The organism is Streptomyces sp. NPDC107581 (assembly GCF_055657175.1).
On sequence record NZ_JBVKBH010000002.1, the window covers coordinates 1 to 660376 of the forward strand.

General features: G+C 72.0%; 467 protein-coding genes, 7 tRNA genes, 24 pseudogenes and 1 riboswitch. Of the genes and pseudogenes, 210 read left to right on the forward strand and 288 right to left on the reverse strand.

Annotated elements, in window-relative coordinates:
* A partial coding sequence (locus tag ACZ7P3_RS04000) for an acyl-CoA carboxylase biotin carboxyl carrier protein subunit (RefSeq protein WP_472079416.1) occupies positions 1-147 on the forward strand: 147 nt, incomplete at its 5' end.
* Between the two features lie 325 nt (positions 148-472).
* Here ACZ7P3_RS04000 and ACZ7P3_RS04005 read toward each other — a convergent pair.
* Positions 473-2818, reverse strand: a complete 2346-nt coding sequence (locus ACZ7P3_RS04005; protein WP_472078823.1) for an MMPL family transporter — start codon at positions 2816-2818, stop codon at positions 473-475.
* 152 nt (positions 2819-2970) lie between these two features.
* On the opposite strand from ACZ7P3_RS04005, the gene ACZ7P3_RS04010 reads away from it, so the two are divergent.
* Positions 2971-3873 carry an acyl-CoA thioesterase gene (locus ACZ7P3_RS04010; protein ID WP_472078824.1) on the forward strand — a complete coding sequence of 301 codons (903 nt, stop codon included), beginning with the start codon at positions 2971-2973 and terminating at the stop codon, positions 3871-3873.
* Positions 3874-3916: 43 nt separating this feature from the next.
* Here ACZ7P3_RS04010 and fabG read toward each other — a convergent pair whose 3' ends face one another.
* From fabG to ACZ7P3_RS04070, 12 genes are all read right to left on the reverse strand, one after another.
* Positions 3917-4678 (reverse strand): 3-oxoacyl-ACP reductase FabG, encoded by a 762-nt coding sequence (fabG, locus tag ACZ7P3_RS04015; protein ID WP_472078825.1) that lies wholly within the window; start codon positions 4676-4678, stop codon positions 3917-3919.
* Positions 4668-6116 carry a coproporphyrinogen-III oxidase family protein gene (locus tag ACZ7P3_RS04020; RefSeq protein ID WP_472078826.1) on the reverse strand — a complete coding sequence of 483 codons (1449 nt, stop codon included), beginning with the start codon at positions 6114-6116 and terminating at the stop codon, positions 4668-4670. Before ACZ7P3_RS04020 ends, fabG begins: the two co-directional genes overlap by 11 nt.
* 55 nt (positions 6117-6171) lie before the next feature.
* Positions 6172-10260: a type I polyketide synthase gene (locus tag ACZ7P3_RS04025; RefSeq protein WP_472078827.1), complete on the reverse strand. Its 4089-nt coding sequence runs from the start codon at positions 10258-10260 to the stop codon at positions 6172-6174.
* A gap of 275 nt (positions 10261-10535) precedes the next feature.
* A complete protein-coding gene (locus ACZ7P3_RS04030; protein ID WP_472078828.1) occupies positions 10536-11540 on the reverse strand; it encodes a zinc-binding alcohol dehydrogenase family protein in 1005 nt (334 codons plus the stop codon).
* 125 nt (positions 11541-11665) lie between these two features.
* Positions 11666-12145: an isochorismatase family protein gene (locus ACZ7P3_RS04035; RefSeq protein ID WP_472078829.1), complete on the reverse strand. Its 480-nt coding sequence runs from the start codon at positions 12143-12145 to the stop codon at positions 11666-11668.
* A 204-nt stretch (positions 12146-12349) separates the two neighbouring features.
* Positions 12350-13111 (reverse strand): SDR family oxidoreductase, encoded by a 762-nt coding sequence (locus ACZ7P3_RS04040; RefSeq protein WP_472078830.1) that lies wholly within the window; start codon positions 13109-13111, stop codon positions 12350-12352.
* 38 nt (positions 13112-13149) lie between these two features.
* Positions 13150-14769, reverse strand: a complete 1620-nt coding sequence (mdlC, locus tag ACZ7P3_RS04045) for a benzoylformate decarboxylase (protein WP_472078831.1) — start codon at positions 14767-14769, stop codon at positions 13150-13152.
* A 316-nt stretch (positions 14770-15085) separates the two neighbouring features.
* Positions 15086-15916: a M55 family metallopeptidase gene (locus ACZ7P3_RS04050; protein WP_472078832.1), complete on the reverse strand. Its 831-nt coding sequence runs from the start codon at positions 15914-15916 to the stop codon at positions 15086-15088.
* Positions 15917-16041: 125 nt separating this feature from the next.
* Positions 16042-16590, reverse strand: coding sequence for a GNAT family N-acetyltransferase (locus ACZ7P3_RS04055; protein ID WP_472078833.1), 549 nt, complete (start codon positions 16588-16590; stop codon positions 16042-16044).
* Positions 16591-17170: 580 nt separating this feature from the next.
* On the reverse strand, positions 17171-17746 hold the full coding sequence (locus ACZ7P3_RS04060; RefSeq protein ID WP_472078834.1) for a hypothetical protein: 576 nt from the start codon (positions 17744-17746) through the stop codon (positions 17171-17173).
* Positions 17747-18148: 402 nt separating this feature from the next.
* Positions 18149-18388 carry a hypothetical protein gene (locus ACZ7P3_RS04065; protein WP_472078835.1) on the reverse strand — a complete coding sequence of 80 codons (240 nt, stop codon included), beginning with the start codon at positions 18386-18388 and terminating at the stop codon, positions 18149-18151.
* Complete coding sequence (locus ACZ7P3_RS04070) at positions 18381-19004, reverse strand: histidine phosphatase family protein (RefSeq protein WP_472079417.1); 624 nt, start codon at positions 19002-19004, stop codon at positions 18381-18383. The genes ACZ7P3_RS04065 and ACZ7P3_RS04070 overlap by 8 nt, the downstream gene beginning before the upstream one ends.
* A 748-nt stretch (positions 19005-19752) precedes the next feature.
* On the opposite strand from ACZ7P3_RS04070, the gene ACZ7P3_RS04075 reads away from it, so the two are divergent.
* Positions 19753-20118: a hypothetical protein gene (locus ACZ7P3_RS04075; RefSeq protein WP_472079418.1), complete on the forward strand. Its 366-nt coding sequence runs from the start codon at positions 19753-19755 to the stop codon at positions 20116-20118.
* Positions 20119-20629: 511 nt separating this feature from the next.
* Positions 20630-21952: an MFS transporter gene (locus ACZ7P3_RS04080; protein WP_472078836.1), complete on the forward strand. Its 1323-nt coding sequence runs from the start codon at positions 20630-20632 to the stop codon at positions 21950-21952.
* Positions 21953-22184: 232 nt separating this feature from the next.
* On the opposite strand, the gene ACZ7P3_RS04085 is transcribed toward ACZ7P3_RS04080, so the two are convergent.
* Together ACZ7P3_RS04085 and ACZ7P3_RS04090 are read right to left on the reverse strand one after the other, a co-directional pair.
* On the reverse strand, positions 22185-23168 hold the full coding sequence (locus tag ACZ7P3_RS04085; RefSeq protein ID WP_472078838.1) for an amidohydrolase family protein: 984 nt from the start codon (positions 23166-23168) through the stop codon (positions 22185-22187).
* A 76-nt stretch (positions 23169-23244) separates the two neighbouring features.
* Positions 23245-23934 (reverse strand): SDR family NAD(P)-dependent oxidoreductase, encoded by a 690-nt coding sequence (locus ACZ7P3_RS04090; RefSeq protein ID WP_472079419.1) that lies wholly within the window; start codon positions 23932-23934, stop codon positions 23245-23247.
* A gap of 294 nt (positions 23935-24228) precedes the next feature.
* On the opposite strand from ACZ7P3_RS04090, the gene ACZ7P3_RS04095 reads away from it, so the two are divergent.
* Together ACZ7P3_RS04095 and ACZ7P3_RS04100 are read left to right on the forward strand one after the other, a co-directional pair.
* Complete coding sequence (locus ACZ7P3_RS04095; RefSeq protein ID WP_472078839.1) at positions 24229-25266, forward strand: Lrp/AsnC family transcriptional regulator; 1038 nt, start codon at positions 24229-24231, stop codon at positions 25264-25266.
* Positions 25267-25700: 434 nt separating this feature from the next.
* A complete protein-coding gene (locus ACZ7P3_RS04100; RefSeq protein WP_472078840.1) occupies positions 25701-26666 on the forward strand; it encodes an NAD-dependent epimerase/dehydratase family protein in 966 nt (321 codons plus the stop codon).
* Between the two features lie 396 nt (positions 26667-27062).
* Here the strand turns inward: ACZ7P3_RS04100 and ACZ7P3_RS04105 are convergent, their stop codons facing one another.
* From ACZ7P3_RS04105 to ACZ7P3_RS04115, 3 genes are all read right to left on the reverse strand, one after another.
* On the reverse strand, positions 27063-27938 hold the full coding sequence (locus ACZ7P3_RS04105) for a PhzF family phenazine biosynthesis isomerase (protein ID WP_472079420.1): 876 nt from the start codon (positions 27936-27938) through the stop codon (positions 27063-27065).
* Positions 27939-28435: 497 nt separating this feature from the next.
* Positions 28436-29515, reverse strand: a complete 1080-nt coding sequence (locus ACZ7P3_RS04110) for a polyprenyl synthetase family protein (protein ID WP_472078841.1) — start codon at positions 29513-29515, stop codon at positions 28436-28438.
* A gap of 641 nt (positions 29516-30156) precedes the next feature.
* The gene (locus ACZ7P3_RS04115; protein ID WP_472078842.1) at positions 30157-30858 is read right to left on the reverse strand and encodes a class I SAM-dependent methyltransferase; all 702 of its coding nucleotides are present in this window, start codon (positions 30856-30858) and stop codon (positions 30157-30159) included.
* A gap of 316 nt (positions 30859-31174) precedes the next feature.
* Between ACZ7P3_RS04115 and ACZ7P3_RS04120 the strand changes: the two genes are divergently transcribed.
* Entirely contained in the window at positions 31175-31618 is a 444-nt protein-coding gene (locus tag ACZ7P3_RS04120) for a GtrA family protein (RefSeq protein WP_472078843.1), read from the forward strand.
* Between the two features lie 103 nt (positions 31619-31721).
* Here the strand turns inward: ACZ7P3_RS04120 and ACZ7P3_RS04125 are convergent, their stop codons facing one another.
* Positions 31722-32459, reverse strand: coding sequence for a flavodoxin family protein (locus tag ACZ7P3_RS04125; protein WP_472078844.1), 738 nt, complete (start codon positions 32457-32459; stop codon positions 31722-31724).
* A 372-nt stretch (positions 32460-32831) separates the two neighbouring features.
* Between ACZ7P3_RS04125 and ACZ7P3_RS04130 the strand changes: the two genes are divergently transcribed.
* A complete protein-coding gene (locus ACZ7P3_RS04130) occupies positions 32832-35129 on the forward strand; it encodes a SpoIIE family protein phosphatase (protein ID WP_472078845.1) in 2298 nt (765 codons plus the stop codon).
* Positions 35130-35360: 231 nt separating this feature from the next.
* Here ACZ7P3_RS04130 and ACZ7P3_RS04135 read toward each other — a convergent pair whose 3' ends face one another.
* The 4 genes from ACZ7P3_RS04135 to ACZ7P3_RS04150 are packed head-to-tail and all read right to left on the reverse strand — an operon-like array spanning position 35361 to position 40816.
* Positions 35361-36908 (reverse strand): ABC transporter substrate-binding protein, encoded by a 1548-nt coding sequence (locus ACZ7P3_RS04135; protein ID WP_472078846.1) that lies wholly within the window; start codon positions 36906-36908, stop codon positions 35361-35363.
* Positions 36901-37923, reverse strand: coding sequence for an ABC transporter ATP-binding protein (locus tag ACZ7P3_RS04140; RefSeq protein WP_472078847.1), 1023 nt, complete (start codon positions 37921-37923; stop codon positions 36901-36903). The genes ACZ7P3_RS04135 and ACZ7P3_RS04140 overlap by 8 nt, the downstream gene beginning before the upstream one ends.
* The gene (locus ACZ7P3_RS04145) at positions 37920-39872 is read right to left on the reverse strand and encodes a dipeptide/oligopeptide/nickel ABC transporter permease/ATP-binding protein (protein WP_472078848.1); all 1953 of its coding nucleotides are present in this window, start codon (positions 39870-39872) and stop codon (positions 37920-37922) included. The genes ACZ7P3_RS04140 and ACZ7P3_RS04145 overlap by 4 nt, the downstream gene beginning before the upstream one ends.
* Entirely contained in the window at positions 39869-40816 is a 948-nt protein-coding gene (locus ACZ7P3_RS04150; RefSeq protein ID WP_472078849.1) for an ABC transporter permease, read from the reverse strand. Before ACZ7P3_RS04150 ends, ACZ7P3_RS04145 begins: the two co-directional genes overlap by 4 nt.
* A 280-nt stretch (positions 40817-41096) precedes the next feature.
* On the opposite strand from ACZ7P3_RS04150, the gene ACZ7P3_RS04155 reads away from it, so the two are divergent.
* Positions 41097-41792: an alpha/beta fold hydrolase gene (locus tag ACZ7P3_RS04155; RefSeq protein WP_472078850.1), complete on the forward strand. Its 696-nt coding sequence runs from the start codon at positions 41097-41099 to the stop codon at positions 41790-41792.
* Between the two features lie 46 nt (positions 41793-41838).
* Here ACZ7P3_RS04155 and ACZ7P3_RS04160 read toward each other — a convergent pair whose 3' ends face one another.
* The 9 genes from ACZ7P3_RS04160 to ACZ7P3_RS04200 form a co-directional block, all read right to left on the reverse strand.
* Positions 41839-42678, reverse strand: coding sequence for a PaaX family transcriptional regulator (locus tag ACZ7P3_RS04160; RefSeq protein WP_472078851.1), 840 nt, complete (start codon positions 42676-42678; stop codon positions 41839-41841).
* An 82-nt stretch (positions 42679-42760) separates the two neighbouring features.
* Positions 42761-43555 (reverse strand): maleate cis-trans isomerase family protein, encoded by a 795-nt coding sequence (locus ACZ7P3_RS04165; RefSeq protein ID WP_472078852.1) that lies wholly within the window; start codon positions 43553-43555, stop codon positions 42761-42763.
* 32 nt (positions 43556-43587) lie between these two features.
* Positions 43588-44493 carry a fumarylacetoacetate hydrolase family protein gene (locus tag ACZ7P3_RS04170; protein WP_472078853.1) on the reverse strand — a complete coding sequence of 302 codons (906 nt, stop codon included), beginning with the start codon at positions 44491-44493 and terminating at the stop codon, positions 43588-43590.
* A 233-nt stretch (positions 44494-44726) separates the two neighbouring features.
* The gene (locus ACZ7P3_RS04175; RefSeq protein WP_472078854.1) at positions 44727-45839 is read right to left on the reverse strand and encodes a cupin domain-containing protein; all 1113 of its coding nucleotides are present in this window, start codon (positions 45837-45839) and stop codon (positions 44727-44729) included.
* Positions 45836-46984 carry a carbon-nitrogen hydrolase family protein gene (locus ACZ7P3_RS04180; protein ID WP_472078855.1) on the reverse strand — a complete coding sequence of 383 codons (1149 nt, stop codon included), beginning with the start codon at positions 46982-46984 and terminating at the stop codon, positions 45836-45838. Before ACZ7P3_RS04180 ends, ACZ7P3_RS04175 begins: the two co-directional genes overlap by 4 nt.
* Positions 46985-47009: 25 nt before the next feature.
* A complete protein-coding gene (locus ACZ7P3_RS04185) occupies positions 47010-49385 on the reverse strand; it encodes a bifunctional salicylyl-CoA 5-hydroxylase/oxidoreductase (protein ID WP_472078857.1) in 2376 nt (791 codons plus the stop codon).
* 98 nt (positions 49386-49483) lie between these two features.
* Entirely contained in the window at positions 49484-50080 is a 597-nt protein-coding gene (locus tag ACZ7P3_RS04190) for an acyl-CoA thioesterase (protein WP_472078858.1), read from the reverse strand.
* 89 nt (positions 50081-50169) lie between these two features.
* The gene (locus ACZ7P3_RS04195) at positions 50170-51798 is read right to left on the reverse strand and encodes an AMP-binding protein (RefSeq protein WP_472078859.1); all 1629 of its coding nucleotides are present in this window, start codon (positions 51796-51798) and stop codon (positions 50170-50172) included.
* A 163-nt stretch (positions 51799-51961) separates the two neighbouring features.
* Positions 51962-52444, reverse strand: a complete 483-nt coding sequence (locus ACZ7P3_RS04200) for an ATP-binding protein (RefSeq protein WP_472078860.1) — start codon at positions 52442-52444, stop codon at positions 51962-51964.
* A gap of 589 nt (positions 52445-53033) precedes the next feature.
* Between ACZ7P3_RS04200 and ACZ7P3_RS04205 the strand changes: the two genes are divergently transcribed.
* Entirely contained in the window at positions 53034-53885 is an 852-nt protein-coding gene (locus tag ACZ7P3_RS04205; protein WP_472078861.1) for an alpha/beta hydrolase fold domain-containing protein, read from the forward strand.
* A 249-nt stretch (positions 53886-54134) separates the two neighbouring features.
* Here the strand turns inward: ACZ7P3_RS04205 and ACZ7P3_RS04210 are convergent, their stop codons facing one another.
* Both ACZ7P3_RS04210 and ACZ7P3_RS04215 read right to left on the reverse strand, forming a co-directional pair.
* Positions 54135-55142 (reverse strand): LacI family DNA-binding transcriptional regulator, encoded by a 1008-nt coding sequence (locus ACZ7P3_RS04210; RefSeq protein WP_472078862.1) that lies wholly within the window; start codon positions 55140-55142, stop codon positions 54135-54137.
* Positions 55143-56133: 991 nt separating this feature from the next.
* Positions 56134-56436 carry a hypothetical protein gene (locus tag ACZ7P3_RS04215; protein WP_472078863.1) on the reverse strand — a complete coding sequence of 101 codons (303 nt, stop codon included), beginning with the start codon at positions 56434-56436 and terminating at the stop codon, positions 56134-56136.
* A 102-nt stretch (positions 56437-56538) separates the two neighbouring features.
* Between ACZ7P3_RS04215 and ACZ7P3_RS04220 the strand changes: the two genes are divergently transcribed.
* Positions 56539-58692, forward strand: coding sequence for a hypothetical protein (locus ACZ7P3_RS04220; RefSeq protein ID WP_472078864.1), 2154 nt, complete (start codon positions 56539-56541; stop codon positions 58690-58692).
* A 212-nt stretch (positions 58693-58904) separates the two neighbouring features.
* Here ACZ7P3_RS04220 and ACZ7P3_RS04225 read toward each other — a convergent pair.
* Positions 58905-59363: pseudogene (locus tag ACZ7P3_RS04225) on the reverse strand (DUF4291 domain-containing protein); the annotation flags it as partial.
* A 294-nt stretch (positions 59364-59657) separates the two neighbouring features.
* On the opposite strand from ACZ7P3_RS04225, the gene ACZ7P3_RS04230 reads away from it, so the two are divergent.
* Positions 59658-60251, forward strand: a complete 594-nt coding sequence (locus ACZ7P3_RS04230) for a DUF4291 domain-containing protein (protein WP_472078865.1) — start codon at positions 59658-59660, stop codon at positions 60249-60251.
* A gap of 125 nt (positions 60252-60376) precedes the next feature.
* Here the strand turns inward: ACZ7P3_RS04230 and ACZ7P3_RS04235 are convergent, their stop codons facing one another.
* Both ACZ7P3_RS04235 and ACZ7P3_RS04240 read right to left on the reverse strand, forming a co-directional pair.
* Entirely contained in the window at positions 60377-60952 is a 576-nt protein-coding gene (locus tag ACZ7P3_RS04235) for a hypothetical protein (RefSeq protein ID WP_472078866.1), read from the reverse strand.
* A 420-nt stretch (positions 60953-61372) separates the two neighbouring features.
* Entirely contained in the window at positions 61373-61921 is a 549-nt protein-coding gene (locus ACZ7P3_RS04240) for a hypothetical protein (RefSeq protein WP_472078867.1), read from the reverse strand.
* 356 nt (positions 61922-62277) lie between these two features.
* On the opposite strand from ACZ7P3_RS04240, the gene ACZ7P3_RS04245 reads away from it, so the two are divergent.
* The 3 genes from ACZ7P3_RS04245 to ACZ7P3_RS04255 all read left to right on the forward strand — a co-directional run bounded on the left by ACZ7P3_RS04245 (position 62278) and on the right by ACZ7P3_RS04255 (position 67182).
* A complete protein-coding gene (locus tag ACZ7P3_RS04245) occupies positions 62278-64326 on the forward strand; it encodes an ATP-dependent nuclease (RefSeq protein ID WP_472078868.1) in 2049 nt (682 codons plus the stop codon).
* A complete protein-coding gene (locus ACZ7P3_RS04250) occupies positions 64323-66101 on the forward strand; it encodes a UvrD-helicase domain-containing protein (protein WP_472078869.1) in 1779 nt (592 codons plus the stop codon). The genes ACZ7P3_RS04245 and ACZ7P3_RS04250 overlap by 4 nt, the downstream gene beginning before the upstream one ends.
* A 166-nt stretch (positions 66102-66267) precedes the next feature.
* Entirely contained in the window at positions 66268-67182 is a 915-nt protein-coding gene (locus ACZ7P3_RS04255) for a phosphotransferase family protein (RefSeq protein WP_472078870.1), read from the forward strand.
* A 3-nt stretch (positions 67183-67185) separates the two neighbouring features.
* Here the strand turns inward: ACZ7P3_RS04255 and ACZ7P3_RS04260 are convergent, their stop codons facing one another.
* Entirely contained in the window at positions 67186-68562 is a 1377-nt protein-coding gene (locus tag ACZ7P3_RS04260; RefSeq protein ID WP_472078871.1) for a sporulation protein, read from the reverse strand.
* Between the two features lie 199 nt (positions 68563-68761).
* Here ACZ7P3_RS04260 and ACZ7P3_RS04265 point away from each other — a divergent pair, with 199 nt between their 5' ends.
* On the forward strand, positions 68762-69316 hold the full coding sequence (locus ACZ7P3_RS04265; protein ID WP_472078872.1) for an ATP-binding protein: 555 nt from the start codon (positions 68762-68764) through the stop codon (positions 69314-69316).
* Positions 69317-69640: 324 nt separating this feature from the next.
* Positions 69641-69937 carry a hypothetical protein gene (locus tag ACZ7P3_RS04270; protein WP_472079421.1) on the forward strand — a complete coding sequence of 99 codons (297 nt, stop codon included), beginning with the start codon at positions 69641-69643 and terminating at the stop codon, positions 69935-69937.
* Between the two features lie 413 nt (positions 69938-70350).
* Here the strand turns inward: ACZ7P3_RS04270 and ACZ7P3_RS04275 are convergent, their stop codons facing one another.
* A complete protein-coding gene (locus ACZ7P3_RS04275) occupies positions 70351-71130 on the reverse strand; it encodes a GntR family transcriptional regulator (protein ID WP_472078873.1) in 780 nt (259 codons plus the stop codon).
* Between the two features lie 164 nt (positions 71131-71294).
* Here ACZ7P3_RS04275 and ACZ7P3_RS04280 point away from each other — a divergent pair, with 164 nt between their 5' ends.
* The 4 genes from ACZ7P3_RS04280 to ACZ7P3_RS04295 all read left to right on the forward strand — a co-directional run bounded on the left by ACZ7P3_RS04280 (position 71295) and on the right by ACZ7P3_RS04295 (position 74803).
* A complete protein-coding gene (locus tag ACZ7P3_RS04280) occupies positions 71295-71639 on the forward strand; it encodes an SCO3933 family regulatory protein (RefSeq protein WP_472078874.1) in 345 nt (114 codons plus the stop codon).
* The gene (locus tag ACZ7P3_RS04285) at positions 71639-72943 is read left to right on the forward strand and encodes an FtsK/SpoIIIE domain-containing protein (protein ID WP_472078875.1); all 1305 of its coding nucleotides are present in this window, start codon (positions 71639-71641) and stop codon (positions 72941-72943) included. The genes ACZ7P3_RS04280 and ACZ7P3_RS04285 overlap by 1 nt, the downstream gene beginning before the upstream one ends.
* A complete protein-coding gene (locus ACZ7P3_RS04290) occupies positions 72940-73137 on the forward strand; it encodes a hypothetical protein (protein ID WP_453038230.1) in 198 nt (65 codons plus the stop codon). Before ACZ7P3_RS04285 ends, ACZ7P3_RS04290 begins: the two co-directional genes overlap by 4 nt.
* Positions 73138-73444: 307 nt before the next feature.
* The gene (locus ACZ7P3_RS04295) at positions 73445-74803 is read left to right on the forward strand and encodes a replication initiator (RefSeq protein ID WP_472079422.1); all 1359 of its coding nucleotides are present in this window, start codon (positions 73445-73447) and stop codon (positions 74801-74803) included.
* Between the two features lie 185 nt (positions 74804-74988).
* On the opposite strand, the gene ACZ7P3_RS04300 is transcribed toward ACZ7P3_RS04295, so the two are convergent.
* From ACZ7P3_RS04300 to ACZ7P3_RS04315, 4 genes are all read right to left on the reverse strand, one after another.
* Positions 74989-76509, reverse strand: coding sequence for a recombinase family protein (locus tag ACZ7P3_RS04300; protein WP_472078876.1), 1521 nt, complete (start codon positions 76507-76509; stop codon positions 74989-74991).
* Positions 76510-76518: 9 nt separating this feature from the next.
* Complete coding sequence (locus tag ACZ7P3_RS04305) at positions 76519-76680, reverse strand: DUF4291 family protein (RefSeq protein WP_472078877.1); 162 nt, start codon at positions 76678-76680, stop codon at positions 76519-76521.
* Positions 76681-76910: 230 nt separating this feature from the next.
* Positions 76911-77789 carry a GNAT family N-acetyltransferase gene (locus ACZ7P3_RS04310; RefSeq protein WP_472078878.1) on the reverse strand — a complete coding sequence of 293 codons (879 nt, stop codon included), beginning with the start codon at positions 77787-77789 and terminating at the stop codon, positions 76911-76913.
* Positions 77790-78084: 295 nt separating this feature from the next.
* Complete coding sequence (locus ACZ7P3_RS04315) at positions 78085-79635, reverse strand: carboxylesterase/lipase family protein (protein WP_472078879.1); 1551 nt, start codon at positions 79633-79635, stop codon at positions 78085-78087.
* A gap of 711 nt (positions 79636-80346) precedes the next feature.
* Between ACZ7P3_RS04315 and surE the strand changes: the two genes are divergently transcribed.
* The 4 genes and pseudogenes from surE to ACZ7P3_RS04335 all read left to right on the forward strand — a co-directional run bounded on the left by surE (position 80347) and on the right by ACZ7P3_RS04335 (position 83702).
* On the forward strand, positions 80347-81252 hold the full coding sequence (gene surE / locus ACZ7P3_RS04320) for a 5'/3'-nucleotidase SurE (RefSeq protein WP_472078881.1): 906 nt from the start codon (positions 80347-80349) through the stop codon (positions 81250-81252).
* 168 nt (positions 81253-81420) lie between these two features.
* Positions 81421-82986: a carboxylesterase/lipase family protein gene (locus ACZ7P3_RS04325; RefSeq protein WP_472078882.1), complete on the forward strand. Its 1566-nt coding sequence runs from the start codon at positions 81421-81423 to the stop codon at positions 82984-82986.
* A 93-nt stretch (positions 82987-83079) separates the two neighbouring features.
* Positions 83080-83292 (forward strand): annotated as a pseudogene (locus ACZ7P3_RS04330) (MarR family transcriptional regulator); the annotation flags it as partial.
* A gap of 50 nt (positions 83293-83342) precedes the next feature.
* Positions 83343-83702, forward strand: a complete 360-nt coding sequence (locus ACZ7P3_RS04335) for a tetratricopeptide repeat protein (protein ID WP_472078883.1) — start codon at positions 83343-83345, stop codon at positions 83700-83702.
* A 184-nt stretch (positions 83703-83886) separates the two neighbouring features.
* Here ACZ7P3_RS04335 and ACZ7P3_RS04340 read toward each other — a convergent pair whose 3' ends face one another.
* Positions 83887-84816, reverse strand: coding sequence for a M56 family metallopeptidase (locus ACZ7P3_RS04340; protein ID WP_472078884.1), 930 nt, complete (start codon positions 84814-84816; stop codon positions 83887-83889).
* A gap of 6 nt (positions 84817-84822) precedes the next feature.
* Entirely contained in the window at positions 84823-85254 is a 432-nt protein-coding gene (locus ACZ7P3_RS04345; RefSeq protein ID WP_472078886.1) for a BlaI/MecI/CopY family transcriptional regulator, read from the reverse strand.
* A gap of 487 nt (positions 85255-85741) precedes the next feature.
* Between ACZ7P3_RS04345 and ACZ7P3_RS04350 the strand changes: the two genes are divergently transcribed.
* Positions 85742-86386, forward strand: coding sequence for a peptide deformylase (locus ACZ7P3_RS04350; RefSeq protein ID WP_472078887.1), 645 nt, complete (start codon positions 85742-85744; stop codon positions 86384-86386).
* A gap of 9 nt (positions 86387-86395) precedes the next feature.
* Here ACZ7P3_RS04350 and ACZ7P3_RS04355 read toward each other — a convergent pair whose 3' ends face one another.
* A complete protein-coding gene (locus ACZ7P3_RS04355) occupies positions 86396-87826 on the reverse strand; it encodes a dihydrolipoyl dehydrogenase family protein (protein ID WP_472078888.1) in 1431 nt (476 codons plus the stop codon).
* 153 nt (positions 87827-87979) lie between these two features.
* On the opposite strand from ACZ7P3_RS04355, the gene trxA reads away from it, so the two are divergent.
* Positions 87980-88354 carry a thioredoxin gene (trxA, locus tag ACZ7P3_RS04360; protein ID WP_472078889.1) on the forward strand — a complete coding sequence of 125 codons (375 nt, stop codon included), beginning with the start codon at positions 87980-87982 and terminating at the stop codon, positions 88352-88354.
* 79 nt (positions 88355-88433) lie between these two features.
* Here the strand turns inward: trxA and ACZ7P3_RS04365 are convergent, their stop codons facing one another.
* Complete coding sequence (locus ACZ7P3_RS04365) at positions 88434-89870, reverse strand: aldehyde dehydrogenase family protein (RefSeq protein WP_472078890.1); 1437 nt, start codon at positions 89868-89870, stop codon at positions 88434-88436.
* 184 nt (positions 89871-90054) lie between these two features.
* Positions 90055-91089, reverse strand: coding sequence for a LacI family DNA-binding transcriptional regulator (locus tag ACZ7P3_RS04370; RefSeq protein ID WP_472078891.1), 1035 nt, complete (start codon positions 91087-91089; stop codon positions 90055-90057).
* A 425-nt stretch (positions 91090-91514) separates the two neighbouring features.
* On the opposite strand from ACZ7P3_RS04370, the pseudogene ACZ7P3_RS04375 reads away from it, so the two are divergent.
* Positions 91515-92084: pseudogene (locus ACZ7P3_RS04375) on the forward strand (FAD-dependent oxidoreductase); the annotation flags it as partial.
* A gap of 7 nt (positions 92085-92091) precedes the next feature.
* Here ACZ7P3_RS04375 and ACZ7P3_RS04380 read toward each other — a convergent pair.
* On the reverse strand, positions 92092-92772 hold the full coding sequence (locus ACZ7P3_RS04380) for a TetR/AcrR family transcriptional regulator (RefSeq protein ID WP_472078892.1): 681 nt from the start codon (positions 92770-92772) through the stop codon (positions 92092-92094).
* A gap of 101 nt (positions 92773-92873) precedes the next feature.
* On the opposite strand from ACZ7P3_RS04380, the gene ACZ7P3_RS04385 reads away from it, so the two are divergent.
* Complete coding sequence (locus ACZ7P3_RS04385) at positions 92874-93437, forward strand: NAD(P)H-dependent oxidoreductase (protein ID WP_472078893.1); 564 nt, start codon at positions 92874-92876, stop codon at positions 93435-93437.
* Positions 93438-93696: 259 nt separating this feature from the next.
* On the opposite strand, the gene ACZ7P3_RS04390 is transcribed toward ACZ7P3_RS04385, so the two are convergent.
* Positions 93697-94578, reverse strand: a complete 882-nt coding sequence (locus ACZ7P3_RS04390; protein ID WP_472079423.1) for an LLM class F420-dependent oxidoreductase — start codon at positions 94576-94578, stop codon at positions 93697-93699.
* Positions 94579-94715: 137 nt separating this feature from the next.
* The gene (locus ACZ7P3_RS04395) at positions 94716-95693 is read right to left on the reverse strand and encodes an ArsR/SmtB family transcription factor (RefSeq protein WP_472078894.1); all 978 of its coding nucleotides are present in this window, start codon (positions 95691-95693) and stop codon (positions 94716-94718) included.
* 56 nt (positions 95694-95749) lie between these two features.
* Between ACZ7P3_RS04395 and ACZ7P3_RS04400 the strand changes: the two genes are divergently transcribed.
* From ACZ7P3_RS04400 to ACZ7P3_RS04415, 4 genes are all read left to right on the forward strand, one after another.
* Positions 95750-96997: an MFS transporter gene (locus ACZ7P3_RS04400; protein ID WP_472078895.1), complete on the forward strand. Its 1248-nt coding sequence runs from the start codon at positions 95750-95752 to the stop codon at positions 96995-96997.
* A gap of 129 nt (positions 96998-97126) precedes the next feature.
* Positions 97127-98551, forward strand: a complete 1425-nt coding sequence (locus tag ACZ7P3_RS04405; RefSeq protein ID WP_472078896.1) for an amidase — start codon at positions 97127-97129, stop codon at positions 98549-98551.
* 25 nt (positions 98552-98576) lie between these two features.
* Positions 98577-98795, forward strand: coding sequence for a hypothetical protein (locus ACZ7P3_RS04410; protein WP_472078897.1), 219 nt, complete (start codon positions 98577-98579; stop codon positions 98793-98795).
* Between the two features lie 133 nt (positions 98796-98928).
* A complete protein-coding gene (locus ACZ7P3_RS04415) occupies positions 98929-100413 on the forward strand; it encodes an SPFH domain-containing protein (RefSeq protein ID WP_472078898.1) in 1485 nt (494 codons plus the stop codon).
* Positions 100414-100492: 79 nt separating this feature from the next.
* On the opposite strand, the gene ACZ7P3_RS04420 is transcribed toward ACZ7P3_RS04415, so the two are convergent.
* Positions 100493-102091 (reverse strand): hypothetical protein, encoded by a 1599-nt coding sequence (locus ACZ7P3_RS04420; RefSeq protein ID WP_472078899.1) that lies wholly within the window; start codon positions 102089-102091, stop codon positions 100493-100495.
* A gap of 81 nt (positions 102092-102172) precedes the next feature.
* Here ACZ7P3_RS04420 and ACZ7P3_RS04425 point away from each other — a divergent pair, with 81 nt between their 5' ends.
* Positions 102173-102619, forward strand: a complete 447-nt coding sequence (locus ACZ7P3_RS04425; protein WP_472078900.1) for a type II toxin-antitoxin system PemK/MazF family toxin — start codon at positions 102173-102175, stop codon at positions 102617-102619.
* A 24-nt stretch (positions 102620-102643) separates the two neighbouring features.
* Here ACZ7P3_RS04425 and ACZ7P3_RS04430 read toward each other — a convergent pair whose 3' ends face one another.
* Positions 102644-103498, reverse strand: coding sequence for a TIGR02452 family protein (locus ACZ7P3_RS04430; protein WP_472078901.1), 855 nt, complete (start codon positions 103496-103498; stop codon positions 102644-102646).
* A gap of 278 nt (positions 103499-103776) precedes the next feature.
* On the opposite strand from ACZ7P3_RS04430, the gene egtA reads away from it, so the two are divergent.
* Genes egtA through egtD form a run of 4 tightly spaced genes read left to right on the forward strand, consistent with a single transcriptional unit; the run spans position 103777 to position 108198 of the window.
* Entirely contained in the window at positions 103777-105126 is a 1350-nt protein-coding gene (egtA, locus tag ACZ7P3_RS04435; protein ID WP_472078902.1) for an ergothioneine biosynthesis glutamate--cysteine ligase EgtA, read from the forward strand.
* Positions 105123-106460, forward strand: a complete 1338-nt coding sequence (egtB, locus tag ACZ7P3_RS04440; RefSeq protein ID WP_472078904.1) for an ergothioneine biosynthesis protein EgtB — start codon at positions 105123-105125, stop codon at positions 106458-106460. The genes egtA and egtB overlap by 4 nt, the downstream gene beginning before the upstream one ends.
* Positions 106460-107239, forward strand: coding sequence for an ergothioneine biosynthesis protein EgtC (gene egtC, locus ACZ7P3_RS04445; RefSeq protein WP_472078905.1), 780 nt, complete (start codon positions 106460-106462; stop codon positions 107237-107239). The genes egtB and egtC overlap by 1 nt, the downstream gene beginning before the upstream one ends.
* Positions 107236-108198: an L-histidine N(alpha)-methyltransferase gene (gene egtD / locus ACZ7P3_RS04450; RefSeq protein ID WP_472078906.1), complete on the forward strand. Its 963-nt coding sequence runs from the start codon at positions 107236-107238 to the stop codon at positions 108196-108198. Before egtC ends, egtD begins: the two co-directional genes overlap by 4 nt.
* A gap of 11 nt (positions 108199-108209) precedes the next feature.
* Here the strand turns inward: egtD and ACZ7P3_RS04455 are convergent, their stop codons facing one another.
* Complete coding sequence (locus tag ACZ7P3_RS04455) at positions 108210-109466, reverse strand: extracellular solute-binding protein (protein ID WP_472078907.1); 1257 nt, start codon at positions 109464-109466, stop codon at positions 108210-108212.
* A gap of 257 nt (positions 109467-109723) precedes the next feature.
* On the opposite strand from ACZ7P3_RS04455, the gene ACZ7P3_RS04460 reads away from it, so the two are divergent.
* Positions 109724-109939, forward strand: coding sequence for a dodecin (locus ACZ7P3_RS04460; protein ID WP_472078908.1), 216 nt, complete (start codon positions 109724-109726; stop codon positions 109937-109939).
* Positions 109940-109943: 4 nt separating this feature from the next.
* Here the strand turns inward: ACZ7P3_RS04460 and ACZ7P3_RS04465 are convergent, their stop codons facing one another.
* Positions 109944-110435, reverse strand: a complete 492-nt coding sequence (locus tag ACZ7P3_RS04465) for a phosphatase domain-containing protein (protein WP_472078909.1) — start codon at positions 110433-110435, stop codon at positions 109944-109946.
* A gap of 89 nt (positions 110436-110524) precedes the next feature.
* Between ACZ7P3_RS04465 and rpmF the strand changes: the two genes are divergently transcribed.
* Together rpmF and ACZ7P3_RS04475 are read left to right on the forward strand one after the other, a co-directional pair.
* The gene (gene rpmF, locus ACZ7P3_RS04470) at positions 110525-110695 is read left to right on the forward strand and encodes a 50S ribosomal protein L32 (RefSeq protein WP_472078910.1); all 171 of its coding nucleotides are present in this window, start codon (positions 110525-110527) and stop codon (positions 110693-110695) included.
* Between the two features lie 68 nt (positions 110696-110763).
* Positions 110764-111768 carry an LLM class flavin-dependent oxidoreductase gene (locus tag ACZ7P3_RS04475; RefSeq protein WP_472078911.1) on the forward strand — a complete coding sequence of 335 codons (1005 nt, stop codon included), beginning with the start codon at positions 110764-110766 and terminating at the stop codon, positions 111766-111768.
* Between the two features lie 5 nt (positions 111769-111773).
* On the opposite strand, the gene ACZ7P3_RS04480 is transcribed toward ACZ7P3_RS04475, so the two are convergent.
* Positions 111774-114248 (reverse strand): ATP-dependent Clp protease ATP-binding subunit, encoded by a 2475-nt coding sequence (locus ACZ7P3_RS04480; protein WP_472078912.1) that lies wholly within the window; start codon positions 114246-114248, stop codon positions 111774-111776.
* 183 nt (positions 114249-114431) lie between these two features.
* Here ACZ7P3_RS04480 and ACZ7P3_RS04485 point away from each other — a divergent pair, with 183 nt between their 5' ends.
* Both ACZ7P3_RS04485 and ACZ7P3_RS04490 read left to right on the forward strand, forming a co-directional pair.
* On the forward strand, positions 114432-114623 hold the full coding sequence (locus ACZ7P3_RS04485; RefSeq protein WP_472078913.1) for an antitoxin: 192 nt from the start codon (positions 114432-114434) through the stop codon (positions 114621-114623).
* A 68-nt stretch (positions 114624-114691) separates the two neighbouring features.
* Positions 114692-117022, forward strand: coding sequence for an ATP-binding cassette domain-containing protein (locus ACZ7P3_RS04490; RefSeq protein ID WP_472078914.1), 2331 nt, complete (start codon positions 114692-114694; stop codon positions 117020-117022).
* 237 nt (positions 117023-117259) lie between these two features.
* On the opposite strand, the gene ACZ7P3_RS04495 is transcribed toward ACZ7P3_RS04490, so the two are convergent.
* The 5 genes from ACZ7P3_RS04495 to ACZ7P3_RS04515 form a co-directional block, all read right to left on the reverse strand.
* A complete protein-coding gene (locus tag ACZ7P3_RS04495; protein WP_472078915.1) occupies positions 117260-118093 on the reverse strand; it encodes a lysophospholipid acyltransferase family protein in 834 nt (277 codons plus the stop codon).
* Complete coding sequence (locus tag ACZ7P3_RS04500) at positions 118093-118887, reverse strand: GNAT family N-acetyltransferase (RefSeq protein ID WP_472078916.1); 795 nt, start codon at positions 118885-118887, stop codon at positions 118093-118095. The genes ACZ7P3_RS04495 and ACZ7P3_RS04500 overlap by 1 nt, the downstream gene beginning before the upstream one ends.
* A gap of 361 nt (positions 118888-119248) precedes the next feature.
* Positions 119249-119998: a succinate dehydrogenase/fumarate reductase iron-sulfur subunit gene (locus ACZ7P3_RS04505; protein WP_472078917.1), complete on the reverse strand. Its 750-nt coding sequence runs from the start codon at positions 119996-119998 to the stop codon at positions 119249-119251.
* Positions 119995-121941, reverse strand: coding sequence for a fumarate reductase/succinate dehydrogenase flavoprotein subunit (locus ACZ7P3_RS04510; RefSeq protein ID WP_472078918.1), 1947 nt, complete (start codon positions 121939-121941; stop codon positions 119995-119997). Before ACZ7P3_RS04510 ends, ACZ7P3_RS04505 begins: the two co-directional genes overlap by 4 nt.
* Positions 121942-121943: 2 nt before the next feature.
* A complete protein-coding gene (locus ACZ7P3_RS04515; protein WP_472079424.1) occupies positions 121944-122615 on the reverse strand; it encodes a succinate dehydrogenase in 672 nt (223 codons plus the stop codon).
* A gap of 120 nt (positions 122616-122735) precedes the next feature.
* On the opposite strand from ACZ7P3_RS04515, the gene ACZ7P3_RS04520 reads away from it, so the two are divergent.
* Positions 122736-123629: a LysR family transcriptional regulator gene (locus ACZ7P3_RS04520; RefSeq protein WP_472078919.1), complete on the forward strand. Its 894-nt coding sequence runs from the start codon at positions 122736-122738 to the stop codon at positions 123627-123629.
* A gap of 231 nt (positions 123630-123860) precedes the next feature.
* Here the strand turns inward: ACZ7P3_RS04520 and ACZ7P3_RS04525 are convergent, their stop codons facing one another.
* The 3 genes from ACZ7P3_RS04525 to ACZ7P3_RS04535 form a co-directional block, all read right to left on the reverse strand.
* On the reverse strand, positions 123861-126002 hold the full coding sequence (locus ACZ7P3_RS04525; RefSeq protein ID WP_472078920.1) for a putative bifunctional diguanylate cyclase/phosphodiesterase: 2142 nt from the start codon (positions 126000-126002) through the stop codon (positions 123861-123863).
* Positions 125999-126814 (reverse strand): SAM-dependent methyltransferase, encoded by an 816-nt coding sequence (locus ACZ7P3_RS04530; protein ID WP_472078921.1) that lies wholly within the window; start codon positions 126812-126814, stop codon positions 125999-126001. The genes ACZ7P3_RS04525 and ACZ7P3_RS04530 overlap by 4 nt, the downstream gene beginning before the upstream one ends.
* Positions 126815-127089: 275 nt before the next feature.
* Positions 127090-128061, reverse strand: coding sequence for an SCO0930 family lipoprotein (locus ACZ7P3_RS04535; RefSeq protein WP_472078922.1), 972 nt, complete (start codon positions 128059-128061; stop codon positions 127090-127092).
* Positions 128062-128896: 835 nt separating this feature from the next.
* Between ACZ7P3_RS04535 and ACZ7P3_RS04540 the strand changes: the two genes are divergently transcribed.
* The gene (locus ACZ7P3_RS04540; RefSeq protein ID WP_472078923.1) at positions 128897-129025 is read left to right on the forward strand and encodes a hypothetical protein; all 129 of its coding nucleotides are present in this window, start codon (positions 128897-128899) and stop codon (positions 129023-129025) included.
* Between the two features lie 32 nt (positions 129026-129057).
* Positions 129058-129822, forward strand: a complete 765-nt coding sequence (locus ACZ7P3_RS04545; RefSeq protein ID WP_472078924.1) for a bestrophin-like domain — start codon at positions 129058-129060, stop codon at positions 129820-129822.
* 100 nt (positions 129823-129922) lie between these two features.
* Here the strand turns inward: ACZ7P3_RS04545 and ACZ7P3_RS04550 are convergent, their stop codons facing one another.
* Positions 129923-130657, reverse strand: coding sequence for a hypothetical protein (locus tag ACZ7P3_RS04550; protein WP_472078925.1), 735 nt, complete (start codon positions 130655-130657; stop codon positions 129923-129925).
* Between the two features lie 333 nt (positions 130658-130990).
* On the opposite strand from ACZ7P3_RS04550, the gene ACZ7P3_RS04555 reads away from it, so the two are divergent.
* Complete coding sequence (locus ACZ7P3_RS04555) at positions 130991-131674, forward strand: class F sortase (protein WP_472078926.1); 684 nt, start codon at positions 130991-130993, stop codon at positions 131672-131674.
* A 30-nt stretch (positions 131675-131704) separates the two neighbouring features.
* Here ACZ7P3_RS04555 and ACZ7P3_RS04560 read toward each other — a convergent pair whose 3' ends face one another.
* Both ACZ7P3_RS04560 and lysX read right to left on the reverse strand, forming a co-directional pair.
* Positions 131705-132541, reverse strand: coding sequence for a polysaccharide deacetylase family protein (locus tag ACZ7P3_RS04560; RefSeq protein WP_472078927.1), 837 nt, complete (start codon positions 132539-132541; stop codon positions 131705-131707).
* Positions 132542-132774: 233 nt separating this feature from the next.
* Complete coding sequence (lysX, locus tag ACZ7P3_RS04565) at positions 132775-136053, reverse strand: bifunctional lysylphosphatidylglycerol synthetase/lysine--tRNA ligase LysX (protein ID WP_472078928.1); 3279 nt, start codon at positions 136051-136053, stop codon at positions 132775-132777.
* An 89-nt stretch (positions 136054-136142) separates the two neighbouring features.
* Here lysX and ACZ7P3_RS04570 point away from each other — a divergent pair, with 89 nt between their 5' ends.
* Positions 136143-136613, forward strand: coding sequence for a universal stress protein (locus ACZ7P3_RS04570; RefSeq protein ID WP_472078929.1), 471 nt, complete (start codon positions 136143-136145; stop codon positions 136611-136613).
* 912 nt (positions 136614-137525) lie between these two features.
* On the forward strand, positions 137526-138950 hold the full coding sequence (locus ACZ7P3_RS04575) for an amino acid permease (protein ID WP_472078930.1): 1425 nt from the start codon (positions 137526-137528) through the stop codon (positions 138948-138950).
* Here ACZ7P3_RS04575 and ACZ7P3_RS04580 read toward each other — a convergent pair whose 3' ends face one another.
* Complete coding sequence (locus tag ACZ7P3_RS04580) at positions 138951-140108, reverse strand: CapA family protein (protein ID WP_472078931.1); 1158 nt, start codon at positions 140106-140108, stop codon at positions 138951-138953. It abuts the gene before it with no gap.
* A gap of 228 nt (positions 140109-140336) precedes the next feature.
* Here ACZ7P3_RS04580 and ACZ7P3_RS04585 point away from each other — a divergent pair, with 228 nt between their 5' ends.
* The 3 genes from ACZ7P3_RS04585 (at position 140337) to ACZ7P3_RS04595 (ending at position 142354) form a co-directional block, all read left to right on the forward strand.
* On the forward strand, positions 140337-140885 hold the full coding sequence (locus tag ACZ7P3_RS04585; RefSeq protein ID WP_472078932.1) for a sigma-70 family RNA polymerase sigma factor: 549 nt from the start codon (positions 140337-140339) through the stop codon (positions 140883-140885).
* Positions 140886-141036: 151 nt separating this feature from the next.
* On the forward strand, positions 141037-141552 hold the full coding sequence (locus tag ACZ7P3_RS04590) for a hypothetical protein (RefSeq protein ID WP_472078933.1): 516 nt from the start codon (positions 141037-141039) through the stop codon (positions 141550-141552).
* Positions 141553-141703: 151 nt separating this feature from the next.
* Positions 141704-142354, forward strand: coding sequence for a zf-HC2 domain-containing protein (locus tag ACZ7P3_RS04595; RefSeq protein ID WP_472078934.1), 651 nt, complete (start codon positions 141704-141706; stop codon positions 142352-142354).
* Positions 142355-142373: 19 nt separating this feature from the next.
* Here the strand turns inward: ACZ7P3_RS04595 and ACZ7P3_RS04600 are convergent, their stop codons facing one another.
* Together ACZ7P3_RS04600 and ACZ7P3_RS04605 are read right to left on the reverse strand one after the other, a co-directional pair.
* Positions 142374-143237 (reverse strand): Fpg/Nei family DNA glycosylase, encoded by an 864-nt coding sequence (locus tag ACZ7P3_RS04600; RefSeq protein WP_472078935.1) that lies wholly within the window; start codon positions 143235-143237, stop codon positions 142374-142376.
* 31 nt (positions 143238-143268) lie between these two features.
* Positions 143269-145356 (reverse strand): SpoIIE family protein phosphatase, encoded by a 2088-nt coding sequence (locus ACZ7P3_RS04605; protein WP_472078936.1) that lies wholly within the window; start codon positions 145354-145356, stop codon positions 143269-143271.
* A gap of 163 nt (positions 145357-145519) precedes the next feature.
* Between ACZ7P3_RS04605 and ACZ7P3_RS04610 the strand changes: the two genes are divergently transcribed.
* A complete protein-coding gene (locus ACZ7P3_RS04610; protein WP_472078937.1) occupies positions 145520-146941 on the forward strand; it encodes a lipase maturation factor family protein in 1422 nt (473 codons plus the stop codon).
* Here ACZ7P3_RS04610 and ACZ7P3_RS04615 read toward each other — a convergent pair.
* The 8 genes from ACZ7P3_RS04615 to ACZ7P3_RS04650 form a co-directional block, all read right to left on the reverse strand.
* Positions 146929-147768: an amidohydrolase family protein gene (locus tag ACZ7P3_RS04615; RefSeq protein WP_472078938.1), complete on the reverse strand. Its 840-nt coding sequence runs from the start codon at positions 147766-147768 to the stop codon at positions 146929-146931. The genes ACZ7P3_RS04610 and ACZ7P3_RS04615 overlap by 13 nt on opposite strands.
* Before the next feature lie 75 nt (positions 147769-147843).
* On the reverse strand, positions 147844-148158 hold the full coding sequence (locus ACZ7P3_RS04620; protein WP_472078939.1) for an L-rhamnose mutarotase: 315 nt from the start codon (positions 148156-148158) through the stop codon (positions 147844-147846).
* Between the two features lie 63 nt (positions 148159-148221).
* The gene (locus ACZ7P3_RS04625; protein WP_472078940.1) at positions 148222-149187 is read right to left on the reverse strand and encodes an aldo/keto reductase; all 966 of its coding nucleotides are present in this window, start codon (positions 149185-149187) and stop codon (positions 148222-148224) included.
* The gene (locus tag ACZ7P3_RS04630) at positions 149184-149939 is read right to left on the reverse strand and encodes an SDR family NAD(P)-dependent oxidoreductase (protein WP_472078941.1); all 756 of its coding nucleotides are present in this window, start codon (positions 149937-149939) and stop codon (positions 149184-149186) included. The genes ACZ7P3_RS04625 and ACZ7P3_RS04630 overlap by 4 nt, the downstream gene beginning before the upstream one ends.
* On the reverse strand, positions 149936-151276 hold the full coding sequence (locus tag ACZ7P3_RS04635) for an L-fuconate dehydratase (protein WP_472078942.1): 1341 nt from the start codon (positions 151274-151276) through the stop codon (positions 149936-149938). Before ACZ7P3_RS04635 ends, ACZ7P3_RS04630 begins: the two co-directional genes overlap by 4 nt.
* Positions 151277-151314: 38 nt before the next feature.
* Positions 151315-152340 carry an ABC transporter permease gene (locus ACZ7P3_RS04640; RefSeq protein WP_472078943.1) on the reverse strand — a complete coding sequence of 342 codons (1026 nt, stop codon included), beginning with the start codon at positions 152338-152340 and terminating at the stop codon, positions 151315-151317.
* Complete coding sequence (locus ACZ7P3_RS04645) at positions 152333-153838, reverse strand: sugar ABC transporter ATP-binding protein (protein WP_472078944.1); 1506 nt, start codon at positions 153836-153838, stop codon at positions 152333-152335. The genes ACZ7P3_RS04640 and ACZ7P3_RS04645 overlap by 8 nt, the downstream gene beginning before the upstream one ends.
* The gene (locus tag ACZ7P3_RS04650; RefSeq protein WP_472078946.1) at positions 153835-154908 is read right to left on the reverse strand and encodes a sugar ABC transporter substrate-binding protein; all 1074 of its coding nucleotides are present in this window, start codon (positions 154906-154908) and stop codon (positions 153835-153837) included. The genes ACZ7P3_RS04645 and ACZ7P3_RS04650 overlap by 4 nt, the downstream gene beginning before the upstream one ends.
* 165 nt (positions 154909-155073) lie before the next feature.
* Here ACZ7P3_RS04650 and ACZ7P3_RS04655 point away from each other — a divergent pair, with 165 nt between their 5' ends.
* A complete protein-coding gene (locus ACZ7P3_RS04655) occupies positions 155074-155775 on the forward strand; it encodes a FadR/GntR family transcriptional regulator (protein ID WP_472078947.1) in 702 nt (233 codons plus the stop codon).
* A gap of 133 nt (positions 155776-155908) precedes the next feature.
* A complete protein-coding gene (locus tag ACZ7P3_RS04660) occupies positions 155909-156529 on the forward strand; it encodes a LysR substrate-binding domain-containing protein (protein WP_472078948.1) in 621 nt (206 codons plus the stop codon).
* A gap of 5 nt (positions 156530-156534) precedes the next feature.
* Here ACZ7P3_RS04660 and ACZ7P3_RS04665 read toward each other — a convergent pair whose 3' ends face one another.
* Genes ACZ7P3_RS04665 through ACZ7P3_RS04690 form a run of 6 tightly spaced genes read right to left on the reverse strand, consistent with a single transcriptional unit; the run spans position 156535 to position 166030 of the window.
* Positions 156535-159555, reverse strand: a complete 3021-nt coding sequence (locus tag ACZ7P3_RS04665; protein WP_472078949.1) for an alpha-mannosidase — start codon at positions 159553-159555, stop codon at positions 156535-156537.
* Between the two features lie 30 nt (positions 159556-159585).
* Positions 159586-161592 (reverse strand): endo-beta-N-acetylglucosaminidase, encoded by a 2007-nt coding sequence (locus ACZ7P3_RS04670; protein WP_472078950.1) that lies wholly within the window; start codon positions 161590-161592, stop codon positions 159586-159588.
* On the reverse strand, positions 161565-162845 hold the full coding sequence (locus ACZ7P3_RS04675) for a glycoside hydrolase 5 family protein (protein WP_472078951.1): 1281 nt from the start codon (positions 162843-162845) through the stop codon (positions 161565-161567). Before ACZ7P3_RS04675 ends, ACZ7P3_RS04670 begins: the two co-directional genes overlap by 28 nt.
* Positions 162846-162876: 31 nt before the next feature.
* Positions 162877-163839, reverse strand: a complete 963-nt coding sequence (locus ACZ7P3_RS04680) for a carbohydrate ABC transporter permease (protein WP_472078952.1) — start codon at positions 163837-163839, stop codon at positions 162877-162879.
* Positions 163836-164732: a carbohydrate ABC transporter permease gene (locus tag ACZ7P3_RS04685; protein ID WP_472078954.1), complete on the reverse strand. Its 897-nt coding sequence runs from the start codon at positions 164730-164732 to the stop codon at positions 163836-163838. The genes ACZ7P3_RS04680 and ACZ7P3_RS04685 overlap by 4 nt, the downstream gene beginning before the upstream one ends.
* 8 nt (positions 164733-164740) lie before the next feature.
* Positions 164741-166030: an ABC transporter substrate-binding protein gene (locus tag ACZ7P3_RS04690; RefSeq protein ID WP_472078955.1), complete on the reverse strand. Its 1290-nt coding sequence runs from the start codon at positions 166028-166030 to the stop codon at positions 164741-164743.
* Between the two features lie 270 nt (positions 166031-166300).
* Between ACZ7P3_RS04690 and ACZ7P3_RS04695 the strand changes: the two genes are divergently transcribed.
* Both ACZ7P3_RS04695 and ACZ7P3_RS04700 read left to right on the forward strand, forming a co-directional pair.
* Positions 166301-167311 (forward strand): LacI family DNA-binding transcriptional regulator, encoded by a 1011-nt coding sequence (locus ACZ7P3_RS04695; protein WP_472078956.1) that lies wholly within the window; start codon positions 166301-166303, stop codon positions 167309-167311.
* A gap of 241 nt (positions 167312-167552) precedes the next feature.
* The gene (locus tag ACZ7P3_RS04700; protein WP_472078957.1) at positions 167553-168611 is read left to right on the forward strand and encodes a matrixin family metalloprotease; all 1059 of its coding nucleotides are present in this window, start codon (positions 167553-167555) and stop codon (positions 168609-168611) included.
* Between the two features lie 54 nt (positions 168612-168665).
* On the opposite strand, the gene ACZ7P3_RS04705 is transcribed toward ACZ7P3_RS04700, so the two are convergent.
* The gene (locus tag ACZ7P3_RS04705) at positions 168666-171002 is read right to left on the reverse strand and encodes an alpha-L-fucosidase (RefSeq protein ID WP_472078958.1); all 2337 of its coding nucleotides are present in this window, start codon (positions 171000-171002) and stop codon (positions 168666-168668) included.
* Between the two features lie 235 nt (positions 171003-171237).
* On the opposite strand from ACZ7P3_RS04705, the gene ACZ7P3_RS04710 reads away from it, so the two are divergent.
* Entirely contained in the window at positions 171238-172590 is a 1353-nt protein-coding gene (locus ACZ7P3_RS04710) for an amidase (RefSeq protein WP_472078959.1), read from the forward strand.
* A gap of 21 nt (positions 172591-172611) precedes the next feature.
* On the opposite strand, the gene ACZ7P3_RS04715 is transcribed toward ACZ7P3_RS04710, so the two are convergent.
* Both ACZ7P3_RS04715 and ACZ7P3_RS04720 read right to left on the reverse strand, forming a co-directional pair.
* Entirely contained in the window at positions 172612-173097 is a 486-nt protein-coding gene (locus ACZ7P3_RS04715) for a GNAT family N-acetyltransferase (RefSeq protein ID WP_472078960.1), read from the reverse strand.
* Between the two features lie 50 nt (positions 173098-173147).
* Entirely contained in the window at positions 173148-173321 is a 174-nt protein-coding gene (locus ACZ7P3_RS04720) for a hypothetical protein (RefSeq protein WP_472078961.1), read from the reverse strand.
* 409 nt (positions 173322-173730) lie between these two features.
* On the opposite strand from ACZ7P3_RS04720, the gene ACZ7P3_RS04725 reads away from it, so the two are divergent.
* Together ACZ7P3_RS04725 and ACZ7P3_RS04730 are read left to right on the forward strand one after the other, a co-directional pair.
* Complete coding sequence (locus ACZ7P3_RS04725) at positions 173731-174135, forward strand: hypothetical protein (protein WP_472078963.1); 405 nt, start codon at positions 173731-173733, stop codon at positions 174133-174135.
* A 122-nt stretch (positions 174136-174257) separates the two neighbouring features.
* Positions 174258-174497, forward strand: a pseudogene (locus ACZ7P3_RS04730) (SDR family oxidoreductase); the annotation flags it as partial.
* 121 nt (positions 174498-174618) lie between these two features.
* Here the strand turns inward: ACZ7P3_RS04730 and ACZ7P3_RS04735 are convergent.
* From ACZ7P3_RS04735 to ACZ7P3_RS04760, 6 genes are all read right to left on the reverse strand, one after another.
* Positions 174619-176121: an SDR family NAD(P)-dependent oxidoreductase gene (locus ACZ7P3_RS04735; protein ID WP_472078964.1), complete on the reverse strand. Its 1503-nt coding sequence runs from the start codon at positions 176119-176121 to the stop codon at positions 174619-174621.
* A 105-nt stretch (positions 176122-176226) separates the two neighbouring features.
* The gene (locus tag ACZ7P3_RS04740) at positions 176227-177558 is read right to left on the reverse strand and encodes a wax ester/triacylglycerol synthase family O-acyltransferase (RefSeq protein ID WP_472078965.1); all 1332 of its coding nucleotides are present in this window, start codon (positions 177556-177558) and stop codon (positions 176227-176229) included.
* A 152-nt stretch (positions 177559-177710) separates the two neighbouring features.
* Positions 177711-180032, reverse strand: coding sequence for a GH92 family glycosyl hydrolase (locus tag ACZ7P3_RS04745; RefSeq protein ID WP_472078966.1), 2322 nt, complete (start codon positions 180030-180032; stop codon positions 177711-177713).
* Positions 180033-180167: 135 nt separating this feature from the next.
* Positions 180168-181388, reverse strand: a complete 1221-nt coding sequence (glgC, locus tag ACZ7P3_RS04750) for a glucose-1-phosphate adenylyltransferase (RefSeq protein ID WP_472078967.1) — start codon at positions 181386-181388, stop codon at positions 180168-180170.
* Positions 181389-181438: 50 nt separating this feature from the next.
* Positions 181439-182590: a glycogen synthase gene (gene glgA, locus ACZ7P3_RS04755; RefSeq protein ID WP_472078968.1), complete on the reverse strand. Its 1152-nt coding sequence runs from the start codon at positions 182588-182590 to the stop codon at positions 181439-181441.
* Positions 182591-182630: 40 nt separating this feature from the next.
* Positions 182631-183380: a (2Fe-2S)-binding protein gene (locus ACZ7P3_RS04760; protein WP_472079425.1), complete on the reverse strand. Its 750-nt coding sequence runs from the start codon at positions 183378-183380 to the stop codon at positions 182631-182633.
* A gap of 228 nt (positions 183381-183608) precedes the next feature.
* Here ACZ7P3_RS04760 and ACZ7P3_RS04765 point away from each other — a divergent pair, with 228 nt between their 5' ends.
* On the forward strand, positions 183609-184772 hold the full coding sequence (locus tag ACZ7P3_RS04765) for a DMT family transporter (RefSeq protein ID WP_472078969.1): 1164 nt from the start codon (positions 183609-183611) through the stop codon (positions 184770-184772).
* Here ACZ7P3_RS04765 and ACZ7P3_RS04770 read toward each other — a convergent pair.
* The gene (locus tag ACZ7P3_RS04770) at positions 184762-185958 is read right to left on the reverse strand and encodes a transglycosylase family protein (RefSeq protein ID WP_472078970.1); all 1197 of its coding nucleotides are present in this window, start codon (positions 185956-185958) and stop codon (positions 184762-184764) included. The two genes, ACZ7P3_RS04765 and ACZ7P3_RS04770, sit on opposite strands and share 11 nt — an antisense overlap.
* Positions 185959-186240: 282 nt before the next feature.
* Between ACZ7P3_RS04770 and gndA the strand changes: the two genes are divergently transcribed.
* Positions 186241-187680, forward strand: a complete 1440-nt coding sequence (gene gndA, locus ACZ7P3_RS04775; RefSeq protein WP_472078971.1) for an NADP-dependent phosphogluconate dehydrogenase — start codon at positions 186241-186243, stop codon at positions 187678-187680.
* A gap of 825 nt (positions 187681-188505) precedes the next feature.
* On the opposite strand, the gene ACZ7P3_RS04780 is transcribed toward gndA, so the two are convergent.
* From ACZ7P3_RS04780 to ACZ7P3_RS04790, 3 genes are all read right to left on the reverse strand, one after another.
* Positions 188506-188850: a GNAT family N-acetyltransferase gene (locus ACZ7P3_RS04780; protein WP_472078972.1), complete on the reverse strand. Its 345-nt coding sequence runs from the start codon at positions 188848-188850 to the stop codon at positions 188506-188508.
* A 39-nt stretch (positions 188851-188889) separates the two neighbouring features.
* Complete coding sequence (panD, locus tag ACZ7P3_RS04785) at positions 188890-189312, reverse strand: aspartate 1-decarboxylase (protein ID WP_472078973.1); 423 nt, start codon at positions 189310-189312, stop codon at positions 188890-188892.
* A 291-nt stretch (positions 189313-189603) separates the two neighbouring features.
* A complete protein-coding gene (locus ACZ7P3_RS04790; protein ID WP_472078974.1) occupies positions 189604-192384 on the reverse strand; it encodes an MFS transporter in 2781 nt (926 codons plus the stop codon).
* A gap of 428 nt (positions 192385-192812) precedes the next feature.
* On the opposite strand from ACZ7P3_RS04790, the gene ACZ7P3_RS04795 reads away from it, so the two are divergent.
* Genes ACZ7P3_RS04795 through ACZ7P3_RS04805 form a run of 3 tightly spaced genes read left to right on the forward strand, consistent with a single transcriptional unit; the run spans position 192813 to position 195482 of the window.
* A complete protein-coding gene (locus ACZ7P3_RS04795) occupies positions 192813-193556 on the forward strand; it encodes a GntR family transcriptional regulator (RefSeq protein ID WP_472078975.1) in 744 nt (247 codons plus the stop codon).
* A 16-nt stretch (positions 193557-193572) separates the two neighbouring features.
* The gene (locus ACZ7P3_RS04800; protein WP_472078977.1) at positions 193573-194283 is read left to right on the forward strand and encodes a phosphonatase-like hydrolase; all 711 of its coding nucleotides are present in this window, start codon (positions 193573-193575) and stop codon (positions 194281-194283) included.
* Entirely contained in the window at positions 194280-195482 is a 1203-nt protein-coding gene (locus ACZ7P3_RS04805) for a zinc-binding dehydrogenase (RefSeq protein WP_472078978.1), read from the forward strand. The genes ACZ7P3_RS04800 and ACZ7P3_RS04805 overlap by 4 nt, the downstream gene beginning before the upstream one ends.
* Before the next feature lie 472 nt (positions 195483-195954).
* On the opposite strand, the gene ACZ7P3_RS04810 is transcribed toward ACZ7P3_RS04805, so the two are convergent.
* On the reverse strand, positions 195955-196176 hold the full coding sequence (locus ACZ7P3_RS04810) for a helix-turn-helix domain-containing protein (RefSeq protein ID WP_274247677.1): 222 nt from the start codon (positions 196174-196176) through the stop codon (positions 195955-195957).
* Complete coding sequence (locus tag ACZ7P3_RS04815; RefSeq protein WP_472078979.1) at positions 196176-196667, reverse strand: DUF2975 domain-containing protein; 492 nt, start codon at positions 196665-196667, stop codon at positions 196176-196178. Before ACZ7P3_RS04815 ends, ACZ7P3_RS04810 begins: the two co-directional genes overlap by 1 nt.
* Before the next feature lie 434 nt (positions 196668-197101).
* Between ACZ7P3_RS04815 and ACZ7P3_RS04820 the strand changes: the two genes are divergently transcribed.
* The 10 genes from ACZ7P3_RS04820 to ACZ7P3_RS04865 all read left to right on the forward strand — a co-directional run bounded on the left by ACZ7P3_RS04820 (position 197102) and on the right by ACZ7P3_RS04865 (position 205752).
* Complete coding sequence (locus tag ACZ7P3_RS04820) at positions 197102-197395, forward strand: hypothetical protein (protein WP_472078980.1); 294 nt, start codon at positions 197102-197104, stop codon at positions 197393-197395.
* 393 nt (positions 197396-197788) lie between these two features.
* Complete coding sequence (locus ACZ7P3_RS04825; RefSeq protein WP_472078981.1) at positions 197789-198865, forward strand: alpha/beta fold hydrolase; 1077 nt, start codon at positions 197789-197791, stop codon at positions 198863-198865.
* A 729-nt stretch (positions 198866-199594) separates the two neighbouring features.
* Positions 199595-200209 carry a type 2 periplasmic-binding domain-containing protein gene (locus ACZ7P3_RS04830; protein WP_472078982.1) on the forward strand — a complete coding sequence of 205 codons (615 nt, stop codon included), beginning with the start codon at positions 199595-199597 and terminating at the stop codon, positions 200207-200209.
* The gene (locus ACZ7P3_RS04835) at positions 200206-200907 is read left to right on the forward strand and encodes a cupin domain-containing protein (RefSeq protein ID WP_472078983.1); all 702 of its coding nucleotides are present in this window, start codon (positions 200206-200208) and stop codon (positions 200905-200907) included. The genes ACZ7P3_RS04830 and ACZ7P3_RS04835 overlap by 4 nt, the downstream gene beginning before the upstream one ends.
* Entirely contained in the window at positions 200907-201668 is a 762-nt protein-coding gene (locus tag ACZ7P3_RS04840; protein WP_472078984.1) for an SDR family oxidoreductase, read from the forward strand. Before ACZ7P3_RS04835 ends, ACZ7P3_RS04840 begins: the two co-directional genes overlap by 1 nt.
* Positions 201659-202432 carry an SDR family NAD(P)-dependent oxidoreductase gene (locus tag ACZ7P3_RS04845; RefSeq protein WP_472078985.1) on the forward strand — a complete coding sequence of 258 codons (774 nt, stop codon included), beginning with the start codon at positions 201659-201661 and terminating at the stop codon, positions 202430-202432. The genes ACZ7P3_RS04840 and ACZ7P3_RS04845 overlap by 10 nt, the downstream gene beginning before the upstream one ends.
* 40 nt (positions 202433-202472) lie before the next feature.
* The gene (locus ACZ7P3_RS04850; RefSeq protein WP_472078986.1) at positions 202473-203768 is read left to right on the forward strand and encodes an MFS transporter; all 1296 of its coding nucleotides are present in this window, start codon (positions 202473-202475) and stop codon (positions 203766-203768) included.
* Positions 203765-204985 (forward strand): aminotransferase class I/II-fold pyridoxal phosphate-dependent enzyme, encoded by a 1221-nt coding sequence (locus ACZ7P3_RS04855; RefSeq protein ID WP_472078987.1) that lies wholly within the window; start codon positions 203765-203767, stop codon positions 204983-204985. Before ACZ7P3_RS04850 ends, ACZ7P3_RS04855 begins: the two co-directional genes overlap by 4 nt.
* A 47-nt stretch (positions 204986-205032) precedes the next feature.
* Positions 205033-205326, forward strand: a complete 294-nt coding sequence (locus ACZ7P3_RS04860) for a chorismate mutase (protein WP_472078988.1) — start codon at positions 205033-205035, stop codon at positions 205324-205326.
* A 132-nt stretch (positions 205327-205458) separates the two neighbouring features.
* Positions 205459-205752, forward strand: coding sequence for a Dabb family protein (locus tag ACZ7P3_RS04865; protein ID WP_472078989.1), 294 nt, complete (start codon positions 205459-205461; stop codon positions 205750-205752).
* Positions 205753-205972: 220 nt separating this feature from the next.
* Here the strand turns inward: ACZ7P3_RS04865 and ACZ7P3_RS04870 are convergent, their stop codons facing one another.
* The 12 genes from ACZ7P3_RS04870 to ACZ7P3_RS04925 form a co-directional block, all read right to left on the reverse strand.
* Positions 205973-206731, reverse strand: coding sequence for a thioesterase II family protein (locus ACZ7P3_RS04870; RefSeq protein WP_472078990.1), 759 nt, complete (start codon positions 206729-206731; stop codon positions 205973-205975).
* A gap of 205 nt (positions 206732-206936) precedes the next feature.
* Positions 206937-218330 carry a type I polyketide synthase gene (locus ACZ7P3_RS04875; protein WP_472078991.1) on the reverse strand — a complete coding sequence of 3798 codons (11394 nt, stop codon included), beginning with the start codon at positions 218328-218330 and terminating at the stop codon, positions 206937-206939.
* Between the two features lie 48 nt (positions 218331-218378).
* Positions 218379-238562 (reverse strand): type I polyketide synthase, encoded by a 20184-nt coding sequence (locus ACZ7P3_RS04880; protein ID WP_472078992.1) that lies wholly within the window; start codon positions 238560-238562, stop codon positions 218379-218381.
* Between the two features lie 4 nt (positions 238563-238566).
* Complete coding sequence (locus ACZ7P3_RS04885; RefSeq protein WP_472078993.1) at positions 238567-263397, reverse strand: type I polyketide synthase; 24831 nt, start codon at positions 263395-263397, stop codon at positions 238567-238569.
* Between the two features lie 116 nt (positions 263398-263513).
* Entirely contained in the window at positions 263514-282647 is a 19134-nt protein-coding gene (locus ACZ7P3_RS04890) for a type I polyketide synthase (protein ID WP_472078994.1), read from the reverse strand.
* A 53-nt stretch (positions 282648-282700) separates the two neighbouring features.
* On the reverse strand, positions 282701-295762 hold the full coding sequence (locus tag ACZ7P3_RS04895; protein WP_472078995.1) for a type I polyketide synthase: 13062 nt from the start codon (positions 295760-295762) through the stop codon (positions 282701-282703).
* 1984 nt (positions 295763-297746) lie between these two features.
* The gene (locus tag ACZ7P3_RS04900; RefSeq protein ID WP_472078996.1) at positions 297747-298490 is read right to left on the reverse strand and encodes an SAM-dependent methyltransferase; all 744 of its coding nucleotides are present in this window, start codon (positions 298488-298490) and stop codon (positions 297747-297749) included.
* 712 nt (positions 298491-299202) lie between these two features.
* Positions 299203-300753, reverse strand: a complete 1551-nt coding sequence (locus ACZ7P3_RS04905) for a glycosyltransferase 87 family protein (protein WP_472078997.1) — start codon at positions 300751-300753, stop codon at positions 299203-299205.
* A gap of 678 nt (positions 300754-301431) precedes the next feature.
* A complete protein-coding gene (locus ACZ7P3_RS04910; protein WP_472078998.1) occupies positions 301432-302460 on the reverse strand; it encodes an ABC transporter permease in 1029 nt (342 codons plus the stop codon).
* Complete coding sequence (locus ACZ7P3_RS04915; protein ID WP_472078999.1) at positions 302457-303383, reverse strand: ABC transporter ATP-binding protein; 927 nt, start codon at positions 303381-303383, stop codon at positions 302457-302459. Before ACZ7P3_RS04915 ends, ACZ7P3_RS04910 begins: the two co-directional genes overlap by 4 nt.
* Positions 303380-303775 carry a GntR family transcriptional regulator gene (locus ACZ7P3_RS04920; RefSeq protein ID WP_472079000.1) on the reverse strand — a complete coding sequence of 132 codons (396 nt, stop codon included), beginning with the start codon at positions 303773-303775 and terminating at the stop codon, positions 303380-303382. Before ACZ7P3_RS04920 ends, ACZ7P3_RS04915 begins: the two co-directional genes overlap by 4 nt.
* A 227-nt stretch (positions 303776-304002) precedes the next feature.
* Positions 304003-305055, reverse strand: coding sequence for an Lrp/AsnC family transcriptional regulator (locus ACZ7P3_RS04925; protein ID WP_472079001.1), 1053 nt, complete (start codon positions 305053-305055; stop codon positions 304003-304005).
* Between the two features lie 147 nt (positions 305056-305202).
* Between ACZ7P3_RS04925 and ACZ7P3_RS04930 the strand changes: the two genes are divergently transcribed.
* Positions 305203-306447, forward strand: a complete 1245-nt coding sequence (locus ACZ7P3_RS04930; RefSeq protein WP_472079002.1) for an MFS transporter — start codon at positions 305203-305205, stop codon at positions 306445-306447.
* A complete protein-coding gene (locus tag ACZ7P3_RS04935) occupies positions 306444-307739 on the forward strand; it encodes an amidohydrolase (protein ID WP_472079003.1) in 1296 nt (431 codons plus the stop codon). The genes ACZ7P3_RS04930 and ACZ7P3_RS04935 overlap by 4 nt, the downstream gene beginning before the upstream one ends.
* A gap of 141 nt (positions 307740-307880) precedes the next feature.
* Here ACZ7P3_RS04935 and ACZ7P3_RS04940 read toward each other — a convergent pair whose 3' ends face one another.
* The gene (locus ACZ7P3_RS04940) at positions 307881-309590 is read right to left on the reverse strand and encodes an aldehyde dehydrogenase family protein (RefSeq protein WP_472079004.1); all 1710 of its coding nucleotides are present in this window, start codon (positions 309588-309590) and stop codon (positions 307881-307883) included.
* Complete coding sequence (locus ACZ7P3_RS04945; protein ID WP_472079005.1) at positions 309587-311146, reverse strand: GMC family oxidoreductase; 1560 nt, start codon at positions 311144-311146, stop codon at positions 309587-309589. Before ACZ7P3_RS04945 ends, ACZ7P3_RS04940 begins: the two co-directional genes overlap by 4 nt.
* Before the next feature lie 173 nt (positions 311147-311319).
* Here ACZ7P3_RS04945 and ACZ7P3_RS04950 point away from each other — a divergent pair, with 173 nt between their 5' ends.
* Entirely contained in the window at positions 311320-312534 is a 1215-nt protein-coding gene (locus tag ACZ7P3_RS04950) for a PucR family transcriptional regulator (protein WP_472079006.1), read from the forward strand.
* Positions 312535-312666: 132 nt separating this feature from the next.
* On the opposite strand, the gene ACZ7P3_RS04955 is transcribed toward ACZ7P3_RS04950, so the two are convergent.
* Positions 312667-314652, reverse strand: coding sequence for an alkyl/aryl-sulfatase (locus ACZ7P3_RS04955; RefSeq protein WP_472079007.1), 1986 nt, complete (start codon positions 314650-314652; stop codon positions 312667-312669).
* A gap of 354 nt (positions 314653-315006) precedes the next feature.
* Positions 315007-315588, reverse strand: coding sequence for a class I SAM-dependent methyltransferase (locus tag ACZ7P3_RS04960; protein ID WP_472079008.1), 582 nt, complete (start codon positions 315586-315588; stop codon positions 315007-315009).
* Positions 315589-315866: 278 nt separating this feature from the next.
* Here ACZ7P3_RS04960 and ACZ7P3_RS04965 point away from each other — a divergent pair, with 278 nt between their 5' ends.
* Positions 315867-318236, forward strand: a complete 2370-nt coding sequence (locus ACZ7P3_RS04965) for a SpoIIE family protein phosphatase (protein ID WP_472079009.1) — start codon at positions 315867-315869, stop codon at positions 318234-318236.
* A 19-nt stretch (positions 318237-318255) separates the two neighbouring features.
* Here the strand turns inward: ACZ7P3_RS04965 and ACZ7P3_RS04970 are convergent, their stop codons facing one another.
* From ACZ7P3_RS04970 to ACZ7P3_RS05005, 8 genes and pseudogenes are all read right to left on the reverse strand, one after another.
* A complete protein-coding gene (locus tag ACZ7P3_RS04970; RefSeq protein ID WP_472079010.1) occupies positions 318256-318381 on the reverse strand; it encodes a hypothetical protein in 126 nt (41 codons plus the stop codon).
* A 107-nt stretch (positions 318382-318488) separates the two neighbouring features.
* Positions 318489-319784, reverse strand: coding sequence for an MFS transporter (locus ACZ7P3_RS04975; protein WP_472079011.1), 1296 nt, complete (start codon positions 319782-319784; stop codon positions 318489-318491).
* A gap of 190 nt (positions 319785-319974) precedes the next feature.
* Positions 319975-320910, reverse strand: coding sequence for a TauD/TfdA dioxygenase family protein (locus ACZ7P3_RS04980; protein WP_472079012.1), 936 nt, complete (start codon positions 320908-320910; stop codon positions 319975-319977).
* A 409-nt stretch (positions 320911-321319) separates the two neighbouring features.
* A complete protein-coding gene (locus tag ACZ7P3_RS04985) occupies positions 321320-321922 on the reverse strand; it encodes a TetR/AcrR family transcriptional regulator (protein ID WP_472079013.1) in 603 nt (200 codons plus the stop codon).
* Positions 321923-322227: 305 nt separating this feature from the next.
* Positions 322228-322602 (reverse strand): annotated as a pseudogene (locus tag ACZ7P3_RS04990) (PP2C family protein-serine/threonine phosphatase); the annotation flags it as partial.
* 163 nt (positions 322603-322765) lie between these two features.
* Positions 322766-323140, reverse strand: a pseudogene (locus tag ACZ7P3_RS04995) (PAS domain-containing protein); the annotation flags it as partial.
* Positions 323141-323242: 102 nt separating this feature from the next.
* A complete protein-coding gene (locus tag ACZ7P3_RS05000; RefSeq protein ID WP_472079014.1) occupies positions 323243-324157 on the reverse strand; it encodes a LysR family transcriptional regulator in 915 nt (304 codons plus the stop codon).
* Between the two features lie 109 nt (positions 324158-324266).
* Positions 324267-324866, reverse strand: coding sequence for a TetR/AcrR family transcriptional regulator (locus ACZ7P3_RS05005; RefSeq protein WP_472079015.1), 600 nt, complete (start codon positions 324864-324866; stop codon positions 324267-324269).
* Positions 324867-324994: 128 nt separating this feature from the next.
* On the opposite strand from ACZ7P3_RS05005, the gene ACZ7P3_RS05010 reads away from it, so the two are divergent.
* Together ACZ7P3_RS05010 and ACZ7P3_RS05015 are read left to right on the forward strand one after the other, a co-directional pair.
* Positions 324995-326194: an amidohydrolase gene (locus ACZ7P3_RS05010; protein WP_472079016.1), complete on the forward strand. Its 1200-nt coding sequence runs from the start codon at positions 324995-324997 to the stop codon at positions 326192-326194.
* Between the two features lie 232 nt (positions 326195-326426).
* Positions 326427-327491, forward strand: coding sequence for an NAD(P)H-dependent flavin oxidoreductase (locus tag ACZ7P3_RS05015; protein WP_472079017.1), 1065 nt, complete (start codon positions 326427-326429; stop codon positions 327489-327491).
* Positions 327492-327826: 335 nt separating this feature from the next.
* On the opposite strand, the gene ACZ7P3_RS05020 is transcribed toward ACZ7P3_RS05015, so the two are convergent.
* The 8 genes from ACZ7P3_RS05020 to ACZ7P3_RS05055 form a co-directional block, all read right to left on the reverse strand.
* Positions 327827-329035, reverse strand: a complete 1209-nt coding sequence (locus tag ACZ7P3_RS05020; protein ID WP_472079018.1) for a sensor histidine kinase — start codon at positions 329033-329035, stop codon at positions 327827-327829.
* Positions 329036-329306: 271 nt separating this feature from the next.
* Entirely contained in the window at positions 329307-331040 is a 1734-nt protein-coding gene (locus ACZ7P3_RS05025) for a sodium/solute symporter (protein ID WP_472079019.1), read from the reverse strand.
* Positions 331037-331468: a hypothetical protein gene (locus ACZ7P3_RS05030; protein WP_472079020.1), complete on the reverse strand. Its 432-nt coding sequence runs from the start codon at positions 331466-331468 to the stop codon at positions 331037-331039. Before ACZ7P3_RS05030 ends, ACZ7P3_RS05025 begins: the two co-directional genes overlap by 4 nt.
* Before the next feature lie 138 nt (positions 331469-331606).
* A complete protein-coding gene (locus ACZ7P3_RS05035; RefSeq protein WP_472079022.1) occupies positions 331607-332374 on the reverse strand; it encodes a LytR/AlgR family response regulator transcription factor in 768 nt (255 codons plus the stop codon).
* A gap of 103 nt (positions 332375-332477) precedes the next feature.
* Positions 332478-334850 (reverse strand): glycoside hydrolase family 65 protein, encoded by a 2373-nt coding sequence (locus tag ACZ7P3_RS05040; RefSeq protein WP_472079023.1) that lies wholly within the window; start codon positions 334848-334850, stop codon positions 332478-332480.
* A 144-nt stretch (positions 334851-334994) separates the two neighbouring features.
* A complete protein-coding gene (locus ACZ7P3_RS05045) occupies positions 334995-337136 on the reverse strand; it encodes an RICIN domain-containing protein (protein ID WP_472079426.1) in 2142 nt (713 codons plus the stop codon).
* Positions 337137-337209: 73 nt separating this feature from the next.
* Entirely contained in the window at positions 337210-338565 is a 1356-nt protein-coding gene (locus tag ACZ7P3_RS05050; protein ID WP_472079024.1) for an RICIN domain-containing protein, read from the reverse strand.
* Positions 338566-338730: 165 nt separating this feature from the next.
* The gene (locus ACZ7P3_RS05055; protein WP_472079025.1) at positions 338731-340614 is read right to left on the reverse strand and encodes an ABC transporter ATP-binding protein; all 1884 of its coding nucleotides are present in this window, start codon (positions 340612-340614) and stop codon (positions 338731-338733) included.
* A gap of 180 nt (positions 340615-340794) precedes the next feature.
* On the opposite strand from ACZ7P3_RS05055, the gene ACZ7P3_RS05060 reads away from it, so the two are divergent.
* Entirely contained in the window at positions 340795-341778 is a 984-nt protein-coding gene (locus ACZ7P3_RS05060) for a lysylphosphatidylglycerol synthase transmembrane domain-containing protein (protein ID WP_472079026.1), read from the forward strand.
* A gap of 45 nt (positions 341779-341823) precedes the next feature.
* A complete protein-coding gene (locus ACZ7P3_RS05065; RefSeq protein ID WP_472079027.1) occupies positions 341824-342588 on the forward strand; it encodes a crotonase/enoyl-CoA hydratase family protein in 765 nt (254 codons plus the stop codon).
* Positions 342589-343053: 465 nt separating this feature from the next.
* On the opposite strand, the pseudogene ACZ7P3_RS05070 reads toward ACZ7P3_RS05065, so the two are convergent.
* The 3 genes and pseudogenes from ACZ7P3_RS05070 to ACZ7P3_RS05080 form a co-directional block, all read right to left on the reverse strand.
* Positions 343054-343989, reverse strand: a pseudogene (locus ACZ7P3_RS05070) (NAD(P)/FAD-dependent oxidoreductase); the annotation flags it as partial.
* A 2-nt stretch (positions 343990-343991) separates the two neighbouring features.
* Positions 343992-345395, reverse strand: a complete 1404-nt coding sequence (locus ACZ7P3_RS05075; protein ID WP_472079427.1) for an FAD-dependent oxidoreductase — start codon at positions 345393-345395, stop codon at positions 343992-343994.
* 86 nt (positions 345396-345481) lie between these two features.
* On the reverse strand, positions 345482-346912 hold the full coding sequence (locus ACZ7P3_RS05080) for an FGGY family carbohydrate kinase (RefSeq protein WP_472079028.1): 1431 nt from the start codon (positions 346910-346912) through the stop codon (positions 345482-345484).
* Positions 346913-347557: 645 nt separating this feature from the next.
* Between ACZ7P3_RS05080 and ACZ7P3_RS05085 the strand changes: the two genes are divergently transcribed.
* The 3 genes from ACZ7P3_RS05085 to ACZ7P3_RS05095 all read left to right on the forward strand — a co-directional run bounded on the left by ACZ7P3_RS05085 (position 347558) and on the right by ACZ7P3_RS05095 (position 351518).
* Entirely contained in the window at positions 347558-348550 is a 993-nt protein-coding gene (locus ACZ7P3_RS05085) for a hypothetical protein (protein ID WP_472079029.1), read from the forward strand.
* 39 nt (positions 348551-348589) lie between these two features.
* Positions 348590-350242, forward strand: a complete 1653-nt coding sequence (locus ACZ7P3_RS05090; protein ID WP_472079030.1) for an amino acid permease — start codon at positions 348590-348592, stop codon at positions 350240-350242.
* 187 nt (positions 350243-350429) lie between these two features.
* Complete coding sequence (locus ACZ7P3_RS05095) at positions 350430-351518, forward strand: mechanosensitive ion channel family protein (RefSeq protein ID WP_472079031.1); 1089 nt, start codon at positions 350430-350432, stop codon at positions 351516-351518.
* Positions 351519-351567: 49 nt separating this feature from the next.
* Here ACZ7P3_RS05095 and ACZ7P3_RS05100 read toward each other — a convergent pair whose 3' ends face one another.
* Positions 351568-352455: a hypothetical protein gene (locus ACZ7P3_RS05100; protein WP_472079033.1), complete on the reverse strand. Its 888-nt coding sequence runs from the start codon at positions 352453-352455 to the stop codon at positions 351568-351570.
* 140 nt (positions 352456-352595) lie between these two features.
* Here ACZ7P3_RS05100 and ACZ7P3_RS05105 point away from each other — a divergent pair, with 140 nt between their 5' ends.
* The 4 genes from ACZ7P3_RS05105 (at position 352596) to ACZ7P3_RS05120 (ending at position 359522) form a co-directional block, all read left to right on the forward strand.
* Complete coding sequence (locus ACZ7P3_RS05105) at positions 352596-354581, forward strand: trypsin-like serine peptidase (protein WP_472079034.1); 1986 nt, start codon at positions 352596-352598, stop codon at positions 354579-354581.
* Between the two features lie 185 nt (positions 354582-354766).
* Positions 354767-356986 carry an NADP-dependent isocitrate dehydrogenase gene (locus tag ACZ7P3_RS05110; RefSeq protein ID WP_472079035.1) on the forward strand — a complete coding sequence of 740 codons (2220 nt, stop codon included), beginning with the start codon at positions 354767-354769 and terminating at the stop codon, positions 356984-356986.
* A 338-nt stretch (positions 356987-357324) separates the two neighbouring features.
* Positions 357325-358116: an N-formylglutamate amidohydrolase gene (locus ACZ7P3_RS05115; RefSeq protein WP_472079036.1), complete on the forward strand. Its 792-nt coding sequence runs from the start codon at positions 357325-357327 to the stop codon at positions 358114-358116.
* 170 nt (positions 358117-358286) lie between these two features.
* Positions 358287-359522 (forward strand): cytochrome P450, encoded by a 1236-nt coding sequence (locus ACZ7P3_RS05120; protein ID WP_472079037.1) that lies wholly within the window; start codon positions 358287-358289, stop codon positions 359520-359522.
* Between the two features lie 6 nt (positions 359523-359528).
* Here ACZ7P3_RS05120 and ACZ7P3_RS05125 read toward each other — a convergent pair whose 3' ends face one another.
* Genes ACZ7P3_RS05125 through ACZ7P3_RS05135 form a run of 3 tightly spaced genes read right to left on the reverse strand, consistent with a single transcriptional unit; the run spans position 359529 to position 362067 of the window.
* Positions 359529-360005, reverse strand: coding sequence for a hypothetical protein (locus ACZ7P3_RS05125; RefSeq protein ID WP_472079038.1), 477 nt, complete (start codon positions 360003-360005; stop codon positions 359529-359531).
* A gap of 5 nt (positions 360006-360010) precedes the next feature.
* Positions 360011-360649, reverse strand: a complete 639-nt coding sequence (locus tag ACZ7P3_RS05130; protein ID WP_472079039.1) for an RNA polymerase sigma factor — start codon at positions 360647-360649, stop codon at positions 360011-360013.
* Positions 360646-362067, reverse strand: coding sequence for a S8 family peptidase (locus tag ACZ7P3_RS05135; protein ID WP_472079040.1), 1422 nt, complete (start codon positions 362065-362067; stop codon positions 360646-360648). The genes ACZ7P3_RS05130 and ACZ7P3_RS05135 overlap by 4 nt, the downstream gene beginning before the upstream one ends.
* 136 nt (positions 362068-362203) lie before the next feature.
* On the opposite strand from ACZ7P3_RS05135, the gene ACZ7P3_RS05140 reads away from it, so the two are divergent.
* Positions 362204-364816: a CHAT domain-containing protein gene (locus ACZ7P3_RS05140; protein WP_472079041.1), complete on the forward strand. Its 2613-nt coding sequence runs from the start codon at positions 362204-362206 to the stop codon at positions 364814-364816.
* 500 nt (positions 364817-365316) lie between these two features.
* Here ACZ7P3_RS05140 and ACZ7P3_RS05145 read toward each other — a convergent pair whose 3' ends face one another.
* From ACZ7P3_RS05145 to ACZ7P3_RS05170, 6 genes are all read right to left on the reverse strand, one after another.
* Positions 365317-367101 carry a LuxR family transcriptional regulator AbsR2 gene (locus ACZ7P3_RS05145; RefSeq protein WP_472079042.1) on the reverse strand — a complete coding sequence of 595 codons (1785 nt, stop codon included), beginning with the start codon at positions 367099-367101 and terminating at the stop codon, positions 365317-365319.
* Positions 367102-367433: 332 nt separating this feature from the next.
* On the reverse strand, positions 367434-368810 hold the full coding sequence (locus ACZ7P3_RS05150; RefSeq protein WP_472079043.1) for an NtaA/DmoA family FMN-dependent monooxygenase: 1377 nt from the start codon (positions 368808-368810) through the stop codon (positions 367434-367436).
* Positions 368811-368829: 19 nt separating this feature from the next.
* Positions 368830-370038, reverse strand: coding sequence for an LLM class flavin-dependent oxidoreductase (locus ACZ7P3_RS05155; protein WP_472079044.1), 1209 nt, complete (start codon positions 370036-370038; stop codon positions 368830-368832).
* Between the two features lie 117 nt (positions 370039-370155).
* Positions 370156-370359: a putative leader peptide gene (locus ACZ7P3_RS05160; protein WP_472079045.1), complete on the reverse strand. Its 204-nt coding sequence runs from the start codon at positions 370357-370359 to the stop codon at positions 370156-370158.
* A 234-nt stretch (positions 370360-370593) separates the two neighbouring features.
* Positions 370594-371484: a glutathione S-transferase C-terminal domain-containing protein gene (locus tag ACZ7P3_RS05165; RefSeq protein ID WP_472079046.1), complete on the reverse strand. Its 891-nt coding sequence runs from the start codon at positions 371482-371484 to the stop codon at positions 370594-370596.
* Between the two features lie 309 nt (positions 371485-371793).
* The gene (locus ACZ7P3_RS05170) at positions 371794-371916 is read right to left on the reverse strand and encodes a putative leader peptide (RefSeq protein ID WP_472079047.1); all 123 of its coding nucleotides are present in this window, start codon (positions 371914-371916) and stop codon (positions 371794-371796) included.
* A 152-nt stretch (positions 371917-372068) separates the two neighbouring features.
* Between ACZ7P3_RS05170 and ACZ7P3_RS05175 the strand changes: the two genes are divergently transcribed.
* The 6 genes from ACZ7P3_RS05175 to ACZ7P3_RS05200 all read left to right on the forward strand — a co-directional run bounded on the left by ACZ7P3_RS05175 (position 372069) and on the right by ACZ7P3_RS05200 (position 377973).
* Positions 372069-373247, forward strand: a complete 1179-nt coding sequence (locus ACZ7P3_RS05175; protein WP_472079048.1) for an NAD(P)/FAD-dependent oxidoreductase — start codon at positions 372069-372071, stop codon at positions 373245-373247.
* Positions 373244-373546: a (2Fe-2S)-binding protein gene (locus tag ACZ7P3_RS05180; protein ID WP_472079049.1), complete on the forward strand. Its 303-nt coding sequence runs from the start codon at positions 373244-373246 to the stop codon at positions 373544-373546. Before ACZ7P3_RS05175 ends, ACZ7P3_RS05180 begins: the two co-directional genes overlap by 4 nt.
* Positions 373539-374936 carry an FAD/NAD(P)-dependent oxidoreductase gene (locus tag ACZ7P3_RS05185; RefSeq protein WP_472079050.1) on the forward strand — a complete coding sequence of 466 codons (1398 nt, stop codon included), beginning with the start codon at positions 373539-373541 and terminating at the stop codon, positions 374934-374936. The genes ACZ7P3_RS05180 and ACZ7P3_RS05185 overlap by 8 nt, the downstream gene beginning before the upstream one ends.
* Positions 374937-375247: 311 nt before the next feature.
* Positions 375248-376144, forward strand: coding sequence for a dihydrodipicolinate synthase family protein (locus ACZ7P3_RS05190; RefSeq protein ID WP_472079051.1), 897 nt, complete (start codon positions 375248-375250; stop codon positions 376142-376144).
* 122 nt (positions 376145-376266) lie between these two features.
* Entirely contained in the window at positions 376267-377268 is a 1002-nt protein-coding gene (locus ACZ7P3_RS05195; protein ID WP_472079052.1) for a proline racemase family protein, read from the forward strand.
* Between the two features lie 6 nt (positions 377269-377274).
* Positions 377275-377973, forward strand: coding sequence for a GntR family transcriptional regulator (locus ACZ7P3_RS05200; RefSeq protein ID WP_472079053.1), 699 nt, complete (start codon positions 377275-377277; stop codon positions 377971-377973).
* A 198-nt stretch (positions 377974-378171) separates the two neighbouring features.
* Here the strand turns inward: ACZ7P3_RS05200 and ACZ7P3_RS05205 are convergent, their stop codons facing one another.
* Complete coding sequence (locus tag ACZ7P3_RS05205; protein WP_472079054.1) at positions 378172-378804, reverse strand: DUF1345 domain-containing protein; 633 nt, start codon at positions 378802-378804, stop codon at positions 378172-378174.
* Between the two features lie 383 nt (positions 378805-379187).
* Entirely contained in the window at positions 379188-379568 is a 381-nt protein-coding gene (locus ACZ7P3_RS05210; RefSeq protein ID WP_472079055.1) for a MerR family transcriptional regulator, read from the reverse strand.
* Between the two features lie 116 nt (positions 379569-379684).
* Between ACZ7P3_RS05210 and ACZ7P3_RS05215 the strand changes: the two genes are divergently transcribed.
* Positions 379685-380755: an alkene reductase gene (locus ACZ7P3_RS05215; protein ID WP_472079056.1), complete on the forward strand. Its 1071-nt coding sequence runs from the start codon at positions 379685-379687 to the stop codon at positions 380753-380755.
* A gap of 340 nt (positions 380756-381095) precedes the next feature.
* Here the strand turns inward: ACZ7P3_RS05215 and ACZ7P3_RS05220 are convergent, their stop codons facing one another.
* Entirely contained in the window at positions 381096-381965 is an 870-nt protein-coding gene (locus ACZ7P3_RS05220) for an SDR family oxidoreductase (protein ID WP_472079057.1), read from the reverse strand.
* Between the two features lie 214 nt (positions 381966-382179).
* Here ACZ7P3_RS05220 and ACZ7P3_RS05225 point away from each other — a divergent pair, with 214 nt between their 5' ends.
* Positions 382180-383070: a LysR family transcriptional regulator gene (locus ACZ7P3_RS05225; protein WP_472079058.1), complete on the forward strand. Its 891-nt coding sequence runs from the start codon at positions 382180-382182 to the stop codon at positions 383068-383070.
* Between the two features lie 220 nt (positions 383071-383290).
* On the opposite strand, the gene ACZ7P3_RS05230 is transcribed toward ACZ7P3_RS05225, so the two are convergent.
* Positions 383291-383367 (reverse strand) — tRNA-Pro (locus ACZ7P3_RS05230).
* A gap of 45 nt (positions 383368-383412) precedes the next feature.
* Positions 383413-384840, reverse strand: a complete 1428-nt coding sequence (locus tag ACZ7P3_RS05235; protein WP_472079059.1) for an MFS transporter — start codon at positions 384838-384840, stop codon at positions 383413-383415.
* Positions 384841-385071: 231 nt separating this feature from the next.
* Here ACZ7P3_RS05235 and ACZ7P3_RS05240 point away from each other — a divergent pair, with 231 nt between their 5' ends.
* Positions 385072-385650, forward strand: a complete 579-nt coding sequence (locus ACZ7P3_RS05240; RefSeq protein WP_472079060.1) for a TetR/AcrR family transcriptional regulator — start codon at positions 385072-385074, stop codon at positions 385648-385650.
* 69 nt (positions 385651-385719) lie between these two features.
* On the opposite strand, the gene ACZ7P3_RS05245 is transcribed toward ACZ7P3_RS05240, so the two are convergent.
* Entirely contained in the window at positions 385720-386601 is an 882-nt protein-coding gene (locus ACZ7P3_RS05245; protein WP_472079061.1) for a dioxygenase family protein, read from the reverse strand.
* Between the two features lie 194 nt (positions 386602-386795).
* A complete protein-coding gene (locus tag ACZ7P3_RS05250; RefSeq protein ID WP_472079062.1) occupies positions 386796-387311 on the reverse strand; it encodes a hypothetical protein in 516 nt (171 codons plus the stop codon).
* Between the two features lie 142 nt (positions 387312-387453).
* Here ACZ7P3_RS05250 and ACZ7P3_RS05255 point away from each other — a divergent pair, with 142 nt between their 5' ends.
* The gene (locus tag ACZ7P3_RS05255; protein ID WP_472079063.1) at positions 387454-387798 is read left to right on the forward strand and encodes a cupin domain-containing protein; all 345 of its coding nucleotides are present in this window, start codon (positions 387454-387456) and stop codon (positions 387796-387798) included.
* Here ACZ7P3_RS05255 and ACZ7P3_RS05260 read toward each other — a convergent pair.
* Entirely contained in the window at positions 387788-388789 is a 1002-nt protein-coding gene (locus tag ACZ7P3_RS05260; RefSeq protein WP_472079064.1) for a LacI family DNA-binding transcriptional regulator, read from the reverse strand. The genes ACZ7P3_RS05255 and ACZ7P3_RS05260 overlap by 11 nt on opposite strands.
* Before the next feature lie 145 nt (positions 388790-388934).
* Between ACZ7P3_RS05260 and ACZ7P3_RS05265 the strand changes: the two genes are divergently transcribed.
* Complete coding sequence (locus ACZ7P3_RS05265) at positions 388935-390095, forward strand: Gfo/Idh/MocA family protein (RefSeq protein ID WP_472079065.1); 1161 nt, start codon at positions 388935-388937, stop codon at positions 390093-390095.
* Here ACZ7P3_RS05265 and ACZ7P3_RS05270 read toward each other — a convergent pair.
* Positions 390076-391107 (reverse strand): LacI family DNA-binding transcriptional regulator, encoded by a 1032-nt coding sequence (locus ACZ7P3_RS05270; RefSeq protein ID WP_472079066.1) that lies wholly within the window; start codon positions 391105-391107, stop codon positions 390076-390078. The two genes, ACZ7P3_RS05265 and ACZ7P3_RS05270, sit on opposite strands and share 20 nt — an antisense overlap.
* 105 nt (positions 391108-391212) lie before the next feature.
* On the opposite strand from ACZ7P3_RS05270, the pseudogene ACZ7P3_RS05275 reads away from it, so the two are divergent.
* From ACZ7P3_RS05275 to ACZ7P3_RS05285, 3 genes and pseudogenes are all read left to right on the forward strand, one after another.
* Positions 391213-391419: pseudogene (locus ACZ7P3_RS05275) on the forward strand (phytanoyl-CoA dioxygenase family protein); the annotation flags it as partial.
* 15 nt (positions 391420-391434) lie between these two features.
* Positions 391435-392211 (forward strand): SDR family oxidoreductase, encoded by a 777-nt coding sequence (locus tag ACZ7P3_RS05280; protein ID WP_472079067.1) that lies wholly within the window; start codon positions 391435-391437, stop codon positions 392209-392211.
* 108 nt (positions 392212-392319) lie between these two features.
* Complete coding sequence (locus ACZ7P3_RS05285; RefSeq protein ID WP_472079068.1) at positions 392320-393324, forward strand: Gfo/Idh/MocA family protein; 1005 nt, start codon at positions 392320-392322, stop codon at positions 393322-393324.
* 287 nt (positions 393325-393611) lie between these two features.
* Here ACZ7P3_RS05285 and ACZ7P3_RS05290 read toward each other — a convergent pair whose 3' ends face one another.
* From ACZ7P3_RS05290 to ACZ7P3_RS05310, 5 genes are all read right to left on the reverse strand, one after another.
* Positions 393612-393809, reverse strand: coding sequence for a hypothetical protein (locus tag ACZ7P3_RS05290; protein ID WP_472079440.1), 198 nt, complete (start codon positions 393807-393809; stop codon positions 393612-393614).
* Between the two features lie 90 nt (positions 393810-393899).
* Complete coding sequence (locus ACZ7P3_RS05295; RefSeq protein ID WP_472079069.1) at positions 393900-394808, reverse strand: sugar phosphate isomerase/epimerase family protein; 909 nt, start codon at positions 394806-394808, stop codon at positions 393900-393902.
* 1 nt (position 394809) lies between these two features.
* Complete coding sequence (locus ACZ7P3_RS05300; protein ID WP_472079070.1) at positions 394810-395721, reverse strand: ATP-binding cassette domain-containing protein; 912 nt, start codon at positions 395719-395721, stop codon at positions 394810-394812.
* Between the two features lie 5 nt (positions 395722-395726).
* On the reverse strand, positions 395727-396803 hold the full coding sequence (locus ACZ7P3_RS05305) for an ABC transporter permease (RefSeq protein ID WP_472079071.1): 1077 nt from the start codon (positions 396801-396803) through the stop codon (positions 395727-395729).
* Positions 396803-397822, reverse strand: coding sequence for a sugar ABC transporter substrate-binding protein (locus tag ACZ7P3_RS05310; RefSeq protein ID WP_472079072.1), 1020 nt, complete (start codon positions 397820-397822; stop codon positions 396803-396805). Before ACZ7P3_RS05310 ends, ACZ7P3_RS05305 begins: the two co-directional genes overlap by 1 nt.
* Before the next feature lie 175 nt (positions 397823-397997).
* Between ACZ7P3_RS05310 and iolD the strand changes: the two genes are divergently transcribed.
* From iolD to ACZ7P3_RS05335, 5 genes are all read left to right on the forward strand, one after another.
* Entirely contained in the window at positions 397998-399890 is a 1893-nt protein-coding gene (gene iolD / locus ACZ7P3_RS05315) for a 3D-(3,5/4)-trihydroxycyclohexane-1,2-dione acylhydrolase (decyclizing) (RefSeq protein ID WP_472079073.1), read from the forward strand.
* A 39-nt stretch (positions 399891-399929) separates the two neighbouring features.
* Positions 399930-400715 carry a GntR family transcriptional regulator gene (locus ACZ7P3_RS05320; protein WP_472079074.1) on the forward strand — a complete coding sequence of 262 codons (786 nt, stop codon included), beginning with the start codon at positions 399930-399932 and terminating at the stop codon, positions 400713-400715.
* A gap of 403 nt (positions 400716-401118) precedes the next feature.
* Entirely contained in the window at positions 401119-402432 is a 1314-nt protein-coding gene (locus tag ACZ7P3_RS05325; RefSeq protein ID WP_472079075.1) for an ABC transporter substrate-binding protein, read from the forward strand.
* An 8-nt stretch (positions 402433-402440) separates the two neighbouring features.
* Complete coding sequence (locus ACZ7P3_RS05330) at positions 402441-403421, forward strand: carbohydrate ABC transporter permease (protein ID WP_472079076.1); 981 nt, start codon at positions 402441-402443, stop codon at positions 403419-403421.
* Positions 403418-404311 (forward strand): carbohydrate ABC transporter permease, encoded by an 894-nt coding sequence (locus ACZ7P3_RS05335; protein WP_472079077.1) that lies wholly within the window; start codon positions 403418-403420, stop codon positions 404309-404311. Before ACZ7P3_RS05330 ends, ACZ7P3_RS05335 begins: the two co-directional genes overlap by 4 nt.
* Before the next feature lie 617 nt (positions 404312-404928).
* On the opposite strand, the gene ACZ7P3_RS05340 is transcribed toward ACZ7P3_RS05335, so the two are convergent.
* The 3 genes and pseudogenes from ACZ7P3_RS05340 to ACZ7P3_RS05350 all read right to left on the reverse strand — a co-directional run.
* Positions 404929-405696, reverse strand: coding sequence for a class I SAM-dependent methyltransferase (locus ACZ7P3_RS05340; RefSeq protein ID WP_472079078.1), 768 nt, complete (start codon positions 405694-405696; stop codon positions 404929-404931).
* An 89-nt stretch (positions 405697-405785) separates the two neighbouring features.
* Positions 405786-406943, reverse strand: coding sequence for an agmatine deiminase family protein (locus tag ACZ7P3_RS05345; RefSeq protein WP_472079079.1), 1158 nt, complete (start codon positions 406941-406943; stop codon positions 405786-405788).
* 351 nt (positions 406944-407294) lie between these two features.
* Positions 407295-407867 (reverse strand): annotated as a pseudogene (locus tag ACZ7P3_RS05350) (TetR/AcrR family transcriptional regulator); the annotation flags it as partial.
* A 510-nt stretch (positions 407868-408377) separates the two neighbouring features.
* Here ACZ7P3_RS05350 and ACZ7P3_RS05355 point away from each other — a divergent pair.
* The 4 genes from ACZ7P3_RS05355 to ACZ7P3_RS05370 all read left to right on the forward strand — a co-directional run bounded on the left by ACZ7P3_RS05355 (position 408378) and on the right by ACZ7P3_RS05370 (position 411840).
* Positions 408378-408959: a TetR/AcrR family transcriptional regulator gene (locus tag ACZ7P3_RS05355; protein ID WP_472079080.1), complete on the forward strand. Its 582-nt coding sequence runs from the start codon at positions 408378-408380 to the stop codon at positions 408957-408959.
* Positions 408960-409128: 169 nt separating this feature from the next.
* A complete protein-coding gene (locus tag ACZ7P3_RS05360) occupies positions 409129-409791 on the forward strand; it encodes an oligopeptide/dipeptide ABC transporter ATP-binding protein (protein WP_472079081.1) in 663 nt (220 codons plus the stop codon).
* Positions 409784-410575, forward strand: a complete 792-nt coding sequence (locus tag ACZ7P3_RS05365) for an ABC transporter ATP-binding protein (RefSeq protein WP_472079082.1) — start codon at positions 409784-409786, stop codon at positions 410573-410575. Before ACZ7P3_RS05360 ends, ACZ7P3_RS05365 begins: the two co-directional genes overlap by 8 nt.
* A gap of 302 nt (positions 410576-410877) precedes the next feature.
* The gene (locus ACZ7P3_RS05370) at positions 410878-411840 is read left to right on the forward strand and encodes an agmatine deiminase family protein (RefSeq protein WP_472079083.1); all 963 of its coding nucleotides are present in this window, start codon (positions 410878-410880) and stop codon (positions 411838-411840) included.
* A 218-nt stretch (positions 411841-412058) separates the two neighbouring features.
* On the opposite strand, the gene ACZ7P3_RS05375 is transcribed toward ACZ7P3_RS05370, so the two are convergent.
* Positions 412059-412132 (reverse strand) — tRNA-Pro (locus ACZ7P3_RS05375).
* Between the two features lie 104 nt (positions 412133-412236).
* Here ACZ7P3_RS05375 and ACZ7P3_RS05380 point away from each other — a divergent pair.
* The gene (locus ACZ7P3_RS05380) at positions 412237-412758 is read left to right on the forward strand and encodes a DUF309 domain-containing protein (protein WP_472079084.1); all 522 of its coding nucleotides are present in this window, start codon (positions 412237-412239) and stop codon (positions 412756-412758) included.
* Positions 412759-412824: 66 nt separating this feature from the next.
* Positions 412825-413598 carry a precorrin-6A synthase (deacetylating) gene (cobF, locus tag ACZ7P3_RS05385; protein ID WP_472079085.1) on the forward strand — a complete coding sequence of 258 codons (774 nt, stop codon included), beginning with the start codon at positions 412825-412827 and terminating at the stop codon, positions 413596-413598.
* A 279-nt stretch (positions 413599-413877) separates the two neighbouring features.
* Here the strand turns inward: cobF and ACZ7P3_RS05390 are convergent, their stop codons facing one another.
* From ACZ7P3_RS05390 to ACZ7P3_RS05405, 4 genes are all read right to left on the reverse strand, one after another.
* Complete coding sequence (locus ACZ7P3_RS05390; protein ID WP_472079086.1) at positions 413878-414624, reverse strand: cobalt-precorrin-6A reductase; 747 nt, start codon at positions 414622-414624, stop codon at positions 413878-413880.
* A 191-nt stretch (positions 414625-414815) separates the two neighbouring features.
* Positions 414816-415589 (reverse strand): sulfite exporter TauE/SafE family protein, encoded by a 774-nt coding sequence (locus tag ACZ7P3_RS05395; protein WP_472079087.1) that lies wholly within the window; start codon positions 415587-415589, stop codon positions 414816-414818.
* A gap of 310 nt (positions 415590-415899) precedes the next feature.
* Entirely contained in the window at positions 415900-417411 is a 1512-nt protein-coding gene (locus ACZ7P3_RS05400) for a long-chain-fatty-acid--CoA ligase (RefSeq protein ID WP_472079088.1), read from the reverse strand.
* Between the two features lie 74 nt (positions 417412-417485).
* Complete coding sequence (locus ACZ7P3_RS05405; protein ID WP_472079089.1) at positions 417486-418673, reverse strand: thiolase family protein; 1188 nt, start codon at positions 418671-418673, stop codon at positions 417486-417488.
* A gap of 156 nt (positions 418674-418829) precedes the next feature.
* Between ACZ7P3_RS05405 and ACZ7P3_RS05410 the strand changes: the two are divergent.
* The 9 genes and pseudogenes from ACZ7P3_RS05410 to ACZ7P3_RS05450 form a co-directional block, all read left to right on the forward strand.
* Positions 418830-419624: pseudogene (locus ACZ7P3_RS05410) on the forward strand (alpha/beta hydrolase); the annotation flags it as partial.
* A 360-nt stretch (positions 419625-419984) separates the two neighbouring features.
* Positions 419985-420782, forward strand: coding sequence for an SAM-dependent methyltransferase (locus tag ACZ7P3_RS05415; RefSeq protein WP_472079090.1), 798 nt, complete (start codon positions 419985-419987; stop codon positions 420780-420782).
* Positions 420783-420959: 177 nt separating this feature from the next.
* Complete coding sequence (locus tag ACZ7P3_RS05420) at positions 420960-421931, forward strand: SAM-dependent methyltransferase (protein WP_472079091.1); 972 nt, start codon at positions 420960-420962, stop codon at positions 421929-421931.
* A gap of 72 nt (positions 421932-422003) precedes the next feature.
* Positions 422004-423407 (forward strand): type I glutamate--ammonia ligase, encoded by a 1404-nt coding sequence (locus tag ACZ7P3_RS05425; RefSeq protein WP_472079092.1) that lies wholly within the window; start codon positions 422004-422006, stop codon positions 423405-423407.
* A gap of 2 nt (positions 423408-423409) precedes the next feature.
* Positions 423410-424567 (forward strand): amidohydrolase family protein, encoded by a 1158-nt coding sequence (locus ACZ7P3_RS05430; RefSeq protein ID WP_472079093.1) that lies wholly within the window; start codon positions 423410-423412, stop codon positions 424565-424567.
* Between the two features lie 42 nt (positions 424568-424609).
* Complete coding sequence (locus ACZ7P3_RS05435; RefSeq protein ID WP_472079094.1) at positions 424610-425137, forward strand: NUDIX hydrolase family protein; 528 nt, start codon at positions 424610-424612, stop codon at positions 425135-425137.
* Between the two features lie 250 nt (positions 425138-425387).
* Positions 425388-426803: an amino acid permease gene (locus ACZ7P3_RS05440; RefSeq protein ID WP_472079095.1), complete on the forward strand. Its 1416-nt coding sequence runs from the start codon at positions 425388-425390 to the stop codon at positions 426801-426803.
* A gap of 68 nt (positions 426804-426871) precedes the next feature.
* Positions 426872-428194: a PP2C family protein-serine/threonine phosphatase gene (locus ACZ7P3_RS05445; RefSeq protein ID WP_472079096.1), complete on the forward strand. Its 1323-nt coding sequence runs from the start codon at positions 426872-426874 to the stop codon at positions 428192-428194.
* Positions 428195-428307: 113 nt separating this feature from the next.
* Complete coding sequence (locus tag ACZ7P3_RS05450; RefSeq protein ID WP_472079097.1) at positions 428308-429366, forward strand: MASE1 domain-containing protein; 1059 nt, start codon at positions 428308-428310, stop codon at positions 429364-429366.
* A 28-nt stretch (positions 429367-429394) separates the two neighbouring features.
* Here ACZ7P3_RS05450 and ACZ7P3_RS05455 read toward each other — a convergent pair.
* A tRNA-Pro gene (locus ACZ7P3_RS05455) sits at positions 429395-429471 on the reverse strand.
* A 125-nt stretch (positions 429472-429596) separates the two neighbouring features.
* Between ACZ7P3_RS05455 and ACZ7P3_RS05460 the strand changes: the two genes are divergently transcribed.
* Both ACZ7P3_RS05460 and ACZ7P3_RS05465 read left to right on the forward strand, forming a co-directional pair.
* Entirely contained in the window at positions 429597-430304 is a 708-nt protein-coding gene (locus tag ACZ7P3_RS05460; RefSeq protein WP_472079098.1) for a transketolase, read from the forward strand.
* Positions 430305-430350: 46 nt separating this feature from the next.
* Positions 430351-431271 (forward strand): transketolase family protein, encoded by a 921-nt coding sequence (locus tag ACZ7P3_RS05465; RefSeq protein ID WP_472079099.1) that lies wholly within the window; start codon positions 430351-430353, stop codon positions 431269-431271.
* Between the two features lie 285 nt (positions 431272-431556).
* Here ACZ7P3_RS05465 and ACZ7P3_RS05470 read toward each other — a convergent pair.
* From ACZ7P3_RS05470 to ACZ7P3_RS05530, 13 genes and pseudogenes are all read right to left on the reverse strand, one after another.
* Positions 431557-432024 (reverse strand): annotated as a pseudogene (locus tag ACZ7P3_RS05470) (MFS transporter); the annotation flags it as partial.
* 4 nt (positions 432025-432028) lie between these two features.
* Positions 432029-432388: an MmcQ/YjbR family DNA-binding protein gene (locus tag ACZ7P3_RS05475; protein WP_472079100.1), complete on the reverse strand. Its 360-nt coding sequence runs from the start codon at positions 432386-432388 to the stop codon at positions 432029-432031.
* Between the two features lie 136 nt (positions 432389-432524).
* A pseudogene (locus ACZ7P3_RS05480) lies at positions 432525-432803 on the reverse strand (helix-turn-helix domain-containing protein); the annotation flags it as partial.
* A 285-nt stretch (positions 432804-433088) separates the two neighbouring features.
* Positions 433089-434012 carry a LysR family transcriptional regulator gene (locus tag ACZ7P3_RS05485; RefSeq protein WP_472079101.1) on the reverse strand — a complete coding sequence of 308 codons (924 nt, stop codon included), beginning with the start codon at positions 434010-434012 and terminating at the stop codon, positions 433089-433091.
* A 31-nt stretch (positions 434013-434043) separates the two neighbouring features.
* Positions 434044-435237: a glycine C-acetyltransferase gene (locus ACZ7P3_RS05490; RefSeq protein WP_472079102.1), complete on the reverse strand. Its 1194-nt coding sequence runs from the start codon at positions 435235-435237 to the stop codon at positions 434044-434046.
* Between the two features lie 38 nt (positions 435238-435275).
* Positions 435276-436304, reverse strand: a complete 1029-nt coding sequence (tdh, locus tag ACZ7P3_RS05495) for an L-threonine 3-dehydrogenase (RefSeq protein WP_472079103.1) — start codon at positions 436302-436304, stop codon at positions 435276-435278.
* Between the two features lie 203 nt (positions 436305-436507).
* The gene (locus ACZ7P3_RS05500) at positions 436508-437083 is read right to left on the reverse strand and encodes a GAF domain-containing protein (RefSeq protein WP_472079104.1); all 576 of its coding nucleotides are present in this window, start codon (positions 437081-437083) and stop codon (positions 436508-436510) included.
* Between the two features lie 61 nt (positions 437084-437144).
* Positions 437145-437744, reverse strand: a complete 600-nt coding sequence (locus ACZ7P3_RS05505; protein ID WP_472079105.1) for a GTP-binding protein — start codon at positions 437742-437744, stop codon at positions 437145-437147.
* Positions 437722-438093, reverse strand: coding sequence for a DUF742 domain-containing protein (locus ACZ7P3_RS05510; protein WP_472079428.1), 372 nt, complete (start codon positions 438091-438093; stop codon positions 437722-437724). Before ACZ7P3_RS05510 ends, ACZ7P3_RS05505 begins: the two co-directional genes overlap by 23 nt.
* A 2-nt stretch (positions 438094-438095) precedes the next feature.
* On the reverse strand, positions 438096-438530 hold the full coding sequence (locus ACZ7P3_RS05515) for a roadblock/LC7 domain-containing protein (protein ID WP_472079106.1): 435 nt from the start codon (positions 438528-438530) through the stop codon (positions 438096-438098).
* 74 nt (positions 438531-438604) lie between these two features.
* A complete protein-coding gene (locus ACZ7P3_RS05520) occupies positions 438605-440677 on the reverse strand; it encodes a sensor histidine kinase (protein ID WP_472079107.1) in 2073 nt (690 codons plus the stop codon).
* A 463-nt stretch (positions 440678-441140) separates the two neighbouring features.
* Complete coding sequence (locus tag ACZ7P3_RS05525) at positions 441141-442592, reverse strand: dihydrolipoyl dehydrogenase family protein (RefSeq protein WP_472079108.1); 1452 nt, start codon at positions 442590-442592, stop codon at positions 441141-441143.
* Between the two features lie 132 nt (positions 442593-442724).
* Positions 442725-443594 carry an alpha/beta fold hydrolase gene (locus tag ACZ7P3_RS05530; RefSeq protein WP_472079110.1) on the reverse strand — a complete coding sequence of 290 codons (870 nt, stop codon included), beginning with the start codon at positions 443592-443594 and terminating at the stop codon, positions 442725-442727.
* A 477-nt stretch (positions 443595-444071) separates the two neighbouring features.
* Here ACZ7P3_RS05530 and ACZ7P3_RS05535 point away from each other — a divergent pair, with 477 nt between their 5' ends.
* Complete coding sequence (locus tag ACZ7P3_RS05535; protein WP_472079111.1) at positions 444072-445883, forward strand: MOSC domain-containing protein; 1812 nt, start codon at positions 444072-444074, stop codon at positions 445881-445883.
* 280 nt (positions 445884-446163) lie between these two features.
* Here ACZ7P3_RS05535 and ACZ7P3_RS05540 read toward each other — a convergent pair whose 3' ends face one another.
* The gene (locus ACZ7P3_RS05540) at positions 446164-447348 is read right to left on the reverse strand and encodes an MBL fold metallo-hydrolase (RefSeq protein WP_472079112.1); all 1185 of its coding nucleotides are present in this window, start codon (positions 447346-447348) and stop codon (positions 446164-446166) included.
* A 270-nt stretch (positions 447349-447618) separates the two neighbouring features.
* On the opposite strand from ACZ7P3_RS05540, the gene ACZ7P3_RS05545 reads away from it, so the two are divergent.
* A complete protein-coding gene (locus tag ACZ7P3_RS05545) occupies positions 447619-448797 on the forward strand; it encodes a glutamate dehydrogenase (protein WP_472079113.1) in 1179 nt (392 codons plus the stop codon).
* A 339-nt stretch (positions 448798-449136) separates the two neighbouring features.
* The gene (locus ACZ7P3_RS05550; RefSeq protein WP_472079114.1) at positions 449137-449757 is read left to right on the forward strand and encodes a TetR/AcrR family transcriptional regulator; all 621 of its coding nucleotides are present in this window, start codon (positions 449137-449139) and stop codon (positions 449755-449757) included.
* A 207-nt stretch (positions 449758-449964) separates the two neighbouring features.
* Here the strand turns inward: ACZ7P3_RS05550 and ACZ7P3_RS05555 are convergent, their stop codons facing one another.
* The 3 genes from ACZ7P3_RS05555 to ACZ7P3_RS05565 all read right to left on the reverse strand — a co-directional run bounded on the left by ACZ7P3_RS05555 (position 449965) and on the right by ACZ7P3_RS05565 (position 454527).
* On the reverse strand, positions 449965-450750 hold the full coding sequence (locus ACZ7P3_RS05555; protein WP_472079429.1) for an SGNH/GDSL hydrolase family protein: 786 nt from the start codon (positions 450748-450750) through the stop codon (positions 449965-449967).
* 261 nt (positions 450751-451011) lie between these two features.
* Positions 451012-451971, reverse strand: coding sequence for a M23 family metallopeptidase (locus tag ACZ7P3_RS05560; RefSeq protein ID WP_472079115.1), 960 nt, complete (start codon positions 451969-451971; stop codon positions 451012-451014).
* Positions 451972-451973: 2 nt separating this feature from the next.
* Positions 451974-452141, reverse strand: a riboswitch (cyclic di-AMP (ydaO/yuaA leader).
* A 301-nt stretch (positions 452142-452442) separates the two neighbouring features.
* Complete coding sequence (locus tag ACZ7P3_RS05565) at positions 452443-454527, reverse strand: alpha-galactosidase (protein ID WP_472079430.1); 2085 nt, start codon at positions 454525-454527, stop codon at positions 452443-452445.
* Between the two features lie 171 nt (positions 454528-454698).
* Between ACZ7P3_RS05565 and ACZ7P3_RS05570 the strand changes: the two genes are divergently transcribed.
* The gene (locus tag ACZ7P3_RS05570; RefSeq protein ID WP_472079116.1) at positions 454699-455496 is read left to right on the forward strand and encodes a tyrosine-protein phosphatase; all 798 of its coding nucleotides are present in this window, start codon (positions 454699-454701) and stop codon (positions 455494-455496) included.
* A 196-nt stretch (positions 455497-455692) separates the two neighbouring features.
* Here the strand turns inward: ACZ7P3_RS05570 and ACZ7P3_RS05575 are convergent, their stop codons facing one another.
* From ACZ7P3_RS05575 to ACZ7P3_RS05670, 20 genes are all read right to left on the reverse strand, one after another.
* Positions 455693-455815 (reverse strand): DUF6126 family protein, encoded by a 123-nt coding sequence (locus ACZ7P3_RS05575; RefSeq protein ID WP_472079117.1) that lies wholly within the window; start codon positions 455813-455815, stop codon positions 455693-455695.
* Positions 455812-456423, reverse strand: a complete 612-nt coding sequence (locus ACZ7P3_RS05580) for a helix-turn-helix domain-containing protein (protein WP_472079118.1) — start codon at positions 456421-456423, stop codon at positions 455812-455814. Before ACZ7P3_RS05580 ends, ACZ7P3_RS05575 begins: the two co-directional genes overlap by 4 nt.
* A 425-nt stretch (positions 456424-456848) precedes the next feature.
* Positions 456849-458234, reverse strand: coding sequence for an aspartate aminotransferase family protein (locus tag ACZ7P3_RS05585; RefSeq protein ID WP_472079119.1), 1386 nt, complete (start codon positions 458232-458234; stop codon positions 456849-456851).
* On the reverse strand, positions 458231-460246 hold the full coding sequence (gene dxs / locus ACZ7P3_RS05590; RefSeq protein ID WP_472079120.1) for a 1-deoxy-D-xylulose-5-phosphate synthase: 2016 nt from the start codon (positions 460244-460246) through the stop codon (positions 458231-458233). Before dxs ends, ACZ7P3_RS05585 begins: the two co-directional genes overlap by 4 nt.
* A gap of 35 nt (positions 460247-460281) precedes the next feature.
* A complete protein-coding gene (gene ispG, locus ACZ7P3_RS05595; RefSeq protein WP_472079121.1) occupies positions 460282-461397 on the reverse strand; it encodes a flavodoxin-dependent (E)-4-hydroxy-3-methylbut-2-enyl-diphosphate synthase in 1116 nt (371 codons plus the stop codon).
* Between the two features lie 4 nt (positions 461398-461401).
* Positions 461402-462424, reverse strand: coding sequence for an adenosyl-hopene transferase HpnH (gene hpnH / locus ACZ7P3_RS05600; RefSeq protein WP_472079122.1), 1023 nt, complete (start codon positions 462422-462424; stop codon positions 461402-461404).
* Between the two features lie 5 nt (positions 462425-462429).
* Positions 462430-463086 (reverse strand): 5'-methylthioadenosine/S-adenosylhomocysteine nucleosidase family protein, encoded by a 657-nt coding sequence (locus ACZ7P3_RS05605; protein WP_472079123.1) that lies wholly within the window; start codon positions 463084-463086, stop codon positions 462430-462432.
* Entirely contained in the window at positions 463087-465114 is a 2028-nt protein-coding gene (gene shc / locus ACZ7P3_RS05610; RefSeq protein WP_472079124.1) for a squalene--hopene cyclase, read from the reverse strand.
* Positions 465115-465230: 116 nt separating this feature from the next.
* The gene (locus ACZ7P3_RS05615) at positions 465231-466295 is read right to left on the reverse strand and encodes a polyprenyl synthetase family protein (RefSeq protein WP_472079431.1); all 1065 of its coding nucleotides are present in this window, start codon (positions 466293-466295) and stop codon (positions 465231-465233) included.
* 68 nt (positions 466296-466363) lie between these two features.
* Positions 466364-467800 carry a hydroxysqualene dehydroxylase HpnE gene (gene hpnE, locus ACZ7P3_RS05620; RefSeq protein ID WP_472079125.1) on the reverse strand — a complete coding sequence of 479 codons (1437 nt, stop codon included), beginning with the start codon at positions 467798-467800 and terminating at the stop codon, positions 466364-466366.
* The gene (locus ACZ7P3_RS05625; protein WP_472079126.1) at positions 467797-467937 is read right to left on the reverse strand and encodes a DUF6380 family protein; all 141 of its coding nucleotides are present in this window, start codon (positions 467935-467937) and stop codon (positions 467797-467799) included. The genes hpnE and ACZ7P3_RS05625 overlap by 4 nt, the downstream gene beginning before the upstream one ends.
* A complete protein-coding gene (gene hpnD, locus ACZ7P3_RS05630) occupies positions 467937-468887 on the reverse strand; it encodes a presqualene diphosphate synthase HpnD (protein WP_472079127.1) in 951 nt (316 codons plus the stop codon). The genes ACZ7P3_RS05625 and hpnD overlap by 1 nt, the downstream gene beginning before the upstream one ends.
* A complete protein-coding gene (hpnC, locus tag ACZ7P3_RS05635) occupies positions 468884-469810 on the reverse strand; it encodes a squalene synthase HpnC (protein ID WP_472079128.1) in 927 nt (308 codons plus the stop codon). Before hpnC ends, hpnD begins: the two co-directional genes overlap by 4 nt.
* A 330-nt stretch (positions 469811-470140) precedes the next feature.
* Complete coding sequence (locus ACZ7P3_RS05640) at positions 470141-470941, reverse strand: ABC transporter ATP-binding protein (RefSeq protein WP_472079129.1); 801 nt, start codon at positions 470939-470941, stop codon at positions 470141-470143.
* Entirely contained in the window at positions 470934-471863 is a 930-nt protein-coding gene (locus ACZ7P3_RS05645; protein WP_472079130.1) for an ABC transporter permease, read from the reverse strand. The genes ACZ7P3_RS05640 and ACZ7P3_RS05645 overlap by 8 nt, the downstream gene beginning before the upstream one ends.
* 112 nt (positions 471864-471975) lie before the next feature.
* Positions 471976-472848: a glycosyltransferase family 2 protein gene (locus ACZ7P3_RS05650; protein WP_472079131.1), complete on the reverse strand. Its 873-nt coding sequence runs from the start codon at positions 472846-472848 to the stop codon at positions 471976-471978.
* A 5-nt stretch (positions 472849-472853) separates the two neighbouring features.
* Complete coding sequence (locus ACZ7P3_RS05655) at positions 472854-473633, reverse strand: CDP-alcohol phosphatidyltransferase family protein (RefSeq protein WP_472079133.1); 780 nt, start codon at positions 473631-473633, stop codon at positions 472854-472856.
* Positions 473611-474672, reverse strand: a complete 1062-nt coding sequence (locus ACZ7P3_RS05660; protein WP_472079134.1) for an iron-containing alcohol dehydrogenase family protein — start codon at positions 474670-474672, stop codon at positions 473611-473613. The genes ACZ7P3_RS05655 and ACZ7P3_RS05660 overlap by 23 nt, the downstream gene beginning before the upstream one ends.
* A complete protein-coding gene (locus tag ACZ7P3_RS05665) occupies positions 474660-475412 on the reverse strand; it encodes a phosphocholine cytidylyltransferase family protein (protein ID WP_472079135.1) in 753 nt (250 codons plus the stop codon). Before ACZ7P3_RS05665 ends, ACZ7P3_RS05660 begins: the two co-directional genes overlap by 13 nt.
* Positions 475409-477196, reverse strand: coding sequence for a DUF5941 domain-containing protein (locus tag ACZ7P3_RS05670; RefSeq protein ID WP_472079137.1), 1788 nt, complete (start codon positions 477194-477196; stop codon positions 475409-475411). Before ACZ7P3_RS05670 ends, ACZ7P3_RS05665 begins: the two co-directional genes overlap by 4 nt.
* Positions 477197-477473: 277 nt before the next feature.
* Between ACZ7P3_RS05670 and galE the strand changes: the two genes are divergently transcribed.
* The 3 genes from galE to idi all read left to right on the forward strand — a co-directional run bounded on the left by galE (position 477474) and on the right by idi (position 480474).
* Positions 477474-478445: a UDP-glucose 4-epimerase GalE gene (galE, locus tag ACZ7P3_RS05675; RefSeq protein ID WP_472079138.1), complete on the forward strand. Its 972-nt coding sequence runs from the start codon at positions 477474-477476 to the stop codon at positions 478443-478445.
* 135 nt (positions 478446-478580) lie between these two features.
* A complete protein-coding gene (locus tag ACZ7P3_RS05680; RefSeq protein WP_472079139.1) occupies positions 478581-479522 on the forward strand; it encodes a cation diffusion facilitator family transporter in 942 nt (313 codons plus the stop codon).
* A gap of 358 nt (positions 479523-479880) precedes the next feature.
* Positions 479881-480474, forward strand: coding sequence for an isopentenyl-diphosphate Delta-isomerase (idi, locus tag ACZ7P3_RS05685; RefSeq protein ID WP_472079140.1), 594 nt, complete (start codon positions 479881-479883; stop codon positions 480472-480474).
* 222 nt (positions 480475-480696) lie between these two features.
* Here the strand turns inward: idi and ACZ7P3_RS05690 are convergent, their stop codons facing one another.
* Complete coding sequence (locus ACZ7P3_RS05690) at positions 480697-481191, reverse strand: ATP-binding protein (protein WP_472079432.1); 495 nt, start codon at positions 481189-481191, stop codon at positions 480697-480699.
* 326 nt (positions 481192-481517) lie between these two features.
* On the opposite strand from ACZ7P3_RS05690, the gene ACZ7P3_RS05695 reads away from it, so the two are divergent.
* Entirely contained in the window at positions 481518-482273 is a 756-nt protein-coding gene (locus tag ACZ7P3_RS05695) for an enoyl-CoA hydratase/isomerase family protein (RefSeq protein WP_472079141.1), read from the forward strand.
* On the opposite strand, the gene ACZ7P3_RS05700 is transcribed toward ACZ7P3_RS05695, so the two are convergent.
* Both ACZ7P3_RS05700 and ACZ7P3_RS05705 read right to left on the reverse strand, forming a co-directional pair.
* Positions 482260-482895 carry a DJ-1/PfpI family protein gene (locus ACZ7P3_RS05700; protein WP_472079143.1) on the reverse strand — a complete coding sequence of 212 codons (636 nt, stop codon included), beginning with the start codon at positions 482893-482895 and terminating at the stop codon, positions 482260-482262. The two genes, ACZ7P3_RS05695 and ACZ7P3_RS05700, sit on opposite strands and share 14 nt — an antisense overlap.
* Positions 482896-482941: 46 nt before the next feature.
* Positions 482942-483901: a GlxA family transcriptional regulator gene (locus ACZ7P3_RS05705; protein WP_472079144.1), complete on the reverse strand. Its 960-nt coding sequence runs from the start codon at positions 483899-483901 to the stop codon at positions 482942-482944.
* A gap of 224 nt (positions 483902-484125) precedes the next feature.
* On the opposite strand from ACZ7P3_RS05705, the gene ACZ7P3_RS05710 reads away from it, so the two are divergent.
* A complete protein-coding gene (locus ACZ7P3_RS05710; RefSeq protein ID WP_472079145.1) occupies positions 484126-486591 on the forward strand; it encodes a Tex family protein in 2466 nt (821 codons plus the stop codon).
* A 374-nt stretch (positions 486592-486965) separates the two neighbouring features.
* Here ACZ7P3_RS05710 and ACZ7P3_RS05715 read toward each other — a convergent pair whose 3' ends face one another.
* Both ACZ7P3_RS05715 and ACZ7P3_RS05720 read right to left on the reverse strand, forming a co-directional pair.
* On the reverse strand, positions 486966-488606 hold the full coding sequence (locus ACZ7P3_RS05715; RefSeq protein ID WP_472079146.1) for an ABC-F family ATP-binding cassette domain-containing protein: 1641 nt from the start codon (positions 488604-488606) through the stop codon (positions 486966-486968).
* Between the two features lie 36 nt (positions 488607-488642).
* The gene (locus tag ACZ7P3_RS05720) at positions 488643-489683 is read right to left on the reverse strand and encodes an oxidoreductase (RefSeq protein WP_472079147.1); all 1041 of its coding nucleotides are present in this window, start codon (positions 489681-489683) and stop codon (positions 488643-488645) included.
* Positions 489684-489773: 90 nt separating this feature from the next.
* Here ACZ7P3_RS05720 and ACZ7P3_RS05725 point away from each other — a divergent pair, with 90 nt between their 5' ends.
* Positions 489774-490688, forward strand: a complete 915-nt coding sequence (locus ACZ7P3_RS05725; RefSeq protein ID WP_472079434.1) for an FAD-dependent oxidoreductase — start codon at positions 489774-489776, stop codon at positions 490686-490688.
* A 3-nt stretch (positions 490689-490691) separates the two neighbouring features.
* Here the strand turns inward: ACZ7P3_RS05725 and ACZ7P3_RS05730 are convergent, their stop codons facing one another.
* Positions 490692-492653, reverse strand: coding sequence for a Xaa-Pro dipeptidyl-peptidase (locus tag ACZ7P3_RS05730; protein WP_472079148.1), 1962 nt, complete (start codon positions 492651-492653; stop codon positions 490692-490694).
* 172 nt (positions 492654-492825) lie between these two features.
* On the opposite strand from ACZ7P3_RS05730, the gene ACZ7P3_RS05735 reads away from it, so the two are divergent.
* Positions 492826-494319, forward strand: a complete 1494-nt coding sequence (locus tag ACZ7P3_RS05735) for a M1 family metallopeptidase (RefSeq protein ID WP_472079149.1) — start codon at positions 492826-492828, stop codon at positions 494317-494319.
* Between the two features lie 11 nt (positions 494320-494330).
* Here ACZ7P3_RS05735 and ACZ7P3_RS05740 read toward each other — a convergent pair whose 3' ends face one another.
* Genes ACZ7P3_RS05740 through ACZ7P3_RS05750 form a run of 3 tightly spaced genes read right to left on the reverse strand, consistent with a single transcriptional unit; the run spans position 494331 to position 497250 of the window.
* A complete protein-coding gene (locus ACZ7P3_RS05740; protein WP_472079150.1) occupies positions 494331-495248 on the reverse strand; it encodes a PfkB family carbohydrate kinase in 918 nt (305 codons plus the stop codon).
* A complete protein-coding gene (locus tag ACZ7P3_RS05745) occupies positions 495245-495733 on the reverse strand; it encodes a macro domain-containing protein (RefSeq protein ID WP_472079151.1) in 489 nt (162 codons plus the stop codon). Before ACZ7P3_RS05745 ends, ACZ7P3_RS05740 begins: the two co-directional genes overlap by 4 nt.
* 50 nt (positions 495734-495783) lie before the next feature.
* Positions 495784-497250 (reverse strand): amino acid permease, encoded by a 1467-nt coding sequence (locus ACZ7P3_RS05750; protein WP_472079152.1) that lies wholly within the window; start codon positions 497248-497250, stop codon positions 495784-495786.
* A 234-nt stretch (positions 497251-497484) separates the two neighbouring features.
* On the opposite strand from ACZ7P3_RS05750, the gene ACZ7P3_RS05755 reads away from it, so the two are divergent.
* Positions 497485-498195, forward strand: coding sequence for a MerR family transcriptional regulator (locus ACZ7P3_RS05755; protein ID WP_472079153.1), 711 nt, complete (start codon positions 497485-497487; stop codon positions 498193-498195).
* Here ACZ7P3_RS05755 and ACZ7P3_RS05760 read toward each other — a convergent pair.
* The 3 genes from ACZ7P3_RS05760 to ACZ7P3_RS05770 all read right to left on the reverse strand — a co-directional run bounded on the left by ACZ7P3_RS05760 (position 498181) and on the right by ACZ7P3_RS05770 (position 502854).
* Positions 498181-500364 carry a 3-hydroxyacyl-CoA dehydrogenase NAD-binding domain-containing protein gene (locus ACZ7P3_RS05760; RefSeq protein WP_472079154.1) on the reverse strand — a complete coding sequence of 728 codons (2184 nt, stop codon included), beginning with the start codon at positions 500362-500364 and terminating at the stop codon, positions 498181-498183. The genes ACZ7P3_RS05755 and ACZ7P3_RS05760 overlap by 15 nt on opposite strands.
* Positions 500365-500405: 41 nt before the next feature.
* Positions 500406-501620, reverse strand: a complete 1215-nt coding sequence (locus ACZ7P3_RS05765) for an acetyl-CoA C-acetyltransferase (RefSeq protein ID WP_472079155.1) — start codon at positions 501618-501620, stop codon at positions 500406-500408.
* 73 nt (positions 501621-501693) lie between these two features.
* A complete protein-coding gene (locus ACZ7P3_RS05770) occupies positions 501694-502854 on the reverse strand; it encodes a CaiB/BaiF CoA transferase family protein (RefSeq protein WP_472079156.1) in 1161 nt (386 codons plus the stop codon).
* A 202-nt stretch (positions 502855-503056) separates the two neighbouring features.
* Between ACZ7P3_RS05770 and ACZ7P3_RS05775 the strand changes: the two genes are divergently transcribed.
* Both ACZ7P3_RS05775 and ACZ7P3_RS05780 read left to right on the forward strand, forming a co-directional pair.
* On the forward strand, positions 503057-504247 hold the full coding sequence (locus ACZ7P3_RS05775; RefSeq protein ID WP_472079157.1) for a saccharopine dehydrogenase family protein: 1191 nt from the start codon (positions 503057-503059) through the stop codon (positions 504245-504247).
* Positions 504248-504387: 140 nt separating this feature from the next.
* Complete coding sequence (locus ACZ7P3_RS05780) at positions 504388-504576, forward strand: hypothetical protein (protein WP_472079158.1); 189 nt, start codon at positions 504388-504390, stop codon at positions 504574-504576.
* Here the strand turns inward: ACZ7P3_RS05780 and ACZ7P3_RS05785 are convergent.
* Positions 504540-505247, reverse strand: coding sequence for an endonuclease V (locus ACZ7P3_RS05785; RefSeq protein ID WP_472079159.1), 708 nt, complete (start codon positions 505245-505247; stop codon positions 504540-504542). The genes ACZ7P3_RS05780 and ACZ7P3_RS05785 overlap by 37 nt on opposite strands.
* A gap of 60 nt (positions 505248-505307) precedes the next feature.
* On the opposite strand from ACZ7P3_RS05785, the gene ACZ7P3_RS05790 reads away from it, so the two are divergent.
* Positions 505308-505604, forward strand: coding sequence for a YciI family protein (locus tag ACZ7P3_RS05790; RefSeq protein ID WP_472079160.1), 297 nt, complete (start codon positions 505308-505310; stop codon positions 505602-505604).
* Positions 505605-505614: 10 nt separating this feature from the next.
* On the opposite strand, the gene ACZ7P3_RS05795 is transcribed toward ACZ7P3_RS05790, so the two are convergent.
* Entirely contained in the window at positions 505615-505947 is a 333-nt protein-coding gene (locus tag ACZ7P3_RS05795; RefSeq protein ID WP_472079161.1) for a plasmid stabilization protein, read from the reverse strand.
* Between the two features lie 62 nt (positions 505948-506009).
* Positions 506010-507113 (reverse strand): WD40/YVTN/BNR-like repeat-containing protein, encoded by a 1104-nt coding sequence (locus tag ACZ7P3_RS05800; RefSeq protein WP_472079162.1) that lies wholly within the window; start codon positions 507111-507113, stop codon positions 506010-506012.
* A 187-nt stretch (positions 507114-507300) separates the two neighbouring features.
* On the opposite strand from ACZ7P3_RS05800, the gene ssgD reads away from it, so the two are divergent.
* The 7 genes and pseudogenes from ssgD to ACZ7P3_RS05835 all read left to right on the forward strand — a co-directional run bounded on the left by ssgD (position 507301) and on the right by ACZ7P3_RS05835 (position 513830).
* On the forward strand, positions 507301-507717 hold the full coding sequence (gene ssgD, locus ACZ7P3_RS05805; protein WP_472079163.1) for a spore wall synthesis regulator SsgD: 417 nt from the start codon (positions 507301-507303) through the stop codon (positions 507715-507717).
* Between the two features lie 616 nt (positions 507718-508333).
* On the forward strand, positions 508334-509959 hold the full coding sequence (locus tag ACZ7P3_RS05810; protein WP_472079164.1) for an ABC-F family ATP-binding cassette domain-containing protein: 1626 nt from the start codon (positions 508334-508336) through the stop codon (positions 509957-509959).
* Positions 509960-509968: 9 nt separating this feature from the next.
* Positions 509969-510157, forward strand: a pseudogene (locus ACZ7P3_RS05815) (hypothetical protein); the annotation flags it as partial.
* A pseudogene (locus ACZ7P3_RS05820) lies at positions 510151-510546 on the forward strand (ATP-binding cassette domain-containing protein); the annotation flags it as partial. The pseudogenes ACZ7P3_RS05815 and ACZ7P3_RS05820, both read left to right, overlap by 7 nt.
* A gap of 97 nt (positions 510547-510643) precedes the next feature.
* Complete coding sequence (ddaH, locus tag ACZ7P3_RS05825) at positions 510644-511420, forward strand: dimethylargininase (RefSeq protein ID WP_472079165.1); 777 nt, start codon at positions 510644-510646, stop codon at positions 511418-511420.
* A 272-nt stretch (positions 511421-511692) separates the two neighbouring features.
* Positions 511693-512667: an acyl-ACP desaturase gene (locus ACZ7P3_RS05830; protein WP_472079166.1), complete on the forward strand. Its 975-nt coding sequence runs from the start codon at positions 511693-511695 to the stop codon at positions 512665-512667.
* Positions 512668-512990: 323 nt separating this feature from the next.
* Positions 512991-513830 carry a hypothetical protein gene (locus tag ACZ7P3_RS05835; protein ID WP_472079167.1) on the forward strand — a complete coding sequence of 280 codons (840 nt, stop codon included), beginning with the start codon at positions 512991-512993 and terminating at the stop codon, positions 513828-513830.
* A gap of 120 nt (positions 513831-513950) precedes the next feature.
* Here the strand turns inward: ACZ7P3_RS05835 and ACZ7P3_RS05840 are convergent.
* The 5 genes from ACZ7P3_RS05840 to ACZ7P3_RS05860 all read right to left on the reverse strand — a co-directional run bounded on the left by ACZ7P3_RS05840 (position 513951) and on the right by ACZ7P3_RS05860 (position 516719).
* Positions 513951-514026, reverse strand: a tRNA-Arg gene (locus ACZ7P3_RS05840).
* 687 nt (positions 514027-514713) lie between these two features.
* On the reverse strand, positions 514714-516192 hold the full coding sequence (locus ACZ7P3_RS05845; RefSeq protein WP_472079168.1) for an SDR family oxidoreductase: 1479 nt from the start codon (positions 516190-516192) through the stop codon (positions 514714-514716).
* A 37-nt stretch (positions 516193-516229) separates the two neighbouring features.
* Positions 516230-516301 (reverse strand) — tRNA-Glu (locus ACZ7P3_RS05850).
* A gap of 12 nt (positions 516302-516313) precedes the next feature.
* A tRNA-Ala gene (locus ACZ7P3_RS05855) sits at positions 516314-516384 on the reverse strand.
* An 89-nt stretch (positions 516385-516473) separates the two neighbouring features.
* Positions 516474-516719 (reverse strand): WhiB family transcriptional regulator, encoded by a 246-nt coding sequence (locus ACZ7P3_RS05860; RefSeq protein WP_472079169.1) that lies wholly within the window; start codon positions 516717-516719, stop codon positions 516474-516476.
* Between the two features lie 299 nt (positions 516720-517018).
* Between ACZ7P3_RS05860 and ACZ7P3_RS05865 the strand changes: the two genes are divergently transcribed.
* A complete protein-coding gene (locus tag ACZ7P3_RS05865) occupies positions 517019-517810 on the forward strand; it encodes a VOC family protein (protein ID WP_472079170.1) in 792 nt (263 codons plus the stop codon).
* Positions 517811-517951: 141 nt separating this feature from the next.
* Here the strand turns inward: ACZ7P3_RS05865 and ACZ7P3_RS05870 are convergent, their stop codons facing one another.
* Both ACZ7P3_RS05870 and ligD read right to left on the reverse strand, forming a co-directional pair.
* Positions 517952-519070 (reverse strand): LacI family DNA-binding transcriptional regulator, encoded by a 1119-nt coding sequence (locus ACZ7P3_RS05870; RefSeq protein WP_472079171.1) that lies wholly within the window; start codon positions 519068-519070, stop codon positions 517952-517954.
* Positions 519071-519210: 140 nt separating this feature from the next.
* Positions 519211-520230 (reverse strand): non-homologous end-joining DNA ligase, encoded by a 1020-nt coding sequence (ligD, locus tag ACZ7P3_RS05875; protein WP_472079172.1) that lies wholly within the window; start codon positions 520228-520230, stop codon positions 519211-519213.
* Between the two features lie 74 nt (positions 520231-520304).
* On the opposite strand from ligD, the gene ACZ7P3_RS05880 reads away from it, so the two are divergent.
* Both ACZ7P3_RS05880 and ACZ7P3_RS05885 read left to right on the forward strand, forming a co-directional pair.
* A complete protein-coding gene (locus tag ACZ7P3_RS05880; RefSeq protein WP_472079173.1) occupies positions 520305-521384 on the forward strand; it encodes an ATP-dependent DNA ligase in 1080 nt (359 codons plus the stop codon).
* 108 nt (positions 521385-521492) lie between these two features.
* On the forward strand, positions 521493-522527 hold the full coding sequence (locus ACZ7P3_RS05885; protein ID WP_472079174.1) for a DUF3048 domain-containing protein: 1035 nt from the start codon (positions 521493-521495) through the stop codon (positions 522525-522527).
* Positions 522528-522681: 154 nt separating this feature from the next.
* On the opposite strand, the gene ACZ7P3_RS05890 is transcribed toward ACZ7P3_RS05885, so the two are convergent.
* On the reverse strand, positions 522682-523149 hold the full coding sequence (locus tag ACZ7P3_RS05890; protein ID WP_472079175.1) for a MarR family winged helix-turn-helix transcriptional regulator: 468 nt from the start codon (positions 523147-523149) through the stop codon (positions 522682-522684).
* Between the two features lie 182 nt (positions 523150-523331).
* Between ACZ7P3_RS05890 and ACZ7P3_RS05895 the strand changes: the two genes are divergently transcribed.
* The 7 genes and pseudogenes from ACZ7P3_RS05895 to pcaDC all read left to right on the forward strand — a co-directional run bounded on the left by ACZ7P3_RS05895 (position 523332) and on the right by pcaDC (position 528940).
* Positions 523332-524087, forward strand: a complete 756-nt coding sequence (locus ACZ7P3_RS05895; RefSeq protein WP_472079176.1) for a CoA transferase subunit A — start codon at positions 523332-523334, stop codon at positions 524085-524087.
* On the forward strand, positions 524087-524731 hold the full coding sequence (locus ACZ7P3_RS05900; RefSeq protein WP_472079177.1) for a CoA transferase subunit B: 645 nt from the start codon (positions 524087-524089) through the stop codon (positions 524729-524731). Before ACZ7P3_RS05895 ends, ACZ7P3_RS05900 begins: the two co-directional genes overlap by 1 nt.
* 158 nt (positions 524732-524889) lie before the next feature.
* Positions 524890-525069: pseudogene (locus ACZ7P3_RS05905) on the forward strand (3-oxoadipyl-CoA thiolase); the annotation flags it as partial.
* A 19-nt stretch (positions 525070-525088) separates the two neighbouring features.
* On the forward strand, positions 525089-525862 hold the full coding sequence (gene pcaH, locus ACZ7P3_RS05910; RefSeq protein WP_472079178.1) for a protocatechuate 3,4-dioxygenase subunit beta: 774 nt from the start codon (positions 525089-525091) through the stop codon (positions 525860-525862).
* Positions 525863-525870: 8 nt separating this feature from the next.
* Positions 525871-526473 (forward strand): protocatechuate 3,4-dioxygenase subunit alpha, encoded by a 603-nt coding sequence (gene pcaG / locus ACZ7P3_RS05915; RefSeq protein WP_472079179.1) that lies wholly within the window; start codon positions 525871-525873, stop codon positions 526471-526473.
* Positions 526470-527810 (forward strand): 3-carboxy-cis,cis-muconate cycloisomerase, encoded by a 1341-nt coding sequence (gene pcaB, locus ACZ7P3_RS05920; RefSeq protein WP_472079180.1) that lies wholly within the window; start codon positions 526470-526472, stop codon positions 527808-527810. Before pcaG ends, pcaB begins: the two co-directional genes overlap by 4 nt.
* A complete protein-coding gene (pcaDC, locus tag ACZ7P3_RS05925) occupies positions 527807-528940 on the forward strand; it encodes a bifunctional 3-oxoadipate enol-lactonase/4-carboxymuconolactone decarboxylase PcaDC (protein WP_472079181.1) in 1134 nt (377 codons plus the stop codon). The genes pcaB and pcaDC overlap by 4 nt, the downstream gene beginning before the upstream one ends.
* Before the next feature lie 422 nt (positions 528941-529362).
* On the opposite strand, the gene ACZ7P3_RS05930 is transcribed toward pcaDC, so the two are convergent.
* Positions 529363-532050 carry an ATP-binding protein gene (locus ACZ7P3_RS05930; protein WP_472079182.1) on the reverse strand — a complete coding sequence of 896 codons (2688 nt, stop codon included), beginning with the start codon at positions 532048-532050 and terminating at the stop codon, positions 529363-529365.
* Positions 532051-532480: 430 nt separating this feature from the next.
* Between ACZ7P3_RS05930 and ACZ7P3_RS05935 the strand changes: the two genes are divergently transcribed.
* The 3 genes from ACZ7P3_RS05935 (at position 532481) to ACZ7P3_RS05945 (ending at position 536231) form a co-directional block, all read left to right on the forward strand.
* Positions 532481-533743: an MFS transporter gene (locus ACZ7P3_RS05935; RefSeq protein WP_472079435.1), complete on the forward strand. Its 1263-nt coding sequence runs from the start codon at positions 532481-532483 to the stop codon at positions 533741-533743.
* Between the two features lie 6 nt (positions 533744-533749).
* Positions 533750-534901, forward strand: coding sequence for an anhydro-N-acetylmuramic acid kinase (locus ACZ7P3_RS05940; RefSeq protein WP_472079183.1), 1152 nt, complete (start codon positions 533750-533752; stop codon positions 534899-534901).
* A gap of 232 nt (positions 534902-535133) precedes the next feature.
* Positions 535134-536231, forward strand: a complete 1098-nt coding sequence (locus tag ACZ7P3_RS05945; protein WP_472079184.1) for a DUF2510 domain-containing protein — start codon at positions 535134-535136, stop codon at positions 536229-536231.
* Between the two features lie 136 nt (positions 536232-536367).
* Here the strand turns inward: ACZ7P3_RS05945 and ACZ7P3_RS05950 are convergent, their stop codons facing one another.
* On the reverse strand, positions 536368-536982 hold the full coding sequence (locus ACZ7P3_RS05950; RefSeq protein ID WP_472079185.1) for a TetR/AcrR family transcriptional regulator: 615 nt from the start codon (positions 536980-536982) through the stop codon (positions 536368-536370).
* Between the two features lie 229 nt (positions 536983-537211).
* Here ACZ7P3_RS05950 and ACZ7P3_RS05955 point away from each other — a divergent pair, with 229 nt between their 5' ends.
* Together ACZ7P3_RS05955 and ACZ7P3_RS05960 are read left to right on the forward strand one after the other, a co-directional pair.
* A complete protein-coding gene (locus ACZ7P3_RS05955) occupies positions 537212-538012 on the forward strand; it encodes a phosphatase PAP2 family protein (RefSeq protein ID WP_472079186.1) in 801 nt (266 codons plus the stop codon).
* A complete protein-coding gene (locus ACZ7P3_RS05960; RefSeq protein WP_472079187.1) occupies positions 538009-539034 on the forward strand; it encodes a DMT family protein in 1026 nt (341 codons plus the stop codon). The genes ACZ7P3_RS05955 and ACZ7P3_RS05960 overlap by 4 nt, the downstream gene beginning before the upstream one ends.
* Before the next feature lie 79 nt (positions 539035-539113).
* Here the strand turns inward: ACZ7P3_RS05960 and ACZ7P3_RS05965 are convergent, their stop codons facing one another.
* From ACZ7P3_RS05965 to ACZ7P3_RS06010, 10 genes and pseudogenes are all read right to left on the reverse strand, one after another.
* The gene (locus ACZ7P3_RS05965; protein WP_472079189.1) at positions 539114-539989 is read right to left on the reverse strand and encodes an LURP-one-related family protein; all 876 of its coding nucleotides are present in this window, start codon (positions 539987-539989) and stop codon (positions 539114-539116) included.
* Between the two features lie 66 nt (positions 539990-540055).
* Positions 540056-542104: a phosphocholine-specific phospholipase C gene (locus ACZ7P3_RS05970; RefSeq protein ID WP_472079191.1), complete on the reverse strand. Its 2049-nt coding sequence runs from the start codon at positions 542102-542104 to the stop codon at positions 540056-540058.
* A 185-nt stretch (positions 542105-542289) separates the two neighbouring features.
* Positions 542290-542394 (reverse strand): annotated as a pseudogene (locus ACZ7P3_RS05975) (LuxR C-terminal-related transcriptional regulator); the annotation flags it as partial.
* A 69-nt stretch (positions 542395-542463) separates the two neighbouring features.
* Positions 542464-544641, reverse strand: a complete 2178-nt coding sequence (locus ACZ7P3_RS05980; protein WP_472079193.1) for a galactose-binding domain-containing protein — start codon at positions 544639-544641, stop codon at positions 542464-542466.
* Positions 544642-544697: 56 nt separating this feature from the next.
* Positions 544698-546305: a glycoside hydrolase family 13 protein gene (locus ACZ7P3_RS05985; RefSeq protein ID WP_472079195.1), complete on the reverse strand. Its 1608-nt coding sequence runs from the start codon at positions 546303-546305 to the stop codon at positions 544698-544700.
* A gap of 33 nt (positions 546306-546338) precedes the next feature.
* On the reverse strand, positions 546339-547214 hold the full coding sequence (locus ACZ7P3_RS05990) for a carbohydrate ABC transporter permease (RefSeq protein ID WP_472079197.1): 876 nt from the start codon (positions 547212-547214) through the stop codon (positions 546339-546341).
* Positions 547211-548167 carry a carbohydrate ABC transporter permease gene (locus ACZ7P3_RS05995; protein ID WP_472079199.1) on the reverse strand — a complete coding sequence of 319 codons (957 nt, stop codon included), beginning with the start codon at positions 548165-548167 and terminating at the stop codon, positions 547211-547213. The genes ACZ7P3_RS05990 and ACZ7P3_RS05995 overlap by 4 nt, the downstream gene beginning before the upstream one ends.
* Positions 548168-548172: 5 nt before the next feature.
* Positions 548173-549525 (reverse strand): ABC transporter substrate-binding protein, encoded by a 1353-nt coding sequence (locus tag ACZ7P3_RS06000; protein WP_472079201.1) that lies wholly within the window; start codon positions 549523-549525, stop codon positions 548173-548175.
* Between the two features lie 130 nt (positions 549526-549655).
* Positions 549656-550654 (reverse strand): LacI family DNA-binding transcriptional regulator, encoded by a 999-nt coding sequence (locus tag ACZ7P3_RS06005; protein ID WP_472079203.1) that lies wholly within the window; start codon positions 550652-550654, stop codon positions 549656-549658.
* Between the two features lie 211 nt (positions 550655-550865).
* A complete protein-coding gene (locus ACZ7P3_RS06010; protein WP_472079205.1) occupies positions 550866-551537 on the reverse strand; it encodes an MmyB family transcriptional regulator in 672 nt (223 codons plus the stop codon).
* A gap of 238 nt (positions 551538-551775) precedes the next feature.
* Between ACZ7P3_RS06010 and ACZ7P3_RS06015 the strand changes: the two genes are divergently transcribed.
* The 3 genes from ACZ7P3_RS06015 to ACZ7P3_RS06025 all read left to right on the forward strand — a co-directional run bounded on the left by ACZ7P3_RS06015 (position 551776) and on the right by ACZ7P3_RS06025 (position 553345).
* Positions 551776-552432, forward strand: coding sequence for a helix-turn-helix domain-containing protein (locus ACZ7P3_RS06015; RefSeq protein WP_472079206.1), 657 nt, complete (start codon positions 551776-551778; stop codon positions 552430-552432).
* Positions 552433-552464: 32 nt separating this feature from the next.
* A complete protein-coding gene (locus tag ACZ7P3_RS06020; protein ID WP_472079436.1) occupies positions 552465-553010 on the forward strand; it encodes a toxin-antitoxin system, toxin component in 546 nt (181 codons plus the stop codon).
* Positions 553011-553114: 104 nt separating this feature from the next.
* Complete coding sequence (locus tag ACZ7P3_RS06025; protein WP_472079207.1) at positions 553115-553345, forward strand: hypothetical protein; 231 nt, start codon at positions 553115-553117, stop codon at positions 553343-553345.
* Between the two features lie 178 nt (positions 553346-553523).
* On the opposite strand, the gene ACZ7P3_RS06030 is transcribed toward ACZ7P3_RS06025, so the two are convergent.
* On the reverse strand, positions 553524-554204 hold the full coding sequence (locus tag ACZ7P3_RS06030; RefSeq protein ID WP_472079209.1) for a 4'-phosphopantetheinyl transferase family protein: 681 nt from the start codon (positions 554202-554204) through the stop codon (positions 553524-553526).
* Positions 554149-555057 (reverse strand): metallophosphoesterase family protein, encoded by a 909-nt coding sequence (locus tag ACZ7P3_RS06035; protein WP_472079210.1) that lies wholly within the window; start codon positions 555055-555057, stop codon positions 554149-554151. Before ACZ7P3_RS06035 ends, ACZ7P3_RS06030 begins: the two co-directional genes overlap by 56 nt.
* Positions 555058-555322: 265 nt before the next feature.
* On the opposite strand from ACZ7P3_RS06035, the gene ACZ7P3_RS06040 reads away from it, so the two are divergent.
* Entirely contained in the window at positions 555323-556444 is a 1122-nt protein-coding gene (locus ACZ7P3_RS06040) for an ATP-grasp domain-containing protein (RefSeq protein WP_472079211.1), read from the forward strand.
* A 196-nt stretch (positions 556445-556640) separates the two neighbouring features.
* Entirely contained in the window at positions 556641-558326 is a 1686-nt protein-coding gene (locus ACZ7P3_RS06045) for a carbohydrate binding domain-containing protein (RefSeq protein ID WP_472079213.1), read from the forward strand.
* Between the two features lie 276 nt (positions 558327-558602).
* Here ACZ7P3_RS06045 and ACZ7P3_RS06050 read toward each other — a convergent pair whose 3' ends face one another.
* On the reverse strand, positions 558603-559940 hold the full coding sequence (locus ACZ7P3_RS06050) for a 6-phospho-beta-glucosidase (RefSeq protein WP_472079215.1): 1338 nt from the start codon (positions 559938-559940) through the stop codon (positions 558603-558605).
* A complete protein-coding gene (locus ACZ7P3_RS06055) occupies positions 559937-560710 on the reverse strand; it encodes a DeoR/GlpR family DNA-binding transcription regulator (RefSeq protein ID WP_472079217.1) in 774 nt (257 codons plus the stop codon). The genes ACZ7P3_RS06050 and ACZ7P3_RS06055 overlap by 4 nt, the downstream gene beginning before the upstream one ends.
* A 343-nt stretch (positions 560711-561053) precedes the next feature.
* On the opposite strand from ACZ7P3_RS06055, the pseudogene ACZ7P3_RS06060 reads away from it, so the two are divergent.
* The 4 genes and pseudogenes from ACZ7P3_RS06060 to ACZ7P3_RS06075 all read left to right on the forward strand — a co-directional run.
* Positions 561054-562013, forward strand: a pseudogene (locus ACZ7P3_RS06060) (beta-galactosidase small subunit-related protein); the annotation flags it as partial.
* 43 nt (positions 562014-562056) lie between these two features.
* Positions 562057-563898, forward strand: a complete 1842-nt coding sequence (locus tag ACZ7P3_RS06065; RefSeq protein ID WP_472079219.1) for a LamG-like jellyroll fold domain-containing protein — start codon at positions 562057-562059, stop codon at positions 563896-563898.
* Between the two features lie 19 nt (positions 563899-563917).
* Positions 563918-565591: a histidinol-phosphatase gene (locus ACZ7P3_RS06070; RefSeq protein WP_472079221.1), complete on the forward strand. Its 1674-nt coding sequence runs from the start codon at positions 563918-563920 to the stop codon at positions 565589-565591.
* Positions 565588-566430, forward strand: a complete 843-nt coding sequence (locus ACZ7P3_RS06075) for a hypothetical protein (RefSeq protein WP_472079223.1) — start codon at positions 565588-565590, stop codon at positions 566428-566430. The genes ACZ7P3_RS06070 and ACZ7P3_RS06075 overlap by 4 nt, the downstream gene beginning before the upstream one ends.
* A gap of 83 nt (positions 566431-566513) precedes the next feature.
* On the opposite strand, the gene ACZ7P3_RS06080 is transcribed toward ACZ7P3_RS06075, so the two are convergent.
* On the reverse strand, positions 566514-567785 hold the full coding sequence (locus ACZ7P3_RS06080) for a lipase family protein (RefSeq protein WP_472079225.1): 1272 nt from the start codon (positions 567783-567785) through the stop codon (positions 566514-566516).
* A 207-nt stretch (positions 567786-567992) separates the two neighbouring features.
* Here ACZ7P3_RS06080 and ACZ7P3_RS06085 point away from each other — a divergent pair, with 207 nt between their 5' ends.
* The 4 genes from ACZ7P3_RS06085 to ACZ7P3_RS06100 all read left to right on the forward strand — a co-directional run bounded on the left by ACZ7P3_RS06085 (position 567993) and on the right by ACZ7P3_RS06100 (position 573681).
* Complete coding sequence (locus ACZ7P3_RS06085; protein ID WP_472079227.1) at positions 567993-568802, forward strand: DUF817 domain-containing protein; 810 nt, start codon at positions 567993-567995, stop codon at positions 568800-568802.
* A 232-nt stretch (positions 568803-569034) separates the two neighbouring features.
* Positions 569035-570435: a glycoside hydrolase family 16 protein gene (locus ACZ7P3_RS06090; RefSeq protein ID WP_472079229.1), complete on the forward strand. Its 1401-nt coding sequence runs from the start codon at positions 569035-569037 to the stop codon at positions 570433-570435.
* A 252-nt stretch (positions 570436-570687) separates the two neighbouring features.
* Positions 570688-572130, forward strand: a complete 1443-nt coding sequence (locus ACZ7P3_RS06095; protein ID WP_472079231.1) for a glycoside hydrolase family 16 protein — start codon at positions 570688-570690, stop codon at positions 572128-572130.
* Between the two features lie 15 nt (positions 572131-572145).
* The gene (locus ACZ7P3_RS06100) at positions 572146-573681 is read left to right on the forward strand and encodes a glycoside hydrolase family 64 protein (RefSeq protein WP_472079233.1); all 1536 of its coding nucleotides are present in this window, start codon (positions 572146-572148) and stop codon (positions 573679-573681) included.
* Positions 573682-573726: 45 nt separating this feature from the next.
* Here ACZ7P3_RS06100 and ACZ7P3_RS06105 read toward each other — a convergent pair whose 3' ends face one another.
* Complete coding sequence (locus ACZ7P3_RS06105) at positions 573727-574647, reverse strand: helix-turn-helix domain-containing protein (RefSeq protein WP_472079235.1); 921 nt, start codon at positions 574645-574647, stop codon at positions 573727-573729.
* Positions 574648-574793: 146 nt separating this feature from the next.
* Here ACZ7P3_RS06105 and tkt point away from each other — a divergent pair, with 146 nt between their 5' ends.
* The 8 genes from tkt to ACZ7P3_RS06145 all read left to right on the forward strand — a co-directional run bounded on the left by tkt (position 574794) and on the right by ACZ7P3_RS06145 (position 584610).
* Positions 574794-576869 (forward strand): transketolase, encoded by a 2076-nt coding sequence (gene tkt / locus ACZ7P3_RS06110; protein WP_472079237.1) that lies wholly within the window; start codon positions 574794-574796, stop codon positions 576867-576869.
* Between the two features lie 19 nt (positions 576870-576888).
* Entirely contained in the window at positions 576889-578031 is a 1143-nt protein-coding gene (gene tal, locus ACZ7P3_RS06115; protein WP_472079239.1) for a transaldolase, read from the forward strand.
* Positions 578031-579623, forward strand: a complete 1593-nt coding sequence (zwf, locus tag ACZ7P3_RS06120) for a glucose-6-phosphate dehydrogenase (RefSeq protein WP_472079241.1) — start codon at positions 578031-578033, stop codon at positions 579621-579623. The genes tal and zwf overlap by 1 nt, the downstream gene beginning before the upstream one ends.
* Entirely contained in the window at positions 579620-580546 is a 927-nt protein-coding gene (gene opcA / locus ACZ7P3_RS06125) for a glucose-6-phosphate dehydrogenase assembly protein OpcA (RefSeq protein ID WP_472079243.1), read from the forward strand. The genes zwf and opcA overlap by 4 nt, the downstream gene beginning before the upstream one ends.
* A gap of 1 nt (position 580547) precedes the next feature.
* Complete coding sequence (pgi, locus tag ACZ7P3_RS06130; RefSeq protein ID WP_472079245.1) at positions 580548-582197, forward strand: glucose-6-phosphate isomerase; 1650 nt, start codon at positions 580548-580550, stop codon at positions 582195-582197.
* A gap of 7 nt (positions 582198-582204) precedes the next feature.
* Complete coding sequence (gene gnd / locus ACZ7P3_RS06135; RefSeq protein ID WP_472079247.1) at positions 582205-583083, forward strand: phosphogluconate dehydrogenase (NAD(+)-dependent, decarboxylating); 879 nt, start codon at positions 582205-582207, stop codon at positions 583081-583083.
* Between the two features lie 6 nt (positions 583084-583089).
* Positions 583090-583683: a histidine phosphatase family protein gene (locus ACZ7P3_RS06140; RefSeq protein ID WP_472079249.1), complete on the forward strand. Its 594-nt coding sequence runs from the start codon at positions 583090-583092 to the stop codon at positions 583681-583683.
* 261 nt (positions 583684-583944) lie between these two features.
* A complete protein-coding gene (locus tag ACZ7P3_RS06145) occupies positions 583945-584610 on the forward strand; it encodes a TetR/AcrR family transcriptional regulator (protein WP_472079251.1) in 666 nt (221 codons plus the stop codon).
* Positions 584611-584948: 338 nt separating this feature from the next.
* On the opposite strand, the gene ACZ7P3_RS06150 is transcribed toward ACZ7P3_RS06145, so the two are convergent.
* The gene (locus ACZ7P3_RS06150; RefSeq protein ID WP_472079253.1) at positions 584949-585290 is read right to left on the reverse strand and encodes a VOC family protein; all 342 of its coding nucleotides are present in this window, start codon (positions 585288-585290) and stop codon (positions 584949-584951) included.
* Between the two features lie 54 nt (positions 585291-585344).
* The gene (locus ACZ7P3_RS06155) at positions 585345-585941 is read right to left on the reverse strand and encodes a TetR/AcrR family transcriptional regulator (RefSeq protein WP_472079255.1); all 597 of its coding nucleotides are present in this window, start codon (positions 585939-585941) and stop codon (positions 585345-585347) included.
* On the opposite strand from ACZ7P3_RS06155, the gene ACZ7P3_RS06160 reads away from it, so the two are divergent.
* Complete coding sequence (locus ACZ7P3_RS06160) at positions 585940-586935, forward strand: NAD(P)-dependent oxidoreductase (RefSeq protein ID WP_472079257.1); 996 nt, start codon at positions 585940-585942, stop codon at positions 586933-586935. The genes ACZ7P3_RS06155 and ACZ7P3_RS06160 overlap by 2 nt on opposite strands.
* A gap of 123 nt (positions 586936-587058) precedes the next feature.
* On the opposite strand, the gene ACZ7P3_RS06165 is transcribed toward ACZ7P3_RS06160, so the two are convergent.
* The gene (locus tag ACZ7P3_RS06165; RefSeq protein ID WP_472079259.1) at positions 587059-587496 is read right to left on the reverse strand and encodes a PPOX class F420-dependent oxidoreductase; all 438 of its coding nucleotides are present in this window, start codon (positions 587494-587496) and stop codon (positions 587059-587061) included.
* Between the two features lie 90 nt (positions 587497-587586).
* Between ACZ7P3_RS06165 and ACZ7P3_RS06170 the strand changes: the two genes are divergently transcribed.
* The 3 genes from ACZ7P3_RS06170 to ACZ7P3_RS06180 are packed head-to-tail and all read left to right on the forward strand — an operon-like array spanning position 587587 to position 590853.
* A complete protein-coding gene (locus ACZ7P3_RS06170) occupies positions 587587-588165 on the forward strand; it encodes a TetR/AcrR family transcriptional regulator (protein ID WP_472079261.1) in 579 nt (192 codons plus the stop codon).
* Complete coding sequence (locus tag ACZ7P3_RS06175; protein ID WP_472079263.1) at positions 588162-589574, forward strand: MFS transporter; 1413 nt, start codon at positions 588162-588164, stop codon at positions 589572-589574. Before ACZ7P3_RS06170 ends, ACZ7P3_RS06175 begins: the two co-directional genes overlap by 4 nt.
* 55 nt (positions 589575-589629) lie before the next feature.
* Positions 589630-590853, forward strand: coding sequence for a serine hydrolase domain-containing protein (locus ACZ7P3_RS06180; RefSeq protein WP_472079265.1), 1224 nt, complete (start codon positions 589630-589632; stop codon positions 590851-590853).
* 125 nt (positions 590854-590978) lie between these two features.
* Here the strand turns inward: ACZ7P3_RS06180 and ACZ7P3_RS06185 are convergent.
* The 3 genes and pseudogenes from ACZ7P3_RS06185 to ribA form a co-directional block, all read right to left on the reverse strand.
* A pseudogene (locus tag ACZ7P3_RS06185) lies at positions 590979-592123 on the reverse strand (NAD(P)/FAD-dependent oxidoreductase).
* Positions 592120-593094 (reverse strand): ornithine cyclodeaminase family protein, encoded by a 975-nt coding sequence (locus ACZ7P3_RS06190; RefSeq protein WP_472079267.1) that lies wholly within the window; start codon positions 593092-593094, stop codon positions 592120-592122. The pseudogene ACZ7P3_RS06185 and the gene ACZ7P3_RS06190 overlap by 4 nt, the downstream one beginning before the upstream one ends.
* A 33-nt stretch (positions 593095-593127) precedes the next feature.
* Positions 593128-593787 (reverse strand): GTP cyclohydrolase II, encoded by a 660-nt coding sequence (gene ribA, locus ACZ7P3_RS06195; protein ID WP_472079269.1) that lies wholly within the window; start codon positions 593785-593787, stop codon positions 593128-593130.
* A gap of 38 nt (positions 593788-593825) precedes the next feature.
* Between ribA and ACZ7P3_RS06200 the strand changes: the two genes are divergently transcribed.
* On the forward strand, positions 593826-594602 hold the full coding sequence (locus tag ACZ7P3_RS06200; RefSeq protein WP_472079271.1) for a creatininase family protein: 777 nt from the start codon (positions 593826-593828) through the stop codon (positions 594600-594602).
* Positions 594603-594655: 53 nt separating this feature from the next.
* Here the strand turns inward: ACZ7P3_RS06200 and ACZ7P3_RS06205 are convergent.
* The 5 genes and pseudogenes from ACZ7P3_RS06205 to ACZ7P3_RS06225 form a co-directional block, all read right to left on the reverse strand.
* Positions 594656-595876: pseudogene (locus tag ACZ7P3_RS06205) on the reverse strand (lysylphosphatidylglycerol synthase transmembrane domain-containing protein); the annotation flags it as partial.
* On the reverse strand, positions 595873-596937 hold the full coding sequence (locus ACZ7P3_RS06210; protein WP_472079273.1) for a methyltransferase domain-containing protein: 1065 nt from the start codon (positions 596935-596937) through the stop codon (positions 595873-595875). The gene ACZ7P3_RS06210 and the pseudogene ACZ7P3_RS06205, both read right to left, overlap by 4 nt.
* The gene (locus tag ACZ7P3_RS06215) at positions 596934-598181 is read right to left on the reverse strand and encodes a glycosyltransferase family 4 protein (RefSeq protein WP_472079275.1); all 1248 of its coding nucleotides are present in this window, start codon (positions 598179-598181) and stop codon (positions 596934-596936) included. Before ACZ7P3_RS06215 ends, ACZ7P3_RS06210 begins: the two co-directional genes overlap by 4 nt.
* The gene (locus ACZ7P3_RS06220; protein ID WP_472079277.1) at positions 598178-598576 is read right to left on the reverse strand and encodes a 6-pyruvoyl trahydropterin synthase family protein; all 399 of its coding nucleotides are present in this window, start codon (positions 598574-598576) and stop codon (positions 598178-598180) included. Before ACZ7P3_RS06220 ends, ACZ7P3_RS06215 begins: the two co-directional genes overlap by 4 nt.
* A 113-nt stretch (positions 598577-598689) precedes the next feature.
* Positions 598690-599679, reverse strand: a complete 990-nt coding sequence (locus tag ACZ7P3_RS06225; RefSeq protein WP_472079279.1) for a zinc-dependent alcohol dehydrogenase — start codon at positions 599677-599679, stop codon at positions 598690-598692.
* A 107-nt stretch (positions 599680-599786) separates the two neighbouring features.
* Between ACZ7P3_RS06225 and ACZ7P3_RS06230 the strand changes: the two genes are divergently transcribed.
* On the forward strand, positions 599787-600551 hold the full coding sequence (locus ACZ7P3_RS06230; RefSeq protein ID WP_472079281.1) for a CDP-alcohol phosphatidyltransferase family protein: 765 nt from the start codon (positions 599787-599789) through the stop codon (positions 600549-600551).
* A 55-nt stretch (positions 600552-600606) separates the two neighbouring features.
* Here the strand turns inward: ACZ7P3_RS06230 and ACZ7P3_RS06235 are convergent, their stop codons facing one another.
* The 6 genes from ACZ7P3_RS06235 to ACZ7P3_RS06260 form a co-directional block, all read right to left on the reverse strand.
* The gene (locus ACZ7P3_RS06235) at positions 600607-601332 is read right to left on the reverse strand and encodes a YcnI family protein (RefSeq protein WP_472079283.1); all 726 of its coding nucleotides are present in this window, start codon (positions 601330-601332) and stop codon (positions 600607-600609) included.
* A 39-nt stretch (positions 601333-601371) separates the two neighbouring features.
* Positions 601372-601998 (reverse strand): hypothetical protein, encoded by a 627-nt coding sequence (locus ACZ7P3_RS06240; RefSeq protein WP_472079285.1) that lies wholly within the window; start codon positions 601996-601998, stop codon positions 601372-601374.
* Positions 601999-602239: 241 nt separating this feature from the next.
* Complete coding sequence (locus tag ACZ7P3_RS06245; protein ID WP_472079287.1) at positions 602240-603604, reverse strand: GH1 family beta-glucosidase; 1365 nt, start codon at positions 603602-603604, stop codon at positions 602240-602242.
* Positions 603605-603633: 29 nt separating this feature from the next.
* Positions 603634-604473, reverse strand: a complete 840-nt coding sequence (locus ACZ7P3_RS06250; protein ID WP_472079437.1) for a carbohydrate ABC transporter permease — start codon at positions 604471-604473, stop codon at positions 603634-603636.
* Positions 604474-604549: 76 nt separating this feature from the next.
* Entirely contained in the window at positions 604550-605536 is a 987-nt protein-coding gene (locus ACZ7P3_RS06255; protein ID WP_472079289.1) for a carbohydrate ABC transporter permease, read from the reverse strand.
* A 4-nt stretch (positions 605537-605540) separates the two neighbouring features.
* The gene (locus ACZ7P3_RS06260) at positions 605541-606857 is read right to left on the reverse strand and encodes an ABC transporter substrate-binding protein (RefSeq protein WP_472079291.1); all 1317 of its coding nucleotides are present in this window, start codon (positions 606855-606857) and stop codon (positions 605541-605543) included.
* A gap of 196 nt (positions 606858-607053) precedes the next feature.
* On the opposite strand from ACZ7P3_RS06260, the gene ACZ7P3_RS06265 reads away from it, so the two are divergent.
* The gene (locus ACZ7P3_RS06265; protein ID WP_472079292.1) at positions 607054-608400 is read left to right on the forward strand and encodes an ROK family transcriptional regulator; all 1347 of its coding nucleotides are present in this window, start codon (positions 607054-607056) and stop codon (positions 608398-608400) included.
* Positions 608401-608684: 284 nt separating this feature from the next.
* Here ACZ7P3_RS06265 and fusA read toward each other — a convergent pair whose 3' ends face one another.
* The 5 genes from fusA to sucC all read right to left on the reverse strand — a co-directional run bounded on the left by fusA (position 608685) and on the right by sucC (position 615234).
* A complete protein-coding gene (gene fusA, locus ACZ7P3_RS06270; RefSeq protein ID WP_472079293.1) occupies positions 608685-610742 on the reverse strand; it encodes an elongation factor G in 2058 nt (685 codons plus the stop codon).
* 479 nt (positions 610743-611221) lie between these two features.
* Positions 611222-611309, reverse strand: a tRNA-Leu gene (locus tag ACZ7P3_RS06275).
* 175 nt (positions 611310-611484) lie between these two features.
* On the reverse strand, positions 611485-613026 hold the full coding sequence (locus ACZ7P3_RS06280) for an aldehyde dehydrogenase family protein (protein WP_472079295.1): 1542 nt from the start codon (positions 613024-613026) through the stop codon (positions 611485-611487).
* Positions 613027-613206: 180 nt separating this feature from the next.
* Positions 613207-614091 carry a succinate--CoA ligase subunit alpha gene (gene sucD, locus ACZ7P3_RS06285; protein ID WP_472079296.1) on the reverse strand — a complete coding sequence of 295 codons (885 nt, stop codon included), beginning with the start codon at positions 614089-614091 and terminating at the stop codon, positions 613207-613209.
* A gap of 12 nt (positions 614092-614103) precedes the next feature.
* On the reverse strand, positions 614104-615234 hold the full coding sequence (sucC, locus tag ACZ7P3_RS06290; RefSeq protein WP_472079297.1) for an ADP-forming succinate--CoA ligase subunit beta: 1131 nt from the start codon (positions 615232-615234) through the stop codon (positions 614104-614106).
* A gap of 211 nt (positions 615235-615445) precedes the next feature.
* Between sucC and ACZ7P3_RS06295 the strand changes: the two genes are divergently transcribed.
* From ACZ7P3_RS06295 to ACZ7P3_RS06315, 5 genes are all read left to right on the forward strand, one after another.
* A complete protein-coding gene (locus ACZ7P3_RS06295) occupies positions 615446-617128 on the forward strand; it encodes a thiamine pyrophosphate-binding protein (protein ID WP_472079299.1) in 1683 nt (560 codons plus the stop codon).
* 10 nt (positions 617129-617138) lie between these two features.
* The gene (frc, locus tag ACZ7P3_RS06300; RefSeq protein WP_472079300.1) at positions 617139-618380 is read left to right on the forward strand and encodes a formyl-CoA transferase; all 1242 of its coding nucleotides are present in this window, start codon (positions 617139-617141) and stop codon (positions 618378-618380) included.
* 4 nt (positions 618381-618384) lie between these two features.
* Complete coding sequence (locus ACZ7P3_RS06305) at positions 618385-620529, forward strand: acetate--CoA ligase family protein (protein WP_472079301.1); 2145 nt, start codon at positions 618385-618387, stop codon at positions 620527-620529.
* 122 nt (positions 620530-620651) lie between these two features.
* The gene (locus ACZ7P3_RS06310) at positions 620652-622040 is read left to right on the forward strand and encodes an OFA family MFS transporter (RefSeq protein ID WP_472079303.1); all 1389 of its coding nucleotides are present in this window, start codon (positions 620652-620654) and stop codon (positions 622038-622040) included.
* Between the two features lies 1 nt (position 622041).
* Positions 622042-623439, forward strand: coding sequence for an OFA family MFS transporter (locus ACZ7P3_RS06315; RefSeq protein WP_472079304.1), 1398 nt, complete (start codon positions 622042-622044; stop codon positions 623437-623439).
* Between the two features lie 101 nt (positions 623440-623540).
* Here the strand turns inward: ACZ7P3_RS06315 and ACZ7P3_RS06320 are convergent, their stop codons facing one another.
* The 4 genes from ACZ7P3_RS06320 to ACZ7P3_RS06335 all read right to left on the reverse strand — a co-directional run bounded on the left by ACZ7P3_RS06320 (position 623541) and on the right by ACZ7P3_RS06335 (position 627023).
* Positions 623541-624218, reverse strand: coding sequence for a GntR family transcriptional regulator (locus ACZ7P3_RS06320; RefSeq protein ID WP_472079306.1), 678 nt, complete (start codon positions 624216-624218; stop codon positions 623541-623543).
* A gap of 229 nt (positions 624219-624447) precedes the next feature.
* Positions 624448-625395, reverse strand: coding sequence for a beta-ketoacyl-ACP synthase III (locus ACZ7P3_RS06325; RefSeq protein ID WP_472079307.1), 948 nt, complete (start codon positions 625393-625395; stop codon positions 624448-624450).
* Positions 625396-625555: 160 nt separating this feature from the next.
* Complete coding sequence (locus ACZ7P3_RS06330) at positions 625556-625720, reverse strand: MFS transporter small subunit (protein WP_472079309.1); 165 nt, start codon at positions 625718-625720, stop codon at positions 625556-625558.
* Complete coding sequence (locus ACZ7P3_RS06335; RefSeq protein ID WP_472079311.1) at positions 625695-627023, reverse strand: OFA family MFS transporter; 1329 nt, start codon at positions 627021-627023, stop codon at positions 625695-625697. The genes ACZ7P3_RS06330 and ACZ7P3_RS06335 overlap by 26 nt, the downstream gene beginning before the upstream one ends.
* Before the next feature lie 220 nt (positions 627024-627243).
* Between ACZ7P3_RS06335 and ACZ7P3_RS06340 the strand changes: the two genes are divergently transcribed.
* The 4 genes and pseudogenes from ACZ7P3_RS06340 to fdhD all read left to right on the forward strand — a co-directional run bounded on the left by ACZ7P3_RS06340 (position 627244) and on the right by fdhD (position 630055).
* Positions 627244-628215, forward strand: a complete 972-nt coding sequence (locus tag ACZ7P3_RS06340; protein ID WP_472079313.1) for a 2-dehydropantoate 2-reductase — start codon at positions 627244-627246, stop codon at positions 628213-628215.
* Positions 628212-628787 (forward strand): annotated as a pseudogene (locus tag ACZ7P3_RS06345) (molybdopterin oxidoreductase family protein); the annotation flags it as partial. The gene ACZ7P3_RS06340 and the pseudogene ACZ7P3_RS06345, both read left to right, overlap by 4 nt.
* Before the next feature lies 1 nt (position 628788).
* Positions 628789-629199, forward strand: a pseudogene (locus ACZ7P3_RS06350) (4Fe-4S dicluster domain-containing protein); the annotation flags it as partial.
* Between the two features lie 7 nt (positions 629200-629206).
* Positions 629207-630055 carry a formate dehydrogenase accessory sulfurtransferase FdhD gene (fdhD, locus tag ACZ7P3_RS06355; protein ID WP_472079315.1) on the forward strand — a complete coding sequence of 283 codons (849 nt, stop codon included), beginning with the start codon at positions 629207-629209 and terminating at the stop codon, positions 630053-630055.
* Between the two features lie 71 nt (positions 630056-630126).
* Here fdhD and ACZ7P3_RS06360 read toward each other — a convergent pair whose 3' ends face one another.
* Positions 630127-630978 carry a LysR family transcriptional regulator gene (locus ACZ7P3_RS06360; RefSeq protein ID WP_472079317.1) on the reverse strand — a complete coding sequence of 284 codons (852 nt, stop codon included), beginning with the start codon at positions 630976-630978 and terminating at the stop codon, positions 630127-630129.
* Positions 630979-631119: 141 nt separating this feature from the next.
* Between ACZ7P3_RS06360 and ACZ7P3_RS06365 the strand changes: the two genes are divergently transcribed.
* Positions 631120-631839: an SDR family oxidoreductase gene (locus ACZ7P3_RS06365; RefSeq protein WP_472079319.1), complete on the forward strand. Its 720-nt coding sequence runs from the start codon at positions 631120-631122 to the stop codon at positions 631837-631839.
* Between the two features lie 4 nt (positions 631840-631843).
* Here the strand turns inward: ACZ7P3_RS06365 and ACZ7P3_RS06370 are convergent, their stop codons facing one another.
* Both ACZ7P3_RS06370 and ACZ7P3_RS06375 read right to left on the reverse strand, forming a co-directional pair.
* Complete coding sequence (locus ACZ7P3_RS06370) at positions 631844-632371, reverse strand: isochorismatase family protein (protein ID WP_472079321.1); 528 nt, start codon at positions 632369-632371, stop codon at positions 631844-631846.
* Between the two features lie 19 nt (positions 632372-632390).
* Positions 632391-632672 (reverse strand): annotated as a pseudogene (locus ACZ7P3_RS06375) (MarR family winged helix-turn-helix transcriptional regulator); the annotation flags it as partial.
* Between ACZ7P3_RS06375 and ACZ7P3_RS06380 the strand changes: the two are divergent.
* A pseudogene (locus tag ACZ7P3_RS06380) lies at positions 632672-633013 on the forward strand (zinc-binding dehydrogenase); the annotation flags it as partial. The pseudogenes ACZ7P3_RS06375 and ACZ7P3_RS06380 sit on opposite strands and share 1 nt — an antisense overlap.
* A 275-nt stretch (positions 633014-633288) precedes the next feature.
* Positions 633289-635166, forward strand: coding sequence for an exo-alpha-sialidase (locus ACZ7P3_RS06385; protein ID WP_472079323.1), 1878 nt, complete (start codon positions 633289-633291; stop codon positions 635164-635166).
* Here the strand turns inward: ACZ7P3_RS06385 and ACZ7P3_RS06390 are convergent.
* Positions 635116-636150, reverse strand: a complete 1035-nt coding sequence (locus ACZ7P3_RS06390) for a bile acid:sodium symporter family protein (RefSeq protein WP_472079325.1) — start codon at positions 636148-636150, stop codon at positions 635116-635118. The two genes, ACZ7P3_RS06385 and ACZ7P3_RS06390, sit on opposite strands and share 51 nt — an antisense overlap.
* 159 nt (positions 636151-636309) lie before the next feature.
* Here ACZ7P3_RS06390 and ACZ7P3_RS06395 point away from each other — a divergent pair, with 159 nt between their 5' ends.
* Together ACZ7P3_RS06395 and ACZ7P3_RS06400 are read left to right on the forward strand one after the other, a co-directional pair.
* Positions 636310-637188 (forward strand): LysR substrate-binding domain-containing protein, encoded by an 879-nt coding sequence (locus tag ACZ7P3_RS06395; RefSeq protein WP_472079327.1) that lies wholly within the window; start codon positions 636310-636312, stop codon positions 637186-637188.
* Positions 637189-637680: 492 nt separating this feature from the next.
* Positions 637681-639507: an AMP-dependent synthetase/ligase gene (locus ACZ7P3_RS06400; RefSeq protein WP_472079329.1), complete on the forward strand. Its 1827-nt coding sequence runs from the start codon at positions 637681-637683 to the stop codon at positions 639505-639507.
* 21 nt (positions 639508-639528) lie between these two features.
* On the opposite strand, the gene ACZ7P3_RS06405 is transcribed toward ACZ7P3_RS06400, so the two are convergent.
* The 9 genes from ACZ7P3_RS06405 to pqqA form a co-directional block, all read right to left on the reverse strand.
* Positions 639529-641559 carry a PQQ-dependent sugar dehydrogenase gene (locus ACZ7P3_RS06405; protein WP_472079331.1) on the reverse strand — a complete coding sequence of 677 codons (2031 nt, stop codon included), beginning with the start codon at positions 641557-641559 and terminating at the stop codon, positions 639529-639531.
* A gap of 11 nt (positions 641560-641570) precedes the next feature.
* On the reverse strand, positions 641571-643868 hold the full coding sequence (locus tag ACZ7P3_RS06410; RefSeq protein ID WP_472079333.1) for an alpha-galactosidase: 2298 nt from the start codon (positions 643866-643868) through the stop codon (positions 641571-641573).
* Positions 643865-647131: a glycosyl hydrolase family 28 protein gene (locus ACZ7P3_RS06415; RefSeq protein ID WP_472079335.1), complete on the reverse strand. Its 3267-nt coding sequence runs from the start codon at positions 647129-647131 to the stop codon at positions 643865-643867. The genes ACZ7P3_RS06410 and ACZ7P3_RS06415 overlap by 4 nt, the downstream gene beginning before the upstream one ends.
* A gap of 11 nt (positions 647132-647142) precedes the next feature.
* Positions 647143-647934: a Tat pathway signal sequence domain protein gene (locus ACZ7P3_RS06420; RefSeq protein ID WP_472079337.1), complete on the reverse strand. Its 792-nt coding sequence runs from the start codon at positions 647932-647934 to the stop codon at positions 647143-647145.
* Positions 647935-647938: 4 nt separating this feature from the next.
* On the reverse strand, positions 647939-649129 hold the full coding sequence (locus ACZ7P3_RS06425) for a glycoside hydrolase family 88/105 protein (protein WP_472079339.1): 1191 nt from the start codon (positions 649127-649129) through the stop codon (positions 647939-647941).
* On the reverse strand, positions 649126-650211 hold the full coding sequence (gene pqqE, locus ACZ7P3_RS06430) for a pyrroloquinoline quinone biosynthesis protein PqqE (RefSeq protein ID WP_472079340.1): 1086 nt from the start codon (positions 650209-650211) through the stop codon (positions 649126-649128). The genes ACZ7P3_RS06425 and pqqE overlap by 4 nt, the downstream gene beginning before the upstream one ends.
* Positions 650208-650447 (reverse strand): pyrroloquinoline quinone biosynthesis peptide chaperone PqqD, encoded by a 240-nt coding sequence (gene pqqD / locus ACZ7P3_RS06435; RefSeq protein WP_472079342.1) that lies wholly within the window; start codon positions 650445-650447, stop codon positions 650208-650210. The genes pqqE and pqqD overlap by 4 nt, the downstream gene beginning before the upstream one ends.
* Before the next feature lie 344 nt (positions 650448-650791).
* Positions 650792-651532 (reverse strand): pyrroloquinoline-quinone synthase PqqC, encoded by a 741-nt coding sequence (gene pqqC, locus ACZ7P3_RS06440; protein WP_472079344.1) that lies wholly within the window; start codon positions 651530-651532, stop codon positions 650792-650794.
* The gene (gene pqqA / locus ACZ7P3_RS06445) at positions 651529-651696 is read right to left on the reverse strand and encodes a pyrroloquinoline quinone precursor peptide PqqA (protein ID WP_472079346.1); all 168 of its coding nucleotides are present in this window, start codon (positions 651694-651696) and stop codon (positions 651529-651531) included. The genes pqqC and pqqA overlap by 4 nt, the downstream gene beginning before the upstream one ends.
* 308 nt (positions 651697-652004) lie before the next feature.
* Here pqqA and ACZ7P3_RS06450 point away from each other — a divergent pair, with 308 nt between their 5' ends.
* Positions 652005-652841 (forward strand): aldo/keto reductase, encoded by an 837-nt coding sequence (locus ACZ7P3_RS06450; protein WP_472079348.1) that lies wholly within the window; start codon positions 652005-652007, stop codon positions 652839-652841.
* A gap of 116 nt (positions 652842-652957) precedes the next feature.
* On the opposite strand, the gene ACZ7P3_RS06455 is transcribed toward ACZ7P3_RS06450, so the two are convergent.
* Positions 652958-653569 carry a hypothetical protein gene (locus ACZ7P3_RS06455; protein ID WP_472079350.1) on the reverse strand — a complete coding sequence of 204 codons (612 nt, stop codon included), beginning with the start codon at positions 653567-653569 and terminating at the stop codon, positions 652958-652960.
* 167 nt (positions 653570-653736) lie between these two features.
* Here ACZ7P3_RS06455 and ACZ7P3_RS06460 point away from each other — a divergent pair, with 167 nt between their 5' ends.
* Positions 653737-654429, forward strand: coding sequence for a glycoside hydrolase family 75 protein (locus ACZ7P3_RS06460; protein ID WP_472079352.1), 693 nt, complete (start codon positions 653737-653739; stop codon positions 654427-654429).
* 13 nt (positions 654430-654442) lie between these two features.
* Here the strand turns inward: ACZ7P3_RS06460 and ACZ7P3_RS06465 are convergent, their stop codons facing one another.
* The gene (locus tag ACZ7P3_RS06465) at positions 654443-655144 is read right to left on the reverse strand and encodes an SDR family oxidoreductase (protein ID WP_472079354.1); all 702 of its coding nucleotides are present in this window, start codon (positions 655142-655144) and stop codon (positions 654443-654445) included.
* Between the two features lie 61 nt (positions 655145-655205).
* Positions 655206-656921 carry a WD40 repeat domain-containing protein gene (locus tag ACZ7P3_RS06470; protein ID WP_472079356.1) on the reverse strand — a complete coding sequence of 572 codons (1716 nt, stop codon included), beginning with the start codon at positions 656919-656921 and terminating at the stop codon, positions 655206-655208.
* A 329-nt stretch (positions 656922-657250) separates the two neighbouring features.
* Here ACZ7P3_RS06470 and ACZ7P3_RS06475 point away from each other — a divergent pair, with 329 nt between their 5' ends.
* Entirely contained in the window at positions 657251-658072 is an 822-nt protein-coding gene (locus tag ACZ7P3_RS06475; RefSeq protein ID WP_472079358.1) for a phytanoyl-CoA dioxygenase family protein, read from the forward strand.
* Between the two features lie 52 nt (positions 658073-658124).
* A pseudogene (locus ACZ7P3_RS06480) lies at positions 658125-658991 on the forward strand (AraC family transcriptional regulator).
* 169 nt (positions 658992-659160) lie between these two features.
* Here ACZ7P3_RS06480 and ACZ7P3_RS06485 read toward each other — a convergent pair.
* Positions 659161-660168 carry a class I SAM-dependent methyltransferase gene (locus ACZ7P3_RS06485; RefSeq protein ID WP_472079359.1) on the reverse strand — a complete coding sequence of 336 codons (1008 nt, stop codon included), beginning with the start codon at positions 660166-660168 and terminating at the stop codon, positions 659161-659163.
* Between the last annotated feature and the right edge of the window lie 208 nt (positions 660169-660376).

The following is a 660376-nucleotide window of genomic DNA, read 5'->3' on the forward strand; positions in this document are numbered from 1 at the left end:
CAGGAAGGCGACCTGATCGTCGTCCTGGAAGCCATGAAGATGGAACAGCCCCTCAACGCCCACAAGGCAGGCACCATCAAGGGCCTGACCTCCGAGGTCGGCGCCTCCGTCACCTCAGGCGCAGCCATCTGCGAAATCAAGGACTGACACCACAAAACCCGAACGGCGCCCGGCGGACACCACACCCACCGGGCGCCGCCCCACACACCACCCGACCCCAGGGACACGGGAAACCGCGCCACCACGAGCCACTCCCCACCCACCCGAACAGCACCCAACCAAGCGGCACGGGGAACTACGCAACCAGCCGCAACAAACCCGCACCCGCCACCCCGAGCGAACCACCACAAGGCAACCGCCCAAGCAGCACCCCGAGCCACTTCCCGGCCACCCAAGCGGCAGCCAACCAAGGGGCGCGGGGAACTGCGCGACAAGCCACGGCGAACCCGCACCCGCCGCCCCGAGCGAACCGTCACGGCGACCAGGCGCCCCCAAGTCTCCCCGCATCCTCACGCAGCCCGAAACGGTCGTGGAACCGACGCAGCGGCCCGGGGGCCCACCAGTTCGCCCGCCCGGCCAGCCGCATGAACGAGGGCACGAGCACGGCCCGCACGAGCGTCGCGTCCAGCACCACCGCCAGTGCCAGACCGACGCCGAGAAGCTTCAACAGCGTCACCCCGGAGAGGGCGAAGACGAACAGCACTGCGGCGACCAGGACAGCCGCGGCCGTGATGATGCGGCCCGTGTGCTGGAGCCCGTGGGCGACGGACTCCGTGTTGTCGCCCGTGTGCAGGTAGCGCTCGCGGATGCGGGCGAGCAGGAAGACCTCGTAGTCCATGGAGAGCCCGAACGCCACACAGAAGGTCAGGATCGGGATGGTGGCGTCCAGTGTGCCGGTGTGCGGCGGGCTGCCCACGAGGAACGACAGGTGCCCCTCCTGGAACACGAACACCATCGCCCCGAACGTGGCGCTGAGGCTGAGCGTGTTGAGCACCAGTGCCTTCACCGGCATCAGGACACTCCCGGTGAACAGGAAGAGCAGCACCAGTGAGGAGCCCACCACGATGCCGATCGCGGCCGGTGTCGCCCGGGCGATGGCGGACGTGCTGTCCTCGACCTCGGCGGCCCGTCCGCCCACCGACACCGAGGTCCCGGCCGGCGGCGCCACTTCCCGCAGCCGGCGCACGAGCCGGGTGCCGGCGGACGAGTCCTGCTCCACCGCGGAGACCACGGAGAGCAGTGTGCTGTCGCCGTCGGCCAGGGCGGCGGCGGCCGGCCCCGGCTCCTGGACCCGGCGCCCGCCGACGTAGCTGCCGGGCACGGCGGTGACCCGGCGGACATCGCGCACCGCGGACAGCGCCCGGGCATAAGGTTCCAGGCCCTGGACCCGGTCGCGCCCCACGCCCTGCACCACCACCGGGACGGTCCGCAGCACGTCGGCGTCGAATCGGTCGCGCAGCAGCTGTGTGGCGCGGTGAACCTGGGAGGAGGCGGGCAGTGAGCGGTCGTCGAACAGACCCGGGGCGACCCGGATGAACGGGGATGCGAGGACGGCCAGCACGATCACGGCACATCCGCCGTAGAGCACCGGACGGCGCATCACCGCCGTGGCGAAGCGGTACCAGCGTCCGTGCTCGGGGGGCGCTGCCGGGCCGGCCGCGCCCCGCGCCGGTCCGCGCAGCCGGGCGAAGATGTCGTAGCGGTCGACCCGATGGCCCACCACGGCCAGCAGCGCGGGCAGGACGAAGACCGCCCCCGCCGCCGCGGAGAGCACGACCGCGATGCCGCCGTAGGCGAAGGACCGCAGGAAGAACTGCGGAAAGACCAGGAGCGCGACGAGGGACAGGGCCACCGTGAGCGCGGAGAACGCGACCGTGCGCCCGGCCCGGCGCACGGTGGGGCCCAGCGCCTCCCGCACCGTGGCGCCGGCGCGCAGCTCCTCCCGGAACCGGGCGAGGACGAACAGGCTGTAGTCGATGGCGAGTCCGAGGCCGAGCGAGACGGTGGAGTTCATCGAGTACACCGAGATCGGCACGGCGCCCGCCAGGGCGTTGAGCACCGCCCGGCTCACCAGGACCGACAGCAGCGCGATGAGCAGCGGCAGGGCGGCGGCCACCGCGCCGCCGAAGATCAGCAGGAGCAGGACCAGGGTGATCGGTGCGGCGATCGATTCGGCCAGCAGCAGGTCGTGCGCCGTGCGCTTGCCGATCTCCGACTGCACCTGAGCGGGTCCTGCCGCCAGGACCGTCAGCCCTGCCGCGTGCCGTCGGACATCCGGTACGACCCGTTCGGCGGTCTTCGCCCGGTCGTCCTCGTCGCCGCTCAGGGAGAGCGTGACCAGCCCGATGGAACCGTCACGCGAGCGCAGCGCGGGCGCGCGCCGCGCCGTCCAGTAGGAGGTGGCGGCCCGTACGCCCCGGATCCGTGCGGCATGCCGGGTCAGAGCGGTGCCGAGGGAGGTCATCTCCGGAGTGTCGACAGAGTCCGGGGAGTCGACGGGGCCCGGGGACCCGACAGGGCCCACGGCGCCGACGGGGCCCGGGGTACCGACGGGGCCCGGGGTACCGACGGGGCCCGGGGTACCGACGGGAGACGTGCCTCGCAGCAGCAGTACGAGGTCGCCGCCGGTGGAAGGGAAGTGCTCGGCCACGAGACGTTCGGCGCGTGCGGACTGCGCGCCGGGGTCGGAGAATCCGCCGTGGACCAGCCGGTGTTCCACGCCCAGGCCGCCGAGCCAGGCCAGGACGAGGGCGACTGCGCTCACCCGCAGCAGGGCGAAGCGCCGCCGGTACACTGCCGCGCTGACGTGGTCCAACATGACAGGGCCTCCCCTGAGTTGAGCATCCGTCCGGACAGCGGCCGCGGGTGTGCGCAACCGCCGGCTCACCGTCCGGCAGTTCGATTGATGGGCGGCCGCCGAGCTGGCGATACTGGCTCCCCGAGCACTGACGCCGAGGCGAAGTGGGGCCCATGCATCAGGAACGCGCACTGCTGGAGCTGCTCGGCCTCCTCGATGTCGGCCCCGCGCCCGGCCGGGACGACGGGGAGCACTTCCTCGGGCGCCCTCCCCTGGAGCGGTCCTCCCCGGTGTACGGAGGGCTGGTGGCCGCGCAGGCGCTGGCCGCTGCCGGCCGCACGGTGTCCGCCGGGCTGCCCGTGCACTCCGTGCACTGCTCCTTTCTGCGGCCGGGGCTGCCGACCACGCACTTCGATCACCGGGTCGAGCGGGTGAAGACCGGTGCTTCCTTCGCCACCCGACGGGTTCGTGCGGCCCAGCGCGGCCGGGAGGTGTTCGCCCTGACCGCCTCCTTCCACCGCCCCGAGCCGGGCCTCGGCCACCAGGACCCGATGCCGCCGGTCCCTGACCCGGAGGGCCTGCCGACCTACGAGGAACGGCTGACCAAGGTGTTCGGCGAGCCGGTCGCCCCTCTCGACAAGCCGTACGAGGTGCGCTTCGTCGGGCCGTTGAGCTTCGATGCCGAGAAGGACCCGGCCCTGTCGTCCTCCCGGACGCAGGTGTGGGTGCGCATCAAGGGCGAGGTGCCGGCCGACGGGAATGCCGACCGTGAACGGCTGCTCCACTCCTGCCTGTTGGTGTACGTCTGCGACGTGACGATGCTGGAGACGGTGTTGGTCCGGCACGGGGTGTCGTGGTTCCACGCCAGTGGCCGCAGCCTCGACTACACCGTGTGGATCCATCGCCCCTTCCGCGCGGACGACTGGCTGCTCTGTGCCCACGAGACTCCGGTGGCTTCAGGGGGACGGGGTCTGGTCCTGGGCCGGGTCTTCACCCGCGACGGGGTGCTGGTCGCCACCCTCGCCCAGGAGGGCCTGCTGCGGATGAGCGGCGACCACGACGGGGGCGTCGGCTGAGGGGCTCCTTCGCCCTGGCGCGCCGGCGCCCCTGGTGCGGCAGCTACACGACCAGGCCGCCGGAGATCTCGATGGCCTGCCCGGTGATGTAGCGGGCCCGGTCGGAGGCCAGGAAGCACACCAGATGTGCCACGTCCTCCGGGGAGCCGAACGCATGGCCGGGAATCAGGGACTTGAGGAGCTCGGCCTTGTCCTGCGGTATCGCGGCCGTCATGTCGGTCTCGATGAGACCGGGCGCGACGGCGTTGACGGTGACGCCCCGGGCGCCGATCTCCTTGGACAGCGCCTTGGTGAAGCCGATGATCCCGGCCTTGGCCGCGGAGTAGGCCGTCTGACCGGGGGTGCCGTGCAGCCCGGAGGAGGAGGCGATGTTGATGATGGCACCGTGGCGCTGTTTCACCAGGGGCATGAGCAGGGGCTTGGTGACGGTGTACATGCTGTCGAGGTTGGTGCCGATGACCTCGTGCCACTGCTGGGGGCCCATCCGGGCCAGCAGGGTGTCCCGGGTGACACCCGCGTTGTTGACGAGGACGTCGAACCGGTCCAGGTGGTCCAGGGCCGAGGCGGCGAAGCGTTCGGCCTCCGCGGCGTCCGCGACATCGGCGTACAGCGGAGTGCAGCGCCGCTCCGGGTGGGCGGCACGCAGCTCGTCGGCCAGGGTGCGGGCCTGCTTCTCGCCGCTGTGGTAGCCGAAGACGACATCGGCGCCCTGCGCCAGCGCCAGCCGGACCACGGCGGCGCCGATGCCCCGCGAGCCGCCGGTGACCACACAGCCGCGGCCCGCCAGCGGGAGGTCAGCCGTCACTGCTCACCCCCGGCGTCGCGGCGGCGGGCCGGCGGGATTCCTTCTTCCGCCGTGCGGCTTCCTCGCGCAGTTCGCGGTAGCGCTCCTCGGCGATCAGGGTGGAGATCATGGGGGCGTAGAACGCTCCGTCGCCGACCAGCCTGATGCGCTCCGCCGTGATCTGCGCGTAGCCCCGCTCGGCCAGTGCGTCCCAGATGGTGGCGAACTTCTCGTACACGTCGAGGCCGAAGGCCGTACGGTACTGGACACGGTCGATCTCCGTGCTGATGAGACTGCGGAAGAGGACCATCAGCAGCCAGTCGTCGGGGCGGTGCCTGAAGCCTCGCTCGACGGGGAACCGGCCGTTGTCGACGGCCGCCTTGTACTGCGGCAGGCTGCGGTGGTTGATGAACGACCAGGAGTGGCCGGGAGCGAGCGCGGGGTTGCCGAAGAAGGTGATCGCCGCGTAGCCGAGCCCGAGGGTGTCCATGTGCTCGAAGCGCGGGAGGTAGCCCTCGCGGAAGTCGCGGGCCGCCGGGTCGCCCGGGCGGCGGAAGTTGTACGTCGACAGCTGTCGGTAGCCGTGGTCGAGCAGGAAGTCGCGTCCTGCCCGGTACATCTCCAGGTTGGCCAGCGTGCTGGGCAGCTCGTGGTAGCGGTTGAGCGCGAAGTCGGTGGGACCGCCGACGTTCAGCTCGTAGTGGGTGATGTCGTGGACGTCCCAGGAGATCAGGGTCTCCAGGTCCTCCAGCATGGTGTCGACGGTCTGCTGGGGCCAGCCGAAGATGAGGTCGACGTTGGCGGCCAGGCCGAGTTCGCGGGCCCATTCCAGGCTCTGGATGACGTGTTTGGTCGTCTGTTTGCGGCCGCTGAAGCTGTTGAGCCGTTCGTTGATCTGCTGGACGCCCATGCTGATCCGGTTCATCCCCGAGTCGCGGACGGCCTGCATCTTCTCCCGGGAGAACAGCTGCGGGATGCCCTCCAGGGTGAGGTCCGCCTGGTCCGAGATCTCGGGAAAGAGGCGGCGCACCATGTCCATCAGCCGGTGGTAGACGGGGGCCCGGTAGAGGTTGGAGGTGCCCCCTCCGAAGTAGGCTCCGGCGAGGACGGAGCCTTCCATCTGCTCCCGGTACATCTCGGCTTCGCGTTCCACGTATCCGTAGTAGTTCTCCAGTGCGGCGTTGCCCTGGAACTCCTCGACGGGGAACAGGCAGTAGCCGCACTTCCCGGGGTCGGTCTGGATGCAGTAGGGGACGCCGACGTAGAGGAACACATGGGACTGGTCGCCCGTGGCGCGCAGGCGCCGGCGGTCCTCGCCGATCTCGTCCAGGGGCACGGACAGCTCGTTCCAGAACCGCGGGGACGGGAAGCCGTGCTGGATCTTGTTGACCTGGCGTTCGGCGAGGTGGCTGTCGAGGTAGCTGTTGACGTGGTCGGGGCTCAACACGGTGGCGGGCACTTCCCCTCTGGGTGGGATCGGCCGGGTGCGCTGCCGCCCCGGCGGGACGCGGGGTTCAGGAGCCCTGGTGGGCGGTGGCGGCCGGGTCCGCCAGGATCACGCGGTGCAGGAGGTACTCCGCCAGTTCCTCGATGCTCTGGTACTCCAGTGCCTCCATCGCCTTGAAGCGGAAGTCGAGCTTTTCCTGGATGCGGCGCTGGAGTTCGGTGATGCTCAGCGAGTCGAGACCGATCTCCAGCAGGGCCAGGGAGGGGTCGAGATCGTGGAGGTCGATCTCCAGCTCGGCCGACATCCGCCCGAGGGTGTCGACGATCTCGTCGGTGAGCCAGCCGATGACCGCCTGCCGGCGCTCTCCCGCGGGCAGGGACTCGACACGTTGCCGCAGTTCCTGCCGTGAGTCACCGCTCTCCCGGGGGCTGCCGTCGGCCGGTGCGGCCGGGACCGCCGAGGGGTCGGTCAGCGAGGCGATGCGCCGGAACTCGATGTCGTCGAGGTCCGCGAGGAGGTTCCCGGTGTCGTCCAGGACGCGCAGCCGGGCCGTGAGCGCTGTCCCGGTGGTGTGCGGCCGCAGGCGGACGTGGCCCCAGATCTGGTCGGGCAACGGGCGGCCGTGCAGCGTCATCCGGCCGACGCCGACCGGGACGTAGGCGCCCCTGGGTGCGCCCTCGCGCGCCGCCGCGGCGGTGAGATGCAGGCACCCGTCGAGCATGGTGGCGAAGCGGTGCGCATGGCTCACGCGTGACGCGCCGTCGGGAGCGGCCGCGATCCGGCCGAGCGCCTGCCCGCCGGCCTCGTCGAGCCAGAGTTCGCGGACGGTGGAGAAGCTCGCGCCGTACTCCATCCCGTCCTCCCGCAGCAGCCCATAGAGCCGCCCGGGCGGCACGGCCGTGGGCATCGCCGCGCGCAGCCGCTCCGGAGGTGTCCCGGGACCGTCCTGGTGCACGGCCGGGCCGATCTTCCCCTGGCAGTAACGGGACTGGGCGTCTCCGTCGGCGGCGGCCACGGTGAACCGGCAGCGGCCACCACCCGCCGGGGAACCGTCGCCCTCCAGGTCCACCTGGACCGTGCTGGGCCTTGCGGGGGCCAGGACCAGCGGGCGGAGGAAGTCGACGTCGGTCAGTTCGAGGGGCGCGTCGGCGTGGCCGTCGGCCGAGGCGTAGGCGTCCACGGCCAGCTCCAGATATCCGGTGGCCGGGAAGACAGTCGCCCCGAGGATGCGGTGGTCGGCCCACGGCGTGCCCGGCCGTACCTCGTGCCGGTGCACGGTCCGCACGGTGGCGGGCGCGGGCACGGGATCGGGCTCCGGCTCGGGCGCGACGGGCGGTGTCTGCCGGCGCGGTGCCGCGTGCGCCGCCTCGCCGGGGCCGGCGTCCGGCGCGGGCCTGAGCCAGTACCGGTCCTTGCGGAACGGGTACTGCGGGGCGGAGGAGGTACGGCGGTGGCGCGGGCCTTGGTAGAGCGCCGGGAGGTCGACGGCGGCCCCCGCCGTGAACAGGGCGCCCGCGGCGGCGAGGAGGTTGCGAAGGTCCCGCCCGTCGCGCTGCAGGGTGGGGATCACCGTCATGCCGGCGGCGCCGAAAGCCTCCGTGACGCAGGTCCGCAGGACGGGGTGCGGGCCGATCTCGACGACCACGGTGCAGCCCAGCGCGGCCGCCGCGGACATGCCGTCATGGAACCGGACCGTTCCGCGAGCCTGCCGGCTCCAGTACTCCGGCCCCTCCTCGCCCGTCAGCGCCCCGCCCGTCACATTGGAGAACACCGGGACGGCCGGGGTGGCCGGGCGCAGCCCGGCTGCCGCCTTGCCCAGCTCGGACAGGACCGGGTCCATCAGCGGTGAGTGGAAGGCGTGCGAGGTGCGCAGCCGGGTGGTCCGGCTGCCTTCGGCCTCGGCGATGCGGGCCACCTCGTCCACGGCCTCCGCCCGGCCCGAGACGACCACGGCGCGCGGGCCGTTGACGGCGGCGACGGAGACGTCCCGCTCCCTCCCCGACACCCAGCCGTGCACGGTCCCGGGGTCGGCGGCGACGGCCAGCATCACTCCGTCGCGCGGCAGTTCGCCCATGAGCCGGCCGCGCACCGCGCTGAAGCGGGCGGCGTCCTCCAGGGGCAGCATTCCGGCGACGCACGCGGCGACGATCTCGCCGATGCTGTGCCCGACCACGGCGTCCGGGACGACTCCCCAGGAACGCAGCAGGGTGGCGAGCGCGTACTCGACGGCGAACAGCGCCGGCTGGGCCAGGCGTGTGTCGTCGAGCGCCTGCGGTGACTGCTCGTCGAAGAGCATCTGCCGCAGCGGTACGGGCAGTTCGGCGTCGAGCAGTTCGGCGCACCGGTCGAGGGCGGCGGTGAAGGCCGGTTCGCCGGCGTACAGTTCGCGGGCCATGCCGGGGTACTGCGCGCCCTGGCCGGTGAAGACGAAGGCGGTCCTGGCGGGTTTCGCGGGGTGCCCGCAGGTGACCGACGGAGGTGTCCGGCGGGTGCGCCACAGGCGGAGGCTGCCCGCGATCTCGATGCCGCTGCGCCCGGTCACCGCGAGGCGGTGGCGGTGCGCGGCGCGTCCGGCCGCGGCGGTGAAGACGGCCGCCGGCAGGGTCTGCCCGTCGGTCCGGGACAGGTGCTCCGCCCAGCGTTCGGCCAGACCGTCCAGGCTCGCGGGGGACTTGGCGGACAGCACCAGCAGCTCGGCCGGGCGCGGTGACGCGGTGCCGGTGCGCTGCCTGGGCCGCGGGGCCTCCTGCAGGATCGCGTGGGCGTTGGTGCCGCTGTAGCCGAAGGAGTTGACGGCGGCCAGGCGCGGGACGTCGGTCCGGGGCCAGGGCACGGGCTCGGCGGGGACCTCCACCGGGGCGCCGTCGAGATCGATCTTGGGGTTGAGCCGGTCGAGGTGGAGGCTGGGGTAGATGGTCTCGCGGTGCAGTGAGAGTGCGGCCTTTGCGACGCCGAGGAGTCCGGCGGCGGCCTCGGTGTGGCCGAAGTTGCTCTTCGCCGAGCCGACGTACAGTGGCCGGTCCGCGGTGCGGGACCCGGCGTAGGCCCTGGCGATGGCGCCCATCTCGATGGGGTCGCCGACCGGGGTTCCCGTACCGTGCGCCTCGACGTAGCCGACCTGGGCGGGGTCGACACCGCTGCGGCGCAGCGCGGAGCGCATCACCTGCTCCTGGGTACGGCCGTTGGGAGCGGTCAGCGCGGGAGTGTGGCCGTCGTGGTTGATCGCGGTGGCGACGATGCTGGCCAGGATGGGGTCGCCCCGTTCCTCGGCGAGTGACTGACGGCGCAGCAGCACGGCCACGCAACCCTCGCTGCGGACATAGCCGTCCGCCTTGGCGTCGAACGCCCGGCACTGCCCGCTGCGGGAGAACAGCCCCAGTTTGCAGAAGGCGACATGGACATCGGGGTTGAGGATCAGGTTGACGCCGGCGACGACGGCGGAGTCGCACTCGCCCGTGAGGATGGACTGCCGGGCCAGATGCAGGGCGACGAGCGATCCGGAGCAGGCCGTGTCGACCGCGAAGCACGGCCCTTTCAGATCCAGGAAATGGGCGATACGGCCGGCGCTGATGCTGTTGGCGTCACTCATCGCGTCGTAGGCCGTGACGCCTTTCAACCCCTCGATCTCATGCTTGAGAAGGGAGTAATTGTTGCTGTTCATCAGCGCCAGGAAGACGCCCGTGTCGGTGCCCCTGAATTCATCGGGGTCCTGCCCGGCGTGTTCGAGGGCGTGCCACACGGTCTGCAGGAGCAGGCGGTGCTGCGGGTCCATACGGACCGCTTCGGCGTCCGAGATCCCGAAGAACGCCGCGTCGAACCGGTCGACGTCGTCCACGAATCCGCCGTGGCGGATATAGGTCTTGCCCGGAGCCAGGGGATCGGGATCGTAGAACTCCTCCACGTCCCACCGGCTCGGCGGGATCTCCTCGACGCAGTCCCGTCCTTCCCGCAGCACTGCGTACATGTCGTCCAGCCCGTGCACTTTACCGGGGAGAGTGCATCCGACACCTACCAATGCAATGGGCTCAGCATCCATGCCAGACTGCTCCTTCGAAGGACGGGGAACGGCACTGTCGTAGCGCCCGACAGGGGTCGCTGCTTGAACAGCCATGAGCTGCGGAGCATGACGCGCATTCGATTCCGCATTCCTCTGCATCGACGAATCGACGAATCGAGGCTGTACGCGCACGCATGGGCCGAGGTCGATTCCGGCGCACTCGTGCAAGGCTAGGTGTGCCGACGAAGAGGGAACAAGGAGCGCTGTTGGGGCGGGCGATGCCCCTTGAGGGCGTGCGGAGACCGGGGGCGCATGATGGGCGGCATGTGCTGGCGTCGTGTTCCTCCCGTGGCCTGTGCGGCGTGTGTGACGGCACGGGAATGTGCGCACGCGACGGTCCCCGTGGCTCCCGGTCGTGCGCGCGACTCAGAGGCTCACAGGTCGTTCAGCAGTACGGCCGCCCCGTCGAAGCGGCCCGCCTTCAGATCGCTCAGTGCCCGCTGAGCCTCGGAGAGAGGGTAGCGATGCGTGGTGGCCCGGACGCCGTACCGGGCCGCGAGGTCCAGGAAGTCGCGGCCGTTGTCCCGGGTGTTCGAGGTGACGCTGCGCAGTTCCTTCTCGTAGAACAGCTCGCTCTCGTAGCGCAGCACCGGGACGTCGCTCAGATGGATGCCCGCGACCGCCAGGACGCCGCCCCGGTCCAGTGCCCGCAGCGCGACCGGCACGAGGTCACCGGCCGGCGCGAACAGGATCGCCCCGTCCAGAGGCTCGGGCGGCAGGTCCCGGGCCCCGCCGGCCGACGCGCAGCCGAGGTCGAGCGCGAGCTGTCTGGAGGCCTCGTCGCGGGTCAGGACATGCACGGTGGCCCCCTGTGCCAGGGCGACCTGCGCGCACAGATGGGCGCTGCCGCCGAACCCGTACAGTCCGAGACGTCCGCCCGGCGGCAGTGACGTCCGCAGCAGGGCCCGGTAGCCGATGATGCCCGCGCACAGCAACGGCGCCAGCGCTTCGTCGTCCACGTCCGCCGGCAGTCTGTAGGCGAAAGCGGCCGGCACGGTCGTGTACTCGGCGTAGCCGCCGTCGGCGTCCCAGCCCGTGTACTCGGAAGCGGGGCAGAGGTTCTCGTCCCCGCGCAGGCAGTACCGGCAGGTGCCGTCCGTACGGCGCAGCCACGCCACTCCCACCCGGTCGCCGACCGCCCACCCGGCTACGTCCGCGCCGATGCCGGCGACCTCGCCGACCACCTCGTGCCCGGGCGTCACTTCCGCCCGGCGCACCGGCAGGTCGCCCTCGGCGATGTGCAGATCCGTACGGCACACACCGCAGGCCCGCACCCGCACCAGCAGGTCGCCGGAGCCCGGCACGGGGTCCGGCCGCTCCACGAGCCGCAGGGGCTCGCCCTCCACGGGCCCCGGCCGGGTCACCACCCATGCGCGCATCGACTGTGCCCCGTCCTGTCCACGCCTGTCCCCTCCAGTGTGGGCCAGTACGAGGCGCGCGGCACGGCCCGGCCGTGGCCGGGCCGACTCCGGAAGGCGGTTGCCGGGGGCGGCCGTGCCGACGGTCAGGTCCGGCAGGCCGCGGAGATCTGGCCGACCAGGACGGCGAACGGCATGTCGAGGACGGCGCAGAAGGCACCGGCCTCCGGGAGGGCGTTGTCGGCCAGGGCCTCGACCATGAGGGTGGCGTAGTCGCTGACGACGACGCCCGCCTGTTGCATGCGCAGCAGTCCCGCCTCGCGCTCGGCCCGGCTGAAGGTTCCGGAGGCGTCCACGGCGACGTACGCATCGTGTCCGGCGGCCGTCGCGGAGATCGCGGGCAGCGCGGCGCACACCTCGAGCGGCACTCCGGCGAAGATCAGCTTCTGTCGGCCGGTGGCCTCGATCGCCTCGCGGACCCGCTCGTCGTGCCAGGCGTTGACCGTGCTGCGATCGGTGATCTTCTGTCCGGCCGGCAGCGCCCCGACCAGCTCGGGGGCGGTCGGGCCCCAGTTCAAGAGGTCTCTGCGCCGCGTGGCCGGACTCCAGCACGAAGCCGTCACCACGACCGGGGCTCCGGGACGCAGCCGGGCCGGCTGAGCGGGGCGGTCCTTTCACGAGCGCATCGGCCCGGCCCGAATCGACAGAGTCCTCGAAGATCCACGGCGCAGGCGCAGGCTCCCGGGCACCGTCCCGGTGCCCGGATCCCCGGCACGGTCCCGGTGTTCACGCCTTCGGTCGGGTCCTTCACCGCGGCCTCGCGGCCTCGGTCAGAAGCCCCTGCGCACTCCCCCGTCGATCGACAGCATCAGGCCCGTCAGATACGACGCCGCGGGCGACAACAGGAAGGCGGCGCTCCGGCCGAACTCGTCCGGGGTTCCGTAGCGGCGCAGCGGGACGCCCGCGGTCGCACGTTCGCGGGCGGCCTCGGCGTCGCCGGACCACTCGTCGAGTTCGCGTACCCGGTCGGTCTCGATGTGGGCGGGCACCAGCCCGATGACGCGGACGCCCCGTGGTCCCAGCTCGTTCGCGAGGTTCTTCGCGTAACCTGCGAGGCCCGGCCGCAGAGCGTTGGAGATCGCGAGACCGGGAATCGGCTCGTACACGGAGCTGGAGAGGACGAACCCGATGACACCTCCCTCGCCCAGCTCCGGCGCGACGGCGCGGGAGAGCCGCACCGCACCGAGGAAGACCGACTCGAAGGCCGCGCGCCACTGGTCGTCCTCGACGGTGTCCGACGTACCCGCCGGGGGCCCGCCGACGCTGATGAGCACGCCGTCCAGCCGCTTGAAGGCTTGACGGGCCGCGGCGATCAGCCGGTCCGGGGTCGCGGCGTCGGCGTTGTCGGCCACGACGCCGACCGCCTGCCCCGGGCCGCCCAGCTCTGTCACTGCGAAGGCCACCGACTCCTCGCTGCGGCCGCTGACGACCACCCTCGCACCGTCCGCCACCAGCTCGCGAGCGGCGGCCATGCCCAGCCCGCGGGTGCCGCCGGTGACGATGTACACCCGGCCCTTCAGTCCGGAGTCCATGTTTTCCGTCCCCTCTTTGATCGTGCGGGCCGCACGGTCTACAACATCGCCTTCTGGGGTTGCGTGGGCACCACGATGACCGTGGTGGTGCCGGCGGACAGGGCCGCCTTGAACTCCCGCTCCAGGTCCTCGGCGCACTCCACGTCGACCGCACGGCATCCGAAGCCGCGGGCCACGGAGGCGATGTCGAGCCCGGGGAGGTCGAGTCCCGGAACGCCCGGCGTCTCCTCGAGCACCGCGAACGACTTGAGGATGGAGTACTCGCGGTTGCGCATGACCACGTACACGATCGGGAGGTTGTGCTGCGCCGCCGTATAGATGGCCTGCACGGAGTACTGGAAGGAGCCGTCGCCGATCAGACCGACCACCGGCCGTTCGACGCCCCTGTCCCGGTCGCCCAGCGCGACGCCCACCGCGGCCGGGGTGCCCCAGCCGATGCCCCCGCTGGCCGTGGCGAAGAACGATCCCGTCCGGACCGTGGGCAGCCACTCGATCTGCTGCGCCATCGTGGAGGTCGACTCGTTGACGATGACCGCGTCGGACGGCTGGACCCGGCTGAGGGTGGCGTAGACCTCCGGCGGGGTGAGCGGACTGTTCGGCGCCTGCGGCAGCTCACGAGGGCGCGGCATCGGCTCGGGCGCGGTTCTCGCGGATCCCTCCTCGACCATGTCCAGGAGCAGTTCGATCGCCGTCTTGGGGTCGCCCAGGAGGCTGTCGCCCACCCGCGCCGCCGCGGCAACCTCCGGATTGCCGGTGATGTGCAGAAGCTCCGTGCCTTCGGGGAGGTAGTCGCCGGGCACGTAGGGGTAGTAGCGGAACACCTCCGCGCCGATCACCACCACCAGATCGTGCCCGGTCAGCCGGTCGCTGACGGTCTTCACCGACATACCGAGCGGGCCGCCGAAGAGGGCGTGGTCCTCGGGGAAGGAAGCGCGGTCCGGCAGCGGGGCGCCGTAGACGGACGCGCGCAGTTTCTCCGCCAGCGCCACGGCCGCGTCCCAGCCACCGCTGCGGTCGACCTCCGGCCCGAAGACCAGTGCGGGACGACGGGCGGCGGAGATGCGTTCGGCGAACGTGCGCAGCCGCTCCGCGTCGGGAGCGACCCGTGCGCTCACCGTCCGCACCCGGGCGAACCCGGACAGGGGCCGCTTCCAGTCGTCCATGGGGATCGAGAGGTAGACCGGTCCCGTGGGCGGCTGCGACGCCACCGCATAGGCCCGCATGAAGGCTTCCGGGACGTCTTCGGCACGGGCCGGTTCGTAGGACCACTTCACCCACGGCTTCGGGAGCGTGGTGGCCTCGCGGTTGCCGAGGTACGGCTCACCGATCACCAGCTCCCGATGCTGCTGCCCCGAGGTGACGATCAGGGGCGTGTTGCCGTGGTAGGCCGCCACCAGGTTGCCCACGGCGTTGCCCAGCCCGGCCGAGGAGTGCACGTTGACCAGCGCGGGGCGGCCGGTCACCTGGGCGAAGGTGTCGGCCATCGCGATGACGGACGCCTCCTGCAGCGCGAGCACGTAGGTGAAGTCCTCGGGGAAGTCCTGGAGGAAGGGCTGTTCGGTGGAGCCGGGATTACCGAAGACCGTGGTGAGTTTCAGGGTTCGCAGCAGGTCGTAGGTGACGCTGCGGACCGTGGAGTGCTCGGTCATGGTTGCCATCGACTTTCTTGCCGGGTCCGGGCTCTGGTCGGCGGGCCCGCCACCGGGGAGAGCGCGGTGCGGCGAGGGCCCGAACGTCTTCTGTCTTCGCAGGCGTCGGTGCAGGCCGGAACCGGAGCACCAGTCCGATCTTGCTGGAGAAGGACGTGCCCGTCGCGAGATGCGGTCCGTTCGGTGGGTCGGAGCAGTGGATGCCGTCCACGCCGCCGTCCGTGGCGCGGCGCGCGGCTGCGCACTCGGTGGCGGCGCCCGGTTCCCGGCCGTGCGGCCGCCTTGCGACGAAAGCCCGGTCGCCGGCCAGCCGTTCTCGCGGCGGTCAGCAGTAGGGCGGCTGGTTGGTCAGGGACGCTGCCACTCGCATCCACACGCCGAACAGCCGGTAGAGGCCGGGCAGAGTGCCCTGTGCCTGGACGGTCCGGCTGTCTGCCGAGGTGACGCCTGGAATTCCGAGGAGCGTGGAGGCCACTGAAGCCGACTGCCAGCGGACGGCGAGGGTGGACGGGGCCGCCGGGACGACCGGAGCCTTCGGCGGCACGACGAGAGCGGCGGCGACCGCCTTCTCGATGGCCGCACGTGCTTCGTCCGCCGGGCGCAGCTGGGCCGCGAACCGGTCCCGCGCGTACTTCACGGCGACGGTGGTCACCGAGGCGTCCCACTCACTCATCTCCGTGCAGGCACAGTCGTCACCGGTGAGGACGGTCACCGGCACACCGATCGCGACCGCGGTGGCGTGGGCCAGGCCGATCTCGCCCACAGGACGGCCGTCCAGCCACATGTCTTCGATCTCGTGCCCCATGAAGCTGTGGCTCAGCACTCCGGGCGCACCGGCCCGTGAGTGGTAGCCGACGAAGACCGCGGCGTCGTGCTCGGGAGCGAGGCCTTCGAGCATGAACATCGGCTTCGGCTTGCCGCGGATGAGGCGAGCCGCCGGGTGCAGCGATTCGGGCAGGAGGTTGCGCATCGGGCCGTGCGCGTCGTTGACGGTGATGTCGGTGGCGCCGGCCGCGACGGCGCCGCGGATGGCAGCGTTGACGTCCTCGGCCATCATCAGCCGTCCACGCTCGTAGTCCCGGCCGCCGGGCTGGACGTCCTCGGCATCCACCAGCCCGGTGACGCCCTCCATGTCCACGCTGATGTAGATCCGCACTGCGCAGTCTCCTCAAGCTTGATCGTTCGAGGAGACGCCCGCCGCTCCTGCCCTGGTTCCTGCGGCAGCCCGCGGTCCTCCGGCTTCCGTCTGGACCAGCGCGCTCGTCCGGCTCCTCGTCCGGCTCAACTGGACGGCGTGACCGAGGACCACACGCCGAACCACTGCTCGGCGCCGTACTCCTCGAACCGCTCCACCTCGGTGAAACCCAGCTTCGCCGCGAGGCGCATCGAGCGGTCGTTGGCGGTCTGGGTGGTGAGCACCACCGGCTCGCCGGGAAGCGCGCCGGCGAACCAGCCGAGTGCCGCTGCGCAGGCCTCGGCGGCGTAACCGCGTCCCCAAGCCTCCGGCAGGAACATGTAACCGAGCTCGATCTCCCCGGCATCCGGACGGACGTGACCCGGACGTTCTGCATCGCGCCGATCGAGCGTGACCATGCCGATCATCGCTCCGTCGAGATCGATCACGAAAAGGCCGGGGCGCCGCCCGGGCACCTCGGGCACCGCGCGCTGGAGCTCATCACGCGGTCGGGGGCCACCGATGTAGGTGCCCACCTCCGGCGATGCGAAGAGGTCGATGAACGCCGCGCGGTCCCGGGCCTCGGACTGACGGAGTACGAGCCGTTCGGTCCCCAACGGGGCAGGAGGCCAGGCGGCGGGTCCCAGTTCAGTCATGGCGGGCAACCTATCGCACACCCGTGGGAGTGATCCGGACGAGAAGGCCGCCCAGGCTCCCGACCTGCAACGAAGCACTGTCCACTGTGTCATGCGAGGCTCAGACACGGCTTTTGAGATGCGTGCTCCCCCGCGCGCTGTACTCCTTGGCGGCGGTTCGGGTCGGCCCGCGGACCTCGTGCTTCGTAGTCGGGTACGTCCCCGTGAGCCCACGAGTTCCGTGCTTGACGATCGGGACCCGTCGGCCCACGAGTTCCGTGCTTGACGATCGGGCCCCGTCGGCCCACGGGTTCCGTGCTTCACGGTCGGGCCCCGTCGGCCCACGGGTTCCGTGCTTCACGGTCGGGCTCTCCCCGGGATCCGGTGCGGGGCCGTTCAGCGCGGTGGGTCGGGGAAGACCACCCGGAGTCGCCGGACCCTTCGGTTCCGGCGGAACATGATCCAGGCGAGGGTCGGCGGGCAGGGGTCGAGGAGGCCGGCGGGATTGGTGACGTCCGCCGTGGACCAGGACGACGTTCCTTGCTTCCGGGATGGTGCTCATGATGTGTCAGCTCCTTCAGGTGGAAGGTGTGGGTCGGGGCTACTGGGGAAGGGCCGTCACGGGCGCCCGCGCCTCGAGCCGCTTCTGGGCCCGGGCCGGATGGACCTTCGTGAAGACGGCGGGGCCGACGAGGCCGACGACATGGGCGGCGATGCCGACCCACACCGGGGCGTCCACCGCCCCGCAGACGGCCAGGCTGACGCCGATGAAGGTGAAACCGGCGCCCCACGCGCTGGTGATGTGGTGGTTGACCCGCATGAACTCCGGCATGTCCCAGTACTCGCGCGGTGCCTGGCGCTTGGCGATGCCGAGGGTGAACGGACGGCGGATCGCCAGGGTCGCCCACGCGGTGGCGGCCAGCCAGGCGAAGGAGATGACGTCGGTGTGGTCCGCCAACGCCGAGTCCGGCTCGGCGACGGAGACGGCGCCGACAACGACGAAGCACACGATCGTGCTGATCTCCAGGACCAGGGCGTCGAGGTCGACGCCCCGACGGCGGTCCTGGAGAAGGAGCAGGAGTCCTGTGACGAGACCTCCGATCGCGCCCCAGCGCCAGTCGAAGGACGAGACGACGCCCGCGACGATCCAGGGGATGAACCCGCGCAGATAACCCATTGCATGTTCCTTGGTGTTCGGTGGACGACGCGGACTAGATGCGGGGCGGGCGCCGAAGTTCGAACTCTGGAATGTGGCACTCGTCACATCGACGCTCTCCATGTCTTCGCCGACACCTTCGACCACGCCTTGGGACCACGCCTTGGGCCTGCGTCTTGATCAGGGTGCCCAGGCCGGTCGGCAGACCGACAACGACACCGACGCGGTACTGGCGCGTTCGGGCGTAGTTGTCGCGGGGATCAGTGCGGGTTGGGCTTCTGCTCGCTGCTGCCCGCATCCGACAAGGTGTCGGATGCGGGCAATGATCAGGCACGCGTGGGACACGGGCAGGCTGACAGTGATCCCCGCCGGACGGCACGGCCCGGTGCTCACCGACGCCGGCGACGGCCTGGCCCGGTGGTGTCAGCGGACGTCAGCGGCGTGGTCGGAGACCCATGTGCGGTAGGTGCGTGCCGGGATGCCGGTGACCGCTTCGACTGTGTGGGTAATGGCCGGGCGAGGGGCGGCGAGCATGTCGGCATAGCCGTCCAGGAGAGCGTCCACAAATGTGTCGGGGAAGCTGTCGTCGGCCAGGAGCCGTCGGCGTGCTGCCTCACGGGACAGCTCGCACCAGCCATTGGCCCGGCGACCGCATTCAGACATGCAGCTCGGAGGGAAAGCCCGTCCAGCGCAGCTCGCTGGGCAGATGACGCATGTCGTTGGAGACGACGACGGAGGCCGCCCGGCCGGGCGCGTATCGGATCACCGTAAGTGCCGCGTTGCCGTGGTTGAGACCGAGCCAACGCCACTTCGGCGCATGCATCGCGTCCCGGACCAGCCAGGCGACCAGGAAGTTGTGGGTGACGATCAGTTCGTGCCGGTCCTCTTCGCCGTCCACCGGCCCGGTGAACAGATCCAGCGCCTGGCGGGCCAGCGCGGTTCCATGTTCCCGTTCCTCGTCCGTGGTACCAGCGAGAAAGCGGAGGTAGTAGTCCGCCGACTCCGCCGGTAGCTCGGCCCGCTCTGGGACATGAGGCACATAGTCACCGGCAACTTCCGAGACGTGCAGAGGGACGTTCTTCAGTTCGTCGCCGATCAGGCGCGCGGTCTGCTCCGCCCGGGGCAGCGGACCGTGGTGAACAGCTGCGAAGGGGACGTCCCGGAGGCGCCGGCCGAGCAGCGTGGCTTGCCGGCGTCCGCTGTCCGTCAGCCCGCTCTCGTCCGGCGATGCCTCGCCATGCCGGACAAGATAGAGGTAACGGGTGGCCGCGCCGATCATCTCGAACTCCCCTGCGCCGAACAGCGATCTTGTGTACCGATGGACGCTGCCTCCCCGAGTGCCGGTTCCATCGAAGGCGAGGAAGGCCGTCATCTCGTCCCGGGTGGTGCCGGCCATCAGCGGCTTGCCCTCCAGCGCGCCGTCCGCGAACGCCCACTGCCATGCGCGGGGAGCACCGGGCGCGCCGAGCACCGGATACATCGGCGGGGCGACGTTGCCCGGACGCGCGAGGGTCCCCGCGAGGCGGCCGTAGACGGACAGCAGCTGCTCAACCGGAAGTGCGCGCAGGGCAGCGGCTCCGGTGGCTGGGACTGGTACGACGGAGCCGCTGGATCAGTGACCGGTCACCCACCACGCCGACTGCCGACGCCGGCGGAGGCGGCAGTTCGCCGGCCTGCCTGGCGGGGTGCGCCTGGCGGGGTACGCCTGGCGGGCCGGCGGCGGTGGACGCGCGAGCGCTTGCTGATGCCGAACTCGCCGTGCCCCTGGGCTCGTGACGGTTCTTGACCGTTGCGGCAGGAGGTCCTGGTGCGGTACGCGCATGGAGGCGGGCCGACGCCCGAGGAAGCGGTGCTGCCCGGGCCTCATGGCTGGGCATCAATGGCCGAACAGCGGGCCGGAGCGCCGAAACTGAGGCGGCTGCTGAAACGGGGGAGCTGGGCCGGAAAAGATCGTCCGCGGGCTTCAGGGCGGTGGAGACTGTGAGGCAGTTCTGCCCGATGTGATCAGGAGCCCCCCCGTGGACGACATGGAATTCGCCGAAGCTCTGGAGACAGTCCTGCGGGACCTCCGGGCCCAGTGCGCGGTGCAGCCGCGGATACGTTCGGACGACAGGTCCGGCATCATGCTCTGGGCCCCGGACGGTTCGGGCCAGGGCGTGACTCCGCATCCGCATGGCACCCCCGCAGAGCTGCTCGTGCACCTGGCGGATCAGGTCCAGGACTGGGCGGTGGAGGCACTGTGGTCCGAAGGCGCATCCGCGGTCTGGCCACAGTGCCCGACACACCCGGACACGCATCCGCTGACGGCGACCGTCCGCGAGGACACGGCGGTGTGGGTATGCCCGAGGAGGGGAACGACGGTGGTGCGGATCGGGGAACTGGAGACCCACTAGAGCGGGCGGAGCCTGCCTCCAGAAGGTCACCGGTCGACCCGTCCACCGGGAGATCGAAGCCCGCATCCTGCGCCCGCTCGGCCTCGACCAGACCCGGTGGACGGGCACCTCGCCCACCCTGCCCCGGCCGCACGCCAAGGCGTACCAGCTCTTCGGCCCCCGTTCCTTGGTGGACGTCACCGACCAGATACCGGTGGACCACGAGAACCTTTCCTTCGTCACGACCACGCGGGACGAGAACGGCCTCCTCCGCGCCCACGCATTGTGCGCCGGCACCCCTGCACCCCGTGAGCGGTGACGGCCAGGTCGGCTCACCTCTGTTCCTCGCGCGTGCGGGAGCGCTCCGAAGGTCGACCGTCACCGCGGGACCCCGCGGCGTCTCGGCTCCCGCATCTGCGGACGGCGGGAGCCGCGTCGATTCACGCAGTGTGGGGGACCTGGTTCGTTGAACTGCACGGGAGTGGCCGCACCTCTGTGTCGTGGACGTGGCAGCGGCGTAAGGTGCGCGTCCATGTCCGTCGCTGAGAGTGTTCCTTCTTTGCTGCGCAACTCCGGTTTCGTCCGCCTTGCGCTCGCCCGGATCATTTCCGTCCTCGGCAACGGGTTTGCCCGGATCGCTCTGGCCTTCGCGGTGCTCTCGCTGCCCGGTGCCGGCCCGGGAGAACTCTCACTGGTCGTTGCCTGTCAGGCGGTTCCGCAGCTCGCGCTGGTCCTGGTGGGTGGCGTGATCGCCGACCGGGTCTCCCGCTCGGGGCTGATGGCCGTCTCGGACGTGCTGGGCGCCCTTTCCTATGGCGGACTCGCCGTGATGGTGCTCAGCAGGCATGCTCCCGTCGTCCTGCTGTGTGCGCTGGCCGTCACGGCAGGTGTCGCAACCGCTCTCTTCTCCCCCGCGATGGACGGGGTGATCCCGCAGTTGGTGCCCGCCGATGCCCTCCAGCGGGCCAACGGCCTCCTGCGGGTGGGCACCAACACTTCGCTCCTGCTGGGACTGGCCCTGTCGGGCGTGACCGTGGCGTGGGTCGGTGCCGGCTGGGCGCTGGCCCTCAACGGCGTGTCCTTCGTCGTCAGTGCCGTACTCACCTCCTCGCTGCGACTGGACCGCCGGCCGCGGAAGTCCAGCTCCGGCTGGAGCGACCTGCGCGAGGGCTGGCAGGAGTTCGCCTCGCACCAGTGGCTGTGGGTGGTCGTCGTCCAGTACTCCCTCGTGGTCGCCGCCATGAACGCCAACGCCGGGGTGCTGGGACCGCTGGCGGCGCGTGCTCACTTCGGTGGGGCCCGTGCCTGGTCGCTGGTGGTCGCAGCCCAGGCCCTGGGGTCCGTAGCGGGTGCCGGGGTCGCGGCCCGGACGCGCGTCGGCCGTCCGATCCTCGTCGCGGTCCTGTGCACCCTGCCCGCCGCCGCGCCCCTTGCCCTGCTCGGAGCCGGCGCACCGCTGTGGGTCGTCGCCGTAGGCGCCTTCGCCGCCGGCGTCAGCCTGGACTTCTTCGGCGTGCTGTGGTCCACGACCATCCAGCGTGAGGTCCCCGAGGAGGCTCTGTCCCGCGTCAGTTCCTACGACTGGTTCGGCTCTCTCGCACTCGCCCCGCTCGGCCTCGCCCTGGCGGGACCCGCTGCCGACATGTTCGGCACCGACCGGATGCTGATGGTGGGCGGGAGTCTGATCGTCACCGCCACCCTTGCCGCGCTCCTGTCTCCCGGCGTGCGGTCGCTGCGCGCACCAGCCCCGGATCCGCAGACGCCCCTCGTGGCCGAGACACCCACCTCGACCACCGCTTCGGAGGCCGACGTCCCGCTGCCCGAAACGGACTCGGGGAATGCCACGCCCTCCTGAAGGGAACGCGAGGGCGGTCCAGGACACCTGGTCGCAGGACCGCGGCGACTTCCGACCAGACGGCTTCCGACCAGACGGCTTCCGACCAGACGGCTTCCGACCGGACGGCTTCTGACGGACGTCGTCCGGCCGACCTCAGACCGGTCGGCCTCAGAACGGACGACTTCCGACCGGGCCGACCTCCGACCAGCCGACTTCCGACCGGCCGCGTTCAACGGCCGTGGCCGTCAGGTCAGTCCAGCCGGAACAGTGCCTCCGCGTTGCCGTGAGCGATCTTCGAGCAGTCCGAAGGGTCGGGGACGGCGTCGAAGAACTCCTCGACCGCCGCCACGCCGGGCCGGTGGAAGGGGTAATCGGTGGAGAACAGCACCCTGTCGGCGGCGGTGAAGTCGAGGGCATGGCGCAGCAGTCGCTCCTGCAGCATCCCGCTGCTGGTGATGTGGATGTTGGTCCTGATGTAGTCCGACACCCGGCGTTCGAGGTGCTTGGCGATCCCGGAGAGGCTGTCGGCCCGATCCATCCAGAACAGGAGCATCTCGCCCCAGTGCCCGAGGACGAGCTGGAGATCGGGGTGGCGGTCGAACGTCCCCCGCAGGATCAGCCGCAGCGCGGACAGACCCGCTTCCATGTGCCAGCCCCAGCCGAAGGTCGCCAGCCCCAGGTCGACCAGTGGGTCGAGGCCCCGGTACGCGACATCGCGCAGTTCGTCCGACGGGATCTGCGGGTGGATGAAGACCGGCTGGTGCAAGCGGGCCGCGGTGGCGAACAGGTCGTCGTAGGCGGGATCGTCCAGCGCACGGGTGCCCGTCCGGCCGTGGATCATCGCGCCGACGTGCCCCAGTCGGGTGGCGCACCGTTCGAGTTCCGCGGCCGCGGCCTGTGGATCGCTGGTCGGCAGGGTCGCGAACGCGCGGAAGCGGTCCGGATGCGCACGGACGGCGTCAGTGGCCTCGTCGTTCGCTTCCCGGGCCAGCGCGACGGCCTCCCGAGCCGGGAGTGCCTGGGTGGCGGGTGTGACCACCGACAGGACCGAGACGTCGATCCCGGCGGCGTCCATCGCCTCGATGCGGCCCTGGCCGATGTCCTCGAGCCGGGCCTGGTTGTCGCCCATGGTGTTGAAGGCGACGCTTTCGTCCCGCGCACCGTTCTGCAGCCGGTCGAGCGCGTTGCGGATGGTGACGCTGTTCCAGTGTTCTTCGATCGCGATGGTCTTCACGTGGATGTCCTCCAGGCCGTCAGCGGTGGACCGGTCGTCAGGCGCGCGGCGGGGCCGCCCAGGTGGTCGGCCGGATTCACCATGGGACGGTCTGGCCGAAACGATCCAGATACGCGAGACCGGGCTTCCCCAGCCTCGACAGCAGAACGTCCACCACCAGCGGGACGCTCTCGTCGATGGTGAGTGGCGCACCTGGTCCCCCGAGGGCCGTGCGGACCCAGCCGGGTGCCATGAGTACGAATGCGCGCCGGGTCTCGGGCTGCCGGACCGAGAAGCTGCGCATGGACATGTTCAAGGCTGCCTTGCTGCCCCGGTAGACCTCGCGCAATCCGGTCGTATTGTTCGTGATGCTGCCCTGCCCGGAGGACATCACCCCGATGAGTCCCGTCGGTGACACGAGGTCTTCGAGTGTTTCGATGACGCGCATGGGGCTGAGCGCGTTAGTGACCATCACCTCTACGAAATCGGCTGTCGGAACCGCACCGATCGGCGTCGGCTCATTGTTCGTCGTCCCCGCGTTGACGAAGAGCAGGTCGAGTTCCCGTTGGGCGAGGCGTTCATGCAGGGGCGTCAACTGCGAGGGCTCGTTGATGTCGAGATGCTCGATGCAGACGCGTCCGTCGGATCCGTCCGCCAGATCGTGCAGGGGCGTCCGAGCAGTTGTGTCTCGGACGGTACCGATGACGTTCCATCCTCTGCCGAAGAATTCGGTCGCCATCGCGTGACCGAGACCGCGTGACGCCCCAACAATCAAAGCGGTCGGCACATGCCGGTCCGCGTCAGTCGATGACACTGCGCGCCATCTCCTTTCTTCGAGTTTCGAGCTCAAATCGAGCCTCATCGTGAATGCGTCGCGACCTGCGAGCGGCGTCCGCCGACGTCGAGGTCGCCATCCGAGTTCCAAGGAGTTCCAAGGGATTGCAGGGGGCTTCAAGGGGTTTCAAGGGGGCTCAACCGCCGCAAGCGGTTCCCTGTTGCGCTTGGAGTCTTTCCGCTCCGTCGCCTTCGGAGCACGTCCGGGGCGTGGATATGTAGGATTGCTCACATGGCAGGAGCGTTCATGACGGAATCCAACGCTGTGCAGCCCGATGATGTACGAATCATTCGCGCGCTCCAGGTCGCCCCACGGGCTCCGTTCGCCTTGATCGCGACTGCGCTCGGCATGACCGAGGGGGCCGTCAACCGTCGCTACCGTCGACTGCGCGCCGATGGCGTCATCCGCGTCGCCGGTGTCGTCGACCCGGGGGCTCTGGGACAGAGCAGGTGGCTGGTGCGACTGCGCTGCCGACCCGGCAGCGTCGCCGCGATCGCCGACGCACTCGCGAAGCGCGACGACGTCAGCTGGGTGGCCCTGGGCGCCGCGGGCTCCGAAATCACCTGCGCGGTCCGGTCGCGGACTCGGGAACAGCGCGAGGACCTGCTCGGTCAGCGGCTTCCACGCACCGCAGCCGTCATCGACATCAACGCGTCCGCGATGCTCCGTCAGTTCCTCGGCGGCCGCGGGCACTATTGGGCCGCTCTGCGCGGCACGCTGACTCCGCAGCAGGAGTCGATGCTCGGGAACGAGGGCACACCTTTCACGGAATCCCCGGTCGTCACTCGCGACCCGGTGCACCTCACCCCCGAGGACGAGAAGATGCTCGACGTTCTCGCCGCAGACGGTCGCGCCAGCCTCGTCGATCTCGGTGCAGCGGCGGACCTGACGCCTGGGCGCGCATCACGGCGTCTTCAAGCCCTGCTCCAGCGCGGCGTCGTCCACATAGACGTCGAGATCGCCGCAGGAGCACTGGGCTATCACGCCTGGGCGAACCTTTGGCTCCGCGTGCACCCGTCGGCGGTCAAGAGCGTGGGACGCACACTCGCACAGGAACCCGAAGTAGGCTTCGCCGCGGCCGTCTCCGGGCCCTACAACATCCATGCCGTCGCACACTGCCGCGATCTCGACGAACTGTTTGAATTCACTTCGGACCGCGTCGGTTCCCTGAGCGGAGTCCAGAGCATGGAGATCTCCCCTCTGCTGGAGCAGATCAAGCAGGCCGGCACGCTCGTGTCCGGCGGCCGTCTCGTCGAGCAGGGAATCGGCCGAGCGCGACGCTGAAGGCAGGCCTCCGGCCACGCCTCGCCGATCGCCGGCGCCGTACACCTCATCGCGGCACGAACAGCCTTGCAAAGCGGAACATCGTTCCGTATTGTTGGCGGAGCGACGTTCCGCTTCGTCCCTGACGGAGGACGAGAGGGCCGTCGACCAGGTCGCTTCACGCCTGACGCACCCCTGGACGGATGGGCACGTGAGCGTCGGTACCAGGCGTCGATGTGGCTGAACGGCTGCGCACCACCGGCGGACTTCTGGGCCGCTCACGGCTTCGAAGCGAGAACTTCCCCTTCATGAGACAACCCGTTTCCGAGCCTCACAAGCGCCGGCAGCCCGGTTCGCCGTGACGCCCGGCAGATCAGCGAACCGAGTGGCACGTCAGGTGCCGGCCGGAGACGGCGGTGCGTCGACCGTCGGGATCGCTGCAGAAAGGACACGTGATGATTCTCGTCACCGGAGGTCTCGGCTTCATCGGGACCCACACCGTACGAGCGCTGCTCGACCTGGGGGAAGACTGCGTTGTGGTCCAGCGCCGTGCCCCTGAACTCCCGGCCGTGCTCGCCGAACTCCCGGCCGTACTCGCCGGGGCACGGGTGGAGGTGGAGCAGGCGGACATCGCCGACCGCGATGCCCTGCTCGCGATCGGCCGCCGCCACACCATCACGGGCATCGTGCACCTGGCCGGGTCCCACCCCTGGCCTCCCGTCCCTGACGCGCCGGTCGAGGCGGCACGGCAGGCGCTCGGCGGGCTGCTGAACATCGCGCAGGCGGCGCAGGAGTGGGGTGTGCGACGTCTGGGTGTCGCCAGCACGATCGGGGTCTACTCCGGCACCGAGAACGGCGGACCGCTGCACGAGGACGCTCTGCTGCCGATGAGCGCATCCGTCTCGATCCCCACCTTCAAGAAGGTCGGCGAACTGCTCAACGGGTACCTCGCCGACACCACAGGCATCGACATCGTCAACTATCGCATCTCCGGTACCTGGGGCCCGCTCGGTCACCCCGATCCGTTCTTCGCCGCGCCCGCCCTCATCCACGCCGTCGCCCGCGGCACCGCCCCGGACCTCTCCGACCTCGTACGGACGCCCTTCGCCGAGGACGGTCTCGACCTCACCTATGTCAAGGACACCGGGCGTGCGATCGCCCTTCTCCAGCTCGCGGGCAGGCTCAACCACCGTACGTACAACGTCGGATCCGGCCGGGCCACGACCAACGCCCAGCTCATCGATGCCATCAGGAAGGTGGTACCCGACGCCCAGGTCGGCCTCCCCACCGGGGTGGGTGCACCGCACCTGGTCCTCGACATCGGCCGGCTCCGGGAAGACACCTGCTACCAGGCCGAGTACGACACCGAGCGGGCCGTAGGCGACTACATCGCGTGGCTGCGGGCGGGCAACAGGACCTGAGCCGGTTGCCCGCCCACCCCGACCACACCCCGTCCAGCCCCGTCCGACCCCGTACCGCCTGCACGACCGAACCGTCCGCACCTGCACGTGTCACCCGACACGGGTAGGGCACACGGTTCCATGACGCACCCTCTCACTCCCCGCTTCGGAATCCCCCGTGACCGGGCGCGAGTGCGATGCGCACGGTCTTCCTCGGCGTCTGCGGTGCGGTCGAGTTCGTCGTAGGCCGAGCCCACGTCGCGTTCGTGACGTGGGCTCGTGGGCTCCCCTTCGAGGCTCGTGGGCTCCCCTTCAGGGCTCGTGGGCTCCCCTTCGAGGCTTGCGGGCTCCCCTTCAGGGCTCGTGGGCTCCCCTTCGAGGCTCGTGGCGGGTGCGGACCCGAGGGTCGGCGGTGCCTCAGCCGATGCGGGTTCCCGCGCCGCTCACACGGACGCGTGGGTCACCCGCGCGCAGCGTCACCGTGAGCCTTCCGGGGCGGCCCAGGTCCTCGCCCTGGTGCAGGGTGAGGACGGCGTCCTCGGGGACCAGGCCCAGCTCACGGGCGTACGCACCGAACGCGGCGGCCGCGGCGCCGGTCGCCGGGTCCTCGACGACCCCGCCGACGGGGAAGGGGTTGCGGACGTGGAAGACGGCGGCCGACTCACGCCACACCAACTGGACCGTGGTCAGGTCCAGGCGGTGCATCAGAGCTTCGAGGCGCGGGAAGTCGTAGGCGAGATCCGCGAGGCGAGCGCGCGTCGCCGCCGCGAGAACTAGGTGGCGGGCGCCGGCGAACGCGACGCGGGGCGGGAAGTCCGGGTCGAGATCGGTGCCGGGCCAGTCGAGCGCGGCGAGTGCCTCGTCGAGGTCGGCGGCGGCGATCTGCTCGATGCGCGGCTCGACACTGGTGAGGGTGGCCCGGACCGTCCCGCTCTCCTCGGACACCTCCACCGGCACGGTACCGGCGCGTGTCGCGAACACCAGCTCCCCGGGGCCTGTCCGCTCGGCGAGCGCAACGGCGGCCGCGACGGTGGCGTGCCCGCAGAAGGGCACCTCGGCCTTGGGGCTGAAGTAACGGATGCCGTACGCCCGCCCCTCCTGGCCGCCGAGGCCCTCCGGGCGCGGGGTCAGGAACGCGGACTCCGAGTATCCGAGGTCGGCGGCGATGGCCAGCATGTCGCTGTCGTCCAGGGCGGTGGCGTCCAGGACGACACCAGCGGGGTTTCCGCCCTCGGGGGTGTCGGAGAAGGCGGTGTAGCGCAGTACCTCGGGCCGCGGTGCGTTCGTCGTCATGATCGTGGGAACGCGGACGGGTCTCACGGCTATTCCTGGGCGGGGGTGGATGCGGGGACGGGCGTCTGCGGCTCGGCGGCCCCGCCGATGCGCGCTTCCACGGCAGTGTCCGGTCCGCCGACGCCGCACGCACCGGCGCGTGGAAGCGTGCCGCGACCTGCGCCCTTGTATCGCCGCGCTGTTGCGCGGTCCGGCCGCGAAGACGGTACGGGTGCGGCGGTGAAAGGTGAGCAGGGCGAGGAGCGCGGCGCCCGTGCACCACAGGAGCTCGATGGCGAGTTGGGCGGGGGTGCACACGCTGGAGAACCTCGCGGCGGTGGCGCCCTGTGTGGTGCCGTAGGGCGGCGAGTGGGTCACCCCAACGGCTCAGATCGGTGGAGCGGCAGTCAGTGACCGTCAGAAGAGTGCAGACCCGATCGGCCGGCCACCGCGTCGGCCGGGCGGATCGGCGGGCCTCTGCCCGGCCCTGTACGGCCGTCCCTGCGGACGGAGCCTCGCTAGCCGGAACGACGGGCGTTCCACCTGGGAAGATGTTCGAAGAGGGCGACGGATTCCTCGCGCCAGTGCGCGCGCCATGACGAGGCTTCCTCGGCGGCGGCTTCGGCGTATTCGTCGATGGCCTGCTGCAGCCGGCTGTGCACCCCGTGGCGCAGGGCGATGTCGCGGACGCGGTCGACGGTCTGCGCCGTGCAGTCCGGAGCACCGAGCGCGGCTCGTACGGCGGCGTGGTCGCTCCCGTCGGTCGCGGACAGCAGGATGCGTACGAGGTAGGTGTGGCGGCCTGCTCGCAGGTCACCACCGCTGGGCTTCCCGGTGGTCTCCGGATCGCCGAAGAGGTCGAGGTAGTCGTCGCGCATCTGCCCGCTGATGCCGGCGAGCGTGGCGTATCGCCGCAGGCTCGGCTCGTGTTCGGCCGGGTCCGCGCCGGCGGCCAGGAGCCCCAGGTGCAGGGGGGCGAGGATGGAGTAGCGGGTGGTCTTGTACTCGCACACGGTGTCGAGCAACTCCTCACCGGGTGAGGGGGTGAGGTCACGTTCCAGGTCGAGGATCTGGCCGATGACGGTGTCCGTGCTCACCCCGAACTGGACGTCGAGCATGGCCTGTCTGCGGTCGGCGGGGATGTCGGCCTGGAGCAGGACGCGCAGGGCCAGGAACCCGGCGAGGTCACCGGCCATCATGGCCATACCCAGCGCGGTGTGCGGGTGTTCGGGCAGCTCCTGGCGGAAGGCGTGGTACGTCGAGGGGCCGCCGCGGCGCACCGGCGAGTCGTCGATGATGTCGTCGAGGATGAGTGCGTGCGTCTGCAGCAGCTCCAGACTCAGTGCGGCCTCCGCCAGGCCGGGCACCTCGTCCTCGGTGACCAGGCGGGCCGCCTCGTGGAGCAGAACCACTCGCATCCGTTTGCCACCGCGCAGCGACAACTGCGCCAGCAGTTCCAGGCAACGAGGGGCGAAGCGGCTCAGCTGCGGGCTGCCGAGGGTGTCCGCCAGCTCGGCGAAGTACGTCTCGAAGGACACCTCGAACCGTCGCTGGTGCCCGGCGGCACGCTCCATGGCGGTCAGAGCACTGCTGTTCATGGGTGTTCGGGCCGGCCTTTCTCAGGGATCGTCGTCGGCCAGCATGCCAGTGTTGCCCGGCCTGCCGCCGTGTGCGGACCCGTGGCACCCTCGGCGGACGGGTCGCAGGCGGGCGCCAACCGGAGGTGGCCACTGGAGCATGGGAAGGGCAGATGCACTCCAAAGCAAGCTGCATGGCACCGGCTTCCGCCGGCCGCTCAGCACGGAGTCGGCTGCATCTGGTCACGAAGGCGACCCAGGGTGCCGGCCCGAGCACCGCACTGATCACCTGTGCCGTGTACCTCGTCCGCCGCACTGGTCACTTGTGCCGCATACCTCGTCCGCCGGCCGTGGACGGTCCGGGATCCGTCGTTCTCCCCCACCGGCGAAGCCGAACGCTCGTCAAAGCTCGTCACGCGCAGTCCGTTCCGCCGACTTCTCGTCGTGCACCGCGGCAGCGTTGCGGAGTCCCGCGCTGCGCCGCCACCCCGGGCCGGTGCTCATCGGGTCATCGGGCGACACAGGCCCGGCCCGGCTGCGGCAGTGGGGAAATCCCGCTCCCTGCACGGGAAATGGGACGGGGACGTGTGTGGGGGTCTTGGTCGGGCCGTGGCGGCGCGAGGTCGACGTGGGACGACGTGCCGGTCGGCGCATCCCCGCCGTCACCGCTTCGCGGACCTGCGCCGGTGCGGGTGACCGGAGGACGACACCTGGTGCGCAAGGGCGGCGAAGCGCCGGTGGCCGCTCGTCCACTGGTCGATGACGTGCAGGGCCAGGTCCTCGGAGATCCTGTGCAGCGCTCGCTGTCCGAGGCGTGCCCAGGGAAAGGGTGCCCCACTGTGGCCGTGGATGTCCTCGAACCAGGCGGTGCAGAGTTCGTCGACGTCCTGGGGGTCGACCTCGATGACGAGGCGCCCGGTCGGGGCGATGAGTGCGGCGCAGCGGCGCAGCAGGCCGCGTGGCTCGCCTCCGATGCCGACGTTGCCGTCGATGAGCAGCAGCGTCTGCCAGCCACCCTCCGCCGGCAGCCGGTCGAACACCGACCGGCAGAGTGCGAGCCCGCCCAGTGCGGTGGTCAGGGCGACCGCGCGCGGTGCGATGTCGACCCCGAGGGCGAAGACTCCCCTGCTCAGGAGTTCTCTGCACAACCGGCCCGGCCCGCATCCGACATCGAGGACGGGACCGACACAGCGTTCCAGTACGGTCTTGTCGGCCACCGTGGGCCGCGCGTACCAGCGGTGCACCGGCATCCGGATCCGGCGCCCGTCCGCCAGTCTCAGATACACCGGACCGCGGCCCGGACGCAGAGCCAGCCTGTAGGGGTCCTCGTCGGCGCCGTACAGCTCGTCCTCGTCGGTCGTCACGGCGCGGTGCCCTGCCCCGCGCCCGCACTCGGTTCGTACCGTCTCCGAGACCGCGGCCCACCATATGGAGCGGGCTCCGGCGGCCGTCCGCCCGTTGCCATCGGCCGTCTCCTCCCACTCCCGAGCCGCTCTCACGACGGGACAGCTCCATGCCTGGCCCATGCGTGCCGGGCAGGCAGTACATCTACAAGCTGACACAGGTCGGATCGCCTGTCCGAGCCTGCGGTGCATACGGGTGTCCGTCCCGCGGCCGATCGGTGGAAGCGCCGCATGGACCGATCTCCCGGCCCCCGCACCCGGGCCTCATGATGGACGGGTGCGACAGCTCAGCACACGACGCGACGCCTCCGCCCGGCCCCGCCGCACCACCGTGGCAGGGCAGGCAGGCTGGTTCGTCGCGATCGGCGTCGTCTCCACCGTGGCTCAAGCTCTGCTGTACTGGCTGCTGCGCCACTGGGCCCGTCCTCCGGTGGCCAATCTCGTCTCCCTTCTCGCCGTCACCGTCCTCAACACCGAGGCGAACCGGCGGCTGACCTTTCGCGGCTCTCCGGTCCGCGCCGTCCGAGCACATCTGGCGGCGGGCGGCCTGTTCGTCCTTGCCTACCTGGTCACCACCGGTGCGGTCCTTCTCCTGCGCCACTACCGGCCCGCCACCTCGCCCGCCGCGGAGACGCTGGTGCTGGTACCGAGCTTCGCCCTGGTCACGGTGGTGCGCTTCACGTTGCTGCGCATGGTGGTCTTCGGGCACCGCAGACGCTGAGCGGCTCACCCCGGGCATCCCCGGCGGACCGGCGCGTCCGCCTTCGCCCACCGTCCGGTTCCCGGCCCGCGCCACGGACGCCGGACGCCGGACGCCGGACGCCCTAACGATGTTCGGGGTTCTCGTAGTCGAGCCGGCAGCCGGCGTCCCACGCGGTGCGCTGGTTGCCGTAGGCGGGGATGCCGCCCAGATCCTTCAACGCCCGCGCGAGGTGCAGCAGGTTCCAGGTCATGAAGGTGGTGTTGCGGTTGGTGAAGTCGTTCTCCGGGCCGCCCGAGCCGGGGTCGAGATAGGAGGGTCCGGGGCCCGCCTCACCGATCCAGCCGGCGTCGGCCTGGGGCGGGATGGTGTAGCCCAGGTGTTGCAGGCTGTAGAGGACGTTCATGGCGCAGTGCTTGACGCCGTCCTCGTTTCCGGTGATGAGGCAGCCGCCGACCCGGCCGTAATAGGCGTACTGACCGGCTTCGTTGAGCAGGCTGGAACAGGCGTAGAGGCGTTCGATCACGCGCTTCATCACGGAGCTGTTGTCGCCCAGCCAGATGGGGCCGGCCAGCACGAGCATGTCGGCGGCCATCACCTGCTGGAACAGGTCCGGCCAGGCGTCCACCATCCAGCCGTGCTCCGTCATGTCCGGCCAGACACCGGTGGCGATGGGGTGGTCCACGGCCCGTACGACATCGACGTGGACTCCCTGCGCCTCCATGATGGCGGTGCTCCGGTCGATCAGTCCCTGCGTGTTGCTCGTCCCCGGCGAGCGTTTGAGGGTGCAGTTGACAACCAGCGCACGAAGGTCGTCGTACCGGGCCGGCGGTCCGTCGGTGGCGGACGACGCAGCACTCACACAGTCCTCCCAGAGCCTGCCGCCGCACGGAGCCCGACGGCACATCCATATCCGGCTCCAGCCTGTGGGCGGCTCCCGGCGGGCGCCACCTCAGCGCCGCCGAACGGCCTCGGAGCCACCGGGGACAGCCTCGGAGCCACCGGACGGTCTCGGCACCGCCGGACGGTCCCGGCCCCACCCAACGGCTTCGGCGCCGTTTGCGTCGCGCCGCCGCGCAAGGAGCGGCGTGCCGACGGAGGGGGCAACGCCGTCCGCGTGCTACCGACGAGTAGCGCGGCGGTTGAGAAGGGCTGGGGCAAGGAGCAGGCTGGAAGACGGCGACGGCTCGTGTGCGTCACCGCACGTGGTCATTCGATGCGCAGGGAGGTCGACGTGCCGGCTGCTTGCGACGACGTACCTCCGGACCGGGAACAGTCCGCGTCGGCGGCGGCGGACGCCACGGCCGGCAGCGAGCCCGATGCGGCGGTCATCAAGCAGTGGGCGCTCGATCAGCTTCCTGTGACCTTGGCGCTCTTCGACCGGCGGGGTGTGTGCTTCGCGGTGAACACCGCGGCGACCGTCGCCATGGGAAAGCCGCGCGAGGAGCTCCTCGGCGTGCGCATCGGCCACTCCGGCCCCGGGCAGCCGATGGCGGGCCTGGAGGACATCGCGGAGGCCGCGGAGCGCGTGTGGCGCGGCGGTGAGACCGTACGGCTGGAGGCACACCTCCGCACACCCGGTGAGTCCCGCCCCCACGCCTGGCTCCTTACGCTGTCCCCGGTCAAGGACCCGGAGGGGCGAGTCTGTGCCCTGTCCCAGGCGGCGGCCGACATCACCGAGCAGTTCCGGGCCCGCCGGCGGTTGGACGTCCTCAACGAAGCGGGGCTGCGGATCGGCACCACGCTCGATCTGCACCGCACCGCGGATGAACTGGCGGCGGTCGGCTCGGAGCACTTCGCCGACTTCGTCGTCGTGGATCTGCTCGACAGCCTCCTCGGGAGCGCAGGGCCGGACAGCTCCGGTGGCCTCCCGGTCCTCCGGCGCACCGCCCAGCGCTCCGTACTGCCGGGATGCCCCGAGGTGACGGTCCCCCTCGGCGCAACCCACACCTACGACGAGGAGTCGCCACCGGGCCGCGCGCTGTCCACCGGTCGCGCCTCGCGCCATGACGTCGACGAGGCCGCCATGGCCTCGTGGGCTTCCGACTCCCCCGAACCCACCGAACATCCCGAACCCGCCGAACCCGCCGAACCCGCCGAACCCGCCGAACCCGCCGAACCCGCCGAACCCGCCGAACCCGCCGAACCCGCCGAACCCGCCGAACCCGCCGACGGCACCCGTACCCGTACCCGGGCGACGCACTCCCTCATGGCCGTCCCGCTGCGGGCGCGGGGCATCAGCCTGGGGATCGCCGTGTTCTGCCGTCATCGCACCCCCGAGCCCTTCGACGATCAAGACCTCCGGCTGGCCGAGGACCTCGCCGCCAGGGCCGCGGTGCACATCGACAACGCACGCCGCTACACCCGGGAGCGTGAGATCGCGCTCGCGCTGCAGAGCAGCCTCATGCCGGACCGCGCGCCGCGCCAGCCCGCCGTGGAGATCGCCTCCCGCTATGTGCCGGCCGACCCGGGCGCGGGCATCGGCGGGGACTGGTTCGACGTCATCCCGCTGTCGGGAGCGAGAGTCGCCCTCGTGGTCGGCGACGTGGCCGGGCGGGGCATCCAGGCGTCCGCGACCATGGGGCGGCTGTGCACGGCGGTCCGGACCCTGGCCGACGTCGACCTGGCCCCCGACGAACTCCTGACCCAACTCGACGACCTCGTCCTCCGCCTGGATCGCACGGAGGCCTCCGGAGGCCCGCTCCAGGCGGCGTCCGCCGGTGCGGGCGAGGTGGGAGCCACCTGTCTGTACGCGGTGTACGACCCGATCTCCCGCCGCTGCTCCGTGGCCCGTGCCGGTCACCCCGTCCCGGCGCTGGTCACCCCGGACCGCTCGGTGGAGTTCCTGGACGTCCCGGCCGGACCGCCCCTGGGGCTGGGCGGACTGCCCTTCGAGGTGGCCGAGTTCGACGTGCCGGCGGGCAGCGTCCTCGCTCTCTACACGGACGGCCTCGTCGAGAGCGCCGGGGGCGGTACGGACGACGGGTACGCGTCCCTTCGTGCGGCCCTGGCCGATCCGCACCGTCCCCTGGAGGAGATCCGCGACACCGCGCTCAGCGCGCTGCTCCCCGGCCACCGGAAGGACGACGCCGCCCTTCTGCTGGCCCGCACCCGCGTCCTGGGCGGCGACCAGGTCGCCACCTGGGAGTTTCCCGCCGATCCCGCGGCCGTCGCCGGTGCCCGGGCCTTCGCCTGCCGGGCGCTCGCCACCTGGCGCCTGGAGGATCTGGCGTTCGTCATCGAGCTGATCGTCAGTGAACTGGTCACCAACGCCATCCGCTACGCCCGTCCTCCATGGCACCTGCGGCTGATCCGTGATGCCGGCGGCGTCATGTGCGAGGTGAACGACGCCAGCAGTACGGCACCGCATCTGCGCCGCGCCCGTGTCTTCGACGAAGGCGGCCGCGGCCTCTTCATCGTCGCTCAGCTCGCCGAGCGGTGGGGCACCCGCCACACGGGCACGGGCAAGACGATCTGGGCAGAGGTGGCACTGCCGGAGAGCGTGTCCCGGGGACCTTCGACAACCGGGTGAGCTGAGGCGACGCACCGGTCGCGGCAGTCGTCGACGGAAGGCCCGCGCCATCCTGACCGGGCAGTCGGAGTCGACCGCAGGCCCACGCCGGTCTGACCGGAGAATCGGTGTCGACCGCAGGCCCGCGCCATCCTGACCGGGGACTGGGCTCCGGCCGAGAGGGTGGTGTCGCGGTCGGTCCTTGCTCGTGGGCCGGGAGCCGTCGTTCGAGGTGCGGGGACGCCCTTCGCCCTATCGGGGAGCGACGTCCCAGGCGAGGTCGGGGACATAGCTGGGAGCGGCTGTGAAGCCGGTCAGCTTCTTGGCGTCGTAGGCGTACAGGCCGTCCATGCGCAGGACGGAGACGAACCACGCCCGGTCCACGACGAACCTCATGACGTCCTGGTAGAGGGCAGGCTGCTTGTCGGCGGGGGCCGCCGCGGCCGCGGTCAGCTTGCGGGTGAGTGCGGGGTCGGAGGTGGCGAAGGGGTTGAAGGCGGTGGCGTGCGGCAGCATCCAGTCGAGGGACAGGGCGTAACCGGTCGCTCCGCCGTAGCCGAAGCCGAGCGCCGGATACTTCCTGGAGGTGGCGGCGGCCAGCCACTGGCCCACGCTCGTGTCGGTGGTGACGTCGGCGGTGACGCCGATCTCCTTCCACTGCTGGACGACCGCCTGGGTGACCAGGTCGATGCCGAAGAGGCTCTGGGTCTCCATCTTCAGCCTGAAACCGTGGGGGTATCCCGCTTCGGCGAGCAGCTTGCGCGCCTTGGCCGGGTCGTAGGGGTAGCGGTTGTCGTAGTCGGCCGCGAAGCCGTCGAGCCCGGGGAGTGATATCTCGCTGGTCGGGTGACCGTGGGTCCGGACGATGGCCTTGGTAATGGCGGCCCGGTCCACGGCGTAGTTGAGGGCTTGCCGTACGCGCAGGTCCTTGAGCGGCGGTGCGACGGTGCCCTGGCGGTCGGCGAGGTCGACGCCCATGAAGACGTTCGGGGCTCCCGTGACCTTCAGTCCGGCCGACGTGGCGGTGTCGGCCTGGTCGGGTGTGATGGCCATGGCGTCGGCCTGCCCGGTCCTGACCGCCTGGAGTGCGGAGTTGGGGTTGGCGACGACCTTGATGACCACCTTCTTCCAGTGGATCTTCTTCTTGTCCCAGTAGTGAGGGTTGGGGGTGTAGGTGTAGTGGTCGCCGGAGGCGGTGTGCGCCGCGTCGAGGACGTACGGGCCGGCGCCGAAGGAGCGGGTACCCATGGCGGCCGGGGAGGCCAGGCCCTTGGGGCTGATGACCGAGCCGACCATCAGGACCTGGGTCAGCAGCTGCGGCAGATTGGGGTGCGGGCTGGAGCAGTGGATGCGCACCGTGAGCGGGCCGCCGGCGGTGACCGACTCGATGGCGGAGGTCCAGGACACGTTGAGGCCGTTCTTGCGGCTGTAGTTGAGCGAGGCCGCCACGGCTGCGGCATCCAGGGCAGTGCCGTCGGCGAACTTCAGCCCCTTGCGCAGGGTGAACCTGAAGTCGGTGTTGCCGGTGCCGACGTATCCCCACTCGGTGGCCAGGGCGGGGCCCGCCTTTCCGTTCCGGCCCTGTCTCAGGACGGTGTCGTAGGCGAGGTTGACGAACCAGTTGTCGGAGCCGACGTTCGCCTTGGCCGGGTCGAGGCTGGCGGGCGCACCCGCGGCGACGACGGTCAGGGTGTCGCGCCCGCCGCCGCTTGCGCCTGCGTCGGAACTGCTGCAGGCGGTGGCGGCGACGGCGAGGACCGCGAGTGCCGCCAGTCCTGCGGGCAGGGGTCTTCTACCCATGGGAACGTCCTTGTGTGTGCGGGTGGGACTGCCGGGCGGTGGAGCGGGAGTCGAGTTCCGAGGTGCGGTGGCATGCCGCGGCGCGGCCGTCCTGGAGCGGCAGCAGGAGAGGGCGTTCGCGGCGGCACAGGTCGACGGCATGCGGACAGCGGTGGGCGAAGGCGCAGCCGTCGGGTGCGGGTGCGGCCGTGGTGCGTGCCGTCGCGGCCTTCGCCGCCCTGGCCCGCTGGGCTCGCGGGTCCGGCTGGGGTACGGCGGCGAGCAGCGCTCGGGTGTAGGGGTGGGCCGGGTCGCCGTACAGCGTGGCGCTGGGGCCGGTCTCCATGACCTGTCCGCGGTAGAGAACCACGATGCGGTGCGAGAGGTGGTGCACCAGGGGCAGGTCGTGGGCGATGAAGAGGTAGCTGAGGTCGAGGTCGCGCTGCAGGTCGGACAGGAGGTTCATCACCTGCGCCTGGATGGACAGGTCCAGTGCGCTCACCGGCTCGTCGCAGATGACCAGACGTGGTTCGGGCATGAGCGCGCGGGCGATGGCGATGCGCTGGCGCTGTCCGCCGGAGAACTGGCCGGGGTAACGGTCCGCGGTGTCGGCGGGCATTCCGACTCGCCGCAGCATCTGCGCGACATGGTCCCGCGTCCGGTGCTTCGGTGACCTGCCGCGGGCGAGCAGGGGCTCGGCGAGGGTCTGGCCGATGGTGCGGGCCGGGTTGAGGGAGGCGTACGGGTCCTGGAAGACGACCTGCAGCCGGGCGCTGAGTGCGCGACGCGTACGGGACGAGGCGTCGGTGATGTCGCGGCCCTCGAAGTACACCCGGCCCGAGTGGGCGGGGTTGAGGCCCAGCACGGCGCGGCCGATGGTGGACTTGCCGGAGCCGGACTCGCCCACCAGTCCGACGGTCTCGCCGGGGGCGATGCGCAGGGACACCGTGTCCACGGCACGCAGCGGCGGAGTGCGGTGCCGCTGGCGGAACTCGACGGTCAGGTCCTTGATCTCGAGGAGCGGTGGCAACGTCATCGGGGGGCGCCTTCCACGAGGAGCTGCTGGTGCCGGACGCAGCGGGTGAGCCGGCCGGGGGCGGGTGCGGTGAGCGTCACCGGGTGCGTCGTGCACCCGTCGTCGGCCAGGGCGCAGCGGGCTGCGAAGCGGCACCCGGCCGGCCAGTCGCGCGGGGCCGGGACCGTCCCCGCGATGGTCGGCAGGGGCTCGCCCCGCCGTGCCAGGTGGGGGTTGGCGGCCAGCAGGCCCGCGGTGTACGGGTGCAGGGGCCGGGCGAACATCTTCTCGGCGTCCGCCTCCTCCACGACCTGGCCGGCGTACATCACCACGGCCCGGTGGCACAGGTCGGCGACCACGCCCCAGTCATGGGTGACGATGAGCACCGCCATCGCGGTGTCGGCCTGCAAGGTGCGCAGCAGTGCGAGTATCTCCGCCTGGACGGTCACATCCAGTGCGGTGGTCGGCTCGTCCGCGATCAGGAGCCTGGGGCGGCCGGCGAGCGCCAGAGCGATCGCCGCGCGCTGGGCCATTCCGCCGGAGAGCTGATGCGGGTACCGCCCCGCCACGGCTGCCGGGTGGGGAATGTTCACCATGTCGAGCAGCTCGGTGACCCGGCCGCGTGCCGCTGCACGGCCGCAGTGCTCGTGCCGTCGTACCGCCTCGGCGAGTTGGCGGCCCACGGTGATCGTGGGATCGAGGGCGGCCATCGGTTCCTGGGAGACATAGGCGATACCGGTCCCGCGCGCCTTGGCGAGGGCGGCGGGTGAACCGGCGAGGTCGGTGCCGCCGAAGAGCACCTGGCCCCGTGTGATCCTGCCGCCGCCCGGCACGAGCCCGAGGATCCCGAGCGATGTCACGGACTTGCCGCAGCCCGATTCACCGACCACGCCGAGGGCCTCCCCCTCGGCGATGTCGAAGCTCACCTCCTGAACGACCGGGACTCCGCCGATCTCGACGGACAGGTTCCTGACCGACAGCAGGGCGCCGGCGTCCGCCGGGCGCGTGCCCTTCGTGGCGGCGGCGCCGGCCGGGCCGCCTGCTCCGACGGCGGCCGGCCGGGGGGCCTTGGGCGCTGCCCCTGTGGCGGGCCCGGTGGCGGGCGACCATCCCTCGACGGCCGCGTCCCGGACCGCGTCGCCGAGCAGTCCGAGCGCCAGCACGGTCAGGACGAGCGGGACACCGGAGGGGACGAGCATCCATGGTGCACGGTCGAGGCTCTGGGATGCGTCGGCCACCAGTCCGCCCCACGACGGGCTGGGCGGCTGGGCCCCGAGGCCCAGATATCCGAGACCCGCCTGGATGGTGACGACGATCGCGGCGAACAGGGCAGCCTGGACGATGACCATGCTGGTCAGGCGGGGCAGGATGTGGCGGCGCAGGATCTGCGGGCGGGTCAGTCCGGCCACCTTGGCCGCCGCCACGTACAACTCCTCGCGGATGCCGAGGGTTTGACTGCGCAGGACGCGGATCATCCCCGGGCTGCCGAGCACTCCGAACGTGATCATGGCCGCGTGCAGATTGCCGGGGAACACGGAGAGCACGACGAGAACGATGACGATCCCGGGCAGGGCGAACAACAGGTCGGCCGTGCGTACGGTCAGCCAGTCCACCCAGCCGCCCAGGAATCCCGAGGCGAGCCCGAGGGTGACGCCGATGACCAGGAAGACCAGCAGGGCCTCAGCGACGGCCAGCAGGGTGGAACGGCCGCCGAAGAGCAGCCGGCTGAGCAGGTCCCGGCCCAGGTTGTCGGTGCCGAGCAGATGGTCCGCCGTGGGCCCGGACAGCACATGTCCGAGGTCCTGGTCCAGCGGACCGTGCGCCGTGAGGAGCGGCGCCGCGAGGGTGGCGGCCGTCAGCAGGAGCAGCCAGCCGAGGGAGAGCGCACCGGCAGGGCGGGCCAGCACCCGCCGTATCAGGGGGCGTCTGTGCTGCGTGCGGGCGGTGCCCGCTGTCGTGCGCCGGCTCATGCGGCACGCACCCTCGGGTCGAGCCGGCTGCAGGCGAGGTCCACCAGCAGATTGACGAGGACGACCAGGACCGTGATGTACAGGACCGCTCCCTGGATGACGGGGATGTCGTGCTGGACGGTGGCCTGTTGGGTGAGGCTGCCGAGCCCGGGCATGGCGAACACCGTCTCCACGAACACGGCGGCGGCCAGCAGGCTGACGAGTACGACGCCCAGTACCGTCACCAGCGGCAGGGCGGCATTGCGCAGCACGTGCCGGTAGAGGATCGAGCGCGGGGAGAACCCGTTGGCCCGCATGACCCGGACGAAGTCCCGTCCGGACGTGTCCAGGACCGAGTCCCGCGTCTGCTTGGCGATGACGGCCACCGCGCTCAGCGACAGGGACAGGACCGGCAGCACCAGGGAGCGGCCCCACTCGACGGGGTCGTCCGTGAAGGGCACGTAGCCCGTCACGGGGAACCAGCGCAGGCGCACGGCGCCGATGGCGATCAGGACGAGCGCGAACCAGAACGCCGGCACCGCCAGGCCGAGCAGTGCCAGGCCGTCCACGGCCTTCACCAGCAGACCGCCGCGCCGTGCGCTGAGCAGTCCCAGCAGCACGCCCAGGGTCCCGGAGACGACGGTCCCGGCGATGATCAGGGAAAGGGAGACGGGCAGTCGGTCGTTCAGCACGGATGTCACCGGTTCCCCGCTGAAGAGCGAGGTGCCCAGGTCGCCGTGGAACACCCGGACGAGCCAGTGCCAGTACTGGACCGGCAACGGCTCGTCCAGGCCCAGCCGTGCGCGGACCGTCTCGTACTGCTCGGCCGTGGCGTGCTGTCCCACGATCGTCCGGGCGGGATCCCCGGGCACCAGGGACACCAGCACGAACGTCAGCGCGGAGACCAGGAACAGGAGCGGGGTCGACGACAGCAGCCGTCTGACCACCAGTCGGAAGGTAGCCATGCTCACCTCGTCAGAGGTCGTGCAACTCGACGGTGAGCTCGTCGAGTCGGAGTGGAACGCCCGGGAGCCGGCCTCGAGGTGAGGTGCCGGGCGACGATTCGGGTTCTCCGGAGCGCCGTGAACAGGCGGCGCGGACGGGGAGTTGTTCGAAGGGGGCTGCGCGAGCGCCGAGGGCGGGCGGCGCGACGGTCGATGGGACGGCCGGGCCACTGCCTCTTGCCCGCCCGGCATGTATAGCCGAAGCTGGTTACACGTGTCGATGGGTTGCGCAGGAGGCGATGTGAAACTTCATGTCCACGAGCACGGAACCGGCCCACGGGTGGCCCTGCTGATCCATGGCGGCATGGCGGACCACCGGACCTGGCACGCGGTGGAGAGGCGACTCGTGGAGCGTGGCTACCGGGTGATCGCACCGGACCTGCGGGGCCACGGCCTCAGTCCGCGCGGGCCGTACGGACCGGACCTGCTCGCCGACGATCTCGTGGAGAACCTGCCACGGGGCGCCGACGTGGCCATCGGCCACTCGCTCGGCGGCCTCGCGCTGTCCCTGGCGGCCGCCCGGCTCGGCCCCGGGCGAGCCGTCTACAGCGATCCGGGCTTCCGGCTCGGCGACCTCCCGCCCGGAGCCGTCGCCGCCATGCGCACATGGGCCCGGAGCGCCGACGAGGAGAGCGTGCGCCGGGCGAGTCCCCGCTGGTCCGATGCGGACATCGCGGCGGAGCTGGCCGGCTTCGCCCTCTTCGACCCCGCCTTCCTGGCCGCCGTGGAGGAGTGCTTCGACGGGGACCGCCTCCCCGCCGAACCGGTGGTGCCCTCCCTGGTCCAGCTGGCGGACCCCAGCTTCACGGTCAACACGGCGGCGGCCGGGCTCCTGCGGCGGCGCGGCTTCGAGGTCACCACGGTCCCCGGTACGGCGCACTGCATCCACCGCGACGACCTCGAAGGGTTCATGGCGTCCTTGACGGACTGGCTCTGATCGCCAGTTACACGATTTTTCTTCTGGGGCCGGGCGCCGTCGCGGTTCAGTCCGGGGCCGCGTCGGCCGCCAGGCCGGTCACCGCCTGGACATGGCGCAGGCTCGGCTCCGCCAGTACGGCGTGCAGTTGCTGGAAGAGCTGGCGCGCCGCGACCGCGTTCCAGTCGTCGGGCAGCAGTTCCTTCGGCAGCCCCGGGTCGAGATAGGGCAGGCGCCGCCATTGCGTGAGCAGGGGGACGTAGTGCCGGAACGCCTCGTCGGGGTCGATGCCGGACTGCGTCGTCAGCCGTGCCGCGACGGGGCCGTAGGCCTCGGTGAACGCGGCGTACTGGGCCTGGATCGCCGGGAAGTCCCACCAGGAACTGACCGAGGTCCGCAGATCGCTGAACGCCACGTACTCCGAGGCGAAGAGGTGCACGTACGCGCTGAGCCCGAGCCGGTCCAGGGCGGCGCGCGCGTCGTCGAGGAGGCGTACGGGTGCGAGCCACACGCCGGACGTGATGTTGCCGAAGCCGAGCCAGGTCAGGCGAGTGCGCAGCTGGTACCGGTGGGCCCGTTCGGACTCCGGCACGGAGAAGACGGCCATCACCCAGCCGTCGGCCAGGTCCGCCGGTTCCAGGCTGCCGAAGATACGGCGGTCGCCCTCGTCGAAAACCGGGTGGACGGCCGTGCTCAGGCGGTAGCCGCTGGCACCGCACCGCTCGGGCTCCAGGATGCCGCGCTTCTTCAGACGGGAGATCGCCGAGCGCACCGCCGGTCCGTCCACGTCCAGTTCGGCCATCAGGACGATCAGGTCGGCGATGGAGATCCATCCCCCGAGGCGGCGCAGAAAGGCTCCGTACACCGTGTTGATCAACGAGCTGGGCCTGATGGAACTGTCCGACATGATCGCCTTCCGTCGTGTGCGGTGGCGATCCTACCGAGCACCCGCTCGGCCCCGGCCGGAGGACGCAGGCTCGGGTGACCGGTCATCCGGAGGCCGGCTCCCGCCCGCCCGGCGGCGTCTCGGCGTACGCACCGGCCAGCAGGTGGCCCGCTCCGGGCGCGACGGCGGGCAGGCCGAGGGTGCGCAGCATCTGGTGTGCCGTGCACACCGCGGCGGAGACCACGGGCTTGCCGAGGAGCTGTTCGGCCTCCTCGATGGCTGCGAGGGACGGCATCTGGACGCAGGCGGACAGCACGACGGCGTCCGCGTCCGTGTACCGGAGGGCGCGGGCGATGCCGGGCAGCTTCGCGGGGTCGTGCGCGGCGACGTCCAGGTTGTCGGGAATCTCGAGCGCCACATGGTCGAGGACCTCGATGCCCTCGTGCGTCAGATATCCCACCACCGTCTCGGTCAGCGGCCGCATGTACGGAGCCACCAGCGCGATCTTCTTGGCGCCCAGGGTGTGCAGCCCGTGCACGAGGGCGCCGGCGCTGGTGACGACCGGGGCCGGGGTGCCGTTCTCGGCCGTGCGCGTGTGCAGGCGTTGCTCGGAGGTGCGGTGATAGCCGAGTCCCATGCTCATGATGGCGACCAGGCACGCATAGCCGAGGACGTCCACGGCGGCGTCGGACAGCTCGACGGCGCAGCGGTCGGAGTCGGCGTCCATGACCCTGAGCTGTTCGGGCGTGACATGGGTCATGCGCATGCGACTGGAGTGAAAGGTGAACCTCTCCGGCGCCACGCTCTCGCGGGCGCGGAGGATGGCCGGGATCTCGGTCTCCATCGTGACGTTGGAGCTCGGCACGATCTGGCCGATGCGGTAGGTGCGGTGCGCCATGGTTTCTCCGTGGAGCTGAGCAGCGGTGGGGGTCAGCGGGCGTCGACGACGGGGTTGGTGAGGGTGCCGATGTGCTCGACGGTCGCCTCGACCACGTCACCGGGGACGAGGAACTCCGGGGGCACCATGCCCGCGCCCACTCCGGAGGGGGAACCGGTCGCGATGACGTCGCCCGGCTCCAGGGTCACCCCGGACGAGATGTCGGCGATGAGGCGCGCGATGGGGAAGAGCATGTGGCGGGTGCTCGACTTCTGCTTGATGACCCCGTTGACGCGCAGTTCGAGGTCGAGCGCCATCGGGTCGGCGATGGCGTCGGCGGTGACGACGGCGGGGCCGAAGGGCGCATAGGAGTCCTGGCCCTTGGAGAAGAACCACTGGCCCGAGCGCCGCTGGTCACGGGCGCTGACGTCGTTGACGATGCTGTAGCCGAAGATGTGGTCGTAGGCGTCCTCCTCGCTGACGCGGAAGGCTGTGCGGCCGATGACGACGGCGAGTTCGCACTCCCAGTCGAGCTGCTGGGTGAGGTTGCCGTTGTGCAGGATCGGCTGTCCGGGGCCGGTGACCGCGGTGGCGGGCTTGCTGAACAGGACGGGACGCGGGGGCAGTTCCTCGGCGGTGTCCAGGCTGCGGCTGGACTCCTCGACGTGCTTCACGTAGTTGAGGCCGACGCCGATGATCTTGCCGGGACGCAGGGGGGCGTGCAGTACGACCTGCTCCAGACGGTGGACGGCATCCGCGGGCCGGCCGGCCGGGTCACCGGCGAGCAGGCGCCGCGCCGTGTCGTGGGCCTCGGCGCCCGCGTGGATGAACGCCTGCAGGCCGTGCGGGAGTGTGGCGTCGTGGTGGGCTGCCAGGGCGGCGAGGTCGATGACACGGTCGTCGACCTGGGCACCGAGACGGGCGGGGGCATCGCTGACCGTGTAGGTCACGAGTCGCATGACGGCTCCTTGACGCGTGGGAAAGGGGAAGGGGAAGGGGGAGGGGATGGGGATGGACGAAAGGCGAAAGGAAAAGGGGAAGGGGCGGCGAGGGATCGGGGCGGTGGTGCGGCTCCTGTCGTCGCACCACCGCCCCGGGCCGGGGCGATACGGGGCAGGTCGGGATCGCCTCCGGTCTGCCGCCGCCGGGCCGGCAGCCGTGTCGGGGCCGATGACTGCGGCGCGGCGGGGGTTCACACGGTGGGCTGGTGCCCGCCGTTGTCGGTGTACGCCTCCTCGCGGTGGAAGCCGAGGGAGCGCATCACGGGGAAGTCGTTGAACGAGAACAGGCAGGCGTCCTCGCCCTGGTCGAGGTTCATGTGCTCGTGCCAGGCCCAGGACGGGACGCAGAAGATGTCGCCCTGCTGCCAGTCGTAGCGCTGTCCGGCGATGATCGAACAGCCCCGGCCCTTTGCCGCGGTGTAGAGGACCGAACCGGTGTGGCGGTGGGCCTTGGTGGCCTGGCCGGGCCGCAGGAGTTGCATGTGCGCGCCCATGGTGGGCATGACGGAGCCGCCGGTGACCGGGTTGGTGTACTCGGCGATGACGCCGTCGTACGGAGAGCCTTCCGTGGCCGCGGCGAGGTTGCGCAGGGACGCGTAGGTGGGCTCCCAGGGGTAGGCGAGCAGGGGCGAGCAGGGGCGGGTCCACTGCTCCGCCCCGTACGGCAGCAGGTTCGCGCCGTAGGTGAGGACCGAGGAGTTGATCACCTTCCCGGGCTGCTGGTACAGCTCGGGGTGGACCTCGTAGAAGCCCGCGTCCAGGGCGTTGACGAGGGGGATGTCCAGGCCGTCCTGCCAGATGACGGGGGCGTCGTCGGCGTCGTTGCCGTGCTCGTGCCAGGTGCCGTTGGGGGTGATGGCGAAGTCGCGGGGACCGACCTTGAGCTTCTGGCCGTCGACGATCGTCCAGGCACCGGTGCCTTCGTGGACGAACCGCAGGGCGGCGGCCTGATGGCGGTGCGCGGTCATGGACTCCCCCGGTCCCATGATCTGCAGGCCGGTGTAGAGCAGGCCGACGGCGGCGCTCACGTCCTTGCGGCCGGGGTTGACGAGCATGACCACACGGCGTCCGGCGTCGTCGGCCTTGACCAGGTCGAGGGCCCTGCGCACCAGCGGGCGCAGGGCCTCGTAGCGCCACAGGACCGGTACGGACTTCGGCTGCGGGTACCAGGGCTCGATGTCGTTGGCGACCGTCCAGAGGGCGCCGGCATCCAGTTCGGCGAGTTCGCCGTAATAGGCGGTGAGTTCGGGGGTGTCGGACACCCGGGCCCGGCCCGGCCTGTCGTCGTCGTACTCGGCGGTCATGGTTCCTCCTTCGTGGTGCCGGCGGTGCCGCTGTCGTCGGGCGACAGCGGCGGGGCGGCGGGCCGGTGGGCGGGGTCGGTCGTGAAGGTGACCGGGGTGCGCGGGGTGTTGTCCACGTGCAGGCGGAAGACGTCGAAGCGGTTGTAGTGGCCGACGATGTCGTGCATCTGCTTGGGCTGGATGCACTTGGCCAGGTCGATGTCGGCGTAGACGATGCCCTCGTCGTCGACGAGCGGCTCGGTGACGGGGCGGCCGTCGGGTCCGAAGATGCCGGAGAGGGCACTGCGGGGGCGGGCGAGCATGCGGCGCACCTCCTCGTCGTCGCCGGCGACGGTGTCCACGATCTCCGGGGAGATCGTGGAGCAGGCGACGACGGAGAAGAGCTTGCCCTCGAAGCTGTGGGCTGCGGTGCGGACGGCGATGGCGTCCGCCATGTCGTAGTCCTCCGGCGCGACCGGCAGCGCGATGTAGCCAGCGGCGTGGACCAGTTCGCCCTGCGCGAGCAGGGTGAAGCGGGCGAGCGTGTTGGTGTTCTCGCCGCAGGCGAGGGCGCCGAGCGGCCCGACGGGCGTGGGATGGACCTTGAGGGAGCTTCCGTCCCCGCCGGTCCAGGTCAGTTTCTCCGCCCAGGTGGGGACGAGCTTGCGATGCACCCCGAGGAGCTCGCCGTCCGGTCCGATGATGAGCAGGGTGTTGTAGAGGATGCCGAGGCTGTGGGGGCTTCGTTCGTTGACCCCGATGACCACGACGACGCCGTGCCGGCGCGCCGCGGCGCGCAGCGCGTCCACGTGCGGGCCGGGGATGTCCACGGACGCCCGCCACAGGAGCTCGAACCACGGGGAGCCCTGCACGGGGTTCATGGTCCAGTTCCAGTAGGGGTAGCCGGGGACGAAGACCTCGGGGAAGACGACCAGTTCGGCACCGTGGGAGGCGGCCTCCGCCAGGAGGGACACGGCCTTGGCCACCGTGGCCGCCGGGTCCAGGTAGACGGGCGAGGACTGCACGGCCGCCGCCGTGAAGCGGGGCAGCTTCTCCAACTGTCCCGGCATGAGTGGCTGTGTCTGTTGCTGCATGGGTCCCTGCGTCTGTTCCTGCGCGGGCCCCTGCGTCTGTTCCTGCACGTGTCCCTGCGTCTGTTGCTGCATCTGTTCCTCCATCTGTCCCTCCGCGTCAGACGGCTGTCGCCGCAGGTCGGGGAAGCCACCGCTGGTGGACGGGGGCGGCAACGTCCCTGAGCAGCTGGAGGCGGGGTGGTACGCGGTCGGTGCGGGCGCCCGGCGGCCTGCCGCTGCCCGCCTTCCAGGACGCCGGCCAGGGCGCGGCCGGACCGGTGTACCGCTGGGCGGCCGCGGCATGGAGCGTCCACAGCGGGTCGTGGAGCTGGGCGCGTCCGACGGCGCACAGGTCGGCCCGGCCCGCCAGGATGAGGGAGTTGACGTCGTCGTAGGTGGAGATGGCACCCACCGCGATGACCGGTATGCCGACCGTGTTGCGGATCAGGTCGGCGTAGGGCGTCTGGTAGCTGCGGCCGTAGCGCGGCTGTTCGTGGGCGACGACTTCGCCGGTGGACACGTCGACGGCGTCCGCCCCGGCGTCCGCCAGGGCGCGGCAGAGGCCGACCACGTCGGCTTCGCCGATGCCGCCGTCGGCCCAGTCGGTGGCCGAGATCCGCACGACGAGGGCCTTGCCGGGAGGCCAGACGGCACGGACCGCGCGCAGCACGTCCAGGGGGAAGCGCATCCGGTTCGCGAGATCGCCGCCGTAGGCGTCGGTCCGTCTGTTGGTCAGCGGTGACAGGTAGCTCGACATCAAGTGCCCGTGCCCGTACTGGAGTTCCAGCACATCGAAGCCTGCCCGGTCGGCACGGCGGGCCGCGCTGACGAAGTCCTGCGCAAGGGTGTCCATGTCCGCGCGGGTCGCCTCGCCGGGGGTCACGCTGCCCTCGTCCCAGGGCAACGCGGAGGCTGCGACCAGCGGCCGGCCGCCGTCGCCACCGGCCGAGACGCGCCGGCCGGCCGGCCGCGGTGTGCCGGTCGCGGCGCGCCGGCCGGCGTGGGTGAGCTGGATGCCGAGGCAGGCGTCCGACTGCCGGCGGACGAATCCGGTGATCCGGCGCCAGGCCGCTTCCTGCTCGTCGGTGTACAGGCCCGGGCAGCCGGGTGTGGCCCGTCCGTCGGCGCTGACGGCCGTCATGCCGGCGATGACGAGACCCGACCCGCCCAGTGACTGGGTACTCAGGTGGACGAGGTCGAAGTCCCCGGGCACACCGTCCTGTGCGGAGTACAGCGCCATGGGCGGTACGACGACGCGGTTGCGCAGGCGCAGACCGCCGAGCCGGAACGGCCGGAACATCGGGGGCGCGGAGCCGGCCCGCCCGTCGGCGGTCGCACGGTCCGCGTGCCAGGTGTCGACGGTGTCGGTGAACGCCTGGTCGCGCACCCGAAGGTTGTCGTAGGTGACGCGCCGGCTGCGGGTGAGCAGGTTGAACGCGAACTGCGGCGGTTCCTGTCCGGTGTAGCGGCCGGCGTTCTCGAACCATTCCAGACTCGCCTGTGCGGCGCGCTGCGTGGACTCGACCACCGGCTTGCGCTCGGCCTCGTACGCGGCGAGGGCGCCGGGCACGTCGGGATGTTCGTGGAGGCAGGCCGCCAGGGCCAGGGCGTCCTCCATGGCGAGCTTGGTGCCGGAGCCGATGGAGAAGTGCGCCGTGTGGGCGGCGTCGCCGAGCAGGACCACGTTCTCGTGGTGCCACGACCTGTTGCGCACGGTGGTGAAGCGGATCCACCGGGAACCGTTGGGGATCAGCCGGTGGCCGTCGAGGTGGTCGGCGAGGATGTCCGCGCAACGCCGGATGCTGCGCTCGTCATCGGCCCCGGGCGGGAGGTCACGGGCGGCGAACGTGCCGAATCCCGCGCGCCGCCAGGAATCCTCGTCGGCCTCGACGATGAAGGTGCTGCGGCTGTCGTCGAACGGGTAGGCGTGGACGTGCAGAGTCCCGAAGTCCCGCTCGGCGACGATGAAGGTGAAGGCTTCGAAGACCTTGTCGGTCGCGAGCCACATGTAACGGGAGTGCCGTTCGTCCAGATCCGGTCCGAAGGCGTCGGCGTAGGCGCTCCGGGTCTGTGAGCGTACGCCGTCGCCGGCCACCACGAGGTCGTAGGCGTCGGCGAGTTCCGCCGCGGGCGGGGCCTGCGTGCGGTAGCGCACGTCCACCCCCAGTGCCGCGCACCGTTCCTGGAGGATCTGCAGCAGGCGCCTGCGGCCGAGAGCGGCGAACCCATGGCCGCCCGAGGTGAGGATCTGCCCCTTGTAGCGCACGTCGATGTCGCTCCAGCGGGCGAACTCGGCCGACATGGCCCGGTAGATCTCCGGGTCGGCCTGCGCGATCCCGTCGAGGGTCTCGTCGGAGAACACCACGCCGAATCCGAAGGTGTCGTCGGCCGCGTTGCGCTCCCAGACGGTGATCTCCCACCGCGGGGAGAGCTGCTTGGCCAGGGCCGCGAAGTACAGCCCGCCGGGCCCTGCGCCGATGACTGCTACGCGCACGGCGTCCTCCTTGTGGTCCGAGGAACAACGTATGCCGTAATTCCTACGATCGTCAAGAAAACTCTATACAGATGAGGTGCCGGCATCATCTGCCCGGCTCAGCCCAGGGTTTCGGGGGCCTGCGGCCCGGCCTTGGCCAAGAGGTCCCGTACCTCGTCCGGCCAGGGCGTGGAGCCGGCGGCCCGAGCGGCGGAGTGGGCGATGGTCATCCGGCCCCTGGCCGCCTCTTCGTCACCGCCGCCGCGCACGGTGAAGGCGTAGTGCAGGGAGGTGTTCCCCACCTCGGCGACGCGCAGCTCGATGCGGACGAGGTCCCCGAACCACAGCCGCGCGCGGTAGTCGGCCTCGAAGTGGACCCGTGGCGTGCTGCCGAAGAGGTGGGCCAGGCCCAGACGGCGCAACAGGGCGGCCTCAGCGGCCTCCACCCAGCGGACCACGGTGGAGTGGTGGTAGTGGCCGGCCGCATCGGTGTCCGGCCACTCGACACGGCGCTCGATGACGATGCTGGGCAGGTCCGCGTCGCGGGCTCGTCCGTCGGCACGGGCTCGATCGTCGGCGCGGGCCCGGCCATCGGCATGGGCTCGACCATCGGCATGGGCTCGACCATCGGCATGGGCTCGATCGTCGACATGGGCTCGGCCATCGGCACGGGCGGGGACCGGCGGGACTGTCCGCCGGGGGTTGGGGGTTTCCATGGAGGAGCCTTTCGTCAGCCGATCCGGTCGGCTGCGGTAGTTCCGGGTGAGAGGGCGGGGCGAGCGGTGCTCGCGCTGCGAGGGCGGGGCTACCGGCCGGCCCCGTGGGCCGCGCGCCGGCGCAGCTCGCCGCGCTGGAGCTTTCCGGTGCCGGTGCGCGGCAGTTCGCTCACGAACTCGACTGCGCGCGGGTATTTGTAGGGCGCGATGGTCTGCTTGACGTGGCTCTGGAGTTCCTTGACGGTCACGTCGTCGGCGGCGACACCGTCACACAGGACCACGTACGCCTTGACGATCAGGCCGCGCCGGTCGTCCGGCGCACCGACCACACCGCAGTCCGCCACGTACGGATGGGCGAGGAGCGCCTTTTCCACCTCGGGGCCGGCGATGTTGTATCCGGAGGAGACGATCATGTCGTCGCTGCGGGCCACGTATCTGAAGTAGCCGTCCGCATCGCGCGTGCAGGTGTCGCCGGTGATGTTCCAGCCGTTCCTGACGTATGCCGTCTGGCGGGGATCGTCGAGGTAGCGGCACCCGGTCGGACCGGTGACGGCGAGCAGGCCCGGCTCCCCGTCGGGAACGGGCGCACCGGTGTCGTCGACGACCATGGCACGGTACCCGGGAACGGGCTTGCCGGTGACCCCCGGACGGATGTCGTCGTCGGCGGCGGAGATGAACACGTGCAGCATCTCGGTCGCGCCGATGCCGTCGATGATGCGCAGCCCGGTGGCAGCGCGGAAGTCCTGCCGCACCTGCGCAGGCAGTGCCTCCCCCGCGGATATGCACCGGCGCAGACCGGCCAGGCGGTCCACGGCTCCGGCCGCCATGATCGCCCGGTACGCGGTGGGGGCGGTGAACAGCACCGTGACGCCGTGCTCGGCGACGAGTTCGGCCAGCCTCTCCGGCGACGCCTGTTCGATGAGCAGCGTCGCCGCCCCGACGTGGAGCGGAAAGACGACCAGGCCGCCGAGTCCGAAGGTGAAGGCGAGCGGCGGTGTGCCGGTGAAGACGTCTTCCCGGCGCGGTTTGACGATGTGCCGGGAGAACGTGTCGGCGTTGGCGAGCACGTCCCGGTGGAAGTGCAGCGTCGCCTTGGGCCGTCCGGTCGTACCGGAGGTGAAGGCGATGAGTGCCACGTCGTCGGCGGCCGTGACGACGTTCGGGAACACCCCGTCCTTGGCCGCGCAGCGACGGGTCAGATCGTCGTCGTCCGCGCCGCCGTACGACAGGACGGTGAGGCCAGGAGTGTCGGCGGCCTCCAGTTCGCCGAGGTACCGGTGGTCGCACAGGGCTACGACCGGACGGCTGATGTCGTGCAGTTCCGCGAGTTCCGTGGCCCGCAGCAGGGGCATCGTGGTGACCGCGACACCGCCGGCCTTGAGCACGCCGAACCAGGAGGCGACCAGCCAGGGGTTGTTCGGGCCGCGCAGCAGGACGCGGTTGCCGGGGCGCAGCCCGACGTCCTCGGCGAGGACCTGGGCGACCTGGTTCGCGTGGCGCAGCAGGTCGCCGTACGTCCAACGGTCGGTCGGGGTGAGCAGACAGGGCCGGTCGGCGCCCCAGCGTTCCACCGCGTCATCGAGCAGCCGAACGGCACAGTTGAGGCGGTCCGGGTAGCTCAACTCCGGCAGGTCGAAGTGCAGTTGGGGCCAGAGCCGGAAGGGAGGGAGTCGGTCACGGCAGAACGTGTCCACATGGGCGGACGGGGAGAGCTCCATGGGGCGCACACCTCGGTCTCGGGGGCAGCGGAGGGAGTGCGGCAAGTATTTCGCTAAATTGACGAGCGTCAAGATTTCGCGACATAGATTTTTGTGATCACGCGTCCGGTGGCGCGCAGGCGAGTGTCGACCGGGGCGGGCGCGGGCACCTGCGGCCGGGCGGTCAGGCCGTGGGGAGGCGGACCCTGACGACCTTGCCCGGCGCGGCAGGGAACGCCGCCAGTTCACCGCCGGCCTCGGAGACCAGGAAGTACACGATCGCGAGACCACGACCGCCCTCCGCCTCCGTTCCGGCATCCATCTCGGTGCCGGCATCCGGGACGACACACGGCAGCCGCGGATCACCGTCGGCGACGTCGAGCTGCAGCCAGCCGCCACTGAGGAGTGCCGTCACATGGAGCCCGCCGATCACGCCGACCGCATGCCGGATCGCATTCGACAGGAGCTCCGTGCCGACGAGCAGCAGCACCTCGCCCCGTTCCGGTGCGACACACCAGCGGTCGAGCGTGCGGCGCAAGGACGCCCGGACCCCGGGGACCGAGGCGGCCGCCACCTCGACCGGCCAATGGACGAGCCGGCTGCCCGGAGGCGGAGCGGGAGGCGCGGGCGCCGCACACTTCGGGACGGACGGCGGCGGACCGGTCACGGACGATACGGAACGGCTGAACATGGGACTCCCCGGCGGGAAGGGGGCGCATGGCGCACTTTCTCGTGTAACTCGCACGGCGCCGCCCCCTTCCCCGTGGATTCACAGAGGAATCAGAGGGGTTGCAGGGATTTACTGCACCGTACGTGTCGTGTTACACGTGTAACAGCGTAGGTCGAGCCCTGCGGAAGTACAAGGCATTTCGGACATCATCGGAAAACCCTGGAACGCGCCAGGGCCACCCGCACTCGGCGCACGCCCCGCACAGCCGCTGGACACACACCGGACACACGCCCACAGGAAAGAGGCGGACATGACCCCATCCCCTGCGACGGACCCCTCACCTACGGCGGATCCTGCGCCCAGGACGGCCCCGGACGCTACGGCGGTCCCGGCTCCCAGGACGGACCCGGACCCTGCGACGGTCCCGGCACCCAGGACGGACCCGGACCCTGCGACGGTCCCGGCACCCAGGACGGACCCGGACCCTGCGACGGTCCCGGGCGCGCAGCCGACCGACGGTGCCGGAACGGAATGGCCGCCGCCACCCTTCCTCGCTCCCGCTCCCCCGCTGGTCGGCCAGGACGGCGTGCACCGCTTCGACGGGGTGACCTACGCGCGCACGCCGGGATACCGGCCGCGTCTGCTCGATGCACAGGTGCCGGCGTCCGGGCGGCCGGTGCCGGCGGTGGTGTGGATCCACGGGGGCGGCTGGCTCGATGGCGACCGGCGCTTCCCGCCCCCGACCGTGCCCGTCGAGCTGTTGCACGGCTTGATCCTCGGAGCCGGTCTCGCCGTGGTGAGCATCGACTACCGGCACAGTCTGGAGTCGCCGTTCCCGGCACAGCTGCACGATGTGAAGGCCGCCATCCGCTATGTGCGCCGCTTCGCCGGCGATTTCGGCATCGACAAGGACAGGATCGGTGTCTGGGGAGAATCGGCGGGTGGCCACCTGGCCGCCCTCGCGGGTCTCGTCCGCTCCGACGGCACCGAGGCGGAGACGGCTCTGGAGGGCGCGGAGGGCGTACGCGACGAGGACAGCGCCGTCAGCGCAGTCGTCGACTGGTACGGAGTATCGGACGTGGGCGCGCTGCTGTCACACGTTCTGCCGCCCTCGCCCTCCGGTTCCGAGTACCCCAATCCGTTCACGGCGCTGCTGGGCGGCACCGCCGAGGAGCTGCCGGAGCTCGCCCGCGTCGCCAGCCCGGTCACCTACGCCGGCCCGACCGCTCCGCCTCCCTTCCTCCTGATCCACGGAACGGCAGACGGACTCGTGCCGTACAGCCAGAGCGTCGTACTCGCCGAGGCCCTGCGGAACGCGGGCGGCCAGGTCACCCTGCAGCCGGTGGAGGGCGCCGACCACATCTTCCTCGGCGCCCCGGACGTGACGCCGATCGTCTCCGACAGCGTGGCTTTCCTCGCCCGCCATCTGGGCGTATGAGGCCGGAGGGCGCTGCGCGTCGACGTCGGCACACGTGTGACCGGCACCCCTGCGACTGGGCTCCTCACGAGACCGGGCCGCCGCGTTTTCAGGAGACCGGGCCGCGGGCTTCACGAGACCGGGCCGCGGGCTTCACGAGACCGGGCGGCGGGCTTCACGAAGCCGGGACGCGGCCTTCACGGAGGCCGAGCCGCCGCTGTCGGCGGAGCGGCGGGTCATGAGGACCGGCGGGTCATGAGGACCGGCGGGTCATGAGGACCGGCGGTGGACGAGTATCGGCTCCATGCCCGGAACCTCGGGCGGCACGCCCTGGTCGACCAGCTCGTGCAGGGCGTCGGCGACCTGGGCGGGCGCGGGCAGGACCAGCCGGACGGTCGTGAGCGGCGGCTGCTGCAGAGCAGACACCACCAGGTCGTCGGCTCCCACCACGGCCACGTCCTGGGGAACGGAGAAGCCCTTGAGACGCAGCGCATGCAGCAGCAGCGCTGCGTACTCGTCGTTGTAGGCGAACACCCCGTCCAGTCCCGACTCGGCCCACCGATCTGCAAGTTCCCCGGCGGACTCATGCGTGTAGGACATCTCGAGCGCGGTGACGGCCGCAGTGCTGCGGGCGGCGACGCCCTGCGCTCCGGCGAGGCGCGGCCGGGCGAAGGTTGCCAGACCGCGTTCCTGCGGCATGATCACACCGATGTTCCGCCGCCCGCGGGCGACGAGGTGCTCGGCGGCGAGCGCGCCGACGCGTGCGTGGTCGAAGTCGATGGTGTGGACGCCCTTCACGTCCCGGGCGGCGAAGGCCATGACGCCCCGCACTCCGGCCCTGCTGAGGACGTCGGCGGCCTGGTCGGTCAGGCTGTCCCCGTCGAGGGCCACCACCGCCGCAGGGCGCAGTTCGGCCCAGGCCCGGGCAGCGCTGACGGCGTCGGGAAAACGGCCTGCGTGCAGCACGGTGACGTAACCGTGCCGTTCCAGTTCGCTCTGCAGATCGTCGATCCAGGTGCTGACCAGACGGCCGACCGCCGAGACGGACGCCGGCATGAGCACCAGGTTGCTGCGGCCCGCCCGGAGCGACCGGGCGGCGGCGTGCGGTACGTAGCCGAGCTGCTGGGCGGCCGCCAGCACGCGGGCACGCGTGGTGGCGCTGACCCGGTGCGCCTGCGTGTTGTTGAGGACGAAGGACACGGTCGCCCGCGACACCCCCGCCAGACGCGCCACATCCGCACTCGTGACGGCTGCCGGTGTGGCCGGCTCTCTGCCCATGACGCCATTACCCCGTTCCCGCCGGCACTCTGACCAGCCCCCTCCAGGTTACACGCGTTACTCGATGGGCCGAAGGCATCACCCGGCCGGCGCCGGGCTGCCGCGGCTGCACCCCGCTGCAGCTCCGGATCTGCTCGCACCTGCCATGGCGAAGGGAAGGGTGTCCGCAGGCGTCACCATCGATGGACGGTCCCGAGCTGTCCGAGCGGGCGGTTCGGGATCGTAAGCGCTGGGCGAACCGTGAATGTCACGACCCGGAATTCGACCGGAGCGACGAACAGAGCCGCCCACTCGCCTGACCTACCGCACCGTTGGAACGTTCCTTCAACCGTGGCGAAGTAGACCTGATCCGGCCTGGACCAGGTCTGAGGACCGTGGAGCCATTGGGTTGCGGCTTCATGTGTCGTAACCACCATCAGGACGTTGCGCGGTTCCCGGTCCCCCCATTCGACAGCCCATTCCCACACCGCTTCCCCGACCCGGTCCGATAACGACGCGTCCATACAGTTGACGGTACTGCGCGTTGGGAATTGCCAGAGGTGGATGCCGTGTTGGCCGTGTCCGAATGTGGCTTGCGGCAGGAACGGTGGTCAGCGGGCGGACGTCATCGCGGGTCATCGGAGTCTTCTCGATCGGCTCTGGGCAGAAGAAGGCTCGCGCAGGTGCCGACGGTGCTGCTGGGATGATCACAATCGGCTTCGAGGGGGCCTGTGGATCTCGGCTCAGTGATCATCGCCGTGACAGGTGTGGCTGGAACGCTGGGGGGATCGTTTCTCACCCAACGCGTCACCGAACGGGCAAAACGTCGGGAGACAGAGCTGATGCGCGGCCACGAAGCGGCCCGCGAGAACCTCCTCCCCCGGCCGCCGCGGCAAAGAGTCGCCGACGACCGGACTGCAGGACAACCCCGGACCTCCGGGCTGCCGGACAACCCCGGATTGCCGGACAACCACCACATGACGTGGCGCACTGGCCCTTGCCGCACCGGGGATCAGGCCGGGGGGCGGGTCTCGGGGGGTGTGTGGAGCCGGCTGCGCTCGCGGCGGTGGGTCCAGTAGGTCTGCCACCAGGTCAACCGGTCGGCGGAGTCCTGGGGGATCGTGCCGGTGATCGCCGACTGTGCGAGCGCCACGACGAGGCCGGCCAGGGCCACGGTGAGCACCACGCCCCAGGGGGCGTCGGCGAGGGAGGCGGCGAGGCTCCCGACGCTGCCGACGCCTGCACCGGCCAGGGCGGTGGTCCGGCTGAGTCGGGATTGACGGTTGGCCTGCGTAGTAGGCCTGGAACGCGCCATGGTGGGCTCCTGTGTCCGTGGTTGGGGCGGTCTGTGCACCACGGTCGCGGAATCAGGATTGATGCAGAACGTGACCGGCAATTGGTCCAGGGGGGAATGAACATGGCTCGTCCCGGACGGCGTCTGGAGCCCATTGACGAAGGCCTGCCTGCGCAGGTGCTCAGTTGGACGGCCGCTGTGCGCCGGGTTGTCTTCGATCCGCTCATGAACGGGGAGCGGCCGCTGACGCTGAAGGACATCGCTCAGCGTCTGATGGAAATGGCACCGCCTGAAATGAAGGACGACAAGCCGGGCGCCGCGGGAGCGAAGCGGTTGGGCGCGCTGCGTTCGGGGCGCAGTGAGTCCTCCGTGCAGCGGATGATCCGGGGCGTGTTGGTGCCCACGCGCGATGTGGTTTTCGATCTCCTGCGGATCCTCGAGGACGAGCGTGGTGTGCCGCAGCGTCACGGCTTGGAGGAACTGTGGGCGGCGTACAAGCCGGCGCTGCAAAAGCGTCTGCCTGACGTGTACGAGGTGTACGAGGTGCTCGACGGGTATGCCAGTGCGCGTCTGCTGGTGGGTTTTCAGCAGCAGGAGATCGCCCGCCTCGAGACGGGTTTGGAGCAGCACAGGTACCGGGCGGCGCGGGCGGATGAGCGGGTGAAGCGTGCACGGCGGGCGCAGGCTGTTCACCGGCGGGCGCTGGGTGTGCGTGAGCAGCGTGTGAGACTCGAGCTGGACAGCGCCTCCGCCGAGGTGGCCAGGCTGCGTCAGAATGTGGCCACGGCCCGAGCGCAGGTCGAGCACTGGCAGGAAGAGGCCGCATGGCACCTGCGGGAGAAGGACGAAGCCCGGCAGGAGTCCGCGACGGAGCGGGAGGCCTGGCAGGAGCGGGAGGCCCTGCTGCTGGAGCGACTCGCCCAGGCCTGTGAGACCTTGCAGACGGCCGCTGAACAAGCCGCGGCACTCGAGGCGGCCCTGCGGGCGCGTGAGACTCATTGGCGTGATCAGGCCCAGGCCGGCCACGTCGCAGCGCGCTCGGCGCGGGCCGATGCCGATGCCGCCCGCGGCCAGGCCGCGGTGGCACGGGCCGAGGCGGAGGCCGCACGGGACGAGGCCGCAAGCGCGCTTCAGGCCCAGCGAGAGCGTGCCGACGCGCTCGTCGCCGCTGTCAGCGCGGAGCAGGAACAGGCCCAGCGGACCATCGGCCGTCTGGAGGAGGAACTGCGCCGGGCCCAGGTCCGGCTCCGTGCGGCGCAGCAGAATGCGGTGCAACAGGACGCTCAGCTGACCTCGTTCGTTGCCGAGCGAGCGCTGAACGCTGACCTCGATGACATCGTCAGCCAGGTTCTCGTCCAGCACGAGCGACTGGGCCCAGGTGAACCGGCCTGGATTGACGCACCACTTGATGCAATCCGAACCCCCGGCTCAGAGGATCGGCCGCCGGGCCTGGCGTGGGGCGGCCATGCCGTGGTGGCCTCAACTCCCGAGCGGCCGTGGGAGGACGTCGGCCTGCCCGACAGTCCGGCAGAGCCGCCAGGGAACGCCGACCCGGATGCACCCGTTGCGCCGGACACCATCCACTTGGGTGTGCCCCCGGACCGAGCCGTCCGGGGCCCGGTGGCCGATTCAGGTGCCGCCGACACCTCTCCTCCCGGCCCAGCCGTCCGCCCGGACACGTCCCCGGACACCGGCTCGGCAACTTCTGCGCCCTCGTCCGTCCTGTCGGCCTCCGGCACAACCGGACCGGGAACCACCCCCGGCATGTCACGACCCGACGCCACGGGATCGCAGGCGGGCCGTTGGTCGGGAGAGCGCAGGCTGCTGCTGGGAGCCATTGCCGCGTTCGCCCTGGTCGCTGTTCTGCTCGGGCTGCTAGTGGCCCTGGTCCCGGCTCCACCGGGGCCGGTCACCTACGCCTCCGGCAGCAAGCCCACCACCGAACAGTCCGGTCTCGGCGTCTTCGGCGAGAGCACCACCACCTACACCTGGACGGTCCGCAGCACGCGACCCGTCCGGGCCCACTTCACCCTGACCGACCAGGCGAGCACCCTGCCCGGCCACCTCACTGCCCGACCCGCGAAAGGCTGTCACCCCGAAGTGGGGTGGACCCTGACCGCCGAAGGCAGGACGGTCGCGGACGGCACCCTCACCGACACGGACACCCACAAGATCAAGGGAGTGCTCCCCGACCACGCCAAGGCCCTCGACATCACGGCCACATACGCCCAGGGCAGCACCTGTACCGCCACCCTGTCCTGGATCATCGGCAGCTGACAGGGACGTGAGCTCGTCGCCGGACAACTCCCAGCAGACGTCCTGGATGCGCGGGAAGGAATGTGCCCCGCGAGGTTCTTCCCGGATCCGGATCACCGGAAGGGACGTGGCGAGACAGGCATGCAGGCCGGCTTCGGCTTCCTGGAGACCTCTGGGAACCTCTGGGGACCTCTGGGGACCTCTGGGGAGATCATCTCCATTGGCAGACCGGCTCATCGGTGCAGGTGGGCCAGGACGCCGTCGTTCACGGGATAGGGACGTTCACGGGGCAGGAGTTGTCGTGCCGTGTCCAGATCCCCTTCCTGTACATGCGCATGGATGGTGTGGGCGAGCGATGTGACGTCGGTGATGGAGGCGGTCCACTCATCGGCGTACAGACGTGCGGCTTCGCCCGCGAGGCCGAGCTGGAGCGACCGGTGGGCAAGCGGTTGAAGGTGCAGGTCGCGTTCGGGGTCCCATTGCACCCGGGCCGGAGCCTGCTTCAATCGGCGTTTCCACGTGGCCTGGTCGGCGTGGAGTCCGTGCTCGTAGTGGGACAGGCAGGCGTGTTTCAGCGCCCACTCGAAGCCTGCGCGGGAGATCTCGACGGCGAGGACGGTCTCCTGTCCCTCCTTGGTGCCCCACCCGCAGCGGTACATCATCCACAGGAACGACGGCTTGATCCACGTCAAGCCTCGCTTATAGACCTTTTGGCTGGACCGGGTGTGTGACGCGCCTCGGCAGTCAGATGCGAATGCTGCGTGGACGTGACACCGAAGAGGGTCGCAGTAAGGACTCCGCGATCGTCGGCTTTCTGACGTTCGCCGTCTCGTGTGCGGCGTTGCCGAGATGTCGCACCATGTGCCGGACGCTCCTTGGCTCGCACGGGCAACTGCCTGCCGCCTGCGGCCGGCGTGCTCCGTTGGATCGAGCAACGGGTCGAAAATCGGTGGTCACCTGAGCTGACCGAGCCCACGCTGTACGCCATGGAAGAACCGCTCCGCAGGATCCGCGCGCTCCACACGGCGTCCACGATTACCGTCTACCAGGCGTACTCCCCTGAGATCGGACTGCCCGCCATCCGAGACGGCCGTTTTCCTGCCGCGTGGAAGCGTGGCCGTATGACGTGGATCAAACCCAGTTTCATGTGGATGATGTACCGCTCCGGCTGGGGGACGAAGGAGGGGCAGGAGACCGTCCTCGCCGTCGAGATCACCCGCGACGGTTTCGACTGGGCGCTGCGCCATGCCTGCCTGTCGAGTTACGTTCGCGAACTGCATCCCGATCGCGACACCTGGCAGCGTGACCTCAAGCGCGCACCGGCTCGTGTCCAGTGGGACCCCGAACGCGATCTGCACCTGCGCCCCCTGCCACACCGCTCGCTGCAACTGGGGCTCTCGGGTCAGGCATCGTCGCGTTACGCGGACGAGTGGATCGTGTCCATCAGCGACGTGACCCCGCTCGTCAACAAGATCCACGCACTCGTCAGGGACGGCGAACTGGACTCAGCCACCCGACTGCTCCCCCAGGAGCAGGGATACCCGGCCGGTGCAGAACTCCTGGCCCACCTGCGTCCCTGACCGGCAATCCGGGCACAACCGCCGACGGGGTGATGCTGTGGTCGTGACCCACCGGGCATCTCCGCATAGCGCCCTCTAGACCTGCCCGCCAGCAGCGAGTAGGAGGCTGGGAAGCCCCCAGGTCGTCACGTCTGAGGGCTTTCTCGCTTCCTCAGTGGGCTCGGAGGCGTGCGCAGTACCTGCGACGCCGCCACCAGCAAATTCTGCCTGGCCACGATGGCCCTGCTCAGCACCCGACTCCAGGCATCCCAGTCCGAAAGAAACGGCTCCCGGTCAGCCTGCCTGTTGAAGTGATCGTCCAAATCCCGCCACGCCTCGTACAGCGCGGCCATCGCCTCTGCGCTCACCGGCAAACCCAGCAGTTCAACACGTTCCATCTTCGGGCGCAGCACCGCCCACACCTGATCCGTGTACTCCGCTACACCCTCCCACGCTCGATCCTGGGTACCAGCCGTCCGGTGGTCCTGAATGCAGTCGTCCCAGGCGTTCTGATAGACACGCAGGTTTGCCAGTGTCGCTTCCCAGGCATCCACCAACTGAAGGTATGCCTGTTGTCGCTGGTTCCGTAGCCACTGGGCGTGCTCGACGGTTGCCTGGTCGGTGGTCTGGCGTCGGCCGACCAAGATGCCGGCGAGGATGCCGATGATGCCGAATACGCCGGCGGCGATAGCCGCGACGACGGCCCCCCATGCTTCATTCATGCCGAGCATCCTGCCTGAGCGACGTCCGCGTCCTCGCGGACGTCGTTGCCGGGCCGCGGAAGTGCCCCACACATCGTCTCCGAGGACGAGTGGCTCTGAGACTCGTCGCAGGCTTGCATGGCCCTCTGACCTTCGTTCCCAGACTGAGCAGGGGTCCCTGGACGTGCGCACGTTCAGGCCATCGGAAAGCTGGCGGAAGCCGCCGAGCGTCTTCGTGTATCGGTGGCTTGCTCCTGAAGCTGGCCACTCGGAGGCGGAGTGGATCTGAGAGCCCTCGCCCATGCGCCCGTCTATCTGCTGGTCTCTGTTCCCTTGGACAGCGCTCGATGGTGTCCGACGGCGTCTAAGGCCGTGAGTCGACGTCGCGGTCTCTCCCCACCCGTTCAGGCAACGAAAGGGACCCGACCTACTGCATCTGCCCTATGCCGCGTAGAGAGCCTGGCTGACGCACGTTGAGTACAACATGTGGGCGGTACGCACTTCACCCCTATGTTCTATCCAGCGCTGCATCCTCTGGGACTGTTCGTCGCGCACGTCTTCCGGATGGTCAAGAAGGGCTTCGATGATCTCGCGAGCGACCAACAAGTGATCGTGCACGGCACCAGCGGCGACGATGACCTCAGCTTGTCCGCAGGGCCACACGTCGGATAGGTAGCTGAGCTCGACCTCACTCATGGCCTTGAAGGCGGCGTGGTGCGCGGAGGCCTCCTCGGCGGCGGCCTCCGGGCCGGCCTGCAACCTATGCACTATGGCATCGAAGGCTTCGCAGGCCGCATTGACCTTGGTGGTATACCTCTGGTAGCTCTGCCTTCGTTGCTCTTCGTGCCTGTCCCGCCGCCCCTCCGCGGCCGTTTGCACGACTGTCACGCGTCCTGAGCGACCGGCCGCCACCGCGCCGATGGCAGCTCCAGCCGCGCTCGATAAGCCAGCAACAGCAGCAGCCCACACCGCTGCAGTCCCCTGATCCATGGCACGCAATCTTGCCGCACCCATGCCAACTCCGGGAGTGGGTCAAACGACCCAAGATCGACATCTCTAACGGCCACTTGACCAACGTACTTGCGGGCGCCCACCACGATCTGTGCTGTGGCCTTCGCACACCTTCTTGGCGAAACCGGCTACCTACGTGCATCTTGCGTGACAAACTGCCTCACCAGGAGCACTGGCCCCCCAGGCGCTCCACTGCCGTCACGGGTCGCATCCAGGGAAGCTGGTATCGGCTCAGAGGGTCCGTCTGTTCAGGAGCGACTGTGCGCGTGAGTCACCCAGCATCAGCAGAGCTGAACGAGGCTGCACGGCCGACGTGCCCACCCACAGTCAGCAGGGTGGAGGTGAAGAACTTCCGCCTTCTGCGCGATGCAACAGTGACGCTTAACGAGGACGTCACGGTATGCGTGGGACGAAATAACACAGGAAAAACGTCGCTGGCAGAGGTGCTGAGCAGATTTCTTCGCACTGCAGACGTCAACTTGCGCCTGGAAGATTTCTCTGCCGACTCATATGTCGAATTCGCCGATGCATACCGGGAGTTCTCCACGGGAGATGAGGAGGCGGCCCGCAAGGTACTACCGGAGATTTCCGTCACGATCTTCATATCCTATGACAGTGAAACCAAGGATTATGGCGCCTTAGGGCCGCTTATCGTGGATCTAGACCCGGACTGCGCGGAAGCGATTGTTACCATTCGCTACGCGTTGAAGCCGGGTGCCATGAAGGAGTTCTTTCGGGATGCACCGGCTACCCTTACCGAGGACTATGAAGAGTCTCTACTGCTGACTCTTATCGGCCCGCGCATACCTCACCTCTTTGAGCGCTCAGCAATTGCTGTCGACCCCACAGACTCAACTAATTTTCGCCCCATTTCCGTTACCGAGATAGCAAAGGCCATCAAAGTGGACTTCGTCAAGGCTCAGCGCGGCCTTGACGACGAAAAGGAACGCCCTAAGGACCAGATTGGTAAAATTCTAGAGTCCCTCTTCATGGTGGCCGCAAAAGCAGACGATGGCTCAATTCTTAGAACTTTCGCTAACGAAACCGAATCCGCTTTGGAGGGGATCGTTGCGAGGCTGAACTCTCATCTGCAAGACACGTACAGCAAGATGGCGCCGACGGTCTCCGAGTTTGGGTATCCAGGCCTGGGGAACCGCAATTTTTCGACGAAAACCACGCTCGATTCCAAGCGACTGCTGTCTAACTTCACGAGTATCAACTACCCAGGGTCCGCCGGCGTTGAACTCCCCGAGTCGTACAGTGGCCTCGGATCGCGCAACCTCTTGCTCATCCTCCTGACCCTGTTCAGCTACTACCGGGAATACTCGGCACGCGGAAAGGAGACGTCCGTACACCTTGTTTTCATCGAGGAGCCCGAGGCGCATCTCCATCCACAGATGCAGGAAACCTTTATCCAGCAACTAAGAGTTTTCAGAGAAAAATTCCCTGCCGCTGATAATTCATCCCAGTGTTGGAATGCACAATTCCTGGTAACGACTCACTCTGCGCATATCGCCAACAGAGCTGGGTTCTCTGCAGTTAGATACTTTCGATTGTGTGAAAGTAGTGATTCAGACGAGGCCACGAGTTCGGTTGTGCTCAACCTCGCTGAAGCACCGGGCATCGATAAGGAGTTCCTTCACAAGTATCTCACCCTGACCAGAGCTGATCTATTCTTCGCGGACAAGGCGATTCTTATAGAGGGGACAACTGAGCGCATTTTCATTCCCGCTGCCATCGCAAAGTTCGATGGCAGGGATCGGCAAGCAGGCGTCGGCAGTCTAGCGAGCCAGTACGTAAGTATCATGGAAGTGGGTGGTGCCTACGCTCACATTTTCTACCCGTTCCTGGACTTCCTCGGGATTCAGAGCCTTGTCATTACTGACCTGGACCCGGCAAGACCTAATCCGAAACAGCTTGAAGCCTGCTGTGTCCAGGAAGGCACAGCTACTACAAATCGTGCTATCACGAAATGGTTCGACCGAGATGCGATCTCGCCGGCAGAACTACTGGAGTACGCCGAGGATGATCTCCCGGCCACGGACACGCGGGCCCTGGCCTACCAGGTGCCCGAACAACCCGGCGGTCCATGCGGCCGGACATTTGAGGATGCCTTCATCCTTGCTAATCCTCACCTCTTTGATCTGAAAGGGGACGAGACGGCTTCTCTGTTGGAGCGTGAAGAAATCGTCCGGCGAGAGGCCAAGCGCTACAAGAAAAGCGACTTCGCACTCACCTTCGCTATCGGTGAGCAGGCCTGGGAGATCCCTCGCTACATCATGCGCGGTTTGGAGTGGCTCCTCGATCGATCACCGGAAGTAGCGGTTGATTCCGCTGGACTTCCCTCGGAAGGTGCTACTTCCGGTCAGGTGGTGGTCAGATGATACAGACGCGAAGTGGGGTCAGTACCGCCGAAGAGGAGAGCGAGAAGGCGCTTAGAAGCATCCTGGCCGCCTTGGAAAGTCGCAGAAATTTCAAACTGGAAGCCGGCGCGGGAGCAGGAAAGACAACTTCTCTAATTAACGCTCTGCAGCGCATTCTCAGCAACAGGGCAAGATATCTACCCAAGGAGGGGCAGCGCGTCGCATGCGTGACGTACACCAATGTGGCGCGTAACGAAATTATCCGCCGCACAGACGCTAGCCCGTATGTCTTTGCTGATACGATCCATGGTTTTCTCTGGCACATCATCTCTCCCTTCACTAAAGCGCTACTTCAAGAAATCCTTGCTCTGCCGAAGTGGGACCCGATCTTGGAGGGCAGGACCTCTCTGCAAGGGTTCTCGGTCACCTACGATTTGGGATTCCGAGGCATCAAGGATGACGTAATTCGGCTCCACCATGATGATGTTCCCGCGCTGGCCATCCGTCTCTTCATGAATAGCAAGTTTCGATCGCTCGTAGCAGACAGATTTCCCATTATCTTCATTGACGAGTATCAGGATACTCCCGCTGGTCTGGCGGAGGCGATGCTCAGCGGCGATAGGGCCACGTCGGCGGATCCAACGCATGGTTTCTTCGGGGATCATTGGCAACAGATCTACGATAGGACGTGCGGATCTATTGACCATCTGCCCGTCACGACGATCCAGAAGAATGCGAACTGGCGGTCCAGTCAAGCCGTAGTTAACCTTCTTAATGATATGCGCCCTGAGCTCCCCCAAGCACCGGTCGCTGACGCTGAGCCGGGCACAGTGTTCGTCTACCACACGAACGATTGGATCGGCCCTAGAGGATCACGCTCGAAAAAAGGACAAATTCCTGACAGCGTCCTAACCCATACTTTGAAATGGGTGGAGGAAGATGCGCTGCGGCGGTACGCGAAACAGCAGACGGAGCGACCGAAAATTCTGATGCTCACTCATTCCTCCATTGCTACCGAGCTCGGCTTTGGGGGCGTCGATCGAGTATTTCGGTACAACGAGGATTACGTGCGAAAGCGCGATGAGGTCGTCGCCTTTCTTCTAGACGCGTTCGAACCCGCTTGTGAGTATTTCGAAAACAAGCAGTATGGGTTGATGTTTGAGGTTCTCAAACGCTCCCGCCCGCGCATGCAAAAGAGGAGTGATAAGGCAGGCTGGGTGAACCTCTTTACGGACTTCAACTCCGCGCGCGCCAACGGTACCGTCGGTGATGTATTGGACCTCATTCTCGCGCAGAGATACTTTGCTCCTCCTCAGGTTGTGTACGACCGTCAGCGGCAATGGGAGCGAGCCCTGAAGGAGCAGGATCCGACTCCGATTACTGGGCTTCCGAGGCGCCTGAAGGAGTATGGCGAGTTCAGGTCTGTGCGCTATGGAGAGATGTTGGCTCTTCGGCAATACGTGGAAGAAAACACGCCGTTCTCCACGCAGCACGGTGTGAAAGGTGCCGAGTACCCCACCGTTCTGGCGGTGTTCGGAGGTTGGGCACTCTACAACTTCCCGAGGATGTTGGCAGACTTCCCAAACAGGGGAGCCCTCGGCGGTGATGACCTGAAGCGATTTGAAAGGTCACGCAATCTCTTCTATGTGGCTTCCTCGCGCGCTAGAGAAAACCTTATTGCTCTGTTCACCACTGAGTTGCCCCAAGATGCCCTGCAGACCCTCGAAAGTTGGGTAGGGGCACCAAATGTCACAGCGGTCCCCTATGGGCCCGAAGGTGTGCTGACGAGCCCATAAGCGCCGCTGGCGTTGCTCCCGCCTCAACTCGTCCTCGCCATGGCAGGGAACTCTCGTCGCGATCGTGCTCGTCTGGGTACGGTCGTAGTCGTATTCGGTGCGCGCTTGGTTGGTCACCCATAGCCGTGCCGGTTGATCGCGTGCGACTAGGGGAGCTGGTACGGGCATGGCGGTTGACGCTGCTCGATCGGAAGAGGGGTTCACGTCGGGTAGGGCTACGCGGGTGATGAGCGCCGCGTGCCGGGCTGCGGGACTCGATGACAGAGGCGCTGAGCTGATCCGGCTGGGAGAGAACGCACTGTTCCGACTGGCCACGGCTCCGGTGATCGTTCGAGTGGCTCGAGGCGAGCCGTGGTTGCCGAAGGCTTGTGTCGAGGTGGCTGTTGGCAGGTGGCTAGCGGCAGAGGGGTTCCCGGCGTCCCGACTCACTGACGGCCTGGAACAGCCCTTCCTGATCGACGGCCACCCGGTGACCTTCTGGCGCCTCATCGTGGAGGGCGACCGGAAGGCGACTTACGGCGAACTGGGTGGCATCCTCAGGGATCTGCATTCCATGACAGTGCCCGCGGGCCTTGAGCTGCCGGCGTTCGACCCCTTCGACAAGCAAGAGCTGCGGATCAGTAAGGCGCCGATCCCGGAGGATGACCGGGTCTTCCTCCGCAAGCGGTGGCAGGAGCTGCGCGGTCAGTTCGAGGAGCTGAGGTTCGAGACTCCCAAGGGGCCGGTGCACGGTGATGCTCACGTGCAGAACCTCATGGTGAACGATCGGGGCGAGGTGATTCTGATCGACTTCGAGGCCTTCTGTTTCGACCACCCGGAGTGGGATCTGATGGTCACCGCGGTCGAGCATCACAGCCTCGGCTGGCAGACCGAAGAGCAGTACGCCGAATTTGTGAGGGCATACGGTCGGGACCTGTACGACTGGCACGGGTACGACACGCTCCGCCGGCTTCAGGAGTTCGGCATGACGACGTGGCTCATGCAGAACGTCCAGGAGAGTGAGGAGACGGCGGCTGAGTACCGCCGGCGCATCGCTAGCTTGCGCAATGACGGTGCGCCGCGCGATTGGCGTCCCTGGTAGCTGCTACTCATCCTCGTCGTCCAGGCGGGCGAGTGCTTCGTTCACTTGCTCGTTGAAGGCGACGACGGCGGGATGGGTGGCGTGCGCGCTGACCTCGGCCCGGAAGTCGGTGACGTAGCGCTGGAAACGGGAGGACTGGAGGGAGTCGCCGCCATCCACGGCAAGGCTCGCGGTGGTGACGGCGGCTTCCAGTTCGCCGTTCAGTAGCTGGCTCTGGGCGAGCACCATGCGGCAGAAGCCCAGGGTGCGTGCGTACTGCGGGTCGGTGGTGTCCACGGCGCGCTGCGCGTGCGTGAGGGCTTCGCGGCGCATCTTCAGGTCCCGGAAGCAGTGGCAGAACTCGCCCAGGAGCTCAGCATCATCGAAGTAGCTGAGCCATGCCGGGTCGTCGGCGCTGTCGGCACGCTCGAAGTGTCGTTCCGCTTGGCTCATCGCGTCGGCCGCTCCGGCTCGGTCGCCAGCGTTGGACAGGGCGCGTGCCTCCATGGCCCAGTAGTTCGCCATGGCTCGTGGAGTGGCTCGGCCTTTGGCGCCCTCGACGGCTGCGCGGGCAAGCTGGATAGCTTGGGTGTGGTTGCCCAGGTAGTTGGCCTGGTGGCTGAGGTTGCCCAGGATGCGCGCCCCGAACATGCGGTCATCGATGACCTGGGACAGCCGCAGTGTGGACGTGAGGTAGCGGTGGGCAAGCCGGTGGTTGCCGACGTCGTACGCCGTCCATGCGAGCAACTGGGAGACCTCGGCGGCGGCCCCATACAGGGCTGTGCCTACCTTTTCGCTGTAGCTCGCGTTCAGCAAGGGAAGGACCTCGTGACGGAAGTAGTGGCGTAATGCCTTGTGGCCGTGGCCTCCGCCGTACTTGAAGTCGAGTTGCATGAACATGGAGGCGGCGTCCCTGATCGCGCGTACGTCGCGCATGCCGACTCGCTGGTGTGCGGGCCTGTCGGCCTGGACGCCGTCGGGCCGGGAGATTACCCACGACAGGACCGTCGTGCTGAGGTCGGCGTCCGTGATGATCAATTGGTCTGGCGTGGGGTTGTCGGCGCGCTCCTGCGTAAGGCCGTCGAGTATTGAGATGGCGTCGGTGACGGTGCTCGGGTAGCCGATCGGCTCCGGGGCCGTTGGCCGAGTGTGGTCGAAGAAGCCGAGATCGCCCGGTGTGATGCGCCGGCCCAGCTTGGCGCTCAGGATGTCGGCCATGATCGCTGCTGTCTCTGGTTTGATGCCGGCGCCGTCCCGCCAGCGCTGCACAGCGATGTGTGTCGTCCCGAGGCTGATCCCTCGTTGGGCGGCGGCGTCCTTCATCCGCTTGGCGAGCCCCTTGTTGGAGACCTTCGCTTCGTCCATGACCGCGATCAGCTGGGCGTTCGTTTCTCGGCTCATGCTCCCCTGCCAACCCGAGAATTACGGCGAGTGTTCATCCTGTCACAGGGTTTCCGCGGTGGGGGGTTCATTGATGAACCCCCCTTGTCTTTCACCGTGTTCACGTGAACCCCCCGATGAACGCTCCCGGTCGCAGGCCCTGAGCCGTGTACTGACTTGCGCGAAGCAGTCGGTGCTACGAGAGCTGGGAAGGGACGCGATGGACGCGGCAAAGACCAAGCATCTGAGCGGAGAGCTGGACGCTTACGCTCACTGGTTCGTGGAACCGGATCCGGCTGCGGACGGGCATCTTCTGACGGTCACCCTGTACGCCGAGTTCGGTGACACGGCGTGGCTGGCGCGTGAGGTGACGGGAAGGTTCCTGCGTGGGGCCGGTGCAAGTGAACTCGTGGACGACGCTCAGTTGGTCGTCTCGGAGCTGGTGGCGAACGTCGTCAACCACACCTTTCCCGATCGCCACCTCGCTCGTCCCGGTGGCTACCGCCGTATCGACGTGACCTTCAAGAAGTACCCGAAGTGGGTCTTCATGGGGGTCTCCGACGAAGACTCGACGCCGCCACTGCTTCCGGCGGGTGAGACGTTCCCTGCTGCCTTGGCCGGGGAGCTGTCGGAAGCGGTGTTGCCGAACAACGGTCGGGGACTGCTCATCGCGCAGCGGCTCGCCACATCGGTGTGGTGGTCCCCGGAGGAGCGAGGCGGCAAGACCGTGTGGTGCCGCTTCGACCTCGATCAGCCGGGCGCCTACTCGGCCTGACAGACGCCGGGTCGCCACCCCTGCTGTTCTCCCTCGCGATCGGGAGTGGGGCGGCGACGCGGTCACTGGCTGGAGCCTGACCACTCCAGCCGAAGGGGCGCGGTCTCTCGGACGGCCCGGGGGCTCCCCTCCCGAGCGAAAGCCCGCGCTTCACATCCCCATATAGGCCGGGCCACCCCGTCAGCCCTGGAAAGCGAAGGGTGGCCCGGCTGGGAACACGGCGGTTCCCGGTGCCTGATGGTACCGGGGCCGCCGTGCTGCGTTTCGGCTCTGGTCCAAGGAAGTTGATGATCCGTTACCTAGATCAGAGCAGAGGTGGGCAAGGTGGCCGGCTTCGGTGAGGACTGGCTGAACGATGGTCTCGACGTGCCGGGCGCGGACTCCGGGCTCTGGGTGGCCGGCGTGGACTACATCGCCGGTTGGCGTGAGGCGCGTGAGGTTGCCGACCGGATGAACCGCGCACTTCTCCGTGTGGGCTTTGAGTTGTCCGCTGTACGGGCCGTGGCATCGACGAGTGAGGACGGACGCGGGGTGGTGCGGCTGACCGGGTGGCCGGACGTCGTGGGTCGGCTCGCCGAGCTGCTGGAGGCGCGCGCGGATGACCTCGGTGGTGCAGCGTGAGGCGCTCTTCCGTGGGTGAGTGGTGCGCGTGGGCACGTCGCCGGCCGGAGAGACTTTGGGCTGGAGCTGCCATGGGGCGAGTGAACAGGGGGCCCTACGCTGGCCCGGCGAATCGGGCAGGCACTGGTCCTGCCCGCGTTTGTGCCCGATGGGCCCCCTGTTCTTCGAGGCTCGCCCCATGGTGGCTGCCTAAAGTCTCGGAGGCTGGCGGCCCCCAGCCCACCACGCCCCGGCCCGTGACGGCCGGTCGGTCTCTCGACTCCTCCGGTGTGCTGCCGCGGGCGTGGGCGTCGGCCGACCGGCCGGGACCGGCGCCCACGCCGCACGCCCGGCCGGGGCGGCCGGGCGCCCCGGCGCGCCGCAGGCGCGCCCTTGAGGAAGTAAAGGCTGTTTCGACCGATCATCGTTGCCTGTCAGGCGCGGGCGCGTCGTGCGGGCTGTTTGTCGGCGGTGATCCGGTAGGAGGCTTCGGCACGGTCGGCACCGATGCGGAGTTCTTCGAGGACCAGGGCGCGGTCGTCGGTGCCGTGCGTGACGCGGGACAGGTGCAGGATCGGGGTCGCGTCGGGGAGCTGGAGCGTGGCGCGCTCGTCGGGCAGCGGCATGCGGGCCCGTACCGTCTCCGTCCACGACAGGGCGTGCCCGTCCTGGGCGAGCATGTGGTAGATCGCTGCCGGATGCGTGCCCGGTTCTTCGGCGAGCCGGGGAACGGTCTCGGCGACCTCGAACGGGATCAGGGTGCGGTGCATGGCGCGCGTCCCGGTGCCCGGGTCGGTGAGCAGCCGGTCACAGCCGAACAGGGCTTCCTCTTCGTCGATTTGGAGGAGCCGACCGGTGGCCTTGGTGGTGCGGGTGCGGTAGGTGCTCGGCTGTTCGGCCTCGTGCCAGAGATCGCCGTTGGGCATGGTGAACGTGCCCTCTGGCGTGCGGGTGATGCGCCGGTCCAGGGTGAGCGCGGGCTGACCGTCGGAGCGGACGAAACTGCCCTTGCCGTGGCGGACGTCGATGAGCCCTTCCGCGCGCAGAGCCGCGATCGCGTTGCGGACGGTGGGGCGTGAGACGCCGTAACGGCCCATGAGCTGCGCCTCGGACGGCAGCAGGGAGTTGGGGGCGAACTCGCCGGTGAGGATCGCTTCGCGGATCGCGGCGGCCACCTGCTGGTAGAGGGCGCCGGGGCGCTGGATCTCCGACATCGGGTCATCTCCGGGTGAGGTCGTAGGCACGTCGCACGCGCGACATCAGTCGTCAGCATAAGTAGTTGCGCTCGCGCCGTACAGGACTCCATAGTCGTAGCTCGTAAGGACAAGTGACGTCAGGATGAGACTGGCGTCCCGACTGGCCAGGGAGGCCAACACACATGCAGTCCATTCCCGTGGACACCACGCGCCTGGGCGTCCTGCGGTGCGCCATCGCGCCGGAAGCAAAGCTCAGCAACCCCGAGACACAGGAGGTGAAGAGGGACCGGGACGGTAACCCGGTCTGGACGGTGGCGGTCACCGTGCGGCAGGACGGGCGGCGCATCTCCGTCATCGAGATCGCCGTGAGCGGCCAGCCGACTGGGATCGAGGAAGGGCAGATCGTCCGGGTCACCGGTCTGACGGCGTTCGTCTGGTCGATGGGTGACCGGCACGGCGTCAGCTTCCGCGCGGACGCCGTCACGCCCCTGCCCGGCCCGGCGCGCTCGAAGGGCGGTGACGCCTGATGCTGCGGCCGGTCCTGCTCGCCTTCGCGCTCGCCGTGCTGGCGTGGGTGCTGGTCGTCGGTGACCTGGTGCGCCGGCACCGCCCGGCCTGGCACTGGTACCTGATCGGTTACCCGGTCACCGCGTGCCGGGTGGTGTTCACCTGGCGCAAGGTCGCCATGCTCAACGACCTCGCCGTCTCCCGGCGCCCGCCGCGCGGGCTGCTCGGGGATCTGGTGGTCAAGGGTGATCCGCTGCGGCCGGTGGCTCCGCGGATCTCCTTCCCCCGGGCCACCCGCATGGGCCTGACCGTGATCGTGCGCCTGCACGCGGGCCAGACCCCGGCCACCTTCCTGAAGGCGGCTGACGCGCTGGTCCACGCGTGGAAGGTCCACGCGGTGCGGGTCACCTCACCGGAACGCGGGTTCGTGCTCCTGACGGCGACGGCCTCTGACCCGCTGAAGCGTCCGGGGTTAGCCACGGCACCGGCCGAGCTGCTCTCCGCGCTCATCGGCGTCCTGGAGAACGGCGGCGCTTGGGTGATGAACCTGCGCCTGGTGCCGCACTGGCTCATCGCGGGGGCCACCCGGTCGGGCAAGTCCACGCTGCTGGCCCGGCTGATCACCCAACTCGCCCCGCAACCGGTCGCCCTGGTCGGCGTCGACTGCAAGGGCGGCATGGAACTGGGCCTGTTCGCCGGACGGCTCAGCGCCCTGGCCACCTGCCGCCGGGAGGCACTGTCCGTGCTCTCCGCGCTCGTGGTCGACATGCGGGACCGCATGAGCGCCTGTCGGTCGGCCGGCGTCCGCTCCATCTGGGAACTCCCGGACAAACTCCGGCCGGTGCCGGTCGTCGTGATCGTCGACGAGATCGCGGAACTGTACCTCTCCGACGGCACCCGCGAGGGCAGGGCAGAGGCCGAGCAGTGCTCCACGCTGCTGCTGCGGCTGGCCCAGCTCGGGGCCGCGCTCGGCATCCACCTGGTGGTGGCCGGACAACGGGTCGGCTCCGACCTCGGCCCCGGCGTCACCGCCCTGCGGGCCCAACTGGGCGGCCGGATCTGCCACCGGGTCAACGACCCCGGCACGGCAGAGATGGCCCTCGGCGACCTGAACAAAGACGCCGTGGCCGTCGCCCAGGCGATCACGGCGGAGGAACGCGGTGTCGCCGTGTGCACCGGACCGGACGGCGGCTGGAGCCGCGCCCGCTCCCACCTCACCCCCACCGAAGAAGCCGTCTCAACGGCCCGCAAGTACGCCCCGATGACCCCGGACCTGCCCACCGTCAGCCGCGCCCTTGAGGCACTGGAAGGAGACGACAAGTGATCAGCGAGGGAACGGCGTTCACGTTCGCGGTGATCTTCGGAATCATCACCGTACTCCTCGTCCGCTCCCGCGACGTACGCGCCTGGGAAGCGGTCTGCGTCGGCCTCTTCGGCCTCTACCTCGGCCAGACCCCCGTGGGCTACACCATCCACGACCTCGTCACCTGGGTCATCAACGGCTTCTCCCACACCTGAGCATCTGAGCGGAAAGGACGCACCACCATGCCCATGCCTCGCGTGAGGTGCCCCCAGTGCAAGGGCGACGGAGCCCGCAAGACCTGGACCGGACGCCTGCGGCGCTGCCGCATCTGCCGCGGCACCGGCACCATCCGCTGACCCAGGACAAGACCCACCACGCACACAAGGGAGTGATCCCCATGGCCAACGGCGCACCACCCAACACCTACCGTGCCGCTTCGGCGGCCCACCCCGGAAGGTCACCACCATCACCCCGGAGTTCACCCCGGCTGACCGGCGCGCCGCCCTCGACCGCGCGGCGCGCCTGCGTCAGCTCTCCGAAATCGACCGCGACGCCATCCACCTCGCCCAAGATCCGCAGTTCCCGCGCTGGCTGGCCCAGGTCACCGCAACCGGCGGCTGCGCCCACCCCGTCCACCTCTCCGGCTCGACCACCACCGTCGACGGCACAACCGGCGAGATCATCCACCACTACGACACCCGCACCGAACCGGGTGAACGCCTCCTCGTCCGCTGCCGCAACCGGCGCGCCACCGTCTGCCCGGCCTGCTCCCGCCTCCACGCCGGAGACACCTTCCACCTCGTCCGCGCCGGCCTCCTCGGCGGCAAGAACGTCCCCGCAACGGTCCGCAACCGGCCCCGCCTCTTCGTCACCCTGACCGCCCCGTCTTTCGGCCCCGTCCACCGCGCCGGGGAGCTGTGCCGACCTCGTCGCGACGGCGGAACCTGCGAGCACGGGCGCCCCCTCGGCTGCGGCGCCGTCCACGCCCCGGACGCCGCGGTTGCCGGCCGACCGCTGTGCCCCGACTGCTACGACTACACAGGCCACGTGCTGTGGCACGCGCACGCCACCAAGCTGTGGGACCGCTTCGTCATCGACGTCCGGCGGCGCCTGGCCTCCGCAGTCGGCCTCGTACAGTCCCGCTTCGCCGAGCGGGCCCGGCTGTCCTTCGCCCGCGTCGCCGAGTACCAAAAGCGGGCGGCCGTCCACGTCCATGCCGTCGTCCGCCTCGACGGCCCGAACGGACCCGCCGACGAACCCCCGGCCTGGGGCACCGCCGAACTGCTCACCGACGCCGTACGCGCCTCCGCCCGGCGGGTCCTGGTCCGCACCCCGTACAACCTCGCCGTCGGTGAGCTGACCCTGCGCTGGGGCTCTCAGGTCGACGCCCGGCCCCTGCGCGCCGACGGTGACGGCCCGGACGATGAGGCCGTGGCCGCGTACGTGGCCAAGTACGTCACGAAAGGCGCGAGCGACACAGGCGCCGGCACCGACCACCCGCTCACCACCTGGGCGGACATCGAGTCGGCACCCGTCAGCGAACACGTCCGCACCCTCATGCGCACCTGCTGGCGCCTCGGCGGCCTCCCCGAATACGCGCCCCTCCGCCTCCGCGCCTGGGCCCATACCCTCGGCTACCGGGGCCACATCCTCACAAAATCCCGCGCCTACTCCACCACCTACGCGGCACTACGCGCCGAACGCGCCCGCCACCAGGGCCAGACCGACACGCCCGACCTGGTCACCGAACGGCACTGGCGTTACGTCGGCTCGGGCCACACCCCCGGCGCTTCCCTGATCGCGGCGGGCGTCGCGGACGATCTGGCAGACAACCGCGAGGCCGCACACAACGCGTTCCACCAGGCAGGGGTGGGCCGTTGACGGGACGTGATCGTGAAGCGGAGAAGGCGCACCACCTGGACAGAGTCTGTCGCACGTTCTCGACCAAGATCGGGCCGGAATCAGCAAAGCGCCTGGCTCGTCTCCTTGGGAGCCGGCCGGGCGCAAAGATCGAATGAGACAGCGGAAGGGGCTTCCAGGAAGCCCCTTCTTGTCATGCTCAGACATCAAGTCCAGATGGGGTTCTGCTCGATGTCGATCCGACCGTAATCGAACTGCCTGCCCTTCCTCGTCGCCTCCTTGATCTTGACTGCCGCGAAGAGGAAGCGAATCACGGCGTTCATCCGCTGGTAGTCCTCCGCCTTCTTCAGCGCTTCCCAGCTCCGTCGTGCGTGCGGACCCACAAGTCCGTCCAGAACCTCCGCGGCCGGACGCACGATCATCTTGCGCTCTACTTCAGCGATGCGCGCCTCAACGGTCTTGCGCATCTCGCGGTACTCCCGTGTCGTGAGCTCCTGGCTCTCCCACATGTCCTTGAGCTCGTCCAACTCGCGACGGTCGGCCTCGATCGCGGCCTGATCCTCCTCCGACAGTTGGGAAGGCGTCGGAACCTCGGTCAGGTCAAGGCGTTCAAGGAGCTTGACGGCGGCTTCGCTCACGAAGTCCTCCAGGATCGGCGCCGAGATCACCCTGTTGCAGCGCTGGGCGTCGAGCCTGTGCGTGTGACGATTGCAGACGTACTTGGCTCCGCTTCCGCCTGAGCCGCCCATGATCCTGCCGCATCCCGTGCAGGTGACCACGCCACGCAGCAGGTAGAACCTGCTCGGTTGCTTGCCGGCCGCCAACTTCGCAGCCCGGTAGGCACGGCGTTCCCGTACCTCCTGCCACATGCCCCGGTCGATGATCGCGGGCCACTCACCATCCCCGATCTCCTCGCCCCGGAAGACGCGGATACCGGCGACGTGGCGGCTGTCAAGTACGTCCCGCACCCGTGGAGCGCTCCAGTTGCGGCCTTCGGCGGTCTTCTCGCCGCGTTCGTAGAGGTCCTTGGCAATCTGGACCGGGCTCACACCGTCCAGGTAGCGAGTGAAGATCTCCCGCACGACGGCGGCCTCTTCGGGGATGATCACCGTGCCGGTCTTGTCGTACCCGTAGCGGCGCCTGCCGGTGTGCGGCCTCCCCTCCTGGGCGCGGTCAATCATGGAATCGATCAGTCGGCGCGAGGTGTCGTCGCTGGAGCGGCACGCGTGCGCGACCTCGATACGGAGGAAGAACCGGTCATCGGGGTCCGCGAGATCACGCCGGTTCGCCTGGCCGTGCAACGTGATGTCGTGGTCGTCGGCGATCTGCAACAACTCTTCGAGATCGCGGGGCTGACGCATCAGTCGGTCGGGGTGATACGTGAGCACGTGACGGATGCGGCCCTGGCCGGCCTCGGCGAGAAGGGCGTCCCACCCCGGGCGCTTGCGCTTGCGCTGCCACGCCGACCGGTTGTTGTCCACGAAGACCTGGTCCTCGGCGACGATGAGGCCCAGGCGCTCGGCCACGTCACGGCAGATGCGCTCCTGGCGTTCCACGCCGGTCTGGTCGTCGTCGTTCACGTGAGAGATGCGGCAGTAGATCGCGGCGGACTCTCCCGTCCAGTCGGAACGATGCCGCTTCGCACGCTGCGCGCCGGCTGCCTGCCTGGCTCGAAGGGCTCGCCGTAACTGGGCGTCTGTCTGCTGGTTCGCGTTGTCTTCGGCCATGGAAAGAGGTTATGAGCGCGGCTTGATCCACGTCATCCGGTCCCGCTGCCACACCGTCGGGAACCGCCCCTCCTGGGCGGCCGGCATGCCGATCGCCGGGGCGTACGCCTGGTAGACGGTGATCGTGGAGTCCGTGTGCAGGGCTCTGATCTGGTATTTGGGTTCTGCCACGGGGACCAGGGTGGCCACACCGGTTCGCGCGCGCCATCGAATTACCGCGGTGAGAGGCCACCGGCCCCGAGCGATCAGCAGGGGATGAGCCGTGCGGCATCGCTCCACCGGCCCGGAGTGATCAGCCGGGCCAGTGGAGTGGTGCACGCTTTTCCGGCGAGACGGGTCTTGCAGGTGACCGGCGTCCACGGATCGAGCCCTGGAAGGTTCCGCGATCCGCTGGACGCGCCCTAACCGGCTTCCGGTGCGCCACACGAGAAGTCGTAGCCGGTGAAGTCGCTGAGCGGGACGTATCCGATGCGCTGGTAGAGGGCGTTGCTGGTGGGGTTGGCCGGGTTCGTGAACAGGACGACGTCCGTCGCGCCGGCGGCCAGCGCGGCCCTGCTCACCTGGACGGTCACGGCGCCCGCGTAGCCGCGGCCCCGGAGATGGGCCGGGGTGTAGACGGGGTCCACCCGGACCATGCCGGCGATCATCGAAGTCGAGCCTGCCATGGAGACCACGGTGCCGTCCGGGGTCTCCCAGAACGTGAAGTGTTTGTCCGCGAAACGCGAGTCCGCCCAGGAGTCGGCGTCCAGGGAGGGCGCCTCTCCGACGGAGGCGACGAACTCACCGCACCAGCGGATGAGTTGCTCATGGTCCTGCGCCTCCACGATGCGGCCCCGGCCTTCCGGGTGCGGCTCGGGTGGGGTGAGTGTGCCGAGACGGTAGAGCCGCCCCCACCAGCTGGGTACCGCCGTTGCGCCCGTGTACCGCTGCCATGCCTCGGCGAAGGCGGTGGCGGTGTCGTGGTCCGCGGTGACGCCGGAGAGGGGGTGGCCGAGGTCCGACAGGTGGACGGCGAGGGAGTCGGCCTGGTCGAAGGAGAGGGTGGTGAGGGTGAGACGGAGGGACGGGGGACGGTAGAAGATGCCGCCGACTTCGCCGTCTTGTTCCAGTCGGCCGAAGACGGTCGCTTCGGCACCGCCTGCGGCCGCCCCATGGGTTCGCAGTTTCTCGATCCCCGTCAGTGGCGTGGTGTGCACGGCGGGGCTCGCGCGCAGGAAGTCTCCGGCTCGGGCGAGGAAGTCGTCGACGTCTTCGGTGAGGTGCCAGTCATCCGGGCGCATGCCTCATGTTCCCTGATGCGGTCGGCTCCGGGGAGTGCTCGCCCAGAGATGGATCCTCGCCCTTGAGGAGCTGTACCGGCTGCCCGTCCTGGGGGAACTCGCCGTCCTGAAAGGCTCGTTCGAGCCAGTGCTCCGCCGTGCGCACCCGGCGCGTCCAGCGGCGGCGGGCGGCCGGTCCCGAGCTGGTCAGGCGCTCGGGACCGGCTTGGCCACAGCCCCCTCGGCGGCCAGTGCACACATTACACGTGTAACAAGTCGGGACGCGGGAACCAGGAGAACTCGTCCAAGACCGCGGTCACTTCGAGGTCGACAGCCGCCGGCTATGCAGGCGATACGCGTGCCCGGCGAGGTCGTCGACCGGGAGGGTGACGGAGTCGAAGCGCATCGTGGTGCGCACTCCCGTGCGGTACGGCTCCCACGCCGGCATGTCGGCGTGGTTCGGGTCACCGGTCCGGGCGAAGGCGATCCACGCCTGATGCATGCTCTTCGCCAGCCCCTCCCCCACGACCGGATCGATCCCTTCGGCGAGGGGAGCGTGCGCCCATTTGTCGAAGTTGTCGAAGACGAAGGGAAGGTCCAGACAGTGCGCGGCGCGGAGCCTGCCGCCGTGCGCCACCGCCGGGAGGTCGAACTGGTACGCCCAGACGGGACGCCCCAACGCCGCCCTGGCCTCCGCCAGTTCCACCGAGGGCACCCGGAACAGCTCGTCCGTGATCAGGTCCATGAGCACGTCGACGGGCCCGGCACCGGGGCGGGTCCGCGCGTACTCGGCGTAGACATCGGCGGCCGCGCCGCTTCCGAAGCTCTCGGCGATGCGGTCGATCACCTGGCCACGGGTGGACCCCGCGTACCCCGGGTCCAGGGCGAAGCCGAAGTTGGCCTCTTCCCGGGTCCAGCCGAGGAGAACGTCGATGTCGGCCGCCGCGCCCCGCAGGAGGGTCTCCGCCGGATGGCAGGAGAGAGTGACGTCGTCCCGTACGGGGAGGAAGGGGGTGGGCCAGTATCCCCAGCGCATGGTGTGCGCGAAGAGCCCTCCGGCAGCCTCGACGAGCCGCGGCCAGGGCACGCGGCGGAGCTCCTCGACGCCCTTCACACCGGCGAACTCCAGGTAGGCGAGGGTCCGTTGCCGGTACTCGTCACGGGTGGGGACGTGCAGCCCGAAGGGCGGGCTCTGGAGGATGACCCGCCTGAACAACTGCCGGGCTTCGGGGTGTCCGGCCAGGGCGGCCGTCGACACGGCACCGCCCGACTGGCCGGCGACGGTGATGACGTCGGGGTCCCCGCCGAAGTGGACGATGTTGTCACGGACCCAGCGCAGTGCGGCCAGCTGGTCGGTGAGCCAGAAGTTCGCGGGCCGGGTCTCCTCGTCGTCCTCCTCGTCGAAGGACAGGTAACCCAGTGGGCCGACACGGTAGTTGAGGGTGACGACCACGAGGTCGCCGTCCCGCGCGAAGGTCTCGCCCGAGTAGATGGGCAGGGATCCGGATCCGGAGACGAATCCGCCCCCGTGGATCCAGAGCAGCACCGGGCGCCGGGCGCCATCGAGCGCCGGTGTCCACACGTTCAGGGTCAGACAGTCGTCGTCGAACGGCGGGAATCCATGACCGCCGAGCACGGGGTCACCGCCCTCGACGAACATCTGCGGTGAGCTCGGGCCGTACGCGGTCGCGTTCCGCGTGCCGCTCCAGCCGGGATGCGGCTGCGCGACGCGCCATCGCAGGCCCCCCACCGGGGGTGCGGCGTACGGCACGCCCTTGAACACCGCGACGCCGCCCTCGGCGTCTCCCCGCAACCGGCCGGCCGGCAACCGCACGACGGGGGGAGCCTGACCTTCTCTGTCAGCCATGTACGTCCTCCTTGGACAACGATCCACCGGCGCATCGACAACACCACCGCGGTCGAGGGGCCGCATGCCCGGCGAGCGCGGGCACGGCGGGGCAGGCCCGAGCCGGACGATGAGGTTATTCCGCCAATGCGACGGTCGTCAATTAGTCGCGATACGACGTCTCGCCGACGTGGGCCCCACGGCGGGACCGGCCGCACGGACGGTCGGACGCGGCACGCGACCTTGCCCGGACACGGCACGCAACCCCGTGCGGACGCGGCACGTGACCCCGCGCGCACGAGAGCGATCCGCAAGCGGCCAGAGGTGGCTACACGTGTGATGAATGAGGCCGCTCCGGCCATCACGGCCGCCCTCGAATCTCGCCAGGCCGCTACTCAAAACACGCCACGGGTGCTACACAAGACGCACGACCGCATGCAACACGTGTAACCACATCGTGTGCAACCGCATCGCTGCGCGTGGGTCGCTGCACACACACGTCTTCCGGCATTCGCCGCTTCACCGTCACGGTCCCGTTCTCAGCTCCGCGCTCAAGGAGTCGACATGCCCTGCCCGCCTGTCCGTCGCGCGGACCACGCGCCCGCCCACACGCCCGCACCACCCGGAGGACACCGTGACCGCCGCTGAACCCGTCCGGCCGAAGGCCGCGGAGGCGTCACACGAGTCCGCCGGCCCGGCCTGCCTACTCCCCGCTCACCGAAGGAGCACTCCGTGAGACACACGCGCGTTCTCCCCCTGGCCGCTCTGCTGCTGTGCACGCCGGCCCTCGCCGGAACGGTGCCGGCGAGCGCCGCGCCGGACACCGCTGCGGACGGCCCGCTCCGCATTCTGCTGACCAACGACGACGGCTACGACGCCCCCGGCATCCGCATGCTCTGCCGGCGGCTCACCGCCGCGGGCTACGACGTCACCATCGTCGCGCCGCTGACCGACCAGAGCGGCGCCGGAACGAAGATGATGAGCAGTACCACGGTCACGGTCGAGCACCCCGAGCCGCGGGTGTGGGCCGTGAACGGCACACCCGGTGACTCGGTGTCCTTCGGCCTGTCGGAGGTGTTCGCCGGCCACGCGCCGGACCTGGTGGTCTCCGGCACGAACTTCGGGCCCAACGTGGCCGCCCTCGCCACCCACTCCGGAACGGTCGGCGGCGCGGTGGCCGCCCTGGAGCAGGGTGTGCCCGCCATCGCGGTGAGCACCGGCGGTCTGTCGGCTCCGGACCCGGAGCCCGTCCTCAACGCCATGCGCCCCACCGACGACTTCGCCGTGAAGCTCATCGAACGCCTGCGGACCCACGCCGGGAGCGGGCGGCTGCTGCCCGAGGGCGTGGGCCTGAACATCGACCACCCGGTGATCGGCCCCGACGGCAAGGGGACCGCCCGGGGCGCCGCCGTCACGACCCAGGATCCGCAGCCCGTCCTCAAGGCCGACTACACCGACTCCGGTGACGGGACCTGGAAGGTGAACGTCAACGTGGTCTCCGCACCGGCCGGGCGGGGCAGCGACGTGGCGGCGATCAGCGCCGACAAGGTGTCGATCACTCCCATCTCCCCCGACTGGAACACCGGAGCCGCCGGCTTCGGCAGCACCGCGAAGGTCCTCGCCGGCCTGCGCCCATAGGCAGGCACGGCACAGCCGCCCTCCTCCCCGGCAGGTCCGCACCGCCGGGGAGGAGTGGCCCGCGTGAACACCCGCTCATCCACTGTCAGTCGTACGCCACGTCATGGAGGAGAAGTGAAGAGGTCCCGCTCGCCCCTCGCCTCAACGGTTCTGGCTCTGGCCCTCAGCATGGCAGCGCTCTTCGCACAGCCGGCACACGCCGACCAGGTCCGAACGCCCTCCGCCTCCCGTCCCCTCGTCACCACCGCTCAGGGCGGGCTCGCCGGTCAGGTCGACGGCGACGCCGAGGAATTCCTCGGCGTTCCGTACGCCGCCGCTCCGGTCGGCGGCCTCCGGTTCCGTCCCCCTCGACGGCCCGCACCATGGAGCGGGACACGGGACGCCACCCGACAGGCCCCCGCCTGCCTGCAGTTCTCCCCCTTCGGGCTCCGGGACCCGGACGACGTCAGCGAGGACTGCCTCTATCTGGACGTGTACCGGCCACGCCACGCCCACCCCGGCGACCGTCTGCCCGTCCTGTTCTGGATCCACGGAGGCGGCTACAGCCAGGGCACGGGCACCCAGTTCGGCGGTCGGACCATGGCCGGTCTCACCGGCAGCATCGTCGTGAGCATCAACTACCGGCTCGGACAGCTGGGGTACCTGGCCGCTCCGGAACTCACCCGCGCCAACACACTGCACTCCGGGTCGTACGGGCTGATGGACCAGATCGCGGCCCTGAACTGGACGCGTGCCAACATCGCCGCGTTCGGCGGCGATCCTGCCGACATCACCCTCTGGGGCCAGTCCGCCGGCAGCGGCTCCCTGTGCGCCATGCTCACTTCGCCGCGGACCTCGGGACTGTTCGCCCGCGCCATTCTGCAGAGCGGACCGTGCGACCTGCTCCAGGCTCCCGGCCCGGAACAGGCCGCCGACGAGGCGAGGGCCTTCTCGGCCGCGGCGGGCTGCCCCGACCCCGGCACACGCGCCGCCTGCCTCCGGACCGCACCGGCCGCCGCTCTCATCGCCGCCGCCCGGACGCGAGCCACCTCGGGGCCCGCCTTCGGTGACGGCCTGCTGCCCGTCCAGCCGTCCGAGGCCATCGCCTCCGGCGCATGGCACAAGGTGCCGATCCTCATGGGCAGCAACCGGGCCGAAAGCCGGTTCTTCGTCGCCCTCACCCAACCGCATCTCACGGCGCAGGAGTACACCGACCAGATCAACGCCGCCTACGGCCAGGCGGCACCGCAGGTCCTGGCCCGCTACCCGGCTGCCGCCCACCCCAGTCCGTACGACGCGCTGTCGGCGGTCCTCACCGACTCCACCTTCGCCTGCCACACGCTCAGCACCGCCCGCACGTTCGCCTCGCAGGTTCCCACCTACGTCTACGAGTTCGACGACCCGAACTCCCCCACCCTGTACGGAGCCCAGGTCCCCGGCCTGGACATGGCCAACGCGCACAGCGCCGAACTCGCCTATCTGCACGACTTCACCATGGCCGACCGGCCGCTCACCGCCGGACAGACGGCCCTCGCGGACGAGATGAAGCGCCGCTGGGCCGCGTTCGCGCGCATCGGCGATCCCGACGTCCCCGGCGGGACGCGATGGCCACGATCCGGCGCCCAGTACACGACCCTGACCCTCACCCCGGGGGACACCCACACCTCGACCACCTTCGCCACCGACCACCAGTGCGACTTCTGGGCCGGTCGGGTCGATCCGGCTCCCTTGCCCGACGGCCCGAGGGAACCCTGAACAGACGGCCGCTCCAGGCCCGGCGCTTGCCGCGACGGAGGGGCGGAGGGCGGCGCGACTGCCCCAGCACCCCCTGCGGCTTCCCGCGGCTCCCGGCGGGCACGCGCCGTACAGCTCGCGCTCACCGAGCAGGGCCTTGAGACCACCCGGCGGGCGATCGGCGTCGTCCAGGGCCTGCTCACCCAGCTGCTGGAGCCGCTCGGCGGGCTCGACAGCGCACGGACCCGGCAGCTGACCCAAAATCTGACGGCGCTGCTCGACGCGCCGGTGGGCCCGGCGACGGTCGCGGGACCGCCGGCCCAGTAGTGGAATATTGAACCAACTGGGTCCGTTGTGGCCCTCGAAGGAGGTCACGAGTGGAGACGCAAGCGGAGACCACGTACTACGGACACGGAACCCCCGCCGAGCGCTGGGAGCGCGCGCAGCTGTTCTTGGACGCCAGGGACTACGCGGGCGCGGCCCGGGTGCTGGCCGGGCTGGTCGAGGAGGTGCCGGAGCAGACCGGACCCCGACTGCTGTTGGCGCGCGCCTACTACCACTCGGCCCAACTGGGCCGCGCGGAGGAGCAGTTGCGGATCATCGTGGAGCGCGACCCGGTGGAACACTACGCCCGGCTGATGCTGGGCCGTACGCTCCAGCGGCAGGCCCGGCAGGAGGAGGCGGAGCCCCATCTGCGGATCGCCTCGGCGCTCGCGGGTGACTTCCCGGAGGACTGAAGCGTCGTGCGAAGGGCCCGGCTCCTCACAGGAGCCGGGCCCTTCGCACGCCTCGGGGCGACGAGCAGGGCCGCGCGCCGGCAGCCGCCGCACACGCCGTCGTACTCCTCGACCAGCCGGGCGGTCCGGTCGGGTGGACGTGGGCAGGGGCCGGACAGCGAACATCATCGGTGCCCTCCGGGGGTCACAGCGAGGTCGCCGCGTGCAGGACCACGAACAGGGTGACGGCCGAGTTCGCGGACGACATGGCGGAGACCACGGCGCCGACGGCCGCGCCCCAGACGGCGAGGCCGGCCGAGGTGAAGGCCGACGGCCAGGTGCGGGCCGCGGGTGCCGGGGCCAGCAGGGCGGCCACCCGGCGCGGGACGGGACCGGTCGAGGCCAGCGCGGCGAGGGTGGGCGCGGGGGTGGCCCGGGACAGCAGCGCCGCCTTGCCGATCGCGCGGGCCACGGTCCGCCGGTCCCCGACCGCGCCGGCCGCCTCCTCGTCCGCCCAGCGCTCGACCGTACACAGGACGGCCGTGCGCAGGGGGCGCAGGAAGGGGTTGGCACAGGCGGCCAGATGAGCGGCGAGCAGATGACGGTGGTGGCGGGCCGCCAGATGGGCGCGCTCGTGGGCGAACAGGGCACGGCGTTCGGCGGAGGTCAGCCCGGCCAGCAGGGCGGTGGTGACGACGATCCGGCCCCGGCCGCCGGGCAGGGCGTAGGCGTACGGCGTGCTGTCGGGCAGTACGGCCACTGCCCGGCCGGGCAGTGCGGCCAGCGCCCGCCGGGCCTGGCGGGCGACCCGGAGATGGCGCCACACGGTGCGGGCGCAGGCGGCGGCGACCAGGCTGAGGGCGGGGATGGCGGCGCGGCCCGCGACCTCGTCGTAGGGAACGGCGGCCCGCACCTCGGGGTCGGACCAGGCGTCCGGGAGGGGGTTGCCGGGCAGCTGGGCGGTGCCCACGACCATCAGCAGGGCCAGACAGAGCGTGCTGCACACGGACATGATCACGGCGACCGCGGTGAGCAGCCGGGTGGCGGAGCGCGGGTGCAGATGCCCCTCGGCGAGCCGGGCGACCGGCCAGGCGGACAGCGGCAGCACCAGCGGCAGGAAGACGAAGACCCCCATGGCCGGTCAGTCTTCCGTACGGCCGTCGTCGGTGTGCGCTGTCCTCCCGTTGTTCACCGGGCCTGGCTCGGCGGCGTCGAGCAGGGCCCGCAGCACCTGTTCGTCGCCGGGCGGCAGGGCGGTGACGAAACTGGCCAGGACGGCCTCGCGGTCCCGTTCGCCGTCCAGCAGGCGGCGCATGCGCAGGGCGGCGAGCCGGGCCACGTCGGCGGTGGGTGTCCACAGGAAGGAGCGGCCCTGCCGCTCGCGGGCGACGACGTCTTTGGCGAGCAGCCGGGTGAGGATGGTGACGACGGTGGTGTAGGCGAGGTCGCCGCCGAGGCGCTCCTGCACCCAGGCCGCGGTGACCGGCGCGTCCGCCTCGCGCAGCGCGCCGAGGACCTGGCCCTCCAGTTCGCCCTGGCCGCGCCGCCGGGCCCGGCCGCCGTCCCGCACCATGTCTCCCCTTTTTGCGCTCGTTCGCCTCCGGTTTTCAGGCGGGGCCCGCCTCGGGGTCACCGGAGTCGCGCCCCTGCGGCTCGCCCGCCGCTCGGCACCGGCCTGTCCGACCACGCTACTTCACATCCGGCCGTGCTCCCTTGGTCGCGGCGCCCGCACCGGCACGCGACGCTCCCGTGACCGCGGTGCCCGTACCGGCACGCGATCTCGCCGGTGACGATGTCCAGGGGATCGCCGGGCGCCTTCGCCCGTGCGGCCGCGAGCACCTGGTCGAGGCCATGCCCGCGTGCCCGGCGTGCCTGCGGGCCGGGCGTGCCCGCGTGTGGCGACCGCCGTGCCGTGGTCCGCGTACCCGCCGCCGGGCGCGAACGCGGAGACGCATGCGGAGACGGACGGGGTGGGGCCGGGGCGTGAAGGGCCCGAGTTCTCCGGAGTGTTGGTGACCTGTGCCACAGGGAGCGGCAGGCGGGCATGGCATGCTGACGCGATGGCACCTCCCCGAGACACCGCGCCGCTCGCCGAGCAGGTCGAGGAACTGCTCGCCGCCGGCGGCCCCTTGCCCATCGCCGCGGCCGGCCTCCCGGTCCTGCGCCGGGGCACCGAACCGTACGACGGTCAGCTCTCGCCCGCGCTGCTGGCCCGCTTCGTGGAGGCCCTGCGCAGCACCATGCGCGCGGCCCCGGGCGTGGGCCTGGCCGCACCGCAGGTCGGCGTGCCGCTGCGGATCGCGGTCATCGAGGACCCGGCACCCGTCCCGGAGGAGGTGGCCCTGGCCCGGGGCCGGGTGCCACAGCCCTTCCGGGTCCTGGTGAACCCGTCGTACGAGCCCGTGGGCACCGTCCGGGCCGCGTTCTTCGAGGGCTGCCTGAGCGTGCCGGGCTGGCAGGCAGTGGTGGCCCGGCACGCCGAGGTGCGGCTGCGCGGCGAGGACGAACAGGGCCGGGCCCTGGACGAGGTGTTCATGGGCTGGCCGGCCCGCATCGTCCAGCACGAGACGGACCACCTCGACGGCGTGCTCTACCTCGACCGTGCCGAGCTGCGCTCCCTGTCCACGAACGAGGCGGCGGCCGCCCGCTGGGGGCAGCCGACCCCTCGGGCGGCGGCGGAGGCGCTGGGCTTTGAACTGCCCTGAGCCGGTCGCTCAGTTGTCCCGGTACGCCTCCAGCAGCCGCAGCCACACCTCGCTCAGCGTGGGATACGACGGGACCGCGTGCCACAGGCGGTCCACCGGGACACGGCCCGCGACCGCGACGGTAGCGGAGTGGATCAGTTCGCCGACGCCGGGGCCGACGAAGGTGACGCCGCGCAGGATCTCCTCCTCCAGGTCGACCACCATGCGCGCGCGGCCCTTGTAGCCGTCGCCGTACAGGCCGGCCCCGGCGACCGAGGAGAACTCGACGTCGACGGCACGCACACGGTGTCCGGCCTGTTCCGCCTCGGCGAGGGAGAGACCGACCGCGGCGGCCTCCGGGTCGGTGAAGACGACCTGCGGTACGGCGTAGTGGTCGGCCGTGGCCGCGTGAGCGCCCCAGGCCTCGTCCAGGAGGGGGCTGCCCGCGGCGCGGGCGGCGATGGCGGCGCCCGCGATGCGGGCCTGGTACTTGCCCTGGTGGGTGAGGAGGGCGCGACGGTTGACGTCGCCGACCGCGTACAGCCAGTCGGTGCCGTCGACCCGCAGACTGTCGTCGACCTCCAGCCAGGAGCCCGGTTCCAGTCCGACGGTGTCGAGGCCGATGTCGTCGGTGTGCGGAACGCGGCCGGTGGCGTAGAGGATCTCGTCGGCCTCCAGGCGGTCGCCCGAGGCGGTGACCACGACGACGGTGCCGTTCTCGCGGGTGACGGACTCGACGGTGGTGCCGGTGCGCACGTCGACTCCCGCCTCGGCGAGCGCCTCGGCCACCAGTTCACCGGCGAACGGCTCCATGCGGTTGAGCAGGCCCTTGCCCCGGACCAGCAGGGTCACCCGTGAGCCGAGCGCCTGCCAGGCGGTGGCCATCTCGGTGGCGACGACGCCACCGCCCACGACGATCAGCCGGCCGGGAGCCGCCTTGCCGCTGGTGGCCTCCCGGCTGGTCCAGGGCTTGACCTCGGCAAGGCCGGGCAGGTCGGGCAGCTGGGCGCGGGTGCCGGTGCTCACGGCCACGGCGTGCCGGGCGGTGAGCGTCGTCACGGTGCCGTCGGGGGCTGTCACGGTGACCGTCCGGGGGCCGGCCAGGCGGCCGTGGCCGCGGTACAGGTCGGCGCCGATGCCGTCGAGCCACCGTACCTGGCCGTCGTCCTGCCAGTTCGAGGTGAAGTAGTCCCGGCGGGCCAGAACTGCGGGGGTGTCGAGGGGGCCTTGCACGTCCTGGCTCAGACCGGGCAGGCGGCGGGCGTCCGCCTGGGCGATGACCGGCCTGAGCAGCGCCTTGCTGGGCATGCAGGCCCAGTAGGAGCACTCGCCGCCGACCAGCTCGTTCTCCACGACCGCGGTGGTGAGGCCGGCCGCACGGGTGCGGTCGGCGACGTTCTCCCCCACGGGCCCGGCCCCGAGCACCACGACGTCGTACGCGATGGATTCCGTTTCCGTCATGGGGTCAGTCTGGTCGGTGGTTGACGTGGAGGCCACACGGGTACGCGCGCCGGATATGACCGTTCACGAACGGAGCGGACACGGAATAGGCGGCCGGAGCGCCGTGTTTCCGCCGACGGCACAACGCCCACACCAGGAAGAGGGAATCAGGCCATGAGCAGCACTGTGGAGCTGACCAAGGAGAACTTCGACCGGACGGTGACCGAGAACGAGTTCGTTCTCATCGACTTCTGGGCGTCCTGGTGCGGGCCGTGCCGCCAGTTCGCGCCGGTCTACGAGAAGGCCGCCGCGGACAACCCCGATCTGGTGTTCGGCAAGGTGGACACCGAGGCCCAGCCGGAACTGGCCCAGGCCTTCAACATCCAGTCGATCCCGACGCTGATGATCGTCCGCGACCAGGTCGCGATCTTCGCCCAGCCGGGTGCCCTTCCGGAGACCGCTCTCACGGACGTCATCGGACAGGCCCGGAAGCTGGACATGGACGAGGTCCGCAAGAGCATCGCCGCCCAGGCACCGCAGGGCGAGTAGCCGGTCGACGCTGCGGCCGCCGATCGTCTCCGGGGGCGGCCAGAACCGGGGGACGGCGGCCAGAACCAGGGGACGGCGGCTAGAACGGATACGGCGCCACGTCGCCGCGTACGGTCGTCCAGCGCAGCTCGGTGAAGGCCTCCAGGTTGGCCTCGCCGCCGAAGCGGGCGCCGGTGCCGGACCCGGCGACGCCGCCGAAGGGAGCCACCGCCTCGTCGTTCACCGTCTGGTCGTTGATGTGGACGATGCCGGTCGGGATCCGCTCGGCGAGGTCGAGGCCGCGTGCGGTGTCCCGGGTGACGATGCCGAGGGCCAGGCCGTAGGCGCTGTCCGCCGCCAGGGCGGCCGCCTCGTCGGCGGTGGTGAAGGAACGGACCGGGGCGACCGGCCCGAAGACCTCCTCGGTGTAGGCCGGGGTGCGGTCGTCGGCCCCGGCCAGCACGGTCGGCCGGTAGAAGAGGTCCTCGTAGGTGCCGCCCGCGGCGAGTTGCGCGCCACGGGCGGTGCTCGTCCCCACCAGGTCGTGGATCTTGCCGCGTTGGCGGGCGTCGATGACCGGGCCCAGGTGCACCTGGCCGCGGTGCGGGTCGCCGACGGTGAGCGAGTCGGCCTTGGCGGCGAGCCGTTCGACGTACTCCCCGTACAGGGAGGCGTGGACCAGGTGACGGCCGGTCGTCATGCAGATCTGGCCCTGGTGGAAGAAGGATCCCCAGGCCGCCGTGGGGATCACCGCGTCCAGATCGGCGTCCTCCAGCACGATCAGGGCCGAGTTTCCGCCGAGTTCGAGGTGGGCGCGCTTGAGGTGGCGGCCGGCGGTCTCGCCCACGGCGCGGCCGGCCGCGGTGGATCCGGTGAAGGAGACGACGGGGACCAGCGGGTCCTCGACCAGCGCCTGCCCGACCTCTGCGCCGCCGGGCAGCACCTGCAGCAGCTCCTCGGGCAGGCCCGCCTCGGCCAGGACGGCTGCGAGCGCCAGTCCGCCGCAGACCGCGGTGCGCGGATCGGGTTTCAGGAGCACCGCGTTGCCGAGTGCGAGGGCCGGCGCGACCGAGCGGACGGAGAGGATCAGCGGCGCGTTGAACGGCGCGATCACTGCGACCACGCCGACCGGGATCCGGCGGGTGTACGACAGCCGGGGCGCCTCGGTGGGCAGCACCTGTCCGGCGGGCCGGGAGGCGAGGGCGGCGGCCTCGTAGCACTCCTGGGCGGCTACGTGCAGTTCGAAGTCCGCCTTGCCGGGCACGGACCCGGACTCGCGGACCAGCCAGGTGCGCAGTTCGTCGGCGTGCTCGGTGAACAGGTCCCCCGCCCTGCGCAGCACGCGGGCCCGTACGAGGTGCGGTGCGCGGGCCCAGGCCCGCTGGGCGGCACGGGCGGCGCGCGCCGCCGCGGTGACGTCCTCGGGGGCGGCGAGAGTGAGCGCGCCGAGGGCCTCGCCGGTGGCGGGCTCGGTGACGGTGTACTCGGGGCCCGCCGGGGTGCGGGGCTGCCAGGACTCCGGGTCGAGCAGCGTCATGTCGGCTCTCCGATCGGTCGCCGGGCGGTACGGCTCAGAGCGCGGACCCCGTCCGGGGATGCGTCCATTTCGTTGAGCGAAAAACTGCATCACGGCCGGGCCCTACCGGAACCCTAGGGCCTGCCCGGCGGATCGGGCCGGATCCGCCGGGCAGACCTCGAGCCGGTCACCGCCGGAAGCCGGGTCAGCTGGAGTCGCGCCGGACGAGCGACGCGCCCAGCACCTTGCGCACCTCGGGCTCGCCGCCGGGGTCGCGTACCGCTCGGTCGACCAGTTCCGCGAGGTCGCGGCCGGAGGGCAGCTCGATGTGGACGGTACTGAGCCGGGGGCGCAGCAGTCGCCCGAGCATCAGGTCGTCGGCGCCGACGACGGCCACGTCCTCGGGGATGCGCACGCCCTCGTCCTGCAGAGCGCGCATCAGCAGCATCGCGTACTCGTCGTTGTAGGCGAACACCGCGTCGAGACCCAACTCGGGCCAGCGGGCGGCGAGTTGGGCAGCGTCCTGCTCCGTGTAGGCGAGCGGCAGCTCGGCCACGGTCGCCTCCGTGCCGGCGAGGGCCTGGCGCATACCCGCGAGCCGGGGCCGGGAGAACACTTCCAGGCCCGGCTCCTCGGGGACGACCACACCGATACGGCGCCGGCCGCGCTCCCGCAGATGCGTGCCGGCGCAGTGGCCGACGGCGCCGTGGTCCGTGAGCAGGGCGTGCGCACCGTCGACGCGCTCGGGACCGAGGGTCACCACCGCCCGGGCACCGGCCCGCTTGAGGACCGCGACGCCCTGCGGGCCGAGTCCCGCACCGGGCACCAGGACGGCGACGGGACGCAGCTCGGCCCAGGCCCGGGCGGCTTCGTCACCCTCGAGGCCGACCGCGCCGTACTGCACGACCGTGTAGTCGAGACGGCCGAGGGCCGACTGGAGTTCGTCGAGGAAACGGCTGTAGAGGGGGCCCACCGGGACCGCCGGGGCGGGCATCAGGACCATCCGGCTGTGTCCGGCGCGCAGGCTGCGGGCGGCCGCGTGGGGCACGTACCCCAGTTCCCTCGCGGCCTCGCGGACCCGGCGGCGGGTCGGCTCGCTGATCCGTACGGCGCTGGTGTTGTTGAGGACGTAGGAGACGGTCGCACGCGAGACGCCGGCCAGCCGGGCCACATCGGCGCTCGTGGGCACGGAGCGCGCCGCGGACGCGGCGGGCTGGGGCGTGTTCGGTATCTGCACCATGACAGACCGCATCTTGGCAGAGAGGCCGGAGCCGGGAGCGGGCGGGGGAACGTCTTTCATCCCTGAACCACCACACCCGTGCGCGTCGGCACCGGAACATGTGAGGACACGGGGGTGCGCACGGACACAACGGACACAGGGGTGCGCACGGATACGGGGGCGCGCGCGGACGGGCGGGGCACGGGCCGGGCTGGGCGCGGGCCGGGCGCGACGACGGACGGGCAACGGCCCTGGGCACGAGCAACGCGGAGAGCGTGGCCACGGGCGGTCACGGCCCGGGCGCGACCCCGGTGCGTCCCGGGCCGCGACCAGCGCGAGGACCGACGCGCACGCCCGGGACGCGTGCGCGAGCGAACACCGCGCACATCTGACCGTCCGACATCGACAGACACCGACAGACACCGACAGACACCGACAGACAGCGGCGCCACCCGGCGAGCGCCCAGGTGGTCGGGGGCGGGATGCTGTTCGCGCTGGGTGCGGGCCGGGGCCTCCTCGGGCACCGCGAGAGCGACGGCAGCCTGCACGTCTACGCCGCCGTCGAGGCGCCGGAGGACTGGCTGGACGGCATCGACTTCGCCGACACCGAGGCGGCCAAGGCGGCCGTGCTGAAGGAGTTCGACGACTGGGACGAGAGCCTGAGGGCGCTGGTCAGGGACGCGGACGGCGCTCTGGTGCCACGGCGGATCCATGCCCTGCCGGTCGGGCACCGCTGGGACCGGGTCCCCGGGGTCACCCTGCTCGGCGACGCCGCGCATCTGATGTCGCCGTTCGCGGGCGAGGGCGCCAACCTCGCCCTGCTCGACGGAGCCGAACTGGGCCTCGCGCTCGCCGCGCACCCCGGGGACACCGAGGGCGCACTGGCCGCCCACGAGGAGAAGCTGTTCCCGCGCAGCGCGGCGTCGGCGGCGGGGACCGTGCACAACGCCGCGCTGCTGTTCCGCGCCGACGCGCCGCAGGGACTGGTCGAGATGTTCACCGCCGGGCAGGGCTGAAGCGGGCTCAGCCGGGCCGCTCCGTGCACGTCACGCGGGCGACCAGATCGATCCAGCCGGCCTCCAGCCGCTCCATGGGCATCCCGCACTGCCGGGTCAGATGATGGATCAGCGCGGGGTCGAGAGACGACATCAGCGTCCGCGACAGGAGGTCGCAGTCCGCGTCCGGCAGGATCTGCCGCAGCAGCATCGTGACGTGCGTGCGCAGCGCGAGGACCGCCGGATGGGAGAACCGGCGGCCCGGCTCGGGCTGGGCGGCCATCAGCAGGTCCAGCCGCTCGGCCGAGCGGTACAGCACGGCCACGCCGAACGCCCGCAGCCGCTCCACGGGCGGCGCCCCGGGCCCCAGCGGCGGGGGCCCGCCGAGGAAGTCGGCCTGCAGCTGCCGGTCCGAGTGGTCGAGCAGCGCCGCCAGCAGCCCGGTGCGGTCGCCGAAGCGGCGGAACACCGTCCCCTTGCCCACCTGGGCCGCCGCGGCCACGGCCTCCATGGTGACGGCTGCCACTCCGTGCTCGGCGATCAGCCGGGCGGCGGCCTCCAGCAGCCGGGCCCGGTTGCGGGCCGCGTCGGCCCGCAGGCACGGATCGTCGGGGGCCGGAGCGACCTCCAGCATCTGAGGCGCGTCGAGAGGGTCCTCGGGCTTCGGGAAGGGCGGCAGCGCGCTGGACATGAAGACAGCGTAAAGCACCGGGAAGAAAACTGGACCGCGGTCCGCTTACCCTGATACAAAGTTAAACGGACCTTGGTCCGGATCGTGCCAGCGATGTTTCAGCCCTCTTGGAGTACGCCATGTCTGTTCGTATCCTCGCGCTCGTCGGCAGCCTTCGCGCCGGTTCGCACAACCGCCAGCTCGCCGAGGCGGCCGTGAAGCTCGCGCCCGAGGGCGCCGAGGTCGTGCTCTTCGAGGGCCTGGCGGAGGTCCCGTTCTACAACGAGGACATCGACGTCGAGGGCAGCGTCCCGGCCGCGGCCGCCAAGCTGCGCGAGGCCGCCCAGGGCGCCGACGCCTTCCTGTTCTTCTCCCCCGAGTACAACGGCACCATCCCGGCCGTCCTGAAGAACGCCATCGACTGGCTGTCCCGCCCGTACGGCGCCGGCGCCTTCGGCGGCAAGCCCGTCGCCGTCATCGGCACCGCCTTCGGCCAGTACGGCGGCGTGTGGGCGCAGGACGACACCCGCAAGGCCGTGGGCATCGCCGGCGGCAAGGTGATCGAGGACATCAAGCTCTCCATCCCCGGCTCCGTGACCCGCTTCGCCGAGACCCACCCGGTCGACGACGCCGAGGTCGCCGCGCAGCTGACCGAGGTCGTCGCCCGTCTGCACGGCAACGTGGGCGTGACCGCGGCCGCCTGAGCCGCAGGCACCGGACCGTGGGCGTGACCGCGGCCGCCTGAGCCGTACGCACCAGGAAGGGGCCGGAGTCCGCTCCGGCCCCTTTCGCGCTGCCGCGGACCCGGGCCGCGTCGGCGCGAAAGGGGCCGGTCGAGCCCGGATCCGTCCAGCCGGGTCAGGCGAGCCCGAATCCGTCGAGCCCGGATCCGTCCAGCCTGGGTCGGTCGAGCCCGGATCCGTCCAGCCCGGATCCGTCGAGCCCTGCTCGGTCGAGTCCGGGTCAGGCGAGCCCGGCCAGCCGCTCCACCGCCGGGGCCGCGAACCGCTCGATCCACCCGGAGGCCGCGCCGAGCCGCGGGGCGAGGACGACCGTGTCGATGCCGAACTCGGTGTAGCCCTCCATGTCCCGCAGGAACGCGTCGAGGTCGCCCGCGGTGGCGTGCTCCCCGGTGTATACGAAGGTCTTGCGGATCGCGTCGTAGTCGCGCCCCAGCGCCTCGCAGTGGCCGCGCAGCACGTCGAGCTTGTGCCGCAGCTCTTCGGGCGAGGCGGGGATGAGGTTGCAGGCGTCGGCGTACTGGGCCACCAGGCGCAGCGTCTTCTTCTCTCCGCCGCCACCGATCATGATCTCCGGATGCGGACGGCTCACCGGCGCCGGCACGCACAGCGTCTCGGCGAGCCGGTAGTGCCGCCCCTCGAAGGGGCCGTTGTGCTCCGGGTCCCACATCTGCAGGCAGATCCGCAGCGTCTCCTCCAGACGCTCGAAGCGCTCCGCGACCGGCGGGTAGGGCACGCCGAGCCCGTGGTGCTCGCGTTCGTACCAGGCGGCCCCGATGCCGAGCGTGGCCCGGCCGCCGGACAGCACGTCGAGCGTCGTGGCGATCTTGGCGAGCAGTCCCGGGCGGCGGTACGTCACCCCGGTCACCAGGGCGCCGAGCCGTACGGTGGAGGTGTGGCCGGCGAGATAGCCGAGGGTCGTGTAGGCCTCCAGCATGGGTTCCTCGGCGCCGCCGTTGAACTCCATCTGGAAGTAGTGGTCCATCACCGACAGCCAGCCGACCCCGGCGGCCTCGGCCGCGGCACCCGTCGCGGCGAGTTCGGCGCCGAGCGCGGGACCGCCCGCGGACTCCCCGAACCGGTTGATGTGCACGCCCACGCGCATGTCCGTCTCCGTTCCGTCCGGACGGTCACCGTCACCGTCGCTCACCTCACGAACGACGCTAGGTCCTGGAGCGCGCTCGAAGTCAACCCGAAGGCGGCCCGGAGGCGACCCGACGTCAACCCGAAGGCGACTCGACGTCAGACGGACCCGAGTTGCTCGCCCAGCGGGCTGCGCCGGTAGAGCACGTGCCGTCCGTCCCGGACCCGGGTCACCAACCCGGTGGCGTGCAGCACCCGCAGGTGCTGGGAGACGGCGCTCGGGGTCACACCGAGACGGCGGGCGAGTTCGACGGTGGGCAGGGGGTCGGCGAGCAGGCGCAGCAGGGTGGTCCTGGGCGCACCGAGGAGGGCGGTGAGCGCGGAGGCGTCAGGGGCGGGTTCCGGTTCCCACAGGGTCGCCGTGCCGCGGCCCGGATAGACGAGCATCGGCGGCTCCTCGGCGCTGATCGGGGGCGCCGGTTTGTGCGCGAACACGGAGGGCACCAGCCGCAGTCCCCGCCCGGCGCCCTCCACCTCGTGCCGGCCGATCATCCTGTCGATGCTGAGCACGCCCTCGTGCCAGCCGAGGTTCGGATGGAGGCCGGAGAAGAGCGACCGCGCGCCGCCGCCGGCCAGCCGGGCCGCCCGGTGCGTGATGTCGGCCTCCAGCACGAGCCGTATCCGCGGCCAGTACGGCAGCAGGGCCGACCGCCAGTAGCGGCGCAGCAACGAGCAGAGCCGGTCGAGGAGTTCGAGGACCGGATCCTCACCGGGGGCCACGGCCTGCCGGAGGGGGACCGGGAGAGGGCGGGGCGCGTGCACGGCGCGCAGGTCACGTCGTACGACGTCCGCCGGCGTGGCACGTACGGCGGCCAGCTCGTCGTCGAAGGCGGGGGCGTAGACGCCGGGCCGGGGGGTGAGGAAGTCCGGCAGGGCCAGGGTGGCGCCGACCAGGGCCGACAGCAGGCGCAGGTCGGCGGGGGCCAGGGTGCCGAGCACGGTGGCGCGCCACGCGCGGTGCAGCGGGAACAGGCCGGGGGCACGCAGCACCCGGAGGCTCTCCATGAGCTGGCTCAGCGGGGAGATCGCGAACCGGGTGTCGGCGAGGTCGTCGACACCGAGCCGGAAGCTGATCATGTAGCCCCCGCCTACATCCTTTGGCAACCGCCTGTGCGTGCCGTGGACTTCGGCACATGTCCCATCCTGATGCCGGGCAGCGTACCGCGCCCGCACCCGCGCCCGCCCGGCTGATCCCGCTGCTCGCCCTGGCCTGCGGCGTGGCGGTCGGCAATGTCTACTTCCCGCAGGCGGTCGCCCCGCTCGCGGCGGCGGGTCTCGGGGTCTCCCCCCGCGCCGCGGCCGGCGCGGTCACCGCGACCCAGTTCGGCTACGCGGCGGGCATCTTCCTGCTCGTCCCGCTCGGCGACCGGCTCCCGCCCCGCCCCCTGCTGGTCGCCCTGCTCACCCTGGCCGGCCTCGGCCTGTGCGGCGCGGCCGCGGCGCCCACGCTGCCGGCGCTGCTCCTGGCGAGCGTCCTCGTCGGAGCGACGACGGTGATCGCCCCGCTCGCGGGGCCCCTCGCGGCCGGTCTGGTCGCCGAGGAGCGGCGGGGCGTGGTCGGCGGCACGCTGCTGAGCGGGGCCATCGCGGGCATGCTGCTCTCCCGCACCGCAGGCGGCGCCCTGGGCGACCGGCTGGGCTGGCGGGCGCCGTACGTCGTGGCGGCCCTGCTCACCCTCGCCCTCGCGCTGCTCCTGGCCCGCACGCTCCCCCGAGTGGCCTCTCCCGCGCGGCAGGGCCGCCTCCCCTCACCGGCCGAGTCCCTGCGCCTGCTGCGCACGGAACCGGCCCTGCGCCGCTCCTGTCTCTACCAGGCGACGGTCTTCGCCGGCTTCTCCGCCGCGTGGACCGGGGTCGCGCTGCTGCTCACGGGCCCGGTGTACGGCCTGGGCGCGGACGCGGTCGGGCTGCTGGCGCTGGTCAACGCGGCGACCATGCTCGTGACGCGGTATGCGGGACGCCAGGTGGACCGGCGCGGCCCGGACGTGGTGAACCTGGTCTGCTTCCTGCTGGTCGCCGTGTCGGCGGGGGTACTGGTGCTGGGCTCGCTCGGCGGCACGTCCGGCCTGGTCGCGCTCGTGACCGGCACGCTTCTGCTGGACGTGGGCATGCAGTGCGGCATGGTGGCCAACCAGGTCCGGATCTACGCCCTCGGCTCGGGCTTCCGCAGCCGCCTCAACACCGCCTACATGACGTGCGCCTACCTGGGCGGCAGTCTGGGGTCCTGGCTGGGAACCGGCGCCTACGGACGCTTCGGCTGGGCCGGGGTGTGCGCCCTGGTCGCCCTGCTCACCGCGCCTGGCCTGCTACGGCACCCGAACGTCGGGCCCGCGGCACCTTCTGACGGCGCGTCGGTATCCGGACACCGGCGTCCGCGGTGACCCGCGGGTTCACCACCGGCGTGCCTCCGGTCGGCCCGACCCGCCGGTGCGAAAGCGGTACACCGGCACGCCATGTGACGTTACCGTTCAGTAGACATCGTGCCCGGAGCCTCCGGAGGTCCCCCCGCCATGACGCCCGACCGTGCCCCAGGCCTCGCGGAGTCCGTCCGCGCCCTCGCCGACGGGGAGGTGACCTCGCGCGCGCTCGTCGAACAGGCCCTGGCCCGCATCGAGGCCACCCAGCCGACCCTGAACGCCTTCCGGCTGCTGCGCGCCGAGGCCGCGCTCGCCGAAGCGGACGCCGCCGACCGGGAGTTGGCCGCCGGAGCGCGCCGCCCGCTGCTCGGGGTGCCGGTCGCGGTGAAGGACGACATGGACGTGGCGGGCGAGCCGACCGCGTTCGGCTGCCCCGGCGAGTTCCCGCCGGTCGCGGCGGACGGGGAGGCGGTACGGCGGCTGCGCGCGGCCGGGGCCGTGATCGTCGGCAAGACGAACACCTGCGAGCTGGGGCAGTGGCCGTTCACGGAGGGCCCGGCGTTCGGGGAGACCCGCAATCCGTGGCACACCGGTCACACGCCCGGCGGCTCCTCCGGGGGCTCGGCAGCGGCGGTGGCCGCCGGTCTGGTCCCGGCCGCGCTCGGCTCGGACGGCGCCGGCTCGGTGCGGATCCCGGCCTCCTGGACCCACCTGATCGGCATCAAGCCGCAGCGCGGGCGCATCTCGACCTGGCCGCGCGGCGAGTCCTTCCACGGCATCACGGTCAACGGCACGCTGGCCCGTACGGTCGCCGACGCGGCCCTGCTGCTGGACGCGGCGAGCGGCAATCACGACCGGGACCCGCACCGGCCACCGGCGCTCACGGTGGCGGACGCGGTCGGCCGCGATCCCGGCCGGCTGCGCATCGCGCTGTCGCTGAAGCCGCCGTTCACCGCCGTGACCGCGCGCCTGCGCCCGGAGATCCGGGCCAGGATTCTCGAACTCGCCGAAAAACTCGCGGCGTCGGGTCACCTGGTCGAGGAGGCCGACCCGCCCTACGGCCAGATCGGGCTGACCTTCGTGCCGCGCGCCACCGCCGGCATCGCCGACCGGGTCCGCGAGGCCCCCGACCCCGCGCTGCTCGACCCGCGCACCCGGGAGGCGGCCCGGCTCGGGCGGCTGCTCGGCGGGGCCCCGCTGCGGGCGGCCCGGCGGGCCGAGGCGGTCCTGCACCGGCGGATCGGCGCGTTCTTCGAGTCGTACGACGTGATCCTCGCCCCCACAACGGCCGCTCCCCCGCTGGCGATCGGCGCCCTGCACCGGCTCGGCGGGATCGCCACCGACCGTGCCATGATCGCCGCCTGCCCGTACGCCTGGCCGTGGAACGTGCTCGGCTGGCCGGGGGTGAACGTGCCGGCCGGCTTCGTCGGCGAAGGCCTCCCGGTGGGCGCTCAGCTGCTGGGCCCGGCGAACAGCGAACCCCTGCTGGTCTCCCTCGCCGCCCAGTTGGAGGCGGAGCTGCGCTGGCACGAACTGTGGCCGCCCCAGGAGCCGGACGCGGATTCCAGGGCGGCGTGAGCGGGTTCCGCCGTACCCTGTGACCATGGGCGATGCGTCGATGGTCGGACTCATGGGGCGGGTGACGGGGACGATCGGGCCGGGCCTGGTCGGCGAGGTGATCGTCCGGGTGCGCGGCGGTGCGGAGCACTTCCTCGCCTACGCCGCCGACGGCACGGGCCGCATCGAGCGCGGCACGGTCGTGATGGTGGTGGAGTATCTGGCCCCGAGGACCGTCTACGTCACTGCCGCCTACGACAGTTGAGCATGCTCCGCCCCAGCTGAGGGGGGTATGCGTCAGGATTGCAACAAGGATTCGTCAGCGTCTTCTCGCGGCGTCGCGCAGGGCGCACACTCCCTTCGTTCGGTGCCGAACGGGCACCATGCAAAGGGGGCGAATGCCGATGGTCATCGGCGTCGTTGCGGGGGTGGCCGTCGTTGCCGCCCTTGTTCTGATCGGTCTGTTCAAGTTGATGTGGCGGGTAGCCGAGCCGAACGAGGCGCTCGTCATCTCCGGGTCCAACCACCGTACCGAAGGCCTTGAGGAAGGCATGGGGTTCCGCATCGTCACCGGGCGCGGCACGCTCGTGCTGCCGGGCGTGCAGGCGGTGCGCAAGCTCTCCCTGGACCTGAACGAGACCGAGCTGCACGTGGACTGCGTGACCCACCAGGGCATTCCGCTGAAGGTCCGCGGCGTGGTCATCTTCAAGGTGGGCGACGACTTCGTGTCGATCGCCAACGCGGCCCGCCGCTTCCTGGACCAGCAGAAGCTGATGTCGGAGCGGGTGCACATCGTCTTCGCCGGTCATCTCCGGTCCATCGTGGGCGGGTTGACGGTCGAGGACATGATCCGCGACCGGGAGAAGCTGACCGGGCAGACCCGGGCGGCCTGCGGTGCGGAGATGGAGAAGCTCGGCCTGATCGTCGACTCGCTGCAGATCCACGAGATCGAGGACCCGACCGGGTACATCCAGAACCTGGCCATGCCGCACGCCGCTGCCGTGCAGCGGGACGCGCGCATCGCACAGGCGGAGGCGAATCGTCTCGCCACCGAGGCCGAGCAGCAGTCGTACGCACGGATGGCGGAGGCCACCCGGGACAGCGAGATCCTGCAGGCCGGCTACCAGGCCGAGCGGGACAAGGCGGCGGCGAAGTCCCGGCAGGCCGGTCCGCTCGCCGACGCGGGCGCCCGGCAGGAGGTCGTGGTCCAGGAGACGCGGGTCGCGGAACTGGAGGCGCACCGAAGGGAACAGCAGCTCCAGGCGGACGTCCGCAAGCCGGCCGACGCCAGGGCCTACGAGAAGCGGACGCTGGCCGAGGCCGAGCGCGACGCACGGATCTCGGCGGCCGAGGCCAAGGCCAAGGAGACGGAACTCGCGGCCGCGGCCGAGGCGACCCGGGTCAAGACGGCAGCGGGCGCCGAGGCGGAGGCCACCAAGACCCGGGGTACGGCCACGGCCGCGGCGACCCGGGCCACCGGTGAGGCCGAGGCCGCCGCCGCGCAGGCCAAGGGTCTGGCGCAGGCGGAGGCGACCAAGGCCAAGGGTCTCGCGGAGGCGGAGGCCATCAAGGCCCGCGCCGCCGCCCTCGCCGAGAACCAGGAGGCGGTCGTCGCCCAGCAACTGGCCGAGAACTGGCCGGAGATCGTCCGGGCCGGCGCGTCCGCCTTCGGCAATGTCGACAACATGGTGCTGCTCAATGGCGCCGACGGCATGGCCGAGTTGTTCGCCAAGGCGCTCACCATGGGCGGCACGGGCCTGGGCCTCGCCCGCCAGCTGCTCGCGTCCATGAACCAGAACGGGCAGGCGGGCAGCGGCACTTCCCCGTCGCTGAACGGGGCCGTGCCGCCGGCGTCGCAGAAGGTGCCGGTGGAGGAGAGTTAGGCCCTCCTCGCGGATCAGGCAGGCTCCAAGTGGCGTCGCCCGGCGGTCCGGGCGACCCCGGCACGGTCCGGAAGAGATATCAGGCTGCCGGGCCGGGGCCCTCGCCGGGGTTCCGGCCCTGCGTCGCCAGCAGCCGGTCGGCCGTGGCCGGGGCGAGCGCCGGATTCGCGGCGACGGCATGGGCCAGTTCCTCGTCGGCGAGCAGTTCGGCGAGCCGGGGCCGCGGAAGGTTCGGATGACGTGCCGACGCGGCCCGGACGTCCGGATCCGGATCCCGGGTGAGCCGCTCCACGACGGCCCGCGCGGTGTCCGGGTCACGGGCGGCCAGGGCGCGGACCCGCGGGTCCTCGTGGCCGGCCAGGGAAGCCAGCCCGGCGCTCGGGAAGTTCGGCCGGGTGAGCAGGTGCTCGCGTTCGGGTCCGGTGTACTCCAGGAAGCTGCGCAGCAGGAGTGCCGGCGGGGCGTCCGGGTGGTTCTGGGCCAGCAGCACCCGCACGCCGAGATCGGCGTCCTCGGCCAGGCGGGCCACGAGGTCCGCGGGCAGTTCGTGGTCCTCGGCGGCCTCCCTGCGCAGCATCGGGTGGCCGGAGAGTGCCTTGCGGCGGACGGCCTCGGGGCTGCCGGGCCGGGGCAGCACGGGCACGGGACGGAACCCGAAGAGGCAGTCCATGGGCACCTCGTAGTCGATCCGCGCCCGCTCCTCCTCGGTCAGCGCGGGATGGAGGGACAAGGCCAGCCGGACCTTCGGGTCGGGGTCCGCCGCGAGCACGTCGCGCTCGGCGGGGCCGAGATCGGCACGGTGGGCGAGGGCCCTGCGCACGTCCGGGTGCGGATCGCCCACGAGGGCACGGCGTTCCGCGGGGCCGAGGTCGGCTCGGCGCGCGATCTCCTCCCGTACGTCGGGGTCGGGATCGGCGGCCAGGACGACGACCGCGTCCGGCGGGAGTGTGGGGTTGCAGGCGATCATCGACTTGTCGTCCCTGCCCGCCGGGGCGTCGAGGACGGCGTCCACGACGGCTCTGCTGAGGGCGCGGTGCAACAGGATGTCGGTGCGGCTGTGGCACGGACGGTCGGGCAGCACGCTTTCCACCCAGACCGGGTCCTCGTACCGCGCATGGTCGTGCGCCCGCTCCCGGACGCTGTCGTCGGGGTCCGCCAGCAGAGCGGCCCTGGTGCCCGCGGGCAGCAGCGACCACCAGGTGACGCCCCAGCGGCGCACCTTCGCGACCGGATGCGTGGGCAGGGACCGGATCAGCTCGGCGGACGTCTGCAGGTGGAGCGCGTCCAGGAGTTCGGCCTCGTACGTACAGATCATGCGGACGACGACGTCATCGGGCAGCGGCCTGGGCCGGTGCGGGAACCCGGTGCGGGGCCCGCCGGCGAGATGGGCCCGGACGAACCACTCCGGATCATCCACCAGCCGTGCCCGCCGGGCGGGATCGACATGGGGATTGACCGCGAAGAAACTGCGCGTACGCCGGTCGGGATGTGTGATCACGGCGTCCACGACGGCGTCGGGCAGATCCCGGTCCCGGCACAGCACCATCCGTACGGCAGGGGGAGCTTCGGCGAGCAGCCGCAGCAGCACGCCGTCGGAGGCGGACGGGTTGAGCGCCAGCCCGGCGAGCCGGCGCGTGGGCAAGTCGGCACCCTGCCAGATCTGTTCAGGCGTGAGCATGTCCCGATTACCCCCCGAATGTCGCCTGGCCGCCCCGAGACCCCTTGATCCGCGACCCTACAGAACCACTAGGGTGCCCGCGTGAGCACGACAGTCGATGAGAACGTCCCCGGCCGCCACGGCCCCCACGCCACCACCGAGGCCGACCCGCGCAAGGTCGGCCGGGTGCGCACCGAGTACTCCCCCGCCCACGACGGCGACCCCGACCCGGGCGAGATCGTGTGGACCTGGGTGCCGTTCGAGGAGAACGACGGCCGGGGCAAGGACCGCCCGGTGCTGGTCGTCGCCCGGGAGGCGGCGGGCACCTTCCTCGCCGTCCAGTTGTCCAGCAAGCGGCACGACGGCGACCGGGAGTGGGTCGCGATCGGCAGCGGGCCCTGGGACCGGTCGGGCCGCGACTCTTGGGTGGACGTGGACCGGGTGCTGCGCCTGCACGAGCAGGGCATGCGCCGGGAGGCGTGCGCGCTCGACCGGATGCGGTTCAATCTGGTCAGGCAGCGGCTCCACGAGCGCTACGGCTGGACCTGACGGGCACCACGGCGCGGCCGGAGATCACGCGCCCGCCGGAGCGCCCTCCGAGACGCCCTCCGGGATGCCCTCCGTAAAGGCTCGTACGAAGGCCTCCCGGACCGTCGCTGCCGGCGTACGGTCCAGGATGCCGAACGCCACGTGCGTGAACGTCCGCGCGAAGCGCCCGCCCGGCCCGAGGAGCGCCCGGAAGGCGCCCGCGACCTGCGCCGGGTCGTTCTGGAAGACGCCGCAGCCCCAGGCGCCGAGCACCAGCCGCCGGTAGCCGTGGGCGGCGGCGGTCTCCAGGACCCGCTCGGCCCGCACGGCCAGGGCGGCCGGCAGGTCACCGGCGCGCTCGGGCGCCGTACGCCGTACGACGCCGGCATTGGGTGCCGCCGCCGTCAGGAACCCCGCGTGGTACGGCTCCGGCAGCAGTCGGCCCCGGTCGTCGCGGAAGACGGGCACGGCAGGGGTGTGGATCACCCGGTCGGTGTAGAACGGGTCGCGGTGGGCCCGGTGGTGGTCGTAGAAGGCACGGGCTTCGAGCAGGCAGGTGTACAGCGCGGAGGCACGGCACAGGGCCTCTTCCTGGGCCTGGGCGCCGTTCAGATAGCCGCCGCCCGGATTGCGGGCCGAGGCGAAGTTCAGGACGGCGACCGGGGCGTCCGCCAGCCGGCGGGCGGCCTCCAGGCTGCTCTCGCCCGTGACCTCGAAGAAAGTCTCCTCGTCCGCGGTACCGGGTACCGGCACCGGTGCGGGACCGTACATCCGTGTGCCCGCCCGGGCGGCCTCGACCGCCGCCGCCACGGACACCTCACGGCCGTCCGGCGCCCGGTACCCGCCGGCCGCCACGATCCGCTCGTTCTCCCCGGCGATACCGCGCAGGCGCGCGCTCACGGCGCCACCCCCGTGGACTCCGTGACCACGGCCCGCGCGGCCGTCCTCGTCGTGCTCATGCACCGATCCTGGGTGATGCTGGTGATGCCGTGCAACGGAGTTTCGGGGTCCCGGAACGGCCCGGAAACGCGCAAGAAAACGGAGATTACCGATCCGGAACGTCCCGATGGGCACCCTTGTGCGAATCGGTTCGAGGGTCTTGGGTGGGACGAGCGCCTGCGCGGGACTCACCTGGAGCCCGCGTCGGTGGCATGGTGGAATCTCAGGAGGATCCCGACATGTCCGACTCCATAGGCGAGTGTGGTGACTGTACGGAACACCGCACCGCCGTCACCGAAGCCGAGGTGGACGCCCTGGTCCAGGGCATATGCTTCAAGACCGGCCCGCCCCGCACGCTCGGGGTCGAAGTGGAATGGCTCGTCCACGAGCTGCGGCAGCCGCAGCTCCCGGTGACACCCGAACGACTCGAAGCGGCCTACACCGCTCTGCGGTCCGTGCCGCTGAGATCTCCCCTCACGGTCGAACCCGGCGGCCAGCTGGAGCTCAGCTCGCCGCCCGCCGCCTCCCTGATGGAGTGCATAGCGACCGTCTCCGCCGACCTGGACACCGTCCGCGCCGTCCTTGCGAAGGACGGCCTGGGACTGGTCGGTTTCGGCCACGACCCCTGGCACACACCCCGCCGGTTCCTGCACGAACCGCGCTACGACGCCATGGAGGCCTGCCTCGACCGCACCGGCTCGGCCGGCCGGCACATGATGTGCACCTCGGCCTCCGTCCAGGTGTGCGTGGACGCGGGACACGAGGAGCCCGGCCCGCTGGGGCACGAACAGCGCTGGTGGCTGGCGCACCATCTGGGCCCGGTACTGGTGGCGGCCTTCGCGAACTCCCCGCTGGTCGGCCGGCAGCCCACGGGCTGGCGCTCCACCCGGCAGCTGCTGTGGACGGAGATCGGCCCCGGCCGCGCGGGCGCTCCCCCGCCGGACGGTCCGCCGCGGGCCGCCTGGGCGCGGCACGTGCTGGACGCCCCGGTGATGTGCGTGCGCAGGGACGGCAGCCCCTGGGACGTGCCCGAGGGCCTGACCTTCCGCGCGTGGACCCGCTCGCGCTCGCCCCGGCCGCCCACCCGGGCGGATCTCGACTACCACCTGACCACCCTGTTCCCGCCGGTGCGGCCGCGCGGCCACCTGGAGCTGCGGATGATCGACGCGCAGCCCGGCGACGACGGCTGGATCGTGCCGCTCGCGGTGACCGCGGCGCTGTTCGACGACCCGGAGGCCGCCGAGGCCGCGCACCGTGCGGTGAAACCCCTGGCGGAGCGGACCCTGAACCTGCCCGCCCCGCACAATCCGCTGTGGATCGACGCGGCCCGGCAGGGACTGACCGACCCCGAACTGCGGGAGGCCGCCGTCGCCTGTTTCGCGGCGGCGCTCCAGGCCCTGCCCCGGCTCGGCGCCGCACCCGGGATCGTCGACGCCGTGGCGGCGTACCTGAACCGCTACGTCGCCCGGGGCCGCTGCCCGGCCGACGATCTGCTGGACCAGGTGCACGGCACCGGCCGCCCCCGGTCCCGGCCGCGCCCGGCCGGGGCAACTCCCACCCTCCACGGGAGGAAGGACATCCGCACATGACCGCCCCCGAGACCGAGGCCACGACCCCAGAGGCGGACATCGAGGCGCTGCGCGAGCGCGCGCTCGCCTCGCTCACCACGGCCCGCGCCCGCACCACGCTGCTGACCAGCTGTGTCGAGGACCCCGACCTCACCGCCCAGCACTCCCCGCTGATGTCCCCGCTGGTCTGGGACCTCGCGCACATCGGCAACCAGGAAGAGCTGTGGCTGCTGCGGGCGGTCGGCGGCCGGGACGCCATGCGGCCCGAGATCGACGGCCTGTACGACGCCTTCGAGCACCCGCGCGCCGAGCGCCCCTCGCTGCCGCTGCTGCCGCCGGCCGAGGCCCGGCACTACGCGGCCGAGGTGCGCGGCCGGGCCCTGGACCTGCTGGCGGGCGCGGACTTCCGGGGCACCCGGCTGACCGAGGCCGGCTTCGCCTTCGGGATGATCGCGCAGCACGAACAGCAGCACGACGAGACGATGCTGATCACCCATCAGCTCCGCAAGGGCCCGCGGGCCCTGACGGCACCCGACCCGGAACCGGCCGAGCTGTTCCCGGGTCCGGCCGAAGTCCTCGTGCCCGGCGGGCCGTTCACGATGGGCACCTCGACCGAGCCGTGGGCGCTGGACAACGAGCGGCCGGCACACCCCGTGGATGTGGCACCGTTCTGGATCGACACGACACCGGTGACCAACGCGGCGTACACGGCGTTCATCGAGGACGGCGGCTACGACACCGAACGCTGGTGGACGCCCGCCGGCTGGGCGCACGTCCGCCGGCACTCCCTGACCGCACCGCTCCACTGGCGCCGGGACGGCACCCAGTGGCTCAGGCGCCACTTCGGGACCGTGGAGGCCGTCCCACCCGACGAACCGGTGCTGCACGTGTGCTGGTACGAGGCGGACGCCTACGCCCGCTGGGCCGGGCGCCGGCTGCCCACCGAGGCGGAGTGGGAGAAGGCCGCCCGCCACGACCCGGCCACCGGCCGCTCGAACCGCTACCCGTGGGGCGACGCCGACCCGGCGCCCGAACACGCCAACCTGGGCCAGCGACACCTCAGGCCCGCCCCCGCCGGCAGCTATCCGAAGGGTGAATCGCCGCTGGGTGTACGGCAGTTGATCGGTGACGTGTGGGAGTGGACGGCGAGCGACTTCCTGCCGTACCCGGGATTCAGGGCCTTCCCGTACAAGGAGTACTCGGAGGTGTTCTTCGGCTCCGAGCACAAGGTGCTGCGCGGCGGTTCGTTCGCCGTGGACCCGGTGGCCTGCCGGGGCACGTTCCGCAACTGGGACTACCCGATCCGGCGGCAGATCTTCTCCGGGTTCCGCACCGCCCGCTCGGAGGCCGTCTGATGTGCCGTCATCTGGCCTACCTGGGGCCCGAGGAGCCCCTCGGACGGCTGCTCGTGGAACCTCCGCACAGTCTGTACCGGCAGTCGTGGGCACCGCGGCGGCAGCGCTACGGAACGGTCAACGCCGACGGGTTCGGCGTGGGCTGGTACGCCCCGGACGATCCGGTCCCGGCCCGCTACCGGCGGGCCGGGCCGATCTGGGCGGATCTGTCCTTCGCCGATCTGGCCCGGGTCGTGCGCAGCGGTGCGGTGCTGGCCGCCGTGCGCGACGCGACCCTCGCGGGCGCGGACGCCGAGGCCGCGGCGGCGCCCTTCGCCGCCGGGCGGTGGCTGTTCAGCCACAACGGCGCGGTCGCGGGCTGGCCGGACTCGGCGGCGTCCCTGGTGTCCTCGCTGCCCCCGGTCGACCTGCTCTCACTGCAGTCGCGCACCGACTCGGCGTTCGTGTGGGCCCTGGTCCTGCACCGGCTGCGCCGCGGCGACGAACCCGCCCGTGCCTTGGGCGAGGCGGTCGGCCGGCTGGCCGGGGCGGCCCCGGCCTCCCGGCTGAATCTGCTGCTCACCGACGGCGACACCATCGCCGCCACCGCCTGGGGCGACAGCCTCTGGTACCGCACGGAGCCCGGATCGGGCACGGTCGTCGCCTCCGAGCCGTACGACGACGACCCGCTCTGGCAGGAGGTCCCCGACCGCACCGTGCTCACGGCGAGCCGCGCCGGCGTGCTGCTCGCCCCGCTCGAGGACCCGGCGTCCGTACCCCCGAAGGAGCCCTGTACGTGAGTCCCCTGCGTGTCACCCGCACCCTCCCCGAGGACGCCACGGACGCCGCGCTGCGCGCGGACGTCCGGCACGGCCTCACCGTCGACCCCAAGTCGCTGCCGCCCAAGTGGTTCTACGACGCCCGGGGCAGCGAGCTGTTCGAGCAGATCACGGAGCTGCCCGAGTACTACCCCACACGGGCCGAGCGCGAGATCCTCGCGACCCGCTCCGGCGAGATCGCCGCCGCGAGCCGCGCCCGCACCCTGATCGAACTGGGCTCCGGCTCCTCGGAGAAGACCCGCTACCTGATCGACGCGCTCACCTCCCTGGAGGCGTACGTCCCGGTCGACGTCAGCGAGAGCGCCCTCACCCAGGCCGGGCAGACGCTCATCGAGGAGCGGCCCGGACTGGACGTGCACGCGCTGATCGCCGACTTCACCGCGCCGCTGACCCTGCCGGAGACGCCCGGCCCCCGGCTGCTGGCGTTCCTCGGCGGCACGATCGGCAACCTGCTGCCCGCCGAACGGGCGAAGTTCCTGGCTGCGGTGAGCGGCCTGCTCGTGCCGGGCGACGCCCTGTTGCTCGGCACGGACCTGGTCAAGGACGAGCGGGTGCTGGTCCGGGCGTACGACGACGCGGCCGGCGTGACGGCCGCGTTCAACAAGAACGTCCTGGCCGTCGTCGACCGGGAGCTGGGCGCCGACTTCGACCCCGACACCTTCGACCATGTGGCGCTGTGGGACGCGGAGCAGGAGTGGATCGAGATGCGGCTGCGCTCCCGCACCGCGCAGACGGTCAAGGTGCCCGCCCTGGACCTCGCCGTGGACTTCGCGGCGGGCGAGGAACTGCGCACCGAGGTGTCGGCGAAGTTCCGCAAGGAGGGCGTGAGCGCCGAACTCGCCGCCGTCGGGCTGGAGCTGACCCACTGGTGGACGGATGCCGAGGGCCGCTTCGCGCTGTCCCTCAGCGAGGCGAAGTGAGGTGAGGTGAGTCAGCCGAGGTCGGTGGCGAGGGCCTCGGTGATCCTGCGGGAGGCCCGGCGTGCCTCGGTCGCCGGGTCCGCCCCGCCGAGCACCTTGGTCATGTACCCCTTGATCGGGTTGTCGGCCTCGACCGCGGCCCACTGAGGGGTGTGGGGGGTCGCCCGGCCGTGCGCGGCGCCCGCCGCCATCGCGGCGACCCCCTCCTCGCCCGCGACCGCGCTCGCGAGGGTGGTCTTGTTGGGCACGTAGTTCATGCTGCGGGCGAGTTCGGTGTCCCATTTGGCGCCGGTGAGCGCCCCGACGACGGCGGTCGCGGCGAACTGGTCGTCGGTGTTCTGCGGGACGACGAGGTCGGAGCCGCCGGTGAAGACCGTGCCGGGCCGGGCGGCGGTCCTGCCCGGCACCGGGAAGAAGCCGAGCTTGTCCTTGAGGCCGGGGTCCTGCTGAACGATCGACTGGGCGAGCCCGGGTACGGCGATGATCTGTGCCACCCTGCCGCCGGCGAACACCCCCGCCTGGGGCGGGTGTTCCTCGTCGGCGTCCACGGGCCCCGCGCCGAGCGCCTGGAGCTGCCGGTAGAAGTCCATGCCGCGCAGCGCGGCCGGTGTGTCCAGGGTGCCCTGCCACGCGTAGTCCTTCTCCTCGGCCAGTTCGCCGCCCTCGTCCCAGATGAAGCCGGAGAGGGTGTACCAGTCCTGGCCGGCGAGGTAGATCCCCTGGTTGCCGCCGGAGTCGAGTTTCCGGGTGTCCGTGAGCCACTGGTCGCGGGTCTTGGGCGGGGCGGTGATGCCGGCCTGCGCGAAGAGGTCCTTGCGGTAGATGACGACCCGGTTGGCCGCGTACCAGGGCACGCCGTACTGCTTGTTGCCGTCCTTGCCGGGTTCGGCGAGGCCGGGCAGCCAGTCGTCCTTGCCCCAGTCGCGCATCGACTCCAGGGTCAGATCGGCGAGGCGGCCGTCGTCGACGTACTGCGGGACCTGGGTGTTGCCCACCTCGATGACGTCGGGGGCGTCCTTGGCGTCGCCCCTGATCGCCTTCTGGACCTTCGCCACGATGCCGGTCCAGTCCTGGATGCGGATGTCGAGGCGCTGGTCCTGGTGGGTGCGCTCGAAGTCCTCGGTGAAGCGCCGCAGGAAGTCCTTCGAGGCGCTGTCCTTCATCAGCCACACGGTGACGGTGTGCCGCTGGTGCCCGCCGGGGAGCACCCCGCAGGCGCTGACGAGCGAGCCGGTGACGCAGAGAAGGGCGAGCAGACGACGTCTCACGAGGGGTCCTGTTCTGTCGTGCCTGGGCGGTGCGGACAGGGAAAGGGGCCCGACGTGGGGGGACGAGCACAGAGGCCCGTACGGGTGTACGGGATTTTGGTATGGACCAATGCATAGGTCAAGCGCTACCCCGGGGTACGGGGGCGACGCCTCGCGCGCCGGGCGCGGATACGGCACGGTGGAGTACGGCGTGACACACCGGTCACGACGGACGTGAGGGTCACCGCTGCGGCCTCACGGCGAAAAGGAGCACCTGCATGTCGAACCACACCTATCGGGTCACCGAGATCGTCGGCACCTCGCACGAGGGCATGGACCAGGCCATCCGCAACGGCGTCGCACGCGCCGACCAGACCCTGCGCAACCTGGACTGGTTCGAGGTGACCCAGGTCCGCGGCCAGATCGAGAACGGGCGGATCGAGCACTACCAGGTCGGCCTGAAGGTGGGCTTCCGCATCGAGGACGGCGAGTAGGACCTCAGGTCCGGCCCTCCCGCTCCTGGGCGTCCTCCAGCGCGGCGGACTTCGCGGCCCAGCGGGCCCGCACGACGGCGAATCCGGCCCGCTCGGCGTCGTCGCACACCAGCTCGTCGTCGTCGACGAGGAACCGGACCTCACGCTGACGGGCGAGCCGGCGCAGCACCTCCAGCTTGGTGAACCGGGCGGGCCTGCGGTCGGCGTTGCCCCGCATGCGGACGCGCCCCTCGGGCAGCCCATGGGCGGCGAGCCAGGCGAGCGTGTCGCGCCGGCACCGCTCGGGCCGCCCGGTGAGGTACACGATGTCGCACTCCCGGGCCTGCCCCAGCACCAGCGCCACACCTTCGGCAAGCGGCGGGTCCTCGGGCGCCGCCGCGAAGAAGCCGGCCCAGTCGCGCGGCCGGCCCTCCAGGAAGTGCTGCCGGTGGGCGGTGTCGGCAAGGGTGTTGTCGATGTCGAACACGGCAACCGGACGCCCGCTGCTGTCTGTCACGGGGCCACCCTAGCCCGACCTAATTGCACATGGGATCCATTTTCATATAGCGTCCTCGGTGCCCGTCCGCAGCACCGAGGAGAAGTCCCATGGCCGTTCCCAAGCGGAAGATGTCCCGCAGCAACACCCGCCACCGCCGCGCCCGATGGAAGGCGGCCACCCCGGCGCTGGTCCCCGTCACGGTCGACGGCGTCCGGCACCTCGTACCGCAGCGGCTGGCCAAGGCGTACGAGCGCGGTCTGCTGCGCCCCGGGGACTGAACCGGCGATGACGCCCCGACGGCGCGCGACGGCGGGAATGCCGGGGCCGCCACGGTGTTGAACCCTGCGTGAGTGCAGTGATCAGCCGGACCAGGTTCTCCGTCCTCGACCGCTCCCGCACCCGCGCGGGACGCCCGCCCGCCGAGGCGCTGCGGGAGACCGTCGCGCTGGCGCGGGAGGCGGAGGCGCTCGGCTACCACCGTTTCTGGGTGTCCGAGCACCACGGTGTGCCCGGGGTCGCCGGGTCCGCGCCGGCCGTGCTCGCCGCCGCCGTGGCCGCCGCGACCCGCACGATCCGGGTCGGCACCGGTGGCGTCATGCTGCCCAACCACCAACCCCTCGTCGTCGCCGAGCAGTTCGGCGTGCTCGAGTCGCTCTTCCCGGGCCGGATCGACATGGGGCTCGGCCGTTCCGTGGGCTTCACCGACGGGGTGCGCAGGGCCCTCGGCCGGGACAAGGACGACGCCGGGGACTTCGCGGCGCAGCTCGGCGAACTGCTCGGCTGGTTCGCCGGGACCTCCCCGACCGGAGTGCACGCCCGGCCGGCGGAGGGCCTGCGGGTGCCGCCGTTCGTGCTGGCCATGGGCGAGGGCGCGCGGATCGCGGCCCGCGCCGGACTGCCGATGGTCATCGGGGACTTGCGGGGGCGGGAGAAGATGCTGCGCGGCATCGACGAGTACCGCTCGCTGTTCCGCCCCTCCCCCTGGGCGTCCGAGCCGTACGTCGTGATCTCCGGCACGATCGCGGTCGCCGGGACCCCGGAAGCCGCGCGGCGGCTGCTCGTCCCGGAGGCCTGGGCCATGGCGTACTCACGGACGCACGGCTCCTTCCCGCCGCTGTCCCCGGCCGAGGAGATCCTGGCCCGCACGATGACCGCCAAGGAGCGGGACCTGTACGAGTCCGGTCTCGCCGGTCAGCTCGCCGGGACCGGGGAGCAGGTGGCCGACGGACTGGAGACGGTCCTGAAGGAGACCGGCGCCGACGAAGTCCTCGTCACCACCAGCACCTACGACCGCACGGCGCTGCTGGACTCCCACCGGCGCCTCGCCTCGCTGTTCGCGCCCCGGGGCTGAGCGGCTCAGCCCTCCACACCGGCCGGCTTGTCCGCGCGGATCACCACGGAGCCGTCCGCCGCGTCGACCACCGCCCGGTCGCCCGCTTCGAGTTGCCCGGACAGCAGCAGGTCGGCGAGGCGGTCGTCCACCTCACGCTGGATGGTGCGGCGCAGCGGCCGGGCGCCGAAGTCGGGCTGGTAGCCGAGGTTGGAGAGCAGTTCGGCGGCCGAGTCGGTGACCTCCATCGTGACGTCCTGGGCGTGCAGCCGGCGCCGGGTGTGCTCCAGCAGCAGATCGACGATCTGGCGCAGCTGGGTGCGGTCCAGGCCGCGGAAGACGATGATCTCGTCGATCCGGTTGAGGAACTCGGGCCGGAAGTGCTGCTGGAGGGCGGGCATGACGGCGTCGCGGACCTTGGCGTAGTCCTCGGTGCCGGCGGCCAGGATGCGGTCGGCGCCGATGTTCGACGTCATGATGACGACGGTGTTCTTGAAGTCGACGGTGCGGCCCTGGGAGTCGGTGAGCCGGCCGTCGTCCAGGAGCTGCAGCAGGGTGTTGAAGACGTCCGGGTGCGCCTTCTCCACCTCGTCCAGCAGCAGCACGGTGTACGGCTGCCTGCGCACGGCCTCGGTGAGCTGGCCGGCCTCCTCGTGGCCGACGTACCCGGGCGGGGCCCCGACCAGGCGGGAGACGGTGTGCCGCTCCTGGAACTCGCTCATGTCGAGCCGGATCATGCGGCTCTCGTCACCGAACAGGGCGGCGGCCAGGGCGCGGGCCAGTTCGGTCTTGCCGACGCCGGTGGGGCCGAGGAAGAGGAAGCTGCCGATGGGCCGGTCGGGATCGCTCATGCCGGCGCGGGCCCGGCGTACCGCGCGGGCGACGGCGGTGATCGCCTCGTCCTGGCCGACGACCCGCTCGTGCAGGTGCTCCTCCAGCTTCATCAGCCGCTCCCGCTCCTCCTCGGTGAGCTGGGAGACCGGGATGCCGGTGGTGCGGGAGACGACCTGGGCGATGTCCTCGGCGGTGACCTTCGGGGCGTGCTCCTCCGCCTTGCCCGCCGCGGCCAGCTCGGCCTCGGCGTCCTTGATCCGGTCGCGCAGGTCCTTGGCGCGCTCGTACTCCTCGTCGGCGACGGCCTGGTCCTTCTCCCGGTTCATGGCCGCCATGCGGTCCTCGATCTCCCGGGTGTCGGCCGGGGGGGTCCTGGCGCGCAGCCGGACCCGGGCGGCGGCCTGGTCCATCAGGTCGATCGCCTTGTCGGGCAGGAAGCGGGAGGTGATGTACCGGTCGGACAGCTCGGCCGCTGCGACGACCGCCTCGTCGGTGATCCGGACCTGGTGGTGGGCCTCGTACCGGTCGCGCAGGCCGCGCAGGATCTCGATGGTGTCGTCCACGGTGGGCTCGCCGACCAGGATGGGGGCGAAGCGGCGCTCCAGGGCGGCGTCCTTCTCGATGTGCCTGCGGTACTCGTCCACCGTGGTCGCGCCGATCAGATGCAGCTCACCGCGGGCCAGGGCCGGCTTGAGCATGTTGCCCGCGTCCAGGGCGCCCTCGCCGCCGCCCCCTGCACCGACCACGGTGTGCAGCTCGTCCAGGAACAGGATCAGCTCGTCCCCGTGCTCGCCCACCTCGTCCAGCAGCTTCTTCATCCGCTCCTCGAACTCGCCCCGGTACTTGGTGCCGGCCACCATGCCGGCCAGGTCCAGCGAGACGAGCCGCTTGCCGTCGAGCGTCTTGGGCACGTCACCGGCGACGATGCGCTGGGCGATGCCCTCGACCACGGCCGTCTTGCCGACACCGGGGTCGCCGATCAGGACGGGGTTGTTCTTGCTGCGCCGGGAGAGGACCTCGATGGTCTGCTCCACCTCCTCCTCGCGCCCGATCACGGGGTCCAGGCGGCCGGCCCGGGCGTCCTCGGTCAGATCGCGGCCGTACTCGTCGACGGTCGGCGTGCTGCTGGGCTTCTTCCGCTCGCCCGCGCCCTCGGCAGGCAGCCGGGCCGCCTCCCAGCCGCCCTCACCGAGCGCCTGCCCGGCCGCCGACTCCGGGTTGGCGGCGAGTGCGCGCAGCAGGTGGCCGGGGCCGATGTAGGAGGCGCCCTCGGCGCGGGAGATCCGGTAGGCGTCGAGCAGGGCGCGCTTGGCGGCCGGGGTGAGCGTGCTGGGCTCGGTCTTCTCACCGCCCTCCGCACCGTTGCCGAGCTGCTCGCGGAGCCGGTCGGGGTCGGCGCCGGCCTCGGTGAGCATGCGCCGCGTGGAGTCGTGGCGGGTGGCGGCGGCCAGCAGGTGCCGGGCGTCGAGTTCCTCGCTGCCCTCGACCGCGGCGATGTCCCGGGCCTCGGCCACCAGGTCCCGGGCCCGCTCGGAGAGCAGGCTGCCGATGTCCACGCGCTGGGGCCGCCGGGCGGACGCGGCCGCTCCGCCGCCGAAGAACCGGGACATCAGCTCGTCGAACTCCTCGAACGGGCTGCGTCCGAAACCGAAATCTGGAGTGCTCATGGAGGCGGGCCTTTCTGAGGGCGGGCAGGCGTCCGTGTCGGGCAGGGCCGGTGCGCCGTTACCCAAACTTGCACAGACAGCGCATTCCCGCAGCGGAGGCAGGGGAAGGGGTGCCCGAGATGCGAACCGGGCCCGCAGCGGTGACGCTGAAAGGGCAAGCCTCGAGCGATGAGGAGGGCTGCCATGTCCGTGATGGACAAGCTGAAGCAGATGCTCAAGGGGCACGAGGCCCAGACCGACAAGGGCATCGACCAGGCCGGCGACTACGTCGACGAGAAGACCCAGGGCAAGTACAGCTCTCAGGTCGACACGGCTCAGCAGCGGATGAAGGACCAGCTGGGCGGCCAGGACCGGGACACGCCTCCGCATCCGTAGCCGGGGCCGGCGGGCTAGACTCGCGGGGTTTGTCCCCGCCCCGTCAGGCCCGTACGGAGTGTCCCCCGATGCACAGCCCCCATGACCGGTACGTCCGCGTCCGCGGCGCCCGCGAGCACAACCTCAAGGGCGTCGACGTGGACATCCCGCGGGACGTCCTGGCCGTGTTCACCGGTGTGTCCGGATCCGGGAAGTCGTCCCTGGCGTTCGGCACGGTCTACGCCGAGGCGCAGCGGCGCTACTTCGAGTCGGTGGCGCCGTACGCGCGCAGGCTGATCCACCAGGTCGGGGCGCCCAAGGTCGGTGAGATCACCGGGCTGCCGCCCGCGGTCTCGCTGCAGCAGCGCCGCTCGTCCCCCACCGCGCGCTCCTCGGTGGGCACGGTCACCACCCTCTCCAACTCCCTGCGCATGCTGTTCTCGCGCGCCGGTGACTACCCGCCCGGGGCCGAGCGGCTCGATTCGGACGCGTTCTCCCCCAATACGGCGGCAGGTGCCTGCCCGACGTGCCACGGCCTCGGCCAGGTGCACCGCACCACCGAGGAGCTGCTGGTCCCGGATTCCTCGCTGTCCGTCCGCGAGGGCGCGATCGCCGCGTGGCCGGGCGCCTGGCAGGGCAAGAACCTGCGCGACATCCTCGACGTGCTCGGGTACGACGTGGACCGGCCCTGGGGCGAGCTGCCCGCCGAGCAGCGGGAGTGGATCCTGTTCACGGACGAGCAGCCGGTCGTCACCGTCCATCCGGTCCGGGACGCCGACCGGATCCAACGGCCCTACCAGGGCACGTACATGAGCGCGCACCGGTATGTGATGAAGACGTTCTCCGACACCAAGTCCACGACGCTGCGGGCGAAGGCGGAGCGCTTTCTGACCAGTGCGCCCTGTCCGGTGTGCGGGGGCAGCAGGCTGCGGCCCGAGGCGCTGGCGGTGACCTTCGGCGGCCGGACCGTCGCCGAACTGGCCGCACTGCCGCTGACCGACCTGGCATCGGTGCTGCACGGGGGCTCGGAGGCCGCCCGTGTCCTCACCGAGGACCTGAGATCCCGGATCGTGCCGGTCGTGGAGCTGGGTCTCGGCTATCTCAGCCTGGACCGGGCCGCTCCCACCCTGTCGGCGGGCGAGCTGCAACGGCTGCGGCTGGCCACTCAGTTGCGCTCGGGGCTGTTCGGTGTGGTCTACGTGCTGGACGAGCCGTCGGCCGGACTGCACCCGGCGGACACCGAAGCCCTGCTGACGGTGCTGGACCGGCTGAAGGCGGCCGGCAACTCGGTGTTCGTGGTGGAGCACCATCTGGAGGTGGTGCGCGGCGCCGACTGGCTGGTGGACGTGGGTCCCGGCGCGGGCGAGCACGGCGGGCGGGTGCTGTACAGCGGCCCGGTGGCCGAACTGGCCTCGGTGGCGGAGTCGGCCACGGCCCGCCACCTCTTCGACGAGGCGCCCGGCCCGGCGCGCGAGGTCCGTGAGCCGCGCGGCTGGCTGACCGTGGGCCCCGTGACCCGGCACAACCTGCGCGCGGTGACGGCCGGGTTCCCGCTCGGCGCGTTCACCGCCGTGACCGGTGTCTCCGGCTCCGGGAAGTCCACCCTCATCGGCGAGCTGACCGAGGAACTGGACGGGGTCGGACGTCTGGTCCGGGTGGACCAGAGGCCGATCGGGCGCACTCCGCGCTCCAACCTGGCCACCTACACGGGCCTGTTCGACGTCGTACGGAAGGTGTTCGCCGCCACCGGCGCGGCCCGCGAACGCGGTTATGGCGTCGGGCGGTTCTCCTTCAACGTGGCGGGAGGCCGCTGCGAGACCTGCCAGGGCGAGGGGTTCGTCAGCGTCGAGCTGCTGTTCCTGCCGAGCACATACGCGCCGTGCCCGCAGTGCGCCGGCGCCCGCTACAACCCCGAGACGCTCGAGGTGGCGTACCGGGGACGGACCATCGCGGAGGTCCTCGACCTCACCGTCGAGGCCGCGGCCGGCTTCTTCGCGGACGTCCCGGCCGCCGCCCGCAGCCTGGGCACGCTCCTCGACGTGGGTCTCGGCTATCTGCGCCTGGGCCAGCCCGCCACCGAGCTGTCCGGCGGTGAGGCCCAGCGGATCAAGCTGGCGAGCGAGCTGCAGCGCGGCCGCCGCGCCCACACCCTCTATCTGCTGGACGAACCGACGACCGGTCTGCACCCGGCCGACGTCGAGGTGCTGATGGACCGGCTGCACGCGCTCGTCGACGACGGGCACACGGTCGTCGTGGTCGAGCACGACATGACCGTGGTGGCGGAGGCCGACTGGGTGATCGACCTGGGGCCGGGCGGGGGCGACCGGGGCGGACGCATCGTGGCGGCCGGGCCGCCGCAGCGGGTGGCGCGGGCGGCCGGCAGCGCCACGGCGCCCTATCTGGCCCGGGTCATGCCGTGAGCGGCACCGGTCATGCCCCCGGCGACCCGGTCGTGCCCTGAGCCCCGGGCGACCCGGTCGTGCCCTGAACAGCCCGGGCCATGCCCTGAGTGGCCCGGTCGTGCTCAGGGCGGCCCGGGCCATGCCCTGGCGAGCGGCCCGGGTCACGCTCTGACGAGCGGCTCGGGTCACGCTCTGACGAGCGGCTCGGGTCACGCTCTGCCGGGCGGCTCGGGTCATGCTCTGCCGGGCGGCCGGTCAGGCCCTGACGCGGGGAGGCGGTGGCTCCAGCAGGGCCGCGTGTGTCCAGCCCGGCTCGGAAGGGATCGGCTGGGCGGCACGGGCGAGGGCACGGCGGTCGGGATGGGCACCCGGCGCTATCACCGGCCGTATGTCCACCTCGGCCACCAGGTTCCGTGCACGGGCGACCCGCCACAGGGAGGCGAGCAGGGTGTCCTCGCCGACGAACGCGGCCGCGGTGCTCGCGGCCCCTTCCCCCTCCTGCAGATAGCGCAGCCGGACCGGCTGCACCGGTACGCCCGCGTCCAGCGCGGCCTGGAAGACGGCCCGGTGGAAGCGGCCGTGCGCCCGTCCGCACCAGGTGCTGCCCTCGGGGAAGGCGACCACGGCCGCGCCCTCGGTCATGGCGTGCGCGATCCGGGCGACCGTCCCGGGCAGGGCGCGCAGCCGGTCGCGCTCGATGAACAGCGCCCCGCCGCGTGCGGCCAGCGCCCCCGCCACGGGCCACTGCCGGATCTCGGTCTTGGCGAGCATCCGGGCGGGACGTACGGCGGCGAGCAGCGGGATGTCCAGCCACGAGACGTGGTTGGCGACCAGCAGCAGCCCGCCGGCCGGTGCGGCGGTGCCGGTGAAGCGGACCTGGACCCCTATGGCCCGCACGATCGTCCGGCACCACCGCCTGACCCACTCGGCGGGGATCCTCCCGCCGAGGGGGGACAGCACGGCCCCGGCCAGCACCAGGACCGCGACCGCGGTGATCCGCAGCACGGCACGAGGTACGGCCGCGGCGGGTGCGGCCGGCTCCACACAGGCGCCCGGGGTGCAGGGCGCGCTGGGCAGCCAGACGCTCATCAGGCCGGCACGAGGGACAGGAAGTGCTTCAGATAGCGCGGGTTGACCCGGCGCATCGAGAGCAGCACGTACAGGTCGGCGACCCCGAAGTCCGGGTCGTGGGCCGGTTCCCCGCACACCCAGGCGCCGAGCCGGAGGTAGCCGCGCAGCAGGGCCGGAAGCTCGGTGCGGGCGGGCGCGGCGGGAGCGGCGTGCTCGGCCGGGACCTCGGCGTTCGGGACCCACGGCAGCAGGGGCCGCACCCGGAACTCCTCGGGTGCCAGGTGCTTGGCACGCACCCGCTCCCAGGTGCCGGTGGCGAGCGCGCCGCCGTCGGCCAGCGGCACGGAGCAGCAGCCCGCCAGCCACTCGTGGCCCCGGTCGACCATGTAGCGGGCTATCCCGGCCCAGATCAGGCCGATGACCGCACCGTCCCGGTGGTCGGGGTGCACACAGGAGCGGCCGACCTCGACCAGCCCGGACCGGATCCCGTCGAGCGGGGCCAGGTCGAACTCGCCCTCCGAGTACAGGCGGCCGGCGACGGCGGCCCGCTCCGGCGGCAGCAGCCGGTAGGTGCCCACGACCTGCCCGGTCACGGTGTCGTTCACCAGCAGGTGGTCGCAGTACGCGTCGAACGGGTCGACGTCGAGGCCCGGCTGCGGGGTGGCCAGCAGGGCGCCCATCTCCCCCGCGAAGACCTCGTGCCGTAGCCGCTGAGCGGCACGGACGTCGGCCTCGTCGCGGGCGAGGGTGACGGTGTAGCGGGCGGGTGCCTCGGGCTGCGGAGGACGGTCGAGCGTGGTGACGCCGGTCATGGCTCTCTCCATGGTCACGGGCCGGGGTCGGCAGGAGGGGGCAGTCCGGCGGTCCGGTCTGCCTGTCCTGTTCTTCCGACGCCGGTTGGCCTGCGCGTGACCGCGGACCGGAGAGCGGGTGTGGGCTTGTTGAACGGCGTGGGTGAGCGTGCCGGTGCAGCACCAGACGGGGCCGGGAGGAGCACCTCTCCCGGCCCCGCCCGTCCGCCCTGTGCGGCGAACGTCGGGTGCGGCCCCTCAGGGGCGCGGGGCCGTCCCTGTGGACGCGGCCGCGTGGCCGCGACCAGGCACGACGTGCCCGCGGCCCGCGACGGCGCCACCGCGTGCCCGCGTTGCGGCCGGCCCGCGGTACGCGACGGCGCTAACGCTTCCCCGCCTTCCGGTTGGCCCGCAGCCATTCCCTGTTCATGCTCGTGATGGACACCAGCGGAATGCCCTTGGGACAGGCGGTGGCGCACTCACCGGTCAGCGTGCACCCGCCGAAGCCCTCGGCGTCCATCTGAGCCACCATGTCCAGTACCCGGGTCTCCCGCTCGGGCCCGCCCTGGGGCAGGACGTTGAGGTGGTTGACCTTGGCGGAGGTGAAGAGCATCGCGGCGCCGTTCGGGCAGGCGGCCACGCACGCCCCGCACCCGATGCACTCCGCGTGCTCGAAGGCGAAGTCGGCGTCCGCCTTCGGCACCGGTGTCGCGTGCGCCTCCGGCGCGGAACCCGTGGGCGCGGTGACGTACCCGCCGGCCTGGATGATCCGGTCGAAGGCGGACCGGTCGACCACCAGGTCCTTGATCACCGGGAAGGCGGAGGCCCGCCACGGCTCGATGTCGATCGTGTCGCCGTCCTTGAAGGACCGCATGTGCAGCTGGCAGGTGGTGGTGCGCTCGGGGCCGTGCGCGTCGCCGTTGATCACCAGGGAACACGCTCCGCAGATGCCCTCGCGGCAGTCGTGGTCGAAGGCGACGGGATCCTCGCCCTCGAGGATCAGCCGCTCGTTGAGGACGTCCAGCATCTCCAGAAAGGACATGTCCGATGAAATGCCGTCCACGACGTAGGTGGACATCGCGCCGTCGGCGTCGGCGTTCTTCTGCCGCCAGACGCGCAGGGTGAGCTTCATGCGTAGCTCCGCTGGGTGGGGTGGACGTACTCGAAGACCAGGTCTTCCCTGTGCAGGGCGGGCGCCTCGCCGGTGCCCGTGAACTCCCAGGCCGCGGCGTAGGAGAACGCGTCGTCGTTGCGGGCCGCCTCGCCGTCCGGAGTCTGGGACTCCTCGCGGAAGTGACCGCCGCAGGACTCGCCGCGGTGCAGCGCGTCGAGGCACATCAGCTCGGCGAGCTCCAGGTAGTCGACGATGCGGTTGGCCTTCTCCAGCGACTGGTTGAACTCCTCGCCGATGCCGGGCACCTTGATGCGCCGCCAGAACTCCTCGCGGATCTGGGGGATGCGCTCCAGGGCCTTGCGCAGCCCGGAGTCGGTGCGGGCCATGCCGCAGAACTCCCACATCAGTTCGCCGAGTTCGCGGTGGAAGGAGTCGGGGGTGCGGTCGCCGTCGACCGCCAGGAGCAGGTTGAGGCGGTCCTCGGTCTCGGCCAGCACCTCCTGGACCACGGGGTGTTCGGCGCTCACCGGGTCCTGGTGCGGGTGGCGTGCCAGATAGTCGTTGATGGTGGCCGGCAGGACGAAGTAGCCGTCGGCCAGGCCCTGCATCAGCGCCGACGCGCCGAGCCGGTTGGCGCCGTGGTCGGAGAAGTTGGCCTCGCCGATCGCGAACAGGCCGGGCACGGTGGTCTGCAGGTCGTAGTCGACCCACAGCCCGCCCATCGTGTAGTGCACGGCCGGGTAGATCCGCATCGGCACCTCGTACGGATCCTCGTCGGTGATCCGCTGGTACATGTCGAAGAGGTTGCCGTACTTGGCCTCGACGGCGGGGCGGCCCATGCGCCGGATCGCGTCGGCGAAGTCCAGGTAGACACCCTGTCCGCCGGGGCCGACGCCGCGTCCCTCGTCGCAGACGTTCTTCGCGGCACGGGAGGCGATGTCCCGCGGGACCAGGTTGCCGAAGGAGGGGTAGATGCGCTCCAGGTAGTAGTCGCGCTCGTCCTCGGGGATCCGGTGCGGCGGGCGGGTGTCGCCCTGCGCCTTCGGCACCCAGATCCGGCCGTCGTTGCGCAGCGACTCGCTCATCAGCGTCAGCTTGGACTGGTGGTCGCCGGTGCGGGGGATGCAGGTCGGGTGGATCTGGGTGAAGCAGGGGTTGGCGAAGTAGGCACCGCGCCGGTGCGCCCGCCAGACGGCGGTCGCATTGGAGTTCATGGCGTTCGTCGACAGGTAGAAGACGTTGCCGTAGCCGCCGGAGGCCAGCACCACCGCGTCGGCGAAGTACGTGGCGACCTTCCCGGTGATCAGATCACGCGCCACGATGCCCCGCGCCCGCCCGTCGACGACGACGAGGTCCAGCATCTCGGTGCGCGGATGCATCTCCACGTTCCCCGCGGCGATCTGCCGGGACAGCGCCTGATAGGCACCGAGGAGCAGTTGCTGGCCCGTCTGGCCGCGGGCGTAGAAGGTCCGGGAGACCTGGACGCCGCCGAAGGAGCGGGTGTCGAGCAGGCCGCCGTACTCGCGGGCGAACGGGACGCCCTGGGCCACGCACTGGTCGATGATCTCGACCGAGATCTGGGCGAGCCGGTGCACGTTGGACTCGCGGGCGCGGAAGTCGCCGCCCTTGACGGTGTCGTAGAAGAGGCGGTGGACGGAGTCGCCGTCGTTGCGGTAGTTCTTCGCCGCGTTGATGCCGCCCTGCGCGGCGATGGAGTGGGCCCGGCGCGGGGAGTCCTGGTAGCAGAACTGGACGACGTGGTAGCCCTGTTCGGCGAGGGTGGCGCCCGCCGCGCCGCCGGCCAGGCCGGTGCCCACGACGATGATCGTGTGCTTGCGCCGGTTGGCGGGGTTGACCAGCTTGGCCTCGAAACGGCGCTTGTCCCAGCGCTCGTGGACGGGGCCGGCGGGGGCCTTGGCGTCGGCGACCGGCTCGCCGGTCGTGTAGTCGGTGTAGGTCATGGTCAGCTCACCACTCCGGTCATGACGCCCACCGGTACGGCGATGAAGCCGGCCGTGAGCAGCAGTGCGAGGACGTTGGCGACGGTCTTCAGGGCGCGGTCGCGGGTGCGGCTGCCGACGCCCAGGGTCTGGGCGGCGCTCCAGAAGCCGTGCCGGATGTGCAGGCCGAGCGCGAGCATCGCGACGATGTAGATGACATCGCCGTACCAGGTGGAGAAGGTGTCGACCACGTTCTGGTACGGGTGGCCCTCCTGGAAGCCGCCGGAGTGCACGGTGCCGGTGGTCAGGTCCAGGACGTGCCAGACGATGAACAGGCCGAGGATGATCCCGCCCCAGCGCATGGTCCGGGTGGCATAGCTCGCCCGGGGCCTGCTGTGCACGTACTTGCTCGGCCGGGCCCTGATGTCGCGGCGGCTGAGCTGGTAGGCGCAGGTGGCGTGGGCGGCCACGGCGACGACGAGGACGATCCGGATCAGCCAGAGCGTCCATTCGTAGTGCATGAAGGGTTCGCCGACGGTGCGCAGCCAGTGTGCGTAGTGGTTGAACTCGCCCGCCCCGAAGTAGATCTTCAGGTTCCCGATCATGTGCGCGACCAGGTACAGCAGCATGATCAGACCGCTGACGGCCATGACCGTCTTCTTGCCGACGGTGCTGTCCCACATCGTGCGCGCCATGGACGGCCGTCGGTCCGTCCGCGTTGCCAGAGCCATGGAACAGCACGCTAGGGCCGGAAGACCCAATCGGTCCAAGACATGGTCCAGCTTGTTTCCATAGGCTGAGGCTATTGTGGTCGGGTGCAGTTCCCACAGCTCCAGTACTTCGTGGCCGTCGCCGAGACCCGGCACTTCACCCGGGCCGCCGAACTGGTCCATGTCGCGCAGCCCTCCCTCTCCCAGCAGATCAAGGCGCTGGAGCGGGAGCTGGGCGCCGACCTGTTCCTGCGCGCCCGGGGCAACATCACCCTCACCGACGCGGGCGAGGCCCTGCTGCCGCTGGCCCGGCGGATCCTTGCCGACGCCGACACCGCCCGGCACGAGGTGCAGGAACTGGTGCAGCTGCGGCGGGGGCGGGTGCGACTGGGGGCGACGCCCAGCCTGTGCACGGGCCTGCTGCCGGACGTCCTGCGCGCCTTCCACGACCGCTACCCCGGTGTCCAGCTGCTGATCGAGGAGGGCGGCTCGCACGACCTCGTGCGAGGGCTGGCGCGCGGCGCCCTGGATCTCGCGCTGGTCGTGCTGCCCCTGCCGACGCCCGCACCCGCGCTGACGACGGTGGAGCTGCTGCGGGAGGATCTCGTGGTGGTGTCCTCACCCGAGGTGCCGGCGCCGGGCACGTCCGGTGCGGGCGGCCGGCTGGTGCGCATCGCGGACCTGGAGGGCGAGCGGCTGGTGATGTTCCGGCACGGCTACGACCTCAGGGAGCTGACCGTCGCGGCGTGCCGCTCCGCCGGGTTCGAGCCGGAGTTCGCCGTGGAGGGGGGCGAGATGGACGCGGTGCTGGGGTTCGTGCGGGCGGGGCTCGGTGTCGCCGTGGTGCCGCGCATGGTGGCCACCCGGGCCGGACGGGGGCTGAGGGTCACGCCGCTGGCACGCCCGGGGTTGAACCGGACCATTGCGCTGGCACACCGCAGCGACGTGGCTCCGCCGCGGGCCGCACGGGAGTTGCAGCGGATGCTGCTCGAACGGTGAGGGGGCCTTGCTCCCGGTTGCGCGTGCCTCGGTCGCGCCGTGCGGGGGTGCGGGTGCGTTGAGGCCGCTCGCGCCGTCAGGGGGTGCGGGTGCGCTGGGGCCGGTCGCGCCGTCCAGGGATGCGGGGTGCGCTGGGGCCGGTCGCGCCGTCCAGGGATGCGGGGTGCGCTGGGGCCGGTCGCGCCGTTCCCCGCGCCCCTTGCGGGGGGCTGCGCCCCCACAGCCCCGCGATCAGCCCGTTGCGTCCACCAGTGCCAGGTCGTGCAGCCTCTCCGGTGGGCCCGGCCTCGCGTAGTACCAGCCCTGGGCCGTGTCGCAGCCCAGTATGCGCAGCTGCTCGGCCTGGGCGCCGGTCTCCACGCCCTCCACGGTCACCGCGAGGTCGAGGCTGTGGGCCAGGGTGACGATGCCCTCGACGATCTTCAGGTCGACGGGATCGGCCGGGAACTGCTGCATGCCCCGGGTGAAGGAGCGGTCCAGTTTGAGGATGCTCACCGGGAGGCGGCGCAGGTTGGCGAGGTTGGAGTAGCCGGTGCCGAAGTCGTCCAGGGCGATGTCGACGCCCATCTCGGCGAGCCGCCGCAGAGGTTTGAGGAGATCGTCGTCGGCGCCGATCAGTGCCGACTCGGTGACCTCCAGGCAGAGGGCGTCCGGGGCGACGCCCGAGCGTTCGAGGATGTCCACCGTGTCCTGGACCAGGCCGGGGTGGCTGAGCTGGCAGGGCGACAGGTTGACGTTGATGCGCAGCGGGCCTGCGGCCGTCTTTTCGCCGTAGCGTTCTCGCCATTCGCGGGCCTGGCGGATGGACTCCTCCAGGACCCAGCGGCCGAGCGGGACGATCAGGCCCGTGTGCTCGGCGAGCGGGATGAAACGGTCGGGCCCGAGCACGCCGTGCTGCGGGTGCAGCCAGCGCACGAGCGCCTCGGCTCCGCGGACGCTGCCGTCGCCGAGATGGACCAGGGGCTGGTACTCGATGAAGAACTCGCCGCGCTCCAGGGCCGTCGGCAGGGCCGTGGTGAGGCCGTGCCGGGTGATCGCGCGGGCGTCCGCCTCGGGGTCGGCGAGTTCCGAGCGGTTGCCGCCCGCCGACTTCGCCCGGTACATGGTGATGTCGGCGCTGCGCAGGACCTCCGCGGCGGTGCGTTCGCCCGCCGGACCTTCCACGATGCCCAGGCTGCCGCGCACCAGCAGGTCCCGGCCGTCGATACTCACCGGGGTGATCAGCGCGTTCATGATGCGTTCGGCGAGTTCGTCGACCTTGCGTTCGGTGCCGGGGCCCGTGGTCAGGGCCACGAACTCGTCACCGCCGAGCCGGGCGACCATCTCGCCGGGCGCGGTCGCGCAGGACTGGAGCCGGTCGGCGACCTCCACCAGCAGCCGGTCGCCGGCCGCGTGGCCGAGGCTGTCGTTGACGGTCTTGAAGCCGTCCAGATCGAGGTAGCACAGGCCGAAGCGCTGCCCCGCGCCGGCGTTGAGCACCTTCTCCAGACGCTCGAAGAACAGCGTGCGGTTGGGCAGCCCGGTGAGCGCGTCGTGCGTGGCCTCGTAGCGCAGCCGCAGGTGGAGCAGGCGCCGCTCGGTGGTGTCCTCCATGAGCGCGAGCTGGTACTGCGGGTTGCCGTCGGCGTCGCGCAGCAGGGAGACCGTCAGGTTGGTCCACAGGACCGTGCCGTCGGGCCGGTTGAAGGCCTTCTCCAGGTGGTAGTGCTCGCGGTCGCCGCGCACCAGCTCGTCGTAGAGCTTCCAGGTCTGGGGAGCGTCCTCGGGATGGGTCCACTCCAGCACCCGGCGCCCGCGCACGGACTGCTCGGAGAGCCCGAACATGCGCAGCAGCGCACCGTTGACCTGGAGTACGTTCCCGTCCAGATCGGCGATGCCGATTCCTATGGCGGCGCCCTCGAAGACGGCGCGGAACCGGGCCTCGCTGGCGTGCAGCGCCTGCGCCACCACGCCCTGCGCCCGCAACGCGGCCCGCGCGATGGCCTCCTGCTCGGCGAGCGTGCGCTCGCGCAGCGCCTGCGCGTACCCGGCGGCCATCGCGTGCTGCAAACGCGAGGAGCGCATGCGCAGTTCGTCCTGGGGACCGTCCTCGCCGCAGTAGAGCACCAGATAGGCGTCGACGCAGTCCAGGGTGCGGGTGAGCGCCTCGGGATCGGTGCAGTGCGCGCCGACCAGGGCGGCGCCGACCGCCTTCGCCTCTTCGGCGTCGAAGCTGCGGGCCCGCAGCACGGCGCTCAACCGGCGTGCGAGCGGCAGCAGTTCCGCCTCGAACTCCACGCGGGTGAGCGACGTGGAGGTGACCGGGAAGAGCGACCGGCTCCAGATCGTCGTCAGCCGGCGCAGTCTGTCCTCCGGCCCGTCCTCCGCGCTCACGCCGTACGCCCCACGCCGGCGAATCCGGAGAAGGCATACGGATCCTCGTCCTCCGGCGCCGACTCCGGGCGCCAGTGCGGCATCTGCACCAGTCCGGGTTCCACCATGTCGTACCCCTCGAAGAACCGCGCGATCTCGTCACGCGAGCGCATGATCAGCGGGTTGCGAATGTCCCTGTATACGTCCACCGCGCCCTCGGCCCGCTCCGGTGCCAACGGGATTCCCTCGTACGAGGCATGGGTGAGGATCAGCAGGCTGCCGGGCGCGAGCGCCTCGCGCAGCTCCGCCACCGCACCGTAGGGGTCGTCCGCGTCTTCCACGAAGTGCAGTATGGCAACGAGCAGGAGGGCGACTGGCCGATTCAGGTCGATCAGGTGCTCCCGCTCGGGGCTGGAGAGGATCTCCTGGGGCTTGCGCAGGTCGGCGGCGACGACGCCGGCGGCGGCGGCGTTGCCCGCCAGCACCGCCCGGCTGTGCGCCACGGCCACCGGATCGTGGTCGACGTAGAGGACCCGGGCGCCCGGTGCGGCGGCCTGGGCCACCTCGTGGACGTTGCCGAACGTCGGGATGCCGGAGCCGATGTCGAGGAACTGGGTGATGCCCTCCTCGGCCGCGAAGCTCACGGCCCGGCGCATGAACGCCCGGTTGGCCTGCATGATCTTCGGCAGACCCGGCATGAACTCCATCGCCTTGCGGGCCGCGTCCCGGTCGACCTCGAAGTTGTGCGATCCGCCCAGGTAGTAGTCGTAGATCCGCGAGACGCTCGGCACCGAGATGTCGATGCTCCGTGGGGCCCAGGCGGGACGCTCCATGTATCTCTCCAACGGGTAGGCGACAGGGACGGGCGATCCGGTGTTCGAGCTGAGGCTACTGATCGCCCGCCAAAGGAGCGACCCGAACCGGAAATTGACCATCCGTTCCCGGTCACTGCCTGCGGCAAGTGCCCGTTCGACCCCGCTGCGTCACATCCGGCCCCGACTGCCGCGGTCCCCCGACACAACGGTCCGCCCCCTCCGTGCGGTGCGGAGGGGGCGGACCTTCGGTCGCGCGCCGGTGGGCGGGGCGATCGACCCTGGGGAGGTGATCTCTACTTGCCCGGCGCGCCGACCGGCTTGCCGTCGGGCGAGACGGCGTACCAAGTGCCGCCCACGCCCTGACCGTTGGTGTCCCCGGGAGCCTTGTCACCGGAGAAGGTGTAGATGGGCCAGCAGTTGACCGTCATCTGCTTCTGGCCGTCGGGCCGGGTGAAGCCCATCAGGCCCTTCTTCTTGACGCCCTGGGTGTCGTCGGCCTTGACCGGGCCGACGGCGGGCCACTTCTCCAGGCAGGCCCCGGCGCAGTTCGAGATGACCTTCGGCCACGCCTTGTCCTTCAGGAAGCGGTAGACGGTCATGCCGTTCTTGTCGACGATGATGTCGCCCAGCTTGGGGTCCTTGCGGACGGACAGACCGGGCAGGGAGGACAGGGACGCCTTCTTGCCGTTGGGGGCGAGCGCGAACCACTTGCCGCCCACGCCCTGGCCGTTGACGTCACCGGCGTTGACGTCCTTGGCGTAGCGGTAGGCGGGCCAGCCGCCCACGGTCAGCTGCTTGCTGCCGTCGGCCCGGGTGACCTCGCCGAGCAGCGCCTTGTCGATGCCCGCACCGGCCGAGGCGTCGTCGGCGGGGACCGGCGGCCAGGTGGTGGCGCAGTCGCCGTCGCAGTTCGACTTGGGCGGATTGGCGGTGTCCTTGTCGAACCGGTAGAGGGTCAGACCGGAGCCGTCCGTCAGCACATTGCCCAGGTCGGGGTTGGCGGCCACGGTCAGCTTGCCCGCGGGGGCGACCGCGGCCGGGGAGCTGGAGCTCTGGTTGCCGTCGGCGCCGTAGCCGTTGCCCGCACCGTTGCCGGTGCCCGAGCCCGAGCCCGGGATGCCGTAGCCGCCCGCCGAGGCCGTGGCCCCGACGTTCTGGGCCGCCGAGGCCGGAGTGGTGGTGTTGCCCTGACCGCACGCCGTCGTCAGTGCCAGGACCGAAGCAGCTGTGGCCACCAGCGAGGCGGCCCGCCAGGAGGTCTTCATCGTCAACTCCCAAAATTTGCCTGGATATTGCAGCGCCTTGCTGCGCCGCCGCACGGCCATGGGTACGCAGCGGAGCGGTCCGAGCGTTCAACGGGCGGGAGAATTTCTTTCCGGATCCTGTGAGGGGCCCCGCGTCATGCCGGGGCGGGGCCCTGCGTCATCCCGTGGCAGGGCCCCGCGTCAGCCCGCGGCGAGGCCCCGCGCCCGGGAGTCGCACAGGAGTCGTACGGGCGCACATATCAACCAGTCATGACGCTTCCTCACGTCAAACCATTGATCGCCTTTTATCCCTCCTTCGGACCAATCCGCGTCCACTCCGGGGCGCGACCGCGCTCCGCACTTCATGATCTGCGTCGTGCATGGACCCGAAGTGACCCGATGTGCGCCCGCCACACGGGTGTTGGCCCTTCTGACCCTGACCTGGACCCTGGCGGGCTGCCCGGTCGGCACCGCGTCGGCCGACGCCTGTGCCTCCGCCTCGACGGGCCCGGGCGGCACGGTGGCGGTGGCCGTGGCGGGAAGCGGCGACCGCTGGCCCACGCCCCCGCCGTGCCCGACGCCGACACCGCCGCCGTGCCCGCCGACGCCCACCCCCACACCCACCCCGCTGCCGACGCCGACGCCGTCACCCAAGCCGACGCCCGAGCCGACGCCCACACCCACGCCGAAGGCCCCGCCCAAGCCGAGGCCGAAGCCAAGGCCGCAACCGCAGCCGCCCGCTCCGCCGGCACCCGCGCCCCGGCCGACCCCGCCACCGGCTCCCCCGCCCGCCCCGGCGCCGGCGCCCGAGCCGAGCCCGTCGCCCAAGCCCCGCCCGCGGCCGCTCGCGACCCGGGTGAGCTACCCGGCGTACCACCCCCGGCCGACCTCGCACACCACGCCCGGGCATACCTCGCCGGTCACCTACGTCCTGCTCATCACCATTCCCGCGATCGTCGCCGTCGTGGCGCTGCGCCCGCGCTGACGCACCGGCCGCTCACTTCCTGGAGGTATCTGTTGTCGGATTGGCTTGTTCTCGTCCTCGCGATGCTGGCGGCCTGTGCCGTCGTGGTCGTGATCACCCTCGTCCGGAACAAGCGGGCGCCGGACGACGAGGATCCCAGCGAGACCCCCGACGTCATCGAGTACATGACGATGTGGATCGGCGTCGTGTACGCCATCGTCCTGGGCCTGGCCATCGCGGGCGTGTGGGAGGCGCGCAGCGCCGCGCAGGACCATGTGCAGGCCGAGGCCCAGGCGCTGCACGAGATCTCCGAGCGGGTGCGGGTCTACCCGCCGGACGTCCGTGACCGGATTCGGGACGACGTCAACGCCTATGTCGGACACGTCGTGCACACCGAGTGGAAGTCGATGACCAAGCACGAGCGGGTCACCGACCGCGGCACCGAACTGCTGGCGCGGGTCCGCCAGGACGTCACGGACTACCAGCCGAAGAACGACTTCGAGGCGCAGACGTACCAGCCGCTGCTGGACCAGATGGCCGCCGCGGACCAGGCGCGCAACGCGCGGGCCGATTCGACCGGGGCCACGATGCCGGCCGTGGTGTGGTTCGGACTGCTCGCCGGGGCGGTCATCACGATCTGCATGGTCTTCGCGCTGCAGATCCGCCGTACCCGGCGCGAGTTGGTCCTGGCCGGGCTGTTCTCCGCGACCATCGCCTTCATGCTCTTCCTCATCTGGGACTTCGACGCGCCCTACAGCCGGGGCATCGCGGCGACGGCCCAGCCGTTCCTGACCATGTTCCCGAGCATCAAGGGGTAGTGAAGCTGCGGACGGGCCTTCGCCCCGGCTCCTGCAGAAGGTCGGGGCGAAGGCCCGTCCGCGTGCCCCGCGCCTCGGCGAAGGGAGTCCGGGGCCCGGGTCAGATCCGCTTCTCGTGGCGCCGCCGCACCCAGAACGCACCGCCCCCGACCACGGCCGAGGTCACCAGTCCGCCGCCGATGGCCATGTCGGTCGGCGTGGCGCCGCTGGTGATGCTGCCGCCGACACCGCCCTGGACGCCGCCCAGCACGGAGAAGGCCGCCGGGCGGGTGAGGGTGCGGCCGTTGCAGTTGACGGTGATTTCGTAGTGGCCGGGACTGGCGTCCCGGTCGACCATGGCCTCGCCCCGTGAGATGTCGTCGCGGATCGGCACCAGATAGATGGAGCGGAAGGCCCGCGAGGACGCCGTGCCGCCGTGGCAGCCGTCCACGGTGACGGTGAGCCGGCCGCCGGCGGCGACCACGCCGGGTGTGGCGATGATGTTGCGCGGATTGCCGTCCCGGTCGCCGAAGATGTCGCCCCGGCCTTCGCACCGGCCGAAGTCGTCGCCGCGGCCGTTGTCGCCCCGGCCGTTGTCGCACCGGCCGAAGTTCCCGTTGCCGAAGCCGGGTCCGACGCCGATGCCGGGTGCGACACCGATGCCGGGTGCGACGCCGACACCGACGCCGGGTCCGACGCCGACGCCGGGTCCGACGCCGTTGCCCGGGACGGTGACGGCGCCATTGCCGCCCGAGACGCCCCCGTTGCCCATGCCGTCAGCGACGGCCACGGGGGCGGCGAGCCCGAGCGAGGCGACCGCGGTGCACGCGGCCGCCAGGGCACGTTTGTTTCGCATCTGATCCTCCGCGGGAGGCACACCGGGTCCGGTTCCCGGTCGATCGGCGAGAAAGCACCTCCCGACAAGACCCTCAGACGCGCGGAACACGCCCGCATGTCGAGAATGGTCCGTCCTGGTGAGCGGACACGCCGCGAGAAAACCACACAATCAGATATTAATGCAGGTCACGGACCGTCAGAAAATTCCTTTCGGCTGCAACTCGGATGGCGCACCGAGAGGGTGGCGGGCCACCCGTTCGCCCGCCGCCCCGTCGCCCGCCCTTCCCACGGGACTTAGCGTTTTCCCATGCGTGAGGGACGTGGTGGCGTCCGTTTCGAGAGGGGTTGGCGAATGTCTGCGTCCGAGCTGGCCGAGTTGGCCGAGGAGGAGGAGCGGCGGAAGAAGCGCGCCCCTTGGGGGGTGATAGCGCTTGTTCTGCTGACCGGCCTGGCGCTCATGCGCAATGGTTCGGGGGAATTCGACGTCGGACCGCCGCAGCCCGCGCCGGCCGCGGCCGCGGACACCCGTGCGGCCCCGAGCACGCCCTCGGCCGCCCCTGCCCCCGCGGTCGCCGCGCTGCCGTTCTCCGCGGCCGACCGGGTCCGGATCCCTGCCATCCAGGTCGACGCACCCATCGTGCCCGTCGGCCTGGACGAGCAGGGCTGGGTCGGCGCCCCGCCGCCGGACAACCCGAATCTGGCGGGCTGGTTCACCGGTGCGGTCTCCCCCGGGGAGAAGGGCACCGCGGTCATCGTCGGACACGTCGACAACAAACAGGGACCCGCCGTCTTCTACGGACTCGGCGGCCTGCAGAAAGGCGGCCGGGTCGACGTCCTGCGCAAGGACGGGAAGACCGCGGTGTTCGAGATCTACGGCGTCGAGGTTTTCGCGAAGAGCAGTTTCCCCGGCAACCGGGTCTACGGCTCCAAGGGCACGCCGGAACTCCGGGTGATCACCTGCGGCGGAGGTTTCACCAAACAGCACGGCTACGAGGGGAATGTCGTCGTCTTCGCCCGCCTGGTCGCGGTCACCTGAGATGCCGTCACCGAGCGGGCGAACTCCCCGTCAGGACATACGGCGGCTCGGCACGGTGAGGTGGTAGCCGGATTCCAGCAGATGGGGCAGATACCGGCGGATGGCGCTGACGCTCTGCGAACGGTCGCCCCCGGCATCGTGGGAGAGCACCACGACGCCGGGGGCGGCGCCGTTCTCCACCCGGTCGACGATGGTGTCCGTGCCGGGCGTCATCCAGTCGGTCGTGTCGACGGTCCAGGCCATCGGCTCCATGCCCATCTCGGCGCCCAGCTGGAAGGCAGCGCGGTTCCAGGCACCGTAGGGCGCGCGGAACCACTGGGGGCGCTCCCCGTAGGCGTCCTCGATCGCATCGCTGGTCCGCTCCATCTCCCAGCGGATCTCCTTGCGGCCGAGGGTGGTCAGCAGCGGATGCGTCCAGGTGTGGTTCCCGACCACGTGCCCCGCGTCGGCCATCCGGGCCAGCAGCTTCTTGTTCTGGACCACCATCTCCCCGCACACGAAGAACATCGCCCGTACGCCGTACTCGGCGAGGGTGTCCAGGATGTGCGGGGTGTACTCCGGGTTGGGCCCGTCGTCGAAGGTCAGCATCATGTGCCGGCCGCGCGCGGAGATCCGCAGGATGGGTTCATGGCGCACCTTCAGCTTGTGCGGTGCGGCGCGCGGCGGGGCGTACCCGGTGAGCGGCTGGAGCCGGAAGGCGGAGGACTTGAGCACCTGGCGGGCCTGCGGGCCGGCGACCGGGGCGGCGGTGCGGGCAGCGTCCTCGCCGCCGCCCGCCACGATGACTCCAGCGGTACCCGCCGCCCCGAGGGCGGCGGCACCGGCGAGCAGCAGCCGGCGCCGCGTGAACAACTGATCTTTCTGCATGACTCATCAGTCGCCCGCGAGGCCTCCGGCGCACCGCAGCGACACCGGTGCGGCGGCGGGAATACACCCGGTCGGCCGACCGGCGGGGCACTCGGGCGCGCCCGCGGCCGGCGGCGGACGCCGGTGGGCGGGGGCGTGCCCGAGTGCCCCGTCACCGGCGGCGGACGCCGGTGGGCGGGCTCGCGGTCGCCCTGCGGCGGGTGCCGGGCCACCGTGTCCGGCAGCCGCACGGCCTAACGACGGCGCACCAGCGGGAACGGCAGGGTCTCACGGATCGTCAGGCCGGTGAGGAACATGACCAGCCGGTCGACGCCGATGCCGAGCCCGCCGGTCGGGGGCATCGCGTACTCGAGGGCGTCGAGGAAGTCCTCGTCGAGTTCCATGGCCTCGGGGTCGCCGCCGGCGGCCAGCAGGGACTGCTCGGTGAGCCGGCGGCGCTGTTCGACGGGGTCGGTCAGCTCGGAGTAGGCGGTGCCGAGTTCGGTGCCGAAGGCCACGAGGTCCCAGCGCTCCGCGAGCCGCGGGTCGGTGCGGTGCTGCCGGGTCAGCGGGGAGACGTCGGTCGGGAAGTCCTTGTAGAAGGTGGGCAGCTGGGTGCGCTCCTCGACCAGCCGCTCGTACATCTCCAGGACGACGTCGCCCGGGCCGTCGTCGGCGGTGTACGGCACCCCCGCGCGGTCGCACAGCCGGTGCAGTCTGAGCAGCTCGGTGCCGGGGCCGATCTCCTCGTCCAGGGCCTCGGAGAGCGCCCCGTACACGGTCCTCACCGGCCACTGCCCCGAGATGTCGTACTCCCGGCCGTCCCTGCGGGCGACCGGGGAGCCGAAGGCGGCGGTGGCGGCGCCCTGGATCAGCTCACGGGTGAGGTCGAGCATCACGTCGTAGTCGGCGTACGCCTGGTAGGCCTCCAGCATCGTGAACTCGGGGTTGTGCTTGTAGGAGGTGCCCTCGTTGCGGAACGTACGGCCCAGCTCGTAGACCTTCTCCAGGCCGCCGACGCACAGCCGCTTCAGGTACAGCTCGGGCGCGATGCGCAGGTACAGGTCGAGGTCGTAGGCGTTGATGTGGGTGGTGAAGGGACGGGCGTGGGCGCCGCCGTGGATCTGCTGGAGCATCGGGGTCTCGACCTCCAGGAAGCCGCGGTCCAGCAGGCCCTGGCGCAGGGCCTGTACGGCGGCGGAGCGGGCGCGGATCACCCGGCGGGCGGCCGGGCTGGTCACCAGGTCGAGATAGCGGCGGCGAACCCTGGCCTCCGGGTCGGCGAGGCCGCGGCGCTTGTCGGGCAGGGGGTGCAGGCACTTGCCGGTCAGCTGCCAGGAGGCGGCGAAGACGGTGGGCTCGCCGTGGTCGCTCAGGCCCGCGCGGCCGGTGGCGGTGATGTGGTCGCCGATGTCGGTGTGGGCGCGGAAGCGGTCGAGGGCGGGTCCGCAGCCGTCGCGGGTCAGGGCCAGCTGGTGGTCGCCCGACCAGTCGCGCAGGACGGCGAAGACGATGCCGCCGAAGTCGCGGACCAGCATGATGCGGCCGGCCACCGTGACCTCCTGGCCCACGGGGACGTCCGCGAGGGCGTGGGTGGGGGCGGGGACTCCGACCGGGTACGGGTCGGTGCCGGCGGCGCGCAGATGGTCGAGCTTGCGGTAGCGGACGCGGACCTGGTCGGGCAGGGCGGCGCCGGGTGCGGCGGGCCCGGTCTCGTCCCCTCCTTCGAGACCGAGCGCCGTCAGGGACGGCAGGCCCTCGGTGGTGGCCGGCCGCTGCCCCGTCTTCGGGTGCCCCTTTCCCCAGAGTTTGCGCAGCGACGGCACGGAGACGAATCCCTCGGCGATGCCGGAGGCCACGCCGATCCGGGCGAGGGAGGCGGTCTCGCCGTAGCAGATGAAGCGGGGGTACCACTCGGGGTGGTACTTGGCGTTGGACCGGTAGAGGGCCTCCAGCTGCCACCACCGGGAGAAGAACAGCAGCAGCCGGCGCCAGAGGCGCAGGACCGGTCCGGCGCCGATGCGGGCGCCCTCCTCGAACACCGAGCGGAAGACGGCGAAGTTCAGCGAGATCCTGTGCACGCCCAGTTTCGGGGCGGCCGCGCACAGTTCGGCGACCATGAACTCCATGACCCCGTTGGGGGCGCTGCGGTCGCGGCGCATCAGGTCCAGGGAGACACCGTCGCGTCCCCAGGGCACGAAGGAGAGCAGCGCGAGGAGCCGGCCGTCCTCACCGAGGGCCTCCACCAGCAGGCAGTCGCCGTCGGCGGGGTCGCCGAGCCGGTCCAGGGCCATGGAGAAGCCGCGTTCGGTCTCCGTGTCCCGCCAGGCGTCGGCCTTGTCGACGACCTCCTCCATCTCCCGGTCGGTGAGCGTGGCGTGGCGGCGGATGCGGCTGGTGGCGCCGGTGCGGCGGACGCGGTGCACGGCCTGGCGGGTGACGCGCATGTCGCGGCCGTCGAGGTCGAACCCGGGCACGTGCAGGATCGCCTCGTCGCCGAGCTGGAGGGCACCGAGTCCGGCGCGGGCGTAGGCGCGGGCTCCGTCCTCGGAGGCGCCCATGACCGCGGGTGCCCACGCGTGCCGGCGGGCCACGTCCAGCCATGCTGCGATGGCGTGCGGCCAGGCCTCCGGGTCGCCGACTGGGTCGCCGCTGGCGAGGCACACTCCGGCCTCGACGCGGTAGGTGACGGCGGCCTTGCCGCTGGCGGAGAAGACGACGGCCTTGTCCCGGCGGGTGGCGAAGTAACCGAGCGAGTCCCGGTCGCCGTAGACCCGCAGCAGGGCGCGGATGCGGGCCTCCTCGTCGTCGTGCAGGGCCGCCTCCAGGCGCTGCGAACGAAACAGCGTGGCGGCGGCGTTCAGCAGGGCGAGCGCGCCGAACAGGCCGAGCAGGAAGGTCACCTTGCGCGGCGGGCGGCCGCCGAAGGCGCTGTTGGAGACCAGCCCGCCGCACACCCGGTCGGCCGCCCAGGCCAGGTGCTGGCCCTCGGGGAGGGTGCCCGGGAACAGCGAGACCAGGCCCCAGCCGGCCACGATCGCGACGGCGAGGCCGGCCAGCAGCACGACCAGCGCCCGTCGCACGGCACCGCGGCGGGAGGCCGCGTAGAACTCCTTGCGGGCCACCACCAGCAGGAGGAGCAGCAGGGCGCACAGCACGAGGGAGGGCAGCGACGCGGCGTACTCGCCGAGGGCCAGGCCGAGGGCGTCGCTGAGCACGAGCAGGCCCAGGTAGACGACCACCAGCCACCAGGCGGCCTTCTTGCGGGCGGCGGTCGCCGCGGCCAGCAGGAACAGGAAGACCGCGTAGGCGAGGTTGGCGCTGATCGGGACCAGGAGCAGGTCGAGGGTGCGCACGACCGGGGCCAGGAGCCGGCGCAGCGGGGCGATGAACGCGAGCAGCGCGCACAGCAGGCCGAGCGCGGCGAAGAGGGCCCCGAAGGCCTCGGGCACCCAGCCGAGGCGGCCGCCGGCACGCGGGCTCGTCGGGCCCGGGGCATCCCGTCGCGCGGGCGGCCCGGCGGTGGCAGTCATGGTTCCGACTCTAGGAAGGGCCCGCGTGGCTCGCCCGTCGAGCGGGCCCGGGCCTCGGCTGGAAGCGCCGGTTCCGATAGCCTCGGGATGTGACGGAGCAGCACGAACAGCACGCGCACCAGTTCGAGCGGGGCACGGACGGGCCGAAGGTCATCGTGGTCGGGATGGACGGCTCCGACTCCTCGATGCGGGCCGCCGCCTATGCGGGCGGTCTGGCCCGGCGGCAGCACGCGCTGCTGGCCGCGGTGTACGTGCAGCCGGTCCTCGCGGCCGGGGCGGCGCTCGGGGCGCCGGTGGCGGAGACGACCGACGAGATCGCCGAGGACCTGATCGCGCAGATCCGGGAGGCGACGGAGCGGGTCAAGGGGATATTCGACGTGCGCTGGGAGTTCCACACCTTCCGCGGCGACCCCTACACCGGCCTGGTGAAGGCGGCCGACGAACTCAAGGCGGACGCGGTGGTGGTGGGTGCCTCGGAGCAGGCCGGGCACCGGATCATCGGCTCGGTGGCGGTCCGCCTGGTGAAGGCCGGACGCTGGCCGGTGACGGTCGTTCCGTAGGGAGCCGCTGCGGCAGCGGGCCCGCCGGGAGCGGGACTGCGGTCACGGCGAGCGCGACCCGCGGGTACGGCCACGGCGCGCGCGATCCGCGGGTACGGCCACGGCGCGCGCGACCCGCGGGTACGGCCACGGCGAGCGCGGTCCACGGGTACGGCCACGGCGAGCGCGGTCCACGGGTACGGCCACGGCGCGCGCGGTCCACGGGCCGATGCGGGTGGGTGCGGCGGCACACCCCACAGCCCGGTCACGAGGCACCGAGGGCGCCTGCACCGAACACGGCGCGAGCCATCCGGACGACCGCCGGGCTGCATGCACAACCTTCCGTTGGCCCTGGGCAGGAAGGCGAGAGGCCCTGGCCCGAAAACAAAGGGCCGGACGAGCATCGGCAACAACCGGCAGTTGTGCGGGTCGTCGCTCTGGGTGATCTGGACCTCAAGGCCGTGCGCGTGTTCGTCTCCGTGGCGGAACCGGACGGTTCCGGGAAGCCTCGGCCGCCCTCGGCACCACCCGGCAGGCAGTCTCCCGGCACCACCCGGCAGGCAGTCTCCCGGCGGTTCGCCGCCCCGGAGAAGGACCTCGGGGTGCGGCTGTCCATCCGCACCGCGCGCGGGGCGCGGAAGGCCATCGGCGGGCAGGCGTTCTGCACTCCCCGGTCCGGTCCGGGTAGGCCGTCGGCACCCACCAGAGGCTCGCCGCCCTGCGCGCCCGTTTCGCCGCCCCGCACGCCCACGTCGCCGCCCTGCGCGCCCACGTCGCCGCCCTGCGCGACCCTCGCCCCTCCCGGGAGCCGGTCCGGACCGGCTCCGTCCGTGGACACCCGCCCGGGCCGTGCGTGGCGTCTTCCGTCGGCGACTCCCCTGAGCCATCATGATCCGCCGTCAGCCGTTTGCCGTCGGCGAAGAGGTGAGGCGTATGGCCAAGCTCCGGGCAGGTGAAGGGATTCTCCGCCGCAAACCCATCGAGCACATCGAGGAGACCGAAGTAGCCGAGGGGCCGCGGCTGGACCGGTCGCTCGGGCTGTGGCAGCTCACCGCGATCGGTGTGGGCGGCATCATCGGCGCGGGCATCTTCACGCTGGCCGGCACGGTGGCCAACGGGACCGCCGGACCCGCGGTGCTGGTGTCGTTCCTGATCGCCGGCCTGGCGAGCGCCTGTGCGGCGCTGTCGTACGCCGAGTTCGCCGGGCTGATCCCGAAGGCGGGGTCGGCGTACACATACGGCTACGCGGTGCTCGGCGAGTTCGCGGGCTGGTTCATCGGCTGGGACCTGCTGCTGGAGTACACGGCGATCGTCGCCGTGGTCGCCATCGGCATCTCGGGCTATTTCGGCTTCCTGGTCGAGGAGATGGGCGCGAACCTGCCCGCCTGGATGCTGGGCGCACCCGGCACCGGACACGGACACCGGGTCGACCTGTTCGCGGCCGTGCTGTGTCTGCTGATCGCCTGGCTGCTCACCCAGGGCATCCGCAGCGCCGCCCGCTTCGAGACGATCGTGGTGGCACTGAAGGTGCTGGTGGTGCTGCTGGTGATCGGGGTGGGCGTGTTCCACATCGACAGCGCGAACTACCACCCGTTCTTCCCGTTCGGCATCAGCGGCGCCTTCACGGGCGCGGCGACGGTGTTCTTCGCGGTGTTCGGCTACGACGCCATGTCGACCGCGGCCGAGGAGTCCAGGGACGCCCAGCGGCACATGCCGAAGGCCATCATCTACTCGCTGGCGATCTCCATGGTGCTGTACGTGGCGGCCTGTCTGGTGCTGACGGGCATGCAGAACTACAAGGACATCGACCCGGAGAGCGGCTTCTCCTCCGCGTTCAAGGCCGTGGGGCTGCACGGTCTCGCCGATGTGATCGCGGTGGGCGCGATCATCGGCATCCTCACGGTGATGTTCACCTTCATGCTGGGGGTGACCCGGGTGTGGTTCAGCATGAGCCGGGACGGGCTGCTGCCCCGGTGGTTCGCCAAGACGCACCCGACGCGGCACGTGCCGACCCGCGTGACGTGGATCGTCGGGGCGGCGTCGGCCGCGATCGCCGGGTTCCTGCCGATCGGCGAGGCGGCCGAGCTGACCAACATCGGCATTCTGCTGGCGTTCGTGGTGGTGTGCGCGGCGGTGATCGTGCTGCGCTACCGCCGGCCGGACCTGCCGCGCACCTTCCGCACTCCGTGGATGCCGTTCGTGCCCGCGCTGGGCGTGGTCTTCTCGATCTGGCTGATCACGTTCCTGCAGTGGCAGACCTGGGTACGGTTCGCCGTCTGGTTCGTGATCGGCTGCGTCATCTACTTCGGCTACTCCTACCGCCGCTCGGCGCTGGCCGGGCGGCAGCCCGCCGAGTGATCACTCCCCCATGGCGAGACCGTCCGCGGCGGCCCCGCGGCCGAGGACCACGTCCCTGATGCGGTCGCGCACGCCCTCCAGGTCGGCGCCGTGGTCGATCGCCTCGTTGAGGTCGACCACACGGCCGGCGTCGACGTCGTACGCCTGCGGGATGAACTCGGCCTTGGTGACCGCCCAGCGGCCGCCGGGTCCGGAGGGCGGGGAGAAGGTGAAGCGGCCCACCGTGGACTCGTTGCCGCGCGAGTCCCGGATGCCCTTGTCGTTGTACATCTCGCCGGCGATCTGGTCGCCCATGCCGTAGATCACCCAGGTGCCGTTGACCTTCTCGTACGCCTGCGGGATGTGGGCGGTGGTGCCGAGGATCAGGTCGATGTCGGGACGCCCGTTCGTCCGCGAGGCGGTGAGGCGCTGGGCGAGGTCGACCTGCAGCCGGTCGGGGGCGTCCTGCCAGGCGGTGCCCCAGTGCACGGAGACGACGACCACGTCGGCGCCCGACAGACGGGCGGCACGGGCGTCGTCGATCACCCGGTCCGCGTCGATCAGGTTGACGGCCCAGGGCTGTCCGTCCGGGAGCGGGCGGCCACCGGTGTCGACGGTGTAGGAGAGGTGCGCGACCTTGGCGGGGCCGGCCTGAAGCATCGTCACCGAGTGGGCCTCGGCCTCGGTGCGGGCGGTGCCGGCATGTCCGAGGCCGGCCCGGTCCATGGCGTCCAGGGTGCTCCTGATGCCCGGGGCACCCTCGTCCAGGGCACGGTCGGAGGCGGTGGAGCAGCCGTCGTAGCCGGTGGCGGCGAGGCCGTCGGCGATCTGTGGCGGGGACTCGACGTCCGGACGGCCGGCGGCGGTGCCGTCAGCGCCGTAGACGGTCTCCATGTGACACAGCGCCAGATCAGCGTGGCGTACGACGGGTTCGACGCCGGCGAGCATCGGGCGGAAGTCGTATCCGGCGCCACCGGCGTCGTAGCGGGCCCGGTCGCTGACCGAGCCGTGCGGCAGCACGTCGCCGGAGGCGACGAGAGTGAAGCCGCGGGCGACGGTGGGCGCCGGAAGGCCGGGAACGGCGACGGGGACCTCCTGCCGCTGGTGGTTCTGGCAGGCGGCCGCTGCGGCAAGGAGCGCGGTCAGCGCCAGTGCCACCTGGTGCCTTCGTCCGATCATCAGTTCACCCCGGGATCGTCGTATTTACCGACAACGCCTTGATGAACATATGGGTATGAATACCGGCTTCTACGCAAACAGCCCGGATACCCTCTTTAACCCATCCGGAGCTGTGCATACGCGGTCACGGACCGCTCGCCCTACCGTTCGCCGACGCGATCGACCGTCCGTCGCAGGGCCGTGTGCGCCCCCTGTCCCCCCGGCGGCACCCTGCGCTGCCATACGGCCATGACGGCCGGAACCTCACTTCCCCACGGGACGACGACCGCCGAGCACGAGCTCGCCGCACTCCAGCGCGAGCACGGCGGGCCCCTGTTCGCACTGCTGCTCAGGCTGAGCGACGGGGACCGGCAGCGCGCCGAGGACCTCGTCCAGGAGACCCTGGTGCGCGCCTGGCAGCACCCCGAAGCGGTGCACGCGGACGGCTTCGACTCGGTACGGCCCTGGCTGCTGACCGTCGCCCGGCGCCTTGCGATCGACGCCCGGCGGGCGCGGCAGGCCCGGCCGCCCGAGGTCGGCGACGACGTGCCCGAGAACGCCCGGGTGACCGCCGACCACGCCGAGCGGGCCGCGGCGATGCTCGATGTCCGGGAGGCTGTGAAGACACTCACGCCGGAACACCGTGACGTATTGATACTCGTGTACTTCCGCGGGGCCAGTGTGGCGGAGGCCGCGCAGACCCTCGGCATACCACCCGGTACCGTGAAGTCGCGCGCGTACTACGCGCTGCGCGCCCTGCGCCGGGTCCTTCCGGGTTATGCGGCCGACCTGCGGTGAAACCGGGGCCCTGGTCAAACCTCGGTAAAGCGCCTTGCTACGACCCCCGTCAGGGCAATCAGCTGTCCTCATCCGCGTTCCGGACGGGGGCCGGCCCTATGGGGTCCAGGGGTTCGGGCGGCACGCACGCACCGGAGGAAGGCAGGAAGGGATGCTGCACAGAGGGCACGAGAGCACGGACGGCACCGGCGGCGGCGAACTGGCCGTCCCCATGGCCTGGTTGTACGCCGAGTACATCGCCGACGAACTGCTGCGCACCGGCGATCTGATGCCGCCGACGTCCTTCGAGTTCCGGGCCGGCCGGGACGCGCTGGCGCTGACCGTCTTCCTGTCCGACACCGATGGCGAGCTCTCCGGCATCCGGGTGATCTCCCAGCTGGAGAACTGGCTGTCGCTGACCGCCTACGACCAGCCGTGGCAGGACTGGGTGGGCGCGCGGATGGCCGAGCTGGCCGCCGAGCAGGCCGCGTCCGGCACACCGTCGCCGGACCTGGCCCTCGCGGCCGACGCCTGGCGCTGGCTGGAGGAGACCGAGCTGCTCGCACCCGACCTGGACGCGGTGCCGCAGGGCGGCGCGGTGCTCGGCGAGGACGACGGGCCGAAGGTGTGGACGCCCGCCTGGCGGCTCGGACTGCCGCTCGGACATCTGGCCATCCATCTTTTTTGAGCCGTCGGGAATTCGGACCAATCCGCGGGCCTGGCGGCTCCGAATCTCTTGGTCACGATTCGGTGTGCGCCTTGAGTGATTCGGTGGTCGGCTGCGTACGGGTGGGAGCAAGGAGTAACCCCACCCACACCCATAGGCACGAGGATTCGGCATGAGGTCCCTGGAAAGGCATCGCGACGTCGGCGCGTACGCGCTCGGCGTGCTGGACGAGGCGGAGGCCTTCCGCTTCGAGGACCACCTCATGGAGTGCCCTCGGTGCGCGGCACACGTGACCGAGTTCGGCCCCGCGGCACGGCAGTTGATGCTGTACCGCCGGGCCACGCCGCGCTTCGTGCACCCCGTGACCCAGCCCGGCCCCCGGCTGCTGGACCGGCTCATCGGCGAGCTCGCCCACCGGCACCGGGCACGGCGCCGTCGCTTCCTGTACGGTCTGGCCGCCTCCGTGGTACTGGCCGTGGCAGGGCCTGGGATCATGCTCCACGCCGGGCACGACGGGGCGACCACCCATGTCACCGCGGCGACGGACTCGGGAACGGGGGTGTGGGCCCAGGTCACGACCGAGGACGGGGACGTCGGCAGCCGGATGCGGCTGGAGGTGAAGGACGCCACCGGACCGCACTCCTGCCGGCTCGTCGTCGTGGGCCGCGACGGCTCGGAGCAGATCGTCTCCGGCTGGAACGCGGGCGACCACGACACCCGCATGGTCACCACCGTGGCGGGCTCCACGATGCATCCGGACCAGATCGACCGCTACGAGGTGCGCACCACGGACGGACAGCGGCTGGTGACGCTGACGCCGTAGCCGCGGAACCCGCCGGGACTCACTTCAGCAGCCGGGACAGTCTGCGGTCGGCGAGGGGCTTGCCGCCCGTCTGGCAGGTGGGGCAGTACTGCAGCGACGAGTCGCTGAACGAGACCTCGCGGATGGTGTCGCCGCAGACCGGACAGGGCTCGCCGGTACGGCCGTGGACCCTCAGGCCGCTCTTCTTCTCCGCCTTGAGGCGTCCGGCGGCAAGGCCGTGGGAGCGTTCGACCGCCTCGGTGAGGGTGGTACGCAGCGCCTCGTAGAGGCCTCGGGTCTCCTCGGCGGTGAGGGACGACGCGAGCTTGAAGGGGGACATCCTCGCCGCGTGGAGGATCTCGTCGCTGTAGGCGTTGCCCACCCCGGCGATCAGGCTCTGGTCGCGCAGGGCCCCCTTGATCCGGCGCCGCTCCCCCTTCAGCAGCCCGGCGAAGCGCTCCTCGTCGAATCCGGCGGCGAGCGGATCCGGGCCGAGGCGGGCCACTCCGGGCACGTCGTGCGGATCGCGGACGATGTACACGGCGAGCTTCTTCTGCGTGCCGGCCTCGGTCAGGTCGAAGCCCGCGCCGGTCTCCAGGGCCGCGCGCAGGGCCAGGGGCCCCTTCCCGGGGCGCGGCGGCCCGTCCGGGAGCCGGTCCTTCCACTGCAGCCAGCCCGCGCGGGCCAGATGGGTGACGAAGTGCAGGCCGGTGCTCCCCTCGATGTCGAGGAACTTGCCGTGCCGGTGCACGGCGGTGACCTCGCTGCCCTCGAACGCGCCGGGCGGGGGATCGTAGGTCTTCAGGACGCTGATGGCGACGGGCAGCACCCGTACGACCTCGTGGCCGACCAGGTGTTCGGTCAGGAAGTCCCTGAGGGCTTCGACCTCGGGCAGTTCCGGCATACGTCCAGGGTGCCATCCGGGGCTCGTGCGGTCAGGTGCGCGGGGACACCAGGAACTCGCACCACACGCACTTGCCGCCGCCGCGCGCCTCCACGCCCCACACGTCGGCGAGCCGGTCGACGAGGAGCAGCCCGCGTCCCGATACCCCGTCCTCCCCCGCGTCACGGCGGCGCGGCAGGGCGCTGGAGGAGTCCTCGACCTCGACGCGCAGCCGCCGGTCGCTGCCCTCCAGACCCCGCAGGGTGACGATCGCCGAGCCCTCGGTGTGCATCAGGACGTTGGTGACCAGCTCGTCGGCGACCAGTTCGATCTCGTCGGCCCGGTCCCGGCAGCCCCAGGCGCGGACCGCGGCACGGATCATGTGCCGGGCGTGGCTGAGCGCCTCCGGGTCTCCCGGGGCCACATGCTGCCGGAGCCGGCCGCCGGCCCGCGGGGCCTCGGGGATCCGGCGGCGCAGCAGGAGCAGCGCCACGTCGTCGTCCCCGCCCCGCTCCTCGGCCACCTCGATCAGCCGGGCTGCGAGGTCGCGCACCTCGTCCGGGCCCTTGGCGATGAGGGTCGTCAGGGACCGCATCCCGTCGTCGAGGTCGGTGCCGGGTTGCTCGACGAGCCCGTCGGTGCACAGCAGCAGGGTGTGGCCGGGTTCGAGTTCGAGTGTGGAGACGGGGTACTCCAGCCGGCCGAACTCGGCGGAGAGGCCGAGCGGCAGGCCGCCCTCCACCGCGACCCGGCGGCAGGTGCCGTCGGTGTCTCTGAGCAGCGGGTCGATGTGCCCGGCCCGGACCACCTGGACGACGCCCGTGGACAGGTCGGCCTCCGCGTACAGGCAGGTCGCGAAGCGGTCGGTGTCGAGTTCGTGCAGGAAGACGGAGGCGCGGGCCATCACGGTGGCCGGGGTGTGTCCCTCCGCCGCGTAGGCGCGCAGCACGATCCGCAGCTGGCCCATCACGGCCGCCGCGTGCGTGTCGTGCCCCTGGACGTCGCCGATGACCGCGCCGACCCGGCCGCCGGGCAGCGGGATCAGGTCGTACCAGTCGCCGCCGATGTCCCGGCCGAGGCCGCTCCCGGCGGTTGCGGCGCGGTAGCGGACGGCGACGTCGGCGCCGCGGACGCTCGGGATGGTGCGGGGCAGCATCGCCTGCTGGAGACCCTGGGCGAGGTCCTTCTCCTGCTCGTAGAGCATGGCACGCTGCAGGCTCTGCGCGATGCTGCTGCCGAGCGCCACCAGGACGGCACGCTCCTCGCTGGAGAAGCCCTGCCGGTCGTTGTAGAGCAGGCCCATGGCGCCGACCGGGCGGGCCTGGGCGATCAGCGGCAGATAGACGGCCGAGGTAATGTGCAGGTCGGTGATGTGCGGCCACAGGATCGGATAGCCCTCGGCGAACTCCTCGGGAGACTCGATGAAGCGCGGGGCGAGCGTGCGGACGACCTCGCTCATGGGATACGGCTCGTCGATCCGGGTGATCCGGGTGCCGGGCACGAAGCTGCCCGCGGGGCCCTCCGCGATGAGCCTGATCCGGCCGGCCTCCACCAGGCCCATGACAAGGCTCGCCGCACCGAGATGGCGGATGCCGTGGGCGTCCTTGAGGATGTCGATCACGTCCTGGACGGTGCGGGCGTGGGCGAGGGCGGCGGAGATGACCTGGACGACGCTGGTCTGATGGCGGAAGGCCTGGTCCTGGGCGGCCCGCACGCTGCGCGCCTCGCCGTCGGCGAGTTCCTCGGTGGCGTCGCGGACGATGCCGACGACCCGGCGCGGCCGGCCGGTCTCGTCGCGCCGGATGTAGCCCTGGGTGTGGGTCCAGCGGGGGGTGCCGTCGCGGCAGCGGATGCGGAAGTAGGCGCCGTAGTTCTCGCTGCCGTCCTTGATGGCCTGGGCGACGATGGCGTCGAGGCGGGCGGCCTCCGGCGGCGGCACCCGGACCGCCAGGGACTCCGGCCGGCCGTCGTACTCCTCGGGGAGGACGTCGAACACCTGGTGGGCCATGGCGTCCATGTGGAACAGCCCCGCGTCCAGGTCCCAGTCGAAGCTGCCCATACGGTTGAGCGCCAGGATCGGCCCCGGATGGGCGGGCCAGTCCTCGGTGAGTGACGGGGCGCTCGCTCCCCGATCAGCCATGGGGCCACCTTGCCAGGGTTTGCCCGATTCTTCGACTGGGACGGGGTCCGGCCTCCTCGGGCGCCGAGGTTACGCAGGCGCAGCGGTGCGGTACCCGGAGTGACGAGGCCTTCCCGGCGCACCGCCGGCCCGACGGCCACAATGGAGGCAGGAGCGCACCGCCGTGGACTGGTTCACCGCACCCGACTACTGGCTGAGCCGGCTGGTCTTCCAGCGGGCCCTGGCCGGGGTGTACCTCGTGGCCTTCCTGACGGCCGCCCTCCAGTTCCGGGCCCTGCTCGGCGAGCGCGGCATGCTGCCGATCCCCCGCTTCACGGCGCGGGCCCCCTTCAGACGGACCCCGAGCCTGTTCCATCTGCACTACTCGGACCGCTTCTTCGCGGCCTGCGCCTGGTCCGGCTGCGCGGTGTCGGCGCTGCTGCTGGCCGGCGCGGACTCCCTGCTGCCGCTGTGGGCCGGCATCGTGCTGTGGCTGGTGCCGTGGGCGCTGTACCTGTCGATCGTCAACGTGGGCCAGACCTGGTACGCGTTCGGCTGGGAGTCGCTGCTGCTGGAGGTCGGTTTCCTGGCCGCGTTCCTCGGCAACGACGAGGTCGCGCCGCCCGTCGTCGTGCTGTTCCTGCTGCGCTGGATCCTGTTCCGGGTCGAGTTCGGGGCCGGGCTGATCAAGCTGCGGGGCGACACGTGCTGGCGCAAGCTGACCTGCCTGCACTACCACCACGAGACGCAGCCGATGCCGGGCCCGCTGAGCTGGTTCTTCCACCACCTCCCCCGGCCGCTGCACCGGGTGGAGGTGGCCGCCAACCACGTCACCCAGCTGGTCGTGCCGGTGCTGCTGTTCACCCCGCAGCCCATCGCCTCGGCCGCCGCCGCGCTGATGATCGTCACCCAGCTGTGGCTGGTGCTGTCGGGCAACTTCTCCTGGCTGAACTGGATCACCATCGTGCTGGCCCTGTCCGCGCTCCGGCTGCCCGCCACGGCACCGTCCGTCGCCGCGGCGCCGCTGTGGTACGAGGCCGTGGTGCTCGCCCTCGCCGCGCTCCTGGTGTACCTGAGCTACCACCCGGTGGTGAACATGATCTCCCGCCGCCAGGTCATGAACCGTTCCTTCGACCCGTTGCACCTGGTGAACACCTACGGCGCGTTCGGCACGGTCAGCCGGATCCGCTACGAGGTGGTGGTCGAGGGCACGCGGGACGACGTACCGCGGGAGGACTCGGACTGGCGGGAGTACGCGTTCAAGGGGAAGCCGGGCGACGTGCGGCGCTGGCCCCGCCAGTTCGCTCCCTACCATCTGCGCCTGGACTGGCTGATGTGGTTCGCCGCGCTGTCCCCGGCCTACGCCGGCGACTGGTTCGGCGGTCTGGTGGAACGGCTGCTGGAGAACGACCGGGACACGCTGAGGCTGCTGCGGCGCTCGCCGTTCCCGCCGGACGCCCCGCCCCGCTACATCCGCGCCCGCCTCTTCCGCTACCGCTACAGCACCTGGCGGGAGCTGCGGCAGACGGGGGCGTGCTGGCAGCGGTCGTACGTACGGGAGTACCTGCCGCCGACGCGGCTGGCGGGGGTCGCTCAGAGGTCGTAGACGCGCCGCGCCGTGCCCTCGTACAGGGCGGTGCGCTCCGCCGCGCCGAGGCCCGAGGTCAGCTCCCGCGCTGCGGCGTGCACATCGGCGTAGGCGGCGGCCAGGGTGCACACCGGCCAGTCGGAGCCGAACATCAGGCGGTCGGGTCCGAAGGCCTCCAGGGCGGTGTCGGTGTACGGGCGCAGGTCGGCGCTCGTCCAGGAGGCCGGGTCCGCCTCGGTGACCAGGCCGGAGAGTTTGGCGGCGGTGTTGGGAAGTGCGGCGAGGGCGCGCACATGGGCCGCCCAGGGTTCGCGTTCCCCCGAGGCGATGGGGGGCTTGCCCAAGTGGTCCAGCACGAAGGTGAGCCGGGGCAGGGACGCGGCCGCCCTGGCACAGGCCGGGAGCTGGTGGGGCAGGACCACCAGGTCGTAGACCAGGCCGGCCTCCGCCACGGCGGTCAGGCCCCGCCGCACGTCGGTCCGCAGCAGCCACTCGGGGTCGGGCTCGCTCTGCACCTGGTGGCGGATGCCCTTCAGGAAGCGCCCGCCGGGGAGATCGCGCAGGCGGGCGAGTTCGTCGGCGACGTCCGGGCGGGTGAGGTCGGTCCAGCCGACGACGCCCGCGACCAGGTCGTGTGCGTCCGCCAGGGCGAGGAGTTCGGGAGTCTCCTCGAGCACGGTGACCGTCTGGACGAGGACGGTACGGTCCACTCCGGCCGCGCGGGCCGCGGGTTCCAGGTCGGCGAGGCCGAAGTTCCGCCGCAGCGGTTCGAGTTCGGGACCGGTGATCCAGTCCTGGTCCCGGACGGACAGGTCCCAGACGTGGTGGTGGGCGTCGACGGTCACGGCAGCTCCCGGACGAGATGGTGGGCGCGGACAGCAGTCACGGCAGCTCCCGGACATGGTGGTGGGCGCCGACGGTCACGGCAGCTCCCAGATGACGGGCAGTCCGGCGTTCGCGCCGTCGACGGAGTAGTCGTGCACGACGTCGAGCAGTTCGGCCATGCGGGCCTGCCAGACGACGTTGGCCGGCAGCCGTTCGAGTGCGGCGAGGAGGCGGGCGTAGTCCTCGCATTCCAGCAGGTGGAAGAGGTCGGTGCCGCTGCGCCAGATGGTCCAGGAGGTGGCGCCGGAGGCGCGGATGGCATCGGTGAGTTCTCGGGGGACCTCGCGGTGGGCGGCCTCGTACGCGTCGATGCGGTCCGCGCGGACCTTGGTGTGCAGGGCTACTCTCATGACGCTCCTCGGCGGGGCAGGGCGACTCTCATGACGCTCCTCGCGGGGGCAGGGCGACTCTCATCACGGCTCCTCGGGGGGCAGCAGACCGGTGTCCCGCAGTTCCTGCCAGAAGGCGGCCGGGACGGGAGTGGCGAACTGCGCGGCGCTGTCGCGGACTTCGGCGGCGGAGCGGGCGCCGGCCAGGACGGAGGCGACGGCGGGGTGTGCGGAGCAGAAGGCCAGGGCGGCGGCGCGCAGGGTGATGCCGTGCCGGCCGGCGATCTCCTTCAGCCTCAGGGCGCGCTCCAGCAGTTCCTTCGGCGCACGGCCGTAGTCGTAGGTGGACCGGGGCATCGGGTCCGCCAGCAGGCCCGAGTTGAACGCGCCGCCGATGACCACCGACACGCCCCGCGCGAGCGCCTCGGGCAGCAGCCCGGTCGCTGCGCTCTGGTCGAGCAGGGTGTACCGGCCGGCGCAGAGCACCACGTCCACGTCCGTGTCGCGGACGAACCGGGTGAGCATCCCGGTCTGGTTCATCCCTGCGCCGATGGCGCCGACGACGCCCTCGGAGCGGAGCCTCTCCAGGGCGGGATAGCCCTCGCGGAAGGCCTGCTCGGCGTGGTCGTCGGGGTCGTGCAGGTAGACGACGTCGACGCGGTCGAGGCCGAGCCGGTCCAGGCTCGCCTCCAGGGCGCGCCGGACGCCGTCGGCACTGAAGTCCCAGACGCGGCGCAGGACGGCGGGGACGGCGAAGCCGTTCGCCAGGTCGTCCCCGGTGCCGTCGGCCGGATCCAGGCGGCGGCCCACCTTGGTGGAGACCGTGTACGCGGCGCGGTCGTGGGCCCGCAGGGCCGCCCCCAGGCGGCGTTCGGAGAGGCCGAGGCCGTAGTGGGGCGCGGTGTCGAAGTAGCGGATGCCGTGCTCCCAGGCGGCGGTCACCGCCTCGTACGCCTGCTCGTCGTCCACCGGGGTGTAGAGGTTGCCGATCCCGGCGGCGCCGAAGCCGAGCGGGCCGACCTTGACGCCGCTGCGGCCCAGGGGGTTCACCGGGCCGCCGGGCGCAGCCGGAGGCCCTGCATGCCGCCGTCGACGGCGAGGGCGGTGCCGGTGGTGGCGCCGGACAGGGGGCTGGCCAGGTAGGCGACGGCGCCCGCGACCTCGGCCGCGGAGACGAGGCGGCCGGTGGGCTGGCGGGCCCGGAGGGCGGCCCGTTCGGCGGCGGGGTCGGGGGCCGCGTCCAGCAGCCGGGCGACCCACGGGGTGTCCGCCGTACCGGGGTTGACGCAGTTGACCCGGATGCCCTCGCGGACGTGGTCGGCGGCCATGGCCAGGGTCAGCGAGTACACGGCGCCCTTGGTGGCGCTGTACAGGGCGCGCTGGGGCAGACCGGCGGTGGCCGCGATGGAGCAGGTGTTGACGATGGCCGCATGACGGGAGCGGCGCAGGTGCGGGAGGACGGCCCGGGCGGTGCGGACCATGCCGAGGACGTTGATGTCGAAGACGCGGTGCCATTCCTCGTCGTCGTTGTCCTCGACGGTGCCCTGGGCGCCGATGCCGGCGTTGTTGACCAGGACGTCGAGGCCGCCGAGGGCCTCGGCGGCCTGTTCCACGGCCGTCCGCACCGAGGTGTCGTCGCCGACGTCGGCCCGCAGGGCCAGGAGTGGCCTGTCCACCGGGGACGGGTCCAGGTCGAGCACGGCGACCCGGGCCCCGCGCTCGGCGAGGAGGTCTGCGGTGGCCCGGCCGATCCCGGACGCGCCGCCGGTGACCAGGGCCCTGAGACCCTCGAAGTCGCTCATGCCGCCTGCCCCTTCCGGGTGTCGGGGTCGGCGGCCCAGAAGGTGCCGCCGGGGAAGGTGTACCGCGCCAGGGACTCGGGGCGCATGGCGGCCGAGAAGCCGGGCGCGGTGGGGGCCGTGTAGTGGCCGTCGCGGATCACCACGGGGGTGAGGAAGTGCTCGTGGAGGTGGTCGACGTACTCGATGACCCGGTCCTCGGTGGTCCCGGAGACGGCCAGGTAGTCGAACATGGACAGGTGCTGGACGAGTTCGCACAGCCCGACCCCGCCGGCGTGCGGGCAGACGGGGACACCGAATTTGGCCGCGAGGAGCAGGATGGCGAGGTTCTCGTTGACGCCGGCGACGCGGGCCGCGTCGATCTGGACGATGTCGAGGGCGCCGGCCTGGAGCATCTGCTTGAACACGATCCGGTTGTGGACGTGTTCGCCGGTGGCGACCTTGACCGGGGTCACCGCGCGGCGGATCGCGGCGTGCCCGAGGACGTCGTCGGGGCTGGTGGGCTCCTCGATCCAGTACGGGTCGAAGGCGGCCAGTGCCCTGGTCCAGGCGATCGCCTCGTCCACGTTCCAGCGCTGGTTGGCGTCGACGGCGAGGCGGACGTCCGGTCCGACGACCGCACGGGCGACCCGGCAGCGCCGTACGTCGTCCTCCAGGTCGGCGCCGACCTTGAGCTTGATCTGCCGGAAGCCGTCGGCGACGGCCTGGGCGGCGAGCCGGGTGAGCTTGTCGTCGTCGTAGCCGAGCCAGCCCGGGGAGGTGGTGTAGGCGGGGAAGCCGTGCTCCAGCAGGCGGGCCCTGCGGTCGGCCGCTCCTCGCCTGCCGCGTCTGAGCAGGTCGAGGGCCTCCTCGGGGGCGAGCGCGTCGGTGATGTAGCGGAAGTCGATCTGGCGGACCAGCCACTCCGGTTCGGCGTCGGCGAGCAGCTGCCACAGGGGCTTTCCGGCCCGCCGGGCGGCGAGGTCCCAGACGGCGTTGACGACGGCCCCGATCGCCATGTGCATCACGCCCTTCTCGGGCCCGAGCCAGCGCAGCTGGCTGTCGGCGATCAGGTCCCGGAAGAGTGTGCCGGGGTCGGCGCACAGCTCCTCGACCGGGCGGCCGAGCACATGGCCCCGCAGCGCGTCGATCGCGGCGACCTGGACGTCGTTGCCCCGCCCGATGGTGAAGGTGAAGGCGTGCCCCTCGTGCCCGTCGGCGGCGTCCGTGCGCAGGACGACGTAGGCCGCCGAGTAGTCGGGGTCCGGGTTCATCGCGTCGGATCCGTCCAGCTCGCGCGAGGTGGGGAAACGGATGTCGTGGGTGTCGACCGCGGTGATGCGGGCGGGGGCCTGGGACACTGAAGTCCTTTCCGTCGGGAGGCGGTGGGTGGCTCGGGTCAGTCCTGGGCCCGGCCCGTCGTCACGCGGGCGATCATGAGGGCGACGAGGATGATCCCGCCGTAGATGGCCTGGATCCAGAACGAGGGCACCTGCGCGAGGGTCAGCAGGTTCTGCACGACACCGAGCAGGAGGACGCCGGTGAGGGCGCCGAACATGGTGCCCTTGCCACCGTCCAGGCTGATGCCGCCGATCACGGCCGCCGCGAACACGGTGAAGATCATGTTGTTGCCCTGGTTGGCGCTGATCGCGCCGACGTACCCGGTCTGCAGGAGCCCGCCGACGGAGGCGAGGACCCCGGCCGCCACGAACACCCCGAGCATCACCCGGTCGACCCGGATGCCGGCCGCGCGGGCCGCGTCCGGGTTGCCGCCGATGGCGTACAGGGCGCGGCCGACCCGGTGGTAGCGCAGGAGGAGACCGGTGACCGCGAAGGCGAGCGCCGCCAGCCACACGGACATCGGGACGCGCAGGAAGGTCGTGGTGGCCAGGGTGAAGAACGCGTCGGGCATTCCGAACAGCGTCTTGCCCTTGGTGGCGCCGACCAGCAGTCCGCGCAGGACGATCAGCATCGCGAGGGTGACGATGAAGGCGTTGAGTTTGAACTTCACCACGAGGATGCCGTTGAAGGCGCCGATCGCCGCGCCGACGACGAGGATCGCGATCAGGGCGAGCGCGGTGGGCCACTCGGTGCCCCAGCCGGACTGGGCGGCGGGCAGGACGAGAAGGGCGCCCACGGCGGGTGCGATGCCGACCACGGATTCCAGCGACAGGTCGAACTTGCCGGTGATCAGGACGAGGGACTCGGCGAGCACCACCATGGCGAGGGCCGCGGAGGCGCCGAGGATCGAGATGATGTTGCGTTCGGTGAGGAAGGAGTCGTTGACGAACGCGCCCAGCACCATCAGCAGCAACAGGGCGGGGACCAGGGCGAGTTCGCGGGCCCGGCGGAGGAGGACGGCCTTGGCCGAGCGGGCGTCCGGGACCTTGGCGGGCGTGAGCGGCGGGGCCTTGGTGTCAGCCATGGTCCACTCCTTCGATGGAGGCGATCAGCTCGTGGTCGTGCCAGCCCGCCGGGTGCTCGGCGACGATCCGGCCGTGGAAGAGGACGAGGACGCGGTCGCAGCGCCGCAGGTCGTCGAGTTCGTCGGAGACGACGAGGACCGCGGTGCCGTCCTCGCGGGCGCTGTCCATGCGGGCCAGCAGCGACTCCTTGGACTTCACGTCGACTCCGGCGGTGGGGTTGATCAGGACGAGCAGACGTGGGTCGGAGGCGAGGGCGCGGGCCATGACGACCTTCTGCGCATTGCCGCCGGAGAGGTCGGAGACGGGCTGGTCGGGGCCCTCGGCGTGGATGTCGAGGCGTCGGATCAGCTCGGCGGCGACGCCGCGTTTGCGCCGGGTGCCGACGAACCCGTAGCGGCCCAGGCGGCCCAGGACGCTGAGGGTGGCGTTGTCGCCGATGCTCATCCTGCTCACCAGGCCCTGTTCGTGCCGGTCGCGGGGTACGCAGCCGACACCGGCCCCGAGGGCCGCCTGGACGTCGCCGAACGGGAGGGGGCGGCCGTCCAGCCGGGCGGTGCCGCTCATCGGCGTGTGCAGTCCGGCGAGGGACTCGGCCAGCTCGGTCTTCCCGCTGCCGCTGGAGCCGGCCACGCCGACCACCTCGCCGTGGCGGACGGTGAGGTCGATGTCCGCGTACGACGCCCCCGAGAGCCCGTGGGCTTCGAGGGCGACCGGCGCGTCGTCGGCCACCGTGTCCCGCACGGTCGCCGCCCGCTCGGCGACGGTCTCTCCGGCCATCGCCTCCACCAGCGCGGCCCGGGGCAGTTCGGCGACCGGGGCGGTGGTGATCCAGCGGGCATCGCGCAGGACGGTCACCGTCCGGCAGACCTCGTACACCTCCTGGAGGTGGTGCGAGATGAACAGGAAGGTGACCCCGGAGTCCTGCAGGGCGCGCATCCGGCCGAACAGCCGCTCGATCTCCCGGTTGTCGAGCTGGGCGGTCGGCTCGTCGAGGACGATGAACCGTGCCCCGAAGCTCAGCGCCCGGGCGATCTCCACCATCTGACGGTCCTCGACCCTGAGGTCGGCGGTGCGCGCCTCGGGGTCGACGTGCACGTCCCAGGTGGCGAGCAGCTCGCCGGCCTCGCGCCTGAGCCGGCGCCAGCTGATGAAGCCCCGGTGCAGCGGCTGCCGGTTGATGAACAGGTTCTCGGCGACCGTCAGCTCCGGCACGACCGTGGGCTTCTGGTACACACAGGCGACCTTGCGGCGCCAGGCGTCCCGGTCGGCGAGCGCGGGTGCCGTCTCGCCGTCGAAGCGTACGGTGCCCTCGTCCGGGGCCTGGAGCCCGGTGAGGACGTTGACCAGCGTGGACTTGCCCGCGCCGTTGCGGCCGACGAGTGCGTGGGACTCGCCGGGCCGCACCGTGAGCCGGCCGTCGGCGAGGGCGACCGTGGGCCCGTAGCGCTTGACGATCCCCTGGGCTTCCACGAGTGGGGCGCTGCGTGGTGTGCTCATTTGACCGTGTTGCCCCACAGCTTCGGGTCGTCGACGTTCTCCTTGGTGACCAGGGGCGCGGGCAACTGGTCCTCCAGGATGCCGCTCGGCAGTTTCACGATGGTCGACCCGTGGTCGGTCGGACCCGGCTTGAACGTCTTCCCCTGCATGGCCGCCTTGACGTAGTACAGGCCGTACCGGGCGTAGGCGTCGGCGGGCTGGGAGACGGTGGCGTCGATCTGGCCCTTGCGGATGGCGTCGAACTCCTGCGGGATGCCGTCGTTGGAGACGATGACGATGTGGCCCTGGTGCCCCGCCGCCTTCAGCATGCTCTTCGACTTCAGGGTCTGCAGCGTCGGCGCGAGGTACACGCCTCCCGCCTGCAGGTAGATGCCCTTGATGTCGGGGTTGGCGCCCAGCAGCGTGTCCAGCTTGGCGGCCGCGGTGTCGGACTCCCACTTGGCTGGGATCTCCAGCACCTTGAGCTTCGGGTACTTCTTCTTCACGCAGGCCCGGAAGGCCTCGGAGCGGTCGCGGCCGTTGACCGAGGCGAGGTCGCCCATGATCTGCACGACCTTGCCGCTGGTGACGTGCTGCCCTAGGTAGTCGCAGGCCTTCTCGCCGTAGGCGACGTTGTCGGCGCGGACCACCATGGCGACCTTGCCCTTGTCGGGCGCGACGTCCACGGCGACGACCGGTACGCCCTTGCGTCCGGCCTGGTCGAGTCCGGCCTGGATGGCGGCGCTGTCCAGGGGGGCGACCACCAGTCCCTTCACGCCCTGGTTGAGTTCGTTGTTGATGTCGGTGATCTGCTGCGAGGGGTCGCTGTTGGAGTTGACCGTCTTCAGCGCGTCGACACCCTCGGACTTGGCCATCTTGGGCACGTAGTCGTTGTACGACTGCCAGAACGGCGAGGTCAGCAGGGGCAGGATCACCCCGACCTTGCCCGAGCCGTCCCCGCCGCCGGCGCTGGAGGCGCCGGTGTCCTTCGTACTGCCGCATGCGGTGAGCAGCAGCGAGGCGCCGGCGGCCACAGCCGCCGCGCCGGTGATCCATGACCTGCTGCGCTTCCTCGCTGTTCTGGCGGGCATCTCGCGGCTCCTCATCGAGCGTGTTCCGAGCAGATGCCTGGATACTTATCAGACCACTCAGGCGCGAGAACACCCTGCGACGCCAATTTTCCCCACTGTCGACGCGTAGTGGTCTGACCACTCTGCTGGTTAGACTGCGACGCACCCAGCGACGGGAGGAGTGGTGTGGACGAGGCAGCACCGCAGAAGGCCACGGTGACCCAGCGGGCCATCGAGCAGATCAAGGCGATGATCGGCGAGGGCCTGCTGGAGCCGGGCCAGCGTCTGCCCACCGAGCGCGATCTCGCGGCCCAGCTGGGCATCTCCCGCAGTTCGATGCGCGAGGCGATCCGGGCGCTGACGGTCCTGGGCGTCCTGGAGGCCCGGCACGGTTCCGGCATCTACGTCACCGCGCTGGAGGCCGGCGACCTGCTGGAGACGTTCGGGGTGGTCGCCGATCTGTCCCGGGGGCCGCGGCTGGTGGAGCTGCTGGAGGTGCGCCGGATCCTGGAGTCCACGGCGACCGCGCTCGCGGCGGCCCGCATCACCGAGGACCGACTCGCCGAAGTCGAGAAGCACTTGACGGCGATGAACGCCACCGACGACCCCGAGGAGATCCTCGCCCACGACCTGGCCTTCCACCGCGAGATCGCGGCCGCCGCGGGCAACGAGACCATGGCCGCCATCCTGGAGGGCCTGTCCTCCCGCACCTTCCGGGCCCGCGTCTGGCGCGGCTACCAGGAGGAGGGCGCCTTCGCCCGCACCCGCCGCGAGCACGCCGCCATCCACCGCGCCCTGCGCGCCCGCGACCCGGAGGCGGCCCGCGCGGCGGCGGCCGCGCACGTCAGCGAGGTGGAGGAGTGGCTGCGGGCACAGCTCGGCAGCTAGCCAGTCCCACCAGAACGACCAGGAAGTCCGTCCCACGAGGTCTGCCGCGTAGTCGGGGAACGGCGTGGGCGGGTCATCGACGATGTTGTCCGCAGTCGACAGCACGTGCTCCAGAGCGAGCAGGTTCGCGCCGATGGCCCGTGTCCTGCTGCCGGGGCTGTGGCCGGACCCGGACGGTCCCGTCGATCCCGGGGCCCCGCTGATCGAGCTGGTCGAGCACGAGCCCGACCAGGCCGAGGCCGCGCTCGGCCGGCGCGAGGTGGACCTCGCGGTCACCCACTCCTACAGCCTGCTGCCCCGTCCGCTCCCGGCCGGCTGTGAGCGCCGGGACCTGTTCGAGGAGCCGGTGTTCCTGGTCCTGCACCCGGCCGAGGCGGCCGGCCGCGGCCTGGCGCCCGGTGCGACCGCCGACCTCGCCGCGTTCGCGGACGCCGCCTGGCTGCTGCCCGGCGCCGACACCGCCTGCCACGAGATGGCCCAACGGGCCTGCGGGGCCGCCGGGTTCGTGCCCCGTCCGGTCGCCGTCGCCGCGGACTTCGCCGTGCTGTGCGCGCTGGCCGCCCGCCGCGCCGGCGTCGCCCTGGTGCCCCGGCTCGCCCTGCCCGACCCCGGCGCGCCGGGCCTGAGCGTGCATCCGCTGCGGGTGGCCGTACGGCGCAGCGTGCACGCCGTCCACCGGACCGGGACGGGCGGGCACCCGGGCACCCGCCACGTCCTGGACCGCCTCGCCGAACTGGCGCCCGACGGCGGGTGACGGCCTCAGGCCCGCCGCAGCCGCAGCGTCATCAGCTCGAACGGCCGCAGTCGTACGCCGATCCGCTCGCCGTCCCGCACCGGCGGCTCGCCGTCGGCGCAGGGCCGCTCCAGCAGGTCCGTCGCGGTGACGTCCGCGACCGCGAAACCGGCCGTGAGCGTGGCCCGGGCCCGGCCGCCATGGGCCTCGTGGAAGCGGACCACGACGTCCCCGCTGCCGTCGTCGGCGAGCTTCACGGCCGTGACGGCGACCGCGTCGTTGTCCACCGTCACCAGCGGGGCGACCTCCCCGGCACCGGTCGTGGCGCGCTCGGGCAGGTTGATCCGCCAGCCCTCGCGGACCGCGTCGGCGATCCCGGCGCCGGGAACCAGGGCGTGCCGGAAGCGGTGGACGCCCTGGTCGGTCTCCGGGTCGGGGAAGCGCGGGGCGCGCAGCAGGGAGACCCGTACCGTGGTGGTCGTACCGCGGTCGCCGCCGGTGCGGACCGTGCGGGTCACGTCGTGGCCGTACGTCGAGTCGTTGACGACGGCGACGCCCCAGTCGGGTTCCGCCAGGTGGACGAAGCGGTGGTTGCAGGCCTCGAACTTGGCCGCCTCCCAGGAGGTGTTGGTGTGCGTGGGCCGGTGGAAGTGCCCGAACTGGGTCTCCGACGCGTACCGTTCGGCGTGCAGGTCGAGCGGGAAGGCCAGCTTCAGGAACTTCTCCGTCTCGTGCCAGTCGACCTCCGTGTCCAGCACCAGGCGCCGCTCTCCCGGCGGCAGGGCCAGTACCTGGGTGACCCGCGAGGCGCCGAAGGACCGTACGATCCGCACCGAGGCGCCGTCCTCACCGGCCGTCACCGCGTCGGCGTCCGTGAGGTCCGTGACCGTATTCCGGTAGAACTCGTCGACGTCCCAGGCGTCCCACATGTTCGGGAAGTCGGGGTGGAGCTGGAGGAGGTTCGCGGCGGCGCCGGGGGCGATGGTCTCGCGGTCGGCCTCGATGTCGTGGGCGGAGACCACCAGGCCCCGGCCGTCGATCTCGATCCGCAGCAGGCCGTTGTCCAGGACGTGTCCGCCGTCCGGGCGCGGCCCGAGCGTCGTCACGCCCTCGGTGTGCGGCGTCGCCGCTCCGCCGGCCGGGACACCGGCACGCGGGTGCGGGGCGGCATTGAAGACGAGGGGCGTCCGCCCCTCGCCCGCGAGCGCGCGTTGCGCGGACTCGATCAGGTCGTTCAGCTCGGCGGCGATCCGCTCGTAGGTCGCCCGTGCCTCCCGGTGCACCCAGGCGATGGAGGAGCCGGGCAGGATGTCGTGGAACTGGTGCAGCAGGACCGTCTTCCAGATCCGGTCCAGCTCCTCGTAGGGGTAGGGGGCTGCCGTGCGTACGGCGGCGGTGGCCGCCCACAGTTCGGCCTCGTGCAGCAGGTGTTCGCTGCGGCGGTTGCCCTGCTTGGTCTTCGCCTGGCTGGTGAGGGTGGCGCGGTGCAGCTCCAGGTACAGCTCGCCGACCCAGACGGGCGGTTCGGGGTGTTCGGCCTCGGCCTTCTCGAAGAACGCCTTGGGTGTCTCCCAGCCGACGGTCGCCGATCCTTCGAGGTCGCGCAGCCGGGCCGCCTTGGCGACCATCTCGCGGGTGGTGCCGCCGCCTCCGTCGCCCCAGCCGGTGGGCGCGAGGGAGTGCCGGGCCCTGCCCTTGTCCTTGAAGTTCCGTGCCGCGTGGGCGATCTCGCTGCCCTTCATGGAGCAGTTGTAGGTGTCGACGGGCGGGAAGTGCGTGAAGATCCGGGTGCCGTCGATGCCCTCCCAGCGGAAGGTGTGGTGCGGGAACGTGTTCGTCCGCGACCAGGAGATCTTCTGGGTGAGCAGCCACTTGGAGCCGGCCGCCTTGATGATCTGCGGCAGTCCGGCGGCGAAGCCGAAGGTGTCCGGCAGCCAGGCCTCCTCGTTCTCGACGCCGAACTCGTCGAGGAAGAACCGCTTGCCGTGCACGAACTGACGCGCCATCGCCTCCGAGCCGGGCATGTTGGTGTCCGACTCGACCCACATCCCGCCGGCCGGCACGAACCGCCCCTCCGCCACGGCCTTCTTCACCCGCGCCCACACCTCGGGCCGGTGCTCCTTGACCCACGCCCACTGCTGCGCCTGTGACATGGCGAAGACGAACTCCGGCTCGTCCTCGATCAGCGCGGTCATGTTGGCGGTGGTACGGGCCACCTTGCGCACGGTCTCGCGCAGCGGCCACAGCCAGGCGGAGTCGATGTGCGCATGGCCGACGGCACTGATCCGGTGCGCGGACGGTACGGCCGGGGCGGCCAGCACACCGGTCAGCCGTTCCCGGGCCCCGGCCGCCGTGCCGCCCACGTCCTGCAGGTCGACGGCGTCCAGGGCCCGCTCGACGGCGCGCAGGATGTCCCAGCGGCGCGCGGAGTCCACGGGCAGCTCGGCCATCAGCTCGCCGAGCACCTCCAGGTCCAGCACCAGCTGCCAGACCGTCTCGTCGAAGACGGCGAGATCCATCCGGGTGAGCGTGTACTGCGGCTCGCGCCCGGCGGTGTCCCTGTCGCCGAGCCGGGTGGGCCGGAAGGGGTGGTAGTCCAGGATGACCGGGTTGGAGGCGGCCTCGATGTGCAGACGCACCTCCTCCCCGCCCGCGACGGGCGCGCCGATGCGCACCCACTGGTTGCGCGGGTTGAGGCCCTTGACCGGGCTGCCGTCGGGCCGGTAGACCAGTCCCTCGCACTGGAAGCCGGGCATGTTCTCGTCGAAGCCCAGGTCGAGCAGGGCCTCCACGGTCCGGCCCGCCCAGCCTTCGGGCACGGTCCCGGTCACCCGGAACCAGCTGGTGCCCCAGGGAGCACCCCACCGGGCGCCCACCTCGATCGGCGCGGGCTCGGCCGCGAGCCCCTCCGCGACCGGTACCGGCTCCCCCGGCGCGTGCCACACCGCGACCTGCAGCGGCACGGACTCGGGGTACACGGCGGGGCGGATGCGTTCGTCGAGGACGCGCCGGAGGCGGGCTTCGACCAGATTGCGGTCGTCATGCATGCGAGGTGCTCCCTGCTGGGTTCCGGATGATTACCAGGGGTGGGTGACGGTCACGGGAGTCGAGGCGTTGTACAGCTCCCCCACCGCGCGCAGTTCGAATCGTCCGGCCGTCTCTCCCTGTGCGGGCTGCAGGCCGGAGACGAAGAAGGCGCGCTGGCAGGTGCCGCCGAGGAAGCGGCGGCTGCCGTCCGGCAGGAGGCGGTGCAGCTCGTAGTGGCGCACGGAGCCTGGAGCGGCGCCCCAGGCGAAGCGCAGGTCGCCCCCGGAAGCGGCGGTGATCCGCAGGTCCACGGGGGCCGCCGGGGCGGCGGCGGTGTCGCGGACGGCGAGGCCGCCCAGCCGCCAGCGCACGGGGCCGCCGCCGGGAGCGGTGAGGCGGACACCGAGGGCGTGGACCGGCCCCGACAGACTGGTGAGCCGTACGGCCGAGGTCTGCCAGGCGGTGGCCGAACTCACCGGCAGATACGTGTACGGCGGTGGCGCACCGGCGCCGCTCGGCTCGGCGGTGGCGACGGCCAGCTCGACGTTCACGCTCCCGGCGTCGGTGCGGTGCGTCAGCTCGACCACCGTGTCCGTACCGATCGGCAGCCTGGTGGTGTACAGGTCGACCACCACGGGTTGATCCGGTGCACCGGAGACCAGCACGCTGCTCCCGCCCCGCCACGCGTCCGCGAAGTCGAAGGAGACGGCCGGCCGCTGCCCCGCCGTCCGTACGGCCCACCGCCGCGACGGCAGCCGGTCCTGGAGCCCGAGGTGGTGCCAGGGCGCGTCCGAGGTGACGGACCCCTCTTCGTACCACCGCAGCCCGTGGCCGGTGTTGAACACGCTGGCGAACGGCAGCGCCGACACCGTCGACCTGTCGGCCACCGAGACCGCCGGCGCCCGCCACGGATCACTCGGGTCCGGGCGCGCCGGATCGAGCGAGCGCCCGGTCCAGAACCGGTCGTCGGCCGCGTGGAAGTCCTGTGGTGCGCGCTGCCCGGAGGGCAGGTGGTCACGGGTCCACTCGGGCCGGTAGAAGCCGATCGAGGTGACGTGGGCCTTCCCGGACGGCACCATCGCGTCCCAGTCCACCGAGGATTCGGAGCCGTTCGACTCGACGTCGACGCCGGCCCACAGCTCGTAGCGGCTGCGGCCCAGTTGTCCGGCCCTGGTTCCCGATGCGGCCAGGGTCGACGCGCTCCAGCGGAAGTCGACGAACATGTCGTCGGCGGCCTGGAAGAGGGCCTGGTTCCGGCTGTTCAGCGCTCCCTGCCAGCTGACCGTGCCGTTCACGGTCATCGCGTCGTACCAGGTCACCCGCTGTCCCTCGGCCGCCGCGCGCGCCTTCAGCTCCTTAATGAACCCGAGCATGGCGGTGCCGAGCGCGGTGTTCCCGCCGTCCGTCTCGGCGTTCACGAACCAGCCGTCGAAGCCGTACGCCGAGGCCACCGCGACGAGTTGAGCGGCGAGCGGGTAGTGCCCGGAGGAGTCCTTCTGGACCAGGTCGCGGGTCCACTGGAGCCGGCCGCCGTAGGCGGTGGGCGGCAGGAAGACGGTGCCGAGGACGGGCACGCCGTGCCGGTGGGCCGCGTCCACGACCGGCGCGTTCGGCGCCAGGATGAGCCCCTCGCCCGCCGAGCCGCCCCAGAACACCAGCTCGTCCAGGTAGGCCCAGTGGGTGAGGGCGTAGTAGTCGGCGGTGGCCGCACCCTGGGAGGGGTTGGAGGAGGTCGGTCCGAACGAGACCAGGGACTGGATGCGGGCCTGTCCCGACCGGGCGGTGGCATTGGCCGGGGTGGGGGTGAAGCGGGCGGTGAGCGGCACGGACGCGGCGTTGAAGGCCAGGTCGGTGTCGTCGGCGGCGCGCCAGGCCTTCAGGCTCCGCCAGGTGATGCCGGTCCCCGGGCTGCCGGAGGGGAAGGTGTCCGGGTACCAGTACGAGGCGTACGGCGGGGCGGCGGGGGCTTTCGGGCGGGCGGCCGCGAGGGCGGGGGCGGCCGGGAGCAGGGCCGCCGCGGCGCCGGCGATCAGGACGGTGCGTCTGGTGGGGTGCACGAGCAAGTGCCTCCTTGTGGGGTGGGGAGTACCTGGTCGGTGGTGACGACTTCGGTGATGCCGCGCGCGGCGAGGTGTTCCTTGTCGTCCGCGCGGGTGTCCAGGACGGTCGTGGGGCGGGCGCCGTCGGCGACGAGCCGGAAGAAGGCGTCGAAGACGGGCCCGCCGGGGGCACAGCGGGAGCGGCGGTCCGGGTCGGCGGGGACGACGAGGGCCGTGGCGCGCACCTCGGGGGGAGCGTGGTGCGCACGGGCCGCGTCGGCCAGCACGCGCGCGATGTCCTTGGGCCGCCGGTCGTTGGTCAACAGGCCGAGCCCGTACTCGAGCCCGGGGAAGTCGGCGAGTTCGCGGGAGACGTCGTAGGAGCACCACCAGGTGACGCCCCACAGATCGGGGCAGTCCAGAACGTTGTTCACGGTCGCCCGGGCGAACGCGGCCGCGTGCTCGGCGGGCACGAGGGGCGCGGGGGCGCCGACCTCCTGGAGCCACACGGGCCGGTGCGGCTGATCGGCCCAGGCCTTGCTCAGCTCGACCAGATAGGCGGCGTGGTGCTCCACGGGCACGGAGGTACGGCCGTGGCGCTGGGCGGTGCCGTTGAACACCCAGGAGTGCAGGGCGGTGACGGCGCCGAGGCGGGCCGAGTGACCGGGGGTGAAGGGCTGGTCGTCCTGGTACCAGGCGGCGTCGTAGGAGGCGTGCAGATGCAGCCGGTCCGGGGCGCCCTCGGCGCAGGCCGTGAGCATCCGGGTGAGCCAGCGCTCGGCGTCCTGGGCCGTGATGCGGTCGGGGTCCGGGTGGGGTCCGGCGGCGAACTGGTTGATCTCGTTGCCGACGGTCATGCCGATGAAGTGGGGCCGGTCGGCGAGGGCCGCGGCGAGGGTGCGCAGATAGGCGGCCTGGCCGTCGACCACGTCAGGGTCGGTGAAGAGGTTGCGCCGGTGCCAGGTGCGGGTCCAGGCGGGCAGGAAGTCGAAGCTGCTCAGGTGGCCTTGCAGTCCGTCCACGTTGACGTCCAGGCCGCGTTCGGCGGCCGCGTCCGCGAGGACCACGAGCTGGTCGACGGCGCGCGGGCGGATCAGGGTGCGGTTCGGCTGGAAGTAGGGCCACAGCGGGAAGACGCGGATGTGGTCCAGGCCGAGGGCGGCCAGGGCGTCGAGGTCGGCGCGCACGGAGTCCAGGTCGAAGTCGAGCCAGTGGTGGAACCACCCTTCGCTGGGGGTGTAGTTGACGCCGAAGCGCACGGCAGGAGGCATACGGGGTGTCCTTGCGCGGAGGGTACGGGGCTCAGCCCTTGACGGCGCCCTCGCCGACCCCGCGGAAGAAGTAACGCTGCAGGCAGGCGAAGAGGGCGATGAGCGGTGCGACGGCGATGACGGTGCCGGCGGCGACCAGGCGTTCGTCGTTGGCGAAGGTGCCGTGGAGATAGTTGAGGCCGATGGTGAGCGTGAACTTGGACGGGTCGCTGAGCACGATGAGCGGCCACAGGAAGTCGTCCCAGGCGCCCATGAAGGCGAAGATCGCGACGACGGCGAGGGTGCCCTTCACCGACGGCAGGGCGATGCGCCAGAAGCGCTGCCAGACGTCGGCGCCGTCGACGTAGGCGGCCTCCTCGATCTCGTACGGCAGGTTGCGGAAGGCGTTGCGCATCAGCAGCACGTTCATCGCGCCGATCGAACCGGGCAGCACGACCCCGACGAGCGTGTTGTTCAGGCCGAGTTCCCGCATGGTCGTGAACTGGGCGATGATGATGCCCTCCACGGGCACGAGCATCGCAAGGACGAAGGCCAGGGTGGCCACGCCCCGGCCGCGGTAGCGCAGGCGGGCCAGGGCGTACCCGGCCAGTGCCGATCCCACGCAGTTGGTCACCACGTTCGCGCTCGCGACCTTCAGCGAGTTCAGGGCGTAGTCCCATACGGGGACGGTGTCCGCGACCCGCCGGTAGTTGTGCAGAGTGGGGTGACCGGGCAGGAACGTCGGGGGTGAGCTGAAGATGTTCTCGGTGGGGCCCTTGAGGGAGGTGGACAGCTGCCACAGGAACGGGCCGATGGTGAGTGCCAGCACGGCGAGCAGCAGCACATAGCGCAGGGCCAGTTCCCACGGCCGGATGCGGCGGCCGTGCTCGTCGGTGACGCGGCGCTCGCGGACCGCGTGTTCCCGCCCGGCCCGTGCCCTCCCCCTCTCCTTCCGCTTCCCCTTCTCCTTCCGCTTCCCCCGCTGCTCGTTCTTCTCCTGCTCCAGGACGCTCATGACTCCTCCCTCCGGTCGGCGCGCAGGACGAGCAGCATCAGGGCGACGGTGACGGCGAACACGACGACGGAGAGGGCGGAGGCATAGCCGACACGGCCGGTCAGACCGGTGCCGGTGCGCTGGACGAGCATCACGAGGGTGGTGTCCTCGCCGGCCGGTCCCCCGCTCGGGCCGGCCATCAGGTACACCTCGGAGAACACCTTGAACGCGGCGACCGAGGAGAGCGCGGCGACCAGCACCATGGTGGAGCGCACGGCGGGCACGGTGACCGTGAAGAAGCGGCGGACGGGTCCCGCCCCGTCCACGGCGGCGGCCTCGTGCAGCTCGCGGGGCACGTTCGCCAGCGCGGCCAGATAGATGATCATGTAGTAGCCGAGGCCCTTCCACACCGTCACGGCCATGGCGCTCAGCAGGAGCAGCCACTGGTCGCTGAGGAACCCGACGCGTCCGATCCCGACCGTCTCCAGCAGGGAGTTGACCAGGCCGCGTTCGTCCAGCAGCCACACCCAGATCAGTCCGACGACCACGATGGAGGCCACGACGGGCGTGTAGAAGGCGGACCGGAAGAAGGTGATGCCGGGGATGTTCTTCTGCACCAGCAGGGCGAGCAGCAGCGGCAGCACCACCAGGGCCGGTACGACCCCGACGACGTACAGCGTGCTGTTGCGCAGGCCCGTCCAGAACATGTCGTCGTGCAGCAGTTCGCGGAAGTTGGCGAGGCCGACGAAGCGGCCCGGGATCAGGGTGCGGCGGTCGGTGAAGGAGTTCACCACGGTCGACACGAACGGGTACAGCACGAAGACGCCGGTGACGAGCAGTCCCGGTGCGGCGAACAGCCAGGGACTGGTGGGCAGTTGCCGTCGTACGCGGGTCGGGGCGGTGGGGGTGGCCATGGCGTCTCTCAGCCCTGCTGTGCAAGGAGCCGGTCGCACGCCTTGACAGCGTTGTCGAGCGCCGCCCCGGGGCTCTCCTTGCCCTGGAGGGCCTTGGCGACCTCGTTGCGCAGCGCGGTCTTCATCTGGTCGCTGAACAGCACCGGCGTGTAATTGACCGCGCTCTTCAGGGACTTGGCGGCGGCGACGCGCACCCTTGTCTCGTCGGTGCCGTCCTCCTTGGTGAAGTACGGATCGTCGAGGGACCCTGCGGTACTCGGGAAGATGGCGACCTTCTTGGCGAAGGACATCTGGTTCTGTGCGTCGGTGACGAAGTGGGCGAAGGCGACCGCGGCCGGGGTGTGTTTGGTGCGGGAGTTGACCATCACGCCCATCACGTACATGTTGGCGTGCCCGGTGCTGGTGATCTGGTCGGTGATGCCGATGTTCCGGTACAGATCGGGCGCCTGCTTCTTGAAGTTCCCGAGGTCGAGTGCGCTGCCGGGGTTCATGGCGACGGCCTCGGTGAGGAACTTCTTCCCCGTGGACTCCGGGGTGGCGGTCAGCGCCTGGGGGTCGAGGGCCTTGGCGTCGTACAGCTCCTTGTACTTGGTGAGCAGTTCGACCCCCTTGGCGTCGTTGAAGGCGAACCCGGTCCCGCCCTCGTTCATCAGCCGGGCGCCGTAACGCCCGAAGTCCTCGATGGTGGGCACGTTGGCGAGGGTGGCGACCCTGCCGTCGGTCTTCTTCGCCATCTGCAGGGCGTCGGCGAAGAGTTCGCCGTACGTCTTCGGCGGCGCGCTCGGATCGAGGCCGGCCTTGGTGAACAGGGACTTGTTGTAGAAGAGCGGCCCGGTGTTCAGGTACCAGGGGAAGGCGTACGTGCCGCTCAGGCCGGGCACCCGATGACTGGCCCAGGCCCCGTCCAGGTATGCGGTCCTGTACTTGCCCGCGGCCTTGTCGAGGTCGAGCGCGAGGCCGGCCTTGGCGAGCGGGGCGACCAGGTCCGGGGAGACGTTGACGACGTCGGGCAGGGTGCCGCCGGCCGCGTCGGCGCTGATCTTGTCGGCGTAGCCCTCGGCGGGCTGGTCGATCCACTTCACATGGGTGCCGGGGTACTTCTTCTCGAAGTCCGCGACCAGGCCGTCGAAGTAGGGCTTGAAGTTGGCGCGCAGGTTCCAGGTCTGGAAGGTGATGTCGCCCTCGACCTTGCCCGAGGCGTCGGTCGAGCCGCCGTCGTCACCGCCCGAGCCGCAGGCGCTCAGCGGCAGGACGAGGGCGACGGCAGCGGCGGCGAAGGTTCTGCGGGAGATGCGCACGGCGGCTGCGCTCCTTTGTGTGGGATGTGGCCGAAGGTGCCGGGCCAGACTGTGCACACCGTTTCCGGGACGCGTCAATGGATTCGACCCAGCTAAAGTCATTAGTGGCTCAAAATCCCAGCTCACAGCGGTCAGTGGAGGCTATTGCCGTCGATCACTAATGCGCTTTAGGGTAAGTCTGCTCAAGCGCATTAGCAGTTGGCCGGGACCGGACCGTCGCAGAGGAGAGCCGAGTTGCCGGAAAGGCGATCACCCGCACGCCGTCCGACGATGAAGGACATCGCGCGCCGCGCCGGAGTCTCCGAGAGCGCGGTCTCCTTCGCCCTCAACGGCCGCCCCGGCGTCTCCGAGACCACCCGCGCCCGGGTCCACCGGGTCGCCGAGCAGCTCGGCTGGCGCCCCAGCACGGCGGCCCGCGCGCTCTCCGGCGAGGGCGCGGCCACCGTCGGCTTCGTGCTCGCCCGTCCCGCGGACACGCTGGGTGTCGACTCCTTCTTCCTGCAACTCGTCTCCGGCATCCAGGAAGTGCTCGCGGAGCGCCATCTGGGCCTCCTCTTCCAGGTGGCCGAGGACGTGGCCGACGAGTGCGCGGTCTACCGGCGCTGGTGGGCGGAGCACCGGGTCGACGGTGTCCTGGTGGTCGACCCGCGCGCCGAGGACCCGCGTCCCGACCTGCTGGACGAACTCGGCCTGCCGGCCGTGGTGATCGGCGGTGCTCCCGATGTCCGCCACCCGGGCCTGTCCACGGTCTGGGCGGACGACGCCGGGGCGATGGCGTCGGTGGTGGACGAGTTGGCCTCCCTCGGGCACCGGCGGATCGTGCACATCGCAGGCCTTCCCGGTCTGGCACACACCCGGCGCCGTGTCGCCACCCTGCGCGCGGAGGCGGAGCGCCGCGGCCTGACCGGGGTCCGCTCGGTGACCACCGACTACTCCGACACCGAGGGAGCCGCCGTGACGCGCCGGGTGCTCGGCGGCTCCCCTCCCCCGACCGCGCTGATCTACGACAACGACGTGATGGCCGTGGCCGGCCTCGCCGCCGCCGCCGAACTCGGCTTCCGCGTCCCGCAGGACGTCTCGCTGGTCTCCTGGGAGGACTCGGCCCTGTGCCGCATGGTCACCCCCCGGCTGTCCGCGCTGTCCCGCGACAGTGCCGCGTTCGGCCGGACGGCGGCGCGGGAACTGCTGGCACTGCTGGACGGGGGCGCGGCACGGGCGGTGGGGGTGCCGGTGCCGCGGCTGACGGGGCGGGGCAGCACGGGGACGGCGCGGCAGGCGTGACCGGCAGTGCTTCACCGTTCAACCGCCCGTCTTGTCCCCGTAATTCACCATTCAAAACTTGCGGAACGACCCGTACGGAAAGATGCTGGAATCATTGGGTCGGGCATATCACCGACAGCCGTAACACCGTGGTGGCGATCAGCTTCGTGCCGCCGACCTCCTTCTGCGCCCGACCACCGGCCGACGGCTGGGCACGTGCTCGCCCTCGCGGTGGCGGACACGCACCCGAAGGAGAGCCGCCATGAACGCGCCGGCCGAGAGCGGGACGGCCACGCCCCGCTACTGCGCCCAACCACCCCAGACCCAGCCCGTGTTGCGCCCGGACCTCAGTCCGGGCCGGTCGAGGGCCATACTGCTGGTCCGCGCCAAGTGGGTCAACGGCACGGTCCTGCACTTCGCCTTCCTCGACCACGGCGGTGACATCGGCGGCGAGGAGCAGCTGGACGAGGTCCGGCGCGCCTTCCAGGCCTGGAAGGACCTCGGGATCGGCCTGGAGTTCCAGGAGGTGACCGATCCCGGCGACTCCGAGATCCGCATCGTCTTCCAGGAGCGCGAGGGCTCGGCGTCGTACGTCGGCCGGGACAATCTGACGATCGGCACCAGCGAGCCGACCATGACGTTCGGCTGGGACCTGACCACCCGGTACGGCAAGGCCACCGCGCTGCACGAGACCGGGCACTCGATCGGCTTCGCGCACGAGCACCAGAACCCCTTCGCGGGCATCGTCTGGGACGAGGACAGGGTCTACGCGGACCTCGGCGGACCGCCCAACAACTGGCCCCACGAGGTCACGTTCAACAACGTCCTGCGCAAGCTGTCGCAGAACGAGGTGACGGGCTCCACCTGGGACCCCGCCTCCATCATGGAGTACAGCTTCGGCCCCGGACTGATCGTGCGTCCGGAACGCTACCGCGGCGGCATCCCCGAGACGCTGGGCCTGTCCGCCACGGACAAGGAGCGCGTCCTGCAGTGGTACCCGCCGCAGGCCGCCCAGCCGTCCAGGCTCCAGGCGTTCCAGTCGACCCCGTTGCGGCTCGCCACCGGGGAACAGGCCGACTTCGAGATCGTTCCGCCGGAGACCCGCAGCTACCAGATCGGCACGTTCGGCGACAGCGACGTCGTCCTGGCGCTGTTCGAGGACACCGCCGACGGCCTGCGGTTCGTCGCCGCCGACGACGACAGCGGTCAGGACCGCAACGGACGCCTCGAGGTCAAGCTGGTCAAGGACCACCGCTATGTGACCCGGGCCCGCCTGTACTCCACCTGGGGCAGCGGCTCGATCGCGCTCATGTACTGGTGAGCGGTGGCGGCCCCGCATCCGGAGCCGCCACCCGGCGAGTGGCACGGTCCGTGCTCAGCCGTGCCACTCCACCTTGAAGACCCACACGTACCGGCCCGCCTTACGGGCCGCCTCGGGGACGTCGATCACCAGCGCGCCCTTGCTCACCGTCCAGGTCAGGGGCCGGTCGTGGCCCAGCAGGGTCACCCGGTCACCGGCACGCACGGGCACCGGGGCCTCGACGGTGAGCTTCGGGCCGGGCGCGGCGAGGGAGTGGATGTAGAACGCCTCGTCCGGGCGGACCGTGAAGCGCAGATCGGTCCCGAGCTGGGCCATCCGCGACCAGTAGGTGGTGTCGTACACCGCCTCCCCGTTGACCTTCAGCCATGCGCCCGTCTCACGCAGCCGGGTCTGCATGATCCCGGGGATCGTGCCGTCGGCGCGCGGGCCGATGTCGAGGAGGAGGTTGCCGTTCTTCGACACGATGTCGACCAGGCTGTGGACCACCTCTTCGGCGGTCATGTACGCCGCGTCGGGGGTGGCCCGGTTGTAGCCGTAGCTGAAGGGGTCCAGGCCCCGGCTGGACTCCCACTTGGCGACAACCGTGTTGTCGTACGTCGTGTACTCGGGGGTGGTGAAGTCGTGGACGTCGATGCCCGAGCGGTTGTTGACGGTGACGTCGATCGGGCGGGCGCGGTTCTTGGCGTGGTTGAAGTAGTCGGCGAGGACGTGAAGGCTGTCGTTCGCGCCGCCGATGTCGCACCAGATGATCTCCGGGTCGTAGCCGTGGATCAGTTCGAGCATCTGTGGTGCCTGGTGGTCGTGGACGTAGTCCTTGCCGGCCGTGTAGCCGGTGTACGGGACCGGCTGGAGGGTGTAGGGGTTGCGCGGGGCGTGCCCCATCCACGGGTTGTCCGGGTTGAACCACTCCGGCATGGAGAAGTAGAGGCCCCGGTGGAGTTCGGGTGCGTAGCGTCGTGACGCCTCGAAGAGTTCCTTGACCAGGTCTCGTTTCGGGCCCATCCGCACCGCGTTGCGGTCGCAGACCTTGGTGTCCCACAGGGCGAAGCCCTCGTGGTGCTTGGAGGTCAGGACGTGGTACTGGGCACCCGCGTCGCGGAACAGTTCCACCCAGGCCCGCGGGTCGAACCGCTCGGCGGTGAAGCGGGGGATGAAGTCGTCGTAGGCGAAGTCCTCGCCGTAGGTGTCCCGGTGGTAGGCGTACACCGCGTTGCCCGGGTCCTGCATGTGGTTCCAGTACCACTCCGCGTACTGCTTGCCGACCGGTGACCAGGCGGGCACCGAGTAGACCCCCCAGTGGATGAAGACGCCGAACTTGGCTCCCTGGAACCAGTACGGCGCCCGGTGGGCGGAGAGAGAGGTCCCGGTGGGTTCGTAGTCGGCGGTGCCGAGGGTCAGTCGGGCCTTGCCGGCGGCGGCCGGGGCGCCCCGGCCGGTGACGGTGACCGTGCCGTCCCGGCGGGTGCCGGGCGGCGTGCCCGGGCGGTTGCGGATGCCGATGCGGACGCGGGCCTGTTCGCCGGGGTCGAGGCGGCGGATGCGGGCGGGCTGGACGGTGCGGGCGCCCGGGACGTCGGCCGTCACGGACACGCCGTCCGCGGCCAGCACCGCGACCGTCCCCGCGTTGACGACGGTCGCCTCCACGCTCTGCGCGCCGGAGGGTTCGAGCAGGGAGGGGGTGGAGTGCGGGGCGCGCAGGGTCAACGCCCGCCCCTGGGCCGCCGGTTGGAGGGAGAGGGCGAAGATGTGCAGGGATGCCTTGTCCGGCTGGGCGGGGTGGGTCACGGGCAGCGTGAGGGCGACGGCCTCGCGGGCCGGGTCGAGCCAGACCTCCGAGACGCCGAGGCCGACGGCGTGATCGTCCCTGCCGCCGTCCGGCCGGTAGCGGTAGGGGGCCGAGAGGGGGCCGCCGGCCGCGTACCAGTCGGCGCCGCCGAGGCTCGCGCTGCTGGTCGTGCCGTCGGCGTAGTGGACGGTGGCCGTGCCGGAGGCGTCGCCGTAGCTGGCGGCGGTGAGGAAGTACGCCGACAGGTAGCGCCCCTCGGGGAGGTCGAGGCGCTGGCCGAGGGCGACGACGTTGTCGTGGGCGCCCGGGGCCGCGGCGGGGAAGAGGAAGGGCACGCCGTCGACCTCGATGCGGCCGGCGGGCAGTTCCTCGCCGGGAAAGGTGTAGCCGGAGCCGTCGAAGTCGCCGCCGCGTGCGGAGGCGGTGTCGATGCCGTCGTTGTCGCACAGGGCGTCCAGCGCGACGGGCACGGGGTCGGGGACGGCGGCCCACGGTCCCCGGCGTTCGCCGGCCCGCGCGGGTACGGCCGCGGTGAGGGGGAGGGCGGCCGCGGCGGTCACGCCCGCCGCGGCGCCCAGGACCAGTCGTCTGGGACACGTGCTCATGAGCGGCTCCCATCCAGTCCGATTCATCGGATGTCTGATGATTGTGGCGGCACGGCAAGGCTGTCAACGGGGCTGCAACGGGATGAAGTTGAACCATAGATCGGATGACAGCTCTCCTTGCCGTCATCGGCCTCTCGACGTGCGGAGCCGGACCGTGCACAGTTCTCCCTACGCGCCTTGATTCGTACCGACGAGTAGCCCGCGCGCGCAGCCGACGAGGAGCCAAGGAGTGCCCGTGAGCAGCTGGGCCGGCCGGACCGCCGCCGAGATAGCCGCCGCCGTACGCGCGAAGGAGGTCACCCCGCGGGAGGTGGTGGTGGAGCACCTCGCACGGATCGAGCGGCTCGACGGCCGGATCGGGGCCTTCCGTACGGTCCGGGCCGAGGCGGCCCTCGCGGAGGCGGACGAGGTGGGGGCCCGTGCCGACCTGGCCGGTCTGCCGCTCGCCGGGGTGCCCGTGGCGGTGAAGGACAACCTGACGGTGCGCGGCGAGTCCGCCCGCAACGGCTCCGCCGCGACCCCGGACACCCCGGCCGCCGAGGACCATGTCACGGTCGCCCGGCTGCGGGCCGCCGGTGCCGTGGTCGTGGGGCTGACGAACGTGCCCGAGCTGTGCGTCTTCGGCACCACGGAGGGCGTGCACGGCACCGCCCGCAACCCGTGGGACACCACCCGGACGGCGGGCGGCTCCTCGGGCGGCAGCGCGGCCGCGGTGGCCGCAGCTCTGGTGCCGCTCGCCCTCGGCAACGACGGCATGGGCTCGCTGCGCATCCCCGCGGCCAACTGCGGGCTGGTCACGCTGAAGCCGGGACACGGTGTGGTGCCGGCCGGGATCGGCAACGGCGACTGGTTCGGCATGTCGGAGAACGGTCCGCTGGCCACGACGGTCGAGGACCTTCGGCTGATGCTCGACGTCCTGGCGGACACCGCGGTCGCGCGCCGGGAGAAGCACTCACCCCGCAGGATCGCCGTCGCGCTGCGCAGCCCGCTCGCCGGAGTCGGCGTGAGCAAGCCGTATACGACCGCGGTCCGGCAGGCTGCCGGAGTCCTGGCCGAGGCCGGTCACCGGGTCCGGCGCGCCGAGCCGCCCTACCCGCTCTCGCTGGGCGTGACCTCGCTCCAGCACTGGACGGCGGGTACGGCGGTGGACGCGGCGGGGCTCGACCCGGCGCGGCTGGTGCGGCGGACCCGGGTGCATGCGGCGGTGGGCCGCCGTTTCCTCGGCACGGTCCGCTCCGGCGACGGGCGCGAGCGCCTGCGCGCCCGGCTGACGCCGTTCTTCACCGAGCACGATGTCCTGCTCACCCCGGCCCTGGCCCGCCGGTCCCCCGAGGCCGCCCCGTGGCACGAGCGGGGCTGGCTGCGCAACCTCCTGGCCAACACCGCCTATTCGCCCTTCACCCCGCCGTGGAACCTGACGGGCTGGCCCGCGATGTCGGTCCCCTTCGGCACGCTCCCCTCGGGCGCCCCCTGCGCCGTACAACTGGTGGGCCGTCCGGGCACGGAGCCCGACCTGCTGGCCCTGGCGGAGCAGCTGGAGCGGCTGCGCCCCTGGCGCCGGACGGCCCCGCCGGCGGATCAGGGCTAGCCCGGCCGGCGGGCGCGGCGGTCAGTCGAGCGACTTGTACATGATGTGCAGGCCCACCCTGCCGTGGCGGGGATGGTCGTAGGCGTCCGGGACCGTGCCGAGGACGGTGAAGCCGAGGGACGTCCACAGGCCGACCGCGGGGTTCGTCTCGACCACGGCGTTGAAGACCATGGCGTGGTATCCCCGGGCCTTGGCCTCGGTCAGGAGGTGCTCGGCGAGGGCCCGGCCGATGCCCTGGCCGGTGCGGTCGGGGTCGACCATGAAGCCCGCGTTGGCGACGCCCGCGGCGGGGCCGCCGTAGTTCGGGGTGAGGTAGGCGGAGCCGACCACGGTCCCGGTGAGGTCCTCGGCCACGTAGACGCGCTTGGCGGGACTCATCCACAGGGCGCGGGCCGCCTCCTGCGAGGTGTCGGGGTCCCAGGCGTAGGTCTCGGCGGCGGCGACGATCCGGTGCCAGAAGGGCCAGATCTGCGGCCAGTCCTCGGCCTCGGCTTCTCTGATCAGCATGGGCGTGAGTCTGCCACGCCCATGCGTGCGGCGATCGCGAGCCTTCGGGGTCAGTCCACGCTGGGCAGGATGTGGGGTTCGGCGAGGTCGTCCTCGTAGCCCGCGAGGCGGATCGGGGCGGACCGGGCCCACACGTCGAGGCTGCCGAGTTCTCCGGGCCGGCGGCCCCTGCGCTCCGGACGTTCCTTGGGGCGTTCGTCGCGATTCGTCTTCTCCGATGTCACCGCGCACTCCTTATGTGTCGGGTCACCCTCGGGGCGTACCGGACAGCCTGCGCTCCGGCACACGTTGCCCGCTCGGGTCTGGGTGGAAGGCCAGTTCGGACGCGGTGGCGCCGGCACGGACGATGGGTGTGGGTGGGACCCTGTACTGCTGCCCGTCCCCTCCAGATTAACCAAATGAGCGGACACCCGCTCGATAGGGAGTGCAAACAAGATGTAACTAATGCGCGTCATTTACCGCCCCAATGCCCCCCAATATGCCGCTATTTGTCATAAAGCGCATCACCCATACCTCCCGGCGATTCACCCACCCGGCCTACACGCGGAGCAGTTCAGGTGCCGTTGGCCGGACCGCAAGGTCGCCATGGTCTGGTGTCGAGCGGCAACGGCTGTCTCGCGGAAGGACTGACGCATGGAGCTGCGCAGCGTCGAGGAGCTGATGGATCTGCTGTACGCCGGACGGCATCAGCACGCGCTGCGGACCGCCGCGCTGCTGCGCCGCAGCCGTCCCGCCGACAAGGAGCTCCAGGTGGCGGGCCTGGTCCACGGGATCGGGCCGATACTGGGCCCGGCCGACGAGGCGGGGCGGGCGCGCAGCGCCGCCGAGGCGGTGCGCCCGCTGCTCGGGGAGCGGGTGTTCCGGCTGGTGCGCGGGGACGTCCATCGCGCCGGCCCCGCCGACGACGACCTGCTGCGGCTGCGCCAGGCCGCCGAGGAGAGCCGGACGGCGGGCTTCGACGCCGGGGTGCTGGAGGACTGGCGCACCGTACTGGAGTTGCTCGCGGCCCGGAACTCACGGCTCGGCGCCGTCGACTGAGGGCATCGGTCCGGCCGCTCCCCTGCTGTCTGACGGACCGTCACGAGACGGTACGGCGATGACCTCGTCGTACGGGCTCGCAGGCAGGGCGGCCGTCGTCACCGGTGGGACGCGCGGGATCGGAGCCGGGCGAGGCGGAGATGGCCGCGGAGCTGCCGCTCGGGCGGATCGGGGAGCCGGAGGACGTGGCGCGGGCCGTGGTGCGGCTCGCCTCGGACGCGGCCGAGTGGATCACGGGGGCCGATCTGCTGGTGGACGGCGGGACACGGGTGCGGGCCGCGCGCGCGTCGACCGGATCCGCCGTGCACGCCCGCCCGCGGGCGCACGGGCCCGCACCGCATCAGGGGCGCGGAGCCGAATAGCCGTGCGTCCGCGCCGCACGGGCGCGGCCGGCCGTCCGCAGGGCCCGGCCGGCCACCGGTGTCGTCCTTCGTGCCGGATCCCCCGGGCGCCGTGCGGACAGCCGGCGCCCGGTGCGGGCCGTTACCACTTGCCCGGCGCGTAGTCCTTCAGGAAGACGCCGTACAGGTCCTCGCCCGCCTCTCCGCGCACGACCGGGTCGTAGACGCGGGCCGCGCCGTCCACCAGGTCGAGCGGCGCGTGGAAGCCCTCCTCGGCGAGGCGCAGCTTGTCGTAGTGGGGGCGCTCGTCGGTGATCCAGCCGGTGTCGACCGAGGTCATGAGGATGCCGTCGGTCTGGAACATCTCCTGGCCGCTGGTCCGGGTCACCATGTTCATCGCGGCCTTGGCGGCGTTGGTGTTCGGGTGGCCCGCGCCCTTGTAGCCGCGGCCGAAGACGCCTTCCATCGCCGAGACGTTCACGATGTACGCGCGCCCGCTGGCCGCCTTCCCGGCCGCGTCGGCCATGACCGGGCGGAGCTTGCTGATCAGGATGAACGGCGCCGTGTAGTTGCACAGCTGGGTCTCCAGCAGCTCCACCGGGGAGATCTGCTCGATGGTCTGCACCCAGGTGTTGCTGTCGACGACATCGGGGACCAGTCCGCCCGCGTCGATGGCGGTGCCGTCGAGGTGCCGGGCGATGCTGGCGTTGCCCGCGACCAGCGCGAGGTCGGCGACCTTCTGCGCGTCGAGGCCGCTGACGCCGACGGGCAGTGCGGCCGGGCCGGCCAGCCCGTCCACCGCGCCGGAGTTGAAGGCACCGATGACGTGGTGGGCCGGCAGCTCCCCGGCGGGCAGCGGGGCGCTCTCGCCCTCGACCAGGGCGGCGTAGGCGGAGGGCAGGCGGCGAACGGTCTGCGTCGCGTTGTTGATGAGGATGTCGAGCGGACCGGCCTCGGCGATCTGGTCGGCGAGGGCCACCGCCTGCGCCGGGTCGCGCAGGTCGATGCCGACCACCTCCAGGCGGTGCATCCAGTCCGCGGAGTCGTCCATGGCCATGAAGCGGCGGACGGCGTCCTTCGGGAAACGCGTGGTGATCGTCGTGTGCGCGCCGTCGCGCAGCAGTCGCAGCGCGATGTACATGCCGATCTTGGCGCGGCCGCCGGTGAGCAGGGCGCGCTTGCCGGTGAGGTCGGCGCGGGCGTCGCGCTTGGTGCGGTTCAGGCGGGCGCAGTCGGGACAGAGCTGGTGGTAGAAGTAGTCGACTTCCACGTACCGCGTCTTGCAGGTGTAGCAGGAGCGGGGGCGCTGGAGTATCCCCGCGATCTGCCCCTCCTCGGTGACCGACGACGGAAGGATGCCCTCGGTCTCGTCGTCGATGCGCTGGGCGGAGCCGGTCGCGGTGGCCTCGGTGACCGCCTTGTCGTGGGCGGTCTTGGCGGCCCGGCGCTCCTGGCGGCGACGCTGCTTGACCGTGCGGTAGATGCCGGCGGTGGCCCGGCGCACGGCGATCGCGTCCGGGTGGTCGACCTCCAGCTTGTCCAGCTCCTCGAGCACGCCGAGGCAGACGGCCAGGCGCTCGGGGTCGATGCCGGGGCCGTACACGACCTCGTCCATGGCCGTCGGGCCGTCCTCTGTCACCGTCATCGCGCTGCCGCTTCCCTGATCACCAGCGCGGCGCTCCGACTCGCGCCCGCCATCGAACGGGGAATTTTACGGAGCGCCGGGCCATTCGGCCAAACCCGCTCGGATTCAGGCCCGGCAGGCCGTGATCAGCATCTCCACCTCGGCCGTCACCGCGCGCGCGAACACATCGAGATCGGGAACGGCCTGCGCGTCGGCGACGAGCCCGTAGTGGACGCGGCCGCGGTACGTCGAGATCGCGACCGCCAGGGACTGGCCGGGCGCCAGCGGGGCGAGGGGGTAGACCTCGGCGAGCTGCTGGCCGCCGAGCTTCAGCCCGAGCCCGGGCATCGGCACGCTGGTGACCAGGATGTCGTACCAGAGCCGGGCGGCCTGGCCGACCAGCGGACCGCCGAGCCGGTGGCCGAGGGCGGGCACGTGATCGGCGAGCAGCGCGACGGCTCCGGCGCCCCGGTCGGGACCCGCGTCCTTGTTGCGGATCATGGCGGTGCGGACCGTGTCGAGACGGCGCAGCGGGTCGGGGTCGTCCACCGGAAGCCGTATCAGGTACCCGGAGAGCCGGTTCCCCTGTGGGTGGGCGGAGCGCGGGCGGCGCCGGGAGACGGGGATGAGGGCACGGGGTGCCACGCCGTCGCTGCCGTCGCCGCGCTCGTCCAGCCAGCGGCGCAGCGCACCGGCGACCACGGCGATGAGGACGTCGTTGACGGTGCCGCCGGCGCTCTTGCGGACCCGGTGCACGTCGTCGATGTCCACCACGACCCCGGCCGTGCGGCGGGTGCCGCTGGGCGTGGACGTCAGCGCGGACGAGGTGCGCATGCCGAGGGTGGACCGGGCCAGGGAGGCGCCGATGTCCAGGGCCCGGCCCACGTCGGACAGCGCGCCCTTGACCAGGTGGGGGATCAGGCCGGGCAGTCTGCGCACGTCGGAGAGGAGACCGCGCGGCGGCTCGATGGCGCGCGGGCCGCGCTCGGGCAGGTCGACGGGGTCGAGGACGCCGGCGGCGAGTTTGAGCGCGCGCAGCCCGTCGGCGAGGGCGTGGTGGAACTTGAACAGCACGGCGAAGGAGACACCGTCCTCGCCGGGCAGCACATGGGCCTCCCACGGCGGCCGGTCGCGCTCCAGCGGACGCTCCATCAGCTTCCCCGCGCTCGCGTGGAAGTCGGCGGTCGGGGCGTGCAGCCGTACGTGGTTGAGCGGGTCGAAGTCCGGGTCGCTCTCCCGGGTGGCGCTGCCGAAGGCGAGCGGCTGCCAGACGTCCCGGATGCGCATGCGCAGGCCGGGCACGGCGGCGGCCCGGGCGGCGAGCAGATCGGCGGCATGGGCGCCCGCGGTGGGCGACTGCGCGGTGAAGATGCCGAGCGCGCCCAGGTGCATCGGGTGCCGGTCGGACTCCATGTTCCAGAAGGCCAGGTCGAGGGGGGCGAGCAGATCGGAAGTCAAGGGCTTGCCTCGCGTCGGCGACGGGTGGGGGTGCAGGGAAACAGTCAAAGCGCGCCACCCGATTACGGTCAAGTATGATCACGCTACGCTCAGTTAACAGCAGATTAAGTCCCGCCCCTCCGAAAGGGGCGGGACTCAGGAGACTCCTGAGGTCACTTCAGCACCGGGGGTGCCGCCTCGGGTGACGTACCCCACTCGGACGGGCGCGGGCCGACCGTGAAGGCGAGGGTGCGCAGGGAGCGCAGCGCGTCCGTCGTCAGATAGGTCCGCGCGTGCGCCGTCCCGTCGGTGCGGACGGCCTGGACGTAGCGGTCGGCGGCCGAGGTGCCGGGCGCGGTGACCGTCAGCCCGCCGCCCGGCCAGAACCGGCGGTCCAGGGTGAGGTCGACCCGGTCGAAGACGGGCGTGGACAGGCCCCAGGTGTCGTAGCCGGGCTGGATCGGGAAGAGCCCGATCGACGACAGCACGTTCCAGGCGGACATGGTGCCGAGGTCGTCGTTGCCGGTCATGCCGGTGGGTCCGTCGGTGAAGAGGGTCAGGGCCGCGTGGACGACGTCCGTGGTCTTCCAGGGCTGGCCGGTGGCCAGGTAGGTGTACGGCGCGATGAGGTCCGGCTCGTTCATCGGGTTGTACTTGTCGGCGTTGTAGTAGTTGTACGCGTTGCCGTGCACCCACACCTCGCGGGCCGTCTTCGCGGGGTCGGCCAGCAGCCGGTCGTAGGCGAAGAAGGTGTCCAGGCGCTCGTTCGCCGCGCGCTCGCCGCCGATCAGGCCGACCATGCCCGGCAGGTCCTGCGGGACCAGCCACTGGTACTGCCAGGCGGTGCCCTCGTGGAAGCCGACCCCGCGGGCCGGGTCGGCCGAGCCGGTGAAGGCGCCGGCGGTGTCCCGGGCGCGGAAGAAGCCGGTGGAGGGGTCGAAGACGTTCCGGTAGTTCTGCGCCCGGGCGGCATAGCGCGCGGCGTCGCTCTCATGGCCGAGGCCGCGGGCCATCTGGGCGAGCACGGCGTCGGCGAGGGCGTACTCCAGGGTGACGGAGGCACCGTGGCGGTAGTCGGAGTCGCCCATCTTGGCGTACGGACGGTCCTTGTCGTAGGGCGCGAAGCCGTGCGCGATGTAGTCGGCGTTGGCCTCCCGGCCGATGCCCGGGTAGTCGGCGGGCGGCACGTCGTCGGCGTTCCTGCGCAGCGCCCGGTAGGCCCGTTCCTCGAAACCCTTGAGCAGGCCCATCTGGTAGGCGGTGGTCAGGAACGGGGTGACCGGGTCGCCGCTCATGATGTTCGTCTCGACGGGTCCGTAGCCCCACTTGGGCAGCCAGCCGCCGTCCTCGGCGACCTTCACCACCGACAGGGCCATGTCCCGTGCCTCGCGGGGCGCTAGCAGGGCGAGGAGCTGGGCCTGGGTGCGGTAGGTGTCCCACAGCGACCAGTTCTGGTAGTACGTGAACCGCTCCGCGCGGTGGATGCGGCGGTCCCAGCCGGTGTAGCGGCCGTCGGCGTCGCTGCCGATGTTGGGCGCGAGGAACGAGCGGTACAGCGAGGAGTAGAAGGTGCGGCGCAGGACCGGGTCGCCGCCCTGGACACGAACGGCCGCGAGCCGCCGCTCCCACTCCTCGCGGGCCCGCTCCCGTACGGCGTCGAAGGACCGGCCGCCCTCGGCGCGCAGGTTGACGGCGGCACCACGCGCGTCGACGTACGACAGGGCGGTGGTGGCCTGGACGGTGCGGTCGCTCCTCGTGTCGAAGCGGACGTAGGCGCCGTCCCGGCCGGTGCGGGCGCCGGCGGCGACCTTGGTGCCGTCCCAGGTGCCGTAGGCGGTGAAGGGCCTGCTGAAGCGGGTGACGGTGTAGACGGCGTAGGGGCCGGTGTCACGGCAGAAGCCGTGGCCGGTGATCTCGGTGCGCACGGTGTGGTCGTCGAGGATCTCGACCGTGCTGCCGGCCGCCGGGTGCAGCGACTGGGCCGCGTTCAGCAGGACGTTGGCCTTGTCCGTGGCCGGGAAGGTGAAGCGCTGCACACCGGTGCGCTCGGTCGCGGTCAGCTCGGCGCTGATGCCGGAGTCGAGGCCGACGCGGTAGTAGCCGGGGCCGGCCTCCTCGTTCTGGTGCGAGAACCCCGCGGCGTACTGGGCGTAGTCCGTCTGTGTGACGTCGCCGGTGGTGGGCAGCACGGGCAGGTCGCCGCCGATCCGGCAGCCGACGCCCGAGAGATGGACCAGCGAGAAGCCGCGGATGCGGTTCTGCGTGTAGTCGTAGCCGGTGCTGTGCCCGGTGTCCGGGGAGAGCTGCACCATGCCGAAGGGCACGGCCGCGCCGGGGAACGTGTTGCCCTCGTTCTGGCTCCCGATGAACGGGTTGACCAGGTCGGTGAGGTGGCCGTCGGTCGGCTCGGCGGCCCGTGCGGCGGGGGTGGCGATCAGCGTGGACGCTGCCATCACCCCGGCCAGGCACAGCCGCGTGCGCCGGGTCCCTCTCATGTCGGATGACCTCCGAAGGTTCGACATCGTTGCCTGCATCGTGCGGGGCGAACGGTGCGAACTCGGGTATCCCGGGCGGATCGTGTCGGCGCGTCGCGCCCGGCCGCCGCCCGGGGCAGGCGGCGGCCGGGCGCGCTACGACACCTGGCGGCCCTTGCCCAGCGCGATCACCCCGCCCCGGGAGACGGTGTACAGCTCGGCGTCCCGCTCCGGGTTGACGCCGATGGTCGCGCCGGGCGGCACCTCGACGTTCTTGTCCAGGACGGCGCCGCGGACGACCGCGCCCCGGCCGATGCGCACGTTGTCGTGCAGCACCGAGCCCTGCACCACGGCGCCCGGGTCGATGCGGACGCCCGGGGACAGCACGGACCGGCTGACCTGTCCCCTGATCAGGCAGCCCGCGCTGATGATGGACTCGCTCGCGATGCCGCCCGCGTTGAAGCGGGCCGGAGAGAGCTGGTTGGAGTGGGTGTAGATGGGCCACTGACGGTTGTAGAGGTTGAACGCGGGGCGCTCGGCGATCAGGTCCATATGGGCCTCGTGGTAGGCGTCCAGGGTTCCGACGTCACGCCAGTAGCCCTGGTCGCGGGTGGTCTCGCCGGGTACGTGGTTGTCGCTGAAGTCGTACAGCTGCGCCTCGCCGCGGCCGGTCAGCCGGGGCAGGATCGAGCCGCCCATGTCGTGGACGGACTGGGCGTCCTCGGCGTCCCGGTGCAGCGCCTCGATGAGGGTCTTGGTGGTGAAGACGTAGTTGCCCATCGAGGCGAACACACAGTCGGGGTCGTCCGCGAGGCCGGGCGGGTCGGCCGGCTTCTCCAGGAAGCGCTCGACGCCGCGGCCGTCCGGACCCGGCGTGACCACCCCGAAGGAGGAGGACTGCGCGCGCGGGACCCGGATGCCGGCCACCGTGACGCCCGCGCCGCCCTCGATGTGCTGCCGGAGCATCTGCCGCGGGTCCATCCGGTAGACGTGGTCGGCGCCGAACACGGCCACGTACTCGGGCTGTTCGTCGTACACGAGGTTCAGGGACTGCAGGATCGCGTCGGCGCTGCCCAGGTACCAGCGCGGGCCGAGCCGCTGCTGGGCCGGGACCGGGGTGACGTAGTTGCCGAGCAGGCTGGACATCCGCCAGGTGGTGGTGATGTGCCGGTCCAGCGAGTGGGACTTGTACTGGGTCAGTACGCAGATCCGCAGGACGTCGGCGTTGACGAGGTTGGACAGGACGAAGTCGACGAGCCGGTAGGTGCCGCCGAAGGTGACGGCCGGTTTGGCGCGGTCCGCGGTCAGGGGCATCAGGCGTTTGCCCTCCCCGCCCGCCAGAACGATCCCGAGCACCGAAGGTCCCCCACGACGCATGGCCGCTCCCCTCACCCTGGTTGAACCATGGCTGCCCCGAGCAGAGCGGACTAAGCCTGCTTGAGGATCTCCTCGTACAGTGCGGCGGTGCGCCGCGCCACCGCGTCCCAGCCGAACTCGTGCACCGCGCGCTCGCGCCCGGCCTCTCCCATCCGCCGGGCCGCTCCGCGGTCGCCGAGGACCGTGTCCAGCGCCCGCGCGAGGCCCTCCTCGAAGCCGTCGTCCACGTCGACGAGGAGACCCGTCCTGCCGTCCTCCACCACCTCGGGGATCCCGCCGACCCGGGAGGCGACCACCGGCGTGCCGCAGGCCATCGCCTCCAGGTTGACGATACCGAGGGGCTCGTACACCGACGGGCAGACGAACACGGCCGCATGCGTGAGGAGCTGGACGACGTCCGCGCGCGGCAGCATCTGCGGGATCCAGAAGACGCCCTCGCGGACCCGGCTCAGCTCCTCGTACAGCTCCCGGAACTCCCGGTCGATCTCCGCGGTGTCGGGGGCTCCCGCACACAGCACGACCTGTGCGTCCGGGTCGATGCCGCGGACCGCGCGCAGCAGATGGGGCACGCCCTTCTGGCGGGTGATCCGGCCGACGAACAGGACGTAGGGGCGGGCGGGGTCCACTCCGGTGCGGGTGAGGGCGTCGGTCCCGCGGTGCGGCCGGTAGAGCGTCGTGTCGATGCCGTTGTGCACGACGTGGACCTTCGCCGGGTCCAGCGCCGGGTAGCAGGCGAGGACGTCCTCCCGCATGGCCCCCGACACGGCGATCACGGCGTCCGCGGCCTCGACGGCGGTGCACTCGGTCCAGCTCGACAGGGCGTATCCGCCGCCCAGCTGCTCGGCCTTCCAGGGACGCAGCGGCTCCAGCGAATGGGCGGTCACCACGTGCGGAACGCCGTACAGGAGCTTGGCCAGGTGGCCGGCGAGATTGGCGTACCAGGTGTGGGAGTGGACGAGGTCGCGGCCTTCGAGGGCGGCGGCGATGGAGAGGTCCACGGAGAAGGTGCGCAGCGCGTCGTTGGAGCCGTCGAGGACGGACCAGGGGCGGTGGCGTACGACGCCGACGCCGCGGCCCTCGCCCCAGCAGTGCACCTCCAGGTCCACCAGGGAGGTCAGCTCCCGGGCGAGGAACTCCACATGGACGCCCGCGCCGCCGTACACGTCCGGGGGGTACTCCCGGGTCAGCAGTCCCACTCGCACCCTACAACCCCCTTGTACCGGCGGCAGGTTCCCATCATGGTCACCCAGATGCGGCGTCCGGGGAAGAGCGCGGCGGCCGGGTGAAGCAGCAGTCGCCGCAGACTCCGCCCCCGGGCACGCGGTAGTACAGGCAGCAGCTGCGCCGGCGGAAGGCCGTGCCGGTGCGGGTGCCGGTGGTGCGCAGCAGGGGGTGGGCGAAGAGGGCGTCCGTGAGGGCGCGGGCCCGGTCCGCCACCTCGGTACGGCCGCTCGCCCGTGCCCGGCGGTCGAGTTCGCGGGCCGCGCCGGCCAGCGCCGATCCCGCGTTGCCCCACAGCAGGCCGGCCGCGATGCCCCAGCGGGCCCTCAGGGCTTCCCCCAGGGGTTCCAGGTGGCCGTGCAGCACGGTGTCCGCGAGCGTCGCGGCGTCCCCGGGGAGCGGGTGCACCTCGGTCAGCCACAGGTCGTCGGGCGCCGAGGCAGCGGCGTCCCAGCGCAGCAACCCGGGGTCCAGGTCGGGTACCTGGCCGTACACGGCGGCACAGGCCAGGGCCACGGACCACAGACGGGCGGCGAGGCCCTGCTGGCTGATGGAGGCGCACACCCTCGGCTCTGAAGTGCGCAGACGTTCCCCCACGGTGGCGACACGGAAGGCGAGCGCACTGCGGTGGGCGTCCGGCACGGCCGTTCGGTAGCTCTGCGCGAGGGTCGGCAGGGCTCCGCAGTCGGGCGCCGCCGCGGCTCCGGCCGTCCGCAGGACGAAGAAGCCGCCGAGCGGGCGGAGGGCGGCGAGTTCGGGGTCGAGGTCCACGACCAGCACTACTACCAGGCTCGGTCGCAGCCCCGGAGCCGGGGTCCGCACCCGTTGACGCCCCCCTTGGGGATGATCGTGCGGGTGGTGTACTCCATCGGTAGTAGGACTCATTGCGTGCTCAGGGACGACGACGGGAAGACCCCGGACGGGCAGAGTGTTCGCCATGAACGCCGACCGTTCGCCGCACGGGACCCGCGGGTCCCGCCGCACGCAGAGGAATTGCCGATGAGCGCCCTCGCGTTGTCCGTGCTGCTGTCGTTCGTCTCCGCCGTCGCGTACGCGGGCGGGGCGATCGTGCAGGAGCAGGTCGCGGTGTCCTGCCCCGACGAGTCGTACATGCCGCTGCGCCGGACCGGCTGGTGGGCGGGGCTGGCGCTGAACGGACTCGGCGGCGTGCTGCACGTCGTGGCGCTGGCCTACGGCCCGCTCAGCCTGGTGCAGCCGCTGGGTGCGCTCACCATCGTCTTCGCCCTGCCGATGGCGGCACTGTTCGTCGGCCGCAAGGCCGGAGCGACCGCCTGGCGGGGCGCGATCATGGCCACGGTCGGCCTCGCAGGGCTGCTGTCCGTGGTCGGCTCGTCCGACACGCACTCCCTCGACGCGGCCCAGCGGGTCGCCGTCGCGCTGGTCACCGGCGCGGCGGTCGTGGCGCTGATGATCGCGGGCCGGGCCGCGCACCGGCACCCGGCCGTGCGCAGCGTGCTGCTCGCCACCGGCTCCGGCATAGCGTTCGGCATGTCGTCGGTGTTCACCAAGACCGTCGCGGTCGACTGGCACAACGGCATCAGCCTGGGCGAGCTGCCCTCCCTCGCGGTCATCGGTGTGTTCGCGGCCGCCGGCGTGCTGCTCTCCCAGGCTTCCTACCGGGGCGGTGGCCTCGCCGCCCCGCTGGCCACGCTGACCGTGGTCAACCCGGTGCTGGCCGCGGCGGTCGGCATCCTGATGTTCGGCGAGACGTTCAGCTACGGCAGCACGGGGACCGTGCTCGCGCTGGGCTGCGGCGTGGTGGCGGGCGGCGGCCTGATCCTGCTGACGACGGAGCGGCTGGAGCACACGGCGGCCGCGGAGCCCGTGGTGGTGCCGGTGGCGCCCGAGACCGGTCCCGGCGGCGCGGACGACGTGGCCGTGGCCCTGCCCCACCAGCGTGCGGCGGCGGAACCGGAGCCGGCCGAGGAGGGCGAGGCGGCCCCGGGCGTGCCCGTGCGGGAGGGCGCCCTGGAGGACTCGTTCGTCCCGGCCCCCGACGGCAACGGCGGAACGGAGACGGAGGCCGACGGCGGCACACCGGCCGCCGTCTACACCTTCCCGATGTCGTGCCTCCCGCTGTCCGCGACTTTCCATGTGGTGCTGCCGGTCCCGGACCGGCAGCACGCGCAGGTCAGATCCTGACGCCACCGGCCCGCAGATAGGCGAGCGGGTCGATGTCCGAACCGAAGCCGGGCCCCGTCCGCACCTCGAAGTGCAGATGCGGGCCCGTGACGTTTCCGGTGGCACCGGACCGGCCGATGCGCTGGCCCGTGCTCACGCTCTGCCCGACGCGCACGGAGATGGCCGACAGGTGCCCGTACTGGGTGTAGCGGCCGTCGGCGTGCCGGATCTCCACCTGGTAGCCGTAGGAGCCGCCCCAGCCCGCGGCCACCACCTGCCCGGCCGCCGCCGCCTTGACGGAGGTGCCGGTCGGCACGAGGAAGTCGACCCCGGTGTGGTAGCCCTTCGACCAGTGCGACCCGGCCACGTGGTAGCCGGTGCCGATGGCGGCGGTCACCGGGGCGACGAGCGTGTGGGCGCCGGTGGACGTGTGGTGCGTGGAGGTCTTCCTCTGCGGCGGCGCCTTCTTCTGCGCCGGGGCCTTCCGCTTCGGTTTCGGCGGCTTGGTCCTGGTGTCGCCGTGCCCGGTGTGCCCGGTGTGCGTGTCGGGCGCCGGGGAGGCGGGCGCGCGCAGGCTGAGCCGCTGGCCCGGCAGTATCACGTCGGGGTCGGAGCCGATCGTGGTGCGGTTGCCCGCGTACAGCCGCCGCCAGCCGCCCGGGACGCGGTGTTCACCGGCGATGCCGGAGAGCGTGTCACCGTGCACGACCGTGTACATCTCGGCCCTGCCCGCGCGGGACTGCGGGGTCGTCTGCGGCTGCACGTCCCGCACGGAAGCGGTGGCCGGGCGGGCCGCGGTGCTGTCGGTGTGGACGTCCGGCGCGCCGCCGCCCCGGGTCAGCCCGGCGCGTACCGAGCACACCGGCCAGGCGCCGGGTCCCTGCCCGTCGAGGACCTTCTCGGCGACGGCCATCTGCTGGTCCCTGGAAGCGAGGTCGGCGCGCGGCGCGTACCGGCTGCCGCCGTAGGCCTCCCAGGTGGACTGGGTGAACTGCAGCCCGCCGTAGTAGCCGTTGCCGGTGTTGATGCTCCAGTTGCCGCTGGACTCGCACGCCGCGACCTTGTTCCAGGTGGAGGCGTCGGCCGCGTCGGCGGTACCGGCGACGACCAGCGGGATCGCGAGGCCGGCACCGCCCGCCGTGACGGTGAGTGAGGCGCGGTTGATCCTGTTCGGCTGGTACCGGCGATGCCGGCCGCGTACGGCCATGTCCGAAATCCCCTCGACATGCGTCAGGAGCCGCAAAAGTATGCGCCGCGAACAGGCCATGACAAGACAGCAAATCGGCCTCCTGTGCCACCCAAGTGGCCGAGAACGGGCCTTCCTTGGCGGGAAGGGCGGTGTGCGCCGGGGCGCACTGAGGCACCGGCGCCTTCCGTGCGTAATCAATCGTGGCGGGTCGGATGTGCGCTCGCCCTAGCGGCACGTCAGGATGGGCGAGGGCCCGTACTGACGGAGCCGTAGTCACGAGGCAGCTAGGGAGCAGGCGGTATGAGCACTTCAGCGCAGATCGGCGTCACGGGGCTCGCGGTCATGGGCCGCAACCTCGCCCGGAACTTCGCGCGCAACGGCTACACGGTCGCCGTGCACAACCGTACGGTGTCGCGGACGCAGGCGCTGGTGTCGGAGTTCGGGAGCGAGGGGGACTTCATCGCGGCCGAGACCGCCAAGGAGTTCGTGGCGGCCCTGGAGCGCCCGCGCCGGCTGGTCATCATGGTCAAGGCCGGTGAGCCGACGGACGCGGTGATCCAGGAGTTCGCCCCGCTGCTGGAGCCCGGCGACATGATCATCGACGGAGGCAACGCGCACTTCGCGGACACCCGGCGCCGGGAGCGGGAACTGCGCGAGCACGGCATCCACTTCGTCGGCGCGGGAATCTCCGGCGGCGAGGAGGGCGCACTGCACGGGCCCAGCATCATGCCCGGCGGTTCGAAGGAGTCCTACCAGTCCCTGGGCCCGATGCTGGAGAAGATCTCCGCCAAGGCGGCCGACGGTGCTCCGTGCGTGACGCACGTGGGCCCCGACGGCGCCGGTCACTTCGTGAAGATGGTGCACAACGGCATCGAGTACGCCGACATGCAGCTGATCGGCGAGGCGTACCAGCTGCTGCGGGACGTCGCCGGGTACTCCCCCGCGCAGATCGCGGACATCTTCCGCACCTGGAACACCGGCCGTCTGGACTCCTACCTGATCGAGATCACCGCCGAGGTGCTGTCCCACGTGGACGCGGCGACCGGCAAGCCCTTCGTGGACGTGGTGGTCGACCAGGCCGAGCAGAAGGGCACCGGCCGCTGGACGGTGCAGATCGCGCTGGACCTGGGGGTGCCGGTGTCGGGCATCGCCGAGGCCGTCTTCGCCCGGTCGCTGTCCGGGCACGCGGCGCTGCGGGCCGCTTCGCGGGACCTGGCCGGGCCGAAGCCGACGGCGCTGGGCGAGTCGGAGGCGGCCGCGTTCGCCGACCGGGTGGAGCAGGCGCTGTACGCCTCGAAGATCGTGTCGTACACACAGGGCTTCCACGAGATCGCGGCGGGCAGCGAGGAGTACGACTGGGACATCGACCTCGGTGCCGTCTCCTCGATCTGGCGCGGGGGATGCATCATCCGGGCGGCCTTCCTGGACCGCATCCGCGCCGCGTACGACGCCCGTGCCGACCTGCCGAGCCTGCTGTCGGACGAGACGTTCGCGCGGGAGATCGCGGCGGCGCAGGACGACTGGCGCGAGGTGCTGGTCGCCGCGACGCGGCAGGGGGTGCCGACGCCGGGCTTCGCGGCGGCGCTGGCGTACTACGACGCGTTGCGGGCGGAGCGGTTGCCTGCGGCGCTCACGCAGGGGCAGCGGGACTTCTTCGGGGCGCACACGTATCGGAGGGTGGACCGGGACGGAGCGTTCCACACGCTGTGGGGTGGGGACCGGAGTGAGGTTTCTGCGTAGGGGGGCGTGCGTACGCGCATGCGTGCGTGCTTTGTGCGCCTGATGGGGTGAGGGGTGCTGTCGTGACGCGGCTGCCGGCTCGTCGCGGCTGGTCGCGCAGTTCCCCGCGCCCCCTTCGGAGGCTTGAGCCTGCGCGGTGCCTCTGTACGCCCAGTGCCTCTGTTCGCCCAGTGGGTGGGGAGAACTGTCGTGACGCGGGTACCGGCTCGGCGTGGCCGGTCGCGCAGTTCCCCGCGCCCCTTTCGGGGGGCTGGAGCCCGCGCGGTGCTTTGTGTGGCCCCTTTGGGGTGGTGTTTTCAGGTGAGGGGTGGGCCGGGTTCCGAGGGTGGTACCGGTTCCGGGCCCGGCGGGATGGGGGACGGTGAGGGCTCCGGCGGGCCCGGAGCCGGGGGTGCCGGAGGTGGTGGCAGTGGCGGTTCCGGGGTCGGGCCCGGTTCGGGGGGCGGGACCGGGGTGGGGTAGGGATCCGGTGGGGTGGGGTCCGGGGGCGGCCCCGGTGGAACGGGGTCGGGATGCGGGTGCGTCATGGGTGTCCTCCGGGCAGTCGCTGGACGTCGCCTCTGGACTACTCCCCCGCCTACCCGGCCTCCGCGCACCCACTCACCCGACGGCGGCACGCTCCCACTCACCGGTCGGCATCAACGGCCCCGCGACGGTCTGGGCGCCTTGACGGCCGGGGCTGCGACAGCGGCCGGGGTGGGCGCGTCGGAAAAGGCCGGGGTGAGCTCGTCAGAAGCGGCCGGAGTGGGCGCGTCGCAAAAGGCCGGGGTGGGCTCGTCAGAAGCGGCCGGAGTGGGCGCGTCGGAAAAGGCCGGGGTGGGCTCGTCAGAAGCGGTCGGGGTGGGCTCGCAGCCAGTCCTTCGCGGCTGCGAGCTGCTCCGGGGCGGCCGGCGGGGCGACCTCGGGGTGGCGGTCGGCCCACTTGACGACGTACGGGCACAGCGGTGCGACCGGTACGCCCTCGCGCTCGGCGAGGGCGTACAGCTCGCGGGCCAGGGAACCGGCGATGCCCCGGCCCTCGTGGGCGGGCTCGACGATCGTGTGGACCGGGACCAGGGCGCGCGCGGGTGACTCCAGGACGAAGTACTCGATACGGCCGACGACTTCACCCTCGTCGACGGCCTCCAGGCGGCCCGCCGCCCGGTCGTCGCGGATCTCGATCTCGCTCATGGGCACGCACGCTCCTGGTCTGGCCCCGCGCTCCGCCGGTCAGGCCGGAACGGCCGCCTGCGGGCTGCGCTGCTGGTCGGTGCCGGGCACCGGTTCGGACGGGTCGGCGCCGAGGGAGACGATCTTGTTGGCGGCGTCCACGTGCACGATCCGCGGCTTCAGTTCCCTTGCCTCGGCGTCGGTGACCTGAGCGTAGCTGATGATGATCACCAGGTCTCCGGGATGCACGAGGTGGGCGGCCGCACCGTTGATCCCGACGACGCCGCTCCCGCGTTCGCCTTCGATGACGTACGTCTCCAGACGGGCGCCGTTGGTGATGTCCACGATGTGCACAAGTTCGCCGGGCAGCAGGTCGGCGGCGTCCAGAAGGTCGGCGTCGATGGTCACCGATCCCACATAGTGCAGGTCGGCCTGGGTGACGGTGGCACGGTGGATCTTGGACTTGAACATGGTACGCAACATCGATGCACTCCTGCAGGTAGGCTCCCTGCCCGCGTTTTTGCAGGTCAAGGGCTGTTTCCGCACCCTACAGCCTGTCGCATGTCCAGGCAGCTCTTCCTCGGTTTTCAGGACTGATGCTGACCGAACGCCAACTGTTCCCATGGGGTGTCAGGCGCTCGTCAGGGCCGCTCGGAGCCGATGTCACTCCGTCCGGGCCGCCCCTCCGTACGACCGAGGACAGCGTACGCAACGGTCCCCGAGGGGCCCCGTGACGATCACCACAGCCAGGCCCGCCGCACCATCGGCGGACGATCACGCCCGGGTGTCTGCCGCCGCCGGCATCGGCGCGGGTGCGGGCGTTGACGGCGGCTCGGCGGCGAGGTCCTGACTGACGTCGTCGAGGGCGAGTCCGCTGGGCTCACGTACCAGGAAGGTGGTCGCGATGCCGGCCAGGAAGCAGCAGGCGGCGATCAGCGTCACGATCCGGAGACCCGGGCCGGCCAGGATGAGGGGCACGACGAGCGCTCCGGTGAACGCGCCGACCTTCGCGATCCCGGAGGAGAGGCCGTGGAACGTGCTGCGGACCGGGGTCGGGTAGGACTCCGCCGCCAGCAGCATGGTCGTGTAGCTCGGTCCGAACATGCTCCCGAACAAGGACATCCCGAAGGTGACGGCGAACGGGACGACGGTCGCGCTGAGGCCGGGAACGATCGTGATCAGCAGCATCGCCAGACCGCACAGCCCGAAACCGACCGCCTGCTGGGTCCGTCGCCGCAGCCTGTCGAGGGCGACCACACCGAGGATGCCTCCGACGAGGCTGAAGCAGACGACGAGCACGGCGTTCAGGGCGATGTTCGACACGGTGGAGGCGTTCGGCACGATGTTCTTGATGAGCAGCGGCTGGCTGACGTTGATGCCGTAGACCGCGACGTTGTAGAAGAACCAACTGCCGGCGGTGCCGGCGAGGGCGACCAGGACCTTCCGCTTCGCCAGAGTCGCGCTCGACCCGCGGGCCTTCCGTACCGGATCCGGTGCCGCGACTGCGGTGACCGGCCGCCGCGCGAAGGACTCGAAGTCCTTGGCCGCTTGCTCGGGATCGCCGCTGTGGGCCGTCCAGCGCGGGGATTCCGGCATGTGGCGGCGCTGGTGGAGCACCAGGAGCGAGGGGAGGACACCGACGCCGAGGATCAGGCGCCAGGCGATGTGGTCGGGGACCCCGACCGCCAGCACCAGAAGGCTGACGAGGTAGGCCGAAACCTGCCCGAAGACATAGAAGATGAACGTGAATCCGACGAGCTTGCCGCGGTTTCGGGTGTTGGCGTATTCGGTCATGATGACGCCGCTGGCCGGGTAGTCGCCGCCGATGCCGATGCCGAGGATGAGCCGGCCGACGAGGAGTACGGCGAAGTTCGGCGCGAGTGCCGAGACGAGGGCGCCGATGATCATCAGTATCGCTTCGAGGCCGTAGACGCGACGGCGGCCGAGGAGGTCGCCGAGGCGTCCGAACGCCATGGCACCCAGGGCGACTGCCAGAAGGGTCGAACTCGTCAGCATGGCGACCTGGCCGCTGCCGAGGTGGAACTGCGGTGTGATCAGGAGCGTCACCGTCCCGATGACATTGAGGTCGTAGGAGTCGGTGAAGAATCCGGCTCCCGCGGTCACGGCCGCCTTGAGATGGAAAACGCCGAGTTCCGCCTCGTCGAGGGATTTCGTGACTGGTGCGTGCGCGGGCTTGACGGTCACCCGTCGGCCTCCGAACTGGTAGTGCCGACGAGCGGGGCCGCGTCGGCGGGGGAAAGGTCGGTGAGAGGGATCCGGGGCCCGCGGGTGCGTGGACTGCAGGGGCCAGGGGCGGAGCGGTGGCTGGACAGCCAGGTTGTTGAGGAGGAGATCGTGAAGATCGCGGTTGCGCAGGGTTCCGGCGTGATAGCGGGCGGCGAGCGGTCCGGTCACGGGGCGGTTGGTGATGAGCGGGACCGGCTGCTCGTGCCGGCCGCCGTGCGAGCGGAGTGCGCCGTGCAGGCCGGTGAGATCGTGCTCGGTGGCGTGGGTGCCGAGCACGGTGTCGGCGGCTGCCGTCACGGCGAGGTCACCGATGCGGTCCGCGGGATGCTCGAAGATCGTGACGGCGTCCGCACGGTCCCAGACCTCCTCGACCCCGTCGAGTCGGCGCAGGGCGCGGTGAGCCGCCGCCCGATGCTCCTCCGGGAGGTACAGCCAGGCGAATGAGCCGAGAGCACCGTGGTGCCTCGTATAGGGGTCGGTGATGGGGAGGACGACGGCGTCGACGGGTACGCCGGCGTCACGGAGGACGTCGCCGAGGTAGTGCACCTTCGGCGCCCCGTCGGTGGAGTGCTTTCCGTTCATGCCGTGGTCGGCGGTGATTCCGATGACGAAGCCCTCGTCGGCGAACTCGCCGAGGAGGGCGTCGAACCGGACGAAGAAGTCGTCGGCCATGTCATCGCCGGGAGGCGCCGAGTGCTGGACGAAGTCGGTCAGGGAGACGTAGACGAGGCGGATGTTCCGATCGGCCCGGTACGTGGCCAGTGCCAGGCGCATCGCGTAGTGACTGGCGTGCGGATCGTAGATGCCGGGTGCCGGTTCTCCGACGAGAGATTCGAGGTCGTCGATGCCGTACTCGGGAAGACCGGCGCCAGGCGCCTTCTCCACGCTGACACTCGGTACGCCGCCGTTCCCGAGCAACAGGCGGAGCTTGTCCTTCGTGGTCACCATGAGCGTGGGCACGCCGGCCTCCTGGAAGGCCGCGTGGATGCTCGGTGCCCGGAGGAAGCCGGCGTGATCGAGCAGTTCGAGCCGCCCGTCGTCCAGACGGCAGTAGTTTCCCGGAATGCCGTGGATCGCAGGAGAGACACCGGTCACGATCGAGACGTTGTTCGGGTTCGTCAGGCTGGGCATCTCCGACGCCCCGATCCGGAACTCACCTCCCGAGCGCAGGACGGCGGCGAGGTTCGGCATGAGGTCGCGGTCGAGCGCGTCGGTGAAGTACGCGGGATCACCGCCGTCGACGGTGATCGCCACGACGGGGACCGTCGGGACGCGGTAGCTGCGGTTGTTGACATCGATGGTGGTCACGAGGGTGCTTTCCTCGAACTGGGGGAAGGACGAACAGGGTGAAGGGCGAGCCGGCACGGCTCGTCGGGAGCGGTCGAAGGCGGCCCGGACACGAGCGCCCACCGCGAAGGCCGCGTTCCTGTCCTGTGGGCCGATGCCGGTCCCGCCCGCGGTCCGCACCGCGCGGAACTACGCGTGCAGCGCAGGCCTCGCACCGGACACAACCGCGTCCGGCACAGCGCCCGACCGACCTGTCATGACAGGTATCGTCAAGCGGCGGCCAGCCCTCGTCAACAGCCTGCGTGCGGCTTCGTGCAGAGTTCGCTCTCCGTTCACCGGGGCCCGGCCGTTGCCGCACTCCGCCCTGTTGCGACGGCCATCCACCCTCGTCGGCCAGGCTTTTTGAGGGGGTGACGACGACCCGGGCCGAGACCTGTATAGTCAGCCTCATGTCCATGGCCTTGCATGAAGCCATCGCCGAGAGCATCCGCGAGCAGATCCGCGTCGGTGACCTCACCATCGGATCCACTCTGCCGTCGGAATCCCAGCTCTGCGAGCGGTGGAAGTCCTCCCGCGGCCCGGTACGTCAAGCACTTGCGACACTGCGCGCCGAAGGTGTCATTACAGGTAGCTCGGGCAAGCCGCCGGTGGTGTGTACCACCTCGATCCCGCAGCCCTTCGACACGCTGCTGTCCTACTCCGCCTGGGCTCAGGCGATCGGACGTTCAGCCGGGCAGCGGACACTGGAGCTGGCACTGCGCCCGGCCGACCCGCTCGTCGCGTCGAAGCTGGGCATCGACGAGGGGGCGCGCGTCGTGCAGGTCCTGCGGCTGCGGTACCTCGACGGTGAGCGCTCGATGCTGGAGCGCGCGACGTTCGTCGAGCATGTCGGCCGCCTCCTGTTCGACTTCGACTGCGACTCGGGATCGGTCTGGGCGTACCTGCAGTCGCGAGGGGTGGGCTTCTCCACCGCCTCGCACATCATCGACGCGGTCGCCGCCGACGCGCTCGACGCCGAGCATCTCGAAGTCACCGAGGGCTCACCGCTGCTCAGACAGCAACGGACGGCGCGAACCGCGGACGGTGAGGTCGTCGAGTACCACGACGACCGGTATCTGCCCGGGATGGTCAGTTTCTCCCTGGAGAACACCCTTGACGTGCGCACTGCTCTGATGCGCAACGCGAAACCCTGAGACCGGAGTTCCACGCATGATCACATCCCCGCCCGAACTCGTCGTGCTCGACATGGCCGGCACCACCATCGACGAGGGCCTGCAGGTCTACCGCGTCCTCGAAGAGACGGTGATCGCCCACGGCGGGAGGCCTTCTGCCGCCGACATCGCCCGGTGGCACGGCTCCGCCAAGCACGAGGCACTCCGCGCACTGCTCACCCCGAGCGGCGGCACTCCGCTCAGCGACGAGGTGCTCACCCCGATCGTCGCCGACTTCCGGGCCCGGCTCGCTGCCGCCTACGCCGCACACCCCCCGCGGCCGCTGCCCGGAATTCCCGAGGCCCTCGCCGACCTGCGGGCCGCCGGTATCAAGGTCGCGCTCAACACCGGCTTCGACCGTGACATCGTCGACTCGTTGCTGTCCGCGCTCGGCTGGCAGGGCGATGCGGTCGCGGACACCGTCGTCTGCGGCAGCGACGTACCCGAGGGACGCCCTGCCCCCTTCATGATCTTCACCGCCATGCAGCGGCTGGGCGTCACCGACGTACGCCGCGTGCTGGTCGCGGGCGACACCCCGCGCGACCTCGAAGCCGGCACCAACTCCGGGGCCGCGTTCGTCGTCGGCGTGCTGTCCGGGGCCAGTGACGCGGCAGAGCTCGGCGGGCACCTGCACACCCATCTGCTGCCGTCCGTGGCCGCCATTCCCGCGCTGCTCGGGCTGCGTGGCGCGGAGATGAGCGCCGCATGACGCACCAGACCGAGCAGGCCGAGGGGACCGAGCAGGCCGAGGGGACCGAACAACCCGGGCGGACCGAACAGGCCGAGGGGACCGAACAACCCGGGCGGACCGAACAGGCCGAGGGGACCGAGCGGACCGAACAACCCGGGCGGACCGTCGACCCGGTCGGGCACACCCTCGCGGCCGTCTGGCACGGCGGGGACGACATCGCCCTGGAGTCGGTACCCGTCCCACCGCTCGAGCCGGGGGACGTCCTCGTACGGGTCCGCCTCGCCACCGTCTGCGGCAGCGACCGGCACACGGTGAGCGGACGACGTGTCCAGCCGTGCCCGTCGATCCTCGGCCACGAGACCGTCGGCGAGATCGTCGCGTTCGGTGCGGGCGCGGCGCACGCGGTGGACGGACGTGAACTCCGGGTCGGCCAGCGCGTGATCTGGTCGGTGACGCTGCCGTGCGGCACCTGCGACCGCTGCCTCGCCGGCGTCACCGCCAAATGCCGCACCGTGCGCAAGGCCGGTCACGAGGCATGGAACTCCGACTGGCAACTCTCCGGCGGCTACGCCCAGCACGTGCTGCTCCCCCGCGGAATGCCGATCGCCATCGTCGCGGACACCCTGCCGGACGTCCTCGCCGCACCCGCCGCCTGCGCCACGGCGACCGTCATGGCCGTGACCGAACGCGCGCCGCGGATGGCGGACCGGCGGGTCGTGGTCGTGGGGGCCGGCATGCTCGGCCTCACTGCCGTCGCGGCCGCCGCCGCAGCGGGAGCATCGTCGGTGACCGCCGTCGACCCGGCCGCCGAAAGACGAGAGCTGGCACGTCGGTTCGGCGCCACCGACGTCCGGCCCACGATGCCCGACTCAGGGCCCTACGACGTCCTGCTCGAGTTCTCCGGCTCGTCCGCGGCGCTGGAGGAGGGGCTGCGCACACTCGACGTCCAGGGTGTCGCCGTCCTCGCCGGAGCCGTGCTGCCCGGCGCCCCCGTGGCCGTCGAGCCGGAGTCCGTGGTGCGTCGCCATCTGACCGTCGCCGGTGTGCACAACTACGAGCCTCGGCATCTGACCGAGGCGCTGAGTTTCCTGGAAGAGACCCGCGATCGGTTCCCCTGGCAGGACCTCGTGGCCGAACCCGTACCGCTCGAGGACATCGGCAGCCTGCTGATCGCCCCTCCCGGCACGAAGCCGCGGTATGCGATCGCCTCGCGCTGAGCGCTGACGGCTCCCGCCGGGAACCACCGGCCGTCGCACCGTGTGGAGCAGATGCCGGTACCCCTCTGCACCACCGTCGGCGAGACCTTCGGGACGACCCTGGCCGTGGGCTGCTTGCTCACCGTCCGCCCAGCGGGAATCCCCAGGTCCGGGACCTGGGGATTCCCTGCTGCCCGATGGGACCGCTCGGTGGGGCGACCGAGGTGCCCGGCGACGGCCCGTGCCGGGAGCGGATGGTCGAGGCATGTGCGCCCTCACGGGGTGCGCGGTCACGGGGTGCCCATGGCAACCGGGTTCGATGAGGCGGCTGCCGCCGGGACGAAGGAGCGGCGCGGTGCCGTGCGGTGTCGACCGGAATCTGCCCAACGAGGTCGGGACGGTGCCGCGGGCGATCGGCGATCCACGTCCATGCGGTCGACGTGCCGTGTCCGGCCGGTGATGCCAGGCGTCTTCACGCCCGCTCCGGGGCACGTCAGCCGCCCGCGGCTTCCTCGGCCTCCCAGCGCAGCAGGTCGCCCGGCTGGCACTTGAGTACCTCGCAGAGCGCGGCGAGCGTCGCGAAGCGCACCGCCTTGGCGCGGCCGTTCTTGAGTACCGCCAGGTTGGCGGGCGTGATCCCCACGCGGTCCGCGAGGTCGCCCACGGACATCTTCCGCCTGGCCAGCATCACGTCGATGTCGACGACGATCGGCATCAGATCACCTCGTCCAACTCGGCCTGCATCTGAGCCGCTTCGACGTCGCGCGCGACGGCCTGTGCGAGCAGCATCCGCAGCACGAACACGATGAGCGCGACCCCCAGGATGGCCAGACCGACCCCGCCCATGATGACCGTGACGCCCGGGTCGGCCCGCTGGCCCGGCGCATTGAGGGCCGTGACCGCGAACCACAGGAGGGCAGCCGCCACGATCGCGCCGATCACGGCGTCCACGTACCGGAAGGCGGCGTGGGAGAACACGGTTCCGCGCCGCACCATCGTCACCAGCCGCCATACGCTGACCAGGGCGACCTGGCCCGACACCATGCCCAGGATCGTGATCACGCGCAGCGGGGTCAGCGGGACCGACCCGTCCTCCGGGTCGCTCCCGGTGACCAACACCCACACCATCCCTGCCTGTACGAACACGGTGCCGGCGAGCACCACCACGAGCACGGCGCGAAGTGCGCGCACTGCCAGATTTCCCATGACCCACCCTCCATCGAATCGCGATGGGAATCTATCGAATTTCGATAGCCCAGGCAAGGGCTGGGACGGAGGACTGCGGCGGAGGACTGGGGTGGAGGACTGCAGCGCAGGGCTGCGGCGGTTGCCCACCGTGGCGGGACGCCCTCGCCCCGCCCACTGGCCTGTCCGTTGCACAAGACGCCGACCGGCCGGACGGCGGGCCGCGGCCGCAAAGACAGCGGCCGGCCGCGCGGGCACCCTCCGACGGCCGCCGTGCGGCGCGCGCCGGGTGGCAGTCGGCTCGCCAGGGGCGCGGGCCCCCTCGGCGCACCTCACCTCGCGCCACCGGGCCGCCCGCAAGGCGTCGACGCACCGACACCGGTCGGGTAGGCATGAGGGGGATCGCGCCGACCGGAGCGATCGCCGCGCACAGTGAGCGAGCAGTGGGGGACGGCATGGCCATCATCGTCACCATCGACATCCCGGACGTCGGGCAGGAGCTCTACGACGCCTGCATCGACCGCCTCACCGACGGCGGCGAGTTCACCTCGCTCGCCGACGTTCCCGCACCCGGACTGATCTCCCACGCGGCCGGGCCCGTAGACGGCGGGTGGCGGGTCATCGACGTGTGGGAGTCCGAGGAAGCGCTGGAGAACTTCTCGAAGATCCTCCAGCCGATCCTCGCCGATCTGGGCCACGGCGACGGCGAGCCGCAGATCATCCCGGCGCACAACGTCGTCACCCGCTGACCGACACGCTCGGCCACAACCCGGCGGGTCAGGGCGCCTGGTACGACACAAGGCACACCGGTGTGAGCCGCCGCTGATCCGCAGCCAGAGGCAATCCACGCAGTCCGGCACATACACGCAGTCTTCAACGGCCTTGCCCGGGACCCGGGAAGCCGCACTCATCGCCCAACCGCAGCCCGGCGCGTGCGCGCGCCGGGCTGCCCGCGTCGCCGCTCGTCCCGGCCGGGAGAAACCGGGCACGCGCTGTCGATCAAGGGGCCAGTCGACGAGTGGTTTCCCGATGACCCTGCGCTCCCCTACACCCGGCGGAGTAGTCACGAGGGCTCCCTCCGCAGGATGACCGCTGGTGTGCCATGGACGATGCTGTGGGCTGTGAGTGCTGAACTTCACCGAGTGGGAGCCGGACCCGGGGACGGCGACGGAGACGGAGACGGGGGCGCCCGTCCGGCGTCCGCCCCGCCGACGGTCCCCGCCGAGCGCGCGCACCGGCCGCGCCGCTCCCGGCTGCGGCGGTGGCTGCGGCGCGCCGCGCCGGGCTGTGCCGTCCTGCTGGTGGTCGTCACGGCGGCCTCGTTCGTCTACAACGGCGTCACGGCCGGGCGCGCCGCGCCGCCGCGGGGGCTCAGGTACGTACAGGCCGCCGACATCCGTACCCGCTACCAGACCTGGGGTACGGCGGGCTCACCGGTCGTGCTGGTGCACGGTGCCTTCGAATCCGTGGACACCTGGTCGCGCCTCGCCCCGCTGCTCGCCCGCGATCACCGGGTGTACGCGCTCGACCTGACGGGCGACGGATACAGCGAGCGCCACGGCCCGTACACCGTCGACCACTTCACCCGGCAGCTCCTGGGCTTCCTCGACGCCATGCACCTCGGCGGTCCGGGCGAACGCCCGTTGCTGGTGGGGCACTCCAGCGGAGCCGCCGTGGTCACCGAGGCGGCGTTGCGGGCTTCTGGCCGGCTGGGAGGCGTGATGCTCCTCGACGGCGACGCCCTCGACACCGGTGCCGGGCCGCCGCCGGCCTTCAAGTACGTGCTGATCGACCCGTACCGCACCAGCCTGCTGCGGCTCGGACTCGGCATCGACGCGGTGATCCGCAGCGTGTACGACGCACAGTGCGGGCCCGCCTGCCCGCGCCTGGATGCCGCCGGTCTGGATCAGTGGCGACGCCCACTGCGGGTGCCGGGCGCGGAGAACGCGCTCTGGAGCATGCTGGCGGCGGGTGTGCCGGGGCTGCCCGCGGACCAGGTGGCCCGGCTCGCCGGGGTGCGCCTGCCCAAGTCGGTGGTGTTCGGTGCCGAGGACGACGTGTTCTCCGAGCAGACTCCACAGGAGACCGCCCGGCGCATCGGTGCACCGCCTGCGACGCTCATTCCGGGCGCCCGGCACCTGACGTTGATCTCCAGCCCCGAGGCGGTCGCGACGGCCGTGGACAGGCTCGCGGCGGCCTCGGTCGCGGCATCTCGGTGACTGCACCGGTACTCCGGATCAGACGCCGTCGCACAGCCCGTCGCCGCGGTCGCCGGCCCGGCTCGTGAGTAAGGCATGCGATCCGTCCGCACACAGTGCAACTCCGCCATCACCGTCCGAAGTTCGACGGTGGGCGAGGGCGCGGGGTTGGGCGCGTTTCGGCCAACGCGGCGCAAGACCGGCCCCGGTCGCACCGATGTATGCACTCGCCGCGCTCCGGTGTTCCACCGGCGCCGCTGCTGACAGAGCACGCTGAAGGCATGGCGAAGTCGAGTCGGTACTGGGCCTGCATACGGCGTGTCGGCTTGGCGCAATAGAGTCCGCAGGGCTAGTCCGGCCCGGCCGGGCGGGCCGCCGCGAAGAAACGTCATCCACTGGAAACGCGAGTGTAACTTTCCTCGGCGAAGCGTCAGGAAGGCCTCACGCGAGCCCGGGACGAAGTGTTTTCAGCCAAGATCAAGAACGCCTTGAAGGCCATGATCAAGCCAGGTATGTTCATCTCACACTTAAACCGGCACGTGATCGATGGGGAACCTCAAGGGATTGCGCGCTGCCGGACTTCCCCTTAGGACGAGCCCTGGGTGCGCAATGGCGCGACACGATACGGGTCGCCGTCACCGACTTTTCACACAGCAGTCCACGGCCTGGCGCGCGGCGATGTCGCCCACGCGACCCTTCGGCATTCCCAGAAAAGGTGCTCATCAAGGTGATACCGGAGAGGAGTCAAGCATGGAAATAGTGCGGATACCCGATAGCGAAAGACGAGCGTTCGATGCGCTCGTACCCGTCGACCCGGCAAGATCGGTGAAGCTGGGCACGTTGGGCCCAAAAGGGACGAGTAGCGAATACATTGCCGAATCGATGGTGCGCAGCCTCGGCGACCGGGATTCCTTTCGCATCGTCCTGGAGAACACGTACGAACGATGCATGGACGCTCTCGCCGACGGGCAGGTCGACCTCGCGCTGGTCGCCCACGCCTATCCAAAGATCAACGCCTTCTACATGAACCCGCTCCTGGAGCCGGCGATCGTGTTTCGCGGCAACACGCCCGAGTACGGGCTGGCCGTGCGACCCGACGTCGAATTCGACGAAGAGATGCTCTTCAGTGAGACCGTCGTCTCGCACCCGGCGCCGGTTCCGCTCCTGCAATACCATTTCGGCCGCCCTGTCCAGATCGCCACGGCGACCTCGACGAGTCAGGCCGCCCGCGACGTCGCCGAAGGGCGGTACACCATCGCCATCACCAACGAGCAGGCGGTGGTGGAGCACAACCTGAAGTTCGTCTACAGGTTCTCGCACATCCCCATGACGTGGACCGTTTTCTCGCGAAAGGTGAAGAAGTGACCGCGCAGACCCATGAGCGACCGTACTTCCCGGCTCCGGACGTGGTGCGCCACGACGACGGGATCCGCTTCGAGTCCTACCGGCGTGACGACACCGAGGTCCGGCTCTCCTTCATTCCGCCCGGTGCCGTCGTGACGAGCCGCGACCTGGAAAAGGCGCAGGTCGGCATGATCGTCCGCGGCGAACTCTCCGTGACGGTCGGGGAGGTGACGAAGGCGATGCGCCCCGAGCACGATGTCTACGTCGTCCCGCCCCACGTCGCCCTGTCGGCGGTGAACGCCACCGCGGAGGAGACCGTCCTGCTCACGGTCACGCGGGGCAAAACGGGCGAGAAGTACCCCGCGCCGGACGGATACTTCCTGGAGCCGCTCGAATCCCGCAAGTTCGTGAAGATGGACGTCACGTTCTTCCTGGCCGACTGGATCGAGCTGATGATCGCCGACATTCCCGGCGGCGGTCAGATGCCCTACCACAAGCACTCCCACGAGCAGATCGGTATATGCCTCGAGGGCCGCTACGAGATGACCGTCGAGGAAACGAGCCACGAGCTGCAGTTCGGCGGCACTTATTTCTGCGCCAGCCAGGAGGGACACAGCGCGGAGAACCCCAACGCCGGGGTGGCGCGCTCCCTCAACATCTTCATCCCGCCCCGGTACCACCGTGTGCCGAAGCAGGAAGAGGAGCAGGAAACAGCCTGATGCGCGTAGCGGTGGTCCTGGGTGCCAGCCACGGAATCGGGCGCGCAACCGCCCTTCACCTGCGCGCCAAAGGGCATGTGACGGTCCTCTCCGCGCGTTCGAGGAGCGCGCTGGAGGAGGTCGCGGAGGCGTCCGGCGGGCAGGATGCCCATGTATGGGCCGGCGACATCACGTCGGAGGCGTTCCGCAGAGAACTGGTCGATCACGTCGAACGGCGATTCGGCAGAATCGACGTGCTCGTCAACAACGCGCCCGGTCCGGCACCGGGATCCTTCGACAGCGTGGAGGCCGGCGACGTGACCTCCGCGATGGAGCAGAAACTCGTCCCGTACCTGGATCTGATCAAATCCGTGGCTCCGGTGATGGTGCGCAATGAATTCGGGCGGATCGTCAACATCGTCGGAAACATCGGCAAGGAACCGGCCCCCGGCATGTTCCTCTCGGGTCTGGTCAACGCGGCCGTGTCGAACGCAAGCAAGTATCTGGCGGGTCAGTACGCCCGGCACAACGTGACGGTGAACTGCGTACACCCCGGAACGATCCGGACCCAGCGCTACGACCGTGCCGTGGAGCATATGAGCCGGGCCGGTGGAATATCCCGGTCCGAGGCGGAGGGCCGCTTGCAGCAGGCCATCCCCATGGCCAGACCGGGAAAGTCCGAAGAAGTCGCTGCCCTCATCGGTTTCCTGGCATCGGAAGAAGCGTCCTATCTCACCGGGCAGCAAATATCCGTCGACGGTGGACAACTGACATGCGTATAGGGGAGAACGAGGTCGTGTTCAAGGATTGTGTGGTCGTGGTCACCGGTGCCGCCTCCGGCATCGGGAAGCAGACCGCGACCGAGTTCGCCCGGCAGGGCGCGCGGGTCGTCGTCGCCGACATCGACGAGCAGCTCGGCAGTGCCGTCGTCGACGGCATGAAGAGCGAGGGCCTGGAGGCCGTCTTCGTCAGGACCGACCTCACCGTGGAGGCGGACTGCGAGAACCTCATCGGCGCGGCCACCGAGACCTTCGGCCGGCTCGACGTCCTGGTCAACAACGCGGGAATCGAGATCTCGACACCCCTGCACGAGATGTCCGAGCAGGAGTGGGACAAGCTCGTCGACACCAACCTGAAGAGCATGTTCCTGTGCTCGAAGCACGCCCTGCGTCACATGGTCGAGGCGACGAAGGGCGCCATCGTGAACGTCTGCTCGGTCAGCGGGCTCGTCGCATGGCCCGGCATCGCCGCGTACAACGCCACCAAGGGCGGCGTGATGATGCTGACGAAGTCGCTCGCCGTCGACTACGCGCGGTTCAACATCCGGGCGAACTGCGTCTGTCCCAGCATCATCGACACCCCCATGACCGACACGTCCATCGGCCACGACGCGTCGGTCAAGGAGGAGAAGGCGAAGCTGAATCCGATCGGACGTCTCGGCACGCCCGAGGACGTGGCGAACGCGATCCTGTTCCTCGCCTCGGACAAGTCGTCGTTCATCACCGGTGCCGCGCTCACCGTGGACGGCGGGTACACGGCGATCTAGCCGTTCTGCCCAGAGTCACCGCAAAGAAGGGTTGGTTGGAGTGTCGGACCGATGGAGCGGCGAGAAGAGCGCGGGGGGATTCCCCGTGCTGGCGGTTCTCGCACTGATGGCGGGAATCTTCGCCGTCGGCTCGGAAGAACTTGTGGTTTCCCCGCTGCTCGTCGACGTGGCCAGGTCGTTCGACACGACGGTGGCCGTGATGGCACTGTCGGTCAGCACCTACGGCATCAGCACGGCGATCGGCGCCCTGCTCTTCGCCCCGCTCGGCGACCGTTTCTCGCGCCGCCTCAGCCTGACGATCGGTATGGCCGCGTTCGTCGTGGGCACCGTGATGTGCGCGTTCGCCGGCGGGCCGGGGGTGTTCTTCACCGGAAGGGCGCTGGCCGGCCTGGCCACGGGAGCGTTCGTGCCGACCGCCTACGCCTTCGTCGGTGACCACATCCCCTACCAGCACCGCGCCAGGGCCATGGGCATCCTGGTGTCCAGTTGGTCCGTCTCGCTCGTGCTCGGTGTGCCCATGGGGTCGTTCATCGGGCAATGGGCGGGCTGGCGCTGGACCTTCGGGTTGCTCTCGGCCCTGGGCGTCTTCGTCGCCGGCGTGCTGCTGATCACCGGGACCGGCACGGGATCTGCCGGTGACGGGGCCGCCGAGCCGGCGAAGGACGCCGCCCCGGTCTCCTCGGACCAGTGGGTCCGGTCTGCGGCCAGGGCGTTCCTGGCGCCGAAGGTGGGTCTGTACCTGCTGGCGACCTTCCTGAACATGCTGGGCTTCTACGGCATGTACACCTTCCTCGGCAGTGCCATGCAGTATCGGTTCGGCGATGGAAGTTCCATGACCGGCGTCATGATCCTTCTGTACGGTCTCGGGTTCGCGACGAGCTTCGTCACCGGCAAGTGGGCCGACCGACTCGGCAAGGAGCGCGTTCTCGTCTCCCTGCTGGGCGGCCTGGTCCCGGCCCTCGTGGCCATCCCGCTGGTGGCCCGGTGGACACCCCTGCTGGTGATCTGCCTGTTCCTCTGGGGCGCGATGCAGAGCCTGGTCGTCACGCTGCTCAGCACGCTCCTCAGCGAATCCTCCCAGCAGTACCGGGGGACCGTCCTCGCCTTCTACAGCCTCGCGACCAACCTCGCGGTGGCCCTGGGCGCCGCGCTGCTCGGCCCGCTGTTCACGGAGTACGGGTTCTCCACCGTGGGCTGGGTCTGCGCCGGCATCACCCTCGTCGCCTTCGTGCTCAGCGGCTGGGCACACCGGCGGGGCGCGGAGCGCACGACGGGCGGCGGCGCTCCGGCTCGCGCCCTTGAGACCACCCTTGAGACGAAAGGGGCCGGAGAGTGAAGACCGAATTCGCGCGCAGGCTCCAGGACCTGCCCCGGAGTTCGTTCGCCACGACCGTGGGCAGCATTGCCGAGCTCGTCGCGGCCGGCGAGGACGTGGTCAACCTGTGCCAGGGAAACCCCGACCTCCCCACACCGCCGCACATCGTCGAGGCCCTGCGCCAGGAGGTGCTCGACCCCGCCACACACCGGTACCCCGCGTTCTCCGGCATGCTCGAACTCAAGGTCGCCGTCGCCGAGTGGTACGCGGCGCACCACAGGGTTCACCTGGACCCCGAGACCGAGGTCGCGATCCTGTTCGGTGCGAAGGCCGGCCTGGTGGAGATCAGCCAGTGCTTCCTGAACCCGGGTGATGTCTGCCTGATGCCTGACCCCGCGTTCCCGGACTACTGGGCGGGTGTGGTGCTGGCCAGGGCGCACATGCATCCTCTGCCGCTCCTGCGGGAGAACGGTTTCCTTCCGGACTACGACGCCCTCGACCCGGCCGTCCGCGACGCGGCCAAGCTGATGTTCCTGAACTACCCGAACAATCCGACCTCGGTGACGGCGCCGCTGGAGTTCTACGAGCGCACCGTACGGTTCGCCGCGGCACATGACGTCATCGTGGCGTCCGACTTCGCCTACGGGGGGCTGACCCTGGGCGGTGAGGTTCCGGTGTCGTTCCTGCGGGCGGCCGGTGCCAAGGACGTCGGTGTCGAGTTCATCTCGCTGTCCAAGATGTTCAACATGGCGGGATGGCGGATCGGTGCCGTCGTGGGCAACCGCGACGTCATCGCGGCGATCAACCTGATCCAGGAGCACTACTACGTCTCGCTCCCGCCGTTCATCCAGAGGGCCGCCGTCACGGCGCTGACCGGCCCCCAGGAGTGCGTCCAGGAGCTGTCGGGCATCTATGAACGCCGACGGGACGGCTTCGTCGCCGGGCTGAGGGACGCCGGATGGCAGGTCGACGTGCCACGGACGATCTTCGCCTGGCTGCCGATACCCGGTGCGGGAAGTTCTGTCGCGTTCGCCGACGAGCTGCTTCAGAAGGCCAAGGTGGCCGTGGCACCCGGCCGTTGGTTCGGAGAGCACGGCGAGGGATACGTACGGGTGAGTCTCCTGGCGCCCGAGGACCGGCTCGGAGAGGCCGTCCGCCGGCTCGCCGACTTCCGGAAGACGGGCGAGGGGCAATCACCGTCGCCGCCGGCGCTCGCCCCCTCCTCCCCCGGCCGATAGACGACCTGTCCCAGTACATGTGAACGACGCAGAAGGGGATCCCGACCATGGACAACGCCATCGAGACCAAGGACGCCATCGCAGGGGACCGTCGGGAGATCGACGGTCTCGACGCGCGCATCATCGAGTTGCTCGGGCAGCGAGCCCTCGTATCGGCGCGCATACAGAGGAACCGCATCAGCGCGGGCGGCCCGCGCACGGTACTGGCCCGGGAGGCGGAAGTCCTCGGCCGGTACCAGGACGGACTCGGCACGACGGGCACGCCGATCGCGATGAACATTCTCAAACTCTGCCGGGGCGCCGGTCCCACGGCGGATTCGGTGCCGGCCGCGACCGGGTGACGGTCCGGCTCGCACCTCCGGAACACCGCTGACACCGTTGGCGCCGCGCCGGACGAAGGCGGCGCCGGCCCCCGCGGTGATGCCCCGTACCACCCAGCGTCCTCGCACAGCGAGGCCTACAGGAGAACCACTGTGATACGCCACGTCGTACTCTTCAAATTCAAGCCCGGATTCGACTGGAGCCATCCGCGTGTCCTGGACGCGGAACGCACCACGGCCAGGGTCGGCGACGAGGTACCCGAACTCAAGGAGTGGCGCTACGGGCGCAACGTTTCGACCCGGGCCATCGCGTACGACTTCCTGGTCGACGGACTCCTCGAGGACATGGAAGCGGTCGAGAGGTACCTCGTCCACCCCTTCCACCAGGACGCGATCACCCAGTGGCGGGAGATCAGCGACTGGGTCGTGGTCGACGTGGAGGAGTAGGAACGCCCCGCTGGGTTCTGGTGGTGCACGGCCGAGCCGGACTGCGAGTCCCTGCAGACGCCTCGCGCCCACCTCCTGCCCGGCCTGTGTCGCGCACCGGCTTCCAGGAGGCTGAGGGCCCCCGGAGGCCGGCGCCCTCGCGTCGCGTCGTGAAGGGCCGGCCGCGCACGGCGAAGCGGGAGCCGGACGGCTTCCTCGTCCGACCCCCGCTTTCCCATGGTCAGCCGACGGCGACGGCGCCGCGCAGCCCCTCGCGCAGCACCCCGGTCACCTCCGCCGCGCGGGAGCTGATGAAGAAGTGGCCCCCGCCGAACACCTGGAGGCGGAACGCGGCCGTCGTGTGGGCCCGCCACGCGCCGGCTTCCTCGACCGTGGACTTCGGGTCCTCGTCGCCTATCAGTGCGGTGACCGGGCAGTCGACGGTGCCGTCCTCGGGGCCGTACGTCTCGATGGCCCGGTAGTCGCTGCGGATGGCGGGCAGCACCATCCGCAGGATCTCCTCGTCGCCGAGCACCTGGGTGTCGGTGCCGCTCAGGGCCTTCACGTCGGCCATGAGCCCGTCGTCGTCCCGCTGGTGGACTTTCTCCACGCGGTGCGTCGACGGCGCGCGCCGGCCGGAGACGAAGAGGGTCGCGGGTATGTGGCCACGGCCCTGGAGCCGCCGCGCGACCTCGAACGCGACGACCGCTCCCATGCTGTGCCCGAAGAACACGACGGGCCGGTCGAAGAGCGGCGCCGTCAAGGGCGTGATCAGGTCGGCCAGCCGGCCGATGTCGTCCACGGGCGGCTCGTTGCGCCGGTCCTGGCGGCCGGGGTACTGGAGGATCGCCACCTCGCTGTCGCTCTGGAGCGCGGCCGAGACGGGGAAGTAGAAGCTCGCGGATCCGCCGGCGTGCGGGAAGCACACCAGCCGGGCCGGGGCGTTCGGCTCGGGGTGGAACCGGCGGAGCCAGAGGTCACTGCCGTCGGCAACTGTCATGTCGCATCGTCCGTTCTGCTGTCGTTCTCGTCATCGGAAGGATCGGGCTCGGAAAGGTCGGGCTCGGAGAGGTCGGGCTCGAAGAGACCGGACCCGGACAGGTCGGACCCGGACAGGTCGGTTCACTGAGGTCAGGCTCCGAGGGGTCGGACCCGGACAGGTCGGTTCGCTGAGGTCAGGCTCCGAGGGGTCGGGCGCGGAGAGGTCAGAGGTTGTCGTCCTTGCTGTCGCGCAGCCAGTCCCGCACGGCGAGCGCCGTCGCCTCGGAGTGGTCCTCCATGATCGTGAAGTGGTCTCCGGGGACGTCGGCGTCCTCGTGCGGATACGGCCACTCCGGCTGCCAGCGGTCCTCGGTCTCCAGCGCCGTCGACTCCCCCGGCGGGAAGGTGGCGTGCACATAGAGCGTCGGCGCCTCGATCGGGTCGGGCTTCCAGTCGTCGAACACACGGACGTAGCCGCCCTGACCGGTCAGCTGCGCGCCGGTCAGCAGCTCGAACGCCTCACTGGTGGAACCGCGCTTCTTCAGTGCCGCCTCCAGACGGGCCTCGAACGAGTTCGTCGCGGTGTAGGTGTCGATGAGCACCACCGCCGCCGGTGCGGTGCCCTGCCTTTCGAGCAGGGCGGCGACCGCGTTGACCATCCATCCGCCCGAGGAGTAGCCGAGGAGCACGAACGGACCCTCGCCCGCCCGCCGTCGGACGGCCTCGGCCTGGAGGCGGACGATCGCCTCCCGGTTCGCGGGCAGCGGCTCCCCCGGCGCGAAGCCGGGGTGGGGCAGCACGGTCACGTCCCGCTCGCCCGCGAACAGGGGAGCGAAGCGGCCGAAGTAGTGCGGGCCGGAGGGTGCCATCATCGGCGGGAAGCACAGCAGCGGGGTTCCCGGCCCGGTCGCCAGCGTGACCGCCGGCAGGGCGGGCGCCTCGTGCGGCGCCTCGAACACCGGCCGCACCCGCGCGGCCGTCATCACCAGCTGCCACCCCTCCTCGTACAGTCCGAGGTCGCTCGCCTGCCGGTACAGGCCGGTGAGCGTGTCCTCGACCGCCAGGGACGCGGGCGCGGCGGGAGCGGTGCCCGCGACATCCGCGGCGAGCTCGCGCCGCAGGTACGCGGCGAGCGCCGGTCCGGTCGGCTGGTCGAACACGACGGTGGTGGGCAGGCGCAGCCCGGTCGCGCCGGCGAGCTGGTTGCGCAGTTGCAGCGCGGTCAGGGAGTCGAGGCCGAGCTGGGTCAGGGCGCCGGAGACGTCGATGTCGTCCGGGGTGTAGCCGAGCACGGCCGCCGTCCGGTCCCGGACGAGCCGGAGCAGTTCCCGCTCCTGTTCCTCCTCCGTCAGCCCGGCCAGGCGGCGCGTCAGCGGCTCCGCGCTCGCGTCGGCCGCCGCCCGGGCGGCCCGGGTGCGTACGAGGCCGCGCAGCAGCGGGGGCACCGCGTCGGGATCGGCGCGCAGCGCGCCGGCGTCGAGGCGCATCGGCACCACGACCGCGTCACCGGCCGCGCACCCGAGGTCGAACAGTGCGAGGCCCTGCTCCTGGGTCAAGGCCGCGACACCGGAGCGGGACATGCGGGCCACGTCGGTGTCCGCCAGTGTGCCGGTCATCGCGCCGGCCGTCTCCCACAGGCCCCAGGCCAGCGAGGTCGCGGGCAGACCGGCCGCCCTGCGGTGGTGGGCGAGCGCGTCGAGGAACGCGTTGGCCGCCGCGTAGTTGCCCTGGCCGGGGCCGCCCAGGATGCCCGACACGGAGGAGAACAGGACGAACGCCGACAGGCCGAGGTCACGGGTCAGCTCGTGCAGCTGCCACGCCGCGTCGGCCTTCGGCCGGAACACGGTGTCGAACCGCTCCGCCGTCAGCGAGCCGATCACGCCGTCGTCCAGCACGCCCGCCGAGTGCACCACGCCGGTCAGCGGGTGCTCCGAGGGCACCGCGGCCAGCAGCTCCGCGAGCGCCGCGGGGTCGGTGACGTCGCAGGCGGCGAGCGTGACGTGGGCGCCGAGGCCGGCGAGTCCGGCGCGGAGTTCGTCTGCTCCGGGCGCGGCGGCGCCGCTGCGGCTGGCCAGCAGGAGGTGCCGTACGCCGTACTCGGTCACGAGGTGCCGGGTGACGAGGCCGCCGATCATGCCGGTGGCTCCGGTCACGAGGACGGTGCCGCCGTGCGCGAACGTGATCGGGGACTCGGCCGCGGACGGTGCGGGCCGTGCCAGGCGCGGCACCAGCACGTCACCGGCGCGCACCGCCAGCTGGGGCTCGGCACCGGCCTCGGTACCGGTGAGGACGGCGGGCAGCACCGCCCAGGACGCGTCGTGCGCGTCCACGTCCACCAGCGCGAACCGGTCGGGGTTCTCGGACTGGGCGGACCGGATCAGGCCCCACACCGCCGCGGCGGCGACGTCGGGCACGTCCTCGTCCGGCCCGGTCGCGACGGCCCCGCGCGTCACGAAGACGAGGCGGGAGTCGGGGAACCGGTCGTCGGCCAGCCACTCCTGGGCCAGCCGCAGCGCGCGCAGCGCGGCGGCGCGGGCGGCGGAGACCGGCTCCGGGCCGTCCGCGGCGCACGGGACGACGACCAGATCGGGTACTCCGGCCTCGGCGAGGGACGCGAGGTCCCGGTGCTCGGCGACGGTCACGCCGGACGCGGCGAGGCCCGCGGCGGCCTTCAGGTCGTCCGGGCCGACGACTGCGCAACCGCGGGCGGGAGCGGGGGTGGCCGCACGGGTCGGCGCGGCCACCCACTCCAGCCGGAACAGCGCATCGCGGTGGCGCGCACCCCACTGGTCCGCGGCGATCGGCCGCAGCACCAGGGATGCGACCGTCGCCAGGGGGTGCCCCTGCGCGTCGGCCAGTTCCAGGGTGACGGCGTCGGGTCCGGCCGGTGTGAGCCGGACCCGCGCCGTGGTGGCACCGGTGGCGTGCCATCGGATGCCGCTCCAGGAGAACGGCAGCCGGGGCCGGCCGGTGTCCTCGACGAGGCCGCCGAGCATGCAGGCGTGCAGCGCGGCGTCCAGGAGCGCCGGGTGCAGTCCGAACGACGCGGCGTCCCGGTGCTGGTCCTCGTCGAGTGCGATCTCGGCGTACACGGCGTCGTCGCCGCGCCACGCCGCACGAAGGCCCTGGAAGGCGGGCCCGTACCCGAACCCGGCCTCCTCCAGTCCGTCGTAGAGGCCGTCGATGTCGACGGGTTCGGCTCCCGCGGGCGGCCACTGGGTGAGCGCGGCCGGGTCGGCGGGGGCTCCGGTGGTGAGGAAGCCGGTGGTGTGCCGGGTCCAGTCGGTGCCGGCGGCCGGTTCGTCCGGGCTGGAGTCGATGCTCAGCGTGCGGCGGCCGGAACCGTCGTCACCGCCGACCGTCACCCGCAGGCGTACGCCGCCGCGTCCGGGCAGCACCAGCGGCGCGGCCAGCGTCAGCTCTTCCACCTCGTCCAGGCCGAGCCTGTCGCCCGCGGCGAGCGCGATCTCCGCGAAGGCCGTGCCGGGCAGCAGGACCGTCCCTCCGACGGTGTGGTCCGCGAGCCACGGGTGGGTGTCCGTGCCGAGCCTGCCGGTGCACACGAGGCCCTGTCCGTCGGCGAGGTCCACGGCGGCGCCGAGCAGCGGGTGGCCCGCGCCCGCCAGGCCGAGGCCCCCGGCCGCTTCGTCGAAGCTCAGGTCGCGGGGAGCGTCGAGCCAGTAGCGCCTGTGCTGGAACGCGTACGTCGGCAGGCCCACGCGCCGCGCGCCACGTCCGGCGAAGAACGCCTCCCAGTCCAGCCGCACGCCCCGGGTGCACAGCTGGGCCACCGCGGACATCAGCGCGGGCTCTTCCGGGCGATCGGCCCGCAGTACCGGTACGAACCCGGCATCGGGCGCGGATTCCAGGCCGAGTGCCGACAGCGTCCCGCCGGGACCGACCTCGACGAACGTGGCAACGCCCTGGTCCCGCAAGGTGCTCACGGCGTCGGCGAACCGCACCGGCTCACGCACGTGCCGCACCCAGTACGACGGTGACGTCACCTCTTCGAGGGTGGCTCGCGCGCCGGTCAGCGTCGACACGATCGGGATCCCGGGGGCGTCGTACGACACTCCTTCCAGCACGCGGCGGAAGTCATCCAGCATCGGGTCCATGAGCGGGGAGTGGAAGGCGTGGCTGACGCGCAGCCGGGTCACCTTCCGGCCCTCCGCACGCCACCGCTCGCCGACAGCCTCCGCATCGGCGGCGGCACCGGAGACGACGACCGACGACGGACCGTTCACCGCCGCGATGCCCACCGTCTCCGGCAGGTCCGAGGCGACCTCGGCCTCCGTCGCCCGGATCGCCACCATTGCGCCGCCCCCGGGCAGCGCCTGCATCAGCCCCGCACGGGCCGACACCACCTTCACCGCATCGGCCAGCGACCACACACCGGACACGTGCGCGGCGGCCAGCTCACCGATCGAATGACCGGCCAGTACGTCGGGACGAATGCCCCAGGACTCCAACAGCCGGAACAGCGCGACCTCGACCGCGAACAGCGCGGGCTGCGTCGCCCCCGTCTCATTCAGGGCCTCGGCATCCTCACCGAACAGCACCCCACGGACGTCAGGAGCCAGCAGCCCCAGCACCTCGTCCAGCGCCTCGGCGAACACCGGGAAACGGTCCGCCAGTTCACGACCCATGCCGAGCCACTGCGAACCCTGACCCGAGAACAGGAATCCCACACCACCCGCGGCGGGGGTCCCCGTGACCAGGCCGGGGTACGGCTGCCCCTCGGCCAGTGCCGTGAGCCCCTGCAGCAGTGCCGCGCGGTCGTCGCCCAGGACGACCGCCCTGTGGTCGAAGGCCGACCTCGTGGTCACCAAGGAGTAGGCGACGTCGTGCACGTCGGTCTCCGGCTCACCCGCGATGTGCTCGCTCAGCCGGGCCGCCTGGTCCCGCAGCGCCTGAGCGTTCCTGCCCGAGAGCACCCACGGCACGACACCGTCGGCGGGCGCGGACACCGCGGACACCGCGGGCGGCGCGGACGGCGCGGACGGCGCGGACGCCGCGGACGCCGCCGCGGGCGCGAACTCCTCTGCCTCCGCGGCCTGTTCGATGATGGTGTGAGCGTTCGTGCCGCTCACACCGAACGAGGACACGCCCGCCCGTCGCAGACGGCCGGTCTCCGGCCACGGCCGCACCTGCGTCAGCACGTCGACCGCGCCCGCCGACCAGTCCACGTGCGGGGAGCGCTCGGAGACGTGCAGGGTCGGCGGCAGCGCACCGTGCCGCAGGGCCATCACCATCTTGATCACGCCGCCGACACCGGCCGCGGCCTGAGTGTGGCCGACGTTCGACTTCAGCGAGCCGAGCCAGAGCGGCTCGCCGGTGCGGTCCTGGCCGTAGGTGGCGAGCAGCGCCTGGGCCTCGATCGGGTCGCCGAGGGTCGTGCCGGTGCCGTGCGCCTCGACCGCGTCCACGTCGGCCGGCGCCAGACCCGCGTTCGCGAGGGCCTGCCGGATCACCCGCTGCTGCGAGGGGCCGTTGGGCGCCGTCAGACCGTTCGACGCGCCGTCCTGGTTGACCGCCGAACCCCGCACGACCGCCAGCACCTGGTGGCCGTTGCGCCGCGCGTCCGACAGCCGCTCCAGTACGAGCATGCCGACGCCCTCGCCCCAGCCGGTGCCGTCGGCCTCGGCGGAGAAGGCCTTGCAGCGGCCGTCGGGGGCCAGGCCCCGCTGCCTGCTGAACTCCACGAACGTCGCGGGGCTGGACATCACCGTCACACCGCCCGCGAGCGCGAGCGAGCACTCGCCCGAGCGCAGTGCCTGCGCCGCGAGGTGCAGTGCCACCAGCGACGAGGAGCACGCGGTGTCCACGGTCATCGCGGGGCCTTCGAGGCCGAACACGTACGACACCCGGCCGGAGGCGACGCTGCCCGAGCTGCCGAGGCCGAGCTGGCCCTCGAAGCCTTCCGGGGCGCGTCGGAGCCGGGAGGCGTAGTCGTTGTACATCACGCCCGCGAACACGCCGGTCGCGCTGCCCCGCAGGGACTTCGGGTCGATTCCGGCGCGCTCCATCGCCTCCCAGGCCGTTTCGAGGAGCAGCCGCTGCTGGGGGTCGACCGCCATCGCCTCGCGCGGCGACATGCCGAAGAACACCGGGTCGAACTCGGCGGCGTCGTGGAGGAAGCCGCCTTGCCGGACGCTGCTGGTGCCGGTCTGTTCGGGGTCGGGGTCGTAGAGCGCCTCGACGTCCCAGCCCCGGTTGTCCGGGAATTCGGACACCGCGTCCCGGCCCTCGGCGACCAGGCGCCACAGGTCCTCCGGCGAGCTCACCCCGCCGGGGTAGCGGCAGCTCATGCCGACGATGGCGATCGGCTCGTCGTCGGCGGCCGCCGTGCGGAGGGTCTCCGTGCGTGCCTGTGCGCCGCCGAGCAGCGTGGCGTGCAGGTGGTCCGCGAGGACCAGGGGCGTCGGGTGGTCGAAGACCAGTGTGGCGGGCAGGCGCAGGCCGGTGGCGGTGTCGAGCCGGTTGCGCAGTTCGACCGCGGTGAGCGAGTCGAAACCGAGGTCGCCGAAGGCGCGCTCCGGTTCCACCTCGGCGGCGGAGCCGTGGCCGAGCACGGCGGCGACGGACGTGCGGACGAGGTCGAGCAGGGCGGGCAGGCGCTCGTCCTCGGGCAGCGCCGCGATCCGTGCCGCCAGTCCTCCGTCGGCCTTGGCGGCTTCGGGGCGTGCCGTGCGCACGAGCGCGCGCAGCAGCGCGGGGACGGTCTCGGGGCGCGCCCGCAGCGGCGCCAGATCGAGCCGCATGGGTACGGCGGACGGGAGTGCGAGGGAGGCGTCGAAAAGGCGCAGGCCCTCCTCGGCGGACAGCGCGGTGACACCGGCCCGGGTGAGGCGCCCGCGGTCGGTCCCGGCCAGGTCGCCGGTCATGCCGCTGCCGTCCGCCCACAGGCCCCAGGCCAGCGAGGTCGCGGGCAGGCCCTGGGCGCGGCGGTGGCAGGCGAGAGCGTCGAGGTAGGCGTTGGCCGCCGCGTAGTTGCCCTGGCCGGGATTGCCGAACGTACCGGCGGCCGAGGAGAACAGCACGAAGGCGGACAGGCCGGGGTCGCGGGTCAGCTCGTGGAGGTTGCGGGCGGCGTCGGCCTTCGGGCGGAACACGGTGTCGATCCGCTCGGGGGTCAGCGACTCGACGACCCCGTCGTCCAGGACGCCCGCCGCGTGCACGACGGCCGTGACGGGGTGTGCGTCGAGCAGTTCGGCCATCGCCTCGCGGTCGGCGACGTCACAGGCGGCCACGGCGACCTCGGCACCCAGGCCCGTCAGCTCGTCGTACAGCGAGCCCACTTGGCCGCGCCTGCTGGCCAGGACCAGCCGCCGCACCCCGTGCCGCTCGACGAGGTGCCGGGCGACCAGACCACCGAGCGTGCCGCTCGCGCCGGTCACCAGCACCGCGCCGTCGCCGAAGCCCGGCCCCTCCGTCCCGGCGGGACGGGCCCGCACCAGCCTCGGGGCGCGCAGTTCCCCCGCGCGCAGGGCCAGTTGGGGCTCGCCGGTCCCGACGGCACCGGGGAGCGCGGGAAGCGCGGCCGGCTGGTCGACGTCGACGAGGACGAACCGGCCGGGGTGTTCGCCCTGCGCCGCGCGGACCAGGCCCCACACGGGCGCGGCGGTCAGGTCGGGGACGTCCTCGTCGGGGCCCGCGGCCACCGCGCCGGAGGTGACGAGCACCAGCCGTGCCGAGCCGAACCGCTCGTCGGCGAGCCAGCCCTGCAGCAGCGCCAGCGCCCAGTGGGTCGCCTCCGCGGGGCCCGCGGAGGCGGGGACGGGGGCGAACACCAGGTCCGGGACCCCGTCCTCCGCCAGTGCGGCCAAGTCCGGGTACGAGTGCGGCGGTTCGGTTGTCTGTGCAGGGTCGAGACCGTCTCCGAGGACCGCCCAGCGGGCCGTGCTGGAGGGGGCGGGCCTGACCCGCGCCCAGTCGACGCGGAACAGCGAGTCCAGCCCGTCGCCGCTCAGCGCATCCGGCGTCAGGGGCCGCAGGGACAGGGCCTCTACCGTGGCGACGGGAGCGCCCGTGCCGTCACTCAGGGCGAGCGCGACACCCGAGGCGCCGGCCGGGGACAGCCGCCCGCGCAGCACGGTCGCGCCGCTGCTGTGCAGGCGCACCCCGCGCCAGGAGTACGGCAGGTGCAGCCGCTCCGCGTCGGCGACGAAGCCGCCGAGGCCGATGGCGTGCAGCGCGGAGTCGAGGAGCGCGGGGTGCAGCGCGAAGGAGCCCGCGGTGTCCTGGTCGGGCAGCTCCACCTCGACGAACACCTCGTCGCCCCGCCGCCAGGCCGCGCGCAGTCCGCGGAACGCGGGCCCGTAGCCGAGTCCCGCCGCGGCGAGGTCGTCGTAGCGGCCCTCGACGTCGATCCGCTCGGCGCCCGCGGGCGGCCAGGCCTCACCGGCGGTGGCCGGGGCGGCCGGGTCGTCGTCGGCCGTCGCGAGCGTGCCGAAGGCGTGCCGCGTCCACGGCTCGTCGTCGGGCGCGTCGTCGGCGCGCGCGTAGCAGTTCAGCGTCCGGCGCCCCGACTCGTCCGGTGCCCCGACGGACACCTGGAGCCGCACCGCGCCGTCCTCCGGCAGGACCAGGGGCGCGGCCAGCGTCAGTTCCTCGACGTGGTCGAGTCCCACCTGGTCGCCGGCCCTGACCGCGAGCTCCACGAAGGCGGCACCGGGCACCAGGACCACACCATCGACGGTGTGGTCGGCCAGCCACGGGTGGGTGGCCAGGGCGAGCCTGCCGGTGAGCAGGGCGCCCTCCTCGTCGGCGAGGGTGACCGCGGCGCCCAGCAGCGGGTGGTCGGCGGGCCGCAGGCCGACCGAGGCCACGTCGCCGGGATGAGCGCCCGCGTCCAGCCAGAACCTGGTGCGCTGGAACGGGTACGTGGGCAGATCGACGCGGCGGGCGCCGCGTCCCGCGAACACGGACCGCCAGTCGAGGGTGACGCCCCGCGTGTGCAGGGCCGCGACGGCCGAGGTGAGCGCGGTGCCCTCGGGCCGGTTCGCGCGTGCCGCGGCCACCAGGAACGCGCCCTCGTCGACGCAGTCGCCGCCCGCCGCGGTCAGCACCGCGTCGGGGCCCAGCTCCAGGAAGTTCGTGACGCCCTGGCCGCGCAGGCACCGCATGCCGTCGAGGAACCGCACGGCCTCGCGGACGTGGCGCACCCAGTGCTCCGGGTCGCGCGCCTGCTCCGGGGAGAGCACGGTGCCGGTCAGCGTGGACACGACGGGGATGGCGGGCGTCCCGTAGGTGACGGTGCGGGCGACGGCGCGGAAGTCCGCCAGGACGGCGTCCACGTGCGGGGAGTGGAACGCGTGGCTGACCCGCAGGTAGCGGGTCTTGCCGCCCTGTTCCCGCCAGGCGCCGTCGAGGGCGGCGACCGCGTCGGTGTCGCCCGCGACCACCGTGGACTCGGGGCCGTTGACGGCCGCGACGTCCACCGTGCCGCCGTGCTCGGCGATCAGACGGCGCACGGTGTCCTCGTCCGCGCGCAGCGACAGCATCGCCCCGCCCTCGGGCAGCGCCCCCATGAGCCTGCCGCGGGCGGCGACCAGCGCGCAGGCGTCGGCGAGGGAGAAGACGCCCGAGACATGGGCGGCCGCCAGTTCGCCGATGGAGTGGCCCGCGAGGAACTGCGGGGTCAGGCCCCACGCCGTGACGAGGCGGAACAGGGCCACCTCGATCGCGAACAGCGCGGGCTGGGTGTAGGTGGTCAGGTCGAGCAGGGCGGCGGCCCCGGTGCCGGGCCCGGCGAAGACCACGTCCGCGAGCGGCCGGTCCAGGTGCGGGTCCAGGTGGGCGCAGACCTCGTCCAGGGCCTCGGCGAACACGGGGAACTCCCCGTACAGTTCGCGCCCCATGCCGATGTGCTGGCTGCCCTGTCCGCTGAACAGGAAGGCGAGCTTGCCGCGGCTGCCCACCGTGCCGCGGACCAGGTTCGGTGCCTCGCCGCCCGCGGCCAGGGCCTGCAGGCCGTGCAGCAGTTCCGCGCGGTCCGCGCCGACGACGGCGGCCCGGTGTTCCAGCGCGGTCCTGGTCACGGCGAGCGAGTAGCCGACGTCCACGGCCGACGCGTTGCGGCCCTCGGCCGGTGCGCCCCGGCCGTCCAGGCGGGAGAGGAGGGCGGCGGCGCGCTCGCGCAGCGCGGCGGGGTCGTTGCCGGACAGCACCCAAGGCACCGCGTCGGCGAGGACGGGGTCGACGGGCTCGCCGTCGATGGTCCCGGCGTCCTCGGCGCCCTCGGCCGGGGCCTGTTCGAGGACGACGTGGGCGTTGGTGCCGCTGATGCCGAACGACGACACCGCCGTCCTGCGCGGCCGGCTCGTCTCGGGCCACGGCCGCGCCTCGGTCAGCAGTTCCACGGCGCCCGCCGCCCAGTCGACGTGCCGGGAGCGCTCGTCCACGTGCAGGGTCGGCGGCAGCACACCGTGCCGCATCGCCATGACCATCTTGATGACGCCCGCGGCGCCGGCGGCCGCCTGGGTGTGGCCGATGTTGGACTTCACCGACCCCAGCCACAGCGGCTCGCCGGTGCGGTCCCGGCCGTAGGTGGCGAGCAGCGCCTGGGCCTCGATCGGATCGCCGAGGGTCGTCCCGGTGCCGTGCGCCTCGACCATGTCGACCTGGGCCGCGGTCAGTCCGGCGCTGTCCAGGGCCTGCCGGATCACACGCTGCTGCGAGGGGCCGTTGGGCGCGGTCAGGCCGTTGGACGCGCCGTCCTGGTTCACGGCCGAGCCGCGCAGGACCGCGAGGACCGGGTGCCCGTGGCGGCGGGCGTCGGACAGCCGCTCCAGGAGCAGCATGCCGGCGCCCTCGCCCCAGCCGGTGCCGTCGGCGCTGTCGGCGAAGGACTTGCACCGGCCGTCCGCGGCGAGGCCGCGCTGCTTGCTGAAGCCGATGAAGGTGTCCGGGGTCGCCATCACGGTGACGCCGCCCGCGAGGGCGAGCGTGCACTCGCCCGACCGCAGCGCCTGGGCCGCCAGGTGCAGCGTGACCAGGGAGGACGAGCAGGCCGTGTCGACCGTGACGGCCGGGCCCTCCAAGGCGAACGTGTACGACACGCGGCCGGAGGCGACGCTGCCGAAGCCGCCGGTGCCGAGGAAGCCCTCGACGCCCTCCGGCACCGACCGCAGCCGCGATGTGTAGTCGTGGTACATGACGCCCGCGAACACGCCCGTCCTGCTGCCGCGCAGCGTCGACGCGTCGATCCCGGCCCGCTCGAACGCCTCCCAGGAGGTTTCGAGCAGCAGCCGCTGCTGCGGGTCCATCGCGAGCGCCTCGCGCGGCGATATCCCGAACAGGCCGGGGTCGAACTCGGCGGCGTCGTGCAGGAATCCGCCCTCGGTGCGGAAGACGCGGTCGGGGTCCTCGGGGTCGGACAGGGCGACATCGCCCCAGCCCCGGTCGGTGGGGAACGCCGTCACGCCGTCGCGGCCGCCGGCGACCAGCTCCCACAGGTCCTCGGGGGAGCGTACGCCGCCGGGATAGCGGCAGCTCATGCCGATGATCGCGACCGGCTCCTGTTCGCCCTCCTCGACCTCGCGCAACCGCTGACGTGTCTCGCGCAGGTCGGCGGTGACCCGCTTGAGGAAGTACCGGAGCTTGTCCTCGTTTTCCATGCTTTCTCTACTCCAGGGAACGTCGAGCAAGTGGTGTGGCCGGGCGGGTCAGGAAATGCCGAACTCTTTGCCGAGCAGGTCGAACATCTCGTCGTCGGTCGCGGTGTCGAGGTCGTCGGCCGCCTGCGGGGCGGCTTCGGCGCGGCTGTCGCGCCATGCGGTGAGCAGCGCCGACAGGCGGGCGCCGACCAGGTCGTCCGCGTCGTCGCCGGGCCGGACCGCGGCGAGGCTCGTCTCGATGCGGCCGAGTTCGGCGAGCAGGGGCGCCACGCCGCCGGGCTCGTCCACGACGAGGGTGTCCACGAGGTGGCCGACCAGGTCGAGCGGGGTCGGGTGGTCGAAGACCAGCGTCGCGGGCAGCCGGAGGCCGGTGGCGGCGCCCAGCCGGTTGCGCAGCTCGACCGCCGTGAGCGAGTCGAAGCCGAGCTCGGTGAACGCGCGCCGCTCGTCGACCGCTTCGGCGCCGGGCAGCGCGAGGACGGCCGCGACGTGCGCGCACACCAGGTCGACCAGGGCGGACGGCCGCTCGGTCGCGGGCAGCGCCGCCAGCCGGTCCCGCAGGGCGGCGGCGGGGTCGCCCCCGGTCTCCGCCGCCCTGCGGGTCGTCGTCCGCACCAGGCCGCTGAGCAGCGGCGGTACGGCGGCCGCGCCGCGCAGTGCCCGCAGGTCGAGCCGCATGGGCACGACGACCGGGTCCGTCCCGAGCGCCACCGCGTCGAACAGCTCCAGGCCTTCACCGGCGGTCAGGCCCGCGGCGCCGGTCCCGGCCAGCCGGGCGCCCATGCCGTCCTCTCCGGCCCACAGGCCCCAGGCCAGCGAGGTCGCCGGCAGGCCCTGGGCGCGGCGGTGCCGGGCGAGCGCGTCCAGGAACGCGTTGGCCGCCGCGTAGTTGCCCTGGCCGGGATTGCCGAAGATGCCGGCGGCCGAGGAGAACACCACGAACGCCGACAGGTCCGACTCGCGGGTCAGCTCGTGGAGGTTCCAGGCGGCGTCGACCTTCGGGCGGAACACGGTGTCGATCCGCTCCGGCGTCAGCGAACCGATCACCCCGTCGTCCAGCACGCCCGCCACATGCACGACGGCCGTCACCGGGTGCTCGGCCAGCAGCGCCGCCACCGCGTCGCGGTCCGCCACGTCACAGGCGACCACGGCGACCTCGGCCCCCAGGCCGGTCAACTCGTCGCGCAGCGCGCCCACTTGGCCGCGCCTGCTGGCCAGGACCAGCTGACGTACCCCGTGCCGCTCGACGAGGTGCCGCGCCACCAGCCCACCGAGCTTGCCGCTCGCACCGGTCACCAGTACGGCGCCGGCACCGAAGCCCGGCCCCTCGGCCTCGGCCGGACGGGCCCGCACCAGCCTCGGCGCGAAGGGTTCACCGGCCCGCACGGCCAGCTCGGGTTCGGAGCTCCCGATGGCCGACTTCCAGCCGTGCTCGTCGTCGACGTCCACCAGGGCGAAGCGGTCCGGGTTCTCGGACTGCGCCGTGCGCACCAGGCCCCACACGGCGGCGGACGCCAGGTCGGGCACGTCGTCCCCGGACCGGACCGCCACCGCGCCACGGGTCACCAGCACCAGCCGCGACGCCGCGCAGCGCCCGTCGGCCAGCCAGCCCTGCACCAGCTCCAGGGCGGTGTGCGCCTGCCGGTGCACCGCGCCCGCGTCCACGTCGGCGGGACGCGCGCAGCGCACCACGGTGTGCTCCGGCAGGGTCTCCCCCGCGTCCAGGGCCGACCGCAGCGCGGCCCAGTCCGCGAACTCCGTCACCGAACCCGCGCTCTGTGCCGACATCGTGGCGGGCACCCAGTCGAGCCGGAACAGCGCCTCGTGGCCGCGCGCCGCGCCGAGCGAGCCCGGCGCCACCGCGCGCACCACCAGCGAGTCGACCGTGGCCACCGGGGCACCGGAGCCGTCGGCGACCGTCAAGGACACCGCGTCCGGTCCGGCGGGCGACAACCGCACCCGCAGCACCGTCGCACCGGACGCGTGCAGCCGCACGCCCGTCCAGGAGAACGGCAGCCTGCCAGGTCCGTCGGCCCCGCCCATCAGGCCGATGGCGTGGAGCGCCGCGTCAAGGAGCGCCGGGTGCAGGCCGAACCGTCCCGTTTCCACGTCGTCGGGCAGCGCGACCTCGGCGAACACCTCGTTCCGGTGCCGCCACGCGCCCCTCAGGTTCTGGAACACCGGCCCGTAGGCGAAGCCGCCGTCGGCCATGTGGTCGTAGAACCCGTCCAGGTCCACGGCCTCGGCCCCCGCGGGCGGCCAGGGGCCGAGGTCGGCGGGAGCGGCGTCGTCGTCCGTCAGGACGCCGCTCGCGTGCCGGACCCAGGGCAGGTCGCCGCCCTCGTCGCGGGCGTGGACCGTCACCGGGCGCCGGCCCGACGCGTCCGGCGCGCCGACCCGCACCTGGACCTGTACGCCGCCCTGTGCGGGCAGCACCAGGGGCGTCTGCAGCGTCAGCTCCTCCACGCGGGCGCAGCCGACCTGGTCACCGGCCTGCACCGCCAGCTCGACGAACGCCGTGCCGGGCAGCAGTACCGAGCCCATGATCTCGTGCCCGGCCAGCCACGGGTGGGTGCGCAGCGACAGCCTGCCCGTGAACAGGGCGGTGTCCTCGTCCGCGAGCGTGACCGCGGCGCCGAGCAGCGGGTGGTCGGCGGAGCCGAGTCCGAGGCCGGAGGCGTCGGTGGCGGGCAGCATGCTCGTGTCGGGCCAGAACCGCTGGTACTGGAAGGCGTACGTCGGCAGGTCGACGGTGTGGCCGGTGCCCGCGTAGTAGGCGGCCCAGTCGACGGGCACGCCGCGCACGTGCAGGGCGGCGAGCGCGGTCATGACGGCGTCGCCCTCCGGCCGGTCGCCGCGCAGCGCCGGGACGAAGGCCGCGTCCGGCAGGGACTCCTGGCCGAGCGCGGACAGCACGCCGCCGGGGCCGATCTCGACGAGGACGTCCGCGCCCGTGGCGACCACGGCGTCGGCGAACCGCACCGACTCGCGCACGTGCCGCACCCAGTACTCCGGCGAGGCGAGTTCCTCGGCGGCCGCCCGCGCGCCGGTGAGCGCCGACACGATGGCGATCTGCGGTGTCTTCGCGGTCACGCCCGTGAGGACCTGGCGGAACGCGTCGAGCATCGGGTCCATCAGCGGCGAGTGGAACGCGTGGCTCACCCGGAGCCGGGTGGCCTTGCGTCCCGCCGCGCGCCACCGCTCGGCGACGGCGTCGACATCGGCGGCGGCACCGGAGACGACCACCGAATTCGGGCCGTTGACCGCGGCGATGCCGACGGTGTCCGGCAGATCGGGGGCGACCTCGGCCTCGCCGGCCTGGATCGCTGCCATCGCGCCGCCCGCAGGCAGCGCCTGCATCAGCGTGCCGCGCGCGGATACGACCTTGGCCGCGTCCGCGAGGGACCACACGCCCGCGACATGGGCCGCGGCGAGTTCGCCGATCGAGTGTCCGGCCAGGACGTCCGGCCGTACCCCCCACGATGCGAGCAGGCGGAACAGCGCGACCTCGACCGCAAACAGCGCGGGCTGCGTCACCCCGGTCTCGTTCAGCGCATCGGCGTCGTCACCGAACAGCACCTCACGCACCTGCGGGCCGAACTCCGCCAGAACCCGGTCCAGCGCCTCGGCGAACACCGGGTACCGGTCCGCCAGTTCACGGCCCATGCCGAGCCGCTGCGAGCCCTGGCCCGAGAACAGGAAGCCGACCCGGTGCTCATCGGTGACACCGCTGACGGCCCCGGTGACCGGACGTCCTTCGACGGCGTCGGTCAGCCCGGCCACCAGGTCGGGCAGGTCGTGGCCGACGACGGCGAGCCGGTGCTCGAACCCGGCCCGCGAGGTCGCGAGCGCGCGGGCCACGTCCGCCGGGTCGAGGTCGGGCCGTGCGCTCAGGTGTTCCCGCAGCCGCGCCGCCTGGTCGCGCAGGGCGCTCTCGGTACGGCCGGACACCAGCCACGGCCCGAGCGGCCCCTCGGCGTCCCGCGGCGCCCCGGCGTCCGACGGGGCCTCGGCATCCGACGGGGCCTCGACGATGACGTGCGCGTTGGTGCCGCTGAAGCCGAACGACGACACGCCCGCACGCCGGGGCCGGTCCGCCGCGGGCCACGGCCGTGCCTCGGTCAGCAGTTCCACGGCGCCCGCGGACCAGTCGACGTTCGGCGAGGGCTCGTCGGCGTGCAGCGTCTTCGGCAGGACACCGTTGCGCAGCGCCATGACCATCTTGATGATGCCGCCCACGCCCGCGGCGGCCTGGGTGTGGCCGATGTTGGACTTCAGCGAGCCGAGCCACAGGGGGTCGCCCGCGCGGTCCCGGCCGTAGGTGGCCAGCAGCGCCTGCGCCTCGATCGGGTCGCCGAGGGTCGTGCCGGTGCCGTGCGCCTCGACCGCGTCCACGTCGGACGGGGCCAGGCCCGCGTTGGCCAGGGCCTGCCGGATCACGCGCTGCTGCGAGGGGCCGTTGGGCGCGGTCAGGCCGTTGGACGCGCCGTCCTGGTTGACCGCCGTGCCGCGGATCACCGCGAGGACCGGGTGTCCGGCGCGGCGGGCGTCCGAGAGCCGTTCCAGGACGAGCATGCCGACGCCCTCGCCCCAGCCGGTGCCGTTGGCGTCGGCGGAGAACGAGCGGCACCGGCCGTCCGGCGAAAGGCCCTGCTGGCGGCTGAAGTCGACGAACGCGCCGGGCGTCGCCATGACGGTCGCGCCGCCCGCGAGCGCGAGCGAGCACTCGCCCGACCGCAGTGCCCGCACCGCCAGGTGCAGGGCGACGAGGGACGACGAGCACGCCGTGTCCACGGTCATCGCGGGGCCTTCGAGGCCGAACGTGTACGAGAGCCGGCCGGACGCGACACTGCCCGCGTTGCCCGTGCCGAGGTAGCCCTCGACGCTCTTCGGCGCACCGTGCAGCTGGGTGGCGTAGTCGTGGTACATCACGCCCGCGAACACGCCGGTCGCGCTGCCCCGCACCGACCTGGGGTCGATGCCCGCGCGCTCGAACGCCTCCCAGGAGGTTTCGAGCAGCAGCCGCTGCTGCGGGTCCATGGCCAGCGCCTCACGCGGCGAGATGCCGAAGAACCCCGGGTCGAACAGGTCGGCGTCGTGCAGGAAGCCGCCCTCACGGGTGTAGGAACTCCCTGCTCGTTCACCGGACGGGTCGTAGAGCGCCTCCACGTCCCAGCCGCGCTCGGTCGGGAACGGTGTGATGCCTTCGGCGCCGTCGGCGATCAGCCGCCACAGGTCCTCCGGCGAGCGGACGCCGCCGGGGTAGCGGCAGCTCATGCCGACGATCGCGATCGGCTCGTCGGCCTCGGTCGCGGCCACGGCCGGGTGCGCGGGCGCCACGGCGGCGGGCGCGCCCGCCAGTTCGGTGCCGATGAACGCGGCGAGCGCCGCCGGGGTCGGGTAGTCGAAAACCAGCGTGGCGGGCAGCCGCAGGCCCGTGGCCGTGTTGAGCCGGTTGCGCAGGTCGACGGCGGTCAGCGAGTCGAAGCCGAGCTCCGTGAACGCGTGCCCCGACGCGACCGCCTCCGGCCCGGCGTGGCCGAGGACCAGAGCGACCTGGGTGCGGACGAGGTCCAGCAGCACCCGGTCGCGCTCGTCCGCGGTGAGCGGCGCGAGACGGTCGCGGAGCGCACCCGTCGGGTCGGCCCCGCTCCCTGCCGCCCTGCGGTTCGTGGTGCGCACCAGGCCGCTGAACACCGGCGGGATCACCGGGAGTTCGCGTACGGCCCGCAGGTCGAGCCGCATCGGTACGACGACGGGATCGGCCCCGCCGACCGCGGCGTCGAACAGGGTGACGCCCTCGTTCGCGGACAGGCCCTCGGCGGCGGCGTTCGCCACCCGGGCGCCCATGCCGTCGGCCCACAGGCCCCACGCCAGCGAGGTGGCGGGCAGGCCCTGGGCGCGCCTGCGCCGGGCCAGGCCGTCGAGGAACGCGTTGGCGGCCGCGTAGTTGCCCTGGCCGGGCGCGCCGAGCGTACCCGCCACCGAGGAGAACAGGACGAACGCCGACAGGTCCAGGTCGCGGGTCAGCTCGTGCAGGTGCCGCGCCGCATCGACCTTCGCCCGGAACACGGTGTCGACCCGGTCCGGGGTCAGCGAGCCGATCGTGCCGTCGTCCAGCACACCGGCGGTGTGCACGACGGCGGTCACGGGGTGTTCGGCGAGCAGCGCGGCCAGCGCGTCGCGGTCGGCGACGTCGCAGGCGGCCACGGCGACCTCGGCGCCCCGCGCGGCCAGTTCGTCGCGCAGGTCCTCGGCGCCCGGCGCGGCCGTGCCGCGCCTGCTGGCCAGGACCAGCCTTGCGACTCCGTGCCGCTCGACGAGGTGCCGGGCGACCAGGGCGCCCAGCGCACCCGACGCGCCCGTCACCAGCACCGCGCTGTCCGGTCCGAACGCCGGGGCGTCGCCGCCGGCCTCGGGCCGCACCCGCGCCAGGCGGGCCACGGACATCCGGCCGTTCCGCACGGCGACCTGGGGTTCCCCGGTCGCCACGGCCGGCCTCCAGCCGTCCTCGTCGTCGACGTCCACCAGGACGAAGCGGTCCGGGTTCTCCAGCTGTGCCGTGCGCAGCAGACCCCACACGGCGGCGGACGCCAGGTCGGGCACGTCGTCCCCGGACCGGACCGCCACCGCGCCACGGGTCACCAGCACCAGCCGCGAGGCCGCGCAGCGCTCGTCGGCCAGCCAGCCCTGCACCAGCTCCAGAGCGCTCAGCACGGCCTGGCGGACGTCGTCCGCATGGTCCGCGTGGAGGGAACCGGTGCACCGCACCACGGTGTTCTCCGGCAGCGCCTCCCCCGCGTCCAGGGCCGACCGCAGCGCGGCCCGGTCCGCGAACTCCGCCACCGAAACCTCGCTCCGGGCGGAGGCCGGGGCGGGCACCCAGTCCAGGCGGAAGAGCGACTCCCAGCCCTGGCGCGACAGCGTCGCCGTCACGGGGCGCAGCACCAGCGAGTCGACCGTGGCCACCGGGGCGCCGGAGCCGTCCGCGACCGTCAGCGACACCCCGTCCGACCCGGCGGGCGACAACCGCACCCGCAGCACCGTCGCACCGTCGGCATGCAGCCGCACGCCCGTCCAGGAGAACGGCAGTTTCCCGGGGCCGTCGGCCCCGCCCATCAGGCCGATGCCGTGCAGCGCGGCGTCGAGCAGCGCCGGGTGCAGGCCGAAACCGCCTGCCTCCGCGCCGTCGGGCAGCGCGACCTCGGCGAACACCTCGTCGCCCTTGCGCCACGCGGCCCGCAGCCCCTGGAACACCGGCCCGTAGCCGAAGCCGCCGTCGGCCATGCGGTCGTAGCGGCCGTCCAGGGTCAGGGCCTCGGCCCCCGCGGGCGGCCACGCGCCGAGGTCGGCCGACGGTGCGTCGGCGCCGCCCACGAGCACACCGCTCGCGTGCCGCACCCACATGTCACCGTCGTCGTCGCGGGCGTGCACCGTCACCGAGCGGCGGCCGGACTCGTCGGCCACGCCCACCTGCAGCTGCACGCGTACGCCACCGCGCTCGGGCACCACCAGAGGTGCCTCCAGCGTCAGCTCCTCGACCAGGTCGCACCCGGTCTGGTCGCCCGCGCGGATCGCCAGCTCCAGGAACGCCGTTCCGGGCAGCAGGACCGAGCCCTGGATCACGTGATCCGCGAGCCACGGGTGGGTCTCCAGCGACAGACGGCCGGTGAAGAGCTGCCCGTCGGAGTCGGCCGTGTCGACGATCGCGCCGAGCAGTGGGTGGCCGGCCGAGCCGAGCCCGGCGGCGTTCAGGTCGCCCGCCCCCACTCCGGCGTCCAGCCAGTACCGCTGGTGCTGGAACGCGTAGGTCGGCAGGTCGACGCGCCGCGCGCCGCGACCGGCGAAGAACGCCTCCCAGTCCAGCCGCACGCCTCGCGTGCACAGCTGGGCCACCGCCGACACCAGCGCGGACTCCTCCGGCCGATCGGTGCGCAGCGCCGCCACGAACCCGGCGTCCGGCGCGGACTCCTGGCCCAGCGCGGAGAGCGTCCCGCCCGGCCCGACCTCGACGAACGTGACAAGGCCCTCGGTGACCAGCGTGTGCACGGCGTCGGCGAACCGCACCGATTCCCGTACATGCCGCACCCAGTACTCCGGCGAGGCGAGCTCCTCGGCGGTCGCGCGGGCACCGGTCAACGTCGACACGATCGGAATCGCGGGCGCTTCGAAGGTCACACCCTCCAGCACCCGGCGGAAGTCGTCCAGCATCGGGTCCATGAGCGGGGAGTGGAACGCGTGGCTCACCCGGAGCCGGGTCACCTTGCGGCCCGCCTTGTGCCACCGCTCGGCGACGGCCTCCGCATCGGCGGCGGCACCGGAGACGACCACCGACGACGGACCGTTCACCGCCGCGATGCCCACCGTCTCCGACAGGTCCGGCGCGACCTCGGCCTCCGTCGCCCGGATCGCCACCATCGCACCGCCGTCGGGCAGCGCCTGCATCAGCCCCGCGCGGGCCGAGACCACCTTCACCGCGTCGGCCAGCGACCACACACCGGAGACGTGCGCGGCGGCCAGCTCACCGATCGAGTGACCGGCGAGCACGTCCGGACGGATGCCCCACGACTCAAGGAGACGGAACAGGGCCACCTCGACCGCGAACAGCGCGGGCTGCGTCACCCCCGTCTCATTCAGCGCTTCGGCATCCTCACCGAACAGCACCTCACGGACCTCAGGAGCCAGCAGCCCCAGCACCTCGTCCAGGGAAGCGGCAAACACCGGGAACCGGCCAGCCAGTTCACGGCCCATCCCGAGCCGCTGCGAACCCTGGCCCGAGAACAGGAAGCCCACACCGCCCGGGGCGACGGAGCCCGTGACCAGGCCGGGGAACGGCCGGCCCTCGGCCAGAGCGGTGAGCCCGTCCAGGAGGGCCGCGCGGTCGTCGCCCACGACGACCGCCCTGTGGTCGAAGGCCGACCGGGTCGTCGCCAACGCGTAGCCGACGTCCTGCGTGCCGATGCCCTGTCCGCCACGCTCCGGCTCGCCACGCTCCGGCTCGCCGTGCTCCGGGCGGCCCGCGAGGTGCTCCCGCAGCCGGACCGCCTGCTCCCGCAGTGCCTCCGCGGTCCGCGCGGACAGCACCCACGGCACGAGGCCGCCGTCGACCGGGGCCGGGACGTGGTCCTCGCCCGGTACGTACTCGAGGATGGTGTGCGCGTTCGTGCCGCTGACGCCGAACGACGAGACACCGGCCCGCCGCAGACGTCCGGTCTCCGGCCACGGCCGGGACTCCGTCAGCAGTTCGACGGCGCCGGCCGACCAGTCCACGTTCGACGAGGGCTCACCGACGTGCAGGGTCTGCGGCAGCACTCCGTGCCGCAGCGCCATCACCATCTTGATCACACCCGCGACACCGGCCGCGGCCTGGGTGTGGCCGAGGTTCGACTTGATGGAGCCGAGCCACAGCGGCCGGTCGTCGGGCCGGTCCTGGCCGTAGGTGGCGAGCAGGGCCTGGGCCTCGATCGGGTCGCCGAGGGTCGTGCCGGTGCCGTGCGCCTCGACCGCGTCCACGTCGGACGGCTCCAGACCGGCGCTCGCCAGGGCCTGCCGGATGACCCGCTGCTGGGAGGGGCCGTTGGGCGCGGTCAGGCCGTTGGACGCGCCGTCCTGGTTCACCGCGGAGCCGCGGATCACCGCGAGGACGGGGTGCCCGTTGCGGCGGGCGTCCGACAGCCGCTCCACGAGCAGCATGCCCACGCCCTCGCCCCAGCCGGTGCCGTCGGCGCTGTCGGAGAACGACTTGCACCGGCCGTCCGACGAAAGGCCGCGCTGGCGGCTGAAGTCGACGAACGTGCTGGGGGTCGCCATCACGGCGACACCACCGGCCAGCGCCATCGTGCACTCCCCCTGACGCAGCGCCTGGATCGCCCAGTGCAGGGCGACCAGCGACGAGGAGCAGGCGGTGTCGACGGTGACGGCGGGCCCCTCCAGGCCGAGCGCGTAGGCGACGCGACCGGACGCGACGCTGCCGGACCCGCCGGTGCCGAGGTAGCCCTCGACGTCCTCCGAGACGGAACGCAGCCGCGCCACGTAGTCGTGGTACATCACCCCCGCGAACACGCCGACAGCCTTGCCCCGGGCCGAGTTCGGGTCGATGCCCGCGCGCTCGAACGCCTCCCAGGAGGTTTCGAGCAGCAGCCGCTGCTGCGGGTCCATGGCCAGCGCCTCACGCGGCGAGATGCCGAAGAACGCCGGGTCGAACAGGTCGGCGTCGTGCAGGAAGCCGCCCTCACGGGTGTAGGAGGTACCCGTGCGCTCGGGGTCCGGGTCGTACAGGGCGTCCACGTCCCAGCCCCGGTTGACGGGGAACTCGCTGATGGCGTCCACACCGTCCAGGACGAGCCGCCACAGCTCCTCGGGCGAGTTCACGCCGCCCGGGTAGCGGCAGCTCATGCCGACGATCGCGATCGGCTCGTCGGACACCGCCACGGCCGTGTGCGCGGGCGCGGCCACGACGGGCGCGCCCGCGAGCTCGGCGCTGATGAACGCGGCGAGCGCGGCGGGGTTCGGGTGGTCGAAGACGAGGGTCGCGGGCAGCCGCAGCTCGGTGGCCGCGTTGAGGTGGTTGCGCAGCTCGACGGAGCTGAGCGAGTCGAAGCCCAGCTCCCTGAACGCCCGGTCGGGTTCGACGGCATGGGCCGAGCTGTGGCCGAGCACCGCCGCGGCGTGCGTGCGGACGAGGTCCAGCAGCGCCTTCTCCCGTTCGCCCTCGGTCAGGCCCGCCAGCGACTGTGCCAGCGCGGACCGGGCGGCGGGATCTGCGGTCCTGCGAGCCGTGTTCCGCACCAGCCCGCGCAGCAGGTGGAGTACGGGCTGGGTACGCGCCTGCCGGCGCAGCACGGCGAAGTCCATCGGCACGGGGGCCAGCAGCGCACGCCCCGTGGAGCCAGCGGCGTCGAACAGCGCCAGGCCTTCGGCCGGCCCCAGCGGAATGGCACCGCCGCTGGTGATGCGGCGTACGTCGGTGTCGTCGAGGCTGCCCGCCATGCCACCGCCCGTGGCCCACAGGCCCCAGGCCAGTGACGTCGCGGCCAGACCGGCCGCCCGGCGGTGCTGCGCCAGCGCGTCCAGGAAGCTGTTCGCCGCCGCGTAGTTGCCCTGACCCGCGCCGCCGAAGACACCGGCGGCGGACGAGAACAGCACGAAGGCGGACAGGTCCATGCCCCGGGTCAGCTCGTGCAGATGCCACGCCGCGTCGACCTTCGGCCGGAACACGCCGTCGATCCGCTCGGGTGTCAGCGAGCCGATCACGCCGTCGTCCAGCACACCAGCGGTATGCACCACAGCAGAGATCCGATGCTCTGCCAGCAGCTCGGCCAGCGCCTCCCGGTCGGCCACGTCACAGGCCGCAAGGACGACATCGGCGCCCTGCGCTTCGAGTTCCGCACGCAGCTCCGCGGCACCCTCGGCCCCGGCACCACGCCTGCTGACCAGCAACAGACTCCGCACACCCCGCTCCACGACCAGATGCCGGGCAACCAGACCACCCAGAGTGCCCGTCGCACCCGTGACCAGCACCACACCCGAACCGAACCCGGCATCCTCCACCACCGAGTCCCGCACCCGAGCCAGCCGCAGGGCACACGCAGCACCCGCCCGCACCGCCAACTGCGGCTCACCCGTGCCCAGCACAGCAGACAGCCCATCGACCGAAGCCGTCTCGCCATCCAGGTCGACCAGCACGATCCGGTCCGGGTTCTCCGACTGCGCCGAGCGCACCAGACCCCACACCGCCGCCTGCGCCAGATCCCGCACACCCTCGTCGTCCGCCACGGCAACCGCTCCCCTGGTCACGACGACCAGACGCGCCGGGTGGAACCGCTCCTCGGCAAGCCAGGCCTGCACCGCGTGCAGCGCCCAGTGCGCGGCCTCATGCGCGCCGACAGCCGGGTCGGAGGCGGACGTGACCGGGTACGACAGAGCGACGAAGTCCGACAGTTCGGCCGACGACTGCGCCAGACCCTCCAGATCGGTCGTCCACTCCACCGTCGGGGCATCGCCCTCGGACAGCGGCACCGACACCGACACCCAGTCGACACCGAACAGCGCATCGCCGCGTGCGTCAGTGGCGGCCTGGACCGGGGCCGCCGGGCGCAGTACCAGCGAGTCGATCGTCGCCACCGGGGCACCGGAGCCGTCCGCGACCGCCAGCGACACACCGTCCACGCCCGCGGGCGACAACCGCACCCGCAGCACCGTCGCACCGGAGGCGTACAGACGCACACCCGACCAGGAGAACGGCAGCCTGCCGGGAGCATCGGCCTCACCCGTCAGCCCGGTCGCGTGCAACGCCGCGTCAAGCAGCGCCGGATGCAGACCGAAGCCCTCCGCCTTCACCCCCTCCGGCAGCGCAACCTCGGCGAACACCTCCTCACCCTTGCGCCACGCCGCCCGCAAACCCTGGAACACCGGCCCGTAACCGAAGCCGCCGTCGGCCATGCCCGCGTAGAACCCGTCCAGGGCCACGGCCTCGCCCCCGGCGGGCGGCCACTCGACCAGCGGATCCCCGCCGGAACGCCCGCCGGCCCGCAGTACGCCGGTGGCGTGCCGGGTCCACGAACGACCGTCCTCCATGTCGCCCGTACTGGAGTGGAAGGTCAGCTCGCGCCTGCCGGACGCGTCCTCTGCAGCGACCCAGACCTGCACCCGCACGGAGCCGTTCTCGGGCAGGACGAGAGGCGCTTCCAGCGTCAGCTCCTCCACCAGGTCACAGCCGACCTGGTCACCCGCACGGATCGCCAGGTCGAGGAAGGCCGTCCCGGGCAGCAGCACCGAGCCCATGACCGCGTGATCGGCCAGCCACGGGTGGGTCTGGACCGACAGCCTGCCGGTCAGCAGCACGCCGTCCGTGCCACCGAGGACGACGGTCGCACCCAGCAGCGGATGCTCGGCGGGACCGAGCCCGGCCGCGGCGACGTCGCCGATCAGTGGCTGCACGTCGGGCCAGTAGTCGTCACGCTGGAACGCATACGTGGGCAGGTCGACCCGGCGCGTTCCGCGGCCGGTGAAGAAGACCTCCCAGTCCACCCGGGCACCGTGAACGTGCAGTTGTCCCGCGGCCGTCGTGACGGCCGTCGCCTCCGGCCGGTCGCCGCGCAGCACCGGTACGAAGGCCGCGTCCGGCGCGGACTCCTGGCCCAGTGCGGACAGCGTCCCGCCCGGCCCGACTTCGACGAAGGTGCCGACGCCCTCGGCGACCAGCGCGCTCACCGCGTCGGCGAACCGCACCGATTCGCGCACGTGCCGCACCCAGTACGACGGTGACGTCACCTCTTCGAGGGTGGCTCGCGCGCCGGTCAGCGTCGACACGATCGGAATCGCGGGCGCCTCGTACGACACACCCTCCAGCACCCGGCGGAACGCCTCCAGCATCGGATCCATCAACGGCGAATGGAACGCATGGCTCACCCGCAGCCGCGACACCTTCCGACCCGCCGCACGCCACCGCTCGCCAACAGCCTCCACATCAGCGGCGACACCGGAAACCACCACCGAGTCCGGCCCGTTCACCGCCGCGATGCCCACCGTCTCCGGCAGCCCGGGTGCGACCTCGGCCTCCGTCGCCCGGATCGCCACCATCGCCCCACCCTCGGGTAACGCCTGCATCAGCCCCGCACGGGCCGACACCACCTTCACCGCGTCCGCGAGAGACCACACCCCCGAGACATGAGCCGCGGCCAGCTCACCGATCGAATGACCGGCCAGCACATCCGGCCGCACACCCCACGACTCAAGGAGACGGAACAGGGCCACCTCGACCGCGAACAGCGCGGGCTGCGTCACCCCCGTCTCATTCAGCGCTTCGGCATCCTCACCGAACAGCACCTCACGGACCTCAGGAGCCAGCAGCCCCAGCACCTCGTCCAACGCCTCGGCGAACACCGGGAAACGGCCCGCCAGTTCACGACCCATCCCGAGCCACTGCGAACCCTGACCCGAGAACAGGAAACCCACCCGGCCGGGCTCATCAGCCACACCCGAGACCACACCGCCTGCCGCCCGGCCCTCGGCCACCGCCGCCAGCGCATCCAGCAGCTCCGCCCGGTCAGCACCGACCACCACCGCACGGTGCTCCAGCACCGCACGCGACGACACCAGCGCACGCCCCACATCCGCCACCGGCAGATCCGACGACGCCTCCACGAAAGACTTCAGCCGCGAAGCCTGCTCCCGCAGCGCCTCCACGCTCCGCGCCGACAGCACCCACGGCACCAGACCACCGTCGTACGCCGCCGGCTCCGCAACCACCTCCGCAACCGCCACCGACTCCACCACCGGCGCCTGCTCCACGATGACGTGCGCGTTCGTACCGCTGAAGCCGAACGACGACACACCGGCGCGCCAAGGGCGGTCCGCGGCGGGCCACTCGCGCTCGTCGGTGAGCAGTTCGACCGCGCCGGCGGTCCAGTCGACGTGCGGCGACGGTTCATCCACGTGGAGGGTGCGGGGCAGCACGCCGTGCCGCATCGCCATCACCATCTTGATCACACCCGCCACACCGGCGGCGGCCTGCGTGTGACCGATGTTCGACTTCAGCGACCCCAGCCACAGCGGCTCACCGACACGGTCCTGGCCGTAGGTGGCCAGCAGGGCCTGCGCCTCGATCGGGTCACCGAGCTTCGTACCGGTGCCGTGGGCCTCGACCGCGTCCACGTCGGACGCTTCCAGGCCGGCGCTCGCCAGGGCCTGACGGATGACCCGCTGCTGCGAGGGGCCGTTCGGCGCGGTCAGGCCGTTCGAGGCGCCGTCCTGGTTCACCGCGGAACCCCGTACCACGGCAAGGACCTGGTGACCGTTGCGCTCGGCGTCCGACAGCCGCTCCACGAACAGCATGCCGACGCCCTCGCCCCAGCCGGTGCCGTCCGCACCCGCGCCGAACGCCTTGCAGCGGCCGTCCTCGGCCAGGCCCCGCTGGCGGCTGAACTCGATGAACGAGCTCGGCGTGGACATCACCGTCACGCCGCCCGCGAGGGCCAGTTCGCACTCACCCTTGTGCAGTGCCTGCACCGCCAGGTGCAGGGCGACCAGCGACGACGAGCACGCCGTGTCCACCGTGACGGCCGGGCCTTCGAGCCCGAAGGTGTACGACAGCCGGCCCGAGGCGACGCTGGCCGCGTTGCCGGTCCCCGCGTAACCGCCCACGTCCTCGGCAGCGGCACCCAGTATCCACCCGTAGTCCTGCATGTTCGAGCCGACGAACACGCCGACGCGCCCACCACGCAGCGAGTTGGGGTCGATGCCCGCCCGTTCGAAGGCTTCCCAGGAGGTTTCCAGGAGCAGCCGCTGCTGCGGGTCCATCGCCAGCGCCTCGCGTGGCGAGATCCCGAAGAAGCCCGCGTCGAAGCCGCTCACGTCCGACAGGAACGCGCCCGACCGCGAGTACGAGGTCCCCACCGAGTCCGGGTCGGGATCGTACAGCGCCTCCAGGTCCCACCCGCGGTCGGCCGGGAACTCCGACACCGCGTCCCCGCCGGAGAGCAGGACCTGCCACAGATCCTCCGGGCTCGCCACACCACCCGGGAACCGGCAGGCCATCCCCACGATCGCGATCGGCTCATCGGACACGTCCGCCACGGTGATCGAAGCAGAAGTGGTCGCGGCCGCACCGCACAGCTCGGTCCGCAGACAGGCCGCCAGCGCAGCCGCGTTCGGATAGTCGAAGACCAGAGTCGTGGGCAGAGCAACCCCGGTGACCTCACTGAGCCGGGCCCGCAACTCCACCGCCGTCAGCGAATCGAAACCCAACTCCCTGAAAGCACGCGTCGCCGACAACGCCTCACCCGACGCATGCCCCAAAACCGCAGCCGCCTCCAACCGGACCAACTCCGTCAGCTGCCGCTCCTGCTCCACCTCCCCCAACCCCACAAGCCGCTGTGCCAAAGCCGACACACCCTGCCCCGAAGACACCACCCCGAACACAGCACCCAGCTGAGGCAACTCACTCAACAACACACTCCGGCGCTGCGCCATGAACGTGCCCGCAAACCGCTCCCAGTCCACATCCGCAACAACAACATTCCCGTCCCCACCCTCCAACGCCGCCGCCAGACCCACCACCGCGACAGCCGGAGCCATCGACGGCAAACCCCGACGCCGCAACTGCACCCCAGCATCCCGACCCGCATTCGCCACCATGCCACCCTCAGCCCACGGCCCCCACGCCACCGCCACAGCCGGCAACCCCACAGCCCTACGGCGCTCCGCCAACGCATCCAGATAAGCATTGGCAGCCGCATACGCACCCTGACCACCACTACCCCACACACCAGCAATCGACGAGAACACCACAAACGCATCCAACGACACACCAGCAAGCAACTCATGCAAATTCCGCGCACCAACAGCCTTCGCCGCCAGCACCTCAGCAAACCCACCCACATCCGAGTCAGCCAAAGCCGCCGAACGCTCCACACCCGCCGCGTGCACCACCGCGTCGAGTGCCGGAAGGGTCTCCAGCAGCGCCGCGACGGACTCCCGGTCCGCCACGTCACAGGCCGCGAACGTCACCCGCGCGCCCAGCCCGACGAGCTCGGCTTCCAGTTCCGCGGTGCCCTCGGCCTCCGGACCACGACGGCTGGCCAGCACCAGATGCTCGGCTCCCTGGGCGGCCAGCCAGCGCGCCACATGACCGCCCAGAGCACCAAGACCACCGGTGACCAGGACCGTCCCGCGCGGCGTCCACCCGGTACCGGTCACGTGCCCCAGAGGCGCGGGCACCAGCCGGCGGCCGAGGATCCCGCCACCGCGCAACGCAACCTGATCCTCACCATTCACCCCGGCAAGAACCGAAGCCAGCAGATCACCGGCCGCCTCGTCACACACCTCCGGCACATCGACCAGACCACCCCAACGACCCGACTCCTCCAACGCGGCCACCCGGCCCAGACCCCACACCATCGACTGCTCGAACCCGGCAACCAGATCACCCGAACCCGCCGCCACCGCACCCGACGTCACACACCACAACGGACCCGACACACCCACATCACCCAACGCCCGCAGAAGACCAAGCATGGCCCCCAAACCCACAGGTACGCCCGAAACATCCGCAGAGGCCAGCCCCAGCAGCGAAACCACACCACTCACCGCAGGCAGCCCCGCGAGCTGCTCCGCCCAATCGACCGCCTCCGGATCCACCTCCACAACCTGCGCCTCAGCACCATTCCGAATCAGCGCGTCCCGCACCCACCCGGCCCGGGCCTCATCAACAGGCGCCACGACCAGCCACGTACCAGCCAGGCCCCGAGGCCCAGCGACCACCGGCCGCCACTCGACCCGGTATCGCCACTCATCAGCGGTGGACCGGTTCTGCTGCTCTTTACGCCATGCGGACAGCCGGGGCAGCACCGCACTCAACGGAGCGTCGGACGAGACGTCCAGGGTGCGGGCGAGATCGGCGATGTCACCGTCCTCGACGACGCCCCAGAACCGCGCGTCCACCGGAGACAACCGCTCGACGTCCATGTCGACAGGCGCGGCGTCCAGCCAGAAGCGCTCACGCTGGAACGCGTACGTCGGCAGGTCGACCGGGCGTGTTCCCCGGCCCGTGAAGAAGATCTGCCAGTCCACCCGGACACCGCGCACGTGCAGTTGTCCCGCGGCCGTCGTGACGGCCACCGCCTCCGGCCGGTCACCACGCAGCACCGGTACGAAGGCCGCGTCCGGCGCGGACTCCTGCCCGAGCGCGGAGAGCGTCCCGCCGGGGCCCACCTCGACGAACGTGCCGACACCATCCGCGACCAGCGCACTCACCGCATTGGCGAACCGCACCGACTCGCGCACATGCCGCACCCAGTACTCAGGCGACGACAACTCGTCGGCCGTGGCCGACCCGCCCGTCAGCGTCGACACAATCGGAATCGCGGGCGCCTCGAACGACACGCTCTCCAGCACCGCACGGAAGTCATCCAGCATCGGGTCCATCAGCGGCGAGTGGAAGGCGTGGCTCACCCGGAGCCGGGTCACCTTCCGGCCCTCCGCACGCCACCGCTCGCCAACAGCCTCCACATCAGCGGCGACACCGGAAACCACCACCGAGTCCGGCCCGTTCACCGCCGCGATGCCCACCGTCTCCGGCAGGTCCGACGCGACCTCGGCCTCCGTCGCCCGGATCGCAACCATCGCACCACCCGCGGGTAACGCCTGCATCAGCGCACCCCGGGCCGACACCACCTTCACCGCATCGGCCAACGACCACACACCGGCCACGTGCGCGGCGGCCAGCTCACCGATCGAGTGACCGGCCAGTACGTCGGGACGAATGCCCCAGGACTCCAACAGCCGGAACAGCGCGACCTCGACCGCGAACAGCGCGGGCTGCGTCACTCCCGTCTCATTCAGCGCTTCGGCATCCTCACCGAACAGCACCTCACGGACCTCAGGAGCCAGCAGCCCCAGCACCTCGTCCAACGCCTCGGCGAACACCGGGAAACGGACCGCCAGTTCACGACCCATCCCGAGCCACTGCGAACCCTGACCCGAGAACAGGAAACCCACCCGGCCGGGCTCATCAGCCACACCCGAGACCACACCGCCTGCCGCCCGGCCCTCGGCCACCGCCGCCAGCGCATCCAGCAGCTCCGACCGGTCAGCACCGACCACCACCGCACGGTGCTCCAGCACCGCACGCGACGACACCAGCGCACGCCCCACATCCGCCACCGGCAGATCCGACGACGCCTCCACGAAAGACTTCAGCCGCGAAGCCTGCTCCCGCAGCGCCTCCACGCTCCGCGCCGACAGCACCCACGGCACCAGACCACCGCCGTACACCGCCGGCTCCCCAACCACCTCCGCAACCGCCGCCGGCTCCACCACCGGCGCCTGCTCCACGATGACGTGCGCGTTCGTACCGCTGACACCGAACGACGACACGCCCGCCCGCCACGGGCGGCCGGTCTCCGGCCACGGCTTGGCCTCCGTCAGGAGTTCCATCCCGCCCCCGGACCAGTCCACGTGCGAGGACGGCTCGTCGACGTGCAGGGTCTGCGGCAGCACACCGTGCCGCATCGCCATCACCATCTTGATCACACCCGCCACACCCGCGGCGGCCTGCGTGTGACCGATGTTCGACTTGATGGAGCCGAGCCAGAGCGGCCGGTCGGCGGGGCGGCCCTGGCCGTACGTGGCCAGCAGCGCCTGCGCCTCGATCGGGTCGCCCAGCTTCGTGCCCGTACCGTGTGCCTCGACGGCGTCCACCTGGGCCGCGGAGAGGCGCGCGCTCGCCAGTGCCTGGCGGATCACACGCTGCTGGGAGGGGCCGTTGGGTGCGGTGAGGCCGTTGGACGCGCCGTCCTGGTTCACCGCCGAGCCACGGATCACGCCGAGGACCTGGTGGCCGTTGCGCTCGGCGTCCGACAGGCGTTCCAGGAGGAGCAGGCCGACGCCCTCGCCCCAGCCGGTGCCGTCGGCTCCGTCGGCGAACGCCTTGACGCGGCCGTCCGCGGCCAGGCCCCGCTGGCGGCTGAAGTCGATGAAGGCGCCGGGCGTCGACATCACCGTGACGCCGCCCGCGAGGGCGAGCGGGCACTCGCCGTGCCGCAGCGCGTGGGCCGCGAGGTGCAGGGCGACCAGGGACGACGAGCAGGCGGTGTCGATGGTGAGCGCGGGGCCTTCAAATCCGAAGGTGTAGGCGATGCGGCCCGAGATGACGCTCGCCGCGTTGCCGGTGCCGAGGTAGCCCTCGTAGCCGTCGGGTGCGCCGGTGATCAGGCGGGACAGGTAGTCCTGGCCGTTGGTGCCGACGAAGACGCCCGACCGGCTGCCCCGCATCGCCTGCGGGTCGATGCCGGCCCGCTCGAACGCCTCCCAGGAGGTCTCCAGGAGCAACCGCTGCTGCGGGTCCATGGCCGCGGCCTCGCGCGGCGAGATCCCGAAGAAGGCGGGGTCGAAGTCCGGGACCTCGTGGATGAAGGCACCCTCGCGGGTGTAGCAGGTCCCCTGCCGGTCGGGGTCGTCGTCGAAGAGCGCCTCCAGATCCCACCCGCGGTCGGTGGGGAACGCGGAGACGGCGTCCTTGCCGTCCAGCAGGAGACGCCACAGGTCCTCCGGCGACCGCACGCCGCCGGGGAACCGGCAGCTCATGCCGACGATCGCGATCGGCTCGACCTCGCGCTCCTCGGCCTCGCGCAGCTTGCCGCGCATCTCCTGCAGGTCCACGGAGGCCCGCCGCAGGTAGTCGAGGTACTTCTCCTCGTTGGACATGTGATCGGACCCTTCAGGTGTGTTCATCAGCTCAGGACCTACCGAGTTGTTCGTCGAGCAGCGCGAGCAGCTCGTCCGCCGTCGCCGTCCGCGCGTCCGTGGCGGAGTCGGCCGGTTCCGTGCGGGTGTGCGCCTCGTCCCACAGGGACAGCAGCGCACGGAGACGGGTGCTGACGGCGGCGCTCTGTTCGTCGTCCGGCGTCAGGAGGGACAGTGCGGACTCCAGGCGGTCCAGCTCCGCGTCGATGGTCGGCGCGCCGCCTCCCGGCAGTGCGTCGAGTACGTGTGCGGCGAGCGCGGCCGGCGTGGGGTGGTCGAAGACGAGCGTCGCGGACAGGCTCAGCCCGGTGGCTACGTTCAGGAGGTTGCGGAACTCGACCGAGGTGAGCGAGTCGAAGCCGAGGTCCTGGAACGCGCGGCCGGGTTCGACCAGCTTGGTGCCGTCGTGGCCGAGGACGGCCGCCGCGTACTCCCGCACCAGGTCGAGCACGGCGCGTTCGCGCTCAGGGCCGGACAGCCCGGTCAGCCTGGCCGTCAGGTCGCTCGGCGCCGCCGTGTCCGCGGCGCCATGGGCGCGGGGCCCGCCGGACAGTTCCCACAGCAACGGGCTGGGCCGTACCGCGGTGAAGGTCGGGGCGAACAGGTCCCAGTCGATGTCCGCGACGAGTGCCATCGGGTCGCCCAGGCGGACGGCCCGGTCCAGTGCGGCGACGGCCTGCTCGGGCTCCATCGGGGCCAGGCCGCGGCGGCGCAGGGCCTCGCCGAGCGCCCCTTCGGCCATGCCGCCGCCGCCCCACGGTCCCCACGCGACAGCGGTGGCGGGCAGGCCCGCCGCCGCGCGCCGCTGCGCGAGAGCTTCGAGGAAGGTGTTGGCGGCCGCGTAGTTCGCCTGGCCCGACCCGCCGAGCGTGCCGGAGATCGAGGAGAACATCACGAACGCGGACAGCTTGTGGTCACGGGTCAGTTCGTCCAGGTTGACCGCGGCGTCGGCCTTCGGCCGCAGTACGGCGTGCAGCCGGTCCGGGGTGAGCGCGGACAGCACGCCGTCGTCGAGGACGCCCGCCGCGTGCACGACCGCGGTGAGCGGGAACTCGTCGGGCACCGAGGCCAGCAGGTCCGCGAGGGCGTCCCGGTCGGCGGCGTCGCAGGCGGCGATCGTGACGCGGGCGCCCAGCGCGGTCAGTTCCGCGCGCAGTTCCCCGGCGCCGTCGGCGTCGGGTCCACGCCTGCTGGTCAGCAGCAGGTGCTCGGCGCCCTTGGCGACCAGCCACCGGGCGATGTGTGCGCCGAGTGCGCCGGTACCGCCGGTGACCAGCACCGTGCCGGCGGGGTTCCAGTCGCCGACGCGGCCGGCTGCCGCCCGTACGATCCGCCGGGCGAACACTCCGCCGGCGCGGAGCGCCAGCTGGTCCTCCTCCGCTGCGGCGGACAGGACGCCCGCGAGGCGGGTGCCGGTGCGCTCGTCGAGCGTCTCGGGCAGGTCGACGAGGCCGCCCCAGCGGTCCGGGTGCTCAAGCCCGACGACTCGGCCGAGGCCCCACACCATCGCCTGTTCGGGGCTGACGGAGGTGTCGGACCCACCGGTGGCGACCGCGCCCCGCGTCGCGCACCACAGGGGCGCGGCGAGGCCGCTGTCGCCGAGGGCCTGGACGAGGGCGAGGGTGGCGGTCAGGCCGCCGGACGGCAGTCCGGGGTCGAGGGCGAGCAGTGAGAGCACGCCCGCGACGGGCCCGTCGGTGGCCACCCGGGCCGCGAGGGACGCCCGGTCCACCGCCTCGCCGGTGCGGACCGGCAGCACGCGTGCGCCGTGCCTGCTCAGCGCGGCGGTGACGGGTTCCTCTCCGGTGCCGTCCCGGCTGACGACGAGCCAGGTGCCCGTGAGGGCCGGGGTGGGGTCGCTCAGCGGCTGCCAGGTGACGCGGTAGCGCCAGCTGTCGACGGCGGAGTTCTCGGCCTGTTCGCGCCGCCACGACGACAGCCGCGGCAGCACCGCGCCGATCGGGTCGTCGGGGGACACGGCCAGCTCGTCCGCGAGTTCACCGAGGTCGCCGTCCGCCACGGCCGCCCAGAACCGGGCGTCGACGGACCCGGAGACGTCACCCGAGGGGGCGTCGGCCAGGGCCGGCCAGAACCGGTCGCGCCGGAAGGCGTAGGTGGGCAGGTCGACGTGTGTACCGCCGGCGGTCAGCGGGGACCAGTCGACGGGCACGCCGAGCACGTGCAGCCTGCCCGCGGCCGTCGCCAGGGCGAGCGTCTCGGACCGGTCGCCGCGCAGGGCCGGTACGAAGGTCGCCCCGGGCGCGGTCTCCTGGCCGAGCGCGGAGAGTACGCCGCCCGGGCCGATCTCCAGGAACAGGTCCGTGCCCCGGTCCCGCAGTGTGGCGACGGCGTCGGCGAACCGCACCGGCTCGCGCACGTGCCGCACCCAGTACTCCGGCGACGCCAGTTCCTCGGCGCTCGCCTGCGCGCCGGTCAGCGTGGACACGAGGGGGATCCCGGGCTGCTCGTAGGAGACGCTCTCCAGCACCGTGCGGAAGTCGTCGAGCATCGGCTCCATGAGGGGCGAGTGGAACGCGTGGCTGACGCGGAGCCGCGTCACCTTGCGTCCCGCCTCACGCCAACGGTCGGCCACAGCCTCCACGTCGGCGGCGACACCCGAGACGACCACCGCGTTCGGGCCGTTCACCGCGGCGATGCCCACGGTGTCGGACAGGTCCGGCAGGATCTCGGCCTCGGTCGCCTGGACGGCGGCCATCGCGCCGCCCCCGGGCAGCGCCTGCATCAGCCGGCCCCGGGCCGAGACGACCTTGGCGGCGTCGGCCAGCGACCACACGCCCGCCACGTGGGCGGCGGCCAGCTCACCGATGGAGTGCCCGGCGAGCACCTCGGCACGGATGCCCCAGGACTCGAAGAGGCGGAACAGCGCGACCTCGACCGCGAACAGTGCGGGCTGCGTCACCCCGGTCTCGTTCAGCGCATCGGGGTCGTCCCCGAACAGCACGTCGAGCAGGGGCTGTTCGGTGTGGACGTCCAAGTGGGCGCGGACCTCGTCGAGCGCCTTGGCGAACACCGGGAAGGCGTCGTACAGCTCGCGTCCCATGCCGAGGCGCTGGGCGCCCTGGCCGGAGAAGAGGAACGCGGGCCGGCGTCCCCCGGCGACGCCGGAGACCAGTTCGTTCGCGGTCCGCCCCTCGGCGAGCGCCGTGAGGTTCGCCAGCAGCGCGTCGCGGTCCTGGCCGACGACGACCGCCCGGTGTTCGAGGGCGGGTCGCTCGGTCGCGAGGGTGGCGGCCGCGTCGAGCAGGTTCAGGTCCGGGTGCGCCACGAGGTGGGCGCGCAGACGTTCGGCCTGTGTCCGCAGCGCGTCGTCGCCCCGGCCCGAGACCAGCAGCGGCAGCGCGGTCGTGGGCATGGGCGGTGCGGTCTTCGGCGCGGCGGTTGCGGTGACCGGCGCCTGTTCGACGATGGCGTGCGCGTTGGTGCCGCTGAATCCGAACGACGACACGGCGAACCGGCGCGGCCGGTCCGTGTCCGGCCAGGGCCGGGCCTCGGTGAGGAGTTCGATGTCGCCGGCCGACCAGTCGACCTGCGGGGTCGGCTCGGCGACGTGCAGGGTCTTGGGCAGCGTGCCGTGCCGCAGCGCCATGACCATCTTGATGATGCCGCCGACGCCCGCCGCGGCCTGGGTGTGGCCGATGTTGGACTTCAGCGACCCGAGCCACAGCGGCCGGTCGGCGGGGCGGTCCTGGCCGTAGGTGGCCAGCAGCGCCTGGGCCTCGATCGGGTCGCCGAGCTTCGTACCGGTGCCGTGCGCCTCCATGGCGTCCACATCGGACGGCTCCAGGCCCGCGGCCGCCAGCGCCTGGCGGATGACCCGCTGCTGGGAGGGCCCGTTCGGCGCGGTCAGACCGTTGGAGGCGCCGTCCTGGTTCACCGCGGACCCGCGGACGACCGCGAGGATCTGGTGGCCGTTGCGCCGGGCGTCGGAAAGGCGTTCCAGGACGAGCATGCCGACGCCCTCGCCCCAGCCGGTGCCCTCGGCGTCGGCGGAGAACGAGCGGCAGCGGCCGTCGGCGGACAGCCCGCGCTGGCGGCTGAAGTCCAGGAACGCGCCCGGCGTCGTCATCACCGCCACGCCGCCCGCCAGGGCCAGGGAGCACTCCCCCGACCGCAGCGCCTGCGCGGCCAGGTGCAGTGCGACAAGGGACGACGAGCACGCCGTGTCCACCGTCACGGCCGGCCCCTCGAGGCCGAATGTGTAGGACAGCCGGCCGGCCATGACGCTCGCCGCGTTGCCCGTGCCGACGTATCCCTCGACGCTCTCCTCGCTGGCCGCCAGGAGTGCGGCGTAGTCCTGGAGGCTGGTACCGGTGAAGACTCCGATGTCACGGCCCCGCAGCGCGTTCGGGTCGACACCGGCGCGTTCGAAGGCCTCCCAGGAGGTTTCGAGCAGCAACCGCTGCTGCGGGTCCATGGCCAGCGCCTCACGCGGCGAGATCCCGAAGAACGCGGGGTCGAAACGGTCGGCGTCGTGCAGGAAGCCGCCCTGGCGGGTGTAGGTGGTGCCGACGTGGTCGGGGTCCGGGTCGTACAGGGTGTCCAGGTCCCAGCCCCGGTTGGTGGGGAACTCGCTGATGGCGTCGATGCCGTCGTGCACGAGCCGCCACAGTTCCTCGGGCGAGTTCGCGCCGCCGGGGTAGCGGCAGCTCATGCCGACGATCGCGATCGGCTCGTCGGACACCGCCATGGCCGTGCGCATGGGCGCGGCGGCGACGGGCGCCCCGGCGAGCTCGGCGGCGATGTGCGCCACGAGCGTGGCCGGGGTCGGGTAGTCGAAGACGAGGGTCGCGGGCAGGCGCAGCTCGGTGGCCGCGTTGAGCCGGTCGCGGAACTCCACGGCGGTCAGCGAGTCGAACCCGAGCTCCTTGAAGGCGCGTTCGGGCGCGACGGCGTGCGCCGAGCTGTGCCCGAGCACCACGGCCACGTGCCCGAGCACGAGCTCCAGCAGCGCCTTGTCCCGTTCGGCCTCGGTCAGGCCCGCCAGCGACTGCGCCAGCGCGGACCCGGCGACGTGCGCGGCCGCGGCGGCCCTGCGTGCCGTGCCGCGCACCAGTCCGCGCAGCAGGTGCGGCACCGGCCGGGTGCGGGCCTGCTTGTGGAGCGCGGGCAGGTCGAGCGGTACGGCTGCCAGCAGCGCACGCCCCGTGGAGGCCGCCGCGTCGAACAGGGCCAGGCCCTCGGCCGAGTCCAGCGGGACCACTCCGTCGACGGTGGTCGGCCGCACGTCGGTCCCCGTCGGTCCGCCGGCCGTCTCCCACGGGCCCCAGGCCAGCGATGTCGCGGGAAGGCCGGCCGCTTTGCGGTGCTGCGCGAGCGCGTCCAGGAACGTGTGCGCCGCCGCGTGGGTGCCCTGGCCGGGCGCGCCGAGTATGCCGGCCGCCGAGGAGAACAGGACGAAGGCGGACAGGTCCATGTCCTGGGTCAGCTCGTGCAGGTGCCAGGCCGCGCCGGCCTCGGACCGGAGCACGGTGTCGATCCGGTCCGGGGCCGGTGAGCCGATGGTGCGGCCGTCGTCCGCGGCACCGGCGGCGTGCACGACGGCGGAGATCCGGTGCTCGGCGAGCAGCGCGGCCAGTGCCTCGCGGTCGGCCACGTCACAGGTCGCGAGAACGACGTCGGCGCCCTGCGCGACGAGTTCCGCACGCAGCTCCACGACACCCTCGGCCTGGGCTCCGGCCCCGGCTCCGGTTCCTGCCTTGGATCCGGCTCCGGTGCCTGCCTCGGCTCCGGCTCCGGCCTCCGCACCGGGCCTGCCGACCAGCAGCAGGCTCCGCACGCCCCGCTCCGCGACCAGGTGCCGGGCGACGAGTCCGCCCAGGGTGTCCGTCGCCCCGGTGACCAGCACCGCACCCGAACCGAACCCGGGATCCTCCACCACGGACTGCCGGGCCCTCGCCAGACGCGGCGCACTGGCGACGCCCGAGCGCACCGCCAACTGCGGCTCACCCGTGCCCAGTACAACAGGCAGCACGTCGGCCGAGGCCGCTTCCTCGTCGAGGTCGACCAGCACGATCCGGTCGGGGCTCTCCGCCTGGGCGGACCGCACCAGCCCCCACACCGTGGCGTGTGCCAGGTTACGCACGTGCTCGTCGTCCGTGACGGCGACCGCACCCCGGGTCACGACGACCAGACGCGACGCCTCGAACCGCTCCTCGGCGAGCCAGGCCCGGATCGCGTGCAGCGTCCAGTGCGCGGCCTCGTGCGCGCCGGCGGCCGGGTCGGAGGCGGAGGTGACCGGACAGGGCAGGACCACGAAGTCGGCCTGCTCCGTCTCCGGCGACTGGTCCAGCGCCTCCGGATCGGTCCACCGCGTCGCCGGGACATCGCCGTCGGACGGGGAGACCGGCACCCAGTCGATGCCGAACAGCGCCTCCTGGTCCGGCCGCGCCACCGTCGCTGTCATCGGGCGCAGCACCAGCGTGTCCACGCTCGCCACCGGAGCACCCACTCCGTCCGCGATCGTCAGCGACACCCCGTCCGAGCCCGCGGGCGACATCCGCACCCGCAGCACCGTCGCACCGGAGGCGTGCAGCCGCACGCGCGACCACGAGAACGGCAGCCGGCCGACACCGTCGTCACCGCCCGCCAGTCCGATGGTGTGCAGTGTCGCGTCAAGCAGCGCCGGGTGCAGACCAAAACCGTCCGGCTTCACACCCTCCGGCAGCACGACCTCGGCGAACACCTCATCGCCGCTGCGCCATGCGGTCCGCAGCCCGCGGAACGCGGGGCCGTAGCCGAAGCCGCCGTCGGCCATGCGGTCGTAATAGCCGTCCAGGTCCACGGCTTCGGCCCCGGCAGGCGGCCACTCAGTCAGGGAGGCCCCGCCGGCGCCCGTACCGGAGCACAGCACGCCGGTGGCGTGCCGGGTCCACGAGCCGACGTCGTCGACCTCACCCTCGCTGGAGTAGAAGGCCAGCTCACGCCTGCCGGACGAGTCCTCGGCGCCCACGGACACCTGCACCCGCACCGAGCCGTTCCGGGGCAGGACGAGAGGCACCTCCAGCGTCAGCTCCTCCACCAGGTCACACCCGACCTGGTCACCCGCGCGGATCGCCAGCTCCACGAACGCCGTACCAGGCAGCAGGGTCGAGCCCCGGACCACGGAATCAGCCAGCCACGGGTGCGTCTGCACCGACAGCCGACCGGTCAGCAGCACGCCCTCCGTACCACCGAGGGTGACCGCCGCGCCCAGCAGCGGGTGCTCGGCCGAACCGAGCCCGGCCGCCGACACATCACCCACCGCCGACAGCACGTCGGGCCAGAACCGCTCACGCTGGAACGCGTACGTCGGCAGATCCACCCGCCGCACGCCGCGGCCGGCGAGGAACGTCTCCCAGACCAACGCCACACCGCGTACGTACAGGTGTCCCGCAGCCGTCGTGGCGGCCATCGCTTCCGGGCGATCGCCGCGCAGCACCGGTACGAAGGCCGCGTCCGGCGCGGATTCCCGGCCCAGCGCGGAGAGCGTGCCGCCCGGGCCGACCTCGACGAACGTGCCGACACCGTCGTTCACGAGCGTGCCGACAGCGTCGGCGAACCGCACCGATTCCCGTACGTGGCGCACCCAGTACTCCGGTGAGGCCAGTTCATCGGCCGTGGCTCGCGCGCCGGTCAGCGTGGACACGATCGGAATCTCGGGCGTCTCGTACGACACGCTCTCCAGCACCCGGCGGAACTCGTCCAGCATCGGGTCCATCAGCAGCGAGTGGAACGCGTGGCTGACGCGCAGCCCGGTCACCTTGCGACCTGCTTCGCGCCACCGCCCGGCAACGGCCTCCACGTCGACGGCGACACCGGAGACTACGACCGAGCCCGGGCCGTTCACCGCCGCGATGCCCACCGACTGCGGCAGGTCCGGCGCGACCTCGGCCTCGGACGCCTGGATCGCCACCATCGCGCCGCCCTCGGGCAGCGCCTGCATCAGCCGGCCCCGGGCCGAGACCACCTCGGCGGCATCCGCCAGGGACCACACGCCGGAGACGTGTGCGGCGGCCAGCTCGCCGATGGAGTGTCCGGCCAGCACGTCGGGCCGTACGCCCCACGACTCGAGGAGGCGGAACAGCGCCACCTCGACCGCGAAGAGCGCGGGCTGCGTGATCCCGGTCTCGTTCAGCGCATCCGCATCCGCATCCTCATCCTCGCCGAGCAGCGCCTCACGGACCTCAGGAGCCAGGAGCTCCAGCACCTCGTCCAGCACCTCGGCGAACACCGGGAACCGGCCGGCCAGTTCACGGCCCATGCCGAGCCGCTGCGAACCCTGCCCCGAGAACAGGAAACCCACCCGGCCGGGCTCATCAGCCACACCCGAGACCACGGCACCGGTCACCTGGCCCTCGGCCAACGCCGCCAGCGCGTCGAGCAACTCCGCCCGGTCAGCGCCGACCACCACCGCACGGTGCTCCAGCACCGCACGCGACGACACCAGCGCACGCCCCACATCCGCCGTGGACAGGTCCGACGACGCCTCCACGAAGGACTTCAGGCGTGCAGCCTGCTCCCGCAGCGCCTCCGTACTCCGCGCCGACAGCACCCACGGGACGACGGCGCCGACGGGCAGCGGTTCGGGTGCTTCCTTCCGCTCCGCCTCGGGGGCCTGCTCGATGATGGTGTGCGCGTTCGTGCCGCTCACACCGAAGGACGACACACCCGCCCGACGCAGACGACCCGTCTCCGGCCACGGCTGGGGCTCCGTCAGCAGCTGTACGGCGCCTGCCGACCAGTCAACGTGCGAGGACGGCTCGTCGACGTGCAGGGTCTGCGGCAGCACACCGTGCCGCATCGCCATCACCATCTTGATCACACCCGCCACACCCGCGGCGGCCTGCGTGTGACCGATGTTCGACTTGACCGACCCCAGCCACAACGGCCGGTCGGCGGGCCGGCCCTGGCCGTACGTGGCCAGCAGCGCCTGCGCCTCGATCGGGTCACCGAGCCTCGTTCCGGTGCCGTGCGCCTCCATCGCGTCCACGTCGGACGGCTCCAGGCCGGCGCTGGCGAGCGCCTGCCGGATGACCCGCTGCTGCGAAGGGCCGTTCGGCGCGGTCAGACCGTTCGAGGCGCCGTCCTGGTTCACCGCGGAACCCCGTACCACGGCGAGAATCTCGTGGCCGTTGCGCTGCGCGTCCGACAGGCGCTCCACGAGCAGCATGCCGACGCCCTCGCCCCAGCCGGTGCCGTCGGCGGCATCGGCGAACGCCTTGACCCGGCCGTCCACGGCCAGACCCCGCTGACGGCTGAACTCGATGAACGCGCCGGGCGTGGACATCACCGTCACACCGCCGACGAGCGCCAGCTCGCACTCGCCCTTGTTCAGTGCCTGGCTCGCCCAGTGCAGGGCGACCAGCGACGACGAGCACGCCGTGTCCACCGTGACCGCCGGGCCCTCAAGACCGAACGTGTAGGACAGCCGGCCGGAGATGACGCTCGCGGCGTTGCCGGTGCCCACGTATCCGTCGACGTCTTCCCGCGCGGCCATCAACAGCGTCGTGTAGTCCTGGCCGTTGGTGCCGACGAAGACGCCGGAGCGGCTGCCGCGCACCGAGTGCGGGTCGATACCCGCCCGCTCGAACACCTCCCAGGAGGTTTCCAGCAGCAGCCGTTGCTGCGGGTCCATGGCCAGTGCTTCGCGAGGTGAGATGCCGAAGAACGCAGGGTCGAACTCCGCCACACCGTCGAGGAAGGCACCCATGCGGCTGTAGGTGGTCTGCGAGTGCTCAGGGTCCGGGTCGTAGAGGGTGTTGAGGTCCCAGCCCCGGTCGGCCGGGAACTCCGAGACCGCGTCCTGCCCCTCGGCCACCAAACGCCACAAATCCTCCGGCGAGCCCACCCCACCAGGGAACCGACAGCTCATACCGACAATCGCGATCGGCTCGTCCCCCATACCCACAGCAGGACCATCCACCACGACATCAACGACACCGCCCAACAACTCGGCACCCAGATGCGCCGCCAGCGCCGCCGGAGTCGGGTAGTCGAAGACAAGCGTGGCCGACAGCGCCAACTCCGTCGCCGCATTCAACCGGTTCCGCAACTCCACCGAACTCAGCGAATCGAACCCGAGCTCCTTGAACGCACGGTCAGGCGCGACAGCCTGCACCGAACTGTGCCCCAGCACCACCGCCACATGCCCGACCACCAACTCCAGCAGCGCCTTCTCCCGCTCCACCGCCGACATCCCCGCCAGCGACCGCGCCAGCCCGGACCGGGCGACATCCTGCCCGGCCACGACAACCCTGCGTGCCGTGCCACGCACCAGCCCACGCAGCAGATGCGGCACCGACCGGGTACGCGCCTGCTTGTGGAGCACCGGCAGGTCGAGCGGCACGGGCACCACCAACGCACGCCCCGTAGACGCCGCCGCATCGAACAACGCCAGACCCTCCACCGACCCCAACGGGACCACACCACCCCGGGCCATCCGCCGCACATCAGCCTCATCAAGGCCGCCCGCCATACCAGCCGCATCCGCCCACAGACCCCACGCCAACGACGTCGCAGCCAGACCAGCCGCCCGACGACGCTGCGCCAACGCGTCCAAGAACGTATTCGCCGCCGCGTAATTGCCCTGACCAGGACCACCGAACACACCGGCCACCGACGAGAACAACACGAACGCCGACAGATCCATGCCCCGGGTCAGCTCGTGCAGATGCCACGCCGCGTCAACCTTCGGCCGGAACACGCCATCGACCTGATCCAGGGTCAGCGAACCGATCGTGCCGTCGTCCAGCACACCAGCGGTATGCACCACAGCAGAGATCCGATGCTCTGCCAGCAGCTCGGCCAGCGCCTCCCGGTCGGCCACGTCACAGGCCGCAAGGACGACATCGGCGCCCTGCGCTTCGAGTTCCGCACGCAGCTCCGCGGCACCCTCGGCCCCGGCACCACGCCTGCTGACCAGCAACAGACTCCGCACACCCCGCTCCACGACCAGATGCCGGGCAACCAGACCACCCAGAGTGCCCGTCGCACCCGTGACCAGCACCACACCCGAACCGAACCCGGCATCCTCCACCACCGAGTCCCGCACCCGAGCCAGCCGCGGGGCACACGCAGCACCCGCCCGCACCGCCAACTGCGGCTCACCCGTGGCCAGTACAGCAGACAGCCCATCGACCGAAGCCGTCTCCTCGTCCAGGTCGACCAGCACGATCCGGTCCGGGTTCTCCGACTGCGCCGAGCGCACCAGACCCCACACCGCCGCCTGAGCCAGATCCCGCACACCCTCGTCGTCCACCACGGCAACCGCTCCCCTGGTCACGACGACCAGACGCGCCGGGTGGAACCGCTCCTTGGCAAGCCAGGCCTGCACCGCGTGCAGCGCCCAGTGCGCGGCCTCATGCGCGCCGGCGGCCGGGTCAGCAGTGGCCGCGACCGGGTACGACAGAGCGACGAAGTCCGACAGTTCGGCCGACGACTGCGCCAGGCCCTCCAGATCGGTCGTCCACTCCACCGTCGGGGCATCGCCCTCGGACAGCGGCACCGGCACCGGCACCGGCACCGGCACCGGCACCCAGTCGACACCGAACAGCGCGTCGCCGCGTGCGTCAGTGGCGGCCTGGACCGGGGCCGCCGGGCGCAGTACCAGCGAGTCGATCGTGGCCACCGGGGCACCGGAGCCGTCCGCGACCGCCAGCGACACACCGTCCACGCCCGCGGGCGACAACCGCACCCGCAGCACCGTCGCACCGGAGGCGTACAGACGCACACCCGACCAGGAGAACGGCAGCCTGCCGGGAGCATCGGCCTCACCCGTCAGCCCGGTCGCGTGCAACGCCGCGTCAAGCAGCGCCGGGTGCAGACCGAAGCCCTCCGCCTTCACCCCCTCCGGCAGCGCAACCTCGGCGAACACCTCCTCACCCTTGCGCCACGCCACCCGCAAGCCCTGGAACACCGGCCCATAAGCCAAGCCCGACTCCGCCGACCCGTCGTAGAACCCCTCCAGGTCCACGAGCTCCGCCCCAGCAGGCGGCCACTCGACCAGAGAAACCCCACCGGCGCCTGTGCCAGAGCGCAGCACACCGGTGGCGTGCCGAGTCCACGAACCGCCGTCGTCAACCTCACCCTCACTGGAGTAGAAGGTCAGCTCACGCCTGCCCGACTCATCCGCCCCGCCCACCCAGACCTGCACCCGCACCGAACCGCTCTCAGGCAGAACGAGAGGCACCTCCAGCGTCAGCTCCTCCACCAGGTCACACCCGACCTGATCACCCGCACGGACCGCCAACTCCACAAACGCCGCACCAGGCAACAACACCGCACCCTGCACCACGAAATCAGCCAGCCACGGATGCGTCCGAACCGACAACCGGCCGGTCAGCAACGCACCATCCGTGTCACCCACCGCAACCACCGCGCCCAGCAGCGGATGCCCAGCCGAACCGAGCCCGGCCGCCGACACATCACCCACCACCGGCACCACGTCAGGCCAGAACCGCTCGCGCTGGAACGCGTACGTCGGCAGGTCGACGCGCCGCGCGCCGCGGCCGGTGAAGAAAGCTTCCCAGTCAAGCCGGACGCCCTGCGCGCACAGCCGCGCCACGGCCGACATCAGCGCGGATTCCTCCGGCTGATCGGCGCGCAGCACGGGTACGAACCCCGCGTCGGGCGCGGTCTCCTGGCCCAGTGCGGACAGCGTCCCGCCCGGACCGACCTCGACGAACGTGCCTACACCATCCGCGACCAGCGCACTCACCGCGTCGGCGAACCGCACCGACTCCCGCACATGCCGCACCCAGTACTCCGGCGACACCAACTCCTCGGCGCTCGCCGGCCCGCCCGTCAACGTCGACACGATCGGAATCTCGGGCGCCTCGTACGACACACCCTCCAGCACCCGGCGGAACTCCTCCAGCATCGGATCCATCAACGGCGAATGGAACGCACGGCTCACCCGCAGCCGCGACACCTTCCGACCCGCCGCACCCCACCGCTCGCCAACAGCCTCCACATCAGCGGCGACACCGGAAACCACCACCGAGTCCGGCCCGTTCACCGCCGCGATACCCACCGTCTCCGGCAGGTCCGAGGCGACCTCGGCCTCCGTCGCCTGGATCGCCACCATCGCCCCACCCTCGGGTAACGCCTGCATCAGCGCACCCCGAGCCGACACCACCTTCACCGCATCCGCGAGAGACCACACCCCCGAGACATGAGCCGCGGCCAGCTCACCGATCGAGTGACCGGCCAGCACATCCGGCCGCACACCCCACGACTCAAGGAGACGGAACAACGCCACCTCGACCGCGAACAGCGCGGGCTGCGTCACCCCCGTCTCATTCAGCGCTTCGGCATCCTCACCGAACAGCACCTCACGGACCTCAGGAGCCAGCAGCCCCAGCACCTCGTCCAGCGCCTCGGCGAACACCGGGAAACGGCCCGCCAGTTCACGACCCATCCCGAGCCGCTGCGACCCCTGACCCGAGAACAGGAAGCCCACCCGGCCGGGCTCATCGGCCACACCCGAGACCACGGCACCCGTCGTCCGGCCCTCGGCCACCGCCGTCAGTGCGCCGAGCAGCTCCGACCGGTCAGCGCCGATCACCACCGCACGGTGACTCAGCGTCGAGCGTGACGTGGCGAGCGAGTAACCGACATCAACGGGTGCGAGCCCGTGCGCCACGGACAGCAGTCGCTCCGCCTGGCCGCGCAGCGCACCCTCGTCACTCGCCGACAGCACCCACGGCACCAGACCGCCGTCGTACGGGGCCGGCTCCGGGGCTTCCGCCTGCTCCACCACAGGAACCTGGACGGCAGCCTGCTCGATGATGGCGTGCGCGTTCGTGCCGCTGAACCCGAACGACGACACACCCGCCCGCCACGGCCGGTCCACGACCGGCCACTCACGCTCATCGGTGAGCAGTTCGACCGCGCCGGCGGTCCAGTCGACGTGCGGCGACGGCTCGTCCACGTGGAGGGTGCGGGGCAGCACGCCGTGCCGCATCGCCATCACCATCTTGATCACACCCGCCACACCGGCGGCGGCCTGCGTGTGACCGATGTTCGACTTCAGCGACCCCAGCCACAGCGGCTCACCGGCACGGTCTTGACCGTAGGTGGCGAGCAGGGCCTGCGCCTCGATCGGGTCGCCCAGCCGCGTTCCGGTGCCGTGGGCCTCGACCGCGTCCACGTCGGACGCTTCCAGGCCGGCGCTCGCCAGGGCCTGACGGATGACCCGCTGCTGCGAGGGGCCGTTCGGCGCGGTCAGGCCGTTCGAGGCGCCGTCCTGGTTCACCGCGGAACCCCGTACGACGGCGAGGATCTGGTGACCGTTGCGCTCGGCGTCCGACAGCCGCTCGACGACCAGCATGCCGACGCCCTCACCCCAACCAGTGCCATCAGCACCGTCGGAGAACGCCTTGCACCGGCCGTCCTCGGCCAGGCCCCGCTGGCGGCTGAACTCGATGAAGGCACCGGGCGTGGACATCACCGTCACGCCGCCCGCGAGGGCCAGTTCGCACTCACCGGACCGCAGTGCCTGCACCGCCAGGTGCAGCGCCACCAGCGACGACGAGCACGCCGTGTCCACCGTGACCGCCGGGCCCTCGAAGCCGAAGGTGTACGACAGCCGGCCCGAGGCGACGCTGGCCGCGTTGCCGGTCGCCACATAGCCGCCCACGTCCTCGGCAGCCGTGCCCAGCACCAGTCCGTAGTCCTGCACGTTCGAGCCGACGAACACACCCACCCGCTCGCCGCGCACCGCGCTCGGATCGATACCGGCCCGCTCGAACACCTCCCAGGAGGTCTCCAGGAGCAACCGCTGCTGCGGGTCCATCGCCAGCGCCTCGCGTGGCGAGATCCCGAAGAAGCCCGCGTCGAAGCCGCTCACGTCCGACAGGAACGCGCCCGACCGCGAGTACGAGGTCCCCACCGAGTCCGGGTCGGGATCGTACAGCGCCTCCAGGTCCCAGCCCCGGTCGGCCGGGAACTCCGACACCGCGTCCCCGCCGGAGAGCAGGACCTGCCACAGGTCCTCCGGGCTCGCCACACCACCCGGGAACCGGCAGGCCATCCCCACGATCGCGATCGGCTCGTCCACCACACCCGACACGACCACAGGAGCAGTGGGCGTGGAGTCAGCGCTCGCACCGCACAGCTCGGTCCGCAGATAGGCGGCCAGCGCAGCCGCGTTCGGATAGTCGAAGACCAGAGTCGTGGGCAGAGCAACCCCGGTGACCTCACTGAGCCGGGCCCGCAACTCCACCGCCGTCAGCGAATCGAAACCCAACTCCCTGAAAGCACGCGTCGCCGACAACGCCTCGCCCGACGCATGCCCCAAAACCGCAGCCGCCTCCAACCGGACCAACTCCGTCAGCTGCCGCTCCTGCTCAACCTCACCCACGCCCACAAGCCGCCGCGCCAGAGCCGACACACCCTGATCCACCGACACAACCTCGAACACCGCACGCACCTGCGGCAACTCACTCAACAGCCGACTGGGCCGCCGCGCCATGAACGTACCCGCGAACCGCTCCCAGTCCACATCGGCAACAACGACATCCCCATCACCGCTCTCAAGAGCCGTGGCCAGACCCACGATCGCCACCGCCGGAGCCATCGACGCCAACCCCCGACGCCGCAACTGCCCGGCCGCATCCCCACCGGCATCGGCAACCATCCCACCATCAGCCCACGGCCCCCACGCCACCGCCGTGGCCGGCAACCCCACAGCCCTACGACGACCCGCCAACGCATCCAGGTAGGCATTGGCAGCCGCATACGCACCCTGACCACCACTGCCCCACACACCAGCGATCGACGAGAACACCACGAACGCATCCAACGACCGGTCCGCAAGCAACTCATGCAGGTTCCTCGCACCAACCACCTTCGCCGCCAGCACATCAACGAACTCACCCAGATCGGAGTCAGCCAGGGCCACCGAGCGCTCCACACCCGCTGCGTGCACAACCGCAGTGAGCGGGAGCTCTTCGGGCACCGAGGCGAGTACATCCGCAAGCGCGTCCCGATCGGCGACATCGCAAGCCACCACCGTGACACGGGTACCGAGCGCGGTCAGCTCCGCGCGCAGTTCCTCGGCACCGTCGGCCTCCAGTCCGCGACGACTGGTCAGCAGCAGGTGCTCGGCGCCCTTGGCCACCAGCCACCTGGCGACGTGCGCACCGAGTGCTCCGGTACCGCCGGTGACGAGGACCGTCCCGCGCGGCGTCCACCCCTCTCCGGACAACGCCTTGCGCACCGGGGCGGGCACCAGCCGGCGGCCGAGGATCTCGCCACCGCGCACAGCGACCTGGTCCTCACCGTTCGCCCCGGCGAGGACCGAGGCCAGCAGGTCACCGGTCCCCTCGTCCTGAGCGTCCGGCAGATCGACCAGACCGCCCCAACGATCAGGCTGCTCCAAAGCAGCCACCCGGCCCAGACCCCACACCATCGACTGCTCGAACCCGGCCACGGCATCATCCGCACCCGCCGCCACCGCACCCGACGTCACACACCACAACGGAGCCGAGCCGCCCGCATCACCCAGCGCCCGCAGCAGACCGATCGTGCCCCTGAGACCCGCAGGCACCACCGACTCGCCCACGTCCGTGAGCCCCAGCAGCGACACCACACCGCTCAGCGCGGGCAACCCGCTCAGCCGCTCCGCCCAGTCGACCGCCTCCGGGTCCACCTCCAGGCCCCGCACCTCGGCACCGTTGCGGGCCAGCGCCTCCCGCACCCACCCGGCACGGTCCGCACCCACCGGCGCCACGACCAGCCACGTACCGTCCAGCCGCCCAGACGCAGCGGCCACCCGCCGCCACTCGACCCGATACCGCCACTCATCAGCGGTGGACCGGGCCTGCTGCTCCCTGCGCCACGCCGACAGCCGGGGCAGCACAGCACTCAGCGGATCGTCCGACGACACATCCAATGTCCGGGCGAAGTCCGCGACGTCGCCCTCCTCGACGACCTCCCAGAACCGCGCCTCCACCGGAGACATCCGGCCGACGCCCTCGCCGAGAGGAGCGGCGTCCAGCCAGAAGCGCTCGCGCTGGAACGCGTACGTCGGCAGATCCACCCGACGGGCTGCCCTCCCGGCGAAGTAGACGGTCCAGTCGACCGCTGTCCCCCGCGCGTACAGCGCGGCGACCGTGGTGACGAGCGCGGTCTCCTCGGACCGGTCCGCGCGCAGCGCGGGCAGGAACACCGCGTCGGGCACACTTCCCAGGCCGAGAGCGGTCAACGTCCCACCGGGCCCGACCTCGACGAACACGTCGGCACCCTGCTCGCGCAGTGCCACGACCGCGTCGGCGAACCGCACCGACTCGCGCACATGCCGTACCCAGTACTCAGGCGACGTCAACTCCTCGGCGCTCGCCGGCCGGCCCGTCAACGTCGACACGATCGGGATCTCGGGGTTCTGGTACGACACGTCCTCCAGCACCCGGCGGAAGTCGTCCAGCATCGGGTCCATCAGCGGCGAGTGGAACGCGTGGCTGACGCGGAGCCCGGTCACCTTCCGGCCCGCCTCGCGCCACGGCTCGGCAACAGCCTCCACGTCAGCGGCGACGCCGGACACAACCACCGCGTTCGGTCCGTTCACCGCGGCAATGCCCACGCCGTCCGGCAGCTCCGACGCGACCTCGGCCTCCGTCGCCTGGATCGCGACCATCGCACCGCCGTCGGGCAGCGCCTGCATCAGCCCCGCGCGGGCCGAGACCACCTTCGCCGCGTCGGCCAGCGACCACACACCGGAGACGTGCGCGGCGGCCAGCTCACCGATCGAATGACCGGCGAGCACGTCCGGACGGATGCCCCACGACTCAAGGAGACGGAACAGGGCCACCTCGACCGCGAACAGCGCGGGCTGCGTCACCCCCGTCTCATTCAGCGCATCCGCATCCTCACCGAACAGCACCTCACGGACCTCAGGAGCCAGCAGCCCCAGCACCTCGTCCAGCGCCTCGGCGAACACCGGAAAACGGTCGGCCAGTTCACGGCCCATGCCGAGCCGCTGCGAACCCTGACCCGAGAACAGGAAACCCAGCAGGCCGGTGCCGGCAGAACCCGTCACCACACCCGCCGCCTGCCTCCCTGCCGCCAACGCGGTCAGAGCGGCGAGCCGGTCCTCCTGGCCGTCGGCGACGACAACGGCGCGCTGCTCCAGCGCCGCCCGTGTCGTCGCCAGCGAGAAGCCCACGTCCACGGGGTTCAGGCCGGCCACTCCCGAGCAGAGCCGCGCGGCCTGCTCCCGGAGAGCTTCCGCGCTCCGTGCCGACAGGACCCACGGCACCGGACCACCGTCGTACGTCGTCGGCTCGGCAACCGGCTCCAAGACCGCCGCCGATGCCACTACCGGAGCCTGCTCCACGATGACGTGCGCGTTCGTACCACTCACGCCGAACGACGACACGCCCGCCCGCCACGGCCGGTCCGCAACAGGCCACGGCTTGGCTTCCGTCAGCAGCTGTACGGCGCCTGCCGACCAGTCCACGTGCGAGGACGGCTCGTCGACGTGCAGGGTCTGCGGCAGCACACCGTGCCGCATCGCCATCACCATCTTGATCACACCCGCCACACCCGCGGCGGCCTGCGTGTGACCGATGTTCGACTTGACCGACCCCAGCCACAACGGCCGGTCGGCGGGACGGTCCTGGCCGTAGGTGGCCAGCAGCGCCTGCGCCTCGATCGGGTCACCGAGCTTCGTACCGGTGCCGTGCGCCTCCATCGCGTCCACGTCGGCGGGAGCGAGCCCCGCGGTCGCCAGCGCCTGCCGGATCACGCGCTGCTGCGAGGGGCCGTTGGGTGCGGTCAGACCGTTGGACGCGCCGTCCTGGTTCACCGCGGAACCCCGTACCACGGCGAGAATCTCGTGGCCGTTGCGCTGCGCGTCCGACAGGCGCTCCACGAGCAGCATGCCCACGCCCTCGCCCCAGCCCGTGCCATCGGCGGCATCGGCGAACGCCTTGACCCGGCCGTCCACGGCCAGACCCCGCTGACGGCTGAACTCGATGAACGCGCCGGGCGTGGACATCACCGTCACACCGCCCACGAGCGCCAGCTCGCACTCGCCCTTCTGCAGCGCCTGCACCGCCAGGTGCAGGGCGACCAGCGACGACGAGCACGCCGTGTCCACCGTGACCGCCGGGCCCTCAAGACCGAACGTGTACGAAAGACGGCCGGAGATGACACTCGCCGAGATACCGGTACCCGCGTACCCCTCGACACTCTCCCGTGCGGCCATCAACAAGGCCGCGTAGTCCTGGCCGTTGGTGCCGACGAAGACGCCGGAGCGGCTGCCGCGCACCGAGTGCGGGTCGATACCCGCCCGCTCGAACACCTCCCACGAGGTTTCGAGAAGCAGCCGCTGCTGCGGGTCCATCGCCACGGCTTCGCGCGGTGAGATACCGAAGAACGCCGGGTCGAAGTCGGCCACGTGGTCGAGGAAGGCGCCCATGCGGCTGTACGACGTGCCCACGTTCTCGGCATCAGGGTCGTAGAGGGTGTTGAGGTCCCAGCCCCGGTCGGCCGGGAACTCCGAGACCGCGTCCTGCCCCTCGGCCACCAAACGCCACAAATCCTCCGGCGAGCCCACCCCACCAGGGAACCGACAGCTCATACCGACAATCGCGATCGGCTCGTCCCCCATACCCACAGCAGGACCATCCACCACGACATCAACAACGCCGCCCAACAACTCGGCACCCAGATGAGCCGCCAGCGCCGCCGGAGTCGGGTAGTCGAAGACAAGCGTGGCCGGCAGCGCCAACTCCGTCGCCGCATTCAACCGGTTCCGCAACTCCACCGAACTCAGCGAATCGAACCCGAGCTCCTTGAACGCACGGTCAGGCGCGACAGCCTGCACCGAACTGTGCCCCAGCACCACCGCCACATGCCCGACCACCAACTCCAGCAGCGCCTTCTCCCGCTCCACCGCCGACATCCCCGCCAGCGACCGCGCCAGCCCGGACCGGGCGACATCCTGCCCGGCCACGACAACCCTGCGTGCCGTGCCACGCACCAGCCCACGCAGCAGATGCGGCACCGGCCGGGTACGCGCCTGCTTGTGGAGCACCGGCAGGTCGAGCGGCACGGGCGCCACCAACGCACGCCCCGTAGACGCCGCCGCATCGAACAACGCCAGACCCTCCGCCGACCCCAACGGGACCACACCACCCCGGGCCATCCGCCGCACATCAGCCTCATCAAGGCCGCCCGCCATGCCGGCCGCATCCGCCCACAGACCCCACGCCAACGACGTCGCAGCCAGACCAGCCGCCCGACGATGCTGCGCCAACGCGTCCAAGAACGTATTCGCCGCCGCGTAATTGCCCTGACCAGGACCACCGAACACACCGGCCACCGACGAGAACAACACGAACGCCGACAGGTCCATGCCCCGGGTCAGCTCGTGCAGATGCCACGCCGCGTCGACCTTCGGCCGGAACACGCCGTCGATCCGCTCGGGTGTCAGCGAGCCGATCACGCCGTCGTCCAGCACACCAGCGGTATGCACCACAGCAGAGATCCGATGCTCTGCCAGCAGCGCGGCCAGCGCCTCCCGGTCGGCCACGTCACAGGCCGCGAGGACGACATCGGCGCCCTGCGCTTCGAGTTCCGCACGCAGCTCCGCGGCACCCTCGGCCCCGGCACCACGCCTGCTGACCAGCAACAGACTCCGCACACCCCGCTCCACGACCAGATGCCGTGCAACCAGACCACCCAGAGTGCCCGTCGCACCGGTGACCAGCACCACACCCGAACCGAACCCGGCATCCTCCACCACGGAGTCCCGCACCCGAGCCAGCCGCGGGACGCTGGCAGCACCCGCCCGCACCGCCAACTGCGGCTCACCCGTGGCCAGTACAACAGACAGCCCATCGACCGAAGCCGTCTCTTCATCCAGGTCGACCAGCACGATCCGGTCCGGGTTCTCCGACTGCGCCGAGCGCACCAGACCCCACACCACCGCCTGCGCCAGATCCCGCACACCCTCGTCGTCCACCACGGCAACCGCTCCCCTGGTCACGACGACCAGACGCGACGTGTGGAACCGCTCCTCCGCAAGCCAGGCCTGCACCACGCGCAACGCCCAGTGCGCGGCCTCATGCGCGCCGACAGCCGGGTCGGAGGCGGACGTGATCGGGCAGGGCAGGACCACGAAGTCGGCCTGCTCCGCGTCAGCCGACTGATTCAGTGCCTCCAGATCGGTCCACCGCGTCGCCGGGGCATCGCCCTCGGACAGCGGTACCGACACCGGCACCCAGTCGACTCCGAAAAGCGACTCCCGCTCGTACCGCGGCACCACCACCGACACCGGACGCAGCTCCAGCGAGTCGATCGTGGCCACCGGGGCACCGGAGCCGTCCGCGACCGCCAGCGACACACCGTCCGCGCCCGCGGGCGACAACCGCACCCGCAGCGCCGTCGCACCGGAGGCGTACAGACGCACACCCGACCACGAGAACGGCAGCCCTTCCAGCGCATCCGCCGCATCCATCAACCCCGCGGCGGGCAGCACCGCCTCAAGCAGCGCCGGATGCAGACCGAAGCCCTCCACCTTCACACCCTCCGGCAGCGCAACCTCGGCAAACACCTCCTCACCCTTGCGCCACGCCACCCGCAAGCCCTGAAACACCGGCCCGTAACCCAAGCCCGACTCCGCCGACCCGTCGTAGAACCCCTCCAGGTCCACAAGCTCCGCCCCAGCAGGCGGCCACTCGACCAGAGAAACCCCACCGGCGCCTGTGCCAGAGCGCAGCACACCGGTGGCGTGCCGAGTCCACGAACCGCCGTCGTCAACCTCACCCTCACTGGAGTAGAAGGTCAGCTCACGCCTGCCCGACTCATCCGCCCCGCCCACCCAGACCTGCACCCGCACCGAACCGCTCTCAGGCAGAACGAGAGGCACCTCCAGCGTCAGCTCCTCCACCAGGTCACACCCGACCTGATCACCCGCACGGACCGCCAGCTCCACAAACGCCGCACCAGGCAACAACACCGCACCCTGCACCACGAAATCAGCCAGCCACGGATGCGTCCGAACCGACAACCGGCCGGTCAGCAACGCACCATCCGTGTCACCCACCGCAACCACCGCGCCCAGCAGCGGATGCCCAGCCGAACCGAGCCCGGCCGCCGACACATCACCCACCGCCGGCACCACGTCCAGCCAGAAGCGTTCACGCTGGAACGCGTACGTCGGCAGGTCGACGCGCCGCGCCCCGCTGCCCTCGAAGTAGGCGTCCCAGTCCACCTGGACGCCCCGGACGTGTGCTTCGGCGACCGCGGCGGTCAGCGCGGACTCTTCCGGGCGGTCGGTCCGCAGCACCGGCACGAACCCCGCGTCGGGCGCGGTTTCCTGGCCCAGCGCGGACAGCGTCCCGCCCGGACCGATCTCGACGAACGTGCTGACGCCGTCGTCCACCAGCGCACGTACCGCGTCGGCGAACCGCACCGATTCGCGCACGTGCCGCACCCAGTACGACGGTGACGTCAGCTCCTCGGCCGTGGCAGGCCGGCCCGTCAGCGTCGACACGATCGGAATCGCGGGCGCCGCGAACGACACACCCTCCAGCACCCGACGGAACTCCTCCAGCATCGGGTCCATCAACGGCGAGTGGAACGCATGGCTGACCCGCAGCCGCGTCACCTTCCGGCCTGCCGCACGCCACCGCTCGCCAACTGCCTCCACATCGGCCGCGACACCGGAAACGACCACCGACGACGGGCCGTTCACCGCCGCGATGCCCACCGTCTCCGGCAGGTCCGAGGCGACCTCGGCCTCCGTCGCCTGGATCGCCACCATCGCACCGCCGTCGGGCAGCGCCTGCATCAGCCCCGCACGGGCCGACACCACCTTCACCGCATCCGCAAGAGACCACACCCCCGAGACATGAGCCGCGGCCAGCTCACCGATCGAATGACCGGCGAGCACGTCCGGACGGATGCCCCAGGACTCCAACAGCCTGAACAGGGCGACCTCGACCGCGAACAGCGCGGGCTGCGTCACCCCCGTCTCATTCAGCTCATCCGCATCCTCACTGAACAGCACCTCACGGACCTCAGGAGCCAGCAGCCCCAGCACCTCGTCCAGCGTCTCGGCGAACACCGGGAAAGCGTCCGCCAGTTCACGGCCCATCCCGAGCCGCTGCGAACCCTGGCCCGAGAACAGGAAGCCCAGCAGGCCGGCGACGGCAGAACCCGTCACCACACCCGCCGCCTGCCTGCCCTCCGCCAACGCGGCCAAGGCGGCCAGTCGGTCGTCCGGGCCGTCCACGACGACGACCGCGCGCTGCTCCAGCGCCGCCCGGGTCGTGGCGAGCGAGTAGCCCACGTCCACGGGGTGTGCGTCGAGCGTGCCGGAGCGGAGGCGTTCGGCCTGCTCCCGCAGTGCTTCCGTGCTGCGGGCCGACAGCACCCACGGCACCGGGCCGCCCCGCTCGGACGCAACGGCGGGAGCCGATTCCTCGGGCTGCGGGGCCTGTTCGATGATGGTGTGCGCGTTGGTGCCGCTCACACCGAACGACGACACGCCCGCACGCCGCAGGCGGCCCGTCTCCGGCCACGGCTGGGGCTCCGTCAGCAGCTGTACGGCGCCTGCCGACCAGTCAACGCGCGTCGACGGCTGGTCGACGTGCAGGGTGCGGGGCAGTACGCCGTGCCGCATCGCCATGACCATCTTGATGACACCCGCCACACCCGCGGCGGCCTGCGTGTGACCGATGTTCGACTTGACCGACCCCAGCCACAGGGGCCGCTCGGCGATGCGGTCCTGGCCGTAGGTGGCCAGCAGGGCCTGGGCCTCGATCGGGTCGCCGAGGGTGGTGCCGGTGCCGTGGGCCTCGACCGCGTCCACGTCGCCCGGGGCGAGGCCCGCGCCGGCGAGCGCCTGCCGGATGACCCGCTGCTGGGAGGGGCCGTTGGGTGCGGTCAGGCCGTTCGAGGCGCCGTCCTGGTTCACCGCGGAACCCCGTACGACCGCGAGGATCTGGTGGCCGTTGCGCTGCGCGTCCGACAGGCGCTCCACGAGCAGCATGCCGACGCCCTCGCCCCAGCCGGTGCCGTCGGCGGCATCGGCGAACGCCTTGACCCGGCCGTCCACGGCCAAGCCCCGCTGACGGCTGAACTCGATGAACGAGCCCGGCGTGGACATCACCGTCACGCCGCCGACGAGGGCGAGTTCGCACTCGTCCTTGCGCAGTGACTGCGCCGCCAGGTGCAGGGCGACCAGCGAAGACGAGCACGCCGTGTCCACCGTGACCGCCGGGCCCTCAAGACCGAACGTGTACGAGAGCCGGCCGGAGATGACGCTCGCCGAGATGCCCGTGCCCGCGTATCCCTCGACCATCTCCTGAGCGGCCAGCAGCAGTTGGGCGTAGTCCTGGCCGTTGGTGCCGACGAACACACCGGCACGGCTGCCCCGCAGTGAGGTGGGGTCGATGCCCGCCCGCTCGAACACCTCCCAGGAGGTTTCCAGGAGCAGCCGCTGCTGCGGGTCCATGGCCAGCGCCTCGCGCGGCGAGATGCCGAAGAAGTCCGCGTCGAACTCCATCGCCTCGTGCAGGAAGGCACCTTCACGTGCGTAGGTGGTGCCCGTGTGGTCGGGGTCCGCGTCGTAGAGCGACTCCACGTCCCAGCCGCGCTCGACGGGGAACCCGGACACCGCGTCCGCCCCGGACTCGACCAGCCGCCACAGGTCCTCGGGCGAGTTCGCGCCACCGGGGAAGCGGCAGCTCATGCCGACGATCGCGATCGGCTCGCCGGCCTTCTCCTCGACCTCGCGCAGCCGTTGCCTGGTCTGCCTCAGGTCGGCGGTCAGGCGCTTCAGGTAGTCGAGGACCTTGTCGTCGGTCGACATGTGCGTGCTACCCCTCTGGGTGTGAGTCCGTGCCCGTGTTGATGGGAGGCCGTGCGGGCTGGTCTTGGGGACGGCCCGTGACGGCCGGTGCTGGTGCCGGTCCGTATTGGCGCTGATCAGGACTTTCCGAGTTCCTCGTCGATGATGTCGAAGACGTCGTCGAGCGTTGCCGAGCTCAGGTCGTCCACCGCGGCCTCGGGTTCCTGTTCGTCCCATGTGGACAGGAGCGAGCGGAGCCGGAGCCGGATGTCCCCGGCCAGCGCGTCGTCCGGGTCGAGCTTGGACATGGTGATCGTCAGCTTGTTCAGTTCGCTGAGTACCGCGGCGGCAGGCGAGACCTGGTCCGCGAGGACCGACGTGCGCAGATGGGCCGCGAGCGCCGCGGGGTTCGGGTGGTCGAACACCAGGGTGGCGGGCAGCCGCGAGCCGACTTCGGCGTCGAGCCTGTTGCGCAGTTCCACCGCGGTCAGCGAGTCGAATCCGAGTTCCTTGAAGGCACGGTCCGCCTCGACGGCATCCGGTCCGGCGAAGCCGAGGACGGCCGCGGTGTGCGTGCGCACGAGGTGCACCAGCGCCCGGTCCTGCTCCGCCTCGGTGAGGGCCGCGAGCCGCTGGGCGAGCGGGACCACTCCGTCACCGGACCGCGCGGACCGGCGGGCCGGGGTGGGAACCAGGCCGCGCAGCATCGGCCGGACCCGCTCCGGGTGGGACCGGAGCGCGGCCAGGTCGATCGCGGCGGGCACCGCGGTCGCGGCGCCGGTCGCGCATGCCGCGTCGAACAGGGCCATGCCGTCCGTGGAGGACAGCGGGACCATGCCGCCCCGCGCCATCCGCTGGACGTCGGTGTCGTCGAGGTGGCCGGTGATGCCGCTGGCCTCGGCCCACAGGCCCCAGGCCAGTGACGTCGCGGGCAGCCCTGTGGCCCGGCGGTGCTGCGCGAGCGCGTCGAGGCAGGCGTTGGCGGCGGCGTAGTTGCCCTGGCCGGGGCCGCCGAACACACCGGCGGCCGCGGAGAACAGCACGAACGCGGTGAGGTCGGTGCCCCGGGTCAGCTCGTGCAAGTGCTGTGCGGCGTCGGCCTTGGGGCGCAGCACCGCGTCGACCTGCTCCGGGGTGAGGGATTCGATCACGCCGTCGTCCAGGACGCCCGCCGTGTGCACGACGGCGGTCACGGGGTGCTCCGCCAGGAGCGCGGCGACCGCGTCGCGGTCGCCGACGTCGCAGGCGGCGACCGCGACCCGTGCGCCGAGGGCCTCCAGATCCTGGCGCAGTTCCTCCGCTCCCGGTGTGTCCGCGCCGCGCCTGCCGGTCAGGACGAGCTCGCGCACTCCGTGCCGGCTGACGAGGTGCCTTGCGGTCACGCCGCCGAGCACGCCGAGTCCACCGGTGATCAGCACCACGCTGTCGGGGCCGAAGGCCGCCGCGCCGGGTGTGCCGGCCGGGGCGGCGAGCCGGGTGAGCCTGGGCACCATGGCGATTCCGTCCCTGATCGCGAGCTGCGGTTCCTCGGTCGCCACGGCGGCGGGCAGCCTGCGCAGCGACTGCTCGTTCCCGTCCGTGTCCACGAGGTCCACGAGTACGAACCGCGTCGGGTGCTCCGACTGCGCCGAGCGGACCAGGCCCCACGCGGGGGCGCGCACCAGGTCCGGTACGTCCTCGTCCGGCCCGGCGGCGACCGCGCCACTGGTGAGCAGCACGAGCCGGGACTCGGCGAACCTGTCCTCCGCGAGCCACTTCTGGAGCAGGTCGAGGGTGTGGTGCGTGGCCTCGCGGGGTGTCGTCGCGCGCTCGCCTGGGGTCACGGCCACGTACCGGGGTACGGGCGTGCCGCTGTCGACGGCGGCCAGCAGGGCGGCCAGGCCGGTGTGTGCGTCGACCTGTTCGCCGGCGGCGGTGAGCGCGTGGGCCAGGCGGCCGGTGTCGCCGCCGAGCACCGCCCAGGTGCCGGTGTCGGGGGCGGCGTCCTGGGCCGGGACCCACTTGACGTCGAACAGCGAGTCGCGGTGCGCGGACCGGGCGAGGCTGAGCTGGTCGGCCGAGAGGGGCCGCAGGGTCAGCGCGTCGACGGCGGCCACGGGCTCGCCGGTGCCGTCGGCGACGAGTACGGCCACGGCGTCCACGCCGACCGGAGTCAACCGGACCCGCAGGGCGGTCGCACCGGTCGCGAGGAGCCGTACCCCGGCCCACGAGAACGGCAGCCCGTCCGAGCCGACGCCGAGCCCGACGGCGTGCAGCGCGGTGTCCAGGAGTGCCGGGTGCAGGCCGAAGCCGTCGTCCGCGAGGCCGTCCGGCAAATCCACCTCGGCGTACACCACGTCGCCCTTGCGCCAGGCTGCGTTCAGGCCCTGGAAGGCGGGGCCGTGGTCGAGGCCGGAGGCGGCGACGGTGGCGTGGTGCGCCTCCAGGTCGACCGGTTCGGCCTCGCCGGGCGGCCAGGCGACGAGGGCGTCGGTGACGGGTTCCGCCTGGGCGGTCAGGGCACCCGTGGCGTGGCGGGTCCAGTCCCCGCCCTCGTCTCCTCGGGAATCCACGGTGAACGTCCGCCTGCCGGAGGCGTCCGGTCCTTCGAGGCTGAGCCGCACCTGGACGCCGTCGCGTTCGGGCAGCACCAGGGGCGCCTCCAGCACCAGGTCGTCCAGGGACGCGCAGCCGACGTGGTCACCGGCGCGCAGCGCGAGGTCGACGTAGGCGGAGCCGGGGAGCACCGCGGAGCCGAGGACGCGGTAGTCGGTGAGCCAGGGGTGGGTGCGCAGGGACAGCCTGCCGCTGAACACGAGGCTCTCGGAGTCCGGGAGTTCGGTGACGGCGGCGAGCACGGGGTGCCGCACGCGTCCCAGGCCGGCCGCGGTGACGTCGCCGGACGCGGTGTGCGTCGTGGTGGGCCAGAAGCGCCGGCGCTGGAACGGGTAGGTCGGCAGGTCGACCCGGCGTCCGCCGGGCGTGTCCCACTCCACCTGCCCGCCGCGGACGAACAGGGCGCTCGCCGAGGTCATCAGCCGGGTCAGGCCGCCGTCCCCGCGGCGCAGGGAGCCGACGACGACGCCGTCGGCGCCGACCAGTTCGCCCAGGCCTGCCACGAGCACGGGGTGGGGGCTGACTTCGACGAAGGCCGTGAAGCCCTCCTCCACCAGGGCGGAGACGGAGTCGGCGAACTCGACCGTCCGCCGCAGGCTCCGGTACCAGTACGCGGCGTCCATCTCGCGGGTGTCGAGCAGGCCGCCGGTCAGCGGGGAGTAGTACGGCACGTCGCCGGCTCGCGGCGCCACGTCCGCGAGGCCCTGCAGGAGGTCCGCTTCGATGCGTTCGACGTGGTGGGAGTGCGGGGCGTAGTCCGCGAGGACGCGTCGCGCCCACACCCCCTTCTCGGCGCAGGCCTCGACGAGTTCGTCGAGGGCGGCGATGTCACCGGAGACGACGACCGAGGCGGGGCCGTTCACCACGCCGACCGCGAGCCGTCCGTCCCAGCGGGCGATCAGCTCCCGCGCGCCGTCCACGCCGAGTGCGACCGACACCATGCCGCCCTGGCCGGACAGCGTGCTCAGTGCCCTGCTCCGCAGGACGACCAGCCGTGCCGCGTCCGTGAGGGTCAGGGCGCCCGCGACGCAGGCCGCGGCGATCTCGCCCTGCGAGTGGCCGAGGACGGCACTGGGCTCGACGCCCCACGACCGCCAGGTGGCGGCCAGCGACACCATCACCGCGAACAGGGCGGGCTGGACGACGTCGAGGCGTTCCATCCGGTCGGCGTCCTGGATCGCGTCGAGCAGCGACCAGTCCACGAACTCCTCCAGGGCCGCGGCGCACTCCTCCATGCGGGCGCGGAACACCGCAGAGGACTCCATCAGGCCGCCCGCCATGCCGAGCCACTGCGTGCCGTGGCCGGGGAACACGAACACCGGGCCGGCACCGTGGTTCTCCGCCACGCCGGTCACGACGTTCGGGGCCTCACGGCCGTCGGCGAGGGCGGTGAGACCGGAGAGGAACTCCTCCCGGTCGAGGCCCACCACGACGGCCCGGTGGTCGAACGTGGAGCGGGAACGCAGCGAGTGGGCGACGTCGGCGACCGGCGCGGCCGCCTCCCGCACGCACTCCTCGCGGAGCCTGGCCGCCTGTTCCCGCAGCGCCTCCGCGGACCGGGCCGAGAGGACCCAGGGCACGACACCCGTCTCCGCCGGCTCGGCGCCGGCCTCGGCCGACGTCACCCGGGGGGCCTGCTCGATCACGGTTGTCACCGGGGGGGCCTGCTCGATGACCGTGTGCGCGTTGGTGCCGCTGAATCCGAACGACGACACGCCCGCCCGCCACGGCCGGTCCACGGCAGGCCAGTCACGCTCGTCCGTGAGCAGCCGTACCCCGCCCGCGGACCAGTCCACGTGCGACGAGGGCTCGTCCGCGTGGAGGGTGCGGGGCAGCACGCCGTGCCGCATCGCCATCACCATCTTGATCACACCGGCGACACCGGCGGCGGCCTGGGTGTGACCGATGTTCGACTTGATGGAGCCGAGCCACAGCGGCCGGTCGGCGGGGCGGTCCTGGCCGTAGGTGGCCAGCAGGGCCTGCGCCTCGATCGGGTCGCCGAGCCTGGTGCCGGTGCCGTGGGCCTCGACCGCGTCCACGTCGGACGGTTCCAGACCGGCGCTCGCCAGGGCCTGCCGGATGACCCGCTGCTGCGAGGGGCCGTTGGGCGCGGTCAGGCCGTTGGAGGCACCGTCCTGGTTCACCGCGGAACCCCGCACCACGGCGAGGATCTCGTGCCTGTTGCGCTGCGCGTCCGACAGGCGCTCCACGAGCAGCATGCCGATGCCCTCGCCCCAGCCGGTGCCGTCGGCGGCGTCGGAGAAGGCCTTGCAGCGGCCGTCGACCGACAGTCCGCGCTGGCGGCTGAACTCGATGAAGGCACCCGGCGTCGACATCACCGTCACACCGCCCGCCAGCGCCATCTCGCACTCGCCCTGGTGCAGTGCCTGCACCGCGAGGTGCAGCGCGACCAGCGACGACGAGCACGCCGTGTCCACGGTCACGGCCGGACCCTCGAGGCCGAACGTGTACGAGAGACGGCCGGACATAACGCTGGCCGCGCTGCCCGTCGCCACGTGTCCGCCGACGTCCTCGGCGGCTCCGTCGAGGACGAGGCCGTAGTCCTGAACATTCGAGCCGACGAACACGCCGACCCGCTCGCCGCGTATCGCGTTCGGGTCCATTCCGGCCCGCTCGAACGTCTCCCAGGAGGTCTCCAGGAGGAGTCGCTGCTGCGGGTCCATCGCCAGCGCCTCGCGCGGCGAGATCCCGAAGAAGCCCGCGTCGAAGTCCGCGACGCGGTCGAGGAAGGCGCCCCTGCAGCTGTACGTGGTGCCCACCCCTTCGGGGTCCGGGTCGTACAGCGCCTCCAGGTCCCAGCCGCGGTCGGCCGGGAACTCCGACACCGCGTCCCCGCCGGACAGCAGCACCCGCCACAGGTCCTCCGGGCCGGCCACGCCGCCGGGGTACCGGCACGCCATCGCCACGATCGCGATCGGCTCGTCGGTCGCGCCCGGGGCGACGGCGTCCGGTGCCCGGAGCGACCCGCCGTGCGGTTCCAGGACCGCCGTCAGCAGGTGTTGGGCGAGCGCCGCGGGGCTCGGGTAGTCGAAGACCACGGTCGCGGGCAGGGTCAGGCCGGATTCGGCCGTCAGCCGGTTGCGCAGTTCCACGGCGGTCAGCGAGTCGAAGCCCAGCTCGCGGAACGCCCGGTCGGGGTCCACCGCGCCGGCCGAGGCGTGGCCCAGGACGGCGGCGGCCTGCGCGACGACGAGGCCGCGCACCAGTTCCTTCCGCTTCGCCTCGTCCAGGCCCGTGAGGCGGCGGCGCAGCTCGGCGCCCTCCTCGTCGGACCCGCCCGGCCCGCCGGACCCGTTGGATCCGTCGGCCCGGTCGGCGATCGCGTCGTGCGCCTCGGCCAGGTCGGCGAGCAGCGGGCTGGGCCTGCCGATGGTGAAGGCGGGCGCGAACCGCTCCCAGTCGACGTTCACCACGACCGTGGTCGCCGTGCCGCCGCCGACCGCGTCGGCGAGGGCGCCCACCGCGGGCTCGGGCGGCAGCGCCGGGAGCCCGCGCCGGGACAGCTGCCGCTGCGCCTCGTCGTCGGCCATGCCGCCCCCGGCCCAGGGGCCCCAGGCGACCGTGGTGGCCGGCAGGCCGCGCGAGACGCGGTGCTCGGTGAGGGCGTCGAGGTAGGCGTTCGCGGCGCTGTAGGCGACCTGGCCTCCGCTGCCCCAGATGCCGGCGATCGAGGAGTACGACAGGAACGCGTCGAGGGGCGCGTCGGCAAGGAGTTCGTGCAGGTGCGCGGCGCCCGCCACCTTGGCGGTGACCACGTCCGCGAAGCGCGCGAGGTCCGTCTCGTCGGCGGGGACGCTGTCGTTGAGGCCGGCGGTGTGCACGACGGCACGGACCGGGTCGCCGGCGGCGGCCAGGTCGCCGAGCAGGGCGGCGAGCCGTTCCCTGTCGGCGATGTCGACGGCGGCGACCGTGACGCGCGCGCCCAGCTCGGCGAGTTCGGCGCCCAGCTCGGCGGCGCCCTCGGCCTCGGGGCCACGCCTGCTCACCACCACGACGTGCTCGGCGCCGTGCGCCGCGAGCCACCGGGCGGCCCTCGCGCCCAGGGCGCCGAGACCGCCGGTCACCAGGGCCGTGCCGCGCGGCGTCCAGCCGGAGCCCGCGGTGGCCCGCTCGGCGCGCCGGAGCCGGCGCGTGAACACGCCGGTCCCGCGTACGGCGATCTGGTCCTCCGCTCCGCCCAGCAGGCCGCACAGCCGTGCGGCCACCGGCTCGTCCACCGTCTCCGGCAGGTCGACCAGGCCGCCCCAGCGGTCGGGGTGCTCCAGCGCCGCGGCCCGGCCGAGACCCCACACCATCGACTGCGCGAACCCGGCGACCGCGTCCTCGGCGGTGGCCGACACCGCACCCGAGGTCACGCACCACAGCGGCGCTCCTACGCCCGTGTCGCCGAGCGCCTGGACCAGCGCGAGGGTGGCCGCGACACCGTTCGGCACGGCGGGATGGTCGGGGTGCGGCGACTCGTCGAACGCCAGCAGCGACAGGACCCCGCCGACCTGTTCGCCCGCGGCGGCCGCGCGCAGCGCGTCGGCCAGCGCCTCGCGGTCGGCGCCGTCGGCCTCCACCGGGACGAGCGCCAGGCCCTGGTCCGCCAGCAGCGTGCGCAGCGCGGCGGCACGTTCGTCACCCGCGAGCGCCACGGCCAGCCAGGTGCCTGAGGGAGGAGTGGTCGCCGGGTGTCCGCCGGCCTTCCAGTCGACGGCGTAACGCCAGTTGTCCACGGTGGACTTCTCGCGGCTGCGGCGCCGCCACGAGGACAGCAGCGGCAGCACCGCGCGGAGCGAGTCGGTCGCACCGTCGTCGTCGATCCCCAGGGACGACGCGAGCGCGTCCGCCTCCTCGCTGTCCACCGCGGCCCAGAACTCCGCCTCGTCCGCGCCCGTCGCGGCCTCGCTCCCGCCGGGCCGGGCGTCCAGCCAGTAGCGCTGGTGCTGGAAGGCGTACGTCGGCAGGTCGACGCGCCGGGCCCCGCTGTGCGCGAAGTAGGCGTTCCAGTCGACCGTCACACCCCGCGCGTGCAGTGCGGCGACCGTGGTGACGAGGGCGGCCTCCTCGGGCCGGTCCGCGCGCAGCGCGGGCAGGAACACCGCGTCGGGCGCACCGGCCGCCCCGAGAGCGGACAGCGTCCCACCGGGCCCGACCTCGACGAACGCGGTCGCACTCGAGTCCCGCAGCGTGTGCACGGCGTCGGCGAACCGCACCGATTCCCGTACGTGGCGGACCCAGTAGTCCGGCGAGGCCAGTTCGTCGGCCGTCGCGCGGGCACCGGTCAACGTGGACACGATCGGGATCGCGGGGACCTCGTACGACACGCTCTCCAGCACCCGGCGGAAGTCGTCCAGCATCGGGTCCATCAGCGGGGAGTGGAACGCGTGGCTCACCCGGAGCCGGGTCACTTTGCGGCCCGCCTTGTGCCACCGCTCGGCGACGGCCTCCGCATCGGCGGCGGCACCGGAGACGACCACCGACGACGGCCCGTTCACCGCCGCGATGCCCACCGTCTCCGGCAGGTCCGGCGCGACCTCGGCCTCCGTCGCCTGGATGGCCACCATCGCACCGCCGTCGGGCAGCGCCTGCATCAGCCCCGCACGCGCCGACACCACCTTCACCGCATCGGCCAGCGACCACACACCGGACACGTGCGCGGCGGCCAGCTCACCGATCGAATGACCGGCGAGCACGTCCGGACGGATGCCCCACGACTCAAGGAGACGGAACAGCGCCACCTCGACCGCGAACAGCGCAGGCTGCGTCACCCCCGTCTCATTCAGCGCATCCGCATCCTCACCGAACAGCACCTCACGGACCTCAGGAGCCAGCAGCCCCAGCACCTCGTCCAGGGAAGCGGCAAACACCGGGAACCGGGCAGCCAGTTCACGGCCCATCCCGAGCCGCTGCGAACCCTGGCCCGAGAACAGGAAACCCACCCGGTGCGCAGCGGCCTCGCCCATCACGACACCGGGCTCCTCCCGCCCCTCGGCGAGGGCGGCCAGGGCCGACCGGAACTCGGCGGGATCGGCGGCGACGACCACCGCGCGGTGGTCCAGCGCCGCCCGTGACGTGGCGAGCGAGTGGCCTACGTCCACGGGCGCGTGCTCGTCCACGAGGGACAGCAGTCGCCGCGCCTGGCCGCGCAGCGCGCCCTCGTCGCCCGCCGACAGCACCCACGGCACCAGGCCACCGTCGTGCGCCGTCGGCTCCGGGGCTTCCACCCGCTCGACGACTGGGGCCTGCTCGATGATGGCGTGCGCGTTGGTGCCGCTGAACCCGAACGACGACACACCCGCCCGCCACGGCCGGTCCGCAGCAGGCCACGGGCGGTCCTGCGTCAGCAGTTCCACCGCACCGGCGGACCAGTCGACGTGCGGTGACGGCTCGTCCACGTGCAGGGTGCGCGGCAGCACGCCGTGCCGCATCGCCATCACCATCTTGATCACACCGGCCACGCCGGCCGCCGCCTGCGTGTGGCCGATGTTCGACTTCACCGAGCCGAGCCACAGCGGCCGGTCCTCGGGCCGGTCCTGGCCGTACGTCGCGAGCAGGGCCTGCGCCTCGATCGGGTCGCCGAGCTTCGTACCGGTGCCGTGGGCCTCGACCGCGTCCACATCGGCCGGGGCGAGGCCCGCGGCCGCCAGCGCCTGGCGGATCACCCGCTGCTGCGAGGGGCCGTTCGGCGCGGTCAGGCCGTTGGACGCCCCGTCCTGGTTCACCGCGGAACCCCGCACCACGGCGAGGACCTGGTGACCGTTGCGCTGCGCGTCCGACAGCCGCTCCACGAACAGCATGCCGACGCCCTCGCCCCAGCCGGTGCCGTCGGCGGCGGCGGCGAACGCCTTGCAGCGGCCGTCCACCGACAGGCCGCGCTGCCGGCTGAACTCGATGAAGGCACCCGGCGTCGACATCACCGTCACGCCACCCGCCAGCGCCATCTCGCACTCACCCGCGCGCAGGGCCTGCACGGCCAGGTGCAGCGCGACCAGCGACGACGAGCACGCCGTGTCCACGGTCACGGCCGGACCCTCGAAGCCGAACGTGTACGAAAGACGGCCGGAGGCGACGCTGGCCGCGTTGCCGGTCGCCATGTAGCCGCCCACGTCCTCGGCGGCCTTGCCCACCACCAGCCCGTAGTCCTGGGCGTTCGAGCCGACGAACACGCCGACGCGCTTACCGCGCAGCGACGCGGGGTCGATGCCCGCGCGCTCCAGCAGTTCCCAGGAGGTTTCGAGGAGGAGCCGCTGTTGCGGGTCCATCGCCAGCGCCTCGCGGGGCGAGATCCCGAAGAAGCCCGCGTCGAAGCCGCTCACGTCCGACAGGAACGCGCCCGACCGCAGATACGTGGTCCCCACCGAGTCCGGGTCGGGGTCGTACAGCGCGTCCAGGTCCCAGCCGCGGTCGGCCGGGAACCCCGACACCGCGTCGCCGCCGGACAGCAGCACCCGCCACAGGTCGTCGGGGCTCGACACGCCGCCGGGGAACCGGCAGGACATCGCCACGATCGCGATCGGCTCGTCCGCCACGTCCGAAACGGCCACGGGAGCGGCGGGGGTGAAGTCCGCGTTCGCGCCGGACAGTTCGGCACGCAGATACGCGGCCAGTTCGGCGGCGGTCGGGTGGTCGAAGACCAGGGTCGCGGGCAGGGCAACCCCGGTGGCCTCGCTCAGCCGGCTCCGCAGCTCCACCGCCGTCAGCGAATCGAAGCCCAGGTCCTTGAAGGCACGTGTGGCGGAGAAGGCGTCGGCCGAGACATGGCCGAGGACCGTGGCCGCCTCGTACCGGACCAGCTCGGTCAGCTGCCGCTCCTGCTGGGCCTCGTCCAGGCCGGCGAGCCGCTGCGCCAGAGCCGAAGAACCCCGGTCCGTCGACGTGGCCTCGAACGCGGCACGCACCTCGGGCAGTTCACTCAGCAAGGCGCTGGGCCGCTGCGCCATGAACGTGCCCGCGAACCGCTCCCAGTCCACATCGGCGACGACCACGTTCCCGTCACCACGCTCCAGGGCCGTGACCAGACCCACGATCGCGACCGCCGGAGCCATCGTCGACAGACCCCAGCGGTTGAGCAGCGCGGCCTGCTCGGTGGTGGCGACCATGCCGCCACCGCCCCACGGGCCCCAGGCCACCGCCGTGGCGGGCAGACCCGCCGCCCTGCGGTGCTCGGCCAGGGCGTCCAGGTAGGCGTTGGCCGCCGCGTACGCGCCCTGCCCGCTGCTGCCCCAGACTCCGGCGATCGACGAGAACAGCACGAACGCGTCCAACGGCCGGCCGGCAAGCAGCTCGTGCAGGTTCCGCGCGCCGTCGGCCTTGGCCGCCAGCACATCGGCGAGATCGTCCGCACCGAGATCGGCGAGGACGGCCGAGCGCTCGATGCCGGCCGTGTGCACGACCGCATCGAGTGCCGGGACGCTCTCCAGCAGCGCCGCGACGGACTCGCGGTCCGCCACGTCACAGGCCGCGAACGTCACCCGCGCGCCCGACGCGACCAGCTCCGCCTCCAACTCCACCGCGCCGTCGGCCGCCCGGCCACGACGGCTCGCCAGCACCACGTGCTCGGCACCGCGCGCCGCCAGCCAGCGCGCCACATGACCGCCCAGAGCACCCAGACCACCCGTGACGAGGACCGTCCCGCGAGGCGTCCACCCGGTCCCGGATGCCTCGCCCAGGGGCGCGAGGACCAGCCTGCGGCCGAGGACCTCGCCACCGCGCAGCGCGACCTGGTCCTCACCGCTCGCCCCGGCGAGCACCGAGACGAGCAGGTCACCGGTCGCCTCGTCCTGAGCGTCCGGCACATCGACCAGACCGCCCCAGCGCCCGGGCTGCTCCAGCGCCGCCACCCGGCCCAGACCCCACACCATCGACTGCTCGAACCCGGCCACGGCATCAGTTGCACCCGCCGCCACCGCACCCGACGTCAGGCACCACAGCGGACCCGCCACACCCGCGTCACCCAGCGCCCGCAGCAGGCCGACGGTGGGGGATGCACCCGCGTCCGCGAGTCCCAGCAGCGAGACCACACCGCTCACCGCGGGCAACCCGCCCAGCCGCTCCGCCCAGTCGGCCGTCTCCGGGGCCACCTCCAGGACCCGCACCTCGGCACCGCTCCGGGCCAGCGCCTCCCCCACCCATCCGGTACGGTCCTCACCCACCGGCGCCACGACCAGCCACGTACCGTCCAGCCGCCCAGACCCGACCGACACCGGCCGCCACTCGACCCCGTACCGCCGGCCGTCGGCGGTGGAACGGTCCCGCTGCTCCTTGCGCCACTCGGACAACCGAGGCAGGACCGCGCTCAACGGCTCGTCCGACGACACGTCCAACGTACGGGCCAAGTCCTCGACGTCGCCTTCCTCGACGGCCTCCCAGAACCGCGCCTCCACCGGCGACAACCGCTCGACGCCCTCACCCACGGGCGCGGGGTCCAGCCAGAAGCGCTCACGCTGGAACGCATAGGTCGGCAGATCCACCCACTGCCGTCCGCGTCCGGCGAGGAACACCTCCCAGTCCACCGCCACGCCGCGTACGTGCAGCAGCCCGACGGCCGTCGTGGCGGCCACCGTCTCCGGCCGGTCGCCGCGCAGCACCGGTACGAAGTCCGCGCCCGGCGCGGACTCCCGGCCCAGCGCCGACAGCGTCCCGCCCGGACCGACCTCCACGAACGTGCCTACACCATCCGCGACCAGCGCACTCACCGCGTCGGCGAACCGCACCGACTCCCGCACATGCCGCACCCAGTACTCCGGCGACACCAACTCCTCGGCGCTCGCCGGCCCGCCCGTCAACGTCGACACGATCGGAATCTCGGGCGCCTCGTACGACACACCCTCCAGCACCCGGCGGAACTCCTCCAGCATCGGATCCATCAACGGCGAATGGAACGCACGGCTCACCCGCAGCCGCGACACCTTCCGACCCGCCGCACCCCACCGCTCGCCAACAGCCTCCACATCAGCGGCGACACCGGAAACCACCACCGAGTCCGGCCCGTTCACCGCCGCGATACCCACCGTCTCCGGCAGCCCGGGTGCGACCTCGGCCTCCGTCGCCCGGATCGCCACCATCGCCCCACCCTCGGGTAACGCCTGCATCAGCCCCGCACGGGCCGACACCACCTTCACCGCATCCGCGAGAGACCACACCCCCGAGACATGAGCCGCGGCCAGCTCACCGATCGAATGACCGGCCAGCACATCCGGACGGATGCCCCAGGACTCCAACAGCCTGAACAGGGCGACCTCGACCGCGAACAGCGCGGGCTGCGTCACCCCCGTCTCATTCAGCGCTTCGGCATCCTCACCGAACAGCACCTCACGCACCTCAGGAGCCAGCAGCCCCAGCACCTCGTCCAGCGCCTCGGCGAACACCGGGAAACCGTCTGCCAGTTCACGACCCATCCCGAGCCGCTGCGAACCCTGACCGGAGAACAGGAAACCCACCCGGTGCGACGCGGCCTCGCCCGTCACCACTCCCGGACCGCCGCGCCCCTCGGCGAGGGCGGCCAGGACCGACCGGAACTCGGCGGGCTCCGCGGCGACCACCACCGCGCGGTGCTCCAACGCCGCACGTGAGAACACCAGCGCGCGGCCCACGTCCGCAACGGACGGCTCCGGCGACTCGGCCACGAGGGACGCGAGTCGAGCCGCCTGCTCACGCAGCGCCTCGGGGCTGCCGGCCGACAGCGCCCACGGGACGACCGTGCCGACGGGCAACGGCTCGGGTGCCTGCTCCCGCTCGACCACGGGCGCCTGCTCGACGATGACGTGCGCGTTCGTGCCGCTGAACCCGAACGACGACACACCCGCCCGCCACGGCCGGTCCGCGGCGGGCCACTCGCGCTCGTCGGTGAGCAGTTCGACCGCGCCGGCGGTCCAGTCGACGTGCGGCGACGGCTCTTCCGCGTGGAGGGTGCGCGGCAGCACGCCGTGCCGCATCGCCATGACCATCTTGATCACACCGGCGACACCGGCGGCGGCCTGGGTGTGACCGATGTTCGACTTGATCGAGCCCAGCCACAGGGGCCGGTCGGCGGAGCGGCCCTGGCCGTACGTGGCGATGAGAGCCTGCGCCTCGATCGGGTCGCCGAGCCTGGTGCCGGTGCCGTGCGCCTCGACCGCGTCCACGTCGGCCGGGGCGAGGCCCGCGGCCGCCAGCGCCTGGCGGATCACCCGCTGCTGCGAGGGGCCGTTCGGCGCGGTCAGACCGTTGGACGCGCCGTCCTGGTTCACCGCGGAACCCCGTACGACGGCAAGGACCTGGTGACCGTTGCGCTCGGCGTCCGACAGCCGCTCGACGACCAGCATGCCGATGCCCTCGCCCCAGCCGGTGCCGTCCGCGTCCGCGCCGAAGGCCTTGCACCGGCCGTCCACTGACAGGCCCCGCTGCTTGCTGAACTCCACGAACGCGGCCGGGGTGGACATCACCGTCACGCCGCCGGTGAGCGCCAGTTCGCACTCGCCGGACCGCAGCGCCTGCACCGCCAGGTGCAGGGCGACCAGCGACGACGAGCACGCCGTGTCCACAGTGACGGCCGGGCCCTCGAGGCCGAACGTGTAGGAAAGGCGACCGGAGATGACGCTCGCCGCGCTGCCGGTGCCGAAGTAGCCCTCGACGGTGTCCGGAGCGGCCATCATCAGCGTCGTGTAGTCCTGGCCGTTGGTGCCGACGAACACGCCGGAACGGCTGCCCCGCAGCGCGTGCGCGTCGATGCCCGCGCGTTCGAGGGCCTCCCAGGAGGTCTCCAGGAGCAGCCGCTGCTGCGGGTCCATCGCCAGCGCCTCACGCGGTGAGATCCCGAAGAACGCCGGGTCGAACTCGGCCACTTGGTCGAGGAAGGCGCCCTTGCGCGTGTACGACGTGCCGACGCGCGCGGCGTCCGGGTCGTAGAGCGTCTCCAGGTCCCAGCCGCGGTCGGCAGGGAACTCCGACACCGCGTCGCCGCCCGACCGCAGGACCTGCCACAGGTCCTCCGGGCTCGAAACGCCGCCCGGGAAGCGGCAGGCCATCCCCACGATCGCGATCGGCTCGTCCGCCACGCCCGAAACGGCCACGGGGGCCGCGGGGGTGAGGTCCGCGTTCGTGCCGGACAGTTCGGCGCGCAGATGGGCGGCCAGTTCGGCGGCGGTCGGGTGGTCGAAGACCAGGGTGGTGGGCAGGGCGACACCCGTGGCCTCACTCAGCCGGCTCCGCAGTTCCACCGCCGTCAACGAGTCGAAGCCCAGCTCCCGGAAGGGGCGGGTCGCGGAGAACGCGTCACCGGACACATGGCCGAGGACCGCGGCCGCCTCGTACCGGACCAGGTCGGTCAGCTGCCGCTCCTGCTCGGCCTCGTCCAGGCCGGCGAGCCGCTGCGCCAGTGCCGACGAGACCTGCTCGGTCGACGTGGCCTCGAACGTGGCGCGCACCTCGGACAGTTCACTCAGCAGCGGGCTGGGCCGCTGGGCCATGAAGGTGCCCGCGAACCGCCCCCAGTCCACATCGGCGAGGGTGACCGTGCCGTCGCCGTGGTCGACGGCCGCGCCGAGACCGGCGAGGGCCGCCTCGGGGGTCATCGTGTTCAGGCCCCTGCGCCGCAGGTGCGCGGCCTGCCCGGAGTCGGCGACCATGCCGCCACCGCCCCACGGGCCCCAGGCCACCGCCGTGGCGGGCAGTCCCGCCGCCCTGCGGTGCTCGGCCAGGGCGTCCAGGTAGGCGTTCGCCGCACCGTAGGCGGGCTGACCACCGCTGCCCCAGACACCGGCGATCGACGAGAACAGCACGAACGCGTCCAACGGCCGGTCGGCGAGCAGCTCGTGCAGGTTCCGCGCGCCGTCGGCCTTCGCGGCCAGCACATCGGCGAACCGGCTCAGGTCGGACGGATCGAGATCCGCCAGCGCGGCCGAGCGCTCGATGCCGGCCGTGTGCACGACCGCGCTCAGCTCCGGGACGCTCTCCAGCAGCGCCGCGACGGACTCCCGGTCCGCCACGTCACAGGCCGCGAACGTCACCCGCGCGCCCGACGCGACCAGCTCCGCCTCCAACTCCTCCGCGCCGTCGGCCGCCCGGCCGCGACGGCTCGCCAGCACCACGTGCTCGGCACCGCGCGCCGCCGACCAGCGCGCCACATGACCGCCCAGAGCGCCCAGACCACCGGTCACCAGCACCGTGCCCCGCGGCGTCCACCCCTCCACGGCGGCATCGCCCAGGGGCGCGGGCACCAGCCTGCGGCCGAAAACCTCGCCACCGCGTACGGCGATCTGGTCCTCGTCACCCGTGCCGGCGAGGACCGAGGCCAACAGGTCACCGGTTCCTTCGTCCTGAGCGTCCGGCAGATCCACCAGACCGCCCCAGCGCCCGGGCTGCTCCAGCGCCGCCACCCGGCCCAGACCCCACACCATCGACTGCTCGAACCCGGCCACGGCATCATCCGCACCCGCCGCCACCGCACCCGACGTCAGGCACCACAGCGGACCCGCCACACCCGCGTCACCCAGCGCCCGCAGCAGACCGATCGTGCCCCTGAGACCCGCGGGTATGCCCGGACCGTCCGCAGCGGCGAGCCCCAGCAGCGAGACCACACCGCTCAGCGCGGGCAACCCGCCCAGCCGCTCCGCCCAGTCGACCGCCTCCGGGTCCACCTCCAGGACCCGCACCTCGGCACCGTTCCGGGCCAGCGCCTCCCGCACCCACCCGACACGGTCCTCACCCACCGGCGCCACGACCAGCCACGTACCGTCCAGCCGCCCAGACCCGACCGACACCGGCCGCCACTCGACCCCGTACCGCCAGCCGTCGGCGGTGGAACGGTCCCGCTGCTTCCTGCGCCAGGCGGAGAGGCGGGGCAGTACGGCGCTCAGCGGGTCGTCGGACGACACGCCCAGCGTGCGGGCGAGGTCGCCGAGGTCGCCCTCTTCCACGGTGTCCCAGAACCGTGCCTCCACGGGCGACATCGGCTCGGTGGCCTCGTCCGCGGCCGGGGCGTCCAGCCAGTGGCGCTCCCGCTGGAAGGCGTACGTGGGCAGGTCCACCCGCCGGGCGCCGCCGTCGAACAAGGCGGCCAGGTTCACGGCGACGCCGCGCACGTGCAGCCGGCCGACGGCGGTGGTCAGCGCGTCGAGTTCGGGCCGGTCGCCGCGCAGGGCGGGGACGAAGTCGGCTTCGGGGGCGTTGAGCTGCCCGAGGCCGGACAATACGCCGCCGGGACCGATCTCCACGAAGACGTCGACGCCGTGCTCGCGCAGCGCGGCGATCGCGTCGTGGAACCGCACCGACTCGCGTACGTGCCGCACCCAGTACTCGGGCGACGTCAGCTCCTCGGCCGTGGCCAGCCGGCCTATCAGCGTCGACGCGATCGGGATCGCGGGCGCCTGGTACGACACGCCCTCCAGCACCCGCCGGAACTCGTCCAGCATCGGGTTCATCAGCGGGGAGTGGAACGCGTGGCTGACCCGCAGCCGGGTCACCTTGCGGCCCGCCGCGCGCCACCGCTCCGCGACCGCCTCCACCTCGGCGGCGGCGCCCGAGACCACCACCGAGTCGGGGCCGTTCACCGCGGCGATGTCCACGTCGTCCGGGAGATCGGGTACGACCTCGGCCTCGGACGCTTGGACGGCGACCATCGCGCCGCCTGCGGGCAACGCCTGCATCAGCGCACCGCGTGCCGAGACCACCTTGACGGCGTCCGCGAGCGACCACACGCCGGAGACGTGCGCGGCGGCGAGTTCGCCGATCGAGTGCCCCGCCAGGGCCTCGGGGCGCACGCCCCACGATGCGAGGAGGCGGAACAGCGCCACCTCGACGGCGAACAGCGCGGGCTGGGTCATCCCGGTCGCGTCCAGGGCGTCGGCGTCCTCGCCGAACAGCACCTCGCGCACCCGCGGGTCGAAGGCGTCCAGCACCGTGTCGAGGGCTTCGGCGAACACCGGGAAGCGGGCGGCGAGTTCACGCCCCATGCCGAGGCGCTGTGAACCCTGCCCGGAGAACAGGTAGCCGAGCCGGTGGGACGCCGCCTCGCCGACCACGACGCCCGGACCGCCGCGGCCCTCGGCGAGGGCGGCGAGCCGGTCGAGGGTGGCGGCCCTGTCCTCGGCGTCCCCGGCGAGGAGGACGGCGCGGTGCTCGAACACGGCGCGGGTCGTGGCCAAGGAGAAGCCGACGCCCGCCGCGTCGAAGTCGTCGGTGTCCCGCAGGTGGGACAGGAGGCGGTCGGCCTGGGCGCGCAGCGCGTCGGGGGTCCGGGCGGACAGCGCCCACGGCGTGACGGCGGCGACCGGCCGGCCGTCGGCCTCGGCGGGTGCCGGTTCGTCGGCGGGGCCCTGTTCCAGGATGACGTGGGCGTTGGTGCCGCTGACGCCGAACGAGGACACGCCGGCGCGGCGCGGTTCGCCGGTCTCGGGCCATTCCCGGCCCTCGGTCAGCAGTTCCACGGCGCCCGCCGACCAGTCGACGTGGCTGCTCGGTTCGTCGACGTGCAGGGTCTTGGGCAGCACGCCGTGCCGCATCGCCATGACCATCTTGATGATGCCGCCGACTCCGGCCGCCGCCTGGGCGTGGCCGATGTTCGACTTCAGCGACCCCAGCCACAGGGGCCGGTCCGCGGGCCGGTCCTGGCCGTACGTGGCGATGAGGGCCTGCGCCTCGATCGGGTCGCCGAGGGTGGTGCCGGTGCCGTGCGCCTCGACGGCGTCCACGTCGGCAGCGGTGAGGCGGGCGCTCGCCAGCGCCTGGGTGATCACCGCCTGCTGGGACGGGCCGTTCGGCGCGGTCAGGCCGTGGGACGCGCCGTCCTGGTTCACCGCGGAGCCGCGGACGATCGCGAGGACGGGGTGGCCGTTGCGGCGGGCGTCGGACAGCCGCTCCACCAGGAGCATGCCGACGCCCTCGCCCCAGCCGGTGCCGTCGGCGCTGTCGGAGAACGCCTTGCAGCGGCCGTCCACGGACAGCGCGCGCTGCCTGCTGTACTCGACGAACGTGCGCGGTGTGGACATGAACGTGGCGCCGCCCGCGAGCGCGAGGGAGCATTCGTCGCGGCGGAGCGCCACCATCGCGAGGTGCAGGGCCACCAGGGACGACGAGCAGGCGGTGTCCACCGTCACGGCGGGCCCGACGAGGCCGAGCGTGTAGGCGACGCGGCCGGACGCGATGCTGCCGGCGCTGCCGTTGGCGAGGTAGCCCTCGAACCCGTCGGGTGCCTGCGGCAGCCGTGTCGCGTAGTCGTTGTACATCACGCCCGCGAACACGCCGGTCCTGGAGTCCCTGGCCCGCGCCGGGTCGATGCCCGCGCGTTCGAACGCCTCCCAGGAGGTCTCCAGGAGCAGGCGCTGCTGCGGGTCCATGGCCAGCGCCTCGCGCGGGCTGACTCCGAAGAACGCCGGGTCGAACTCCGTGGCGCCCTGCAGGAATCCGCCGTGGCGGGTGATGGAGGTGCCCGCGTGCTCCGGGTCGGGGTCGTGGAGGGCGTCGGCGTCCCAGCCGCGGTCGGCCGGGAACTCCACCACGGCGTCCCCGCCGTCGGCGACCAGCCGCCACAGGTCCTCCGGCGATGCGACGCCGCCGGGGTAGCGGCAGCTCATCCCGATGATCGCGATGGGCTCGTTCTCCCGCTCCTCGACCTCGCGCAGGCGCCGGCGGGCGTTGCGCAGGTCGGTGGTTGCCCGCTTGAGGTAGTCGCGGAGCTTGTTCTCGTTCTCCATTTGGCGTGCGCTCCTTACGGCGGTGCAGAAGAGGTCGACGCGGGCCGGCCCGGTCACGAGGTCTCGAGTTCGTTGTCGAGGTAGCCGAAGAGTTCGTCGTCGGTGGCCGAATCGAGGTCGGAGCCGGCGTCCTCGCCGGTGTCCCCGGACCGGGCTTCGCTCCACCGGGCGACCAGGGCGCGCAGCCGCAGGTCCGCCTTGGTGGCGGTGCCGTCGTCGGTGAGGGCGAGCAGCACGTTCTCCAGCTGTTCGAGCTGGTCGAGCACGTCGGTCTCCGGCTCGGCGTCGGCGAGCAGGGTGAGGACGTGCCGGGCGATCGCGGCGGGCGTCGGGTGGTCGAACACGAGGGTCGAGGGCAGCCGCAGCCCTGTGGCCGCGGTGAGCCGGTTGCGCAGTTCCACCGACGTCAGCGAGTCGAACCCGAGGTCCCGCAGCCCGCGGGCGGGGTCGACCTCGGCGCCGGCAGTGTGGCCGAGCACGGCCGCGACCTGGGCGCACACCAGGTCGAGCACCGTCTGTTCGCGGTCCGCCGCGGACCGGCCCGCGAGGGTGTCGGCGAACGACGCGGTGGCGACGGGGGGCGGCGGCGCGGTGCGGCGGACGGGGGTGCGGACCAGGTCCCGCAGCAGCGGCGGCAGGGTGCCGTTCGCGGCCTGTGCGCGCAGCGCGGCGGTGTCCAGCCGGAGCGGCGCGAGTACGGCGCGGTCGTCCTCGGCCGCGGCGTCGAGGAGCGCGAGCGCGTCCTCGGTGGGCAGTTCGCGGACGCCGGAGCGGCCGAGCCGGGCCCGGTCGCCCGCGTCGAGTCCCGCCGTCATGCCGCTCGTCGCCGCCCACATGCCCCACGCCAGCGAGACGCCGGGCAGACCGAGCGCCTGACGGCGGCGCACGAGCGCGTCGAGCGCGGCGTTCGCCGCGGCGTAGCCCGCCTGGCCCGCGCTGCCGAGGAGTCCGGCGGAGGAGGAGAACACGATGAACGCGGACAGGTCGGCGTCGCTGGTCAGCTCGTCCAGGTGGAGCAGGCCGTCGAGCTTCGGGGCGAACACGCGGTCGACCCGTTCGGGCGTCAGGGACTCCAGCACGCCGTCGTCGACGACGCCCGCCGTGTGCACGACCGCGCCGAGCGGCCGGTCCAGTGAGGCGAGCAGCCCCGCCACCGACGCGCGGTCGGCCACGTCGCAGGCGACCACGGTCACCTGGGCGCCCAGTCCCGCCAGTTCGTCGCACAGTTCCCGGGCACCGTCGGTGGCCAGGCCCTTGCGTCCGGCCAGGACGAGGTTGCGCGCCCCTCGGTCGGCGACCAGGTGGCGGGCCACCAGCGCGCCGAGGGTGCCGAGGCCGCCGGTGACCAGGACCGGGCGGTCCGGGTCGAGGGGCGCGGGCACGGTCAGGACGACCTTGCCGACGTGCTGGGCCCGGTCGTGCTGAGGCCGGTCGAGGTGGGCCCGGTCGAGGTGGCGGAACGCCTCGGGTGCGCGGCGGATGTCCCAGGTGCGCACCGGCAGGGGGGTGAGCACACCCGCCTCGAACAGCGCGAGGACGTCGAGGAGCATCTCCTGGAGGCGGTCGGGGTGCGCCCGCGTCAGGTCGAACGTGGCGTGGTCGACGCCGGGGGGCAGCTCGGCGCGGTCGCGGCCGTCGGTGGCGGGTTCGACGAACCGCCCGCCGTCGGCCAGCAGTTCCAGCGATTCCGGCAATCCGTGCGTGAACTCCCGCGTCAGCGGGTTCAGTACGACGTCGACGCCGTGGCCGCCGGTCCGGGCGGTGAGCTCCGCCACGAAGCCGTCGTCGCGCGAGGAGGCCAGGTGCGAGTCGGGTACGCCGGCCTCCCGCACCGTGTCCCGCTCGGCGGGGCTCGCGGTCGCGTACACCTCCGCGCCCCAGTGCCGGGCGAGTTGTACGGCGGCCATGCCTACGTCGCCGGCAGCGGCGTGCACCAGCACGGACTCGCCCCGGCGCAGCGCCGCCAGGTCGTGCAGGGCGTGGTAGGCCGTGAGGAACGCGAGCGGCACGGAGGCGGCGATCGTGAAGGACCACCCGGCGGGTATCGGGGCGAGGAGCCGGTGGTCGGTGACGGCGAGCGGTCCGAAGCCCTGGGTGACGATGCCGAGGACGCGGTCGCCCGCCGCCAGGTCGGTCACGTCCGCGCCGACCTCGGTCACCACACCCGCGGCCTCGCTGCCGAGTCCGGCCGTGCCGGGGTGGCGGTCCAGGGCGGTCAGGGTGTCCCGGACGTTCACTCCGGCCGCGCGGACGGCGATGCGGACCTCGCGGGGTGCGAGGGGCGCGGCGGCGTCGGGGTGCGGCACCAGGGTGAGGTCGGTGAGGGAGCCGCGCGGCTGGGCGTCGAGGCGCCACGGGCCGTCGGCGGGCGGGGCGAGCGGGGCGCCGGCGGCCGCGCGGGCGAGCCTGGGCACCGTCACCTGTCCCGTCCGCAGGGCGAGTTGGGTCTCGTCGGAGGCGAGCGCCGCGGGCAGGGCGCGGGCGGACTCCTCGGCGCCGTCGAGGTCCACCAGGGCGAACCGGCCGGGGTGCTCGGTCTGCGCCGACCGCACCAGACCCCACACGGCGGCCTGGGCCGGGTCGGGCGCGTCGGAGTCGACCGCGCCGCGGGTCACGAACACCAGGCGGGTACTCGCGGTCCGCTCGTCGGCGAGCCAGTCCTGGGCGAGCGTCAGCGCCCAGGTCACCGCCTCGCGCGCGGCCTTCCCGTCGTCGCCGGACGGCTGCGGGCAGGGAGCGAGCAGGTCGGTCACGCCGTCGAGCGCGCCGAAGTCGGGGACGGTGGGGGCGTCGACGCCGAGATCGCCGAGGCCACCGTCGCCGAGCACGGCGAGGCCGGGCGTGCTGTCCCCTGTCGCGTCGGCGGGTGTCCACTCCAGGGCGAGCAGGGAGTCGGCGGTCCGGGAGGCGAGTCCGCGGAGCTCCACCGGTCGCATGACCAGGGAGTCGACACTCGCCACGGCCCGGCCGGCCGGGTCGGCGACGGTCAGCGCCATGTCGTCCTGGCTCTTGGGCGACCAGCGCACCCGCAGCGTCGAGGCGCCGACGGCGTGCAGCCGCACCCCGGTGAAGCTGAACGGCAGCCGGGGGCCGCCGCCGGCCTCGTCGAGGGCGCGCAGTACGGGGGCGTGCAGCGCGGCGTCGAGCAGCGCGGGGTGCACGCTGAATCCGTCTGCGGCGGTGCCCTCCGGCAGGGCCACCTCGACGTACGCGTCGTCGCCGAGGCGCCAGGCGGCGCGCAGCGCGCGGAACACGGGCCCGTAGCCGTAGCCGAGTTCGGTGAGACGGTCGTAGACGTCGTCGACGTCCATCGGCGTCGCACCCTCCGGCGGCCAGGAGGCGAGCTCGGTCGCCGGGGCGTCGCCCGTGGTGAGCATGCCGGTGGCGTGTTCGGTCCACGGCTCGTCCCGGTCGGCGTCCTCGGCCCGCGAGTGCACCCGGATGCCGCGCCCGTCGTCGGTCCGGGCGCCGACGGTGACGCGCAGGGCGAGGCCGCCTCGCTCGGGCAGGACCATCGGGGCGTGCAGGGTCAGTTCCTCGACGGTGTCCAGGCCGCAGTGGTCCGCGGCGTGCAGGGCGAGGTCGAGGAACCCGGTGCCGGGGAACAGCACCCGGCCGCCGACGCCGTGGTCGGCGAGCCACGGCTGGGCCTTCGTGGACAGCCTGCCGGTGAAGACGACGCCGTCGGAGCCGGGCAGCGCGACGGCGGCGCGCAGCAGCGGGTGGTCGCCCGTGGCGACGCCGAGGGCCGTCGTCGCCCCGTCGCCCGCGGGGGCGACGGCGGCGGTCAGCCAGTACCGCTCGTGCTGGAAGGCGTAGGTGGGCAGGTCGACGCGGCTGCCGCGGTCGCCGAGGACGGCGGCCAGGTCGAGCCGGACGCCCCGGACGTGGAGGTGCGCGGCGGCGAGGGCCAGCGCGTCCGGCTCGGGGCGGTCGGAGCGCAGCGTCGGTACGAACACCGCGTCGGGGGCGCTGTCCTGGCCCATGGCGCTGAGAGCGCTGCCGGGTCCGACCTCCACCATCGTGGTCACGCCCTGTGCCACGAGCGCGGTGACCCCGTCGGCGAACCGCACGGGCCGGCGCACGTGCCCCACCCAGTGGTCGGGCGAGGCCAGTTCGCCGGCGTCGACCGGCGCACCGGTGAGCGTGGACACGATCGGCAGCGTGGGCGGGTGGGCGGTGGCGCCCGCGACGACGCGGCGGAACTCGGCGAGCATCGGATCCATCAGCGGCGAGTGGAACGCGTGGCTGACGCGCAGCCTGGTCACCTTGCGGCCCTGCGCCTTGAGGCGGTCGGCGAGGTCTAGCACCTCGCGTGCGCTGCCGGACAGCACCAGGGAGTCCGGGCCGTTGACGGCGGCGATGCCGATGTGCTCGGAGCACTCGGGCGCGATCTCCTCCTCGGTGGCCTGCACCGCGACCATGACGCCGCCGGAGGGCAGCGCCTGCATGAGCGCGCCGCGGGCGGCGACGATCGCGCAGGCGTCGGGGAGCGAGAAGACGCCGGCGACGTGCGCGGCGGCCAGTTCGCCGATCGAGTGGCCGGCGAGCGCGTCGGCCCGCAGGCCCCAGGACTCCCACAGCCGGAACAGGGCGACCTCGACGGCGAACAGCGCGGGCTGCGCGTACTCGGTACGGTCGAGGGCGGCCTGGTCGTCGCCGAAGACGATGTCGCGCAGCGGCACCGCGAGGTGCGGGTCGAGGTGGGCGAACGCCTCGTCGAGCGCGTCGGCGAACACGGGGTGCGTCTCGTACAGGCTGCGGCCCATGCCGATGCGCTGGGAGCCCTGTCCGGCGAACAGCACGGCGAGCCGGCCGCCGTCGGGGGCGCCCCGCACCACGGTGGGGGCGTCGGTGCCCTCGGCGAGCGCGTCGAGTCCGGCGCGCAGTTCGGGCGTGCCGGTGCCGAGGACGACCGCGCGGTGGTCGAGCGCGGCCCGTCCGGCCGCGAGGGTCGCGGCGATGTCCACCGGCGAGAGCTCGGGCCGCTCGTCCACGGTGGCCGCCAGGCGGGCGGCCTGTGCGCGCAGCGCGGTGGTGTCGCGGGCGGACAGCGCCCAGGCGAGGGGCCGTCCGTCCGGCTCGTCGGCCCGGGCCGGAGCGACGGCCTCGGCCGGGGTGACGGGCCCGGCCGGGGTGACGGGCTCGGCCTGTTCGAGGATGACGTGGCCGTTGGTGCCGCTGACGCCGAACGCGGAGACGGCGGCCCGCCGCGGCCGGTCGGCCTCCGGCCACGGCCGGTGCTCGGCGAGCAGTTCCACGGCGCCGGCCGACCAGTCGACGTGCTGGGAGGGCCGGTCGAGGTGGAGGGTGCGCGGCAGGACGCCGTGCCGCATCGCCTGCACCATCTTGATGACGCCCGCGATGCCGGACGCGGCCTGTGTGTGGCCGATGTTCGACTTCAGCGCGCCGAGGTACAGCGGCCGGTCGGCGGGGCGGTCCTGGCCGTAGGTCGCGAGCAGGGCCTGCGCCTCGATGGGGTCGCCGAGCCGGGTGCCCGTGCCGTGGCCCTCGACGGCGTCGACGTCCGGCGCGGTGAGGCCCGCGTTGGTGAGGGCCGCGCGGATGACGCGCTGCTGTGCGGGGCCGCTGGGCGCGGACAGGCCGTTCGACGCGCCGTCCTGGTTGATCGCGGAGCCGCGGACGACGGCGAGGACCTCGTGGCCGTTGGCTCGGGCGTCGGAGAGCCGTTCCAGGAGGATCAGGCCCGCGCCCTCGCCCCAGCCGACGCCGTCGGCGGCATCGGCGTACGGCTTGCAGCGGCCGTCGGGGGCCAGGCCGCCCTGCAGGCTGAACTCGGCGAAGGGCGTCGGCGTCACCATGATCGCCGTGCCGCCCGCCAGGGCCATCGAGCACTCCCCCGACCGCAGCGCCTGCACCGCGAGGTGCAGGGCGACCAGGGAGGACGAGCAGGCGGTGTCGACGGTGACGGCGGGGCCGCGCAGGCCCAGCGCGTAGGCGATCCGGCCCGATACGACGCTCAGCGCGTCGCCGGTCAGCCGGTAGCCGTCCATCTCGGGCGTGGCCTGCTCCAGGGTGCCCGCGTAGCTCTGCGGCGAGGCGCCGACGAACACGCCGGTGAGGCTGTCGCGCGCCGACGTCGGGTCGATGCCCGCCCGTTCGAAGGCTTCCCAGGCCAGTTCGAGGACCTGGCGCTGCTGGGGGTCCATCGCCAGCGCCTCGCGCGGGGCGATGCCGAAGAAGTTCGCGTCGAACCCGCCCGCGTCGTCGACGAAGGCGCCTTCCAGGGTGCGGCTGCGGCCCTGGGCCTCCGCGTCGGCCGGGTACAGCCGGTCGGTGTCCCAGCCCCGGTCGTCCGGGAACGGTCCGACGGCGTCGCGTCCGTCCAGGACGAGTGACCACAGGTCCTCGGGTCCGCGCACGCCGCCGGGGTAGCGGCAGCTCATCGCCACGACCGCGATCGGCTCGTCGGCGTCGCGGGCCGCGGTCCCGGCCGGTGCGGCGGTCTGCCGCTCGCCGAGGACCACGGAGTGCAGGTGGCGGGCGAGCGCCTCGGGCGTCGGGTGGTCGAACACGACGGTGGTGGGCAGCCGCGTGCCGGTTGCGGCGGCGAGGCGCTTGCGTACCTCGATCGCGGTGAGCGAGTCGAAGCCCAGCTCGCGGAAGGCCCGGTCGGGTGTGACGGCTTCGGGGCCGTCGTGGCCGAGCACCGCCGCCGCGTGGCCGCGCACCAGGTCGAGCAGGTGCCGGTGCCGGTCGGCCTCGTTGAGTCCGGTGAGGCGGTCGGCCAGGGCTCCGCCCGGGGCCGGCTGCTCCGCCTCGTCCTGCGCGGCGAGCGCCACGACGTCGGGGATCTCGCTGATCAGCGGGCGGGAGCGGGCGGCGGTGAAGCCGGGGGCGAAGCGGGGCCAGTCGACGTCGGCGACCGTCAGGGTCGTCTCGTCGGCCGCGAGGGCGGTGGCGAGCGCGCCGACGGCGAGTTCGGGCCGCATGGGGCGCATGCCCCTGCGGCGCAGCAGGCCGTCCAGGTCGTCCGTGACCATGCCCTCGCCCGCCCACATGCCCCAGGACACCGAGGTGGCGGGCAGGCCGTCGGCGCGGCGGCGCTGGGCGAGGGCGTCGAGGAAGGCGTTGGCCGCGCCGTAGGCGCCGAGTTCGCCGCTGCCCCACACCGCGGATCCGGAGGAGAACAGGACGAACGCGTCGAGGTCGCGCCCGGCGCACAGCTCGTCGAGGTGGGCGGCGCCGACGGCCTTGGCCGCGAGGGCGTGGGCGAGGTCCGGGGTGTCCGTGTCGGCCAGCGGCCGGGACAGGACGATGCCCGCGGCGTGGAAGACCGAGCGGACCGGGGTGCCGTCGGCGTCGAGCCGCGCGAACAGGTCGGCGAGCGCGGCGCGGTCGGCCGCGTCGCAGGCGGCGACGGTGGTGCGGACGCCGAGCGCGGTCAGCTCGGCCGCCAGCTCGCGCGCGCCGGGCGCGCCGGGCGCGCCGGCTCCGCTGCGGCTGGTGAGGACGATGTGCTCGGCGCCGTTGCCCGCCAGCCAGCGGGCGATGTGTCCGCCGATGGCACCGGTGCCGCCGGTGATCAGTGCGGTGCCGCCGGTGCGCCAGGCGGGTGCGGCCGACGGCGCGGGGGCCGGGGTCAGCCTTCGTACGGACACGCCGGAGGCCCGGACCGCCAGTTGGTCCTCGTCGCCGTGCCCCGCCAGGACAGCGGCGAGGCGCGTCGTGGTCCTGGCGTCGGGGGTGGTGGGCAGGTCGACGATGCCGCCCCAGCGGTCCGGGTGTTCGAGGCCGACGGCCAGGCCGAGGCCCCACACCTGGCTCTGCGCCGGGTGGGTGAGCGGATCGGAGCGTCCGACGGACACCGCGCCGGTCGTGGCCAGCCACAGCGGCGCGCCGATCCCGGCGTCGCCGAGGGCCCGTACGAGCGCCAGCGTGCCGGACAGTCCGCCCGGGACCGTCGGGTACGCGGGGTCGGGCCGTTCGTCCAGGGCGAGCAGGGACAGTACGCCGCTGGGTACGACGTCCAGGGCGCGCAGTGACTCGGCCGAGCCGTCGGTTTCGAGAACGTCGGCGCCGTGGGCGCGCAGAGCCTCGACGGCCGCCGTGTGCCACGGGTGTTCCGCCTCGGACGGCGCGCCGGCCACGAGCCAGGTGCCGGTGAGGGCCGGCGTGGTGGTGGCGCCGAGCGGACGCCAGGTGACCCGGAGGCGCCAGGCGTCGACGGCGGACCGTTCCTGCCTGCGGCGGCGCCAGTCGGCCAGGCTGGGCAGGACGTCGGTCAGCGGCGCGTCGGCGGGCACGTCCAGCGTCGCGGCGAGGTCGCCGCGCTCCACCGCGGACCAGAACTCCTGCAGCGCGGTGTCGTCGCCGGCTGTCGGGCGGGCCGTGTCGTCGAGCCAGTAGCGCTTGCGCTGGAAGGGGTAGGTCGGCAGGTCGACGTGGTGCCCGGCGGGCACCACGGCACTCCAGTCGAAGGGGAGCCCCTCCACGTAGGCCTCGGCGGCCGAGAGCAGGAACCGGTCGAGCTCGCCGTCGGTCCTCCGCAGGGTGCCGACGACGATGGCGTCGCGGCCGGTCGCGTCCAGCGTCTCGCGCACGCCGAAGGTGAGGACGGGGTGGGGGCTGCACTCGATGAACGTGCCGACGCCGTGGTCCAGGAGTCCACGCGTGGCGTCCTCGAAGCCCACCGTCTGCCGCAGGTTCCGGTACCAGTAGTCGGCGCCCGCCTCGGTCCCGGTCAGCCACTCCCCCGTGACCGTGGACAGCATCGGCACCTGTGCGGCCTTGGGCTCCACTGTGGCCAGCACGTCCGCCAGCGTCTCCCGAATGCGCTCGACGTGCGGCGAGTGGGAGGCGTAGTCGACGGGAACCCGACGGGCCCTGACGTCGTCGGCGGCGCAGGAGTCCATGAGTTCGTCCAGGGCGTCGGCGTCGCCGGCCACGACCACGGAACCGGGGCCGTTGACGGCTGCGACGGAGATACGTCCGTCCCAGCGGGCGATCCGCTCACGCACCGCCTCGACGCCCGCCGCGAGCGACACCATGCCGCCCTGACCCGACAGCGCGAGGATCGCCCGGCTGCGTAACGCCACGATCTTGGCGGCATCCTCCAGGGACAACGCGCCCGCGACGTGTGCGGCGGCCAGCTCGCCCTGGCTGTGCCCCACCACCGCGTCCGGCTCGACACCGTACGAACGCCACAGCGCGGCCAGCGACACCATCACCGCGAACAGCGCGGGCTGGACCACGTCCACCCGCTCCAGCTGGGACTCGTCGGACAGGACGTCCCACAGCGACCAGTCCACGTGCGGGGCGAGCGCCTGCGCGCAGGCGTCGAGCGAGGCACGGAACACCGGCGACGACCGGGCCAGCGCGGTCCCCATGCCCAGCCACTGCGACCCCTGGCCGGGGAAGACGAACGCGACCTTGCCCGCGGGGCGTGCGACACCGACCGCCACGCGGGCGGACTCGGCCCCCCGGGCCACCGCCGTCAGCGCGTCCGCTCCTCCCGCCACCACCACGGCCCGGTGGTCGAACCTCGACCGCGACAGCAGAGCGTGAGCCACGTCCGCCGAGGCCAACCCCTGCACGGCGGCCGAAAGTTGAGCTGCCTGAGCGCGCAGTGCGTCTTCCGTGCGCGCCGACAACACCAGCGGGGCCGGGCCGGACGCGGACGGCCCGTCGGCCGGGGCCTCGTCGGGCGCCTGCTCCAGGACGGCGTGGGCGTTGGTGCCGCTGATGCCGAACGAGGACACGGCGGCCCGCCGGGGGCGCGTGACCTGCGGCCACGGCGTGGTCTCGGTGAGCAGCGACACCGCGCCGGACGACCAGTCGACGTGCGGCGTGGGCTCGGTGATGTGCAGGCTCCTGGGCAGCACGCCGTGCCGCAGTGCGAGCACCATCTTGATCAGGCCCGCGACGCCCGAAGCCGCCTGCGTGTGACCGATGTTCGACTTCACCGAGCCGAGCAGCAGCGGCCGGTCGGCGGAGTGCTCCTGACCGTAGGTGGCGAGGAGCGCGTCCGCCTCGATCGGGTCGCCGAGGCGCGTGCCGGTGCCGTGCGCCTCGACGGCGTCGACCTCGGCGGCCGGCACACCCGCGTCGGCGAGCGCCTGCCGGATCACCCTGCGCTGCGCGGGGCCGCTGGGGGCGGTGAGGCCGTTGGACGCGCCGTCCTGGTTGATCGCGGTGCCCTTGATCAGGGCGAGCACGGGGTGGCCGTTGCGCCGCGCGTCGGACAGGCGCTCCAGGAGCACCATCGTGGCGCCCTCGGCGAGGCCGAAGCCGTCCGCACTGGCGGAGAACGCCTTGCACCGGCCGTCGGGGGCCAGTGCGCGCTGTCTGCTGAACTCGACGAACATGCCCGGCGAGGGCATGACCGTGACGCCGCCCGCGAGCGCGAGGGGGCACTCGCCGCGCCGCAGCGACTGCACGGCCACGTGCAGGGCGGCCAGCGACGAGGAGCACGCGGTGTCGAGGGTGAGCGCGGGGCCCGCGAACCCGAACGTGTAGGAGAGGCGGCCGGACGCGACGCTCGCGGTGTTGCCGGTGAGGAGGTAGCCCTCCAGGTCCGCGGGCGCCTCGTGCAGCCGCGGGCCGTAGTCCATCGTCATGGCGCCCACGAACACGCCCGTGCGGCTGCCGCGCAGCTGGGCCGGGTCGATGCCGGCGCGTTCGACCGCCTCCCAGGCGATCTCCAGGAGCAGCCGCTGCTGCGGGTCCATCGCCAGCGCCTCGCGCGGCGATATCCCGAAGAACTCCGGGTCGAACCGGTCGGCGTCGTGCAGGAATCCGGCCTCGCGCTGGTAGTAGCCGCCGGCCCGCTCGGCGTCCTCGTCGTAGCGCCCGTCCAGGTCCCAGCCACGGTCGGTGGGGAACGGGGTGACGCCCTCGCCGCCCTCGGACAGCAGCGTCCACAGGTCCTCGGGGCTGCGCACGCCGCCGGGCAGGCGGCAGCTCATGGCCACGACGGCGATCGGCTCGTCGTCGCCGGCCGCCGCGGGGGCGGGCGGTTCGCCGTCCTCGGCCGGTGCGCCGGTCAGGACCCGGTCGATGTGCTCGGCGAGGCCTCGGCACGTCGGGGTGTCGAAAACGGCCGACACCGGCAGGTGCAGGCCGGTGGCCGCGTTCAGCAGGTTCCGCAGGGTCACCGCGCCCGCCGAGTCGATGCCCAGTGCGAGGAGCGGCGCGTCCGCGTCGGCCTCGGACACCGCGGTGCCGCCGACGACGGCGGCGACCTGCGCGCGGACCAGGTCGATCAGGACCGCGTGGCGGTCGGGGGCGGCCGCGAGCCGGTCGGCGAGCGAGAGGGCGGGGGTGGCCGCGGGGGCCGTGTGCAGCGGGTAGGCGGGCAGCGGCACGGCGCGCGCGTCCCGGCCCGCGAACACCGCGTCCCAGTCGGGGAGCACGCCGTGCGCGTGCAGCTCGGCGAGCGCGGCGGTCATCTGGTCGGCGCCGCCGCGGTCCCTGCGCAGCGTGCCCACGACGGCGGCCGCCACGCCGGCGTTCTCGGCGGTCTCCTGCACGGCCCTGGTGAGGACGGGGTGCGGGCTCGGCTCCAGGAGCAGGTGGTGTCCGGCGGCCAGCACGGCGCGGGTGGCACGCTCGAAGTCGGCGGTGCCGCGCATGTTGCGGCACCAGTGGTCCGCGGTGAGCGCGAGCGGATCGACCCTGGCACCCGTGGTGGCCGTGTAGATCGGCACGTCCGTCGGGCGGGGGGTGATCGGGGTGAGGTCGGCGCGCAGCGCGTCGAGCACGGAGTCGACCTGGCGGCCGTGCGCCGCGAGGCGGATGGCGATGCTCCTGGCCCTGACGCCGTCCGCGGCCAGTTCGGCGAGGAGTTCGGTGGCCTCGTCCTCGGTGCCGGAGACCAGGACCGAGCCGGGTGCGTGCACGGCGGCCAGGTCGAGCCCGTCGTAGCGGGTCAGCCGCTCGCGCACGTCGTCGGCGGAGGCCAGCACGGAGAGCATCACACCGCGTTCCAGCAGGTGCACCTGTGCCCGGCTGAACAGCGCCACGGCCCGGGCGCCGTCCTCGACGGACAGCGCGCCCGCGACGGTCGCGGCCGGGATCTCGCCGACGCTGGAGCCGATCACGGCGCCGGGCCGCACGCCCCAGGACCGCCACAGTGCGGACAGGGACACCATCATCGCCCAGAGGGCGGGCTGCCCCACGTCCGGCCGGTCCAGGGACGGGGTGTCCACGGTGCCGCGCAGCACGTCCATCACGGGCCAGTCCACGTGCGGCGCGAGGGCGTCCGCGCAGGCGTGCAGGTGCTCGGCGAACACCGGGGACGCGGCGAGGAGTTCGTCGGCCATGCCCGGCCACTGCGGGCCGTGCCCGGGGAAGACGAGGGCGAGGTCGTCCGCCGAGGTGTGCGCGGGACCTCCGGTCGCGAGTCCCGGAACGGCCAGGCCGCCCTCGCTGAAGGCGAGCAGGTCCTCGGCCAGCCGCGTGCGGTCCCCGCCGACGAAGACGGCACGCCGGCCGAGTGCGGGCCGGGTGGTGGCGAGGGAGTAGGCGACGTCGGCGAGCGGCAGGTTCGGCTCGGCGTGGAGCAGTGTGTGCAGGTCGGCGGCGTGTGCGCGCAGGGCGTCCTGGCTGTGTGCGGACAGGGTGACCGGGACGGCGGGGCCGTCCGGCGCGGTACGGCCGGGCTCGGGGCGTCCCGCGCTCAGTGCGGCCTCGACCAGGGCGGGAACGTCGTGGGGCCACGCGTGGCCGGTGTCGAGCCGGTAGGCGAAGGTAGCGGTCCGCGGGGCGTCCCCGCGGGCGAGGACGGCGAAGGCTCCGTCGGCCCCGACCAGGGCGAGGGTGCGGTCACCGGACCGTAAGGCGGCGACGGCTTCGGCGATGGGGTCGTGCCCGATCAGGCACCGGCCTAATAAGAGGCCGAGCGCGCCCGCCAGTTCGGCCGCGTCGTCCCCGGCTGCGTCCGCGCCCTCGGCGGCCAGATACACGTCGATGCCTGCCGGGTCGCCTGCGCTGATGCCCGCGTCCTCGCAGGCCCGCCACGCCGACTCCAGTTCGGCCGTCCGGTCCGCGGGCAGTGGCACACCGGTCAGTTCGGCCAGTGCCCCTGCGTTCGATTCCGCCGGTACCGGTGCCGCGGGTGCGACCCCGATGACGGCGACAGTGTCTGTGTCCACTCGCGCCAATTCGCACATGGCAGCTTCTGCCCTCGTCAGTCGTCCACTAGAACTGAACGCATGCATGACACCATGCATGACGCATATATGACTGGCCTGAATTGGCTTCGAGAATTTCCCAGCCAATCCGCCGCGACAACGATCGCAAGTCAAGACCAGCGATCCAGAAATTGTCAACCAAAGACTTTTTCGATCCGAAGGGCGGCGTGCCGCGTTGACCCAGCACTCCCGGGCGAGCAATGTCCGCCAAGAGCGGTCGGGCACGAAATCAAGACACACGACACCCGGAACTACCGCATGAACTTCCAGCTCACAGCACCATGAGGGGCACCCACGGAGACCCCCTGCCCCTTAGGGCAACAGCTCTGCCCTTTAGGGCAGCGACTCCTACCTGTACGGTGCAACCGCCCAGGGCACACCCCAAGAGGCCAGAAAGCAAACGTCAAGCACATTCACCGGCACTCATCCGTCACGGGACCGTTAGATTCAGGCCACACGTAATCCCTGAATGCACCAGCCTTTACCTCTATCCGTTGGCGAGAAACTACGGCGCACCAGGCCGAAAACGACTCACCGACCCGGACGTGTCAGAGTTCACACGGCATTCTCACCGCGTCGGCCGGCCGGTGGCGCACCCGCGGGGCCGCGAGAACGGCCGGCCTGGAAGCGTGGCGCCTGTACGGCGCCGACAAGGCCTGCCGCGCGTCAGCCCGGCGGCCGGGCCGCAGCGCGGCCACGAGCCGGATGACGGAAGACCCGCAGGTGGCGCTCCCGAGCATCGGCGCCCACAGGAACGGCAGCGCGGCGGCGCCACACGGGGCCGGCGCCCGGCCGGGGCGATGGGATTTCAGTGCCGTACGGCGCGACAACGCCTGTCGCGCCGCTCGTCACTCTGCCGATGGCGCACTGAACTATGGAATGACCATGCCATTGAGAAGGCCGGTGGGTTCATGGGTGCGAGGCCACGTGGAAACACGCGACGACAACACCCGTTCGGCCCCTACGAGACACAGGCCGGGATCGAGGTCCGCGAAGCATGGGCCGAGTGCCGCAAGGCGGCAGGCCCGACGCGGGTTTTCCGTACGGTCAAGGGTCCGACCCGGTCTCCACGTGACAGCCGGGACGTCATGCCTGGAAGTACCGGACCCTGTCGTGAGCCACTGAGCCTTGGTCCCCCTCTACGTGGACTCCATGGACTTTGCGCGGGCGCCGGGCTTGATTCAGAGGCCAAGAGAAGACACTCCGAAAGCCCGACTGGATGCGCGGGCCGATCGCGGTAAGCGAGTTGAATGCCGGACCCGCGCCCCCGTGACTGACCCAACGGTATCCGAGCCGACAGGGCCCGTTCCACCCTCTCCGTTTGTGGTTATTGAAAGCGGAACGCCACTTCTCCTTTTGCTGGCGCAGCCGCCGCCCCGCGCGACGAACCAGGCGTCGTCTATGCCAACGCGAACCACCAATTCCCCCCGTCACGCGGCACTGCCCCGCGCAGGATTCGCGTCCGCGATACCGGAGGTGGGCACATGCCACGAGCACGTGCGAGCCGTGAGGGAACGGGCATCACGATGCCCGCCGTGCCCGTTTCGCCGCTCACGCTGCCCGTTTGCTGCCCGCTTCGGGCACCCGGAACGGCCTCCGGGGCGGTCTCCGGGTCTGTCTCCGGGTCTGTCTCCGGGTCGGTAAGGCAGGCGTGTTCGCCAGGGATGACCTCTCCGAGTGCGGCCCTGGCCGCGGCAACGGTCGGCAGCACGGCGAGCAGCGCCGTCGCCGTGTGGGCCGGGCTGCCGCGCGAGGTTCCGCGCAGGCATGCCATGCCGAGGCCGGCGCGGCGCGGCGCTGAACACCGACGCCCGAACCGCCGAGTGACGACGTGGCAGATCCGCGGGGCAACCTTCGCGGCGAAGTTCGCCGAGGCCGTCGCGAAGGTCACCGATGCCGGAGACGGTCTGTGTCAGGGCCGGTTCAGGAGCGGTTCAGGGGCAGTTCAGGGGCGGTCGGGCGTCTGGCGCAGGATCAGGGAGACGAAGCCCCAGGTGTCACGGTAGACGCGCAGCCATTCCGAGCGGCGGGCGGTGGCTGTGGTGAGCACCTGCGAGCTGTCCGGATCGGCAGGGTGGTCCAGGGCCCACGAGGCCAGTGACCCCCAGCAGGCCCATTCGTAGTCGTCCAGCTCACGGCGTGTGCTGACGTGCCCATCGACAGGAGTCCACCCGTCGGCGACGACGCGGTCCACGGTGGTCGCCAGGTCGGTGAGGTCCCCGAGCATCTCGATGGCCTCCTGGGAAGGGGCGTGGTCCCAGAACCCCTCTCCTATCAGGACACGGCCCCCGGGAGCCAGGTGCTTGCGCGCCGCCGCGAGGGTGGGGAGCAGACCACCGAAGGCATGCGTGGCCCCGACGCTGAGCACCAGATCGAACGGTTGCGAGGAGACGAAGTCCTCGGCCTCCTGGTGGTGGAGCACGAGGCGGTCCTGGACGCCGAGGCCGCTTGCTGCCCGGCGGGCCTGTGCCAGAGCGTCCTCGGAGGTGTCCACACCCTCGGCGTGCAGGTGCGGGCGCGTGGCCAGGGCGCGCAGGAGCCATTCCCCGCCCCCGCAACCGAGGTCGAGCACACGCTCGTTGCCACGCGGGGCGCCGCGTTCCAGCAACCGGCGCACTGAGTCGTCGTCGAGCGGAGACTTTATCGGGTGGTCGGTATGGGCGATCCTGGAGATCTGTTCACGGTTCACCGGCGCAGCCTGTCAACCGCACAGGTCGGGCGCACCTTGTTTTCGTCCGCGATCAGAAGCCCTCGCTCTTCCCCCCGCCGACTGCCTTCCGGAGCCGTCGCGGCTGTGGCTGGAGCTGGAGACGTACGGGGGCCTGCCGACGCGGTCGTCCGGCTGTTCCGGGTGCGAGTGGACAGCGTTGGACAGCCGTGGCCCCCTGTCCGGCCTGGAAAGTGGACACCGTCCGCGAGGAGCCTGTGCCGCATGAGCGGTGCACGCGTGCGAACGGTTCAGGCAGCGTCCCGTGCTCCCCGGCCGGGCTCGTCACCTGCACCGATCAGGACGACCGTGGAGCCGGCGGCGGCCGGCGGTCACTCGGTGGCGCCGTGCCCCGGCTGCGGAGCCTGAACCGGACTCGTGCGCGGGCCGCCGCATGCGGTCGCCCACGCGAGTGACCACCGACCGATCGTCACGACAACACCGACGCCGAGGAGACGTTCCATGGAACGACTGCTGTTTCCCGATGACGCCCAGTTCTGGTACGAGACCCTGCGCTCGTTCGGCCATATCGCCTACGGCGGAGCCGACGTCGGCGAGGTCGTCGCCACCAGCCGGCGTATCACCGCCGGTGACTACGGCAGTTGGCACGACGAGTGGCCGGCCACCGCGGGCCGGGTGGCCGATGAGGCCGTACGGGCGTGGGACGCGGGCCACCCGGTGCCCGGCCCTGAGGTCACTCCCCCGGGGGCCGTTGGTGAGGAAGCCGAGTGGTTTGCCGCTGCGCGGCGGAGGGTGTTCGCCGGTCCTCTGCTGTCCGGGGCTGCGTGTTCTGGTGGTGCGGCTTCGGCCGGCCGGGCCGGGGCCGGACATGCAGGCCGGCCAGGCTTCCGCGCCGCGGCAGGGACTCACCCGTGGAGTCGGCACCGGCCTCGGCATCAGCGTTGGCGCAGGGGTTGGCGTCGGCGCCGGCGGAGCACAGTCGGCTCTCCAGGGTCCGTTGGTGGTGTGCCGGCTCGCTCGTGTGCCGGTGTGTGGCGGGGTGGTCCGTCGACAGGCCGGCGGTGAAGCGGGGCCAGGCCAGGAGGACGACGGGGTAGATGGCGTAGCCGACGCGGGTGGCCGGGCAGAGCGCTATCGCCAGGGTCAGGCCCAGGGCCAGTCGGTCGGCGGCGGCAACGGTGCTGTGTGGCGGGCGGACCAGCAGCGACACCCCCACGCACACGGCGCTCAGCGCGATGAGCGCCAGCGTGACGGCCTTGCCGTCGGGAACCAGCGCCACGATCAGGTGACCGAGCAAGGGGCTCTGAGCGGAAGACGCCGTAGGACCGAGACCCAGCGGGTAGAGAACGACGTTCCGGTAGAACGCACTGCTGTCGACGAGGGCCACGGGCAGGATGGTGAACACCGCTACCCCCGTGGCTGCTGCCGCGCACTTGACCGCGGCACGCCTTGCGCCGCACACGACGAGCAAGGCGACGATGACCGGGACCGCCGGCCAGGCGGTCCACTTCAGGGCGGCGGCTGCCCCGACGGCCAGCCCCGCGCGTCCGGCCCGCCCCCGGTGTGTGAAGGCCAGGGCAAGACAGATCAATCCGATGACAGGCGGGTCCACGCCACCGATGGTGAGCGGCAGCGCGACCACGGGGCAGGCGATCAGCCACAGGGCACCCGTCGGCCCGGTGGTGCCGTGCGCGGTGCCGAGCGGACCGGTGCCGGTGTCCCGGCCCCTGGTCAGAACCCGCACGGCGCCGGCCACGGCCGCGAGGAAGCCGGCGAGGAACCACAGGCGGGCGCCGGCGAACGGGGTGTCGCCGAACACCCTGTGCGGTATCCCGAAGAGCGCCATGCCGGGAAGGTAGGGATTGAAGTCCCGTACCGCATGCGGCGCGGCGTTGTACGGAGTTCCGGAGGAGAACAGCAGCCCGGCCGCCCGTTCCACGACGCCGACCTCCATCTGCGCCCTGCCGATCACGGTCAGGTACAGCAGGGGCAGGGCAGCCGCACCGATGACCGCGATCACGGCGGGGGTACGGGCCCACGGCGTGGACGACCTCGCCGCGGCCAGCGCGGCGCAGGCGTAACCCGCCGCGGCGGTCAGGCCCCACGCGTGCTGCGATGTGCCGGCGCGGGACAGCAGCCCCACCACGAGCGCCGACACCGCGCACACCACCAGTACCGGCCGGTCCCACCGCACCGGTGCCGGCCGCTCCCACCGTCGCCTGGCGCGGGAGGACTTGCCTGCGGAGCAGGCCTGCGCCCCCTGTTTTCGGGCAGCTTGTGACATCGGACATCAACCCCTTGAAGAGGACGTGAGGATCGGAAGGGGACCGTGGCGAAAGAGGTCCGCCCGGCATCGGAGTACTTCGGAGCGGCGCTCGGCAGCACGGTCGTCGGGGTACGACGGTGGTCCGGCGACGGGAACGTCCCGGAGCCGGGCTTCGGTGGCCCGGTGAGCGACGACGATGCACGGTCCGGCGGTGGAGGCCGCCCACCGCACATATGGCCGCTGCCGGCATCCGCGGTGATGCCTCGCGAGCGTGATCGGGTGCGTCCGCGGACCCGTCACCGCGGTCGGAGACGACGCACCCGACCACGTGCCGACCAGGTGCCGACCACCTGTCGACGCACCCGACCACGCGCCGACCACGCTTCGCCGTACCCGACCACGTGCCGACCACATGTCCACGCAGCCGACTCGTGTCCGCGTGCAGGGTGTTCCGTCAGGCGCCTGCGGTGATGTCGCCGGGGCCGTTCACCGGGGCCGAGCCGTCATCGCCGCCGCGTCGGGCGCAGGGCAGCGCATGCCGTGCGGCATCTCCCTGTGCACCGTGCCGCGGTGCACGAGCCGCGCGGGTGCGTGATCACGGGCGGGGTCGGCGGGGGACGGTCGTCCGCCGTCGCCCGCGGACCTCGTGCCGCCCGCCGGTTCGCCCGGGCGGCCGCGGCCGGCGAGGGCCGGCGGTCATGCGGAGGTCTTCTCGCGCGGCGGGATCCCTCCGGTACGGCGCTTCAGCATGCGGAACGCGGCGAGGACCAGCAGCGCGGCGAGGGCGAGGGTGAGGGCGGTCGCGGTGAGCTGGAGGGGCCAGTAGTGCGAGAGGGGGTGGTAGTCGCGGTAGTAGCTGACGGCGTCGAGCTTGTGGTACCTGGCGCGGCACGGCGACCAGTCGATGCTGCCGCAGTAGGGGTCGGGCAGCCGGGCACCCGTGGAGGTGACGATGCCCTCGTCGACCGTCAGCCCGGTGCCTGCCGGGGCGGAGAGCTTCAGGCTGCTGACCCGGGTCACGCCGGGCCACAGGTGGGGCAGTGCCAGGTGGACGATGCCGAACACGCCGGCCGTGGTGACGACGGAGGTGATGAGGGCGGGCAGGGAGCGGCGCCAGACGAGGCCGACCAGGGCGCCGACGGTGAGGGCCACCAGGGCCAGGGCGACGGTGAGGGGCCCGCCCGCATAGAAGGCCGGGGGGTCGTACCAGGCCTCGGCGGTGTCGATGCGGCCGCGTCCGGCGGACTGGGTGAGGTGGTGCAGCCCGGCCAGCAGGCCGGTGCCGGTGGCGATGAGGGCCGCCGGGACGGCGAGCCGCGTGGCGAGCCAGCGGGCCGGGGTCACCGACTGGGTCCAGGTCAGCCGGGCGGTGCCCAGCTCCAGCTCCCTGCTGGTCAGCGTGGCGCCGGCCCAGGCGGCGACGAGGAACGGGACGGCGAGGACAGCGACCGTGGCGTACTGGTGGACGTCCTTGTACCGCAGGATCGCCGGCTGGTCGTAGGTGCACTTCGCCGACATGCCGCAGGCGTCGTAGTGGCGCCATGCCGCCGCGGCGGCGTCGGTGAGCGGGCCCCACAGCCACAGCAGCGCGGCCGAGGCCACGATCACCAGCCCTGCCCAGACACAGAGCGCCGGGCGGTGCAGGCGCAGCAGCCACCGGATCTGGCGGGGCGCGGCGGAAGGACGCCGGGTGGCCGCGGGGGCGGCGGAGGCAAGGGCGGTCATGCGGTCGTCTCCTGGGACAGGGCGGGGGTGGATATGGGGCCGAGAGTCAGGGGTGGCGCTGCCGGGTTGCGCAGGTGGGCGAGGACCAGTTCCTCCAGGGACGGCTCTCTGGTCTGCCAGTCGCCGGGCAGGGGGCCCACGGGGCGGATGAGGGCGGTGAGCTGGCGGCCGGTCGTACGGGATTCCACCACGGTGTTCGGGCCCAGGTCGCAGACGGCACCGGCGGTGCTCTCGGGTGCGGGGCCGGTGATCCGGGTGTGGGCGGCCAGCAGGTCGTCGATGTCGCCCGCCAGGCGGACGCGGCCGTCGCCGATCAGCAGCAGGTGGTCGCAGGAGTCCTCCAGCTCCGCGATCACGTGCGAGGACATCACGATCGTGGTGCCGTACTGGGCGGCTGCGGCCATCAGGGTGCCCATCAGCTCGTGCCGGGCCAGCGGGTCGAGGGCGGCCATCGGCTCGTCCAGCAGCAGCAGTTCGGGCCGCTTGGCCAGGGCGAGGGCGAGCGCCACGCGGGTGCGCTGGCCGCCGGAGAGCGAGCGGATCCGGGCTCCCGGGTCCAGGTTGCCGTCGGCCACGACCCGCTCACCGGTGGCCGCGTCCCAGCCGGCAGGATTGAGGTCGGCGCCCATGCGGAGCGTCTCGGCGACGGTGAGCTGCGGGTACAGCGGCTTGTCCTGGGCGACGTATCCGATGCTCGGCCGGACGTGGGCCGGGTGGCCGCCGAGCACCGTGATCGAGCCCTCGCTGGGGGCGATCAGCCCCGCCGCCAGGGCGAGCAGCGTCGACTTGCCCGCGCCGTTGGGACCCACGAGCGCGCAGACACGTCCGGCGGGCAGCCGGAACGTGCAGTCACGCAGCGCCCGGCCACCGCGCCGCCGGAACACCTTGCCCAGCCCGGCCGCCTCGATGGCAGTCCTCGTCATCCCTGTTCCCTTCCTGAGGGCTCGAAGTGCTCGTCCAGCACGAGAGCAAAGAGCGCCGCCACGTCGTCCCGCTCCAGGCCGGCCGCCCGAGCGCGCACCGCCCACTCGGCGAGTTCGGCTCTGAGCGGGGAGTCGCCGGGTGCGGCGCCGAGCGACCTGCGCACGAACGTGCCGAGCCCCCTGCGAGCCTCGACCAGCCCCTCCCGCTCCAGCTCCCGGTACGCCTTGAGCACCGTGTTGGGGTTGACCGCCGTGGCCTCCACGACCTCCCGGGCCGCGGGCAGCTTGTCACCCGGCTCCAGCAGACCCAGGCGCAGAGCCTGCTTGGTCTGCTGGACGATCTGTACGTAGGTGGCAACCCCGCTGCGCCGGTCGATTCGGTATTCGAGCATCCCGGCCAACGCCCTTTCACTAATTAAGTAGTGAAAGGGTGGACTGAAGCGGGTGCGGCTGTCAAGGCGGGTCGCTGACCGCGGGGCCCTGTGCGGATGTCCGGCGGCGGCTGTCGGCGTTCCCCCCGGAGGGCGCTGCTCGCGCGACGCACCGGTGTCGCCGTGCCGGAAGTGCCGCCCCCGGCGGCGCGTTGCCCAGCCTTCGCCGCGGCGTGGGGCGCACCGGTCTACGGCGAGACGACGTCGTTCGAGGGGTCCTGGAGCCCGATCGGGACGTGTCCCACGGCACGGCCGTCATCGCCCAGGACGCGGCCCATGCGCTTGGCGGTGCGCAGGGTGACCGTGCGGTCCTGGACGGTCAGGTGCGGGAGGCGCTCGTCGAGGAGTGACTCCAGAGCCGTGATGCCGTCGAGGTCGCGCAGCCACACCGAGAAGAGCAGATTGCACGAGCCGGTGACGGAGGCGCACAGGCGAGTCTGCGGGAGGCGGGCCAACGCCCCGCCGGTGGCGTCGAGTTCACCGTGCGGCACCACCGCCCTGTACGTGGCGACGGCCAGCCATCCGGCCGGCTGCTGGGCGATGTCGCAGCGCAGCAGGATCTCCCGGTCGCGCAGTGCGCGGGTGAGGCGGCGGCGCACGGTGGACTCGCTCACGCCGGAGCGCTCGGCGAGCTCGGCCCAGCCCGCGCGGCCGTCGACGCCCAGAGCGGCCAGCAGACGCGGGTCGAGGTCGCCGCGGAGCCCGTGACCGGCCGAGCCGCCGAACCGGCCGCCGGCGGGACGCGCGCCCTCCAGCCGTGCGCGGCCCGCCGGTTCCAGCGCGCGCACCTTCCAGCCGCTGCCCTCCCGGTAGACGCGGATGCCGAGCCTGGTGCGGGTGGCGCGCACGCCCGGCAGCAGGCCGATGTCCTGGCCGACACGGCGGCCGAGCGCCGGCAGATCTGCCGCGACGACCGTCAGGAACAGGTCGAAGTCGCCGACGACGTGTTCGACGCTGAGCACCCAGGGAAGGGTGACGAGCCGCTCGCTCAGCTCCGCCGGCCGCTTCGGCCGGCAGGTGAGTTCGACGTCGCCGACGGCGGCGGTGGCGGGTCCCGCGTAGGCGGTGACCCAGGCCAGGCCCGCCCGCTCCAGCCGGGCCCAGCGGCGGGCCGCCGTGGTGGCGTCGACACCGATGGCCGGTCCTATCCGGGACCAGGGCGCGCGCGGGTCGGTCTGCAGCGCGTCGACGAGCGCGAGGTCGAGCTCCTCCAGCCCGGTGACGGATTCCGGCTCACACATGGCTCTGCTGCTGCTTTCCGGCAATCCCGGGCCCCTTCCGCACCGCGACCGGATTCTGTCCCCACTTCCGAGCCGCACCTACCCAGCACGTCCACTCTAGAAGGAGGGTCTGTGCCCACACGGCCTTCGGGTCCCCGCAGGGAGCGCATGGACCGAGGCGCGAGGATCACGGTCGCGCTGCTCTTCTGCGCCTGGCTGATCGACTACGTCGACCGGCTCGTCATCAATCTCGCCCTGCCCTCGATCGGCAAGGAGTTCGACCTCGGTCGTGCCCAGCAGGGGCTCGCCGTCTCGGCGTTCTTCCTCGCGTACGCCGCGTTCCAGATCCCTGGCGGGATGCTCGCCGACCGCTTCGGCGCCCGCCGGATGACCTGCTGGGCGCTGCTGGTCTGGTCGGTGTTCACGGCGCTGACCGGACTGGCCGGGTCGTTCGCGATCCTGCCCGTGGTGAGGTTCCTGTTCGGCGCGGCCGAGGGGGTCTTCCCCGGTGCCTCGATGAAGGCGATCACCGAACGGACCGGTCCGGGCCGGCGGATGAGCGCCAACGGCGTGGTGCAGTCCTCGAACGCGGTCGGCGCGGTCCTCGCCCCCTTGCTCGCCGCGCCGCTGATCACGCACTTCGGCTGGCGGTCGGCGTTCTTCACCGTGGCCGGCGCGGGCGTGTTCGTGTACGCCGCCGTCCGGCTCTGGCTGCCCGAGCCCGTCCGCCGTGCGGCGGCGCGGGACGGAGCGGCCCCGGGCGGCGCCCGCACCCTGCTGCGCTCCCCCGCGATGTGGGGCTTCGCCTTCATGTTCTTCGGCTACGACATCATCGTGTGGGGCCTGAACACCTGGGTGCCCTCCTACCTCAACGAGGAGCGGGGCATCTCGCTGACCTCGGCCGGTGCCCTCACGGTGTTCCCCGCGGCCGCGGCCGTCGTCTCGGTGATCGCCGGTGGCCGCCTGGCGGACCGGCTCGGCGGACGGCAGCGGCTCATCGCCGTCGCGTCCATGGCCGTCGCCGGGCTCGCCCTCCTCCTGATGGCCACGGCCTCGACCACCGTCGCCTTCATCGGGTGGATGACCGTCGCCACGCTGTCCGCGTCGCTGACCTACATGGCGTCGTTCGCGGTACCGCTGCGCAGCCTGCCGGCCGGACTCGCCGGGGCAGGCGCCGGGATGATCACCTTCGGCGGGCAGCCGGCCGGGGTCGTGGCGCCCACGGCGATGGGCCTGCTCGCCGACCGTGCCGGCTTCGGCGCCGCGTTCGGCTTCCTCGTCCTCGGCGCGGTCCTGACGGCGGTCCTGGCCGGTGTCACCCCGCAGACCTCCGGCGCGTTCCGCCGGTCGCTCCGGCTCCCCGAGCCGCACTGCGCACCCTCGTCCTCCGTTGTGGAAAGTGAGCACGCATGACCATCGTCACCACTCCTGCCGCCGACGACCCGGCGGCCGGCCTCGACGCCCTGCTGCCGTCGCTGCGTGAGCTGTACCGGGACCTGCACGCCCACCCCGAGCTGTCGCTGGAGGAGACACGGACGGCCGGAGTCATCGCCGAGCGGCTGCGCGCGCAGTCCGGCTGGGAGGTGACGGAGGGCGTCGGCGGCACGGGCGTCGTGGGTGTACTGCGCAACGGCGAGGGCCCGACGGTGCTGCTCCGCGCCGACATGGACGCCCTGCCGGTGCCGGAGGCGACCGGGCTGCCGTACGCGTCGGTGGTCCGCGCCCTGGACCGGGACGGCAACGACGTCCCCGTGATGCACGCCTGCGGCCACGACATGCACGTCACCTGTCTGTTGGGCGTGACCGGGCTGCTCGCGGCGCACACCGGCGGCTGGCGCGGCACGGTGGTGGCCGTCTTCCAGCCCGCCGAGGAGACCGGCGAGGGCGCTCGGAACATGCTCGGCGACTCCTTCGCCGAGCGGTTCCCGAAGCCCGACATCTGCCTGGGCCAGCACGTGGGCCCGTTCCCGGCAGGTGTCGTGGTGACCCGGACCGGACCGCTGATGGCAGCCTCCGACAGCTTCCGGGTGCGGCTGTTCGGGCGCGGCGGGCACGGCTCGGCCCCGGAGTCGACGGTCGATCCGGTGGTGATGGCCGCGGCCGTCGTGCTACGGCTGCAGACGGTGGTCTCCCGCGAGGTCGGCGCCTCGCAGGCGGCCGTGGTGACGGTGGGTTCGGTCCACGCCGGCACGAAGGAGAACATCATCCCGGACGAGGCGGAGCTGAAGCTCAACATCCGCTCGGTCGACCCGGTGGTGCGCGGGAAGGTGCTCGACGCGGTGCGCCGGATCATCGAGGCCGAGGCGGCGGCGTCGGGCGCCCCCAGGACGCCGGAGATCACCCCGCTGAACGCCTTCCCGCTCACCGTGAACACGCAGGAGGCCACCGAGACCACCGTCGCCGCCCTGCGCGAGGTCCTGGGCGAGCGGGCCGTCCTGACGCTGCCGCACCCGATCAACGGCAGCGAGGACTTCGGTCTGTTCGGCACCGGGCTCGGGGCGCCGTCGGTGTTCTGGCACTTCGGCGGCGCCGACCCGGCCGCGTTCGCGGACGTCGACGCCGACGCGCCGGCCACCCGCGGCCTGCCGGCGGAGATCCCGGTGAACCACTCGCCGCAGTACGCGCCGCTGCAGGACCCGACGATCGAACTCGGGGTACGGGGCCTGCTGGGGGCGGCCCGCGCCTGGCTCGCCCCCGCGCGCTGACCCCGGCCCCGGTGGTCGGTGCGGGACGACGCGCCGCCCGGGTGTCCCCAGGACCGGCGCTTCGCGGGTCGGGGGGCTCCCGGGCGGTGTCCTCCAGGACCACGGCCGATCGGACGCCCGTGGCTCTCCAGCGGTTCGGTGTCAGCCCCGCAGCGCGGAGGCGAAGATCCTCGGCAGCGCCGTCCAGCGGGGCCTCGCCGCGAAGTCGGTGAGCAGTCGTCCGGTGGTGACCGCGGTGCGGTTGGTGACGAACCACGGCGGCCGCGGGGCCAGGGACAGCTCTCCGTGCAGGAGGGAGCGGGGAGCGGGGCGGAAGGGTCCGCGTACGACGGTGCGTTCCGGCCCGTCGAGGAGTACGGCGTTGTGCACGACGCCGATGCCGCTCTGCACGTCGTCCAGGGTGTGCCCGGGGAACGCGCCCCAGCTGGCGCGCGGGGTCAGATAGCCGAGGCCGGTCCACGCGTTCACCGCGACGGTGCCGTAGCGCAGCCGCGCGAGCGCGAGGTCCAGGGCGGGACCGAGGCCGGCGAGGGTCGACGGGTGCGCGATGACGTTCACCCCGAGGGTTCCGGTGAACTGCTCGTTGGCGGTGTCCACCGCGGCGTCCAGGAAGCCCGGCGCGTCACCGGGCAGTTCCAGCACGGCGAGCACGGGGGCGAAGTACTCGGTGGTCAGCGCCGGGCCGGGCCGGCGCGGGTCCAGTTCCACGAGCACCCGCCCGCCGGGCCGCTCGGCCTGCGGGTAGGCGTCGAGCGCGTCCCGCACCCGGCGTTCACTGCCGGGGTAGTAGGCGGCGCGCTGCGGGGCCTTCGCCAGCACGGTGCGCAGATGGTGCAGGAAGCGTTCCTTCTGCGGCCAGTCCGCGCCGATCACGACGACCTGTCCGGCGATGCAGTTGTAGCCGCCGTTGTGCAGCCGCTGGGTGGCCACGTGTTCGGCCTGGAACCGCAGGTCCGCCTCCGACCAGCGGCCCGGTACGACGATGGTGGGTGAGACTCCGCCGAGTTCGCTGGTGACGCCCTTGTCCAGCAGTGGCGTACCGGCTCGCTTGCGCGCCTCGCCCTCCTCCCCCGTGCCGTAGACGATCGCGTCGTGGGTGAGGGCGCTGCCGGTCATGTGCACATGCCGGACTTCGGGGTGGTGCACCAGGTAGCCGCCGGTCTCGGCGTCTCCGGTCACGATGCGCACCGCGCCCACGTCGATCAGGGGCCGCAGCACCTCGCTGAACACGTCGTACAGAGCGTCCATGACCGGGTTGAGCTTCAGGACCACGGCACGGTTGTGGGCGTACAGCTCGTAGAGCACGTCCAGGACGGGGATCGAGGTGATGTTGCCCGCGCCGAGGACGACGCCGACGCCCGCGGTCCTCTCCGGGTGCCGGAGGGCGAGTCCGGCCTGCCGGCGCAGCGTGTCGGCACTCACCCCCGGCGGCATCCACACCTCGGCGCTGAAACCGCTGAGCAGCAGCCGGTCGTACACGCCGTGCGGGAGGACGCGCACCGTCACGCGGCCGCCCGGGGCCCGTCCCAGCGTGTGCTCGTCGACGGGGCTGCGGCCTTCTTCCAGCGCGCGGATGCCGGCCGCGAGCGCGGTGGTCGTCGTCAGCACGGCATAGGGCCCGCTGATCCACTCCTCGCCGAGCAGCGGGCTGTCCTGGGGCAGCTTCTTGTAGGCGGCCGCGGCCCACACCCATGCCTGCGCGCCTGCGGCGGTGGCCGCGTGTACGCGCTCCAGCAGTGCGCGTCGCTCGGCAAGGCCGCACGCGGACCAGGCGGTCTCGCCGCGGACGGCTTCGGTGACGATCCGGTCGAGGGCTTCCGCCCTGTCGGGCGCCGGGGCGGGGGCTGTCATCGGGCACTCTCCTTGATCAGGTCGGCCGCCTTCTCCGCGGCCATCAGGGTCGGGGCGTTGGTGTTGCCGCGCGGCACCGACGGGAACACCGAGGCGTCGACGACCCGGAGTGCGTCGACGCCGAGGACCCGCAGCTCGGGGTCGACGACGGAGCCGATCGCGCAGGTGGAGGTGGGGTGGAACAGCGTCATGCCGGTCCGCCGGGCCCAGGCCAGCAGCTCCGCGTCGGTGGCGTCCGGGTCCGGGGCGTCGTACGGCCCGGTCACGGCGGTGGCGAGCGGCGCCTGCCGCACGATGTCCAGGGCGATCCGGATGCCGGCGACGAGACAGTCCCGGTCCTCTGCGGTCGTGAGGTAGTGGTGCGCGATGCGCGGTGCCGCGTCGGGGCGTGCGGAGCGCAAGGTCACCCGGCCCCGGCTCGTGGGCGTGAGCACACACGGTCCGAGCGCGAGACCGTCCTCGGTGACCGGGCCGAGGCCCTCCTGGTGGAACAGCACGGGTGCCATGTGGAACTGCACGTCCGGGGCGTCGAGGCCGTCCCGGCTGCAGAAGAATCCCCCGGCCTCGCCGATGTTGGAGGTCAGCGGTCCACGGCCCTCGGTCTGCAGCAGCGCCGCGCTGTCGGGGGTGGCGGCGGTGAACAGCGATTCGCGGTCGGTGCGGTAGTTGAGCAGGGCCATGCAGTGGTCCTGCAGTCCTTCGCCGACCGGCAGGTCGGCCGTCGCCTCGATCCCGAGGGCCGACAGCGCCGCGGCCGGTCCGATGCCCGACAGCATCAGCAGCTTGGGGGACTCGTAGGCGCCCGCGGAGAGGATCACCTCCCGCTCCGCCCGGAGCACGTGGAGCGCTCCGCCGCGCGACACCTCGACGCCACGGGCCCGTCCGTGTTCGGTCACGATCCGCAGGGCGCGGGCCGAGGTCAGGACGGTCAGGTTCGGCCGCTTCCGTGACGGGTGGAGATAGGCTGCGGCCGCGCTCCACCGCATACCGCCGCGCTGCGTCAGCTGATAAGCACCCACTCCGAGTTGCCCGGCGCCGTTGAAGTCGTCGTTGCGCTTGTGGCCCGCGTTCACGCCGGCCTCGACGAACGCGGCGGCCAGCGGATGACGGGAGCGGCTGTCGCTGACGACGAGGGGGCCGCCCGTACCGTGGTAGGCGTCGGCTCCGCGTTCGTTGTCCTCCGACCGCAGGAAGTAGGGCAGTACGTCGGCGTAGGACCAGCCGGTCGCCCCGGCGGCGGCCCAGCCGTCGTAGTCGGCCCGGTTGCCCCGTATGTAGATCATCGCGTTGAGGGAGCTGCAGCCGCCGAGCACCTTGCCCCGCGGCAGGTAGGCGCGGCGGCCGTCGAGCCCCGGTTCGGGCTCGGTGTCCAGGTCCCAGTCGAGACCGCCCTTGAACAACTGGCTGAACGCGGCCGGCACGTGGACTTCCTGGACGTCGTCCTCACCACCGGCCTCCACCAGGGCCACGCGGACGTCCGGGTCCTCGGTCAGCCGCGCCGCCAGCACGCAGCCGGCGGAACCGGCCCCGATGACGACGTAGTCGTAGGTGTTCATACGATCCCCTTCAATCCACCATGACTTGTGCACACGCCTCATGAGTGCAATCGCGGTAAGACGCTCTGCCGGTGATTCCACCGCTCCTGACCGGCTCCGGCCATGGGCGGGGGGCCGGAAATCGCGACGTGTGACTGTGCCGGTGCACAATCCCGCCGGGCTACACTGCCCGCATGACGGCACAGTTGAGGGCCGGCGACCGGGTCGTCGAACTGGTCGGGCGTCTGCTGACCGAGGTGGACCGGCTCGCGGAGGACCTCACCGACGAGATCCTCGGAGGAGAGCACTCGTACGCCGAGAACACGCTGCTCGGCCGGGACCAGTTGCGCGCCGTGGTGCGCGACAACCTGTCCATGATGTTCACGGCGCTGCAGGGGCGGCCCACGACGCTGGAGGCGCCCCGCGCCGCCGGACGGCTGAAGGCCGAACAGGGCATCCCGCTGGCCGCGCTCCTGCATGCGTACCGGATGGCCGGCCGTTTCATCTGGGACCGGCTGCTCGCCGGCGCCGTGGACGAGGAGATCACCGTCCAGCTGCTGCACATGGCCTCTGACATCTGGGCGGCCGTGGACAACTACTCCGGCGCGGCCGCCGACGCCTATCGGGCCGCTGTCGAGGAGCAGTCGCGCCGGGACGCCGCGGCCCGGAGCATGAAGCTCACCACCCTGCTCGACGGCCGGGCCGGCACGCATGCGAGCGCATGGGAGATCGCGCGCGTCCTGGACCTGGACCGCCAGGGCCCCTTCCTGGTGGTCTGTGCCGAAGTCCACGACCAGAGCGACCCGCTGCCCCGCGTACAGAGCCGCCTGCGTGTCGCCGGAGTCGACTCCGAGTGGATCCAGCAGACAGGGGCCTGGGCGGGCCTGCTGTCCCTGCCGGGCGAACAGGCCGTCGCGCAGACGGCCGGCCGGCTGGCCGGCATCGCCCTGTCCCGAGTCGGGATCAGCCGCTCCTTCACCTCGCCCGTGGACACCCCGGCGGCCTGGCGGCAGGCCCAACTGGCCGTCCAGTGCCTGCCGCACGGCACCAGCGGCACCCATCTGTACGGCAGCGCCCCGGTGTCACTCCTGGCAGCGGCCTCCCCCGACACGGCGCAGGAGATCGCCCGGACGGTCCTCGGCCCCGTCCTCGCCCTGCCCCGGCAGGAGCGGGCCAACCTGCTGGAGACCCTGCGCGCGTGGTTCGCCGTCGGCGGTTCGACGACGGCGGCGGCCGGCCGTCTGCACTGTCACCGCAACACGATCCTGTACCGCCTCAACCGCATCGCCGAACTGACCGGCCGCCGCACCACCGACGCGGAGTCCGCAGCGGAGCTGTACATCGCCCTTGAGGCCGTACGCCTGAGTGGAGCACCGGGCTCGTTCGGCGTGCGTGCCACGAGGAAGTGAGCCCGGGTCCCGGAAACACGCGCCACCGCCTGCCCGGAGCGGTGCGCTCGGCGCTCCGGTGGATGCGGTCGGGGGTACGCAGCCGGGGCCGCGTACCGCCTGCGACAGATGCCGGGCCTCCGGGCCCTGCGTTCACGGGGTGACGATGGCGAAGTCCGGGTCCGGCTCACCGAGGTGGCCGAACAGCTCGGTGACCTTCCCGGCGTCACCGGCGACCTCGACGGTGTCCCGGGCCGTCAGGTCGGCCGGGGCGAGTGTGCCCAGGAGGACGGCACGCAGGTCGGCCTCGGTCAGCGTGATCGCGACGTCCGCGTCGGCCGCTGCGGGACCGGGGCCGGTGCCGATGACATGGGTGAGGACGCCGTTGCGCAGCCTCATCGTCACCGCTTCGCCGCCGGTGACGTTCCACCGCACGGTGATGTCCGCGTCCCAGCTGCGCGGTCCGTCCACCCGGATGGCGAGCGAGTCGACGAGCTGGTCCAGGGTCAGCGCGGCCAGCACGTCGGGTGCGGCGGTGACGGTGGGAGTGCCGACGCCCCCGTGGCGCAGTTCGTAGGCGCCCATGAGGTAGAAGTTGCGCCAGGTTCCGTTCTCGCTGCCGTAGCCGAGCTGTTCCAGCGCATCGGCCTGCAGTTCCCGGGCCGCGGCGTTGTCCGGGTCGGCGAACACCACGTGGTTGACCACCTGGGCCACCCAGCGGAAGTCGCCGTCGGCGAACGACCGGCGGGCTCGGCGCAGCACCTCCTCGGCACCGCCCATGAACTCCACGTACCGTCGGGCGGACTCGGCCGGCGGGTGTTCCCACAGGTGGGCCGGGTTGCCGTCGAACCAGCCCAGGTAACGCTGGTAGATCGCCTTGGTGTTGTGATTCACGGAGCCGTAGTAGCCGTGCGTGTGCCAGGCCCGCTCCAGCGCGGGCGGCATCCGCATCCGCTCCGCGATCTCCAGTGAGGTGAGCCCCTGGTTGAGCATGCGCAGGGTCTGGTCGTGGAGGTAGGCGTACAGGTCCCGCTGCTCCGACAGGAAGTCCAGCACCCGTTCACGGCCCCGGACGGGCCAGTGGTGGGAGGCGAAGGCCACCTCGCTCGATCCCGCGAACAGGCCGATGGCCTCGGTGAGATAGCGGGCCCACACGTGCGGATCGCGCGCCTCGGCGCCGCGCAGCGTCAGCAGGTTGTGCAGGTTGTGGGTGGCGTTCTCGGCCATGCACAGCGCCGCATGGTCCGGGAAGTGGATGTTCAGCTCCGCCGGAGCCTCGGTGCCGGGCGTGAGCTGGAAGACCATGCGGATGCCGTCGACGGTCTCCGTCTGCCCGGTGTGCGTGATGTCCACCGTCGGCGGGATCAGGCCGACCTCGCCGGTAGAGGTCGTCTGCCCCAGGCCCGCACCGATCCGGCCGCGCTCCCCCGCCGGCAGGGCGGCCCCGTACATGTAGGCGGCACGACGGCTCATGGCCGTGCCGGCGAAGACGTTCTCACTGACCGCGTGCCGCAGGAAGCCGTGCGGCGCCAGCACGGGCACCCCGCCGGCCACGTCCTCGTCGGTCGCCACGCCACGGACACCGCCGAAATGGTCGACGTGACTGTGGGTGTACAGCACGCCGGTCACGGGGCGGTCCCCTCGGTGGCTCCGGTACAGGGCCAGGCCGGCGGAGGCGGTTTCGGCGCAGATCAGCGGATCGATGATGAAGACGCCTCGCTCGCCCTCCACGATGGTCATGTTCGACAGATCGAACCCACGCACCTGGTAGACGCCCGCGGTCACCTCGAACAGGCCGTGCTCGGCGCAGAGCCGGCTCTGCCGCCACAGGCTCGGGTTCGCGGTGGCCGGGCAGTCCCGGTCGAGGAACCCGTAGGCGGCGAGATCCCACACCGTCCGCCCCTCGGCGTCCTTGACGGCGCTGTCCCGGGCGGTGCCCAGGAAGCCGCGCCGCGCATCGTCCAGATCCCGCGTGTCGTCGAACGGAAGGCTGCGCAGGACGGCCTCGTTCGCCTGCGCGACGGACGGCTGGGCAGGCTTGGCCCCGTCGGTCTGCGGGACGGAGCGCTGCGCGGGCTCGGCCCCGGCGGCCCGTGGGACGGACGGCCCCGCGGGCTCGGCCCCGGCGTTCTGCGGCATCTGGGTCTCCCTGGCTGGCGACGGTCCGAGGGCCGGCCTCACGGTGGACTCGGCAACTGCCACCCTCACCCGGCGTATCCGCCCGCACGAGTGGACCTGCGCCGGATGGGCTAGCCACGGCCTGTCCGGCGGACGCGGCCCTGACCGACCTGGCACCCGAGTCCCGGCCCTGCTGCAGCGCCTCACGGTGCGGACGGCCGCCGTTCGGCGGCTCACCGCGCGGACCTGCGTCATTCAGCGGCTCACCGCGCGGACCACCATCGTTCAGCGCCTCACCGCGCAGACGACCGTCATTCAGCGCCTCACCGCGCGACCCACCGTCATTCAGCGCCTCACCGCGCGGACCACCATCGTTCAGCGCCTCACCGCGCGGACCACCGTGTCGAGGGCGACGGCTGCGTCGACAGGGCGGCGGGCCACCTCGGCAACGACGATGTCCGCCCACTGCTCCCACACCGCGCGCACCCTTTCCGCGCTGGACAGCACACCGGGGTCCTGTGGGCCTCCGGTGCCGTGTTCCAGGTTGTCGAGGTCATGGCCGACCAGCAGGAGAGTGCCGCCGGGCCGGGCGGCGCGTGCGGCGCGCTCCAGGACCCCCGCCATGTCCTGGTGCGGCAGGTGGAGGTAGCAGAGCAGGACGAGGTCGTAGGTGTCCGGGGCGGGGTCGTACCGCGTGACGTCGGCCACCGAGGCCCGCACCGCCGACCCCGCTGCCGCGTCCTTGATCCGGGCGACGGCGACCGGGGAGACATCCACCGCGTCGACGCGCCAGCCGCGGTCCGCCAGCCACCGGGCATTGCGTCCCTCCCCCGCGGCCAGGTCCAGCGCCCGCCCGGGCTCAAGGCCCGCCGCCTCCCGGACCACCCACACGTTCGGCTCCGCCGACCACACGCGTTCCGCGGAGCGGTAGCGCTCGTCCCAGGCCTGTGCGTCCATGTCTCTCCTCCGCCTCTCGCAGCCGTGCGGCTCAGCCGGACACCGGCACGCGTCCTCGTCCGCCGGAACCCTATGGCAACGACCGGAGCGTCGGCGGTCGCCCTGGGTGAGCAGGTGACCGTCGCGCGTGCGGTTGCGCGGTCGGCGTCCGGCACGCGTGCGGCCGCGTGGCCGGCGTCCGGCACTCGTGCGGTAGTGCGGCCGGTGTCCGGCACGCGTGCGGTTGTCGTCCGTCGTGTGGCACGGGATGCTGAGGGAGTACGGAGGGAAGCGGTGTCATGGATCGTTTTCCGCATGCTGCCAACGTCGATTTCCATAGTCCTCTCGACCTCTCCAAGGCCGCCGCCGCCGTACTGGACGCCGAAGGCCGCGTTTCCGGGTGGGGATCCTCGGCCCAGCGCCTCCTCGGACACGCACCCGAGGACGTGCTCGGCCGGCCGGCCGCCCGGCTGCTGGCAGCGGCCCCCGGGCAGCGGCTGTCCGCCCTCTGCCAGGCGCACAAGTCCCGTAGCACGGTCCTGGACCTCAGCTGCCGGGACGGACGTACCCTGCGTGCGGCCGTGACGTTCAGCCCGCTCACGCACCAGGGCGTCGCCGCGACCGTCGTGGTCGCCGCCGACCTGGAGGAGCTGCGCAGCTGGGAGGCGCAGCTGGCGATGCTGCAGGGGCTGGCGACCGAGTCCGACGTGGGCCTGACGATCTTCGACACCGACATGCGCGTCGTCTGGGGGAACGTCTCCACCGATCTGGAGCTCGCGGGGATCGCCCAGTACATCGGCCGGCCGGCCGAGGATCTCTTTCCCGAAGGCGAATTCATCTCCCGCCACCACCCTCCGGACGAAGACCAGATCATGGAGCACGTGATGTCGACGGGGGAACCGATCATGGGCATGCACTATCGCGGGCGTGCCCCCGCCGACCCGGTGCGCGAGCATGTCTGGTCCTGCTCCTACCACCGGCTGGTGGACGCCCGGGGGGAACCGCTGGGCCTGTTCGAGGAGTCCCTGGACATCACCGACCGCTACCGCGCCCAGGAGCGGCTGTCGCTGCTGGTGCGGGCGGGAAAGCGGATCGGTGCTTCGCTGGACGTGCGTCGCACGGCCGCGGAGCTTGCCGACGTGGCGGTACCGCAGCTGGCCGACGAGGTGCTGGTGGACCTGCCGCCGGCGGTCATCGAGGGACGGCAGCCGCCGACGGGCTCGGCGCCGGGTCACAACCTGCTGCGGATGCACGGCCGGACTCCGGAGGAGTTCCGGACCAGTCCCGTCTCCTACCCGCCCTCGTCACCGCAGGCTCTGAGCCTGGCCACCAGCCGCCCCGTCGTGGACGCCGCGCCCGAGGCACCGGCCGGGTCGGGACCGGCCGCCTCGCACTCCTGCCTCTTCGTCCCGCTGCTCACCCGCGATGCGGTCCTGGGCCTCGCCACCTTCCGGCGCAGCAGCAACCCCGACCCTTTCGGGCCCGAGGAGCAGACGCTGGCCGTGGAACTGGCCGAGCGGGCCGCCGTCGGCATCGACAACGCCCGCCGTTACACCAGCCAGCATGCGGCAGCCCTGGTGCTGCAGCGAAGCCTGCTGCCACAGCGCCTGCCCGAGCAGAGCGCGGTCGACGTGGCCTACCGCTACCTGCCCGCCGACAGCCGTGTGGGAGTGGGCGGCGACTGGTTCGACCTGATTCCGCTGTCCGGTGCCAGAGTGGGCCTGACCGTGGGCGACGTGGTGGGCCACGGCGTGCACGCGGCCGCGACCATGGGCCGGTTGCGCGCCACCGTACGGACCCTGGCTCTGCTGGACCTGGACCCGGCCGAGCTGCTCACCCGGCTGGACGGCCTGGTCGCGCAGGACTCCGAGTCCCACGCGGATGACGGGCTCAGCGACGAGGCACTCGGGGTGACCTGCCTGTACGCGATCTACGACCCGGTCAGCGGCCGGTGCGTCTGGGCGAGCGCGGGTCATCCCCCGCCGATCGTGGCCGACGCGAGCGGCTCGGTGGCCTTGTCCGCGCTGGCGCCGGGGCCGCCCCTGGGGCTGGGCGGCCTGCCCTACGAGAACGTCGACCTGAACCTGTCCAGCGGCAGCGTGGTGGCGTTCTTCACCGACGGTGTCGTGGAGGACCGGCGCACCGACATCGACAGCGGCATCGACCGCCTCGCCCATGTGCTCACCTGGCAGCGATGCCCCCTGGAGGAACTGTGCGACCGGGCGCTGTCGGCCCTGCCGCCCGGACCGCAGGCGGACGATGCCACGCTGCTGCTCGTCCGCACCCGGCGGCTGGACGGCGACCATGTGGCGGACCTGGAGCTGCCGCCCGATCCGGCCATGGTGGCGCGCGCCCGCGCAGACGCCGAGCGCCAGTTGGAGGCCTGGGGCATGTCCGAACTGTCGTTCACCGCCGCGCTGGTGGTGAGCGAGCTGGTCACCAACAGCATCCGGTACGCCACCGGGCCGGTCATGCTGAGGCTGATCAGGGACCGCTGCCTGCTGTGCGAGGTCTCCGACAACGCGCACACCGCGCCTCATCTGCGGCGAGCGCGTCGGGACGACGAGGGAGGCCGAGGCCTGTTCCTCGTCGCCCAGATGTCGCAGCGCTGGGGCACGCGGTACACGGCATCCGGAAAGACCATCTGGGCCGAGCTGGCCATCCCCTAGAAATCCCCTGGAGGCCCTCTTACGGGGCGCCGGAGAAGCTCTCTCCCACAGGCAGCTCGCCGTTGGCGCACTCCGTCGCCTCGCGCAGGAACCGGGGGGCGTCCTCGCCCGGCAGCCGTACGACGTCCAGGGCGCCGGCGAACACCTCGTCCGTGAGCGGGGAGGCGCCGGACCGGTGCAGCCGCTCCGGCGGGCGAAGTCCCCGTCGGACCAGTGCAGCCGCCCAGACGAGCGAAGTCCGGTCGGACCGGTTCAGCCGCCCAGGCGGGCGATGTCCCGGGCCGGGTCGATGAGCAGGAAGGACGCGGCGGCCCCGACGGCCAGGAGCAGGCCGCACAGCAGCACGGAGCTCTGGTAGCCGGTGGTGCCCTGGGCGTCGACCAGGGCGCCGACGACGGCGGGCGCGGCGAGGCCGGCCGCGGTCACCACCGCGTTCATGGCGCCCAGTGCGCCACCGCTGCGGGACGGCGGGGCGATTTCGGCCACGGTGGTCGCGGCGATCGTCGCGTACGAGCCGCCGAGGCCGAAGCCGAGGGCGACCAGGACGGTCTTCGCCGTCGAACCGTCGGCGAGCGGCAGCGCCAGACAGCAGGCGGCACCGAGGGCGAGCAGCCAGCCGCCCACCCAGCCGCGGGCACGACGGCTGCCGACGCCACGCCGCATCAGCCGCCCGGTGATGCCGGCCTGGGCGAGCAGCACGAGGGCGCCCATGGTCCAGGGGGCGACGACGACGGCGCCCGCCTCATGAGGCGAGTACCCCAGGGCGTTGCGCAGGTAGGACGGCAGCCAGACCAGCATCAGGGCCACGGACCAGTAACTCGTGAAGTAGGCGAGGGTGGCACCGATCCAGGTGCGGCTGGCGAAGATCTTCCGGTACGGCGCATCCGCCCGCCCCTCGACCGGCCGGTCGGCGCGGTCCGCCCCGGCGGCGTGTCTGCCGTCGGCGCCGAGCGCGGCCCAGGCCACGGCCCACACCAGCCCCGCGGCCGCGAGCACCCACAGGGCCGCCCGCCACCCGTGGTGCTGGATCACCCACGACAGTCCGGGCGCGGACACGATCACCCCGAGGGTGACACCGAGCGTGATCAGCGCGCCGGGCAGATTGCGCCGGTCGTCGGGGAACCAGGCCAGGGTGGCCTGTTGGGCGACGGGGAACGCGGGCCCTTCCGCGGTCCCGAGCAGGACGCGTGAGACGACCAGCACGGCCAGGCCGCCGCCGATCGCGGCCGGGACCTGGGCCACGGACCACAGGACGGCCATCACGAGGAGCAGCTTCTTCGGCGACAGCCGGTCGGCCGCCAGCCCCACGACGACCGCCGCGACGGAGAAGAGCAGGAAGAAGGCGCTGTTGGCGAGCCCGAACTGAGTGGCGCTCAGATGGAGGTCCACACGGATCTCGTCGGCTGCCAGACCGAGGACGGACTTGTCCGCGAAGTTGACCATCATGAAGACCACGAGCAGCACGGTCACCGTCCATGCGCGGGCCCTGCTGCCGGTGGCCCGGGCGGTCCCGGCGGAGTGTTGGGGCACGGTCGGTGCCGCGGTCATGGGTGCTCCTGTGCGAGTGGGGTGACGGCCTTGCGCCGTAAGGCCGTTGGGGACGTGTGGGCCGCCGTTGGGGACGCTCGGACAGCCATGGGCTACGCACGGACGGCCGTTGGGGACGCTCGGACCGCCGTTGGGGACGCTCGGGCCCGGCCCGCACCCGTGTGCTGCGGCGGTGCGGGCCCGGCACGGTTCAGGACAGCGGGACTCCCGCGATGGCGATGCGCTCCATCACGCGACGCCGCGGGTAGTAGTCGTTGATCGCGTAGTGCTGGGTGGCGATGTTGTCCCAGACGGCGATCGAGTCGGGCTCCCAGTGGAAGCGGACCTGGTACTCGGGGATGCGCGCCTGCAGCACCAGGATGTCGAGGAGTTCGCGGCTGTCCGCCTCGGACAGGCCCTTGATGCGGGTGGTGAACGGCTCGTTGACGTACAGGGTCCTGCGGCCGCTGCGCGGATGGCGGACCACGACCGGGTGCTCGGCCTGCGGCCACACCTTACGGAAGGCCGCCTTCTGCTCGTCGTTCATGAGGGCGCCCCAGCTGGGCTCCCAGTCGTGGACCGCGGTGAGGTCCTCGATCCGCTCCCGCAGGTCGGCGGGCAGGTTGTCGTAGGCCGCGGCCATGTCCGCCCACATCGTGTCGCCGCCCGCGGCGGGCACCTCCACGGCGCGCAGGACGGAGCCGAGCGCCGGGTTGGCCATGAAGGAGTGGTCGCTGTGCCAGATGTTCTTGTTGCCGGCGGCCTTCGCGTCCTTGGCGAGCCGGGAGACACCGGCGGTCCCGGTCTTCGGGAAGAACGGGTTGGGCTCCGGCGGGCCCCAGACGCCGGACAGCGCGAGCTGGTGGTCGGCGGTGAAGCCGGTCTGCTTCCGGAAGAAGACCACCTTCCACTCCAGCAGCGCCTGCCTCAGCTCCTCGGCGAGTTCGTCGGAGATCGGCCGGGTCAGGTCGACTCCGCCGAGCACCGCGCCGAAGTGCGGGGTGAGCGGATCGATCTCGACCAGCGTGTATGCGGACGGCTCGGCGCCGGGCGCGAGCCGTTCCAGGACGCGGCTCCCGTAGTGCATGAGGGGCTTGTCCAGTACCGGCCCGGGGTTCTCGGCGGGTGTGGTCGCGACGGCGTGCATGCGGGTTTCCTCCCTACAGCGAACGCTGATTACGTAACCGGCAGTATCGATATTGGGATGCGATGGGGCAAGAGGCTGGAGCGAGTCGATTTCCGGGGAGCCTGCGGAGCCGCAACGCGCGCCGGGCATGCCGCACACGCCCGCCGGGCATGCCGGAGGGCCCCCGGGGCATACCGAGGGCGCGCCGGACCGGGGGCAGTGCCCGCCCGCACGCGGGAGAGGCGGCCCGCACCAGACGCCCGCAGGCGGGAGAGGCCGACTTGATCCGCTGCCTGCCGCCCGCACGGCAGGCGGGAGAGGCCGACTTGATCCGCTGCCTGCCGCCCGCACGCAGGAAGGGCGGGCGGAAGGGCGGCCCGCACCAGCCGCCAGTCACGGCCGGGCGGCGACGGCCTGCATCAGCCGCTCGTCACGGCCGGGCGGCGACCGCCCGGCCGATCAGGTCCACCATCGACTCGACGAGTGCCTCGTCCGGCATCCGGTGTTCACCGACCATGCGGAAGACCAGCGATGCCGCCACGAGCGTCGCGGCGTCCGCCAGGTCGACGTCGGGCCGCACGTCACCGCGCGCCACACCGCGTTCCAGCAGATGCCGTGTCTCGCTCATCACCCGCGCCGTGTACGCGCGGTAGGCACCGGGTTCCGCGCCGGCCTCGGCGGCGGAGCCGATCATCCCGGCGAGCAGTCGGGCGACGCCGGGCCGCCGGTACGCCTCCATGCGCGCCGTCAGGACCGCGCGCAGCTCGGCACGGAAGTCGCCCATGTCGGGCACCGTCAGCGGTCCGATCCGTGATTCGGTGGCGGCGATGACGAGGTCCTGTTTGGTGGGCCAGCGCCGGTACATCGCGGGCTTGCTGACCCCGGCGCGGGCCGCGACGGCGTCCATGGTCAACGCGCCCATGCCGCTCTCCGCCACCAACTCCACGACGGCGTCCAGCACCGCCGCGGTGACGCGTTCCTGCCGTGGCCGTCCCGGCCCCCTCCGCGCCTGCTGCACCCGCTCCTCGGCCATGCCGCGACCCTAGCCGCATCGCGTCCGCATCGCGCGCACAGGGGCCGGCGGAAGTCGCACGGGGGCCGGTTGAACTCGTGTGGGGACCGGTTGAACTCATACGGGAGCCGGTTGAACTCACAAAGGGCCGGTGAGCCTCGTACGGAGCCAGTGAGCCTCGTACGCAGCCGGTGAGACCGGTACGCAGCCGGTGGAACTGCCGACGGCCGGCCGCTCACCGCCGCTCGGTCAGCTCGGCCCTGAGCACATGCTTGGTGATCTTCCCGGAGGGCGTGCGGGGGAGCCGCTCCCGCACCACCAGTTCGCGCGGGATCTTGTAGCGGGCGATCCGCGGTGTAGACGGTCACCGCGCAGGTCGCCACATGGGGATCGGTGGAGGACGCCGACGAGCGCGCGAGCTGCGCGGCGACCTCGTCGAGGTGGGTCAGCAGCTCCTCCGTCTCCATGTCCTGCAGGGCAAGGGTGCGCAGGGCGACGCGGAGCCGGCCCATGGTGGCGGCCGCCTCGATGCCGTGGCCGGCCACCTCGCCGACGGCGAGGGCGACGCGGGTGCCCGAGAGGGGAATGACGTCGAACCAGTCGCCACCGGCGCTTTCGGGCAGGTACACATACGCGGTGTCGACCGCCGAGAGCCGCGGGATCCTGCCCGGCTGGAGCCTGCACTGCAACGTCGAGGCCATCGCGTGCTCGCGCCGGTAGCTGCGCGCGCTGTCCAGATGCGCGGACTCGGTGGAGGCGGCTTGCCGGGCCACGTCGAGATCGGCTTCGCCGAAGGGGTCGGTCCGCCGCGGCCTGCCGCTCGGTCACGTCCTCGACCACACCCACCACGCCGGGCGCGCCCTCGCTCGGGCCGTGCAGCGGAAAGAGGGACGCTTCGAGCGCGAGCGTCTGACGCGGGTCGGACGGGGAGCGTCCGCGGACCAGTCGGCCGCGCAGGGGCTCGCCGGTGGCGAGCACCTCGTCGATCAGGCTCGTGAGCGCATCCGGCTCCAGACCGGGGGCGAACTCCTCGACGCCGTGCCCCACGATGTCCTCGGCGGACAGTCCCCGCACTCCCCGTCCGGCGGGGTTGTAGCGCACGACCTTCCGTTCCGCGTCGAAGACGAACAGGCCCTGGGGTGAATTGCCGAACAAGGCGTTCAGCACCGCGGAATCGTCGACGGGGCCGGATGTCACCGCAAGCTCCCTTCGCGGACCTCCCTCCTCACCCTCTCGCATCCGTTCGGTGCGGCAACTCGGTGCTGAAGCGGAGGGGGCGGGCCTCCTGCCGGTGCCGTCAGCGGGATTCCGAGGCCGCCGATGTCCCGTTGGCCCGCCTGCTCATTCGGGGCTGCCGGGGACGATGGTGTCGAGCGCCGCGAGGCAGGCGGCGATGGCGGATTCGTGCGCGGTGTTCTGCCGCACGACGACCTCGATCGTGCGGGCCAGGGTGTGGTCCGTGACCGGTCGCGTGAGCAGCGTGGGCGGGAGCCGGTGCGTGGCCATACGGGGGATGAGGACCGTGTGTCCGGCGCTTGCGGCAAGGGCGGTCATGGCGGAGAAGTCGGTGCAGGTGTGCCGTACCTCCGGGGTGAAACCGGCTGATCGGCAGGCCTGCAGGACGGCATCGCCGCACGCGGTCTGCGCGGGGGCGATGATCCACGGTGTGTCCGCCAGCTCGCGCAGCTCGACCGGTGCTTCCTCCGGGCCGGCCGCCGGGTGATCACGCCGCAGGACGGCGACCAGGGGATCGGTCCTCAGGGTCCGGGTCTCGACACCGGCGTGGGCGGGTGTGGCGAGATTGGTGTAGCGGTAGACCAGCGCGAGATCGACGCGCCGCTGGAGCAACAGCCGCACGGCGGCCTCGGGTTCGGCCTCGGTGATGTGCAGCCGCAGGGCCGGGTGTGCGCCCTGGAGCGCGTCGCCGAGGGGGGCGGCCAGCGGCACGAGGGCGCTGGGGAAGCAGCCGAGGTGGAGGGGGCCGGACGGGTTCTCGCTCCCGGTGTTCAGCCGGATCCGGGCTTGTTCGAGCGCGGCGAGCACCCGCTCGGTGTCCTCGGTCAGCCGGTGACCGGCGGCCGTGAGATGGATCTGGCGGCCCGTGCGTTCCAGCAGTCGGGTGCGCGTCTCCTCCTCCAGGAGCCGCAGTTGCTGGGAGACGGCGGAGGGTGTGACGCCGTGCAGTTCGGCGACCGCGGTCACCGTGCCGTGCACCGCCAGGTCGCGCAGGAGAACGAGTCGCCGGACTTCGAGCATCAGTTCATCTTAAGTGCATGCTGCAGACGATGTAGCTGGACAGGAGGGTGCCCGGCCCGCTGGTCCGGGTACGCGATGCGGTGCGGGGGGCATGAATGAACCGGTCGGATCACACAAGAGAAGTCTTGACCAGGGCGGCCAGTTCGGCTGCCGCGGCCGTCGTCCGGTCCCGGTCGCCGGTGGCGACCAGATCGAGGACGAGCCCCCGGAAGGCCGCCAGGACCATGGCGGCCAGCCGTCCGGCGCGCTCCGGAGAGCACCCCGCGCCGACCAGGTGCCGCTCGATCACCCCGAGCCAGTCACTGACGATGCCGTCCAGGAAGCGCGGGTGGCGTTCCGGTTCACGGATGGCATGGCCGTACGCCTCGAAGAAGAACCGCCAGTACGGCAGCAGACCCGGCTCGGACATGACCTTCCAGACCGCCTCGATCGCCCGGCCGGGCCCCGACGCCGCCAGGACGGCGGTCTGCACGTCCATGACGTGACGGTCCCGGCAGCGGAACTCGGCGAGGATCTCCGCGACGAGGTCCTCCTTGGTCCCGAAGTAGTAGAGCAGCGTCCGGTGCCCGATACCGAGGCTTGCGGCGAGCGGACGGATGGACAGTCCGTCGAGCCCGTTCTCGACCACGTAGTCGACGGCCGCGTCCAGCAGCTCCCGGCGCCTGGGCTCGTGCCGGGACTGCCGGGCGCCCTCACTCACGTCTTCCATCACCCAAGGGTACGACCTCCGTGGACCGGGATCGTCCCGGATGCGATTGCATGAACCGATCGGTTCAATTATGTTCTCACGGAAACTGAACGGTTAACAGCATGTTCACGGCCTGAAAGAGGTGCGTCATGGACGCCAAGCAGGGGATCGCCGAAAAGATCACTGAGACGAGGGCCGCACTGCTGCGGCTCAGCCACGAGATCCACGCCCATCCCGAGCAGGGCTTCGAGGAGTGGAAGGCCTCCCGGTGGCTGACCGAGCTGCTCGCCGAGGCGGGTTTCTCGGTCGAGGCGGGCGGGTTCGACCTGCCGACCTCGTTCGTGGCGTCGTACGGGACGGGCCCCCTCACGGTGGCGTTCGTGGCCGAGTACGACGCACTGCCCGGGATCGGGCACGCCTGCGGGCACAACGTGATCGCCGCCACGTCGGCCGGCGCCGCCATGGCCGCCGCGAAGGTCGCCGACGAGACGGGCATGACGGTGAAGGTCATCGGCACACCGGCTCAGGAACTGGGCGGCGGCAAGATCCTCATGATGGAGCGCGGGGCGTTCGAGGGCGTGCACGCGGCGATGATGGCGCACCCGGCGCCGCTGGACGTCGCCGACGTCACGACCCTCGCGATGACACACATCGACGTCACCTACACCGGCCGTGAGTCACACGCCTCGATGTTCCCCGAGAACGGCCTGAACGCCCTGGACGCCCTGACCGTCGCCCAGACCGGCATCGGCCTGCTGCGCCAGCAGCTGCCCGCGGACTCCCGTGTCCACGGCATCGTCCGCAAGGGCGGCGACGCCCCCCATGTCATCCCCCATGACCTCAGCGCCGAGTACATGATCCGCGCCTCGACCCTCGCCGAACTGGAACGGCTGGAGCCCCGGATCCACAACTGCTTCCACGCCGGCGCACTCGCCTCGGGCACCGAGGTGCAGATCGACCGCTACCACCCCTCCTACGCCGAACTGCGCCAGGACTCCGCCCTGCTGGCGCTCTACCACGCCAACGCCGTCGCCAACGGGCGGACGTTCCCCCCGCTCGACCCCGAACTGGTGCGCCGGGCGGCCGGCGCAACCGACATGGGCAACATCTCCCACGTCATCCCCTCCATCCACCCGGCGATCGGCCTGGCCTCCTTGCCCGCCGTACCGCACCAGGCGGAGTTCGCGGCCTTCGCGATCACCGCCGCCGCCGACCGGGCGGTCCTGCAGGGCGCGGCCTCGCTGGCCGCCACCGCCGTGGACGCGGCCCTCGAACCCGGCCTGCGCGAGCGCCTGCTCTCCACGCCCCACCGGACCGCACAGCACCCGCGCGAGGACAGCGCCGCATGAAACCGCCCGCTCCCCTCCGGGCCCCTTTCACTCCGGCCGTCGGACGCCGTACGGAACAGGGTCCGCCGGTCCCGGGCCGGCGCGAAAGAACCGACCGCGTGTGTGAGACTCGCTGAAAGGCATCCTGGGCTGCCCGGGGAAACGGCGGCCAGGTCCATCGGCCGTCATCACCGCGTGTCCAGGGACGGCGCGGCGATCGGAGTCGGCCCGCATCGCGACAAGGAGTTCGGCGATGACAGGACGGCAAAGAGCTCGCAGCTTCTGTGACAGGTTCGGGCTGCGACTCCCGATCGTGCAGGCGCCGATGGCGGGATCCTGCCCTCCGGAACTTGCCGTGGCGGTGGCCCAGGCCGGAGGCATGGGTGCCGCCGGAGTACTGCTGGACACTCCGGATCGCATCGCGGCCTGGGCAGAACAGTTCAGGTCACGCTCTTCCGGCGTCTTCCAGCTGAACGTCTGGATTCCGGAGCGGACCGGCTCCGACCCGGCGGAGCGACAGCGTCGGGAAGACGATGCCCGGACCTTCCTCGGCCGATTCGGCACTCCGGGCCCGGTCGCTGCAGCCGAGCGGCCGGTCTTCCAGGAGCAGTGCGAAGCCATACTCGCGGCCCGCCCGGCGGTGGTCTCCTCCATCATGGGCCTCTTCGAACCGGCATACGTACGCCGACTGCACGACCAGGGCATCGCCTGGTTCGCGTGTGCCACCACCCTCGATGAGGCACGTGCCGCCCAGGACGCCGGCGCGGACGCGGTCGTGGCCCAGGGAATGGAGGCAGGGGGGCATCGGGGCAGCTTCCGCCAGGAGGAGGCCGAGCACACCGACGTCGGGCTGTTCGCTCTGCTGCCCTGGTTCGCCGATCATCTGCAGGTGCCGATCGTGGCCGCCGGAGGTGTCGCCGACGGACGCGGAGTCGCCGCGGCGCTCGCCCTGGGAGCCAGCGCGGTGCAGGTGGGAACCGCTCTGCTGCGCTGCCCGGAAGCCGGCACCGCTCCGGAGTGGAAGGCCTCGCTGAACGGTCTGGCGCCGGACGCCACGATGGCCACCCGCGCCTACTCCGGCCGCCTGGCCAGAGCCGTGTCCACCCCCTACCTCCGGGCGTGGACCGAGCCGGGCGCGCCGCCTCCCGCCCTCTTCCCCGATCAGCTGCGGCTCGTCGGCCAGTGGCGGCGGGGCGACGCGGCGGGCATGGACCGCGCCAACCACTGGGCCGGCCAGAGCGCCGCTCTGGCCACCGAGAAACCCGCGGGCCAAGTGGTCGCCGAGATGTGGCAGGAGGCGTGCGAACTGCTCGCCTGACGGCCGCGTGGCCGACCGGGCGGCAGAACACGGTGGCGGGCAGGGTCCATCGCCGGCCCGCACGTCGCAGTCTCCACCGGCACCGCCCCACGCGGGATCTCGGGACCTACGGCAGCGGCCGGCCGTCCGGGCGGGGGCCGTCATGGCGGCAGCGGCTGGCCGTCCAGGAGGGAGCCGTCATGGCGGTGGCGGGCGCCGGGCGGAGGCCATCACTGCGAAGACGGCGCCGGGCGGAAGCCGTCACGGCGGAGGCGCGCGCCGGGCGGAAGCCGTCACGGCGGTAGCGCGCGCCGGGCGGAGGCCGTCACGGCAGTGGCGGTTCCGGGCGGAAGCCGTCACGGCAGCGGCGGTTCCGGGCGGATGCCGGGGCGGAACTTCGGGACGCGTACCGTGATCTTCGTGCCGGCGCCCACGCCGGTCTCGATGACCAGGCCGTGGTCGTCGCCGTACACCTGGCGCAGTCGCATGTCGACGTTGCTCAGGCCGATGCCGACGGACGGGCCGCCCCTGCCGCGCAGGATGTCGCGCAGCCGCTGCGGGTCCATGCCCACGCCGTTGTCCTCGATGACCACCCGGGCCTCGGTGCCCTCGTCGTCGGCGACGATCGTGATGCGCCGGCGGTCCGCCGACTCCTCCAGGCCGTGTTTGAGCGCGTTCTCGACGAGGGGTTGCAGACAGAGGAACGGCAGGGTGACGGGCAGCACCTCGGGGGCGATCCGCAGGGTCACTTCGAGGCGTCTGCCGAAGCGGGCCCGGGCGAGTTCCAGGTACTGCTCGATGGAGCGCAGTTCCTCGGCCAGGGTGGTGAAGTCGCCGCCGCGGCGGAACGAGTAGCGGGTGAAGTCGGCGAACTCCAGCAGGAGTTCACGGGCCCGCTCGGGGTCGGTGCGGACGAACGAGGCGATGCTGGCGAGTGAGTTGTAGACGAAGTGCGGGGAGATCTGCGCGCGCAGGGCCCTGATCTCGGCCTCGATCACACTGGAGCGGGCCCGGTCCAGGTCGACGAGTTCGAGCTGGACGGAGACCCAGCGGGCCACTTCCTCGGCGGCCCGGAGCATGACGGCGGACTCCGCGCCGCCGAACGCGGCCAGCGTGCCGGGGACCCGGCCGTCGACGCTCAGCGGTGCCACGACCCCCCACCGCACGGGACAGGTGTCGTAGCCGCAGGACAGCGCGAAGGTCTGGGTGCGGCCGACGCGGACGGCGTGCGCGAGCTGTGCCTCGGCCTCCTCGCGGTGGTGGTCGCCGGCGCCGTCCCAGGCGAGCACGGACTCCTCGTCGGTGAGGGCGAGGGCGACCGTGCCGAGCAGCGGACGCAGCCGCTTGGCCGCCTTGCGGGCGGTGTCGGGCGTCAGGCCGGCGCGCAGGGGCGGTGCGGCGAGCGAGGCCGTGTGCAGGGTGTGGAAGGTGGCCCGTTCGACGGGGGTGCCGGAGCCGGCCGGGTTCTCCTGCTGGCGGCGGGCACCTGCATGGCCGAGGGCGGCGCCGAGAGCGAACAGCGCGAGGCCGGCGACAGCGAGGACGACGGTGCCGAGAGCGCTCATACGGGCCGCTCCGGACGGGCGCCGCCCATGGCGACTGTTGCGGGCACGCCATGACCGAACACGCCATGACCGGGCAGGGCATGACCGAACACGCCATGACCGGGCAGGGCATGACCGGTCACTACGCCGCTGGCCAGGGCATGACGGGTCACGGCGCCGCAGGCCAGGGCATGACCGCTCATGGCGGGACCGGTCAGAGCAGGACCACCGGTCACCGCGCAATCGCTCACGGCGCGGTCCGTCACGGCGCGGCCGCTCACCGCGCGGCCCCTCACGGCGCGGCCGGTCCAGGGTGGCCGGTCAGTGCCTCGGGCAGATGGAGCCGGGCCATGGTGGCGGCGGTGCTCGCCGGGACGCGGTCGCGGGTGGCCAGGGAGATCAGCACCATCGCGGCGAACCCCACGGGCACCGACCAGACGGCGGGCCAGGCCAGCAGGGTGTGCAGCGGGCCGGAGCGGGCCGCGCCGGCGATGGTCGCCGTCACCGCGGTGAGCGCGGAGCCGCCGCCGAGGAGCAGTCCGGCGACCGCGCCGGGCGGGGTCAGTCCGCGCCACCAGATGCCGAGGACGAGCAGCGGGCAGAACGAGGAGGCGGACACGGCGAAGGCCAGCCCCACCGCGTCGGCGACGGGCAGGTTGCCGACCACGGCGTTGGCGGCGGTCGGCACCGCGATCGCCGGCAGCGTCGCCAGCCGGAAGTGCCGGATGCCCAGGGTCGGCAGCACGTCCTGGGCGAGCACACCGGCGACGGACATGGTGAGCCCGGAGACGGTGGACAGGAACGCCGCGCAGGCGCCGCCCGCGACGAGGGCGCCCAGCAGGTCGCCGCCGGCTCCGCCGAGCAGCCGCTGCGGCAGGACGAGGACCGCCGCATCGGTGTCGCCGGTCAGCAGCAGGTCGGGCGCGTAGAGCCGGCCGAGGACGCCGTAGAGCGGGATCAGCAGGTAGAAGGCGCTCAGCAGGCCCAGGACGACGACGGTGGTGCGGCGGGCGGCGCGACCGTCGGGATTGGTGTAGAAGCGGACCACCACGTGCGGCAGGCCCATGGTGCCGAGGAAGGTGGCGAGGATCAGCCCGTAGGTGGCGTAGAGGCCGTGCTGTTGGCGGTCGGCCGACAGCGGTTTCGCCCAGCTCGACGGGGTCGCGTCGGCGCCGCCCTCGCCGGGCAGGGGCACACGGGCGCCGGACGGGAAGCGCAGGGTGGTGTCGGCCCCGATCCGGTGGGTGCCCGCGTCGAGGGTGAGCGGGGCACCGTGCCGCTCCCGTCCGTCGACAGTGCCGCTCGCGGTGACGCGCACCGGCTCCAGCAGGGTGAGGATGAGCGGCCGGTCCACGCGTACCGGGGTGGAGCGCTGGAAGACCGGCCGTTCGTCCCAGGCCGGGGCCGGGGTGTGGTCGGAGCGCCAGGCGAGCAGCAGGAACACGGCGGGCACCAGCAGGGCGGTGAGTTTCAGCCAGTACTGGAACGCCTGGACGAAGGTGATGCTGCGCATGCCTCCGGCGGCCACCGCCACGGTGACCACCACCGCGACGACCAGACCGCCGAACCAGCCGGGCGCCCCGGTGAGCAGCCGGAGGGTCAGTCCGGCGCCGCGCAGCTGGGGCAGCAGATAGAGCCAGCCGACGCCGACGACGAGGACGCCGGCGATCCGCCGGACGGACCGGGACTCCAGCCGCGCCTCGGCGAAGTCCGGCAGGGTGTAGGCGCCCGAGCGGCGCAGCGGAGCGGCGACGAAGGCCAGCAGGACCAGGAAGCCGGCGGTGTAGCCGATCGGGAACCACAGCATGTCCGCGCCCTGGGCGAGAACGAGCCCTGCGATGCCGAGGAAGGAGGCGGCGGACAGGTACTCGCCGCTGACGGCGAACGCGTTGAGCCGCGGCGGCACGCTGCGCGAGGCGACATAGAAGTCGGAGGTGGTCCGGGAGATGCGCAGGCCCAGCGCGCCGACGAGCACCGTGGCGAGGACCACGGCCGACACGCCGGCGATGGAGTACGTCTGGTTCAACGCGCGGTCACGTCACCCTCGTTGCGCTCGGCACGGCGGACGTACCAGGCGCCCGTGCACAGCAGCACCGGATACGGTGCCACGCCCAGCAGGAGCCACACGGCGAGCGGGAGTCCCGGCCGGGTGTCCGCGAGCGGAAGCAGTCGCAGGAGCACGGGGAGCAGCCCCAGCGAGGCCACGAGCAGGGCGGCCGCCGCCAGGGCCGCCCGCAGCTGACGGCGCATCAGCGTGGTGACGGCGGTGTCCTCGGCCGGGGTGCCGGAGCGGGTTCCGGGCAGGTTCGACGGGAGGGGTCCGGGAGGGCCACCGCGGCCGGTGCGGGGCCGGGGAAGGCCGCCGCGGCCGGTCCGAGGGCGGGGAAGAGCGCCGCGATCGGTGCGGGGCCGTCCGGTGACCACCTCCCTGCGCGGGACGGATTCCGCACCCATGACGCACTCCCGGAGGCCGCGGTGATCACCTTGTTGCGGTGAGTGTACGCAGCGGGCCGCCGGTCAGGTAGACGCCGGACCGGGTTCGGCACACGCTCGGCCCGGCCACGGTGCGCTCGCCCCGGCATGCCTGCCGGGTCACCGCGGTCCGCCGACCGCGCCCCGGGCCCGTCGGGCCAGCAGGTCGCGCAGCTCCCGGGCGTTGCGGCGGCTCACGGCGAGGATCCGGTCGCCGATCCTGACCGTCAGGTTGCCGCCGTCCAGGCGCAGTTCCTCGATGCGGCCGAGGGCCACCAGACGGCTGCGGTGGATGCGTACGAACCCGCGCGAGCGCCACTGCTCCTCCAGCGTGGAGAGCGGGATCCGCACCAGGTGGCTGCCGTGCGGGGTGTGCAGGCGCGCGTAGTCGCCCTGCGCCTCGACCCAGGTGATGTCGGCGATGGGGACGAAGCGTGTCACCCCGCCGAGTTCCACGGGGACCTGGTCGACCGGGGGGCGGGCCGGGCCCTGCCCGGCCCGGGTCAGTTCGGCGACGCGTCGTACGGCCTCCGCGAAGCGTTCTCTGCGCAGGGGCTTGAGGAGGTAGTCCACGGCCTTGAGGTCGAACGCCCGCAGGGCGAAGTCCTCATGGGCGGTGACGAAGACGATCAGCGGCGGGGCCGCGAAGCCGCCGAGCAGTTCCGCGAGGCCCAGGCCGCCGAGGCCGGGCATGTTGATGTCGAGGAAGACGACGTCGACGGCCTCGGGGCCGTCCGGCCCTGCCGCCATGGCCCGTTCGAGCAGGCGCAGTGCCTCGGTGGCGTCCGGGGCGGGCACGACGGTGCCGATCCGCGGGTCCTCGCCCAGGAGGTACAGCAGCTCTGCGAGCGCGGGTTCCTCGTCGTCCACCGCAAGTGCGCGCAGCATCTCCCGCATCTCCCCGGCCCCGCTTCCGTACGAACTCCGACGCCCGCGTGAGCAGCATCCTCGGCCCAGGGGACGCCCCGCGTCGAGACGTTCGCGACGTCGCTCAGTCCGGCAGAAGCATCCGTACCCGCTCCCCCGGCCCGATCCGGACCACCCGGTCGGGCAGCCGGATGTCGATGGGTGCGCGGCCGGAGGAGGCCGGTACGGCGGCCACCAGCTGGCCGTGGCGCAGGCGCAGGTGTACGCCCCAGTGGCCCTGGTAGCGCAGGGAGAAGCCGTAGGAGGAGAGTTCCGGCAGCGGGACCGGGTCGAGCCACAGCAGTCCGTCGCGGGTCTCCAGGCCGGTGAGGCAGCGCTGGACCAGGTCGAGCGTGCCGGCCATGGCGCCGAGGTGGATGCCCTCGCCGGTGGTGCCGCCCTGTACGTCGGCGATGTCGCCGCGCAGGGCCTCCTGCACGAAGCCCCAGGCGTCGGTGCGGCGGGCGCGGGCCAGGATCCAGCCGTGCACCAGGCCGCTGAGGGTGGAGCCGTGCGAGGTGCGGTGCAGGTAGTAGTCGACCGTCGCCGTCCATGTCTCGTCGTCCAGCCGGTGGCCCAACTGTGCGAAGAGCGCGCGGAGTTCGGAGGGGGAGAACAGATAGCCGAGCATCAGGACGTCGGCCTGCTTCGACGCCTGGTAGCGGTTGACGGTGTCGCCCTCCGCCTCCAGGATCCGGTCCAGGCGCCGGATGTCCTCGTACCGCTTGCGGTAACCGTCCCAGTCCAGCTCGGCGAGGTCGCCGTAGCCCTCGAACTGGCTGATCACGCCTTCGTGGAAGGGTACGTGCAGAGTGCGGGAGACCTCCTCCCAGCGGGTGAGTTCGTCCTGCTCCAGGCCGGTGCCCTCGGTGATCTCGCGGCGGCGCGGCTCGGGCAGCCGGCCCAGCAGCTCCAGGGCCCGGGTGAGCACCCAGGCGGCGGTGACGTTGGTGTACGCGTTGTCGTCCAGGCCCGGTTCGGGCGCGTCGGGGTAGGCGTCGTGGTACTCGTCGGGGCCGACCACGCCCCGGATCCGGTGCCGGCCGAGGTGGCTGTCGTAGACGGCCGAGTCGGCCCAGAAGCGGGCGATCTGGAGGACCATCTCGGCGCCCTCCGTGTGCAGGAAGTCGGTGTCCCCGCTGGCCTCGCAGTACTGCCACACGTTGTACGCCACCGCCGAGCCGACGTGCCGCTGCAGCCGGGAGTGGTCCGCCAGCCAGCGACCCGAGCGGGGATTGAGGTGCAGCTCCTGGGTTTCCTCCCGGCCGTCACTGCCGCTCTGCCACGGGTAGAGGGCGCCGCGCCGGCCGGTCTCGCGGGCCGCGTGCAGGGCCGTGTCCAGGCGCCGGTGGCGGTAGCGCAGCAGGGCGCGGGAGACCTCGGGCAGATGGAGGCTCAGGTAGGGCAGGACGAACAGCTCGTCCCAGAAGACGTGCCCCCGGTACGCCTCGCCGTGCAGTCCGCGTGCGGGCACGCCGACGTCGAGGTCCGCGGTGTGCGGGGAGAGGGTCTGCAGCACGTGGAAGAGGTGCAGGCGCAGGATGCGGCCCGGTTCGCCGGGGACGTCGAGTTCGGCCCGCCGCCACAGCTGCTCCCAGGCCGTGATGTGCGAGGTCAGCAGGTCGTCGAAGCTTGGCGCGTCGGCGACCCGCTGGACGGCCGCGCACAGCGGGTCGCTGATGGCGGGGTCGTGGGAGGTGTGCAGGGCGACGGTCTTGTCGACGGTGGCCGTGCGGCCCGGGGACAGGGTGAGCCGCAGGCGCTGCACGGCCCGCTGCGGCTCGTGGGCGTCCGAGACCGGTTCGTCGGCGGTGAGCCGCGAGGCGAGCCCGACCTCGATGCCGGAGGTGCGGGTACGGCAGCGCAGCCATGCCGTGCCGGGTGCGCGGCCGCCCGTCTCGACCTGGGTGAGATGGCGGCCGTCCAGGTCCCGGTAGCGGGCCACCCCGGCGTTGGTGACGCTCCCGTCGAGGGCGGCCTCGACGTCCAGCCGGGCACCGGCGCCTTCGGTGGTGAAGTCGGTGCGCAGGGCGGCGAGGTGGGGATCGGCCATGTGGACGAGGCGGAGCTGCCGGACGAGGAGCGTGCTCTTCGTGCCGAGCCGGTAGCGGGTGCGGCGCTCCAGGACACCGGGGTCCAGGTGGAGGGCCAGATGGTGTTCGGTGACCGTGGCGGTGTCGGGGGTGAGCCAGTCCCGCCCGGCCAGGCGGAAGCGGAGCGGCAGCCAGTCGGGGAGGTTGACCATGTCCTCGTTCTCGACCCGGCGCCCGGCGACCTCGGAGGCGAGCCGGTTGTAGCAGCCGGCCGCGTAGGTGCCGGGGTAGTGCACGGCGTCCGCGGTGCACTCGGGCAGTGCGCCGCGGGTGGCGAAGCGGCCGTTGCCCAGGGTGCACAGGGACTCCCGCAGGCGTTCCTCCGCGGGGTCGTATCCGTCGTACTCCCACAGCAGACCGGTCACCTGCGGCCCTCCCGTTCTCCTCGGTCCAGTCTGCTCCTGTCCCGGCGGCCTCGGCATGTGCGGGGGATCTTCGCTGGTCAGACACCGTGTCGAAGGGCGGGGGTGCGCTCCGGGGGCGCTGTGTGTCCCCGCCCTTCGGACCGGTCAGGGATAGCTGACGAGGTTCGCCACGTTGGTGGCCGGGTTCGAGGGCCCTCCCGTGGTGTTGACGACGTGGCTGATCGTGCCGGTGCCGCCGAGGGAGACGGTCACCATGCTGGTGAAGCGGACGTTCGCGCTGTTCGGAGCCTCGATGGCGTGCGCGGCGGTCACGCCGGGGTTGACGTTGAAGTAGCAGTAGCTGCCGAGGCCGTAGGCCTGGTGGCTGGTGACGGAGTCGGCGACCTTGTAGGCGGCGTAGCCCTGGGTGGAGCCGTTCATCCAGGCCGACTGGTTCGGCGGGTCGTAGGGCATCTCGTTCTGGAAGAAGTAGGTGCGGCCGCCGTTGCCGTTCCAGATCACCTGGTACTTCTGGAAGTGCTCCACGAACAGGCCGTACATGGTCACGTCCGTGCCGTTGACCGTGAGCCCGGTGTCGGCGGTGTTGCTGGTCCAGCCGACGCCGCTGCCGTGGTCGGCGCGCCAGATCCACATGTGGTCGCCGATGACGTTGCTGCTGTTGACGACGATGCCGGTGCCCGCCTTGCCGACGCCGGCGCCGCCGACGCGGACGTAGACGTCGTGCAGGGACGTCGGGTCGGCGGCGTGGGAGGCGGCGGAGCCGGCCGGCCCGACCTCCAGCAGGGTCTTGGAGCTGGTGGTGCCGGCATCGAGGAGCAGGCCCGCGATCTTCACGCCGTCGACGTCGGCGACGCTCATCGCGGTGATGCCGTTGTCCGGGACGAGGGTGGCGAGGCCGAGCCCGAGGACGACGGTGTCGGGGCGGGTCACCTTCAGGGTCTGGTCCAGGTGGTAGACACCTGGGGTGACCAGGAGGTTCTTGCCCGCGGCGAGCGCGGCGTTGATCTGGGCCGCGCTCGCGCCCGGCTTGACGATGAAGAAGGTGTCCAGGGACAGCGAGCTGCCGGCCGGGCTGCCACCGGCCCAGCTGGTCGCCGTGGAGCCGGACCGGACCGACGGCACGAACACCTGGTAGGCGCCGTTGCCGTCGACGTACAGGAACGGCTTCTCGCGGCTGACCGGGCTCTGGGCGACCGTCGTGTACGGGGGGTTGGGGAAGCTGGTGGCCGGGACGCCCTGGCTGCCGACGAAGACCATGTTCCAGTTGGAGCCGGTCCAGCTGCCCAGCTGTGAGTTGCGGGTCAGCCACTGCTGCTGGGTGCCGGAGTTCACCTGTCCGTCGACCTTGCTGTCGGCCAGGTAGCCGCCACTGGACCAGCCGCCGTCGTCCAGGGCGAGGCTGCCGCGCAGGTGCATCCGCCGGTACGGCGCCGCCTGGGAGACCGCCCAGCGGTCGCTGCCGCCGGCGGGGTTGACCGACAGGTTCTCGGCGCCGCGCCAGAAGTTCTGCGTGGCGTTGCCCTGGAACCAGTCCGCCTCCGCGTGCACCGCGCCGTTGACCGAGACGGCGTCGGGGGTCAGTCCGAGGCCCGCGACCTGGGTGTAGAAGCCGACGTTGACGTCCGCGCCGTAGGCGCCGGGCTTGAACAGCACGGCGTAGCGCTGGGAGCCGAACTGGTTGGTCTCCTGCTGCTTGAAGATCGTGTCCAGCCTGCTCTGGATGGCCGAGGACGGCATCGACGGGTCGAAGACGACGACGTTCGGGCCGAGGTCGGGGTCGCTGGTGGACTGGTTCACGGGGACCACCTGGAAGCGCTGGGCGGCGGTGCCGTTGCAGGTGTACTGAACGAACTGGACGCTGTCCGCGAGCGAGGCGCCCGGGTCGTCCAGGCACTTGCCGCTGCCCCGGTTGACGAAGTGGAAGGCGCCGCCGCCGTCGTCCACGGGCAGCCACTGCTGATTGCCGCCGCCTCCGTAACTCCACAGGTGGACCGGGGCGTTGTCGGCGGTGGAGACGTCGGCGACGTCCACGACCTGGCCGGTGCTGTTGGCGGTGCCGATGCGGACGTAGCCGTCGCCGGTCGCGGTGAAGTTCCACTGCTGGGCGGTGGTGTTGTTGCAGGTGTACTGCTGTACGACGGTGCCATTGGCGGTGCCGGCGGCCTTGGCGTCCAGGCATCTGCCGCTCGCGGCGTTCATGACGGTGGCGAAGCCGGTCGGCAGGGCGGTGGCCGGGGCGGCCGCGGCATGCGCGGGTGCGGCGGTGAGCAGGGACGCGGCCGCCATGGCGACCAGTGCGACGGCCGTCGATCTGCGACGGCGGGTGAGGGGAAGCACGGTGTCTCCTAGCGGACGGAGGTCAGCCGGTGTAGCCGGCGAAGACGCGGGTGTAGTCCCAGGCGGACTGGGAGACACCGGAGCAGCTGTCGGCGGGGCCGCCGGTGCAGGGGCGGTCGCGGTTGGCGGACCAGAAGGTGAGCCGGGCCAGGTGGTGCTGCTGGGCGTAGGCCAGGATGGTCCGGAAGTCGTTCACCGTGACGGTCTCGTTGTTGTCGGTGATGCCGTTCATGGACGAGATGCCCATGTCCCGGTAGGCCTGGTCGTCGCTGTAGTGGTAGGCGTTCTTCAGCGCGTTCTTCAGGCCTTCGGCGGCCTGCGTGGTGAGGTTGCCCATGTTCTGTCCGGCGCCGCCGAAGTCGAACGGCATGATCGCCCAGGCGTCGACGGTCAGTCCGGAGGAGGCGGCCCGGTCGATGAGACCGGTGTCGGGGCCGCTCTGCCCGGTGCCGATGGTGATGTACACCTTGATTCCGGGGTTGTTCGCCTTCACGGTCCTGAGCGCGTCCACGGTGCGCTGCTGCACGGTGGGGTTGCTGTAGGCGTCGGCCTCGATGTCGATGTCGATCGCCTTCAGTCCGTAGGCGTTGATCACCTTCTGGTAGGCGGCGGCGAGTTCGCCCGCGCTGGAGCAGGAGCTCTCCAGCTTGTTGCCGCTGTAGCCGCCGAAGGAGGGGATCACGTCACCGCCGTTCGCCCGCACCGTGTTCACGGTCTGCTGGTCCGCCCCGCCGGTCAGCGGGCGGCTGCCGTCCCACTGGGGGTTGCAGTGGCCGTTGCTGAGCACGAAGGCGAGCGTGAACCATCTGACGCCGGTGGCCTGGGTGATCGTGCTCGGGTTCGGCGGGCTGCCCCAGCCGTTGTAGAGGTACGGCGCCACGGCCATCGGGGCGGACGGGGTGCCGCCGCCGTCGGCGGGCGCGTTCCACTTCTGGTTGGCGCCGCCGCTGCAGCTCCAGATCTGGGCGCGGGCGCCGTTGGCCGAGGAGTCGTCGGTGACGTCCAGGCACTTGTCCGCCTGGGGGTTGACGATGTCGTGGGCGGCGGTGACGGTCCACTTCTGGTTCGGCCCGCCGGTGCAGGACCACAGCTGCGCCTCGGCGCCGTCGGCGGTGGAGTTACCGGTGACGTCGAGACACTTGCCGAGGGCGCGGACGGTGCCGTCGCTGCCGACGGTCCACTGCTGGGCGGCGGTGCCGTTGCAGTCGTAGAGCTGAACGGCTGCTCCGTCTGCGGAACTTGCGCCGGCGACGTCGAGGCACTTGCCGGCGAGGCCGGTGATGGCGCCCGTGGCCGCGTGGGCCGGGAAGGCGGTGAGCAGGCCGGTGGCGAGGGACAGGGCGGCTAGGGAGACGGCTGCGGGAAGTGGTCTGGCCATGCGGGGCGGCCTTTCGCGTGGGGGGACGGAGGCAGGCCGGCACGGGCGTGACGACAGGGTGTCGCGTGCCTCCGGAAGTCTTTGATTAAGGCGTGAAGTTAAAGGTCCGGACCACTGGCGTCAAGGGGGTGGGCAGCAACCCCGCGGCGGCCCACCCCCCGCTTCTCAGACCGCGGGCACCTCGTCGTCCCGCTGGGCGAACTGGGTGCGGTGCAGCTCGGCGTACCGTCCGTCCGCCGCGAGGAGTTCCTCGTGGGTGCCGCGCTCCACGATCCGGCCGGCCTCCACGACCAGGATCTGGTCGGCGGCCCGGACGGTGGACAGCCGGTGGGCGATCACCACGGCGGTACGGCCCTCCAGGGCCTCCGCGAGCGCCTCCTGGACGGCCGCCTCGGAGGTGTTGTCCAGGTGGGCGGTGGCCTCGTCGAGGATGACCACGCGCTGGCGGGCCAGCAGCAGCCGGGCGATGGTCATGCGCTGGCGCTCGCCTCCGGAGAGCCGGTAACCACGCTCGCCGACCACCGTGTCCAGGCCGTCGGGCAGGGACCGCACGACCTCGGCGAGACGGGCGCGGCCGAGGGCGTCCCACAGCTCCTCGTCCGCGGCGGACGGGCGGGCGAGCAGCAGGTTGGCGCGGACCGTGTCGTGGAAGAGGTGCCCGTCCTGGGTGACCATGCCGAGGGTGGCGCGCAGGGAGGCGGCGGTCAGGTCGCGGACGTCGGTCCCGCCGATGCGGACGGCGCCGGCCTGCACGTCGTACAGGCGCGGCAGCAGCTGCGCGATGGTGGACTTGCCTGCGCCGGAGGAGCCGACCAGGGCGACGGTCCGGCCGGGCTCCGCGCGGAAGGAGATGCCGTGCAGCACCTCGGCGCCGCCGCGGGTGTCGAGGGCGGCGACCTCCTCCAGGGAGGCCAGGGACACCTGGTCGGCGGACGGATAGGCGAAGCCGACGTTGTCGAACTCGACGGCGACCGGCCCCTCGGGCAGCTCGACGGCGTCCGGCTTCTCCTCGATGAGCGGCTTCAGATCGAGCACCTCGAAGACCCGCTCGAAGCTGACCAGTGCGCTCATCACCTCCACGCGGGCCCCGGCGAGCGCGGTGAGCGGGGCGTAGAGCCGGGTCAGCAGCAGCGCGAGGGAGACGACCGCTCCCGCTTCCAGGGTGCCGTGCAGCGCGAACCAGCCGCCGAGCCCGTAGACGAGGGCCAGGGCGAGGGCCGAGACCAGGGTGAGGGCGGTGATGAACACCGACTGGGCCGTCGCGGTGCGCACCCCGATGTCGCGGACCCGGGCGGCGCGGGCCGCGAACTCCGCCGACTCCTCCTCCGGGCGGCCGAACAGCTTGACCAGGGTGGCGCCGGGCGCCGAGAAGCGCTCGGTCATCCGGGTGCCCATGGCCGCGTTGAGCGCCGCCGCCTCCCGCTGCATACGGGCCATCCGGCTGCCCATGCGGCGGGCGGGCAGCACGAACACCGGCAGCAGCACCAGCGCGAGCAGGGTGATCTGCCAGGACAGGGTGAGCATGACCACGAGCGTGAGCAGCAAGGTCACCAGGTTGGTCACCACACCCGAGAGCGTGTTCGCGAACGCCCGCTGGGCGCCGATCACATCATTGTTGAGACGGCTGACCAGCGCTCCCGTACGAGTACGTGTGAAGAACGCGACGGGCATGCGCTGGACATGATCGAACACGGCCGTGCGCAGGTCGAGGATGAGTCCCTCCCCGAGCGTCGACGACAGGCGCCGGCCGAGGACGCCGAGCCCCGCCTCCGCGAGGGCGACCAGCGCGATGAGCAGCGAGAGGCGGACGACCGTCCCGGAGTCCCGGCCCGCCACGATCGCGTCGACGACGCGGCCGGCGAGCACGGGCGTGGCCACGGCGAGCAGTGCCGTCACCACCCCGAGCAGTACGAAGCGGACGATGCCGGCGCGATGCGGACGGGCGAAGGCGGCGATGCGGCGCAGCGTGGCGCGGGCGAAGGGACGGCGTTCCTGCTGCGCGGTCATCACGCTGTGCAGCTGCGTCCATGCGGTGGTCTCCATGCTCATGGGAGAGAACGTAGGACCTCAAGCTTCGTTGAGGTCAATGTCCGCGCCTTTTCACCCCCACCGGCGTCCCCGCACCCGAAGGCCTCCATGACTTCCCCCTCTCATCCGCTGCCCGTCCGTAAGGCGCCGTCCGCGATTCGGCAACCCGCCGTTGGCGCGGTGCGGAAAACCTCTCGCAGTGTGACAGCGGTACACCTCCCCGACTTCCGCCAGGGACGCCTCTCCCGGCTCGCCCGGCGCATCCCCGTGCGGCAGATCCTGTGCCTGCTTCCGCTGCTGCTCGTCGCGCTCGTCGCGGTGCAGCACCGGTCCGTGCTCGTCGAGGGCTTCGGTCATCTGCGGACCGCCTCGTGGCCCTGGCTGCTGGCGGCGGCTGGCGCCACCTGTCTGACCTGGGTGGCGGCGGCCTTCACCCGGCAGGGCGCCGTCGTCCAGCCGCTGCCCCGGTGGCGGCTGCTGGCCACCCAGTTCGCGGCGGGCTCGGCCAACCATCTGCTGCCGACCGGGCTGGGCGCCGGCGCGGTCAACCTGCGGTTCATGACCGTGTGCGGGGTGCCGCTCGCCCGCTCCTCCGCCGCGCTCGCGCTGTATCTGCTCGCCGAGTCCGTCGGCCGGCTGAGCCTGCTGGCCGCGCTGCTGCTCGCCTTCCCCGACGCGCTGCGGCTCGGCAGCCTGATCCCTTCCGGGGCCGTCGGACCTCTGCTGTCCGTCGCGGGCGCGGTACTGGCGGTCGCGGTGGCCGCGCTGGCCCTCGTACGACGCCTGCGCACGCCCGTGCTCCGCTTCGTCCGCACCGCCCTGGGCGAGGCCCGCTCGGTGCACACGCGTCCGGCCCGTGCGCTCGCGCTGTGGGGCGGCTCGCTCGCCTTCCCGGCACTCCAGGCCGCCGGTCTGGTGGCGGTGGGCCAGGCGCTGGGGCTGCCGGTGCCGCCGGCGCACATGGCCCTGGCGTACCTGGCCGCGACGGTCGCGGTGGCGCTGGTGCCCACACCGGGCGGACTGGGCTCCGTGGAGGCGGCACTGATCGTGGCGCTGGTGGCGGCGGGCGGCCCGGTGGCGGTGGCCACCGCAGTGGTGCTCGCCTACCGGATCATCACGGTGTGGGTGCCGCTGGTGCCGGGGGCGCTGACGCTGGGGGCCCTGGTGCGACTGAAGGTCATCTGAGGCACAGTGGCCCTCCGAGCCGCACCCCCAGAAGGAGCACCTGCCGTGCCGGTCCGCGTGGAACGCAAGGAACACGTCACCACGATCGTCCTGTCCCGACCCGAGGTCCGCAATGCGGTGGACGGCCCGACAGCCGTCGAACTCGCCGGTGCGTTCCGGGAGTTCGAAGCCGATGAGAACGCCCGTGCGGCGGTGCTCTGGGGCGAGGGCGGCACGTTCTGCGCGGGCGCCGACCTGAAGGCGGCGGGCGGCGAGCGCGGCAACCGGGTCGCCGGGGACGGCGACGGCCCGATGGGCCCGACCCGGATGCGGCTGTCCAAACCGGTCGTCGCGGCCGTCGCCGGCCACGCCGTGGCGGGCGGCCTGGAACTGGCCCTGTGGTGCGATCTCCGCGTCGCCGAGGAGGACGCCGTGTTCGGGGTGTTCTGCCGCCGCTGGGGCGTTCCGCTGATCGACGGCGGCACGGTACGGCTGCCCCGGCTGATCGGCACCAGCCGGGCCATGGACATGATCCTGACCGGCCGCCCGGTCCCGGCCCGCGAGGCCTACGACATCGGCCTCGCCAACCGCCTCGTCCCCACCGGCCGCGCCCGCGCCGAGGCCGAGGAGCTGGCCGCGTCCATCGCCCGCTTCCCGCAGGCCTGTCTGCGCGGCGACCGTGCCTCGGTGCTGGACCAGGAGGGGCTGGACGAGGAGGGCGCGATGCGGGGCGAACTCCGGTACGGCATGGAGGTGCTGGCGGAGGGGCTGGAGGGCGCGGCCCGCTTCGCCGGGGGTGCGGGGCGGCACGGGTCCTACACGGACCTGTGAGTCGCGCTTAGCCGGTCGCCGTGCACCAGGGTCAACCATGCACCACGGTCGCCGTACACCACGGCAGGCCGGGCCGAGCACCGCGGATCTCGGCCGACCGCGCCGAGCACGGTGGCCCTCGGCCGGCTGAGCCAAGCACCGGGCACGACGGCAGACCGGGCCAGGCACCGTAGACCTCTCCCGCCCGCGCCGCGCACCGCAGATCTCGGCCGACCGCTCCCCGCACCATAGATCCCGGCCGGCTGAACCAAGCACCGTGGACCTCGGCCGGCTGAGCCGAGCACCGTGCATCACGGCCGACCGGGACGAGCACCATGGATCTCGGCCGATCGCGCCAAGCACTGTGGATCCCCGCCGACCGCGCCAAGCACCGTGGACCTCGGCCGACCGCCCCCCGTCCGGCGCCGCTCGGCCTGGTGCCAGGCCCCCCGGGGCACGCCTCTTCGCTCAGGAGCCCGGCCGGCGAGGCCACTCCTCTCCCGCCAGCCACTGAAGCACCGCACCGCCCGTCTCCGCCCCGTCCCAGGCCGCCGCCCTGGCGCGCTGCCCGGGGCGCAGCACGGCGCCGGCCGCGAAGACACCCGGACGCGAGGTGTGCGGGCTCGTGTCCAGTGCGATGCCGGCCCGGCGGGCGAGTTCGTCGTCGGGGACGAAGTCGCCGCTGAAGACGACCGTGTCGCAGGCCAGGGTGGCCGTACGGCCGTCGCGGTGACGGACGCGGACCCCGGACACGCGGCCGTGGCCGAGGACCTCGGTGACCGTGGCGTCGGTGAGGAGCGGGATGCCGTGCCGCAGGCGGGCCCACTGGGCGCGGGCGCGACCCGTGCCTGCGCGCTGCTCTTCCGTGACCAGGGCGACGACCTCGGCCCCGGCGGCCCGCACGGTGTCGGCGGCCGCGTACGACACCCCCTGCGCACCGACCACCACCGCCCGGGTGCCGATCGACTGTCCGAACAGGTGCACCGCCTGCTGGAGTTCGCCGGTGGTGCAGACACCGGCGGGCCGGGTGCCGGGCACCAGCCGGGCCGCGCGGGGGCGTTCCCGGGAGCCGGTGGCCAGGACGACGGCCGCGGCGTCGATCGTCTCCAGGCCCTGCGGGCCGACCGTCGTGAGCGTGCGCGGGCCCGCCCAGTCCAGGACCGTCACACCGGTGCGCAGCACGGCTCCGGCGCCCGTGGCGCCCTCGGCGAGCACACGGGCGTACCCGGGGCCGGTCATCGGGTGCACCCAGCTACCGAAGCCGCCGTGCGCGCAGTGCCGTGGCACTCCGCCGGGCTGTGCCTCCCGTTCCAGCACCTCGACGCTGCCCGCACCGGCGGCGGCCAGGCGCGCCGCGACCGCGAGTCCGGCGGGACCGGCGCCGACGACGAGGACGTCGACCCTGCGTACCGGGGGTGGCACGGTCACGAGCCGGCCTCCTCGAACAGCTGCCGTACCGCCGCCCCGCAGTAGAAGCCCTGGCAACGGCCCGCGCGGGCCCGGGTGCGGCGGCGCAGGCCGTCCAGGGAGCGCGGCGGGATCGTACTGGCGAAGGCGTCGCGGATCTCGCCCCGGGAGACGCGCTCGCAGTGGCAGACGAGGGTGCCGTACTCCGGGTCGGCGGCGATGAGTTCTGGCCGCTGGTACGGGCGCGGGAAGGACTCTCCGAGGTCGGGCATGCGCACGGGGTCCGGTTCCCGTGCCGGGCCCGGGTCGAGCCCGGCGTCGGCCAGCAGGCCCACGACATGCGCGGCGATGGCCATGGACGCGGTCAGACCGGTGGAGCGGATGCCGCCGACGGTGACGTACGCCTGCTCGGGGTGGGCGGTGATGCGGTAGTCCTCGTGCTCGGTGGCCGCGCGCAGCCCGGCGTAGACGGCGGTGACCTCCTCGTCCAGGAGGGCGGGCAGGATGCGGCCGCCCTTGTCCCGCAGCAGGGCGATGCCCTCGGCCGTGGAGCCGGTGGCCCGCTTGTCGTCCAGGTCCTCGGCGGTGGGGCCGAGCAGGACGTTGCCGTGCACGGTGGGGGCGACCAGGACGCCCTTGCCGAGGGCGGTCGGGACGGGGAGCAGAATGTGCCTCACGAGGCGGCGGGCGAGCTTGTCGTGGACGAGGAGCTGGCCGCGGCGCGGGGTGACGGTGAAGTCCTCGTGGCCGAGCGCCCGGTCGAGGGTGTCGGCGTGCAGGCCGGCCGCGTTGACCAGCCAGCGGGTGCGCAGGGTGCCCCTGGAGGTGGTCAGGCGGTGGCCGTCCGCGCCCCGCTTCATCCCGTGCACCTCGGTGTTCAGATGCAGGTCGACGCCCGCGCGGACCGCCTGGGTGGCGTACGCCAGGGTCGTGGTCCAGGGGCAGATGATGCTCTCGCCGGGTACGTGGAGGGCACCGAGCGCGCCGAGGCCGAGGTGCGGCTCGCGCGCGTACAGCTCGGCGGCGCCGAGCAGCCGGGTGTCCGGGCAGTCGTTGCGCCCGGCCTTCTCGGCCAGGCGCGGCAGGGCGGCCAGCTGGTCCTCGTCCCAGGCGACGAGCAGGGCGCCGACCTCTTCGACGGGGATGCCGGACTCGACGGCGTACGCGGCCAGCCGCCGGGAGCCCTCGCGGACCAGCCGGGCCTCCAGGGAGCCCGGGGTGGCGTCGAAACCGGTGTGCAGGATCGCGGTGTTGGCCTTGGAGGTGCCCTGGCCGACGTCGTCCTGGGCCTCCACCAGGGCGATGCGCAGGCGCGGGTGGCGGGCGAGCTCCCGGGCGACGGCGCAGCCGACGACCCCGGCGCCGACGACCGTCACGTCGTAGGTCCGCGTGGGTAGCGGCCCCTCGGCGGTGACCGTCACGTCGTAGGGCTGCACGGGCAGCGGCCCCCCTGCGGTGACCGTCACGTCGTAGGGCTGCACGGGCAGCGGCCCCCCTGCGGTGACCGTCATGAGCCGAGCAGCGCGGCGACCGCGGTGCGGAAGCCGGCGAGGCGTTCGGCGGCCTGGCCGGCGGGGATGCGGGGTTCGTACACGGCGGCGGGCTTCCAGTCGGGCAGGGCGTCGTGCACGCCCAGCGCGGGGTCGGCGCCGAGCCGGGCGAGGGCGGCGGCGCCGAGCGCGGTCGCATCGGGCAGCGCGGAGACCTCGACGGGGCGTTGCAGGAGGTCGGCCTGGGTCTGCATCAGGAGGGCGGAACGGGTCAGGCCGCCGTCGACGCGCAGCGCGTCGAACGGGGTGCCGAGGTCGGCCGCGGCCGCCTCCGCCAGCTCGACGACCTGCGCCGCCAGGCCCTCGCACAGGGCGCGCACCACATGCCCGGGTCCGGTGTCGAGGCCGAGCCCGGTCAGGGAGCCGCGCAGGTCGCCACGCCACCAGGGCGCGGCGAGCCCGGCGAGGGCGGGAACGAAGGTGACACCGCCGCTGTCGGGGACGGCGCCGCCGACCCGGTCGAGGTCGGCCGCCGAGGAGAGGACACCGAGGTCGGTGAGCCAGCGCACGGCGGAGGCGGCCGTGTAGACCTGTCCGTCCAGGCAGTAGCCGGTGTCGCCGCCGAGCTGCCAGGCGACGCAGCTGACCAGGCCGGAGGTGCCGCGCCTGGGTGTGCCGCCGGTGTGGGCGAGCAGGAACGCGCCCGTGCCGTAGGTGCACTTGGCGCCGCCGGGCCCGGTGATGCGCTGGGCGAGCAGGGCGGCCTGCTGGTCGACCGCGAGTCCCGTGAGCGGGATCTCGGAGCCGAACGCCGTGGTGGTGCCCACGGGTTGGGCGTTCGCGACCACCCGTGGAAGCCGCTCGTCCGACAGCCCGTAGGCCTCCAGTGCCCACGGCGACCACTGAGCGCGGTCGAGGTCGAGGAGCTGGGTGCGGCCGGCGGTGGCCGCGTCGGTGACGAAGGCGCCCGTGAGCCGGTGGACCAGCCAGACGTCGGTGGTGGTGACGACGCCCTCGCGGGTGAGGTTCCGGCGGATCCAGGCCATCTTGGGAGCGGCGAAGTACGGGTCCAGGGGAAGTCCGGTCAGCTGCCGTAACTCCTCGGCATGCGGCGCGAGTTCGGCGCAGACGGTTTCGGCGCGCCGGTCCTGCCAGACGAGCGCGTCGGTCAGCGGGCGACCGCTGCCCGGGTCCCAGGCGAGGACGGTCTCGCCCTGGTTGGCCAGGCCCATGGCCACGACGTCCTCGCCGGCCTCGGCAAGAGCACGCTCACCGGCGTCCAGGACCGAGGCGTACAGCTCGGCCGGGTCGACCTCGACGCGCCCGCCGGGCAGGTGGCGGGGCCGTACGGCGGCGAACCCGGTGCCGAGGACACCGCGTTCGGGGCAGACCACCAGGGCCTTGGTCCCGGAGGTGCCCTGGTCGACGGCGAGCACCGGCCCCGTCATCGCATCCTCCCGCTCGCTCGGCCAACCCCTTGGAAGATCATCGCGACCAGCCTGCCGCCGCCCCACGACCGACGTCAAGCATCACAGCCGACGGCCCCGGTCGTGGGTCCGCCGAAGCCCGGGCGCCTGTCGGCCGACAGCCCGGTCCCCCACCGTCCGACAGCCCGGTCATGCGCCCACCGACGCACGGCGCACGTCCACCGGCGACTCGGCCATCCGACCGCCGACGGCCCGGTCGTCCAGCCGCCACCGCCCGGTCGTCAAGCCGTCGCCCGCTCGACCGCCCCCGACAGCCTGGGCATCCGTCTCCCGACAGCCCACTCGTCCGCCCCCGACAACCTGGCCGTCCATCCCCCGACAGCCTGGTCGCCCGCCGCCCGACAGCCTGGCCGTCCGTCCCCCGACAGCCTGGTCACGCGTCCGTCGACGACCGGGGCATCCGTCCGCCGATGGTACTGCCGTAGATCCGGCGAGACTTCAACTACCCATCAGGGTCGGTCGGTTGATGACCATGACGAGGTCCGACCGTCGCCCCTATAGTGACCGCCGTCCCGCACGTAACCCTCAGCCGAGGCCCAGAGGAGGGCTGTTGCCGCATCACCCCGCCACCCTGCCCGTCCGCTCGCGGACCGGGGCGGGCGGCTGATGGCCAGAGAAGGAGCCCGCGCCTCCTACGACCCGGCCGGTCACGACGGCGCGCTGCGCTCCGCCCTCCAGGATCTGCGCACCGGGCGCTGGATGGCGATGCGCACCCTGCTCGCGGACACCCCCAGCTGGTGGCAGTGGACCCAGCGCACCCAGGTCCTCGCGGCCGCCGCGGCCGGTACCGACGTGGTGCGGGCCTGGCGCGCCGAGGAGCCGCACAGCGTGCCGGCCGCGGTGATGCACGCCCGGGTCGGCGTGGAGCGGGCCCTGCGGGCGCGGCGCGAGCGGCACCGCCGTACACACGAGTTGTGGATCGAGGCGTGGGACGCCGCCCAGTGCGTCACCGAGGCCGCCCCGCAGGATCCCGTGCCCTGGGTGTGCCTGCTGGCGCTGGCCCAGCTCGATCCGGAGCAGCGCTGGGAGGAGCACCGGGCGGCGCCGCCCGAGCCCGTGCTGCCGCCGGGACCGTGGGGGCTGCTGGCCGAGGCCGGCCGGCGTGACCCGCACAACCGCGAGGCGCACCACCGCATGCTGCAGTTCCTGTACGCGATCGATCCCTCGGACCGGCTGGCCGAGGCAGCCGGCTATGCGCAGTGGGCGGCGGCCACGGCGCCGCCGGCTTCGGCGCTGCACCTGCTGCCGCTGTACGTGCGGGTCGAGCGCTACCGGCGCGTCGGCGGGCACCAGGCGGCGCTCGACCTGCACTGGGTCGCGGAGGACGCGAGCCGCGAGGCGCAGCGGGCGCTGCACGCCTGGTTCGAGCACGCGCCCGGGGCCGAACGCTCCTTGCTGGACCTCAACCACCTCGCCCATGCCCTGTGGGGTGCCCTCCGGTTCCCGGACGCGGCCCGGGTGTTCGACGCGATCGGCCCGTACGTCACTCCCCCGCCCTGGATGTACCGCACCCCGGACCGGACCCGCGCCGTGGAGATCTTCCTGCAGGCCAGGGACCGCTGTCGCGCCGCGGCCGAGGACTCCGACCCCCGCCCCTGACGTCCCCCCGCCCTCTCCTCACCCCCTGGAGGTTTCCGCATGTCCCCCGCCCCCGATCCGTCGCGCTCCCCCACGCCGCGTCCGTCACCCTCCCCGACCCCCGAGTCGTCGTCGTTGCCCACCCCCGATCCGTCACCCCCCGCCGCCCCCGATCCGTCGTCCTTCCCCGGCCCGGGTCCGTCGTCCTCCGCCGCCCGCCCGCCGCACGACGAGGAGCAGCGGCTGCGGGAACTCGGCTACCGCCCCGTACTGGCCCGGCGCATGGGCGGCTTCGGCAACTTCGCGATCAGCTTCTCGGTGATCTCGATCCTGTCCGGCTGCATGACCCTGTACGGCTTCGGCCTGGGTGCCGGCGGGCCCGCCGTGATGCTGTGGGGCTGGGCCGGCGTCGGCCTGTTCGTGCTGTGCGTCGGCCTCGCGCTGGCCGAGGTCACCAGCGCCTACCCGACCTCCGGCGCCCTGTACTACATGGCCGACCGGCTCGGCGGCCGGCGCTGGGGCTGGTACACGGGCTGGCTGAATCTGCTCGGTCTGCTCGGCGCGATCGCCGGCATCGACTACGGCGCCGCCCTGTTCACCGGCGCCTTCGCCAACCTTCGGTGGGGCTTCGAGCCCACCCCCGGCAGGACCATGCTGATCTTCTGCGTCATCCTGCTGCTGCACGCCGCCCTGAACCTGTTCGGTGTCCGCCTGGTCAGCGTGCTCAACTCGGTCAGCGTGTGGTGGCACCTGGCGGGCGTCGCGCTCATCGTCGGCACGCTCGCCGTCGTCCCCGACCACCACCAGTCGGCGTCCTTCGTGTTCACGAAGTTCGTCAACGAGACCGGCTGGCACAACCAGCTCTACGTGGCCGCGATCGGCCTGCTCCTCGCGCAGTACACCTTCTCCGGCTACGACGCCTCCGCGCACCTGTCCGAGGAGACGTCCAATGCCTCGGTGTCGGCGGCGAAGGGCATCGTACGGTCCATCTGGGTGTCGTGGATCGCGGGCTTCGCACTGCTCGCCGGGCTGACCTTCGCCATCCAGGACTACGACGCCACGCGCACCACCGGCACCGGCGTGCCGCCCGCGCAGATCCTGCTCGACGGCCTCGGCACCGACGGAGCCTGCGCGCTGCTGCTCGTGGTGATCGTCGCTCAGCTGTTCTGCGGGAACGCCGAGGTCGCCGCGGCCAGCCGCATGGTGTTCGCGTTCAGCCGGGACGGCGCCCTGCCCGGCTCGCACCTGTGGCGCAAGGTCAGCAGCCGCACCCAGACCCCGGTCGCCGCCGTGTGGCTGTCGGTCGTCGTCGCGGGCCTCCTCGCCCTGCCGTCCCTGTACTCGGCGACGGCGTACGGCGCGGTCACCGCCATCAACGTCATCGGCATCACGCCCGCTTACGCCATCCCCGTCCTGCTGCGGCTGCGCGCGGGCGACCGGTTCCGGCCGGGCCCCTGGAACCTGGGCCGGTGGAGCAGGCCGGTCGGCTGGATCGCGGTGGTCTGGGTGGCCTGCGTGACGGTCCTGTTCTGCCTGCCGCAGTCCTCGCCGGTCACCGTCGACACGATGAACTACGCGGCCGTGGCACTCGCCGTGGTCCTGCTCCTGGCCAGCGTCTGGTGGTACGTCGCCCGCCGGGTGTACGGCACGCCCGCCACCGCCGCCTACGGCAGCGACCGCGACCAGGCCGAACTCGCGGAGGGAATCGTCTGAACAGCGCCTCCACAGCACCGCTCCGGGTACGAACTGGTGTTCCGGATACGGCAGGATGAACGTTCGCGCCGACCGCCGACGACCCGGCCGGCGGCGCGAACGCACATTCCGGATACCGAGCAGGTGACAACGTGACGAGACTTCACAGCGGGCCCTCCGCAGCAGATGTGCGCCCCGGAGGTGACCGGTGAACCGCGCGCTGACCCTGGACGACCTCGTCCTGGCCGGCATCGCCCTGGCCGCGGGCGTGCTGCTGGCCTTCCTGTCCCGCATGCTGCTGCGCTGGCTCGCCAAGCACGCCAAGCGGACGAAGTGGAGCGGTGACGACGTCATCGTGGACGCGCTGCGCTCCGTCGTCCCGTGGGCGGCGATCGCGAGCGGGGCGGCGTCGGCCGCAGCGGTGCTGCCGCTGACCAGAACCGTTCAGCACCACGTCAACCAGATCCTCCAGGTGTGGCTGATCTTCGTGGTGACCCTGTCGGCGGCCCGGGTGATCGCGGGCCTGGTCCGCACGGTGACCCAGAGCCGCTCGGGAGTCGCGGGCTCGGCCACCATCTTCGTCAACATCACCCGGGTACTGGTTCTGGCGATCGGCTTCCTGGTGGTGCTGCAGACGCTCGGGATCTCCATAGCCCCGCTGCTCACCGCCCTCGGCGTCGGTGGTCTGGCGGTCGCCCTCGCCCTCCAGGACACCCTCGCCAACCTCTTCGCGGGCGTCCACATCCTCGCCTCCAAGACCGTTCAGCCGGGCGACTACATCCGGCTGACCAGCGGCGAGGAGGGCTATGTGGTGGACATCAACTGGCGCCAGACGACGGTCCGCCAGCTGTCCAACAACCTGGTGGTCATCCCCAACGGCCAGCTGGCGAAGACCAACATGACCAACTTCACGCGTCCCGAACAGAAGTTGACGATCCTGGTGCAGGTGGGCGTGAGCTACGACAGCGACCTGGACCACGTCGAGCGCGTCACGACCGAGGTGATCGCCGAGACCATGGCCGAGATCACCGGCGCCGTCCCGGACCACGAACCCGCGATCCGCTTCCACACCTTCGGGGACTCGCGGATCGGCTTCACGGTGATTCTCGGGGTCGGCGAGTTCAGCGACCAATACCGCATCAAGCACGAGTTCATCAAGCGCCTGCACCGCCGCTACCGCGCGGAGGGCATCAGCATCCCCGCCCCCGCCCGCACGGTCTCCCTCCAGCAGGAGGCGGTGGTGATCCCGCAGCAGCGCAGCGGGGACGAGGTGGTGGGGGCACCGTCGGCTCGGTAGGGGTGCGGGCCCCGGTCAGCAGGTCGCCGGCCGGGGCGGTGACGGGGACTCAGGCGGGGTGCGACGCGCGGCGGGAACGGGCCCGCCGGAGGAACGCCGCGCCCGCCGCGACGGCGAGGAGCACGCCGCCCGCGGTCCACGCGATCACCGTGGTGCGGGGGGCCGCGGAGGAGTGCGCCGCCGCCTGCCGGGCAGGGCAGGCCGTGCCGTGCGCGGCGGAGGTCAGGCGCAGCCGCGCCCACACCTTGTCGGGGCCCTTCTGGTCCGCCTGGTGCCGGTGGACGACGTAGAGGCCGGAGGGCACGTCGCACTTGAGGGTGGTGGTGGCGGTCAGGACGGCCTTGGCGCCCCGCAGGACGGGCCGGTCGCCGAACGCACGGGACGTGAGGGTGATGGAGCCGTCCATGCCCTCGTCGTCGTTGTCGGTGATGGTGACACGGCTGCCGGCCCGGAACGTCCGCACGTCCCACTCCGACTGGGGCCAGGTGTCGCCCGCGGCCCAGCGTTCCTCCCGTGCCGGCGGCGGCATCTTCTCCACCTTGTCGCGGCAGGCGCGGCGTGCGGCCTCGTCGGCCGGTTCGACCCGGACCCGCGCCCAGCGGAACGGGTGCTCGGAGGGGCGCACGTCACCGGCACCGTTCAGCACGACCGCGTACGTGCCGGGCCGGGCCTCGCAGCCGATGGTGACCGTGGTGGTCAGCAGCGGTGCCATCATGCGCAGTTTCCCGGGCTTGACGAACACCGGCGAGGTGACGGTTTCGCCGTACCCGGCCTGCCCGTCCTTGGCGTCGACCGTCAGGGTGTCGCCGGGGTCCACCGTCCGGACGCCGCCGAGCGTGAGGGCCGGCGCCGGCGGGGAGGCCGAGGCCGGCCCGGCCGCCAGGAGGGGCAGGAGCAGCGGGAGCGCCGCCCACGCGGCCCTACGGAGTCGGTCCATCGCCTCGCCTGTCTGTCATATGACGTGATGTCAGTAGTTACTCGGCAGTATGCTATCGATCTTCAAGTCGAACTGGTGTGCGGTTACGGAAGATTCGGCCACTCGCCGTTCGGCCTCCTACAAGAGGGAAAGACTTCGCGTTGCGTTCCAGACACAGATGGATCCCGGCCCTCGCACTGGGCCTGTGCACGGGCGTACTCGGCGCCGGACCGGCATCGGCCGCGGGCGGGACCCCGTCACCGCCGGCCACCCCCGCGCCGACCGGCTCCCCCAGCGTCTCGCCATCACCGACCGGCACTCCGTCATCACCGACCCGCACCCCCACCACCACGTCATCGCCGACCCGTACCCCCACCACCTCGGCACGCCCGACCGGCACCCCCGGCGCCGCCCCCTCGGACGGGCCGGGCCTGAGCGAGGAGGAGACGTACTGGACGGCGGACCGCATGGACCACGCGGTCCCGGTCGACTCCGCACCGGCCCCCGCTCCGGCCTCGGCGGCGCCCATGCACGGCATCGCCGCGGGGGCCGCTGCCGGACACCGGCCGCCACCGGCCGGCACGCCCGAGCCGGAGCACTTCCCCGGCCACCCGATGGTGGGCACCTTCTTCTTCGACGGCACACCGCTGGGCGGCAAGAGCACGTACTGCACGGGAAGCGTCGTGCACACGGCCGCCAAGGACATCGTCCTGACCGCCGGACACTGCGGCATCGGCATGAACAAGGCCGCCCACCGCATCTTCGTCCCGCACTACCGCATCGGCAGGTCCGCCACCGACCAGCCCTACGGCGTCTTCCCGGTGTCCCACGTGTACCTGGACCCGCGCTACGAGAAGAACACCAAGAAGGCGACCTCCGACCTGGACCTGTCCTTCGCCCAGGTCGACGCCAACGCCAAGGGCAGGGTGGAGGACGTCACGGGCGCCCTCACCTTCACCACCACCAGCGGCTACCAGCACAACGTCACGGTCATCGGCTATCCCAGCTCGGACAGCGTCAACCCCGACCACGTGCCGGTACGCTGCCCCGTCAGCACGTCCCAGCTGCCGGGCTTCCGGCAGATGCGCATGACCTGCAAGGGCTTCTACGGCGGCGTCTCCGGCGGACCCTGGATCGAGGACTACGACAGCACCACCGGCACCGGCAAGGTCATCGGCAACACCGGCGGATACAACGGCGGCGGCAACGATGCCAACGACGACTGGGTGACGTACGCCCCGGTCTACGGCAAGGACGCCCAGGACCTGTTCGACGACGCCGCCGCCCACCGGGCGGTCGGCACCCGGCCGCCGTACCAGCCGTCGGGCGACGCCCGGCTGCCCGGCCCGGCGCCCACCTGGCAGCACGCCAAGCTGCTGGCCTCGGGAGATTTCCGGCAGACCGGCCACAGCGACATGATCGTGGTCTGGACCGACGGGGAGGTCACGCTCTACCCCGGCAACGGACACGGCGGCTACGACACCGAGCGGCAGCTGATGGCCCCCAACGGCACCTGGCAGAACGCCGGGGCCATCACCGCGGGCGACTTCACCGGGTCCAACCAGTTCGACCTGCTGGTCCGCTGGGTGGACGGCGAGGTGACGCTGTACGGCGACGTCGGCAGCAAGGGCCTGAACCGGGCCGGAACTCAGATGATCAAGCCGAACGACACCTGGAAGAACGCGATCCAGATCTCCGCGGGGCGCTTCGCCGCCTCGCAGTACGTCACCGACCTGGTCGTGCGCTGGGTCGACGGGGAAGTGACCCTCTACACCAACGTCAGCGCCGGCACGTTCGGCCAGGAGCACAAGCTCAAGGACCGCAATGGCACCTGGAAGGACGCCACGCTCCTGACCAGCGGCGAGTTCTCCGGCAATGAGAAGTGGGACCTCATGGTGCGCTGGACCGACGGTGAGCTCGACAACTACGTCGGCACCACCACCTCGGGCCTCGGCAAGGAACAGCGCATCCTGAACCCCAACGGGCTGTGGACGCACGACACGGTCATGACAACCGGCGACTACACCGGAAACGGCCGCACCGACGACCTCGTCGTCCGCTGGTCCGACGGGGAGACCACGATGTACACCGACACCGGCGCCACACGGCTGGGAACCGAGCACACGCTCGTCGCCCCGACCTCCTGACCCACCGCCCCCGCGTGGCCGCCACGCGGGGGCGACAGAATTCCGGGCCCCACCGAGCGGCCCCCGCCGCCGGCAGCCCGTGGACGTCGGCGGCGGCATTTCCGGCCGGGACCCCTGTCGAGCCGACCGCGTTCACGAGATATCTTGATGTCGAGCAATGTTGCAGACGTGGAGCGGAGCACCCGGTGACTGACTCGACCATCATCTACACCTACACAGACGAGGCCCCGGCCCTGGCGACGCATTCGTTCCTGCCGGTGATCCAGACGTACGCCTCGCAGGCCGGTGTGCCCGTGACCACCCGGGACATCTCGCTGGCCGGGCGCATCATCGCCCACTTCCCGGAGTACCTGAACGAGGACCAGCGCATCCCGGACGCGCTCGCCGAGCTGGGCGAGCTGGCCAAGACCCCCGCCGCCAACATCGTCAAGCTGCCGAACATCTCGGCGTCCATCCCGCAGCTGAAGGCCGCCGTCGCCGAGCTGCAGGGCAAGGGCTACGCGCTGCCGGACTACCCGGACGACCCGAAGACCGACGAGGAGCGCGAGATCCGCGCCCGCTACGACAAGGTCAAGGGCTCCGCCGTCAACCCGGTGCTGCGTGAGGGCAACTCCGACCGCCGCGCCCCGGCCTCGGTCAAGAACTACGCCAAGACCCACCCGCACCGCATGGGCGCCTGGACTTCCGAGTCCAAGACCAATGTGGTGACGATGGGCGAGAACGACTTCCGCTCCACCGAGAAGTCCGTCGTCATCGCCGAGGACGGCGCGCTGCGGATCGAGCTGGCCGGCGCGGACGGCACCACCACCGTCCTGAAGGAGTCCGTACCGGTCCTCAAGGACGAGGTCGTCGACGCGTCCGTCCTGCACGTCGCCGAGCTGGAGGCGTTCCTCGCCGCGCAGGTCGCCCGCGCCAAGCAGGAGGGCGTCCTGTTCTCGGTGCACCTGAAGGCCACGATGATGAAGGTCTCCGACCCGATCATCTTCGGCCACGTGGTGCGCGCCTTCTTCCCGAAGACGTTCGCGAAGCACGGCGCGACGCTCAAGGCGGCCGGCCTCACCCCGAACGACGGCCTCGGCGGCATCCTCAAGGGCCTGGACCACCTGCCCGAGGGCGCCGAGATCAAGGCATCCTTCGACGCCGAGCTGGCCGAGGGCCCGGCCCTCGCCATGGTCGACTCCGACAAGGGCATCACCAACCTGCACGTCCCGTCGGACGTCATCGTCGACGCCTCCATGCCGGCGATGATCCGCACCTCCGGCCACATGTGGGGCCCGGACGGCCAGGAGCACGACACCCTCGCCGTCATCCCGGACTCCTCCTACGCCGGTGTCTACCAGGCCGTCATCGACGACTGCCGGGCCCACGGCGCCTACGACCCGTCCACCATGGGCTCGGTCCCGAACGTCGGTCTCATGGCGCAGAAGGCCGAGGAGTACGGCTCCCACGACAAGACCTTCGAGATCCCGGCCGCGGGCACGGTCCGCCTGGTCGACGCGGCCGGCAACGTCCTGATCGAGCAGCCGGTCCGCCAGGGCGACATCTTCCGCGCCTGCCAGACCAAGGACGACCCGATCCGCGACTGGGTCAAGCTGGCCGTCACCCGCGCCCGCGCCACCGGCGACCCGGCCGTGTTCTGGCTGGACGAGGGCCGCGCACACGACGCCAACCTGATCGCCAAGGTCGAGCAGTACCTGGCGGAGCACGACACCGAGGGCCTGGACATCAGGGTCATGTCCCCGGTCGAGGCCGCCAAGCTGTCGGTGGAGCGCATCCGCCGCGGTGAGAACACGATCTCGGTGACGGGCAACGTCCTGCGCGACTACCTGACCGACCTGTTCCCGATCCTGGAGCTGGGCACCAGCGCCAAGATGCTGTCGGTCGTCCCGCTGATGGCGGGCGGCGGCCTGTTCGAGACCGGTGCGGGCGGCTCCGCGCCGAAGCACGTCCAGCAGCTGGTCAAGGAGAACTACCTGCGCTGGGACTCGCTCGGCGAGTTCTTCGCGCTCGTCCCCGCCTTGGAGCAGTACGCGACGGCCACCGGCAACACCGGCGCCAAGGTCCTCGCCGACACCCTCGACCGCGCCACGGCGACCTTCCTCAACGAGGACAAGTCCCCGACCCGTCGCGTCGGCGGCATCGACAACCGCGGCAGCCACTTCTTCCTGTCCCTGTACTGGGCGCAGGAGCTGGCGAAGCAGACCGACGACGCCGACCTGGCCAAGGCCTTCGCCCCGTTCGCCGAGACGCTCGCGGCGAACGAGCAGAAGATCGTCGACGAGCTGATCGCCGTCCAGGGCTCCCCGGCCGAGATCGGCGGCTACTACCAGGTGGAGAAGGCCAAGGCGGACGCGATCATGCGCCCGTCGGCCACCTGGAACGACGCCCTCGCGTCCCTGAGCTGACGCCCACGGCTGCGGCTCCTGGTCCGCGCCCCTGAGTGACACTGCGCCCCGGCCGGCACCTCCGGCCGGGGCGCAGCCATGTCCGGGAGGGTGCACCGCACGCGCGCGCCGCCCCTGCCCGGCCGTCATACCGGCCCGCTGCCCGCTCCGCTCGCCCGACCGTGCCGCTGCCGCTGTGGCTTCCGCTGCCGTTGCCGTTGCCGTTGCCGCACAGCATCGAGAGGCGCCCGGCCGCCCGGGGACTGCTGATCGGCATGCTCCCGCCCGTCCTCGCTCGGTGCTGGTGTGACACCTTGATCGTGCACCACGCCACTGACAACGCCCCCCCGGAGCAGCCCGTGACCGAGCCCGCCCCCGCCTTCGAACTCGTCCCCGGCGCCGCCGAGTCGCCCGTCCTGCTGCATGTGCCGCACGCCGCGCGGGCGATCCCGCAGGACGTGCGGGAGGGGATCGTGCTCGGCGACGCGGCACTCGCGCGGGAACTGGACCACATCACCGACGCGCACACCGACCGGATCGCCGAGCGGGCCGCCGGGCTGGCCCGGGTCTCCCCCTGGCTGTTCGTCAACCGGCTGTCGCGGCTGGTCGTGGATCCCGAGCGGTTTCCGGACGAGCGGGAGGAGATGCTCGCCGTCGGGATGGGGGCCGTGTACACCCGGACCACGCACCGGGCCGAGCTGCGTCCCTCGGACACGGATCCCGAGCCACTGGTCGAGCGGTACTTCCGGCCGTACGCGCGCGCGATGACCGAGGCGGTGGCCGGGCGGCTGGCCGCGACCGGACGGGCCGTCGTGATCGATGTGCACTCCTATCCGGCCGAGCCGCTGCCCTACGAGCTGCACGGGGCGGGTCCGCGCCCGGCCGTGTGCCTCGGCACGGACGCCTTCCACACGCCGTCGGCGCTGACGGAGGCGGCACGCACGGCGCTGGCGGGGTGCGGGGAGACGGGGCTGGACAGCCCGTTCGGCGGCACCTACGTACCGCTGGAGTACTACGGGCGGGACCGGCGGGTGAGCGCCCTGATGGTGGAGATCCGCCGGGACACGTACATGACCGAGCCCGGAGGGCCGTCCGGACCGGGTCTCGAACGGCTCGCCACCGCCCTGGCCGCACTCGTCAACGCCCTCTAGACCCGCAGCACCCCCTGGACCCGCAACACCCTCTGGACCCGCAACACCCCCTGGTTCCGCCGGCCCGTACCATCCGGCGCCGCCCCGCCCGCCCTCGTGGACGCCGTGCGGGCCTCCGGCTGGAGCATCCCCGCAGGACAGCGGGCGGGGCGGGTACCAGGGTGGATGGCATGACAGGCATCACCGAGGAGCCCGGCGCGCTCACCGCCGGGGCTCCGCCGCCACCTGTGCGGGACTGGCCCGCGCTCGACCTGGACGGGACGGAGTTCGATCCGGTCCTCGCGGACCTGATGCGCGAGGGCCCGCTGACCCGGATCCGGCTGCCGTTCGGCGAGGGGTGGGCCTGGCTGGCCACCCGGTACGAGGACGTGAAGCTGGTCACCAATGATCCGCGGTTCAGCCGGACCGAGGTGACGCGGCGTCAAGTGACCCGGCTCGCACCCAACTTCGGGCCCCGGCCCGGTTCGCTGGCCTGGGCCGACCAGCCCGAGCACAACCGGCTGCGCAAGGCGGTCGCCGGCGCCTTCACGGTGAGCGCGATGAAACGGCTGCGGCCGCGCGCCCAGGAGATCCTGGACGAGCTGGTGGGCGGCATCGTACGGGGCGGGCCGCCCGCGGATCTGGTCGAGCGGGTGCTGGAGCCGTTCCCGATCACGGTCGTCAGCGAGGTGATGGGGGTGCCGCCCGCCGACCGGGAACGGGTGCACGCCTGGACCCGGCAGATCATCTCCACATCCGGCGGCTCCGAAGCCGGCGAGCGGGCCAAGCAGGGCCTGTACGGCTGGATCGGCGAGACCGTCGGGGCCCGGGCCGCGCGTGCCGGCGAGGATGTGTACGCGCTGCTCGGAGCCGCCGTGGCGCGCGGTGAGATCGCGCTGCCGGAGGCCGTCGGCCTGGCCGGTCCGCTGCAGATCGGCGGCGAGGCCGTCACCCACCACAGCGGGCAGATGCTGTTCCTGATGCTGACCCGGCCGGAGCTGATGGAACGGTTGCGGGCCCGCCCGGCTGCACGCGGTCCGGTCCTGGACGAGCTGCTCCGGTACACTCCGCACCGCAGCACGGTGGGGCTCGCCCGGATCGCGCTGGAGGACGTGGAGCTGGCCGGCCACCTGATCCGCACGGGCGAGCCGGTCTACGTCTCCTACCTCGCCGCCAACCGCGATCCGGACGTCTTCCCCGACCCGGACGGCATCCGTCCCGACCGCGGCTCCACCCCGCATCTGGCCTTCGGCAACGGCCCGCACTACTGCACCGGTGCCGTCCTCGCCCGGCTGCAGACCGAACTGCTCATCGACACCCTGCTGGACCGGCTGCCCGCGCTGCGCCTCGCGGTGCCGGCCGAGCAGGTGCAGTGGCGGCACAAGACCATGATCCGCGGGCCGCGGACCCTGCCCGTCACCTGGTGACCGCGTTCACGCCCGCAGCCACTGCGTGACGATCAGTTCCCCGCCGGCCCGCAGCCGCAGCGCGAACGGGCCGCCGGGCGGTGTGTCGCTGGTGAAGCGGCCCAGGGTGTCGACGGTGACCGGCCGTGCCGCCTGCGGGCCGCCCAGCACCTCGATGCGTGCCGACTGCGGCGGCAGCACCTGGCCGATCAGCCCCTCCCCGGTGACCTCGACGTCGACGGTCAGCCCGCCCGCGCGGAAGGTCAGCATCCGGGGGGCGTCGGGCACTCCCCTGACCGGCAGCGCGTCCACGAGCGAGTCGAAGGTCAGCTCGGCGATCCGGGCGTCCAGATCGTGCAACGCATAGGCGTCGAGCGCGAGTTGGCGCAGCTCGGCGGGGACGGGGTCCAGGACGCCGGCCGCCTGCCGCAGCTCCTCCTCCAGCAGATCGCCGTCGAACCCGGATGCGTCGAAGTCCGCCTCGGGGATGCCGTTGTCGTCCATGCCGCTCACACCGCCCCCCGTGCGTCCATCCGGGCCCGCAACCGGCGCAGACAGCGCTGGCGCAGTGGCCCGATACTGCCGACCGCGATGCCGAGCGCGGCCGAGACCTCCAGATAGCTGGGCGGTGGCGAGGCCATCAGCACCCTGAGCAGATCTCTGCACCGGTCGCCGAGCGCCTCGAACTCCTGCCACAGCCGGCGGATGCGCTCGGCCTCCACCGCGGCCTCCTCGGAGTCGATCAGCGTCTGCTCCGGCGTCCGTTCCTCGCTCGCCCGGTCCAGTACGCCCGGGTCGTCGGTCAGCGTCAGCCGCGTCAGTCCTTTGAGCACCTTCAGGCACTCGTGACGGGCCGTACTGGCCAGCCAGGCACCCGCCTTGTCGGGCTCCCGGAGGCGGCCCAGGTGCTGGGCGAAGCGGAACCACACGGTCTGGTAGACCTCGTGAGCGTCGGCGTCGGAGAGCCGGTGTGCGCGCACCACCGACCACACCAGCGGACTCAGCCCTTCCACCAGCGCTTTCCAGGCCGCGGCGTCGCCGTCGACGGCGGACCGGACCAACGCGCCGACCTCTGTACGGTCCACGGCTCCACCCCTCGTGTACGGCACGTCATCGTACGCCGTGGAGTGGAGGATTCCGGCCCTCATACGGGCAGACCCGGGATCATGACCGGAACCTGACGCCAGGTGGGCGGGCGCAGCGCCGAAACGCGCTCCCCGCGCATGTCGGCCGAGTCCGTGGCGGAGGCCAGCAGTTGCGCGCGGGCCGCCCGTGGATCGCGCTCCTTGTGTGCCGTCATGTGGGCGGCGACCAGCCCGGCGACGACGGGGGTGGCGAAGGAGGTGCCGCTCCACTGGGCCAGACCGTCGAACATCACCTGGTCCGGCTTGGCCGCGGTGCTCTCCCGTGTCTCGCTCAACACGCCGGTGTGGTGCGGGAACCGGCAGGTGCAGGCGTAGTCGAAGCCGTACCGGCAGGCGTCGTAGGTGGAGTGCTGGTAGACGTACGGCACGGGTGTGTCGAAGCCGGTGAGGGCACTGGTCAGACGCTCGCCGGGGGCGTAGACGCGCACCCAGGGGCCGTGGTTGCTGAAGCAGGCGCCCGACGCGCCGTCGCCGCGCAGCGCGCCGACCGACAGCACGCTGTCCTCGTACTCGGGCAGGGTGGCGTAGGCGGCCGGCCAGAACGGGTCGTCGCTGCCGTTGTTGCCGGCGGCGGCCACCAGCAGGGTGCCCTGCTCACGCAGTTCCCGCATGAACGCGTCGAGGCCGACGAGTCCGTCGGCCGAGCCGTTGGAGGTGCCCGCGGAGAGGCTGAGGATGTCCGGCCAGCCGCCCTCGTCGACGGCCTCGAAGAGCCTGGCGCCGAACTCGGACTCCAGGATGGCGCCCGCGTCGTTGAGCGTGCCCCGCACGGCGATGTCGGTGTTGGGCGCGACGGCGGCGAGGATCCCGGCGATGAACGTGCCGTGGCCGACGTACTGCCGGAGCACTCCGTCGGCGGTCTCGCTCACCTGGGCATCGCCGGTGGTGTGGGCGAGCAGCGGGTAGGACGCGTGGTCGTGCACGAGGCCGGTGTCGACGACGAGGACGCCGACGGCGGTGTCCGGGTCGTACGGGTCCTCGGCCGCCGCCGGGTTCGCCGGCTCGCTGCGCGGAGCGGGCACCGGCTCGTCGCCGGGGCAGGCGTTGACCGCGATGTGCACGACGTGGTTGCGGCTGACCAGCCGGCGGCGCCCGCGTCCCTCGGCCTCCGCCAGGGCGCGCAGGGCGTGCGGCACGACGTCCTCGCCCCCGGCCGGGTCGCCGACCCGGATCCGGGTGATGCCGGCGCGGTTGGTGTCCGGGCCGGTCCGGCGCACGTGGTCGGGGACGAGTCCACGGGTTTCGGTGAAGTGGCTGCGCACGGTGTCCTCGACCAGGCGGGCCTCCTCGCCGTCACGGGCGAGGACGAAGCCCTTCTCGTAGAGGAACCCCGCGGTGTCGTCCGGCCCCATGGACAGCGGGACGTCGGGCATCGAGCGCTGGATGTGGTCGAACTGCTCGTGGAATCGCTGTGGTGCCATGGTGCGTCCTCCCCCTGATGCGGCGTTCGACAGTCAGAGTCGACCGACGTCCGATTGATACAGCGCGCGGGTTCGGCCGGTACAGCCCGAGGAGACCCCAGAGAACCCGTGTGACGGATTTACGCAGGCCACTACCATGCGAGGGGTGACAGCGGGAAGCGAGTCGGTCTTCGAACTGCTGCCGATGGTCTTCGCCGACCCGGGCGAGGCCCGGGCACGCGCGGAAGCGCTGCTGCACAGCCGTCCGTCGCCGCTGCACGCCAGCATCGCCCACCAGGTGCTCGGCATCTGGCAGCGGGACTTCGGCGATCTGAGGATCGCCCTGCGGCATCTGCGCCGGGCCCGGGACCTGGCCGCGCGCGCGGAGTCGGCGGAGCGGGAGGCGGATGTGCTCGCGACGCTGGGGGTCGCACTGGTGCATGCAGGGCGCACGCGCCAGGGGCTGGCCGCGTTCGAGCGGGGTGTCGCGCGGGGCAGCGGACACACCCGGGCACGGGTGCTGTACCGCCGGGCCTATGTGTGGTGGGTACTGGGGCGCCACCGGGAGGCGCTGGAGGACGTACGGCGGGCACTGCCGGTGCTGCGGCAGGCCGGCGACGACATCTGGACCGCGCGGGCGCTGACGCTGCGGGCCACGGTGCATCTGGCGGTGGGCGCGGTGGACCGGGCGGACGCGGACTTCACGGCGGCGGAGCGGCTCTGGGAGACCACCGGCCAGGAGCACGACAAGGCGGACGCGGTGGAGAGCCGGGGCCTTGCCGCGTTCCGCTCGGGTGACATCCCGGCGGCGCTGCGGCTGCTGGACGAGGCCGAGGAGCGGTACGGCAAGCTGGGCACGCCCACGTTCATGCTGTCCGTCCGGCGCTGCGAGGTGCTGATGGTGGCGGGGCTCGCGCCTGAGGCGCTCGCGGAGGCGGACACGGCGATCGCGCTGCTGGACCGGATGGGCGGGCAGTCCACCCGCAAGGCCGAGCTGCTGCTGGCCGCCGCGCGGGCCGCCCGCTCGACCGGGGACCCGGACACCGCCATCGCCCGCGCCGCCGTCGCCGTACGGCTGTTCGCGGGGCAGCGCAGGACCTGGTGGGAGACGCATGCCCGGCTGGTGCTGATCGAGGCCCGGGTGGCGTCCGGGCGCCGGTCGGCGCGGCTGGTCGCGGACGCGGCGGCGGTGGCCGAGCGGCTGGCCTCCTTCGGTTCGCCCGCCGCGGCGGAGGCCTCGCTGCTGGCCGGCCGGATCGCACTCGCCCTGGGCCGGACGGCACAGGCGGAACAGCATCTGGCGGTGGCCGCGCGCAGCCGGCACGGCGGTCCGCCGCCGGCCCGGATGACGGGCTGGGCCGCGCAGGCGCTGCGGGCCCGGGCGGCCGGTTCCGGACCCGGCGTGCTGCAGGCCTGCCGGCGCGGCCTGGACGTGCTCGACGACCACCGGATGACGCTCGGCGCCTCCGAGCTGCGGGCCCGGGCCACGGCGCACGGAGCCGAACTGGCCGCGCTCGCACAGGAGGCGAGCCTGGCGCGCGGCGGGCCGCGGCGGCTGCTGGAGTGGAGCGAGCGCTGGCGGGCGACCGTGCTGTCCGCGCCGCCCACCCGTCCGCCCGCCGATCCGGCGCTGGTCGGCAGTCTCACCGCCTACCGGGAGATAGCGGCCCGTGCGGCGGAGGCGCGCAGGGAGGGCCGCCCGGTTCCCGCTCTGGAGCGCGAACAGCGGCGGCTGGAGCGGGAGATCCGCTCCCGCAACCACCATCTGCACGGCGACGCCCCGGGCTACGGCGACCGCTTCGACGCCGGCCGTCTGCTGCAGCGGCTGGGCGAGGCGCGGCTGGCCGAACTCGCCGTCGTGGACGGTCAGGTGCACATCCTGCTGTGCGGGCAGGGCCGGGTACGGCGGTTCGCGGGGGGCAGGCTCGCGGAGGCGGTGGCCGAGGCCGAGCATGTGCAGGCCGGGCTGCGGCGGCTTGCACATCCGGGCGGTGAGGCGCGGCTGCCGCTGGTGGAGGCGGCGGGCCGGCGCCTGCAGGAGCTGCTGCTGGGCGATGCCGTGCGGCACCTCGGGGCCGGGCCGGTGGTGGTCGTGCCGCCGGGCGCGCTGCACCGGGTGCCGTGGGCGCTGCTGCCCGCGCTGCGCGAGCGGGTGCTGAGCGTGTCGCCGTCGGCGGGCAGCTGGCTGCGGGCCCGGGAGACCGAGCCGCCGCCCGGCGGCCGGCCCGTCCTGGTACGCGGTCCCGGCCTGGCCACGGGCGGCGCGGAGGTGCCCGAACTGGCCGGCCGGTACGGCACGGCGACCGTCCTGGAGGGCGAGGCTGCACAGGTCCCCCGCGTACTGGAGGAGCTGGACGGCGCGGCCCTCGCCCACCTGGCCGCGCACGGCACGTTCCGCGCGGACAGTCCGCTGTTCTCCGCGCTGCGGATGGCCGACGGCCCGCTGATCGTGCACGACTTCGAGCGCCTCGCCCGCAGCCCGTACCGGATCATCCTCTCCAGCTGCGACACCGCCCGTCTCGCCTCGGTCGGCGCCGACGAACTCCTCGGCCTGGTCACCGCGTTGCTGCCGCTGGGCACGGCCGGGGTGGTCGCGAGCAGCGCACCCGTCAACGACGCCGCCGTGGTGCCCCTGATGCTCGCCCTGCACAAGGGCCTCGACGCCGGCCTCTCCCTGGCCGAGGCCTTGCGCGACGCCCGCACCGCCCAGCCCGGCGACGCGGTCCACCAGGCAACGGGCTGGGCATTCGCGGCATTCGGAGCGGCCTAGCCCTGCACCGGCTGCGGCTGCGACTGCGACTGCGACTGCGACTGCGACTGCGACTGCGACCACAAACGCTCCGCCTGCCACCGACTGTCGGCCGCCGGCACCCGGGGGCCGACTCCCGGGGGACGGCTCCCGGGGGACGTGACCGGTCGCGCCCGCGTGGCGAAGCCCCACACCAACCTCTGCGCCGCACCCGCATCCCCAGCCCGGCAACGCGGCCCATCGGGCAACGGGCTGCACCTTCCTCCCGTTCGGAATGGCATAGCGCTGCACCGACAGCGACAGCGACAGCGACCACAGACGCTCCGCCTGCCGCCGGCACCCAGCCTCCGGCTCCCGGGGCGTGACCGGTCGCATCCGCGCGGCGAAGCCGCTTCGTGGCACGGTCACGGACGGGGAAGCCGCTTCGTAGCACGGTCACGGACGGCGAAGCCACTTCGTGGTGCGGCCCCGGGCCCCTTTCCCGGCGACGTCGTCGGTCGCGGGCGCGGGGCGCTCGGCTCTCAGGCGGATTCTGCCTCCGGCAGATCGCCCAGCCACGGCAGGGCGCCCCGGTCGCTGGCGCCGAGCCGGGTGTAGGCGCTGTACAGGTGGTTGCCGACGGTCCGGACGGACAGGGTCAGTCTCTCGGCGATCTGCCGGTTGCTCAGCCCGGCCGCCGCAAGGGTGACGATCTGCCGTTGCCGTGCGGTGAGGTCGCCGAGGACGAGCCCGGAGAGTGCCGGGGTGCGGGCGCCGTCGCAGCGGCGGGCCAGCGCGACCGCGCGGGTGCGGGAGAGGCGGGCGGCGCGAGGGTCGCGATGCGCACGGACGGCCTGGGCATGCGCCTCCGCCGCGAACAGCAGAAAGCCCCGTGCCGCCAGCATCTCGGCCACCCGGTCCAGCGCGGGCCCGTCGCCCCGGACGAGTGCGTCGGCGTGCCGGGCGAAGACCCCGTCGCCCGGCAGTCGCCCGGCGACCCGTTCGGGAGCGCCGAGGCGTACGGCGTCGTAGAGCACGAACACATCGTCCCCGGCGATCCGGGTCAGCGCCTGCGCGATGTCGCCGCGGGCCGCCGCCGCCCATACGCCCTCGCTCATGGCCTCGCCCGACTGTCCTGCGGCCAGCTCCAGTTCGCCGCGGCAGCAGGGGTCGTCCGGTACCGTCCGCAACCCTTCACGGGCCCAGGCCGCCGCCTCCCGCAGCTCTCCGCGCAGCCGGGCCCGCCTAGCGCGCAGGGTGGCGTACCCGACGGGCACCGGCAGGCCCTCGGCCAGCAGCCAGTCACCCACCGGCGTCGCTGCGGCCCGTACGTCGTACTGCTCCAACCCGGCTGTCAGGGAGGCCTGTTCGGCCTTCAGAGCGGCCCTGCACCGGTCCGGTGTGCCCGCCAGCCGCCGCGCCCGCAAGCGGCCGGCGCCGGCGCGCAGGACCGGGCCGTGCAAAGGGTGGGCGAGGGTGGCCGCGCCACGGTCGTCGACGTGGATCAGGCCGTCCTCCTCCAGGCGTTCCAGGACGTCCAGGTCGAGATCGCCCAGGGTGAGCGGCAGGGGCTCGGCGAAGGCCAGCCGGTCCAGCGTCTCCCGTTCGCCGGCGTCCGGCCGGTCCAGGGCGGGGGCGAGACGGTCACGGACGCCCGCGGTCACCGGCACCGGGCCGCGCCAGGCCCACTCACCGGTGTCCGGGACACGGGTGAGTCCCCCGCAGCGGTGCAGCGCCCCCACCAGATCGCGCAGCAGCCGCAGGTCGCCCCGGCACATCCGGTGCAGCCGGCTGACGGTGAGCGGCTCCAGACCGGCCATGGCGAGCAGCGGGGCGGTGTCCTCACGGGGCAGCGGCTCCAGAGTGAGGCGCGGCAGCAGTTCCCCCGTCCACAGCCGGGACACCGCGCCCGGCGCCGCCGCACCCACCGTGGCCGCCACGGCCAGGCGGGTGCGGCCGTGCACCGCGAGCTGGTGCACGAGTGCTGCGGACGCCTCGTCGAGCAGGTGCGCGTCGTCGACGACGAGGAGCCGTACACCGGACAGGAGCTGTACCGCACGGTGCAGCGAGACGGTGTCGGGCACCAGGTGAGCGAACGCGGCGAAGGGCAGTCCCCGGGTCTCGGGCGTCCCGGTCACCCGGGCGCAGTCCACGCCTCGCAGTGCCTCCGCGAGCAGCCGGGTCTTGCCGCTGCCGGCCGGTCCGGTCACCGCGATGCCGGGCCGTCCGGCCGCCAACGCCCGTCGCACCAGATCCAGTTCCTCCTCCCGGCCGGTGAACGGCCAGGGCAGTTCGAGTGTCTTCGCAGCCTGTTCGTAAGTCGTCACGCAAAGAGGAGCGCGCCTACTCAGGTTTGATACAGGGTGACTTGAGTAGCCCCCGACTCAGGCGTCCGGTCCCCCGGGGAGGCACTCTGGCTGTCCAGGCCACAACCCGGCGCCGGGGGAGCGGTCGGGGAACGTCGCCTTCGGGGGAGGGAGACGTTCCCCGACCATGCCTGTTCGCCGTGCGCCACGTGCCATGTGCTGTGCGCCGTGCGCCGTGCACCCACGAGGACGCTTCGCGGATGCGGTCGGTCGTGGGCCGGCCTCTCGATGCCCGTGACCGGATCCGGGCGGTACCGGGTCCGGGCGTGGCGAGGAACGGGGAACGGGGAACTTCATGAGGCGGCGCGCTCGGCCGGGGCACCGGCGTCGGGATGGGCGAGGCCCAGGTGGTCGCGCAGGGTGGTGCCCTCGTAGTCGGCGCGGAAGACGCCCTGCTCCTGGAGAAGCGGTACGACCTTGTCGGCGAAGGGGTCGAGGCCGCCGGGGGTGATGTGCGGGACGAGGATGAAGCCGTCGGAGGCGTCCGCCTGAACGAAGTCGTTGACGGTCCGGGCGACGGTGGCCGGGGAACCGATGAAGGTCTGCCGGTTGCCGGTGTTGATGACCAGGTCGCGGATGGACCAGTCGTTGGCGGCGGCCAGCTCCCGCCACTCGCGGGCGATGGCGATCGGGTCGCGGTACATCCGCACCTGGGCGCGTCCGCGGGAGATGTGTTCCTCGCCGACCACCGGGTCGACGTCGGGCAGCGGTCCTTCGGGGTCGTAGGAGGACAGGTCGCGGTTCCAGACGAACTCCAGGTGCTTGATGGCGGTGGCGCCGCTGACCTGCTGCCGGCGCACCTCGCGGGCGAGTTCGGCGGCTTCCTCGTCCGTGTCGCCGAGGACGAAGGTCGCGGCGGGCAGGATGAGCAGCTGGTCGGGCCGGCGGCCGTACTTGGCCAGGCGCCCCTTGACGTCCGTGTAGAAGGCCCGGCCCTCCTTGAGGGTGGCGTACCGGCTGAAGATCGCGTCCGCGCTCGACGCGGCGAACTCGCGCCCCTCCTCGGAGTCGCCGGCCTGGAAGATCACCGGGCGGCCCTGCGGGGAGCGCGGGACGTTGAACCGGCCGTGGATGTCGAACTGCTGCCCCCGGTGCACGAAGGCGCCGGCCCCGGAGTCGCCGAGGAAGGTGCCGCCGGCCTGGTCGGCGAGGATCTCGTCGCCGCGCCAGGAGTCGAACAGCTCGTGCGCCGTGGCCAGGAACTCCTTGGCTCGGGAGTACCGCTCGTCCTGCGGCAGGAAGCCGCCGCGGCGGAAGTTCTCGCCGGTGAAGGCGTCCCAGGAGGTGACCACGTTCCAGGCGGAGCGGCCGCCGGAGAGGTGGTCGAGGCTGGCGAACTGGCGGGCCACCTCGTAGGGCTCGTTGAAGGTGGAGTTGATGGTGCCGGTCAGGCCGAGCCGTTCGGTCACGGCGGCCAGCGCGGCCAGCACGGTGAAGGTGTCGGGGCGGCCGACGACGTCCAGGTCGTATATCTCCCCGCCCTGTTCGCGCAGCCGCAGTCCCTCGGCGAGGAACAGGAAGTCGAACTTGGCGCGTTCGGCGGTACGGGCGAAGTGCACGAAGGAGCTGAACTCGATGTGACTGCCGGCGGCCGGGTCGCTCCACACCGTGGTGTTGTTGACGCCAGGGAAGTGGGCGGCCAGGTGGATCTGCTTCAGCGGCTTGCTCATGGTCGTGCGATCCTCCGGCTCAGGCGACGTTTGCGGCATAGCGGTTGGCGGGGCGGGCGAGCCCGAGGAGGCCGCGCAGGGTGTCGGCCTCGTAGGCCCGCCGGAACAGGCCGCGTCGCTGGAGTTCGGGCACTAGGCGGCGGGTGATCTGCGGCAGGTCGTGGCCGGCCACGGCGGGCCGGAGCCGGAAGCCGGTGAGACCTCCCTGCCGCAACTCCTCCAGCAGATCGGCGAGTTGGGCGGGTGTGCCGGTGAAGATCCGGGCGTCGCTGGTGTACGGCTGCCCGGCGAGGGCGTCGAGGCGCTGGTGGCGGGCCACGGCCACCGCCGGGTCGTCGTCGAGGAAGACGACGAGGTCGCCGAAGATGTGCAGGGGCTGGTCGGCACGGCCCGCCGCGGCCTGCTCGGCGCGGATCTCGGCGACGATGGCACGGGCGTGGCCGGTGTCGTGCGGTGTGACGTGGCCGATGTCGGCCTGGCGGGCCACGAGCCGGTAGGGAACGGTGTCGTGGGCCAGTGCGGTGACCAGCGGCTGTCCCTGGGGCGGTCGGGGCGTGATGGAGGGGCCCCTGATGCTGAAGTGCGGTCCCTCGAAGTCGATGTAGTGCAGCTTGTCGCGGTCGACGAAGCGGCCGGTGGCCGCGTCCCGGATCTCCGCGTCGTCCTCCCAGCTGTCCCACAGCCGGCGGACCGCTTCGACGTGGTCGGTGGCCTCGTCGAACAGCCCGGTGACCAGCTCCCGGGCGGACGGGCTGTCGTAGGAGTCGATCGCGGGGATCGCGCGGCGGCCGAAGTGTGCGGCCTCGTTCGGCCGCGCGGTGATCTGTACGCGCAGTCCGGCGCGGCCGGTGCTGACGTAGTCGAGGGTGGCGATCGCCTTGGAGATGTGGAACGGCTCCGTGTGCGTGCACACCACGGTCGGCACCAGGCCTATGTGGTGGGTCAGCGGTGCGACGCGGGAGGCGATGAGCACGGCGTCCAGCCGGCCGCGGACCTGGTCGGTGCGGTCGTCCGGTGCGAGGAAGCGGGAGGACTGCGGGCCGAGGCCGTCCTCGATGGTGACGAAGTCGATCAGTCCGCGCTCGGCCTCGGCGACCAGGTCGGACCAGTAGCCGGCGGTGAACAGGTCCCGGGGCCGGGCCACCGGCTCGCGCCAGGAGGCCGGGTGCCAGCCGGTGCCGTCCAGGGCGACGGCAAGATGCAGGAGTGGACGGGAAGTTGAGGACACGTGGGTGCCTTCCTGGATGTCCGTACGAGAACACCGGCTCGCGGGGCAGGCGTCGGCGGCGGGCGAGCGCGGCAGGATGAAAGCAGGATGAAACCCGGGCCGGGGTCCGGGGAGGAGTCAGCGGCGACAGAGCGCGCCGGCCACACGCTGGAGGTCTATGTGCGGCCGGGAGTGGAGACGGACGGACCGGTACGGCTGCGGGACGCGCAGCGCTGGGACACGGGTCACGGCCGTCACCTCCGTCGGTCGGGAGCGGCGGGCCTGGTCGGCGTCCGCCTGGCGTATCTCGTCATGAGGAGGAACGCCCGGGCGGCGCCGCATGTTCCCGCGCTCCGACGCGACTTGCCCCGCTGTGGGGCGGACAGGTCAGGAGTTGTCCAGGAGCAGCCCGGGCGAGTTGACCTCGGCCCGTTCCACGGCCTCGTCGGAGGAGTGAGGTCAGCTTCGACAACGGGCACAACCCGGGCGGCACGGACCGTTCTGTGTGGCACACAAGTCGGTCGACCGTTCGCGTGGCAACGGCTGTCCGGGGAATGGACGTTGCCCCATCCGATCTCACCTGTGGGAACCACCGGGGCGGGCGGCCGCGTGGGCCGTCCAGTCCAGGATCCGGACGGCGGCTCCGGCGGCCTCCAGACCCTGGCAACGGCCGTGGTGGCGGCGGGCGGTGCCGTCGAGATCGAGGTGGGCGCCGAAGGCGGGGTGGGAGGCCAGGCGCCGGGCATGGGCCCACAGCGAGGGGTGATCGGCGATGCGGTGCACGGCGGAGACGTCGAGGTGGAACCGGTGCACGGTGTCCAGTTGCACCAGGGACACCCACAACTCGATGTCACCGGCGGTGAGCCGGCCGTCGACGAGGAACTCCTCCCCCGCCAGGTACCGCTCCAGCCTGCCCATCGTGCCCAGCAGCCGGTCGAGTGCGGCGGCGCGCTCGGCGGGGTCGGCGTCGGCGCGTCCGGCGTGCTGCGCCGCCTCCTGGAGGCCTTCGGCACAGAGCCGTTCGACGGCTTCGATCTCGCTCTCCGTGCCGCACGGATACAGGGCGGGGCCGCTCTCGCGCGGGAAGCGGTCCAGGTCGCGCAGGATGTCCGCGGCATGGGTGCTGACGATGCGTCCGGACCAGTCGTCGCTGAGCACCGGCGCGAGAGCCGGCCCGGTGTAGTGGTGGGCGCTCGCCTCGTACAGCGGGCGCAGGGCGGCATGGCCGCCGCCGGGACAGTCCGGGACGGCGGGCAGGAAGCTGACCGGACAGCTGCCGTCGAGACCTAGGAGGCGGTGGCCGATGGCGAGGCGCAGTCCGTCGGGACAGGCGGTGGACAGATGGAGCCGGTAGCGGTGCGGCACGGCGTAGTGGCCGCTGCGCGCGTCCCGGCCGATCCGGCCCCGGAAGGCGGCGGCGGTGCGGTGGGCGGAAGCCGGAAGGGCGGCGAGCGAAGTGGTGGACATGAATCTCCCCTGATGCGGGCGCGCGGACGGGTGTGCGGCGGAGGTGTCGTCGGACGGTGGGTGCGCCGGGCGGGCCCGACTCGACGGTCGGTACGCGCACGGCTCGGCGTGCGGGACGGGCACGCCTCGGTGTGCGGGACAGGTACAGCTGGGCGTACAGGAGTGGCAGCACGGCTTGGTCTGCCGTACGGGCACGGAGGCGGCCGCGTGGTGTGCCGGACGGGCGCGGCCCGGTGCGCCGTACCCACCTGACACGGCGTTCAGGTCAGGCCCGGGGCGGGCCCGACCGGGCGCGCGGGGCGGCCCGGCTCAGTGACGGGGGCTGATCGCGCTGCAGACGCGCAGCAGGTCGATGTGCAGGCGGGAGGTGAGAAGGGGTGCATGCAACGGCGTACGGCCCGCTCGGCCGGTGACCGTCCTCAGCCGCACCATGTTTCCCTACCCGTTCACTAGGATTCCCTCCCCTGGAGTGTCGATCCGGCGTCCTGCGGCGTCAAGGGGGTGTCCACGCACGGGACTCGGGCGGGTGACGAGGTCGGTGCAGAGGTCTCCTCAGGAAGTGCGGCATGTGACATAGTACTGACGTGGCAAAGCGACTGACCTGCGACGTCGTGGTCGTGGGGGCCGGAATGGTGGGCGCGGCCTGTGCGCTGTACGCGGCACGGTCGGGTCTTCAGGTGCGCGTGGTGGACCGGGGCCCGGTGGCCGGCGGCACCACCGGAGCCGGTGAGGGCAACCTGCTGGTCTCCGACAAGGAACCCGGCCCCGAACTCGAACTCGCCCTGCTGTCGGCCCGCTTGTGGGCGGAGCTGGCCGACGAGCTGGGGACGCCGATGGAGTACGAACCCAAGGGCGGTGTGGTGGTCGCCTCGACGACCGGCGCCCTCGACGCGCTGCGGAAGTTCGCCGAGACCCAGCGCGCCGCCGGCGTCACGGCCGAACCCGTCGACGCGGACGGACTCCGGGCACTGGAACCGCACGTGGCGCCCGGCATGGCGGGCGGGATGCGCTATCCGCAGGACGCACAGGTCATGCCCGCGCTGGCCGCCGCGCATCTGATCCGGGCCTGCGGCGCCCGGCTGCACACCGGCCGGACCGTGACCGCGGTGCTGCGCACGGCGGCCGGCTCGGTCCTCGGCGTCCGTACCGATCAGGGGGACATCCACGCCCCGGCGGTGGTGAACGCGGCCGGCACCTGGGGCGGCGACCTCGCCGCACTGGCCGGCGTCCACCTCCCCGTCCTGCCCCGGCGCGGCTTCGTCCTGGTCACCGAGCCGCTGCCGCGCATGGTCCGGCACAAGGTGTACGCCGCCGACTATGTGGCCGACGTGGCGAGCGACTCGGCCGCGCTCAGGACCTCACCGGTCGTCGAGGGCACGGCCGCAGGGCCCGTCCTGGTCGGGGCGACGCGCGAACGGGTCGGCTTCGACCGCTCGTTGTCACTCCGGGCGGTACGGGAGCTGGCAGCCGGGGCGATCGGCCTCTTCCCCTTCCTGGAGCAGGTGCGCGCGCTGCGGACGTACGCGGGTTTCCGGCCCTACCTGCCCGACCACCTCCCGGCGATCGGCCCGGACCCGCGGCTCCCTGGGCTCCATCACGCGTGCGGCCACGAGGGCGCGGGCATCGGACTGGCCACCGGAACAGGGCTGTTGATCGCGCAGGCACTGACCGGAAAGACGGCGGACCTGGATTCCGCCCCGTTCCGCCCGGAACGGTTCGGGGCGGGCGAGGCCCATCGGACGAGCGGAGGCGACAGCCCGTGAACCCCGTCGAGTTGGCCCGGGCCCGGCCGGGCCCCCCGTTCACCGTCACCTTCGACGGCCGGGCCGTCGAGGCACTGCCCGGCCAGACCGTCGCGGCCGCGCTGTGGGCGGCGGGGGTGACCTCCTGGCGCAGCACCCGGGGCACGGGCCGGCCGCGCGGGGTGTTCTGCGGGATCGGGGTGTGCTTCGACTGCCTGGTGACCGTCAACGGCCGGGCGAACCAGCGCGCCTGCCTGGTCCCGGTACGGCCGGGCGATGTGATCCTCACGCAGGAGGGAACGGGACGGGACGATGACTGAGCGACCGCATCTCGCCGTCGTGGGGGCGGGTCCGGCGGGACTCGCCGGGGCGCTGGCGGCGGCCGCGCGCGGTGTGCGCGTGACCCTGCTCGACGCGGCCGAGCGGGCGGGCGGACAGTTCTACCGGCAGCCCGCCGCCGCCCTCGGCGCACGCCGGCCACAGGCCCTGCACCATCAGTGGCGTACCTGGCAACGACTGCGGGACGATCTCGACCGGCACGTCCGCGCCGGACGCATCACTCACCTGACGGATCATCATGTCTGGTGCGTGGAAGGCGACTCGGGCGCCCTCGCGGTGCACGCCCTGCGCGGCCCCGCGCAGGAGGAGGGTGTCACCGTCCGCGCCGACGCCGTACTGCTCGCCACCGGCGGCCACGAGCGGGTACTGCCCTTCCCGGGCTGGACGCTCCCCGGTGTCGTGACCGCGGGCGGCGCGCAGGCCATGCTCAAGGGCGGCCTGGTCCTGCCGGGCCGTACGGCAGTGGTCGCGGGCACCGGGCCCCTGCTCCTGCCCGTGGCCACGGCACTCGCGGCGGCCGGCGCCCGGGTGGCCGCGCTGGTGGAGTCCGCCGACCCGAAGACCCTGCTCAGGCACGCACCGGCGCTGGCCGCGCAGCCCGGCAAGCTCACCGAAGGCGTCTGGTACGCCGCTCAGTTGCTGCGGCACCGGGTCCGCACGCTGCCCCGGCACACCGTCGTGGAGGCACACGGCACCGACCGGCTGGAGGCGGTCACGGTCGCCGCGCTCGACCGGGACGGACGCCCGGCTGCCGGCAGCACGCGTCGCATCGTCTGCGACACGCTCGCGGTCGGGCACGGCATGCTGCCGCACACCGACCTCGCCGAGACTCTCGGCTGCACCCTGTCGGGGACGGACGTCCGGACCGACGACGAGCAGCGCACCGACGTACCGGGCGTCTGGGCCGCGGGGGAGGCCACCGGGATCGGCGGTGCGGCCCTCGCCCTCGCCGAGGGGCACATCGCCGGACGCTCGATCGCCGCCAGGCTGCACGGCACGGCCCCCGACCCGCGCCGCTGGGCCCCGGCCGCCCGGGCCCGCACCCGGATGCGGGCGTTCTTCGCGGCGCTGGAGGCGGTGTACGCCCCGCCCGGGGGCTGGCCGGACGGGATCACGGACGACACGGTGGTGTGCCGCTGCGAGGAGGTCACCGCCGGGCAGGTCCGTACCGCCGTCGGCGCACTCGGGGCCGGCGACCTGCGCACCGTGAAGCTGCTCACCCGGGCCGGGATGGGCTGGTGCCAGGGCCGGATGTGCGGACCGGCGGTCGCCGGGCTGGCCGGCTGCCCGTTCACGCCCGGGCGGCGGCCGTTCGCCCGGCCGGTGCCGCTCGGAGTACTCGCCCGGCTGCCGGAGAACCGCCCGGACTGACGGGCACGAGCCCTCCCGGAGAGCCCGCACAACCGCCCGAACGCCCGCACTCGCAACTGACGCCCCTGCCACGCCCGGTCGAAACCTCTGCCACACACGACCGAGAGCGCGGCCCGCACAACCAAGAGCCCTCCCGCTTACGACCGAGAACTCGACCCGCACAGCCCAAAGCTCTGTCACGTACAACTCGGCCTGCACTGCCCAAAGCCCTGTCACGTACGGCCGAGAGCCCGGCACGGACAGCCGAGAAACTGTCGGGACACCCGGAAATCATCGGTAATATGTCACACCCTATTGGATTGGGGACAGTCATGACCCTCCTGGAGAACCGCCCCTGGCGCGGCGTCCTCGTCGCCACCGCGCTCCCGCTGCGCGCCGACCTCTCGGTGGACTACGACCGGTACGCCGAACACTGTGCCTGGCTGGTCGAGAACGGCTGCGACGGCGTCGTACCGAACGGCTCCCTCGGCGAGTACCAGGTGCTCACGCCGGAAGAGCGCAGCAAGGTGGTCGAGACGGCCGTCGCGGCGATCGGCGGCGCGCGGGTGATGCCCGGCGTCGCCGCGTACGGCTCGGCCGAGGCCCGGCGCTGGGCCGAGCAGGCGGGCGAGGCCGGCTGCGAGGCCGTGATGCTGCTGCCGCCCAACTCCTACCGCGCGGACGAGCGTTCCGTGCTCGCCCACTACGCGGAGGTCGCCCGAGCGGGCATCCCGGTGGTGGCGTACAACAACCCGATCGACACCAAGGTCGACCTCGTACCCGAACTCCTCGCCCGGCTGCACGGAGAGGGCCACATCCACGGCGTCAAGGAGTTCTCCGGCGACGTCCGCCGCGCCTACCGGATCGCCGAACTCGCTCCGGAACTGGATCTGTTGATCGGCGCGGACGATGTACTGCTGGAGCTTGCCGTGGCCGGCGCCAAGGGCTGGGTGGCCGGCTACCCCAACGCACTCCCCCGGGCCTCGGCCGAGCTCTACCGGGCCGCGGTGGCCGGGGACCTCACCACCGCACTCCCCCTCTACCGGCAACTGCACCCGCTGCTGCGCTGGGACTCGAAGGTGGAGTTCGTGCAGGCCATCAAGTTGTCCATGGACGTGGTCGGTCGCCACGGCGGCCCGGTACGCCCGCCACGCGTCCCGCTGCCGCCCGAGCAGGAGGCCGCGGTCCGCGCGGCGACCGAGAAGGCCGCGGCCGCGGGGCTCACGTGACGGACGACCGACGACGGACCACCAACCACGACCACGGAGCACGTGACGGACCACGTGACGGACGACTGACGACTGACGACTGACCATGGACCACGTGACGGACGACGGAAAGGGAACCCGGGATGCGCAGCAAGCTCGTGCTGCACGCCGTCGACTCGCACACCGAGGGCATGCCGACCCGAGTGATCACCGGCGGGATCGGCACGGTACCCGGTGCGACGATGAACGAGCGGCGGCTGTACTTCCGTGAACACCACGACCCCATCAAGCAGTTGCTGATGAACGAGCCGCGCGGGCACTCCGCGATGAGCGGTGCGATCCTGCAGCCGCCGAGCCGCCCCGACTGCGACTGGGGCGTGCTCTACATCGAGGTCTCCGGCTATCTGCCCATGTGCGGGCACGGCACGATCGGCGTGGCGACCGTGCTGGTCGAGACCGGCATGGTCGAGGTGGTGGAGCCGGTGACCACGATCCGCCTGGACACCCCCGCGGGGGTCGTGGTCGCCGAGGTGGCGGTCGAGAACGGTGCCGCCACGAACGTCACCTTGCGCAATGTGCCGTCCTTCAGTGCCGGACTGGACCGCAAGGCGGTTCTCGCCGACGGGCGGACGGTGACGTACGACCTCGCCTACGGCGGCAACTTCTACGCCATCCTGCCGCTGGAGGAGTTCGGTCTGCCCTTCGACCGGTCCCGCAAGGACGACATCCTCGCCGCCGGGCTGTCGCTGATGGAGGCGATCAACACCGGGGAGGAGCCGGTTCACCCACAGGACCCGTCCATCCGCGGCTGCCACCACGTCCATCTGTACGCGCCCGGCGCCACCGCCCGCCACTCGCGGCATGCGATGGCCATCCACCCCGGCTGGTTCGACCGCTCACCCTGCGGCACGGGCACGAGCGCGCGGATGGCACAACTGTACGCGCGGGGCGAACTGCCGCTGCACACCGAGTTCGTGAACGAGTCCTTCATCGGCACCCGGTTCACCGGCCGGCTGCTCGGCACGACCGAGGTCGCCGGGATCCCCGCCGTCCTGCCGAGCTTCACCGGCCGCGCCTGGATCACCGGGACGGCCCAGTACCTGCTCGATCCCACCGATCCGTTCCCGCAAGGGTTCGTCCTCTAGAATTCGATGATGCGTGACATGGCACAGAAACCGCAGGCTGCGGAGACACCCGCGCTCCCCCGCCTCGGCGGCCGGCGGAGCAGCTACCGCGAGCGGGTCGCCGACGCGCTGCGGGCCGCGCTGATCGCGGGCGAGCTACGGCCGGGCGAGGTCTACTCGGCACCCTCGCTCGCCGCGCGCTTCGGCGTCTCGGCGACGCCGGTGCGGGAGGCGATGCTGGACCTGGCCAAGGAGGGCCTGGTCGACACGGTGCCCAACAAGGGTTTCCGGGTCACCGCCGTCTCCGACAAGCAGTTGGACGAGTACACCCACATCCGGGCGCTGATCGAGATCCCCACCGTGGTGGACCTGGCCCGCACGGCCGACCGGGTCTCGCTGGAGGCACTACGGCCGGCGGCTCGGGAGATCGTCAGCGCCGCGGTGGCCGGTGACCTGATCGCCTACGTCGAGGCCGACACCCGCTTCCACCTGGGCCTGCTCGCCCTGGCCGGCAACGGACACCTGGTGGAGGTGGTCGAGGACCTGCGCAAGCGCTCCCGCCTGTACGGCCTGACCGCCCTGGTCGAGGCGGGCCGTCTGCTGGCCTCGGCCGAGGAGCACCTGGAACTCCTGGACGCGCTGCTGGAGCGCGACGAGAAGGCCGTGCGGGAGATCATGACCCGGCACCTGGGCCATGTGCGCGGCCTGTGGGCGGCCCAGGACTGACCACACTTCCCGGCCCGCTTCCCGGCCCTCTTCCCACTCGACCGGCATGCTCGCATCCGGGCCGACGCAGGCACCTCTCCGCCGGCATGCTCGCTCCCCCGACCGGCGCCCTCGCCTCTCCCCGGCTCAACCGGCTCTCGGCCGGCCGGGGTGATCGCGACCTCGACGTGCGGCCCGGCGCGCGGCCGCACGCGGGCGTCAGCCGCTGACGAACTGCGCGACGAGACTGATGGCGGTGGCGAGGATGCTGGTGCCGAAGACGTACGACACCAGCGTGTGCCGCAGCACGATGGAGCGGATGGCCGCGCTCGACACGGACGTGTCGGACACCTGGTAGGTCATGCCGAGGTTGTAGCTGAAGTAGAAGAAGTCGCGGTACGCCGGCGGCCGGTCGGAATTGAAGTCGATGCCGCCCGAGGTGGCGTAGTAGACGTAGGCGTAGCGGGTCGCGTACATCAGATGCAGGGCGGCCCAGGCCATGAACACCCCGAACAGGGCGGTAGCGGCGCCGATGTGGCCGGTGTCCGACCTGCCGATCAGGAGCAGCAGCACGATGGCGAGCAGCGCGCACGCGGCGACCGCCACGACCACGAGTTCCTCGAGGAGGGGCCGCAGGTCCTCACGCCGGGCGTTGCGGTGGGTGGCGGTGGCGTCCATGGGCCACAGCACGAGCCAGCCCGCCAGCACGAAGGCCAGTTGCGTCACGGCGATTCCTGCCAGCGCGCCCAGCGGTGGCCGGGTCGTCAGTCCGACGGCGATGCCGACGACGGCCCCGAGGGCGACCGCACCGGCCAGACGGGGCACGGCGTCCAGCGGCAAGGAGGTGCTCATGCGCCACGAGCGTAGTTCCGGCGCCGCCGGACGGGCGGGGACATGCCGTACGGGGGTGACGCAAACGGCGAAGGGTCGCGCAAGGAACCTCAAGCACGACCCTCGACCTGCGACTCCCACAGGTCGGGACGACAGGATGTGAACCTGCGCCCCCATGTCCGCGGTCAAGTGCGCTGCCCATGTGGCTGATTGGCCGCCTGCCCGACGGGTCCCGAGCAGGCGGCCGACTCAGATTGCGCACGGCAGAGTTGAGCCAGGTCGGCCGCCCGCCCGGAGTGCATGAGCCGACGGAGGCCCAGGCCTTGCCTCGGTCATGCATGTCCAGGTCTGTCGCCCTCCCCCCAGCGCCGGTCCGCCGACGGACCGGGATCGGGCGTCCGGGCTCAGGCGGCAGCCATCGGCCGGCGCAGACTCTCCCGGTGTGCCCGAGCCGCGGCCATCACCCCGTCGAGGGCCTCCCTGGTGCGGGTGAGGTCGGCGATGTGGTCGCAGAGCCGGTCCCGCTCCTGGGTCATCCGCTCCAGCGCGGCGTCGGAGTTCTCCGTACTGGGCGAATCGACGCACGGCAGCAGTTCGGCGATGGTGCGGCTGGACAGGCCCGCGGCGTACAGCCGCTGGATGAACGTGACCCGCTCGATCTCGTTCTCCGTGTAGTGGCGCTGCCCGCTGGGACTCCGGTTGCTGGTCAGCAGCCCCTGCTCCTCGTAGTAACGCAGGGACCGGACGCTGACTCCGGCCCGCGTCGCGAGCTCCCCGATACGCATGTCGTTCTCCCCGCCGTGACCTGCGTCACATGGCTTGCCTCTGACGTCAATGTCAGGTTTTAGCGTAGCTGCCGGGCCCGACGGACGGGCGCCACAGAGCACGAAGGAGTCCTACGGTGAGCCTTTTCGACAGCCATCGACTCGGTGACCTGACCCTGCCGAACCGGGTGGTCATGGCCCCGATGACCCGGGTCCGGGCAACCGCCGACGGTCTGGCGACACCGTCGATGGCCACGTACTACGCCCAGCGGGCGACAGCCGGGCTGATCGTGACCGAGGGGGTGCAGCCGAGCGTGATCGGGCAGTCCAACCCGGGGACGCCGGGACTGCACACCGCCGAGCAGACCGCCGCCTGGCGCCCGGTGACCGCGGCGGTGCACGCCAACGGCGGACGGATCTTCGCCCAGATCATGCACGGCGGCCGGGTCTCGCACCCCGACACCACCGGGATCCGGCCCGTCGGGCCCTCGGCCGTCGCCGCCACCGGCGACGTGTTCACCCCGACCGGACCCCAGCCCGCTCCCGTGCCCCGCGCCCTGGACACCGCCGAAGTGCCGGAGCACGCCCAGTCGTACGCCGACGCCGCCCGCCGCGCCGTCGAGGCCGGCTTCGACGGCGTGGAACTGCACGGCGCCAACGGCTACCTGATCTCCCAGTTCCTCTCCTCCAACGCCAACGTGCGCACGGACCGCTACGGCGGCTCCGTGACCAACCGGATCCGCTTCGCCGTCGAGGCGGCAGCCGCCACCGTCGAGGCCGTCGGCAAGGCCAGGACCGGCATCCGCCTCTCCCCGGGCGGCACGTTCTGGGGCGTCGAGGAGAACGACGTACCCGAGCTCTACACCGCTCTGCTGACCGAGCTCGCCCGCCTCGAAGTGGCCTACGTGCACATAGAGGCCACCATCGACGAAGGCGTGCTCCTCGGCCTGCGCCGTGCCTGGCCGAGCACCCTCATCGTGAACCCGACGCTCCCGATGGGCCCCAAGCAGACCGGCCGGACCGACGCGGACCACTGGCTGGACCTGGGCGCCGACCTGATCAGTTTCGGCCGCGCCTTCATCGCCAACCCCGACCTGGTCGAGCGCCTGCGGCTGGGAGCGCCGATCGCCCCGGTGGACGAGGCCACCTTCTACCAGGGCGGCGACGCCGGCTACCTGACCTACTCGGCGTATCAGCACACGAACTGACGCCGATCCCCCGCGGCCCCTGCCGGCCGCGGCTCGGTGGCCACGGACCTGCTGCGCGCCGCGGACCGCGCCGCGGCCGGCACCGGGCCGCCGCCGCGGCCCGGCCGCAGCACCGTCGGCCACAACCGCGTCGCTCAGACTCGGCGGAGTCGGCGGAGTCGGCGGAGTCGGCGGCCGAAGGTGCGTCCATGACAACCGGTCGTGCCATGGACGCACCGGGGGCTCACCGCGGGAACGTCGGGCGGAAGGCCGAGATCGCCCGTGTTCTCCCGTCAGTTGAGTGTCGGTTCCCTGTCTGCTGGTCGTGTCGTCGGTCGTGCCCGGGTCGGGTTCGCTGCGCTCAGCCGAAGTAGCGGCCGCGGTCCAGGTCCTCCAGGAGCCCCGGGTGGACGGGCCGCCAGGTCAGCAGCTCGCGGGTCAGCGCGTTGGAGGCCGGCATGTCGTTGCCGAGGATGCGGCCCAGGAAGCCGAAGTGGGCGGCGGCGTCCTCGGCCGCGACGGCCTTCACCGGGACATCCAGGTGGCGGCCGACGGCCTCGGCGATCGCCCGGATGGTCACGCCCTCCTCGCCGACGCCGTGCAGTACCGAGCCCGCCGGCGCCTGCTCCAGCGCGAGGCGGAACAGGCGTGCGGCGTCGAGCCGGTGCACCGAGGGCCAGCGGTTGGCTCCGTCGCCGAGGTGGCCGGAGAAGCCCTTGTCACGGGCGATGGCGATCAGCTGCTGGACCAGGCCGCACCTGCTCTCGTCGTGGACCGTCGGGGCGAGCCGCACGACGGACGAGCGCACACCGCGCTCCGCCAGTGCCAGGGCGCCCAGGACGCCCGCGATCCGGGGGCTGCCCGCAGCGGGCGGCGTGTCGCGCTCGGTCCCCACCGGCCCCCCGGAGGCGATGACCAACGGCCGGTCCGTGCCCGCGAAGGCGTCGCCGAACGTCTCGACGGCGGCCAACTCGGCGCGTGCCGCCGTCTCGTGCTGCGAGAAGTCGTGGTTGAAGGCGAGATGGACGACCCCGTCGGCCTCGGCCGCGGCGGCCCGCAGGACGTCGAGGTCCTCGACCGTGCCGCGGACGGCCTGGGCTCCGGCGGCGGTCACGACGGCCGCCGAGACGTCGGAGCGGGCGAGCCCGAGGACCCGATGCCCGGCGCCGATGAGCTCGGCGACGACGGCGGAACCGATGAACCCGGACGCGCCGGTGACGAGAACCCGCATGGCGATGCACTCCTTGGAAGTGGGTGAGGAAGGGTCCGAGGGGGCGCTGGTGCCCGGCCCCGGCCGGTGCTCCCACCCTGTGCCCGACCGCGCGGGCGGGTCCAATGAATGTTTCGCAGACGGCCATACGCCCCGCGTATCGGGCCAGTTCAGGGCGGTCGTCACGGTGCCGGCAGGTGGCGACTTCGGCTGTCGCGGAGACTACGCTGAGGACGTGCCCGACTCGTCGTCCTCCCCGGCCCCGGCCTTCGACCTGCGCCTGGCGTGGTGCTTCACGGTCGCCGCCGACCACCGGCATTTCGGCCGGGCGGCCGAGGCCCTGCACACCACCCAGCCGTCCCTGAGCCGCCAGATCCATCGCCTCGAAAAGGAGCTCGGCGTCCGCCTGTTCGAACGCACATCGCGCGGCAACCACCTCACCGAGGCCGGCGAGGTCTTTCTGCCGCTGGCCAGGGAGCTGCTGCGCGCCGCCGACCGCGCCGCGGCGGGCACCCGGGCCGCCGCCCGGCCCGGCCGGATCACCGTCGGCCACACCCCCGGCATCCTCATCACCCCGGCCCTGCGCGAACTGCGCCGCCGGCACCCCGACGCCGAGGTGCGAACCAGGCAACTGACACCGGAGGAGCCGCGTCCGGCGCTGCTGGACCACCGCGTCGATGTCGCGGTCGCCCGCCTGCCGTTCGCCACCGACGGGCTTGACGTGACGCCCCTGTACCACGAGCCTCGGGTGCTGGTGGTGCCGCTGGACCATCGCCTGGCCGGCCGGGAGTCGGTCACCCTCGCCGACATCGCCGACGAGCCCCTGCCCAAGGTGCGGGGAGCCGACCCGCTCCAAAGCGCCTTCTGGCGCATCGATCCCCGCCCCGACGGCCGCCCCGCCCCCGACGGGCCGCTGATCGAGACCGTCGCGGACCAGTTCGAACTCGTCGCCGGCGGGCAGGCCGTGACCGTCTCCGTCCCCACCCGCACCCTGCGCCCCGACCTCACCACGGTCCCGCTCGAAGGCGTCGAACCCAGCCATGTCGTGCTGGCCACCCGCGCCGGCGACCGCAACCGCCTGCCGGCGGCCTTCCGCACCTACGCCACCAACGCCCTCGGCCGATGAGGCTGCCCCCGTCGACGGTCCGTCGGGCAGCGTGCCTGCAGGTGCGACGTGACCGCGTAGCCCATGACACCACCGGCCTGTCCCATGACACCCTGCCGCGCGCCCGAATCGGCGATCAGCAGCACCGCGCACCCGGCACAGTGACGACCACCCAACGACCACCCATACAGAAGGCCGCCTCCACCTCTCGGTGGAAACGGCCTCCGACCTGCGAAAAGCATGGTCGGGACGACAGGATTTGAACCTGCGACCCCTTGACCCCCAGTCAAGTGCGCTACCAAGCTGCGCCACGTCCCGTTGCGACCTCGCGCGGGGTGTCCCGCGCGATCACGCAGGTCAACCCTACCGCACGCGCGCGGGTGCCGGGGTCGCCCCCGCCGCGGCGGCCCCCACCGTACGGCTCGTGCGGCGGACCGGGACGAGGAGTGCGGCACCGGTGGCGGCCAGGCAGAGCACCGCGAGCAGGGCCCAGCCGTGGGTGTAGCCGGAGGCGTAGGGCAGGCCGGAGGGCTGGAGGCGGCCGGTGACCAGGACGCTGGTGAGCGCTGCGCCGATGGAGCCGCCGATGGTGCGGATGTTGGCGTTCATGCCGGTCGCGGCGCCGGTCTGCTCGGGCGGCACGCTGCCCACGATCAGATTGGCCATCGAGGCGAAGGCCAGGCCGATGCCGAGCCCGAACAGCCCCGCGACGACGCCGATCTGCCACTGCGCGTCGTGCCAGAGGGTCAGGAAGCCACAGGCCACTGCGCCGAGGGCGGCACCTGTGGTGAGCAGCGCCTTGGCGCCGACCCGGGGTTCGAGCCGACCGGACAGGACACCCGACACGAACATCGCGACGAGCATCGGGAGCATGAGCAGACCCGACTCGGTCACGCTCGCGCCGAAGCCGTATCCGGCCGCGGACGGCGTCTGCACGAAGCCGGGCAGGAAGGACCAGATCGCGTACATGCCCGCCCCGAACAGCAGGGCGGCCGCGTTGGTCGTCCAGACCGCGGGCAGCCGCATCACGCGCAGGTCGATGAGGGGGCTGTGGGAGCGGGCCTCGGTGCCCAGCCACAGCGCGAACAGCACCACGGCGGCGGCGAACAGACCGAGCACCCTCACCGAGCCCCAGCCCCACTGCCCTGCCTGGCTGAGCGGGAGCAGGAGAGCCACCAGCCAGGCCGACAGCAGCCCGGCCCCGAGCCAACTGACCTTTCCCTGGGCACGGCTGGGCGACTCGGGGACGTAACGCAGCGCGATCAGAACGGTCGCGGCGACGACGGCGACCGGGATCCAGAACAGCCAGCGGTAGTCGAGGGCCGAGACGATGGGGCCGGCGGCCACCATGCCGACACCGCCGCCCGCGGCGATCACGGCGGACAGGTTGCTGATGCTGCCGGGCACCTCGGACGGGGCGAACTCGTCGCGGATGATGCCGAAGGAGAGCGGGAACAGGGCGCCGCCCATGCCCTGCACGACCCGGGCGACGATCAGGACGCCGACGCTCGGGGCGAGCGCGGCGACGAGACAGCCGGCGAGGACGGCCACCAGGACCGCGACAAGGGTGCGCTTCTTGCCGACGAGGTCGCCGACGCGACCGAGGATGGGAGTGAAGACCGAGGCGGACAGCAGGTACGCCGTCATCACCCAGGTCGCGGTGGACTGCGAGGTGTGCAGCGCGTGCTGGACGGTCGGCAGGGCCGGCGCGATCAGCGACTGCAGCATGGCGAACACACCGGCACCGGTCGCCAGGACCGTGAAGGTGAGACGGGTGGACGTGCGGGGCATGGAGGAGCCTCTCCGGAATCCGGACATGGAGGATGGGAGGTCTGAGGACGGGAGGTCTGAAGAGCGGGCGGTGCGCCGCGCGCAGGGCCCGTACCGCCGGTGTGCGGGAGGCCGGCGCCGGGACGCGTCCGTCCACGGCGAAGCCGCCCCCGCACTGCTAAAGTGGAGGTACCCCTCCACTGTAGCGGAGGTACCCCTCCGGTTCAATCGGTTCCCTCCCGGGAGGCAGCAGTGACGGCCCCGCCGTTCCCCATCAGCGAGATCGCCGCGTCCCGCCGGCCGCACCGCAAGGACGCCGCCCGCAACTACGACGCCCTGCTCACGGCCGCCCGCGAAGCCTTCGCGGAGCACGGCGCGGAGGCGTCCCTGGAGGACATCGCCCGCCGCGCGGGCGTCGGCATCGGCACCCTGTACCGGAACTTCCCCACCCGTCGCGACCTCTTCGAGAGCGTCTACGCGGACGAGGTGAACGCGCTGTGCGGCGCGGCCCTGGAGGTCGCCGACCGGGAGCCGTGGCAGGCCCTGACGAGCTGGCTGAACCGGTTCACCGGCTACATGGTCACCAAGCGCGCGGTCCGCGAGGCGCTCGACAACGAGTCGGACATCTTCATGGCCTGCCGCGAGTCCATGTACGCGGCCGGCGGCCCGCTGCTGGCGCGCGCCCAGCAGGCGGGCACGGCCCGCACGGACATGGAGATCGGAGACCTGCTGCGGATGGTCGCCGGCATCACGGCAACGGCGTTCGAGGACGACGCCCAGCGCGACCGGGTGCTCGCGATCGCACTGGACGGCGTACGCGCCGGCCGCTGAGGCCTGCCGGCCGGCGGCGCGCCCCGGCAGCTCCCGCCCTCAGCACGGGGAAGCGGCGGCCCCCGGGGCTCACTTGCGTTCCAGGACGAGGTCGAAGCGGGCGTACCGGAACGGATTCGGTACACCGAACTCGCGGGCCAGGGAAGGATCGTCGGTCGGGGCGAAGTCCTGGACCAGGCTGTCCTTCACGGCGAAGACCGCGTCCGAGTCCAGGTGGGCGCCGCCCGCCACGAAGATGTGGGTGGTGACCGGGGCGTGGCCGTCGGCCGTCGCGATGAAGTGGATGTGGGCCGGGCGGTACGGATGACGGCCGGAGGCCTTGAGCAGGGTGCCCACCGGGCCGTCGGTGGGGATCGGGTAGGGGCTGGGCACACCGGTGCGGAACCGGAAGCGGCCCTCGGTGTCGGCGGTGAACAGGCCGCGCCCGTTGCCGGGCGGCTGGACCTCGGGCTGCTGGACGTCGTAGAAGCCGTGCGCGTCGGCCTGCCACACGTCCAGGACCGCGCCGGGCAGCGGGGTGCCGTCGGCGGAGCGGATCCGGCCGCCGACCACACAGGGCTCGCCGTCGCCCACCAGGTCGATGGTGTCGCCGAATTCCCGCACCGGGGACCGCGTCAGGTGGAACGGGCCGAGGACCGTCGACTCGGTGGTGCCGGGGGCGCGCTGGCCGTGCAGCGCCTCGACGAGCGCGGACAGGCCGAGGACGTCGGAGAGGAGGATGAACTCCTGCCGGGTGTCGGTACAGGCCCGGCCGGTGGCCGTGAGAAAGCCGATCGCCTCTTCCCACTCCGCCTGCGTCAGCCGGGCCTCCCGGGCGAAGGCGTGCAGGTGCCGCACGAGGCCGGTGAGCAGGTCGCGCAGCCGAGGGTCGGACGTGGCGCGCAGGCTGTCGACGGCCTGACGGGTCACCGTATCGGCGGCCGCATCCGTCGCGGCTGCGCCTTCGGTCACGGCCCCTGCGTCCGTCGCGGCTGCGGCTTCGGCCACGGCAGCCGCATCCGTCGTGGCAGCCGCATCCGTCGTGGCGCCGGCTTCCGTCAAGGCAGCCGCATCCGTCGTGGCAGCTGCATCCGTCGCGGCGCCGGCTTCGGTCGCGCTGTCGTCAGTGGTCATACCGAATCCATGCCCAGCGGCGCGCCCCTCACCTACTTGATGAGCGCGTTGGCCACCACCACGACCACCCCGAGCACCGCGTCCACCAGGCCGATCAGGACGGCGCGCGGCCAGTTGCGCGCCGACCAGCGTGCGGTGACCAGGCCGAGGGCGAAGAGGATCGCGATGTTCAGGCCGAACACCGGGTACTCGACGCCGTTCGTGGGCCACCAGTCCCAGCCCGCGCCCGCGAGCAGGAAGACCGTCGGCAGGACGGCCGTGACCAGCGGCCACTCGTCGACGAGGGCGCGCAGGGCGTCCCAGCGGCGGTGCGGGGCGCGCTCGGCGATGTAGTGGGCGTAGCCGTGCGCCAGGGCGGAGGCGAAGGCGGTGACCAGCAGCCACAGGGCGTCGTAGCGGCGGCTGGCGGCCGAGCTGTGGCCGTACTGGGTGAGTGCGGCGACCATCGAGCTGGCGAGGACGGCGCCGTAGACACCGCCGAACAGGACGGCCTCGCGCATGTCGTGGTGCCGGTGCGGCTCGACGGCGGCCGCCGTGGAGTCAGCCATGCTCTCCACGATCACCCGCGCCCGGTGCCGCCGCCAGCGGGCACCGCGGGCCGCGGGGCCCGACGAAGTGTCCTTCCACCGGCGCCGATGCCGCACACACTGTCGACCGCCGCGCGGCGCGGAGCCTGGTTAGGGTCGCCTCATGACGCACAGCTTCGCTCTCCACATCCCGGACGCCGGCCTCGAGCCCGAGCCCCTCGACCCGGAGCAGATCGTCTCCGGGAACCCCGAGGTGACCGGGAAGGTGGTCTGGGAGTCGCCGGACGGCCGGCAGATCCGCGGGATCTGGCAGATCACGCCGGGCGTGGTCACCGACACGGAGGCGGACGAGCTGTTCGTGGTGATCAGCGGTTCGGCGACGATCGAGGTCGAGGGCGGGCCGACGCTGAGGGTGGGGCCCGGCGACATGGCCGTGCTGCGCGCGGGCGACCGTACGACGTGGACCGTGCACGAGACCCTGCGCAAGGCGTACGCGATCAACCTGTGAGTCCGGGCGGCGCCGTCGTCCCCCGGATCTCCAGTGCGGGCACGGCCAGGTGGACGTGCCCTTCGCCCTGCGGCCGCTCGAAGCGGTCCAGGAGGCAGCGGGCGGCGCGCCGGCCGATCTCGTGCGGAGCGGTGTCGACGGTGGTCAGCCAGACATGCCGCAGCCGGGAGATGCTGGTGTTGTCGTATCCGGCCACCGACAGGTCCCGCGGCACCTTCAGGCCCAGCTCCCCGGCGGCCGAGAGGGCACCGACGCAGGCCATGTCGTTGACGGCGAAGAGGGCCGTGGGCCGGTCGGGGCGACTGAGCAGCCGCACGGTGCCCCGGTAGCCGCCCTCCTCGGTCAGATCGCCGGGTTCGACCAGCGGCTCGGCCCCGTGCGCCCGCATCGCCGCCTCGAAGCCGCGCCGGCGCAGCTCGCCCACCGCGCCCTGGCCCGCGAGGTGGGCGATCCGGCGGTGGCCGAGGCCGAGCAGGTGCTCGGTGGCCAGCCGGGCCCCGTGCGCGTCGTCCCCGGCGACGACGTCCACGCCGGGCGGCTGCGGCTCGCGGGCGCCCGCCACGACCACCGGCATCCGCTGCGCCAGCGCGCCGAGTGCGCCCGCGTCAGGCACCGTGCCGACCACCACCAGACCGTCGGCGCCCAGGTCCAGGAAGGGCTCGGCGAGGTCGTGGCCCATGCGCCGGTTCAGCCGGGCATCGGCGAGCAGCATGTGCAGCCCGGCCGCGTGCAGCAGGGAGTTCAGGCCGTCGAGGAGGTCGACGAACCAGGGGTTGCGCAGGTCGTCGAGGAGGACGCCGACGGTGCGCGTGCGCTGCTCGCTGAGGCTGCGGGCGGCGGCGTTCGGCCGGTAGCCCAGTTCCCGTACGGCCGTCAGGACGGCCTCCCGTTTCTCGGCGCGCACCTGACCGGAGCCGCGCAGCACCAGCGAGACCAGTGACTTCGACACTCCGGCCCGTTCGGCCACATCGCGGATCGTCGGCGGTCTCATGGGATGGACCGTTCCATGTGGCGTACCGGGCTGTCAAAGGAGTGACGCGGGGTCCGTCCTGCCTTGCCCAAGGGTTGACGCGTGAGCCATGTCCGTACAAAGGTGGCCCGGGACAGGAGATGGACCGGTCCAAAGAGGGGCTGTCATGGTGGATGCGCTCGGTGTCGCCGTCGTCGGATTCGGCTGGATGGGACGGGTGCACACGCAGGCGTACGCCCGCGTCCGGCACCACTATCCGCAGCTGCCCCTGCGCCCCGAGCTGGTGGCGGTGGCGGAGGAGGTGCCGGGCCGGGCCGAGGAGGCCGCCGAGCGGTTCGGGTTCGCCCGCGCCACCCGTGACTGGCGCGAGGTGGCCGCCGACCCGCGGGTGCGGGCCGTCAGCGTCACCGCGCCCAACTTCCTGCACCGGGAGATCGGCGTGGCGATGGCGGAGGCGGGCAAGCACCTGTGGATCGAGAAGCCGGTGGGCCTGACCGCCGCGGACGCCCGCGCTGTGGCCGACGCGGTCGCCGAGGCCGGCGTCCAGGGCACGGTGGGCTTCAACTACCGCAACGCACCTGCCGTGGAGGCCGCCCGTGAGCTGATCGCGTCCGGTGGGATCGGCACGGTCACGCATGTGCGCATCCGCCTGTTCAGCGACTACGCGGCCCACCCCGATGGCGCTCTGACCTGGCGGTACGAACGTGAGCGCGGCGGCAGCGGGGTGCTCGGCGATCTGGCCTCGCACGGCGCCGACCTGGCCCGCTTCCTGCTCGGCGAGATCGCCTCCCTGACCGCCGACACGGCGATCTTCGTCCCGGAGCGGGCCCGCCCGACGGGCGCCACCGCGGGTCATGCGCTCGCCTCCGGCGGTGAGCCGGGTCCGGTCGAGAACGAGGACTACGTCAGCTGCCTGCTGCGCTTCACGTCCGGCGCCCGCGGGGTCCTGGAGGCCTGCCGGGTCTCGGTCGGCGAGCAGAACAACTACGGCTTCGAGGTCCACGGCACCAAGGGCGCGGTGTTCTGGGACTTCCGACGGCTGAACGAGCTGGCGGTCAGCCGCGGCACGACGTACCAGGACCAGCCCGTGAGCACGGTCCACGTCGGCCCGGGCGACGGCGAGTTCGCCGCGTTCCAGCCGGGCGCGGCCAACGCGATGGGCTACGACGACCTGAAGGTGATCGAGGCGTACCGCTTCCTGCGCTCGGTCGCCGAGGGAAGGCCGTACGGCACGACCCTGGCCGACGCGGTGCACAGTGCGGCCGTCCTGGACGCCATGGCGGTGTCGGCCGAGAGCGGGGCGTGGGTCAGCCTGCCGGCGTCGTAGGCATGTTGTACGGGGTGACCACCTGGATCGCGGACGGCTGCACCGGTCCGGCGGGCGGCAGCGCACCGTGATGGCGCATCACCTCGTGGCAGGCCTCGCGCAGGTCGTGCCGCAGGTCGTGGTGGAGGACAGCGGACAGACGGTGCTCGCGCAGCAGCCGGGTGTTGTCGTGGTCGAGGTCGTGCGCGACGAACACCGCGCACGCACGGCCGAGGTCGGCGAAGGCGCGCAGGGTGGCGTTGTTGCCGCCGCCGATGGAGTACACGGCCCGGATCTCCGGGTCGCGTTCCAGGGCGGCGCGGACGAGGTCGTACTGGGTGGCGTCCAGGCCCTGTCCCTCGGTGATCTCCACCAGGGTGCGCTCCGGGTGCCGGGCCCGCATGACGCTGCGGAAGCCCATCTCGCGCTCCTCCTCGTTGCGGAAGAAGCCGCTGCTGAGGCTGGTCAGGACGTTGCCGGGACGGTCCCCGAGCCACTGGCCCGTCAGGTAGGCGGCGGTGGCGCCGGCGGCCCGGTTGTCTATGCCGACGTAGGCGAGGCGTCCGCTGGCCGGCAGGTCGGTGACCAGGGTGACGACCGGGATGCCGGCCGCGGCGAGGCGGCCCACGGCGGCGGTGACCTCGGGGACGTCCGGTGCTTTGAGGATCACCCCCTGCGAGCCCCGGCGGGCGATCCGGTCCAGCGTCCTGACCTGATCGGCCGCCGGCCCGGTCTCGCGGAAGTGGAAGCGGGAGCGGACCACGGCCGGGTGCAGCGACGGCAGCTCGGCCTCCAGCGCGGCCCGTACGGCCGTGGTGAACCGCTCCGGTGCCTGCACCACGATGTCGACCATGAAGGTGCGGCCGACCAGCCGTACCTGCGTGCGCTGCCGGTCGAGGTCGGCGATGGCCCGGTGGACCTCCTGGGCTGTGCTCTCCCGCACCCCTCCCCTGCCGTTCAGCACGCGGTCCACGGTGGCCTCGCTCAGGCCTGCCTGACGTGCGATTTCCCGGAGGGGGAACGGGTGTCCCATGGGCCGGCTCCTTGAGGGGTTTTTGATGGCTGCCTGCTGGTTGTTCGAGGGGTTTGTAATGACAAGAATGACAGAGCCGCGTGGGCCGCGCGGCTTCCGCAGACGGGGGCGAGGACGCCGTGGCTGGAGAACGTCATCGCCGCGAGCGCCGAGGGCTGTCCCTTCCCGGCGAACCTCGACGAAGACCCGCCGCTCGACGGTCTGGCCCCGCCGTCGCAGGCGGACCTGGTACGGCGGGCCCTGCGCGAGGAGTGGGCGCCGGGGCGGTTCCGCGAGGAGCTGCGGGCCGGCACGCAGCGGCGCGAGAGCTGAAAGGGCGAAGGACACATGGGACTTCTCGACGACAAGGTCGTCCTGGTCAACGGCGGCAGCCAGGGGGTGGGTGCCGCGATCGCCCGGGCCGCCGTCCGCGAGGGCGCGGTGGTGGCCGTCACGGGCCGCCGCACCGCACCAGGTGAGGCGCTGGTGGCCGAGCTGGCGGCGGCCGGCGGCAAGGCGGTGTTCGTGCGCGCGGACCTGGCCGACGCCGAACAGGCGAGGGCGGCCGTGGCGGAAGTGGTGGACGCGCACGGGCGGATCGACTGCCTGGTGAACTCGGCGGGGCTGACTTCCCGGGGCACGCTGCTGGACACCACGCCCGAGCTGTTCGACGCGCACATCGCGATCAACCTCAAGGGGCCGTTCTTCGCCATGCAGGCGGCGGTCGCCGACATGGTGGCCCGCAGGGCGCCCGGCACGATCGTCAACATCATCACCTCCTCGGCGCACGGCGGGCAGCCGTTCCTCGCGCCCTACGTCGCGGCGAAGGCGGGCTTGGCGGGTCTGACCCGGAACGCGGCGCACGCCCACCGCTGGGACCGGATCCGGATCAACGGACTGAACATCGGCTGGACCTCGACCGAGGGCGAGGACGCCACCCAGCGCGCCTATCACGGCGCGGGCGACGACTGGCGCGAGCAGGCCGCCGCGCGGCTGCCGATGGGAAGGCTCGGCCGACCGGACGAGATCGCGGACCTCGTGGTCCTCCTGCTGTCCGACCGCTCGGGCGTGGTCACCGGATCGGTGATCGACTGGGACCAGAACGTTCTGGGCGGGCTGGACTGACGAGAACGGGCCCGTCCCGGCGACCGGGGACGAGCCCGAAAGGAGATGGAGGTCCGGGGCGGAGCCCCGGCGACGGACAGCAATCACGCACAAGGAGCAACGGAGCACATGCGTATCGGAATCCTCGGCCTCGGCCGCATCGGCACCTTCCACGCCGAGACCCTCTCCGGGCTCGACGCCGTCGAGTCCCTCGTCGTCACCGATCCGTTCGCGGACGCGGCCAAGGCAGCCGCCGAGCGGTTCGGGGCCGAGTTCGCCGGCTCGCCCGAGGAACTGCTCGCCACCGGCGTGGACGGCATCGTCGTGGCGGCGGCGACCGACGCCCACCCCGCACTGATCCTGGCCGGAGTCGCGGCGGGTGTCCCGGTCTTCTGCGAGAAGCCGGTCGCCCGCACCATGGCGGAGGGCGCCGAGGTCCTCAAGGCACTGCAGGGCAGCGATGTGCCGATCCAGATCGGCTACAACCGCCGTTTCGACGCGGGCTTCGCCGCCGCGCGGGCCGCGGTGCGCGCCGGTGAGCTGGGCAAGCTGCACACGGTCCGCTCGACGACCCTGGACCCGGCACCCCCGCCGGCCGCCTACGTCGCCGCCTCCGGCGGCATCTTCCGCGACTGCTCCGTGCACGACTTCGACATCATCCGCTGGGTGACCGGCCGTGAGGTGACCGAGGTGTACGCGGTCGGCGGCAACCGGGGTGCCGACTACATCAGGGAGGCGGGTGACGCCGACACCACCGGCGCGATCCTCACTCTCGACGACGGCACGATCGCGGTGGTCTCCAACTCCCGGCACAACGCCCGTGGTTACGACGTCCGCATGGAGCTGCACGGCTTCCAGGACTCCATCGCGGTGGGCCTGGACGACCAGCTGCCGCTGCGCTCGGTCGAGCCCGGAGTGAGCTTCCCGGCGGGCACCCCGCACGACTTCTTCATGGACCGCTTCACGGACGCCTACCGCGCCGAACTCACCGCGTTCACCGATGTCGTGGCCGGTACCCGGCCCTCCCCCTGCACCGTCGAGGACGCCCTGGAGGCGGGGTGGATCGCCGAGGCGTGCACGCTGTCCCTGCACGAGCACCGGCCGGTGACGATCGCGGAGGTGCGTGGGGCCTGACGCCCGGGGCGCGGCGGCCCGCCGCGCCCCGCCGTGCCCGGCCTCCGTGCAGGCGGGCCCGGCCTCCGCGCCGGCGAGCCGCCGGGAAGGCCCGGCGGCTCCTGGACCGGCAGCAGCCCGGGCCCGCCGCACGGACGGTGCTGCGATGCGCCGGGAGCCTGCTCGCCCACGGCGCCGTCCCCCTGGGGGCGGGTCAATCGGGCCCTCTCGGTACGGCTCAGTCGTCCCCTAGGTGCGGCTCAACTGGGCCCTCTCGGGTGCGGCTCAGTGGTCCCCCTGGGTGCGGCTCAGAGGCAGTAGCGCACCAGCCACTCGTCCGCGTGGTAGCGGTCGCGCGCCGGGTCGGGCAGGGTCGCCGGCTTCGTCTCCACCGTGTCCTCGGGGCGTATCCGCTCGGGAAGGCGGCTGAAGCGGCCGAGGGTCTGGCTGCCGGTCCCCTCGGTGGTGGGCTGGGGCATCTCGTGGAGTTCCCTGCGGTGTGCCATGTCGTCCTCCCGTCCTCGCGGGCGTCCCCCGTCGTCAGTCAGAACGCCCGCACGCCCCCGTTGGTTCCCGGCCACCGCCGGACCGAACCCTCAGGCCCCGCACGACCGCAGGAACCTGCGGGTGCGGACCGCGATCGGCAGCGGCCGGTCCGGCTCGCACGGGTACATGTCCTGCTCGACGATCGCGAACAGCTCCACGCCGAGCCGCTGTGCCGCCGCCAGGACGGGCCCCAGCTCCGGAACACCGGACGGCGGCTCGCACATCACGCCCCGCTGCACGGCAGGCCCGAACGGCACCTCGTTCGCGAGGACTTCGGCAAGGACGTCCGGGTCCACCTGTTTGAGGTGCAGATAGCCGATGCGCTCGCCGTAGGTCTCGATCAGCTTGACGCTGTCCCCGCCGCAGTAGGCGTAGTGCCCGGTGTCCAGGCAGAGGTTGACCAGCTCGGAGTCGGTGGAGTCGAGGAACCGCTCGACGTGGGCCTCGGTGTCGACATGGGTGTCGGCGTGCGGGTGGACGACCAGGTCGAGGCCGTACGTCTCCCTGACCTCGTGGCCGAGCCGTTCCATTCCCTTGGTCAGGTGGGCCCACTGCTCGGCCGTCAGCTCCGGCGGCTCCAGGATCTCGGCGGTCTTGTCGTCCCGCCAGAAGGAGGGGATGACGACGAGGTGCCGCGCGCCCATGGCCCGGGTGAGGGCGGCGACCTGGCCGACATGGGCCCAGGTCTCGTCCCAGACGGACGGGCCGCGGTGCATGCCGGTGAAGACCGTACCGGCCGAAACCTTCAGGTTCCGCCGGCCCAGCTCGTCCGCCAGCCGGGCCGGGTCGGTGGGGAGATAGCCGTAGGGGCCCAGTTCGATCCAGTCGTAGCCGGCCTCGGCCACCTCGTCGAGGAAGCGTTCCCAGGGGACCTGCCGGGGGTCGTCGGGGAACCAGACGCCCCACGAGTCGGGTGCGGAGCCGACCCGGATGCGGTCGAGGGCAGCGGGGTCCGCCATCTCAGGGGGTCCCTTCCGGGGAGGTGGCCACGGGAGCGGTGAGGTCCTCCTCTTCCGGGAGTTCCTCGACGTCGACACCGCGCACCTGCGCCAGCTCGTGCTTGAGGGCCGCCAGTTCGGCGCCGCCGGCCATGTGGTTGGTCAGCTCCTCCAGCGTGATCCGACTGCGCTCGGCGCTCAGTTCGAGGGTGCCGAGCCGCAGGACGCTGAAGTGGTCGCCGACCATGTAGGCGTGGTGGGGGTTGTGGGTGATGAAGATGACGCCGAGGCCCCGTTCGCGGGCGGCGGCGATGTACTTGAGCACGACACCGGACTGCTTGACGCCGAGGGCTGCCGTCGGCTCGTCGAGGATCAGCACCCGGGCACCGAAGTACACGGCGCGGGCGATGGCCACGCACTGGCGCTGGCCGCCGGACAGGGTGCCGATGGGCTGCTCCAGGTCGTCCAGGACGATGCCCATGTTGCGCAGTTCCTGGTCGGCGGTCTCCTTCATCCGCGCGATGTCCAGGCGGCGGACCGGCCAGGGCCCCTTGGTCATCTCGGAGCCGAGGAAGAAGTTCCGCCACACGGGCATGAGGGGGACGGTGGCGAGGTCCTGGTAGACGGTGGCGATGCCCCGGTCGAGGGCCTCGCGCGGGGTGCTGAAGCGCACCGGCCGGCCGTCGACGAGGAAGCCGCCCTCGGTGTGCTGGTGCAGCCCCGAGATGATCTTGATGAGGGTGGACTTGCCGGCGCCGTTGTCGCCGAGGACGCAGGTCACCTGGGCGGCGTGGACCTGGAGGTCGACACCGTGCAGGGCGCGGATGTTGCCGTAGGACTTGCCCGCGCCGCGCAGTTCCACGATCGGTCCGTCCTCGGCGGGAGCCTGGTCCTCGAGGACGGCGCCGTGGGTTCCGGTTCCGTTGCTTGTCATCGGCATTACCTCCGGGTCGCCGTGCGCTGGACCCACAGATTGATCAGGACGGCGCCGAGGAGCATCACGCCGAGGAAGGCCTTGAACCAGTCGGGGTTCCATCCGGCGAACACGATGCCCTGGTTCACCATGCCGAACATGAACGCGCCGAACACCGGGCCGATCGCGGAACCGGCGCCGCCGGTGAGCAGACAGCCGCCGATGACCGCCGCCGCGATGTAGATCAGCTCCTGGCCGACGCCCTCGCCGGACTGCACGGTGTTGAACGAGAAGAGGTTGTGCATGCCCACGAACCAGGCGCCGAAGCCGACCAGCATGAACAGCGTGATCTTGGTGAAGTTCACCGGGACGCCGACGGCGCGGGCGCTCTCCTTGTTGCCGCCGACGGCGAAGATCCAGTTGCCGTACTTGGTGCGCAGCAGCACCCAGGTGGCCAGGGCCGCGAAGGCCAGCCAGTAGAAGATCGTGATCTTCACCTCGACGCCGCCGATGTCGACGGAGGACGCGAAGATCTTCCTGGCCTGGTCGAAGCCGTCCATGTTGCTGATGTCGTCGGTGGCGACGTTGCCGGTGATCCACTTGGTCACGGCCAGGTTGACGCCCTGGAGGATCAGGAAGGTGCCGAGGGTGACCAGGAAGCTGGGCAGCCCGGTCTTGACCACCATCCAGCCGTTGAAGGCGCCGACCGCGAGGGAGGCGATCAGGGCGACGATCACACCGGTCCACACGTTCACGGTCAGCTGGTAGCTGAGCATGCTCGCGGTGAGCGCGGAGGTGATCACGGCGACGCCGGACGACAGGTCGAACTCGCCGCCGATCATCAGCAGGGCGACCGGCAGGGCCATGATGCCGATGGTCGAGGACTGGTAGAGGACGGTGGCCATCGAGCTGCCCTGGCGGAGCGAGGGCGCGGCGATCAGGAAGAAGACCAGGACGGCCACGGCGCCGAGGAAGACGCCCACCTCGGGACGGGCCAGCAGCCTGAGCGCCAGGGGGCGCCGGGAGGTGCGGCCGTCGGTCGCCTTGGGGCCGGACGCCGGCGGCCTTCCGACCGCCGGCTCAGCCTGCTGGGCCATGCTCATCACCGGGTCCCCTTCGCGGCGTACTGGGCCACCTGGTCGACGTTGGACTTGTCGACGAAGGCCGGGCCGGTGAGCACGGGCTGCTCGCCGCCGCCGCTGTAGTTGCCGTTGTTCTTGTACAGCCACAGGGAGTCGATCGCCAGGTAGCCCTGCAGGTACGGCTGCTGGTCCACCGCGAACTGGATGCTGCCCTTCTGGATGGCGCCGGCCAGCTGGCTGTTCAGGTCGAACGTGGCGACCTTGGCCTTGCTGCCCGCGTCGCCCACCGACTGCGCCGCGGTCAGCGCGTAGGGGGCGCCGAGGGTGACGACGTAGTCGATCGAGCTGTCCTGCTTGAGCTTGGCCGTGATCGTCGACTTCACGGACGGCATGTCGGTGCCGTTCACGTACAGCGTCTCAGTCGTGCCGGAAAACGTCTTCTTCACACCGTCGCAGCGCTGGGTGAGGCCGATGTTGCCCTGCTCCTGGATCACGCAGACGGCCTTCTTGGCACCCACCTCGTTCAGCTTCTTGCCGAAGGCCTCGCCCGCCACGCCCTCGTCCTGCCCGAAGAACTCCAGCAGGCCGAGCTTCTTCCAGTCGCTTACCCCGGAGTTCAGGCCGACCACCGGTATCTTCGCCGCGGTGGCCTTGGCGACGACGTCCTTCATCGCGTCCGGCTTGGCCAGCGTGATCGCGATGCCGTCGACCTTCTGGTCGATCGCGTTCTGCACCAGGTTGGCCTGGTTGCCGGCGTTCGGGTCGGAGGAGTAGATCAGCTTGATGTTGTCCTTGGCCGCGGCGGCCTCGGCCCCCTTGCGGACGATGTCCCAGAAGGTGTCGCCCGGCGACTGGTGGGTGACCAGCGCGACCGTCATCCTGGGGGTGGTCGCCCTGCCCGCCGAGGCGTTCGACCCTCCCTCTTCGGCCTTCTTCCCCCCGGAGCTGCTGGAGCAGCCTGCGAGGGTGAGGGCTGCCGCGGCGGCCACCGCCACAACGGGGGCCAGTCTGCGGGAGCGGGAGTGAGAAGAGCGGTCCATCGTTCCTGCACCTCACTGTGCTACGGGGGGAAGGGACGCTGTTGCGTTGGGACGGGATACAAGTCCCTGCGGAGCCCGCTGTCAATACTTTGTTAAGACATCATTTCACAAGCAGGTCCGAATGTAAGTACAAACCATTGACAGCACCGCCTGTCCGCACCTACACCTGAGAGGCATGAGCCACTCGACGAGTGAAGCGACGAGCCGTATGACCGTCGCCCAGGCGCTGGTGCGGTTCCTGTCCGCCCAGTACACCGCACGCGACGGCGTACGGCACCGGCTGATCGCCGGCACATGGGGCATCTTCGGGCACGGCAACGTGGCGGGCATCGGCCAGGCGCTGCTCGAACACGGCGACGTCATGCCGTTCCACCAGGGCCGCAACGAACAGGCGATGGTGCACGCGGCCGTCGGGCACGCCCGCCAGCTCGACCGTCTCTCGGCGCAGGCCGTGACGACCTCCATCGGTCCCGGCGCGACCAACCTGGTCACCGGCGCCGCCCTGGCCACCGTCAACCGACTGCCCGTACTGCTCCTGCCCGGCGACTACTTCGCCACCCGCCCGGCCGACCCGCTGCTGCAACAGCTGGAGCATCCGGGCCAGTTCGACGTGTCGGTCAACGACACCCTGCGCCCGGTGTCCCGCTACTTCGACCGGATCACCCGCCCCGAGCAGCTCGTCCCGTCCGCGCTCCAGGCCATGCGTGTGCTCGCCGACCCGGCCGAGACCGGCGCGGTCACCCTCGCCCTGCCGCAGGACGTACAGGCGCAGGCGTACGACTGGCCCGGGGAGTTCTTCGCCGAGCGCGTGTGGACCGTACGACGGCCCGCGCCGGACCCGGCCGAGCTGGCCGAGGCCGTCCGGGCGGTCCGGGCCGCCGAGCGCCCGCTCCTCGTCGTGGGCGGCGGAGTCCACCACAGCCGCGCCGAGGACGCGCTGAAGGCCCTGGCGGAGGCGACCGGCATCCCGGTCGCCTCGACCCAGGCCGGCAAGGGCTCCCTGCGCCACGACCACCCGGCCGACCTCGGCGGCATCGGCCACACCGGTACCGCGGTCGCCGACGCCCTCGCCCGCACCGCCGACCTGGTCATCGGCGTCGGCACCCGCTACACGGACTTCACCACCGCCTCCGGCAGCCTGTTCCAGCACCCGGACGTGCGCTTCCTCAACCTCAACATCACGGCCTTCGACGCCCACAAGCTCGCGGCCCGGACCGTGGTGGCCGATGCCCGCGCCGCCCTGGAGGCGCTCACCGCCCGCCTGGCCGGCTTCCGGGTCGATCCGGCGTACGAGGCCGAGTACCGGGCCGGCAAGGAACGTTGGGAGCAGGTCGTCGAGGCCGCCTACCGGGCCGGCGAGGAGGACGCCGTACCGACCCAGACACAGGTGCTCGGCGCGCTGGACGCCGTGGTCGGGGACGAGGACGTGGTCATCAACGCGGCGGGCTCGCTCCCCGGCGACCTGCACAAACTCTGGCGCACCCGGTCACGGCGCCAGTACCACGTGGAGTACGGCTACTCGTGCATGGGCTACGAGATCCCGGCCGCGATCGGCGTGCAACAGGCCGCCCCGGACACGGTGGTGTGGGCCCTGGTCGGCGACGGCACGTACCTGATGATGCCGACCGAGATCGTCACCGCCGTCCAGGAGAGGCTGCCCGTCAAGCTGGTCCTGATCCAGAACCACGGGTACGCGTCGATCGGCGGCCTCTCCGAGTCGGTCGGCGGCGAGCGCTTCGGCACCGCCTACCGGTACCGCACGGCCGACGGCAGCTTCGACGGCGCCCCGCTGCCCGTCGACCTCGCCGCCAACGCGGCGAGCCTCGGCATGGACGTGCTGCGGGCCAAGACCGTGCGGGAGCTGCGCGAGGCGCTGGCCACCGCCCGCGCGGCCGACGCCCCCACCTGTGTCTACGTGGAGACGGACACCTCGGCCGAGGCGCCCGCCGCGCCCCCGGCCGAGGCCTGGTGGGACGTGCCGGTCGCCGAAGCCGCCACCCGCGAGGCGGCACTGCACGCCCGCGAGGAGTACGACCGCCAGGTCGCCGGCCGCCGCCGGCACCTGTGAACCGCCCCGCCCTGTCCGCGCTCTGGAAGGAGGTGCCCCGTGGCGAGGACCGGTGACTCTTCCCGTCCCGTGCCCGTCTCCGCGCTCGGCTCCGTGGACTTCGCCCTGGACCGCACGAGTCCGGTGCCGCTCTACTACCAGCTCGCCCAGCAGCTGGAGGCGGCGATCGAACACGGGGTCCTCGCCCCGGGGAACCTCCTGGGCAACGAGGTCGACCTGTCCGTGCGCCTGGGCCTGTCCCGGCCCACCGTCCGCCAGGCGATCCAGTCCCTGGTGGACAAGGGGCTGCTGGTGCGCCGCCGCGGCGTCGGCACCCAGGTGGTGCACAGCCAGGTCAAGCGGCCGCTGGAGCTGAGCAGTCTCTACGACGACCTGAAGTCGGCCGGGCAGGGCCCCACCACCCGGGTGCTGCGCAACGAACGCGTCCCGGCGGCCCCGCACGTGGCCGCGGCCCTCGGCATCGCGGAGGGCGCCGAGGTCGTCGTACTGGAGCGGCTGCGCTGCACACACGGCCAGCCGGTGGCGTTCCTGTGCAACTACCTGCCCGCCGCGCTGCTCGAACTCGACACCGAGCGGCTGGAGTCGACGGGCCTGTACCGGATGATGCGCTCGGCGGGCATCACGCTGCACAGCGCCCGCCAGTCCGTCGGCGCCCGCAGTGCCACCGCCGACGAGGCCGCCCTGCTGGACGAGAAAGAGGGCGCGGCCCTGCTCACCATGCAGCGCACCGCCTACGACGACACCGGCCGGCCGGTGGAGTACGGCACCCATGTGTACCGGGCGTCGAGATACGCCTTCGACTTCCAACTGCTGGTCAGACCCTGACCGCTGCGGGTCGGCCCCCTCACCGCTGCCGGTCGGCCCCCTCACCGCTGCCGGTTCAGATCCCCCACTACTGCTGGTTCACATCCCTCACCACTGCTGGCCGGATCCCCGACCGCTGCTGGTCGGACCAGGAAGCGGAACCACTCGTGTTCACACAGCTCCCGCGGGCGTCCCTGCCCCGGGGGCTTCTTTGCCTGCTCTTCAACGAAGTTGCAGGTAACGATGACGATTACGTTTCGGGCAAGACACCCCCCAGTGCGACCCGAGCTATTGACGCATGAGCGGACATGGGGCTGTTATTACGCCCACGATGTTCGGTCGAGTTGGTTTCTGATCGGTTTCGAGAACCTTTCGGTGATCGACTCATCCCCTTGACCGAACCCTGCATTCCTCAGGAGCCGCCATGCGCCTCTCCCCTTCCGGTCTTGCCGTCCCGGGTCCCAGCCGTCGCTCGCTGCTGCGCGGAGCGGGCGGTGCCGCGCTGCTCGCCTGTGCGGGCATACCCCTGCTGTCCGCCTGCGGCGGCAGCGGCTCGTCCTCCGACCCGAAGACCGTCACCCTCGGCTCCAACGCCTCGGACGCGGTGCCGAAGAAGGCCTTCGAGAGCGTCTACGCGGCCTTCAAGAAGCAGTCCGGCATCACCGTCGATGTGAACACGAAGGACCACAACACCTTCCAGGAGCAGATCAACTCGTATCTGCAGGGCACACCGGACGACGTGTTCAACTGGTTCGCGGGTTACCGGATGCAGTTCTTCGCGGCGAAGAAGCTGGCCACGCCGATCGACGACGTGTGGGCGAAGATCGGGGACAACTTCCCCGACGCGATGAAGAAGCTCAGCAAGGGCGAGGACGGCAAGTACTACTTCGTGCCGCTGACCACCTACCCCTGGGCGGTCTTCTACCGCAGAAGCGTCTTCCAGCAGCACGGCTACAAGGTCCCCGGCACCTGGGACGAGCTGGTCGCCCTGTGCAAGCAGATGAAGTCGGACGGCCTGGTCCCGATCGCCTTCGGCGACAAGGACGCCTGGCCGGCGATGGGCACCTTCGACCAGATCAACTTCCGCCTCAACGGCTACGACTTCCACGTCCAGCTGATGGCGGGCAAGGCCTCCTGGACCGACGCCAAGGTCAAGGCCGTCTTCGACCACTGGGCCGAGCTGCTCCCCTACCACCAGGACGGCTTCATGGGCCGCACCTGGCAGGACGCCGCCCAGACGCTGGTGTCCAAGAAGGCCGGCATGTACCTCCTGGGCTCCTTCGTGGCCCAGCAGTTCACCGACAAGGCCGACCTGGACGACCTCGACTTCTTCCCCTTCCCGGTGATCGACTCCGCGTACGGCCAGGACACCGTGGAGGCGCCCACCGACGGCTTCATGGTGAGCAAGTCCCCGAAGAACCACGCCGGCGTCCTCAAGTTGCTGGAGTACCTGGGCACCCCGGCGGCCGAGCAGCTCTACCTGAAGACCGACCCGAGCGTGGTGGCCGCCTCCTCCAAGGCCGACACCTCCTCGTACTCGACGCTGCAGAAGAAGGCGTTCGACATGATCAGCGGCGCCAAGACCCTGACCCAGTTCATGGACCGCGACAGCCGCCCGGACTTCACCTCCACGGTGATGCAGCCCGGTCTGCAGAAGTTCCTCCAGAACCCCAAGGGCGTGGACGGCCTGCTGTCGTCGATCGAGCGCCAGAAGAAGCAGATCTTCGCGTCCTCGTGAGCAGCCCGATGACGACGGACATGACGACGAAGTCCCCGGAGGAGGCCGCCGCGCCGCCTCCGGGCACTGCTTCCCGCACTCCGCGGGCCGCACGGGGCCACCGGCGCCTGCTGACCCGCCGTGACCGGATCACGCTCGCCCTGATGGCGGGCGTGCCCACGGTCCTGCACGTGGCCCTGGTCTGGGTCACCGCCCTCGCCTCCATCGCACTGGCCTTCACCACCTGGGACGGCATCGGGTTCGACTCGATCAAGTGGGTGGGCCTCGACAACTTCAAGCAGCTCTTCAACGACAACCCGCAGTTCTGGCCCGCCGTCCAGCACAACATCATCTGGTTCGTGGTGCTGATCCTGATCCCGACGCCGCTCGGCCTCTTCCTGGCCGTGCAGCTGGACAAGAAGATCCGGTTCAGCCGCGTCTACCAGACCGCGTTCTTCCTGCCGGTCGTCATCTCGATGGCGTGCATCGGCTTCGTCTGGCAGCTCGTCTACAACCCGGACACGGGCCTGATCAACAGCATCATCGGGGCCAACAGACCCGGCCACTACATCGACTGGATCGGCGACCCCAAGCTCAATCTGTGGGCCGTGCTGATCGCCGCGTCCTGGCGGCACACCGGCTACATGATGATCCTCTACCTCGCCGGTCTGAAGAGCGTGGACCCCTCCCTGCGGGAGGCCTCCGCACTGGACGGCGCCAACGAGTGGCAGACGTTCAAGAACGTCATCTTCCCGACCCTGCGCCCGACCAACACGGTCGTCCTCGTCGTCACCATCATCGAGGCACTGCGTGCCTTCGACCTGGTCTTCGTCTTCAACAAGGGCGCCCAGGGCACCGAGTTGCTGTCGATCCTGGTGACCAACAACATCATCGGCGAGTCCAGCCGCATCGGCTACGGGTCGGCCATCGCCGTCGTCCTCCTCGTGATCTCCCTCGCGGTGATCATCCCGTACCTGGTGGCCACCTTCCGGAAGGAACGGCGATCGTGAGCGCCTCCACCGTGACCGCTCCGCTGAAGCGGCGCGCCCCGATCCGGCCGGCCCGGGTCCTGCTGCACGTCTTCCTCGCGGGCACCGCCCTGGCCTGGCTCGCTCCGCTGCTCTGGGCGGTCTTCTCGGCCCTGCGGCCGTACAGCGAGACCAGCGCCAAGGGCTACGTGTCCTGGCCGGACACGCTGAACTTCGACAACTTCAAGAACGCGTTCACGCAGTCGGACATGCTGCACTACTTCGGCAACACCCTGGTCATCGCCGTACCGTCCGTGCTGCTGACGCTGTTCCTGTCGTCGATGGTCGCCTTCTACGTCAGCCGGTTCGACTTCCGGCTCAACCTTGCCCTGCTGCTGGTCTTCACGGCGGGCAATCTGCTGCCGCAGCAGGTCATCATCACCCCGCTGTACCGGCTGTACCTGCTCACCGATCTGCCCGGCATCACGGCGAGCGGCAAACTGTACGACTCCGCACTCGGGCTCGTGCTGATCCATGTGGCGTTCCAGTCCGGTTTCTGCGCCTTCGTACTGAGCAACTACATGCGTTCGCTGCCGCACGAGCTGACGGAGGCCGCTCTGGTCGACGGCGCCTCGGTGTGGCGGCTGTACTGGCAGATCACTCTGCCGCTGTGCAAGCCGGCCATGGCGGCCCTGGCGACCCTGCTGTCGATCTGGATCTACAACGACTTCTTCTGGGCACTCGTACTGATCTCGACCGGTGAGAACATGCCGATCACCTCGGCCCTGAACAACCTCTCCGGCCAGTACTTCACCGACCCCAACCTGGTGGCCGCGGGCGCCCTGCTCACCGCGATCCCCACGCTGATCGTGTACTTCGCGCTCCAGCGCCAGTTCGTCAACGGCCTGACCCTGGGATCCAGCAAGGGCTGAGCCGCATGTACGGCGGCGGTGTCCCGGGCGTCCGGCGGCGGTTCGGAACAGGTCCGGCTCAGCCCGGGCAGGCGTCCGCTCCGCCCTTGGCGAAGGCGTCCCGTGTTGTACGGGTCGGGGAACAGCCCGCCGGCCTTGTTGGGCACCGCGAAGGCCGGCGCGCTCGCCGTGGACTTCCCACAGCCTTCGAATCCCCGGGCCGGCGCGTGCTGCTTCGCCAGGTTCTTCAGCTCAGTGACCACCGGGCCCTGGGGGCCCTGCGCTGTGCCGGCCCGGGGGCATTCCCGGATGGACTGACGACGGCCGGCCCCGCGCAGGAGACGTCCGGTGCTGCCGCACTCGCTCCGCCCTGCCCCGGGGCGCTCACGGCGGCCGATGGAGCCGCGAGGACGGTCACCACCCCCAGCCACGCGAGAGCGGAATCCTTCAGAGTTCACCAAGGGGCAGGCGACATGGAGCCCCTCCATCCAGGTGGAGCGAGAGTGGCCGGGAGAAGGCGTCCCACGGGTGAACACACACTTCCGAGGGGGACATGAGCCCTGGACAGGCGGCCCACGGGCAATCAGGCCGGGACACGACCGCCGACATCGGTCTCACTCCGCTCCGACCCCCCGCAACTACATCCGGCGCAGTCGCGCGGTCACGATGTGGATCCTGAAGGCGCAGGGGACATGCCCGTCCGGTGTCGTCATCCCGCTCACTTCGGCGAAGAAGGTGTCCCGCAGGCGTTCCACGGTGGCCCGGTCCAGGGGGCCGAGGTCGTAGAGGCCGGACACACAGGCCCACACCTGCTCCACCGGACCGCTCAGATCGATGGGAACGGTTTCCCAGTCGGCCGCGGCGAAGCCGGCCGGCTCAAGGATGTCGTCGAGCCCTTCGCGGCTGCGGGTCCGCCTGTCCCCCAGCGGCGGCATGCGCCGCGCTGCGGGGATCTCCTCGGTCGTGGACCGCAACAGCCCGATGAAGCGGTCATAGGCCTCGCCGCCGACGGCCCCGCCGCCCACCACGCAGGCCAGCACCCCTCCGGGAGCCAGCACGCGGGCGATCTCGGCGGCGACCAGTTCGACCTCTCCCATCAGCATCAACGCCATATGGCAGACACAGGCGTCGAAGTCGGCGTCGGCGAAGGGAAGTTCCTGGGCCCGCCCCTGCTCCAGCCGCACACCGGACAGCGCGGGCCGACGCCGCGCCAGCTCCAGCGAGTGTGCCGACAGGTCCACCCCGGCGAGCCGTCGCCCCTCGCTGCGCGCCAGGTACTCCAGCAGCAGGCCGTCACCGCAGCCGAGATCCAGCACGCGCCGGCTTCCCGCCACCCGGTCGCACAGGAGCTCATAGCTGGACCGGCCGTCGGGAGCACGGCCGTTGCCGAACGCCTCCGCGGTCACCGCCGGATGCTCAGCGTGAAAAGTCCGAAGGAACGCTTCCTGCGCTGAAGTGGCCGTCATCGTCCCAACCTACGTGACACGCCGAAGGCTCAGTCGGCCGGCTTTCCGGGCTCGTCGTGCGTGGAGCAGTGGATGCCACCGCCTCCGGAGGCGATCGTGTCGATCGTCACCTGCACGATGTCGCGCTGGGGGAAGTGCTCCTGCAGAATGCCGCGCGCACGGTCGTCGGCCTTCCGGTCGCCGAAGCGGGGCATGAAGACCGCGTCGTTGGCGACGTAGAAGTTCGCGTAGCTCGATACGAAGTCGTCCCCCTCACCCGTGATCCTGTCGAGGTCGGGCTGCGGAAGGTCGACGATCTCGAATCGCCGGCCCCGGGCGTCCGTCGCCCCGCTCAGCACGGAGCGTGCCTGATCGGAGGCGCGTGACCAGGAGTCGGCGGGCGTGCCGGGGTGCGCCTTGTCGAGGAGCACCACGCCCGGGGCGGCGAACCGTACGAGACTGTCGACGTGTGCGTCGGTGATGTCCTGACCCCGCACGCCCTTCAGCCACACCACCTTGTGGATGCCGAGGGTCTGCTTGAGTTCCGCCGCTATCCGGTCGCGGCTCTTGCCGGGGTTCCGGTTGTCGTTGACGACAGAGCTCTCGGTCACCAGGAGCGTGCCTTCGCCGTCGGTCTCGAAGGAGCCCCCCTCTGCGACCAGAGGGGCTTTGGTCCGGCGGACGTCGTACTTCTCCAGCAAGGTGCCGGCGACACGGGCGTCGTTGGTGTGCTGCTGCTTGTTGCCCCAGCCGTTGAAGTTGAAGTCGACGCCCATGGGCCGGCCCCCGTCCTCGACGAACACCGGGACGGTGTCCCGTGCCCAGAGGTCGTCGACGGTGAGGGGGATGACCTCGACCTGGGATCCGCACGCCTTCTGCGCGGCCTTCTGCTGCTCGGGCCTGGCCATCAGGACGACGTACTCGTACTCGGCGACGGCCCGGGCGACACGGGCGATGTCCTGCCGGACGTAGGGCAGGTCCTCACCCCACACGGCATCCAGCGCGGGCCATGACATGAAGGTACGCGCGTGGCTCTCCCACTCGGCACCGAACCGGCGCCCTCCGGCCGTCGCGGCGTCCGGTCCGGTAGCGGACGCTCCTGTCTGCGTCAGGTCGTCGGGTCCGCACGCCGTCGCGCCGAGGGCGAGGGCGCCGATTCCGGCGATCGCATGGAGAACCCGGCGACGAGAGGGAGGAAGGGGGGACACGATGTGCTCCGTTCGTGGGACATCAACGCTATCCGGCGGCGCTGGGACAAGCCCGTCCAGGCGCGCTGCGCGGTCTCCCCGGGCCTGGGCCCGCCGGCCCGCCGGGCCGGGGCGGTTCGGGATGCCGGCATCACGGCGACCGCGACGGTGGGGGCGCCCGCCGTGTTCCACACTGTTGCACTGACTGGATTTTCAGTCAAACCTTGAGAGGCCACTCCGCGAAAACGGATTCACCGCCGACGGGCTCCGCGTCACCTCTTCGTTCCGTTGCCGCCCGTGCCGTTCCGTGGGCGTCCACGACGATCGCGACGCCCCGGCCGGCCTCGGCTCCTGCCCCTGCCCCTGCCCCTGCTCCAGGTGCGCGACCTCCACGGCTGTCGCCTCACGCATGCGCGTACGGGCCTGGTCCAGCGGCATCACGCCGCTCAGCCAGCGATTGCTCAGGCCCTCCAGCAGCGAGGTCAGCCGTTCGGCGCACGCAGAGAGGGCCGCTTCCGGTGCGGTCGGCCGCACACGGCCGAGCAACTCCGCCACCTCCCGGATCCAGATGAGGCTCGCGAGTCCGAGTTCGTCGCGGAGCGTCTCGTCGAAGACGGCACTCGCCCGCAGCTCCCCCCAGGCAATGCTGTTCTCCCGGACCTCCGGTGCCTCCTGCAGCTCCAGCAGCAGTGCCGCCTCCAGCTCTTCCCGGGGACCGGCGCCTCCGGCGCGTCCGACGTCCCCGGGCGTGTATCGCTCGGCCCGGTCGCTGATGAAGGCCAGCGTGCGGCGGAGCAGGCCGGCCCGGTCCCCGAAGTGGTAGTAGACAAGGGCCTTCGAGATTCCCGCCTCGGCCGCCAGCTCCTCCACCCGCAGCCCTCGCACTCCCCGGCGGGCGATGACTCTGACTGCCGCTTCGAGAATGGTTGTCCTGCGGTCGCTCACACCGTCTCCCTGCGATTCCGTCTGTCGGTGATTCCGTCTGTCGGTGATTCCGTCTGTCGGTGATTCCTGTCGACCCACTGTGACACATTGACTGAAAATTTAGTTAGAGACACCATCGGACATCGTCGTCATCGCGCCGGGCCACGTGGCCTCCGCCGTGCCGGGCCCGTCCCTGGCACAGGTGGTCCGGCGGCCGGGGGATCGAGACGGAACCCGTCACGTCCCTCGCTTTCGAGGATCTCGCGGACGAGCGCCCGTTCTGCGTCCGCAGCCGACCAGACGCAGATCGTCGCTCGGCTGATCGAGGCCGAACCGGACGCCGGTTCGGTCACGGTGGTCCTGAGCCGCTACGACAGGAGGACCTGAGACGGGCACGGTCCGCCGTGCCGAGGCGGCTGTGGACCGCCCGACGCCGGGCACGGTGCCACCGGGCGCTGCCGCGACGGTCCGGGACCGGTCGGCGACGGTCCGGAGACGGCGCCGGCGACGGGCCGGATAGGGTTCATCGTCATGGCGTCTCGCACAACACAGATCCTCGAAGCGGCGGCACGGTTGATCGCTCGGCGCGGAGTCCGCGGGCTCCGCGTGGAGGAACTGGCCGCCGAGGCCGGTGTGTCCACGGGCCTGATCTACTACCACTTCAAGGACCGCACCGGAATTCTGCGCCATACGCTGGAGTACATCAACGACCGGGCGGAGCGTTACACCACCGCCCGTGACCCCGACGCGGAGCCGCTCGGACCCCGCGAAGAGCTGGAGCAGATCCTGCTGCTGGAGCTGCAGGACACCCAGGAGGTGCGGGAGAACAGCTCGGCCTGGGGTGAGCTGCGGGCGAGCGCCGTGTTCGACCCGGTTCTGCGTGAGGATCTCGCCAGGGCAACGCTGGTCTGGGTGCAAGAGGTCGCCGCCCTCCTGGGGCAGGTGCAGCCGATGGCATCCGCGTCCGCCCTGGCCTCCGCCGCCGAGCGGCTCACCGCCCTCCTGGAAGGGCTGAGCATGCGCTGGCTCAGCGGCGGCATCCGGGTCGATCACGCCCGGGTCCTGATGCAGGGTGCCATCGAGACCGAACTCGCCGCTCTGAACCCGCAGTAGGGCGGACGGCGCGGGGCGCCGAACACGCCCGTCGCCGCGGCCGTATCCCCGATCGCCTCTCCGCCCACCGCCCCGGCCGACGACCCGGCCGACGACCTGGCACGCCGGGCATCCGCAGCACTCCCTCACGACGGTCCCGCCGCTGCGGGCTGCGCGGCCTCTGACGCCGGTGGCCCTTCGCCGTTCGGCCCGCACACCGTCGCGCCCTGCGTCCCCCTCACACGCGACCGCCCGGGCGGCCGAACTGCTGCGAGAGGTCGGCGTGGACGCGTCCGCCCTGCACCGGTACCCCGGCCAGGTGTCGGGCGGCATGCTCCAGCGCGTGATGATCGCGGCCGCGCTCATGGGCAGCCCCGCGCTGCTGCTCGCCGACGAGCCGACCACGGCCCTCGACGTCACCACCCAGGCCGAGGTCATCGCCCTTCTCACCCGGCTGCGGGAGCGCTTCGGCACGGGAATGCTCTTCGTCACCCACGACCTCGACCCGGCGGCGGCCATCAGCGACCGCGTCTACGTCATGTACGCCGGACGCATCGCCGAAACCGGCCCCGCGACCGTGCTGTTCGCACGGCCCGGACACCCGTACACGGCAGCCCTGCTCGCCTCCACGCCCCGGCTCGACGCCCCCGGACGCCGCCTCGCCGCCATCGAGGGCCGGCCCCCGGACCTGCGCACGGCACTGACGGGCTGTCCGTTCGTCCCTCGCTGTCCGTCGGCGACCGAGATCTGCCACCGGCGGGCGCCGGCACCGACCACCGCGCCCGGCCGTCCCGACCACAGCTTCGCCTGTCATCACGGCCTGCACGTCGAAAGGAGCCCCGCCGATGCCTGAGCCCGTTCTGGAGGCCGTGAACCTCACTCGCGCATTCGGTGCCGTACGGGCCGTGGACGGGGTGTCCTTCTCCCTGCCCCGGGGCGGATCCCTCGGCATCGTGGGCGAGTCGGGCTCCGGAAAGACCACCACCGCCCGCATCGTCGTCGGGCTGGAACACGCCGACGACGGCCGGGTCCTGGTCGACGGACGCCCCAGAACGGCGCGCGTACGCGGACGCGCCGCCCGTCTCGCCCGCGCTCGCGAGGTGCAGATGGTCTTCCAGGACCCCTATCTCTCCCTCGACCCGAGGCTGAGCGTCGAGGCGGTCCTGCGCGAGACCCTGCGGCTGTACTTCCCCGGGGCCGACCACACCCGCCAGGTACGTCAGCTCCTCGACCAGGTGGGACTCGGCCTCCGCGCCGCCGACGCCCTGCCCCGCCGGCTCTCGGGCGGCCAGCGCCAGCGTGTGGCCATCGCCCTCGCGGTCGAGCCCGCCGTGCTCGTGCTGGACGAAGCCGTCGCCGCCCTCGACGTATCGGTGCAGGCACAGATCCTCAACCTGCTCACCGACATCCGCGAACACACCTCCGTCGGCTACCTGTTCATCACCCACGACCTCGCGGTGGTCGCGAGCGTCACCGACAACGTCATGGTCATGCGGCACGGAAGCGTCGTCGAAGAGGGTCCCACCACCGCGGTGCTCACCGCGCCCCGCCATCCCTACACCCGCCTGCTCCTGGACTCCGTGCCGCGCCCCGGCTGGAACCCCGAGCAGATCGCCGCGGCCCGCCGCGCGCTGTGACGCCCCGTCACCGCCGCACCCCCTACGTCCCACGGACCGTCCGCGGGACCCCGCAACAGGAGGCACACACGTGAACAGAGGCATCATGGGCACGCCTTCCGGAACAGGCCCGAGCAGGCGCGGATTCCTGGCCGCCACCGGGCTCACCGCGGCGGGCGCCGCCCTCGCGCTGACGCAGGGACGCGCCGGCGCAGCCCCGTCCCGCGGCACCGCGGCCACCGCGACCACCGCGACCACCGCGACCACCGCGACCACCGCAAGCCGTGTCCCCGCCGAGGACGTCCGCCACGCCCCGCACGTGGATGGCGTGGCCGGACAGCACCGCCATCTGGGGCCGAGGCGCACTCGGCGGGGTCCAGTCGGACATCGCGCTGATAGCCCGCACCATCGCCCGGTACGAGCCGGTCGTCATGTGCGCCAACCCGGGGAGCGCGGCCGCGGCACGCTCGTTGTGCGGCTCGGCGGTCACCGTCATCACGTCCGTCCCCGTCGACGACTGCTGGATGCGGGACACCGGGCCCGTCTTCCGTACCGACGGCGCGGGCGGCCTCGACGCGGTGGGCCTCGACTTCAACGGCTGGGGGAACAAACAGACCCACGCCAGGGACGCGCGCGTCGCCGAAGGGATCGCCGGCTACCTGGACGTGCCGTTCACCCGCGCCGGCTTCACCGGTGAGGGCGGTGCCATCGAACAGGACGGCTCCGGGACCCTGATGGCGACCCGGAGCAGCCTGCTCAACCGCAACCGCAACTCCGGGATGTCGCAGGGGCAGCTCGAGGAGGCCATGTGCGCCGCCTACGGCGCGAGCGAGGTCATCTGGTTCGACGGTGTGAAGGGGCAGGACATCACCGACGACCACGTCGACGCCACGTCACGCTTCCTCGCCCTGGGCGAGGCACCGGTGCAGATGCCCCTCGCGTCGGACGACGACGCCTGGGCGAAGGACGCACGCCGGCAGTACCAGATCCTCGTGCAGGCGACGACCGGCACCGGTAGCCCCATGGGTGTGACGGCGCTCCAGGGGCCCGACTACGGAAGGATCCGCTCCAGGAACCCCGGTTTCCTCGCCTCCTACGCCAACTTCTACGTGTGCAACGGCGCGGTCGTCTGCGGGCAGTTCGGCGACACGCGGGCCGACGCGGCGGCCAAGGCGGCCCTGGCCGGCCTCTACCCCGGCCGAGTCGTCCAGCAGCTCGACATCGACCGGCTGGGGACGGGAGGCGGCGGAATCCACTGCGTCACCCAGCAGCAGCCGCTCGCCTGAGCAGCGGCACGGCCTTCGCCGGACGGACGTGACCGGGCGGGCACCGGCGCGCGGACGACGGAAGGTGCACACGCCGACGAACCGTGGGCGCACCTCGGCCGGGTCAGGGGGTGTGCTTCGGCGCGATGGGGTGCGCCGGTCCCCGACCGGTCCCCCGAAAACGCTCGAAAGGCCGTTTCGGATCTCTCCGAAACGGCCTCTGACCTGCACTTCGCAAGTCGGGACGACAGGATTTGAACCTGCGACCCCTTGACCCCCAGTCAAGTGCGCTACCAAGCTGCGCCACGTCCCGATGCACTCACTCGCGGTGACCCACGTGATCGCGCGAACAGAACTTTACCCCACCGGCGGGGGTGCACCGAAAAGGGCCGGGCGGTGCGGGTGACAATCGGTCGTATGGGAGACACAGGGGCAGCGGCTCAGCGGCCGGCCGGCGGCCGGGACCGGGACGTGGAAGGGCGGGCGCGCAACGCCCGGCCGCGGGACGGCCTCGGGCGGCCACTGCCGTACGGGTCGGAGGGTGTCGCGCGGCAGCCGGAGGGGGTCGTACGGACCCCGCGGGAGACGGTCGCCCAGGCGCAGGAGCTGCTGGACGCGGGCAGGCCCTTCCACGCACACGAGGTGTTCGAGGACGCCTGGAAGTCGGGCCCGGCGGCCGAGCGGACGCTGTGGCGGGGGCTGGCCCAGCTGGCGGTGGGGCTCACGCACGCGGCCCGGGGCAATGCCGCCGGCGGGGCGCGGCTGCTGCGCCGCGGTGCGGGCGCGGTCGAGGACTGGGCCGCCGAGCGGGGCGAGGACCGGCCGTACGGGATGGATCTCGCCGATCTCGCCCGGTGGGCGCGGGAGCTGGCCGGGCGGGTGGACGACGGGTCCGGGCCCGTCGACGCGGCGGCCGAGGCGCCCCGCCTCGGACCCTGAACGGAGTCGTCGCGGGCCTGCGGAGGCGGTGGAGGCACTGTCAGTGGCATGGGGCAGACTCGGGGCGTGCGAAAGATTCATGTCATCGGTATCGGCGCGGGCGACCCCGAGCAGCTGACCCTGCAGGCCGTCCGGGCGCTGCGCGGCACGGACGTGTTCTTCCTGCTCGGCAAGGGCGAGGTGAAGAGCGATCTGACCCAGCTGCGCCGGGACATCCTGGACGCACACCTGCCCGAGGGGTCGTACCGGGTGGTGGAGGCCCGCGATCCGGACCGGGACAGAAAGGCGGGCGGGGCGTCGTACTCGCCGGCCGTCGAGGACTGGCGGAGCGCCCGCGCCGGGATCTACGAGCGGCTGATCGCCGAGGAGCTGGGCGAGGACGGTACCGGCGCCTTCCTGGTGTGGGGGGACCCGTCGCTGTACGACAGCACGCTGGGGATCCTGGAGGAGGTGCTGGCGCGGGGCGCTGTGGAGTTCACCCATGACGTGGTGCCCGGCATCAGCAGCGTCTCCGCGCTGGTCGCCCGGCATCGCACGGGGCTGAACCGGGTCGCCCGGCCGGTGCAGATCACCACCGGGCGGCGGCTGGCCGAGGGCTTTCCGGACGGCGTGGACGACGTGGTCGTGATGCTGGACGCGCACCAGGCCTTCCGGCAGTACGCCGACCAGGACATCGACATCTACTGGGGCGCGTACATCGGCACCCCGGACGAGATCCTCGTGTCCGGACCGATCGGCGAGGCCGGCCCGCGTATCGAGCGGGTGCGCGCCGAGGCACGCGAGCGCAAGGGGTGGATCATGGACACATATCTGCTGCGCCGGCACCCCGAGGAGGCCTGACCGGCGCTCGACGGAAACCGGGCGGCACCGCGCCGGACCGCCGTGCATACGGGCCGCGGACGCGTGGGCGGTCCACTCGTGCGGGACGAGTGCGTTGACGGACCGGCCGTGTGCGACGCCCGCGCTGGCGGGCAGTCCGTGTGGGACGGCCACGTTCACGGACCGCCCGTGTGCGACGCCCGCGCTGGCGGGCAGTCCGTGTGGGACGGCCACGTTCACGGACCGCCCGTGCGCGACCGCCGCGTTCACGAACCGCCCGTGGGGACGGGTCGCCCGCGGTCATGGAGCGTCGAGGCCCAGCCGGTCCAGTACGCCCGCCACGTCCGGTACCGCCGTGACGCCCTCCGGCAGCGCCGGCCGTCGTACGAGGACCACGGGCAGGCCCAGTTCCCGTGCTGCCGTCAGCTTCGGGGAGGTCGCCTCGCCGCCGCTGTCCTTGGTCACCAGCACCTCGATCCGGTGGGCGCGCAGCAACTCCCTCTCGTCGGCGAGGCGGAACGGGCCGCGTGCAAGGACCACTTCGGTGTCCGGCGGCAGGGGCGGCTCGGGCGGTTCCACCGACCGTACGACGAAGTGCAGGTCCTTCAGGTGGGCGAAGGCGGCGAGGCCGAGGCGCCCGGTGCTGAGGAACACCCGGCGGCCCAGGCCCGGCAGGGTCTCCGCGGCCGCGGCCAGGGAGTCGGCCTCGTACCACCGGTCGCCGGGGCCGGGGCACCAGCCGGGGCGGCGCAGGACGATCGCGGGGACGCGGGCGGCCGTCGCCGCGCGGGCCGCGTTCGCCGTGATCGTCTCGGCGAACGGGTGCGTGGCGTCGACCAGGGCGTCGACGCGGTGCGTGCGCAGCCAGTCGGCGAGGCCCTCCGCGCCGCCGAAGCCGCCGGTCCGCACCTCGCCGTCCACCGCTCCCGGCCGCGTCACCCGGCCCGCCAGGGAGGTGGTGACCCGCATGCAGGGGCGGGCGGCGAGATCGGCGGCGAGGCGGCGGGCCTCGGTCGTTCCGCCGAGGATCAGGACGTGCGGGGACATGAGGGCGAGCGTAGGGGATGTCCTGAGGTGCCGGGACCCGGGTGCCGGCGTACCGGAGGTCGTGCTGCTCGGCATCGCCGGGGTGCCGGTGCACACCGGCGGGTTGCGGCCCGGGGCGGTGGAGCGGGCCGGCGGCGGCCCGGACCACGCGCTGGACTCCTTCGCGGACCTCCCCGGGCTGCAGGGGCTGGCTAGCGCAGGAGGAGCTGTGCGCCGCCCACGATCGTCGCGGCGATCACCAGCTGCTCGAACAGCCGCTGGTTGATCTTGTTCACGGCCCATCTGCCGAACAGCGCACCGGGCACGACGAACACGGCGAGCGCCGCGTCGAGCAGCAGTGAACGGCCGTCGATCAGCCCGAGTCCGGCGCTGAAGGGCACCTTGGCCACGTTCACGATGAGGAAGAAGAACGCCGACGTGCCCAGGAATCCGAGCTTCCGGAAGCCCGCCGAAAGGAGATACATCGACATCACCGGCCCGCCCGCGTTGGCGACCATCGTCGTGAACCCCCCGAGGACGCCGTACGAGCGGGCCTTCATCCGGCCCGCCCGGCTGGTGACCGCGTCCGGCTCGTCCCCCGCCTCGGCCCGGCGCCGCCGCCACAGCGTGACACCGGCCATCAGCAGCAGGATCGCGCCGATCGAGGTACGTACGACCCCGTCGTCGGCCCACATCAGGAACAGCGTGCCGGCCACCACGCCGGCCGCCACCGCCGGGAACAGCCGCCAGAGCGTGGGCCAGTGGGCGTGCCGCCGGTAGGTGAGCACGGCGAGCACGTCGCCCGCGATCAGGACCGGCAGCAGCACGCCGGTGGAAGCGCGTGCGGGCAGGACGGCCGCGAAGATCGCGAGGCTGACCGTGTTGGCCCCGCTGACTGCGGTCTTGGAGAAGCCCACGAGCAGGGCCGCGAAGGCGAGGGCGGCGAACTCCCAGCCGGATATGTGCCAGAGCGTCATCGTGTTCATGCGGGGACCGATGGTATGCGCACGCATCCGCCGGCGTAAGGACCGTCTCGCAGGGCGGTCCTCACGGCCGGTTCCCGGGACCCGCCACGACGACGGGTTCACGGGGCGCCGCAACGGCAGGTTCACGGGGACATCTCGACCGCGGCTCACGGCCACCTCAGCCGCGGCTCACGCACCTCAACGGCGACTCACTGGCGCACCTCAGCAGCAGCTCACGCACCTCAACTGCGGCTCACTGGCGCACCTCAGCAGAAGCTCACGCACCTCAACTGCGGCTCGCGGGCACCTCGGCGGCGGCTCACGGGACGCCTCAGCGGCCCGTGTAGCGGGTGCGCAGCTCCCGCTTGAGCACCTTCATGCTCGGGCCGAGCGGCAGCGCGTCCGCGAACTCCACGCGGCGCGGGTACTTGTGCCGGCCCAGGTGCTCCTTGGACCACGCGGTGATGCCGACGGCGTCGGGGGCGCTGCCCTGGGCCGGTACGACGACCGCGCACACCTCCTCGCCGTGCAGCTCGTCGGGCAGGCCGATGACGGCGACCTGGGCGATGCCCGGGTGGCGCATCAGGACCTCCTCGACCTCCCGCGGGTACACGTTGAAGCCGCCGCGGATGATGATGTCCTTCTTGCGGTCGACGATCCTGAGGAAGCCCTCCTCGTCCTTGGTGCCCAGGTCCCCGGTGCGGAACCAGCCGTCGACCAGGGCCTGCGCGGTGGCCTCGGGACGGCCGAGGTAGCCGGAGAAGACGTTGTGGCCGCGGATGACGACCTCGCCCAGCTCGCCGGGGGGCAGCAGTTCGATCCGGTCCTCCGCCTCGGCACGGGCGATCTCCACGTCGATGCCCCACAGCGGGTGCCCGATGGTGCCGGCGCGCGTTCCGAAGGCAGGCTGGTTGACGGTGGCGGTCGGCGAGGTCTCCGACAGCCCGTACCCCTCGTAGATCCGTGCGCCGAACGCGGCCTCGAACCGCTCCAGCACGGCCACCGGAAGCGAGGCCCCGCCGGAGATGCACACGCGCAGCTCGGGCAGCGCGTCGGCGTCCGCGGCGGCCGCGGCGAGGGACACGAACATCGTCGGCACGCCGTGGAAGGTGTTCACGCCCTCCTTGACCATCAGTTCGATGGCGCGGGCCGCGTCGAAGCGGGGCAGCAGGACGAGCGTCGCGCCCGCCCGCCAGGTGGAGTTGAGCGACACCGTCTGGCCGAAGGCGTGGAACAGGGGCAGTGCGCCGAGGGCGATGTCGTCGGCGCGGATGTCGTTGGCGTCGAAGGCGTTGACGGTCGCGTTCATCACCAGGTTGAAGTGGCTGAGCACGGCGCCCTTGGGGACGCCGGTCGTGCCGCTGGTGTAGAAGATCACCGCCGGGTCGTCGGCGGTGCGGGTGACGTACGAGGGCAGTGGCTCGGCGTCGGCCGCGAGCCGGTCGAACTCCTCGCCGAGGGTGACCACACGGACGCCGAGGGCGTCGGCGGCGGCTCGTCCCGTCTCCGCCTGCGCCGGGTGCACGAGCAGCAGCGTGGCACCGCTGTCCCGCAGCACGTGCTCGACCTCGTTCGCCGAGAGCAGCAGGTGCACGGGGACGACGACCCCGCCCGCCGCGGCGATCGCGTAGTAGGCGACCGGGAACCCTGCGGTGTTGGGTGCCATCAGGGCGACCCGGTCCCCCGGCCGTACGCCCAGCCCGGTGAGCGCTCCGGCCTGGGCGAGGGAGCTGCGCCACACCTCCTCGAAGGACAGCCGCAGATCGCCTTCGACCAGAGCCGTCTTCTGGGGGCGGCGCCGGGCGTTCTCGGCGAGGATGGCGGCGACGGACAGGGTTGCCATGGAGTGATGCTCCGTTTCCTTGCTGCGGCTCGTGCTACCGGATCCCCTTGCGGGGAGCCCCCGTTGAACAGCTGTCAGTGCCTCTCGACCAGCAGTGCGCTCCCCTGGCCCACTCCCACGCACATGGTGGCGAGCCCACGCTGCGCCCCGGTGCGCCGCATGCGGTGCAGCAGGGTGGTGAGGATGCGGGCGCCCGAGCAGCCGAGCGGGTGGCCCAGGGCGATCGCGCCGCCGGAGGGGTTGACCAGGTCGGGATCGATGCCGAGCTGGTCGACGCTGGCCAGGGCCTGGGCGGCGAACGCCTCGTTGAACTCGGCCTCTTGCAGGTCGCCGATCGCCCAGCCGGTCCGGGCCAGGACCCTGCGGGTGGCGGGGACGGGGCCGATGCCCATCACGTCGGGGTGGACGCCCGCCGAGGCGCCGGCGACGTAGCGGCCGAGGGATTCCAGGCCCAGCTCGTTCAGGGCCTCCTCGCTGACCAGCAGGAGCCCGGCCGCGCCGTCGTTCATCGGGGAGGCGTTGCCCGCCGTGACCGTGCCCCCCGCGCGGAAGACCGGCTTGAGGCGGGACAGCTTCTCCAGCGAGGTGTCCTCGCGAACGCACTCGTCCTGCTCGAACAGGATGCCGTCGGGGCCCTCCACGGGCAGGAGTTCGTCGTCGAAGTGCCCGTTCTTGCGTGCCGAGGCGGCCCGTTGGTGGCTGCGCAGCGCGAACTCGTCCTGCCGGACGCGGGAGATGCCGTACCGCTCGGCGACCTCCTCGGCCGTCTCGCCCATGGACAGCAGGCCGTGCAGGTCCTTCATGGCCGGGTTGACCAGGCGCCAGCCGAGGCGGGTGTCGTGGGTCTCGATGCGGTGCGGCAGGGCCTCGTCGGGGCGGGGCAGCACGAAGGGGGCGCGGCTCATCGACTCGGAGCCGCCCGCGAGCACGATGTCGGCTTCTCCCGCGGCGATGGTGCGTGCGGCCGTGGTGACCGCTTCCAGGCCGGAGGCGCACAGCCGGTTGACGGTGGCGCCGGGTACGGACTCGGGCAAGCCGGCCAGCAGCGCGGCCATCCGGGCGACGTTGCGGTTGTCCTCGCCCGCCTGGTTGGCGGCGCCCCAGTAGACGTCGTCGATGCGGGCCGGGTCCAGGGCGGGAATGTCGGCCACCAGACGGCGGATCACGGTCGCCGCCAGGTCGTCGGGCCGGACGGCGGACAGGGCGCCGCGCAGCTTGCCGATGGGGGTGCGGCGGGCGGCCGCGAAGTGGACGGGACGCACGGCTGGGACTCCTGACCGACGACGCTGTGGATCAGCACGGACCTGGGTTTGTTCCGGAGCGGCGCTTAATTAGCACTGCTAGTTTTGGACTATAGACCTCCGTCCGGCTCCCTGGGAAGATCCCATCGAACCTTCACCCAGGCAGCCGGAGGAGACATGTCTCACGTCCGCGAGCACACCCTCGGCGGTATCGCCGTACGCGAATGGCCGCACCCCGACCCGCGCTACCTGGCCCTCGTGGTGCACGGCTACGGCGAGCACGCGGGTCGGTACGACGCACTGGCGAAGCTGCTCACCGGGCACGGAGCCGCCGTGTACGGGCCCGATCACGTCGGGCACGGAAGGTCCGCCGGTGAGCGGGTGGTGATCGAGGACTTCGAGGACGTCGTCAACGATGTGCACGCCGTCGCGGACCTCGCCCGTGCCGCGCACCCCGGCCTGCCGCTCGTCACGGTCGGCCACTCCATGGGCGGGCTGATCGCGGCCCGCTACGCCCAGCGCCACGACGGCGCGTTGAGCGCGCTCGTCCTGTCCGGGCCGGTGATCGGGGTCTGGGAGCTGCCCGGACGGCTGCTCGCCCTGGACGAGATCCCGGACACCCCGATCAGCCCGGCCGCGCTCTCCCGGGACCCCGCCGTGGGCGCCGCGTACGCCGCCGACCCGCTGGTCTGGCACGGGCCGATGAAGCGGCCGACGCTCCAGGCGTTCGTACGAACCCTGGAGTCGGTCGCCGCGGGCGGCGACGTCGGCCCGCTGCCGCTGCTGTGGCTGCACGGGGACGACGACCGGCTGGTGCCGCTGTCCGGGAGCCGGGTGGGAGTGGAGCGGCTCAGCGGCGGCCGGCCGGCCGAGCGGATCTTCGCCGGGGCGCGGCACGAGGTGTTCCACGAGACGAACAGGGCGGACGTCTTCGCGGAGGTGATCCGCTTCCTCGACGCGGCACTCCCCCGGCCGGCCGGTCACCCGGGCGCCCCCGCGGCATCCGCCGGCACCGCAACACCCGTCGGCCCCGCGGAGTCCAGCACCGCCGCGGCGCCCATCGGCCCCGCGGAGTCCATCGTCCCCGCGGAGTCCACCAGCCCCGCCGCGCCCATCGGCCCCGCGGCATCCACCGGCGTAACGGCGGGTGAGGAAGTCGTCCAACTCGGCCAGAGGTAAGATCCGTTGACCTCACGGTGACGTCGCCGGCCCGTCGACCGCACGCCGTTCGGCACGTGGCCGAAGACCGTCTGCGCCACATGGCATGATCGTGTCAGACTGCACGCGCGTCCCCTGATCGGTACGGGGGCCAGCCGAGCGGAGGAGCAGCACGTGACGGGGACCGATCCGGCCGGGCGCACGATCGACACCACCCGGCCGCATCCGGCCAGGGTGTACGACTGGTTCCTCGGCGGCAAGGACAACTACCCCGTCGACGAGCAGCTTGGCCGGCAGATCACGGCGATCGACCAGGGCGCCCCGCGCGCCGCCCTCGCCAACCGCGCGTTCATGCGCCGGGCCACGCGCGCGCTGGCCGAGGAGACGGGCATCCGTCAGTTCCTCGACATCGGCACCGGCATCCCGACCGAGCCCAATCTGCACCAGATCGCCCAGTCCGTCGCACCGCAGGCGCGGGTCGTCTACGTCGACAACGACCCGATCGTGCTGGCACACGCGGGCGCACTGCTGCGCGGCACCCCCGAGGGCGTCACCGAGTACGTCCAGGCCGACGCCCGCGATCCGCACGCCATCCTCGAACGGGCGCGGGGAATCCTGGACTTCGACCGTCCCGTCGCCCTGTCCCTGATCGCCCTGCTGCACTTCGTCGCCGACGCGGACGGCGCCCACGACCTGGTCACCACGCTGGTCGACGCGCTGGCCCCGGGCAGCTGTCTGGTGCTGTCGACGATGACGGCCGACTTCGAACCGGAGAACGTCCGCAGGGGCATCGACGCGTACGCCGCCGGCGGGGTGACGCTGGTGGCCCGCTCGCACGCCGAAGTGGGCACGTTCTTCGAGGGACTCAGGCTGCTGGAGCCGGGGATCGTGTCGATCGCGGACTGGCGGCGCGAGGACGCGGCCGACGGGGACGGCCCGGTCTCGCTCTACGGCGGCGTGGGCCTCAAGTAGCCGTCACGGCCCGCAGCGCCCGCGCCAGGGGGAGCCGGGCGACACCGTCCGGCCGCAACCCCGTCACCGGGGCGATCGTGCACAGCACCCCGTTCACGTTGCCGGACGGCGCGCGACGGCGGCGCCCCGGGCGATCTCCGGGTGGGCGTCGGACGTGATGAAGAACCGTGCGGCGGCGTGTCGAGCATCCACGGATCGTCGGGGTACTCGCCGAACACCGCGGTCTGCGCGGGCGAGATGCCCGGCTCGCGCCGGAGGCCGCTGCGCGTCTGCCGGGACAGCGCGATCGGGCGACGGCACAATGATCTGCGGACAACCACACGGGAGAAGGGCGGCGACGTGAACGAGGACCAGTTCCCGACGGCCGGGCCGGCGAGGCCGAACACCTCCGTGGCGCACAACGCGCGGGTCTGGAACTACTGGATCGGCGGCAAGGACAACTACGAGGTCGACCAGCGGGTCGGCGAGCACGTCGCCGGGATGTTCCCGGTGATCCGCGCCGTGGCCCGCGCGGACCGGGACTTCCTGGGCCGGGCGGTGCGCTTCCTCGCCGCCGAGCAGGGGATACGGCAGTTCCTCGACGTCGGCACCGGGCTGCCGACGGAGGACAACACCCACGAGATCGCCCAGCGGATCGCGCCCGAGTCGCGGATCGTGTACGTCGACAACGACCCGATCGTGCTCGTGCACGCCCGTTCGCTGCTCACCAGCTCCCCCGAGGGCGTCACCGACTACATCGACGCCGATGTGCACGACCCGGACGCCATCGTCCAGCGCGCCGCCGAGACCCTCGACCTGGACCGGCCGGTCGCGGTGATGATGCTGGGCATCCTCAACTTCGTCCTGGACACCGAGCAGGCCCGGGACATCGTGCGACGGCTCATGGCGGCGGTGCCCTCCGGCAGCCATCTGGTGCTCACCCACCCGACCTTCGACGCCGAGGCGGGCGGCGAGGGCAACATCGCCGCGATGGAGTTCTGGAACGCCAACGCCACGCCGCCGATCACCGCCCGCAGCCGGGCCGGCATCGCCTCGTTCCTCGACGGTCTGGAGCTGGTCGAGCCGGGTCTGGTGCCCTGCTCGCGGTGGCGCGCCGGGTCCGACGCGGCCGTGGTCCCGCAGTACGGCGCGGTGGCCGTGAAACCCTGAGCCCGACCGCGTGGCGGCACAGCCCGTCCCCCGACCCCGGGCAGCCGGGGCCGAGCCCGTCGAGGAGGACGTATGACCACCCTTGCCGACCCGGTGCCCGGCGGGCGCCCCGGCGAGCCGACCCGGGCCGCCGAGCTCACCGCGGACCTGGCCGCCCAGGGGGTGCACGGCATCGTCCTGGCGTATGTCGACACGGCGGGCGTCGGCCGGGTCAAGGCGATCCCCACGGCCCGGCTGGAGGCGGCCGTGGCCTGGGGTGTCGGTATGTCACCGGTGTTCGACACCTTCCTGGCCGACGACTCGATCGTCACGACCGACGTCCTCGGCACCCCCGACGGCGACCTCAGGCTCTACCCCGACCTCGACCAACTGGTGGCGCTCGCCGGGCAGCCCGGCTGGGCGTGGGCGCCCGTGGACCGGATCACGCAGGAGGGCGAGCGGCACCCCGGCTGTGCCAGGACCTTCCTGCGCCGGGTCGTCGCGGACGCCGCCGGACGACACGGCCTCACCTTCAAGGCGGCCGTGGAGATCGAGTGGGTTTTCGGGCTCGGCTCGGCGCCCCGCGGGGAGTTCGTCCCCGCCGTCTCCGGACCGGCCTACGGCGCGGTCCGGCAGGTGGAGCTGAGCGACTGCACCGCCGACCTGCTCGCCGCGTTCGCGGCACAGGGCGTGGACGTCGACCAGATCCATCCCGAGTACGCGGCGGGCCAGTTCGAGGTCTCGGTGGGCGCGCTGGACCCGGTGGCGGCGGCCGACCGCAGCGTGCTGGTGCGGCAGACGGTCCGGGCGGTGGCCCAGCGGCACGGCCTGCGGGTGTCGTTCGCACCCGCGGTGTCGGCCGAGGGCGTCGGCAACGGCGGCCATCTGCACCTGTCCTGCTGGCGCGACGGGGTGAACCTGCACGCGGGCGGGGAGGGCCGTTACGGGATGACGGCCGGGGCGGAGTCGTTCACGGCCGGGGTGCTCGCCCGCCTGCCCGCGCTGACGGCGGTGACCGCGCCCAGCCCGGCCAGCTATCTGCGCCTCAAACCCTCCCAGTGGGCTGGGGTGTTCACCGCCTGGGGTCGGGAGACCCGCGAGGCCGCGCTGCGGATCGTCACCGGCACGGCAGGCCGTCAGGAACAGAGCGCGAACCTGGAGGTCAAGCCGGTCGACCTGGCCGCCAACCCGTATCTCGCGCTCGGCTGCGTGATCGCCGCGGGGCTGGACGGGATGACGGCGTCCCGGCCGCTGCCGCAGGAGATCACCGGCGACCCGGCCCGGTACGGCCCGCAGGAGGCCGCCGCCCTCGGGGTGGAGCGCCTGCCCGTCTCACTGGTCGGGGCGGTCGAGAGGTTCCGGGCCGATCCGGTGCTGCGGGCCGCGCTGGGCCCGGTCCTGGCGGACGCGGTCACCGCCGTACGGCTCGGGGAGGCGGCGGCCGTCGACGGGCTGGACGACGCTCAGGTGGCGGCCGCCTACCGCTGGACGTACTGACGATGCCCGCCCCCGGCCCGGTCCACGAGGCGCTCGCCGCGCTGCCGCTGGTCGACCACCACTGCCACGGCGCCGTGACGGCCGACCTGGCACCCGGTCAGTTCGAGTCGCTGATCACCGAGGGCGAGGCGTGGCCCGGTGTCTCACCCTTCGACAGCCCGGTCGGCGTGGCCGTACGCCGCCACTGCGCACCCCTGCTGGACCTGCCCCGGCACGCTCCCCCCGCCGACTACCTCGCCCGCCGCGGCGCCCTGGGCTGGCGCGAGGTCGGCCGGCGGTTCCTGACCGCCGCGAGGGCCGAGGTCTTCTGTGTCGACACCGGGTACGCCCCGCACCCCCTCACCTCACCGGCCGAGCTGGCCGAGCTGGCCGAGGCCTCCGGCAGCACCGCCCTCGAGGTCGTACGGCTGGAGCAGGTCGCCGAGGCGGTGGCCGCGCGGGGCGGGCCTGCGGGCGCGTACGCGGCCGGGTTCCGGGCGGCGGCCGAGGAGGCCGTACGGCGTCCGGGTGTGGTCGCGGTGAAATCGGTGGCCGCCTACCGCACCGGCTTCGCCCTCGCCCCTGAGCGCCCCACGGACGCCGAGGTGAACAGGGCGGCCGGAGACTGGTTCGCGCGCGGCGGCCGCCTGAGCGATCCGGTCCTGGTCCGGCACGTGCTGTGGACGGCCGTCGACCTGGGCCTGCCCCTCCAGCTGCACACCGGGTTCGGCGACGCCGATCTACGGCTGCACCGTGCCGATCCCGCCCTGCTCACCGACTGGCTGCACCTGACGGCCGGGACGATCCCGGTCCTGCTGCTGCACTGCTGGCCGTACCACCGCCAGGCGGCCTACCTGGCCGCGGTGTTCGAGCAGGTGCACCTGGACGTCGGCCTGGCCCTGCACTACACCGGTCCGGCCCGCTCCCGTGCGGTGCTGGAGGAAGCCCTGGAGATCACCCCGTTCCGCAAACTGCTGTACAGCTCCGACGCCTATGGTGTGGCCGAGTTCCACCACCTGGGTGCGCTGTCCTTCCGGCAGGGGCTGGCCGAAATGCTGCAAGCCCGGGTGGACGCCGATGAGTTGAGCCTGCCCGACGCCCTGCGCATCGCGGCCTGGACGGGCCGCGACAACGCCCGCCGACTGTACGGACTGCCCGCAAACGATCCGGCCCGCGACTGAGCGAGCGCCCCACCCGGAAAGTATGATCAAGGAATGTCTGACATGACCGAAACCACGCCCGGCTGGCTGACCACGGACGAGCTGGAAATGGCCAGGGCCCGGATGCCGATCCTGTACGTCGAGGCCGTGCCCGTGCGCGTGGACGACAGCGGCGAAGTCACGAGCATCGGACTGCTGCTGCGCATCGGCCCGGACGGAACGGTCAGCCGGACCCTGGTCTCCGGCCGCGTCCTGCACCACGAGCGGGTCCGTGACGCCCTGCTGCGCCATCTGGAGAAGGACCTCGGCCCGGTCGCGCTGCCCCGGGTGCCGGCCTCCCTGCAGCCGTTCACGGTCGCGGAGTACTTCCCGACCGCGGGCATCACGGCGTACCACGACCCGCGCCAGCACGCCGTGTCGCTCGCCTACGTCGTCCCGGTGACCGGCGACTGCCGGCCCCGGCAGGATGCCCTGGACCTGGTGTGGTTCAGCCCGCAGGAGGCCGCCTCGGCGGCCGTGCAGGGCGAGATGCCGGGCGGGCACGGCGCGTTGCTGAAGCAGGCGCTCGCGCATGTGGGCGTCGTGTCCTGACGCCCGGCCCCGGCCGGCGCCGGACATCGCCCGTCCCGCGTCATCACCCGCCCCTCGACGCCGAGCGGCGGGACGCCGGGACCTGGTGAACATCCATCGGCGCAACGCCCGCCGCGGAACAGTTCTTGCGTCATCGGGCGGCCTCGACGAAACAAGAACCGGTGATTTGGTGCCAGGTCGGGGCATCCCCGACCATGGCCTCGCCCCGGCGATCCCGGGAACATCAGTTTGATGAGAGGCGCACCACCCCATGCACGTCACCGGGACCGCCCCGAAGCCGGCTCCGGCCCCGCCGGGAGCCCGCACCGAATCCCCCGAGGACCCCCGGGGCGGCGCCGGCCGGCACACCCGCCGTTTCGGACTGCCCGTCGCCACCGCCCTGGTCATGGGCAACATCATCGGTGGCGGCATCTTCCTGCTCCCGGCCTCGGTCGCCCCCTACGGCACGGTCAGCCTGGTCGCCTTCGGCGTCCTGACCGCCGGCGCCATCGCCCTCGCCCTGGTCTTCGGCCGGCTCGCCGAACGCGATCCGCGCACCGGCGGCCCCTACGTCTACGCCCGCGAGGCCTTCGGGGACTTCGCCGGCTTCCTGGCCGCCTGGGCGTACTGGATCACCACCTGGGTGTCGAACGCGGCCCTCGCGGTCGCCGCCGTCGGCTACCTCGACGTGCTGATCCCGGTGGGCGACCACCGCTGGAGCGCCTGCCTGGCCGCGCTGACCCTGCAGTGGCTGCCCGCGCTCGCCAACTTCGCGGGCACCCGCTATGTGGGCGCCGTGCAGCTGGTGTCCACCGTGCTGAAGTTCGTCCCGCTGCTGCTCGTCGCGATCGGCGGGCTGTTCTTCTTCGACCCGGCCAAGCTCGGACCGTTCAACGCGGGCGGCGGCAGCGCCGTCGGGGCGGTGTCCGCCTCCGCCGCCCTGCTGCTCTTCTCCTACCTCGGCGTGGAGTCGGCCGCCGTCAGCGCGGGCGAGGTCAGGGACGCCCGCCGCAACGTGGGGCGGGCCACCGTCATCGGCACCGCCGGCGCGGCGCTCGTGTACCTGCTGGGCACGCTGTCCGTGTTCGGTACGGTCCCGCACGACCGTCTGGTGGCCTCGACCGCACCCTTCTCGGACGCCGTGAACGCCATGTTCGGCGGGACCTGGGGCGGCTGGGCCGTGGCACTGGCCGCGCTCGTGTCGATGACCGGCTGCCTGAACGGCTGGACGCTGCTCAGCGCCCAGACCCCCTACGCCGCGGCCCAGGACGGACTGTTCCCCGCCGCCTTCGCACGCCGGCGACGGGGCGTGCCCACCGTCGGTGTCGGCGTCACGGTCGTCCTCGCCTCGCTGCTCACCCTCTACAACTACCTGTCGGGCTCGGCGAAGGTCTTCGAGATCCTGGTGCTGGTCACCACGTTCACCGCCACCGTGCCGTACCTGCTGGCCACCGCCGCACAGGTCTTCCACCTCGTCTCCGGCCAGGGCGGGACGGTCGACCGGGCGCGGCTCGCGCGGGACGCCGTGGTCACCGCGGTGGCGACCGCCTTCTCCGTCTGGCTCGTCGCGGGCGCCGGCTACGCGGCGGTCTACCAGGGTGTGCTGTTCCTGTTCGTGGGGATCATTGTGTATGCGGTCATGGCGGCCCGGCGACAGCGAACCCGAGGCGTGCCGCCTGTGGCGTGAGTGCCGTCCGTCCCCGTCGGCCGTGCCACGCCGTGGTCCCGGCGTCGGGTTCGGGTCAGGAGGCCGGAATGGAAGGGAGACAGCCGAGGCAGCCGCATCTCCCCGACCTGCATCTGCGCCTGCGCTCCGAGCTCGGCCGGATCGACGAGCAATTGCGCTCGCTGCTCTCCTCCATGGACCGGCTGCAGGGCCTGCTGGACGCGGTGCTGGCCATCAGCCGAGAGGTGGAACTGCCCGCGGTGCTGCACCGCATCGTGACCACCGCCATGGACCTGGTCGACGCCCGCTACGGGGCGCTGGGCGTGCTCAACGAGTCCGGAGAGCGCTTGGAGCAGTTCATCACGGCCGGCCTGTCGGAGCGGGAACGCGACGATCTGGCCGAGACCGGCCTGCCGCGGGGGCTGGGTGTCCTGGGCCATCTGATCCACTACCCGGAACCCCTGCGGATCGACGACATCTCGGCCCATCCGTCCTCCGCCGGGTTCCCGGCCGGCCACCCGCACCTGCGCACCCTGCTCGGCGTCGCCATCAGCGTGCGCGGCGAGATCTACGGTGACCTCTACCTCTCGGAGCGGCACGACGGACAGCCCTTCGACGTCCACGACGAGAACGTGGTCGTCGCCCTGGCCGGCGCCGCCGGAATCGCGATCGAGAACGTGCGTCTGTTCGAACGGATTCGCGTCGGAGCCGAGCAGTTCCAGCGGCTCCTCCTGCCCGCTCTGCCCGATCTGCGGCCGTTCACCGCCGCCGCCATCTACCGGCCGGCTGCCGAGCCCAGCCAGCTCGGCGGGGACTGGTACGACGCCATCCCGCTGCCCGGCAATGTGGTGGCCGTCGTCATCGGCGACGTGGTCGGCCACGACCTGCTGGCCGCGGCCGCCATGGCCTCCACCCGCAACATGCTGCGCGCCCTGCTGTTCGAGCAGAGCGATCCGCCCAGTGCGGTCCTCGCCCAGCTCGACCGGACCCTGGAGGCGATCACGAACAATCCCGTCACGACCACGACCCTGGCCCGCATCGAACCGGAGGGATCGGGCTGGCGACTGCGCTGGAGCACCGCGGGCCATGTCCCGCCGCTGCTGATCGCCCCTGAGCGCCGGGTGGAGTACCTGCTCGCGGAGCCCGGACTGCCGCTCGGCGTCGACACCGGACTGGCGCGCCCGGACCACTCCCGCCTCCTGCCCCCGGCCGCCACCGTGGTCTTCTTCACCGACGGACTCGTCGAACATCCCGGGCACCCCATCGACGAGAGCCTCGACGAGCTCGCCCGGCTCGCCGCGGAGCATGCCGCCCTGCCCCTGCCGGAGTTCGTCCAGGCACTGGCCGACCACCACCCCAGCGACGGTCACGACGACATGGCCATCCTCGCCCTGCGCACCCCGCGGGGCTGACCCCGGCCGTCCTGTCGTGAGGTGCCGGCCTCACAGCTCAACGGTGGCGTGGAGGATCCGGGGGATCCGACGGATGATGGGCTTCGAGGCGATGTCGACACGGAGGTCGCCCGATGGGTGTCGTGGGGCATGAACGGCTCCGGCGCGGCGGCTCGGCCGTCCTGGAGAGCTGTGTCATCGCCGCGCTGTACTTCGGCTCGGCCAAGCTGGGCCTGCTCCAGGAACTGGTCCGCGGCCAGGTCACCCCGCTGTGGCCGCCGAGCGGTATCGCGGTGGCGAGCCTGCTCCTGCGCGGTCCGCGGGTCTGGCCCGGGATCGCACTCGGCGCGTTCCTGGTCAACGTCTCGCTGGGGCCGTCGCTCCCGGCCGTGCTCGCGATCATGGTGGGGAACACCCTCGCGCCCGTCTGCTCCTACGCACTGCTGCGCCGTACGGGGTTCCGGAACGAACTGGACCGTCTGCGGGACGCACTCGTGCTGATCTTCCTCGGTGCGTTCACCGGGATGCTGATCAGCGCGACGACGGGCACCACGACCCTGGTCCTCTCCGGTGTGCTGGGCACCGCCGACTTCTGGCCGACGTGGTGGGTGTGGTGGACCGGCGACGCCATGGGCGTTCTGGTGGTCACGCCGGTCCTGCTCGTCCTGCGCACGGCGCGCCGGCCGAAAGGCGTGCCGCCGTCCCGGTGGGCGGAGGCACTGCTGCTGGTGGCGGCCACGGTCGGGGTGGGTGTCGTCGAGACCGGGCGCGCGCCGCTCATGTTCCTCGGCTTCCCGCTGCTGATGTGGGCGGCCTTCCGCTTCCAGCTGGCCGGATCCGCACCCTGCGCCCTGGCCGTGTCGACCTTTGCGATCATCGCCGCCGGCCAGGGTTCAGGCCCGTTCGCCAGTCATGACCTGCTCTCCGCGATGATCACTCTGCAGGCGTTCAACGGGTCCGCCGCGCTGACCGCCCTGCTCCTCGCCACCGTCGTCAGCGAGCGGAACCAGACCCAGCGGGAGATCGCGCGAGCCTGCGGACAGCTCGCCGAGATGGTGGCCAAGATCGCCACCGGCGACCACCGCCCCCTGCTCCCCTTCGGGGAGGACGGGAAGGCCTTCGGGGAGGACGGGAAGGGAGAGCCGCGCGCGGGAGACCCGCAGACACGACACAGGCCGCCCTCTCATTCCTGAGAAGACGGCCTCCGACCGGCAATGAAGCTGGTCGGGACGACAGGATTTGAACCTGCGACCCCTTGACCCCCAGTCAAGTGCGCTACCAAGCTGCGCCACGTCCCGGTGCCGTTTGACCTGGGGTTTCCCTGGCCGAAACGCGCAGGGAAACTCTACCGCACTCGGGTCGGTGGTCGCGCACCCGTTTCCGGGTTGACCTCAAGTTTGGTTGAGGTTGCACGATCGTCCGTATGAAGATCACTGCGGACGACAGCCGCATCTCCGGCTACGAGGACCTGCCCCGGCTGATGGGGCTCATGACGGGCGACGAGAAGCACGGACCCGCGGCCACCTCCACGCTCGACGCGCTGTGGGTGCTGTACGACCGGGTGCTCCGGGTCACGCCGGAGCGCAGGGAGGATCCCGCCCGGGACCGGTTCCTGCTGAGCAAGGGGCACGGGCCGATGGCGTACTACGCCGTGCTGGCCGCCAAGGGATTCGTACCGGTCGAGTGGCTGCCGGGCTTCGGAGCCTACGACTCCCCGCTCGGGCACCATCCCGACCGGGTGCTGGTGCCGGGAGCCGAGATCGGCAGCGGGTCGCTCGGGCACGGACTGCCGATCGGCGTCGGCACCGCGCTGGGGCTGCGGGCGCAGGGGCTGCACGAGCCGGCCGTCTGGGTGCTGATCGGGGACGCCGAGCTGGACGAGGGCAGCAACCACGAGGCGATCGCCTTCGCCGGGCCCGCCGGGCTCGAACGGCTGCACACCGTCGTGATCGACAACTCCTCCGCCAGCCACACCCGGCCCGGCGGGATCGCCGCCCGGTTCGAGGCCGCCGGCTGGTCCGCGGTGACCGTCGACGGGCGCGACCACGAGGCTCTGTACGGCGCTTTCACCGCCCCGCATCCGGGACGTCCGCACGTGGTCGTCGCCCGCGTCGAGCCCAAGAACGCCTGAACCCTCCCGTTCCTCCCGTGACACTTCCACAGAAAGGTCCAGCCTCATGGACACCATGCGTGACCGTTTCGCCCCCGTCGTCTCCCGGCTGCTCGACGAGGATCCGCGGGTCGCTGTGGTCCTCGCCGAGATCGGCAAGGACGGCTTCGCCGGGGCCGTGCGCCGGCATCCGGACCGGGTGATCAACGTCGGCATCCGTGAGCAGCTCCTGGTCGGGACCGCGGCCGGGCTGGCGCTCACCGGGCTCAGGCCGGTCGTGCACACCTTCGCCAGCTTCCTGGTGGAGCGGCCCTTCGAGCAGGTCAAGCTGGATCTCGGGCACCAGAACGCCGGGGCGGTACTGGTGAGCGCGGCCGCCTCCTTCGACTGGCCGGCCGGCGGCTTCACACACATGGCGCCCGGCGACGTGGCGCTGCTCGACACCCTGGACGGCTGGACCGTGCATGTGCCCGGGCATCCCGACGAGGCCGAGACGCTGCTGCGGCGAGCGGTCGCGGCAGGGGACGACAAGGTGTACGTCCGGCTCTCCGTACAGGCCAACCGGCAGGGGCAGGCGGTCGACGGAGAGCACTTCCTGACCGTCCGCGAGGGGCGCGGCGGCGTGGTCGTCGCGGTCGGACCCGTGCTGGACACCGTCCTCGCCGCCACGGAAGGGCTGGACGTGACCGTGCTCTACGCGACGACCGTGCGGCCCTTCGACGGTGCCGCGCTGCGCCGGGCCACGCAGGCGGCGGGCACGGACGTCGTGCTGGTGGAGCCGTATCTCGCGGGGACGTCGACGGCGGCCGTGAGCGAGGCGCTGACCGAGGTGCCGCACCGGGTGCTGGGGCTCGGCGTCGGGCGCCGTGAGCTGCGCCGGTACGGGACGATCGAGGAGCATGTGGCCGCACACGGGCTCGACGCGCGCAGCCTGCGGGATCGGATCGGTGGGTTCGTGGGGACGGGACGGACAACGGTACGGGCGTGACCGCGGCCCGGGCTCAGCGGGTGAGAGCACCTGAGTGCCGAGCCGGGCGGGGGCGACCGTGGGAACGGCTCGGGGCGCCAACGCCCGCACGCCCCGCCGAACAGGGGTGAGCGTGAGAACGACTCAGCACGCCAACGCCCGCACGCCCCGCCGAACAGGCAAGACCGTGGGAACGGCTCGGCGCGCCAACGCCTGCGCGTCCCGTCGGGTAGGGGTGAGCGTGGGAACGACTCGGCGCGCCAACGCCTGCGCGTCCCGTCGGGTAGGCGTGAGCGTGGCGCGGGCTCAGCGGGTGGGTGGTTGTGCGTCGGCTCTGGCCAGGCCCCGTATCGCGGGGACGCAGAGCAGCGCCGTGGCGACCAGCAGGCTCGTGGCGCCGGAGGCCAGCAGGACGTGGTCGGCGCCGAGCGCTCCGGCCGCCGGGCCGGCCGGCGCCTGGCCCATGGGCATCATCGCGAGCGAGCCGGCCACGTCGTAGGCGTGGATGCGGTTGAGGACGTCGGCCGGCACCTGGGTCTGCACGCTGGTCGCGCACATCACGCCCCAGAACGACATCCCGGCCCCGGCCACCGCCGCCCCGGCCGCCATGGCCGGCACGCCGAGCCCGGCGCCGACGGCCGCCGGGAAGCCGAAGAAGGCGCACAGGGCGAGCCCGTCGGCCCGCAGCATGTGGCGGGTGCGCAGCCTGAGGGCGAGCAGACCGCCCACGACGGTGCCTGCGCCGAGGGGCGAGTTCACGGCTCCCGCCGAGGGATTTTCAGTGACCGCCGGGCCGGCCCAACTCCGGGTGGGCGTCCAGGAGTCGGGGCGGGGCGGCCTGGCGCCAGGAGTCGGCGAGGATGTCCCGCAGCTCGTCCTCGTCCTCCAGCGCGGCAAGTCTCGCTCTCACCCAGGCGAACTGGGCCTCGTGGTCGGCGATCCAGAACTTCTTCGGCTCGGCCATGACCAGTTCGTCGCGCTCCTCCTTCGGGCAGCGCACGGCCATGGACGTCTCGTCCTCCGGGAGCGTGGCGAACATCTTCCCGGCCACCCGGAACGTGGGCATGCTCCAGGCGGTCTTCTCGGTGGTGTCGGGCAGGGACAGGGCGATTCGGCGAACGTCTTCGGCATCCGGCATGCCATGCACGCTAGCCCGCGCCACTGACAGTCACCTGGTCGGCGGTCCCACGCGCTTGTAGTACAGGGTCGTCGGGCGCAGGTCACCGGACGGGCTCGCCGCGTAGTCGGGGATGGTGGCGGCGGGGGTCCTGGTGCTCGGCCGCCCGGACCAGCGGGGCCGGTTCCGCCTCGACCTCGCTGAGCAACTGGGACATGGTGCGTCCGTAGACATGGCAGAGGCGGTTGAGGAGGGCCGCGGTGGCGCTGATCTCGGCGCGCTCGGCCCGTGACAGGGTCGATCTGCTGACTCCGCTGCGCTCGGCCAGCTCCCCGAGGGTCCAGCCGTGCTGGGCGCGGAGTGCGGCCAGCCGGGCACAGATCCGGGCGTCGACAGGGTCCGGGAGCCCGGTTTTCACATCCGGCACGGATGTCATGTCCGAGACGCCATCCCGGATATGAGACGGCCGCGTTTCCGAAGCCGCACGCCGGCGCGGCCTCCCCCGGTGCGGCCGGCACCGGCCGGATCAGAGGGTGCCCCTCGCCCCCTCGCCGTGCGCGGCCTCCCCCAGTGCGGCCGGCACCGGCCGGATCAGAGGGTGCCCCTCGGCCCCTCGCCACGCGGGGCCTCCTCCAGTGCGGCCGGCACCGGCCGGATCAGCGGGCGTCCCTCCACCCCTCGCCGCGCGGGGCCTCCCCCAGTGCAGCCGGCACCGGCCGGATCAGAGGGTGCCCCTCGGCCCCTCGCCGTGCGCGGCCTCCCCCAGTGCGGTCAGCACCGGCCGGATCAGAGGGTGCCCCTCGGCCCCTCGCCGTATCGCCGCGAAGACCCTGCGGGTCGGGGCCACGCCGTCGACGGGACGGACCACCACGCCGGTGAAGTCCATGCCGCGCAGGGCCGAGCGCGGTACGAGGGCCACGCCCGCGTCGGCCGAGGCGAGGGCGACCACGGCACGGAAGTCGTCGGAGGAGTGTTCGAAGCGGGGCTGGAATCCGGCGTTCTCGCAGGACAGGACGACCACGTCGTGGCAGGGATTGCCGGGGTAGGGGCCGATCCACGGATCCTTGGCCAGTTCGGCGAGGGGGATCTCGGGGGCGTCGGCGAGGCGGTGGCCGACCGGGACGACCGCGTCGAAGGGCTCGGCGTACAGGGGCACATAGGTGAGCCGGGGGTCGTCGGCGGGCGGGGCGCCGCGGTACTCGACGGCGACCGCGACGTCCACCTGCCGGTCCAGGACCATGGGCAGGCTCGCGTCGCCCTCGGCGTCCTGGACGCGCAGGCGGATGCCGGGCGCAGAGGTGGCGAGCCTGGCCACCGCCGGCGCCACCACCTGGGCGATGCCCGTCGCGAAGGCGGCCACGGTGACCGTACCGGCCTCCCCCGCACTGTAGGCGGCCAGCTCCGCCTCGGCCCGCTCCAGCTGGGCGAGGACCGCGTTGGTGTGGCTGAGCAGGATCTCGCCCGCCGCGGTCAGCCGCACGCCCTTGGCGCCGCGCTCGACCAGGCGGTGACCGGTCTCCTGCTCCAGGGCCGCCAGCTGCTGGGAGACGGCGGAGGGGGTGAGGTAGAGCGCGGCGGCTGCCGCGGTGACCGTGCGGTGGTCCGCCACCGCACGGAGGATGTGGAGCCGCCGTGCCTCGATCATGCCGTCAATTATCCCAAGGTGCGGGCACTGGTCAGGCAGCCAGCTCCGCACGGGCCGCGACGAAGGCGTCGACCGCCCGGTCGACGTCCTCGGTGGAGTGTGCGGCGGACAGCTGGACCCGGATGCGGGCCTGGCCCTGCGGGACGACCGGGTAGGAGAAGCCGATCACGTACACACCCCGCTCCAGCAGCAGTTCGGCCATACGGGCCGCCTCGGCCGCGTCACCGATCATGACGGGGGCGATGGCGTGGTCGCCGGGGAGGACGTCGAAGCCCTCCGCGGTCATCCGGCTGCGGAACAGCGCCGTGTTCTCGGCGAGGCGGACGCGCAGGTCGTCGGCGGACTCCAGCAGGTCCAGGACCTTGAGGGAGGCGGCGGCGATCACCGGCGCGAGCGTGTTCGAGAACAGGTACGGGCGGGAGCGCTGGCGCAGCAGTGCGACGATCTCGGCGCGGGCGGCGACATAGCCGCCGGAGGCGCCGCCCAGGGCCTTGCCGAGGGTACCGGTGATGATGTCGACGCGGTCCATGACGCCGTGCAGCTCGGGGGTGCCGCGGCCGGTCGGGCCGACGAAGCCGACGGCGTGCGAGTCGTCGACCATGACCATCGCGTCGTAGCGGTCGGCGAGGTCGCAGATCTCGCCGAGCGGGGCCACGTAGCCGTCCATGGAGAAGACGCCGTCGGTGACGATCAGCCGGCGGCGGGCGTCCTGCGCCTCCTTGAGCTTGGTCTCCAGGTCCGCGAGGTCGCGGTTGGCGTAGCGGAAGCGGCGGGCCTTGGACAGGCGGATGCCGTCGATGATGGAGGCGTGGTTGAGCGCGTCGGAGATGACCGCGTCCTCCTCGCCGAGCAGGGTCTCGAAGACACCGCCGTTGGCGTCGAAGCAGGAGGAATACAGGATCGTGTCCTCCTGGCCGAGGAACGCGGACAGCCGCGCCTCCAGCTCCTTGTGCACCTCCTGGGTGCCGCAGATGAAGCGCACGGAGGCCATGCCGTAGCCCCAGCGGTCCAGGGCCTCGTGGGCGGCGGCGATCACCTCGGGGTGGTCGGCGAGGCCGAGGTAGTTGTTGGCGCAGAAGTTGAGGACCTCGCCGGGGCGGCCGCCGGCGGTGACGCCGACGGTCGCGGACTGCGGGGTGCCGATGACCCGCTCGGGCTTGTGCAGGCCGGCGGCGCGGATCTCGTCCAGGGTGGCGCGCAGGTCGTCGCGGACGGAGTGGAACATGAGGGGACTCCTGTGAAGGTGCTGACGGAAGACGGGGGTTACGCGGTCCAGTCCAGGATGACCTTGCCGCCGGTGCCGCCGGCCGCGTCGGCGAAGGCCGCCTCGAAGTCGCGGTAGGAGTACCGGCCGGTGATCACGGGGGCGAGGTCCAGGCCGCCTTCCAGCAGCACGGACATCGCGTACCAGGTCTCGAACATCTCGCGGCCGTAGATGCCCTTGATGGTGATCATCGAGGTGACGATCCGGGACCAGTCGACCGGGAACTCCGCGGCGGGCAGGCCGAGCATGGCGATCCGGCCGCCGTGCGTCATGTTGGCGATCATCTCCCGCATGGCCTCGGGGCGGCCGGACATCTCCAGGCCGATGTCGAAGCCCTCGCGCAGCCCCAGCTCCTGCTGTCCGTCGGCGATCGTGGACCGGGAGACGTTCAGGGCGAGGCTGACACCGATCTTGCGGGCGAGGTCCAGGCGCTCCTCGCTGACGTCGGTGACGACGACGTTGCGGGCACCGGCGTGGCGGGCCACGGCGGCCGCCATCAGGCCGATCGGACCGGCACCGGTGATCAGGACGTCCTCGCCGACCAGCGGGAAGGACAGCGCGGTGTGCACGGCGTTGCCGAACGGGTCGAAGATCGCGGCGACGTCGAGGTCGACCGGGACCCGGTGCACCCAGACGTTGGACGCGGGCAGCGCGACGTACTCGGCGAACGCGCCGTCCCGGCCGACGCCGAGGCCGACGGTCGCGCGGCACAGATGGCGGCGGCCGGCCAGACAGTTGCGGCACTTGCCGCAGACCAGGTGGCCCTCGCCGCTGGCCAGGTCACCGACCCGGATGTCGGTGACGTTGCGGCCGGTCTCGACCACCTGTCCGACGAACTCGTGCCCGACCACGAGCGGCGTGCTGATGGCCTGCTGCGCCCAGCCGTCCCAGGCCCGGATGTGCAGGTCGGTGCCGCAGATACCGGTCCGCATGACCTTGATCAGTACGTCTCCGGGACCGACGGCCGGCTCCGGGACGTCCGCGAGCCACAGACCGGGCTCCGCCTTCTCCTTGACCAGCGCCTTCAACGCAACGACTCCCGTGGGTGAGGTCCCGGCCGCGGGTACGCCGAAGGAGCCCGCGCCGGGTCAGAGGGGTGGAATCACCCTGCAATCTGCCGTATCCGCGAGCCCTGGTCCATCGAGCTTTTCTTAACCGCCGTCTCAGCTTTCCTTCACGCCCTCGGCTTTCCCCTGCGGCCCCTGCGCCGTCGCTCGCGTGCGCCCGTCGATCAGAGCGGCAGTCCGTCGTCCACGGATCGGTCCAGATGGGTGACGAGTTCGGCGGCCATGGCTTTGATGGTCTCCAGTCCGGACCTCCCCCAGGCACGGGGCGCGATGTCGGAGGCGCACACGGTGCCCAGCGCCATGCCCGAGCTGTCGATGAGCGGCGCGCCGAGATAGGACCGGATGCCGTACTCGTCCACGACCGGGTTCCCGGCGAAGCGGGGGTAGTCGCGGACGTCCTCCAGCACCAGGGCCTTGCGGCGGACCACCACATGGGGGCAGAAGCCGTGGTCGCGCGGCAGGACGCGGCCGACCTCGGGTCTGCTGCCGTCCTCCCGGACCACCGGCGCGGTCACCGGGGTGCGCAGGCCCGCGAAGAACTGGTGGTCCTCGCCGATGAAGTTGACCATGGCGTACGGCGCTCCGGTGAGCCGGGCGAGATGGTCCGCGAAGGCGTCGAGGGCCGGTTCGGGCCGCTCCCCCAGGCCGAGTCGGCGCAGTCGGGAGGTGCGGGCGGGTGCCTCCTTGTCCTCGGGGGTGAGCAGCAGACCACGGACCGGCCGGGGCGGCTCGTAGCTCATGGCCGGGCTCCGTCGCTGTGGGCAAACCTCATATGGCGCCTCCGTGGGCGGTGTGGCTGGGTCACATGTGGGCGCCGTGGCTCGGCGCGGGCGCGGGGGCGTGGGCGATGAGGTGGCGCACGAGGGTCAGCAGGGTCTGCACACCGGAACTGGAGATGCGGGCGTCGCAGCAGACGACGGGGATCTGGGGATCCAGGTCGAGGGCCGCGCGCACCTCCTCCGGGTCGTAGCGGTAGCCGCCGTCGAACTCGTTGATCGCCACGATGAAGGCGAGGCCGCGCTCCTCGAAGAAGTCCACGGCCGCGAAGCACTCCTCCAGGCGGCGGGTGTCGGCGAGGATCACCGCGCCCAGCGCCCCTTCCGAGAGCTCGTCCCACATGAACCAGAACCGCTCCTGCCCGGGCGTGCCGAACAGGTACAGGACGTGCTCCGGATCGAGGGTGATCCGGCCGAAGTCCATGGCCACCGTGGTCTCGACCTTGTTCTCGATGCCGTCGAGGTTGTCCGTGGCGGCGCTGACCGTGGTGAGCAGTTCCTCGGTGCTCAGCGGGGCGATCTCGCTGACCGCTCCCACGAAGGTCGTCTTGCCGACCCCGAACCCGCCCGCCACCAGGATCTTCAGCGCGGTGGGGAACGGGTCAGAGCTGTCGTCGTAGTCCATCGAGCACTGCCTCCAGCAGAGACCGGTCAGTGGGGTTGTGGTGGAAGACGGGGGGCTTGGTGGTCAGCGCCCCGCAGTCGACGAGGTCCGAGAGCAGCACCTTGGTGACCACCGCGGGCAGTTTCAGATGCGCGGCCACCTCGGCGACCGAGACGGGCGCGCGGCACAGGTCGAGTGCCTGGGCGTGCTCGGGGCCGAGGTAGCCGAGCGGGGTGACACCGGTGGCCATCACCTGCGACATCAGGTCGAGGGCGACGCTGGGCTTGGTGCGGCCGTTGCTGACCGTGAACGGGCGCACCAGCCGCCCGGCCGCGTCGTCGAGCCAGGGCCCGTCGCCGGCTGCGGCCACGCTCAAGGCCTCAGCGCCGTGGAATCGACGGCGTGCTGCCGGGGCGCGGTCACGAGATAGGGACGGACGCTCTTGACCAGCATCGCCATCTCGTAGCCGAGCACGGCGGCGTCGGCCTCGCGGCCGGCGAGCACCGCCAGGCAGGTGCCGGAACCCGCTGTGGTGACGAACAGCAGGGTCGAGGCGAGTTCGACGACGACCTGGCGGACCTCCCCGCCGTCGCCGAACCGCACGCCCGCGCTGCGGCCGAGGGAGTACAGCCCGGAGGCGAGGGCCGCCATGTGGTCGGCGCTGTCGGGGTCGAGGCCGTGCATGGACTTCACCAGTCCGTCGCAGGACAGGAGCACCGCGCTGCTGGTGTGCGGTACGCGCTGCACGAGGCCGCTCAGCAGCCAGTCGAGGTCGGATACCTGGGCGGTCGGCGCATCGCTCGCCATGGTGGATCGACTCCTTGGGGTACGAAGGTCTGCGGGAGCGCCGGAGGTGGGGAGGCGCTCGGAAACGGGGGTGGTCATCGGGCCGGTGTGCTCCCGTCGGTCCGGCCGGTGTCGTGGATGCCCTCGGATGCGGGCGCGTGGGCGTGCACCTGGGGTATGGGGGCCGTTTCCCCGGGGTTCGGGTCCGTACGGGTGGCCTCCAGGGGGCCGGCGTCCCGGTGCGCGGGCTCCATGGGGGCGGAGTCCATGTGCTGTTGTGCCTCGGCCAGGCCGATGCCGCGCTGGAAGGCCGCCATCAGACCGGGGTCGTGGCCCGCCACGGCTTCGCAGTCCTGGCGGGGTGCGGGACCGCCGCGCAGCTGGGGCACGATGTGCTCCTGCGCGCGGCGGCGCGGCAGTTGGGGCTTGCCCATGGTGCCGCGCACCGTGCCGCCGCGCGGGGTGGGCACGGTACCCGCGTGCGCCTCGACCGCCGCCCGGTCCTCGGCCCTGATGCCGGGCAGGGCCTCGGCGGGGTTGGGCCGCTGCACATGGGCACCGCGCACGGGGAGCGGGTCCGGCGCGCCCGGGCTCTGCGCGCTGCCGTGCTGCGCGTCCCCGCTCTGGGCGCCGTCGCCGCGGCCGGTCCCGCGCTGCGCGTGCCGCCGCCGGCCGGTGCCCGGGGCCGGTGCGGTCCCGCCAGGCCCTGCCGCATCCCACTGCCCGGTCGCCGTACCGGCCCCGGTCGTGCCGGCCCCTGTCGTCCCCGCCCCGGTCGGCGTGGTGGCTCGGCCCTGGTGGCTCTCCGGTACGCCGTGCAGGCTCTCGACCGGTCCGGTGTCACCGATGGCCCCCCGCGCTCCGTCCGCCGCATGCACGGACGGAGGCGGCGGAGGCGGTACCGGCGACTGAGCGGTCTGCGCCGGCCCCTGCGGCTGCGGTACGGCTCCGGGTACGCCCGGCGCCGTGCCCAACAGGGCCTGCGGGACGACGAGTACGGCCTGGACACCGCCGTAGATGTTGGTCTGCAGGCGGACGCTGATGCCGTGCCGGCGGGCGAGCTGGGAGACGACGTAGAGGCCGATACGGCCGTCGGCCAGCAGGCTGGCCACGTTGACCTGGTCCGGGTCGGCGAGCAGGGCGTTCATCTTGCTCTGCTCGCCGACCGGCATGCCGAGCCCGCGGTCCTCGACCTCCACGGCGAGCCCGGAGGTGACGAGGTTGGCCCGGAGCAGCACCTGGGTGTGCGGGGCGGAGAACACCGTGGCGTTCTCGACGAGTTCGGCGAGCAGGTGGATGACGTCGGCGACGGCATGGCCGCGCAGCTCGCCGTCGATGGGGGGTACGAGTTTGACCCTGGAGTACTGCTCCACCTCGGCGATGGCCGAGCGCAGCACCTCCGTCATGCTCACCGGGTTGCTCCACTGCCTGCGCGAGACCGCGCCGCCGAGCACGGCGAGGTTCTCGGCGTGCCGCCGGATGCGGGTGGCGAGGTGGTCCACGTGGAAGAGGCCCTTGAGCAGGTCGGGGTCCTCGATCTCGTTCTCCAGCTCGTCGAGGATCGAGATCTCCCGGTGCACCAGGGACTGGAGCCGCCGCGCGAGGTTGACGAACACCTCCAGCTTCTGCTCGCTGCCGGCCTGGCTGGAGAGCTGGGCGGCCTGTACGACGGCGGTGACGGCGCCGTCGTACGCCCGGGCCAGGTCCGCGGCGAGCAGTTCGAAGTCGTCGGCGTCCTCCGGCGCGCGGCGGCGCTGCCCCCGTTGCGGCGGCGTCTCCCCGCGGCGCAGGGCCTCGACGAGGGCGCGCAGGTCGGCCTCGCTGCGGGCGGCGCCGTGGCGCAGGGCGTCGACGCGGTCACGGACCGAGCGGGCGGCGCGGTCCGCGGCGACGGCCGCGATCAGGATGCCCGCGACGGTCACCGTGACCGCTCCGGCGAGCACGGTCCACAGGGTGAGACCGGGGCGTGCACCGGTGGAGCGGACGGTGAACAGCACGGCCGCGCTGGCACTGAGCGCCACCGCGACGGGCGGAAGCACGGCGAGCCGCATGAGATGAGGCCGTATGTGCCTCTCGGGCAGTGCGGGAGCGGGTCGGGCGACCGGTCTCCCGTGCCGGCCGCCCTCTCGGCGGTCGGCACGGGTGGCCGGTGCACGGAGGTAAGACATCTGCGTCCTCGTACTGGTCCGTCGGGCTGCCATCCGGACACTCACAGTAGTCGCCTGCGCATCATGTGCGGTGGGCAGTTGACAAAGTCACCCGGGGAGGGTCCCGCTCTGGTATGAGGCTTCGTACGACAGCCCGATAACCCTGCCGCCGACACGGATCCAACTCGAAAGAGATCGATACGACCTGGTCAAAAGCGGTCGCGGGGGCGAGGGGAGACTCTCCCGCGCGCAGCCCTCCGCCCGCCGCCGCGCACCCGCGTTCCGACGGCGGGCCCGCCTGCCGCGCCCACCGGAGCGCCCGGGCCGCCACCGCCCCGCACTCCGAAATTGTCACGGAGAGTGTCAGCTATGGCCTGACCCCAGGCCTGACGAGCGTGCCGTCGGAAGCCGGAAGAGAGGCATGCCGCGCCCGTCACTGCCGCGGGGAGCCTGTCACCGGATGTCCCGGCGGGCCGAGGGGGCCTCAGTCGCGCTGGTAGGCGGCGAGGAGGAACAGCCAGATCTCGCTGACGGTCGGGAAGCAGGCGACGGCATGCCTCAGCCGCTTGAGCGGGACCTCACCGGAGACCGCGACGGTCGCCGAGTGCAGGAGTTCGCTGACGCCCGGGCCGACGAAGGTGACGCCGAGCAGGACTTCGCGGTCGAGGTCGACGACCATCCGGGCGCGGCCCTGGTAGTTGTCGGCGTACAGGTTGGCACCCTGTGCGGCGTTGAAGGCGACGTCGACGGTCTTGGTGCGGTGGCCGGCGGCGGCCGCCTGATCGGCGGTCAGGCCCACCGCCGCCGCCTCGGGGTCGGTGAAGAAGACCTGGGGCACGGCGTGTTGGTCGGCGGTGGTGGCGTGGTCGCCCCACGGTGCGTCGTCCACCGGCCGGCCCGCGGCACGGGCGCCGATCGCGTCGCCCGCGGTCCGGCCCTGGTACTTGCCCTGGTGGGTGAGGAGAGCGCGATGGTTGACGTCGCCGAGCGCGTAGAGCCACTCACCGTCGACGCCGTCGACCAGGCAGGTGGTGTCCACGTCCAGCCAGGAGCCGGGGGTGAGGCCGACGGTGTCCAGTCCGATGTCACCGGTGGCGGGTGTGCGGCCGGTGGCGAAGAGGACCTCGTCGGCCTCCAGTTCGCTGCCGTCGTCCAGGGTCAGGGTGACGGGGCCGCCGGGATCCGGGCGGCGCAGGGCGGTGACCTGCACGCCGGTCCGCACGTCGGCGCCGCCCTCGGTGAGGCCGCGGGCGATCAGCTCGCCCGCGAAGGACTCCATGCGCGGGAGCAGGCCCCGGCGGACGAGCAGGGTGACGCGGGAACCGAGGCCCTGCCAGAGGGTCGCCATCTCGACGCCGACCCCGCCGCCGCCGATGACGGCGAGCCGCGCGGGCACGGCACTGGAGTCGGTGCCGTGCCGGTTGGTCCAGGGCCTGGCCTCCTCGATGCCCGGGATGTCCGGCAGCACCGGCAGACTGCCGGTGGCGACGGCCACCGCGTGGCGGGCGGTGAGGGTCTGTCGTGCGCCGTCGTCCCGGGTGACGGTGACACGGCGCGGCCCGTCGATCCGTCCGTGGCCGCGGAAGAGGTCGGCGCCGATGGACTTGACCCACTCGGCCTGGCCGGTGTCGTCCCAGTCGGTGACATAGCGGTTGCGGCGGGCGAAGACCCGCTCGGTGTCGAGCCGGCCGGTGACGGCCTGCCGGGCGCCGTCCACACGGCGGGTGTCGGCGACCGCGATGACCGGCCGCAGCAGAGCCTTGCTGGGGACGCAGGCCCAGTAGGAGCATTCACCGCCCACGAGTTCGCGCTCCACCACGGCTACCGAGAGGCCCGCGGCGCGGGCGCGGTCGGCGACGTTCTGGCCGACCGGGCCGGCACCCAGCACGACGACGTCGTAGCTGCCGCCTGCCTGGTTGTCGCTTGTTTCGCTCATTTTCTCTCACATCGCAATCGGGGCTGGTGACATCGCAATCAGGGCTGGTCACAGCTGTTTCCATCAGCGGGGTGAGCGGCAATGGAACGCTCACCCCGGTCCCGCTCGGTGCCCGGCTCCGCCCCCTGCGCGTCAGGCGAGGACGCGGCCGAGGAAGTCGCGGATGTGCTCCGTGATGTCCCCGAAGTGGCTCTCCAGGGCGAAGTGCCCGGACTCGAGCAGGTGGATCTCGGCGTCGGGCAGGTCGCGGCTGAACGCCTTGGCGCCCTCGGGGCCGAAGATCTCGTCGTTCGCTCCCCAGACCGCCAGCAGCGGGACCCCAGCATCACGGAAGTACTGGTGCACCCGGGGGTAGAGATCGACGTTGGTGGGGTAGTCGCGGAAGAGCTTGAGCTGGATCTCGTCGTTTCCGGGGCGGTCCAGCAGTGCCTGGTCGTGGACCCAGTTGTCGGGGCTGACCAGGCTGGGGTCGGCGACTCCGTTCACGTACTGCCATCGGGTGACCTCGGGGGTCAGGGCGCCTCGCATGGGGGCCTCGGTGTCCGGTCCCGGGGCCTCGGCATAGGCGAAGACGCCGTCCCAGAACGGCTTGACGAAGCCTTCCTCGTAGGCGTTGCCGTTCTGGGTGATGATCGCGGTGACGCGGTCCGGGGCCTTCAGCGCGAGCCGCCAGCCGATGGGGGCGCCATAGTCCTGGACGTACATCGCGAACCGGTCGACGCCCAGGTGCTGCAGCAGACCGGAGGTGACCTCGGTGAGGGCATCGAAGGTGTACGGGAAGTCCTGCAGGGCGGGCATGGCGGACTGGCCGAACCCGATGTGGTCGGGGGCGATCACGTGGTAGCGGTCGGCGAGCGCCGGGATCAGGTGGCGGAACATGTGCGAGCTGGTCGGGAAGCCGTGGAGGAGGAGAACGGCTGGTGACTCCGGATCGCCGGCCTCCCGGTAGAAGACCTCGAGACCCCCGACGGTGGCGGTGCGGTGGTGGACTGCGGAGACCATGCCTCTAACCTCTCTATCTGCCTTTACTGGTTACATTGCCAGTCGAACACGCCCCATCTAACCTGTCAAGATATTTTTGTCAGTTAGATAGCGGTCGTGGTCGCATGGCCCCGCGCCCGCGCGGCGGACGTGGCCCCACTCCAAACCCTCCGCCGAGGAGCGGCCGCCTGCCAGCGCAACCGCCGCCGAAGGGTGTGGGCATGGGCGCGAGCACGGGCGTGGGCGTGGGCATGGGCATGGGCGTGGGCACGGGCATGGGCGTGGGCGTGGGCGTGGGCAGCCGAGCAGGCCAGTGGTGTCGGACGATGTGCCGGCGCGCCGCGGCCACTCCGCCGCCCCGGGCGCAGCTTGCGCAATCGCGACGGCACCGGCCCGGAATTAGGATCGGCCCCAGCGCACAGGCACAGCGCCACGGCCGAGCGCACAAGCACAGCGTCATGGGGGCTACCCCGGTCGGCCACCCGCAGGAGGTCCGCGATGGCGACGCTGCTGTCCGTCAACGTGGGGATGCCCAAGGACGTGTCCTGGCAGGGGCGGACCGTCCGCACCGGCGCCTGGAAGGCGCCCGTGCACGGCCCCCGGATGGTGCGACGGCTGAACATCGAGGGAGACGGCCAAGGAGACCTGGCCGGACACGGCGGTGAGATCCGTGCCGTACTCGTCTATCAGCTGCAGTCCTACCTGTACTGGCAGAAGCAACTCGGCCGCGACGACCTGGCCTTCGGGAGCTTCGGGGAGAACTTCACCGTGGACGGGCTGCCGGACGACGACGTGTGCATCGGCGACCGGTACCGCATCGGCGAGGCCGAGTTCGAGGTCACCCAGCCACGCGTCACCTGCTACCGCGTGGGCATGCGCCTGGGCGAACCGACCATGGCCGCCCTTCTGGTGGCCCACCATCGCCCCGGCTTCTACCTGCGCGTCCTCACCGAAGGCCACGTCCAGGCCGGGGACGAGATCACCCTGACCCGCAAGGGTCCCGAAGAGCTCACCGTCGCCGACACCGACGCGCTGCTCTATCTCCCCGACCGCGACCCGGCGAAGCTGCGCAGAGCACTGAACATCCCTGCCCTCAGCCCCGGTTGGCAGCAGTCCTTCCGGGAACTCGCCGCCGCCCGGCCGCCCGCGCGGCAACCGGGACGGCCGGGCGAACCCGGCAGCGCCGAGCGGCCCGGAGAAGCGCAGGGACGGACCGGCGAACCCGGCGGCGGTGAGCAGTCCGGAGAAGCGCCGGGGTGGCCGGGCTTCAGGACCATGCGCGTCGCCCGCATCGTGCCCGAGACCCCCACCGTCTCATCGATCTACCTCGACACCACCGACGGCACTCCCCTGCCGGTGGCCCGTGCGGGCCAGTACCTCTCCATCCGGCTCACCGTCGGCGACGCCGGTCCCACGGTCCGCAGCTATTCGCTGTCCTCCGCACCGACGGCCGGCACCTACCGCATCAGCGTCAAGCACGAACCCCACGGGAAGGTCAGCGGCCACATCCACGACATGCTCCGCCCCGGCGACCTCGTGGACATCGCCGGCCCCCGCGGAACGTTCGTGCTCGGCGAAGGCAGCCGCCCCGTCGTGCTCGTCTCCGCAGGCATCGGCGCCACCCCCGTGCTCGCCATGCTCCACCAGCTCGCGGCCGTACGGGACCCACGACCCGTCTGGTGGGTCCATGTCGCCCGCGACCGCGCCCATCACGTCTTCGCGGACGAGGCAGGCGCGCTCCTGGCCCGGCTCCCGCACGCCCACGAGCACATCTACTACACCGCCGAAGCCGCCCCGCAGCCCGGCCGGCCCCGGTTCACCGAGGGCCGCCCGACCGCCGCCTCCCTCGCGGCCATGGGCATTCCCGCCGACGCCGACGCCTACCTCTGCGGCCCGACCGCCTTCATGGACGACGTCGGGGGCCATCTGCGCGACCACGGACTGCGCCCCGAGCGGATCCACACGGAGCAGTTCGGCGCCCTGGCCGCCATCAACCCCGGTGTCAGGCCCACGGCCGCCATCCGGCCGCACCAGCCACCCGGCCCACCGGGCACCGGCCCCCTCGTCACCTTCGCCCGCAGCGGCATCACCACCGCGTGGTCGCCCGGGCACGAGTCGCTGCTGGAACTCGCCGAGGCCTGTGACATCCCCACCCGCTGGTCCTGCCGCACCGGTGTCTGCCACACCTGCGTCACCCCCCTCCTGTCGGGTGACATCAGCTATACCGTCCCGCCCCTCGAACCCCCTGAGGCCGGCACCGTCCTCGTCTGCTGCAGCCGGCCGACGACCGAAACCGTCCTCGACCTCTGACCGTCCCGCGGCGGAGAGCCGGGACCCGTCCCGTGGGCCACGAACGGCTGCTGCTGCTCGTGCCGGGCCGGCGCTGCCTGCCGTACGAGGAGGACCCGCGCCCGCTCAGCTACGGCCGCGCCACCGAGCAGCCCGGCCTCCTCCGCCCGGATCGAGGCTGGAGCGGGCGCGAGGTCGAGTACCGCATCGAGGCGGTGCGCCGGCACCCGCACGGCACCGGTACTCCCTGCCCGCCGATGCACGACCCGTCCGCCGGCAGCCCCTCGGACAACACCCCGGGTCAGCCCTCGCCCACCAGGTCGAGTTCGTCACGCGTCGCCTCCGCGGCGATCTCCGGGACGGGCCACTTGCGGTTCAGCGGCAGGGACACATCCCGCCACCAGGGGCGCGTGGGCAGGTCGCCGGCAGGCTCGAAGGGCTGGCCCGCGACGGGGACGGCGACCGCCTGTCCGGCCGCGTCGGCCGCGGCCAGCGTCCACTCCGCCGGCTCCGCCCAGGCGTGCGGGGCGAGGTTGAAGGTCCCCCAGTGGATCGGCAGCAGTACGCCGTGCGGCATCCCGCCCTGCAGGTCCAGGTGGGCGCGAAGCCCCTCCTCGGGGGTCATGTGGATGTCGGGCCAGAACTCGCTGTATGCGCCGATCTGGATCATCGTGGCGTCGAACGGGCCGTGCACGGCGCCGATGTCCTTGAAGCCCTCGAAGTAGCCGGTGTCACCGCTGTGGTAGAGCCGGTGTTCCTCGCCCGCGACGACCCAGGACGCCCACAGGGTGTGCTGGGTGTTGCGCAGACCGCGGCCGCAGAAGTGGCGGGCCGGGGTCGCGGTGAGGGTGAGCCCGCCGACCCGGGTGGACTCGTGCCAGTCGAGCTCGCGCAGCCGGTCCGGGGACACGCCCCAGTGTTCGAGGTGGGCGCCGACGCCGAGCGGCACGGCGAACACCGTGTCGGTGCCGGCCAGCTCCTTGATCGTGGGCAGGTCCAGGTGGTCGTAGTGGTCGTGCGAGATCACCACGACATCGACCGGTCCGAGGGCGGCCAGCGGCAGCGGCACCGGGTGCAGCCGCTTGGGCCCGACGAACGGGAACGGGGAGCAGCGCTCGCCCCAGACGGGGTCGAACAGGACCCGGTGGCCGTCGATCTCCGCGAGCACGCTGGAGTGGCCCATCCAGGTCACCCGCACTCCGCCGACCGGCGGTTTGGCCAGGTCGGCGAGGGTGGTGGCGTGCACCGGGACGGTGCCGCGGGGGGCGCGCAGGAGCCGTGTCTCCTTGTCGAAGAACACCTTGGCGAGGTCCAGCGTGGAGCCGGAGGGCCGGGTGCGGGCGACGCCGCCGGGGTTCTGGAACACGCCGTCCTTGAAGTGGGGGGAACGGCGGATGCGCGCGAGGCGCTCACCGCTCGGTTCCGCGCCGAAGGCCTCGGGCTGAAGCGCGCGGAGCCCGGAGCTCAGGGAACGCAGACCGGTCACGGTACCTCCAGATGGAGTCGCTGGGGTCCTCCATTATGGTCGGCCCCTCCGACAAGCCGGTCACGGGCAGGGGTCTGGGCGGAGCGCCCCCTGCGGAGTCCCCGTGGAAGAGGCCCCGCCCCCCGGACCGACGGGCACCCGCCATACTCGCACGCACGTTCCCCTTGCGCGTTGACAGCACCCCGAGCAACTCCGGATACTGACTCACCGTTCAGTAGAGCCACCCGGCTACCCGTCCGACCACCCTGTGCGTGGCCCCTGGAGGCACCCATGACCGCCCCCCTGATGTCGCTCGTCTGGACCGACCACGTCACCGGCCGGCAGGGCTTCCTGGTCGTCGACCGGCTGGTGCGCGGTGTGGCCAGCGGCGGACTGCGCATGCGGGCCGGCTGCACCCTTCAGGAGGTCGCCGGACTCGCCCGCGGCATGACGATGAAGGAGGCCCTGCACTACGACCCGGACGGCCGCTACGTCCCCCTCGGTGGAGCCAAGGGCGGGATCGACTGCGATCCGCAGGACCCGCAGGCGTACGAGCTGCTGGTGCGCTACCTGCGCGCCATGAAGCCCCACATCGAGAGCTTCTGGACCACCGGGGAGGATCTGGGCCTCACCCAGGACCTGGTGGACCGCGCGGCGGCCGAGGCGGGGCTGGTCTCCTCGATCCAGGCCGTCTATCCGCTGCTGGACGACGAGACGGCCGCCCGCAGACGGCTCGCGGACGCCTTCGCGGTCGAGGTGGACGGCATCGGCCTGGACGAACTGGCCGGCGGCTGCGGGGTCGCGGAGTCGGTGCTCGCGGCCCTGGACCGGGCGTCGGTGCCGTACCCGGGCACCCGGGTCGCCGTCCAGGGGCTGGGCACGATGGGCGGGGCCACGGCGCGCTTCCTCGCGCGCGCAGGGCTCACCGTGGTGGCCGTCGCGGACATCAAGGGCACCGTCGCCAACCCGGCCGGACTCGACATCGAGGCCCTGCTGGCCACCCGGGACGCCTACGGCACCGTCGACCGCGCGGCCCTGCGCCCCGGCGACCGTGAACTGCCCGGCGACGCCTGGCTGTCCGCCGGGGCGGAGGTGCTGGTGCCCGCGGCGGTGTCGTACGCGATCGACACCGCCAACCAGGAGCGGATCACCGCCCGCTGGATCGTCGAGGCCGCGAACATGCCGGTCCGGCCCGAGGCGGAGGAGCTGCTCGCCGCGCGCGGGGTCACCGTCCTGCCGGACGTGGTGGTCAACTCCGGGACGAACGCATGGTGGTGGTGGACCCTGTTCGGCGACATCGGTCCGGATGCGGCCGAGGCGTTCGCGCACATCCGCCGCTCGATGCGCGCCCTGATCGATCTGGTGCTCGCCCGCGCGGAGACCGACGGGACGACCCCGCGCACCGCCGCCCACGCCCTGGTGACGGACCGCCTGCCGGTGATCGCCGACCGCTTCGGGTGGTACCGGTGACGGGGGCCGCTCTCGTCGGCCGTTTTGAGCGGTACCGGTGACGGCGGCCGCTCTCGTCGGCCGTTTTGAGCGGTACCGGTGACGGCGGCCGCTCTCGTCGGCCGTTTTGAGCGGTACCGGTGACGGCGACTGCTCCCGCCGACCGCTCCGAGCGGTACCGGTTACGGCGACTGCTCCCGCCGACCGCTCCGAGCGGTACCGGTGACGGCGACTGCTCCCGCCGACCGCTCCGGGCGGTACCGGTGACGGCGGCTGCGCACCGGCTCAGGCGGGGGTGCTAACCGGCCATGGGAGGCAGATCCGTTCGGACCGCCCGCACCGACGGAATAGGGTGACCGCGTGGCGAGAGTGCGGTTGAGTGTGGCGCAGCGGCGGGAAGAGCTGCTGCGGGCGGCCATCGAGCAGATCGAGGCGCGGGGCGTGGCGGCGGTCAGGATCGCCGACGTGGCCTCCGCCCTCGGTGTGAGCAACGCCCTGGTTCTGTACCACTTCTCGACGAAGGAGAAGCTGGTCGCCGCCGCGTTCGCCCACGCGGCCGAGGACGACCTGGCGCATCTGCGGGGGCTGCTGGGCCGGCGGACGTCCGCACTGCGCCGGATGCGGGCGGCCGTGCGCTGGTACGCGCCCACGGGCCAGGCCAAGGGCTGGCGGCTGTGGATCGAGGGCTGGGCGGTCGCGCTGCGCGAACCCGCCCTGCGGGAGGTCACCCGGGACCTCGACAAGCAGTGGAAGGCGGCGATCACCGAGGTCATCGCGGAGGGCGTGGCAGCGGGCGAGTTCGTCTGCGCCGACCCGGTGGGGGCGGCCCTGCGGCTGACCGCGCTCCTGGACGGGCTGGCCGTGCAGCTGACGTCGTATCCGGGCGCGGTGCCGCGCGCGCGGGCGCAGGTATGGGTGGACGACGCCCTGGCCCGGGAACTCGGTCTGGAGCGGGAGGCGTCGACCGCACCAGGGCGGTGAGCCTGCCGGGGCGGTCAGCGTGCCGGGCCGGTCGGCCTGCCGGCTCGGTGAGCCTGCCGAGGCGTTCAGCCTGCCGGACCGGTCAGCGTGCCGAGGCGGTCAGCGTGCCGGGGCGGTGTGCAGATCCGGGCGGTGCGTGGACCGGGGTGGGCGCACCCGTGTGCCCCGCACCGCTGAGCCTGCGGTACGGGGCACGCGTGCGGGCCCTCAGGCCACCGATGCGATCCGCATCTTGATGTCGTCCGGCGACAGGGTGCCCTTCGCCGTCACATGGTCCCCGGAGGACTCGCCGCGCAGCCGGCGGCCGATCCACGGCACGAGGTACTCGCGGGCCCAGTGGACGTCGTCACGGCGGATCTCCAGGGTGCCCCGGACCGGGAGCGGCGGCCAGGACTGCTCCGGGTCGGCCGGGATCTGCAGGCCCAGGGCCTGGCCCGCCCTGAGCGCTACGCGCGTGTGCCCCTCGGGCGAGAGGTGCAGCCGGTCGTCGTCCCAGGCCCTGCGGTCCTGAACGGACTTGAGGGACCACAGGTCGAGCACGGGACAGCCGTACCGGTCGGCGATGGCGCGCACGTGCCCGTTGTAGGTGGCGATCTTGCCGCGCAGATGCTTGAGCAAGGGGACGCCACGGGTGTCGAAGCCGGTCGTCACCAGCACGGTGCCGACCGCCTCGGTGAGCTGGGCCACGGCCCGCTCGAAGCGCTCGGCCACCTCGTCCGGGTCGGTGCCGGGCCGGATGATGTCGTTGCCGCCCGCGCAGAAGGAAACCAGGTCCGGGGCCAGTTCGGCGGCCTTCGGGAGCTGGTCGGCCACGATCTGGTCGAGCAGCTTTCCGCGCACCGCCAGGTTCGTGTACACGAAGTCGCCCTCGGGTCTCCGGTCGGCGAGCAGTACCGCGAACCGGTCGGCCCAGCCGACGAATGCCCCGTCGGGCCCGGGGTCGCCGACGCCCTCGGTGAAGCTGTCCCCCACCGCCACGTACGACCCGATCACTGATGTGTTGTCACTCTTCGAATCGTCTGCCACGTCGGACCATGATTCACCTTCGGATGTGACCTACGCGACCGTAATACGGGGTTGACGAACGGTGAGATAAGACACTTCTAAATAGTCGGCCAACCCTGGAATAAGGCCCTGGTCACAGGCGTTGACGGTCCGAGCCGAGCGTATGCGACACCGAAGGCCGGACCCGGGGACCGGGTCCGGCCTTCGGCTGCGTGTCAGGCAGGTGGTGGTGCGGGAGTCGCCGGTGGCTCAGCCGACAGCGACGCCGTGCGAGCGGAGGTAGCCGACCGGGTCCACGTCCGAGCCGTAGTTCGGCGTGGTGCGGATCTCGAAGTGCAGGTGCGGGCCGGTCACGTTGCCGGTTGCACCGGACAGGCCCAGCTGCTGGCCCTCGGTCACGGTCTGGCCGGCCGAGACGGAGAGCTGGGAGAGGTGGGCGTACTGGGCGTAGTAGCCGTCGTTCAGCTTGATGACGACCTGGTTGCCGTAGGCGCCGCCCCACCCGGCGGAGACGACGGTGCCGGCGGCGACGGCCTTGACGGGGGTGCCGGTCGGGACGACGAAGTCGACGCCCGTGTGGTAGCCGCTGGACCACATGCTGCCGGCCACGTGGTAGCCGGTGCCGACGGTGGCGCCGGTGACCGGAAGGGTGTAACCGGTGTCGGGGGTGGCGGCGGGCCCGGAGGTCCGGCCGGCCTGGGACGGGTGCGCGGAGGCGTCGGACCCGGGGGCCTGCGAGCCGTAGCCCGAAGGCTGCGGAGTCTGCGTGGACTTCGGGGGCTGCGGCGTCCGCGAGGGCCGTGCGGGCTCGGCGTGGGCCGGGGCGGCCTTCCCGCCGAGCGACAGCTTCAGACCCGGGTGGATCAGTGAGGGGTTCTCACCGACGGCCTGCCGGTTGTCCGCGTAGAGCCGGTGCCAGCCGCCGCCGACGTTCTGCTCGTCGGCGATCTTCGCGAGCCAGTCGCCGGACTTCACCGTGTAGACGCGTACGCCCGAATTCTGCTGCGCGCCGGCCGACTTCGCGGCCGCCTTTTCCACGTTCGGAAGGGACTGCACGGCCTTTCCGGAAACGGACTGCGAGGTCGCCGCGTGCGCTCCGGCGGCCCCCATGAGCGGCAGAGCCAGCGCGGCGCCACCGGTTCCGGCGACGGCGATCGAGCGGGTGAAACGCCGGGTCTTCGGGCGTCGGTGCTTACCCTTCGCGGGCATGGAGCATTCCTCTCCGGCGCCTGCGAGGTGAGCTGTCGGGTTCGGACTGGAGCTGTCCGGCCGCGCGGTGCGCGGCTGCACCCCAAGCCTGTCGCGGAGACCGGGACAGGCTGTCGTACCTGGTGGGTCCCCCGCTCCTGCCGTGCACGGGTCATGGGTGTGGGGACTCCGGGCGGCGGCAGGATTCGGCGTTCCGTCCGGATTGATGGCGAACGTAAGCGAGCAGGACGCACCCGGACAAGCAGCTGGTTCCCGGCGTCCCCGTCCCAGCTGATCGAATTCGGGAATTCCCGGTCACCCTCCGTGAATTCCCCTTTCCAGTCCTCTTTCAATTTCCCGCACACACATGAGAATTACGTGGACATGACCCGCGACACACGGTCACGGATATGACGCTCCTCACGCGCCGACTCGCCACACCTTCCCATTCCAGACCGAGTTGGAATGAAAGCATCAATTCGGACAGACGATTCAGATGCGGCGCAGCCGGAGAGCCGTCGCATCCAGGTCGCCCCGCAGTCCGGTGCGCAGCCCGTGGTGCAGGAGAACGGCCCCGCGGTGGATTTCTCCCGTTTCACGACATTCATACGATGCGGTCGGGTCGAGACCGCGCAGCCGCACCGCCGGTACCGGTTCGCCGTAATGCTGCGCCTGGAGGCAGGCGAGGACCACGGTCTCGCCCCCGAGGACGTACTGGACGGCGCTCAGGCCGCCCGCCGGGGGCCGCAGCCGGTAGAGGTCGCCGCGCTGGACGACCGGGCGGATCTCCTTGTAGAGAGCCACCCACTCCCGGGCCTCGGCCAGTTCCTCCGCGGCCCACTCGGTGAGGTCGCCGCCGACTCCGAGCACCCCGGCCATCGAGCTGACGAAGCGGAACCGCAGCGAGCTGGCCCGCCCGTTGAGCTGTGTGTTCGGGCTGTCGGTGACCCAGGCCGCCATGACCCGCGCGGGATGGATCTGACTGAATCCGTGCTGGATGGCGAGCCGGTCGAGCGGGTCGGTGTTGTCGGAGGTCCACACCTGGTCGGTACGGCCGAGCACGCCGAGGTCGATCCTGCCGCCGCCGCCCGAGCAGGACTCGAAGGCCACCTGGGGGTGGGCGGCGCGCAGCCGGTCCAGCAGGGCGTACAGGGCGCGGACGTGGTCGACCCACAGGCGCTGCGGGTACGGCTCCCCGGGCCAGCCGGCGTCGGTGAAGCAGCGGTTGAAGTCCCACTTCACATAGTCGATCGGGGCGCTGGACAGAAGGGTGTCCAGCTGCTCCCAGAGATACTCCTGGACGTCCTCGCGGGCGAGATTGAGGACGAGCTGGTGGCGAAATTCCGTCCGCTTCCGTCCCGGTCGGTACTGCACCCAGTCGGGGTGGGCGCGGTAGAGGTCGCTGTCCGGGTTGACCATCTCGGGCTCGACCCAGATGCCGAACTGCATGCCGAGCTCGTGCACCCGGTCGGCGAGGGGCTTGAGGCCGCGCGGGAAGCGGTCGGGGTTGGGTGTCCAGTCGCCGAGTCCGGCGTGGTCGCTGGTGCGGGCGCCGAACCAGCCGTCGTCCACGACGAACAGCTCGACGCCGATCCCGGCGGCCCGCCGCGCGAGGGCGGCCTGCTGCTCCTCGGAGATGTCGAAGTTGGTCGCCTCCCAGGAGTTGAACAGCACCGGCCGGTCCTGCTCCGCGCCCGGGACGACATGCACCCGCTGGTAGGCGTGCCAGGCGCGGCTGGCCCCGCCGAAGCCGCCGTCGCTCCACAGGCCCGCGAAGACGGGGGTGGTGTACGACTCCCCCGGCTGCAGGAGCAGCAGACCCGAGTCGTCGTGGCCGGCGCCGCCGGTGATCTGCACGCGCGCGTCGGGGAGTTGGGCGACCGCGATCCGCCAGGAGCCGGACCAGCCGAGCGCACAGCCGTAGACCTCGCCGCGCTCCTCGGTGGCGTCGGTGTCCAGTGCCACCCAGGGCAGGTGCTGGTGCCCGGTGTGGCCGCGGCGGCTGCCGATGACCGTCTCGCCGCGGGCGAGGGGGGCGGTCGCGAGCAGGGACTCGGCGGCCCAGCGGCCGTGCAGCTGGGACAGCCGCCAGTCCTCGCGGTCGGGCAGGGTCCAGGTGGCGGCGTCGGCACGCAGCAGCTCCACGCGCGCGTGCCCGCCGTTCTCCACGGTCACCCAGCGCTCCACGACGTCCTCGCGCATCCGGTAGTGCAGGGTGACGGCGATCCCGTCGTCGTCGAAGCGCAGCCGCAGTTCCTCGTCGCCGGCGTCGCCTGCGGTGTCGCCGGCCACGAAACGCCATTCGGTGCCGCGCCGCTCCTCGGTGCGCACGGACAGGGCCGGGCGGACGAAGCGGGGGCCGCCCTCGACGGGGTACTCCTCGCGGCCGTCGAGCGGGGACTCGAAGGGCCAGTAGGCGGGCAGCGGACTCACCGCCAAGGCCTCGGCGTCGGCCGGCGTGATCCGCGGTCCCCAGTGGAGGTGCAGCAGTTCGTCGGCATCGGTGAGATGCAGCGCATAGCTGCTGGTGGGCCCCGACAGGAGCCACGTGCGACCGTTCTGGGCGATGTCCGCCATCGAGACCTCACAGGTGCCAACAGATCCGCTCAAGTACGAACATCATCAGGCCCTGCGGCCCCTGGTGGCAACGCCTGTGGACAACTCATTGCCTGAGGAAATCGATGTCGTATGGTCGACTGAGCGCCCGTCGACGAGCCGTGCCGACGGGGCCGACTGGGAGGAGCCCCCGTGACGCAGCAGGTCCCCTCGACCGAGCCCGAACTGGCCGGAGTGCGCAATTTCCGTGACGTGGGCGGACTGCCGGCCGTGGACGGACGGCGGGTGCGCCACGGAGTGCTGTTCCGCAGCGGCCACCTGGCGCACGCGACCGAGGACGACGCGGCCTTCCTCGCCTCCCTGGGCCTGCACACGATCTTCGACTTCCGCAACGGGGCCGACCAGAAGCTGGAGGGCCCGGACGTCGAGCTGCCCGGCGTGCGGAACGTGAACCTGCCGCTGAGCGACCCCGCGGACGGCGCCGAGTTCTGGAAGATGGTCCGCGACGGCGACCTGGACCAGTTGCACGGCATCCTCGCCGACGGCAGGGCAGCGGCCCGGATGGTCACCTCGTACCGGACGATCGTCAAGGAGCGCACCGCCGAGCACTCCCGGGTGCTGCACGCGCTCGCCGAGGACAGCGTGCCCGCGCTGATGCACTGTGCGGCGGGCAAGGACCGCGCCGGCATCTCCATAGCCGTCACGCTCCTCGCCGTGGGAGTGGAGCGCGAGGCGATCGTCGCGGACTACCTGGAGTCCAACGCCAAGCACCGTCGCTACAAGGTCCGCCGCAACGGCAGCCCGGACACCGCGTACACACCCGAGGTGATGGAGCTGCTCAGCCCGCTCTTCGACGCACGCGCCGAGTATCTGCAGGCGGCGTTCGAGAGCATCGACGAGACCTGGGGCGGCGTGGACGCCTACTTCGAGCAGGGCCTGCGGCTCACCCCTCAGACCCGGGAGCGGCTGCGCGAGCGCCTGCTCGACTGACACCGCCCGGCACCCTGGCACCACTCCGTGCCCTGACACCGCCCGGCACCCTGACACCACTCCGTGCCCTGACACCGCCCGGCACCCTGACACCGCTCCGTGCCCGGCGGTTCTCGGTGCCCGCCGGTTCTCACTGCCCGGCGGTTCTCGGTGTGCGGCGATTCTCCGCGCCCGGCAATTTCTCCGCGCCCGGCGGTCAGCCCTTGGCTCCGACCGCGAACAGCAGGTAGAGGAACGCGGCCAGGACGTGCCCGAGGGCGATGTAGATGATGAGGCGGATCCACAGGGCTCGGGGGAACTTCTCCTCGAAATCGCTCATGGCAGTTCTCCGGTCAGGGGGCCCAGGCACAGCGTGGCCGTGGGACTCTGCAACAGGGTGTGGACGAACAGCAGCTCCACGCCGTCGTGATCCTCGGCGGCGAGGCGGTGCGGGGTCAGCGAGTCGAAGTGCGCGCTGTCGCCGGGCGCGAGCAGGTGTGCGGTGTCGCCGAGGCGCAGCCGCAGCCGCCCTTCGAGGACGTAGAGCCACTCCTCGCCCGGGTGGACGCGCACGATGTCGCCCTGGGTGCCGTACGGCACCCGGACGCGCAGCGCCTGCATGCCCCGGCCGGGGGCTCCGGCCTGGAAGTACGTCCAGCCGCCCGCGCGGGTCGGTTCCATGTCGCCGGCGCGCACGATGGCGTCCCGGTCGGCGACCGTCTCGCCGAGCAGCTCCGAGACGGTCGTACCGTAGATACGCGCGAGCGCGAGCAGCATCGGCAGCGAGGGCTGGCGCCGGCCGGTCTCCAGCCGGGAGAGGTGGGCCGGCGAGAGCCCGGCGGACCGGGCCGCAGCCTCCAGGGTGAGGCCGGTGCGCCGGCGCAGGGCGCGCAGCTGAGGGGCGACGGCGGGCAGTTCCTCGCCGGGCACCGGCTCGGGAGCGTTCATGTCTCCATTGAGCCGCAGCCTTGCCTGAGCGGCAAATTTCTTGCCTCAGAGGCAAAACGCCGCGAGGGGCGCGATGGTCACTCCCTGGTCGTCATTCTCACGTATGCCAGGTGTCGCACGTCAGTGAGCCGCCGCTCGTAGGGCCCGCGCGCGTCGAGATCGAGGAGAAGCGGAGTGAGCCGCCCTTCCTCCGCCAGCCGGTGAGCAGTCTTCGCGGTCAGTGCGAGACGGGCGGGGAACGGCAGCGGTCGGAGCGCGGAGAGCAGCTGCCCCGCGGTGGTCGGCATGGGCTGATTGCGCCCGGGATGATCAGAACGTGCGATCGATTCAAGGGTGCGTGAGTCCGCCGGACGGCTGTGCGGGCCGGGCCGGTCGTCCGGGTCACCGGCCGGGGGCGTGTGTGCGGCCCCGGCCGGTGGCTCGGGCTAGCGGTTGGCCACCGCCTGCTTGATCAGGGTCTTGCCGAAGTCCCACATCAGGCCGCCGCCGCTGTGGGCGTCGTCCATCACGGCCGTGAAGGCGTCGATGAACCGGTCCACGTCCGCCTCGTCGATGACCAGCGGCGGGATCAGCTTGATCACCTCCAGGTGGTCGCCGGAGACCTGGGTGAGGATCCGGTGCCGCTGCAGCAGCGGTACGACGACCATCTGGGCGAACAGGCCCTTGCGTGCGGCCTGGAGCATGGTCCAGCGGCTGCGAAGCTTCAGCGACGCGGGTCTGCCGAACTCGATGCCGATCATCAGGCCCCGGCCGCGGACGTCGGCGAGCAGTTCGTACTTGTCGATCAGCGCGGTGAGCCGGGACTTCAGCAGCTCGCCCGTCGTGCGGACGCCGGCGACGATCTGCTCGTCCTCCATCACCGCGAGCACGGCGAGGCCGGCCGCCATGGCCTGGGCGTTGGACCCGAAGCTCGCCGAGTGGACCAGGACCCGGTCCATGGACGAGTAGACCTTCTTGAAGATCCAGTCCTTGCCCAGGGTGGCGCCGACCGGGACGTAGCCGCCGGACAGCGCCTTGGCCACGCAGACCAGGTCGGGTTCGACGCCGTCCTCGTGCTGGTAGGCGTAGAAGTCGGCGGTGCGGCCGAGGCCGGTCTGCACCTCGTCGGCGATGAGCAGCGCCTTGTGCCGGTGCAGCAGGTCCTGCGCGGCGCGCAGATAGCCGGGCGGGGCCTCGTGCACGCCCTTGCCCTGGATCGGTTCCACGATCAGGGCGGCCACGTCGCCCTTCTTCAGCTCCCGGGCGAGTGCGTCGAGGTCGCCGAGGGGTACGGCGGTGTCGGGCAGCAGCGGGGCGAAACCGTCGCGGAAGCCGTCCTCGCCGTTGACCGACAGGGAGCCGGTCGTCAGGCCGTGGAAGGCGTGCTCGCAGTAGAGGACGCGCGGCCTGCCGGTGGCGTAGCGGGCGAACTTCAGGGCGGTCTCCACGGCTTCCGTGCCGCTGTTCCCGAAGAACACCCGGTCCAGGTGCGGGCTGTGGGTGAGCAGCCGCTCCGCCAGCAGCCCGGGCAGCGGCTGGCAGTCGAAGCGGGTGAGGTCGGCGAGGCTCAGGTCCAGGACATCGTGCAGCGCCTTGCGGACGACCGGGTGGTGACGGCCGAGGCCCATCACCCCGAACCCGGCGAGCATGTCCAGGTGGTCGTTGCCGTCGGCGTCGTAGAAGTGGGCGCCCTCGGCGCGCTCGTAGATCTTGTCGAAGCCGATGGTGTGCAGCATGCGCGGGAGCTGCGGGTTGAGGTACTTCGCGTGCAGCTCGTAGCGCTCGGCTCCGCGCCCCGAGAGGAGGGCCCCGAGGTCGAACTCCGTGGTCATTCAGCTCTCTCCTTGACTGGGCCCCCCGAGTCCTTGACGCGGGAACCGGCGTTCACGACGGCGAGGCCCGCGTCCGTGACGGCGGGACCCGCGTCGGCGGCCGGCCCGTCCGTGACGGCGGGACCCGCGTCGGCCGCCGGCCCGTCCATGACGGCCAGGCTCGCACCGATCCGTCCCGCGATCTCGACGGGCGTGAGCCCGATGTCGGCCAGCACCTCGCCGCGCTTGGCGTGCGCGAGGAACTGCTCCGGAATGCCGAACCGGCGTACCGGCACGTCCACGTCCGCGTCACCGAGGGCGAGGGCCACGGCCGAACCGACCCCGGCGGCCCGGCTGTTGTCCTCCACGACGGCCACCAGACGGTGTGCGGCGGCCAGGCCCGGCAGGGCGGGGTCGACGGGCTTGACCCAACGGGGGTCCACGACCGTGCAGGGGATGCCCCGGGCCGCCAGCAGCTCGGCGGCCTGCAGGCACACCGGCGCCATCACGCCGACGGACACCAGCAGCACCTCGGGGTGTTCGCCGTGGTGCAGGACGTCCATGCCGCCGACGTGGCCGGTCGCCGGGATCCCGGGGCCCACCGACTCCTTCGGGAAGCGGACCAGGGTGGGCGCGTCGTCGACGGCGACGGCCTCCCGCAGCTGGGCGCGCAGCTGGTCGGCGTCGCGCGGGGCGGCGATCCTGAGGCCCGGCACGACCTGGAGGACGGACATGTCCCACATGCCGTTGTGGGAGGCCCCGTCCACTCCGGTGACGCCGGCCCGGTCCAGCACGAAGGTCACCCCGCAGCGGTGCAGGGCGACGTCCATCAGCAGCTGGTCGAAGGCGCGGTTGAGGAAGGTGGCGTAGACGGCCACGACCGGGTGCAGGCCGCCGGTGGCGAGACCGGCCGCGGAGACCGCAGCGTGCTGCTCGGCGATGCCGACGTCCCACACCCGGCCGGGGAAGCGTTCGGCGAACTTGCCGAGGCCCACCGGGTGCAGCATGGCCGCCGTGATCGCCACGACGTCCTCGCGCTCCTGACCGATCCTGACGATCTCGTCGCCGAACACCGAGGTCCAGGAGGGCCCGTTGGAGGGTGCGAGCGGCTCGCAGGTCAGCGGGTCCATCACGCCGACGGTGTGGAAGTGGTCCTCCTCGTGGGCGAGGGCCGGCTCGTAGCCGCAGCCCTTCTCCGTGAGGCAGTGGACCAGGACCGGCCCGTGGAAACGTTTCGCGCGGCGCAGGGCCGACTCGACGGCCTTGATGTCGTGGCCGTCGATCGGGCCGACGTACTTCAGCCCCAGGTCCTCGAACATGCCCTGCGGGGCGAAGGCGTCCTTGAAGCCCTTCTTCGCGCCGTGCAGGGACTCGTAGAGGGTGTGGCCGACGACCGGAGTCCGCAGCAGGACGTCCTTGCCCCAGGCGAGGACCTTCTCGTAGCCGTCGGTGGTGCGCAGGGTGGCGAGGTGATTGGCCAGGCCGCCGATGGTCGGTGCGTACGATCTCTCGTTGTCGTTCACGACGATGATCAGCGGCCGGTCCTTGGCGGCGGCGATGTTGTTCAGCGCCTCCCAGGCCATTCCGCCGGTCAGCGCGCCGTCGCCGATGACCGCGACGACATGGCCCTTCTCCCCCTGCACCTGGTGGGCCTTGGCCAGGCCGTCGGCCCAGCCGAGCGCCGTGGAGGCGTGGCTGTTCTCGATGACGTCGTGCTCGGACTCCTCGCGCGAGGGGTAGCCGGACAGGCCCCCCTTGCCGCGCAGCTTGGAGAAGTCCTGGCGCCCCGTCAGCAGTTTGTGGACATAGCTCTGATGGCCGGTGTCCCACAGGATGCGGTCGACCGGTGACTCGAAGACCCGGTGGAGCGCGATGGCGAGTTCCACCACCCCCAGATTGGGCCCGAGGTGCCCGCCGGTTCTCGACACCGCGTGCACCAGGAACTCACGGATTTCTTCGGACAGTTCGCCGAGTTCCGCCTCGGACAGCGCCTTCAGCTCGCGTGGTCCCCGGATGTTCTCCAGAATCGTCACGCTCGGCCCCCTCTCGGTCCGTGCCTTGCCTCACTTCACCTGGTCCGCTCGGCCAGCTTCATGGCCTCCTCGATGAGGGTCTCCACGATCTTCGACTCGGGCACGGTCTTGACGACCTCGCCCTTCACGAAGATCTGACCCTTGCCGTTGCCCGAGGCAACCCCGAGGTCCGCCTCGCGGGCCTCGCCCGGACCGTTGACCACACAGCCCATCACCGCGACCCTGAGCGGCACCTCCATGCCGTCCAGTCCCGCCGTGACCTCGTCGGCGAGCTTGTAGACGTCGACCTGGGCCCGCCCGCAGGACGGGCAGGAGACGATCTCCAGGCGCCGCTGCCGCAGCCCCAGGGACTCCAGGATCTGGATGCCGACCTTGACCTCCTCGGCGGGCGGCGCCGACAGGGAGACGCGGACGGTGTCGCCGATGCCCCGCGACAGCAGCGCACCGAACGCCACGGCCGACTTGACGGTGCCCTGGAACGCCGGCCCCGCCTCGGTGACGCCGAGGTGCAGCGGATAGTCGCACTGCTCGGCGAGCTGCCGGTACGCCTCGATCATCACGACCGGATCGTTGTGCTTGACCGAGATCTTGATGTCGCGGAAGTCGTGCTCCTCGAAGAGCGACGCCTCCCACAGGGCGCTCTCGACCAGGGCCTCCGGGGTCGCCCTGCCGTACTTCTGCAGCAGCCGCCGGTCGAGGGAACCCGCGTTGACGCCGATCCGGACCGGCGTGCCGTGGTCCTTCGCGGCCCGCGCGATCTCCTTCACCTGGTCGTCGAACTTCTTGATGTTGCCCGGGTTCACCCGGACCGCCGCGCAGCCCGCCTCGATGGCCGCGAACACGTACTTCGGCTGGAAGTGGATGTCCGCGATCACCGGGATCTGCGACTTGCGGGCGATGGTCGCAAGGGCGTCCGCGTCGTCCTGCGTGGGGCAGGCGACGCGGACGATCTGGCAGCCGGACGCGGTCAGTTCCGCTATCTGCTGCAGGGTGGCTCCGATGTCCGACGTCCGCGTCGTCGTCATCGACTGCACCGACACCGGGGCTCCGCCCCCGACCGCCACCGGCCCGACATGGATCTGCCGCGACACGCGCCGCGGTGCGACCGGCCGGGCCGGTACCCCGGGAAGGCCCAGAGGGACGGCGGTCATGGCGTCACTCCCGGTTTCCCGAGACGGTCTCGCGCATGGCCCGCAGCGACTCCTTCAGGGAGCCCATGGTGGCCAGGACAGCGGTGGGCTCGTAGCCGCAGTGCGCCATGCAGTTGGCGCAGCGCGGGTCCTTGCCGCGGCCGTACTTGTCCCAGTCGGTCTTCTCGATGAGCTCGCGGTAGGTGGGCACGTACCCGTCGCTCATCAGGTAGCAGGGGCGCTGCCAGCCGAAGAGCGAGTAGTTCGGGATCGCCCACGCGGTGCACGGGAAGTCGACCTTGCCCTCCAGGAAGTCCAGGAAGAGCGGGGAGTGGTTGAGCCGCCAGCGCTTGCGGTTGCCGCCGGAGAATGCCTTCTTGAACAGTTCGCGGGTCTGCTCGACGCCGAGGAAGTGCTCCTGGTCGGGCGCCTTCTCGTAGGCGTAGGCGGGCGAGATCATCATCTCGTCGACGTGCAGGTCGTCGTTGAGGAAGTTGAGCACCTCGACGATCGTCTGCGGGGTGTCGGTGTTGAAGAAGGTCGAGTTGGTGGTCACCCGGAAGCCGCGGCGCTTGGCCTCCTTGATGGCTTCCACCGCCTCGTCGAACACGCCCTCCTTCGCAACGGATTCGTCGTGCCGCTCGCGCAGCCCGTCGATGTGCACCGCGAACGCGAAGTACGGGGAGGGCTTGAAGTTGTCCATCTTCTTGCGCAGCAGCATGGCGTTGGTGCACAGGAAGACGTATTTCCTCTTGGCCACCAACTGGCGCACGATCTCGTCGATCTGAGGGTGCATCAACGGTTCTCCACCGGCGATGGACACCATCGGCGCACCGGACTCCAGCACCGCGCCCACCGCCTGCGCGACCGGCATGCGCTGCTTGAGCACTCCGGCCGGGTGCTGGATCTTGCCGCACCCCTCACACTTGAGATTGCAGGCGAAGAGCGGCTCCAGCTCGACGATGAGCGGAAACTTGTCCCGCCTGCGGATCTTCTGTTCAGCCAGGTATGTAGCAACCTTGATGGACTGACGCAGCGGCATGGCCATCTGGCTCACCTCCGGGGGAGCAGCAAAGAACGGTGCCATTCAAAGAAAGCTGGAAGAACGGAACGAAGAACACGGAAAGCTGATATTCCACCGCGCACTGTGCCGATCCGGACGAGTTCATGTTCTGGAGCGTCCACGACCACCCGTACGGCCGCAACCGGGCGCTCGCCCGCGCGGACGGCGCTCAGGAGCGTGGCCGCCGACTCCATGTCGACCGCGATCGCGCCGGTGGCGAGCAGGTCGGAGCGCTCCGGGCCGCGCACCACATGGTCGGAGCCGGTGAGCGGGCCGGTGTGGACGGTGCGTCCGGGCAGGATGCGGGCGAGTTCCTTGACCAACAGCCCGGTGCCCACGCACGGGACGGTCCCGCGCGGGTCCCGGGTCTCCTCGGCGACGACCAGGTCGCCGGGGTGCATGCCGGGGGCGAGTCCGGCGCAGAAGCCGGTGGCCAGCACGGCCGCGTCGGCCAGGTCCGGCCCGGCCAGGTGCCGGCCGACCGAACGTTCCGCCGCCCTGGGGCCCATCCCCGTGCGGACGACGGTGAACGGCCCGCCGGCGCCGTGCTTGTCCTTCCCGCCCAGGTCGCCGGTGCGCAGGGCGAGGTGCTCGATGCCGAGCGCGCAGGCGACCAGCAGCGGGGCCGGGGCGGGCCGGGTGTTCATTCAGTGCCCCTTGGCCTCGGCGAGCGGCCTCTTGCCCGCTGCGAGGTGCCGGTCGAAGGGGTCGCCGTGCAGGTACCGGCCGAGCGCGGTGAGCGGGAACACCTGCCGGTAGAGGTGGTAGTTGATGGAGAAGTCCCAGGGGAAGCCGGTGCCGGTGAAGTGCGGCTCGTCCCAGGAACCGTCCTCGCGCTGGGTCTCGGCCAGCCACCGGATGCCGCGCTCGACGGCCTTGGAGTCCGTCTCCCCCGCCGCGAGCAGCGCCATCAGCGCCCATGCGGTCTGGGAGGCGGTGGAGGCCCCGCGACCGCTCCACTCCTTGGCGTACTTGTAGGAGCGCAGGTCCTCGCCCCAGCCGCCGTCGTCGTTCTGGACGCTCTCCAGCCAGGTAACCGCCCGCCGGATCGCCGGGTGGGAGCCGGGCAGGCCGGCCGCGGTGAGCGCGGGCACCACCGAGCCGGTGCCGTAGATGTAGTTGACGCCCCAGCGGCCGAACCACGAGCCGTCCGGCTCCTGTTCGGCCAGCAGCCACTCGATGCCGCGCCGGGTGCGCGGGTCGTGGGCGAGGCCTTCGGCGGCGAGCATCTCCACGACGTGCGCGGTGACGTCCGCCGACGGCGGGTCGATGACCTCGCCGAAGTCGCAGAACGGGAGCCGGTTCGGGAACGGGCTGGTGTTGTCGACGTCGAAGGCGCCCCACGCACCGTTCTTCGACTGCATCCCGAGGTTCCAGCGCACCGCGCGTCCGATCGCCCGGTCCACCCGCTCGGGGTCGTGATGCCGGACCCGGCGCAGCGCGAGGGCGACCTCGGCGGTGTCGTCGATGTCGGGGTAGTTGTCGTTGTGGAACTCGAACGCCCAGCCGCCGGGCGGCAGCCCGGGCCGCTTCACGGCCCAGTCGCCGGGCCGGACGATCTCCTCGCCGAGCATCCAGTCGGCGGCCCTGACCAGTTGCGGGTGGTCGGTGGGCAGTCCGGCGTCGACCAGCGCGATGGTGGCGAGACAGGTGTCCCACACCGGGGACTGGCAGGCCTCGATCATCCGGGCGCCGTCCTCGCGCCACACGGCGAAACGGTCCAGCGACGCGAGACCCTCGCGCATCACCGGGTGCTCCAGGTCGTAGCCGAGCAGGTACAGGGCGATGACCGAGTACACGGCGGGCGGCTGGATGCCGCCCCAGCAGCCGTCGTTCTCCTGCCGCTCGATGATCCAGCGGGCGGCGGAGTTCATCGCGGCCTTGCGCAGCCGGCGCGGGGCGACCTTGCGCAGCCGGTGCAGCGCCTTGTCCAGCCGCTGGAAGGCGCCGTCCCAACTGGCCACGGGGGCGAGCGGCTTGGCCGGGTTGGGGTCGGCCGGGTCGGTGTGCAGCTCGTCCAGCGGGAAGGGCGCCGGGCGGACCGGGCGCTTGGCCGAGACTACGGTCAGCGGGACGATGGTCTGGCGGGCCCAGCATCCGAAGTCGTAGATGTTGAGCGGCATCCAGCTGGGGAAGTAGATGAGCTCCGGCGGGAGTTCGGGCAGGTCCTCCCACTTCCACCAGCCGAACAGGGCGAGCCAGATCCGGGTGAACACACGGGAGGCGGCGATGCCGCCGCGCTCGCGGGTCCAGGCGGAGGCCTTCGCCATGTGCGGGGCGTCGGGCGGGTCGCCGGCCAGCCGGAGGGCGACGTACGCCTCGATGGTGGCGGAGAGTTCGCCGGGGCCGTCGTAGAAGGTGGCCCAGCTGCCGTCCTCGCGCTGCTCACCGCGGATGAACAGCGCGGCGGCCCGCGTCGTCGCCTCGTCGCGGATCCCCAGGAACTGACGGAGCAGCAGGTCCTCGGCGTCCATGGTGACGTTCGTCTCGAGGTCGCCCTTCCACCAGCCCTGGGCGTCCTGCTGCGCGAGCAGGAAGTCGGTGGCGCGCCTCGCGGCGCGTTCGGCGGCGTCTTGCACCCCGGCCGCCGCGGAGGTGGTGATGTCGGTTTCGCTGGCCGCGGCAGCGCGGGGCGGCAGGGTCGCTCCGGTGCTTCCGTCGGTCGTCGCTGTCATGGCTTCCCCTTCGTGCAGTCGTACGAGTCGTGCTGCTGTGGGTCCGCCGTCGGCCGGTGTCCGTCGTCCCTCGACACCGGCCGGCGACTACGCGAGGGCTATTCGACCGATAGTGATCATCTCTTTCGTACGACGACGAAGTCGGCGAGCGCCGTGAAGGCGGCCCGTACCTGCTCGGGCATGTCGACGGCGTCGAGGGCTTCGATGGCGACGGTGTGCTGACGGCGCGCTTCCCCGGCCGTCCACTCGCGGCCGCCCGCCTCCTCGATGAGGGCGGCGCGGGCCGCGAACTCCTCCTCGGAGAAGGTCGCGAAGTCGCTGCTCTTGGCGTCGGCGGCGAGGATCTCGCCGAGCCGCTCGGAGGCGGGGCCGCCCGCCGCGAGCGCGGCCACCACCGGCAGGGACTTCTTGCGCTGGCGCAGGTCGCTCCAGGTCTGCTTGCCGGTGGCCTCGGGGTCGCCCCAGATGCCGAGGAGGTCGTCCACGGCCTGGAAGGCGAGGCCCAGGTGGTAGCCGTACTTCTCCAGCGCGTCCGCGGTGCGGTCGTCGGCGCCGCCGAGCACCGCGCCGATGGAGCTGGAGGCGGCGAGCAGGGCGCCGGTCTTGTTGCCCTCCATCTCCAGGCACTCCTCGACGCTGACGCGGTCGCGGTGCTCGTAGGAGATGTCCTGCGCCTGACCGTCGATCAGGGCGCGGGTGGCGGTGGTCAGCCGGCGGGTGGCGCGGCCGGCCTCGACGGTGCCGAGTTCCAGCAGGATCTCGTTGGCGAGGGCGAACAGGGCGTCGCCGACGAGGATGGCCTGGGCGGGGCCGTGCACCTTCCAGACGGTGTCGCGGTGGCGGCGCTGCTCGTCGCCGTCCATCAGGTCGTCGTGCAGCAGCGAGAAGTTGTGGACCAGTTCGACGGCGACGGCCCCGGGGATGCCCACCTCGGGTGCGGCGCCGGTGACCTCGGCGGAGAGCACGGCCAGGGCGGGACGGACGGCCTTGCCACCGTCGCCGTCGGCCGGGTTGCCGGCGGCGTCGATCCAGCCGAAGTGGTAGGCGGCGACGGTGTCCATGGGAGGCGCCAGGCGGTCGACGGCCGCACGCAGGACCGGTGTGGCCAGGGTCCGGCCGCGCTCCAGAAGCGCGGTCACGTCCACCGCGGTCCTCCGAGCGGGCGTCGAGGCCGGGGGCACAGTGGGCACAGTCTCTCCTCTTGTTGCGGTACCGGGGGTGCGGGGACCTGCCGCGCGCCGACCGAGCATCAGGCCGCCTCCTCGAACGCGAAGAGACGGCTCGGGCGTGGCCGGCCCAGGGCGCTCAGCGCGGCGTCGGCCGCGCTCACTCCACTGCGGACCGCACTCTCCATGGTCGCGGGCCACCCGGTGGCGGTCCACGCTCCGGCCAGGTACAGGCCGGGGGACTTGGTGCGGGCGCCGGGCCGCAGCCGCCCGACGCCGGGGGTGGGAGCGAACGTGGCGGTGCGCTCCCGGGTCACGAAGAAGTCCTTCACCACCGCGTCGCGGGCTCCGGGGATCAGGCGCTCCAGCTCGGACAGGTAGCGCTCGCGGAGCGCGGCGACCGGTGCGTCGATCTCGTCCTGCGCGGCCGACTGGGACAGCGCCAGGTACTGCCCCTCGGCGAGCCCGGAGGCGTCGGTGCGGTCGAAGACCCACTGCACGGGGGTGCCGAGGGCGGCGAAGAAGGGCCCGGCGAGCACCTTGCGGTCGTAGACCACATGCACGTTGAGGATGGGGGCGGTGCCGATGCGGAGCAGCTGCTCGGGGGCGTCGAGGGCGCCGGGCGGCAGCAGGTCGTGGGTCTCGCGCTGGGGTACGGCGAGGACGACCGCGTCGGCGTGGAGCGTCTCGCCGGGAACCTGAACGCTCCAGGTCCCGTTCTCGTTGGTAGAGACGGAGGTGACGCGTGTACGGACCTCGGTACGGACGCCCGCGGAGTCGAGCGCCTTGCGGGCCAGCCGGTCGTGCAGTTCGCCCAGCGGGACATGGGCCCAGCCGATGTCGGCCGCGCCCGGGTCGGACAGCAGACCGGTCTTGAACACCATCGCGGCGAGCCCCAGCGAGGCGTCGCCCGCGACCGCGTTGAGGGTGGCGACCCCGACCAGGTCCCACAGGGCCTCGATGGCACGCGCCGACTGGCCGTGAGCGGCCAGCCAGCTGCCGAAGTCCTGGGTGTCCAGGGTCGGATCGGCGAGGTCGAGCCCCTTGAGCGCGAGCGCGGCCCGCCCGACCGCGGCACGCTCGGCGAACGAGAGATGCGGATAGGCTGCCAGGCTGCGCCCCAGGTGGAGGGGGACGGGCAGCCGGTCGCGCCGCAGCCTGCCGAGCCGTCTGCCCTCGGGCTTGGCGACGTCGACGACGGGCACGTCCAGGCGGTCCTGCAGCGGTGCCAGTGCCGCGCCCTCGATCCGGTCGAGGAACCAGCGGTAGGCGGTGCAGCAGCGCAGGTACACGTGCTGGCCGTTGTCGACGGTCAGCTCACCGCGCTGGAAGGAGAAGGCGAGGCCGCCCAGCCTGGGTCTGCCTTCGAGCAGAGTGACGCGGACGCCCGCGTCGGCGAGCGCGAGCGCCGCGGTGATCCCGGCGAGGCCGCCGCCGACCACGACGGCGCTGCGGCCTGCCGCGGCCGCCGGTGCCGGGGTGTCGGCGTGCGCCCCCTCGGAGCGCGAGCCGTCGCTCATCGTGCGTCCTTCCGTGCGTGCCGAGCGTGCAGGTTGAACGGTGCACGGTCGGCCGTCGCAGTCAGGGACGCCACGCCGCAGCGGAGGGTTGCCCGCCGCTGCGGGTCTTCGGAGCCGGCCGGGTCCACGGGGTCCATCAGGCGCGCCTCCTGACGGTCCGCCGGGACACGTGCCGGGTGTCGAGACCGGACAGCCCGCGTACGGCGACATAGGCCTTCTCGCGTCCGGGCAGCGAGACCCGGCCGCGCAGCACGGCCTCCGGCTCGCGCTCGATCCGGTCCAGCAGCCGGCGGTAGATGCCGGCCATGGCGGCCACGCACGCACCGCTGCGCCGGTCGAGCATGGGGAGCAGCCGGTAGCCCTCGGCGAAAAGGGCACGGGCCCGTCGCACTTCGAAGTGGACGAGGCCCGCGAAGTCGGAGCCCTCCGGTGGCGTCGGCCCGTTGAACCCGGCCGAGCAGCCGAACTTGGCCAGGTCGTCGGCGGGCAGATAGGTACGGCCGCCCTCGGCGTCCTCGCGCACGTCTCTGAGGATGTTGGTGAGCTGGAGCGCGAGACCGAGCGTGTCGGCGTACTCGGGTGCGCGCTCGGCGCCGCGCGCCCCCGGTTCCGTACCGAACACGCCCAGCGAGAGGCGGCCGATGGCACCGGCCACACAGCGGCAGTAGACCTTCAGATCGTCCCAGGTCTCGTAGGTCTCCCCGCGCGTGTCCATCTGGACGCCGTCGATCAGCTCGTCCAGACCGCCCAGCGGGATAGGGAAGGCGCGCGCGGCATGGGTGAGGGCGACGGCCACCGGGTCGGTGTCGTCCTCCTCGACCCCGCCCTCACGGACGCGGGTGAGCAGCGCCCGGGTGTCCTCCAGCCGCTTCACCTTGATCTCGTCCGGCAGGTCGCCGTCGCCGATGTCGTCGACACGCCGGGAGAAGGCGTACAGCGCCGACATGGCGCGCCGCTTGGGCGTCGGCAGCAGCCGGATGCCGTACGCGAAGTTGCGGGCCTGTTGTCCGGTGACGGCCTCGCAGTAGCTGTAGGCGGCGAGTACCGGTGCGGACACGTGTGGCGGAGTATCCACGGTCCGGATCACCCCTCTCCTCGCAGGATCACGCCCGCCTCGCGCAGCAACTGGACCTTGCCGGGTCTGGGCGGGCCGGGAAGTACGTCGTATTCGGCGGCGGCGATCGCGCGGACCGCCGCCCTTCCTCCCGCCACGAACCCTGCGAGCAGCAGCTTCAACCTGCCGTGGACGCTACCCACCAGGGGGGCGCCTTCATTCAGCAGATCGCGGGCGCGTTGCGCTTCATATGCAACCAGGGCGCGCACCGATGCGCCCGCGGTTTTCGCGGCCAGATCGGTTTCCTGGACGTGGAAGCGTTTCATGTCCTCGGCCGGCAGGTAGATACGGTCGCGGCCGAGGTCCTCGGCGACGTCCTGGACGTGTTCCACGATCTGCAGGGCGGTGCAGATCGCGTCGGAGAGACGGTTCCGCTCGGGGGTCGCGGTACCGGTGACGGCGAGGACGAGTCGGCCGACGGGGTTGGCGGACAGCTCGCAGTAGGCGAGGAGGTCGTCGTAGGTCTCGTACCGGGTGACGAGCTGGTCCTGGCGGTTGGCGGCGATCAGGCCGAGGAAGGGCTCGGGGGTGAGGGAGCGGCGGCGGACGGTGGGCTGCAGGCGGCGCAGCAGGGGGTGGCGGGGCGTGCCGTCGAAGACACGCCGCAGGTCGGCCTCGGAGGCGTCGAGGAGAAGGAGGCGGTCTTCGGCCTCGGTGGCCGACACGCCCAGGATGCGCGCGTCGGCGCCGCCGGGGGCCAGATCGCCGTCACCGATGTCGTCCACGAGGCGGGCGAAGCCGTAGACGGCCATGAGGTCGTCGCGCCAGGCACGGGGCAGGAAGAAGGGGGCCACGGGGAAGTTCTCGCTCGCGGCCTTGTCCAGCGTGGCGCGTTCCAGTGCCGGCGCCGTATCGGTTCCCGTCACCGCGCGCTGCCCGTGGCGGGGACGGCACATGCTGCGCTGAGCTGGGGAGTTTCCGTAGCCATTGCCGTCACATCTCCCGTTCTACACTGCCGATCCAATACACACTATTTCGGACACGCCGCCCGGTCTGCCGCGGGGCTGCCCCGCGGAGGGTGTCGCGCATTATCGCCCCACTTGCCGCTTTCCGGGACCGGTACAGCTTACGTTGTACAACGCAGCGAGGTCGGGCGGGGTGTCCTGCGCATCACAACAACACACCGATTGGCGTCAAGATTCCTAAGACCAGAGCGAGTTGACGCTTCCTTTGCAGACGCGGGGCCCCACCGGAAGGTTCCGGCGGGGCCCTGGGCCGATCAGGGGTTACCTGCCCGTGAACTTCTCGTACTCCTGCAGGACCTCTTCGGTGGGTCCGTCCAAGCGCAGCTCGCCGCGTTCCAGCCACAGGACGCGGTCGCAGGTGTCGCGGATGGACTTGTTGTTGTGGCTGACCAGAAACACCGTGCCCGCGTCCTTGCGCAGCTCCCGGATGCGTTCCTCGGAGCGCTTCTGGAACTTGCGGTCACCGGTGGCCAGCGCCTCGTCGATCATGAGGACGTCGTGGTCCTTGGCGGCGGCGATGGAGAAGCGCAGCCGCGCCGCCATGCCGGAGGAGTAGGTCCGCATCGGCAGCGTGATGAAGTCGCCCTTCTCGTTGATGCCCGAGAAGTCGACGATGTCCTGGTAGCGCTCCTTGACCTGCTCACGGGACATGCCCATGGCGAGGCCGCCGAGGATGACGTTGCGCTCACCGGTGAGGTCGTTCATCAGGGCCGCGTTCACACCGAGCAGCGAGGGCTGGCCGTCGGTGTAGACCTTGCCCCTCTCGGCGGGCAGCAGACCGGCGATGGCGCGCAGCAGCGTGGACTTGCCGGATCCGTTGGAGCCGATCAGGCCGATGGCCTCGCCGCGGTAGGCGACGAAGGACACACCGCGCACGGCGTGCACCTTGCGCACCCCGCGCGCCGTGTCGTCGGAGCCTCGCTTGAGGATGCGGCTGAGGGCGGCCGTAGCGCTGCCCTTGCCGGTCTTGGCACCGTTGACCCGGTACACGATGTGCAGGTCGTCCGCGATGACCGTCGGGCGCGGGTCCCTGATGTTCTGCTCGGCGTTCTGCTCAGCCACGGCCGTACCTCTCCTCCGCCTTCCAGAAGTACACGAAGCCGCCGGCGAAGACCACCACGGCCCAGAACAGGGCGATGGCCCAGACGTGCGGCGGCAGGTTCGAGGCGCCGTACCCGTCGATCAGCGCGTAGCGCATCAGGTCCATGTAGACGGCGGCCGGGTTGACCTGGAGCAGCCGGACCGCCAGCTCGGAGCGGCCCTCCATCATCTTGTTGATGGAGAACATGACACCGGACGTGTACATCCAGGTACGCAGGATGAACGGCATCAGCTGGGCGAGGTCGGGCGTCTTGGCGCCCATGCGCGCCACGATCAGCGCGAGCCCGGTGTTGAACAGGAACTGCATCAGCAGAACCGGCACGATCAGCAGCCAGGAGGCGCTCGGGTAGCTGCCGAACCCGAGCGCGACGAGGAACAGCACGATCATCGAGAAGAGCAGCTGCTGCAGCTGCTGCAGCGAGAAGGAGACGGGCAGCGAGGCGCGCGGGAAGTGCAGGGCGCGCACCAGGCCCAGGTTGCCGGAGATCGCCCGGACGCCCGACATCACCGAGCTCTGCGTGAAGGTGAAGACGAACACGCCCGTGACCAGGAACGGGATGTACACGTCCTTCGACATGCCCCGGCTCGCGTGCAGGATGACGCCGAAGATGAAGTAGTACACGGCCGCGTTCAGCAGCGGTGTCGCCACCTGCCACAGCTGGCCGAGCTTGGCCTGGCTGTACTGGGCGGTCAGCTTGGCCTGGGAGAAGGCGAGGACGAAGTGGCGCCGCCCCCACAGCTGACGGACGTACTCGACAAGGGAGGGCCGGGCGCCGCTCACGGCGAGCCCGTACTTGGCGGCGAGCTGCGCCGCCGTCAGTCCCTCGTCGGGTGACGGGGCCGCGGTCACCGCGACACCGCCGTCATGCGTTGTCTCACTCACAGGAGGAAAGCTTTCGTCTTCGAGTGCGTCGTAGGCATCGTGTTCGTCGATCGCGTGCGCCGGATCCTTCCCCGGGCGCGCCGGGAGTGCGCGGCCCCGCACGTCGAGCTTGTCAGATCACCGGGGGCCGGCCCAGTCGGGTCAGCCGCCACACGGTGCGCCAGCGCATGGGGCGACGGGGACCGCACGGAGTGGTCCAGCCCTCCCTGAAGCCGCCGAACCAGGCCTTGAGGGCCGGCCCCGAGGGGCGGCGCAGCAGGGTGAGGAGCAGCCAGACCCCGAGGTAGACGGGGACCAGGAGCGCGGGGAGGTTCCGGCGGGCCAGCCAGACCCGGTTGCGGGCGACCATGCGGTGGTACACCGCGTGCCGCGAGGGTGCGGTCGTCGGGTGGTACAGGACCATGTCGGACCGGTAGTCGATCATCCAGCCCGCGTCGAGGGCCCGCCAGGCCAGGTCGGTCTCCTCGTGGGCGTAGAAGAATTCGTCCGGCAGCACGCCGGCCTCGGCGAAGACCCGGGTGCGCACGGCGTTGGCGCCGCCGAGGAAGGTGGTGACCCGGGAGGAGCGCATCGGGTCGGAGGCGCGCAGCCGCGGCACGTGCCGGCGCTGGGTGTCGCCCGTGTCCGGGTCGGCGATGCGGAAGCTGATGATGCCGAGCTTCGGGTCGGCCTCGAACGCCGCGCGGCACAGCTCTGCGGTGTCGTGCCGGGCGAGCAGGCCGTCGTCGTCGAGGAAGAGCAGTATGTCGACGTCGCGGCCGCTGGGGCCGAAGGCCTCTATGCCGACGTTGCGGCCGCCGGGGATGCCCAGGTTCTCGGGCAGTTCTATGGTCCGTACGCCTTCGGGGACGTCCGGGACGGGCGAGCCGTTGCCGACGACGACCACCTCGACCCGGTCGCCGTCCTGCTTGGCGACCGAGTCGAGCAGGGCTCGCAGCTCCTCGGGGCGGTTGCCCATGGTGATGATGACCGCGCCGACCTTCATGCCGTTCACCTCAGCCTGCTGGAGACGAGGATGGACACCAGGTGCAGCAGGGTCTGCAGGAGGGCGATGCCGGCGAGGACGGCGGTGCCGAGCCGGGTGAAGAACAGGTCGCCGCGCACCTGGTCCGCGACGGCGAGGACCAGGATCAGCAGCGAGGCCTCGATGCCGAGGATGAGCCGGTGGAACTTGAGCGCCGAGGCGGCCCGGCGGGCCAGCGCCATGCCGGAGGAGCGCGGCTCGGAGGCGGCCTCCTTGACCGGGGGCATCCCGGCCTGGTGCCGGGCGACGCCGACCAGGTCGGTCTCGGCCTTGATCAGGATGGCGCCGAGGGCGGCGAGGGTGCCGAGGAAGGCCCAGAGCCAGTCGATGCGCCCGCTGCCCCACAGGTCGGCGGCGCGCAGGCCGAGGCCGACCAGGACGGCCGCGTCGGTCAGATAGGCGCCGACGCGGTCCAGGTAGACCCCGCCGAGCGAGTACTGCTTCTTCCAGCGGGCGATCTCGCCGTCGACGCAGTCCAGCAGCAGGTACAGCTGGGTGGCGACCACGCCGAGCACGGCGCCCGCGATCCCCGGCACCAGCAGGGCCGGGGCCGCGAGCACGCCGCAGACGGTCATCAGGTACGTGAGCTGGTTGGGCGTGACCCTGGTGTTCACCAGGTAGCGGTCGACGCGCAGAGACACCTCGCGCATGTAGAGGCGTCCCGCCCAGTGCTCACCGCTGCGCCGGTCCTTCACCCCCGCGGGGTGGACGACCGGGCGGAGTTCAGCTACCGATGGCCTTGACATAGTCGGCGTAGATGTCCTTGATCTGGTTCGTCTTGAGGTCGAGGTGTTCGAGGATCGTGTAGCGCCCGGGTCTGGTCTCCGGGGCGAACTCCACGGCGCGGACGAACTCGTCCACCGTGAAGCCGATCTCCACCGGCAGTACCGGAAGCCCGTGCCGGCGCAGCACCCCGGCCATGTACACCGCCTCCTCGTGCGCTCCGCGCAGGTACATCGCGAAGGCGGCGCCGAGCCCGCACTGCTCGCCGTGGCTGGCGGCACGCTTGGGGAAGAGCAGGTCGAAGGCGTGGTTGATCTCGTGGCAGGAGCCCGAGGCGGGCCGGGAGTCACCCGAGATCGACATCGCGATGCCGGTGAGGACCAGCGCCTCGGCGAGCACCTGGAGGAAGTCGTTCTCCCCGATGCCGCCGGGGTGCCTCAGCACCGCCTCGCCGGCCTGGCGGGCCATGGCGGCGGCGAGACCGTCGATCTTCTCGCCGTTGACGCGGTGGGACAGCTCCCAGTCCGCGATCGAGTTGATGTTGGAGATCGCGTCGCCGATGCCGGCCCGTACGAAGCGCGCCGGTGCCTCGCGGATCACGTCCAGGTCGATGACGACCGCGATCGGGTTCGGCACGCCGTAGGAGCCGCGCCCGGCGTCGTTGTCCAGGGTGGCGACCGGCGAGCACAGTCCGTCGTGCGCGAGGTTCGTCGGTACGGCGACGAGGGGCAGGCCGACCCGGGCCGCGGCGAACTTGGCGCAGTCGATGATCTTGCCGCCGCCGAGGCCGACGACGGCGTCGTAGTGGCCGGCCTTTATGTCGCCGGCCAGCCGCACGGCGTCGTCGAGGGTGCCGCCGCCGACCTCGTACCAGCTGGCGCCGGGCAGCGTGGGGGCGATGCGCTCGCGCAGCTTGCTGCCGGAGCCGTTGCTGACGGCGACGGCGAGCCGGCCGGACTGCGAGATGCGTTCGTCGGCGAGCACGCCCGCCAGGTCGTCCAGGGCACCCGGGCGGATGTCCACGACGACCGGCGACGGGATGAGCCGGGTCAGTACTGGCACGCGATCTCCCGTCCCCTGGCGAGGTCGTCGTGGTTGTCGATCTCGACCCACTTGACGTCGCCGATCGGTGCCACGTCGATCCGGAAGCCGCGGTTGACCAGCTCCTGGTAGCCGTGCTCGTAGAACTGCTGCGGGTCGGTCTCCCAGACCGTCTTCAGCGCGTCGGCCAGCTCGGGGGCGGCGTCGCCCTCGATGAGGGTGACGCCGATGTACTCGCCGGTGGCCTCGGCGGGATCCATCAGCTTGGTGATCTTCGTCATGCCCTTCTCGGGGTCGACGACGACCTTCATCTCCTCGTCCGCGAGGTTCTTCACCGTGTCGAGGGCGAGGATGATGCGCCTGCCCTCGCCACGGGCGGCGAGCAGCGTCTTCTCGACGGAGACCGGGTGCACGGTGTCGCCGTTGGCGAGGATCACGCCGTCCTTGAGGGCGTCACGGCCGCACCACAGGGAGTAGGCGTTGTTCCACTCCTCGGCCTTGTCGTTGTCGATGAGAGTGATCTTGAGGCCGTACTTCGCCTCCAGAGCCGCCTTGCGCTCGTAGACGGCCTCCTTGCGGTAGCCGACGATGACCGCGACCTCGGTCAGACCGATCTCGGCGAAGTTGCCGAGCGTGAGGTCGAGCACGGTGATCGAGTCCTCTATGCCCGCAGGGCCCACCGGCACCAGAGCCTTGGGAAGGCTGTCGGTGTAGGGGCGCAGACGCCGTCCGGCGCCGGCCGCCAGCACGAGGCCGATCATGCGGGTTCTCCTTCGTCGTGTACGGCGGGCGCCCCAGCGGACACCCAGAAGCGGATGCTCTCGACGAGCACCAGCAGGGCGACGGCCACGGCCAGGACCGTGAGCGCGACCTTGAACTGCGAGGCGGTGAGCACCGCGGCCAGGACGGTGACGAGCAGCGTGCGCCCCTCCTGTCCACCGATGACGCGCACCAGCCAGGCCGGGGGCGCTCCGGCGTTGCCGCGGATGCGGTAGACCGTGTCGTAGTGATGGTAGGCGACGGCGGCCACCAGGCCGAAAGCCGCAGGAAGGGCCCCGTTTACCCCAGCTTTACTCGCCAGGACGAGCACGGTGCCGTACTCGGCCGCCCGGAAGAGCGGCGGGACCAGCCAGTCGAGGGCGCCCTTGAGGGGTCGGTACAGGGCCTGGCCCGAGGTGACGGCGTAGACGGCGGCACCGGCGACGGGCGCCCAGGTCACCCCGGAGAAGAGGGACACGGTGAGGACGGCGGTGCCGGCCAGGGCCACGATCAGCGGGGCGCCGAGGCGGGCGCGAGTGGTCTTCGCCACCAGCCCGGCGAGCGGTCCGTTGTCGGCGAGGTCGGCCAGGGCCTGCGCCGCCCGGTCGGTCCGCTTCGCCTTGCGGGTCAGCGACCGCAGCACCCGGCCCGCGGTGGTGTACGTCGCGGCCAAGGCACAGCCGACGAGCAGCACGTAGAAGGTGATGCGGGGGGTGGTGGCCGCGGTGAGAACGGCGATCATCGCCCATCGCTCGCCGATCGGCAGGACTATCATCCGGCGCAGCCAGACCGTCCAGCCGACGCTGTCCAGCCGGTCGGACAGGGCCGCGGTGGGACTGGTGTTGGCGGTGGCGTCGTGGTTGGCCTCGTTGAAGGAGAAGTCGACCACGTGCCGGCAGGTCTGCAGGATCATCGCGCCGAGGGCGAGCGCCCACACGTCGTCGCCGCCGCGGGCCGCGCCGAGGGCGAGCCCCGCGTAGTAGGCGTACTCCTTGGCCCGGTCGAAGGTGGCGTCGAGCCAGGCGCCGAGCGTGGAGTACTTGAGGGCGTAGCGGGCGAGCTGGCCGTCGGTGCAGTCCAGGACGAAGGAGGCGATCAGCAGTACGCCGGCCGCGATGAACCCGCCCCGGGTGCCCGTCGCCGCGCAGCCCGCCGCGATCAGCGCGGTGAGCAGCGAGGCCGTGGTGACCTGGTTCGGGGTCAGGCCCCGGCGGGCGCACCAGCGGGCGATGTAGCGCGAGTACGGGCTGATGAAGAACGTGGTGAAGAAGCCGTCGCGGGACTTCACGGCCGACTTCAGGCGTACGGCCTCGTCGTCGACGGCGGCGACGGCCTGCCGGGCCTCGTTGCGGGCCTGCGGGTCGGCCGGGACGGCGGCGACCAGGCTGCCCAGCTCGGGCCTGCGGACCTCGCAGCCGTCAGTGTCGAGGGCGGTGACGATGCGGTCGGCGAGGCTGTCGACGGCCACCGCCGTGCCTCCGCCGGCGGAGGCCTCCCGGGCCAGGGCCCGGGTCAGCGCCCGGCGGGCGGCCGGCTGGGCGGTGAGGGCGCCCGGGACGGCGGCGAGTTCGAAGCGCGGGTCGGTGAGGCCCAGCCGCAGTGCGTGCAGGTGGCCGACGAAGCGGGCGTCGACCAGGGCCACGCGCCGGTCGGCGGGGACGGCCGCGAGCTGGGTCTCCGCCTCGGTGGCGTCGGTGGCCGTACGCACGTCGAAGCCGAGGGACCGCAGATCGCTCTCGAGCGACGATCCGGGGACCGGCTGACCGGTGACGATGGCGGTCGGCAACCGAACTCACTCCCTGGGTGCCGGCGCATCGGCGCCGGTCTTTAGCGTGGTGGGGCGCCCCTGACCTGCGACACCCGGGCGGCATGTCGGCAGAGGCTATCGGATGGGCACAAGCCCGCGTTCACCGGCCGTTCACGGTCCGGACCACGGGGACTGCCCCGGCCTTTGCCGCGATCATCATCGGTGATCCGGGGCCCACCCCACAAACTTTGGTCGCAGAACCGGGCATCCCCCGGCATCACGGACATGCGGACCTGTCAGCATAGGCTGGGCGACCATGACGTGGCTGATCACCGGCGGAGCCGGATACATCGGGGCACATGTGGCGCGGGCCATGACCGGCGCCGGGGAGAGTGTCGTGGCGCTGGACGACCTGTCGGCCGCGGTGCCCGCACGGCTCCCGGCCGAAGTCCCGCTCGTCGCGGGTTCGACGCTGGACGGGGACCTGCTCAAGCGGGTCTTCGCGGAGTACGGCGTGACGGGCGTCGTCCACCTCGCGGCGCGCAAGCAGGTCGCCGAGTCGGTGGCCGAGCCCACCCGCTACTACCGGGAGAACGTGAGCGGCCTGGCCACGCTGCTGGACGCCGTCGCCGAGGCGGGCATCGGCCGCCTGCTGTTCTCCTCGTCGGCGGCCGTGTACGGCAACCCGGACGTGGAGCTGATCACCGAGGACACCCCCTGCGCGCCGGTGAACCCGTACGGCGAGACCAAGCTGGCCGGGGAGTGGCTGGTGCGGGCGGCCGGGCGGGCGCACGGGATCTCGACGGTGTGCCTGCGCTATTTCAACGTGGCGGGCGCGGCGGCGCCGGAACTCGCGGACACGGGTGTGTTCAACATCGTGCCGATGGTCTTCGACCGGCTCACCCGCGACGAGGCCCCGCGGATCTTCGGCGACGACTATCCGACGCCGGACGGCACCTGCGTCCGGGACTACATCCACGTGGCCGACCTCGCCGAGGCGCACCTCGCGGCCGCGCGGCGGCTCGCCGACGGGGACCTCACGGGCGACCTGACACTGAACATCGGGCGCGGTGAGGGTGTCTCGGTGCGCGAGCTGATCAAGGTCATCGGGGAGGTCACCGGCGAACGGCGGCCGCCGGTGGTCGAGGGGCGCCGCCCGGGGGACGCGCCGCGTGCGGTGGCCTCGGCCGAGCGGGCCGCCGAGGCGCTGGGCTGGCGCGCCCGGCGCGGGGTGCGCGAGATGGTCGGCTCGGCCTGGCAGGGCTGGCAGCTGCACCACGGGAAGTGAGCCCGTGACGCCCTGACCAGCGGTTCGTTTCTGCAGGTCAGAGCACATGACAACGGTGTTCAGTGCCGCGTTGCCGGATACCCCCCACCCGTAGTTCACTGTGAGCCCGGGCAAAACACGGAAGAGGCGGTTTTCATGGGGGCAGGGCACGACCACGGGCATGCGCACACGCACGCGCCCCCTACGGGAACGGCCGCCGCCGCATATCGCGGCCGGCTGCGCGTCGCGCTGGGCATCACGCTCACGATCATGGTGGTCGAGATCGTCGGCGGTCTCGTCGCGGACTCGCTCGCCCTGATCGCCGATGCGGCGCACATGGCCACCGACGCGGTCGGCCTGGTCATGGCGCTGCTCGCCATCCACTTCGCGAACCGTCCGCCGAGCACGAACCGCACCTTCGGCTACGCCCGGGCCGAGATCCTGGCGGCCCTGGCCAACTGTCTGCTCCTGCTCGGCGTGGGCGGATACGTGCTGTACGAGGCCGTCCAGCGGTTCGTCACGCCCGCGGACACCCGCGGCGGCCTGATGATCGTCTTCGGCCTGATCGGCCTGGTCGCGAACAGCATCTCGCTCCTCCTGCTGATGCGCGGCCAGAAGGAGAGCCTGAACGTGCGCGGCGCCTTCCTGGAGGTGGCCGCCGACGCCCTGGGCTCGGTGGCGGTGCTGATCTCGGCCGCGGTGATCCTGACCACGGGCTGGCAGGCAGCCGACCCGGTCGCCTCACTGGTCATCGGCCTGATGATCGTGCCGAGGACGCTGAAGCTGCTGCGCGAGACGCTGGACGTGCTGCTGGAGGCGGCCCCGAAGGACGTCGACATGGCGGATGTGCGGGCGCACATCCTGGCCCTGCAGGGCGTGGAGGACGTGCACGACCTGCACGCCTGGACCATCACCTCGGGCATGCCCGTGCTCTCCGCCCACGTGGTGGTCAGCTCGGAGGTGCTCAGCGCCATCGGCCACGAGAAGATGCTGCACGAGCTGCAGGGATGCCTGGGCGACCACTTCGACGTGGAGCACTGCACCTTCCAGCTGGAGCCGGGCGGGCACGCGGAGCACGAGGCACGGCTGTGCCATTGACCGTCTGATCGTCGGCCATTGACCGGCGGCCGTTGACCGTCTGCTCGTCGGCCACCGGTCATCGACCACCGGCCTCCGGTCATAGGTCACACGTCAGCGGTCACAGGTCACAGGCCGTCGGCCACCAGGAAGCGATCACCAGTTGTCGACCACCAGCAATCGGCCGACGGCGATTGACCGTCCGCAATCTTGTGCGAGGGCCCCGGACGGTTCCCGGCCAGGGGCGCCGGGCACGATGACCTACCGGGTCCCACTGCGGTGCCGCCCCGGTCAGGACATGCGGACGTGCCGGGAAGTGCCGGGAGTGCCGGATTCGTACGGCAGACTTGGGGTGCGAAGACCGAGGCTAAGGATGGGTATGCCGATCACACCTGCCACCGAGACACACAGCTCGTCGAACGGCACCGCAGAGGCGATCTTGCTGGAACTTGTCGACGAGAAGGGCGTGACGATCGGCACCGCGGAGAAGCTCGCCGCGCATCAGCCGCCGGGACAGCTGCACCGGGCGTTCTCGGTGTTCCTCTTCGACGAGCAGGGCCGGCTGCTGCTCCAGCAGCGGGCGCTCGGCAAGTACCACTCCCCCGGTGTGTGGTCCAACACCTGCTGCGGCCACCCCTACCCCGGCGAGGCGCCCTTCGCGGCGGCGGCCCGGCGCACGTACGAGGAGCTGGGCGTGTCGCCGTCGCTGCTGGCGGAGGCGGGCACGGTCCGCTACAACCACCCGGACCCGGCTTCCGGCCTGGTCGAGCAGGAGTACAACCACCTGTTCGTCGGCCTGGTACAGGCTCCGCTCGCGCCGGACGCGCAGGAGGTCGAGGCGACCGCGTACGTGACGGCGGCCGAGCTGACCCAGCGGCACGCGCAGGACCCGTTCTCGGCGTGGTTCATGACCGTGCTGGACGCCGCGCGTCCGGCGATCAGGGAGCTGACGGGCGAGTCCGCGGGCTGGTAGGCCCCGTCTCCGCCCGCCCACTCGCTCCAGCGGCACCGCACGACCTCTTACGGCATGGGCACGCCGTCACGACGGGGCTGCGTCCCTACGGCCACGGGGCCGCGTCCCTACGGCAGGTGCACGCCCTCACCGACAGAGTCGCGTCCATACGGCAGAGGCACGTCCATACGGCAGAGACGTGCCCTTGCGACAGAGGCGTGTCCTTGCGGCAAGGGCGTGTCCTTACGACAGGATCGCCGGCTTGAGCGGCAGGGCGGCCCAGATCACCTTCCCGCCGCCGGCCGTGTGCTCCACGTCGACCGCCCCGCCCGCCTCCCTGGCCACCTCACGCACCAGGAGCAGCCCCCGGCCGCCGGTCTGGCCGTGATCGGCCTCCAGGGCGGTCGGGCGGTAGGGATGGTTGTCCTCCACCGACACCCGCACCCACTCGGCACCGACGGCCACCTCCACGGCGAGCATCGGCGACAGCAGCGCCGCATGCCTGACCGCGTTCGTGACCAGCTCGGAGACGATCAGCAGCAGGCCGTACACCAGGTCGTCGGAGACCGGTACGCCCTGACGCAGCAGCAGGTCCCGTACGGCATGCCGGGCCTGCGGTACCGAGGCGTCCACGGCGGGCGCCGTGAACCGCCAGACTCCCTCGTACGGCAGTGGATCGGGCAGCCGTCCGGCGCCCCCCGCTGGGCGCGGGCCGTCCCCGCGCCCGTGGTTGTCCATCGTCCGGTCGCCACCCTCGCGCTCGATTGTCACCACACGTCGAGTGTTGGTAACAATGCGCTCCGCTCCCCATGACTGACCAGAAGTCAGCAGTTATCGAGCGCTTCCGACCGGGTGCGTATGACAAGGGCAGTTGTGGGACTGTTCCTGGCTCCCTGACGCCGGTTCGCGAACTATTCGGGTTGTGGGAAAACTCCTGGGACAGCAGGGCCGCAGCGCTGCGCGGCTTCGCCGTGGGGTCACGACCGGCCGCCATATGCCCGCGGCCACCCGGTCCGGGACGACCCCCCGCTTCCGGCGGGCGCTCCCCCGATAGCATCCGGCGCATGGATCCCCAGCTCTCGCACCGGGTCGTCGATTCGGTCGCCACCGTGGTCATCCGGCATCCGGCCAAGCGCAACGCCATGACGGCGGCGATGTGGCGGGCCCTGCCGCCGCTGCTGGACGAACTGGCGGGTGACCCCGGAGTACGGGCGCTCGTGCTGACCGGCGAGGGCGCCACCTTCTGTGCGGGGGCGGACATCTCCACCCTTCAGGGGTCGGCCGCCGAGGCGCAGGGGCTGGCCGTGGCGGCGGAGGAGGCCCTCGCCGCGTTTCCGAAGCCGACGCTCGCCGCGGTGCGGGGCCACTGTGTGGGCGGCGGGTCCCAGCTCGCGGCGGCCTGCGATCTGCGGCTGGCCGAGGAGGGTGCGCTGTTCGGGGTGACACCGGCGAAGCTCGGGATCGTGTATCCGGCCTCGTCCACCCGACGGCTGGTGTCGCTGGTGGGGCCGGCCACCGCCAAGTACCTGCTGTTCACGGCGGAGCTGATCGATGCCGCGCGGGCCCTGCGCACCGGGCTGGTGGACGAGCTGCTGCCCGAGGGTGAACTGGACAAGCGGGTCGCCGAGCTGACCCGGATCCTGGTGTCCCGTTCGCAGCTGACCCAGGCCGCCGCGAAGGAGTTCGCGAACGGCCGCACGGACCGGGACGCCCACTGGACGGAACAGGCGCGCGGCAGCGGCGACACCGCGGAGGGGGTCGCCGCCTTCCTGGAGCGCAGGCAGCCGCGCTTCACCTGGAACGTGACTACGTCAGACTGAAGCGGCTCTGCCCGCGGAGCTCCTCGACCAGGTGTGCGGGCGCTTTGTGCGGGGAGCCGGCGTCGTACGGCGGCTGCGGGTCGTACTCGGTCAGCAGCTGGACGGCCTGGGCGTGTTCGTCGCCCGCGATCCGGCCGACCAGGGTGAGCCCCATGTCGATCCCCGAGGAGACGCCTGCGGCGGTGACGTACTTGCCGTCGGTGACGACCCGCTCGCCCGTCGGTTCGGCGCCGAACTGCGTCAGCACGTGCAGGGCGGCCCAGTGGCTGGTGGCGCGCCGGCCCTTGAGCAGACCGGCGGCGGCGAGCAGCAGCGAGCCCGAGCAGACCGAGGTCGTCCAGGTGGTCGTCGTGTCGACCGCGCGCAGCCAGTCGAGCAGGGCGGGGTTCTCCAGCTGCTCGGTGGTGCCGGGGCCGCCGGAGACCACGACGATGTCGGGGCTCGTCACCTGGCCGAAGTCCTTGTCCGCGGTGACGGCCAGGAAGCCCGTGTCGGTGCGGACGGGGCCGGGCCGCTCGGCGACGAAGTCGACCCGGACGTCCGGGAGCCGGCTGAGGATCTCATAGGGCCCCACGACGTCCAGGGCGGTGAAGCGGTCGTAGACGACCATGGCGATGTGCATACGGCTCCCTTTCGGTGTTCGGGTGCCGGCCGGGTGTGCGGCCGGTTCAGTGGGCGGATGCCGGTCGGAAGCGCCTGCGGTACTCCGCGGGCGGGGTGCCGAGCGACCTGAGGAAGGCGCGCCGCATGGCCTCGGGGGTGCCGTAGCCGCTGGCGCGGGAGACCTCCTCGACGCCGTCGGACGTGTCCTCCAGCAGCCGGCGGGCGTGTTCGAGGCGTACGCGGTCGACGTAGCGGCCGGGCGTCGTGCCGGTCTCCTCGCGGAAGGCGCGGGCGAAGTGGCGCGGCGAGAGCCGGACGCGGGCGGCGAGCGCCTCGACGCTCAGGTCACCGGCGGGGTGCTCGGTGATCCACTGCTGTACCTCCCGGAGGGGTTCGCGCTGCGCGGTCTGGACGGCGAGCTGGGCGCTGAACTGCGCCTGGTTGCCGGGCCGGCGCAGGAAGACCACCAGGTGGCGGGCGACGCCGAGCGCCACGTCCCGGCCCAGGTCCTCCTCGACGAGGGCCAGGGCGAGGTCGATGCCGGAGGTCACGCCCGCCGAGGTGGAGACCTCCCCGTCACGGACGTAGATCGGCGCGGGGTCCACCTCCACGGCCGGATGGTCGCGGGCGAGCGTGTCGCAGTAGGCCCAGTGGGTCGTCGCCCGGCGGCCGTCGAGCAGACCCGCGGCCGCGAGCAGCATCGACCCGGTGCAGACGGAGACGAGGCGCCGCGCGCGCGGGCCGTGCGTGCGCAGCCACTCGGTCAGCCGTGGCTCGGGGCTGCCGGTGCCCTGACCGCCCGGCACCAGCAGGGTGTGCGGGTCGGCCGCCTGCGCGAGGGCCCCGTCCGGTACGAGGGTCAGACCGCTGGAGGTGCGCACGGGGCCGCCGTCCAGGGAGGCCGTGCGGATCCGGTACGCCCCGGGCGTGTGCTGCTCGGCACCGGCGAACACCTCGAGGGGCCCGGTGACGTCGAGGCTCTGCACACCGTCGAAGAGGACGAAGAGGAGCGTTCGCTGCGGCATGTCTTCGATTCTTCGCGCGTCCGGCCTTGGCCGCAATGACGAATTTCCCACCTTTTCTGCCATGGACCGCGGGGCCGCGCGGGCGGCCGGTCGGGCGCGGTGCCCCGTACGGTGTCCGGGACGCCACGCGGCACGGCGGCCCGCCGGGGCGCCCTGATCCCCGGTTGTCGGTGTCACCTGCCACAATTGCCGCGCAACCTCAGTGGAGAAGGCGGTACGGGATCGTGACGACACCCGGGTCAGTTGACGTAGGGTCCATCGAAGGCAGGATCGCCGAGGAACTCGGCGTACGGGAGCGGCAGGTGAAGGCCGCGGTGGAGCTGCTCGACGGCGGTTCGACGGTGCCCTTCATCGCCCGCTACCGCAAGGAAGCGACCGAAATGCTCGACGACGCGCAGCTGCGCACGCTCGAGGAACGGCTGCGCTATCTGCGGGAGCTGGAGGAGCGGCGGACCGCGATCCTGGAGTCGGTGCGCGAGCAGGGCAAGCTCACCGAGGAGCTGGAGGCGCAGATCCGGGGCGCCGAGACCAAGGCGCGGCTGGAGGACATCTACCTGCCCTACAAGCCCAAGCGGCGGACGAAGGCGCAGATCGCGCGCGAGGCCGGGCTGGAGCCGCTGGCCGAGGGGCTGCTGGGCGACTCGGGCGTGGAACCCCTCGCCGCCGCTGCCGCGTTCGTGGACGCCGACAAGGGCGTCGCCGATCCGCAGGCCGCGCTGGACGGAGCGCGGGCCATCCTCACCGAGCGGTTCTCGGAGGACGCCGACCTGATCGGCGAGGTGCGCGAGCGCATGTGGGTGCGCGGGCGGCTGGCCGCGAAGGTGCGGGAGGGCAAGGAGGAGGCGGGCGCCAAGTTCGCTGACTACTTCGACTTCGCCGAGCCGTTCACCGAGCTGCCCTCCCACCGCATCCTGGCGATGCTGCGCGGCGAGAAGGAGGAGGTCCTGGACCTCGTCCTGGAGCCGGAGGAGCCTGCCGAGTCCGCCTCGGTTTCGTCCTCGTACGAGGGAATCATCGCGCACCGCTTCGGGATCGCCGACCGGGGCCGCCCCGCCGACAAGTGGCTGAAGGACACGGTCCGCTGGGCCTGGCGCACCCGCATCCTGGTGCACCTCGGCATCGACCTGCGCCTTCGGCTGCGTACGGCGGCCGAGGACGAGGCGGTCAATGTGTTCGCGGCGAACCTCAGGGACCTGCTGCTGGCCGCGCCGGCCGGCACGCGCGCCACGCTGGGCCTGGACCCCGGTTTCCGTACGGGCGTGAAGGTCGCGGTGGTCGACGCCACCGGCAAGGTCGTCGCCACGGACGTCATCTACCCGCACGTCCCGGCCAACAAGTGGGACGAGGCCGTCGCCAAGCTCGCGCGGCTGGCGAAGGAGCACGCGGTCGAGCTGGTCGCGATCGGCAACGGGACGGCCTCCCGGGAGACCGACAAGCTCGCCGGTGAACTCATCTCCAAGCACCCGGAGCTGAAGCTCACCAAGGTGATGGTGTCCGAGGCGGGCGCCTCCGTGTACTCGGCCTCGCAGTACGCCTCGCAGGAACTGCCCGACATGGACGTGTCGCTGCGCGGCGCGGTCTCCATCGCCCGCCGGCTGCAGGACCCGCTGGCCGAGCTGGTGAAGATCGACCCGAAGTCGATCGGTGTCGGCCAGTACCAGCACGACCTGTCCGAGGTGAAGCTGTCCCGCTCGCTGGACGCGGTCGTCGAGGACTGTGTGAACGGCGTCGGCGTGGACGTCAACACCGCCTCCGTGCCGCTGCTTTCGCGGGTGTCGGGCATCTCGTCCGGGCTCGCCGAGAACATCGTGTCGCACCGGGACGCGAACGGGCCGTTCACCTCGCGCTCCGCGCTGAAGAAGGTGGCACGGCTCGGTCCGAAGGCGTACGAGCAGTGCGCGGGCTTCCTGCGGATCCGGGACGGCGAGGACCCGCTGGATGCCTCCAGTGTGCACCCGGAGGCGTATCCGGTGGTGCGGCGCATGGTGAAGACGACGGGGCAGGAGGTCGCCTCGCTCATCGGCAACACCGGTGTGCTGCGCTCGCTGCGGCCGACGGAGTACGTGGACGAGACGTTCGGTCTGCCGACGGTCACCGACATCCTCAAGGAGCTGGAGAAGCCGGGGCGTGACCCTCGTCCCGCCTTCAAGACGGCCACCTTCAAGGAGGGTGTGGAGAAGATCTCCGACCTGTCCGCCGGGATGGTGCTGGAGGGTGTGGTCACGAACGTGGCGGCCTTCGGGGCGTTCGTGGACATCGGTGTCCACCAGGACGGGCTGGTGCACGTCTCCGCGATGTCGAAGACGTTCGTCAAGGACCCGCGGGATGTGGCGAAGCCCGGGGACATCGTCAAGGTCAAGGTGCTCGATGTGGACATTCCGCGTAAGCGGATCGCGCTGACGCTGCGGCTGGACGACGAGGCCGCGGCGCAGGGGCAGGGCCAGGGAGGTGGCCGGCAGCAGCGTGGGGGCGGTGCCCGGCCGCCTCAGCAGCGGCAAGGACAGGGGCAGCGGCAAGGGCAGGGCCAGGGGCAGCAGCGGCAAGGACAGGGCCAGGGACAGCAGCAGCGGCAGGGCCGTGGTGGGAGTGAGCGTGGCGGGCGGCAGGCGGCTGCGCCTGCCAACAGCGCGATGGCTGATGCGTTGCGGCGCGCGGGGTTGCTCGATCCCAAGCGCGGGGGACGGGGCTGAGGCCGGGGCCGCGTTGTCTCCCGCCCGCCCACTCGTCCCACTGAGCTGAGAGCAACCGCCAAGGGGCCCCGCCCCGGACCCCGGCCGGTTCGCCCACCCCTACGGCCCACCGGGCCCGGGGGTGGGCGCCGCCGCCCGGCCTCGACCGCCTACGGCGGTGTCGCGGGGCGACGCCCAGGCCGGAACCGCGGGATCGACGCCGGTGCCGCCCGTCAGAGCCTTACTGCCCGTGGGATGTCCCGCATGTCCGTCAGGGGCCCCGCGCGTCCGTGAGGGTGCCTTGCATGTCCGCGGGGGTGTCCCGCGCGTCCGTGAGGGTGTCTCGGGTGTTTTTGGGGTGTCCCGCGTCGCGGGGCGCCCCCGGCCGGGGCGGCCTAGCGCTCGGTCACCTTGCCGTCCGAGACCTCCAGGCGCCGGGTCACCCGGACCGCGTCCAGCATGCGCCGGTCGTGGGTGACGAGGAGCAGGGTGCCCTCGTAGGAGTCGAGGGCCGACTCCAGCTGCTCGATCGCGGGCAGGTCGAGGTGGTTCGTCGGCTCGTCCAGGATGAGGAGGTTCACTCCCCGGCCCTGGAGCAACGCCAGCGCGGCTCGGGTGCGTTCACCCGGGGAGAGGGTCGCGGCCGGGCGCAGGACGTGCTCCGACTTCAGGCCGAACTTGGCCAGCAGGGTGCGGACCTCGACCGGCTCGGTGTCGGGGACGGCCGCGCAGAAGGCGTCGAGCAGCGACTCGGGGCCGTGGAACAGCTTGCGGGCCTGGTCGACCTCCCCCACCAGGACGCCGGAGCCGAGAGCGGCGTGTCCGGCGTCGAGCGGGACCCGGCCGAGCAGCGCGCCGAGCAGGGTGGACTTGCCGGCACCGTTGGCTCCGGTCACCGCGACCCGGTCCGCCCAGTCGATCTGCAGGCTGACCGGCCCGAGGGTGAAGTCAGCGCGCCGGACCTCGGCGTCGCGCAGGGTCGCGACCACGGCACCGGAGCGCGGCGCACCCGCGATCTCCATGTGCAGGTCCCACTCCTTGCGCGGCTCCTCGACCACCTCCAGGCGCTCGATCATGCGCTGGGTCTGCCGGGCCTTGGCGGCCTGTTTCTCGCTGGCCTCGCTGCGGAACTTGCGGCCGATCTTGTCGTTGTCGTTGCCGGCCTTGCGCCGGGCGTTCTTCACGCCCTTGTCCATCCAGGACCGCTGCGTCTGGGCCCGGTCCTGGAGGGCCGCCCTCTTGTCGGCGTACTCCTCGTAGTCGTCACGGGCGTGCCGGCGGGCGACCTCGCGCTCCTCCAGATAGGCCTCGTAGCCGCCGCCGTAGAGGTTGATCTGCCGCTGGGCGAGGTCGAGTTCGAGGATCTTGGTGACCGTACGGGTGAGGAACTCGCGGTCGTGGCTGACGACGACCGTGCCCGCGCGCAGGCCGGTGACGAAGCGCTCCAGGCGCTCCAGGCCGTCCAGGTCCAGATCGTTGGTGGGCTCGTCCAGGAGGAAGACGTCGTAGCGGGACAGGAGCAGGGAGGCGAGGCCGGCGCGGGCCGCCTGGCCGCCGGAGAGGGAGGTCATCGGCTGGTCCAGGCCGACCGAGAGGCCGAGGGAGTCGGCGATCTCCTCCGCGCGCTCCTCCAGGTCCGCGCCGCCCAGGTCCAGCCAGCGCTCCAGGCTCGCCGCGTAGGCGTCGTCGGCGCCGGGCGCGCCGTCGACCAGCGCCTGCGTGGCCTCGTCCATCACGCGCTGTGCCTCGGCCACGCCGGTGCGGCGGGCCAGGAACGCCCGGACGGTCTCCCCCGGCCTGCGCTCGGGCTCCTGGGGCAGATGGCCGACGGCCGCGGTCGGCGGGGACAGCCGCAGCTCGCCCTCTTCGGGCGGGATCAGTCCGGCGAGCAGGCGCAGCAGGGTGGACTTGCCCGCGCCGTTGGCGCCGACCAGCCCGATCACGTCGCCGGGCGCGACGACGAGGTCGAGTCCGGCGAAGAGGGAGCGGTCGCCGTGGCCGGCGGCGAGGTTCTTGGCGACGAGGGTGGCAGTCATCAGGAGGCCGATCCTAATGCTCCGCACGCCCGGGGCTCAGCCGGGATTCCCTCGGCCCACCGGCTCCACCAGCACGCTCCCGGAGGTCCGGGCCACGACGAACGACTCCCCCTTGACCGCCTTCGGGCCCAGGGGGATGCGGTGCCGGCCGGGTTCCAGAAGGCCGTCGAAGACCTCCTGGGTGTGGGTGCGGTAGAGCCGGTCGATGCGGTACGCGATGACCTGCACCCGGCACGGGGAGGTCACCTCGATGTCCGCCTCGCCGCCTGCGGCCACCAGTCCGGTCAGCCGGCGCTGTCCGAGCGCGCTGCGGTCCAGAGCGTGCTCGATCTGCGCGACGAGCAGCGGCACGATCGGGGCCAGGCCGTCCACATAGGCGACCTCGACCCCGGCCCGCTCGAACGCCTCTCGCACGGCGGCCCGTTCGGGCTCGCCGACGGCCCGCCCGAAGGCGACGGCGCCGTAGCCGACCAGCTCCTCGGCGGGGACGGCACGGGCGTCCTGGGTGATGTCGGCGCCTATGCCGATCGTGCGCAGGGCGGCGGCCAGTCGGGCGAGGACGGCGACGCGGGCGCCGATCAGCAGTACCCGGCGACGGGGGGCCGGCGGGCCCTCGGTGTCCTCGATCAGGGCGGCCAGCGCGGTGCGGTACTCGGGGCCGTGGAAGCGGAACGGGCCTATGCCGCGGTAGCCGTTGAGCTCCAGGTCGGCGTGTTCGTCGGTCTGCCAGGCGAAGTCCCGCCAGATGTAGTCGTCGCCGTCCTGCTCGATGACGGCGGTGACCGCACCGCAGGCCAGGTCCGCGCACTCGGGGCAGCCGTAGATCACGAACCGGCCGTCCGGGAGCGGGGGACGGGCCTGGAGGAGCAGGGCGCGCACCTGTGCGGTGAAGATGGCGGGCGGGATGTCGGAGGCGAGCGGTGAGACGGCGTCCAGGTCGGACAGCTGGAACAGCAGGGGGCGGCCGTCGACGATGAAGTCCACGAAGTCGCGGTGGACCTGGTAGCCGCCGTCGGCGAGGACACCGCCGGCGCGTGTCGCCGGTGCCAGGCCGAAGGTCGCGTATGCGGCAGACATGCTGTGAGTATCCCCACATCGGGATCGATGTGAGCGCGGCATGACATATTCCGTTAGCGTCCTGGCGTGGAGCACGAGTCGGAAGACGCGGTGATCGTGGTCGGTGGCGGGGTCGTCGGGCTGACGACGGCCGTGGTGCTGGCCGAGTCCGGGCGGCGGGTGCGGGTGTGGGCGCGGGAGCCCGCCGAACACACGACCTCGGCGGTCGCCGGCGGGCTGTGGTGGCCGTACCGGATCGAGCCCGAGCCGCTGGTGGGTGTGTGGGCGCTGGAATCCCTCGGTGTGTACGAGGAGCTGTCGGCCCGCCCGAAGGAGTCGGGCGTACGCCTGGTCGAGGGTGTACACCAGGGGCCTCGGCTGGACGAGCTGGGTGCGTGGGCGGGCCGGGTGCCGGGGCTGCGGGCGGTGCCCGGCGGGCTGGCGGCACGGCTGCCGGTGATCGACATGCCCGTCCATCTGGCGTGGCTGCACGGGCGGTTCGCGCAGGCGGGAGGCACGGTCGAGGAGCGCGAGGTGACGGATCTGGCCGCCGTGCCCGCCCGTGTCGTGGTCAACTGCACGGGACTGGGAGCACGTTCGCTGGTGCCGGATCCGGCGGTGCGTCCGGTGCGCGGGCAGCTGGTCGTGGTGGAGAATCCGGGGATCACCACGTGGTGCACGTCCGTCGGCGGGTCCGACGGTGCCTCGACATACTTCATCCCCCAGCCGGGCGGCCTGCTGCTGGGCGGTACGGCGGAGGAGGACGCCTGGTCCCTGGAGCCTGATCCCGCCACGGCCGCGGCGATCGTCGCGCGGTGCGCGGCGGTCCGGCCGGAGATCGGCGGGGCCCGGGTACTGGCGCACCGGGTGGGGCTGCGGCCCGCCCGGCCCGCCGTACGGCTGGAACGGCAGCCGCTGCCGGACGGACGGGCGCTGGTGCACAACTACGGGCACGGCGGGGCCGGGGTCACGGTGGCCTGGGGCTGTGCCCGTGTGGCGGCCGGGCTGGCTCACCCGGCCGCCTGAGCGTCAGCTCGCCGGGATGTGCCGGGCGGCACGCGGTGCGCGGACGCCGTCCAGGATCTCCGCCCCGGGAGCGGCGGACGCGCTGCCGGACGTGGCCCGGGCGAACGCCGCTGTGCCGCCGACCAGCGGGATCCTGGCCGTCGTACGGGACAGGTCCAGGGTGAGGGTCGGCTTGGTGGACGGCGGGTCGATGAGGTCCTTGTCCGTGCCGGCGACGATCAGTGCCAGCCGGTGGCCCTTGGGGACGACGTGGTCGGTCGCCGCCAGGGAGAGGGTCATCGTGTACGCCTTGCCCGGGGTGAGCGGGACGCCGTGGCCGAGCGAGGCATAGTGGCCGAGGTCGGCCCAGCCGCGGCTGAGCACCGTGTCGTCGACGGCGGTCGTCTTCGCCCCGGTCTTCTTGAAGCAGGCGCTGTCCCCGGCCGTGCTCTCGCCCCAGCAGCTGCGGTCGGTGAGGGTGGTGATGCCCTCGCCGCCGTCGGCGTAGTCGCGGATGGTGTCGGGGCCGACATCCACGAGGACGGCGGACAGGTGGGCCGAGGCGGTGCTGGGCGTGGCGGTCACGGTCACCGTGGAGGAGCCGGACAGGCGCAGGTCACGGGTGAGGGGTGCGGTGAGGAAGCCGGCCTTCTCCGGGGTGGGGGTGGTGAGGTGGGCGGCCCAGTCGGTCTCGCTCAGCTTCGGGTCGTCGGTGAAGGTCTCGGTGCCGGTGGCCGGGCCGAGGCCGAGCGTGCCGACGCCGGGCGTGACTCCGGGGGCCGGGCGGAGCGTGGTGGTGCGGGTGTCGTGCGGCGGCCAGGCCGTGGAGGTGACCCACTGGTCGGGGTGGCGTTCGATGTCGGCCATCGGCTCGTGGTCGATGCCGTTGTCGTAGCCGAGGAGTTCGTGGTCGAACCAGCGGTGCAGGGTGTCGACCCAGGCGCCGCGCCGGTAGTCGAAGGGATCGACGTGCCCGGTCTGGGAGAGCCAGATCTTGCGCTCGACACCGTGCCGGGCGAGGGCGTCCCACCACTGGCCGAAGTGCTTGGTGCGCACGTTGAGGTCCTGCATGCCGTGCACCAGGAAGACGCTGGCGCGGACCTTGGCCGCGTCCTTGACGTAGTCCCGCTCGGTCCACAGCGATGTCCAGTCGCCGCTGCGCGGGCTGCCGTCGGAGAGCTTCTTGTGGACGGCCGCGCAGTGGGCCGCGGCGTCGCCGCTCTCGACGTAGCCGGCCAGCTCGTCGGGGCCGCCGTCGTACAGCGGGGCGCCCTGGGCGAAGTAGTAGTCGTACCAGGAGGAGATGCCGCTGATCGGGACGATCGTCTTCAGGCCCTTGACCCCGGTGGCCGCGACACCGTTGGCGATCGTGGCGTCCCAGCTCTTGCCGATCATGCCGGTTCTGCCGTCGGTCCAGCTCGCCTCGACGGTCTTCGTGCCGGTGCGGGTCGTGTAGGCCTTGGCACGTCCGCCCAGCCAGTCGATGACCGCCTTCGCGGACTGGATGTCGGAGCGGCCGCCGACGTCGACGCAGCCGTCGGAGCGGTTGGTGCCGGCCAGGTCGACGCCGACGACGGCATAGCCGCGGGGCACGAAGTAGTTGTCGTAGAACAGCGGCATCTGGACGACACGGCCCTGTGCGTCGTACGTCTTGAGCTGGCTCTCGTTGCCGCGCCCGCAGCAGGAGTAGTACGGGCTGGCGTCCATGATGACCGGCACCTTGTGGCCCTGGCGGGCCGGTTCGGAGGGCCGGACGATGTCGGCGGCGACGCGGTCCGTCCTGCCGTCGCCGTCGCCGTCGAGGCCGGTGTCCACCCAGACCGCCTCGCGGACGGCGTGTGCGTACGAGTAGACGGGCCGGCTCTCACGGGGTGCGGCCTGTGCGGCGGACGGGACGAGGAGGGCGGCCGCCAGAGCGGTGACGGCCGCGGTCGCGAGCGTTCTCCAGATCGTGAAGCGCATGCGCATCGGTGTGCTTTTCGGCATGCGCGGACGCTACTCCGGTCAACTCCCGTGCAGAAGAGGACACAAGGAGCCCCGGGTGGCTCATGACGGCTGAATGGCGATCATGTGACAGCAGGCACCATGGACAGGCCAGTGGCCACAGGGACTGAATAGGCTCCGAACAGACTTCCTGTCCCGACGACTTGGAGCTGACGTGCACCGCAGAATCATTGCGCCGGGGGCACTCGCGGCGGCCTCCCTCCTGCTGGCGATCCCGGCATCGGCCGCGAGCTACACCCCTGGCGCGCCGGGCATCGGCGACCCCTACTACCCGTACTACGGCAACGGCGGCTACGACGTCTCGCACTACGACCTGAGGCTGCAGTACCAGCCGAAGACGGACGAGCTGCAGGGCACGGCCACCGTCCTGGCGAGGACCACGCAGGACCTGTCCAGCTTCGACCTGGACTTCCTGCTGGACGTGAGCGAGGTGCGGGTCAACGGCGCCGAGGCCGCGTTCACGCATTCGGGTCAGCACGAACTGGTCATCACCCCGAAGACCCCGCTGGCGAAGGGCACCCCGATCACGGTCGTGGTCCGCTACAGCGGTGTGCCCTCGACGAAGAGCGCGTACGGCTTCAACGCCTGGCACCGCACGCCGGACGGCGCGGTGGCCGCCGATGAGCCCGAGGCCGCCTGGTGGTGGTTCCCGAGCAACGACCACCCCAGCGACAAGGCCACCTACGACGTGTCCGTGGCCGTGCCGGACGGCACCCAGGCCATCTCCAACGGCACGCTGCAGTCGACCAGTTCGAAGCTGGGCTGGACCCGCTACAGCTGGCGGCAGAACACGCCCCAGGCGACCTATCTCTCCACGCTCGCCGTCGGCAGGTTCGACATCACCACCGGCACCTCCGACGGCGGTGTACCGGTCATCAACGCCTACAGCAAGGACCTCGGCGACAACGACGGGGCCGCGCGGGCGAGCGTGGAGCGCACCGGGGAGATCGTGGACTGGCTGAGCGGCTACTTCGGGCCGTATCCGTTCAGCACGGCGGGCGGGTACGTGCCGAACACCACCACCGGGTACGCGCTGGAGACCCAGAGCCGGGTCTACTACAGCCCGAAGCAGTTCGCGAAGGGCACCAACACCTCGGTGGTCGTGCACGAGCTGGCCCACCAGTGGTACGGCGACGACGTGTCGGTGAAGGGCTGGAAGGACATCTGGCTCAACGAGGGCTTCGCCACGTACGCACAGTGGCTGTGGTCCGAGCACGAGGGCGAGGGCACCGCGCAGGAACTCGCCGACTACGTGTACGCCTCGCACCCGGCGGACGACCCGTTCTGGACGGTCAAGCCCGGTGACCCGGGCCCGGACGACCAGTTCGACGACGCGGTCTACGACCGGGGCGCCGCCGCCATCCAGGCGCTGCGCACAGAGGTCGGCGACGACGCCTTCTTCCGCATCCTGAAGGGCTGGCCGAAGACGCACGCGTACGGCAACGCCTCGGTGGCCGACTTCGAGAGGTACGCGGAGCAGGTGTCCGGCAAGCCGCTGGCCGGGCTGTTCGACACCTGGCTGTTCCAGCCGTCCAAGCCGGCCGCGTCGGCGGCCCGTGCGGCGTCCCTGGCGAAGGCGGGCACGACCGTCGTGCAGCCGAAGTCGTGGAAGAAGATCGAGGCGGCGAACGACGCGCACGGGCACTGAGGGCGCGCGCCTCAGGGTCTCGCTGCCGCCGCCTGCCGGAGCAGGTCGTCCCGGCCCATCGCCGTCGAGCGGGTGGCCGGGACCGTGCAGGCGTACGCCCCGGCGACCGCGCCGTAACGGGCGCACCGCCGGGGCGGCTCGCCGCTGAGGCGGCCGTAGAGGAACGCGGCGGCGAAGGCGTCGCCCGCGCCGTTGGAGTCGACCACCGGCGCGGGCGGGACCGCCGCCGGTATGCGGGTCAGTTCGCCGGCGGCCAGCAGATACGCGCCCTCGGCACCGGCGGTCGCGACGACGGTCCCCGCCCGGCCCCGCCCGGCGATGCGCCGCATGGTCCGCTCCGGATCGGTCAGCGCGGCCGTGGAGAGGAAGACGACGTCCGCCGCGAGGGCGAACGGCTCGTGGTACGGGTTCTCCCCGTCCCAGTCGTGCAGGTCGGTGGAGAGGGGCACGCCCGACTCGACCAGCACGGGCAGGGCGTGGACGCAGGGCTGGGTGATGGTGACGTGGATGTGCCGGCTCGCCGCGGCCAGCGGCCGCAGGGTCTCCTCGGGGAAGCGGTCGTCGGGGCGGGTGCGGCTGGTGTCGTAGAGGGAGAGCCGCCGGCCGTCCGGGCCGACGAGGTTGACCGCGCGCCTGGTCCCGGCGGGCTGCGGAAGTGCGGTGAGGCCGATGCCGCGCTCCCGGTGCAGGGCGCGGACGAGGTCGCCCTCGGGGTCGTCGCCGAGCAGGTCGAGGTGGTGGGTGCGCAGGCCGAGCGCGGCCAGTCCCAGGGCGACGAAGTCGCCGGTCTGCCCTGCGCGGGTGCGGATCCCGGAGTCGATCATGTAGCTGTCGGCGTACGGCAGCGGCAGCTCGGGGACCCGGACGATCGTGTCCACCCCGGCTCCGCCCAGCACCAGGACGTCGATCGCGTCCTCCTGTGCCGTCATCCCCCGCCCTCCCCGTGGTCGTACACCGTCACCGCGATCCCGCGCTTCACCAGCCGCTCGGTGACGAGCGGCTCTGTGCGGGACCACCTGCCGCCCGCCAGACCGCAGCCTATGCGGGGCATGTGCACGGACGCGCCGAGTTCGATCACTTCGTCCGCGAGGCGGCCGAGGGCGGTGTCGATCGCCTCGTAGCGGACGGGTACCCCCTTGCTGCCCGTGCGGGTGCCGCGCTGGCCGACCAGGTTGGCCACCCACACATGGCGATCGACCTCGACGAGCTGGACGGCGCCCAGGCCGAAGTCGTTCTTCGCGCGGCCGCGGTGCCAGGCGCGGTACGCGGCCTCCGGCTCCGGCCAGCGGCGCGAGAGCGCCAGGACGAAGCCCTTCCCCCAGCCCCCGATGTCGTTGCAGACATGGGCGATCACCTTGGCGCCCTTGACCGACGGCACGGTGGCATCACCCCGGACATATGTGATCTCCGACATGACGCCACCGTAGGCGATGCCACTGACAGTGGCGTTGAGCTGCTATTCCGTCATCGCGACAGCTCTGTCAGTTCCTTGTCGGCGTTGCGGGAGACGCGGCGGCGCACGCCGAACCAGCCGGCGACCAGCAGCACGGCGAGAACCGGGATGAGCAGCAGGGTCTTGCGACCGACCTCCGGGTCGTTCCACATCATGCCGAGGCAGACCAGCAGGAAGGTGATCGTGGCGATCTCCGTGACCGGGCTGCCCTTCAGACGGAAGTGCGGCCGGGTGGCCAGGCCCGCGCGGGCCCGCCGGACGAAGATCATGTGGCAGAGCATGATGATCACCCAGGTGCTGATGATGCCGAGCGAGGCGATGTTCAGCACGATCTCGAAGGCCTGGCTGGGCATCAGGTAGTTCAGGCCGACGCCGAGCACGCAGACCGCACAGGTCAGCAGGATGCCGCCGTAGGGGACCTGGCTGCGGTTCATGCGGGCGGTGAACTTCGGGGCCGAGCCCGCCATGGCCATCGAGCGCAGGATACGGCCGGTGGAGTACAGGCCGGAGTTGAGCGAGGACATGGCGGCGGTGAGCACGACCAGGTTCATCACGTCGCCGGCCGCGGGGACGCCGATCTTCGACAGGACCGTCACGAACGGGCTCTGGTCGGCGGAGTACACCGAGCCGGGGAGCAGCAGGGCGAGCAGCACGACCGAGCCGACGTAGAACAGGCCCACGCGCCACATGATCGAGTTCACCGCGCGCGGGACGACCTTCTCGGGCTCGGCGGTCTCGCCGGCGGCGACGCCGACCAGCTCCAGGGCGGCGTAGGCGAAGATCACGCCCTGCATGACGAGAACGACCGGCATCATGCCGTGCGGGAAGAAGCCGCCGTGGTCGGTGACCATGCCCAGGCCGGGGGTGTGGCCGTCGACCTTGTGCTGGGTGGCGAGCAGGAAGATGCCGATCAGCATGAAGCCGACGATGGTGGCGACCTTGATGATCGCGAACCAGAACTCCATCTCGCCGAAGATCTTCACCGAGATCAGGTTCACGGCGAGGACCACCGCGAGGGCGATCAGCGCCAGCACCCACTGCGGGATGGACGTGAACATGCTCCAGTAGTGCGTGTAGAGCGCGATCGCGGTGATGTCGGCGATGCCGGTGGTCGACCAGTTCAGGAAGTACATCCAGCCGGCGACGTAGGCACCCTTCTCACCGAGGAACTCGCGCGCGTACGACACGAAGGAACCGGAGGACGGCCGGTACAGGACCAGCTCACCCAGGGCCCGGACCACGAAGAAGGCGAAGACGCCGCAGACCAGGTAGGCCAGGGCGAGCGCCGGGCCGGCGTTGTGCAGTCGGCCGCCGGCCCCCAGGAGGAGGCCGGTGCCGATGGCGCCGCCGATGGCGATCATGTTGACGTGACGGGCCTTGAGGTCCTTGCTGTAACCGGCGTCGCCCGCGTCCGCGGGCGTCTGGGCCGTCTGCGCACGTGCGGCGGCCTGGGCCGATTCCACGGCTTCGTTGCTCACGGGGATGTCCATTTCCTGGTGCGCCCGGACCTCGTGGGCCCGGGTGTCCGTACAGGTCCGGCCCGCACCACCCTGAGTGTCGCGGCACAGACCGAGACAGCACCTTCCCAGAGAGATCGCCGAATACGCGGTGGCCCACGTCACAGAGCGTTACTTCTCACATGATCCATACAGAGTTCACACGATGTTCAACATGGGTTTCACACCATTGGTGAGACAGCGATACTGCTGCACATGACGACCGATGCCGAGGAGCCGACCCTCACCATCGACGAGCTGGCCGCCCGGGCCGGCGTCACGGTCCGCACCGTCCGCTTCTACGGCAGCAAGGGTCTTCTGCCGCCGCCGGAGATCGGTCCGCGCCGGGTGGGCCGCTACGGGCCCGGGCACGTGGCGCGGCTGGCCCTCATCGAGGAGCTGCAGCGGCAGGGCCTGACGCTCGCCGGGATCGAGCGGTACCTGGGGCAGCTGCCGCCGGACCTCACCCCGCACGACCTGGCGATCCACCGCGCGGTGGTCGCGTCGTGGGCGCCGGACCTGAGGGAGACGGTGTCCCGCCGGGACCTGGAGCGGCGGGCGGGGCGCCCGCTGGTCGCCGAGGACATCGAGCGGCTGGCGGCGATGGGCGTGGTCGAGCAGGGGGACGGGGAGGACACGTTCCGTGTCGACTCCGGAATGCTCCGGCTCGGTGTCCGGCTCCTCGACGTACCGCTGTCGCAGGATGCGATCCTCGCGGCGCGCAAGGTGCTCATCGAGCACTCGCGCGCCGCGGCCCATGAGCTCGCTCAGCTCTTCCGCGGCGAGGTGGCGGAGCGTGACGCCCGGGACGTGAAGTCCCTGTCCGCGCACATGCACCCCTTGGTGGTGCAGGCGCTGCTGACGACGTTCCAGCGCTCGCTGCGGGAAGAGCTGAGCGAGTGGCTCACCGGGTCAGGAACGGACTGAGTCGCTGAACGGCTCCCCGCGCTCCGCCTTCTCCACCAGGAGCGCCGGCGGGACGAAGCGCTCGCCGTACCGCTCGGCGAGTTCCCGCGCGCGGGCCACGAATCCGGGCAGGCCGCCTTCGTAGCCGTTGACGTACTGGAGGACACCGCCGGTCCAGCCGGGGAAGCCGATACCGAAGACCGAGCCGATGTTGGCGTCGGCGACCGAGGTCAGCACGCCCTCTTCCACGAGCCGCACGGTGTCGAGCGCCTCGGAGAAGAGCATCCGCTCCTGCATGTCCCGGAACGGGATCTCGTACCCCGGCTCGGTGAAGTGCTCGCGCAGGCCCGGCCACAGCCCCGCGCGCTTGCCGTCCTCCGTGTAGTCGTAGAAGCCGGCGCCGCCGCTGCGGCCGGTGCGGCCGAACTCGTCGACCAGCCGGTCGACGACCGCCTCCGCCGGGTGCGCGGTCCAGGTGCCGCCCGCCTCCTCGACGGCCCGCTTCGACTCGCCCCGGATCTTGCGCGGGAGGGTGAGGGTCAGCTCGTCCATCAGGGAGAGCACCTTGGCCGGGTAGCCGGCCTGGGCGGCCGCCTGCTCCACGGAGGCGGGCTCGATGCCCTCGCCGACCATGGCGACGCCCTCGTTGATGAAGTGGCCGATCACCCGGGAGGTGAAGAAGCCGCGCGAGTCGTTGACCACGATCGGCGTCTTGTTGATCTGCCGGACCAGGTCGAAGGCCCGGGCGAGGGCCTCGTCGCCGGTGCGCTCGCCCTTGATGATCTCGACCAGCGGCATCTTGTCGACGGGCGAGAAGAAGTGCAGTCCGATGAAGTCGGTCTGGCGCTCCACCCCCTCGGCGAGGGCGGTGATGGGCAGGGTGGAGGTGTTGGAGCACAGCAGCGCGTCCGGCGCCACGACGGACTCGATCTCCTGGAAGACCTTGTGCTTGAGAGCCGTGTCCTCGAAGACGGCCTCGATGACCGCGTCGCAGCCCGCGAGGTCGGCGGCCTCGGCGGTGGGGGTGATGCGGGCGAGCAGCGCGTCCGCCTTCTCCTGGCTGGTGCGGCCCTTGGCGACGGCCTTGGCGCACAGCTTCTCGGAATAGCCCTTGCCCTTGGCGGCCGCCTCCGCGGAGACGTCCTTGAGGACGACGTCGATGCCCGCGCGGGCGCACGAGTAGGCGATGCCGGCGCCCATCATGCCGGCGCCGAGGACGGCGACCTTGCGGACCGGGCGGGGCTCGATGCCCTGGGGGCGGTTGGCGCCGGAGTTGACGGCCTGGAGGTCGAAGAAGAACGCCTGGATCATGTTCTTGGAGGTCTGCCCTGCGGCCAGCTCCACGAAGTAGCGGGCCTCGATGACCTGAGCGGTCTCGAAGTCGACCTGGGAGCCCTCGACGGCCGCGGCGAGAATGTTGCGCGGGGCCGGGTAGGGCGCGCCGCCCGTCTGCTTGCGCAGGGTGGCCGGGAAGGCGGGCAGGTTGGCGGCGAACTTGGGGTTGGCCGGCGTACCCCCCGGAATCCTGTAGCCGGGCTTGTCCCAGGGTTGCTGCGACTCGGGGTTGGCGTCGATGAAGGCGCGGGCCTTGGCGAGCATGTCCTCGGGCGTGGCGGCGACCTCGTGGACGAGGCCGTTCTCCTGGGCGCGCCGGGCGTTGTACTGCTGGCCCTGGAGGAGCACCTTCAGCAGGGCGTCGGCGATGCCCAGCAGGCGCACGGTGCGGACGACTCCGCCGCCGCCGGGGAGCAGGCCGAGGGTGACCTCGGGGCAGCCGATCTTGGTGCCGGAGGTGTCGAGGGCGACCCGGTGGTGGCAGGCGAGGGCGAGTTCGAAGCCGCCTCCGAGGGCGGCGCCGTTGATCGCGGCGACGACCGGCTTGCCGAGGGTCTCGATGCGGCGCAGGTTGCGCTTGATGGCGAGGCCGCCGTCGAACAGCTCCTGGGCCGTCTCCGGGGTGACCCGGATCAGGTCGCGCAGGTCGCCGCCCGCGAAGAAGGTCTTCTTGGCGGAGGTGAAGATGATGCCGCGGACGGAGTCCTGCTCGGCTTCGAGCCGGTCGGTGATCGTGGCGAGGGAGTCGCGGAACGCCTGGTTCATGGTGTTCGCGGACTGGTCGGGGTCGTCGAGGACGAGGGTGACGACACCGGTGTCGTCCTGCTCCCAGCGGATGGTGGTGCTCTCGGTCATGACAGTCGTCTCCGTTGAGGTCTCGTGATTCCGCGGGGAGTTCAGATGCGCTCGATGATGGTGGCGATGCCCATGCCGCCGCCCACGCACAGGGTGGCGAGGCCGTACCGCTTGTCCTGGCGTTCCAGTTCGTCGATGAGCGAACCGAGGATCATCGCGCCGGTCGCGCCGAGCGGGTGACCCAGGGCGATGGCACCGCCGTTGACGTTGACCTTGTCCAGGGTGAGGCCCATGTCCTTGACGAAGCGCAGCACGACTGCGGCGAACGCCTCGTTGATCTCGACCAGGTCGATGTCGTCGATGGTCAGCCCGGCCTTGGCGAGCGCCTTGCGGGTGGCGGGGGCCGGGCCGGTGAGCATGATGGTGGGCTCGGATCCGGAGACGGCGGCGGAGACGATCCGCGCGCGCGGGGTGAGGCCGTAGCGCTCGCCGACCTCCCTGGAGCCGATCGCGACCAGCGAGGCGCCGTCCACGATGCCGGAGGAGTTGCCCGCGTGGTGGACGTGGTCGATCTTCTCCACCCAGTGGTACTTCTGCAGTGCGACCGCGTCGAAGCCGCCCAGTTCGCCGATGTCGGCGAACGACGGCTTGAGCTTCGCGAGGGAGTCGGCCGTGGTGCCGGGACGCGGGTGCTCGTCGTGGTCCAGGACGACCAGGCCGCTGCGGTCCTTGACGGGGACCACGGAGCGGTCGAAGCGGCCCTCCTTCCAGGCGGTGGCGGCGCGCTCCTGGGACAGGGCCGCGTACTCGTCCACGTCACGCCGGGAGAAGCCCTCGATCGTGGCGATGAGGTCGGCGCCGATGCCCTGCGGCACGAAGTTGACCGCCAGGTTCGTCATCGGGTCGTTGAACCAGGCGCCACCGTCCGAGGCCATCGGCACGCGGGACATCGACTCCACGCCGCCGGCCAGCACCAGGTCCTCCCAGCCCGAGCGGACCTTGACGGCGGCCAGGTTGACGGCCTCCAGGCCGGAGGCACAGAAGCGGTTCTCCTGGACGCCCGCGACCGTGTCCGGCAGTCCGGCGGCGATCGCGGCGATCCGGGCGATGTCGGAGCCCTGATCGCCGACCGGTCCGACGACGCCGAGCACGATGTCGTCGACCGCGGCCGGGTCGAGGCCCGGGAAGCGGTCGCGGATCTCGTGGATGAGGCCGACGACCAGGTCGATGGGCTTCGTGCCGTGCAGGGCGCCGTTCGCCTTGCCGCGGCCGCGCGGGGTGCGGATCGCGTCGTACACGTACGCTTCGGTGCTCACTGGGGTGCCTTTCGGGAGGGTGGGCCGGGCGGAAGCCGGTCGCCGGGGGCCGGCGGTCGTCAGGCGGTCGGAGTCAGTCGCCTTCTGTGACGAGGTCGTCGTTCTCGAGGTCAGGTATGCCCCAGTCGCGCGCCACCGTCCCGGTGTCGGCGCCCGGCAGGGCAGGGCCGGTGCGGACGGTGGTGGGGGTCGCGGAGAAGCGGGGGGCGGGGGCCGGCTGGGTGATGCCGCCGTGGTCGGTGAAGGTGCCGCGGGCGGCCAGATGCGGGTGGTGCGGGGCCTCGGCCAGGGACAGAACGGGGGCCACGCAGGCGTCGGAGCCCTCGAAGCGAGCCGTCCACTCGTCCCGGGTACGGGACTTGAAGCGGGCGGCGACGCGTTCGCGCAGCTCGCCCCAGCGGGTCCAGTCCTTGTGGGCCGGGGCCAGGTCGGCCAGGCCGAGCAGGTGCAGGAACTCCTCGTAGAACCGCGTCTCCAGGGCGCCGACCGCCATGTACCCGCCGTCGGCGGTCTCGTAGGTGCCGTAGTACGGGCAGCCGCCGTCCAGGAGGTTGGCGCCGCGCCGGTCCTGCCAGCCGCCGGCGGCCAGCATGCCGTGGATCATCGCGGACAGGTGCGCGGTGCCGTCCACGATGGCCGCGTCCACGATCTGCCCGGTGCCGGTGGCCCGCGCGTGGTGCAGGGCCGCGAGGACGCCGACGACCAGGTAGAGGGAGCCGCCCGCGTAGTCGCCGAGGAGGTTGGCGGGGACGGCCGGGGGCTCGTCCGGGCGGCCGATCATGCCGAGGGTGCCGGTGAGGGCGATGTAGGCCACGTCGTGGCCCGCGCGGTCGGCGAGGGGGCCGTCCTGCCCCCAGCCGGTCATCCGGCCGTAGACCAGACGGGGGTTGCGGGCGTGGCACTGGCCGGGGCCGACGCCGAGCCGCTCGGCGACCCCCGGGCGGTAGCCCTCGATGAGGATGTCGGCCCGTTCGGCGAGGTCCAGCACGCGCGCGGGGCCGTCCGGGGCCTTGAGGTCGACGACGACCGAGCGCTTGTTGCGGTTGGTCACGTCGTGGGCGGGGTCGATCCCGAGGCCGGGGCCGCCCGGGCGGTCCACCCGGACCACGTCGGCGCCCAGGTCGGCGAGGAGCATGGCGGCGAACGGGCCCGGGCCGATGCCGGCCAGCTCCACCACGCGCACACCGCTGAGCGGGCCCTGCCCCGACGTCCTCGGCGCCCCTGCCGTCGTCATGCCGTCCTGCCCCCAAGCCCATGTGACACAACTGATGTAACACCAGCGATGCTAAGAACACGTTCCACCGGACACAAGACCTGAACGAGCAAGCGCTTAGCCAAGTGCCCGGCCGGCCGCCTGGACCGTGTCCGGGGGTACGCACCGTTCACGCTAGCCTCAGCCACCGACAGCGGCACGGGCTGCACGAGCAAGGGGTGTCATGAGCAGGCTGAAAAGGACGGACCGTCCCTACGACATCGTGCTCTTCGGAGCCACCGGCTTCGTCGGTGTCCTGACGGCGGAGTACCTTGCCGCACATGCTCCCGAGGGTCTGCGCTGGGCGATCGCGGGCCGTGACGAACGGAAGCTGGAGCAGCTGCGCGAGCGGCTGCCCGGCGCCCCCGGCATCGGGGTGCTGCGGGCCGACGTCCGTGAACCGGCCACCGTGCGTGCGCTCGCGGAGCACGCGCGCGTGGTGGCGACCACGGTGGGCCCGTACGTCTCCTACGGCGAGGAACTCGTCGCCGCCTGCGCGGACACCGGGGCCGACTACCTCGACCTCTGCGGCGAGCCGGAGTTCGTGGACCTGATGTACGTCCGGCACGACGCACGCGCGCGTGAGACGGGCGCCCGGCTGGTGCACGCCTGCGGCTTCGACTCCGTGCCGCACGACCTGGGCGTGCACTTCACGGTCAAGCAGCTGCCCCAGGGGGTGCCACTGACGGTGGACGGGTTCGTGACGGCCGACGCGGCCTTCTCCGGGGGCACGCTGGCGTCGGCGCTGAACCAGCTCGCGCGGGGCCGGCAGCTGGCGGCCGCGGCCCGCGAGCGCGGGCGCCACGAGCCGCGTCTGCCGGGACGCCGGGTGACCGCACCGGCGGGGGTGCCGCGGTTCGCCAAGGAGGTGGGCGCCTGGGCGCTCCCGCTGCCCACCATCGACCCGCAGATCGTGCGCCGGTCGGCGAGGGCCCTCCAGCGGTACGGCCCCGACTTCCGCTATCGGCACTATGCGGCGGTCAGGCGTCTGCCGGTCGCCGCCGGCGGTGTCGCCGCGATCGGCGCCCTCGCTGCCGCCGCCCAACTGCCGCCCGCGCGGCGCTGGTTGTCGGACCGGCTCAGCCCCGGCGAGGGGCCGGATCCCCAGAAGCGGGCCAAGAGCTGGTTCCGGGTGCGCTTCGTCGGCGAGGGCGGCGGGCGGCGCGTCTTCACCGAGGTCGCGGGCGGCGACCCGGGCTACGGCGAGACGGCGAAGATGTTCGCCGAGGCCGCCCTCGGCCTGGCCTTCGACGAACTGCCGCCGACCGCCGGGCAGGTCACCACGGCCACCGCGATGGGCGACGCGCTGACCGAGCGACTGCGCGCGGCGGGCATCACCTTCCGGGTGGTGGCCGAACGGGCGGTCCCCGGGTAGGACCGCCACCGACCGCCTTCCCCTGCGTTTGAGGCTTTTCGCACCCGCAGTGGCGGGATGCCGATGCCCACGCGCTCAAAAGCTTCACAGGGAAGGTCAATGAGACGCTTGAGGCCTCGGCAGAAGGAGGCGGAACAGACGTGAAGTTCGTGCTGGAAGTGACCGTGGACGAGGGCGCGTCGGCGGCGGACCGGGCCGGCGAGCTGGGGCGGATCCTGCGCTACTGGGGCGGCAGTCTCCACCACTACGCCCTCGAACCGGGCGACGGCTCGGCCGTCCACGACTCGGGGTATCAGGAGGTCGGCGCCTGGCGGATCGTGGCCTCCTGAAGCGCCTGCCGGCACAGCGCGTCCGCCCTGCGCGTGGTCTCCGGCAGCCGGAACTCGGGGGTCAGCGCCAGGGTGTGGGCGAGGGCGTTGTCCAGGCTCACCCGGTGGCCGACGGAGACGAACACCGGCTTGACGCCGTCCCGGGTGCGCAGGGCGCTGCCGACCTCCTCGCTCCCCGCGAGGAGCGGTGCCGCGCTGCCCCGCCCGGGCCCGGGATCGTCGTACGTGAAGGTGAACGGGTTCTTGGCGACGCCGATGGTCGGCAGGCCGGTGAGCACGCCGAGGTGGCTGGCGAGGCCGAAGCGGCGCGGGTGGGCCAGTCCGTAGCCGTCGCACACCACCAGACCGGGCGGGCAGGTCAGGGCGTCCAGGGCGGCCCGGACGGTCGGGATCTCGCGGAAGGCGAGCAGTCCCGGGACGTACGGGAACGAGATCCGGCCGACGGCCGTCGTCTGCGCGACGACCTCGAGGGTGGCCGCGTCCAGGACGACGGCCGCCGCGGCGACCAGGTCGCGCTCGTCGTCGTAGGCGACGTCGACCCCGGTGACATGGCCCGTCCCGGGCGGTGGCCCCGGCTCGTCGAGCACCACCTGCCCGCGCAACCGGTCCTGTTCGGCGCGGGCCTCTTCCTCGGTCGCGGGCCAGTCCGCGGGCACTCCTACGGTCGTCATGGTGCCCCGACTGTACGGCCCGGGGACGGCGCGGCGGGCGCCGGGGTAGGCTCGGCGATCATGTTCGTACTGGAGCTGACCTACACCGCCCCGCTCGATGCCGTGGACGCCGTTCTGCCGGCGCACGTGACCTGGCTGGAAGAGCAGTACGACAGGGGCTCCTTCCTGGCCTCCGGGCGCAAGAACCCCCGCGACGGCGGGGTGATCCTGGCCGTCGCGCGGGACCGTGCCCATATCGAGGAGGTCGTCGCGGGCGATCCGTTCGTGGCCGCCGGGGTGTGCGAGTACCGCGTCACGGAGTTCGTCGCCACGAAGACCGCCCCCGAGCTGGCACGCCACCGGCAGACCCTGGGCTGAGCCGGGAGGGTCAGCTCTTCCTGGCGTTCAGCGCGCGCTGCAGCTGCGCCTTGTTCATGTCCGAACGGCCCTCGATGCCGCGCTGCCTGGCCTCGTTGTACAGCTGGTCGTAGGTCGGGCCCTGGGACCCCTTGCCCGACCGCTTGCCGCCGCGCTCGCCGGACGACATGTCCTGGATCGAACTGCGGCTCGCGGTCCTGGACTCCCCGGAGCGGGCGCGTTCCTTGTTGACCGTCCGCGCGGCGATCTCCTCGGCACGCTGCGGGCTCTCGCCCCGCTCCCGCGCGCTCTCCTTGATGTGCTCGTACTGACGTTCCCGCTTGGGGCTGGAACCGCGTGGCATGACCGCTCCTCTCCTCGGTCCGGTGAGGCAGGGAACGAGTACCCGCGATCCGGCCCCGTACGTCAGCGTTCCAGGCGGGCCACCCGTCCCTTCTCCCCGGCCGCCCAGCAGCTCAGGTCGGGCGTGCAGTCCACCGTGTCGTACGAACCGGCGTCGATGGTCCGCCAGCTGCGGCCGCCGTCGGTGGTCAGGTCGGTGCCGGTGGGACCGACGGCGAGCGCGGCACTGCTGCTGTGCGGGAGCCAGGCGGCGCCTGAGCGGTAGGCCGGCGGCGGGGTGGCGGCCGGGCGCCAGGTGCGGCCGCCGTCCGGGGTGACCGCGGCGGCCTGCGGCGAGGACTGGTCGGGGCGGTAGTCGCCGCCGACCGCGAGACCGTGGGTGCGGTCGCGGAAGGCGAGCGCGAAGACGCCCTTGGCCGCGTCGCCCGCCGGGACGGGCGTGTCGGCGGCCGTCCAGTTCAGTCCGCGGTCGGCGGAGTGCAGCACGCGCGCGTGGGCGCCGCCGCCGGTGGCCAGCCAGACGTCCTTGCGGCCCGAGGTGACCAGGCACTGGCCGCTCGCGGCGAAGCCCGCCTCGCCGTCCAGCGCGGCCGGCATGCCGGCGGCCGGCATCACCCGCCAGGAGCGGCCGCCGTCCCCGGTGGACAGGATGCGGAACCTGCCGTCCACGGGGTCGCTCATGGCGATGCCGTGACGGCGGTCGAAGAAGGCGAGGCAGTCGTAGAAGGCCTTCGGGTCGGTGTTGCGGAAGGACTCGGTCCAGGTCAGCCCGCCGTCGTCGGTGCGGTAGACACGCGAGGCCTCGCCCTCGCCGATGGCCAGGACCACCGCGTGCCGTGCGTCGAACGCCTCGACGTCCCGGAACTCCAGGTCGGCCGCGCCGGGTGGCGAGACGTTCCGCCAGCTCGTCCCGCCGTCGGTCGTCCGCAGGACGGTGCCGGCCGTACCGGCCAGCCAGGCGGTGTGGCGGTCGACGGCGGCCAGGCCGCGGTAGCGCACCTGCGGGGTGCCGCTGTCCTTCTCGGCCCAGTGCACGGTCCCGTGCCCGAGCGGCCGCGCCTCGGCGGCCGGGACCGTCAGCGCGGCCAGCGCCGCCCCGCACGCCACCCCCGCCGCCGCCAGCCGGCCCGTCCGTCCCCTGCGTCGCGTGCTCCCCAAGCGCCTCATGGCCGGCGAAGCTAGCCCACCGGCCCGCCGCCGTCCAGAGGATCTCTTTGGCCGAAAGTCGCGCATGGACACGGTGACCGAGGTCACTCGTTCCCGGTGTGCACGCATCGGCCGATTCCGTCGTCTCTTCCAGTGCCAGGCCTGACACGCCCGGAAGTACGTCCAGCCGTCACGAGGGAGCAAGGCCTTGTCCACTGTCATCGAGCAGCCCGTAGAGGCCCGCCTCGTCGCCGCCGCGCCGCGCATGCCTAACATTCCCGCCACGCTGTGCTACGACCGGAACGACCCGTTCGCCGTCCGTATGACGTTCCCGGCCCCGGCCACCCTGGAAGGCGTCGAGGTCTGCTGGACCTTCTCCCGCGAACTCCTCGCGGCCGGGCTGCAGGCCCCGGAGGGCTTCGGGGACGTCCGGGTGCGGCCCTACGGCTACGACCGCACCGTTCTGGAGTTCCACGCGCCCGAGGGCACCGCGATCGTGCATGTGCGGTCCGGCGAGATCCGGCGGTTCCTGGAGGCGACCGGCGACCTGGTGCCGGTCGGCCTCGAGCACCTCCAGCTGGACCTCGACCACGGCCTGGCCGAGCTGATGCGGGACGCCTGCTGAGGCAGTGCCCGCGGGTGAGCGGCGCATCCGGCTCCTCGCGGAGTGCCCGTCGGCTCCCCGCATCCGGCTCCTCCTGGAGTGCCCGTCGGCTCCTCGCGGTCGTGCCGGTCAGCGCCCCGTAGTCGCGCCCGCCGCCCCTCCCCTACTCCCCCGCGGTCGCGCCCCGCTCGACGACCGACGGCGCGCCGGAGGCCGCCCCCACGGCGTGGGCGGGCTCCAGGGACAGGTGCTGCAGCGTCATGTGCGGGCGGGCCGGACAGTGGTCGGCAGGGCGGAGGCCGGCCGGGATCCGACGGGATCACGGGCCGCCGGGAATCCCGCCAAGAACGCCGCCGAGAACGCCGCCGGGAGCAGGCGCATTTAATCGCGTTGACAGCGTTCCCAGCCTCCTCGTACGGTGTAGAAGGTTCTGTTGCCGTCGATTGGAGAAGGACGTTGCTCGTCTGAGGTCTTGAGACACCGCGTTTCACACCGGTGAGGTGTGCGTGGCGTACGACCTTGGCGTCCGAGCCGTCCTCCGGCACAGGCCTTTTTCTGTGCTCCAGGTCTTTCGGTTTCTGCCTCGCGGTGTCTCGACATGCGCCCCCAGACCGCACCCAGCAACCGCGAGGCCCTTATGTCTACTTCCCTGACCTGCACTTCCCTGTCCTTCGCCTGGCCCGACGGCACCCCTGTCTTCGACGGCCTCGACACCGCCTTCGGCCCCGGCCGGACCGGACTCGTCGGTGTCAACGGATCCGGGAAGTCAACCCTGTTGAAGCTGCTCGCCGGCGAACTCACCGCGGCCGAAGGCACCGTCAAGGTGACCGGCGAGGTCGGCCACCTGCCGCAGAACGTCACGCTCGACACCGCGCTCCGCGTCGACGAGGTCCTCGGCATCGCCGCCCGGCGGGCCGCCCTGCACGCCATCGAGGCGGGCGACGCCGCCGAGGAGCACTTCGAGACGCTCGGCGACGACTGGGACGTCGAGGAGCGGGCCCTCGTCACCCTCGGCGAACTCGGTCTCGGCCACCTCGGCCTGGACCGCACCGTCGGCGAGGTGTCCGGCGGCGAGTCCGTGCTGTTGCGCCTGGCGGCGCTGCTGCTGCGCCGCCCGGACGTCCTGCTCCTGGACGAGCCCACCAACAATCTGGACCTGTTCGCGCGCCGGCGGCTGTACGCGGCCGTCGCCGCCTGGCCGGGCGTGCTCGTGGTCGTCAGCCACGACCGTGAACTGCTGGACCTGGTCGATCAGATCGCGGATCTGCGCTCCGGGGAGATCACCTGGTACGGCGGCAACTTCTCCGCCTACGAGGAGGCCCTGAGCGTGGAACAGGAGGCGGCCGAGCGGATGGTGCGCGTGGCCGAGGCGGACGTGCGCAAGCAGCAGCGCGAACTCGCCGACGCCCAGGTCAAGCTGAGCCGCCGCAAGCGGTACGGCCAGAAGATGTGGGACAGCAAACGCGAGCCGAAGATCGTCATGGGCGCGCGCAAACGCGCCGCCCAGGAGTCCGCGGGCAAGCACCGCATCATGCACGAGGAGAAGCTCACCGAGGCCAGGGAGCGGCTGGACGAGGCGGTGGAGGCCGTACGGGACGACGACGAGATCCGCGTCGATCTGCCGTACACCGCCGTCCCGCCGGGCCGCCAGGTGCTCACCCTGGAGAACCTGGAGCTGGCCCACGGGTCCCGCGCCGAGGGGATCCTCGATCTGCGCGGCCCGGAGCGGATCGCGCTCGTCGGCCGCAACGGCGCCGGCAAGACGACGCTGCTGCGGACCGTCGCCGGGGAGCTGGCGGCGGTGGCGGGCGAAGCGACGGCGCACGTCCCACTGCGGTTCCTGCCGCAGCGCCTGGACGTGCTGGACGACGAGCTGACGGTCGCCGCGAACGTGGCCCGGTTCGCGCCGGGCGCCACCAACAACCGGATCCGGGCGCGCCTGGCCCGCTTCCTGTTCCGGGGCGCGCGGGCCGACCAGCGGGCCGGCACGCTCTCGGGCGGCGAGCGTTTCCGCGCGGCCCTGGCCGCGCTGATGCTCGCCGAGCCCGCACCCCAGCTGCTCCTGCTCGACGAGCCGACCAACAACCTCGACATGGCGAGCGTCCGGCAGCTGACCTCGGCCCTGGAGTCGTACGAGGGCGCGCTGCTCGTGGCCAGCCACGACCTGCCGTTCCTGGAGTCGATCGGGATCACGCGATGGCTGCTGATGGAGGAGGGAGAACTGAAGGAAATCACGCCAGGGGATGTCGGGTATCCCGCCTAGCTTCGGGGTATGCCCGATTTCATCACCATCACCGGAGCCCGGGAGAACAACCTCAAGAACATCGACCTGCGGATCCCGAAAGGCCGGCTGACCGTGTTCACCGGCGTTTCGGGATCGGGGAAGTCGTCGCTGGTCTTCGACACCCTCGCGGTCGAGTCGCAGCGTCAGCTGAACGAGACGTTCACCTCGTTCGTCCGCTACGCGCCCTGTGCGACGTCGGCCTCACCCACCTCTCGCTCGGCCGGCCGCTGTCCACCCTCTCCGGGGGCGAACGGCAGCGGATCCGGCTGGCCGCCCGACTGCACCGGACGGGCACCGTGTTCGTCCTGGACGAGCCGACGACCGGACTGCACATGGCGGACGTGGACGGACTGCTCGCCCTGATGGACCGGATGGTGGACGCCGGCAACACGGTGGGGGTCGTGGAGCACAACCTGGACGTGGTCCGGCGCGCCGACCGGATCATCGACCTCGGCCCCGGGGGCGGCCGGGACGGCGGTGAGGTGATCTTCCAGGGGACCCCGCGGCAGCTGCTCGCGGCCCCCGGGTCGGTCACGGCGGAGCACCTCAGGAGGGCCACGGCCTGACACCCGGGGTTTCGTGCGGGCCGGGCGGCCCTGCATGATGGCGCGGCGGCACCGTGTCCCGGGTGCCGCCGCGCACCGCCGATTCGAAAGGTCCCTCGTGCCCAGCAAGAAGGCGCTCGTCCGCCGTCCCAGCCCCCGCCTCGCCGAGGGTCTGGTGACGCACGTCGAGCGGGAGAAGGTCGACGTGGAGCTCGCCGCCCGGCAGTGGGAGGCGTACGTCGAGGCCCTCGGCACGCACGGCTGGGAGACGATCGAGGTCGACCCGGAGGACGACTGCCCGGACTCGGTGTTCGTCGAGGACACCGTCGTGATGTACAAGAACGTCGCGCTGATCACCCGGCCCGGTGCGGAGTCACGGCGGGCGGAGACCGCGGGCGTCGAGGAGGCGGTGGCGCGGCTCGGCTGCTCGGTGAACTGGATATGGGAGCCTGGCACCCTGGACGGCGGTGACGTCCTGAAGGTCGGCGACACCGTCTACGTGGGCCGGGGCGGGCGCACCAACGTGGCCGGCGTGCAGCAGCTGCGGGCCGCCTTCGAGCCGCTCGGCGCACGCGTGGTACCCGTACCCGTGAGCAAGGTGCTGCACCTGAAGTCGGCGGTCACCGCACTGCCGGACGGCACGGTCGTCGGACACATCCCGAAGGTGGACCGGCCGTCACTGTTCCCGGGCTTCCTGTCGGTGCCGGAGGAGTCCGGTGCACACGTGGTGCTGCTCGGCGGCCACAGGCTGCTCATGGCGGCGAGCGCCCCGAAGACGGCGGAGCTGCTGACCGGTCTCGGCCACGAGGTGGTCACGGTGGACATCAGCGAGTTCGAGAAGCTCGAAGGCTGTGTGACCTGCCTCTCGGTGCGGCTGCGGGAGCTGTACGCCTGACCGGGTGACCGCGTCGCTCCGAACGCCCCGGAGCTGTACGCCTGACCGGGTGGTCCCGTCGCTCCGACGGCCCCGGGACCTGCGGGTCCCGGGGCCGTTTGGCATGCCCTCAAAAGCCGGTGCGGCGCTGCTGATCAGCAGTCTTTACAGCGAACTTAACCTACGGCTTCGTAACCTACGGCTTCGTAGCCTACGATCTCGTAGGTTTCCGGCACCGCTCGCCGGGCCACCCCAGTCTCTCCCCCTTTGTTCGGCGTCCCCCTGGAGTTCCCGTGACGATCACCTCCCCTCACCTCGGCAGCCCGTCCGTGTGGACCGACGCGCGGCTGCTGTACGCGCTGGAGGAAGTGGTCGAGACCGAACTGGACCGGCATCTGAAGGTCGCCAAGGACTGGATGCCGCACGAGTACGTGCCCTGGAGCGACGGCCGCAACTTCCCCGGCCTGTTCGAGGACGGCGAGGCCTGGGACAAGGAACAGTCCAAGGTGACGGAGATCGGCCGGATCGCCCTCGTCGTGAACCTCCTGACGGAGGACAACCTCCCCAGCTACCACCACGAGATCGCCTCGCTCTTCGGCCGCGACGGCGCCTGGGGCACCTGGGTGCACCGCTGGACGGCCGAGGAGGGCCGGCACGGCATCGTGATGCGCGACTACCTGCTCGCCTCGCGCGCGGTGGACCCGGACAAACTGGAGCAGTTCCGGATGGCCCACATGAGCGAGGGCTTCGAGTCCGACAACCGGCACTCGATGCTGCACTCGGTCGCCTACGTCGCCTTCCAGGAGCTGGCGACGCGGATCTCGCACCGCAACACGGGCCACCAGTCGGGCGACCCGGTCTGCGACCGCATGCTGGCCCGCATCGCGACCGACGAGAACCTGCACATGGTCTTCTACCGCAACCTCCTGAAGGCCGCCTTCGAGCTCGCGCCCGACCTGACCATGCAGGCGGTCCGGGACGTCGTGGTCGACTTCCGCATGCCCGGCCACGGGATCCCCGGCTTCGAGCGCGCCGCGGCGCAGATGGCGATCGGTGAGGTCTACAACCTCCGCATCCACCACGACGACGTCCTCCAGCCCGTGCTGCGCTTCCTGAAGATCATGGAGATCGACGGCCTCGGCCCGGAGGGCCGCCAGGCGCAGGAGGAACTCGGTCTGTACATGGGCGGCCTGGACGCGGAGGCCCTGAAGTTCGACGAGAAGCTGGCGGCGCGCAAGGCGCGGATGGCGGCGCGGGCCGGGGCCTGAGCAGAGCCCGGGTGAGCGGTGGGCCCGGCAGCCGATCCGGCGGCCGGGCCCACCGCTCACGCAGGGGCAGGGCTGATCGGCTCGCCGACGGGTGTGGCTGCTCCGATCACCCACGAGTGCGCCGACCTGAACGCCGCCCGGCCCGGCCGCTCCGCTCACCCATGGACGCGGCCGATCCGTTTCGAAGCGGTACGCGCGCGATCCGTTTCGGTGCCGTGCGCACGATCCGTTTCGAAGCGGTACGCGCGATCCGTTTCGATGCCCTGCGCGCGCGTGCGGAATCACCGGTGCGGACTGTCGGTGGCCTGCGGCATCATGCCCGCATGCGTGATCACACCAGGGCCGAGCAGGCGACGGGCTTTCTGCTGCGCCTGATCGACGACGAGACCGCCGGGCGGATCCGGGAGCGCACCGGATTGCCCGGGCCCGAGGACCCCGAGGCGGTCCGCCGGCGGCTGTACCGCGCATGGCAGTGGGCGAACGCGCTGCCCGCCTCGGTGGTGCTGTGGGTGCTGCAGGAGGACGACCCCGAACTCAACGCGGTGGTGTGGCGGTTCATCGACACCGGCGCCGGCCTGCGGCGGGCCATCGCCCGGGGCGTGCCGTTCGGCGCCGGGCGCACCGAGCCCGTCCCGGTCCACCCCACCCTGCACGGCGAGGAGCCCGGGACACCGGAGAGTTACGTCCGCCTCGGGCTCGTCGGCGCCCTGCGTGCCGCCGAGTCCATGGGCGCGGCCCGCGCGGCGGCGTCGATGGTCCTCACGGCTGCCGACTGGGCGACCGTGGCCGCTGCCGACGCCGAACGCCCGCTGCCCGGGTACGCCCGCTGGGCCCTGTCCGTGCGCCCCGACTGCCCGCCGGCACTGCGCGCTCAGTTCGGTTCGCATCCCAAGTTCGCACACCGCGTGCGACAGGCCGGGATTCTCGGCGGCCCCGCCGACTACGCGACGACGCACCGCTCCGCCGCACAGGTGCTCCAGGTGCTGTCCCTGGGGCAGGTACTGTTCCCGGGACGGGCTCAGGAGGCCGAGGACGCCCTGCGCCCGCTCGTGCGGGACCACTTGGGGGATCGCGTGGAGGCCTGGGCGGTGCTGGCCCAGCTCGTCGACACCTTCCACGGCACGGCACCGGAGCTGATCGCGACCGCCGGCGCCATCGCCTGAGGCGGCCGAGGGAGCGGGGCGGCTTGAGCGGCCGGGGGGCCGGGCGGCCGCAGAGGACGAGGGAGCGGAGCGGCCGGAGAGGCCGTCGCAGAGGCCGAGGGGGCGGAGCGGCTGGAAGGGGGCGGGGCGGCTGGATTCGAACCAGCGTGTTCCGGTTCCGGAGACCGACGCGCCTGCCTCTGCGCTACGACCCCGCCCTTGCCGCCGAGCGTAATGCCTTGGCCCGTTGTCAGTGCGGACTGGTACCAAGGAGGCACGGGGGAATCACCGCACAGGGGAACACCGCACGGGGGACTCACGGCACGGGGGGCCGGCACATGACGTACGGAGAGCGGGGACGGCCGCGCGCGCCGGTGGTGGACCTCGCCGACCGCCGGGCGGTGGAGCGGTACCGCCCCGCGGACCCGGCGGTGGTCGCCCCGTGACATCGACGCCTGGGAGAGACGCCTCCACCGGGACGCCGAGCAGTCCACCGAGGGCGGCGACGACAGCGACACCGTCCACCAGATCCTCGCCAACGCAGAGCTTTCACAGCTGAAGAAGCACCGGGGGGGGCGGTGGCCCGCCTGGTGCACCTGCTGCCGGCCAAACTGCGGGCGACCTGTCTGGTGGGCGCGTCGGAGAAACACCAGCGGTTCTGGACAGAGGTCTTCACGACGATGCGACGCGACTGAGCGGGCGCGGGCCGGTGGTCCGACCCGCCCCCGCTCACTGCTCGTCCGGCGGTGCCGTACGGTGCGCGCTGCGCCGCCGCGCCCGGCGGGAACGGCGGCGCGGGAACGCGGGTGCTGAGGGTGGCCAGGGGACGCGTCACGGCCGCGAGCACGCCGGCGGTCCCGGACGTCCGCTCTCCCTCCTCGCGCACCACTCCGCGCCTCCTCGCTCACCACTCCGCCTCCCGGTAGTCCTTCAGGAACACCCCGGACACCGGGTCGCCGGCCTCGCCGCGCACGATGGGGTCGTAGACCCGGGCCGCGCCGTCCACCACGTCCAGCGGGGTGCGGAAGCCCGCGTCCGCCATCCGGGCCTTCTTCGGCGCCGGGTTCTCGTCGGTGATCCAGCCGGTGTCGACGGCGCACATGTGCACACCCTGCTCGGCGAGTTCGGCGGCACTCGTGCGGGTGAGCATGTTCAGTGCGGCCTTGGCCATGTTGGTGTGGGGATGGCCCGCCGTCTTGTTGCGGACGGCGAAACGGCCCTCCACCGCGGTCACGTTGACGACGTAGCGGCGCGGGTGCGGTGCGGCGAGCAACAGCGGCAGCAGGCGGTCGCAGAGCAGGGCCGGGGCGAGCGCGTTGACGAGCTGGGTCTCCAGGACCTCGGCCGGATCGAGCGCGCCGAGCCGTGCCGACCAGGAGTTCTCCGGGGACGGATCCGGCAGCAGCCCGGCCTCGTCGGCCTCCCGCAGCATCACGGGCAGGGCCCAGGCCGAGCCCGGCAGCGTCCCGGCCGGGGAGAACCCGGGCGCCTGCCGCGCGCCCGGGGGCAGCGTGCCGTGTTCACCCGCGGCGAGCAGCGCGTACGACTCGGGCGGTCGCCGGACCGTCTGGGCGGCGTTGTTGACCAGGATGTCCAACGGCTGGTCCCGCTGTACGAGGTCCTCGCACAGGCCGAGCACCTGGCGCGGATCACGCAGGTCGACGGCGAGGACGGTGAGCCGGTCCAGCCAGCCTTCGCTGCCCGGCGCGGCCCGGAAGCGGCGCACGGTGTCGTGCGGGAAGCGCGAGGTCACCAGCAGTTCCGCACCGTCGCGGAGCATCATCAGGGCCAGCTGGAAGCCGATCTTCACCCTGCCGCCGGTGAGCAGCACACGGCGGCCGGTCAGGTCGGTGCTCAGGGCACGGCGGGCGGTGTTGTCGGCCGCGCAGCGGGGGCAGAGCAGATGGTAGAAGGAGTCGACTCGTCGATAGGCCGCCTTGCAGACGTAACAGGTACGCGGCCTGTGGAAGACTCCGATGGCTCCCGGCCCGGTCAACGGCGCGTCCTCGCGGCGGTCGAGGGCGCCGGTGGCGGTCGCGGCCATCGCCGCGGCGTCGGCCGCCGAGGCGTGTGCGTCCCGTGCCTTGCGGCGCCTGAGCCGTCCGTCCCGGGCGAAGGACGCGGCCACCTGTTCGGCCCTCAGCCGCACCGGGTCGTCGACGGGCAGCGCCCGCAGCCTGCCCACCGTCCGGTGGAAGACCGCCAGCTCGGCCTCGTCGACCGCCGCCTCGGTGACCGGAGCCTCGTCGACCGCCCCGTCAGGGACCGACGACTCGCCGACCGCCGCCCCCACGGTGACCGGAGCCTCGCCGACCGCCCCCAAGGTCACCGGAGCACCACTGACCGCCCCGTCCGTGACCGTCGTACCGGTCGCCTCGTCCATCCGTCCCGCCCCACCCGCCGTGTCCGTCGTACCGCTGTGGTCCCGACCGGATTCGAACCGGCGTGACCGCCCTGAGAAGGCGGCGAGTCTGCCTCTGCTCTACGGGACCGGCAGACGCGCGTCCGGACGACCGGATTCGAACCGGTGTGTCCCGCATGCCATGCGGTGCGCCTGCCTCTGCGCTACGTCCGGACGCGCCCCCGGATCCTAACCGCCCGGCGGATACCGTCGGACACGGTTTTCCGGCGGCCGGACACGCGCGCCTCCCGCCGGCCGGGGAATCAGGAGGACGCGCGCCGCAGGGCGAGCCGCTCCTTCTCGGACAGGCCGCCCCAGACGCCGAAGCGTTCGTCGTTGTCGAGCGCGTAGTCGAGGCACGCGGAGCGCATCTCGCACATGCCGCAGATGCGCTTCGCCTCGCGCACCGAGCTGCCGGGCTCGGGAAAGAAGAAATCCGCCCCGGTCTGCGCGCACAGGGCCTGAGCCTGCCAAGCGGTGTCGGCCGGGGTGATCGTTTCGATGTGCATGGTCAGGATCGTGCCGTGCGGCGAAAAACGTTCGATCAACGCCGGGTCAACGACGCAGCCGGGGCCCCTGGGCCGCCCCGATCATGCTCCCCCGGAACGCGCCACCGCACGGCGGCGCGCGGGATCGGTACGAAAACCCGGAGAGTCCTGCGAAGGCCCTGGGGGGCGGCCCGGGGCGACGGGGCGTATCGGCCCGGCGCGCGGTGGTGCTCCGGCAGCGATTGTCAGTGGGCGGTGCAAGACTCTGCAGTGCAGCGGACAGGACCCCTCTCACAGGCCCGCTTCCAAGGAGGGCGAAGATGCTCACCACCCGTTTCGTCGACGGCGCTCCCAACTGGCTCGACGTCGGCACCCCTGACATCGACGGCGCCCAGGCCTTCTACGGCGGTCTGTTCGGCTGGCGGTTCCGGTCGGCGGGGCCGGACGCCGGCGGCTACGGCTTCTTCCAGCTGGACGGCAGGACCGTCGCCGGCGGTATGCAGACCGGACCGGAGCAGGGTCCGCCGGCCTGGACGGTGTACTTCCAGAGCGCGGACGCGCAGGCCACCGCCAAGGCCGCCGAACAGGCGCACGGCAGCGTGCTGTTCCAGCCCATGGACGTGATGGGCCAGGGGCACATGGCGGTTCTGGCCGACCAGGCGGGTGTGCCGTTCGGGATCTGGCAGCCCGGACAGACCAAGGGCGTGGACGCGGCGAACGAACCGGGCGCGCTGTGCTGGGTCGAGCTGTACACGCCGGACATCGCCGCGGCCGCCGCGTTCTACCACAAGGTCCTCGGGCTGGAGACCTCGGGCGTGCCGTTCCCGGGCGGCACATACACCTGCGTCAACCCGGGCGACGCCGGGGAGGACGCGATGTTCGGCGGGGTGGTCCCGCTGGCCGACGACCCGACGGAGGCGGAGGCGGGCGCCTACTGGCTGCCCTATTTCGAGGTCGAGGACACGGACGCCGTCGTCGGGAAGGCACAGCAGCTGGGCGGCACGGTCCGCATGCCGGCGACGACCCTGGAGGGTGTCGGCCGTATGGCCAAGCTCGCCGACCCGTACGGCGCCCGCTTCGCGGTGATCAAGAGCGAGCCGCCGCAGGGCTGAGGTCCAGGCCGACTTGCCGTCCGGGTGGACGCGAGGCCGGCGGACCTGCGGCGCAGTCGGCCGTGCGGCCTGGGCGGAGGTGCGGCGCAGTCGGACATGCAGCCTGGGCGGACGTGCGGCCTAGCGGACTCGCGGCCTGGCCTAGGCGGACTCGCGGCGTATCAGCGTGGTCGGCAGGATCACGCCGGACGCTCCCGAGTCCACCGCATCCCGCGCCTGCCGCACGTCCACCGCACCGCCCCCGTCCACCGCAGCCCCCGCACCCACCGCGTCCACCAGGTTCTCGTCGGCCCGGCCGGGTCGGGCGGCCGGGCCGCTCAGCAGGAGGCGGGCCATCAGGCGGCCCATCTCCTGGATGTCCTGACGGACCGTGGTGAGGGGCGGCTCTGCCTGTTCCGCGACGGGCAGCACGTCGTCGAACCCGATCACGGCCACGTCCTCGGGCACGCGCCGTCCGCTCTCACGGAGCACGCGCAGGGCACCGAGCGCGGTGAGGTCATTGGCGGCGAACACCGCGTCGACGTCCGGGCAGCGCTCCAGGAGTTCTCGCATGGCGCGTTCGCCGCCGCCCGCGGTGAAGTCGCTCTCCACGACGAGCCGCGGGTCGCCGTCGCCCACGACGTCCCGGTAGCCGTCGAGCCGGTCCACCGCCGAGGTCTGGTCCAGCGCGCCGGTGATGTGCGCGATCCGGGTCCGGCCGAGGCCGACGAGATGGCGTACGGCCGCGCGGGCGCCACCGCGGTTGTCGCTGTCCACGTAGACCGGGCCGGGGGTGCCGTCGCTCCAGTCGGGCCGGCCGCCGAACACCGTGGGCACGCCCGCGTTCCGGATCAGGCCGGGCAGCGGGTCGTCGAGGTGCAGGGAGAAGACGAGCGCGCCGTCGACATGGCCCCCGGCGAGGTAGCGGGCCACCCGTGCGTGGTCGGCGCGTCCCTCGGTCAGCAGCAGCACGAGCTGGTTGTCGTGGGCCGTCAGCTCCTTGCTGATACCCCGCAGTTGCAGCGCGAAGAAGGGGTCGGCGAAGACCCGGACCTCGGGCTCGGCGATGACGACCGCGACGGCGTCGTGCCGCTTGGTGACCAGACTGCGCGCCGCCTGGTTGGGTACGTAGCCGAGTTCCTCGACCGCCTGCCGGACCCGTGCGGCGAGGGGCTCCCTGACACCGTCCCCGCCGTTGACCACCCGGGACACGGTGGCCCGGGACACACCGGCCCGCGCGGCCACGGCCTCCAGCGTGGGACGCGACACTGCCTCGGTCACTTCTGGACTCCTCATCGGCGGCTGGCGATCAGGATAGCCGCGGTGCGGTCCGGTCGTAGGGCCGGAAGGCGAGGAGCCGGTCTGCTCCCCCTCTCGGCACGTCAACGACGGTTCCAGGGGCCATGTGCGAGGCAGGACCGTCAGGACGTCTCCTCCCGCCGCGCCCGGCTCGGCTGGACCCGCTTGGGTTCGCCCGGCATCTTCGGGTACTCCGGCGGGTACGGCAGATCGCCGAGGCCGTGGTCGTGTTCGTCGCGGCGGGCCAGTTCCAGGAGGGCGTCCAGGGAGAAGGCGTGGTCGTCCATGTCGGCGTGCACGTCACCGAGTTCGGCGAAGCGGGCCGGCATGGTGGCGAGGTCGAAGTCGCGGGGGTGGGCCTCGCCGATCTCCTCCCAGCGCAGGGGCGCGGAGACGGGGGCGTGCGGGCGGGGTCGTACGGAGTAGGCGGAGGCGATGGTGCGGTCGCGGGCGGTCTGGTTGTAGTCGACGAAGATGCGCTCGCCGCGCTCCTCCTTCCACCACTTGATGGTCACCTGGTCGGGCATCCGGCGTTCCATCTCCCGGCCGACCGCGATCGCGGCGCGCCGCACCTGGGTGAAGGTCCAGCGCGGTTCGATGGGCACGAAGACATGCAGGCCACGGCCGCCGGAGGTCTTGGGCCAGCCGCGCAGGCCGCCGAACTCGTGGAGGACGGCGCGCAGTTCGTGGGCGGCGCGCACGGCGTCCTCGTAGTCGGTGCCGGGCTGCGGGTCGAGGTCGATGCGGAGTTCGTCGGGGTGGTCGACATGGGCGCGGCGGACCGGCCAGGGATGGAAGGTGAGCGTGCCGTACTGGGCGGCCCACACCACGGCGGCCTCCTCGGTGGGGCACATCTCGTCCGCGCTGCGGCCGCTGGGGAAGGTGATGTGGGCCGTGGGGATCCAGTCGGGCATGCCCTTGGGGGCGCGCTTCTGATAGAACCACTCGCCGTCGACGCCGTCCGGATACCGCTGGAGTGTGGTCGGGCGGTCGCGCAGGGCGCGCAGGATGCCGGGGCCGACGCGGGCGTAGTACCGGGCGAGGTCCAGCTTGGTGAATCCGCGCTCCGGGAAGAAGACCTTGCTCGGGCTGGACAGCCGTACGGTCCGGCCGGCCACGTCCAGTTCCACCGCTTCGCCCATGCGGCCACGGTAGGCGTGACGGACACACCACGCATACCGGGCATCCAGGGATGTATGCGAGCAGAATCGGAGGCATGGATCTGCCGGTGATGCCGCCTGTGAAGCCGATGCTCGCCAAGTCGGTGGCGAAGATCCCGCCGGGCATGCACTACGAGGCGAAGTGGGACGGGTTCCGGGCGATCGTGTTCCGCGACGGTGCCGAGGTCGAGCTGGGCAGTCGCACCGGGAAGCCGCTGACCAGGTACTTTCCGGAGCTGGTGGCGGCACTCAAGGAGCGGCTGCCCGGGCGGTGCGTGCTGGACGGGGAGATCGTGATCGCACGGGAGGGGCGGCTGGACTTCGACGCGCTGACCGAGCGGATCCATCCGGCGGACTCACGGGTCCGGATGCTGGCCGAGAGGACGCCGGCGTCGTTCGTCGCCTTCGATCTGCTGGCGCTGGACGACGAATCGCTGCTCGACGTGCCGCTGACCGACCGTAGGGCCCTGCTGGACCGTGCGCTGGCCGGGGTGAGCGCCCCGGTCCATCTGGCGCCGGCCACCACGGACACGGAGGTGGCGCACCGGTGGTTCGAGCAGTACGAGGGTGCCGGCCTGGACGGGGTCGTGGCCAAGCCGCTCACCCTGCGGTACCTGCAGGACGAGCGGGCCATGTTCAAGATCAAGCACGAGCGGACGGCGGACGTCGTCGTGGCGGGCTACCGGCTGCACAAGAGCGGCCCGGTGGTGGGCTCGCTGCTGCTGGGCCTGTACGACGAGCGGGGCGCCCTCCAGCACGTGGGCGTGTCGGCCGCCTTCCCCATGAAGCGGCGCGCCGAGCTGGTCGGGGAGCTGGAGCCGCTGCGCATGGGCGACGTGACCGGTCATCCGTGGGCGGCCTGGGCGGAGGAGGCGGCCCATGAGACGGCCCGGCTGCCCGGGGCGCCGAGCCGCTGGTCCGGCAAGAAGGACCTGTCGTGGGTGCCGCTCAGGCCGGAGCGGGTCGCGGAGGTGGCCTACGACCACATGGAGAACGGCGCCCGGTTCCGGCACACGGCGCGCTTCCGCCGCTGGCGTCCGGACCGTACCCCGGACAGCTGCACCTACGCCCAGCTGGAGGAACCGGTGCGCTACGACCACGCGGAAATCCTGGGAACCGGGGAGGGCGCTTCCTAGTCGGGCCCTTCGCGGCAGGGGTGCCTTCGTCGGGATCACACGGTGAGCCCGTTCGGCCCATTGAACGCGCACGACCGGTACTGACCGGGTATGGCCTGCGGTGACCCGATGAGCACACAATCGACAGATACGAACGGGGTGGCAGTGGTGGGCAAGGGGCACAGGGCACGCACACGAGGCACCGTACTGACGGCGGCGTTGGTCGCCACCCTGCTGACGGCCTCCCTGACGGCGGGCTGCACACGGCACCGCCCGCCGGACGACGCCCGCGCCCCGCGCCGTACCAGCCCGGCACCGACCAGCTCGGCGGGCCCCACGGCCGCGGCCGGCTCGCCGCTCGCCGTGAAGATCGACAATGTGACCGCGGCCCGCCCGCAGACGGGACTCGGCGCGGCGGACATCGTGTATGCGGAGCAGGTCGAGGGCGGCCTGAGCCGTCTGCTGGCGGTGTACGCCAGCAAGCTCCCGAAGGCGGTCGGGCCGGTGCGCAGCGCCCGCGAGTCCGACCTGGAGCTGCTGCGCCAGTTCGACGAGCCGACCCTGGCGTTCTCGGGGGCCCAGCGCAGGCTGCTGCCGCTGATCCACCGGGCGCCCGTGCGCGCCGAGTCGCCCGACGAGGCCGCCGACGCCTACTACCGCGCACCCGGCAGGGCCGCGCCGCACAACCTCTATCTGCACCCCGCCCGGCTGCTGTCCACCGCCCCGGGCCGGGCCGCGCTGACCACCGGTTTCCAGTACGGCCCGGCGCCCTCCGGCGGCACGCCCGCGGCCTCCCGGAGCGTGCGCTATCCGGCGGCGCGCTTCACTTTCACCTGGTCCGCACGGCGCGGCGGCTGGCTCGTGGCGATGGACGGCACGCCCACGGTGACGGCCGAGGGCGGGCGGCCCGCGCCCGCGACGGTCGTCGTGCAGTACGTGAAGATCCGTTCCTCCGCGTACCACGACGTGCTCGGCAGCAACTCGCCCTACACCGAGACGGTCGGCTCGGGGAAGGCCGAGGTGCTGCGGGACGGACGGTCCTTCGACGCCGCCTGGTCCCGGCCGTCCGCGACCGACGGTACGGCGTTCACAACGGCGGACGGCGGCCGGATGAACTTCGCCGAGGGCCAGGTGTGGGTGGTGTTCGCCGCGGCCCCCTCCTGACCGGCTGCGGTTCGGCCCTGGGGACCGCCCGCGCGCCGGCCCTCCCGACCTCCGCAGTACAGGGGACCGCCCCGCAGCACAGGGGACCGCCCCGCGCGTCGGCCCTCCCGGGCTGCCGGGGTACAGCCCCCAGCCACGCTGAGCGGTGGGCGGCTCAGCCCTGCTGCGCGGCCGGCGGCTCCGCCGGGTTGCGCAGGCCCTCGGCCGCGTCCGAGACCCGGCGGATCAGGTCGAAGAAGACGGCCTGCTCCTCGGCGGAGAGCGGGGCGAGGAAGACCTGGTTCATCCGGGCCGTGCGCACGGCCAGCCTGCGGTGGGTGCGCAGCCCGTCGTCGGTGAGGCGGAGCAGGAAGCGGCGGCCGTCCTGCGGGTCGCGCACCTTGTGCAGCAGCCCGCGGCGGCCGAGCCGGCTGATGACCTCGGCGATCGTCGACCGGTCCAGGCCCACCCGCTCCCCCACGGTCCGCTGGTCGAGGCCCGGCTCGGCGACGAGCGCGTTGAGGACCGCGAACTGCGGCGAGGTGATCTCCTCCGAGACCATGGTGTTCCACAGCAGGTAGTGCGCCTGCTGAAGCCGCCGGGCCAGGTGCCCGGGATGGGTGGCGAGGTCCACCGCGGCCATGTGCACTCCCCTGCTCGATTCGTTGGTGCACTGAACGATACCCACCCGGCTGCCGGCCTGTCTGCCGACCGGATCCCATGTACCAGGAGGTCTTGACGGTCCAGAGGTCCGGTGGCAGCGTGAGAAACACTTCGCTGGAAATACTCAGTGCGCTGATTAATGACAGAGATGGGGCTGCACGGATGGACAAGGTGGTCGCCACGGCCCCGGAGGCGGTGGCCGATGTGCCGGACGGCGCGTCCCTCGCGGTCGGCGGCTTCGGGCTGAGCGGTGTGCCGAACGTTCTGATCCAGGCGCTGTACGAGCGAGGGACGGCCGGTCTGGGCGTGGTCTCGAACAACTGCGGAGCGATGGAGTCCGGCCTCGCGGTGCTGCTGGCCGCCGGGCGGATCGCCAGGGTGACCGGTTCCTACATCGGCGCCAACAAGGAGTTCGCCCGCCAGTACCTGTCCGGCGAGCTGGAGGTGGAGCTGATCCCGCAGGGCACGCTGGCCGAGCGGCTGCGCGCGGGCGGCGCCGGCATCCCCGCCTTCTACACCCCGGCGGGCGTGGGCACCCAGGTCGCCGAGGGCGGACTGCCGTGGCGCTACGACGGCCGGGGCGGCGTCGCGCTCGCCTCGCCGCCCAAGGAGGTGCGGGAGTTCGACGGTGCGGAGTACGTCCTGGAGCGGGGGATCCGCACGGACTTCGCCCTGGTCCGCGCCGCCAGGGGCGACCGGCACGGCAACCTCGTCTTCAGCAGGTCCTCCCGCAACTTCAACCCGCTGGCCGCCATGGCGGGACGGGTGACGATCGCCGAGGTGGAGCAGCTGGTCGAACCGGGCGGGATCGACCCGGACGCGGTGCATGTGCCCGGTGTCTTCGTGCAGCGGGTGGTGGCACTGACCCCCGAGCAGGCGGCGGACAAGAAGATCGAGCAGCGGACGGTGAGGCCCTGATGGCCTGGACACGCGAGGAGATGGCGGCCCGCGCGGCCCGCGAGCTGAAGGACGGCCAGTACGTCAACCTCGGCATCGGGCTGCCGACGCTGCTCCCGAACCACCTGCCGCCGGGCGTCGAGGTGGTCCTGGAGTCGGAGAACGGCATCCTCGGTACGGGCCCGTACCCCACCGAGGACGAGGTCGACCCGGACCTGATCAACGCCGGCAAGGAGACCGTGACGGTCCTGCCTGGCGCCTCCTTCTTCGACTCGGCGCTGAGCTTCGCGATGATCCGGGGCGGCCACATCGACGTGGCCGTGCTCGGGGCGATGCAGGTGTCCGCGGGCGGCGACCTGGCCAACTGGGCCGTCCCGGGCAAACTGGTCACCGGGATCGGCGGCGCGATGGACCTGGTGCACGGCGCCCGTTCGGTCGTCGTCGTGATGACGCACACGGCCAAGGACGGCTCGCCGAAAATCCTGGAGCAGTGCACGCTGCCGCTCACCGGCAAGGCGTGTGTGAACCGGGTCGTCACGGATCTGGCGGTGCTCGACATCACGGCTGCGGGGCTCGTTCTGACGGAGACCGCGCCGGGTGTGACCGTCGAGGACGTCGTCACCAGGACCGACGCCGAAATGACCATCGGGGAGAACGTACGGTGAATCCCGTCCGCCTCGTCGACGCCGTGCGCGCCCCGACCGGCCGTCACAACGGCGCACCGGCCTCGGTACGGCCGGACCACCGCAAGGCGGCCGCCGCGCGGGAACCGGGCCTGTCCGACGCCGAGTCGGTCCCCGTTCGGGTGCCGCGGCGCACAGGCGACCCGGCAGTCCTCGACCCGCGGGGCGGGGCGAGAGCGCTCGGCCGTCCGCCCGGCGCCTCCGGCGCCCGGGTCGCGGGCACCGTCGCCCACCGACTCGCCCGCCGCGGCCGCGGCACCGGTGTGGCCGCCCCCTGCATCGGCGTGGGCCAGGGCCTCGCCCCCGTCCTCGAACGTTAAGGAAGCGTCAGGTATCTCCATGGCTCTCACCCAGCAGGACATCGACCGGGAGATCGCGGCCGAGCACGCCGCGTACGAGAAGCGGACGGCCGACGGCGCGCCCGTCGAGCACCACCCCCGCCGCGGCTACGCCCCCTACCGCTCCTCCGTGCTCCGCCACCCCCACAGGCCCCTGGTCGCCATCGACACCACCGAGGACCCCGAACTGGTGGAACTGCGCTCCCCCGCCTTCGGGGAGCGCGACATCACCGAGACCGACAACGACCTCACCCGGCAGCACACCGGGCAGCCCATCGGCGAGCGGATCACCGTGTCCGGGCGGCTCCTGGACCGCGCCGGGCGCCCGGTCCGTGGTCAGCTGATCGAGATCTGGCAGGCCAACTCGGCCGGCCGCTACGCGCACCTGCGCGAACAGCACGACGCCCCGCTGGACCCGAACTTCACCGGCCTCGGCCGCACCCTCACGGACGCCGAGGGCCGCTACCACTTCACCACCGTCCAGCCGGGCCCCTACCCCTGGCGCAACCACGTGGGCGCGTGGCGCCCGGCGCACATCCACTTCTCGGTCTTCGGCGAGGCGTTCACCCAGCGTCTGGTGACGCAGATGTACTTCCCGAACGACCCGCTCTTCCCCTACGACCCGATCCTGCAGTCCGTGACGGACGACGCGGCACGGCAGCGGCTGGTCGCCACCTACGACCACGGCCTGTCGGTGCCGGAGTTCTCCCTCGGCTACCGCTGGGACATCGTGCTGGACGGCCCTGCCGCCACCTGGATCGAGGAAGGACGCTGACCCGAGCGATGACAAGGACCGACACCGGCAGTCCGCAGAGCCCGCTGCCCACCCCGTCCCACACGGTCGGCCCCTTCTACGGGTACGCGCTGCCGTTCCGCGGCGGTGAGGAGATCGCGCCGCTGGGGCACCCCGACACCATCACCGTGCACGGCCGCGTCCTCGACGGCGAGGGCGGGCCCCTGCCGGACGCACTGGTGGAACTGTGGGGCCCCGCCCCCGACGGCACCGTCCCCCGGGCGGACGGGTCGATCCGGCGGGACCAGGCGACCGGCGGCCATCTGGGCCGCAGCGGCGTGGAGTTCACCGGCTGGGGCCGCATACAGACCGACGCCGACGGACACTGGTACGCGCGGACCCTGCGGCCCGGCGCACGCGGGCGAAACGCCCCGTACCTGAGCACGTGCGTCTTCGCCCGGGGCCTGCTCATGCACCTGTTCACCCGGATCTACCTGCCGGGCGACGAAACGGCACTCGCCGCCGACCCGCTGCTCACCCGGGTGGGCGAGCGGCGCGACACGCTGATCGCCGGCGACGAGGGCAACGGCACCTACCGTTTCGACATCCGCCTTCAGGGCGAAGGCGAGACGGTCTTCCTGGAGTTCCAGTGACATTTACGTCTCCTCCGTACGCCGACACCGGCCTGCTCGCCCCCGAGTGGGCACAGTCCGGCGCCGCGTCCGAGACCAGCGACCATGCGTATCTGCGGGCGATGCTCGACGCCGAGGCCGCGCTGACCCGGACGCAGGCCGCGCTGGGGCTCGCCCCGGCCGAGGCCGCGGCGGCGGTGACCGAGGCGGCCGTCCCGGCCGGGTTCGGCATCCGCCACCTGGCGGGCCGCACGCCCGCGGGCGGCAATCCCGTCATCCCGCTGGTCGCCGCGCTGACCGCGGCGGTCGGCGAGGAGTACGGCCCCTACGTGCACCGGGGTGCGACCAGCCAGGACATCATGGACACGGCCACGATGCTGGTCGCCGTGCGCACCCTGAAGCTGATCCTCGCCGACCTGGACCGGACCGAGCGGGCACTGGCCGGGCTCGCCGCCGCGCACCGGGACACGCCGATGCCCGGGCGGACGCTCACCCAGCACGCCGTGCCGACGACGTTCGGGCTGAAGGCGGCCGGCTGGCGTGCACTGGTCCTGGACGCGCGCGACCGCCTCACCCGGGTACGGGACTCGCTCCCCGTCCAGCTCGGCGGCGCGGCCGGTACCCTGGCGGCCTTCCAGGCGTACGGCGCCGAGGACACGGCCGCGCTGACCGAGGCCTACGCCCGTGAAGTCGGCCTCGTCGCACCGGTGTTGCCCTGGCACACGCTCCGCACGCCCGTCGCCGACCTGGCCGGCTGCCTGGCCTTCACGGCGGGGGCGCTGGGCAAGCTCGCCGTGGACGTGCTGGTCCTCACGCGCACCGAGATCGGCGAGCTGGCCGAGGGCGACGGCGGCGGTTCGTCGGCCATGCCGCACAAGGCGAACCCGGTGCGGTCCACGCTCCTCGCGTCCGCCGCCCGGCGCGCCCCGCAGCTCGCGGCCACGCTGTACGGCTCCCTCGCGGCCGAGGACGAACGCCCGGCCGGCGCCTGGCACGCCGAGTGGGACCCGCTGCGCGACCTGCTCCGGCTGGTGGGCGGGGCGGCGGCCCACGCGGCCGAGCTGGCCGAGGGGCTGCGCGTGCACCCCGCCGCGATGCGACGGAACCTCGACGCGACCCGGGGCCTGATCGTCTCCGAACGGCTGTCCGCTGCGCTCGCCCCCGTGCTCGGCCGTGCCCGGGCGAAGGAACTGCTGACCGAGCTGGCCCGCCGCGTCCACGAAGAGAACCGCCCGCTGCGTGAACTCCTCACCGAGGTGGAGGAGTTGCGGGAGGTCGATCTGGACGAGCTCGCCGATCCGGCCCGCTGCACCGGCGCCGCCGGTGCCCTCACCGACCGTGCCCTGGAGCGACGTTGACCGTGAAACTCCTCAACCATGTGGAAGAAGGACCGGCTTCCGCTCCCGCGCTGCTGCTCGGGCCCTCGCTCGGCACCTCCCACGCCCTGTGGGACGCGGTCGCGCCCGAACTGTCGGTCACCCACCGGGTGGTGCGCTGGGACCTGCCGGGGCACGGCGGCTCGCCGGCGGACCTGATCGGGCCGGGGGCGACCGTCGGCGACCTCGCCGCACTGGTGCTGGAACTCGCCGACGCGCTCGGCATCGAACGGTTCGCCCATGCCGGCGTGTCCCTGGGCGGCGCGGTCGGCCTGCACCTGGCCCTGCACCACCCCGAGCGGCTCACCTCCCTCGCGGTGATCTGCTCGTCGGCCGATTTCGGTGGCAGCGCGCCCTGGCGGGAGCGCGCCGCGCGGGTGCGCCGGGAGGGCATGGAGTGGCTGGCGCAGAGCGCTGACGCACGCTGGTTCACGCCGGGTTTCACCGTGCCCCGGCTGGTCCGGGACCACCGGGAGGCCGACCCGGAGGCGTACGCCGCCTGCTGCGACGCGCTGGCCGCCTTCGACGTCCGCGACCGGCTCGCCGACATCGCCGTACCCACCCTGCTCGTGGCGGGCCGGCAGGACCCCGCGACACCGCCCGCTCATCTGCGGCGGATCGCGGACGCCGTGCCCCGAGCCGCGCTCGTGGAGCTGCCCGGGGCCTCCCACCTGGCGCCCGCGCAGTGCCCGCAGGCCGTCCTGACCGCCCTGCTCACCCAGCTGAACGGGGCCCCGGCGAGCGGGATGGCGGTGCGCCGTGAGGTGCTGGGTGATGCGCACGTCGACCGGGCACAGGCGCGGCAGACCGCGTTCACCGCACGGTTCCAGGACTTCGTCTCGCGCTGTGCCTGGGGGGAGATCTGGACCGACCCGACCCTCTCGCGCCGCGAGCGCAGCATGATCACGCTGACCGCGCTGGTCGCGCACGGCCACTACGACGAGCTGGCCATGCACGTCCGGGCGGCGCGGCGCAACGGGCTGACGCCGGACGAGATCGGGGCGGTGCTGCTGCAGACCGCCGTGTACTGCGGGGTGCCCGCGGCCAACTCTGCGTTCGCGACGGCCCAGCGGGTGCTCGCCGAGGAGGAGGGGCCACAGGAGTCGCAGTGAGGACGGTCGGGCCACCGAGGGGGCGCCGGGTGGGCGAGGGGGCGCCGGGTGGCCGGCGCCGGTGGCTCAGGAGAGGGGCTCGGTCGGCTGCTCCGGACGGTGCGCGACCCGCCGTGGGCCGCTCACCGTCCACCGTGGGCACCCGCACCACAGTCCACCGCCGGCCGTCCACCCTGGGCCGCACACCGACCCACCGAGGGCCGCAAACCGGTCCACCGTGGGCCGCACACCGACCCACCGTGTACCGCATACCGGTCCATCCTGAGCCACACACAGACCCACTGAGGACCGCAAACCGGTCCACCCTGAGCCACACACAGACCCACCGTGGGCCGCATGCAGTCCGTCGAAGGCCGTATGCAGGTCCGCCGAGGGGCCGCATTCGGTCCGCCGGGGACCGGATGCGGCCTGCGCCCTGTGTCCTACCGCAACCCCCGGCCCGTCTCCAGTACCTCCCGCGCCTGCGTCACGAGTCCGTCCGCGCCGCAGGAACGGGCGAGCGCCAGGCCCCGGTTGAGTTCGGCGACCGAGCGGGCCGCGATGCCGTACTCGACGCGGGCGGCCGCGTGTTCGTACTGGCAGGGAGAGGCTTCCAGATAGGCGACGGCCTGGGCGGCGAGGCGTACCGCGCGCTGCCCGGTCTCCAGGGCGGCGGCGCAGCGCAGTGCCTCGCCGATGGCGGTGTCCGTGCCGAACCGCTCGGCCTGGCGGCGGGCCTCACCGGCCAGCTGGGCGGCCCGGGCCGGGTCCTGGGTGGCGAGGGCCCGTGCGAGGTCGACCATCCAGGGGACCATCACCGGGTTGTGATGGCCGCGTACGGCCGCCGCCTTCCCGGCAGCCTCCAGTTCGTCCACGGCGTCGTCGATCCGGCCGACGGCCAGCAGCAGCCGGCCGCGCACGGAGCGCGGGTCCGGCAGCACGATCGTGGACGGGTAGGGCGGGGCGAACCCGTACTGTTCGGCGATCGACCACGCCTCGTCGACCTGACCGCGGAGGAGCAGCGTGTCGACGAGGTTGCAGGTGGCCGTCCAGTACAGGGGCAGCCCGCGGCCCACCCGCTCGGCCAGGCGCAGCCCCTCGCGCAGGGACGTCTCCGCCTCCCTGAGCCGCCCTCGCCTGCGGTGTCCGACACCGACGTAGGCGTGGGCCAGGGCGAGATGACCGCCGGTCCACCGGGCGTTCTCGTAGGTCCGCAGGGCTTCGGTGTACAGCGCCTCGGCCCGGTCGAGCCGGTCGGCGAAGGCATACGCATTGGCGAGCATCAGCAGAAGCTCGATGCCCCACTCGGTGTCGGTCCAGCCGAGCCCCGGTGCCAGGCGGCCGTTGACGAGCGTGCGGTCGCACAGCTCGGCGACCTCCTCGGCGCTCTCGCCGTGCGTCATGGCGTCGAAGCCGCGCAGGATCAGCAGCGCGCGCTCGGCGTTGTCCTGGCCGGTGCAGGTCCTGGCGAGTTCGGCGAGGCGCTCGGAGCGTCCCGGTGAGGTCGCCTCGCCCGCGTAGATGCCCTCCCACATGTACTGCACCGCCTGCAGCCGCATCCGGGCGGGGCCGGGTTCATGGCGGGCGGCCTCGGCCTCGACCGTCCTGACGGCCTCCTCCAGCTGGTCGTTGTGGAGCAGGGCCTGGGAGAGGCGGAAGACGGCGTCGACGCGTTCGGGGCCGTCGAGGCCGGGCATGGCGAGCGCGCTCTGCAGATGGTCGATGGTGGTCGCGGGCGCGGTCAGGAGCGTGGCACAGCCCAGTTCGTAGAGCACGCGCGCGTGGACCTCGGGCTCGGGCGGTTCGAGCAGGGCGCGTTCCAGGCAGCGGCGGGCCGCGTCGGGCGCACCGACGGCCAGGTGTTCACGGGCGGCCTCGCGCAGCTGCTCGACGAGTTCCTCGTCGTCGTCCGGGTGCACCTTCAGCAGGTGCCGGGAGGCCTCGGCGGCGCCGCGTCCCGTCTCGGTGAGGATCTGCGCGGCGACGCCGTGCATGGCGGTGCACACGGCGGGCGGGATGGAGTTGTAGACGGCGGTGGCGATGAGCGGGTGGACGAACTCCAGCTCGCCGTCATCGGTCTCGGCGCCGGCCGCCGGGTCCGGTTCGGTGAGGATGCGGGCGGTGCGCAGCAGTTCGGCGCAGCGCTCGGCGATGTCGGGGTTCATGGAGGCGAGCCGGGCCACCAGGTCGACGGAGATGCCGGTGCCGAGGATGGCTGCGGCCCAGGCGAACCGGGTGGCCTCGATGCCGAGTCCCTTGAGGCGGTCGACCAGTCCGCCGCCGCGGGCGGAGCGGTTCAGGGCGCGCAGTTCATCGGCCCGGGCCTCGACCGGCTCGAGTTCGCTGTCCTGCACCTTGGCGAGGAGTTCGACGGTGTCGTAGGGGTTGCCGCCGGTGACGGCCCACACCTCGCGGCAGAACGGGTCGTCGGCGTGCCGGCCGACGGTGACCCGGGTGAGTCCGGCGGTGGCCTCCGGGGTGAGCGCGTTCAGGTTGCTGACGGGGCGGCCCGCGGCCGCGGCCACCGCGTCGAGGTGGCGGGCGCTGTCGCCGGTGACGTCGCCCGGCCGGCGGGCGACGATGACGAGCACGGACAGGTCGTCCAGCCGCTCGGCGAACGCGGCGAGCCAGCGGAGGGTCTCCTGGTCGGCCCAGTGCGCGTCGTCGACGAGCAGGAGCAGCGGCCACTCGCGGCGGGCGAGCCGGCGCACGGCCGCGACGAGTCCGTCGCAGACGTACTGGGGGTCGGCACTGCCCTCTCCGGGATCGACTATGCCGAGGGCGGGTCCGGCGATGTCGTACCAGTCGCCGAGGTACTCACGGGCCTCCTCCGGCAGGAGGGAGACCAGCGCGGGCTGCAGCAGCTGTCGCACCACGTTGAACGGGACGGACCGCAGGGTCTCGCCGCCGCGGGCGGACCACACGGTGCAGCCGCGCCGCTCGGCGATGCGGCGCGTCTCCGTCAGCAGCGCGGTCTTGCCGAGTCCGGCTTCGCCCCGCAGGACCAGCAGACTGCCCGCGGACGACTGATCCGCGCACAGGACGTCCAGCGCCTGTGTGACGGTGGCGATCTCCGCGTCCCGCTCCCACAGAGAAGCCGAGCCGGCCGTCGGCGGCCGTCCCTCCGTCATCCCGTTACCTCCCCAGGTCGCCCGAATGACGTACAGACCACGAGCGTAGCCGTCCGGTGGGATGTGTGGTGGCAGGTCCGGGCAGGTGTGGCCCCGCCGGGTGAAAGTGGGTGCGGGCAGACGACGCGCACCCTGCCCGACCAGCCGGTGAACAGCGGACGATCCGTCAACAGGGCCTGGAATGAAGCTGATTTTCGAAGACCGCGGAGATGACGGAAATGACAGGGACGACGGAGGGGGCGGAGCGGGCGCAACGGGCGGAGGCGACGGCGAGCACGGCGGGCACAGCGCGCACGACGGACACGGCGAGCACGGCGGCCACATCAAGCACGACGGGCGCACCGAACAGGGCGAGCACATCGAGCGCGGCGGAGTCCGTGAGGTCGGTGAGATCGGCGAGGTCGGTTCCCGCGGCGGTACGGCGGTCCGTATGGCGGTCCGTGCGCCGACGGTGCGGGCGGTCGCCGCGGGGTCGGTGGGCAACTTCGTCGAGTGGTACGAGTTCGGCGTCTACGGCTACCTGGCCACGGTGCTCGCCGAGCGGTTCTTCACCCCGGTGGGCGGGAACGCGGCCGAGGGACTGGTGCGCACGTACGCCTCGTTCGCGCTGGCGTTCTTCTTCCGGCCGCTGGGCGCGGCCCTGTTCGGCAGGCTGGGCGACCGGCTCGGGCGGCGGCCGGTGCTGCTCGGGGTGATCGCGCTGATGGCGGCCGCGACGACACTGATCGGCGCGCTGCCGACGTACGCCACGGCCGGAGCCCTGGCGCCCTGGCTGCTGACGTTCCTGAGGGCTCTTCAGGGGCTGTCGGCCGGCGGCGAGTTCGGCGGGGCGGTGGCCCTCCTGACGGAGTTCGCCCCGCCGGGCCGGCGCGGGCTCTACGGAGCCTGGCAGTCGTTCACGGTGGCGCTGGGCCTGCTGGGCGGCGCGGGGGTCGCGGCCGCCACGGCCACCCTCCTCACCGAGTCCCAGCTGGGCGCGTGGGGCTGGCGGTTGCCGTTCCTGCTGGCACTGCCGCTGGGGCTGGTGGCGCTGTGGCTGCGGGCGGGGCTGACGGAAACGCCGGAGTTCCGGGAACAGGGGCGGGCGGCGGCACTGCCTCCCGATGCCGCCCGGCCGGCCGCGGCGGCGGTGCTGCTGGGTGCCGGGCGGGTGATGGGCTGGGCCGCGGCGGGATACACGTTCCTCGTCGTCCTGCCCTCGTATCTGCAGGCCACGCTGCATGCGGACGTCCGGCAGGCGCTGCTCGCCACCGTGCCGGCCAATGTCGGGTTCGCCGCGGCGATCCTGCCGGCGGGGCTGCTCAGCGACCGGTTCGGCCGGCGGCCGGTGATGCTGACGGGGGCCGTGCTGGTGGCCGCACTGGCCGTTCCCCTGTTCAACCTCCTCCAGGACGACGGGACTCCGGCCGCCCTCAAGGGTGTGGCCACGGGGGCCGCGGGCGTGCTGGTGGGGCTGATGGCCGGGCCGGGACCCGCGCTGCTGGCCGAGATGTTCCCGACGCGGGTCCGCTGGACGGGTCTCGGGCTGGCCTACTCCCTGTCGAACGCGGTGTTCTCCGGATGCGCGGGGCTGATCATCACGGAGGCCGTGCGGCGCACCGGGAACGTGGACGTGCCCGCGTACTACGCGGCGGCGGCATGTGCGGTGAGTGCGCTGGCACTTCTGAAACGACCTTGTGGCGAGAGGAGTTGACGGGCGATGCGGGTGATCGGTCTGATGTCGGGCACGTCCTGCGACGCGGTGGACGCGGCGGCCGCGGAGCTGCGCCTGGACGGCGACACGCTGGCGCTGCGGCCGCTCGGGATGGTGAGCACTCCGTACGACGACGAGCTGAGCGCGGCACTCGCGGCGGCGCTGCCGCCGGGCGCCGTGCCGCTCGCCGAGGTGTGCCGGCTCGACACCCGGATCGGACAGGCGTTCGCGGCCGCCGCGATCCGGGCCGACCGCGAACTGTGCCGCGAGCGGGCCGAGTTGGTGGCCTCGCACGGTCAGACCGTCTATCACTGGGCCGAGGGCGGCCGGGTGCACGGCACCCTGCAGCTGGGCCAGCCCGCGTGGATCGCCGAGGCGACCGGGCTGCCGGTGGTCTCCGACCTGCGCTCCCGGGACGTCGCCGCGGGCGGCCAGGGCGCGCCGTTGGTGAGCCTGGTCGACCTGCTGTGGCTGCGGGGCAGGCCGGGCACGCCGGTCGCGCTCAACATCGGCGGCATCGCCAACCTGACCGCGCCGGACGGCACGGCCTTCGACACCGGGCCGGGCTGTGCGCTGCTCGACGCCGCGGCCCGCCGGTTCAGCGGCGGACGGCTGTCCTACGACGCCGACGGCGCACTGGCCGCGCGCGGCCGTCCGCACCGGCCCGTGCTGGACCGGCTGCTCGCGGAGCCCTACTACGCACTGGTGCCGCCCAAGACGACCGGCAAGGAGCTGTTCCACTCCGGGTATCTGCGGGCGGCCGGAGTGGACGGGCTGGGCGCCCAGGACGCGCTGGCGACGCTCACCCGGCTGACCGCCCGGACGGTCGCCGACGGGGTGCGGTCCGTCGGCGGCACCGAGGTGATCGCCTCCGGCGGGGGCACCCGCAACCCGGTGCTCATGGGCGAGCTGCGGCAGCTGCTGCCGGGGATCCCGCTGCGCACCTCGGACGAGCTGGGCCTGCCGGCCCCCGCGAAGGAGGCCTATGCCTTCGCCGTCCTCGGCTTCCTCACCGCCCACGGCATCCCCGGCACCGAGCCGCGCAGCACGGGTGCCCGCCACCCGAGCGTGCTGGGCTCGGTGACACCGGGCCGGAACGGCCTGCGGTTGCCGCCGGCGGTGCGAGGGGGGCCGGTGCGGCTGGTGGTGGAGGTGTAGGGAGGCCGGCGCAGGCCGTGGTGGAGGCGCAGCGAGGCCGGTACGGCCGTGATGGAGGCGCGGGAGGGGCTGGTGCGGCCGTGATGGAGGCGCGGGAGGCCGGGAGCAGAGGCGGAAACAGAGGTCGAAGCGGCGACGGACGTACAGAAATCCTGGGCGAAATGTTCCCGTCCGCGAAATTGGCGGCGGATCTTCTCATCCCGCTTTCACCGATGCCTCATACGGTGGAGTCATGACGCAGGTGACTCCTCCCGGGTGGTACCCCGACCCCGGGCAGACGAATGACGGTCCACCCACCGAGCGCTGGTGGGACGGCAAGGCCTGGACGGACCAGACCCGCCCCGCCGGGACGGCCGCCACCTGGGGTCCCCCGGCGCAGCAGCCGGCCGACGGTGCCCAGCCGGGCGCTCCGGGGTACGGCGCACAGCCGGGCGCTCCGGGGTACGGCGCACAGCCGGGTCCCCCGGCCTACGGCGCGCACCCGGGCTATCCGGCGTATCCCGCCCAGCCGCCGGCCCTGCCCCGGCGGCGCCTGCGCACGGCCATAGCCGTCGCGGCGGCGGCCGCGGTCCTGGTGAGCATCGGGGTCGGCGTGTACGCCCTCACCAAGGACGACAGCGGCCACGGGGGCAGCGACCGCGCCGGTTCCCAGCAGGGTCAGGGCGGTCGTGACGGCGGGCAGGGCGGGCCCGGCGGCAGGTCGGGAGGCTCCGGCGGATCGGAGGGCTCGGGCGGGTCCGGCGGGTCCGGTGGCCCGGGCGAGTCGCCGTCTCCGGGGGAATCCGCAGCGCCCAAGGTCAAGGGCGGGGGCTCGGTTCCGGATCCGGTGAACGGGATCAGCCTTCCCGTGCCGCAGGGGTGGACCGGGCAGACGATCAGTGTCGGTGCGCAGGTGACCTCCGACGACTCCTACAAATGCCCCGGCAACAGCGCCCAGACGTGCACCGCGGGCGGCGCCTACACGGCGCCCGCCGTCGCGCTCGGCACGGACGGCGCGACGGCCGAGGCGGTCGCCAAGGCGGACATCGCGGCCAACGCCAAGGAGTCCTACGGCGGTAGCACCTACGGCAGCATCACCTCGCACCAGGCGCTGGCCTCCCAGGCGGTGACCGTGGCCGGGCAGAAGGGCTACCTGGTCCGCTGGAAGGCGGTCACCAGCAAGGGCGCCGACGGCTATGTCGAGTCGGTCGCCTTCCCCTCGCCCAACGACACCAAGCAGTTCGTCGTGGTGCGCTTCGGCATGGACGTCGGGCAGAAGCTCTCCGTCATCGACGAGATCCTCAAGGGGATCAAGGTCTCGTCCGGCGGCGGGAACGGCCAGAACGTCTGACGACGAAGGCCGGCCGGGTGGGGTGCCCCTCCGCTCAAGGGGCACCCCACCCGGCCGGGGGTGCGCGCCGCTCCCGTCCCCACGGTGCGGCGCGGGCAGGCCGCCGTTCGTCATCCCGTGAACGGCGGCCTGTGTCCTAGGTCAGTCCGAGTGCGGGCAGCACCGTGGCCTCCACGAAACGGACGAGATAGTCGGCGTCGGCGTACTGGCCGCTCAGCACCGGGCGGACGCGCAGCACACCGAACATCATGGCGGGGATGTACTCCAGCGCCGGATGACCGGCGGGCACCTCGCCCCGCTGCACGCCGCGCTCCAGCATCTCCTGGAGCGTGGCGATCTCGGGGAGGACGATCGCCTCGCGCAGCGCCTGCGCCAGTTCGGGGTCGGCCGTGACCGCGTGGCCGAGGGCCTGCATGAGCCTGGCGTCCTTGTCGGACCAGTCGCCCGCCGCCCGCGCGGCCCGGCGCAGGTCCTCGGCGAGCGAACCGGTGTCGATGCCGGCGAAGCGCACCTTGCGGCTGGCGCGCAGGGCGGCCGCGACGAACTGGGGTTTGGTCTTCCACTGCCGGTAGAGCGTGGACTTGCTGCACCGTGTGCTGGCGGCGACGCCGTCCATGGTCACGGAGTCGTAGCCGCACTCGCGGATCTGCTCCAGCACGGCGTCGAAGAACTCCCGCTCACGCTCGGGCGTGATTTTGGAGCGGCGCGAGGCGGCGACCGTCTCCGGTCCGTCCGCGGCCTGCGACGTCATGCGCTGTTTCTCCTCACTCGCCGTACGGCCCGCTGCGGCGGCCCCGGAAGGGCTGCTGCAGCACCTGTCTCCAGTGTGTCGCACATCAATCGATACGCAAGTGTACCGGTACTCCAGCGTATCGGTACACTGGCGTATCGGTACGACAACGTATCGATGGGTCCCGGGCCACGGTCCGGGACTCGGCACGCACCACCACACGCACGACCGTCAGTGAAGGGGCCGGGGGATGAATGCCCGAACCGAGCCTGCAGAAGCGGAGCCGGACGCGATAGCGACAGCGCGTCCGCCGCTCCTACGCGAGTTCCTGCTCGTCGCAGGACTCTTCCTCGTCTACAAGCTCGGGCGGCAGCTGGCCACCGGCCACACCCCGGAGTCCTTCCGCAACGCACACCGCGTGTGGGACCTGGAGCGGGCCGTGCACCTTCCCGACGAGAAGGCCGTGCAGTCCGCACTGCTGCACGGCGACACCCTCGTCCACCTGGCGAACACCTACTACGCGACCGTGCACTTCCCGGCCACCCTGGCCTTTCTGGTCTGGATGTACCTCAGGCGGCCCGGGCACTACGTCTGGGCCCGCCGGGTCCTGGCCGTGGTCACGACCGCGGCGCTGGTGCTGCCGTTCGCGTTCCCGCTGGCCCCGCCGCGGATGCTGACCGGCACCGGCCTGGTGGACACGGCCCGGATCTACGGCCCCTCCGTCTACGGCCCGCCCTCCAGCGACCATCTCTCCAACCAGTTCGCGGCGATGCCCTCGCTGCACTTCGGCTGGGCCCTGATGGTGGCGATCGGCCTGATCGCGGCCACCGGCTCCCGATGGCGCTGGCTGTGGCTGCTGCACCCGCTGGTCACCCTGCTGGTGATCGTGGGCACGGCGAACCACTACTGGCTCGACGCGATCGTGGCGACCGCCATGCTCGGCACCGCCCTGGCGGTGATCCATCCGCCGAGGCGTACATCCAGTACGGCCGGACGCGGCGCCCAGCGGCTCGCTCCGAAGGAGACCGTGCTGGTGGGAGCGGGCCGATGAGCGCCGCAGCCCTGCTCGCCGTCGGCCTGTCGCTGGTCTCGGCCGTCGCCTATGCCGCGGCCGCGGTGGCGCAGGAACGACTCGCCTCCCGCAGCTCCGGCGCGGGACTGGTGCGGCTGCTCGGCACCGGCGCCTGGTGGTCGGCGGTCGGTCTGAACGCGGCCGCCGCGCTGCTGCACGTCGTGTCCCTCAAGTACGGGCCGCTGACCCTCGTCCAGCCGCTGGGCGCACTCACCCTCGTCGCGGCGGTGCCGCTCGGGGCGCGGGCGGCCGGGCGGCGGGTCAGCGCGGCGGAGTGGCGCGGAACGGCGTTCACGCTCCTCGGTCTCGGCGCCCTGCTGGTCACGGCCTCGGGCCCGGCACCCGAGCGAGTGCTGAGCCTGACCGAGGCGCTGGCGGTCGCCGGTACGACCGCTGCCCTGATCGGCATGCTCTCCTGGCCGGGCGCCCGGCCGGGCCTCAGGCACGCGACCGCCTCCGGCTTCGCCTCGGGTGTGGCCTCGGCGCTCACCCAGACGGTGACGGTGGCGGCCACGGACCGCTCCGGTCCGGCAGTGAGCGTCGAGGTGATCGTGGTCGCCGTGCTGGTCGCCGCCTTCGCCACCGGCGGGCTGCTGTTGTCGCAGACCGCCTACCGGGGCGGCCTCGGCGCCCCGCTGGCCGTAGTCACCCTGGCCAACCCGCTGGCCGCCGCGGTCATCGGGCTGACCCTGCTCGGGCAGGGCCTGCGGGGCGGCGCCGGCGGAGTGCTGCTGGCCCTGGCCGGGGCGGGCATCGCGGCCTGGGGAGTGCTCCTGCTGACCCGGGCGACCCCGGGAGCCGGTCCGGCCCAGGGGCGGAGCGGGCTCGACGGCCAGAGCGAGCACGACGGGCAGAGCCGGCAGGACGGGAACGACGAGCACGACGAGCACGACGAGCATCCGGTCGTCGCGGTCCTGGCCCTGGAGCCCGGCACGGCGACGGCGGAACCGGCGCTGGTGCCCCGGCAGCCGGAGCAGCCGGGGCATCTCACCGCGCTCTGAACGCAAACGGACGGCGGCCGGTGCGTGCGGACTCCCCGCATGCACCGGCCGCCGTCGCCGTGTCCCCCGTGGGACGTGCTCAGCCCAGACCTCGCGAGTCCTGCTTGAGGGCGGTGTCGACGGTCAGGGCCGTCGCCACCACGAGGCTCAGCAGCGGCTCGGGCAGCTGGTAGTGGACCTGCAGGACGTAGTTGTCCGCCGTCGTGAACAGCGTCTTGGCGAGGCCCTCCCAGGTCTTGGTGATCCGGGCGACCTCGTTGTCCGCGTGGTCGACGATCGCGAAGTTCCAGGCCCGCCAGTTCTCCGCCTTGATCGCGCCGACCTGCTGGCCGTTCACGTTCATCGCGAAGTTGATCTTCCCGATCATGTTCTGCTGGACGATCTCGCCGACCGGCGAACCGTCGGGCCGGGTCACGACGACCCGGGACTTGAAGATCTTCGCGGGCCGGGTCAGCACCAGCTGCGGCTGGCCGTAGGCGTCGCGGATCTCCAGCTTGTGCGTCATGAACTGGTCGAGGCTGGAGACGAAGCGCAGGATCTTCTTCAGCGCGCTCTGCCCGACCTCGACGACCGAGCCGATCTCGCGGCCGCCCTGATCCATGACCTTGTACTCGTTGGTCAGCTCGATCAGCTTGGCCTTCTGGTTCACCACCAGGACGGGCTCGGTGAAGAGGGTGCCGCCGCCGGGGCCGCCGGCCGCGACGCCCGCCTGCTGCTGCACCTGGCGCTGCACCCTGGCGTCGGCGGCCTGCTGCTGCGGGACGTGGGCGCCCTGCTGCTGGGCGTGGGCGGCGGGCTGCTGGACGGCGGCCTGCTGCTGCGGGACCTGCCCGGCGGCCTGCTGGGCCGGATTCGTGTGTTCGGTCCACTGCGCGCCGTCCCAGTACCGGAGCGTCTGCACAGCCCCGTGCGGATCGGGGTACCAGCCTGCAGGAGTGTTCGATTGCGTGGTCACCGGGGCACACTACCCTGTTGTGACCGGTACCTGACCAGTCCGCACGGAGCGGTGCTCATCGCCCGTTCACGCCGTGATGATGGCCGGGTCGCTGACGCCGGGCTGCCCGTTCTCGACATGGCCGGCGAAGGCGCGCACGAAGGCCGGATCGGCGTCCGAAGTGACCGTGAGGTCGTACCAGCGCTTGCTCGCCGCGAGGTCGACGGTGCGCTTCACCGTGGTCCCGGACCACACGGTCACGGTCACCGGCTTGCCGCCGTAGCCGTTCACCAGCTTCAGCTTCACCGAGCCGGAGCCCTGGTTGGTGAAGGTGAGTTCGACGTCGTCTCCGACGTGCCGGGCGGTGACCTCGGGTCCCGCGGTCTTGCTGTTGCCCTTGAAGAGGCGCAGGAAGCCGTTCGGGCCGTGTACGGCGAGGTCGTACGAGCCGCCCGAATAGGCCGAGTTCCAGGTGTCGGAGAGGGTCTTGCCGGCCTCGGTGGTGTAGGGCCAGGGGCCGTCGGTGCGGTTGTTCGAGGTGACCAGGAAGGCGGCGCCCGCCTGTGCGCCGGAGGCGAAGGCGAGCGTGAACTTCCCGGCCGCCGTGTCCGCGGATCCGTCCACCGCCGGGGCGTACTTGAGCGGGCGGGTGGGGCGGCTGCCGCGCTCCTGCTTGGGCAGGGCGGGGTGAGCGGGCGGGGTGGGCACGTAGTCGGGGTGCCGGTCGTGGTCCGGCGGCTGGTAGCCGGCGGTGGACGGCAGCGTGACCGGCTTGGTGTCCTTGCGGGAGAAGTCGAAGGCGGTGGTCAGATCGCCGCAGACGGCCCGTCGCCAGGGCGAGATGTTCGGCTCCGCGACGCCGAAGCGGCGCTCGATGAACCGGATGATCGAGGTGTGGTCGAGGGTCTCGGAGCAGACGTAACCGCCCTTGCTCCACGGCGAGACGACCAGCATCGGCACGCGCTGGCCGAGTCCGTAGGGCCCGGCGGGGTGGCCGGCGTCGCCCTTGAACAGGTCGAGTGCGGGGTCCACCGTCGACCTGCCCTGGGCGGCGGAGGCCGGCGGGAAGGGCGGGATCACGTGGTCGAAGAAGCCGTCGTTCTCGTCGTAGGTGATGAACAGCGCCGTCTTGCCCCACACGTCGGGGTTGGAGGTGAGCGCGTCCAGGACCTGGGAGACGTACCAGGCGCCGTAATTGGCAGGCCAGTTGGGGTGCTCGGTGAAGGCCTCGGGGGCGACGATCCAGGAGACCTGGGGCAGCTTGCCCGCCTTGACGTCCGCCTTCAGCTGGTCGAAGAAGCCCTCGCCCTTGCGCGCGTCGGTCCCGGTGCGGGCCTTGTCGTAGAGCGGGTCGCCGGGCTTGGCGCCCCGGTACTGGTTGAAGTAGAGCAGCGAGTTGTCGCCGTAGTTGCCGCGGTAGGCGTCCTGGATCCAGCCCCAGGAGCCGTTCGCGTCCAGGCCGTCACCGACGTCCTGGTAGATCTTCCAGGAGACCCCGGCCTGCTCCAGACGCTCCGGGTACGTCGTCCAGGAGTAGCCCGCCTCGTCGTTGCCGAGGACCGGGCCGCCGCCCTTGCCGTCGTTGCCGGTGTACCCCGTCCACATGTAGTAGCGGTTGGGGTCGGTGGAGCCGATGAACGAGCAGTGGTAGGCGTCGCAGATGGTGAAGGTGTCGGCGAGCGCGTAGTGGAAGGGTATGTCGCCGCGCGTCAGATAGGCCATCGTCGTCGACGACTTGGCGGGCACCCACTTGTCGTACCTGCCGCCGTTGAACGCGGCGTGTCCGTCGTTCCAGCCGTGCGGGAGGTCCTGGATGAAGGCCAGACCGAGGTCGTCCGCGTCCGGGTGGAAGGGGAGGATGTCCTTCGTGCCGTCGGACTGCTTCCAGACCGACGTGCCGTTCTGCGTCACCGGACGCGGGTCGCCGAAGCCCCGCACACCCCGGAGCGAGCCGAAGTAGTGGTCGAAGGAGCGGTTCTCCTGCATCAGGACGACGATGTGCTCGACGTCCTCGACCGAACCCGTGCGGTGGTGCGCGGGCAGCGCGGCAGCACGCTGGATGCTGCTGGAGAGCGCGGTGAACGCCGTGGTGGCGCCCGCGAGTTGAAGGAAGCGCCGCCGATTGACTTCGGGCATGAGTGAGAGTCCTCTCGTCCTGACGTACACGATCCCGGTGAGATGACGGAATCTGCGCGGTGCGAGTGTTCCAAGAGCAACAAACGTCAGGGAAGGGTCTGGCGACGCCCATGTGAAAGTCGCCGGTACGGCAGGGGTCCGCGGATAACGTTGTCACGTGGTGCGCCGCGAGGGGACCGGAGGAATCATGGGGCGAGGCTCGCGGGCAGCTCACGGCGGTGGCGGATGTTGAGCTTGCGGTAGGCCCGGGTGAGGTGCTGTTCGACCGTGCTCACCGTGATGAACAGCTTGCGGCGCTGAGCACGAACTCGTCACCCGGATCCGCATGGCCGCTGCCGGACCGGTGACGCGGGCCCGGCTCAGGGCGTCAGGTATGCCTCCACCTCACTGAACTGCCCGGCCGGCCAGCCCGTGTTGGCGCTGACGGTCAGACGGAGATAGCGCAGGTTCGTGCCGCTGGGCAGGGAGACGGTGGCGGTGTTGCCGGTCGCCGGGTCGAAGCGGTAGCCCTGGGATCCGGTCACGGTCGAGTAGCCGGAGCCGTCGGTGCTGCCGAGCACCGTGACGGTCTGGGTGCGGGCTCCCCAGGCCGGGGACGGGGGCAGCTTGAGCACCAGGCGGCGGACGGCGTAGGCGGAGCCGAGGTCGGCCGTCCAGGACTGCGGGAAGGCGTTGTTGGTGGACTCCCAGTAGCTGTTCGCATCGCCGTCGACCGCCTTGCCGGGCGTGTAGACGTCCTGCGACCCGGTCGCGGTGGCCGGGCGGCCCTTGGCGAGGTTGCGGTTCGGGTCGGGGTCGGGATTGCCCTGACCGGGCCGGGGCCAGGTGGAACAGTCCGACCAGGTGCTGGACCAGCCGGAGTTGCCGCCGCCGTCGGAGAGGGTGAAGGAGCCGGAGTTCGCTGGGTAGGGGCAGTTGTAGACACCGGCGGCCCCGACGCCCGTCGCGCTGACGTTGCGGAAGGCGGCCGCGCCCTGTGCCTCGGCCTGGACCACGACCGTCCCCGTGTTCTGCACACTCGCGCCGCTCACGTTGACGTTGCGGACCGGATACCCCTGTCCGCCGCCGGAGACGAACTCGAAGGCGCTGTAGGGGCTGTCGGTGATCGTCGTGTTGGTGATGTCGACCGTCGCGTTGATCGCGCTGTCGTACGAGTCGACGCGCAGCGCGCCCATCGGGTGGTTCCAGTTGGGGTTCATCGCGCCGGTGCGCACGAGCGTGTTGCCGTCGACGGTGATGGTGCCGGACAGCGGGGAGAAGGGGTCGAGGAACTTCTGGTTGGAGATGGCGATCCCGCTGCCGAGTGCGTTGGTGTCGGAGACCAGGTTGTTCCTGACCGTGATGTCGGTGCCGCCGTAGACGGCGATGCCGTTGGCGAGGTTGGGCTGCGAGATCGTGTTGTTCTCGAAGCTGGAGTTCGTGTCCGGGGAGTACAGCGACCACATGGCGAGCGCGTCGTCGCCCTGGTTGCGCAGGAAGTTGTTGCTGACGCGGACGCCCTTGGCGGTGCCGTTGAGGTTGAGGCCGTCGGCGGTGGTGTCGAGGATGCGGTTGTTCTCCACCACCAGGTTGTCGTTGGTGCCGGTCAGCCACAGCCCGACCTTCATGTGCTGGATCCACATGCCGGAGACGGAGGAGTTCGGGCCGAGAGAGCCGTTGACGAAGTTGTCCGGGCTGGAGTCGACGCGTTCGGTGACCTCGCCGATGACCGCGAAGTCCTTGATGTGCACGTTTCCGGAGGAACTGGACTGGTCGATGAACCGGGAGGTGTGCACGACCGAGTACCAGCTGCCCGCGCCCTGCAGGGTCACGTTCTGCACACCGCTGAGCGAGGAGGTGATCCGGTAGTCGCCCGGCGGGATCCACACCACCCCGCTCTGGGCGGCCGCGACGGCGTCCCGGAAGGCCTGGGTGGAGTCGCCGTTGCCGCTGGGGTCGGCGCCCTTGGACACGACGGACACCGAACCGGCGGGCTGGGCGGCGGCCGCCGCGACCTGCTCGAAGTCGGCGACGTCCACGGTGACCTGGGTGCCGGTCGACTCGAAGGCGATCTTGTCGCCCGCCTGGACGTTCTGCCCCAGCAGCAGCCGGGCGTTGTCGAAGAAGTGATGGGTCTTCGCGCCCGCGATCCAGCCGGTGTCGATGTAGGAGTACTTGGACGTCACCGGGAGCGTCCTGGCGATCCTGGTCCCGTTGACGTACACGTCGAGCGCACCGGACTGACCGTCCGGGACGCTGTAGGCGACGTTCACGGCATTGGAGGCGCGCGGCACGGTGAACTCCACCCGCTGCCCGGAGGCCAGCCGTACGGCCTGCCGTCCGGAGGCCTCCGAGGCGAGGGTGCCCTGGGTGTAGTCGGGGCCGACCTTCGTGCCGGTGGTGCTCGCCGACTCGGCCTCGACCGAGGTGAAGGGGAGCGAGGCGCCCGCGGCCGCGTGAGCGGCGGGGGCCACGGCGACGAGCATGCCGGCGGCGAGGGCGACGACCGCCCCGATCGCTGGCATGCGCCTGACATGTCCGGCGGTGCTGCTGTTCATGTGCCGATCCCTTCGTGGTGGGGGTGCGTGGGACAGCAAGGGGGTACGGGTGCGGCTCAGACGGCCAGCCAGGCCGCCGTGTCCTGCGGCAGCCGGCCCGCTTCGTCCAGCGGGCCGCTGCTGAGCAGGAGCCGGGCGTGCGCGGGCAGTTCGGCGGGTGCGGCGGCGAGGTTGACCACGCACAGCGCGCCCGGCGCGCGGGAGAAGGCGAGCACGCCGTCGGGGGCGGGCAGCCAGGTCAGGGGGCCCTCGCCGAAGACCGGCCGGGCCGCGATGGCCTCGCGGTAGAGGGCGAGCACGGAGTCGGGGTCCTGCTGCTGCCGGTCGACCGCGTACGACGTCCAGCCGTCCGGCTGGGGCAGCCACGGCTCCTCGTGCGAGCCGAATCCCGCATACGGCGCGCCGGCCGTCCAGGGCAGCGGCACCCGGCATCCGTCCCGGCCCGGGTCGGCACCCCGCGACCGGAAGTACATCGGATCCCGGATGCGGTCGGCCGGGATCTCCGCCTCCGGCAGCCCCAGCTCCTCCCCCTGGTACAGATAGACGGCCCCGGGCAGCGCCAGCGACAGCAGCGCCGCCGCCCGGGCCCGGCGGGTGCCGAGCGCCAGGTCCGTCGGGGTGCCGAAGGCCTTGGCGGCGAAGTCGAAGCCGGTGTCCTCGCGGCCGTAGCGGGTGACCGTGCGCGTCACGTCGTGGTTGCACAGCACCCAGGTGGCCGGGGCGCCGACAGGAGCGTGCTCGGCGAGGGTGGTGTCGATGGAGGTGCGCAGCCGCTCGGCGTCCCAGGGGCAGGCCAGGAAGGAGAAGTTGAAGGCGGTGTGCAGTTCGTCGGGGCGCAGATAGCGGGCGAAGCGTTCGGGGTCCGGGAGCCAGACCTCGCCGACGAACACGCCGCCGTAGGCGTCGGCGACGGACCGCCAGGAGCGGTAGATGCCGTGGAGTTCGTCGCGGTCGACGAAGGGGTGCGGGTGCGGGTGCGCGGCGAGGTCGGGCAGGCCGGGGTCCTTGGCGAGCAGGGCGGCGGAGTCGATGCGGACCCCGGCGACACCGCGCTCGAACCAGAAGCAGAGGATGTCCTCGTGCTCCTGGCGCACCGCCGGGTGGGCCCAGTTCAGGTCGGGCTGCTCGGGGGTGAACAGGTGCAGGTACCAGTCGCCGTCGGGGAGCCGGGTCCACACCGGTTCGGTGGAGCCGGCGAACTGCGAGGGCCAGTCGTTGGGCGGGAGCTCGCCGTGCGGGCCGCGTCCGGGCCGGAAGTGGAACAGCTCGCGCTCGGGGCTGCCGGGCCCTGCGGCGAGGGCCGCCCGGAACCAGGGGTGCCGGTCGGAGACGTGGTTGGGCACGATGTCGACGATCGTGCGGATGCCCAGCTCGCGCGCCTCGGCGATGAGCTTCTCGGCCTCGGCGAGGGTGCCGAACGCCGGGTCGATGGCACGGTAGTCGGCGACGTCGTAACCGCCGTCCTTCATGGGCGAGAGGTACCAGGGGCTGAACCACAGCGCGTCCACACCGAGTCCGGCGAGGTACGGCAGTCTGGCGCGGACTCCCGCGAGGTCGCCGGTGCCGTCGCCGTCGCCGTCGGCGAAGCTGCGGACGTACACCTGGTAGATGACGGCCGAACGCCACCAGTCACGGTCCTCTTGGGCATGGGTGGGCTGTCCCACGGGGCATGCCTTTCTGTAGACGGGGCGGCTGCGTCAGCCCTTGGTGCTGCCCGCGCTGATCCCGGCGATGATGTGCCGCTGGAAGACGAGGAACAGCGCCACCATCGGGATGCTGGCGATCACCATCGCGGCGATGAGCACGGTGAGCTGGATGTTCTGCGACAGCTGGACCAGGGCCACACTGATCGGTTGCTTGCCGGTGTCGGAGAAGACCATCAGCGGCCACAGGAAGTCCTGCCACACCGCGACGAGGGCGAAGATCGACACCACGCCGAGCACCGGCCGGGACATGGGCAGGACGACCGACCACAGGATGCGCAGCCTGCCCGCGCCGTCGATCTCGGCGGCCTCCAGGACGTCGCGCGGCAGCTGGTCGAAGAACCGCTTCAGCAGGTACAGGTTGAACGCGTTGGCGACCGCCGGCAGCCAGATGCCGAGGGGGTCGTTGAGCAGGCTGGTGTGGATCAGCGGGAGGTCGGCGACCGTCAGGTACTTGGGGACGACGAGCGCCTGGGCCGGGACCATCAGGGTGGCGAGGATGCCGCCGAGGATCACCTTGCCGAAGGCGGGCTTCAGCCTGGACAGGGCGTAGGCGGCGGCCGTGCAGAACACCAGCTGGAAGGCCCAGGCGCCGGCCGCCTGCACCACCGTGTTCCACAGGTGCTGCGGCAGCTGCATCAGGTCCCAGGCGTCGGTGTAGCTGCCGAGGCGCCAGTGCTCGGGCAGGAGCGTCGGCGGGGTCCGGGCGACCTCGTCCGGGGACTTCATCGCGCCGGTCACCATCCAGTAGACCGGGAAGAGGAAGGCGAGGGCGAAGAGCAGGACGACGCCGGTGAACACCGTCCAGTAGACGGCCTTGCCGCGGGGGCGGGCGAGGGTGGCCGGGGAGATCAGGGTCCGGGTGCTCATGCGTCCCCCTCGGAGCGGGTGAGCCGCAGGTAGAGGGCGGAGAAGGCGCCGAGCAGGACGAGCAGCATGACGCTGAGCGCGCAGGCGCCGCCGAAGTCGTTGTAGAGGAAGGCGTACTTGTAGATGAGGTAGAGGACGGTGACCGTGGCGTTCTCCGGGCCGCCGCCCGTGATGACGAACGGCTCGGTGAAGACCTGCATGGTGGCGATGATCTGGAGGAGCATCAGCATCAGGATGACGAACCGGGTCTGCGGGACCGTCACGTGGCGGATGCGCTGGAGCAGGTTCGCGCCGTCCACTTCGGCGGCCTCGTACAGCTCGCCGGGGATGGACTGCAGGGCGGCCAGGTAGATGAGGACGGTGCCGCCCAGGTTGGCCCAGGTGGCCACGATCACCAGGGAGACGAGTGCGGTGCCGGCGCCGTTGGACCAGTTCGACGTGGGCAGGTGCAGGAACCGCAGCGTCTCGTTGGCGAGGCCGGCCCCCGGGTCGTAGAACCACTTCCACAGCAGGGCGCTGACCACCGGCGGGATCATCACCGGCAGGTAGACCACGACCCGGAAGAAGGCCTTCGCATGGCGCAGTTCGTTCAGGACGAGGGCGAGGACGAAGGGGACGGCGAAGCCGATCAGCAGGGCCAGCACGGTGAAGGTGAGGGTGTTGCGCCAGGCCGCCGTGAACTCGGGATCGTGCCAGACGCGGGTGAAGTTGGCGGTGCCGACCCACCGGGGCGAGGAGCCGGGCGTGTACTTCTGGAACGCGATGACCACCGCGCGGATCGCCGGGTACCAGGAGAACAGCGCGAAGCAGACCACGCCGCCGAGGAGGAACGCGTAGGCGCGGGCCTGGTCGGCCAGGCGGCGCCGCCCCCGGTCCCCTGCCGGGGACGGCGCCCGGACCGGATGGACGGCGACGTCCGCGACCGGGCGCCGCTCGGCCGTCGTCTTCGTCATGGCGGTCAGCTCCGGGCCAGAATGCCGTCGATCTTGCCGGACGCGTCCTTCAGGAGCTGGTCGATGTCCGCGTCCTTCTCGGTGAGGACGGCGGAGACGACGCCGTCGAGGACGGAGTAGATCTGCTGGGCGTCCGGCGGCTCGATCTTCATCCGCAGCTGCTGGTTGCCGTCGAGGAAGGCCTGGTAGTTCTCCACCGGGACATTGGCGTTGGCCTTCTTGACCTGCTGGTCCTTGGCGTCGGCGGCGCCGGTGAACAGGCGCGGCTCGGGCAGGCCCACCGGGGCGTCGTTCTTCTTGGCCCGGGCGTAGTCGCCGAGGAAGCCCGATCCCGGGGTGAGGAACATGTGGTCGAGCCACTTCAGGCCGGCGCGGATCTGGGCCGGGGTGTCCTTCTTGTTGAACATGTAGCCGTCGCCGCCGATGAGGGTGCCCTCGCCTCCGGGCATGGGGGCCAGGGCGAGGTCGTTGTAGCTGCCGCCCTTCTCCTTGACCAGGATCGGGATGTTGTCGGGGGCGGAGAGGTACATGCCGAGCTTGCCCGAACCCATCAGCTGCTGCACGTCGTTGATGACGAGGAGCTGCTTGCTGCCCATCGAGTCGTCCGTCCACCGCATGTCGTGCAGGTTCTGCAGCACGGCGTGGCCCTCGGGGGTGTCGACGGTGGCCTTCTTGCCGTCGGGGCTCACCACGTCGCCGCCCTGTGCGTACAGCTCGGCGGTGAAGTGCCAGCCGCCCTGGTTCTGTGCGCTGTAGTCGGCGTATCCGACGGTGCCGTTGCCGAGGGCGGCGACCTTCTTGGCGTCCGCCCTGACCTCGTCCCAGGTCGCCGGGGGTGTGTCGGGGTCGAGTCCGGCCTTCTGGAAGAGCTTGCGGTTGTAGAGCAGGCCCATGCTGTACCCGGTGCGCGGTATGCCGTAGACCTTTCCGTCCACGGTGTAGATGTCCCGCAGCTGCTTCTGGATGGTGCCGTAGCTCTTCAGTTCCCTGAGGTACGGGGTGAGGTCGGTGGCCTGGTTGATGTCGACGACGTGCCGGGCGTCGGTGAAGTAGGTGTAGAAGACGTCCTCCATCTGACCGCCGGCGAGCTTGGCGTCGAACGTCTTCGGGTCCTGGCAGGGAAAGGCGTCGTGCGCGACGACGTCGATGTCCGGGTTCTGCTTCTCGAACGAGGCGATGTCCTGCTCGAAGAACCTCCGGTCCACCTTGGCGCTCCGGGGCGGCTCGCAGTTGACGGTGATGCGGGTCTTGCCGCTCGCCGTGTCGTCGTCGCCCGATCCGCAGGCGGACGCGGCGACGGCGAGGGAGGAACAGACGCCGATCGTGGCGAAGGTACGGCGGAACCCGGTGCGTCTCATCGGTGACCCCTCAAAGCAGGAGCGGTGGGCGCCGCACACTCAAGCACCGACGACATCGGCCCGCAAGATGTCGCGCAGAATCTGAAATTATTGAACAACCTATGGGATCTACTGGATCACGGCTGCGGTCTCAGTCGCGGGGAGCTTGCGCGGTGGAGCCGCGGACCACCAGCTCGGGCTCGAACAACAGCTCCTCGGCGGGTACGGCGGTGCCCCCGATGCGGGCGTTCAGCAGCTCCACGGCCGCGCGGCCCATGGCCTCGATGGGCTGGCGGACGGTGGTCAGCGGGGGTTCGGTGCAGTTCATGAACGCCGAGTCGTCGTAGCCGACGACGGAGATCCGCCCGGGGACGTCGTACCCCTTGCGGCGGGCGGCCCGGACGGCCCCCAGGGCGAGGGGGTCGCTGGCGCAGATGATGCCGGTGACGCCGCGGTCGAGCAGCCGGGAGGCCGCCGCGTGACCGCCTTCGAGGGAGAAGATGGCCCGGGCCACGTGCTCGTCCGGCAGATCGCCGGCGAGGGCGCGGGCGGCGGCGAGCTTGCGCGCCGAGGGGACGTGGTCGGCGGGGCCGAGGACCAGGCCGATCCGCTCGTGGCCGAGGGAGGCCAGGTGCCGCCAGGCCTGCTCCACCGCGACGGCGTCGTCGCAGGACACACCCGGGAAGCCGAGGTGTTCGATGGCCGCGTTAACCAGCACCACCGGGATGTTGCGGTCGGCGAGCAGCCGGTAGTGGTCGTGCGGCGCGTCCGCCTGCGCGTACAGGCCGCCCGCGAAGACCACGCCGGAGACCTGCTGTTGCAGCAGCAGGTCCACGTAGTCCGCCTCCGAGACCCCGCCCTTGGTCTGGGTGCACAGCACCGGGGTCAGTCCGAGCTGGGCGAGCGCACCCCCGATGACCTCGGCGAAGGCCGGGAAGATCGGGTTCTGCAGCTCCGGCAGGACCAGGCCCACGAGCCGGGCGCGTTCGCCACGCAGCTGGGTGGGGCGTTCGTAGCCGAGGACGTCGAGGGCGGACAGCACCGACTGCCGGGTGGCTTCGGAGACCCCGGGCTTGCCGTTGAGCACCCGGCTGACCGTGGCCTCGCTGACCCCGACCTTCTTCGCCACTTCCGCAAGTCGTCGCGTCATGCGCGCAAGAATAGCGCAAGGCACGCAAGCTGCTTGCGTAGAGCGGTTGCGGAGCGACTGCGGAGCGGTTGCGGAGCGACTATGGGGCCGGTTGCGGAGCGACTATGGGGCGGTTGCGGAGCGGTTCACGCAACCGGGGCATCCGGTGCCGCGGCGCGAAGGGGGTTTCCGGCCCGGCCCCGTCGGCGACCTGAACGCCGACGGAGCCGGGTCAGTCCTCGGGCTCCGGAACGACCGTCAGATGCGCGCCCGTGCCGCGCGGACGGCGCGGGCGGCGCGTGGCCGCGGCCGGACGGCGGGCGTCGCGCAGCACCATGGTCAGGCGCGTGCAGCCGATCTCCTCCAGGGTGCGGGTCGTCTCGTCGACGATCCGGCACTCGGTCGGGCCCCGGCGCGGGTCGGGGTGGCGCAGGAGGCGTACGGCGCCGTCGAGCTGGGTCGCGGCGTCGCCGACGGCGCGCATCCAGTGCGGCAGACCCTGCCGGTAGGCGGCCTCCATGATCGGGTCCTGGGCGACGTCCCGGCGGATCGCCTGGAGTTCGTGGTCGTGCGCGCAGCGCTCCAGGGCGGTCTTGAGGTGGGCGAGCATCGGCAGGCACCAGCCCGCCTCGTGCTCGCCGAGGATGCCGCCGGCGTCCGGGTGGAACAGGACGAACCGGAGGAAGTTGTCCCCGGGCATGGCCGTCGAATGAGGGCGCACACCCCGGAAAAGTGTCTCGAACGCACCGTTGGCCATCAGCACGTTCCAGCGGTGGTCGACGACCAGGGACGGGAAGGGCACGCCCTCCAGAAGTGTGGCGTAGTCCTGGAGATACGCCTGGGCCTCGCAGCCCTCGGGGACGGGCCGCGGTGCCGGCCGCTGCCCTCCTGCCTGATGTGCCATCGGGAGGTCACCCCTCTTGCCTCTGCGGCCTTCACGCGGCGAAGCGATCCTGCTGCCCCGACAAGACTCATGTCAACTATCGTGGCATTCCATGCCGGTTGACGGCTGAAATTCGCCACAGTTGTGGCGAGACCTGGATGTGAGTTCGAAGCACCGGATACTCTCCGGGAAGTTCACAACCGCTGTGAGAAACACACGGACGCACCTGAAGCCCACGAGAGACGTAGGAGTTCTGTCGGTGACGGATGGCTACGAGGATCCGGGCGCCACGGAGACCGCTCAGCTGCCGGCCGTCGTCGCCCGCGTCACCGGGCTCGCCGACCGGCTCGGGGTGCCGCACTCCCAGGTCTTCGACGTCGGTCGGCTCTCCGTCGCCTGCGGGGTCCCGGAGCCGGTGCTCAAGGCCCTGCTCAGCGGGCGCCCGGCGGGCGAGCCGGATGTCCAGGCGCGCTTCCTGCAGCGCCTGGACCTGCTGCGCCGCACCCGGCTGAAAACGAACGGCCGCAAGTACACCCAGCAGGAGATCGCCGACGGCGCGGGCATGTCCCGGCAGCAGGCCGGCGCCCTCATCAACGGCGACCGGCGGCCCACCATGGAGCACTGCGACGCGCTGCAGCGGTTCTTCCGCGTGCACGCCGGCTTCCTCACGGCGGAGGATCCCGAGGCGCTGGCGGGTGCCCTGCAGCGCACCGAGCAGGAACTGCTGCAGAAGCTCGCCGACCGGGAGCGGGCCGCGGCAGCGGCCGCGGACGATCCGCTGGAGCGGCTGCTGCAGGACCACGGGGTGCGCGGGATCGCCTGGCGGGCCGCGCAACTGCCCACGGACCAGCACCGGGACAAGGTCGCGGAGTGGCTCGACATGCTGCTGGAGAGCGTCAAGCGGCCCGAGTCGTGAGCCGGGAGAAAACTGTGGGCATCGGCAAGGACATGCGGCGGCTGTGCACCGAGCTGGTCGGGGAACTCTCCCTGCCCGGGCCGGTCCCGCCGCACGAGCTGTACCGCGCGCTGTGCGAGGCGATGAGCCGCCGCCGCGGCCGCCCCGTGCAGTTCCGTACGGCGGTCTTCCCGCCCGGGACGGCCAGCGGGCTGTGGCTGGACATGACCGACCGCGACCTGGTCGTCGTCGAGGAACGCACCGCGCCCGATCACCAGTTGGTGATCCTCGGCCACGAGCTGTGGCACATGCAGGCCGGGCACTGCGGTGACCGCACCCACGGGGCCGGCGTCGGCGTCGCCACCCGGCTGCTGAGCGAGGACACCGACCCAGCGGCGCTCGCGGCCGCGGTGCACCGGGTCGCCGCCCGCACCCGCTTCGACCAGTCCGAGGAGCGCGAGGCCGAGGCCTTCGGCCTGCTGCTCGCCAGCAAGTGCCGCACCTGGCTCGCCGGATCGGCGCTGCGCGGCCCGGTCCAGCGGGACGACGTGGCCGGCCGCATCGAGGCGTCCCTGGGGTACCTGGGGCCGCAGGGCTGAGCGACCCGGTGGGCGAGCCATCCGGCATTGTCAGTGGTGGACGGCAAGCTGTTACGTGCGCCGCAGGCGCGTGACCGTGACGCCGAACCGGGGAGAGCCGACCGATGCCCACCGCCGTACTGACCGACCGCGAGCGCACCGCCGTACAGGCCTACCTCCGGCTGCTGCACACCGTGCGCGCCGCCTTCGACGGGCCACCGGACGCGGGCCGTCCCGTGATCGTGCCGCCCGCCGTGCTCGCCGAGGCGGAAGGGGCCCTGGCACAGGCGGGACTCGCGGGCAACGAGGAGGAGTTCTTCCGGCTGCTGCGCCACTGGTGCCCGCCGCGGGAGTGAGCGCACGCCGACGGCGCCAGCCGCAGTGAGCCCGACGGCGGTGGCGCCGCAGCAGCCTGCGGACGCCGACAGCGCCCGCAGACGTGAGCGGGCGCCAGTGACGCACCGCGGGAGTGAGCGCACGCCAGCGGCGCACGCCGGAGTGAGCGGGCGCCGGACGGCCGTCCCGTACGCCGGTTCAGCGGTGCGGGACGGTCACCGCCGTCAGCACCAGCCCGTCCTCGGCCAGCCAGCGGCCCTCGAAGCCGCCCAGGCGGGTGCCGCCCACCAGAGGGCCGGGGACGAGCAGCCGCGCGTGGAAGCGGCCGCGGGTGCCCGGGCCCGGTGCCGGGAACAGCTCGATGTCGGCCTCGGAGAAGTCGAGCCAGGCGCGGGTGAGCGGGAACCACGCCTTGTAGACGGACTCCTTGGCGCTGAACAGCAGCCGGTCCCAGTGGACGGCGGGCCGGGCCGCGCACAGCTCGCGGTGCCGGTCCTGTTCGGCGGGGAGCGCTATGGCCTCGAAGACACCGTCCGGCACGGGCCCGTGCGGCTCGGCGTCGATACCGAGGGAGGCCAGGTCCGTGGCACGGACCAGGGCGGCGGCACGGTAGCCGTCGCAGTGGGTCATGGTGCCGGCCAGCCCCTCGGGCCAGATCGGGGCGCCGCGCTCGCCGGTCAGGACGGCCTGGGGCGGCACACCGAGCTTCTCCATGGCGCGCCGGGCGCAGACCCGCACGGAGGTGAACTCACGGCGGCGCTTGTCCACCGCCCGTGCCACCAGCTGCTGTTCCTCGGGATACAGGGAAGAGTCCGGGGCTTCCTCATCCCCGTACGCTTCCACGGCCACCACCGACTCCGGGAGCAGCTCCTCGATCACCGGGTCCGACCTCCATCGGCAGGATGCGGCGCAGCCGTCCCGGGGGCACCGGGCGCTTGCGCCATTCACGGGGGTATCCCACGGACACCTCTTCGAAGCGGACGCCCTCGTGCCAGGTCGTCCGCGGGATGTGCAGATGGCCGTAGACCATGGTCCGGACGCGGAACCGCCGGTGCCAGTCGGCGGTCAGCTCGGTGCCGCACCACATCGCGAACTCCGGGTGCCACAGCACCTCGGTCGGATGCCGGTGCAGGGGGTAGTGGTTGACGAGGACGGTGGGCATGTCCTCCGGCAGCTCGGCGAGCCTGCGCTCCGTCTCGGCGACCCGGGCGCGGCACCAGGCCTCGCGGGTGGGGTAGGGATCGGGGTGGAGCAGGAACTCGTCGTTGCAGATGATGCCCGTCTTCTCGGCGTAGGCCAGGCCCTGCGCCTTGGTGACGCAGCCGTCCGGCAGGAAGGAGTAGTCGTACAGCAGGAACAGCGGGGCGACGACGACGGGTCCGTCGGGTCCCTGCCAGACCGGGTACGGGTCCTCGGGCGTGATCACGCCCAGTTCGCGGCAGAGGTCGACGAGGTGTTCGTAGCGTGCGACGCCGCGCAGCGTGACGGGGTCCTTCGGGTGGGTCCACAGCTCGTGGTTGCCCGGGGCCCACAGGACCTTCCGGAAGCGTCCCGCGAGAGTGACGAGGACCCAGCGGATGTCCTCCACGGTCTCCGCGATGTCACCGGCGACGATCAGCCAGTCGTCCTCCGTGTGCGGGTGCAGCTGCTCGACCAGCGCACGGTTCTCCGGATAGCTGATGTGCAGGTCGCTGATGGCCAGCAGCTGCGCGGCCCCGGCCGTCGACTCCACCCCTCGCCCCTTCCGATCATGCCGTTGCCACCACGACAACACATCCACCGTCCCGAACACAAGGGATTCCGGCGCGGCGCACTTGGACAGCAGACGGAAATCCGTAACCTGCGCGTTGCACGCGCGGCCTCTTGAAAGCCGTATGATCGCCCCAACACCGACGCCCCTAACCTCCCTTCGCACAGGGCCGTTTGGTGTCCCTTCCCTCTTCCTGCCCGGGCACGGGCCGCTGAGTCCTGCCCGGAAACCCCGAAAGGCGGCCTGCATGCTCTCTCGCGTACGCGTCTGGCTCAATCGCACGTACGCGGAGAACGTGTTCTTCATGGATCAGCTGCGGAGAAATCCCAGCGACCGGGCGGTGGAGATCCATGCCACGCACGGGGACGCCGACTCCCCCGTGCTGGCCGCCGCCGACACCGCCGACCTGGAGCCGGAGGGCCTGTCCCCGGCCGCGTACGTCGAGTACGCCCTGGACCAGTGCGCGCGGCGCGGCATCGACGTGTTCGTGCCCCGGCTGCACCAGACGGCGATCGTGGCGCACCGCGCGGAGTTCGCGGCGGCGGGTACGGCGCTGCTGGCGCCGACGCCCGAGGCGGTGGCCGTGTTCGAGGACAAGGCGACGGCGTACGAGGCGGTCCGCTCGGTCGGCGTACCCGTGCCGCCGTGGTGGCGGGTACGTTCGGCGGACGAACTCGTGGCCGCGGTCGAGGAGTTGGAGGCGGACGGGCACAGGGCATGCTTCAAGCCTGCCGCCGGCGCGGGCGGGGTCGGCTTCCGCATGATCACCCGTGCCCCCTTCTCACTGACGCACTTGAACGGTTTCCCCGGTCCGTACGTCCAGCTGGATCTGGTCGTCGAGGCGCTCGAACGGGCCGGGGAGGCGGTGGACTGGCTGGTGATGCCGCGTCTGGAGCAGCCGGAGGTGTCCGTGGACTGCCTGACCGGTCCGGACAACCGCGTCCGGCTCGCCGTGGGCCGCACCAAGAACGGCCGCCGCCGGGGCTTCAGCCTGCACGAGCAGTGGCTGGAGCCGGCCCGGCTGATCGCGGAGGGCTTCGGACTGCACTACCTGTCCAACATCCAGTTCCGGATGCTCGGCGACCGCCCGGTGCTCCTCGACGTCAACACGAGGCCCGCCGGGGGCCTGCACCAGCTGTCGCTCTGCGGGGTGAACGCCCCCTGGGCGGCCGTGCAGTTGGCGCTGGGCGAGGACCCGGGGGTGATCGAGCCGCCGTTCCTGGGGCAGGACTACGCGGTGGTGTCCGGGCCCCGTCCGCTGCGGCCGGTGTCGCTGCCGCAGCAGAGGGTGGCGGAGGCCGAGGTGCTGCTGCCGGCCGTGCCGGTGCAGGCGGCCGCGGCCGAAGCGGCCGAGGTGCTGCCGCTGTAGGAGTTCGCCCGGGTGCGCGGGGGTTCGTGACCGCCCGCGCCCTTCCCCGCGTCCTCATCGGGCGCGCTTCGCATCACCGGTATGGACCAATTCCCGTCCTGCTCCTTGACACCCGGATTGGTCCATACCAGCTTTGATGGCGCACTTCCCGCACTCCCCTGTACTCCCCAACACCCATTCCCCACAGGGAGATCGCGTGCGCCACATACTCGGGCGTCACAGACGCCGGTTCCTCGCTCTGCTCGGTTCCGCCGCCCTCGCCGTCGGCGGGGCCGTCGCGCTGCCGGGCACGGCCCAGGCGGCCAACATCCTCACCAACCCGGGCTTCGAGTCGGGCAGCCTCTCCCCCTGGAGCTGCACCGGCAACCTCGGCTCGGTCGTCTCCTCCCCCGTGCACGGCGGCTCCAAGGCCCTGCAGGGCGCGGTGACGTCGAGCGACAACGCCCAGTGCAGCCAGCAGGTCGCGGTCCAGCCGAACACGACGTACACCCTCGGCGGCTGGGTCCGCGGCTCCTACGTCTACCTCGGCGTGGACGGCGGCGCCTCCACCTGGACGACGTCCCCCTCCGCGTACAGCCGGCTCAGTGTCTCGTTCACCACCGGGGCCACGCAGACCAGCGCCACCATCTACGTCCACGGCTGGTACGCGCAGGGTTCGTACTACGCCGACGACATCAGCCTGGACGGGCCGGGCGGCGGAGGCGGCGGGGACACCCAGGCGCCGACCGCGCCCGGCGGGCTCACCTCGACCGGCAAGAGCTCGTCGAGCGTGTCGCTGAAGTGGAACGCCTCGACGGACAACGTGGGCGTGACGGCGTACGACGTCTACAGCGGCTCCAACCAGGTGCTCAGCGTGTCCGGTACGTCGGCCACGGTCAGCGGGCTGTCGCCGAGCACGTCGTACACCTTCAGCGTGAAGGCGCGGGACGCGGCCGGGAACGTGTCGGCGGCCTCCAACTCCGTGTCCGTCACGACGAACGCGGGCAGCGGCGGCGGCAGCGGGTTCAAACAGGCGGCGCCGTACCTGTACGAGGGCTGGGGCGACCCGCCGAGCCCGTCCACGGTGATGAGCGCGACCGGCATCAAGTGGTTCACGATGGCCTTCGTGCTGGACTCGGGCGGCTGCACGCCCGCCTGGGACGGCAGCCGGGCGCTGACCGGCGGGGTCGACCAGAGCGCCATCAACCAGGTCCGCTCGGCGGGCGGTGACATCGTCCCGTCGTTCGGCGGCTGGCAGGGCAGCAAGCTCGGCGCCAACTGCTCCTCCGCGAGCGCGCTCGCCGGGGCCCTGCAGAAGGTGATCGACGCCTATTCGCTCAAGGCGATCGACATGGACATCGAGAACACGGACGAGTTCGAGAACGAGGCCGTGCAGGCGAAGATCCTGACCGCCCTGAAGACGGTCAAGGCCGACAACCCCGGTCTGAAGACGATCGTCACCTTCGGCACCTCGACCACCGGCCCGACCTACTACGGCAACCGGCTCATCGAGCAGGCCCAGTCGCTCGGCGCCGGCATCGACGTCTTCACCATCATGCCGTTCGACTTCGGCGGCGGCTCCGACATGTACGGCAACACGGTCAACGCGGCCGAGGCCCTGAAGGCCAAGCTGAAGTCGACGTTCGGCTGGGACGACGCGACCGCCTACGCGCACATGGGCATCTCCGGCATGAACGGCCTCTCCGACCAGCAGGAGAACACCACTCCGGCGATCTGGACCCAGATCCGTGACTGGGCCAACTCCCACCACATCGCCCGGCTCGCCTACTGGGCCGTCAACCGCGACCGGCCCTGCCCCGGTGGCGGCGTGGTGAGCAACTGCTCCGGCATCAGCCAGAACACCTGGCAGTTCACCTCGATCACGGCCGGCTTCACCGGCTGAGCGGGACCCCGGCACGACCCCTGTCCCCCCGGCTCCGGAGCCGGGGGGATTTTTTTCCGCCCGGGGTGTATCAGGAGGCCACCCGGCCGCTCTTGCTATCAGGAACACGGAAAACGGGGGAAGCACCACGGGGGAAGCACCACGGGAAAACCCACGGGGGAAGCACCACGGGGGAACGGGGGCACGGGTCGGCCGGCCGCGGTCACGGGGAGCGGCCGGCCGACCCGACGTGCACCTCCCGGAGACGGCGCCCGCACGTTCTGTCCGCCGGGGGGACTACTTCAGGTACCCGAGGCCGGGATGGACGGCCGAGTACCCCTCGACCAGGCGACGGGCGACGTTCACCGAGTCGACCAGCGGATGCAGCGCGAAGGCCTTCAGGGCCGTCGCCCGCGAGCCGGACTCGGCGGCGGCCAGCACCTCGCGTTCGACCGCCTTGACCGAGCAGACCAGCCCGGTGGCGTGGCCGGGCAGCGGCGCGACGGCGACCGGGTGGGCACCGTTGGCGTCGACCAGGCAGGGCACCTCGATGACCGCGTCCGCGTCCAGGACCGACAGGGTGCCCTGGTTGCGCACGTTGAGGATCAGGGTCGTGCGCTCGTCGCGGGCGATGGCCCGCATCAGGGCGAGGGCGACCTTCTCGTAACCGCCGGAGAGGTCGTCGGCGTCGCGTTCGCCGGCGCCCGCCGTCTCCCGGTTCTCGGACATGTAGGTCGCCTCGCGCTCGGCGCGGGTGCGGTCCCAGAGGTCCAGGGCGGACACGCCGGCGCGCCGGACCTCCTCGTAGAACCGCGCCTGCTGGTCGCGCAGGAAGGCACCGCGGGTCTTCTCGGCCTCCTGACAGGCGCGTACGGCCTCGCGGTTGAAGTAGTAGTAGTGCAGGTACTCGTTGGGGACCGCGCCGAGGGACTGCAGCCAGTCGGCGCCGAACAGCTTGCCCTCCTCGAAGGAGCCGAGCAGGCCGGGGTCGGCGAGCAGGCGCGGCAGTTCGTCGTGCCCGGCCACGCGCAGACCGCGCACCCAGCCGAGGTGGTTGAGGCCGACGTAGTCGATCCACGCCTCCTTCGGGTCCGCGCCGAGCACGCGGGCGATCCGGCGGCCGAGGCCGACCGGCGAGTCGCAGATGCCGATGACACGCTCGCCGAGGTGGCGGGACATGGCCTCGGTGACGAGGCCCGCGGGGTTGGTGAAGTTGATGACCCAGGCGTCGGGGGCCAGGCGGGCCACCCGCCGGGCGATGTCGACGGCGACCGGGACCGTCCGCAGGCCGTAGGCGATCCCGCCCGCGCCGACCGTCTCCTGGCCGAGGACGCCCTCCGCCAGCGCCACCCGTTCGTCGTCCGCCCTGCCTTCCAGGCCGCCGACGCGGATCGCGGAGAAGACGAAGCGGGCGCCGCGCAGGGCCTCGTCGAGGTCGGTGGTGGCCGTCACGCGGGGGGCGTCGTCCACGCTCGACGCCTGCTCGGCCAGGACGCGGGTGACCGCATCCAGCCGGCTGCCGTCCAGGTCGTGCAGGACGACCTCCGTGACCCGCCCCTCGCCGCGGTCCGTCAGCAGCGCCCCGTACACGAGCGGCACCCGGAATCCGCCGCCGCCCAGAATCGTCAGCCTCACGCCTGCACCTCTCCCGCCAGGACCACCTCGACGCCCGCCTCCTCCAGCGAGGTGCGGGTCGCCGGGTGGACCGGCTCGTTCGTCACCACCACGTCCAGGTCCTCGGGACCGCAGACCTTCGCCATGCCCTTACCCGGGAACTTCGCCGAGTCCGCGAGCAGCACGACCTTGTCACTGGCCTTGATCATGGCGCGCTTGACCGGCACCTCGACGACCGTCGTGTCCATCACCTGCCCGCCCGGGCGCACTCCGCCTGCGCCGAGGAAGAGCCAGTCGGCGTGCAGCTGGCGCAGGTTGTCCTCGGTGAGGAAGCCGACCAGGGAACGGTACTCGCGGCGGACCATGCCGCCGAGCAGGACCAGTTCGATGCCCTCGTCGTCGGCCAGCTCCTCGTAGACGACCAGATTGCCGGTGATCACGGTGAGACGGCGGCCGTGCAGGCAGCGGGCGAGCCGGTGGGCGGTGGTGCCGATGTCGAGCAGCACCGACTGGCCGTCCTCGACCATGGCCGCGGCGCGCACCGCTATGGCGTCCTTCTCCGCCGGCCGCACCTCGGCGACGCCGGCGACCTCGGCGAAGGGCTGGTCGCCCTCGTCCGCGACCGCGCCGCCGCGCACCCGGGTGAGCAGGCCGTCCTCCTCGAGCCTGACCAGATCGCGCCTGATCGTGGCGGGGCTCACGCCCAGCTCCTCGGAGAGGTCCGTGACGGCCGCGGGGCCGCCCGAGCGCAGGGCTCGCAGGATGAGTTGATGCCGCCGTTCCGCCAACACGCCATGAACACTACGCGTCATCTCCAAGCAGATCCATGCTCGGTTCTGCTCGGACATGGAACAATCTCCGGGAGCGGCACACAATTCCGTGCACCGAATTGAGCAGTTCCGGCGAGTCGGGTTCCGGCGAACCCGGGTCCGACCGAGCCGGTTCCGGCGCGTCCGGTTCCGACGAACCCGGCTCCGACCGACCCGGTTCCGGCGCGTCCGGTTCCGACAAGCCCAGCTCCGGCGGACCCGATCCCGGCCAACCCGGTTTCCCCGGCGAACCCGGTTCCGCGGAACGGTCCGCGCCTCCTCCCCCTCCCCCCCCCCCGCCCGGACGCCCCTTCCTGTGCCCCCCTCGGACCACTGGGCGGCCATCGAGTCAACGCCGGGTCTTCAGGGCGGCTTCATCTGTGAGTTCTGGGACCACGGAATGGTGCAACGCGTGAGCGAGGGAAGACCGGCCGGGCGCGCAGGCGCCGGAGTGTATGACAACGGTGTCACCGCGCCCGGGCTCCGCCGGGCCCACGGCGGCGACTTCGGCGAGAGGGCGCACGACGGCCCGCTCGTCACGGACGGGGCGGACTTCCCCGACCGCACCCCCAAGGCAGCCCGGTACGAGCGCCAGGAGATCGCGGCTCCGGTCCGCGTCCGGTGCCACCGGCACGAGGGGATCGTCCTCACCGGTCACCGGCGCTTGCGCGGTCCGAGCCGGCCGGCGGCCACCTGGGAGCTGTCGCTGGCCGACGGCCGGATCCTGACCGGGCCGGCCGAGCTGCCCGATCTGTGGCCCGGCGAGACGGCCGCCGTGCCGCTGCCCTTCGCCCTGCCCCAGGACGGCGGCGAGGCGTGGCTGACGCTGCGGGTGACCACGGCCGAGGACGAGCACGGGGCACCCCGCGGCACGGAGGTGTGCGCGCCGCGGGTGCGGCTGCGGGAGCCGTCCCCGGACCGTTCGACGGGCGCCCCGGTCGGCCATCGCGCGGTGCCCGTCGACGAGCCGTTCACACCGTGTCCGCGTCCGCCGGAGAGCGGCGGCCGGCCCGGGGCGCGGCGGTTCACGCTGTCGGCGCCGGACGCGACCGGCCTCGGCGTCGAGCTGGACGAGCCCGGTCAGGTGTCCGTGAACCGGTACCGCGCCGAGGATCCGGCCGCCGCCGCCCACCAATCCGAACTGGTGCCGGGCGCCGGCTGCGTGGTGCATCTCGACGCCGCGCGCCGGGGCCCGGGCACCGCGTCCCGCGGACCCGGCCCCACCGCTTCCCGTCCCGTCCCCGCCGGGGTCCACCGCTGGAGCTGGACCCTGCGCGTTCTCTGACTCCCCCACGCCTTCCCTCCCCGTCACCTCTCACGGAGCACACGTGTGTACGTCACCTGACCACGCCCAGGGCGAGGCCGCACAGGCCGGCGCCGGACGACGCAGTTTCCTCAGGGCCACCGCGCTGCTCGGTGCCGCCGCCACGGTCGGGGCCGCGCTGCCGGCCGTCGCCGAGGCGGCACCCGCGAGCGGTGGGCGGCCCGACACCGAAAGCCGCCGCTTCACGCTCGCGGTGATGCCCGACACCCAGTACCTCTTCGACGGGCCGAGCATCAACCCCGCGCCCGTCGAGGCGTCCCTGCGCTATCTGCTGGAGCACGGCAGGGACGAGAACATCGTCTTCCTGTCCCACCTGGGCGACCTCACGCAGAACGGCGCCGAGGAGGAGTTCGCCGCGATCGGCAGGGCGTTCGGGATCCTCGACCGGCGGGGCGTCGGCTACAGCGTCCTGGCCGGCAACCACGACGTGAAGTCGTCGACCGACGACCAGCGCGGCCCGACGCCGTACCTGGACGCGTTCGGGCCGCGGCGCTTCCGGAACAGGCCGACGTTCGGCGGCGCCTCGCCGGACGGCTACAACACCTACCACCTGTTCAGGGCGGCCGGGCGCGAGTGGATGGTGCTGGCGCTGGACTGGCGGCTGTCGGACCAGGGGTACGCCTGGGCGAAGGACGTCCTGGCACGGCACCCGAGGACTCCGGTCGTCCTCACCACGCACGAACTGGTCGTCGACGACGACTCCCTGTCCGCGTACGGGCAGCAGCTGTGGGACGGGCTGATCGAGGACCACGACCAGATCTTCCTCACGCTCAACGGCCACTACTGGCCCGCGGGCCGCGCGGTCCGCAAGAACGCGGCGGGCAACGAGGTGCACCTGCATCTGACGAACTACCAGAACCGCTACTTCGGCGGCGCGGCGATGATCCGCCTCTACCGCTTCGACCTGGACCGCGGCGTCATCGACGTCGAGACGGTCTCCCCGTGGATCCTCGGCCGGGCCGCCGAGGGCCTCAACGAGCTGGAGCGGCAGGAGATCGAGCTGAGCGGGGACGCGGACCGCTTCTCGGTCGGCATCGACTTCGCGCACCGCTTCTCCGGTTTCGACCCGGTGCCGGCCCGCCCGGCACGGCCCGCGTCGAGGATGCTGATACCGGGCACGGCGGCCTACTGGCGCTTCGACGGCCACGACGACGGTGCGGCGGTGACCGGCACCGTCCGCGACCTGTCCGGGCACGGCAACGACCTCACGGTGGTCTCCGTCGGCGGCGGCACGCTGCACTGGTCGGCCGACCACCATCCCGACCAGCCCGGCCACGGCAGCCTGGAGTTCCAGGGCGACAAGTCGCCGCTGAAGGGCGCCTGTCTGCGCACGGTCGACGGCGCTTCGCTCAACTCGGACACCTTCAAGGGCGGTTACACCATCGAGGCGTTCTACCGGCTGCCCGCCGACTGGGACGCCGGCCACAACGCCTGGTCCGGTCTGGTCGGCCGCTCCGGGCGCAACGGTTCGGCCGGCCCGGTCACGGACGATCCCGACGAGCCCCTCGCCACCCTGTCGATCTCCGACGGACCGGGTCCGCAGTGGGCGGTCCGTCCGCTCGACCAGCATCGGCTCGCCACCAACTGGGGCGACGAGACCGCGCGCGAGAGGTGGTGGCACCTCGCCGTGGTCAACGACGGACGGCACACCACGATGTACGTCCAGGGCTGCCCCGTGGCCCGCAACCCGCACGCCCCCGCCGTCGGTATCGCCTCGGCCGGCCTGCCCTGGCTGCTCGGCGGCTACGAGTACGCCGGCAAGCTCGACCAGATCCTGCACGGACGGCTCGGCGACGTCCGGATCGTGTCCCGGGCGCTGCCCGTCACCTCCTTCATGACCCACTGACCCCTACGCGAGGATCCCGATGACCGAGCAGCAGCTGCCCGCCTGGGCCGACCCGGCGGTCTCCCCCGCCGACCTCGACGCCCAGGGCGTGTCCAGACGCCGACTCCTGCGCCGTGCCGGCCTGTTCGGTGCCGCGTTCGCGCTGGGCGGGGCGGCCACCCCGGCCGTCGCCGCCACCGGCCGGGGCCTGGGCGGCGAGGACCCGCACCTCGCCTACCTGGTGGGCGACCACCACGTCCACTCCGTCTACAGCCACGACGCGAAGTACACGTTCTCCCAGCAGGCGCGGGCCGCCGCCCGGTACGGCCTGGACTGGATGGTGTTCAACGAGCACTCCAACTTCGGGCACGCCCACTACGGTGCCGCGCTGGAGCACCAGGAGATCCTCAGGGCCCGCGCCGAGAACCCGCGGCAGCTGATCTTCCAGGGCCTGGAGTGGTACATCCCGGCCGCCGAGCACTGCACGGTGTTCGCCGCGCCCGGCCCGCACGAGGTCGACCTGCTCACCCAGTTCGAACTGGCCTACGACGGCAAGCTGCTCGGCTACGACAAGGGCGGTGCCGCCGACGCCGACACCGCGCGCAACGAGGCGCACGCCGTCAAGGGCATCGAGTGGCTGGCCGAGCAGCGCCGCAATGGGTACGTCGACGACGTTCTCGTCCTCGCCAACCATCCGCTGCGCCTCGGCATCGACTCCCCGCACGAGATGCGCAACTGGCGCGACGCGGCCCCCGAGATCATGATCGGCATGGAGGGCGCGCCGGGCGCCCAGGGCGCGGCGATCCCCGGCTGGGGCGGACCCGCGTCGATCCGTGGCGAGTACCAGAACAGCCCGTCCGCGCAGTCGTGGGCCGGTTACCCGAGCGCCGCCTATCTCACCTACGGCGGCTTCGACTGGGCCACCGCGACCGTCGGCGGCCTGTGGGACTCGATGCTCGCCGAGGGCCGGCTGTTCTCGATCACCACCAACTCCGACAACCACCGGACCGTCTTCGACACCTGGAAGAACGGCGACTGGCAGCCCGGCCAGAACTTCGACAACACCGGCAGGCTGCCCGACCCGGTCGACACGGACACCCCGCAGCCCGGCAGCGACTTCTGGCCCGGCGAGTTCAGCCGTACCCACGTCGGAGTGACCCGCTACGGCTACCGCGCCGTGATGGCGGGCCTGCGGGCCGGCCGGGTGTGGCTGGACCACGGGCACCTGCTCGACGGGCTCGACGTGCGGCTGAAGCGCGACTGCGACCACGGCCGGGGTGTCACGCTCGGCGGGCGGCTGCGCGCCCGCAAGGGCGAGAGGATCACGCTGCATGTGACGGTGACGACCGCCTCCCGGGCCAACCCGCACGGAATCCTGCCCCGGTTGGCGCACGTGGACGTGATCCGGGGCGCGGTGCGCGGCCCGGTGGCCGACCGGGACACCTGGAGGGCGCCGGACACCAAGGTCGTGCGCGCGTCGGACGTGTCCGGCCGCACCGGGACGTACACGCTGCGCATCCCGCTGACCGTCGGCGAGGAGTCCTTCTATCTGCGGCTGCGCGGCAGCGACGGCAACCGGCACGGCGCCGGCCCGCTGGGCGCGGCCGTCGACCCGCACGGACCGGTCCCCCACGAGCCCGGAAACGGTGACCCGTGGGCCGATACGTGGTTCTATTCCAACCCCATATTTATCGACGTGTCAGGAGTCCGATGAAGCGTCATCTCCTCACCCTCACCGCCTTATTGGGCGCCGTCGCCCTCGGCGCTCCCAGCGCCTCCGCCGCGGAGGGCCCCTCGTGGGCGCCGGCCGGGACGTCGTACACCGACACCCTCGGCGGCGGACAGGGGCTCGCGAGCCGGGCGGACGGGTCGCTGCTGCACCGCGGCCTGCTGGACATACCGCTGGACCTCAGGATCAAGGGCTGGAACCACGTCGGCGACCCGGACATCGCGCGCGGCTATGTCTTCGACGCCTATCAGGGCGCCGACACGGCCACCTCGAAGCTGTACGCGGTCACCACGCCGTCCGGGAAGCGGTACGACTACGTGCATCCCCTGGACCCGGGCGAGAAGGTCAACAACTCCTTCGCCGCCGTCTCGCCCGACGCGCAGTGGCTGGTGTCGGGCGAGTGGGGCGACCAGAACCGGCTCCAGGTGTTCCCCGCGCCCCTGCTCAACCCGGCCACGCCGGCCACCGGCGGGTCGCTGGCCCAGGCCGGGCAGATCAGCCTGGACAAGCCGGTGCGGGACATCCAGGGCTGTGACTTCGTCAGCGCCACCCGGCTGGTGTGTGCCTCGGACGACGCCTCCGGCACGCTCTTCCCGCAGAGCAGGCCGCTGCTCCAGGTCGATCTGGAGCACGCGCTGGACGGCAAGCCGGTCACCGGCAGGGTGACGAGCCTGTTCGGGCTGCCCCAGCAGAGCGTGTGCACCGGCACGTTCGAGGCGGAGGGCGTCGACTACGCCCCGGGCAGCGGCACGTTGCGGACCGAGGTGATCGCACCAAGCGTGTGCGCGGTCGCGACGACCGTGTACGCCTACCGGCAGCCGTAGGCGCTCCCGCACGGAAGCGGGCAGGACACTGAGGGACGGCGGCGGGATCCCCGCCGCCGTCCCGATCCGCACCGGTCGCGGGATCAGCAGTTCCCGGCGTCCGCCTTCCCGTCGAAGCGGTCGCCGAGCCAGTTCACCACGTCGCCGATCGCCTGGGCGTCGCCGGTGAGGTGGTCGCCCACGTACGGGTTCCAACGGGTGGCGATGCCGGCGTCGCAGTAGGCGCGGCGAGTGGCGGCGGCGGTGTCGGCCGGGATCACCTCGTCCAGCAGTCCGCGGTACTGGAACACCGGGAAGCCCAGCTCGTAGCGGGCACCGGATCCGGGGGTGCCGACCCCGACGCCCAGTTTGCTGGCCTCGACGGCATCGCCCCAGGTGGTGCCGTCGGAGCCGTGCAGGGCGTAGATCTGGTCGAGCGTCAGCCCGTCCTTGGTGTACTGCTCGATGCGGGCGAGCGGGAAGCGGCTCACGGTGCCGAGCGCGCACAGCGACTCGGCGTCCTTGACGGCCTTGCGGCCGGTGTCGTTGAGGAGCCCGTCGAACGGCAGCTGCGGGTGGGTGACGGACAGTCCGATGAACGCGTCCACCAGGAACCCCGCGAAGAACTGTCCGTCCAGGTTGCTCGCCACCTGCTTGAGGTCGGCGGGGATCCCGCCGGAGGCCGCGCCGACGACCTTCAGCTCGGGGGCGTACGAGCGGGCGAGCTGGGCCGCCCACAGGCTGCCGGAGCCGCCCTCCGAGTAGCCCCAGATCCCGACCTCGGCCTCGGGGCTCACCCCGGTGCCGGGCACCCGCGAGGCCGCGCGGGCCATGTCGAGGGCGGCGTGACCGGCCTCGGCCCCGGAGGCGTACGGGTGGACCTGGCCGTCCATGTACCCCTGACCGTCCGTCGCGGCGACGGCGTAGCCGGCGTTGAGCAGCGCGGCGATGTTGGGGCCCTCGTAGGCGTCCTGGTACTGGCCCGCGAGCTGCTTGGAGAACGCGCACTGCGGTCCGATGCCGAGTGTGCCCGGTACGAACGCGACCAGCGGCCGCTCGCCCGGTCCGGTCCACGGCTTCTGCGGTACGACGACGGTGCCGACGACGGAGACCCGGCTGCCCCGGCCGTCGGTGGAGCCGTACTGCACCTTCCACGCGTTCAGCGGGGGACCGCCGATCACCATGGGCAGCGAGTCGACCCGGCGGCAGGCGACGACGGCGCCCGGTGCGGCGGCGGCGTGGTCCGGGGGCCGGTAGATGTCGGCGTCCGCGGTGGCGCACGCCTCCGGCGTCCCGGCCACCGCGGTCACCGCCGGCACCGCGAGCAGTCCGCCGAGCAGGCTCGCGGCGGCGAGCAGCGCGGCTCTCCTCGGCACTGGCTTTCTCGACCTGTGAGAGTTCACCTCAGAGCGTCCCTTCTGTGGGGCGAAGCGATACGTGAAGCTGAACAGGCCGTGAGGTTACGGAACCGTAAGTAAGCACTGATAGTTAAAGGACGACGAAGCGGCGCGGGCAGGGCTGTGCGCCGTTGACTAGCCCGCGGGGCAACCGGAGAAGGGTCCGGTGTCGTCCTCCCGGTCACCATGCTCACCACAAACCCGGCCGGCCCACCGGCCTCTCCCGTCGGCCAGTTGCTCGATTTCACCTGGACGCAGACCCGGGCCTGCGCCTTCGCCATCGCCCTGCTCTCCGGGGTGGCGGCATCGACCCTGCTGCCACCGCTGCCGGTCGCCCGCTACGACCTGCTCGTCGGCTACGGCGTGCTGCTCACGGTGCTGTTCTGGCGGCGCGGCTGGGAGAGCGGACGGGACGTCGCCGTCATCGCGGCCTGCCATGTCACCGGTCTCGCCTTCGAGCTGGTCAAGGTCTCGCTCGGCTCGTGGAGCTACCCGGAGCCGGCCGTGCTGAAGTTCGCGGGCGTCCCCTTGTACGGAGGCTTCCTCTACGCGGCCGTCGGCAGCTACGTCTGCCGGGCCTGGCACCTGTTCGACCTGGAGCTGGTCGGCTACCGGCCGCGGGCGACGGCGCTGGTGGCCGCCGCCGTCTACGTCAACTTCTTCAGCCACCACTGGCTGCCCGACGCCCGCCGGCCGCTCGCGGCGCTCCTCCTGGCCGTCACCGCGGGCACCTGGGTGCGCTACACGGTGCACGGGGTACGGCGGCGCATGCCGCTCGCGCTGTCCTTCATCCTGATCGGCTTCTTCCTGTGGCTGGCGGAGAACCTGGCCACCTATGCCGGCGCGTGGCGCTACCCGTACCAGCTGCACGGCTGGCAGCCCGTCGACGCCGGCAAGTTCGGCGCCTGGGCCCTGCTCATCAGCGTCACCTTCGTACTCGCGGCGCTCGGCAGGCAGAAGCCGGGGAGCGGGCGCGACCGGCCGTCCTCCCGCTGACCGTCGGCCCGCCCGCACCGGAGTCTCCACGAGACCGGCAGCGCGGTCTGAGGCGGTTCGGGTGGCTTCATGGGGTGAACTCCCCAGCGGCGAAAGCAGTTTCCCTGCTTTAACTCTTGACGACCGCAGGGGCCGGGAGCACATTGGCGGCATCGTGAGAGCGCTCTCATCACAGAGTGGGAGCGCTCTCACGAAACCTCGCACCCTCCCCGTACCCGAGAGGCCTTCCTTCATGAGCGAACCCTCCGGCATACCCAGACCCCGCACCCTGCGCCGCGCGCTCGTGGCGGCCGTCGCCACGCTCGGCCTGGCCGCGGCGGCCGCGACGGCCGCCACCGCACCCGCGGACGCCTCGGCCCCCACACCCCCGTCGGGCTGGACCCAGGTCTTCCTGGACGACTTCAACGGTCCGGCCGGCTCGGGCGTCGACACCGCCGACTGGCAGTACGACACCGGGACGTCGTACCCGGGCGGCGCCGCCGACTGGGGCACCGGCGAGGTCGAGACGATGACCGCCGGCACGAACAACGTCTCACTCGACGGCAGCGGCAACCTGCTCATCACCCCGCGCCGGGACGCCGCCGGCAACTGGACCTCCGGACGCATCGAGACGGCCCGCACCGACTTCCGGCCCCCCGCCGGCGGCAAGCTGCGCGTGCAGGCCCGCATCCGGATGCCCGACGTCACCGGTACCGCCGCCAAGGGTTATTGGCCGGCGTTCTGGATGCTGGGCGCCCCCTACCGGGGCAACTACCAGAACTGGCCGGGCGTCGGCGAGCTGGACGTCATGGAGAACGTCCAGGGCCTGAACACCGACTGGTCCACGATGCACTGCGGCACCAACCCCGGCGGCCCCTGCAACGAGACCACGGGCATCGGCGGCAACACCCCGTGCTCCGGCACGACCTGCCAGGCGGGCTTCCACACCTACGCGATGGAGTGGGACCGCTCGACCAGCCCCGAGGAGATCCGCTTCTACCTCGACGGCGTCAGCTTCCACACGGTCAGGGCCGATCAGGTCGACGCGACGACCTGGGCCAACGCCACCGACCACGGCTACTTCGTCATCCTGAACGTCGCGATGGGCGGCGGCTTCCCGGCGGCCTTCGGCGGCGGACCCGACAGCGGCACCGAGCCGGACCACCCGATGGCCGTGGACTATGTACAGGTGCTCCAGTCCCCGGGCGACGGGGGCGGCACCACTCCCCCGCCCTCCGGAAACCGGGACGCCTACAGCACCGTCCAGGCCGAGTCCTACGACGGCCAGTCCGGCGTGATCCCCGAGACCACCACGGACACCGGCGGCGGCCAGGACATCGGATCCCTCGCAGGCGGCGACTGGACCCTCTACAAGGGCGTCGATTTCGGCTCGACGGCGGCCACCCAGTTCCACGCCCGCGTGGCGAGTGGGGCCGCGTCCGGGGTGAGCGGGCTGGTCGAGGTGCGCCTGGACAGCCGCGACAGCGCCCCCGTCGGCAGTTTCTCGCTGGCCGACACCGGCGGCTGGCAGTCCTGGCGCACGATTCCGGGGAACATCGGCGCGGTGACCGGCAAGCACGATGTGTATCTGACGTTCACCAGCGGCCGGCCGGCCGACTTCGTGAACGTGAACTGGTTCGACTTCGGCCACTGACGGGAGAGCTGCGCGGCGGGTCACGGCGGGACGCCCGGGACCCGCCCGCGACCTCTTTTCTCAAGAGTTTCTTCATGTCGTGAACTCCCGTGAGGCGAAAGGACTTTCTCGGCTTCACCTCTTGACGGCCGGAGTGACGGAGAGCACATTGGCCGCGAGTGGTTTTGAGAGCGCTCTCACGCCCGGCAGCGGCGCATGGGAGCGCTCTCACAAGCACCCGCACACCCCACTCCCGTACCTGAAGAGGCACTCATGAGTGAAACCTCCGGCACACCCCGCCAACCCGGCAGACGCGGTCCCCTGCGGCGCGCGCTCGTCGCCGTACTGGGCACGCTGTGCCTGGCGGCGGCCACGGCGACGGCCGCGACCCTGCCCGCGAACGCCTCCGCCCCCACACCCCCCTCCGGCTGGTCCCAGGTCTTCCTCGACGACTTCAACGGCCCCGCCGGTTCGGGCGTCAACACCGCCAACTGGCAGTACACGACGGGCACGAGCTATCCCGGCGGGCCCGCGGGCTTCGGCACAGGTGAGGTCGAGACGATGACCTCCAGCACGAACAACGTCTCGCTCGACGGCGCCGGAAACCTCCGGATCACCCCCCGGCGCGACGGTGCGGGCAACTGGACGTCGGGCCGTATCGAGACGACACGCTCCGACTTCCAGCCGCCCGCCGGCGGCAAGCTGCGCGTCGAGGCACGCCTTCAGATGCCGAACGTGACCGGCGCCGCCGCCAAGGGCTACTGGCCCGCCTTCTGGATGCTGGGCGCCCCCTACCGCGGCAACTGGTGGAACTGGCCCGGCGTCGGCGAGCTGGACATCATGGAGAACGTCCAGGGCATCAACAACGAGTGGGCCACCATGCACTGCGGCACCAGCCCGGGCGGCCCCTGCAACGAGAAGTCCGGCATCGGCGGCCAGAAGGCCTGCGCCGGCACGACCTGTCAGGGCGGCTTCCACACCTACGCCGTCGAGTGGGACAGGTCGACCAGCCCCGAGGAGATGCGCTTCTACCTCGACGGCGTCAACTTCCACACCGTGCGGCAGAACCAGGTCGACGCGGCGACCTGGGCCAACGCCACCAACCACGGCTACTTCGTCATCCTCAACGTCGCGATGGGCGGCGAGTTCCCGGCGGCCTTCGGCGGCGGACCCGACGGCGGCACCGACCCGGGCCACCCGCTCGTGGTCGACTACGTCCAGGTCCTGCAGTCCACCGGCGGCGGCGACGGCGGCGGAGGCGGCGATGGGGGAGGCGGCGGTACGACCCCGCCGCCGTCCGGCAACCGTGACGCGTACAGCGCCATCCAGGCCGAGTCGTACAACGGTCAGGGCGGCACGAGCACGGAGGCGACCGCCGACTCGGGCGGCGGCCAGGACATCGGTTCCCTCGCCAACGGCGACTGGGCCCTCTACAAGGGCGTCGACTTCGGTTCCACGGCGGCCCATCAGTTCTACGGCCGGGTCGCGGCCGGTGCCGGCGGCGGAGTCAGCGGACTCGTGGAGGTACGCCTGGACAGCCGGACGAGTTCACCCATCGGCAGCTTCGCGGTGGCCAACACCGGTGGCTGGCAGAGCTGGAAGACGGTGCCGGCGAACATCAGCTCCGTCACCGGCGTCCACGACGTCTATCTGACCTTCACCAGCGGCCAGCCGGCCGATTTCGTGAACGTCAACTGGTTCGACTTCGGCCACTGACAGGGGAGTTGACCGATGATCACACGCTCTCCGGCCGGGCCGGCCGCGTCACGCTCCGCGGTCGGGCGGCTGATGACCGCCGTCCTGGCCGCCCTCCTCACGGTCGTGGCGCTCGGCCTGGCCGGGGCGGCTCCCGCGAGGGCCGCCGCCGACTACACCCAGGGCGTCACCCCGGCCGGCTCCGGCTCGGTGCAGATCTGGTTCAAGCCGGCCGCACCCGCCTCGCTCGTCGACGTGCACTACCTGTCCCCCGGTGCGGGCCAGCAGAACTTCCGGATGGCGAACAACGCGGGCATCTGGCAGCAGAACGTCAGCGGCCTGCCGAGCGGCTTCACCCTGGAGTACTGGTTCACGTACGAGAAGAGCGGTCCGCTCTACGACACCCCGCACTTCAGCTACACCGTCGGCAGCGGAGGAGGAGGCGGGGGCGGTGGCGGAGGGGGCGGCACCGGCAGCTTCCCGATCACGTTCCGGAACAACACCCGCGGCACGTACGCCGATACGCAGGTCTACGTCACCGTCCTCGGACAGGTGACGCCCGGCCAGTGGTCGTACATGAAGTCCGACGGGACCATGGCCCACATCAACCACCTGGACGCCAACGCGCCCGGCCACCTCACCAAGAACGGCGTGAACTACCCGAACATGTCGTTCACGATGGCCCAGTCGGGCGGGTCGGTCCCCTCCCCCACCTCGATCCGCGGCGGCCGGATCTACGTCTCCCTCGGCTCCCCGGTGTACATCCCGGTCTCCCCGGACGACCAGGGCTGGGGCGGCCCCGACCTGCGCAACGCGAACGACCCCAACACGGACGTCTACTACGACTGGTACGAGTACACGTACGTCCACGGTCAGGTGGCCTTCGGCGGGAACACCACCCAGGTCGACCAGTTCGCCTTTCCGATGACCTCGCACCTGACGCAGACGTCGAGCGGCTACGACACCACGCGGGGCATCACGCTCACCCGGGCACAGGTCATGTCGCAGTACGCGGCCTCGGTGGGCACGGCCTTCAAGCCGCTGCAGAACACGTACCGGATCACCGCCCCGCGCTCCTCCAACCTCTTCCTCGCCGGAGGCTCCCAGGCGAACTACTTCCAGTCGTACGTCGACCAGACCTGGTCCTACTACTCCACCCACCCCTTCAAGCTGACCCGTCTCGGCGAGACCTTCTCCGGACAGGTCTCCGGAACCACCCTCACCTTCACCAAGAACGGCGCCGGTCCCTACACGCTGCAGAAGCCGTCCTCCCCGGACGTCGTGGCCTGCGCCGGCGCGCTGGCCTCGGGCAGTGACCCGGAGAAGCAGCTCGGCGCCGAGTTCTGCGCCGCGTTCAACCGGGGCGTGGCCCTCGACACCTCGGCCTGGTACAGCCCGTCCGCCTACTACACGGGAGGCATCAAGAACGACTACGCCGGCTTCTTCCACACCGTGGGTGTCGACCACCGCGCCTACGGCTTCCCCTACGACGACATCAACGACCAGTCGTCCGTGCAGATCCTGGGCAACACGGATCCGCCGACCGGACTGACCCTCGGCATCGGCTGGTGAGTCACCCGCACACCACGGAGGGGCGGGCCCGAGGGCCCGCCCCTCTCAGCGCAGTTCCGCCCGGAACGCCACCGGCGTCTGCCCGGTGTGCAGGTGGAAGAACTTGGAGAAGTTCGCCGCGTCGGCGAAGCCCACGGCCGCCCCGACGCGGCCGATCGGCATGTCCGTGTGGGCGAGGAGCCGTTTGGCCTCCAGGATCACCCGCTTGTCGATGAAGCCCTTCGGCGTCTCGCCGGTGGCCGCCCGGACGGCGCGGACGAGGGTGCGGCGGGAGTAACCGAGCGCGTCGGCGTACGCGCTGACGCTGTGGTTGGCGGCGAAGCCCTGCTCCACGGCGTCCCGGAAGAGGGTGAAGGTGGTGTCCGCCCGCTGCCGGGAGGCCTCTGCCGAGCTGGCCGCGAGGTGGGCGAGGCGCAGCAGGAACGCGGTCAGGGTGTGCCGCAGGACGGCCGTGTGCAGGCTCAGCGGGAGGGTCGCGGTGTCCTCGTACTCGCGGCGCAGCTGTTCGAGGGCCGCCCCCAGCGCGGCGCGTTGCGCAGGGTCGGGGTGCAGCAGCGGCGGCAGGTCGTAGCGGTACAGGCCGGTGGCCTCGACGGTGGCGCGGGGCAGGAAGCCGGGCTGCATGGTCAGGACGGTTCCGCGGTACTCGCTCCTGCGGGAGAACCGGTGGACCTGTCCGGGGCGGATCCACAGCAGGTCGCCGGCCGTGGCCTCGTACTCGGCGAAGTCGACCATGTGCCGCACGGGGCCGCCGGTGAAGAGCATGACCACGTGGAAGTCGATGCGGTGGACGCGGTGCAGCGGGGCGTCGGAGTGCCAGGTGCGGTCGGTTCCCATGGGGCCGATCTGCATGCCGACGCCGCCCACGGCCAGCTCGGCCGGGAAGGGGAAGGTCCTGATCCCGTCGCCGTCCGTGCCGTCGCCGTCCGTGCCATCGCCATCGGTTTGGGCTGTTCTGTCCGCCATGTGCTTTTCGTGCCGTCCCTGTCACGTGATCGCTGTCCCAGATTCACCACAGGCTGACACACCCCGCCCTTCCATCGAAAAAGTCAGACTTTTAAGTTTGAACGCGTCCGGCCAGCAATCACGTATTGAACGAGGACTTCTTGAAGATGAGCACGCAGACATCCGACGGCTTCGAGTGGACCGATCTCGACCGGCGTGCCGTGGACACCGCCCGTCTTCTCGCGGCGGATGCCGTGCAGAAGGTCGGCAACGGCCACCCGGGCACCGCGATGAGCCTGGCCCCTGCCGCGTACACGATCTTTCAGAAGGTGATGCGGCACGATCCGGCGGATCCGGAGTGGACCGGCCGTGACCGCTTCGTCCTGTCGCCCGGCCACACCTCGCTGACCCTCTACACCCAGCTCTTCCTCGCCGGGTACGAGCTGGAGCTGGACGATCTGAAGGCGTTCCGGACCCATGGCTCCAGGACGCCAGGTCACCCCGAGTACGGGCACACCGCCGGGGTCGAGACCACCACCGGCCCGCTCGGCCAGGGCGCCGCCAACGCCGTCGGCATGGCGATGGCCGCCCGCTACGAGCGCGGCCTGTTCGATCCCCTGGCCCTTGAGGGCACCTCCCCCTTCGACCACACCGTCTGGGCGATCGTCTCCGACGGCGACCTGGAGGAGGGCGTCTCCGCCGAGGCCTCCTCGCTCGCGGGCCACCAGAAGCTCGGCAACCTGGTCTTCCTCTACGACGACAACCACATCTCCATCGAGGGCGACACCGCGACCGCCTTCTCCGAGGACGTCCTGGAGCGGTACGAGGCCTACGGCTGGCACACCCAGCGCATCGAGCCCGGCGCCGACGGCGACATCGACGTGCCCGCGCTGTACACGGCGCTGAAGGCCGCACAGGCCGAGACCGGGCGCCCCTCGATCATCGCGATGCGCACGATCATCGCCTGGCCGGCCCCGAACGCCCGGAACACCGAGGCCTCCCACGGCTCCGCGCTCGGCGCGGACGAGATCGCCGCCACCAAGCGCGTCCTCGGTTTCGACCCGGAGCGGTCCTTCGAGGTCACCGACGAGGTCCTGAAGCACACCCGCCGGGCCCTGGACCGGGGCGCCGAGGCGCACGCGGCCTGGGACAAGCGGATCGCCGAGTGGCGCGCGGCCCAGCCGGGGCGGGCCGGGCTGTTCGACCGGGTCAGCAAGGGCGAGCTGCCCGAGGGCTGGGAGGACGCCCTGCCGGTGTTCGAGGAGGGCACGTCGGTCGCCACCCGTGCGGCCTCCGGCAAGGTGCTGCAGGCGCTCGGCCCGGTGCTCCCGGAGCTGTGGGGCGGCTCAGCCGACCTCGCCGGCTCCAACAACACCACCATCGACAAGAACAGCTCCTTCCTCCCCGACGGCAATCCGCTGCCCGAGGCGGACCCGTACGGCCGTACCGTCCACTTCGGCATCCGCGAGTTCTCGATGGCCGCCGCGATGAACGGCATCGCCCTGCACGGCAACACCCGCATCTACGGCGGCACCTTCCTGGTGTTCTCCGACTACATGCGCAATGCGGTGCGGATGTCGGCGCTGATGCAGCTGCCGGTGACGTATGTGTGGACGCACGACTCCATCGGTCTCGGCGAGGACGGGCCGACCCACCAGCCCGTCGAGCACCTGGCCTCGCTGCGCGCGATCCCGGGCCTGAACGTCGTCCGCCCGGCGGACGCCAACGAGACCGCGGTCGTCTGGGCCGAGATCCTGAAGAGGCACGCCACCGATCCGGCCCCGCACGGGCTCGCGCTGACCCGCCAGGGCGTGCCGGCGTACGCGCCCGACCCGGACGCGGCCAAGGGCGGCTACGTGCTGCGCGAGTCCTCCACCGACACCCCGGAGGTGATCGTCATCGCGACCGGTTCCGAGGTGCAGCTGGCCGTCGCCGCGCGGGAGCAGCTGGAGGCCGGGGGGATCGGCACGCGGGTGGTGTCGATGCCGTCCGTGGAGTGGTTCGAGCAGCAGCCGCGCTCGTACCGCGAGCGCGTCCTGCCGCCGTCCGTGAAGGCCCGGGTCGCGGTCGAGGCCGGCATCGGTCTGACCTGGTACCGGTTCGTGGGCGACGCGGGCCGGATCGTGTCGCTCGACCACTTCGGTGCCTCCGCCGACGCAAAGACCCTGTTCGCCGAGTTCGGCTTCACCCCCGACAACGTCGCCGCCGCTGCCCGCGAATCGCTGGCCGCCGCGCGCGCCTGATCCCTGAGCGACTAGAAGGATGAGCACTGTGACCGAAGCAATCGCGACCCCGGCAGCCCTGGAGCGTCTCGCCGACGAAGGCGTCTCGATCTGGCTGGACGACCTGTCGCGCAAGCGGATCACCTCGGGCAGCCTGGCCGGGCTGGTGGAGCGCGGGGGCGTCGTCGGCGTCACCACCAACCCGTCGATCTTCCAGGCCGCCATCGGCTCCGGCGAGGGGTACGAGGAGCAGCTCGCCGACCTGGCCGTGCGCGGGGTGACGGTGGACGAGGCGGTACGGATGATGACGACCGCCGACGTGCGTGCGGCAGCCGACGTCCTGCACCCGGTGCACACCGCCACGGGCGGCCGTGACGGCCGTGTCTCCATCGAGGTCGACCCCCGGCTGGCCCACGACACCGTGGCGACCGTCGCCGAGGCCAGGCAGCTGTCCTGGCTGGTCGACCGCCCCAACGTGATGATCAAGATCCCGGCGACCAGGGCCGGCCTCCCGGCGATCACCGAGGTCATCGGCCTCGGCATCAGCGTCAACGTGACGCTGATCTTCTCCCTGGAGCGCTACCGCGAGGTCATGGACGCCTACCTGGCCGGCCTGGAGAAGGCCCGCGAGCGGGGCCTGGACCTGTCCCGGATTCACTCGGTGGCGTCCTTCTTCGTCTCCCGTGTGGACTCCGAGATCGACAAGCGGCTGACCGTCCTCGGCACCGAGGAGGCCCTCGCGCTCAAGGGCCGGGCGGCGCTCGCCAACGCGCGGCTGGCCTACGAGGCGTACGAGGAGGTCTTCGCCTCCGGGCGCTGGTCCGCGCTGGCCGGGGACCGGGCGAACCGGCAGCGCCCGCTGTGGGCCTCCACCGGCGTGAAGGACCCCGCGTACAAGGACACGCTGTACGTGGACGAGCTGGTCGCGCCCGGCACCGTCAACACCATGCCGGAGGCCACCTTGAAGGCCACCGCCGACCACGGCCGGATCACCGGCGACACGGTGACCGGCGGCTACGCCCGGGCCCGCGCGGACCTCGCCGCCGTGGAGCGGCTCGGCATCTCCTACGACGAGGTCGTCCAGCAGCTGGAGGACGAGGGCGTCGCCAAGTTCGAGACGGCGTGGCAGGACCTGCTCGACGCCGTCACCAAGTCCCTGGACAGCAAGGGAGTTGACGCGTGATGACCACCAACGCTCCGGAACCCGAGACGCCCCCCGTCGCACAGGTGCGCGTCCCCCTCCCCCTGGCCGCCGACTGGGTGAACCCGCTGCGGGACGCCCGCGACCGCCGGCTCCCCCGCATCGCGGGCCCGTCCGGCCTGGTCATCTTCGGTGTGACCGGCGACCTGTCCCGCAAGAAGCTGATGCCGGCCGTGTACGACCTGGCCAACCGCGGTCTGCTGCCGCCGGGCTTCTCGCTGGTCGGCTTCGCCCGCCGGGACTGGGAGGACCAGGACTTCGCCCAGGTCGTCCATGACGCGGTGCGCGAGCACTCACGGACCCCGTTCCGGGAGGAGGTGTGGCAGCAGCTTGCCGAGGGCATGCGGTTCATCCCCGGCGACTTCGACGACGACACCGCCTTCAAGCAGCTCAAGGACGCGGTCGACGAGCTGGACGCCTCCCGCGGCACCGGTGGCAACTTCGCCTTCTACCTCTCGGTCCCGCCGAAGTTCTTCCCCAAGGTCGTGCAGCAGCTGAAGAAGGTCGGCCTGGCCAGTCCGGCGCAGGGTTCCTGGCGGCGCGCGGTCATCGAGAAGCCGTTCGGCCACGACCTGGAGTCGGCGCAGGACCTGAACGCCGTCGTGCACGACGTGTTCGATCCGGAGCAGGTGTTCCGGATCGACCACTACCTCGGCAAGGAGACGGTCCAGAACATCCTGGCGCTGCGCTTCGCCAACCAGATGTACGAGCCGATCTGGAACCGCAGTTACGTCGACCATGTGCAGATCACCATGGCCGAGGACATCGGCATCGGCGGCCGTGCCGGGTACTACGACGGCATCGGCGCCGCCCGTGACGTCATCCAGAACCACCTGCTCCAGCTGATGGCGCTGACCGCCATGGAGGAGCCGATCGCGTTCGACGCCGAGGCGCTGCTCACCGAGAAGCTCAAGGTGCTCAAGTCGGTGCGGCTGCCGGAGGACCTGGGCAGCCACACCGTGCGAGCGCAGTACGCGGCGGGCTGGCAGGGCGGCGAGAAGGTCGTCGGCTACCTCGAAGAGGACGGCATCGACCCCAAGTCGAAGACCGACACGTTCGCGGCGATCAAGCTGGGCATCGACAACCGCCGCTGGGCGGGCGTCCCCTTCTACCTGCGCACCGGCAAGCGGCTGGGCCGCCGGGTCACGGAGATCGCCGTGGTCTTCAAGAGGGCCCCGCACTCCCCGTTCGACTCCACCGCGACGGAGGAGCTGGGACAGAACGCGATCGTCATCCGCGTCCAGCCGGACGAGGGCATGACCGTGCGGTTCGGCTCCAAGGTGCCGGGCACCTCGATGGAGATCCGGGACGTCTCCATGGACTTCGCCTACGGCGAATCGTTCACCGAGTCGAGTCCGGAGGCGTACGAGCGGCTCATCCTGGATGTGCTGCTCGGCGACGCCAATTTGTTCCCCCGTCACCAGGAAGTGGAAGAGTCCTGGAAGATCCTCGATCCGATCGAGGGGTACTGGGCGGAGCACGGCAGGCCGGCCCAGTACCCGTCGGGCACGTGGGGTCCACAGGAGGCAGACGAAATGCTCGCACGAGACGGACGGAGCTGGCGCAGGCCATGAAGATCGACCTGACCGACACCACGGCAAGCAAGATCAACAAGGCGCTGGTGCAGGGGCGCCGCGCCATCGGCACCCCGGCCGTGGGCATGGTCCTGACGATGGTCATCGTCACGGACGAGGAGAACGCCTACGACTCGATCCGGGCCGCCGAGGAGGCCTCGCACGAGCACCCCTCGCGGACCCTGGTGGTCATCAAGCGCCATGCCCGCACCCTGCGCGACCGCACCGCCTCGCGCCTGGACGCCGAGGTCCGGGTGGGCTCGGAGGCCGGCACCGGCGAGACGGTCGTGCTGCGGACCTACGGCGACGTGTCCGACCACGCCGACTCCGTGGTCCTGCCGCTGCTGCTGCCGGACGCCCCGGTGGTCGTGTGGTGGCCGGTGGAGGCGCCCGACACCCCGTCGAAGGACCCCCTGGGCGCGCTGGCCCAGCGCCGGATCACCGACCTGTACGCGGTCGAGCGGCCGATGGAGGTCCTGGAGACCCGGGCCCGCAACTACGCCCCCGGCGACACCGACCTCGCCTGGACCCGGCTCACGCTGTGGCGGTCCATGCTCGCCGCCGCCCTGGACCAGGCCCGCACCAAGGTGACGTCGGCGGCCGTCGAGGCCGAGCAGGACAACCCCAGCGCCGAACTCCTCTCGCGCTGGCTGGAGGCCCGCCTGAACGTCCCGGTGGACCGCGTGGTCACCGGGGGCCCGGTCGTCACGGCCGTACGCCTCGGCACCGGGAACGGCGAGATCGTCATCGACCGCCCCGAGGGCCCGCTGGCCACGCTGACCCTGCCGGGCCAGCCGGCCCGCACCCTCGCCCTGAAGGTCCGCTCCACCTCCGAACTCATCGCCGAGGAGCTGCGCCGCCTCGACGCCGACGAGATGTACGCCATCGCCCTCAAGGGCGAGGCCACCAAGGAGAACGCCTGACATGTCCGACGCACCGTCAGACACCACCGAGCTCACCCGCCGGCCCGAGTGGACGGCCCTCGCCGACCACCGCGCCGGGGGACAGCCGCAGCTGCGCGAACTGTTCGCGACGGACCCCGGCCGCGCCGAGCGGTACGTCGTACGGGCCGGCGATCTGCACATCGACTACAGCAAGCACCTGATCACCGACGAGACCCTGGCCCTCCTGCGGGAACTCGCCGCCGCCACGGGCGTCTTCGCACTGCGGGACGCCATGTTCCGCGGGGAGAGGATCAACGTCACCGAGCGGCGGGCCGTCCTGCACACCGCACTGCGTGCCCCGCGGGACGCCGTGGTCGAGGTCGACGGGGAGAACGTCGTCCCGGCCGTGCACGCCGTCCTGGACAAGATGGCCGGCTTCGCCGGGCGGGTCCGCTCGGGCGAGTGGACCGGCCACACCGGCAAGCGGATCCGCAATGTCGTCAACATCGGCATCGGCGGCTCCGACCTCGGCCCGGCGATGGCGTACGAGGCCCTGCGCGCCTACACGGCACGGGAGTTGACCTTCCGGTTCGTGTCGAACGTGGACGGCGCCGACCTGCACGAGGCCACCCGCGGCCTGGACCCGGCGGAGACCCTGTTCATCGTCGCGTCCAAGACCTTCACCACCATCGAGACGATCACCAACGCGACCTCGGCCCGCTCCTGGCTGCTGGACGCGCTCGGCGACGAGAAGGCGGTCGCCCGGCACTTCGTGGCCCTGTCCACCAACGCGGAGAAGGTCACCGAGTTCGGCATCGACCCGGACAACATGTTCGAGTTCTGGGACTGGGTCGGCGGCCGGTACTCCTACGACTCCGCGATCGGCCTGTCCCTGATGATCGCCATCGGCCCGGACCGCTTCCGGGAGATGCTCGACGGCTTCCACCTGGTCGACGAACACTTCCGCACCGCTCCCGCCGAGGCCAACGCACCGCTGCTGCTGGGCCTGCTGGGCATCTGGTACAACAACTTCCACGACGCCCAGTCGCACGCGGTGCTGCCGTACAGCCACTACCTCTCCAAGTTCACCGCCTACCTCCAGCAGCTGGACATGGAGTCCAACGGCAAGTCGGTGGACCGGGAGGGCCGGCCGGTCGAGTGGCAGACCGGGCCGGTCGTGTGGGGCACGCCCGGCACCAACGGGCAGCACGCCTACTACCAGTTGATCCACCAGGGCACCAAACTGATCCCGGCCGACTTCATCGGCTTCGCCCGGCCGGTGGCCGAGCTGAGCGACGCGCTCAAGGGCCAGCACGATCTGCTGATGGCCAACTTCTTCGCCCAGACCCAGGCTCTCGCCTTCGGCAAGACCGCCGAGGAGGTCCGCGCGGAGGGCGTGGCCGAGGAGCAGGTGGCACACCGCACCTTCCGCGGCAACCACCCCACCACCACGATCCTCGCCGCCGAGCTGACCCCGTCCGTGCTCGGCCAGCTGGTCGCGCTCTACGAGCACAAGGTGTTCGTCCAGGGCGCCGTCTGGAACATCGACTCCTTCGACCAGTGGGGCGTGGAGCTGGGCAAGGTCCTCGCCAAGCGCATCGAGCCCGCTCTGACCATGGGCGCCGAGGTGCCCGGTCTCGACCCGTCCACCACGGCCCTCGTCGCCGCCTACCGCTCTCTCAGGAAGTGAACTGATCATGCAGCTCGGTCTCATCGGTCTCGGCAAGATGGGCGGCAACATGCGCGAGCGGATCCGCCGCGCCGGCCACACCGTCATCGGCTACGACCGCAACCCCGAAGTCTCCGACGTCAAGAGCCTCGAAGAACTGGTCGAACGGCTCGACGCGCCGCGCACCCTCTGGGTGATGGTCCCGGCCGGCACCGCCACGCAGACCGTCGTCGACGAGCTCAAGGACCTGCTGTCCCCGGGCGACACGGTGGTCGACGGCGGCAACTCCCGCTGGACGGACGACGAGAAGCACGCCGCCGAACTCGGCATCAAGGGCATCGGCTTCGTCGACGCGGGCGTCTCCGGCGGCGTGTGGGGCCTGCAGAACGGCTACGCGCTCATGGTCGGCGGCGACAAGGAGCACGTGGAGCGGCTGAAGCCCATCTTCGAGGCGCTCAAGCCGGAGGGCCCCTACGGCTACGTCCACGCGGGCCGGGTCGGCGCCGGGCACTTCTCGAAGATGGTCCACAACGGCATCGAGTACGCCATGATGCAGGCCTACGCCGAGGGCTGGGAGCTGCTGGAGAAGGTCCACTCGGTGGAGAACGTGCGCGAGGTGTTCCGCTCCTGGCAGGACGGCACCGTCATCCGGTCCTGGCTGCTGGACCTCGCGGTGAACGCGCTGGACGAGGACGAGCACCTGGAGAAGCTGCGCGGGTACGCGGAGGACTCCGGCGAGGGCCGCTGGACGGTCGAGGCCGCCATCGACAACTCGGTGCCGCTCCCGGCGATCACCGCCTCGCTGTTCGCCCGCTTCGCCTCGCGGCAGGACGACTCCCCGCAGATGAAGATGGTCGCCGCGCTGCGCAACCAGTTCGGCGGGCACGCCGTAGAGAAGAAGGACTGAGCAACCGTGGGCGACCTCCTGCTGGTCCGCCACGGTGAGACGGAGTGGAGCCTGTCGGGACAGCACACCAGCTGGACCGACCTGCCCCTCACCACGCACGGCGAGGAACAGGCCAAGTCCCTGTCCCCGCTCCTCACCGAACGGACCTACTCCCTCGCGCTGACCAGTCCGCTGGGCCGCGCGATCCGCACCGCCGAACTGGCGGGCCTGACCGGGGCGGTGCCCGACCCGGATCTGCACGAGTGGGACTACGGCGGCTACGAGGGCGTCACCACGGTCGACATCCATCGCGCCCGTCCCGCCTGGGACCTGTGGACCGACGGCGTACCGCCCGGGCCCGAGGGCCGTCCCGGAGAGTCGCCCGAGGAGATCGGGGCCCGCGCCGACCGGGTGCTGGCCCGGGTGGAGACGGCGCTCGCCGGGGACGGCGGTGACGTGATCCTGGTGGCGCACGCCCACTTCCTGCGGGTGCTCACCGCCCGCCGGCTGGGTCTGCCGCCCGCCGAGGGCCGCCTGTTCCAGCTGGCGACCGGCACGGTCAGCCGGCTCTCCACGGAGCACGGGCGCCCCGTGATCGCCGAGTGGAACAGACACCCGTAACAGCCCTGTACGCGGCCCGGGTCACCCCGTGTGACCCGGGCCGCCGTCGTACCGCCGGAGGGGCTTCGCCGGCCGCGGCCCGTGTCCGGCTTCCGCGGCCTCCTGCCGGCCGCAGCCGGTGTACGCACCAGTGCGTTCTCCGTACGGGCCGGACGGTTCTCCCGGAAGAACCCGGCCGCGGCGCCGGGCCGTGCTTCTAGAATCACCGGCACGCGCGCACGAGCGAACCGCTCCCCCGCCCCGACGGCCCGAAGGAACCCGATGACCAGCGTCGACGAACCGGTGCGAGCCGACGGGCGGATGCGTGACGCCGCCCGCACCCGGGGCGAGATCCTCGACGTGGCCACGCAGGAGTTCGCCCGGGCCGGCTACGACGGCGCCCGGGTCGACGAGATCGCGGCCCGCACCCGCACCACGAAGCGGATGATCTACTACTACTTCGGTGGCAAGGAGCAGCTGTTCACGGCCGTGCTGGAGCGGGCGTACGGCGTGATCCGGGAGGCCGAGCAGCGGCTGGACGTCGAGGACCTGGACCCGGTCGCGGCGATCCGGCGGCTGGCCGAGCTGACCTTCGACCACCACGAGCGGCACCCGGACTTCATCCGTCTGGTCAGCATGGAGAACATCCACGGCGCCGAGCACATCGCCGCCTCCGGGAAGCTCGGGCGGCTCGGTTCGCCCGCCCTGGAGGTGATCCGCCGCATCCTGGCCGCCGGGCGGGAGTCGGGGCTGTTCACGGCCGACGCCGACGCCGTCGACCTGCATGCGATGATCAGTTCCTTCTGCTTCTTCCGGGTCGCCAACCGGCACACGTTCGCCGTCCTGTTCGGCCGTGACCTGGTGGATCCGGCACAGCGCGAGCACTACCGGACCATGCTCGGCGACATGGTGATCGCCTACCTCACGGCGGACCGGACGGCCGGCTGACCCCGTCGCGCAGGTACGTCCGGCCGGGATCCGGTCCTTCGCGCCGCCGCTCCTCCACCCTGCGCCGGGGCGGCCGAGTCGGCACGAGCTCGGCTGCCGGGCTCGGCTCTGCCGTCATGCGCTTACTCGGCTGCCGTGCGCCCCACTCGTGTGCCGTGCGCTTGACCCGTGTGCCCTGCGCTGAACCCGGACGTCGTGCGCCTTGCCCGTGTGCCGTGCGATTGGCCCGTGCGCCGTGCGACGCGGCCTATGCCGTGCGATGCGGCCTGTACGCCGTGCGCTGGGCCCGTGTGCCGTGCCATGGATCCCGTGTGCCGTGTGCTCGGCCCCTCTCGGCCCTACGGCCGTGGGTGGCGCGGCTCGTACAGGGCGAGCCGGCCGCCGCCGGGCAGCCGGAGCGCGGTGACCCGCCCCCAGCGCGCCTCCTCGACCGGCTCCGCGAACTCCACGCCCCGCTCGGCGAGTTGCTCCCGCGTCGCCTCCAGGTCGTCGCACATCAGCATCAGCTCGTGCGACGGCTCGCCGTCCGTGGGATGGCAGGCCACCTCCGCGGGCGGCGCCTGGAAGATCAGCCAGCCGTGGCCGGCGTCGACGTGCGCCCACCCGAGGACGTCACGGAGGAAGGTCCGGTCGGCCTCGGCGTTCCGGCTGTTGATCACCACATGTGCCCCATTGATCACGGGCGGAGGCTAGTGCGGGATGCCCGGCGGAGCAAGCACCCACCGGCCCGCGTCTCACCGGGAGGAGACCACCGCGGCGTCGAGCAGGGGCCCGAGCTCTCGTACGACGGTCGTCAGCGGACCCACGTCCCGTTCGGCCCGGGCCATCAGGATCGCGCCCTCCAGGGTGCTGACCATCAAGGTGGCGAGGGAGCCGGCCCGGGCGGCGGGCACCCCCATGCCGGTCAGGGCCTCGGCGACCGGGCCGCACCAGGTCGCGAACGCGGCAGCCGCGGCCTCGCGGGTGGAGGGTTCCGCGGCCGAGCAGTCCACGGTCGCTGCGGCGACCGGGCACCCGGCGGCGAAGCCGTGCGTCGCGTACTCATGGGTCCACTGGGCCGTCATCGCCGCGAACAGTCCGCTCGGCGTCGGCTCGTCGAGCCCGGCGAGGAAGTGTGCGACGCGCTTGCCGGCGTACCGGCCGGCCCAGGCCACAGCCTCGTTGACCAGCTGTTCCTTGCCGCCCGGGAAGTAGTGCTGGAGCGAGCCGCGCGGCGCACCCGCGTGCGCGGCGACGTCCCGCATACCGGTCGCGCCGACTCCGTCGCGCCGGATCAGCTGGGCCGCGCTGAAGACCATCCGCTCGCGCGGTCCGTAGCGCGTGTCGGCCATGTCCGTCCTCCGATCCTCCCGTCCACCTTATGACCGGCGTCATAACAGTCGCTACTATGACAGCGGTCATAGTCGGCCCGTCGAGCGAAGGGCAGCCCCCGTGAACGTGGGATTCATCGGTCTCGGAGTGATGGGTCAGCCCATGGCGCTGCGGCTGGCGGCCTCCGGCCTGCCCCTCGTGGTGTGGAACCGGACCCCGGAGCGCGCCGAGCCGCTGCGCGCGGCCGGCGCCGAGGTCGCCGCGGACGCCGACGAGGTGTTCGCACGGTCCGGGGTGGTCCTGCTGATGCTCGCCGACGAAGCGGCGCTCGACGGCGTCCTCGGCCGCGGCACCCCGGCCCTCGCCGCGCGGGTCGCCGGGCGGACCGTCGTCCACATGGGAACGACCTCCCCCGAGTACTCCCGCGCCCTGGAGAGCGACGTCCGAGGAGCGGGCGGGAGTTACGTGGAGGCGCCCGTCTCCGGGTCCCGCGTCCCGGCGGAGCAGGGGCACCTGGTGACCATGCTCGCCGGCGAGGAAGCCGCCGTGGCCGCCGTACGGCCGCTGCTCGCCCCGCTGTGCCGGGAGTCGTTCGGGTGCGGTGCGGTCCCGGGCGCCCTGCTGATGAAGCTGTCCGTGAACCTCTTCCTGATCACCCTGGTGACCGGACTGACCGAGGCCTTCCACTTCGCCGACCGGCAGGGCCTGGACCGGCGGCTGTTCCTGGAGGTGCTGGATGCGGGCCCCATGGCCAGCGGGGTCTCCCGGATGAAGGCGCCCAAGCTGCGCGAGCGGGACTTCGCGGTGCAGGCCGCCGCCCTGGACGTACTGAAGAACAACCGGCTCATCGCCGAGGCGGCCCGCAGGGCACATCTCGCCTCGCCGCTGCTCGACGTGTGCCACGCCCTGTTCGAGGAGACCGTGACACAGGGCCACGGCGGGCAGGACATGGTGGCCGTACTGCGGGCCATCGAGGCACGGACCGCCGAGGCACGGACCACCGAGGCACCGTAAGTCAGCCCGCTCGGTCCCCGTCGCCTCCGTCGCCCCCCTGCGGCCTCGGCCGTCTGTGGTCGGCCGCGGTCGGTCGCGGTCGGCGTCGGCCTCGGCCGCCCGACGCGGCCCCGGTCACCCCTCTCAGCCCCTGGAGATGCCGTACGCCCGCTCGACGTGCAGCCTCAGGACGAGCCGGCGGTCGCGGACCATGGCGGCCCGGTAGTCGTCCCAGTCCGGGTGCTCGCCCTGGACGTCCCGGTAGAGCCGGACCAGTTCCTCCACCGTCTCGTCGTAGGGATCCCGGGCGACCGGCGTCAGATCGGCCGTGCCCTCGGCGACCGCGTACGCCCACCGGTCGGCGGTGGTGACGTGGTAGGACGCGCGGGGGTCACGGCGCAGATTGCGGGTCTTGGCACGGTCGTCGGTCAGCGAGACACGGATGACCCGCTCGTCCGGGTAGTAGGCGTGGTTGACATTGGACAGCTGGGGGCGGCCGTCCTTCCTGAGGGTCACCAGCACCCCGCCCTTCTCCTGGGAAAGCAGCTGCAGCAGTGCGTCCTGCGTGGCGTCCTGAGTCATACCCACGTCAACTCGGCCGGGCGGGCCGCGCATTCCCGAGCCGCGCACCACGAGTAGACAGTGTCTACTACCGGCTGGTAGACACTGTCCATGACCGAGAACGACACAGGGCTGCGGTCCCGCCTGATCGACGTCGGAGTGGAGCTGGTGGCCGCCGAGGGCACCCAGGCACTGACGCTGCGCGAGATCGCCCGCCGCGCGGGGGTCTCGCACGGGGCACCGCGGCGCCACTTCCCCACCCATCTGGAGCTGCTGTCCGCCATCGCCCGGCGGGGGTTCGCCGACCTGGGCGAGCGCGCGCGGACGGCCCTGGCGGGCGGCGGTGATCCGCGCACGCAGGTGACCGAGCTGGCCGGTACCTACCTGGAGTTCGCGCGGGACAACCCCGGCATGTACGAGCTGATGTTCCGCCATGACCTGCTGGAGAGCGGGCACTTGGGGCTGCGCGGGACGAGTCTGCCGCTCTTCGGCCTGCTCGCGGATCTGGTGGGCCGGGTCCGCCCGGAGGCCGACGCGCGGCGCGCCGCGGGCGCCCTGTGGGCCAACCTGCACGGCATCGCCCAGCTGTGGCGTTGGGGCAGTCTCCAACTGGCCACCGGTGACGCCGACTTCGCACCGCTGATGGAGGCGGCTCTGCTCGCCCATCTGGGCCCGCAGGGCGACCGGTGAACCGCCGGCCGGCGCTGGCGTGCAGTGTGGCGGGCGCCGTGCTCGTCGCCCTGGACGGTACGGTCCTCACGGTCGCCCAGCCCACCCTGCAACGGGCGCTGCACGCCTCGTTCGCGCAGGTGCAGTGGACCAGCACCGCGTATCTCGTCGCGGTGGCGAGCCTGCTGGTGTTCACGGGACGGCTCGGCGACCGGTACGGGCAACGGCGGATGTTCGCGATCGGCATGCTGGGATTCGGCGCGGCCTCGGCCGGCATCGGTCTCGCGCCCGGGATCGGCTGGGTGATCGGGCTGCGGCTCGCGCAGGGGGTGTTCGGGGCGCTGCTGCAACCGGCCACGCTCGGCATGCTGCGCGCCGCCTACCCGCCGGACCGGCTGGCGATGCCGCTCGCGGTGCGCACCAGCGCGATCGGTCTGGCGGCGGCCGCCGGGCCGGTGGTGGGCGGTGCGCTGGTGAGCGGCCTGGGCTGGCGGGCGGTGTTCTTCCTCGGCGTGCTGCCGGCGACGGGCTTCGGCCTCACGGCGGTGCTGACGGGCGCGGACCGTACGCAGCAGCCCACCGCCCCTGCGGAACGGCACGCCGCACAGGGCGCGCCGGGCCCGCAGCCGCCGTCCGCCTCCCTGGACCTCCCGGGTGCCCTGCTCCTCGCGATCACGCTGGCCTGTCTCGTGCACACGCTGGCCGCGCTGCCCGGTTCCGGAGCGGCCACCGCCGCCGGGCTCACCGGTGCCGCGCTCGCCGGTGCCGCCTTCGTGCGGCACGAGCGGCGGGCCGCGAGCCCGCTGCTGCCGCCCGAGGTGATCGGATCGCGGGCCGTCGGGGCGGCACTCGGCCTGCTCGTCGCCGTGTCGGCCTCGCTGTTCGGCACGCTGTTCGTCGAGACGTACGTCCTGCAGCGCCGGCTGGGCCTCGATCCGTTCCACAGTGCCCTGCGCAGCCTGCCGTTGGCGGTGCTGATGGTGCTGTCCGCCCCGCTGTGCCCGGTGCTGTTGCGCCGGGTGGGGGCACGGTGGACGGCGGGAGGGGCGACGGCGGCGCTCGCGCTGGGCGTCCTGGTGCTGTCCCGGGCCACCGGCGTGCTTGCGCTCGGCTCCGGATTCGCGCTGCTCGGCGCCGGATTCGGCACGGTGATGGTGGCGGCCACCCATGTCGTCGTACGGCGTGCGGACGTGGCGGTGGCCGGAGTGGCGGGCGGGCTGCAGCAGACCGCGCTGAACGTCGGGCCCCTCGTCGGCGTGGCCGCGGGCACCGCGCTGATGGGTGCGGGGCCACGCACGGCGCTGCTCACGCTCGCCGCCGTGGCCCTGTGCGCCGTGCCCGTGGCGCGTGCGCTGCCGGGCCGCGGCGTCGCGTCGATCACACACACCCCTGATGAGCAGGCCCGAGCCGGTGTTCCTGCGCGACCATGAGGTGTCAGGTCGTCCCGGCCGGACCGCACGCGCACGATGCGACCGAAGGAGAGCGATGGCCCAGCTGCGACAGGAAGTCGGCCCGGAAGAAGTCGGGTTGGACGCCAAGGCCCTCGACCGTCTCGACCGGCACTTCGCCCACCACGTCGACGGAGGGCGGCTGCCCGGCTATCTGGTGGCCGTGGCCCGCGGCGGCCGCGTCGCCCACCTCACCGTGCACGGCCACCGGGACATCGCGGCGGGGCTGCCGGTGGAGGCCGACACCCTGTGGCGGATCTACTCCATGACCAAGCCCGTCACGGCGGTCGCGGTGCTCCAGCTGGTGGAGGAGGGCCGGCTGTCCCCGGACGACCCGGTCGACCGGTACCTTCCGGCGTTCGCCAACCCCCGTGTGTACGAGAGCGGTTCGGGTACCGGGATGCGCACGCGCCCGGCCGACGGTCCGATCCTGATCCGGCATCTGCTGACCCACACGGCGGGCCTGACCTTCGGCTTCTACCACCAGCACCCCGTCGACGCGCTCTACCGCTCCTCCGGCCTGGAGTACTCCGTGCCACCGGGCGCCGACCTCGCCGAGACGGTCGAGGTGTACGCGAGCCTGCCGCTGCAGTTCGAGCCGGGCACGCAGTGGAACTACTCGGTCGCCTCCAATGTGCTGGGCCGGGTGATCGAGGTGGTCTCCGGACAGCCGCTGGACGAGTTCTTCGCCGAGCGGATCTTCCGTCCGCTCGGCATGACCGACACCGGATTCCACCTCGCTCCCGAACAGATCGCACGACTCGCCGAGTTGTACGGCGAGACGGAGGACGGCGGCATCACGCCGGTGCCGGGGCTGCCCGTGCACGGCAGACCGCGGTTCCTGTCCGGCAGCGGCGGCATCGTGGCCACGGCCGGGGACTTCCACCGGTTCATGGAGATGCTGCGCCGGGGCGGCGAGCTGGACGGCGCCCGCCTGCTGTCGCCCGGCACGGTCGCCCGGATGACCCGCAACCAGCTGCCCGGCGGGGCGGACCGCCGTTCCTTCGGCTCCCCCGTCCACCAGGAGCGGAGCAACGACGGCCTCGGCTTCGGCTTCAACGTCTCCGTGGTCGTCGACCCCGCCCGCACCCTGGTCCCGCAGGGCCTCGGCACCTACGGCTGGACCGGCGTGGCCACCACCGCCTTCTGGGTCGACCCGAGCCACGATCTGACCGTGCAGTTCATGACCCAGGTACGGCCCAGGACGCTGAAGGTCTTCCCGGAGCTGCGCCGGCTGGTGCACGAGGCGTTGGTGGACTGACGGCTCGGCCACGGCCCTTCCCCGGGGAAGTCACCACCGCGGGCCGGCACGGGACCGTGCGGCGTCTCGCTCACGGTCCGCCGACCGGGCCGTGGGGTGAAGATCCGCTGCGGGGTGCGGCACGGTCACACCACGGTGGTCTCGGGGCGCGGGGCGTCGTCCGTGAACCGGCCGGCACCGAGCGGACGGACGTCCAGGAAGGGCGCGCGGCCGAGGTACAGGTCGCGGACGATCTCGCCCACGGCGGGTGCCTGCAGGAAGCCGTGCCCGGAGAAGCCGGTCGCGTACAGGAAGCGGTGCACCGAAGGCGCCTCGCCGATCAGGGCGTTGTGGTCGGGGGTGTTCTCGTACAGGCCCGCCCAGCCTCCGGTGCGGCGCAGGTCGAGCAGGGCGGGGCACGCCGCTGCATCGCCTCGCACAGCCGGGGGATCCAGCGGTCGTGGGTGCCGGTGGCGAAGCCCGGCCGCTCGTCCGGGTCGGACATGCCGAGCAGCAGGCCGGGGCCCTCGGCATGGAAGTACAGGCTGGTGGTGAAGTCGATCGTCATCGGCAGCCCGGGCGGCAGACCCGGCACCGGTTCGGTGACGGCGATCTGCCGGCGCAGCGGCTCCACCGGGAGGTCGACGTCCACCATCGCGCCGATCGCCCTCGACCAGGCGCCGGCCGCGCAGATCACCGTGTCGGTGGTGATGCGGCCCAGGCTGGTGGTGAGGGCGGTGACGCCGGCGCCGTGCCGTTCGATGCCGGTGACCTCGGTGCGGCGCAGGATGCGGGCGCCGTGGGCACGGGCGGTGGCCGCGTAGCCGTGCACGACCGCCTCCGGCGTGCAGTGGCCGTCGTCCGGGGACCAGGCGGCGGCCGGCAGGCCGTCGGTGGTGATCAGCGGCGAGAGCCTACGGGCCTCCCCCGGGGTGAGCATCCGGCTGGGTACGCCGAGGGAGTTCTGCAGCCGGACCCCCGCCTCGAAGGAGGCGACCTGCCCGGGCGTGGAGAGCAGGAACAGATAGCCGACCCGGTGCAGCCCGATGTCCTGGCCGGTCTCCTCCTCGAACCTGGCGAAGGCCTCCAGGCTGCGGGCGCCGAGCTGGATGTTCAGTGCGTCGGAGAACTGCGCCCGCACCCCGCCCGCGGCCTTGGAGGTGGAGCCGGCGGCGAGTTCGTCCCGCTCGACCAGGACGACGTCCCGGACCCCGGCGCGTGCGAGGTGGCAGGCGATGCTCGTGCCCATCACTCCGCCGCCGACGACGACCACGCGGGCCCCGAGGTTCACCCGGCTGCCTCCCTCGCGGCGCGGATCACGGCCCAGGCGGCCGCCGCGTCCTGGATGCCGAGTCCGACGCTGTTGTAGTACAGGATGTCCGAGGGGGAGGTGCGGGCGCCACGGTGCCCGGTGAGCACCTCCCCGAGCGGGACGAGGTCGTCCGGGGCGAGCAGACCGTCGCGCAGGGCGTCCACCACCGGTCCGGCGTGCCCGGCCGCCGTTCCGGCATCGTCGACGACGACGGCGGCGGCACGTCGTAGGACCTCGGGGTCGGCCTCCCGGCGGGTGGGCTCGAAGGAGCCGATGCTGACCACTGTGCAGCCGGGTGCCAGCCATGCGCCGCGCACCACCGGTGTCGTGCTGAGGGTGCAGGCGGCGACCACCGACGCCCCGGTCACGGCCTCCTCGGCGCTGTCCGCCGCCCGGACGGGCACCCCGAGCACGCCGGCCAGGCTGTCCGCTGCGGCCGCGCGCCGGTGCGGGTCGGGGCTCCACAGCCGTACCGCCGTCACCTCGCGCACCCGGGAGATCATGCGGGCGTGGGCGAGGGCCTGGGTGCCGGAGCCGAGCAGGGCCAGTTCGGTGCGGCCGGGCACGGCCAGGGCGTCCACGGCGACGGCGCTGCCCGCGGCCGTGCGCAGCGTGGTGAGCGCGGTGCCGTCCAGCACGGCGGCGAGCCGGCCGGTCTCCGGGTCGAGCGCGGTGACGACGGCGTGCACGGTGGGCAGTCCGGCCGCCGCGTTGCCCGGGTTGACGCTGCCGAACTTCGCCACCGCCCCGGTCTCCTTGGACAGCCGGGAGACGTAGGCGAAGACCACGCTGTCGTCGAAGCGGCTCGGCTCCATGATCTTCCCGGGCTGGTCGGCCTCACCGGTGCCGAGCGCGGTGAAGGCCGCCCGCTGGGAGGCGATCGCCGCGTCCGCGTCGAGCAGCCGCGTCACCTGGGCCGCGGAGAGGAAGAGGACTTCGTCGTCGGTCATCCCCTGATCCTGTCCGGACGGCCGCCCGCCGAATCAGGAGCCGTGGGCGACCGCGTCCAGGTGGGGCAGGATGTGATCCATCCGCTCCCGCTTGGTGCGCAGATAGGTGATGTTGCTCTCGCACGGCTCGATCAGCAGTGGCACCTGCTCGGCCACCTGGATGCCGTGCCGCACCAGCGCCTCGCGCTTGCGCGGGTTGTTCGACAGCAGCCGCACCGAGCGCACCCCGAGGTCGTGCAGGATCTGCGCGGCGACACCGTAGTCGCGGGCGTCGACGGGCAGGCCGAGCGCCAGGTTCGCCTCGACCGTGTCCAGCCCCTCCGCCTGCAGGGCCATCGCGCGCAGCTTGGCGAGCAGGCCGATGCCGCGGCCTTCGTGACCCCTCAAGTAGACGACGATGCCGCTGCCTTCGGCGACGACCGCACGCATCGCCGACGACAGCTGGTCGCCGCACTCGCAGTGCTGCGAGCCGAAGGCGTCTCCGGTCAGGCACTCGGAATGCAGCCGCACCAGAACGTTCTCGGTGCCGATCTCACCGTGGACGAGGGCGACTTGCTCGTCACCGCGGTCGTGGTCCAGGTAACCGATCGCCTGGAATTTCCCGTACACGGTGGGCAGCGGTGCATTCACAACGCGTTCCGCACCCGAACGCCGCGGGGACTTCTTGCCGAGGATGCCGATGTTTTCTGTCATGATCTGATTCCTAAGCAGAGACGAAAGGCCGGGAAAAGATGAGTGGTTCGGGCGCGCGTACGGCGGCATACGGGGTAGTGCCGGCAGACACTACGGAAGACGTACGGATGCGGGGGGCGGGCGTTTCAGCACAGGTCGCCGTCCTTCCCGTCGGCAGCTTCGAACAGCATGGTCCCTTCCTTCCGCTGGCGACCGACACGCTCGTCGCCTGTGCCGTGGCACGGGAGATCGCCGAGGCGTATCCGGTACACCTCCTTCCGCCGGTGACGATCGGCTGCTCGCACGAGCACGCGGCCTGGCCGGGGACCGTCAGCATCTCCGCCGTGACCCTGCATGCGGTGGTCCGGGACATCGCGGACTCGCTGCGCCGCTCCGGTGTGGACGCGCTGGTCGTGGTCAACGGGCACGGCGGCAACTACGTGCTGGGCAATGTCGTCCAGGAGGCCTCCGCGCGCGGGGAGAAGGCGGCGCTGTTCCCGGCCGCCGAGGACTGGGAGGCGGCCCGGGAGCGGGCCGGGGTGCTCACCTCGCTGCTCACCGACATGCACGCGGGGGAAATCGAGACCTCGATTCTGCTGCACGCTCACCCCGAATTCGTCCGCCCTGGTTACGAGTCCGCCGATTTCACCGCGGACGACCGTCGTCATCTGCTCACCGTGGGAATGTCCGCCTATACCGAGTCGGGCGTCATCGGCCGTCCTTCCCTGGGCTCGGCGGAAAAGGGGAAGGAACTGCTGGCGAGCCTGGTGGAATCCTTCGGCGCGACGTTCGCATTGCTCACCTCGGCCGACGGGGCCGGGGACGAACGGGGATAGCCGCGCAGCCCGGTGTACCAGCGGGCGACGAGGACGACGGCGCCGGGCAGGCTTGCCACGAAGCTGAGCACGCCGTACACCACGGCGACGGTGACTCCGCTGCTCGCGCCGAGTCCCGCGGCGCCGAACGCCCAGGCGGTGACGCCCTCGCGGGGGCCGAAACCGCCGACGTTCAACGGCAGGCCCATGGCGACCAGGGCGAGGACCGCGAGCGGGAGCAGCACCGGTACGGAGGCGGCGGATCCGGCGACCCGGGCCGCGACGACGAACATCGCCACGTGTCCGGCCAGGACGACGGCCGAGGCCAGCGCGACACCGGGGCCGGCCTGCCGGGACAGCAGCCCCTGCCGCGCCTCACCGAGGGCGGTGCGCAGCGCGCCGCGTCGGGCCGGGGCACGGTTCATGCGGAGCGCGAGGACGACGGCGAGCGCGCCCACGGCGGCCAGGGCCGCGAGCGGGGCGAAGCCGCGGACGTCGTCCCGGACGGGCGACGGCAGGGTCAGCAGCACCGCCGCACCGAAGACGGTCAGCGCGATCTGCCCGGCGACCCGCTCCAGTACGACCGTCTTCACACCGCGGCGCAGATCACCGGCGCTCTGCCCGTGCCGGACGGCCCGGTGCACATCGCCGAGGATCCCGCCGGGCAGCGCCGCGTTCAGGAACAGCGCCCGGTAGTAGTCGGCCACCGCGGGTCCGAACGGCAGCCGGATCCGCAGGCCCCGGGCCACCAGCTGCCAGCGCCACGCGCTGAACACGGTGGTGACCACGCCGATCCCCAGGGCCGCGAGCAACGTCACGGTGTCGATCCGCCGCAGCCCGTCGAGCAGGACGCCGGTGCCCAGCCGCCAGAGCAGGGCGGCGAGGATGGCGACGCCGACGACCGTGCCGAAGTGGGTACGTACGGTACGGGAGTTGAGGCGGGAGAAGAAGGTGCGGGGGGCGCTGCGCCCGGTGGGCCCGGAGGCGTCGGGCGCCGCGGGCTCGGGCGTGCGGGGGCGCGGGAACCCGGCCGGACCGGCACTCGGCGCACCCGCGTCCGCCGAACCCAGGGGCTGCACATGCACGTCGGTCGCACCCGCAGCCTTCGCATGCACGTCGGTCGTGCCCGGAGCCTTCACATGCACGTCGGTCGCACCCGCAGCCTTCGCATGTACGTCCGTCGCACCCGGGGACTTCACATGCACGTCGGTCGTGCCCAGCGGAGTCCTGCGTGCCGGGGCGTCCAGCGGTATCGGGCGCGGGCGCGTGCCGGTGCGCACCGCCTGGCCGTTCATGAGGTGCCGCCCGTCGGCCGGGGCAGGGCCAGCAGGTCGCTGTGCTGGACCACCACCCGCAACTCGCCGGCGGCGCAGGCGGCCAGGCGCTCGGTCAGATAGCTCTCGGCGCGATCGCGTAGTTCGGGCCGCTGTTCGACGGCCGCGCCGACCCATCCGCGCAGCCACTGTTCGGTCAGCGCGGACTCGGCGTGACCGAGCCGCCACGGGCTCGGATGCACCTGTACCGTCGCTCCGCGTTCGGCGAACGACTCGCAGGCGACCGTGACCGCGTCCGGACCGAGCAGCCCGGTGCGCCGCTGGTGGGCGTTGAACGCCTCGGCGATCTCGGCGTCCAGCGGGTGGGAGGGGGTGAGTTCGACACGGCCCGCGACGGACAGGGTGAGCAGGGCCGGGCAGCCCGCGCCCGCGCAGGCGTCGGCGAGGCTGTCGATCTCCTCGTGGGTGAGGACGTCCAGCAGCGCCGAGGCGGTCACCAGCGAGGCCCCGGCCAGCGCGTCGGGGGTGATCCGGGCGAGGTCGCCGCGCCGCGTCTCGACCGTGACCCGGCTGCCGTCGGCGGCGGACCGCGCGGAGGCGACGGCGGCGAAGTGCAGCAAGTAGGGGTCGCGGTCGTGCAGGATCCAGTGCTGGGCGCCGTCCAGGCGGGGCGCGAGCCAGCGGCCCATGGAGCCGGTGCCGCAGCCCAGGTCGTGCACGACGAGACCGCCCGCCCGGCCCGGCACGGTGGCCAGCCGGATCCGCAAGGCGTCCAGGAGGTCCTCCGACCGGGCGGCGGCGTCGACACCTTCGCGCAGCTGCAGCCACTCGGGCGCGTACCGCGGCGCCTCCTCCGGCTCGTCGTCGCGCAGCCGCACCGTGGCCCGCTCGCCGGGGCGGGCCACGGGCCCGGCGCCGGCGATCACCCCGGACGGACCGCTCTCGTGCCCTGCCACCCCGGACGGGCAGTTCTCCTGCGCCGCGGTGCCCGGCGCGAGCTCCTCGCCGTCGCGGGCGAACTCCGTTTCGCGGGGCCCGGGCTGGGCCGGGATGCCCCCGGTCACCGTCGTCGTGTCCGTCATGCCACCCTCCTCGGTGCTTCGGGAAGCCGGCCGAGGACCGCGGCCAGGCTGCGGGCGGTCGCCGCCCAGCCGCCCAGAGCCGCGCGGCGGCTGCGAGCGGCTGCCTTCAGCCGGCGGCGTACATCGGGTTCGCCGAACCAGCCGCGCAGTTCGGCGGCGAGCGCGGCGGGGTCCTCCGGCGGGACGAGGATGCCGGGGACGCCGCCGTCGGGGGCGCGGCCCACCGCCTCGGGCACACCGCCGACGTCGGTCGCCAGCACCGGGATCCCTCGGGCGAGCGCCTCGGTGATCGCCATGCCGTACGTCTCCGCGTACGAGGTGAGGACCATCAGGTCGGCCGCCGCGTAGCCGGCGTCGAGTGCGGCGCCGGTCTGCGGTCCGGCGAGCTGCAGGCGGTCCTCCAGGCCGTGCCGGCGGATCAGGTCCCGCAAGTGGGCGACGTACTCCGGGTCGTTGGTCAGTCCGCCGATGCACACGCAGCGCCAGGGCAGGTCGGTGACCGCGGCCAGTGCCTCCACCAGCCGGTGCTGGCCCTTGCGCGGGGTGACGGCGGCGACGCACAGCAGCTGGGAGACGCCGTCGGTGCCGGGCGCGAGGGGTGCGATGTCGGCGCCGGGGGCGGCGACATGCACCCGTTCGGGGGCCAGGCCGTGGTGCGAGACGAGTCGGCGGACCGCCCAGTCGCTGGTGGCGACGACCGCGGGCACGGCCCGCAGCACCGCCCGCTCGCGGGCGTCCAGGTCGGCGGCCACGGCGGCGTCCAGGCCGGTCTCGTCGCCGAGCGGCAGATGCACCAGCACCGCGAGCCGCAGCCGTTCGGCCTCGGGCACGACGACCTCCGGGACACCGCAGGCGACCAGTCCGTCCAGCAGGACGACGGTGTCGTCCGGCAGGTCCCGCAGCATGCGGGCGAGCGCGTCGCGGTCTTCCGGCCGTGGGCGCGGCCAGCTGCCGGGCACCGCGTGCCGCACGGCCTGCCAGCCGAAGCCCGGCAGGTCCAGGCAGACCCGGCGGTCGTAGGCGTTGCCGCCGCTCGGCATGGCCGGGTCGTCGACGCCGCCCGGCATCACGAAGTGCACGGTGCGCAGGGACATGGGGACGATCCCGGCGTTCTCGGCGGCGGAGGGGGCGGGCGGGGCGAAGGAGACGGAGGAGGCCGTGGGGGCCGCGGACGGGGCGGACGGCTGCGCGGGCAGATAGGCGAGCCGTGCCTGTTCGGTCTTCTCCAGGGTCAGATCGGTCACAGCGCACGCTCGTAACTCGCCCAGGCGATGTGCGACTCGTGCAGGGTGACGGCGATGCCCGAGAGTCCCTTGGCGCCCTCGCCGAGGGCCCCCTTGTGGACGCGTTCGGCGAGCCGGTCGGCGATGACCTTGGCCAGGAACTCGGTGGAGGTGTTGATCCCGGCGAACTCCGGCTCGTCGTCGAGGTTGCGGTAGTTCAGCTCGCCGGTGACGGCGCCCAGTTCCTGGGTGGCCAGGCCGATGTCGACGACGATGTTGTCCTCGTCCAGCTGCTCACGGCGGAACGTGGCGTCCACGAGGAACGTGGCGCCGTGCAGTCGCTGCGCGGGACCGAACACGTCGCCGCGGAAGCTGTGGGCGATCATGATGTGATCGCGGACGGTGATGCTGAACAACGGACGACCCTCCAGGTGCGGCGCGTCTGGTGCCCCCGGTCGATTCCCTGCCGGGGGATGACGTGTAGTACGGCTCTTCGCTTCCCCGCGTTCAGCCCTCCCTCACTCTTTTCTCAGGTCAGGCCGTTCTCGCCGTAGGAGATGCGGTGGCACAGGGCCGGGATCTCGCCGGAGGCGAGCCTGGGCATCAGCTCCGGCAGTTCGTCGAAGGCGCTCTCCCCGGTGATGAGGGCGTCCAGTGCCGGGTCGGCGAGCAGGTCGAGGGCGAGCGCCATCCGCTCGGCGTAGCCGCGGCCGGCCCGTGCGGACGGGGAGACGGTGCCGACCTGGCTGCTGCGCACGGTGAGCCGGCGCGAGTGGAAGGCCTCGCCGAGCGGCAGGGCGATGCGCCGGTCGCCGTACCAACTCAGTTCGACGACCGTACCTTCGGCGGCGAGGAGTTCGAGGGAGCGGCCGAGGCCCTGCTCGGTGGCGCTGGCATGGATGACGAGGTCGCAGTCGCCCAGGGCGTCGGCGGGTGCGGCGAAGTCCACGCCGAGCGCCTCGGCGGTCTTCGCGCGGGCCGGGTCGGCGTCGACCAGTTGCAGCCGTATCCCCGGGAAGCGGGCGAGCAGCGCCGCCACCGAGCAGCCGACCATGCCGCCGCCGACCACCGCGATACGGTCACCGATCTGCGGGCCCGCGTCCCACAGGGCGTTCACGGCGGTCTCCACGGTCCCCGCGAGAACGGCCCGCCGGGCGGGCACCCGCTCGGGCACCACGGTCACGGCGTTCACCGGAACGACGTAACGGCTCTGATGCGGATACAGGCAGAAGACCGTACGCCCGACGAGCGCCTCCGGTCCCTCCTCGACGATGCCGACGTTCAGGTAGCCGTACTTCACCGGGCCGGGGAAGTCGCCGTCCTGGAACGGCGCCCGCATCGCGGCGTGTTGGCTCTCGGGCACCCCGCCGCGGAAGACCAGTGTCTCGGTGCCGCGGCTGACTCCGGAGCAGAGCGTGCGGACCACGACCTCGTCCTCGGCGGGGTCCGCGAGAGTGATGTCACGCAGCTCGCCGTGGCCCGGTGAGCGGAGCCAGAACGCGCGGGCCGACCGGTTCATCGGCATCCTCCTGAACGATCGGGAAGTTGTTCACGTACCGAGAAGTGCACAGGCCGCGCACAGTACGCGGCGTTGATCGACTCTGTCACTCGGCCGGAGGGTGTGCGGTGGCCCTGAACAACACTTTTGACGCGAGGCTCCAGCAGGAGACCGCCGTGGGAGCGGGTGTACAGCTCCTGCTGCTGGCCCTGCTCGGCACGGCGATCGGCATGGGGCCGGCCGGCTGGCTGACGGGGCTGGCCTTCGCGTTCGCCACCTGGGCGGTCCTCTCCCGGGCGCTGCACCGCTCCCGGCTCAGCTCCTTCGGGCCCGCCAACCGGGTCACCCTGGGCCGGGCCACCCTGGTCGGCGGGGTGACCGCGCTGGTCGCCGACTCCTTCGAGAGCGCGCCGCCGGTCACGCTGCTGATCGGCCTGACCGCCGTGGCGCTCATCCTGGACGGCGTGGACGGCAAGGTGGCCCGCCGCACCGGCACCTCCAGCGCGCTCGGCGCCCGGTTCGACATGGAGGTCGACGCGTTCCTGATCCTGGTGCTGAGCGTGTACGTGGCGATGCAGCTGGGCCCGTGGGCGCTGCTCATCGGCTCCATGCGCTACGCGTTCGTCGCGGCGGCCCGCGTCGCCCCCTGGCTGAACGCCCCGCTGCCCCCGTCCTTCGCCCGCAAGACGGTCGCCGCCATCCAGGGTGTCTGCCTGCTGCTGGCGGGCGCCGAGCTGCTGCCTCACGCGGCCAACCTGGCGGTCGTACTGCTGGCGCTGGGCTCGCTGGTGTGGTCGTTCGGGCGGGATGTGCTGTGGCTGTGGCGGAACTCCCGTTCGATCGCGCACGAGGCGGTCGCCGAGCCGAGGGTGCTGGAGCTCGCGGCACGCTGAGGGCGCATGGGGAAGGGCCCGGACCGGTAGCCGGTCCGGGCCCTTCCCCGTGTGCCTACGACCGTGCGGAGCGGACCCGGACGATCGCGAACGCGGCGGCCGCGAGGCCCAGGACGCCCACGATCAGCCCGGCGATGCCGAGGCCGCGGGCCGTGGAGTCACTGGCGTCCGCGGCCTTGGACGTGCCGGCGGACGTGCTCTTCGCCGGCGCGGCAGCGCTGTCACCGGCGGCGGTCCCACCGCCCGCGGTGAGCTTGAGCACCGGCGCCGGGTTCTCCGGCTCGTCCCCGCCGCTCGGCTCCTCGATCCAGCGCACGACCTTGTTGTCGGAGTAGGTCTGCAGCGTCTTGAACGACAGCTGGTCGGTGTCCTCGGGCAGCTGGCCGAAGGCGACGTCGAAGTCCTCGTACTGTCCGGCGCCGATCTTCCCGCCGGTCCAGGTGATCTCGGAGGCGGCTTCGGTGATGGTGCCGTCGTCGGTCTTGACCGGCTTCTTGAGCTTGGTGGTGGTCACCTTGGCGGTCCAGCCGGCCTGCGGGTGGACCAGGACGCCGAGGACGGGGTGGTCGGTGGGCAGGAAGACCTGCACCTTGGTGGTGGAGGCGTTGTCCTCCTCGTTGGGCACGCGGAAGGTGAGCACGCCGTCCGTGGCCCCCTTGGCGTAGCTCTCCGGGTGCACGGTGACGTGCGCGGAGGCGACGCCGGCCGCGGCGAGGAGCCCGGCGGCGGTCAGGGCGGTGAGGGTGCCGGCACGGCGCAGGGTGATGCGTGTCATGGACATGAGTAAGTGGATCTCCGTACGGGTGACGTGTGTGGGTGATCAGGCCGGGTACGGGATCGGAGCCGGGGGTCCACGGCGGCTCACCGCGTGCCGCAGCGCGGGCCGGCGGGGCGGCTCGGGACCGGCCGGGGCCCGCAGGGCGGGGCCGGCGGGGACGGGCAGCCGGGCGCCGCGCCACCAGGCGACGAGCCCCGCCGGCACGAGCACGACGGCGCGGCGCAGCAGCGACCACAGCGCGGCCTCGCCCTGCCTGAGCCACCAGGAGGCGATCAGGGCGGCGAGGAGGTGCGCGGCGGTGGCGTGGGCCGTCGGGTGGGCGTGCATCGGCTGGGCCCGGGTGTGCATCATCGCCATGGCGTGACCGGGCATGGATGCCATGCGCAAGGAACCCGCAGGGACCGGACTGGTACCCCGATGGGCCGCGTCGAAGGCGATGTGCAGGCCGGCCTGGGTGAGGAGCATGACCGCGCCGATGCCGGCCAGCGACCGCTCCCGTCGTCCGCCGAGCGCCCAGCCGAGCGCGAAGACGGCCAGGAAGGCGACGGCGTCCGCCCACAGCGGCGGCATGTCCCCCATGGCCAGACCGTGCCCGACGGCAGCCAGCAGCACACACACCGCGGCGAACACCGCGGCGCGCAGGCTCCTGGTCGCCGACGACGCACTCATGGTGAGGGATCCTCCCATGGTCGGGTGATACGTACGGCACCGATGCCCTGTTCAGTCACCCGTCCGGCCGTGGCGGCGACGGACGGGCCCGGGACGCCGCAGGCCACCCACGGATGCCACCGCCGACGCGCCGAGGACGGCAGCAGCGGTGCCGGGGCGAGGACTGACCGGGGGCCGCGGGAATGCGGACCGGTGGGCAGGGGCTCCCGTTCCCCCGCCCACCGGTCGTCCGGGCCCCGGCTCAGGCGGCCCGGCGTGTGTGGCCGCGGTGGACGCGGACGATGTCCGCGTACCGGTGTCCGCTGCCCTTGATCGTGCGCACCTGGGTGCGGTAGTCGACGTGGACGAGTCCGAAGCGCTTCGCGTACCCGTACGCCCACTCGAAGTTGTCCAGCAGCGACCAGGCGAAGTAGCCGGCCAGCGGAGCGCCCTTGCGGGCCGCCGAGGCGCAGGCGGCCAGGTGCTGCTCCAGGTACTCCTGGCGCTCCGGGTCGTCGACGGTGCCGTCGGGGCGGACCACGTCCGGGAAGGCCGAGCCGTTCTCGGTGACATAGATCTTCCGTGGGCCGTACTCCTCGGTGACGCGCAGCAGCAGCGTTTCGATGCCGCTCGCGTCGATCTCCCAGTCCATGCCGGTGCGCGGGACGTCCGGGCGGCGCACGGAACGGACCCGGGGGGCGGGGGCGTCGGGGTCGTCGGCGATGTACGCCGGGAAGTAGTAGTTCAGGCCGAGCCAGTCCAGCGGTGCCGCGATGGTCTCCAGGTCGCCCGGCTCCTCGGGGAGTCCGACGCCGTACGTCTCGACCATGTCGGCGGGGAAGCCGCGGCCGTGCAGCGGGTCGAGCCACCAGCGGTTGACATGGCCGTCGTGGCGGCGGGCCGCCGCCAGGTCCTCGGGGCGGTCGGTGGCGGCGTGCACGGTGGAGAGGTTGTTGACGATGCCGACCTGGGCGCCGGGGGCGGCGGCGCGGACCGCCTGCGTGGCCAGGCCGTGCCCCAGGAGCAGGTGGTAGGAGGCGCGTACGGCGGCGGTCAGGTCGGTCCGGCCGGGGGCCATCCTGCCCTCCAGGTGGCCGATCCAGGCCGAGCAGGAGGGTTCGTTGAGGGTGGCCCAGAGCTTGACGCGGTCGCCGAGGCGCTCGGCGACGGCCGAGGCGTACTCGGCGAACGCGAACGCCGTCGCCCGTTCCGGCCAGCCGCCGCGGTCCTGGAGCACCTGCGGCAGGTCCCAGTGGTAGAGGGTCACGCACGGGGTGATGCCCGCCTCCAGCAGGGCGTCCACCAGCTCGTCGTAGAACGCGAGGCCCTTGGGGTTGAGCGGGCCGTCCCCGCCGGGGATCACCCGGGGCCAGGCCACGGACAACCGGTAGGCGTTGACGCCGAGCTGCCGCATCAGGGCGAGGTCCTCGCGCCAGCGGTGGTAGTGGTCGCAGGCGACGTCGCCGTTGTCGTCGTTCGCGACCTTCCCCGGGGTGTGCGAGAAGGTGTCCCAGATCGACGGTGATCGGCCGTCCTCGGCGACGGCCCCTTCGATCTGGTACGCCGCTGTGGCCGTACCCCACAGGAAGTCGTGCGGGAGTGCGGCGAGGTCGATGCGTTCGGACACGGAAGTCCCTTCGAGGTGTGCGGATCCGGTCACTTGACGGCGCCTGCGGTCAGACCGGCGACGAGATAGCGCTGAAGGAGCAGGAACCCGGCGACCACCGGCACGCTCACCACGAGCGAGGCGGCCATGATCTGGTTCCAGTAGACGTCGTTCAGGGTGGAGTAGCCCTGGAGGCCGACGGCCAGGGTCCGGGTGGTGTCGTTGGTCATGACGGACGCGAAGAGCACTTCTCCCCACGCGGTCATGAAGGCGTAGACGGCGACCGCGACGATCCCGGGGATCGCGGCCGGTACGACGACCCTGAGGAGCGCGCCGAGCGGTCCGCAGCCGTCCACCAGGGCCGCCTCGTCCAGCTCGCGCGGCACCGAGTCGAAGTAGCCGATGAGCATCCAGATGGAGAACGGCAGCGAGAAGGTCAGATAGGTCAGGATCAGCCCGCCGCGTGAGCCGAACAGGGCGATGCCGGTGGCGTTGCCGATGTTGACGTAGATGAGGAACAGCGGGAGGAGGAAGAGGATGCCCGGGAACATCTGCGTCGACAGGACGGTCACCGTGAAGACGCGCTTGCCGCGGAATTCGTAGCGGCTGACGGCGTAGGCGGCGAACACGGCGATGACCACCGAGCAGATCGTCGCCGCGCCCGCCACGATCAGCGAGTTCACGAAGTACTTCGCGAGCGGGACCGTGGACCAGATGTCGATGTACGGCCGGAAGGTCAGCCCGCTGGGCAGCCAGCGGAACTTGCCCGTGACGTCCGCGAGGGGCTTCAGCGAGCTGGAGACCATCACGTACACCGGCACCAGCACGAAGCCGGTGAGCAGGGTGAGGAAGATCCGCCGGGACCACAGGAACGAGCGGGGCGGCGCCATCGGGGATCTGGAGCTGGACATCGCTGATCCGGAGCTCGACGTCGCGCGGCCGGGGCTGGACATCGCGGAGCCGGGGCTAGACATCGGCGGTCCTCCGTCCGCGCGAGGTGACCAGCAGGTACACGCCGGTCACGACCAGCAGGAAGAGCAGCAGCAGCACGGACATGGCGGAGCCGGTGCCGAAGTTCCAGGTGACGAAGGAGGCCTGGTAGATGTGGACCGAGACGAGGTCGGCGGCCTCGGGTGCGGCCTTGCCGAACAGGACGTACGGCGTGTTGAAGTCGTTGAAGGTCCACAGGAACAGCACCAGGACCAGCACCTGGTTGACCGGGCGCAGCGAGGGCAGGGTGATGCGGCGGATCTGCTGCCACATCCCGGCGCCGTCCAGCGCGGCCGCCTCGTACAGCTCCCTCGGGATGTTCTGCAGGCCGGCCATCACGATGAGGAAGGCGAACGGCCAGCCCTTCCACACGGACACGGTCAGCAGGGCGTAGAAGCTGTTGTCCCCGATGAGCCAGAAGGAGGGCTTGCCGGTGAGATGGAGCTGGTCGTGCAGGACGTGGTTCACCAGGCCGTTGTCGTGCTGGAACATGAACACCCAGGTGATGACGGCCGCGTAGACGGGCAGCGCGTACGGCACCAGGAACAGGGCGCGCAGCAGACCGCGGCCGCGGAAGGTGTCCTGCATGAAGACGGCGGCGGCGGTGCCGGTCAGCCAGCACAGGGCCACCGACAGCAGCGTGAATCCGACGGTGACGAAGAAGGAGTGCAGCAGCGCCTCGCCGACGGGCGCGTCGAAGTCCACCGACACCTTGTAGTTGTCGAGGCCCGCCCAGGGGGCGGTGCCCCAGTCGCGGATGTAGAACTGGGTGAGCTCCTTGAAGCTCATCACGACGCCGATGACCATCGGCACCAGGTGGACGAGGAGTTCGAGGAGCAGGGCGGGCAGGAGCAGCAGGTACGGCAGCGAGACGCGGCGGATCCGCCCGGTGCGGCGGCGGGGTCCGCGCGCCGCACCGGGGGACGTCCTGCGCACCGGCTCCTTCAGAGCGGTGGTCGTCATCTGCTCACGCCGCCGGCATCTGCTGCTGGGCCTTCTCCAGCTTCGCCTTGACGGAGTCGGTGGTCACCGCGCGTCCGGCGGCGGCGTCGGCGAACAGATCCTTGACGGCCGTGCCGACCGCCGTCTCGAACTGCGACTCGGAGGCCACCTGGGGCAGGGCGGCCGCGCTGGTGGCGAGGGTGTTCTTCAGGACGGCGTTGGCCGGGGCGTTGAAGGCAGCGTCCTCCTGGGCGGTCCTGACCGGCGGGATGGAGGTGTAGGCCTTGTTGAGGATCTTCTGCTCGTCGTCGCTGGTCATGAACTTCACGAACCGAGCGGCGCCGTCGAGGTTGTGGCTGTTCTTGAAGACGGCGATGTTGATGCCGGCGACCATCGAGTTGGTCTGGGCGCCGGTGCCGGGGGTGCCGGACTGCACGGGCACGGGGGCGATGCCGTAGGCGTCCTCGCTCATGCCCTGGGACTTGAGGTTGGCGGCGGCGGACTGCCACAGCAGCATGGCCTGCTTGCCCTTGGCGAAGTCGCTGACGGACTGGTTCTGCGCGTACTCGGCGTCACCGGGCGGGACGGCCTTGTCCTTGGCCATCAGGTCGACGTACTGCTTGACCGCGTCGACCACCTTGGGGCCGGTGAAGTCGGGCTTGCCGTCGGGGGTGAAGAAGTCGGCGCCGTGCTGCTTGGCGAAGACGAAGACGTGGTGGATGTTCTCCGAGACGTTCGCGCCCTCGGCGCCGAGCACCGACTTGCCCTTCGCGTTGATCTTCTTGCCGTCGGCGATCAGTTCGTCCCAGGTGGCCGGGGGCTTGGAGATCCCGGCGTCGGCGAAGATCTGCTTGTTGTAGTAGAGCGCGTACGCCATCGAGTACAGCGGGACCGCGGCCGGGTCCTTGCCCTGGACGCCCGTCGAACCGAGCGCGGAGTCGACGAAGCGGTCCCGGCCGCCGATCTTGGCGAAGTTCTTCGCGTCCCACGGCAACAGCGCGCCGGTGGCCTGCAGGGAGGCGCTCCAGGTGTTGCCTATGTTCAGCACGTCCGGGCCCTGGCCGGAGGTGGTGGCGGTGAGAATCCGGTTGAGCAGGTCGGACCAGGGCACGACCTCCAGCTTCACCTTGATGCCGGTCGTCTTCTCGAACTTGTCGAGTTCGGGCTGCAGGACCTTCTTGTCGACCCCGATACTCGCGCCCTGGTTGGAAGCCCAGTAGGTGAGCGTCTTCGGCGAGTCGTCGGACCCCCCGCCGCTGGACGAACCGCCTCCGCAGGCCGTGGCCGCGAGGGCGAGAGACATGGTGACGGCGCCTACGGCCGCGGCTCGGATGCTGCGCATGGCTCCTGGTGTCCCTTTCCGGGAGTGGAGAACCCCGAGGGGCTGGTTCACGGAACCGACACCCCGTTCGGCTTCCGAATCCCCTCATGGCTTAATTTAGGATGTGAGTTAAACCTCAAGAGAAACGCTCGTCAAGAGATCCGGCAGGGACTTCCCCTCCGGCGGGCGTCAAGGGCGCGCGAACCAGGGAGGCCAGGTGGCAGGGCTGGGCAGCCGGACGGTGCGTGACCTGCGGCGGGACAGCCGCAGTGCCGTTCTGCAACGGTTGTATTTCGACGGCCCGATGAGCCGGCACGCCCTCGGCCCGGCAACGGGGCTGAGTTCGGGGTCCGTCAGCAACGTCGTGGCCGAACTGCTCTCCGACGGCCTGGTCGAGGAGGCGGGCAGCGTCGGCTCCGACGCCGGCCGGCCGCGCCGGCTGCTGCGGATACGGCCGGACAGCGGGCTGCTGATCGGGGTGGACGTCGGTGAGACCCGGGTCCGGGTGGAGCTGCTGGACCTCGCCCTCACCGAACTGGCCCGCACGGAACGGCCCTTGGGGCCACGCGGCTACGACGTCGGCTCCGTCGTCGGCCATGTGCACGACGGCATCGCCGAGGTGCTCGCCATGGCCGGGCTCGCCCCCCGCGAACGGCTCGCCCCCGAAGAGCTGCTCGGCGCAGGCGAACTGCTGGGCGCAGGCAAGCTGCTGGGCGTGGGCATCGGCGTGCCCGGCATCATCGAGGACACCGCCGAATCGGGCGCCGTCGTGCACGGCCAGACGATCGGCTGGGACGCCGTCCCGCTGGAACGACTGCTCCGGACGACCGGTCGGCTCCCCTCCCACATCCCGTACTTCATCGACAACGGCGCCAAGACGCTGGGCCAGGCCGAGATGTGGTTCGGCGCCGGGCGCGGCGCCCGCAATGCCGTCGTGGTCCTGTTCGGCTCCGGCGTCGGCGCCTGTGTGGTCACCGAGGAGGCGGCGCAGGGCCGGGCGGTGGAGTGGGGGCATCTGACGGTACGGGTCGGCGGGCGCCGGTGCCGGTGCGGTGCTCTCGGCTGCCTGGAGGCGTACGCGGGCGCGGAGGCGCTGGTGGCGCGGTGGCGGGAGGCGGGCGGGCGGCCCTCGTCCGGAGCCGGCGAGGAGCGGGCGCTGACCGAACTCCTCGCCGCGGCCCGCCCCGCAGGCGACCGCGCGCCCGACCCGGTGGCGGCGGCCGTCCTCGCGGAGACCGCCGAGTACCTGGGCGCGGGCCTGTCCGATCTGATCAACCTCTTCCAGCCCGAACGGCTCCTGATCGGCGGCTGGGCGGGGCTCCAGCTCGGCGGCGCCTTCCTGGACGAGGTCCGCACCCACGCCCTCGCCCACGCCCTCCGCTTCCCCGCGGGCCGGGTCGGCATCGAACTGGGCCGCCTCGGCCCGGACGCAGTCACCGTGGGCGCGGCGGTCCTCCCGCTGGCCGCGTTCTTCGCCCACGGCGGCAGGCACCCGAGTCCCTCCGCGAGCGGCGCGGCGCCCTTGCCGGCCTGGCGGACGGCACTGGACGGACGACTGGTCTGAGCACCGGACGGACAACTGGCCTGAGCGGACCGCACCACGCACCCGATCGGTGCGTGGTGCGGCCTTGCGGCGGGCCGCAGGGCGGCAGGCGACCCACCGCTTGCGGTCTGCCGCATACGGCACACCCCTCACGGCGTGCGGCCGACGGCCCTCCGCTCATGGCATGCGGCCGACGGCCCACCGCTCACGCCCCGCCCTCACGGCCCGAGGCTTGAACGCGTGCGGTATGTCGAATACCGAATACCGCATACCGCACACCGCCGACCGCAAGTGGCCGGTTGCTGCTAGCGGACCGATGCCGGCTGGGGTGCCGGTGCGTAGCCCGCCGGGCGCGTGGTGAAGGTGCCCCGGCCCTGGGTGCGGCTGCGCAACCGGGTGGCGTAGCCGAACAGTTCGGCCAGCGGCACGGTGGCGGTCAGTACCGCCGCGCCGCCCCGGTTCCCGGAGCCGGTGACCCGGCCGCGCCGGGCCGCCAGATCGCCGAGCACCCCGCCGACCGCGTCCTCGGGAACGGTGACCGTGACCTCGGCCACCGGTTCCAGCAGGGCCATCGCGCAGGCGCGCAGCGCCTCGCGCAGCCCCATCCGGCCCGCGGTGCGGAAGGCGTTGTCGGAGGAGTCCTTCACATGGGTCGAACCGTCGGTCAGGGTGACCCGCAGCCCGGTCACCGGGTGACCGCCGAGCGGCCCCTCGTTCAGGGCGTCCCGGCAGCCGGCCTCCACCGCGCGCACGTACTCCTGCGGCACCCGCCCGCCGACCACGGCGGACCGGAACTCGAAGCCCGTCGTGCCGGCTTCGGCGCCGAGCGGTTGCACGTCGAGGACGACATGGGCGAACTGGCCCGCCCCGCCGTCCTGTTTGACATGCCGGTGGACCAGCCCGGCGACGCCACGCACGACCGTCTCGCGCAGGGCGACCCCGGGGCGTCCCACGGTGACCTCGGGTCCGCCGTCACGGCGGATCTTCTCCACGGCCACCTCCAGGTGCAGTTCACCCATCCCGGACAGCACGGTCTGCCCGGTCTCGGCGTCGGTGCGCACCACCAGCGAGGGATCCTCCTCCACCAGCCGGGCCAGCGCGGTCGCGAGCCGGCCGGTGTCCGTGCTGCGCCGCGCCTCGACGGCCATGGACACCACGGGTTCGGCGACCACGGGCGGCTCCAGCAGCAGCGGGGCGCCCGGATCGCAGAGGGTCGAGCCGGCCCGCGCGGACTTCAGCCCCGCGAGCGCGACGATGTCCCCGGCGACCGCCCGGTCCAGCTGGACGTGCCGGTCCGCCATGACGCGCAGGATCCGTGCCGCCCGCTCCGTGCGCCCGGTGCCCGCGTCCCGCATGGTGTCTCCCTTCTCGATCGTGCCCGAGTAGACGCGCACATAGGTCAGGCGCCCGGTGCCGCTCGCGTTCACCTTGAAGGCGAGCGCCGCGAACGGCGCCTCGGGATCGGCGGCCCGCCGCTGTTCGCCGCCCTCGTGGACACCGCGTACGGCGGGCACGTCCAGCGGCGACGGCAGATAGGCCACCACCGCGTCCAGCAGCGGCTCGATGCCACGGTTGCGGTAGGCGGAACCGCACAGCACGACCACGCCCTCGCCGGTACGGGTGAGATCCCTGAGGGCGGCCGTCAGGGTCGGCGCGGACAGCGCCGACTTCGCGCAGAACTCCTCCAGTGCAGCCGGGTGCAGCTCCGCCACGGCCTCCTCCAGGGCTCGGCGCCGCCGCACGGCCTCCGGCCCCAGGCTCTCGGGAACCGGTCCTTCCACTGCCGTACCGTCACCGTCGGCCCAGACCAGGGAGCGCATGCGCACCAGGTCCACCACGCCGGTGAAGCCGGCCTCGGCGCCGATCGGCAGCTGGACGACCAGCGGGGCGGGATGCAGCCGCTCCCGGATCGAACCGACGGCCCGGTCCAGATCGGCGCCCGCGCGGTCCAGCTTGTTCACGAAGGCGATCCGCGGTACGCCGTGCCGGTCGGCCTGCCGCCACACCGACTCGCTCTGCGGTTCGACCCCGGCGACGGCGTCGAAGACGGCGATCGCCCCGTCGAGGACCCGCAGCGAGCGCTCGACCTCGTCGGCGAAGTCGACGTGGCCGGGTGTGTCGATGAGGTTGATGCGGTGGTCGTCCCAGGCGCAGCTGACGGCCGCGGCGAAGATGGTGATGCCGCGGTCGCGTTCCTGGGGGTCGAAGTCGGTGACGGTGGTGCCGTCGTGGACCTCGCCGCGTTTGTGGGTGGTGCCCGTCGCGTAGAGGATCCGCTCGGTGACGGTGGTCTTGCCCGCGTCGACGTGGGCGAGGATGCCGAGGTTGCGGACGGCGGTCAGAGGGTCGGTGTTGGTGCGCACGGCCCATGGCCTTTCTGGCGATGAGGAAATGGGGCAGCGCGATTTCCCGGACGGAGACACACCGGAACCCGCCGGCCCGAGCACGGGCGGGCAGGGGTGAACCGGGTCAGAGCAGCGTCACGGGCATCCGGTGCCGGCCGCGCAGCGGGCACCGGACGGACGAGGACACCAGGATCACCTCGTACCGGGAACGAGGAACGGCGACGGCGGTGCGCTCACGCATGGCCGGGCTCCCCTCGTTCGTCGGACTGGTGGGCACACGACGGGCCCTGACCGGGGCACGGCGCCGGGTGCGTGGCGAGTCTAGGCGGGGTCGTTCGCCGCGAGCACGCCATTTTTGGGCGGCCCGCTCGCCGAGGGCACACCAACTTCGGGCGGCCCGTTCGCCGGGGGCACACCAATTTCGGCGGGCCTGTCGGGCCCTTCCGCCCGCGACTTCCCGGAAAACAGAAAAACCCCAGCTGAGCTGGGGTTTCCATTGGTGTCCGAGGGGGGACTTGAACCCCCACGCCCGATAAAGGGCACTAGCACCTCAAGCTAGCGCGTCTGCCATTCCGCCACCCGGACAAGGTGTCTGTCGCCTTGCGGGGGCTGTTCCCCGCGGCGACAGGGACAACAATAGCAAGGTTTCGGAGTGCGTTTCACCTGCGTATCCGCCGGTGGGCGGCGGCCGGAGCGCCGTTGGGCACCCCGGCCGCAGGACCGTACACACGGTGACGGAACGGGCACGCCGTGCGCCCGGTCAGGGCATGAGCTGGTACTCCGGGAAGTTCCCCGGCGGCCGCTCCCCCACCGGCCCCCGGGTCACCGCCCGCACGAGCAGTTCCCCGCCCACGAAGGCGCCGCGCCAGGACGCGCCGAAGCCGCCGAACAGCTCGTCGCGGTCGCCGCGGGAGCGCGGCTTGCCGTGGCCGATCTTGAAGGCGCGGATCTGCGGGGCCAACCGGTCGAACGTGGCGGCGTCGTCCGTGCAGAGGGTGGCGACCAGGGCGCCGTTGGACGCGTTCATGGCGGCCAGCAGTTCGGCCTCCGTGTCGACCAGGACGATCGTGTCGACCGGGCCGAAGGGTTCCGCGTGGTGCAGCGGGGAGGAGCGGGGCGGGTTGAGGAGGGTGACCGGCTGGACGTAGGCGGCCGTGTCCTGGCCGGGCAGGAAGCGGGCGTCCGCCGGCCGTGCGCGGTGCAGGGGCACGGCGCCGCGGTCGACGGCCTCCGCGACCTGGTCCCGCAGTTCCTTCGCCTTCGCCGCGTTGATCAGCGGTCCGAAGTCCAGCTCGGGCCAGGGGTCATTCCGCTGTTCCACCGCCAGGGGGTGGCCGACGCGCACACGGCGCACCGCCGGCAGGTAGGCGGCGAGGAACTCGTCGAAGAGATCCCGTTGGACGACGAACCGCGGGTAGGCCGTGCAGCGCTGTTTGCCGTAGTCGAAGAGTTTGGGGACGACCGCGGTGAGTGCGTCCCAGTCCGAGTAGTTCCAGATGCCCCAGGTGTTCAGCCCCTCCTGTTCCAGGATGTGCCGCTTGCCGAGGTCGGCGACGGCCGTGGCCACGGCGGCACCGGTGTCGCGGCCGCCGACGAAGGAGACGCAGCCGATCTCGGGGGCCCGCACCAGCGCCTGGGACAGCTCGCCCCCGCTGCCGCTGACGAGGGTGACGGGCAGGCCCTCGCGGGCGGCGAGTGCGCAGGCCAGGGTCAGGCAGGCGACGCCGCCGTCGGTCGGGGTCTTGGCGATGGCCGCGTTGCCCGCGAGGACCTGGACCAGCATGGCGTGAACGAGCACGCTCATCGGGTAGTTCCAGCTCGCGATGTTGGAGACCGGGCCGTCCAGCGGTGTCCGCCCGGCCATCATCGGCTCGATGCGGTCGAGGTACCAGCGCACCCCGTCGATGGCCCGGTCGACGTCGGCCCGGGCGAGCCGCCAGGGCTTGCCGATCTCCCAGACGAGGAGCAGGGCGAGGAGGTCGCGGTGTTCGGAGAGTGCGTCCAGGGTGGCCGCGACCCGTGCCCGTCGCTCGGCGAGCGGGATGTGCCGCCAGGCGCGGTGCTCGTCGAGCGCGGCCCTGACGGCCTGGCGGGCGGCTGCCCGGTCCAGCCGGGGCGGGCCCGCGATCGGGCTGCCGTCGACCGGGCTGGTGGCGGGCAGTGCCCGGCCGTCCGCCCGCCAGGCGGTGTTCCAGAGGTTGAGGACGCGGTCGTCCCGGAAGGCCTCGGGCGCGGCGGCGAGGCAGCGCTGCCAGGCCTCGGCCCAGGACGTCGCGGCTTTCAGGGTGAGGGTGGGTGCCATGCGATTGCTCCGCTCTCGGTGCACGGTCGAGAGAAAAGGGCTGAGGTCGAAGAGACGGGCCTGCTGGAGATGGCTGGCTGTCCGGCGCACGGCTCGCACCCTGGTGCGCCGGACGTAGTGCGAGAAGGTAGCGAAGGGGCGGGGAGGCCGACAGTCACCCGGCATGGACTATGAGTGACATCACTGTGTCCGGGCCAGCTGCGCGAGCACGAGTTCGGCCGTCTCGGTCGGGGTGCCGCCGACGTGGACGCCGTTCGCCTCCAGGGCCTGCTTCTTCGCCCGTGCCGTGCCGGCGGAGCCGGAGACGATGGCGCCCGCGTGCCCCATGGTGCGGCCCTCGGGTGCGGTGAACCCGGCGATGTAGCCGACTACGGGCTTGGTGACGTGGTCACGGACGAAGGCGGCCGCGCGTTCCTCCGCGTCCCCGCCGATCTCCCCGATCAGGATGATCAGTTCGGTGTCGGGGTCGTTCTGGAAGGCGGCGAGGCAGTCGGTGTGGCTGGTGCCGACGACGGGATCGCCGCCGATGCCGACGCAGGTGGAGAAGCCGATGTCGCGCAGCTCGTACATGAGCTGATAGGTGAGGGTGCCCGACTTGGAGACGAGGCCGATGCGGCCGGGCTTGGTGATGTCGGCGGGGATGATGCCCGCGTTGGACTGTCCGGGGGTGATCAGGCCGGGGCAGTTGGGGCCGATGACGCGGGTGCCGCGCCGCTCGGCGTAAGCGGTGCAGGCGACGGTGTCGTGGACCGGGATGCCCTCGGTGATGACGACGGCCAGCGGGATGCCCGCGTCGGCGGCCTCGGTGACGGCGGCTGCCGCTACGGCGGGCGGGACGAAGACGACGGTGACATCGGCGCCGGTGGCCCGCATGCCGTCGGCGACCGATCCGAAGACGGGGACCGCCCGGCCGTCGAAGTCCACGGTCCGGCCCGCCTTGCGCGGGTTCACCCCGCCGACGACGTTCGTGCCGGCCGCGAGCATGCGCCGAGTGTGCTTCATGCCCTCGCCGCCGGTCATGCCCTGGACGAGGACCCTGCTCTCCTTGGTGAGGTAGATGGCCACTGTTCCCTCTTCTCAGGCGGTGCGGGCGAGTTCGGCGGCCCGGCGGGCGGCGCCGTCCATCGTGGTGGCCTGTTCGACCAGGGGGTGGGCGCGGCCGTCGAGGATCGCGCGCCCGCGGGCGGCGTTGTTGCCGTCGAGGCGGACGACCAGAGGCTTGGTCAGCCGGATGCGGTCGATCGCCGAGACGATCCCGTCGGCGACGGCGTCGCAGGCGGTGATCCCGCCGAAGACGTTGACCAGGACGCACCGCACGGCCGGGTCGGAGAGGATCACCGACAGCCCGTCGGCCATGGTCCGGGCGGAGGCGCCGCCGCCGATGTCGAGGAAGTCGGCGGGCCGGGCACCGCAGGCGGCGACCACGTCGAGCGTCGACATGACCAGCCCCGCGCCGTTGCCGATGATCCCGACCTCGCCGTCGAGCTTGACGTAGGTGAGGCCGCGGGCGGCTGCCGCCGCCTCCAGCGGATCGCTCCGCTCCTGCGAAGCGTCGCCCCAACGGGCTTGTCGGAAAAGGGCGTTGTCGTCCACGGTGACCTTCCCGTCCAGGGCGAGGATGGCACCCTGGGAGGTGCGCACGAGCGGGTTGACCTCGACGAGCAGCGCGTCCTCGCGGACCAGCACCTGCCACAGACGGACGAGGACGTCGGCGGTCTGCGGCGGCAGCCCGGCCGCGTCGGCGATCTCGCACGCCTTGGCGGAGGTCACCCCCTGGGCCGGGTCGACGCGGATCCGCGCGACCGCCTCCGGCCTGCTCGCGGCCACCTCCTCGATCTCCATGCCGCCCTCGGCGGAGGCGATGGCGAGGAAGCGGCCCGCCGCGCGGTCGAGGACGTAGGAGACGTAGAACTCGTCCTCGACGTCGACGGGTTGGGCCAGCATCACCTTGCCGACCCGGTGGCCCTTGATGTTCATGCCGAGGATCTGCCGGGCGGTCAGTTCGGCCGCCGCCGGGTCGGCGGCGAGCTTCACCCCGCCCGCCCTGCCCCGGCCGCCGGTCTTCACCTGTGCCTTGACCACGGCCCTGCCGCCGAGCCGGCGTGCGATCCCACGTGCTCCCGCGGGCGATTCGGTGACCTCTGCCCGAGGCACCGGGATGCCGTGTTCTTCGAAGAGTTCCCTTGCCTGGTGTTCGTACAGGTCCACTTCGGCTCCTGTCTGCGAAGCCATCGAGAGGCCGAACTCCGATGACTGAAAAGTGCTGCACGCCCCCTGGACACCACCCACCGGATGCGGGATAACAAGCTTCATACAGTATTCGTCGACTGTATGCAATCGACAGTCGACCGCATGCAGCGACCGTGGATGCGCTGCACCAGCGCGTTCCCACCCCTGAACGAAGGGACAGGACTTCGCCATGTCCGACGACACCCAGGACGTGATCTCCGGTGGTCATCTCGTTGCCAAGGCGCTGAAGGCCGAAGGGGTCGACCGCATCTACACCCTGTGCGGCGGCCACATCATCGACATCTACGACGGCTGCGTCGACGAGGGCATAGAGGTCGTCGACGTACGCCACGAGCAGGTCGCCGCGCACGCCGCCGACGGTTACGCCCGCATCACCGGCAGGCCGGGCTGCGCGGTGGTCACCGCGGGCCCCGGCACCACCGACGCGGTCACCGGGGTCGCCAACGCCTTCCGCGCGGAGTCACCGATGCTGCTGATCGGCGGCCAGGGGGCGCTCGCCCAGCACAAGATGGGATCCCTGCAGGACCTGCCGCACGTCGACATGATGACCCCGATCACCAAGTTCGCGGCGACGGTGCCGGACACGGCCCGGGCGGCGGACATGGTGTCCATGGCGTTCCGTGAGTGCTACCACGGCGCGCCCGGCCCGTCCTTCCTGGAGATCCCCCGCGATGTCCTGGACGCGAAGGTGCCGGCGGCGAAGGCGCGCGTGCCCGGGGCGGGCACCTACCGTGCCTCGACCCGCTCGGCCGGCGACCCCGAGGCCGTCGAGAAGCTCGCCGACCTGCTGGTGCACGCCGAGAAGCCCGCGATCCTGCTGGGCAGCCAGGTGTGGACGACCCGCGGCACCGAGGCCGCGGTCGACCTCGTCCGCACCCTCGACGTCCCGGCCTACATGAACGGCGCCGGCCGCGGCACGCTCCCGCCGGGCGACCCGCACCACTTCCAGCTCTCCCGCCGGTACGCCTTCTCCCACGCCGACGTCATCGTGATCGTCGGCACCCCGTTCGACTTCCGCATGGGCTACGGCAAACGCCTGTCCCCCGATGCCACGGTCGTCCAGATCGACCTCGACTACCGCACCGTCGGCAAGAACCGGGACATCGGCCTCGGCATCGTCGGCGACGCCGGCCTGGTGCTGAAGGCGGTGACGGAGGCCGCCTCCGGGCGCCTCGACGGGGGCGCGTCCAAGCGCAAGGAGTGGCTGGACGAGCTGCGCGCCGCGGAACGGACGGCGATCGAGAAACGGCTGCCGAGCCTCAGGTCCGACGCCTCACCGATCCACCCGTACCGCCTCGTCAGCGAGATCAACGACTTCCTCACCGAGGACTCGGTCTACATCGGCGACGGCGGCGACATCGTGACCTTCTCCGGGCAGGTCGTCCAGCCCAAGTCGCCCGGCCACTGGATGGACCCGGGCCCGCTCGGCACCCTCGGCGTCGGCATCCCCTTCGTGCTCGCCGCCAAGCAGGCGCGCCCCGACAAGGAGGTCGTCGCCCTCTTCGGCGACGGCGCGTTCTCCCTCACGGGCTGGGACTTCGAGACCCTCGTCCGCTACGACCTCCCCTTCGTCGGGATCGTCGGCAACAACTCCTCCATGAACCAGATCCGTTACGGCCAGGCCGCCAAGTACGGCAAGGAACGCGAGCGGGTCGGCAACACCCTCGGCGACGTGGCGTACGACAGGTTCGCGCAGATGCTGGGCGGTCACGGCGAGGAGGTCCGCGACCCCGCCGACATCGGCCCCGCGCTGCGCCGGGCCCGCGAGTCGGGCAAGCCGTCGCTGATCAACGTCTGGGTCGACCCGGACGCTTACGCCCCCGGAACCATGAACCAGACCATGTACAAGTGAGGTGGCCCGCATGACCGGAACGACCGGCAAGGCACTCGACGGCATCCGGGTCCTGGACATGACGCACGTCCAGTCCGGACCCTCCGCCACCCAGCTGCTCGCCTGGCTCGGTGCCGACGTCGTCAAGCTGGAGGCGCCCACCGGCGACATCACCCGCAGGCAGCTGCGGGACCTGCCGGACGTCGACTCGCTCTACTTCACGATGCTCAACTGCAACAAGCGGAGCATCACCCTGAATACCAAGACCGAGCGCGGCAAGGAGATCCTCACCGAGCTGATCCGGCGCTCGGACGTGATGGTGGAGAACTTCGGGCCGGGCGCGGTCGACCGGATGGGGTTCACCTGGGACCGCATCAAGGAGATCAACCCCGAAATCGTCTACGCCTCCGTCAAGGGGTTCGGGGACGGCCCGTACACCGGCTTCAAGGCGTACGAGGTCGTCGCGCAGGCCATGGGCGGGTCGATGTCGACCACCGGCTTCGAGGACGGGCCGCCGCTGGCGACGGGGGCCCAGATCGGGGATTCGGGGACGGGGGTGCACGTCGTCGCGGGGATACTCGCGGCGCTGTTCCAGCGGGAGCGGACCGGTCGCGGGCAGCGGGTCAACGTGGCCATGCAGCACGCCGTCCTCAACCTGTGCCGGGTCAAGCTGCGCGACCAGCAACGCCTGGCCCACGGCCGCCTCTCCGAATATCCCAACGACGACTTCGGCGCCGAGGTTCCCCGCTCCGGCAACGCGTCCGGCGGCGGCCAGCCCGGCTGGGCGGTCAAGTGCGCGCCGGGCGGCCCGAACGACTACGTGTACGTCATCGTCCAGCCCGTCGGCTGGAGGCCGATCACCGAACTCATCGGCCGCCCCGAACTGGCCGACGACCCCGAGTGGGCGACCCCCGAGGCCCGGCTGCCGAAGCTGAACAAGATGTTCCAGCTGATCGAGGAGTGGTCGGCCACGCTCCCCAAGTGGGAGGTGCTGGAGCGGCTCAACACGCACAACGTGCCCTGCGGGCCGATCCTGTCCACCAAGGAGATCATCGAGGACGTCTCGCTCGCCGCCAACGAGATGGTGGTGCGCGTCCCGCACCCCGAGCGCGGCGAGTTCGTCACCGTGGGCAGCCCGCTCAAGCTCTCCGACTCCCCCGTCGAGGTGAGCGCGTCACCGCTGCTCGGCGAGCACAACGAAGAGGTCTACATCGGCGAGCTGGGCCTCGGCGACGCCGAGTTGCGCCTGCTGAAGTCGAACGGAGTGATCTGACGTGATGGCCGCAGACCGGGTACGCACGGTGCGCTCGCTCCTCGACTCCGTGCGGGCCGCGGGCCGCAGCGCCCTGACCGCGCCCGAGGGCAGGGTGATCGCCGACGCGTACGGGATCGCCGTACCGGGCGAGGAGCTGGCGCGGGACGTGGACGAGGCGGTGGCCGCGGCGGCACGTCTCGGCGGGCCCGTGGTGATGAAGATCGTCTCGCCGGACATCCTGCACAAGACCGACGCCGGCGGTGTCGTCGTGGGGGTGCGGGGCGCGGCGGACGTGCGGGCCGCGTTCTGCCGGATCATCGAGAACGCGCACGCCCACGATCCGGCGGCGCGGATCGAGGGCGTGCAGGTGCAGGAGCTGGTGCCCGAGGGGCAGGAGGTCATCGTCGGCGCGGTCACCGACCCCACGTTCGGGAAGGTCGTGGCGTTCGGGCTCGGCGGGGTGCTGGTCGAGGTGCTGAAGGACGTGACGTTCCGCCTCGCGCCGGTCTCCGCCGACGAGGCACTGTCGATGCTCGACTCCATACGGTCGGCGGAGATCCTGCGCGGGGTGCGCGGGCAGGCGGGTGTGGACCGGTGGGCGGTCGCCGAGCAGATCCGCCGGGTGTCCGAACTGGTCGCGGACTTCCCGGAGATCGCCGAGGTGGACCTCAACCCGGTGATCGCCACGGCGCGGGGTGCGACGGCCGCCGACATCCGGGTGATCCTCGCCGATTCGCCGGCGCCCTCCCGCCGGCGCCATGCGCGCGAGGAGATCCTGTCGACGATGCGCCGGCTGATGCAGCCCTCCTCCGTCGCCGTGATCGGCGCCTCCGGCGAGCAGGGCAAGATCGGCAATTCGGTGATGCGCAACCTCGTCGACGGCGGGTTCTCCGGGGAGATCCATCCGGTGAACCCCAGGGCCGATGACATTCTGGGCCGCAAGGCGTACAAGAGTGTCACGGACGTTCCCGGTGAGGTGGATGTGGCCGTCTTCGCCATTCCCGCCCGGTTCGTGGCCGCGGCCCTGGAAGAGGTGGGACGCAAGAGGATCCCCAACGCCGTCCTCATCCCGTCCGGATTCGCGGAGACCGGCGAGCACGGACTCCAGGCGGAGATCGTGGCGATCGCCGAACGGCACGGCATCCGCCTGCTCGGCCCGAACATCTACGGCTACTACTCCACCTGGCACGACCTGTGCGCCACGTTCTGCACTCCGTACGACGTCAAGGGGGGTGTGGCGCTGACCTCGCAGTCCGGTGGCATCGGGATGGCCATCCTCGGCTTCGCCCGCACCACGAAGACGGGCGTGTCGGCCATCGTCGGCCTCGGCAACAAGTCCGATCTGGACGAGGACGACCTGCTGACCTGGTTCGGCGAGGACCCGCACACCGAGTGCATCGCCATGCACCTGGAGGACCTGAAGGACGGGCGGGCGTTCGTGGAGGCGGCCCGTGCGACCGTGCCGAAGAAGCCGGTCGTGGTGCTGAAGGCGGGCCGTACGGCGGCGGGGGCGAGGGCGGCCGGTTCGCACACCGGGGCGCTCGCGGGCGACGACGCGGTGTACGACGACATCCTCCGGCAGGCGGGGGTCATCCGGGCGCCCGGCCTGAACGACATGCTGGAGTACGCCCGTGCCCTGCCCGTCCTGCCGGCCCCCAGGGGCGACAACGTCGTGATCATCACGGGGGCGGGCGGCAGCGGCGTGCTGCTGTCCGACGCGGTCACCGACAACGGACTGTCCCTGATGGAGATCCCGCCCGACCTGGACGAGGCGTTCCGCCGGTTCATCCCGCCGTTCGGGGCGGCCGGCAACCCCGTGGACATCACCGGGGGCGAGCCGCCGTCGACGTACGAGGCGACGATCCGGCTGGGTCTCGAGGACCCGCGGATCCATGCGCTGGTGCTCGGCTACTGGCACACCATCGTCACCCCGCCGATGGTCTTCGCCGAACTGACCGCGCGGGTGGTCGCCGAGTTCCGCGAGCGGGGCATCGAGAAGCCGGTCGTCGCCTCCCTCGCTGGGGACGTCGAGGTCGAGGAGGCCTGCCAGTACCTGTACGAGCGGGGGGTCGTGGCCTACCCGTACACGACCGAGCGGCCGGTGGCCGTGCTCGGCGCGAAGTACCGCTGGGCGCGGGCGGCCGGGCTGATGGGGGGCGGTTCATGAGGTGAGCGAGAAGGGGCCGGCCGGCGGTGCGCGTCGGCCGGCCCCGGGACCCGGGCGCGCACGAAAGGCATGGGACAGGGGGCGCTGGCCAGAACTTTCGACGCAAGGGGTGCTGAGCAGGAATGAAAACCACCGACTGTGCGAGATCCGTCCCCTTCAGGGAGGTGACGGACCGCCACGGCCGCGCGTACCGGATCGGCGAGAGCGATGTCGATCTGATGGGCCGGTCACGGACCTGGATGGTCGTCCTTCCCTGGGTGGGCATGACGGGCATCGGCTCCGCCGAGTACGCGTTCGCGTCGGCGCAGGACACGCTGCGCGGGGCGCATCCGTGGGGCGGCGGTCACCTCTACTGGCTGCTGGGCGTCTGGGTGTTCTTCCAGGCGGCCGTGGCCTTCCCGGCCGGGCGCCTGCGGGAGAGCGGACGGCTTCCCGCCCGTGGGGCCATGCTGGCCGGCGCGGCGGCGGCGCTGCTGGGACATCTGGCCCTGGCCTTCGTGCCGCAGGCCCTCCTCGCCCGTCTCGGCTTCGGTGTGTGCGGGGGCATCGGCGCCGGTCTGGTGTACGCGACCTGCGTGAACACCGTCGGCAAGTGGTATCCGGAGCGCAAGGGCGCCGGGACGGGCTTCGTCAGCGGCGGCTTCGCCTGCGGTTCGGTGCCGTTCGCGCTGCTCGCCGCCTCGTACCTGGACCCGGGCACCCACCAGGCGCTGTTCGCCGCCGCCGGGGTGTGCCTGTGTCTGACGGTGGCCGCGGCCGGCTGGTTCTTCCGGGACCCGCCGAAGAACTGGTGGCCCGCGCACGTCGACCCGCTCCGGGCCGGCGCCGACCCGGGGATCCGCCGGGCGCTGGCGAAGAACCCGCCCGCCGTCCGGCAGTACACCCCGAAGGAGGCCGCCCGCACCCCCGTCCTGTGGATGATGTGGTTCTGTCTGCTGTGCACGGCGGCCGTCCATGTCTTCGGCATCGCGGTCCAGGTGCCGTTCGGCAGGGACATGGGCTTCGCCGGCGGGGTCGTCGCCACGGCGATGTCCCTGAAGGCGCTCGTCGACGGCACCGGCCGCGGGGTCGTCGGCCGGCTCTCCGACCGCCACGGCCGCCGCAGCACGCTGATCACCGTGTGCCTGGTGCTGGGGGCCGCGCAGTTCGGGGTGCTGGCGTCGGGGCAGCTGGGCAGCGTGCCGTTCTTCCTGGTGTGCTCCATGGTCTCCGGGTTCGGCGGCGGCGCGGTCTTCCCGCTGTTCGCGGCCATGACGGCGGACTACTTCGGTGAGAACAACAACGCCACCAACCACGGAATGGTCTACAGCTCGAAGCTGATCGCAGGCCTGGTCGGATCCGGTCTCGGCGCGCTCGTCGCCGGCGGGTGGAGCTACCACGGCGCGTTCGTGCTCGCGGGCTCCGTCGGCCTGGCCTCCGCGGTGCCGGCTCTCTTCCTCAAGGCGCCGGGCAGGACGAACCTCCGGCGCATCGTCCCCAACCCGCACCCTCTCGGCGAGGAGATGGCGTGACATGACGGCAGACCCGATAGCCACCGGCAACACCGGCGCCGCGGACCGGACGTACCGCGAAGTGACCGACGCGCACGGACGCGTCTACCGGATCGGGGAGAGCGACCGGGACATCCTCGGCCACTCCCGCACGATCATGGTGTACCTGCCGTGGATCGCCATGATGGCGATCAGCGTCTTCGAGTACGCGTACGGCTCCGCGGAGGACACCCTCTCCCAGGCGCACGGCTGGACGCAGTCCAACACCTTCTGGATCCTGAGCGTCTGGGTGTTCTTTCAGGCGGGCATCGCCTTCCCGGCGGGCTGGCTGCGGGAGAAGGGCCTTCTGACCGCCCGCAGGGCGATGCACACGGGCTCCGGTCTGTGTCTGCTCGGATTCCTCGCCCTGTCGCATCTGGACCATGTGTGGGCGGCGATCCTCGGCTTCGGGGTCGTCGGCGGGATCGGCGCCGGTCTGGTGTACGCGACGTGCATCAACATGGTCGGCAAGTGGTTCCCCGAACGGCGTGGCGCCCGCACGGGTTTCGTCAACGGCGGCTTCGCGTACGGCTCCCTGCCCTTCATCTTCATCTTCAACTACGCCTTCGACACGGCGAACTACCACCGGGTCCTGGACCTGATCGGCGCCTATGTGCTGGTCGTGGTGTTCGCGTCGGCGTTCTTCTTCAAGGATCCGCCGAAGAACTGGTGGCCCGCGGACATCGACCCGCTCACCTTCTCCGGCGACAGCAGGAACGCCGCGTCCCTCGCCAAGAATCCGCCCGCGGTACGGCAGTTCACGCCGAAGGAGGCCATCCGCACCGGCATGCTCCCGCTGATGTGGATCTCCGTCGTGATGACCGCCGGAGTCTCCATCTTCGGCATCTCCTTCCAGGTCGACTTCGCCAAGGACGTCGGTTTCGGCCCGCTGGTCGCGGCCTCCTCGATGGGCGTGATGGCGGTGATCAACGGCATCGGCCGCGGGGTCGTGGGCTGGCTGTCCGACCGCTGGGGCCGCAAGCCCACCCTCGTGTTCGTCATCGTCGTCCTCGGTCTCGCCCAGTTCGGCGTGATCTGGGCGGGTGACGTCAGGAGCGAGTGGCTGTTCCTGTTCTTCGCGTTCCTCTCCGGGTTCGGCGGCGGCGCCTTCTACCCGCTGTTCGCGGCGCTCACCCCCGACTACTTCGGGGAGAACTACAACGCCACCAACTACGGCCTGGTGTACAGCGGCAAGCTGGTCAGCGGCCTGTTCGGCGGCGGGCTCGGCTCGCTGGTGGTGGGCGCCTGGGGCTACGACGGGGCGTACGCGCTGGCCGGCGGGGTGTCGATGGTGGCTGCGGCGATCGCGCTGCTGCTGCAACCGCCGGGCCGGACCGGCGACGCTTCGGCGGTGGTGGCGAAGCCGCAGCCCGCCTCCTGACGAGGGCGCCCTCCCCCACCGGTCACCCGGTGTTCCCCCGCTGCGGTCTGCTCACCGGCCGCCGCGGGGGAACGCCGGGCGGCGCCGTTCCCCGTGGCCGCTCAGGAGGTGCCCTGCTGGTGGTACGACTCCCGGGTGTGCTCGGTGTGTTCGCGCATGAGCCGGGTGGCGCGCGCTTCGTCCCGGTCGTCGATGGCGCGGATCAGTTCCTCGTGCTCGTCCCAGGAGGTGCCGCCGCGCAGGCGGGCCACGGGTGTGTAGTACCAGCGGACCCGGCGGTCGACCTGGGCGGCGAGTTCGGCGAGGACGGCGTTGCCGGCCAGTTCCATGATCTTGGCGTGGAAGGCGGCGTTGAGGGAGACGGCCCGGTTGACGTCGCCCTCGGCGGCGGCCGGTCTGCCCTGCGCCACGATGTCGCGGAGGGCGTCGATGCCGGCCTTGTCGGCGTTCAGTGCGGCGAGCCGGGCCGCCTCCGCCTCCAGGAGCGTGCGGACCGACAGCAGCTGGTCGGCCTCCTCCTGGGTCGGCTCGTGGACGAACGCGCCCTGCGCGGGCCGGAGATCGACCCAGCCCTCGCTGTTCAGGCGCTGCAGTGCCTCGCGCACCGGCTGCCGGGATACGCCGAGATGACCGGCGAGCTCGCTCTCCACGAGGTGCTGGCCGGGCTGCAGGGCACGGGTGGTGATCAGCTCCAGCAGCGCCTGGTAGACGCGGTCGCGCAGCGGGCCGGGCCGTTCCAGCTTGGGTACGGATCCCTGCGGCAGTCCGGTCGACAACATCGCGGTCCCCCTCCTGGGCAGGCTGCCGTGCGCAGCGGACTGTATGCAGTACACAGCGGACTACCCACTATGAATTGTCTTTCGTCTACAGTCTACGGTGCGCAAAATCCAGAGGAAGCGGGAGTGGGGCGCATCACCCCGACCCACGCGCCCCCGCCGGCGTCCCCGCGCGCTCCCCGTCGGCGTCCCCGCGCGCTCTCCGCCGGCGTCCCCGCCCCTGCCGCCGTCCTCACGGGCACCGTACGACCTGGCCGGCGTACGACAGGTTGCCGCCGAAGCCGAACAGCAGCACCGGGTCGCCGCCGCGGAGCGCTCCCCGTTCGAGGAGCTTGGAGAAGGCGAGCGGGATGCTGGCCGCGGAGGTGTTGCCGGATTCGGTGACGTCGCGGGCGACCACGGCGTTGACGGCGCCGAGCTTCTCGGCCAGCGGCTCGATGATGCGCAGGTTGGCCTGGTGCAGGACGACCCCGGCCAGCTCCTCGGGGGCGATGCCGGCCCGCTCGCAGGCACGGCGGGCCACGGCGGGCAGCTGGGTGGTGGCCCAGCGGTAGACGCTCTGGCCCTCCTGGGCGAACCGCGGCGGCGTGCCCTCGATCCGCACGGCGTGCCCCATCTCCGGCACCGATCCCCACAGCACCGGTCCGATCCCGGGCTCCTCGCCGGGCGCGCACGCCTCGACGACGGCGGCCCCGGCTCCGTCGCCGACCAGGACGCAGGTGGTGCGGTCGGTCCAGTCGGTGACCTCGGACATCTTGTCGGCGCCGATGACCAGGGCACGGGTGGCCGCGCCGGCGCGGACGGTGTGGTCGGCGGTGGCCAGCGCGTGGGTGAATCCGGCGCACACCACGTTGACGTCCATCGCGGCGGGCTGCGGGATGCCGAGGCGGGCCGCGACCCGGGCGGCGGTGTTCGGGGAGCGGTCGATCGCGGTGGAGGTGGCGACCAGGACCAGATCGATGTCGCCGGGGGTGAGACCGGCCGCGGCGAGGGCCTTGGCGGCGGCGTGCGCGGCCAGCTCGTCGACCGGTTCGTCGGGTCCGGCGATGTGCCGGGTGCGGATGCCCACCCGGCTCCGGATCCATTCGTCGCTGGTGTCGACCATGCCTGCCAGGGCCTCGTTGGTGAGGACCTTGGCGGGCTGGTAGTGACCGATGGCGGCGATGCGCGAGCCGTACATGGCGGGGTGTCCCCCTCGTTGCCGTGGGTGGTGCGGGACCCACCAGTCTGGCCAGTGACTGGCGGGTACGACGGCAGGTGAAGCCACAGGAATCGGGCATCCGAGTTGTCGGCTTCCCTCAGACGCCCTCAGGCGTCCCCCGCGCCCCCGGACCGCGCACTCACCCGGTGAACAGCTGCCTCGCCTTCTGGACCAGTTCGTACACCCCGTAGGCGAGGGGTGCGGCCACCCACAGCCAGGCGAGGACGATCAGGGCGAGGGGGGTACCCGCGCCGGAGCCGAGGCGTGAGCCGGGGAGGCTAGGCGGGCTGCTGTCGCTGGGCATCGGCGGCCTCCTTCGGGGCGCGGACGTGGTGGCGGGCGTGGACGGGACGGATCAGCTCGTTGGCGGCGAAGCCGACGACCAGCAGCCCGATCATGATGGTGAACGACAGCCCGTACAGGGCCGGGCCGTGCTTCCCCGCGGCCTCCTGGCGGTCGGCGATCCGGTTGACGATCAGCGGCCCGAGCACACCGGCGGTGGACCAGGCGGTCAGCAGCCGGCCGTGGATCGCGCCGACCTGATACGTGCCGAAGAGGTCCTTCAGATAGGCGGGGACGGTCGCGAAGCCGCCGCCGTAGAAGGAGAGGATCACCAGGGCGCACAGCACGAACAGGGGCTTGGCCGAGTCCCCGAACAGCGCGATGAGCAGGTACGTCAGCGCGCCGACACCGAGGTAGACGCGGTAGATGTTCTTGCGGCCGATTCGGTCGGAGGCGGACGACCAGCCGATCCGGCCGGCCATGTTGGCCGCCGAGAGCAGCGCGACGAAGCCGGCGGCGGCCGAGGCCGACACCGGGACGGAGCTGTCCGCGAAGAAGTCCGTGATCATCGGGGCGGCCTTCTCCAGGATGCCGATGCCGGCGGTCACGTTGGTGCACAGGACGACCCACAGGCACCAGAACTGCGGGGTGCGCACCGCGCTGCGGGCGGACACCTGCACACCGCCGTCGATGCCCGGCCCGCCCTCGGCGGGCCGCTGCGCACGCGGCACGCGCACGAGGAGCACGCCCAGCATCATGAAGACGGCGTACGACAGACCGTGCACGAGGAACGCGAGCGCGATCCCGGAGTGACCGGTGCCGAAGGACGCGAGCATCTGCGCCGACCAGGGCGAGGCGATCAGCGCGCCGCCGCCGAAGCCCATGATGGCGAGGCCGGTGGCCATGCCGGGCCGGTCCGGGAACCACTTGATCAGGGTGGAGACGGGCGAGATGTAGCCGATGCCGAGGCCGATCCCGCCGACGAAGCCGTAGCCGAGGACGATCAGCCAGTACTGCTTCGTCTGGGCGCCGAGCGCGGAGATCAGGAAGCCGGAGGAGAAGCAGACGAGGGCCACGGTCATCGCCCAGCGCGGCCCGTTGCGCTCGACGAGCGTGCCGCCGAACGCGGCCGACAGCCCGAGCATCACGATCGCCAGCTGGAAGGGCAGCGCGCTCTGGGTGCCGTCGAGGTGCAGGGCGGACTCTAGGGGCGGCTTGAACACGCTCCAGGCGTAGGCCTGGCCGATGGAGAGATGGACGGAGAGGGCGGCGGGCGGAACGAGCCAGCGGCTCCAGCCCGGGGGTGCGAGAGGGGGGCTGCTCATGCCCGCGGACGGTAGGGCGGGAAGCGGGAGTTGAGAAGACGGCCGGTCGACCGTATGCGGTGAACGGTATGCGGGACGCGTCCGACGGTCGCCGTGAGAACCCTTGCTGAGCCCCTCTCCATACTGTAGACAATATTTCGTCGACAGGATTCAGCCGATGCGTTCCGGCTCCTCTCCCCGCCACCTCCGCGGCATCCCTCAAACCGAACGGAGCGTTCCCGTGAAAGTCGCAGTCCTCGGCGCCGGTGCGATCGGCGCCTATGTCGGTGCCGCGCTCCACCGCGCGGGCGCCGACGTGCACCTCATCGCCCGTGGACCGCACCTCGCGGCCATGAGGCAGTACGGCGTACGGGTGCTCAGCCCGCGCGGCGACTTCACCGCGCATCCCCACGCCACCGACGACCCCACCGAGGTCGGCCCGGCCGACGTCGTCTTCCTGGGTCTGAAGGCCAACGCGTACGCGGCGTGCGGACCGCTGATCACGCCGCTGCTGAACGAGCGCACCGCGGTCGTCGCGGCCCAGAACGGCATCCCCTGGTGGTACTTCCACCGGCACGGCGGCCCCTACGACGGCCACCGCGTCGAGAGCGTCGACCCGGGCGGCGCGGTCAGCGCCGTCCTCGCGCCCGAACGGGCCGTCGGCTGTGTCGTCTACGCGGCCACGGAACTCCAGGGGCCCGGCGTCGTACGGCACTTGGAAGGCACCCGGTTCTCCATCGGCGAGCCCGACCGCAGCATCTCGCCGCGCTGTGCGGACTTCAGCGAGGTGATGACGGCCGGCGGCCTGAAGTGCCCGGTGGAGCGGGATCTGCGGGGCGACATCTGGGTCAAACTGCTCGGCAACATCTCCTTCAATCCGATCAGCGCGCTCGCCCGCGCCACGATGCGGCAGATGTGCCTGCACGGCGGCACCCGCCGGGTCATCGAGACGATGATGCACGAGACGCTGACCGTCGCCGAGGCACTGGGCTGCGAGGTCGGGGTCTCCGTCGAGAGACGCCTCGCGGGCGCCGAACGCGTCGGCGACCACCGCACCTCCACCCTCCAGGACCTGGAGCGCGGCAAGCCGCTGGAACTCGACGTACTGCTCGCGGCGGTCGTGGAACTCGCGGAGATCACCGGTGTCCAGGTGCCCACCCTGCGCACCGTGCATGCCATCTCGGACCTGCTCGCGCTGAGGAGCGCCGCATGAGAAACCGGCAACCGAAGACCTACACCCGGCTGACCCGCCCCCTGGTGCGCGACTCCCGCGACGAGCCGTTCCGGGAGGCCGGCTGGGAGGAGGCACTGGACCGGGCGGCCCACGGCCTGCAGCGCAACCGGGGCGCGTTCGGCATGTTCTCCTGCGCCCGCGCCACCAACGAGATGAACTACGTGGCGCAGAAGTTCGCCCGGGTCGTGATGGGCACCAACAACGTCGACTCCTGCAACCGGACCTGTCACGCGCCCAGCGTGGCCGGTCTGTCGGCGGCGTTCGGCTCCGGCGGCGGCACCTCGTCGTACGAGGAGATCGAGCACACCGACGTCATCGTGATGTGGGGCTCCAACGCCCGTTTCGCGCACCCGATCTTCTTCCAGCACGTGCTGAAGGGGATCAGGAACGGCGCCCGGCTGTACGCGGTCGACCCGCGGCGGACGTCCACGGCCGAGTGGGCCGAGGGCTGGCTCGGGCTGAACGTCGGCACCGACATCCCGATGGCGCACGCGCTCGGCCGGGAGATCATCCACGCGGGCCTGGTCAACGAGGCGTTCGTCGAAGGCGCGCAAGTGCATCCTGTGCTACAAGTGCGTCGACGCCTGCGGTGACCAGTGGCAGAACACCTTCGCGATCTCGGTGGCCGGGCGCGGCTTCGATGCGCGGATCGCCGTCGAGCACGATGCCCCTCTGACCGACTCCGCCTGCGTGTACTGCGGGAACTGCATCGAGGTGTGCCCGACCGGGGCGCTGTCGTCCAGGTCGGAGTTCGAGATGCGGGCGGCAGGTACCTGGGACGAGGCGCGGCAGACGGAGACGACCACGGTGTGCGCGTACTGCGGAGTGGGCTGCAACCTCACGCTCCATGTGCAGGACAATGAGATCGTGAAGGTCACCTCACCGCACGACAACCCGGTGACCCACGGCAATCTCTGCATCAAGGGCCATTTCGGCTACCAGCACGTACAGAACCGGGGCTGATCAGGACATGGGACGAGTCACGGAACGACGCAAGGTCCTCCGCATCCGGGACGGGGCCGTGACCGGCCGGCCGGACACGCTGGTCGCCGAGGAGCCCCTGGAGATCCGGCTGAACGGCAAGCCGCTCGCGATCACCATGCGCACCCCGGGCGACGACTTCGCGCTGGCGGCCGGGTTCCTGGTCAGCGAGGGCGTTCTGGCCGCTTCCTCCGATCTGCAGAACATCGTCTACTGCGCGGGGGCGACGGCCGACGGTTCGAACACGTACAACGTGGTCGATGTGCGGACCGCTGCCGGCCTGGAGCTGCCGGACTTCACCCTGGAGCGGAACGTCTACACCACGTCCTCGTGCGGGCTGTGCGGCAAGGCCAGCCTGGACGCCGTACGGACGACCGCCCGCTGGCCGATCGCCGACACTCCCCGGGTCCGGGTCACCCCCGAGCTGCTGGCGGCGCTGCCCGACCGGCTGCGGGCGGCCCAGCGGGTGTTCGACCGGACGGGAGGCCTGCACGCGGCCGCCCTGTTCACCGAGGCCGGGGAGCTGGTGGACGTACGGGAGGACGTGGGCCGGCACAACGCGGTGGACAAACTGGTGGGGCGGGCGCTGCAGAACGGGGAGCTGCCGCTGTCGCGGACGATCCTGCTGGTCTCGGGCCGGGCCTCGTTCGAGCTGGCGCAGAAGGCCGTGATGGCGGGCATCCCGGTGCTGGCGGCGGTCTCGGCGCCGTCGTCGCTGGCGGTGGACCTGGCCGTCGAGACGGGTCTGACCCTGGTGGGATTCCTCCGGGGCAGCTCGATGAACGTGTACGCGGGCGAGGACCGCGTCGCCCTGCGGGCCGCGGCCGCCCAGGGCTGACCGGTTCCCCGCGGCACGGCGGCGGGGCCCCGAACGGCGGGGAGCGCCCCCTGCGCCGCAGGGGCCCCGCCTCAGCCGCGCCCGGCCGCCGAGTCCGCGGCCCCCGCGGCGCCCATGGCCGCCGCGACCTCGGCGAACTCGGCGATCAGGGGTGAGTGCCGGCCGGCCGCCCAGGCCAGCAGCACCTGGTCGGGTTCGGCGTCGGTGACCGGTACGTAACTGATGTCCGGGCGGGAGTACTGCTCGGCGACCGAGCGCGGGACGAGCGTGATGCCGGTGCCCGCGGCCACGCATTCGAACTTCTCCTCGATGGTGCGGATCGGCAGGTCGCCGGGCAGCGGGTCGGAGTAGCGGAGCCAGGTCTCGCCGTCGAGGTCGGTGAGCGACAGTTCCTGCTTCCCGGCCAGACGGTGGCCGTCCGGGAGCATCGCCACACGGGTCTCGCTGTACAGGGGCCGCAGCTCCAGCCCGTCCTCCTGGACCGGCCGTCGTACGTAGGCGACGTCGACGGTGCCGTCGAGGATCAGGCGCTCCTGGTCGTCCCACTCGACCCGGCGGGCGTTGCCCTGCACGTCCGGGTGGGTGGCCCAGAAGGCGCGCAGTGCGTGGGTGACGACGACACCGGCGCGGAAGCCGACGACGAGCCGCCGGGGCCCGCGCGCGGCCCGCAGGGCGCGGCGCCGCGCCCCGTCCGCGAGGGTGAGCAACTGTTTTCCGTCGTCCAGGAGTTGGCGCCCGGCGTCGGTCAACGACACCCCGTGGCTGTCGCGTACGAACAGCTCGGCTCCCAAGTCCTTCTCCAGGGCGCGGATCTGACGGCTGAGCACCGGCTGGGCGATGTGCAGCCGCTCGGCGGCACGGCCGAAGTGCAGCGCTTCGGCGACCGCGACGAAGTAGCGGACCTTCCGCAGGTCCAGGTCCATGGCCGCCCCTTCCGTCGTGCCGGTGGCGATACCTCCAGGGTATCGCCGGGTGCGGAAGAGGTCTTGGACGGCCGCGGCCTCGCGGCCGCAGGCTGGAAGCGTCCGAACAAGGTGGAACACCGGCTTGGAGAGTGACTTCTCATGGATCTGCAGGGACAGCGCGTCGTCGTCATCGGGGGTACGTCGGGCATCGGCCTCGCGGTCGCCGAGGGGGTGGCGCGGGAGGGCGCCCGGGTGGTGGTGGCCTCGCGCCGGCGGGAGAACGTGGAGGCGGCGCTGAAGCGGCTGCCCGAGGGCGCCGAGGGGCGGGTGCTGGACGTGAACGACGAGGCCGCGGTGCGTGACTTCTTCGCGGAGATCGGAGGTTTCGACCACCTCGTGTACACGGCGGGCGAGTCACTCCTGCTGGAGAGCCTGGCCGGGACGGATCTCGGGCGGGCCCGGCAGTTCCTGGACACGCGGTTGTGGGGTGCGTACACGGCGGTGAAGTACGGCGCCGGATCGATCCGCGAGGGCGGCTCGGTGGTGCTGACCACGGGCACCGCGGGGCGGCGGCCGATGCCGGGGACCACGGCCGCGGCGGCGCTGTGCGGGGCGATGGAGTCGCTGACCCGGGCGCTGGCCCTGGAGCTGGCGCCGGTGCGGGTCAATGCGGTCTGTCCGGGGCTGGTGCACACCGAGCTGTGGCGGGACATGCCGGCGGCCGAGCGGGAGGGGCTGTTCCGCTCGTCCGCCGAGTCGCTGCCGGTGGGGCGGGTCGGCGAGCCGGCGGATGTGGCGGAGGCGTACCTGTATCTGATGCGCGGCGGTTACAGCACCGGGTCGGTGCTGCTGGTGGACGGGGGCGGGGTGCTGGTCTGAGCGGTCAGCCGGCGGCGAGGCGCACCTGGGAGGCGGTCACGACGGTACCCAGCCGCGGGAAGTCGAACCGGACGGAGGCCTCGTGCTCGGCGCCGGTGAGCGCGGCCATGGCGTCCTCGGCGAAGACGAGTTCGTAGCCGAGGTCGGCGGCGGCGCGGGCGGTGGACTCGACGCCCAGGTTGGTGGCGATACCGCCGAACACGAGGGTGCGGATGCCGCGTTCGCGCAGCCGCTCGTCGAGACCGGTGCCCTGGAAGCCGCCGATGGTGCGCTTGACCACTTCCAGGTCGCCGCCCCTGAGCAGTCCCGCCACCAGCCCGCTGCCGGGCGGCTGTTCGGCGACCGAGGGGCGTTCGACCCGGATCAGGACGACGAGCGCGCCGGCGGCGCGGAAGGCGTCCGCCAGGTCGTGCGAGGCGGCGAGTACGTCGGTGCCCTTACGGGGTTCCAGGGGCAGCGCGACGATGCGGTCCATCAGATCGACGAGGACGAGCGCGGTGCGCTGCGGATCAAGCACGGGAGCTGCGGTCATGACGGAACGTTAGCCGCCGTCAGCCGTCCGTGCCGGAAATCCGGATCAACAGGCCCGTGAACTGATCGCGTTCGGCTGTCGACAGCGGGGCCAGCAGCTCGTCGTTCGCCTCGCGGGCGGCCCGTTCGCAGCGGGTGAGCAGGCGGTCGCCGTCGCCGGTGAGGGAGACGGCGTTCTTGCGCCGGTCCTTGGGGTCGGGGGCGCGGACGACGAGGCCGGCGGACTGCAGGTCGTTGAGGACGCCGACCAGGTCCTTGGGGTCGAGGCCCACGCTGCGGCCGAGGTCGGCCTGGGCCACGGGCCGACTGCGTCCTGGACGCGGTCGGCGGAGACCTGCTCACCCCCGCCGTCGCCGCGCTCGCCCCGTACGGCCGGCTGGTCGCCTACAGCTCCGGCGGGGGCACGGTCCAGGCCTACGACCTGCTGGTCGGCGCGAAGTCCGTGATCGGCTTCCAGATGAGGCTGATCGCCCAGGGCCGGCCGGAGCTGTACGAACAGTGGCGGCAGGAGCTGTGGCGGCTGTTCGCCGACGGGACCCTGAAGCCAGCCGTGCATGGCGAGTTCGCTCTGGAGGAGGCGGCGAAGGCGCACGAGGCGATCGAGGCGCGGGCCAATCTCGGCAAGGTCGTCCTGCGCCCGTAGCCTTCGCAGCTTCTTGTACAGCTGTTGTCTGCACGCTTCTCGTACCGCTCTTGTTCTGCACGCTTCTCGTACCGCTCTTGTTCTGCACGCTTCTCGTACCGCTCTTGTTCTGCACGCTTCTCGTACCGCTCTTGTTCTGCACGCATCTTGTACCGCTCTTGTTCTGCACGCTTCTTGTGGGGCTCCGGAGCCGCAACTACCGTCGATGAGGCGGACGTTGGACGTGGGACGTCCGGATGTCCGGATGTCCGCCCCGCCGAAGGGCAGGTCGCAGCATGCCGTCAGGTCGTCGCGCCCGTCTCAGATCCGCACTCTTCACCGCCTTCACGGCAGCCGCACTGCTGGTGCTGCCGCTCGCCGCCCCGCACCCCGCACACGCCCAGCCGGCCGCCGGGGCACCGCAGTTCGAACAGCAGGTCCTCTTCAAGGCGTCCCAGGACCCGGGCTACGCCTGCTTCCGCATCCCGGCGGTCGTCCGCTCGACCGACGGCACCCTGCTGGCCTTCGCCGAGGGCCGGGTCCTCAACTGCGGGGACGCCGCCGACATCGACATCGTCGTCAAGCGCTCCACGGACGGCGGACGCACCTGGGGCCCGCTCCAGGTGGTCAACCAGGGCGCGGGCGACACCCACGGCAACCCGGCGCCGATCGTGGACCGCGAGACCGGCCGGATCTGGATCGCGGAGACGTACAACACGGGCCGTACGGACAGCGCCGGCTGCTCGGTGCCCTGCGACCGCACCCCGCATCTGCAGTACAGCGACGACGACGGGCTGAGCTGGTCCGAGCCGCGCGATCTGAGCCCCGAGATCCTGCCCGCGGACTGGAACTCCTGGTACGCGACCGGACCCGTGCACGGCATCCAGCTCACCCGCGGGCGGTACGCCGGCCGGCTGGTCTTCGGCGTCAACACCGAGACCTGGGACGGCAGCCGGGTCACCGCCAACCACGCCGCGCTGATCGTCAGCGACGACCACGGCGGTCACTGGCGGATCGGCGCCACCGACACCTGGCCGATAGCCGCCGACGGCACCTTCCGGCAGAAGCCCTCCGAAGTCACCCTGGCCGAGCGCACGGACGGCTCGATCCTGGTCAGCGGCCGGGAGCAGGACGGCACCGACCTCGGCCACCGCACCCAGACCGTCAGCCGGGACGGCGGCGGCAGCTTCGCCGCGCCCTTCCACGACCTGCCGGACCTGTACGCCCCGATGGTGCAGGGCTCGATGCTGCGGCTGGGCGACCGCATCCTGCTCTCCTGCCCGGCCGACCCCGACCGGCGCCGGACGATGATGATCCGCTCCTCCTACGACGGCGGCCGCACCTGGGACAGCGTGGACCGCGGCACTGTCGTCACCACGGACTGGTCCGGCTACTCCGACCTGGTGCGCGCCGACGACGACACGGTGGGCCTGCTGTACGAGGGCGGGGCGGTCGATGCGCGCGACGAGATCCGCTTCGCCCGCTTCACCGAGGACTGGCTCGCCCCGCGCCGCGGTCCCGATCCGCACACCTCCGACCTCGCTCCGCACGCCCGCCCCGCCGCGGTGCTCGGCGGCGCCGAGGAGACGGACGGCGTCTTCGGCGACGCGCTGGAGTTCGACGGCACCGACGACGCCGTACGCCTGCCCTACCGCCCCGAGCTGCCCCTCGGCAGCAAGGACTTCACCGCGTCCCTGTGGTTCCGGTACACGGCCAGGACCGGCGAGCAGCCGCTGCTGTGGATGGGCGGGATCGGCACCAGCCAGCCGCAGGTGTGGCTGCGCGGCGAGCCGGCGAGCAACCGGCTGCAGGGCCTGATCACCGTGCGGGACGGCGCCGCCGCTCCGCAGACCGCTTACGTGCGCACGACCACCGCCTACAACGACGGCCAGTGGCACCACGCGGTGCTGCGCCGGGGCGGCGGCACGCTCTCGCTGTCCGTCGACGGCACGGAGTCCACCGCCGCCGATGTGCCGGGCTCCGTCAGCCGCAACGACCCCTTCGGCGTGCACATCGGCCAGCGCATGGACAGCCGCGCCTTCTTCACCGGCGCGATCGACGAGGTCCGTGTCTGGGACCGCGCGCTGACCGACGCGCAACTGGCCGATCCGAAGATGCTGCGGTCACCTGAGGACACGGTCCTGTGGCTGCCCCTGGACCGTGTGCGCCGCTGACGCCCGCGCCGGCTCCTGAGGGTCGCGGGCCCGCCGCTTGGCGATGACCGCGCACACCATCAGCTGCATCTGGTGGAAGAGCATCAGCGGCAGCACGGCCAGCGAGGCGTGCGCGCCGAACAGGACGCTCGCCATGGGCAGACCGGAGGCGAGGGACTTCTTCGACCCGGCGAACTGGATGGCGATCCGGTCCTCCCGGCCGAAGCCGAGTCCCTTGCCCCCGTACCAGGTCAGGACGAGCATCACGGCCAGCAGGACGGCCTCGACGGCGAGCAGCGCGCCCAGCCGTGCGGGGCTGACCTGGTGCCAGATGCCCCGGGTCATGCCCTCGCTGAACGCGGTGTAGACGACCAGCAGGATCGAGCCGCGGTCGACCAGACCGAGGACCTTCTTGTGCCGGGCGACGAAGGCACCGATCCAGGGCCGCAGGACCTGCCCGGCGAGGAACGGCACGAGCAACTGGAGGACGATCTTCACCACTGAGTCGGCGGAGAACCCGCCGCCGGAGCCGCCGAGCAGTGCGGCCGCCAGCAGCGGTGTGATGACGATGCCGATCAGTGAGGAGAACGAGCCCGCGCAGATCGCGGCAGGCACGTTTCCCCGGGCGATCGAGGTGAACGCGATCGACGACTGGATGGTGGACGGCACCAGGGTCAGGAACAGCAGCCCCTGGTACAGCGGCTGGGTCAGCAGCACCGGCACCAGGCCGCGGGCGCCGATGCCGAGCACCGGGAAGACGAGAAACGTGCAGGCCAGCACGGTGACGTGCAGGCGCCAGTGCCTGAGGCCGTCCAGTGCCTCACGGGTGGAGAGCCGGGCGCCGTAGAGGAAGAAGAGGAAGGCGATCGCGGCCGTGGACGCGCCCGAGGCCACGTCGGCGCCGGTGCCGTGGGCCGGGAGGAGTGCGGCGAGGCCCACGGTGCCGAGCAGCAGCACGATGTACGGGTCGATCGGCATCCAGCTCGGCCAGCGCAGGCGTTTCACGGTGCTCCACGTGCTCTTCGGTCAGGGGTGTGCGGTCGGGGACGCGCACGGGGCCCGGAGGGCCCCTCTCCATCGTCCTCTCTGCCAGGCCGATCGGGAATCCCGTACACCACTCTGACTGTCATCGCGGTTCGCGATGAGGGGGCATACGCTGACGGCGTGTACGACCCCACGCATCTGCGTACGTTCCTGGCGGTGGCCCAGACGCTCAGCTTCACCCAGGCCGCCCGGCGCCTCGGGCTGCGCCAGTCGACGGTCAGCCAGCATGTGCGCCGGCTGGAGGACGCCACCGGCCGTCAGCTGTTCTCCCGGGACACCCACTCCGTGGAGCTGACCGAGGACGGCGAGGCCATGCTGGGCTTCGCCCGCCGGCTGCTGGAGGTGCACGAGCAGGCGGCGGCGTTCTTCACCGGCACCCGGGTGCGCGGCCGGCTGCGCTTCGGCGCCTCGGAGGACTTCGTCCTCACCCGTCTGCCGGAGATCCTGGAGGGCTTCCGCTACGACCACCCGGAGGTCGACCTGGAGCTGACGGTGGAGCTGTCGGGCACGCTGCACGAGCAGCTGGCGGCCGGCAAGCTCGATCTGGTGCTGGCCAAGCGGCGTCCCGAGGACCCGCGCGGCGAGCTGGTCTGGCGTGACGACCTGGTGTGGATCGGCTCCGAGCAGCTGCGTCTGGATCCCGACCGGCCGGTCCCGCTGATCGTGTATCCCCCTCCCGGCCTCACCCGGGCCCGTGCCCTGGAGGCCCTGGAGGAGCAGGGGCGCGAGTGGCGGATCGTGTGCACCAGCGGCAGCCTCAACGGTCTGATCGCCGCCGCCCGCGCGGGGCTCGGCGTGATGGCTCATTCGCGCCGGCTGATCCCGCCGGGTCTGCTCCGGCTGCCGGACCGGGCGGGCCTGCCGGAGCTGGGCAAGGTCGACTTCGTCCTGGTGCACGGCAGCCGGCGGGGTGCCGCCGAGGGGGCCGCGAACGCCCTGGCCGCGGCGATCCTGGCGGGCGGAGAGCGGCTGCACCGGGGCCAGCGCGGCGCACGCTGACACGCCGGCTGCCGCGCGCGGCGTTCACCTCCGGCCGGAACGGCACGCTGGTGATCCCGGCCTCGCGGGGATCGCCGCGGGCGCCCTGGTGCTGGTGCCGGTGCGCACCCCGCGGGCCGCAGGACGGCGGCGGCGCCCGCCGGGGCGGTGCCACAGACGCCCGCGGCGAAGACTCCGCGCAGGTGAGGGGTGGTACGGCGCGGATGGTACGGGGTTCCGGGGCCGCCCCTTTTCCCCTGTGCGGACCGGGCCACGGACGGTAACCGGGTCGTACAGATTCGGTGGAGATTACGGGACCGAAACTTACTGACCCGTCAGTATTGTGTCCGGCCCTTCCCCATGTGAGGGCATTTTCCGGCCGTCGTCCGGGCAGAAGGCGCGGTTTGCTCGGTTTCCGTACCCCTCCCGTCCGGCGAAGGTGTGAGGTAGCTTTCACGGCGCTGAGCGGAGCATCGCGGGCGTGACGAGGAGCGAGGAGACGGGGAGCGGGGTTTGCGCGAGTTCACCAACCCTCCGTTGGCGTCGGCGCCGCCGGTCGGCGGCCTGGCCGATGCCGTTTTCGAGCATGCCCTGGCGGACCCCCTGCACATCGCGCTCGGCCGCAAGGACGAGTCGGGGCAGTGGCGGGACGTGACCTCCGCCGAGTTCCGCGACGAGGTCCTCGCGCTCGCCAAGGGGCTTCTCGCCCAGGGCGTCCGCTTCGGGGACCGGGTCGCGATCATGTCCCGCACCCGCTACGAGTGGACCCTCTTCGACTTCGCGCTGTGGACGATCGGTGCCCAGGTGGTCCCGATCTACCCCACGTCCTCGGCCGAGCAGTGCTTCTGGATGCTCTACGACGCCGAGGTGTCGACGGCGGTCGTGGAGCACGAGGACCACGCGATGACCATCGCCACCGTCATCGACCGGCTGCCGCAGCTGCGCCGGCTGTGGCAGCTGGACGCGGGCTGTGTGCAGGAGCTGTACGACTCCGGCGCGCATCTGGACGACGAGGTGGTGCACCGGCACCGGCAGGCGGTCACGCCAGACTCGGTCGCCACGATCATCTACACCTCGGGCACCACGGGCCGCCCCAAGGGCTGTGTCCTGTCCCACGCGAACTTCATGTTCGAGGCGGACACGATGATCCAGCGGTGGGAACCGGTGTTCCACACGAAGAAGGACGACGCGGCGTCCACACTGCTCTTCCTGCCGCTGGCGCACGTCTTCGGGCGGATGGTGGAGGTCGCGGCGATCCGCGGCCGGGTCCGCTTCGGACACCAGCCGCAGCTGCACGCGGCCGCGCTGCTGCCGGACCTGGCCGCGTTCCGGCCGACGTTCATCCTGGCCGTGCCGTACATCTTCGAGAAGGTGTTCAACGCGGCCCGGCGCAAGGCGGAGAAGGACGGCAAGGCGGGGCCGTTCGAGAAGGCGGTCGAGGTCGCCATCAAGTACGCCGAAGCGGTCGAGGCCAAGGCCTGGGGCATCGGACCGGGGCCCTCGGCGGCCCTCAGGATGCAGCACCAGTTCTTCGAGAAGCTCGTGTACACCAAGGTGCGCGCGGCGATGGGCGGGCGCATCCGGAACGCGATGTCCGGCGGCTCGGCGATGGACCGCCGGCTGGGCCTGTTCTTCGCCGGCGCGGGCGTACAGATCTACGAGGGTTACGGCCTGACCGAGTCGACGGCGGCGGCCACCGCGAACCCGCCCGAGCGCACCCGCTACGGCACGGTCGGCCAGGCCATTCCGGGTGTCACCGTGCACATCGCGGACGACGGGGAGATCTGGCTGCACGGCGGGAACGTCTTCCAGGGGTATCTCAACAACCCGAAGGCCAGCGACGAGACCCTGCACGACGGCTGGCTGGCCACCGGCGACCTCGGCTCGCTCGACGAGGACGGCTATCTGACCATCACCGGCCGCAAGAAGGAGATCCTGGTGACCTCCGGCGGCAAGAGCGTCTCCCCCGGTGTCCTGGAGGAGCGTGTCCGTGACCATCCGCTGGTCCACCAGTGCATCGTCGTCGGCAACGACCGTCCCTATGTCGCGGCCCTGGTCACCCTCGACCAGGAGGCCGTCGAGCACTGGCTGCAGATGCGCGGGAAGCCGAGGCTGACCGCCGCGCAGCTGGTGCGCGACGCCGACCTGGAGACGGAGGTGCGGCGGGCGGTCGTCGCCGCCAACACCCTCGTCTCCCAGGCCGAGTCGATCCGCACCTTCCGCATCCTGGCGCAGCCGTTCACCGAGGAACACGGTCTGCTGACACCGTCGCTGAAGCTGAAGCGGAAGGCGATCGAGAAGGCCTACGACACCGAGGTCGAGGCCCTCTACCGGGCCTGACGACCGCTCCGCCGGCCCCGCTCAGTTGATCGTCACCTTGAAGATCTTGTCGGATCCGTCCGCCGCGCCTCCGTTGTTGTCGCAGTTGGTGGTCGACAGCCACAGCTGGTCGGCGCCCGGCACCTTGGTGACGGTACGCAGCCGACCGTAGGAGCCGACGTAGTAGGCGGTCGGCGTGCCGACCTTCTCCGTGTCCCCGCTGATCGGGATGCGCCACAGGCGTTCGCCGCGCAGGGAGGCCATGTAGATCACGTTGCGGACGATGGCGATACCGCTGGGCGAGGCCTCGTTGACGTTCCAGGTGGCCTTGGGGTTGGTCATGCCGGAGACGCTGCAGCTGCCCTCGCAGGTCGGCCAGCCGTAGTTGGCGCCCGGCTTGATGAGGTTCAGCTCGTCCTTGGAGCTGTTGCCGAACTCGGCCTCCCACAGCCGCCCGTTGCGGTCGAAGGCCAGGCCCTGCGGATTGCGGTGGCCCAGGGAGTAGACGTAGGTGCCGAACGGGTTGCCGGGGGCCGGCTTTCCGTCGGTCGTCATGCGCAGGATCTTGCCGTTCAGGGAGTTCTTGTCCTGCGCGAGGTCGGGCGTCTGGGCCTCACCGGTGGAGACGTACAGGTAGCCGTCGGGGCCGAAGGCGAGGCGGCCGCCGTTGTGGTAGCGGTTCTTCTTGATGCCCTGGAGCAGGACCTTGTAGTCGCTGAGCTTGGTGCCGTCGTACGTCATGCGGACGACCCGGTTGCCCTCGGACGCGGTGTGCATGAAGTAGACGTAGTGGTTGCTGTCCCACTTCGGGTCGACGGCGACCCCGAGCAGACCGCCCTCGCCGTTGGTGGTGACGGCGTTCGGGACCGTGCCGACCTGGGTCCTGCTGCCGCTCTTGGTCAGCTTCCAGACCCGGAAGTCGTCCCGCTCGGTGACCAGGGCCGACTGGCCGTCGGGCATCCAGTAGGTGCCCCAGGGGATGGTCCAGCCGGTGGAGAGGGTGGCGATGGAGGAGGGGACCCCGCCGTCGGTGGCGCAGGCCTTGGTGGTGAAGCTGACGCTGTTGCTGGGCTGCGAGACGTTCCCGGCCGCGTCCCGCGCGACGACGTTCAGGGAGTACGGGCTGTTGCAGGCGAGCCCGGTGAGGGTGGTCGTCGTGCCGCTGGTGACGGTCTTGTACACGGTCGTGTCGTTGCGCACGTCGTAGGCGACGACCGCGCGGTCGTCCGTGGACGCGCCCCAGCCGAGGTCGGCCGAGTTCGCGGTGACGCCGGACGCGGACAGGGTGCCGGGCCTGCTGGGCGGCACGCTGTCGGAGCTGGGCCTGGTGGTGCAGTCGACGACCGGGCTGGCCGCCGAGGTGTTCCCGGCCGCGTCGCGGGCGATGACGGTGAGGTCGTAGGCGGTGTTCGGGGTGAGCCCGGTGAGGGTCTTGGAGGTGGCGCTCCCCGCGGCCTCCCCGATCTTGTTGCCGTGTTCGTAGAGGTCGTAGGCCGTGACGCCCACGTTGTCCGTGGAGGCGCCCCAGGAGAGGGTGAGCGCGTCCTCGCCGATGTCGGAGCAGCTCGGCCGGCCGGGGACGGTGGGGGCCTGGGTGTCGGCCGGGGCACCGACGCCGATGCGGTCGAGGTTGGGGCCGCCGTCGGCGGTGGTGGCCGTGGCGCGGATCTTGTCGGTGCCCGCGGTGAGCGGGACGGTGACGGTCCTGGTCGCCCAGGTGTTCCAGTCGGCGGTGGCCGGGAAGGAGACCGCGGACGCCACGACGGTGCCGTTGACGGAGATGTCCATCGGCCGGTCGGCGGAGGTCCCGTTGGCGTACCGCAGGGTGAGGGACGCGGTGCCCGCCTGGGCCCCGGTCACCGTGAACTCCACGTAGGAACCTTTGACGTTGGTGTAGTCGACGAAGCCGGAGCCCGTGTAGCCGGTGTGGTTGGCGGCCACCGTGCCCTGCACGATCGTGGCGTCCTCGGCCTGGTAGTCGGTGGCCGCGAGGGCGGTGCCCTGGCTCAGCCCGGCGAGGGGCAGCGCCAGGGCCATGGCCAGGCCGCCGGGCAGAACTCTCCTGAGATTCATGGGTGTTCCCCTCAGCCCGTGTACTGGGCGAAGATCTTGAGGTAGTCGTAGGGCTGCTGCGTCACGCCGCTGCAGGCGTCGCCGTCGGTGCCGGATCCGCAGGGGCGGTCGCGGTTCACGGACCAGTAGGTGAGGCGCCCGATGTGGTGCTGCCGGGCGTAGCCGAGCATGGTCTGGAAGTCTGCGGTGCGGACGCGCTCGCCGGAGTCGTCGGTCCTGCCGTTCATGGACGACAGGCCGATGTGGGCGTAGGCGGTGGCGTCGCCGTACCCGTAGGCCGCCTTGACCTGTGCCTTGAGGCCCTCCATGGCCCGGGTGGTCAGGGTGCCCATGTTCGTCGTGCCGCCGCCGAAGTCGAACGGCATGACGCACCAGACGTCGTTGGCCAGGCCCGAGACCGCGGCCCGCTTGATCATGTCGATGCCGGTGGAGTCGGGACCGCTGCTCGTGGTGCCGAAGGTGACGACCGTCTTCAGGCCGGGGTTGTCCGCCTTGACGGTCTTGAGTGCGTCGACCACGCGCTGGCGTACCGCGGCCTTGGACCACTCGGTGTTCTCTATGTCGATGTCGAGGGCCTTCAGCTTGTAGGCGTTGATCACCTTCTGGTAGGCGCCCGCGAGTGCGGAGGCGCTGGAGCACTTCTCGCCGAGCTTGGCCCCGCTCCAGCCGCCGACGGAGACGACCACGTCACCGCCGGCCGATCTGATGGCCTTGATCTTCGCCTGGTCGTCGCCGCCCGTCAGCGGGCGCGAGCCGTCCCACTTCGGGTTGCAGGTGCCGTCGGAGAGGACGAAGGCGAGCGTGAACCACTTGACGCCGGTCGCCGACATCACCGAGGTGGGGCTGGGCGGGCTGCCCCAGCCCAGGTACTCGTAGGGGGCGACGGCGAAGCCCGGGGCGGCCGCCGCCGCTTTCGCGGTGCTCACCGGCCGCACGCGGATCAGCCGGGTCTCGCCCGGGCGCAGGGTCGCGCTGTAGGAGTTCGCGATCACTCCCTTGTGGGAGCCGGACCACAGGTCGGTGACGTCGCCGGAGCCGGTGAAGCCGATCTGCGACCAGTTGACGCTCACGGTGGAGCTGCCGGAGGTGCCGGTGTTGAACAGCGCGACGACGTACCGGCCGTCGCTCTCCTTCTTGCTCCACACCTGCCGCGTTCCGCTGTTCACGATCCGCTTCGCGGCCACCGCGTCCTGGTCGACGCCGATCAGCCGGTCGTTGGTGAGCATGGCCTTGTCGACGGGGTCGAGGTGGGTGAGGTCGGTGCCGAGCAGCAGCGGGGCGGCCGCCATCGCCCACAGGGTGAAGTGGGAGCGGCGCTGGTCGGCGGTGAGGCCCGCCTGGTCGCCGTTGCCGATCTCCAGGGAGTCCAGGTCGTTCCAGCCGCCGGGGCCGGCGTACGGCTGCCAGGTGGCGGCCGAGGTGAAGCGGGCCGAGACATGGGACCAGTCGGTGAGCGGGTAGCCGCTGCCGTTGGCGCCGGGCCCGCAGTAGCACTCGACGTCACCCTGGGTGCGCCAGCTGTTCGCGAGCCGTCGCCAGGTGGGGGCGTCCGCGACCGGAAGGTTGTTGGACAGGGCGAAGGTGATGGGCCGTCCGGCGGCCCGCAGGGCCTTGTCCCAGGCCTGGACGTCGGGGATGTCCTGGCTGCCGACCCCGTCGATCTTCAGGTAGTCGACGCCCCAGGAGGCGAACTGCTTCGCCCAGGAGTTCACGAACTCCTGCGCGCCCGGCTTGGCGTAGTCGATGGAGTACATGTTCTTGCAGTTGTAGTTCTTCTCGGTCTTCGAGGTGTCCGCGATGTCCTTCGCGTGGTACGGCGTCCCCTCGATCGGGGTGTTCTTCAGGACGGCGTTCTTCGCGATGCCGGGGGTGACGTAGAAGCCGAACTTCAGGCCCTTGGAGTGGACGTGGTCCGCGACCGCCTTGATGCCGCCGGGGAACTTGGCGGTGTCGGCCTGCCAGCGGCCGTAGGAGTCGACGGTGAACCCGTTGGAGTCGCACTTCTGCCAGAAGTCGTCGAGGTTGACCTGGACGAAACCGTGGTCCTTGAGACCGGAGGCGGCCAGCGCGTCGGCCTGGGCCTCGATCTTCGCCTCGGTGGGCCAGCGGCGCACGAAGCTCCAGCTGGACCAGCCCATGGCGGGCCGCACGGCCAGACCGTTGTCGGAGGCGGCGGCCGGCTGTGCGGCGGTGCCCAGGAGCGGCACCGCGGCCGCCACGAGCAGGCCGGCCGCGGCCGCGGCGAGCGATCTGATGCGGGTCGTGCGCGTCACGCGGGTCATGCGGGTCATGCGGATCGTGCGGGTCATGCGTGTCCCCCCTTCGCGGGTGTCGCATACGAGGTGCCGATCCAGGTCTCGTCGATCCGCAGCCGCTTGTAGCGGGCGGTGTCACTGGCCGCGGCCCAGGAGGAGTCGACCTCGATGCGGACGTAGCGGGCCGTGGCGGCGCTCAGGTCGATGCCCTGGATGCCGCGGCGGCTGGGCAGCTGTCCGCTCTTGACCGGGCTGCCCCAGGTGGAGCCGTCGTTGCTCAGGAACACCTTGTAGTTCTTGATGCGCGCCGACTGTTCGGTGTCCGAGCGGGCGTAGGCGACGGAGTCCTCGCGCTGGTTGAGCCCGATGTACTGCACCCTCTTGGCCGAGCCGAGGTCGTAGGTGAGGGTGACCGGCAGGGTCTTGTCGTTGTCCCAGTAGGTGAGGTAGTCGCCGTCACCGGCCGCCCCGCCCGGGTGTCCGCTCGCCGAGGCGCTCGCGGTCACCCCGGCTCCGGTGAGGATGCCCTGGCGGCCCGCCGCGGTGACCTTGAAGACGGTGTCGTAGGGGTCCCAGTCGCCGAGCCCGGTCAGGGTCAGCACTCCGCCGGACTGCGACCAGGAAACCTCCTTGCCCGTACGGAGGTTGGTCACGGAGGCGATGCGGCAGCCGTTGTCGCGGATCCGCAGGGTGCCGGTGCCGGGCGGGGTCAGGACGTGGATGTACTGCCGGTTCGGGTCGCCCTTGGCGACGGTCGTCACGCCGTGCGCGCCGTCGTTCCAGAAGCCGGGCTTCAGGCCGCCGTACAGGTAGCCGCCGCCCTCGGTTGCGTGCAGGGACTCCCAGATCGGGTCGAGGTAGGAGTCGGCGAAGGTGTTGAAGGAGGCCTGGTTCGCCGGGAACTTGCCGTTGACCTGGGCGGTCTCGGCCATCAGGGCCTTCACCGAGGAGCCCGCGTTGGTGATCAGCCGGCCGAGGGTGAGCTTCTTGTCGACGGACGGGTCGGAGCCGTCGTACCACCAGGCGCCGGTCGAGGGCAGCTTGAAGTCGGCCTCGGTCAGGCGGGGCTGGGCCGTGTAGAGCGCCTGCGGGTAGTCGTACGCGGGTGTCATCCCCGTCTTCTGCTCATTGCTGATCATGTCCATGATCGGCGTGTCCTCGTTGTTGTTGCTGAGCGTGTAGCCGGGGCGCTTCTGGTAGATCTGCGCATAAAGCCCACGACTCTCCCAGTACGCGTTGTCGTTGTCGATCCAGAAGCCGCCGAGGTCGGGGTAGCGGTCCATGACCTCGAAGAAGTTGTCGTAGCTGAACTGCCCGAAGCCGTCGCGGGTGGTCAGGTCGACGTTCTTGCCCTTGTAGGCGGAGTAGGCGGCCGAGTCGAGCCATTCGTGGCCGCCCTCGTCGTGCCACTGGGGGTCATCGGTCATGTAGAGGATGACCTTCATGCCCTTGGCCTTCGCCGCCTTGATCAGCTCGCCGAGGAAGTCGCGCCGGGTGGAGCAGGATCCGGGGATCTTCGAGGGCCAGGGGCGGGCGTAGCCCAGCCGGCTGTGGAAGGTGGCCAGGACGAGGTACTGCGTGTGCAGTTTGCGGGCCTCGTTCACCCAGTAGTCGGGCGTCCAGCCGCCGCCCGTGACGTCGTTCTCCCAGCCGGTGCAGCTGGTGTGGGCGGGCGCGGTGCGCAGGCCCCAGTGCAGGAAGAGACCGCCGACGGAGTTGCGCAGGAAGTCCTGGCGGGGGTTCTCCACGTCGCGCGGCCCGATCGCCGTGGCGCAGTTCTCCGTCGAGCCGCCGGCCGAGACGCGCAGGGTGCCGCCGCCGGTGCCGTGACTGTCCGTCAGGCAGTAACCGGTGACGTCCTGGAAGCCGACGTCGTACGGCGCGCTGCCGCCCTGCTGCGCCGTGAAGCGGGTCAAGCGGATGCCGCTCGCCGCGTTGGCGACGACCGCGGGCCGTCCGTCGCCCGCCGCGAACTTCACCGAGCTGTCGGTGAAGCGGATGTCGTCGGCGTTGTGCAGGTACCACCCGTACGCCGGCCGGGTGCCGATGCTCTTCGGGTTGTAGTCCTTCGCGTCGTTGTCCGGCACGCCGGTGGACATGGTGCCGTTGCCGCCGGGGACGGTGAGGTCGACGTCGGTGAAGGTGATCCCGCTGATGCGGTGGCCGTTCTCGCCCCACAGGGTCGGGCTGAAGGAGGGGCTGTTGCCGGTGGCCGTGATGTGGTCGTAGGTGACGTCGCTGATCGACCCGACGCCGGGATGGTTGCCGCAGCGCTTCCGGGTGCCGATCTTCTCCATGATCGGCGAGTGGACGTTCGTCATGGTGATGTCGCGGTAGTGGACGTCGGAGATCTTCGCGCCGTCCATGGACACCATGCCGAGGCCGGACTTGTCGGCGCCCTCGATGCGGATGTTCTCGAACTGGTAGTCGGAGAAGTCGCCGCAGGTCTCGGAGCCGAACATCAGGGCGTTGCAGCACTTCGCCGACAGGACCGAGTCGTTCACCCGGACGTGGCCGTTGGGCAGTTTGGCGCCGAGGGCGTAGTCGCTCTTGAAGACGAGGGCGTCGTCGTTGGCCTTGATGTTCGCGTGGGTGACCGTGACGTCGGTGGTGGAGATGATGTTCCAGCCGTCGCGGTCGCTCGCGGTGTCGATGGTGAGGTGGTCGGAGACGACGTTCCTGCAGCCGTTGACGAGCGCGGCGAAGTGGCCGCCGCGGCGCAGGGTGAGGCCGTCGCCGAGGCGCAGTCCGTTGCACCGGGTCAGCGAGATGATCTTGTCGGCCTCGCCGGACTTCGGGTTTCCGGTGATCAGGTCGCCCGCGCCGTCGATGACCCCGCCGCCGGTGAAGCCGATGTTCGTCAGCTTGTCGCCGTAGATCATCGCGTCGTGGAAGTGGCTGTGCCCGTAGTCCTGGTAGGCGTCGTTCGGATTGGGCTCGGGCTTGTCGTAGGTGTCCGCGGAAGAGCCCTGGATCGTGGCACCCTTGTCGACCTGGAGCGTCACATTGCTCTTCATGTGGATGGTGTTCTTGGACTTGTAGGTGCCGGCGGAGAAGCGGACCGTGCCGCCGCCCGCCGAGTTCGCCGCGGTGACGGCCTTGTCGATGGCGAGGGTGTCGTTGGCGGAGCCGTCGCCCTTGGCGCCGTAGTCGCGCACGTCGAAGACGGCGGCCGCGGGGGCCTTGGACTGCGGGGCCCCGGGGTTCTTGGGCTGCGGGGCCGCCAGGGCCGAGGGGTGGGTGAGTCCGAGGACGACGGCGAGGACGCACAGGACGATCGCCGCCGCACCTCTGCGGTGCGCGTTGGGGGGTCGCATAGGGCGGTTCCTCAGGCGAGTTGGTAGCCGCGGAGGCCGGTGAGCAGCAGGTAGGTGTTCTGCAGGGAGCCGGAAGTGTCGCCGAGGGAGCGGTAGATGCCCCATTTCGGGCGCACGCGGTCGGCGAGGAAGGTGTCGACGCCGGTCCTGGACTCGTCGATGAGCGTGGTCGGGCCGCTCTTGAGGATCCAGCGGACGGAGCCGGCCGAGCCGTTGCCGACCTTGATCTGGAAGTCGACGTCGGTCCATCGGTCGTGCAGCGGGTCCAGGTCGGTACGGCCGACGAGGATGTCGTCGACGGCGAGCTTCAGCTCGATCGTCTGCTTTCCTCCCCCGTCCCGGCGCAGCGACTGCACGACGATCGGCGAACTGCCGGTGCCGGGCTGCTTCATCTGCATGATGTGGGTGAAGGTGGTGGTCGCCTTCAGGGAGGCGGGGATGTACATCGAGTAGGTGATCCGCCAGGTCTGGCCCTGGGTCCACTTGAGGTAGCTGCTGCCGCTCGTGCGCAGGCCGGTGACCTCCTGCCGCTGGCGGTCGGTCGACGTGTCGCGGTCGACGGTGTGCATGTCGAAGCGCCAGTTGTCACCGGTGGCGCGGATGTGCGGGTGCCCTGCCGGGTGCGAGTGGGCGCGGTCGTCCTCGACGGTTTCGAAGGCGCCGAGTCCGTCTCCGCTTGCGGTGGGGGACCATTTGAGCCGCCAGGACGCGGCCTGGGCCGGGGTCGCGGCCGGGAGGCCGACGGCGGCTCCGGCCGCGCCACCCAGCGCCGCACCGAGCACTCTTCGTCTGGACGTGCTCATGACACTAATCTCCTCGCAGTTGCTCGTTCATGATCAGGAAGGCGCCCAGGCCGTGGAAGTCGTTCGTGGCCCGGGTACGCGCGGCGTAGTACGCGTAGTCGCCGACGTTCGTGCCGACGGAGATGTCGGCCAGGTCGGTACGGCCGTCCGCGCCGAGCGAGATCTTCGCCAGCACGCCCTCGTAGCCGCGCCGGGCCACGGCCGTGTAGTGCGGGTCGAGATAGCCCTGCTGGACACCGCGCGAGAGGGCGTAGGTGAACATGCTGGAGCAGGACGTCTCGGTCCAGTCGTCGCTCCGGCTCCCCTTGTCCATGACCTGGAACCAGCGGCCGGTGGCCGGATCCTGGTACTTCTCCAGGCCTGCCGCCAAGTGGCGGAAGATGCCCAGGAGTTGAGCGCGGCGGGGATGGTTCGCCCCGATCGCGTCGAGCACGTTGACGATCGCCATCGCGTACCAGCCGTCCGCACGGCACCAGTGCTCGGGGGCGAGCCCGGTCTGCGGGTCGGCCCAGTTCGCGGTCCTCGACTCGTCGTAGGCGTGCTTCAGCAGACCGCTCGCGACCTGGAGATGAGTGCCGTACACGGCGAGCTGCCCGGCCGCCTCGTCGTTCGTGTACGCGCTGTCGCCGAACTCCTTGCCGTACTCCACGAGGAACGGGTTCACCATGTAGACGCCGTCCGCCCAGAGCTGGTGGGCGCGGCTGCTGCTGTCGGCGTGCCAGAAGCCCCCGTCGCTCGTGCGCGGGTAGCCGGCGAGACGGTCGCGGATCTTCTTCGCGGCCTTGCGGTAGCGGTCCTGGCCGGTCTCGTGGTGCAGGATCACCAGAAGCCGGCCGGCCTGCATGCTGTCCAGGCTGTCGAAGGACTGGCCGATGGAACCGTCGCTCTTCACGAAGCGGTCGACGTAGCTCTTGAGATAAGCGAGGTAGCGCGCGTCGTGGGTGCGCCGGTAGGTGAGGTACTGGCCGTAGAGGTAGAGGCCGACCGGGTACGACCAGCCGCCGATGCTCGTCGGCGTGTAGCGGGCCATGGTGGAGTCGATCACGGCCCTGGACCAGTCGGGGGCGGCGGCAGGCCGGGGCGGGGACGGGGCGGGGGCCGCGGCGGCCGGGGGTACGGCCGCGGGGAGCGCGGCCAGGCCGGCGGTGGTGAGTGCGAGTGCCGTCAGGGCCGCCCGCAGGCGTCGGCGTCTCATGGTCCTCCCTCTCGCTGGGCTTCTCGGTAGGCGTACGCGAGCCGTCTCGGCCCGGCCACGAGATCGCGTACGAGGTGGTGGTCCGGGGCGTGTGCGCAGGCGGGGTCGGTGCGGGCCGGGTCGCCGGTGAGGGCGTACGCCTGACAGCGGCAGCCTCCGTGGTCGGTGGCACGAAGGGCGCAGCCGCGGCAGGGCTCGGGCATCCAGGACTCGCCCCGGAAGGCGTTGAAAGCTGTCGACTCGCGCCAGATCCAGTCCAGTCGACGCTCCCGTACGTTCGGCGGGTCGAGGCCCGGCAGCGTGGCGGCGGCCGGACAGGGCAGGACCGTGCCGTCGGGGGCGACGGTGAGCGAGATGCGGCCCCAGCCGCCCATGCAGGGCTTGGCGATGGCGTCCAGCAGATCGGCGGCGACCGACACCAGCTCCAGGGCGTCGCCGAGCCGTTCACGCCAGCGGGCGACGGTGCTGCGGGCCCGTTCCACCTGGGCGGGTGCGGGCAGCAGGGCGTCGCGGTTGCGCTGCGCCCAGCCGTGGTACTGGGTGTGGGCCAGTTCGATCCGGTCGGCGCCCCAGTCCACGGCGAGGCGGATCAGCGCGTCGAGGTCGTCGAGGTTGCCGCGGTGCAGCACGGCGTTGAGCCCCAGCGGCAGGCCCGCCGCGCGGATCAGCCGGGCGGCGCGTTCCTTCGCCGCGAACGACCGTACGCCCGCGATCCGTTCGGCGGCTTCCGGGTCCGCGTGCTGCACGGACAGCTGCACACTGCGCAGCCCCGCCCCGACCAGGCCGGCCAGCCGGCGCTCGCCGAGGCCCACCCCGCTGGTGACCAGCTGGGTGTACAGGCCCGCCCCGTCGGCGGCGGCCACCAGCTCGGGCAGGTCGCGGCGCAGCAGCGGTTCGCCGCCGGACAGATGGGCCTGGACGACACCGAGCTCCCCTGCCTGCCGGAACACCCCGGCCCACTGCTCGGTGGTCAACTCGGCCGAGCGGCTGGTCAGTTCGACGGGGTTGGAGCAGTATCCGCAGCGCAGCGGACAGGCGTGGGTCAGCTCGGCGAGCAGGGCCCACGGGGGTTCGGGCGTCATGTCAGCCAGCCCTCCCTGCGCAGCCGGCCGAGGAACTCCGGGACCTCACGGGCCACGGGCGCGCCGGGAAAGTCCGCGGACAGCTCGGCCACGATCTCCTGCGTGGTCCGGCCGCCGTCGCACAGCCCGAGCACGCGTCCCGCCCGGCCGTGCAGCACGACCACACGCTCCGGCAGCAGCAACAGGTCCACGCCCCGCACCCGGTCATGCCGCAGCAGGACCCCGCGGACGAGCACGGGACGCCAGAGGACCCCGTGCGCGGTGGGGGCCCGACCGGTGTTCCGCCCGCCCGAGGCGCGGGCCGGAGCACCGCCCCGCCCACCCGAGGCGGGGCCGGGACGCCCGGCTGTCACACCTTCGGCGGAAACGAGACCTTCGATCACCCGACCCCCGACAGGGGAGGAAGGCACGGCTGCCACACCCTCGGAGGAAACGAGACCCTCGATCACCCCACCCCCGACAGGGAAGGAAGGCACGGCTGCCACACCCTCGGAGGAAACGGGACCTTCGGTCACCGCACCGCCGGCGGGAGTGGGAGGTCCGGGCGTCACCCCCGCGGCAGGGACGGTGCGCCCGGGCGTCACGGTCCGCTCCCGTGTGCGGTGTCCACGGCGTCCAGCAGTGCCCACAGCACCTCGCACTTGAAGGTGAGCGCGGCCACCGCCCGTTCCTGCAGCTCGCGGGTGCGGGCCCGGGCGAGGACCAGGGCGAGTGCCTCTGCGCCGTCGCGGGCACCCTGGGTGACCCGGGTGCGGAAGTAGGCGAGTCCGGCCGGGTCGATCCACGGGTAGTGGCGCTCGAAGGCGGCGATGCGGGTGCGCATCAGGTCCGGGGCGGACAGCTCGGTCAGGGAGGCGGCGACAGCGTCCAGCACGGGACGCTGCCGGCAGAAGGTGACGTAGCCCTCCACCGCGAACCGCACCCCGGGCGGCACCCGGGACGCGTCCCACAGTTCCTCGCGGGTGAGGCCGACCGCCTCGCCGAGCCACAGCCAGCGCTCGATGCCGCCCTCGCCGCCGGGTCCGGGGCCGCCCGTGCCGTCGTGGTCCCGGATGCGGCGCAGCCAGGCACGACGTTCCTCGGGCCCGTCGAGTCCGGCGAGGATGAGGGCGTCCTTGACGGGGATGTGCCGTTGGTAGTGGAAGCGGGCGGCGATCCAGCGGCGCACCTCGGCGGGGGTCAGCTCACCGCGGTGCATCCGGAGGTTGAACGGGTGGCGGTCGTGGTACCGGGCGGCGGTGACGGCCCGCAGCCGCTCGGTGAACTCGGCGGCCGGCCAGGCGGCCGCGGTCTCGTCGGTGCGCGGGGGCGCCGACGTCATGAGGCCGGGGGCGGCTCGGGCGGCCGGCGGTCGGCCAGCGCGTAGGCGGTCACCTCGAGGGCGGTTTCCACGACGTGGTATCCAGGGCTTTGCCAGGCCTTTTCATCCGATGTCTCCGGGCCGGGGCGGCCCACGGAAGAGATCGTCGGCAAGGTGTTGTTCATGTGTGCGTACCCGCTTTCCTGAGGGTGGGGGTTCTCAGAGGGCAGACGTCGGCCATGGTCAGAGGCCGTTCACATGCATGCACCGGGTTCAGCGACACGTCCGGTGGCGCGATACAGAGTTGCGGGAGGACGCGCCGCGGTCAATGGTCCGGACCCATAACGTCGGATGCATTTCCGGCCATTCTGAGGTTCCGGCAACTGACTGACGGGTCAGTCGGTGCGGATTCCGCGCCCAGGAATGCGTCCCGGCCCGTGATCGTCGACGATGGGAGTACCACCCAGTCGACAAACGAAGGATCAAGAAGCTCGTGAGCAGCAAGGTCCCCCCGATCACCCTCAACAACGGCGTCGAGATGCCCCAGCTGGGATACGGCGTATGGCAGGTGCCGGACGACGAGGCCGAGCGGGCCGTCACCACGGCACTCGAGGCCGGGTACCGCAGCATCGACACAGCGGCGATCTACGGCAACGAAGCGGGTACCGGCAAGGCCATCACCACCTCCGGCCTGCCCCGCGAGGACATCTTCGTCACCACCAAGCTCTGGAACAGCGACCAGGGGTACGACTCCACGCTGCGCGCGTTCGACGCGTCGCTGGACAAGCTCCGTCTCGACTACGTCGACCTGTACCTGATCCACTGGCCGCTGCCGTCCAGGGACACGCACATCGACACCTACAAGGCGCTCGAGAAGCTGTACGCCGACGGCCGCGCGAAGGCGATCGGCGTGTCCAACTTCCTTCCCGAGCACCTGCGGCAACTGATCGCGGCGACCTCGGTCGTCCCGGCCGTCAACCAGATCGAGCTGCACCCGCACCTGCAGCAGCACGAGGCGCGCGCCTTCCACGCGGACCAGGGCATCGCCACCGAGGCCTGGTCACCGCTCGGCCAGGGCAAGGGCCTGCTGGAGGTGCCGGCCATCGTCGCCATCGCCCGGAAGCACCAGCGCACCCCGGCGCAGATCGTGCTGCGCTGGCACGTCCAGCTGGGGAACATCGTGATCCCGAAGTCCGTGACCCCGTCGCGGATCAGGGAGAACATCGAGGTGTTCGACTTCAGCCTGGACGACGAGGACCTCGCGGCGATCAGCGCCCTGAACGAGGACCGGCGGATCGGACCCGACCCGGCCACCTTCGACCTGGGCTGACCCCCGTACGGCGCCGCCCCGACTCGACCTGCGCCGGCGCCCGCACGGCGCACGACCTTCCACCCCGCCACGGCGGCGGGGTGGAAGGTCGTGCCCGAAATCCCGTGCGGGCGCGGTCAGTCGAGGCGCACCTCCGAGTGGACGACCTCGAACTCCTCCAGGCCCGTGACGCTCACATGGGCCTTGGCCGCGCCCTCGTGCCGGGCCGCCGCCTGGCCGGCCCGGGAGGCGACCATCGAGGGGCGGTCGACGAAGAGGGTGCCGACCCGGCCCGTGCCGCGCTCCCGGTCGATGAGCAGGGTGGCCCTGGCCAGCCCGTGCAGGGTCTCGTAGCGCGGGAGCACGGTCGCACGGAAGGTGTCGGCGATCAGGTCGGCGTCCGCGGGATCGAACTCCAGCCGGGTGACCCGCAGTCCGCCGCCCACCCTCGGCCCCTGGACGGGGTCGACCACCACCACCTCGAAGTTCTCCACCGCCAGCGTGCCCGCGAACGGATCCAGCAGCGCCGGCCTGTGCTCCTGCATGACCTCGTTGCTGTTGTGCCGTGCCTCCGGCGAGTCCCACCAGCTCACCCCGAGCAGTTTGCCCAGCTCCCGGTCCACGAAGACCCCGGCCCCTCGGTAGCCCGGGCGCTCTTCGAGCAGGTCCCGCCCCTCGCTGTTCAGTGCCCGGATGGCTGTGTCGATCTTCGTGGGATCACCGGTCACATAGATGCTGCGGACGAACATGAGATGCCACCTCCCAGCTCGACATGACAGTCTTTCCCTTGGGACAAACCTCCGCAAACAGCACAGCATGCCCGACTTCCCCGTGCGGGGTTGACGGGGACATGTAGATGGGCCACCTTGTACGGCACCCAGTAAGGAAAGTTTCCTAACAGAAGGGTTTCTCCACCATGCGCCTTCGAACACTGACCCTCGCCGCGGCCTCCGGGGCCGCGCTCCTCGCGGCCGGGGTGCTCCCCGCCAACGCCTCGGGAAACACGCCGGCTTCGGCCCAGGAGGGCCCGGTCAGCGCCGCCGACCTGCTCGCCAAGGTGAAGTCCTGTTCGCAGATATCCAACGGCAAGTACAAGACCGACGACGAGACCTCGGCCACGGTCCCCGTGTGCGGCAAGAACGGCGCGGTGTTCTGGAAGGCCGACATGGACATCGACTGCGACGGCCAGCGCACCACCAACTGCAACGAGGACCGCGACCCCTGGTACCAGGACGACACCGCCTTCCACCAGTCCGACGGCAAGCCCCTGAAGGCCGAGTCGCTGCCGTACGTGGTGGTGCCGAGCTCCAGCAGCATCTGGAACTACTCCGGCGCCGGCATCAAGGGCGGCGGTGTCGTCGCGGTCGTCTACAACAACAAGGTGGAGTACGCCGTCGTCGGCGACACCGGCCCCACGAAGATCATCGGCGAGGCCTCGTACGCCACCGCCAAGGCGCTCGGCATCGACCCCGACCCGGCCACCGGCGGGACCGACTCCGGCGTAACGTACATCCTGTTCAAGAACTCCAAGGTCTCCCCCATCGAGAGCCACAGCGCCGCGGTCTCCCTCGGGGGCCAGCTGGCCAAGCAGTTCCTGGCAAACAACTGACGTTCAGGACACGTCAGTTGGGCTGGCCCAGCGGACGTACGACCAGGGTGTTGACGTCGACCCCGGCCGGCTGCCGGATCGCCCAGACCACCGATTCGGCGATCTGACCGGCGGTCAGCAGGTGCCCCGGGGGCAGGCTGCCGGTGCTGTCCCAGAACGGGGTCTCCACCCGGCCGGGTGCGACCAGCGTGACTCCGACGCCGAACTCCGTCACCTGGCGCCGGGTGTTCTCGGCAAGTCCGGTGACCGCCCACTTGGTGGCGCCGTAGAGGTTGCCCGGCGTGTTCACGAACCCGGCGACGCTGCCGACCAGGACGATCCGTCCGCGGGTCTCCTTGAGGGCGTCGACGGAGGCACGGATGAGCAGGGCCGGGCCGAGGACGTTGGTGAGGACCATCTCGGTCCAGCCGGCCGGGTCGCCGTCGGCCACCGTGTCGTGGGTGGCGAAGCCGGCGTTGGCGACGACGGTGTCCAGTCGGCCGTACGCCTTGAGCGTGCGGTCGACCGCGTCCTGGACGTCGTCGAACGACGACGCGCTGCCGGCGACCGTGAGCAGGTCGCCGGGGTTTCCCAGACTGTCGGCGAAGTCCCGCAGCCTGCGCTCCCCGCGTCCGGTGACGGTGACCCGGTGTCCGGTGTCCAGCAGCTGCCGGGCGACCGCGGCACCGATACCGCTGCCGCCGCCGGTGATGAGTGCGACCGGTGAGCCGTTCATGGTTTCCCCCTGTGAGTGCCGGTGAACGCCGGGCAGTCCATCACTTCGAGAGCGCTCCAGGTCAAGTGCCGTCACAGCCGCGGCGGTACGGCACCGAGGGGAGGCGGCGGTGCCATGCGGCGCGGGTGAGACCGCCGTGGGCGCGGGCGCAGACGGTGGCGGCGGCACGCTCCGGTGCCAACGGGCTCGTGCGGTCGGCCAGATGGGCGGTCGCGAAGTGCACCTCCTTCCCGTCCGGCGCGAAGCCGAAGGCCAGTACCGGTCCGTCCCCGACCGGCAGCCTCGCCGGCGGCACTCGGGGCGAGGCGGTCTCCCACACGTCGGCGGACCCGTCGGGCGCCCCGGCCGCGAGCAGCGAGCCGTCGGCGGAGAACGCCAGGGCCGTGCGCTGCGTCGTGGCGCCGGCCGTCCGCAGCACGGCCGTCAGACGCCAGGTGCGCGCGTCCCAGAGGGTGACCCGGCCCCGCAGATCGGCCACCGCGGCGTACCGCCCGCCGGGGCTGAAGGCGCCCGACACCAGGATGTCCTCTCCCTTCACGCCCCCCATCCCCGCGCGGCGCCGCCCGGTGGCGGCGTCGACGAGCGCTCCCTCGTCGGTCAGTGCGAGGCGTCCCGACGGATCGAGGACCAGGCGTCCTTCCGCCGGCGCGGGCCCGGGCCGCACGGGGCGGCCGTGCCGATCGAACGCGGCCCGGCCCACCGCCTTCTCGGGCCATGCGTCACCCACGAGCCCGTGCAGCGCGATGGTCCCGACGGCACGGGTGCGGGTCTGCTCCTCGTAGCGCAGCACGCCGCCGGCGAGGTCCAGGCGCAGGCTCATGACCGACGGCGTGCCGAGCGGTACGGTGAGCAGCGGCTCACGCGCGGCGCCCTCGGCCGGGGCCGGCAGGTCGGTGCGCCACAGGGCGAGCGAGTCGTACGCGCTCCAGGTCACCGCGTAGTCGCCCGCGAACTCCACGGCGCTGCCGCCCCGCAGGGGCAGCCGGGGTCGTTCCCGACCGGTGTGGAAGTCCCAGGTCACGACCGCGTCGGAGGCCACGGTCGCCACGGCCCGGCTGTCGGCGGTGAAGGTGAGTTCGTCGCCCCGGCACAGCAGCCGCTCGGTCGCGGCGGGAATCCCGGTGGTCACCGGGCGTCGCTCGCCGACGGCGAGGACACGCAGTCGCCCGTCGTGGCCGCTGCACCAGGCGAGGTGGCGTCCGTCGGGGCTCAGCACGGGCACGGGGCCGTCCGGGTCGCCCCGGTCGTAGCGGAAGAGCAGGTGCTGCCCGCGCACGTCCCACAGTTCAAGCGCCGCGCGGCCGCCGCTCGTCGGCCGCCGGACGAGGAAGGTGCGGCCACCGGGCCCGAAGACGCCGTCGGTGTCGTTCCAGGAGCCGGTCCGCAGACGCCGCGTGCTGCCGTCGGTCAGATCGCCGATCAGCAGGTCCCGGCGGCCGGGGGCGCGGTAGGCGATCAGCCTGCCGTCCGGGCTGACGCCGGTGAAGCCCGCGGACAGCCCGGCGCGCCGCACGGAGCGGATGCGGTGATGGGTGCGCACGTCCCACTGTTCCACCGTGTCATGGGCCACCGTCGTCAGAATGCGCCCGTCGGCACTGAGCGAGGAGGGCGCGTTGAGGGTCCGCCCGCCCTCCTCCGGCGCGGTGAACGTGTCCTCCTCGCTCTGCGCCGCGGCCGTCCGCAGCGCCTGCCGGGTCTCCGGCAGGTCGGCGGTGCGCCAGGCGGCGAGGGCCAGCCGCATGGCGGTGCGCGGCGTTCGACAGAGGGGAACAGTCATGCCGGGCCCGGAGGCCAGCGGCCCTCTTGCAGGACCGCGAAGAACATAACGGGGGAAGGGGGACAGGTACACCGGGCGGACGGAACCCGAGGGGGCCGGAGGCCGGACGAAGAAGCCTGGGCCGGACGAAGAAGCCTGGGCCGGACGATGAGGCCGGAGGCTGAACGAAGAGACCAGGCCGAGCGAAGAGGCCTGGGCCGGATGGTCCTGTGACCGCGGGGCGGTCGCTTCCGGTCCCGCAGGGGCGGGAAGGGGAATGGTGATCACCCGACAAAGGCGGTGCGGAAAATGTCGGGTGATCGAGGCCGGTGTCGCCGCACCATGAGGGCATGGACGACACGACCTTGGTATCCCGTTTCCTCCGCGACGGCTTCGTGAAGCTGGAGGGCGCCGTCGCGCCGCGCGTGGCGGCGGACTGTGCGCGGCTGCTGTGGCGAGAGACGGGCTGCGACCCGGACGACCCGTCGACGTGGACGCAGCCCGTGCACTGGGTGGGCGGGATGGCGCAGGGCCCGTTCGCCGCCGCGCCCAACTCCCCGTCCCTGCATCGCGCGTACGACCTTCTCGTCGGCGCGGGACGCTGGGAGCCGCGCTACTCGCTGGGCACGTTCCCGCTGCGCTTCCCGCACGGGGAGGAGCCGGACGACGCGGGCTGGCACATCGAGGGGAGCTATCTGCCGGAGGGCGAGAGCTGGTACTTCACGAATCTGCGCTCACAGGGCCGGGCGCTTCTGATGCTGTTCCTGTTCAGCGAGATCGGCGAGGAGGACGCCCCGACCCGGATCCGGGTCGGCTCACACCTCGACGCGCCGAAGGTGCTGGAAAAGTACGGGGAGGACGGGGCGAGCGGGCTGACCCTCGCCCCCGATCTGGTGGCGGCGTCCGACCACCGGCCGCTCGCCCTCGCCACCGGGTCCCCGGGCGACGTCTTCCTGTGCCATCCGTTCCTGGTACACGCGGCGCAACCGCACCATGGGGTGCGGCCGCGCTTCATGGCCCAGCCGCCGCTGATGCCGGCCGCGTCGTACGAACTGGAACGTGCCGACGGCGCGTACTCACCCGTGGAGATCGCGATCCGCCGGGGCCTGGGACTGGACACCCCGGTCCGGACGGGGACAGCACCGGCCACGGCACCGGCCAGACGTGCTTGACGACCGTCGCCGGCAAGGTGGTCGTGAAGAGGGAAGAGGAAGGAGGCCGGGCATGGTGGAGCGGCTGAACCAGGCCATGGAGCACATCGAGTGCCCTCTCGACCAGGCCGTCGACGTGGAGGAGCCGGCACGCATCGCGGCCACCTCGGAGCACCACCTGCGCCGGATGTTCTCCGCGCTCGCGGGCATGCCGCTGTCGTAGTACGTCCGGCGCCGCCGGCTCACCCTCGCGGGCGCCGAAGTACTCGCGGGACGAGAGACGCTGCTGGAGATCGCGGTGCGCTATGGCTACGGCTCCGGCGAGGCGTTCGCGCGGGCGTTCCGTGCCATGCACGGCAACGGCCCGGGCGAGGCCCGGCGTTCCGGCGCCGCACTCAACTCCCAGTCCCGGATGGCCTTCCGCCTCACCATCGAGGGGAGCAGCACCATGCGATACCGCGTCGTGGACAGGGCGGACTTCACCGTCGTCGGGCTCAAGGCCCGGGTACCGCTGGTGCATGCGGGCCCGAACCAGGTGATCATGGACTTCGTCCGCGGGATCGACCCGCAGACTCTGCGGCGCCTGGAGAAGCTGTCGGACCAGGAGCCGCACGGCATCGTCGCGGTCTGCGACGGCATGGACCCCAGCCGCGCCGAGGGCACGGAACTCGACTACCACCACGGCGTGATCACCTCCGCGGCCGCTCCGCAGGGCACGACCACATTGGCCGTCCCGGCCGGCACCTGGGCGGTCTTCACCACCTCCGGGCCGGCACCGCAGGCCATCCAGGAACTGTGGCGGGACGCGTTCACCGAGTGGTTCCCGTCGAACCCGTATCGCACCCGCACCGGCCCTGAGATCCTGCGCGCGCACCTGTCGCCGGACAAGACCGGGGCCGACGCCGAACTGTGGCTCCCGGTGGAGCCCGAGCACGGCTGAACACAGCGGCACGGCGACCGCCCAGGAGCCGACGGGCGGCGCGGACGCTGCCCGCATGTCGGCAGACGCGGCCTGAGCCGAACCCACTGCACGTTCGCCGGGTCTCCCCGCCCCATGACCGTGCCGACGCCCCGAGACCAGGACGGTCACAAAATCCGCCGGACCGGCCCTAGGCAGGCCGTACCGCCGTGTGGACCGTGTACGCGCCGAGGACGAACACGTCCGGCCGCCGGTGGACGCTCGCCGGGTCGGACGGGTCGATCAGGCGGTCCAGGGTGGCTCGGTCCTCGGCATCCAGGCCCTCCTCCGTGCCGTGGCGCAGCCGGGTCAGGGCGGCGGCGACGTAGGTGCGGGCCCGGTCGGTCAAGGGGGCCGGCAGGTCCAGGAGGAAGCTGCGGGTACGGGTGTGCCGCAGACCGGCGGAGGCCAGCAGCGCCGGCCAGTCCTCGGTCTCGGCCACGGAGCCGGGGAGATCGGCGCGCATCCGGGCGAACCGCTCCGCCTCCATCGCGTCCAGCCGCTCCTGGAGTCCGGGACGGCCGATGCCGAAGTCCCGGGGCAGGAAGCGGGCGGGCAGGCCGCCTTCGAGGAGGGCGAGGGTGCCGCCGGGGGCCAGCCGGGCGGCGAACTCGGCGAGCGCGGCCCGCTGGTCGCCGAGGTGGTGCAGGCTGCGGCCGGCCCACAGCAGATCGGCCGGATACTCCAACTCGTCCAGCACGCCCGGCAGTTCACCGGCGAGCGTGTCGAAGCGGTCGGCGACCGACTGGCGTACCGCGCGGGCGCGGGCGCGCTCCAGCAGCGGTTCGGTGCCGTCGACGGCCACGATCCGGGCTCCGGGGAAGGCCTCGGCGAACAGACATGCCACGACGCCCGGACCGCTGCCGGCGTCGACGATCAGCCCCGGATCGGTCACCTCCTTCGCCAGCCAGGCCATGGTCCGCTCGTAGACGGACGCGAGCAGCTCCGCCTGCGCCTCCAGCGCCGGGGCCATCCCGCTCCAGTCGATGTGGGCGTCGCCCCCGTGCGTGTGTCCGTGAGCGTGTCCGTGCCGGTGCTCGTGCGGGCTCTGCTCGTGCCGGTGCTCGTCCGGGCGCTGCTCGTGCCGGTGCTCGTGCGGGCTCTGCTCGTGCCGGTGCTCGTCCGGGCGCTGCTCGTGCTGGTGGCGGTCGTGCGCCATGGTGGTGAGCCTCTCGTCCTGTGTGCCGTCAGCCTGCGACGGCACACGGGGTGCGGGCCAGTGGTCTTGCCGGTACGGCAAAAAGGAGATGCACCGTGGCAAGCGGACAATGCCGGTGGGCCGGTGGGCCGGTGGGCCGGTGGGCCGGTGGGCCGGTGGGCCGGTGGGCCGGTGGGCCGGTGGGCCGGTGGGCCGGTGGGCCGGTGGA

Excerpts from the sequence above, each read along its gene's own strand:
- ACZ7P3_RS05030 (WP_472079020.1), bottom strand. The coding sequence starts at position 331,468 with ATGGGTGCGGAATCCGTCCCGCGCAGGGAGGTGGTCACCGGACGGCCC.
- ACZ7P3_RS06260 (WP_472079291.1), bottom strand. The coding sequence starts at position 606,857 with ATGCGCAGCATCCGAGCCGCGGCCGTAGGCGCCGTCACCATGTCTCTC.
- ACZ7P3_RS06410 (WP_472079333.1), bottom strand. The coding sequence starts at position 643,868 with ATGACCCGCACGATCCGCATGACCCGCATGACCCGCGTGACGCGCACG.
- ACZ7P3_RS04135 (WP_472078846.1), bottom strand. The coding sequence starts at position 36,908 with ATGGGTAGAAGACCCCTGCCCGCAGGACTGGCGGCACTCGCGGTCCTC.
- ACZ7P3_RS05285 (WP_472079068.1), top strand. The coding sequence starts at position 392,320 with ATGCGTATCGGAATCCTCGGCCTCGGCCGCATCGGCACCTTCCACGCC.
- ACZ7P3_RS05430 (WP_472079093.1), top strand. The coding sequence starts at position 423,410 with ATGCCCGCCCCCGGCCCGGTCCACGAGGCGCTCGCCGCGCTGCCGCTG.
- ACZ7P3_RS04915 (WP_472078999.1), bottom strand. The coding sequence starts at position 303,383 with ATGACGAGGACTGCCATCGAGGCGGCCGGGCTGGGCAAGGTGTTCCGG.
- panD (WP_472078973.1), bottom strand. The coding sequence starts at position 189,312 with ATGTTGCGTACCATGTTCAAGTCCAAGATCCACCGTGCCACCGTCACC.
- ACZ7P3_RS05835 (WP_472079167.1), top strand. The coding sequence starts at position 512,991 with ATGCGTGATCACACCAGGGCCGAGCAGGCGACGGGCTTTCTGCTGCGC.
- ACZ7P3_RS05290 (WP_472079440.1), bottom strand. The coding sequence starts at position 393,809 with ATGGCACACCGCAGGGAACTCCACGAGATGCCCCAGCCCACCACCGAG.
- ACZ7P3_RS04060 (WP_472078834.1), bottom strand. The coding sequence starts at position 17,746 with ATGGGTTATCTGCGCGGGTTCATCCCCTGGATCGTCGCGGGCGTCGTC.
- ACZ7P3_RS06025 (WP_472079207.1), top strand. The coding sequence starts at position 553,115 with ATGCCCACCGCCGTACTGACCGACCGCGAGCGCACCGCCGTACAGGCC.
- ACZ7P3_RS06190 (WP_472079267.1), bottom strand. The coding sequence starts at position 593,094 with ATGACCGACGACGAAGTCCTCTTCCTCTCCGCGGCCCAGGTGACGCGG.
- ACZ7P3_RS05235 (WP_472079059.1), bottom strand. The coding sequence starts at position 384,840 with ATGCCCCGCACGTCCACCCGTCTCACCTTCACGGTCCTGGCGACCGGT.
- ACZ7P3_RS04875 (WP_472078991.1), bottom strand. The coding sequence starts at position 218,330 with ATGGAAAACGAGGACAAGCTCCGGTACTTCCTCAAGCGGGTCACCGCC.
- ACZ7P3_RS05695 (WP_472079141.1), top strand. The coding sequence starts at position 481,518 with ATGGATCCCCAGCTCTCGCACCGGGTCGTCGATTCGGTCGCCACCGTG.
- ACZ7P3_RS04055 (WP_472078833.1), bottom strand. The coding sequence starts at position 16,590 with ATGACTGAACTGGGACCCGCCGCCTGGCCTCCTGCCCCGTTGGGGACC.
- ACZ7P3_RS05330 (WP_472079076.1), top strand. The coding sequence starts at position 402,441 with ATGACGACGGACATGACGACGAAGTCCCCGGAGGAGGCCGCCGCGCCG.
- ACZ7P3_RS05665 (WP_472079135.1), bottom strand. The coding sequence starts at position 475,412 with ATGATCGGCCTCGTGCTGGCGGCCGGCGCCGGACGGCGTCTGCGCCCC.
- ACZ7P3_RS05730 (WP_472079148.1), bottom strand. The coding sequence starts at position 492,653 with ATGCCGAAAAGCACACCGATGCGCATGCGCTTCACGATCTGGAGAACG.
- ACZ7P3_RS06460 (WP_472079352.1), top strand. The coding sequence starts at position 653,737 with ATGCGCCTTCGAACACTGACCCTCGCCGCGGCCTCCGGGGCCGCGCTC.
- ACZ7P3_RS05475 (WP_472079100.1), bottom strand. The coding sequence starts at position 432,388 with ATGCCGGATGCCGAAGACGTTCGCCGAATCGCCCTGTCCCTGCCCGAC.
- ACZ7P3_RS05810 (WP_472079164.1), top strand. The coding sequence starts at position 508,334 with ATGTCTACTTCCCTGACCTGCACTTCCCTGTCCTTCGCCTGGCCCGAC.
- ACZ7P3_RS04805 (WP_472078978.1), top strand. The coding sequence starts at position 194,280 with ATGACGCACCAGACCGAGCAGGCCGAGGGGACCGAGCAGGCCGAGGGG.
- ACZ7P3_RS04075 (WP_472079418.1), top strand. The coding sequence starts at position 19,753 with ATGGAATTCGCCGAAGCTCTGGAGACAGTCCTGCGGGACCTCCGGGCC.
- ACZ7P3_RS04810 (WP_274247677.1), bottom strand. The coding sequence starts at position 196,176 with ATGCCGATCGTCGTCGACATCGACGTGATGCTGGCCAGGCGGAAGATG.
- ACZ7P3_RS05790 (WP_472079160.1), top strand. The coding sequence starts at position 505,308 with ATGTTCGTACTGGAGCTGACCTACACCGCCCCGCTCGATGCCGTGGAC.
- ACZ7P3_RS04630 (WP_472078941.1), bottom strand. The coding sequence starts at position 149,939 with ATGAGCGACTTCGAGGGTCTCAGGGCCCTGGTCACCGGCGGCGCGTCC.
- ACZ7P3_RS06005 (WP_472079203.1), bottom strand. The coding sequence starts at position 550,654 with ATGACGCGACGACTTGCGGAAGTGGCGAAGAAGGTCGGGGTCAGCGAG.
- ACZ7P3_RS06310 (WP_472079303.1), top strand. The coding sequence starts at position 620,652 with ATGAAAACCACCGACTGTGCGAGATCCGTCCCCTTCAGGGAGGTGACG.
- ACZ7P3_RS05990 (WP_472079197.1), bottom strand. The coding sequence starts at position 547,214 with ATGAGCACCCGGACCCTGATCTCCCCGGCCACCCTCGCCCGCCCCCGC.
- ACZ7P3_RS06020 (WP_472079436.1), top strand. The coding sequence starts at position 552,465 with ATGCGGCGGCTGTGCACCGAGCTGGTCGGGGAACTCTCCCTGCCCGGG.
- ACZ7P3_RS04110 (WP_472078841.1), bottom strand. The coding sequence starts at position 29,515 with ATGAACAGCAGTGCTCTGACCGCCATGGAGCGTGCCGCCGGGCACCAG.
- ACZ7P3_RS05795 (WP_472079161.1), bottom strand. The coding sequence starts at position 505,947 with ATGCCACGCGGTTCCAGCCCCAAGCGGGAACGTCAGTACGAGCACATC.
- ACZ7P3_RS05970 (WP_472079191.1), bottom strand. The coding sequence starts at position 542,104 with ATGCCCGAAGTCAATCGGCGGCGCTTCCTTCAACTCGCGGGCGCCACC.
- ACZ7P3_RS05210 (WP_472079055.1), bottom strand. The coding sequence starts at position 379,568 with ATGCGTATCGGGGAGCTCGCGACGCGGGCCGGAGTCAGCGTCCGGTCC.
- ACZ7P3_RS05045 (WP_472079426.1), bottom strand. The coding sequence starts at position 337,136 with ATGGCGGCCGCGTCCCTGCTCACCGCCGCACCCGCGCATGCCGCGGCC.
- ACZ7P3_RS04495 (WP_472078915.1), bottom strand. The coding sequence starts at position 118,093 with ATGAGCGTCTGGCTGCCCAGCGCGCCCTGCACCCCGGGCGCCTGTGTG.
- zwf (WP_472079241.1), top strand. The coding sequence starts at position 578,031 with ATGACCACCAACGCTCCGGAACCCGAGACGCCCCCCGTCGCACAGGTG.
- ACZ7P3_RS05655 (WP_472079133.1), bottom strand. The coding sequence starts at position 473,633 with ATGTCAAGGCCATCGGTAGCTGAACTCCGCCCGGTCGTCCACCCCGCG.
- pqqC (WP_472079344.1), bottom strand. The coding sequence starts at position 651,532 with ATGACGTCGGCGCCCCCGCGCACCGACGAGACCGCGGCCGCCTGGCCG.
- ACZ7P3_RS05445 (WP_472079096.1), top strand. The coding sequence starts at position 426,872 with ATGGAAGGGAGACAGCCGAGGCAGCCGCATCTCCCCGACCTGCATCTG.
- ACZ7P3_RS06370 (WP_472079321.1), bottom strand. The coding sequence starts at position 632,371 with ATGACCGCAGCTCCCGTGCTTGATCCGCAGCGCACCGCGCTCGTCCTC.
- ACZ7P3_RS06090 (WP_472079229.1), top strand. The coding sequence starts at position 569,035 with ATGAGCGAACCCTCCGGCATACCCAGACCCCGCACCCTGCGCCGCGCG.
- ACZ7P3_RS04275 (WP_472078873.1), bottom strand. The coding sequence starts at position 71,130 with ATGTCGGAGATCCAGCGCCCCGGCGCCCTCTACCAGCAGGTGGCCGCC.
- ACZ7P3_RS05520 (WP_472079107.1), bottom strand. The coding sequence starts at position 440,677 with ATGTCTTACCTCCGTGCACCGGCCACCCGTGCCGACCGCCGAGAGGGC.
- ACZ7P3_RS04070 (WP_472079417.1), bottom strand. The coding sequence starts at position 19,004 with ATGATCGGCGCGGCCACCCGTTACCTCTATCTTGTCCGGCATGGCGAG.
- ACZ7P3_RS06010 (WP_472079205.1), bottom strand. The coding sequence starts at position 551,537 with ATGGCACATCAGGCAGGAGGGCAGCGGCCGGCACCGCGGCCCGTCCCC.
- ACZ7P3_RS05525 (WP_472079108.1), bottom strand. The coding sequence starts at position 442,592 with ATGAGCGAAACAAGCGACAACCAGGCAGGCGGCAGCTACGACGTCGTC.
- ACZ7P3_RS04795 (WP_472078975.1), top strand. The coding sequence starts at position 192,813 with ATGTCCATGGCCTTGCATGAAGCCATCGCCGAGAGCATCCGCGAGCAG.
- iolD (WP_472079073.1), top strand. The coding sequence starts at position 397,998 with ATGAGCCACTCGACGAGTGAAGCGACGAGCCGTATGACCGTCGCCCAG.
- ACZ7P3_RS05370 (WP_472079083.1), top strand. The coding sequence starts at position 410,878 with ATGGCGTGGCCGGACAGCACCGCCATCTGGGGCCGAGGCGCACTCGGC.
- ACZ7P3_RS04385 (WP_472078893.1), top strand. The coding sequence starts at position 92,874 with ATGTCTGTTCGTATCCTCGCGCTCGTCGGCAGCCTTCGCGCCGGTTCG.
- ACZ7P3_RS05585 (WP_472079119.1), bottom strand. The coding sequence starts at position 458,234 with ATGACCACGGAGTTCGACCTCGGGGCCCTCCTCTCGGGGCGCGGAGCC.
- ACZ7P3_RS05535 (WP_472079111.1), top strand. The coding sequence starts at position 444,072 with ATGGCGACGCTGCTGTCCGTCAACGTGGGGATGCCCAAGGACGTGTCC.
- ACZ7P3_RS06320 (WP_472079306.1), bottom strand. The coding sequence starts at position 624,218 with ATGTTGTCGACCGGACTGCCGCAGGGATCCGTACCCAAGCTGGAACGG.
- ACZ7P3_RS04230 (WP_472078865.1), top strand. The coding sequence starts at position 59,658 with ATGGAAGAACCGCTCCGCAGGATCCGCGCGCTCCACACGGCGTCCACG.
- ACZ7P3_RS05690 (WP_472079432.1), bottom strand. The coding sequence starts at position 481,191 with ATGGACAACCACGGGCGCGGGGACGGCCCGCGCCCAGCGGGGGGCGCC.
- ACZ7P3_RS06180 (WP_472079265.1), top strand. The coding sequence starts at position 589,630 with ATGGCCCAGCTGCGACAGGAAGTCGGCCCGGAAGAAGTCGGGTTGGAC.
- ACZ7P3_RS04645 (WP_472078944.1), bottom strand. The coding sequence starts at position 153,838 with ATGAGCACACCACGCAGCGCCCCACTCGTGGAAGCCCAGGGGATCGTC.
- ACZ7P3_RS04595 (WP_472078934.1), top strand. The coding sequence starts at position 141,704 with ATGAGGTCCCTGGAAAGGCATCGCGACGTCGGCGCGTACGCGCTCGGC.
- ACZ7P3_RS04340 (WP_472078884.1), bottom strand. The coding sequence starts at position 84,816 with ATGGGGGTCTTCGTCTTCCTGCCGCTGGTGCTGCCGCTGTCCGCCTGG.
- ACZ7P3_RS05165 (WP_472079046.1), bottom strand. The coding sequence starts at position 371,484 with ATGTCCACCACTTCGCTCGCCGCCCTTCCGGCTTCCGCCCACCGCACC.
- ACZ7P3_RS04575 (WP_472078930.1), top strand. The coding sequence starts at position 137,526 with ATGGCCAAGCTCCGGGCAGGTGAAGGGATTCTCCGCCGCAAACCCATC.
- ACZ7P3_RS06170 (WP_472079261.1), top strand. The coding sequence starts at position 587,587 with ATGACCGAGAACGACACAGGGCTGCGGTCCCGCCTGATCGACGTCGGA.
- ACZ7P3_RS04735 (WP_472078964.1), bottom strand. The coding sequence starts at position 176,121 with ATGACGGTGACAGAGGACGGCCCGACGGCCATGGACGAGGTCGTGTAC.
- ACZ7P3_RS04210 (WP_472078862.1), bottom strand. The coding sequence starts at position 55,142 with ATGGGCAGAGAGCCGGCCACACCGGCAGCCGTCACGAGTGCGGATGTG.
- ACZ7P3_RS04815 (WP_472078979.1), bottom strand. The coding sequence starts at position 196,667 with ATGGGAAATCTGGCAGTGCGCGCACTTCGCGCCGTGCTCGTGGTGGTG.
- fdhD (WP_472079315.1), top strand. The coding sequence starts at position 629,207 with ATGGGACGAGTCACGGAACGACGCAAGGTCCTCCGCATCCGGGACGGG.
- ACZ7P3_RS04460 (WP_472078908.1), top strand. The coding sequence starts at position 109,724 with ATGTCGAACCACACCTATCGGGTCACCGAGATCGTCGGCACCTCGCAC.
- ACZ7P3_RS04100 (WP_472078840.1), top strand. The coding sequence starts at position 25,701 with ATGATTCTCGTCACCGGAGGTCTCGGCTTCATCGGGACCCACACCGTA.
- egtC (WP_472078905.1), top strand. The coding sequence starts at position 106,460 with ATGTGCCGTCATCTGGCCTACCTGGGGCCCGAGGAGCCCCTCGGACGG.
- trxA (WP_472078889.1), top strand. The coding sequence starts at position 87,980 with ATGAGCAGCACTGTGGAGCTGACCAAGGAGAACTTCGACCGGACGGTG.
- ACZ7P3_RS05150 (WP_472079043.1), bottom strand. The coding sequence starts at position 368,810 with ATGAGCAAGCCGCTGAAGCAGATCCACCTGGCCGCCCACTTCCCTGGC.
- ACZ7P3_RS05050 (WP_472079024.1), bottom strand. The coding sequence starts at position 338,565 with ATGGCCAGACCACTTCCCGCAGCCGTCTCCCTAGCCGCCCTGTCCCTC.
- ACZ7P3_RS05205 (WP_472079054.1), bottom strand. The coding sequence starts at position 378,804 with ATGAGCACCTCCTTGCCGCTGGACGCCGTGCCCCGTCTGGCCGGTGCG.
- ACZ7P3_RS04030 (WP_472078828.1), bottom strand. The coding sequence starts at position 11,540 with ATGCGCGCATGGGTGGTGACCCGGCCGGGGCCCGTGGAGGGCGAGCCC.
- ACZ7P3_RS04535 (WP_472078922.1), bottom strand. The coding sequence starts at position 128,061 with ATGAAGACCTCCTGGCGGGCCGCCTCGCTGGTGGCCACAGCTGCTTCG.
- ACZ7P3_RS06325 (WP_472079307.1), bottom strand. The coding sequence starts at position 625,395 with ATGTACGGCTCGCGCATCGCCGCCATCGGTCACTACCAGCCCGCCAAG.
- ACZ7P3_RS05785 (WP_472079159.1), bottom strand. The coding sequence starts at position 505,247 with ATGACGACCGTAGGAGTGCCCGCGGACTGGCCCGCGACCGAGGAAGAG.
- pcaH (WP_472079178.1), top strand. The coding sequence starts at position 525,089 with ATGGCTCTCACCCAGCAGGACATCGACCGGGAGATCGCGGCCGAGCAC.
- gnd (WP_472079247.1), top strand. The coding sequence starts at position 582,205 with ATGCAGCTCGGTCTCATCGGTCTCGGCAAGATGGGCGGCAACATGCGC.
- ACZ7P3_RS05880 (WP_472079173.1), top strand. The coding sequence starts at position 520,305 with ATGGATCTGCCGGTGATGCCGCCTGTGAAGCCGATGCTCGCCAAGTCG.
- ACZ7P3_RS04870 (WP_472078990.1), bottom strand. The coding sequence starts at position 206,731 with ATGACAGTTGCCGACGGCAGTGACCTCTGGCTCCGCCGGTTCCACCCC.
- ACZ7P3_RS06000 (WP_472079201.1), bottom strand. The coding sequence starts at position 549,525 with ATGAGACGCACCGGGTTCCGCCGTACCTTCGCCACGATCGGCGTCTGT.
- ACZ7P3_RS05260 (WP_472079064.1), bottom strand. The coding sequence starts at position 388,789 with ATGAGACCGCCGACGATCCGCGATGTGGCCGAACGGGCCGGAGTGTCG.
- ACZ7P3_RS05200 (WP_472079053.1), top strand. The coding sequence starts at position 377,275 with ATGATGCGTGACATGGCACAGAAACCGCAGGCTGCGGAGACACCCGCG.
- ACZ7P3_RS05265 (WP_472079065.1), top strand. The coding sequence starts at position 388,935 with ATGGTGGATGCGCTCGGTGTCGCCGTCGTCGGATTCGGCTGGATGGGA.
- ACZ7P3_RS06365 (WP_472079319.1), top strand. The coding sequence starts at position 631,120 with ATGGATCTGCAGGGACAGCGCGTCGTCGTCATCGGGGGTACGTCGGGC.
- gndA (WP_472078971.1), top strand. The coding sequence starts at position 186,241 with ATGAGCACTTCAGCGCAGATCGGCGTCACGGGGCTCGCGGTCATGGGC.
- ACZ7P3_RS04660 (WP_472078948.1), top strand. The coding sequence starts at position 155,909 with ATGGCCCGTGTCCTGCTGCCGGGGCTGTGGCCGGACCCGGACGGTCCC.
- ACZ7P3_RS05300 (WP_472079070.1), bottom strand. The coding sequence starts at position 395,721 with ATGACAAGCAACGGAACCGGAACCCACGGCGCCGTCCTCGAGGACCAG.
- ACZ7P3_RS04800 (WP_472078977.1), top strand. The coding sequence starts at position 193,573 with ATGATCACATCCCCGCCCGAACTCGTCGTGCTCGACATGGCCGGCACC.
- ACZ7P3_RS05195 (WP_472079052.1), top strand. The coding sequence starts at position 376,267 with ATGCGCAGCAAGCTCGTGCTGCACGCCGTCGACTCGCACACCGAGGGC.
- pgi (WP_472079245.1), top strand. The coding sequence starts at position 580,548 with ATGTCCGACGCACCGTCAGACACCACCGAGCTCACCCGCCGGCCCGAG.
- ACZ7P3_RS06295 (WP_472079299.1), top strand. The coding sequence starts at position 615,446 with ATGTCCGACGACACCCAGGACGTGATCTCCGGTGGTCATCTCGTTGCC.
- ACZ7P3_RS06255 (WP_472079289.1), bottom strand. The coding sequence starts at position 605,536 with ATGACGACCACCGCTCTGAAGGAGCCGGTGCGCAGGACGTCCCCCGGT.
- ACZ7P3_RS04685 (WP_472078954.1), bottom strand. The coding sequence starts at position 164,732 with ATGGCCACCCCCACCGCCCCGACCCGCGTACGACGGCAACTGCCCACC.
- ACZ7P3_RS05935 (WP_472079435.1), top strand. The coding sequence starts at position 532,481 with ATGGCGGTCCGTGCGCCGACGGTGCGGGCGGTCGCCGCGGGGTCGGTG.
- ACZ7P3_RS04255 (WP_472078870.1), top strand. The coding sequence starts at position 66,268 with ATGGCGGTTGACGCTGCTCGATCGGAAGAGGGGTTCACGTCGGGTAGG.
- ACZ7P3_RS04580 (WP_472078931.1), bottom strand. The coding sequence starts at position 140,108 with ATGATCGGACGAAGGCACCAGGTGGCACTGGCGCTGACCGCGCTCCTT.
- ACZ7P3_RS06470 (WP_472079356.1), bottom strand. The coding sequence starts at position 656,921 with ATGACTGTTCCCCTCTGTCGAACGCCGCGCACCGCCATGCGGCTGGCC.
- tkt (WP_472079237.1), top strand. The coding sequence starts at position 574,794 with ATGAGCACGCAGACATCCGACGGCTTCGAGTGGACCGATCTCGACCGG.
- ACZ7P3_RS04965 (WP_472079009.1), top strand. The coding sequence starts at position 315,867 with ATGGATCGTTTTCCGCATGCTGCCAACGTCGATTTCCATAGTCCTCTC.
- ACZ7P3_RS05390 (WP_472079086.1), bottom strand. The coding sequence starts at position 414,624 with ATGTCCCCGCACGTCCTGATCCTCGGCGGAACGACCGAGGCCCGCCGC.
- ACZ7P3_RS04705 (WP_472078958.1), bottom strand. The coding sequence starts at position 171,002 with ATGAGCACGTGTCCCAGACGACTGGTCCTGGGCGCCGCGGCGGGCGTG.
- ACZ7P3_RS05380 (WP_472079084.1), top strand. The coding sequence starts at position 412,237 with ATGGGAGACACAGGGGCAGCGGCTCAGCGGCCGGCCGGCGGCCGGGAC.
- ACZ7P3_RS05485 (WP_472079101.1), bottom strand. The coding sequence starts at position 434,012 with ATGATCGAGGCACGGCGGCTCCACATCCTCCGTGCGGTGGCGGACCAC.
- ACZ7P3_RS04355 (WP_472078888.1), bottom strand. The coding sequence starts at position 87,826 with ATGACGGAAACGGAATCCATCGCGTACGACGTCGTGGTGCTCGGGGCC.
- ACZ7P3_RS05930 (WP_472079182.1), bottom strand. The coding sequence starts at position 532,050 with ATGACGGAGGGACGGCCGCCGACGGCCGGCTCGGCTTCTCTGTGGGAG.
- ACZ7P3_RS05890 (WP_472079175.1), bottom strand. The coding sequence starts at position 523,149 with ATGGCCGCGGTGGACCTCGCCACCCATCCCGGGCACCTGGCCCGGCGG.
- rpmF (WP_472078910.1), top strand. The coding sequence starts at position 110,525 with ATGGCCGTTCCCAAGCGGAAGATGTCCCGCAGCAACACCCGCCACCGC.
- ACZ7P3_RS04025 (WP_472078827.1), bottom strand. The coding sequence starts at position 10,260 with ATGCAGAGGAATGCGGAATCGAATGCGCGTCATGCTCCGCAGCTCATG.
- ACZ7P3_RS05515 (WP_472079106.1), bottom strand. The coding sequence starts at position 438,530 with ATGGCGAGCGATGCGCCGACCGCCCAGGTATCCGACCTCGACTGGCTG.
- ACZ7P3_RS05560 (WP_472079115.1), bottom strand. The coding sequence starts at position 451,971 with ATGCCCGCGAAGGGTAAGCACCGACGCCCGAAGACCCGGCGTTTCACC.
- ACZ7P3_RS05450 (WP_472079097.1), top strand. The coding sequence starts at position 428,308 with ATGGGTGTCGTGGGGCATGAACGGCTCCGGCGCGGCGGCTCGGCCGTC.
- ACZ7P3_RS04515 (WP_472079424.1), bottom strand. The coding sequence starts at position 122,615 with ATGGCGCGCACGATGTGGGACAGCACCGTCGGCAAGAAGACGGTCATG.
- ACZ7P3_RS04350 (WP_472078887.1), top strand. The coding sequence starts at position 85,742 with ATGGCACCTCCCCGAGACACCGCGCCGCTCGCCGAGCAGGTCGAGGAA.
- ACZ7P3_RS06070 (WP_472079221.1), top strand. The coding sequence starts at position 563,918 with ATGACCGAGCAGCAGCTGCCCGCCTGGGCCGACCCGGCGGTCTCCCCC.
- ACZ7P3_RS04150 (WP_472078849.1), bottom strand. The coding sequence starts at position 40,816 with ATGGCTACCTTCCGACTGGTGGTCAGACGGCTGCTGTCGTCGACCCCG.
- ACZ7P3_RS05400 (WP_472079088.1), bottom strand. The coding sequence starts at position 417,411 with ATGGCAACCCTGTCCGTCGCCGCCATCCTCGCCGAGAACGCCCGGCGC.
- ACZ7P3_RS05945 (WP_472079184.1), top strand. The coding sequence starts at position 535,134 with ATGACGCAGGTGACTCCTCCCGGGTGGTACCCCGACCCCGGGCAGACG.
- ACZ7P3_RS04190 (WP_472078858.1), bottom strand. The coding sequence starts at position 50,080 with ATGGAAACCCCCAACCCCCGGCGGACAGTCCCGCCGGTCCCCGCCCGT.
- ACZ7P3_RS04820 (WP_472078980.1), top strand. The coding sequence starts at position 197,102 with ATGGCCATCATCGTCACCATCGACATCCCGGACGTCGGGCAGGAGCTC.
- ACZ7P3_RS04600 (WP_472078935.1), bottom strand. The coding sequence starts at position 143,237 with ATGCCGGAACTGCCCGAGGTCGAAGCCCTCAGGGACTTCCTGACCGAA.
- ACZ7P3_RS04490 (WP_472078914.1), top strand. The coding sequence starts at position 114,692 with ATGCACAGCCCCCATGACCGGTACGTCCGCGTCCGCGGCGCCCGCGAG.
- ACZ7P3_RS05565 (WP_472079430.1), bottom strand. The coding sequence starts at position 454,527 with ATGGCGGACATCGCCCAGAACGGTCGCACGTGGCTCCTGTCGGGGCCC.
- ACZ7P3_RS06040 (WP_472079211.1), top strand. The coding sequence starts at position 555,323 with ATGCTCTCTCGCGTACGCGTCTGGCTCAATCGCACGTACGCGGAGAAC.
- ACZ7P3_RS05740 (WP_472079150.1), bottom strand. The coding sequence starts at position 495,248 with ATGACGGCACAGGAGGACGCGATCGACGTCCTGGTGCTGGGCGGAGCC.
- hpnH (WP_472079122.1), bottom strand. The coding sequence starts at position 462,424 with ATGGCCATGCCGCTGCGTCAGTCCATCAAGGTTGCTACATACCTGGCT.
- ACZ7P3_RS04620 (WP_472078939.1), bottom strand. The coding sequence starts at position 148,158 with ATGAGAGTAGCCCTGCACACCAAGGTCCGCGCGGACCGCATCGACGCG.
- ACZ7P3_RS06235 (WP_472079283.1), bottom strand. The coding sequence starts at position 601,332 with ATGTCCATGACACGCATCACCCTGCGCCGTGCCGGCACCCTCACCGCC.
- ACZ7P3_RS06225 (WP_472079279.1), bottom strand. The coding sequence starts at position 599,679 with ATGAACCGGTCGGCCCGCGCGTTCTGGCTCCGCTCACCGGGCCACGGC.
- ACZ7P3_RS05080 (WP_472079028.1), bottom strand. The coding sequence starts at position 346,912 with ATGACGGGGCCGGTGCTCGCCGTCGACCAGGGCACCTCCGGGACCAAG.
- ACZ7P3_RS05160 (WP_472079045.1), bottom strand. The coding sequence starts at position 370,359 with ATGCGGCGCCGCCCGGGCGTTCCTCCTCATGACGAGATACGCCAGGCG.
- ACZ7P3_RS04265 (WP_472078872.1), top strand. The coding sequence starts at position 68,762 with ATGGACGCGGCAAAGACCAAGCATCTGAGCGGAGAGCTGGACGCTTAC.
- ACZ7P3_RS05955 (WP_472079186.1), top strand. The coding sequence starts at position 537,212 with ATGAATGCCCGAACCGAGCCTGCAGAAGCGGAGCCGGACGCGATAGCG.
- ACZ7P3_RS05940 (WP_472079183.1), top strand. The coding sequence starts at position 533,750 with ATGCGGGTGATCGGTCTGATGTCGGGCACGTCCTGCGACGCGGTGGAC.
- ACZ7P3_RS04680 (WP_472078952.1), bottom strand. The coding sequence starts at position 163,839 with ATGAGCGTCCTGGAGCAGGAGAAGAACGAGCAGCGGGGGAAGCGGAAG.
- ACZ7P3_RS05190 (WP_472079051.1), top strand. The coding sequence starts at position 375,248 with ATGACCCTCCTGGAGAACCGCCCCTGGCGCGGCGTCCTCGTCGCCACC.
- ACZ7P3_RS06335 (WP_472079311.1), bottom strand. The coding sequence starts at position 627,023 with ATGAGCAGCCCCCCTCTCGCACCCCCGGGCTGGAGCCGCTGGCTCGTT.
- ACZ7P3_RS05625 (WP_472079126.1), bottom strand. The coding sequence starts at position 467,937 with ATGGACCCCGTGGACCCGGCCGGCTCCGAAGACCCGCAGCGGCGGGCA.
- ACZ7P3_RS05100 (WP_472079033.1), bottom strand. The coding sequence starts at position 352,455 with ATGGACCGACTCCGTAGGGCCGCGTGGGCGGCGCTCCCGCTGCTCCTG.
- ACZ7P3_RS05000 (WP_472079014.1), bottom strand. The coding sequence starts at position 324,157 with ATGCTCGAAGTCCGGCGACTCGTTCTCCTGCGCGACCTGGCGGTGCAC.
- ACZ7P3_RS05845 (WP_472079168.1), bottom strand. The coding sequence starts at position 516,192 with ATGGACGAGGCGACCGGTACGACGGTCACGGACGGGGCGGTCAGTGGT.
- ACZ7P3_RS06455 (WP_472079350.1), bottom strand. The coding sequence starts at position 653,569 with ATGTTCGTCCGCAGCATCTATGTGACCGGTGATCCCACGAAGATCGAC.
- ACZ7P3_RS04770 (WP_472078970.1), bottom strand. The coding sequence starts at position 185,958 with ATGGCCGTACGCGGCCGGCATCGCCGGTACCAGCCGAACAGGATCAAC.
- ACZ7P3_RS04485 (WP_472078913.1), top strand. The coding sequence starts at position 114,432 with ATGTCCGTGATGGACAAGCTGAAGCAGATGCTCAAGGGGCACGAGGCC.
- ACZ7P3_RS05010 (WP_472079016.1), top strand. The coding sequence starts at position 324,995 with ATGGACGCCAAGCAGGGGATCGCCGAAAAGATCACTGAGACGAGGGCC.
- ACZ7P3_RS05775 (WP_472079157.1), top strand. The coding sequence starts at position 503,057 with ATGAGCAGGCTGAAAAGGACGGACCGTCCCTACGACATCGTGCTCTTC.
- ACZ7P3_RS04080 (WP_472078836.1), top strand. The coding sequence starts at position 20,630 with ATGTCCGTCGCTGAGAGTGTTCCTTCTTTGCTGCGCAACTCCGGTTTC.
- ACZ7P3_RS05545 (WP_472079113.1), top strand. The coding sequence starts at position 447,619 with ATGACCGCCCCCCTGATGTCGCTCGTCTGGACCGACCACGTCACCGGC.
- ACZ7P3_RS04345 (WP_472078886.1), bottom strand. The coding sequence starts at position 85,254 with ATGGTGCGGGACGGCGGCCGGGCCCGGCGGCGCGGCCAGGGCGAACTG.
- ACZ7P3_RS05255 (WP_472079063.1), top strand. The coding sequence starts at position 387,454 with ATGACGCACAGCTTCGCTCTCCACATCCCGGACGCCGGCCTCGAGCCC.
- ACZ7P3_RS04745 (WP_472078966.1), bottom strand. The coding sequence starts at position 180,032 with ATGAGAGGGACCCGGCGCACGCGGCTGTGCCTGGCCGGGGTGATGGCA.
- ACZ7P3_RS06385 (WP_472079323.1), top strand. The coding sequence starts at position 633,289 with ATGCCGTCAGGTCGTCGCGCCCGTCTCAGATCCGCACTCTTCACCGCC.
- ACZ7P3_RS06420 (WP_472079337.1), bottom strand. The coding sequence starts at position 647,934 with ATGAGCACGTCCAGACGAAGAGTGCTCGGTGCGGCGCTGGGTGGCGCG.
- ACZ7P3_RS04105 (WP_472079420.1), bottom strand. The coding sequence starts at position 27,938 with ATGACGACGAACGCACCGCGGCCCGAGGTACTGCGCTACACCGCCTTC.
- egtA (WP_472078902.1), top strand. The coding sequence starts at position 103,777 with ATGTCCGACTCCATAGGCGAGTGTGGTGACTGTACGGAACACCGCACC.
- ACZ7P3_RS04725 (WP_472078963.1), top strand. The coding sequence starts at position 173,731 with ATGGAGCTGCGCAGCGTCGAGGAGCTGATGGATCTGCTGTACGCCGGA.
- ACZ7P3_RS04860 (WP_472078988.1), top strand. The coding sequence starts at position 205,033 with ATGGACAACGCCATCGAGACCAAGGACGCCATCGCAGGGGACCGTCGG.
- ACZ7P3_RS05490 (WP_472079102.1), bottom strand. The coding sequence starts at position 435,237 with ATGTTCCACTCCGTCCGCGACGACCTGCGCGCCACCCTGGACGAGATC.
- ACZ7P3_RS06330 (WP_472079309.1), bottom strand. The coding sequence starts at position 625,720 with ATGCCCAGCGACAGCAGCCCGCCTAGCCTCCCCGGCTCACGCCTCGGC.
- ACZ7P3_RS05185 (WP_472079050.1), top strand. The coding sequence starts at position 373,539 with ATGACTGAGCGACCGCATCTCGCCGTCGTGGGGGCGGGTCCGGCGGGA.
- ACZ7P3_RS05860 (WP_472079169.1), bottom strand. The coding sequence starts at position 516,719 with ATGCACATCGAAACGATCACCCCGGCCGACACCGCTTGGCAGGCTCAG.
- ACZ7P3_RS04695 (WP_472078956.1), top strand. The coding sequence starts at position 166,301 with ATGAAGGACATCGCGCGCCGCGCCGGAGTCTCCGAGAGCGCGGTCTCC.
- ACZ7P3_RS06405 (WP_472079331.1), bottom strand. The coding sequence starts at position 641,559 with ATGAATCTCAGGAGAGTTCTGCCCGGCGGCCTGGCCATGGCCCTGGCG.
- ACZ7P3_RS05310 (WP_472079072.1), bottom strand. The coding sequence starts at position 397,822 with ATGGACCGCTCTTCTCACTCCCGCTCCCGCAGACTGGCCCCCGTTGTG.
- ACZ7P3_RS05895 (WP_472079176.1), top strand. The coding sequence starts at position 523,332 with ATGGACAAGGTGGTCGCCACGGCCCCGGAGGCGGTGGCCGATGTGCCG.
- tal (WP_472079239.1), top strand. The coding sequence starts at position 576,889 with ATGAGCACTGTGACCGAAGCAATCGCGACCCCGGCAGCCCTGGAGCGT.
- ACZ7P3_RS05460 (WP_472079098.1), top strand. The coding sequence starts at position 429,597 with ATGAAGATCACTGCGGACGACAGCCGCATCTCCGGCTACGAGGACCTG.
- ACZ7P3_RS05220 (WP_472079057.1), bottom strand. The coding sequence starts at position 381,965 with ATGCGGGTTCTCGTCACCGGCGCGTCCGGGTTCATCGGTTCCGCCGTC.
- shc (WP_472079124.1), bottom strand. The coding sequence starts at position 465,114 with ATGACAGCGACGACCGACGGAAGCACCGGAGCGACCCTGCCGCCCCGC.
- ACZ7P3_RS05885 (WP_472079174.1), top strand. The coding sequence starts at position 521,493 with ATGAGCACACAATCGACAGATACGAACGGGGTGGCAGTGGTGGGCAAG.
- ACZ7P3_RS04005 (WP_472078823.1), bottom strand. The coding sequence starts at position 2,818 with ATGTTGGACCACGTCAGCGCGGCAGTGTACCGGCGGCGCTTCGCCCTG.
- ACZ7P3_RS05505 (WP_472079105.1), bottom strand. The coding sequence starts at position 437,744 with ATGGACTACGACGACAGCTCTGACCCGTTCCCCACCGCGCTGAAGATC.
- ACZ7P3_RS05425 (WP_472079092.1), top strand. The coding sequence starts at position 422,004 with ATGACCACCCTTGCCGACCCGGTGCCCGGCGGGCGCCCCGGCGAGCCG.
- ACZ7P3_RS05465 (WP_472079099.1), top strand. The coding sequence starts at position 430,351 with ATGGACACCATGCGTGACCGTTTCGCCCCCGTCGTCTCCCGGCTGCTC.
- ACZ7P3_RS06165 (WP_472079259.1), bottom strand. The coding sequence starts at position 587,496 with ATGACTCAGGACGCCACGCAGGACGCACTGCTGCAGCTGCTTTCCCAG.
- ACZ7P3_RS05980 (WP_472079193.1), bottom strand. The coding sequence starts at position 544,641 with ATGAACAGCAGCACCGCCGGACATGTCAGGCGCATGCCAGCGATCGGG.
- ACZ7P3_RS06315 (WP_472079304.1), top strand. The coding sequence starts at position 622,042 with ATGACGGCAGACCCGATAGCCACCGGCAACACCGGCGCCGCGGACCGG.
- ACZ7P3_RS04920 (WP_472079000.1), bottom strand. The coding sequence starts at position 303,775 with ATGCTCGAATACCGAATCGACCGGCGCAGCGGGGTTGCCACCTACGTA.
- ACZ7P3_RS04405 (WP_472078896.1), top strand. The coding sequence starts at position 97,127 with ATGACGCCCGACCGTGCCCCAGGCCTCGCGGAGTCCGTCCGCGCCCTC.
- frc (WP_472079300.1), top strand. The coding sequence starts at position 617,139 with ATGACCGGAACGACCGGCAAGGCACTCGACGGCATCCGGGTCCTGGAC.
- ACZ7P3_RS06200 (WP_472079271.1), top strand. The coding sequence starts at position 593,826 with ATGAGTGGTTCGGGCGCGCGTACGGCGGCATACGGGGTAGTGCCGGCA.
- ACZ7P3_RS05015 (WP_472079017.1), top strand. The coding sequence starts at position 326,427 with ATGACAGGACGGCAAAGAGCTCGCAGCTTCTGTGACAGGTTCGGGCTG.
- ACZ7P3_RS04365 (WP_472078890.1), bottom strand. The coding sequence starts at position 89,870 with ATGACGCTGCTCGACCCGGAGTCCTGGCAGCCCCGCACCCCGGCGGGC.
- ACZ7P3_RS04550 (WP_472078925.1), bottom strand. The coding sequence starts at position 130,657 with ATGCGAAACAAACGTGCCCTGGCGGCCGCGTGCACCGCGGTCGCCTCG.
- ACZ7P3_RS06105 (WP_472079235.1), bottom strand. The coding sequence starts at position 574,647 with ATGGCGGACAGAACAGCCCAAACCGATGGCGATGGCACGGACGGCGAC.
- ACZ7P3_RS06145 (WP_472079251.1), top strand. The coding sequence starts at position 583,945 with ATGACCAGCGTCGACGAACCGGTGCGAGCCGACGGGCGGATGCGTGAC.
- ACZ7P3_RS04960 (WP_472079008.1), bottom strand. The coding sequence starts at position 315,588 with ATGGACGCACAGGCCTGGGACGAGCGCTACCGCTCCGCGGAACGCGTG.
- ACZ7P3_RS05605 (WP_472079123.1), bottom strand. The coding sequence starts at position 463,086 with ATGAACACCCGGCCCGCCCCGGCCCCGCTGCTGGTCGCCTGCGCGCTC.
- ACZ7P3_RS05995 (WP_472079199.1), bottom strand. The coding sequence starts at position 548,167 with ATGACGAAGACGACGGCCGAGCGGCGCCCGGTCGCGGACGTCGCCGTC.
- ACZ7P3_RS04235 (WP_472078866.1), bottom strand. The coding sequence starts at position 60,952 with ATGAATGAAGCATGGGGGGCCGTCGTCGCGGCTATCGCCGCCGGCGTA.
- ACZ7P3_RS06415 (WP_472079335.1), bottom strand. The coding sequence starts at position 647,131 with ATGCGACCCCCCAACGCGCACCGCAGAGGTGCGGCGGCGATCGTCCTG.
- ACZ7P3_RS04195 (WP_472078859.1), bottom strand. The coding sequence starts at position 51,798 with ATGGAGCTCTCCCCGTCCGCCCATGTGGACACGTTCTGCCGTGACCGA.
- ACZ7P3_RS05745 (WP_472079151.1), bottom strand. The coding sequence starts at position 495,733 with ATGTCGGAGATCACATATGTCCGGGGTGATGCCACCGTGCCGTCGGTC.
- ACZ7P3_RS04905 (WP_472078997.1), bottom strand. The coding sequence starts at position 300,753 with ATGTCACAAGCTGCCCGAAAACAGGGGGCGCAGGCCTGCTCCGCAGGC.
- ACZ7P3_RS04555 (WP_472078926.1), top strand. The coding sequence starts at position 130,991 with ATGTCTGCGTCCGAGCTGGCCGAGTTGGCCGAGGAGGAGGAGCGGCGG.
- ACZ7P3_RS05280 (WP_472079067.1), top strand. The coding sequence starts at position 391,435 with ATGGGACTTCTCGACGACAAGGTCGTCCTGGTCAACGGCGGCAGCCAG.
- ACZ7P3_RS05650 (WP_472079131.1), bottom strand. The coding sequence starts at position 472,848 with ATGAAGGTCGGCGCGGTCATCATCACCATGGGCAACCGCCCCGAGGAG.
- ACZ7P3_RS05435 (WP_472079094.1), top strand. The coding sequence starts at position 424,610 with ATGACCGAAACCACGCCCGGCTGGCTGACCACGGACGAGCTGGAAATG.
- ACZ7P3_RS06155 (WP_472079255.1), bottom strand. The coding sequence starts at position 585,941 with ATGGCCGACACGCGCTACGGACCGCGCGAGCGGATGGTCTTCAGCGCG.
- lysX (WP_472078928.1), bottom strand. The coding sequence starts at position 136,053 with ATGACTGCCACCGCCGGGCCGCCCGCGCGACGGGATGCCCCGGGCCCG.
- ACZ7P3_RS04925 (WP_472079001.1), bottom strand. The coding sequence starts at position 305,055 with ATGTGTGAGCCGGAATCCGTCACCGGGCTGGAGGAGCTCGACCTCGCG.
- ACZ7P3_RS04930 (WP_472079002.1), top strand. The coding sequence starts at position 305,203 with ATGGACCGAGGCGCGAGGATCACGGTCGCGCTGCTCTTCTGCGCCTGG.
- ACZ7P3_RS05090 (WP_472079030.1), top strand. The coding sequence starts at position 348,590 with ATGTCCCCCGCCCCCGATCCGTCGCGCTCCCCCACGCCGCGTCCGTCA.
- ACZ7P3_RS05960 (WP_472079187.1), top strand. The coding sequence starts at position 538,009 with ATGAGCGCCGCAGCCCTGCTCGCCGTCGGCCTGTCGCTGGTCTCGGCC.
- ACZ7P3_RS06210 (WP_472079273.1), bottom strand. The coding sequence starts at position 596,937 with ATGACGGACACGACGACGGTGACCGGGGGCATCCCGGCCCAGCCCGGG.
- ACZ7P3_RS05755 (WP_472079153.1), top strand. The coding sequence starts at position 497,485 with ATGACGACCGATGCCGAGGAGCCGACCCTCACCATCGACGAGCTGGCC.
- ACZ7P3_RS06360 (WP_472079317.1), bottom strand. The coding sequence starts at position 630,978 with ATGGACCTGGACCTGCGGAAGGTCCGCTACTTCGTCGCGGTCGCCGAA.
- pqqE (WP_472079340.1), bottom strand. The coding sequence starts at position 650,211 with ATGACGCCCGAACCCCCGTGGGCCCTGCTCGCCGAGCTGACCCACGCC.
- ACZ7P3_RS05440 (WP_472079095.1), top strand. The coding sequence starts at position 425,388 with ATGCACGTCACCGGGACCGCCCCGAAGCCGGCTCCGGCCCCGCCGGGA.
- ACZ7P3_RS05005 (WP_472079015.1), bottom strand. The coding sequence starts at position 324,866 with ATGGAAGACGTGAGTGAGGGCGCCCGGCAGTCCCGGCACGAGCCCAGG.
- ACZ7P3_RS05500 (WP_472079104.1), bottom strand. The coding sequence starts at position 437,083 with ATGAGCTACGAGCCGCCCCGGCCGGTCCGTGGTCTGCTGCTCACCCCC.
- ACZ7P3_RS06160 (WP_472079257.1), top strand. The coding sequence starts at position 585,940 with ATGTCCGTCCTCCGATCCTCCCGTCCACCTTATGACCGGCGTCATAAC.
- ACZ7P3_RS05020 (WP_472079018.1), bottom strand. The coding sequence starts at position 329,035 with ATGAGCGCTCTCGGCACCGTCGTCCTCGCTGTCGCCGGCCTCGCGCTG.
- galE (WP_472079138.1), top strand. The coding sequence starts at position 477,474 with ATGACGTGGCTGATCACCGGCGGAGCCGGATACATCGGGGCACATGTG.
- ACZ7P3_RS04395 (WP_472078894.1), bottom strand. The coding sequence starts at position 95,693 with ATGATCAGCTTCCGGCTCGGTGTCGACGACCTCGCCGACACCCGGTTC.
- ACZ7P3_RS04480 (WP_472078912.1), bottom strand. The coding sequence starts at position 114,248 with ATGAGCACTCCAGATTTCGGTTTCGGACGCAGCCCGTTCGAGGAGTTC.
- ACZ7P3_RS04510 (WP_472078918.1), bottom strand. The coding sequence starts at position 121,941 with ATGACCTACACCGACTACACGACCGGCGAGCCGGTCGCCGACGCCAAG.
- ACZ7P3_RS04370 (WP_472078891.1), bottom strand. The coding sequence starts at position 91,089 with ATGGTGCAGATACCGAACACGCCCCAGCCCGCCGCGTCCGCGGCGCGC.
- ACZ7P3_RS05135 (WP_472079040.1), bottom strand. The coding sequence starts at position 362,067 with ATGGCACCACAGCGATTCCACGAGCAGTTCGACCACATCCAGCGCTCG.
- ACZ7P3_RS04400 (WP_472078895.1), top strand. The coding sequence starts at position 95,750 with ATGTCCCATCCTGATGCCGGGCAGCGTACCGCGCCCGCACCCGCGCCC.
- ACZ7P3_RS05395 (WP_472079087.1), bottom strand. The coding sequence starts at position 415,589 with ATGAACACGATGACGCTCTGGCACATATCCGGCTGGGAGTTCGCCGCC.
- ACZ7P3_RS05270 (WP_472079066.1), bottom strand. The coding sequence starts at position 391,107 with ATGGGACACCCGTTCCCCCTCCGGGAAATCGCACGTCAGGCAGGCCTG.
- ACZ7P3_RS04530 (WP_472078921.1), bottom strand. The coding sequence starts at position 126,814 with ATGGAGCGTCCCGCCTGGGCCCCACGGAGCATCGACATCTCGGTGCCG.
- egtB (WP_472078904.1), top strand. The coding sequence starts at position 105,123 with ATGACCGCCCCCGAGACCGAGGCCACGACCCCAGAGGCGGACATCGAG.
- ACZ7P3_RS04560 (WP_472078927.1), bottom strand. The coding sequence starts at position 132,541 with ATGCAGAAAGATCAGTTGTTCACGCGGCGCCGGCTGCTGCTCGCCGGT.
- ACZ7P3_RS05085 (WP_472079029.1), top strand. The coding sequence starts at position 347,558 with ATGGCCAGAGAAGGAGCCCGCGCCTCCTACGACCCGGCCGGTCACGAC.
- ACZ7P3_RS05760 (WP_472079154.1), bottom strand. The coding sequence starts at position 500,364 with ATGACCGAGAGCACCACCATCCGCTGGGAGCAGGACGACACCGGTGTC.
- ACZ7P3_RS04830 (WP_472078982.1), top strand. The coding sequence starts at position 199,595 with ATGGAAATAGTGCGGATACCCGATAGCGAAAGACGAGCGTTCGATGCG.
- ACZ7P3_RS05055 (WP_472079025.1), bottom strand. The coding sequence starts at position 340,614 with ATGAGCATGGAGACCACCGCATGGACGCAGCTGCACAGCGTGATGACC.
- hpnC (WP_472079128.1), bottom strand. The coding sequence starts at position 469,810 with ATGTGCCGTCCCCGCCACGGGCAGCGCGCGGTGACGGGAACCGATACG.
- ACZ7P3_RS06305 (WP_472079301.1), top strand. The coding sequence starts at position 618,385 with ATGGCCGCAGACCGGGTACGCACGGTGCGCTCGCTCCTCGACTCCGTG.
- ACZ7P3_RS05305 (WP_472079071.1), bottom strand. The coding sequence starts at position 396,803 with ATGAGCATGGCCCAGCAGGCTGAGCCGGCGGTCGGAAGGCCGCCGGCG.
- opcA (WP_472079243.1), top strand. The coding sequence starts at position 579,620 with ATGAAGATCGACCTGACCGACACCACGGCAAGCAAGATCAACAAGGCG.
- pqqA (WP_472079346.1), bottom strand. The coding sequence starts at position 651,696 with ATGAACAACACCTTGCCGACGATCTCTTCCGTGGGCCGCCCCGGCCCG.
- ACZ7P3_RS04165 (WP_472078852.1), bottom strand. The coding sequence starts at position 43,555 with ATGGCGCACCGCACCTACCGCATCGGCCAGATCGTGCCGAGCTCCAAC.
- ACZ7P3_RS04175 (WP_472078854.1), bottom strand. The coding sequence starts at position 45,839 with ATGACCGCCGAGTACGACGACGACAGGCCGGGCCGGGCCCGGGTGTCC.
- ACZ7P3_RS05720 (WP_472079147.1), bottom strand. The coding sequence starts at position 489,683 with ATGTCTGCCGCATACGCGACCTTCGGCCTGGCACCGGCGACACGCGCC.
- ACZ7P3_RS04410 (WP_472078897.1), top strand. The coding sequence starts at position 98,577 with ATGGGCGATGCGTCGATGGTCGGACTCATGGGGCGGGTGACGGGGACG.
- ACZ7P3_RS04935 (WP_472079003.1), top strand. The coding sequence starts at position 306,444 with ATGACCATCGTCACCACTCCTGCCGCCGACGACCCGGCGGCCGGCCTC.
- ACZ7P3_RS05355 (WP_472079080.1), top strand. The coding sequence starts at position 408,378 with ATGGCGTCTCGCACAACACAGATCCTCGAAGCGGCGGCACGGTTGATC.
- ACZ7P3_RS05950 (WP_472079185.1), bottom strand. The coding sequence starts at position 536,982 with ATGACGTCGCAGGCCGCGGACGGACCGGAGACGGTCGCCGCCTCGCGC.
- pcaG (WP_472079179.1), top strand. The coding sequence starts at position 525,871 with ATGACAAGGACCGACACCGGCAGTCCGCAGAGCCCGCTGCCCACCCCG.
- ACZ7P3_RS04095 (WP_472078839.1), top strand. The coding sequence starts at position 24,229 with ATGACGGAATCCAACGCTGTGCAGCCCGATGATGTACGAATCATTCGC.
- ACZ7P3_RS04585 (WP_472078932.1), top strand. The coding sequence starts at position 140,337 with ATGACGGCCGGAACCTCACTTCCCCACGGGACGACGACCGCCGAGCAC.
- ACZ7P3_RS05575 (WP_472079117.1), bottom strand. The coding sequence starts at position 455,815 with ATGAGCGATTTCGAGGAGAAGTTCCCCCGAGCCCTGTGGATCCGCCTC.
- ACZ7P3_RS05705 (WP_472079144.1), bottom strand. The coding sequence starts at position 483,901 with ATGCCGCAGCGAACGCTCCTCTTCGTCCTCTTCGACGGTGTGCAGAGC.
- ACZ7P3_RS05120 (WP_472079037.1), top strand. The coding sequence starts at position 358,287 with ATGACAGGCATCACCGAGGAGCCCGGCGCGCTCACCGCCGGGGCTCCG.
- ACZ7P3_RS06465 (WP_472079354.1), bottom strand. The coding sequence starts at position 655,144 with ATGAACGGCTCACCGGTCGCACTCATCACCGGCGGCGGCAGCGGTATC.
- ACZ7P3_RS05250 (WP_472079062.1), bottom strand. The coding sequence starts at position 387,311 with ATGGCTGACTCCACGGCGGCCGCCGTCGAGCCGCACCGGCACCACGAC.
- ACZ7P3_RS04310 (WP_472078878.1), bottom strand. The coding sequence starts at position 77,789 with ATGCGCCCGGATGACTGGCACCTCACCGAAGACGTCGACGACTTCCTC.
- ACZ7P3_RS05125 (WP_472079038.1), bottom strand. The coding sequence starts at position 360,005 with ATGGACGACAACGGCATCCCCGAGGCGGACTTCGACGCATCCGGGTTC.
- ACZ7P3_RS04640 (WP_472078943.1), bottom strand. The coding sequence starts at position 152,340 with ATGGCTGACACCAAGGCCCCGCCGCTCACGCCCGCCAAGGTCCCGGAC.
- ACZ7P3_RS05140 (WP_472079041.1), top strand. The coding sequence starts at position 362,204 with ATGCGAGGGGTGACAGCGGGAAGCGAGTCGGTCTTCGAACTGCTGCCG.
- ACZ7P3_RS05680 (WP_472079139.1), top strand. The coding sequence starts at position 478,581 with ATGGGGGCAGGGCACGACCACGGGCATGCGCACACGCACGCGCCCCCT.
- ACZ7P3_RS06085 (WP_472079227.1), top strand. The coding sequence starts at position 567,993 with ATGCTCACCACAAACCCGGCCGGCCCACCGGCCTCTCCCGTCGGCCAG.
- ACZ7P3_RS04975 (WP_472079011.1), bottom strand. The coding sequence starts at position 319,784 with ATGACCGCGGCACCGACCGTGCCCCAACACTCCGCCGGGACCGCCCGG.
- ACZ7P3_RS04215 (WP_472078863.1), bottom strand. The coding sequence starts at position 56,436 with ATGGCGCGTTCCAGGCCTACTACGCAGGCCAACCGTCAATCCCGACTC.
- ACZ7P3_RS06095 (WP_472079231.1), top strand. The coding sequence starts at position 570,688 with ATGAGTGAAACCTCCGGCACACCCCGCCAACCCGGCAGACGCGGTCCC.
- mdlC (WP_472078831.1), bottom strand. The coding sequence starts at position 14,769 with ATGGCAACCATGACCGAGCACTCCACGGTCCGCAGCGTCACCTACGAC.
- ACZ7P3_RS04180 (WP_472078855.1), bottom strand. The coding sequence starts at position 46,984 with ATGCAGCAACAGACGCAGGGACACGTGCAGGAACAGACGCAGGGGCCC.
- ACZ7P3_RS04715 (WP_472078960.1), bottom strand. The coding sequence starts at position 173,097 with ATGCTGATCAGAGAAGCCGAGGCCGAGGACTGGCCGCAGATCTGGCCC.
- ACZ7P3_RS04780 (WP_472078972.1), bottom strand. The coding sequence starts at position 188,850 with ATGAGCGAGATCGAGATCCGCGACGACCGGGCGGCGGGCCGCCTGGAG.
- ACZ7P3_RS04980 (WP_472079012.1), bottom strand. The coding sequence starts at position 320,910 with ATGCACGCCGTCGCGACCACACCCGCCGAGAACCCCGGGCCGGTACTG.
- ACZ7P3_RS04140 (WP_472078847.1), bottom strand. The coding sequence starts at position 37,923 with ATGACGTTGCCACCGCTCCTCGAGATCAAGGACCTGACCGTCGAGTTC.
- ACZ7P3_RS04300 (WP_472078876.1), bottom strand. The coding sequence starts at position 76,509 with ATGGCCGAAGACAACGCGAACCAGCAGACAGACGCCCAGTTACGGCGA.
- ACZ7P3_RS04675 (WP_472078951.1), bottom strand. The coding sequence starts at position 162,845 with ATGCCTCCTGCCGTGCGCTTCGGCGTCAACTACACCCCCAGCGAAGGG.
- glgC (WP_472078967.1), bottom strand. The coding sequence starts at position 181,388 with ATGCGTCGTGGGGGACCTTCGGTGCTCGGGATCGTTCTGGCGGGCGGG.
- ACZ7P3_RS05700 (WP_472079143.1), bottom strand. The coding sequence starts at position 482,895 with ATGCACATCGCCATGGTCGTCTACGACCGCTTCACCGCCCTGGACGTC.
- ACZ7P3_RS04845 (WP_472078985.1), top strand. The coding sequence starts at position 201,659 with ATGCGTATAGGGGAGAACGAGGTCGTGTTCAAGGATTGTGTGGTCGTG.
- ACZ7P3_RS06075 (WP_472079223.1), top strand. The coding sequence starts at position 565,588 with ATGAAGCGTCATCTCCTCACCCTCACCGCCTTATTGGGCGCCGTCGCC.
- ACZ7P3_RS05715 (WP_472079146.1), bottom strand. The coding sequence starts at position 488,606 with ATGACTGCCACCCTCGTCGCCAAGAACCTCGCCGCCGGCCACGGCGAC.
- ACZ7P3_RS06240 (WP_472079285.1), bottom strand. The coding sequence starts at position 601,998 with ATGAGTGCGTCGTCGGCGACCAGGAGCCTGCGCGCCGCGGTGTTCGCC.
- ACZ7P3_RS04840 (WP_472078984.1), top strand. The coding sequence starts at position 200,907 with ATGCGCGTAGCGGTGGTCCTGGGTGCCAGCCACGGAATCGGGCGCGCA.
- ACZ7P3_RS05365 (WP_472079082.1), top strand. The coding sequence starts at position 409,784 with ATGCCTGAGCCCGTTCTGGAGGCCGTGAACCTCACTCGCGCATTCGGT.
- ACZ7P3_RS06100 (WP_472079233.1), top strand. The coding sequence starts at position 572,146 with ATGATCACACGCTCTCCGGCCGGGCCGGCCGCGTCACGCTCCGCGGTC.
- ACZ7P3_RS04950 (WP_472079006.1), top strand. The coding sequence starts at position 311,320 with ATGACGGCACAGTTGAGGGCCGGCGACCGGGTCGTCGAACTGGTCGGG.
- ACZ7P3_RS06485 (WP_472079359.1), bottom strand. The coding sequence starts at position 660,168 with ATGGCGCACGACCGCCACCAGCACGAGCAGCGCCCGGACGAGCACCGG.
- ACZ7P3_RS04880 (WP_472078992.1), bottom strand. The coding sequence starts at position 238,562 with ATGAACACACCTGAAGGGTCCGATCACATGTCCAACGAGGAGAAGTAC.
- ACZ7P3_RS05530 (WP_472079110.1), bottom strand. The coding sequence starts at position 443,594 with ATGGTCTCCGCAGTCCACCACCGCACCGCCACCGTCGGGGGTCTCGAG.
- ACZ7P3_RS04765 (WP_472078969.1), top strand. The coding sequence starts at position 183,609 with ATGAGCGCCCTCGCGTTGTCCGTGCTGCTGTCGTTCGTCTCCGCCGTC.
- ACZ7P3_RS04985 (WP_472079013.1), bottom strand. The coding sequence starts at position 321,922 with ATGGCCGAGGAGCGGGTGCAGCAGGCGCGGAGGGGGCCGGGACGGCCA.
- ACZ7P3_RS04890 (WP_472078994.1), bottom strand. The coding sequence starts at position 282,647 with ATGGAGAACGAGAACAAGCTCCGCGACTACCTCAAGCGGGCAACCACC.
- ACZ7P3_RS05325 (WP_472079075.1), top strand. The coding sequence starts at position 401,119 with ATGCGCCTCTCCCCTTCCGGTCTTGCCGTCCCGGGTCCCAGCCGTCGC.
- ligD (WP_472079172.1), bottom strand. The coding sequence starts at position 520,230 with ATGGGCGAAGCGGTGGAACTGGACGTGGCCGGCCGGACCGTACGGCTG.
- ACZ7P3_RS04145 (WP_472078848.1), bottom strand. The coding sequence starts at position 39,872 with ATGAGCCGGCGCACGACAGCGGGCACCGCCCGCACGCAGCACAGACGC.
- ACZ7P3_RS06250 (WP_472079437.1), bottom strand. The coding sequence starts at position 604,473 with ATGGCGCCGCCCCGCTCGTTCCTGTGGTCCCGGCGGATCTTCCTCACC.
- ACZ7P3_RS04415 (WP_472078898.1), top strand. The coding sequence starts at position 98,929 with ATGCCGATGGTCATCGGCGTCGTTGCGGGGGTGGCCGTCGTTGCCGCC.
- ACZ7P3_RS05130 (WP_472079039.1), bottom strand. The coding sequence starts at position 360,649 with ATGAGGGCCGGAATCCTCCACTCCACGGCGTACGATGACGTGCCGTAC.
- ACZ7P3_RS04160 (WP_472078851.1), bottom strand. The coding sequence starts at position 42,678 with ATGTCGGACAGTTCCATCAGGCCCAGCTCGTTGATCAACACGGTGTAC.
- ACZ7P3_RS05900 (WP_472079177.1), top strand. The coding sequence starts at position 524,087 with ATGGCCTGGACACGCGAGGAGATGGCGGCCCGCGCGGCCCGCGAGCTG.
- ACZ7P3_RS06475 (WP_472079358.1), top strand. The coding sequence starts at position 657,251 with ATGGACGACACGACCTTGGTATCCCGTTTCCTCCGCGACGGCTTCGTG.
- ACZ7P3_RS04170 (WP_472078853.1), bottom strand. The coding sequence starts at position 44,493 with ATGCGACTCGTGACCTACACGGTCAGCGATGCCCCCGCCCGTCTCGGT.
- ACZ7P3_RS04280 (WP_472078874.1), top strand. The coding sequence starts at position 71,295 with ATGCAGTCCATTCCCGTGGACACCACGCGCCTGGGCGTCCTGCGGTGC.
- ACZ7P3_RS04700 (WP_472078957.1), top strand. The coding sequence starts at position 167,553 with ATGAACGCGCCGGCCGAGAGCGGGACGGCCACGCCCCGCTACTGCGCC.
- ACZ7P3_RS04420 (WP_472078899.1), bottom strand. The coding sequence starts at position 102,091 with ATGCTCACGCCTGAACAGATCTGGCAGGGTGCCGACTTGCCCACGCGC.
- ACZ7P3_RS05295 (WP_472079069.1), bottom strand. The coding sequence starts at position 394,808 with ATGGCGGACCCCGCTGCCCTCGACCGCATCCGGGTCGGCTCCGCACCC.
- ACZ7P3_RS06280 (WP_472079295.1), bottom strand. The coding sequence starts at position 613,026 with ATGGCACCCACCCTCACCCTGAAAGCCGCGACGTCCTGGGCCGAGGCC.
- ACZ7P3_RS04940 (WP_472079004.1), bottom strand. The coding sequence starts at position 309,590 with ATGACAGCCCCCGCCCCGGCGCCCGACAGGGCGGAAGCCCTCGACCGG.
- ACZ7P3_RS04040 (WP_472078830.1), bottom strand. The coding sequence starts at position 13,111 with ATGGACTCCGGACTGAAGGGCCGGGTGTACATCGTCACCGGCGGCACC.
- ACZ7P3_RS04010 (WP_472078824.1), top strand. The coding sequence starts at position 2,971 with ATGCATCAGGAACGCGCACTGCTGGAGCTGCTCGGCCTCCTCGATGTC.
- ACZ7P3_RS04910 (WP_472078998.1), bottom strand. The coding sequence starts at position 302,460 with ATGACCGCCCTTGCCTCCGCCGCCCCCGCGGCCACCCGGCGTCCTTCC.
- ACZ7P3_RS04590 (WP_472078933.1), top strand. The coding sequence starts at position 141,037 with ATGCTGCACAGAGGGCACGAGAGCACGGACGGCACCGGCGGCGGCGAA.
- ACZ7P3_RS04220 (WP_472078864.1), top strand. The coding sequence starts at position 56,539 with ATGGCTCGTCCCGGACGGCGTCTGGAGCCCATTGACGAAGGCCTGCCT.
- ACZ7P3_RS04955 (WP_472079007.1), bottom strand. The coding sequence starts at position 314,652 with ATGCCGCAGAACGCCGGGGCCGAGCCCGCGGGGCCGTCCGTCCCACGG.
- idi (WP_472079140.1), top strand. The coding sequence starts at position 479,881 with ATGCCGATCACACCTGCCACCGAGACACACAGCTCGTCGAACGGCACC.
- ACZ7P3_RS04315 (WP_472078879.1), bottom strand. The coding sequence starts at position 79,635 with ATGGCTGACAGAGAAGGTCAGGCTCCCCCCGTCGTGCGGTTGCCGGCC.
- ACZ7P3_RS04285 (WP_472078875.1), top strand. The coding sequence starts at position 71,639 with ATGCTGCGGCCGGTCCTGCTCGCCTTCGCGCTCGCCGTGCTGGCGTGG.
- ACZ7P3_RS04505 (WP_472078917.1), bottom strand. The coding sequence starts at position 119,998 with ATGAAGCTCACCCTGCGCGTCTGGCGGCAGAAGAACGCCGACGCCGAC.
- hpnE (WP_472079125.1), bottom strand. The coding sequence starts at position 467,800 with ATGAGCGACGGCTCGCGCTCCGAGGGGGCGCACGCCGACACCCCGGCA.
- ACZ7P3_RS04065 (WP_472078835.1), bottom strand. The coding sequence starts at position 18,388 with ATGTCTGAATGCGGTCGCCGGGCCAATGGCTGGTGCGAGCTGTCCCGT.
- ACZ7P3_RS04605 (WP_472078936.1), bottom strand. The coding sequence starts at position 145,356 with ATGGCTGATCGGGGAGCGAGCGCCCCGTCACTCACCGAGGACTGGCCC.
- ACZ7P3_RS05035 (WP_472079022.1), bottom strand. The coding sequence starts at position 332,374 with ATGCTGCGCGCACTTGCGGTGGACGACGAGGAACCCGCGCTCGCAGAG.
- ACZ7P3_RS04665 (WP_472078949.1), bottom strand. The coding sequence starts at position 159,555 with ATGCATGACGACCGCAATCTGGTCGAAGCCCGCCTCCGGCGCGTCCTC.
- ACZ7P3_RS04885 (WP_472078993.1), bottom strand. The coding sequence starts at position 263,397 with ATGTCGACCGACGACAAGGTCCTCGACTACCTGAAGCGCCTGACCGCC.
- ACZ7P3_RS05865 (WP_472079170.1), top strand. The coding sequence starts at position 517,019 with ATGCTCACCACCCGTTTCGTCGACGGCGCTCCCAACTGGCTCGACGTC.
- ACZ7P3_RS04250 (WP_472078869.1), top strand. The coding sequence starts at position 64,323 with ATGATACAGACGCGAAGTGGGGTCAGTACCGCCGAAGAGGAGAGCGAG.
- ACZ7P3_RS05770 (WP_472079156.1), bottom strand. The coding sequence starts at position 502,854 with ATGACGACGGCAGGGGCGCCGAGGACGTCGGGGCAGGGCCCGCTCAGC.
- ACZ7P3_RS04650 (WP_472078946.1), bottom strand. The coding sequence starts at position 154,908 with ATGCCCGCCAGAACAGCGAGGAAGCGCAGCAGGTCATGGATCACCGGC.
- ispG (WP_472079121.1), bottom strand. The coding sequence starts at position 461,397 with ATGACCGCCGTCCCTCTGGGCCTTCCCGGGGTACCGGCCCGGCCGGTC.
- ACZ7P3_RS04390 (WP_472079423.1), bottom strand. The coding sequence starts at position 94,578 with ATGCGCGTGGGCGTGCACATCAACCGGTTCGGGGAGTCCGCGGGCGGT.
- ACZ7P3_RS06425 (WP_472079339.1), bottom strand. The coding sequence starts at position 649,129 with ATGAGACGCCGACGCCTGCGGGCGGCCCTGACGGCACTCGCACTCACC.
- ACZ7P3_RS04260 (WP_472078871.1), bottom strand. The coding sequence starts at position 68,562 with ATGAGCCGAGAAACGAACGCCCAGCTGATCGCGGTCATGGACGAAGCG.
- ACZ7P3_RS04325 (WP_472078882.1), top strand. The coding sequence starts at position 81,421 with ATGGCAGCGCTCTTCGCACAGCCGGCACACGCCGACCAGGTCCGAACG.
- ACZ7P3_RS04945 (WP_472079005.1), bottom strand. The coding sequence starts at position 311,146 with ATGAACACCTACGACTACGTCGTCATCGGGGCCGGTTCCGCCGGCTGC.
- ACZ7P3_RS04240 (WP_472078867.1), bottom strand. The coding sequence starts at position 61,921 with ATGGATCAGGGGACTGCAGCGGTGTGGGCTGCTGCTGTTGCTGGCTTA.
- ACZ7P3_RS05800 (WP_472079162.1), bottom strand. The coding sequence starts at position 507,113 with ATGAGGCGCTTGGGGAGCACGCGACGCAGGGGACGGACGGGCCGGCTG.
- ACZ7P3_RS05580 (WP_472079118.1), bottom strand. The coding sequence starts at position 456,423 with ATGAACGCTCCCGAGCCGGTGCCCGGCGAGGAACTGCCCGCCGTCGCC.
- ACZ7P3_RS04500 (WP_472078916.1), bottom strand. The coding sequence starts at position 118,887 with ATGACCGGCGTCACCACGCTCGACCGTCCTCCGCAGCCCGAGGCACCC.
- ACZ7P3_RS05170 (WP_472079047.1), bottom strand. The coding sequence starts at position 371,916 with ATGGTGCGGCTGAGGACGGTCACCGGCCGAGCGGGCCGTACGCCGTTG.
- ribA (WP_472079269.1), bottom strand. The coding sequence starts at position 593,787 with ATGACAGAAAACATCGGCATCCTCGGCAAGAAGTCCCCGCGGCGTTCG.